General features: G+C 73.2%; 754 protein-coding genes, 4 tRNA genes, 22 pseudogenes, 2 CRISPR repeat arrays and 1 riboswitch (1 of these 783 only partly in view). Of the genes and pseudogenes, 413 read left to right on the forward strand and 367 right to left on the reverse strand.

Features of this window, described 5'->3' with window-relative positions; genetic code table 11:
* Nucleotides 1-48: 48 nt before the first annotated feature.
* From C8E97_RS10860 to C8E97_RS10870, 4 genes are all read left to right on the forward strand, one after another.
* Nucleotides 49-789 (forward strand): alpha/beta fold hydrolase, encoded by a 741-nt coding sequence (locus C8E97_RS10860; RefSeq protein ID WP_342776207.1) that lies wholly within the window; start codon nt 49-51, stop codon nt 787-789.
* 175 nt (nt 790-964) lie between these two features.
* Nucleotides 965-1,837 (forward strand): class I SAM-dependent methyltransferase, encoded by an 873-nt coding sequence (locus C8E97_RS10865; RefSeq protein WP_121004071.1) that lies wholly within the window; start codon nt 965-967, stop codon nt 1,835-1,837.
* A 79-nt stretch (nt 1,838-1,916) separates the two neighbouring features.
* Nucleotides 1,917-2,168 carry a hypothetical protein gene (locus tag C8E97_RS34410; RefSeq protein WP_170211750.1) on the forward strand — a complete coding sequence of 84 codons (252 nt, stop codon included), beginning with the start codon at nt 1,917-1,919 and terminating at the stop codon, nt 2,166-2,168.
* Nucleotides 2,165-3,016, forward strand: coding sequence for an SAM-dependent methyltransferase (locus C8E97_RS10870; protein WP_170211752.1), 852 nt, complete (start codon nt 2,165-2,167; stop codon nt 3,014-3,016). Before C8E97_RS34410 ends, C8E97_RS10870 begins: the two co-directional genes overlap by 4 nt.
* 131 nt (nt 3,017-3,147) lie before the next feature.
* On the opposite strand, the gene C8E97_RS10875 is transcribed toward C8E97_RS10870, so the two are convergent.
* The 5 genes from C8E97_RS10875 to C8E97_RS10895 all read right to left on the reverse strand — a co-directional run bounded on the left by C8E97_RS10875 (nt 3,148) and on the right by C8E97_RS10895 (nt 9,703).
* On the reverse strand, nt 3,148-3,594 hold the full coding sequence (locus tag C8E97_RS10875; protein ID WP_147455056.1) for an SMI1/KNR4 family protein: 447 nt from the start codon (nt 3,592-3,594) through the stop codon (nt 3,148-3,150).
* Nucleotides 3,595-3,620: 26 nt separating this feature from the next.
* Nucleotides 3,621-8,018, reverse strand: a complete 4,398-nt coding sequence (locus tag C8E97_RS10880) for an RHS repeat-associated core domain-containing protein (protein ID WP_121004079.1) — start codon at nt 8,016-8,018, stop codon at nt 3,621-3,623.
* Nucleotides 8,015-8,323 (reverse strand): type VII secretion target, encoded by a 309-nt coding sequence (locus tag C8E97_RS10885; protein WP_121004083.1) that lies wholly within the window; start codon nt 8,321-8,323, stop codon nt 8,015-8,017. The genes C8E97_RS10880 and C8E97_RS10885 overlap by 4 nt, the downstream gene beginning before the upstream one ends.
* Before the next feature lie 4 nt (nt 8,324-8,327).
* The gene (locus tag C8E97_RS10890) at nt 8,328-8,774 is read right to left on the reverse strand and encodes a YbaB/EbfC family nucleoid-associated protein (protein ID WP_121004086.1); all 447 of its coding nucleotides are present in this window, start codon (nt 8,772-8,774) and stop codon (nt 8,328-8,330) included.
* 407 nt (nt 8,775-9,181) lie between these two features.
* Nucleotides 9,182-9,703 carry a hypothetical protein gene (locus C8E97_RS10895; protein WP_147455057.1) on the reverse strand — a complete coding sequence of 174 codons (522 nt, stop codon included), beginning with the start codon at nt 9,701-9,703 and terminating at the stop codon, nt 9,182-9,184.
* Nucleotides 9,704-9,953: 250 nt separating this feature from the next.
* On the opposite strand from C8E97_RS10895, the gene C8E97_RS10900 reads away from it, so the two are divergent.
* Nucleotides 9,954-13,874 (forward strand): polymorphic toxin-type HINT domain-containing protein, encoded by a 3,921-nt coding sequence (locus C8E97_RS10900; RefSeq protein WP_246019353.1) that lies wholly within the window; start codon nt 9,954-9,956, stop codon nt 13,872-13,874.
* Between the two features lie 57 nt (nt 13,875-13,931).
* On the forward strand, nt 13,932-14,438 hold the full coding sequence (locus tag C8E97_RS10905; RefSeq protein WP_121004095.1) for a hypothetical protein: 507 nt from the start codon (nt 13,932-13,934) through the stop codon (nt 14,436-14,438).
* A gap of 137 nt (nt 14,439-14,575) precedes the next feature.
* On the opposite strand, the gene C8E97_RS10910 is transcribed toward C8E97_RS10905, so the two are convergent.
* Nucleotides 14,576-15,673, reverse strand: a complete 1,098-nt coding sequence (locus C8E97_RS10910; protein WP_281275322.1) for a sensor histidine kinase — start codon at nt 15,671-15,673, stop codon at nt 14,576-14,578.
* A 771-nt stretch (nt 15,674-16,444) separates the two neighbouring features.
* Between C8E97_RS10910 and C8E97_RS35210 the strand changes: the two genes are divergently transcribed.
* Together C8E97_RS35210 and C8E97_RS34415 are read left to right on the forward strand one after the other, a co-directional pair.
* A complete protein-coding gene (locus tag C8E97_RS35210; RefSeq protein ID WP_246019354.1) occupies nt 16,445-16,624 on the forward strand; it encodes an RICIN domain-containing protein in 180 nt (59 codons plus the stop codon).
* Between the two features lie 38 nt (nt 16,625-16,662).
* Nucleotides 16,663-17,007 carry a hypothetical protein gene (locus C8E97_RS34415; protein ID WP_170211531.1) on the forward strand — a complete coding sequence of 115 codons (345 nt, stop codon included), beginning with the start codon at nt 16,663-16,665 and terminating at the stop codon, nt 17,005-17,007.
* Nucleotides 17,008-17,075: 68 nt separating this feature from the next.
* Here the strand turns inward: C8E97_RS34415 and C8E97_RS10925 are convergent, their stop codons facing one another.
* The 7 genes from C8E97_RS10925 to C8E97_RS10955 all read right to left on the reverse strand — a co-directional run bounded on the left by C8E97_RS10925 (nt 17,076) and on the right by C8E97_RS10955 (nt 21,303).
* Nucleotides 17,076-17,402 carry a DUF1048 domain-containing protein gene (locus tag C8E97_RS10925; protein ID WP_121004098.1) on the reverse strand — a complete coding sequence of 109 codons (327 nt, stop codon included), beginning with the start codon at nt 17,400-17,402 and terminating at the stop codon, nt 17,076-17,078.
* A gap of 1 nt (nt 17,403) precedes the next feature.
* Nucleotides 17,404-17,760, reverse strand: a complete 357-nt coding sequence (locus tag C8E97_RS10930; RefSeq protein WP_121004101.1) for a DUF1048 domain-containing protein — start codon at nt 17,758-17,760, stop codon at nt 17,404-17,406.
* On the reverse strand, nt 17,757-18,083 hold the full coding sequence (locus tag C8E97_RS10935; RefSeq protein WP_121004105.1) for a PadR family transcriptional regulator: 327 nt from the start codon (nt 18,081-18,083) through the stop codon (nt 17,757-17,759). Before C8E97_RS10935 ends, C8E97_RS10930 begins: the two co-directional genes overlap by 4 nt.
* Nucleotides 18,084-18,406: 323 nt before the next feature.
* Nucleotides 18,407-18,955 (reverse strand): EF-hand domain-containing protein, encoded by a 549-nt coding sequence (locus C8E97_RS10940; RefSeq protein ID WP_121004108.1) that lies wholly within the window; start codon nt 18,953-18,955, stop codon nt 18,407-18,409.
* 234 nt (nt 18,956-19,189) lie between these two features.
* Entirely contained in the window at nt 19,190-19,996 is an 807-nt protein-coding gene (locus C8E97_RS10945) for a hypothetical protein (protein WP_246018805.1), read from the reverse strand.
* Between the two features lie 79 nt (nt 19,997-20,075).
* Entirely contained in the window at nt 20,076-20,639 is a 564-nt protein-coding gene (locus C8E97_RS10950) for a papain-like cysteine protease family protein (protein ID WP_121004115.1), read from the reverse strand.
* Nucleotides 20,640-20,847: 208 nt separating this feature from the next.
* Nucleotides 20,848-21,303, reverse strand: a complete 456-nt coding sequence (locus C8E97_RS10955) for a MarR family winged helix-turn-helix transcriptional regulator (protein ID WP_121004119.1) — start codon at nt 21,301-21,303, stop codon at nt 20,848-20,850.
* A 118-nt stretch (nt 21,304-21,421) separates the two neighbouring features.
* Between C8E97_RS10955 and C8E97_RS10960 the strand changes: the two genes are divergently transcribed.
* On the forward strand, nt 21,422-22,648 hold the full coding sequence (locus C8E97_RS10960; protein ID WP_121004122.1) for an FAD-dependent monooxygenase: 1,227 nt from the start codon (nt 21,422-21,424) through the stop codon (nt 22,646-22,648).
* An 18-nt stretch (nt 22,649-22,666) separates the two neighbouring features.
* Here the strand turns inward: C8E97_RS10960 and C8E97_RS10965 are convergent, their stop codons facing one another.
* The 4 genes from C8E97_RS10965 to C8E97_RS36445 form a co-directional block, all read right to left on the reverse strand.
* Entirely contained in the window at nt 22,667-23,326 is a 660-nt protein-coding gene (locus C8E97_RS10965; protein WP_121004125.1) for a response regulator, read from the reverse strand.
* A complete protein-coding gene (locus tag C8E97_RS10970) occupies nt 23,323-24,468 on the reverse strand; it encodes a sensor histidine kinase (protein ID WP_121004128.1) in 1,146 nt (381 codons plus the stop codon). Before C8E97_RS10970 ends, C8E97_RS10965 begins: the two co-directional genes overlap by 4 nt.
* Nucleotides 24,465-25,292, reverse strand: a complete 828-nt coding sequence (locus tag C8E97_RS10975; protein ID WP_121004131.1) for a CPBP family intramembrane glutamic endopeptidase — start codon at nt 25,290-25,292, stop codon at nt 24,465-24,467. The genes C8E97_RS10970 and C8E97_RS10975 overlap by 4 nt, the downstream gene beginning before the upstream one ends.
* A 217-nt stretch (nt 25,293-25,509) precedes the next feature.
* The gene (locus tag C8E97_RS36445) at nt 25,510-25,638 is read right to left on the reverse strand and encodes a hypothetical protein (RefSeq protein ID WP_281275324.1); all 129 of its coding nucleotides are present in this window, start codon (nt 25,636-25,638) and stop codon (nt 25,510-25,512) included.
* 298 nt (nt 25,639-25,936) lie between these two features.
* On the opposite strand from C8E97_RS36445, the pseudogene C8E97_RS10980 reads away from it, so the two are divergent.
* Nucleotides 25,937-26,137: pseudogene (locus C8E97_RS10980) on the forward strand (histidine kinase dimerization/phospho-acceptor domain-containing protein); the annotation flags it as partial.
* A gap of 107 nt (nt 26,138-26,244) precedes the next feature.
* Nucleotides 26,245-26,373, forward strand: a complete 129-nt coding sequence (locus C8E97_RS35910; protein ID WP_281275492.1) for an AfsA-related hotdog domain-containing protein — start codon at nt 26,245-26,247, stop codon at nt 26,371-26,373.
* 160 nt (nt 26,374-26,533) lie between these two features.
* Here the strand turns inward: C8E97_RS35910 and C8E97_RS10990 are convergent, their stop codons facing one another.
* Both C8E97_RS10990 and C8E97_RS10995 read right to left on the reverse strand, forming a co-directional pair.
* Nucleotides 26,534-26,731: a hypothetical protein gene (locus C8E97_RS10990; protein ID WP_121004134.1), complete on the reverse strand. Its 198-nt coding sequence runs from the start codon at nt 26,729-26,731 to the stop codon at nt 26,534-26,536.
* A 50-nt stretch (nt 26,732-26,781) separates the two neighbouring features.
* Nucleotides 26,782-27,630, reverse strand: a complete 849-nt coding sequence (locus C8E97_RS10995; RefSeq protein WP_170211756.1) for a maleylpyruvate isomerase N-terminal domain-containing protein — start codon at nt 27,628-27,630, stop codon at nt 26,782-26,784.
* Between the two features lie 541 nt (nt 27,631-28,171).
* Here C8E97_RS10995 and C8E97_RS11000 point away from each other — a divergent pair.
* A complete protein-coding gene (locus tag C8E97_RS11000; RefSeq protein WP_121004140.1) occupies nt 28,172-29,389 on the forward strand; it encodes a putative glycoside hydrolase family 15 protein in 1,218 nt (405 codons plus the stop codon).
* A 28-nt stretch (nt 29,390-29,417) separates the two neighbouring features.
* Here the strand turns inward: C8E97_RS11000 and C8E97_RS11005 are convergent, their stop codons facing one another.
* Entirely contained in the window at nt 29,418-30,626 is a 1,209-nt protein-coding gene (locus tag C8E97_RS11005) for a cytochrome P450 (protein WP_211346967.1), read from the reverse strand.
* A 353-nt stretch (nt 30,627-30,979) separates the two neighbouring features.
* Between C8E97_RS11005 and C8E97_RS11010 the strand changes: the two genes are divergently transcribed.
* Complete coding sequence (locus C8E97_RS11010) at nt 30,980-31,837, forward strand: alpha/beta hydrolase (protein WP_121004143.1); 858 nt, start codon at nt 30,980-30,982, stop codon at nt 31,835-31,837.
* Between the two features lie 72 nt (nt 31,838-31,909).
* On the opposite strand, the gene C8E97_RS11015 is transcribed toward C8E97_RS11010, so the two are convergent.
* Complete coding sequence (locus C8E97_RS11015; RefSeq protein WP_147455058.1) at nt 31,910-32,380, reverse strand: hypothetical protein; 471 nt, start codon at nt 32,378-32,380, stop codon at nt 31,910-31,912.
* Between the two features lie 197 nt (nt 32,381-32,577).
* Here C8E97_RS11015 and C8E97_RS11020 point away from each other — a divergent pair, with 197 nt between their 5' ends.
* Nucleotides 32,578-34,281 (forward strand): helix-turn-helix domain-containing protein, encoded by a 1,704-nt coding sequence (locus C8E97_RS11020; protein ID WP_121004149.1) that lies wholly within the window; start codon nt 32,578-32,580, stop codon nt 34,279-34,281.
* A gap of 54 nt (nt 34,282-34,335) precedes the next feature.
* Here the strand turns inward: C8E97_RS11020 and C8E97_RS11025 are convergent, their stop codons facing one another.
* The 6 genes from C8E97_RS11025 to C8E97_RS34420 all read right to left on the reverse strand — a co-directional run bounded on the left by C8E97_RS11025 (nt 34,336) and on the right by C8E97_RS34420 (nt 37,861).
* A complete protein-coding gene (locus C8E97_RS11025; protein ID WP_121004152.1) occupies nt 34,336-34,677 on the reverse strand; it encodes a hypothetical protein in 342 nt (113 codons plus the stop codon).
* Between the two features lie 26 nt (nt 34,678-34,703).
* Nucleotides 34,704-35,318 carry a hypothetical protein gene (locus C8E97_RS11030; protein WP_121004155.1) on the reverse strand — a complete coding sequence of 205 codons (615 nt, stop codon included), beginning with the start codon at nt 35,316-35,318 and terminating at the stop codon, nt 34,704-34,706.
* Nucleotides 35,315-36,571, reverse strand: a complete 1,257-nt coding sequence (locus C8E97_RS11035; protein WP_121004158.1) for a DUF7224 domain-containing protein — start codon at nt 36,569-36,571, stop codon at nt 35,315-35,317. The genes C8E97_RS11030 and C8E97_RS11035 overlap by 4 nt, the downstream gene beginning before the upstream one ends.
* On the reverse strand, nt 36,568-36,897 hold the full coding sequence (locus C8E97_RS36450) for an AAA family ATPase (RefSeq protein WP_211346968.1): 330 nt from the start codon (nt 36,895-36,897) through the stop codon (nt 36,568-36,570). Before C8E97_RS36450 ends, C8E97_RS11035 begins: the two co-directional genes overlap by 4 nt.
* Before the next feature lie 229 nt (nt 36,898-37,126).
* The gene (locus C8E97_RS35220; RefSeq protein WP_246018807.1) at nt 37,127-37,294 is read right to left on the reverse strand and encodes an ATP-binding cassette domain-containing protein; all 168 of its coding nucleotides are present in this window, start codon (nt 37,292-37,294) and stop codon (nt 37,127-37,129) included.
* 150 nt (nt 37,295-37,444) lie between these two features.
* Entirely contained in the window at nt 37,445-37,861 is a 417-nt protein-coding gene (locus C8E97_RS34420) for a DUF4232 domain-containing protein (RefSeq protein WP_281275493.1), read from the reverse strand.
* Nucleotides 37,862-37,871: 10 nt separating this feature from the next.
* On the opposite strand from C8E97_RS34420, the gene C8E97_RS34425 reads away from it, so the two are divergent.
* From C8E97_RS34425 to C8E97_RS11060, 4 genes are all read left to right on the forward strand, one after another.
* The gene (locus tag C8E97_RS34425; RefSeq protein WP_170211760.1) at nt 37,872-38,123 is read left to right on the forward strand and encodes a hypothetical protein; all 252 of its coding nucleotides are present in this window, start codon (nt 37,872-37,874) and stop codon (nt 38,121-38,123) included.
* A 389-nt stretch (nt 38,124-38,512) separates the two neighbouring features.
* Nucleotides 38,513-41,857 (forward strand): LamG-like jellyroll fold domain-containing protein, encoded by a 3,345-nt coding sequence (locus C8E97_RS11050; protein ID WP_170211762.1) that lies wholly within the window; start codon nt 38,513-38,515, stop codon nt 41,855-41,857.
* A 70-nt stretch (nt 41,858-41,927) separates the two neighbouring features.
* On the forward strand, nt 41,928-48,725 hold the full coding sequence (locus C8E97_RS11055; RefSeq protein WP_147455060.1) for a polymorphic toxin-type HINT domain-containing protein: 6,798 nt from the start codon (nt 41,928-41,930) through the stop codon (nt 48,723-48,725).
* A complete protein-coding gene (locus C8E97_RS11060; protein ID WP_147455061.1) occupies nt 48,725-49,126 on the forward strand; it encodes an Imm10 family immunity protein in 402 nt (133 codons plus the stop codon). The genes C8E97_RS11055 and C8E97_RS11060 overlap by 1 nt, the downstream gene beginning before the upstream one ends.
* A gap of 139 nt (nt 49,127-49,265) precedes the next feature.
* Here C8E97_RS11060 and C8E97_RS11065 read toward each other — a convergent pair whose 3' ends face one another.
* A complete protein-coding gene (locus tag C8E97_RS11065) occupies nt 49,266-49,589 on the reverse strand; it encodes a GNAT family N-acetyltransferase (RefSeq protein WP_121004175.1) in 324 nt (107 codons plus the stop codon).
* A gap of 862 nt (nt 49,590-50,451) precedes the next feature.
* Here C8E97_RS11065 and C8E97_RS11080 point away from each other — a divergent pair.
* The gene (locus tag C8E97_RS11080) at nt 50,452-50,946 is read left to right on the forward strand and encodes a hypothetical protein (RefSeq protein WP_121004181.1); all 495 of its coding nucleotides are present in this window, start codon (nt 50,452-50,454) and stop codon (nt 50,944-50,946) included.
* Nucleotides 50,947-51,019: 73 nt separating this feature from the next.
* Entirely contained in the window at nt 51,020-51,895 is an 876-nt protein-coding gene (locus C8E97_RS11085; protein WP_147455062.1) for a hypothetical protein, read from the forward strand.
* 155 nt (nt 51,896-52,050) lie between these two features.
* Here the strand turns inward: C8E97_RS11085 and C8E97_RS11090 are convergent.
* Nucleotides 52,051-52,818, reverse strand: a pseudogene (locus tag C8E97_RS11090) (transposase family protein).
* 103 nt (nt 52,819-52,921) lie between these two features.
* Between C8E97_RS11090 and C8E97_RS34030 the strand changes: the two are divergent.
* The 5 genes from C8E97_RS34030 (at nt 52,922) to C8E97_RS11100 (ending at nt 55,217) form a co-directional block, all read left to right on the forward strand.
* On the forward strand, nt 52,922-53,233 hold the full coding sequence (locus C8E97_RS34030) for a hypothetical protein (protein ID WP_147455063.1): 312 nt from the start codon (nt 52,922-52,924) through the stop codon (nt 53,231-53,233).
* 223 nt (nt 53,234-53,456) lie between these two features.
* Nucleotides 53,457-53,957, forward strand: a complete 501-nt coding sequence (locus C8E97_RS34035; RefSeq protein ID WP_147455064.1) for a hypothetical protein — start codon at nt 53,457-53,459, stop codon at nt 53,955-53,957.
* A gap of 213 nt (nt 53,958-54,170) precedes the next feature.
* Nucleotides 54,171-54,341: an HNH endonuclease gene (locus C8E97_RS36795; RefSeq protein WP_170212108.1), complete on the forward strand. Its 171-nt coding sequence runs from the start codon at nt 54,171-54,173 to the stop codon at nt 54,339-54,341.
* On the forward strand, nt 54,286-54,810 hold the full coding sequence (locus tag C8E97_RS11095; protein ID WP_170211764.1) for a DUF4265 domain-containing protein: 525 nt from the start codon (nt 54,286-54,288) through the stop codon (nt 54,808-54,810). The genes C8E97_RS36795 and C8E97_RS11095 overlap by 56 nt, the downstream gene beginning before the upstream one ends.
* Before the next feature lie 83 nt (nt 54,811-54,893).
* Nucleotides 54,894-55,217, forward strand: coding sequence for a hypothetical protein (locus C8E97_RS11100; RefSeq protein ID WP_121004190.1), 324 nt, complete (start codon nt 54,894-54,896; stop codon nt 55,215-55,217).
* 275 nt (nt 55,218-55,492) lie between these two features.
* Here C8E97_RS11100 and C8E97_RS34435 read toward each other — a convergent pair whose 3' ends face one another.
* Together C8E97_RS34435 and C8E97_RS11105 are read right to left on the reverse strand one after the other, a co-directional pair.
* Nucleotides 55,493-55,648, reverse strand: a complete 156-nt coding sequence (locus tag C8E97_RS34435; RefSeq protein ID WP_170211766.1) for a hypothetical protein — start codon at nt 55,646-55,648, stop codon at nt 55,493-55,495.
* A gap of 290 nt (nt 55,649-55,938) precedes the next feature.
* Nucleotides 55,939-56,430 (reverse strand): GNAT family N-acetyltransferase, encoded by a 492-nt coding sequence (locus tag C8E97_RS11105; protein WP_121004195.1) that lies wholly within the window; start codon nt 56,428-56,430, stop codon nt 55,939-55,941.
* Nucleotides 56,431-56,626: 196 nt separating this feature from the next.
* Between C8E97_RS11105 and C8E97_RS11110 the strand changes: the two genes are divergently transcribed.
* Nucleotides 56,627-57,232: a hypothetical protein gene (locus C8E97_RS11110; protein ID WP_121004198.1), complete on the forward strand. Its 606-nt coding sequence runs from the start codon at nt 56,627-56,629 to the stop codon at nt 57,230-57,232.
* A gap of 103 nt (nt 57,233-57,335) precedes the next feature.
* On the opposite strand, the gene C8E97_RS11115 is transcribed toward C8E97_RS11110, so the two are convergent.
* The gene (locus tag C8E97_RS11115; protein ID WP_147455065.1) at nt 57,336-57,563 is read right to left on the reverse strand and encodes a hypothetical protein; all 228 of its coding nucleotides are present in this window, start codon (nt 57,561-57,563) and stop codon (nt 57,336-57,338) included.
* Nucleotides 57,564-57,818: 255 nt separating this feature from the next.
* On the opposite strand from C8E97_RS11115, the gene C8E97_RS11120 reads away from it, so the two are divergent.
* Nucleotides 57,819-58,769, forward strand: coding sequence for a phosphotransferase (locus C8E97_RS11120; RefSeq protein WP_246018809.1), 951 nt, complete (start codon nt 57,819-57,821; stop codon nt 58,767-58,769).
* Here the strand turns inward: C8E97_RS11120 and C8E97_RS11125 are convergent.
* Together C8E97_RS11125 and C8E97_RS11130 are read right to left on the reverse strand one after the other, a co-directional pair.
* Nucleotides 58,747-59,913 carry an RNA polymerase sigma factor gene (locus C8E97_RS11125; RefSeq protein ID WP_121011288.1) on the reverse strand — a complete coding sequence of 389 codons (1,167 nt, stop codon included), beginning with the start codon at nt 59,911-59,913 and terminating at the stop codon, nt 58,747-58,749. The genes C8E97_RS11120 and C8E97_RS11125 overlap by 23 nt on opposite strands.
* An 8-nt stretch (nt 59,914-59,921) precedes the next feature.
* Complete coding sequence (locus tag C8E97_RS11130) at nt 59,922-60,329, reverse strand: YciI family protein (RefSeq protein ID WP_121004207.1); 408 nt, start codon at nt 60,327-60,329, stop codon at nt 59,922-59,924.
* Between the two features lie 602 nt (nt 60,330-60,931).
* Between C8E97_RS11130 and C8E97_RS11135 the strand changes: the two genes are divergently transcribed.
* Complete coding sequence (locus C8E97_RS11135) at nt 60,932-62,743, forward strand: ricin-type beta-trefoil lectin domain protein (RefSeq protein WP_121004210.1); 1,812 nt, start codon at nt 60,932-60,934, stop codon at nt 62,741-62,743.
* 82 nt (nt 62,744-62,825) lie between these two features.
* Here C8E97_RS11135 and C8E97_RS11140 read toward each other — a convergent pair whose 3' ends face one another.
* From C8E97_RS11140 to C8E97_RS11150, 3 genes are all read right to left on the reverse strand, one after another.
* Entirely contained in the window at nt 62,826-63,665 is an 840-nt protein-coding gene (locus tag C8E97_RS11140; protein WP_121004213.1) for a spermidine synthase, read from the reverse strand.
* Nucleotides 63,632-64,915, reverse strand: coding sequence for a radical SAM protein (locus C8E97_RS11145; protein WP_121004217.1), 1,284 nt, complete (start codon nt 64,913-64,915; stop codon nt 63,632-63,634). Before C8E97_RS11145 ends, C8E97_RS11140 begins: the two co-directional genes overlap by 34 nt.
* A gap of 369 nt (nt 64,916-65,284) precedes the next feature.
* On the reverse strand, nt 65,285-69,487 hold the full coding sequence (locus tag C8E97_RS11150) for a wHTH domain-containing protein (protein ID WP_121004220.1): 4,203 nt from the start codon (nt 69,485-69,487) through the stop codon (nt 65,285-65,287).
* A 653-nt stretch (nt 69,488-70,140) separates the two neighbouring features.
* Between C8E97_RS11150 and C8E97_RS11155 the strand changes: the two genes are divergently transcribed.
* From C8E97_RS11155 to C8E97_RS11165, 3 genes are all read left to right on the forward strand, one after another.
* Complete coding sequence (locus tag C8E97_RS11155; protein WP_121011291.1) at nt 70,141-71,907, forward strand: hydroxysqualene dehydroxylase; 1,767 nt, start codon at nt 70,141-70,143, stop codon at nt 71,905-71,907.
* Nucleotides 71,908-72,150: 243 nt separating this feature from the next.
* Nucleotides 72,151-72,684: a hypothetical protein gene (locus tag C8E97_RS11160; RefSeq protein WP_121004223.1), complete on the forward strand. Its 534-nt coding sequence runs from the start codon at nt 72,151-72,153 to the stop codon at nt 72,682-72,684.
* A 183-nt stretch (nt 72,685-72,867) separates the two neighbouring features.
* Nucleotides 72,868-73,965, forward strand: coding sequence for a macrolide family glycosyltransferase (locus C8E97_RS11165; protein WP_121004226.1), 1,098 nt, complete (start codon nt 72,868-72,870; stop codon nt 73,963-73,965).
* A 329-nt stretch (nt 73,966-74,294) separates the two neighbouring features.
* On the opposite strand, the gene C8E97_RS11175 is transcribed toward C8E97_RS11165, so the two are convergent.
* A complete protein-coding gene (locus C8E97_RS11175; RefSeq protein WP_121004232.1) occupies nt 74,295-77,084 on the reverse strand; it encodes an AfsR/SARP family transcriptional regulator in 2,790 nt (929 codons plus the stop codon).
* A 298-nt stretch (nt 77,085-77,382) separates the two neighbouring features.
* On the opposite strand from C8E97_RS11175, the gene C8E97_RS11180 reads away from it, so the two are divergent.
* Nucleotides 77,383-77,913, forward strand: coding sequence for an RICIN domain-containing protein (locus C8E97_RS11180; RefSeq protein ID WP_121004235.1), 531 nt, complete (start codon nt 77,383-77,385; stop codon nt 77,911-77,913).
* A 150-nt stretch (nt 77,914-78,063) separates the two neighbouring features.
* On the opposite strand, the gene C8E97_RS11185 is transcribed toward C8E97_RS11180, so the two are convergent.
* Nucleotides 78,064-78,264 (reverse strand): hypothetical protein, encoded by a 201-nt coding sequence (locus tag C8E97_RS11185; protein ID WP_147455066.1) that lies wholly within the window; start codon nt 78,262-78,264, stop codon nt 78,064-78,066.
* 163 nt (nt 78,265-78,427) lie between these two features.
* Between C8E97_RS11185 and C8E97_RS35920 the strand changes: the two genes are divergently transcribed.
* The 3 genes from C8E97_RS35920 (at nt 78,428) to C8E97_RS11200 (ending at nt 82,446) form a co-directional block, all read left to right on the forward strand.
* Nucleotides 78,428-81,193, forward strand: a complete 2,766-nt coding sequence (locus C8E97_RS35920; RefSeq protein ID WP_246018810.1) for an EAL domain-containing protein — start codon at nt 78,428-78,430, stop codon at nt 81,191-81,193.
* Between the two features lie 72 nt (nt 81,194-81,265).
* Nucleotides 81,266-82,099 carry an alpha/beta fold hydrolase gene (locus C8E97_RS11195; protein WP_121004241.1) on the forward strand — a complete coding sequence of 278 codons (834 nt, stop codon included), beginning with the start codon at nt 81,266-81,268 and terminating at the stop codon, nt 82,097-82,099.
* Between the two features lie 65 nt (nt 82,100-82,164).
* Nucleotides 82,165-82,446, forward strand: a complete 282-nt coding sequence (locus C8E97_RS11200) for a DUF4287 domain-containing protein (RefSeq protein ID WP_121004244.1) — start codon at nt 82,165-82,167, stop codon at nt 82,444-82,446.
* Between the two features lie 54 nt (nt 82,447-82,500).
* On the opposite strand, the gene C8E97_RS11205 is transcribed toward C8E97_RS11200, so the two are convergent.
* Together C8E97_RS11205 and C8E97_RS11210 are read right to left on the reverse strand one after the other, a co-directional pair.
* On the reverse strand, nt 82,501-83,790 hold the full coding sequence (locus C8E97_RS11205) for an APC family permease (protein ID WP_246019355.1): 1,290 nt from the start codon (nt 83,788-83,790) through the stop codon (nt 82,501-82,503).
* 153 nt (nt 83,791-83,943) lie between these two features.
* On the reverse strand, nt 83,944-84,576 hold the full coding sequence (locus C8E97_RS11210) for a TetR/AcrR family transcriptional regulator (RefSeq protein WP_121004250.1): 633 nt from the start codon (nt 84,574-84,576) through the stop codon (nt 83,944-83,946).
* Nucleotides 84,577-84,649: 73 nt separating this feature from the next.
* On the opposite strand from C8E97_RS11210, the gene C8E97_RS11215 reads away from it, so the two are divergent.
* A complete protein-coding gene (locus C8E97_RS11215; RefSeq protein WP_246018811.1) occupies nt 84,650-85,654 on the forward strand; it encodes an SDR family NAD(P)-dependent oxidoreductase in 1,005 nt (334 codons plus the stop codon).
* Nucleotides 85,655-85,748: 94 nt separating this feature from the next.
* Here the strand turns inward: C8E97_RS11215 and C8E97_RS11220 are convergent, their stop codons facing one another.
* Nucleotides 85,749-86,345: a GNAT family N-acetyltransferase gene (locus tag C8E97_RS11220; protein ID WP_121004254.1), complete on the reverse strand. Its 597-nt coding sequence runs from the start codon at nt 86,343-86,345 to the stop codon at nt 85,749-85,751.
* Between the two features lie 519 nt (nt 86,346-86,864).
* Between C8E97_RS11220 and C8E97_RS11225 the strand changes: the two genes are divergently transcribed.
* The 7 genes from C8E97_RS11225 (at nt 86,865) to C8E97_RS11255 (ending at nt 96,862) form a co-directional block, all read left to right on the forward strand.
* Complete coding sequence (locus tag C8E97_RS11225; protein WP_170211770.1) at nt 86,865-88,379, forward strand: tachylectin-related carbohydrate-binding protein; 1,515 nt, start codon at nt 86,865-86,867, stop codon at nt 88,377-88,379.
* A 688-nt stretch (nt 88,380-89,067) separates the two neighbouring features.
* Nucleotides 89,068-90,123 carry an NAD-dependent epimerase/dehydratase family protein gene (locus C8E97_RS11230; protein WP_121004260.1) on the forward strand — a complete coding sequence of 352 codons (1,056 nt, stop codon included), beginning with the start codon at nt 89,068-89,070 and terminating at the stop codon, nt 90,121-90,123.
* On the forward strand, nt 90,110-91,408 hold the full coding sequence (locus tag C8E97_RS11235; protein ID WP_121004263.1) for a DegT/DnrJ/EryC1/StrS family aminotransferase: 1,299 nt from the start codon (nt 90,110-90,112) through the stop codon (nt 91,406-91,408). The genes C8E97_RS11230 and C8E97_RS11235 overlap by 14 nt, the downstream gene beginning before the upstream one ends.
* A gap of 55 nt (nt 91,409-91,463) precedes the next feature.
* Nucleotides 91,464-92,717: an MFS transporter gene (locus C8E97_RS11240; RefSeq protein ID WP_170211772.1), complete on the forward strand. Its 1,254-nt coding sequence runs from the start codon at nt 91,464-91,466 to the stop codon at nt 92,715-92,717.
* Nucleotides 92,718-92,806: 89 nt separating this feature from the next.
* Nucleotides 92,807-94,627, forward strand: a complete 1,821-nt coding sequence (locus tag C8E97_RS11245) for an AMP-binding protein (protein WP_121004270.1) — start codon at nt 92,807-92,809, stop codon at nt 94,625-94,627.
* A gap of 324 nt (nt 94,628-94,951) precedes the next feature.
* Entirely contained in the window at nt 94,952-96,013 is a 1,062-nt protein-coding gene (locus C8E97_RS11250) for an ATP-grasp domain-containing protein (RefSeq protein ID WP_246018812.1), read from the forward strand.
* 81 nt (nt 96,014-96,094) lie between these two features.
* A complete protein-coding gene (locus C8E97_RS11255; RefSeq protein ID WP_121004273.1) occupies nt 96,095-96,862 on the forward strand; it encodes a class I SAM-dependent methyltransferase in 768 nt (255 codons plus the stop codon).
* A gap of 61 nt (nt 96,863-96,923) precedes the next feature.
* Here C8E97_RS11255 and C8E97_RS11260 read toward each other — a convergent pair whose 3' ends face one another.
* The 3 genes from C8E97_RS11260 to C8E97_RS11270 all read right to left on the reverse strand — a co-directional run bounded on the left by C8E97_RS11260 (nt 96,924) and on the right by C8E97_RS11270 (nt 99,322).
* Nucleotides 96,924-97,598: a dihydrofolate reductase family protein gene (locus C8E97_RS11260; protein ID WP_121004277.1), complete on the reverse strand. Its 675-nt coding sequence runs from the start codon at nt 97,596-97,598 to the stop codon at nt 96,924-96,926.
* Nucleotides 97,599-97,712: 114 nt separating this feature from the next.
* On the reverse strand, nt 97,713-98,954 hold the full coding sequence (locus tag C8E97_RS11265) for an RNA polymerase sigma factor (protein ID WP_121004281.1): 1,242 nt from the start codon (nt 98,952-98,954) through the stop codon (nt 97,713-97,715).
* Nucleotides 98,951-99,322, reverse strand: a complete 372-nt coding sequence (locus C8E97_RS11270; protein ID WP_121004284.1) for a YciI family protein — start codon at nt 99,320-99,322, stop codon at nt 98,951-98,953. Before C8E97_RS11270 ends, C8E97_RS11265 begins: the two co-directional genes overlap by 4 nt.
* 180 nt (nt 99,323-99,502) lie before the next feature.
* Between C8E97_RS11270 and C8E97_RS11275 the strand changes: the two genes are divergently transcribed.
* Nucleotides 99,503-100,465 (forward strand): DUF8189 domain-containing protein, encoded by a 963-nt coding sequence (locus C8E97_RS11275; RefSeq protein ID WP_147455068.1) that lies wholly within the window; start codon nt 99,503-99,505, stop codon nt 100,463-100,465.
* Nucleotides 100,466-100,753: 288 nt separating this feature from the next.
* Here the strand turns inward: C8E97_RS11275 and C8E97_RS11280 are convergent, their stop codons facing one another.
* A complete protein-coding gene (locus C8E97_RS11280) occupies nt 100,754-102,865 on the reverse strand; it encodes a M6 family metalloprotease domain-containing protein (RefSeq protein WP_121004288.1) in 2,112 nt (703 codons plus the stop codon).
* Between the two features lie 271 nt (nt 102,866-103,136).
* Here C8E97_RS11280 and C8E97_RS11285 point away from each other — a divergent pair, with 271 nt between their 5' ends.
* Complete coding sequence (locus C8E97_RS11285) at nt 103,137-103,790, forward strand: hypothetical protein (RefSeq protein WP_121004291.1); 654 nt, start codon at nt 103,137-103,139, stop codon at nt 103,788-103,790.
* Nucleotides 103,791-103,813: 23 nt separating this feature from the next.
* Here the strand turns inward: C8E97_RS11285 and C8E97_RS11290 are convergent, their stop codons facing one another.
* The 3 genes from C8E97_RS11290 to C8E97_RS11300 form a co-directional block, all read right to left on the reverse strand.
* Nucleotides 103,814-104,203, reverse strand: a complete 390-nt coding sequence (locus C8E97_RS11290) for a hypothetical protein (RefSeq protein WP_121004294.1) — start codon at nt 104,201-104,203, stop codon at nt 103,814-103,816.
* 170 nt (nt 104,204-104,373) lie between these two features.
* Entirely contained in the window at nt 104,374-105,027 is a 654-nt protein-coding gene (locus C8E97_RS11295; RefSeq protein ID WP_121004297.1) for a response regulator, read from the reverse strand.
* The gene (locus C8E97_RS11300) at nt 105,017-106,153 is read right to left on the reverse strand and encodes a sensor histidine kinase (RefSeq protein ID WP_147455069.1); all 1,137 of its coding nucleotides are present in this window, start codon (nt 106,151-106,153) and stop codon (nt 105,017-105,019) included. The genes C8E97_RS11295 and C8E97_RS11300 overlap by 11 nt, the downstream gene beginning before the upstream one ends.
* Before the next feature lie 85 nt (nt 106,154-106,238).
* Between C8E97_RS11300 and C8E97_RS11305 the strand changes: the two genes are divergently transcribed.
* Entirely contained in the window at nt 106,239-107,696 is a 1,458-nt protein-coding gene (locus C8E97_RS11305) for a serine hydrolase domain-containing protein (RefSeq protein ID WP_246018814.1), read from the forward strand.
* 55 nt (nt 107,697-107,751) lie between these two features.
* On the opposite strand, the gene C8E97_RS11310 is transcribed toward C8E97_RS11305, so the two are convergent.
* On the reverse strand, nt 107,752-108,900 hold the full coding sequence (locus tag C8E97_RS11310; RefSeq protein ID WP_121004308.1) for a M20 family metallopeptidase: 1,149 nt from the start codon (nt 108,898-108,900) through the stop codon (nt 107,752-107,754).
* On the reverse strand, nt 108,897-110,426 hold the full coding sequence (locus tag C8E97_RS11315) for an AbgT family transporter (RefSeq protein ID WP_121004311.1): 1,530 nt from the start codon (nt 110,424-110,426) through the stop codon (nt 108,897-108,899). Before C8E97_RS11315 ends, C8E97_RS11310 begins: the two co-directional genes overlap by 4 nt.
* Before the next feature lie 123 nt (nt 110,427-110,549).
* Here C8E97_RS11315 and C8E97_RS11320 point away from each other — a divergent pair, with 123 nt between their 5' ends.
* Entirely contained in the window at nt 110,550-111,590 is a 1,041-nt protein-coding gene (locus tag C8E97_RS11320) for an Lrp/AsnC family transcriptional regulator (RefSeq protein WP_121004314.1), read from the forward strand.
* A 27-nt stretch (nt 111,591-111,617) separates the two neighbouring features.
* Here the strand turns inward: C8E97_RS11320 and C8E97_RS11325 are convergent, their stop codons facing one another.
* A complete protein-coding gene (locus C8E97_RS11325; RefSeq protein WP_121004317.1) occupies nt 111,618-112,568 on the reverse strand; it encodes a GlxA family transcriptional regulator in 951 nt (316 codons plus the stop codon).
* Between the two features lie 105 nt (nt 112,569-112,673).
* Between C8E97_RS11325 and C8E97_RS11330 the strand changes: the two genes are divergently transcribed.
* A complete protein-coding gene (locus C8E97_RS11330; protein WP_246018815.1) occupies nt 112,674-113,270 on the forward strand; it encodes a DJ-1/PfpI family protein in 597 nt (198 codons plus the stop codon).
* Nucleotides 113,271-113,336: 66 nt separating this feature from the next.
* On the opposite strand, the gene C8E97_RS11335 is transcribed toward C8E97_RS11330, so the two are convergent.
* A complete protein-coding gene (locus C8E97_RS11335; RefSeq protein ID WP_121004322.1) occupies nt 113,337-113,771 on the reverse strand; it encodes a MerR family transcriptional regulator in 435 nt (144 codons plus the stop codon).
* A 59-nt stretch (nt 113,772-113,830) separates the two neighbouring features.
* On the opposite strand from C8E97_RS11335, the gene C8E97_RS11340 reads away from it, so the two are divergent.
* The 3 genes from C8E97_RS11340 to C8E97_RS11350 all read left to right on the forward strand — a co-directional run bounded on the left by C8E97_RS11340 (nt 113,831) and on the right by C8E97_RS11350 (nt 116,144).
* Nucleotides 113,831-114,730, forward strand: a complete 900-nt coding sequence (locus C8E97_RS11340; protein WP_121004324.1) for an NAD(P)-dependent oxidoreductase — start codon at nt 113,831-113,833, stop codon at nt 114,728-114,730.
* 95 nt (nt 114,731-114,825) lie between these two features.
* Nucleotides 114,826-115,410: a GNAT family N-acetyltransferase gene (locus C8E97_RS11345; protein ID WP_121004326.1), complete on the forward strand. Its 585-nt coding sequence runs from the start codon at nt 114,826-114,828 to the stop codon at nt 115,408-115,410.
* Nucleotides 115,411-115,556: 146 nt separating this feature from the next.
* Complete coding sequence (locus C8E97_RS11350; RefSeq protein ID WP_121004328.1) at nt 115,557-116,144, forward strand: M15 family metallopeptidase; 588 nt, start codon at nt 115,557-115,559, stop codon at nt 116,142-116,144.
* Between the two features lie 159 nt (nt 116,145-116,303).
* Here C8E97_RS11350 and C8E97_RS11355 read toward each other — a convergent pair whose 3' ends face one another.
* From C8E97_RS11355 to C8E97_RS11370, 4 genes are all read right to left on the reverse strand, one after another.
* Entirely contained in the window at nt 116,304-117,779 is a 1,476-nt protein-coding gene (locus C8E97_RS11355; RefSeq protein ID WP_121004330.1) for an L-type lectin family protein, read from the reverse strand.
* Nucleotides 117,776-119,455 carry a polyprenyl synthetase family protein gene (locus tag C8E97_RS11360; RefSeq protein WP_121004332.1) on the reverse strand — a complete coding sequence of 560 codons (1,680 nt, stop codon included), beginning with the start codon at nt 119,453-119,455 and terminating at the stop codon, nt 117,776-117,778. Before C8E97_RS11360 ends, C8E97_RS11355 begins: the two co-directional genes overlap by 4 nt.
* The gene (locus C8E97_RS11365; protein WP_211346970.1) at nt 119,445-120,500 is read right to left on the reverse strand and encodes a hypothetical protein; all 1,056 of its coding nucleotides are present in this window, start codon (nt 120,498-120,500) and stop codon (nt 119,445-119,447) included. The genes C8E97_RS11360 and C8E97_RS11365 overlap by 11 nt, the downstream gene beginning before the upstream one ends.
* Nucleotides 120,501-120,750: 250 nt before the next feature.
* Entirely contained in the window at nt 120,751-121,782 is a 1,032-nt protein-coding gene (locus C8E97_RS11370) for an alpha/beta fold hydrolase (RefSeq protein WP_121004335.1), read from the reverse strand.
* 244 nt (nt 121,783-122,026) lie between these two features.
* Between C8E97_RS11370 and C8E97_RS11375 the strand changes: the two genes are divergently transcribed.
* The 3 genes from C8E97_RS11375 to gdhA all read left to right on the forward strand — a co-directional run bounded on the left by C8E97_RS11375 (nt 122,027) and on the right by gdhA (nt 127,576).
* A complete protein-coding gene (locus C8E97_RS11375; protein ID WP_147455070.1) occupies nt 122,027-122,791 on the forward strand; it encodes a class I SAM-dependent methyltransferase in 765 nt (254 codons plus the stop codon).
* Nucleotides 122,792-122,917: 126 nt separating this feature from the next.
* Complete coding sequence (locus C8E97_RS11380; protein ID WP_211346971.1) at nt 122,918-126,058, forward strand: NACHT domain-containing protein; 3,141 nt, start codon at nt 122,918-122,920, stop codon at nt 126,056-126,058.
* Between the two features lie 189 nt (nt 126,059-126,247).
* The gene (gene gdhA / locus C8E97_RS11385; protein WP_425470663.1) at nt 126,248-127,576 is read left to right on the forward strand and encodes an NADP-specific glutamate dehydrogenase; all 1,329 of its coding nucleotides are present in this window, start codon (nt 126,248-126,250) and stop codon (nt 127,574-127,576) included.
* 63 nt (nt 127,577-127,639) lie between these two features.
* Here the strand turns inward: gdhA and C8E97_RS11390 are convergent, their stop codons facing one another.
* The 6 genes from C8E97_RS11390 to C8E97_RS11415 all read right to left on the reverse strand — a co-directional run bounded on the left by C8E97_RS11390 (nt 127,640) and on the right by C8E97_RS11415 (nt 133,944).
* On the reverse strand, nt 127,640-128,863 hold the full coding sequence (locus tag C8E97_RS11390; protein ID WP_121004341.1) for a multidrug effflux MFS transporter: 1,224 nt from the start codon (nt 128,861-128,863) through the stop codon (nt 127,640-127,642).
* Complete coding sequence (locus tag C8E97_RS11395) at nt 128,860-129,822, reverse strand: alpha/beta hydrolase (RefSeq protein ID WP_246018816.1); 963 nt, start codon at nt 129,820-129,822, stop codon at nt 128,860-128,862. The genes C8E97_RS11390 and C8E97_RS11395 overlap by 4 nt, the downstream gene beginning before the upstream one ends.
* Before the next feature lie 110 nt (nt 129,823-129,932).
* Entirely contained in the window at nt 129,933-130,910 is a 978-nt protein-coding gene (locus C8E97_RS11400) for an alpha/beta hydrolase (RefSeq protein WP_121011302.1), read from the reverse strand.
* 29 nt (nt 130,911-130,939) lie between these two features.
* A complete protein-coding gene (locus C8E97_RS11405; RefSeq protein WP_121004347.1) occupies nt 130,940-131,896 on the reverse strand; it encodes an aldo/keto reductase in 957 nt (318 codons plus the stop codon).
* 15 nt (nt 131,897-131,911) lie between these two features.
* A complete protein-coding gene (locus tag C8E97_RS11410; RefSeq protein WP_121004350.1) occupies nt 131,912-133,018 on the reverse strand; it encodes a zinc-binding dehydrogenase in 1,107 nt (368 codons plus the stop codon).
* Nucleotides 133,019-133,221: 203 nt separating this feature from the next.
* A complete protein-coding gene (locus C8E97_RS11415; protein WP_121004353.1) occupies nt 133,222-133,944 on the reverse strand; it encodes an SDR family NAD(P)-dependent oxidoreductase in 723 nt (240 codons plus the stop codon).
* 320 nt (nt 133,945-134,264) lie between these two features.
* Here C8E97_RS11415 and C8E97_RS11420 point away from each other — a divergent pair, with 320 nt between their 5' ends.
* The 7 genes from C8E97_RS11420 to C8E97_RS11450 all read left to right on the forward strand — a co-directional run bounded on the left by C8E97_RS11420 (nt 134,265) and on the right by C8E97_RS11450 (nt 142,244).
* The gene (locus C8E97_RS11420) at nt 134,265-135,242 is read left to right on the forward strand and encodes a methyltransferase (RefSeq protein ID WP_121004355.1); all 978 of its coding nucleotides are present in this window, start codon (nt 134,265-134,267) and stop codon (nt 135,240-135,242) included.
* Nucleotides 135,243-135,641: 399 nt separating this feature from the next.
* On the forward strand, nt 135,642-137,168 hold the full coding sequence (locus C8E97_RS11425; RefSeq protein ID WP_121004358.1) for an ABC transporter substrate-binding protein: 1,527 nt from the start codon (nt 135,642-135,644) through the stop codon (nt 137,166-137,168).
* Between the two features lie 60 nt (nt 137,169-137,228).
* Nucleotides 137,229-138,170 (forward strand): ABC transporter permease, encoded by a 942-nt coding sequence (locus tag C8E97_RS11430; RefSeq protein ID WP_121004360.1) that lies wholly within the window; start codon nt 137,229-137,231, stop codon nt 138,168-138,170.
* The gene (locus tag C8E97_RS11435; RefSeq protein ID WP_121004363.1) at nt 138,167-140,023 is read left to right on the forward strand and encodes a dipeptide/oligopeptide/nickel ABC transporter permease/ATP-binding protein; all 1,857 of its coding nucleotides are present in this window, start codon (nt 138,167-138,169) and stop codon (nt 140,021-140,023) included. Before C8E97_RS11430 ends, C8E97_RS11435 begins: the two co-directional genes overlap by 4 nt.
* Nucleotides 140,020-140,859 carry an ATP-binding cassette domain-containing protein gene (locus tag C8E97_RS11440; RefSeq protein ID WP_121004365.1) on the forward strand — a complete coding sequence of 280 codons (840 nt, stop codon included), beginning with the start codon at nt 140,020-140,022 and terminating at the stop codon, nt 140,857-140,859. The genes C8E97_RS11435 and C8E97_RS11440 overlap by 4 nt, the downstream gene beginning before the upstream one ends.
* Before the next feature lie 22 nt (nt 140,860-140,881).
* Nucleotides 140,882-141,472 carry a TetR/AcrR family transcriptional regulator gene (locus C8E97_RS11445; protein WP_121004367.1) on the forward strand — a complete coding sequence of 197 codons (591 nt, stop codon included), beginning with the start codon at nt 140,882-140,884 and terminating at the stop codon, nt 141,470-141,472.
* 40 nt (nt 141,473-141,512) lie between these two features.
* The gene (locus C8E97_RS11450; protein ID WP_121004370.1) at nt 141,513-142,244 is read left to right on the forward strand and encodes an alpha/beta fold hydrolase; all 732 of its coding nucleotides are present in this window, start codon (nt 141,513-141,515) and stop codon (nt 142,242-142,244) included.
* A 133-nt stretch (nt 142,245-142,377) separates the two neighbouring features.
* Here the strand turns inward: C8E97_RS11450 and C8E97_RS11455 are convergent, their stop codons facing one another.
* The gene (locus C8E97_RS11455) at nt 142,378-142,758 is read right to left on the reverse strand and encodes a winged helix-turn-helix transcriptional regulator (protein WP_121004373.1); all 381 of its coding nucleotides are present in this window, start codon (nt 142,756-142,758) and stop codon (nt 142,378-142,380) included.
* Between the two features lie 135 nt (nt 142,759-142,893).
* Here C8E97_RS11455 and C8E97_RS11460 point away from each other — a divergent pair, with 135 nt between their 5' ends.
* Together C8E97_RS11460 and C8E97_RS11465 are read left to right on the forward strand one after the other, a co-directional pair.
* Nucleotides 142,894-143,301 (forward strand): RidA family protein, encoded by a 408-nt coding sequence (locus tag C8E97_RS11460; protein ID WP_121004375.1) that lies wholly within the window; start codon nt 142,894-142,896, stop codon nt 143,299-143,301.
* 46 nt (nt 143,302-143,347) lie between these two features.
* Nucleotides 143,348-143,992: a class I SAM-dependent methyltransferase gene (locus C8E97_RS11465; RefSeq protein WP_121004378.1), complete on the forward strand. Its 645-nt coding sequence runs from the start codon at nt 143,348-143,350 to the stop codon at nt 143,990-143,992.
* Between the two features lie 66 nt (nt 143,993-144,058).
* On the opposite strand, the gene C8E97_RS11470 is transcribed toward C8E97_RS11465, so the two are convergent.
* Nucleotides 144,059-144,247, reverse strand: coding sequence for a DUF3072 domain-containing protein (locus tag C8E97_RS11470; RefSeq protein WP_121004381.1), 189 nt, complete (start codon nt 144,245-144,247; stop codon nt 144,059-144,061).
* Nucleotides 144,248-144,630: 383 nt separating this feature from the next.
* On the opposite strand from C8E97_RS11470, the gene C8E97_RS11475 reads away from it, so the two are divergent.
* The 4 genes from C8E97_RS11475 (at nt 144,631) to C8E97_RS11490 (ending at nt 148,514) form a co-directional block, all read left to right on the forward strand.
* Nucleotides 144,631-145,059 (forward strand): hypothetical protein, encoded by a 429-nt coding sequence (locus C8E97_RS11475; RefSeq protein WP_147455071.1) that lies wholly within the window; start codon nt 144,631-144,633, stop codon nt 145,057-145,059.
* A 300-nt stretch (nt 145,060-145,359) separates the two neighbouring features.
* The gene (locus tag C8E97_RS11480) at nt 145,360-146,520 is read left to right on the forward strand and encodes a PLP-dependent cysteine synthase family protein (protein ID WP_121004387.1); all 1,161 of its coding nucleotides are present in this window, start codon (nt 145,360-145,362) and stop codon (nt 146,518-146,520) included.
* The gene (locus C8E97_RS11485; RefSeq protein ID WP_121004390.1) at nt 146,517-147,788 is read left to right on the forward strand and encodes an MFS transporter; all 1,272 of its coding nucleotides are present in this window, start codon (nt 146,517-146,519) and stop codon (nt 147,786-147,788) included. Before C8E97_RS11480 ends, C8E97_RS11485 begins: the two co-directional genes overlap by 4 nt.
* A 192-nt stretch (nt 147,789-147,980) precedes the next feature.
* A complete protein-coding gene (locus C8E97_RS11490; protein ID WP_121004393.1) occupies nt 147,981-148,514 on the forward strand; it encodes an RICIN domain-containing protein in 534 nt (177 codons plus the stop codon).
* Here C8E97_RS11490 and C8E97_RS11495 read toward each other — a convergent pair.
* The 3 genes from C8E97_RS11495 to C8E97_RS11505 form a co-directional block, all read right to left on the reverse strand.
* Nucleotides 148,501-151,152 (reverse strand): AAA family ATPase, encoded by a 2,652-nt coding sequence (locus C8E97_RS11495; protein WP_121004396.1) that lies wholly within the window; start codon nt 151,150-151,152, stop codon nt 148,501-148,503. The genes C8E97_RS11490 and C8E97_RS11495 overlap by 14 nt on opposite strands.
* Nucleotides 151,153-151,258: 106 nt before the next feature.
* Entirely contained in the window at nt 151,259-151,885 is a 627-nt protein-coding gene (locus C8E97_RS11500; RefSeq protein ID WP_121011305.1) for a response regulator, read from the reverse strand.
* Nucleotides 151,882-153,012, reverse strand: coding sequence for a sensor histidine kinase (locus tag C8E97_RS11505; protein ID WP_246018817.1), 1,131 nt, complete (start codon nt 153,010-153,012; stop codon nt 151,882-151,884). The genes C8E97_RS11500 and C8E97_RS11505 overlap by 4 nt, the downstream gene beginning before the upstream one ends.
* 110 nt (nt 153,013-153,122) lie before the next feature.
* Between C8E97_RS11505 and C8E97_RS11510 the strand changes: the two genes are divergently transcribed.
* The 3 genes from C8E97_RS11510 (at nt 153,123) to C8E97_RS11520 (ending at nt 157,575) form a co-directional block, all read left to right on the forward strand.
* Nucleotides 153,123-153,797: an ABC transporter ATP-binding protein gene (locus C8E97_RS11510; protein ID WP_121004403.1), complete on the forward strand. Its 675-nt coding sequence runs from the start codon at nt 153,123-153,125 to the stop codon at nt 153,795-153,797.
* A gap of 109 nt (nt 153,798-153,906) precedes the next feature.
* The gene (locus C8E97_RS11515) at nt 153,907-156,078 is read left to right on the forward strand and encodes an FtsX-like permease family protein (RefSeq protein ID WP_121004406.1); all 2,172 of its coding nucleotides are present in this window, start codon (nt 153,907-153,909) and stop codon (nt 156,076-156,078) included.
* A 207-nt stretch (nt 156,079-156,285) separates the two neighbouring features.
* Nucleotides 156,286-157,575 (forward strand): ABC transporter permease, encoded by a 1,290-nt coding sequence (locus C8E97_RS11520; RefSeq protein ID WP_121004409.1) that lies wholly within the window; start codon nt 156,286-156,288, stop codon nt 157,573-157,575.
* Between the two features lie 121 nt (nt 157,576-157,696).
* On the opposite strand, the gene C8E97_RS11525 is transcribed toward C8E97_RS11520, so the two are convergent.
* The 5 genes from C8E97_RS11525 to C8E97_RS11545 all read right to left on the reverse strand — a co-directional run bounded on the left by C8E97_RS11525 (nt 157,697) and on the right by C8E97_RS11545 (nt 164,412).
* Complete coding sequence (locus C8E97_RS11525; RefSeq protein ID WP_211346972.1) at nt 157,697-158,155, reverse strand: cupin domain-containing protein; 459 nt, start codon at nt 158,153-158,155, stop codon at nt 157,697-157,699.
* Nucleotides 158,156-158,338: 183 nt separating this feature from the next.
* Nucleotides 158,339-159,979, reverse strand: a complete 1,641-nt coding sequence (abc-f, locus tag C8E97_RS11530; protein WP_121004412.1) for a ribosomal protection-like ABC-F family protein — start codon at nt 159,977-159,979, stop codon at nt 158,339-158,341.
* A gap of 284 nt (nt 159,980-160,263) precedes the next feature.
* Nucleotides 160,264-162,642 (reverse strand): hypothetical protein, encoded by a 2,379-nt coding sequence (locus tag C8E97_RS11535; protein ID WP_211346973.1) that lies wholly within the window; start codon nt 162,640-162,642, stop codon nt 160,264-160,266.
* The gene (locus C8E97_RS11540) at nt 162,639-163,289 is read right to left on the reverse strand and encodes a peptidoglycan-binding protein (protein WP_121004415.1); all 651 of its coding nucleotides are present in this window, start codon (nt 163,287-163,289) and stop codon (nt 162,639-162,641) included. Before C8E97_RS11540 ends, C8E97_RS11535 begins: the two co-directional genes overlap by 4 nt.
* 280 nt (nt 163,290-163,569) lie before the next feature.
* On the reverse strand, nt 163,570-164,412 hold the full coding sequence (locus tag C8E97_RS11545; protein ID WP_121004418.1) for an alpha/beta fold hydrolase: 843 nt from the start codon (nt 164,410-164,412) through the stop codon (nt 163,570-163,572).
* 149 nt (nt 164,413-164,561) lie between these two features.
* Between C8E97_RS11545 and C8E97_RS11550 the strand changes: the two genes are divergently transcribed.
* Nucleotides 164,562-165,119, forward strand: a complete 558-nt coding sequence (locus tag C8E97_RS11550) for a TetR/AcrR family transcriptional regulator (protein ID WP_121004421.1) — start codon at nt 164,562-164,564, stop codon at nt 165,117-165,119.
* Nucleotides 165,120-165,239: 120 nt separating this feature from the next.
* Here C8E97_RS11550 and C8E97_RS11555 read toward each other — a convergent pair whose 3' ends face one another.
* Nucleotides 165,240-167,243, reverse strand: a complete 2,004-nt coding sequence (locus C8E97_RS11555) for a hypothetical protein (protein ID WP_121004425.1) — start codon at nt 167,241-167,243, stop codon at nt 165,240-165,242.
* Nucleotides 167,243-168,112 (reverse strand): WXG100 family type VII secretion target, encoded by an 870-nt coding sequence (locus C8E97_RS11560; RefSeq protein ID WP_121004428.1) that lies wholly within the window; start codon nt 168,110-168,112, stop codon nt 167,243-167,245. The genes C8E97_RS11555 and C8E97_RS11560 overlap by 1 nt, the downstream gene beginning before the upstream one ends.
* A 437-nt stretch (nt 168,113-168,549) precedes the next feature.
* On the opposite strand from C8E97_RS11560, the gene C8E97_RS11565 reads away from it, so the two are divergent.
* Complete coding sequence (locus C8E97_RS11565) at nt 168,550-170,109, forward strand: eCIS core domain-containing protein (protein WP_246018818.1); 1,560 nt, start codon at nt 168,550-168,552, stop codon at nt 170,107-170,109.
* A gap of 239 nt (nt 170,110-170,348) precedes the next feature.
* Here the strand turns inward: C8E97_RS11565 and C8E97_RS11570 are convergent, their stop codons facing one another.
* On the reverse strand, nt 170,349-171,143 hold the full coding sequence (locus C8E97_RS11570; RefSeq protein WP_246018819.1) for a DUF899 domain-containing protein: 795 nt from the start codon (nt 171,141-171,143) through the stop codon (nt 170,349-170,351).
* 96 nt (nt 171,144-171,239) lie between these two features.
* On the opposite strand from C8E97_RS11570, the gene C8E97_RS11575 reads away from it, so the two are divergent.
* The 7 genes from C8E97_RS11575 to C8E97_RS11600 all read left to right on the forward strand — a co-directional run bounded on the left by C8E97_RS11575 (nt 171,240) and on the right by C8E97_RS11600 (nt 178,793).
* The gene (locus C8E97_RS11575) at nt 171,240-171,752 is read left to right on the forward strand and encodes a winged helix-turn-helix transcriptional regulator (protein WP_121011317.1); all 513 of its coding nucleotides are present in this window, start codon (nt 171,240-171,242) and stop codon (nt 171,750-171,752) included.
* An 86-nt stretch (nt 171,753-171,838) separates the two neighbouring features.
* A complete protein-coding gene (locus C8E97_RS11580; RefSeq protein ID WP_121004431.1) occupies nt 171,839-173,077 on the forward strand; it encodes an MFS transporter in 1,239 nt (412 codons plus the stop codon).
* Nucleotides 173,078-173,635: 558 nt separating this feature from the next.
* Nucleotides 173,636-175,657 (forward strand): carbamoyltransferase family protein, encoded by a 2,022-nt coding sequence (locus tag C8E97_RS11585; protein ID WP_121004435.1) that lies wholly within the window; start codon nt 173,636-173,638, stop codon nt 175,655-175,657.
* Nucleotides 175,658-175,671: 14 nt separating this feature from the next.
* The gene (locus tag C8E97_RS11590) at nt 175,672-176,046 is read left to right on the forward strand and encodes a hypothetical protein (protein WP_147455072.1); all 375 of its coding nucleotides are present in this window, start codon (nt 175,672-175,674) and stop codon (nt 176,044-176,046) included.
* Nucleotides 176,047-176,312: 266 nt separating this feature from the next.
* A complete protein-coding gene (locus tag C8E97_RS11595) occupies nt 176,313-177,569 on the forward strand; it encodes a cyclase family protein (protein ID WP_121004441.1) in 1,257 nt (418 codons plus the stop codon).
* 65 nt (nt 177,570-177,634) lie between these two features.
* Nucleotides 177,635-177,784, forward strand: a complete 150-nt coding sequence (locus C8E97_RS34440) for a hypothetical protein (protein WP_211346974.1) — start codon at nt 177,635-177,637, stop codon at nt 177,782-177,784.
* Nucleotides 177,785-177,887: 103 nt separating this feature from the next.
* Nucleotides 177,888-178,793 carry a fibronectin type III domain-containing protein gene (locus C8E97_RS11600; protein ID WP_147455073.1) on the forward strand — a complete coding sequence of 302 codons (906 nt, stop codon included), beginning with the start codon at nt 177,888-177,890 and terminating at the stop codon, nt 178,791-178,793.
* A gap of 225 nt (nt 178,794-179,018) precedes the next feature.
* Here the strand turns inward: C8E97_RS11600 and C8E97_RS11605 are convergent, their stop codons facing one another.
* On the reverse strand, nt 179,019-179,624 hold the full coding sequence (locus C8E97_RS11605; protein ID WP_246018820.1) for a TetR/AcrR family transcriptional regulator C-terminal domain-containing protein: 606 nt from the start codon (nt 179,622-179,624) through the stop codon (nt 179,019-179,021).
* A gap of 49 nt (nt 179,625-179,673) precedes the next feature.
* Between C8E97_RS11605 and C8E97_RS11610 the strand changes: the two genes are divergently transcribed.
* Complete coding sequence (locus C8E97_RS11610) at nt 179,674-181,122, forward strand: FAD-dependent monooxygenase (protein ID WP_121004451.1); 1,449 nt, start codon at nt 179,674-179,676, stop codon at nt 181,120-181,122.
* 275 nt (nt 181,123-181,397) lie between these two features.
* Here C8E97_RS11610 and C8E97_RS11615 read toward each other — a convergent pair whose 3' ends face one another.
* Complete coding sequence (locus tag C8E97_RS11615; protein WP_211346976.1) at nt 181,398-182,075, reverse strand: response regulator; 678 nt, start codon at nt 182,073-182,075, stop codon at nt 181,398-181,400.
* Nucleotides 182,072-183,166, reverse strand: a complete 1,095-nt coding sequence (locus C8E97_RS11620; RefSeq protein WP_121004454.1) for a sensor histidine kinase — start codon at nt 183,164-183,166, stop codon at nt 182,072-182,074. Before C8E97_RS11620 ends, C8E97_RS11615 begins: the two co-directional genes overlap by 4 nt.
* A gap of 736 nt (nt 183,167-183,902) precedes the next feature.
* Between C8E97_RS11620 and C8E97_RS11625 the strand changes: the two genes are divergently transcribed.
* The 5 genes from C8E97_RS11625 (at nt 183,903) to C8E97_RS36455 (ending at nt 187,299) form a co-directional block, all read left to right on the forward strand.
* On the forward strand, nt 183,903-185,453 hold the full coding sequence (locus tag C8E97_RS11625; RefSeq protein ID WP_121004459.1) for a GMC family oxidoreductase: 1,551 nt from the start codon (nt 183,903-183,905) through the stop codon (nt 185,451-185,453).
* Between the two features lie 106 nt (nt 185,454-185,559).
* A complete protein-coding gene (locus C8E97_RS11630; RefSeq protein WP_121004462.1) occupies nt 185,560-186,588 on the forward strand; it encodes a methyltransferase in 1,029 nt (342 codons plus the stop codon).
* A 130-nt stretch (nt 186,589-186,718) separates the two neighbouring features.
* Nucleotides 186,719-186,931: a hypothetical protein gene (locus C8E97_RS11635; protein ID WP_121004465.1), complete on the forward strand. Its 213-nt coding sequence runs from the start codon at nt 186,719-186,721 to the stop codon at nt 186,929-186,931.
* A gap of 12 nt (nt 186,932-186,943) precedes the next feature.
* On the forward strand, nt 186,944-187,117 hold the full coding sequence (locus tag C8E97_RS34445; protein WP_170211774.1) for a hypothetical protein: 174 nt from the start codon (nt 186,944-186,946) through the stop codon (nt 187,115-187,117).
* Between the two features lie 50 nt (nt 187,118-187,167).
* Entirely contained in the window at nt 187,168-187,299 is a 132-nt protein-coding gene (locus C8E97_RS36455; protein WP_281275332.1) for a hypothetical protein, read from the forward strand.
* A gap of 144 nt (nt 187,300-187,443) precedes the next feature.
* Here C8E97_RS36455 and C8E97_RS11645 read toward each other — a convergent pair whose 3' ends face one another.
* A complete protein-coding gene (locus C8E97_RS11645) occupies nt 187,444-190,380 on the reverse strand; it encodes a M36 family metallopeptidase (protein ID WP_121004471.1) in 2,937 nt (978 codons plus the stop codon).
* A gap of 312 nt (nt 190,381-190,692) precedes the next feature.
* Between C8E97_RS11645 and C8E97_RS11650 the strand changes: the two genes are divergently transcribed.
* Complete coding sequence (locus tag C8E97_RS11650) at nt 190,693-191,550, forward strand: alpha/beta fold hydrolase (RefSeq protein WP_121004474.1); 858 nt, start codon at nt 190,693-190,695, stop codon at nt 191,548-191,550.
* Between the two features lie 55 nt (nt 191,551-191,605).
* Here C8E97_RS11650 and C8E97_RS11655 read toward each other — a convergent pair whose 3' ends face one another.
* Nucleotides 191,606-192,451: a class I SAM-dependent methyltransferase gene (locus C8E97_RS11655; RefSeq protein ID WP_121004477.1), complete on the reverse strand. Its 846-nt coding sequence runs from the start codon at nt 192,449-192,451 to the stop codon at nt 191,606-191,608.
* Nucleotides 192,452-192,519: 68 nt separating this feature from the next.
* On the opposite strand from C8E97_RS11655, the gene C8E97_RS11660 reads away from it, so the two are divergent.
* The 4 genes from C8E97_RS11660 to C8E97_RS11675 all read left to right on the forward strand — a co-directional run bounded on the left by C8E97_RS11660 (nt 192,520) and on the right by C8E97_RS11675 (nt 197,033).
* A complete protein-coding gene (locus C8E97_RS11660) occupies nt 192,520-193,107 on the forward strand; it encodes a TetR/AcrR family transcriptional regulator (RefSeq protein WP_121004479.1) in 588 nt (195 codons plus the stop codon).
* A gap of 1,059 nt (nt 193,108-194,166) precedes the next feature.
* On the forward strand, nt 194,167-195,333 hold the full coding sequence (trpB, locus tag C8E97_RS11665; RefSeq protein WP_246018822.1) for a tryptophan synthase subunit beta: 1,167 nt from the start codon (nt 194,167-194,169) through the stop codon (nt 195,331-195,333).
* Between the two features lie 6 nt (nt 195,334-195,339).
* Nucleotides 195,340-196,134: a tryptophan synthase subunit alpha gene (trpA, locus tag C8E97_RS11670; RefSeq protein ID WP_121004485.1), complete on the forward strand. Its 795-nt coding sequence runs from the start codon at nt 195,340-195,342 to the stop codon at nt 196,132-196,134.
* Nucleotides 196,134-197,033, forward strand: coding sequence for a DMT family transporter (locus tag C8E97_RS11675; RefSeq protein ID WP_121004488.1), 900 nt, complete (start codon nt 196,134-196,136; stop codon nt 197,031-197,033). The genes trpA and C8E97_RS11675 overlap by 1 nt, the downstream gene beginning before the upstream one ends.
* A gap of 143 nt (nt 197,034-197,176) precedes the next feature.
* Here the strand turns inward: C8E97_RS11675 and C8E97_RS11680 are convergent, their stop codons facing one another.
* Nucleotides 197,177-197,545, reverse strand: coding sequence for a YciI family protein (locus tag C8E97_RS11680; protein WP_121011323.1), 369 nt, complete (start codon nt 197,543-197,545; stop codon nt 197,177-197,179).
* 549 nt (nt 197,546-198,094) lie between these two features.
* On the opposite strand from C8E97_RS11680, the gene C8E97_RS11690 reads away from it, so the two are divergent.
* Nucleotides 198,095-199,099 carry a coiled-coil domain-containing protein gene (locus C8E97_RS11690; protein ID WP_147455076.1) on the forward strand — a complete coding sequence of 335 codons (1,005 nt, stop codon included), beginning with the start codon at nt 198,095-198,097 and terminating at the stop codon, nt 199,097-199,099.
* A gap of 304 nt (nt 199,100-199,403) precedes the next feature.
* On the opposite strand, the gene C8E97_RS11695 is transcribed toward C8E97_RS11690, so the two are convergent.
* Both C8E97_RS11695 and C8E97_RS11700 read right to left on the reverse strand, forming a co-directional pair.
* Nucleotides 199,404-199,760, reverse strand: coding sequence for a J domain-containing protein (locus tag C8E97_RS11695; protein ID WP_121004498.1), 357 nt, complete (start codon nt 199,758-199,760; stop codon nt 199,404-199,406).
* A gap of 8 nt (nt 199,761-199,768) precedes the next feature.
* Nucleotides 199,769-200,221, reverse strand: a complete 453-nt coding sequence (locus C8E97_RS11700; protein WP_121011326.1) for an Hsp20/alpha crystallin family protein — start codon at nt 200,219-200,221, stop codon at nt 199,769-199,771.
* A gap of 438 nt (nt 200,222-200,659) precedes the next feature.
* Between C8E97_RS11700 and C8E97_RS34040 the strand changes: the two genes are divergently transcribed.
* The 8 genes from C8E97_RS34040 to C8E97_RS11735 all read left to right on the forward strand — a co-directional run bounded on the left by C8E97_RS34040 (nt 200,660) and on the right by C8E97_RS11735 (nt 209,170).
* Nucleotides 200,660-200,959 (forward strand): hypothetical protein, encoded by a 300-nt coding sequence (locus tag C8E97_RS34040; RefSeq protein ID WP_147455077.1) that lies wholly within the window; start codon nt 200,660-200,662, stop codon nt 200,957-200,959.
* A gap of 119 nt (nt 200,960-201,078) precedes the next feature.
* Entirely contained in the window at nt 201,079-201,525 is a 447-nt protein-coding gene (locus C8E97_RS11705; RefSeq protein ID WP_121004501.1) for a MerR family transcriptional regulator, read from the forward strand.
* A gap of 287 nt (nt 201,526-201,812) precedes the next feature.
* Nucleotides 201,813-203,264 (forward strand): DHA2 family efflux MFS transporter permease subunit, encoded by a 1,452-nt coding sequence (locus C8E97_RS11710; protein ID WP_121004504.1) that lies wholly within the window; start codon nt 201,813-201,815, stop codon nt 203,262-203,264.
* A 242-nt stretch (nt 203,265-203,506) separates the two neighbouring features.
* Nucleotides 203,507-204,466: a glutathione S-transferase family protein gene (locus C8E97_RS11715; protein ID WP_121011329.1), complete on the forward strand. Its 960-nt coding sequence runs from the start codon at nt 203,507-203,509 to the stop codon at nt 204,464-204,466.
* Nucleotides 204,467-204,571: 105 nt separating this feature from the next.
* Nucleotides 204,572-204,955, forward strand: coding sequence for a hypothetical protein (locus C8E97_RS11720; protein WP_121004507.1), 384 nt, complete (start codon nt 204,572-204,574; stop codon nt 204,953-204,955).
* A gap of 374 nt (nt 204,956-205,329) precedes the next feature.
* The gene (gene mtnA / locus C8E97_RS11725) at nt 205,330-206,280 is read left to right on the forward strand and encodes an S-methyl-5-thioribose-1-phosphate isomerase (RefSeq protein ID WP_121004510.1); all 951 of its coding nucleotides are present in this window, start codon (nt 205,330-205,332) and stop codon (nt 206,278-206,280) included.
* Nucleotides 206,261-208,189 carry a bifunctional aldolase/short-chain dehydrogenase gene (locus C8E97_RS11730; RefSeq protein WP_121004513.1) on the forward strand — a complete coding sequence of 643 codons (1,929 nt, stop codon included), beginning with the start codon at nt 206,261-206,263 and terminating at the stop codon, nt 208,187-208,189. The genes mtnA and C8E97_RS11730 overlap by 20 nt, the downstream gene beginning before the upstream one ends.
* Nucleotides 208,190-208,273: 84 nt before the next feature.
* On the forward strand, nt 208,274-209,170 hold the full coding sequence (locus tag C8E97_RS11735; RefSeq protein WP_121004516.1) for a helix-turn-helix domain-containing protein: 897 nt from the start codon (nt 208,274-208,276) through the stop codon (nt 209,168-209,170).
* A 545-nt stretch (nt 209,171-209,715) separates the two neighbouring features.
* Here the strand turns inward: C8E97_RS11735 and C8E97_RS11740 are convergent.
* From C8E97_RS11740 to C8E97_RS11760, 5 genes are all read right to left on the reverse strand, one after another.
* Complete coding sequence (locus tag C8E97_RS11740; protein WP_121004519.1) at nt 209,716-211,077, reverse strand: hypothetical protein; 1,362 nt, start codon at nt 211,075-211,077, stop codon at nt 209,716-209,718.
* Between the two features lie 242 nt (nt 211,078-211,319).
* On the reverse strand, nt 211,320-211,664 hold the full coding sequence (locus tag C8E97_RS11745; protein WP_121011332.1) for a serine hydrolase: 345 nt from the start codon (nt 211,662-211,664) through the stop codon (nt 211,320-211,322).
* 50 nt (nt 211,665-211,714) lie between these two features.
* Nucleotides 211,715-212,011 (reverse strand): hypothetical protein, encoded by a 297-nt coding sequence (locus C8E97_RS11750; protein WP_121004523.1) that lies wholly within the window; start codon nt 212,009-212,011, stop codon nt 211,715-211,717.
* The gene (locus C8E97_RS11755) at nt 212,008-213,369 is read right to left on the reverse strand and encodes a HAMP domain-containing sensor histidine kinase (protein WP_121004526.1); all 1,362 of its coding nucleotides are present in this window, start codon (nt 213,367-213,369) and stop codon (nt 212,008-212,010) included. The genes C8E97_RS11750 and C8E97_RS11755 overlap by 4 nt, the downstream gene beginning before the upstream one ends.
* A 4-nt stretch (nt 213,370-213,373) precedes the next feature.
* The gene (locus tag C8E97_RS11760; protein WP_121004529.1) at nt 213,374-214,057 is read right to left on the reverse strand and encodes a response regulator transcription factor; all 684 of its coding nucleotides are present in this window, start codon (nt 214,055-214,057) and stop codon (nt 213,374-213,376) included.
* Nucleotides 214,058-214,277: 220 nt separating this feature from the next.
* Between C8E97_RS11760 and C8E97_RS11765 the strand changes: the two genes are divergently transcribed.
* Nucleotides 214,278-214,466 carry a hypothetical protein gene (locus C8E97_RS11765; protein ID WP_121004532.1) on the forward strand — a complete coding sequence of 63 codons (189 nt, stop codon included), beginning with the start codon at nt 214,278-214,280 and terminating at the stop codon, nt 214,464-214,466.
* Between the two features lie 120 nt (nt 214,467-214,586).
* Here C8E97_RS11765 and C8E97_RS11770 read toward each other — a convergent pair whose 3' ends face one another.
* From C8E97_RS11770 to C8E97_RS11780, 3 genes are all read right to left on the reverse strand, one after another.
* Nucleotides 214,587-215,534, reverse strand: a complete 948-nt coding sequence (locus tag C8E97_RS11770; protein WP_121004535.1) for an SDR family NAD(P)-dependent oxidoreductase — start codon at nt 215,532-215,534, stop codon at nt 214,587-214,589.
* Between the two features lies 1 nt (nt 215,535).
* Entirely contained in the window at nt 215,536-216,285 is a 750-nt protein-coding gene (locus C8E97_RS11775; protein ID WP_121004538.1) for a TetR/AcrR family transcriptional regulator, read from the reverse strand.
* 119 nt (nt 216,286-216,404) lie between these two features.
* Nucleotides 216,405-217,421, reverse strand: coding sequence for an NAD(P)/FAD-dependent oxidoreductase (locus C8E97_RS11780; RefSeq protein WP_121004541.1), 1,017 nt, complete (start codon nt 217,419-217,421; stop codon nt 216,405-216,407).
* Between the two features lie 181 nt (nt 217,422-217,602).
* Here C8E97_RS11780 and C8E97_RS11785 point away from each other — a divergent pair, with 181 nt between their 5' ends.
* The 3 genes from C8E97_RS11785 to C8E97_RS11795 are packed head-to-tail and all read left to right on the forward strand — an operon-like array spanning nt 217,603 to nt 222,716.
* Nucleotides 217,603-218,601 carry a protein kinase family protein gene (locus tag C8E97_RS11785; RefSeq protein ID WP_147455078.1) on the forward strand — a complete coding sequence of 333 codons (999 nt, stop codon included), beginning with the start codon at nt 217,603-217,605 and terminating at the stop codon, nt 218,599-218,601.
* Nucleotides 218,602-218,610: 9 nt separating this feature from the next.
* Nucleotides 218,611-221,517, forward strand: coding sequence for a DEAD/DEAH box helicase (locus C8E97_RS11790; RefSeq protein WP_121004547.1), 2,907 nt, complete (start codon nt 218,611-218,613; stop codon nt 221,515-221,517).
* A complete protein-coding gene (locus C8E97_RS11795) occupies nt 221,514-222,716 on the forward strand; it encodes a hypothetical protein (protein WP_147455079.1) in 1,203 nt (400 codons plus the stop codon). The genes C8E97_RS11790 and C8E97_RS11795 overlap by 4 nt, the downstream gene beginning before the upstream one ends.
* A gap of 59 nt (nt 222,717-222,775) precedes the next feature.
* On the opposite strand, the gene C8E97_RS11800 is transcribed toward C8E97_RS11795, so the two are convergent.
* From C8E97_RS11800 to C8E97_RS11825, 6 genes are all read right to left on the reverse strand, one after another.
* The gene (locus C8E97_RS11800; RefSeq protein ID WP_121004553.1) at nt 222,776-223,882 is read right to left on the reverse strand and encodes a class II histone deacetylase; all 1,107 of its coding nucleotides are present in this window, start codon (nt 223,880-223,882) and stop codon (nt 222,776-222,778) included.
* Between the two features lie 142 nt (nt 223,883-224,024).
* Nucleotides 224,025-224,588 (reverse strand): HPP family protein, encoded by a 564-nt coding sequence (locus tag C8E97_RS11805; protein ID WP_121004557.1) that lies wholly within the window; start codon nt 224,586-224,588, stop codon nt 224,025-224,027.
* Nucleotides 224,585-225,316, reverse strand: coding sequence for a respiratory nitrate reductase subunit gamma (gene narI / locus C8E97_RS11810; protein ID WP_121004560.1), 732 nt, complete (start codon nt 225,314-225,316; stop codon nt 224,585-224,587). Before narI ends, C8E97_RS11805 begins: the two co-directional genes overlap by 4 nt.
* Before the next feature lie 16 nt (nt 225,317-225,332).
* Nucleotides 225,333-225,968 carry a nitrate reductase molybdenum cofactor assembly chaperone gene (gene narJ, locus C8E97_RS11815; protein WP_121004563.1) on the reverse strand — a complete coding sequence of 212 codons (636 nt, stop codon included), beginning with the start codon at nt 225,966-225,968 and terminating at the stop codon, nt 225,333-225,335.
* Nucleotides 225,965-227,536: a nitrate reductase subunit beta gene (narH, locus tag C8E97_RS11820; RefSeq protein ID WP_121004566.1), complete on the reverse strand. Its 1,572-nt coding sequence runs from the start codon at nt 227,534-227,536 to the stop codon at nt 225,965-225,967. The genes narJ and narH overlap by 4 nt, the downstream gene beginning before the upstream one ends.
* Nucleotides 227,536-231,285, reverse strand: a complete 3,750-nt coding sequence (locus C8E97_RS11825) for a nitrate reductase subunit alpha (RefSeq protein WP_121004569.1) — start codon at nt 231,283-231,285, stop codon at nt 227,536-227,538. The genes narH and C8E97_RS11825 overlap by 1 nt, the downstream gene beginning before the upstream one ends.
* Nucleotides 231,286-231,549: 264 nt before the next feature.
* Between C8E97_RS11825 and C8E97_RS11830 the strand changes: the two genes are divergently transcribed.
* Entirely contained in the window at nt 231,550-231,999 is a 450-nt protein-coding gene (locus tag C8E97_RS11830; RefSeq protein ID WP_121004573.1) for a hypothetical protein, read from the forward strand.
* Between the two features lie 102 nt (nt 232,000-232,101).
* On the opposite strand, the gene C8E97_RS11835 is transcribed toward C8E97_RS11830, so the two are convergent.
* From C8E97_RS11835 to C8E97_RS11855, 5 genes are all read right to left on the reverse strand, one after another.
* Nucleotides 232,102-233,421 (reverse strand): MFS transporter, encoded by a 1,320-nt coding sequence (locus C8E97_RS11835; RefSeq protein ID WP_211346977.1) that lies wholly within the window; start codon nt 233,419-233,421, stop codon nt 232,102-232,104.
* A 69-nt stretch (nt 233,422-233,490) separates the two neighbouring features.
* Nucleotides 233,491-234,522, reverse strand: a complete 1,032-nt coding sequence (locus tag C8E97_RS11840) for a LacI family DNA-binding transcriptional regulator (protein WP_121004577.1) — start codon at nt 234,520-234,522, stop codon at nt 233,491-233,493.
* Nucleotides 234,523-234,704: 182 nt separating this feature from the next.
* Nucleotides 234,705-236,330 (reverse strand): lysine--tRNA ligase, encoded by a 1,626-nt coding sequence (gene lysS / locus C8E97_RS11845; RefSeq protein ID WP_121004580.1) that lies wholly within the window; start codon nt 236,328-236,330, stop codon nt 234,705-234,707.
* An 81-nt stretch (nt 236,331-236,411) separates the two neighbouring features.
* Nucleotides 236,412-236,822 carry a DUF6027 family protein gene (locus tag C8E97_RS11850; RefSeq protein ID WP_121004583.1) on the reverse strand — a complete coding sequence of 137 codons (411 nt, stop codon included), beginning with the start codon at nt 236,820-236,822 and terminating at the stop codon, nt 236,412-236,414.
* Between the two features lie 20 nt (nt 236,823-236,842).
* Nucleotides 236,843-238,021 carry a sulfatase gene (locus C8E97_RS11855; RefSeq protein ID WP_211346978.1) on the reverse strand — a complete coding sequence of 393 codons (1,179 nt, stop codon included), beginning with the start codon at nt 238,019-238,021 and terminating at the stop codon, nt 236,843-236,845.
* A gap of 345 nt (nt 238,022-238,366) precedes the next feature.
* Between C8E97_RS11855 and C8E97_RS11860 the strand changes: the two genes are divergently transcribed.
* From C8E97_RS11860 to C8E97_RS11875, 4 genes are all read left to right on the forward strand, one after another.
* Complete coding sequence (locus C8E97_RS11860) at nt 238,367-238,828, forward strand: rubrerythrin family protein (protein ID WP_211346979.1); 462 nt, start codon at nt 238,367-238,369, stop codon at nt 238,826-238,828.
* Nucleotides 238,825-240,816 (forward strand): methyltransferase domain-containing protein, encoded by a 1,992-nt coding sequence (locus C8E97_RS11865; RefSeq protein WP_211346980.1) that lies wholly within the window; start codon nt 238,825-238,827, stop codon nt 240,814-240,816. The genes C8E97_RS11860 and C8E97_RS11865 overlap by 4 nt, the downstream gene beginning before the upstream one ends.
* Nucleotides 240,817-240,820: 4 nt before the next feature.
* A complete protein-coding gene (locus C8E97_RS11870; RefSeq protein ID WP_121004592.1) occupies nt 240,821-242,158 on the forward strand; it encodes a sulfotransferase in 1,338 nt (445 codons plus the stop codon).
* A gap of 174 nt (nt 242,159-242,332) precedes the next feature.
* Nucleotides 242,333-243,304: a dimethylarginine dimethylaminohydrolase family protein gene (locus tag C8E97_RS11875; RefSeq protein WP_121011341.1), complete on the forward strand. Its 972-nt coding sequence runs from the start codon at nt 242,333-242,335 to the stop codon at nt 243,302-243,304.
* On the opposite strand, the gene C8E97_RS11880 is transcribed toward C8E97_RS11875, so the two are convergent.
* From C8E97_RS11880 to C8E97_RS11925, 10 genes are all read right to left on the reverse strand, one after another.
* The gene (locus C8E97_RS11880; protein WP_121004595.1) at nt 243,267-244,016 is read right to left on the reverse strand and encodes an HAD family hydrolase; all 750 of its coding nucleotides are present in this window, start codon (nt 244,014-244,016) and stop codon (nt 243,267-243,269) included. The two genes, C8E97_RS11875 and C8E97_RS11880, sit on opposite strands and share 38 nt — an antisense overlap.
* A gap of 11 nt (nt 244,017-244,027) precedes the next feature.
* On the reverse strand, nt 244,028-244,618 hold the full coding sequence (folE, locus tag C8E97_RS11885) for a GTP cyclohydrolase I (protein WP_121004598.1): 591 nt from the start codon (nt 244,616-244,618) through the stop codon (nt 244,028-244,030).
* Nucleotides 244,599-245,150: an NUDIX hydrolase gene (locus tag C8E97_RS11890; RefSeq protein WP_121004601.1), complete on the reverse strand. Its 552-nt coding sequence runs from the start codon at nt 245,148-245,150 to the stop codon at nt 244,599-244,601. The genes folE and C8E97_RS11890 overlap by 20 nt, the downstream gene beginning before the upstream one ends.
* A gap of 40 nt (nt 245,151-245,190) precedes the next feature.
* Nucleotides 245,191-246,393 carry a UbiD family decarboxylase gene (locus tag C8E97_RS35930; RefSeq protein ID WP_246018823.1) on the reverse strand — a complete coding sequence of 401 codons (1,203 nt, stop codon included), beginning with the start codon at nt 246,391-246,393 and terminating at the stop codon, nt 245,191-245,193.
* A complete protein-coding gene (locus tag C8E97_RS11900) occupies nt 246,390-246,926 on the reverse strand; it encodes a phosphoribosyltransferase (RefSeq protein WP_121004607.1) in 537 nt (178 codons plus the stop codon). The genes C8E97_RS35930 and C8E97_RS11900 overlap by 4 nt, the downstream gene beginning before the upstream one ends.
* Nucleotides 246,923-248,080 (reverse strand): IMP dehydrogenase, encoded by a 1,158-nt coding sequence (locus tag C8E97_RS11905; RefSeq protein ID WP_121004610.1) that lies wholly within the window; start codon nt 248,078-248,080, stop codon nt 246,923-246,925. Before C8E97_RS11905 ends, C8E97_RS11900 begins: the two co-directional genes overlap by 4 nt.
* A 28-nt stretch (nt 248,081-248,108) precedes the next feature.
* Nucleotides 248,109-248,846 carry a 7-carboxy-7-deazaguanine synthase QueE gene (locus C8E97_RS11910; RefSeq protein WP_211346982.1) on the reverse strand — a complete coding sequence of 246 codons (738 nt, stop codon included), beginning with the start codon at nt 248,844-248,846 and terminating at the stop codon, nt 248,109-248,111.
* Entirely contained in the window at nt 248,843-249,775 is a 933-nt protein-coding gene (locus C8E97_RS11915) for a PfkB family carbohydrate kinase (RefSeq protein ID WP_121004613.1), read from the reverse strand. Before C8E97_RS11915 ends, C8E97_RS11910 begins: the two co-directional genes overlap by 4 nt.
* A gap of 4 nt (nt 249,776-249,779) precedes the next feature.
* Nucleotides 249,780-250,151: a 6-pyruvoyl trahydropterin synthase family protein gene (locus tag C8E97_RS11920; RefSeq protein WP_121004616.1), complete on the reverse strand. Its 372-nt coding sequence runs from the start codon at nt 250,149-250,151 to the stop codon at nt 249,780-249,782.
* A gap of 474 nt (nt 250,152-250,625) precedes the next feature.
* Nucleotides 250,626-252,047 (reverse strand): sulfatase-like hydrolase/transferase, encoded by a 1,422-nt coding sequence (locus C8E97_RS11925; RefSeq protein WP_170211777.1) that lies wholly within the window; start codon nt 252,045-252,047, stop codon nt 250,626-250,628.
* A 467-nt stretch (nt 252,048-252,514) separates the two neighbouring features.
* Here C8E97_RS11925 and C8E97_RS11930 point away from each other — a divergent pair, with 467 nt between their 5' ends.
* The 10 genes from C8E97_RS11930 to C8E97_RS11975 all read left to right on the forward strand — a co-directional run bounded on the left by C8E97_RS11930 (nt 252,515) and on the right by C8E97_RS11975 (nt 264,561).
* Complete coding sequence (locus C8E97_RS11930) at nt 252,515-253,957, forward strand: MFS transporter (RefSeq protein ID WP_121004622.1); 1,443 nt, start codon at nt 252,515-252,517, stop codon at nt 253,955-253,957.
* Nucleotides 253,958-254,243: 286 nt separating this feature from the next.
* Nucleotides 254,244-254,858 (forward strand): UbiX family flavin prenyltransferase, encoded by a 615-nt coding sequence (locus tag C8E97_RS11935; protein WP_121004625.1) that lies wholly within the window; start codon nt 254,244-254,246, stop codon nt 254,856-254,858.
* Nucleotides 254,859-254,897: 39 nt separating this feature from the next.
* Nucleotides 254,898-256,139, forward strand: coding sequence for an MFS transporter (locus C8E97_RS11940; RefSeq protein ID WP_121004628.1), 1,242 nt, complete (start codon nt 254,898-254,900; stop codon nt 256,137-256,139).
* A gap of 292 nt (nt 256,140-256,431) precedes the next feature.
* On the forward strand, nt 256,432-258,099 hold the full coding sequence (locus C8E97_RS11945) for a B12-binding domain-containing radical SAM protein (protein WP_121004631.1): 1,668 nt from the start codon (nt 256,432-256,434) through the stop codon (nt 258,097-258,099).
* Between the two features lie 114 nt (nt 258,100-258,213).
* Nucleotides 258,214-259,293 (forward strand): sulfotransferase family protein, encoded by a 1,080-nt coding sequence (locus C8E97_RS11950; protein ID WP_121004634.1) that lies wholly within the window; start codon nt 258,214-258,216, stop codon nt 259,291-259,293.
* The gene (locus tag C8E97_RS11955; protein WP_121004637.1) at nt 259,290-260,033 is read left to right on the forward strand and encodes a class I SAM-dependent methyltransferase; all 744 of its coding nucleotides are present in this window, start codon (nt 259,290-259,292) and stop codon (nt 260,031-260,033) included. The genes C8E97_RS11950 and C8E97_RS11955 overlap by 4 nt, the downstream gene beginning before the upstream one ends.
* Before the next feature lie 34 nt (nt 260,034-260,067).
* Nucleotides 260,068-260,958 carry a sulfate adenylyltransferase subunit CysD gene (cysD, locus tag C8E97_RS11960; RefSeq protein ID WP_121004640.1) on the forward strand — a complete coding sequence of 297 codons (891 nt, stop codon included), beginning with the start codon at nt 260,068-260,070 and terminating at the stop codon, nt 260,956-260,958.
* On the forward strand, nt 260,955-262,835 hold the full coding sequence (cysC, locus tag C8E97_RS11965; RefSeq protein ID WP_121004645.1) for an adenylyl-sulfate kinase: 1,881 nt from the start codon (nt 260,955-260,957) through the stop codon (nt 262,833-262,835). Before cysD ends, cysC begins: the two co-directional genes overlap by 4 nt.
* On the forward strand, nt 262,832-263,659 hold the full coding sequence (locus C8E97_RS11970; protein ID WP_121004648.1) for a PHP domain-containing protein: 828 nt from the start codon (nt 262,832-262,834) through the stop codon (nt 263,657-263,659). Before cysC ends, C8E97_RS11970 begins: the two co-directional genes overlap by 4 nt.
* A gap of 17 nt (nt 263,660-263,676) precedes the next feature.
* Entirely contained in the window at nt 263,677-264,561 is an 885-nt protein-coding gene (locus C8E97_RS11975; protein WP_121004651.1) for a phosphotransferase, read from the forward strand.
* A gap of 274 nt (nt 264,562-264,835) precedes the next feature.
* Here the strand turns inward: C8E97_RS11975 and C8E97_RS11980 are convergent, their stop codons facing one another.
* From C8E97_RS11980 to C8E97_RS34045, 7 genes are all read right to left on the reverse strand, one after another.
* Complete coding sequence (locus C8E97_RS11980) at nt 264,836-266,497, reverse strand: B12-binding domain-containing radical SAM protein (RefSeq protein ID WP_121004654.1); 1,662 nt, start codon at nt 266,495-266,497, stop codon at nt 264,836-264,838.
* A gap of 52 nt (nt 266,498-266,549) precedes the next feature.
* The gene (locus C8E97_RS11985; protein WP_121004657.1) at nt 266,550-267,512 is read right to left on the reverse strand and encodes an FkbM family methyltransferase; all 963 of its coding nucleotides are present in this window, start codon (nt 267,510-267,512) and stop codon (nt 266,550-266,552) included.
* Complete coding sequence (locus tag C8E97_RS11990) at nt 267,509-268,696, reverse strand: cytochrome P450 (protein WP_121004660.1); 1,188 nt, start codon at nt 268,694-268,696, stop codon at nt 267,509-267,511. The genes C8E97_RS11985 and C8E97_RS11990 overlap by 4 nt, the downstream gene beginning before the upstream one ends.
* A gap of 434 nt (nt 268,697-269,130) precedes the next feature.
* Nucleotides 269,131-270,222 carry a serine hydrolase domain-containing protein gene (locus tag C8E97_RS11995; protein ID WP_121004663.1) on the reverse strand — a complete coding sequence of 364 codons (1,092 nt, stop codon included), beginning with the start codon at nt 270,220-270,222 and terminating at the stop codon, nt 269,131-269,133.
* Nucleotides 270,219-271,130: a DUF6895 family protein gene (locus C8E97_RS12000; RefSeq protein WP_121004666.1), complete on the reverse strand. Its 912-nt coding sequence runs from the start codon at nt 271,128-271,130 to the stop codon at nt 270,219-270,221. The genes C8E97_RS11995 and C8E97_RS12000 overlap by 4 nt, the downstream gene beginning before the upstream one ends.
* A gap of 358 nt (nt 271,131-271,488) precedes the next feature.
* A complete protein-coding gene (locus C8E97_RS12010; RefSeq protein WP_121011347.1) occupies nt 271,489-272,268 on the reverse strand; it encodes a hypothetical protein in 780 nt (259 codons plus the stop codon).
* A gap of 23 nt (nt 272,269-272,291) precedes the next feature.
* Nucleotides 272,292-272,471, reverse strand: a complete 180-nt coding sequence (locus C8E97_RS34045; protein WP_147455081.1) for a hypothetical protein — start codon at nt 272,469-272,471, stop codon at nt 272,292-272,294.
* A gap of 430 nt (nt 272,472-272,901) precedes the next feature.
* On the opposite strand from C8E97_RS34045, the gene C8E97_RS12015 reads away from it, so the two are divergent.
* Both C8E97_RS12015 and C8E97_RS12020 read left to right on the forward strand, forming a co-directional pair.
* Nucleotides 272,902-274,617, forward strand: a complete 1,716-nt coding sequence (locus tag C8E97_RS12015; protein ID WP_246018824.1) for an ABC transporter transmembrane domain-containing protein — start codon at nt 272,902-272,904, stop codon at nt 274,615-274,617.
* 160 nt (nt 274,618-274,777) lie between these two features.
* A complete protein-coding gene (locus tag C8E97_RS12020) occupies nt 274,778-276,517 on the forward strand; it encodes an ABC transporter ATP-binding protein (protein ID WP_121004669.1) in 1,740 nt (579 codons plus the stop codon).
* Between the two features lie 502 nt (nt 276,518-277,019).
* On the opposite strand, the gene C8E97_RS12025 is transcribed toward C8E97_RS12020, so the two are convergent.
* A complete protein-coding gene (locus C8E97_RS12025) occupies nt 277,020-277,535 on the reverse strand; it encodes a flavin reductase family protein (protein WP_121004672.1) in 516 nt (171 codons plus the stop codon).
* A gap of 230 nt (nt 277,536-277,765) precedes the next feature.
* Here C8E97_RS12025 and C8E97_RS12030 point away from each other — a divergent pair, with 230 nt between their 5' ends.
* The 11 genes from C8E97_RS12030 to C8E97_RS12145 all read left to right on the forward strand — a co-directional run bounded on the left by C8E97_RS12030 (nt 277,766) and on the right by C8E97_RS12145 (nt 313,563).
* Complete coding sequence (locus C8E97_RS12030; protein WP_121004675.1) at nt 277,766-278,623, forward strand: 3-hydroxyacyl-CoA dehydrogenase family protein; 858 nt, start codon at nt 277,766-277,768, stop codon at nt 278,621-278,623.
* Nucleotides 278,623-279,291 (forward strand): O-methyltransferase, encoded by a 669-nt coding sequence (locus tag C8E97_RS12035; protein ID WP_121004678.1) that lies wholly within the window; start codon nt 278,623-278,625, stop codon nt 279,289-279,291. The genes C8E97_RS12030 and C8E97_RS12035 overlap by 1 nt, the downstream gene beginning before the upstream one ends.
* A 13-nt stretch (nt 279,292-279,304) precedes the next feature.
* Nucleotides 279,305-279,577: an acyl carrier protein gene (locus C8E97_RS12040; RefSeq protein ID WP_121004680.1), complete on the forward strand. Its 273-nt coding sequence runs from the start codon at nt 279,305-279,307 to the stop codon at nt 279,575-279,577.
* Nucleotides 279,570-280,667, forward strand: coding sequence for an acyl-CoA dehydrogenase family protein (locus C8E97_RS12045; RefSeq protein ID WP_121004683.1), 1,098 nt, complete (start codon nt 279,570-279,572; stop codon nt 280,665-280,667). The genes C8E97_RS12040 and C8E97_RS12045 overlap by 8 nt, the downstream gene beginning before the upstream one ends.
* Nucleotides 280,668-280,703: 36 nt before the next feature.
* The gene (locus C8E97_RS12050) at nt 280,704-281,819 is read left to right on the forward strand and encodes an HAD-IIIC family phosphatase (RefSeq protein ID WP_121004686.1); all 1,116 of its coding nucleotides are present in this window, start codon (nt 280,704-280,706) and stop codon (nt 281,817-281,819) included.
* A 116-nt stretch (nt 281,820-281,935) separates the two neighbouring features.
* Nucleotides 281,936-283,993, forward strand: coding sequence for an ATP-binding protein (locus C8E97_RS12055; protein WP_121004689.1), 2,058 nt, complete (start codon nt 281,936-281,938; stop codon nt 283,991-283,993).
* A gap of 162 nt (nt 283,994-284,155) precedes the next feature.
* Complete coding sequence (locus tag C8E97_RS35945) at nt 284,156-299,419, forward strand: type I polyketide synthase (protein ID WP_281275351.1); 15,264 nt, start codon at nt 284,156-284,158, stop codon at nt 299,417-299,419.
* Nucleotides 299,420-299,467: 48 nt separating this feature from the next.
* A complete protein-coding gene (locus C8E97_RS12125) occupies nt 299,468-302,272 on the forward strand; it encodes an aminotransferase class III-fold pyridoxal phosphate-dependent enzyme (RefSeq protein WP_246018825.1) in 2,805 nt (934 codons plus the stop codon).
* Between the two features lie 43 nt (nt 302,273-302,315).
* Nucleotides 302,316-303,806: an MFS transporter gene (locus C8E97_RS12130; RefSeq protein ID WP_121004698.1), complete on the forward strand. Its 1,491-nt coding sequence runs from the start codon at nt 302,316-302,318 to the stop codon at nt 303,804-303,806.
* 164 nt (nt 303,807-303,970) lie between these two features.
* Nucleotides 303,971-305,179: an acyl-CoA dehydrogenase family protein gene (locus tag C8E97_RS34450; RefSeq protein ID WP_170211778.1), complete on the forward strand. Its 1,209-nt coding sequence runs from the start codon at nt 303,971-303,973 to the stop codon at nt 305,177-305,179.
* A gap of 116 nt (nt 305,180-305,295) precedes the next feature.
* A complete protein-coding gene (locus C8E97_RS12145; RefSeq protein ID WP_121004704.1) occupies nt 305,296-313,563 on the forward strand; it encodes a type I polyketide synthase in 8,268 nt (2,755 codons plus the stop codon).
* A 66-nt stretch (nt 313,564-313,629) separates the two neighbouring features.
* On the opposite strand, the pseudogene C8E97_RS12150 reads toward C8E97_RS12145, so the two are convergent.
* Nucleotides 313,630-319,821 (reverse strand): annotated as a pseudogene (locus C8E97_RS12150) (thioester reductase domain-containing protein); the annotation flags it as partial.
* Between the two features lie 108 nt (nt 319,822-319,929).
* Nucleotides 319,930-321,324 (reverse strand): PucR family transcriptional regulator, encoded by a 1,395-nt coding sequence (locus tag C8E97_RS12155; protein WP_211346983.1) that lies wholly within the window; start codon nt 321,322-321,324, stop codon nt 319,930-319,932.
* A gap of 184 nt (nt 321,325-321,508) precedes the next feature.
* Here C8E97_RS12155 and C8E97_RS12160 point away from each other — a divergent pair, with 184 nt between their 5' ends.
* Nucleotides 321,509-322,807 carry an acyltransferase domain-containing protein gene (locus C8E97_RS12160; protein ID WP_211346984.1) on the forward strand — a complete coding sequence of 433 codons (1,299 nt, stop codon included), beginning with the start codon at nt 321,509-321,511 and terminating at the stop codon, nt 322,805-322,807.
* On the opposite strand, the gene msrA is transcribed toward C8E97_RS12160, so the two are convergent.
* A complete protein-coding gene (gene msrA, locus C8E97_RS34455) occupies nt 322,797-323,354 on the reverse strand; it encodes a peptide-methionine (S)-S-oxide reductase MsrA (protein ID WP_170211780.1) in 558 nt (185 codons plus the stop codon). The two genes, C8E97_RS12160 and msrA, sit on opposite strands and share 11 nt — an antisense overlap.
* 388 nt (nt 323,355-323,742) lie before the next feature.
* Here msrA and C8E97_RS34460 point away from each other — a divergent pair, with 388 nt between their 5' ends.
* A complete protein-coding gene (locus tag C8E97_RS34460; RefSeq protein ID WP_170211782.1) occupies nt 323,743-323,895 on the forward strand; it encodes a hypothetical protein in 153 nt (50 codons plus the stop codon).
* Between the two features lie 60 nt (nt 323,896-323,955).
* Here C8E97_RS34460 and C8E97_RS12170 read toward each other — a convergent pair whose 3' ends face one another.
* Nucleotides 323,956-324,642, reverse strand: a complete 687-nt coding sequence (locus C8E97_RS12170; RefSeq protein ID WP_121004719.1) for a DsbA family oxidoreductase — start codon at nt 324,640-324,642, stop codon at nt 323,956-323,958.
* A 277-nt stretch (nt 324,643-324,919) separates the two neighbouring features.
* Between C8E97_RS12170 and C8E97_RS12175 the strand changes: the two genes are divergently transcribed.
* From C8E97_RS12175 to C8E97_RS12185, 3 genes are read left to right on the forward strand one after another with little or no spacing between them, the layout of a single operon-like run.
* Nucleotides 324,920-326,251, forward strand: coding sequence for an ABC transporter substrate-binding protein (locus C8E97_RS12175; RefSeq protein ID WP_246018826.1), 1,332 nt, complete (start codon nt 324,920-324,922; stop codon nt 326,249-326,251).
* Between the two features lie 4 nt (nt 326,252-326,255).
* Nucleotides 326,256-327,161 carry a carbohydrate ABC transporter permease gene (locus tag C8E97_RS12180; RefSeq protein WP_121004723.1) on the forward strand — a complete coding sequence of 302 codons (906 nt, stop codon included), beginning with the start codon at nt 326,256-326,258 and terminating at the stop codon, nt 327,159-327,161.
* The gene (locus C8E97_RS12185) at nt 327,158-327,976 is read left to right on the forward strand and encodes a carbohydrate ABC transporter permease (protein ID WP_246018827.1); all 819 of its coding nucleotides are present in this window, start codon (nt 327,158-327,160) and stop codon (nt 327,974-327,976) included. Before C8E97_RS12180 ends, C8E97_RS12185 begins: the two co-directional genes overlap by 4 nt.
* A 12-nt stretch (nt 327,977-327,988) precedes the next feature.
* Here C8E97_RS12185 and C8E97_RS12190 read toward each other — a convergent pair whose 3' ends face one another.
* The 4 genes from C8E97_RS12190 to C8E97_RS12215 form a co-directional block, all read right to left on the reverse strand.
* The gene (locus C8E97_RS12190) at nt 327,989-332,515 is read right to left on the reverse strand and encodes a cation-translocating P-type ATPase (protein ID WP_147455084.1); all 4,527 of its coding nucleotides are present in this window, start codon (nt 332,513-332,515) and stop codon (nt 327,989-327,991) included.
* 643 nt (nt 332,516-333,158) lie between these two features.
* Entirely contained in the window at nt 333,159-334,133 is a 975-nt protein-coding gene (locus tag C8E97_RS12205) for a sporulation protein (protein ID WP_121004733.1), read from the reverse strand.
* A gap of 22 nt (nt 334,134-334,155) precedes the next feature.
* Nucleotides 334,156-335,199: a hemolysin family protein gene (locus tag C8E97_RS12210; RefSeq protein ID WP_121004736.1), complete on the reverse strand. Its 1,044-nt coding sequence runs from the start codon at nt 335,197-335,199 to the stop codon at nt 334,156-334,158.
* Entirely contained in the window at nt 335,196-336,518 is a 1,323-nt protein-coding gene (locus C8E97_RS12215) for a hemolysin family protein (protein ID WP_121004741.1), read from the reverse strand. The genes C8E97_RS12210 and C8E97_RS12215 overlap by 4 nt, the downstream gene beginning before the upstream one ends.
* Before the next feature lie 150 nt (nt 336,519-336,668).
* On the opposite strand from C8E97_RS12215, the gene C8E97_RS12220 reads away from it, so the two are divergent.
* The gene (locus C8E97_RS12220) at nt 336,669-337,067 is read left to right on the forward strand and encodes a MerR family transcriptional regulator (RefSeq protein ID WP_246018828.1); all 399 of its coding nucleotides are present in this window, start codon (nt 336,669-336,671) and stop codon (nt 337,065-337,067) included.
* Here C8E97_RS12220 and C8E97_RS12225 read toward each other — a convergent pair.
* From C8E97_RS12225 to C8E97_RS12255, 7 genes are all read right to left on the reverse strand, one after another.
* Nucleotides 336,987-338,330, reverse strand: a complete 1,344-nt coding sequence (locus C8E97_RS12225; protein WP_121004747.1) for a hemolysin family protein — start codon at nt 338,328-338,330, stop codon at nt 336,987-336,989. The two genes, C8E97_RS12220 and C8E97_RS12225, sit on opposite strands and share 81 nt — an antisense overlap.
* A 47-nt stretch (nt 338,331-338,377) precedes the next feature.
* Nucleotides 338,378-338,734: an MmcQ/YjbR family DNA-binding protein gene (locus C8E97_RS12230; protein ID WP_121004750.1), complete on the reverse strand. Its 357-nt coding sequence runs from the start codon at nt 338,732-338,734 to the stop codon at nt 338,378-338,380.
* Between the two features lie 72 nt (nt 338,735-338,806).
* On the reverse strand, nt 338,807-339,904 hold the full coding sequence (locus tag C8E97_RS12235; protein WP_121004753.1) for an ABC transporter permease: 1,098 nt from the start codon (nt 339,902-339,904) through the stop codon (nt 338,807-338,809).
* The gene (locus C8E97_RS12240; RefSeq protein ID WP_121004756.1) at nt 339,904-340,788 is read right to left on the reverse strand and encodes an ABC transporter ATP-binding protein; all 885 of its coding nucleotides are present in this window, start codon (nt 340,786-340,788) and stop codon (nt 339,904-339,906) included. The genes C8E97_RS12235 and C8E97_RS12240 overlap by 1 nt, the downstream gene beginning before the upstream one ends.
* 123 nt (nt 340,789-340,911) lie before the next feature.
* Nucleotides 340,912-341,580, reverse strand: a complete 669-nt coding sequence (locus C8E97_RS12245) for a response regulator (protein WP_121004759.1) — start codon at nt 341,578-341,580, stop codon at nt 340,912-340,914.
* The gene (locus C8E97_RS12250) at nt 341,577-342,902 is read right to left on the reverse strand and encodes a sensor histidine kinase (RefSeq protein WP_121004762.1); all 1,326 of its coding nucleotides are present in this window, start codon (nt 342,900-342,902) and stop codon (nt 341,577-341,579) included. The genes C8E97_RS12245 and C8E97_RS12250 overlap by 4 nt, the downstream gene beginning before the upstream one ends.
* 135 nt (nt 342,903-343,037) lie before the next feature.
* Nucleotides 343,038-343,607, reverse strand: coding sequence for a snapalysin family zinc-dependent metalloprotease (locus C8E97_RS12255; protein WP_121004765.1), 570 nt, complete (start codon nt 343,605-343,607; stop codon nt 343,038-343,040).
* Between the two features lie 358 nt (nt 343,608-343,965).
* Here C8E97_RS12255 and C8E97_RS12260 point away from each other — a divergent pair, with 358 nt between their 5' ends.
* Nucleotides 343,966-345,663, forward strand: coding sequence for a glycoside hydrolase family 13 protein (locus tag C8E97_RS12260; protein WP_121004768.1), 1,698 nt, complete (start codon nt 343,966-343,968; stop codon nt 345,661-345,663).
* Nucleotides 345,664-345,678: 15 nt separating this feature from the next.
* Here the strand turns inward: C8E97_RS12260 and C8E97_RS35950 are convergent, their stop codons facing one another.
* On the reverse strand, nt 345,679-346,275 hold the full coding sequence (locus C8E97_RS35950; RefSeq protein ID WP_246018830.1) for a TetR/AcrR family transcriptional regulator: 597 nt from the start codon (nt 346,273-346,275) through the stop codon (nt 345,679-345,681).
* 420 nt (nt 346,276-346,695) lie between these two features.
* Here C8E97_RS35950 and C8E97_RS12270 point away from each other — a divergent pair, with 420 nt between their 5' ends.
* A complete protein-coding gene (locus C8E97_RS12270; protein ID WP_121004775.1) occupies nt 346,696-348,063 on the forward strand; it encodes a TrpB-like pyridoxal phosphate-dependent enzyme in 1,368 nt (455 codons plus the stop codon).
* Between the two features lie 144 nt (nt 348,064-348,207).
* Here C8E97_RS12270 and C8E97_RS12275 read toward each other — a convergent pair whose 3' ends face one another.
* A complete protein-coding gene (locus C8E97_RS12275) occupies nt 348,208-348,804 on the reverse strand; it encodes a response regulator transcription factor (RefSeq protein ID WP_121004778.1) in 597 nt (198 codons plus the stop codon).
* Nucleotides 348,805-349,422: 618 nt separating this feature from the next.
* Entirely contained in the window at nt 349,423-350,325 is a 903-nt protein-coding gene (locus tag C8E97_RS12280; RefSeq protein ID WP_121004781.1) for an NAD-dependent epimerase/dehydratase family protein, read from the reverse strand.
* 241 nt (nt 350,326-350,566) lie between these two features.
* Here C8E97_RS12280 and C8E97_RS12285 point away from each other — a divergent pair, with 241 nt between their 5' ends.
* The 5 genes from C8E97_RS12285 to C8E97_RS12305 all read left to right on the forward strand — a co-directional run bounded on the left by C8E97_RS12285 (nt 350,567) and on the right by C8E97_RS12305 (nt 354,980).
* Nucleotides 350,567-350,980 carry a VOC family protein gene (locus C8E97_RS12285; RefSeq protein ID WP_121004784.1) on the forward strand — a complete coding sequence of 138 codons (414 nt, stop codon included), beginning with the start codon at nt 350,567-350,569 and terminating at the stop codon, nt 350,978-350,980.
* A gap of 179 nt (nt 350,981-351,159) precedes the next feature.
* Complete coding sequence (locus C8E97_RS12290) at nt 351,160-352,167, forward strand: efflux RND transporter periplasmic adaptor subunit (protein ID WP_246018832.1); 1,008 nt, start codon at nt 351,160-351,162, stop codon at nt 352,165-352,167.
* Nucleotides 352,164-353,042, forward strand: a complete 879-nt coding sequence (locus tag C8E97_RS12295) for an ABC transporter ATP-binding protein (protein WP_342776211.1) — start codon at nt 352,164-352,166, stop codon at nt 353,040-353,042. Before C8E97_RS12290 ends, C8E97_RS12295 begins: the two co-directional genes overlap by 4 nt.
* A complete protein-coding gene (locus C8E97_RS12300; protein WP_246018834.1) occupies nt 353,039-354,343 on the forward strand; it encodes an ABC transporter permease in 1,305 nt (434 codons plus the stop codon). Before C8E97_RS12295 ends, C8E97_RS12300 begins: the two co-directional genes overlap by 4 nt.
* Before the next feature lie 127 nt (nt 354,344-354,470).
* Nucleotides 354,471-354,980, forward strand: coding sequence for an EF-hand domain-containing protein (locus tag C8E97_RS12305; protein ID WP_121004790.1), 510 nt, complete (start codon nt 354,471-354,473; stop codon nt 354,978-354,980).
* Nucleotides 354,981-354,988: 8 nt separating this feature from the next.
* On the opposite strand, the gene sigJ is transcribed toward C8E97_RS12305, so the two are convergent.
* Nucleotides 354,989-355,822, reverse strand: coding sequence for an RNA polymerase sigma factor SigJ (gene sigJ, locus C8E97_RS12310; RefSeq protein WP_211346985.1), 834 nt, complete (start codon nt 355,820-355,822; stop codon nt 354,989-354,991).
* A 126-nt stretch (nt 355,823-355,948) separates the two neighbouring features.
* Here sigJ and C8E97_RS12315 point away from each other — a divergent pair, with 126 nt between their 5' ends.
* A complete protein-coding gene (locus C8E97_RS12315) occupies nt 355,949-357,184 on the forward strand; it encodes an amidohydrolase family protein (RefSeq protein WP_121004796.1) in 1,236 nt (411 codons plus the stop codon).
* A 20-nt stretch (nt 357,185-357,204) separates the two neighbouring features.
* On the opposite strand, the gene C8E97_RS12320 is transcribed toward C8E97_RS12315, so the two are convergent.
* The 8 genes from C8E97_RS12320 to C8E97_RS35250 form a co-directional block, all read right to left on the reverse strand.
* Entirely contained in the window at nt 357,205-357,540 is a 336-nt protein-coding gene (locus C8E97_RS12320; RefSeq protein ID WP_121004799.1) for a pentapeptide repeat-containing protein, read from the reverse strand.
* Nucleotides 357,541-357,645: 105 nt separating this feature from the next.
* On the reverse strand, nt 357,646-358,740 hold the full coding sequence (locus C8E97_RS12325) for a hypothetical protein (RefSeq protein ID WP_147455085.1): 1,095 nt from the start codon (nt 358,738-358,740) through the stop codon (nt 357,646-357,648).
* A gap of 90 nt (nt 358,741-358,830) precedes the next feature.
* Complete coding sequence (locus C8E97_RS12330) at nt 358,831-359,592, reverse strand: phosphotransferase enzyme family protein (RefSeq protein ID WP_121004807.1); 762 nt, start codon at nt 359,590-359,592, stop codon at nt 358,831-358,833.
* 165 nt (nt 359,593-359,757) lie between these two features.
* Nucleotides 359,758-360,186 carry an SRPBCC family protein gene (locus tag C8E97_RS12335; protein WP_121004810.1) on the reverse strand — a complete coding sequence of 143 codons (429 nt, stop codon included), beginning with the start codon at nt 360,184-360,186 and terminating at the stop codon, nt 359,758-359,760.
* A 3-nt stretch (nt 360,187-360,189) separates the two neighbouring features.
* The gene (locus C8E97_RS12340; protein WP_121004813.1) at nt 360,190-361,512 is read right to left on the reverse strand and encodes a carotenoid oxygenase family protein; all 1,323 of its coding nucleotides are present in this window, start codon (nt 361,510-361,512) and stop codon (nt 360,190-360,192) included.
* Nucleotides 361,509-362,738 (reverse strand): MFS transporter, encoded by a 1,230-nt coding sequence (locus C8E97_RS12345; RefSeq protein WP_211346986.1) that lies wholly within the window; start codon nt 362,736-362,738, stop codon nt 361,509-361,511. The genes C8E97_RS12340 and C8E97_RS12345 overlap by 4 nt, the downstream gene beginning before the upstream one ends.
* A gap of 142 nt (nt 362,739-362,880) precedes the next feature.
* A complete protein-coding gene (locus C8E97_RS12350; protein ID WP_121004819.1) occupies nt 362,881-363,447 on the reverse strand; it encodes a TetR/AcrR family transcriptional regulator in 567 nt (188 codons plus the stop codon).
* Between the two features lie 8 nt (nt 363,448-363,455).
* Nucleotides 363,456-363,899 carry a hypothetical protein gene (locus C8E97_RS35250; RefSeq protein WP_211346988.1) on the reverse strand — a complete coding sequence of 148 codons (444 nt, stop codon included), beginning with the start codon at nt 363,897-363,899 and terminating at the stop codon, nt 363,456-363,458.
* Between the two features lie 41 nt (nt 363,900-363,940).
* On the opposite strand from C8E97_RS35250, the gene C8E97_RS35255 reads away from it, so the two are divergent.
* The 5 genes from C8E97_RS35255 to C8E97_RS12385 all read left to right on the forward strand — a co-directional run bounded on the left by C8E97_RS35255 (nt 363,941) and on the right by C8E97_RS12385 (nt 368,789).
* Entirely contained in the window at nt 363,941-364,105 is a 165-nt protein-coding gene (locus C8E97_RS35255) for a hypothetical protein (RefSeq protein WP_211346989.1), read from the forward strand.
* 259 nt (nt 364,106-364,364) lie between these two features.
* On the forward strand, nt 364,365-365,123 hold the full coding sequence (locus C8E97_RS12360) for a bestrophin-like domain (protein ID WP_121004822.1): 759 nt from the start codon (nt 364,365-364,367) through the stop codon (nt 365,121-365,123).
* The gene (locus tag C8E97_RS34465; protein ID WP_170211533.1) at nt 365,120-366,412 is read left to right on the forward strand and encodes an NHL repeat-containing protein; all 1,293 of its coding nucleotides are present in this window, start codon (nt 365,120-365,122) and stop codon (nt 366,410-366,412) included. Before C8E97_RS12360 ends, C8E97_RS34465 begins: the two co-directional genes overlap by 4 nt.
* A gap of 208 nt (nt 366,413-366,620) precedes the next feature.
* Complete coding sequence (locus tag C8E97_RS12380) at nt 366,621-367,787, forward strand: DUF418 domain-containing protein (RefSeq protein WP_121004831.1); 1,167 nt, start codon at nt 366,621-366,623, stop codon at nt 367,785-367,787.
* A gap of 387 nt (nt 367,788-368,174) precedes the next feature.
* Nucleotides 368,175-368,789 carry a uracil-DNA glycosylase gene (locus C8E97_RS12385; protein ID WP_121004834.1) on the forward strand — a complete coding sequence of 205 codons (615 nt, stop codon included), beginning with the start codon at nt 368,175-368,177 and terminating at the stop codon, nt 368,787-368,789.
* Between the two features lie 84 nt (nt 368,790-368,873).
* Here the strand turns inward: C8E97_RS12385 and C8E97_RS12390 are convergent, their stop codons facing one another.
* Entirely contained in the window at nt 368,874-369,935 is a 1,062-nt protein-coding gene (locus tag C8E97_RS12390) for an ATP-dependent DNA ligase (protein WP_211346990.1), read from the reverse strand.
* Between the two features lie 130 nt (nt 369,936-370,065).
* Here C8E97_RS12390 and C8E97_RS12395 point away from each other — a divergent pair, with 130 nt between their 5' ends.
* Both C8E97_RS12395 and fgd read left to right on the forward strand, forming a co-directional pair.
* The gene (locus C8E97_RS12395; RefSeq protein WP_170211784.1) at nt 370,066-370,581 is read left to right on the forward strand and encodes a DinB family protein; all 516 of its coding nucleotides are present in this window, start codon (nt 370,066-370,068) and stop codon (nt 370,579-370,581) included.
* Nucleotides 370,582-370,801: 220 nt separating this feature from the next.
* Nucleotides 370,802-371,806 (forward strand): glucose-6-phosphate dehydrogenase (coenzyme-F420), encoded by a 1,005-nt coding sequence (fgd, locus tag C8E97_RS12400; protein WP_121004836.1) that lies wholly within the window; start codon nt 370,802-370,804, stop codon nt 371,804-371,806.
* A 27-nt stretch (nt 371,807-371,833) separates the two neighbouring features.
* Here fgd and C8E97_RS12405 read toward each other — a convergent pair whose 3' ends face one another.
* Nucleotides 371,834-372,298, reverse strand: coding sequence for a cupin domain-containing protein (locus C8E97_RS12405; protein WP_121004839.1), 465 nt, complete (start codon nt 372,296-372,298; stop codon nt 371,834-371,836).
* Nucleotides 372,295-373,818, reverse strand: a complete 1,524-nt coding sequence (locus tag C8E97_RS12410; protein ID WP_121004842.1) for a GGDEF domain-containing protein — start codon at nt 373,816-373,818, stop codon at nt 372,295-372,297. Before C8E97_RS12410 ends, C8E97_RS12405 begins: the two co-directional genes overlap by 4 nt.
* 181 nt (nt 373,819-373,999) lie before the next feature.
* On the opposite strand from C8E97_RS12410, the gene ruvC reads away from it, so the two are divergent.
* The 9 genes from ruvC (at nt 374,000) to C8E97_RS12455 (ending at nt 383,543) form a co-directional block, all read left to right on the forward strand.
* A complete protein-coding gene (gene ruvC / locus C8E97_RS12415) occupies nt 374,000-374,605 on the forward strand; it encodes a crossover junction endodeoxyribonuclease RuvC (RefSeq protein ID WP_121004845.1) in 606 nt (201 codons plus the stop codon).
* Nucleotides 374,602-375,192 (forward strand): Holliday junction branch migration protein RuvA, encoded by a 591-nt coding sequence (ruvA, locus tag C8E97_RS12420; RefSeq protein ID WP_121004848.1) that lies wholly within the window; start codon nt 374,602-374,604, stop codon nt 375,190-375,192. The genes ruvC and ruvA overlap by 4 nt, the downstream gene beginning before the upstream one ends.
* Complete coding sequence (locus C8E97_RS35260; RefSeq protein WP_211346991.1) at nt 375,189-375,488, forward strand: hypothetical protein; 300 nt, start codon at nt 375,189-375,191, stop codon at nt 375,486-375,488. The genes ruvA and C8E97_RS35260 overlap by 4 nt, the downstream gene beginning before the upstream one ends.
* Nucleotides 375,485-376,549, forward strand: coding sequence for a Holliday junction branch migration DNA helicase RuvB (ruvB, locus tag C8E97_RS12430; RefSeq protein ID WP_121004850.1), 1,065 nt, complete (start codon nt 375,485-375,487; stop codon nt 376,547-376,549). The genes C8E97_RS35260 and ruvB overlap by 4 nt, the downstream gene beginning before the upstream one ends.
* Before the next feature lie 104 nt (nt 376,550-376,653).
* A complete protein-coding gene (gene yajC, locus C8E97_RS12435; RefSeq protein ID WP_121011377.1) occupies nt 376,654-377,001 on the forward strand; it encodes a preprotein translocase subunit YajC in 348 nt (115 codons plus the stop codon).
* A gap of 433 nt (nt 377,002-377,434) precedes the next feature.
* Complete coding sequence (gene secD / locus C8E97_RS12440) at nt 377,435-379,252, forward strand: protein translocase subunit SecD (protein ID WP_121004852.1); 1,818 nt, start codon at nt 377,435-377,437, stop codon at nt 379,250-379,252.
* Between the two features lie 4 nt (nt 379,253-379,256).
* On the forward strand, nt 379,257-380,435 hold the full coding sequence (gene secF / locus C8E97_RS12445) for a protein translocase subunit SecF (RefSeq protein WP_121004857.1): 1,179 nt from the start codon (nt 379,257-379,259) through the stop codon (nt 380,433-380,435).
* Nucleotides 380,432-380,950, forward strand: coding sequence for an adenine phosphoribosyltransferase (locus tag C8E97_RS12450; RefSeq protein WP_170211786.1), 519 nt, complete (start codon nt 380,432-380,434; stop codon nt 380,948-380,950). The genes secF and C8E97_RS12450 overlap by 4 nt, the downstream gene beginning before the upstream one ends.
* A gap of 292 nt (nt 380,951-381,242) precedes the next feature.
* Entirely contained in the window at nt 381,243-383,543 is a 2,301-nt protein-coding gene (locus C8E97_RS12455; protein ID WP_121004860.1) for a RelA/SpoT family protein, read from the forward strand.
* Between the two features lie 436 nt (nt 383,544-383,979).
* On the opposite strand, the gene C8E97_RS12460 is transcribed toward C8E97_RS12455, so the two are convergent.
* Nucleotides 383,980-384,843, reverse strand: coding sequence for a peptidylprolyl isomerase (locus C8E97_RS12460; protein WP_121011383.1), 864 nt, complete (start codon nt 384,841-384,843; stop codon nt 383,980-383,982).
* Nucleotides 384,844-384,989: 146 nt separating this feature from the next.
* Here C8E97_RS12460 and C8E97_RS12465 point away from each other — a divergent pair, with 146 nt between their 5' ends.
* Genes C8E97_RS12465 through C8E97_RS12475 form a run of 3 tightly spaced genes read left to right on the forward strand, consistent with a single transcriptional unit; the run spans nt 384,990 to nt 387,576 of the window.
* On the forward strand, nt 384,990-385,688 hold the full coding sequence (locus C8E97_RS12465) for an MBL fold metallo-hydrolase (RefSeq protein WP_121004863.1): 699 nt from the start codon (nt 384,990-384,992) through the stop codon (nt 385,686-385,688).
* A gap of 5 nt (nt 385,689-385,693) precedes the next feature.
* The gene (hisS, locus tag C8E97_RS12470; protein WP_121004866.1) at nt 385,694-386,956 is read left to right on the forward strand and encodes a histidine--tRNA ligase; all 1,263 of its coding nucleotides are present in this window, start codon (nt 385,694-385,696) and stop codon (nt 386,954-386,956) included.
* Between the two features lie 23 nt (nt 386,957-386,979).
* A complete protein-coding gene (locus tag C8E97_RS12475) occupies nt 386,980-387,576 on the forward strand; it encodes a hypothetical protein (RefSeq protein WP_121011386.1) in 597 nt (198 codons plus the stop codon).
* Nucleotides 387,577-387,711: 135 nt separating this feature from the next.
* Here the strand turns inward: C8E97_RS12475 and C8E97_RS12480 are convergent, their stop codons facing one another.
* Nucleotides 387,712-388,575 carry a spermidine synthase gene (locus C8E97_RS12480; RefSeq protein WP_121004869.1) on the reverse strand — a complete coding sequence of 288 codons (864 nt, stop codon included), beginning with the start codon at nt 388,573-388,575 and terminating at the stop codon, nt 387,712-387,714.
* A 7-nt stretch (nt 388,576-388,582) separates the two neighbouring features.
* A complete protein-coding gene (locus C8E97_RS12485; protein ID WP_342776212.1) occupies nt 388,583-390,157 on the reverse strand; it encodes a YibE/F family protein in 1,575 nt (524 codons plus the stop codon).
* 287 nt (nt 390,158-390,444) lie between these two features.
* Here C8E97_RS12485 and C8E97_RS12490 point away from each other — a divergent pair, with 287 nt between their 5' ends.
* The 10 genes and pseudogenes from C8E97_RS12490 (at nt 390,445) to C8E97_RS12540 (ending at nt 403,833) form a co-directional block, all read left to right on the forward strand.
* Nucleotides 390,445-391,071: a nitroreductase family protein gene (locus C8E97_RS12490; protein WP_246019359.1), complete on the forward strand. Its 627-nt coding sequence runs from the start codon at nt 390,445-390,447 to the stop codon at nt 391,069-391,071.
* 783 nt (nt 391,072-391,854) lie between these two features.
* Nucleotides 391,855-393,756, forward strand: coding sequence for an intein-containing Rv2578c family radical SAM protein (locus tag C8E97_RS12500; RefSeq protein WP_121004875.1), 1,902 nt, complete (start codon nt 391,855-391,857; stop codon nt 393,754-393,756).
* A 697-nt stretch (nt 393,757-394,453) separates the two neighbouring features.
* Nucleotides 394,454-394,861: a nuclear transport factor 2 family protein gene (locus C8E97_RS12505; RefSeq protein ID WP_121011392.1), complete on the forward strand. Its 408-nt coding sequence runs from the start codon at nt 394,454-394,456 to the stop codon at nt 394,859-394,861.
* Between the two features lie 69 nt (nt 394,862-394,930).
* Complete coding sequence (locus C8E97_RS12510; protein ID WP_121004878.1) at nt 394,931-395,533, forward strand: TetR/AcrR family transcriptional regulator; 603 nt, start codon at nt 394,931-394,933, stop codon at nt 395,531-395,533.
* An 11-nt stretch (nt 395,534-395,544) separates the two neighbouring features.
* The gene (locus tag C8E97_RS12515; protein WP_121011395.1) at nt 395,545-396,363 is read left to right on the forward strand and encodes a TIGR03084 family metal-binding protein; all 819 of its coding nucleotides are present in this window, start codon (nt 395,545-395,547) and stop codon (nt 396,361-396,363) included.
* A pseudogene (locus C8E97_RS12520) lies at nt 396,360-397,918 on the forward strand (acyclic terpene utilization AtuA family protein). Before C8E97_RS12515 ends, C8E97_RS12520 begins: the two are co-directional and overlap by 4 nt.
* 122 nt (nt 397,919-398,040) lie before the next feature.
* Complete coding sequence (locus C8E97_RS12525; protein ID WP_121011398.1) at nt 398,041-399,204, forward strand: acyl-CoA dehydrogenase family protein; 1,164 nt, start codon at nt 398,041-398,043, stop codon at nt 399,202-399,204.
* The gene (locus tag C8E97_RS12530) at nt 399,201-400,796 is read left to right on the forward strand and encodes an acyl-CoA carboxylase subunit beta (RefSeq protein WP_121004881.1); all 1,596 of its coding nucleotides are present in this window, start codon (nt 399,201-399,203) and stop codon (nt 400,794-400,796) included. The genes C8E97_RS12525 and C8E97_RS12530 overlap by 4 nt, the downstream gene beginning before the upstream one ends.
* Nucleotides 400,797-400,804: 8 nt before the next feature.
* Nucleotides 400,805-402,676, forward strand: coding sequence for an acetyl/propionyl/methylcrotonyl-CoA carboxylase subunit alpha (locus tag C8E97_RS12535; protein WP_121011401.1), 1,872 nt, complete (start codon nt 400,805-400,807; stop codon nt 402,674-402,676).
* Nucleotides 402,673-403,833, forward strand: coding sequence for an acyl-CoA dehydrogenase family protein (locus C8E97_RS12540; RefSeq protein WP_121004884.1), 1,161 nt, complete (start codon nt 402,673-402,675; stop codon nt 403,831-403,833). Before C8E97_RS12535 ends, C8E97_RS12540 begins: the two co-directional genes overlap by 4 nt.
* Nucleotides 403,834-403,848: 15 nt before the next feature.
* Here C8E97_RS12540 and C8E97_RS12545 read toward each other — a convergent pair whose 3' ends face one another.
* Complete coding sequence (locus tag C8E97_RS12545; RefSeq protein WP_246018839.1) at nt 403,849-404,658, reverse strand: hypothetical protein; 810 nt, start codon at nt 404,656-404,658, stop codon at nt 403,849-403,851.
* A gap of 1,139 nt (nt 404,659-405,797) precedes the next feature.
* Between C8E97_RS12545 and C8E97_RS12550 the strand changes: the two genes are divergently transcribed.
* Together C8E97_RS12550 and C8E97_RS12555 are read left to right on the forward strand one after the other, a co-directional pair.
* A complete protein-coding gene (locus C8E97_RS12550; RefSeq protein WP_211346993.1) occupies nt 405,798-407,000 on the forward strand; it encodes a S8 family peptidase in 1,203 nt (400 codons plus the stop codon).
* A 55-nt stretch (nt 407,001-407,055) separates the two neighbouring features.
* A complete protein-coding gene (locus C8E97_RS12555) occupies nt 407,056-408,183 on the forward strand; it encodes a S8 family peptidase (protein ID WP_121004890.1) in 1,128 nt (375 codons plus the stop codon).
* Here the strand turns inward: C8E97_RS12555 and C8E97_RS12560 are convergent.
* Nucleotides 408,162-408,620 carry a GNAT family N-acetyltransferase gene (locus C8E97_RS12560; RefSeq protein WP_121004893.1) on the reverse strand — a complete coding sequence of 153 codons (459 nt, stop codon included), beginning with the start codon at nt 408,618-408,620 and terminating at the stop codon, nt 408,162-408,164. The genes C8E97_RS12555 and C8E97_RS12560 overlap by 22 nt on opposite strands.
* Before the next feature lie 222 nt (nt 408,621-408,842).
* Here C8E97_RS12560 and C8E97_RS12565 point away from each other — a divergent pair, with 222 nt between their 5' ends.
* A complete protein-coding gene (locus tag C8E97_RS12565; RefSeq protein ID WP_121004896.1) occupies nt 408,843-410,030 on the forward strand; it encodes a S8 family peptidase in 1,188 nt (395 codons plus the stop codon).
* An 851-nt stretch (nt 410,031-410,881) separates the two neighbouring features.
* Here C8E97_RS12565 and C8E97_RS12570 read toward each other — a convergent pair.
* Nucleotides 410,882-411,559, reverse strand: a complete 678-nt coding sequence (locus C8E97_RS12570; RefSeq protein ID WP_121004899.1) for a peptidylprolyl isomerase — start codon at nt 411,557-411,559, stop codon at nt 410,882-410,884.
* A gap of 156 nt (nt 411,560-411,715) precedes the next feature.
* Here C8E97_RS12570 and aspS point away from each other — a divergent pair, with 156 nt between their 5' ends.
* The 4 genes from aspS to C8E97_RS12590 all read left to right on the forward strand — a co-directional run bounded on the left by aspS (nt 411,716) and on the right by C8E97_RS12590 (nt 416,698).
* Nucleotides 411,716-413,488 carry an aspartate--tRNA ligase gene (aspS, locus tag C8E97_RS12575; protein ID WP_121004902.1) on the forward strand — a complete coding sequence of 591 codons (1,773 nt, stop codon included), beginning with the start codon at nt 411,716-411,718 and terminating at the stop codon, nt 413,486-413,488.
* 39 nt (nt 413,489-413,527) lie between these two features.
* Nucleotides 413,528-414,469, forward strand: a complete 942-nt coding sequence (locus C8E97_RS12580; RefSeq protein WP_121011407.1) for a DUF389 domain-containing protein — start codon at nt 413,528-413,530, stop codon at nt 414,467-414,469.
* Between the two features lie 159 nt (nt 414,470-414,628).
* Entirely contained in the window at nt 414,629-415,828 is a 1,200-nt protein-coding gene (locus C8E97_RS12585; protein WP_121004905.1) for a hypothetical protein, read from the forward strand.
* A gap of 51 nt (nt 415,829-415,879) precedes the next feature.
* On the forward strand, nt 415,880-416,698 hold the full coding sequence (locus C8E97_RS12590; protein WP_246018841.1) for an SGNH/GDSL hydrolase family protein: 819 nt from the start codon (nt 415,880-415,882) through the stop codon (nt 416,696-416,698).
* Here C8E97_RS12590 and C8E97_RS12595 read toward each other — a convergent pair.
* The 5 genes from C8E97_RS12595 to C8E97_RS12615 form a co-directional block, all read right to left on the reverse strand.
* Entirely contained in the window at nt 416,691-418,505 is a 1,815-nt protein-coding gene (locus tag C8E97_RS12595) for an ArnT family glycosyltransferase (protein WP_121004908.1), read from the reverse strand. The two genes, C8E97_RS12590 and C8E97_RS12595, sit on opposite strands and share 8 nt — an antisense overlap.
* The gene (locus tag C8E97_RS12600) at nt 418,502-419,713 is read right to left on the reverse strand and encodes a bifunctional glycosyltransferase family 2/GtrA family protein (RefSeq protein ID WP_246018843.1); all 1,212 of its coding nucleotides are present in this window, start codon (nt 419,711-419,713) and stop codon (nt 418,502-418,504) included. Before C8E97_RS12600 ends, C8E97_RS12595 begins: the two co-directional genes overlap by 4 nt.
* 38 nt (nt 419,714-419,751) lie before the next feature.
* A complete protein-coding gene (locus tag C8E97_RS12605; RefSeq protein WP_121004914.1) occupies nt 419,752-421,527 on the reverse strand; it encodes an ArnT family glycosyltransferase in 1,776 nt (591 codons plus the stop codon).
* 164 nt (nt 421,528-421,691) lie between these two features.
* Nucleotides 421,692-423,131, reverse strand: coding sequence for a sensor histidine kinase (locus C8E97_RS12610; RefSeq protein ID WP_121004917.1), 1,440 nt, complete (start codon nt 423,129-423,131; stop codon nt 421,692-421,694).
* Nucleotides 423,109-423,837, reverse strand: coding sequence for a response regulator transcription factor (locus tag C8E97_RS12615; protein WP_121004920.1), 729 nt, complete (start codon nt 423,835-423,837; stop codon nt 423,109-423,111). Before C8E97_RS12615 ends, C8E97_RS12610 begins: the two co-directional genes overlap by 23 nt.
* 181 nt (nt 423,838-424,018) lie before the next feature.
* On the opposite strand from C8E97_RS12615, the gene C8E97_RS12620 reads away from it, so the two are divergent.
* The 13 genes from C8E97_RS12620 (at nt 424,019) to C8E97_RS12680 (ending at nt 439,787) form a co-directional block, all read left to right on the forward strand.
* Nucleotides 424,019-424,606, forward strand: coding sequence for a hypothetical protein (locus C8E97_RS12620; protein ID WP_211346995.1), 588 nt, complete (start codon nt 424,019-424,021; stop codon nt 424,604-424,606).
* Nucleotides 424,607-424,626: 20 nt separating this feature from the next.
* Nucleotides 424,627-425,358, forward strand: coding sequence for a copper resistance CopC family protein (locus C8E97_RS12625; RefSeq protein WP_121004923.1), 732 nt, complete (start codon nt 424,627-424,629; stop codon nt 425,356-425,358).
* Nucleotides 425,359-425,414: 56 nt separating this feature from the next.
* Complete coding sequence (gene mug / locus C8E97_RS12630) at nt 425,415-426,002, forward strand: G/U mismatch-specific DNA glycosylase (RefSeq protein ID WP_121004926.1); 588 nt, start codon at nt 425,415-425,417, stop codon at nt 426,000-426,002.
* A gap of 93 nt (nt 426,003-426,095) precedes the next feature.
* Entirely contained in the window at nt 426,096-426,317 is a 222-nt protein-coding gene (locus tag C8E97_RS12635; RefSeq protein ID WP_121004929.1) for an RNA-binding S4 domain-containing protein, read from the forward strand.
* 687 nt (nt 426,318-427,004) lie between these two features.
* Entirely contained in the window at nt 427,005-428,486 is a 1,482-nt protein-coding gene (locus C8E97_RS12640; protein ID WP_121004932.1) for a sugar transferase, read from the forward strand.
* A 50-nt stretch (nt 428,487-428,536) separates the two neighbouring features.
* Entirely contained in the window at nt 428,537-429,598 is a 1,062-nt protein-coding gene (locus C8E97_RS12645; RefSeq protein WP_246018844.1) for a Gfo/Idh/MocA family protein, read from the forward strand.
* 73 nt (nt 429,599-429,671) lie between these two features.
* Complete coding sequence (gene rfbC / locus C8E97_RS12650; RefSeq protein ID WP_121004938.1) at nt 429,672-430,274, forward strand: dTDP-4-dehydrorhamnose 3,5-epimerase; 603 nt, start codon at nt 429,672-429,674, stop codon at nt 430,272-430,274.
* Nucleotides 430,271-431,272 carry an NAD-dependent epimerase/dehydratase family protein gene (locus C8E97_RS12655; RefSeq protein ID WP_211346996.1) on the forward strand — a complete coding sequence of 334 codons (1,002 nt, stop codon included), beginning with the start codon at nt 430,271-430,273 and terminating at the stop codon, nt 431,270-431,272. Before rfbC ends, C8E97_RS12655 begins: the two co-directional genes overlap by 4 nt.
* On the forward strand, nt 431,269-432,384 hold the full coding sequence (locus C8E97_RS12660) for a DegT/DnrJ/EryC1/StrS family aminotransferase (RefSeq protein ID WP_121004941.1): 1,116 nt from the start codon (nt 431,269-431,271) through the stop codon (nt 432,382-432,384). The genes C8E97_RS12655 and C8E97_RS12660 overlap by 4 nt, the downstream gene beginning before the upstream one ends.
* Before the next feature lie 258 nt (nt 432,385-432,642).
* The gene (locus tag C8E97_RS12665) at nt 432,643-437,457 is read left to right on the forward strand and encodes a DUF4082 domain-containing protein (RefSeq protein WP_121004946.1); all 4,815 of its coding nucleotides are present in this window, start codon (nt 432,643-432,645) and stop codon (nt 437,455-437,457) included.
* 25 nt (nt 437,458-437,482) lie between these two features.
* Nucleotides 437,483-438,136 (forward strand): NeuD/PglB/VioB family sugar acetyltransferase, encoded by a 654-nt coding sequence (locus C8E97_RS12670; protein ID WP_121004949.1) that lies wholly within the window; start codon nt 437,483-437,485, stop codon nt 438,134-438,136.
* Complete coding sequence (locus tag C8E97_RS12675; RefSeq protein WP_211347221.1) at nt 438,136-439,227, forward strand: DegT/DnrJ/EryC1/StrS family aminotransferase; 1,092 nt, start codon at nt 438,136-438,138, stop codon at nt 439,225-439,227. Before C8E97_RS12670 ends, C8E97_RS12675 begins: the two co-directional genes overlap by 1 nt.
* Nucleotides 439,224-439,787: an acyltransferase gene (locus C8E97_RS12680; RefSeq protein WP_121004955.1), complete on the forward strand. Its 564-nt coding sequence runs from the start codon at nt 439,224-439,226 to the stop codon at nt 439,785-439,787. Before C8E97_RS12675 ends, C8E97_RS12680 begins: the two co-directional genes overlap by 4 nt.
* Here the strand turns inward: C8E97_RS12680 and C8E97_RS12685 are convergent.
* Both C8E97_RS12685 and C8E97_RS12690 read right to left on the reverse strand, forming a co-directional pair.
* The gene (locus C8E97_RS12685; protein WP_121004957.1) at nt 439,784-441,109 is read right to left on the reverse strand and encodes an O-antigen ligase family protein; all 1,326 of its coding nucleotides are present in this window, start codon (nt 441,107-441,109) and stop codon (nt 439,784-439,786) included. The two genes, C8E97_RS12680 and C8E97_RS12685, sit on opposite strands and share 4 nt — an antisense overlap.
* On the reverse strand, nt 441,106-442,203 hold the full coding sequence (locus C8E97_RS12690; protein ID WP_121004960.1) for a hypothetical protein: 1,098 nt from the start codon (nt 442,201-442,203) through the stop codon (nt 441,106-441,108). Before C8E97_RS12690 ends, C8E97_RS12685 begins: the two co-directional genes overlap by 4 nt.
* A 75-nt stretch (nt 442,204-442,278) precedes the next feature.
* On the opposite strand from C8E97_RS12690, the gene C8E97_RS12695 reads away from it, so the two are divergent.
* On the forward strand, nt 442,279-443,256 hold the full coding sequence (locus tag C8E97_RS12695; protein ID WP_246018846.1) for a TolB family protein: 978 nt from the start codon (nt 442,279-442,281) through the stop codon (nt 443,254-443,256).
* Nucleotides 443,257-443,533: 277 nt separating this feature from the next.
* Here the strand turns inward: C8E97_RS12695 and helR are convergent, their stop codons facing one another.
* The 4 genes from helR to C8E97_RS12715 form a co-directional block, all read right to left on the reverse strand.
* The gene (gene helR, locus C8E97_RS12700; RefSeq protein ID WP_211346997.1) at nt 443,534-445,735 is read right to left on the reverse strand and encodes an RNA polymerase recycling motor ATPase HelR; all 2,202 of its coding nucleotides are present in this window, start codon (nt 445,733-445,735) and stop codon (nt 443,534-443,536) included.
* A 344-nt stretch (nt 445,736-446,079) separates the two neighbouring features.
* A complete protein-coding gene (locus C8E97_RS12705) occupies nt 446,080-447,297 on the reverse strand; it encodes a rhamnosyltransferase WsaF family glycosyltransferase (protein ID WP_246018847.1) in 1,218 nt (405 codons plus the stop codon).
* Nucleotide 447,298: 1 nt separating this feature from the next.
* Nucleotides 447,299-448,732: a lipopolysaccharide biosynthesis protein gene (locus tag C8E97_RS12710; RefSeq protein ID WP_246018848.1), complete on the reverse strand. Its 1,434-nt coding sequence runs from the start codon at nt 448,730-448,732 to the stop codon at nt 447,299-447,301.
* Nucleotides 448,717-449,784 (reverse strand): glycosyltransferase family 2 protein, encoded by a 1,068-nt coding sequence (locus tag C8E97_RS12715; RefSeq protein WP_121004969.1) that lies wholly within the window; start codon nt 449,782-449,784, stop codon nt 448,717-448,719. Before C8E97_RS12715 ends, C8E97_RS12710 begins: the two co-directional genes overlap by 16 nt.
* Before the next feature lie 137 nt (nt 449,785-449,921).
* Between C8E97_RS12715 and C8E97_RS12720 the strand changes: the two genes are divergently transcribed.
* Nucleotides 449,922-450,779, forward strand: coding sequence for a glycosyltransferase (locus C8E97_RS12720; protein WP_121004972.1), 858 nt, complete (start codon nt 449,922-449,924; stop codon nt 450,777-450,779).
* On the forward strand, nt 450,776-452,065 hold the full coding sequence (locus tag C8E97_RS12725; RefSeq protein ID WP_121004975.1) for a hypothetical protein: 1,290 nt from the start codon (nt 450,776-450,778) through the stop codon (nt 452,063-452,065). Before C8E97_RS12720 ends, C8E97_RS12725 begins: the two co-directional genes overlap by 4 nt.
* A 28-nt stretch (nt 452,066-452,093) precedes the next feature.
* Here the strand turns inward: C8E97_RS12725 and C8E97_RS12730 are convergent, their stop codons facing one another.
* The 3 genes from C8E97_RS12730 to C8E97_RS12740 all read right to left on the reverse strand — a co-directional run bounded on the left by C8E97_RS12730 (nt 452,094) and on the right by C8E97_RS12740 (nt 454,872).
* A complete protein-coding gene (locus C8E97_RS12730) occupies nt 452,094-452,933 on the reverse strand; it encodes a transporter substrate-binding domain-containing protein (protein ID WP_121004978.1) in 840 nt (279 codons plus the stop codon).
* 12 nt (nt 452,934-452,945) lie between these two features.
* Nucleotides 452,946-453,611 carry a hypothetical protein gene (locus tag C8E97_RS12735; protein ID WP_121004981.1) on the reverse strand — a complete coding sequence of 222 codons (666 nt, stop codon included), beginning with the start codon at nt 453,609-453,611 and terminating at the stop codon, nt 452,946-452,948.
* 61 nt (nt 453,612-453,672) lie between these two features.
* Entirely contained in the window at nt 453,673-454,872 is a 1,200-nt protein-coding gene (locus C8E97_RS12740) for an MFS transporter (RefSeq protein ID WP_121004984.1), read from the reverse strand.
* 96 nt (nt 454,873-454,968) lie between these two features.
* Here C8E97_RS12740 and C8E97_RS12745 point away from each other — a divergent pair, with 96 nt between their 5' ends.
* From C8E97_RS12745 to C8E97_RS12755, 3 genes are all read left to right on the forward strand, one after another.
* Entirely contained in the window at nt 454,969-455,748 is a 780-nt protein-coding gene (locus C8E97_RS12745; protein WP_121004987.1) for a WecB/TagA/CpsF family glycosyltransferase, read from the forward strand.
* A gap of 1 nt (nt 455,749) precedes the next feature.
* Complete coding sequence (locus C8E97_RS12750; RefSeq protein WP_121004990.1) at nt 455,750-457,801, forward strand: glycosyltransferase; 2,052 nt, start codon at nt 455,750-455,752, stop codon at nt 457,799-457,801.
* Nucleotides 457,802-457,968: 167 nt separating this feature from the next.
* A complete protein-coding gene (locus C8E97_RS12755) occupies nt 457,969-459,534 on the forward strand; it encodes a serine/threonine-protein kinase (RefSeq protein WP_246018849.1) in 1,566 nt (521 codons plus the stop codon).
* A gap of 88 nt (nt 459,535-459,622) precedes the next feature.
* Here C8E97_RS12755 and C8E97_RS12760 read toward each other — a convergent pair whose 3' ends face one another.
* A complete protein-coding gene (locus C8E97_RS12760) occupies nt 459,623-460,408 on the reverse strand; it encodes an enoyl-CoA hydratase/isomerase family protein (RefSeq protein ID WP_121004996.1) in 786 nt (261 codons plus the stop codon).
* 40 nt (nt 460,409-460,448) lie between these two features.
* Between C8E97_RS12760 and C8E97_RS12765 the strand changes: the two genes are divergently transcribed.
* The 3 genes from C8E97_RS12765 (at nt 460,449) to C8E97_RS12775 (ending at nt 462,151) form a co-directional block, all read left to right on the forward strand.
* Nucleotides 460,449-460,952 carry a GNAT family N-acetyltransferase gene (locus C8E97_RS12765; protein WP_246018850.1) on the forward strand — a complete coding sequence of 168 codons (504 nt, stop codon included), beginning with the start codon at nt 460,449-460,451 and terminating at the stop codon, nt 460,950-460,952.
* Nucleotides 460,953-461,051: 99 nt separating this feature from the next.
* A complete protein-coding gene (locus C8E97_RS12770) occupies nt 461,052-461,603 on the forward strand; it encodes a LuxR C-terminal-related transcriptional regulator (RefSeq protein ID WP_121004999.1) in 552 nt (183 codons plus the stop codon).
* A 104-nt stretch (nt 461,604-461,707) separates the two neighbouring features.
* Nucleotides 461,708-462,151 carry an SRPBCC family protein gene (locus C8E97_RS12775; RefSeq protein ID WP_121005001.1) on the forward strand — a complete coding sequence of 148 codons (444 nt, stop codon included), beginning with the start codon at nt 461,708-461,710 and terminating at the stop codon, nt 462,149-462,151.
* 197 nt (nt 462,152-462,348) lie between these two features.
* On the opposite strand, the gene C8E97_RS12780 is transcribed toward C8E97_RS12775, so the two are convergent.
* The 4 genes from C8E97_RS12780 to C8E97_RS12795 form a co-directional block, all read right to left on the reverse strand.
* Nucleotides 462,349-463,929, reverse strand: a complete 1,581-nt coding sequence (locus tag C8E97_RS12780) for a phytoene desaturase family protein (RefSeq protein WP_121005004.1) — start codon at nt 463,927-463,929, stop codon at nt 462,349-462,351.
* Complete coding sequence (locus C8E97_RS12785) at nt 463,930-464,991, reverse strand: NAD-dependent epimerase/dehydratase family protein (RefSeq protein ID WP_121005007.1); 1,062 nt, start codon at nt 464,989-464,991, stop codon at nt 463,930-463,932.
* A 16-nt stretch (nt 464,992-465,007) separates the two neighbouring features.
* On the reverse strand, nt 465,008-467,320 hold the full coding sequence (locus tag C8E97_RS12790) for a Tex family protein (RefSeq protein ID WP_121005010.1): 2,313 nt from the start codon (nt 467,318-467,320) through the stop codon (nt 465,008-465,010).
* Nucleotides 467,321-467,459: 139 nt separating this feature from the next.
* Entirely contained in the window at nt 467,460-468,353 is an 894-nt protein-coding gene (locus C8E97_RS12795; RefSeq protein WP_121005013.1) for a helix-turn-helix domain-containing protein, read from the reverse strand.
* 83 nt (nt 468,354-468,436) lie between these two features.
* On the opposite strand from C8E97_RS12795, the gene C8E97_RS12800 reads away from it, so the two are divergent.
* Complete coding sequence (locus C8E97_RS12800; protein ID WP_121005016.1) at nt 468,437-469,276, forward strand: alpha/beta fold hydrolase; 840 nt, start codon at nt 468,437-468,439, stop codon at nt 469,274-469,276.
* Nucleotides 469,277-469,454: 178 nt separating this feature from the next.
* Complete coding sequence (locus C8E97_RS12805; RefSeq protein ID WP_121005019.1) at nt 469,455-470,069, forward strand: phosphatase PAP2 family protein; 615 nt, start codon at nt 469,455-469,457, stop codon at nt 470,067-470,069.
* Between the two features lie 301 nt (nt 470,070-470,370).
* Here C8E97_RS12805 and C8E97_RS12810 read toward each other — a convergent pair whose 3' ends face one another.
* On the reverse strand, nt 470,371-470,943 hold the full coding sequence (locus C8E97_RS12810) for a hypothetical protein (RefSeq protein ID WP_147455086.1): 573 nt from the start codon (nt 470,941-470,943) through the stop codon (nt 470,371-470,373).
* Between the two features lie 172 nt (nt 470,944-471,115).
* Between C8E97_RS12810 and C8E97_RS12815 the strand changes: the two genes are divergently transcribed.
* Nucleotides 471,116-472,114 (forward strand): ArsR/SmtB family transcription factor, encoded by a 999-nt coding sequence (locus C8E97_RS12815; RefSeq protein ID WP_211346998.1) that lies wholly within the window; start codon nt 471,116-471,118, stop codon nt 472,112-472,114.
* Between the two features lie 181 nt (nt 472,115-472,295).
* On the opposite strand, the gene C8E97_RS12820 is transcribed toward C8E97_RS12815, so the two are convergent.
* The 4 genes from C8E97_RS12820 to C8E97_RS12835 form a co-directional block, all read right to left on the reverse strand.
* Complete coding sequence (locus C8E97_RS12820) at nt 472,296-472,577, reverse strand: DUF4235 domain-containing protein (protein WP_121005029.1); 282 nt, start codon at nt 472,575-472,577, stop codon at nt 472,296-472,298.
* Nucleotides 472,574-472,966: a DUF3618 domain-containing protein gene (locus C8E97_RS35265; protein ID WP_211346999.1), complete on the reverse strand. Its 393-nt coding sequence runs from the start codon at nt 472,964-472,966 to the stop codon at nt 472,574-472,576. The genes C8E97_RS12820 and C8E97_RS35265 overlap by 4 nt, the downstream gene beginning before the upstream one ends.
* Nucleotides 472,963-473,388 carry a phage holin family protein gene (locus C8E97_RS12830; RefSeq protein ID WP_121005032.1) on the reverse strand — a complete coding sequence of 142 codons (426 nt, stop codon included), beginning with the start codon at nt 473,386-473,388 and terminating at the stop codon, nt 472,963-472,965. Before C8E97_RS12830 ends, C8E97_RS35265 begins: the two co-directional genes overlap by 4 nt.
* A gap of 292 nt (nt 473,389-473,680) precedes the next feature.
* Nucleotides 473,681-474,505 (reverse strand): alpha/beta fold hydrolase, encoded by an 825-nt coding sequence (locus C8E97_RS12835; RefSeq protein WP_121005035.1) that lies wholly within the window; start codon nt 474,503-474,505, stop codon nt 473,681-473,683.
* A 68-nt stretch (nt 474,506-474,573) separates the two neighbouring features.
* Here C8E97_RS12835 and C8E97_RS12840 point away from each other — a divergent pair, with 68 nt between their 5' ends.
* Nucleotides 474,574-475,605 carry a sigma-70 family RNA polymerase sigma factor gene (locus C8E97_RS12840; protein ID WP_121005038.1) on the forward strand — a complete coding sequence of 344 codons (1,032 nt, stop codon included), beginning with the start codon at nt 474,574-474,576 and terminating at the stop codon, nt 475,603-475,605.
* Between the two features lie 115 nt (nt 475,606-475,720).
* On the opposite strand, the gene trxA is transcribed toward C8E97_RS12840, so the two are convergent.
* The gene (gene trxA, locus C8E97_RS12845; protein ID WP_121005041.1) at nt 475,721-476,083 is read right to left on the reverse strand and encodes a thioredoxin; all 363 of its coding nucleotides are present in this window, start codon (nt 476,081-476,083) and stop codon (nt 475,721-475,723) included.
* A 215-nt stretch (nt 476,084-476,298) separates the two neighbouring features.
* Between trxA and C8E97_RS12850 the strand changes: the two genes are divergently transcribed.
* The 4 genes from C8E97_RS12850 to cobM all read left to right on the forward strand — a co-directional run bounded on the left by C8E97_RS12850 (nt 476,299) and on the right by cobM (nt 480,200).
* Nucleotides 476,299-477,774, forward strand: a complete 1,476-nt coding sequence (locus C8E97_RS12850) for an aminotransferase class V-fold PLP-dependent enzyme (protein WP_121011425.1) — start codon at nt 476,299-476,301, stop codon at nt 477,772-477,774.
* A gap of 97 nt (nt 477,775-477,871) precedes the next feature.
* Nucleotides 477,872-478,264: a pyridoxamine 5'-phosphate oxidase family protein gene (locus C8E97_RS12855; RefSeq protein ID WP_121005044.1), complete on the forward strand. Its 393-nt coding sequence runs from the start codon at nt 477,872-477,874 to the stop codon at nt 478,262-478,264.
* Complete coding sequence (cbiE, locus tag C8E97_RS12860) at nt 478,261-479,460, forward strand: precorrin-6y C5,15-methyltransferase (decarboxylating) subunit CbiE (RefSeq protein WP_121005048.1); 1,200 nt, start codon at nt 478,261-478,263, stop codon at nt 479,458-479,460. Before C8E97_RS12855 ends, cbiE begins: the two co-directional genes overlap by 4 nt.
* Entirely contained in the window at nt 479,457-480,200 is a 744-nt protein-coding gene (cobM, locus tag C8E97_RS12865) for a precorrin-4 C(11)-methyltransferase (RefSeq protein ID WP_121005051.1), read from the forward strand. The genes cbiE and cobM overlap by 4 nt, the downstream gene beginning before the upstream one ends.
* A 53-nt stretch (nt 480,201-480,253) precedes the next feature.
* Here the strand turns inward: cobM and C8E97_RS12870 are convergent, their stop codons facing one another.
* A complete protein-coding gene (locus C8E97_RS12870) occupies nt 480,254-481,309 on the reverse strand; it encodes a cobalt-precorrin-5B (C(1))-methyltransferase (RefSeq protein ID WP_211347222.1) in 1,056 nt (351 codons plus the stop codon).
* Nucleotides 481,310-481,335: 26 nt separating this feature from the next.
* Here C8E97_RS12870 and C8E97_RS12875 point away from each other — a divergent pair, with 26 nt between their 5' ends.
* A complete protein-coding gene (locus C8E97_RS12875) occupies nt 481,336-482,070 on the forward strand; it encodes a cobalt-precorrin-6A reductase (protein WP_246018852.1) in 735 nt (244 codons plus the stop codon).
* 89 nt (nt 482,071-482,159) lie between these two features.
* Here the strand turns inward: C8E97_RS12875 and cobJ are convergent, their stop codons facing one another.
* The 3 genes from cobJ to C8E97_RS12890 are packed head-to-tail and all read right to left on the reverse strand — an operon-like array spanning nt 482,160 to nt 485,379.
* Entirely contained in the window at nt 482,160-483,758 is a 1,599-nt protein-coding gene (gene cobJ, locus C8E97_RS12880) for a precorrin-3B C(17)-methyltransferase (RefSeq protein WP_121005059.1), read from the reverse strand.
* Entirely contained in the window at nt 483,755-484,375 is a 621-nt protein-coding gene (locus C8E97_RS12885; RefSeq protein ID WP_121005063.1) for a precorrin-8X methylmutase, read from the reverse strand. The genes cobJ and C8E97_RS12885 overlap by 4 nt, the downstream gene beginning before the upstream one ends.
* Entirely contained in the window at nt 484,372-485,379 is a 1,008-nt protein-coding gene (locus tag C8E97_RS12890; RefSeq protein WP_121005066.1) for a hypothetical protein, read from the reverse strand. Before C8E97_RS12890 ends, C8E97_RS12885 begins: the two co-directional genes overlap by 4 nt.
* 7 nt (nt 485,380-485,386) lie before the next feature.
* A riboswitch (cobalamin riboswitch) is annotated at nt 485,387-485,520 on the forward strand.
* A 36-nt stretch (nt 485,521-485,556) separates the two neighbouring features.
* Between C8E97_RS12890 and cobN the strand changes: the two genes are divergently transcribed.
* Together cobN and C8E97_RS12900 are read left to right on the forward strand one after the other, a co-directional pair.
* Nucleotides 485,557-489,252 (forward strand): cobaltochelatase subunit CobN, encoded by a 3,696-nt coding sequence (gene cobN, locus C8E97_RS12895; RefSeq protein ID WP_121005069.1) that lies wholly within the window; start codon nt 485,557-485,559, stop codon nt 489,250-489,252.
* 100 nt (nt 489,253-489,352) lie between these two features.
* Nucleotides 489,353-490,387 carry a LacI family DNA-binding transcriptional regulator gene (locus C8E97_RS12900; RefSeq protein ID WP_121005072.1) on the forward strand — a complete coding sequence of 345 codons (1,035 nt, stop codon included), beginning with the start codon at nt 489,353-489,355 and terminating at the stop codon, nt 490,385-490,387.
* A gap of 110 nt (nt 490,388-490,497) precedes the next feature.
* On the opposite strand, the gene C8E97_RS12905 is transcribed toward C8E97_RS12900, so the two are convergent.
* Nucleotides 490,498-491,085: a TetR/AcrR family transcriptional regulator gene (locus C8E97_RS12905; RefSeq protein ID WP_121005075.1), complete on the reverse strand. Its 588-nt coding sequence runs from the start codon at nt 491,083-491,085 to the stop codon at nt 490,498-490,500.
* Between the two features lie 96 nt (nt 491,086-491,181).
* Between C8E97_RS12905 and C8E97_RS12910 the strand changes: the two genes are divergently transcribed.
* On the forward strand, nt 491,182-492,225 hold the full coding sequence (locus tag C8E97_RS12910; RefSeq protein WP_121005078.1) for an NAD(P)-dependent alcohol dehydrogenase: 1,044 nt from the start codon (nt 491,182-491,184) through the stop codon (nt 492,223-492,225).
* Between the two features lie 76 nt (nt 492,226-492,301).
* Here the strand turns inward: C8E97_RS12910 and C8E97_RS12915 are convergent, their stop codons facing one another.
* The 4 genes from C8E97_RS12915 to C8E97_RS12935 all read right to left on the reverse strand — a co-directional run bounded on the left by C8E97_RS12915 (nt 492,302) and on the right by C8E97_RS12935 (nt 499,901).
* A complete protein-coding gene (locus tag C8E97_RS12915) occupies nt 492,302-492,667 on the reverse strand; it encodes a LapA family protein (protein WP_246018853.1) in 366 nt (121 codons plus the stop codon).
* Between the two features lie 185 nt (nt 492,668-492,852).
* Entirely contained in the window at nt 492,853-495,552 is a 2,700-nt protein-coding gene (locus tag C8E97_RS12925) for an nSTAND1 domain-containing NTPase (RefSeq protein WP_246018854.1), read from the reverse strand.
* Nucleotides 495,553-495,634: 82 nt separating this feature from the next.
* A complete protein-coding gene (locus tag C8E97_RS12930; RefSeq protein ID WP_121005087.1) occupies nt 495,635-498,790 on the reverse strand; it encodes an AfsR/SARP family transcriptional regulator in 3,156 nt (1,051 codons plus the stop codon).
* A 286-nt stretch (nt 498,791-499,076) separates the two neighbouring features.
* The gene (locus C8E97_RS12935; protein WP_121005090.1) at nt 499,077-499,901 is read right to left on the reverse strand and encodes a hypothetical protein; all 825 of its coding nucleotides are present in this window, start codon (nt 499,899-499,901) and stop codon (nt 499,077-499,079) included.
* Between the two features lie 157 nt (nt 499,902-500,058).
* Here C8E97_RS12935 and C8E97_RS12940 point away from each other — a divergent pair, with 157 nt between their 5' ends.
* From C8E97_RS12940 to C8E97_RS12970, 7 genes are all read left to right on the forward strand, one after another.
* Nucleotides 500,059-500,919, forward strand: a complete 861-nt coding sequence (locus tag C8E97_RS12940; protein WP_147455087.1) for a DUF5753 domain-containing protein — start codon at nt 500,059-500,061, stop codon at nt 500,917-500,919.
* Nucleotides 500,909-501,100: a DUF397 domain-containing protein gene (locus tag C8E97_RS12945; protein ID WP_121005096.1), complete on the forward strand. Its 192-nt coding sequence runs from the start codon at nt 500,909-500,911 to the stop codon at nt 501,098-501,100. The genes C8E97_RS12940 and C8E97_RS12945 overlap by 11 nt, the downstream gene beginning before the upstream one ends.
* 111 nt (nt 501,101-501,211) lie before the next feature.
* Nucleotides 501,212-501,661: a DUF5753 domain-containing protein gene (locus C8E97_RS12950; protein ID WP_246019360.1), complete on the forward strand. Its 450-nt coding sequence runs from the start codon at nt 501,212-501,214 to the stop codon at nt 501,659-501,661.
* The gene (locus C8E97_RS12955) at nt 501,651-501,842 is read left to right on the forward strand and encodes a DUF397 domain-containing protein (protein WP_121005102.1); all 192 of its coding nucleotides are present in this window, start codon (nt 501,651-501,653) and stop codon (nt 501,840-501,842) included. The genes C8E97_RS12950 and C8E97_RS12955 overlap by 11 nt, the downstream gene beginning before the upstream one ends.
* 112 nt (nt 501,843-501,954) lie before the next feature.
* Nucleotides 501,955-502,503, forward strand: a complete 549-nt coding sequence (locus tag C8E97_RS12960; RefSeq protein ID WP_121005104.1) for a hemerythrin domain-containing protein — start codon at nt 501,955-501,957, stop codon at nt 502,501-502,503.
* Between the two features lie 5 nt (nt 502,504-502,508).
* Entirely contained in the window at nt 502,509-503,114 is a 606-nt protein-coding gene (locus C8E97_RS12965; protein WP_121005107.1) for a flavodoxin family protein, read from the forward strand.
* 435 nt (nt 503,115-503,549) lie between these two features.
* Entirely contained in the window at nt 503,550-504,554 is a 1,005-nt protein-coding gene (locus tag C8E97_RS12970) for an NAD-dependent epimerase/dehydratase family protein (protein ID WP_121005110.1), read from the forward strand.
* Nucleotides 504,555-504,616: 62 nt separating this feature from the next.
* Here the strand turns inward: C8E97_RS12970 and C8E97_RS12975 are convergent, their stop codons facing one another.
* Nucleotides 504,617-504,853: a DUF6480 family protein gene (locus tag C8E97_RS12975; RefSeq protein WP_121005113.1), complete on the reverse strand. Its 237-nt coding sequence runs from the start codon at nt 504,851-504,853 to the stop codon at nt 504,617-504,619.
* Between the two features lie 59 nt (nt 504,854-504,912).
* Between C8E97_RS12975 and C8E97_RS12980 the strand changes: the two genes are divergently transcribed.
* The 4 genes from C8E97_RS12980 to C8E97_RS12995 are packed head-to-tail and all read left to right on the forward strand — an operon-like array spanning nt 504,913 to nt 506,967.
* Nucleotides 504,913-505,467: a nucleotidyltransferase family protein gene (locus C8E97_RS12980; RefSeq protein ID WP_121005117.1), complete on the forward strand. Its 555-nt coding sequence runs from the start codon at nt 504,913-504,915 to the stop codon at nt 505,465-505,467.
* Nucleotides 505,464-505,712: a BON domain-containing protein gene (locus C8E97_RS12985; protein WP_121005120.1), complete on the forward strand. Its 249-nt coding sequence runs from the start codon at nt 505,464-505,466 to the stop codon at nt 505,710-505,712. The genes C8E97_RS12980 and C8E97_RS12985 overlap by 4 nt, the downstream gene beginning before the upstream one ends.
* Nucleotides 505,709-506,458, forward strand: a complete 750-nt coding sequence (locus C8E97_RS12990; RefSeq protein ID WP_211347000.1) for a metallophosphoesterase family protein — start codon at nt 505,709-505,711, stop codon at nt 506,456-506,458. The genes C8E97_RS12985 and C8E97_RS12990 overlap by 4 nt, the downstream gene beginning before the upstream one ends.
* The gene (locus tag C8E97_RS12995; RefSeq protein ID WP_121005122.1) at nt 506,455-506,967 is read left to right on the forward strand and encodes a hypothetical protein; all 513 of its coding nucleotides are present in this window, start codon (nt 506,455-506,457) and stop codon (nt 506,965-506,967) included. Before C8E97_RS12990 ends, C8E97_RS12995 begins: the two co-directional genes overlap by 4 nt.
* A gap of 113 nt (nt 506,968-507,080) precedes the next feature.
* A CRISPR array of direct repeats spans nt 507,081-507,965; the repeat unit is 28 nt; unit sequence GGACCACCCCCGCTCGCGCGGGGAAGAC.
* Nucleotides 507,966-509,567: 1,602 nt separating this feature from the next.
* A CRISPR array of direct repeats spans nt 509,568-510,881; the repeat unit is 28 nt; unit sequence GGACCACCCCCGCTCGCGCGGGGAAGAC.
* 257 nt (nt 510,882-511,138) lie between these two features.
* Here the strand turns inward: C8E97_RS12995 and C8E97_RS13000 are convergent.
* The gene (locus C8E97_RS13000) at nt 511,139-511,657 is read right to left on the reverse strand and encodes an SRPBCC family protein (protein WP_121005125.1); all 519 of its coding nucleotides are present in this window, start codon (nt 511,655-511,657) and stop codon (nt 511,139-511,141) included.
* Between the two features lie 155 nt (nt 511,658-511,812).
* Between C8E97_RS13000 and C8E97_RS13005 the strand changes: the two genes are divergently transcribed.
* The 10 genes from C8E97_RS13005 to C8E97_RS13050 are packed head-to-tail and all read left to right on the forward strand — an operon-like array spanning nt 511,813 to nt 521,087.
* Nucleotides 511,813-512,307 (forward strand): D-glycero-alpha-D-manno-heptose-1,7-bisphosphate 7-phosphatase, encoded by a 495-nt coding sequence (locus C8E97_RS13005; protein WP_281275494.1) that lies wholly within the window; start codon nt 511,813-511,815, stop codon nt 512,305-512,307.
* Nucleotides 512,304-513,317 (forward strand): glycosyltransferase family 9 protein, encoded by a 1,014-nt coding sequence (locus tag C8E97_RS13010; protein WP_121005131.1) that lies wholly within the window; start codon nt 512,304-512,306, stop codon nt 513,315-513,317. The genes C8E97_RS13005 and C8E97_RS13010 overlap by 4 nt, the downstream gene beginning before the upstream one ends.
* Nucleotides 513,314-514,186, forward strand: a complete 873-nt coding sequence (locus C8E97_RS13015) for a glycosyltransferase (protein WP_121005134.1) — start codon at nt 513,314-513,316, stop codon at nt 514,184-514,186. The genes C8E97_RS13010 and C8E97_RS13015 overlap by 4 nt, the downstream gene beginning before the upstream one ends.
* Nucleotides 514,183-515,394: a glycosyltransferase gene (locus tag C8E97_RS13020; RefSeq protein ID WP_121005137.1), complete on the forward strand. Its 1,212-nt coding sequence runs from the start codon at nt 514,183-514,185 to the stop codon at nt 515,392-515,394. Before C8E97_RS13015 ends, C8E97_RS13020 begins: the two co-directional genes overlap by 4 nt.
* Nucleotides 515,391-515,966 carry a D-sedoheptulose-7-phosphate isomerase gene (locus C8E97_RS13025; RefSeq protein WP_121005140.1) on the forward strand — a complete coding sequence of 192 codons (576 nt, stop codon included), beginning with the start codon at nt 515,391-515,393 and terminating at the stop codon, nt 515,964-515,966. Before C8E97_RS13020 ends, C8E97_RS13025 begins: the two co-directional genes overlap by 4 nt.
* Entirely contained in the window at nt 515,963-517,246 is a 1,284-nt protein-coding gene (gene rfaE2 / locus C8E97_RS13030; protein WP_121005143.1) for a D-glycero-beta-D-manno-heptose 1-phosphate adenylyltransferase, read from the forward strand. Before C8E97_RS13025 ends, rfaE2 begins: the two co-directional genes overlap by 4 nt.
* Before the next feature lies 1 nt (nt 517,247).
* Nucleotides 517,248-517,928, forward strand: a complete 681-nt coding sequence (locus C8E97_RS13035) for an SDR family oxidoreductase (RefSeq protein WP_121005146.1) — start codon at nt 517,248-517,250, stop codon at nt 517,926-517,928.
* On the forward strand, nt 517,919-519,076 hold the full coding sequence (locus tag C8E97_RS13040) for a cytochrome P450 family protein (protein WP_121005149.1): 1,158 nt from the start codon (nt 517,919-517,921) through the stop codon (nt 519,074-519,076). The genes C8E97_RS13035 and C8E97_RS13040 overlap by 10 nt, the downstream gene beginning before the upstream one ends.
* Nucleotides 519,077-519,118: 42 nt before the next feature.
* Entirely contained in the window at nt 519,119-520,582 is a 1,464-nt protein-coding gene (locus tag C8E97_RS13045; protein ID WP_121005152.1) for an aminotransferase class I/II-fold pyridoxal phosphate-dependent enzyme, read from the forward strand.
* Between the two features lie 16 nt (nt 520,583-520,598).
* Entirely contained in the window at nt 520,599-521,087 is a 489-nt protein-coding gene (locus C8E97_RS13050; protein WP_121005156.1) for a DUF6328 family protein, read from the forward strand.
* Nucleotides 521,088-521,150: 63 nt separating this feature from the next.
* On the opposite strand, the gene C8E97_RS13055 is transcribed toward C8E97_RS13050, so the two are convergent.
* From C8E97_RS13055 to C8E97_RS13070, 4 genes are all read right to left on the reverse strand, one after another.
* Nucleotides 521,151-521,810 (reverse strand): hypothetical protein, encoded by a 660-nt coding sequence (locus C8E97_RS13055; protein ID WP_147455089.1) that lies wholly within the window; start codon nt 521,808-521,810, stop codon nt 521,151-521,153.
* A gap of 195 nt (nt 521,811-522,005) precedes the next feature.
* Nucleotides 522,006-522,680, reverse strand: coding sequence for a DUF6766 family protein (locus tag C8E97_RS13060; protein WP_121005162.1), 675 nt, complete (start codon nt 522,678-522,680; stop codon nt 522,006-522,008).
* Nucleotides 522,681-522,762: 82 nt separating this feature from the next.
* Complete coding sequence (locus C8E97_RS13065; RefSeq protein WP_121005165.1) at nt 522,763-523,125, reverse strand: hypothetical protein; 363 nt, start codon at nt 523,123-523,125, stop codon at nt 522,763-522,765.
* 17 nt (nt 523,126-523,142) lie between these two features.
* On the reverse strand, nt 523,143-524,318 hold the full coding sequence (locus C8E97_RS13070) for a zinc-dependent alcohol dehydrogenase (protein WP_121005168.1): 1,176 nt from the start codon (nt 524,316-524,318) through the stop codon (nt 523,143-523,145).
* Between the two features lie 108 nt (nt 524,319-524,426).
* On the opposite strand from C8E97_RS13070, the gene C8E97_RS13075 reads away from it, so the two are divergent.
* Nucleotides 524,427-525,248, forward strand: coding sequence for an SDR family oxidoreductase (locus tag C8E97_RS13075; protein WP_121005171.1), 822 nt, complete (start codon nt 524,427-524,429; stop codon nt 525,246-525,248).
* Here C8E97_RS13075 and C8E97_RS13080 read toward each other — a convergent pair.
* Nucleotides 525,220-525,624, reverse strand: coding sequence for a ChaB family protein (locus C8E97_RS13080; protein ID WP_121005174.1), 405 nt, complete (start codon nt 525,622-525,624; stop codon nt 525,220-525,222). The genes C8E97_RS13075 and C8E97_RS13080 overlap by 29 nt on opposite strands.
* Before the next feature lie 47 nt (nt 525,625-525,671).
* Between C8E97_RS13080 and C8E97_RS13085 the strand changes: the two genes are divergently transcribed.
* Nucleotides 525,672-527,054 (forward strand): aldehyde dehydrogenase family protein, encoded by a 1,383-nt coding sequence (locus C8E97_RS13085; protein WP_121005177.1) that lies wholly within the window; start codon nt 525,672-525,674, stop codon nt 527,052-527,054.
* On the opposite strand, the gene C8E97_RS13090 is transcribed toward C8E97_RS13085, so the two are convergent.
* Both C8E97_RS13090 and C8E97_RS13095 read right to left on the reverse strand, forming a co-directional pair.
* A complete protein-coding gene (locus C8E97_RS13090; protein ID WP_425470512.1) occupies nt 527,012-527,638 on the reverse strand; it encodes a response regulator transcription factor in 627 nt (208 codons plus the stop codon). The two genes, C8E97_RS13085 and C8E97_RS13090, sit on opposite strands and share 43 nt — an antisense overlap.
* On the reverse strand, nt 527,635-528,756 hold the full coding sequence (locus tag C8E97_RS13095) for a sensor histidine kinase (RefSeq protein WP_246018855.1): 1,122 nt from the start codon (nt 528,754-528,756) through the stop codon (nt 527,635-527,637). Before C8E97_RS13095 ends, C8E97_RS13090 begins: the two co-directional genes overlap by 4 nt.
* Before the next feature lie 107 nt (nt 528,757-528,863).
* Between C8E97_RS13095 and C8E97_RS13100 the strand changes: the two genes are divergently transcribed.
* A complete protein-coding gene (locus C8E97_RS13100) occupies nt 528,864-529,766 on the forward strand; it encodes an ABC transporter ATP-binding protein (protein ID WP_121005180.1) in 903 nt (300 codons plus the stop codon).
* Complete coding sequence (locus C8E97_RS13105; RefSeq protein WP_170211788.1) at nt 529,763-530,455, forward strand: ABC transporter permease; 693 nt, start codon at nt 529,763-529,765, stop codon at nt 530,453-530,455. Before C8E97_RS13100 ends, C8E97_RS13105 begins: the two co-directional genes overlap by 4 nt.
* A 117-nt stretch (nt 530,456-530,572) precedes the next feature.
* On the opposite strand, the gene C8E97_RS13110 is transcribed toward C8E97_RS13105, so the two are convergent.
* The 5 genes from C8E97_RS13110 to C8E97_RS13130 are packed head-to-tail and all read right to left on the reverse strand — an operon-like array spanning nt 530,573 to nt 536,180.
* The gene (locus tag C8E97_RS13110; RefSeq protein ID WP_121005183.1) at nt 530,573-531,823 is read right to left on the reverse strand and encodes a UDP-glucose dehydrogenase family protein; all 1,251 of its coding nucleotides are present in this window, start codon (nt 531,821-531,823) and stop codon (nt 530,573-530,575) included.
* A complete protein-coding gene (locus C8E97_RS13115; RefSeq protein ID WP_121005186.1) occupies nt 531,781-532,668 on the reverse strand; it encodes a glycosyltransferase family 9 protein in 888 nt (295 codons plus the stop codon). Before C8E97_RS13115 ends, C8E97_RS13110 begins: the two co-directional genes overlap by 43 nt.
* Nucleotides 532,665-533,615, reverse strand: a complete 951-nt coding sequence (locus C8E97_RS13120) for a glycosyltransferase family 2 protein (RefSeq protein ID WP_121005189.1) — start codon at nt 533,613-533,615, stop codon at nt 532,665-532,667. Before C8E97_RS13120 ends, C8E97_RS13115 begins: the two co-directional genes overlap by 4 nt.
* Nucleotides 533,612-535,228: a carbamoyltransferase family protein gene (locus tag C8E97_RS13125; RefSeq protein WP_121005192.1), complete on the reverse strand. Its 1,617-nt coding sequence runs from the start codon at nt 535,226-535,228 to the stop codon at nt 533,612-533,614. Before C8E97_RS13125 ends, C8E97_RS13120 begins: the two co-directional genes overlap by 4 nt.
* Nucleotides 535,229-535,259: 31 nt before the next feature.
* Nucleotides 535,260-536,180 carry an NAD-dependent epimerase/dehydratase family protein gene (locus C8E97_RS13130; protein WP_121005196.1) on the reverse strand — a complete coding sequence of 307 codons (921 nt, stop codon included), beginning with the start codon at nt 536,178-536,180 and terminating at the stop codon, nt 535,260-535,262.
* 61 nt (nt 536,181-536,241) lie between these two features.
* Between C8E97_RS13130 and C8E97_RS13135 the strand changes: the two genes are divergently transcribed.
* Entirely contained in the window at nt 536,242-537,090 is an 849-nt protein-coding gene (locus C8E97_RS13135) for a glycosyltransferase family 2 protein (RefSeq protein ID WP_121005199.1), read from the forward strand.
* 64 nt (nt 537,091-537,154) lie between these two features.
* On the opposite strand, the gene C8E97_RS13140 is transcribed toward C8E97_RS13135, so the two are convergent.
* Nucleotides 537,155-537,649: a winged helix-turn-helix domain-containing protein gene (locus tag C8E97_RS13140; protein WP_246018856.1), complete on the reverse strand. Its 495-nt coding sequence runs from the start codon at nt 537,647-537,649 to the stop codon at nt 537,155-537,157.
* An 82-nt stretch (nt 537,650-537,731) separates the two neighbouring features.
* Here C8E97_RS13140 and C8E97_RS13145 point away from each other — a divergent pair, with 82 nt between their 5' ends.
* Nucleotides 537,732-538,553 (forward strand): aldo/keto reductase, encoded by an 822-nt coding sequence (locus C8E97_RS13145; RefSeq protein WP_121005202.1) that lies wholly within the window; start codon nt 537,732-537,734, stop codon nt 538,551-538,553.
* Nucleotides 538,554-539,062: 509 nt separating this feature from the next.
* Here C8E97_RS13145 and C8E97_RS13150 read toward each other — a convergent pair.
* Complete coding sequence (locus tag C8E97_RS13150) at nt 539,063-539,566, reverse strand: DUF2087 domain-containing protein (protein ID WP_121005204.1); 504 nt, start codon at nt 539,564-539,566, stop codon at nt 539,063-539,065.
* A gap of 62 nt (nt 539,567-539,628) precedes the next feature.
* Here C8E97_RS13150 and C8E97_RS13155 point away from each other — a divergent pair, with 62 nt between their 5' ends.
* The gene (locus tag C8E97_RS13155) at nt 539,629-540,387 is read left to right on the forward strand and encodes a hypothetical protein (protein ID WP_246018857.1); all 759 of its coding nucleotides are present in this window, start codon (nt 539,629-539,631) and stop codon (nt 540,385-540,387) included.
* Here C8E97_RS13155 and C8E97_RS13160 read toward each other — a convergent pair.
* The 5 genes from C8E97_RS13160 to C8E97_RS13175 all read right to left on the reverse strand — a co-directional run bounded on the left by C8E97_RS13160 (nt 540,297) and on the right by C8E97_RS13175 (nt 546,376).
* Nucleotides 540,297-540,683, reverse strand: coding sequence for a hypothetical protein (locus C8E97_RS13160; protein WP_121005210.1), 387 nt, complete (start codon nt 540,681-540,683; stop codon nt 540,297-540,299). The genes C8E97_RS13155 and C8E97_RS13160 overlap by 91 nt on opposite strands.
* Before the next feature lie 406 nt (nt 540,684-541,089).
* Nucleotides 541,090-542,313 carry an ABC transporter substrate-binding protein gene (locus C8E97_RS13165; protein WP_147455090.1) on the reverse strand — a complete coding sequence of 408 codons (1,224 nt, stop codon included), beginning with the start codon at nt 542,311-542,313 and terminating at the stop codon, nt 541,090-541,092.
* 84 nt (nt 542,314-542,397) lie between these two features.
* The gene (locus C8E97_RS34470) at nt 542,398-542,562 is read right to left on the reverse strand and encodes a hypothetical protein (protein ID WP_170211791.1); all 165 of its coding nucleotides are present in this window, start codon (nt 542,560-542,562) and stop codon (nt 542,398-542,400) included.
* A 761-nt stretch (nt 542,563-543,323) separates the two neighbouring features.
* A complete protein-coding gene (locus C8E97_RS13170; RefSeq protein WP_121005216.1) occupies nt 543,324-545,666 on the reverse strand; it encodes a glycoside hydrolase family 65 protein in 2,343 nt (780 codons plus the stop codon).
* Nucleotides 545,663-546,376 carry an HAD family hydrolase gene (locus C8E97_RS13175; protein WP_121005219.1) on the reverse strand — a complete coding sequence of 238 codons (714 nt, stop codon included), beginning with the start codon at nt 546,374-546,376 and terminating at the stop codon, nt 545,663-545,665. The genes C8E97_RS13170 and C8E97_RS13175 overlap by 4 nt, the downstream gene beginning before the upstream one ends.
* 59 nt (nt 546,377-546,435) lie before the next feature.
* On the opposite strand from C8E97_RS13175, the gene C8E97_RS13180 reads away from it, so the two are divergent.
* Nucleotides 546,436-547,743 carry an NAD(P)/FAD-dependent oxidoreductase gene (locus C8E97_RS13180; RefSeq protein WP_121005222.1) on the forward strand — a complete coding sequence of 436 codons (1,308 nt, stop codon included), beginning with the start codon at nt 546,436-546,438 and terminating at the stop codon, nt 547,741-547,743.
* Between the two features lie 166 nt (nt 547,744-547,909).
* On the opposite strand, the gene C8E97_RS13185 is transcribed toward C8E97_RS13180, so the two are convergent.
* Nucleotides 547,910-548,230 (reverse strand): DUF3140 domain-containing protein, encoded by a 321-nt coding sequence (locus tag C8E97_RS13185; RefSeq protein ID WP_121005225.1) that lies wholly within the window; start codon nt 548,228-548,230, stop codon nt 547,910-547,912.
* A gap of 276 nt (nt 548,231-548,506) precedes the next feature.
* Between C8E97_RS13185 and C8E97_RS13190 the strand changes: the two genes are divergently transcribed.
* The 3 genes from C8E97_RS13190 (at nt 548,507) to C8E97_RS13200 (ending at nt 550,845) form a co-directional block, all read left to right on the forward strand.
* Nucleotides 548,507-549,157, forward strand: coding sequence for a hypothetical protein (locus tag C8E97_RS13190; protein WP_121005228.1), 651 nt, complete (start codon nt 548,507-548,509; stop codon nt 549,155-549,157).
* A gap of 526 nt (nt 549,158-549,683) precedes the next feature.
* On the forward strand, nt 549,684-550,184 hold the full coding sequence (locus tag C8E97_RS13195) for a hypothetical protein (protein WP_147455091.1): 501 nt from the start codon (nt 549,684-549,686) through the stop codon (nt 550,182-550,184).
* A 19-nt stretch (nt 550,185-550,203) separates the two neighbouring features.
* Nucleotides 550,204-550,845 (forward strand): sunset domain-containing protein, encoded by a 642-nt coding sequence (locus C8E97_RS13200; RefSeq protein ID WP_121005234.1) that lies wholly within the window; start codon nt 550,204-550,206, stop codon nt 550,843-550,845.
* 153 nt (nt 550,846-550,998) lie between these two features.
* On the opposite strand, the gene C8E97_RS13205 is transcribed toward C8E97_RS13200, so the two are convergent.
* The 5 genes from C8E97_RS13205 to C8E97_RS13225 all read right to left on the reverse strand — a co-directional run bounded on the left by C8E97_RS13205 (nt 550,999) and on the right by C8E97_RS13225 (nt 555,072).
* A complete protein-coding gene (locus tag C8E97_RS13205) occupies nt 550,999-551,286 on the reverse strand; it encodes a WhiB family transcriptional regulator (RefSeq protein ID WP_121005237.1) in 288 nt (95 codons plus the stop codon).
* A 51-nt stretch (nt 551,287-551,337) separates the two neighbouring features.
* Nucleotides 551,338-552,195 carry a MerR family transcriptional regulator gene (locus C8E97_RS13210; protein WP_121005240.1) on the reverse strand — a complete coding sequence of 286 codons (858 nt, stop codon included), beginning with the start codon at nt 552,193-552,195 and terminating at the stop codon, nt 551,338-551,340.
* A 237-nt stretch (nt 552,196-552,432) separates the two neighbouring features.
* Nucleotides 552,433-552,978, reverse strand: a complete 546-nt coding sequence (locus tag C8E97_RS13215) for a hemerythrin domain-containing protein (RefSeq protein WP_121005243.1) — start codon at nt 552,976-552,978, stop codon at nt 552,433-552,435.
* 45 nt (nt 552,979-553,023) lie between these two features.
* The gene (locus tag C8E97_RS13220; protein ID WP_121005246.1) at nt 553,024-554,022 is read right to left on the reverse strand and encodes a C40 family peptidase; all 999 of its coding nucleotides are present in this window, start codon (nt 554,020-554,022) and stop codon (nt 553,024-553,026) included.
* 195 nt (nt 554,023-554,217) lie between these two features.
* Complete coding sequence (locus C8E97_RS13225) at nt 554,218-555,072, reverse strand: PfkB family carbohydrate kinase (RefSeq protein ID WP_121011444.1); 855 nt, start codon at nt 555,070-555,072, stop codon at nt 554,218-554,220.
* 120 nt (nt 555,073-555,192) lie between these two features.
* On the opposite strand from C8E97_RS13225, the gene C8E97_RS13230 reads away from it, so the two are divergent.
* Nucleotides 555,193-555,588: a DnaJ family domain-containing protein gene (locus C8E97_RS13230; RefSeq protein WP_121005249.1), complete on the forward strand. Its 396-nt coding sequence runs from the start codon at nt 555,193-555,195 to the stop codon at nt 555,586-555,588.
* A gap of 61 nt (nt 555,589-555,649) precedes the next feature.
* On the opposite strand, the gene C8E97_RS13235 is transcribed toward C8E97_RS13230, so the two are convergent.
* Together C8E97_RS13235 and C8E97_RS13240 are read right to left on the reverse strand one after the other, a co-directional pair.
* The gene (locus C8E97_RS13235) at nt 555,650-555,835 is read right to left on the reverse strand and encodes a DUF397 domain-containing protein (RefSeq protein ID WP_121005252.1); all 186 of its coding nucleotides are present in this window, start codon (nt 555,833-555,835) and stop codon (nt 555,650-555,652) included.
* A gap of 22 nt (nt 555,836-555,857) precedes the next feature.
* Complete coding sequence (locus C8E97_RS13240) at nt 555,858-556,706, reverse strand: helix-turn-helix domain-containing protein (protein WP_170211792.1); 849 nt, start codon at nt 556,704-556,706, stop codon at nt 555,858-555,860.
* A 143-nt stretch (nt 556,707-556,849) separates the two neighbouring features.
* Here C8E97_RS13240 and C8E97_RS13245 point away from each other — a divergent pair, with 143 nt between their 5' ends.
* From C8E97_RS13245 to C8E97_RS13260, 4 genes are all read left to right on the forward strand, one after another.
* Entirely contained in the window at nt 556,850-557,098 is a 249-nt protein-coding gene (locus C8E97_RS13245) for an HC3 family zinc finger protein (protein ID WP_121005258.1), read from the forward strand.
* Nucleotides 557,095-558,003, forward strand: coding sequence for a Scr1 family TA system antitoxin-like transcriptional regulator (locus tag C8E97_RS13250; RefSeq protein ID WP_147455092.1), 909 nt, complete (start codon nt 557,095-557,097; stop codon nt 558,001-558,003). Before C8E97_RS13245 ends, C8E97_RS13250 begins: the two co-directional genes overlap by 4 nt.
* A gap of 88 nt (nt 558,004-558,091) precedes the next feature.
* Complete coding sequence (locus C8E97_RS13255) at nt 558,092-560,947, forward strand: tetratricopeptide repeat protein (RefSeq protein WP_170211793.1); 2,856 nt, start codon at nt 558,092-558,094, stop codon at nt 560,945-560,947.
* A 175-nt stretch (nt 560,948-561,122) separates the two neighbouring features.
* Nucleotides 561,123-563,039, forward strand: coding sequence for a protein kinase domain-containing protein (locus C8E97_RS13260; protein WP_121005267.1), 1,917 nt, complete (start codon nt 561,123-561,125; stop codon nt 563,037-563,039).
* Between the two features lie 2 nt (nt 563,040-563,041).
* On the opposite strand, the gene C8E97_RS13265 is transcribed toward C8E97_RS13260, so the two are convergent.
* Nucleotides 563,042-564,007, reverse strand: coding sequence for a hypothetical protein (locus tag C8E97_RS13265; protein WP_147455093.1), 966 nt, complete (start codon nt 564,005-564,007; stop codon nt 563,042-563,044).
* Nucleotides 564,008-564,157: 150 nt separating this feature from the next.
* Here C8E97_RS13265 and C8E97_RS34475 point away from each other — a divergent pair, with 150 nt between their 5' ends.
* Together C8E97_RS34475 and C8E97_RS13270 are read left to right on the forward strand one after the other, a co-directional pair.
* Nucleotides 564,158-564,331, forward strand: coding sequence for a hypothetical protein (locus C8E97_RS34475; RefSeq protein ID WP_170211795.1), 174 nt, complete (start codon nt 564,158-564,160; stop codon nt 564,329-564,331).
* 78 nt (nt 564,332-564,409) lie between these two features.
* Entirely contained in the window at nt 564,410-566,602 is a 2,193-nt protein-coding gene (locus tag C8E97_RS13270; RefSeq protein ID WP_281275396.1) for a tetratricopeptide repeat protein, read from the forward strand.
* Between the two features lie 562 nt (nt 566,603-567,164).
* Here C8E97_RS13270 and C8E97_RS13275 read toward each other — a convergent pair.
* Nucleotides 567,165-567,944 (reverse strand): TetR/AcrR family transcriptional regulator, encoded by a 780-nt coding sequence (locus C8E97_RS13275; RefSeq protein WP_121005276.1) that lies wholly within the window; start codon nt 567,942-567,944, stop codon nt 567,165-567,167.
* A 145-nt stretch (nt 567,945-568,089) separates the two neighbouring features.
* On the opposite strand from C8E97_RS13275, the gene C8E97_RS13280 reads away from it, so the two are divergent.
* A complete protein-coding gene (locus C8E97_RS13280) occupies nt 568,090-568,707 on the forward strand; it encodes a hypothetical protein (protein ID WP_170211797.1) in 618 nt (205 codons plus the stop codon).
* 160 nt (nt 568,708-568,867) lie between these two features.
* On the opposite strand, the gene C8E97_RS13285 is transcribed toward C8E97_RS13280, so the two are convergent.
* Complete coding sequence (locus tag C8E97_RS13285) at nt 568,868-569,467, reverse strand: TetR/AcrR family transcriptional regulator (RefSeq protein WP_211347001.1); 600 nt, start codon at nt 569,465-569,467, stop codon at nt 568,868-568,870.
* Nucleotides 569,468-569,528: 61 nt separating this feature from the next.
* On the opposite strand from C8E97_RS13285, the gene C8E97_RS13290 reads away from it, so the two are divergent.
* Nucleotides 569,529-570,281 (forward strand): GAF and ANTAR domain-containing protein, encoded by a 753-nt coding sequence (locus C8E97_RS13290; RefSeq protein WP_121005285.1) that lies wholly within the window; start codon nt 569,529-569,531, stop codon nt 570,279-570,281.
* A 153-nt stretch (nt 570,282-570,434) separates the two neighbouring features.
* On the opposite strand, the gene C8E97_RS13295 is transcribed toward C8E97_RS13290, so the two are convergent.
* The 5 genes from C8E97_RS13295 to C8E97_RS13310 form a co-directional block, all read right to left on the reverse strand.
* The gene (locus tag C8E97_RS13295; RefSeq protein WP_246018859.1) at nt 570,435-570,695 is read right to left on the reverse strand and encodes a helix-turn-helix transcriptional regulator; all 261 of its coding nucleotides are present in this window, start codon (nt 570,693-570,695) and stop codon (nt 570,435-570,437) included.
* A 73-nt stretch (nt 570,696-570,768) separates the two neighbouring features.
* Nucleotides 570,769-571,197, reverse strand: coding sequence for a nuclear transport factor 2 family protein (locus tag C8E97_RS13300; protein ID WP_121005292.1), 429 nt, complete (start codon nt 571,195-571,197; stop codon nt 570,769-570,771).
* 943 nt (nt 571,198-572,140) lie between these two features.
* On the reverse strand, nt 572,141-572,341 hold the full coding sequence (locus tag C8E97_RS35270; RefSeq protein ID WP_211347002.1) for a hypothetical protein: 201 nt from the start codon (nt 572,339-572,341) through the stop codon (nt 572,141-572,143).
* Between the two features lie 34 nt (nt 572,342-572,375).
* Nucleotides 572,376-572,507 carry a hypothetical protein gene (locus C8E97_RS36460; RefSeq protein ID WP_281275397.1) on the reverse strand — a complete coding sequence of 44 codons (132 nt, stop codon included), beginning with the start codon at nt 572,505-572,507 and terminating at the stop codon, nt 572,376-572,378.
* A gap of 83 nt (nt 572,508-572,590) precedes the next feature.
* Nucleotides 572,591-573,358 (reverse strand): GntR family transcriptional regulator, encoded by a 768-nt coding sequence (locus C8E97_RS13310; protein ID WP_121005294.1) that lies wholly within the window; start codon nt 573,356-573,358, stop codon nt 572,591-572,593.
* Nucleotides 573,359-573,751: 393 nt separating this feature from the next.
* Between C8E97_RS13310 and C8E97_RS13315 the strand changes: the two genes are divergently transcribed.
* Nucleotides 573,752-574,537 carry a DeoR/GlpR family DNA-binding transcription regulator gene (locus C8E97_RS13315; RefSeq protein WP_121005298.1) on the forward strand — a complete coding sequence of 262 codons (786 nt, stop codon included), beginning with the start codon at nt 573,752-573,754 and terminating at the stop codon, nt 574,535-574,537.
* Between the two features lie 229 nt (nt 574,538-574,766).
* Here the strand turns inward: C8E97_RS13315 and C8E97_RS13325 are convergent, their stop codons facing one another.
* A complete protein-coding gene (locus tag C8E97_RS13325) occupies nt 574,767-576,299 on the reverse strand; it encodes an MFS transporter (protein WP_121005304.1) in 1,533 nt (510 codons plus the stop codon).
* A 158-nt stretch (nt 576,300-576,457) separates the two neighbouring features.
* On the opposite strand from C8E97_RS13325, the gene C8E97_RS13330 reads away from it, so the two are divergent.
* Nucleotides 576,458-576,994 carry a TetR/AcrR family transcriptional regulator gene (locus tag C8E97_RS13330; RefSeq protein ID WP_211347223.1) on the forward strand — a complete coding sequence of 179 codons (537 nt, stop codon included), beginning with the start codon at nt 576,458-576,460 and terminating at the stop codon, nt 576,992-576,994.
* A 150-nt stretch (nt 576,995-577,144) separates the two neighbouring features.
* Here the strand turns inward: C8E97_RS13330 and C8E97_RS13335 are convergent, their stop codons facing one another.
* Both C8E97_RS13335 and C8E97_RS13340 read right to left on the reverse strand, forming a co-directional pair.
* On the reverse strand, nt 577,145-578,662 hold the full coding sequence (locus tag C8E97_RS13335) for an alpha/beta fold hydrolase (RefSeq protein ID WP_121005310.1): 1,518 nt from the start codon (nt 578,660-578,662) through the stop codon (nt 577,145-577,147).
* A gap of 97 nt (nt 578,663-578,759) precedes the next feature.
* The gene (locus tag C8E97_RS13340; protein WP_246018861.1) at nt 578,760-579,929 is read right to left on the reverse strand and encodes a serine hydrolase domain-containing protein; all 1,170 of its coding nucleotides are present in this window, start codon (nt 579,927-579,929) and stop codon (nt 578,760-578,762) included.
* A gap of 367 nt (nt 579,930-580,296) precedes the next feature.
* On the opposite strand from C8E97_RS13340, the pseudogene C8E97_RS13345 reads away from it, so the two are divergent.
* Together C8E97_RS13345 and C8E97_RS35960 are read left to right on the forward strand one after the other, a co-directional pair.
* A pseudogene (locus C8E97_RS13345) lies at nt 580,297-581,213 on the forward strand (ABC transporter ATP-binding protein).
* Between the two features lie 344 nt (nt 581,214-581,557).
* Nucleotides 581,558-582,106, forward strand: a complete 549-nt coding sequence (locus C8E97_RS35960) for a sensor histidine kinase (RefSeq protein ID WP_246018863.1) — start codon at nt 581,558-581,560, stop codon at nt 582,104-582,106.
* Nucleotides 582,107-582,379: 273 nt separating this feature from the next.
* Here the strand turns inward: C8E97_RS35960 and C8E97_RS13360 are convergent, their stop codons facing one another.
* The 4 genes from C8E97_RS13360 to C8E97_RS13375 form a co-directional block, all read right to left on the reverse strand.
* Nucleotides 582,380-584,767, reverse strand: a complete 2,388-nt coding sequence (locus tag C8E97_RS13360; protein ID WP_121005313.1) for an ATP-binding cassette domain-containing protein — start codon at nt 584,765-584,767, stop codon at nt 582,380-582,382.
* A gap of 259 nt (nt 584,768-585,026) precedes the next feature.
* A complete protein-coding gene (locus tag C8E97_RS13365; RefSeq protein WP_121005316.1) occupies nt 585,027-585,437 on the reverse strand; it encodes a VOC family protein in 411 nt (136 codons plus the stop codon).
* A gap of 10 nt (nt 585,438-585,447) precedes the next feature.
* A complete protein-coding gene (locus tag C8E97_RS13370; protein ID WP_121005319.1) occupies nt 585,448-585,891 on the reverse strand; it encodes a helix-turn-helix transcriptional regulator in 444 nt (147 codons plus the stop codon).
* Nucleotides 585,892-586,182: 291 nt separating this feature from the next.
* Complete coding sequence (locus C8E97_RS13375) at nt 586,183-586,620, reverse strand: trypsin-like serine protease (RefSeq protein ID WP_246018865.1); 438 nt, start codon at nt 586,618-586,620, stop codon at nt 586,183-586,185.
* 625 nt (nt 586,621-587,245) lie between these two features.
* Between C8E97_RS13375 and C8E97_RS35965 the strand changes: the two genes are divergently transcribed.
* Together C8E97_RS35965 and C8E97_RS13385 are read left to right on the forward strand one after the other, a co-directional pair.
* Complete coding sequence (locus C8E97_RS35965; RefSeq protein ID WP_121005322.1) at nt 587,246-587,626, forward strand: RNHCP domain-containing protein; 381 nt, start codon at nt 587,246-587,248, stop codon at nt 587,624-587,626.
* Between the two features lie 25 nt (nt 587,627-587,651).
* Entirely contained in the window at nt 587,652-588,068 is a 417-nt protein-coding gene (locus C8E97_RS13385; RefSeq protein ID WP_121005324.1) for an RNHCP domain-containing protein, read from the forward strand.
* Nucleotides 588,069-588,117: 49 nt separating this feature from the next.
* Here C8E97_RS13385 and C8E97_RS13390 read toward each other — a convergent pair whose 3' ends face one another.
* The 4 genes and pseudogenes from C8E97_RS13390 to C8E97_RS13405 form a co-directional block, all read right to left on the reverse strand.
* Nucleotides 588,118-589,281, reverse strand: coding sequence for a serine hydrolase domain-containing protein (locus C8E97_RS13390; protein ID WP_121005328.1), 1,164 nt, complete (start codon nt 589,279-589,281; stop codon nt 588,118-588,120).
* Nucleotides 589,282-589,509: 228 nt separating this feature from the next.
* Nucleotides 589,510-590,170: pseudogene (locus C8E97_RS13395) on the reverse strand (RNA polymerase sigma factor); the annotation flags it as partial.
* A 108-nt stretch (nt 590,171-590,278) separates the two neighbouring features.
* A pseudogene (locus tag C8E97_RS13400) lies at nt 590,279-590,692 on the reverse strand (dihydrofolate reductase family protein); the annotation flags it as partial.
* An 84-nt stretch (nt 590,693-590,776) separates the two neighbouring features.
* Nucleotides 590,777-591,202, reverse strand: a complete 426-nt coding sequence (locus C8E97_RS13405) for a VOC family protein (RefSeq protein WP_121005334.1) — start codon at nt 591,200-591,202, stop codon at nt 590,777-590,779.
* Between the two features lie 163 nt (nt 591,203-591,365).
* On the opposite strand from C8E97_RS13405, the gene C8E97_RS13410 reads away from it, so the two are divergent.
* The 3 genes from C8E97_RS13410 (at nt 591,366) to C8E97_RS13420 (ending at nt 595,563) form a co-directional block, all read left to right on the forward strand.
* Nucleotides 591,366-591,683 carry a hypothetical protein gene (locus tag C8E97_RS13410; RefSeq protein WP_121005337.1) on the forward strand — a complete coding sequence of 106 codons (318 nt, stop codon included), beginning with the start codon at nt 591,366-591,368 and terminating at the stop codon, nt 591,681-591,683.
* Nucleotides 591,684-591,872: 189 nt separating this feature from the next.
* Nucleotides 591,873-595,148: an NACHT domain-containing protein gene (locus C8E97_RS13415; RefSeq protein ID WP_121005340.1), complete on the forward strand. Its 3,276-nt coding sequence runs from the start codon at nt 591,873-591,875 to the stop codon at nt 595,146-595,148.
* Nucleotides 595,149-595,233: 85 nt separating this feature from the next.
* A complete protein-coding gene (locus C8E97_RS13420) occupies nt 595,234-595,563 on the forward strand; it encodes a DUF8129 domain-containing protein (RefSeq protein ID WP_211347004.1) in 330 nt (109 codons plus the stop codon).
* A 90-nt stretch (nt 595,564-595,653) separates the two neighbouring features.
* Here C8E97_RS13420 and C8E97_RS34480 read toward each other — a convergent pair whose 3' ends face one another.
* The 6 genes from C8E97_RS34480 to C8E97_RS35975 all read right to left on the reverse strand — a co-directional run bounded on the left by C8E97_RS34480 (nt 595,654) and on the right by C8E97_RS35975 (nt 599,588).
* Nucleotides 595,654-596,058 (reverse strand): universal stress protein, encoded by a 405-nt coding sequence (locus C8E97_RS34480; protein WP_246018867.1) that lies wholly within the window; start codon nt 596,056-596,058, stop codon nt 595,654-595,656.
* 186 nt (nt 596,059-596,244) lie between these two features.
* Nucleotides 596,245-597,117 carry a universal stress protein gene (locus tag C8E97_RS13430; RefSeq protein WP_121005349.1) on the reverse strand — a complete coding sequence of 291 codons (873 nt, stop codon included), beginning with the start codon at nt 597,115-597,117 and terminating at the stop codon, nt 596,245-596,247.
* Nucleotides 597,118-597,427: 310 nt separating this feature from the next.
* The gene (locus C8E97_RS13435) at nt 597,428-597,763 is read right to left on the reverse strand and encodes a hypothetical protein (protein WP_211347005.1); all 336 of its coding nucleotides are present in this window, start codon (nt 597,761-597,763) and stop codon (nt 597,428-597,430) included.
* Between the two features lie 42 nt (nt 597,764-597,805).
* A protein-coding gene (locus C8E97_RS13440) for an IS5 family transposase (protein WP_425470664.1) occupies nt 597,806-598,599 on the reverse strand; the annotation gives its coding sequence in 2 pieces (ribosomal slippage) (nt 597,806-598,266 and nt 598,266-598,599; 795 coding nt in all).
* A 91-nt stretch (nt 598,600-598,690) separates the two neighbouring features.
* The gene (locus C8E97_RS35970; RefSeq protein ID WP_342776216.1) at nt 598,691-599,101 is read right to left on the reverse strand and encodes a transposase; all 411 of its coding nucleotides are present in this window, start codon (nt 599,099-599,101) and stop codon (nt 598,691-598,693) included.
* Nucleotides 599,102-599,270: 169 nt separating this feature from the next.
* Nucleotides 599,271-599,588: a transposase gene (locus tag C8E97_RS35975; RefSeq protein WP_246018869.1), complete on the reverse strand. Its 318-nt coding sequence runs from the start codon at nt 599,586-599,588 to the stop codon at nt 599,271-599,273.
* A 145-nt stretch (nt 599,589-599,733) separates the two neighbouring features.
* Between C8E97_RS35975 and C8E97_RS13450 the strand changes: the two genes are divergently transcribed.
* The 4 genes from C8E97_RS13450 (at nt 599,734) to C8E97_RS34065 (ending at nt 611,017) form a co-directional block, all read left to right on the forward strand.
* Complete coding sequence (locus tag C8E97_RS13450; protein ID WP_147455095.1) at nt 599,734-599,910, forward strand: integrase core domain-containing protein; 177 nt, start codon at nt 599,734-599,736, stop codon at nt 599,908-599,910.
* Nucleotides 599,911-600,122: 212 nt separating this feature from the next.
* Nucleotides 600,123-603,548, forward strand: coding sequence for a LamG-like jellyroll fold domain-containing protein (locus C8E97_RS13455; RefSeq protein WP_246018871.1), 3,426 nt, complete (start codon nt 600,123-600,125; stop codon nt 603,546-603,548).
* Between the two features lie 205 nt (nt 603,549-603,753).
* The gene (locus C8E97_RS13460; RefSeq protein ID WP_147455096.1) at nt 603,754-610,422 is read left to right on the forward strand and encodes a polymorphic toxin-type HINT domain-containing protein; all 6,669 of its coding nucleotides are present in this window, start codon (nt 603,754-603,756) and stop codon (nt 610,420-610,422) included.
* A 31-nt stretch (nt 610,423-610,453) separates the two neighbouring features.
* Nucleotides 610,454-611,017: a hypothetical protein gene (locus C8E97_RS34065; RefSeq protein WP_147455097.1), complete on the forward strand. Its 564-nt coding sequence runs from the start codon at nt 610,454-610,456 to the stop codon at nt 611,015-611,017.
* A 200-nt stretch (nt 611,018-611,217) separates the two neighbouring features.
* On the opposite strand, the pseudogene C8E97_RS13465 reads toward C8E97_RS34065, so the two are convergent.
* A pseudogene (locus tag C8E97_RS13465) lies at nt 611,218-611,406 on the reverse strand (hypothetical protein); the annotation flags it as partial.
* Between the two features lie 22 nt (nt 611,407-611,428).
* On the opposite strand from C8E97_RS13465, the gene C8E97_RS13470 reads away from it, so the two are divergent.
* From C8E97_RS13470 to C8E97_RS13485, 4 genes and pseudogenes are all read left to right on the forward strand, one after another.
* On the forward strand, nt 611,429-612,973 hold the full coding sequence (locus C8E97_RS13470; RefSeq protein WP_121005365.1) for an ISL3 family transposase: 1,545 nt from the start codon (nt 611,429-611,431) through the stop codon (nt 612,971-612,973).
* Nucleotides 612,974-613,050: 77 nt separating this feature from the next.
* Nucleotides 613,051-613,593: pseudogene (locus C8E97_RS13475) on the forward strand (transposase); the annotation flags it as partial.
* An 87-nt stretch (nt 613,594-613,680) separates the two neighbouring features.
* Nucleotides 613,681-613,998, forward strand: coding sequence for a helix-turn-helix domain-containing protein (locus C8E97_RS13480; protein ID WP_246019363.1), 318 nt, complete (start codon nt 613,681-613,683; stop codon nt 613,996-613,998).
* Nucleotides 613,999-614,124: 126 nt separating this feature from the next.
* Nucleotides 614,125-615,016, forward strand: a pseudogene (locus tag C8E97_RS13485) (IS5 family transposase).
* Here the strand turns inward: C8E97_RS13485 and C8E97_RS13490 are convergent.
* Nucleotides 615,002-615,244: a DDE-type integrase/transposase/recombinase gene (locus tag C8E97_RS13490; protein WP_211347007.1), complete on the reverse strand. Its 243-nt coding sequence runs from the start codon at nt 615,242-615,244 to the stop codon at nt 615,002-615,004. The pseudogene C8E97_RS13485 and the gene C8E97_RS13490 overlap by 15 nt on opposite strands.
* Nucleotides 615,245-615,357: 113 nt before the next feature.
* The gene (locus C8E97_RS13495) at nt 615,358-615,786 is read right to left on the reverse strand and encodes a helix-turn-helix domain-containing protein (RefSeq protein ID WP_246018872.1); all 429 of its coding nucleotides are present in this window, start codon (nt 615,784-615,786) and stop codon (nt 615,358-615,360) included.
* Nucleotides 615,787-616,957: 1,171 nt separating this feature from the next.
* Here C8E97_RS13495 and C8E97_RS13500 point away from each other — a divergent pair.
* Entirely contained in the window at nt 616,958-617,395 is a 438-nt protein-coding gene (locus tag C8E97_RS13500; RefSeq protein ID WP_147455099.1) for a hypothetical protein, read from the forward strand.
* Between the two features lie 410 nt (nt 617,396-617,805).
* On the opposite strand, the gene C8E97_RS13505 is transcribed toward C8E97_RS13500, so the two are convergent.
* Nucleotides 617,806-618,579 (reverse strand): class I SAM-dependent methyltransferase, encoded by a 774-nt coding sequence (locus C8E97_RS13505; RefSeq protein WP_121005377.1) that lies wholly within the window; start codon nt 618,577-618,579, stop codon nt 617,806-617,808.
* 332 nt (nt 618,580-618,911) lie between these two features.
* Here C8E97_RS13505 and C8E97_RS13510 point away from each other — a divergent pair, with 332 nt between their 5' ends.
* Complete coding sequence (locus tag C8E97_RS13510) at nt 618,912-619,376, forward strand: hypothetical protein (protein WP_121005380.1); 465 nt, start codon at nt 618,912-618,914, stop codon at nt 619,374-619,376.
* 266 nt (nt 619,377-619,642) lie between these two features.
* On the opposite strand, the gene C8E97_RS34485 is transcribed toward C8E97_RS13510, so the two are convergent.
* The 10 genes and pseudogenes from C8E97_RS34485 to C8E97_RS13560 form a co-directional block, all read right to left on the reverse strand.
* Nucleotides 619,643-619,840: a hypothetical protein gene (locus tag C8E97_RS34485; RefSeq protein ID WP_170211804.1), complete on the reverse strand. Its 198-nt coding sequence runs from the start codon at nt 619,838-619,840 to the stop codon at nt 619,643-619,645.
* Nucleotides 619,841-619,868: 28 nt separating this feature from the next.
* Nucleotides 619,869-620,177 carry a hypothetical protein gene (locus C8E97_RS34490; protein ID WP_170211805.1) on the reverse strand — a complete coding sequence of 103 codons (309 nt, stop codon included), beginning with the start codon at nt 620,175-620,177 and terminating at the stop codon, nt 619,869-619,871.
* Nucleotides 620,174-620,809 carry a hypothetical protein gene (locus C8E97_RS13525; protein ID WP_121005389.1) on the reverse strand — a complete coding sequence of 212 codons (636 nt, stop codon included), beginning with the start codon at nt 620,807-620,809 and terminating at the stop codon, nt 620,174-620,176. Before C8E97_RS13525 ends, C8E97_RS34490 begins: the two co-directional genes overlap by 4 nt.
* 908 nt (nt 620,810-621,717) lie before the next feature.
* Nucleotides 621,718-622,568: pseudogene (locus C8E97_RS13530) on the reverse strand (IS5 family transposase).
* A gap of 65 nt (nt 622,569-622,633) precedes the next feature.
* Nucleotides 622,634-623,152 (reverse strand): hypothetical protein, encoded by a 519-nt coding sequence (locus C8E97_RS13535; protein ID WP_121005392.1) that lies wholly within the window; start codon nt 623,150-623,152, stop codon nt 622,634-622,636.
* Nucleotides 623,149-623,919, reverse strand: a complete 771-nt coding sequence (locus tag C8E97_RS13540) for a hypothetical protein (protein WP_121005395.1) — start codon at nt 623,917-623,919, stop codon at nt 623,149-623,151. Before C8E97_RS13540 ends, C8E97_RS13535 begins: the two co-directional genes overlap by 4 nt.
* A complete protein-coding gene (locus C8E97_RS13545) occupies nt 623,916-624,233 on the reverse strand; it encodes a hypothetical protein (RefSeq protein ID WP_121005398.1) in 318 nt (105 codons plus the stop codon). The genes C8E97_RS13540 and C8E97_RS13545 overlap by 4 nt, the downstream gene beginning before the upstream one ends.
* The gene (locus C8E97_RS13550; protein WP_121005400.1) at nt 624,230-624,937 is read right to left on the reverse strand and encodes a hypothetical protein; all 708 of its coding nucleotides are present in this window, start codon (nt 624,935-624,937) and stop codon (nt 624,230-624,232) included. Before C8E97_RS13550 ends, C8E97_RS13545 begins: the two co-directional genes overlap by 4 nt.
* A 220-nt stretch (nt 624,938-625,157) precedes the next feature.
* Nucleotides 625,158-625,943, reverse strand: a complete 786-nt coding sequence (locus C8E97_RS13555; protein ID WP_121005403.1) for an alpha/beta fold hydrolase — start codon at nt 625,941-625,943, stop codon at nt 625,158-625,160.
* Nucleotides 625,944-625,955: 12 nt separating this feature from the next.
* Entirely contained in the window at nt 625,956-627,179 is a 1,224-nt protein-coding gene (locus tag C8E97_RS13560; RefSeq protein ID WP_121005406.1) for an MFS transporter, read from the reverse strand.
* 98 nt (nt 627,180-627,277) lie between these two features.
* Between C8E97_RS13560 and C8E97_RS13565 the strand changes: the two genes are divergently transcribed.
* Both C8E97_RS13565 and C8E97_RS13570 read left to right on the forward strand, forming a co-directional pair.
* Entirely contained in the window at nt 627,278-627,961 is a 684-nt protein-coding gene (locus tag C8E97_RS13565; RefSeq protein ID WP_121005409.1) for a TetR/AcrR family transcriptional regulator, read from the forward strand.
* Between the two features lie 23 nt (nt 627,962-627,984).
* The gene (locus tag C8E97_RS13570; RefSeq protein WP_170211807.1) at nt 627,985-629,019 is read left to right on the forward strand and encodes an AraC family transcriptional regulator; all 1,035 of its coding nucleotides are present in this window, start codon (nt 627,985-627,987) and stop codon (nt 629,017-629,019) included.
* Here the strand turns inward: C8E97_RS13570 and C8E97_RS13575 are convergent.
* Nucleotides 628,944-629,555 carry a DUF4188 domain-containing protein gene (locus tag C8E97_RS13575; protein ID WP_211347008.1) on the reverse strand — a complete coding sequence of 204 codons (612 nt, stop codon included), beginning with the start codon at nt 629,553-629,555 and terminating at the stop codon, nt 628,944-628,946. The genes C8E97_RS13570 and C8E97_RS13575 overlap by 76 nt on opposite strands.
* Nucleotides 629,556-630,573: 1,018 nt before the next feature.
* On the opposite strand from C8E97_RS13575, the gene C8E97_RS13580 reads away from it, so the two are divergent.
* Together C8E97_RS13580 and C8E97_RS13585 are read left to right on the forward strand one after the other, a co-directional pair.
* Complete coding sequence (locus tag C8E97_RS13580; protein ID WP_121005418.1) at nt 630,574-631,395, forward strand: helix-turn-helix domain-containing protein; 822 nt, start codon at nt 630,574-630,576, stop codon at nt 631,393-631,395.
* A gap of 65 nt (nt 631,396-631,460) precedes the next feature.
* On the forward strand, nt 631,461-632,048 hold the full coding sequence (locus C8E97_RS13585; RefSeq protein WP_121005421.1) for a dihydrofolate reductase family protein: 588 nt from the start codon (nt 631,461-631,463) through the stop codon (nt 632,046-632,048).
* A 49-nt stretch (nt 632,049-632,097) separates the two neighbouring features.
* Here C8E97_RS13585 and C8E97_RS13590 read toward each other — a convergent pair whose 3' ends face one another.
* A complete protein-coding gene (locus C8E97_RS13590; RefSeq protein WP_121005424.1) occupies nt 632,098-632,520 on the reverse strand; it encodes a hypothetical protein in 423 nt (140 codons plus the stop codon).
* Nucleotides 632,517-636,875, reverse strand: coding sequence for a DUF6531 domain-containing protein (locus C8E97_RS13595; RefSeq protein ID WP_121005426.1), 4,359 nt, complete (start codon nt 636,873-636,875; stop codon nt 632,517-632,519). Before C8E97_RS13595 ends, C8E97_RS13590 begins: the two co-directional genes overlap by 4 nt.
* Before the next feature lie 614 nt (nt 636,876-637,489).
* Here C8E97_RS13595 and C8E97_RS36465 point away from each other — a divergent pair.
* The 4 genes and pseudogenes from C8E97_RS36465 to C8E97_RS13610 all read left to right on the forward strand — a co-directional run bounded on the left by C8E97_RS36465 (nt 637,490) and on the right by C8E97_RS13610 (nt 642,154).
* Nucleotides 637,490-637,621 (forward strand): hypothetical protein, encoded by a 132-nt coding sequence (locus tag C8E97_RS36465; protein ID WP_281275398.1) that lies wholly within the window; start codon nt 637,490-637,492, stop codon nt 637,619-637,621.
* A 202-nt stretch (nt 637,622-637,823) separates the two neighbouring features.
* A pseudogene (locus C8E97_RS13600) lies at nt 637,824-638,027 on the forward strand (ketopantoate reductase family protein); the annotation flags it as partial.
* Nucleotides 638,028-638,594: 567 nt separating this feature from the next.
* Nucleotides 638,595-640,706, forward strand: coding sequence for a molybdopterin oxidoreductase family protein (locus C8E97_RS13605; protein ID WP_121005429.1), 2,112 nt, complete (start codon nt 638,595-638,597; stop codon nt 640,704-640,706).
* Nucleotides 640,703-642,154 carry an FAD-dependent oxidoreductase gene (locus C8E97_RS13610; protein ID WP_121005432.1) on the forward strand — a complete coding sequence of 484 codons (1,452 nt, stop codon included), beginning with the start codon at nt 640,703-640,705 and terminating at the stop codon, nt 642,152-642,154. The genes C8E97_RS13605 and C8E97_RS13610 overlap by 4 nt, the downstream gene beginning before the upstream one ends.
* Nucleotides 642,155-642,231: 77 nt before the next feature.
* Here the strand turns inward: C8E97_RS13610 and C8E97_RS13615 are convergent, their stop codons facing one another.
* From C8E97_RS13615 to cas3, 9 genes are all read right to left on the reverse strand, one after another.
* A complete protein-coding gene (locus C8E97_RS13615) occupies nt 642,232-642,669 on the reverse strand; it encodes an FG-GAP repeat domain-containing protein (RefSeq protein WP_121005435.1) in 438 nt (145 codons plus the stop codon).
* A gap of 31 nt (nt 642,670-642,700) precedes the next feature.
* A protein-coding gene (locus C8E97_RS13620; RefSeq protein WP_425470665.1) for an IS5 family transposase occupies nt 642,701-643,563 on the reverse strand; the annotation gives its coding sequence in 2 pieces (ribosomal slippage) (nt 642,701-643,195 and nt 643,198-643,563; 861 coding nt in all).
* Between the two features lie 36 nt (nt 643,564-643,599).
* Nucleotides 643,600-644,421, reverse strand: coding sequence for a type I-E CRISPR-associated endonuclease Cas1e (gene cas1e / locus C8E97_RS13625; protein WP_246018874.1), 822 nt, complete (start codon nt 644,419-644,421; stop codon nt 643,600-643,602).
* 37 nt (nt 644,422-644,458) lie between these two features.
* Nucleotides 644,459-645,124, reverse strand: a complete 666-nt coding sequence (cas6e, locus tag C8E97_RS13630; RefSeq protein ID WP_121005441.1) for a type I-E CRISPR-associated protein Cas6/Cse3/CasE — start codon at nt 645,122-645,124, stop codon at nt 644,459-644,461.
* On the reverse strand, nt 645,124-645,840 hold the full coding sequence (gene cas5e, locus C8E97_RS13635) for a type I-E CRISPR-associated protein Cas5/CasD (RefSeq protein WP_121005444.1): 717 nt from the start codon (nt 645,838-645,840) through the stop codon (nt 645,124-645,126). Before cas5e ends, cas6e begins: the two co-directional genes overlap by 1 nt.
* Complete coding sequence (gene cas7e / locus C8E97_RS13640) at nt 645,837-646,976, reverse strand: type I-E CRISPR-associated protein Cas7/Cse4/CasC (protein ID WP_121005447.1); 1,140 nt, start codon at nt 646,974-646,976, stop codon at nt 645,837-645,839. Before cas7e ends, cas5e begins: the two co-directional genes overlap by 4 nt.
* Nucleotides 646,977-647,005: 29 nt before the next feature.
* A complete protein-coding gene (gene casB, locus C8E97_RS13645) occupies nt 647,006-647,677 on the reverse strand; it encodes a type I-E CRISPR-associated protein Cse2/CasB (protein WP_121005450.1) in 672 nt (223 codons plus the stop codon).
* Entirely contained in the window at nt 647,674-649,296 is a 1,623-nt protein-coding gene (gene casA / locus C8E97_RS13650; protein WP_121005453.1) for a type I-E CRISPR-associated protein Cse1/CasA, read from the reverse strand. Before casA ends, casB begins: the two co-directional genes overlap by 4 nt.
* A complete protein-coding gene (gene cas3, locus C8E97_RS13655) occupies nt 649,283-652,018 on the reverse strand; it encodes a CRISPR-associated helicase Cas3' (RefSeq protein WP_246018875.1) in 2,736 nt (911 codons plus the stop codon). Before cas3 ends, casA begins: the two co-directional genes overlap by 14 nt.
* A 713-nt stretch (nt 652,019-652,731) precedes the next feature.
* Between cas3 and C8E97_RS13665 the strand changes: the two genes are divergently transcribed.
* A protein-coding gene (locus C8E97_RS13665) for an IS5 family transposase (RefSeq protein ID WP_425470666.1) occupies nt 652,732-653,495 on the forward strand; the annotation gives its coding sequence in 2 pieces (ribosomal slippage) (nt 652,732-653,029 and nt 653,029-653,495; 765 coding nt in all).
* 431 nt (nt 653,496-653,926) lie between these two features.
* Here C8E97_RS13665 and C8E97_RS13670 read toward each other — a convergent pair.
* From C8E97_RS13670 to C8E97_RS35980, 3 genes are read right to left on the reverse strand one after another with little or no spacing between them, the layout of a single operon-like run.
* Nucleotides 653,927-656,323: an ATP-binding protein gene (locus tag C8E97_RS13670; protein WP_246018877.1), complete on the reverse strand. Its 2,397-nt coding sequence runs from the start codon at nt 656,321-656,323 to the stop codon at nt 653,927-653,929.
* A gap of 1 nt (nt 656,324) precedes the next feature.
* Nucleotides 656,325-656,939 (reverse strand): DUF6879 family protein, encoded by a 615-nt coding sequence (locus C8E97_RS13675; protein ID WP_121005462.1) that lies wholly within the window; start codon nt 656,937-656,939, stop codon nt 656,325-656,327.
* Nucleotides 656,932-657,087 (reverse strand): hypothetical protein, encoded by a 156-nt coding sequence (locus C8E97_RS35980; protein WP_246018878.1) that lies wholly within the window; start codon nt 657,085-657,087, stop codon nt 656,932-656,934. The genes C8E97_RS13675 and C8E97_RS35980 overlap by 8 nt, the downstream gene beginning before the upstream one ends.
* An 878-nt stretch (nt 657,088-657,965) precedes the next feature.
* Here C8E97_RS35980 and C8E97_RS13685 point away from each other — a divergent pair.
* The 3 genes and pseudogenes from C8E97_RS13685 (at nt 657,966) to C8E97_RS35985 (ending at nt 662,682) form a co-directional block, all read left to right on the forward strand.
* Nucleotides 657,966-660,032 carry a tetratricopeptide repeat protein gene (locus tag C8E97_RS13685; RefSeq protein WP_170211809.1) on the forward strand — a complete coding sequence of 689 codons (2,067 nt, stop codon included), beginning with the start codon at nt 657,966-657,968 and terminating at the stop codon, nt 660,030-660,032.
* Nucleotides 660,033-661,849: 1,817 nt separating this feature from the next.
* Nucleotides 661,850-662,110 (forward strand): annotated as a pseudogene (locus C8E97_RS36800) (transposase); the annotation flags it as partial.
* Nucleotides 662,053-662,682, forward strand: a complete 630-nt coding sequence (locus C8E97_RS35985) for a transposase (protein ID WP_170211811.1) — start codon at nt 662,053-662,055, stop codon at nt 662,680-662,682. The pseudogene C8E97_RS36800 and the gene C8E97_RS35985, both read left to right, overlap by 58 nt.
* Nucleotides 662,683-662,781: 99 nt before the next feature.
* Here C8E97_RS35985 and C8E97_RS13695 read toward each other — a convergent pair whose 3' ends face one another.
* Entirely contained in the window at nt 662,782-663,498 is a 717-nt protein-coding gene (locus C8E97_RS13695; protein ID WP_121005474.1) for a pentapeptide repeat-containing protein, read from the reverse strand.
* A 525-nt stretch (nt 663,499-664,023) separates the two neighbouring features.
* Here C8E97_RS13695 and C8E97_RS34495 point away from each other — a divergent pair.
* The 8 genes and pseudogenes from C8E97_RS34495 (at nt 664,024) to C8E97_RS13730 (ending at nt 671,447) form a co-directional block, all read left to right on the forward strand.
* The gene (locus C8E97_RS34495; RefSeq protein ID WP_170211813.1) at nt 664,024-664,194 is read left to right on the forward strand and encodes a hypothetical protein; all 171 of its coding nucleotides are present in this window, start codon (nt 664,024-664,026) and stop codon (nt 664,192-664,194) included.
* A 367-nt stretch (nt 664,195-664,561) separates the two neighbouring features.
* Complete coding sequence (locus C8E97_RS13700) at nt 664,562-664,780, forward strand: hypothetical protein (protein ID WP_121005477.1); 219 nt, start codon at nt 664,562-664,564, stop codon at nt 664,778-664,780.
* A gap of 849 nt (nt 664,781-665,629) precedes the next feature.
* Nucleotides 665,630-667,279, forward strand: coding sequence for a TIGR04141 family sporadically distributed protein (locus C8E97_RS13705; protein WP_121005480.1), 1,650 nt, complete (start codon nt 665,630-665,632; stop codon nt 667,277-667,279).
* Nucleotides 667,280-667,469: 190 nt separating this feature from the next.
* Nucleotides 667,470-668,359, forward strand: a pseudogene (locus C8E97_RS13710) (IS5 family transposase).
* Nucleotides 668,360-668,434: 75 nt separating this feature from the next.
* Nucleotides 668,435-668,620 (forward strand): hypothetical protein, encoded by a 186-nt coding sequence (locus C8E97_RS13715; RefSeq protein ID WP_211347010.1) that lies wholly within the window; start codon nt 668,435-668,437, stop codon nt 668,618-668,620.
* On the forward strand, nt 668,617-669,537 hold the full coding sequence (locus C8E97_RS13720; protein WP_121005483.1) for an adenine nucleotide alpha hydrolase family protein: 921 nt from the start codon (nt 668,617-668,619) through the stop codon (nt 669,535-669,537). Before C8E97_RS13715 ends, C8E97_RS13720 begins: the two co-directional genes overlap by 4 nt.
* Nucleotides 669,538-669,651: 114 nt before the next feature.
* A complete protein-coding gene (locus tag C8E97_RS13725) occupies nt 669,652-669,972 on the forward strand; it encodes a helix-turn-helix domain-containing protein (protein ID WP_121005486.1) in 321 nt (106 codons plus the stop codon).
* A 47-nt stretch (nt 669,973-670,019) separates the two neighbouring features.
* Complete coding sequence (locus C8E97_RS13730; protein ID WP_342776217.1) at nt 670,020-671,447, forward strand: tyrosine-type recombinase/integrase; 1,428 nt, start codon at nt 670,020-670,022, stop codon at nt 671,445-671,447.
* Here the strand turns inward: C8E97_RS13730 and C8E97_RS13735 are convergent.
* The 4 genes from C8E97_RS13735 to C8E97_RS13750 all read right to left on the reverse strand — a co-directional run bounded on the left by C8E97_RS13735 (nt 671,418) and on the right by C8E97_RS13750 (nt 672,269).
* A tRNA-Val gene (locus C8E97_RS13735) sits at nt 671,418-671,492 on the reverse strand. The two genes, C8E97_RS13730 and C8E97_RS13735, sit on opposite strands and share 30 nt — an antisense overlap.
* A 1-nt stretch (nt 671,493) precedes the next feature.
* A tRNA-Cys gene (locus tag C8E97_RS13740) sits at nt 671,494-671,565 on the reverse strand.
* A 59-nt stretch (nt 671,566-671,624) separates the two neighbouring features.
* A tRNA-Gly gene (locus C8E97_RS13745) sits at nt 671,625-671,697 on the reverse strand.
* A 146-nt stretch (nt 671,698-671,843) separates the two neighbouring features.
* Nucleotides 671,844-672,269, reverse strand: a complete 426-nt coding sequence (locus tag C8E97_RS13750) for an SsgA family sporulation/cell division regulator (protein WP_073893954.1) — start codon at nt 672,267-672,269, stop codon at nt 671,844-671,846.
* Between the two features lie 770 nt (nt 672,270-673,039).
* Here C8E97_RS13750 and C8E97_RS13755 point away from each other — a divergent pair.
* Entirely contained in the window at nt 673,040-673,471 is a 432-nt protein-coding gene (locus C8E97_RS13755) for a TIGR02611 family protein (RefSeq protein ID WP_121005489.1), read from the forward strand.
* Between the two features lie 49 nt (nt 673,472-673,520).
* A tRNA-Val gene (locus C8E97_RS13760) sits at nt 673,521-673,592 on the forward strand.
* 453 nt (nt 673,593-674,045) lie between these two features.
* Here the strand turns inward: C8E97_RS13760 and C8E97_RS13770 are convergent.
* Together C8E97_RS13770 and C8E97_RS13775 are read right to left on the reverse strand one after the other, a co-directional pair.
* Nucleotides 674,046-674,807, reverse strand: a complete 762-nt coding sequence (locus tag C8E97_RS13770; protein WP_170211815.1) for a tyrosine-type recombinase/integrase — start codon at nt 674,805-674,807, stop codon at nt 674,046-674,048.
* A gap of 102 nt (nt 674,808-674,909) precedes the next feature.
* A complete protein-coding gene (locus tag C8E97_RS13775; protein WP_211347011.1) occupies nt 674,910-675,230 on the reverse strand; it encodes a helix-turn-helix domain-containing protein in 321 nt (106 codons plus the stop codon).
* An 845-nt stretch (nt 675,231-676,075) separates the two neighbouring features.
* On the opposite strand from C8E97_RS13775, the pseudogene C8E97_RS13780 reads away from it, so the two are divergent.
* Nucleotides 676,076-676,516: pseudogene (locus C8E97_RS13780) on the forward strand (IS5 family transposase); the annotation flags it as partial.
* Here C8E97_RS13780 and C8E97_RS13785 read toward each other — a convergent pair.
* Both C8E97_RS13785 and C8E97_RS36470 read right to left on the reverse strand, forming a co-directional pair.
* Nucleotides 676,515-676,775 (reverse strand): hypothetical protein, encoded by a 261-nt coding sequence (locus C8E97_RS13785; protein WP_246019462.1) that lies wholly within the window; start codon nt 676,773-676,775, stop codon nt 676,515-676,517. The pseudogene C8E97_RS13780 and the gene C8E97_RS13785 overlap by 2 nt on opposite strands.
* 207 nt (nt 676,776-676,982) lie before the next feature.
* A complete protein-coding gene (locus C8E97_RS36470; protein ID WP_121005495.1) occupies nt 676,983-682,361 on the reverse strand; it encodes a LamG-like jellyroll fold domain-containing protein in 5,379 nt (1,792 codons plus the stop codon).
* Nucleotides 682,362-682,737: 376 nt separating this feature from the next.
* Between C8E97_RS36470 and C8E97_RS13795 the strand changes: the two genes are divergently transcribed.
* The 3 genes from C8E97_RS13795 to C8E97_RS13800 all read left to right on the forward strand — a co-directional run bounded on the left by C8E97_RS13795 (nt 682,738) and on the right by C8E97_RS13800 (nt 690,196).
* The gene (locus C8E97_RS13795; protein ID WP_121005498.1) at nt 682,738-688,989 is read left to right on the forward strand and encodes an RHS repeat domain-containing protein; all 6,252 of its coding nucleotides are present in this window, start codon (nt 682,738-682,740) and stop codon (nt 688,987-688,989) included.
* Between the two features lie 8 nt (nt 688,990-688,997).
* Nucleotides 688,998-689,459 (forward strand): hypothetical protein, encoded by a 462-nt coding sequence (locus C8E97_RS34070; protein WP_147455100.1) that lies wholly within the window; start codon nt 688,998-689,000, stop codon nt 689,457-689,459.
* A gap of 557 nt (nt 689,460-690,016) precedes the next feature.
* The gene (locus C8E97_RS13800) at nt 690,017-690,196 is read left to right on the forward strand and encodes a hypothetical protein (protein ID WP_170211534.1); all 180 of its coding nucleotides are present in this window, start codon (nt 690,017-690,019) and stop codon (nt 690,194-690,196) included.
* Nucleotides 690,197-690,599: 403 nt separating this feature from the next.
* On the opposite strand, the pseudogene C8E97_RS35995 reads toward C8E97_RS13800, so the two are convergent.
* Nucleotides 690,600-691,077, reverse strand: a pseudogene (locus tag C8E97_RS35995) (IS701 family transposase); the annotation flags it as partial.
* Between the two features lie 65 nt (nt 691,078-691,142).
* Here C8E97_RS35995 and C8E97_RS36805 point away from each other — a divergent pair.
* Nucleotides 691,143-691,382 (forward strand): colicin E3/pyocin S6 family cytotoxin, encoded by a 240-nt coding sequence (locus tag C8E97_RS36805; RefSeq protein ID WP_425470519.1) that lies wholly within the window; start codon nt 691,143-691,145, stop codon nt 691,380-691,382.
* Between the two features lie 202 nt (nt 691,383-691,584).
* On the opposite strand, the pseudogene C8E97_RS13820 reads toward C8E97_RS36805, so the two are convergent.
* From C8E97_RS13820 to C8E97_RS13840, 4 genes and pseudogenes are all read right to left on the reverse strand, one after another.
* Nucleotides 691,585-692,308 (reverse strand): annotated as a pseudogene (locus C8E97_RS13820) (transposase family protein); the annotation flags it as partial.
* Nucleotides 692,309-692,669: 361 nt separating this feature from the next.
* Nucleotides 692,670-693,827 (reverse strand): annotated as a pseudogene (locus C8E97_RS13825) (IS701 family transposase).
* A gap of 771 nt (nt 693,828-694,598) precedes the next feature.
* Entirely contained in the window at nt 694,599-695,774 is a 1,176-nt protein-coding gene (locus C8E97_RS13835; protein ID WP_121005513.1) for an MFS transporter, read from the reverse strand.
* 478 nt (nt 695,775-696,252) lie between these two features.
* Nucleotides 696,253-696,822 carry a TetR/AcrR family transcriptional regulator gene (locus C8E97_RS13840; protein ID WP_121005516.1) on the reverse strand — a complete coding sequence of 190 codons (570 nt, stop codon included), beginning with the start codon at nt 696,820-696,822 and terminating at the stop codon, nt 696,253-696,255.
* A gap of 92 nt (nt 696,823-696,914) precedes the next feature.
* Between C8E97_RS13840 and C8E97_RS13845 the strand changes: the two genes are divergently transcribed.
* Nucleotides 696,915-697,892, forward strand: a complete 978-nt coding sequence (locus tag C8E97_RS13845) for a ketopantoate reductase family protein (protein ID WP_121005519.1) — start codon at nt 696,915-696,917, stop codon at nt 697,890-697,892.
* A 40-nt stretch (nt 697,893-697,932) separates the two neighbouring features.
* Here C8E97_RS13845 and C8E97_RS13850 read toward each other — a convergent pair whose 3' ends face one another.
* The 6 genes from C8E97_RS13850 to C8E97_RS13875 all read right to left on the reverse strand — a co-directional run bounded on the left by C8E97_RS13850 (nt 697,933) and on the right by C8E97_RS13875 (nt 704,312).
* Nucleotides 697,933-698,670: a class I SAM-dependent methyltransferase gene (locus tag C8E97_RS13850; protein WP_121005522.1), complete on the reverse strand. Its 738-nt coding sequence runs from the start codon at nt 698,668-698,670 to the stop codon at nt 697,933-697,935.
* A 357-nt stretch (nt 698,671-699,027) separates the two neighbouring features.
* Entirely contained in the window at nt 699,028-699,288 is a 261-nt protein-coding gene (locus tag C8E97_RS34500; protein WP_170211818.1) for a hypothetical protein, read from the reverse strand.
* Between the two features lie 459 nt (nt 699,289-699,747).
* Nucleotides 699,748-700,272 carry a (2Fe-2S)-binding protein gene (locus C8E97_RS13860; protein WP_121005525.1) on the reverse strand — a complete coding sequence of 175 codons (525 nt, stop codon included), beginning with the start codon at nt 700,270-700,272 and terminating at the stop codon, nt 699,748-699,750.
* Nucleotides 700,269-701,117, reverse strand: a complete 849-nt coding sequence (locus C8E97_RS13865) for an FAD binding domain-containing protein (protein WP_121005528.1) — start codon at nt 701,115-701,117, stop codon at nt 700,269-700,271. Before C8E97_RS13865 ends, C8E97_RS13860 begins: the two co-directional genes overlap by 4 nt.
* Nucleotides 701,114-703,459: a xanthine dehydrogenase family protein molybdopterin-binding subunit gene (locus C8E97_RS13870; protein WP_246018879.1), complete on the reverse strand. Its 2,346-nt coding sequence runs from the start codon at nt 703,457-703,459 to the stop codon at nt 701,114-701,116. The genes C8E97_RS13865 and C8E97_RS13870 overlap by 4 nt, the downstream gene beginning before the upstream one ends.
* 319 nt (nt 703,460-703,778) lie before the next feature.
* The gene (locus C8E97_RS13875; RefSeq protein WP_121011470.1) at nt 703,779-704,312 is read right to left on the reverse strand and encodes a hypothetical protein; all 534 of its coding nucleotides are present in this window, start codon (nt 704,310-704,312) and stop codon (nt 703,779-703,781) included.
* 179 nt (nt 704,313-704,491) lie between these two features.
* On the opposite strand from C8E97_RS13875, the gene C8E97_RS13880 reads away from it, so the two are divergent.
* From C8E97_RS13880 to C8E97_RS13900, 5 genes are all read left to right on the forward strand, one after another.
* Nucleotides 704,492-705,304, forward strand: coding sequence for an MBL fold metallo-hydrolase (locus tag C8E97_RS13880; protein WP_281275403.1), 813 nt, complete (start codon nt 704,492-704,494; stop codon nt 705,302-705,304).
* Between the two features lie 116 nt (nt 705,305-705,420).
* Entirely contained in the window at nt 705,421-705,912 is a 492-nt protein-coding gene (locus C8E97_RS13885) for a hypothetical protein (RefSeq protein ID WP_121011476.1), read from the forward strand.
* Nucleotides 705,913-706,207: 295 nt separating this feature from the next.
* The gene (locus tag C8E97_RS13890; protein ID WP_121005531.1) at nt 706,208-707,347 is read left to right on the forward strand and encodes a carboxylate-amine ligase; all 1,140 of its coding nucleotides are present in this window, start codon (nt 706,208-706,210) and stop codon (nt 707,345-707,347) included.
* A 676-nt stretch (nt 707,348-708,023) separates the two neighbouring features.
* The gene (locus tag C8E97_RS13895) at nt 708,024-709,601 is read left to right on the forward strand and encodes a B12-binding domain-containing radical SAM protein (RefSeq protein ID WP_170211821.1); all 1,578 of its coding nucleotides are present in this window, start codon (nt 708,024-708,026) and stop codon (nt 709,599-709,601) included.
* 4 nt (nt 709,602-709,605) lie between these two features.
* A complete protein-coding gene (locus C8E97_RS13900; protein WP_121005537.1) occupies nt 709,606-710,226 on the forward strand; it encodes a LysE family translocator in 621 nt (206 codons plus the stop codon).
* Nucleotides 710,227-710,715: 489 nt separating this feature from the next.
* Here the strand turns inward: C8E97_RS13900 and C8E97_RS34510 are convergent, their stop codons facing one another.
* Both C8E97_RS34510 and C8E97_RS13910 read right to left on the reverse strand, forming a co-directional pair.
* Nucleotides 710,716-710,856, reverse strand: coding sequence for a hypothetical protein (locus C8E97_RS34510; RefSeq protein ID WP_170211823.1), 141 nt, complete (start codon nt 710,854-710,856; stop codon nt 710,716-710,718).
* A gap of 43 nt (nt 710,857-710,899) precedes the next feature.
* On the reverse strand, nt 710,900-711,601 hold the full coding sequence (locus C8E97_RS13910) for a GAF and ANTAR domain-containing protein (RefSeq protein ID WP_121005540.1): 702 nt from the start codon (nt 711,599-711,601) through the stop codon (nt 710,900-710,902).
* 300 nt (nt 711,602-711,901) lie between these two features.
* Between C8E97_RS13910 and C8E97_RS13915 the strand changes: the two genes are divergently transcribed.
* A complete protein-coding gene (locus tag C8E97_RS13915; protein WP_121005543.1) occupies nt 711,902-713,371 on the forward strand; it encodes an aminotransferase class I/II-fold pyridoxal phosphate-dependent enzyme in 1,470 nt (489 codons plus the stop codon).
* A gap of 29 nt (nt 713,372-713,400) precedes the next feature.
* On the opposite strand, the gene C8E97_RS13920 is transcribed toward C8E97_RS13915, so the two are convergent.
* Both C8E97_RS13920 and C8E97_RS13925 read right to left on the reverse strand, forming a co-directional pair.
* Nucleotides 713,401-714,618 (reverse strand): PP2C family protein-serine/threonine phosphatase, encoded by a 1,218-nt coding sequence (locus C8E97_RS13920; RefSeq protein WP_121005545.1) that lies wholly within the window; start codon nt 714,616-714,618, stop codon nt 713,401-713,403.
* 109 nt (nt 714,619-714,727) lie between these two features.
* Nucleotides 714,728-715,630, reverse strand: coding sequence for an alpha/beta fold hydrolase (locus C8E97_RS13925; RefSeq protein ID WP_170211825.1), 903 nt, complete (start codon nt 715,628-715,630; stop codon nt 714,728-714,730).
* A 798-nt stretch (nt 715,631-716,428) separates the two neighbouring features.
* Here C8E97_RS13925 and C8E97_RS13930 point away from each other — a divergent pair.
* Nucleotides 716,429-719,143: a tetratricopeptide repeat protein gene (locus C8E97_RS13930; protein ID WP_147455101.1), complete on the forward strand. Its 2,715-nt coding sequence runs from the start codon at nt 716,429-716,431 to the stop codon at nt 719,141-719,143.
* Between the two features lie 142 nt (nt 719,144-719,285).
* On the opposite strand, the gene C8E97_RS13935 is transcribed toward C8E97_RS13930, so the two are convergent.
* Nucleotides 719,286-720,902, reverse strand: coding sequence for an aldehyde dehydrogenase family protein (locus tag C8E97_RS13935; RefSeq protein WP_170211828.1), 1,617 nt, complete (start codon nt 720,900-720,902; stop codon nt 719,286-719,288).
* Nucleotides 720,903-720,996: 94 nt separating this feature from the next.
* Between C8E97_RS13935 and C8E97_RS13940 the strand changes: the two genes are divergently transcribed.
* Entirely contained in the window at nt 720,997-721,644 is a 648-nt protein-coding gene (locus tag C8E97_RS13940) for a hypothetical protein (protein WP_121005556.1), read from the forward strand.
* A gap of 5 nt (nt 721,645-721,649) precedes the next feature.
* On the opposite strand, the gene C8E97_RS13945 is transcribed toward C8E97_RS13940, so the two are convergent.
* Both C8E97_RS13945 and C8E97_RS35290 read right to left on the reverse strand, forming a co-directional pair.
* Complete coding sequence (locus C8E97_RS13945) at nt 721,650-728,906, reverse strand: type I polyketide synthase (RefSeq protein WP_121005559.1); 7,257 nt, start codon at nt 728,904-728,906, stop codon at nt 721,650-721,652.
* A 169-nt stretch (nt 728,907-729,075) separates the two neighbouring features.
* On the reverse strand, nt 729,076-729,507 hold the full coding sequence (locus C8E97_RS35290) for a hypothetical protein (protein ID WP_147455102.1): 432 nt from the start codon (nt 729,505-729,507) through the stop codon (nt 729,076-729,078).
* A gap of 25 nt (nt 729,508-729,532) precedes the next feature.
* On the opposite strand from C8E97_RS35290, the gene C8E97_RS13950 reads away from it, so the two are divergent.
* From C8E97_RS13950 to C8E97_RS34080, 3 genes are all read left to right on the forward strand, one after another.
* Nucleotides 729,533-730,042 carry a hypothetical protein gene (locus C8E97_RS13950; RefSeq protein WP_147455103.1) on the forward strand — a complete coding sequence of 170 codons (510 nt, stop codon included), beginning with the start codon at nt 729,533-729,535 and terminating at the stop codon, nt 730,040-730,042.
* Between the two features lie 247 nt (nt 730,043-730,289).
* A complete protein-coding gene (locus C8E97_RS13955) occupies nt 730,290-730,784 on the forward strand; it encodes a hypothetical protein (protein WP_147455104.1) in 495 nt (164 codons plus the stop codon).
* A 189-nt stretch (nt 730,785-730,973) separates the two neighbouring features.
* Nucleotides 730,974-731,474 (forward strand): hypothetical protein, encoded by a 501-nt coding sequence (locus tag C8E97_RS34080; RefSeq protein ID WP_147455105.1) that lies wholly within the window; start codon nt 730,974-730,976, stop codon nt 731,472-731,474.
* A 214-nt stretch (nt 731,475-731,688) separates the two neighbouring features.
* Here the strand turns inward: C8E97_RS34080 and C8E97_RS13960 are convergent, their stop codons facing one another.
* A complete protein-coding gene (locus tag C8E97_RS13960) occupies nt 731,689-733,083 on the reverse strand; it encodes an aminotransferase-like domain-containing protein (protein WP_121005568.1) in 1,395 nt (464 codons plus the stop codon).
* A 294-nt stretch (nt 733,084-733,377) separates the two neighbouring features.
* Here C8E97_RS13960 and C8E97_RS13965 point away from each other — a divergent pair, with 294 nt between their 5' ends.
* The gene (locus tag C8E97_RS13965; protein ID WP_147455106.1) at nt 733,378-735,231 is read left to right on the forward strand and encodes an ABC transporter ATP-binding protein; all 1,854 of its coding nucleotides are present in this window, start codon (nt 733,378-733,380) and stop codon (nt 735,229-735,231) included.
* A 20-nt stretch (nt 735,232-735,251) separates the two neighbouring features.
* Here the strand turns inward: C8E97_RS13965 and C8E97_RS13970 are convergent, their stop codons facing one another.
* From C8E97_RS13970 to C8E97_RS34515, 6 genes are all read right to left on the reverse strand, one after another.
* Nucleotides 735,252-736,208: a glycosyltransferase family 2 protein gene (locus tag C8E97_RS13970; RefSeq protein WP_121005573.1), complete on the reverse strand. Its 957-nt coding sequence runs from the start codon at nt 736,206-736,208 to the stop codon at nt 735,252-735,254.
* The gene (locus tag C8E97_RS13975; protein WP_121005576.1) at nt 736,193-736,957 is read right to left on the reverse strand and encodes a TfuA-like protein; all 765 of its coding nucleotides are present in this window, start codon (nt 736,955-736,957) and stop codon (nt 736,193-736,195) included. Before C8E97_RS13975 ends, C8E97_RS13970 begins: the two co-directional genes overlap by 16 nt.
* Complete coding sequence (locus C8E97_RS13980) at nt 736,944-738,110, reverse strand: YcaO-like family protein (RefSeq protein ID WP_170211832.1); 1,167 nt, start codon at nt 738,108-738,110, stop codon at nt 736,944-736,946. The genes C8E97_RS13975 and C8E97_RS13980 overlap by 14 nt, the downstream gene beginning before the upstream one ends.
* Nucleotides 738,111-738,215: 105 nt before the next feature.
* Nucleotides 738,216-740,156: a GNAT family N-acetyltransferase gene (locus C8E97_RS13985; protein ID WP_121005582.1), complete on the reverse strand. Its 1,941-nt coding sequence runs from the start codon at nt 740,154-740,156 to the stop codon at nt 738,216-738,218.
* Complete coding sequence (locus C8E97_RS13990; protein ID WP_170211834.1) at nt 740,146-741,540, reverse strand: asparagine synthase-related protein; 1,395 nt, start codon at nt 741,538-741,540, stop codon at nt 740,146-740,148. Before C8E97_RS13990 ends, C8E97_RS13985 begins: the two co-directional genes overlap by 11 nt.
* Nucleotides 741,541-741,559: 19 nt before the next feature.
* Nucleotides 741,560-741,718 carry a hypothetical protein gene (locus C8E97_RS34515; RefSeq protein ID WP_170211836.1) on the reverse strand — a complete coding sequence of 53 codons (159 nt, stop codon included), beginning with the start codon at nt 741,716-741,718 and terminating at the stop codon, nt 741,560-741,562.
* A gap of 269 nt (nt 741,719-741,987) precedes the next feature.
* On the opposite strand from C8E97_RS34515, the gene C8E97_RS13995 reads away from it, so the two are divergent.
* Together C8E97_RS13995 and C8E97_RS14000 are read left to right on the forward strand one after the other, a co-directional pair.
* Nucleotides 741,988-742,860, forward strand: coding sequence for a class I SAM-dependent methyltransferase (locus C8E97_RS13995; RefSeq protein ID WP_147455107.1), 873 nt, complete (start codon nt 741,988-741,990; stop codon nt 742,858-742,860).
* 127 nt (nt 742,861-742,987) lie between these two features.
* The gene (locus C8E97_RS14000; RefSeq protein ID WP_121005591.1) at nt 742,988-743,716 is read left to right on the forward strand and encodes a class I SAM-dependent methyltransferase; all 729 of its coding nucleotides are present in this window, start codon (nt 742,988-742,990) and stop codon (nt 743,714-743,716) included.
* A gap of 93 nt (nt 743,717-743,809) precedes the next feature.
* On the opposite strand, the gene C8E97_RS34085 is transcribed toward C8E97_RS14000, so the two are convergent.
* The gene (locus tag C8E97_RS34085) at nt 743,810-744,988 is read right to left on the reverse strand and encodes an MFS transporter (RefSeq protein ID WP_170211838.1); all 1,179 of its coding nucleotides are present in this window, start codon (nt 744,986-744,988) and stop codon (nt 743,810-743,812) included.
* A gap of 324 nt (nt 744,989-745,312) precedes the next feature.
* Between C8E97_RS34085 and C8E97_RS14015 the strand changes: the two genes are divergently transcribed.
* The 5 genes from C8E97_RS14015 to C8E97_RS14035 all read left to right on the forward strand — a co-directional run bounded on the left by C8E97_RS14015 (nt 745,313) and on the right by C8E97_RS14035 (nt 755,573).
* Nucleotides 745,313-746,440 (forward strand): transcription termination factor Rho, short form, encoded by a 1,128-nt coding sequence (locus C8E97_RS14015; protein WP_342776218.1) that lies wholly within the window; start codon nt 745,313-745,315, stop codon nt 746,438-746,440.
* A gap of 198 nt (nt 746,441-746,638) precedes the next feature.
* The gene (locus tag C8E97_RS14020; RefSeq protein ID WP_121005597.1) at nt 746,639-747,469 is read left to right on the forward strand and encodes a nucleotidyltransferase domain-containing protein; all 831 of its coding nucleotides are present in this window, start codon (nt 746,639-746,641) and stop codon (nt 747,467-747,469) included.
* 193 nt (nt 747,470-747,662) lie between these two features.
* Complete coding sequence (locus tag C8E97_RS14025; RefSeq protein WP_121005600.1) at nt 747,663-750,569, forward strand: AfsR/SARP family transcriptional regulator; 2,907 nt, start codon at nt 747,663-747,665, stop codon at nt 750,567-750,569.
* A 123-nt stretch (nt 750,570-750,692) separates the two neighbouring features.
* A complete protein-coding gene (locus tag C8E97_RS14030) occupies nt 750,693-753,638 on the forward strand; it encodes an AfsR/SARP family transcriptional regulator (protein WP_121005603.1) in 2,946 nt (981 codons plus the stop codon).
* A gap of 831 nt (nt 753,639-754,469) precedes the next feature.
* Nucleotides 754,470-755,573, forward strand: coding sequence for a BMP family lipoprotein (locus C8E97_RS14035; RefSeq protein ID WP_246019364.1), 1,104 nt, complete (start codon nt 754,470-754,472; stop codon nt 755,571-755,573).
* A 24-nt stretch (nt 755,574-755,597) separates the two neighbouring features.
* Here the strand turns inward: C8E97_RS14035 and C8E97_RS36810 are convergent, their stop codons facing one another.
* Nucleotides 755,598-756,347: a helix-turn-helix domain-containing protein gene (locus C8E97_RS36810; protein WP_121005609.1), complete on the reverse strand. Its 750-nt coding sequence runs from the start codon at nt 756,345-756,347 to the stop codon at nt 755,598-755,600.
* A 197-nt stretch (nt 756,348-756,544) separates the two neighbouring features.
* On the opposite strand from C8E97_RS36810, the gene C8E97_RS14045 reads away from it, so the two are divergent.
* On the forward strand, nt 756,545-757,546 hold the full coding sequence (locus C8E97_RS14045) for a glycoside hydrolase family 113 protein (RefSeq protein ID WP_121005612.1): 1,002 nt from the start codon (nt 756,545-756,547) through the stop codon (nt 757,544-757,546).
* 10 nt (nt 757,547-757,556) lie between these two features.
* Here the strand turns inward: C8E97_RS14045 and C8E97_RS14050 are convergent, their stop codons facing one another.
* Nucleotides 757,557-758,165, reverse strand: coding sequence for a TetR/AcrR family transcriptional regulator (locus C8E97_RS14050; RefSeq protein ID WP_121005615.1), 609 nt, complete (start codon nt 758,163-758,165; stop codon nt 757,557-757,559).
* A 102-nt stretch (nt 758,166-758,267) separates the two neighbouring features.
* Here C8E97_RS14050 and C8E97_RS14055 point away from each other — a divergent pair, with 102 nt between their 5' ends.
* From C8E97_RS14055 to C8E97_RS14080, 6 genes are all read left to right on the forward strand, one after another.
* Complete coding sequence (locus tag C8E97_RS14055) at nt 758,268-759,401, forward strand: FAD-dependent oxidoreductase (protein ID WP_170211840.1); 1,134 nt, start codon at nt 758,268-758,270, stop codon at nt 759,399-759,401.
* Complete coding sequence (locus C8E97_RS14060) at nt 759,398-760,015, forward strand: DUF3159 domain-containing protein (protein WP_121005618.1); 618 nt, start codon at nt 759,398-759,400, stop codon at nt 760,013-760,015. Before C8E97_RS14055 ends, C8E97_RS14060 begins: the two co-directional genes overlap by 4 nt.
* A 181-nt stretch (nt 760,016-760,196) precedes the next feature.
* Nucleotides 760,197-760,382: an undecaprenyl diphosphate synthase family protein gene (locus tag C8E97_RS14065; protein WP_121005621.1), complete on the forward strand. Its 186-nt coding sequence runs from the start codon at nt 760,197-760,199 to the stop codon at nt 760,380-760,382.
* Nucleotides 760,379-760,987: an SMI1/KNR4 family protein gene (locus tag C8E97_RS14070; protein ID WP_121005624.1), complete on the forward strand. Its 609-nt coding sequence runs from the start codon at nt 760,379-760,381 to the stop codon at nt 760,985-760,987. Before C8E97_RS14065 ends, C8E97_RS14070 begins: the two co-directional genes overlap by 4 nt.
* 106 nt (nt 760,988-761,093) lie before the next feature.
* Nucleotides 761,094-761,630, forward strand: coding sequence for a hypothetical protein (locus C8E97_RS14075; RefSeq protein WP_121005627.1), 537 nt, complete (start codon nt 761,094-761,096; stop codon nt 761,628-761,630).
* A 230-nt stretch (nt 761,631-761,860) separates the two neighbouring features.
* Nucleotides 761,861-763,339, forward strand: a complete 1,479-nt coding sequence (locus tag C8E97_RS14080; protein WP_121005630.1) for an APC family permease — start codon at nt 761,861-761,863, stop codon at nt 763,337-763,339.
* A gap of 48 nt (nt 763,340-763,387) precedes the next feature.
* Here the strand turns inward: C8E97_RS14080 and C8E97_RS14085 are convergent, their stop codons facing one another.
* Nucleotides 763,388-763,804, reverse strand: a complete 417-nt coding sequence (locus tag C8E97_RS14085; protein ID WP_170211842.1) for a universal stress protein — start codon at nt 763,802-763,804, stop codon at nt 763,388-763,390.
* Between the two features lie 536 nt (nt 763,805-764,340).
* On the opposite strand from C8E97_RS14085, the gene C8E97_RS14090 reads away from it, so the two are divergent.
* The 5 genes from C8E97_RS14090 (at nt 764,341) to C8E97_RS14110 (ending at nt 767,889) form a co-directional block, all read left to right on the forward strand.
* Nucleotides 764,341-765,117, forward strand: a complete 777-nt coding sequence (locus C8E97_RS14090) for a S1 family peptidase (protein ID WP_246018880.1) — start codon at nt 764,341-764,343, stop codon at nt 765,115-765,117.
* 139 nt (nt 765,118-765,256) lie between these two features.
* Nucleotides 765,257-765,463, forward strand: coding sequence for a hypothetical protein (locus C8E97_RS14095; protein ID WP_121005636.1), 207 nt, complete (start codon nt 765,257-765,259; stop codon nt 765,461-765,463).
* A gap of 10 nt (nt 765,464-765,473) precedes the next feature.
* Nucleotides 765,474-766,283: a helix-turn-helix transcriptional regulator gene (locus C8E97_RS14100; RefSeq protein WP_121005639.1), complete on the forward strand. Its 810-nt coding sequence runs from the start codon at nt 765,474-765,476 to the stop codon at nt 766,281-766,283.
* 54 nt (nt 766,284-766,337) lie between these two features.
* The gene (locus tag C8E97_RS14105) at nt 766,338-767,168 is read left to right on the forward strand and encodes an oxidoreductase (RefSeq protein WP_121005642.1); all 831 of its coding nucleotides are present in this window, start codon (nt 766,338-766,340) and stop codon (nt 767,166-767,168) included.
* Nucleotide 767,169: 1 nt separating this feature from the next.
* Nucleotides 767,170-767,889 carry an SDR family oxidoreductase gene (locus tag C8E97_RS14110; protein ID WP_121005645.1) on the forward strand — a complete coding sequence of 240 codons (720 nt, stop codon included), beginning with the start codon at nt 767,170-767,172 and terminating at the stop codon, nt 767,887-767,889.
* Here C8E97_RS14110 and C8E97_RS34090 read toward each other — a convergent pair.
* From C8E97_RS34090 to C8E97_RS14125, 3 genes are all read right to left on the reverse strand, one after another.
* Nucleotides 767,880-768,206, reverse strand: coding sequence for a hypothetical protein (locus tag C8E97_RS34090; protein ID WP_147455109.1), 327 nt, complete (start codon nt 768,204-768,206; stop codon nt 767,880-767,882). The two genes, C8E97_RS14110 and C8E97_RS34090, sit on opposite strands and share 10 nt — an antisense overlap.
* A gap of 176 nt (nt 768,207-768,382) precedes the next feature.
* A complete protein-coding gene (locus C8E97_RS14120; RefSeq protein ID WP_121005652.1) occupies nt 768,383-770,476 on the reverse strand; it encodes a S9 family peptidase in 2,094 nt (697 codons plus the stop codon).
* Nucleotides 770,477-770,545: 69 nt separating this feature from the next.
* A complete protein-coding gene (locus C8E97_RS14125) occupies nt 770,546-771,688 on the reverse strand; it encodes a serine hydrolase domain-containing protein (protein ID WP_211347012.1) in 1,143 nt (380 codons plus the stop codon).
* A gap of 452 nt (nt 771,689-772,140) precedes the next feature.
* Between C8E97_RS14125 and C8E97_RS36475 the strand changes: the two genes are divergently transcribed.
* The gene (locus C8E97_RS36475; protein WP_281275418.1) at nt 772,141-773,757 is read left to right on the forward strand and encodes a LuxR C-terminal-related transcriptional regulator; all 1,617 of its coding nucleotides are present in this window, start codon (nt 772,141-772,143) and stop codon (nt 773,755-773,757) included.
* Between the two features lie 17 nt (nt 773,758-773,774).
* Here C8E97_RS36475 and C8E97_RS14135 read toward each other — a convergent pair whose 3' ends face one another.
* Nucleotides 773,775-774,923, reverse strand: a complete 1,149-nt coding sequence (locus C8E97_RS14135; RefSeq protein ID WP_121005662.1) for a Dyp-type peroxidase — start codon at nt 774,921-774,923, stop codon at nt 773,775-773,777.
* Between the two features lie 64 nt (nt 774,924-774,987).
* Here C8E97_RS14135 and C8E97_RS14140 point away from each other — a divergent pair, with 64 nt between their 5' ends.
* On the forward strand, nt 774,988-776,322 hold the full coding sequence (locus tag C8E97_RS14140) for a right-handed parallel beta-helix repeat-containing protein (RefSeq protein ID WP_121005667.1): 1,335 nt from the start codon (nt 774,988-774,990) through the stop codon (nt 776,320-776,322).
* Nucleotides 776,323-776,326: 4 nt separating this feature from the next.
* On the opposite strand, the gene C8E97_RS14145 is transcribed toward C8E97_RS14140, so the two are convergent.
* Nucleotides 776,327-777,100 (reverse strand): hypothetical protein, encoded by a 774-nt coding sequence (locus C8E97_RS14145; protein ID WP_246019366.1) that lies wholly within the window; start codon nt 777,098-777,100, stop codon nt 776,327-776,329.
* Nucleotides 777,101-777,188: 88 nt separating this feature from the next.
* Here C8E97_RS14145 and C8E97_RS14150 point away from each other — a divergent pair, with 88 nt between their 5' ends.
* A complete protein-coding gene (locus tag C8E97_RS14150; protein ID WP_246018881.1) occupies nt 777,189-779,738 on the forward strand; it encodes an SdrD B-like domain-containing protein in 2,550 nt (849 codons plus the stop codon).
* Between the two features lie 229 nt (nt 779,739-779,967).
* Here C8E97_RS14150 and C8E97_RS14155 read toward each other — a convergent pair whose 3' ends face one another.
* The 5 genes from C8E97_RS14155 to C8E97_RS35295 all read right to left on the reverse strand — a co-directional run bounded on the left by C8E97_RS14155 (nt 779,968) and on the right by C8E97_RS35295 (nt 784,002).
* The gene (locus C8E97_RS14155; RefSeq protein WP_121005673.1) at nt 779,968-780,603 is read right to left on the reverse strand and encodes a class I SAM-dependent DNA methyltransferase; all 636 of its coding nucleotides are present in this window, start codon (nt 780,601-780,603) and stop codon (nt 779,968-779,970) included.
* Between the two features lie 366 nt (nt 780,604-780,969).
* Nucleotides 780,970-782,082, reverse strand: a complete 1,113-nt coding sequence (locus C8E97_RS14160) for a hypothetical protein (protein ID WP_147455110.1) — start codon at nt 782,080-782,082, stop codon at nt 780,970-780,972.
* 93 nt (nt 782,083-782,175) lie between these two features.
* Entirely contained in the window at nt 782,176-783,189 is a 1,014-nt protein-coding gene (locus tag C8E97_RS14165; protein ID WP_246018882.1) for a metallophosphoesterase family protein, read from the reverse strand.
* 148 nt (nt 783,190-783,337) lie between these two features.
* Nucleotides 783,338-783,763 (reverse strand): SCO4402 family protein, encoded by a 426-nt coding sequence (locus C8E97_RS14170; protein WP_425470521.1) that lies wholly within the window; start codon nt 783,761-783,763, stop codon nt 783,338-783,340.
* Nucleotides 783,760-784,002 carry a hypothetical protein gene (locus tag C8E97_RS35295; RefSeq protein WP_211347013.1) on the reverse strand — a complete coding sequence of 81 codons (243 nt, stop codon included), beginning with the start codon at nt 784,000-784,002 and terminating at the stop codon, nt 783,760-783,762. Before C8E97_RS35295 ends, C8E97_RS14170 begins: the two co-directional genes overlap by 4 nt.
* Before the next feature lie 192 nt (nt 784,003-784,194).
* On the opposite strand from C8E97_RS35295, the gene C8E97_RS14180 reads away from it, so the two are divergent.
* The 3 genes from C8E97_RS14180 (at nt 784,195) to C8E97_RS14190 (ending at nt 786,661) form a co-directional block, all read left to right on the forward strand.
* A complete protein-coding gene (locus C8E97_RS14180; RefSeq protein ID WP_121005685.1) occupies nt 784,195-784,926 on the forward strand; it encodes a HEAT repeat domain-containing protein in 732 nt (243 codons plus the stop codon).
* The gene (locus C8E97_RS14185; RefSeq protein WP_121005688.1) at nt 784,920-785,948 is read left to right on the forward strand and encodes a MerR family transcriptional regulator; all 1,029 of its coding nucleotides are present in this window, start codon (nt 784,920-784,922) and stop codon (nt 785,946-785,948) included. The genes C8E97_RS14180 and C8E97_RS14185 overlap by 7 nt, the downstream gene beginning before the upstream one ends.
* 104 nt (nt 785,949-786,052) lie before the next feature.
* Complete coding sequence (locus tag C8E97_RS14190; RefSeq protein WP_121005692.1) at nt 786,053-786,661, forward strand: DUF4291 domain-containing protein; 609 nt, start codon at nt 786,053-786,055, stop codon at nt 786,659-786,661.
* 98 nt (nt 786,662-786,759) lie between these two features.
* Here C8E97_RS14190 and C8E97_RS14195 read toward each other — a convergent pair whose 3' ends face one another.
* From C8E97_RS14195 to C8E97_RS34520, 4 genes are all read right to left on the reverse strand, one after another.
* A complete protein-coding gene (locus C8E97_RS14195) occupies nt 786,760-787,776 on the reverse strand; it encodes a GNAT family N-acetyltransferase (RefSeq protein ID WP_121005695.1) in 1,017 nt (338 codons plus the stop codon).
* A complete protein-coding gene (locus tag C8E97_RS14200; protein ID WP_147455111.1) occupies nt 787,773-788,693 on the reverse strand; it encodes a hypothetical protein in 921 nt (306 codons plus the stop codon). Before C8E97_RS14200 ends, C8E97_RS14195 begins: the two co-directional genes overlap by 4 nt.
* Entirely contained in the window at nt 788,678-789,091 is a 414-nt protein-coding gene (locus C8E97_RS14205) for a hypothetical protein (protein WP_121005701.1), read from the reverse strand. Before C8E97_RS14205 ends, C8E97_RS14200 begins: the two co-directional genes overlap by 16 nt.
* Before the next feature lie 187 nt (nt 789,092-789,278).
* Nucleotides 789,279-789,431: a hypothetical protein gene (locus C8E97_RS34520; RefSeq protein ID WP_170211843.1), complete on the reverse strand. Its 153-nt coding sequence runs from the start codon at nt 789,429-789,431 to the stop codon at nt 789,279-789,281.
* Nucleotides 789,432-789,665: 234 nt separating this feature from the next.
* Between C8E97_RS34520 and C8E97_RS14210 the strand changes: the two genes are divergently transcribed.
* The 13 genes from C8E97_RS14210 (at nt 789,666) to C8E97_RS14270 (ending at nt 814,903) form a co-directional block, all read left to right on the forward strand.
* Nucleotides 789,666-792,740, forward strand: coding sequence for an AfsR/SARP family transcriptional regulator (locus C8E97_RS14210; protein WP_121005704.1), 3,075 nt, complete (start codon nt 789,666-789,668; stop codon nt 792,738-792,740).
* A 455-nt stretch (nt 792,741-793,195) separates the two neighbouring features.
* Complete coding sequence (locus C8E97_RS14215; protein ID WP_121005707.1) at nt 793,196-794,440, forward strand: XRE family transcriptional regulator; 1,245 nt, start codon at nt 793,196-793,198, stop codon at nt 794,438-794,440.
* 196 nt (nt 794,441-794,636) lie between these two features.
* Nucleotides 794,637-794,834, forward strand: a complete 198-nt coding sequence (locus C8E97_RS14220; protein WP_121005710.1) for an MbtH family protein — start codon at nt 794,637-794,639, stop codon at nt 794,832-794,834.
* Nucleotides 794,835-794,890: 56 nt separating this feature from the next.
* Nucleotides 794,891-803,014 carry a non-ribosomal peptide synthetase gene (locus C8E97_RS14225; RefSeq protein WP_170211844.1) on the forward strand — a complete coding sequence of 2,708 codons (8,124 nt, stop codon included), beginning with the start codon at nt 794,891-794,893 and terminating at the stop codon, nt 803,012-803,014.
* 4 nt (nt 803,015-803,018) lie between these two features.
* Nucleotides 803,019-804,572, forward strand: coding sequence for a condensation domain-containing protein (locus C8E97_RS14230; protein WP_121005716.1), 1,554 nt, complete (start codon nt 803,019-803,021; stop codon nt 804,570-804,572).
* Nucleotides 804,569-805,306 carry a thioesterase II family protein gene (locus C8E97_RS34525; protein ID WP_170211845.1) on the forward strand — a complete coding sequence of 246 codons (738 nt, stop codon included), beginning with the start codon at nt 804,569-804,571 and terminating at the stop codon, nt 805,304-805,306. Before C8E97_RS14230 ends, C8E97_RS34525 begins: the two co-directional genes overlap by 4 nt.
* A gap of 10 nt (nt 805,307-805,316) precedes the next feature.
* On the forward strand, nt 805,317-807,449 hold the full coding sequence (locus tag C8E97_RS14240; protein WP_121005719.1) for an amino acid adenylation domain-containing protein: 2,133 nt from the start codon (nt 805,317-805,319) through the stop codon (nt 807,447-807,449).
* Between the two features lie 103 nt (nt 807,450-807,552).
* Nucleotides 807,553-808,800, forward strand: a complete 1,248-nt coding sequence (locus C8E97_RS14245; RefSeq protein WP_121005722.1) for an MFS transporter — start codon at nt 807,553-807,555, stop codon at nt 808,798-808,800.
* A 191-nt stretch (nt 808,801-808,991) separates the two neighbouring features.
* On the forward strand, nt 808,992-810,014 hold the full coding sequence (locus C8E97_RS14250; RefSeq protein WP_121005725.1) for a TauD/TfdA family dioxygenase: 1,023 nt from the start codon (nt 808,992-808,994) through the stop codon (nt 810,012-810,014).
* A gap of 27 nt (nt 810,015-810,041) precedes the next feature.
* Nucleotides 810,042-811,826 carry a non-ribosomal peptide synthetase gene (locus C8E97_RS14255; protein ID WP_121005728.1) on the forward strand — a complete coding sequence of 595 codons (1,785 nt, stop codon included), beginning with the start codon at nt 810,042-810,044 and terminating at the stop codon, nt 811,824-811,826.
* Nucleotides 811,823-812,620, forward strand: coding sequence for a thioesterase II family protein (locus tag C8E97_RS14260; RefSeq protein WP_121005730.1), 798 nt, complete (start codon nt 811,823-811,825; stop codon nt 812,618-812,620). Before C8E97_RS14255 ends, C8E97_RS14260 begins: the two co-directional genes overlap by 4 nt.
* Nucleotides 812,617-814,470: a non-ribosomal peptide synthetase gene (locus tag C8E97_RS14265; RefSeq protein WP_121005733.1), complete on the forward strand. Its 1,854-nt coding sequence runs from the start codon at nt 812,617-812,619 to the stop codon at nt 814,468-814,470. Before C8E97_RS14260 ends, C8E97_RS14265 begins: the two co-directional genes overlap by 4 nt.
* Nucleotides 814,471-814,525: 55 nt before the next feature.
* Complete coding sequence (locus tag C8E97_RS14270; RefSeq protein WP_121011494.1) at nt 814,526-814,903, forward strand: ectoine synthase; 378 nt, start codon at nt 814,526-814,528, stop codon at nt 814,901-814,903.
* 216 nt (nt 814,904-815,119) lie between these two features.
* On the opposite strand, the gene C8E97_RS14275 is transcribed toward C8E97_RS14270, so the two are convergent.
* On the reverse strand, nt 815,120-815,704 hold the full coding sequence (locus C8E97_RS14275) for an ArsR/SmtB family transcription factor (RefSeq protein ID WP_170211846.1): 585 nt from the start codon (nt 815,702-815,704) through the stop codon (nt 815,120-815,122).
* 356 nt (nt 815,705-816,060) lie between these two features.
* On the opposite strand from C8E97_RS14275, the gene C8E97_RS14280 reads away from it, so the two are divergent.
* A complete protein-coding gene (locus tag C8E97_RS14280) occupies nt 816,061-817,347 on the forward strand; it encodes a cation:proton antiporter (protein ID WP_121005739.1) in 1,287 nt (428 codons plus the stop codon).
* A gap of 141 nt (nt 817,348-817,488) precedes the next feature.
* On the opposite strand, the gene C8E97_RS14285 is transcribed toward C8E97_RS14280, so the two are convergent.
* On the reverse strand, nt 817,489-820,107 hold the full coding sequence (locus C8E97_RS14285) for an ATP-binding protein (protein WP_147455112.1): 2,619 nt from the start codon (nt 820,105-820,107) through the stop codon (nt 817,489-817,491).
* Nucleotides 820,108-820,269: 162 nt separating this feature from the next.
* On the reverse strand, nt 820,270-821,508 hold the full coding sequence (locus tag C8E97_RS14290) for an erythromycin esterase family protein (RefSeq protein ID WP_121005746.1): 1,239 nt from the start codon (nt 821,506-821,508) through the stop codon (nt 820,270-820,272).
* A 112-nt stretch (nt 821,509-821,620) separates the two neighbouring features.
* On the opposite strand from C8E97_RS14290, the gene C8E97_RS14295 reads away from it, so the two are divergent.
* Entirely contained in the window at nt 821,621-822,331 is a 711-nt protein-coding gene (locus tag C8E97_RS14295) for a MerR family transcriptional regulator (RefSeq protein ID WP_121011497.1), read from the forward strand.
* A 74-nt stretch (nt 822,332-822,405) separates the two neighbouring features.
* Complete coding sequence (locus C8E97_RS14300; protein WP_246018884.1) at nt 822,406-823,749, forward strand: serine hydrolase domain-containing protein; 1,344 nt, start codon at nt 822,406-822,408, stop codon at nt 823,747-823,749.
* 130 nt (nt 823,750-823,879) lie between these two features.
* On the opposite strand, the gene C8E97_RS14305 is transcribed toward C8E97_RS14300, so the two are convergent.
* Nucleotides 823,880-824,503, reverse strand: coding sequence for a nucleotidyl cyclase domain-containing protein (locus C8E97_RS14305; protein WP_147455113.1), 624 nt, complete (start codon nt 824,501-824,503; stop codon nt 823,880-823,882).
* Between the two features lie 241 nt (nt 824,504-824,744).
* Here C8E97_RS14305 and C8E97_RS14310 point away from each other — a divergent pair, with 241 nt between their 5' ends.
* On the forward strand, nt 824,745-825,626 hold the full coding sequence (locus C8E97_RS14310) for a helix-turn-helix domain-containing protein (protein ID WP_121005752.1): 882 nt from the start codon (nt 824,745-824,747) through the stop codon (nt 825,624-825,626).
* A 45-nt stretch (nt 825,627-825,671) separates the two neighbouring features.
* On the opposite strand, the gene C8E97_RS14315 is transcribed toward C8E97_RS14310, so the two are convergent.
* Nucleotides 825,672-825,899 (reverse strand): DUF397 domain-containing protein, encoded by a 228-nt coding sequence (locus C8E97_RS14315; protein WP_121005755.1) that lies wholly within the window; start codon nt 825,897-825,899, stop codon nt 825,672-825,674.
* A gap of 213 nt (nt 825,900-826,112) precedes the next feature.
* Between C8E97_RS14315 and C8E97_RS14320 the strand changes: the two genes are divergently transcribed.
* The 6 genes from C8E97_RS14320 (at nt 826,113) to C8E97_RS34535 (ending at nt 833,832) form a co-directional block, all read left to right on the forward strand.
* Complete coding sequence (locus tag C8E97_RS14320) at nt 826,113-827,000, forward strand: AfsR/SARP family transcriptional regulator (protein ID WP_170211847.1); 888 nt, start codon at nt 826,113-826,115, stop codon at nt 826,998-827,000.
* Nucleotides 826,997-829,120 (forward strand): hypothetical protein, encoded by a 2,124-nt coding sequence (locus C8E97_RS14325; protein ID WP_121005761.1) that lies wholly within the window; start codon nt 826,997-826,999, stop codon nt 829,118-829,120. Before C8E97_RS14320 ends, C8E97_RS14325 begins: the two co-directional genes overlap by 4 nt.
* Nucleotides 829,117-829,956: a hypothetical protein gene (locus C8E97_RS14330; protein ID WP_121005764.1), complete on the forward strand. Its 840-nt coding sequence runs from the start codon at nt 829,117-829,119 to the stop codon at nt 829,954-829,956. Before C8E97_RS14325 ends, C8E97_RS14330 begins: the two co-directional genes overlap by 4 nt.
* Complete coding sequence (locus tag C8E97_RS14335) at nt 829,953-831,167, forward strand: OmpA family protein (RefSeq protein WP_121005768.1); 1,215 nt, start codon at nt 829,953-829,955, stop codon at nt 831,165-831,167. The genes C8E97_RS14330 and C8E97_RS14335 overlap by 4 nt, the downstream gene beginning before the upstream one ends.
* A complete protein-coding gene (locus tag C8E97_RS34530) occupies nt 831,164-832,450 on the forward strand; it encodes a hypothetical protein (RefSeq protein WP_170211848.1) in 1,287 nt (428 codons plus the stop codon). Before C8E97_RS14335 ends, C8E97_RS34530 begins: the two co-directional genes overlap by 4 nt.
* A 113-nt stretch (nt 832,451-832,563) precedes the next feature.
* Nucleotides 832,564-833,832 carry a serine/threonine-protein kinase gene (locus tag C8E97_RS34535; RefSeq protein ID WP_170211849.1) on the forward strand — a complete coding sequence of 423 codons (1,269 nt, stop codon included), beginning with the start codon at nt 832,564-832,566 and terminating at the stop codon, nt 833,830-833,832.
* Nucleotides 833,833-833,851: 19 nt separating this feature from the next.
* Here the strand turns inward: C8E97_RS34535 and C8E97_RS14345 are convergent, their stop codons facing one another.
* Nucleotides 833,852-834,688 (reverse strand): DUF4097 family beta strand repeat-containing protein, encoded by an 837-nt coding sequence (locus C8E97_RS14345; RefSeq protein WP_121005771.1) that lies wholly within the window; start codon nt 834,686-834,688, stop codon nt 833,852-833,854.
* A gap of 281 nt (nt 834,689-834,969) precedes the next feature.
* Here C8E97_RS14345 and C8E97_RS14350 point away from each other — a divergent pair, with 281 nt between their 5' ends.
* Complete coding sequence (locus C8E97_RS14350; protein ID WP_121005775.1) at nt 834,970-835,359, forward strand: hypothetical protein; 390 nt, start codon at nt 834,970-834,972, stop codon at nt 835,357-835,359.
* A 425-nt stretch (nt 835,360-835,784) separates the two neighbouring features.
* Here the strand turns inward: C8E97_RS14350 and C8E97_RS14355 are convergent, their stop codons facing one another.
* A complete protein-coding gene (locus C8E97_RS14355; protein ID WP_246018886.1) occupies nt 835,785-836,228 on the reverse strand; it encodes a methyltransferase domain-containing protein in 444 nt (147 codons plus the stop codon).
* Nucleotides 836,229-836,429: 201 nt separating this feature from the next.
* On the opposite strand from C8E97_RS14355, the gene C8E97_RS14360 reads away from it, so the two are divergent.
* From C8E97_RS14360 to C8E97_RS14395, 8 genes are all read left to right on the forward strand, one after another.
* Complete coding sequence (locus C8E97_RS14360; protein WP_170211850.1) at nt 836,430-837,449, forward strand: alpha/beta hydrolase; 1,020 nt, start codon at nt 836,430-836,432, stop codon at nt 837,447-837,449.
* 10 nt (nt 837,450-837,459) lie between these two features.
* Nucleotides 837,460-839,073, forward strand: a complete 1,614-nt coding sequence (locus C8E97_RS14365; protein WP_121005781.1) for a (2,3-dihydroxybenzoyl)adenylate synthase — start codon at nt 837,460-837,462, stop codon at nt 839,071-839,073.
* A gap of 1,566 nt (nt 839,074-840,639) precedes the next feature.
* Nucleotides 840,640-842,205, forward strand: coding sequence for a B12-binding domain-containing radical SAM protein (locus C8E97_RS14370; protein ID WP_121005784.1), 1,566 nt, complete (start codon nt 840,640-840,642; stop codon nt 842,203-842,205).
* 52 nt (nt 842,206-842,257) lie between these two features.
* Nucleotides 842,258-843,628 carry a salicylate synthase gene (locus C8E97_RS14375; RefSeq protein ID WP_121005787.1) on the forward strand — a complete coding sequence of 457 codons (1,371 nt, stop codon included), beginning with the start codon at nt 842,258-842,260 and terminating at the stop codon, nt 843,626-843,628.
* Nucleotides 843,625-848,244 carry a non-ribosomal peptide synthetase gene (locus C8E97_RS14380; protein WP_121005790.1) on the forward strand — a complete coding sequence of 1,540 codons (4,620 nt, stop codon included), beginning with the start codon at nt 843,625-843,627 and terminating at the stop codon, nt 848,242-848,244. The genes C8E97_RS14375 and C8E97_RS14380 overlap by 4 nt, the downstream gene beginning before the upstream one ends.
* On the forward strand, nt 848,241-849,008 hold the full coding sequence (locus C8E97_RS14385) for a thioesterase II family protein (protein WP_121005793.1): 768 nt from the start codon (nt 848,241-848,243) through the stop codon (nt 849,006-849,008). Before C8E97_RS14380 ends, C8E97_RS14385 begins: the two co-directional genes overlap by 4 nt.
* Before the next feature lie 196 nt (nt 849,009-849,204).
* Nucleotides 849,205-850,242, forward strand: a complete 1,038-nt coding sequence (locus C8E97_RS14390) for an acetylserotonin O-methyltransferase (RefSeq protein WP_246018888.1) — start codon at nt 849,205-849,207, stop codon at nt 850,240-850,242.
* A gap of 51 nt (nt 850,243-850,293) precedes the next feature.
* On the forward strand, nt 850,294-851,943 hold the full coding sequence (locus C8E97_RS14395) for a (2,3-dihydroxybenzoyl)adenylate synthase (RefSeq protein WP_121005796.1): 1,650 nt from the start codon (nt 850,294-850,296) through the stop codon (nt 851,941-851,943).
* Between the two features lie 256 nt (nt 851,944-852,199).
* Here C8E97_RS14395 and C8E97_RS14400 read toward each other — a convergent pair whose 3' ends face one another.
* Nucleotides 852,200-852,871: a TetR/AcrR family transcriptional regulator gene (locus C8E97_RS14400; RefSeq protein ID WP_121005799.1), complete on the reverse strand. Its 672-nt coding sequence runs from the start codon at nt 852,869-852,871 to the stop codon at nt 852,200-852,202.
* Between the two features lie 118 nt (nt 852,872-852,989).
* On the opposite strand from C8E97_RS14400, the gene C8E97_RS14405 reads away from it, so the two are divergent.
* Together C8E97_RS14405 and C8E97_RS14410 are read left to right on the forward strand one after the other, a co-directional pair.
* A complete protein-coding gene (locus C8E97_RS14405; RefSeq protein ID WP_121005802.1) occupies nt 852,990-853,406 on the forward strand; it encodes an STAS/SEC14 domain-containing protein in 417 nt (138 codons plus the stop codon).
* 512 nt (nt 853,407-853,918) lie between these two features.
* Nucleotides 853,919-855,808: a Xaa-Pro dipeptidyl-peptidase gene (locus C8E97_RS14410; protein WP_425470667.1), complete on the forward strand. Its 1,890-nt coding sequence runs from the start codon at nt 853,919-853,921 to the stop codon at nt 855,806-855,808.
* Here C8E97_RS14410 and C8E97_RS14415 read toward each other — a convergent pair.
* The gene (locus C8E97_RS14415; protein WP_121005804.1) at nt 855,805-856,053 is read right to left on the reverse strand and encodes a hypothetical protein; all 249 of its coding nucleotides are present in this window, start codon (nt 856,051-856,053) and stop codon (nt 855,805-855,807) included. The two genes, C8E97_RS14410 and C8E97_RS14415, sit on opposite strands and share 4 nt — an antisense overlap.
* Before the next feature lie 18 nt (nt 856,054-856,071).
* Between C8E97_RS14415 and C8E97_RS14420 the strand changes: the two genes are divergently transcribed.
* The gene (locus tag C8E97_RS14420; protein WP_121005806.1) at nt 856,072-856,422 is read left to right on the forward strand and encodes a helix-turn-helix domain-containing protein; all 351 of its coding nucleotides are present in this window, start codon (nt 856,072-856,074) and stop codon (nt 856,420-856,422) included.
* A 28-nt stretch (nt 856,423-856,450) separates the two neighbouring features.
* Here C8E97_RS14420 and C8E97_RS14425 read toward each other — a convergent pair whose 3' ends face one another.
* The 4 genes from C8E97_RS14425 to C8E97_RS14435 all read right to left on the reverse strand — a co-directional run bounded on the left by C8E97_RS14425 (nt 856,451) and on the right by C8E97_RS14435 (nt 858,651).
* The gene (locus tag C8E97_RS14425; RefSeq protein WP_121005808.1) at nt 856,451-857,041 is read right to left on the reverse strand and encodes a ClpP family protease; all 591 of its coding nucleotides are present in this window, start codon (nt 857,039-857,041) and stop codon (nt 856,451-856,453) included.
* Entirely contained in the window at nt 857,038-857,664 is a 627-nt protein-coding gene (locus C8E97_RS14430) for a ClpP family protease (RefSeq protein ID WP_121005810.1), read from the reverse strand. Before C8E97_RS14430 ends, C8E97_RS14425 begins: the two co-directional genes overlap by 4 nt.
* 199 nt (nt 857,665-857,863) lie before the next feature.
* Nucleotides 857,864-858,025: a hypothetical protein gene (locus C8E97_RS34540; protein WP_170211851.1), complete on the reverse strand. Its 162-nt coding sequence runs from the start codon at nt 858,023-858,025 to the stop codon at nt 857,864-857,866.
* Nucleotides 858,025-858,651: a VOC family protein gene (locus C8E97_RS14435; RefSeq protein WP_121005812.1), complete on the reverse strand. Its 627-nt coding sequence runs from the start codon at nt 858,649-858,651 to the stop codon at nt 858,025-858,027. Before C8E97_RS14435 ends, C8E97_RS34540 begins: the two co-directional genes overlap by 1 nt.
* Before the next feature lie 249 nt (nt 858,652-858,900).
* Between C8E97_RS14435 and C8E97_RS14440 the strand changes: the two genes are divergently transcribed.
* Nucleotides 858,901-859,332: a hypothetical protein gene (locus C8E97_RS14440; RefSeq protein WP_121005814.1), complete on the forward strand. Its 432-nt coding sequence runs from the start codon at nt 858,901-858,903 to the stop codon at nt 859,330-859,332.
* A 141-nt stretch (nt 859,333-859,473) separates the two neighbouring features.
* On the opposite strand, the gene C8E97_RS14445 is transcribed toward C8E97_RS14440, so the two are convergent.
* Complete coding sequence (locus C8E97_RS14445) at nt 859,474-860,079, reverse strand: TetR/AcrR family transcriptional regulator (protein WP_121005816.1); 606 nt, start codon at nt 860,077-860,079, stop codon at nt 859,474-859,476.
* A gap of 108 nt (nt 860,080-860,187) precedes the next feature.
* Between C8E97_RS14445 and C8E97_RS14450 the strand changes: the two genes are divergently transcribed.
* The 5 genes from C8E97_RS14450 to C8E97_RS14470 all read left to right on the forward strand — a co-directional run bounded on the left by C8E97_RS14450 (nt 860,188) and on the right by C8E97_RS14470 (nt 864,365).
* Entirely contained in the window at nt 860,188-861,189 is a 1,002-nt protein-coding gene (locus C8E97_RS14450) for an LLM class oxidoreductase (protein WP_211347014.1), read from the forward strand.
* Nucleotides 861,186-861,728, forward strand: a complete 543-nt coding sequence (locus C8E97_RS14455) for a flavin reductase family protein (RefSeq protein WP_147455115.1) — start codon at nt 861,186-861,188, stop codon at nt 861,726-861,728. Before C8E97_RS14450 ends, C8E97_RS14455 begins: the two co-directional genes overlap by 4 nt.
* Nucleotides 861,725-862,207, forward strand: a complete 483-nt coding sequence (locus C8E97_RS14460; protein WP_121005822.1) for a methylated-DNA--[protein]-cysteine S-methyltransferase — start codon at nt 861,725-861,727, stop codon at nt 862,205-862,207. The genes C8E97_RS14455 and C8E97_RS14460 overlap by 4 nt, the downstream gene beginning before the upstream one ends.
* 209 nt (nt 862,208-862,416) lie before the next feature.
* Entirely contained in the window at nt 862,417-862,797 is a 381-nt protein-coding gene (locus tag C8E97_RS14465; protein ID WP_121005824.1) for a hypothetical protein, read from the forward strand.
* Nucleotides 862,794-864,365 (forward strand): multicopper oxidase family protein, encoded by a 1,572-nt coding sequence (locus tag C8E97_RS14470; RefSeq protein ID WP_121011512.1) that lies wholly within the window; start codon nt 862,794-862,796, stop codon nt 864,363-864,365. The genes C8E97_RS14465 and C8E97_RS14470 overlap by 4 nt, the downstream gene beginning before the upstream one ends.
* A gap of 26 nt (nt 864,366-864,391) precedes the next feature.
* On the opposite strand, the gene C8E97_RS14475 is transcribed toward C8E97_RS14470, so the two are convergent.
* Nucleotides 864,392-865,123, reverse strand: coding sequence for an MOSC domain-containing protein (locus tag C8E97_RS14475; RefSeq protein ID WP_121005827.1), 732 nt, complete (start codon nt 865,121-865,123; stop codon nt 864,392-864,394).
* 255 nt (nt 865,124-865,378) lie between these two features.
* On the opposite strand from C8E97_RS14475, the gene C8E97_RS14480 reads away from it, so the two are divergent.
* Nucleotides 865,379-866,056 (forward strand): hypothetical protein, encoded by a 678-nt coding sequence (locus C8E97_RS14480; RefSeq protein ID WP_121005830.1) that lies wholly within the window; start codon nt 865,379-865,381, stop codon nt 866,054-866,056.
* A gap of 50 nt (nt 866,057-866,106) precedes the next feature.
* On the opposite strand, the gene C8E97_RS14485 is transcribed toward C8E97_RS14480, so the two are convergent.
* Together C8E97_RS14485 and C8E97_RS14490 are read right to left on the reverse strand one after the other, a co-directional pair.
* A complete protein-coding gene (locus C8E97_RS14485) occupies nt 866,107-866,496 on the reverse strand; it encodes a VOC family protein (RefSeq protein ID WP_121005833.1) in 390 nt (129 codons plus the stop codon).
* Entirely contained in the window at nt 866,493-866,789 is a 297-nt protein-coding gene (locus C8E97_RS14490; protein ID WP_121005835.1) for an ArsR/SmtB family transcription factor, read from the reverse strand. Before C8E97_RS14490 ends, C8E97_RS14485 begins: the two co-directional genes overlap by 4 nt.
* 462 nt (nt 866,790-867,251) lie before the next feature.
* Here C8E97_RS14490 and C8E97_RS14495 point away from each other — a divergent pair, with 462 nt between their 5' ends.
* Entirely contained in the window at nt 867,252-867,623 is a 372-nt protein-coding gene (locus C8E97_RS14495) for a peptidase inhibitor family I36 protein (RefSeq protein ID WP_147455116.1), read from the forward strand.
* A 164-nt stretch (nt 867,624-867,787) separates the two neighbouring features.
* Here the strand turns inward: C8E97_RS14495 and C8E97_RS14500 are convergent, their stop codons facing one another.
* Together C8E97_RS14500 and C8E97_RS14505 are read right to left on the reverse strand one after the other, a co-directional pair.
* The gene (locus C8E97_RS14500) at nt 867,788-868,957 is read right to left on the reverse strand and encodes an NAD(P)-binding protein (RefSeq protein WP_121005838.1); all 1,170 of its coding nucleotides are present in this window, start codon (nt 868,955-868,957) and stop codon (nt 867,788-867,790) included.
* 161 nt (nt 868,958-869,118) lie between these two features.
* Entirely contained in the window at nt 869,119-870,174 is a 1,056-nt protein-coding gene (locus tag C8E97_RS14505) for a helix-turn-helix transcriptional regulator (RefSeq protein ID WP_121005840.1), read from the reverse strand.
* 92 nt (nt 870,175-870,266) lie between these two features.
* On the opposite strand from C8E97_RS14505, the gene C8E97_RS14510 reads away from it, so the two are divergent.
* The 4 genes from C8E97_RS14510 (at nt 870,267) to C8E97_RS14525 (ending at nt 873,184) form a co-directional block, all read left to right on the forward strand.
* Nucleotides 870,267-870,851 (forward strand): DinB family protein, encoded by a 585-nt coding sequence (locus C8E97_RS14510; RefSeq protein ID WP_246018890.1) that lies wholly within the window; start codon nt 870,267-870,269, stop codon nt 870,849-870,851.
* Between the two features lie 232 nt (nt 870,852-871,083).
* The gene (locus C8E97_RS14515; protein WP_121005844.1) at nt 871,084-872,193 is read left to right on the forward strand and encodes a winged helix DNA-binding domain-containing protein; all 1,110 of its coding nucleotides are present in this window, start codon (nt 871,084-871,086) and stop codon (nt 872,191-872,193) included.
* A gap of 60 nt (nt 872,194-872,253) precedes the next feature.
* Nucleotides 872,254-872,817, forward strand: coding sequence for a TetR/AcrR family transcriptional regulator (locus C8E97_RS14520; RefSeq protein ID WP_121005846.1), 564 nt, complete (start codon nt 872,254-872,256; stop codon nt 872,815-872,817).
* 10 nt (nt 872,818-872,827) lie between these two features.
* Entirely contained in the window at nt 872,828-873,184 is a 357-nt protein-coding gene (locus C8E97_RS14525) for a hypothetical protein (protein WP_121005848.1), read from the forward strand.
* 348 nt (nt 873,185-873,532) lie between these two features.
* Here the strand turns inward: C8E97_RS14525 and C8E97_RS14530 are convergent, their stop codons facing one another.
* The 3 genes from C8E97_RS14530 to C8E97_RS14540 all read right to left on the reverse strand — a co-directional run bounded on the left by C8E97_RS14530 (nt 873,533) and on the right by C8E97_RS14540 (nt 877,106).
* Nucleotides 873,533-874,153 (reverse strand): DUF4360 domain-containing protein, encoded by a 621-nt coding sequence (locus C8E97_RS14530; protein WP_121005850.1) that lies wholly within the window; start codon nt 874,151-874,153, stop codon nt 873,533-873,535.
* 245 nt (nt 874,154-874,398) lie between these two features.
* The gene (locus tag C8E97_RS14535; RefSeq protein WP_121005852.1) at nt 874,399-875,598 is read right to left on the reverse strand and encodes a hypothetical protein; all 1,200 of its coding nucleotides are present in this window, start codon (nt 875,596-875,598) and stop codon (nt 874,399-874,401) included.
* Nucleotides 875,595-877,106, reverse strand: a complete 1,512-nt coding sequence (locus tag C8E97_RS14540; protein ID WP_121005854.1) for an alkaline phosphatase D family protein — start codon at nt 877,104-877,106, stop codon at nt 875,595-875,597. Before C8E97_RS14540 ends, C8E97_RS14535 begins: the two co-directional genes overlap by 4 nt.
* Nucleotides 877,107-877,570: 464 nt before the next feature.
* Between C8E97_RS14540 and C8E97_RS14545 the strand changes: the two genes are divergently transcribed.
* A complete protein-coding gene (locus C8E97_RS14545) occupies nt 877,571-879,400 on the forward strand; it encodes a DNA/RNA non-specific endonuclease (RefSeq protein WP_121005856.1) in 1,830 nt (609 codons plus the stop codon).
* A 143-nt stretch (nt 879,401-879,543) separates the two neighbouring features.
* Nucleotides 879,544-879,795 carry a hypothetical protein gene (locus C8E97_RS14550; protein WP_121005858.1) on the forward strand — a complete coding sequence of 84 codons (252 nt, stop codon included), beginning with the start codon at nt 879,544-879,546 and terminating at the stop codon, nt 879,793-879,795.
* A gap of 116 nt (nt 879,796-879,911) precedes the next feature.
* Here C8E97_RS14550 and C8E97_RS14555 read toward each other — a convergent pair whose 3' ends face one another.
* Nucleotides 879,912-880,388 (reverse strand): MSMEG_6728 family protein, encoded by a 477-nt coding sequence (locus C8E97_RS14555; RefSeq protein ID WP_121005860.1) that lies wholly within the window; start codon nt 880,386-880,388, stop codon nt 879,912-879,914.
* 167 nt (nt 880,389-880,555) lie between these two features.
* On the opposite strand from C8E97_RS14555, the gene C8E97_RS14560 reads away from it, so the two are divergent.
* Nucleotides 880,556-882,499 (forward strand): MDR family MFS transporter, encoded by a 1,944-nt coding sequence (locus tag C8E97_RS14560; protein WP_121011515.1) that lies wholly within the window; start codon nt 880,556-880,558, stop codon nt 882,497-882,499.
* Between the two features lie 307 nt (nt 882,500-882,806).
* Here the strand turns inward: C8E97_RS14560 and C8E97_RS14565 are convergent, their stop codons facing one another.
* The 4 genes from C8E97_RS14565 to C8E97_RS14580 form a co-directional block, all read right to left on the reverse strand.
* The gene (locus C8E97_RS14565; protein WP_121005862.1) at nt 882,807-883,286 is read right to left on the reverse strand and encodes a DoxX family protein; all 480 of its coding nucleotides are present in this window, start codon (nt 883,284-883,286) and stop codon (nt 882,807-882,809) included.
* Between the two features lies 1 nt (nt 883,287).
* Nucleotides 883,288-884,931 carry a peroxidase family protein gene (locus tag C8E97_RS14570; RefSeq protein ID WP_121005864.1) on the reverse strand — a complete coding sequence of 548 codons (1,644 nt, stop codon included), beginning with the start codon at nt 884,929-884,931 and terminating at the stop codon, nt 883,288-883,290.
* A gap of 496 nt (nt 884,932-885,427) precedes the next feature.
* Nucleotides 885,428-887,206, reverse strand: a complete 1,779-nt coding sequence (locus C8E97_RS14575) for a S9 family peptidase (protein WP_121005866.1) — start codon at nt 887,204-887,206, stop codon at nt 885,428-885,430.
* Complete coding sequence (locus C8E97_RS14580; protein WP_121005868.1) at nt 887,203-888,549, reverse strand: M20/M25/M40 family metallo-hydrolase; 1,347 nt, start codon at nt 888,547-888,549, stop codon at nt 887,203-887,205. The genes C8E97_RS14575 and C8E97_RS14580 overlap by 4 nt, the downstream gene beginning before the upstream one ends.
* A gap of 93 nt (nt 888,550-888,642) precedes the next feature.
* Here C8E97_RS14580 and C8E97_RS14585 point away from each other — a divergent pair, with 93 nt between their 5' ends.
* A complete protein-coding gene (locus tag C8E97_RS14585) occupies nt 888,643-889,173 on the forward strand; it encodes an ArsR/SmtB family transcription factor (protein WP_121005870.1) in 531 nt (176 codons plus the stop codon).
* Nucleotides 889,174-889,240: 67 nt separating this feature from the next.
* On the opposite strand, the gene C8E97_RS14590 is transcribed toward C8E97_RS14585, so the two are convergent.
* Entirely contained in the window at nt 889,241-889,816 is a 576-nt protein-coding gene (locus C8E97_RS14590) for a TetR/AcrR family transcriptional regulator (RefSeq protein WP_121005871.1), read from the reverse strand.
* A 108-nt stretch (nt 889,817-889,924) separates the two neighbouring features.
* Between C8E97_RS14590 and C8E97_RS14595 the strand changes: the two genes are divergently transcribed.
* From C8E97_RS14595 to C8E97_RS34545, 3 genes are all read left to right on the forward strand, one after another.
* The gene (locus C8E97_RS14595) at nt 889,925-890,857 is read left to right on the forward strand and encodes an SDR family NAD(P)-dependent oxidoreductase (RefSeq protein WP_121005873.1); all 933 of its coding nucleotides are present in this window, start codon (nt 889,925-889,927) and stop codon (nt 890,855-890,857) included.
* Nucleotides 890,858-891,276: 419 nt separating this feature from the next.
* Nucleotides 891,277-892,305 (forward strand): GDSL-type esterase/lipase family protein, encoded by a 1,029-nt coding sequence (locus C8E97_RS14600; RefSeq protein WP_121005875.1) that lies wholly within the window; start codon nt 891,277-891,279, stop codon nt 892,303-892,305.
* A gap of 94 nt (nt 892,306-892,399) precedes the next feature.
* On the forward strand, nt 892,400-892,555 hold the full coding sequence (locus tag C8E97_RS34545; protein ID WP_170211852.1) for a hypothetical protein: 156 nt from the start codon (nt 892,400-892,402) through the stop codon (nt 892,553-892,555).
* Between the two features lie 961 nt (nt 892,556-893,516).
* Here C8E97_RS34545 and C8E97_RS14605 read toward each other — a convergent pair.
* Both C8E97_RS14605 and C8E97_RS14610 read right to left on the reverse strand, forming a co-directional pair.
* Nucleotides 893,517-894,098 (reverse strand): hypothetical protein, encoded by a 582-nt coding sequence (locus C8E97_RS14605; protein WP_147455117.1) that lies wholly within the window; start codon nt 894,096-894,098, stop codon nt 893,517-893,519.
* An 81-nt stretch (nt 894,099-894,179) separates the two neighbouring features.
* Complete coding sequence (locus C8E97_RS14610) at nt 894,180-896,525, reverse strand: immune inhibitor A domain-containing protein (RefSeq protein WP_121005879.1); 2,346 nt, start codon at nt 896,523-896,525, stop codon at nt 894,180-894,182.
* 210 nt (nt 896,526-896,735) lie between these two features.
* On the opposite strand from C8E97_RS14610, the gene C8E97_RS14615 reads away from it, so the two are divergent.
* The 7 genes from C8E97_RS14615 to C8E97_RS34550 all read left to right on the forward strand — a co-directional run bounded on the left by C8E97_RS14615 (nt 896,736) and on the right by C8E97_RS34550 (nt 902,093).
* The gene (locus C8E97_RS14615; RefSeq protein WP_121005881.1) at nt 896,736-897,134 is read left to right on the forward strand and encodes a TOBE domain-containing protein; all 399 of its coding nucleotides are present in this window, start codon (nt 896,736-896,738) and stop codon (nt 897,132-897,134) included.
* A gap of 3 nt (nt 897,135-897,137) precedes the next feature.
* Nucleotides 897,138-897,884 carry a molybdate ABC transporter substrate-binding protein gene (gene modA, locus C8E97_RS14620; RefSeq protein WP_121005883.1) on the forward strand — a complete coding sequence of 249 codons (747 nt, stop codon included), beginning with the start codon at nt 897,138-897,140 and terminating at the stop codon, nt 897,882-897,884.
* Nucleotides 897,881-898,681 (forward strand): molybdate ABC transporter permease subunit, encoded by an 801-nt coding sequence (modB, locus tag C8E97_RS14625; protein WP_121005885.1) that lies wholly within the window; start codon nt 897,881-897,883, stop codon nt 898,679-898,681. The genes modA and modB overlap by 4 nt, the downstream gene beginning before the upstream one ends.
* Before the next feature lie 40 nt (nt 898,682-898,721).
* Nucleotides 898,722-899,771, forward strand: coding sequence for an ABC transporter ATP-binding protein (locus C8E97_RS14630; protein ID WP_121005887.1), 1,050 nt, complete (start codon nt 898,722-898,724; stop codon nt 899,769-899,771).
* A 258-nt stretch (nt 899,772-900,029) separates the two neighbouring features.
* The gene (locus C8E97_RS14635; RefSeq protein WP_121005889.1) at nt 900,030-900,620 is read left to right on the forward strand and encodes a superoxide dismutase family protein; all 591 of its coding nucleotides are present in this window, start codon (nt 900,030-900,032) and stop codon (nt 900,618-900,620) included.
* Nucleotides 900,621-900,854: 234 nt separating this feature from the next.
* The gene (locus tag C8E97_RS14640; RefSeq protein WP_121005891.1) at nt 900,855-901,739 is read left to right on the forward strand and encodes an NAD-dependent protein deacetylase; all 885 of its coding nucleotides are present in this window, start codon (nt 900,855-900,857) and stop codon (nt 901,737-901,739) included.
* A 177-nt stretch (nt 901,740-901,916) separates the two neighbouring features.
* Entirely contained in the window at nt 901,917-902,093 is a 177-nt protein-coding gene (locus tag C8E97_RS34550) for a hypothetical protein (protein WP_170211853.1), read from the forward strand.
* Nucleotides 902,094-902,233: 140 nt separating this feature from the next.
* Here C8E97_RS34550 and C8E97_RS14645 read toward each other — a convergent pair whose 3' ends face one another.
* Nucleotides 902,234-902,605 carry a MerR family transcriptional regulator gene (locus C8E97_RS14645; RefSeq protein WP_121005893.1) on the reverse strand — a complete coding sequence of 124 codons (372 nt, stop codon included), beginning with the start codon at nt 902,603-902,605 and terminating at the stop codon, nt 902,234-902,236.
* Nucleotides 902,606-902,669: 64 nt separating this feature from the next.
* On the opposite strand from C8E97_RS14645, the gene C8E97_RS14650 reads away from it, so the two are divergent.
* The 3 genes from C8E97_RS14650 (at nt 902,670) to C8E97_RS14660 (ending at nt 908,412) form a co-directional block, all read left to right on the forward strand.
* On the forward strand, nt 902,670-903,848 hold the full coding sequence (locus C8E97_RS14650) for an MFS transporter (protein ID WP_121005895.1): 1,179 nt from the start codon (nt 902,670-902,672) through the stop codon (nt 903,846-903,848).
* A gap of 327 nt (nt 903,849-904,175) precedes the next feature.
* Nucleotides 904,176-905,117: a helix-turn-helix domain-containing protein gene (locus C8E97_RS14655; RefSeq protein WP_121005897.1), complete on the forward strand. Its 942-nt coding sequence runs from the start codon at nt 904,176-904,178 to the stop codon at nt 905,115-905,117.
* A gap of 571 nt (nt 905,118-905,688) precedes the next feature.
* Entirely contained in the window at nt 905,689-908,412 is a 2,724-nt protein-coding gene (locus C8E97_RS14660) for a bifunctional lysylphosphatidylglycerol flippase/synthetase MprF (RefSeq protein WP_121005899.1), read from the forward strand.
* On the opposite strand, the gene C8E97_RS14665 is transcribed toward C8E97_RS14660, so the two are convergent.
* Nucleotides 908,399-909,130 (reverse strand): TetR/AcrR family transcriptional regulator, encoded by a 732-nt coding sequence (locus C8E97_RS14665; protein ID WP_121005901.1) that lies wholly within the window; start codon nt 909,128-909,130, stop codon nt 908,399-908,401. The two genes, C8E97_RS14660 and C8E97_RS14665, sit on opposite strands and share 14 nt — an antisense overlap.
* 97 nt (nt 909,131-909,227) lie before the next feature.
* Here C8E97_RS14665 and C8E97_RS14670 point away from each other — a divergent pair, with 97 nt between their 5' ends.
* On the forward strand, nt 909,228-910,241 hold the full coding sequence (locus C8E97_RS14670) for an aldo/keto reductase (protein WP_121005903.1): 1,014 nt from the start codon (nt 909,228-909,230) through the stop codon (nt 910,239-910,241).
* 89 nt (nt 910,242-910,330) lie between these two features.
* On the opposite strand, the pseudogene C8E97_RS14675 reads toward C8E97_RS14670, so the two are convergent.
* A pseudogene (locus tag C8E97_RS14675) lies at nt 910,331-911,065 on the reverse strand (IS3 family transposase); the annotation flags it as partial.
* A 181-nt stretch (nt 911,066-911,246) separates the two neighbouring features.
* The gene (locus C8E97_RS14680) at nt 911,247-911,558 is read right to left on the reverse strand and encodes a transposase (RefSeq protein WP_170211854.1); all 312 of its coding nucleotides are present in this window, start codon (nt 911,556-911,558) and stop codon (nt 911,247-911,249) included.
* Nucleotides 911,559-911,753: 195 nt separating this feature from the next.
* Here C8E97_RS14680 and C8E97_RS14685 point away from each other — a divergent pair.
* Nucleotides 911,754-912,602: pseudogene (locus C8E97_RS14685) on the forward strand (helix-turn-helix domain-containing protein).
* Between the two features lie 127 nt (nt 912,603-912,729).
* Here C8E97_RS14685 and C8E97_RS35300 read toward each other — a convergent pair.
* Complete coding sequence (locus tag C8E97_RS35300; RefSeq protein ID WP_211347015.1) at nt 912,730-912,957, reverse strand: hypothetical protein; 228 nt, start codon at nt 912,955-912,957, stop codon at nt 912,730-912,732.
* A gap of 57 nt (nt 912,958-913,014) precedes the next feature.
* Here C8E97_RS35300 and C8E97_RS35305 point away from each other — a divergent pair, with 57 nt between their 5' ends.
* Entirely contained in the window at nt 913,015-913,182 is a 168-nt protein-coding gene (locus tag C8E97_RS35305) for an IS110 family transposase (protein WP_211347230.1), read from the forward strand.
* A 21-nt stretch (nt 913,183-913,203) separates the two neighbouring features.
* Nucleotides 913,204-913,521 (forward strand): annotated as a pseudogene (locus C8E97_RS35310) (transposase); the annotation flags it as partial.
* An 85-nt stretch (nt 913,522-913,606) separates the two neighbouring features.
* Here C8E97_RS35310 and C8E97_RS14695 read toward each other — a convergent pair.
* A complete protein-coding gene (locus C8E97_RS14695) occupies nt 913,607-914,548 on the reverse strand; it encodes an AraC family transcriptional regulator (RefSeq protein WP_121005909.1) in 942 nt (313 codons plus the stop codon).
* Between the two features lie 173 nt (nt 914,549-914,721).
* On the opposite strand from C8E97_RS14695, the gene C8E97_RS14700 reads away from it, so the two are divergent.
* Nucleotides 914,722-915,333, forward strand: a complete 612-nt coding sequence (locus C8E97_RS14700) for a flavodoxin family protein (RefSeq protein ID WP_121005912.1) — start codon at nt 914,722-914,724, stop codon at nt 915,331-915,333.
* A 257-nt stretch (nt 915,334-915,590) separates the two neighbouring features.
* On the opposite strand, the gene C8E97_RS14705 is transcribed toward C8E97_RS14700, so the two are convergent.
* On the reverse strand, nt 915,591-916,115 hold the full coding sequence (locus C8E97_RS14705) for a hypothetical protein (protein ID WP_121005914.1): 525 nt from the start codon (nt 916,113-916,115) through the stop codon (nt 915,591-915,593).
* Between the two features lie 349 nt (nt 916,116-916,464).
* Between C8E97_RS14705 and C8E97_RS14710 the strand changes: the two genes are divergently transcribed.
* Nucleotides 916,465-916,752, forward strand: coding sequence for an SH3 domain-containing protein (locus tag C8E97_RS14710; RefSeq protein WP_121005916.1), 288 nt, complete (start codon nt 916,465-916,467; stop codon nt 916,750-916,752).
* A 216-nt stretch (nt 916,753-916,968) separates the two neighbouring features.
* Here C8E97_RS14710 and C8E97_RS14715 read toward each other — a convergent pair whose 3' ends face one another.
* Entirely contained in the window at nt 916,969-917,937 is a 969-nt protein-coding gene (locus C8E97_RS14715) for a phosphotransferase family protein (protein WP_121005918.1), read from the reverse strand.
* 149 nt (nt 917,938-918,086) lie between these two features.
* On the opposite strand from C8E97_RS14715, the pseudogene C8E97_RS14720 reads away from it, so the two are divergent.
* The 3 genes and pseudogenes from C8E97_RS14720 (at nt 918,087) to C8E97_RS14730 (ending at nt 919,899) form a co-directional block, all read left to right on the forward strand.
* Nucleotides 918,087-918,546 (forward strand): annotated as a pseudogene (locus C8E97_RS14720) (methyltransferase domain-containing protein).
* A gap of 82 nt (nt 918,547-918,628) precedes the next feature.
* Complete coding sequence (locus C8E97_RS14725) at nt 918,629-918,877, forward strand: AbrB/MazE/SpoVT family DNA-binding domain-containing protein (RefSeq protein WP_246018894.1); 249 nt, start codon at nt 918,629-918,631, stop codon at nt 918,875-918,877.
* On the forward strand, nt 918,874-919,899 hold the full coding sequence (locus C8E97_RS14730) for an alpha/beta fold hydrolase (protein ID WP_121005920.1): 1,026 nt from the start codon (nt 918,874-918,876) through the stop codon (nt 919,897-919,899). The genes C8E97_RS14725 and C8E97_RS14730 overlap by 4 nt, the downstream gene beginning before the upstream one ends.
* A gap of 14 nt (nt 919,900-919,913) precedes the next feature.
* Here C8E97_RS14730 and C8E97_RS14735 read toward each other — a convergent pair whose 3' ends face one another.
* The 3 genes from C8E97_RS14735 to C8E97_RS14750 all read right to left on the reverse strand — a co-directional run.
* Nucleotides 919,914-920,627 carry a YjgN family protein gene (locus C8E97_RS14735; RefSeq protein WP_121005922.1) on the reverse strand — a complete coding sequence of 238 codons (714 nt, stop codon included), beginning with the start codon at nt 920,625-920,627 and terminating at the stop codon, nt 919,914-919,916.
* Nucleotides 920,627-921,328, reverse strand: a complete 702-nt coding sequence (locus tag C8E97_RS14740) for a hypothetical protein (protein WP_147455118.1) — start codon at nt 921,326-921,328, stop codon at nt 920,627-920,629. Before C8E97_RS14740 ends, C8E97_RS14735 begins: the two co-directional genes overlap by 1 nt.
* A gap of 578 nt (nt 921,329-921,906) precedes the next feature.
* On the reverse strand, nt 921,907-922,746 hold the 3' portion of the coding sequence (locus tag C8E97_RS14750; RefSeq protein ID WP_121005928.1) for an ATP-grasp domain-containing protein. It continues 369 nt past the right edge of the window; only the last 840 of its 1,209 coding nucleotides appear in the window; the start codon falls outside the window, past its right edge; it ends in the stop codon at nt 921,907-921,909.

The raw sequence follows: 922,746 nt of genomic DNA on the forward strand, positions 1-922,746 counted from the left end.
ACCGGTCGGCGTCGGCATTCGGCGGGAGCCGTCGGTGGTGCTCGTCCGATGGCGTCCGATAGGCGTCACCACTTCCGTGGTGACGAGTTCGCCGGGACGCGCGTGCGTGCCCTGTGCGCGGGCGACCGGCGGGCGGGACGACCGGTGGTGGTGTTCGTGCCGGCTCTTGGTGTCACAGAGGACTTGGTGAACCTCGCGAGCGAGTGCGGGACGTGGACGCGGTCGGTGCTGCTCGACGTGCTCGGGTCGGTCGGTCGTGTCGACCTGCCCGCGTTCGCGACCGCTGTGGCGCAGTGGTTGGAGGTCGCGGTGGACGCGCCCGTCGTGCTGGCGGGGCACTCCACGGGGGCGCAAGTCGCCCTGCGCGCCGCCGTCCAGGTGCCGGCAGCGGTGCGGGTGCTGGTCCTGATGTCGCCGACGTTCCCGCCTCGGCTGCGACGGGTCCCGGCCCTGGTGCGCGCGAACTTCCGCAACGCGGCGCACGAGCCGCTCGACGTGTGGAGGGCCGTCCTGCCGGGGTGCGCGAGGGTCGGGGCGGTGACGTTGTGCCGGCTCCTGCGGTCGGCGCAGCACGACCGCCCGGAGGAGATCGTCACCGACGTGCGGTGCCCGGTGCTGGTCGTGCGGGGGGAGCACGACGCGTTCTGCCCGGAGCCCTGGGCCAGCAGGCTGGGCGCCGCCGCTCGACGAGGTCGGTGCGTGAACGTCCTCGGAGCACACGGTTTCCCGCACCAGTACGACAAGAACACCAGTGCGCTCATCGCCGACTTCGCCGGCAGGAGCGGCTGACCCGGTTCGTCCGCCTGCGCGGTGCGTCGCCGCCACCCGAAGGTGTGAGATGTCCACGTCGGCGGAGGGGACCGCTGGCCCGTCCCCTCCCGCTCGCGCAGACTCGGGTGGCAGACCAGGAGCGGAAGGTCCCGGCACCGGGCTGACCGGCCTGCCTGCGTGAGGAGCCATCGGCATGAGACCACCGCGAACCCGGCCCGAGCTGGACGGTGTTCCCGAAACAGCCCTCTGGACGCTGTACATGCGCGCGTGGGAAGCACGTCGGCCCGACCGCCTGCTCGACGACCCGAAGGCCGTCGAGCTGGTCGACGCCCTCGACTACCCTTTTCAGGAGCGATTCGGCCCGGACAAGTGGGACTCGACCGTGGGCGAAGCGATCCGGACGCGGGTTTTCGACGACGAGGTCCGCCGGTTCCTCCGCGACCACCCGGACGGGACCGTCGTCGTTCTCGCCGAGGGGTTGGAGACGCAGTTCTGGCGCGTGGACAACGGACGCGCCCGGTGGGTCAGCGTGGACCTGGCGGAGGTGGTGGGACTGCGGCGGCGCCTGCTGCCGGAATCGACGCGGCAGCGGCTCATCGCCTGCTCGGCGCTGGACGAGCGCTGGATGGACGAGGTGGACCGCACCCGCGGAGTGCTGATCACCGCCAAGGGACTGCTCCAGTACTTCCGACCGACGGAGGTGCACCGACTCGTCGCCACGTGCGCGGAGCGGTTCCCCGGCGCCGCGATGGTCTTCGAGGCCCCGGCCCGCTGGCTCAGCGCCCTCATGGCCCGAGGGCGTACACGCACCCCCGCCGGGGTCCCGGTCCCTCCCGCGTACTGGGGGATGGACCCGAAGGAGGCCCGCAGGCTGCGGGCGGCCCACCCGGGGATCGTCGAGCTGGTGGACCTGCCCCTCCCCGCCGGCCGGGGGAGGATCTACGGCCGACGACTGCCGTGGATGGCACGTACACCCGTGGTGAGGAACTGGAAACCGGTCTGGATCATGCGCCTGCGCTTCGGCGACGGGTCCGGGACGGACCCGGCGCGAAACCCTTCCGGGTGACGCGCGGTGCGGAACGACATCGACGTGCCTACCGTTGCCCATGAGCCGCACCCGGCTCCCGGACGAAAGGTGGTAGGCGATGTCCGCCGCGCTCGCGACGTTCATGGAGGAGTTGGCCCTCGACCCGGTCAGGCGCCGCGCCTTCCAAGCCGACCGGCACGCCGTGCTCGCCGAGTCCGATCTCGACGACGAGCAGCGGGCGGTCCTCGCCGGCGGCGACATCGGCGCCATCAACGCGCTGCTGTCGCAGGAACACCCCGATCCCGTCCAGCGCAGCACGCGGGGCGCCCTCGCCCTCGTCGTCCTCGTCGTCGCCACCCCCGAGCAGTGACACCGGCTCGCCGCGGAGGACCCGACACCGTCCTGACGCGACGGTCCGGGGCGGGCGACCCGGAGCGGGGCGAGCTGATCGTCGTGGGCACCGGGTACCAGGCCATCGGGGACCTCACCCTCCAGGCCGAAAGGGCGATCCGCGCCGCCGACACGGTGTTCACCGTCCTCGACAACCCGCTGTGCGCGGAATACCTCTCGCGCCTGAACCCGTCGGCGCGCTCCCTGACGGACTGCTACGCGCGCGGCAAGTCCAGGATGGACTCATACCAGGAGATGAGCGACCGCATCCTGGCGGAGGTTCGCGAACAGCGCCTGGTGTGCGTGGCGTTCTACGGCCACCCCGGCGTCTTCGTCGCGCCCTCCCACATGGCCATCCGGCAAGCGCGCCGAGAGGGGTTCCCGGCGCGGATGCTGCCCGCCGCGTCCGCCGAGGACTGGCTGTTCGCCGACCTCGGCATCGATCCGGGGCCCGTCGGCTGCCAGACCTTCGAGGCCACCGACTTCCTCGTCCACCAGCGGGTGTTCGACCCCACCAGCCTGCTCGTGCTGTGGCAGATCGGCGCCATCGGCATGAGCGACTGGTCTCCCGAGCACGACCCCGCGCCCGGCGCCCGACTCGTGGTGGACGTCCTCACCACCACCTACGGGGCCGCCTACGACGTCATCATCTACGAGGCCACCCCCTACGCCGTCGCCGAACCCCGCATCGAACACGCACCCCTGGGTGAGGTCGCCGACAGCAAGCTGACCATGTGCTCCACCCTGGTCGTTCCCCCGCTCCCGCCTCGCCGCCCTGACCCCACGGTCGTCCAGCGCCTGCGCCGGCTGGACCAGAACCTCACCTGACCGCGCGGCGCGCCGGGGGAGCGCGAGGCGGTCCCGATCAGTCCGTCCTGGTCCGGTGGCCGGTGTGCCGCCACGGGACTGGCCGGTGTGCCGCCACTGGACGGTCCGGCGCACCCGCTCCTCGCCGCGGTCTACGTCGCTCCGCCCCTCGCGACAGCCTGGGCTTCCGCCTGGTCGACGAGGAAGTCCAGCAGCGACGGCCAGGTCCGGTGCACGGTCGTCGCTCCTTCCTTGTACCAGCTCAGCTCACCGGACGGCGCCAGCCAGTACAGCTCGTACCCCTGGTGCATGCCGACGACGACGGCACCTTCCGGCAGGAGGTCCGCCGCGTCGTTCTCGTCCAACAGCTCACGCCCGTCATCCGCCAGTCCCAGGACGGTCGGGTAGAAGAAGTCCGTGCCGCGAAGCAGGTCCCCCGCCTGACGACCGGCGGTGAGCAGGAACTCCTCGTACTGCGCGGGCAGCCACTCGACCCGCTGATCGGCGCGCACCTCCGCGACCTCCGCGGGCGTGCAGCCCCGGACCGTGTCCGCAGTGGCGATGCCGCTGTCGAGCAGGGTCGCGACGAATGACGACATGGTGTGGGGCATGGGTTTCCTCGTTCTCAGCGACCTAGATCGGAATAGGTCAGGTCGATGCCGGGGAAGGCTCTGCGGAAGTCGTCGATGACGACCTGGCAGGACGGGCACACCGGTCGCTCGGACGTGATGTGGATGCGGCCGGTGGCACCCGGCTGGAGTCGGCTGCCCAACTCCTCCAGGATCTTCCACTCGGAGTCGGAGTCGCGGGAGATGTTCGCCGGTCCTCGGCTGTACTGCGGTGACGTGGGCATCGGCGCGGAGTCGGGGTACTGGTGGCCGCCGCTGACGCCGATCCGCTCACCGCTCACCCCGTTGATCTCGTACTCGGCGACGGCGATGTTCCTCCGCCCACCGACGTTGTACCGCGACCGGAACTGGTCGATTTTATCCTTCGGGCACAACGCGAGGCCGAGAGGGTCGGCGCCGGTCGCCGGATCGGACGCGTAGGCGTGGGGGTCGGGTCCGGCCGCCGCGCCCATCGGGTCGGGGCTGAGGTAGCGCCCGATCCTCGGGTCGTAGTAGCGCTGGTTGTTGTAGTGCAGGCCGGACTCGGTGTCGTGGTACTGGCCGGGAAACCGCAGCGGGGTGTCAGCGGCGAACTCCAGGCGCCCGAGGGCCTCACCCCATCTCGTGGCCCGGCTCTGCCACACGACTGAGCCCAGTTCGTCCACAAGTTCGGTTGGCGTGCCGATCATGTCGGTGACGATGGAGTAGAAGCGCTGGTCCACCCATTCTTGCGTTTGCGGGGCGAGTCCCCGCTCGACTTGGGTGAGCGGCCGGAAGGTGCCGGGTTCCCAGTCCCACGTGGTCGCGCGGCCGTCGCCGATCTGCTCGGCCAGGAGCATGCCGTCCCACACGAACAGCAGCCGGGCGCTCACCTCGCCGGCGGCGTCGAGCCGCTCCTTGGCGATCCTCCGGCCGAGGGCGTCGTACCGGTAGCGCCATCGGACACCGTCCGGAGTGGTGAGCGTGACAAGGCGGTCCTCGCCGTCCCACGCGTAACGCCAGACGTCGGGCTTCGCAGACAGCCTCTTGCGGCGCGCTTGGACCACCCGGCCTTGGGCGTCGTGCTGGTACACGAGGCCACCCGCGCGCTGCTCCGGATCACCTTGAACCGCACCGGGATGGCTGCGTGTCGGGGCGACGCCGTCGTCGACGTATGCGCGCCGACCGTCCGCACGGTGGTGGAACCGGCGGTTCTGGACCGTCCGCCTGCCGACGGAGACGGTCTGCGCGGCGAGCCGGTGCGCGGGGTCCCACGCCTGGGCCAGTGCGACACCGGTGTCCAGGAGTCGTTCGACCTCACGGCCGGAGGCGTCGAAGGTGAAGGAAAGGGTCCTGCCGCCGCTATGGAGACCCACATGCCTGCCGCGGGCGTCGTAAGACCAGTTGCTCACCGATCCGGTGGGCGTGGTCCTCGACGTGCGCCTGCCCGCCTGGTCGTACACCGACGTGACCGCCAGTCCGTTGACCGTCTCCCGCACCACGCGTCCGGCGGCGTCGCGTTCGAACCACACGTCGGCGTCCGCGTTGACCGCGCGAAGCAACCGGCCCAGCGGGTCGTAGGTGAACCTCGCCTCGGAGCCCGCCGACACGGCCGCTATCCGGTTGCCCATCGGGTCGTACTCGTAACGCGTCGGCTCGCCCGCGCCGTTGATCCTCTCCACGAGTCGGCCGGCCGCGTCGTAGCCGTAGCGTTGTTCCCTGCCGGACGGGTCCACCTCGCGGACCAGCCGCCCGTTCGGGTCGTAGTCGAAGTGCCAGGCCGAGGCCGGGCCGTCCTCGATGTCGACCACACGGAGGTTGCGGTCGTAGTGGAACGTGGTCCGGACACCGTCCGGTCCGGTCCGCGTCGCCACCATGTCGAAGTGCGTGGTCGTCGTGCGCGTGACCCGGCCGAGCACATCGATATGCTCGATCTCGTTGCCCTCGCCGTCGTAGCGCCACCGCTCAACCGCACCGTCCGGCCGCGTGCGGCTCAGCAGCTTGCCCTCCACGGACCAGGTGAAGGCGCTCGTCGCGCCGCCGGGGTCCACCACGCGGGAGATCCGGCCGAACTGGTCGCGGTCGTAACGCGTGACCCCGTCGTGTTCAGCCACGGCGACCGGCAGTCCGGCGGGGTTGGTCTCGATCCGGCGGACGGCTCCGGTCGGTGTGGTGACCGTAACGGGACGGCCCCGGTCGTCGTATTCGTAGAGGGTGATCGCACCGGCGGGGTCGATGGTCCTCGTGAGGTTGCCGCGGTCGTCGTGGTCGCGCCGCCACACGCCGCCGTCCGGTGCGACGACGACGGTCGCCTGCCCGAGGCCGTTGTACTCGGCCAGCGTGCGGGAGGAGTCGGGGTGGGTGACGACCACGACGTTGTCGTTCTCGTCGTACTCGTACCGCGTCACGTTGCCCAGCGGGTCCGTGGTGGCGACGAGTCGGTCCTCGTCGTCCCACTCCTTTGTCCACGTGTTGCCGAGAGGGTCCAGTTCGGCGACCAGTCGGTTCCCGGCGGTGTACCGATAGGTGGTCACGTGGCCCAGCGCATCGGTGAACCGCGTGATGCCGGTGTCGTAGTCGAAGGAGCCGTCGAGCACCCCGCCCGAGCCCTCGTTGCGCACGCAGCGACCCTGCGAGTCGTACGAGTACCGGTACCACTCGCCCGTGCGGTCGGTCCACTGCGTCATCCGCCCGGAGGCGTCGTACTCGTACTCCATCGGCTGGCCCGAGGAGTTGACCACCGCCCTCAGGCGGCTATCGGAGTCGTAGTCGAACCGCGCCAGGGTGATCGGAGGTCCGGCGGGGTCGTGCAGGCGCAGTTCGGTGATCCGGCCGGACGCCGACCCGACGTCCACGCGGTAACCGCCGCTGTGGCGCAGCACGAGCGGCACGCCGTCGGGGCCGCGCTCGATGTCGATCCGGTTGCCGTTCCGGTCGGTGATCGCGGTGAGTCGAGCTTCGCGACCGGCTTCGGAGAAGTGCAGGATCTCGGGCGTGCCGCGGCGGACCAGCGCGTAGCCGTCATCCGTGCGGTGCAGGGGCCAGCGCGGCCCCATCAGGGGCAACACATCACCGGAGTGGGGCACTGCCGGGTAGATCAGCACCATGCCTTCATCGGCTACATACACGACGCCCAGATCGTCGAACTCCAGTCGCTGGTCCAGGGTCGCGGCCCAGTTCGGCCCGAAGCTCCTACCGGACCGGTAGGACGAGACATGGGTGCGGCGTAGCAGCAGCGGCAGCACACCGGCCAGGTCGACATCGGTCTCGCCCGCCACCACGTCGCCGGTGACCACGTCCACCGGGTCGTTGCACAGGTTGCGCGAGCCTTCAGGTGTCTTGGTCTTGTTCGGGTCGGTTGGCCGGCTCGTGCTGCCGGGAGAGGTCGAGTCCGGTGACTTGGGCTTGGGGGACGGCGTTGTGCCTGAGGCATCCGGCGTGGCGGTGCCGGACGGCGCGGTGCTGCCCGATGGGGTGGTGCTGCCCGAGGGCGAGGTCGTGCCCGATGGTGAGGTGGTGCCCGATGGTGATGTGGTGCCGGAGGGTGATGTGGTGCTGGAGGGGGAGGTCGTGCCGGATGGGTTGCTGGTGCTGGATGGGTTGGTGCCGTCTGCGCCTTTGACGGTGGGTGTGTCGGCCCTGGGTGTGCTGGCGGGGGTGGTGGTGTCGGGGCTGGCGGGTCCGTCGGTCTTGCGGCCGAGGGTGCTCAGCTTGTCCGTGATCTCGCCGAGTTTGTCCAGGACTTTGCGGATGCGGGGGGTGACGTTGGCGATGGTTTTGACGAGTTTGCGGACCAGGTCGGCGATGCGGTTGCAGACCTTGGTGATGGTGGAGACGGCCTGGGCGATGATCAACGGCGTGGCCAGGCCGAGGGTGGCGATGGCTTCCAGGGCCCAGGTGATGAGTTTGCCGACGACCTCGGCGACGAGGTCGCGGATGATCTCGCGGACGGCGGCGACGACTTCGCCCATGACCATCACGCCGGTGCCGACGCCTTCGGCCAGCGTGCCGGCGCCGGTGAGGGCGTCGGCGGTCTGGGCGGCGTGTGCGCGGTAGGTGTCGGCGGCGGTGCCCTGCCAGCCGGTGGCGTGCTGGTGTCCGAGGTCCTGGGCGATGGTGCGGACTTCGGTGGCGACGGTGGTCCAGGTTTCGCTGAACGAGCGGATGACGGGTGGGTCGCCGGCGAACCAGTCCAGGGCCTGCTTCAGGGGTTGGACGTGTTCGATGAGCCAGGACACGCCGTAGGAGGCGACGGTGCCGACGGGGTCGAGCACCATCGACAGCACTTCCAGTCCGACTCCGACCCCGCCGAGTCCGGCTTCGACCCAGCTGCCGTCGGAGATGCCCTGGGCCAGGTCGTTGGCCGACTCGGCGATACCGATCCCGGTCACCGCCGACGTGTCGTCCTTCGGCGCGGCCACCAGCGGGTTGGTCACCGGTTCATCCCGTCGAAGCGCGCGGACTCACCGGATTCCCGCGTGTCGTAGTCGCGCGAGGTCTCCCGCAACTTGGCGGCGTTGTCCGACACGGTCTCCGCCGCCTTGGTCAGCGCCTGCACGCCCATGTCCTCGAAGGGTTGGAGCAGCATGGCGAACGGCTGGCAGACCACGCCGTAGGCGGAGTCGTTCATCGTCACCGTCCGCGCCGCGTCCGCCGCCGCGCGCAACCGGTCCGCCAAGCCCTCCACCCGACCGGCCAGCGCGCCGATCTCACCGGTAACGACCTCGTACCCGCCGGTCATCGCGTCACCTCAGGTAGCTCTCGTCGGTGAAGTCCCCGTCGTCACCGGGCCGCCGGCGTGGCGCGGCGGGCGGCTGTGCGTCGGGTTCGGGCCGGGGGAAGTTGCGCTCGGCCACCGCCACGATGTGCTGCCCCGACGGCGTCCGGCCGACCGTCTCCCCGACGATCCGCGCCAGCTCGGCCGGATACCCGGCCTGGGCCTTGCCCATCGCCTCCATCACCGCCGCCGCGATCTGCTCGGGCCGCAACCGCGACACGCCCTCGGTCATCGTCACCGCGCTCGGGATGCCGTTGGGCCCCACGGTCACGCTCACCGCGCCATTCGCGGCCGACGCGGTGATGGAGATCCGCTCGACCTCCTGCCGCATCGACTCGTACCGCGCGGCCTTCTCCTCCGCGTTGCGCTCCCAGTCGTCCACCAGGCGCTGCACGTTGGCCAACGGATCGGTCATCGGCTCCCCCTCCGGTGAGCTGCGGACCGGGCCAAGCTACTGCCCCCGGGGCGACGCTCCGTGCCGATTCGTCCCGAAGATGACCGGTTCGGCCCAACCGGTTGACCCGGATTGCCGTACCCGCCCACCGAGTCGCCGTCTGGCGTGTCGTCGGCGCGTGCCCGCGGAACCTGGTCACTTCAGGCATGGCACCGCGATGACATGGATTCGCGAACCGGCGCATCGGGTGAGGCTGGTCCCTCGGGCTGATCGTGTCCCGTGCCGGGGGTGCTGATCGCCCCGAGGACCATGACGAGTTCTTCACGGCCGAGCGTCGGCACGTAATGCTGTCCGACGACTTCCGCTGCCAAGGCGATTCACGCCGTCTTGCCCGACCCCTTGCTGATGAGCGTCGGAATGGCGAGGGCTCAGGAAGTGGCGCGCAATTCCAGGACGGTCGACCACGGGTTGTCCGGGTCGCGGGTGATGTCCAGGTTGGTCCAGTTCTGGTTGCTCAGCGTCTTGGTGGTCGTCTGGTCGTTCGCGGTGACCTTCGCGGTGACCGTCCGGTCGTCGGCGCGGGCGTTGAAGGCGTTCTTCAGTTCCATCTTCAGGAAACCGTCGGGACCGGTGACCCGGAAGCAGTAGTGGCCGCGTTCGCCGTTGCTGTCCACCACCGTGTCCTTGTTGGCGTAACCGTCGGCGCGCACCTCGATGAGCTTTTCGTTCGGCGCGCAGTCGACCAGCACCAGGTGGCCGTCACCGGAGATCAGGGTGATGCCGCGCTTGGCCTTCACCTGCTCGGCGCCGGGGTAGCCGAAGTCCTCGATGAGCGACGACTGGCCGCCCGCGTCGTTCTGGTCGGAAGTGGTGGCGATCGCCGCCACGCCGCCGGACAGGGCCACGCCCGCCACGGACATGACGATCAGGAAAAGGGGAAGTCGTGGCACGGGAAACGCTCCTGGCGGCACATGGTCCGGTGGGTCGGCAGGGACTGTAGGCGACAAGATCCAGGTTCGCCCAGTTGATCTCGACGCGGTGTGATGCCTGTCGCAGCGCGCCGGGACGTCGGGTGTTCGCCGGATCACGCTTGTTCTTCCGGCGGCGGATATGTGGACGTTGATCGGTTACGGTTCGCCGGCTCGGTCCGCCGGAGCTGCGGACGAATACCAGGGCTTCGAGGAGGAGTCGGTGGGCAGAATGCGGTGGCACGCGGTGCGATCGCGGGTCGCGGTCGCGGTGGTGGCCGCGGTGGGCGCGGGTTTGATCGCGGTCCCCGACACCCCGGCCGTCGCGGCGGGCGAAGCCTCTCCCCAGCCCGGCGAGCGCGCCCGGGTCGTGGCGTTGTGGCACACCGCGGGTGCGGCGACCAAGCGCGCCGCCGGCACGGCGTTGGCGGGGTCCGACGAGGACGTCCACCGGTTCCTCACCGAGGTCGCGCCCCAGGTGGCCAAGGTCGACGACCGGATCAAGCTCCAGCAGCTGATCACCCTGGCCGGCCCGGCCACGCGCCGCGCCGCCGACCGGGCGATGTCCGGTTCACCCGCCGACGTGCGGGCGTTCCTGGACTCCGGTTGGCAGCAGACCGTGGACACCGACGACCGCATCCGGGCCACCGAGTTGGCGAGCACCGGCGGCCCTTCGACCAGGAGGGCCGCGAACGCCGCCCTGTCGGGGTCGGCGGCGGACGTGCGCGCGTTCCTGGACAGCGGCCAGTACGACACCGCGCGCTCCGACGACCGGGTCGAGGTCCAGCGGCTCGCCGACAGCGGTGGCCCGCTGGTCAAGGCCGCCGCCGACCGCGCCTTGTCCGGCACCCACGCCGACATCCGGGACTTCCTGGAGTTCGGCTACGCGGTGGCCGCCGAACGCGACCAGGAGACCGCTTCGGTGTCCCGGTTGGCCGAGCTGGCCACCGAGGCAGGCGCGCGGGCGTCGACCGAGACGCAGGCCGCCGCCGACGCCGCCGACCGCGCGGTGCAGGCCGCCGAGATCGCGCGCGCGGCCGCCGCCGAAGCCGCCGAGCAGACGGAGCAGGCCAAGGGCAACGCCGCCAGGGCCGCGGACGCCGCGGAGCGGGCCGCCGTCGCCGCCGACCGCGCCGCCGCCGCCGCCCGGGTGGCCATCGGCGCGGCCGCACGGGCCAACCAGGCGGCCCGCGTCGCCGCCAACGCCGCGTCGCAGGCGGCCACCGCCGCGTCGCTGGCCGGTCAGGCCGCCTCCCGCGCGCAGCAGGCCGCCGGTGCCGCGGCCGGCGACGCGACCAGGGCCGGTGAGGCGAACAAGGCCGCGCAGGACGCCAGGGCCGTGGCCGCGGCAGCCCGGCTGGCCGCGCAGGCCGCGGACGCGGCGGGCAACGCGGCCCAGGCCGCCGGTGAGGCGGCCAAGGCCGCGTCCAGCGCCGGCAACAACGCCCAGGCCGCCGCCGGCGCCGCCGACCAGGCCGCGGGCCACGCCCGGAACGCCGGCGCGCAGGCCGACCGGGCCACGCGTGCCGCCGCCGACGCCCGCCGCGCGGCGCAGCAGGCCACCAACGCCGTCAACGCCGCGGTGGCCCTCGCGAACGAAGCGGCCACCGCGGCCCGCCAGGCCAGGGACGCCGCCGACGCGGCCGCCCGCAACGCCATCGCCGCCGCCGAGGCGGCCGAACGGGCCGCCGCCGCGGCAGGGCAGGCGGCCGACGCCGCCGCCGAGTCCCGCAAGCACGCCGAGCAGGCACGCCAAGCCGCCGACCAGGCCACCGCCGCGGCCGACCAGGCCCGGCGGATCAACGAGATCGGCCGCCGGGCGGACCAGGCACGCCTGGACGCCTGGCGGGAGCAGCAGAGCGCCGCCGCCCGGGCCGCGCTGCACGCCGAGCGCGAGCGCTCGGCCGGCGCGGAGTCCACCACCGACCAGGTCTCCCGGCGCGACGCGGAGACGACCCGCCTGCTCGACCAGGCCCGCGACCCGCACACCCCGGTCGACGCGGCCGTCGGCCACGCGCGCCGCGCGGCGGTGAACCTGCTGACCTCGGGCGGCTACTGGACGCGCACCGCCGCCGCGGAGGCGCTGTCCGGCGGTCCCGCCGAGGTCCGCGCGTTCGCGACCACCGGCTTGGCCCTGGCGACCGAGCAGGACGACCGCGCCGCCCTGGAGGCCCTGGCCGCGACCTCGGGTCGCGTGAAGCTCAAGCAGGCCGCCCCCGGCGCCCTGGCGGGCTCGCACGACCAGGTGCTGGCGGTCCTGCGCGACCGGGCCTACGAGGGCAGCGAGATCGACGACCGCATCGAGCTCCAGCGGCTCATCGACACCGGCGGGCCGTCCACCCGGCGGGCCGCCAACGCGGCGATGTCCGGCTCGCCCGCCGACGTGCGCGACTTCCTCCTCAACGGCCAGTCGCAGACCCGCCTCGTGGACGAGCGCCTGGCCGTGCAGAAGGCCATCGACGCCGGCGGCCCGGAGGTCAGAGCCGCCGGGCAGGCGGCGCTCGACGGGCCGTCGTCCTGGCGGCAGGCGTTCCTGGCGAACGGCCAGTACTCGGCCGCCCAGCGCGACGCGGACACCGCCACCCACGCCGCGGTCATCGCCCGCCACGTCGCGCAGGCCGCGCAGACCGCCGCGACCGCGCGGGAGACCGCGGACCGCGCGGCCGAGCACGCCGCTCGCGCCGCCAAGGCCACCGCCGAGGCCGACGGTTGGGCGGAGCGCGCGGGCAACTCGGCGAAGGAGGCCGCCCAGGCCGCGAAGACCGCCGCGGAGTCGGCGGACGCGGCGCAGCGGTCGGCGGACCAGGCCGCGGCCTCGGCCAAGCAGGCGCGGCAGGCCCAGCAGTCCGCGCTCGCCGACGCCCGCGCCGCGGACGCCTCCGCCGCCGGCGCCCGCGCCTCGGCCGCCCGCGCGAACGACGCCGCCATCGCCGCCCGGGGTTACGCGGAGCAGGCCAGGGCTTCCGCGCTGGCGGCGGGCAAGAGCGCCGAGGAGGCAGCGGCGGCGGCCGAGGACGCCCGGCGGATCGCCGCCGAGAAGAAGAACCTGGAGGACCAGCTCAGCCGCGCCGGCAACCCCGAGGGGGCGAACGGCGGGACGCAGCCGCCGTCCTCCGACGACGAGGCGGCGCTGCGGGCGGCCGGCGGGCAGGAGGCGGTCGACCGGTACCGCGAGGCGCAGGCCACCCTGGAACACGGGCTCGTGGACTGGATCATCCAGAACGGCGGCCAGATCCTCGTCGACCTGTTCATCGGCGGCATCAAGGCGTGCGCCCAGGACCCCAGCCTGCTCAACTGCCTGATGGGCGCGCTGGACATCGCCTCCATCGCGGTCGGCGTGTTCAAGGCGTTCGAGGTCGGCCGCGCCATCTGGCGGGTCGTCACCGGCATCGGGAAGTTCATCGAGAAGTCCGCCGCCGCGCGACGGGTGGTCGAGGACGGGCGCAAGGTCATCGAGGCGGCCAAGGTCGGGAACTGCTTCCCGGCCGGGACCACGGTCGCGACCGAATCGGGCTCGGTGCCCATCGAGCAGCTTCGGGTCGGTGACCGGGTCTGGGCGTCCGACCCCGTCACCGGGGACACGCGGCTGCGCACCGTCACCCGGCTGTTCTCCAACCACGCCACCGAGCTGGTCGAGGTCACCGTCGGGGACGGCTCGGTGCGCGCGACACCCGGACACCCCTTCTGGGTGACGGGCAAGGGGTGGACCGACGCGGCGGACCTCTTGGCCGGCGACGAGCTGCGCACCCTGGACGGCGGCACCGCGCAGGTGCGGACCGTCGCCGTCGAGCAGACCTCCGCACCGGTCTACACCTTCGAGGTCGACACCGATCACGACTACTACGTCGACGTCGCCGGGCAGTCCGTCCTGGTCCACAACTCCTGCGCGTGGCGGACGGAGTTCGAGGCGCTCGCCAAGGGCAAGCAGGGCACCGTGCGGACCGTCCGCAACGAGGGCGAGCTGCGGACCGTGTTCGACCGGTGGATCGCGGGGGCCGAGAAGCTGCCGCCGCGCGGGGACAAGATCCCCGAGGTCTACAAGTTGAAGGACGGGACCGTGGTCCAGTGGCGCCTGGAGTCGGCGTCGGGTGGGGCCACGGTCGACATCACGGACGCGACGGGCAAGGTGCTGAAGATCCACATCGAGCCGTAGGGGCCGACCGTCCAGGATGGAGGCGTCCGACGCCCGGAACACGAGAGTGGGAAGCAGATGCTCCAGTACCGAGACCGCGTGCTCGTCAACTTCCGCGACTTCGCGTTCGCGGAGCGCGGCGGGCACGGGTTCCGCTGGGTCGACGTGAAGCGGTTCGGGACCTCCGCCGCGGCGGATCGGGAGTTGTTGCGGGCGTTGGTCGGTGATGTCCGGTTCCGCGACGACTACGCGGGTGGGGGCGTCGACCCGGCGGGCACGCGTCACGGCCCCTACTGGTTGGACCGGGTGACCGCGGAGGCGTTCGAGCCGGTGGCCGAGGCCGAGGCCGTCGAGGTGCTGGGGAACTGGGCGTCCGGGGGCGGCGAGGTGCCGGCGGACCTGGCGGAGGTGCTGGAGCGCGAGGTGTTCGGGCCCGTGCGGGAGGCCACCGGTCGGTACCGCCTGAAGGACCTGGGGCGGACGGCGTTCCACGACTGGGGCGGCGTGCACGGCGAATTCCACGAGTTCGTCCTGGTCGACCGCGCCGCCGGGAGCCTGTCCCTGCTCGTGGCCGCCGACGACTGAACCCGCGGTGCCACCGGACATCACCGGCCCACGTCGGCGCCGGCGCGGGACCGTCGCCCGCGAGCGCCGCGCCGACCTCCGGCCCGTACCGGCCCGGCACATCGTCGGCGGGCTCAAGCCCTGTTGCCGGGGAACGACTACGGCCGTCGGTTGCCGGTGCGCGGTGGCGCGGTGGGTAGTCGCACCGTGACGCGGAGCCCGCCACCGGGCCGTGGGCTCAGGGTGAGGGTTCCGTCGTGCGCCTGGGTGATGCTGTTGACGATGGCCAGTCCGAGGCCGACGCCTGCGTGGTGGGTGCGGTTGCGCTCGGTGCCGCGGTGGAACGGCTCGACGAGCGTGGGAACGAGTTGTGGGGCGAGTTCCTCGCCGGTGTTCTCGACCGTGAGCACCACGGTGTGGGGCTGAGCGCTGGTCGTGACCCACACGTTGCCCTGTGCGGGCAGGTTGTGGACGATCGCGTTGTGCACGAGGTTGGTCGTCATCTGCAGCAGTAGCGCTTGCGAGCCGACGGTGGGGGCCACCTCGCCGGAGGTCTCGACGGTGACGCCGTGTTGTTCCGCGAGCGGGAGGAGCGTTTCGGCCGCTTGTTCCGCCACGAGGGACAGGTCGACGTGCTCCCGGCTGAAGGAGCGCTGGTCGGCGCGGCTGAGCAGGAGCAGCGCCTCGGTCAGCTCGATCGCGCGCGTGTTGACGACGTGGAGGCGGTCGACGAGTTCGCCGGTGTCGTGGTTGTCGTCGTTGCGGGCCACGTCGAGGAGCGTCCGGGTGATCGCCAGTGGTGTGCGCAGCTCGTGGGAGGCGTTGGCCGCGAACCGCTGCTGTTCGGCCACGTGCGCTTCGAGCTGCGCGAGCATGGTGTCGAAGGCGTCGGCGAGTTCGCGGAACTCGTCCGTGCGGCCGGGCAGCCGTATCCGGTGGGAGAGCGATCCGCTCGCGGCCCTGCGCGTGGCGTCGGTGATGCGGGTCAGCGGGGTGAGCATGCGGCCCGCGAGGAGCCATCCCCCGACGAGGCCGAACACCAGCAGGAACGCCAGCACCACGACCGCGGCCGTGCTGAAGACGGCCGGGCCGAAGTTGGTCGGGTCGAACACGCGCCGGAGGTTGGAGAGCTTGGGCACGAGGGAACCGGCGGGCCAGAACCGCAGGACGAACACCCACACGGCAGTGAGCAGCAGGACACCGGCGAGCATGAGGAACCCGGCGTAGCTGAGGGTGAGCTTGAGGCGAACGCTCATACCAGGCGCCCTGTCCACGGTCTGCTCCCTCGTGTCCGGTGTCGAGTGCCGTGCCGATGCGGTGGCCGACGGCCACGGCGGTGCCGATCCCGGCTGCACCGGGGCGATCACCGAGGCGCGGGTGCGGTCGCCCACGTCGCCCTCGGTGATCACGCGCACACCCTCGGGATGAGGCTAACCGCAGGGGCATATCGTCGGCATATCGAAACCCGTACGTGCCGACAGCACCGCGCGACAACCGGCTCCGCGAGGACGAACGCCGGGACCGCGCCGCGGTCCCGGCGGGGTTCGTGCGGACCGATGTGGACACCGCCATCCGACCGTTCGGGGACCTGCTGCGCCACTGGCGGCGGCGCCGGTACAGCCGGCTCGAACTGGTCCTGGAAGCCGACATCCCGGCCAGGCACCTGAGCTTCCTGGAGGCCGGCCGCGCCCGGCCCAGCCGGGACGTGGCGCTGCGCCTGGCCGACCGGCTCGACGTGCCGCTGCGCGAGCGCAACCACCTGTTGTTGGCGCGGGCGCAGCGGGAGGGGGCGGCCGGCAAGCGATCCGTCGCCGGTGCCGGCTCGGCCCGCCCGCCTGCGGTCCGGGCTTCCCGAATGGCCGCAGGTGAAGATCAGGCGAACTCGATCATGCATTCTTTGCGCATACAACCTTCCGTTCGTACCGTGGCCGTGCGGGTGCCGTCCCGCCCGATCACTTGCAGGGGGTACTGTGTTTCGGTTCCGCAGAACGGTTTTCGCCGCCCTGGCGGCTGTCGGCCTCACCGCGGTGGCGACGCCGCCGGCCAGCGCGGCGACCTACTACAACCTCGTGAACTACAAGAGCAACAAGTGCATGTCCGTCGAGAACGGCGGCAGCACCGCCAACGGCGCCAAGGTGGTCCAGTGGTCGGCCAACGGCGGCGGCGAGCAGGGCTGGTACTTCGACGCCCGCTACATCGACGCCTGATCTCCTGTCACACCAACACGAACCCTGGGGGTTCAACCATGTTCCTCTCCGCTGTCAAGCGGATCGGCGTCGTGCTCGCCGCGGTCGCCGGCGCGGCCGTCCTCGCCGCCTCACCGGCCTCCGCCGCGCAGCAGTGCGGCGACCTGCGCGGGCCCGAGGGCGGCACGCTGCCGCTGTGCAAGTCCTGGAACTGGGACGGCAACGACTACGACGGCAAGTGGTGGACGAACGGCCCGTCCTCCCTGCCCTCGCACACCTACCTGCAGCGCTCCGAGGACGGTTCCGTGACGAACTCGTCGTTCTCCGGCAGCTACCAGGACGTCAAGACGATCCGCTTCCGCCTCTGCGACAGCTCGACGCGGCGTTGCACCGGCTGGTGGTGACCGAAGGGGCACGCTCCCGCTGAACCCCGTAGACCCAAGGCGCCACCGGGGCCTTGGGTCCACGGGTGTCACTCGTCGGCTTCGCGGGATTTTTCGGCGACGGACTCCTGGTAGACGTCCGAGTAGGTGCGCGAGTCCTTGATCAGGCCGTCGCAGAAGGCCGCGACGTCGTCGCCGATGAGGTCCAGGACCCCCTTGCCGGACGCCGCGCCCTCCTCGAAGAAGTCCACGATCCCGTAGAGCAGGGGACCGTCGAGCAGGTCGGTCGGCCCGACCTTGAAGAGGTACTTCTGGATCTCCTCGTAGACGATCCGGTAGTCCGGCGGGAGCGCCTTGGCCCGCGCGACGTGTGCCCGCCACTGCTTCTTGCCCTCGATCATGTCCCGGATGCCCATGTCAGCCTCCCAGCTGCCCCAGTTTGCGCGCCACGTTCCTGTTCAACTGCTCGCGCCAGCGGTCGCGGTAGCCCGGCGCCTCCTTACCGCCGGCCAGCGCCGCGCAGAAGCCCTTGACGTCGTCACCGAGCACGTCGCGGATGTCCTGCCCGTCCGCCGCGGCCTCCTCCAGCAGCGCCAGCCCGCTGTCGAAGATCGGCATCAGGTTGCGGCCCGTGAAGTCCGAGTAGGGCACGAGGTGGAGCTTGATCTCCTCCCACGCCGCCTGGTAGTCGGCGGGCAACGCCGCCGCCCTGGCGTCGAACGCCTTCACCTCCCTGGTGAGGTCGCTGCCGGTGATGGTTTCCCAGAAGCTCATGCCCCGCCCTCCTTGAGCTGGTCGATCCGTGATGAGACGTACTCCCACTTGGCCCAGAACGTCGCGAGCTCCGCGCGTCCGGCGTCGTTGAGCGCGTAGAACTTGCGCGGCGGACCCACGCCGGACGGTCGCTTCGTCACCTGGACGAGCCCGTTCTTCTCCAGTCGCAGCAGGATGGTGTAGACCGTCCCCTCGACGACGTCGGTGAAGCCGAGTTCGTTCAGCCGACGCGTGATGGCGTACCCGTAGGTCTCCTCGCGGCCGATGATCTGGAGCACGCAGCCTTCGAGCGTGCCCTTCAGCATCTCTGTCAGGTCGTCCATCGCGCGTTCTCCTCCGCCCCCAGGTACTGCGTACTGCTGGGTACCGGTACACAGTATCACAGAGTAGTGGCGGTGCGCACGTACCGGGCAGGTCGCCGGTCCGGGTGGAGGGGCCGGGTGCCCGCGGCGCTCCGGGGCGCGGCGGAAGCAGTTGCCCACAACGCGGAACTCCTGGTGTGCCGGCCGGTGTTCACCCGCCGTTCCACCAGGAGTTCCATTGTTGTCGTGCACGCCGCTCGCGGGCCGTGTCATCGCGATTGTCCGGTAATGCCGTCCGTCCCCGACTCGCGTCCGGAATCGCGCGTCAACGGGAATTCCCTGGATCAGGCGCCGAGCATGTGGGCGCCTTTCATCGACTCGTCGGTCGCGGTGAAGACGCCGCGCACGTTCGCGGTGAACTCGGCCTGGTCGACGAGGGCGTCGCTGTTGGCGTCCATCGCGGCGAAGGCGACCGCGGCCGTCTGCTCCGCGTCGCGCACCTCCGCGCTCCGGTACAGCGCCGCCAGCACGCCCTGGTCGATGCGGCCGTCGCCGTCGCGGTCGATCAACTCGAAGCACCTGTCGGACGCGGTGGCCCACAGGTCCGCCACCGCCGCCGTGGACAGCCGGCCCGCCAGGTGGGCCTGCTCGAACTCCTCCCGCGTCACGGCGTCGTCGCGGTCGGTGTCCGCCGCGCCGCGCACGTACTCCCACACGCGCCGGTAGGCCGCCAGCAGGCGCACGGCCTCGGGCGCGTCCGGCGCGACCGCGAACTCCCGGCTGATCGCGCTCGTCTTGTCCTCGAAATCGGCCCATTCCACCCGACCGTCGCCATCCAGGTCGAGCACCGCGAAAACGCGGTCGACATTCCTCGTCGGCAGTTGCTCGGACATGCGGATGCCTCGCCTTCGTGGTCGACCCTGCCTTTGGTCGGAGGGTAGCGAAAGCGCGAATCCGGGGCGTCGGGGAAACGGGTCGGTCGTTTCACTCGATGCGGTGGCACGCGAACTGCCCGACAACGACCGCCAGTGGCACTCGCACCGCCGACCGCGTGAATTCCGGGTTCCGCGCCGGCCCTGTCGACGGCCTGCCCGTCCGCCGAGAAGCGGTCAGCGGCGTCGGCCGGCTCAGTCGGTGGTGTCGCGCCGGCGGCGGTGGAGGAGGAGGAAGGCGCCGCTCGCGAGCACGAGCACCGCGCTCGAACCGCCGACGACCAGCCACGTCGAGGGCGGCACGTGCTGCTCCGCCTCCGTGCTCGGGGCGTCGTAGCCGCTGGAGAAGCCCTTGGTGTCGTACTCCGACCCCGCCTGCTTGTCGGCGTAGCGCTCCTTGACCAGCTTCTGGTAGTCGCTCAGCGACATCGACGCCTGGCCGCCCAGGCCCTGCCGTGCCTGGTCGTTGAGCGGCGTGACCGTGGTGACCTTGAGCTGGTACCACCCGCGGATCTGCGGTTCGGCGAACACCACGCTGCCCAGCTCGGCCTGGCCGGCGAAGGCGGCGTCGCTGTCGCCGTCGCGCACCGCCGCCAGGTGCCAGCCGCCGCCCTCGGTGGGGTTGAGCATGACGGTGGCCTGGCGGTCGTTGACGGTGACGCTCAACGACGACACCAGGCGGCTCAGCTTGACCGCCTCGGTGGGGATGGGCTGGGCCGTGCCCGCGGCGAAGCCCGGCGTGATCTCGTTGACCGCCAACGGGTCCTTGATCGTGAAGGTCGGCAGGCCCTCGCACGGGTCCGCCTTGTCGGGTATCGGCCGCGGTGACGAGGACCCGCCACGGGGCAACGGCACGCTCAGGAAGCGGCAGACGGCGTTGCGCACGGCGGGTGACTTCACCGCGTCGAGCGCGGCCTGGTAGTCGGGGATGTTCGGCAGCGGGTCCTCGGCCTGGGCCGCGTGGCCGGGGCCGGTCGCGCACAGCAGCGCGGTCGCGCCCACTGCCAGGACTGCGGTCAGGCGGGAGAGGCGTGGCGCCGTTCGCTCGCCGGATGTCGGTGTTTCGCGCATGACGCCTGCCTTAACGGGAGATGCCGATCCGGGAGTGGGTCCACTTGAACGAGTTGTTGCTGACGTAGTCGTTGTAGTTCCACCACGTGTAGGTGGTGGTGTCCGGCCAGGGGTCGGCCACGCCGATGGTGTTGTTGGACGTGTCGAAGCCGTAGACGACGTTCATGTGGCCGCCACCCGAGGTCCACCCGATGCGCGCGCCGAGCGGACGGGCCGCCTTGACGTCGGTGTAGACCTGGTTGAACGACGCCGCGTTGTTCAGGCCCGAGCCGGTGTGCGCCATGCCGAGGCTCTTCCACCCCTTGGCCATGTCGTCGAGGGTGGCGGGCTGGTTGTTGCAGCCGTAGTAGGGCTGGGCGCGGTTGCAGAAGTCGGCCTGCGTGCTGCCGTAGCCCTGGAACTTGGCGATCGTCAGGCCGGAGGCGACCCAGCACCACTGGGTCTTCTCCTGCTTGAGCATGGTGATCTCGTCGTATGCCGCTTCCGCCTGGGCCGTGCCACCGGCGGCCACGAGCAACCCGGAGGTCGTCAGCGCGATGGCCGACGCCGCGGCCGCGAACTTGAACCTGCCCATCTTCCTGCCTTCCCGTGCGCACGAGGAGTGCCGGGCGACCTGCATGGATATGACAGCGCGAAATGTCGTGGCCACACAGGGACGCGCGGGAATTACGCTCATAAGAGTGAACCGTCCCGGTCCTCTGTGGACCATGATCCGGTGACCTTCGGGCGACTCGCGTGCGGGCGCTGCCGGGCGACGAGCAGCTGGGAACGGCTCGCCGGGCTCAGGGCGAGGCGTCGGACGACCCCGTGATCCCGTGGTTCCCCGTCGTCGTGCCGGAAACGGCGTCGAGCAGCCGCGTGAGCGCCGGGCGGTCGTCCGGCGCCAGGCGGTCGGTGTAGGGCGCGAGGGCCGAGCGGATCTCCTCCTGCACCCGTTCCGCGAGTTCGCGCCCCTCCGGGGTGATGAACACGTCGACCACCCGGCGGTCCTCCGACGACTTGCCCCGTGCCACGAGACCCCGGCGCTCGGCCCGTTCGACGAGGCCGGACATCGTGGACTTGTCCAGCCCCAGGAAGGCGGCCAGCTCGGTCATGCGCGGTCGGCGGTCGCGCAGGAGGCCGAGCAGCCGCAGCTGGGTGAGGGACAGGTCGTGGCCGGCTCCGATGCGGGTGAGCACGGCCATCATCCGGAAGGACGTCCGGACCAGGGCGTCGTGGAGCGCGTCATCGGGCCTCATGCGGTGATCGTACTTGACATGGTTCGCACTACCAACCAAACTGCCATGTAGTTGGTAGTACAAACCATCGCGGGCTCGTCGCCCGCGCGCCACCGGTCCACCCGCACGAAGGAGAGCCGTGCCCGCCACCAACCGCAAGCGTTGCCTCGTCGTCGGCCTCGGCATCAGCGGTCTCGCCACCGCGATCCGCCTGCGCCGGATCGGCTGGGAGCCGGTGATCGTGGAACGTGCGCCGGACCGCCGGCCGGGCGGCTACTTCGTCGCCCTCTTCGGCGCGGGGCTGGCCGCCGCGCGCCGGCTCGGCTTCGACCACGCCATACCCGACCGGTCCGTGCCCGGCGGGCGGACCTTCACCGTCACCAGGGACGGCGACCGCGAACCCGGCCTGGGGTTCAGCGACCTCGCGGGCGACCGGCGGATGATGCTGCGCGGCGACGTCGAGAGCGCCGCGTTCGACGCGCTCCCCGCAGACGTCGAGATCCGCTACGCGACGTGGCCCACCAGGATCGAGCAGGACGGGTCCGGTGTGGACGTCACCCTCGAACACGGCGGCGTGGCCCGCACCGAGCGGTTCTTCCTCGTCGTCGGTGCGGACGGGCTGCGTTCCACGGTCCGCCGGCTCGTTTTCGGTCCGCACGAACGACATCTGCACCGGCTCGGCTACATGACCGCGGCACTCGCCCTGCCGGGCCCGCTCGGGGGAGCGCCGCCGCGCGACGGCATCAGCCTCTTCGAGCCCGGCCGCGCGCTGTGGCTGTTCCCCTTCGTGGACCGCCCCCACAGCCTGCTGTTCTCCTACCGCACCGACGACGTGGACGGGCAGTTCACCGGGCGGCCCGCGGATCGCGTCCGCGCCGCGTTCGGCCCGGAACCGGCGGGCCCGCTGCTCGGCCGGGCGCTGGACGAGCTGGACGACGCCGACAGCTTCCTGTTCGACACCGTGGAGCAGGCGCGGATGGCGGCGTGGTCCAGCGGTCGGGTGGTGCTCGTCGGCGACTCGGCGTGGTGCGTGGGCCTCTACGCCGGCATGGGCGTCTCCGCCGCGCTCGCGGGGGCCGACCTGCTCGGCACCGCGCTGGACCGCCACGCCGGCGACGTCCCCGGCGCGCTGCGGTCGTGGGAATCCCGGCTGCGCCCGTTCATCACCGGCTACCAGCGTACGGGCGTCCGGGGGCGGCTCTTCTTCACGCCCGACAACCAGCGGCAGATCGCACTCCGGTCGATCACCGCACGCGGCACCCGACTTCCCGTGATCGGCGACGCGCTGCGCTCCCTGCGGAGCAGGAGCAGGGTCAACCGGGAGCGCGACTTCGACATCGCGCGCGGCTCGTCGTCGGCGGCCTGACGGTCCGCGTGAGGACCGTCAGGCCACCAAGCCGTGCCGGTACGCGTAGACGACGGCTTGCACGCGGTCGCGGAGGTCGAGCTTGGTGAGGATGCGGGACACGTAGGTCTTGACGGTCTCGTGGCTGATCACCAGCGTCGCGGCGATCTCGCCGTTGGACAGGCCGTCCGCGATGAGGCGCAGGACTTCGAGTTCCCGCGCGGTCAGCGGGATGTCGTCCGGCGCGCCCCGCGCTGGCCGTATCCGCTCGGCGTACCGGCCGACGAGCTGACGGGTCACCTCGGGCGCGAGCAGCGCCCACCCGGTCGCGACCGTGCGGATGCCGTGCAGCAGCTGCGCGGGCGGCGCGTCCTTGAGCAGGAACCCGCTGGCGCCCGCGCGCAGCGCCTCGTACACGTACTCGTCCAGGTTGAACGTCGTCACGACGAGCACCTTGGCCGGGTTCGCGACGTCCGCGCCCGCCAGCAGGCGCGTCGCCTCGATGCCGTCGAGCACCGGCATCCGGACGTCCATCACCACCACGTCGGGGCGCAACCGCTCGGCGAGGTCGACGGCGGCGCGCCCGTCACCGCACTCGCCCACGACCTCAAGGTCGGGCTGCGCGTCGATGATCGTCGCGAACCCCGTGCGCACCAACGCCTGGTCGTCGCACACCAGCACCCGGACCGGTCCGCTCACGACGGGCTCCCCGCCGGGATGCGGGCGCGCACCACGAAGTCGCCGCCCCGCCTGCCCGCGCTGAACTCGCCGCCGAGCACGCCGACCCGCTCGCGCAGCCCGGCGAGGCCGCGTCCGCTCCCGCCCGGTGACGCGGCGGACGAATTCCCGCCCTCGGTGCCGACCTCCACCACGATCTCGCTCCCGCCGTGCCGCACGCGCACCGTGGTCCGGTTGCCGTGCGCGTACTTGAGCGCGTTGGTCAACGCCTCCTGCACCACCCGGTACGCCACCACCCTCGCGCTCCCCGCCGGCGGCACGCCCTCCTCGGTGAACTCCACCGGCTGCCCGGCGCGCCTGGTCTGCTCCACGAGCGCGCTCAGCTCGCCGACGGACGGCGCGCGCGGATCGGCGGCGTGGTCCGGGTTCAGCACGTCGAGCAGGTGCCGCAGGTCCGCGATGGACCGGCGGCCGGTGTCGGTGATCGCGGCCAGCGCCTGGTCGAGGCGCTCGGGGGACGCGGTCAGGTACCGCGCCGCCTCGGCTTGCACGACCATCGCCGTCACGTGGTGGGTCACGACGTCGTGCAGCTCGCGCGCGATGCGGGCGCGCTCGGCGAGCCGGGTGACCTCGGCCACGTGACCGCGGCGCTCCGCCTCCGCGGTCCTGGACAGCCGCAGCCACGCACCGACCGCCCACGCGGCGGCCAGCGCCAGGTAGAACGTCGTGAACCCGGCCACGCCCTCGGTCGACCCCTGCCGGTCGAGCGCGGCGGCCAGCGGCACGTACGCCGCGGAGGCCAGCACGGCGGTGGTGCGGCGGTGGTGGTCCAGGTGGAGCCCGGTGCTCAGCAGCGCGAGGGGGAGCGCGGTGCCCGCGACCGCGTGGTAGCCGAGGAGCTGGTCGGCCGCGAACCCCGTGCACACCAGCGCGAGGCACAGGAGCGGCCACCTCCTGCGCACGACCAGCGGCAGGCACTCCAGCGCGATCACGGCCACGGCCAACGCGTCCATCGGGCGGGTCGGGAGGTCGCCGAGCTGGGTGCCCCGGCTGTGCAGCGCGGGCACCAGCGAAGCGAGCGCCAGCGCGAGCGCGAGCGGGACGTCCCGGACCGTGACGTCGCAGCGCTGCCACAGGTCCGGGATCTGCCGGAGGCCGATCACCCGGCGAGCGTAGCGGCGGTGGCCGAACGGCGGGGCAGCGCCACCAGGTTGCCGCGCCGCCGGGCCAGCCACAGGAACCCGGCCGTCACCGCCACGCCCGCCAGCACCGAGTACCCGCTCGCCTCCGGGCCGAACTCGCCGCCGCTGAGCAGGAGCGGGCCGGACGTCACGCCGTCCAGCAGACCCTGCGGGGCGTCCTTGCCGGAGACGCTGGCGCTGAAGATGCCGCCCTGCGCGTAGTTCCAGCCGAAGTGCACGCCGATGGGCACCCACAGGTTCCGCGTGGCGGCGTAGGCGGCGGCCAGCATGAACCCGGCCTCGACGGCGATGGCGGACGCGGACCACAACGTGGCGTGCGGGTTGAACAGGTGCGCCGCGCCGAACAGCACCCCGGTGAGCGCGAGCGACGCCCACGTGCCGATCCGCTGCTCGACGATGCGGAACAGGATGCCGCGGAACAGCAACTCCTCGGTCACGACGGCGGCGGCCATGAACCCGAGCAACGCCGTCGCGCCCGCCGGCGAGCCCCACCCCAGCACCTCGTAGCCGCCGAGGAACGCGATGTTCAGGATGACGGCGGCGAACATGCCGAGGCCGATCAGCAACCCGCGCCCGAACGCGGGGCCCGCTCCCCGCAACGCCACCTCGACCGGTGCCCGGCGCTCGGTCCGCCGCACCACCTGGACGTAGGCGTACAGCGAGAGCGCCGCCGTCGCGAGGCCCAACGCCAGGGTGAGGGGCACATTCCACTGCACCGCGCCGACGATCGCGCTGCCGGCGAAAGCGACCAGGGCGACCACACCGAACTGCAACAACAGTCGCATGAACAATCCTTCGTTCGACATCGGCGGCCGGTTCGCCGCCGATGCCCGGAACGCTAGGGATTCGCCGGCCCGGAGTCGTCACCGCGCAGTGGACACCTGCGTGTAGCTCGCACGGGGGACAAGCCCGTGGAGAAGGCGGGATCGGGCCGTGACTCCCACCGGCGGAGGCTCACTTCGGTGACTCGTCCCCGTGTCCGGTCCTCAGCCGGCCGCGCGATCACGACGGGTACGGCAGGAGGTCGGCGTCGATCCGCTCCCGGTCGGCCCGGAGGTCGGCCAGCAGCTCCGGCTCGTGCCCCGAGCGGTCCGCGCACTCGCTCGGGTCGGCCACCAGGTCGAACAGCACGTCCTACCGCTGTTCGGGCGGATCTTCGCCGCGGTGGCGCGGTGGCGCTTCCACCTGTTCCGCCGCGGTGCCCGCTCGTCCCGCTGTCGCCAGAACAGGCCCGTCGTGGAGGGTCCTCGCCGCGCAGGAGGTGACTGGCGAGGCCGACGCCGTCCAGCGGCGTGCTCGGGTCGGGGTGCGCGCCGGAGACTTCGAGCAGCGTGGCGGTCCAGTCCGGCGTGCAGACCGGCACGTCGCTGACCCGCCCGCCGTCGACGCGGTCGGCCGGCGCAGCGAGACCGACCGGCTCGCCGTCGCCGTGAACGGCGCCTTCGACGCCCGAATCCGCGCCGAGCACAACGTCCGGGCCTTCACCGCCGACGCGTCCCACGAGCTGCGCACCCCGCTGGCCGCGATCTCCGGCTGGCTCGACCTCTACCACCAGGGCGGCCTCGCGGACGCCGACGCCCTCGACCGCGCGCTGGAGCGGGTCGACGACGAGGTGTGCCGGATGCGCCTGCTCGTCGCGGACGCGGGGGTCGTCGCGCCCAACTGCACCGTCCGCGTGCGCGCCGAACACCCGGTCCGGGTGCGCGGCGACGGGCCGAGGCTCGCGCGCGGGACGTCGTGCTGTCGCCCGTCGGCCGCTCCGACAGCTGGCTGCCGCGCGTCGACCGGCGCCACCCGGTCCTGTTCGACCACCCGGTGGACCACGTGCCGGGGATGGCGCTCCAGGAGGCGGGCCGGCAGGCGTGAGCACGACGTCCGTCTACGGCCTTATGTCCACAGAGGAGTGTCCAAACCGGACTTGCGGACCGCGCTCACCTAGCCGGCGTCCCGCAGCCGCCTTCGCGCCGAGCAGGCGGTGCGCGGGTCCTGTCCGGCTTGACGCGATCCCGTGGTCCGGCGGGGAGACCTACCACGTCAGCCGCCCGCGACCGGTCGGCTTCCGGTCGATCGTCCGGACGGTGTACCGGTCGCTGCGCCTCGACCTGCCGTCCCGCTCCCTGCCGGTCCGGGAGCACCGGGAGGCGACCCGCGCGGCGATGCCCGAGCTGACCGACCACCAGCACGAGCTGCTCGCGTCCGACCACTGGTACGACAGCAGCCGCATCCGGCGGGAGGTCGGGCAGAGCCCCGGTCCCGCCCGTCCGCCTGCTCGGTTCAGGGTGTGCGCATCCGCCGCAGGTAGGTCACGGCCGCCCAGGGACGGCGACCGGACGCGACGATCCGGCCGGTCGCGACGGCGGGCACGAGCCGCTTGCGGCGGAAGACGACGAGCATCAGCGCGCCCGGCTCGAACCGGACGCGCGCGTCCACCTCGCGCCCCGGCGGTTCCGCGCCGACCCGGCCACCACCGGACGCGAGCACGACCGGGGTGGTGTGCCGCGAGCGGAACTCCACGTGGACGCGACGCCCCTGCCCCGCGTCGTCGCCGAAGAGGCGGTCCGTGTCGCAGCCGAGCAGCGGCACGAGGAACAGGTCGAACGCGAGCGCGGCCTCGGCGGACGGCACCGGCCACGGCCTGGACATCGCCTGGGCGACGTCGAAGCCGTGCAGCAGCGTCTCGTTGAGCTGGTGGGCCAGCAGGGACGCGACCGGGAGCGGTGCGCTGCCCAGCCACGTCGCGGGGCCGAGCGGGTCGAGGTCGGCGCTGCGGTCCAGCAGCAGCGAGACGCCGGCGCGCAGCCGACGGGCGACCGCCTCCGGCGACCGCTCGGGGAACTCGCGCAGCGCGACGTCGTTGAGGTGGGCGAGGCCGCCGAGCGTGGTGGTCGTGGCGAACCGGTCGACCTCGGGGAGGCCGAGCGGGGCCGAGGGCGCGTGCAGCAGGCCGGCGTTGAGGTCGGCGACGATGGCGGTGTGCGCGGCCGTCTCGGCGGCGGTCCAGCGGCCGACCGCCTGGCGGTCCGGGGTCCGGCAGGCGAGGAGCAGCTCGACGAACCGGTCGGTCGCGGTGTCGAGCGCGGCCCGCAGTTCCCGCCACCGCCGGTCGGTGAGTTCGAGGTGCAACGGCCTACCTCCCAGGCACGACCCGCCACTCCGGTCGACGGTACTGACGAGGTGGTCCGCTCACAACGACTTCGGCGAAGGTGCGGGTTCCCGGCCACCGGATCGGCCCCTCCGGCTCCGAACCCTTGCGGGCGGGCCGGCGACGAGGTAGGCGGGCACCACCACCGGACCGGCGCATGGCCTTGCCGTGAGCCCAGGAGACCTCGATCGACCCGGCGGCCTTCGGCGGCTGCGGAGCCGTGGAGGCCGACCGCCGCCGTCGGCGCGCAGGATCGGTCCTCCCACCTGTTCCCGCCTTGACCAGCCGGCTGTGACGAGGTCGGTGGAATTTTCCACGCGTGCTGTGAGCAGCGTTACTTGACTCGGCGGTAACCACGAGCTGTACTCGTCGGTAACAAGAGTTCCCGCCCATCGCACAACCCCATCGCGGCGCTCGGATCGCGCCGCCGGTGCGGTATCCGCACCCCACCTCTCCCCGTGACACCGCGGTGCGCTTCAGCGCGGCCTCCTCCCGCCGGCCGCCGCACCGCAAGGAGTTCCCATGCGCTGGTTGAAGGCTGCCCCGCTGCTCGTCGCCGCCACGATCGCCGCGACGACCGTGACCCCGGCCCCCGCCGCGCTCGCCACCGCGGGCGCGCCCTCGGTCCGCTCGTTCTGGCTGCACCTCAACAGCAGCCCCACGTCGGAGAAGATGCTGCGCACGGAAGCCAAGCGGCGCGGCTACATCGTGCTCAACGCGTGGGAAGGGGCGCTCATCCCCACGCTGAAGGACGCCAACCCGGCCGTCCAGGTGTTCGTCTACAAAGACCTCAGCTCGACCCGCAGCTACGCCTGCCACGACGGCGCGGACGACCGGGAGCTGCCCACCGGCGTCGGCTACTGTGACGCGGACCGCAACCACCCGGAGTGGTTCCTCAAGGACGCCAAGGGAAAGCGCCTGGAGTACAGCGGCTACTCCGGTCACTGGCAGATGGACGTCGGCAACACCGCCTACCAGAAGGCGTGGGCGCGCAACGTCGTCTCCAGCAGCAAAGCCTCCGGTTTCGACGGTGTCTTCATGGACAACGCGCTGTTCCCGTGTGACGCCTACCACGATGGCGTGTGCCCGGCGGAGTACCGCACCGACGCGGCGTTCCAGGACGCCTACAAGTCGATGCTGGCCAACACCCGCGATTCGTTCACCTCGGCGGGTCTGAAGACCGTCGCCAACCTCTCCAACGCACGGCTGCACGAAGGCGCGTGGAACGCCTACACCGACCACCTCGACGGCGGTTTCGACGAGTGGTGGCTCACCTTCGACAACACCAACATGCTGTCCGAGTACCCGGAGGGCTGGAGCCGGCAGGTCGCCGAGATCACCGCCGACGAGGCCCGCGGCAAGATCACGTGGGTGCAGCCGCACTTCACGCCCGACGCCGACCAGCCATTCCACTACGCCTTGGCGAGCTACCTGATGGGCACCGGCTCGGCGGCGGCGATCTCGGAGATCGCCCGGACCGACCGTTACGACAACGCCTCGCCGTGGCACCCGGAGTACGACTGGCGGCTCGGCGCGCCTACCGGCGCCTACCGCTCGGTTGGCACGAACGTGTTCCGCCGCGACTTCGCCTGCGGCACCGTGGTGGTCAACGCCAACCGCACCGGTTCCGCCGCGGTGAAGGTGCGGCTCGGCGGCTCGTACGCCGACGCCAAGGGCTCTTCGGTCACGTCGGTCTCGCTGCCGGGCACGTCCGGCGCGATCCTGCGGAAGTCCTGCTGACCCGGAGCGCGTGCGGCCTCCGGTGGGGTCACCCCGTGCCGCGTTCGCGCCAGGTGACCGGCAGCCGTCGCGGTGACTTGACCGGCAGGTCGTCCTCCCACGACAGATCGGTCGGGTCGACCGCCAGCGCCAGGTGCGGGAACCGGTCGAGCAGGGCCGAGAGCCCGACCGCGAGCTCGGCGCGCGCCAGGTTGGCGCCGACGCAGCTGTGCGGGCCGCGACCGAACACGACGTGGGGGTTGGGCCTGCGGCGCAGGTCCAACCGGTCCGCGCCGGGGAACGCCCGCTCGTCCCGGTTGGCGGACGCGATGACGGGCAGCACGATCTCACCGGCGCGGACGAGTTGCCCGCACACCTCGACGTCCTGCTCGGCCAGCAGCACGATGTTGGAGTTCATCACGGGCAGGTAGCGCAGGAGCTCGTCGACGGCGGTGTCCATGACGCCCCGGTCCCGCCGGAGGTCGGCGAGCCGGTCCGGCTCGGTCAGCAGCACGACCAGCGCGTTGGCCAGGAACATCGTGACGGTCCGGTACCCGGCGATCAGCATGGACAGCCCGAAGTCGACCACGTCCTCGCGGCTCAGCTCACCGGCGTCCCAGCGGCGGACCAGGTCGGTGAGCACGTCCTGACCCGGCTCGCGGCGCTTGCGCTCCGCGACCTCCAGCACGTAGGCGCGCAGGAAGCCGGTGACCCGCCGGCTCTCCTCCAGGGTGGACAGCGCGCCCAGCGCGGCGTCCGCCGGCGCGAGGAACCGGTCCCGGTCCTCGTACGGGATGCCGACCACGTCGCACATCACGGCCAGCGGGAACGGCTCGACGAAGCCGAGGACCAGGTCGCCACGGCCCCGGTTGGCGGCGGTGAAGTCGTCGAGCACGCGGTCGGCGATCCGGCGGATGCGGTCGGTGCGCGCCTGCACCGCCCGCGTGCCGAACGGTTCCGCGATCGCCCGCCGGAGCTTCGCGTGCGCCGGCTCGGGCATCTCCATCATGGTGGTCAGCCCGACGTCACGGGGCCGCTCGCCGGTCGGGTGCGGGAAAATGGTGATGTCCGGCCTGGTGAACCTCGGGTCGCCGAGCAGGGCGCGGACGTCCTCGTACCGGGTCACGTACCAGGCGCTGACGCCGATGGGCAGCTGCACCCTGGTGATCGGGCAGTGGGCGCGCAACCGGGCGTGGTCCTGCGGCGGCCCCATCGTTCCCGGATCGGCCAGCGGCATGCTCGACGTCGTCTCGGTCATCGTCACTCCCCGCGCGGGTGGCATCGGTGGTCGGCCAGGCGGCCCGGTCGACGCGGGGCGTGGACGCCCCTCGGGCCCGCTTCGCCCCCCCCGACCAAGGATGCGTACCCGAACCACCCCTGGCGCGCTGCTTCACCCGAAGGGGACAACCGGGCCCGCGCGGACATCACCCGATCCGTTGCCCTGACTGCACCGACGACGCGGGCGAGCCGACGGCGGGCCGCACCGGGCGATGGTGGAAACATCCGCGGCGGAAGATCAGTTGCAGGGAGAGGACTGCACGGTTTCCGTTGCGGGCGCGCCGACCTGGGCCACATGTCGGACCGCGTCCCTGATAGCGCGTGAGGAAATGCATGGACAACCCCTTGCCTGTCGTCCTGGTGCACGGTTTCTGGCACGGCAGTTGGTGCTGGAGCCCGGTGACCGGAGAACTGGCCGCCCGCGGCGTCCAATCGGTCGCCGTCGACCTCGACGGACACGGCCTGCGCGGCCCCTCGCCACGCGCCCGCTGGGCGCGGCCGTTCGACGCCGAGGCGTTCGCCACCGCGCCGTCACCGGTCGCGGACGTCACGGCGTCCTCCGCGGCGGCCTCCCTCGCCGACCGGGTGCGCGCGATCGGCGGCGGGCGGCCGTGCCTCGTGGTGGCGCACAGCATGGGCGGCGTGGTCGCCACCGCGCTGGCGGAACTCGCCCCGGAACTGGTGGGCGGCTTGATGTACGTGGCCGCGCTCGCGCCGGTGAGCGGGATGCCTGCGGCCGCCTACACCACGTCCCCGGAGAACGCGGGGGAGAAGGTGGGGCGGCTCCTGGTGGCCGACCCGGAGGTGCTCGGCGTGGCGCGCATCGACGTCGGCAACCCGAGCCTGCGCGACCGGATCAAGGAGGGCTTCTACGGCGACGTCGACGACCGCACGGCGGATGCGGCGATCGGCCTGCTCAACTCGGACGCGCCGGCGGGCATCCCCCTGGAGCAGTTGACCGTCACCGAGGAGCGCTACGGCAGCATCCCGCACGCGTACGTGACCTGCGCACGGGACTACGCCGTACCGCTGGCGCTGCAACACCGCTTCATCAAGGAGATCGACGCGGTGTCGGCCTCGCCGACCGCGGTCACGGAACTCGACTGCTCCCACTCGCCGTTCCTGTCCCAGCCCGTCGCGCTCGCGGAGGCGATCGCCGAAGCCGCGAACGCCCACCGGGAAAGGGTGTGACGACGGGGTCGGGCTCCGCGGCTCGGGTGCCGCGGAGCCCGACCTCACGCGACCGCTGCCGGCGGGTCGGGCTCAGCTGACCGTGCACTCCAGGCTGCCGCGCTTCTCGACGCAGCGGACCGCGTGGTAGTCGCGGATCTTCGTCCACACGCCCTTGCCGACCGGGTCCTGGGTTCCGTTGTGCAATACCAGGTATGACCGCGTGTTGAAGGTGAAGGCGTCCACGTCGACGCCGTTTCCACCGCGCTTCTGGTCCCGGCCGAGAGAAACCTGCGTGCACTTCATGTAGGCCCAGTTGTAACCCCACGGGTCTTCGAGGGAACCGTTGTTGTTCCACACGTCGCAGCGGTCCTTGGCCTTGCTGCTGCCCAATCCCACGGTCGTGTGCATGGTGACGGGCGTGTTGTTGGTGACGTTCCCGCAGCCGAGGGCCGAGCACCCGCCCGCCGAGGCGGATTGGGGAACGGCCACCAGGGCGGTGGCCGCGAGCACGGCGAGGGTCGCCGCGCGGGCGGCGCTCCTGAGGGTTCCGCGAAGGGACATGGTGACTCCGATCTGTGCTGCGGGACCGGGGTGGTCCGGTGGGCTGAGCCATCCTCACGTGCCGGGGCCCCGGTGTGGGCCGGCTCGGCGTGCCATTGTCGGCTGGGACGTCGGCATGGCCCTGATCTGCGGTAACACCGACGGGATGGGACGTGCGTGTGCGATGCTGTCGCCCGGTTGCACCGCGGGGAGGGTTCGTGGACGGGTCGGGGGACGCGCGGGAGCTGGCGGCCGTGCTGGCACGGCTCAAGCAGCGCAGCGGGTTGAGCTACCAGGAGTTGGCCCGGCGCACGTTCACCAGCAGCTCGACCCTGCACCGGTATTGCCGGGGAACGGTCGTCCCCGGCGATTTCGGGATCGTCGCGAGGATCGCCGAGGAATGCGCGGCCGATCCCGACGACCTCGCGCGGCTCGTCCGGTGCTGGCAGGCGATCACCCGTCCCGCACCGCCCGCGGGCCCGCCGCCCGGGGATTCGGCACCAGCGGATTCGGCGCTCGCGGGTTCGGTGCCCGTGAAATCGGTGCTCGCGGATCCGGTGCTCGTGGATTCGGCGCCGGCGCCGAATCCCACCGTGCGGAAGGGGGTGTGGCGCGATCGCCTGGGCCGGGTGGCGTGCGCGCTCGTGGCGGTGCTGGTGGTCACCGTCGCCAGCGCCGCCGAGCCGGCTTTCACGGCCGCGCTGGACGCCGAGGTGTCGGCCGTACCGGACTGGGCGCAGGCGCCGGTGGCGGTGCCGTCGACGGCGTTCGGCGTCACGATGAACAGCGACACCGGCGCGATGCCTTCGTTCCGCGTCGGCGCGCTGCGGTTCTGGGACAGCGGGACCCGGTGGGCGCGGCTGGAGCCCCGGCGCGGCGAGTTCGACTGGACCACGCTCGACCGCCTGCTCGACGGTGCCGGGCGCGCCGGGGCGTCGCCGCTGTTCGTGTTCGGCGGCACGCCGGGCTGGGCGGCGCCGCGGGCGCGCAGGGCCGCCTACCCGGACGGTTCCCGCGCCGCGCCGCCGGACGACCTGGCCGACTGGGAGCGGTTCGTGCGCGCCCTGGTCGGCCACGCGCGCGGCCGGATCGACGCGTACGAGGTGTGGGTGATGGCCAACCACCCGCACCACTACGACGGGAGCGCGGAAACGCTGGTCGAGATGACCCGCAGGGCGAGCCGGATCATCCGGGAGGCCGCTCCCGCGGCGACCGTGGTGTGCCCGTCCGTGACCGGCCTGTGGGAGCCGGAGGGGCACGAGTTCCTGTCGCGCTTCGCCGAACTGGGCGGGTACCAGCACTGCGACGCGGCCGGGGTGAAGCTCTACCAGCGGCGCGTCCAGGACCCGCCGGAGACCGTGCTGGCCGCCGTGCGGTCGGCGTACCGCACGTTCCACCGGGCCGGGGTGCACCTGCCGGTGTGGAACACCGGGACCACCCAGACGCTGCCGCTGGGCGACCCGCTCGACGAGCGGCGCGCGGCCGACCACGCCGTGCGCTTCTACCTCGTCGGGCTGTACTCGCGCCGGTTCGGGGTGGAGCGGATGTACTTCTACGCCTGGGGAAACAGCACGCTGCCCATCGTGCTCCAGGCGGAGGGCAGGCCGCCCACCCCCGCCGGGCTGCACGTCGAGCGGTTGCAGCGGTGGCTGGACCGGGCGGAGATCCGGTCCTGCGGCCACGGCGGGCGGATCGGGATGCCGGACAACGTGTGGCAGTGCGAGTTCACCGTGCCCGGTGAAGACGGGCGTCCGAGCACGGCGTGGGTCCGGTGGACGCACGCGGGGGAGGCGCTGACCCCGGCCGGGCCGTCCGCGACGCACGTGCACCACCTGGACGGGTCCGTCACCGAACTCGACCGGTTCGGCGCCGGGCAGGTCCGGGTGGCCGAGCGCCCCGTGCTGATCCGGAGCACCGGTTGACCCACGTCAGCGCACCGTGGAGCCGCACTGACGACGTTGACGTGCCCGTTGGCGCTAAAGGGGTTCGATGCGCAACAGGCTCGGCGGCGGGAACTCGTCCGGGTCGGTCCCCCCGACACCCACCCACTCGATGCCGCCGAGAGCTTCCGTGCCCTCGAAGCCCTCAACCGTGTACAGGAACAGGCCGTCGTGGTCCGGGGTGGCTGCGTTGACACGGACGGCCATCCCACGGCCGTGCGTACTCCGGAAGTCGATCGACGGACATCCACAGCCGCACATACCGATGACCATCACCTCCGCCGCCTGACGCCGTAACACCTCGGCACCACGGAACTCGACAGCCAACAACGCCTCAAGCACCGCGCGCTCCCGCTCGGTCAACGGCCTGGGGTCCACGACGCCGATCGTTCCACAGACCGGCGTCAGCCTCCGTGGTCCACCACGGACTCCTCCTGGGGCCCTCGGACGATGAACACGGCCGCGCCCACCAGGCAGCAGCCGATCGCGAGAATCGCGGCGACACGGTCGGACTCGGGTGCCACCGCGAATGCCCACCACTGTGTGCCGGTCACACCGTCCGCGGCCGAGCGGGCCCTCGTGCCGAACAGCAGGCAGCCCATGAGGTGGCACAACGGCAACGTCCAACTCCGTGTGGCACCGGCCACCGTCGCGGCGATCAACGCGATACCGCTCAAGCCGAAGGTGTTGCGTAGCGCGATTGAGCCGCTCGGGATCAGCAGGCACGTCACGGTCGCCGTCGCCAGCAAGGTGCAGACCAGCGCCAGGCGTTGCGCCATCGCTGACCGGGGCACCACGCGGAACAACGATGTCGGTGTCCTGCTGTGCAGTCCCACGGCACATGCGACGACCAGTGGCAGCAGTTGCGCCAAAGGAACACTGAGCCTGCGGGCGGCGGCGAGCGACGGCACAGGAACGAGTTCTTCGCCGAACACCGCACCGACCAACGCCATCACGCCGCAGGCCGCCACCAGCGAGGGCCAGCGGTGGGCGCGCAGCCACAGCCATACGACGGTCACGGCAGCGTCGGGGGAGGTGTGACGCAGTCGCGGTGGGCAGTGACGAGCTGCCCGTACCACCGGCGTTGTTGGTCACCTGAACTGCTGATCAGCCGGTCGAGTTGCGCCACCTGGTCCGGCGGCACCAGCTGAGCGGCCGGCACGTCGGGGCGGATGCGCTTCGCCAACCATCCGTTGAGCAGCGCTCGGGTGGCCGCTGCCGGGTAGGGCCCGGCGCCTCGCCCGGTGGCAGCACATCGCGGCGGTGGCGGGACGAGTGCGCGCGCAAGCGCCGTCACCAGATCCGCTTCTGTCGTGCCAGGGCGAACAGGCCCGACCCGTTGTGCGGCGGCACCCGGCCGTAGTCCGTTTTCCAGGTGTAGCTGCGAATGTGCGTCAAGATCGGCGAACAGCACGCGATACCTGCCTGCCGCGTCCAACCAGGCGTCGACATCCTCGGCGTGCTCGGGCCACATGCACACCGTTACGTCGTCACGGCTTCCGCACACCTCGGCGGCGGGTGGGCGGGCCTCGGTCAACCGCGCTCCGGTGCTCTGGATCAGGGTCACCGCGGCCACCGCCGTCGCCACCGCCATCACCGCCGGCGGCACGGCACGGGCGGGGTTGGACAGGGTGAGCGCGGCCAAGGCCGCCACCGCCAGCGCGGTGATCCACAGCCACTGGCCCGTCACGGTGGCGGGCACCGGCTGCGAAGCGACGTCGCAGCACTCCCGGTGCACCGTGCTCAGCCGCGCCACCAACGGATCGGTGCTGCTGGAGCCGAAGGCCAAGGCCAACCACACTGCCACCGCCGAGATCGGCGCGGTCAGGTAACGCGGGAGGTACCGCCCGGCGACCGCGCCGACCAACACCGCGGGCACCAAGCAGAACGGTCCCAGGAGCACCACCGACCAGTGAGGACCACCCGTGCCCCGCACGTCCACGGCCGTGACCGCGAACGTGGCGACCCAGGCCGCGACACCGGCGATCAGCGCGCCGACGCAGTTGACCAGGAGCCACGCCAGTGGCGATCGCGGATAGGTGTGGACCAGCAGCGGCGAGCTGGTGCGGCGGTCGCGCGACATGTCCCAGCCGGCGAGGGTCGCGGTGAGCGGCACCAGCAGCACACCGTGCTGCTGCAGTTGTCCGGACGCCCTACCCCAGTCCGCCGACCAGCCGTCACCACGACTGCCGGCGCAGATGCCCAACAGGACCATGGCGGGCAACGCGATCGGAGTGCTGCCGCGTCGCAGGGCGATCAACAACGGCGTCATCGGTCATCCCCAGACTCCACCAGCGCTTCGTACGCCGAATCGATCTGCGCGGCCCCGTTGCCCTTGCCGCCGGTGAACTCGTCGACCGTGCCGCTGAACCGCACCACTCCCTCGTCCAGGACCACGACGCGGTCGGCGGTCGCGGCCAGGTCCTCGGTGAGATGCGTGCTGAGGACAACTGCCCGGTCCCGCCCGAGAGCGGGGATCAGCGCTCGCAGTGCGCGCCGCCGGCGGGGGTCGAGCCCGACGGTCGGCTCGTCGAGCAGGAGCACGTCGGGCCGGTTGACGATCGCCGGGGCGATTCCGACTCGGCGAGTCAATTCCACCGGACAACTGCGAGGTCCTGGTGTCGCGCCGGTCGGCCAGGTCCACCGCGTGGAGCGCCGCGTCCACGGCGGGCGCCCGCTGCCGCCGGGGCACGAGGCGTTGCCAGGCGGTCAGCAGGAGGAATTCGGCGACCGTCAGGTTCTCGGGCAGGGCGAAAGCCTGCGGAAGGAAACCGAGCAGGCCACCGGTAGCGCTTCCGGTCGCGGGCGCTGTCCACGCCGTTGACGCTCAGGAACCGGTCTGGATTCGCAATCCTGTCGACAGCAGCGCCAATAACGTGCTCTTACCCGCGCCGTTCGGCCCGAGAACGGCTGTCACACCGGTGCGGATCTCCAGATCGATTTGATGCAGCGCGATCACACCACCATAGCGGTGCGACACCGCCGAGATCCGCACAGAATTCCCCACTGTCCCGCCCTCCACATGCCGAATCGCGGTGGCGACCGACCCTAGCGGGCGAACACCACCGCGACGTGATCATGTCGGGTCGGACCGGGGAGGCCGCCGTCGGTGCGCTCACGTGGCAGACAGGACCGCGACCACGCCTCAGAAGACCAGGACGCCCTGTGCGGTGGGTTGCAGGGTGCCGACCTTGGCGCTGCTCACCTTGAGGCTGCCGGGGTCGGAGATCGGGCGGCCGTCGGTGCCGATGAGGGTCGCCTCCGCGGAGGCGCCGCCGGGCACCTCGACCTTCATCGAGCCGATCGCCGAGCCGCTCGCGGCGTCGCCCAGCGCCAGTTGCACCCCCGCGAACGCCGTCTGACCGGGCTGGAGGGTGATCGACGGTCCCTCGCCGGGGATCAGCACCTGCTCGACCGGTATGGCGGCGGGCGCGCCGGACAGGTTGGTGAAGCTCGGTATCGGCCAGCCCTGCACGGTGAGCGGCGTGGTGCCGCGGTTCGTCACCGCGAGCAGGCCGACGCCCGGCTTGTCCGCGCCCTGCATCGAGAACGAGGCTTCGATCGCCGCTCGGGTGGACGCGGGCGCGGACGCGGACGTCGGCGCGGCGGAAGGCGCAGAGGACGACGTGGGCGTGGGTGTCGAGGCCGTGGTCGGTTCGCTGGTCGTGGTCGGTGACGGGAAGGGTGACGCGCCCGAGTTCGACGACGCCGAGCCGCACGCCGTGAGAACGCAGAACAAGGCGACTGCCGAGCCGCTGACGACCACCCGCGTGGAACGCATGCGCACACCCCTTCGAATTCGCCGATCGACATCGCATCGGTAGCCCGCGTGCGCGCGGGTCAAACCTCGACGGCCTGCCGAGGCACCGTCGACATCGCCTCGATCGGTGGAGTGACGGTCAGGGCGGCCTGTGGTAAATCGGAGGACGGGTCGGGGGTCCGAATGGCTCATCGGTGCAGTGGAACGGCCCGACCGGGGTTCGGGGACGCCGAAGATTCCCCTTGTGCAAGTGACTTGCCACAGACATGATTCTTTCTCAGGTCGGGGGACCTGGGTCTGAGGCCGCAGTGTTGACGCGGCCGGGGGGTATCGTCTATGCGATCGCGCATCTCCGCGCGGGATTTCGTCCTGCGCACATTCGTCGCGGGTCTGGTGCTCGCCGTAGTGGGGGGTGGGGTTGCTGCGGTCCCGGCCGCGGTGGCGGCGTCCGCGGTGCCGGATACGGCGCCCGACGAGGCCACGGCGATCCGGTATGCCGCGCGGGGTGACAAGTCGGTGGTGGTGGAGTCGGCCACGACGGAGACCGAGGAGTTGCGGGCGAATCCGGACGGGTCGATGACCTGGGTCGAGCACGTGCAGCCGGTGCGGGTGAAGCGTGGCGGTGGGTGGGTGCCGGTCGATCTGACGTTGGAGCGCAAGGCGGACGGGACGTTCGGTCCGAAGGCGTCGACGGTCGAGGTCGCGTTCTCCGGCGGTGGCACGGGTTCCGGCGACGAGCCGTTGGCCAAGGTGGTGCAGGCCGGCCACGAGGTGGGTCTGGGCTGGTCGAGCCCGCTGCCGGAGCCGGTGGTGGACGGTGCGAGCCTGGTTTACCGGAACGTGTTGCCGGACGTGGACCTGAAGGTCGAGGCGCATCTCAAGGGTTTCCGCGAGCTGCTGGTGGTGAAGACCGCGGAGGCGGCGCGGAATCCGGAGTTGGACCGGATCACGTTCCGCACGCACGCCGAGGCGGTGCGGGTGGAGGAGGGGCCGTCGGCCGACGGCGGCCTGGTGGCCCGCGATCCGGAGGGCAAGCCGGTGTTCCTCGGTGACGCCTCGCGGATGTGGGACTCCTCCGGTGGGGCTGACGCGTCGCTCGACAAGGGCGACCGGCACGCGGCGATGGGGTTGGAGGTCACCCCGGACGGCGTGTCGATCGTGCCGGACCGGGCGTTCCTGGACAGCCCCGCGACCACGTTCCCGGTGTCGCTGGACCCGGAGTACTACTGCGGCAACTGCGGCAAGGTGCACCATGCGGTGGTGCAGGACCTGTGGGGTGACGCGCACAACTTCGACCGGACGTCGGCGCCGTTGAACGACTTGAAGGCGGGAAGGGTCAACGCGGCGGAGATGGAGGCGCACCGGGACGGGTTGTCGCGGTCGTACCTCCAGATGCACACCGGGCCGATCGCGGGCAAGTACATCCACGGGGCGACCTTGAAGACCAAGGTCGTGCACACGTACTCGTGTAACCCGTCGGCGACGGAGTTGTGGCTGGTCGACTGGATCGACTGGGGTACGACGTGGGACAACCAGCCACGTTGGCAGTACCTGTTGTCGAGCAACAACCGGGAGAACAACGCGGCTCACTGCCCGACGGATGGGAACGCGGGGTTCGACGCGACCAAGGCGGTGCGCGATGCCGCAGCGGGTGGTTGGACGTGGACGAACTTCATGCTCAAGGCCGAGCACGAGGGCCAGTTGGACACGTCGTGGCGGAAGTTCGACCTCAACCCGTACTTGGAGGTGCGGTACAACAGCTACCCGAACCCGCCGTCGGATCTCGGCATGGAGGGCTGGGGCCCGAACCCGTGGGACGCGCTGCCGTGCCGGTTGGGTCCGGATCGCGCGGTGGTGGGCACGCGGACGCCGACGTTGCGCGCGCGGTTGTCCGACCCCGATCAGGACGCGGTGCTGAAGGCGGGCTTCCGGGTGTTCGTGGGGCCACACGACAACTACACGTGGAACGAGAAGGAAGTCCACGTGCCCGACATCCAATCGGGAAACTTCGCGCAGACCACGGTGCCCACGGACTGGATCACCAGCGATGGCGTGCACAGCTGGCACCTGTGGAGCAACGACCACGAGTTCGAGAGCTGGTCGCCGTACTGCGAGTTCGAGGTGGACACGGTCAAGCCGAACACGCCGGCGGTGTCGTCGATCGACTTCCCGGACGTGGGTATCGGTGATGCGGTCGGTCGGACGGGCACGTTCACGTTCCGCACCAACGGGAACACCGGCATGAACGGCAAGATGGACGTCCGGAAGTACGGGTGGTCGTTGAACAACGACACCGCGACCACGCACACGGTGGACGTCCCGTCAGGTGGTGACGGGACGGTGACGGTGTCGATCACGCCGACCAAGGCGGGCACGAACGTCCTGTACGTGACGGCTTTCGACCACGCGGGGAATCGTGCGGCGGCCAACGCGGTGTACACGTTCCGGGTCGGTGAGCCGGCGGTGCCGAAGGCGTCATGGTCGTTCAACGAATCCTCCGGGTCGTCAGCGGGTGACGACTCCGGCGGCAACCGGCCGTTGACGCTGCAGGGCCAGGCTTCTTTCGCCCCCGGCTACGAGGGCAACGCGTTGACGCTCGACGGGACCTCGGGTCATGCCACTTCACCGTGGTCGCTCCTGGACACCTCGCGGGCGTTCTCGGTATCGGCGTGGGCGAAGGTGGATCGACTCGACGGCTACTACACGGTGGCAAGCCAGGACGGCGCCGTGGCCAGTCCGTTCTACCTGCAGTACAGCCGGGACGTGGACCGCTGGACGGTCTCCTGGACCGACTCGGACACAGCTGCTCCGGGACTCACCAGGGTGGCGTCGGCCGCACGGCCGCAGATCGGCGTGTGGACGCATCTGGTGGGTTCTTACGAACCGGACAGTGGTCTGGTGTCGCTGTACGTGGACGGAAAGCTCGAAGGCACCGGAACCGCACGGATGTGGACCGCCATCGGAAGTCTGGTGATCGGAGCGTCCAAATGGGACAGCCGTCGGGCGGACCACTTCCCCGGCGCCGTCGACGCGGTGCGGGTGTGGGACAGGGTGTTGTCCGCGGCGGAGGTCGCGGCGCAGGCGAACGTGGCGGTGCTGCGCGCGCGGATGGCGTTGGACGAGCAGGCCGGGACGACGACGCTGGAGCAGGTGTCCGGGCAGCAGGCGTCGTTGTCGGCTGGTGTGACGTGGGCCGGCACGCCGGTCGACCCGGACGACCCCAACCAGGTGCTGAAAGGCGAGGACAAGTGGCTGAACTTCGGCGCTTCCGGTCCACGTGAGGTCACCGCACCGCGTCCCGCGATCCTGCGTACGGACCGTTCCTATTCGGTGTCGGCGTGGGTGCGCCTGGAGAACGTCGACGCTGAAGCGGGTGCGGCGGTGAGCCTGGGTGACACGCACTACACACCGTTCCAGTTGCAGTACCGGCCAGAAAACAAGCAGTGGGCGTTTCTGATCAACCACTACGCGGACCGCGGTTCATGGCATGTGGCGTTGTCGGACAAGCCCGCGCAGGCTGGTAAGTGGGTGCACCTGGTCGGCATCTACGACGCGACGTCGGGCCGGATCGCCTTGTACGTCGACGGGGTCAGGCAGACGTTCAACTTCCTCAACGCGCCCGGCGGGGGTGGGGTGTCCAGCTGGAACGGCACGGGTCCGTTGTGGCTGGGGCGCGGGGTGTGGGGCGGCAAGAAGTCCGATCCGTGGCGCGGTGATGTGGACGACGCACGGGTGTACTCCGGTGTGTTGACTACTGACCAGGTCCGCGGGTTGCGCGAGTCGACGCCCCACCAGTAGCAGCACCTCCCTCCCCGGCCCACTCGATCCTCGTGAGGATTTCCTTGTCGTGAGTACCTTTGTGCGAAGATTGATCCAGAAAACAGTCGCGGTCGGTGTCGTGGCGGTGTTGACGACATCGACCGCGCAAGCCGTCGCCCATGCCGCAGGCGATTCCGAGTGGACGTTGCGGGAGTTGCAGCGGGAGAAGTCGGTCGACACGGCGTCGGTGGGCGTGGACAAGCTGCCGGACGGTCCGTCCCCGGCGGTGGTGGACACGCCGGCGGCATACACCTGGCCGGTGGCCGCGCAGGTGGAGGTGAGGCTCGACGGGGAGGTCGGTACGGACCAGGCGGCGGGTGAGCCGATTCCGGTGCCGGGGACTCCGATCTCGCTCGGCCTTGCCGACCAGACGGGGGCTTCCACGACGCAAGCAGGGGAGAGCCGGGTCCGGGTGGAGGTGCACGACCGGAAGGCGTCACCGACCGCCGTGGTGTTCAGCCTCGCCGACGCCGGTGGTGCGCAGGGCAAGTCGCTCCGAGTGGCATTGAACTACGGCTCGTTCGCGTCGGCCTTCGGCGGTGATTACGGTGGGCGGCTGAAGCTGGTGCACCTGCCGGCGTGCGCGTTGACCAATCCCGGCAACGCCGAGTGCCTGCGCATGACTCCGGTTCAAGGCGCGCAGAACTTCGTTGTGAGCAAACGCTTGTTGGGCACGGCGACACTGAACTCGTCGGAACGCACGGTATTCGCGGTGGTGGCGGCGGCCGGCAGCGACCAGGGCGCGTACTCGGCGACGTCGTTGTCGCCGGCGGGTTCGTGGTCGGCGGGTGGTTCGTCGGGTGGTTTCACCTACAAGGTGCCGATGCGGGTGCCGCCGGCGGTGGCCGGTGCGGCGCCTTCGGTGTCGTTGGGGTATTCGGCGCAGAGTCTGGATGGTCGGACATCGGCGACGAACAATCAGGCGTCGTGGGCGGGTGACGGGTGGGACATCTCGCCGGGTGGGTTCATCGAGCGGCAGTACAAGCCGTGCAGCCTCGATTTGGGCGGGAACAACGGTCAGACCAAGTCCGGTGACCAGTGCTGGGCGACCGACAACGCCACGATCAGCCTCGCCGGCGTGTCGGGGAAGTTGGTCAACATCCCTGGGACGCAGTCGTTCCGGGCGCAGGACGACGACGGCGCGCGGGTCGAGCGGTTGACCGGTGCGGCGAACGGTGACGACAACGGGGAGTACTGGAAGGTCACCACGACCGACGGGACGCAGTACTTCCTGGGCATGAACCGGTTGCCGGGGTGGTCGGAGGGCAAGCCGGAGACGCAGTCGGCGTGGACGGTTCCAGTGTATGGCAACCATGGTGGCGAGCCGTGCAACGCGGGGACGTTCGACGCGTCGTGGTGTCGGCAGGCGTACCGGTGGAACGTGGACTATTCGGTCGATCCGCGCGGGAACGTGACGACCTACTATTACAACAGGGAGTTCAACCACTACGGGCGCAACTCGGACGCGGGCAAGGGCACCGAGTACGTCCGGGGTGGTTGGCTGGACCGGGTCGAGTACGGCCTGCGGGACGGGGCGCTGTTCGCGCACCCCGGCGCGAAGGTGGAGTTCCAGACCGCCGAGCGCTGCTTGCCCGGCTGCAACCCGGGGCAGGCCACGACGACCCCGGAGTTCTGGCCGGATGTGCCCAACGACCAGATCTGCAACGCGGGTGAGCAGTGCACGCACCGGTTGACCCCGTCGTTCTTCACGCGCAAGAAGCTGACCAAGGTCGTCACCTACGTGGCGAACGGCACGTCGTCGTTCCAGGCGGTGGACTCGTGGGAGTTGAAGCACGAGTTCCAGGCCACCGGTGACGGCCTCGCGCCATCGCTCAACCTCAAGTCGGTCGTCCACACCGGACATGTCGGTGGTGACGCGGCGCTGCCGCCGACGGTGTTCAGCTACACCGCCAAGGCGAACCGGGTGAACACCAACGCCGACTTCCGGGCGCTGACGAGGAACCGGCTGACGAAGATCATCAACGAGGCGGGCGGCCAGACCGGTATCCGCTACAGCGAGGTGGACTGCCGGCCGGGCCGGATGCCCAGCTCGCCGGAATGGAACAACCTCCGGTGCTTCCCGACGTGGTGGACGCCGGAAGGCGCGTTGGAGCCGCGGTTCGAGTGGTTCCACAAGTACGTGGTCGAGGCGGTCATCGACACCGACGTGACGGGTGCGTCGCAACGGATTCCGACGACGTACGAGTACCTCGGTGACCCCGCCTGGCACTTCGACGAGGCCGAGTTCGCCGACCCGGAGCGCCGGACGTGGTCGCAGTGGCGTGGTTACGGCGTCGTGCGGACGAGCAAGGGCGACCCGAACGCCGGTCCGCAGACGGTGACCGAAACCGTGTACGGCCGGGGGATGAAGGGCGACAAGCTGCCGTCGGGCACGCGGGACGCCGTCATCGAGACCAGCGAAGGCGAGCCGGTGCCGGACGTGGACCGGCTGCGCGGGTTCGTGCGGGAGACCCGGCAGCTGGTCGGTGGGCAGATCGTGTCGGCGTCGGTGACCGACCCGTACCTGCCCGACACGCCGACCGCGACCGATGCGCTCGGCAACAAGGCGTTCGTGACCGGTGACGGGTCGGTGCGGGGCCGTACCAAGCTCGAGGACGGCACGTGGCGGCGCACGAAGGTGGTCAAGCAGTTCACCGCCGAGGGCATCGTCAACCGGGTGGAGGACCACGGTGACGTGGCGGTTACCGGTGACGAAACCTGCACGCGCACCACGTTCGCCCGTAACGAGACCGCATGGATCCTGACCGCGGCGTCGAAGGTGGAGACCGCGGTCGGTTTGTGCGCCGGGGAGGAGGCGTCGGCGGCCACGGTCCAGTCGTCGGCCCGGTCGTACTACGACGGCCAGGAGCACGGGGTGCCCCCGACCAAGGGGTTGATCACCAAGGCCGAGGTGTTGGACAAGTGGGACGCCTCCGGGCAGACCTGGGTGACCGCGTCGAGCACGTCCTACGACGACCACGGGCGTCCGCAGGAGGTGGTCGACGCGCGGGGTGAGAAGACGACGACGGCCTACACGCCGTCGACGGGTCCGATCACGGAGATCAGCAGCACCAACCCGTTGGGGCACGTTTCCAAGGAGTTCGTGAACCCAGCGTGGGGCACGTCGGTGGCGTCGGTGGACGCCAACAACCGGCGCGCCGACCTGTCGCACGACCCGTTGGGCCGACTGGTGGCGGCCTGGTTGCCGGGACACGACAAAGCGTCCACGGCGGCCGATGCGCTGTTCGAGTATCACTACAACACCGACAAGCCGGTCGTGGTGGTCTCCAAGCAGCGCCAGGACAACGGCACCTACCTGGCTGGCTACACCCTGTACGACGGGTTGTTCCGGCCGCGGCAGACCCAGGCCCCGGCGCCGGGGCCGGACGGCGGTCGGCAGGTCTCCGACACGATTTACGACTCGCGTGGTCTGCCGTTCAAGGTCAACGGCGCGTACTGGAACACCGGTTCGGCGAGCGGTGAGCTGGCCGGTGTGTTGGACTGGCAGGTGCCGGGGCAGACCATCACCGAGTACGACGGGATGGAACGCCCGACCGCGGCGATCTTCAAGAAACTCGGTACCGAGCAGTGGCGCACCACCACCGCCTACGGCGGCGACCGCGTGCACACCACCCCGCCGCAGGGTGCGGCGGCGACCACGATCGTCAGCGACGCGCAGGGCCGCACGACCGAGAAGCGGCAGTACACCAACGGGCTGGGCTCCGCGTTCGACACCACCGCCTACGCTTACAACACCGCTGGCCTGCTCAGTTCGGTCACCGACCCGGCGGGCAACGTCTGGCGCTACACCTACGACTTCCGCGGCCGCTTGGTGGCCACCGACGACCCCGACACCGGGCACTCGACCACGACCTACGACGTCGCCGGCCAGGTCCTGTCCACAACGGACTCGGCGGGCCGCACGGTCGCCAACCAGTACGACAAGCTCGGTCGCCTGGTCGGCAAGTACAAGGACTCGTTGACCGGCACCAAGCTGGCTGAGTGGGAGTACGACACCGCCGTCGGTGGCGTGGGGCTGCTCAAGACGTCCCGCCGGTTCGATGGCGGGGCGACCTACAGCAGGATCGTCACCGGCTACGACGCCGCCGGCCGCCCCAAGGGCGAGAAGGTCATCATCCCGACGGCCAGGGAAGGCGTGCTCGGCGCGACCTACGAGCTGAAGCAGACCTACACCGACACCGGCAAACCGGACCTCACCACCTACGTCGGCGTGCAGTCCGGAGGCAAGCAGACCGTCAGCGGGGAGGTCATCGCCTCCTACTACACGCCCGACGGCCGTCCGGACAGCACCAGGTCCAGCAACGCCGTCTACGTCTCGCAGACCGCGTACTCCAGCTTCGGCGAGATGCTTCAGATGGTGCACGGCAAGAACGAGCACAACGCCGAGAAGAACGTCGCCGTCACCAACCTCTACGAGATCGGCACCCGACGCCTCCAACGCACCATCGTCGACCGGGAGACCGACACCGACTTCGAGCTGTCCGACCGCACCTACGGCTACGACGCGGCCGGGAACATCCTGAAGATCTCCGACAGACCGGAGAACCGGCCGGCGGACGTCCAGTGCTTCGCCTACGACCACCTGCGCCGGATGAACCACGCGTGGACCCCGGCGTTGGGCAGCTGCCTGCCGGCGAGGACGGTCAACACACTGGGCGGCGCGGCACCGTACTGGCACTCGTGGACGTTCGACAAGACCGGCAACCGGCTGACCGAAACCCAGCACACCACCGCTGGCGACACGGTCCGCACGACCGCCTATCCGGCCGCCGGCGCGGCTCAGCCGCACACGGCGCTGTCGGTGACCACGGCCGGGCCGAACGGGACGTCGCTGGACACGTTCGGCTACGACCCGACCGGGCGCACCACGTCGCGCAGGATCGGCGGTGATGAGCAGAGGCTGGAGTACGACGCCGAGGGGCGCGTCTCCAAGGTCACGAACGCGGACGGCAAGGAGTCGACCTACCTCTACGACGCCGACGGCGGCCGGCTGATCAGCCGTGAGCCGTCCGCGACGACGTTGCACGTGTTCGGGCAGGAGATCCGCCTGGACAAGGGCACCTCGACGCCGTCGTGGACGCGGCGGTACTCACACGGTGGCCAGGTCGTGGCGGTGCGCAACAGCATCTCGGGGCTGAAGTGGTTGGCGGGTGACCACCAGGGGACCAGCCAGTTCTCGATCTCCCAGCACACGATGGAGGTCGTCCAGCGTCGCCAGACCCCGTACGGGGCGGCACGCGGCACCGCGCCGGTGTGGCCGGACAAGCTCGGGTTCGTCGGTGGTCGCAACGACGAGTCGGGGCTGACGCAGGTCGGGGCGCGCCTGTACGACCAGTCCTCGGGCCGCTTCCTGACCGCGGACCCGGTCATCGACAACAACGACCCGCAACAACTCAACGGCTACGCGTACGCCAACAACAGCCCCGTCACCTTCAGCGACCCCACCGGCCTGATCCGCGACTGCGGCCCCGACGGCGTGCTGTGCGGTCGCTATCCACAGTTGCACGCGCCCAAGGGGAGCGAGGGCGACCGGTACGAGGCCGAGCGGGGCTACTACCAGTGGCGTGAGCGGGCGTATCAGCAGCAGCAACGCCGGGTCAATGCCAACGTGTCGGCCGCCTTGGCGAAGGAGGGCATCAGCCGCGAGGACTACGAGCGCGCCCTGGCCGACGCCCACAAGACCAAGTGGGATGTGATCAAGGAGGTCGCCTGGGAGGTCCTGAAGGAGATCTCCGGGTGGAACGACATCGTCGACTGCTTCAGCGGCGGCGACATCTGGGCTTGTGCCGGTTTGGTCGCGGGTTTGGTGCCGTGGGGCAAGGTCGGCAAGATCCTGGAAGCCGGTGTCAACGCCTTCAAGGCCGTCAACCGCTTGGCCGGGATCATCGACAAGGCCAAGGGCGTCCTGCGCCGGGTGCAGTCCATCACCGAGGACGCGCAACGGGCGGCGACGGAGGCGTTCCAAAAGCTATCGCCGCCCGGCGCGGATTGTGTCCGACACAGCTTCGTCGGTAAGACATCGGTCCTGATGGCCGACGGGTCAACCAAACCCATCGCCGAGGTCGCCATAGGCGACAAGGTCAAGGCGACCGACCCGGCGACCGGGGAGACGACCGAGCGGGCCGTGGTCGCCACCATCGTCCATTCGGATGAGGGCGACATGACCCGGCTGACCGTCACCGGTTCGGACGGTGCGACGGGCACGGTGGAGGCCACTTCCTGGCACCCAGTCTGGGTCGACGCCGAAAGCCGCTTCGTCGACATCGGCAAGTTGACGCCCGGCCAACGCCTGACCTCCGCCGACGGCACCCAGCCGACCGTGTCCAAGGTCGACCGCTACCACCACTTCAAACCCGTGTACGATCTCACAGTCGACGGCATCCACACGTACTACGTAGCGGCCGATGCAATCGACATCCTGGTTCACAACTGCCGCAAGCCTGGCCACACAGTCGACGTGGACGTGCTGGATGGGGACGGCGAAGTTCGGCTGTCGTACTCTGTGGGCAGCGGCAACCCCTCCGATGCGGAGAAGGCTCTGGGTGGTGGGTACAACACTGAGGCGGCAACGCATACGGAGAACCGTGTCGCACGCATGTCGGGTGCTTCCTCCGGGAAAAGCCCCATCCCCGGCGATCAACATTCAGGGCTTATTCCGGTCGCTGCTGGGGAGAGCGTGCACATCACGGGACAGTTGCCACCATGCTTTCGGTGCAGAGGTGCGATGAATCGCATGGTCAATGAGCTTGGAGCAAGTGTGACATATTCCTGGAATGGCCCTCGGGGTAGCGGCCAGTGGATTGCCACCGGTGGGAGGCGGCGCTGATGGTTGAGTTCACCGCGCGGTCGTTCGGGTTTGAAGAGGACGAAGACGACGAGGTTCTCGAAGTCGGTGTGGCGGAGTCGGCGGACGGTGGTGGGGTCGTCCTCCTGATTCAGCGCGCCACTTATGACCCGGACGAGCAGGACGTGAACCTGGGTCTCGACTCCTATTGCCTGGTGAGTGACGGGAGGACGCATTACGGCGGAGTGGTGCGAGCGGCGCGGGTCGGGGAGGAGTTGCAGCTGGACATGTCGTCGGAGGCTGCCGACACGCTTGACCTGGATGCGCGGGTACGTATTCGGCTCGACGGGCCCGAGGAGCAGGTGGAGGTGTTCTTCCGAGGGCTCAGGACGGTTCTCGACTGGGGGCGGAGTGCTGACCGGCCGGAAATGGTGGGTTTCTGACCTCCGTATGACGGAGCTGCCCGTGGTGGCGATCGTGGGCCGGGCGGGCGCGGGGTCCGCCCTCGTGGGCTTGGCTTCTGAGGGTCTTGGGTAGCCCAAGTGGGTATGGTTGCCGTTGTTCGGGCCGGACCGCCTGGAGCTAAGCGGGGTCGAGGTGTCGGACGAAGGTCACCCGGTCGAGGGTGGGGCCGTCGTAGTCCTTGATCGGCTCGGAGCTGGTGAACCCCATCGACTCGTGAAACCTGATCGAGGTCGTGTTCTGCGGCGAGGTGAGCGCCCGAACCGTGGTGCGGCCGTGTTCGCGGGCCGTGGTGAAGAACCGCTCGTACAGGTCCTGGGCGAGCCCGGTCCGCCGCCACCTCGGCGCGATGCCGGTGAAGTGGATGTGCGCCTCGTCGGGCTGGGACGGGGACAGGAACCCGATCACGAAACCGGCCAGGTCCCCGTTGGCCTCCGCGACCAGGCTGGTGGCGAATGAGCACGCGGCGAACCGTTGACGCGGATACCCGGTGGCCGAGCTTGAGCAGCTCGCCCTGGATTCTGCGGTAGCCCCAGCCGGCGTTCTCGCGGGCCATCCGCTCGATCAACGCCGCGATGATGTCGTCGACAGGTGGGCGGCCCGTGCGGTGGGGGTAGGTCCACTTCTTCGCGACGAGGCGCCGGTGCCATCGAAGAAGGGTGCCTGGCGTCACCAATCGGTGCTCGCGCAGCAGTCGGGGGAGTCGGCGCACCAACGCGGCGAGCACTGCGCGATCGGCCCACTCCAGCCGCGGGCGGGGGTTGGTGCGGCGTAGTACGGCGACTTCGTGCCGTAGCACCAGCGGCTCCGCGTCCTTGGCCGCCGATGAGCGGCCGAGCAGAACCAACCAGCCGACGACCCGGACGAGAACCAGGTACAACAGTCGTAGCGCCACGCCTCGCGATCATGCCCCTACAGCCCACAGTGCGCGATCGCGGCAGGTCGGCACCTCAGCACAGAGTTCTGGCACCCCGCAGGGGCAAGGCCGGCAAAATCCTGGAAGCAGGCGTCAACGCCTTCAAGGCCGTCGATCGCCTGGCCGGCATCATCGACAAGGCCAAGGGCGTCCTGCGCCGAGTGCAGTCCATCACCGAGGACGCGCAACGAGCGGCAACCGAAGAGTTCCAAAAGCTGTCACCGCCCGGGGCGAGCTGTGTCCGGCACAGCTTCGTCGGCAAGACATCGGTCCTGATGGCCGACGGGTCGACCAAACCCATCGCCGAGGTCGCCATAGGCGACAAGGTCAAGGCGACCGATCCCAGGACCGGGAAGACGACCGAGTGGGCCGTGGTCGCCACCATCGTCCATGGCCGACGGCACCCAGTCGACCGTGTCGAGGGTCGCCCGCTACATCCGCCTCGAACCCGTCTACGACCTCACCGTCGAAGGCGTCCACACGTACTATGTGGTGCCCGGTAGGTCTGACGTCCTTGTCCACAACTGTGGCGAGCCGAGCGATGACCTGCTGGCCTACGCAGACGCTCACATCGATCAGACCAACGTTGCATCAGAGGTTACCGCCGTGAACGGGGTGACGGGCTACGGCATCAGCGTTAGCCGGACACTCGACGAGTTGACACCGGAAGTGCGGACCGCCGTGCAGATAACCGGGCACCACGGTGGTTGCGGGGAAATCGGCGGACTTTGCGACCTGGAGTCGCGTGGTCACTCGATCAGAGGTGCTGGTGCCACCTCGGTGGACGTCAAAGGCGGTTCCGAAGGTTATGGCTGGGAACGTCATGGCGCTCCACGAGCGATGTGCGGCTACTGTGTCGAATTGTTCAAGTTTTTGAACAGTTGACATTCGACTCCGATCATGGGGGTAGTGGTTCGGCATGTATGGGGATGGCTTCTCGGCGTCAGTTTCGGTGATCTTGGGCAGACTGGAGCGCCTGTTCGCGGAGCCGCTGCTCCGCCCTTCGGGATGTGTTCGGGCTTCGGGTGGGCGGCGGTTGGGGAGGCCGTTGTCGTCGGCGCGGGTCGAGGTTTTCGAGGACGTGCACGGCGTCCGCCTGCCGGCTGCCTACCGCACGTTTCTGGTGGAGGTGGGGGATGGGGGCGTCGGTCCGGGTTACGGGTTGCCGCCGTTGAGCCCCTGGCGGAGCGTCGAGTTGCCGGGAGGGCTTGCCGAGGTCGAGTTCGGGGGTCGTGTCCACCGGGCGGTGCGGGTGGCCGACCGGGGTGGTACCGAAGCGACGGCTTTGCTGCTGGACGGTGTCGAAGCGGGAAGTCTGGTGGACTTCCGTGAGAAGGGGGTGGGCGCGCCGCCGCGGTTGTGGCCGGGTGGTGATTTCCTGTCCTGGTACGCCGCCTGGTTGGACACGGTGCGGCCGGTGGCCGCCGAGCCCCGATCCGAGGCCGTGCTCGTCGGGGCGTTGGGCGGTTCGGAGGCGGGACAACGGGCGGGAGCGGTGTTCGAACTGGGGGCACTGCCGGTGCTGTCCGACTCCACGGTGGAGCGGCTGCGGGTGTTGGCGGTGCGTGATCCGAGTTCGGCGGTGCGGTACCAGGCGGTCGAGTTCTTCGGTGCTTCCGGTGTCGCGGCGGTGGACACGCTCGTGGACGCGGTGGGGGATGTGAGTCGAGCGGTCGGTCGTCGGGCGCTGGTGCACGTCATGCGGTTGGCGGGTGCGACCACGGCTTGGGCGGAGGCCCTGGAGCGTATGCGCTTCACTTCCGACGAGGTCGGTATCCGGATGGCGGAAGACCTGGAACAGCGTCGCCGATCGGGCGTGGTGCTCCCGGACTGAGGGCTCGACGCCGATCCGACGATCGCGGATGGGCTGAAGTCATATTCAAATATCCGTCGCAACCGTCCCACATGGGGTGAGTCCCGCCGCCGATATGCAGGGCTAAGGGATGTCACGTAACTGATCTTGTGGTTGGTGGCTCGGGTACTTCTCGGTCAGCCGGTGAGGGCGATGTTGTGGAGGTGGGCGATGCCGGAGGCTGTGGGGCGCTGGGTGTGGGCGGCGCGGAGGTAGTCGCGCAGGATGGTCCAGTTCTTCATGCGGGCCAGGGCGTGTTCGGGGCGGGCTCGGATCGAGAGGTGGATGGTGTTGAGGTCTTCCTGCCAGTCGGTGGGTTCGCCGCCGTCGCGGGGTTTGCGGTAGGGCGTGATCACTCCGAGGTTGCCCTGGTAGCCGCCGTCCGCCATCACCGTGCGTCCGACCAGGGTGTCGGCGATGCCGGAGTTGCGGTAGACGGTGCAGTCGTTACGGTTGCCGGGTTTCGACTCGCCGGTGGCGATCACGAGGCGGGTGTCGGCGTCGATGGCCACCTGCAGGTTCGTGAGTAGCGGTAGTTCTTCGACCGGGCGGCCAGGCGGTGGTCGCGAGTGGGCACCAGGGTGCCGTCCACGGTCACCCCTGGTCGACGCGGCGGCGCCGGACCGGGGCCAGCGCGGACAGCGGGCCGACGGTATCAATCACGCGGTGGGCCGCAGCGCGCGAGACGCCGAACAACGGCCCGAGTTGGCGCATGGTCAGGTTGGTGCGCCAGTAGGTGGCCACCAGCAGCACCCGGTCGGCCAGGCCCGGCGCCACTGCCGGCCGGGGCGACCGTCGGCGCTGGCATCACCGCCGCGCTCGGCCACGACCTTCACCAGCATGCGGAACTGCCCTGGCTGCAAGCCGGTGAAGGGTGCGATCCACTTCGACCGTTCGAGGAGCATTTCGGTCCTGGACCCAATATGAAGATGGTCCCGGTTCGGAATGGGAGATCCCATATGGGAAAATTGACCTCTTCAACAGTCTGACGCTGGGCAAGGAGAAGCTGTGGGCACCGTGGTAGGAGATCGAGACATCCATGATCTTCCGCTGTCGCAGTGGGGGCAGATGAGTGCCGACTTGGTTGGGCGGGTAGTCGAGGTTCGGATCTTGTGTGTTCACGCCTTCGGCGTAGGCGTAGAACTGACTGCGCAGGGTGTCTACGGCCATGTCAATTCTCCTCGCGTTACGGATGGTCGTTTCACGATCGAGGAAACGGCGAAGCGCATCGGCGAAGTCAAAAAAGCCCTCGTGCTGGCAGTGGACCCGGGTCGGCAGCCCACTCTGACACTTCGTCCGTCTGAAATACCGGCTTCCTGATATCTGCGCCAGTCCGTTCCTTGGGTGGAATGGGCTGGCGCATTTCCGGAATAGGATTGCGGCGGGAGGCTTCTGCACTGCGCTTAGGCTACTCCCGTCGGAAATCATATTGTCTACGAGTTGTGTGACAGGCTCTGGGCCACAGCCCCGTCACCTTCAGCGACCCCATCGGCCTGATCCGCGACTGCGGCCCCGACTGCGTGCTGTGCGGTCGCTATCACAGTTGCACGCGCCCAAGGTCAGCGAGGGCGACCGGTACGACGCCGAGCGGGGCTACTGCCAGTGGCGTGAGCGGGCTGTTCAGCAGCAGCGTCGGGTGAATGCCAACGTGTCGGCGGCCTTGGCCAAGGAGGGCATCAGCCGCGAGGACTACGAGCGCGCCCTGGCCGATGCGCACAAGAATCATGGGGTAGGGTTCGACATGTATGGCTTCTCGACGTCGCGATCCTGGACAGGGTGGAGTGCCTGTTCGCCGAGCCGCTGCTCCGTCCTCCGGGATGTGTTCGGGCTTCGCCGACGAGGTCGGCGTCCGGGTGGCGGAAGACCTGGAACAGCGTCGCCGATCGGGCGTGGTGATCCCGGGCTAGGACTCGACTTCTGGCTGTTGGCGCTGGTGGCGGTGTGGATGTCGTGGCGTGGTGCGGGTCTGGTGTCAGGCACTCTGGCCGGGCGCAACCGTTCGGGTGATTTGAGCACGCGGAAGGCGTGGCTGATGTTGAACTAGTGCGGGAACGCCTGCCAGGCCAGGTCCACCGCGGCGTAGTCGAGGCTGGTGCGGGAGTGCCACGGCCACACCGGTTTCGGGATGGTCCCTGACGGCCGGCGGTCGACCTGTGATCGGCAGGTTCCCGGCGTGGGCCCCAGGCGATGCGGTGGGTCGAATCTCGGGTGCGGCCGATCCTTTTGACGATGCTCGCCCACCAGGGACAGCTCCGCGATCGACCACATCGAGCCGGAGGTCAGGGGTGGGCACGGCGGCGCGCACAATGGAGCGGTGGCCTGCCGTCGATGCAACAGGCGGAAGTCCGCCGAGCTGCTGGAGGGTTGGGACGATGAGCTCAGGGAGCACCTCGAACCCCGGCGACGCCGGGTCAGTGGCGGAAGGTGAGCCTGAAAGGTTGTACAAAATCGCCTTCGACCTTCCTGATGCGACTGTCGCGTGGGCACGTGCCTCGGTGGAGCGGCTCTGGGCTGGAAAGACCTTGGTGAAGCTGGAGGTCCAGATCAGGAACACCCCGTTCTACGTGAAAGGCATCGCTTTCGGGGACGTGGTGCGGGTCAGAGCGGATCATGAGCGTAGGGAGTTCGTGTTCGAGGAGTTCGTGTCGGAGTCCGGGCACTCGACGGTCCGCATCATCCTCAAGGAGGACGATGCGGAGGAGATGGCAGACGCCCTGCTCCGCAGCTTCGGCTGTTCCTGGGAGACCGACGCGTCGGGATACCTGTGGGCGATCGACGTGCCGCCGCAGGTCGATTACGGCTCCATGAGGGATGCTCTCCTTCGTGTTGCGGGTGAAGGCAAGATCGGTATCGAAGAGGGTGCGCTTGCGACGGCTCACCGCCGTGGGCTCGGATAGCCTCGAACTGCTTGGGAGCCTGGAGATGAGTGACGGCGCTGTCGTCCAGTGCGATCGTAGTGCGACGGTCTGTCGATAGGGGTGTGGACGTTCGTTTCACGGTGGATCCGTCGGTGTCCGGCGTCGACCGATACCATGCGGTTCGCGGCGAGGATCGCTGGGATCTGCAGGAATGGCTTTACGGTTTCGACCCCGACCTGCGTCGGTGGCGGTGGTGGGATTTGAGCACTCTTGACGGGCGTGTGGCCTACCTGTGGCTCGACACCCGCGGTGAACCCGTCGTGCCATGCGAGGAGCTGTATTGGGCCGTGTTCGCCGCGGGTGCGCGAGAGGTGCGTGTGGTGCCACGGCTGTCCTCGGATAGTTGGCAGGGCCAGGTCAGCATGGGCCTCCTTCGGGGCACATGAGAGTCCTCTGCGGACCGATTGTCGGTGGCTCGGGGATGGAAGCTCGCTCGTGGCTCACCGCGATGCGCTCGGGCGGTCGTCGGAGCAGGAATCCCTTCTGCGTGGAACCGTTCGGGTCGACGGGGGTGGGCCTCCGTTGCCGGGGGTGGGCGGGTGCCTCGTGGGCTGGGATCCGGGGGGCTTCTGGTAGCCCAAGTGGGTATGGTTGCCGTCGTTCAGGCCGGGCTACTGGTTCGATGTGGGTGGCGCGGACGAGTGCCGCGCCACCCACACAGTCACTGCGTCAGGTCGACGATCTGCCCGATCAACGCCACGACCTGCACCAGTGCGCCCAAGAGGACGGTCACCCGATCGGAGTGCCACCTCCGGTTGGGTGGTCGGTCCTCGTCGCGTCGGGGTCCTTCGTCCTCGGCGCGACCGTCGGACGTCATCCCGCACCTCCCTCTGCCGACCTGCCGGATGGGGCGGGCGTCGGCTTTCCCGGCCCACGTGGTGCCGGGAAGCGCAGGTGAGAGGTGTTGCCGGGATCTTCTTGCGGGTGCCGCGACCGGGTGCCGCGGCACGCGATCGACTGTATCCGCCCACCGGGGCCCGTAGGACGATCAATCGGGTATCCATCCCGAACGAGTCGTCACGGAGGGCCCCTGATGTCACACGAACGTATGAATGTCAGGGGCTACCTGTAACGCTTCCGACCGGTCGCGCGGTAGATATGTCCGGCTCAAGGCGTGGAGCGGCCGGGCTGCCGGGGCTGAGCGGGGTCGAGGTGTCGGACGAAGGTCACCCGGTCGAGGGTGGGGCCGTCGTAGTCCCGGATCGGCTCGGAGCTGGTGAACCCCATCGACTCGTGGAACCTGATCGAGGTCGTGTTCCGCGGCGAGGTGATCGCCCGCACCGTCGTACGGCCGTGCGCGCGGGCCGTCGTGAAGAACCGCTCGTACAGGTCCCGGCCGAGCCCGGTCCGCCGCCACCTCGGCGCGACGCCGGTGAAGTGGATGTACGCCTCGTCCGGCTCGGACGGGGACAGGAAGCCGATCACGAAGCCCGCCAGGTCCCCGTCGGCCTCCGCCACCAGGCTGGTCGCGAAGAAGTGGCTGAGGAACAGCCTCGTGAGGTCGCGCGACGCGGGTCGGCCCCACCAGTCGTCGACCACGCCGACGATGCGGTCGAAGTCATCCGGCCTCGCGCTGCGGACCTCGATCCCGTCGGGCATCCCGGTCCTTCCCCCAGTGGCGCGGGCGCTCGGTGTCCCGGCCGGTTCAGCCCATTGTCGGGGAATTTCCCGGATGTGGTCGGCGCGGAGGAGCGCCAGGGTGGACGTGTGATCGTTCCGGGCGGTGCGGGTCGGGTGCCGGCCTCGCCGGCCCGGATTCCGCGACACCCGTGCACACGAGGAGAGACAGTCCGCAGTGACTTCACCAGTCGAGCAACTCGCTTCCGCCCTCACCGCGACCCTGGCCGACCGCACCCGACGCAGCCCCGAGGCAAGCCGGCCGCCGGCGACGGGCTGGCACCCCGGCGCGCGGATCGGCGCGACGGCGGCGCGTGGAGCGCTCGCGGCCTACCACGACTCCGGGGCCGCGGGGATCTGCGTCCTCCAGGACGGTCGCGGCGTGTGGCTGAACACGCAGAGCGCCGAGCGCTCCTGGGACTTCGCCCGACGCCCGTACGCGGTCTGGCAGTGGACCCCGTCCTACAACGGTCAGCCCACCTGGCTGATCGGGGCGCTCGCACCAGGAGCGGCCAGGGTGGAACTGGTCCGGGAGGACGGCGGGGTCGGCCGGGCCGACGTCGTGGACCGCACCTTCGCCGTGGAGATGGAGATCGACATGGTCACCCTGCGCGACGCGAAAGCGCGGCTGGAGGCCACGGAGAGCACGTCGGCGGAAGGCCGGGCCGAGTTCGAGAAGCTGCTGTCCGAGTCGCGGGCGGAGATGTCGAAGGTCCGGGTCCGGGTCTACGACGACGCCGACGCGCTCCTCTACGACGGCCCGTCGATCTCCTCCGACGACTGAGCGACGGTCGCTCCTCCGACGACTGAGCGACGGTCGCTCCTCCGACGACTGAGCGACGGTCGGCACGCCGTGGCGCGGTGGGCACCGCGCCACGGCGGGGACATCACCTGGTCCGACAGGCCCTCAGGGCCCACTCCTGCCGCCCGTACGCGTCGCGGAAGATCCGGTAGCAGGTGACGAGGGAATCGGAGTCGCAGGCGTGGTGGGCGACCCACACGTCCGCGTCGTTCTCGACCGCGATGTCCATGCAGTCGCCGAAACCGCGCGGCGTGGTCGCCGCCGACGCCGCCTGGGGGAGCAGTGCGCCGGCGACCACCAGCGCGATTCCCACCACCGAACTCCTCGACAGGAGTGCCTTCACCCTTACCTCCGGTACGTGTGCGTGGTCGTCATGTGCACCCAGTACACGCACCGCCCGGCCGGTCCGGCTATCGATCACCAGGGAAATCACCTGGACTGGCAACACTTTCCGCCTGTCGGTGAGCACCTCACCCCGATGTTGACCACTCTGCGTGCGGGGGCTGCCCCACGGCCGCGCACCGGCGTCCCTTCCGCCGCGCCCGCCACGGCCGGCAGAGTCGTCACCGTGCCGTTGGACGCTCTGCCGGACTGGCTGCCGGCCTGGTGCGCGGACCGCTTGGGTGACGAGCCGGTCGACGTGCTGTTCACGCGGCAGGGGATGTCGGCGGTGTTCGGGCTGCGGTTGGCCGGTGGGCGGGACGCCGTGGTGAAGGCGCGCGAGGACGACGGCCGGGCCGCGTCGTGCGTGGCCGCGCAGGCCCGGTTGGCGGAGCGCGGGTTCCCGTGCGCCCGGCCGCTCACGCCCGCGGTCCGCGTCGGCGCGCTGGCCGTGCACGCCGAGGAGTTCCGACCCGGCGGCGAGCCGCTGCCCGGCGACTCGCCCGAGGTCGCGGTGCGCTGCGCGGCGGTGTTCGCGAGGCTGGTGGCCGAACTGGCCGAGGTGTCCGTCGCGCCGCCGCTGCCGAACCCCCGCTGGGTGCGGTGGGACCACACCGGTCCAGGGTTGTGGCCGGCGATCGGGTTCCTCGACGACCGGGACCAGCGCGCGGTGCCCGCGCACGTCCTCGACGCGGCCCGCCGGGCCCGTGCGCGGCTGCTGGCCGCCGACCTGCCGCGCGTGCTGGGCCACGCCGACTTCGAGGCGCAGAACCTGCGCTGGCGCGACGGGGAGGTGCTGGTCGTGCACGACTGGGACAGCCTGGCGTGGCAGCCGGAGGCCGCGCTGGTGGGCGCGGCGTCCGGCGCGTACGCGAGCCACTCGCCGCCGACCCTCGCCCCGATCGCGGGTTCCGCCGCGTTCCTCGCCGCCTACCAGGACTTCCGGGGACGCCGGTTCACCGCGGCGGAGCTGGCGGTCGCGTGGGCGGCCAGCCTGTGGCCGGCGGTGCACAACGCCCGCTGGGAGGCGCTGCACGGCACCACGCCGCTGTGCTGCGACGCCGTCCGCGCGCAGGCCGCCGAACGCCTCCGCCTGGCCGGTGGGGCGGGGTCCGTCAGCGGCTCCGCCCGGCGTTGAGCCGGGTGTTGAGCCGAGCGGCCTGACGGGTCAGGTGGTCGCGTTCGGCGAGGTTGGACGCCTTCCGCGCCGCCTCGGCGTACCGCCGCGCCGCCGTCGCCAGGTCACCGTCGCGTTCGTGCAGGTACGCCGCCACCGCCGCGTAACGGGGCAGCGAGTCGTCCAACTCGGCGAGTGCCGCCAGCCCGGCGCGCGGCCCGTCCGCCTCGCCGACGGCCACCGCGCGGTTGAGCCGCACGACCGGGTTGTCGGTCAGGCGCGCGAGTTCGTCGTACCACTCGACGATCTGCACCCAGTCGGTCTCCTCGGCGGTGGGCGCGTCGGCGTGCAGCGCCGCGATGGCCGCCTGCGCCTGGAACTCGCCCAGCCGGTCGCGGGCGAGGGCCGCCTGGAGGATGTCGACGCCCTCGGCGATCGCCGAGGTGTCCCACCGGCCGCGGTCCTGCTCGGCGAGCGGCACCAGGCCGCCGTCGGGGTTGGTCCGGGCCGCGCGCCGGGCGTGGTGGAGCAGCATGAGGGCGAGCAGCCCCGCCACCTCGGGGTGGTCGATCGCCGCCGCGAGCTGCCGGGTGAGCCGGATCGCCTCGACGGCCAGGTCGACGTCGCCCGAGTAGCCCTCGTTGAAGACCAGGTAGAGGACGCGCAGCACGGTGGCGACGTCGCCGGGCCGGTCGAACCGCACGCCGGCGACGGTGCGCTTGGCCCGGCTGATGCGCTGCGCCATCGTCGCCTCGGGCACCAGGTAGGCGTCGGCGATCTGGCGCGTGGTCAGCCCGCCGACGGCGCGCAGCGTGAGCGCCACCGCGGACGACGGCGTCAGCGACGGGTGCGCGCACAGGAAGTAGAGCTGGAGCGTGTCGTCCACCGCGGCGCCGGAGCCGGGCGCCGGCACCGCGGGGTCGGCGCTGACGGCGTCCTCGCGCCTGCGGCGGGCCGCGTCCGCGCGGGCCGCGTCGAGGAACCGGCGCCAGGCCACGGTGACCAGCCAGCCCTTCGGGTCGTGCGGCGGGTCGGCCGGCCAGGCGCGGAGCGCCTCGACCAGCGCGTCCTGCACGGCGTCCTCGGCCGCCGCGAAGTCGGCTCCGCGGCGGACGAGGACGGCGAGCACACCCGGGGTGAGGCTCCGGAGCAGTACCTCGTCCACGGGACCGGTCACTCCGTGACGGTGGGCGGCTCGGTGAGGAACGGGCGCAGCTCCAGCCACTCGTGGATCGGCTCGCCGCCCGCGCCGGGCGCGGCCGACAGCTCGCCGGCCAGCTCGACCGCGCGCTCGTAGCTGTCGACGTCGATCACCATCCAGCCGGCGATGAGGTCCTTGGTCTCGGGGAACGGGCCGTCGGTGACCGGCGGGCGACCCTCGCCGTCGTACCGGACGTACGTGCCCTCGGGCGCGAGCGCCTGGGCGTCGACGAACTCGCCCGTCTGCTCCAGCCGGGACGCGAAGTCGCGCATGAACTGCACGTGCGCGGTGACCTCCTCCGGCGTCCACTGGTCCATCGGCACGCAGTTGACCGCCTCCGGCGCGCCGCGGTAGTGCTTGAGCAGCAGGTACTTGGCCATCGTGGTTCTCCTCGGTGCGGGTGCGACCCCATTCTGGTCGCGCTCATCCGGGGGACGGAGCCGGTTCCGCGATCTCGACATCGCCGGCCGAAGTTTTTTTCGGGCGTCCCGGCCGCGCGTGGTCCGGGGTGGCGGACGCGCCCCCGGACGGCCTCGGCGCACCCGGCGCCGGGTCCGGGGACCTCGGCCTCCCGCCACCAGCCCGGCGACCGCCGACCGGAGCCGCGCGGCCCACGTCCGCTCGAACTCGCGACCGGACTTCGCGAACAATTGCGGGAAATTGGACCCGGATTCTGTGGATCGCGCCCGGTCGGCGGTGTCGCCCCGCGCGTTACACGTTGTGAGATACCGCATAGTGAATTGGCATCCGTCGTGGTGTCGCTCATCATCGTTGCGCGCACCCGGCGCGATCTGCGACTCCGGTCGTCCGGGCGCTCTGCGTAATCTGCCCGCGCACCACGCGGGACCTGCCTGGGAGGATTTTTGCGGGTACTTTCCGGTGCGCGCTTCTCCAGCGTCGCCACCATTGTTTTCGACGGTCGCCGGGCGGCGCGTCGACAATTCCCCACCCCCGACCCGGTCACGCCGGCCAAGGAGATCCCGTGACGAACAGGTTCGCGGGCGCGGCCCTCGGCCTCCTGGTCGCGGCCGGCCTGGTCGCCGTGGTGCCCGCGTCCGCGGTGTCCTCCGGGACCACCGTGCCGGAGGGGCAGCTGACCCACCTCGCCAAGGTCGAACTGCCGGGCAAGGCGTGCTCGGGCGCCCTGGTCGGCCCGCAGTGGGTCGTCACGGCCGCCGGCTGCTTCGCCCCGGCCGACGGCGCGACGCCGCCGCCGGGGACGAGGGTGGTGCTCGGCGCGGAGACCGCCGAGGTGGCGGGCCTGGTCCGCCGCGAGGACCGCGACGTGGTGCTGCTCGAACTCGCGACACCCGTCACCGGCGCGACACCGCTCGGCGTCGGGGCGGCCCCGGAGCAGGGCACCGCGGTGAAGGCGGCCGGGTTCGGCCGCACGGCGAGCGAGTGGGTGCCCCTCCGCCCGTCCGTCGCGCCGTTCACGGTCACCGCGACCACCGCCACGACCCTGGCGATGACCAACGCGGACGGGAAGGACCTCTGCAAGGGCGACGCGGGTGGGCCGGTGACGCGCGAGGTCGACGGCCGGCTGGAGCTGGTCGGCGTCAACAGCACGTCGTGGCAGCACGGCTGCCTCGGCGAGACCGGCACGCGGCAGGGCAGCACCGCGAGCCGCGTGGACGACCTCGCCGGCTGGATCAAGGACACCGTCGACCCGAGCCGCGCGCGCTTCGGGCCGGTGAAGGTCGGCAACCTGTGCCTGGAGGTCGCCGACGGCCGCACCGAGGAGGGCGCGGCCGTCCGGATCGCCGACTGCGCCGCGCCCGGCACGCCGCGGCAGTCGTTCACCACGGGCCCGGAGGGCACGCTGCGGGTGCTCGGCAAGTGCCTGGACGCCGCGGGCCCGGTGTCCTCCTGGGGCATGAAGCACGTCCGCCTGCTGACGTGCGACGGTTCCGACCAGCAGAAGTGGCAGGCCGGCCAGAACCGCTCGCTGGTGTCGCCGTGGAACCGGTTCTGCCTGGACGGCACCGCGAACACGGCGGGCAGCGGCGTGACCACGAACCCGTGCCACGGCCAGGCGAACCAGCAGTGGACCGCGCCGGCGCGGTTCGCCCGGCTGGGCAGCCTGGTCGGTGACGGCGGCCTGTGCCTGGACGTCACGGGCGGCAACGCGGCCGACGGCGCGCTCCTGCGCACGGCGGACTGCATCACGCCCGCCTACGCGCCGACCGCCGCGCGCCAGGTCGTCACCTCCGCGCCCGACGGCACGCTGCGCGTGTTCGACAAGTGCCTGGACGCCGGCTCGACGACCGTGCAGCTGCGCACGTGCGACGGCACGGACCGGCAGAAGTGGACGGCACGGCCCGATCTCGGCTACGCGTCCGCGGTGAACGGCCGCTGCCTGGACGCGGCCCGCGACCGCGACGCCACCACGACCGAGTGCGCCGGCGGCGCCACGCAGCGGTGGACCCCGCGACCGGTGCAGCCGATCAAGGGGGGCAGCGACCGGCTGGTGCGCGGCGAACGCCTCTCCGCCGGCCAGTCCAAGTGGTCGCCGGACGGCCGCTTCCGCCTGACCATGCAGCCGGACGGTAACCTGGTGCTCTACGCGCAGGCGGACGGCGCCGCGTTGTGGAGCAGCGTCACCTGGGGCTCCGGCGCGACCCACGCGATCCTCCAGCCCGACGGCAACCTGGTCGTCTACACCGCCGCCGGTGAGGCCAAGTGGCACACGTGGACCTTCGGCACCGCGGCCGAGCGGTTCGTCGTGCAGAGCGATTCGAACATCGTCCTCTACGGCCCCGACGCGACGCCGTACTGGCACCGCTGGAAGTGACGCCCGATGGCGTCCGGGGTTTCCCGGACGCCATCGCCGCGCGCTCGACCGAGCCGGTCGGGCGACGTCCCGTCCGGGGTGGTCACATGGCCCCGCCCGGCACGGGCGTGACGTCGCCCGCCGGGTGGTCGGCGGTCAGCGGGGGCGCCACGCCGCGCAGCTCCGCCAGCTGCTCGGCGGAGAGGCAGAACACGCGGTTGCCGGCGGCCTCCGCCCACGCGGTCAGCTCCCGGTGGGGCAGCTCGCGGCCGGCGGCGGCCAGGACCACGTTGCCCGCCTGCCTGCCGAGCAGCAGGCCCGGTTCGGCGAGCAGCAAGACGTGCGGGAACACCTCGGCGAGGGCCGCCACGGCGCGCAGCGGCAGGGCCATGTCCGCCGCCGACCACATGTTGCCCACGTAGAGGCCGCCGGGGCGGAGCACCCTGGCGATCTCGCGCAGGAACTCGACGGCGGCCAGGTGGATGGTCACGGTGCCCGCCCGGAAGACGTCCATGACCACCACGTCGGCGGTCGCGTCGGGGGTGCGCCGGATGCCGGCCTCGCCGTCCTCGACGCGCACCCAAAGGTCCGCGATCGAGTCCAGGTCGAGGTGCTCGCGCACGAGGTCGACCAGCGGGCCGTCCAGCTCGTAGACCGTCTGGGGCGAGCCGGGGCGGGTCGCGGCCAGGTACCGCGCGAAGGTGAAACCACCTCCGCCGACCTGGACGGCGCGCACCGGCTCGCCCGCGGGCCAGTGCAGGTCCAGCACCCGCGCGAGCCACGTGGTGTACGGCATGTGCAGGTAGGTCGGGTCCGCCAGGTCCACGAAGGACTGGAGGGTGCCGTCGACCGTGAGCAGCCAGCCGGTCGGGCGGTACGGGCCAGGCGCGAGCCGTGCCGCGCCGAACTTCACCTGCCGGTCCACGGCCTCGCGGGATTCCACGTCGCCACCCTAGTCCTCCGGCCGGGCCGGGCGGCGGCACCGGACGCGGCGGGACCGGGGAGGGACCGCCGGTGCGGCAACGCGCCGCGCGCCGCGAGCTCGTCGAGCAGCGCGGCGTCCACCGCGTCGTGGAACGAGGCGGTCTCCTCGGGGGTGCCGTGCTCGGCGGCGTTGTAGGTGCAGGTGACCCACCGCGGCGTCAGCTCGGCGGGCGCGAGGTAGCCCGAGCGCACGTGCCCGACCGCCATGTCCGCCTTCCCGACGGTCTCCCAGCAGCTGTAGAGGGTGCCGTCGGCGTTGACCACCGCCCCGGTCCGACCGGACCGGATGGTGCAGAACTCGCAGTGGAACCCGGCTCGGGGCGGGCGCGGCCGGAAACCGAGGTCCAGGGCGTGGCGGTACCAGCCGACGACCTGCCGGGCGAGGTCGGCGGAGTGGCGCAACCGGTTGTCGTAGCCGATCCCGACGTCGTCGACCAGCGCGATGTGCATGCCGGCGGTCGAGGGTTCGACGTGGCGCGCGAGCCGGTCGAGGAGTCCCGGCACGGTGTGGGCGTTGCGGTGCGACACGTTGACGCGGAACTGCCAGGCCATCCCGACCGCGGCGGAGACGTCGGCGATGTTGCGCAGGATCTGGTCGAAGGTGCCGCGCCCGTTGCGGGTGGCCCGGATCAGGTCGTGGGTGTCGCGGTCGCCGTCGAAGGTGATCTGGGTCGCCCGCAGGCCGGCGTCGACGAGTTCGCCCGCCGTCCGGGCGGTCAGCAACACCCCGTTGCTGACCATCGCCGCGGAGGTCATCCCGTGCTCGCGGGCCCGGCGCAGGAGGGTGAGGCAGCCCGTGCGGTTGAGCAGCGGCTCACCGCCGAACAGCAGGACCTTGAGCTTGGTGAACCCCGCTGTGCCCATCATCCGGTCGGTGAAGGCGAGGATGTCGTCGATCGTCCTCGGCGACAGGTGCGCGGCCGGGATCCGGTCGGGCGCGGGGTTGCCGTCGTCGGCGAACTCGACGTTCTGGAAGCAGTAGCCGCAGCCCAGGTTGCACCGGGTGCTGGTCAGCACGGTGAGGCTGTAGCCGTCGCGCGGTCGTTCGGCGAGGAAACCGCCCTGGCGCAACGCGGTCCGGGCCGCCTCGACGAGGACGGGCCGGTCGGGCTGGTCGGGGTCGTCGGTCGAGACGGCGTCGAGGGGCAGCCGGGCGATCTTGCTGCCGTGCAGGCACCACCACGAGTCGTGGCCGCGCAGCAGACGCATGTCATCCGTCCTTCCGGGTGTGGGCGGCACCGGGCCGCGTGCGGGTGGGGCCGCCCCTGCGGAGGGGCGGCCCCGTCGATCACACGTTGGTCACGCAGAAGGCGGAGCAGAGATCGTCCGCCTCGGCGGTGTCGTAGATCTCGATCGCCATGTGCCGTTCACCTCCTCCTCGGTCGCGGCCGTGACGTCGCGGTCGCGGCCGTACCCCCGGCGCGGCGTTCCGCTCCTCGATCGTCGCGGGGCAGGCGGGTCGCGGCCGGCACCGGGCGGTGGGTGATCGACCGACCGGTCGGTGGTCGACAGCGGGGCGCGCTCGTGGTCCACGCGCGTTGTCGTGACACGCGTGTGAGCGCGACTGGCTTCGGGAGGTCAGCGCGGCGCGGCGGCGGGGTTCGGCGGTGGTCCGTCGTCGGCGACACCGGGCACGCCGGCGTAGATCGCGGCCAGCTCGGCGTCGAAGCCGGGCACCGCCAGGTCGAGGGCGGCCAGTCGGTCGGCCACCTCCTCCGGCGTGGTCTCGAACCACAGCGCCTGCTCCAGCACGTCCCTCGCCTTGATGGGCCGGGTGAGGTCCAGTCGGCCGAGCAGGTCCAGGTCGAGCCGGTCGAACCGCTCCGGCAGCCGGTCGGTCGCCGGCGGGGTGTAGCCGAGTGCCGACACCCGTTCCGCCGTGCGGCGCGGTGACGTGCCGGTGCGGCCGGCGGCGTGGGCCACCACCGCGAGCGGGGCGGCGCTGCCGGCGGGCGCCCGGCCCAGCGCACACCCCCGCGCGCTGAGCAGGTGGTAGTCGACTTCGAGGAGGTCGTCGTCCAGGTGCGCGACGTCGGGCACCTCGAACCCCATGCGTCGCAGGCGGTTCGCCACCCCGGCGATGGTGCCGCCCACCTCCCGCGTCGCTTCCAGCAGGGACTCGAACGTCCGGCGGTCCTCCCACCGCGGGATGGGGCGCAGCGGCGTGGAGAATTGCAACAACCGCTGGTCGACCCCGTCGAGGTCGCCGCGCCACACCTGCTCGTCGGGCAGCACGAAGCCGAGGTCGCCGAGCCGCGCGGCCGCCTCCGCCACCCGGACGCCCGCTCGTCCGGCGATGTCGAGCAACAGGCCGAGCGGGACGCGCACCGGACCGGGCGGCAGGTCCCGGTCGAGCCACTGCCGCGTCAGCAGCGCCGCGTCGCCGTCCGCCAGTTCGCGCGGGACCCGCCCGTCCGCCGGGACGGCGAGCCCGATCTCCGCGAACCTGCGGGCGACCTCCGCCGGCGGCACGCCCCAGAGCACCGCCGCTCGCACGACCTGGGACGGCGGCACCGCGTCGCCGTCCTCGACGGCGCAGTCCAGGAACACGCGCCCGAGCCCACCGCCGACCGTGCCCAGCCACTCGGGCGTGTGCCGGACGTCGGGCACCGGGAAACCCAGTTCCCGCAACCTGGACGCGATCGCGGGGGAGTCCCGCCGCAGCACGGCGGCGGCGAAGTGCACCCTGGCCGGCTCGACCGGCCAACCGTCGGGCAGCCACGGCCGGCCGCCGTCGACGTTCAGGCTGACCAGGATCACGTCGGACCGCGTCACGCGGGAGGGCAACCCGGCGGTGGACGGGGCGGAGAAGCCGAAGAACGCCAGCCTGTCCGCGACCGCGCTCGGGCTCGACTTCGCCGCGTGCGCGGCTGCGACGACGTGTCCGACGGACACCGGGGCGCCGGGCGGCAACCAAGGCGCGATGGCGTCGCAGTCTGCGCTCACCACGGTGAAGTCCGCTTCACCGGGCTCGTCCGCCAGTGATCCCCAGTCGACGTCCGGGAGCGCGTAGCCCAGGCGGGCCAGCCGATCGGCCAGTGCCACGACGCCGATCTGCGTGTCCTTCGCGACGGCGAGCACCAGCCCGACGGGGAGGTCCTGGCTGCCGGGCAAGTGGCTCCTGCGCTCGTACAAGTCCTCGATGATGGCCTTGTCCGACGGCGACAGGGGTGTCACCCCTGCTCGACCCGCGCGCGCCAGCGAAGTCCAGGCGAGGCTCACCGCACTGGCGCTCCGGCCTGCCCCGAACAGGTTCAGGCGCTCCGCGTAGTGGTCGTGGAGGCGGCGCACCAGGTCGAGGTCCGCGTAGGAGTACCCGCCGTCGAGGATTTCCGAGGACCCGATGAGGGCTCGCCACGGTCCGCCCGACGCCGCGACCTCGTCCGCGACGATGTCCGCCGTGCCCGGACTCGTGCGGGCCACCCGGACCAGCCACTCCAGCGACAGGAACAGCGGGTTCGCCTGCCGCAGGGCAGGCACCGACCGCCGCAGCAACTCCTCGACCAGGGGTGAGACGTCGTCCAACACCTTGCTGCGGTCGACCGTGAGCTTGGGCGCGCCCTTCCTCGTGAGGTTGACGACCGCGCCGTACAGGCTTTCACCGTACGCCGGCCCGGCGAGGACGCCTCTGCGCTTCAGGGGCTCCACGTGGATGCCGTCGACCAGCAGGCCACCGCCCTGCTCGCACCACACGACCTGACCGTGCTCGGTCCGCTCGCCGTGCACGAGCGCCCCCGAGGCGTGCAGGCCGCTCCCCCCGCCCGCGGGACGGGACTCCAGCTCGAACGGCCGCCACGTCGCGTCGTGGTCGCCGTGCACGGCGGTGGTCTCGAACTCGGCGATCCCGAGGATGCGTTGCAGCACGTCGACGCAGGACTCGGCGTCCGCGCCGGCCCGCAGGTACAGCGTGACCGCCGTGCCGGGCCCGATGTCCTCGGCCAGGGTCTCGATGCGGAACAGGTGGCCGGGACCGGCGATCATCACGCGCAGCGCCTCGCCGTGGTCGTGGCCGTTGGGGTGCATCCGGCGGGTGCGGATCTCGATCTCGTCGGCCAGCATGAAGTAGCTCAGCACGCCGATGCCGAACCGGCTGTTGGGGAACAGCTCGACGCCCGCCGCCTCCCACCTGGCCTGCTCCTCCCGGAACTCCGGGCGGTCGGCGAAGCGGACCCCCGCGCGGGAGAAGACCTCGCGCAGCTCGGCCCGGCCCATGCCCACGCCGTTGTCGGCGCAGCGCAGGACGTGGCGGCCGTGCTCGACACCCTGCGTGAACTCGATGCGGCCGGTCCACCCGATGTCGATGCCGCGCGAGGCGCGCAGGTAGTCGTGCCGCGCCTGGCGGTAGCGGCACGCGTCGAGGGCGTTCTGGTACAGCTCGCGGACGGCCAGGGACCGGTCGCCGTAGAGCTGCTCGCCCATCAGCAGTTCGCGGACCCGCGTCTCGTCGAGCCGGAACCGGGTCACCGGGGTGACGAACACCGGCCGCCCGTTCTCCTCGGCGGGTTGCACGCGGTCGGCCGACGCGTGCGGCGGCAGCCGCCGCAGCGGCTCCAGCCGGAAGTCCTCGGCCGCCTCCCGCACCGCCGACAGCACCGCGTCCACCCGCGCCACGTGGCTCTTCAGCGCCTCCAGCACGGCCTCGTGCCGGCAGTCCGCGATCAGCCCGGTCCCGACGCCCTCCACCGGCACCCAGGCCGCGTGCGCGATGGTCGTGCGCAGGTGGTCGAGCCGGACCGGGTCCGGTATGCCGAGGTGCTCCACCACCGTGATCGGCAGCGCCGTCAGCTCGACGGCCTGCTCCCACGCGACCACGAGCAGCAGCCCGACCAGCTCCTCCCGCACGACCTGCGGCGCGGTGGTGAGGCCGAGGTGCGTCTTCTCCGGGTGCAGGCGTCGTCGGTGCCGCAGGTCACCGGGTGTCAGGTGGAACAGCGCGGTCAGCCGGTCGAGGGTGGCGTACAGCTCGCGGGACGCGGGGTTCGGCACCGGTAACGCGCCGGCCTGCTCGTGGTCCGGGTGGCCTGCCGTCCACTGGTGGAACATCCACCAGCCGATGGGCGCCACCGAGTCGCCGCGCCCCGGCAACCCGGTCCGGGCGACCAGCCGCCCCTGCTCGGCGCCCGCGAGGAAGTGCTCGTACTCCCGCCGGTCCGCGCCCGCGCCGTCCTCCGGGCGCAACCGGGTCGGGCCGAGGTGGACGCGCGACGCCGCGGCCTCCAGCACGCGCACCCGGTGCAGCATCGGCGCGAGCACCAGCAGGGCGGCCTCGGCGCCGGTCGGCCGGAGGTCCACCAGCTCCACCAGGTCGGCCAGCCGCCGCTCGACGCGGTCGACGAGGTCCGGGTCGAGCCACGGCGACCCGGCGAGCGCGCGCTCGGCCGCCTGCCGCCGCCTGCCCAGGTCCGCCGCCAGCCGCACCACGTCGTCGCGGAACGCCGCCACGTCCGTCGCCCGCGCCCACACCGGGTGCGTCCTCGCCCGGTCGGGCCACCGGTCGGGCGCGGGCGGCGCGGGCGGCGCGGACTCCAGCGCGGCGTGCCTGCCGCGCCAGTACTCCACCGTCCCGTTGGGCGGGGCCACCTTCGCGGCGGCCAGGGCGGCCCGGACGATGGCGATGACGTGCTCCAGGTCCGGCAGCTTCTTGATCCGGCCGTTGAGGATCGCCGACACCTGGCTGCGCCCCGGCCCGCCGTGCGACGCCGGCGCGGTGACGACCGCGCCGGACCGCTGGAAGAACTCCCGCAGCTCGCGGCAGAACCCGGCCAGGTCCTCAGGCGTCATCCGGCGCCCCCTCCCGTGCGCGATGTCCGGACCGGACGTCCTCCGGACGGCCGCCACCAGCGGCGATGCCACTCGCAAGGGCCATTCTTCCGGTGCGTTCCGCGATCGGGGACACCGACCCGCCCGAACGGCGACCGTTCCACCGTCCTCATCGGCGACAACGGGAGCAGGTGCTGCAAGGTGGACTGGATCGCGCTGATCACGGCGGCGCTCGGCACCATCACGGCGGGTCTGGAACTGGCCAGGGTGGTGCGGCGGGAGCGGCGCGACGACGAGTGACGAGGTGTGCGGGCCGCTCGACCGGGGCCGGGTGCGGGAGGGGTGCCGGCCGGGACGGGCGGTGGGCTGCGGAGGTGAGCGGGTGGTGGCCGGCCGCACCACCGGCCGGCGGCGGCCCCTGCTCGGTGGCGTGGTGTCCCCGCGCGGGGAAGCTGTCGTCGGGGCGTCCGCGCGGCACACGATCGGGTGGTTCCGGGTGCACTGCTCGTCGCCGGTTCGGCCGTCCGTGGCGCTCCGCCCGGTCGTTGTCGCGCGAAAGCGCTGGGGGACAGGGCTTCCCGGTGGACTACGGCGAACGAGTGACCTGTCGGGACGGGCCGCCCGGTGGAGCTACAGTGCCGGCTCGGTGACTCCGGTGGAGGGGGTGCTGGGTGGTGGACGGGCACGGGATCAGTCGTCGTGCCCTGCTCGCGGGCGCGGGTGCGGGTCTGGCGGGTTGGGGGTTGCCCGGCGTGGCGGCGGCGCGCGGGACCGGCGGCACGGTCGCGGTCCTCGGTGGCGGGGTCGCCGGCCTCACGGCGGCGCACGAGCTGGCCGAGCGCGGCTTCGCGGTCACGGTCTACGAACGGCGCGCCCTGGGCGGCAAGTGCCGCAGCATCCCGGTGGACGGCACGGGGCGCGGAGGTCGGCGCGACCTGCCCGGAGAGCACGGCTTCCGCATCTTCTTCGGGTTCTACCAGGACCTGCCGGACACGCTGCGGCGGATACCGTTCCCCGGCAACCCCAACGGCGTGCACGACAACCTGGTCACCGCGACCGAGTTCCTGGCCTCGTTCGCCGGTGGGCGGGAGGACCTGCTCCTCCCGCTGACGCCGCCCGGCGGCCTGCCGGACCGGTTGACGCCGGAGCTGTTCCTGCGGCAGGTGCGGGCCGCGGTCGAGAGCGCCTTCCACCTGCCGCCGCACGAGGCGGCGGTCTTCGCGCAGCGGATGCTGGTCTACCTCACCAGCTGCGAGGAGCGCCGCCTGGAGCAGTGGGAGCACACGACGTGGCCGGACTTCCTCCGGGCGCGGGGCAAGTCCGAGGACTACCAACGGATCTTCGTGTACGGGCCGACGCGCGTGCTCAGCTCGACCAGGACGGACAACGCCAGCGCGCACACCGCGGGCATCGTGGCCGAGCAGGTGCTGTTCACCCTGCTCGGGCGCGGTGGCGAGGGCCCGCTGGACCGGGTGCTGAACCTGCCGACGAACGAGGCGTGGATCGACCCGTGGGAGCGGCACCTGCGGGGGCTCGGGGTCGGGTTCCGCCTCGGCTGGTCGGTCGAGGACCTGGTCGTGGACCGCGGCCGGGTCGCCGCGGCGCGCGTCCGCGACCCGCGGGGCCGCGCGGAGGCGGTCCACGCCGACTACTACGTCTGCGCCCTGCCCGTCGACCACGCCCGGCGCGTCTGGAACGCGGACCTCCTGGCGGCCGAACCGCGGTTGCGCGCGGCGGCGACGCTGGAGACGCAGTGGATGACCGGGCTGATGCTCTACTTCGACCGCCCGACCCCGTTGGCGCACGGTCACGTCTACTACATCCACGCGCCGTGGTCGCTGACGTCGATCAGCCAGGCAGCGTTCTGGCCGGGGCGGGACTTCCGGGCCGACTACGGCGACGGCACCGTCGCGGACTGCGTGTCCGTCGTCATCTCGGACTGGGACGAGCCCGGCGTGCTCTTCGGGCGGCCGGCCAGGCAGTTGACCGAGGAGCAGGTCGTGCAGGAGGTGTTGGCGCAGCTCGACCTGCACCTCAACGACACCGGGCGGCCGGTGCTCGACCGGTCCTCCCTGGTGACCTGGTTCCTCGACCCCGGCGTGAGCGGGCTGGGCGGGCCGAACCCCGTCAACGCCGACGAACTCGTCGTGCAGCCGGTCGGTTCGTGGCGTCGCCGCCCCACCGCCCGTACCTCGGTGCCGAACCTCTTCCTGGCAGGCGACTACGTCCGGGCGCCGATCAACGGGGCCAGCATGGAGGCGGCGAACAGCACCGCGCGCCTGGCGGTGAACGCGCTGCTGGACGAAGCGGGGTCGGACGCTCACCGCGCGGTGGTGCACGAGCTGTACCGGGCGCCCGAGTTCGAGCTGCTCAAGGCCGAGGACCGGGTGCACCACCTGCTGCGGCTGCCCAACGCGTTCGACGTCGTCCCGCTGCCCTGAGCGGGCGGGGTCACCCCGAACGGGTCCGCGGGTGACGGACCGCGACGCGGTCGGCCGGGCCGTTCACCGGGATCGGTACCGGGCGGGTCCGGGCAGGGTGACCGGTCTTCCGGCGGTCGGTCCGTGCGCCGAGGATGGAGGTGTCCGAGGAGGCGGCGGCGCGCCGTCGAGCGCGGGCGACTTCCGGGGACGACCGATCGGCGTCCCGCGCGGGCGGCGCACCGGAGGAGAGGAACAGCGACCATGCACGGACGGCAGCGGTTCGGGCGGCGGGGTTGGCGGGTGGCCGCGATCGCCGCCGCGGCGGCGGCGGTGATGACGGCGCAGGCGGCCCCGGCCGTCGCCGTGAACTACCCCGCGTGGTTCGTCGTCGAGGTCTACGAGACGCCCAAGGTCAAGAGAACCTTCCACAGCCCCGGTCAGTTCGACAGCCACGCCGAGCACAACGCGTGGATCAAGTCCTGCCAGGCGCAGCACCCCGGCAGCAGCCCGGTCGGTGATCCACGGCACGGCACGAAGCAGGGCTCGAAGTGCGGGAAGGGCGGCCGTAACGGCAACACCAAGTACGGGTACGGGATACAGGACTTCGACGTGCCTACCAGGAAGCGGATGGTGTTCCGCTCCAACAAGAAGGTCAACAACCAGGGCGAGGGCGACGCCTGGGTGGCGAAGTGCCGGCAGGAGCGGGAGGCCAAGGGTTTCCCGTGGGAGGGGCGGCCCGTCGGCCGACCGGAGAAGAAGCCGACCGGCAGCCCGTGCCTGCCCAAGGACGGGTGACCGGCCGGCGAGCCGGTGGACGCGCCTCGGCCGGGGGTGCGCGGGTCGTGACGACGAGGCGGGCTCGGCGCGGCGGGTGCCCGCCACCCACCGCGCCGAGCCCGCCGTCCGCAATTCGGTTGTGCGCCCGGCCCGTGCTCGACAGGCTTGCCCCGACGTCCCGATCGGTCGAGGGGGAGCCCGGTGGCACTGCTCTTCGTCACGCTGGCCGGGCACGGCCACGTCACGCCCACGCTGGCCCTGGTCGAGGAACTGGTGGGGCGCGGCCACGAGGTCGACTACGCGACCGGCGCGGAGCACGCCCGCGCGGTCACGGCGGCCGGTGCGCGCTGGGTGGAGCTGCCGGGGCTGCCGCCGTTCCGGCCGAGCGGCGGTGACCTCTTCGCGGCCTGGTTCCGGCACTACTTCGCGGCGATGCGCGCGGTCCACCCCGTCCTGCTCGACCGCTGCCGGACCCGCCGGCCCGAGGTGATCTGCTACGACGCGACCAACTGGCCCGCGCGGATCGTGGCCAGGCAGCTGGGCGTCCCGGCGGTGCGGTGCGTGCCGCACCTGGCGTCCAACGAGTCCTTCAAGCTGGTGGTGCCCGACGCGGCAGGGGTGATCGCGGACGACTGCGCGCGGTTCTCCGAGGAGCACGGCGTCGAGCTGGACGTCGTGAGCGCGTTCGACGTGCCCGAGGCGTTGAACCTGGTGTTCGTGCCGAGGGAGTTCCAGCCCGCCGGTGAGACCTTCGACGAGAGGTTCCACTTCATCGGACCGCTGCTCGGGCGGCGCGCCGCCGAGCCCTGGTCGCCGAAGCACCCCGACCTGCCGCTGCTCTACGTGTCACTGGGCTCGATCATGACCGACCCGGAGTTCCACCGGGCCTGCGTCGCGGCCTTCGCCGACGGGACGTGGCAGGTGGCCCTGAAGTCCGACGACGCGGGACCCGTACCGTCCACTGTGGACGTTCAGGGCTGGTTCCCCCAGCCCGCGGTGCTGCGGCGGGCGCGTGCGTTCGTCACGCACGGCGGGATGAACTCCACGATGGAGGCGTTGGGTTGCGGCGTGCCGCTCGTGGTGGTCCCGCAGACGCCCGAGCAGGAGGTCAACGCCGACCGCGTCCGGGAACTCGGCCTGGGTGAGCGCTTGGCGGACGTCGCGGACCTGCGGGCGGCGGTGGAACGGGTCACCGCCGACGGCGCGGTGCGGCGGAACCTCGACCGGATGCGGGCCGCCATCCGGGCCGGCGGGGCCGCTGAGCGCGGCGCCGACCTCGTGCTCGGGCTGGTGTCCTGACCCGCGCCTCGTCGCCGCTGGAGATCGCACGTGCGCGCCCACCGCCGGGCCCGTGCCCGCGTGCCGCCGATCCCGCGGGTACGTGCCGCTGAGCCCGCGAGTGCGTGCCGCCGAAGCGGGTCGTTCACCGGGACTCACCTTGCGCGGCACCGGTTCTCCCGGCCGGCAGGGTGCGCAACCCTTCGACGGCGCCTTGGTCGAGCACCGGCGCGGCCCGGTCGAGCAGCCGTCGCAACACCGGCAGCCGGTCCTCCGGCAGCTCGTCCGGGTGCGTGATCGTCGAAGGCGGGGCGCACCGGTCACGCGAACGCGCGTGGTGCACGACGACCTCACCCCTGCCGTTCGGGGCCGACCAACCGTTCTCTCTCGCTCTCCAGGACGTCGAGGTCGGTCAGGATCGCCAGGGCCGCGGCGCGGTGCCGCTGAGCGTGCTCCAGGGGCCCGCACCGCGCGACACCGGCGTGCGCGCGGGCCTGTTCGTAGTGGTGCGCGATCGCGTCGGCGCGTTCGAGGGCTTCCCCGTACGCGGCAGCGGCGGCAACGGGGTCGTGCAGGGCGCGGAAGGTGTCCCCGAGTTCGTTCAGCACCTCGACCTCGCCCGACCGGTCGTGCATCCGGCGCAGTTCCGCCAGGGACCGACGGAGGTGGTCGGCCGATTCCCTGGGACGGCCCGCTCGTCGGGTGACGATGCCGAGGACGATGAGGGAGTGCGCCTCCGCGTGGCGCAGCCCGCAGGCGCGTTGGAAGCGGAGTGCCCGGTCGCAGCGGTCCAGCGCCTCGGCGACCCGGCCGAAGTGGGCGAGCACCACCCCGCTGTTGGCGACGAAGCGCGACGTCGTCCCGGTCATCCGGTGCTCGTCGACCAACCGGACGGCGCGCTCGAACAGCTCCAGCGCCTCGGTGTGCCCGCCCTGGCGCTGGTGGATGATGCCGAGGTTGTGCAGCACCGCGGTCGCCGCCCGCCAGTCGCCCGCCCGCTCGGCCGACGCCAGCGCCCGCCGGTACCACCGGGTGGCCGCCCGGTAGTCGCCGTGCCAGAAGTGCGCGACCCCGAGGTGCTTCGTGATCGCGGCTTCGCCCGCCGCGTCGCCCACGCCGCGCGCCGCGCCGAGCGCACGGGTGAGCTGGGGGACCCAGTCCCGGCCGAGTCCCCGGCAGTAGCGGAAGAACCAGAGCGCGTCGGCGAGCTTCCAGGCGTGCTCTGGCCGGTCGTGCTCGACGGCGAAGTCACCGGCGGCGACGAGGTTCTCGTACTCGGCGTCCAGCCGGGTGGCGGCCATCCGGTCGTCGTCGGAGGTCGCTCGGACGGCGACGTCCAGGTAGTGGTCGAGCAGCCGGTCGACGGCCGCCCCGGCCTCGTCCCCGTCCGCGACCGCGCGGGCGAACAGCCGGACGAGGTCGTGGGTCCGGTAGCGGCCGGGCGTGCACTGCCGCACGAGGTGCGCCTGCTCCAGGTGGTCCAGCGCCTCGCGCGTGGCGCCCTCCGGGCGGTCGACGAGGCGGGCCGCCGCGTCCACCGCGATGTCCGGTCCGACCACGTGGCCGAGCAGGCGGAACAGCCTGGCCGGCTCGGGCGGCAGCACGCGGTACGAGCACGAGAGCACCGCGCGGAGGTCCGCCCGCAGGTCGCCCGCGCGGAGCGCGTCCAGCCGGGTGGGTTCCCGCGCGAGTTCCGCGGCCAGCAGGGCCAGGGGGAAGTCCGGTCGCCGCGCGGCGCGCGCGCCGAGGACGGCGAGCGCGAGCGGGAGCCCCGCGCAGTACCGGACCACCGCCGCCACGGCGTCGGCCTCGTCCGCCACCCGCCGCGCGCCGAGGTGCCCGCCGAGCAACCGGCGGGACTGCTCCGGGTCGAGCAGGTCGACGGCCAGCCGGCGCGCGCCGCGCAGGGCGACCAGCGCGCCGAGGTCGTCGCGACTGGTGACCAGCACGCAGCACCGCGGTCCGCCCGGCAGCAACGGGATGACCTGCGCGGCGTCGCGGGCGTTGTCCAGCAGCACCAGCACCTGCTTCCCGGCGAGCAGGCTGCGGTAGAGCGCCGCCTGCGCGTCGACGTCGAGCGGCGCGTCGGCCGGCCTCACCCCGAGCGCTTCGAGGAAGGACCGCACCACGACCGCGGGTGGCGTCGGCTCCTCGACCGGGTCGAACCCGCGCAGGTCCGCGTACAGCTGACCGTCCGGGAACCGCGCGACGTGGTCGTGCGCCCAGCGCAGCGCCAACCAGGTCTTCCCGACACCGCCCGCACCCACCATCGCGACCAGTGCGCCGCGGTCGGTGGCGTGCGCCTCCGTGAGGCGGGCGAGTTCGCCCGCCCGCCCGGTGAACACCGCCGGCGCGGTGGGCAGCTGGCGGGGCCGCGGGAAGCGACCGGCGGCCGGGGGATCGGCGACCGCGCCCGCCGACAGGATCTCCCGGTGCAGCCGCCGCAGCCGGTCGCCCGGACCGATGCCCAGCTCCCCGGCCAGGCGCAGCCGGGCCTGGTGGAAGGTGTCCAGCGCCTCGGCCTGCCGCCCGGTCCGGTACTGCGCGAGCATCAGCTGGGCGATGAGCTGCTCGTCCAGCGGGTCGTCCTCGATTTGCGCGGCCAGGCTCGGGATGAGCGCGGCGTGGTGCCCGAGGCGGAGCTGGAGGTCGGTCCACTCGCGCCGGGCCGTGCGGCGCTCGTCCGCGAGGGATTCCCGGAACAGGTCCAGCCATCGGCAGTCCACGCCGGTGAACGCCTCACCGCGCCACAGGGCGAGCGCGTCGGTCAGGAGGGCGCAGGTCCGCGAGTCGTCACCGCCCGCCCGAGCCAGGCCCAGCAGGCGGCGGAACCGGTGCAGGTCGACCGCGTCGGCGTCGACCGTGAGCGCGTAGCCGCCCGACCTCCTGACCAGGGTCACCTCGTCCGTGCCCGCCAGGCACTTCTTCAGGCGGGACAGGTAGCTGGACAGCGTGCCGCGCGCGCTGTGCGGCAGGCGGTCCGGCCACACCCGGTCGAGCAGCCGGTCGACCGGGAGCACGTGGTTGGCCTCGACGAGCAGCAGCACCAGGACGCAGACCTGCCGGGGTGGACCCAGGTCCACGAGCCTGCCGTCGACGGTCGCCTCGACCGTGCCCAGCAGGCGGAACTCGACCGCCATCGCGCGTACCGTGCCCTTCCCGCCGGTGCTGCCCGAGCGGAGCTGCGGATTCAAGGAGTCTGCAAAGACTTGTCGGTCCGGTCCAGTGCAATGGTCGGCGCGGTGCGGGATCGGGTGGGGCGGGACGCGGGTGGAGCACCAACCCCGTGGACCGAACGGGCCACCGGTCCCGCACGGCGTCCGGGCAGGGCGTCGGCGGACCCCGTGGGACGGCACGGTCCGCGCCCGGCCCGGTCGTTCCCCCGGGGCTACCCCGGACCACCACCCTCGTCAAGCGGGGCAACGCAAGGAGCGCGTCATGGGAGTGCTGGGCAGAACACTGTCCCTGGTGGCGGCGGCGGCCTTCGTCGTCGGCGGCGTCGTCGTTCCGCCGACCGCGTCGGGGCGGGCCGGGGAAGGGCAGGCGGCGGCCGTGCCGGCGGGTGCCGGCGACGTCGGCGCGGGACTGGCCGCGAACATCCGGTCCAACTACAACAACCGGTGCCTGGAGGTCCGGGACGGCAACCCCGGCAACGGCGCGATGGTCGGCATCTGGGACTGCACCAGCTGGCCGTCCGAGCTGTTCTTCTTCGACGGGAGCCAGATCCGCAACAGCATCAACGGCAAGTGCCTCGACATCGTCGCGTCGAACCACGACAACGGCGCGGCCGTCAACATGATCGACTGCCACGGCTGGGCGGCCCAGCAGTGGAGGTGGGACGGCTCCCAGATCCGCAGCAACATGAGCCACCGGTGCCTGGAGATCTCCGGCGCGAACTGGTGGGTCGGCGCGACCGTCCAGATGTGGGACTGCAACGGCGGCGCGCACCAGCAGTGGCGGCACGGGTGAACGGCCGGTGACCCGTTGACCGGGTGACCGGCCGGTGGTTCCGGGATGCCCGCCGGCATCCCGGAACCACTCCGGCGCGCCGCCGCGAGCCGGACCGCCGGTGGTCGGTGCGCGGGCACTCCGCCCTGGAGTCCACTGTGGACGGACGGGTCAGGTGCGCCGCCGCCCGCGCCGCGCCTGCCCGTCGGCGACCCGCGGCGACGGGCGGCCGGGTCCCCGCCCGCGGACTTCGGCCCACAGGTCCCGGTAGGCGCGGACGACCGGGATGAGGGCGCGGAGGAAGCGCGCAGTCGCGGCGGGCAGCCGGGTGAGGACGCCGACCGCCACGGCCGCGGTACCCGCCCATGCCATCACGTCCACCATCATCGCTCGCCTCCGGTCCTTCCCGCGTGCGGCCTGCCCGCAAGCCGTACTGTTGCGGTTCGCGGCTGGTCCCGCCCTTGTCCGGACTGGCAAGGTGTCCGCCGCGGACAACTGCCGGTTGTCCGCGGACGGGGACACGTGCGAGGTGAGGATGCGGTCAGGCCGCCCCTGGGGTGCTCTCAAAGGCGATGATCGGGCACGGCACGACCTCGCCAGGTACCTGCGGGGCCTGGTGGACCACTCGGGGCTGACGCTGAAGGTGATCGGCAGGCGCTGCGGGTGCAGCGACACGACGGTGTCGAAGCAACTGGCCGGCGAGCACCTGCCCCGGTGGGAGTTCGTGGAGGCCGTGGTCGAGGCATGCACCTCCGACGAGCGCCACTGGCCGGACCGCAAGCGCGCGGTCCGGGAGCTGTGGCAGCGCGCGGTGCACCCCAGGCGGCCCGACCCGCCGCCGGCCGAGCCGGGCCTGGTCGACGCGCACACGCGGTTGGTGCGCGCGCAGGCGGAGACCATCGCCACGCAGCGACGCCTCATCGAGGTCACCGACGAGTTGAGCCTCGCGCGTCGCCAACTGCTGGAGAGCGTGCAGGTCGAGCACCGCTCGTCCCAGGTCATCGCGGTGCTCCAGGTCGTCCTCCTGCGCCTGTCGGCGTTGATCTCCAACCTCACGGCGGAGCGCGACCGCCGCCTGTCCGAGGCGACCGGCTACCGGGCCGAACTGGCGCAGGCGCGCCGGAAGCTGTCCGACGCGGAGCGGGAGCGGGGCAGGGCGCGGAACCAGCTCGGCCAGGCGCGGGAGGAGCGCGAGCGGGCCTCGGCGCTGACCGAGCTCCTGCACGACCGGATCGGCCGCCTGGAGGACCGCCTGCGGCAGCTGGGCGTCGGCTCGCCCGACCCCGGCGCGGGCGACGTCGTCGCCCCGGGGCCGAACCCGTCGACGGCGGACGAGATCCTGCTCGACACCTCGGCCGGCCTGGACCGGTTGCAGCGCCTGCTGGACGAGCACGGCGACGAGCTGGCCGAGCTGGAGTCGGCCACGTCGGCGCAGGAAGCGCCGCGGGACCCGCTGTCCGGGCTGCTCGACGACCTCGCCTCGGAGGGGTTCGGCCCGCACGAGGCGGACGCCGACGAGGGCGCGGACCGCGCCGAGGGCACCTGGCAGCTGGTCGCCGAGCACATCCGCGGGCGGTTCGACGCCAACCGCGTGGTGTTGCGCCTGCGTGCCGACTCGCAGGCCCCGATGTGCACGCTGGTGGCGGGTGAGCCGTTGCCGTCCCGGATGCGCCGTGACGACCCGCGGCGGCTGCGCGAGGACGCGCTGCTCCGGTTCGCCGGCGCGGAGGTGCGGCGCTTCCGCGTGGCCGACGCGGACGGGGAGGTCGCGGAGGCGCTGGCCCGTCGTGACGCGCGGGAGGTGCTGGTGGTGCCGTTGCGCGGCGCGACGCAGCTGCTTGGCGCGGTCGAGGTGCACGACCGGCTCGACAGAGGCGGGCACGGCTTCCGCAAGGCCCACCTCGCGGCGCTGCGGGACCTGGCCGGTCGGCTGGCGATCGTCGCGGACAACCGGCGGCTGCTCGCCCGGCTCCGCCACGACGCCTATCGCGACCCGCTGACGGGCCTGCTGAACCGGCCGGGTTTCCGGGAGGCGGCGAGCGAGCCGATGCGGGCAGCGGCCACGGCGGTCGTGGTGCGGGTCGACCTGGACGTGCTGTCGGCGGTGTCCGACGCGCTGGGGCAGGCGTGGGGCAACCGGATGGTGGTGGCGGCCGGTCGACGCCTGCGCGACGAGCTGGGTCCCGAGGTGCCGCTGGCCCGGTTGGAGGGTGGCGCGTTCGCGGCGCTGCTGCTCGACCGGCAGGCCGAGCGCGTGAAGGAGGTCGCCGAGCGCCTGCACACCTCGTTGTCCAGGCCCTACCCGGTGGACCGGCTCACCATCGAGGCCGGGGTGGTGATCGGCTGGGCGTCCACCAGGGACTGCGAGGCCGACGACCCGGACGCCGACGCGTTGTTGCAGCGGGCGGATGTGGCGGTGCGGGCGACGTCGGAGGGTGATCCGCTGCGAGCGTACGCGCCGTCGATGGGGCAGATCTTCCTGCGCCGGTTCCAGTTGGTGACGCAGTTCCGGTCGGCGTTGGAGTCGGGGCAGGTGTCGGTGCACTACCAGCCGAAGGTGGCGTTGCCGAGCCGTCAGGTGATCGGGGCGGAGGCGTTGGTGCGGTGGCGGCACCCGGAGTTCGGGCGGGTGGACCCCGACGAGTTCGTGCCGGCGGTGGAGGCGACCGGGCTGGTGGACGTGTTGACCGACTTCGTGTTGGACAGGGCGTTGGAGCGGGTGCGCCGGTGGGTGGACCGGGGGTTGCGGATGTCGATCGCGGTGAACCTGTCGGTGCGGACGTTGGCGGACGAGGAGTTCCCGGACCGGGTGGGGGCGGCGTTGCGCCGGCACGGGGTGCCGCCGGAGTTGTTGACCTTCGAGTTGACCGAGTCGGGGGTGATGGCGGACCCGGAGCGGGCGTTGCCGGTGTTGCGGCGGTTGCACGCGATGGGGGTGGTGCTGGCGGTGGACGACTTCGGCACGGGGTATTCGTCGTTGGCCTACCTGCGGCAGTTGCCGGTGGACGAGGTGAAGATCGACAAGTCGTTCGTGCTGGGCATGGGCACCGACCTGGGTGACATGGCGGTGGTGCGCTCGATCGTGGAGCTGGGTCACTCGCTGGGGTTGACCGTGGTGGCCGAGGGGGTGGAGGACGATGCCGCGCGCGACCAGCTGGTGTCGATGGGCTGCGACGTGGCCCAGGGCTACCTCATCTCCCGACCGGTGCCGGACGAGGACCTGGAGGAGTGGCTGCGCGCGCGGACCGTGCAGGTCGAGCGGAACGGGACGATGCGGGTGGTGCTCAGGGAGTGGGGCTGAGGGGGTGGGGTTGGGCGGGGTGCGGGGCCCGGCGCATGATCTTCTCCGACGCCGAACGCGAGGGAGCGCTCCATGTCGCACGCCGCACCGACCACCCGGTCGCACGCCGTGTCCGGTGGCGTCCGCATCGCCTACCAGCAGGCGGGGGAGGGGCCCCCGCTGGTGCTGCTGGCGGGGCAGGCGAACGACCACCACTGGTGGGACGGCGTCCGCGCGGACTTCCACCCCGCGCGTCGCACGATCACCATCGACTACCGCGGCACGGGTGACAGCGACAAGCCCGAGCGGCCCTACAGCACCGCGGTCTTCGCCGACGACGTCGTCGCGGTGCTCGACGAACTGGGCGTCGAGCGGGCGGACGTCTACGGCACCTCGATGGGCGGGCGGGTCGCGCAGCAGCTGGCCGCGCGCCACGGCGACCGGGTGGGCGCGCTGGTGCTGGGCTGCACGTCCCCCGGTGGCGCGCACGGCGTCGAGCGGGACGAGGCCGTGCGCCGGTCCCTGGCCCAGCCGGAGCCGAGTGCGTTCCGACGGGCGCTGCTGGAGCTGATGTACACGCCGGGCTGGCTCGCCGACCACCCCGGTCCCCACTCCACCCTCGGCGACCCGGCGATGCCGTCCCACGCCCGTCGCGGGCACCGGCTGGCCAGCCACCGGCACGACGGCTGGGACCTGCTGCCCGCGATCACCGCGCCCACCCTGGTCGTGCACGGCGGCGACGACCGGCTGAACCCGGTGGCGAACGCCCCGCTGCTGGCGGAGCGCATCCCCGGCGCGCGGCTCCACGTGATCCCCGGCGCGCGGCACGCCTACTTCGAGGAGTTCCGCGCCGTGGCGAGCCCGCTGGTGCTCGACTTCCTCGTCTCGGCGGGCCGGTCCGGCCCCGTCGGCCGAGACCGAAAATAAAAGTTGTCAGGACAACTTGGATTGTCTTAGAGTTCCGGTCGGCACCACGACGAACGGAGACCGCGATGTCCTTCCAGGCGTACCTCGACGCCATCGAGAAGAAGACCGGCAAGACCCCGGCCGAACTGCTGGCCGAGGCCGGCGACCGGGGCTACGGCGCGACCACGAAGGCCGGGGTCGTCCTCGACTGGCTCAAGGCCGACTACGGCCTGGGTCGCGGCCACGGGATGGCGCTGTACCACGTGCTCAAGAACGGCACCGGGATCAGCGACAAGCACGTCGGCGGCACCGGCGCGCACCGGGACGAGTCCACGACGCTGCGCGTGGACGGGCTCGCCAACCGCTGACCGCGCCCGGCGCGCCGACGCCTCCGCCGGGACCGGCGGCGGTCCCGGTCGCCGTCACACCGCGACCGCCCGCCTGCGCCGGACGACGTTGACCGCCGCGAGCACGAGACCGAGCCCGGCCAGCACCAGCCCGCGCACCCAGACGCCGGCCTCCACCTGCGTGAACAGCAGCAGGCACGACCCGATGCCCAGGACCGGCACGACGACCGGCACGCGGAAGTGCTCGGCGTCGCCGGGCTCGCGCCGCAGCACGAGCACGGCGGCGTTGACGGCGGTGAAGACCACCAGGAGCAGCAGCACCAGCGTGGCCGCGAGCGCCTCGACCTCCCCGGTCAGCGCGAGGGCCAGGGACGCGCCGGAGGTGGTGAGCACCGCCACCCACGGCGTGCGGCGACCGGGCAGGACGCGGCCCAGCGCGGCAGGCAGGAGGCCGTCGCGGGCCATGCCGTAGGCCAGGCGGGAGGACATGATGCCGGTGAGCAGCGCCCCGTTGGCGACCGCCACCAGCGCGATGAGGCTGAACAGCCACTCCGGCACGCCACCGGCGATCCGGACCACCTCCAGCAGCGGCCCGCTCGACCCGGCCAGCTCGTCGGTCGGCACGGACGCGCTGGTGACCAGCCCGATGAGCAGGTAGACGACGCCGACGGTGGCCAGCGCGCCGAACAGCGCCCTCGGGTACGCGCGCCGCGGGTCGCGCACCTCCTCGGCCAGGTTGACCGACGTCTCGAACCCGACGAACGAGTAGTAGGCGAGCACCGTCCCGGCCAGCACCGCGCCGAACACCCCGTGCCCGGTGTCGAACTGCGCGAGCCGGGCGGGTTCCGCGTCGCCGCGCAGCACCACCCACAGGCCGAGCCCGATGACCAGCACCAGGCCGCTCAGCTCGACGAGCGTGGCGGCGGCGTTCGCGCGCAACGACTCCCGGACGCCCCGGATGTTCAGCGCCGCCAACCCGACCAGCAGCACCACGACGACCACGACGACCGGCACGGACACCAGCGCGCCCAGGTAGTCACCCGCGAACGCCCGCGCGAGCGCGCCCACGGACACGATCCCGCCCGCGAGCATGCAGAACCCGACCACCGACCCGACGGCGTGGCCGAACGCCCGCGTCGCGTAGTGCGCCGACCCGCCCGCCCTCGGGTACTTCGTGGCCAGCTCGGCGTACGAGGCCCCGGTGAGCGCCGCGAGCCCGAGCGCGCACAGCAGCGGCAGCCACACCGCGCCGCCGGTCCGGCCCGCGATCGAGCCGACGAGGACGTAGACACCCGCGCCGAGGATGTCGCCGAGGATGAAGAAGTACAGCAACCGCCCGCTCACAGCCCGCTTCAACGAGACCACCATGCCCGGTCCCGTACCCGCCGGCGGCGAACCCGAACCGGCGGTGTGGCCTTGGCCGCTGTGCGGGGTGGACGGTCGGCCGTCGCCCGGCGCGCGGGCGGGCACCGTCCGGAAGCGACGATCGCGCCGGTCGGCCTGCTCCGCCGCCGGGGCTCAGGCCGGTCCCGGTGCGGCCGCGTCGGACGGCGGCACGCAGCGCAGCGCCAGCTCGGCCGCGTCGCGCATCGCGGCGTGGGTCAGCGAGGGCGGGTCGCCGCGCTGGAGGCTGGCGACGGCGGCGGCGCTGATGGCGCCGGTCACCGCGCCGACGACGCCGGCCGCCGTGACCTCGTCGAGCGCGTCCGGGTACGCCTCGCGCAGGGCCGCCGCGATCCTGGTCTGCGCGGTGAACGCGGCGTGCAGCACGCGGGCCTGCACGGCGGGCGTGGTGACCACCAGTCGGGCGCGGAGCGCCGCGAGCCCGTTCGGCAGGTCGGCGTCGGCGGTGTCGGCGATCATCCGCCGCGCCGCCTCGGCCAGGACCTCGCGCACCGACGCGCCGGGCGGCCGTTCCGCGATGGCCCGCACGGCGAGGTCGACCCGCGCGCCGCCGTCGGCCAGCAGCACGTCCTCCTTGGTGGCGAAGTGGAGGAAGAACGTGCGCTTGCTGACGTCGGCGGCCTCGGCGATGTCGGCCACGCCCGTCCGGTCGTAGCCCCGCTCGGCGAACAGGCGGACGGCGGCGTCCACGAGCGCTCGGCGGGTGAGCTGCTTCTTGCGCTCGCGGCGTCCGGGTTCCTCTGGCACGCGACGAGCTTAGTGCACCTGGAAAATAGATGCACCTGATGCAATAGTGCACTCGGTGCAGTAACGTGGCGGCATGGGCAACGCGGAGAGGGGAGTCGCGGTGGGCGAGCTGGTCGGGCGGACGGTGCTGGTGACCGGTGCGGGTCGGGGGATCGGTCGGGCGGAGGCGCGGTACCTCGCGGCGGCCGGCGCGAACGTGGTCGTGAACGACCCCGGTGTCGCGATCGACGGGCACGGGCGAGACGAGGGGGTGGCCACCGCCGTGGTGGACGAGATCCGCGCGGCGGGCGGGCGGGCGGTGGCCGACACCGGCAGCGTCGCCGACTGGGCCGACGCCGAGCGCATGGTCGCTCGGGCCGTCGAGGAGTTCGGCGACCTGCACGCGGTGGTCAACAACGCCGCCATCGAGGTCGACAAGGGGCTCGAACGGCTCGACGAGGCGGAGTTCGACGACGTCGTCGCGGTGAAGCTGAAGGGCACCTTCGCGGTGAGCCGCTGGGCCGCGCGGTACTGGCGCGGCCGGGTGTCCGACGGGGTGCGCGCCGACCGCGCCATCGTCAACACCGCGTCGGGCTCGGGCCTGCTCAACCCGCTGCCCACGCAGACGAACTACGCGGCGGCCAACGCCGGCGTCGCGGCGATGACCGCCGTGCACGCGGTGGAGCTGCGGCGGCTGGGTGTCCGGGTGAACTGCGTCAGCCCGTCGATGGTGCGGACCCGGCTGACGACCCCGGTGCCGGGCATGGCCGAGGCGCCGTCGGGCGGTGGACCGGACCCGCGGGACCCCGTCGTGGTGGCGCCGCTGGTCGCCTACCTGGTCAGCGACGGGTGCCCGCTGACGGGGCAGGTGCTGTCCGTGCGCGGTGGCTCGATCGCGGTGAACCACGGCTGGTCGCGCGGTGCGCGGGTGACCAAGGAGGGTGCGCTCTGGACGGTCCCCGAGCTGGCGGAGCGGCTGGCGGAGCTGCCCCTGGAGGACCCGTTCGACCGGTTGGCGACCGCGCTCGGGGGCGCTCTGGGCGTCGAGGGCCGTGACCGGTTCGAGGCGGTGGTGAACGCGGAGCTGGACAAGGGCTGAGCGGCGTCCGCGTCGAGGGCGGTGCGTGCTGCCCGTGGTGGCGTTGCCGGTGGTGGCGCGGGCGCGGGCCGCCGGCGTGCGCGTCGGCCCCGGATCAGTCCGGGTTCTCGGTGCGCCAGTGCCGGCCGCGCTGCCGCGTCCGCCAGTGCCGCCCCCGTCGGGGGTCGACCGGACCGCGGTCCGTGCCGCGGTCCGGGTGGCGCGCGGCGAACTCCGCCGCCGTGATGCCCATCAGCACGGGGTACCCGACGCCGCCGCGCACCAGCTCGGTGTCCCGCGGCCGGCCCTCCTCGCGGAAGCCGAGCCCCCCGTGCAGCGCCAGCGAGGCGAAGTTGCCGCCGTAGATGCTGATCTCGCACTTGAGGTAGCCGTGCTGCCCGAACAGGAGGGCGAGCAGCGTGGTGATGGCGTCGCCCGCGTACCCGCAGCGGCGGTGCGGCGCCCCGATCCCGATGCTGTAGCTGAACCGGCGCGCGGCCGGGTCGGTCAGGATCCACATCGACCCGACCAGCGTCCCGCCGTGCAGCGCCTCGATCCCGACGTGGCGGTCGTCGCCGGAGCCGTCGGTGTCCGCCCGGTGCGCGGCCCAGTGCCGGTACCCGCCGATGTGGGGGTCGCCGCGGCCGGCGGCGTCCCGGTCGAACCCGATCAACGTGCGGCGGTCCGCGGGGCCGATCTCGCGCAGCCGCACCTTCCACCCGACCCGGCTCGCCCCGTCGACCCACCACGGACGACTGCCTGCGAGCTCCCGGTGGGGCACATCGATGATCATCGGCAGCGATCGTACCGGTTCCCGGTCGGGATGGGCACCCGTGAACCGGTTCCGGCACCTCGGCGCGCGCGTCGGGCGGCGGCGGCCGTCGGCGGCGCCGGCGCGCCGGGACCGGCACCCTCCACTTCGGACACCCGCGCGTCACCGGTCGTTCCCCGTTACGCGATATGGATCACCGGGTGTTGTGGCCCGGCTCACTGTCCGGGTCGGGTGGATCCGGTGAAGTCGCAGGTACGGTCCCACCGGACGCGGTCGACGGTGCGTCGGCAGCCGGGGACGACCGCGGGGGCCCCGTCGCGACCGGCCGCCCGGACCGACGTGGGCGGGGTGGCCGGCCGGTCGGCCGAGGGCGTGGGCACGCGGTGGCCCGTGCCCGCGTGGTCGACCTCCGCTCCGAACACGGAGTTGTCGCACCACCCCGAAGGACGAGGGATGAGGATGAAATCGTTGCGTGTGCGCACGGCCGCGCTCGCGGTCGGAGCGGTGGCGGGCGTCGGCATCGCGGTCGTGCCGGGCGCGCAGGCGCTGTCCGGTGGAACGGCCGTCCAGAACGGGGCCCACCAGTTCCTCGCCCGGCTGACCACCGGGACGACGGCGGGCTGCTCCGGCGCGCTGATCGCCCCGGAGTTCGTGCTGACGGCGGCGTCCTGCCTGCCCGCGAACCCGGCCGAGGTGCGCATCGCGGTCGGTCCGGTCGACCTGTCCACCGGCGCGGGCCACATCACGACCGGCGCGAAAATCGTCCGGCACGCGGAGCGGGACGTCGCGGTGGTCAAGCTCGCCGCCAAGGCGGAGGGCATCGCGCCGCTCAAGCTCGCCGCGACGCCCTTGGCGGCCGGCGAGACCCTCAAGGTCGCCGGGTTCGGCCGCACGGCGACCGACTGGGTGCCGAGCCGGCCGCGGATCGCGCCGTTCACCGTGTCCGCGCTGACCGCCACCGAGGCCGCGCTGACCGGTGACAAGGACACCTGCAAGGGCGACGCGGGCGGCCCGGCGTTCCGCGACGGCGTCGAACCGCAGCTCGTCGCGCTGAACAGGACGTCCTGGCAGCACGGGTGCCTGCTGGTCGACCAGCCCCGCAAGGGCAGCACCGAGACCAGGGTCGACGACCTGAAGGACTGGATCACCCGGCAGATCGTGCCCACGCCGGTCAAGTGCGAGCCCGTGCAGCTGTGGTCGGTGCGCCAGAACGGCGACCTGCACCGGTACGTGCACCACGACGCGGCCACCGGCGGCCTGTCCTGGAGCGGTGGCAACGCGGTGGGCAACGGCTGGTTCGGTCGCGCGCTCGCGGGTACCGGGAACGTGCTGTGGGACGTGCACAAGCGCATCGACGGCAACGACGCGGCCGGTGACGGCACCCTCAAGCGCTGGGTGTGGAACGACGGCACCTGGCTGGGCGGCGGCGTCGTCGGCAACGGCTTCGAGCGCTACTTCACGCCGGAGTACAAGAACCGCATCACGGTGGACAGCAAGGGCCGGCTGATCCTGATCGACGACAAGGGCCTGCTGCGGTACTACGAGTGGGACACCACGCGCGACACCTGGGTCGACTGGGGCGGCAAGACGCTGGACACCGGGTGGCACAGGTTCGACCTGATCACGGCGGCCGGCGACGGCGTGCTCTACGCCCGCAAGCCGACCGGCGAGCTGTACCGCTTCCAGTACGACTTCGCGACCGAGCGGTTCGTGCAGCGCGACAAGCCGGTCGGCTCGGGCTGGAACATGTTCTCCGAGGTCTTCTCGCCCGGCGGCGACACCCTGTACGCGCGCGGCGCGTGGGGCAAGGACCCGTGGGGCACCGGGTCGGTGCCGGTGCTGCGCTGGTACCAGCACCACGACAACACCGACACGTGGGAGCCGGGCGCGGCGGACGGCACCGGCCGCTCCATCGGCTCCGGCTGGAACACCGAGCGCACCGTCACCGCGCAGGCGGGGGCCTGCGGTATTTGATTGCCGCGACTTCGTCGCGGCGGGCTCGGCCGCCCTGTGGTCGGGCCATCGCGCTGTGTTGGATTGCCGCTGCTCCGCAGACGGCGGGCTCGGCCGCCATCAAGTCGGGCCATCGCGCCTCATTTCCCGCCGATCGAAAAGCGTGATCGGCGGGAAATGAGGCGCGACAACCCGACGGCGGCCTCGCGGCGCTGGGGTGGGCGGGTACCGGGGTGGGTAGGCCCGGAAGGGTCGGGTCGTCGGGTCACCGGAGAATGTCCTGCGGGTCGTTACCCGGAATCCGTCGGATCGAAACAATGAGTTTGGTCGAATTCTTCGACGGGCGTGGGTGGCCTGGTCGGCGGGAATTCTACGGTGCGGGAGGAAATGGTTCACTCGATTGGCGGGTAGACGGGTCGTCAAGTCCGACGAGAGACTTGTCGTGCGCTGATTGAAGCATTGTTTGAACCGTCTGTGAATGTGCGACATATCCCGGTATCCCGCACTGCCGTTCACCGCGTTTTCGGGGCGACCGCCGCGCCGTGGTGGCCACCCATGCGGTCGGGGAGTCGAGTGCGGGATCGCGTCGTGGCGGTGCCCGGCGGCGGGTGGCCGGCACCGTCGAAGTCGATTCCCGCGCTGCCTCCGACACGAGTCGAGCGATCGAGCACGTGCCCACGAGTCCTGTCGACGACCGAAAGGCTGCGACATGCCCGATGAAGAGCACGCCGACGGCGCAGGTGACAGCCCCGGCCGGGGCCCGCACGGTGTCGTCGCGGTCACCGGCGGCGCCGGGTTCGTGGGGCGGCACCTGGTGCGACGCCTCCGCTCGCTCGGGGCGGTGGTGCGGGTCGTCGACCTGGCCGCGGGCGCGGTGACCGGCGTTCCGGGCGTCGAGCCGGTCCGGGCGGACCTCCGCGACTTCGGCGCGACGCGCGCCGCGCTGCGCGGCGCGGAGGTCGTGTTCCACCTCGCCGGCAACGCCAGCGGCACGCTGTCGGTGGAGAACCCGCGGCTGGACTTCGAACTCAACGCGCTCGCCACCAGCAACGTCGGCAATGCCGCGCTCGAAGTCGGCGTTCGGCGATTGGTGTACCTGTCCTCCGCCGTCGTGTACGGGCGGCCGTGTGAATTCCCGATATCCGAACGGCACCCCACGCGCCCGTTCCTCCCGTACGGTGCGTCGAAATTGTCCGGTGAATTGGTCCTGCGCTGCCTGCACGACGCGCGCGGGCTGCCGGTGGTGATCGGCCGTTCGTTCGTCATCTACGGGCCCGGCGAGGACCCGCGGCGGGCGGGCGGGGAGGTGTCGCAGTTCCTGCGCTGGCACCTGAACGGTCGGCCGATCCCGGTCGTCGGCGATGTCGACCGCAAGACGCGCGACTTCATCCACGTGCACGACCTGGTGAGCGCCCTGCTGCGGATCGCGGACCGCGGGGAGGACGGGGGCGTCTACAACCTGGGCACCGGCACCGAGACGTCCATGCGCCGGCTGGCCGAGGAGATCGGCGCGGTGACGGGGACACCGGCGCGCTTGGACGCCGACGCGGGCGTGGTGGACGACAGCTTCCGCCTGATGGCCGACATCGGTCGCCTGAGCGGTCTCGGGTTCCGGCCGCGGATCACCCTGGCCGACGGTGTGCGGTCCCTCGGGGCTGCGCTGGGCAGCGAGCCCGAGCTGCCCTCCGTCAACGCGGTCTTCCGGGTCCGTCCGGCCGGCGTCCCCGACGCCGGGGGGAGGGAGATGGAGCGTGCTGGCACTTGACGGGGGCACCCCGGTCGTCGCGGAGGGCGCGGTGGCGCCCTGGCCGCAGGTCACCGACGAGGACCGCCACGCGGTGCTGCGCGCGATGGACCGGGCCACGCCGTGGCACTGGCCGATGGACGAGGTGCGCGACCTGGAGCGGGCGTGGTCCGAGTGGACCGGGATGCCGCACGTGCTGGCCGCCAACTCGGGTACGGCGGCGCTGCACATGGCGGTCGCCGCGGCGGGCGTCGAACCCGGCGACGAGGTGATCGTCCCCGCCGACACCTTCCTGGCGACCGCGTCGTGCGTGCTCCAGGCGAACGCGATCCCGGTGTTCGCCGACACCGACCGCGGGACGTTCGCCATCGACCCGGACCGGGTGGCCGAGCGCGTCACCGGGCGCACCCGCGCCGTCATCGCGGTCGACCTCAACGGGCTGCCCGCCGACTACGCGGCGCTGCGCGCCGTCGCGGACCGGCACGGCCTCGCGCTGATCGAGGACGCGGCACAGGCGCACGGCGCCCGGTACCGGGGCGAGCCGGTCGGCGGGCTCGCCGACTCGAGCGCGGCCAGCCTCAACGGCTCGAAGTGCCTGTCCGCGCTCGGTGAGGGCGGGCTTTTCGCGACCCGTGACGCCGAGCAGTTCCGCCTGGCCAGGCGGGTGTCGATGTTCGGTGAGGAGCTGGCCGGGCAGGGCCGCGACTACAACGCCCGGATCATGGGCTGGAACTACCGGATCGACGTGCTCGCCGCCGCGTTCGCCCGCTCCCAGCTCGCCCGGCTGGCGCGGTCGACGGAGGTCCGGGAGGCCAACGGCGCGGCGCTCACGAAGGCGCTGGCGGAGGTGCCCGGCATCCGGCCGCCGATCGTGCCCGACGACCGGACGCACGTGTACTTCTTCTACCCGCTGCTGGTCCAGCCGGAGGAGCTGGACCTGGACCTGCCGGTCGACGTCTTCCGGGACGCGGTGGAGAAGGCCGTCGCCGCCGAGGGGTTGGGCATCGCGCGCTGGCAGCCGCGCCCGGTGCCCGCGCAACTCCTCTTCCAGGAGCTGCGCGGCTACGGGAAGGGCTGCCCGTGGACGTGCGGGCACGCCCGACCGGGCCACAGCTACCGCGACCTGGACTACCCGGTGGCGGAGGACGTCTGCCTGCGTCGGCTCGTCCTGGGGCAGAGCTTCAGCTCCCTGGGACCGCCCAACACCGCGCGGACGATGGAGCTGTTCGCCGAGGCGCTGCACAAGGTGCTGGTCGAGGAGCGCGACGCCCTCGTCAAGCTCGCGCGTGACGGGATGAAGGGCTGACGACGTGCCTGCCCGCCGGCACCCCGACCCCCGGCCGACCGCGGCGGACCCCGCCGTGGGTGCGGCCGTCCCCGCGGACTCGTCGGGGGCCGTGCGGGTTCCCGGCGGGCGCGCGACCGGTGACCGGCGCGGGCTCCGGCGCGCCCGCCTGTCGACCGCGGCGATCTTCTTCCTCGTGGGGTTCGCCTTCGCCACCTGGGCCGCCCGGGTGCCCGTGATCCGGGACGACCTCGCCCTGTCCAACGGGCAGCTCGCGATCGCGCTCGTCGGGTTCAACAGCGGCGTCGTGCTCGCGCCCCTCGTCGTCGGCGGGCTGGTGGTGCGGCTGGGCAGTCGCACCGTCCTGATCGCGTCCATGCTGTGGTACGTGGCCGCGCTGCCCCTGGTCGCGCTGGCGCCTGCGCTCCCGGCGCTGGTCGCCGCGATGCTCCTGCTCGCCGTGGGCAACTGCGGCCTGGACGTCGCCATGAACGCCCAGGGCAGCCTGGTCGAACGGGGCTACGGCCGCCCGGTCCTCACGTCCTTCCACGCGGCGTTCAGCGTGGGCGCGCTGGCGGGCGGCGCGGTCGGCGCGGTGACGATCTCCGCGCGGATCGGCACGCCCGCGCACTTCACGGCGGTCGCCGGGATGACGGCGTCGGTCGCGGCGGTCGCCGTGCACGGCCTGCTCCGGGACGCGCCGTCGCCGTCCACCGCGCGGCGCGGCGCGGCGGACGGCGCGCGGCGGTCGTTCCCCACCTCGGCGATCGTGCTGCCCGGCGCGGTGTGCTTCTGCGCCATGATGGGCGAGGGCGTCATGAACAACTGGAGCGCGCTGTATTTGCGCGACGTCGTCGGCAGCGACGGCGCCGCCGCGGCGATCGGGATCACCGCGTTCGCGATCGGCATGACCGCCGGGCGGCTGACCGCGGACGGCGTGCACCGCCGCGTCGGGACGGGCCGGTTCCTGGTCGGGTGCGGCGTGATCGCCGCGATCGGCGCGGTGCTCGTCCTCGTGCCCGGAGCGTATGCCACCTGCCTGGTCGGTGCGGTCGTCCTGGGCCTCGGCCTGGCCGCCGTCGTGCCCGTCGTCTTCGGCCACAGCGCCGCGCGGGACCCGGCGCGCTCCGGGTCGGCCATCGCCAAGGTCACCGCCATCGGGTACACGGGGTTCTTCGTCGGCCCGCCGGTCGTCGGCGGTCTGGCGCAGGTCTTCGGGTTGCGCGCGGGCATGGTGGTCCTGCCGCTGCTCATGCTGCTCATGATCGTCCTGATCGCGCGGCTGCGCCGGACCGCGATCCCACCGCGCGCCGGCGTCGTCGGCCACTGACCTCGCCCCGCGCCTCGTTCGCCCGGCGCTCCGCGACCACCACAGCGGTTTCCACGGTTCGACTGGATCGACAGCGGGAGGTTGACGTCATGCGGCCAACTGGTTCACCGGCCACGGCGGAGTTCCGCGCGGCGCGGGACTCACTGATTCGGCACCGGGAGGACTACCAGGAGGCGAAGCGGTGCTTCGGGTGGCCACGGCCTGCCGAGTTCAACTGGGCCTTCGACTGGTTCGACGTGGTCGCCGCGGAGCACCCGGACCGCACGGCCCTGTGGATCGTCGGTGACGAGCCGGACGTGCGCGTGTCCTACGCGCGGCTGTCGGCCCGCAGCGACCAGGTCGCCCGCTGGCTGCGCGACCTCGGGGTGCGGCGCGGCGACGTGCTGCTGACCCTGCTGGGCAACGTGGTCCCGCTGTGGGAACTCGTGCTCGCCGCGGCGAAGCTCGGCGTCGTGATCATCCCGGCGATGACCACCCTCGACGCCGACGAGATCGCGGACCACGTCGTCCGGGGCCGGGTGCGCCACGTCGTGGCCGCGTCCGCGCTCTGCGACCGGTTCGACCGGGCGGGCGCACCGCGGGCGGCGGAGGCCGACCCGGACCTGTCGCGCCGGTTCCGGGAGGTCACCGCGGAATTGACCCGGATCGCGGTCGGTGACGAGGTGCCGGGGTGGCACGACTACGCCGCCTCCGCCACCGCGCCCGCCTCCTTCGAGCCGGACGGCGCGACACCGGCCGACGCACCGCTGCTGCGCTACTTCACCTCGGGCACGACCGCGCGGCCGAAGGTGGTCGAGCACTCGCACGTGTCCTACACCGTCGGCCACCTGTCCACGATGTACTGGACGGGCCTGCGGCCGGGCGACGTCCACCTCACCGTGTCCTCGCCGGGGTCGGGTCGCCAGGGGTGGCGGAACGCGTCCGCCTTCGCGCAGTGGAACGCCGGCGCGACCGCGCTCGTCCTCGACCACGAGCGGTTCTCGGTCGAGGGGCTGTTCGACGTGATCGCGCGCTGCGGTGTGACGACGTTCTGCGCGCCACCGACCGTGTGGCGGCTGATCATCCAGGCCGACCTGAAGGCCGCCGACGTCGGCGGCCTGCGGGAGTGCGTCTCGGCGGGCGAGCCGCTGAACCCCGAGGTGATCGCGCGGGTGCGGGCGGCCTGGGGCATCACGGTCCGCGACGGCTACGGTCAGACGGAGACCACGGCCCAGATCGGGAACACGCCCGGCCAGCCGGTGAAACCGGGGTCGATGGGCCGGGCGCTGCCCGGCTACTCGGTCGCCCTCCTCGACGAGACGACGGGCGCGCCGGGGACGTCGGGCGAGATCTGCCTCCCGCTCGACCGGTCGAGGCCGCTCGGGTTGATGATCGGGTTCGGCGACGACCCGGCGAAGACCGCGGCGGTGATGCGGGATGGCTACTACCACAGCGGCGACATCGCGACCGTCGACGACGAAGGCTACTTCACCTACATCGGCCGGGCGGACGACGTGTTCAAGTCGTCCGGCCGGCGCATATCGCCTTTCGAGCTGGAGAACGTGCTGCTGGAGCACGAAGCCGTGGCCGACGTCGCCGTGGTGGCGTCACCCGACCCGCGACGGCAGGCGGTGCCCAAGGCGTACGTGACCTGCGCCGCCGGCCACTCCGCCGGCGCCGGCACGGCACGCGCGATCCTGTCCCACGTGCGCGAGCGGCTGGCACCGGAGCAGTGGGTGCGGCGACTCGAATTCGCCGGCCACCTCCCGAAGACGCCGACCGGGAAGATCCGCCGGGCGGAGTTGCGCGCGGCGGAGGCCCGGCGGTTCGAGGTCGACGCGCCGCCCGCCGGGAACGGCGACGACGCAGGGACGTCGCCGCGCGGCGTCACGGAGTTCTGGGAGGAGGACTTCGGGGAGCGGTTGCGTTGAATCGCCGCTGCTCCGCAGGCGGCGGGCTGTGTTGGATTGCCGCTGCTCCGCAGACGGCGGGCTCGGCCGCCATCAAGTCGGGCCATCGCGCCTGATTTCCCGCCGATCGAAAAGCGTGATCGGCGGGAAATGAGGCGCGACAACCCGACGGCGGCCTCGCGGCGTGGGGCCGGCGGGGTCTGGGGTGCGCGGAGCGGCGGGGCGTGCGTGCCTGCCTGGGGCGGGTCGTCTTTCGGGTGATATCGCGGTGGGCGTGCATGAGTGGTGGGGGTGGTGTCATCCCCTCGGGGTGTGCCGGGTTGGCGCCTGTCGGGAGGTGGTGTGATGCTCAAGGTGGGTACGTGCCTGCCCGCCCACCCCGCCGACGGCGAGCCCCCGACCGGGGGTGTCATCCCGCCGGACGACCACGCCACCCTGATGGGCCTGCTGGCGCGGATGCCCGGTGTCGAGTTCCGCCACGACCTGGACTTCCGCGAGTCCCACATCCGCCGGGGCCGCGTCCACTGCGGCGACGTGTGCCTGAACGACCTGGACGCCTACCTCTGGCACGTCGACTTCGCCCGCAAACCGGGCAGCTACGACCTCGACGCGCTGCTGACGCTGAAGCGGGACACGGTGGTCGTCCCGGACCCCGAGCGGGTCGCCGTCGCGTTCGACAAGCACTGGGCGTCGCTGACCCTCGCCCGCGCCGGCGTCGCGGTGCCGGACAGCGTGCTGGTCAGCCAGCGCAACCTCGACGCGGCGGCCCCCGCGATCGAGGAGTGGGGGCACGCCGTCCTCAAGCCCCGCCGCGGCTGCTTCGGCTGGGGCGTGCTGCTGGTCGACAGCTTCACCACCCTGCGGGACGTGGTGGGCTACCTCGACGCGGAGACCGCCGAGGGCCGGTCGCGCGGCGTGCCGTCGTCCACGCCGGCGCGCGGCTACCTGCTGGAGCGGTTCTACCCCAATGACCCGGACGAGTGGTTGGGCATCACCCTGGCGGGGCAGCAGGTGATGTACGGGTTCCGGAAAGGCGCGGACCGCCACGTGCGGTGGAACGACTCCGCCTGGAAGGTCTACGACGCGGAGCGCGGTGGCGGCTCCGTCGAGCACCGGGAGGTGCCCGCCGCCCACGCCGCGCTGGCCCTCCGCGCCCAGCGCGCGTTCGACCTGCCGCTGCTCGGCCTGGACGTCATCCACCACGAGGGCCGCCCGATCGTCATCGACGTCAACACCGGCCCGGCGCTCTACCCGGACCTCTTCGCGGCGGCCGGCAGGTCGCTACCGCACGAACTGCACCGCGCCCTCACCACCGCCGCCTTCCCCGCCGGTCCGCCCACCGCCGACCGCGCACCGGGCGCGGGCAGCCGCGCCGCCGACGGGATGGCCGACCCCGCCGCGGTCTGATCGGGGTCCAGCGCCCGGCCGGTCCGGTGGGCGGGCACGGTGGTTCGGCGCACCGCCGTCGATACCCCATGATGTCCGGTCATGGGCAGAAGTTTCGAGGAACTGATCGCCGAGGCCGACGCGGTCGACGTCAGCGGCTGGGACTTCTCCTGGCTCGACGGTCGCGCGACCGAGGAGCGGCCACCGTGGGGCTACCAGCGGTTGATGGGTGAGCGGATCGGTCGGGCCGCGATGAGCCTGGACGTCCAGACCGGGGGCGGCGAGGTCCTGGCGGGTGTCCCGCAGCGCGCGGCACGGGGCATGGCCGCCACCGAGTCCTGGCCGCCGAACCTCGCGCGGGCGCAGGAGAACCTGCGGGACAAGGGCGTCGTCGTGGTCGCCGCCGAGGAGGCGTCGCCGCTGCCGTTCGCGGACGGGGCCTTCGACCTGGTCACCAGCCGGCACCCGGTGACCGTCCACTGGGCCGAGGTCGCCCGCGTGCTGACGCCGGGTGGCCACTACCTCTCCCAGCAGGTCGGCCCGGACAGCGGCCACGAGGTCTACGACTTCTTCCTCGGCCCCCGGCCGCTGGGGAGGAGCGGCCGGGAGCCCGAGCCGGCGAGGGCCGGCGCCGAGGCGGCGGGCCTGGAGGTCGTCGACCTGCGGACCGCCGAGCTGAGGATGGAGTTCCTCGACGTCGGCGCGATGGTCTACTTCCTGCGCAAGGTGATCTGGTTCGTCCCGGACTTCACCGTCGAGAAGTACCGCGACCGGCTGGCGGCGCTCCACGAGCGCATCCAGGCCGACGGCCCGTTCGTCGCCCACTCCCGCCGCTTCCTCATCGAGGCGCGCAAACCGGCGCGCCGCTGAGGCACGCCCGCCGGCGCCGGGTCGACGGCGGGCGTTCGCGCCCCGCTCAGTACCTCGCGGCTCAGCTCGTCGGTTCGGCCGGCACGAGCGGGGCGCGGCCGTCGACGCGGTAGCGGATGTGCGTGACGCCGGGGCTGTGCAGGACCCTGGTCGGGGTCAGCTCGACGCCCTCCCGGTCGCCCAGGCCGAGGTCGCCGTCCAGCAGTCGCATCCCGTCGCCGAGCACGACCGGCACGACGTGCAGCTCCAGCTCGTCCAGCAGGCCCGCCGCGAGCACCTGGCGCACCAGGCTCCCGCCGCCCGCGATCGCGACGTCCTTGCCGCCGGCGGCGGCCTTCGCCCGCGCGACCGCGCTCGCGACGCCGTCGGTGACGTAGGTGAAGCTGGTGCCGCCCCGGCGCGTCAGCGTCGCGCGGGGCCGGTGGGTCACGACGAACACGGGCGCGCGGAACGGCGGCTCCTCGCCCCACGGCTCCTCACCGCCGTCGGCCATGCGCCTGCCCATGACGTACGCCCCGGCGGCCTCGAACGACTCGCGGATGACGTCGGAGTCGACGTCCTGCTCGCCGCCGGCGAGGCCGTGCCGCTCCCGCCACGCCATCGCCTCGACCGCCCAGCGGGTCACGCGGAAGAACTTCGCGGCCTCCGCCGAGCCCATCCAGTCGCCGCCCTCGTGGCGGGGTCCCGCGTAGCAGCCGTCGAGGGACACCGAGAGCTGTGCGGTCACCTTGGTCATCGTGCTGCGTCCTTCCTCCTGGCGAGGCCCGACGGGCTCGCTCGGGAGGGGATCGGAGCCGACGACCGGATTTCTACCCCGATCCCCGGAATTTTTTCCCGCGGCTGCCCGCACTCACCCGCCGGACGCGCAGCGCGCCGCCCGCAGCCGCAGGAAGCGCTGCTCGGGCACGTTGCCCGCCAGCCGCGCCGCCGCGCGGAACGCCTCGGCCGCGGCGGCCCGGTCGCCCGCCCGTTCGAGCAGGTGGCCGCGCACGGCGAACAGCCGGTGGTGGCCGGCGAGCACACCGCCCTCGAGTTCCGCGACGACCTCCAAGGCGGCGCGGGGACCACGCACCTCACCGAGCGCGACGGCCCGGTTGAGCGCGGTGACCGCGCTGGGCGCCAAGTGCTCCAGCACGTCGTACAGCGCGAGCACCTGCGGCCAGTCGGTGTCCTCGGCGGAGGCCGCCTCGCTGTGCACGGCCGCGATCGCCGCCTGCACCTGGTACGGCCCCACCGGGTGCGCGGACAGGCTGCGCGTCACCAGGTCGACGCCCTCGGCGATCGCCGCCCGGTCCCACCGCGACCGGTCCTGCTCGGCCAGCGGGACCAGGATGCCGTCCGGCCCGGTGCGGGCCGCGCCGCGCGCCTCGGTCAGCAGCATCAGCGCGAGCAGCCCGGCGGTCTCGCCGGAGTCGGGCAGCCGCCGGTGCAGTCGCCGGGTCAGCCGCACCGCCTGCCCGGTCAGGTCAGGTCGGCGCAACCGGGTACCCGAGCCCGCGCTGTAACCCTCGTTGAACAGCAGGTACAGCACGTGCAGCACCACGCCGAGCGCGGGGCCGCGCTCGTGGTCGGGCGGCAGCGCGAAGCGCGCACCCGCCTCCCGCAGCCGCTGCTTGGCGCGCGAGATCCGCTGACCCATCGTCTTGTCGGGCACGAGGAACGCGGCGGCGATCTCGGTCGTCGTCAACCCGGCGACCGCGCGCAGGGTGAGGGCCATCTGCGCGGGCGCGGTCAGGGCCGGGTGGCAGCACAGGAACAGCAGCTCCAGCAGGTCGTCGCGCGCCGGCTCGGCGTCCGGCGGCGGCGCGAGCAGGTCGTCGCGCGGCACGGCGTCGAACACCGCCTGCTCCCGGCGCTCGCGCGCGGCGTCGGAGCGCACCTGGTCCACGTAGCGGCGCGCGGCGACCGTGGTGAGCCACCCCAGTGGGTGTTCCGGGACGCCGTCGCGCGCCCAGGTGCCGGCGGCGTCGATCAGCGCCTCCTGGACGGCGTCCTCGCACCGCGCGAAGTCGCCGTGGCGGCGGACGAGGGTGCCGAGCACCCGCGGCGCGAGCGTGCGCACGAGGTGCTCGACCGGCTCGTCGGAGGTCAACGGTCGTCGCCGCCCTGGTCCATCAGCGGCCACACCTCGACGCCGCCGCCCAGCCCCCGGCCGTGGCGCAGGGCCGGGTACGACAGCGCGATCTCCTCCGCGCGCTCCTGGCTCTCCACGTCGACCACGAAGTAGGAGCCGACGTGCTCCTTTGCCTCCAGGTACGGACCGTCGGTGATCACCGGCGCGCCGCCCGCGAACCGCACCGAACGAGGGCGGTCCACCAGCCCGCGCGAGTCGACCAGCTCACCCGACTCCAGCAGCGCGGCGTGGAACGAGTCGACCTCGGCCACCAGTTCCGCGAACCGGTCGGCGTCGACGCTGTTCCAGACCTCTTCGTTGCCGTAGATCATCATCAGGTACTTCACACGACCCCCTGCCGTCCTCTTCGGATGGTTCGGGATTGTGCCGGCGGACCCTCCGGTGGCCGGGCGCGCGTCGGTCCCACCACGCCGGGTGCCGACTCGGTCGCGGACGGTGATTCCACGATGTCGGAATAGGGCCCGGTCCGCCACGATGAGGTGATCGGAACCCGATGAGGAGGGAACATGCGACTCGGTACCCGGATCGGATCGGTGCTGTCGGCCGTGCTCGTGCTGTCGGCGGGCGGTGGGATCGCCGCCGCCGAGCCACCCGCAGCCCGGTTGGGCCAGTGGAGTGCGTGGGGTTCGTTGGGTCAGCCGTCGGTGGGTTTCGCGGGTGCGCCGGCGACGGTGGCGCGTGGAGGCGGTGTGGCCAACGTGTACGCGCGGGGTGGTGATGGAGCCTTGTGGCAGCTTTCCTGGGACGGAGCGAGATGGGGTGCCTGGCAGCGCCACAACGACGGCGCGGTGCTCGACGCGACGCCGGCCGTCGGCAGCTTCAACGCCAACCACGAGCACGTCTTCATCCGCACCCCCAACGGCCAGCTACACCAGAAGTACTGGACGCTCGCCGGCGGCTGGAGTGCCTGGGGTTCGTTGGGCCGGCCGTCGGTGGGTTTCGTGGGTGCGCCGGCGACGGTGGCGCGTGGTGGCGGTGTGGCCAACGTGTACGTACGCGGTGGTGATGGAGCCTTGTGGCAGCTTTCCTGGGACGGCACGCGGTGGGGTGCCTGGCAGCGCCACAACGACGGGTTCGCGCTCGGTTCCGCCGTCGCCGTGAGCTCCTTCGGCGCGGACCACGAACAGCTCTTCGCCCGAGGTACCGACGGCCTGCTCCACCAGAAGTACTGGACCCGGACCGGTGGATGGTCTTCCTGGGCGTCGCTGGGCCGGCCGTCACCGGGCTTCGTCGACGCGCCGGCGACGGTGGCGCGTGGTGGCGGTGTGGCCAACGTGTACGTCCGGGGCGGTGACGGGGCTTTGTGGCAGTTGTCCTGGGACGGCACGCGGTGGGGTGCTTGGCAGCGCCACAACGACGGCGCGGTGCTCGACGCGACGCCGGCCGTCGGCAGCTTCAACGCCAACCACGAACACGTCTTCATCCGCACCCCCAACGGCCAACTACACCAAAAGTGGTGGACCGCCTAACCCACCCACCCCTCCCACCCCTGATTCCCCTCTCACCCCTGATTCCCCTCTCACCTCTCTTCCCCTTCCCTCTCCTTCCCTCTTCCCCCCGCTAGCACGCGCCGCGAGGCCGCCGTCGGGCTGTCACGCCTCATTTCCCGCCGATCACGCTTTCCGATCGGCGGGAAATCAGGCGTGATGGCCCGACCACAGGGCGGCCGAGCCGCCGCGACGAAGTCGCGGCCAATCAAACACAGCTCTTGTCCCTCCCTGCTCGCGCTCCCGCCTCAGCTCCCCGCTCCCGGACCCTCACCGCCCCAACACCATGCACGTCGACGTCGCCGTCTTCGTCGGATCGCTCTCCGACGTGGCCTTCAACGTCACCTTGGTCAGCGGCGCGCCGCCGTCCCGCTTCACGTGCACCGGGACCTCGACCCCGTGGCCGAACTTCGCCGTGGTGAGCGCGTTGGGCACGGAGACCGCCCAGCCGCGCCCCTCCGCCGTGGCCGACACGCGGTACACGTCGCCGTCGAGGTAGCGGGCCACGTCCTCCGGGTGCTCCCCGGCCGGCTTGGCCGCGCGACCCGTGTTCACCAGCGGGAACCGGCAGGTCGCGACGCCGTCCGACCCGGTCCGGCCGGCGGTCGGCAGGACCCGCACGCCCCGCCGCTGCGGGCCCGCGCCGTCGAGCGACCGGATGGCGACCGTGTAGGACAGGACGCCCTCGCGGTCGCGCTGGACGTCCAGCACGTAGAAGTGCAGGCGGTTGGCCTGGTCGACGTACTCGTACTCGCTGCCGGAGTTCGTGCCGGCGTGGAACAGGGCGTCCGACAGCTGCCGGTAGTCGCCGATCGTGATGGGCACCCGACGCCCGTCCGGCAGGACGTAGTCGGTCATGCCGATGTCCTGCGGGTTGGCGTCGACCACCCACGCGAACGGCGCGCGGTCCTCGTTCTTGGTCTTGGCGAGCAGCACGCCCGCGTCCGGGGTGAACGAGTCCGCGCCCATCCGGTCCACGACCTCGACCGTGTAGTTCTGGTAGCCGCCGCCGTCGCACAGCGGGTCGGTGCGGATGTCGCAGGCGGGGGAGAGGTCGCCCGTCTTCAGCTCGACGTTGACGCCGGACAGCCCGTCCGGTCCGGGCTGCACGGTCCGCGCGGTGATCCGCGCGACCACCGTGCCGGACTCGGCGAGGGCTTCGCGGGACAGGCGGAGCACGTTGCGCTCGTCCACGATGCCGAGCTTGATCTTGTTGCGCAGCACGTGCTGCGCGCCCATCGAGCCGCCCGCGGTCGCCGGGATGACCCAGCGGGAGTGCGGGCCGCCGGGTCCGTTGAACGAGCCGCGCGACAGCATGTCCCAGATCCCGGTGTAGGCGCGGCGCGGCGGGTTGCCGTACGGGTTGTTGTAGTTGTCGCCGATGCCCAGCAGGTGGCTCAGCTCGTGCGCGTACACGCCCTGGCCGGAGCTCTCCGCCTGGGTGGACGAGCCGTCGCCCGCGTTGGGCCAGATCGCGGAGCCGGACGCCCACGACGTCCAGTCGACGTACCGGGTGCGCGACCAGTTCGGCAGCGCGGGGTCGGGCGGGCCGAACTCGTCGGGCACGTCCTCCTTGGTCGGGAACTTCATCGTCCCGAACTCCTGCCAGGTGCCGGACTCGTCCTGGCCGGCGGATAGGAAGTAGACGAAGTCGAACCCGGCGGGCACCCCGGACCCGACGTCGGCGACCCAGGCGGCGCGGCCGTCGGTGCGGATGTCGCGGTCGCACCGGTCGCCCGCCGGGCAGCCGGTGCCCGACTGGAACTCCATCGCGTACTCGTGGTCCTTGCCCGGCATGGTGTACGGGCCGAACGCGGTCAGGTCGACGCCGTAGCGCCCGCCGGAGTCCTCCATCCAGTACTCGTGGACGGTGTGGCCGCGGTTGAGCGCGTTGGGCTTGTTGAGGAAGTCCTGGTAGAACCGCGCGACCTGGTCGCGGGGCACGTCGTGGGCCTCGGCGCTGGGGTTGCCGAACACGGTCGACGCCTTCGGCTGCGTGACGACGAACGGCTGGTTCGGGTAGTCCAGCAGCACCAGCGCGCCCTTGAAGGTGCGGACCGAGCCCTTGACCGACGGGTCGGCCCAGTTGGTGCCGGGGACCTTGCGGTAGTCCCGTTCCCAGGTCATGTGGTCCGGGTTGACCCAGTTCTGCGGGTCGATCGGGCCGGGGAAGCCGGCCCGCGCGGCCACGCGCGCGGTGTCCCGGCCCTCCTGCCAGGGCTGTTGGCGCGGCCAGTGGTCGTACTGCCAGGGGTGCTCCGGCCCGGAGGGCGGTGCGGCGACCGCGCCGGCGTTGCCCGCGGCCAGCGCGGCGACCGACAACAGGGCGGTCAGCAGGAGGACAGGGCGCCTGCGCCCCCGACGAACCCGTGAGTGGTACATGCCACCTCCGTGGTGTGATCCACACACGGTAAACGCCCGCAAACGGCCGGCACAGGTGCCGATCGACGGGCGTTCGCGGACTCCGCCGACGTGGCGGGGCCGGCTCTCGCGGCCGGGTGGCCCGGCGGCGTCACCTCGCCACCGGGCGGTGCGACCGGCGATCGCGGCCCCGGTGGAGCCGCACTATTGCGTAGCGGGCTTCCGCGCGAGGCACGACGATCCCCGAATCGACCAGAACACGCCACCGCCCGAGGCCGCGACCCGGAACGACATGTCCGGTGACGCGGGTACCGCCGTGCTGGCGGGCTCGGTGGCACGACTGGAGACCGGCGACCGCCACGACCGGCGCGGCGTCGTCGCCCTCACGATCGTCGCCGTCGCGTTGACCAGCGCGATCGTGCTGATCGCCGTGGTCGCCCTGGTCGGCGCGTCCGCCAGGCTGTCGGGTTCGCCCACGCCGGAGACACCGGGGGCGGCGGGCACGACGGGCACCCCCGGCACTTCGCCGAGGCGGGTCACGCCGACCGCGGCGGCGTCCGCCACCGCGCCGAAGGCCGGTGGACCGGCCGCGCGCGAGGTGCGCCTGGACCGCGGCACCGGGATCGACCTCGAATCGGGTGCGGAGAAGGGGCAGCGGACCGACGGCCCGACCGGCGGCGCCGACCTCTACCTCGAGCGGTTCAACTTCATGCAGAGCAGTCAGGGCGTCTTCTACCCGGACGAGGGCCCCGACGCCAATGCGGAGTCCCGGTGCGCGCAGCTCATCGCCGACGACCTCGACCGCGCGAAGGAGGTCATCCCCACGGTCGGCGGCCAGTACTGCTTCCTCACCTCCGAGGGCAAGCACGCCTGGCTGCGGGTCAAGTACGCCGACCTGACCGCGACCGACAAGGGGTTCGTGGTGCTGGCCGTCGCCGTCTGGTGACCACCGGGGCGGGCTCGCGCGCGTCAGCCGCCCAGCGCGGCCCGCACCTTCGCGATGACCGCGGTCTCGACCTCGGCCACCTGGCCGTCGGCGACCGCCACCTCGTGGCAGATCGCCGCGACGGCGTCCGGGAACGTGGCGGCGTCGACGGGCGACTTCGCGGCGAGGATCTTCATCGACGTCCGGAGCGCGCCCAGGACCTGCTCCTCCAGCTCCGCCTCCGACAGCCCCGAGAGGTCCACGCGGGACGCCTGGAGGACGCCGCGCAGGTCCGGCGAGAGGTGGGACAGGGCGCGGAGGCCGGCGTGGCGCTCCTCGATCACGGGACCGGGGTCGGCGTGGGACACCAGCACCATCGCACCGAAGACGGCCATGCGGAGAGCCCGGCTCTCGGCGTCGGTGTAGAAGATCATGCGGTCAGCCTAGAAGGCGGCCTCGCGGGGTCGGGCGGTGCCCTGACCTCGGACGGCCCGGTCGGCGGGCCGGTCCGGGTCGTGGTGGTCGGCGCGGTCGCCGGTGTCGGTGCGGTCCGGTGGCCACCGGGCTCGGCGTGGTCGGCCCGGCGCAGGAGGCGGCCGGCGCCTCACTCGTCGGCCAGCCCGGCCTCGTAGCCGGCGATGACCAGCTGCGCCCGGTCGCGGGCGGCGAGTTTCGCCATCAGGTGGCCGATGTGCGTCTTGACCGTGTGGCGGCTCAGGTGCAGGTGCTGTTCGATCTCGGCGTTGGACAGGCCGCGCGTGATCAAACCCAGCACCTCCCGTTCACGCGGCGTGACGCCGTCGAGGGCCCGGCGCGGGCGGCGCGGCGCGTCGAGGAAGTGCGCGATCAGCCGCCCGGTGACGCTGGGCGCGAGCAGCGCCTCGCCGGCCGCGACCGAGCGGACGGCGTCGAGCAGGCGGCGCGGCGCGACGTCCTTGAGCAGGAAGCCGCTCGCGCCCGCGCGCAGCGCCTCGTAGACGGCCTGGTCGAGGTCGAACGTGGTGAGCACGAGCACCTTCGGCGGCTCGGGCAGCGCCGTGAGGTGCTCGGTGGCGGTGATCCCGTCCCAGTCGGGCATCCGGACGTCCACCACCGCGACGTCGACGGCGTGCCGCGCGGCCAGCGCGCACGCCTCCCGCCCGGTGCCCGCCTCCGCGACCACGGTCATCCCCGGCTCCGCCGCCAGCAGCAGCCGGACGGTGGCGCGGTACAGCGGCTCGTCGTCGGCGAGCAGGACGCGGATCGGGTCACCCGGCACGGTGCGCCGCCCCGTCGAGCGGGAGCGCGGCCCGGACGGCGAACCCGCCGCCGGGCGTCGCGCCGGTGTGCAGCGAACCCCCGTGCAGCGCGACGCGTTCCCGCATGCCGAGCAGCCCGTGCCCCGGCGCGCCGACCGGGCCCGTCGCGACACCTTCGTCCACTATGGACAGCACGAGGCGGTCGCCCTCGACCTCGGCGGCCACGTGGCACCGCGGCGGGTGGCTGTGCCGCCGGACGTTGGTCAGGGCTTCCTGGACGATGCGGTAGGCCGACACGCGCACGGCGGGCGGCACCTCCGCCAGGTCGGCCCCGTCGAAGGTGACGGCGACACCGGCCGCCCGCGCGTCGTCGACCAGGCGGCCCAGCTCCACGGCGGGCGCGGCCGGCTCGCGCAGCCCGCCGAGCACGGCGCGGACGTCGTCCAAAGCGGACCGGCTGACCCGTTCGATGACGCGCAGGGCCGATTCCCGCTCGTCGGGGTGGCTCGCCGCCACGTGGTTGGCGACGGCGGCCTTCATCGCGATCAGGCTCAGGTTGTGCCCGACGACGTCGTGGACGTCCCGCGCGATGCGCAGCCGCTCCTCCGCCACCGCGCGACCGGTGCGCGCCTCGGCGAGTTCGGCGTCCTGCCGCCGGCGGGTGCGGACCACCGCGGCCACCGCCCAGGACCCGCCGATGACCACCACGCCGTAGAGCAGCGCGGTCACCGGTGCCGTGTCGAACGACTCGGTGCCCGGCGCGGCCGGGAAGACCGGCAGCGCGGGCGAGGACGCCACCGCGAGCCCGGCCGCCGACACGCAGGCCACCGCGCCGACGACGCCCACCGCGCCCGGCCGGGCCGAGGACAGGCCGACCGGGTAGAGCGCCCACGCCACGGCCAGCGCCGCGACCTCACCGCCGATGCCGACGACGACGGCGACCACACCCGCCGCGGTGGTCGTGGACAGCACTGCGGCGGGTGCGAGCCGCCGTGCGGCGAGGGGGACGGCGAGCGCCGCGGCCACCACCCAGACGGCCGGGTTCGCCTGCGGCGCGCGGAGCACCGCCGCCGCCAGGACCGCGACCGCGGCCACCGCGTCGGCGACCGCCAGGACCAGGGGGCCGGGTCTCGCCACTCGTGCCATGACGACACGGTAACCGGGCGTCGCGCGCCGGAACTCGGACCACGGTCCGATGTCCGGTCGACCGCCGGTGGGCCACGCTCCGACCGTGTTCACGACGATCCTGACCACGTTGGCCCTCACCGCATCGGTGCTCGACCCCGTCGGGTCGCCGACCGCGGTCGACGCCGCCGCCGTCGACTCCATTGTGGAGCGGTACCGAGAGGAGGTCGCGCTGCCGGGCGCGGCGGTCGCCGTCACCCGCGGCGACACCGTCGTCCACGCGGCCGGGTACGGCCGCACGCCCGGCGGCGACGCCATCACCGAGCGCACCACGCTGGCGGTGGCGTCGGTCAGCAAGTCCTTCACGGCGCTGGCCGTGCTGCAACTCGCGGAACGCGGGCGCATCGGCCTCGACGACCCCGTCCAGGCGCACCTGCCCGAGTTCACGATGGCCGACCCGCGCGCGGGCGCGATCACCGTGCGGCAGCTGCTCGACCAGACCTCCGGCATGTCGGACACCACCTCGACGCCGTTCAGCGGACCGGCGGTGCACACCCTGCGCGAGGCGGTGGCGTCGATGCGCGAGGCCGGGCTGGCCGACGCGCCCGGCAGCACCTGGCGGTACCACAACCCGAACTTCCAGGTCGCCGCGCGCCTGGTGGAGGTGGTCAGCGGCGTGCCGTTCGCGGAGTACCTGCGCCGCAACGTGTTCGACCCGCTGGGCATGACCGGCAGCGGCACCGGCGACACCGAGCGGGACCTGCCGCCGAGCGCGCGCGGCCACGTCCGGGTGCTGGGCGTGCCGCTGGCCGTGCCCGAGCCGCCCGCCTTCGGCAACGGTTCCGGCGGCGTGCTCAGCACCGCGCGTGACATGGCGGCGTGGCTGATCGCCCAGAACAACGGGGGGCGCGGCGCGAACGGCACGTCGATCGCCACCCCGGACGGGATCGCGGCCACGCACACGCCCTCGGGGGCGGCGAAGTCGTACGGGCTCGGCTGGTTCGTGGGCACCACCGCGTCCGGCGCGCCGCTGGTCCACCACAGCGGCGACCTGTTCACGTCGACCGCCTACCAGGCGCTGCTGCCGGCGTCCGGCCACGGCGTCGCCGTCATGGCGAACACGGGGTTGCAGCACGGGGACGCCCAAGCGATCGCCGAGCGCCTGATCGCGGCGATCGAGGGCCGGGAACCGCCGCCCGCCGGTGACCCGTGGCCCGCCGTCGTCGACGCGGTGCTGCTCGGGGCGGCGGTGGTCGTCGGCGTGGCGACGTGGCGCGGTGCGCGTCGTTCGCGGCGGTGGGCCACCCGCCGCCGGTCGGCGCCGTGGGCGGTGGTCCGCCTGGTGCCGCTCGCGCTGCCGCTGCTGCTCCTCGTCACGGTCCACCGCGTGGTGGGCTTCCTCTACCGGGGTCGTGACGTGTCGTGGCGGCAGGTCCCTTACCTGTACCCGACGTTCGTGGTGCTGCTCGCGGTGGCGGCGGTGGGGTGCGCGGCGGTGCTGGTGGCCAGGGCCGCGGCCGTCGTGCGGGCGGCGAGGCGGCCGGTCGACGGGGCGGCGCGCTGAGCCGCGGCGGTCCGGGTGCGGTGGGGGTGGACCGCCCCGCCGCACCCGGGGACCGTCACGCGATCGGGCGCGCGGCGAGGTCCGCCAGCAGCCCCGCCACCAGCGCCGCCTGGTACGGCATCCCGTCGAGCACCACGTGCTCGGTCCGGGCGTGGGCGCCGTCGCCCACCGCGCCGAGGCCGTCCAGCACCGGGCACCCCGCGGCGGACACGAAGTTGCCGTCGCTCGCGCCGCCCACCGCGACCTCGCCCAGCTCGCGGCCGTACCCGGCGGCCACCGCCCGCGCGCGGCCCAGCAGCTCGACGCTGCCGGGGTGCGGGTTCATCGGCGGGCGGTTCCAGTCGCCGCCCACCACCAGCTCCACCCTCGGGTCGGTCGGCCGGAGCGCGGCGAGCGCCCGGTCGACCCGGCGCGCCTCGTCCTCGGTGGCCACCCGCACGTCCACCTCGGCCCGCGCGTGCCCGGCGACCACGTTGGTCCGGGTGCCGCCGCTGATCACGCCCACGTTGACGGTGGTGCCCCGGTCCGGCGCGGCGACGTCGCGCAGCGCGAGCACGACCTCGGCCAGCGCCGTCACGGCGCTCGCGCCCTTCTCCGGGTCCAGCCCGGCGTGCACCTCGACCCCGCGCACGTCGACGTGGAACAGCCCGATGCCCTTGCGGCGGGTCTTCACCCGGCCGGCCACGCCGGGTTCCAGCACGAGGGTGGCGGCGGCCCCGCGCGCGGCCCGCTCGATCACCGGCCGGGACGCCTTGCTGCCGATCTCCTCGTCCGGTGTGAACAGGAACCGCACGGTCGGCGCGGGCACGCCGAGGTCGCGCAGCGCGGCCACCGCCCACACGGCCTGCACCAGGCCGGCCTTCATGTCGAACGCGCCCGGCCCGGTGGCGATCCCGTCGGCGACGGCGAAGGGCCACTCGTCCAGGGTGCCGCGCGGCCACACGGTGTCGTAGTGCCCGAGCACCAGCACCTCGTCCGGCGTCGCGCCCTCGACCAGCACCTCCACCACGTCGCCGAGCGCGCCGTGCGCCTGCCTGCGCGCGGTCGCGCCGGGCAGCCGGTCGAGCGACCACCGCGCCAGCAGCGCGGCCATCCGGTCCAGGCACTCGCGGTCGTCGCTGGGCGACTCGGTGCCGACCAGCAGGGCCAGGTCGTCGACCAGGTCGCGCCGGCGCGCGGTCAGCAGTTCCAGCGGGGTGCTCATCGGACCGGCACCCCCGGTCCGAGCGGCAGGCCGAGGCCCCACCAGGCCATCAGCAGCGCCGTCCACACCACGAACAGGGCGGCGACCACCGGCAGCGTCATCGAGGTGAGCGTGCCGATGCCGACGTCCTTGCGGTACTGCCGCATGAACCCGAGCGTCATCACGAAGTAGGCGCTCATCGGCGTGATCGCGTTGGTGCACGAGTCGGCGATGCGGTAGGCGGCCTGGCTCAGCTCCGGCGAGACGCCCAGCAGCATCAGCATCGGCACGAAGATCGGGCCGACCAGCGCCCACTGGGCGGAGCCGCTGGTCACGACCAGGTTGATGAAGGTGACCACCAGCATCATGCCGAGCAGCAGGAGCGGGGTGCTGATGTTCGCGCCCTGGAGCACGCTCGCGCCCTTGATGGCCAGGTACGGGCCGAGGTTGGTCCACTTGAAGTAGGCCAGGAACTGCGAGATCGCGAAGAACAGCACCAGCACGGGCGCGAGCGGCCGGGTGCCGTCGGCCATCAGCCTCGGCACGTCGCCGGAGGTGCGGACCTTGCCGACCGCCCGGCCGTAGGCCAGCCCGGCGACGAAGAACACCACGAAGATCACCACCGCGACGTCCTTGAGCAGCGGCGAGTTCAGGATGCCACCGCCCTCGCCGCGCAGCGGCGAGCCGGCCGGGACGAGCGCGGCCACGCACGCGGCCAGCACCGCGGCGACGGCGACGCCCGCGTGCCGCAGCCCGCGCCGCTCGTCCGCGCCCAGCGCCACCGAGGCGGTCACGTCGTCGGCGGGCGGGGTGTCCGGCGTCAGCGCGGCGGCCCGGCGGACCAGCACCTTCTCGGTGACCAGGGTGATCACCCCGGACAGCACCACGGCCGAGGCGATGGCGAAGAAGTAGTTCGCGAGCGGCGACACCACGTAGGTCGGGTCGATCAGCCGGGCGGCCGAGGTGGTCAGGCCGGACAGCAGCGTGTCGGTCGGCGTGACCAGCGGGCTGGCGTCGTAGCCCGCCGAGATCGACACGAACGCCACGACCACGCCGAGGACCGGGTTGCGGCCCCGGATGTGGAAGATGACGCCGCCGAGCGGGACCAGCACGACGTAGGCGCTGTCGCCGAGCACGTGCGCGGTCATGCCGGTGAACGCCAGCGCGAAGGTCAGCCAGCCGGCGGGCACCTTGACGATGCTCGCCCGCAGCAGGGCGTGCAGCAGGCCGGTCTCGGTGGCCAGCGCGACGCCGAACATCACCACGATGATCAGGCCGAGCGGCGGGAACGACACGAAGTTGTCGACCGCGTCCCCGATCATGCCGCGCAGCCCCTCGCCGGACAGCAGGCTCCGGACCACCACGGGCTTGCCCTGGCCGGGCGCGGTGGCGGTGGCGCCCTCGGCGAGCCGGCTGACCACCAGCAGCACGGCGCTGAGGATCCAGAACAGCCAGAACGAGTCGGGTAGCCGGTTGCCCGCCCGCTCCACCACGCCGAGGAAGCGCAGCAGCGCAGGTTCCCGCTCTCGCGTCCGCGTTCCCGCCATGCAGTCCTCCTGGGATGGTCCGTACGATATGGACGCATACAGAACCACTCGCGTTCAATTGCGTCAATGGCTTGTTCTAGATCGTTCTAATCCGACGCACCTTCCGACCTCTAGGATCGACGCATGGTGACTGCGGCGCGACCCGCCGAGAGCGAAGCCGCTCTGGACGACGTGGACCTGGACATCATCGCCGCACTCCAGCTCGACCCGCGCGCCGCGTTCGACCGGGTGGCCGAGGTGCTCGGCAGCACCGGCCGGACCGTGGCCAGGCGGGTCGAGCGGATGACCGAGGCGGGCGTCCTGCGGTTCGTGTGCGAGGTGCACCGGTCGCTGGTGTCCGAGGGCACCCGGATACACAGCTGGATCAGGACCGAGCCGAGGCTGATCCACCAGGTGGCGGAAACCCTGACCGCCATGCCCGAGGTGGTGTTCTGCTGCACGACGGCGGGCAGCGCGGGCGTGTACTGCACCGCCGTGCCCGGCCGGGGCGAGCGCGCCGAGTTCCTGACCTCCCGGCTGCCCGCCGTGCCCGGCATCATCGCCACCCGCAGCGAGATCGAGCTGCGCGTGGTGCGCAAGGCGTCCTCCTGGCGGCTGCCCCGGCTGACCGGCGCCCAGCGGGCCGCGCTGGCCCGGCCGCTGCCGGACTTCGCGCAGCGCCCGCGCCCGCTGTCGGAGGAGGAGCGCACCGCGGTCACCCTGCTCCGGGTCGACGCGCGGATGGCCTACGCCGACCTGGCCCGCGCCCTGGGCATGACCCAGCCGAGGGCCCGCCGCCTGGTGCTGAACCTGCTGGACGAGGGGCTGCTCCAGCCGCGCGTCGACGTCGAGCCCGGCGCGCTCGGCTACCGGACGGAGGCCATCCTGGGCCTGCGCACCCAGTTCGGCCACGCGACCGCCGTCGCCGACGCGCTCACCCGGTACGGCGGCACCCGCTACCTGGCCAGGGTCGCCGGCACGTCGAGCCTGCTGTGCCAGGCGGTGTTCCAGGACGAACCGGCGCTGGCCGACTTCCTGGACGACCAGCTCGCGGGGGTGGACGCGGTGGTCCACGCCGAGGTGTCCATGATCCTGCGGGTCACCAAGCGCCTCTGGATACCGCGGGAGGGCGTGCTGCTGGGCGTGCCCCGGTTCCCGGACCTGCTGCCGAGCCCGCAGCCGTAGGGGCCGCCCCTGGTCGGCATCGCGCCGTCAGGGCTGCTGGAACGCCGCCCGGTAGGCCCCGGGCGTGGTGCCGACCTGCCGGGCGAAGTGGTGCCGCAGCGCCTCCGTCGAGCCGAACCCCGCCGTGCGCGCGATCCGGTCCACCGACAGGGTGGTGGTCTCCAGCAGTTCCCTCGCCCGCTGCACGCGCCGGTCCAGCACCCAGCGCAGCGGTGTGGTGCCGGTGCGGGCGCGGAACCGGCGGGACAGGCTGCGGGTGCTGATGGCCGCCTGCGCCGCGATGTCGGCCAGCGACAGCGGCCGGTCGAGGTTGTCCTCGACCCAGCGCAGCGTCGGCGTGAGGTCGTCGGGGTCGCGGTCGGGGTCGCGGTGCTCGATGAACTGCGCCTGCCCGCCGGAGCGCTGCGGCGGCATGACGATCGCCCGCGCCGCGTCGGCCGCCACCGCCGCGCCGAGGTCGCGGCGCACCAGGTGCAGGCACAGGTCCAGCCCGGCCGCGACGCCGGCCGAGGTCAGCACCCGCCCCTCGTCGACGAACAGGACCGACGGGTCCACCTCGACCTCGGGGTGGCGCTCGGCGAGCAGGCCGGCGAGCCGCCAGTGGGTGGTCGCGCGGCGGCCGTCGAGCAGCCCCGCCGCCGCGAGCACGAACGCGCCGGTGCAGATGGACGCCACCGTCGCGCCCCGGTCCACGGCGTCCCGCAGCACCCGCAGGACCCCGGGGCCGGGCGGGCGGTCCGGGTCCGCGCCCGGCACGACCACGGTGTCCGCGTCGCGCGCGTCGTCGAGCCCGTAGCGCGACGAGAGCCGGAACGCCTCCTGGTCCCAGGCCGTCGCGGTGACCACCGGTTCGGCGCACACCCGGATCTCGTAGGCGGGGGACGAGTCGGCCCGGCGCGCCGCGGCGAACACCTGGCAGGGGATCGTGAGGTCGAAGGCCACCACGTTGTCGAGAGCCAGGACGGCGATGACGGGCATGTGGCCGGATGTTACGCATATCGGTCCTCCGCGCCACTGCCCGCCCGTCGCCCGCGCCGCACATACTCGTGATCACCCGACATGCCAACGACTTCGGAGGATCACGTGACCACCCTCGCCGTGCACGCCGTGCTCTACGACGGCGTCGAGGAGCAGGACTTCGTCGGCCCCATCGCGGTTTTCGGCGTCTTCGACCACATCCGGACGACCTACGTCACCGTCGACGGCCCGCGGACGGTGACCACCGCGTCCGGCGCGGAGATCGTCGTCCGCGCCCCTTGGTCGCCGTCGTCCGCCGACGTGGTCCTCGTGCCCGGCGGCGGTTACGGCGAAGGCTCCGGCGTGGACCTGGAGATCCGCCGCGGCGCGCTGCCGAAGGCGCTCGCCGACGCGCAACGCCCCGGCGTGGTCCTGGCGGCGGTGTGCACCGGCACGCTGCTCCTCGCGGCGGCCGGGATCACCGGGGGTCGGCCCTGCACCACGCACCACGTGGCCTTGGAAGACCTCCGGGCGCGGGGCGGGCGGGTCGTCGACGCGCGGGTCGTCGACGACGGTGACCTGGTCACCTCCGGCGGTGTCACGTCCGGGCTCGACCTGGGGCTGTGGTGGGTGGAGCGCCGTTACGGGCCGGAGGCCGCGCTGCTCGCCGAACGGGTGCTGGAGCACGAACGCCGCGGCACCGTGTGGCGCGCCGCGTCATGACGCCCACCATTCGTCCACAGTGGACGCAGCACGCCTCGTGCCGTGCGCCTCGTGCCGTGCGCCCGACTACCGGGCCGTGGCGGAACAGCGGGAGTCCGTGCCATCCAGGTCACCCGTGTCACCCAGGTCGTCCAGGTCGTCCGGCTCGCGCGGTGGCGTGGTCGCGATGATGGTGTCCAAGGCGGCGCGGGCGGCCACTAGGTCGGCGATGGCCCCGTCCAGGCGCTCGCGCTCCCGGTACAGGTCGGGCAGCAGGTCCGCGCACCCCGGGGCCGGCCCCTCCCCGTCGTCGACCATGCAGGGCAGCAGTTCGGCGATCGTGCGCGTGCTCAGCCCGGCGGCGAGCAGGGTGCGGATGCTCCGCACGGTGCGCACGTCCGCCTCGCCGTACTCGCGGTACCCGCTGGGCAGGCGTCGAGGCGCCAGCAGGCCCTGCTCCTCGTAGTAGCGCAGCAGCCGGATGCTGACGCCGGTCCGCCGGGACAGGGTTCCGATGCGCACGTGGTCACCACCACACCGAGTTGACTCTCACACCTGTGTGAGACTCTACCGTCCGGATCATGACCTCCGACCTGGACCGCACCCCCGTCACCGTCGTCGGCCTCGGCCCGATGGGCCTCGCGCTCGCCGCCGCCCTGCTGGAGCGGGGCCACCCGCTGACCGTCTGGAACCGCACCCCGGAGAAGGCCGACGAGCTGGTCGGCAAGGGCGCGCGGCGGGCGGCGACCGTCGCCGAAGCCGCGTCCGCGAGCCCCCTCACCATCATGTGCCTCAAGGACTACGACACCATGTACGCCGTGTTCGACGCCGCCGGGGACGCGTTGCGTGGCCGCGTCCTGGTGAACCTCAACTCCGGCACGCCGAACGAGGCCCGCGCGGCGGTCGACTGGGCCGACGAGCGCGGCGTCGCGTACCTCGACGGCGCGATCATGGTGCAGCCGCCGCTGGTGGGGCACCCGGGTTCCGTCTTCCTGTACAGCGGCTCGCAGGACGTGTTCGACCGGCACCGCGCCACCCTGGCGAGCCTGGGCGACCCCCGGTACCTCGGCGCGGACCCCGGCCTCGCGGTGCTGTACAACACGGCGCTGCTGGACCTGATGTACGCGGCCACCAACGGCTTCCTGCACGCGAGCGCCCTGGTGGCCTCGGCGGGCGTCCCGGCGGCGACCTTCGCCGGGCTCGCCCTCGACTGGTTCCTGCCCACCGTCGTCCAGGCGTCCCTGGCCGAGCAGGCGCCCGCCCTGGACGCCGGGCACTACCCCGGTGACCTCGGCACCCTGGAGATGAACCGCAACGCGCTGGAGCACATCACCCTGACCTCGCGGGAGCAGGGCGTGCACGACGACCAGCCGAGGCTGATGCAGGGCATCGCCGAGCGCGCGATCGCCGAGGGGCACGGCGACCGGAACTACCTGGCGGTGTTCGAGGTCTTCAAGAAGGCGAACGCGGCCCGCGCGTGACGGGTGGCGGCCACGCCGGAAAGTCGGTTGCCCCACCGCGCCGGCGCGGGAAATCCTGGCGGTGCCCGCGCTTCCCCCGGCACCGGAAGGTCACGATGTTCTCGATCCCCCTCGGCGACGACGGTGCGGAGCTGCGTCCGCTCGAACCGTGGCAGGCCGAAGAGTTCCTGGCCAACATCGACCGCGGACGGGAGTTCATCGGGCGCTACGTCGGGCTGGCGGACGCCGTCACGGACCTGGCGTCGAGCCGGGCGTACCTCCAGCGGTACGCGGACAAGGCCGCGGCGGACACCGGCCGGATCTACGGGACGTGGCTCGACGGGACGCTGGTCGGCGGCGTGCTGTTCCGGACGATGGACGTGCCGATGGGCACGGCCGAGGCCGGGTGCTGGCTGGAGCCGTCGGCGGCCGGCCGGGGGCTCGCGACGCGGGCCGCGCGGGTCATCATCGACTGGGCCATCGGGGAACGCGGCGTGCACCGCGTGGAGTGGGTGGTGGCGGCGGGCAACCTGGCCAGCGTCGCCGTCGCCCGCCGGCTGGGCATGACGCGGGAGGGCGTGCTGCGGGAGTCCTTCCCGCACGGCGGTGAGCGGTACGACATGGAGCTGTGGTCGGTCCTCGCGCCCGAGTGGCGGTCGGCCGCGCGGCAGCACGGGAACGGCCACCGGCGCGTGCCCTGACCGGCGCGTTCCACCCGGCCGTCCCCGGTGGCGGCCCCGCGCGGTGGCGCGGTTGTTGCAGAACGCGGACATGACGCGCACGGGACGCGGGCATCGCGCGGGCAGTGTCGGAGGTGTCCAACTCCGGCTCTACCAGTGAGGCAGGCATGGTCCGCCAGTGGGTGCGCGTGTTCGGTGATGGTGGTGGGCGGTCGGGCCGCCGTGCTTCGGCGGCGGTGGCCGGTGTGCTCGTGGTGGCGCTGTCCGCCTGCGGCCAGGGTCCCTCGGCGGGCGGGTCGTCCGGCGGGGCGGCGCGGCCCGGCGAGGACGGCAGCATCGCCGAGAACAGCAGCATCTCGCCCTTCGACGCCGAGCACGTCGCGATCCGGAAGCTGGACCCGGACCTGGTGGCGGCGGTGCGCAAGGCGGCGGAGGACGCCCGGTCGACCGGTGTCGAGCTGCGGGTCACCTCGGGCTGGCGGAGCAAGGAGTACCAGCAGCGCCTGCTCGACCGGGCGGTCACCGCCTACGGGAGCCTCGAAGAGGCGCGGCGGCTGGTCAGCACGCCGGAGAAGTCCGCGCACGTGTCCGGCAAGGCCATCGACATCGGTCCGACCGACGCCGCCGACTGGCTGGGCCGCAACGGCGCGGAGTACGGCCTGTGCCAGGTGTACGCGAACGAGATGTGGCACTTCGAACTCCTGACGAGCCCTGGCGGCGAGTGCCCCGAGCAGCGCAACGACGCGGCGGGGTGACCACCGCAGGCGGCCGGCGGCCCGGTACCGCACGGGCGGTGTCGTCGGCGGTCCGTCGCGACCGCCCTCGGCCGGCGCGGTGGGCGTTCGGCACCGGGGTCCGCTGTGCGAGCCGGGCCCCGGTGGCCCGACCTCGCCGCCGTCGGCGGTCAGGGCGCGTCAGGCGGGTGACGTGCGATCCGCCGTGGTCTCCGGCATGGTGACGACCAGGTTGCGCACGCGGTGCGCCGACGTCTCGTAGCCGGTGCTGGCGGACAGCCCCAGCTTGAACGTCGCGGGCACGGCGACCTGGCCGCGGGCCGCCGCGAGGTCGACCCCGTCGAACACGGTGGTGGTCCGGCCGGCGCGGGTCAGGGACACCGTGACGACGGCGTCGACGATGACGACCCGCACGTGGGCACCGTCCTCCCACACGGCGTCCAGCCCGCCCTCGACGCCGACGGCGGCGAGGTGGTGGAAGCCCTCGGCCCGGTCGCCCGAGCCGCGCAGCGCGACGGTGTGCGGCCGACGCGCGCCGCCGTCGACGGGACCGGCCAGGGTGGTCGAGAAGTTGCCCCACCGGTCGAACCCGATGCCCAGGTAGCCCTTCGTCACGCCGTCCCGCTCGCCCACCCCGCCGCGCGCGTACCCCAGCCCGGCACCGTAGCCGCCGACGCCCGTGTCGTGCTCGCCGTCGATGAGGTAGACGGCGAACCCGTCGCCGTTGCCGCCGGAGGCGTAGTAGTCGAACTCGATGGACACCCCGGCTCGGGACGGGAACGGCGTGTTCAGCAGCACCGTACCCGCCCGGTCGCGCTCGTTCGGGGTCAGTTGCAGCCCGTCGTCCGCCGTCAGCGTGGCGTCGCCGTGCAGCGTCCAGTCGTGCGCCAGGCCCGTCACGTCACCGCCCTGGAACGGCTCCACGATCGGGAAGACGTCGGTGGACGTCCCCGGCTCGGGCGCACCGTCCGGGTCGGGGACGTCGTCACCTGCCGGGTCGTCGTCACCGGCCGGGACGTCGTCGCCCGCGGTGGACGGCGGCGGGTCGGTCGCGATCGAGCCCGGCAGGCGGGGCCCGGTCAGCTCGAACAGGCCGAGCACGACGTCCTGGTACAGGTAGAACCCGCTCTCCAACGCGGGCAGCGGCCCGTCGCGGTCGTCGCCCGCGCCGTCGTCGCTCGCGGTCGGCGTGCCCAGCACCTGCGCGAGGTCGCGCACCGCGCCGTGCAGGGCCGATCGCGCGGTGGCGGCCAGCCACCGCACCGGCAGCTCGAAGGCGGCTGCGGTCTGCCGCAGCGGCGCGGGCGTCACCGCGAGCGGTGGCGCGGCGGTGGCGGCCAGCCAGCGCAGCGGCAGGTCCAGCACGCCGACGAGGTCGGCGTGGGACAGGACGGGCGGCGGCTCCCCGTCGACCATGAAGTCCTCCCATTCGAGCAGGTCGAACAGGAACTGCCCACCCTTGTACAGCGGCCACGGCGCGAGCGCGTCGAGGATCTGCCGCGCGCGCTCGGGCTCCGCCTGCCGCAGCGCGACACCGCGCCGAGCGAGGGTGCACAGCACCGCCCGCAGCCGGAGGTTGGCCTGGTGCACGAACCCGAGCGTCGCGAGGTCCCGCTCGTGCAGGGCGGACCGGTCGTCGCCGGCGTCGACGCTCACAGCGGCCGGGAGGTGACGTAGTGGGCGATCTGTCGCAGCACTGCTTTCCCTTCGTTCTCCGGGATGACGGCCAGGTCGTGCTCGAAGCGCTCGATGCCCTCGGCGGCCAGCCGGTCGGCCAGGTCCACGGCGTAGTCGAGCGAGCCGTACTCGCGCATGGCCGCGAGCAGCTCCTCGGCGTCCTGCTGGGACTTGTCGGTGCGCCGCCGGTTCAGCACCCGCGCGAGCCGCTTGCGGTCGCGGGCGTTCGCGGTGCGGAAGAGGTGGATCAACATGACGGTGCGCTTGCCCTCCAGGAGGTCGCCGAGCGCCTCCTTGCCGTACAGGGCCTCGTCGCCGACGAGGTTGAGGATGTCGTCCTGGATCTGGAACGCGATGCCGATCAGCCGGAACGCCTCGTCGAACCGGCCCAGCACGGCCGGGTCGGTCACCCCGGCGCACACCGCGCCCATCCGGCACGGGCTGATGCACGTGTACCAGCCGGTCTTCTTGGTGCTCATGAGGAAGTAGTCGGCGTCCTCGCGCGGCACCACGCGGGAGCGGATCCAGCCCAGCTCGATGGCCTGGCCCTCGACGGACTCCCGGCACATGTGCATGGCCTCCTGGATCAGCCCCAGCGTCCTGGCCAGGCCGAGCGTTTCGAGGTTCGCCAGCACCGCGTCGACCGCCAGCAGGTTGAGCCCGTCGCCGACGTTGACCGCGACCCCGTTGCCGAACTCGGCGTTCAGGGTGGGCAGGCCGCGGCGGTGCGTCGACTCGTCGGCGATGTCGTCGTGCACCAGGAAGCCGTTGTGGAACAGCTCCAGAGCAGCCGCCGCCCGCGCCGCGTGCTCCGGCTTCTCCCCGAACGCCGCGCAGGTCGCGAACACGAGGGTGGGCCGGAGCCCCTTGCCCTGCCGCGTCGGGTACGCGCCCATCAGGTCGTACAGGTCGGCCTTCGGCTCCCGGTCCGGCAGCAGGAGGTCGATCTCCCGGTTGGCGCGTGCCCGGCAGGCCCGCATCGTCTCCACCAGGTCGGCGTCGCCGACCGGCCCGGCCTCCCACCAGCCGTCGCTGCGGCGCCCGTCCCACAGCAGCCGCGGCGCGGTGTCCACCGTCCCGCCGATCAACGCCCTGGTGCCCTCGTCCACGTCCAGCGGGCGGCGCGCGGCGAGGAAGTCCACGGCGCGCCACCCGGTCGCGGTGGCACCGTGCGGTGACAGCGGGTCGGGCGCGCCGTCGGCCACCGGGCCCCACAGGCGGGGCGACCGCTCGCGGTACTCGCGCCACAGCTGCTGGACGAACCGGAGCCCCGACGCGCGCTGGGACAGCAGCGTGAACGCCCGCCACACCGCCAGCACCCCGGCGCGGGGTCCGCGCACGTCCAGGCTGTGCGGCAGCACCTGCTCGACCGGCGGCCGCTGGGCGTCGAAGATCAGGTTCATCGCCCGGTCGTCGAAGACCACCTCGACGTCGGGGTCGCCGACCAGGTCGGGCTCGACCAGCAGCCGGCTGTGGCGCACGGTCAGCGTGGCTCGGCTGCCGTCGTGGAAGTGCAGGCCCAGCACGACGCCGCGCAGCTGGTCGGCCGCGGCGGCGACGATGGCGGGCGCGCGTTCCGACAGCGCCGACACCGTGTCCGCCAGCAGCCGCGCCCCCGTGTGCGGCGCGGTGGTGATCGCCGGTTCAGTCCCCATGCGCCCCTCCTGCGAACTCGACCACGCCGTACGTCTCGAAGCCCAGTTCCCGGCCGCCGACGACCCCCTCGACCGCGCACCGGCCCAGCAGCTCGTGCACGCTGAACGGCCGCCGGTTGGTCTCCGACGGGTTCGCGATGCGCGCCGCCGTGATCGCCCGGAAGTCCATGACCAGCCGGTCCGCGCCCATGCGCGCGGCGAGCAGCAGCCGGCGCGGCACCGGCGGCGCGGGCGGGGTGCCCAGCGTGGCGGCCAGCGGCGGCGTCAGCGTCACCCGGTCCAGGTCCAGCTCGCCGTGCACGGCGAGCTGGAACCGGCGGCGCGGGAAGTGCCGCGCCAGCCGCCCGCCGCGCCACACCATCACCGAACCGGTGGGCGCGTCGCGCGGGTACTCGGGCTGGATCAGGGTGAACACCACCGACCACGGCGGCGCGCCGGCCGGATCGGCCGTGGGCGCGTTGGCGAAGCCGAACACCCAGCCGCCCATGACCGGCCAGCTCCACCGGCCCCGCACCCGCTCGTGGTAGCCGAGCAGGTCGTGGACGACCTCGCCGCGCTCGCCGCGCAGCGTGCCCCGGCCCCGGACACCGGGCTCGGACTGCCAGCGCAGGAACTCGTCGTCCCCGAACGACGAGCACTGGGACGTGCACGGCCGGCTGGTGCGCGCGAGCCGCAGGTCCACGGCCGGGCTGCCGGTCACGGCCGCGACCCGGAACGCGCCCGGCGCGCCGTGCGGGTGCGGCAGGCGGAAGGTCGACCACGCCTCGTCCGGTCGGACCGCGTTGAACTGGCTGGACGACCACCCGTGCCCAGGCTCGTGCACCAGCAGGATCGACATCCGCTGGGGCGCCCACCGGTCCGGTTCGCCGGCGGGCTGCTCCGCGCCCAGCACGGACAGGTTCGAGATCACCACGTGGCCGGTGTCGGGGGCCAGGAACGCGTAGTGCAGCCACTCGCGGTCGTGCGGGTGGCACAGCTCGGACCGCGGGAACGGCCCGCGGACACCCAGCGCGGGCAGCCGCTCATCGGTGGGGCGCAGCGGCACGCGCGACTCTCCGGTTCACTCGGGCTGTGCCGCGCACCGACGCCACAGCGGGGACTGGTCGGCGACATGGTGCCGGCGTCGTCGGCCGTCAGGCGGTGCCACGGGGCCCTGTCACCCGCTCAGGTCGATCTTCCGCCCGATCGGTCACCGTGCCGGGGGAACCGGGGGCTCGCGGACGTGGTGGCGCGGGGTGGACGACGTGGTCCCCCGACCACGCCGTCCACTCCCCGGCCACGTCCGACCGCTCCGGTCAGCCGAGGCCGCCGGGGCGCGCGAGCAGGTCGCGCAGCGCCGCGTCGATGAAGCGCGTGTCGGGCTCGTTGCTGCCGTGCCCGGCGAAGTGCCCCCAGGTGCCGGGGATGACCCGGAGTTCGGCGTCGGCCATGTGCCCGACCGCCCACGCCTCGTCCTCCGGAGGGAAGTACAGGTCCTTCTCGGCGGGCATCACGATGGCCGTGGCGCGGATCGAGGCCAGCGCCGCCACCGTGTCCCCGTCGAAGCCCGGCGTCAGGCCGACGTCGGCGGTCTGCCAGGTCCGCAGCATGGTGAGCAGGTTGTTGGGGTCCCGGTCGTCGAGGAAGAAGCCCTCCCAGAACCCGACCAGGAAGTCCTCCAGCGACGTGTGGCCGAGCTTCTCCCACTCCCGGTCCCAGTAGAACGCCTGGGAGAAGCCCCACCCGGCGTACACGCGGGCGGCGGCGCGCAGGCCGACGACCGGCGGCGCGTCGCCGTACCAGCCGCCCGCGAACGCCGCGTCGGCGGTCAGCGCGGCCTTCACGCCCTCCAGGAAGACCTGGTTGTGGAAGCTGGTCCGCGACGAGCCGCAGAACGGGGCGATGCGCTCGACCATCTCCGGGTGGCTCACGGCCCACTGGTAGGTCTGGCCCGCGCCCATCGACCAGCCGGTCACCAGCGCGAGGCGCTCGATGCCGAAGTGCCTGGTCACCAGGTCGTGCTGCGCGCGGACCTGGTCGTGGAACGTGACGTGCGGGAAGCGGGGCCCGGCGTAGCCGCCGGTGGTGTTGCTCGGCGAGGTGGACAGGCCGTTCCCGAGCATGTTCGGGACGATGACGAAGTACTTGTCCGGGTCGAGGGCCATGCCGGGGCCGATCAGCCACTCGTTGTCCCAGTGGCGGCCGGAGTACCACGTGGGGTACACGACGGCGTTGGACTTGTCGGGTGCGAGCGTGCCGTAGGTCGCGTAGGCGAGCCGCGCGCCGCGCAGGGTCGCGCCGTGTTGCAGGGTGAAGTCGCCGAGGTCGTGGTGCTGGGTTTCGGTCACGGGCGGTCCTCCGGTCCGGGGGTCGGTGCGCGAGGTCGTCGGTGCGGCGATCCCGCCTGGGTGAGAATCTGCCTCATCGGGTCCGTTGTGGCCAGACGGCGGCGTGGAATAGGCTGGTGGCACGGCCGGTCCACAGCGGGCGTTCGACCGGGAGCGTCCATAGTGGACGGAATTGGCCGTGCGCCCGGCGGGCCGGTGCGGCGCGGTCCTGTCGGCGCGGCGGGTGCGCGCCTACCCTGGCGGCATGGGCGAACTCCCCGAGACGTTCGACGACGCCTTCCGGTCCTCGGCGCGGTCGGAGTGGTTGCGCCGGGAGTTCCCGCGCCTCCTCGACCCGGAGTTGCCGCCGGAGGTGGAGCCGTTCTCCTTCGTGCCCGCGTCCGGGCTGGCCGAGATCGCCTCGGCGGTGCGCGTCGGGCCCGGCGACCTGCTGGTTGACCTCGCCTGCGGGCGCGGCGGGCCGGGCATGTGGGTGGCGCGGCGCGTCGGCGCGGCGCTGTGCGGCGTGGACGGCTCGTCGGTCGCGGTCGCCGCCGCGACCGACCGCCGGGACGCGTTCGGGCTGGGGTCGAGGGCGCGGTTCGCGCAGGGGGACCTGGCGGCCACCGGGCTGGCCGACGGTGCGGCCGACGCCGTGATGTGCGTCGACGCGCTCCAGTTCGCCCCGGACCGCGACCTGGTCGCGCGGGAGCTGCGGCGCGTGCTCCGCCCCGGCGGTCGACTCGTGCTGACCTGCTGGGAAGCCCGCCTGCTCGGCGATGCCTGCGTGGTCGAGCGGTTCGCGACCCTGCGCTGCGGCGAGGTGCTGCGCGCCGCCGGGTTCGCCGACGTCGAGGTGGTCGAGCGGCCGGCGTGGGAGGAGCGCAGGCGAGCGGTGTACGACGCGGCGCTGGCGCTCGGCCCCTCGGAGGACGTCGGGCTGAGCATGATCCAGGCCGAGGGCCGGGATGCCCTCCAGGAGATGCCGCTGACCAGACGCGTGCTCGTCACCGCCACCAACCCGACCTGATCGACCACGCGTAAGCCGGTCATCCGCTGATCCGCCGTCCACACCACCGCACCGCGCTGTCGGGCGTGCCGGCGCGCGGTGCACAATCGGCGGACCCCGCAGGCCCGTCGCACCCGTGGAGCCGCCATGCCGCGCAAACCCGCACTCACGTTCGCCGGCGCGCTGCGCATCCTGGGCCGGCACGATTCCGACGTGGTCGGCAGGCTGGACAAGGCCCTTGGCGGGGCCGTCCTCGGCGCGGGCGTCGCGGCGGCGGTCGGCCCGGCCGGCCTGTTGGCGGCCCTGTGGGGCTGGGTGGACCAGAAGAACGAGGCCATCGGCCTGTTACGCGCCCTGGTCGGCTCGTTGTCGGACCGCCTGGCGGGCGTGAAGCGCCTCGAACGCCGGGACGCCATCGTGGCCGCGCACAGCACGATCGTCGTGGCGGCGTTCTTCGAGGTGCTGGAAGAGACGCTGGGCCGGCGACCGACGCAGGCGCTCGCCGTGACGGACGCCGAGCGCCACGTGCTGGCCGTCGGCGAGCGCAGGCGGACCGACCAGGGCTACTACGAGGCCCTGTACCGGTCGGAGATCCCCGTGCCGTCGCCGTCCTGCGGTTTCCACGAGAACCTCGAACGGGTCTCGCACTGGCTCGGCGCGATGGGGCGGCGCTCCAACGACTTCTTCAACGGCTTGGAGGGCGGCCCCGCGCTCGGCGGGGTCTTCAGCGCGGCGTTCCAGGCCCACGCCACCAGCCGCTACGAGTCGCTCTACCTCCGCCTGGCGGAGAAGGTGCCCGAGTTCGCGTTCTGGGCGCTGCTGGGGGAGAACGCGGCCACCCGCGACCGCGTCGAGCGGCTCGACGCGAGCCTGCGCGACGCCCTGGACGTGCAGGGGCAGGCGTTGGCCCGCGTCGAGGCGCTGCTGTCCCTGGTCCGCGACCCGAGCGTGGAACTCGACCGGCACCGCGCGGGCCTGCACAAGGCGAACACCGGCGTGCTGTCCCGGTTCGTGGTCTCCAACGACGTCGAGCGCGACGCCGACATCACGTTCCCGACCATCGAGCGGGCGTTCGTCACCCCGAATTACCGCATCGCCGTCCGCGACGCGGAGGCGCGCCCGGCCGACGAGGGCTGGTGGTCGGACCGGCAGGTGCAGCGCGACCTGGAGCTGACGCTGGCCGCCTACCTGACCTCGGCCGAGGCGACCACCCGGCCGCTGCTGCTGCTCGGTCACCCCGGCGCGGGCAAGTCGATCCTGATGAAGGTCCTCGCCGCCCGGCTGCCGCCCGAGGACTACACGGTCGTCCGGGTGCCGCTGCGCGCGGTGGGCGCGGGCGCGCCGGTGGTGGACCAGATCCAGCAGGCGCTGGACATCGCCACCAACAAGCGCCGGACGTGGGACGCCCTGACCGACCAGGACGCGGACACCGTCCTGGTGGTGCTGCTGGACGGCCTGGACGAGCTGCTCCAGGCCGCCGCCTCCGACCGCGGCGGCTACCTCCAGGAGGTGATGGAGTTCCAGCGCATCGAGGGTGAGCAGAACCGCCCGGTCGCGGTCGTGGTCACGTCGCGGACCGTCGTCGCCGACCGCGTCGACATCCCGGAGGGCGCCCCGGTCGTCAAGCTGGAGGAGTTCGACCGGGACCAGATCGCCGCGTGGCTGGCCGAGTGGCGCGCCGCCAACCTGCCCGCGATCGAGGCGGGCGTCGTCCGGGGGCTCACCGCCGACGAGGCGCTGCACCAGCCGCACCTGGCCGGCCAGCCCCTGCTGCTGCTCATGCTCGCGCTCTACGCGGCGGACCCGGCCTCGCCCAAGCTGGACGCCGACCTGTCGCGGGCGGCGCTCTACGAGCGGATCTTCGAGCGGTTCGCGCGGCGCGAGGTGGTCAAGCGCGCGGGCGACCGGTTGCGCCCGCGGGAGCTGCGGGACCGCGTGGACGAGCAGCTCTTCCGGCTGTCCGTCGCGGCGCTCGCGATGGTCAACCGGGGCGTGCAGCACGTGCGGGAAGCGGCGCTGCGCAAGGACCTGGCCGAGCTGACCCAGCAGGACGACCTGCCCGAGGACGAGGGCGCGCGGCTGCTCGGCGAGTTCTTCTTCGTGCACGCGCCGGAAGCGGTGGCGCGCGAGCGGCAGCGGTCGTACGAGTTCCTGCACGCCACCTTCGGCGAGTACCTGGTCGCGCGGCACGTGGTGGGCGAGCTGGCGGCGCCGGCGAGCACCGCCCACCACGGCCACCGCAGCCGGGAACTCGACGACGAGATGCTGTTCGCCCTGCTCTCCCACCAGGTGTGGATGACACGGGCCTACCTCGTGGACTTCGCCGTGCAGGTCTTCGCGGCCCTGCCGCCCGACCGGCGGGACGAGGTCCGGCGCGCGTTGGCCGAACTGCTCCGGACGTTCCGCCGACGCCGCCGCTCGACCCGCCTGGACCGCTACCGCCCGACGCCCCTGGACGTCGTCCGGCAGTTGGCCGTGTACTCCGCGAACCTGACCACCCTCGCCGTCCGCTTCACCGCTGACCGGACCGCTCTCCGCCTGGTCGGCGCGTTCGGTGACGACGGAACCGAAGCCCTGGCGAACTGGCGCTCGACCCTGTCGCTGTGGCGCGCGGGGCTGGACGACGACAGCCGACAGGCGCTCGTGGTCAACCTGGACCTGCGCGAGGGGTCCGCGTTGGACATCGGTGTGAAGTCGCCGGGGATGGTCGAACTGTGGTCCGCCCGGCTCGGTGATGAGGGCGACCACGCGGCGCGGCTCTTCTGGGGCTTGGCGATGCACGACCGACGCATCGCCTACGATGCGATTTCCTGGGCGGATGAATCACTCGCCTGGATCGTCCTCGTCCTGGTGCACGGGGAGCACGGGAACCCGGCCTACGTCGTGGACCCGCCGGAGGGCACCTCGTCCAGCGATCTGAGCCGGGTCGGGCAAGCGTTGTCGATGCTCTTGCGGGTGCGCGCGTGGACGCTGTCGAAGACCTTCGTCCTCCGCGCGGCCCACAGCCTGGCGTCCTACCCGCACAGCTTCGGGGTGAGCGCGGTGACCGTGCTGGGCATCGCCTACGTCCACCCCGAGGTGCTGCTGGGGATACCGGAGTGGCAGGACCCCACCTTCTACGACGGCCTGCGCGACGAACTGCGACTGGTCCTCGACGCCGCCGGGGTGCGCGTCGACCGGAAGAAGCACCCGGGGTGGGACGAACTCCGCGCCGGGCTCCTCGGCGACGACGACCGGGTGGAACCGCCCACCGGCGACCTGGCGAACCTCTTCAGCCGCTTCGACTGACCGCCGGGCGCCCCGATCGCGGCTGAGCGTGTCGCGGTGGTCACCCCCTGTGCGGGAAGCCGTGAGCCGCGCGTGAGGTGCGTCCCCCAGCGTGGAACATCGACAAGCCGCAGGTCAGACTGGTCGCTCGACAGTGGAGTGGTGATCGGACGATCGGAGATCGGGTACGTGGCGATCCTGGACGAGAAGTTGGGCGAGATCTACGACGAGGTGCTGCGGCGCAACCCGGGCGAGACCGAGTTCCACCAGGCGGTGCACGAGGTGCTGGACAGCCTCGGGCCGGTGGTCGCCAAGCACCCCCAGTACGCCGACGCGGCCGTCATCCGCCGGTTGTGCGAGCCCGAGCGCCAGATCATCTTCCGCGTGCCCTGGGTGGACGACTCCGGCGCGGTGCAGATCAACCGCGGCTTCCGGGTCGAGTTCAACTCGGCGCTCGGGCCGTACAAGGGCGGCCTGCGCTTCCACCCCTCGGTGTACCTGGGGATCGTCAAGTTCCTCGGTTTCGAGCAGATCTTCAAGAACTCGCTCACCGGCATGCCCATCGGCGGCGGCAAGGGCGGGTCGGACTTCTCGCCGCGCGGCCGGTCCGACGGCGAGGTGATGCGGTTCTGCCAGGCGTTCATGACCGAGCTGTACCGGCACATCGGCGAGTACACCGACGTGCCCGCCGGTGACATCGGCGTGGGCGGCCGGGAGATCGGCTACCTGTTCGGCCAGTACAAGCGCATCACCAACCGCTACGAGTCCGGCGTCCTCACCGGCAAGGGCCTGGCCTGGGGCGGCTCGCAGGTGCGCACCGAGGCGACCGGCTACGGCACGGTGTTCTTCGTCGAGGAGATGCTCAAGGTCCGCGGCGACTCCTTCGAGGGCAAGAAGGTCGTGGTCTCCGGCTCGGGCAACGTCGCCGTGTACGCGGTGGAGAAGGTGCAGCAGCTCGGCGGCACGGTGATCGCCTGCTCGGACTCCAACGGGTACGTGGTGGACGAGCGCGGCATCGACCTCGACCTCCTCAAGGACGTCAAGGAGACCCGGCGGGCGCGCATCTCCGCCTACGCCGAGGCCCGCTCCGACACCGTCCGGTACGTCGAGGGCGGCTCGGTGTGGGACGTCCCGTGCGACGTCGCGATCCCGTGCGCGACGCAGAACGAGCTGAACCGGCGGGACGCCGCGACGCTCGTCGGCAACGGGTGCTCGATCGTCGCCGAGGGCGCGAACATGCCCTGCACCCCGGACGCCGTGCGGCTGTTCGCCGAGGCCGGTGTGCTGTTCGCGCCGGGCAAGGCGGCCAACGCGGGCGGCGTGGCCACCAGCGCCCTGGAGATGCAGCAGAACGCGTCCCGCGACTCCTGGGGCTTCGCCCACACCGAGCGCCGGCTGGCGGACATCATGCACGGCATCCACGACCGCTGCCTGGAGGCGGCCGAGACCTACGGCAGCCCCGGCGACTACGTCGCGGGCGCGAACATCGCCGGCTTCATCCAGGTCGCCGACGCGATGCTGGCGCTGGGCGTGATCTGACCGACGGCTCCGCCCGCCGCCCCGCGAGCGTTGCGGGGCGGCGGGCGGAGCCGGCCCACGACCTCAGGGCGGTGGCGGCAGCTCGGGCGTCACCGCGCCGACCTCGGCGGGAGCCACCGCGCGGCGGCGCAGCCGGGGCAGCACCGCGACCCACACGAGCGCGCCCGCGCAGCCGTAGGCAACCGCCATCGTGATGCTCATGGTCAGCGGGCTGGTGCCGCCCAGCGACACCAGCGGCGCCACCACCGGCCCGATCGCGAACGACGACGTGCCGAGCAGCGCGGCGGCCGTGCCCGCGCGGGCCCGGTGGTCGGCCAGCGCGAGCGCCGAGCCGTTGGACTGCGAGCCGCCGCTGGCGAGCATCATCAGGCCCAGCGGGATCATCATCGCGACCAGCCCGGCGTCGAGCAGCACCGAGACGAGCATCGCGACCGCCGCCACGGCCGTCGTGGTGGTGCTGATGGCGTACATCCGCGCCGGTCCCGCGCGGCGCACCACGACCCGGTTGATCTGCGCGCCCACCACCGACATCACGGCGTTGGCCGCGAAGCAGGCGCTGAACAGCTGCGGGGTCAGCGAGAAGCTGTCCTGGAGCACGAAGCTGATCGACGCGAGGTAGGTGAAGAAGGCCACGCCGCCGCACGTGCTGACGAGCAGGAAGCAGAGGAACAGCCGGTCCCGGAGCACCGTGCCGAACTCGTGCCCGCTGCCCCGCACGCGTCGCGCGCCGGGTGGCAGGCTCTCCGGCAACGAGGTCGCCGCCAGCGCGAACAGCGCGACGCCGATCCCGGCCAGCACGCCGAAGATGCCGCGCCACCCCATCACCGGCGCGAGCTGCCCGCCGACGACCGGTGCCACGATCGGCGCGAGCGCGCCGACCGTCGTCAGCATCACCAGCAGCCGCACCAGCTCCACGCCGTCGGTCAGGTCGCGCGCGACGGCCAGGGCGATCACGATGCCCGCCGAGCCGCACAGGCCCTGGAAGAACCGGGCGGCCAGCAGCAGCTCGATCGACGGCGTGACCGCGCACGCCAGCGACAGCAGCGCGAACAGGCCGATGCCCGCCAGCAGCGGTCGGCGTCGGCCGATCCGGTCGCTGAGCGGGCCGACGACCAGCTGCCCGAACGCCAGCCCCAGCATGCACGCCGACATCGTCGCCTGCGCCAGGCTCTCGCTGGTGTCGAGCTCGGCGGCGAGCTGGGGCAGCGCGGGCAGGTAGAGGTCCATCGAGATGGGGCCGAAGGTCTCCAGCAGCCCCAGCACGACGGCGACCCGGCCCAGCCTCACGGGGTGTGCAGGATGCGGCGCAGCCACGACAACCGGGCCTCCTCGGCGGCACGCGACACCACGGCGTCGGGCGAGAAGCCCGCGAAGCCATGGTAGCCGCCCGCCCACACGTGGAGCTCCGCCTGCCCGCCGGTGGCCCAGATGCGCAGGGCGTAGTCGGTCGCCTCGTCCCGGAATATCTCCGCCGCGCCGACGTCGACGTAGGCGGGCGGCAGCCCGGACAGGTCGGCCATCCGGGACGGCGCGGCGTACGGCGAGACCTCGTCGGCGCCGCGCAGGGGGCCCAGGATCGCGTTCCAGGCGGTGTCGTTGTTGTTGCGGTCCCACGCGCCGAGCCCGTCGTACTGCCGCGTGGACACGGACTCGTTGCGGTCGTCGAGCATCGGGCACAGCAGCACCTGCCCGGCGATCGCCGGCCCGCCCCGGTCCCGCGCCAGCAGCGACACCCCGGCGGAGAGCCCGCCGCCCGCGCTGGCGCCGGTGACCACGATCCGGCCGGGGTCGACGCCGAGCTCGTCCGCGTGGTCCGCGAGCCACACCAGGCCCGCGTAGCAGTCCTCGACCGCGGCCGGCGCGGGGTGCTCCGGCGCGAGCCGGTACTCGACCGACACGCCGACCGCGCCGAACCGCAGCACGTCGTCGACCAGCCCGTCGACGCCGAAGAACCGGTTGCCCAGCACCATCCCGCCGCCGTGGATGCTGTAGAGCGCGGGCGCGCCGGCGGCGAGGCCGGCGCGCGGGCGGACGATGGTCAGCTCGACGTCGGGCGCGCCCGGCGGGCCGGGCACCGTGCGGTCCTCCACCTCGACCGGCCGGTCGCCGACGATCTGCCGCACCGGCGGGATGATGGTGGCGAAGTGGGCGCGGTTGGCGAGGATCGTGTCCGCCCGGAGCGGTATCCGCTCCACCAGGTCGAGGAACGCCGCGAGCCCCGCGGTCAGCTCGGGGTCGTACGGCACCGGCCGGTACTCCCCGGCGCTCGAACCCCCGGCGCTCGAACCCCCAGTGCTCGACCCCTCGGCGCTCGACCCCCCGGTGCCCGGCCCCCCGGTGCCCAACCCCCCGGCGCTCATGCGCCGACCGGCCCGAGCACCCGGCGCAGCCACGAGTTGCGCGTCTCCAGCGCGGTGCGGCTGACGTGCCACTCGGGCACGTACATGTCGAACCCGTGGAACGCGCCGCTCCACACGTGCAGCTCGGCCTGCCCGCCGGTGGCCCAGATCCGCAGCGCGTACTGCGTGTCCTCGTCCCGGAACGGCTCGGCGCTGCCCACCTCGATGAACGCGGGCGGCAGCCCGGAGAGGTCGGTGGCCCGCGCGGGCGCCGCGTACGGCGACACCGCGTCGGTGCCGACGGCGTCGCCGAGCAGCGACCGCCAGCCCGCCTCGTTCGACTCGCGGGTCCAGGTGCCCAGGCCGCGGTACTGGTGGCTGGCGACGGTGGTGTTGGTGTCGTCGATCATCGGGCACAGCAGCAGCTGCCCGGCGAGGGCGGGGCCGCCCCGGTCGCGGGCCATCAGCGCGACCGCGGCCGACAGCCCGCCGCCCGCGCTGCCGCCCATGACCACGACCCGGTCCGGGTCGACGCCCAGCTCGGCCGCGTGCTCGACCGTCCACACCAGACCGGCGTAGCAGTCCTCCACCGGCGCGGGGTGCGGGTGCTCCGGCGCGAGCCGGTACTCGACGTTGACGGCGACGACGCCCAGCTCCAGCACCAGGTCGAGCAGCCGGGGGACGTCCATGTTGCGGTGGCCCACCATCATGCCACCGCCGTGGATGTTGTACAGGCAGGGCGCCGGCCCGTCCGCGGCGCGCGGGGACAGGATCGTGACCTCCAGGTCCGGCGCGCCCTCCGGGCCGGGGATGGTCCGCTCGACCACGTCCACGGGGGCGTCGCCGACCACCTCGGCGGCGGCCGGGAACATCGCGGCCATCGCCTGCCGCATCGCCGGGATCGTCTCGGGCGTGAACGGCGGCGCGTCCGGCGGCACGATCCGCGCCAGCGCGGGCTCGATCTCGGGGTCGAACGGGACGGGGGTGTGGGTCACGGCGGGCTCCTCGGTCGTGGGTCGGTGGCTCACGGTCCCTCCGGGTCCACCACGCCGCGGTCGGCCCAGAACGGCTCGACCAGCGAGCGCAGCTCCTCCGCGCCGACCCGCTCGACGAGGTCGACGGCGGCGAGGTTGTCCTCCAGCTGCGCCGGCCGGGACGCGCCGAACAGGGTCGTGACGTTGGCCGGGTGGGTCAGCGTGAAGGCCACGGCCAGGCGGGCCGCGCTGGTGCCGAGCTGCCGCGCCACCTCGACCACGCCCGCGGCGCTGCGGGTGATGGCCTCGCGGACGCCGCCGGGGTCGCGGCCGATCTCGCGGGCGGGGTTGGTGTTGCCGGCGAGGATGCCGCCCTCCAGCACGTCCGACGCCTGCATGGTGAAGCCCTCGGCGAACAGCTTCCCGAACGGCTCACCGTCCGGGATGGACCGGCGGCCGATGCTGTACTTCAGCTGGGCGATCTGCGGCCCGGCGACGCCGCGCGCGGCGGCGATCTCCCGGAGCCTGCGGATGTTGCCCGCCGACCAGTTGTTCACGCCCCACGCCCGGATCAGCCCGGCGGCGGCCAGCCCGGAGAGGTCGTCGACCAGGTCCTCCAGCGCGACGTCGTCCCGCCGCAGGTCGCCGAGGATCACCAGGTCGGCCACGTCGAACCCGCCGCGCAGGAGCGCGTTCTCCAGCTGCGGGCGGAAACCCGCGTCGCCGAAGCCCTCGATCCACAGCTTGGCGGACACCAGGTACTCGTCGCGCGGGATGCGGGCGGCGCGCATGATCGCGCTCCAGATGACGTCGGTGAACACCGGCGGCTTGCCGGGCATCCCGTAGACGCCGACGTCGAACAGGTTGACCCCGGCGGACACGGCCGCGCGGATCATGGCGACGGCGTCGGCGAAGTCCATCCGGTCGTAGGTGTGCCACGAACCGAGGGACAGCACCGAGACGTCGAGGTCGGACGTGCCGACGCGGCGGCGGGGCAAAGGGGACACGGTGACTCCTGCTGGTCAGGGGAGACGGGGGTCGATGACGGCCTTGACCTCGTCGAGCCGGTGCATCGCCTCGATCCGGTCGGACGCGGCGGACAGGCCGACCGGCGCGCCGAACAGGTCGTGCCACGGCATCCGGTCGGCGAACGCGCCGAAGAACTCGATCGCGCGGTGGTAGTCGGAGATGTCGCCGTTGAGCGAGCCGTACACGGTGAGCTCCTTGCCCATCACCGTGCCCAGCGGCAGCGGCGCGGCGCCGGGGCCCGTGCTGCCGACGATCACCACCCGGCCGCGCTGCGCGGCCATCCCGACGGCCTCCTGCCCGACCGACGGCGCGCCGGCGAAGTCCATCACCAGGTCGCCGCCGCGCCCGCCGGTCAGCTCGCGGACCCGCTCGACGATGGCGTCCGAGCCGACGGCGACGTCGACGGTGGCGTCCGCGCCGAACCGGCCGGCCAGGGCCAGCCGGGACGCCGGCGCGCCGACGGTGATCACCTGCGCGGCGCCCGAGATGTGCGCGACGGCGGTGGCGAACAGGCCGAGCGCGCCGGAGCCCTGGATCACGACCCGCGCGCCGGTCAGCCCGCCCACCGGGCTGAACGCCCGGAGCACGGTCTTGGCCGCGCAACCCGCCATCGCCGCCCAGGCGTCGGGCAGGTCGTCGGGCAGCAGCAACTTCGCCGCGCGCGGCACGACGTAGGCGTACTCGCAGAGGCCGGCGGTGGCGTAGGGGTGGACGTCGGACCGCTGGAGGAAGCCGTAGCCGCGCTTGGCGCACGCGACGGGTTCGCGGAGGACGGTGCAGCCGTGGCACTCGCCGCAGGTCGACTCGGACCAGCCGATGCGCGCGCCGACGGCGATGTCGCGGCCGAGCGCGTCCCTGGTGCCCGGACCGACGGCGACGACCTCGCCCACCATCTCGTGGCCCAGCACCATCGGCAGCATGCCGGGGAAGCTCATCCGACCGGACCAGATCTCCACGTCCGTGCCGCAGAGCGTGGCGCAGGAGACGCGCACGAGCGCCGCGCCGGGCTCCACCTCGGCGGGCAGCGGGAGTTCGGTGAGGTGCAGCGGCCGGCCGTGCTCGGTCAGCACCGCCGCACGGGTGGAGGTCGGGACGGTCATCGGTCTCCTTCCGGTGGCGGGAGGCGCGATCGGCCGCCCGTGGGTTAGTCTACGTACGTTGACGAAAATGTCGAGACCCTGGCGCGACCGCCTGCTTGACGCTCCACTGTGGACCTCTTCGTCCCAATAGGACGGAACTGGTGGCTTGAACTGGTGGCTTCAAGTCCTCGGGGAGGGGCCGGGTGGGTCGGCCCCTCGACCCGTCAGGTGAGCAGCTGGCCGCCGTCGACCGGGAGGCTCGTGCCGGTGATGTGGGTGGCGGCGTCGCCGGCCAGGAACACCACCGCCGCGGCCACGTCCTCGACCGAGGCGAGCTGTCGCAGCGGGATCCGGTCCACCCACGCCTGGCGCGCGGGCGAGCCCTCGGGCAGGCCGGCGGCCAGCATCGGGGTGAGCACCGGGCCGGGCGCGACGGCGTTCACCCGGATGCCGTGCTCCGCCAGTTCGACGGCCGCCCAGCGGGTGAGCGCGTCGACCGCCGCCTTGCTGCTCTCGTAGCCGCCCATGCCGGGCGTCGGCTGCCGCCCGCCGATCGACGACAGGTTGACCACCGCGCCGCCCTTGCCGCGCTCGACCATCCGGCGCGCGACCTGCTGCGTCACCAGGAAGGTGCCGTGGACGTTCGTCCGGAGGATGCGGAGCATGTCGGCGGCGGGCAGGTCGAGCAGCCGGCCGTGGACGCTGAGCAGGCCGGCGTTGTTGACCAGCACGTCCACCGGGCCGACCTCGTCGAGCGCGCGGGCGATCGACCCCTCGTCGGTGATGTCGACGGTCAGGCCGCGCGCGCCGAGCGCGGCGGCGGCCTCCTCGGCGCCGTGGACGTCCGCGAGGACGACGTGGTCGCCGAGCGCGCCGAACGCGGTGGCGATCGCGCGGCCGATGCCGCCGGCCCCTCCGGTGACCAACACGGTGCGGGCAGAGGTCATCGTCGGTTCCTCTCGAAGGGCCGGACTCCCGGTCGGGCTTACTGTATACAAGCGTAGAAAATAAACCTCTTGGAGCACAAGGGGAACCGGTCGATCGGACATTCCGCGCGGGGTGGGGAACGGGGTTCGCGCGCCCGTGTCCGCGCGTCGGCCGGGGTGGGGCGCGGGACGGCCGCGCGGGACCCGTGCCCGCTCCGGGGAGCCTTCGCCGGGAATCCCGGCGAAGGGGCTGGCGCTTTTAGTCGACGTGCGTAGACTAACACTCCACTCGTCCACGGGCGCCCCTTCCGGGGGCGGCCCGCACCCTTCGAGGAGCTTCCATGACCGGACCTGTCCCGGACCGCATCGTCGACCTCGCCATCGGCTACATGGGCGCCAAGCAGCTGTTCGCCGCGTCCAGGATCGGCCTGTTCCGCGCGCTGGCCGACGGCGACCGCTCGGCGTCCGAGCTCGCGTCCGCCACCGGCGTGAGCGAGCAGATGGCCCGCATCCTGGCCGACGCCATGAACGCGCAGGGCCTGCTCGACCGGCGGGACGGGCGGTACTCCCTGGCGGCGGACGCCGCCGAGTACCTCGGTGGCCGCGGCGAGCTGGACCTCGCGCCGTTCCTCGGGTTCCTCAACGAGATCAGCTACGGCCACTGGTTGCAGTTCGACACCACGGTGGACACCACCAAGCCGGGCGACCTCCAGATGGACGACGCCCGGTGGGCCACGTTCATGGCGGGCGTGATGAAGTACAACTCGCTGCACGCGGCGATGCTCGCCCGCGCGTTCGACTTCACGCCGTACCGGTCCATGCTCGACCTGGGCGGCCTGTCGCCGGACTTCGCCGTGAACGCGCTCCGGGCCAACCCCGACCTCGCGGTCCGGTTCGTCTTCGCGCCGATGGCGACGCAGGGCATCACCGACGCGCTCGCCGCCGCCGGCCTGACCGACCGGGCCACCGTCGAGCCCGCGCCCACCGAGACCGCCGCGCCCGGCGGCGACCACGACATCGTCATGGTCAACCACGTGGTGCACCGGTTCACGGCCGAGCAGAACCGCACGATCCTGGCCAACGCCCGCGCGGCGGCCAAGGAGGGCGCGACCCTCCTCCTGCTCGACTTCTTCCTCGACGACGACGAGCGCCAGCGCCCGATCGACGCGCTGCACGCGGGCGAGTACTTCGTCATCGACGGCACCGTGGTCTACCCCGAGGCCGAGGTGCGGTCGTGGCTGGCGGGCGCGGGGTGGCGGGCGCGCGAGGTGCTCGCGCTGCCGGGCAGCCCGCGCGTGCTGGTCGCCGACGCGGTCTGACCCCGCCCGGCCGTCGCGGGTCCGACCGCCCGGCCGTCGCGGTCCGACCTCGCCCGGCCGTGGTGGTCCGACCTCACCCGGCCGACGTGGCCTGACCTCGTCCGATTGTCGCGGTTCGGCCCCTCGGCCGACCCACCCGCTCATTCGTCCGGCCCGCCCGTCCGGCCGGTACGGCGTTCGGGTAGCGCACCCGATCGTCCGACGTCCGAACCGGGGACGGCTGATCGCGCTACCCCGATCGACGTCGGTCAACCGTTGATTTTTTTGCCGACGGACGTAGACTATCCCGCATCACGGGTGAGCCACGTCTCACCCCCTTGGTCTACCAGCTCCAGGCGAGGACCCCGCGGCAGCGGCGCGCGGCCCCGCCGGCAGTCCATCACCCGAGAGAAGGACTCGATGACGAGGACACGGACAGCGGCACTGGTCGCGGTCGCCGTCGCGACGGCCACCGCGCTCGCCGGATGCACCGGCTCAGGCGGCGGCACCGGCGCCACGGACACAGGCGAGCTCAAGGCCGGGGTGTTCCTCGACGTGACCTCCTGGGACCCGGCCGGCGCGGACATCGGGTTCGACGGCCCCTACCTGTCGGCCGTCTACGACCCGCTCGTGGCCCTGGACAAGGACGGCAAGCCGGTGCCCGCGCTGGCCACGTCCTGGGAGTGGTCCGCCGACCGGCTGACCCTGACCGCGAACCTGCGCACGGACGTCACGTTCGACGACGGGCAGAAGTTCGACGCCGCCGCGGCGGTCGCGAACCTCCAGCACCTGAAGGCGGGCACCCGCTCCGGGCAGGCGTACCTCAACGTCGCCGGGTTCGAGGCCAAGGACGCGGACACCGTCGAGATCAAGATGTCCAAACGCGACGACTCGCTGCTCTACTTCATGGGCCTCGGCCGCAGCTGGATGGCCTCCCCGGCGGCCATCCAGTCCGGCGCGCTGGCCAACGGCCCGGTCGGGTCGGGCCCGTACACCTACGACAAGGCGACGTCGACCCCGCAGTCGCAGTACGTCTTCACCAAGAAGCAGAACCACTGGGACAACGCGACCTACCCGTTCCCGACGGTGCGGCTGTTCCCGATCACCGACCAGACGGCGAGCTTCAACGCGATGCTGTCCGGTCAGCTCAACGTCCAGTTCGCCAACGCGGCCAACCTGCCCAAGGCGAAGGAGAACGGCTGGAACATCGCGCAGAAGCCGTCCTCGTGGGTCGGCGTGCAGTTCGCCGACCGCACCGGCAGCCAGGCGCCCGCCCTCGGCGACCAGCGCGTCCGTCAGGCGATCAGCTACGCCTTCGACTCGGCGGGCATCCTCAAGGCGGTCGGCAACGACTCGGGCACCGTCACCAACCAGCTGTTCCCGTCGGACAACAGCGCCGTCTACGACAAGTCGATGAACGACAAGTACAAGACGGACATGGCCAAGGCCAAGCAGCTGCTCAAGGACGCCGGCTACCCGGACGGCTTCAGCGTGAAGATGCCGATGTCGCCGATCTTCCAGGCGTGGCAGCCCGCCGCCAACCAGACGTTCGGCGAGCTGGGCATCAAGGTCGAGTGGCAGGACATGGCCATGCCCGACTACCAGAAGAACGCGCCGACGTTCCCGATGTTCCTCGCCGTGATCGCCATGAGCGGCAACGACATGGCCACGCTGACCGACCAGGTCACCACGGCCCAGTGGTACAACCCGAACCCGTCGGTCGACGCCTTCCCGGACGTGAAGGCGCTCGTCGAGCAGGTCGAGCGGGCCGAGCCGGGCCCGGCTCAGACCGAACTGCTCAAGCAGCTCAACACCAAGCTGGTCGACCTGGCCTGGTGGAGCGTCTGGTACCAGGCCGACAACACCTACTTCAGCGTCAAGGGGATCACGGTGACGCCGGTCACCGGCATGATGTTCCCGACGCTGCGGTTCATCCAGCGCGGCTGACGCGCCCGTGCTCCGGCGGGTCCGTCCACACCGGACGGACCCGCCGGTGAGGAGCCGACAATGCTGTCCTTCATCGCGAAACGCCTGCTGTCCGGGGTCCTGCTGCTCGTGGTCGTGACGAGCGGGACGTTCTTCCTGGCCTACCTGGCCGTCGGCGACCCGACGCCCGGCCTGCTCGGCAACAGCGCCACGCCGGCCCAGCAGGCCGCGCTGCGCGCCCGGATCGGTTACGACCAGCCGGTGCTCGTCCAGTTCTGGAACTGGCTCTCGAACGCCGCCACGGGCGACTTCGGCACCTCGTGGCGCAACTTCCAGCCGGTCGGCGACCAGATCGCGCTGCGCGTCCCGGTGACGCTGTCGGTCGTGGTCTTCGCGACCGTGCTGTCCGCCGTCGTCGGCCTGGCCGTGGGCATCGCGTGCGGCCTGCGACCGGGCGGCCTGCTGGACCGGGGCCTCAAGCTCGCGTCGGTGGTGCTGTTCGCGCTGCCCGGCTTCTGGGTCAGCCTCGTGCTGGTGATCTGGTTCGGCATCGAGCTGAAGTGGTTCCCCGCCATCGGGTACGTCTCGCCGGAGCAGTCCGTCGGCGGCTGGCTGCGGTCGATCACGCTGCCGTCGGTGTCGCTGGCGCTCGGCGCGATCGTGATGGTCGCGGAGCAGCTGCGCAACGGCTTCCTCCAGGTGACCAACCAGGACTTCGTGCGCACGCTCCGGGCGCGCGGCCTGTCCGGGCGGCGGGTCACCGCGCACGTGCTGCGCAACGCCTCGCCCGCGGCGCTGACGGTGCTCGCGCTGATGTTCGTGGGGCTGCTCGGCGGCGCCATCGTCGTCGAGATCGTGTTCAACCTGCCCGGCATCGGCAGCCTGACCCAGTCGGCCTCGCAGATCGGGGACATCCCGGTGCTGCTCGGCCTGACCGCCGTCACCGTGGTGTTCGTCGTCATCGTCAACTTCCTGCTCGACCTCGTGCTCGGGTGGGTCAACCCGAAGGTGCGCGAGCGATGACCGCAGCTCCGTTCCCCACCACCCTCGCACCCGTCAAGCGGATCTCGTTGTGGCGGCGCTACCTGCGCCGCCCGCTCGGCGTGGTCGCCCTCGCCGTGCTGCTCGTCGTGGTCGCCCTGGCGGTCCTCGCGCCGTGGCTCGCGCCGTTCGACCCGAACCTCGTCGACTTCAAGATCACGCACGCGGAACCGGGCGACGGGCACCTCCTCGGCGGCGACTCGGCCGGGCGCGACATCCTCAGCCGCCTCCTCTACGGCGCGCGGACGACGCTGTTCGGCGCGGTGATCACCTGTGCCGCCGGGCTCCTGCTCGGCGTGCCGGCGGGCGTCGTCGCGGGCTACTTCGGCGGCACCGCCGACCGGCTGTGCTCGTGGGTCAGCGACGCGCTCCAGTCGGTGCCGGGCATGATCGTCCTGCTGGTGGTCGCCGCGGGCACCGGCCAGTCGTTCGCGGTGCTGATGGTCGCGCTGGGCATCTTCCTCGCGCCCGGCTACTACCGGATCACGCGGGCGCGGGCGCTGGCCGTGCGCAAGGAGCCCTACATCGACGCCGCCCGCGTCGCCGGCGTGACCAACCCGCGCATCCTGCGCACGCACATGATGCGCGCGGTCTACGCGCCGATCGTCGTGCAGACGGCGTTGACGGCGGGCATCGCCATCGGCATGCAGGCGGGGCTTCAGTTCCTCGGCATCGGCTCGGCCTCCACGCCGAGCTGGGGCCAGATGATGAACGACGGCTTCCAGAACATGCTGACCTACCCGCTGATCCTGCTGTGGCCGTCGATCGCGCTGGGCGTCACGATCGCCGCGCTGGCGTTCATCGGCTCGACCCTGGCCGACCTGATCAGCATCCGCGCGGAGCAGCCCGGCAGGCGGGCCCGCGCGCGGGCCAGGCAGGCGCTGGTCGCCGCGCCCGCGCCGGGCGGCCTGCCGGACCGGGTGGCCAGCGGCGCGCACGAGCACCGGGCCGAGGACTGCGCCCTGCGCATCGACAACCTGCGCGTCGGGTACGCGACCCCCGGCGGGGTCAAGGAAGTGGTCCGCGGCGTGTCGCTGGACGCCGCGCCCGGCGAGGTGCTGGGCATCGTGGGCGAGTCCGGTTCCGGCAAGACGCAGACCATCTTCACCGTGCTCGACCTGCTGCCCGCGGGCGGCACGGCGATCGCGGACGGCATCTGGGTCGGCGGCCGGGAGGTCGGCCGCCTGCCCGCCCGCGAGCGCGCCGCGCTGCTCGGCCGGTCGATCGGGTACGTGCCGCAGGAGCCGATGACGAACCTCGACCCGTGCTACACGGTCGAGCACCAGCTGGTCGAGCCGCTGCGGCACGTGCACGGCCTGTCGAAGGCCGACGCGCGCAAGCGCGCGCGGGAAGTCCTGGTGCGGGTGGGCATCACCGACCCCGACCGCGTCCTGGCGTCCTACCCGCACCAGATCTCCGGCGGCATGGCCCAGCGCGTGCTCATCGCCGGCGCGGTCGCGGGACGGCCGTCGCTGCTGGTCGCCGACGAGCCGACGACCGCGCTCGACGTCACCGTGCAGGCGGAGGTGCTGGAGCTGCTGCGGGAGCTCCAGCAGGAGTACGGCATGGCGCTGGTGATCGTGACGCACAACTTCGGTGTCGTCGCGGACATCTGCGACCGCGTCGTGGTGATGAAGGACGGCCGGATCGTCGAGACGGGCCCGGTGGAGCGGATCTTCCGCCGCCCCGAGGACGGCTACACGGCCGAGCTGATCAGCGCCTCCCTGGACGACACCGAGGGGCGGCACGAACTGGACGAGGCATGGGTCCGGGAGTCACCGGGAGACCTGGACCGGAGCGCCGCGCACGTGGGCGGAGAGGACGACGCACGATGACCGCGCCCGAGGACGCCGCACCGCTGCTGTCGGTGTCGGATCTGGTGGTCGACTACCGGCTGCACCGCAAGCTCACCCTGCACGTCCTGAAGGGCGTGTCCATCTCGGTCGGCCCCGGCGAGTGCGTGGGGCTGGTGGGGGAGAGCGGGTCGGGCAAGTCGACGCTCGGCAAGGCCGTGTTGGGCCTGGCCGCCGTGACCGCCGGGCGGATCACGTTCGACGGCGAGGACATCACGCACGCGCGCGGCGCGGCGCGGCGTCGCCTGGCCAACGACATCCAGGTGGTCTTCCAGGACCCGTACGGGTCGCTCGACCCGACCATGACGGTCGGCGAGGTCCTGGCCGAGCCGCTGGAGGTGGCCGGGACGACGCGGGCGCGGGCGCGCGAGGTCGTCGCCGGGATGCTCGACCGCGTGCGGCTGCCCGCCGACGCCGTGCACCGGTACCCGAGCGAGTTCTCCGGCGGGCAGCGGCAGCGGATCGCGATCGCGCGTGCCCTGGTCCGCCGGCCGCGCCTGATCGTGTGCGACGAGCCGGTGAGCGCGCTCGACCTCTCCACGCAGGCGGCGATCCTGGACCTGTTCGTCGACCTCCAGCGGGAGACCGGGGTGTCGTACCTGTTCGTGTCGCACGACCTGAACGTCGTGCGCCGCATCTGCCACCGGGTCTCGGTGATGTACCAGGGCGAGATCGTCGAGTCCGGGCACGCCCGCGCGGTCACGCAGGAACCGGAGCACCCGTACACGCGGCGGCTGCTGCTGGCCTCGCCCGTGGCGGACCCGGTGCGCCAGGCCGAGCGCCGGGCGGCCTGGCTCGACCTGCGCGACTCGGCCTGACGAGTGCACTAGGGTCGACGCCATGCCGAAGATCATCGATCATGATCAGCGGCGCCGCGAGATCGTCGAGGTCGCCAAGGGTCTGATCGCCGAGGGCGGTTTCGAGGCGGCGACGATGCGCAGCATCGTCACCGCGGCGGGGTTCGCCAACGGCGCGCTCAAGCACTACTTCGCGAGCAAGGACGAGATCATCGCGGCGACCTTCGAGAGCGTGCTCCAGGAGACCGCGCAGCGGATGTCCGAACTGGACGGTTCGGCGGGCCCGGTGGAGGCGTTGCGCGGCTTCGTCGAGGCCGCCATGCCGCTGGACCCGCACCGGATCACGTCCGCGCGCGTGCTGCTGGTGCTGTGGGAGCACTCGGTCGCGAACCCCGACCTGGCGCGGCGGTACCGCGACCTGCTGACGAACTGGCGCGCGGAGCTGACCGTGCGGATCGCGGCGGCCTGGGGCCGGGGCGACCCGCCGGACGCGCCCGCCGTCGGCGTGCTCGCGGACGAGGTCATCTCGGTCACCATCGGCGCGAACGTGGCCAGCCTGATGCACCCGGTCGGTGAACTGGTCGACCGCTACCGCGCCTACGTCGAGGCGCTGATGGCGCGGATCGGGGCCTGATCTCCTGGACCGGCCCCGAGTTTTTGTCTACACTCGTAGAATGACGAGTGTCGCCCCGCTCCCGGTCACCCGCACGCAGCCCACGTCGGCGGTCACCGGCCCGCCCGTCGTGCTCATCCACGGGTTCGCCGCCGACGGCGCCACCGACTGGCCCGAGGCGCGCTGGGCCGCGCCGCTGGCCGCGGCGGGCCGCGAGGCGGTCGTGGTGCACCTGCCGGGGCACGCGGGCGGTCCGGCCGTCGGCTCGGCGGACGAGGTCGCCACCGGCCACCTGCTGCGCCGGCTGGCGGAGGGCGTCGGGCCCGGCGAGGTCGACGTGGTCGGCTACTCGCTCGGCGCGCGCCTCGCGTGGGACCTGGCCGCCACCGGCGCGCTCACCGTGCGCCGCCTGGTGCTGGGCGGCCTCAGCCCGCAGGAGCCGTTCGGCGCGGTGGACCTCGCGGCGGCGCGCGCGGCGGTCCGGGGCGGCCCCCGGCCGGCGGACCCGCTCACCGGCTTCATCGCCGGCATGGTCTCCGCCGAGGGGCAGGACGCGGAGTCGCTGCTGAACCTGATCGAGGGCATGGCCCGTGAGCCGTTCGACCCGGCCGCGCGCGCGCCCGAGGCGCCGACGCTGTTCCTGGCGGGGCGAGAGGACCGGATGGCGCAGGGCATCGAGGGGATCGTCGCGCGCGTGCCCGGCGCGGAGTTGCGGCACGTCCCCGGCGACCACCCCGGCGCGTTGGCGAGCGACGAACTGCGAGCGGCCGTCTTCGCGTTCCTGGGCGTCTGACTGCTGTTGCCCCGCAAGGAACACCGTCCGCGATCACCGGTGATCGCGGACGGTCCGTTATTGTCCACTTCGGACTGCCGGTCGACCGGTCGCTCCAGCGTCGGAAGACTCGGGGCGGCGCGCGAGATGCCGCTCAGGCGTCGAAGCGGCGGCGCGCGGTCTCGATGTGGCCCAGGTACCGGTGGGTCCAGTCGCACATCCAGTGGACGGTTCGGCGCAGGGCCTGACCCGGTTCGGTCAGCGCGTACTCCACGCGCGGCGGCACGGTGGGGTGCACGGTCCGCTCGACCAGCCCGTTGCGCTCCAGGGTGCGCAGGTTCTGGGTGAGCATCTTGTGGCTGATGCCCTCGACCTCGTCGCGCACCTCGCCGAACCGCAGCGTCCGGTCACCCAGTGCCTCGATGATCAGGAGCGCCCACTTGTTGGCGACGTCGGAGAAGATCTCCCGCGCCAGGGAGTCCGCGCGGCGCAGGTCCGCGTCGTCGGGCGTGCCCTTGAGCTGCTTGGTCACCATCGGGTTCCCCAGTCACTGAAAAGTGCGTTCTTCCACGTCGGCGGCCACTCTCCTATGGTTCGCCAGTAACCGCAAGTGACCACGGGGTCCTTGCGCGAGCGAGCCGACCGGCTCACGACGGAGGAGCAAGAGCGCATGGCCATCACCCTGGTGAACCCCGACGGGCTGCCGGAAGTCGACGCCTACCGGCAGGTGTCGATCGCGACCGGGTCGAAGACGGTCTACCTGGCGGGGCAGGTCGCCTGGGACGCCGACGGCGTCACGGTCGGCGTCGGCGACCTCGCCGCGCAGGTCGAGCAGTGCTACCTCAACGTCGCCACCGCCCTGGCCGGGGTCGGCGCGTCGTTCGAGGACGTCGCGAAGATGACCGTCTACGTGGTCGACTGGACGCCGGACAAGTTCCCGCTGTTCCTGGAGGGCGTCGCACGGGCGGCGGCGAAGCTGGGCGTCACCCCGGTCCCGCCGGGCACGCTCCTGGGCGTCGCGGCGCTGGACGTGCCCGAGCACCTGGTCGAGCTGGAGGCCATCGCGGTCCTCGACTGAGCAGGAGTCCTCCGCGCGGGCCCGTAGTGATCGATATCGTGCCCGCGTGACGGAGGACAGTTGGTTGGCGGACACCCGGACCTCTTACGACACGGTCGCGGTGGCTTACGCGGACTACGTGCGGGACTCCCTGGCCGGTGAGCCGTACTTGCGGGCGGCCCTGGGGCTGTTCGCGGACAGGGTGCGGGCGGCCGGCGGCGGACCCGTGGCGGACGTCGGCTGCGGGCCGGGCCTGGTCACCGCTCACCTGAACGGGCTGGGCGTGGACGCCTTCGGCATCGACCTGTCGCCCGCGATGGTCGAGCTGGCCCGCCGCGAGCACCCCGGCCTGCGGTTCGAGGTGGGCTCGATGACGGAGCTGGACCTGCCCGACGCGTCGGTCGCGGGCGTGCTCGCGTGGTGGTCGCTGATCCACGTCCCGGACGACGTGGTCCCGGCGGTGCTCGCCCGGTTCCGGCGGGTGCTGCGCCCCGGCGGGCCGCTCCAGGTCGGCTTCCACGTCGGCGACGTGTCCAGGCTGAAGACGGAGGGCTACGGCGGCCACCCGATGAAGGTCCACGTGCACCGCCGCCGTCCCGCGACGATGGCCGCCTGGCTGCGCGAGGCCGGGTTCACCGTCGAGGCGGAGATCCTGCTCGACCCCGACCGGGAAGTGCCGCAGGCCATCCTCGTCGCGCGCCACGACGCCTGACCGGCCGGTCGACGGCGTCGGGTGGCCCGTGCCCCCGCCGCGGCGGGTGACGCCGCCGGCCCGGCGTCACCGGCCGCGGCCGGTCTCCTCCTGGAGGCGGTCGATCATCCGGGACGCCTCGACCTTCGTCAGCCCGTCCGGCACCTCTTCGCCCGCCTCCTGCGCCAGGGTGTGCAGGTAGGACTCCTGCGGCCCGGTCATCGGCTCGTCACCGGTCGTCCAGTCCTCCGGGTCCTTCTCCGGTGTGCGGTTCACGGACGTCTCCCTTCACTCGAACGCTCGTTCGAGGTACCCGGCGTGACCCGGTGTCAACCCTGCCGCCCGTCACCGCCCCGGTGGTCAACCCCGAAGTCGCCCGTCGCCGGGGACCGGTGCCGAAGGGGTCGCTGTGCGTCATCCGCCGTGCGGGCCGGCCGCCCGCGCCTGCTCCGTCCGGGCAGGCTGTCCGCGCGGACCAGCCGGGAATCGACGCCAGGACCACGGGCTGTGCCGGGAAATGGGTGAGATCGGCTCGGTGGACGAGTCGGAGGAGGCGTTCGTCACCGCCTTCGGTGCCGGTGCCCGCCATTCGCGGCCGACTGGGAAACCGACGATCGGACATGTCGCGCCGGGTGCCTCCTCGGTATGGTCACGTGACTGTGGGTAGTGGGGGCGACATCCGGCGTGGCACCTCGCGGCTGTGGAAGCCGGCGGCCTGGGTGCTGCTGGCCGGTCTCCTCTACCTGTACGTGGCGGTGTGCGCGACCGACGACGACGCGCACGCGCCGAGCCCGGAATCGCTGGTCCACGTCGCCACGTCCGCGCTGCCGCCGAGCGGTGACCACCACGGCGACACCGAGGGCTGCGGCGCGCTGATCCACGATCCCGGATGTTTCGTCGTCGGCGACTTCTTCGCCGGTGTGCAGCAACTGGTCGCGCTGTGCGCGTTGTTGCTGTGCCTGGCGCTCATCGCGCGCGGCAAAGCGCGGAACCGCCCCGCGCGCGTCGTCGTCCGCGGTTATCCGCCTCCCGCGCGAGTGCGCGGTGGGCGGGGAGTCCTGCTGTCGGTGTGCGTCTCGCGGACGTGACCGGCCCCACCGCGGCGCGCGTCCTCCAGCGCTCCGCGGCCCATTCGCCCGGTGCGGGGATCGGCGCTGAGAACCGGCGCTGAGAACGGCGCTGAAGACCGGCCGGCACGCGGCACGTCGTCGTGCGCGTGCCATTGCGGTCGGACGTGGCGCAACAAGCCACGCCACGTCCGCCGCCGCACCGAGCCGTGACACCGGCAGCTTCCCTCCACTCACGCCGAAGAGGGCCGTGTGACGCCGCCGCGCGTCCCGTCCCCGTCGTCCGCCGCCACCCGAAGACTCTTCGTCCCCGGAGTTGACATGGTCCGCGTCCCCTTCCCCCGCACCGACCCGAACGACGTCACCGCACCACCCGTGCTGGACACCATCGGCGGCACACCGATGATCAGCCTCCAACACCTGACCAGGCCGACCGACGCCGCCGTGGTCGTCAAGCTGGAGCGCTGCAACCCCGGCGGCAGCGTCAAGGACCGCCCCGCCTGGCACATCGTGCGCAAGGCCGAGGAGGACGGCCTGCTGCGGCCCGGCGGCACCGTCATCGAGTCGTCCTCGGGCAACTTCGGCATCTCACTGGCCATGATCGGCGCGGCGCGCGGCTACCGGGTGATCATCATCGTCGACCCCAAGGCCACCGCGACGAACCTCGCCATGCTGCACGCGTTCGGCGCGGAGGTGATCGTCGTCGACGAGCAGGACGACACCGGCTCCTACCACAAGACCCGCATCGCCCTGGCCAACCGGCTGCACCGCGAGATACCCGGCTCCTTCCGACCGGACCAGTGCTTCAACCCGCTCAACGCCCAGGCGCACCACCGCGACACGGCCGCGGAGCTGGTCGACCAGGCCGGTCCCGGCCTCGCCGCGGTGGTCGCGACGGTGAGCACCGGCGGGCAGCTGGGCGGCATCTCCCGCTACCTGCGCGAGCACGCGCCGGAGGTGCACGTGGCGGGCGTGGACGCGATCGGGTCCACCGTGTTCGGCGGCGAGTCGCACGCCTACCTCATCCCCGGCGTCGGGCTGGGCTGGACGCCGACCAACCTCGACGACCTGTCCCGCCTGGACTCCGTCTACAAGGTCTCCGACGAGGACGCCTTCCTCGCCTGCCGGGTGCTGGCCCGGTCGGAGGGCGTCCTGGTCGGCGGTTCGACCGGCGCGGCGCTGTGCGTGGCGCTGCGGCTGGCCCGGCGGCACGGCGCGGACCGCTCCGTCGCCCTCCTCGCCGCCGACAGCGGCGAGCGGTACCTGCACACCATCTACGACGACGACTGGCTGCGCGGGCACGGGCTGAGCCCGGACACCTCGCCGGCCGAGCTGCTCCGCCGGGTGGACCGGCTGGTCCCGTACAGCACGCACCCGGCGGGCACGGCGAACTACCGGCCCGAGCTGGCCGGCGAGCTGGGCTCGCCGCACGCGCCCGCCGACGGCCACCGGCCCGCCGCGACGACCCGGCCCCGCCCGTGACCAGCGGCACCGACCAGGTCCGGTCCGCCGCGGGCGGCGCGTGGTCGGTCACCGGCTTCCGCCGGCTGTGGCTGGCCAACACCGCCGACGCCTGGGCCGTCTCGCTGCTGCCCGCGGTGGTGACCCTGGCGCTGGTGCACCGGGGGTCGGGCGCGCTGGTCCTGGGGCCCGTGCTGGCCGCCAAGACCGTCGGGTTCGTCCTCGCCACCGTGCCGGGCGGGGTGCTGGCCGACCGGTGGTCCCGCCGCCGGACGATGGCGCTGGCGTGCGCGCTGCGGGCCGTCGCGGCCCTGCTGCTGCCGGTGGCGCTGCTCGGACCGGGCTGGGCCGCCGCGGCGTGCGTCTTCCTCGTCGGCGCGGGCGAGGGCGCGTTCCGGCCGTCCTACCAGGCGATGGTCGGCGACCTGGTGCCCGAGGAGCGGCGGCAGTCGGCGAACGCCCTGTCCACCATCACCTTCCGGCTCGCGCTCGTGCTCGCGCCCGGTGCGGCGACCGCGGCGGTGCTCTGGGTCGGCCCGTGGGCGGTCCTGGTGCTCACGGCCGCCCTGTGGTGCGTGGCCGCGCTCGCCGTGCGCCGGCTGCCCGAGCGCCACACCGACCGCGCCCGCCCGGAGGGTTCGGCGGTGGCGCAGTTCCGGTCCGGGGTGCGCGAGGCGCGTCGCCACCGCTGGTTCGTCGCCGGCCTGGTGATGCTGGTGTTCGTGCTCGCGGTGGGCGAGGCGGCGCAGCTGGTGCTGCTCCCGGTGATCAGCAACGACCGGTTCGGCACCGACTTCGTCTACGCCGCCGCGCTGACCGCCTACTCGGTGGGCGCGCTGGCCGGTGGCGCGGTCATGGCGCGGTGGAACCCCGCGCTGCCCGGTCTGGTCGCCGTGCTGGGGTTGGCGCTCTACGCGGGCATCCCGCTGGCCCTGGCGCTCTCACCGGTCGCGTGGCCGCTGCTGGTCGCCTACGCGTTGGCCGGTGTCGGCATGGAGCTGTTCAACGTGCCGTGGTTCAGCGCGCTCCAGCGGGAGGTGCCGCCGCACCTCCGGGCGCGGGTGTCCTCTTTGGACTTCATGGTCTCGTACTCCATGAGCCCGCTCGGGTTGGCGCTGCTGCCGCTGGTCGTCGAGGCGACCGGCACCACGACCGCGCTGATCGGCACCGCGGTCGTGGTGCTGGTGGCGTGCGCGGGGACGTTGGCGGTGCCGGGCATGACGCGCTTCCGCACGCGGGAGCACCGGTCGGGCGGCGTTCCCGAGGGGCACGGGCCAGCCGGGCGGTGAGCGCCGGCGCGGATGTGCCGCCGGGTGCCGGCGGCACGTCCGCGCCCCCGACGCGGCCGGGCGTCGCGCGGGTGCTCAGACCCGCCGCGCCGGTAGCGCACCGGGAAATGAGCATGTGGTGCTCAGGCGCGGTGGGGTGCGCGTTGCCGACGATGAGCCGGTCACGCGAATCACTCATCCGAGGGAGCTTCCATGAAGTCTCGCCTGATCCGCCTGCTGGCGGCGGTGGCGCTGGGCGGCTGGCTCGCCGCCGCGCCCACCGCGGCGACGGCCGGGGCCGCCGCACCGGACCAGCCGGCCCAGGCCGCCGCCACCTTCCTGCTCGTCGCCGGGAACAGCGGGCTGTGCGTCGGTCCCGCCGTCGGCTCGCCGCACGACGGGGCGGCGATCCTCCAGGACCACTGCAACGGGCACCTCGCCGCCTGGCGGTGGGAGCTGCGCTCGCTGGGCGGCAACCTGGTCGAGATCCGCAACGCGGGCAGCGACCGGTGCGTCGACGTGTTCCTGGCGGGCCGGGACAACGGCGTCGCGACGATCCAGTACGGCTGCAACGGCGGCTTCCACCAGCACTGGTTCGTCACCGACAAGGGCGACGGCTACGTCGAGTTCCGCAACCGGAACAGCGGCAAGTGCCTCGACGTGGCCCAGGGGTTCCGCCACCTCGGCGCGCCGATCTGGCAGTGGGACTGCCACGGCGGGGCGCCGCAGCGGTTCAAGCTCGGCTGACCGGGGCCGGCCGGGGGTACGGGGGGTGCTGGGGGTCGGTCACGCCGACCCCCAGCGCGTCGCGCAGCTCGGCGCGACCGGTGACCCCGAGCGCCAGGTAGCCGGCGTGCAGGTGGTTGTCGATGGTGCGCTTCGAGGTGTGCAGCCGGTCGGCGATCTGCTGGTTGGTCAGCCCGGACGCGGCGAGCAGGGCGACCTCCAGTTGGCGCGGCGTGAGCCCCGTGAACCGCTCGGCGCGCAGCGCGGGCGTGGTGGCCCGGTCGAACGCCCCGTCCAGCGCCGCCCGCCGCCGGGCCGCGGCCCTGGCGGCGCGCTCGTCACCGGCGCCCCGGTGCGCCCTGGTGGCCGCCGCGAGCGCTTCCGCCTCGAACAGGGTGGCGCCGAGCCGCCCGAACCGGAGCGCGGCGTCCTCCAGCGCCGCCGGGTCGCCGTGCTCGCGGCCGAGGGCGTGCGCCGCGCAGGCCCGCGTCATCGGGTCGTCGAGCAGGTCGGCGAGTTCGGCGAGCCGGGACGCCGTGCCGCGCCCGAACCGCGCCGCGTCGTGCAGCGCGGCGGCCTCGTACCCGTGCGCGCCGTGCGCCCGCGCGGCCTCGGCCGCGGCCAGCGCGGCGTCCGCCGCTTCCGCCACGGGGCCGGCGCAGGCCAGCACCCACGGGCGCGCCAGGTCCACCTGGAGGCCGTGCGTCCGCCAGGCGGGCCGGTGGGCGGACTCGGCGCGGGCCAACGCCTCGGCCGCCTCCGCCGGTCGTCCGCACAGCGCCTCGGACATCGCCAGCTCGGCCAGGATCGCCGTGTCGTACGGGCTCGGCCAGTCCGCGTCGGCGCTCGTGCCCTCCCTGGCCCAGCGCACGGCCTCCCGCGCCCGGCCGCGCAGCCGCGCGCAGCGGCTGAGCGCCGCGCACCACAGCGAGTGCGAGATGGTGGGCCCCGAGTCGTCGTAGGACTCCTCGATCATCCGCGCCGCGACCTCCTCGGCCCGCGCCAGGTCGCCACCGAGCGCGAGGTTCCCGCACCGCAGGCTGTCGGTGTTGATCTGGAGCCACTGCTCGGTGTCGCGGACGGCGGCGACGCGCTCGCCGTTGTCGTCGAGGGTCGCCGACGACGCCGTGTACCGGCCCGCGAAGTGCTCGGTCAGCGCGCGCAGGTAGTGCAGGCCCGCCCCGAGCCAACCGCCGGGGTCGGCGCCGGCGAGGGCGGCCTCGACCTCGGCGCGGATGTCCGCCACCGGGTCGTGGTGCGCCCGGAAGCACAGCCGGAAGAACCGCAGGGCGTCGCGCTCCGCCGACGGGAGGTCGGGCCGGTCCGCCTCGCGCAGCACGGCGAGCGCCCGAGGCAGGTCCGCGAGGCCGAAGTACGCGTTGTACGCGCGGGTGCTCGCGAGCTGGACCGCCCCGGTCGGGCCGTCGGCGTCACCGGTGGCGTCGGCCAGCACCGCCTCGGCCCGGTCCGGCGCCTTGCGGTAGAGCAGCACCTGGGCGAGCAGCTGCCGGGCGCGCGCGCCGCCGCCCCGCGCGACGGCGGCCGAGACCAGCCGTTCGACCAGCGGCGCGCTCCGCGTCGCCCACGCGTGCTCGGCGGCGGCCGTCAGCAACTCGGCGGAGGCGGGCGAGTCGCCGTCCAGCCGCCAGGTCGCCAGCCGCAACAGGTCCTCGCGGCGACGCGCGCCGACGGATTCCAGCGCGTCGGCGAGCGCGCCCAGGTGCGCGCGGGCGCGCAGGGTCGGGCAGGTGGCGCGCAGCAGCTCGCCGTACAGCGGGTGCCCGAGCCGGGCGTGGGCGCGCCGGTCGCTCCGCTCCACCCGCACCAGCCCCGCCGCCTCCAGCTCGTCCACGGTGTCCGGAGAGGACAGCGCGGCGAGGAGGTCCAGTTCGAGCGGCCCGCCGTAGGCGACCAGCTCCAGCGCCCGGCGCGCCGGACCGCCGAGCCGGCCCAGGTTGTCGGCCACCACCTCCGCCAGCCTGCCGGTCAGCTCGGTGCGGCCCGACCACGTCCAGATCCCGTCGCGCTCCGCCAGCGCGCCCGTGGACCGCCCGGCGGTCACCAGTTCCCGCACGTACAGCGGGTTGCCCGCGCTGTGCGCCCAGATGCGCTGCCGGAGCCCGCTGTCGGCGTGCCCGCCGAGCGCGCTCGCGAGGAGGTCGTCGACGGCGGCGCGGGTGAGGTCGGGCACCGGTAGCCGGACGAGCAGGTCGGTCCGCCACAGCGCGGCGAGCCGGTCGGCGTCCGCCGCGGGGCGGGCGGTGAGCAGCACGGTGGCCTCGTCGTGCCGGGCCAGGTGGTGCAGCAGGGCGATCGAGGCGTCGTCGAGCAGGTGCGCGTCGTCGACCGCGAGCACCAGCCGGCCGGGCGTCCGGGCGAGCAGGTGCTCGGCGGTGTGCCGGACCGGGTTGCCGCCGGCGGGCGGGAGGTCCGCCGGCAGCGCGCCGGCCAGCGCGCCGAACGGGAGCTGCGCGGTCGCCGCGGTGGCGTGGCAGCGGACGACGTGCCGACCCAGGCGGTCGCACAGCTCGTCGGCCAGTCGGCTCTTGCCCACGCCGGGCGGCCCGGTCAACACCACACCGCGCCGATCACGCGCCGTCAACGCGCGCATCGCGATCGACAGTTCCGTCTGGCGGGCGACGAACGGCCATTCACGCACAACTGTCAAGAGCAACGGGCCAGCGCGGGGATACACGCGGCGCGGGCGGTCGCTGTCACGTGGAATACGCGCCCGGAGCGCGCGTGGGGACAGGACGGCGTGCCGCTCACCGCCCGACCAGGCCGGAGCGCCACGCCCACGACGCCACCTCGACCCGGTTGCGGGTGCCGAGCTTGCCCTGGACGGACGTGAGGTGGGTCTTCACCGTCGACAGCGACATGTGCAGGTGGGCCGCGATCTCCTGGTTCGTCAGGCCGCGCGCGACCTCGCGCACGACGTCCTGCTCGCGCGCCGTGAGCGCGCCGGGCGCGGGACCGTGGCCGCGCCGCGCGAAGTGCGCCAGCAGCCGCACGGTCACCTCCGGCGAGATCAGGGCGTTGCCCCGCGCCGCCGCCCGCACGGCCTCCACGAGCAGCGCCGGCCCGGCGTCCTTGGTGAGGAACCCGCTCGCGCCGTTCTCCAGCGCGGTGTGCACGTACTCGTCCAGGTCGAAGGTGGTCACCACGACGACCCGGCACAGCGGCGCGAGGCGCTTGGCGACCTCCAGCCCGTCCAGGCCGGGCATCCGGATGTCGACCAGGCACACGTCCGGCCGCAGCTCGTGGGCCGACCGGACGGCGGCGACGCCGTCGGGCACGTCCGCCACGACGGTGATGTCGGGCTGCTTCTCCAGGATCAGGCGGAAGCCGACGCGGACCATCTCCTGGTCGTCGGCGATGAGGACGGAGATCACCGGCGGCCCGTCCACGGCAGCTCGGCGCACACGCGCCAGCCGTCGGCCACCGGCCCGGCGGTGAACCGGCCGCCCAGCAGGGCGACCCGCTCCCGCATGCCGACCAGGCCGTAGCCGCCCTCGCCGCGGTTCCGGCCGCCCTCGCCGTCGTCGGCGACGACCAGGCGCACCGCGTCCGGCGTGCGGGTCAGCTCGACGTCGACCGCGCTCGGCCGCGTGGCGTGCTTGCGGGCGTTGGTGAGCGCTTCCTGGACCAGCCGCAGCAGCGAGCGGCCCAGCTCGGGCGGCAGGTCCGCGGGCAGGTCGAGCCGCAGCCGGACCGGGATGCCCGACTGCCTCGTCCGCTCCACGGCGGCCAGCACGTCCGCGCCGAGGTCGGTCGTCGCCGTGTCCGGCTCGCCCTGCCGCAGCGCGCCGACGAGGCCGCGCATCGCGCCCAGCGCCTCCGACCCGCTGCGCACGATGCCCGGCAGCAGGCGGTGCGCCGCGCCAGGGTCGTCGTCGGACACCTCCAGCGCGGCCTGCGCCTGCACCAGCATCCCGGTCAGGTGGTGCGCGACCACGTCGTGCAGCTCGCGCGCCAGCGCCATCCGCTCCTCGCGCTGGGCGGCCGACACGGCGGCCGACACCCGGGCCGCCCGCTCCGCGTCGCGCGTCCGCTGGAACCACCCCGCGCCGAGCGCGAGCGAGCCGATGAGCAGCGGCCCGGCGACGTTGGTCGGCGTGAACGAGTAGCCGCGCACGAAGGCGGCGTGCGCGCCGACCGCGACGAACACCGCCACCACGGCCACGACCACCCCCGGCGACGAGCGCCGCGCGGCGGCCACGGCCACGACGCAGCAGGCGGCGGTCTCGGCCGGCGACACCGGGCTGAGCAGGCCGTCCAGGCTCTTCCCGACGACGTCGAGCAGCACCGTGGTCGCCACCACCGACCCGGCCGCGACGGCGGTCGCCGCACCGATCCGGCGCGGCGCGGCCGAGGCCGCCAGCGCCGCCGCGCACGCCGGCGCGGTCGCCAGCCACGCGCCGAACTCCGCGACGGACGTCGGCCGCAGCCAGCCGAGCTGCGTCAGCAGCAGCGCACCGAGCCCGAGCGCGACCGGCCACTGCCGGCGGAGTCCGTCCACGGTGGACACCGTACTGGCGGCCGACGGGGGGTCGCATCGGTCATCCGGCCGACCCGGAATGGCGCTCCGGCCGAGGCGCGCGACCCGGTGCGCCACCGAGGATCGACCCCATGAGTCCGATTCTGACGGCCCGCGGGTTGGTCAAGCGCTACGGCGACGTGCGGGCGCTCGACGGGGTGGACGTCGACGTCGAGCGCGGGGAGGTGGTCGCCGTGGTCGGCCCGTCCGGTTCCGGCAAGACCAGCCTGCTGCGGGTGCTGTCGGGCGTCCTGCCCGCCGACGGCGGCGAGGTCCGCGTGGACGGCGCCGCCGTCGGCGACCGCTCGGAGGCGGAGCGGGCGGTGCTGCGGCGCACGGTGTTCGGCCTGGTGTTCCAGTCCGGGATGCTCGTCGCCGAGCTGACCGCCGAGGAGAACGCGGCGCTGCCCGCGCTGCTCGGCGGCGTCCGGTGGGCGGAGGCGCTGGGCGCGGCGCGGGAGTGGCTGGACGTGCTCGGGCTCGCCGGGCTGGCGAGCCGTCGGCCGGCGGAGCTGTCGGGCGGTCAGGCGCAGCGGGTGGCGATCGCCCGCGCCCTGGTCCACCGGCCGGCCGTGGTGTTCGCGGACGAGCCGACCGCGGCGCTGGACAGCCGGACCGGCCACGAGGTGGTGACGTCCCTGCTGACGGCCGCGCGGGCGGCGGACGCGGCGGTGGTGCTCGTGACCCACGACCACGGCGTGGCGGGCCGCGCGCACCGCGTGCTCGACTTCCGGGACGGGCGGGTCGTGGCGGAGGTGACGCCGTGAGGCCCGTGGCAGGGGGCGCGCCGGGACTGCTGTCCGCGGTGGTGGTGAGCGGTCCGGGCGGTGGTGGGCGTCGGCCGGTGGCGCCGGGCGGCGTGGCGGGGGTGGCGCGGTGAGGCTGGCGTTCGCCGTGCTGCGCGGTGACCGGGGCGGCCGGGTGGCGGCGGCGCTGGCCGCGGTGGGCACGGCGGCCGGTGTGCTGCTGGCGCTGTGGCTGCTGACCGCGCCCGGCGCGCTCGACGCGCGCGAGGCCCGTGCCGCCTGGCGCACGCCGCCGGCGGGCGCGACGCCGGGACCGCTCGCGGTCGCGGTCACGCGGGACGAGTTCGACGGGAGGCTGATCGAGCGGTTCGACGTCGCGTCGACGACCGCCGGCGAGGTGGCCGTGGCGGCGGGCATCCCGCGCCGGCCCCGCCCCGGCGAGGTGCTGCTCTCGCCGGCGCTGGCGGAGCTGGTGCGGACCGTGCCCGCCGACCGGCTCGGCGACCGCTTCCCCGGCGCGGTGGTCGGCGAGCTGGGCCCGGAGGCGCTGCGCTTCCCCGACGAGCTGGTCGCGATCGTCGGCCACCGCGTCGGCGAGGTGGAGGGCGTGCCGCGCCGCGACCTCGTCGGGTCGACCGCCGTGAGCGGTGTCGGGAGCGGGATGCCGCGGCTGCTCACCGAGGTCGGCCTGGTCGTGCTGGTGGTGCCGTGCCTCGCCCTGGTCGCCGCGGTGGGCAGGCTCACCGAGGCGGCACGCGCACGCCGGTTCGCGGCGCTGCGGCTCGCGGGCGCGACACCGGGCCAGGTGGTGCGGCTGACGGCGGTGGAGGCGGCGGTCGGCGCGCTCGCGGGCAGCGCGCTCGGCGTGGCCCTGTCCGTGCCCGCGAGCCGGTTGGCGGCGCGGGTCCCGTGGGGTGGCGGCGCGTGGTTCCCGGAGGACTTCGTCCCGGACCCGGTGACGGCGCTGGTGGTGGCCGTGCTGAGCGCGGCCCTGCTGGTCGGCGCGGCGGTCCTCGGGCACCTGCGGCAGCTCGCGCGCCCGCCCGCGCCGCCCGCGGACCAGCGGGTGACCGCCCGGAGGCTGCTGTTCGCGCTCGCGGCGGCCGGGGTGTTCGCCCTGGGTCTGGTGCACGCGCAGCAGGCCGCGGGCCCGCAGCGGTTCACGGTCGTGCTGGTCGGTGTCGGCGGCGTCGTGGTGGCGCTGGTGCTCGTGGGACCCGTGGCGACCGGGCTGGTCGGCCGGGCCCTGCTGCGGTGTCGGCGCGGGCCGCTGGGGCTGCTGGTCGGCCGTCGACTGGCCAGCCGGCCGGTGGCGTCGTTCCGGGCGTCGGCGGGTGTGCTGGTCGCGGTGTTCACCGGCGCGCTGGCGCTGACCATGCTGCCGACGCTGGAGGAGCAGGTGCGGTTCGACGACGGGACGTGGCGGCCGGGCGCGGTCGTCGCGCGCGGCGTCGACCCGCCGGCGCGCGTCGACGCGGTCCGGCGGGAGGCCGGCGCGCCGGTCGTGCCGATGACCACGGCGCTGGTGGTGTCGGGAGGCCGTGCGCACCAGGCGGTCGTCGGTCGGTGCGCGGAGGTCGCGACGGTGCTGGCCGGGCTGGTCTGCGCGCCGGGGCCGGCCGTCTACGCGCCGGGGCCGCTGGAGGGCCCGGCGCGGCTGCACGACCGGCGGGACCGGTCGGACGTCGACCTGCCGCCCGGTGTCCCCGTGCGACCGTCCGGCGGCCCGGTCGCGGTCGTCGACCCGGAACTCGCGCCGTCCGTCGCCGCGCGCCCGGACACCGCGGTCGTCCGGACCACGCCGGAGAACCGCGACGCGGTGCGCACGGTGCTGGCCCGGGTGCTGCCGGGGATCGCGTTGCTCGACCGCGGCAGCACCGACGGCCTCGCCGTGACGGTGCTCGGGGACCTCCGGCGCGCGGTGGTCGTCGGCCTGGTGCTCGCGGCGTCGCTCGGTGGGGTGGGCGCGTCGGTGGCGGCGGCGGGGTCGGTGCTCGACCGCGGCCGGACGTTCGCCGCGCTGGTCGCCGCCGGGACGTCGAAGCGCCTGCTGCGCCGGGCGCTGTGCGCGGAGGTGCTGCTGCCGGTGTGCGCCGTGACGCTGGCGGCCTGTGGCGCGGGCGTCGCGGTGGGTATCGGGTTGCTGTCGGTGACGCCGGGCATCCCCGACGGGGCGCGGGCGCAGGTGACGCCGTGGCTCGCCGTGCCGGTGGCGGCGGGTGCGGTCGTCGCGCTCGCGGCGGCCGTGACGAGCGGGTCCGTGCTGCGGCGCGTCACGGCCGTCGAGCAGCCGGGCGAATGAGCGCGAGTCCATTGTGGATAGTCTGATCGGACCGGGGTCCATGTCTGTCACCATCATCGCGTCGCCGTGCGCGGCCGTCGTCCCCGCCTCGTGCGGGCAGCCGAGAGGGGCGGAACCGAACCCGGACGCCGCACCGCCGACCGAGGTCCCGGTGGAGCACGCGCGCCGGGCGGGCGCGGTGCTGGAACCGACCCAGGGGCGACGCTCGTGAAGTTCTCCGGAGGGGTGCGCTCCGCCCTGCTGATCAGCGGGCAGGGCATCCGGGCGCACAAGCTGCGCACGTTCCTGTCCACCATGAGCCTGTTCCTGGGCGTCCTCGCGGTGCTGACCGTGCAGGCCGGCGCGGAGGTCGCGCAGCGGGTGCTGGTGGGCGACGTCGAACTGGCCCAGGGGCGGGACGGCACGCTGCGCTTGCAGGTGCCGGACGAGGGCACCGCGGCGGAGGTGGTCGAGCGCACCCTGGCCGGGCGCTCGGACGGGGTCGCGACCACGAGCCTGTCGGCGGTCATCGGCGAGCCCGGCGTCCGGCCGGTCAACGAGGGCGCGCTGCCGTTCGACCGCCCGCGCGGCACGACCGCCGACCCGTGCGCGGGTGACGAGGGGTGCGCGCCGGGCGAGCGCGAGGCCGACGGCCAGGCCGTCGAGGTGCGGCTGCACGCCGTGACCGGCGATGTCCGCGCGTTCCGGCCGTTCCGGACGGTGTCGGGGCGGTGGCTGGACTTCGCGGGCGCACCGTCCCTGGCGCCGGGGATCGTGCTCAACGAGGAGGCCGCGAAGGGCCTGCGGCGGCACCGCGTGCCGGCGGAGCTGGCCGTGGCCGGCGCGACCGCCCACCTCACGCCGCGCGTGCTCGGCGTCGTGGCGGACGGCGGCGCTCAGCCCGCCGCGTACGTGCGCGTGGACGAACTGCGCACGTGGCTGCCGAAGAGCCCGCCTGCCGACCCGGCGCGGGGCGGCGCGCGGATGCAGGTGCTGTTCGACCCCGCCGCCGACGACCTGGCGCGCACGCTGCGCGCCCGGCTGGTCGCCATCGGGCTCGACGCCGACGAGCTGCGCGTCGACGTGGTCGACGCCCGTGCGGAGCGGGAGGGCCAACTCGCGCTGATCCGGTGGATCTTCCTGGGCATGGCGGGGCTGGTGCTGCTGATCGGCGTCGCCGGCATCCTCAACGTGGGCCTGGCGACGGTGGGGGAGCGCGTGGAGGAGTTCGCGCTGCGGCGCGCGGTGGGCACGCCGCGCCTGCTGCTGGCGGCCGTGGTGCTCGCCGAGACCCTGCTGACGGGCCTGCTCACGGCCGCCGCCGCGATCGGGGTGGGCGTGGTGGGGCTGCGGGTCGGCGCGGCGTGGCTCGGGCACCCGGCGCTGGAGGGCGTCGCGTTCCCGTGGCAGGCGGGCGTGGCCGGGGTGGTGGCGGGCCTGGTCGCCGGTGTGCTCGGCGGGCTCGTGCCGGCGGTCCGCGCGGCGCGCATCCCCATCGCGGCGGTGATGCGCGCCTGAGCGGCGGTCGGGGCCGTCGGTCGGGTGCCGACGACCCCGGAGCGTCCACTTCGGACAAAGGTCTGCGGCTTGTGGCGATTCGATCCATTGTGGATCGGGTTCGGAATGTCCTCGCGACCGCCTAGGCGGAGCCGGGGCTGTCCAGCATCGGACATCCGGGGTTGGGCACGTCCACGGCCAGGGGCGGGCCGACCGGGCTGCGGTAGAGCACGTCGAGCACGAGCGGCGTGGCGCCGAGGTTGCGCCCGAGGTGGACGTAGCCCGGACCGCTCTCCTCCACGATCACCTGCCCGGCGTGGTAGACGCCGTCGATCGAGCAGTTCGACTCGTAGTGGTCCAGCACGCCCTGCCGGATGTAGCCGGTGACCTCACCGGGGTGGTAGTGCCAGCCGGTGCTGCCGCCCGGCGCGATCGTGATCTCCTTCAGCGCGTACCGGGTGTCGCCGACGACCCGGTCGAAGACCGTGACCGCCGTGACGCCGCGACCGGGCGTCGCGTGCGCGGTGTCGGGCGTCGCGACCAGGGACAGGCCCACGACGACGGCGGCGGCGAGCGCCGGCGGGGAAACCTCGTGCCTCAACTGGACCTCCGGGTCAGGAGTCGGGACACCGACAGTAGGGCCGTGCGGTGCACGTGTCGTCGACGGCGGGCCGACCGCGTGTCCGGTGGGGGCGTCCGGCGCGCGCTGCGCGGCGCGGGGGAGACCAGCCCGAACCGGGGACTGCCGCGCGGGACCGGTCGACCCGCACGACGTCCGCCCGCCTCAGCGGTCCGCGCCGGGCGCGGCCGTCTCCAGCAGCCGTCCGCCGTCCAGCCGGAGGCCGCGGTCGACGCCGATCGCGGCGAGGAACCGCTCGTCGTGGCTGACGACGACGAACGCGCCCTGGAAGGCGTTGAGCGCGCTCTCCAACTGCCCGACGCTGACCAGGTCGAGGTTGTTCGTGGGCTCGTCCAGCAGCAGCAACTGCGGCGCGGGCTCCGCGAACAGGACGCAGGCGAGCGTGGCGCGCAGCCGTTCACCGCCGGACAGCACGCCGACCGGGAGGTGCGCCCGCGCGCCGCGGAACAGGAAGCGCGCGAGCAGGTTCATCCGCTGCGCGGGCGGCATCGCGGGCGCGAACGCGGCCAGGTTCCCGGCGATCGTGCGGTCGCCGTCCAGGAGGTCCAGGCGCTGCGACAGGTAGGCGATCCGCCCGTCGGCCCGCCGCACCTCGCCGCGGGTCGGCTCCAGGTCGCCGTGGACGATCCGCAGCAGGGTGGACTTCCCCGCGCCGTTGGGCCCGGTGAGCGCGATCCGCTCGGGACCCCGGATCACCAGGTCCACGCCGTCGCCCGCGAACAGCTCCCGCCCGCCGTAGCCGGCGCGCAGGCGCTCGCCCGCGAAGAGCGTCCGGCCCGCGGGCACCGCGGTCTGCGGCAGCTCCAGGCTGATCCGCTGGTCGTCCCGCAGCGCGCGCTCGGCCCGGTCGAGCTTGGCCTTGGCCGCGCTGACCCGCGCGGCGTGCGTGCCGTCCGCCTTGGCCGCCGACTCCTGCGCGTTGCGCTTCATGTTCCCGGCGAAGATCCTGGGCAGGCCCGCGTCGCCGAGCGTGCGCGCGGCGTTGCTCGCCCGGCGCGCGGCGCGTTCGCGGGCCTGCTGCATCTCGCGCTTCTCGCGCTTGACCTCCTGCTCGGCGTTGCGGATGTTCTTCTCGGCGACCTCGCGCGCGGCCTCGACCGCCTTCTCGTACTCGGTGAAGTTCCCGCCGTAGTAGCGGACCTCGCCGCCGTCCAGCTCGGCGATGCGGTCCACGCGGTCGAGCAGCGCGCGGTCGTGGCTGACCACCAGCAGGCAGCCGGACCAGTCGTCGAGCACGTCGTAGAGCTTGTGGCGCGCTTCGGCGTCCAGGTTGTTGGTCGGCTCGTCGAGCAGCAGCACGTCCGGGCGCTTGAGCAGCTGCGCCGCCAGGCCGAGGGAGACGGTCTGGCCGCCGCTGAGCGTGCGCAGGGTGCGGTCGAGGCCGAGGTCGCCGAGGCCGAGCCGGTCCAGCTGGGCGCGGGTCCGCTCCTCGATGTCCCAGTCGTTCCCGATGGTGGTGAAGTGCTCCTCGGCGACGTCGCCGGACTCGACGGCCGCCAGGGCGCGCAGGACCCCGTCGATTTGGAGGATCTCGGCGACGGTCGGTTCGCCGACCAGTGGCAGGTCCTGCGGGAGGTAGCCGAGGACGCCCTCGACGGTGACGCTGCCCGCCGACGGGCGCAGCTCGCCCGCGATCAGCTTGAGCAGGGTGGTCTTGCCCGCGCCGTTGGGCGCGACGAGACCGGTGCGACCACTCGGGACGGTGCAGGACAGGCCGTCGAAGACCGGGGTGTCGTCGGGCCAGGAGAAGGACAGGCCGGACACGACGACGCAGGATTCGGACATGGCGGTGAGACCTCGGATGTGGTGCGGGCAGCACGGTGCCCGATGGGAGAGGTGGACGACGAAGAGGGACCGCCACGGCTGAGCCGGGGGCCGCCGACTCCGGGGATCACCCGGAGATGTCGTCTTCACCTGCCACGTCGAGTCTCCTCACGAACGGGTCTCCGGGGTTGAGGGTACCAAAGGCGGTCACGAGTCGTCGGTGGACTCCGGCACCGAAGGCGGTGACAGGTGCGTGGGCGGTGCCCGGAGCGCGCCCCGCTCGGGACGGCCCGCCGGGCCCGCCGTCACCGGGACGACGGCGGGCCCGGCGGGCTCTCGGACGGCGTGGCCGGCACCGTGGTCGTGCTCGGCGCGGGGCTGCCCGGAGAGGGGCCCGGAGAGGGGCTGCCCGGAGAGGGGCTGCCCGGTGTTGGGCTGTCGGGTGCGGTGCTGCTCGGCGGTGCCGAGGTCGTGCCCGTCGGGGACTCCGACGTGCGGCCGGGCGACGAGGTCGGCACCGGACCCGACGTCGTCGCCGGAGGTGTCGTCGCGGGAGGCGTCGTCGTACTGCCGCCGGGCAGCGGCACGCCCTCCTCCCGCAGGACGCCCAGGATCCGGGCCTTGGCGCCCTCCAGCGCCTGCTGGACCTGCTGGACCGTCATGCCGGGCACGTCCCGCGCCAGCCGCGCCAGCTCCGCCCACACCTCCTCCAACCGCGCCTTCGCCCGCGGGCTCAGGTCCTCGGGCAGGCTGACGACGAGCTGCGCGGCCAGCGCGTAGGTCACGCACCGCACGCACGAGTGGTTGACGGCGACGGCGATGTTCTCCGGCACCACCACGTCCGCCTGCCCGACGACGAGCACCACCTGGAACGCCACCGCGACCGTCGTGCAGTCCCGGCACGACGCCAGCGCGTACGCCTCGTTCCGGTTGTCCACCACGCCGTCGGTCTCCCAGACGAGCGCGAAGGACACCTCGTAGCGCACCGACCCGTCGACCGTGTTCACGGCCAGCGCCTGGTTGTCGCCCGGTCCGGGCGGCGCGGGCAGGTCGAGCGGGAACACCAGGGTCGGCTCGCCGGCCGCGCCGTCGGCGGGCGCGAGGACGAGGGCCAGCACCGGCTTCTCCCTGGTGGGCAGGGGAGTCCCGCTCGGCCACGCCGTCCGGGCGGCCCGCGCCTCGCCGGGAGCGGGCGTCGCCCGCCCGGAGCCCGCCGCCGCGCCCACCGCACCGGGCACGGCGTCGACCACCGTCCCGCGCTCGTCGGGTCGCACCGGCCGGTACCGGTCGGGCTGCGGCCACCACGCCCACAGCAGGCCCGCGAGCACGGCGAGCCCGCACACCACGACGAGCGCGCGGCGTCCGGGCCTGCCGCCGGTGGACCGCCAGACCCGCGCGCAGACCCGCCGCGCCAGCCGGACCAGCAGCAGGCCGACGCCCAGCACGGGCAGCGCGATCGCCGCGACGGAGAGCACCCGCACCAGCACGAGCGCCAGGTCGCCGTCGCCCAGGGCCGCGCCCGCGGACCGCCACTGCTCGCCGACGCCCTGCCACGCCGTCGCCACGACGCGGGGCAGCGCCAGCACCAGCAGCGCCGTCCCGGCCAGCAGCAGCGGCACGACGAGGAGGACCCAGGCCGTCACCACGGCCCGCGCCCACGGCTTGAGCACCTTCGACTCCGGCCTGCCCCAGCGGTGCGGCAGCAGGCCCAGCAGCGTCGGCTTGATGTGCCGGAACAGGTCGGGCACGCCCGTCAGGTCGGCGAGCACGTGGTAGCCGTCGTACCGGACCACCGGCGCGAGCTGGCGCAGCATCTGCGCGATCTGCGTCGCCACCACCAGCAGCAGCGCGTCCCACCCGGACACCCACCAGGCGACGTGCACCGCGACCGCCACCAGCGCGTTGAAGTACAGACCGCCCAGGTCGGTGCGCAGCCGGCCGGCCCGCCCGAGCCGGTAGCTGTCGGTGACGTCGGTGTAGAAGGCGGGCCACAGCAGGTACAGGCCGAACCCCATCGCGCCGGGTGTCGCGCCGCCGTAACGGGCCGCCGCGGCGTGCCCGAACTCGTGGCAGCCCGCCGACACCACCGTCACCGCGAACACCAGCAGCAGCAGGGCCGGCTGGTGGAACGCCTGGTGGGTGGCGCCCGCGAGCCCTTCGTGGAACAGCACCCAGGTCGCCACCGCGGCGAACGCCACCAGCGCCGCGACCACCACCGCGGGGTGGAACAGCCGGGCGAACGGCGCGGTGATCCGCCTGGTCACCGCGGGGTCCGCCACGACGTGGCGCAGGCGCAGCCCGAGCAGCGGCTCCGCCTTGCGGTGCTCGGGCTCGGTCCCGTCGGGCAGCCGGAGCACGCCCAGTGGCGCGAGCTTGGTCGCCAGCAGCACCCGCACGTCGTCGGCGGTCACCCGGCGGCCGACGGCCCGGCCCACCGCCGCGGCGATCCCGGCGTGGTCGGCGCGCCCGTCGACGGCCGCCAGCACCCGGTACAGCAGCGGCGTCAGCTGGAGCACCTGGCCGTCGGCGCGGCGGACCAGCGCGGGCGGGCGGCGGTAGCCGGAGTCGCGCAGCTCGCCGATCAGCTCGACGCCCCGCGCCCGGTGCGGCACGTCCGACGCCGGGGCGGTGGTCGCGCCACGCCCGGCGGTGCCCTCGCCCGAGGCGTTCACCGGACCGCTCACTGGTCGATGCCCGACCTCTGCTCGGCGTTCGCCTCGGCGGTGCCGTCGATGGTCTGCTGGATGATGGCGTCCTGCTGCGCGACCGCCGTCGCGGCCGAGCCGTCCGAGCCGATGTTCGCGGCCACGGCGGCGTCGATCGGCGCGGCGACGTTGGCGTTGGCGGCCACCGCCCCGTTGATCGGCGCGGCGAGGTCGAGGTCGGCGGCGAGGTCCACGTCGACGTTGAGCAGGCCGCCCTCCAGCGCGGCGGCGGGGTCGGTGGGGTCGACGGGCGCCGACCGCACGGCGTCGGCCTGACCGCCGGCGGGCGGCGTCGCCGGCCGCTCGCCCTGGTCGATGGCGCTGTCCTGGCTGGAGTTGGCGACGGCCTCGCCGGTGATGCCCTGCTGGATCGCGGCGCCCTGGTCCGCCAGGGCCTGGGCGGTGGACCCGTCGGACAGCACGTTCGCGCCGACGGCGGCGTCGATCGGGGCCGCGACGTTGGCGTTGGCGGCCACCGCGAGGTCGATCGGCGCGGCGAGGTCGAGGCCGAGGTCCAGGTCGACGTTCAGGTCGAGCAGCGAGTACACCTCCTTGTCCGGCAGCGCCGTTCCGCCCTCGGCGGCCAGGTCGTCGGCGGACAGCGGTGGCAGGTTCGCGTCGCTCATCGGTCGCTCCCGTTCGTCTGGTCGGCCGGCCGGTCGCATGGCCGGTGGTGGTCCAGACCACTACCCGCATCGGCAGCGGTGAAACGGGTCGGGCGGCCCGGTCGCGGTATCGGGCCGGGAAAACCCTCCGGGCGGTGTTCCGTCGCTGGTCCGGATGCCGTAGCGGGAGGTGAAACTTCTTCACCTCCCGCTACGGCGGCGTTGCCCGCCGGCCTCTCGACCGACCACCGGTCGGGGTGACGGGCGGTGGCGGACCGCCCGTCACCCCGACCGGTGGCGGCTACGCGGCCAGGAACTCCACCAGCAGCTCGGAGATCTCGTCCGCGTGGGTCCACAGGAACCCGTGCGGGGCGCCCTCGATCTCCACGTAGCGGGCGCTGGGCAGCCGCTTGGCGAACTCCCGCCCGCCGGCGTCGACGGGCAGGATGCGGTCGGCGGTGCCGTGCACGATCAGCGTCGGCACGCCGGTCTCGGCGATCTTGGGGATGTCCGCCCGGAAGTCGGTCAGCCAGGTGGGCACCACGGCCCAGGACGCCTTCGCGCCCGCGCCCGCGGCCACCGCGTAGCTGGTCCGCACGGCCGCCTCGCTGATCCGGGAGCCCAGGTTCTCGTCGAGGTTGTAGAAGTCGCGGTAGAACTGGTCGAACCAGGCATAGCGGTCGGACTTGGCGGCGGCCAGGATGCCGTCGAACACCGCGGCGTCCACGCCGGTGGGGTTGTCCTCCGTCTTGAGCAGGAAGGGCTCCAGCGACGCCAGGAACACGGCCTTGGCCACGCGCGCCGCGCCGTGCCGGGCGAGGTAGCGGCCCACCTCGCCGGTGCCCATCGAGAAGCCGACCAGCGTGACGCCGGTCAGGTCCAGCGCGGTGAGCACCGCGGCCAGGTCGTCGGCGAAGGTGTCGTAGTCGTAGCCGACGCTCGGCTGGTCGGACTTGCCGAAGCCGCGCCGGTCGTAGGTGATCACGCGGTGGCCGGCGTCCAGCAGCGCCTGCTCCTGCTTCTCCCACGACGCGCCGGACAGCGGGTAGCCGTGGATGAGCACGACGGGCCGGCCGGTGCCCCGGTCGGTGTAGTGCAGGTTGATGTCGGCGCTGTTCTCCTGGCCGACCTTGATGTACGGCATGGGGTTCCTCTCGGTGTCTCGCTCGTGGTCGCCGGTGCGACAACGGCGAAGCTATTACCGAACGATCGGTAAAGCAACGTGGGCGGCGAGACACGTGATCCTCGTCGTAACCCTTGCGGGTGGACCGTTCGTTCGGTAATCGTGGACGAATGGCCCGGCCACCGTCCGTCCACGACGACGAGCTGTACGACCGCCTGGCGGAGGTGTTCCGCACCGCCGGGTACGAAGGCGCGTCGCTGGGCGCGCTGGCCGAGTCCACGGGGCTGAAGCGGGCGAGCCTGTACCACCGCTTCCCGGACGGCAAGGCGCAGATGGCCGAGGCGGTCCTGGGCCGGGTCGAGCGGCTGTTCGACGGGCTGCTGGAGCCGATGCGCACGGACCCGGACGTGCGGGCGGGCATCGCGCGGTCGGCGGCGCGGATCGCCGAGTTCTACGGCGGCGGGCTGCTGTCGTGCGTGCTGGACACCCTGCCGCTGAGCGGCGCGCCGGACCGGGTGCGGCTGCGGGCGGCGGCGGTGGCCGACGGGTGGATCTCCGCGATGGCCGACGCCGCGCGGCGCGGCGGCCGGGCCGAGGACGACGCCAGGTCCGCGGCCGAGGACGCGTTCGCCCAGGTCGAGGGCGGCCTGGTGTACGGCCGGCTGTTCGGCGACGGCACGCCGTTCCGGCGGGCGCTCGCCCGGCTGCCCGACCTGCTGCTCGGCTGATGCCGCCCGGCCTGCTGCCCGCCGCACGACGGCGCGGGCCGCACCACCCGGTCGTAGTGCGGCCCGCGGTCGACGGAGGGGCGAGGGCGCGGCGCCGGCACGGCACCGCGCCCCCGACGGTCATGGCCTGGCGTGCACCCTCTTCTCCTCGTAGAAGAACTCCCTCAGCAGGTTGTTCCGGATGGCGGGACCCTGCGCCTCGTACGGACCACCGGGACCGGTGAGCTGGTCGATCTGCTGGAGGACCGCCTGGCTCTGCTGCCTCAGCTCCGGTGGCAGCTGCACGACCGCGCTCCTCGGGTCGTTCGGGTCGATCCGGGTTTCGTTGCCCTGTAGGTAGTTCTGGAACTGGTCCCAGCTGATCGGCGGGGCAACGCCCTGGTCCGGCATGTAGTCCAGGCGCGTGGGGTTCTGGTTGAGCTGGTTGTGCGCGTTCTCGTTGAGCAGCACGTTGTGGTACTCGACCAGGAGGCGCTGGGTGTTCTGGTTGTTGATGTCGTGCTCGTTCTGCCGGGCGTGCCCGAGCTCGTGGAACAGCGTCTTGTTGTCGGCGTGGTTGCTGTCCGCGATGAGCAGGTTGTCGGGAGCGCTGTACGCCGCGCCGCCCTGCTGCTCCGCTTCCCAGTACGCCGGGCTGTTCGCGAAGTCCGGGTCCGCCATGAGCTCGGGATCGACGCCCATGAGCTGACCCAGCGTCATGTTCTGCTGCTCGGGCGTCAGCCCGACGGTGCTGCCCTCCGGCAGGGCCGAGACCGGCGAGTTGTACTTGATGCTCGGGTCGGCGGGGATGACGACGACCGCCGGGTTGCTCTGGAGCCCGAGCTGGTTGGCGATGTCGTTGATCCGCTCGTTGACCGGCCGGCTGTCGTTCTGCGGCATCGGCGTCGCGCCCGGCGGCGGCATGTCGGTCGGCTCGGGGGCGTTCTGGTTGTTGTCCCCGTTGTTGTTGCCGCCGTCGTTGTTCCCGCCGTCGTTGTTGCCGCCGTTGCCGTCCTGGTTGTCGTTGCCCTGGTTGTTCCCGCCCTGGTTGTTGTTGTCGGGGCCGTTGTTGCCGCCCTGGTCGTTGCCGGTGTTTCCGGTGTTGCCGGTACCGCCGGTGTTGCCGGGGAGCGGCGGTGGCGGTGGCGGCGGTGCGCCGTTGTTGCCGGTGTTCCCGGTGAACGGCGGCGGCACCGGTGGCGGTGCCCCGGTGTTGCCCGTGTTGCCGGTGAAGGGCGGTGGCGGTGGCGGCGGTGCGCCGTTGTTGCCCGTGTTGCCGGTGAACGGCGGCGGCACGGGCGGCGGTGCGCCGGTGTTGCCGCCGGGACGCCGCGGTGGCGGAGGCGGCGGTGCGCCGTTGTTGCCACCCGTGGGACGCGGTGGCGGTGGCGGCGGTGCGCCGGTGTTGCCGCCGGACGGCCTCGGCGGAGGCGGCGGGGGCGCGCCGGTGTTGCCGGTGTTGTTGCCGCCACCCGAGGTGTGGGTGTCGCCGCCGGGGCCGCTGCCCGGAGGCGGCGGGGGCGGGCCGCCGGCGTTGCCCGACGGCGGGGGCTGGTTGCCGCCGCTGGACGTGTTCGTGTTGCCGCCCTGGGACCCGCTCGGGCCGACGTCCGGCTGATCGGTCTTGATGTTGTTGAGCTTGTCGGTGACGTCGCTGTCGACGTCGAGCAGCTCTTGCAGCGACTGGCGGACCTTCCGCGCCGCGCCGGCCGCGCCCTGCGCGCCCGCCTGCACCGCTTCGGCGCTCTGGGTGATGTTGCTGTTCAACGGCGGCGTGATCATGCTGCCGAAGGTGCCGTAGGCGTCCGCGGTCGCCTGGTGCGACGCGAGGTTGGTGCCCGCCGTGGTCAAGCCCTGCTCCAGGCTGTCCAGCTGCTGCGCGGCCCAGGTCAGGCTCTGGGGGTTGACCGTCACGCCGTTGTCGCTGCCGCTGTCGCTGGCGGCGTAGCCGTCGTCGAACGGGTTCGCCGGGTCGGCGAACGGGTCCGAGACCTGCGAGTTCGTGCTGTCGGTCGGGCTGGGCGGCGGGCTGTCGAACGGGTTCGAGCCGTCGCCACCGGTCTGGTCCGGCGGCGGTGGCGGCGGCGGGCTCTGGACCGGGGGCGGTGGCGGAGTGGCGGAGGACCCGCCTCCGAAGCGCGCCATCACGCCACCTGCGGCTGGGTCGACGGCGGCGGGGTGCCCTGCTTGCCCTGGTTCTTCTCGTCGCCGTAGAAGTTGCCGTACGCGCCGCCCGCCTTCGCGCCCTCGTGCACGATCTCGGCGCCGTCGGCGAACCGCTCGAAGTTCTTCGAGACGGTCTTGGCCGCGGTGCCGAGCTTGCCCAGCCGCGCGGCCTGCCTGCCCAGCGCGGCGATCAGCTTGGCGATCCGCGCGCCGATCCGCACGGCCAGCGCGGTGGCGGAGGCGACGGCGTAGCCGATGAAGCCGGCGATGGACGCGCCGAAGGTGACGATCGCCATCGCGGCCGCGATCAGCGCGCCCTTGACGAGCTGCGCGAGCAGGCCGGCGATCAGGTCGCGCACGATGTCGCGCAGGATGATGATCAGGGTGCCGGTGACGGCGGTGACGCGGGCCATGCCGTCCACGACCTCGGCCAGCGAGTCCAGCTCGCCGCCGAGCCGGTCCATGCTCGCCCGGAACGCGTCACCCGACTTGCCCTGCCAGCCGGTGAGCTTGCCCATCGCGTCCTTGTGCTGGGCGGCCTGGTCCCGGATCTGCTTGGCTTCGCCCTTGACGGCGTTGACGTGCGCCTGGATCGCGTCCTTGTCGCCCATCAGGGCGTCCAGCGGCTCGCGCAGGAAGCTGACGTGCTCGATCAGCCACCCGATGCCGGCGGCCAGCAGCGTGCCGATGGGGTCGACCACGAGGGCGGCCGTGGACGCGACGACGTCGACCACGCTGAACGTCATGTCCAGGACGTGCGCGGTCTCGCTCTCGGACTCCTGCCCGATCGTCTCGACGAGCCCGGCGTAGCTCTCGAAGATGCCCGCGCCGGCGAACTGGTCGGACATGGATCAGCCCACCTCTCCCGGCTCGGTGGTGGACAAGTGGCGCACAACTGCCTCCCTCGGATCGGACTCCTGCACGTCGGAGTGAACTGCGCACGGCCAACGTCCGACCAACGCGCAACCAACGATCACTCGCCGGGTGAACCTTCGGCCGGCGCGGCGACCGGGAAACCCCCTGGTCAACCGGGCTCGCGCGGTGTGGGACGCGTGTCGCGGGCCGCGCGGTGCGGCTCGGGCGGGTGTGGTGCCGCGCGTCGGGCGGGTCGTGCGGCGCGGTGCCGGCCCGGTGCCGGCCCGGTGGGGCGGTCGCCGGACGGGTTCCCGTTCGGGCAGGGTTGTTGCCCCGCCGCCCCACTCCCGCGCGCCGGCTCGTCCTGGTCGCCCCGGGGTTGGGGTTCAGTCGGGGTGGCTCGGTGCCCGTCGGCGGAAGGACCAGGTCGGTGCACACACCCGAACACGACAAGCACCCCGACGGGAACGCGCCCGGCCGCGCGCCGGCCCGGTCCCGCGCGCAGGAACCGCGGGCGGGCCTGCTCGGCCTCCAGCGCACCCTCGGCAACCGGGCGGTGGTGGAGATGCTCCAGCGGTCCGGCCACCCCGGCGCGTCGACGCCGGTGCAGCGGTCGAGCGTGCGGGACGTCCTGCGCCGCCCTGGCGAGCCGCTGGACGACGCGACCCGCGTCGACATGGAGTCGCGCCTCGGCGCGGACTTCACCGACGTGCGCGTGCACACCGACGCCGCCGCGCAACGCTCGGCGGCGGAGATCGGCGCGCGCGCGTACACCTCGGGCAGCCACATCGTCATCGGCGCGGGCGGCGCGGACCGGCACACCCTGGCCCACGAGCTGATCCACGTCGTGCAGCAGCGCTCCGGGCCGGTCGCCGGCACCGACAACGGCGACGGGCTGCGCGTGAGCGACCCCGGCGACCGGTTCGAGCGCGAGGCCGAGGCGGGCGCAGGCCGGGCGCTGTCGATGCCGACGCCCGCCCAGCGCGCGGTGACGGGGGAGGAGGCGGCGGGCGACCCGCGTGCGACCGGGTTCGTCCAGCGCCGGTTCGCACCGTTCACCGGGGCCATGACGCCGAGCGGGGTCGGCGTGGCGGGCCTCGGCCACCCGCTGGACACCCTCCAGAACTCCGGCCTCACCTACCCGAACGGCGCGACGCGCGGGAACCTGGTGGCGATCGAGCAGCTGTTCCAGCAGACCGGGGGCAACTCGCAACCCGGTTACCCGGTGGGCTTCCGCGAGATCACCCGGCTCTTCCCGAACGCGGTCGGCGAGGAGCACCTCATGCAGGTGGCCACCGCCATGCACGCCATCAACGCCGGGTTCGTGGCCGGCGCCAACAACGTCGCCACCAACATCTTCATGGGCACGGCCACGGCCAACCGCAACCACTCCAACGAGGTCGAAGTGCCGTTGCGCCAAGCGATGCAGGGGCTGAACAACGCGGGCAGGGCGGCGGCCTACGAGTGGGTGATGGGCAACCTGCCCCCGCTGTCGACCCCCAACGCCCCGCACCTGCGCTACTGGATCGCGCCCAACACGTGGATCCCCGGCGCCCTCGTCCCCGGCCCGCAGGTGGCGGCCCTGCTGCCGCAGGGGGCCACGCACTACGTCGACACCACGCGGTTGTACCGCGACCTCAGCCGGTTGCCGAAGATCGTCGTCTACCGGGTGCGGCCGAACTACGTCGCCAACTACCTGCCGGACTACGTCCTGGACAACATCGACATGATCGAGGAGGAGGCCGCCGCGATCAACCGGGAGATCACGCCCCTGCTGGCCGCCGGCGCCCAGCTCACGCCGCGTGACCAGTACCGGATCGGCATGGTGAACACCACGCTGAACGTCGTGCGGTTGTTGCGCGGCAACGGCCCGTTGCTGTTCCCCAAGACCTTCACCGCCAGTGCCCAGTACTGGTTGCCCACCTACGACAGCGCCGCGTGGTGGGCGATCGGCGGGGAGAGCACGACCCTGGCCGCCGACACCGTCTGACCGGGCGCCGCGCGACCACGCGGGCGGCGCGGTGGCTCGTGCCCGCGCCCGGACATGCGGGATCGGCGGCGCGGAGGGGGAGGCCGCACCGCCGAAGACGAGCCCGCTGGACGAGAACCAGTCACATCACGACCACGTGCGCCGATGGCGTCGGCGCGGGTGGCACCTGCCCCGGGGCGTGCCAGGTCGAGCGGGGTCGGCGCGGCGTGCGGACGCCGCTCGGTCCCGCTCGGCACGGGTCAGACGTCGTACTCGTCGGGGAACCGGAGGCCGGAGCCGCTCGCGTGCATCTCCAGCGGGATCGCGCGGCCCTTGGGCTCCTCCCACGCGTCCTGGCGACCGAGCGCGGTCAGGTCGAGGTAGTGGCTCGCGGCCCAGGTGGACTCGATGCCGCGGGCGTAGGTGGTGTAGGTGTGGTAGACGGTGTCGTCGACGCGGAGGAACGCGCTGATGGCCGGCCAGTCGCCCCGCCACGCCGGCGTCCAGGGCATGCCCGCCTCCGCGAGTTCCTCCTCCGTGCGGTAGTTGAGCAGCACGGGCGCGACGCGGTCGTCCACCGTCGTGTGGAAGTCGTAGTTGAAGTCGCTGTCGGCCGAGGAGTACCAGGGGAACGTCCACCCCATCCGCTCACGGAACGCGGCCAACTTCTTGTACGGCGCGCGGGTCACCGCGACGAGCGAGGTGTTCCGCACGTGCAGCTGGGTCAGCCGCGGGATGACGTCGGCCTGGGTCGAGCAGCTCGTGCAGCCGGTGTCGCGGGGGTGCTCGTTCCCCTCCTCGTCGATGTCGAAGGCCCACATGAAGTGGTGCATCACCAGCTGTTGGCGACCCTCGAACAGGTCGAGCAGGCTCACCGCGCCGTCCGGGCCCTCGAACGTGTACGGCTTGTCCACGCGGACCATCGGCAGCCGACGGCGGTCGGCGTTCACCCGGTCGCGCGCACGGGTGAGCTCCTTCTCCTTCACCAAGAGCTCTTTGCGGGCGGCGAGCCACTCCTCGCGCGTCACCACCTCGGGCAGGTTTCCGTAGGACAACGGTGCCTCCGTGCTGATATCGATTTGCAACTGGTTTCCGCCTAGCAGGCTAGGGCATACTGGTGTAAGAATGCAACCAGTTCGGAGGTGAGTGTGGTGCGGAAGGACGTGCGGTCCGGGTGCCCGGTCAGTCAGTGGTTGGAGATCTTCGGCGACCGGTGGACGCTGATCGTCCTGCGCGACGTCATCTTCAGCGGGGCGAGGCACTTCCGCGAACTGCTCGCGAGCCCCGAGCGGATCTCGTCGAACGTCCTGGCCGACCGGCTCAACACGCTCGTCGAGCACGGGCTGCTGACGCGGTCGGACCACCCGACGCACAAGCAGAAGGTGACCTACAGCCTCACCGAGCAGGCGATCGAACTGGTACCGATTTTCGCCCAGTTGGGTGACTGGGGGGTCCGGCACCTCCCGGTCTCCGAGGAGTACGCCGCGCGCGGGGAGGTGCTCGTCAGCGGCGGCCGACCGGTCTGGGACGCGTTCATGGACGAACTCCGCGAGATCCACCTCGGACCCGGGGCCCGTCGGCGGCCCGCGCCGGACGGCCCCACCGTGGCGTCGCGGATGCAGGCCGCCTTCGCGAACGCGCTCGACCGCGACACCGGTACCTGACCGGGAGGAGGGCGGGGCGGTCGCGGGCCTCCTCCGGCGGACCCCGACGCGCGACCGCCCACACAAGACAACCAAGGAAGGTGCGGATGAGTACCCAACAAGCGGCGCTGAGCCGGGGCCGGACGAGCCTCGTCCTGGCCACGCTGTTCCTCGGATCGTACGTCCTGGGCTCGGCCGAGCTGCTCATGGTCGGCCTCCTGAACCTCGTCTCCACCGACCTCCAGATCTCGGTGCCCGCCGCCGGCGAGCTGGTGACCGCCTACGCGCTCGGCATGTCCATCGGCGGTCCGCTGCTAACCGCGCTGACGATCAAGCTCAACAAGCGGGTCGTCCTGGTCGGCGCGGTCGTGCTGTTCGCCCTCGGCAACCTGGTCCCGGTGCTGGTCGACAGCTACGGCCTGTTCCTGGCGGCCCGCGCGCTCACCGGCTCGCTCAACGGCCTGTTCATCGCCGTCGCGTTCGTCGCGGGCATCTCGATCGTCCCGCCGGAGCGCGCGGGCCGGGCGATCTCCACGGTGTTCTCCGGGTTCGCGGTCTCCGCCGCGACCGGCGCACCGCTGGGCACGCTGCTCGGCCAGTCGCTCGGCTGGCGCAACTCGTTCGTCGCGGTGGTCGTGCTCGCCGTGCTCACGGCCGTCGCCACGACCGTGCTGCTGCCGAGCCTGCCGAGCGCGAGCGGTGGCGGCGGCGCGGGCAACCAGGTGCGGTACGCGTTCGCGCCGAGGGTGCTCGCCGTGCTGTTCCTCGGCTTCCTGGCGTTCGCGTCGCTGTACACGGCGCTGACCTACATCGTGCCGTACCTGGAACGCGTCACGGGCATCTCCGGCGCGTTGCTCAGCGTCTTCCTCCTAGTGTACGGCGTGGCGACGGCGGTCGGCTCGTTCGGCGGCGGCCGGTTCGCCGACGAGCGGTCCGGGCGCACCATGCTCATCGGGTCCATCGGCGCGGCGGCGTCGCTGCTGGTGCTCTTCCTCGGCGGCGCCATCGCGTTCGTCGCGGCGATCGCGCTGCTCTCCCTCGGCCTGTTCGCGCTGGGCATGGTGCCCGCGTTCCAGTACCGCGTGATCAGCCTCGCCGGACCCGGCGGCCAGTTGGCGTCCTCGCTGCCCGCCTCGGCGGCCAACGCCGGCATCGCGGTGGGCTCGACCATCGGCGGCGTGGCGATCGTCGGGCTCGGCGACTCGGGCGCGGTGGCCGTCGGCCTGATCATCGCCGCCGCCACGATCCCGGTCGCCTGGGCCGCCGGCCTGCTGAAGCCGCCGGCGGTCGAGGAGCCGGCCGGGCAGCCGGCCGCGGTCGAGCCGACCGCGGGCACCGCGTCCTAGCACGACGACCGCGGCGACCCGCCGCGGTCGGGGTGCCCGGGTGATCCGGGCGGTCCGACCGGCCGCCCCGATCCGCACCGGACCCCGGCCCGACGGGTCGCCGGGTGGTCGACCCCCGGCGCGCCGCCCGGTCTCGCGGCCGTCCGCGGGCGTTCCGCCGGCCGGAATCGTTCCGGGGTGACATCCGAATACCGTCGAACACCGCCCGCGCGCGGGCGGTGTTTTCCGCTGCGTTCGACCGAGCATTCCGAGCGTCCTACGCGATAAAGTGCCGCCAAGGCGTTCCGCGATCGCTCTCCGTGGCCGTCAAATGGGCCGTCGTTGCCGTCGGTGAACATGCGCGCAATTATTTTCACGAGTGCTCTGACCTGCGCTGCGCAGGTCCGTAGGGGAATGATCCGGGCGGCGGAACGCGAAATCGGCAGAAGTTCTCCAGCGGTGCTCTGGGTAGCCTGTGGTGGTTCGGGCCGGAGATGATCCGCGACCCGTACGGAAATCATCGGCCGCCAATGCGGCACAAGCCGCTCCTGGGGGAGCGCGACCTTTTTTGGAGACACTGTGTTGACACTCGGCCTGAGCGGGCACTACGGGTCCGACGACGTGGACCTGGCACCCGGCATCCCGCGCTGGTACATGCACGACGCGGCCGCCTGCCTGGTCGCCGACGGCGAGCTGGTCGCCGCGGTGGAGCAGGAGCGCTTCAACCGGATCAAGCACACCACCAAGTTCCCGGTCGCGGCCATCCGCGCGTGCCTCGACCTGGGTGGGGTCGGCCCGGAGGACGTCGACGCCGTCGGCTACTACTTCGGTGAGGAATTCAGCGACATCGCGCTCAACACGTGGTACGCGGCGATCCCGACCCTGCCCGCCCGCACGACCCGCCAGGTGATCCAGGACAAACTGCACGCGGAGTTCGACTGGCGCGTGCCCGACGACCGCCTCCAGTTCACCGCGCACCACCTGTCGCACGCGCGGTCCAGCTTCACGCGGTCGGGCATGGGCGAAGCGCTCGTGGTCGTCATGGACGGCCGTTCCGAGGATGATTCGACGTCGATCTTCCGCGGCGAGGGGGACAAACTGGAGAAGCTCGCCACCTACTCCATCGCCCAGTCGCTCGGCCTGTTCTACATGTCGGCGATCAACCTGGTCCGCTACGGTTTCGGCGACGAGTACAAGGTGATGGGCCTCGCGCCGTACGGCGACCCGGCGGTGTACCGGGACGTTTTCCACACCCTGTACACGCTGCACGACCACGGCCAGTACGAGCTGACCAAGGGCACCGTCGACATGCACCTGGTGGCGGCGACGTTCCGCTCCGCCGGGCTGTGGCCGCGGCGCGCCGGTGAGCCGGTGACGCAGCAGCACATGGACTTCGCCGCCGGCCTCCAGGAGATGCTGGAGACGGTCTCGCTGCACGTCGTCTCGCACTGGGCGGAGGCGACCGGGCTGTCCAAGCTCTGCTTCGTCGGCGGTGTCGCCCACAACAGCAGCCTCAACGGCGTCCTCCTGCGCTCGGGCCTGTTCGAGGAGGTGTTCGTGCACCCCGCCTCGCACGACGCGGGCGCGGCGGAGGGCGCGGCCCTGGAGGCGGCCCAGACCCTGGGCGACCGGCCGGCCCGACAGCCGCGGATGCGCACCGCCAGCCTGGGCGGCCACCTCGGCACGCGCGCGGAGGTCGAGCGCACGCTGCGCGGCTGGAGCGACCTGGTCGAGTACGAGCGGCCCGACGACATCGTCACCGCGGCGGCCGGCCTGCTCGCCGAGGGCGCGGTGCTCGGCTGGGCGCACGGCCGCTCCGAGTTCGGCCCGCGCGCCCTGGGCAACCGGAGCATCATCGCCGACGCGCGGCCCGCCGAGAACCGCACGCGGATCAACGCGATGGTCAAGAAGCGGGAGAGCTTCCGCCCGTTCGCGCCGGCGGTCACCCCGGAGGACGCCGCGACCTACTTCGACCTCACCGGGACGAAGGCGGACCACGAGTTCATGTCGTTCGTCGTCCACGTGCACCCCGACCGCAGGGACGAACTGGGCGCGGTGACGCACGTCGACGGGTCCGCCCGGCTCCAGGTCGTCGACCCGGGGACCAACCAGCGGTTCTACCGGTTGATCAAGGCGTTCGGCGAGCTGACCGGGACACCGGTGCTGCTGAACACCTCGTTCAACAACGACGCGGAGCCGATCGTCGAGACGGCCACCGACGTGATCACCTCGTTCCTCACCACCGGGCTCGACGCGCTGGTCATCGAGGACTTCCTGGTCCGCCGCCGGGACGCCGTGCTGCCCGCGCTGGACGGCCTGGTGCCGCGCCTGCGGCCGGTGACCAGGCTGAAGGAGGAGTGGAACCCCCGCGCCGCGGGCGCGGCGTCGGTCCGCCACGTCTACCTCTCCTGCACCGACGGCCCCCGCGCGGAGGTCTCGTCGCCGGTGTTCGACCTGCTCCGCTTCACCGACGGCGCGAGCACGCTCGGCGCGCTGGCGGAGCGCCACCTGGCCGGACCGCTCACCGACGCGGTGCGCGAGGAGCTGTTCGGTTTGTGGCAGCAGCGGTACTTCTCGCTGACGCCGCAAGCGCTCGCCTGACCATGCGGGCGCCCGTGGAGCCGAGCGCGGTCGTCGGAGCCGGGCCGGAAGAGGTCAAGCTGCTGGTCGACGCCGTGCTCCGCCAGGCGGACCGGCAGGCGGACGGCGGGGCGGACGACCCGCTGTCGCACGCCTGGCTGTGCTGCCTGGAAGCCGCGAGCCGGGTGGGCCGGGTGCTCGACGCGCGGCGGGAGCAGGCGGTGGAGGACGGCGGGGTGCGCCGGGCCGAGGAGCCCGCCACGACGGACGTGGAGCTGCGGGAAGCCTTCTCCGCGGCCCGTGCCGCCGCGGCGGCCGTCCGGTACGCGCTGTACGGGTCGCCGGACCGCACCCGGCCGCACGGGGACCGGTCCGACGCAGGCGGGACGTCGTCCGCAGGGCCGGGGTAGCCCGGCGGGCGGCGTCCGGGGACACGTCGGTCCCCGGAGGGATCGGGCGGTCGGCCTCGGTGGGGCTGACCGCCTCCTCCGATCGCGAGCGCTCACGGCGCTCCGCGCCTTCGCCACCGGCGGTTCGCCGGCACCCGCTGTCCACAGTGGACATATATGGTGGAGTGCCAGGGAAACCCGTTACCGCGATGAGGTGAAGCCCGTTGCGCTCACGGCCGTTCGACGGGTAGAGCACATGGATTGCCGTCCTGCCGAAGGAGTCACCCGTGAACCCCGATCTGCTGCGCAACTACCTCGTCCGCCACCACGTCGGACGCCGTGACGTGCTCCGGATGGCGGGCGCGGCGGGCGCCGCCGGACTCGTCGGCGCCGCGTCGTCCGCACCGGCATCCGCGACCACGGGGCCCGCTGAGGCCGACGCCACCCGGCTCGACGACACGCCGTTCGACTACGCGGACCCGGCGAACCTGTCGGACTGGGCGCCCAGCCGGTACGGGCCGGACGACCAGCGCGGCACCCTCAACGAGGTCACCCCGGCGAAGACCGCCGCGGCCCTGGCCCTGCTGCGGCCCCGCCGCGACGTCACCACCTACAACCTGGGCGAGCTGATGTGGAACGGCTTCCCCGCCTTCCGGACCGAGCCCCGCCGCACCTACGAGCAGCGGCTCACCGTCCTGGGTTACCAGCCGCCACCGGGTTTCCGCGAGCAGGGCGGCATCCTGGTGACCCCGGAACCGCTGGGCGACAACCGGATCAGCATCCACGAGGAGCGGTTCGAGGCGGAGCTCTCGGCGGCGCACCCGCGGCCCGTGGCCACGACCTTCCAGATCGGCAGCCAGCTCGACAACCTCAACCACATCGGCGCGGCGGAGTTCTTCTACAACGGCCTGCGCGGCCCGGACATCGCGCGCGGCCACGGCACGGTGCGGCTCGGGGCGGAGAACGTGGGCCCGGTCGTCACGCGCGGCGTGCTGCTGGACGTGCTGGGGGTGAAGCTGGCCGGGGACCGCCGGGAGGACCTGGCCGAGCCCGCGGCCAACGGTCGACCGCTGCTGCGCGAGAACTACCGCATCACCGTCGAGGACATCCGGGACGCGATGGAGTTCGGCGGCATCGACCGCCTGGAGCCCGGTGACGCCATCCTGTTCCGCACCGGGTGGAGCAACCTGCTGGCGCGCCGCGACCCGGCCGACATCGCGCGCTGGGAGGGCGCGCGGGGGCTGCCCGGTATCTACCTGCGCGAGGCCAGGTGGCTGGCCCGCGCCCGGCCCGCGGTCATCGGCGGCGACACGTGGGCGCTGGAGGTGGTGGGCAACCCGGTCAACGACGCGGCCGTCGTGTTCCCGGCGCACCAGGAGTTGATCATGCGCCACGGCATCCGCATCGGCGAGTCCTACGTCGTGGACCGCCTCGCGGCCGACCGCGTCCACGAGTTCGTGTTCATCGTGACGCCCCAGTACTCCCAGGGCGCGACGGCGGGCAACACCCCGCCCGCGGCGCTGGGCCAGCCCCGCCGCCGCTGACCGGGCGGTGCCGGGACGCGGGTCGTCGTGCCATGCTGGAGGCGGCAACGTGATCGGGGGTGCGCATGGCGTCGAAGCGCAGGAGCGGTGTCGCGCCCTACGTGGCGCTGGTCCTGGTACTGGTCATCTTCGTGCCGGGCGTGCGGGAAGTCCTGGCCGACCTCCTCACCCCCCTGCTGGACCTGCTGCGCGACCTCAACCCCTTCCGCGGCTGACCCCAACCACCTTCCACAACGGACAGTCCCCCATCCCCTCCCCGCGCCCCGACGGCGGCCTCGCCCGCCTCGCGGAGCCGAGGCCATTCACCAGGGACGGATGATGCGAAGAAGAGACGACCTCCGGCGCACCGTGATCGGGGCGATGGCCGCGTCGGTGTGCTGTGCCGGGGCACTGGTCGTCGGCGCGCCCGTCGCGTCGGCGGCACCGGTCGGGCTCGCGCTCGACTACACGTGCGCCGTGGCCACGGGTCCGGGGCTGCCGGTCCGGGTGGACGTCACGGGCGTGCTGCCGGACGAGGGTTTCGCGGGCGTGAACTCCGTGCCGTACCTGGAGCCGGCGTTCATCGACGTGGACCTGGAACTCGGGGCGTCCGACGCGTTGGGCCGGTCGGCGGTCCCCGGTGGGCTGCGGCTGGACGGCGACAGCACCGCGACGCTCGCGGCGACCTTCGTCGGGCCCGGCGGCACGACGGCGGCCGAAGCCGCGCTGGCGTTCGCGCCGACGCGGATCACCCCGTCCGGCGGGTCGTCGGTCAAGGCGGCGGGCGGGTTCCCCGGGCTGACCTTCCACCGGGCCGGCGCCTACGACGTCCACCTCGGCGACCTGGAGCTGTCGCTGCGCGTCGAACGGGCCGACGGGACGCCGCTGGGCACCGTCACGGCCACCTGCGCCCACGACCCGGCGGCACCCGCCGTGCTGGGCACGCTGGTGTCGGAGCCGGTCATCGTGGAGCACCCGATCCGACCGTCCGCACTGCGGGTGACCGAGGTGACGCCCACCAGCGCGGCACTGACCTGGCACGCCGTCCCGTGGTGGTTCGACACCCGGGGCTACGAGGTCTACGTCGACGGCGAGCAGGTCGCGTTCGTCCACGACAAGCAGGCGACCATCACCAACCTGGCACCCGACAGCCAACACCGCGTCAAGATCGTCACCCGAGACGTGCGCGGCCTGTCCTCCCCCCGAAGCCAGGGCCTGGTATTCACCACCCCACCCACCCCCTGACCCCACCCTCACCCCCTGACCCTCACCCCCCTGACCCCCGCCCCCCTGACCCCCTGACCCCTCTCCCCACCCCTCTCCCGCCCTCGCACCGCGAGGCCGCGTCGGGTTGTCGCGCCTCATTTCCCGCCGATCACGCTTTTCGATCGGCGGGAAATCAGGCGCGATGACCCGACCACAGGGCGGCCGAGCCGCCGCCTGCGGAGCAGCGGCCATCCAACACAGCCATCAAACACACCCGTCCAACACCATCCCGAGACCGAACTCGAAACGCTCGTCGAAGGACGTGTCCCGCAGGTGGGGCAGCACCCGCCTCAACGCCGGGTAGTCGCCCTCGGCGACGAGGGCGGCGAACCGGTCGCCGGCGGCGTGCGGCGCCGCCTGCTCCTCCTGCACCAGGCCCAGCACGAAGTAGACGATGGACCAGCAGGTCCAGACCGCCTCCCGGTCGGGGCACCCGCCGCGCGACAGCGCGTCGACGAGCGCCTCGGCCAGGCCGAGGGTCGCCGGCTCGGCGGCGTAGGTGCCCGCCACGACCCGCGCGCCGTCGCGGTGCGCGAGCAGGGCGCGGCGGTAGCGGTGGGCCAGTTCGCGGGCCCGGTCGCGCCAGTGGTCGGGCAGCCCGTCCAGGGAGACGTCGGCGACGATCGCGTCCGCCATCAGCTCCAGCAGCCGCGCCTTGGTCTTGGCGTGCCAGAGCACGGTGTTCATGCGGACGCCGAGGCGGTCCGCGATGCCCCGGATGGACACCCCGTCGGCACCCAGTTCGTCCAGCAGGGCCAACGCCGCCCGCACGACGGCGTCCTGGTCGAGCCGTCCTTGACTCTTGGTCACCGACCTAGTGTACTGGCGATGGGTATTGGTCAGTGACCAAGGAGGAGTCGTGGAGCAGGTCGTCATCGTCGGCGCGGGACCGGTCGGACTGTGGTTGGCCGCGGAGCTGCGCCTGGGTGGTGCGGCGGTCACCGTGCTGGAGAGCAGGCCGGAACGCGATCCGCACTCGAAGGCGCTCACCGTGCACCCGCGCACGATCGAGGTCCTGGCGTTCCGGGGCGTCGCGGACCGCTTCCTCGCGGAAGGCGTGCGAATCCCCGACGGGCACTTCGGCGGGTTGGACAGCCGGATGGACTTCGGCGGGTTGGACACGCCCTTCCCGTTCACGCTCGCGCTGCCCCAGGCCCGCACCGAGGAACTGCTCGCCGAGCACGCGCGGTCGGTCGGCGCGCGGGTTCGGCGCGGGCACCGCGTCACGGGGCTGACGCAGACCGCTGACGCCGTGTCCGTCGAGGTCGAGGGCCCGGCAGGGCCGTACGTGCTGGACGCCGGGTACGTCGTCGGGTGCGACGGGACGCGCAGCACCGTCCGCGCGGCCGCCGGCATCGCGTTCCCCGGCACGGACACCACCACGTGGGGCTGGCTCGGCGACGTCGTCCTCGACGACCCGCCGCCGGGCGCGGTGCTCGACGCGTCCGGTCCGCGCGGCGGCGTGATGGTCGTGGCGCTGCCCGGCGGCGTGCACCGGTTCGTCGGCTGCGACCCCGGCGGCCACCGCGCCGACTGGCCAGGCGACCTCACCCTGGACGAGTTGCGCGCTACCGTCACGAGCATCACCGGCACCGACTTCGGGATGCGCGACCCGGTGTGGCTCTCGCGGTTCGGCAACGCCACCCGCCAGGCCGAGCGGTACCGCAGCGGTCGGGTCCTGCTCGCCGGCGACGCGGCGCACATGCACTTCCCGACCGGGGGAGTGGGGCTGAACGTCGGCGTGCAGGACGCCACGAACCTCGGCTGGAAGCTGGCCGCCACCGTGACCGGGCGGGCGTCGGACGACCTGCTGGACACCTACCACGCCGAGCGCCACCCCGTCGGCGCGGACCTGCTGGTCGCCACGCGGGCGCAGACCGCGTTGATGACGTCCTTCACGCCCGAGACACGAGCCCTGCGCAGCCTGCTCGGCGACCTGATCGCCACCGTGCCCGAGTTCTCCCGCGACCTCGCCGAGCGCCTGTCCGCGCTCGCCGTCGCCTACCCGCCCACCACCGCGGACGCCCACCCCCTCACGGGGAAGCGCGCGCCGGACCTGAGGTTCCGCGACGGCACCGGCCTGTTCGGGCTGCTCCGCGCCGGGCGGCACGTCCTGCTCGACCTCGCCGACGACGACCGGGCGGTCCCGGACGTCGGGATCACCACGCATCGCGCCCCGCTGGCCGAGGCGCGTGACGACTGGGAGGGCGTCCGGTTCGCGCTCATCCGCCCGGACGGGCACGTGGCGTGGGCGGGTGCCGACATCACACCCGTGGCACGCGAGGCCGCGTCGAGTTGTCGCGCCTGATTTCCCGCCGATCCAAAAGCGGGATCGGCGGGAAATCAGGCGCGATGGCCCGACCAAAGGCGGCCGAGCCGCCGAGGCGATTCAACACGCGCTGACGCACGTGGCCGCGCTGGGGCCGGTGCCGGCGGAGTTCACGCGGGTGCCGGAGGCGAAGCGGGCCGCCGACGCCGGTGTGCCCGCGATGCTCGTGTGGCACTCCCAGCGGACCTGACCGCCGGCGGCCGGGCGCGGTGGCCGGCGGGTCGGGCTCGGGGGCCCGACCCGCCGCTCCGCCCTCACCCCTCCCTCCTCGCGCGCGGCGTGACGAGACCGGATTCGTAGGCCGCCACGACGGCCTGGGCGCGGCTGTTGAGGCGGAGCTTCGCCATCATGCGCTTCACGTGCGTCTTGACCGTCGCCTCGCTCAGGACGAGGCGGTGCGCGATCTCCTGGTTGGTCAGGCCGTGCGCGACGAGGCGCAGGATCTCGGTCTCCCGCGCGGTCAGCTCCGACAGCGGCGCGTGGTCGGCGGCGGTGGTGCGGTGCCGGTCGGCGTAGGTCTCGATCAGGCGCTGGGTGATGGCGGGCGCGAGGAGGATGTCGCCCGCGCTGATGGCGCGCACCGCCGAGATGATGCGGTCGGGCGGGGTGTCCTTGAGCAGGAAGCCGGACGCGCCTTCGCCGAGCGCGGTGTAGACGTACTCGGGCAGGTCGAACGTCGTGAGCACGATGACCTGCGGCGCCGGGTCGGCCGGGCCGGCCAGGATGGCGCGGGTCGCCGCGATGCCGTCGAGGACGGGCATCCGGATGTCCATGAGGACGACGTCGGGCCGGGTCGCCGCGGTCACGGCCACGGCCTGCTCGCCGTCGCCCGCCTCACCGACGACCGTGAAGCCCGGCGCGGCCGTGAACAGGGCGACGAGGCCGGCCCGGATCAGCGGCTGGTCGTCGGCGATCAGCACGCGCGTGGTCATCGGCCGCTCCGCGCGGTGGGCAGGCGCAGCACGACGGCGAACCCGCCGTCGACGGGCTCGGCGGTCACGGTCCCGCCGTACAGCTCGGCGCGTTCCCGCATCGCCCGGATGCCGTCCGGGGTGTGGTCGGGCCGCGGCGGCGGTGGCGGGCCGCCGGTGTTGACGATGCCCAGCGTCAGCACGTCGCCGCGGTAGTCGAGCGTCACGCGCGCGGTGGCCCGCCCGGCGTGCTTGAGGATGTTGGTCAACGACTCCTGCGCGACGCGGTACGCGCACAGGTCCGTCCCGGCGGGCAACGGCCGCGCCTCGCCGCGCACCTCCAGGTCCACGGGGACTCCCGCCAGCCGGACGCGGTCCACCAGGCAGCCCAGGTCGGTCAGGCCGGGGTTCGGGCCCAGCTCGCCGCGTTCGCCGACGCGCAACACGTCGAACAGCCGCCGCAGCTCCGTCAGCGCCTCGCGGCCGGTGTCGCCGACGGTCGCGATGGCCCGCCGCGCGGTGTCGAGGTCGCTGTCCAGGACGTAGTGCGCCACACCGGCTTGCAGCGTCACCACGGACATGTGGTGCGCCACCAGGTCGTGCAGCTCGTGCGCGAGGCGCAGCCGACGGTCGAGGGTCGCCCGCGCGGAGCGCGCGGCCAGCCGCCGCACGCGGTCGCCCCAGCTCCGCGTGCTCTCGCCGAGCACCCACGCGGTGAGCACGACCACCGTCGACAGCGCCGCCGCCGACCACGTCCCGTCCGCCGACAGCCGCAGGTGCGCCGCCCACACCACGAGCGTCGTCGCCGCGAACACCGCCGCCGCCACCGGCCGGGGCCGCAGCGTCGCGACGGTGAACATCGCCACGAGCACGCCGAAACCGCCGGCGGCGGCCAGGTCTTCCCCGATCACCGCGCACGCGCCCAGCGCGCCGAGGGCCACGCCCATCGTGGCCACGGGCGCGCGCTGCCGCAGTGCGAGGGGTGCGGCCGTGAGCCCGACGAGGACGAGGGCGGCCGGGTCCGACACGCCGCGGGTGACGGCGGTCGTGGTCGAGAGACCGGCGACCACCGTGGCGAGCAACGCGTCCACCGCTATCGGCTGGGATCGCACCGGCCCACGTTAGCGTCGCGGCGGTGGCCGGGTCGCCCCTCGTGAGGAGGAGCCCGCCCTACCCTCCTGGGGGTAGGCGGACCGTTCCCCGAAGCGGGGACGACCCTTCGGCGCGGCGCGTGGACACCGGTCGGGGCACCCGGCGCGGACGTCGTTCGCGTTGCGGTCGGCGGCGGTGGCGAGGGGCAATATCGAAGAAGTCGCGCCGGGGTGGCCTGGATACACTCCGTGGTGTTGCCGACAAGCTGATGATTGTTTCTGCGAGCGTTGACCCCTGGAGGTCCGCAATGCGCTCCTCTGCCGCGTCATCGCCCGCTCCGGACCGCCGAACCGAGAATTCTTCGGAAAACTGCCGATCCGCCGAAAACCGCGATTCTTCCCCGACGGGCCGTCGTGTCCGCCCGTCGACCGCGCGGGCGGACGGCCGCACCCCCTCGGCGACGGCCACCGGCTCGGCGGCGCTACCCGGCTCGGCGGCGGCTCCTTCCCGCCCGGCGGCGGTTCCCCGGCCGGCGACGACCACCCCGCCGCCCGCCGTCCACCGCCGGCCACCGTCCTCTCGGGACGATCGCCGCCGGTCGGGCGCCGCGCGGCCACCCACCAGCCATCAGGGCGTCCGTGACCGCCGCCGATCGGCCGACGCCGACGGCCGGCCGCGGGCCGGTGCCGCCGACGTGGTGTGGCGCGGCACGCGGGCCGTGACAGCCCAACGCCAACCAAGACGCGGAGGACGCCAATGAGCGTGCCGGAGACGTTCGACGACATCATCGTCGGGGCGGGCAGCGCCGGGATCCCCCTGGCCGCGCGCCTGAGCGAAGACCCGTCCAGGCGGGTCGCCCTGATCGAGGCCGGCCCCGATTACCGCACGCCGGAAGAGACCCCGGAAGACCTGCTCGACGGCAACCAGATGTCCCTGGTGCACCACGACTGGCGGTTTTCCGCCGATTTGCTGCCGGACCGGAGGACCCGCTATTTCCAGGGCAAGGTGGCCGGCGGTTCGTCGGCGGTGGGCAATACGATCGCCATCCGGGGAATGCCCGAGGACTTCGACGAGTGGGCCGCCGCCGGCAACCCCGAGTGGGCGTGGTCGAAGGTGCTGCCGCACTTCCGGCGGATCGAGGACGACCTCGACTTCGGCGGCGAGTTCCACGGCAGCGGCGGCCCGATGCCGATTCGCCGCTGGCGGTCCGAGGAGTTGACGGCCGCGCAGCAGGCGTTCTACGACGGGTGCCTGGCCACCGGCTTCCCCCGGTCGGTCGACCACAACCACCCGACGTCGACCGGTGTCGGCCCCGCGCCGTCCAACCGGCGCGACAGCCGCGTGCGCGTGTCGACCGCGTCGGCGTACCTGCCGGAGGCCCGCGCGCGGGAGAACCTCACGATCCTCTCCGGCGCGGTGGTGAACCGGGTGCTCCTCGACGGCGGCGTCGTGCGGGGCGTCGAGGTGGTCACCGGGTCGGCCACGCAGGAGCTGCGGGCGCGCCGGGTGATCCTCTCGGCGGGCGCGGTCGGCTCGCCGGCGATCCTGCTGCGGTCCGGCATCGGGCCGCGCGACGACCTGCGCCGGTTCGGGATCGACGTGCGGCTGGACCTGCCGGGCGTCGGCGCGGGCCTGAACGACCAGGCGCGCACCGGCGTGTTCATGGTGCCCAAGCCCGGCGCCGAGAACTTCGGCGCGTCGGTGGGGCAGATCGTGCTGCGCACCGCGGCCAAGAGCACCGGGCGCGCCAACGACATGTACTACGCGATGGTCAACCACTTCGACCTGGCCACGCAGTTCCCGCACCTGCGGGACGCCGCGCAGGCCGGGCGCGTGTTCACCGTGCTCGTCGTCGCCCGCGAGCCCAGCTCGCGCGGTCGCGTCACGCTGGCGTCGAAGGACCCGCGCGTCGCGCCGCGCATCGACCTCAACTTCCTCTCCACCGAGCACGACCACCGGTTGCTCGCCGACGGGCTGCGCATCGGGTGGGAGGTGGCGCAGTCGCCGACCATCCGCGGCCTGGCCGAGCGGGTCGTGCTGCTCGACGACGCGCTCGTCGACTCCGACGAGGCCGTGCGCGACTACGTCCGGGCGACGGTGGACCCCGCGTACAACCCGGTCGGCACCGCGCGGATGGGCCCGGCCGACGACGAGATGGCGGTCGTGGACCAGCGCGGCGCGGTGCACGGCGTCGAGAACCTGTACGTGGCGGACGCGTCGATCATGCCGAGCATGGTGCGGGCGAACATCAACATGTCGGTGATCGCGATCGGTGAGCGGGTCGCGGAGCTGCTGCGCGCCGGCTGAGGGCACGGGGTGCGGGGCCGGCGCCGTCGCCGGCCCCGCACCGGCGCACGGCACGGAACGTCCACAGTGGATCGACGAGGGCGCCTCGGAGAGGTGGAGCAGAGCGATGACAGCAGTGGAGGACCAGCACGGGGTACCGGTGACCGCGCCCGACCGGGCCGTCTCCCCGGCGGCGATCATTGAGCTGGTGAGCGGGTTCCGGGCGGCCAAGTTCCTGATGGCGGCCACCGAGATCGGCGTGTTCGAGGCGCTCGCCGACGCGCCCGCGGACCTCGCCGGGCTCGCCGCCCGCACCGGGCTCACCCGGCGGGCGGCCCGGATCTGCGCGGACGCGATGGTCGCGATCGGGCTGCTCGTCCGCGACGGCGACGCCTACCGCAACAGCGACGTCGCGGCCACCTACCTGACCGGGTCGACCGACGTGGACCTGCGCCCGTTCATCCGGTTCTCGGACCGCATCAGCTACCCGGCGTGGGACGGCCTCGCGCACGCGCTGCGGCACGGCCCGAGGGACCAGATCACCGACCTGGACCCGGAGCGGCAGCGCAGCTTCTCCGAGGGCGTCGAGGCGCTGAACGCCGGACCGGCCGCCGCGCTGGCCGCGCGCGCCGACTTCACCGCGAGCCGCCGGCTGCTCGACGTCGGCGGCGGCACCGGCTCGTGGTCCATCGCGGTCGCGCGGAGCCACCCGCACCTGAGCGCGACGGTGTTCGAGCTGCCGCAGGTGGTCGGCCTCGCGCGGGAGCGGATCGCCGCGCGGGGGCTGGCCGGGCGGATCGGGGTGGTGCCCGGCGACGTCCTGGCGGACGAACTGCCCACCGGGCACGACTGCTGCCTGCTGGCCAACGTGGTGCACTGCTTCTCGGCGGAGGACAACCGGCGGCTGCTGGCCAAGGCGCGCCGGGCGGTGGAGCCGGGCGCGCGGCTGCTGCTCGTCGACTACTGGACCGATCCGACGCACACCCGACCGGTGATCGCCGCCCTGATGGCCGGCGAGTTCGCGGTCAACATCGAGCACGGCGACGTGTACAGCTCGGCCGAGGCCCGCGCGTGGTTGGCCGACACGGGGTGGCGGTTCACCGCCCAGGACCCGATCGACGGCGCGAAGTCGGTGATCGTCGCCGAAGCGGTGTGAGGGGCGGTGGGAGCCCGCGCCGCGGTCACGCGGGTGGGGTCCGCCCCACCCGCGTGGTGGTGCCGGCTCCACCACCGCCGGGCAGGCAACGGGATCGTCGGTGCCGTCGCGCGTTCGTAGGTTCTCGGTCATGGGCAATCGGACCGAAGTGATCCAGACCGGCCGCTCCGGCGGCGTCCTCGTACCCGTGGTGCTGTGGTCGCTGCTGGTGGCCGGCGTGACGACCAACGCGATCAGCTCCCTGATCGGCGCCGGTGGAATCGTGCACCTCTCGGCGGGCGGGGCGGCGGTGCTGTGCATCGTGCTCCTCGTGGCCTACTACGCGCGCCGCCGGTCCCGGTGACCGTGCGCGGCGGTGCTGGTCGCCGCGCTGCTGACGCAGGCCGTCCAGGCGCAGGCCGCGCCGGCGGAGGCCGCGGTGAACGCCGGGCTGCGCGCGGCGGCGGAGCGGGTCGTCGCCGGGGCGGTGGGCGTGCAGGTCCGGTCCGCGGGAACCCGTGGGGCGTCGACGGGTTCGGGCTCGGCCTGATCCAGCACCGGACCCCGTGCGGGGTGGACGCGTGGGGCCGTGCAGGCGGCGTGCCCGGCTGCGTCACCGTCGCCTACACGACGCTGGACGGCCGCAAGCGCGTGGAGGCGTCCGTGAACTCCGGCGCGCAGCTGACCGACGCCTTGGTCGACGGGCTGATCGACGCCGCCGTCTGCGGCTGACCCCCGGCGGGCGGCGCACCGCTCGCGCCGCCCCCGGATCGGGGTGCCCGCACCCGCGGGCCCCCGGACGTCGGCGCCCGTTCCCCGTCGCAGGACTGGCGGCGGGGAACGGGCGCCGCGTCGCGCACGTCCGGGGAAGCCCCGTCAGTACCGGAACGCCTGGAACTCGGCGATCCGGACGGTCCGCGCCACCACCGGGTTGCCGGTGGCGCAGTCGCTGGTCGACCGGGGGTCGTCGTGCCGCGAGCCGGCGTAGTCCGGTCCGTCCGTGCACTGGTTGCCCACCACCCGGATCCGCAGGTGGGTGGCGCGCGTGGGCGGTATCGGGAACCGGCGCGTGGTGAGGTCCGGCGCGGTGGGGCGCGGCACGTCGGCGGGGAAGGCGTCGGCCGGGCTGGTGTACGCGACGCGGAAGTCCGCCGGGTCGGCGCACGACGAGCCGGCCGTGGCGTCGCACGCCAGCACCTCGAACCGCCGCAGCGCGGTGAACCGGTTCTGCGGGCCGGGATCGGCGTCCGGCTCGACCGCCGGCCGCAGCAGGGCACTCACCTGCACCCGGCGGACGACCTGCGGCCGGTCGCCCGCGAGGTCCACCGTGACGCCCCTGCCCGCGACCGGGGAGCCGATCGACGCCCAGTTCGTGGCCTCGGTGTCGTCGATCAGCGCGGTCAGGTTCACGCCGTCGCCGGAGGCGGTCGCGCCCCGGGCGCGGGAGGCGAGGTTGGGTGTGGTCGACGGCTGGACCGCGGTGTCGCGGTCCGCGCGGACCGCGCGCCGGGTCCTGCTGCTGCCGTAGCCGTCCGCCACCACGACGAAGTCGTAGTCGCCCGGCACGACCTCCACCGCGTCGGGCAGCGGCGTCGCCGGGTCGGTGTCGGCCACCGGGCGGCTGCGCGCCTCGTAGGCGCCGACGTACAGCCGCGCGCCGGCCGGCGCCGCCAGCCGCACCGTCGCGTTGCGCGCGTGCGGCGAGGCGAAGCTCGGCGTCGGGTCGGCGTCGTCGGGTCCGTCGCTCGCCGCGTCGCGCCCGAGACCGCGCCGGGCGAACGCGCGCCACAGCTCGGGCACGTCCGCGCCGCCGAACCGGACTTCGTTCGCGGCCAGCGTGGCGTCCCGCAGGTCGACGTAGCTGACCGCGCCGGACGCGCTGAGCAGCAGCGCGTCGAACGCCTGCTGCACCCACCGCCGGTTGCCGGGGCACCGCTCGACGGGCCGCTCGCCGTCCGCGCACGCCCGCTGCGCCTCGGCGGTGCCGAGGCCGTACTTGTCGATCATCGCCCGGCGGAGGTCGAAGCTCGTCGCGGTCCAGATCTCGCCGTCCGCGTGCACCTGCTGCCCCACGAGGTCGTAGGCGATGTTGCTGTAGTTGAGCGGGCTGCGGCTCATGTCGTAGTTGCGGATGCCCGCCTCCGCGTCGCCGGTGGCGTAGCCGGCGATCACGTAGCGCGTGTCGCCGCGTGGCCGGAAACCGTGCTCGAACAGGTACTCCGCGGCGAACAGGTCGGAGTGCGACTCGTTCAGCGCCCCGCCCTGCGCGCCGGACCAGCCGCTGTCCGGCCCGGCGATCAACCGGCCGCTGATGGCGTGCCCGTACTCGTGGCCGATCACGGACATGTCGTAGTCGCCGTCCACGCACGGCGCGTAGAACCCGGCGGGCGTCGGCTGCCACAGGTACATGTTGGTCGTCGGCGGCACGCCGTCGGGCGGCGTGATCTGGTTGGCGTTGTTGCGGGACGGGAACGTCGGCGGCGCGCCGCCCACCCGGCCGCCCGCCTGGGCGTTGCCGCGCTCGGCGTCACCGCCGAGGCCGCCGCGGTCGCCGTTGTCGGCCTGCATGTTCCAGGTCTCCTCGGTGAAGCCGAGGTGGTACGACCAGTCGTGCATCCGGTTGTGCATGGCGAACAGGTTGGCCAGCGCCGCGTCGACGTCGTTCTGCCGCGCGGAGGCGAAGACCGCCGGGTCGCAGCGCTCCTCGTGCCACTGGTTGGTCCACGGGTAGGCGTAGCGGCGGTCCGGCCTGGCCGCCGAGGTGCGCGTACCGACCGTGCCGGAGGCCAGGTCGTCCCACTTCTCGGTGGTCCGGCCGGAGTTGCCGGACGACGTGCGGCTCGCGTCGCCCGCGACGGGGTCGAGGTCCCAGGCGAGGCCCCGGTCCGCCGTGCGCACGGTCCGCTCGCAGCCGCGCACCCGCTCCAGGCACCACCGGACGCGGTTGTCGCGCGAGGAGTAGTCGGCGGGCGGGTTGGCCGGGAACACCTCCCACTCGGGGTGGTCACCGTCGGAGTGGTGGTCCACCAGGTCCTCGCGCACCAGCAGCTCGCCGGTGCGGGCGTCCACGTAGCTGGTGGCGCCGGTCTCCGCGCCCACCTGGACGACCTGGTAGGCGAGCCGCGCGGGGCCGTCCGGCATCGGCACCGCGCCGAGCGCGACCCGCGCGGCCGGGCCGAGACCGGCGAGGGCCTGGTCCGGTGACAGGGTCGCGGGCTCCGGGTCGGCCCGCGTGGGGCTCAGCGTCGAGCTGAGGAACACCACCGCGCCGTCGCGGACGCCGAACGCCGCGAGCCCGTCCAGGATCGCGGGCGTCGACCCGAACCGCTGGCGCAGCAGGACGTACGAGCCCTGGCCCATCGGGCGGTCCACCAGCACGTCCATCGCGTCGACGGTGTGCCGCGCCAGGCCGAACACGTCGCGGTTGGCGGTCAGGTAGGCGCGGGCCACCGCCACCGGGTCGCCTTCGACGCGGGTGCGCGACCCGGCGCGGGGGATCACCGTGGCGGGCGCGCCGTACCGGTTCCACCGCACGGTCGCGGAGCGCTCGCCCGCGAGCGCCCGCTGCCGGTCGGTGGGCCGTGCCGCGCCGGGCCGGTGGTCGACGTCGAGCCGGCTGCCGGGGGTGTCGCCCTGCGCGGGGGAGACCTCGCCGGCGGGCGGCGCGCCGATGGGCGGCGCTCCGGTGCGCGCCCCGGCGGGCGCGCCGCCGTCGCGCGGGTCGGCGGACGCCGTCCACGGCACCACCGGACCGAGGGCCAGCGCACCTGTCGCGGCGAACGCCACGGCCCGCCGGAAAGCCCGTTTCCGCATCTGTGAACGCCTCTCCGCGAGCCGTGCGAGATCCGAGTCGGTTCGAGCCTCCCGGTCGCGGCCGGGGAAAAGCTAGGCCCGTTCGTACGGCTCGACGACGGCCATCCCGGTGAGCGGTGGCGTGCGAACGCCGGCCCCGGCCTTGTGTCCTCTGTGGACGATGGACGGGTCGTGGCGGCCGGTGCCGGCTCGGTGACGGCCCAGGCACCGCCCGTGACGCCGTCGCCGCCGGGAAACCCCGGTCCGCCCGACGCGGACCGCGTCGGCGATCATGGGCGGTGTTCGTCGGTGGTGGTCGGTCGGGGAGGCGCAGTGGCGGAACGCGTGGTCGAGGCGGGGGACATCCGGCTCTGGAGCGAGGAGTCGGGCGACCCGGCGGGTCCGCCGGTCCTGCTGGTGATGGGCGCCAACGCGTCGGCGGTGGGCTGGCCCGACGAGTTCGTCGCGCTGCTGGTGGCCGGCGGGTGCCGGGTCGTCCGGTACGACCACCGCGACACCGGGCGGTCCACGGTGGTGCCGCCCGAGACCGCCGACTACGACCTCGGCGACCTCGCCGCGGACGCGGTCGCGGTGCTGGACGCGCACGGCGTCGACGCGGCGCACGTGGTGGGCCTGTCGATGGGCGGGCTGATCGGCCAGCTGCTGGCCGTCGACCACGCCGACCGCCTGCGCTCGCTCACGCTCGCCCTGACCGGCGCGCTCGACATGGGCACGACGGACGAGCCGAGGTCCGACCAGGGCGAGCGCCTGGAGCGGCTGATCGCGCTGGCCGAGCCGGCCGCCGACGCGGAGTCCGAGGTGGAGCGCCGGGTCGCGGTGTGGCGCGAGCTGCACGGCGCCGTGCTGCCGTTCGACGCGGCGGAGTACCGGCGGCTGGAGGAGCGCGCCATCGCGCACGCCGGCACGATCGTCCCGCCCACCGGCCACGTGCGGCTGGCGTCCACGCCCGTGCCGCGCGGCGCGGACGACCTGCGCACGGCGACCACGCCGACCCTGGTCGTGGCGGGCACCGAGGACCCGTTCTACCCGCCGGGTTTCGGCCGCCACCTGGCCGGCCTGCTGCCCGACGCGCGGCTGCTGGAGGTGCCCGGCCTCGGGCACGCCCTGCCCTCCGCCGTGCACGGTGTCGTGGCGGACGCGATCCTCGACCACGTCCGCAGCCACCCCTGAGCGCGGCCGGGGCGGGTCCGGCCGGACCCGCCCCTAATCCCTTGCGCCGTCCCGGTCAGCGGTGGCCGCCGGCGGGCTCGTCGGTCCGCGTCACGGCGATCGCCACGGTCGGCCAGCGCATGGTGAACTCGCTGCCCAGCGCGTCGATCGCCGCACCGACACCGGCCGTCACCTCCTCCGCCAGGTCCGGCGGGAGCCCCGTCACGGGACCGGTGGTGCGCAGGTGGTCGAGCCACTCGTCGCGGGTGTAGGAGCGCTCGGAGTCGAACCGCCACCGCTCCGGTTCGCCGAACCCGCCCGCCTCCCGGATCCCGTCGACGGCCTTGGCCGACATCGCCTCGTACGCGCCCAGGGGGTCCCGCGCCACGCCCGTGAAGTCGAAGGGCGAATCGGGCACGACCCGGCGGTAGACCTCGACGAAGGCGTCCAGCACGGCCGCCGGTGGCGTGAACGCGTGCCAGAACACCGCCAGCCGACCGCCGGGCCGCAGCACCCGCGCCGCCCGCGCCGCGCCCGCGACCGGGTCGACCCAGTGCCAGGACTGGCCGGCGACGACGGCGTCGAACGTGCGGCCAGCGGGGTCCCACGCCTCGAACGTCGCCACCTCGACGTCGAACAGCCCGTCGCGCCGCGCGAAGTCGGCCATCCGCGCGTCGGGCTCGACGCCCAGCACGGCGCAGCCCGCCGCGTGGAACTGCCGGGCCGCGATGCCGGTGCCGCAGCCGACGTCGAGGACGTCGGGGCCGGTCCGGTCGGGTAAGCCGGCCACCACCCGTCCCACCAGGGCGTCGGGGTAGCGGGGCCGGGTGCGGTCGTAGCGCTCGGGATCGGTGCCGAACGACTCCGCCACCCGCCGGTGCCGGTGGGGTTCGGGAGCAGGGCCGGACGTTGAAGTGGGCATGTGCCCACCTTAGTGGGCAAGTGCCCACTCGGCTACCGTGCGGCGGGACGGGAGAAGGGGAGCACGGGATGCCGACGGGGATCGCGATCCGCGACGTGCGCGAGCAGCTGTTCGCCGCCGCCGACCGCATCCTGCTCCGGGACGGGCCGAGCGCGCTGACCAGCCGCACCGTCACCGCCGAGGCGGGCTGCGCGAAGGGCGTCCTGCACCGGCACTTCGCCGACTTCGACGCCTTCCTGGCCGAGTTCGTGCTCGACCGCGTCGACCGGATGGACGCCCAGGCCGCCGCCCTGCGGGGTGCGGCGGGCACGGGCGACGTCGTCGGCAACCTCACCGACGCGCTGACGGCCCTGTTCGGGTCGGTGGCGGTGGCGATCGTCTCCCTCGTCACCTTCCGCGACGAGCTGCGCGCCCGGCTGCGCCGGGACTGGCCGGCGGGCGTGCCGGTGCTGACGGAGGCCGCGACCATGCTCGCCGACTACCTCGCGGCGGAGCGCGACCTGGGACGCCTCGCGGCGGACGCCGACGTCGACGCGCTCGCGCCCACGCTGATCGGGGCGGGCCACCTGCTGTACGCCGACCGGACGGGGGAGCGGCCCGCCGACGACGCCGTCCGCCGGATGGTGACCGCGGTCCTCGGCGGCGTCGTGCGGTGAGCGGCCGGCCCGACCGACCGCCGTCCGGCCCGACCGGCACCCGTTGACCGGACCCGTCCGGCCGGTGCCCGCCCGACCCGGTGCCGGGCTGACCGGCGTCACCTGATGGCGCTGACCGGCGCCTGTCGGGTCGGTGCCGTTCGGCCGGATGCCCGTCGAGCGTCCGCGCGGAGGTGACCGCGCTTACCGGGTGGGCGCTTACCGGGTGGGCGCTTACCGGGTGGGCGCTTACCGGGTGGGCGCGGTCAGGCGGCGTGCTCGGCGCGGCGGGCCCGGCGACGGCCCGGTCGTGCGGACGGTCCACGAGTGCCTCCAGGCCGTCCTGTGGAACAGGACGGTGGGCATCACGTCGCCGGCGCACGCCCTCCCGGTGGGCCTCGTGTCCGTGCCGCTGGTCGACCGGCCGCCCGGCGAACTCGTCGTCGCGTGGCCGAGCGCACGACCCGGCCCGCTGGGTCCGCTCGTTCGTCCGGATCGCGGTGGCCCATTCGGAAACCCGCATCCGGGGCGGAGCGGAATAGGCACCGAATGTGCCCGAAGGGGCAATCGCGGTCGGTGGTGGCCGCCGGGGGGCGCGGTCCGGGCCGCCGGCGCGGAGTACGGCCGTGGCGCGGGGGTGAGCACGGCCGCGCCTCAACGGCCTAATCGCCGCGTGCCGCTCGGCGCAGTGCGGAAGGGCAATCCTTCCGATGGAGCTTGGGTTATCCGTGATAATCGAGTTCTCGTCATATTCGGTGCGACCGGTAAACGCGCTGATCAGCGTGAACGACCCGAAAAATGCAGTTGCGCAGCGTGTTCACCGCGTCACCCGTTCGGCCCTTTCTGCCCTCCAGCCGGTCGCATAACGTCGCCCTCGGGTCGCGACCGGCGGACGCCGTCGCGTGCCCGTCCGGGGGTGGCCCCGTCCGGGGGAGTGCGCACGTCGTGTCGACGCTGTGATTTCCCGTGCGACCGCGCCCGGTATTCGGTGTCCGGCCGGAGTTTTCTCATGGGGCGCCCATTCCGGGAATGGGCCGATGCGCTGGGGCGGGAGACATGTTCGCCGAGTTGGATCTGCGCGTGCGTTTCGGGGAAAAGAATTATGGGGGGCTCTACTCGTCGGAGAGCCTGGTCGCGGTTCTCCAGGAGGTCGAGGACGCCTTCGTGAAGGCCCAGGCCGACCCGGTGTTCATGGGCCGGTTCGAGGAGGTGCTGAAGACGTTCGCCGGCCGCGCCACGCCGCTGATGTTCGCGGAGCGGTTGTCGGAGAAGTACGGTCGGCGGATCTACCTCAAGCGCGAGGACCTGCTGCACGGCGGGGCGCACAAGACCAACAGCACCATCGGGCAGCTCCTGCTGGCCCAGTACATGGGCAAGACGCGGATCATCGCGGAGACGGGCGCGGGTCAGCACGGCGTCGCCACCGCGATGACCGGTGCGAAGCTCGGCCTGCCGGTCGAGGTCTACATGGGCGCGGTGGACGTGCGGCGCCAGCAGACCAACGTCAAGCGGATGGAGCTGTTCGGCGCCACCGTCCACCCGGTCAGCTCCGGTGGCGCGACGTTGAAGGACGCGATCAACGACGCGATGCGCGACTGGATCACCAACGTCGGCAGCACCTACCACTGCTTCGGCACGGCGGCGGGGCCCTACCCGTACCCGTCGATGGTCAAGTACTTCCAGTCCGTCATCGGCACCGAGGCGAAGGCCCAGCTCCGCGAGCAGGCGGGCGTGCTGCCCGACGCGGTGTTCGCGTGCATCGGCGGCGGCAGCAACGCGATCGGCATGTTCGCCCCGTTCACCGAGGACCCCGACGTGCGGTTGTACGGCGCGGAGCCGGCCGGCCTCGACGACGGCTCCGACCGGCACGCGGCGACGTTGACGCGCGGCACGCCCGGCGTGTTCCACGGGATGCACTCGTTGTTCCTCCAGAACTCCGAGGGCCAGATCACCAACACCCACTCGATCGCGGCCGGTTTGGACTACCCCGGCGTCGGGCCGGAGCTGGTGGCGATGCAGGACTCCGGGCGCGCGACCTTCGAGGCGGTGTCGGACGCCGAGACCGTGGACGCGTTCGCCGAGCTGTCCCTGCTGGAGGGCATCATCCCCGCCTTCGAATCGGCGCACGCGCTGGCGCTCGCCCTGCGCACCGCGCCACGCCTGGACCCGGACGCCGTGCTGCTGGTGTGCGTCTCGGGACGGGGCGACAAGGACCTGGACGAGTACTGGAACTACCGGGGGGTCTGACCGATCATGAACCGATTCGACAGTGCTTTCCAGGCGTCGGACCGCAAGCTGTTCGTCCCGTTCTTCACGCTGGGCGACCCGAACCGGGAGGAGAGCCTGGGGCTGATCCGGGCCGCCGTGGACGCCGGCGCGGACGCGGTCGAGCTGGGCTTCCCGTTCTCCGACCCGATCACCGACGGCCCGATCAACCAGCGGTCCATGAAGCGGTCGCTCGACGCGGGCACCACCTACGACGCGTGCGTGGACATGGTGCGGGAGATCCGGCGCGCCTACCCCGACCTGCCGATCGGGCTGCTGCTGTACTACAACCTGCTGTTCAAGCGCGGGCGGTCCGCGTACGCGGAGCTGGCCGAGGTCGGCGTGGACGCCGTGGTGTGCTCGGACCTGCCGCTGGAGGAGGCCGCCGAGCACGAGGCGCTGCTGGCGGAGCACGGGTTGGGCTGCATCCAGATGGTCGCGCCGAACACGCCCGCCGAGCGGGCGAGCAGGCTGTTCGAAAGCTCCAGCGCGTTCACCTACGTCATCAGCCGGTTCGGCACCACCGGACCGAGCGTGCGGTTCGAGGACAACTCGGTGCAGCGCATCAGGATGTTGCGCGCGCTCACCGACAAGCCGATCGTGGTCGGGTTCGGGGTGAGCACGCCGGCCCAGGTCGCGGACTTCTGGGACGCGGGCGCGGACGGCGTGATCGTCGGCAGCCACTTCAGCCTGCTCGTGGAGCGCAACCTCGGCGACGTGAGCGTGGCGCGCAAGGAGATCGAGGACTTCGTGCGCGCGCTGCGGGAGCCGGGCGAGGTCTGATGCGCAGAGCGGACTGGGCGCGGCTGCTGGTGCTGGGCGCGCTGTGGGGCGCGTCGTTCATCTTCCTGCGCGTCCTGGCGCCGGTGATCGGCGCCGTCCCGACGGCGGGCCTGCGGGTCGGCGTCGGCGGGCTGGCGTTCCTGCCGTACTTCGCGGTGGTGCGCTTCCGCCCGCGGTGGCGCGCGCACTGGGTGCACTACGCCGTGGTCGGGCTGTTCAACGTCGCCGCGCCCATGCTGCTGTTCTCCTACGCGGCGGTGCACATCCCCGCGTCGTACTCGGTGATCATCAACTCCAGCACGCCGCTGTTCGGGACGCTGCTCGCGGCGGTGTTCCTGAGCCAGCCGCTGACCGTGCGCGGCGTCGCGGGGCTCGTGATCGGCATGGGCGGCGTGGCGCTCGTCGCGGGTGCGGGGTCGACCGGCGACGCCACGGTGGTGTTCTGGCTCGGCATCGGGGCGTGCCTGCTGGCGGCGGTCTGCTACTCGCTGTCCGGCGTGTACGTGAAGCGGTTCGCGCACGGCGTGGACCCGGTCGGCACGGCGGGCTGCTCGCAGTTGCTCGCGGGGCTGGTCATCTTCCCGTTCTGGGCGGCGGACCTGCCCGACATCCGCTTCACGTGGTCGATCGTGCTGAACGTCCTGGCCCTCGCGGTGCTCTGCACGACGATCGGCTTCCTGCTGTACTTCCGGCTGATCGCGGACGTGGGCCCGGCCCGCGCGATGATGGTGGCGTTGCTGACGCCGCTGTTCGGCGTGGGGTGGGGCGCGCTGTTCCTCGACGAGCGGATCACCGTCTCCGTGGCGGTGGGCTGCGCGCTGATCATCCTGTCGGCGGCGCTGGTGCTGGTGAAGCCGCGGCGGCGGGCCCCGTCGCCGGGTCCGGTGCGCAGCGGGTAGCGGGTCCTGGCCGGGCCGACGCCCGGCGCGCCCCGTCCGGGGTCGCGCCGGGCGTCGGTCTGCCGCCGGCGGTCGGTGCTCGTGCCACCGTCGCTCGTGGGCGGTGGGCCGGCCCGCGCACCGCGTGCGGGCCGGCCCGTTGTTCAGGCCGGCGTGGGCAGCTCGTGCTCCTCCACGACCCGGCGCACCTCCACCTCGATCTCGTCGAACAGCTCGGCGTACCGCCGGGCGAACGCGACGGCGGCCTCCCGGTCCTCGGCGTTGATCAGCGCGAACCCGCCGATGACCTCCTTGGCCTCGGTGAACGGCCCGTCGGTCGCGGTGGTCGCCCCGGTGCGGGTCTTGCGCACCCGCGCGCCCTGCGCGGACGGGTGGACCCCCTCGGCGGTGATCAGGACGCCGTCGTCGATCGCCTCCCGGATGAACGCTCCCATCTTCTCGATGAACTCCGGGCTCGGGTTCCACGCCTCCGGGGCGCGCTCGTCGAGCCGGTGCATGAGCAGGAACCGCATCTTCACTCCCTGGTGTGCTCGTACCGGACCGGTCGGTCCCGCCGACCGGCCGTCACGTACGCGTCGAACGAGGGCACCCCCGTTTCGACATCCTCGGGGAGGGATCTTCGCCGGGTGGTGGCGGGGTGGCCGCACGTGACCCGTGTCGAGCGCCCGCGATCCGGTGGCTCCCGGTCGGTGCGCCGGCCTGCCGGACGTGCCGCGCCGCGGACCTGTTCGACCGGGTGGCCGCGCGGGCGAGTTCTGCCTGTACTTCCAGTACAACCTGACCGGCTCGGTGTCCGACTTCGCCACTTCGGTCCCGGACTACGGCTCCTCGCAGCCCTCCTGCCACGAGTTCAAGGGACCCGCCACCGGTTCCGCGCCGGGTCGGCGGGACGCGCGGTGTCCGGGAACACCGCGCGTCCCGCCTTCGTCATAAGGGGTGGGCGCGGCCTGCGGGCCGCGTCGCCTTCCAGTGGCGCGATCCGTCGCCGGGCGAGTTCCCCGGCGGAGGACGGAAAGGACGGTGGGGTAATGGTGACGGCCGCGGACACCCGTGGGGACCTGGTGCCGCTGCGAACCGACTTCGACCTGGTGTGGCGCGGCTACGACCGCCACCAGGTGCGGCACTACGTGCGGGGCGTGGAAGCGGAGCTGCGCCTGGCCGCAGTGGACCGGGACGCCGCCGTCGCCCGAGCCGAGGACCTCACCCGGCAGCTGGAGGCCGCCCGCGGCGAGATCGCGGAGCTGCGTGGTCGCGTCGACCGGATCAGCCGCACCCCGATCGAGCCGTCCGCGCTGACCGAACGCCTGGGTCGCATGGTCGAACTGGCCCACGAGGAGGCCGCGGACGTCACCGAGCGGGCGCGGGCCGCCGCCGAGCAGTGCTGGGCCACCGCGAGCCAGGCCACCGACCGGCTGCGGCAGCGCGCCGACCAGCTGGTCGCCGAACTGGACCGCCGCCGCCGCGAGATGGAGACCGAGCACCGCGAGCTGATGGCCCGCTCGCGGGAGCGGGTCACCACGATGGCCGCGGAGGCGGCGCGGAGGCGGCGCGAACTCGACGAGCGCTCCGCGCGGCTGCGGGAGGAGGTCGAGACCGACTTCGAGCTGGCCATGTCCGCCCGCCGCGCCGAGGCGCGGCAGGCGATCGCGGAGCAGGAACGCGCCGCGCGGGAACGGGCCGACCGGTTGGTGCGCGAGGCGAGGGAGTACGCGGAGCGGATCGTCGCCGAGGCGCGGCACGAGGTCGACGTCCTGCGCGCGCACCGCGGGCGGCTCGCCGAGGACCTGCGCGCCGCGCACCGCCTGCTGGCCGACGTCGAGCCCCTCCTGCACCCGCTGCCGGAGGAAGCGTCGGCGCCGCAGGGCGATCCGGTGGCGCCGGACGTCCCGGCGGCCCGGAATGGCGCCGAGGCGGCGGGTGTTCCGCTGCCGCCGGGTGGTTCGGCGTCGGCGTCGGACGGGTCGGTCGCGCGGGGTGACTCGCTGCCGCCGGGCGGCCGGGCGGTGCCGCCCCGGGTGGAGGCGGTGGCCCCGGACCGCGTGCTCACGGGTGCTTCCGTGGCGTGATCGTGGGGGCGTGATCGCGGGCGGGTGATCGCGCAGCGGGCCGCGCCCGGGCAGCAGTGGACCGCGCCCGGGCGACGAGCCGTGCTCGGGTAAGGGGCGCGGTGAATGGGCGCTGTGAGTGGGTGCTGTGAGTGGGTGCGGTGAGTGGGCGCTGCGAATGGGCGCTGTGAGTGGGCGCGGTGAGTCGTGCTCGGCAAGGGGCGCGGTCGGCCGCGCCCGGACAACGGGCCGTGCTCGGGCAACGGGGCGCGGCAAGGGCGCGGTCGGCCGTGCTCGGGCGAGCGCGTGACCGGGCGGGCGCTCGTCAGCTCGGGTGGTGGCGGACGGGGCCGACCCGGATGTCGGGTTGCCCCGCCTGCCCGCCGCGGCGGACGCGGACGGGGATCGGCACCGGGCCGGGTGCCGCCGCCACCGGGTCCGGTGACGGCGGCGCGGTGTGCCGCCGGTCGTGCGCGGCGCGCCGTTCGGGGTCGCGCAGCAGCGCGTAGGCGGCGAGGACTTCCGCCAGGCGGGCCGGGTCGGTCGGCGCGCTCCGGGTGTCCGGGTGCAGCGCCAGGACCAGGGCCCGGTAGGCCGCCGCGATCCGCGCCGGCGAGGCGTCGCGCGGCACGCCGAGCGCGCGGTACGGGTCCGGCGGCTGCGGTGCGGGTCGGTGCGCCATGCCGCCGGTCAGGTGGCGAGCTGCTTGGTGTCGCCGCCGGCGCTGATCGCGATCTTGCGCGGCTTGGCCTTCTCGGCGACGGGGATGCGCAGGGTCAGCACACCCGCCTGGTAGCTCGCCTGGACCTGGTCGGTGTCCAGGGCCTCACCGAGGAACAGTTGCCTGCTGAACGTGCCGCGCGGTCGCTCGGCGACGAGGTAGTCGGCCCGGTCGCCGTTCGAGGCGGCCTGCTCGCCGTTCCCGCCGGGCCGTTCCGCCCGGACGGTCAGCACGTTCTGCTCGACGTCCAGGTCGATCGACGCCGGGTCGACGCCGGGCAGGTCGAACTCCACCACGAACTGCCCGCCCGCGCGGTAGGCGTCCATCGGCATCACCGCGGGGCGGCTGAGGGTCCCGTTGCCGCCGAAGAACTGCTGGGTCAGTCGGTCGAGTTCGCGGAACGGGTCGGTGCGCATCAACATCTCCACGGTCTCCTTCCGGCAACCATCTCGCTCGATCGGTGTGGTGCGCGGGCTTCGCGCGTCCGCCCGCCCGCCCCGGAGCGACCGGGACGGGCGGATCGGTGCGGGGCGCGGTCGCGCGACCGGCGGCGCGGGCGACAGCACACGCCCGGCGCCTCGCGCGGCAGGGCGGAGGCGTAGCGCCGCGTCGGCGGGCTGCTCCGAGCACGCCCGTCGCTCGGCGAGGCAGGCCCTCGGCGGACGCCGGCCGCACCCGCGGGTCGTGTGCGACCTGCGGCGTCGGACGGGCGTCGCCGGTCGCGGGACTGCGGCGTCGTGGGATTGCGGCGTCGCGGGCTGTGGCGTCGTGCGCTGTGGCGTCGTGGGCTGTGCGTCGCCGGAGTGCGGCGGTCGGGTGGGCGTCGCGGCCGCGCGACCGCGGCCAGGCGGAGGAGACCGTTGCCGCGCGCCGACCGCGCGCACCACCCGCGCACACCCCGCGACCGCACCGGCTGGGCACCGGGCCGCGCGCCGCCCGCTCGCGCCGTCACCGCCGCGCGGCGGCTGGGGCTCGCGGCGGGCGGGAGGGCGCGAGTCGGCGGCGGCGCCGAAGTTGGCCGCCACGATCGCGTCGAACTCCTCGTGCAGCCACTGGCGGTCGGAGAAGACCACCTCGGCGAACCGCGCCGTCTCCGGCCGGGTGCGCGTCGCCTCGCCGATCACGTCGATCACTCCCAGGGCATCGTCACCAGGTTCTGACCGATACCCATAATCTACAGTCACCACTGGAGGTTCTGTCAACCACTCGATTGAGGTAATCTCGGCTGACGGGTGCCGGCCGTGGTCGCGTGCCCCGACGTGGGAGGAGCCGATCGGTCGTGGCCGTGCGCAAACTGGACGACGTGGACTACCCGGCGTACAGCACGGGCCAGGCGGCCGACCTGCTCGACGTCCAGCAGGCGTTCCTGCGCAGCCTCGACACGGCGGGCCTGTTGTCCCCGCGGCGTTCCGGGGGCGGGCACCGGCGCTACTCGCGCCGCCAGCTCGAACTGGCCGCGCGCATCCGCGTCCTGTTCGACGAGGGCCACACCCTGGCCGCCGCCGCGCGCATCATCGGCCTGGAGGACGAACTCGCCGCCGCGCACGACCAGATCGCCCGGCTGCGGACCAGGCTCGCGGCCCCTGACGGCGCACCGGTCCCCGACGGCGGGGCACCGGTGCCCGACGGCGGCGCGCCGGCCGACCGCGTGCCGGCTCCCGGTGACGATGCGCCGGGCCCCGGTGACCGCGCGCCGGGCGCGGAGGAGCCCGCGAACAACGGTTGAGCGGCGCGTCCTGTCCGGAATCACGCCCCTCCTCGTGGAGGAGCGACAAACCGGAAGCTGAACTCGTGTGGAATCACTCACAGCACGTAGCGATTCGCCTGTGAGCGATGTCGGAGGAGACGCGTGCACTTGTTCACCGGCCAGTGCGCACGCGTTCACCTCACCGGTCCGCGGCATCGCCCGGCAGCGGAAAAAGGCGTTTGCCGCGCGTCCGGTGCCGGTAGGGTTGACGGGGTTCAGGGCGCTGTTGCCCTTTCTGGCGCCCGTATTCTTCTGGGGGATCTCGCATGACTTCCGCAGGTGTGTCCGACGCCGTGTCGTCGCCGCCCGCACTCAGCCGCAGCGATCGCACGGTGATCGGCGTGCTGCTCGTGGCCACGTTCGTGGTCATCCTCAACGAAACGATCATGGGCGTCGCGCTGCCGGTGCTGCTCACCGAATTGCACGTGACGGCGGCCGTGGGGCAGTGGCTCACCGCCGGCTTCCTGCTCACCATGTCGGTGGTCATCCCGGTCACCGGCTACCTCATCCAGCGCGTGCGCACCCGTGTTCTGTACGGCGTGGCGATGACCCTGTTCAGCGCCGGCACGCTGATCGCTGCGCTCGCGCCGGGGTTCGAGGTGCTGCTGGCGGCGCGCGTCGTGCAGGCGAGCGGCACGGCGATCATGCTGCCGCTGCTCATGACGACGGTGATGACGCTCGTGCCGCCCGCCCGGCGGGGCGCGGTGATGGGCAACATCTCCATCGTGATCTCGGTCGCGCCCGCCGTCGGCCCCACGGTGTCCGGTGTGGTGCTGGACGTGTTCGGCTGGCGCGGCATGTTCTGGGTGGTGCTGCCGATCTCGGTGGCGATGCTGGTGATGGGCCTGCGCTGGGTGTCGAGCATCGGTGAGACGAGCGACGCGCCGATCGACGTGGTGTCGGTGGTGCTGTCGGTGTTCGGCTTCGGCGGCCTGGTCTACGGCCTGTCGAGCATCGGGCACTCGGGCGGGTCCTCCGCCGCCACGCTGTGGGTGTCGCTCGCGGTGGGCGTGGCGGGCATCGCGGCGTTCGTGCTGCGCCAGGTGTCGCTCCAGCGCCACGAGCGCGCGCTGCTCGACCTGCGCACGTTCGGCTTCCGCACGTTCACGCTGGCCAGCGTCCTGATGATGGTGATGATGGGCCTGCTGCTCGGCGCGGCGACGGTCCTGCCGATCTACACCCAGAACATCCTGGGGCTCGACCCGCTGGCCACCGGCCTGCTGCTGCTGCCCGGCGGTCTGCTGATGGGCCTGCTGTCGCCGTTCGTCGGCCGGCTCTACGACCGGGTGGGGCCCCGCATCCTGCTGGTCGTCGGCACGATCGCGACCGCCGCGTCGCTCTGGTTCGCGACGACGGGGTTCAGCACCTCGACCCCGGCGGTGCTCGTGCTGGCGTTCCACCTGGTGCTGAGCCTGGGCCTGGCGTTCTCCTTCACGCCGCTGTTCTCGGCCGGGCTGGGCGCGCTGCCCGCGCGGCTGTACTCGCACGGCAGCGCGATCTTCGGCACGACGCAGCAGTTGGCGGCGGCGGCCGGGGTGGCGCTGCTGGTGAGCGTGATGAGCGCGCGTGCGGCCGGCCTGGCGGCGTCCGGTGAGCCGCGGGTGCAGGCGGAGATGGGCGGTGTGCACGCGGCGATGCTGCTCGCGGCGATCCTCGCGGTGGTGGCGGTCGTCGGCGCGTTCCTGGTCCGCGGCGGCAAGGCCGAGACCCCGGCGTGACACCGACGCCCCGGTCCCGCTCCTCGCGGGACCGGGGCGCGCCGCGGTGTGGCCTCTCGCGGTGCCGGGGCGCGCGTGGTGTGGCTACTCGCGGCCGAGCCGTCGAGCGGGCGGTTCCGCACCTGGTCGGCGTATGCTCGCCCACTGTGAGTGACACCACGGAGACCAGCGCGAACCCCGAGCACAGCCAGAGCGGGACGTACTCCGTCAAGGGCAAGGAGTACACCCGCGACACCCGCTACATCACCACCCGGATCACGGCCGACGGCCGCGACGGCTTCCCCGTCGAACCGGGTCGGTACCGGCTGGTCGCGGCCCGCGCGTGCCCGTGGGCGAACCGGACCATCATCGTGCGCAGGCTGCTCGGCCTGGAGGACGCGCTCTCGCTCGGCCTGCCCGGTCCCACCCACGACGCCCGGTCGTGGACGTTCGACCTCGACCCGGACGGCCGCGACCCGGTGCTCGGCATCGAACGCCTCCAGGAGGCGTACTTCCGCCGCGACCCGGACTACCCGCGCGGCATCACGGTCCCGGCGATCGTGGACACGACGACCGGCGCGGTGGTGACGAACGACTTCGCGCAGATCACCCTCGACCTGTCGACCCAGTGGCGCGCCCACCACCGCGAGGGCGCGCCGGACCTGCTGCCCGCCGAGCACCGCGACGAGATCGACGCCGTGAACCAGCGGGTCTTCACCGAGGTCAACAACGGCGTCTACCGCTGTGGTTTCGCGGGCAGCCAGGAGGCGTACGACGCCGCGTACGAGCGCCTGTGGACCGCGCTGGACTGGCTGGAGGACCGGCTGTCCGACCGGCGCTACCTGGTCGGCGACACGATCACCGAGGCCGACGTGCGCCTGTTCACCACCCTGGTCCGGTTCGACCCGGTCTACCACGGGCACTTCAAGTGCAACCGGAACAAGCTCAGCGAGCTGCCGAACCTGTGGGGTTACGCCCGCGACCTGTTCCAGACGCCCGGTTTCGGCGACACGGTGGACTTCGAGCAGATCAAGCGGCACTACTACGTGGTGCACACCGACATCAACCCCAGCGGCATCGTGCCCGCCGGCCCGGACCTGTCCGGGTGGGTCACCCCGCACGGCCGCGAAGCGCTCGGCGGTCGGCCGTTCGGCGACGGCACGCCGCCCGGACCGGTCCGCGAGGCCGAGCGGGTCGACCCGGCGCACACCCCGTTGCGCTGACCGGGCCCGATCGCTCACCGTCCACTTCGGACAGTCATCGGCCGGTCGACTGCTCGGCCGGTCGACTGCATCGCGGGGATGACGCCTGCGGGTGGTCATCCCCGCGTGGCACCGGAATCGCCTCCGCCGACCGACGCGCCGCGCCCGTGGGTCGCCGGGGCACCGGCGCGGGAGCTGGTGGTCTCCCTCTGGTACCCGGCGGAGCGCCGGGGCGGCCCGCGCGCCGCGCACACGACGGCGCGGGAGTCGGAACTCCTGCTCACCGAGGGTGGTATCACCGGTGTGCCGCTGGACGTCTGGGCACGACACGCACCAACGCCGTCCGCGACGCCGGGCCGGCGGGCCGGCGGGGCGCGAGCGCGCCTGACCGGCTGGAAGCGCCGGCTCCTGGCGGAGGGCGCGGCGCACGCCTCGTCCACCGACGTCGGGCTGCTCGCGGGGGACAGCTCGGCTTCGGCGCGGGCACGCCCGCCGCGCGCGTCGCGGTGATCACCCGCGCCTGCACCGCGGCGTTCCTCGACCGGCACCTGCGCCACCGACCGCGCGGCCTGCCGGACGGGCCGAGCCCGCGCCACCCCGAAGTGTCGTTCTGCTGGGCGGGCACCCCCGGCGAGCCCCGCTGATCCGCGCGACCGGCCCGCGCCGACCGCGTCCGGGGGTCCGGTCGACCCCGTGCCCGACCCCGGCCCGCGGCGGGTCCACCCCGGTCCAGCGCGGGTTCCCGCCTCCCGGTGGACCTCGGGTCCGACCGCCGCGACCCGTCCGACCGCCCTCCCCGCGTCCGGCCGGCCCGCCCGTGTCCGTTCGTGTTGCCGTGGTCCGCGTGCCTTCCCGGACCGACACCGGACCGGGACACTGGCCCCATGCGGACGATCGACTGGGTGGACGGCCGGATCATCGCGATCGACCAGACCCTGCTGCCCGGCGAGCTGACGACCCTGCGGATCGACACGGTCGACGCGCTGGTGGCCGCGATCCGGCGGCTGGCGATCCGGGGCGCGCCCGCGCTGGGCGTGGCCGGCGCGCTCGGGGTGGCGCTGGCCGCGGGCAACGGCGGGGACGTGCGCGCGGAGGCGGCGCGGCTGCGCGCGGCCCGGCCGACGGCGGTGAACCTCGCGTGGGGCGTGGACCGGGCGCTGGCGCGGCTCGACGACGGACCGGACGCCGTGGTCGCCGAGGCGGTGCACGTGCTGGAGGACGACATCCGCCGCAACCGCGAGCTGGGCCTGCGGGGCGCGCGGTGGCTCGTCGACCGGCTCGGCGGACCGGTCAACGTGCAGACCCACTGCAACGCGGGCGCGCTGGCGTGCGTCGAGTGGGGCACCGCGCTCGGCGTGGTGCGGGCGCTGCACGAGTCCGCCGCGCTGGGCCACGTCTACGTGGACGAGACCAGGCCGTTGCTCCAGGGCAGCCGGTTGACGGCGTGGGAGCTGGCCCGCATGGGCGTCGCGCACACCGTGGTGGTCGACTCCGCCGGGCCGACGGTGATCGCGCGCGGCCTGGCCGACGCGGTGGTGGTGGGCGCGGACCGGATCGCCGCGAACGGCGACGTGGTCAACAAGATCGGCACGTACCCGCTGGCCCTGGCCGCCGCGCGGGCCGGTGTCCCGTTCGTCGTCGCCGCGCCGGAGTCGACCATCGACCTGGCCACCCCCGACGGCGCGTCGGTGGAGATCGAGGTCCGCGACGCCGCCGAGGTCGTCGGCGACCGCGCCACCGCCGCGCTGAACTACGCCTTCGACGTCACCCCCGCCGACCTCGTCACGGCGATCGTCACCGACGAACGGATCATCCATGGAAAACCGCTGGGCTGAAACGCACACCGACCCGCTCGACGCGTGCGTGTACGGCTCGCGGCTGCTCGGCGGCGACCCGGACCTCGTGCTGCACGGCGGCGGCAACACCTCGGTGAAGGTCACGACCGCCGACCTCACCGGCCGTCCGGTGGACGTCCTGTACGTCAAGGGCAGCGGCTGGGACCTGGCGGACATCGAGCGGGCCGGGTTCGCGCCCCTGCGGCTGGAGCGGCTGCGCGAGCTGCTGACCCTGCCCAGCCTGCCGGACGGCCGGATGATGAACGAGCTGCGGTGCGCCCTGCTGGACGCGAGCGCGCCCGACCCGAGCGTCGAGACCCTGCTGCACGCGCTGCTGCCGCAGCCGGCCGCCCTGCACAGCCACGCCGACGCGGTGATCACCCTGACCAACCTGCGCGAACCGCGCGTCGCGGAGGTGTTCGGCGACCGCGTCGTGGTGGTGCCCTACGTGATGCCGGGTTTCGCGCTGGCCCGCACGTGCGCGGAGCTGTTCGCGCGGCACGCCGACGGCGACACGGTCGGCGTCGTCCTGATGAACCACGGCCTGTTCACCTTCGGCGAGGACACCGAGCAGGCGTACGCCCGGCACGTCGAACTGGTCGGCGAGGCCGAGGAGTTCCTGGCGCGGCACCGGCCGGCGCGGGCGGCGTCGGCCGCCGCGCTGCCGCCGGTCGACCCCCTCGTGCTCGCCCGCCTCCGCAGGGAGATCGCGGACGTCGCGGGACACCCGGTGATCGCCGGCAGGCACACCGACGCCGCCACCGCGGCCTTCGTCGCCCGGCCGGACCTCGCCGACGTGGCCGGCCGGGGCCCGGCGACGCCCGACCACGTGATCCGCACCAAGCGCGTGCCGCTGGTCGGCCGGGACGTCGCCGGCTACGCCGAGGACTACCGCCGCTACTTCGCCGAGCACGCGCGACCGGGCCTGACCATGCTCGACCCCGCGCCGCGCGTCCTGCTCGACCCCGAGCTGGGCATGGTGACGGTGGGCAGGCGCGCCAAGGACGCCGACATCGCCCGCGACATCTACGCGCACACCATCGGCGTCATCGAGCGGGCCGAGGCGTTGGGCGGCTACCGGGCGCTGCCGGCCGCCGACCTGTTCGACGTGGAGTACTGGGAGCTGGAGCAGGCCAAGCTGCGGCGCGGCGGCGCGCCCGCCGAGTTCACCGGCGAGGTCGCGCTGGTCACCGGCGCGGCGTCGGGCATCGGCCGGGCCTGCGTCGACGCCCTGCGCGCCAGGGGCGCGAGCGTGGTCGGGCTCGACCTGACGCCCACCCCCAGCCGCGCGGACTACCTCGGCCTCCAGGTCGACGTCACCGACGCCGCCGCGGTGCGGGCCGCCCTCGGGCGCGGTGTCGAGCGGTTCGGCGGCGTGGACGTGCTGGTCGCCTGCGCCGGGGTGTTCCCCGGTGACGCGCCGATCGCCGACCTGGACCAGGAGACGTGGCGGCGCACCATGTCGGTCAACGTCGACTCGGTCGCGACGCTGCTCGGCGCGGCGCACCCGCTGTTGCGGTTGGCTCCGCGTGGCGGGCGCGTCGTCGTCGTGGCGTCGAAGAACGTGCCCGCGCCGGGACCGGGCGCGGCGGCGTACTCGGCGTCGAAGGCCGCGCTCACCCAGTTGGCGAGGGTCGCCGCGCTGGAGTGGGCGGCCGACGGCATCCGCGTGAACACCGTCCACCCGGACGCGGTCTTCGACACCGGGCTGTGGACCGACGAGGTGCTCAGCCGCCGCGCCCTCCGCTACGGGCTGGACGTCGAGGCGTACAAGCGGCGCAACCTGCTGGGCGCGAAGATCACCAGCGCGGCGGTCGGCCGGCTGGTCGCGGAGCTGTGCTCGGACACCTTCGCGTGCACCACGGGCGCGCAGGTGCCGATCGACGGCGGTAACGAGCGGGTGGTCTGACGGCGGCCGGTGACCGGGCCCGGTACGGCGGACCGGCCGGCGCGAGCCTGGAACCCGTCGGCTGGGCGGACTACTGTCCGGCAGGTGCCCGAGCCGGTCGGAATCCGCCTGAGCCCGTTCGCCGGTGCGTTGCGCCGCGCGATCCGGGAGCGCGGCGCGACCCTGGAGCGCCTGGCCGAGCACCTGCGGGACCAGGGCACACCGGTCAGCGCCGCGACGCTGAGCTACTGGCAGTCCGGGCGCAGCCGGCCGGAGCGGGCCCTGTCGCTGGCGGCGCTGCGCCACGTGGAGCGGTTCCTCGGGCTGCGCGGCGGCGAGCTGGCCGGCCTGCTGGACGCGCCCCGGCCGAGGGGCCGACCGGCCCACCGCCCGCCGTCGCCCGCCCCGATGTCGCGGGTCTGGCCGGACGCGCGGTCGCGGCGGCGGGCGCTGCACGGGCTCCGCCCGCGCGACGAGGCGCGCCTGACCAGGCTGAGCATCGTGTCGCGGCTGGAGATCGGCCCGGACCGCACCGAGCGGCGCCAGTGGAACCGCAACATCCTCCGCGCCGAGCAGGACGGCGTCACGAGCATGGTGCTGTTGTTCTGGCCGGACGCGCACCAGCCGCCGCCGACGCTGGTGCCGACCCGGAACTGCACGATCGCCGCGTCGAACCGGGACGAGGACTCCGGGCTGACCGCCGCCGAACTCCGCTTCCCGCGCCCGTTGGCGCGGCACGAGACGATCATCGTCGAGTACGAGATCGAGCAGGGCGGCGCGGTGCCCGCGACCAACCACGAGCAGCGCGGGCGGATGCCCACCCGCGAACTGCTGATCGAGGTGCGGTTCGACCCGGCCGCGTTGCCGAGGCGGTGCGAGCAGTTCTCCGACATCGGCGGCAGGCCGCTGGTGCGCCCGCTGACGTGGGACGACTCCTACACCGTGCACGCGCTGGGGCTGGACGTGCGGCCGGGCGCGTTCGGCATCCGCTGGTCGTGGTGAGCCCGCTGCCCGGCGGCCACCGGCTTAAGCGTTAACAGGGGTTGATCGATCAACTTTTTTCACCGCGCGGTGCCGGCCGGCAGTATTCCGGCGCACGGCAAAGCCCACCGGCGGGCCGACCACGCGGACCACCCGGCACCGCGCGGCACGCGGCGGACGACGGAGCGCACCCCGTTCCGGACCGCCGCCACCGCGACGACGCCGGGCGCGCGCGACCGCCGGGTGCCGCGCGAAGCGACCTGTGTGTGCCCCTGCCGCGAACGGCCCCGGCCCCGCCGGGGCCGTTCGTCGTGCCGCGGTCGCGCCGGGGCCGTTCGTCGTGCCGCGGTCGCGCCGGGGCCGTTCGTCGTGCCGCGGTCGCGCCGGGGCTGTTCGTCGTGCCGCGGTCGCGCCACCCGCTGCGAGGTGGCCGCTGCACGGTGCGCTTCCCGCCCGCGATCAGCCGGAGGCCCGTGCGCGACGTCGCCGACCGCGCCCGGTGCCCGCGTCCCCGCACCCGACCGGGGTGCGGGGTTCCGGACCCGGCCGAGGTCCGACGCGCCCGCTCAACCGAGGGCGGACCCGTCCCACAGCCGGTCGACCAGTTCCGCCGCCCGCTGGGTCAGCTCCGTCCCGCCGAACCGGCCGATGCGGGTCCACGCGCCGAGGCTGACCTCGTAGATCGGCCGGTCCCACGCCTCCGGGTCGGTCAGGTAGCCGAGGTAGTCGTTGGCGTAGCCCACGGGCAGCACCCGGCGGCCGTCGTCGGACCGCTGCTTGAGCACGAAACCGAGTTCCACGAACGGTTCGCCGGGCAGGCAGGCGAGCGCGACGTCGCCGAGGCGCAGCACCTGCACCTCGGCGGAGATCGGGTCCGTGCCCCGGTCGATCGCGACGAGCTGCTCCTCCGTCTCCTGGAGCTGCCCGGTGAGGCGCACGATCTCGGCGCGCGGCGCGCCGGAGGCGACGGCGTCGTCCAGCGCCTGCCTGCGCGCCTCCCACTCCCGCTGGAACGGCGCGCGGTCGGGCAGGTCGCGCGACGCGACGGCGAGCCGCTCGGACACCGCCGAGACCGGGCCGGACACCGGCGTGTCGGCGGCTTCGACGACTTCGAGGACCTTGGCGGCCAGCGCCATGCCCATCCGCTCGGTGTGGGCGAAGGCGTCGCGGACGTTCTCCGGCAGCAGTTGGTACTCCGCGTCGAACGGCGGCTTGCCCGCCCCGTTCTGGTGGGTCAGCGGGTCGGGCGGCGGGCTCTGGTTGCCGCACGCGCCCTGGAGGAACAGCGCCGCGCGGCAGCCGGGCACGTTGCGCTCGACGAAGTCCGACGTGACACCGGGGAAGTCCGCCGAGGCGTACGGCTGCACCTGCACGTACACGGGGTGGTTCGCGAAGTTGTAGAGCACCGACGACCAGCCCGGCGCCTCCAGCACCAGCACGTCCACCTCGGGGTCGTCCGGCGCGGCGGCCGGGTCCGGGTACGCCCAGGCGTTGCGGTTGACCGCGAGCGTGCCGCGCACCACCTCGCCGCGACCGCGCCGCGCGGTGACCGGGCGCCGGTCCTCGAACGCGAGGACGGCGGAGCTGACGAGGAGTTCGGCGAACCGGGCCAGCCACTCGTCCGCGCCGGGCGTGTCGAGCAGGCGGCGGACGTCGCCGGTCTCCGGGCTGGAGTGGGTGTGCGAGCTGGCGACCAGCACGTGCGACGGCGGAACGCCGGTGGCGTCCTCGATCGCGCCGCGCACCTCGGCGGTGAAGTCCCGGTCGGGGCCGAGGATGTCGTTGTTGATGCCGAGCGCGTCGACGGCGATGACGATGACCGTCTCGCCGCCCACCTCGCCGAACGCGACCGCGCGGGCGTGCAACGCGTCGTGGACGCCGAAGTAGGGCGAGTGCCGTGGGATCCCGCCGAGGTACGGGATCGTCAACGGAGGAGTCACATCCACTTTCGCCGCGCCCGCCGTGTAGGCCATGTCCGCCCGCTTTCCCCGTGCTCGAACCGAGGTGTCCCAGGATGCACGCCCGCCGGCAGGAGGCCGGGCTCTTGCGCGGCAATCACCCGATAGAATCAATTTCGTTGTGAGTGCTCACTTTTCGGCAGGCTGGCGGGGTCGCCCGGTGAACCGCCGCGCGCCCGGTGGTCGACGCGATCCCGCCGGCGGCCGACGCCCTAGCGGCAGAACGCCGCCACTCCCAAGGGGACGATCGCCGCGGTGGGCGGGTCCTGTTCGTACGGGTTCAGCGACAGGACCATCGACCTGCCTCGCCCGTCGGTCAGGGCGAAGGTCAGGTAGCCGATCAGCCGGCCGGTCAGCTTTTCGATGAGCAGCCCGGCCACGACGTAGTTGGTGTTCGAGTAGCGCCAGGGCTCGCCCGCGTCGTCGTCCTGGTCCGCGGTGAACGCGACCTGGAGCAGTTCCTGGCTTCGCAGTTGCGCCGCGGGTATGCCGGGCGTGGCCGGCGCGACGCTCGGACCGGTGGCGAGGGTGATGGACAGGATCGTGTGCAACAGCATGGCCACGACGCTAGGTCGGGGCGGCCCGGCCGACCATGAGGTCGTCCACGCTATCGACCTGCGGAGAACCACACCGGCGGTGCGGACGTGGGCGGCCCGGTCGTCGGCCCGGTCGTCGGCCCGGTCGTCGGCCCGGACGTCGGCCCGGACGAGGCGGTCGGCGCCGTCGGGGTCGGGGTGGGGACGGTCGGCGCGGGGGAGGGTGGCGACGGCGGGTCGGGGCGCTGGGTGAGCGTCGGCGTAGCCGCCGGGGTGGCGGTGGAGGTGACCAGCGGGCGTGGCTCGTCCTGCGCCGTGACGCCGCAGCCGGCGAGCAGCAGCCCGAGCGCGAGCGCCGTCGCCCTCACCGCTCCGCCTCCGGGATCTCGACGACGAACCTCGCCCCGCCGCCGGGCCGCTCCTCGACGTGCACCGTGCCGCCGTGCCGCTGCACGTGCTGGGCCACCAGGGCGAGCCCGAGGCCGCTGCCGATGTCGCCGCCCCGGCTGCCCGCGCGGGCGCCCCGGTCGAACCGGTCGAAGATCCGGTCGCGCAGCTCGGCGGGCACGCCCGGACCGGCGTCGTCGACCTCCAGCCGCGCCGCGCCGTCCCGGCTGAACACGGCCACCCGCACCGCGCCGCCCGCGTGGTGCTCGGCGTTGTCGAGCAGGTTGGCCACCACGCGGTCCAGGCGGCGGCGGTCGCCGAGCACCTGCGGCGCGGACGCCCCGGTCTCGACGGGCACGACGGGTCCGGGCCGCGCGCCGACGACGTTGCCGACCAGCACCACCATGTCGATCGGCTCCAGCGCGAGGTCGTCGGCCCGCTGGTCGGTGCGGGAGATCTCCAGCAGGTCCACCACCATGCGCGCGAACCGGTCCACCTCCGACGTCAGCAGCTCCAGCGCCTTGCCCGCCGTGCCGGTGATCTCGGCGCGCCGCCTGCGCAGGACGGCCGCCGCGTTGACCATCGTCGTCAGCGGCGAGCGCAGCTCGTGGCTGACGTCGCCGGCGAACCGGGCGTCCTGGACCACGCGCTGCTCCAGCGCGTCCGCCGTGGCGTTGAAGGTGGTGGCCAGCGAGGTGAGGTCCGGGTCGGTCTGCGCGGGCAGGCGGGCCCGCAGGTCGCCGCCCGCGATGCGGGACGCCGCGGCGGTCAGCGCGGTGAGCGGGCGCAGCGCCTGCCCGCTCGCCCAGGCGCCCAGCGCGACGCCGAGCAGGCCGCTGGCCACCGTGCCCGCCACCAGGAGCCAGCTGAGGAACCGGAACGCGCGGTCGAGCTGCACCAGCGGCGCGAGTTCCACGTAGGTGCCCTCCGCCGACGTGATCGGCAGCGTGACGGCGAGGATCGGGATGCCGTCCACGACCAGCCGCTGGGCCGCCGGCACGCCCCGCCTGCCCAGCTCCAGCAGCCGCCGGGGCAGCGCGCCCGCGTCCACCTGCCGCCCGCTGGTGAGCACCTGGCCCGGCCGGAACAGCAGGACCGTCGAGTCCGGTCCGGTGGACAGGCCGGTCAGCAGCTCGTCCAGGCCGTGCGAGCCGGTGCGCAGGGACTCGTCGACGAGGCGCGCGTTGACCTCGGCCTGCCGTATCCCGCTCTGCTCCCGCTGCCGCAGCATGTAGCCGGAGGTGAGGTTCCAGGTCGCGATCGCGAGCGTGCTGGCGACCAGCAGCGAACCCAGCCCGAGGGCGACCGCCACCCGCCACCGCAGCGTCAGCCGGCGCACGGCGTCACCGGTCCGGGTCCATCCGGTACCCCGTGCCCCGGACCGTCACCACCAGCGTCGGGTCGTCCGGGTCGCGCTCGACCTTGCGGCGCAGCCGCCGGATGTGCACGTCCAGCAGCCGCGTGTCGCCGAAGTAGTCGTAACCCCACACGCGTTGCAGCAACTGCTCGCGGGTGACGATCCGGCCCGCCGCCGACGCCAGCTCGACCAGCAGTCGGAACTCGGTCCTGGTCAGGCGCACCTCGCCGCCCGCGCGGTGCACCGTGCCGACGTCCGGGCGGATCTCCAGCTCGCCGAACCGCAGCACCTCGGCCGGCCGGCCACCGCCGCGCCGCCGCAGCAGGGCCCGGATGCGCGCGGCCAGCTCGCCCGCCACCAGGGGCTTGGTGACGTAGTCGTCGGCGCCCGCCTCCAGGCCCGCGATGACGTCGGCGGTGTCCGCGCGGGCGGTGACGACGATGATCGGCAGGTCGCCGCGCGCCCGGAGCGTGCGGCACACCTCCAGCCCGGTCACGCCGGGGAGCATGAGGTCGAGCAGGACCACGTCGTACGCGCCGCGGTCGAGCATCCGCAGCGCGTCCTCGCCGGACACCGCGTCGGTGACGGCGAAGCCCTCGTCGCCCAGCGCGAGGCCCAGCGCCTGCCTGATGTTCTCGTCGTCCTCGACGAGCAGTACGGAGCAGTCCATGTCCCGTCGATTCTCGTGGTCGGTGCGGGCCGGGCCCACCACCTTGCCGCACCGGGTGGCGATCGCAAGGAGATCGCAAGGTTCAACGGCGTGGTTCTCGGCCACAGTGGACCGTGAGCGCCACGAGGATTCCGGGTGCACGACCGGGTGTCGGCCGCACAGGCGCGGCCGACACCTGCCCGGAACCCCGCACCCGTCACGGAAGTCGACGCACCCTGCTGTGACCGCCATCCCCGGTGACCACGACCCGAACTCGCTCGTCCTGATCTGCGACGGCTGCGGGCGCACCCGCGGCGCGGAGGGCTCGCCGCAGGACTGGAAGACGTTGTGGGGACGCGCGTTCGACGCGGGGTGGCGCGGCAGCGACCGGCGCGTGGGCCCGCACAACTGCCTGCACTGCGCCGGTTGAGGACGCCGGTTGAGGACGCCGGTCGGCGACGCAGGTCGGCGACGCGCCGGTCGGGCCCGCTGTCACCCGACCGGTGGTGTGCGCTGCCACGAGCGACCCGTCGTGACGCGCGGGTCGCGTTCACGGTGAACCGGGCGAGCGCCCGGTGAAGTCGGGTTCGACGCCGGTGAGGTCGACGCTCGCCGCCCAGAGCCGCCGCGCGAGCGCCTGGTCCGCCGGCGGTCCGGAGACGGGTTCGAGCCGCGGCGCGCCGCGCAGCCCGAGCACGCGCGGACCCCAGAGCCGGCCGCCCTCGGCGGACGGGTCCAGCACGGCCCGGACGGTGGGCCACGCGCCGGCGTCCTTGCCCTGCAGGAGCAGCGCCGCGGGCAGGGAGCGCACCCGCTGCCAGGCGGTCCGCACGTGCACCGGCGGGCGGCTCGGGGTGAGCGAGTCGAGCGCGCCGCCGGGGTGGGTCACCACGCTCAGCGTCGTGCCGCCGGTGGCCCGCACCCTGCGGTCCAGCTCCAGCCCGAACAGCATCTGCGCCAGCTTCGACCGCGCGTAGGCGGCCTTGGCCCGGTAGCCGCGGGCGCTCTGGAGGTCGTCGAGGTCCAGCCGGGCGGTCTTCCCGACGAAGCTCCCGGTGGTGACGACCCGGCTCGCGGGCGTGGCGGACAGCAGGGGCGCGAGCCACGCCGTGAGCGCGAAGTGCCCGAGGTGGTTGGTGGCGAACATCAGCTCGTGCCCCTCGGGGGTCACGCGCCGCACCGGGCCGTCGACCAGGACGCCCGCGTTGTGGACGACGGCGTCGAGCCGGTCCGTGCCCAGGGCGTCCGCCGAGCGGCGGACCGACGCCGGGTCGGCGAGGTCCAGCGGGACGTGGCGCACGTGCGCGCCGGGCACGTGCGCCCGGATCGAGGCGATCGCGGCCTCCGCCTTCGCGGCGTCCCGGCTGCCGAGCACGACGGTGGCGCCGGTGGCGGCGAGCTGCTCCGCGACGAAGTAGCCGATGCCCGCGTTGCCCCCGGTGACCAGGAAGACGCGGCCGTCGGCGCGCGGCGGGTGGTGGACGTCCCAAGGCCGCACGTCAGCGCTCCCCGCGCGGGGCGGCCGGGTCGTGCGGGACCGGGTCGCCCGGCGCGTCGTCGGGTGGGCGCCCCGGCACGGGGGTGTGCTCGATGCCGTTGAGCAGCAACCGGAACGCCCAGGACAACCTGGCCGACGCCGTGCCGGACAGCAGCGGGCCGGCCAGCGCCGCGACGTGCGGGTGCGTCCGCTCCGACGCGCCGTGCAGCGCGCGGGCGAGGGCGTCCCACTCCGCCTCGGCGCGACCGGTGCCGTCCCGGGTGGCCTGCTCGGCCGCGGTGGCCGTGGCGTGCTGGAGGAGCACGTCCACGCCCCAGGCCGCCTGCCCGGCCGGGACGCCGCCCTCGACCAGGAGGCCGAGCAGGGTGTCGACCAGGTCGAGGTAGTGCCTGCCGCTGGGGCGCGACACCAGCGCGGACCGCGCGAGCCCCGGGTGCTCGAAGAGCGTCATGGTGTACGAGGTGAGCAGCCGTTCCACGCGGTCGCGCCAGTCACCACCGGTCGTGACCGGTTCGACGGCGCCCATCAGCTCGTCGAGGATCGCCGCGTGCAGCTCGGCGGTGTCGCGGACGTAGACGTAGAGGGAGGCCGGGCCGGTGTCCAACTCCTGCGCCAACCGACGCATGGTGACCTTGCCCAGGCCCTCGGCGCGCATGATCCCGATGGCGGCGGCCACGATGCCCTCCCTGGTCAGCGGGGCTTTGGCGGGCCGTTCGCGGCGGCTGCGCGGTGCTCTTCGCTCGTCCGTCATGACATCACTGTAGCGAACGTGTTCGTCACGAACGAGTCCGTGACGAACACGTTCGCCATCCTGTGGCCGGCTCACCGCTCCCGCGGACCTGCCGTCGCCACGGCTACCGCTTCACCGGCTCACACGCCGTGGCGGCGGTTGCCCATCACCTCTTCGCACAGCCGCGCCTCCGACGCCGCCGAGAACGGGTCGCGGTAGGCGTCGACCGCCCGCCGGGTCTCCTCGGCGACCAGGTCGGCGTTGATCTGGGCGCCCGCCGTCGCGCCCGCCGCCGAGGCGGCCCCGACCTGCGCGGCCGGGTCGGTGATGTTGCCCGCCACCCACACCCCCGCCACCTCGGTGCGCCCGACCGGGTCGGCCGGGACGTGCTCGCCCAGGCCCGACGGGTGGTCCACCGCCCGCAGCCCCAGCGCCGCCAGGAAACCGGCCCGCGCCCGCATCCGGGGCGCGACGGCCACCGCCGCGCGGGGGATGACCGTGCCGTCGGCCAACCGCACGCCCGCCAGCCGGTCGGCGACGACCTCCAGGGCCACCACCTCGCCCTCCACGACCGTGATGCCGCGCGCCGCCAGGCGTTCCGCGTCCTCCGCGCTCGGCGGCGCGGTGTGCGCGAAGTACGTGACGTCGGCGCTCAGTTGCCGGAACAGCAACGCCTGGTGCACCGAGTTGACGGCGGTGCCCAGCACCCCGATCGCCTGGTCGCGCACCTCCCAGCCGTGGCAGTACGGGCAGTGCAGGACGTCCCGGCCCCACCGCTCGCGCAGGCCGGCCACGTCCGGCAGCTCGTCGACCAGCCCCGTGGTCGCCAGCAGCCGCCGGGTCCGGAGCACCCGGCCGTCGGCGAGCGCCACCGCGAAACCGCCGCCGTCCCGCGTGACGGTCTCGACCTCGCCGGACACGACCCGGCCGCCGTAGCCGCGCACCTCGTCCCGCCCGCGGGCGAGCAGCTCGGCCGGCGGCACCCCCTCCCGCGCCAGCAGCCCGTGCACGCCCTCGGCGGGCGCGTTGCGCGGCTGCCCGGCGTCGACCACGACGACCGACCGCCGTGCCCGCGCCAGCATCAGCGCCCCGTTCAGACCCGCGGCGCCACCGCCGACCACCACCACGTCACAGCTGCTCTCCACCTGCTCGGTCATCTGACCACCTCCGGCGACCACTGTGCGGTGCGGCCGGCGGTGAGGGCAAAGTTTCTTGCCGGACCGGCAAGCCGGGCGCGTCCTCGACGGTCGGGCGCTTGTCCGCAAAGTTTCGGGTACGCGGTCGCGACCCGGCGTTACGCTGTGCCACCTCAGCCGACAGTCCGACGTGAGCGGTGGCGTGGAACGACAGGGGACGACCTCATCGGGGGACGGGGCCGGTGCCTACAACCACCTGCGCGGCGTGGTGCACGGGCCGGTGGTGCAGGCCGGGCGCATCCACGGCGACGTGCACGTGCACCACCACGTCGACCACGCGCCGCGCCCTCCCGCGCCGGCGCGGGACCGCGCGCCGTTCGACCGGGGGCCCGAGGTCGACGTCGACGGCGTCGCCTACCTGGTCCACGACCACCCGGCGGAGGCGCGGCCGACCGGTGACGCGGGCGCGGTGCTGCGCCAGGCCCGCTGCCTGCGGTTGACGCCGCCGGGCGGCCTCGGGTGGCTGCGCCAGGTGGAGGTGCGGCACGCGACGCCGTCCGCCCGGCGCGCGCGGCAGGCGCTGGTGGACGAGCACCGGCTGCTGGCGCGGGGGATCGCGGGACTGCCCGCCGTGCTCCAGTTCGCCGAGGGCCCGGGTGCCGTCGTCACGCTGGTGACCTCGTGGCCGCGAACCCGGACGGGCCGTCCCTGCGACACCCTCGACGTCCTGCTGCCCGGCGGACCGGTGCGGGACGCGGGCGTGCTGGCGCGGGTGTGCGACGCCCTGGCCGGCCTGTGCGCGACGCTCGCCGGCCTGCACGCGCACCGCGTCGCGCACGGCGCGCTCGCCCCGGACCGCCTGGTGTGGCGGGACGACGGCACGCTGCTGGTGCGCGACCTCGCCCGCACCGACGAGGGCCTGCCGGAGTACCCCGCGCCCGAGCAGTGGGCCCGCGCGGCCGCAGGGCCCTGGACGGACGTCCACCAGGTCGGCGCGATCGCCCACCACCTGCTGGCCGGTCGCCCGCCCGCGCCGCGCGCGCCGCTGCCGCTGCGGTCGTGGGCGCCCGACGTGGACGACCGGCTCGCCGCCGCCGTCGACGCGGCGCTGTCACCCGACCCGGCCGCGCGACCGGACGCCGCCGCGCTCGGCGGGTGGCTGCGCGGGTTCGGCGGCCGACCCGCCGACGGACACCGCTGAAGGAGCACGGTGCGCTTCGTCCGATTGCCCCTCGACCGGGTGCTGCACCTCGTCGCCTCCGCCGAGGACGACCAGCGGCTGCGCGAGAAGCACCGCGACCACCCCGGCCTGCCGCACAGCGTCGACCACGTCGTGGCCGAGCTGTCCGCCGCCCGCGCGGGGGTGCCCGCGACCGTCGCCGAGCCGAACCGGTGGAACGGCGGGCGCAGCCTCCTGGTGCACGGGACGGCGTGGGTCGCCCGGCTGGTGGTCACCCACTCCGGGCGCGGGTACCAGGTCCGGTCGATCGACCCGCTGCGCGTCCGGGACCACCACCGCCTCGCCCGGCACTACCTGGCGCTGCACCCGGCGGGCTGGCGGCGCGTCGACGCGGTCCGGGAGCTGGGCGACGGCGCCGACGCGTGCTGGCCGAGGGTCGAGCAGGAGTGGGAGCGGCTGGTCCGGCTGCTCGCGGACCGGGCCACCGCGCCGGCGCTCGCGCCGCGCCACGCGGAGTTCCTGGACGCCGTCGAGCGGGTCGTCGACGCCAACGAGCGGATCGCCCTGCGCGCGGCGGCGGACGAGCGGCCCCACCCCTACCGCGCGGTGCGGCCGGTCGGCGAGCAGCGGCACGGCGCGCACTCCGTGTACGGGTTCGCGGTCGTCGGCTCGGCGCTGCCGGAAGAAGGCGCGTTCGTGCAGGTCAAGGGGGAGCAGCGCGGGCAGGTGACCCGCCTGGACGGCCAGACGGCGGTGGTGCGGTTCGACGAGCCGGTCGACTGGGCCCTGCTGCCCAAGACCGGCGAGCTGGTGACGACCACGAGCACCGTGGTGTTCAAGGCGCGGCGGGAGGCCATCACGACGCTGCGGGAGCGCCGCGCGCTCAACCCGCACCTGCTGCCGGCGATCGTGGACGCGCAGGTGCGGCCGATCGGCGAGGCCGCCGACACGCCGACCGAGGAGCTGGACCCGGACCAGCTCCGGGCGTTCCGCCGCGCGCTCGCCGTCGAGGACCTGATGCTGGTGCTCGGACCGCCGGGCACCGGCAAGACGCGCGTGATCAGCCAGGTGGCCAACGCGGCGGCGGTGGGTGACGGGTGGTCCCGCCCGCCGTGGCGGGTGCTGGTGACCGCGCAGTCCAACCGGGCGGTGGACAACGTCCTGCCGCGCCTGTCGCCGGACCTGGTGGTGGTGCGGGTCGGCAACGCGGGCACGGTCACCGACGAGGGCCGCCCCTACCTGGTGGACGAGCAGGCGCGGGAGCTGCGCGGGCGGACCCTCGCGGGCGTGGCGCACAACCTGCGCGAGTTCGACGGCCTGGACGTCGCCGAGCGGTGGGCGGCGGAGCTGGCGGACCGCGTCGCCGCCACCACCGCCGCGCTCGCCGACGTCGACCGGGCGTCGGCGGGCGTGGACGAGGCCCGGCGCGCCGTCGGCGGGCCCGCTCGGGCGGCGGTGGACGCGCTGGTGACCGCGTCGGCGGCCCTCGACGACCGGCTGGACCGCGCGCGCCGCGCGGTCCAGCGGAACGCGCGCCTGCGTGGGCGGCCGCTGCTCGGGTGGTGGTGCCGGTGGCGGTCGGCGGCGCTCGACGCCCGCGTCGAGCGGCTGGCCGCCGACCGGCGGACCGCGGACGACGCGCTCCACCGGGCCCGGCGGCACCTGGCGGACACCACCGACCACCTGCCCGAGGTGCGCCGCGCGGCGCGGCTGCTCGCCGAGGCGCGGGACCGCGTGGAGCGGGCGCGGCGGTCCGCGTCGACCGCCGCGCACTCGGCGCGCGCCGCGGTCGGCGGCGCCGAGGCGCCGCCCGCGATCCGCGACACGGTCGACCCCGCCACCGCCGTCGGCGACCTGACCGCGCTGGTGGCGTGGCTGGACCGGCGGCTGCCGCTGCTGCGCGCGCGGGCGCGGCTGCTCGCGGAGTGGCACCACGAGGTGTCCGGCGCGACGACCCAGCTGCACCCGGAGCTGATCCGCTACGCGCACGTCGTCGCCGCCACGGCGGTCGGCAGCGCGTCCCGCGCCGAGCTGTCCGAAGTGGACTTCGACCTCGTGGTCGTGGACGAGGCCGGGCAGATCGGCACCGCGGACGTGCTGGTGCCGCTGGTGCGCGCCCGGCGCGCCGTCCTGGTGGGCGACGAGCGGCAGCTTCCGCCGTTCCTGGACGCCGAGGTCGGGTCGTGGGGCCGGGAGGCGGCCGATCCCCGCATCCGGGACCTGCTGGCCAAGAGCGCGCTGGAGCACCTCGTCGGCCGGCTGCCCGAGGACAACGTCGTGCCGCTGACGTGGCAGCGGCGGATGCCCGAGGTGATCGCCGAGTTCAGCTCACGCGAGTTCTACGGCGGACGCCTCCGCACCGCCCGCGCGCACGAGCACCGCGACGAGCTGTTCGGCAGCCCGCTGGTGTTCGTCGACACCTCCGGGCTGCCCGAGCGGCGGCGGCGGGAGCGGCCGGCGCGGCAGCGCGACCACCGGCAGGCGGGCTACCACAACCCGGCCGAGGCGGTCCTGCTGAGCCGCCTGGCCGCGCACTACGCCGCCGCCGGCCGCGAGTGGGCGGTCATCGTGCCCTACACGGCCCAGGTGAAGGCGGTGACGAGCGCGATCGTCGACCTCATCGGCCAGGAGTCCCACGTGCGCCTCAACGTGGGTTCGGTCGACGCGTTCCAGGGCGGCGAGCGCGACGTGGTGCTCTACGGCTTCACCCGCAGCAACCCCGACGGCAACGTGGGCTTCCTCAGCGAACTGCGCCGCGCCAACGTGGCCTTCACCCGCGCCAAGGCGCAGCTGGTGCTGGTCGGCGACCTCGCCACGATCACGCGGTCGCGGGACGCCGGGTTCCGGGACCTGGCGCGGTCGCTGCGGGACCACGTCGCGGAGCGCGGCGAGATCAGGCGGTACGACGAGGTCCTCGACCTGATCGGCGGACGATGAGCAGCAGGGCGGGGTTGTTCCCGTACCCCGGGCAGCGGGCGCTGGAGGACGCCGCGTTCGAGCGCGAGGTGACGCCGGAGCGCATCCACGCGCTGCTGCTGCCGGTCTGGAAGGTCACCGTCCAGGCCACGGTCGTCGTCGCCGAGGACTACGACCTGATCGACCGCTACCTCGCGCGCGGCCTCGCCGAGGCCGGTCTCGCGACCACCGCCGAGCTGGCCGCGTTCTTCGCGCTGGAACCGGTCCTGGTGGACCGGGCGCTGCGCGCGCTGGAGGCGATCGGCCACCTCGGGAGCGCCGACGGCCGCTGGTGGCTGACCGACCTCGGCCGGCGGTCGGTGCTCGACGGCAAGCGGTTCGCGGTGGCCCGCGAGGACCGCCGCGAGCTGTACTTCGACGGCTTCGGCAGCCGCCCGCTGCCCCGGGTCTGCTACGACCCGCGCAAGGTGACCCTGCTGCCACCCGAGGACGTGCCGGCGGACGACGGGGTCCAGCCGCTGTTCACGCGGTGGAGCTTCGACCAGGCGGCGCTGCCCGCGCTGTCCGCGAACCCGGAGCGCGCGCGGTTCAACCTGCCCGAGCGCATCGACGACCCGCGCCCGCTCGGCCCGCCCGAGCTGGTCTACCTGCCGCTGCTCGTCGTGCGCGGCACGACGTCGTCCGGGCGCGTCACGCACCTGGCCTACAGCCAGGCGTCGGGCGAGGCCGACCCGGACCTGGGCGCGCTGGTCGACGCGACGCCCGACATCACCGCCACCCTGGACAACGAGCACCGCGGCACGAGCCCGGAGCACGAGGAGGCGCGGGCGCGGGAGTGGGCGGAGCGCGCCGGGCTCACCGGTCACCGCCTGGTCCGCCTGCCCGGCGGCCTGCTGCGGGTCGTGCTGCCCGGCAGGCACTTCACCGGCGACGCCGCCGTGCCGCTGCACCGGCTCGGGTCGTTCGTGGTGCGCGGCACCGGGTTCTTCCAACCCTGGTGCGACGACGGGCGGGTGCGGCGTCGCGCGCTGCTCAGCCGGGCCCGCGCGCAGCTCGGCGCGGGGTCACGGCTCGACGCCGCGCGCGTGCGGGCGCGGATCGCCCGCGTCGGCCGTCAGCTCGACCTCGGCGCGGTCGACCTGGTCGCGCTGCGCGGACTGGCCGTGGCGGCGGGTGAGGACGACCTGGTCGCCCGGCTGGACGAGCTGGACCAGGGCTGAGACCCGCGGCGGAGGTCGATCGACCGGTCACCGCCCGGCGGCGTCCCTCCACCGCGGACCTAGGGCCCCTCGACGTCGCCGACCAGCTTCTCCGTCTCCTTGATCGCGGCCTCCTGGTGCGGCTGGAGTTCCTGCTGGCCCAGGTTGTCGAACCGGAACGGGTCCTCCCACGGGTCCTCGACGCCCGCGAGCACCTCGATGAACGCGTTGGCGCAGAACGGGACGTAGGCCGCGTCGTACCCGCCTTCGTGCGAGGCGACGACCCGCCCGTCGCACAGCTCGGCCGCCGCGCCCACGAGCATCGTCGCGATCTCGCGGTACGCGCGCGGGGTGAGCATCATCCGCGCCAGCGGGTCCAGCGCGTTGGCGTCGAACCCCGCCGCCACCACGATCAGGTCGGGCCGGAAGCGGTGCAGGGCGGGCAGCACCACCCGGCGCATCGCCTCGCGGTAGCCGCCGGTGCCGGTGCCCGGCGGCAGCGGCAGGTTCAGGTTGTAGCCGAACCCCGCGCCCTCGCCGCGCTCGGCGACGAACCCGGAGTCCGGCGGGAACACCCGGTCCTGGTGCAGCGAGATCGTGAGCACGGTGGGGTCGTCGTAGAACACCGCCTGCGTGCCGTTGCCGTGGTGCACGTCGATGTCCACGACGGCGATCCGCTCGACGCCGCGCGACCGCCGCGCGGCCCGGAGCGCGATGGCGATGTTGGCCAGCATGCAGAAGCCCATGCCGGAATCGGGCACGGCGTGGTGGCCGGGCGGGCGGACCAGGGCGTAGGCGTTGCCCACGTCGCCGTCGAGCACGGCCTCGACGCAGCGGATCGTGCCGCCCGCCGCGAGCCGCGCGATGTCCAGCGAACCACGGCCGAACGGGCTGCCGCCGTCGCCCGCGTCGCCGCCCGTCTCGTTCGCGTCGGTCAGCCGCCGGAGGTGGTCGGGCGTGTGCACGAGCAGGATCTCGTCGTCGGTGGCGGGTCGCGGCGCGAGGCGGGTCAGCCGGTCGAGCAGACCGGTCGCCACCACCAGTTCGTGCACGCGGCGTTTCGCGTCGGGGTTCTCGAAGTGCCGGTACGGCTGGACGCCGCGCCGGGGGTCGGCGGGCGCGAGGCCCGCGTGCGTCCCGGTGTCGTGCCAGCCGTACAGCTCGTGGTAGACGTAGCCGGTCGCCATCCGTCGATACTGGCCTCGCCGCGCGGGTGCGTCCAGACCCGGTCCGGTCATCCACCGGCGGTTCGACCCGGTTGGCCGAGTTCCGCCCGGTCCGCGCCGAGGCCACCGCCCCGCCCGGCGTCCGACGTGGAGCGCCGACGCCTCAGGCGTCGGCGCGGTGCGGCTCGGGTCGTCGGTCGTCCGGGGTGGCCGCCACCGGTCGCCAGATCGGGTAGGGCACCCCGGCCAGGCGGTTGACGAGGTAGCCGAGGGTCGTGAGGCCGATGACGCCGACCATCAGGATGGCCAGGTGGGCCGGTGTGCGCAGCAGCCCCAGGGACACGATCAGGGTCGTCGCGCCGGCCGGCGGGTGGGGCACGGCGAGGGCCGTCATCGCGCCGCACGTCAGCGCCAGGGCCAGGGCGGCGGCCCCGGTTCGCGCCCACGTCACGTGGGTGAGGTCGGGCGCGGTGCGCCACAGGTCGAACACCGCCAGGCCCGTCGCGCCGGCCAGCACGCCGATCAGGTGGCCCAGCACGGTGTTGCGCGGGCTGGCGGGCGCGAGGTGGGGTTGGGCGAACAGCAGGAAGGCGGTGGGGCCCAGGGACGGGAACAGCAGCGGCTGGCCGGTGCCCAGGGCGACGGCCCCGATGACGGCGGTCGTGAGGAAGGCGTTGGCGGACGAGTAGAGCGCGGTGCGTCGGCGGGTGCCCGGCCGGCCGGTCACGGCTCGTCCCAGCCGGGGCGCGACGACCGGGTGGCGAGGCGCTTCGTCGTGCGGCTGCGGTAGACGACGTACGGCCGCACCAGGTACCGCACGGGCGCGCTGAAGGCGTGCACGAGCCGGCTGAACGGCCACAGCGCGAACAGCAGCATCCCCACCACGGTGTGCATCTGGTAGCTCAACGGCACGTCGGCCATGCGGGACGGGTCGGGCCGCAGCAGGAGCACCTCGCGGAACCACGGCGCGACGGTGGCGCGGTAGTCGTACCCGCCCTGCACGCCGTTGGTGATGACGGTGGCGGCCATGCCGAGCAGCAGCGCGGCGCCGAGCACCACGTAGGTGACGACGTCGTTGCGCGTGGTCGCCTTGCGCACGGCGGGAACGCGCCACCGCCGGTACAGCAGCACGGCGAGCCCCGCCACGGCGGCGACGCCGGTGACGGTGCCCGCGACCAGGGACACCACGTGGTAGACCTCGTCGTGGACGCCCAGCCACCGGGTGAGGGACGCGGGCACGAGCAGGCCCGCCACGTGGCCGCCCGCGACCAGCAGCAGTCCACAGTGGAACAACGGGCTGCCGATGCGCAGCAGGCGGGACTCGTGGAGTTGGGAGCTGCGGGTCGTCCAACCGAACTGGTCGTGCCGCCAGCGCCAGGCGGTGCCGCCGACGAGCAGGGCGATCGCGAGGTAGGGCAGGACGACCCACAGCAGCACGTCGATCGGATCGGTCATCGGTGTCGCTCCGGGGTCAGGTGGGGCGCGGTGTCGGGTAGCCGAGCAGGACGGGTTCGACGCCGACCCGCTCGGTGGGCGGCCGGCCGCCGACGGCGACGGGGCGGCGGTGGTCGGGGCGGCGGTGGTCGGACCGCTGCGGCAGGGTGGCGACCACCGCGGCGACCACCGGCGCGTACGGGGTGCCGATCGCCGCGAGGTTGCGGTGCAACAGGTCCAGCGCCGGCTGGAACTCCGCCAGCAGCGCCTGCCCCGGCGCGCCCGCGACGGCGGCGAACTCCAGCAGCACGGGCAGGTAGTCGGGCAGCTCGCCGCCGGCGGGCCGGAAGCCGTGCCGCCGGTAGACGCCCTGGAGGGTGGCCAGCGAGCCGCCCCGGCGGCGGGTCTCGCCGTCGGTGAACCAGGTCAGGTGCAGGCAGCGGTCGGCCTCGGTGTCGAACACCTCGACGTAGTGGCGGCCGGCGGCCACCGGCGACGTCGAACCCAGGTGGTCGAGCAGGGCCGCGACACCGGGCGCCTGCCGGCGCGGCACCTCGGCCAGGCAGCGCCGCAGCAGCGGCAGGCGCGCGAGCAGCCCGTCGTCGGGGTAGTGCAGGCAGTGGGCGGCCACGTGCTGGAGCACGCCGACCGCGCGGGACCGGCGCGTCGTCACGGCGTGCTCCCGCGCCGGCCGGGGAACAGCCCCGCCGGGCGCTCCCCGTCGCGCCACACGAACAGGTCCGTGCGCCCGCCGCCCGGACCGCCCGCGCCGCCCGGACCGCCGCCGCCCATGCCGGGCCCGCCGTCGGTGTCCAGGCTGCACGTGGTGGCGATGCCCTCCAGCTCGTGCGCCCGCCCGACGCCCGCCGTGGGTATCACGTACCGGTCGGCGTACTTCGCGATGGCCAGCAGCCGGTACAGGGACCGCAGCCGGTCGGCGTCGACCGCCCGCCCGCGGTCGTCGGGAGGCTCGCCCAGGTTCACCGCGCGCATGTGGGACCGCATGGCGGCCAGCGTCCGCAGCGCCGCCCGGACCGGTTCCGGGTCGCCCGCGGTGAACAGCTCGGCCAGGTAGTCCACCGGGATGCGCAGCGCGTCGATGGCGGCGAACAGGTTGTCGCCGTCCTCGCCGTCGAACCCGGTGCCGGCCAGGGCGTCGACCACCGGCGACAGCGGCGGGACGTACCAGACCATCGGCATGGTCCGGTACTCCGGGTGCAGCGGCAGGGCGACGCGGTGCTCGACGATCAGCGAGTACACCGGCGACCGCCGCGCGGCGGTGATCCAGTCGTGCGGTATCCCCGCCTCGTGCGCCGCCGACGCCACCCGCGGGTCGTGCGGGTCGAGGAACACCCCCAGCTGCGCCTCGTACAGCGCCCGCTCGTCCGGGGTGCGCGCGGCCTCGCCGACCCGGTCGGCGTCGTAGAGCAGCACCCCGATGTAGCGCAGCCGGCCGACGCAGGTATCCGCGCAGACCGTCGGCTGGCCGACCTCCAGCCGGGGGTAGCAGAAGGTGCACTTCTCGGCCTTGCCGGTCTTGTGGTTGAAGTAGACCTTCTTGTACGGGCAGCCGGTGACGCACATCCGCCAGCCGCGGCAGCGGTCCTGGTCGACCAGCACGATCCCGTCCTCGGACCGCTTGTACATCGCGCCGGACGGGCAGGACGCCACGCAGGACGGGTTCAGGCAGTGCTCGCAGATGCGGGGCAGGTAGAACATGAACGCCTGCTCGTACTCCAGCCTGATGCGCTGACCCAGCTTCCGCGCGACCGGGTCGTCGACGGCGTGCTCGGGCGCGCCGGCGAGGCTGTCCTCCCAGTTCGGTCCCCAGCGGACGTCGGTCGGCGCGCCGGTGACGGCCGAGATCGGGCGCGCCACCGGGGTGTCGTCGCCCAGCGGCGCGTCGGTCAGGGTGCGGTAGTCGTAGGTCCAGGGCTCGTAGTAGTCCGCCAGGGCGGGCAGGTCCGGGTTGGCGAACAGCGAGAGCAGCCGGCGCAGCCGACCGCCGGAGGCGAGCCGCAGCCGCCCGTTGCGGCCCAGCGCCCAGCCGCCGCGCCACTGCCCCTGGTCCTCGTAGCGGCGCGGGTAGCCCTGGCCCGGCTTGGTCTCGACGTTGTTGAACCAGGCGTACTCGACGCCCTCGCGGTTGGTCCAGGTCTGCTTGCAGGTGACCGAGCAGGTGTGGCACCCGATGCACTTGTCGAGGTTCATCACCATGCCGAGCTGCGCCATGACCCGCATCAGTAGGTCACCTCCTGGCCGCGGCGGCGCAGGACGGTGACCTCGTCGCGCTGGTTGCCGGTGGGGCCGTAGTAGTTCAGGGCGAAGGAGAGCTGGCCGTAGCCGCCGATCAGGTGGGTCGGCTTGACCTGCAACCGGGTCAGCGAGTTGTGGATGCCGCCGCGCTTGCCGGTCGTCTCGCTCTTGGGCACGTTCACCGTGCGCTCCTGAGCGTGGTACATGAACACCGTGCCGGTGGGCATCCGGTGCGACACGATCGCCCGCGCCACCACGACGCCGTTGCGGTTGACCGCCTCCACCCAGTCGTTGTCGGCGACGCCGATGGCCTCCGCGTCGGCCGGGCTGATCCAGAACGTCGGACCGCCCCTCGACAGCGTCAGCATCAGCGGGTTGTCCTGGTACTCGGAGTGGATGGACCACTTGGAGTGCGGGGTGAGGTAGCGGACGGTCACCTCGGGCCCGTTGGGGCCGATCCGGGGCTCGCCGAACAACCGGTGCAGGTCCAGCGGCGGCCGGTAGACCGGCAGCTGCTCGCCGATCTCGGCCACCCAGTCGTGGTCGAGGAAGAAGTGCTGCCGCCCGGTGAGGGTGTGCCACGGCTTGAGCTGCTCGACGTTGATGGTGAACGGCGCGTACCGGCGTCCGCCGGACTCGTCGCCCGACCACTCCGGGCTGGTGACCACGGGGGCGGGTCGGGACCGGGTGTCCTCGAACGTGACCCGGTGGACCCGGTGGTGCTCCGCGAGGTGCCGCAGCGGTCGGCCGACCCGCTCCTCCAGCGCCCGGAAGCCCTCGTGCGCGACGCGGCCGTTGGTCGTGCCGGACAGCGCGAGCACGGCGTCGGCGGCCTTGCGGTCGGTGTCCAGCAACGGCCGCCCGGCCGCCGGGCCCGCCGCGGCGACGCCGTTGGCCTCGGCGAGCCAGGCCAGCTCGGGCGCGACCTCCACCGTCCACCCCTTGGTGGTCACGCCCAGCTTGTCCGGCAACGGGCCCAGCGCGGCGAGCTTCGCGGCGATCGCGGTGTAGTCCCGCTCCACGACCGTGAGCGCGGGGAACGTCCGGCCGGGCACGGGTTCGCACCCCCCGTCCCGCCAGTCCCGCACCACGCCGCCGGGCTGGGCGGTCTCGCCCGGCGTGTCGTGCTGCAACGCGGTCACCACCAGGTCCCGCCGGGTGCCGAGGTGGGTGGCGGCCAGCTCGCTGAGCTTGGCGGCGATGGCGTGGAAGGCGTCGAAGTCGGTGCGCGCCTGCCACGGCGGGTCGATCGCGGCGTTGAACGAGTGCACGAAGGGGTGCATGTCGGTGCTGGACAGGTCGTGCTTCTCGTACCAGGTGGCGGCGGGCAGCGTGACGTCCGCGAACAGCGTCGTGCTGGTCATCCGGAAGTCCAGTGCCAGCAACAGGTCCAGCTTGCCGCGCGGGGCCTCCTCCCGCCACCGCACCGAGCGCGGGCGCTGGTGGGCGGGCGCCTCCTCGGCGCGCGGCGCGTGGTCCGCGCCCAGCAGGTGCCGCAGGAAGTACTCGTTGCCCTTGGCGGAGGAGCCCAGCAGGTTGGCCCGCCACACGGTCAGCACGCGCGGCCAGTTGGCGGGCGCGTCGGGGTCGTCGCAGGCGAAGCCGAGCGCGCCGGAGCGCAGCTGGTCCAGCACGTGCTCGGCGGGCGCCACCCCGGCCGCCTCGGCCTCGTCCACCAGGTCGAGCGGGTTGCGGTCGAAGGTCGGGTAGGACGGCATCCAGCCCAGCCGGGCCGACAGCGCGAGGCAGTCGGCCACCGTCCGCCCGGCCAGCGCGCCCGCCGAGCCGGGCCAGGTCAGCGCGTCGGTGGTGAGCCGGTCGTAGCGCCACTGGTCGGTGTGGGTGTACCAGTAGGCCGTGCCGATCATCTGGCGCGGCGGGCGGTGCCAGTCCAGCGCGCCGGCGAGGGTGGCCCAGCCGGTCAGCGGCCGGACCTTCTCCTGCCCGACGTAGTGCGCCCACCCGCCGCCGTTGCGGCCCTGGCAGCCGGTGAGCAGCAGCAGCGTCAGGAACGACCGGTAGACCAGGTCGGAGTGGAACCAGTGGTTCGTGCCCGCGCCCATGACGATCATGCACCGGCCGCGCGAGCGCACGGCGGTGTCGGCGAACTCGCGGGCGATGCGCGCGGTCCGGGCCGCGGGCACGCCCGTGACGGTCTCGGCCCACGCCGGGGTGGCCGGGCCGTCCGGGTCGTCGTAGCCGGTCGGCCACCGGCCGGGCAGCCCCTCGCGGCCCACGCCGTACTGCGCCAGCAGCAGGTCGTACACCGTGGTGACGGTGCGACCCGCCACCGTGCGCGCCGGCACGCCGCGCACGACGGCGTCCGCGCTCCCGTCGGGCCGGTCGAACCGGGGCAGCAGCACCTCGACGGCCTGCCCGTCGGGCGCGCCGTGGACGGTCAGCGCGGGCACGACGCCACCGAGGTCCAGGTTCCAGCGGCCGGGCTCGTCGGCCCAGCGGAACCCCAGCGAGCCGTTGGGCACCACGGGTTCGCCGGTGCCCTCGTCGAGCAGGACGGTCTTCCACTCCGCGCCGGGCGCGCCGGAGCCGTCGGCGGCGGTGCCGTCGGTGGTGGCGGGGCCGGTGGGGTCGGCGGCGGCGAGGTCGGCGGCGGTGAGGAACTTGCCCGGCACGAACCGGCCGTCCCGCCGGTCCAGGGTCACCAGGAAGGGCAGGTCGGTGAACCGCCGGGCGTAGTCGGTGAAGAACGGCTCCGGACGGTCCACGAAGAACTCCCGCAGCACCACGTGGCCCATCGCCATCGCCAGCGCCGCGTCGGTGCCGGGGTGCGGCGCGAGCCACTCGTCGGCGAACTTCGTCGCGTCGGAGTAGTCGGGTGAGCACACCACCACCTTCTGGCCCCGGTAGCGGGCCTCGGTCATGAAGTGCGCGTCGGGCGTGCGGGTCACCGGGACGTTCGAGCCCCACAGCACCAGGTAGGCCGCGTCCCACCAGTCCGCCGACTCCGGCACGTCGGTCTGGTCGCCGAACACCTGCGGCGAGGCGGGCGGGAGATCGGCGTACCAGTCGTAGAACGACAGCATCGGCGCGCCGATCAACGCCATGAACCGCGAGCCCACCGCGTGCGACACCATCGACATCGCCGGGATCGGGGAAAAACCCGCGATCCGATCCGGACCGTGCCGCGCGAGGGTGTGCACGTGGGCCGCGGCGACCATTTCCACCGCCTCGTCCCAGGACACCCGCACCAGTCCACCGCGACCCCGCGCGGAGTGGTATACCCGGCGTTTCAGGGGGTCGTCCACAATTGACGCCCAGGCCGCGACCGGATCATCCAGTGCCCGGCGCGCCTCCCGGTACATCTCGACCAGCACGCCCCGTGCGTACGGATAACGCACGCGCAGCGGGGAATAGGAATACCACGAGAACGAAGCGCCGCGCGGGCACCCGCGCGGCTCGTACTCCGGGCGGTCGGGTCCGGTCGACGGGTAGTCGACGTCCTGCGCCTCCCAGGTGATGATCCCGTCCTTGACGAAGACGTTCCACCGGCAGGAACCCGTGCAGTTCACGCCGTGCGTGGAGGGCACGACGCGGTCGTGGCTCCACCGGTCGCGGTAGAAGGCGTCGCCGTCCCGGCCGCCTTCCCGGAAGGTGGCCCGCAGGTCGTCCGACACGTTCGCCCCGGTCAGGAAGCGGCTCGCGGACAACAGCAGGTCGGTGGCGGGCCCGTCGGTCGTGAACGGTTTTCCGGCGCGTTCTCGTGCCGCGCACATAGGCGTGGTCCTCCCTGGCGGCGCGCATTGATCATTGCGCGAGACGAGTTCCATGCAACTCTTCGTGTCCGCCCCACTACAGGCATATGTGATGTAGGTCACAACATTAATGCCATTCTTTACCCGTGCATTGATGGCGGTTTAAATGAATTCCGGCCGGTTCGTCCGGATTGCCGGTGTTCTTTCACCCGTTCCGGTGCACCCGGCGCGCGGGGCGACCGGTACGGTCGGAAACGCGGCGCGCGGGCGGAAAGGGGATTCGGGATGGACCTCGACGCGCGACTGCACCTCCAGGCCGCCGTGTGGGGCCGCGACGACAACCGGATCGCGGTCCTCCTGGCGGAGACCGAACCGGTCCGGTCGGCCGCCGACCCGACGTCCGCGCTGGTGGCCAAGGGGCTCGGGCTCGTCACGGACCTGGCGCGGATCGCCCTGCCGCGGCCACCGGGGTGGCACGTCGACCTGGGGCCGGCCGGCGGCGTCACCGTCCGGTGGCCGCACCCGACCCCGCTGGTGTCCGGCGCGGCGCTCGACCTGCCGGGCGTGTGGCGGTGGGCGGCCCGGCGCACCGGGGTCGTCGTGCTGCTCGCGGGCGGCGGTCCGGGCGTGTGCGACCGGGGCGAGCGGACCGCGCACCCCACCGCCGCCCTGACCCGCATGGCGACGACGGGCGCGTTGGCCGGCGGGGCGGTCCCGTTCCGCGAAACGCGCTGAAGGCGTTGCGGGACAACGCTCGCGTCCCACCGGGCGGCGACGGGGCGGGCGCCGGGCGACGGGACCTCGGCGAGGCGACCGCAGTGCTCGCTCGTCGCCGCGTCAGGACGGGCGGGCGTGGTTGGTCGTCGTCAGGCTGCCCGGCGGGGCCGGTTCCCCGGTCGTCCACGGCCGGCGCGGTGTCACCAGGACCGCCGCCACCGCGACCACCTCGATGACCACGAACAGCACCACCACCTCACGGGTCGCGTGCACGCCACCGGCCAGCGCGCTCGCGGCCAGCGGCAGGAAGCTGGAGATCGTCGCCCCGAGCTGGTAGGTCACCGCGAGCGCCGAGAACCGCACCCGCGCCGGGAACTGCTCCGCCAGGAACGCGCCGAGGTTGCCGTACGCCGCACCGTGCCCGACGCCCATCGCCACGACCAGGATCGTGCCCACCACGAGCAGGTCGCCGCTGCCCAGCCACAGCACCGCCGGCACCGCGGTGGCCGCCGTGACCGCGTAGCCGAACACCATGACGCGCTTGCGGCCGACGCGGTCCGCCAGCTTCGCGTACAGCGGGACCGACACGCACTCCGCCGCCGCGCCCAGGACCAGCCCCACCAACGCCGTCCCGTAGTGGGCTCGGGAGGTCGACAGCAGGTACACCGTGTACAGCGACACCACCGACCCGACGCCGAGCGCGGCGAGCGCGCCCGTGAGCACGTGCACCGGCCGGGTGCGCACCGCGTCCAGCACCGGCACCCGCGCCACGCCCCGGTTCTCCTGCACCGCGCGGAAGTCACGCGTTTCGAGGATGCCCAGCCGGACGTAGATGGCGATGCCGACGAGCACCGCCGAACCCAGGAACGGCAACCGCCAGCCCCACGCCAGGAACTGGTCGCGCGGCAGACCGGACAGCAGGAAGAACGTGAGCGTGCTCGCCATGAGCCCCAGCGGGAAGCCGACCAGCGGCCAACTGCTGTACCAGCCGCGCTTGTGCCCCGGCGCGTTCTCGATCGCGAGCAGCATCGCGCCACCCCACTCGCCGCCGATCCCGATGCCCTGGAGCACCCGCAGCACCACGAGCAGGACGGGTGCCAGCACGCCGATGTCCCGGTAGGTGGGCAGCAACCCGACCAGGAACGTGGCCACGCCCATCACCGACAACGTCAGCACCAGCATGGACTTCCGGCCGACCCGGTCGCCGAAGTGACCGGCGAGCAGGCCGCCGAGCGGGCGGGCGGCGAACCCCGCCGCGTAGGTCGCGAACACCGCGAGCGCCTGCGCCGACGCCGAGTCCGCCGGGAAGAACAGCGGGCCGAGCACCAGTGCCGACGCCGTCGAGTACAGGTAGAAGTCGTACCACTCGACCGCGCTGCCGACCATGCTCGTGAACAGGACCCGGCGCACGTACCGCGGGTCGACCGACTTGTCGGACACGTGTTCCCCCTCGCTCGCTCGCCGCCACCACCTCGTGCGCCGCCGCCGACCCGGACCGCGGACCCGTCGTCAGCCCCGCTCGTCCGCCGCCACGCACCCGCAGCTCGCGCGCGGCACCGTCCGGGCCCGCACGACGGTCACGCCGGACCGGGCGTCGTCCGGGCGCAACGCGGTCGTGACGGCGTGCCGGGCCAACTGGCCGATGTCCAGCGCGACGGTCGACAGGGGCGGCGACGTGAACTCGCCGTCGGGCAGGCCGTCCATCGCGATCACCGCCAGGTCCTCGGGCACCCGCACCCCGGCCAGCGGCGCGGCGGCCAGCACGCCGAACGCCTGCTCCTCCGTGGTGACGAACAGCGCCTCCGGCCGGTCGGGACCGCCGAGCAGCCGCCGCGCCGCGGCCATCGCCTCGCCGCGCGGGTAACCGCACCGGATCGGCGCGGCCACCGGACGGCCGGCCGCGCGCAGCGCCGCCGCGAAGCCCCGTTCCCGGTCGAGCACCGGCGACTGGCGGTCGGACCCGCTCAGGCAGCGGATCGTCCCCGCCCGGTGCGCCATCAGGTGTTCGGCCGCGAGCCAGCCGCCCCGGTAGTCGTCCGCGATCACCGACGGCAGGCCGAGCCGGGGCAGTTGCCGGTGCAGCAGCACGACCCGGCAGCCCAGGTCGGCGACCAGGTCGCGCAGCCGCGGCGACCCCGGCGAGTCGACCAGGATCAGCGCCGCGGGCGACAGCTGGGCGAACGCCAGCAGGTAGCGCTCCTCGGTGGCCGGGTCGAACGAGGAGTTGCCGACCAGCACCAGGTGCCCGGCGGCGGCGGCGACCTGCTCGACGGCGTGCGCGAGGCGGGCGAAGAACGGGTTGGTCGCGTCGGGCACCACCAGGCCGAGCAGGTCGGTCCGCCGGGTGCTCAACGCCCGCGCCACCGCGTTGGGCCGGTACCCCAGCTCGCGGATCGCCTGGAGCACGCGCGCCCTGGTGGCGGTCGCGACCGGGCGCGGGCCGCCGTTGACCACGTAGCTGACGACCGCCGTCGACGTCCCCGCCAGCCGGGCCACGTCGTCCCGCGTCACCCGACCGCCGCGCGGCCACCCGGAGCCCACGCCTCAACCCGCTCGGCCGGCCCGCGCCGGGCCGCGCGCGGAACCGTCGCCGGGCGACCAGACGCGCGGTCCCGCGCGTCGACCAGCCGGCCGACGCCCGGATGATCCCGGTCGGACGCCGGCGCGGTCGACCACGCCACCGCGCCCCATCAAGGCGCGCGGACCGTCCGATGTGGACGGGCTCAGTCCAGCGGCAGCAACTGCCGGATGCGGTCCGCGCCGATCGACAGCAGCAGCGTCGGCAGCCGCGGCCCGCGCTCCGCGTCGACCAGGAGGTGGTACATCAGGCGGAAGAAGTCCTTCTGCGCCTGCGCGACCTCCGGCGTCGGCTTGTCCTCCAGGGCGAGCCCCGCGCGCAGCTTCGGGATGCCGTAGACGAGCCGGGTCAGGCCGTCCAGGCTCCAGTCGTCGTCCATGTGCTCGTGCAGCAGCCGCAACGACTCCCGCTGCTCCCCGGTGAGCGCCGCGAGGTCCGCCGTCGCCGGCTCGGCGCGCACCCGCGTCCGCTCCTCGGGCGCGACGTGCTCGGCGAGCCAGTTCGCCGCGAGCGAGAGCCGGGGCTCCACCGCCGAGGGGGTCAGCTCCGGGTCGACGTCGCGCAGGATGCGGGCCAGCTGGACCGGGTCGCCCGCGGTGATGTCCTGCGCGGCGGCGAGCAGCCGGAACGACACCGTGCGCGCGGGCCGGGGCAGCGGGCCCAGGCTGGTCACCGTCGCCCGGTCGAGGACGGAGACCTCCCACGCGTCGGCCTTGCCCGCCGCGACGTTGGCGTTGAGCCGGTCCCACTCGTCGTACAGGCGGACCACCTCCGCGCCGAAGTCGACGGAGAACGCCTGCTCGGGCTTGCGCCGCGAGTACAGCCACCGCAGGGTGGGCGCCTCCAGCACGCGCAGCCCGTCGGTGGCGGTGGGCACCGCGCCCTTGGAACCGGACATCTTGGTCGCGCCCTTGATGCCGACGAACGAATAAGCCTGGTACACGGGCGGTTCCGCGCCGAAGACCTCGCGGACGACCGCGGAGCCGACGGTGAACGACGAGCCCGGCGACGAGTGGTCCGCGCCCGCGCCCTCGAAGACCACGCCCTCGTAGGCCCAGCGCATCGGCCAGTCGACCTTCCACACCAGCTTGCCGCTGTTCGCCTCGCGCAGCCGGACCGTGCCGGTGTGCCCGCACGCGCGGCACCGGTAGTCGACCGTCGCCGCGGCGGAGTCGTAACCGGTGACGACCGTCTCGTCCCGGCCGCAGTCGTGGCAGTAGGGCCGGTAGGGGTAGTAGTCCTCTTCGGACGGTCCGCCCTCGGCGCCCTTGGTGCGGTAGCGGGACAGCAGCGCGTCGATCCGCTCGCGCGCGTCCATCGCGCGCAGCACCTGGTCGGCGTACGCGCCCGAGCGGTACATCTCCGTCTGGCTGATCTCGCGCAGCTCCACGCCGAGCCGGGCGAGCGCCGCGCGGAACGGCGCCTTGAACCGCTCGGCCCAGCTCTCGTACTCGCCCCACGGGTCCGGCACCGCCGACAGCGGCCGCCCGATGTGCTCGGCGAACTCCGGCGGGACGCCGGCGGGCACCTTCCGCAGGCGGTCGTAATCGTCCCAGGACAGGATGTGCACCCGGTCGCGGCCCCGGCGGTGCAGCTCGTCGGCCACCAGGTGCGGCACCATGATCTCGCGCAGGTTGCCGAGGTGGATCGGGCCGGACGGGCTGATGCCCGACGCGCACACGACGGGTTTGTCCGGGGCGCGGCGGTCGGCCTCGGCGACCACCTCGTCGGTCTTCCGCGCCACCCAGTCCTGGCCGTCCTTCGTGGACACCGCGCCCTCCGCTGCTCCCGCGTTCCGCGAGCGGCCAGGGTATCGGCACACCGGGCGCACCACCCGCGGCGGTCGCGCGGCTCACTCGTCGGCCACCGGGTAGACTGACGGATTGTCCAGGGGCACCTTCAGCCAGGACAGCATTTGGCGCAACTTGCGGTACGCGGCCAGCCGCTGTTCGTCGGAATCGGCGAGTTCGGCGGCCTCGATCGGCGCCCACAGCCGGTGCACCATGTCGGGCCCGAGTTCGATCAATCCGCCGCTGCCCGCGGTCGCCCAGCGGGCCAGCACATAGCGCACCAGCGCGCCCACCGGTATCCCGAGGCGATTGGCGAGCGCGGTCAACGTGGTGAGCGGTTCGAGCAGCGTGTAGTCGGCCACCTCCGCGCGGAAGTTGGCGTCCGGGTCGTCCGCGGGCCAGGTGCCCCGCCAGCGTTCGAGTCGGACGACCGGGATCTCCCCGTCGTAGTGCACGGAACGGTCGGTGCTCATCTCATCCCCCGCGTGCGGGCCTAATCGATCGCTTCGGGAACGGGTGGCGCAACCGGTTCGGCCGGGGTGTGGAACCGGTATGGCTCCTTTTCGCCGGGATCGGCCCGCAAATCGTAGAGTTCGACGTTGTCCGTGCCGTGCTCCCAGACCACCTTGTGGTCCGGTCGGCGCACCGCGGCCAACGGCCGGAGGTGATTCCACCTCGAATCGGAATCGGCCAACTCCTCGCGGTAGAAGGTCTCGCAGTGCGCGGGCAGGTCGGGTTGCGGCGCACCGGTCAGGTGGGGCACGAGCGACCGGCCGTCGGACGGCACGGGCGGCACGCCCAGCAATTCCAGGACGGTGCTCATCACGTCGACCAGCCGGACCTGCGTGCCGACCTCCGCGCCCGCCGCGGCCGCGCCGGGCGCGCTGACCACCAGGGGCACCCGCTGGGTCACGTCGAACAGCAGCGCGCCGTGGCCGCGCTCCTCGGGGTGGCCGCAGTCGCCCGCGTGGTCGTCCGGGTACCAGCCGCCCAGGTCCTCGCCGTGGTCGGAGAACAGCGCCACGACCGCGTGGTCGAGGTCGAGCCCGCGGTCGACCAGGCCGTCCAGCAGGTGGCCCAGGCTGCGGTCCATGTAGGCGACCTCGCCCTCGTACGGGTTGTTGACCTCGGACGACACGTCCTCGGGCGGCTCGTACGGCCAGTGCGAGTCGAAGTAGTGGGCGAACAGGAACCGGGGGCCGGGCGCGCTCTCGTACCAGCGCAGCGCGCGTTCGGTGACCAGCGGCGCGCGCTTCATCGCCGTGCCGCGCAGCTCGACGTCGACCACGTGCAGCGCGTCGCGGCCGTCGGCCAGCGGCGGGATCCAGTCGTCGTACTCGTCGAACCCGCGGCTGAACCCGTACCAGGCGTTCATGCCCGGCGAGGCGACGACCGCGCCGGTCGAGTAGCCGTGCCCGCGCAGCACCTCGGCCAGCGTCGGCACCGCCTCGTCGACGCGTTCCCGGAACAGGTGGCGCACCCCGTGCCCGGCGGGCTGCCGACCGGTCAGCACCGTCGCGTGGCTGACCGGGGTCAGCGGCGCCGGCGATATCGCCTGGGTGAACGTCGTGCCGCTCCGCCGGAGCCTTTCAATGGCGGGAAAGATCCCCGCGTATGCGACATCCGCGCGAAGTGTGTCGAGCGATATCAGGACGAGGTCCTTTGGTGCCACGGTTCCTCCCTGTATGCACCGCGGGATTCGCTTCCGAACCCGATCGTGGGCAATACTCCGATCGAGTGAGCGCGGACAACCCCAGTGGGGTCATAGTGCCCGTGGTGGACCGGGAGCGCAATCCCCGCCGCGCGCGCCGCCCCGGCCGGCGCAATTCGCGCGGCTCTGGTGGAGGTTCCGGCGCTGCGCTACACTCGGGCGACCGGATGCGTTCGGGCCTGTTGCGCGTAAAACGGCGTTGGCATCCGACAGGACCCTTTCGGGGTATTCCGTGGTTTGACGCTGTCGCATTCGATCGCTTCGAACGGCCGGGTGCGGCCGGGATCGCGAGAAAACATGACAGACTTGACCAAGTCCCTGTTGTCGGACCTGCGCTCCGCGTTCGCCGGCGAGGCGATGACGGTGCAGCGCTACACCTATTTCGCGCAGGTCGCCGAGATCGAGGGGCACGTCGAGGTCTCCCGGTTGTTCACCGAGTTGGCGGAGAGCGTCGCGTGCGCGGCGCACGGGCACGTCGACTTCCTCCTGCACTCCGCCGACCCGACGACCGGCAGACCGCTCGGGGAGACGCCGCTGAACGTCGCCGCCGCCGTGTCGGGCGAGCTGCACGAGGCCACCGAGCGCTACCCGAAGCTGGTCGCCGCCGCGCACGCGGAGGGCATGGCGGACCTGGCCAGTTGGCTGACGACCTTGTGCGCGTTGAAGAAGGCGCACGTGGCGAAGCTGGAGCAGGCCCTCGCCGGGCTGTCCGAACCGCCTCTCGCGGCGACCTCCGCGAACGGCACGGAAGGTGGGGAGCGCCCGTGACGGCCGACCGGGGTTCCGCGGTGGCGGTGTCCGCACCGCGCGCCGACGAGTACGACGCCCGCTCGATCGTGGTCTTCTCCGGGTTGCAGGCGGTGCGCCGCAACCCGTCGATGTACGTGGGGTCGACGGGCGCGGAAGGCTTGCACCACCTCGTCTTCGAGCTGGTCGACAACGCGGTGGACGAGTCCGAGGCGGGCCACTGCCGGGCGATCTCCGTGGTGCTGCACGAGGACGGCTCGTGCACGGTCCGCGACGACGGCCGCGGCATCCCCGTCGACCCGCACCCGGACCTGGGCCGGCCCGCCTGCGAGGTCGTGCTGACCACGCTGCACTCGGGCGGCAAGTTCCAGGGCGGCTCGTACGGCACCTCGGCCGGGCTGCACGGCGTCGGCCTGTCGTGCGTCAACGCGCTGTCGCGCCGGCTGCGGCTGGAGGTGTGGCGCGACGGCGGGCACTTCACCCAGCGCTACACCCGCGGCGAGCCGGACGGGCCGCTGGAGCGGGTGGGCGCGACGACCGAGCGCGGCACCGGCATCCGGTTCCTGCCCGACGACGAGGTCTTCGAGGGCTGCCGGTTCTCCGCCCGCGCGATCACCGACCGCCTGGAGGAGGTCGCGTTCCTGCACCCGCGACTGCGCGTCGAGCTGACCGACGAGCGCACCGGCGAGCGGCGGACCTTCCACCACACCAGCGGTGTCGAGGGGTTCCTGGCGCACCGCAACCGCGACGCGGTCACCGCGCACCCCCGCCCGATCGTGTTCGGCGAGCGCCGTGACGCCCTGGCCCTCGACGTCGCGCTGCACTGGACCGAGGGCTACGCCGAGGAGGTCTGGAGCTTCGTCAACAGCGTCCGCACCGAGCAGGGCGGCGCGCACGTCGACGGCCTGCGCATCGGCCTCGCCGCCGCGATCAACCGCTACGCCTCGGCCAACGGGATGCTCGACTCCTTCGTGGGCGAGCGGATCACCACGGTCGACGTGCTGGAGGGGCTGACCGCCGTGGTGGCCGTGCGGATGGACAACCCGCGGTTCGACGGCCAGACCAAGAAGCGGTTGCAGAGCCCCGAGATCGGCCAGGTCGTCCAGGCCACCGCGGAGCAGGCCCTGTGGAGCGCGCTCGACCGGGACGCCGACCTCGGGCAGCGCGTCGTGGCCCGCGCGCTGGACGCGGCCCGCGCCCGCTTGGCCGCGCGGCTGGCCGGCCGCACCGCCCGCTACCGCCAGCGCGAGCTCCAGCTCGACTACGAGGTCTACCAGCGGCAGTTCGGCATCCGGTCGCGCAACTGGCACGAGTCGTGCTCGTGGCTCGCCGACGACGGCCTGCTGTCCGCGCACGCGGAGCTGTGCGACGTGCCGCCCGACGCGAGGATGCTCGACGTGTGCTGCGGCAGCGGCGTCGTCGGCAACGCCTTCCGGGGCAGGGTCGGCGAGATGGTCGGCCTCGACCTGACCCCGGAGATGGTCCGGCTCGCCTCCGAGCGGCTCGACCGCGTCGACCAGGGCACCGTCTACGACCTGCCCTACCCCGACGCGAGCTTCGACCTGGTGGTCAACCGCGAGGTGCTGCACCTGCTGCCGCAGCCGGAGCGGCCGGTGTCGGAGATCTTCCGGGTGCTGCGGCCCGGCGGGCAGTTCATCGTCGGCCAGATCGTGCCCTACGCCGACGAGGACGCGTTCTGGATGTTCCGGATCTTCAAGAAGAAGCAGCCGCTGCTGTTCCAGATGTTCCGGGAGCCGGAGTTCCGCGCGCTGCTGTTCGACGCCGGGTTCACCGACCTGCGGATGTCGGAGTACTTCCTGTGGGAGTCGATCGACCTGTGGATCGACACGCACGAGACGACCCCCGCGCACCGGCAGGAGATCTACCGGCTCTACTACGAGGCGCCGAAGGAGGTCCGCGCGGTGCACCCGTTCGAGGTCGACGCGGACGGCTCGGTGCGCGACCGGTGGCGCTGGTGCGTCTACTCCGTTCGCAAGCCGCTCGGCTGAGCCGATGGCGGTCGGTGCGGTGGTGCGCCGCGGTTTCGCGGGCGACCTGGCCGGGCGGCTCGCCGAGCTGCGCGCGCTGCGGGGCCCGGCGGTCGACGGCTTCACCGGGCGGGTGCGCGACCTCGTCGTGATCGCGTCCAGCTCGCGCGGCGGGTCGAGCATGGTGACCGAGCTGCTCCGCCACTCGCCGCGGGTGCTGCACCTGCGGGCGGAGATCAACCCGTTCCTGCGGCTGGCCGGGCTCGGCCACCCGGACAGCGCGACCGGGTCGGACCGCCTGGGCGCGGAGCACCTGCACGCCCTGGCGCCGCACGTCCGGCAGGAGCTGGACCGGGAGCTGGCGCTCGACGCGGGCACGCCGTGCGACGCGGTGGACGACGAGCAGTACGCGCTGGACGTGGCGTGGCGGATCACGGTGCAGTGGCCGGACTTCGACCTCGACCCGCGGCTGCTGACCCGCCTGGCCCTGCGCGTGCTGGGCGAGGTGCGCGCGGCGCGCGGCTGGCGCGCGGGCGAGGTGCGCGACGTGGTCGCGTTCCACCTGGCGCTGCTGGAGGCGCTGCGCGCGGGCGGCCTGCCGGTCGACGCACGGTACTACGACCTGCCCGCCGCCCGGCGCGGCTCGGGCGAACCGCTGGGCGCGCCGGGCGACACCCTGGTCGAGGAGCCGCCGTTCGTGCTGACGCAGCCGTGGCGGCGGGCCGACGAGCACGACGTCGCGCACAAGTCGCTGGTGGTCAAGACGCCGAGCAACGCGTACCGGATCGGGTTCCTGCGCGCCCTGTTCCCGCACGCGCGGCTGCGGGTCGTGCACCTGACCCGCAACCCGGCGGCGGCGATCAACGGCCTCTACGACGGCTGGCGGCACGACGGCTTCCACGCGCACCGCGTCGCCGAGCCGCTGCGCATCAGCGGGTACGCCGACCACCGGCCGCAGGACCGCCTGTGGTGGAAGTTCGACCTGCCGCCGGGCTGGCGCGAGTACACCGACGCGCCGCTGACCAGGGTGTGCGGCTTCCAGTGGCACCGCTGCCACCAGGCGGTGCTGGACGAGGTGGCGCCGGTCGCGGCGGACACCGTGCGCATCCGGTTCGAGGACCTGATCCGGTCGCGGCGCAGCCGGGTCGACTGCGCGCGGCACCTCGCGGAGTGGCTGGGCGTGCCGTTCGACGGCGCGCTGCGCCGCGCCGCGCAGGAGGGCATCGGCCCGGTGGTCGCGACCGCCGCGCCCGCGCCCGCCCGCTGGCGCGCCCGCGCCGGACTGATCCTGCGTGCCGTTCGCGGACCGGTGCGCGACCTGGCGGAAAGGCTGGGCTATGACGCGGAGGACGGCTGGATCTGAGCTGCCGGGCGCGCTGCGGCGTGGTGGGCGGGAGGGCGTCGGCCCGGTGCTCGCGCCGCCCGCGCTCGCCCGCCGGCGCGGGCCGGGTGGTCGTGACCGCCGCGCCCGCCCGTGCCGCACCGGTCCGGCGCGCCGTCCGGGACCCGGTGCGCGGCCTGGCGGGAGGGCCGGGCTGTGACGCGGGGGACGACCGGACCCGAGCTGCCGGGCACGCTCGGCGGCGCGGGCTGGGTGCCCCGCGCGGGCACCCACGCCGACGACGTCGAGCGCGGCGAGCTGTGGACGGCCTGCGGCTACCGCCACGAGTGGACGCCGCTGCGCGCGGTGCAGCTCGCCCGCCCGCCCGCCTCCTTCGCCGCCGTGACCGACGTGCGGGACCACCTGATGGAGGCGCCGGTGGACCTCGGCGCGCTGCGCGCCGAGACCGAGGGCATCGCCGAGGCGTTCCGGGACGAGGGCGTGCGGGTGCGCTTCGTCCACCCGCCCGCGACGTGCCCGCCGAACGTCGTGTTCCAGCGCGACCTGTTCTTCATGACGCCGGAGGGCGCGGTGCTGGCCCGCGCGGCGTCGGCGCAGCGCGCGGGGGAGGAGCGGCACACCGCGCACGCCCTGAGCGCCGCCGGGTACCCGATCCTGCGCACGGTCGGCGGCGCGGCCACGTTCGAGGGCGCGGACGCGCTGTGGCTGGACGAGCGGACCGTCGCGGTCGGCGTCGGGTTCCGCACGAACGCCGCCGGCGCGCGCGCGGTGCGGGAAGCCCTGCGCGACCAGGGCGCGGAGGTCGTCGAGGTGCCGTTGGCGCGCGGGGTGCAGCACCTGCTGGGCACCGTCGTCCCGCTCGCCGAGCGCTTCGCGGCGGTCCGCCGGGACACCGTCACCCCGCCCCTGCGGCGGCTGCTCGCGGAACGCGACTACGACCTGGTCGAGTTCCCCGACGACGAGGACGTGGTGCGCCGCCGCGGCATGAACCTGGTGGCGCTCGGGCCGAGGAGGGTGCTCGTGCCCGCGGGCGCGCCGTCCGTCCGCCGCGCCCTGGAGCGGTCCGGTGTGGACGTCCGGGAGGTGCCCACCACGCAGCACGTGCGCGCCGCCGGCGGTCTCGGCTGCGTCACCGGCGTGCTGCACCGCGCGGCGCCGGGCGGCTGACCGCGCGGCCCTCCGCGTTCCAGCGGTCCACCAGCGGCAGCAGCTCGGCGAGCGAGCGCACCGTCGCGTCGGGCCTGCCCTCCGCCGAGCCCAGCTCGTGCTCCGGGATGTTGCTGTGCGGCACGTGCACCGCGCGCATCCCGGCCGCGTGCGCGCCGTGGATGTCCTCGAACAGCCGGTCGCCGACGTAGACCGCGCGTGCCGCGGGCACGTCGCCCAGCGCGCGCAGCGCCGCCCGGAACGCCTCGGGGTGCGGCTTGCTCCACGGGATCTCGCTGCTGTAGACGGCCGCGTCGAGCAGCGGCAGCACGCCGTCCCGACGGAAGATCTCCTCGTGCCGCTCGCGCGGCCACATGGTGTTGGACAGCACGCCGACCCGGATGCCGCGCTCGCGCAGGCCGCGCAGCACGCCCGGACCGGCCGGGTCGAGCAGGGTGTGCCGCTCCCACGCCCGGAAGTACGCCGCCTTGGCCGCCGCCGTGCACGCCACCCCGGCCAGCTCGAACACCTGCTCCAGGGTCGCCGAGCACAGCTCGGTGCGGCACCGCCCGGCCAGTTCGCGCTCGGCCGCGAGCAGCGCCGCGCCGTGCCGCTCGGCCAGCCCGGCGTCGACCGCCCTGGCGGCGGCGTCCCAGTACCCGGCCACGTCGGCGTCCGCCCACGGCGTCAACGTGCCCGCCCAGTCGAACACCACCGCTTCGACCGCAGCCACCCGCGCTCCCCTCAGCTCAGCCGGGCCCGCATCTGCGGGTCGCTCTGGAACACGCCGCGCAGCACCGAGGTGTTCATCCGCGCGCCGGTGCGGATGCCGCGCATGGTCATGCACAGGTGCTCGCCGGTCGCCCGGACGGCGACGTCCGGCGAGCCCGACGCCTCCACGACCGCGTCGGCGATGCCCTGCGTCAGGCGCTCCTGGATCTGGAGGCGGTGCGCGTGGTCGTGGGCGATCCGGGCGAACTTCGACAGGCCCAGCAACCGGCCGCGCGCCACGTACGCGATCGACACCTCGCACCAGAACGGCAGCAGGTGGTGCTCGCACAGCGACCACACCTTGATGTCGTTGACCTCCACGAGCTGGTCGGAGCCGACCGACTGGAACACCGTCTCGATGCGGCCGGGGTCGTAGTCGGTGAACTCCCGCCACCACCGGGCGTAGCGGGCGGGCGTGCCGCGCAACCCGTCCCGGTCGGGGTCCTCGCCGATCTCGACCAGCAGTTGCCTCGCCAGCCCCTCCAGCGGGTCCGGGGTGCGCGCGGGCGCGGCGCCCCCGACGAGTTCGACGCCGTCGACTACCTCAGGAATCGTGAAGGACATGGCTGGTCGGCTCCTCTCCGTTCGCGGCGGTGCTGCGCACGGCGAGCGATCCGACGACGGTGTGCGCCGCCATCGTGATCCCGTCGGCCCGCAGCGCTCCCTGGACGCGGTCGTGGTCGAACGCCGTGAGTCCGGCGTCGTTCAGGATCTGGAGGTCGGTGGAGTGCAGGTCGACCGCGCTCGGCGCGACCTGGCGCACCCCGCCGACGTTGTGGCCGGTGAAGCCGGGCGGCACGGTGCTCGGCTCGTCGGCGCGGAAGGCGAACATCACCAGGTGGTACGGGCCCTGCGCCCACTCGCCGAGGAACTCGTAGACCGCGAACAGGTCCAGCCGCCCGACCCGGCACCCGGTCTCCTCCAGCACCTCGCGGCGCGCGGTCTCCTCGGCGGTCTCGCCGACCTCGACGCCGCCGCCGGGGAGCAGCCAGTGGCCGGCGTACGGACCCTTGCGCTGGTGCACGAACGTCACCGCGCCGTCGGGGCCGGGCACGACGGCGAGCGCGGCGGGGAGGACTCGGGCGAATCGGCTCACTGGGCGGTCACGTCCTGTCGTGGTCGCGGCTGTCGTGGCGTCAGTACTCGACCGGGCGTCCCGCGGGCGGGATGTCCAGCACGAGGCCGATCCGCTCGCCCTCGACCACGCCCTTGCGCCGGTAGGGCTCGACGCGGGTGCCGAAGCCGAAGGTCGCGACGGACTGCCAGACCGACGTGAGGTCCGGTCCGCACAGCACCACCTTGGTCCGCACATCGAACCGCATGGCCGCCTCCAGCACGTCGTGGGTCGGCTCGTCCGTCGTGACCAGCGCCAGGAACTCGCCGCGCGCCGACAGCGGGTACCGGACCGAGCGCACCGGGAACCCCAGCCCGGTGAGGTGCGCGTACATCAGGTACTCGTTCTGGAGGCTCATCATGGTCAGCCCGCTCTCGGCGCCCGCGACGATCGTGGGCCACGCCGCGCCCGGCCGGGCGCGGACGTGGTCGACCCGGAGGACGTTGCTCCGCCGCGCGTCCACGTAGTAGCCCTTGAACTCGCCGAACGGGCCCTCCTCCGCCGTGCGCCCGAGCACGTGCCCGCCGATGACGTGCGTCGCCTCCACCGGGACCGGCGGCGACCCGGTGACCTCCACGCGCCGCCCGAGCAGCCGGCCGACCACGTCGTAGTCGTCGCCCTCCGCGGGCAGGCGCGAGGCGGCGACCAGCAGGTGCGCCGGGTTCGCGCCGAGGAACACCGAGATCGGCATCGGCCGGCCCGCGGCCAGCCACGCGGTCAGGTTCCGGTGCCCGTCGGTGCGCGGGTCGAGGAAGATGCGCCCCTCGTCGCCGGACACCACCTGGATGCGGTAGACGCCCAGGTTGACGCCGGTGCCGTCGGGCCGGGTCGTCACGCCCACGCCTGCCGTCACGTACGGGCCCGCGTCACCGGGCCGGTGCTGCACCACCGGCAGGTCGGCCAGCCCGGAGAGCCGGTCGAAACCCGGCGGGCACGGCACCGCGGCCCAGCCCGGCGACGCGCCGGACAGGCGGGCCGCCAGGTCGGGCAGCCACGTGTCGTGGTCCACCCCGAGCGCGGTCAGCACCGCGCCGCGCGGGTAGGGGTTGCCGAGCACGCACCGGCCGGGGTGCTCGACCAGGTCGGTGAACAGCACGGTCGGCCGTCGGCCCGCGGCGCGCTCGCGCTCGGCGAGCCGCCGCGCCAGCTCGACCCTGGTGCTCACCGGCTCCCGGTCGACGTCCACCGGCGTACCGGCGTACCAGGCGCCGAGGCCGGTGCTCACCACGGCACCGCCCGCCACCCGGCGGGCCGGTCGCGGAAGCCGTCCTCCCACGGGAACACCACCCAGTCGTCGGCGACGAACCCGCAGTCGTCCACGGCGAACTCCGCCAGGTGGTTGCGCACCAGCACGGCGAACCGCAGCTCCGCCACGCCCGCCGCGAGCACCTGGTCGCGCACCACCTCCGCCGTCGCGCCGGTGCCCACGATGTCGTCGACGACGAGCACCCGGTCGCCCTCGACCAGGTCGAGCGCGCCGAACGGCTCGCAGGTCGGCTCGCGCTTCGCCGCGTAGCGCTCGTCGCTGGTCGTGCGGCGCACGCGGGTCAGGCTCAGCCGCGGCACGTCGAGCACGTTCGCCAGGTGCGCGCCGGCGACGAGCCCGCCGCGCGCGACGGCGTGCACGACGGTCGGCCGGAACCCCGACGCGCGGACGCCGTCCTCGATCCGGGTCAGCGCGCGGCCGACGTCGGCCCACTCGAAGACGTACGCGCCGGCGCGGGCCCACATCGCGGTGGGCGGGTCGGTCCGGGTCACCGGTTCATCACCTCGCCTCGGTAGTCGGGCGCCGGCAGCGGCGCCCGGTCCAGCGCGTGGGGCCGGTTCTCGGCCCGGCCCGCCGGGGTCACCCGGATGAAGCGCGCCCGCTCCTGGAACCGCGCGACGTCGTGCGCCCCGGAGTAGCTCATGGCGGACTGGAGGCCGCCGACCAGCTGGCGCAGGGTCGCGGCGGCGCTGCCGGTGCGCGGGAAGGTCGCCTCGACGCCCTCGGGCACGTAGTCGGCGACGTCCGCCGCGGTGAGCCGCTCGCCCGCGGCCGTGCGCAGCGTGTTGGCCATGCCCAGGGTCGCGAACCCGCGGCTGGACTTGGACCGCACGCCGTCCCGCTCCACCGGCAGCGCCTCGCTCTCGTCGCAGCCGGCGAGCAGCGAGCCGAGCATGACCGCGCTCGCGCCCGCCGCGAGCGCCTTGGCGATGTCGCCCGCCGTGCGCACGCCGCCGTCGGCGATGATCGCGCAGCCCGCCTCCTCGGCGGCCTCGGCGCAGTCGAGCACCGCCGTGAGCTGCGGTACGCCGCTGCCCGCGACGAGCCGGGTGGTGCACACGCCGCCGGGACCGATGCCGACCTTGACCACGTCCGCGCCGGCGGCGGCCAGGTCACGCACCCCTTCGTCGGTCGCGACGTTGCCCGCCACCAGCAGCACGTCCGGGTGCGCCGACCGCAGCTTCGCCACGGCCTCGATCGCGTGGTCGGAGTGCCCGTGCGCCACGTCCACCAGCAGCGCGTCGGCGCCGCTGTCGACCAGCGCCGCCGCCCGCTCGACGAAGTCGCCCGCGACCCCGGTGGCCGCGCCGACCAGCGGGCGGCCCGCCCGGTCCAGCGCGGCCCGCGCCGCGTCCGGGCCGACCACCGCGTGCTTGGCCGCCGCGACGTGCCCGGTCTGCTGCGCCACGGTCTGCATCCGGTGCACGAACCCGAGCCCGCCGCACCGGGCCATCGCCGCGGCCAGCGCACCGCCCGTGCACCACTGCGTGTTCGCCGAGATCACCGGGATCGCCAGGCGCACACCGCGCGGCAGCTCCACCGCCGTGTCCACCTCGGCGCGGCTGCGCACCGGGCTCCGCTGCGGCACCAGCAGGACGTCGTCGAACGACAGGCCGGTGCGGAGCCGGTCGGCTGCTCGGGTCACGGGTTTCTCCTCCTCGTCGGCAACGCCCTCACACCCCTCGGCGGTCTTCCCAGGCCAGCACGTGCAGCCGCGGCGTGAGGTTCCACCCGCGCCGCACCGTCGCGTCGGCCAGCTCGCGCAGCCCCGCGAGCACGGCGTCGGCGGACCGGCCGAGCGGCATGATCCACACCGGGGACAGCCCGTGCGCGTCCACGACCTCGGCCACCTCGACGAGGTCGGCGCGGTCGCGGCAGACGAACTTGAACCGACCGCGCCCGCACGCCGCGAACTCGGTGAGCGCCTCGCCCACGAGCGCCCGCGCCGGGTCGACGCCGGAGTGCCGCAGCTTCGGCGAGACGTTGAACCACACGCCCAGTTCCACCAGCTCGGGGCTCGGCGGGATCGTGCCGTTGGTCTCGACCTCGACCTCGACGCCCGCGCGGCGCAACCCGGCCAGCACGTGGCGCAGGCGGTGCTGCTGGGTCAGGGGTTCGCCGCCGGACACGACGACCAGCCCGACCCCGAACGCGCGCAGCCGGTCGAGCACCTCGTGCGCCCGCATGGGGTGCAGCTCGGCGCGCGGGTCGTGCGGCCGGCCGTGCTCGCTGACGCCCTTCCAGTCCCACGTGTAGGGCGTGTCGCACCACGAGCACGTCAGGTTGCAGCCGCCCAGCCGCAGGAACGCGCACCGCGTGCCCGCCGACGGCCCCTCGCCCTGCACGGTCGGCCCGAAGATCTCGTTCACCACCAGGACGTCGTCCGGGCCGGCGGTCCGCGCGGCGGTCACGGGCACCTCACCCCCGCCGGCGCGAGCCCGGACACCAGCGAGCACGTCGACCACAGGCACCGCACCGTCACCTCCGAGGCGCGCAGCCCCAGCCGGATCGCCGCGGGCAGCGGCAGACCGCCGCCGAGCCCGGCGGCCAGGCCCGCGACGAACGCGTCACCCGCGCCGGTGGTGTCGGCGCACTCGACGGTCTCGACGGGGTAGGCGCGCGGCGGCCCGCCCCGCTCGGCGCTCACCGCGCCCGCCGCGCCACTGGTCACCACCACCGTGCCGATCCCCCTCGCGGTCAGCCGCACCGCCGCCTCGGCCGGGTCGACGCCGGGCCGGTCGAGCAGCGCGGCGGCCTCGTCCCGGTTGAGCACCAACAGGTCCAGGCCGGTCAGCACCGTCCACCGAGGACCGAAGTCGCGGACCCTGGTCGGCAGGCCGCACAGCGGTACGCCGTGCGACCGGGTCCAGGACCGCAGCCGGTGCAGCATCGGCTCGGGCAGGCCGGTCTCGACGACCACCATGCCCGCCGTGCGCAGCCAGTCGGTCGCGGTCGCCACCACGTCCCACCCCAGCTCGCCCGACGCGGGCAGCCGGATGGTGAACCCGGCCAGTTCGCCGGCGCGGTCGATCTCGCAGTCGAACCGGCCGATGCCGCCGGTGGCGGGTCGGACGAACAGCCGGGTGCCGCAGTCGACGAGCCTGCGCTCGAACTCCTCGCCCGCCGCGCCCGGTTCGGTGAGCCCGACGAACGCCGGTTCCGCGCCGAGGCGGCCCAGGTTCTCGCACACGTTGCGGCCGATGCCGCCGTGCCCGGAGACCAGGTGCCACACCCGCGCGCCGCCGGGCGGGCCGAGGTCGTCGGCCCGCAGCCACTTCCGGTCCCGCACCATGCTCCCGACGACACCGACCCGCGCGCGTGCCGCCGTGGTCGCGACCACCGCCTCAGCCCGCGAGCGGGCGGTACTCGGCCCAGGTCTTCGGCGTCTCGCTGATCGAGACCGCCGACAGCTCGGGGAACTCGTCGCGCCACCGCCGGAAGATCCACAGGGCCAGGTGCTCCGCCGACGGGTTGAGCCCGGCCATGACGTCGTTGAGGTGCCGGTGGTCGACCGTGTCGTCCAGCCAGCGCTTGAACCCGTCCAATTCCCGGTAGTCGCGGACGAAACCGGCCTTGTCCAGGTCCGACTCCGGGGCCCGCAATTCGACGACGACGACGTAGTTGTGGCCGTGCATCCGGCCGCACGGGTGGCCCTCCGGGAGGTGTTCGAGGATGTGGCTCGCGGAGAAGCTGAACTCTTTCCGGATTGACAGCATGTCCGAATCCCGTCGCCGAGGAGTCGTTGGCGAGATATCCATACCGACCGCCCGCCGGTGTTCGGCGGGCACACGCCCGTCGTCGGCGGTCACGGCCCGGCGGTCGACACCGGTCACCCGGTGGAAACCGTTCCGCGCAGCCCGCCGAACCGATGACGCGCATTACCGCCGCTGCCGACGACCGGCCGTTGGACTATTTCCGATCCGTTCCGCCGAACCCGACCGGCACCTCGATCGTGCACCCACCGGCGGTCGGTGACAAGAGCCGTTATCCGCGCTCCGCGAGTCCCGGCGACGTGCTCGGCGCGGCGGCCGGCGGAAAACTCCAGCTCACCCGCGTGCCGCCCGGTGCGCGGCCCGCGGGGAAAGGATCTTGTCGAGCGGTCGCGACCCGATCACGCTACCCGCGTAGACCTGCGCGAACGCGCGGCGGCCGGGCGGACCGCGATGCGCCCGGCCGCGGCGGGTGCGGCATCAGATGTGGTAGCCGAGGCTGCGCAACTGGTTCCGGAGCGATTCGTCGGCGGGCACGTCCTCGGCTGGTTTGCGCGTCGCGTTGTACGAATCGAGCGCGGCGAGCAATTCCGCGGCGTCCGCGTCGGGTCGCACCACCGGCACGAGGTCCGGCCCGAAGGATTCGACCCACTTCTCGTCGACCGGGACGATGCGGAACTCCGGGCCGTACCGGTGGTGCATCGCGACCACCCGGCGCGAGCCGAGGTGCGCGCTCTCGCCGAGCAGCACGTGCCGCAGCGTGCCCGGCTCCTCGCCGCGCAGCTGCCGCCGCTGGAACGCGACGAACTCGCGGGTGTCCGCGCCGTAGCTCTGGCTGAGCGCGGGCCGGTGGCCCTCCGGCGCGGCCCGGCCGAGCAGCACGTCCGCCAGCGACTCGCCGTCGAACCCGCCGTGCCGGGACACGTCGAGGCCGAGCAGGTCGACCACGGTCGGCACGACGTCGACCGTGCGCACCCGCTCGGCGTACCGGCCCGGCTGGATGCCCGGACCGCTGACCAGCAGCGGAACCCTCAGCACGCCCTCGGACAGCGAGTTGTGGTGGCCGTAGGAGTCGGCGTCCAGCTCGTGCCCGTGGTCGCCGAACACCACCAGCAGCATCGACGCGCCGACCGCCTCCAACCGGGCGCGCAGCCGCTCCAGGAACGGCTCGAACCGCTCGCGCAGGAAGAACTCGACCCCGTCCAGGTACAGCTGGAACAGCGCGTCGTAGGCGCCGGTCGCGTACAGGTGGTTGGTCACCCGCTTGTACCGCAGGAACAGCTCCTGGTCCTCCGGTTCGCGGACGGTCTCGGTGATCTGGTCGGTCGGGATCGGCAGGTCGGCGGGCAGCGCCGCCTCCAGCTCCGCGACCTTCGCCCGGTAGGCGTCGCCGCCGAACCGCAGGTTGTGGAAGCCGTAGGGCAGGTGCACGCCGCCGAAGTGCGCGCACGACACGCTGCGCTCGGCGTCGACGACCTGCTCGATGAATTCGTCGTCGTCCTCCCGCAGGTAGACGTCGACGTCGCGGGTGAATCCCAGCTCCGGGCCGAGGATGATCGGGAAGTCGACTTTGAGGATCGTGCGCCGGCCGTCCTCCTTGCCGAAAGTGAAGATCGAGGGGCTGCCCAGCCGGCCGTTGTAGAACTCGTACAGGCCGTGCCGCAGGGGGTAGTGGCCGGTGAACAGGGAACCGTGCGAGGCCGCCGTGTACGGCGCGGCCGAGATGGTGTTCAGGAAGAACGCGCCCGATTCGGCCAAACGGTCCAGCGCCGGGGTGGCCGGCGCGCGCAGGCCGGGGTACTTGCGCGGCCAGAGCTTGTGCGGATTCGCCCCTATGCAGTCGCTCCTGAGGGTGTCGATCGAAATGAACACGACGTGGTCGTACTCCGGCAATGGGCTCATCGGGCGCACCGCCCCCAATCCGTTTCCGGTTCGATCACGGCATCTTTCCGCGCGGGCGCGCGGCAACTCCGGGCATTGTTCCGGCGTCGTTGTGTTCCGTGTCAAGCACGGCCCCCGGCGCACGGTGATCCGAATGGGTGACACTCGTGGGGACGGACTTGACAGGACAGTGTGCGGGTGGAGCATCCTCTGATACAGTCGGTTATCTTGAACCCTACATTCGGTCACTGGGGCCGTGTTCCGGAATGACGTCGAGCCTTCGGGGGGCGCGATGCGCGGTGCGCGCGGGATCGAGCGGATAGCGGTCCATTGTGGCCGTTCCGCCGGCGCGCGGCACCGCTTCCCGCCCGTCCCGGCCTGACGTGGGTCCGGTCGCACCTCACAGCAACGCCGCGCCGTCCGCGCGCGGACCTCGGGACGGGGTCCGGCACGCGCGCCCACCGCGGCGGACGGGAGTTCTCCGCACCATGAGCGACAACACCGACGGCCGGACCGTCGGCGGTTCGGGTCGGGCGGGCGCGCTCGGCCTGCTCTGCGTCGCCCACCTGCTGATCGCGATGGACTTCACCATCGTGTTCGTCGCGCTGCCCGTGCTCGGCGGCGACCTCGGGCTCACCGACCGCGAGCTGACCTACGTGACGGCGACCTACGGCCTCACGTTCGCCGCCTTCCTCCTGCTCGGCGGGCGCGCCGCCGACCTGTTCGGCCGGCGCGGCGTGCTGCTCGCCGGTCTCGCGATCTTCGCGGTGGCGTCCGTCGTCGCCGTGCTCGGCACACCCGCCGCGCTGCTGGTCGGCCGGGGCCTCCAGGGCGCCGCCGCGGGCGTCCTCACGCCCGCCGCGCAGGCGCTGCTGACGACGCTGCACCCGGAGGGCCCGCGGCGGAACCGGGCGCTGAGCTGGTGGGGCATCACCGGCGCGGGCGGGTTGGCGCTCGGCGGCCCGGTCGGCGGCGTGCTCACCGAGGCGTTCGGCTGGCAGTCCGTGATGCTGATCAACGTGCCGGTGGGGTTGGGCTGCCTGCTGTGGGCGCTGCGCGCGATCCGGCCCGACCGCGCGGACCGGGCCCGCCCGCGCCGGCGCTTCCACCTGCCGTCCGTGCTCATCGCGGGCGCGGGCCTGGGGCTGCTGGTGTGGACGGTCGCCGAGGCCGCGGTCGCCCCGGTCGCGGACACGGCGCTCCGGTCGGCGGCCGTCGTCGTGCTGCTGGCGGTGTTCGTGCTGCTCGAACGGCGCAGCACCGACCCGGTGATCCACACCGAACTTCTGCGGGCGCGCCCGGTGGCCGCCGCCGACCTCATGTCGGTGTTCTTCGGCGCGACGCTCGGCGGGCAGTTCTTCGCGATCACCCTTTACCTGCAACAGGTCGCGGGCCTCTCCGCGCTCCTGGCCGGCCTCGCGTTCATCCCGGTCACCCTGTTCATGGTCGTCGGCAACACCACGGGCGCCGCGCTGCTCGGGCGGATCGGGATCACGCGAACGCTGCTGCTGGGCATCGGCGTGGCCGCGGTCGCGGAACTCGCGCTGGCGTTCCTGCCGACGAGCGGCGGCCTGTTCACGCACCTGGTCCCCGCGATGGCCGTGCTCGGGTTCGGCCAGGGCGTGGCGTTCGTGGCGATCACCGTGGCCGCGACGGCGTCCGTCGCGGAGCACCAGCAGGGTGTCGCGTCCAGCCTGCTCAACGTCGGCATGAACGTGGGCCAGTCGATCGGGCCCGCCGTGCTGGCGGCGATCGTGACGTGGCGCTCGGCCGCCGCGCTCGACGCGGGCGCGGGCGCGGTCGAGGCGACGAACCGCGGGCTGCACGGCGCGTTCTTCGCGATCACGGCGATCGCGCTGCTCGGCCTGCTGGTGTGCGGGTTGCTCCTGCGGGGCGGGGCACGGGCGGCGCAACCGGTCGGGCGGGGCTGACACCGGCCCGGCGGGACCGGCGGGAGCACGGCGGTACGAGGGCGAGCGGGACGCGGCAAGGCACGAGGGCCCGGCAAGAGGGGCCCGGCAAGAGGGGCCCGGCAAGAGGGGCCCGGCAAGAGGGGCCCGGCAAGAGGGGCACGGCGGCACGAAGGCACGGCGGTAAAGAGGGCGCGGCGGCACGAGGGCACGGGACGAGGGCGCGGATCGGGCGGGCACGGCTCGCCCGGTCGCCGGGCGGCCCGCGACACGGCTGGCTCGGACAGCCGAGGGAGGCGAGGACCGGGTGGACCGCAAACGCGTTGTCGTCGGCATCACCGGCGCGTCGGGCGTCGTCTACGGCGTCCGGGCGCTGGAGCTGCTGGCCGCCACCGGCGTCGAGACCCACCTCGTGCTCACCCGGCAGGCGCAGGCGACGGTCGCCGCCGAGAGCGAGCTGCCGGTGGCCGACATCAAGGCGCGGGCCGACGTCGTGCACTCGGACGGCGACCTCGGCGCGGCGGTGTCGAGCGGTTCGTTCCCCGTCACCGGCATGCTGATCGCGCCGTGCAGCGTGAAAACGCTGTCCGGCATAGCCAACAGCTACGACGACAACCTCGTGGTGCGCGCGGCGGACGTGACGCTCAAGGAGCGCAGGCCGCTGGTGCTGCTGGTCCGGGAGACCCCGCTGCACCTCGGTCACCTGCGCCTGATGTGCGCGGTCGCCGAGATCGGCGCGGTGGTGATGCCACCCGTGCCCGCGTTCTACAACGCGCCGCGCACGATCGGCGACCTGGTCGACTACACGGTCGTGCGCGCGCTCGACCTGCTCGGCTGCCCGGTGCCGAGCGACCGGCGGTGGGCCGGAACCGGGCGACCCGACGGTCGGCCGGGCGAGGTGATCCAGCTGCCGACGAGCTGACCGTCCGCACCGACGACACGGGGGGAGTGCTGCACGACGATGTCAGCGCAACGACGGTCGGCCATCGCACCGATCAGCTACCTGGGTTTCATCTACGTGGCGAGCGTCGCGGTCGCCGCCTCGTACGGCAAGGTCGGTCCGGTCTCCGTGCTCGTGCAGGACGAGCTGGGGCTGAGCCTGGCGCAGGTCGGGTGGGCCGTCTCCACGATCGACGTGGTCGCGGCCGCGCTCGGCGCGGTGGTCGGCCTCGGCCTGTCCCACCGCGGCAGGCGCGCGGGCCTGACCACCGGCCTGCTGGTGATCGCCGCGACCAACTTCTGGCTCGCGGTGACGTCCGGGTTCCCGGCGCTGGTCGCCGCGCGGACCGCCGAGGGGCTGGGCTACCTGCTCGCGTGCACCGCCGCGCCCAGCCTGATCAGCACGATGGCGTCGGGCAGGCGGCGGGCCGTCGCGCTGTCGCTGTGGGCGACGTTCGTCCCGGTCGGGCTGTCCGTCGGCGCGTTCAGCGGCGGCGTCATCGCCACCGCGCTCGGGTGGCGCGGCTGGTTCGCGGTCGTCGGCGTGGTGGTGCTCGTGTTCGGCGTCGCCTCGCTGCTGTGGCGGCCCGCGGAGGACGCGGTCGCCGTCGCCGAGCGGGACGGCGCGCCGCTGCGGGCGAGGGAGTTCGGCCGGCCGCTGGTGCTCGGGCTGGGGTTCACCGTCGTCGTGGCGCTGAACGTGACGGTGCTCAGCCTGTTCCCCGTGTTCCTGGTGCGCGGCATGGGCTTGTCCGTCGCGGAGGCGGGCGGCCTGGTCGGCGTGGTGGTGCTGGTCGCCGTGCCGGGCGGGCTCGCGACCGGGTTGCTGGTGCGGCTCGGTGTCCCGCTGCGCGCCCAGGTGCTGCTCGGCGCGTTATTGGTGCTCGGCGTGTTCCTCGCGTTCACGCCGTCCTTCGGCCTGGTCGCGGTGAGCGCCGGGTTCGGCCTGTTCGCGTTCGTGGACGGGCTGCTGGTCGCCGTGGTGTTCGCGGCGGTGCCGCCGGTCGCGGGCCGGCCGCGCGCGATCACCGCGACCTACGGGGTGTTCTCCCAACTGGGCGGCCTGGGCTCCCTGTTCGGCCCGCCCCTGCTGAACGCCGCGGTCGAGCGGGCCGGGTGGTGGGCGGCGACCCCGGTCGTCGGCGCCGCCACGGCCGTCGGCCTGCTGCTGCTCTGGAAAACCGTCCCCCCGACCCGGCCGGCCGCGGCCGACCTGGCCGGGGAACTGGTCGGACAACCGTCCAACGGCGTCACCCGGAACTGACCGGAGCACTGGGCCCGCTATTCCCGGTGTCCCGGTCGGTTATTCCGTGCTGCCCGCGTGGGGCCCGCGGGACGCATTTGGACAATGATTGATCTTCACCGTCTATATTGCCGCGCGGCGGTGCGTAAGATCAATTGAGCGAACTGTTTGAGCAGCTCGGGGCCATAAGGACGCGTGGTTTACAAAACTTCTCGCCTGTGCCAGCATCGAAAGTGTTGAACCGCCTCCCGATCCGGGGCGAAGCAACCCAGTCGCACCGGTGCGCGACGAACCCGATGAGAAGGGGCCACTCATGGCACGCAAGTCCCTGGCGCTGGAGCTCTACACGAACGCCGACGACTCGACGGATCACCGGTTTATGCGGCAAATGCGTGAGCAGGACGCGGAGCCGGTGCCGACGGACAGCTCGCTGCCCCGTTTCACGCTCGTCGTCGGACCGTCGCCGTTCACCATGCCGCGCGGCTGGGAATTCTTCCTCACCTCGCCCTACGAGGGCGCGACCTACATCTCCACCGTGCTGCACAACGCCGGCTACCCGGTGCGGATCGTGGACGTCCGCTACGACCTCGACCCGCTCAAGTCGGCCTACGACCAGATCGTCGGCCAGACCGACGTGCTGGGCATCTGCACGTTCGAGGACAACTTCCCGTTCTGCCGCGAGCTGATGGAGCAGGTCCGCGCGGCCGAGCCGGACGTGCCGATCATCTGCGGCGGGTCGCTGGTCACCTCCGTGCCGCACGTCTTCATGGAGAGCACCGAGTGCGACATCGCGGTGATCAGCGAGGGCGAGATCACCATCCTCGAACTGATGGAGAGCTACCGGGCCGGCCGGTGGGACCGCGACCTGCCCGGCATCCGGGGCATCTGCTTCGGCAAGCCCGACGGCACCTGGCAGCGGACCAAGCCGCGCGGCCAGATGATGGACCTCGACGCGCTGCCGCGGATGCGCCTTGACCTGTGGCCGCAGTCCCGCGGCGCGCTGGGCCTCCAGCCGCAGATCATCTCCTCCTACAGCCGCGGCTGCAAGATGGACTGCTCGTTCTGCTACCGCACCACGCCGCAGGTCCGCGCGAAGTCCCAGGAGAAGATGGACCGCGACATGGCGTGGCTCAAGTCGCAGTACGGCATCGACTTCTGCTTCTTCGTGGACCTGACGTTCAGTTCCAACCGCAAGCAGACGATCGAGATCTGCGATGTCGTCAAGGATTACGACATCCGGTGGACCTGCTTGACCAGGTGCGCCGACATGGACCAGCCGCGGATCACCGCGATGCGTGATTCCGGCGCGGACATCATTCTTTACGGTGTGGAATCATTGGGTACCGAAGTGCTGCGCGAGGCGCGCAAGGGCAGCAGTGAGAACCTCACCGTGCGCGCGATGCGCACCACTTTCGACGCGGGCGTCCGATTCGGCTCGCTGTTGATCGTCGGCCTCGCGAACGAGACCGAGGAATCGCTCGACCACATGGTCGAGTTCGCCGAGACCTACAACCACGTCACGCGGGTCAAGTACCTCTCGGCCATGCCGGGCACCACGGTGTACCAGCAGGCCATCGAGGCCAAGCTGATCCGGTCGGAGATCGACCACCTGAACTGGCTGTCGGTCGAGCAGGCGCTGCACGAGGACGAGTTCCTCAACGTCAGCGGCCTGCCCGAGAAGGTCTGCCGGGACGCCTACAAGCGCGTCTACGACTCCTACCAGCCGGGTCCGGTGATGGACTTCAAGCACTACCCGGAGAACTTCCAGTACTTCCACCCGCAGCCGAACGACGGCCTCACGCGGTCGACGTCGTACGCGGGGCCGAACTGGCGGGCCAAGTGGAGCTCGGCCGCCGGGCCCCTGGTGCCCAACTCCGACCGCTTCACGCTGGACAAGTGCGCCTCGCCCGAGGTCGCCGCCGCCGGCAGCAGCCTGATGGCGTGCGGCGCGAAGAAGAGCGCGGCGGCGTTCGCGTCCTGAACCGGCAGGCCGACGGGTGTGCCGGCGCGCGCCGGCACACCCCGCCAGTGGAGGAGGTGTCGTGATGAGCGTTGCCCCCGAGGGAGGGCGCCCCACCGCGCGGGACGGGGCGCGGTGACGCCGGTCCGGTCGAGCAGCCCGGTGTTCATCGTCGGCACCGAACGCTCGGGGTCGAACCTGCTGCGGCTGGTCCTCGACTCGCACCCGAACATCGCGGTGCCGCACCCGCCGCACTTCATGCGCTACCTCGCGCCGCTGGCCGCCTCCTACGGCGACCTGGCGGTGGCGGCCAACCGGCGCGCGTTGGCCGAGGACGCGCTCCTGCTGCTGCGCAGGCACATCCACCCGTGGCCGCGGCCGGTCGACGCGGACCGGGTGGTCGCCACCGCCTCCCCGTCGGTGTTCGGCGTGGTGTCGGCGATCTACGAGCAGCACCGGATCTCGACCGGCAAGGCCCGCTGGGGGTGCAAGAGCACGTTCATGGTCGACCACGTGGACGACGTGCTGCGCGAGTACCCCGACGCGAAGTTCGTCTGGCTGGTGCGCGAGCCGCGCGACGTCGCCGCGTCGGCCAAGCGCTCGGTCTTCGGCCACTGCGACCCGTACCTGATGGCGCGGCTGTGGGCGGCGCAGCAGCGGCGCGGGCTGGCCGCGCTGCGGCGGCACGGCCCGGACGTGGTGCGGCTGCTGCGCTACGAGGACCTGGTGCGCCGGCCGCGCGAGGAGATCACCGCCCTGTGCGACTTCCTCGGCGAGCGCGCCGACCCGGCCATGTTCGAGCACCACCGGTCCACCGCCGCCCGGCAGACCGCGCACCTGTCCGAGTCGTGGCGCAAGACCGCCGAGCCGATCTCGGCCAGGCACGTCGGCGCGTACCGCGGCAACCTGTCCCGGCACGAGCTGCTGCTGGTCGACAAGGTGACCGCCGACCTGAAGGAGCGGTTCGGCTACCCCGTCGACCCCGACGCGGAGCGCACGGCGACGCCGCTGCTCGCGGTGCGCGCCGCGCGGTCGGCCGTGCTGCGCTGCGCCGTCGAGTTCCGCTCGCTGCGCAAGGACCGCAACTACACCCGTCGGCTGGCGCGGGACCTCACCGTGCGCCGACTCCGGCTCAAGGCCGGGCTGCGCCGACGCCGACCGGCGGCCGGGCGGCTCGCCGCACCCACCGACACAGCGAGGACGGAGTCACCGTGATCGACCAGGACCAGGTCGTCTCCCACTTCACGGCCCGCGCGGGCAAGTACGACAGGTCGAGTTCCTGGTGCACCGACGACGCCCTCGGCGGGCTCACGCTGCGGATGGCGGACGTCGGGCCGGGGCAGCGCGTGCTCGACATCGCCTGCGGCACCGGGCTGGTGTCCAGGGTGTTCAAGCGCGCGGGCGTCGACGTCACCGGCGTCGACATCACCGAGGGCATGGCCGAGCAGGCGCGCCCGCACCTCGACCGGCTCGTCATCGCGCCCGCCGAGGACCTGCCGTTCGCCGACGGCGAGTTCGACGCCGTGGTGTGCCGCCAGGGCGTGCAGTTCATGACGCTGCCCGACGCGGCGCGCGAGATGGTGCGGGTGGTGCGGCCCGGCGGCCGGGTCGTGCTGGTCAACCTGTGCGCGTACGACGCGGCCGACCGCGACGAGTACTTCGAGATCCTCCGGCTGCGCAACCCGGTCCGCCGCCACTTCTTCCTGCCCGACGACCTGCGCCGGCTGCTGGCCGACGCGGGCTGCGACCCGGTGCGGCTGGAGCGCCACACGTCGGTCGAGGACGTCGACGCGTGGTCGGACAACGGCGCGATCGAGGAGAGCCGGCGGGAGGCGATCCGGGAGGTGTACCGCAACGCCTCGCCCGCGTTCCGCGCGCTGCACGCCGTGCGCGAGGCCGACGGGCGGTTCGTCGACCACATGCTGTTCGTCGTCGCGCAGGGCGTCAAGCCCTGACGGCCGGCCGGGAGGACGGGGAGGGAGCGAGCCGGTGCGGACGCTGACGCGGCTGCGCGCGCTGGAGGCCGAGGGCGTCGACATCCTCCGGGAGGTCGTCGCCGAGGCCGCGCGGCCCGTGCTGCTGTACTCGATGGACAAGGACAGCTCGGTGCTGCTGCACCTGGCGCGCAAGGCGTTCCACCCGGCCCGGCCACCGCTGCCGCTGCTGCACGTGGACACCACGTGGCAGTTCCGCGAGGTGATCGAGTTCCGGGACCGGACCGCCGCCCGCCTCGGGCTCGACCTGATCGTGCACCGCAACCCGGAGTGCGTGCGGCTGGGCGTGGGTCCCTTCACGCACGGACCGGCCGTGCACACCGACATGTGGTGGGCGCAGGGCCTCCAACAGGCGCTGGACGAGCACGGTTTCGACGCGGCCGTCGGCGGCGCGCGGCGCGACGGGCCGCGCTCGCGGGCGGCGGAGCGGGTCTTCGCGCCGCGGGCCCGCGGGCGGGAGCAGCGGCGGCAGCGGCCCGAGCTGTGGGACCTCTACAACTGCCGCACCGCGCCCGACGAGACGGTGCGGGTGTCCCCGCTGGCGAACTGGACCGAGCTGGACGTCTGGGAGTACGTCGCGCGCGAGGACGTCCCGGTCGCGCCGCTGTACTTCGCGGCCGAGCGCCCGGTCGTGCGGCGCGACATCGGGCTCGTCGTCGTGGACGACGAGCGGATGCCGCTGCGGCCGGGCGAGCGGCCGGAGCGGCGGCTGGTGCGGGTCCGCGCGCTGGGCTGCTACCCGCTCAGCGCCGCGGTCGAGAGCGACGCGCGCACCGCGGCCGACATCGTCCGGGAGACCGCCGGCACGGCGGGGCGCGGCGGCGGGGTCGATCACGACGCCGTCGGTCCGGCGGAGTCCGAGGAGCGAGAGGGGTGCTTCCGATGACGGCGGTGGTCGACCCGGACACCGGTGACGCGCTGCCGCCGCGCGCGGGTACCGCCGACCGGGACCTGTTGCGGCTGGTGGCGTGCGGTGGTGTCGGCGACGGCAAGCGCACGCTGCTCGGCCGCCTGCTCTACGAGGCGGGCGCGGCGCGCGAGGACCGCCTGGCGGCGGTGCGCGCGGACGCCGCCGGGCGCGGCGGCGGACCCGACTACGCCCTGCTCCTCGACGGCCCGGCCGCCGAGCGCGAGCGTGGCGACGTCGTCCACCGGCGCTTCGCCACCGCCACGCGCGAGTTCGTCGTCGCCGACGTGCCCGGCCGCGAGCGGCGCACGGGCGACCTGGTCGCCGGCGCGTCCACCGCCGACGTCGCGCTCATCGTGGTCGACGCGCGGAAGTCGTTGCCCCGCGAGGTCCGCGGGCACACGCACCTGGCCGCGCTGCTGGGCGTCGGCGCGGTCGTGGTCGCCGTCACCAAGGTCGACCTCGTCGACTACGGGCGCGCGGCGCACGAGCGGATCTCCCACGACTACCGCGAGTTCGCGCGCCGGCTCGGCCTGACCGCGGTCGAGGTCGTGCCCACCTGCGCGCCGCTCGGCGACAACGTCGGCACGCGCAGCGCGCGGATGCCCTGGTACGAGGGCCCCGCGCTGCTGGAGCTGCTGGAGTCGTTCCCGGCGACCGACCGCGGCGGCGACCGCTGCTTCCGCCTGCCGGTGCGCTACGTCAACCAAGTGCCGCCGGACTTCCGGGGCTGCTGCGGCCGGATCACCAGCGGCGCGGTGCGCCCCGGCGACCCCGTGCTGGTGCTGCCCGGCGGGCAGCGGACCGCGGTGACGGCCGTGCACGGTGGTGAGGACGACGAGGCCGTCGCCGGCGAGTCGGTCACCGTGACCGTCGCCGACGACGTGGACGTCGCGCGCGGCGACCTGCTGTGCGACCCCGAGTCGCCCGCCGAGGTCACCGACGGGTTCCAGGCGCACCTGGTGTGGCTGCACGAGGAGCCGATGTTCCCCGGCCGGCGCTACGCGATCCGGATCGGCGCCCGGCTGGTGCGCGGCTCCGTCCGGGCGCTGCGGCACCGCCTCGACGTCGACACCCTCGACCAGGTGCCCGCCGCCGGCCTGGCGTGCGACGACCTCGGGCTGGTCGACGTCGAGGTGGACCAGCCGGTGGCGCTCGACCGGTACCAGGACGACCGCCGCACCGGCGCGTTCCTCGTGCTCGACCCGGTCACCAACGCCACCGTCGGCGCGGGCATGGTGCGGCAGCCTGCGCGGCCCGGCGCCGGGCCGTCGTGGCAGCGGACCGACGTGGGCAAGGCCGCCCGCCGCCTGCGCAACGGGCACCGGCCGGGCGTGGTGTGGCTGACCGGGCTGTCCGGCTCCGGCAAGTCCACCATCGCGAACCTGCTCGAACAGCGCCTGCACGCGCGCGGCGTCCACACCTACCTGCTCGACGGCGACAACCTCCGCTGCGGGCTCAACAGCGACCTCGGGTTCCGGGCCGCGGACCGGGTGGAGAACATCCGGCGGACGGCCGAGGTCGCCCGGCTGATGGTGGACGCCGGCCTCGTCGTCCTGGTCGCCTGCATCTCGCCGTTCGCGGCGGACCGGCGGCTGGCCCGCGCCCTCGTCGCCGAGGGCGAGTTCTGCGAGGTGCACGTCGACGCGCCGCTGGAGGTCGCGGAACGCCGTGACCCCAAGGGGTTGTACCGGCGGGCGCGGCGCGGGGAGATCGCCGACTTCACCGGCATCGACTCGCCGTACGAACCGCCGGACGCGCCCGAGGTGCGCATCGACACCACCGGCGGTACACCTGAAGACGCCGTCGCGGAACTGCTCGCGCGGCTGACCGCGATGGGGATGGTCCACTCGTGACGCTGCCCGCCGACAACCACGTCCACACCCAGTGCTCCTGGGACGCGGTGGAGGGCTCGATGCGCCGCAGCTGCGAGCGCGCCGTCGAGTTCGGCCTGCCCGCGATCGCGTTCACCGACCACGCCGACTTCACCCGGTGGACGACCCCGGACACCGCCGCCGAGGACCCGTCGGCGCGCACCATCGGCGCGCACGCGCACTCGGGTTGGCTGGACGTCGACGACTACCGGCGCCACCTCGACCGGTGCCGGTGGGAGTTCCCGGACCTGCGCATCCTGTCCGGCGTCGAGACCGGCGAGCCGCACCTGTTCAAGGACGAGGTGGCCGGGCTGCTGGCGACGACCCGGTTCGACCGGGTGCTCGGTTCGCTGCACGCCCTCGAATCCGGTGGTGACGTCGTCTACCTGCGCACGTTGTTCCGCACCGGCGACCCGGAGGCGCTGCTGCGCGACTACCTCGCGGAAACCGTCCGGATGATCGAGACCGCCGGCGGGTTCCAGGTGCTCGCGCACGTCGATTACCCCATCCGGTTCTGGCCCGCGCGGGCCGGCGCGTTCGAGGCCGCGCGATTCGAGGAGGAATACCGCGAGGTGCTGCGGGCACTGGCGAGATCGGGGCGGGTGCTCGAAGTGAACACCGGTGGTCCGCAACTCGTCGCGGAAATAGTCCGTTGGTGGTACCTCGAAGGGGGCACTGCGGTGTCTTTCGGTAGTGATGCGCACGTGCCGTGGCTCGTCGGGAACAATTTCGACCTCGCCGCCGCGATGGTCGAGTCGTGCGGGTTCCGGCCCGGCCGCGATCCGCTCGACTTCTGGCGCCGGTGAACCGGTAGCCTGCGATCATGCGACTCGGCCAGGCGGAAGTCGAACGGGTGCGGCGCATCGTGGGTTCGGGTGTCGTGGACGCGCACCGGGTGAGTGATCGCGGATATGCGCCGAACATGCGCTGGGTGGTGCGCACGGAGGACGGCCGCTCGGTTTTCGTGAAGTACGCGACCGATCGGCAGACGGCGTCGTGGCTGCGCGCGGAGCACGCCGTGTACCGGCGGCTGCGCGGCAAGTTCTTCCCCCAGCTGCTCGGCTGGGACGACGACGGCGAGTCGCCGGTGCTCGTGCTGGAGGACCTCTCGGACGCGGTGTGGCCGCCGCCGTGGACGCCGGACGCCGTCGACGCCGTGCTGGCGGCGCTGGAGGAGCTGCACGGCGGTCCGACGCCGGCCGGCCTCGGCGCGCTGGACGCGACGCAGTACGCCGAGGACGGCTGGCCGGAGGTGGCGCGGCGGCCGGAGCCGCTGCTGTCGCTCGGCCTGTGCACGGCGGCGTGGCTGGACCGGGCGCTGCCGGTGCTGGTGGCGGCGGCGTCGTTGGACGCGCTGGCCGGCGACGCCACCCTGCACCTGGACGTGCGCAGCGACAACCTGTGCCTGCGCGACGGCCGGGCGGTGCTGTTCGACTGGAACCACGCGGCGGTCGGCAACCCGCAGTTCGACATCGCGTTCTGGCTGCCGAGCCTGCGGGCGGAGGGCGGCCCGGAGCCGGAGGAGGTGGCCGACCTCGACCCGGCGATGTCGGCGCACGTGTCGGGCTTCTTCGCGGCCCGCGCCGGCCTGCCGGTGATCCCGACCGCGCCCGGTGTGCGGGCGATCCAGCTCGTGCAGCTGCGGACGGCGCTGCCGTGGGCGGCACGAGCCCTGGACCTGCCACCGCTGGACGGCCCGAACCGCTGATCCACGGCACCCGACAGGCGACCGTCGCATGTGGACCGCGATGGTGCTGTTGCTCCGAAGGACTTCGGTTCTGGAGGGGTGGAGGGCGTCAAGGCTTGGTTTTTGGAGCAACGGGACCACAGCAGGGTGAGCACGGACGCCACGTGCCTGGAAGGTTGCGGCTTCCGGGCGCGTTGGGTCCGTGGTTCCTCTGCCGTGGTCCCGCTGCTTTGAAGGACTTGAAGGACTCGAAGGGCTTCGGAGCCGAGGGGTGCAGGGCGTCGGCGCGGACCGCTCAGGCGAGGACGCGGCCCTCGGACGGGGAGGCGGTCGCCGCCTCGTCCACCAGCACGCCCAGTTCACCCAGCTCCGCCAGCAGCGACCGCAGCAGCGGCACGCCCTCGGCGGGTGACGGGTGGTCCAGCGGCAGCATCCCCACGCGCTCGACGAGCTTCTCCACCCGGTAGTTCACCTCCGCCGAGCGGTGCGGCAGCAGGGGGCTCTGGTAGTCCGTCTGCCACAGCAGCGCCACCGCCTTGTCGTTGCGCCAGCGGACCTCGCGCAGCGCGTTCCGGCGCAGCGACCGGGCGGTCTCCACGTCCATGCCGACGTGCGACCACGCGTAGTCCGGGTTCTCCAGGTCCGACACGCGGATGTCGAACTTCCCGGCGTCCTGCCAGACCGGCATCGTCTCGTCCTGCAACGAGAACACGTACAGCTGGAAGTGCCCCTGGTAGTCCTGCACGAGGAAGTCGTGCGTCTCCCGGAAGTCCTCCGGCGTCTCGCCGGGGTAGCCCGCCATGAACGAGATGCGGTAGCCGACGTCGCTGTCCTTGAGCAGCTCGAACGCCCGCCGGTTCTGGTAGGCGCGCACGCGCTTGTCCATGTGGGCGAGGGAGTTCTCGCTCATCGACTCGAACCCGATGGACAGCCAGCGGCAGTTCGCCGCCGCCAGCGCGTCCACCACGCCCTGGTCGACCAGCGAGTTGGCCCTGGTGAACGCCTCCCAGCCGATGCCCTCGCCGGGCAGCTCGCGCAGCAGCTGCCGGAACCGGCGAGGCGGCACGGTGAAGGTCGAGTCCATCGCCCGGATGTGCACGGTGCCGTTGTGGTCGCAGTAGTCCCGCCAGTCCGAGATGATCTTCTCCGCCGACTTGTAGCGCCACTTCGGCGACGCGGCGGGGAACGAGCAGAACTTGCACGAGAACGGGCAGCCGCGCATCGACTCGTACGGCACGATGGGCAGCTCGCCGGGGAACACGGGGGAGGGGTGCGCGTCGAGGTCGACGTACTCCACCCCGGTCTGCCCGATCGACCCGTCCGGCTCGCGGTACACGACGTTCGGTATCGCGCCGAGGTCGCCGCCGCCGCGGATCGCCCGGACGACGGCGGGCAGCGCGACCTCGCCGTCGCCGCGGACCACGCACGTCACCTCGGGGTGGTCGCGCAGCACCAACCGGTACTTGAGGTTGGTGAACTGCCCGCCCAGCACGATCGGCACGCCGGGGTACCGGGTGGTGATCCAGCGGACCGCTCGCGCCAGCGTGTACCGGTCGCAGATGAAGGTCGTGGAGAGCAGCACGAGGTCGATCGACCCGCTGCGCGGCTCGGCCTCCTCGGCCCAGATGGACTCCAGCGGCAGGTGCTCGTGGTCCAGCCCGGCGTGGTACAGGATCGAGCCGAGCGTGAACGCGACGAGGCTGGGTATCGGTCTGCGCTCGATCGTCCGCAAGCGCCCGGCGGCGAGCGAGAGCGACCCGCTCAGCTCCGGGCGCAGCAGCGCGTGCCGTTCGCCGTCGGGTCCGCGGAAGCACAGGCTGTCCAGCCGGAAGCCCGGCTGTCCGCCGTCGCGGTAGGTCTCCTCCAGGGTCGGGGCGGCCACCTGGTCGAAGAACGATCCGATCAGGTCGTCGCGGCTCTTGAAGTACGGTCCGAGTCCTGCGAGCACGAGCAGCACGAAAACAACCTCCGGACCTCGACTTGGCTTGGGTGGCGGTGGCGTGCGGGTGTCAGCGGATGGTCGCCGGCGACCAGGACACGCCCTCGTAGATGGCGGCGAAGCGCGGTGGGACGCGGATCAGGTCGCCGGCGCGGAACTCGGCCAGCTCCTCCTCCGCCTCGGGCGACAGGACCAGCCACTGGTCGAAGTCGAAGTCCAGGTCGCGCTCCGCCAGCGGCCGGGCGCCGTCCTCGCCGATCCGGCGGACGGTGTACCCGTGCTGCCGGAACGTCGACAGCATCCGGCGCGGGCCGCCCTCGGGCATGAACAGGGCGTGCACTTCGAGGACCAGGCACCGGTACCGGTGCGCGCGCAGGCCCTCCAGCATGCCTTGCACGGCGTCCAGCTCGGCGCCCTCGATGTCGAACTTGCACAGGTCCACGCGGTCGACGCCGTGCTGGTCGCAGTAGGCGTCGAGGCTGGTGCTGCGGACCGGGATGGTGCGGTCGTAGACGTCCAGCTCGTTGAGGCTGGCGGCGGCGGGCTCGATGTCGCGGACGTACAGGCGCGTGGTCCCGGTGGAGCCGCCGACCGCGACCTGGTTGAGGTGCACGCGCGCGTCGATGCCGTTGAGCGCGAGGTTGGCGGACACGTCCGCGCACAGCTCGGCGTTCGGCTCGAACGCGTGCACCTCCAGCTCGGGGTTCGCGCTGTGCCCGAACAGCGTGTAGTAGCCGCAGTGCGCGCCCACGTCGAACACCACGGACGAGCGGGCGGACAGGAACGCCCACCACCGGGTGAGGACGGGTTCCCACACGCCGTCGAGCAGCAGCCGCGTCTGGAGGATGTCCTGCGGCGACAACGCCATCCGGAAGTCGTGGATGCGGCGTTCCCGGCGGCGCTTGCCGACCAGGATCGGCGCGAGCCTGCGCACCACCGGGTACGGCAGCCCGGACCGGAAGAGCAGGTAGCGGAAGAACCGCTCGGGCAGCGTGCTCAGGTACGGCGCGCGCGGCGAGTCCACGGCGCTCACCGCCCGACGGTGACGGGTAGCTTGGCCACCGAGCGCAGGCCCAGGCTCGCGGTCCACTCCACGTCGCCCGCGAGCGCCAGGTCGGGGGCCTCGGTGAGCAGGGTGTCGATGGTCTCGGCCATCTCCAGCCGTGCGAGCCCCGCGCCGATGCAGTAGTGGTTGCCCTTGCCGAACGCCAGGTGCGGGTTCGGCGAGCGCCCGACGTCGACCCGGTCCGGGTCGCGGAACACCGCCGGGTCGCGGTTGGCCGCCGTGAACATCAGCATCACGCGGGAGCCCGCGGGCAGCTCCCGGTCGGCGACGGTCACCGGCTCGCGCGCGACGCGCGGCGCGAGCGTGAACGGGGCTTCGTAGCGCAGGAACTCCTCGACGGCCGTCGGCAGCAGCGAGCGGTCCGCGCGCAGCCGCGCCGTCTGGTCGGGGTGGCGGAGCATGGTGACGACCGTGTTGGCGATGCCCGAGGAAATGGGGTCGCAGCCACCGGTCAGGAATTGCGCGAACGTGCCGACGACGGCGTGCTCGCCGATCGGCTCCACGGCGAGCAGGGGGTTGTCGGTGCGGCCCGCGCGGCGCAGCGCGGCGGTGAAGTCCAGCACGTACTCGCGCATTTCCGCGTAGGCCCGCCGCGCGATCCGCGCCTTCTCGACCTCGGGCCGCGGCGCGCCGATGAACGCGATCAGGTCGTGCGACCAGCGGGAGAACACGTCCCACTCGTCGGACGGGATGCCGAGCACCTCGGAGATGACGGAGATCGCGAGCGGCCGGGCGAAGTCGGCGAAGAAGTCCACGACGCCGTCGCGGGCCAGGTCGAGCTGGGCCCGCGCGGTCGCGCGGACCTCCGCCCGCCGCCGGGCGACCGCGCGCGGGGTCAGCACGCCCTGCACGGCGCTGCGGACGCGCTGGTGGTAGGGCGGTCCGGAGAAGACCATCCAGCTCTCGTAGAACGCCTGGAGGTCGCGGAACTCCTCCTGTTCCGCGGGTGGGAACAGGCCCATGAACGACGTCGGTCCGCACGAGTCGAGCAGGTCGTTGTGCAGCGCGGCGACGACGTCGTGGTAATGCGTGACCAGCCACGTGCCCGCCCCTTCGTCCCAGTGGACCCGGTCGTGCTCGCGGAATGCGCGGAACGTGCCGTGCCAGTCCCGCAGTGCGGCAGGGTCGGCCAACGAAGGAAGCACCAGCATGGACACTTCTCCTTGAGCTGCGATACGCGCTTGTGATGATCACCGGTGCAATTCGCCGCGCCGAGCCGGAATGGGGCGCGGGGTTACCGGTAGATCACCTCCCCATATGGCGACGGTACCACCATAGTCGCCTCGGCAGGAAGAATAACCGGGATGGGTGTATCGGGGTCCGAGATATGTCACGGAACGTCATGCCTGACGCTGGATACAGCCCATTCGGGTGGTTAATTGGTGAGTGGTGGGTGTCGCCGGCGAAGTTGATCGAGAATATGTCACGTCGCGTCATGGTGATAGGTATTCGTGTTCGCGTTCCGCCGCCGGTCGACAATGCGAGTGGCGCTCGTGAATTCTCGTGCTTTGTGGACATTCCGATGTGGTCCGGTCGGACGCCGTCCGGTGTGGACGGAACGCGGCGCGCTTGTGGACGACGGCCGTCACGGCGCCGGCCGGGATGGGCCGCGCGCCGCGCCGGTCGGTTCGGTGGTCGCTCTCGGTTCGGTGCCGACGGCCGGTTCGGTGCCGACGGCCGCCCGCCCGGCCGGGGTCTCCCGCCCGTGCCGCTCGTCGGCCAAGGCGCGCAACGCTTCGTAGGACAGCTGGACGAAGGGCGACCGCAGCGTCGGACCCGTGTTGGTCAGCGCGACGAGCGCGGTGCGGCGCTGCGGGCAGCAGCCCGCGAACGCGGTGAACCCGCGCGTCGCGCCGGCGTGGAACACCAGGTCGTGCCCGGCGCGGTGGCGCAGGCTCCACACCAGGCACACGCGGTCGCCGTCGGGCGTCGTGGCGCGCGGTGTCACCACGTCGGCGAGCGCGGGTGCCAGCGACTCCGGACGCCGGTCCAGCAGCGCGGTGAGGAGCGCGAGCAGGTCGCGCGCGGACGAGCGCAGCGCGCCTGCCGCGGGCATGCCCGGCATCGTCCACGGCGGGCGCGGTCGGCCGCGCAGGTGGCCGGTGGCCTGCGGCGCCACCCCGAACCCCGTGTCGGTCAGGCCGAGGGGCCGCGTCACGCGCTCCGCCAGCAGGTCCTCGAACGGCCGCTCGGCCGCGTGCGCCAGCGCCAGGCCCAGGGCGGCGACGCCGAAGTTGGAGTACCGCACGCGGTGGTGGCCGCGTGGCCGGGCCCGTCGCAGCGCCACCTCGAACTCGGCGGGCCCGAAGTCGCGGTAGGGGTCCGTGCGCCAGGTCGGCACGGCCGCCCGGAGCAGGCCGGGCGGCAGGCGGCGCAGGCCGGAGGTGTGCGTGGCGAGCCGCTCCAGGGTGACGGCGTCGCCGAGGCGCGTGCCCAGGTACCGGTCCACCGGGTCGTCGTGCCGCACCTCGCCGCGCTGGACCAGCTCCGCCAGCAGCAGCGCCGTGAACACCTTCGTGACCGAACCGATCTCGAACCGCGTGGCCGGGTCGACCGGCCGCGGCCGGCGCAGCGCGGTGCCGCCCGAGGCCAGGAACACGTCGACGCCGCACCGGTGGACGCCCACCACCGCGCCCGGCGCGGAGGCCAGCAGCCCGTCGAGGCCGCGTGCGGTCACCGGGCGGACCCGAGCAGCCGGGACAGCGCGACCGTGCCCGCGAGCACGGCGACCACGCCCGTGTGCTGGTGGTCGCGGAACCGCTCGGTCGCGTCACCCGCCACCGGGTCGCCGTCGCGCGGCACGAGCCCGTCGGCCTGCTGCGCCGCCGCGAACACCGCCCACTCGGCGGGGTCGACGCGCGGCTCGGGCAGGCACGCGCCGACCACCAGCAGCTCGCCGACCAGGTCCCACTGGCGGGCCTCGGCCCAGACGTCGAACCACACCGGCAGCCAGGCGGTCAGGTGGTCGACGACGTGCCGGGGCAGGCCGTCCGGGTGCGCGCCCCAGTCGGTGAGGTGGAAGACGGTGTGCGTCGCGCAGTACGCGGTGTGCCAGTCGATCGCCCACGGCTCGGGTGCGCGGCCCAGCCACGTGGCGCCGGCCAGCGCGTCCCAGTCGTCGTCGCGCGGGATGCCCACGGTGCGGTGCGCGTTCGCCACGGCGATCCGCCGGTTCGGGACGACCTCGGTCATGGCATCGACCGCCGAGGTGTGCGCCAGCACCTCTTCCAGGGCCTGGTGGCGGTGGCCGGCGCGGGCGAAGGGCGCGTACACCTCCAGCGGGTCGGTGAGCAGCGTGTGCCGCAGTTGGCGCTCGTAGAGCAGGTCGCCGTGCCGAAGCTGGGCCCAGCAGAAGTCCAGCAGCTCACGGGCGTGCCGGAGCTGGGTGCCGCCCGTGACGCCCTCGCGGAGCACGATCGACGCCGCCAGCGACGCCTCGCCGAGGGGCTTGTAGACGCCGTCCGGGTCGTCGAGGTCGGCCGTCGCGTCGTCCTGGAAACCGCCGAGTGCGCGGTGCTCGTGGAGCCACGCCAGGGCGCGGGTCGCGACCCCGTGCGCCGTGTGCGCGACCGGTGCGACCGTCATGACGCCTCCTCCGCCGGGACGGGTGCGCAGTCGGGTGTGCCCGCCGTGGTGGGTGCGGGGTGGGGCGCACCCTCCGTGACACGAGCGGCACGGGGCGTGCGCGTGGTGGCGTGGGCACGACCGGGCATGCACGTGGTGGTGGGGCAGTGGCCGGGCGCGCGCGTGGTGGCGGCAGGGCGGTCGGGAGTGTGCGTGGTGGCGGGGGAGCGACCGGGCATGGCGGTGGTGCCGGAGGTGCGGCCCGGCGTGGCGACCGAGGTGGTCGGCGCCCGGCCGGGGGTGGCCGCCGCGACGCGTGCGCGGCGAGCCGCCGTCCGTGCGCCACCGCGCCGCGCGGCGGGCCCTCGGTGGCCCGTCGTCACGGGTGCGCCGCCAGGCGGCGCGCCACGGCGAGGTCGAGCAGCAGCCGCGCCCCGGTGCCCGCGTGCAGCCGCAGGTGGGTCAGCAGCGCGTGGACGTCGAGCGGCACGCGGTCGCCGAGCAGCGCCACCCACCGCGCCAGGCGGGCGGCGGTGGCGTGGTCGCGGCGCAGCACCGCGCGGGTGGTGCCCCTGGCGAGCGCGAGCGGCTCGCGCGACACGGCCGCCACCACGGGCCCGTCCACGCCCGGCAGGGCCAGCGGGTACAGCTGGGCCACCACCGCCGACCAGCGCGGCCACTCCTCGACCGGGCCCAGCACGTCGGCCGGGTCGCCCGGCGTCCCCGTCGCGCACGACGCGCCCGGCCGGTCGGCCGCCGGTTCGGGCCACGGACCGGGCACGCCCGTCGCGCACGGCGACGCGGGCCAGGCGGACGACGGGTCCGGCGCGGACGAGCGGTCGCCGGTGAGGCGGTCGAGCAGGCGGGTCGTGGCCCAGTCCCGCCAGGCCATCACGCGCTGCTCGTGCGTCACCGGCTCCGACACGGGCGGGAACGCGCCGAACGCGTCCGCGACCACCACCGCGTCGCGGGCCTCGAAGGGGTGGCCGGCGAGCAGGTGGGGCGCGAACACGTCCGTGCTCGCCACGCGGACCGCGCCGAGGCCGGCCACGACGTCGGCGCACGAGTCGAGGAAGTCGGCGACCTGCGCCGCCCTCCCCTCCACGAGCGCGCCGAGCACGTGGCCGGCCAGCGCGGCGGCCGAGTCCGCGGAGGACAATCGACCGACGCTGCCTTCCGCGGTCACCGCTTCCCCGGCTCCTTCGGTGTCGAGGGAGCGGTCAGCAGGAGGGTCAGCAGGCTCGCCGGCCGGGTCGCCAGCGGGGGATCGGCGATGGCGGCCTCCGGCTCGACGGCCGCGGTGATCAGTTCGGTGACCTCGTCCGGTGTCACGATCGGACGGACTGGCGTGCGTACGGACATGTCTACCTCCTCGTTCGTCGTGTGGTGTCTTGCCGTCCTCCGAGTGCAGCACACCTGACCTGATCCGTTGCGCGGAAAGCGGCTATGGGCGGTCAATCCACTCGTGTGAGTGAACCCCAAGGGAGGCCGGGGGAACGGGCGACGCGGACGGGTGTCGGCTGGGCGTCACCGGGCGATCCGGAGGGTGGTCGAGGACAGGTGGCGCCGCGCGACACCGGGGTACCGCGCCGTCCGGTTGAGGTCGGAGCCGTCGCGGTACCCCGCCGTCGCGGTCACTCCCGGAGATGCCCCTGGAATCCCCGTGCGCGGTCCCCGGTCGAGAACCGTCCTTTGTGGACACCGTGATGCCGGGTGCCGGCAGCGGCGCGGAGAAGGCGCACCGTCGGGCCGCACGACGGGAACCGCGGATGGCGATCAGTATGGTGAGGCGGTGGGAGAAGCCTTCACCGCGCCACGACCGGCGGACGTCCGCGGCCCCGGCCGATTCCTGTGGTGGCTGGTCGCCGCCCAGCGCCGCCGCGTCGCGCTGGGCGCGCTGCTGGGCAGTTCGTGGATGGTGAGCCTGGCCGTGCCCCCGTACCTGCTCGCGCACGCGATCGACGACGGCCTGGTCGCGGGTGACGCCGGTGCGCTCGCGGTGTGGGTGGCGGCGCTGCTGGGCGCGGGCGTCCTGAGCGCGGCGCTCGCCGTCGCCCGGCACCGCACCATGACCAAGGTCCGCATGGACGCCTCGTTCCGCACCATCCGGGCGGTGGTCCGGCACTCCGCCCACCTGGGCGCGACGCTGGGCCGCCGGGTCGACGCGGGCGAGGTCGTCGCCATCGGCGTCGCGGACGTGCAGGTGATCGCGCAGTCGCTGACCGTCACGGGTCCGGGCGTCGGCGCGGTCGTCGCCTACGTCGCCGTCGCCGCGGTGGTGCTGTCGATCTCACCGCCGCTGGCGCTCGTCGTGCTGTGCGGCGTGCCGCTGCTGGCGGTCACGGTCGGCCCGCTGCTGCGCCGGATCGAGCGCACGGGCGCGGGGTACCGCGAGCACCAGGGCGCGCTGACCACCCGGCTGGTCGACGTGCTGGACGGGCTGCGCGTCCTCAACGGCCTGGGCGGCAAGGACCGGCACGCCGCCCGGTTCGGCGCCGAGTCGCGGGAGCTGTGCGAGCGGGGCTACCGGGTCGGCGCGGCGGCGAGCTGGGTGGGCGCGCTGGCGGGCGGCCTGCCCGCGCTGTTCCTGGCCGTCGTCACGTGGCTCGCGGCGCGGCCGGCCGCGACGGGCGCGATCACCGTCGGGGACCTCGTGGCCGTGCACGGCTACGTCGCGGTGCTGGTGGTGCCGGTGGCGTTCTTCATCGAGGGCGGCGGCGACGTCGCGCGGGCCGTGACCGCCGCCCGCCGGGTCGTCCGGCTGCTGGCGCTCACCCACGACCACGCGGACGACCCGGCCGCGGTCGCCGCGCCGCCGTCGCCCGCCACCCTGCGCGACCCCGGCTCGGGCGTGGAGGTCGCGCCGCACCGGCTGACGGCGCTGGTGTCGTCCCGCGCCGCCGACGCCGCCGAGGTGGTCGACCGGCTCGGCCGGTTCGCCCGCTCCGCCGCCACGTGGGCCGGCGCGCCGCTGGCCGCCGTCCCGCTCGGGCGGGTGCGCGACCGGATCCTGGTCGCCGACCACGACGCGGAACTCTTCGCGGGCAGCGTGCGCGAGGTCGTGGCGGGCCGCCGCGACGTGGACGACGACGCCGTCCGGGCGGCGCTGCACGCGGCGGTCGCCACCGACGTCGTGGCGGCGTTGCCGGGCGGCCTCGACGCGCGGATCACCGCGCACGGCCACAACCTCTCCGGCGGGCAGCGCCAGCGGGTGCGGCTCGCCCGCGCCCTGTGCGCCGACGCGGAGGTCCTGCTCGCGGTGGAGCCGACCTCCGCCCTCGACGCCCACACCGAGGCCACGCTGATCAGCCGGTTGCGCGCGGCGCGCGAGGGTCGCACGACGCTGGTCACCACCACGTCGCCGCTGGTGCTCGACCAGGTGGACGTGGTGGTGTACCTGGTGGACGGCGCGGTGCGGGCGGTGGGCGCGCACCGCGACCTGTTGCGCTCGGAGCCGGGTTATCGCGCGCTGGTGTCCCGTGGTGTGGCCGAGGAGGCGGTCGGGTGACCGGGGCGGGGGCGGTGGGCGGCGTGGGGGTTCGTGGCGCGGCGCCGGTCGGCGACGCGTCGCCGTCCCCGCGGGCGGTCGGTGCGCGTCCCGGTCCGGTGCGTTCCGGGCCGGGTTGTCGTGTGCCGGTTCCGCGTAACCGCGGGGAGGGTGCGGGCCGATGACCACGACGCTGCCGGTCGCGACCGGGGCACAGGTCCGCCGCGCGGCGTGGGCGGACGTCCGCGCCGACCGGGGCGCGTTCGTCGCCCTGCTCGCGCTGAACGCGCTCGCCGCCGCGGCCGGCCTCGTCGGGCCGTGGCTGCTCGGCCGCGTCGTCGACGCCGTCGAGTCCTCGCCGGGTCCGGCGGTGCTCGGCGAGGTGGACCGGCTGGCGCTGCTGATCCTGGTCGCGACGCTCGGGCAGGTCGTGCTCGCGCGGCAGGCGCTGCACGTCGGGTACCGGTTCGGCGAGCGCGCCGCCGCCCGCGTCCGGGAACGCCTGCTCGACCGAGTGCTCGCCCTGCCCGCGTCGGTCGTGGAGCGCACGCCCGCCGGCGACCTGATCGCCAGGGGCACCACCGACACCGCGGTGGTCGCCACGGCCCTGCGCAGGGCCGCGCCGGAGGTGTTGGTCGCCGTGGTGCAGGCGGTGTTCCTCGTCACCGCCGTGCTCGTGCTCGACCCGTTGATCGGCGCGTGCGGGCTGGCCTGCCTGGTGGTGGTCGCGCTGGCGCTGCGCTGGTACCTGCGCCGCGCCCGCGTCGCGTACCTCGCGGAGGCGGACGCGGGCGCGCGCCTGGCCGACGTCGTCGCGAGCACCGCGGGCGGCGCGCGCACCGTGGAGGCGCTCGGCCTGGCCCGGCGACGCGAGCAGGCGGCGGAGGACGCCGTCGACTGCTCGCGCCGGGCGCGGCTGCGGACCCTGTGGCTGCGTTCCGTGCTCTTCCCCGCCGTGGACGTGTCGCACGTGCTGCCCGTCGTCGGCGTGCTGGCGGTCGGCGGCGCGCTGTACTTCGACGGCGTGGCGAGCCTGGGCACCGTCGTCGCCGCCGCGGTGTACCTGCGGCAGCTCGCGGGCCCGCTGGACACCCTCATGCTGTGGGTGGACCAGTTGCAGAGCGCGGGCGCGGCGTACGCGCGGGTCGAGGGCCTGGCGGCGGTCGGCGGCGAGCGGCGCGCGTCGGACGCGCCCGCCGACGACCGGATCGAGGTGGCCGGCGTCCGGTACGCCTACGACGGCGGCCCCGACGTGCTGCACGGCATCGACCTGGTGGTGCGGCCGGGCGAGCGGGTGGCGGTGGTCGGGCCGTCGGGCGCGGGCAAGTCCACGCTCGGCCGGCTGCTGGCGGGTGTCGACCGGCCGACCGGCGGCCGGGTCTCCGTCGGCGGCGTGCCGGTCGCGGACCTGGCCCCGGAGCGGCTCCGCCGCCAGGTCGTGCTGGTCACCCAGGACCACCACGTCTTCCGCGCCACGGTGCGGGAGAACCTGCTCGTCGCCGGGCCGGACGCGGGCGACGCGGAGCTGCGCGCCGCGCTCGCCGCCGTCGGCGCGACGTGGGCGGACGAGCTGCCGGACGGCCTGGACACCGAGCTGGGCGGCGCGCACCGGCTGGACGGCGGGCAGGCGCAGCAGCTGTCCCTGGCCCGCGTGGTGCTGGCGGACCCGCACACCGTGGTCCTCGACGAGGCGACGGCCCTGCTGGACCCGACGACCGCCCGCAACACCGAACGCGCCCTCGCGGCGGTCCTGGAGGGGCGCACGGTCATCGCGATCGCGCACCGCCTCCAGACCGCGCACAGCGCCGACCGCGTGGTGGTGCTGGAGGAGGGCCGGCTGATCGAGCAGGGGGCGCACGACGACCTGGTGGGGCGGGACGGGGTGTACGCGGCGCTGTGGCGCTCGTGGCACGGCGACTGAGCGCCGCGCCCGCGTCGGGCGGCCGGTCGCGGGTCCGCGCGGTCGGGAGCCGCCGCCCACCGCGGCGGCGCGGGCGCTCCCGCCCGCCGCCGGCCGCGCGCGGCCCCGGTGCGGGGTGGTCCGCCGCGCCGCCGGCGGCGCTCGGCAGGAGCCCGGCGGTCAGCGTGGCGACGAAGGTGCGATGGCGCACGTCGGTCCCTCCTCGGTGGTCGACGCGGGGTCGACCGCGCCACGAGGATTCCTTGATCCGGCGCGGGGAAACCGGCGTGCGCGGCATTCGCCCCATCCGGTGACGGTCGGCGGCGCGGCGGGCGGTGCGGGCGCGCGGCGGATCGGGGAGGACCGGTCGGTCCGTCGATCGGGTGAACCCGCCCGGTGACCGGTCCGCGGCCCGGCAAAGGCGCCAGGTGGCCGGTCCGTCGGTCGCTCGGTCCGGCGGCCACCCGGTCGGTCCGTCGGCCGGGTGGCTCGCCCGGCCGGGCCGGGCCGGGCCGTGCGCCGGTCAGCCCGTCAGGCCGGGCACCGGTCGGATCACCGGCTGGAAGAACGAGCCGTAGCGGCCCCGGTGGAACACCAGCGGCGGACCCGCCAGGCCCGACTGCGACAGCCCGACCACCCGCGCCACCACGATCACGTGGTCGCCGGCTTCGTGCTCCACCTCGGTCGTGCACGAGATCCACGCCAGCGCGCCGTCCAGCTCCGGCCCGGTCGGCGACGGCGTCCAGCGGACGCCCGCGAACCGGTCCGCGCCCTTCGCCGCGAACCGGCGGCACAGCCACTCGCCGTGCCGGTCCAGCACGTTGACCGTGAACGCGGCGCGCGCGCGGATCGCGGGCCACGTCGAGGAGCCCTTCGCCGCGCACGCCAGCACCAGCGGCGGGTCCAGCGACACCGACGTGAAGGAGTTGCACGCCACGCCGATCGGCTCGCCGCGGTCGTCGGTCGACGTGACGATCGTGACGCCGGTCGGCAGCCGGCCGAGGGTCTGCCGGAAGTGCACCGGGTCGATCTCGGCCATGGCACCCCTCACTCAGCGGAAGACTGACGTCGGAGCGTAGTTCGGGGCCTCCGCGCCGGTACTGGCACCGAGGGCCAGATCGGAGATCGCGATTTGGTTCCCCGGCGCACCCGCCGCGACCGCCCCGTGGTGTTCGCTGGAGCAGCCACCCGCCGGGGAGCCCCGCGGGCCCTCCGCGACCTCGACCAGCGACCTCGATGAGCGACCTCGACCAGCAGCAAGGGGGAACGATGACCGACGGCCCAGGGCACCGGCTCGCGGTGTTCGGCGCGGGCACGATGGGCGTGGGCATCACCGCGCTGGCCATCGGGCGCGGCGTCCCGGTGACGCTCGTGGACGTCGACGCGGAGCGGTTGGCCGCCGCGCGGGCGCGAGTGCGCCACGAGCTGCGCACGGCCCGCATGATGGGCGCGCTGCCGCACGACGGGCCGGTGGGCGACCTGGCGCTGGCGGACGCCGCGGACGCCGCCGCCGACGCCACCGCCGTCATCGAGGCGATCACCGAGGCGGCGGACCTGAAGGTGAAGGTGCAGAACGACATCGCCGCCGTCGTCGCGCCCACCGCGCTGCGCGTCACCAACACCTCGTCCATCCCCGTCGACGAGCTGGCCGGCCAGGTGCCGCGACCGGAGTTCCTGGTCGGCGTGCACTTCATGAACCCCGCCTACCTGATCGGCACGCTGGAGGTCGTGCGCGGCCCGCGGACCGGCGACGCCGCGATGGCGGCCGTGCGCTCGCTGCTGGACGCGCTGGGGCGCAAGCCGATCGTCGTCGACGACGGGCCGGGCTTCGTCACCAGCCGGGTGCTGCACCGCATGATCAACGACGCGGCGCGGGTGGTCGAGGAGGGCCGCGCGACCGTCGAGGACGTCGACGCCCTGATGGAGCAGTGCATCGGCCACCGCACCGGCCCGCTCAAGACCGCCGACCTCATCGGCATCGACAACCTGGTGGACTCGCTGCGGGTGCTCTACGAGCGCACCGGCGACGAGGGCTGCAAACCCAGCGCGCTGCTGCTGCGCAAGGTCGCCGAGGGGCACCACGGCCGCAAGACCGGCCGCGGCTTCTACGAGTACGGGACCGCCTGATGGCCGGGCAGGTGGAGCTGACCGAGACCGTCCTCGACTACGTGCGCGAGGTCTCCGTGCGCGAGGACGACGTCCTGCGGGAGCTGCGCGGCGAGACCGCCGCGATGCCCGCGCTCGCCTCGATGGTCACCATGCCCGAGGAGGGCCAGCTCCTCGCGCTGCTGGTGGGCCTCGTCGGCGCGGAGCGCGTCCTGGAGCTGGGCACCTTCACCGGCTACAGCGCGCTGTGCATGGCCCGCGCCCTGCCGCCGCACGGGCGGCTCGTCACGTGCGACATCAGCGAGCGGTGGACCAGGGTCGCCCGCCGGTACTGGGCGCGGGCCGAGGTGGCCGACCGCATCGACCTCCGCATCGGCGACGCGGCGCGGACCACCGCCGACCTGCTCGCCGAGCACGGGCCGGGCTCGTTCGACCTGGTCTTCATCGACGCCGACAAGGCGGGCTACCCGCGCTACTACGAGGACGCGCTGGCCCACGTGCGCCCCGGCGGGCTGATCGTGCTGGACAACACGCTGTTCTTCGGCCGCGTCGTGGACCCGGCCGCGCGGGACGCGGACACCGAGGCGATCCGGGCGCTCAACGCGGCGCTGCGCACCGACGACCGGGTCGAGCTGTGCCTGTTGCCGATGGCCGACGGCATCACGTTGGCCCGCAGGACGAAGACGTGAACCGGGAGGAAGCATGACCGAGTCGGCGACCCTGACCGAGACCGCGATCGAGGAGCGGATCCAGGAGTTCCTGACCGCGAAGACCAAGCTGCGCTGGGAGCCGGAGGTCGACCTGTTCGCGTCCGGCGTGGTGTCCTCGCTGTTCGCGATGGAGCTGGTGGTCTTCGTGGAGAGCACCTTCGACGTCGCGGTGGAGGGACCGGACCTCGCGCTGGACAACTTCCGGACCGTGCGCTCGATGAGCGCGCTGGTGACGCGCCTGCGCGACGGGCAGCCCGGTGCCTGACGACCTCGCCCCGCTCGTCACCGAGACCGTCGGCGACGCCGCCGACGGCTGGGACACCGCGGGCGCGATCCCCGTCGAGCTGCTGCGCGGCCTCGGCGCCAAGGGCGTCCTGTGCGCCGAGGTGGCCGCCGAGCACGGCGGCCTCGGGCTGTCCGGCGCGGCCAACGGCGAGCTGACCGCGCACACCGGGGCGCTGTGCAGCTCGCTCCGCAGCGTCATGACCTCGCAGGGCATGGCCGCGTGGACCATCCAGCGGCTCGGCGACCGGGCGCAGCGCGCCGAGCACCTCGCCCGGCTGACCGGCGGCGACCTCGCCGCGGTGGCGTTCAGCGAACCCGGCGCGGGCAGCGACCTGGCCGCCGTCGCCGCGGAGATCCGCCCCGACGGCGACCACGTGGTCGTGCGCGGCGTCAAGACGTGGATCACCGCGGCGGCCTACGCCGACGTCGTGGTGGTCTTCGGCCGCTACGGCGGCGGCGCGGCGGCGGTGGTCGTGCCCACGTCCGCGCCGGGCGTGCGGGTGGAGCGGGTGCCGAGCCCGATGGGCTGCCGCGCGGCGGGCCACTCCACCGTCACCCTGGACGACGTCCGGCTGCCGGCGGACGCCGTGCTCGCCGCGGCCGGCCAGCCGATCACCATGCTGACCACCATCGCCCTGACCTACGGCAGGCTGTCCGTGGCGTGGGGCTGCGTCGGCATCCTGCGCGCCTGCCTGTCCGCCGCGGTCGGGCACGCCAAGCGGCGCGAGCAGTTCGGCGCGCGGCTGCTGGACCACCAGCTCGTGGCGCGGCACGTCGCCGAGCTGTACGTCGCCGAGCGCACCGCCACCCACGCCTGCGCCGAGGCCGCCGCCGCGTGGGACGCCCGGTCGCCGCGCCAAGCCGCCGCGGCGGTGCTGGCCAAGCACGTCGCGTCGGGCAACGCGGCGCGTGGCGCGGCGTCGGCCGTGCAGGTGCTCGCCTCGGCGGGCGCGGTGGACGGCCACGTCGTGGCGCGGGCGTACCGCGACGCCAAGCTCATGGAGATCATCGAGGGCAGCACCGAGATCAGCCAGCTGATCCTGGCGGAGCACGCCGCCGCCACCTGCTGAGCGCGCACCCACACCGTGACCACCGGGGGAACCATCATGGCCGACCGGCCGCTCGTGAAGTGCCTCGTCTGGGACCTGGACAACACGCTCTGGCAAGGCACCCTGCTGGAGGACGGCGAGGTCCGCCTCAGCGACGCCGTGCGCAAGACCGTCGTCGAACTGGACGCGCGGGGCGTGCTCCAGTCCGTCGCCAGCCGCAACGACCACGACCACGCCTGGGCGACGCTGGAGAAGCTAGGCGTCGCCGAGTACTTCGTGCTGCCCCGCATCCACTGGGGCGCGAAGTCGCACTCGGTGCGGGAGATCGCCGAGGAGCTGAACTTCGCCCTGTCGACGATCGCGTTCATCGACGACATGCCCACCGAGCGGGCCGAGGTGGCCCACCACCTGCCCGAGGTGCGCTGCTTCGACGCCGCGCAGGCCGAGGAGCTGCTGCACCTGCCGGACTTCAGCCCGCAGGTGGTGACCGTCGACGCGCGCCGCCGCCGCGAGATGTACCAGGCGGGGTTCCGCCGCGACGCCGAGCGCGCCGGGTTCGAGGGCCCCGACGAGGACTTCCTGCGCACCCTGGAGCTGGTGATGCGCATCGGGAAGGCGAAGGAAGCCGAGCTGTCCAGGGTCGAGGAGCTGACCCTGCGCACCAGCCAGATGAACGCCACCGGCATCCACTACTCGGACGAGGCCCTGCGCGCGCTCGTGTCGGACCCCGACCACGAGGTGCTGGTCATCTCGCTGGCCGACCGGTTCGGGCCGCACGGCGCGGTCGGCGTGATGCTGGTCGAGCGCGGCGCGGCGGCGTGGCGGCTCAAGCTGCTGGCCACGTCGTGCCGGGTGGTCAGCTTCGGCGCGGGCGCGGTGCTGCTGCGCTGGCTGGTCGACCAGGCGGCCAGGGCGGGGGTGCACCTGGTCGCGGACTTCCGCAGGACCGACCGCAACCGCATGATGGAGGTCGCCTACCGCTTCGCGGGGTTCGCGCCCGCCGGTTGTGAATGCCTCGCCGGGTTTGACACGACGGGCGCGGATGCCGGCACAGTGGGCATCGAACGCCTGCACCTGGTCCCGGGTTCGCAGCAGGCGCCGACGACGATGGCGGTGTTCGCCCCCGAGCTGCACCGCCGCGGCGAGGCGCCGGTCGAGTGGTCGTCGACCTGAGGGTCCCGCCGCGTGCGGGTACCGGGACGGGCGAAGGCACGACGGGGTGAGCCCCGGGCCGTCCGACCGGCGCGGTCCGACCCACCCCGGCACGCGACGGGAGCGCAGGGGGACGGATGCACTTTCGAGTTCTTGGCCCGCTGGAGGCCGAGGGCGCCGGGCGGCGGGCGCAGCTGGGCGGTGGTCGCCAGCGGGCGACCCTCGGCCTGCTGCTGCTGCACGCCAACAAGGCCGTGGCCACCAGCACCCTCCTGGACGGGCTCTGGGGCAAGGACAACGCGCCCCCGACCGCCCGCAAGGTGCTCCAGAACGCCGTGCGCGGGCTCCGCGTGGTGTTCGCCGAGAACCAGCGCGCCGGTGGTTCGCCCACCCTGCTCACCCGGTCGCCCGGCTACCTGCTGCGGGTGGAGCCCGAGCGGATCGACCTGTTCCAGTTCGAGCAGCTGGCCGAGCAGGGCCGCGCCGAGCTGGCCGCCGGCCGCACCAGGGCGGCGGCCAAGATCCTGCGCTCGGCCCTGGCGCTGTGGCGCGGTCCCGCCCTGGCCGACCTGGTGGAGGCGGGGTACGGCTGGGCGGAGCTGACCGCCGTGCAGAACCTGCGGCTCGACGTCCTGGAGGACTACTTCGAGGCGGAGCTGGCCAACGGCAGGCACCTGGCGGTGCTGGCGAAGCTGACCGAGGTCGCGGAGGCGGAGCCGCTGCGCGAGCGGCTCAGCCACCAGCTCATGCTGGCGCTGTACCGCAGCGGCAGGCAGGCCGACGCCCTGTCGGTCTACCGGCGGGTGCGGTCCGCGCTGGTCGAGCGGCTCGGCCTGGAACCGGGGCGCGACCTGCGGCTGCTCCAGCACGCCATCCTGGCCCACGACCCGGCGCTGCTGGCGGCCGGGTCGGGCGCCGGTCGCGCCGGCGCGGCGCCGCCCCGGCCGGAGGGTCCCGTGCACCTGCTGCCGCGACCGGTCGCGCCGTCGCGGGTGAGCGCCATCCTGATCGGCGTGGAGGTCGGCGCGGGCCTGCGGCACGTGGTCGACGGCGTGCTGGCCGACGTGGTCACCGCAGTCACCCAGGAGGTCGCGCTGTTCGGCGGCACCCTCACCCAGTCGATGGGCACCATGTCGCTGGCCGTGTTCCCGGACGAGCCGGACCGGGTCGATTGCGCCGAACGGGCGGTGCGCGCGGCGGTGGCGGTGCGCGACCGGCTCTGCTACCCGACGACACCGCACTCGGCCCGGCACGTGCTGCGCGTCGCCGTGGCCACCGGCGAGCCGCCCGCGGACCGGCCCTCGGCGCTGGACATCGGCGGCGCGCTGCTCGTGGAGTGCGAGTCGCTGGTGCTGTCGGCGGACGCGAACGAGATCGCGGTGTGCGACCGGACCCGCGCGGTGATCGGCTCGCCGCAGGGCGGTCGCCACGGGGTGCCGTTCGGGGGACCCGCGCGGCGGATCGGGCCGCCCGCCGCCGACCGGGGCCCGGAGCTGGACGTGCTCGACAGCGTGCTGGAGCGGGCGCGCGGCTGCGGGAGGCCGCACCTGGTCTCGGTGCTGGGCGCGCCGCGCACCGGCAAGTCGTGGCTGCTGGCGGCGTTCGAGCGGCGCGCGGCCAGGACGGCGGTCGGCCTGCGGCTGCCCGACCGGCGGTTCACCGCCGCGGCCACCGCGCGGCTGCGGCGGGACGTCCTGTTCGCGTGCTGCCACGTCGCGCCGGAGGACGGCCCGGTGACGGCGCGGGACAAGCTGCACCGCGCCGTGCTGCACGCGGTGCGCGACCGGCACACCGCGATCCGCCTGTCGGCGCGGCTGCGGGCGTTCACCGACGTGGTGGACGCGGTGGGCGGCGCGCTCGACGACGGGGACGAGGCGCTGGTCGAGGACTGGTGGGAGCTGGTGGCCGCGCTGCTGTGCCGCCGCCCGCTCGCCGTGCTGGTGGACGACCTGCACCTGGCCGACGACGCGCTGTGCGACTTCGTGGGCGAGCTGCTCGGCCCGCCGCGGCCGGTGCCGCTGCTGGTGGTCACCGCCGCCGACCCCGGCCTGTTCCTGCGCCGCCCGGAGTGGGGCGCGGGCAGGCCGCACGTCACCACGGTGACGCTCGACCCGGTCGCCGACGGGACCGCCGCCCTGCTGCCGGGAGACGGTCACCTGGAGGATCGTCGCACCGCGGCGACCCGCGTGTCCTAGCCGACGACACCAGTTTCGCCACCCTCTTTTGGTGTTCCAGCACCGACGAACCGGCGCGCCGTCCGGGTTGGATTGCCCCGTGGCGCGTCGGCCCGGTGCCTGCCGGTCCGCCGCCCGTGCCTGCTCACGGCCTGGGGGCCTGCACCGGAGGTGGCGACCACGATGGAGAACGAGGGCAAGCTCCGCGAGTACCTGCGCCGGGCGGTGGCCGAGCTGCAGGACGCGCGCGACCGGCTGCACGAGGTGGAGAGCGCGGCGTCGGCCCCCATCGCGGTCGTCGGCATGGCCTGCCGGTTCCCCGGCGGTGTCGCCACGCCGGACGACCTGTGGCGGCTGGTGTCCTCGGGCGGTGACGCCATCGGCGAGTTCCCGCGCGACCGCGGCTGGGACGTCGACGGCCTCTACGACCCCGAACCCGGACTGCCCGGCCGCTTCTACGCCCGCGCGGGCGGCTTCCTGCACGAGGCGGCGGGGTTCGACGCCGGGTTCTTCGGCATCTCGCCGCGCGAGGCGCTGGCGATGGACCCGCAGCAGCGCCTGCTGCTGGAGACCTCCTGGGAAGCCCTGGAGCGCGCGGGCATCGACCCGCAGGGCCTCAAGGGCAGCCCCACCGGGGTCTTCGCCGGGCTGATGGGGCACCGCGGCCAGCGCTACGGCCTGGGCGCGGACGAGCAGGGCGGCGAGGGCTTCGGCGTGACCGGCGGCGCGGCCAGCGTCGCGTCCGGGCGCGTGTCGTACGTGCTCGGCCTGGAGGGCCCGTCGATGACCGTCGACACGGCGTGCTCGTCGTCGCTGGTCGCCGTGCACCTCGCGGCGCGGGCGCTGCGCGCGGGCGAGTGCTCGCTGGCGCTGGCCGGCGGCGCGACCGTCATGCCGACGCCCGACACGTTCATCGAGTTCTCCCGCCAGCGCGGCCTGTCCGCCGACGGCCGCTGCAAGGCGTTCGCCGCCGCCGCCGACGGCACCGGCTGGTCCGAGGGCGCGGGCATGGTGGTCCTGGAGCGGCTGTCCGACGCGATCGCCAACGGGCACCCGGTGCTGGCCGTGGTGCGCGGGTCGGCGGTCAACTCCGACGGCGCGTCCAACGGCCTGACCGCGCCCAACGGCCCCTCGCAGCGCCGGGTGATCCGGCAGGCGCTCGCCGACGCGGGCCTGACCGCCGCCGACGTCGACCTGGTCGACGGGCACGGCACCGGCACCCGGCTGGGCGACCCGATCGAGGTGCAGGCGCTGCTGGCCACCTACGGGCAGGAGCGGCCCGAGGGGCGGCCGCTGTGGCTGGGCTCGCTGAAGTCCAACGTCGGCCACACGCAGGCGGCGGCGGGCGTCGGCGGCGTGATCAAGCTGGTGATGGCGCTGCGCGCGGGCCTGCTGCCCAAGACGCTGCACGTGGACGAGGCGACGCCCGCGGTGGACTGGTCCGCCGGCCGGGTGGAGCTGCTGACCGAGGCGCGGCCGTGGCCGGAGCTGGACCGCCCGCGCCGGGCGGCGGTGTCCGGGTTCGGCATCAGCGGCACCAACGCGCACGTGATCGTGGAGCAGGCGCCCGAGCTGCCCGCGCCCGAGGCCGAGCGGCCGGTGCCGGTGGTGCCCTGGGTGCTGTCCGCCAAGTCCGCGGCGTCGCTGCGCGGTCAGGCGGCGCGGTTGTCGGCGCACGTCGGGAGCGGTGCCGACGGGGTTGTCGGTCCGGATGGCGCTGCCGGCGCCGTCGGTTCTGGCGGCGCCGTCGGTGCTGTCGGTGCGGACGGTGCTGTCGGTGCGGACGGCGCGGGCAGCGGGTCGGACGTGGTGGCGGTGGGCCGGGCGCTGACCGGTCGGCCGGTGTTCGACCAGCGGGCCGTCGTCGTGGCACCCGACGCGCAGGGCCTGCGCGCCGGCGTGGCGGCGCTGGCCGAGGACGCCGACGCGCCCGGCGTGGTGCGCGGCGTCGCCCGCAACCCCGGCAAGACCGCGTTCGTGTTCCCCGGCCAGGGCGCGCAGTGGGTCGGCATGGCGGTCGAGCTGGTCGCCGCGTCGCCGGTGTTCGCCGAGTCGATGCGCGCCTGCGCCGACGCCCTCGCGCCGCACGTCGACTGGGACCTGTTCGCGGTGCTCGACGACGCCGAGGCGCTGGAGCGGGTGGACGTCGTCCAGCCCGCGCTGTTCTCGGTGATGGTGTCGCTGGCCGCGCTGTGGCGGGCGCACGGCGTCGAGCCGTCGGCGGTGGTCGGCCACTCGCAGGGCGAGATCGCCGCCGCCTGCGTGGCGGGCGTGCTGTCGTTGGACGACGCCGCGCGCGTGGTGGCGCTGCGCAGCAAGGCGATCCTCGCGCTGTCCGGCAAGGGCGGCATGATGTCGGTCGCCCTGCCGGTGGACGTGGTGACCGCGCGGCTCGCCGCGTACGGCGGGCTGTCCGTGGCCGCCGCCAACGGGCCCAACTCGGTCGTGGTGTCCGGCGACCCCGCCGAGCTGCGCGCGCTGCACGCCGCGTGCGAGGCCGACGGCGTGCGCGCCAAGATCCTGCCGGTCGACTACGCGTCCCACTCGGCGTCGGTCGAGCTGATCCGCGAGGAACTGCTCGCGGCGCTGGCGGACCTGCGGCCCCGGTCGGGCTCGGTGCCGCTGTTCTCCACCGTCGAGGAGCGCCTGCTCGACGGCGCGGAGCTGACCGCCGACTACTGGTACCGCAACCTGCGCCGCACCGTGCTGTTCCACTCGGCGATCACGGCGCTGGCCGAGCGGGGCCACCGGACGTTCGTCGAGCTGAGCCCCCACCCCGGCCTCACCACCACCATCGCCGACGCCCTGGGCGACGACGTCGTGGTGGTCGGCTCGCTGCGCCGCGACGACGGCGGCCCGAGCCGGTTCCAGGACTCGCTGGCGCGGGCCTGGGTGCAGGGCGTGGCGGTCGACTGGAGCGCCGTGTTCGGCGCGGGGCCGAGGGCCGACGTCCCGACCTACGCGTTCGACCGCGAGGACTACTGGCTCACCGAGACGCCCGCGCACGACGTGGGCGCGGTCGGCCTGGTCGACGCCGCGCACCCGCTGCTGGGCGCGGTCGTGTCGATCGCGGGGGCCGACGAGGTCGTGGTCGTCGGCCGGCTGTCCGCGCGCTCGCACGGCTGGCTGGCCGAGCACGTCGTCGGCGGCGTGTGCGCCGTGCCCGGCTCCGCCCTGGTGGAGCTGGCGGTCCGGGCGGGCGACGAGGTGGGCCGCGCGGGCGTCGAGCGGCTGACCGTGGAGGCGCCGCTCGTCGTGCCCGAGCGGGACGCCGTGCGCGTGCAGGTCGTGGTGCACGCCGACCGGACGTTCGCCGTGCACTCCCGGCCGGACGACGAGGACGCGAGCGTGGGCTGGACCCGGCACGCGACCGGCGTCCTCGCCGCGACCGCCACCGCGCCCGACCTCGACCCGGTGTGGCCGCCTCGGGACGCCGACCCGGTGCCCGTGGACGGCTTCTACGACGGGCTCGCCGACGCCGGGTACCGCTACGGGCCGCTGTTCCAGGGCGTCGAGGCGCTGTGGCGGCGGGGCGGCGAGCTGTTCGCCGAGGTGCGGCTGCCCGACTCGGCGTCCGACGGCTTCGAGCTGCACCCCGCCCTGCTCGACGCCGCGCTGCACCCGCTGCTCGGCGAGGGCCCCGTGCGGCAGGCGGTGGGGTGGACGGGCGTGGCGCTGCACGCGTCCGGCGCGCGGGCGCTGCGCGTGCGCCTGAGCCCGGAGGCGGGCGGGTACCGCCTGCGGGCGACCGACGAGACCGGCGGACCGGTCGTCGAGGCGACCGTCGAGCTGGGCGAGGTCGCCGTCGCGGAGACGCGGGCGGACTCGCTGTACGAGGTCGCGTGGACGCCGGTGGACGTAGCGCGGGCGACGCCCGCCGGGCGGTGGGCGCTGCTGCCCGGCGTCGGCGCGGGTGACGCCGTGGATGACGCTGTGGGTGCCTCGGTGGGCGACGCCGCCCGGAACGCCTCGGTGGGCGACGCCGTCGCCGCCGCCGTCCCGGTCGAGCGGGTCGCGGAGGTCTCCGCCGGCGCGGGCGTGCTGGTGCTCCCGGTCGAGCCGGCCGGCGGCGACGTGATCGGCTCGGTGCACCGGACCACGGCCGACGTGCTGGACGTGGTGCAGCGGGTCGTGTCCGCCGACGGCGTCCGCCTGGTCGCCGTGACGCGCGGCGCGATGGCCGTGACCGGCGACGAGTCCACCGACCTCGCGGGCGCCGCCGCCTGGGGCCTGCTGCGGTCCGCCCAGTCCGAGCACCCCGACCGGGTCTTCCTCGTCGACCTCGACGACGACCCCGCGTCCGCCGCGCTGCTGCCCGCCGTGGTCGACGCGGGCCACGCGCAGGCCGCCGTGCGCGGGGGAGCCGTGGCGGTGCCGCGCGTGGTCGCCGTGGCGGTGCCACGTGTGGGTACTGTGGCGGTGCCACGTGTGGACAGCGTGGCGGTGCCACGTGTGGGCACCGTGACCGCGACGCCGACGCCGGCCCGGTGGGACCCCGCCGGCACCGTGCTGATCACCGGCGGTACCGGCCTGCTGGGCGCGTTGTTCGCCCGCCACCTGGTCACCGCGCACGGCGTGCGCCACCTGCTGCTCACCAGCCGCCGAGGCGCGGCCGCGCCGGGCGCGGAGGAGCTGCGCGCGGACCTCGTCGCGGCCGGCGCCGAGGTCGAGATCGCCGCCTGCGACACCGCCGACCGCGCCGCCCTCGAACGCCTGCTGGCGGGCATCCCCGCCGAGCACCCGCTGAGCGGTGTCGTGCACACGGCGGGCGTCCTGGACGACGGTGTGGTGGCCGGGTTGACGCCCGAGCGGTTGGCAGCCGTGCTGCGGCCCAAGGTCGACGCGGCCTGGCACCTGCACGAGCTGGCCGGCGGTGTCGGCCCCTTCGTCCTGTTCTCCTCCTACGCGGGCACCATCGGCGGCGCGGGCCAGGCCAACTACGCCGCCGGCAACGTGTTCCTCGACGTGCTCGCCCACCACCGCCGCGCCCTGGGCCTGCCCGCCACCTCGCTCGGCTGGGGCCTGTGGTCCTCCGCCGAGGGCATGGCGGCCGGGCTGTCCGAGCAGCAGCACGCCCGGCTCGTCCAGGCCGGGCTCAAGCCGATCACCGCCGAGGACGGCGTCGGGCTGTTCGACCGCGCGCTGGCCGCCGACCGCGCCGCCGTGCTGCCGGTCAAGCTCGACACCGCCGTGCTGCGCGGCCAGGAGGTGCCGCAGGTCCTGCGCGCCCTGGTCACCCGCACCGCCCGCCGACGGGCGCGCACCGGCTCGGGCGGGCCGGGCTCGCTGGCCGAGCGGCTGTTCACCATGCCCGCGCGGGCCCGCCGCAAGCTCGTGGTCGACCTGGTGCGCGCGGAGGCCGCCGCCGTCCTGGGGCACACCGCGACCGACCGCATCGCCGAGGACCTGGCGTTCCGCTCGCTCGGGTTCGACTCGCTGACCGCCGTGGAGCTGCGCAACCGGCTCGCCGCGAGCACCGGGGTGCAGCTGCCGCAGGCCGTCGTGTTCGACTACCCGACCGCGTCCGCGCTGGCCGGGCATATCCTGGCCGAGCTGGTCGGCGAGGAGGGCGCGGCCGAGGAGGCGGGCCCGGTCGCGGCCGGGTCGGACGAGCCGATCGCGATCGTCGGCATGGCCTGCCGCTACCCCGGCGGGGTGGCCTCGCCCGCGCGGCTGTGGGAGCTGCTCGCCGCGGGCGGCGACGCCATCGGCGAGTTCCCCCGCGACCGGGGCTGGGACGTCGACGGGCTCTACGACCCCGAGCCGGGCAAGCCGGGCCGCTGCTACGCGCGCGGCGGTGGGTTCCTGTACGACGCGGCGGAGTTCGACGCGGGCTTCTTCGGGATCTCGCCGCGCGAGGCGTTGGCGATGGACCCGCAGCAGCGGCTGCTGCTGGAGACGTCCTGGGAGGCGCTGGAGGACGCCGGGGTCGACCCGAAGTCGTTGCGCGGCACCGACACCGGCGTGTTCGCGGGCCTGATCCTGATGGGCTACGGCGCCGGCGCGGACAGCGACGGCGACGGGTTCGGCCTGACCGGTGGCGCGGCGAGCGTCGCGTCCGGTCGCGTCGCCTACGCGCTCGGGCTGGAAGGCCCCGCGATGACGGTCGACACCGCGTGCTCGTCGTCGCTGGTGGCCATGCACCTGGCGGCGCAGGCGCTGCGCCGGGGCGAGTGCGGGCTCGCGCTGGCGGGCGGCGCGACCGTGATGGGCACCACCGGTCACTTCGTGGAGTTCTCGCGGCAGCGCGGACTCGCGCCGGACGGCCGCGCGAAGGCGTTCGCCGCCGCCGCCGACGGCACGAGCTGGGCCGAGGGCGCGGGTGTGCTGGTGCTGGAGCGGTTGTCGGACGCGTTGCGCAACGGGCACCGCGTTTTGGGCGTGGTGCGGGGTTCGGCGGTGAACTCCGACGGGGCGTCGAACGGGTTGACCGCGCCGAACGGGTTGTCGCAGCAGCGGGTGATCCGGCGTGCGCTGGCCGACGCGGGGCTGACGCCCGCCGAGGTCGACGTCGTGGAGGCGCACGGCACGGGCACGCGGTTGGGCGACCCGATCGAAGCCGAGGCGTTGCTGGCCACCTACGGCCAGGACCGCGATGAGCCGCTGTGGTTGGGCTCGTTGAAGTCGAACATCGGGCACACGCAGGCCGCCGCCGGCGTGGGCGGTGTCATCAAGCTGTTGCTGGGCATGAAGCACGGCGTGATGCCGAAGACCCTGCACGTGGACGAACCGAACCCGGTGGTCGGCTGGTCGTCCGGCGCGGTGGAGCTGCTGACGTCGCCGCGCCCGTGGCCGGCCGGTGATCGGCCGAGGCGCGGTGCGGTGTCGTCGTTCGGGATCAGCGGCACCAACGCGCACCTGATCGTGGAGGAGCCGCCCGCGCCACCGGCCGCCGAGCCGGTCGGGACGCGCCTGCCGGTGCTGCCGCTGGTGGTCTCCGCGCGCACGCCGCAGGCGCTGCGCGACCTGGCCGCCCGCCTGCTGCCGGTGGCCGAGCAGGCGTCACCGCTGGAGCTGGCGTGGGCGCAGGCGAGCGGGCGGTCGGTGTTCGAGCACCGCGCCGTCGTGCTCGGTGCGGACCGGGACGGGTTGGTGTCCGGGTTGCGTGGGGTGGCTGCTGGTGCGGGTGCCGGTGTGGCGCGGGGTGGCCGGGTGGGTTTCCTGTTCACCGGTCAGGGCGCACAACGCCCCGGTATGGGTCGGGAACTCTATGAAGTGTTTCCGGTGTTCGCCTCGGCGTTCGACGAGGTGTGTGCCGGGTTCGAGGGCCTGCTTCCGGGGTCGTTGAGGGATGTCGTTTTCGATGGTGTGGCTGATCTTGATGAGACGGGGTGGACGCAGCCTGGGTTGTTCGCGTTCGAGGTGGCGTTGTTCCGTCTGGTCTCGTCGTGGGGTGTTGTTCCGGATGTCGTGACGGGGCATTCGATCGGTGAGGTCGCCGCGGCGTATGTGGCGGGGGTGTTCTCGCTCGCTGACGCGTGCAGGTTGGTGGCGGCGCGGGGTCGGTTGATGCAGGGGTTGCCGTCGGGCGGGGCGATGGTGGCGATCCGGGCGTCCGAGGCGGAGGTGTTGGAGGCGCTGGCCGGGTATGAGTCGCAGGTGGGTGTGGCGGCGGTGAATGGCCCGGTGTCGGTGGTGGTGTCGGGTGTGGAGGATGCGGTCGAGCGGGTGGCGGCGGTGTTCGTCGGGCGGGGTCGTAAGACGAGTCGGTTGTCGGTCAGTCATGCGTTCCATTCGCCGTTGATGGACCCGATGCTGGCCGAGTTCGCCGAGGTGTTGGGCGGTGTGACGTTCTCCGAGCCGGTGATCGCGATGGCGGCACCGGCGGAGCAGGTGTGTTCGGTCGATTATTGGGTGCAGCATGTGCGTCGACCCGTCCGGTTCGCCGACCATGTCACGACTCTGCATGCGGCGGGGGTGTCGCAGTTCGTGGAGGTCGGGCCGGACGCGGTGCTGACCACGTTGGCTTCCGACGTGCTCGACGACGTGGTGTTCACCGCGTTGCAGCACCGCGACAAACCCCAGACACAAGCCCTGCTCGCCGGTCTGTCCACTGTGGATGGAGTTGACTGGGAAGCGGTGCTGCGGCAGTCGTTCACCGCCGATGGCACGCCCGCGCGAATCGACCTGCCCACGTATCCCTTCCAGCGCAAGCACTACTGGCTCACGCCGGGGTCGGCGGACGTGGCCTCCGCCGGGCTGGCGCGGGTCGGGCACCCGATGCTGGACGCCGTGGTCGCCGTGGCGGGCGCGGAGGACGTGGTGTTCACGAGCCGCCTGTCCCGGCGCAGCCACCCGTGGCTGGCGGACCACGAGCTGGGCGGCCGGGTCCTGGTGCCCGGCACCGCCCTGATCGACATGGTCGGGCACGCCGGTGACGAGGTCGGCTTCCCGAGCATCGAGGAACTCGTCGTCGCCGCACCGCTGCTCATCCCCGCCGGCGCGGACGTGACCACCCAGGTGGTGCTGGGCCCGCCGAAGGCGGGGCAGCGCGGGTTCGGCGTGTACTCGCGACCGGACGAGGCGCACGACTGGGTGTGCCACGCCACCGGCACCCTGGGCGTCGCCTCGCCCGAACCGGCCTTCGACTTCACCCAGTGGCCGCCGGCGGGCGCGGAGCCGGTGCCCGACGTGGACGGCCTCTACGACCGGATGGCCGCCGCCGGCTACGCGTTCGGCCCGCTGTTCCAGGGGATGCGGGCGCTGTGGCGGCGCGGCGACGAGTACTTCGCCGACGTCCGGCTGCCCGAGCACGCGCACGCCGACGCCGAGCGCTACGGCGTGCACCCCGGCCTGCTCGACGCCGCGTTGCACCCGCAGATCGTGGCGGCGATGACCGCGCAGGGCGAGCGGTTCCGGTTGCTGCTGCCGTTCGTGTGGAGCGGCATCAGCCGGTACGCGGCGGGCGCGACGGCGCTGCGCGCGCGGGTCGTCGCGGACGGCGGCAACTCCTGCTCGCTCCAGGTCGCGGACGCGACCGGCCGGCCGGTCGCCGAGGTGCGCTCGCTGACCGCCCGGCAGGGCGAGGTGGAGCCGGCCCGCACCGGGCCGTCCGACGCGCTGTTCGTGGTCGACTGGGTGGCGGCCGAGCCGGGCACCGCCACGGGCGCGTACACCTTCGTCGGCGTCGACAGCGCGGTGGAGCGCGCGCTGCTGGCCTCGGACGACGGCGAGACGCTGCTGGCCGTCCTGTCCGGGCGGTCCGGCGACCTGGTCGCCGCCGTGCACGAGACCACCGCCCGCGCGCTCGACCTGGTGCGCGGCGCGGCCGGCGGCAAGCTCGTCGTCATCACCCGAGGCGCGGTGAGCACCACCGCCGACGAGCCGGTCCGCGACCTGCCCGCCGCCGCCGCGTGGGGCCTGCTGCGCGCCGCGCAGGCCGAGCACCCCGACCGGATCGTGCTGGCCGACCTCGACGACGACCCGGCGACGCTCGCCGTGCTGGGCGCGGCGCTGGCCTCCGGCGAGCCGCAGCTCGCGGTGCGCGCCGGGCGGATGACCGTGCCGCGCATGGCGCCTGCCCGGCCGGCGGGCGCCGCGCCGGACCTCGACGGCACCGTGCTGGTGACCGGCGGCACGGGCGCGCTGGGCGCGGTGTTCGCGCGGCACCTGGTCACCCGCCACGGCGTGCGCGACCTGGTGCTGACCAGCCGGCGCGGCCCGCACGCGCCCGGCGCGGACCGGTTGCGGGAGGAGCTGGCCGGGCTCGGCGCGCGCGTCGACGTGGTCGCGTGCGACGTCGCCGACCGCGACCAGGTGGCCGCGGTGCTGGCCGCGATACCGGGCGACCGGCCGCTCCGGGGCGTCGTGCACTGCGCGGGCGTCCTCGACGACGGCGTCGTGGAGTCGCTGACGCCCGAGCGCCTGGCCGCCGTGCTGCGCCCCAAGGTGGACGCGGGCTGGCACCTGCACGAGCTGACCCGCGACCTGGACCTGCGGCTGTTCGCGCTGTTCTCGTCCGTGGCGGGCACGATGGGCAACCGGGGCCAGGCCGCGTACGCCGCGGGCAACACGTTCCTCGACGCGCTGGCGCAGGCCCGCCGCGACCAGGGGCTGCCCGCCGTGTCGCTGGGCTGGGGCCTGTGGGCGTCCTCGGGCGGCATGGAGACCACGCTGACCGACGTCGAGCTGGACCACCTGAGCCGGCTCGGCCTGGTGCGCATGACGGAGGAGGAGGGCGCGGCGCTGTTCGACCGCGCGCTCGGCGTGGAGCGGGCGCTGGTGCTGCCCGTCCGCCTCGACCTGCCGGCGCTGCGGGCCGGCTCGGACCCGGTCCCGACCGTGCTGCGCGGCATGGTCGCCCGGAGGGTCCGGCGGGCGGCGAAGACCGCCGACGCGGGCACGTTCGCCCAGCGCCTGGCCGCGCTGCCCGAGGACGCGCGGCTCGACGCCGTCGTGGAGCTGGTGCGGACCGAGGCGACGGCCGTGCTCGGCCACGCCGCCGGCGAGCCCGCCGCGCCGGACGTGGCGTTCCGCTCGCTCGGGTTCGACTCGCTGACCGCCGTGGAGCTGCGCAACCGGCTCACCGCCGGCACCGGGGTGAAGCTGTCCGCGAGCGTGGTGTTCGACTACCCGACCGCGCAGGCCCTCGGCGCGCACCTGTTCGGCGAGCTGTCCGGCGTGTCCGCGCCGGTGGTCGCGCCGCCGGCGGTCACCACCCGGCCGGTCGACGAGCCGATCGCGATCGTCGGCATGGCCTGCCGGTTCCCCGGCGGCGCGAACTCGCCCGAGGCGCTGTGGGACCTCGTCGCGGCCGGTGTCGACGCCACCGGACCGATGCCCGAGGACCGGGGCTGGGACGTCGAGGGGCTCTACGACCCCGACCCGGACGCGCCCGGCACGTTCTACACGCGGGAAGGCGGGTTCCTGTACGACGCGGCGGAGTTCGACGCGGGCTTCTTCGGGATCTCGCCGCGCGAGGCGTTGGCGATGGACCCGCAGCAGCGGCTGCTGCTGGAGACGTCGTGGGAGGCGCTGGAACGCGCGGGCATCGACCCGACCTCGTTGCGCGGCAGCGCGACCGGCGTCTACGCCGGGCTCACCGCCCAGCCGTACGGGGTGGGCGACAACGCGGTCGAGGACGGCGCGGAGGGCTACCTGCTGACCGGGCACGCGTCGGCGGTCGGCTCCGGCCGGATCTCCTACGCGCTCGGCCTGGAGGGCCCGACCATGACGGTGGACACGGCGTGCTCGTCCGCGCTGGTCGCCGTGCACCTGGCGGCCGGCGCGCTGCGGTCCGGCGAGTGCACGCTGGCGATGGCCAGTGGTGTCACCGTGATGCCCAAGCCGCTGATGTTCGTGGAGTTCTCGCGCCAGCGCGGCCTGGCGGCCGACGGCCGGGCGAAGGCGTTCGCCGAGGGGGCCGACGGCACCGCGTGGGCCGAGGGCGTGGGCGTGCTGGTGCTGGAACGGCTGTCCGACGCGCGGCGCAACGGTCACCGCGTGCTCGCCGTGGTGCGGGGGTCGGCGGTCAACTCCGACGGCGCGTCCAACGGCCTGTCCGCGCCCAACGGCCCGGCGCAGCGGCGCGTGATGCGGCAGGCGCTGGCCAACGCGGGCCTCGCGCCGTCCGACGTGGACCTGCTGGAGGCGCACGGCACCGGCACCCGGCTCGGCGACCCGATCGAGGCGCAGGCCCTGCTGGACACCTACGGCCAGGACCGCGTCGAGCCGCTGTGGCTGGGCTCGCTGAAGTCGAACTTCGGGCACGCCCAGCACGCGGCCGGCGTCGGCGGGATCATCAAGGCGGTCATGGCGCTGCGGCACCGCACCATGCCGAAGACGCTGCACGTCGACCGGCCGACGACCCGCGTCGACTGGTCCGACGGCGCGGTGGAGCTGCTCACCGAGGCGCGGCCGTGGCCGGAGCACGGGCGGCCGGGCCGGGCCGCCGTGTCGTCGTTCGGCGTGAGCGGCACCAACGCGCACGTGATCCTGGAGGAGGCGCCGCCCGCGCCGCCGTCCCACCCGGCCAAGGGGCTGCCCGCCGTGCCGCTCGTGCTGTCGGCCAAGTCCGCCGAGGCGCTGCGCGCCCGGATCGCCGACCTGCTGGAGTTCGTGGAGCGCCCGGACGCGCCCGCGCTGTTGGACACCGGCTACGCGCTGGCCACCACGCGGGCGGTGTTCGCGCACCGCGCCGTGGTGGTCGCGGCCGACGTCGCGGAGGCGGCGCGCGCCCTGCGGGAGCCCGCCGTGGCCGCGGCCGAGCCCTGCCGGTCGGCGCTCGTGCTGCCCGCCGCGCCCGTCCCGGCCGGTCCGGAGCTGCGGGCGGCGTTCCCGGTGTACGCCGCGGCGCACGACGAGGCCGTCGCGCTGTTCCCCGAGCCGGACGACGCGGCGCTGGCGTTCGCGTCGGCCGTGGCGCTGCACCGGCTCCTGGAGTCCTGGGGCGTGCGGTTCGACCACCTGTCGGGCGTCGGCGCGGGCTTGGTGGCCGCCGCGCACGTCGCGGGCGCGCTCGACCTCGACGCCGCCCGCGCGCTGGTCGCCGGCGAGGACACCCCGGTGAGCCTCGCGCCGACCACCACGTCGGTGCTGTCGCCGCGCACCGGCCTGGCCGTCACGGAGGACGACCTGCGCCCGGCGGCGGTCGACGACCTCGCCCGGTTGCGCGAGCAGGGCGTGACGCGGGTCGTCGCGGCCGACGCCCTGCCGGACGCGCGGGCGCTGCTGGCCGCCGTGGGCGCGCTGTTCACCGCCGGGGCCACCGTCCGCTGGGCGGAGGTGTTCGCGGGTTCCGGCGCGCGGTGGACCGACGTGCCGACCTACCCGTTCCAACGCGAGTCGTACTGGCTGCACGGCGCGCCCTCGCGGGACGCCGACAGCCTGGGGCTCACCTCCGCCGGGCACCCGCTGCTCGGCGCGGCGCTGGCCGTCGCCGGCTCCGACGAGCTGGTGTTCGCGGGCAGGCTGTCCGTGCGGACCCACCCGTGGCTGGCCGACCACACCGCCTCCGGCGCGGTCGTGCTGCCCGGCACGGCGCTGGTGGACCTGGTGATCCGCGCGGGCGACGAGGCAGGCTGCCCGGTGCTGGCCGCGCTGACCGCCGACGCGCCGCTCGTGCTGCCCGCGCGCGGCGGCGTCCGGGTCCAGGTCGTCGTGGGCGCGCGGGACGAGGCAGGCCGCCGACCCGTGTCCGTGCACGCCCAGCCCGACGGCGGCACGTGGACCCGGCACGCGACCGGTGTGCTCAGCCCGTTCGAGACCGAACCGGGCCCGTCGCCGGACACGTGGCCGCCGTCGGGCGGCCGGGCCGTGGCGCTGGACGGCGTGTACGCCGACCTCGCCGACGCGGGCCAGGGCCGGGGTCCCGCGTTCCAGGGCCTGGAGGCGGTGTGGCGGCGGGGCGACGAGCTGTTCGCCGAGGTGCGGCTGCCCGAGCGGGCGGCGGCCGACGCGGGCCGGTACGGGCTGCACCCGGCGCTGTTCGAGGCCGCGCTCCAGCCGCTGCTGCTCGACCGGCCTGGGCAGCCGGTGGCGTGGGCCGACGTGCGGCTGCACGCGTCCGGCGCGACCGCGCTGCGGGTGCGCCTGACCCCGACCGCGGACGGCCACCGGCTGGAGGCGTTCGACGAGGCGGGCAAGCCGGTCCTGGAGGTGGGCTCGGTGACCTTCGGCGAGGTCGCGGTGCGCGCGCCGGCCGAGCGCGGCCTGCCGCTGTACGAGCTGCGCTGGACGCCCGCGGCGCTGCCCGGCGCGGAGCCGTCCGGCGGTCTCGCCCTGCTCGGCGACGAGGACAGCGCGCTCGACGAGGTCGCGCCGCTGCGGCTCGCCGACGTGGAGGACGCGGCGACCACGTTCCTGCCCTGGGACGCGCTGCTGGCGGAGGTGCGGCCGGTCGGGGGCGACCAGGCCGCCGCCGCGCGCGACGCCGTCGCCCGCGTGCTGGCGCTGACCCTGGACTGGCTCGGCCGTGCCGACCTGCCCGACCAGCGGCTCGTCGTCGTGACGCGCGGCGCGGTGGTGGTGCGGCCGGACGGGACCGACCCGGTGGACGCCGACCCGGCGGGCGCGGCGGTGTGGGGCCTGCTGCGCTCGGCGCAGGCGGAGAACCCCGGCCGGATCGCGCTGGTCGACCTGGACGCCGACCCGGCCTCCGCCGCCGCGCTGCCCGCCGTCGTCGAGTCCGGCGAGCCGCAGTCGGCGATCCGCGCCGGCCGCCCGTTCACCCCGCGCCTCGTGCCCACCGCGCCCGGCGGCCTGCCCGAGTGGCGCGGACCGGTCCTGGTCACCGGCGCGGACGAGCCGCTGGGCGCGCTCGCGGCGCGGCACCTGGTCACCGCGCGCGGCGTCACGGACGTGGTGCTCACCGGCGCGCGGGAACCGGTGGCGCTGCGGGAGGAGCTGGCCGCGCAGGGCGCGGCGGTCACGGCCGTCGCCTGCGACCTCGCCGACCGGGCCGCCGTGGCGGACCTGCTGGCCGACCGCGCCGTGGCGTCGGTCGTGCACACCGCGGGCGTGCTGGACGACGGCGTGTTCACCGGGCTCACCGCCGAGCGGGTGACCGCCGTGCTCGCGGCCAAGGCGGACGCCGCGTGGCACCTGCACGAGCTGGCGGGCGACGTGGACCGGTTCGTGCTGTTCTCCTCGGCCGTCGGCCTGCTCGGCAGCCAGGGGCAGGCGAACTTCGCCGCCGCCAACACCTTCCTCGACGCCCTCGCCCAGCGCAGGCGCGCCGCCGGCCTGCCCGCGGTGTCGGTGGCCTGGGGCCGGTTCACCGGCGCGGCGTCGGGCGGGCTGCGGCCGATCGGGGAGGAGGAGGCGGCGGAGCTGTTCGACGCCGCCGTCGACGCGGGACCGGCGCTCGTCGTGGCCGCCCCGCTCGACCTGCCGGGCCTGCGCGGCGACACCGTGCCGGTGGTGCTGCGCGACCTGGCGCCGCGATCGGTTCGGCGCGCGGTGGACGTCGCCGCGCCCGCCGCGGCGTTCGCGGGCATGACCAAGGCGGAGGCCGACCGGGCGCTGCGCGACCTCGTCCTCGGCGAGGCCGCCGCGGTGCTGGGCCACGCCTCGGCCGACGACGTGCCGCTGGACGTGTCGTTCAAGGACTCCGGGTTCGACTCGCTGTCCGCGGTGCGCCTGCGCAACCGGCTGACCGAGCGCACCGGGCTCACCCTGCCCACCACGCTGGTGTTCGACTACGCCGCGCCCGCCGCCCTGATCGACCACCTGGCCGAGCTGCTCGGCGTCGGCGGCACCAGCGCGCAGTCGGCGCTCGCCGAGCTGGACCGCCTGGAGGCGACCCTGATGGCCGCGCCGGTCGACCGGACCGACGCGCACGCCGAGATCACGGCCCGGCTCAACGCCATCCTGGCCCGCTGGGCCGCGACCCGACCGGAGGCCGCGCACGCCGCCGGCGCCGACGACGTGGCCGCCGCCATCGAGGCGGCCACCGAGGACGAGGTCTTCGACTTCATCGACCGCGAGTTCGGCCGTTCGCTCGGCTGACGCCGCCGAGACCCGAGCCGACCGACCCCGAACCCGAGAGGAACACCCGTGACCGCACCGATCAGCTACGCCGAGGCATTCCTGACCGGCGTCCTCAGCGGCTTCGGCATGGACGTCGACTACGTCCGCGCGGAGAAGGACACGCTGTACCACCTCGACGACAGCGGGGCCGAGGCGCCGGTGCTCGACCTGGTCGGCGGCTGGGGCTCGACGCTGCTCGGCCACAACAACCGGGAGATCGTCGCCCACGCCAAGGCGCTGCTGGACGCCGACGCGCCGATCCACGCGCAGTTCTCCCTGCACCCCGTCGCGGACCGGGTCGGCGCGCGGCTCAACGAGATCCTGCGCCGCGAGTTCCCGGGGGCCGAGCCGTACTCGATCATCTTCGCCAACAGCGGCGCGGAGGCGGTGGAGGCCGCGGCCAAGCACGGCGAGATGGCCCGCGCGCTGCGGGCGCGGGAACTGCTCGACCGCATCGCGTGGCACGCCGACGTCGCCGCGCGGGCCGTCCGCGCGGGCACGGCCACGCCGGGACCGCTGCCGGGCGGCGGCACGCCCGCGTCGATCGAGGAGCTGCTGGGCGCGGTCGCCGAGCACAACGCCGAGCGGGCCGCCCGCCGCCCGGTGTTCTTCGCGCTGGAGCGGGCCTTCCACGGCAAGCTGATCGGCAGTACCCAGTTCACCTACAACCCCGCGTTCCGCGACCCGTTCGCCGTGCTGGGGCTGCCCGCGCGGTTCGTGCCGCCGAACGACACCGCCGCGCTGGAGAAGGCGTTCGACGAGGAGCGGACCGCGGTCCTCGACGTCGAGGTGGTCGACGGCGTGGTCACCCTGGTGGAGCGCGACTTCCCGGTGTTCGCCGGGTTCCTGGTGGAGCCGATCCAGGGCGAGGGCGGCATCCACGAGCTGACCGCCGAGTTCGCCGCGCGGCTGCGCCAGGTGTGCGACGAGGCCGCGTGCCCGGTGGTCGTGGACGAGATCCAGACCGGCATGGGCCGCACCGGCGCGTTCTTCGCGAGCAAGCACATCGGCCTGCTCGGCGACTACTACCTGCTGGGCAAGTCGCTGGGCGGCGGCGTCGGCAAGGCGTCGGCGCTGCTGGTGCGGCAGTCGCTGTACCGCGCGGAGTTCGAGCTGGTGCACAGCTCGACGTTCGCCAAGGACGGCTTCAGCACGGCGATCACGCTCAAGGCGCTGGAGCTGCTGGAGGCCGACGGCGGGGCGGTCTACGCGAGGGCCGCCGAGCGCGGCGCGGCGATCACGGGCGCGCTGCGCGAGCTGGCCGCCGAGTACCCGGACGTCATCGTCGACATCCGGGGCCGCGGCCTGATGATCGGCGTCGAGTTCGCCGACCAGTCCCGGTCGGCGTCGGCGATCATCCGCGAGAAGAACGCGAGCGGCCTGCTGAGCTTCGTGCTCGGCGGCTACCTCCAGCTGGCCCACGCCATCCGCACCGGCCCCACCGCCAGCGCGCCGAACATGCTGCGCATCGAACCGTCGGTGTACCTCGACGACGCGGAGATCGACCAGCTCCGCACCGGTTTCCGGGCCCTGTGCGAGATCCTGCGCAACCAGGACGGCGGCGCGCTGGTGCACCCGCTGACCTGGCCGGGCACGGCCAAGGCGCCCGCGATCACCGACCACCGCGGCGACGCGCCCGCGCCGACCGCGCCCGCCGGCCGGGCGCAGCGCAAGGTGGGCTACGTCAGCTACCTGCCCACCGTCGAGGCGCTGCGCGAGCTGGACCCGACGCTGGCCAAGCTGGACGACGACCGGCTGCGCGGCTACGTCAAGCGCGTCGAGCTGCTCAAGGACCTGCTGCCCCTGGAGCCCGTGCGGGTCGAGTCGCCCGGCGGCGAGTCGGTCGACCTGGTGGCGTACCCGTTGATGCTGACGGGGGAGCAGCTGGCGGGGTACCGGCGGGCGGGGCTCGACGCGGTCGTCGTCGGCGACGTGGAGCGCCGGGTGCGCGCGGCCAAGGCCGACGGTTGCGAGTTCGTCGGCCTGGCGCGGGGCCTCGGCGCGGCCACCGCGCACGGCGGGGCGCTGCGGGTACCGGGCGTCACCGTGAGCACCGGCCACGCGCTGGCCGCGTACTCGGCGCTGGTGGCGCTGGAATCGGCTGCGGTGCAACAGTTCGGCGGCACCGAGGAGCTGGCGATGGCGATCGTCGGCGGTGGCGGACGGGTCGGCGCGGCGGCGGCGGAGCTGGCCGCGCCGCATGTCCGGAAGATCACACTGGTCGGGTCCGGCGGTCCGGGCGCGGACGCGCGGCTGCGCGAGGCGGCGCGGCGGGTCTACCAGATCGCCTGGGAAATCATCGCGGGCGGCGGCGAACGCGCCGGAATCGTGGCCGCGCTGGCGGCGGAACCGCTGATCGTCAGGTGGCTCGACGAGGGCCGGGCGGCGCACGCGCCGAGCGGTGAGGCGATCGCGGAGTGGCTGACGCGGACCTACGACGTCAACCCGTTCGTCGACACCACGATCGACCTTTCGGCGGTACAGGACGCGCAGCTCGTACTGTCCGTGACCCCGACGGGGTCGCAAGTCCTCAGTGGACAGTCCATCCGGGGTAACGCGATCGTCTGCGACCTGGCGAATCCGTATACAGGCGACGGAAGTGCACGCTACGTGCGGGGTGGAGCACTGCGCGCACCCGGTGCTGCTAGCCTGCCTCCCGGCGCACGAAGCACTTCCGGAGACGGAGAGATGTCCGCCTGCGCGGCGGAAGTGGTCGTCCGGGGATTCGCGGGTCCGGGCGCCGACCTCGCGGCCGGCAGGCTCACCGGAAGCCAGGACCGCGCGATCGCGGAACTGGCCAAGGAGCACGGCTTCCGGCCGATCACCACCTGATCCTGTCCACACCGCCTCACCGGCCTGACACGGGGGCAGCACCATGTCGCAGCCACACACCGACGTCGACTCGCCTATCGACGATCCGCACCACGCCAAGCGGTGGTGGATTCTCGGGGTGATCGGCGTCGCCCAGCTGATGATCTTCCTCGACACCACCATCGTCAACATCGCCCTGCCCTCGGCCCAGACCGACCTCGGCTTCAGCGACGAGAGCAGGCAGTGGGTGGTCACGGCCTACGCGCTGGCGTTCGGCAGCCTGCTCCTGCTGGGGGGCCGCCTGGTCGACATGATCGGGGCCAAGCGGGCGTTGATGATCGGGATCGTCGGGTTCGGCGTCACCTCGGTCGTCGGCGGCGCCGCGGTGGACTTCGGGATGCTCGTGGCCGCCCGCGCCGGTCAGGGCGTGTTCGCCGCCCTGACCGCGCCGGCCGCGCTGTCGTTCCTGCTCACCGTGTTCTCCGACCCCAAGGAGCGGGTCAAGGCGTTCGGCATCTACGGCGCGCTGGGCTCCGGCGGCCTGGCGCTGGGCCTGATCCTGGGCGGCGCGCTCACCGGCTGGCTGGACTGGCGCTGGTGCATGTACGTCAACGTGGTCTTCGCGCTCGCGGTGTTCGTCGGCGCGGCGCTGACCATGCGCAACCAGCAGGCCGCCGACCGGCCGGACAAGCTCGACATCCCCGGCACGATCACCGCGTCGGTCGGCCTGTTCTGCCTGGCGTTCGGCCTGTCCAACGCCGCGTCCGGCTCGTGGGGCGGCCCCGACGTGTGGGGCTTCCTGGTCGCCGGCGTGGTGCTGATCGGCGTGTTCGTGGCGGTGGAGATGCGCACCGCGAACCCGCTGATGCCGGTGCGCATCCTGCTCGACCGCAACCGCGGCAGCTCGTACCTGGCGATGTTCCTGCTGGGCATCGGGCTGTTCGTCACGCTGCTGTTCCTCACCTACTTCCTCCAGCAGAACCTGGGTTTCAGCCCGATCGAGAGCGGCGCGGCGTTCCTGCCGATGGTCGGCGCGATCGTCGTCGGCGCGACCGTCGCGCCGCCGCTGCTGACGCCCCGGTTCGGCCCGAACGTGCTGATCCCGCTCGGCCTGCTGGCCGCGGCGGCGGGCTCGATCTGGCTGGCCCGGCTCGACACCACCAGCAGCTACGCCGGCGGCGTGCTCGGCCCGGCGATCGTGGCCGGCTTCGGGTTCGGCCTGGTGGTCTCGCTGGGCAGCGCGGTCGCCACCGTCGGCGTGCAGCCGCAGGACGCGGGCGCGGCCTCGGCCCTGGTCAACACCGTGCAGCAGGTGGGCGGCTCGATCGGCACCGCGCTGCTGAGCACGCTCGCGGTCTCGGCCGCGACGGCGTTCGTCGCGGGTCGCGAGCCCACGCCGGAACTCGCGGCGGAGGCGGCGGTGCGCAGCTACACGACGGCGTTCTTCTGGAGCGCCGTCGTGTTCATCGCGGGCGCGCTCATCTGCGGCGTGCTCTACGAGCGCCGCAAGGTGGCGCAGCCCGCGCCGGAAGCGGGCCCGGCCGCCGGGATCTGACGCCGACCCCACCTCCTCCTCCGGTGCCCGGCCACCGCTTGGTTCTCCGAACCGAGCAGGTGGCCGGGCACTGGTCTGGCAGCGCAAGACCGCCCGGCGGTCGGCTTGGTTTGCTGTGCGCGCGACAGGCTCCCGCGAGCCTCCGCACGACCGGAGGAGGATTTGTGACAGCTGCATCTACCGCGGTGAGGTCGCCCGAGCCGGCCGGTGACCGGCCGAGCCTGCCGGAGCTGGTGGAGCGGGCTCGGGCGCTGCAACCGATCCTGCGCGACAACGCCGCGCGGACCGAGGCCGACCGCGGGGTGGCGCCCGAGGTCGCCAAGGCGCTGCGCGACTCGGGCATGTTCCGGCTCACCACGCCCGCCAGGTACGGCGGCTACGAGCTGTCCATCCGCGAGGTGATGACCGTCCTGCGCGAGGTGGGCAGGGGCTGCGCCTCCACCGGCTGGACGCTCTCCATCGACACCGCGTCCACGCTGTTCGCCTACGGGCTGCCGGAAACCGCGCTCGCCGACGTCTTCGCCGACACGCCCGACGCCTTCGTGCTCTCGACGTCGAACCTCAACGACTCCAGGGCCAGGCGCGTCGACGGCGGGTACGTCGTCTCCGGGCGCTTCCCGTGGAGCTCGGGCTGCGAGATCACCGACTGGGCCTACATCGGCGTCGTGCCGCTGCACGTGGACGGCGCGCCGACGACCGACCTGGTCACGTCGGTCATCCCGATGAGCGACCTGACCATCGAGCGCACGTGGGACTGCGCGGGCCTCGCCGGGTCCGGCACGCACACCGTCATCGCGGACGAGGTGTTCGTCCCCGAGCGGCGGACGCTGCTGGTGAACTTCACCCCGGAGGCGCTGCCGGACGAGGACGAGCGCAACACCGCCATCATCGCGGGCAGCGCCCAGTCGCTGGCCGGCATGGTCGGCTCCGCCGAGGGCGCGCTGGAGGTCGTCAGCGGCCTCCTGGCGAAGAAGCCGAAGATCACGTTCACCACGCTGGACTCGATGGTGGACTCGTCGGCCATCCGCATCTGGTTCGCCGAGGCCACCCACCTGATCGAGACCGCCGTGCTGCACATGGAGCACGCCGCGTCCGCCCTCGACGGCGTGGCGCCCGCCGACCCGGTGCCGTGGGTGGAGCGCGCCCGGATCCGGATGCACCTCACCTCCGCGCAGCAGAAGGCCCGCGAGGGCATCGAGAAGCTGCTGGACGTCGTCGGCGGTCGCGCGTTCGCCCGGTCCAACCCGCTCCAGCGCTACTGGCGCGACCTCGCCGTCATCGGCAGGCACAACAGTTTGAACGCGCCGGTGGTGGTGGAGGACTACAGCCGGGCGCTGCTGGCGGTCCGACCCACCATCACGGTCATCCACTGACCGGACTCCGCAGACCCGGCCCCTTGCGGCCCAGCACGGCTCTGACGTCCCCGCGACCGGGGCGTCAGGGCCGTACTTCGTGATGGAACCAGACGTCGAAGTGAGCGGGGAGCACGATGACGCCAGCCCGGAACCGCACGCCCGTCGCCGTGGTGGGCCTGTCCTGCCGACTGCCCGGCGCACCCGACCCGGCCGCGTTCTGGCGGTTGCTGCGCGACGGCGTGGACGCGGTCGCGGACGCGCCCGAGGACCGCTGGCCGGGCGACGTGCTGCCGCACCGGCGCGGCGGCTTCCTCGCCGACGTCGACCGGTTCGACGCGGCGTTCTTCGGCATCGGCCCGCGCGAGGCCGCCGCGATGGACCCGCAGCAGCGGTTGGTGCTGGAACTGGGCTGGGAGGCGCTGGAGGACGCCCGCATCGTGCCCGGCACGCTCGCCGGCGCGGACGTGGGCGTGTTCGTCGGCGTCATGTGGGACGACTACGCGGCGCTCCAGGACCGCCTGGGCGCGGACGGCGTGGCGCGGCACACCGTCACCGGCACCCGGCGCGCCGTCATCGCCAACCGCGTGTCGCACTTCCTGGGGCTGCGCGGGCCGAGCCTGACCGTGGACACGGCGCAGTCGTCGTCGCTCGTCGCGGTCCACCTGGCGTGCGAGAGCCTGCGGCGCGGCGAGTCCGCCCTCGCCATCGCGGGCGGCGTGAACCTCAACCTGCTGGCCGAGACCACGCTCGGCGCGGTCCGGTTCGGCGGCCTGTCGCCGGACGGCCGCTGCCACGCCTTCGACGCGCGCGCCAACGGGTACGTGCGCGGCGAGGGCGGCGGCGTGGTCGTCCTCAAGCCGCTCGCGGACGCCCTGCGCGACGGCGACGACGTGTACGGGGTCATCGCGGGCGGGGCGGTCAACAACGACGGCGCGGCGGACGGCCTCACCGTGCCCAGCCGCGAGGCGCAGACCGCCGTGATCCGACGGGCCTGCGCCGACGCGGGCACCGACCCGGCGAGCGTGCAGTACGTGGAGCTGCACGGCAGCGGCACGCGCGTCGGCGACCCGATCGAGGCGGCGGCGCTGGGCGCGGCGCTCGGCGCGGCACGGGCCGAGGGCGACGCGCTGCCGGTCGGCTCGGTCAAGACCAACATCGGGCACCTGGAGGGCGCGGGCGGCATCGCGGGCCTGCTCAAGGTCCTGCTCGGCCTGCGCCACCGGGAGCTGCCACCGAGCCTGCACTTCGTCACGCCCAACCCGGACATCCCGCTGGACGAGCTGCGGCTGCGGGTGCAGACCGGGCGGACGCCGTGGCCCGCGCCGGACCGGCCGCTGGTGGCCGGCGTCAGCTCGTTCGGCATGGGCGGCACCAACTGCCACCTCGTGGTGCGGGAAGCGCCGCCGGCCGGGCGACTCGCGGAGGTGCCCGCCGACGCGCCGCTCGCGGACGTGCCCCTGGTGGTCCCAGCCGTCGCGCCGCGCGCGGACGGATCCACCGGAGCGTCGCACGGGACGGCCCGCCCCGCCCTCGCGTGGCCCTTCTCGGGGCGGACGCGGGAAGCGCTCGTCGCGCAGGCCCGCAAGCTGCACGCGCACGTGCTGGAGCACCCCGGACTCGCGGCGGCCGACATCGGCCGCGCGCTGGCCACCACCCGCACCGCGTTCGCGCACCGGGCCGTGGTCACCGGCGCGAACCGCGATGAACTGCTGGCCCGCCTGTCCGACTGGACCGACGGCGTCGCCGCGGGGGTCGTGGAGGGGCACGCCGCACCACGCGGCAAGACGGTGTTCGTCTTCCCCGGCCAGGGCGGCCAGTGGGCGGGCATGGCGGTGGAGCTGCTGGACACCGTGCCGGGGTTCGCCGCGTCCGTCGACGCCTGCGCCGCCGCCCTCGCGCCGCACGTCGACTGGTCGCTGCACGACGTCCTGCGCGAGAAGCCCGGCGCGCCCGGCCTGGACCGGGTCGACGTCGTGCAGCCGGTGCTGTTCGCGGTGATGGTGTCGCTGGCCCGCCTGTGGCGGTCGCTCGGCGTCGAGCCCTCCGCCGTGGTCGGGCACAGCCAGGGCGAGATCGCCGCGGCCTGCGTGGCGGGCGCGCTGACCCTGGAGGACGCCGCCCGCGTGGTGGCGCTGCGCAGCGCCGCGATCGGCGCGCTGGCCGGCCGCGGCGGCATGATGTCCGTGCCGCTGCCCGCCGACGACGTCCACGCCCACCTGGCCGGCTGGGACGGCCGCGTGTCGCTCGCCGCCGTCAACGGACCGGCCTCGGTCGTGGTGTCCGGCGAGCCGGGGGCGCTGGACGAGCTGCGCGACCGCCTGGCCGCCGACGGCGTGGAGGCCAAGCGCATCGCCGTCGACTACGCCTCCCACTCCGCGCACGTGGACGAGATCCGCCGCCCGCTGCTCGACGCGCTGGCCGGCGTCGAGCCTCGACCGGCGGAGGTGCCGTTCTACTCCACGGTGACCGGCGACCTGCTCGACGCGCGGGAACTCACCGCCGACTACTGGTTCACCAACCTGCGCCGGACCGTCCGGCTGCGCGACGCGGTGCACGCCCTGGTCCGCGACGGCCACGGCGTGTACGTCGAGTGCGGCCCGCACCCGGTGCTGCTGCCACCGCTGCGCGACACCCTCGCGGAGGCCGGTCCGGACGGCGGTGTCGTCACCGGCACGCTGCGGCGCGGGCAGGGCGGACCGGACCGACTGCTGCTGTCGCTGGGCGACCTGCACGTGCACGGCGTCGACGTGGACTGGGAGCGCACCTTCGCGATGCGCGACGCCGGGATCGCGCCGTTGCCCACCTACGCGTTCCAGCGGGAGAGCCACTGGCTCGCCGGCCCCGCCGACGCCGCGCGCGTCGTGCACCGGCCCGCCGCGCGGGAGGCCGCGCCGCCCGCCCGCACCGCCGCGGGCACCGCCCCGCTGGACCTGGTGCGCGGCCTCGCGGCGGCCGTCCTCGGGCACTCCGGGGCGGACCGGGTCGACCCGCGGCTGACGTTCAAGGAGCTGGGCGTCGACTCGCTGGGCGCGGTGGAACTGCGCGACCGGCTCAGCGCGGCCACCGGCCACGCCCTGCCGTCGGGCCTGCTCTACAACCACCCCACGCCCGCCGACCTCGCGGCCTACGTCGCCGCGCTCGGCGCGGACGCGCCCGCCGCGCCGACGCCGACGCCCACCGCGGTGGACGACGACCCGATCGCGATCGTCGGCATGGCCTGCCGCTACCCCGGCGGGGTCGCCTCGCCGGACGACCTGTGGCGGCTCGTGGCCGGCGGGGTGGACGCGATCGGCGACTTCCCGACCGACCGGGGCTGGGACCTCGACCGGCTCTACGACCCCGATCCCGCGCGGACCGGCACCACCTACACCCGGCGCGGCGGTTTCCTCACCGGCGCGGGCGGGTTCGACGCGGACTTCTTCGGCATCAGCCCGAAGGAGGCCACCGCGATGGACCCGCAGCAGCGGGTGCTGCTGGAGACGTCCTGGGAGGCGCTGGAGCACGCGCGCATCGACCCGGCGGGCCTGCGCGGCGCGCAGGTCGGCGTGTTCGTCGGCGCGATGACCCACGACTACGGACCCCAGCTGCACGCCGACCAGGACGGGTTCGACGGCTACCGGCTCACCGGCAGCACGGTCAGCGTCGCGTCCGGCCGCATCTCCTACGTGCTCGGCCTGCGCGGTCCCGCGCTGACCGTGGACACGGCCTGCTCGTCGTCCCTGGTGGCGATCCACCTGGCCTCCGGCGCTCTGCGCGGCGGCGAGTGCGCGCTCGCGCTGGCGGGCGGGACCGCGATCATGTCCACCCCCGGCATGTTCGTCGAGTTCTCCCGCCAGCGCGGGCTTTCCCCCGACGGCCGGTGCAAGGCGTACTCGGCCGCCGCCGACGGCACCGGGTGGGCCGAGGGCGCGGGTGTGCTGGTGCTGGAGCGGTTGTCGGACGCGCTGCGCAACGGGCACCGCGTCCTGGGCGTGGTGCGGGGTTCGGCGGTGAACTCCGACGGGGCGTCGAACGGGCTGACCGCGCCGAACGGCGCGGCGCAGGAGGGCGTCATCCGGGCGGCGCTGGCGGACGCCGGCCTGGCACCGTCCGAAGTGGACCTCATCGAGGGGCACGGCACGGGCACGCGGTTGGGCGACCCGATCGAGGCGGAGGCGCTGCTGGCCACCTACGGCCGGGACCGGGAGCGGCCCGCGTGGTTGGGCTCGTTGAAGTCGAACATCGGGCACACCCAGGCCGCCGCCGGTGTCGGCGGTGTGATCAAGCTGGTCATGGCGATGCGGCACGGCGTGATGCCGCAGACCCTGCACGCCGACGAGCCGTCACCCGCCGTCGACTGGTCGGGAGGTGTGGAGCTGCTGACGTCGTCACGCCCGTGGCCGGCCGGTGATCGGCCGAGGCGCGGTGCGGTGTCGTCGTTCGGGATCAGCGGCACCAACGCCCACCTGATCGTGGAGGAGCCGCCCGCCGTCGCGACACCGCCGGCCGCCGCGCCGGTGACCCGGCTGCCGGTGGTGCCGGTGCCGGTGTCCGCGCGGTCGGCGGCGGCGCTGCGCGCGCGGGCCGACCGGCTCGCCGAGGTGGCGGCGGAGGTCGAACCGGTGGACCTGGCCTGGACGTTGGCGTCGCGGTCGGTGTTCGAGCATCGTGCGGTGGTGGTGGCGGGTGATCGGGACGGGTTGGTGTCCGGGTTGCGTGGGGTGGCTGCTGGTGCGGGTGCCGGTGTGGCGGGTGCGGGTCGGGTGGGTTTTCTGTTCACGGGTCAGGGTGCGCAGCGGCCTGGTATGGGTCGGGAACTCTATGAAGTGTTTCCGGTGTTCGCCTCGGCGTTCGACGAGGTGTGTGCCGGGTTCGAGGGTCTGCTTCCGGGGTCGTTGAGGGATGTCGTTTTCGATGGTGTGGCTGATCTTGATGAGACGGGGTGGACGCAGCCTGGGTTGTTCGCGTTCGAGGTGGCGTTGTTCCGTCTGGTGTCGTCGTGGGGTGTGGTTGCGGATGTGGTGACGGGGCATTCGATCGGTGAGGTGGCCGCCGCGCATGTGGCGGGGGTGTTCTCGCTGGCGGATGCGTGTCGGTTGGTGGCGGCGCGGGGTCGGTTGATGCAGGGGTTGCCGTCGGGTGGGGCGATGGTCGCTGTGCGGGCCACCGAGGCGGAGGTGGTGGAGGCACTGGCCGGTGAGGAGTCGCGGGCGGGGATCGCGGCGGTGAACGGGCCGACCTCGGTGGTGGTCTCGGGTGTGGAGGGCGTGGTCGAGCGGGTGGCGGCGGTGTTCTCGGGGCGGGGTCGTAAGACGAGTCGGTTGTCGGTCAGTCATGCGTTCCACTCGCCGTTGATGGACCCGATGCTGGCCGGGTTCGCCGAGGTGTTGGGCGGGATCGCCTTCGCCGAGCCGGTGATCCCGATGGCGGCTCCGGTGCAGGAGGTGTGTTCGGCGGAGTACTGGGTGCGGCACGTGCGTCGACCGGTGCGGTTCGCCGACCACCTCACGACCCTGCGTGCGGCGGGTGTGACCACGTTCGTGGAGGTCGGGCCGGACGCGGTGCTGACCACGTTGGCCTCCGACGTGCTCGACGACGTGGTGTTCACCGCGTTGCAGCACCGGGACAAACCCCAGACACAGGCGCTGCTCGCCGGACTGGGCACGGCATTCACCACCGGTGTGCCGGTGGAGTGGGCGAAGGTGTTCCACGGCGTCGACGCCCGCACCGTCGACCTGCCCACCTACCCCTTCCAACGACAACACTACTGGCTCGCGCCGACGCGCAGCGGTGACGTCGGCGACGCGGGCCTGGACGCGGCGGAGCACCCGCTGCTCGGCGCGGTCGTGGCGCAGCCGGAGTCGGGCGGCGTCACGCTCACCGGCAGGCTCGCCGTGGACGTGCAGCCGTGGCTGGCCGACCACGTGGTGGCGGGCCGGATCGTCGTGCCGGGCACCGCGCTGGTGGAACTGGCCCTGCGCGCCGGCCGGGAGGTCGGCTGCGACCTGCTGGACGAACTGACCCTGCACACCCCCCTGGTGCTGCCCGAGCGCGGCGGTGTCGCGGTGCAGGTCACCGTCGACGCCGCGGACGCCGACGGGCTGCGCCCGGTCGCCGTCCACTCCCGCGCCGTGGACGGCGACTGGGTGCGCAACGCGGCAGGCGTGCTCGGCACGCGCCGCCCCGCGCCCCCCGACCCGGAACCGTGGCCGCCGACCGACGCCGAGCCGGTCGACGTGGGCGACCTGTACGCCGACCTGGTGGCGCGCGGCTACGACTACGGTCCCGCGTTCCAGGGCCTGACGGCGGTGTGGCGGCGCGGCGACGAGGTGTTCGCCGAGGTCGCCCTCCCGGCCGCGCAGGCGGAGCACGCGGAGCGGTTCGGCCTGCACCCCGCGCTGCTGGACGCCGTGCTGCACGCGGTGTGGTTCGGCGACTTCATCGGCGCGTCGGACGGGGTGGCGCTGCCGTTCGCCTGGTCCGGCGTGTCCCTGGCGGCCGAGGGCGCGACCGCCTGCCGGGTGCGCCTGACCGGCGTCGGCCCGGACACCGTGTCGCTCGCGCTGACCGACGTCGACGGCGCGCCGCTGGCCACCGTGGACTCGTTGCAGTTCCGGCCGACGGCCGCCGCCGCGCCCGTGGAGGCGCTGTACCGCGTGGACTGGACGCCCGTGCGGGTCACCGGCGAGCCGGCGCCGTGGCGGTTCGCCGACTCGCTCGCGGACGTGCCCGCCGACCCCGGCGTGGTGTTCTGGCGCTGCCCGACCGGCCCGGACCCGCGCGCGGTGACGGCCGAGGCGCTGGCCGTGCTGCGGGAGTGGCTGGCCGGTGAGCGGTGGGGAGCGGGCACGCTGGTCGTCGTCACGGCGGGCGCGGTCGCGGTCGGGTCCGCCGAGGACGTGCCCGGCCTGGCGCAGGCGGGCGTGACGGGACTCGTGCGGTCCGCGCAGACCGAGCACCCGGGCCGGTTCGCCGTGCTGGACGTGCTCGGGGACGCCGACTGGGCGGCCCTCGCCGGGCTGGTCGCCGAGGAGCCGCAGCTGGCCGTGCGCGCGGGCGCGGTGCTCGCGCCGAGGCTGGTGCGCGCCGAACCGGTCGAGGGCGCGGCGTTCACCGGCTTCGCGCCCGGCGGCACGGTCCTCCTGACCGGTGGCACGGGCGTGGTCGGCGGTGTCGTCGCACGCCACCTGGTCGCGGCCCACGGTGTCCGGCGGCTGCTGCTGACCAGCCGCGGCGGCCCGGCCGCGCCGGGTGCGGCCGACCTCGTCGCGGACCTGGCCGCCCTCGGCGCGGACGCGGAGGTCGTCGCCTGCGACGCGGCCGACCGCGACGCGCTGGCCCGCGTGCTCGCCGGCATCCCGGCCGACGCGCCGCTGACCGGTGTCGTGCACCTGGCGGGCGCGCTGGACGACGGCGTGCTGACGGCGCTGACCGCCGACCGCCTCGACACCGCGCTGCGCCCGAAGGTCGACGCGGGACGGCACCTGCACGAGCTGACCCGCGACCTCGACCTGGCGGCGTTCGTGCTGTTCTCGTCGGTGTCCGGCATCGTCGGCGCGGCGGGGCAGGCCAACTACGCCGCGGGCAACACCTTCCTGGACGCCCTGGCCGCCCACCGGCGCGCCGCCGGCCTGCCCGCCGTGTCGCTGGCCTGGGGCATGTGGGCCGAGCGCAGCGCCATGACCCGCGACCTCACCGACGTCGACCTGGCCCGCATCGCGCGGTCCGGCACGCGGCCGTTCTCCTCCGAGCAGGGCGTGTCGCTGCTGGACGCGGCACTGGGCAGGCCGGAGCCGGTGCTGGTGCCGGTCCTGCTCGACCTCGCGGCGCTGCGCGCCCAGTCCGACGTGCCGCCGATCCTGCGCTCGCTGGCCGGTCCGCGCCGCAAGCCGGTGGCGCGGGCGAACCGGGCCGCCCCGGCGGAGGCCCCGCTCGGCGACCGCCTGGCGGGGCTGCCGGACGCGCGGCGGCACGAGGTGCTGGTCGACCTGGTGTGGGAGCAGCTCGCCGACGTGCTGGGCCACACCGGGACGCGGGAGGTCGAGCCCGACCGCTCGTTCAAGGACCTGGGCGTCGACTCCGTGTCCGGCGTCGAGTTCCGCAACCGGCTCGGCGCGGTCGTGGGGAAGCGGCTGCCGATGACCCTGGTGTTCGACCACCCGACGGCCGCCGACGTGGCCCGCGAGCTGGACCGCGAGCTGGCGCCGGTCGTGCGCGCCGGTTCCGTGCGCGACCACCTGGACGGCGTGGAGGCGGCGCTGCCGTCGGTCGCGGCGGGCGCGGAGGGCGACGAGGTGGTGGCGCGCCTGGAGGGGCTGCTGGCGAGGCTGCGGTCCCTGCGCGACGCCGAGGGCGGCGCGGGCCGGATCGACGTGGACGCGGCGTCCGACGAGGAGCTGTTCCAGTTCCTCGACGGCGGGTGAGCCGACGGACACCCCGCACGACGAAGGCGGCCGGCCCTCGCGGGGGCCGGCCGCCTTCGCGCCGGGTCAGCCCGCCACCGGCTGCGGGCTGGGGAAGTAGCCCGCGTCGGCGAAGAACCGCGCGTACGTGCCGAACAGGTCCGCGTCGACCACCGGGCACGTGATGCCCGTGCCCGCCAGCGCGGCCTCCGTCGCGGACACGTCCATCCGCATGTAGAGCGCGGCACCCCGCGTCATGTACCCGCGGAAGATGTCCAGCATCGGGAACAGCGCGTTCTCCCGGTCCGCGCCGACCGTCGCGGTGAACTCCTCCCACGACACCTCGGCCAGCGGGTACCCGGCGGCCCGCAGGTGGCCCACCATCTCGGCGAAGCCCACCGCCACCGGGTTGAACAGGTGGTAGGTGCCGCCGCTGCCGAGGCGCGACAACGCCGACACCGCGCCGCTGACGTAGTCCACCGCCACCATCGGGAACAACGCGTCCGCGCCCACCGGCACGGCCCGCGCCTGGAGGCAGCCCCGCAGGCTCAACCACACGAAGTCCTGCGCCTGGCACGCGCCGCTGTGCCGGTCACCGGAGATCACGTCCGCCCGGTACACCGACACCGGCAGGCCGCGCTCCCGCGCCACCCCGATGACCTGCTCCGCGACCCACTTGCTCTGCCGGTACCCGTTGGTCAGCTCCTCCGGCGGCCCGGTCGGGTCGTCCGGCGTCAGCGCGCCCGCGCCGGCCTTGGCGAACACGCCGGTGCTCGACACGTAGTGCAGCGGGACCGTGCGGTGCCGCGCGGCGAGGCGCAGCGCCTCCTCCGTGCCGCCCACGTTGGCCGCCTTCAGGGCGGTGTACGGGTGCAGCCAGTTCACCGTCGCGCCGACGTGGTAGACCGCGTCGACCTGCCGCGCCAGCGCGTCGTACGCCTCCTCGGCGAGCCCGAACCGGGGCAGCGACAGGTCGCCCGGCACGACGCGGACGCGGTCGGTGTCGACCTCGATCCGGTACCACGCCAGGCGTTCCCGCAACCGCTCCAGGCCGGTCGCCGCGTCCTCCGCCCGCACCAGGCAGTGCACCGTGGCGTCGGTGGACCGCAGGAGGTCGCGCAGCAGGAACGCGCCGACGAACCCGGTCGCGCCGGTGAGGAACACGTGCGCCGGGTCCGCCGTGACCGCGACGACCTCGCCGGCGGGCACGATGTCGTCCGCCAGCACGACCTCCGCCGCGAAGTCGACGGTGGTCGCGGTCGCCTCCGCCGCGCCGAGCGCCCGCCGCAGGTGCTCGATCAGCGAGCCCGCGTCGTCGTGGTCGAACACCAGGGTCGGCGGCAGCCTCAGCCCGGTGCGCTCCGCCAGGCGGTTGCGCAGCTCCACGGCGGTCAGCGAGTCGAAACCCAGGTCGCCGAACGGCGTGGCGGCCGTGATGCCCGCCGTGCCGCTGTGCCCGAGCACCGCCGCCATGTCCGCCCGCACGCACTCCAGCAGCACCTCGCGCTGCTCCTCGGCGTCCAAGCCGGCCAGCCGGTCGGTCAGCGCGCCGCGGTCGGCGGTGGCCGCGTCCACCACGCGGCGCGCCGGCTTGCGCACCAGTCCGCGCAGCGTCGTCGGCACCGGTCCGGGCTGCCGCGCCAGCCGCGCCACGTCCAGGTGCATCGGGACCGTGGCGGCGTGCTCGGCGGCCAGCGCCGCGTCGAACAGCGCCAAGCCCTCGTCCGGCGTGATCGGCCGCAGGCCGGCCTGCTCGGCCCGGTGCCAGTCGGCCTCGCCCAGCCGCGACGCCATGCCGCCGTCGGTCGCCCACGGCGCCCACGCGAGCGCCGACGCGGGCAGGCCGCGCGCGCGGCGGTGCTGCGCCAGGGCGTCCAGGAACTGGTTCGCCGCCGCGTAGTTCGCCTGGCCCGGCGAGCCGACGATACCGGCGACGGACGAGAACAACGCGAACACCGCCAGGTCGGCGTCCCCCGTCAGCTCGTGCAGGTGCAGCGCGGCGTCGACCTTCGGCCGCAGCACCGACGCGAGCCGGTCCGGGGTGAGCGACGTGACGATGCCGTCGTCGATCACACCGGCGGTGTGCACGACACCGGTCAGCGGCCGGCCGGCCGGGATCGAGGCCAGCAGCCGCGCCACCGCGACCCGGTCGCCGATGTCGCACGCCACGACGTCGACGTGCGCGCCCAATTCCAGCAACTCGTCGCGCAGCTCCCGCGCGCCCTCGGCCGCCAGGCCGCGCCGACCCGCCAGCAGCAGGTTCCGCACGCCGTGCGCGGTCACCAGGTGCCTGCTGACCAGCGCGCCGAGCGCGCCGGTGCCACCGGTGACCAGGACCGTGCCGCCGGGGTCGAGGGCGGGCACCCGACCCGTCGCGCGCACCCGCGCCAGCCGCGGCACGAACGCCCGCCCGGACCGCAGCGCCACCTGGTCGTGGCCGGACACCAGGGCGGCGGGCAGGGCGGCGGTCGTGGCGCCGGTCTCGTCCACGTCCAGCAGGACGACGCGGCCGGGGTGCTCGGCCTGCGCCGACCGCACCAGGCCCCACACCGGGGCGAGCGCCAGGTCCGGCTCCTCGTCCGGGCCCACCGCGACCGCCCGCCGCGTGACCACCACCAGCCTGCTCGTCGCCGGCCGGTCCTCGGCCAGCCACTCCTGCACCAGCGCCAGCACCCGCTCCGACCGCTGCCGGACCGCCGCCGCCAGGTCGGCGGGCACCGGTCCCCCGTCGGCGGCGGCGATCAGCAGGTCCACCTCGGCGGCGTGCGCGACCCGATCGACCACCACGGGGGCGGCGGTCGCCCACCGCGGGTCCGGCCCGCCCAGCGACGCCCACCGACCGGGCCGCACGTCGGCGGGGTCGGGCAGGGCGACCGGCGTCCACGCCAGGTGGAACAGGGACCCGGTGTCCCGCGCCGGCGCGGTGGGGCGCAGCTCGCGCACCTCCAGCACCGGCGCGCCGGTCTCGTCGGCCGCGCGCAGCCGGTACGCGCCCGCGCCGCGGTCTTCGAGCCACACGCGCAACGACTTCGCGCCCACGGCGTGCAGCGCGATACCGCGCCACGACCGCACGCCCACCAGCGGGCGCAGCGCCGCGTCGAGCAGCAGCGGGTGCAGGTCGTACCCGGCGGGGTCGGCGGACTCGGGCAGCGCCACGTCCAGGAACAGGTCCCGGCCCCGCCGCCACGCCGAGGCCACGCCGGGCAGCTCGACGGCGTCCGCGCCGGCCGGCGGCCAGGCGTCCAGGGTGAACTGCGGCGCGGGCGCGGACCCGGCCAGCACGCCGGACGCGTGCCGCACCCAGTCGCCGCCCTCGGCGCACGAGCTGACGGCGACCGCCCGCCGCCCGTCCGCGTCCGCCGCGCCGACGCTCACCTGCACCCGCACGCCACCCCGGTCGGGCACGGTCAGGGGCGAGGACTGCACCAGCTCGTCCACCGCCTCGGCGCCCACCTCGTCGGCCGCGCGCACCACCAGCTCGGCGAGCGCGGCGTCGGTCAGCGCCACCGCGCCACCGACCCGGTGCCGGGCGAGCCACGGGTGGGTGTGCAGGGACAGCCGCCCGGTGAGCACCGCGCCCTGCCCGTCGGCGAAGGCGGTCGCGGTGGCCAGCAGCGGGTGGTCCGTTTTGGACAGTCCGGCGGCGGTGACGTCCGCGCCCGTCCCGGTGCTGTCCAACCAGTAGTGTTGTCGTTGGAAGGGGTAGGTGGGCAGGTCGACGGTGCGGGCGTCGACGCCGTGGAACACCTTCGCCCACTCCACCGGCACACCGGTGGTGAATGCCGTGCCCAGTCCGGCGAGCAGCGCCTGTGTCTGGGGTTTGTCCCGGTGCTGCAACGCGGTGAACACCACGTCGTCGAGCACGTCGGAGGCCAACGTGGTCAGCACCGCGTCCGGCCCGACCTCCACGAACGTGGTCACACCCGCCGCACGCAGGGTCGTGAGGTGGTCGGCGAACCGCACCGGTCGACGCACGTGCCGCACCCAGTACTCCGCCGAACACACCTCCTGCACCGGAGCCGCCATCGGGATCACCGGCTCGGCGAAGGCGATCCCGCCCAACACCTCGGCGAACCCGGCCAGCATCGGGTCCATCAACGGCGAGTGGAACGCATGACTGACCGACAACCGACTCGTCTTACGACCCCGCCCCGAGAACACCGCCGCCACCCGCTCGACCACGCCCTCCACACCCGAGACCACCACCGAGGTCGGCCCGTTCACCGCCGCGATCCCCGCCCGCGACTCCTCACCGGCCAACACGTCGAGCACCTCGGCCTCGGTGGCCTGCACAGCGACCATCGCCCCACCAGCAGGCAACTCCTGCATCAACCGACCCCGCGCCGCCACCAACCGACACGCATCCGCCAGCGAGAACACCCCCGCCACATGCGCGGCGGCCACCTCACCGATCGAATGCCCCGTCACCACATCCGCAACCACACCCCACGACGACACCAGACGGAACAACGCCACCTCAAAGGCGAACAACGCCGGCTGCGTCCACCCCGTCTCATCAAGATCAGCCACACCATCGAAAACGACATCCCTCAACGACCCCGGAAGCAGACCCTCGAACCCGGCACACACCTCGTCGAACGCCGAGGCGAACACCGGAAACACTTCATAGAGTTCCCGACCCATACCAGGCCGCTGCGCACCCTGACCCGTGAACAGAAAACCCACCCGACCCGCACCCGCCACACCGGCACCCGCACCAGCAGCCACCCCACGCAACCCGGACACCAACCCGTCCCGATCACCCGCCACCACCACCGCACGATGCTCGAACACCGACCGCGACGCCAACGTCCGACCCACGTCGGCGACCCGCAGCGCCGGGTCGTCCAGCGCCGCCGCCACCCGCTCCGCCTGCGCCGCAAGCGCTTCCGCGGTCCGGGCGGACAGCGCGACCGGAACGGCGGGCAGGACGCGCGCCTCCGCCGGCTCGCCGTCGACCGCGACCGGTGGCGCCTCCTCCAGCACCACGTGCGCGTTCGTCCCGCTGACGCCGAACGACGACACGGCGGCCCGGCGCGGCCGGTCACCGGCGGGCCACGGGCGCGCCTCGGTCAGCAGCCGCACCGAGCCCGACGACCAGTCCACGGCGGGCGTCGGCTCGTCCACGTGCAGGGTCTTCGGCATCACGCCGTGCCGCATCGCCAGCACCATCTTGATCACACCGCCGACACCGGCGGCGGCCTGCGCGTGCCCGATGTTCGACTTCAGCGAACCCAGCCACAGCGGCGTGCCGTCGACACGTGCCCGGCCGTAGGTGGCCAGCAGCGCCTCCGCCTCGATCGGGTCGCCAAGTCGCGTGCCCGTGCCGTGCGCCTCGACCAGGTCGATCTCACCGGGGGAGAGGCGCGCGTCGGCCAGCGCCCGCCGGATCACCCGCTGCTGCGACAACCCGTTCGGCGCGGTCAACCCGTTCGACGCCCCGTCGGAGTTCACCGCCGAACCCCGCACCACGCCGAGGATGCGGCGGCCGTTGCGCACGGCGTCCGGCAACCGCTCCAGCACCAGCACGCCGACGCCCTCGGCCCACCCGGTCCCGTCCGCCGCCGCGGCGAACGCCTTGCACCGGCCGTCGGGGGAAAGCCCGCGCTGCCGCGAGAACTCCACGAACCCGTACGGGATGGGCATGACCATCGCGCCGCCCGCCAGCGCCAGCGAGCACTCGCCGCCGCGCAGCGCCCGCACCGCCTTGTGCAGCGACACCAGCGACGACGAGCACGCCGTGTCCATGCTGACCGACGGGCCCTCCAGGCCGAGCACGTAGGAGATGCGGCCGGACGCGACGCTGGTGAGCATCCCCGTCATCGAGTAGCCCTCGGTGCCGGTGGAGATGTTGTCGATGACCGAGGCGTACCCGGTGTACATCACGCCGACGTACACGCCGGTGTCGGTGCCGCGCAGCGCGTGCGGGTCGATGTGGGCGCGCTCGACGGCCTCCCACGTCGTCTCCAGCAGCAGCCGCTGCTGCGGGTCCATCGCCAGCGCCTCGCGCGGCGAGATCCCGAAGAACCCGGCGTCGAACCCCTTCACGTCGTCGAGGAACCCGCCCTCCTTCGCCGAGAACTTGCCCGGCGCGTCCGGGTCGGGGTCGTACATGCCCTCGACGTCCCAGCCGCGGTCGGTCGGGAAGTCGCCGATCGCGTCCACCCCGCCGGCCACGAGCCGCCACAGGTCCTCGGGGGTGTCGACGCCGCCGGGGTAGCGGCACGCCATGCCCAGGATCGCGATGGGCTCGTGCCGGTCGGCCTCCAGCTCGGCCACCCGGTCCTGCGCCTTGCGCAGCTGGGTGGTGACCCGCTTGAGGTAGTCGAGGGTCTTCTGCTGCCTGTCCATCGAACCGGTCTCCCTAGTCGTGGGTCAGTCCGTGCCCTACGCCCGGCGGGGCGCCGGCAGCACCGCGTCGTCCGACGTGGTCCCGCGGCGCTCCGAGAGCAGCACGGGCCCCAACTGGTCGGCCAGGTGCAGCGCGAGGTGCAGCCGCAGCCGGTCTTCCCGCAGCGAGCGGCCGAGCAGCTGTTCGGCCTTCTTCGCCCGGTACACCACGGTGTTCTTGGCGATGTGCATCAGCTCGGCGGTCGCGGCGACGCTGCGCTCGTTGTCCAGCAGGCACCGCACGGTCTCGCGGACGGCCACCATCGACTTGTCGCACGACGCGAGCGGTCCCAGCTCGCGGCGGACGAACTCGGCCGCGCCGGCGACCTCGCCGCCGAGCAGGATCGCGAGTTCCATCTCCCCGTAGTCGTACAGCCGGTCCGGCTTGGGCTCGGCCACCCGGCCCACCCGTTCCGCCGTGATGGCCTGGGCGTGCGAGCGCTGGAACCCGGCGACGCCGTCACCGGGCAGGCCCGACGCGACGTGCACGCCCGCCGGGAACGCGGGCAGGTCGGCGACCTTGCGCAGCGCGACGGGCCGGCTGCTGGCCCGGCCGCCCCACGCCCACAGCCGGCCGGAGCCCGCGGGCAGCAGCAGCGTCGAGGAGCAGCCGAGCCGGTCGAGCACGCGCAGGGCGGTCGCCTCCAGCTCGCGCCCGCCGTCCGGGGTCAGCTCGTCCTGCCACAGCACGAGCGCCACGTGGTGCAGCGTCAGCTCGTACCCGAGGCGGCGCATGGCCTTGGCCGGGTCGACCGGCTCGCCCTTGAGGATGGCGTTGACCAGCGTGGCGCGCTCGCCCGCCGACCCGGCGAACCAGCGGCTGCGCTCGGCGGCGAACGCCTCGGTGACCGTCGCGGCGAGGGTCTCCATCCCCGCGAACAGCTCGGTCGACACCAGCCGCATGGCGGTCGCCTGCCCCGGCGCGGGCAGCATCGTCTCCACGAACCGGAACAGCGCCTGGCTGAAATGCGCGTGCGCCTTCCGCAGGCAGGCCAGCGCCTGATCCACGGAAATATCGTCCGGAATGCGTTCCCGAATCGCCTTGGTCAATTCCGCGGACAACAGGTCGGGGATGGCGCGCACCCCGGTCAGGCGCAGCACCACCCAGAGCGCGACGGCTTCCGTGAAGCCGACTTCGCTCTGCGGCAGGCGTTCCCGGTTGATGAAGGGCTCGTCCGCGAGTTCGGTCAGCAGCAGCTGGCTGTTCTCCACCGCCCAGCCCGCCGCGCCCGCGCCCGCCCTGGCGACGACCTCGTCCACCAGCCGTTCACTGGTCGAGGCCAGCGAGAGAGCGGTGTCGTCGAGCGGGCGCAGGAGCCGCAGGATCTCCCACGTGGGATCGGTGATCCGACCGACTGCTAAGTGTGACAGCTCGCTTGCGGTGAGTGACACTCCGCTTTCCCCCAAGAATTGTGTCGGCAACTTTTCCGGGAACGTACGACATCGCCCCCGAAGCGCCGGTAATCGATCGGTAACCGCGTCGGCGGCTATTGGTTACCGCACGGTGGGCGGAGCACTTCGGAGACGACCGTATTGTTTACCGGTCATCGATCGAATTGCCACCCTGGGAGGCCCTGTGATTCAGCAGACCGCGGAGGTCCGGAACGCGACGACGGTGCCGTGGGTGCTGTCCGGTCGCAGCGAGGCCGGGCTGCGGGCGCAGGCCGCCCGGCTGCTCACCCACGCCGAGGGCGCGACGGCGCCGGACGTCCACGCCGTCGGCCGCTCGCTGGTGCGCACCGGGGTGGCGTTCGAGCACCGCGCCGTCGTCCTCGGCCGCGACGTGGGCGAGCTGGTGGCCGGCGCGCGTGCGGTCGCGGAGGGCTCACCCGCGCCCAACGTCGTCTCGGGCCGGGTCGACGGCACGCGGCCGGGCGTGGTGTTCGTGTTCCCCGGCCAGGGCACGCAGTGGGCGGGGATGGCGGTCGGGCTGCTGGCCGACGCGCCGGTGTTCGCCGCTTCGGTCGACGCGTGCGCGGAAGCCCTCGCGCCGCACCTGGACTGGTCGTTGCACGACGTGCTGCGGGGCGCGCCGGACGCGCCGCCGCTGGACCGGGTGGACGTGGTGCAGCCCGTGCTGTTCACCGTGATGGTGTCGCTGGCCGAGCTGTGGCGGTCCTTCGGCGTCACGCCCGCCGCCGTGGTCGGCCACTCGCAGGGCGAGATCGCCGCCGCGAAGGTCGCGGGCGCGCTGTCCCTGGAGGACGCCGCGCGGCTCGTGGCGCTGCGCAGCCAGGCGCTGACCGCGATCCGCGGGCGGGGCGACATGGTGACCGTGCTCGCGCGCCGGGACCGGGTGCTGGAGCTGCTGGAGCCGTTCGGCGACCGGCTCGCGGTGGCCGCCGTCAACGGGCCCGCGACCGTCACGGTGTCCGGCGACGTCGAGGCCATGTCCGAGTTCAACGCGGTGCTGCGGGCCGGGAAGCTGCTGCGCTGGCGCGTGCCGGGCGTCGACTTCGCCGCCCACTCGCCGCACGTGGCCGACCTGCGCGAGGCGCTGCTCGAACTGGCCGCCGGGATCACGCCGCGGGCGAGCGAGGTGCCGTTCTACTCGACCGTGACCGGCGCGCCGACGCCGACGACCGACCTGGACGCCGGGTACTGGTACCGCAACCTGCGCCAGACCGTCCGCTACGACGAGGCGACCCGCGCGCTGCTCGCCGACGGGCACGCGGTGTTCCTGGAGTGCAGCGCCCAGCCCGTGCTCACGGTCGGGATGCAGGACACCGCCGAGGAGGCCGGCCGGTCCGCGGCCTTCCTGGCGACCCTGCGCAACGGCGACGGCGGGCTCGGCCGGTTCCTGACCGCGGCCGCCGAGGTCCACGTCACCGGCGCGGGCGTGGACTGGTCGGCGGTGTTCCCGACTACTCGCTGAGCCCGAGCTTCCGCAGCTTGGGCACGATCACGACCCGGCAGTAAGGAGTGGCGCGATTGCGGTTGTAGTAGTCCTGGTGTTCCTCTTCGGCCGCGTAGAACACCTCGAAGGGGCGCAGCGAGGTCACCAGTTTCCGGTCCATGCGCGCCTGTAGCTTGTCCATGTACTCGGACATCTGCAAGCGCTGTTCCGCCGACGTGTAGAAGAGCGTGGAATGGTAGAGGTCGCCGATGTTCGCGCCGTCCCGGTTGGGCGTCGTCGGGTCGTGGCTGGCGAAGAACAGCTCCATCATGTCGTCGAACGTGATCTCCGACGGCCGGTAGGTCACCTGCACGGCTTCCACGAAGTTCTGCGGGTTGAGGCCGCGCCGGTAGTCGTCCTCGCTGGGCGCGGGGCCGTGGTCGCCGGCGAACCCGGTCACGCTGGACACGACGCCGGGGGTGCGCCTGGCCGCGGCGTCCAGGCACCAGAAACACCCCGCGCCGAGCGTGAGCGTCTCCAGTTCTCCGGCGGGAGTGGAATTGTTGACTGCTGAGGTGTCGGACACCGCTCTCTCCCCGAAAGTCCATCGGTCGACATGAGCGATTCCCAGCCTAGCACGCATTGTAGGAGGTGGTGATCGGCGCGGAAGGCCCTGACAGGTCATTTCCGAGTCGGCCTGGAATAGCTTGGAAGTGCAAATTGCAGAACACGGGTGGTCGCGGGCCCGCCGGCCGGGACCGCGATCGGGTGCTGCCCGGAAATGGTCGGCGGAATGCATTTCCCGACATCCCGCGGCCGAATCGCCCGGTCCGGCGGCGCGTCGACGGCGGACGGGCGCGGGTGCGCGGGGGCATGGGATCGCCGGATCTTCACGCGATCGGCCCAACGGGTGCGGTGGTTTGGCGCGACCCGCGCCGGGCACCCGTCCGGACGACTCGGAGGGAGGCGGTCCCATGAGTGGTCCGACGGGCGAGGCGCAGGACCCGGAGGAGTTCGCGGAGGACGTGGGTGTTGACCCGACGCCGCAGGAGGTCGACCGGTACCGGGAGCTGGCCGACGAGGTGCCGCCCTGGTCCGGTGCGGAGGACGAGGACGGCACGACCTGACCCCGGCGCGCCGGGCGGCTGGTGCGCGGCGGCGGCCGTTCGGCGTGGTGCGCGGCCGGATCAGCCCGGCTGGTCGCCCCCGTCGAGCCGGCAGGCGGACACGTCGTCGGCGACGACGGGCGGGCGGTCGCCCCACGCCGTGCGCAGCGCCTCGGCGAACGCCTCCACCGACTGGGCGCCGGAGACGCCGTAACGGCCGTCGAGCACGAAGAACGGCACCCCGCTCGCCCCGATCCGGGCGGCCTCGCGCTCGTCGGCCCGCACGGCGTCGAGGTGGGCGTCGGGGTCGTCCAGGACGCGGCGCGTCTCGTCGGGGTCGAACCCCGCCCGGTCGGCGATCCCGGCCAGCGCCTTCGCCGTGAACAGGGACGCGGCCTCGGCGAAGTGCGCGGTGAACAGCGCCGTCAGCAGGCGGTGCCGCGGCTCGCCCGCCTCGGTGGCGTGCAGCAGGCGGTGGGCGTCCAGGGTGCTGCCGACCTCGCGGTCGGTGCGGTAGCCGAGGCCCTCGGCGCGGGCGAGTTCGGCGACCTGGTCGTCCATGCCCGCGCCGCGCGGGCCGAACTTGTCGGTGAGCATCCGCTGCACCGGCTCGGTGCGACCGGGCGCGCGGGAGGGGTCCAGTTCGAACGAGCGGTGGACCACCCGGACGCGGTCGCGGTGCTCGAAGCCCGCCAGCGCCCGGTCGAACCGGGTGGTGCCGATGTAGCACCAGGGGCAGACGAGGTCGCTCCAGATGTCGACGCGCATGGGTGTTCCTCGGGTGCGGGGGACGCGGCGGCCACCACCCTACGTGGCGGCGTGCCCGGTCGCCGTGCCGCGGGTGCGCGCGGCGGTGTGCTCGACTGTGGTGCCGTGCCTGGTCGCCGAACTGCGGGTGCGCTCGGCGGCGTGCCCGCCCCGACCGTGGTCGCCCCCGCCGCTCCGGGCCGGAACCGGTCACCGCGCTACGCCGTCCGGGCGACCCTGGTGTGGGTGGCGCCCCATTCGGGAACCGTGTCCGTGATGCTCGTGGGGGGAGGCGGTCGTGCGCAGGTTCCTGGTCACCGCGGTGCTGCCCCTGGCGCTCGTCGCCGGTGGCTGCGGCGGCGTGGGCGCGAGCGGGGCGGACGCGCCGAACACGCTGGTCACGATGGGGTTCGGGCTGCCGGACGAGCACGCCACGGCCCGCCTCGCGGTGTTCCGGGCCGCCGAGCCCGGCGTCGACCTGCGGATCAACGAGGGCGCGTTCGACGAGCAGCAGTTCCTGTCGTCCGTCGCGGCGGGCGACCCGCCCGACCTGGTCTACGCCGAGCGGCGCAAGCTCGGCAGCTACGCGGCCAGGGGAGCGGTGCTGGGCCTGGCCGACTGCGTCCGGCGGCACGGCGTCGACCTCGGGCAGTTCCGGGACGCCGCGCTGCGCCAGGTGACCCACCGGGGCGAGGTGCACGGGCTGCCGGACTTCGCCAACGTCCGCCTGCTGATCGTCAACAACCCGGTCGTGCGCGCCGCCGGCCTCGACCCCGCGCGGCTGTCCACGGCGGACTGGCCGGGCCTGGCCGAGTTGACCGACCGGTTGGCGCGCCTGGACGGCGACCGGCCAACGCGCCTCGGCTTCGACCCCAAGGTGCCCGAGTTCCTGCCGATGTGGGCGAAGGCGAACGGCGCGGACCTCGTGTCGGACGACGGGCTCGCCGCCCGGCTGGACGACCCCCGGGTGGTCGAGGCCGTCCGCGTCACCGCCGACCTCGTGCGCCGCCAGGGTGGCTGGGCGTCGTTCAAGGCGTTCCGGGACACCTTCGACCAGTTCGGCGCGGGCAACGCCTACGCGACCGGGCAGCTCGCCGTGATGCCGATGGAGTCCTGGTACCTCAACACCCTCGCGGCCAACTCGCCCGACGTGGACGTGACCGTCGCGCCGTTCACCGACCGCGCCGGCGTGCCGCTGACCGAGTCCGGCGGGCAGGCGTGGGCGATACCCAAGGGCGCGCGGCACCCGGACCTCGCGTGCCGCTTCCTGGTGACGATGACGGCCGCGGACACGTGGGTCGCCGCGGCGACCGCGCGCCGCGACGCGCTCGCGCGGGCCGGGAAGCCCTACGGCGGCACGTTCACCGCCAACCGGGTCGCCGACGAGCGGATCTTCCGCGAGGTGTTCGACCCGCGGGGCAACCGCGTCCTCGAACGGGCCGTGCCACAGGTGCTCGCCCTGCAGGACAAGGCGTTCGCGGTCGCGCCGAGCCCGGCGGCGAGCGAGCTGGTGCGCGCCTGGGAGGGCGGCGTCAACCGCGTGCTCACCGGTCGGCAGCAGCCCGAGGAGGCGATGGCCCAGGCCCAGCGGGAAGCCGAGCGGGCGCTCAAGCGGGTCGGGGGGAGGTAGCGGCGTGACGACGGTGAGCCGACGCGAGTCGCGGGCCGGGTGGCTGTTCCTGCTGCCGTGGGTGGTGGGTTTCCTGGCGTTCACGGCCGGACCGATGCTGTTCAGCGCCTGGCTGTCGCTGACCCGCTACGACATGCTCAAGCCGCCCGCCTTCGTCGGGCTGGAGAACTACCGCGAGGCGCTGGTCGACGAGCAGGTCCGGACGGCGCTGTGGAACACGCTGGTCTTCACCGCGCTGCACGTGCCCGCGCAGATCGGGCCGGCGCTGGCGCTGGCGGGCCTGCTGCGCCGGGCGGGGCGGACGGCCGGCTTCTTCCGCACCGTGCTGTACCTGCCGGTGATGACACCGCCCGTGGCGCTCGCCGCGATGTTCCTGTTGCTGCTCAACGGTCAGCACGGCGCGATCAACGAGCTGCTCGGCTGGTTCGGCTTCACGGGTCCGAACTGGACGACCGACCCGGCGTGGATCAAACCCGGCCTGGTGCTGATGAGCCTGTGGACTGTCGGCAGCACGGCCGTCCTGTACCTGGCGGCGCTGACCCGCGTGCCCGTCGAGCAGTACGAGGCGGCGCGGTTGGACGGCGCGAGCCCGTGGCGGCAGTTCTGGCACGTGACGCTGCCCGGCATCAGCGGCACGGTGTACTTCACGGTCGTGGTGAACACGATCGCGTCGCTCCAGGTGTTCACGGAGGCGTACACGATCTTCTACGGCGCCCGCGCCAAGCAGTCCAGCGACGGTGACGCGGCGCTGTTCTACGTGATCCACCTGTTCCGGGAGGCGTTCGAGTCGCTGCGGATGGGGTACGCGTCGGCGTTGGCGTGGGGCCTGTTCGTGGTGATCGCGATCATCACGGCGGTGCAGGTGCGGCTGTCCCGCCGGTACGTGCACTACGAGGGCGAGCGGTCGTGAAGCGCGTCGCGATGTGGCTCGGCCTGCTCGTGGTGACGGTGGCGTTCGTCTACCCGTTCTGGTGGCTCGTCAGCGCTTCCCTGAAGGACCGGGCGCACGTGTTCGACAACGCGTTGCTGCCCCGGCCGTTCACGCCGGGCAACTACGTCGAGGTGTGGCAGGCGGCGCCGCTGCTGACGTGGATCGGGAACAGCGTCGCGGTCGGGGTGGCCGCCGCGGCGGCGGCGACGCTCGCGAGCGCGCTGGTGGCGTTCGGCTTCGCGATGTTCCGCTTCCCCGGCCGGAACCCGCTGTTCGGCCTGGTGCTCGCGACGATGATGCTGCCGGGCGCGGTGACGATGGTGCCGGTCTACCTGGAGTGGCACGCGCTCGGGCTGGCCACCACGCAGGTGCCGCTGTGGGCGCAGAACCTGTTCGGGTCGGCGTTCTACGTCTTCCTGCTGCGCCAGTTCTTCCTGGGCCTGCCGCGCGAGGTGTTCGACGCGGCCAAGGTGGACGGCGCGAGCGCGTGGCGGCTGTTCACGGGGATGGCGCTGCCGCTGGCGCGGCCCGGCCTGATCGTGGTGTTCGTGTTCGAGCTGAAGGCGGCGTGGACGGACCTGGTCAAGCCGCTGATCTACCTGCGGGAGCCGCAGCTCTACACGGTGCCCCGGGGCTTGAAAGCGGTGCTCGACCGGTTCGGCGAGGGCGGCGAGGCGCAGTGGGAGCTGGTGCTCGCGGCGAGCACCATCGCGACCGCGCCGATGATCCTGCTGTTCCTGGTGGCGCAGCGGTACTTCGTGCGCGGCACCGTGACCCAGCACGTGGAGCAGTGACGCGGGACGGGGTCAGCCGGCTCCGGCGGGCGGGCGGGGTTCGACCAGCGGGGCCAGCACGAGGCCCAGCAGGTTCGCGGCGGTGGCGGCGGCCAGCGCGATGCCCCAGCCCACCGGTCCCAGCGGCGTGCAGCCGAAGAACCGGCTGATGCCGGGCGTCTGGATCACGACGCCCAGCGCGGCGGCCGAGCCGAGGCCCGCCGCCAGCACCGACCGGTCGAGCCCGCCCGTGATCAGGGTCTGCCCGAGCTGCGTGCCGACCAGCGCCGCCAGCGCCACCGTGCTCGCGCGCCGGGACCGGCCGGTGAGCCGGGCGGCGGCCCACGCGGTGGTCGCACCGAGCGCCGTGGTGACCGCGCGGACGGTGATGTCCCTGGTCAACGCCGTGCCGAGGGACGAGCTGGGCCCCTCCCGCAGCAGGTCGCCGACCGACTCGCGGTTCGGCCTGCTCAGCGCGATGGCCATCGCGGGCGCGAGGTCGGTGAGCAGGTTGACCAGCAGCAGCTGCCGCGCGGTCAGCGGCGAGCGGCCGGTGATCGCCGCGCCGAGCACGCTGAACGCGATCTCGCCGAAGTTGCCGCCGAGCAGGATCGACAGCGCCGCGCGCACCGACGCCCACATCGCCCGGCCCTCGACCAGCGCCGAGACGATCGTCTCCAGCCGGTCGTCGGTGACGACCAGGTCGGCGGCGGCGCGGGCCGCCGGGGTGCCGCGGCCGCCGAGCGCGATGCCGACGTCGGCCAGCCGGATGGCGGGCGCGTCGTTCGCGCCGTCGCCGGTCATCGCCACCACCCGGCCCAGGCGCCGGTAGCCCTCGATGATCCGCACCTTCTGCGCCGGGGTGCAGCGGGCGATCACGTCGACGGTCGGCAGCAGCGCGTCCAGGCCGTCGTCGTCCAGCTCCTCGACCTGCGCGCCGCTCACCACCGTGACGTCGCCGGACCCGGAGCCGTTGACCTCGGCGGCGATCGCCTCGCCGGTGGCGGGGTGGTCGCCGGTGATCATCACGATCCGCACGCCCGCGGCGCGCAGCGCGGCCGCGGCCGGCGGCGCGCCGTCCCGGACCGGGTCCGACAGGGCGACGAAGCCGAGCAGCGCCAGTCCCCGCACGTCGTCGTCCGCCACCTCGCCACCCGCGAACCCACCGCCCTCGGCCCCGCCCGCGCCGCCGCCGCTCCCGTTCCCGCCGCCGCCGACCTCGCCGCCCCCGGTTCCCCGGCGTCCGTTCCCGCCGCTGCCGTTCCCGCCGCTGTCGGCCCCGCCGCCGCCCCACCCGACCGCGCCCGACCCGCCGTCACCCGACCCGACGGCGCGCTCGGCCACCGCCAGCACCCGGTGCCCCTGAGCGGCCAGTCGGCGCACCCGCTCCGCCAACCGCTTCCGCCCGCGCGCGTCGAGGTCGCAGCGGGGCAGGACCACCTCCGGCGCGCCCTTCACGCTCAGCAGCAGGTCGCCGCCCAGCGCGCCGAGCACGGCGTGGTACCCCCTGGACGGCTCGAACGGCAGCGCCTCGACCGGTGACCAGCCCGGCGCGCCGGTGGTCGCGCGGACCCGCGCCCGGCGCGCGCCCTCCAGCACCGCCCGGTCCGTCTGGTGGACGAGGTCGCTCGGCTCGTCGACCGCGGGCGTCGCCCGCACGGCGGCGGCCAGCACCCGGCGCAGCGCCTCGTCCAGCGCGCCCGGCCCGGCGCCCCGCCGCCCGTCGTCCACCCGGCTGACCGCCAGGCTGCCCTCCGTCAACGTGCCGGTCTTGTCGAAGCAGAGCACGTCCACCCGGCCCAGCGCCTCGATGGTGCGCGGGTTGCGCACCAGCGCGCCGTGCTCGGCCAGCCGCCGGGCCGCCGCGAGCTGGGCCGCGTTGACCAGGAACGGCAGGCCCTCCGGCACGGACGCCACGGCGAGGTTGACGGCCGCGCCCATGCTCCGCCGCAACGGCACCCCGCGCAGCAGCCCCGCGCCGGTGACGGCGACCGCCGAGCCGAGCGCGACCGGCAGCGCCCGGCGGGTCAGCTCGGCCAGCCGGTTCTCCACCCCCGTGGTCGGCGTGTTGCGCCGCGCCGCCGCGAGCGCCCGGCCGACCTCGGTGTCGTCCCCGGTGGCGACCACCACGGCCAGCGCCTCCCCGACGGCGACGGTGGTGCCCTCGTAGAGCATGGACGTCCGGTCGGCCGCCTCCGCCGCCACCACGGGCGCGGGGTCCTTGGCCACCGGCAGCGACTCGCCGGTGACCGACGACTCGTCCACCTCCAGCCCGTCGCCGACGAGCAGGCGGCAGTCGGCGGGCACCACGTCGCCCGCGCCCAGCCGCACGACGTCACCCGGCACGAGGTCGTCGCCGTCCACGTCCCGGTCGACCCCGCCGCGCACCGCCGTCGCGCGGACGGCGGACCGCGCGAGCAGGCCGGCCAGCGCGCGGTCGGTGTACACCTGCTGGGCGCTGCCGATCAGCGCGGACACCCCGACGATGCCCGCGACCAGCGCGGCGTCGACCGGGGAGCCCACCGCCGCCGACACCGCCGCGCCGCCGACCAGCACGGGGGTCAGCGGGTTCGCCAGTTCCGCCAGGAACGCGCTGCCGAGGCTCGCGCCGACCGCCCGCCGGCGCGGGTCGCGCCGCCGACGCCGCGCCTCGTCCTCGTCCAGGCCGTCCCGGCTCGTGCCCAGCCGGTCGAGCACGGTGGCCTCGGGCATCAGGTGCCAGGGCTGCGCGGCCCGCGTCGCGACCGGCTCGTCCCCGCCGCGCCCCAGGCGGACCGCCCGCCAGGAGCCGCACGCGAACCCGATGGCCGCCGCGCCGTTGACGGCCCGCGACGCGCCTTCGGCCGGCCGGCCGCCCCGGGTGCCCAGCGTGCCCACCGCGCCGATGCCGCTCGCGGTCCGCGCGAGCACGATCCCGTCCCGGTTCGCGCGGCGGGCCGCCGACACGGCGGCCAGCAGCAGCGCGACCACCGCCAGGTCCTCACCGACGATCACGTGCGCGCCCCACGGCGGCGGGCCGCCCGCGCGGTGCACGCCGACGCCGCAGTCGGCCGCGCCCAGCGCGGGGCGGTCGTCCGACACGACCATCACCACGTGCCCGTCGGCCTGCGCCGCGCGCACCGCGCCGACCAGGGGCTGCCCGCTCGGCACCACGTCGTCGGCGAACCGGGCCCGCTCGCCGCCGGCCACCACCACCCGGACGCCCGCGTCGCGGGCGGCGACCACGATCGCGTCCACGGCGGGCGGCAGCTCGGCGTCGACCGCCAGCACGGCCTGCAGCCGACGGCCCTCGGCGAGCCCGAGCACGGCGGACGCGCCGCGCCCGGCCAGCCGCCGCCGCTCCCGCGCGCCGGTCCGGCCGCGCACGCCGAGCCGGTCGACGGGCCCGATCGCCCAGCCGCCGTCCCGCCGCACGTCCTCCGGGGCACGCGGGTCGAACAGGGCGAAGGCGCGCTCGGCCAGTTCGGCGGTGTCCGAGCCCGGCAGCGGCGCCAGGTCGGCGAGCACCGACCGGCCGGAACCGAGCGCGGCCTCGTCCAGCACCAGCACGTCCACCGCGTCCAGGCGGCGCAGCACGGTCCGCTCCATCACCAGCGCGCCCCGCCGGGCCAGCACCCGTCCCAGCCGCGCCGCGAACGCCGCCCGCGCCACCGCCGGCGCCTTGGGCAGGCTCGCGACACCCAGCGCGGCGGCGCGGCGCGGACCGGTGAACGGCAGCGCGGCGAGCCCGGCCACCGCGCCGGCGGCAAGCGAGCGCCGGGCGTGGCGCTCCACCGGGCCCTCGGGGAGCGGCACCGGGCGCTCGACCGCGATCGGGTCGGCCTCGGCGTCGCGGGGCGCGCGGATCAGGTCGGCCTCCGCCGCGCACCAGGCCCGCTCGTGCGCCTTGACCTCGCGCCACTGCTGCACGCGCTGGGCGATGTCCAGCAGCGTGCCGTCGCTGTGCGAGGCGAGCCCGTGCACCACCGCGGCCAGCACGGACGTGGCGGAGTCTGCCCGCTCGCGGCCCTGGAACCGGCCGGCGGCCAGCTCCCGCAGCCGGGGGTGCAGGTCGACGGCGGCGACGAGCGCGGCCACCTCGGTGGGCAGCGGCGCCCACGGTGCGATCTTCGTGAGCGCGGCCAGCGCGAGGCCGAGGGCGTCGGCGGCGAGCGTCGACACCAGGCGCGTGCCCCGGAGCCCGTCGGCGGGGTGGTGCAGCTCATCCTCGACCAGGCGTTCGTCCTCGGTGGCCGGCTCGGCCTCGGCCCGCCGCACCAGCGCGACGAGGGCGGCGGTGTCCGGCGGCGGGTCGGCCACCTCGATGATCACTCGGGACGAGGGCGCGTTCACCCGCGCCCAGCGGACACCGGGGTGCTCTTGGAGCAGGTGCTCGATCCGGTCGGCCACGCGCCTGCCACGCGGCCCGTGCACACCGTGCGCCTCGATGTGCAGGCGTCCAGGACACGACCAGACGTTGCGGCGATCGCGACGCAACAACACGTCGACGAGCCCCGTGCGCTCGAACGGGACCAGGGCAAGCCCCACCAGCCCCTTGGCCACACCGTCCGCCACACGCACGGGATCAACACCAAGCAACTCCACCGTGCGTGAGTTCCCGACGGACCACACCCCGAAGCCCCCCGATGGTGTAACACCCGCGTCCCGCTCCCACGCCCACAAGACCAAGTCGCCGCCCTCACACAGTCACTCGCTCCCGCGCCCGCGCGTGGTGATCGCTCGGCGTTCCACGAGTTCCACCGCCGCACCGCGCCGTGGCCGGCGGCGCGGTTGCGCCGGCGCGTCGGTGCGGCTCATCGCGGCGTACGTCGCGGGGCGCGCCGGCCCTCGCGCCGGACCGCGAGTGGGTGCTGGAGGCGCGCCTGGAGACCTGGGTGGCGTGCCGCGCCCGGCTCGCGGAGGCGTTCGCGGCGGGATAGCCCCGGCAGGCCGCGGCGCTCGGCGGGGTGTGGGAGGCGGTGGCCGGCGGGCTCACGGGACCGCACGCGCCGGTCCGGTCGCGGGTGGCGCGGTGGGCGGCCACGTGGGCGTCGCCGCTGCCGTGGCCGGCCATGACGGTGCTCGTTGGTGCTCGCCGTGCTGGGCTGCCGCGAGCAGCGGAACGCGGCGCGACCGCAGCCCTGAGAAGACTGCCGCACGACCGCAGTCCTGAAGTGAAGGCGCGGCAGGCGGCACACCGACCGCCTGCCGCGCCCCCGTCACCTCACTCCTCGAAGGCCATGTCCCCGCCGTCGTCGCCCCCGAACGCGTCGTCCAGCACCTCGCCGAGGATCATGCCGCCCACGACGCCGGCCGCCGCGCCCGCGACCACGCCGCCCACGCCCGGACCCCGGTGGTGCCCGTGGTCGCCGTACCCGTGCTGCGGGTGCCCGTACCCGTGCTGCGGGTGCCCGAACGCCGAGTGCCCGCCGCGCTCGGCGACCTGCACCAGCCACTGCTCGATGGCCGCCGCCCAATCGGTGCGCTCGGCGTCCTGGTGCGACACGTGGAACCGGCCGAACGCGTCGCCGCCGGAGGAGAACAGGCCGCCGCGCTTGTCCGCCTCCAGCACCACGACCAGCTCGTGCGGGTTGGTGACGAAGGTCAGCTCGACCTGGTTGACGCGACCGGCGAACCGGGCCGGCGGGAAGAACTCGATCTCCTGGTAGAAGCCGAGCTCCTGCGCCACGCCGTGGATGCGGCCCGCCTCCACGTCCGCGCTGCGGAACTGGAAGCCGAGCTGCCCGAACGCGTCGAGCACGCGGTCCTGCGACGGCAGCGGCCCGACCAGCACCGGGTCCAGGTCGCCCTTGTCCGGCGCGCCGGAGATGACCAGCTCGGTGCGCACCCCGACGGTCATGCCGGGCAGCGGCTGCCCGCCGACGGCGGTGATCGGCGTCTCCCACGGCAGCGGGAGCTGGAACGGGACGGCCAGCGGCTGACCCGCGACCACCCGCACGCCCTGCGCCACCACGACGCGCAGGAACTCCGAGACGCCGCGGAACTCGTGGTCACCGCGCTCGACCTCGACGCGGGTCACCAGGGACAGCACGATCTGGTCGATGTTCGCGTCGGCGCTGCCGCCCTGGATGCGCACCTGCCCGGTGATCACCTGACCGGGCGTGGCGTGCGGGGAGTCCAGGACGGTGTCGACGGACGGTCCGCCGACGCCGAAGGCGCTGAGCATCCGTTTGAACATCGGTGTTCCTCCAAAATGTGGTTCAGCCGGTGCGGTGCGGTGTGTCGGTCTCGTCCTCGAAGTCGCCGATCAGCTCTTCGAGGAGGTCTTCGAGCGCGGCGATGCCCACCACGCGGTCGTCGTCGGCCACGAGCGCGAGCTGCGCGCGGTCGGCGCGCATCGCGGTGACCGCCTGGGCGACCGGCATGGTGGCGGGCAGCGTCAGCGTGGCGCCCATCAGGTCGCGGGCGGTGGGCTCGCCGCCGGTCGCGGTGGCGCGGACGGCCTCCCGGACGTGCACGAGGCCGACGAACCGGCCGTGCGCGTCGGTCACCGGGAACCGGGACCGCCCCGACTCCCGGCTGCGGCGCTCCACCTCGCGGGCCCCGGTGCCCTCCGCGACGGTCAGCGCGTGCTCGACCGGCACCATCACCTGCGACACGGTGGTGTTCTGGAGTTGCAGCATCCGGGTGAGCAGCCGCTGCTGGCCCTCGGGGATCAGGCCGTGCTCGGCGGACTGCCGCACGAGCATCCGCAGGTCGTCCGGCCGGTGCGCCTGCGCCAGCTCGTCCTGCGGCTCGACCTTCACCAGCCGCAGCAGGGCGTTCGTCACCGCGTTGAGCCCGCCGAGGAGCCGGCGGACGGAGCGCGCGAACCCGCGGAACGGCAGCGCGAGCAGCCGGGCCGAGCGCTCGGGGTTCGAGATCGCCCAGGACTTCGGCGCCATCTCGCCGAGCACCATGTGCAGGAACACCACCAGCACCAGGCTGATCGTGAACGCGACCGCGTACGCCGCGCCCGCCGGCAGCCCGGTCGCGAGCAGCAGCGGGTCGAGCAGGTCGGCGACGGCCGGCTTGGCCAGCGCGCCCAGGCCCAGCGTGCACAGGGTGATGCCGAGCTGCGCGCCCGCGAGCATCAGCGACAGCTCGCGCACGCCCGCCACGGCGGCGCGGGCGGCCCGGCTGGTGCCGGCGTCCTGCTCCAGGCGGTGCCGCTTGGCGGCGATGAGCGCGAACTCGGCGGCGACGAAGAAGGCGTTGGCCACCAGCAGGCCCAGGGACAGCAGCAACGACCAGGCGACGCTCATCGCGCGTCCTCCAGCCGGGCTGCCGCGGGCGGTGCGGTGGCGAGCACGACGCCGGCGGGCACGTTGCGCGCCACGGCCGTGACGCGCACGGACACGCCGTCGACGGTGATCTCGTCGCCGGTGCGGGCGGTGCGGCCCAGTCGGTGCAGCACCAGCCCCGACACCGTGTCGTAGCTGTCGTGCGCGGGCAGCGCGACACCGGTGGCGGCGGCGATCTCGTCCACCCGCATCCGGCCGGGCACCAGCCACGCGCCGTCGCCGAGCGGCTCGATCCCGTCCTCCTCCAGGTCGTCCTCGTCGCGGATCTCGCCGACCAGCTCCTCGGCCAGGTCCTCCAGCGACACGACGCCGGCGAACCCGCCGAACTCGTCCACCACGCAGGCCAGCTGGCGGCGCTCGGCGCGCAGCCGCTCCAGCACGGCGGGCAGCGGCAGGGTGGCGGGCACCACCAGGGCGGGCGCGGCGATGTCCCCGACCGGGGTGTCGACCCGCCGCTCGGGCGGCACGGTCAGCACCTCGGCCAGGCCGACGACGCCGCGCAGGTCGTCGAGGTCGTCCCCGAACACGGGGAAGCGCGAGTGCCCGGTGTCGAGCAGGTCGACCACGCGGGCGGCGGGCTCGTCGGCGCGCACGGCGTGCACGCCCACGCGCGGCGTCATCGCCTGCTCGGCGGCCAGTTCGCGGAAGCCGAGCCCGCGGGCCAGCAGGTGCGACAGCTCGGGGTCCAGGTCGCCCCGGCTGCTCGCGTCGCCGATGATCCGCCGCAGGTCCTCCGGGGTGGCGCCCTGCGGCAGCTCCTCCACCGGCTCGATGCCCACCGCGCGCAGCAGCCGGTTGGCCGCCGCGTCGAACAGGCGGATCACGGGGCCCGCGACCGCGAGGTAGGCGAGGGTGGACGCGCTCAGCGCCTTGGCCAGCGCCTCGGGGCGCGCGATGGCGAAGTTCTTCGGCAGCAGCTCGCCGAGCACCATCTGCACGGCGGTCGCGAACACCAGCGCCACCGCCATCGACAGCGGCACGGCGACCGCCTGCGGGAGCCCGGTGAGGCCGAGCAGGCCGGCGAGGCCCGTGCCCAGCAGCGGTTCGGCCACGTACCCCGCGAGCAGCGCGGTCACCGTGATCCCGAACTGGGCGCCGGAGAGCATGAACGACAACCGCCGCGTCACGCGCAGCGCGCGGCCGGCGGCCTGGTCGCCGTCCTCGGCCAGTCGGCGCAGCCGCCCCCGGTCGACCGCCATGTAGGCGAACTCCTGGGCGACGAAGTACCCCGTGGCCGCGGTGAGGGCCACGATCGCGAGCAGGCCGGTGAGGATCAGCACGGCGCGCTCGCGGCGGGGGGACGATGGATGATCAGCCGGGTCGCACCCGGCCTGCTACTACAGCCGTCGGTGTCGGCGCTGTCGGGCATACTTCACACTAGCACGTCGCACTGTATGGTTGACGGTCCGTACACGGAAGGTGAGGCCGGTGTGACCGACGTCCTGCTCAAGATCGGCGAACTCGCCGCTCGCGCCCAGGTCAGCCCCCGCACCGTCGACTACTACACGAGCCTCGGCCTGCTCAGCCCGGCCAAGCGCACGGCGGGCAACTACCGCCTGTACCACCCCGGTGACATCGAGCGCATCCACCTCGTGCAGCGCCTGGAGGTCCAGGGCGTGCCGCTGGAGGAGATCGCGGTGGCGCTGCGCAGCACGCACGTCGACCTCGGCGCGATCCTGGACCGCATCGACGAGGACCTGCGCACCCTCCAGACGGCGGCGGAGGCGGCCTCGCCCGAGGTGCACGGCTTATTGGCGGCCATCGCCACCCGCGTCCACTCCCTGATCTCCGTCGCCCTCCAGATCCCGCCCGACCTGCCGCTGCCCTGACGCGTGCCGCAGCCGCACCTCGGTGATCGCGTGGTGGCCCACGCCGCTGACCTCGATCGCCCAGTCGGACACGGTGACCCGTTCGCCGGGCCGTTCCGGCACGTGCCCCAGGCACACCAGCAGCAGGCCGGCGATGGTGGCGTAGTCGCCACCGGGCGCGTCGGGCAGCTCCACGCCCAGGTCGGCCAGGTCGTGCACGGGGAACGTGCCGGGCAGCACCAGCGAGCCGTCCTCGGCGTTGCGCACCGCCAGGACGTCCGGGTCGGTCTCGTCCATGATCTCGCCGACGATCTCCTCCAGCAGGTCCTCCAGCGTGACCATGCCCGCGACCGCGCCGTGCTCGTCGACCACCAGCGCCATCTGCTCGCGCTCGGCCTTGAACCGGCGCAGCGCGTCCGACACCCGCACCGAGTCCGGCAGCACGAGCGCGGTGCGCGCCACGTCCTCCACGACGTGGTGCTCGCCCAGCAGGTCGCGCAGGTGCACGACGCCGATCAGGTCGTCCAGGTGCCCGCCGCGCGCCACCGGCGCGCGCGAGTGGCCGGAGGCGGCCAGCTCCGCCCGCGCCGCCGCGACGTCCAGCTCGGCGGGCAGCGTGACCACGGCCCGCCGCGGCACCAGCACCTCCCGCAGGCGGCGCTCGTGGATCTCCAGCGCGCCGGTGATGATCTCGCGCTGCTCGGCGTTGAGGCCGCGCTGCGCCGCGACCAGCTCGCGCAGCTCCTCCGGCGACATCTGCTCCGACTCGGCGTCCGGCCGGCCGCCGAACAACCGGACCACGAGGTCCGTGGCCGCGCTCAGCGCCCACACCGCCGGCCGGGAGATGGTGGAGAGCACGTCCAGCGGGCGGGCGACCAGCAGCGCCCACCGCAGGGCGTTCTGCATCGCCAGCCGCTTGGGCGCGAGTTCGCCGAACACCAGCGTGAGGAACGTCAGCACGACGGTCACCAGCGCGATCGCCACGGCGTTCGCCGCACCGCCCAGGAACGACAGCAGCGGCACCAGGGGCGCGGCGAGCGACACGGCGGCCGTCGCGGACGCCAGGAACCCCGCCAGCGTGATGCCGATCTGGATGGTGGCGAGGAACCGGTTCGGGTCGCGCGCCAGCCTGACCAGCGTCCGCGCCCCGGCCCGCCCGTCCCGCTCCAGGGCGCGCAGCTGGCCCTCCCGCAGGGAGATCAGCGCCATCTCGCTGCCCGCGAACACCGCGTTGAGCAGCACCAGCACCGCGACCAGCCCGAGCGTGAAACCGTAGCCGTCCACAACCACTCCGCATCCGGTGACCGAGTGGGCGCAACGCTACTGCCGGATCACCGCCGCCACAGCTCGGGCACCGCGGCCTCCGCGACCAGCTCCTCCGGCGCGGACAGCCGCCACGCCTCGAACACCAGCTCGGCCAGCTCGTCGGCCTCGACGCCGGCCAGTCGGACGACGACCCAGCCGAACCCGCCCGCGGTGAACTGCTCCTCGAACACGTCCGGCCGCTCGGCCACCAGCGCCCGCTGCTCGGACAGCGTCTGCTTCAGGCCCACCGTCAGCGTGCGGGGCCAGTAGTAGCCGAACCGCTTGCCGCGCACGCTGAACGAGCTGTACTGGCCGGCCTCGGCGCGCTCCACGTCGGGCAGCGCGCCGAGGAACCGGAAGAAGTCGTCACTGCCCACACCCACCGCACAGCCCCCACGAGTCCGGAAACCGCAGTATAAGTGGCCGCTGTGGACGGTCTGGGCGGGCGTTCCCCGTCACCGCTCGCGGGCCCACGCCTTGGCCAGCGCCAGCCTGCCGCCGGTGTGCAGCAGGGAACCGGAGTAGATCCGGCCGGCCAGCAGCACCGCCAGCACGGCCGTCCCGGCCAGCAGACCCAGTGCCACCAAGGCTTCCCACGTCGCCGCCTGACCCGCGAACATGCGCACGGGCATCGCGATGGCCGACGAGAACGGCACGTACGACAGCACGGTCAGCACGGTGGTGTTCTCCGCGAAGAACATCACGCCGAAGTACGGCCCCATCACCAGCATCACGACCAGGCCCATGCTCGAACCCAGGTCCTCCTGGCGGCTGACCAGCGACCCGGCGACCGCCCACATCGAGGCCAGCAGCACGAACCCGAGGACCAGGAACGGCACGAACCAGCCCAGCGCGGGCGCGACCAGGGTCAGCAGCTCCGAGTGCCCGCCCAGCCGCAGCGCGACCGGCGCGGCGACCGCCAGCACCACCACCTGCGCGACGGTCAGCAGCACGTGGCCCGCGATCTTGCCCGCCAGCAGGGCCCGCACGGGGACCGTCGACACCAGGATCTCCACGATCCGGGTCTGCTTCTCGGTGACGGTGCTCTGCGCGATCGCCGTGCCGCCCATGCCGAACACCAGGAAGACCAGCGCGAACACCATGATCACGAGCTGCCGCTGCCCGCTGCCCACCTCGGACGGTTCGAGCAGGTCGACCGGCGGCGCGGTGCGCAGCGCCGCCACGACGTCGGTCGGCGGGTCGTTCCGCGCCACCACGCGCACACCGGTCGCCGAGCCGCCGGTGGTGTCCGGCACGACCGCCGCCGACACCTCCTCCGACCGCACGAGGTCCTGCGCCGCGGCGAGGTCGGGCACGGTGCGGACGTCCAGGTCCGCACCGGCCAGCACCTCGGCGGCCCGCGAGCCGACCGCGGCGACCTCCGTCCGGCCGCCCCCGAACACGGAGGGCAGGACGGACAGGGCGAACAACCCGACCAGGACCACGCCGAAGCCGATCCAGAAACCCTTGGCGCGCAGGAAGGTCCGCACCTCGCGCTCGGCGACCAGGCGGGTGGCGGCGACGAAGCCGCCGCGGCTGTCGTCGGTGGACATCAGATCGCCTCCAGGAAGATCTCGTCGAGCGTCGGCACGACGCGGGTGAAACCGCGGACGGAACCGCGGCGCAGCGCGGTCTCCAGCACCACCTGCTCGGCGTCGGGCCGACCGTCCAGCTCGAACACCACGCGGGGACCGTCGCCGTCGACCACCCGCACGCCGGGCACGTCGCGGACCCACCCGGCGTCCGAGGCCACGACCAGCTCGAAGCGCGTGGTGCCGTACCGCTCGCGCAGCTCGTCGCGCGCGCCGGCGGCGGTGACCCGGCCGCCCGAGATGATCACCACGTCGTCGCAGAGCCGCTCCACCACGGACAGCTGGTGGCTGGAGAACAGCACCGGCACCCCGCTCGCGGCCCGCTCGCGCAGCACGCCGAGCACCGTCTCCACGGCGATCGGGTCGAGGCCGGAGAACGGCTCGTCCAGGATGAGCAGCACGGGGTCGTGCACGAGGGCGGCGGCGACCTGGGCGCGCTGCTGGTTGCCCAGCGACAGCTCCTCCAGCCGGTCCTTGGCGCGGTGGCCCAGTTCGAGCTGGTCGAGCAGGCGCTCGGTGTTGCGCGCGGCGGTGGCCGCGTCGAGGCCGTGCAGCCGGCCGAGCCAGCCGATCTGCTCGGCCACCCCCATCTTCGGGTACAGGCCGCGCTCCTCGGGCATGTACCCGAACCGCTTGCGCACCGCGCCGGTGACCGGCGCGCCGTCCCAGGTGACGGTGCCGCCGTGCGCGGCGAGGACGCCGAGCACGATGCGCATGGTCGTGGTCTTGCCGGCGCCGTTGGCGCCCAGGAAGCCGGTCATCCGACCGGGCTCCACCTCGAACGACACCCCGTCGAGGACCTGGTGATCGCCGAACCGCCGGCTGATCGACGTCACTTTCAGCATGATCGGAACGCTATCGGCGCACGACGCCCGCCACGTCCGGCGCGAGATCGACTCCGGGGGTCCTCCGCGCGGAGGACCCGACGCGGTCACACCGGGTGAGCGCCGCCCGGCGCGGTCGGCGGGTCAGGGCCGGCCGGGCGACACGATCCCGTGCTCGTAGGCGAAGACGACGGCGTGGGTGCGGTCCCGCAGGTCCAGCTTGGCCAGGATGCGCGACACGTGCGTCTTCACCGTCGTCTCGCCGAGGAACAGCGCGGCGGCGATCTCCGCGTTGCTCGCGCCCCGCGCCAGGTGCGCCAGCACCTCGAACTCGCGGTCGGTCAGCTCCGGTGGCCGGCGGGTGGGCGCGGCGGGCGCGGGCGCGCCGAACCGCGCGATGACGCGGCGGGTGACCTCGGGCGCGAGCAGGGCGTCGCCGCGCGCCACGATCCGCACCGACTCGACCAGGTCCTCCGGCGAGGAGTTCTTGAGCAGGAACCCGCTCGCGCCCGCGCGCAGCGCCTCGAACAGGTAGTCCTCGCGGTCGAACGTGGTGAGGATGACGATCCGGATCGGGTTGTCCGCCCCGGCCGGGCCGAGGATGCGCCGCGTGGCCTCCAGGCCGTCCACGCCGGGCATCTGGACGTCCATCAGCACCACGTCCGGCCGGAGGCGGGTGACCACCGCCACGGCCTCCAGGCCGTCCCGCGCCTCGCCGACCACCTCGATGTCGTCCTCGGTGCCGAGGATCACCCGGAAGCCCGCCCGCACCAGGTCCTGGTCGTCGGCGAGCACCACGCGCAGCGGAGTCATGCGGGAAACCTCGCACGGACCAGGTAGCCGCCGGCGCGCCGGGGTCCGGCTTCCAGCTCGCCGCCGTGGACGGCGACCCGTTCCCGCATCCCGACCAGGCCGAACCCGCCGCCCCGCGTGGCGGCGGCCGAACCGCGCCCGTCGTCGGCGACCTCGACCTCCAGCGCCGACTCCAGGAACCGCACGCGCACGTCGGCCTTGCGCGCGCCCGCGTGCTTGACCACGTTCGTCAGCGACTCCTGCACCACCCGGTACACCGACAGCGCCACGCCGCCCGGCACCGGGCGCGGTTCGCCGTACACGCCGTGCGCCACGTCGAGCCCGGCGATCCGGGCCTTGGCGGCGAGTTCGGGAAGCTGGTCGAGGCCCGGTGACGACGTCTCGCCCTCGGGCGCGCCCAGCACGGCCCCGACCGGGACCTCCTCGGCCGGTTCGGCGCGCAGCACGCCCAGCAGCCCGCGCAGCTCGCCGACCGCGGTGCGCGCGGTGTCCTCGATGGTGCGCAGCGCCTCGCGGGCCAGGCCGGGGTCGCGGTCGAGCACCCGCCGGGCAGCGCCCGCCTGCACGCCCATCACCGACACGTGGTGCGCCACGACGTCGTGCAGGTCGCGCGCGATGCGGACCCGCTCGGCGATGATCGCGCCCCGCGTGTTCTGCGCCTGCGACCGGCGCAACTGCTCCGCGCGGTGCGCCAGCTCGGCCCGCCGGCGCGCCGACATCCACGCCATCTCGCCGAAGAAGTAGGCGGACAGGAAGAACAGCAGGTTGAACAGGATGCCGTAGAGCACCGACGCGAGCACGGGGTCCAGCGGGCCGGCCGCGTCCTCGAACACCGGTGTGGGCCGCACCAGGAACCGCACCAGCCCGTAGCCGAGCCAGCCGAACATGGCCACGATGACGCCGATCCGCACCCGCCGCGCGAGGACCCGGTCCCGCGTCCACGCGCCCGCGCTGTAGAGGGCGATGAACAGCGCGATCGAGGGCACCAGGCCGTCCCCGACCTGCCTGGCCTGGCCGGCGATGAACAGCACGCCCACCGCGAGCAGCACGACCAGCGGGAACCGCCGGCGCACGACCAGCGGCAGGCTCACCGCGACGCTCCAGGCGAGCTGCTCGGCGAGGTGCGGCGCGGTGCCGCCCGCGAACGCGCCCATGCTGTTGACCAGGAGCGTCATCGCCACGGCGTTCGCGAGCACCAGGAGGGCGAGCCACCCGTCCTGGCGCTGCTGGGCGGGCGAGGGCCGGGGCCGCCGCCACCGGGTCCACTCGGTCTCCGCGTGGTCGGCCGGGCGCGAGCCGTCAACGGGCGCGACGGAGGTCATGCGGGCAACCTAACCCGCGTCGCACCCGGGACGGCCGCCGAGGTGGCGCGCCCCTGGTTCCCGTGGGACGGCGCGACGCCGCGCGCCTGGTTCCCGTGGGACGGCGCGACGCCGCCCCACGGGACCGTCACCGGCTCAGTACACGAAGCACTCGGTGCTCGCGTAGCCCTCCGCCCGGACGTCCGCCGCCACGAGCGAGCCGCGGAACTTGCGGTCCACCTCGGCCCGCTCGGCCGCGTTGGGCAGGTCGTTCTTGCACGACGCCGGAGCGCTGGAGCCCGACATCAGGTCCGAGCACAGGCCCGTCCGCCGGTCCGGCAGGCCGAGGATGTGCCCGATCTCGTGGGTGGTGATGCGGGGCTTGTAGTGACCCTGCTGGACGGCCTGGCGTCCCATGTAGACGGTTCCGTTGCCCAGGGACGTCGTGATGGCGCGCGGCCAGCCGTTGTCCGCGTAGATCCGGATGTTCGTCGGGTTGCCGGGGCCCTTCTTGGCCAGCTTGACGTTGACCACGGACTTGTTCCAGTTCTCCGCGGCCTTGTCCCAGTCGGCCACGAACTCCTGGGCCTGGCTGGTGTCGTAGTACAGGGTGCGGACCAGCGCCTTCGTGTCCGCCGCCGCCGCGCTGGGCGCGGTGACCGCGACCAGCGGCAGCAGCAGGCCCAGGGCCAGGGTGGCGGCGCGCGCGACCTTTCGCACGAGCATGGTGATCTCCTTTGAGCAGGGAACAGCCGGGAGCCCTGGTGACAGGGTGGGCTCCCGCACCCAAGTAACCAGGCGTAGCGGGGGATGGCCAGACCCGTACGGAGGGTTGTGGGGTCCGGAAACCGGTAATCCGGGTGCCCGGACGCGGGACGGCTGCCCTGGAAGGGGCATGGCGGTGACCCGGATGGCGGTGGGGTGTCCGGTGGTCGGACACCGGTCTCCTGCTGCCGGACGGGCCGGTGGTGCGCCGGACGGGCGGTTCCCGTCGCCGAACCGCCTGCGTCCTGCGTAGGGTGGGGCGCGGGTGACCCTCCGCGAGGACGGGCACGGCACTCGACCGCACATCGGGAGGTCGCGCGTGACCGAGGCCCCGTGGTGGACCTCCGCCGTCGTCTACCAGGTGTACCCGCGCAGCTTCGCCGACTCGGACGGCGACGGCGTCGGCGACCTGCCCGGCCTGACCGCCCGCCTGGACCACCTCCAGCGGCTCGGCGTGGACGTCGTCTGGCTGTCGCCGGTGTACGCGTCGCCGCAGGCCGACAACGGCTACGACATCTCCGACTACCAGGCGGTCGACCCCGTGTTCGGCACCCTGGAGGACTTCGACCGGCTGCTGGCCGACCTCCACGCGCGGGGCATGAAGCTGATCATGGACCTGGTGGTCAACCACACCTCGGACGAGCACCCGTGGTTCGTGGCGTCCCGGTCGGCCAAGGACGACCCGAAGCGGGACTGGTACTGGTGGCGCCCGCCGCGCCCGGGTTTCGCCGCGGGCGAGCCGGGCGCGGAGCCGACCAACTGGGAGTCGGCCTTCTCCGGTCCCGCGTGGACCCTGGACGAGACCACCGGCGAGTACTACCTGCACCTGTTCGACCGCAAGCAGCCGGACCTGAACTGGGAGAACCCCGAGGTGCGGCACGCGGTGCACGCCATGATGCGGTGGTGGCTGGACCGGGGCGTGGACGGCTTCCGCATGGACGTCATCAACCTGATCGCCAAGGACCCGGCGCTGCCGGACGGCGCGCCGATCGGGCGCGGCGCGCTCGGCGACGGGTTCCCGCACTTCGGCACGCGCCCGCGCTGCCACGACTTCCTGCGCGAGCTGCACCGCGAGGTGTTCGGCGACCGCCGCGGCCGGTACCTGACCGTCGGCGAGATGCCGGGCGTGACGTGGGAGCAGGCCAGGCTGTTCACCGACCCCGCGCGCGGCGAGCTGGACATGGTGTTCCAGTTCGAGCACGTGTCGCTCGACCACGGTCCGGGCGGCAAGTTCGACCCCGAGCCGCTGGACCTGCGCGACCTCAAGGCGTCCCTGGGCCACTGGCAGCGCGCGCTGGCCGAGACGGGCTGGAACAGCCTGTACTGGAACAACCACGACCAGCCGCGCGTGGTGTCCCGGTTCGGCGACGACGGCCGGTGGTGGCGCGAGTCCGCGACCGCGCTGGGTACCGTCCTGCACCTGCACCGGGGCACGCCGTACGTGTACCAGGGCGAGGAGCTGGGCATGACGAACGCGCCGTTCGGGGGCATCGACGACCTGCGCGACGTCGAGTCGCTCAACCACTACCGGCAGGCGGTGGCGGCGGGCGCGGACCCGGAGGCGGTCCTGCGGGGCCTGCGCGCGATGGGGCGCGACAACGCCCGCACGCCGGTCCAGTGGGACGCGTCCCACGCGGCCGGGTTCACCACGGGCGAGCCGTGGCTGCCGGTCAACCCGAACCACTCGTGGCTCAACGCCCGCGCCCAGTACGACGACCCCCGGTCGGTGTTCCACCACTACCGGCGGCTGATCGAGCTGCGCCACGCGCTCCCCGTGGTGGCGCTGGGCGACTTCCGGATGCTGCTGCCCGACGACCCCCGCGTCTACGCGTACACGCGGTCGCTGGACGGCACGACGCTGTTGGTCGTGGCGAACCTCGGCGGAGACGACCGGGTGGCGGTGGTGGACGGCGAGTGGTCGGCGGCGGACGTGGTGCTCTCCAACGTCGACCGGGTGGACGTGGACGGCGGTCGGATCGCGCTGGGGCCCTGGGCGGCGCACGTCCTCGTGCGGTGAGCGCCGCGCCGGCCCCTACTCGCGCGGCGGCGCGGTGGGGCCCGCCGCGGTGCCGCTCGCGCGCGGCACGGCCGCGAGGCCGTCGATCGCGAGCGACAGCAGGCGCTCCACGGGGATCGCGGACCGCTCGCTGCCCCACGCCGCGCCGACGGCCAGCGTGAGCAGCTCCTCCGGCGTCACGGTCGGCGCGACGGCGCCCGCCTCCTGCGCCCGCGCCAGCAGCCGGGCGGCGGCGGCCCGCATCGCGGCGCACGACGCGTGCAGGCCCGAGCCCTCGTCGCGCAGTGCCGCCAGCACGGACTCCGGCAGGCCGCGGTAGGTGGCGGAACCGTGCGCCAGCTCGGTCAGCCAGTGCCGCAGCGCCTCGGCGGGCTCTGCGGCGAGGAGCGCCTCCGCGCTGGTCCGGAGCAGCGCGAACCGGTGGTCCAGCAGGGCGGCCAGCAGCGCCTCCCTGGTCGGGAAGTGGCGGTAGAGCGTGCCGATGCCCACTCCCGCGCGTCGGGCGATGTCGCGCAGCGACGCGTCGGCGCCCTGTTCGGCGAACGCCTCGGCGGCGACGGTGACGAGCAGGTCGTGGTTGCGGCGGGCGTCGGCTCGGGGTCGTTCGGGCACGGGAACCTCCTGGCGTCGACGAGCGGAGCGCCGCTCCACGCCTTCCGGTGCGGTGCTCCGACCCACTGGCTCTCGCGGTGATGTCGTGGCGGAGAGTGTCCTGGTGACCGGGCCGCCGGACAACAGCCCGACGTCCGGGCACGGTGCGGCGCACCGGCCGGCACCGACCACAGTGGACGGTCGGCGGCCCGCCGACCGGTGTCGGGCCTCCCGTGCGCCTCGACCCGGACCCTCGCGATCCCGGTGCCTGCCCGTCGGCGCGCCGACCCCGAACACGAGCGCCACCCCAGGCCGAACCCGCCACGCGGCACAGGGCCGCGCCTTCCCGGTGCGGTGGCGCATCCGCGCTACGGTGCGCCACGAGCACCCGTGCGCGCCTCGCGCGCCGACCGCGCCGATGTTCTGAGGGGACGTGTCGACGTGAAGAAGTTCCTGCTCTCCGAACAGGAAATGCCCACCCAGTGGTACAACATCCTGCCCGACCTGCCCAAGCCGCTCCAGCCGCCGCTGCACCCAGCGACCCACGAGCCGATCGGGGCCGAGGACCTCCGGCCTCTGCTGCCCGACGCGATCATCGCGCAGGAGTTCAGCCCGGAGCGCTGGATCGACATCCCCGACGAGGTGCGCGACGCCTACCGGATGTGGCGGCCGTCGCCGCTGTACCGGGCGGACCGGCTGGAGAAGGCGCTCGACACGCCCGCGAAGATCTACTTCAAGTACGAGGCCGTCTCGCCCGCCGGGTCGCACAAGCCGAACACCGCTGTGCCGCAGGCGTTCTACAGCGCTCGGGAGGGCGTGCGGCGGCTGACCACGGAGACCGGCGCGGGGCAGTGGGGTTCCGCGCTGTCCTTCGCGGGCGGCCTGTTCGGCGTCGACGTCACCGTGTACATGGTGCGGGCGTCGTACGACCAGAAGCCGCACCGCCGGTCGCTGATGCGCACGTGGGGCGGCGAGGTGTTCGCCTCGCCCAGCACCCGCACGGCCGCGGGGCGCGCGATCCTGGCCGAGTCGCCGGACTCGCCGGGCAGCCTCGGCATGGCGATCAGCGAGGCGGTGGAGGACGCGCTCGCCCACGACGACACCAAGTACGCGCTGGGCTCGGCGCTGAACCACGTGGTGCTGCACCAGACCGTCATCGGCCTGGAGGCCAAGCGCCAGTTGGAGATGGCGGGCGACTACCCGGACGTCGTGGTCGGCTGCGTGGGCGGCGGCTCGAACTACGCGGGCCTCACGTACCCGTTCCTCGCCGACGCGCTCACCGGCGTGCGCACCGGCACGCGGTTCGTCGCGGCCGAGCCCGCCGCGTGCCCGACCCTGACCAGGGGCAAGCTCACCTACGACTACCCCGACACGGCCGGTCTCGGCCCGCTGCTGCACATGCGCACCCTGGGCCACGGCTTCATCCCGCCGCCCATCCACGCGGGCGGCCTGCGCTTCCACGGCGACGCGCCGACGCTGTGCCTGCTGCACGACGAGGGCTACGTCGAGGCGCGGGCGTACCGGCAGAGCGAGGTGTTCACCGAGGCGGTGCGGTTCGCGCGCACCGAGGGCTTCGTCATGGCGCCCGAGTCGTCGCACGCGCTGCGCGGCGCGGTGGAGGAGGCGCTGGCGGCCAAGGAGGCGGGCGAGGCGCGCACCATCCTGTTCGGGTTCTCCGGGCACGGCAACTTCGACATGGGCGCGTTCGACGCGTTCCTGGCCGGCCGGTTGGAGGACCACGAGCTGCCGCAGGAGCAGATCGACGCGGCGCTGGCGGCGCTGCCGAGGGTGGGCGCGCCGACGGCGTGAGGCGGCGGGTGCGGTGACCGGCCCGCGCGGTCCGGGTCGGGACCGCGCGGGACGACCGGGACCTGCGCCCGGATCGCCGCGCGTCACGGGCGGCCGACGTGCCGGCCGCCCGTGACGCGGCGTCGCCCGGTTCGCGTGGCGTCGTCAGCCCGGCCCCGGCGCCGCGTCGGTCAACTCGCCCACGGTGATCAGGCCCGCCTCGTAGGCGTAGGCGACGGCGCTCGCCCGGTTGGGCAGGCGCAGCTTGCGCAGCAGGTTCTGCACGTGGAACTTCACCGTGCTCTCGGTCAGCGACAGCCGCCGGGCCATCTCCGAGTTGGTCTGCCCGCACACGAGCAGCCGGAGCACGTCGGTCTCCCGCCGGGTGATCCGCTGCGCGGCGGGCCGGCCCACCGGCGCGAGCGACCCCGCGTGGTCGGGGCAGGGCGCGAACCCGTAGCCGGCGGCCAGCATCCGCACCGCGCCGAGGAACTCGTCCGGCCCCGACGACGGAGACAGCACGCCGAGGCGCGGCGCGTCCGGCAGCGCCCGGCCGGCCACGTGGTCGTCGACGACGAGGACGCCGGCCGACGGCCTGGCGTCCAGGAACCGGCGGGCGGCGGCGGTCGGGCGCGGCACGTCCGCGAGCGCGCCGATCACCACCACGTCCGGCAGGTCGAGCGTGTGCCGGAGGAGGTCGTCGAAGGTGTCCGCCTGGTGGGTCACCTCGATGCCGGCGGCTTCTTCGAGAATCTTTCGCATTCCGACCCGGAAAAGCGTTCTCCGCTCCGCGAGCACAATCCGCGTGCGCTTTCCGATGAGCGCGTCGTTCACAGCTCCGGCCCCCAAGCCTGGTCTGCGTGCGATGGCGCCGCGACAGGCGTGGCGATCGGCGGGAATGCGATCGGCGGGCGCCCGCGACGGCCTCGGCGGTCCCGGCCGCGCGGTCCGCCCGCCGCCGTGCGACGGAGACCGCGTGCGGCCGGTCAGTGTCCGGTTGTCCTGCGCCGACCGCAGGTCCGGCCGGACGGGACGAGCCCGGCGCGCCGGTGCGGCGACGCCCGGTGGCGCGCGGCTGCCGGTGATTCGGTGACCGTGGTGGCGTCGTCCATCGTGCCCCCAGTTCCCCAGTTCCCCGCGGATTGCCCACCGCGGGGCGATTCCCCCGTGCGGGCTCGATGGTTCACGTTTAGCACGATCAACTCAACCCGCGTCCGGAGATTGCGCCGAACGGTGGACGAGGTCGCGGCTCGGACCGCATTGGCGATGCGATTCCCCGAAGTGCCGGCACCTCGTCCGGCGGCCTCGCCGGGGATCGTGCGGCCACCCGTCGCCCCGTGTCCCGCTGCCCGGCGCGGCGGACCGCAGGCGGGCGGCGGTTCAGGGGTTGAAGGTGTCGTGGATCGCGGCGTCGAGCGCGCCGCGTGCGCCCGTGCCGACGAACAGCTCGCGCAGCAGCAGGTCGGGCAGGTGGCGGGGGGCGAGGCCCGGTTCCCTGCCGGACACCGCGTAGGCGACGCCGGACAGGACCAGGGCGGCGCGCAGCGCGGCGGGGTGCAGCGCGCGGACGCGCCGGTGACCACCGGTGGCCGACGCGACGCGGGCGATCATCTCCCGCCACGTCAGGTTCTCCTCGGCCACCGGCAGGTCCGCGCCGGACGCCGCCTCCAGCGCCTCCACCGCCACCTCGCCGACCCGGCGTGCGCTGGTCGCGGCGGTGCCGCCCGGCGGCGCGGCCAGCGGCGCGCGGGAACGCGCCCACCGCGCCAGCGGCGTCGACCAGGTGGGCACGCGGTCGCCGGCGCGGCCGAACACGAACGGCAGCTCCAGCACGGCCACCGGGAACCCGGCCGCCTCCCGCGCGACACGGGCCTGCGCGACGCGGCTGCGGATGTAGGGGTGGCGCGCCGCGAGCCGCCATTCCGGGTGCTCGCGGTGGAAGTGGGTGAAGTAGGAGCCGAGCACCACGCCGCGGGTGGCGCCCTCCGCGCGGGCGGCGGCGAAGAGGGCGGCCACGGGCGCCACGTTGCCCCGGTGGAAGGCCGGGTACGCGGGTCCGCGCGGCACCTCGCGGTCGTCCACGCCGGCGGCGAACACCACGCCGTCGTGGCCTGCCAGCAGCGGGCGCAGGTCCGCCGGGGTCGCGGTGGTCGCGTCGAGGGCGTGGTCCACGCCCTCGCGGGCGGTGCGGGCGACGGTGGTCGCGACGTGCCCGCGCAACCGGAGCCGCGCCACGACGTGCTGCCCGACCAGACCGCTCGCGCCCACGACGAGAATCCTCATGGGGCGATCATGCCGCGCCCGCACCGCACCGCGCGGCCGGCCCGGAACGCGCCCGGCTCGCCGGCCCGGCCGAGCCGGGGGCGCCGGGAACCGACCGGACCGCGGGCACCCGACGTGTGCGGGCCGCCCGTCCACGCCTGCCTGCGCAACCCCTGGCACGCGCACCGCCGACCGGTCGCGGCGGGCGGGATGTCCTGCGACGATGTGGCCGTCGACCCGGAGGAGCCCGAAGGAGGACGCGGTGGCCTCGCGACTGAACCCGTACATCAGCTTCGCCGGCGACGCCCGCGAGGCGATGGAGTTCTACCAGGGCGTCTTCGGCGGCAGGCTGACGCTGAGCACGTACGGCGAACTCGGCTCGCCGGACGCGCCCGAGGCGCACCAGATCATGCACGGGATGCTGGAGACGCCCGGTGGTTACACGATCATGGGCGCGGACACGCCGCCCGGCATGTCGCACCACCCCGGCGACAACATCACCATCAGCCTCAGCGGCGACGACGGCGACGAGCTGCGCGGTTACTGGGACCAGCTCTCCGCCGACGGCCAGGTGACCGTCCCGCTGGAGAAGCAGATGTGGGGTGACGAGTTCGGCGCGTGCGTGGACCGGTTCGGCATCTCCTGGATGGTCAACATCGGGCAGCCGCAGGAGTGACGCCCCTGGTCCCCCCGGCCGGCCGAGCGCCGGCCACCGCGGCGGCGCACCGGTCCGCGGCCGACGCGTCGCGCCCTTGAGCAGAGCATTCCGGGTCCTCGGTGCAACCCGGTGTCGTGCCCGGGCGTCTTGTCGGTAGGTTTGGCCGAACCGGCTTGGGATTCGCTTGGGGGAAACCGTTGTCCAAACAAGTGTTGTCGCGCGGTCTCGGGCTGGTGCTGGTGCTCACCGTCGCCCAGGCGTGCACGTCCGGCGCGCAGCCGGCCGCCAACCCCGAACTCGCGCCCCGCGGCACGACCCTGACCACGGCGAAACCGACCCGCCAGGACCTGGCCAACAAGGTCAGCCTCACCGGCAAGGTCACCATGAACCCGTACTTCGGGATCACCGCTCCGGTCGCCGGGCAGGTGCGCTACCTCGACGTCCCCGAGGCGAAGAGCACGCCGACCAAGCCGACCCGCGTCGCCACCGTGTGGGCCGACGGGCTGCCCAACCACGTCGAGGTCCCCGCCGGCGCGACGTTCGGCGGCCGGCTGGTCGACGACAGGTCGACGGTGACCGCCGGGATGCCCGTCGTGTCGGCCAAGTACGCCGGGTACGGCATCGTCGCCGAGATCAACGGCGAGCAGGCGTACCAGATCTCCGACGCCGCGCAGGGCACGATCCAGGCGCAGATCAAGAACGGGCCCGGTCCGTTCGCCTGCGCGCTGCTCGGCACGATCGCGGCGCTGCCGGCCGGCACGGTGCCCGCGCCGCCGCCCGCGCAGGAGCAGCCGCAGGACCGGGGCGAGGACAAGCCGGCGACGCCGACCGGCCGGCCGGAGCCGCCGGTCGAGCGGCCGGGCGGGTCGTCCGAGCCGACCGGGCTGCGGCTGGTGTGCACCGCGCCCGACGAGGTGAAGCTGATCAACGGGGCCGGCGCGACCCTGGAGGTCGTCACCGCCAACGCCCGCGACGCGCTGGTCGTTCCGGTCGAGGCGGTCGCGGGCGGGCACGGCAAGGGCAAGGTCGACGTGGTCGGCGCGGACGGCAGCCGCCGGACCACGGACGTCGTGCTCGGCCTCACCGACGGCAAGGTGGTCGAGGTCAAGGAGGGCCTGACCGGCGAGGAGACGCTGGCCGTGCCGGGCCCCGACCTGCCGCGCGCGCCGGACGCGCAGGGCACGCCAGGGACGGGGACGCGATGACGCCGCCCCGCTACGAGGCCGCGGCGACGCCACCGGTGGACGGGTACGCGCCGCCGCCACCCGGCGCACCGGCGGCGCGGCCCGGAGCCGGGTTCCCGGTGGCGCCGCCCGGAGCGGGCGCACCCGCCGCGCCGCTCCGCGACGGTGCCGCGGCGCCGCTCCGCGACGGTGCCGCGGCGACGCCGCTGATCCGGCTCTCCGGCATCACGAAGACCCTCAAGGGCCAGGAACAGCCGCGCACCATCCTGGCCGGCGTGGACCTGACCGTCCACAGCGGAGACAGCGTCGCCATCCTGGGCCGCTCGGGTTCGGGCAAGAGCACCCTGCTCAGCGTCATCGGCCTGTTCGACCGTCCCGACGACGGGCAGTACCTGTTGGGCGAGCGGGACATCACGCGCATCGCCGAGCGCAAGGCCGCCGCGCTGCGCAGCGCCGAGTTCGGCTTCGTGTTCCAGCGCTTCTTCCTCCTCAAGCACCTCACCGCCGCGCAGAACGTGGCGATGGCGCTGGTCAACGGCCAGGGCTGGCTGCCGCGCCGCAAGCGCCGGGCGAAGGTGCTCGCCGCGCTGGACCGGGTCGGCATCGCGCACCTGGCCAAGCACAAGCCGCCCCGGCTGTCCGGCGGCGAGCAGCAGCGGGTCGCGATCGCGCGGGCGCTGGTGCGCGAACCCAGGGTGCTGCTGGCCGACGAGCCGACCGGCGCGCTGGACACGGACACCGGGAACCTGGTGGTGGAGGCGTTGTTGTCGACGACCGCGCAGGGGTGCGGACTCGTGCTGGTCACCCACGACCGCGACCACGCGGCGAAGATGGGCCGGGTGCTGCGGCTGTCGGACGGCCTGCTCGCCCCGGCCGGCGAGCGGGTGGTCGCGTGATCCGGCTGTCCGGGCGGCTGCGCTCGTCGCTGATCATCGGCGGCCAGGGCATCCGGGCGCGCAAGCTGCGCACGTTCCTGTCCATGATCAGCCTGTTCCTGGGCGTGCTCGCGGTGGTCGTGGTGCAGGCGGGCGAGGAGATCGCGAACCGCGCGCTGCTCGCGGACATCGAGATGTCGCAGGGCAAGGACGGCACCCGCCAGATGTACCTGGACCCGAAGGGCGACACCGTCTCCACCGCGTTGGAGGTGCTCGCGGGCCGCTCCGACGCGGTGGCGATGACCAGCGTGCGGGCCATCATCGGCGAGCCCGGCGTCAAGCCGGTCAACGAGGGCGGCGGCCCCGTCGACCAGCCCGGCGGCGGGCGGAACTACACCTGCGACGACACGGGCTGCCGCGAGCTGCCCGGTGACGACTCGCCGTCCGGGCAGGCCGTGGAGCTGCAACTGGTCGGCCTCAGCGGCGACGTGCGGGCGTTCCGGCCGTTCCGCGTGGAGTCGGGGCGGTGGCTGGAGTTCGACGGCGCGCCGTCGCTCGCGCCCCGGCTGGTGCTGAACAAGAAGGCGGCGGAGGCGTTCGCGCGCTACCGGGTGCCCGCCGAGATGCGGCTGGACGGCGCGGCGGTCAACGCCACGCCGCGGTTCCTCGGGGTCGTGGAGGACGGCGGCTACTCGCCCGCCGCCTACGTGTGGACCGAGGAACTGGAGAACTGGCTGCCCGCCGGCGGGAGCGGCGCGAGCAGCGATCGGGGCGGTCCGGGGCTCCAGGTCATGATGGCCCCGACGGCCCACGAGGTCGAGCACACGCTGCGCGCGCGGTTGGTCGCGGCCGGCACGCCCGAGGAGCGCATCCACGTCAACACGGTCAACTCCCTGGAGCGCAGGTCGAACGAGCTGCGGCTGATCGGGCTGATCTTCCTGGGCATGGCGGCGCTGGTGCTGCTGATCGGCGTCGCGGGCATCCTCAACGTCGGGCTCGCCACGGTGGGCGAGCGGGTCGAGGAGTTCGCGCTGCGCCGGGCCGTCGGCACGCCGCGCCTGCTGCTGGCGGGCATCGTGCTGGCGGAGACGCTGCTGACCGGGTTGCTGACGGCGGCGGCGGCCATCGGCGTGAGCGTGGTCGGGCTGCGCCTGGCGGCGACGGTGTTCGGCTCGCGGTTCCCGGCGCTACAGGAAGTCGCCTTCCCGTGGCAGGCGGGGGTCGCCGGGGTCGTGGCCGGCCTGGTGGCCGGTGTGCTGGGCGGCCTGGTGCCGGCACTGCGGGCGGCCCGCATCCCGATCGCGACCGTCATGCGGGCGTGATCTTCACGGACAGTTCTCTCCACCGGCGGCCCGTTCACTCGAACAGGTCGCATTCGGGACGGTGAGCCCGTCGACCGTGTATCTGTGGTGCGACGGAGCGTCCCTGTTCTGTGGGGGAGGACCGGTCATGGACGATGTGGCTCGGCGGCGTGCGAAGCACGCGAGGCGGTTCGACATGTTCGACGCCAACGGCGACGGGGTGGTCCGGCAGCGGGACTTCGCGGGTGTCGCGGAGCGGCTGGTGCGGCGGTTCCGGCTGCCCGCGGACTCGATCGGCGCGGAGCGGATCAGGGCCGCCTACGAGATGTCGTGGCTGTCGCTGCTGGCGACCTGCGGCGGCGACGGCCGGGTGACGCGGGCGCGGTTCCTGGCCGCGCTCGCCACCACCGACCTCGCGTGCCGGATCGGCGAGGCGGACGCCGTCGCGATCCGGGAGTGCGGCGCGGTGGCGGACGGCGTGGTCGACATCGAGCACGTCGCGGAGGTCATCGTCGTGCTCGGCGCGCACCCCGGCGACGCGCCGGTGATCAGGGAGGCGCTGAAGCCGGACGGCACGCTGGTCCCGCTGGCCACCGTGCTGCGCCTGGTGTCGGGCTACCTGGTGGACGACGGCCCGTCCGGGCTGTACGGGCGCTGACGCGGCCGTCAGCGGAGCCGGGCGAGCTTGTCCGGGTTGGTGACCGAGTAGACGCCCGCGACGCCCTCGGGCGACACGTCCAGCACCAGGACGGCGAGCGGGTGGCCGCCCGCGAGCAGCACCACCGCCGGGTCGCCGTTGACGCGGCGGAACCGCAGGTCGGCGTCGGGCGGCACACCGCGCGAGACGGCCACCAGCAGGCGGGCGACGTCCTCGCGGCCGTGCACGGGGAGCGGGCTGGTCGCGGGGCCCTTGCCGCCGCCGTCCGTCCGCAGCGTCACGTCCGGCGCGAGGACCCGCAGCAGCGCCGCCAGGTCGCCGCCGAGCGCGGCGGCGACGAACCGCTCCGTGACCTCGCGCTGCGTCCGCGGGTCGACCCGGTAGCGCGGGCGGCGGGCGTGGACGTGCTCGCGGGCGCGGTGCGCGAGCTGCCGCACGGCGGCCGGGGTGCGGCCCAGCACGTCGGCGATCTCGGCGAGCGCGTAGCCGAACACCTCGTGCAGCACGAACACCGCCCGCTCCGCCGGTGAGAGCGTTTCCAGCACCACCAGCAGCGCCATCGACGGGTCGGTTGGCTCGGTGTCGACCACCGGCTCGGGCAGCCACTGGCCGACGTAGGTCTCCTTGCGCCGGTTGACCGCCTCGCGGCGGGCCAGCGCGTGGTTGACCGCGACGCGCACGAGGTAGGCGCGGGGGTTCTCGATGGTCGACTCGTCGCGCGGCGCCCAGGACAGCCACGTCTCCTGGAGGACGTCCTCGGTGTCGGCGACGGTGCCGAGGATGTTGTAGGCGATCGAGAACAGCAGCTCGCGGTGCGCGACGAAGGTCCGGGTGTCGGCCATGCCCATGAGAGCGGTCCGGCGGGTCGGATCGTGACACCGTGTGAGCCGGGCCTCACCCCGTCACGATCGGGGGCGGGCCACGCCTCTTGGTTGCGTCCGACCGGAAGCGATCCAGGAGGTAGTGGGATGCGGACCCTGATCCGTGGTGTGCGGGTGTTCGACGGCGTCACGACGGCGGCGTGCGCGGACGTGGTGATCGACGGCGACCGGATCGCCGTCGACCCGATCGTCCGCGCCGGTGCCGGCGGTGACGCGACCGGTCCGAGCGGTCCCGGCGTCGGAGGTCCCGGTGGTGCGGCCGGTGGCGCGGTCGGCGGGGCCGGTGGCGCGGCCGGCCCCGACGCGGCCGACCTGCGCGCGTCGTGCGACGTGGTGGTCGACGGGACCGGGCGGACCCTGCTGCCGGGGCTGGTCGACGCGCACACCCACGTGTTCGACGGCAGCCTCGCGCGGGCGCTGGAGTTCGGGGTGACCACGGAGCTCGACATGTTCTGCCTGCCGGGCAACCTGGCCCGCCAGCGGGAGCTGGCCGCGACGCACGACGGCGTGGCGGACCTGCGCAGCGCGGGTGTGCTGGCGACCGCGCCGGGCGGCCACCCCAGCCAGCTCATGCCGGCGTTGGCGGAGTCCGACGCGGTCGGCCCGTTCGACACCGTCGCCGGCGTCGGCGACGTGCGGCGGTTCGTCGAGGCGCGGGTGGCGGAGGGCGTCGACTACCTGAAGGTCGTGGTCGACTCCGGGGCGGTGCACGGCACGTCGCTCCCGGTGCTCGCGCCGGAGGTGGTGGCCGCCCTGGTCGAGGTCGGCCACGAGCACGGGCTCGCGGTGATCGCCCACGCCATCACCGCGGCCGAGGTCGGCATCGCCCTGGACGCCGGGGTCGACGGCCTGGCGCACGTCTGGTGCGACGCCACCCCGGACGGCCTGGCGGAGCGCGTCGCGGCGCAGGGCGTGTTCGTGGTCGGCACGCTGGCCTACTTCGAGGCGATCACGGGCGGCGCGCGGACGGCCGACCACGCGGTGGCGGGCAGCCTGGACGGGGCGATGGCCGCCACGCGGGCCCTGCTGCGCGCCGGCGCGCCGATCCTGGCGGGCACCGACGCGACGCCGTTCGTGCCGGGGCACGGCGACGGGATGCACCGCGAGCTGGAGCTGCTGGTGCGGGCGGGCCTCACGGCGCGGCAGGCGCTGGCGGCGGCGACGAGCGCGCCCGCGCGGCACTTCGGCCTGACCGACCGCGGCCGGATCGCGTCCGGGCTGCGGGCGGACCTCGTGCTGGTCGAGGGCGACCCGACCCGCGACATCACGACCACCGCGGCGATCGTCGACGTCTGGCGGCGCGGCGTGCGCCAGGTGCGCTGACCGCCCGGTCGCGTGCGGGGTCAGCCGACGCGCAGGCCCAGGGCGAGGGCGATGGCCTGTGCCGGCTCGATCCGGGCGACGGTCAGCGTGACGGTGGTCGGGTCGATGCCGGGCAGGTCGGCCTGCGTGAAGTCCGCGCCGTGCAGCCACGCGTCGGTCAGGTCGACGTGCGAGAAGACGCCCCGGAACACGCACCCGGTGGACGTCGAGCCCTGGTTCAGGAGGTCGGCCATGTCGACGTCGACGAACGCCGTCCGCTCGTAGCGCCCGCCGGTGATCTCGTTCACGGCCCAGTCCCGGTCGTGCACGGTGGTGTCGGTGGGCGGGGTGGGTGCGCCTCGTCCGCGCTCGGCCATCGCAGGACTATCGCAAGCACCGCGCCGCGGCCCGCGCCGGGCCCTCGGTTCCGCGCGGCCGCGCGTGCCGTGCGGGACGGGTGACGCGGCCCCGGCCCGGCCGCGTCACCCGCGCGGGGCCAGCGCACCCGCCACGAACAGCACGCCGATCAGCGTCACGACCAGCCCGACGGCGAACACGTAGTGGCGCGCGGTGGCCCGGCCCGGCATCCGCCGCAGGGCCAGCGTCACCGCCACCAGGGCCGTGACGGCGATCGGGGCGAGCGCCCGCCACGCGCGGTCGAACGAGTCCAGCGGCAGGAACGAGTCCGCGCCGTAGAACGAGAGGATCAGCGCGGGCAGGCCGAGCCCGGCGGCGGCGCCGGCGGCGACCATGTTGAACCGCTGCTGCGCCTCGCCGTCCTGCGCCACGGCGAACGTCGACATGCTGGTGAGCAGCGTGTGCAGGCGGGCCGCCTCCTCGGCCAGCTCGGTCTCCATCGCCTCGCAGTGCCGCAGCGCGGCGCGGTGGGTGTCGCGGAGGCCGGTGCGGTGGGCGTCCGGGGGATCGGTGCGGTGGTCGCCGGCGCGGTCGCGGTTGCGGTGGTAGGTGTCGGTGTCCCACAGCCAGATCCACAGGCCGTTCCGCACCGCGTCGCGCGCGTGGTCGCGGGCGCGGCCGGTGGCGATGGACAGTTCGATGATCTCGGCCAGCAGGGGGCGCAGCGCGGCGCTGCGGCGCTGCGCCAGCAGGTCGGCGATCTGCCGTTCGAGCCCGTAGCGGATGCCGCGCAGCCGGGCCAGTTCCGCGCGGGACGCCTCGGCGAACGCCTTCGCCGCCGTCACCGCGACCGACCGCGCGTCACCCGTGACCCGGTGCGCCGGCCCGGCGAGCGACCCGATCAGCGCGTCGGCGCCGTGCCGCTCGTCCTCCTGGTGCCAGCCGCCCCGTTCCCGCCAGCCCGCCTGCACGATCAGCGTGACGGTGGCGTCGCCGTCCGCACCGACGGCGACCTCGACCGTCCCGACGACGACGCGGCGGTCACCCCGCGCGCCGAGGACGCGGAGGTAGGGCGCGGCCAGCAGGGCGACGACACCGAGGGAGTCGAAGGAGTCGCGGTCCGGCTGGTGCTCGACGCCGGTGGTGACGGTGGCGCGGAAGCCGTGGTCCGGTCGCGGTGGCGTGCCCGCGAGCAGGAGGTGACGGCGGTCGGGCTGCATGGCGCGCATCCTATGTCGATCATGGCCGCGGGCGGCCGGGAACGACCGGGGAACCGGCGCGGGGCGGTGGATCGGGGTCGGTGCGGGCCGTCAGCCCACCACGACCTCCGCCCAGGTCGGCGCGTGGCGCTCGATGTGCTCGACGTCGCGCAGGTACAGGTCGGCGTGGCCGTCCGCGAGGTGGCGGGCGAAGTCCGGGTCGCCGTCGGCGGCGCGGGCGCGCATGAAGTCGACCAGGGCCAGCAGCCGGGGACCGAGGGTGTCGACCACGTCCTGCCGTTCGCCGCGCGAGCGCCCGTAGGCGTCGAGGAACAGCCGGGCGCGCCTGGCCTGTTCGGCGACCGGTGGTGAGTCCACTGTGGACATAGGGGCGAACCGGTACAGGGCGTGGGCGAGGTCCCAGCGGCGCGGTCCGGGGTGGGCGGCGTCGAAGTCGAACACGCCGGTCGTCTCGCCCCGCTGGAAGACGCAGTTGTACGGCGCGAAATCGCCGTGGCACACGACCTCCACCGGTTCCACGGCGGGCGGCCACCACCGGTGCCCGGTCTTGTCCGGCAGGTCGGCGGTGGCGTCGTGCACGCGGCGCAGCAGCCGCGCCGCGCTGACCAGCGCGCTGTCCCGCCGCGCCTGTTCCGGCACCGGGTACGCGCCGACCTCGCCGGGGAGGAAGTCCAGGACCTCGCGGCCCTGCTCGTCCACGCCGTGCCAGCGGGGGACGCCGCGGACCTGCGCGGCGGCGAGGTGGCCCAGCAGCCACTGCACCGCCTCGCTCCAGTCGCGCACCGGTCGCCGCACGGTGCGCCCGATCCGCACCACGGTGGTGGTGCCGCCGGAGAACCGCTCCCCGTCCATGTGGGCGACGCTAACGGATCGACGTGGCGCGGCGAACCGAATTTGCCGCCACCGGCCGGGCTCGGAGTGCCGCGCGTCCCGGTCGACCCCGGTCCGCGGTCGGTGCGCGGTGGCCGGCCGCGCGGACCAGTGCCCGCGCGACCGGCCGTCCCGACCGCTGAACGCTCAGGCGCGTTCGGCGGCGGCCTTGAGGTGGCGCAGCCACGCCGCGAGCGAGGCGTCCAGCGCCGCGCGCATGGCCGCCACGTCCGCCCGCACGGGCTCGCCGTCCCACGACTCCTCCGTCGTCACGACGACCGGGGAGTCACCCTCGAACGTCCACACGTGCACGCCGTCGATCCCGTGCGCGGGACCGCCCCACACCGTGCGGTGCCCGTCGGCCTCCGCCACGGTCGACGTGATGGCCAGCCCGTGGGTCCGCCACCGGAACACCGCGCCGGGCTCGAAGGGGCCGTCCAGCACCGCCGACGTGATCTCGGGCTGCCACGCGGGCCACCCCTTGACGTCCGTGTGGAGGGCCCACACGTCGGCCAGCGACGCGTCGATCGTGGTGCTGTGGCGGGCGATGACCGGGGCGTTGCGATCGATGTCCATGTGTCACACCAGTTCCGTGTCGGCGATCCACGAACCGTGGATGCCCGAGGGGACGCGGCGGGGCAGTTCCACCACCGCGACGGGGTCGCGCCGGACGTCGGTCGCGTCGAGCACGAGCAGTTCGGACGTGTCGCGGGCGAGGTCGCTCACGACGGTCAGCAGGTAGCCCTCGTCCTCGCCGTCGCCCGCGGGCACGAAGACCGCCTCGCCCGGCATCCGGCGCTCGCCCATCGGCGCGAGCTGCCGCGACCCGGTCGCGGTGTCGTACTTGACGATCGAGTACCCGGAGTGGCCGCCGCCGGGGAACGCGACCGCGTAGGTGTACCGGGTCGGGCGGCCCAGCAGGTCCTCGTTGACGGTCGGGAACTCGGTCGTGAGCCCGTCCAGGACTTCCTCCCGGACCACGCCCGCGGTGAGGTCGAACGTCCAGCGGTGGCTGACCGCGCCGGTGAGCGGGTCGGGGCCGTGGCCGGGCGCGCCGACCCACCACTTCCACGACGTCTCCCACGCCGCGCGGTCGTAGCGCGGGCCCTCCACCACGACGCGGCCCCGCGCGTCCTCGTAGGCGTTGGCGACGTGCAGCAGCGCGCCGGGCTCGACGTCGAACCACGTCACCCGCGGCGCCCCGACGCGCGGCATCACGCCGATGCGCGGCGCGTAGGCGTCGCTCCAGCGGTACGGGATGCCGGACTGCTCCGCCTTGTCGAACACCACCGGGAGGTCCAGCCACACCACGTGGTTCTCGGTGATCCCGAAGTCGTGCATCAGCGACGGCCCCGCGCCGTCCACGACCTCGACGCGGTTGATCTCGCCCGCGGGCGAGGACACGTAGTAGACCAGGTGCGGCGGGAACGGCGAGTAGGCGAAGAAGTGCAGGTCCCCGGTGACCGGGTCCTCCTTGGGGTGCGCGGTCATGGCGGTGGTGAGCTTGCCGCCGAAGTCGAACGCGCCGACGGTGTCCAGCTCCGGTGTCAGCTCGTAGGGCAGGTTCGCCTCCTGGAGCGCGAGGATGCGCCCGCCGTGCTCGATCACGTGCGTGCCGGCGACGCTGGCCCGCAGGTCGTGCGAGGTGTCGCCGTCCAGGGCGGGCGTGCGCACCCACCGGTTGCGGTACCACTCGGCGCGGCCGTCGGCCAGGCGCAGGCCGTGCACCATGCCGCTGCCCTTGAACCAGTGGCTGGGCGTGACGCCGGGCTTGGGGTTGTGGCCGTTGCGCAGGTAGCGGCCGCGCAGCTCGGGCGGCAGCGTGCCGCGCACGGTCAGCCCGGTCGCGGTGGTCTCGTCCGGGACGGGGGTGTAGTGGCCTTCGAGGTAGGGCTTGGTCATCGTGCTGCTCCTTCGATGGTGAGGACGGCCGCGACGGCGGCCAGCGCGGCCGTCGCGGTGAACGCGGCGGCGAAACCGGTGGTGGACGCGACCAGCGCGGCCAACCCGATCGCGCCGCCGACCTGGCGGCTGGTGTTGACCAGGCCGCCCGCCACGCCGGCGTCCGTCGCGGGCACGCGGGTGGCGTCGACGGTGAGGTGGACGAACGCGACACCGAGCCCGGCTCCGGCGAGCACGGGTGGGCCGAGGACGTCGAACGGGAACACCGGGCCGGTCGCGAACCACGCCGTCCCGGCGGCCAGCGCGGCGAGGGCGATCGGCAGGGCGGCGCGCGGCAGGCGCGGCGCGAGTGCCGAGCCGAGCGCGGTGGCCCCGGCCAGCGGCAGTTGGGCCAGCCCGGCGACGAGCGGCGGGTAGCCCAGCACCTGCTGCTGGTAGAGGGGGAGGAAGTAGAACAGGCCCACCCACACCGCGCCGAGCACGGCCATCGCCGCGTTCGCGCGGGCGGTCGCGCCGAGGGTGCGCAGCAGCGGCTGCCCGCGCCGGCGCACGACGAAGGCCGCCAGCAGGATCGCGCCCGCCACGAGTGGTGGCACCGGCGCCGACGCGGTCAGGCCCGCCGTGAGGGCGACGAGGCCGCCGGTCACCAGCAGCGCGCCGGTGACGTCCAGCCGTCCGCCGGTCGGGGTGTCGCGGGGGACGAGCGCGCGGGCGGCGGCCAGCGCGGCGGTCGCGACGGGCACGGTGATCAGGAAGATCGCCTGCCAGCCGAGCGTGCCGGCGAGCAGCCCGCCCAGCAGCGCGCCCGCCGCGCCGCCCACGCCGGAGACGGCGCCCCAGGCGCCGAGCCGGGTCGGGTGGTGCCGCAGGACGAGGGCGAGGGCGGCGGGCGCGAGCAGGGCCGCGCCGACGCCCTGCACGGCCCGCGCGGTGACGAGGACCGGGGCGGTCCAGGCGAGGCCGGCGGCCAGCGAGCCGACGGCGAACGCGGCGAGACCGGCCACCAGGACGCGCCGCGCGCCCAGGGCGTCGGTCAGTTGGCCGCCGAGCAGCAGCAGCGCGCCGAACGCGAGGCCGTAACCGTTGACCACCCACGACAGACCGGTGTCGGTCAGGCCCAGGCCGGCGCGGATCGAGGGCAGGGCGACGTTGACGATCGAGGTGTTCAGGACGACCAGGAACTGGGCCGTCGCGAGGACGGCGAAGGCTTTCCCGGTGCTGGGCACGAGCCCTCCCTTCATCATGACTGGTCAATCACTCACTCTCGGGTCCGAAAGAATGGCCCGCGCACGGCGGACCGGTGGTGCTCGGTGGTCGGTGGTTCTCGGTGGTGCTCGGTGGCCGGTCGTGCTCGGTGGTCGGCCGTGGTCAGTAGTGGCGGATGCCCGCGGAGAGGATGCGGGCCCAGGGCGCGTCCACGTCGGCCGCGTCCACCGCGACCACCAGGTGGCACAGCATGCCGCGCGCGAAGAACTCCTGGACCTGCGCCTCGGTCGCGCCGGACACGCCGCGCACGTACTCGACGGTCCGGGCGTACCCGCGTTGCAGCACCTCCCGCACGGCGGGCTCCGAGATCGCCGCGCACTGGGCGTGCATCTGCACCAGCAGCAGGGCGTTCTCCTCGGCGATCAGCCGCGCGTAGACCTCGGCCATCGCGTGCAGCACGGTCTCGGGCGCACTGCCGCGCGCCTGCGCCACGCCGTCGGCCAGGCTCTCCCGGATGCGGTCGAAGCACCGCTCCACGACGGCCACGAACAGGGCCTCCTTGTCGGGGAACAGCCGGTAGACGTACGCCTGGGAGATGCCCGCGGCCTTGGCCACCTCGCCGGTGGTGGTGCCGTAGTAGCCCTTGGTCCCGAACGCGCCGAGCGCGGTGCGCAGCACGGTCTCGCGGCGTTCGTCGGCGGTGGAGAGTCGGCGCTCGGGGCTCGGCATGGGACTAATCAACCACTCACACTTCGGGATGTCAACTCCGCGATCGATCGCGCCCGCCACCCCGGCCACCACGAGCCACCGATGACGCGCCACTCACGCTCGTCCCGCGCCGCCGACAGGCCGGTCGCCCGCGCCGCCCGGCCGACCATGCCGCCGCCCGTCCGCCCGCGCTGCCGCTTGGCCGCGCCGCCCACCGCGACCCCGCCGCTACCTTGGGCCCCATGCTGCTGACGTCGGCGACGATCGCGGCCGGTGTCGTCTACCTCGTCGCAGGTGTGCTCAGCCGCTGGGCGCAGCCGCAACGGCGAGCTGATGGTCGTCGTCGAACCGGCGGCCCTGCCGTGGTTCCTCATCGCGTACGCCGTCGTCAACGCCGCCGGCGGCGTCGTGTGCGGCCGGGCCTGGTTCGAGCACGCGGACGGGTTCGAGGTGTACTCGACGCTGCTGGGCACGCTGTCGCCGGTGCGGGGCGCACTACTTCTCCCTGCTGGTCGTGGAGGGCCGGCGGGCCGTCGGCCTGCTGCTCGGCGTCGTGGCGGCGCACGACCGGACCCTGCGGCTGCTGCCCCGGCAGCAGCACCTCACCGGCCAGGTGCCCCTGCTGGTGCTCATGGTGGGCTATACCGCAGGCGGCCTGGCGCTGCTCTTCGCGGGCTGAACGCACCCGGCGGTGTGTCGCTACTCCTCGCACACCACGGGGTGCAGCGGTGTCGCCCGAGAGGGGGGTCGAAACCGCACTCAGGCGGACGAGTCGCGCCTCGCATCCGCCGATCGTGGTCCTCCTTCACCTGACGGATTGGTGTTCCGTCGCACACGGATGAACAACCTTGTTGTGGCTACAGCGCTCTCATTACCTTGGGAAATGCGATCAATTCGCGGATCTGTGGAATTTTCTCCCCTGTTTGTGAGAGGACCGCATGAACATTTACGCCACAGGTCTGCTGTGGGTGGGCGGCGCGACCCTGATCGCCGCCGTGCTCGCGTACGTCATCCGCCGGTACGGCGGCCAGGAGGGGCGTGCGGCCAACAACGAGGCAGCGGGGCAGGTGTTCACGATCGTGGGCGGCCTCAACGCGGTCCTGGTGGCGTTCGTGCTGATCGCGCTGTTCGACCAGGTGGGCAAGGCGGGCGACTCGGCCTACCAGGAGGCGGACGGCCTGGTGGCGGCGACCTGGGCGGCCGACGCGCTGTCGCGGGAGGCGGGCGGCGAGGTGCGCGAGCTGTCCCGCGCCTACGCGACCACCGTGATCAACGACGAGTGGCCGGGCATGGCGGCGGGTGAGGACGTCGTGTCCGACGGCTGGGGGCAGCTCGACCGCATCCGCCAGGTGGTGGCCGCCGCGCCGGCCGACGACGAGTGGCAGGTCAGCCGCAAGACCGAGGCCGCGAACCAGCTCTGGCGGGTCTACCAGGCCCGGCAGGCGCGCCTCGACGCCGCCGGCGGCAGCGTCAGCGCGGTGGTGTGGTTCGTGCTGGTGCTCGGGTCGGTGCTGACGGTCGGCCTGTCCCTGCTGTTCGGCGGTCCGCTCGTGCGCACGCAGGTCATCATCGTCGCCACGCTGGCCGCGACGATCACCCTGCTGCTGTACGCGACCTACCAGTTGCAGAACCCGTACGGCGGCGGCGCGGAACTCGGGCCGGACGCCTTCCGATCGGCCGTCGAGCGGTTCGGATGATCCTCGAGGCGCTCGCGCTGGCGGCCTGCTCGACCATCCAGGTCGAGGCGGGCGGCCACGAGCCGTCGACGGTGTACCTGGTCGACCTGTCCACCGGCGCGGCGCGTCCGCTGGGCACGCTCGACGTGCGGCTCAACGCGATCGGCTACTCGGCGCCGCAGGGCCGCGCGTACGGCATCGACGCCGAGGGCCGGGTCGCGGCGCTCGACCGCGAGGGCAGGCAGGTGGACGTGCCGTCCCGGCCCTCGCCCGTGCTCCGGCACGCCACCGCGGGCGCGGTGGTGGACGAGCGGCTGGTCGTGCGGGTCGGCCACGCGCTGCTGTCGGTGGACGTCGACCCGGACAGCGACCGGTACCTCCAGGTGGTGCACGAGACGTGGCTGCGGTCGCCGCTGGCGCTGACCGTGGACGACTTCGACGTCAACCCGGCCGACGGGCTGCTGTACGGCGTGGCGACGTCCCCCTTCGGGCACGCGCGGGTGGTGACGCTGGACCCGGTCGACGGCCACGTGCGCGAGGTGCCCGCGGCGGGTCGGCTGCCGGGTGGGTCGGCGTACGGCGCGGTGGTGTTCGGGCGGGACGGCGCGCTCTACGCGACGAGCAACCGGGACGAGGGGCGGAGCAGGCTGCACCGGGTCGCGCTGGACGGGTCGGGTGCGGTGGCGGAGATCGTGGCGCGGCCGGCGGTGCAGACCCTCGACGCGGGCGGCTGCCTGACGGTGCCGGACCCGCCCACGACGACCACGACACCTACGCCTACGCCGACACCGACTCCTACGCCGACGCCGACTCCTACGCCCACACCTACGCCCACGCCTACGCCGACACCGACGCCCACACCGACACCGACGCCCACACCGACACCGACGCCCACGCCTCCGACGACGCGCACCGAGACCACGCTGCCGCCGACCACGACCACCGCGCCGCCCACACTCGTCCCGCCGACGACGCGCACCTCGCCGCCGGGCGTCCCGCTGGTCCCGGTCGTCCCGCCGGGGCCGCCCCTCCTCCCGCCGGAGCCACCGCTCCCGGTGCCGGACGGGGCCACGCCGCCCGAGGAGCCGCCCGCCGAGGAGTCCCCCGCCGAGGAGCCACCGGCCGAGGAATCACCGGCCGAGACGCCGCCCGCGACCGAGAAGACCCGGCTGCGGCTGCCCGAGCCGCGCGCCGAGCAGGTCACCGACCTCCAGTTGAACGTCCGCGACCAGCGCCGCTGGGGCCTGGTGGCGATCATCCTCATCCTGGCGGCGGGCGCACTGGCCCGCCAGGCCGCGCGCCGGCGCTGACGATCGGGTGGACCGCGACGCCGCACTCGTCGTGCCGTGGTGAGCTTCTTCGGCCGCCATCCAGCGCATGCCTGCCCCCCAGGTCCACGAGCGTCCACCGCAGCGCGCCGGTGTCGATCGAAAGTGCGACCTCCCGTGGCACCAACGGCCGACTCGGCGCGGTGGTGACGGGCCCTAGGTTCGTCCGGGGCTTTCACCGGAGGGGGACATGGGCGGTCGGATCACGGCCTTGGACGTGCTGCGCGGAGTGGCGATCCTGGGCACGCTGGGCACGAACATCTGGATCTTCACCGACCCGGCGGGGCCGGCCGGCTTCCTCGCCGGCGCGTCGGGGGCGGGCGAGGCGCTGCTGAGGATGGTCAGCAACGGCAAGTTCCTCGCGCTGCTGTCGATCATGTTCGGCATCGGGTTGGCGTTGCAGCACGACTCGGCGGTCCGGCGCGGGCAGCGCTGGCCCGGCTGGTACCTGTGGCGGTCGGCGCTGCTGCTGTTCGAGGGGATGCTGCACTTCACGCTCATCTTCGAGTTCGACGTGCTGATGTTCTACGCGCTGGTGTCGGTGCTGGTGGCGTTCCTCGTGGGGCGCGGCAGCCGGGTCGTGTGGGCGTGGCTGGCCGGCGCGGCGGTGGTGCACGTGGCGTTCGTGGCGCTGCTGACGGTGGGTCTGCTCGCGGGCGCCGCGTCGATCGACGGCGGCGGACTGGTGATCGACACGTCGAGCTGGCTCGCGCACGCCCGCTCGCGGCTGGACAACGTCGTGGCGCTGCGGGCCGAGGCGGTGTTCGTCCTGCCGCTGAGCACGGTGCTGTTCCTGGCGGGGGCGCGGCTGCTGCGGGCGGGCGCGTTGGAGGACTCCGAACGGGGGCGGCGCGTCCAGCGCCGGCTCATGGCGTGGGGCCTGGGGCTGGGGCTGCCGCTGAACGTGCTGACGACGCTGGCGGGCGGTGCGTGGTTCGCCGTCGACCGCTACCTGTGCGCTCCGCTGGTGGCGTTCGGGCTGCTCGGGGGGATCACCGCCCTGGTGCACCGGATGCGGGAGTCGGCGGGACCGCTGCGGCGTGGCGTGACGGCGGTCGGGCGGTCGGCGCTGACCTGCTACATCGCGCAGAACCTCATCGCGTCGGTGCTGTGCTACCGCTGGGGTTTCGACCTGGTGGGCCGGTTCGGGCACCTGGGCGTGCTGTTCACGGTCGCGATGTGGCTGGTGGTGTCGTCGCTGCTGGTGGTGGGCGCGTCGTGGTGGATGAACCGCTTCCGACGCGGACCGGTGGAGGCCGTGTGGCACTGGGCCTACGTGGCGCCGCAGCGTTGGATTGGCCCTCCTGCTGTGTTGGATGTGCCCTCCTCTCGTCGGGCGGGCTCGGCCGCCGATTAGTCGGCGGCTCGCGGGGCGGGTTTCGCCGATCGAAGAGCGTGATCGGCGAAACCCGCGCCACGAACCACCGACGCGGCTGTGTTGGATGTGCCCTCCTCCCGTCGGGCGGCTCGGCCGCCTGGGAGTCGGCGGCTCGCGGGGCGTTTCTCGCCGATCGAAAAGCGTGATCGACAAGAAACGCGCCACGAACCACCGACGCGGCCGAGCGGGCCGTGGGGGAGCAGGAGCGGGGAGCGGGCAGGAGGGGGAGGGGAGTAAGGAGGGGAGGGGAGTAGGAGGGGGAGGGGAGTAGGAGGGAGTGGGCGGGCGGGTGGAACGCTGTGCGACGAGGTGTTCCGCCCGGACGGAGGATGGCCGCGAGTCCTCGTTCCGGTGGAAAGTCGCCTGGTGCTCTCCAACGTGTTCCCTGCGTCGCCCAAAGGCCACCGCGACCCCCGGCTCGTCGCCCGCAAGATGACGCTCCTCCAGGCCCCGCACATGAAGCCGCTCACCGAGTTCGCCCGGCGCATCGCCGACGAGCGCAAGGTGGACGTCCCGCTGTTCGACCCGGCCAGCGGTGGTGTCAACGCGAAGGTCCTGCTGCTGCTGGAGTCGCCCGGACCCGCGTCGGCCAAGTCGGCCTCCGGCCTGATCTCACTCGACAACGACGACCAGACGGCCGTGAACGGCTTCACCGCGTTGAAGGAGGCCGGCCTGTCCCGGCAGGCGTGCCTGAACTGGAACATCGTCCCCTGGTACCTCAAGGGCCACTCGCCGACGCCGGCCGAGCTGCGCGCCGCCGTGCCCTATCTGGTGGAGCTGCTGCGCATCCTCAAGGACCTGAAGGCGGTCGTCGTCCTCGGCACGCCCGCCGGCACCGGCTGGAACCTGTCCGGCCGCGGCTACGGCCTCAAGGTGTTCAACGCGCCCCACCCGTCACCGCAGTCGATCAACCGCGACCGGGCCACGCGGTGGCCGCAACTGGTGGAGGCGTTCCGCCAGGCGGCGGCGGCCATCGCCTGAGGTCGCCGCCCCACGGACAGGACGTGACCTGCATCGGGGCGGGAACGGCTCGTCGCGACCGCCCGCGCCGCTTCCGGCGGAGGTTCATCGCGGCCGTCGGCGGAACACCTCGGTCAGCTCGGCCGGCGGCACCTCTTCGAGCTGCGCGAAGGTGCACGACCCCGGCGCGCGGTCGGGGCGGAACCGGACCAGGCGGGCGGTGTGCCGGAACCGCATGGCCTGGACGTGCTCGTAGCGCACCTCGGCGACCAGCTCGGGGCGGAGCGGCTCCCAGGTCAGGGACTTCGCGGGCGCCCAGCGGCTCTGCCCGCCCCGCGCGCCGTCGTCGGCGCCCGCCCACTCGCGCCACGGGTGGCCGTCGAGGGCGTGCGCGCGCAGCGGCGCCAGCTCGGCCAGCAGCCCCTGCCGACGGTCCGCGCTGAAGCTGCTGGCCACGCCCACGTGGCGCAGCGCGCCCGCCTCGTCGTAGAGCCCGAGCATCAGCGAGCCGACACCCGCGCCGTCCTTGTGCCGGCGGAACCCGGCCACCACGCAGTCGGCCGTGCGCTCGTGCTTCACCTTCCACATCACGCGCCGGTCCTGCTCGTAGGGCAGGTCCGTCCGCTTGGCCACGACCCCGTCGAACCCCGCGCCCTCGAACCGGGTGAACCAGTCCTGGGCCACGTCCGGGTCGTCCGTCGCCGGCGTCAGGTACAGGCCGGGCGTGTCGCGCAGCACGTGCGCCAGCAGGCGGCGGCGCTCCCCGAACGGCGCGGTGGTCAGGTCGCGGTCGCCGAGCGCGAGCAGGTCGAACGCGACGAACGCGGCCGGCGTCTCGGCGGCGAGCTTGCGCACGCGCGACGCCGCCGGGTGCAGGCGCAGCTGGAGCAGGTCGAAGCTGAGACCGGAGGGCGTCACGACGACGATCTCGCCGTCCACCACGCACCGCTCCGGCAGCCCCTCGGCCAGCAGCGCGGCGACCTCGGGGAAGTAGCGGGTGAGCGGCCGGTCGTTGCGGGAACCGAGTTCGACCTCGTCGCCGTCGCGGAACACCACGCAGCGGAAGCCGTCCCACTTCGGCTCGTAGACCAGACCCGGCTCGCGCGGCACCTCCCGCACGGCCTTGGCCAGCATCGGCCGCACGGGCGGCAGCACGGGCAGGTCCACGCGGGGAGCGTAAGCCGGGTGCGGAGTTCTCACCCGACTTGACGTCGCCCGCTATTGAGGACCGAAGTTGACCGCGATGCCGTTTAGGGTCGGTCCTGACCACGACAAACGACGACGAGAGCAGGCCACGATGACCACCGCCACCGCCACCGCCTCGCAGCTGACCACCGAGCAGGCCGACCTGCTGGCCACGCTGGCCAACCACCGCCGCTTCCTCCGGTTCACCGCGGAGGGCCTGACCGACGAGCAGGCGTCCGCGACCCCGACCGCGAGCGCGCTGTGCGTCGGCGGCCTCATCAAGCACGTCCGCGACGTGGAGGAGGGCTGGATCAGGTTCGCCGTCGGCGGCGCGGAACTGATGGAGAGCGTCGAGGGCGACTGGGAGAACGGCTTCCGGATGGTGCCCGGCGAGACCCTGTCGGGCCTGCTCGCCGCCTACGAGGAGACCGCGCGCAAGACCGAGGAGATCGTCGCCGGCCTGGACATGGACACCGCGCACCCGCTGCCCGTCGCGCCGTGGTTCGAGCCGGGCGCGTCCTGGACCGTCCGGCGGGTCCTGCTGCACCTGATCGCGGAGACCTCGCAGCACGCGGGCCACGCCGACATCATCCGCGAGACGCTGGACGGCCAGAAGACGATGGGCTGACGCCCTCGCCCGCCAGGGGGCGCTCCCGGTCGCCGCCGGGCGGAGGTCCGCACGGCACCGTCCCCCGGCGACCGGCCGCCCCGGACCGTCGACGACCCTTTCCCGAGCCGTCGCCCGAACCGTCTCCTGGGCGGTGCCCGCGGCGGATTCCCAGCGCGCAGCGGCCCCGGAGGGGTACGTAGAGTGCGATCACGGGGATCGGCGTCCACAGGGAGCGGCAATGGGGTTGAAGATCGGCTACAAGGCGTCCGCGGAGCAGTTCGGGCCGCGGGACCTCGTGGAGTACGCCGTGCGCGCCGAGGAACTCGGACTGGACACCGTGACCGTGTCCGACCACTTCCTGCCCTGGCGGCACGAGGGCGGGCACGCCCCGTTCGCGCTCGCCTGGATGGCCGCCGTGGGTGAGCGCACGAGCCGGGTCCGCATCGGGACCAGCGTGCTGACGCCCACGTTCCGCTACAACCCGGCGGTGATCGCGCAGGCGTTCGCCAGCATGGCGCTCCTGTACGAGGACCGGGTCTTCCTCGGCGTCGGCACCGGCGAGGCGCTCAACGAGATCGCCGTCTCGGGCCGCGAGTGGCCGGAGTTCAAGGAGCGCTTCGGCCGCCTGCGCGAGGCGGTCCGCCTCATCCGCGAGCTGTGGACCAGCGACAACGTCAACTTCTCCGGTGACTACTACACCCTGGTGAACGCCAAGGTCTACGACCGGCCGCGCCGCCCGGTGCCGATTTACGTCGCGGCGGGCGGCCCGACCGCGGCGAAGTACGCGGGCCGCGCGGGCGACGGTTTCATCTGCACGTCCGGCAAGGGCATGGAGCTGTACACCGACCAGTTGCTGCCCGCCGTGGCCGCCGGCGCGGCGGCCGCCGACCGCGACCCGGCCGACGTGGACCGGATGATCGAGATCAAGCTCTCCTACGACCGCGACCCGGAGGCCGCGCTGGAGAACACCCGCTTCTGGGCGCCGCTGTCGCTCACGCCCGAGCAGAAGCACTCCGTGGACAGCGCCGAGGAGATGGAGCGGCTGGCCGACGAGCTGCCCATCGAGCAGGTGGCCAAGCGCTGGATCGTCGCGTCGGACCCGGAGTCGGCGGTGGCGCTGATCAAGCCCTACCTGGACGCCGGCCTGAACCACCTCGTGCTCCACGGTCCCGGCCACGACCAGGAGCGGTTCCTCACCCAGGTCACCGAGGACGTCGTCCCGCTGCTGCGCGCGCTGGGCTGACACCGGCCATCGCGCCGGTGCGGTCGGTCAGAAGCGCGCGAACCGGCGGATGAGCCCGGCGTGCGACGGGTACGCCGGGACCAGCTCGTCCGCCCTCGCGAACTCGACCACGTCGTCCGTGTACGGCGGCACCACGACCGTGCCGACCAGCGACCAGTCGCCCACCGGCGCGCTCGCCTGCCACACGCCGGGCTCCACCACGACCTGCGGGCGCTGGCCCGCCGCCAGGTCCGTCCCGAGCACCGGTTCCGCGACCGCGCCGTCGGGGTGCAGCAGCAGCATCCGCAGCGGCGCGCCCGCGTGGTGGGCGTAGACCTCCAGGTTGGTCAGCCGGTGCAGCCCGGAGAACTCCGGCGCGCGCAGCAGGTAGTAGATGGCCGACGCCTCCGCCGACCGCCACGACTGCCCGAAGTGGCCGCCCTCCACCGGCAGCTCGGTCAGCCCCAGCAGCTCGACCACCTCGTCCGGCGTCGGTTCCCGCCCCCGTGTCACGTCAGCTCCGCCTCCACCGATCCGTGCACGACGACCATGCCCTTGCCCAGCCGCTTCGCCGCGTACATCGCGGCGTCCGCGCTGCCCAGCAGGTCGTCCGCGGTCTGCGCCGGGTCGCGGCCCGCGCGGTGCGAGATGCCGATGCTCGCCCGGATGCGGTGCTCGCCGCCCGCGGTCCGGTGCGGCGACGACATCGCGGCCAGCACCCGTTCGCCCATCTCCTCCGGCCGCGACGGGTAGCCGGTCACCAGGATGCCGAACTCGTCGCCGCCCAGGCGCGCCACCGTGTCCTGCGGGCGCACGCAGTGCTGGAGGCGCTCGGCGACGATCCGCAGCACCGCGTCGCCCTCCGCGTGGCCGTAGTTGTCGTTGACGTCCTTGAAGCCGTCCACGTCGATGAACAGCACCACCAGCGGGTCCGCCCGGTCGAGCGCCGCGTCGAGGCGCTCCCGGAACAGCACGCGGTTCGCCACCCCGGTCAGCGGGTCGTGGTAAGCCTGGTGGCGCAGGCGTTCCCGGCTGTCGCGCAGCTGCTCCAGCAGCCGCACGTTGTCGATCAGGGTGAAGAGCTGCCGCGCGATCACCAGCAGCACCACGCCCAGGCCGACGTAGATCTCGAACGGGTTCAGCCGCACCCCCGTCGCCGTGCCCACCACGATGAACAGGCCGGTCACCAGCATCGGCAGGTAGGGCACGAGGATGTGCAGCAGCTCGCCCGCGCGCAGCCGCCCCGACTCCTGGCGGTCGCGGCCACCGCCGCCCGGCGCGACCGACGACAGGAAGAACAGCGCCGGGCACACCATGAAGCCGATGTCGGCGGCCGGCGGGATCGCGGTCGCGCCCTGCCCGACCAGGAACGCGAACGCCCACCCGGACACCGACTGCGCCAGCGCCGCCAGCGCCACGAACAGCATCGGGAGCTGCCGCACCGAGCGGTGCGACCACGACGACACCAGCAGCACCACCAGCAGCACCAGGTACGCCGCCGGGTGCGCCACCACGGTCGCGAAACCCGGACCGGACGTCGCCCACGCCCGCACCATCGACTCCAGCAGCGACACCCACGTGAGCACGAACAGCGAGCCGACCACGATCAGGCCGTCCAGCACGATCACCAGCCGGCTGCGGTGGTTGGGCAGCGAGCCCGTCGCGCCCTGGCCCAGCACCAGCACCGCGCACAGCGCGAGCACCGGCACCAGGATGAAGCCCAGCGGCGCGACCGTGGTCGACGGCAGCGAGACGCCCAGGAACACCTGGCCCCACGTCCACGCGCACAGGCCGACCACCAGGCTCGCCATCGAGGCGGCCATCCACAGCCGCCAGCGCCGGGCCGTGCCCCGCCGCCCGCGCGCCGAGCGCCAGTAGCAGACCATCGCGGCCGAGGCGCCCGCGAGCTGGGTGAACTTGTCGACCGTGACGGCCGCCGACCGGTCCAGCGCGCCCGAGACGACCAGCGAGACCACTCCGACCAGCAGCAGGCAGACGGCAGTCGTGAGGGCGCTGAACCGCCTCAGGGTCATGGCACCCCGCTCACGCCGCGACGGAGTCGATCAGTGGACCGAGCCACTGTAATGAGCCGGTGACGCTGTGTCGACCTGGGGGTGTCCGATGGTCACCGGGCGCGTGTCGGTCCGCGGGCGCGGGCCGTCGCCCGGTACGGTTCGAACTGGTGTTCGTGACGGGCTCGGCGAGGGGACCAGCGTGCGCGTGTTCGGGGTCGACCCCGGCTTGACCAGGTGCGGTTTCGGGGTGGTCGACGGAGGTCCGGGCCGCACCGTCCGCCCGGTCGCGGTGGACGTCGTGCGCACGCCCGCGGACGCCGACCTCGCCGTCCGGCTGCTGCTGCTGTCCGACGCGGTGGAGGAGTGGCTGGACCGCCACCAGCCGCAGGTGGTGGCGGTGGAGCGGGTGTTCAGCCAGCACAACGTGCGCACCGCGATGGGCACCGCCCAGGCGGGCGGCGTGGTGGCGCTGGCCGCCGCGCGCCGCGACCTGCCGGTCGTCTTCCACACGCCCAGCGAGGTCAAGGCCGCCGTGACGGGGTCGGGCCGGGCGGACAAGGCGCAGGTCACGGCGATGGTCACCAAGCTGCTGGGGCTCAGGTCCGCGCCCAGGCCCGCCGACGCCGCCGACGCGCTCGCGCTGGCCATCTGCCACCTCTGGCGCGCACCCATGCGGTCGCGCCTGGAGGAGGCCCAGGCGAGGGCCGCCGCGCTCGCCCGGACGCACCGCGCGAGACTTGCCCGAGCCAGTGCCCGACTGTCGGCCCCGCCGACGGCAGCCGAAACCGGAGGGAAGACCGAGTGATTTCGTCGCTTCGTGGGCAGGTGCTGTCCATCGGACTCGATCACGTGGTCGTCGAGGTCGGCGGGGTCGGGTTCGCCGTGCAGGCCACGCCCGCCACGCTGGCCACGCTGCGCCGGGGCGAGGAGGCGCACCTGTCGACCTCGCTGGTGGTGCGGGAGGACTCGCTGACCCTGTTCGGGTTCGCCGACGCCGAGGCGCGCGAGCTGTTCGGGCTGCTCCAGACCGTGTCCGGGATCGGGCCGCGGCTCGCGCTGGCGACGCTGGCCGTGCTGGACCCGGACCAGCTGCGCGCCGCGCTGGGCGAGGGCAACATCACCGTGCTCACCCAGGTGCCCGGCATCGGGCGCAAGGGCGCGGAGCGGTTGATCATCGAGCTGCGCGACAAGGTGGGCAGGCTCCAGGACGCGCCCGCCGCGGCGGGCGGCAACGGCCAGGTGCGCGCGCACGTGGCGGAAGCGCTGCTCGGGCTGGGGTTCCCGGCCAAGCAGGCGGAGCAGGCCGTGGACGCGGTGCTCGCGGAGGACGGGGCGCTGGGCACGTCCGAGGTGCTGCGCCGGGCGCTGGCCGCGCTGGGGCGCAAGCGGTGAGCCGCACCACCCGCGCCACGGTCACCGCCGCCACTCGGGCCGCCGCCACGGCCATGGACGGCACCCGCGCCACCAGCACCCGCGCCACGGTCACCGCCGCCGCCACCCAGGCCATCGCCACGGCCGCGGACGGCACCACGGGCATCGCCCAGGCCGTCACCCGGACCACCGCCCGGACCGCTGCTCGCGCCGCCGCCACCCGTGCCTCCGCGTCCCCCGCCCCGCCCACCCGCGCCTCCGGCGGACCCGCCTCCCGCGGCGGGGCCACCCCGCGCCGCCCGGCGGTGGCCCGGTGAACCCGGAGTTGGAGGGCGACGACGACACCCTCAACCCGCTGCCCGACCCGACCGAGCGGGACGTCGAGTCGACCCTGCGCCCCAAGGACCTGGCCGAGTTCGTCGGCCAGCCCAAGGTGCGCGAACAGCTCGAACTGGTGCTGCACGGCGCGCTGCGGCGCGGCGCGCCGCCCGACCACGTGCTGCTGTCCGGCCCGCCCGGCCTCGGCAAGACCAGCCTGGCCATGATCATCGCGGCCGAGTTGGGCGCCTCGCTGCGCATCACGTCCGGCCCGGCGCTGGAGCGCGCGGGCGACCTCGCCGCGATGCTGTCCAACCTGGTCGAGGGCGACGTGCTGTTCATCGACGAGATCCACCGGATGGCGCGGCCCGCCGAGGAGATGCTGTACCTGGCGATGGAGGACTTCCGGGTCGACGTGGTGGTCGGCAAGGGTCCGGGCGCGACCAGCATCCCGCTCGACATCGCGCCGTTCACGCTGGTCGGCGCGACCACCCGGTCGGGCGCGCTGACCGGCCCGCTGCGCGACCGGTTCGGGTTCACCGGGCACATGGAGTTCTACCGGCCCGACGAGCTGGAGCTGATCATCCGCCGGTCGGCCGGCATCCTGGGCGTCGACCTGCGGGAGGACGGCGCGCGGGAGATCGCCGGGCGCTCGCGCGGCACGCCCCGCATCGCCAACCGGCTGCTGCGCCGCGTGCGCGACTTCGCCGAGGTGCGCGCGGACGGTGCGGTGACCCGCGAGGTCGCCCGCGCCGCGCTGGCCGTCTACGACGTGGACGAGCTGGGCCTCGACCGGCTCGACCGGGCGGTGCTCGGCGCGCTGGTCAGGTCGTTCGGCGGCGGGCCGGTGGGCGTCTCGACGCTGGCCGTGGCGGTGGGCGAGGAACCCACCACCGTGGAGGAGGTCTGCGAGCCGTACCTCGTGCGAGCGGGTATGTTGGCCCGCACGCCGCGTGGTCGGGTCGCGACCGCGTCGGCGTGGCTGCACCTGGGGCTCCAGCCGCCCGCGAAGGCCCCCGGCGAGGCCACCCGGTCGCTGTTCGACGACGCCGACGACTGAGCGCGATTCCTGACCTGGCACAATCGGCGTCGGTACCCCAGAAATCCGGACGTTCCGGGCAGACCTGTCCCGCCGCGCCGGTTGAACGGAGAATGATGGGCAACCTGTCTTCCTTGATGTTCCCGCTGCTGCTCGTGCTGCTCGCGGTGCCGCTGTTCCTCAGCGCCCGCAAGCAGAAGAAGGCGGTGGCCGAGCAGCAGGCGCTGCTCAACTCCCTGGAGCCGGGCGACCGGGTCATGACGACCTCCGGGCTGTACGCGACCGTCGCCGACGCGAGCGACGACACCACCATCGACCTGGAGATCGCGGACGGCGTCGTCACCACGTGGCTGCGGCAGGCGATCCGGGAGAAGGTCGCCGTGGACGCGGACGAGTCCGACGCCGTCGTGGACGACGTGGACGACGCCGACGCGGTGGTCGAGACCCCGGTGCAGCAGGACAGCAAGAAGTAGCAGCGCGAGAGGCCACGGGGTTGTGCCGCGCGACGGCGGCACAATCCTCCCGGTCCCGTGTGCCCGGAGCGCTCGCACCGGTCGTGCGCGGGCGCTCGCGCCGGGGCCGCGGCAACACCGCCGCGGGGCAATCCGGAAGGGGCACGTCCGTTCTCCGCCCCGCCCCGCCGATTCACCGGGGCACACCCGGTCAAGTGTGAACGCCGAACGGTCGCTGTGATTGATCCGGTGAACGTCTTATGGCCGTTCGGGATTACCACCGTCGTTCCGCGACCCGAGCGGAACCGGTGACAGACAACTCACGCGGTGCGGGGTACGCTGCGCAATCACCCGGCAGGGCAGTGTCGGGTGGGCAAGCGCTGCCCTGATCCGTGCAGCACGGATCGCGGCGGCGTTCGACATCATCTTCGGAGTTCTAGGAGACGGACGGACCGTGGCACCTCCGGCCGGACAAATCCGCCCCGCGAAGTACTTGGGCGCGTTTGTCCTCATCGTGGTCGCGCTGTACTCCTTGGTGTTCTTCACCGGGAACGGCAAAGCGACTCCCAAGCTCGGCATCGACCTCCAGGGTGGCACGCGCGTCACGCTGACCGCCCGCGCCCCGGACGGTCAGACGCCGACGGACCAGGCCCTCGACCAGGCTCGTGACCTGATCGAGACCCGCGTGAACGGGCTCGGCGTCTCCGGCGCGGAGGTCGTCCGCGACGGCACCAACCTGGTGATCACGGTCCCCGGCGCGGACAGCGAGGGCGCCAAGCGCCTCGGCCAGACGGCGAAGCTGAACTTCCGCAAGGTCGTCGGCTCGCCGCAGCCGAACGCGCAGCCCGCGCCGCCGTCGTCCAGCGCGCCGGCCACCTCGGGCTCGGCCGCGCCGACCACGACGCCGAGCGCGCCCGCCGGTTCCGAGAACGCCACCGCGCCCACCACCACCGCGCAGGGCCGCCCGGCCCCGGCGCTGGAGGGCCAGCCGGAGACCTCGACGCCGCCCGCCTCGACGCCGCCCGCCACGACGACGTCGGCCAAGCCGGAGGTCGACTGCCGCAAGGTGTTCCGCGGCGAGTACTCGGAGAAGCCCGAGGACGCCATCGCCGAGTCCCGCGCCTGCCGCCAGGACCCGTCGCTGACCACGCTGGACGCGCAGACCGTCGCGCAGGCGCTCGGCGCGTTCACCTGCCCGACCAAGGACCCGCTGCTGGGCAACGACGACCCGTCGCTGCCGCTGCTCACGTGCGACCAGAAGAACGAGTTCAAGTACGTCCTCGCGCCGGTGAACCCGCCCAAGGACGGCAGCGTCAAGGACGACGACTTCAGCCTGTACTCCCGCCTCAGCGGTGAGGACATCAAGGACGCCGTCTCGGGCACCGACCCGCAGGGCGCCGGCTTCATCGTCAACCTGACGTTCGAGGGCGACGGCGGCGACAAGTGGGGCAAGTTCACCTCGGCGAACGTGTCCCAGCAGGTCGCCGTGGTGCTGGACAGCCAGGTGGTGTCCGCGCCGAACATCAACGAGCCCATCCTGGGCGGTTCGACGCAGATCTCCGGCAAGTTCACCCAGAAGGATGCCGAAGGTCTCGCGAACGTGCTGAAGTACGGCTCGCTGCCGCTGTCGTTCGAGGCGTCCGAGGCGGAGACGGTGTCCGCGACGCTGGGCCTGTCCTCGCTCCAGGCGGGCCTGATCGCGGGCGGCATCGGCCTCGCGCTGGTCTTCCTGTACTGCCTGCTCTACTACCGCCTGCTCGGGATGCTGACGATCCTGTCGCTGGTGCTGTCCGGCGTCGTGGTCTACGCGGTGCTGGTGCTGCTCGGCCGCTGGATCGGGTTCACGCTCGACCTCGCGGGCATCGCCGGTTTCATCGTCTCCATCGGTATCACGGCGGACTCGTTCGTCGTGTTCTTCGAACGGCTGAAGGACGAGGTGCGGGAAGGCCGCACGTTCCGCTCCGCCGTGCCCCGCGCGTGGGTCCGCTCGCGCCGCACGATCCTCTCGGCGGACGCGGTCAGCTTCCTCGCCTCGGCCATCCTGTGGATCATCGCGGTGGGCCAGGTGAAGGGCTTCGCGTTCACCCTCGGCATGTCGACCGTCCTCGACCTGGTCGTGGTCTTCCTGGTCACGCACCCGCTGGTCGCGATGGTCTCCAAGTCGAAGTCCCTGTCCAGCCCGAAGCTGTCCGGCCTGGGCGGGGCCGTCCAGGCGGGCGCCGACGAGCGGGCCCTGTCGGCTGCCAAGCGCGCCGCCGTGAAGGAGGTCTGACCCGATGGCACAGTCCAAGGGCAGCGTGTTCCACCGGCTGTACGTCGGGACGGGCGCGTTCGACATCGTCGGCAAGCGCAAGCGCTGGTACGTCCTGTTCGGCCTGATCCTGCTCGTGTGCACGGCCTCGATGATCTTCAAGGGCTTCAACGCGGGCATCGACTTCACCGGCGGCACGCGCGTCCAGCTGCCCGCGGTGTCGGCCTCCGGCCCGATCAGCACCGACGCGGCCAAGGAGAGCTTCACCAAGGCGCTGGGCGAGGAGCCCACGGCCGTGCAGTCCGTCGGCACCGGCGCGTCGGCCACCCTCCAGATCCGCTCGGAGACGTTGGACGCGGCGAAGGTCGCGACCCTCAAGACGGCCCTGAACAACGACCTCCAGCCCACCGGCGGCCTCGACACGATCAGCGACAGCGCCGTGTCGGCGTCCTGGGGCGACGCGATCACCACCAAGGCGCTGATCGCGCTCGGCGTGTTCTTCCTCGCGGTGGCGATCTTCCTGGCGCTCTACTTCGAGTGGCAGATGGCCGTCGCGGCGCTGGTCGCGGTGGTGCACGACGTCGTCATCACGGCCGGCATCTACTCGCTGGTCGGGTTCGAGGTCTCGCCCGCGACGGTGATCGGCCTGTTGACCATCCTCGGCTTCTCGCTCTACGACACGGTCGTGGTGTTCGACAAGGTCAAGGAGAACACCAGGGGCATCCTGGGCCTCACCCGCCGCACCTACGGCGAGGCGGCCAACCTGGCGGTCAACCAGACCCTGATGCGGTCGATCAACACGTCGCTGATCGCCCTGCTGCCCGTGCTGGGCCTGCTGGTGATCGGCGTGGGCCTGCTCGGCGTCGGCACGCTGAAGGACCTGGCGCTGGTGCAGCTGACCGGTATGGCGATCGGCGCGCTGTCGTCGATCTACATCGCCACCCCGGTCGCGGTGGACCTGAAGATGCGCGACCCGCGCTACCGCGCGCAGGCGGCCCGCGTCCAGGCCAGGCGCGACAACCTGGCGCGCAAGGCGACGGGCGAGCCGGCCACCGGCGGCGACGTCGTCGAGTCCACCGACGACGAGGCGCTCCAGGCGGAACTCCGCAAGGAGAAGGCCCTGACGGCCGCCGCCGGCGTCCCGTCCCGCACCGGCAAGGCCGCCGACGCGCGCCGCCGCCCGACCGGCAAGAAGCACCGTTGAGACTGGACCGAGCCCTGGGGCTGCTGCGTGAGGTCCCGGACTTCCCCGAACCGGGGGTCGTCTTCCGGGACCTCACGCCGGTCCTGGCCGACCCGGACGCCCTGCGCGCGGTCGTGGACGGCCTCCAGGACAAGATCCACCCGGACACCCAGGTCGTGGCCGCGATCGAGTCGCGCGGCTTCCTCCTGGGGGCGGCCCTCGGCTACGGCTGGCACTACGGCGTCGTGCCCCTGCGCAAGCCGGGCAAGCTCCCGGCCGTGGCGCACCGCGTCTCCTACGACCTGGAGTACGGCACCGCGACGCTGGAGCTGCCGGCGGACGCCATCAGCCCCGGCCGGCACGTCGTGGTCGTGGACGACGTGCTGGCGACGGGCGGCACGGCGGCAGCGGCGTGCGCCCTGGTGGAGCGGGCGGGCGGCGTGGTGACCGGCGTGTCCGTGGTGCTGGAGATCCCGGCCCTGGGCGGCCGGGACCGCCTACCAGGCCGCTCCGTGAACGCCCTGCTGACCGTCTGACAGTTGACACCAAGGCCACCTACGGGCCCCGTGCACCCCGCACGCGGCACTGCTTCGAGCGAAGCTCGGAGCAGTGCCGCCATCCTCGGTGGCCGGCCCGTCCGGCGAGGACGCTTCTCAAGCTTCGACCCCGAGCCGCGCCGCACTGCTCCGCCCAACCCCGCACCGCGCTGATTCGCCTGAACGAACCCCCCGGTGCAGTTCGTCGTGTGAAGTTCACCGCTCACCGTCCAGCACCCCGGCCAACGCCCCCCACGGAGTTATCCTCGATTCCTAGACCCGAGGAGCGTGGTTGAGCCAGGACATCGAACCCGCCGCGACGACGCAGCCCGTGCCCGCACGGCCTCCGTCGGCCACCAGGCGCGTGCGCGCAAGACTCGCCCGACGGATCACCGCCCAGCGGGCAGCCCCGGTCAAGCAGGTGCTGGAACCGCTGGCCGCGGTCCACCGCGACCTCCACCCCAAGGCCGACCTGGCGCTGCTCCAACACGCCTACGACGTGGCCGAGGAGAAGCACCGGCCCCAGCGGCGCAAGTCCGGCGACCCCTACATCACGCACCCGCTCGCGGTGGCGACGATCCTGGCCGAGCTGGGCATGGACACGACCACCCTCGTGGCGGCGCTCCTGCACGACACCGTCGAGGACACCGACTACTCGTTGGACCAGCTGAAGGTCGACTTCGGCACCGAGGTGGCCCTCCTCGTGGACGGCGTCACCAAGCTGGACAAGGTCAAGCTGGGCGCGGCGGCCGAGGCGGAGACCATCCGCAAGATGGTCATCGCGATGGCCAAGGACCCGCGCGTGCTGGTCATCAAGCTGGCCGACCGCCTGCACAACATGCGGACGATGCGCTTCCTGCCGCCGGAGAAGCAGGCCCGCAAGGCGAGGGAGACGCTGGAGGTCCTGGCCCCGCTCGCCCACCGGCTCGGCATGGCCACGGTCAAGTGGGAGCTGGAGGACCTCGCCTTCGCGATCCTCCAGCCGAAGAAGTACGACGAGATCGTCCGCCTGGTGGCGAACCGCGCCCCGTCGCGGGACACCTACCTCAGCGGCGTGATCAACGAGCTGTCCGGGCAGCTGGAGGCCGCCCGGATCACGGCCAAGGTCGAGGGCAGGCCCAAGCACTACTACTCGATCCACCAGAAGATGATCGTGCGCGGCCGGGACTTCGACGACATCCACGACCTCGTGGGCGTGCGCATCCAGGTGGACGAGGTGCGCGACTGCTACGCGGCGATGGGCGTGGTGCACGCCCTGTGGCAGCCGATGCCGGGCCGGTTCAAGGACTACATCGCGCAGCCCCGGTTCGGGGTGTACCAGTCGCTGCACACCACGGTGATCGGCCCGGACGGCAAGCCGCTGGAAGTGCAGATCCGGACCTACGACATGCACCGCACGGCCGAGTACGGCATCGCGGCGCACTGGCGCTACAAGGAGACGCGCGGCACGCACAGCGGCAAGGGCGTCGAGGTCGACGAGATGGCGTGGATGCGCCAACTGCTGGACTGGCAGCGGGAGGCGGCCGACCCCGGCGAGTTCCTGGAGTCGCTGCGGTTCGACCTCGCCGCGCGCGAGATCTTCGTCTTCACCCCCAAGGGCGACGTGGTGACCCTGCCGACCGGGTCCACGCCGGTCGACTTCGCCTACGCCGTGCACACCGAGGTGGGGCACCGGTGCATCGGCGCACGCGTGAACGGCCGCCTCGTCGCGCTGGAGCGGAAGCTGGAGAACGGCGAGGTCATCGAGATCTTCACCTCCAAGGCGGAGGGCGCGGGGCCGTCGCGGGACTGGCTGTCGTTCGCCGCCTCGCCGCGGGCCAAGGCGAAGATCAAGCAGTGGTTCGCGAAGGAGCGCAAGGAAGAGGCGATCGAGGTCGGCAAGGACGCCATCGCCAAGGAGGTGCGCCGGGTCGGGCTGCCGTTGCAGCGCCTGGTGTCCGCCGACTCGATGGGCGCGCTGTCCAAGGAGCTGCACTACCCCGACGTGTCGTCGCTGTACGCGGCGGTGGGGGAGGGGCACACCTCCGCGCGGCACGTCGTGCAGCGGCTGGTGGCCCAGCTCGGCGGGGTCGACCACGCGGAGGAGGAGCTGGCGGAGCGCTCCACGCCGTCGACGGTGGCCCGGCGGCGGGTCACCGGTGACGCCGGGGTCATCGTCAAGGACGCCGCGGACGTGTGGGTCAAGCTCGCGCGGTGCTGCACGCCGGTTCCGGGCGACGACATCCTCGGGTTCGTCACGCGCGGGGGTGGTGTCTCGGTGCACCGCACCGACTGCACCAACGCCGACGAGCTGCTGAAGACGCCCGAGCGGCTGCTGGACGTGGAGTGGGCGCCCTCGTCGTCCTCGGTGTTCCTGGTCGCCATCCAGGTGGAGGCGCTGGACCGGCACCGGCTGCTGTCGGACGTGACGAAGGTGCTGGCGGACGAGAAGGTGAACATCCTCTCGGCGTCGGTGACGACGTCGCGGGATCGGGTCGCGGTCAGCCGGTTCTCCTTCGAGATGGGTGACCCCAAGCACCTCGGGCACGTGCTGAAGGCGGTGCGGAGCGTGGAAGGGGTGTATGACGTGTACCGGGTGACTTCTGCTTCTTGAGAATTCGGTGCGGCGCCGAAGGGTGTCGAAGCGATAAAAGCAAAAGCGGCGCTCGCCGCTGGGCAGGCCGCCGGGGAGGAAAAGCTCAAGGGCGTCGTGTTCTTCCCGTATGGCCTGTCGAAGACCACCACCGTTGTTCGGCCGGGTCAAGCGAAAAGCGTGCTTGACCTGGCCGAACAAGCGCGGTTGCCCTGCGGGCAGGCCACACGGGGAGAACACGAGGGCACGGGTCTGTGCGGGTTGCGCGTCCAATGGGCTGGGTGCACGTGCAATTGCGCGTGCGATCGGGTTTGTCGTCGTGGCGTCAGTGAAACGTCAGGCGTGGGTGGCAGGCTTCCTTTTGCCGGACGTGTGAGGGCGTCCAGTGGGGAAGACGAAGGGGCCCCGCACTCCTCTCCCGAGTGCGGGGCCCCTTCGCGTGCGTGCGCCGGGTCGGTCAGGCGACGCTGACCGATTCGAACTTCACTTCCTTGTTCGGCTTGCCGCCGCCCGGCGACGGGTCGAAGGAGCCGTCGTGGCCCGCTCGCGCGACCTCGTCGATCAGCTTCAGGCCGGCCTCGTCCACGCTGCCGAAGACCGTGTAGTTCGGTGGCAGCTGGGCGTCGCCGTAGACGATGAAGAACTGGCTGCCGTTGGTGCCCTTCTGGGTCTCCTTGTCGGTGCCCGAGTTCGCCATCGCCAGGTAGCCGCGGCCGTAGGTCAGCTCCGGCCAGACCTCGTCGTCGAAGGCGTAGCCGGGGCCGCCGCTGCCCGAGCCCGTCGGGTCGCCGCACTGGAGCATCTGGAGGCCCTCGGTGCCGATGCGGTGGCAGGCGGTGCCGTCGTAGTAGCCCTGCTTGGCCAGGCTGACGAAGCTGTTCACCGTGCACGGCGCGAGCGAGCGGTCCAGGGTGAGCTTCAGTTCGCCGACGTTGGACTTGATGGTGGCCGCCGCGGTGCCGTTCGACGGGATGCCGGACGCCTCGGGCGCCTTCGTGCCCTCCTTCGCCGAACCCTCCTTCGCCGGGCGGTACTCGCAGTTCACCGGGTCGGCGAGCGGGGTCGGCCGCTTGGGCAGGGCCTTGACCTCGGTCGGGATCTGGATCGGGGTGGGCGTCGTCGAGCTGCCCGCCGCGGCGTCGTCGCCGCCGCCGAAGTCGGTCGTCGCGATGAAGTACACACCGCCCGCGACCACGACCACGAGGGCCGCGGTCACGACCACGGCCAGGATCCGGCGCCGCTTCGCGCGCTCCGCCCTGCGGACGAGCTGGCGCTCCAGCTTCCGCTTGGCCTGCTCGCGGCGCTGCACGTTGGTCGGCACCTGCAACCTCCCTGTTCTCGCGTCGACCGGCGACGATCGGTCAGCAGTCTAGGGGGCTCGTATATGGCCGGCGTCAGGCGGATAGGCTGGTCCTGAGGTCCACAGGCACTTGTTGCCATTCCGTTGCCGACGAGAGGTGTCCGCGCGTGCTGGTGATCGGGTTCCCCACCGGCGCCCTCCAGGCCAACTGCTTCCTGCTGGCCCCGGAGGCGGGTGGGCCGTGCGTGGTGGTCGACCCCGGCCAGGACGCGGCCGAGCCGATCGCCGAGGCGCTGCGGGAGCACCGCTTGTCGCCGGTCGCCGTGCTGCTCACGCACGGTCACTTCGACCACGCCTTCTCCGTCGCGCCGGTCTGCGACGGCAACGACGTACCCGCGTGGATCCACCCCGACGACCGCGAGCTGCTGTCGGACCCGCTGAAGGGCATCAGCGCCGAGTCGCGCGCGTTCTTCGGCGGGAACCTGGAGATGCGCGAGCCGCGCGAGGTGCGCGAGCTGACCGACGCGGCCGAACTGGACCTGGCGGGGTTGCGGCTGACCGTCGACCACACACCGGGCCATACCGGCGGGTCGGTGATGTTCCGCGCCGGCACCGAGGAGGGCGGACGGCTCGTGCTGTCCGGCGACACCCTCTTCGCCGGCTCCATCGGACGCACCGACCTGCCGGGTGGCGACCACCGCGCGATGCTGACGTCACTGCGCACGAAGGTGTTGACGTTGCACGACGACACGGTGGTCCTGCCCGGCCACGGGCCCACGACGACCATCGGCCGTGAGCGCGTGAGCAACCCGTTCCTGCTGGAACTGGGCGACGACGCGCCCGCCGCACCGCACCGAGGACTGTAGAAACCGTGACCGCGTTCTCCGCGCCCAAGGGTGTTCCCGACTACTTCCCGCCCACCTCCGCCACGTTCCTGGCCGTCCGCGAGACCCTGGTGGACTCCGCGCGCCGCGCCGGGTACGGCTACGTCGAGCTGCCCGTCTTCGAGGACACCGCGCTGTTCGCGCGCGGCGTCGGCGAGTCCACCGACGTGGTCTCGAAGGAGATGTACACGTTCACCGACCGCGGCGGGCGGTCGATCACGCTGCGCCCCGAGGGCACGGCGGGCGTGATGCGGGCCGTCATCGAGCACGGCCTCGACCAGGGCCAGCTGCCGGTGAAGCTCGCCTACGCCGGCCAGTTCTTCCGCGCCGAGCAGCCCCAGGCGGGCCGCTACCGGCAGTTCCACCAGGTCGGCGTCGAGGCGATCGGCGTGGACGACCCGGCGCTGGACGCCGAGGTGATCGCGGTCGGCGACGAGGCGTTCCGCCGGATGGGCCTCACCGGCTACCGGCTGGAGCTGACGTCGCTGGGCGACTCGTCGGACCGGCCCGCGTACCGGGAGCGGCTCCAGGCGTTCCTGGCCGGGCTGCCGCTGGACGCCGAGACGCGCCGGCGGGCCGAGATCAACCCGCTGCGGGTGCTGGACGACAAGCGCCCCGAGGTGCGGGCGATGGTGGACGCCGCGCCGCTCATGCGCGACCACCTGTCCGACGCGTCGCGCGCCCACTACGAGCAGGTCAAGGGCTACCTGGACGACCTGGGCGTGAAGTACGTCGAGAACCCGCGGATGGTGCGCGGCCTGGACTACTACACCAAGACGTGCTTCGAGTTCGTCCACGACGGCCTGGGCGCGCAGTCCGCGATCGGCGGCGGCGGCCGGTACGACGGGCTGATGGAGCAGCTGGGCGGCCGGCCGCTGTCCGGGGTCGGGTTCGGCCTCGGCGTGGACCGGACCCTGCTGGCGTGCCAGGTGGAGGGCGTGCGGCCGGGTGACGTGTCGCGGTGCGACGTGTACGGCGTGCCGCTGGGCGAGGCCGCGAAGGCGCGGCTGGTGGCGCTGTCGGCGTCGCTGCGCGCGGCGGGCGTGCGGTTCGACCTCGCCTACGGCGGCAAGGGGCTCAAGGGCGCGATGAAGGGCGCCGACCGGTCCGGCGCGCGGTTCGCGCTGGTGCTGGGCGAGCGGGACATCGAGGCGGGCGTCGTGCAGCTCAAGGAGCTGGCGACCGGCGACCAGCGCGAGGTGCCGCTGGCGGACGTGCTGATCTCGGTGCGGGAGGCGTTGGGCCGGTGAGCGAGCGCATCCCCCTCGACCTGATGGAGCCGGCCGCGGTGCGCAAGCGCGCCCGGACGGTCGGCATCGGCGCGCTGATCGTGGCCGCCGCCTTCGGCGGGTTGCTGGGGCTGCTCGCGGGCCGCACGGCCGGCGTGGTGGCGGCGGCCGTGGTCGGTGTGCCGCTGCTGCTGCTGGCGTGGTCGGAGGCGCGGCGGCGGGTGTGGCTGGAGGGCCACGTCCTGTCCGTGCGCGCCTTCGGCACGCGTTCGGTGGACCTGCGCACCGCCGACCAGCTCGACCTGCTGGTGACCGACATGCGCGGCAGCCGCACGGTGGGGTTGTTCGTGCGCGGCGGCGGCAAGGCGATCAACCTGGCGCTGGCCGTCTACGCCGGTGTCGGCGGGCGCGAGCAGGGCGTGTTCGGGCTGCGGAAGCTGGCCGACGTGCTGGCCGGGCGCGGTGACGCGCCGGGGCTGGTGTTCTCCGAGCTGCTGGTCGCCCAGCTGCGGGCGGAGGCGCGGGGGCTGGCGGCGGCGGACCGGCCGCTGTACCAGCTCGGGTCGCTCGCGCCGTCGGGTCGGCTGGCGCAGAAGCTGAACCCGGACGCGATCTCGCGGTTCGTGTCGACGTTGGACTGACCACCGGGCGCGCCCGCCCGAGCCGCTGCGCGCGGGTGGGCCTGCCGGTCGTCGGGCCGTGCCGGGGTCGACCCGGTCGTGGCGTCCTCGCCGGGGGAGCCGCCCGCCGCGACCCGGTCGTCGGGGTGGGTCGGTTCAGTCGTCGGGCAGGCCCCACGTGCCCTTCGGCGGCTGCGGGGACTGGGTGGCGGTGGCGTCGGTCGTCGCGGGCGTACCGCCGATGAACCTGACCAGCGACTCGTCGTGCTCCACCCGACCGGGGAACGGGTCGCTCGCGGTGCGCCTGCTCAGGTCCGGCACGGGCAGCTCCACGTGCGAGCCGAGCAGGACGAAGTTGCCGAACCGCCGTCCCCGGAACACCGCGGGCTCGGCCACGACGCACACGTGCGGGAACACCGCCCGCACGGTCGCCGCCTGGGCCTTCGCGAACTTCAGCGCGCCGCCGTCGCCGATGTTCGCCGCGTAGATGCCGCCGCCGCGCAGGGTGCGCGCCGCGAGCGACACGAACTCGACCGACGTCAGGTGCGCCGGCGTGCGCGCGCCCGCGAACACGTCGGTCACCACCAGGTCGAACGTGTCCTCCGGCGCTTTCGCCAGCACCGCGCGGGCGTCGCCGTTGCGGATCTTCACCCGCCACGTGCGGTCCAGCGGGAGCAGGCCCCGGACCAGGTCGATCAGGGCGGCGTCGACCTCCACGACCTGCTGCGTCGACCGGGGGCGGGTGTCGGCGATGTACCGCGGCAGCGACAGCGCGCCGCCGCCCAGGTGCAGGGCGCGGATCGGTTCGTCGTCGGGCGCGACGAGGTCGGCGACGTGGGCGATCCGGCGGACGTACTCGAACTCCAGGTGCCGGGGGTCGTCCAGGTCCACGTGGGACTGCGGGGTGCCGTTGAGGTGCAGCGTCCACGCGCGCGGCACGTCCGGGTCGGGGACGAGTTCCGCGATGCCCGAGTCGACCTCCCTCGTGACGGTCTCGTCGGCCTTCCGGGTGCGTCCCACCCCCCGATTATCCCGGTGGCGTCCCGGTGCGTCCGCCCCGGTCGGTCCGGCGCGGTGCGGCGTCGGCCGGATCGGCGTGCCGCCGGTCGGGACGGCGCCACGGGCCCTTGGCCGGGTCGTACCCCGTGCGCAAATCCCCGGTCATCCGCGACCACTGCTCCGGGCGGTCGGCCTGCCGTTCGGCGGAGCGCCGCGCGGGGGGTTCGGCGGTCCGGTCGGCAGGGCGCTTCGCGGTGCGTTCGGCGGTGCGCGCGGTGGCGCGCCGGGTCGGCTGCGCGTCGGTGCCGTCGGTGTCGTCGGTGTCGTCGGTGTCGTCGGTGTCGTCGCGGGCGGCGCGGTCGGCGTGGTCCTCGGGCTCGTCGTGGTGCGCCGGCACGTCCTCCCGGCCGGCGACGAACGCGGCCAGCGCCGTGGTGATCGGCACGGCCGCCACCAGGCCGATGCTGCCGACGAGCGTGCGCACGACCTCCTGCGCCACCTGCTGCGCGGTCAGGATCTCGCCGAGGTCCCGGCCCGACAGCGAGAACGCCAGCAGCAGCGGGAGCGCCGTGCCCGCGTACGCCATGACCAGCGTGTTCACCACCGACGACAGGTGGTCGCGCCCGATCCGCGACCCGGCCGCGTACAGCTCGCGGAACCCGAGGGACGGGTTGGCGCGCCGCAGCTCCCACACCGCGCTGGTCTGGGTCACCGTCACGTCGTCCAGGACGCCCAGCGCGCCGATGATCGTGCCCGCGAGCAGCAGCCCGCGCGTGTCGACGTCGTGCCCGAGCAGCGACACCAGGTTCGCGGTGTCCTGGTCGAGGCCCGTGAGCTTGCCGAACGCCGTGAACGCCACGCCCAGCGCGCCGATCAGGGCGAGGCTCACCAGCGTGCCCAGCACCGCCGCGGACGTGCGCGCGGACACGCCGTGCGTCACGTACAGCACCACGAACATGATCAGCCCGGCGCCGACCACGGCGACGGTCACCGGGTCCTCGCCGGCGACGATCGAGGGCAGCACGAACAGCACCAGGATGGCGAAGCTCAGCGCGAGCGCGCCCAGCGCCGCCAGCCCGCGCCACCGCCCGAGCAGCAGCACGGCCGCGATGAACAGCACCGCCAGCAGCAGCATCGGCGCGCCGCGCTGGAAGTCGGCGAGCTGGTAGGAGTGGCTCGCCGCCGGGTCGCCGCCGCCGAAGGACAGGACCACCGCGTCGCCCACCGCGAACGACGGGGAGGACGCCTGGTCCGGCACGGGCACCCGCACTTCGCGCCCGGCCGCCGCGCCGTCGCTCATCCGCACCGTGACCAGCACGCACCCGGACTGGCCCGGCTGGTCGGCGTCCGGTCCGCACCCGCCGCGCGCCACGGCCGTCACGTCGCCGCGCACGGGGACCTGCGTGAGGCCGGCGTCCGCGCCGGTGGGCTGGTCGTGCCCGAACGGGTACAGCAGCAGCGCGCCCACCACGGTGGCCAGCACCAGCGGCAGCAGCAGGACCAGGAGCAGCTTGCGCACCGGCGCGGAGGCGGGCCCGGTGGGGTGCCCGTGCCCGTGCCCATGCCCGTGGCCGTGCGCGGTGATCAGGTCCTTGGCTCGCACCAGCACATACTGCCCGATCGCGGGTGGTGGCGGGTCCGGTTCGCGGCCCCGGCGGCCCGCCCGTCCCCGATCATCCACAGTGGAGGGTCCCGCGCGCGGGCGTCGGACGTCGCCGTCGGCGCGGGGTGGGGCGGATACCGCTGGGTGTCCGATAATCGGACACTTCGGTGCGTATTTCGGGCCGGCTCTTCATCCCGCCGTGCGCCGGTGCCACAGTGCCTGGCGTGACGAACTGGACTCCCACCCACGGCCAGGACTTCGACCCGGTGCCCTACCGGCCCGAACGGATGCCGGTCGAGCGGTCCCTGCGCGCGGCGGCCGAGCTGCGCGCGCGCATGGCCGAGCGCCGCACGGTCCGCATGTTCTCCCCCGACCCCGTGCCGACGCAGGTGGTGCTGGACGCGATCGCCGTCGCCTCGACCGCGCCCAGCGGGGCGCACCAGCAGCCGTGGACCTTCGTCCGGGTGGTCGACGCCGAGGTGCGCAAGGCGATCCGGGCCGCCGCCGAGCACGAGGAGCGCATCTCCTACGGCGGCAGGCTGGGCGACGAGTGGCTGGAGGCGCTGCGCCCGCTGGGCACCGACGACGTCAAGCCGCACCTCACCGACGCGCCGGAGCTGGTCGTCGTGTTCCAGCAGCGGTTCTACCTGGAGCCGGACGGCAGCAGCCGCAAGCACTACTACGTCGACGAGTCGGTGGGCATCGCGGTCGGGATGCTGCTCACGGCCCTGCACCTCGCGGGGCTCGCGGCGTTGACGCACACGCCGTCGCCGATGAAGTTCCTCGGCGAGGTGCTGGGCCGGCCGCGCAACGAGAAGGCGTTCGCGGTGATCCCGATCGGCTACCCGGCGGACGACTGCGTGGTGCCCAACCTGGTCCGCAAGACGCTGGACCAGGTGCTGGTCACCATCTGACCCCGGTGCCGGCGCGCCGCCGGTCGCCACCCGGTCCGGCGTCGACCGCCTGCCGGGGCGCCGACCGGGTGCGCCGGGCCGCGTGGCGGCGACCCGGTGGCGCCGTGCTCGCCCTCGACCGTCCACAGGGGACTGTCGGTGTCCCCGATCGGTCGAATGCCGTGGGGTGACGGGCTTCCGGCCGGTGTGGCGGCGGGCGTGCCAGGGTACCCGTGGAGCGCCGAGGTGCGCCGTGGGTTGTCGCGACAACGTCGTCGTGCCGGTGCTCTCGGCCCCGCCACCGCGGTCGGGGCCGGCGCCGGCCGGTCCCGACCGCCCCCGCCGCCCTCCGGCCCGATGTCACCGCCGCCCTCCGGATCGGCCGGCGCGTGAGGCCGGTCACGCCGGCGTCGCGGGTGGCGCGTGCCGGCGGTAGCGCAGGTCCGGCGGGATGGCACGGCGTTTTCCCACAGTGAGGATCGCCGTGATCCGCGCGCCCGGTCAGGCGTACAACGGAACGTGGATCACATCGGGGGTGATCCACGGCCGGGTCGCGCCGGTGTGCTGTGGACGACCTGGAGGCCCTCGTCCGCGCGGGGACCGCCGGTCGCGAACAGCACCAGGAAGGCGATGTTGTTGAGGATGCCGATCGGCCGGTCCCAGGGGTTCCGCCTGGTCCCCGGTCACACGTGCCGCGCGTCGGCGTCGGAACCCGGCACGGCGCTCCGTCCCGTCGGTACGGCGGTGGGAAGCGCCACGGTCGCCGCGTTTGACGATCATTCGAACGCGTGTTCGAATGAGGTCATGCGATGGGACGGGCAGAAGGACGCGGCGGATCGACAGCAGGTCCTGCCGGGTTTGCCGGGACTGGTCCGCAGCGTGCGGACCCCGGAGTTCTCCGACGTCGTGTTCCACGAGGTGCGCGCCAAGTCCGTGCTCAACCGGGTCACCGGCGGGCGGTTGCCGTTCGAGTGGACGGTCAACCCGTACCGGGGCTGCACGCACGGCTGCACCTACTGCCTGGCCGGTGACACGCCCGTCCTGCTGGCCGACGGCCGCACCAAGCCGATCGCGGAACTCTCCGTCGGGGAGGAGGTGTTCGGCACCCGTGAAGGCCGCTACGTCGTCACGCGCGTGAAGGCGCACTGGACGACCGTCAAACCCGCCTACCGGCTGACGCTGGAGGACGGCACGCAGGTCGTCGCGAGCGGCGACCACCGGTTCCTCACCACCGACGGCTGGAAGCACCTCGCGCCGGGCCGCTGCGCCGACTTCGAGGAGCGCCCGTTCCTGGCGAGGGGCGTGCGGCTGGTCGGCACGGGCCGGTTCGCCGCACCACCCACCGGGAACGACGACTACCAGCGCGGCTACCTGTGGGGCGTGGTGCGCGGCGGGCTCCCCGGCGACCCGGACGTGCGCGCGCGGGCGCAGGAGTACGCCAAGGGCCCGATCCCGCGCGAGAGCGACCTGGTCGAGTGGCCGACGACGCCCGGCGAGGACTGGTCGAAGGGCTTCCTGGCGGGGTTGTTCGACTCGCGCGGCACGGCCACCGGCGGCGAGCTGGTGCTGTCCAGTTCGGACAGCGTGGTGTTCGAGGCGGCGGTGCTGGCGTTGCTGCGCCTGCGGATACCGCACGTGGTCGAGGTGCGCGGGGTGCGGATCACCGGCGGGCTCGCCGAGAAGCTGCGCTTCCTGCACCTGACGGGCCCGGTGGTGGCGCGCGGCAACGCGGTGGAGGGCGCGGCGGTGCCGTCCACCGGGAAGCTCGGCGTCGTGTCGGTGGAAGCGCTCGGCGTCACGCGGACGCTGTACGACATCACCACCGGCACCGGCGACTTCATCGCGAACGGCCTGGTCAGCCACAACTGCTTCGCCCGCAACACCCACACCTACCTCGACCTCGACGCCGGGCGCGACTTCGACTCCCAGGTCGTGGTGAAGGTCAACGCGGTGGAGGTGCTGACGGCGCAGCTGAAGTCCCGGCGGTGGCGGCGCGAGCACGTCGCGATGGGCACCAACACCGACCCGTACCAGCGGGCCGAGGGCCGGTACGCGCTGATGCCGGGCATCATCCGGGCGTTGGCGGACTCGGGCACGCCCTTCTCCGTGCTGACCAAGGGGACCGTGCTGGCGCGGGACATCCCGCTGCTGCGCGAGGCGGCGGCGCGGGTGCCGGTGGGCGTGGGCGTGTCGATCGCCCTGCTGGACCGGGAGTTGCAGGCGCGGCTGGAGCCGGGCACGCCGAGCCCGCGGGCGCGGCTGGACCTGGTGCGCCGGGTCCGCGAGGCCGGGTTGCCGTGCGGGGTGTTCGTCGCGCCCGTGCTGCCGGGGCTGACCGACTCGGTGGACCGGCTGGACGAGCTGCTGGGTGGGATCGCGGCGGCGGGGGCGTCCGGGGTGACCGTGCTGCCCCTGCACCTGCGGCCGGGCGCGCGGGAGTGGTTCGGGCGGTGGCTGGTGCGGGAGCGGCCGGACCTGGTCGAGGAGTACCGCGAGCTGTACGCGCGCGGGGCGTACGTGGACGCGCGGTACCGCCGTCGACTGGCCGCGCGGATCGAGCCGCTGCTGCGGCGGCACGGGCTGGACACGAGGCGCGGCCTGGACCGGTCGGGTGCGGACGACGACGCGGTGTGGCCGGAGGGCAGCCTGCCCGGCGTGGCGGAGAACGCGCGCGTGGTCGACCAGGAGCAACTGACCCTGCTCTGACACCACCCGTCCCGACGCTGCTTCCGATCGCGCGGGACGGAAGCCTTTCAGCTTTTGAAGCAACGGGACCGCAGCAGGGTGAGCACGGGCTCAACGCGCTCGAAGCTCGGAGCTGGAACGGATGGGGGATCGGCGCGGCGGATTCGTGCTCAGGCGAGGGGGTGGTCCAGTTGCGTGGCGTTCCCGACGACCGTCCAGGACTTGCGAGCCTTCCGGGCGCGTGGAGTCCGTGGTTCCCTGGCTGTGGTGGCGTTGCGTAGAAAATCTGATGGGCTTCAGTCCTGGGGGTAGGGGTGTCGTGCTCCTGTGGCCCCCGGTTCGTGGTCCCCGGTTCGGGGCTTTGCGGTTCTTGGTTTTGGAGCAGCGGGACCACGGCAGGGTGAGCATGGAGTGCGCGTGCCTGGAAGGTTGCCGGGTCTTGGACGGTCGTCGGGGACGCTACGCAGAATGACCACCCCCTCGCCTGGATACGAATCCGCCGTTCGGATCTCCCGTCTGTTCGGCCAGCAGTGACCGCGACCCAGGCGCGTTGAGTTCGTGGTCCCTCTGCTGTGGCCCGTTGCTCCGTAACCGGCCAGGCACGAGTAGGCGGCGACAGCGGGGGGAATCGGCACCTCGGTCGTCCTTGCCATGCATCGTGGGCATGGCGACCTGGATCACAATCGACTGCCGTACGTCGTACGGTACAATGTACGGCATGAGTGCTGTGCCGGGTAGTGGTGCTGGGTTCGTACCGACCGACGAGGACGTGGCGGGCGTCCTGGAGTGGTTCGCGCAGTGGGACGCCTTGGCGGTCGCCAAGGACGTCGAAGCGATGGCCGGGATGGCGTTGTTCCCGGTCAACGCCGTGACCGACGGGTCGGCCGAGTCGTGGGACCGGGCCCGGTTCCTCACCGACATGGCCGCCCAGCTCGGTGACGGTGACGGTGACGTGCAGATGGAGTCCGTGCGGACGCCGATCTTCCTCAACGCCGGCCTGGTGTTCGTCGTCACCGACGCGACCATCACGGTGGGCGAGTACTCGCAGGTGGTGCGGTACGGCGACCTCCTGGTGAAGGTCGACGGGAAGTGGCTGTTCCAGACGATGGTGCAGGGCGGCTGGTAGTCGGGTGCCCGGTCCGCGTCACTAACAATCAGTCTTGACTGTTTGTTAGTGACGCGGAACACTCGGCGCGTGGCCACCGGGACGAGGCAGCGCCAGGCCGACCGCAGTCGTTCGACGCGGCGCAGGCTCCTGGTGGCGACCGTCGAGTGCCTCGTCGAGCTGGGCTGGTCGGGCACGACGACCACGGTGGTCGCCGAGCGCGCGGGCGTGTCCCGAGGCGCGCAGCTCCACCACTTCCGCACGCGCGGCGAACTCGTCGCGGCGGCGGTCGAGCACCTCGGCGCGGAGAGCGTGCTCCACCTGAAGGAACGGGCCGCGCGGCTGGCCGGGGAGCCGCCGGCGGAACGCATACCGGCGGTGGTCGAGCTGATCGCCGACTTCTACGCCAGCGACCTGTTCACCGCCGCCCTGGAGCTGTGGGTCGCCGCGCGCACCGACGCCGACCTCAAGACCGTCGTCGTGCCGCTGGAGGCGCGCCTGGGCCGGGAGACCCACCGCCTCGCGGTGGAACTGCTGGCCGCCGACGAGGCCAAGCCCGGTGTCCGGGAGGCCGTGCAGATCACGCTGGACCTCGTGCGCGGCCTGGCGTTGGCCAACCAGCTCACCGACGACGGCAAGCGGCGCGCGCGGCTCGTCCGGCACTGGGCGCGGATGCTGGAGGCCGCCCTGTGATCACCGACCTGATGGCAGACCTGCGCGCGGAGAGCGCAGCGCTGGACGACCTCGTCGCGCCGCTGGACGACTGGGCCGTGCCCACGCCCGCGGCGGGGTGGACGATCGCGCACCAGATCGGCCACCTGCGCTGGACCGACCGGGTCGCCGTGCTCGCCGCGACCGAACCGGCCGCGTTCGCCGCCCTGCTCGCGACGGCACCGCCGGACCTGGTGGACCGGGGCGCGGCGGAGCCCGTGACGCTCGGGCAGTGGCGCGCCGGGCGGGTGGCGTTGGAGCGGGCGCTGCTCGCCGTGCCGCCGGGCGTGAAGGTGCCCTGGTTCGGGCCGCCGATGAGCCCGACCAGCATGGTGACCGCTCGGCTGATGGAGACGTGGGCGCACGGCCAGGACGTGGCCGACGCGCTCGGCGTGACCCGTGCGCCGACCGCGCGGCTCAAGCACGTGGCGCACATCGCCGTGCGGGCGTTCGGGTACGCGTTCCTGGTCAACGGCTTGGCTGCGCCGGCCGAACCGGTGCGCGTCGAGCTGACCGGTCCCGGTGGCGAGCCGTGGGCGTGGGGTCCGGTGGACGCCGCGAACCGGATCACCGGACCGGCGCTGGACTTCTGCCTGCTGGCGACCCGGCGGCGGCACCGGGACGACCTGGCGGTGACGGCGGTCGGCGAGGTGGCCGAGGCGTGGGTGCCGATCGCGCAGGCGTTCGCCGGGCCGCCCGGACCGGCGCGCGGCCGGGGCGCGGGTCCGGCGGAGTCGGCGGTTGGTCGGGCCGCGGGTGGCGCGGGTTCGGCGGAACCGGGCGACAAGCGGGGCGCGGGTGGGCGCTCGTGATCCGCATCGGCAACGCGTCCGGCTTCTACGGCGACCGGTTCTCGGCCGTCCGCGACATGCTGGAGGGCGGCGGGCTCGACGTCCTGACCGGCGACTACCTGGCCGAGCTGACCATGCTCATCCTCGGCCGCGACCGGGCGCGCGACCCGGACCTCGGGTACGCCCGGACGTTCCTGCGGCAGCTGGAGGAGTCCCTCGGCCTGGCGCTTGACCGCGGCGTGCGGATCGTGTCCAACGCGGGCGGCCTCAACCCGGCCGGGCTCGCGGCGGCGATCGACCGGCTCGGGCTGGGCGCGAAGGTCGCCCACGTGATCGGCGACGACGTGCGGGACCGGTTCCCGGACGCGTTGACCGCCAACGCCTACCTCGGCGCGTGGGGCATCGCCGAGGCCCTGTCGGCCGGCGCGGACGTCGTGGTCACCGGCCGGGTCACCGACGCGTCGCTGGTGGTCGGGCCGGCCGCCGCCCACTTCGGGTGGGCGCGCGACGACTGGTCCGCGCTGGCCGGCGCGACCGTCGCCGGGCACGTGCTCGAATGCGGCACGCAGGCGACCGGCGGGAACCACCCCTTCTTCACCGGGATCGACGCCGTGCGGCCGGGTTTCCCGATCGCCGAGGTCGACGCGGACGGCTCGGCGCTGATCACCAAGCAGGCCGGCACGGGCGGCGCGGTCACCGTCGACACCGTCACCGCGCAACTGCTGTACGAGATCGGCGACCCCGCCTACCCCGGACCGGACGTGGTGAGCCACTTCGACACGATCCGCCTGGCGCCGCACCCGCGCGGGGTGCGGATCTCCGGTGTCCGGGGCAGCGCGCCGCCGGAGACCCTGAAGGTGTGCCTGAACCACCTGGGCGGCTTCCGCAACGCGACCACGTTCGTCCTGTGTGGACTCGACGTCGAGGAGAAGGCCGCGCTGGTGCGCCGCCAGGTGGAGGACGCGATCGGCGGTGAGGGCCTGACGTGGGCGCTGGCCCGCACCGACCACGTCGACGCGGACACCGAGGAGACCGCGAGCGCGTTGCTGCACGCCGTCGTCAAGACCGCCGACCCGGCGCGGGCCAAGGCTTTCTCCCGCGCGGTCGTCGAACTGGCGCTGGGGTCCTACCCCGGTTTCCACGTGACCGCGCCGCCCGGTGACGGCACCCCGTTCGGGATCTGCCGGTCGGCGTACGTGCACCGGGAGTCCGTGGCGCACCAGGTGGTCCTGCCGGACGGGAAGGTGGTCGACGTATGAAGGTCCCGCTGGGCGCGATCGCCGGCGCGCGGTCCGGTGACAAGGGCGGCGACGCCAACGTGGGCGTGTGGGTGCGCACCGACGAGCAGTACGCCTGGCTGGTGGCGGAGCTGACCGTCGCGCGGCTCAAGGAGCTGCTGCCCGAGGCGGGCGCGGTGGACCGGTACGAGCTGCCGAACCTGCGCGCGCTGAACTTCGTGCTGCACGGCCTGCTCGGCGACGGCGTTGCCGCGTCCACCCGGTTCGACCCGCAGGCCAAGGCGTTGGGGGAGTGGCTGCGCTCGCGCCACGTCGAGGTGCCGGAGGCCCTGCTGTGACGGCGTCGCCCGGCGGCGCGGGCACCGGCCCCGCGGCGGTCCCGTCCGACGTGCCGGGCACCGGCCCCGCGACGGTCCCGTCCGATGTCGCGGGCACCGAACCCGCGACGGGCCCGTCCGACCTGCCGGGGGCCGGTGCCGCGACGGCGCCCTTCGACACCCCGGAGCGCCTCGACCTCCGGGCGACCGTGCGGAGGTTCACCGAGCGGGAGGTCGTGCCGCACCTGGCGGACTGGGAGCGCGCGGGCCGGCTGCCGCGCGAGCTGCACCGCGCGGCCGCGCGGATCGGCCTGCTGGGCATCGGTTTCCCCGAGCGCGTCGGCGGCGCGGGCGACCTGCTGGACACCGTGGTGCTGACCGAGGAGCTGATCCAGGCGGGCGGCTCGTCCGGCCTGGTCGCCGGGCTCCTCACGCACGGGATCGCGGTGCCGCACATCGTGGACGCCGGTGGCGACGACCTGGTCGACCGGTTCGTCCGGCCCGCGCTCGCCGGTGAGCTGATCGGCGCGCTGGCGGTCACCGAGCCCGGCGGCGGGTCGGACGTCGCGGCGTTGCGCACCACCGCGCGCCGGGAGGGCGACCACTACGTCGTCAACGGCGCCAAGGCGTTCATCACCTCCGGCGAGCGCGCGGACTTCGTGACCGCGGCGGTGCGCACGGGCGGGCCCGGCCACCGGGGGATCAGCCTGCTGGTGGTGGAGCGGGGCACGCCCGGCTTCGCCGTCGACCGGCGGCTGGACAAGATGGGCTGGCACTGCTCGGACACCGCCGACCTGTCCTTCGTGGACGTCCGGGTCCCGGTGGCGAACCTGGTCGGCGCGGAGAACGCCGGGTTCGGGCTCATCATGCGCCGGTTCCAGGTGGAGCGCGTGTCGCTCGCGGTGCAGGCGTACGCCACCGCGCAGCGGTGCCTCGACCTCGCGATCGACCACGCGCGGCGGCGCGAGACGTTCGGCCGGCCGCTGATCGGCCGCCAGGTGGTGCGGCACAAGCTGGTCGAGATGGCGCAGCGCGTCGACCTCGCCCGCGTCTACACCCGCGAGGTCGCCGTGCGCGTGGCCCGCGGCGAGGAGTGCGTGGCGCAGGTGTGCTTCGCCAAGAACGCCGCCGTGGAGGCGTGCTCGGCCGTCGTCGACGCCGCGGTGCAGCTGCACGGCGGCGCGGGCTACCTGCGCGACAGCGAGGTGGAGCGGCACTACCGGGACGCCCGCGTCCTGGGCATCGGCGGCGGCGCGACCGAGGTGATGGTGGAACTGGCCGCGAAACGATTGGGGTTCACCGCATGACCGTGCTGCGCACCGCGCTGGACACCCGGTCCGCCGAGTACCGCGAGAACCGGGCGGCGCTGCTGGACAAGCTGGCCGAGCTGGACGCCGAGCACGCCAAGGCCCTGGCGGGCGGTGGCCCGCGGGCCGTCGAGCGGCACCGGGGGCGCGGCAAGCTGACCGCGCGCGAGCGGGTCGAGCTGCTGGTCGACCAGGACGGGCCCTTCCTGGAGCTGTCGCCGCTGGCCGCGTGGGGCACGGACTACCCGGTGGGCGCGAGCGTCGTGACCGGCATCGGGGTGGTGGAGGGCGTCGAGTGCGTGGTCGTCGCCAACGACCCGACCGTGCGCGGTGGCGCGAGCAACCCGTGGACGCTGCGCAAGACGTTCCGGGCCGACGACATCGCGGCTCGGAACCGGCTGCCGCTGATCAGCCTGGTCGAGTCCGGCGGCGCGGACCTGACCGGCCAGAGCGAGGTCTTCATCCCCGGCGGGCGGGCGTTCCGCGACCTCACGCGGCTGTCCGCCGCCGGGATACCCACGATCAGCGCGGTGTTCGGCAACGCCACCGCGGGCGGCGCGTACGTGCCGGGCATGTCCGACCAGGTGATCATGGTCGACCGGCGCGCCAAGGTGTTCCTCGGCGGGCCTCCGCTGGTGCGGATGGCGACCGGGGAGGAGGCCGACGACGAATCCCTCGGCGGCGCGCGGATGCACGGCACCACGTCCGGCCTGGCGGACTTCGTCGCCGCCGACGAGGTCGACGCCCTCCGCCTCACCCGCCGGGCCGTGGCCAGGCTGAACCGGCGCAAGCACGGGCCGCCGCCGAAGGAGCCCGAGCCGCCGCGGCACGACGAGGAGGAGCTGCTCGGCCTGGTGCCGACGGACCCGCGCGTCCCGTTCGACCCGCGCGAGGTCCTCGCGCGGATCGTGGACGGCTCGCGGTTCGACGAGTTCAAGCCCGACTACGGCGGCAGCCTGGTCACCGGCTGGGCCGACCTGCACGGCTACCCGATCGGCGTCCTGGCCAACGCGCGCGGCGTGCTGTTCAGCGAGGAGGCGCAGAAGGCCGCGCAGTTCATCCAGCTCGCCAACTCCGCCGACACCCCGCTGCTGTTCCTCCAGAACACCACCGGCTACATGGTCGGCGCGCGGTACGAGCAGGGCGGCATCATCAAGCACGGCGCCATGATGATCAACGCCGTGGCGAACAGCGCGGTGCCGCACCTGACCGTCGTCATGGGCGCCTCCTACGGCGCGGGCAACTACGGCATGTGCGGCCGGGCCTACGACCCGCGCTTCCTGTTCACCTGGCCGAACGCCAGGTCCGCCGTGATGGGGCCGGCGCAGCTCGCGGGCGTGCTGTCGATCGTGGCGCGGCAGGCCGCCGCCGCGAAGGGCCGCGAGTACGACGAGGAGCACGACACCGCGCTGCGGCGGGCGGTCGAGGAGCAGGTCGAGCAGCAGTCGCTCCCGGCGTTCCTGTCCGGGCGGCTCTACGACGACGGCGTGATCGACCCGCGCGACACCCGCACCGTGCTCGGGCTGTGCCTGTCCGCCGTCCACGGCGGACCGGTCAAGGGCGCCACCGGCTACGGCGTCTTCCGGATGTGAGGGCCGCCGTGATCGGGAAGCTGTTGATCGCCAACCGGGGCGAGATCGCCCGCCGGATCACCCGCACCTGCCGCGACCTCGGCATCAGCCCGGTCGCCGTGTTCTCCGACCCGGACGCCGACGCGCCGCACGTGCGCGAGGCCGACGCGGCGGTGCGCCTGCCGGGCGCCACGCCCGCCGAGACCTACCTGCGGGTCGACGCGCTGGTGGCCGCCGCGACCGCGGCCGGCGCGGACGCCGTGCACCCCGGCTACGGCTTCCTGTCGGAGAACGCCGACTTCGCGCGCGCCGTGCTGGACGCCGGGCTCACCTGGGTCGGCCCCGACCCGGAGGCCATCGCGGTGATGGGCTCGAAGGTGGCGGCGAAGCGGCGGATGGCCGCGGCCGGCGTACCCGTGCTGCCCGACCTGGACCCGGTGTCCGCGACCCGGTTCCCGCTGCTGGTCAAGGCGTCCGCCGGCGGGGGCGGGCGCGGGATGCGCGTGGTGCGGTCGCGGGACGACCTCGCCGCGCAGGTCGCCGCCGCCCGCCGGGAGGCCGAGTCGGCGTTCGGCGACGGCACCGTGTTCTGCGAACCGCTGCTGGAGGACGTGCGGCACGTCGAGGTGCAGGTGCTCGCCGACGCGCACGGCACGGTGTGGGCGCTGGGCGAGCGGGAGTGCTCCGTCCAGCGGCGGCACCAGAAGGTCATCGAGGAGACGCCGAGCCCGGCCGTGCGGCCCGAGGCGCGGCACCGGCTCTTCGACGCCGCCACCAGGGCGGCGCGGGCCATCGGGTACGTCGGCGCGGGCACCGTCGAGTTCCTGTTCACCGACGACCAGCGCTTCCACTTCCTGGAGGTCAACACCCGGCTCCAGGTCGAGCACCCGGTCACCGAGGAGGTGTTCGGCGTCGACCTGGTGGCGTGGCAGCTCGCGATCGCCGAGGGCGAGCGGCTGCCCGAGCACCCGCCGGAACCGCGCGGCCACGCCGTCGAGGCCCGGCTGTGCGCCGAGGACCCCGCGCACGACTGGCGGCCCTCCACCGGCACGCTGCACCGCTTCCGCGTGCCCGACGGCGTGCGGGTCGACAGCGGCGTGGCGGACGGCAGCGTCGTCGGCGTGCACTACGACCCGCTGCTGGCCAAGGTGATCGCGTGGGCGCCGACGAGGCGGGCCGCGATCCGCAAGCTGGCGACCGCGTTGGACCGGACGGCCGTCCACGGGTTGGTCACCAACCGGGAACTCCTCGTCCGCGCGTTGCGCCATCCGGCCTTCGCCGCCGGGGACACCCACACCGGGTTCCTCGACCGGCACGGCCTGCTCGCGCCGCCGGAAGTGGACGTGCGGCCCGCGGCGCTGGCCGGTGCGCTGGCGTTGGCCGAAATTCGTCGGACGAACCTACCGCTGGGCTGGCGCAATCTTCCGTCACAACCCCAGAAAACAGTGTTCGAATTCGACGGCGAAACGGTGGAAGTCGCCTACCGGCACACCCGCGGCGGCGTGGTCGCCGATCCCGGCACGCGGGTCGTGTCGACCGCGCGCGACGAAGTGGTGCTGGAGCGCGCCGGCGTCCGCACGGCGTTCCCCGTCGCGGTGCACGGCGACCTGGTGGTCGTGGCCGGGCTGGCGTTCACGCTGGTGCCGCGCTTCCCGGAGCCGCGCGCCGCGGTCGCCGCGGGCGCGACCGTCGCCCCGGTGCCCGGCACCGTGGTCCGCGTGTCGGTCGAACCGGGCAGCGTCGTCGAGGCGGGCGCGGAGCTGCTCGTGCTGGAGGCGATGAAGATGGAGCACCGGGTGCTCGCCGCGACCGGCGGCACGGTCGTCGAGGTGCTCGTCCGACCGGGGCGGCAGGTCGCCGCGGGCGACGTGCTCGCGGTGGTGGAGGAGGCCCGGACGTGACCGACTTCGTGGAGAGCGCCGAGCGGCGGGCGCTGCGGGCGGCCGTCGCCGACCTGGCCGCCGGGTACGGGCCGGAGTACTTCACGGCCAAGGCGCGGGCCGGGGAGAAGACCGACGAGCTGTGGGCCGACGCCGGCCGCCTCGGCTACCTCGGCGTGGCCGTGCCGGAGGAGTACGGCGGCGGTGGCGGCGGGATCGGCGACCTCGCGGCGGTGTGCGAGGAGCTGGCCGCCGCGGGGTGCCCCCTGCTGCTGATGGTGGTGTCGCCGGCCATCTGCGCGACCGTCATCGCCCGGTTCGGCACGGACGCGCAGCGGCGGCGCTGGCTGCCCGGCTTCGCCACCGGCGCGGTGAAGATGGGGTTCGCCATCACCGAGCCCGACGCCGGCTCGAACGCGCACCGGATCACCACCGCCGTCCGCCGCGACGGCGACGAGTGGGTGCTGTCCGGCGGCAAGCACTACATCTCCGGCGTGGACGAGGTGGCGGCCGTGCTCGTCGTGGCCAGGCACGTCGACCGCGTCGGGCGGCGGCTGCTGCCGTCGCTGGTGGTCGTGCCGACCGACGCGCCCGGCTTCGCCCACCACCACATCCCGATGGAGGTCGTGTCGCCGGAGAAGCAGTTCACCTGCTTCTTCGACGACGTGCGCCTGCCGTCCGACGCGCTGGTGGGCGCCGAGGACGCCGGGTTGGCCCAGCTGTTCGCCGGGCTCAACCCGGAACGGATCATGGCGGCGTCGCTGGCGACCGGCATGGCCCGCCGCGCCCTCGACCAGGCGACCGCCTACGCCCGGAGCCGCACCGTCTGGGACACCCCGATCGGCGCGCACCAGGGCGTGGCGCACCCGCTGGCGCAGTGCGCGATCCAGGTCGAACTCGCTCGGCTGATGACCCAGAAGGCCGCGGCTCTCTACGACGCTGGAGAAGACCGGGCTGCGGGGGAGGCGGCCAACATGGCCAAGTACGCGGCGGGGGAGGCGGTCGCGGCGACGGTGGACCAGGCCATCCAGGTGCACGGTGGCAACGGGTTGTCCTCCGAGTACGGACTCGGGGCGCTGCTCGCCGCGTCCAGGTTGTCCCGGATCGCGCCGGTCAGCCGCGAGATGATCCTCAACTTCGTGGCGCAGCACACGCTGGGGCTGCCGCGCTCCTACTGATCCGGGCCGACCGGGTCAGGCCCACTGCCAGCGCAGGCCCACCACACCCGGACCGAAGTCCAGGGCGACGGCGTACGCGTAGCCCCAGGTGTCCACGGGGGTCTCGCGCGCGTCGACGGGCTCGCCGCCGGCCAGGTCGGACGTGAACTGCTCGCAGCGCACCGGCCGGCACCGCGAGTCGTACCGCACTTCCAGCACGTACTCCCGCACCGGGTGCCGGAACCGGCGCGAGTAGGTGTTGTCGTAGGTCGGGTGGTGGGGCGCGACGTGGATCAGCTCGTACTCCACCGCGGTGCGCTCACCCCTGCGCAGCGGACGGTCGAACAGCAGCTCGGCGATCATCAGACCGTTGCGCGGGTCGGCGGAAACCCGCCCCAGTCTGCACGAGCGCAGCGTGCCGATCACCGGCAGCGGGTCGCCCGGCAGGCGGGTGTCGTAGCCGAGCAGCACCCGGTCCACCCCGGCCCGCTCGGCCCGCAGCACCTGCCGCGACCGCACCCGGCGCGTGCTGCCGTCCATCGCCAGCTCGACCTGGTCCCGCAGGCTCAGCCGGGTCAGGTCCTGGTCGGTGCTCGTGTCGACGTCGGCGAGCAGCTCGGCCATCGACTCGTAGTCGCCCGCCGCCGCCCACCCCTCCGGGCCGGTCAGCCGCACCCGCGGCCGCGCCTTGCCGCGCGGGCGCGGCGGGCCGAGCAGCGTGCTCAACCCTCCCTCGCCGACCTCCAGGATCTCTTCGAGGTGGCCGACTGCGGTCAGTGAGTCGGGCCGTTCCGGACGGCGTCGCCCCGACTGCCAATAGCTCAGCGCGGCGATGCTCACCGCCACGCCGCGTGACCGCAGCTTGTGCTGGATGCGTTCCAGGCTCAGCCCTTTCGCCCGGATCGCCGATCGCAATGCGTCCGCGAAGGGGTCCGCTCCGGCGTCGATACGTCGGTGATCGCGTACCCGCGATTCCGGTCCGACGACTGGCGTTGGCATCTTCGCTCCGTTCTCCCGAGGACAAGGCGAGCGACGTTATCGTGGGAAATCACTCCGACGGTACAGCCGATCGGGTTTCCCGACGTGAATTTAACCGAATCGGCGGCCAAAATCCGGTCGGTCGTGGAATGTTTGAATTCTCATTAACAGCAGTGGTGTGAAGGACGGCCGGGGCAGACGTCCCACCGCCGCTGGGACGTCTGGTCGCTTCCCGGTACCCGAACCGCCGCATAGCCTCGACAGACGTGGGGTGACGTGGGGCACACCCCGCGGTCGCGGTGCCGGTCCCGGTCGCCGACCGGGCGCAGGCCGCTCTCGGGGAAGAACGGACAGCCAGTATGCACGGGTTCAGATGGGACGTCGTAGCGGCCGACGGAGTGGTGCGGCCCGACCCGGTCGTACCAGTCGTGCGGGAGGGCGCGGGCACGCTCCGCTCCGGTACCGGCCCCGCCGTGAACGCGATCGGCCGCCCCGGCACGCCGAACGATTTATCCACGGTGCGTTCGAACTCGCGCCCGCCGCGGTTCGGCGGTGTCCGCGACGGCTATTTCGCCTCAGCGTTGAAAGGGTTCCCCGGTGGGATGTCCGGGGTGCCGGCGCGCGGATCGCGGTCGACCACGCAGAGCGACGCCCCGCCGGCCGGGCGGGGGCCGCCGGCTGCCGTCCGCCGTGGTGCGGCCTCGCGGGTCGACCGGCGGCGCGTCCGTCGGGGGACCGGGACACCCCTCACTGCGGCGGCGGGTTCCACCACTCGGCCGACGCCGCTCCGGTTGCGATCGGTCCCGTGACCAGCGATGGAACGATCGGTGCAGTTGTGACCAGTACAGCCGGTACCCGCGCAGGATTGGTCGGTACAGCCGTGACCACCACGGCGAAGACCCGTACAGCCACGACGGGGTCCACCGCGACCCCGGTCCGACGCCGTGGCACCGACGCACGCCGATGTGCGCCCACGCCGGAAGTCCCGGCCCGATGAAGGAAAGCCGATGCGCAAGCTCTTACCCGTCTTGGCCGTCTTCATGCTCGCCACCGCGCTCACCGGCGCGGTCATGACCACCACGCGGGCCCGCGCCGAAGGTGCGGTCCGGTACGCGAACTCGCCGCGCGCGGTGCCCGGCAGTTACCTCGTCAAGCTCAAGGACGGCGCGGGGTCCGCGCCTCCCGCCGGTCTGGCCGCCTCAGTGGTGCGGACGTATTCCGGGCCGTTCAAGGGCTTCGCGGCGCGGATGGCGGAGCGGGAGGCCCGCCGGCTCGCCGCCGACCCGGCGGTGGAGTACGTCGAGCAGGACCAGGTCGTGCGGGCCGCCGCCGCCACCGGGACCGCCGCCCCCGGAACCGTCGCCACCGGGACCGCCGCCCCCGGAACTGCCGCCACCGGGACGGCCGTGCCGTGGGGCCTGGACCGGATCGACCAGCGGCAACTGCCGCTCGACGGCGCCTACCGCCACGCGTCGACCGGCGAGGGCGTGACGGTCTACGTGGTCGACACCGGTGTCCGGGTGACGCACCAGGAGTTCGGCGGTCGCGCCTTCCACGCGTGGGACGCGGTCGACGGCGACGCCGTGGCGCAGGACGACAACGGGCACGGCACGTACGTCGCGGGCGTCGTCGCCGGCCGGGTCCACGGCGCGGCCGAGGGCGCGCGGGTCGGCGCGGTGCGGGTGCTCGACGGTCGGGGCAGCGGGACCACCGCCGGCGTCGTCGCGGGCGTCGACTGGGTGACCCGCAACGCGCGCAAGCCCGCCGTGGCCACCTTCAGCCTCGGCGGCGGGCCGTCGACCGCGCTGGACGACGCGGTGCGCTCGATGATCCGGTCCGGGGTGAGCGCTTCGGTGGCGTCGGGCAGCAGCGGCAGCGGCACGGTCGACAGCTCGCCCGCGCGCGTCGCCGAGGCCGTCGTGTCCGGCGCGTCGACGCGGACCGACGAGCGCGCGCCGTTCTCCAACCACGGCCCCGGCGTCGACCTGTTCGCGCCGGGGATCGACGTCACGGCCGCCTGGCACGCCGACGACACCGCGCTCCGGACGCTGACCGGCACGTCCGCGCCGTCCGGGTTCACCGGCGGCGTCGCGGCGCGCCTCCTCCAGGCCGACCCGGCGGCGAGCCCGGCGCGGGTGCACGCGGAACTCGCGTCCGAGGCGACCCCGCTGCCCGGGGGCCGGCTCCTGTACTGGTCGCCCACCAGGTGACCGGGGGCGCGCGGGGGTCGCGCGCCGTTCCTCCCACCCTGCAAAGGAAACACCCATGCGGAAACTGTTGTCAGGTCTCGGCGTGGCCCTCGTGGCCGCGGGGGCCCTCGCCACACCGGCTCGGGCGGAGGGCGTGGTCCGGCACGCGGACTCGGCGTCGGCGGTGCCCGGCAGCTACCTCGTCAAGCTGGCCGACGCGTCGGCGGCGGCCGACGTGACCGCCGGGCTCGCCGGGTCGGTCGTGCGGACGTACTCGGGGCCCTTCAAGGGATTCGCGGCGCGGCTGACCGAGCGGGAGGCCCGCCGGCTCGCCGCGGACCCGGCGGTCGAGTACGTCGAGCAGGACCAGGTGCTGCGGGTCCACTCCACCCAGTCCGACGCCCCGTGGGGCCTGGACCGGATCGACCAGCGGAAGCTGCCGCTGGACACCGAGTACGGCTACCGCTCCACCGGCCGCGGCACCACCGCGTACGTGCTCGACACCGGTCTCCGGGTGACGCACCAGGAGTTCGGCGGCCGGGCGTGCGACGGGTGGGACGCGGTCGAGGACGACGCCGTGGCCCAGGACGAGCACGGCCACGGCACGCACGTCGCGGGCCTCATCGCCGGCAAGACCTTCGGCGTGGCCAAGCTGGCGCGGGTCTGCGGCGTGCGGGTGCTCGACCGCAACGGCAGCGGCACCACGGCCAACGTCGTCGCGGGCCTCGACTGGGTGGCGCGCAACGCCCACAAGCCCGCCGTGGCGAACCTCAGCCTCGGCGGCGGGGTGTCCACGGCGCTCGACGACGCGGTGCGCGCGCTGATCGCCTCCGGTGTGTCGGCGTCCGTCACGGCGGGCGGCGACAACAACGACGCCGCCAACCACTCGCCGGCGCGCGTGGTCGAGGCGATCACGTCCGGGTCCTCCACCAAGACCGACACCAAGTCGTCGTTCTCCAACTACGGCAAGGTGGTCGACGTCTACGCGCCGGGCGTCGACATCAAGTCGGCGTGGCACACCAGCGACACCGCCGTGAACACGCTGAGCGGCACGTCCATGTCGACCGGGTACGTGTCCGGGGTGGCGTTGCGGTACCTGCACCTCAACCGCAAGGCGACGCCGGCGCAGGTGCAGGACGGGATCGTGCGCGAGGCCACGCCGCTGCCGTGGGGCAACCTGCTCTACTGGTCGCCGTCGAGGTGATGCGCCGGGGCGAGGTCGTGCGCCATCACGACCTCGCCCCGCTCGACCTCGCCGGTCTCGACGAACCCGAACGCGGCGTACAGGCCGTGCGCGACGGCGTTGCCCGGCACGATCCCCAGCACGAGCCGGGTCCGGCCCTCCGAGCGCGCGACGTCCGCGATCGCCGCCAGCGCCTTGCGGCCGAGCCCGCGCCCCTGGGCCCTGCGGTCGATCATGAAGCGGACGACGCGGAGGTCGCGCGGGTCCTCCCGGCGCAGCAGCGTGAAACCGACGAGGTCGTCACCGGAGTACACGGCGAGCGGCTGCAACCTCGGCCGGTACACCCACGCGTCGGCGATGGAGCGGACGTTGGCCGCGACGAAGTTCCGCTGGTCCTCGTGGACCTCGAGGTCGATGACGGCGCGGTAGTTGTCCTCGGTGACGGGTTCCAGGCGCATGTCGGATGCTTCTACCAGGTCTCCCGGAATTCGGGAAACCGCAGGTCACGAGACTTCTTCACGCTCGGTGATAACTGGCAATCTTTCGTTCTTGGCTTTCCCGTGGTAATGCTGCTTGAGTTGGTGACTGACAGCGAGGGCAAGGTGGCCCAGCGTCACGCCCGCTCCCTGCGCGCTCACGGCGGGCGGACGTCCGGTCACCGCATCGAGAACGGAATCTGCATGCGACAGTCACGACGGGTCCGGTTCCTGGCCGGTGTCGGCGCGACGGCCTTGGCCGCGGCCACGACCACCCTGTTGACCTCCCCCGCTCAGGCCGCCGAGGGCGAGATCCGCGCCGCCGACGCGGTCGAGAAGGTGCCCAACAGCTTCATCGTGAAGCTGAAGGACGACACGACCACCTCCGCCGCCGCGCTCGCGGGCCGGTACGGGGGCAAGGTCGACCGCGTGTTCGACAACGCGCTGCGCGGCTTCACCGTCTCCATGCCGGAGTCGGCCGCCAAGCGGCTCGCGGCCAACCCGGCCGTGGAGTACGTCGAGCAGGACCAGGTGTTCCACGTCCGGACCGACCAGAACAACCCGCCGTCGTGGGGCCTGGACCGGATCGACCAGCGGAACCTGCCGCTCGACAACAAGTACGCCTACACCTCGACCGGTCAGGGCGTGAACGTCTACATCGTCGACACCGGTGTGCGGGTCAGCCACTCGACGTTCGGCGGCCGGGCCCAGAACGGCTACGACGCCGTCGACCGCGACAACGTCGCCCAGGACGGGCACGGCCACGGCACGCACGTCGCCGGCACCGTCGCGGGCAGCCAGTACGGCGTGGCCAAGAACGCCACGATCCACGCCGTGCGCGTGCTGGACAACAACGGCAGCGGCAGCACGGCCGGTGTCGTCGCGGGCATCGACTGGGTGACGAAGAACCACAAGAAGCCGGCCGTGGCGAACCTCAGCCTCGGCGGCGGCGCGTCCTCCACGATCGACAACGCCGTGCGGAAGTCCATCGCGGCCGGCGTCACCTACGCCATCGCGGCGGGCAACAGCAACACCGACGCCCGCAACTCCTCGCCGGCCCGAGTGACCGAGGCGATCACCGTGGGCGCGACCGAGCGCACCGACAAGCGGGCCAACTACTCCAACTACGGCTCCGTGCTGGACATCTTCGCGCCCGGCTCCGACATCACGTCGTCCTGGCACACCAGCGACTCGGCGACCAACAGCATCTCCGGCACGTCGATGGCGACGCCGCACGTGGCCGGCGCGGCGGCCCGCTACCTACAGAACAACCCCTCGGCGACGCCCGCCCAGGTGGCTTCGTACCTGGTGGGGCAGGCCACGCCGAGCAAGGTGACCAGCCCAGGCTCGGGCTCTCCGAACCGCTTGCTGTACCTGGCTCCCAGCGCCTGACACCCCGCTGATCGAGCCGGTCCGAGGCCACCCCCGCCGAACGCGGGGGTGGCCTCCCCGGTTTCACGCCGAAAGCCCGAAGCCGGCGCCTCTCAGCTTTCCCGCCGGAAGTTGTCGGTGGCTCGTGGGACAATGGAACCGGGGGCCGGAGGCAACACCCGGAGGAAACGCCGGAACCGGGGTCGGACAGCGGTTGGGGTCGAGGTGAAGACTCGCCGATCCCGGCATTCCGCACTCGGCGATCCCCCCTTGCTTCCTGGTGCCCCAGCGCCCCGCGCGCTCCGCAGGGCGCTCCGCCGTGCGCGCGGCACAGACGTCGGGCCTCGTGCTCTCCCGTACGGCCTGCCCGCAGGGCAACCGCGCTTGTTTGGCCAGGTCAAGCACGCTTTTCGCTTGACCTGGCCAAACAAGGGTGGTGGTCTTCGACAGGTCGTGCGGGAGAGCACGACGCCCTTCCCTCCCCCGGTGGCCTGCCCAGCGGCGAGCGCTTCTTTCGGCTGAGATCCGCACGGAAGTTCTTCGATTTGTGCGGGTGCCTTCAGCGCGGAAGTCAATCGGTCCTGAGCGTCAAAGCCAAAAGCGACGCTCGCCGCTGGGCAGACCTCCGGGGAGGAAAAACAAAAACAAGGGCGTCGTGTTCTCCCCGCATGGCCTGTCAAAGACCACCACAGTCGGTCAGGGGGCGCAAGCGGTGAAGCGTGCTTGCGCCCCCTGACCGACTGTGGTTGCCCTGCGGGCAGGCCATACGGGGAGAACACGAGACCAGAGGTCTGCGCGGGCGTGAGCAAGGGGCGGGGTCTGCGCCGCGTGGGCAAGGGTGGGGGTCTGTGCGGGGTGTCCGAGGCGGTGGGTCACTTCTCCTCGACCTTGGTGAACTTGAGGTCCAAGCGGGGCAGGCCGTCGGTCGGGCCCAGGCCGGATTCCGGGCGGACGCCCTCGGCAGCGACCTTGTCGATCACGTCCAGGCCGCGGGTCACCTCGCCGATCACCGGGAAGTTCGGCGGGAAGGCGCTGTCCCGGTAGACGATGAAGAACTGGCTGCCGTTGGTGCCCGGTGTGCCCCGGTTCGCCATCCCGATCACGCCGCGCGTGTAGTCCGCCTCCGCGGCCTCCGGGTCGTCGTACTTGTACCCCGGCCCACCGACTCCGGTGCCGGTCGGGTCGCCGCACTGGATCAGCCAGATGCCCTCCGTCACCAACCGGTGGCAGGAGTGGCCCTCGTAGAAGCGCTGCTCCACGAGGTGCCGGAAGTTGTGCACGGAACAAGGCGCGGACGCCGCGTCGAGGGTGAGTTCGAGGTCGCCCCGGGTGGTCTTCACCGTGAGTGCGGTCCTGCCCTCCGCCGGCACGCCGTCGTCACTCGGAGCGGTGACGCGCGTGGTCGTCGTGGCTTCCGGGTCCCTGGTGTACTCGCAGTGCGTGGTCGGCACCGGCGGCAGGGGGCCCGCCACGGGCCTGCCCGGAACGGGCTGCGCGCAGCCGCTGGTCAGCAGGACCACCACCGCGGTCGATAACAGGCGTCTGGCCACGCGGTGATCCTAGGCGCGGCGGCGGCCCCCGAAGCGGTTTCTCGGAAACCTGGTGGCGTCTTCCTCCGGGTCGTTGGCTAGCCTTGACGCCCAGTCGCTGTTCCGCTAGCACGACGTCGGCCCAGCCGACCACGAACCCCGAGGAGAGCAGTACCCGTGATGCGCACGCACGAGGCCGGGACGCTCCGCGCCGAGCACGCCGGGCAGTCCGTCACCCTGACCGGGTGGGTGGCCCGCAGGCGCGATCACGGCGGCGTGATCTTCATCGACTTCCGGGACGCCTCGGGTGTCGCGCAGGTCGTCTTCCGCGAAGGCGAGATGGCCGAGCGCGCCCACCGGCTGCGCGCCGAATTCGTGGTGAAGGTCGTCGGTGACGTCACCCGCCGGCCGGAGGGCAGCGAGAACCCCGACCTGCCGACCGGCGAGATCGAGGTCTACGCCTCCGAGCTGGAGGTGCTCAACGAGGCCGCGCCGCTGCCGTTCCAGCTCGACGAGCACCTGGAGGTCGGCGAGGAGGCCCGGCTCAAGCACCGCTACCTGGACCTGCGCCGCAGCGGCCCGGCCAAGGCGATGCGGCTGCGCAGCGAGGCGAACCGGATCGCCCGCGAGGTGCTGCACGCCGAGGACTTCGTCGAGGTCGAGACGCCCACGCTGACCCGCTCGACGCCGGAGGGCGCGCGCGACTTCCTGGTGCCCGCCCGGTTGCGGCCGGGTTCCTGGTACGCGCTGCCGCAGTCGCCGCAGCTGTTCAAGCAGCTGCTGATGGTCGGCGGGCTGGAGCGGTACTACCAGATCGCCCGCTGCTACCGGGACGAGGACTTCCGCGCCGACCGGCAGCCCGAGTTCACCCAGCTCGACATCGAGATGAGCTTCGTTGAGCAGGACGACGTGATCGCGCTCGGCGAGAAGATCATCACCGCGCTGTGGAAGGACCTCGCCGGCCACGAGATCGCGCGGCCGTTCCGCCGCATCTCCTACGCCGAGGCGATGGCCAAGTACGGCTCCGACAAGCCCGACCTGCGGTTCGACCTGGAGCTGACCGAGCTGACCGAGTACTTCAAGGACACGCCGTTCCGCGTGTTCCAGGCCCCGTACGTGGGCGCGGTGGTCATGCCCGGTGGCGCGAGCCAGCCCCGCCGCACGCTCGACGCCTGGCAGGAGTGGGCCAAGCAGCGCGGCTCGAAGGGCCTGGCCTACGTCCTGGTCAACGAGGACGGCACGCTCGGCGGCCCGGTCGCCAAGAACCTGTCCGACGCCGAGCGCGACGGCCTCGCCAAGGCCGTGGGCGCGAACCCCGGCGACTGCGTGTTCTTCGGCGCGGGCGACCCGGACGCCGCGCGGGCGCTGCTGGGCGCGGCGCGCGTGGAGATCGCGCACCGCATCGGGCTCATCGAAGAGGGCTCCTGGTCGTTCGTGTGGGTCGTGGACTTCCCGATGTTCGAGGCCACCGACAAGCTCGGTGACAACGACGTCGCGGTCGGCGGCGGCAAGTGGACGGCGCTGCACCACGCGTTCACCTCGCCCACCCCGGAGTGGATCGACCGGTTCGAGGAGGACCCCGGCAACGCCACGGCGTACGCCTACGACATCGTCTGCAACGGCAACGAGATCGGCGGCGGCTCGATCCGTATCCACCGCGCCGACGTGCAGCAGCGGGCGTTCGACGTGATGGGCATCGGCGCGGAGGAGGCGCAGGAGAAGTTCGGCTTCCTGCTCGACGCCTTCAAGTACGGCGCGCCGCCGCACGGCGGCATCGCGTTCGGCTGGGACCGGATCACCATGCTGCTGGCGGGAGCGGACTCGATCCGCGAGGTCATCGCGTTCCCGAAGAGCGGCGGCGGTTACGACCCGCTGACGGCCGCGCCCGCCCCGATCACCGCGCGGCAGCGCAAGGAGGCCGGGGTCGACGCGAAGCCGCAGCAGGCGTAAGGCGGGCGGGGGTACGGGGGATCGGGCACCGTGGTGGCCATGCTGCACCTGCGCGCCGTGTGCCCGGTCGACCGCACCGAGCAGGTGCTGGCCGCGCTCAAGGAGCACCCCGGCGTGGCGCACGTCGTGCTGTTGCGGGGCGCGGCCCTCGACCCGGCCGGTGACGTGGTCGAGGCCGACCTCGCCCGCGAGGCCACCGACGAGGTGGTGGAGGCGCTGTGCGAGCTGGGCATCGACCACAGCGGCGGCGTCACGCTGGAGCAGGTCGACACGGCGCTGTCCGACGCGGCGGACCGGGCGGAGGAGGCCGCGCCCGGCGAGGCGGCGGACGCCGTGGTGTGGGAGGAGCTGATCGCCCGCACCGGCGAGGAGTCGCGGCTCAACGCCACGTTCCTGGCGTTCCTCACCATCGCGTGCCTGCTGGCGGCGGTGGGCGTGGTGACGGACTCGCCGGTCACCATCGTCGGCGCGATGGTCGTCGGGCCCGAGTTCGGCCCGCTGGCGGCGATCGCGGTGGGGCTGGTGCTGCGGCGCCGTGACCTGGTGCGGCGCGCGGGCCTGGCGCTGGCCGCCGGGTTCCCGCTGGCGATGCTGATCACGTTCGCCGGCGCGGTCCTCGGCTCCTACACCGGGCTGTTCGACCGGGACGTGGTGCTGGCCGCCCACCAGGTGGACTTCGTGTTCCAGGTGGGACCGTTCTCGCTGATCGTGGCCCTGCTGGCGGGTGCGGCGGGGATGCTGTCGATGACGTCGGCGAAGTCGGCGGCGCTGGTCGGCGTGTTCATCTCGGTGACGACCGTGCCGGCGGCCGGGTTCGCGGCGATCGCGGCCGTGCTCGGCGAGTGGGCGATCTGCGGCCGGTCGGTGCTCCAGCTGGTGGTGAACCTGGCGGGGATCGTCGTGGCCGCCGCGCTGGTGCTGGCGTTGCGCAACCGCCGCCGCCGCGGCCGTGACCTGGGGCGACCGCTGTCCCGCGGCTGACCACCGCCGCCGCTCCCGCCCGGTGGGACGGGTGTGCCACGCGGACGACTTGGTTGCAGTATCGACAAATGGTGGTCGAACCATGCATATGAGCACTACCGTCACGGTGCCCGGACGGGTTCTGTCAGGTCGGTGGCCACCGGGGTAGGGTCGGAGGGGATGAGCGTGGAGATCACCGCCGGCCCGGTGGACATCGACGACGACGCCGATTCCGAGGTGCGCGCGGCGGTGGTCGCCGCCGAATCCGTGCTGAGCGGGCGGTTCGGCGCGGCGGTGCGGTTGGCCGACCCCGAGCGGCTCGGTGGCGCGGGCCGCTCCGTGGTCGTGCGGGTGCGGGTGGCGTCGACGCCGTTCTCGCTGCCCCGCACGCTGGTGGTGAAGCGCTACCCGTCGGCGGTGGCCGACCGCGACCCGTTCGCGCACGAGGCCGTGTCGCACCAGCTCCTCACGGCGCTGCCCGGCGAGGACCGGCTGACGCCCGAGCTGGTCGCCCAGGACGGCGGGCAGCGGCTGGTGGTGCTGGAGGACCTCGGCAAGGCGCCGCGCCTGGCGGAGAAGCTGCTCGGCCCGGACGCGCGGGCCGCCGAGCGCGGCCTGCTGTCGTGGGCGCACGCGATGGGCAGGCTGCACGCCACCACGGCGGGCCGCGACGCCGACTTCGACGCGCTGATGCGGCGGCAGGGCGGCCAGTGCTGCGCCGACCCGATCGCGGTGGACGTGCACGCGGCGCTGGCCGGGCTGCCCGCGCTGCTCGCCGGGTCGTTGCGGGTCGGGACGCCGCCCGCGGTGCTGGAGTTCGCCGCGCGCGCGGTGCGCGGGTTCGGCACGTCCCGGCGGCGCGCGTTCAGCCCGTCCACGTCCTGCCCGGACAACCACCTGGTGACCAGCAAGGGCGTCCGGTTCCTCGACTTCGAGGGCGGCTGCGTGCGCGACGTCGTGTTCGACGCGGCGTGCCTGCGGGTGCCGTTCCCGTCGTGCTGGTGCCCCTACGGGCTGCCCGCGGGCATGTCCGAGGCGATGGTGGCGGCGTGGCGGGCCGAGGTCGGCTCGGTGTGGCCGGACCTGGACGACGACGCGGTGTTCCTGCCCCGGCTGCTGGAGGCCCAGTTCCTGTGGGTGTGGCTGTCGACGTGGCGCGGGCTGCCGGGCCTGGACCTGGCGCTGCCGTCGGGGCACCGGCCGCTGGACTCGCCGCCGCGCGGCACCGTGCTCGCGTCGCGGTGGGTGCGGCTGCGGTCGGACGCGGTGGCGCTGGGCGAGAAGCACGTCGCGGCGCACGCCGAGGCGATGATCTCCGCCCTGATCACCCGGTACGGCCCGGAGACGCTGGAACTGCCGCTGTACCCGGCATTCCGGTAGCGTTCCGCCGTCCGTTCCCGCGTGGACACGTCGCTGCGCGATCGTCGACGCGTGGCCAAAGCGGTGCGCAGCCTGGTGGTCCTGGGTGATTCGACGGCGGTCGGGGTCGGCGACCCGGTCCGCGGCGGGTGGCGGGGTGTCGGTCCGCTGCTCGCGGCGTCCTTTCCGGAGGCGCGCTACCTGAACCCCTCGTTCACCGGCGCGCGGGTCGCGTCGGTGCGGCACGAGCAGCTGCCGGCCGCGCTGCGGGCGCGCCCCGACGCGGCGGTGCTGCTGGTGGGCATGAACGACGCGCTGCGGTCGGACTTCGACGCCGTCCGGCTGCACGAGGACATGGACGCGGTCGTCGGCGCGCTGGTGTCGGCGGGCGCGTCGGTGGTGACGGTGCGGTTCCACGACCACAGCCGGGTGTTCCGGCTGCCCGGACCGCTGCGCCGGGCGCTGTCCGCGCGGGTCTCCGAGCTGAACGAGGTCGTCGACGCGGTGGTGCGGCGGCACGGCGTCGGGTGCGTCGACCTGGACCTGGTGGACGGCGCGTACGCGGTGGAGACGTGGGCGGTGGACCGGCTGCACCCGTCGGAGCTGGGGCACCGGAAGCTGGCGCGGGCGTTCGCGCGCCGCCTCGCGGAGCAGGGCTGCGAGGTCGGCCCGCCGGTCGGCCTGGAGTGCACCGGCGGCATCCGGGTCACGCCGCTGCACCACGCGGCGTGGCTGGTGTTCAAGGGCGTCCCGTGGCTGTGGCGGCGCGGCCGGGACCTCGTGCCGCACGCGGCGGCCGTCCTGTGGCGGTCGTGGTTCGGCGAGGCGGGGCGCGGGGCGGCGGCCGACGTGCGCGGCCACCGCCCCGCCGAGGCGGAACGCGCTAGCTGAGCCGGTAGACGGTCGTGCCGTCGACCGTCGTGGCCGCGTAGTTGTCCGCGACCCAGTCGGCGATGTCGTTGGAGCGATTGCCGCCCGGACCGACCTGCGGGCCGACCACGAAGTAGCCGACCCGGCCGTCCCGCACGTACCGCTGGAACTCCTCCAGCGTGGGCGCGGGGTCGCCGCCGCTCCAGCCGCCGATGCCGATGACCGCCTTGCCGCTGGCCAGCGACAGCGTCGACGCGGCCTGCGCGCTGACCGTCGCGGCGGCCCACGTGCCGGTGGTGGCCCGGAGCAGGTCCACCACCTCCCGCGGGGTGTGCTCCGGCCCGCCCGCCACGACCGCGCCGTCACCGCTGCCCTGGTCGGCCGTGTCCGCGGCGGGACCGGACAGGGGGATGGAGCCGCCGTGCGCGGTGCCTGCCGTCGCCACCCCGAACGCCGCGGACGACGCCAGGGCCGTGCCGACGGCCAGCACGGCGGTCCGCTTCGCGCCGAGCGCGATCGCGGTGGCGACCACCACGGTCAGCGCCGCCACGACCCACCGCAGCGCGGGCAGCCAGTCCGGGTACCGCACGAGCAGCGCGCAGCCCCAGAACCCGGCGGCGGCGACCAGCACGGCCAGCGCCACGCGCACCGGCGCGTGCGCCCGTCCCCGCCACATCTCCCGACCGGCGATGGCCACGATCGCCGCCACGCCCGGCGCGACGGCCACCGTGTAGTACGGGTGCGTGATGCCGCTCATGAGGCTGAAGACGACGCCGTTCACCACCACCCACAGGCCCCACATCAGCAGCGCGGCGCGCGTGCGGTCGGTGCGCGGCGCTCGGCGCGTGAACCACAGCCCCGCGCCCAGCCCGACCAGCGCGGCGGGCAGCAGCCACGAGATCTCCGCGCCCATGCTCGCGCCGAACAGCCGCCCGATGCCCGCGTCGCCGCCGAACGCGATGTTGCCGTTGCCGTCCCCGGCCGCCACGCCGCCGCGGCCACCGCCGAACAGCCGGCCCAACCCGTTGTAGCCCACGGCCAACTGCCACAGCGAGTCGCTGCCCGAACCACCGATGTAGGGCCGCGAGCCCGCCGGCCACAGCTCCACCAGCGCGATGAACCACCCGGCGGACGCGACCACGGCGACGCCCGCGCCCAGCAGGTGCAGCACCCGCTTCCCGAGCGTCGTCGGCGCGGCCACCAGGTAGGCCACCGCGAACGCGGGCAGCACCTGGAACGCCTGGCCCATCTTCGCCAGGAACGCGAACCCGACCGCCACACCGGCCAGCGCCAACCAGCGCCACGACGCGCGCTCCAGCGCGCGCACCGTGCAGTACGCGCCCGCGACCATCAGCAGCACCAGCAGCGCGTCCGGCAGGTTGAACCGGAACACCAGCACCGCCACCGGGGTCAGGGCCAGCGCCGTGCCCGCCAGCAGCCCGGCTACCGCGCCGGACGTCCGCTTCACCGTCGCGTACAGCAGCCACACGGCCAGCACGCCCTCGATCGCCTGCGGCGCGAGGGCGGTCCAGCTGGAGAACCCGAGGACGCGGGCGAACAACCCGCTCACCCACAGCGCGGCGGGCGGCTTGTCGACCGTGATCACGCCACCCGCGTCCAGCCCGCCGAACAGCCACGCCGTCCAGCTCTGCGCGCCGGCCTGGGTCGCGGCGGCGTAGTAGCTGTTGCCCCAGCCCGAGTCGGTGATGTTCCACAGGTACAGCGCCGCGGTGCCGACCAGCAGCACGACCAGCGCCGGGGTCGTCCGACCGCGCGTGGCGCGCGGTGCGGGTGGTGCGGGCGGCGACGCCGCGAGGGTGGCGGTCATGGCGTGGGCTCCAGGGGACGGTTGCGGAAGACCCAGTTGCGCAGCAACAGGAACCGCAGGACGGTGGCGAACAGGTTCGCGCCCACGACGACGGCGAGCTCCGCCGGTCCGCCGGGCGCGGAGAAGTGGTGCAGCAGGGCGAGCGAGCCGCTGGTGAGGCCCAGGCACAGGCCGAACACGAGCAGCCCCTCGAACTGGTGGCGGCCCGCGCCGCGCCTGCCCCGCACGCCGAAGGTGAAGCGGCGGTTCGCGGCGGTGTTAACGATCGCGGTCGCCGACAGCGCCACCAGGTTCGCGCCCTGCGCGCCGAGGCCGCCGCGCAGCAGCACGAACAGCAGCAGGTAGGCCGGCGTCGAGGCGACGCCGACGGCGGCGAACCGGACCAGGTGGCGCAGCAGCCCGCGCGGCACGCCGGGCGTCGCGGGCTCCAGCGGACGCCTGCCGAGCTGCGCGCGCAGCTCGGCGACCGGGATGCGGCCGGTGAGCAGGCCGCGCGCGACCCGCGCCACGCCCTTGAGGTCGGCGACGGCCGTGGCCACGACGTCGACCCGGCTGTCCGGGTCGTCCACCCAGTCCACCGGCACCTCGTGGATCCGCGCGCCCGCCCGCTCGGCGAGCACCAGCAGCTCGGTGTCGAAGAACCAGCCGGTGTCCTCCACGTGCGGCAGCAGCCGGCGGGCGACGTCCGCCCGGATCGCCTTGAACCCGCACTGGGCGTCGGAGAACCGGGTGGCGAGCGCGCCGCGCAGGATCAGGTTGTAGCAGCGGGAGATGAACTCCCGCTTCGGCCCGCGCACCACCCGCGCGCCGCGCGCCAGGCGGCTGCCGATCGCGATGTCGGAGTGGCCGGACAGCAGCGGCGCGACCAGGGGCGCGAGCGCGGCGAGGTCGGTGGACAGGTCGACGTCCATGTAGGCCAGCACGGGCGCGTCGGAGGCCGACCACGCGGCGGACAGCGCCCGGCCGCGGCCCTTCTGCGCCAGGTGGAGCGCGACCACGTCGTCGAACTCGCGCGCCAGCGCGTCGGCGACCTCCCGCGTGCCGTCCGTGCTGGCGTTGTCCGCGATGGTGATGCGGAACCGGTAGGGGAAGGTCCGGGTCAGGTCGGCGTGCAGCGCGCGCACGCACGGCGCCAGGTCGCGTTCCTCGTTGTGCACGGGGACCACCACGTCGAGCACGGGGGTCGTCGTGAGCGTCGCGAGTGTCATGTCGTCAGCCTCGGCGGCGTCGCTGGGTTCGCGGTGTGTCATCGCTGTGCGCCCGCTGTGAGGTCGTAGACGGCGACGTCGTCCACGGTGGCGGCGGTGAAGTGGTCCGCGACCCACTCGGCGATCCGCTCGGACGCGTCGCTGCCGGACTCGGCGGGGATGCCCGCGCCGCCGAGGAAGTAGCGGATCTGTCCACTTCGGACCAGCTCCTGGAACCGCTCCGGCGTGGGCGCGGGGTCGGTGCCGTTGAAGCCGCCCACGGCCATCACCGGCACCCCGCTGTCCAACTGGTAGCCCGCCGCGTTGTTCGACCCGACCGTCGCGGCGGCCCACCGGGACCCGGCGCCGCGCAGCAGCGCGACCAGCGCCGGGCCGGGCTTCGGCGCGCTGAGCAGGCCGCCGCCGTTGGGCCCTCCGCCCGGACCGATGACCACCACGCCGCCGCCGCCGCCGGGCAGGCCGCGGTCCGGCCCGGCGCTGGGTATCGCGCCCGAGTGCGGTGACGAGGCCGTGGCGACCGAGTACGCGCCCGGCCCGAGCAGCGTGGCCGCCACGGCGACGGGCACCACGACGGCCGGCGGCGCGACCGCGGACAGGAACAGCCCCACCGCGGCCGGCAGCCCCAGGAACAGCACGACCGCGGCGAGCCCGGCCGACCAGCCCAGCAGCAGCAGGTAGCACTGGAGGGCCGTGACGGCGAGCGCGCCCGAGAGCGCCGCGCCCGCCACGGGTTCCCGCCGCCGCTGCCACAGCGCCGTCGCGCCGATGCCGGTGATCGCGCCGATCGCCGGCGCGAGGGCCACCGTGTAGTAGGGGTGGATGATCCCGTTCATGAAGCTGAACACCGCCGCGGTGACCACCAGCCACCCGCCCCACAGCGCCAGCCCCGTCCGCCCCCGCCGGTCCGCCGCCCAGCACCCGGCGACCAGCAGCACCGCGGCGGTCGGCAGCAGCCACGCGATGTGGCCGCCCATCTCCGGGCCGAGCAGCCGGCTCCAGCCGGTCGTGCCCCAGCCGCCGCCACCGCCGACGCTGCCGACCTCCTCGCCGGTGAGCCGGCCCAAGCCGTTGTAGCCCAACGCGAGTTCGAGCACGCTGTCGCGCTGCGACCCGCCGATGTGGGGCCGGGAGCCGGACGGCGTCAGCTCCACCGCCAGCACCCACCAGCCACCCGCGACGACCACCGCGCCCAGCGCCCCGGCGAGGTGCCACAGCTTCCGCGTCATCGCGGCGGGCGCGGCCACCAGGTACACCAGGCCGAACGCGGGCAGCACCAGGAACGCCTGGAGCATCTTGGTCAGGAACGCGAACCCGACCGCGGCGCCGGCGAGCGCCAACCACCGCCAGGACGCCCGCTCGGTGGACCGCACCACGCAGTACGCGCCCGCGACCAGCAGCAGCACCAGCAACGCGTCGGGGTTGTTGAACCGGAACATCAGCACGGCCGCCGGGGTCAGCGCCAGCACCGCGCCCGCGATCAGCCCGGCGGCCTCGCCCGCCGTGCGCTTCACCGCGGCGTGCAGCAGGCCCACGCTCGCCACGCCCATCAGCGCCTGCGGTACCAGGATGCTCCAGGGGTTGACGCCGAACAGGCGGGCCGACAGGCCCATCACCCAGGTGGCGGCCGGCGTCTTGTCGACCGTGATCGAGCCGGCCGGGTCGGTCGCGCCGAAGAACCACGCCGACCAGCTCCGCGCGCCGGCCTGGGCGGCGGCGGAGTAGTAGGCGTTGGCCCACCCGGAATCGCCCAGGCGCCACAGGTACAGCACGGCGGAACCGGCCAGCAACAGCAACAGGGGTAGTCGCGCTCGCATGGCCCCGAGCGTGGCGGCGCGTGCTGGGTGCTCCTTGTGCCCACGCTGTGAGCGGCCTGTGCGGCGGGTTGTCCGCACACGACGGGCACGACGGGCACGACGGGCCGAGCGGCGCGGTCGCTTTCGTCGCGGCTGCCGTCCTCCGGTGGGGTCGTGGGCCGGAGTCAGCCCGGCAGCCGCACGGTGAACGTCGTGCCGCCCGGCCGGCTGTCGACCGACACGCCGCCGTCGTGCGCCGCCACGACCGCCGCGACGATGGACAGGCCGAGCCCCGTGCTGCCGGCGGCCCGCGACCGGGACGTGTCGCCGCGCGCGAACCGCTCGAACACCTCGGGCTGGAGCTCGGCGGGGATGCCCGGCCCGTCGTCGGTGACGGTCAGCGCGACGCCGTCGGGGCACCTCCGCAGCGCCGTGGTCACCGTCGTGCCCGGTGGCGTGTGGGTGCGGGCGTTGGACAACAGGTTCGCCAGCACCTGCTGCAACTTGTGCTCGTCGCCGCGCACCGCCACCGGCACCGGCGGCAGCTCCAGCCGCCAGTCGTGGTCCGGTCCGGCGATGCGGGCGTCGCTCACCCCGTCCACGACCACGCGGGACAGGTCGACCTCGTCGCGCGCCAGCGGGCGGCCCGCGTCCAGCCGGGCCAGCAGCAGCAGGTCCTCCACCAGCGAGGTCATCCGCACCGCCTCCGACTCGACCCGGCGCATGGCGTGGCCGATGCGCGGCGGCACCTCGTCGGTGGTGCGGCGGGTCAGCTCGGCGTAGCCGCGGATGGCGGCCAGCGGGGTGCGCAGCTCGTGGCCGGCGTCGGCCACGAACTGCCGCACCCGCGTCTCGCTGGCGTAGCGGGCCTTGAGGGCGTCGCCCACGTGGTCGAGCATCCGGTTGAGCGCCTGCCCGACCTGCCCCACCTCGGTGTCGGGGTCGGCGTCCCGCGCGGGCACCCGCTCGGCGAGCGCCACCTCGCCCCGGTGCAGCGGCAGTTCCGCCACCCGGCCCGCCGTGGCGGCCACCCGCTCCAGCGGCCGCAGGGTCCGCCCGATGATGACCGCGCCCGCGAGGCTCACCGCCACCAGCCCGGCCAGCGCCACCCCGCCGACGATGAGCCCGGCCTGCCACACGACGCCGTCCACGTCGGCCATCGGCAGCCCCGTGACGACCACCGTGCCGTCCAGCGCCCGCACGGCGATCACGCGGTAGTCGCGCAGCTGCTCGCTCAGGTGCACGGTGTGCGGCCGGGCGTCGGACGGCACGGACGACAGCGCGGCCAGCTCCGCCACCGGCAGGTTCTCGGGGTCGTCGCCGCCGGGCCGCAGCCGGGCCGCGTCGATGCTGTCCGGGCGGATGTACGCGACCAGCGTGCCGGGCCGGAACCCCGGCCGGTCCAGCGGGCTGGGCGGCGGCAGGCCGGGCATCGGCGGCACGCCGCGCTCGACCCGCGCGGCGGACTCGTACAGCTGCTGGTCGAGCCGTTCGACCAGGAAGTCCCGCAGGGCCACGACGCTGATGACGCCGATGCCCGCGCACACGACCGCGATCAGCACCACCTGCTCGACGACCAGGCGGGTGCGCAGGGACCAGCGCTCAGGGCGCAGGCTTGAGGACATAGCCCGCGCCCCGCATCGTGTGGATCATCGGCGCGCGGCCCGCGTCGATCTTCTTGCGCAGGTAGGAGATGTAGAGCTCCACGATGTTGGCCTGGCCGCCGAAGTCGTAGCTCCACACGCGGTCCAGGATCCGGGCCTTGCTCAGCACCCGCCTGGGGTTGCGCATCAGGAACCGCAGCAGCTCGAACTCGGTGGCCGTCAGCTCGACCGCCGTGCCGCCGCGCCGCACCTCGCGGGTCTCCTCGTCCAGCACGAGGTCGCCGACCACCAGCTCGGTGCCTGCGGACGCCTCGGTGACCCCGGTGCGGCGCAGCAGGCCCCGCAGCCGCAGCACCACCTCCTCAAGGCTGAACGGCTTGGTCACGTAGTCGTCGCCACCGGCGGTCAGCCCGGCGATGCGGTCCTCGACGGCGTCCTTCGCGGTGAGGAACAGCACGGGCAGCGCGGGCGCGTCGGCCCGCAGCCGCCGCAGCACCTCCAACCCGTCGAAGTCGGGCAGCATCACGTCGAGCACCACGACGTCGGGCCGGAACTCCCGCGCGACCCGCACCGCCGACGCGCCGTCGAGCGCGGTGCGGACCTCCCACTTCTCCATCCGCAGGGCCATCGACATCAACTCGGCCAGCGTGGACTCGTCGTCCACCACGAGGACCCGGACCGGGCTCCCGTCCGGACGACGGAGTTCAGGGGACTTCACCGCGCGCATACCGGCATCATCGGGCGCGCCCTTGAGGCCGACCTGTGCGCATCCTGTGCGTCGGCTGTGAAACGCACACCGCGCCGCACAGCCCGCGCACAGCCCGTGCCGCACAGCCCGCGCCGTACGCACAGCCCGCGCCCAACGACCGCACAGCCCACGCACAGGGTCCGCCGACACCGTGGTCGGCATGACTACCGAAACCGAGAACCCGACCTGGGGCGAGCCGCCGCCGGAGGCCGCCGAACCCGGACCGCGCCGGTCCGGCCGGAGAACCCTCGCGGCGGTCGCGGTCGCCGTGGGCATCGCCGCCGTGGGCGGAGGGGTCATCTACGCGGCGAGCAACTCCGACGCGGCCCGGCTGGGCGGTCCGCGCGGCAACGTGGTGGGCGGTCCCGGCCTGGTGGTCGCCGGCGGCGGCCCGTTCGGCGACAAGCCGCACGGCGAGTTCCAGAACGGGGAGGTGACCGAGGTCTCCGACACCTCGCTCACAGTCAAGAGCACCGACGGCTTCACCCGGACCTACCGGCTCACCGACGACACGGCGGTCAACGGCGCGCAGGGCGCGAGCGGTCTCGCGCAGGGCGACGACGTCATGGTGCTGTCCACCGACGGGAGCACCGCCGACACCGTCGTGGAGGCCAACGCCCGTGGCGGGCCGGGCAACCGGCAGCAGCCGGGTCGGGGCGACGGCCGGCCGCAGCCCGGTCAGGGCGACGGTCGGGATCAGCCGGGCACCGGACAAGGCGACCAACAGGGGCAACCACCCACCCGCTAGAAGCGGTAGAACTGTCCGGTATGAAGCGACTGGCGCTCTCGGCACTCGTGGCGGCGTGCGCGCTGCTCGGGACGATGCCACCGGCGTACGCCCACACCGAACTCGTGGCAGGCGACCCGGCGGACGGTGCGAGCCTGACCGGGCCGCCGACCACGCTGACGCTGACGTTCACCGACCCGGTGCCCGCCGAGAGCGCCATCGTCACGGTGACCGCACCGGACGGGACGCGGTGGCGGACCGGCGAGATCACCGCGTCCGGCGCCACCCTCACCGTGCCGGTCGCCCCGGACGCGGCACCGCCCGGCCGGTACGCGCTGGCCTGGCAGGTCGTCGGGCTGGACGGGCACTACGTCGACGGCGCGACGACCTTCACCCTCACGGGGCCCACCGCCGTGCCGCCGACACCCGCGCTCGCGCCCGGCACGCCCACGACCGCGCCGGAGGGCACGTCCACCCCGCCGACCGCGCCAGCCTCCGCAGCGCCCACCTCCGCAGCGCCCACCTCCGCCGCGTCCACCGCGACCACCACCGGCCCGGAGCTGTCGACGTTCTCCGGGTTCGCCACGGCGGCGCCGACGACCGGCGGGACCGGCGGCGGCAGCGGGCCGTCGGCGTGGGTGTGGATCACCAGCGCGCTGCTGCTGCTCGTGGCGGGCGTGGTGGTCGCCGTGCTGCTCAAGCGCCGCCGCCCGGACGGCACGCCACCGGGCGGAACGCCGCCGAACGGGACGCCGCCGAACGGGACCGGCTGACGCGGGCGGCACGACCGCCCCACCGGCACCGGCGGCGTCCCCACTACCGTGGGCGCATGACCGCCGGACCGGACAGGCAGCCGACCCGCGACACCGAGCAGGCGCCGGCGACCGGTCGTGCCGGCGGTGATCGCGCGACCCTGCCCGACGTGCTCGCGCCGGACCTGGACGTGCTGTTCTGCGGCATCAACCCCGGCCTGCTCTCCGCCGCCAAGGGGCAGCACTTCGCCCGGCCGGGCAACCGCTTCTGGCCCGCGCTGCACCTGTCCGGCTTCACGCCGCGCCTGCTGACGCCCGCCGAGCAGGACGAGCTGCCCCGGTACGGCCTGGGCATCACGAACCTGGTCGCCCGCCCCACCGCGAAGGCCGACGAGCTGACGGCCGAGGAGTTGCGGGCCGGTGGCGCGCGGCTGACCGCGCTCGCGGCGAGCCACCGGCCCAGGGTGGTGGCGGTCGTCGGGATCACGGCCTACCGCACGGCGTTCGACCGCCGCGCCGCGCGGGTCGGACCGCAGCCCGAGGCGATCGCCGACTCGCGCCTGTGGGTGCTGCCCAACCCCAGCGGGTTGAACGCCCACTACCGGCTGGCGGACCTCGCCGCGGTGTTCGGTGAACTGCGGTCGGCGGTCGAGCGGTCCTCGTAGGACCGGTCCGCCGCCGCGACCCGGCGGCATCCGGGTGAACCCGATCCGGGTGCGCGCGCGGCCCGCCGCCCGGTGGTGCGGGATGATGGGGCGATGCGCATCCGCGAGGTGGAGATCTCCGACGACATGATCCGGCTCGGCCAGTTCCTCAAGCTGGCCGGCCTGGCGGAGAACGGCGCGCACGCCCGCGAACTCGTCGAGGACGGCGAGGTCACCGTCAACGGGCGGGTCGAGGAGCGGCGCGGTGCGCAGCTGCACGACGGCGACGTGATCGCGGTCGGCGCGGAGAAGGCCAGGCTCGTCGCGAACCGGTAGGGGCGGCGTGTCGTCGGTCACGCCGCGTGTGCTCGGCGTCCCCCGGGCGGGCGCGTCCGAGCGCACCACCGCCGTCCGCCGCCGGGTGCACGCCGCGCTCGTCCGATCACCGAAATGGCGGCCGGCGGGCCGCCCCGGTCACGGGGTGAAGTGGGTCACCGCCGTTCCGGTCCGGTGCCGGGCCCATTTGCGGCGACGTGGCCCCGGCCGCCCGGAACGTTACGCCGAATAGCTTATTCCATCCCGTGAATGGGTGATCCCGGCGGACCGGGTCGGCACTTCGAGGGGTACCTGGGGTGCTTTTCCGCGAGCCCTTCCACAACGGACCGGAAACGGGTGTAACGGACGCCGTCCCAGATTCGATTGATCTGCCCGCTCGTGCGTGCGACCACCCATGTGGCACCGCGGGGCGGAAACGACGGGCGCTCGCCAGGATTTATCGCGTTCCGCCGTTTCGGTGACAGCCCGGCGCTCGGCGGCTCCCTCGGGGTGAGCGGCGCGGGACCGCGGGAATCGTCGCCCCGACCCCTTGTTCACTGTGTGTGTAACGCCCCGGCCCGGCGGGACGAATGACGGTTTGCGCGTCGGGAAAACACCGACCGCACAATTGCCGAACCACACGCGGGTCCGTCGGGGATGCCCTGCGATGTTGCACGTCCGAACCGGCCCAACCGGGGGAGCACAGCGATGAGCGAGCAGGTCCGGCCCACGCGACGCAGAGCGGTCGCGGGGGTGACGACGGCCGACCGCACGACCCACCCCACGGTGGGCAGTTGGGAACCCGCCTACCGGTACGGCGTCATCGCCGCCGACGTCGTCTCCACCGTGCTCGTCGTGGTCCTCGGCGGCGCGGTGCTCTCGGCCAACCACCTCTCCTACGGCCCGTTGCCCCTGTTCGCCCTGGAAGCGGTCACGGTCGTCATCGTCCTCGGCTCGCTGTGCCTGAACCGGGCGTGGAGCACGACGGTGCTCGGCCAGGGCGCGGAGGAGTTCCGCCGCCTGGGTCGCGGCCTGTTCGGGTCGGTCGTCGCGCTGGGCCTGGGCGCGCTGGCCGCCGGGATGCCGGGCGCGCGGCTGTGGGTGTTCGCGGTGGGCCCGGCGATCGCGCTGGTGGCGTTCCCCGTCCGGTACGCGCTGCGCCGCCCGCTGCACCGGGCGCGCGGCGAGGGCAAGTGCCTGTTGCCGGTGCTCGCGGCGGGCAACGTCGTCACCGTCAAGGACCTGATCGACCGCACCCGCCGCGCGCCGCACCTCGGGTGGCGCGTCGACGCGCTGTGCACCGTGGACGGTCGGGCGGACGTCGGCGTCGAGCTGGACGGCATACCCGTGGTGGGCCGGTTCGGCGAGCTGGCCGAGCAGGTGCGCCGCGGCGGCTACCGGATCGTGGCCGTCACGCCGGACGCCTACTGGACGCCCCGGCGGCTCCAGCAGCTCGCGTGGGACCTGGAGGGCACCGGCGCGGAGATGGTCGTCGCCGCCGCCCTGATGGACTTCGCCGGTCCGCGCCTGCACGTCACCGGCGTGCTGGGGATGCCGCTGCTGCGGGTCACCGAGCCGTCGTTCACCGGGTTCCGCCGGGTGGTCAAGACCCTGGTGGACAAGGTCGGCTCGCTGGTGCTGATCGGGCTGCTCGCGCCGGTGCTGCTGGCGTGCGCGGTGGCGATCACCATCGACACCAGGGGACCGGTGCTCTACAAGCAGCGGCGCGTCGGCAAGGGCGGCAAGCCGTTCACGATCGTCAAGTTCCGCACGATGGTGACCAACGCCGACGCGCTGCGCGCCCGGTTGGAGAAGGTCAACGAGGGCGCGGGCGTGCTGTTCAAGATGCGGCGCGACCCCAGGGTCACCGCCGTCGGCCGCGTGCTGCGCCGCTACTCGCTGGACGAGCTGCCGCAGCTGTTCAACGTGGTCGCCGGGTCCATGTCACTGGTCGGGCCGCGGCCGCCGCTGCCGGAGGAGAGCGCGCGGTACGCGCCGGACGTGCGGCGGCGGCTGCTGGTCAAGCCGGGGATCACCGGGCTGTGGCAGGTGTCCGGCCGCAGCGACCTGTCGTGGGAGGAGTCCGTCCGGCTGGACCTGCGCTACGTCGAGGACTGGTCGCTGGCGCTGGACGCGCTGATCCTCTGGAAGACCTTCCGGGCCGTCTTCGGCGGCCAGGGGGCGTACTGATGACCCGCCTACGCACGTCTCCCAGCGGGGGCGGCGGCAAGGAGATGGAGATGGACCAGCCGATCGGCATCGCCGTCGTCGGCGCCGGCTACTGGGGGCCGAACCTGGTGCGCAACGCACAGGCGACGCCCGGCCTGAAGCTGCGCTACCTGTGCGACCTGGACGTCGAGCGCGCCCGCCGGGTGCTCGGCGACTACTCGACCGTGCGGGTCTCCGGCTCGCTGGACGACGTGCTCGCCGACCCGGCCGTGGACGCGGTCGCGATCGCCACGCCCGCCGCCACGCACCTGCCGGTGGCGATGGCCGCGCTGCGCGCCGGGAAGCACGTGCTGGTGGAGAAACCGCTCGCGGCGGGGTACACCGAGGGGCTGGAGCTGGTGCGGGAAGCGGAGTCGCGCGGCCTGACGCTCATGCTCGACCACACGTTCGTCTACACGCCGACCGTGCGGCACCTGCGCGAGCTGGTGCGCGGCGGCGAGATCGGCACCGTGCAGTACCTGGACTCGGTGCGGGTCAACCTCGGGCTCGTGCAGCCGGACGTGGACGTGCTGTGGGACCTCGCGCCGCACGACCTGTCGATCTTCGACGCCATCCTGCCCGACGGGGTGCGCGTGGTGCGCGTGTCGGCGCACGGCTCGGACCCGATCGGCGCGGGTCGCGCGTGCATCGGGCACCTGACGCTGGAGCTGTCCGACGGCGTGCTGGCCCACGTGCACGTGAACTGGCTGTCGCCGACCAAGATCCGCACCATGATCGTGGGCGGCTCGCGCCGCACCGTGGTGTGGGACGACCTGAACGTGGTCCAGCGCGTCTCGGTGCACGACCGGGGCGCGGACGTCATCGAGGGCGACGAGGCGCGCACGCAGGCGATCATCTCCTACCGCCGCGGCGACACCGTCGCGCCCGCGCTGCCCGAGCGCGAGGCGCTGCGCGGCGTCATGGCGGAGTTCGCGGCCTCGATCACCGAGAAGCGCCCACCGCTGACCGACGGCTGGTCGGGACTGCGGGTGCTGGCCATCCTGGAAGCGGCGTCGGCGAGCCTGGCCGCCGGCGGCGAGTTCGTGACAGTGCGGGACGTACGTCCGGCCGAGTGGGAAGAGGCGGTTGCGTGATAGGGCTTGCGAGCAGGCCGACGGACGTGGCGGGGCGCGGGTTCGCCCCGTCGGGCGCGGGCGGAGCGGTCGCATGACCGGGGTGGCGGCCCGGAAGCAGGGCATGGACATGACGGTCACGCCGACCGGCATCGAGGGCGTGTTCGTCATCCAACCGGAGTGGTTCGAGGACGAGCGTGGCTTTTTCTTCGAGTCCTACAGCAAGCGCCGCTGGGAGCAGCACGGCCTGCACCTGGACTTCGTGCAGGACAACCACTCCCGCTCGCAGCGCGGTGTGCTGCGCGGCTTCCACTTCCAGAACGGCCTCGCGCCGCAGCACCGCCTGGTGCGCTGCACGGTCGGCGCGATCTGGGACGTGGTGGTCGACCTCCGCGTCGGCTCGCCCACGTTCGGCAAGTGGTTCGGCATCGAGCTGTCGGCGACCAACCGGACGCAACTGCTGATGGGCCCGGAGTTCGCGCACGGCTTCGCGGTGCTGTCCGACGTCGCCGAGGTGCAGTACAAGACGACCGGCTTCCACAACCCGGCGGCCGAGGGGCTGCTGGCGTGGGACGACCCGGACGTGGCCGTGCCGTGGCCGATCGAGAACCCGACGCTGTCCGCGAAGGACAGCGGCAACCCCAGCCTGGCGGCGTACCTGGCCGACCCCGCGTTCCACTACGGAGAATCAGCGTGAACCTGCGTGACGCACGTGTCCTGATCACCGGCGGTGCGGGCCTCATCGGCTCGACCATCGCCGACCACCTGCTCGACGAGGGCGTCGCCGAGATCGTCGTGCTGGACAACCTGGTGCGCGGCCGGCTGGAGAACCTCGCCGGCCCGCTGGCCGCCGGCGCGGTGCGGTTCGTGGAGGGCGACCTGCGCGACGTCGACACCGTCCGGTCCGTTGTGGACGGTGTGGACCTGGTGTTCCACCAGGCTGCCATCCGGATCACGCAGTGCGCCGAGGAGCCGCGGCTGGCGCACGACGTGCTGGCCACCGGCACCTTCAACGTGCTGGAAGCCGCCGTGCGGGCGAACGTGACGAAGGTCGTGGCCGCCTCCTCCGCCTCGGTGTACGGCCTGGCCGAGGTGTTCCCGACCGAGGAGGGCCACCACACGTACGGCAACCGCACGCTCTACGGCGCGGCCAAGGTCTACAACGAGGGCCTGCTGCGCAGCTTCCACGAGATGTACGGCCTGGACTACGTCGGCCTGCGCTACTTCAACGTGTACGGCCCGCGCATGGACGTCTTCGGCGTCTACACCGAGGTCCTGGTGCGCTGGATGGAGCGCATCGCCGCGGGCACCCCGCCGCTGATCCTCGGCGACGGCAGCCAGACGATGGACTTCGTCCACATCTCCGACATCGCCCGCGCCAACGTGCTGGCGGCCAAGAGCGACGCCACCGACGAGGTGTTCAACGTCGCCTCCGGCGTCGAGACCAGCCTCGCCCAGCTCGCCGACGCGCTGCTGGACGTCATGGGGCGCGCGGACCTCCGGCCCGAGCACGGCCCGGAGCGCAAGGTCAACGCGGTGCCCCGCCGCCTGGCGAGCACCGCCGCCGCCCGCGAGAAGCTCGGCTTCGAGGCGCGGGTGGCGCTCCACGACGGACTGGCGGACCTCGTGACGTGGTGGCGCGCCGAGACCGCAGCCGAGACCGCCGACCAGAAGCTCCAGGGAGCCGCCGGATGATCCCCATCACCCGCCTGTACGTCGGCCGGGAGGAGGCCGACGCCGCCGCCGAGGCGGTCCTGTCCGGGTGGCTGTCGGTCGGCCCGCGCGCGGCGAAGTTCGAGCAGCTGGTGGCCGAGCAGGTCGGCGCGGCGCACGCGGTGGCCGTGAACAGCGCGACCACCGGGCTGCACCTGGCGCTCGCGGCGCTGGGCGTCGGCGCGGGCGACGAGGTGATCTGCCCGTCGTTCACGTTCATCGCGACGCCGAACTCGATCCGCTACACCGGGGCCACCCCGGTGTTCGCCGACATCGACGAGCGCACCTACAACATCGACCCCGCGCACGTCGAACGGCTGATCACACCGCGCACCAAGGCGATCATGCCCGCGTCGCAGATCGGGCTGCCCGCCGACCTGCACGCCCTCAAGGACATCGCGCGCAGGCACGGCCTGCACCTGGTCGAGGACGCCGCGCCCGCTTACGGCGCGACCATCGACGGCGTCCGGCTCGGCGCGATCAGCGACATCACGGTGTTCTCCTTCGACGCGCGCAAGATCCTCACCACCGGCGAGGGCGGCGTCGTCACCACCGACGATGCCGAGGTGGCCGCCAAGCTGAAGGCGTTGCGGGCGCACGCCGCCTCGGTCTCCACGCTGGCGCGGCACACCTCGACGGCGGTGATCGCGGAGAGCTACGACGAGGTCGGCTTCAACTACAAGATGACCGACATCCAGGCCGCGGTCGGCGTGGTGCAGCTCGGCAAGCTGGACCACGTGGTGAAGACCCGCCGCGCGCTGGCCGCCCGGTACGACGAGCTGCTGGCGGGCAACGAGTCGGTGATCACGCCGCACGAGCCGGCCGGGTTCGGGCACGTGTACCAGTCGTACCTGGTGCGGCTGAAGGGCCACGCCCGGATCGACGTGATGAACGCGATGGCGCTGCGGGGCGTCGCGACCAGGCGGATCACCGCGTGCCACCTGGAACCGGTGTACCACGCGGGGGAGGCCACCCCGTCGCTGCCGGTGACCGAGCGGGTGGCGGCCGACCACATCCTCCTGCCGCACTTCGTGGGGCTGACCGACGAGGAGCAGGACGAGGTCGTCGCGGCGCTCGCCGCCGCCACCGCCTAGCGGGCGGCACGCGGACCCGGTGGCCGGTGGGGAATCCCGGCCACCGGGTCTCGTCGTTCGCGTCCACGGCGGACCCGTCGCGGCGGCGCGGATCGTCGGTCCCGTCCCGGATCGCGCCCTCCGCCGGGTCGTCACCCAATCGAGATCCCCGCTGTCGTAACGGATTCACATTACGCATCGACTTCCGGAGCGACGAGGTCGCGTCGCGGGGAATGGCGACGACGGGTCGCGGAGCACGTTCGAGGAGATGAGTGGCCGATGGCGTCGCCGATGAGACGTCTTGTGAGAACCCTGTGCGCCGCGCTGGTGGTCGCCGGCGGCGTCGCGCCGCTGGTGGTCCTCACCGCGCCGGTCGCGAACGCCGCGCCGTGCGACGCACCGGTGGTCAACAAGGTGCTGTGCGAGAACTCCAAGCCGGGCACGCCGGACTGGCAGGTGCCCTCGCGCGACGACTCGATCCTGGGCTACACCACGGACATCAGCACCACTCCCGGCGGCCAGGTCGCGTTCAAGATGCTGACCAACGCCCCGTCCTACACGATCGACATCTTCCGGCTCGGCTGGTACGGCGGCGTCGGCGCGCGCCAGGTCGGCTCCGTGTCCCGCACCACGCCGCAGAACCAGCCGCCGTGCCTGCGCGATTCCCCGAGCGCCCTCATCGACTGCGGCAACTGGGCCGTGTCGGTCACCTGGAACGTGCCGGCGGACGCCGTCTCGGGCATCTACTACGCCCGCGTGACCCGCAACGACAACGGCCTGCGCAACGAGATCGTGTTCGTCGTGCGCGACGACACGAGCAGGTCGCAGGTCCTCTTCCAGACCTCCGACTCGACGTGGGTCGCCTACAACCGCTACGGCGGCAACTCGCTGTACTTCGGCGACGGCCCCGGTCAGGGCGGCCAGGCGTACAAGGTGAGCTACAACCGCCCGTACACCGGCGGCGACGGCGACGAGAACTTCATCTTCAACGCCGAGTACCCGATGCTCCGGTTCCTGGAGCGCAACGGCTACGACCTGAGCTACACCACCGACGTCGACACCGCCCGGCGCGGCCACCTCATCAAGAACCACCGCGTGTTCATGGCCGTCGGCCACGACGAGTACTGGTCCAACGAGCAGCGCGCGAACGTGGAGGCCGCCCGTGACGCGGGCGTGCACCTGGCGTTCCTGACCGGCAACGAGATCTTCTGGAAGACCCGCTGGGAGAAGAGCATCGACACCTCCCGGACCGACTGGCGGACCGTCGCCAGCTACAAGGAGACCAAGGGCACCCAGAACGACGGCCTGGACGACTGGACCGGCACCTGGCGCGACCCGCGCCACAGCCCGCCGCAGGACGGCGGCCGACCGGAGAACGCGTTGCTGGGCAACATCTTCATGGTCAACGGCCGCCGCGACGACGCCCTCCAGGTACCGGCCGCGTACGGGAAGATGCGGTTGTGGCGGCACACGAGCTTGCAGAACATGGCCGCCGGCACCAGCTACACGTTCCAGCCCGGCACGCTCGGCTACGAGTGGAACACGGTGGAGGACAACGGCTACCAGCCCGCGGGTGTCGGCCAGTTCTCCCGCACCACCGTCGCCATGCCCGAGGGTCCGTACGTGCTCCAGAACCACGGTGACGAGTACGCGCCGGGCACCAAGACGCACGCGATCACCTACTACAAGCACTCGTCGGGGTCACTGGTGTTCGGCGCGGGCACGGTGCAGTGGGCGTGGGGCGTCGACGACGAGCACGCGTTCCTCACCAACACGCCGACCTCCGACATCCGGATGCAGCAGGCGACGGTGAACTTCCTGGCCGACATGGGCGTCCAGGCCACCACGCTGATGCCCGGCCTGGTCCGGGCCACGGCGTCGGGCGACACCACGCCGCCGACCGTGACCTACACCAGCGTCCCGCCGCTGTCCAAGGTCGGCCAGCCCTACACGTTCGCGGGCACCGTCACCGACGCGGGCCAGGTGACTGGTGTCGAGGTGTCCACCGACGGCGGCGTGCGCTGGCACCCCGCCGAGTGGCAGGCCGGTCGGACCGCCTGGAGCTACACCTACACGCCGCCCGCGTCCGGCCCGGCCCAGCTGCGGGTCCGCGCCGTGGACGACTCGCTGAACCTGTCCACGCCGGTCACCGCGTCGCCCGGCGTCGGCGCGCGCACCTGCCCGTGCGGCTTGTGGACGGACAACGACGCCCCGAAGACGCCGGACATCCTGGACGGCTCCGCGCTGGAACTCGGCGTGAAGTGGCGCGCCAACACCGACGGCTACGTCCGCGGCGTGAAGTTCTACAAGGGACCCGGCAACACCGGCACGCACACCGGCACCCTGTGGAACCGCGACGGGCAGCGGTTGGCCACCGGCACGTTCGTCAACGAGACGGCGTCGGGCTGGCAGACCCTGCTGTTCCCGGTGCCCGTCGCGGTGTCGGCCGACACCACCTACATCGCGTCGTACCTGTCGCCCACCGGGCACTTCTCGGTCGACACCGAGTACTTCAGCCGCAGCTCCCGCTACCTGGAGCCGTTGACCGGCCTGCAAACCGGCGTGGACGGGCCGAACGGCGTGTTCCGCTCGGGGCCTGGCTTCCCGGACCGCACCTCGCAGGACAGCAACTACTGGGTCGACGTGCTGTGGGCGCCCGACCCCGGACCGGACACCCGCGCGCCGGAGCTGACGGGCACCAACCCGTTGGCGGGCGCGTCCAGCGTGGGGCTCGACCCGACGCTGAGCGCGTCCTACGACGAGGCCGTGAACCCGGCGACCGCGCAGGTGACGCTGACCGGTCCGGGCGGTCCCGTCGCCGGCACCACCTCCGTGACCGGCAACGGGAAGACCGTCCAGTTCACGCCGGGCGCCGCGCTCACCACCGGCGCCACCTACACGGCGACGGTGAAGGCCAAGGACGCGGCGGGCAACGAGACACCGACCCACACCTGGTCGTTCACCACCGGCTCGAACCGCCCGGCGACGTGCCCGTGCACGGTCTGGGACGACTTCGCGACGCCCACCACGCCGAGCGCGGACGACGCCACCCCGGTCGAGGTGGGCACGAAGGTCCGCTTCAACGGCAAGGGCGAGGTGCTCGGCGTCCGGTTCTACAAGGGCGCGGGCAACACCGGCACCCACAAGGGTTCCCTGTGGTCGTCCAGCGGCCTGCTGCTGGGCACCGGCACGTTCACCGGCGAGACGTCGAGCGGGTGGCAGACGCTGACCTTCGCCTCTCCCGTGGTCGTGCAGGCGAACACCACCTACGTCGTGTCGTACTACGCGCCCAACGGCCACTACGCCGTGACACCGGGCTACTTCTCCGGCCAGGGCGCGAGCTACGGCGCGATGCGCGCGCTGGCCAACGGGACCGACGGCCCGAACGGCGTCTACCGCTACGGCGCGGGCGGCGGGTTCCCGCAGTCCTCGTTCAACGGCGCCAACTACTGGGTCGACGCGATCTACAAGAACGGCCTCAACGGCGACACCACGCCACCGACGCTCGACTCCCGCGCACCGGGACCGGACGCGACCAACGTGGGGCTGAACTCCTCGCTGTCGCTGGGGTTCTCCGAGGCGATGGACCCGGCGTCGACGCAGATCTGGCTGTCCGACCCCGGCGGGGCCCGGCTGCACGGCACGGTCGCCATCTCCGGTGACCAGAAGACCGTGACGTGGAAGCCGGACGGCCCGCTCAAGCCCAACACCCGCTACACGGCGAGCGTGCTGCTGGCCGACGTCAACGGCAACGCGATGGCGTCCACCGCCACGTGGTCGTTCACCACGTCCACCAACGCGTCCTGCCCGTGCTCGCTGTTCAGCACGGCCACCGTGCCGACGGTGACCTCGGCCGACGACAGCGGGGCCTACGAGCTGGGCGTGCGGTTCAGCCCGACGCGCAGCGGCCGGATCACCGGTGTCCGCTTCTACAAGGGCGAGGGCAACACCGGCACGCACACCGGCTCGCTGTGGTCCTCGGCGGGCGTCCGCCTGGCGACCGGCACGTTCACCGGCGAGACGGCGCAGGGCTGGCAGACGCTGACCTTCGACACCCCGGTCACGGTGTCGCCCGGCCTGATGTACACGGCGTCGTACTTCGCGCCCAACGGGCACTACTCGATCGACAGCGGCTACTTCCAGGCCACCGGCGTCGACGCGCCGCCGCTCACCGCGCCGCGCACCGGCGAGGGCAACCCCAACGGGGTGTTCCAGACCGGCGGCGGGTTCCCGACGACGTCCCACCAGGGCAACAACTACTGGGTCGACGTCCTCTACACGCCCAACAGCGACACCACGCCGCCGGTCAGCTCCGGCCACACGCCGCTGACCGACGCGGTCGACGTGTCGCGCACGACGCAGGTGACCGCGAGCTTCGACGAGCCGATCGACCTGACCAACACGCAGTTCACGGTCAGCGACCCCGGCGGCGCGACGCTCGCCGGCACCCTGACCCGGTCGGCGGACGAGCAGACGGTGGTCTGGACGCCCACGCGCCCGCTGGCCGCCGCGACGCGCTACACCGTCGCCGTGCGGGCGGCCGACACCGGCGGCAACATCATGGCCTCGCCGCTGACGTGGTCGTTCACCGCCGAGACCACGCAACTCTGCCCGTGCTCGCTGTTCAGCGCGGGCACCATGCCCACCGTGGCCGCGGCGGACGACGGCGGCTCCTACGAACTGGGCGTGCGGTTCACGCCGACCGCCGACGGTCGCGTCACCGGCGTGAAGTTCCACAAGGGGACCGGCAACACCGGCACCCACACCGGCACGGTCTGGTCGGCCGACGGGGTCGCCCTCAAGACCGGCACGTTCACCGGCGAATCGGCGAGCGGCTGGCAGACCCTGACGTTCGACACGCCGCTGGAGGTGACAGCCGGCACGGCCTACGTCGCCTCGTACACCGCGCCGAACGGCCACTACTCGGTGAACCACGGCTACTTCGCGGGCTACACCGCGACGTCGCCGCCGCTCACCGCGCCCGCCACCGCGGAAGGCGCGCCGAACGGCCTCTACCGGGTCGGCTCCGGTTTCCCGACGGACAGCTTCCAGGGCAACCACTACTGGGTCGACGTCGTCTTCGAGACCGGCTGACCGGCTCCGACGCGAGGGGACACCGATGACACCACGGCCGCTGCTGCTGGTCGGCGGGGGAGGGCTGGCCCGCGAGGTGCTGGCCGCCGTCCGCCTCCGGCCGGAGGAGTGGGCCCCCGTGGGCGCGCTCGACGACGACCCGGCCCGGCACGGCGCGGACCTCGACGGCCTGCCCGTGCTCGGCGGGTCGGAGCTGGTGCACGGGATGCCCGACGCCGCCGTGCTGGTGTGCGTCGCGAGCGCGCGGCGGCCGGCGGGGCGGATGGCCGTCGTGCGGCGGCTCGACCTGCCGGAGGACCGGTGGGCGCGGGTGGTGCACCCCGCGGCCTCCGTGCCGCCGGGCGCGGTCGTGGGGCCGGGGACGGTGCTGCTGGCGGGTGTGGTGGTGACGACGCCGCTGCGCCTGGGCGCGCACGTCGTCGCCATGCCGCACGTGCTCGTCACCCACGACGACGAGGTGGGCGACGGCGTGACGTTCGCCGGCCGCGCGTCGCTGGGCGGCGCGGTGCGCGTGGGTGAGTGCGCCTACCTCGGGCAGGGCGCGTCGGTCCGGGAAGGCGTGTCGATCGGCGCGGGTGCGGTCGTGGGCATGGGCTCGGTGGTGCTCACGGACGTGCCCGCGGGTGAGGTCTGGGCGGGAGTGCCCGCCCGGCGGCTGCGAGAGGGGAACGGTTCGTGATCGACATCCCGCTGGTGGACCTGCGTGCCCAGCACGAGCAGGTCGCCGACGAGGTCGCCGACGGGTGGGCTCGGGTGCTCAAGACCACGGCGTTCATCGGCGGCAGGCAGGTCGCCGAGTTCGAGGCGGAGTTCGCGGCCTACCAGGAGGTGCCGCACTGCGTGGGCGTCGGCAACGGCACCGACGCCATCGAGCTGGCGTTGCGGGCCTTGGAGGTCGGGCCCGGCGACGAGTGCGTGCTGCCCGCGAACACGTTCATCGCCACCGCGGAGGCCGTGGCGCGCACCGGAGCGACACCCGTGCTGGTGGACTGCGTCGCCGACACCGGGCTCATCGACGTCGACCTGGTGCCGGGCGCGCTGACCGAGCGGACCAAGGCGATCCTGCCGGTGCACCTGTACGGGCAGGCGGCCCCGGTCGAGCGGTTGACCGGGTTCGGCGTGCCCGTCGTGGAGGACGCGGCGCAGGCGCAGGGCGCGCGGCGGCACGGCGTGGCCGTCGGCGGCCTGGGCGACCTCGCGGCGACCAGCTTCTACCCCGGCAAGAACCTCGGCGCGTACGGCGACGGCGGCGCGGTGCTGACCCGCTCCGACGAGCTGGCCGCCACCGTGCGGCTGCTGCGCGAGCACGGCTCGCCCCGCAAGTACGAGCACACCGTGCTGGGCTTCAACAGCCGGCTGGACACCCTCCAGGCCGTGGTGCTGTCGGCGAAGCTGCGCCGGCTGGAGGGGTGGAACGCGGGGCGGCGCGCGGCGGCCGAGCGGTACTCCGCGCTGCTGGCCGACGTGCCCGAGGTGACGCTGCCCGTGGTGCTGGAGGGCAACCTGCCGGTGTGGCACCTGTACGTGGTGCGGGTGCCCGACCGCGACCGCGTGCTGGCCGCCCTGCACGCGGCCGGCGTCGGCGCGGGCATCCACTACCCGACGCCCGTGCACCTGACCGGCGCGTTCGACTCGCTGGGCCACGCGCGCGGCGACTTCCCGGTCAGCGAGGAGATCGCGGGGGAGATCCTGTCGCTGCCGCTGTTCCCGGAGATCACGGCCGGCGCGCAGGAGCGGGTCGTCGCGGCGCTGGTGGAGGCCGTGCGATGAGCGGCGTGTTCGTCCACCCCAGGGGTTTGTGCGAGAGCGACGACGTCGGCGACGGCACGCGCGTGTGGGCGTTCGCGCACGTGCTGCCGGGTGCGCGCGTCGGGCGCGACTGCAACATCTGCGACCACGCGTTCGTGGAGGGCTCGGCGGTGCTGGGCGACCGGGTGACGGTCAAGAACGGCACCCTGGTGTTCGACGGCGTGGTGTGCGAGGACGAGGTCTTCCTCGGGCCGAACGTGCTGTTCACCAACGACCTGCGGCCCCGAGCGGCGATCCGGCGCACCGGTGACGCCCTGCTGTCCACTGTGGTCAGACGCGGCGCGTCGCTGGGCGCGGGCACGGTCGTGGTGTGCGGGGTGGAGATCGGCGAGCACGCCTTCGCCGCCGCCGGGTCCGTCGTGACCAGGGACGTGCCCGCGCACGCCTTCGTCGCCGGCAACCCCGCCCGGCACAAGGGTTGGGTGTGCTCGTGCGGCCAGCGGCTCGACGCCGGGCTGGTGTGCCCCGACTGCGGCAACCGCCACGCCGAGGGCGACAAGGGCCTCGTCCTGCTCGGCTAACGCGTCCCGGACGGGGTCCGCTCGGCGGACCCCGCCTCCGCCTTGGCGATCCGCAGCATCGCGCCGGCCAGGCCGATCATGGTGAACACCAGGCCGGTGGCCACGCCGAAGCCCAGCAGGTCGAACGTGATCGCCCCGATGCCGCCCGCCAGCACGGCGGACAGCACGCACGCCGCCAGGCCGCGCAGGTGCTCGTCCCGGCTGATCATCCGCACGCGGACCACCGCGAAACCCGCCGCCAGGAACATGCCGATCAGCGCGAACAGGCCGAGGTAGCCGTTCTCGATCAGGGTCAGCAGGAACTGGTTGTCCAGGATCGTGTACTTCGCCGGCAGGAACGTCCCGAAACCCCGGCCCAGCAACGGGTTCAGGTCGATCTGCTCGGCCGCCGCCGCGTAGTCCGCGGTGCGCGCCTTCACGCTCGGGTCGTCCTCGATGTTGGCGAACATCCCGCGCAGCGTGCCGAACAGGCCCGGCACCACCAGGCTCGCGCCGAGGAAGAACCCGCCGCCGACGACCAGCGCGGTGATCTTCCGCCGCCGCGGCAGCGTGATCAGCATGACCACGCCGGCCACCGCCAGGACCACCAGCGCCGTGCGGGACAACGAGGTCATCGCGCCCAGGCCGCACAGCCCCAGGCACACCAGCCACCGGACGTGCGGCGTGCCCTCGTCGCGCGCCTTGAAGACGTAGTGCGCGCCCAGCGGCACGGCCACCGCGCACACCAGGCCGTACTCGATGGGGTGGTTGGTGGTGCCGGTGGGGCGGCGGAAGACCGACCGCGACTCGAACACCGCGTAGCCGTTCTCCTGCGTGCGCAGACCGGGGACGCTCACGTACCCGGCGAGGTCGACGCCCGTGCCGAACTGCACCAGGCCGATGAACGCGATGGCCGCGGCGCACCCGAGGACCAGCTTCAACACCTTGTCCAGGCGTTCCCTGGTGCGCACCGCGTCGCAGACGAAGACGGCGACGCTGATCGTCGCGACGATCCGGACGATGCTGGAGTCGGCCACGGTCAGCTCGTCCACCGGCAGCCAGCGCCGGGTGGCGACGCCGTAGGTCGCCAGGTGCGCGGCCAGGTACAGGGCCACGGCGGTGCGCACGACGTTGAGGCCCTTGCCCATGCCCAGCGTGTCGACCATCTGCGCGGACAACCACAGCACGCCCAGCAGCAGGGCCAGCACCAGCGCGGGCGGCAGCGTCATGGGCACGAACGACAGCACCAGCCGGGCCGGGATGATCAGCAGCGCCAGGAGGTAGGCGCAGACCAGCGTCGCGCCGTCGGCCTTCCGCCGCACGCGCTGGAACCGCTCGGTCAAGGCCGTTCTTCGCTGGTCGGCCACCCGGCTCGTGGGGCGGGCGGTGGCACGGCGATCTTCACCGTCCGCTCGCTCGCGGTCGGCTGGGCCTTGGGCAGGGCGCCGGGTTGGGCGTTCGGCCGCGCCCCCGTTTGCGCCCCCGGTTGCGCGCCGGCCTGCGGGTGCGGCGGCGCGGGTCGGGCCACCGGCAGCCCGCCCGGCGGCGTCGGCGGCTTGGCCGCGCTCGGCGGCGGCACCTGCACCGTGCGCTCGGCGGCCGTCGGCTGCGGGCGGCGCACCGGCGGGGCCGTCGACCGGCGCGGCGCGCCGTCGGCCTGCCCGCGGGCCTGGTGGTTGGTCGGCGGCGGGTTCGGCGTCTTCGGCGCGGGGCGGTCGTCGTCCTGCGGCGCCGCGTCGCGCGGCGCGGCGTCCTCGTCCGGGTCGGCGTCGTCCCCGGTCGTGCCCGCGGCCCGCTCCCGGCGACGGCGCAGGTGGTTGGCCACGCTGTCCGAGCCGAACGTCGCCGCCGTCGTCAGCAGCATGAGCAGCACGAACGCCGCGCCCGCGTACCGGACCTTGCCGCCGATCTGCGCCTCGGCCTCGGTCGGGTTCACGATCACCTGCGAGGTGATGAACGTCGACTCGGGCGCCTTCAGCTTGCGCTGCTGGTCCTCCAGCTCCTTGGCGGCGAACTCCATCACCGTCGTGACCATCTTCTCGGCCTGCTCGGGCGTCTCGCTGTCACCCGTGACGAACAGGAACGGGCCGTTCTGCCCGCCGCCGGTCGCCGTGAAGCTCGTCGGCGAGTCCTTGGCGATGCCCAGCTGCTCGCGGGTCTTCGGGTCGGCCAGGATCTGCGACAGGATCTGCGAGGTCGTCGCCAGGCTGCCGTCGAACGCCAGCAGCGGGTTGATCTTCACCGCTTCCTCGGGCGTGACCTTCTGCGAGAACGTGCCGCCCGCCGCGGGCGTGGTCAGCACCATCACGCCCGAGGATTGGTAGCGGGTCGGGATCGACAGGAAGACGCCGGCGGCCACCGCGACCGCGACCACCGCGGACGGCACGGCGACGTACCACCGCCTCCGCAGCGTCCGCACGGCACCCCAGAAATCCATCCGCTCCCCGATCCCCGTTTACCCTCGGTGCGTGACCACGAGGTGTTGTTACTCTGAAATCGGCCGACTCGCGCCTTGTCGTTACAGGTGGTGATGGATTTGGGTGCGCGTCGCATCGTGCTCGCCGTCAGCGCCATCGTACTGGTCGCCGCGGCCGGCGCGGTGTACGTGGCGGGGGTCGCGCAGGACCGGCCGGCGGCCCCGGCCGCCGCCGTGGACGCCGACCTGATGTTCGTGGAACTGGCGGACGGCCGGGGCCGGGTCGAACAGGTCGCGCTGGCCCGGCCGGAGACCCGCGGCGGCACGGACCTGGCGTGCCAGCGGGTGTACCGGGCCGGCGGCACGACCGTGTGCCTGCGCCTGGCCGGACCGGGCCCGAGCTACGCGGCCGAGGTGTCGCGCGACGGTGCGGTGGTCCGCACCGTCCCGCTGCCCGGCGTGCCGAGCCGGGCGAAGGTGTCGGCCTCCGGGCAGGTCGTGTCGTGGACGTCGTTCGTGACGGGCGACTCGTACTCGGTGCCCGGCGGGTTCTCCACGCGCACCGGCTACCTCGACCTGCGCAGCGGTGAGGCCCTGGAGTCGTTGGAGGGCTTCACCGCCGAGGTCGAGGGGAACCTCCACACGGCACAGGACGTGAACTACTGGGGCCTCACGGTGGGCGCGGACGACCGGACGTTCTACGCGACCCTCGCCTCGGGCGGGTTCACGTGGCTGGTGAAGGGCGACCTGGTGGACCGGCGCGTGACGTCGCTGCGCCGCGACGCCGAATGCCCGTCCCTGTCACCGGACGGCACGAAGATCGCCTACAAGAAGCGCATCGGCCGGCTCGGCCCGTGGGACCTGGCGGTGCTGGACCTGAAGACGGGCGAGGAGCGGCGGCTGCCCGGCACGGCGGGCGTCGACGACCAGGCCACGTGGCTGGACGACGACCGCCTGGCCTTCGCGGCCGTGCCCAAGGGCGCCAAGCTGGCGGCCGTGCACGTGGTGCCCGCCGACGGCTCGACCCCCGCGCGACTCCTCGTCCCGGACGCCACCTCCCCGTCACCCCTCTGACCCCGGCGCACGACCCGGCCGGCACTCGACTGGAACACCTCCGAGCCGCACGCGAACTGCGGGGGTCCGCCATCCGGACCGCGAACTCCACCCACCGCGGGTCCGGGCTGAAGCCGCCCACCCGAATCCCGGCCTGGTCGCGCAGGTCGCCGGGGAAGGCGAGGCCCTTCGCTTTTCCGCCCCCGGCGGCCTGCCCAGCGGCGAGCGCATTTTTCGTCTTCGACCACGCGCCGCACCGACCCCATTCGCCTCTCACCCCTCACCGATCCGCGCGCGACTACACCAGATCCCCAGCCCCGACCGAAGCCCCGACCTCCGGCTCCACCAGTCCGCTCAACACTCGCGGCAGCCGATCCGAGTACAGGACCCCCAACCGCTGCGTCGCTCGGGTCAACGCGACATAAAGCTCCGCCGCACCGCGCGGCCCCTCGGCGAGGATGCGTTCCGGCTCCACCACCAGCACGGCGTCGTACTCCAGCCCCTTCGTCTCCGACGCCGTCACCGCCCCCGGCACCCCCGGAGGCCCGATCACGACGCTGGTGCCCTCGCGACCCGCCTCGTCCCGGACGAACTCCTCGACGGCGGCGGGCAGTTCGTCCCCGCCGACCTGCCTCGCCCACGGCCGCACACCGCACGCGCGGACCGATTCCGGTGGCCGGACGTCAGGCGCGAACTCGGCGAGCACCCCGGCGGCGACGCTCATGATCTCCGCCGGCGTGCGGTAGTTCACCGTCAGCGACCGGTAGACCCAGCGGCCGGGCGCGTACCGGTCCAGCACCGCGCCCCACGACGTCGCGCCCGCGGCCGACCGGCGCTGGGCGAGGTCGCCGACCACCGTGAAGGACTTGCCGGGACAGCGCCGCATCAGCACCCGCCAGTCCATTTCGGACAGTTCCTGCGCCTCGTCGACCACGACGTGGCGGTAGGTCCAGTCGCGGTCCGCCGCGGCACGCTCGACCAGCTCGCGGGTGTCGCGCTCCACGAAGCGGTCCGCCAGGTCCTCGGCGTCGAGCAGGTCCGTGGCGAACAGGTGATCCTCGTCGTCCATCATGTCCTGCCGCCCGACGAGGCTGTTCAGCACGCCCTCGGCGTACTCGGCCTCCGCCTTCCGCCGCCGCTCGGCGGCCCGGTCGTCCGCCTTGTCCCGGCCGAGCAGGTCGACCAGCTCGTCCAGCAGCGGCACGTCCGACACCGTCCAGGCGGCGCCGTCCGCACGCGCCAGCGCCGGGTCGCCGCCCGCCGCCCGCAACCGCTCGGGTGACTCGTACAGCGCGGACAGCAGCGCTTCCGGCGTCAGGACCGGCCACAGCTCGTCCAGCACGGCGGTGAACCCGTCGTCCTCCGCCAGCTCCTTGACCAGGTCCGCCCGCATGCGTTCCCACGCGTCGCGGTCGTCCCTGGTCAGCCAGCCGCGACCGATGCGGCCGATCGCCCGCTCGGTGAGCGCCCACGTGAGGACCTCGCTGAACACCGCGCGGGCCTCGTTGTGCGGCAGCCCGCTCGCGCGCGCCTCCTGCCTGGCCCACTCGGCGGTCTCGGCGTCGATCCGACCCGTGACGCCGCCCAGCTCGATCGGCACCGGGCGCTCCGGCAGCCGCTGCCGGTCGGCGACCGCCGCCGCCAGCACGTCGAGGATCTTCAGCGAACCCTTGAGGCGCGCCACCTCCGGCGCGTCCTCGGCGGTGACGCGCAGGCCGGGCACGAGGCTCCCGGTGGTCGTGAACACCACGTCGGACTCGCCCAGCGACGGCAGCACGCGGCCGATGTGGTTCAGGAACGCCGGGTTGGGCCCCACCACGAGCACGCCGTGGCGCTCCATCCGCTCCCGCTGGGTGTACAGCAGGTAGGCGACGCGGTGCAGCGCCACCACGGTCTTCCCGGTGCCGGGGCCGCCCTCGATCACCAGCACGCCGGGGTGCTCGTGCCGGATGATCTCGTCCTGCTCGGCCTGGATCGTCGCCACGATGTCGCGCATGCCCTCGCCGCGCGGCGCGTTCACCGCCGCGAGCAGCGCCGCGTCACCGCGCTCGTCGCCGCTCGGCCGGCCGAGCACCTCGTCGGTGAAGTCGACCACCCGGCGCCCGCGGGTGTGGAACTGGCGGCGGCGGCGCATGTTCTCCGGGTTCGCGGCGGTGGCGACGTAGAACGGGCGCGCCGCCGGCGCACGCCAGTCGAGCAGCACCGGCTCGTACTCGTTCCGGTCGTCGAAGAGTCCGATGCGGCCGATGTACGAGCGCTCGCCCGACACGCTGTCCAACCGGCCGAAGCAGAGCCCGTTGTCCACCATGTCCAGGCGCTTGACCTCCTTGGCCAGCGCGCGCACCTCGTCGTCCCGCTCCAGGGCCGTGCCGCCGTTGCCCCGCAACGCCGCTTCGTACTCGCCCTTCACCCGTGCGCGCTCGGCGTCGAGCCGCGCGTAGAGCCCGGCGATGTAACCGCGCTCGGACCGCAATTCCTCTTCGTACCCCTGGGTTGACACATGCCCCTCACAGCGGCTAGCCTGGTTCTAGGTTCGGCGGGTATTCCGATTTTTGTCGGAGTGCACGCCGATTTTTTATTGTCCACCGCTTGTCAAGCGGTGCGGTGGGGCTCGGTGTCAAAGCGCAAAAGCGGGCGCTCGCCGCTGGGCAGGCCGCCAAGGAGTGGGAAGGGCGTCGTGTTCTCCCCGTATGGCCTGGTCGCAGGGCAGGCCATACGGGGAGAACACGAGGCGGGGCTGCTGTGCTGCGCGAGCAAGGGTCTGGGTCTGTGCGGCGCGGAAAGGGCTCGTCGTGGAGCGGCTCGCCGAGGTCCGGCCGGGGTGGGAACCGTTACGCTGCCCGCCTAGGCGGAGAGTTCGCGCCTGAGGACCTTCTCCAGTTCGTGGCCGGCCGCGTCCCACGAGCGGCCGGCGACGCTGCTGGAGGCGGTCTGGGCCACGGTGGCGAAGTCGGGGGTGGTGACCGCGTCGGACAGCGCCCGTGCCAGGTCGTGGGGTGTGGCGCGGGCGTAGCGCACGTGGTCGTTGTCCAGCACGACGCGGTTGTGCGGGGCGTCGTTGACCACGGGCAGGCAGCCGGCGGCCAGCATCTCGTGCGGCACCAGGGACACGTTGGTCATGGACAGCGTGAGGCCCGCGTAGCAGCGGTTGTAGATGTCGTTGAGCTGGTCGGGCGAGACCAGGCCGTGGTCCACGTGGCGCGGGCCCAGGGAGCCGATCTTCTCGCCGTACGTGTGGATCGTGATCTCCGGGTGGCGCTCGGCGAACAGCTCCAGGGCCAGCAGGCCGATCTCGATGGCCCGGCGGGGCGCGAGCCGCCGCGCGTAGAACACGACGCCGTCGCGCCGCGTGTTCTCCTTGAGGTGGTACCGGTCGGTGTCGCAGCCGAAGTCGAACCAGTCGGCGGGCATGTCGAGGTCGGCGCGCAGCTTCTCCGCCAGGAAGCGGCCCGCCGTGAAGCCGTGGAAGCCCATCCGGTAGGTGTTCTCCGCCAGCGCGGACAGGTCGCCGACCGGGTAGAACCACGGCTCGTAGTCCTGCACGAGGTAGAACCGCTTGCCCGCGCACGGGTCGTTGAACGCCGGGTACGCCGTCATCCACGCGGAGGCGAACACGGCGTGCGCGTCGGCCATGCCGTCGGTCACGTCGCGGACCGGGCCACGGAAACCGGGGTAGGCCGAGCGGATCACGGGCTCGTGGTCCACCGCTCGGCTGCCGTACACGTCGTACAGGTACAGGCGGCACGTGTGGCCCAACGACTCCAGGTGCTGGATGAGCCGGAACATCGTGGTGTGGCCGCCGGAACCGGGCGCGGGCGGCGTGCTCACCCAGTTGACCGCCAGCGCGCCGTCGGCCGGGATCGGCGGCACCACGACGGGGCGCGGCCTGCCGAGGTCGGCCGCCCGGACGTCGTCGAGCCGCACCGGGAACACCTCGGAGTCGACGCCAAGGCGCTTGGCCGCCGTGCGCAGCGCGCGTGCGCCGAGTTGCCGCACGCCCTGGTCGCGGACGATCCGCGTCACCTGGTGCGCGCGTCGCTGGAACACCTGGACTGGCCTCACGCTAACCCCTTCGCAGCAGTCCCAGCGCCTCGTGGCGCAGGGGGAAGACGACGGCGGCGTACGCCAGCAGCGCCAGTGGCGCGCCGACGACCAGGCGCCACAACGCGTCCGGGACGAACCACTGGACCGACTCGGCCACCACGACCATGACCGCGCCGCCGAGCACCGGCCGCGCGACGGCCGCGCCCAGCGCCCGCGCCCGCAGCCCGTAGGGCCGGAACGCGACGAGGTAGGCGGGCGCGATGAACAGCAGCACCACGACGCCCTGCGCCAGCGCCACGCCCCGGATGCCGTCCAGGTGCGCGCCCAGCGCCAGCAACGGCACCAGCGCCGCGAGCCAGACGAGGTGGATGACCAGGATGGCCCGCGACCGCCCGGCGCTGGCCAGGTAGTCGTAGCCCAGCTCCAGCGCCACCCGCATCGCGCCCAGCAGCACCAGGGCCGCCAGCGCGGCGGCGGCCGGCGCCCAGCGCTCGCCGTAGACGGTGCGCACCAGCGGGTCGGCCAGCGCCGCCAGCAGCACGCAGGCGGGCACGGTGAACAGGGCCAACAACCCCAGCGCCCGCGCGAACGTGCGCTGGAACAGCGCCGGGTCGTCGCGGACCTTCGAGAACGCCGCCAGCGACACGCTGCGCACGGGCTGGGAGAACGCGCCCACCGGCCAGTTCGCGAGGTTCGTCGCCAGCAGGTAGTACCCGAGCGGCACCGTGCCGAGCACGCTGCCCACGATGATGCCGTCCACGTTCAGCACGCCGAACACCAGCAGCGACGCGCCGGCGAGCGGCAGCCCGAAGGCGAGGACCTCCTTGGCCCGCGCACGGTCGAACCCCGGCCGGTACCGCTCCTCGGTGAACCAGAACATGACGACGGCGGCGGTCAGGTTGGTCGCGATCCGCGACCACGCGAGGCTCCACGCGCCGAACCCCAGCAGCGCCAGCACGACCACCACCGCCGTGCCGACGACGAACGCCGACGTGTCGGCCGCGAATTTGTGGTCCTGCCGGAACTCCCGCTGGAGCAGCGCGCCCGGCACGGCCGACGCGCCCGCGATGACCAGCGCCACCGACATGAGCTGGATGACGCCGGTGGCCTGCGGGGTGTCCATCGCCCGCGCGAACCACGGCGCGCCCGCCACGCACAGGCCGCACAGCAGGCAGCCGGACAGGATGGACAGCGTGGTGACGGTCGGCGCGAGCGCCGCGACCGGCTCGTCGGTGCGCACCAGCGCGACGCTCACGCCCATCTCGCTGACGCTCAGCACGATGTTGAGCACGACCAGCGCGACGGCGAAGACGCCGAACTGCTCGGGCGCGATGAGCCGCGCCAGCAGGATGCCGACGCCGACCTGGGAGACCCGTTGCAGCAGGCTGTTGATCGCGCTCCAGCGGATCGCCGAGGTGACCTTGCCCTCCAGGGTGGTCACTGCCCGCGCCACTTCCAGACCTGCTTGGACAGCAGCCCCCGGCCGCGCTTGACCAGGTGCGCGCCGACGAACACCTGCGTGCGGCTGCACAGCGCGGGTCCCAGCGCCTTGCGCCGCCGCAGCGCCCGGTACTCGGGCAGCCGGTCGGCGTGCGGGTAGACGTCGCGGGCGAAGGCGACGAGCTCGTCGGCGGGGATCTCGTCCAGCTTGTCCCGGTCGTACGCGCGCACGGCGCGCCACAGGGCGTCCTTCGCGATGGACCGGTTCGCCAGGTTCTTGAGGCGGGGCGGCAGGTCCGGGTGCTCGGTGAAGAACCGGTCGAACACGGCCCGCCGCTGCTCCAGGTCCGCGAACACCGACGAGAACTGCGTGCGGAACATGCTCTGCTGGTGCACGCGGTAGTACGCGGCGGGTTTGCCGCGCACGTAGCCGATGTCGGACACCGCCGCGATGCGCATCCACATCTCCAGGTCGCCCGCGTGCGGCAGGTCGGGCCGGTAGCCGCCGACCCGCTGCTGGACCGACGTGCGCACCACGGCCTCGGGCGAGGACAGCACGTTCTGCCCGGTGCGGCAGCGGTTCTCGATCCAGTCCACACCGGACCAGACGGTGCGCCCGGCCGGAGGAGCGATGATCCTGGGCAGGACCGGCTCGTCGTCGCCCGCCGGCCCGTCGGTGTAGTAGACCACCCGCCCGTACACCATGCCTACGTTCGGGTTCGCCTCGAACACCGCGGCGGCGCGGGCGAGCGCGCCCGGCGCCAGCAGGTCGTCGGCGGACAGCAGGACCGTGTAGTCGGCCTTGGCCCACTCCAGCAGGCCCTCGTTGTAGGTGGCGATGTGGCCCCGGTTGACCTCGTGACGGCGGCCCTCGACACGCGGGTCGCGGGTCAGCTCCGCCACCACCTCGGGCGTGTCGTCGGTCGAGGTGTCGTCGATGACGAGGACTCGGACGTCCACGCCGGGCTGGTCGAGCACGCTGCGCACGCAGGCCCGGAGGAACCGCGCGTAGTTGTAGCAGGGTACGACGACGTCGACCGTGGGTCGTGTCGGAGCTTCAGTCACGCCCTACACATCGGTGGCGGCGACGGATCGTTAACCGCCCGCGCACGATCGGTCGCCCGGCGGTCCGGACCGTGATCACCGCCCGGATAACGGCCGGCCCCCGATCCCGATGTACCGGGCAACGGGAAGGGGTCGTGATGGACCACGTCATTCTGACGCGCTTCAACCTGCCGTCCGTCGGTGCCGAGAGCATCGTGCGGGCGCGGGAGGGGTGGTTGACCGAGCGCGTCGGGCTGTTCGAGCGGTACTGCCTGCCCTCCGTGCGCGCGCAGACGTCCACGAACTTCCGGTGGCTCATCTACTTCGACCCCGAGAGCCCGCGGTGGCTCAAGGACCGCATCCGCGCGCACGGCGACGCGTACACGCCGGTGTTCCGCGAGCGGGTCGACCGCGCCCAGCTGCTCGCGGACATCGGGCGGCTCTTCCCGACCAGGGGCGACGGGCTGATCACGACCAACCTCGACAACGACGACGGCCTGGCCGCGGACTTCGTCGCCCGCCTCCAGGCCGTGCCGGCCGGTCCCCGCACCGCCGTGTACCTGGCGAACGGCCTGGTCAAGAGCCCCGGCGGGGTGTTCGCGCACCACGACCCGGACAACGCGTTCGCGTCCGTGCGCGAGAGCTGGGACGAGCCGATCACGTGCTGGGCGGACTGGCACAACCGGCTGCACCGGCACGCCGCGGTGCTGTCGCTGGGTGGCGCGCCGGGCTGGCTCCAGGTCGTGCACGGCGGCAACGTGAGCAACCGCACCCGCGGCAGGCTGGTGTCGCCCGCGCCCTACCGCGCGCTGTTCGGCGACGCGCTGGACGACGTGCCCGAGCCGGACGGCCGCGTGCTGGCCAGGGACCGGTTCGTGGGCCACCCCCTGCGGGTCGCGCGCGACGGCGCGCGGCACGTGGCCAAGGCGGCGGCGATGCGGCTGTTCGGACCGGACGGGTTCGAGAAGGCCAAGCGGGTCCTGGCGGCGCGCGGCCGGGTCGGCTCGGCCCGGTGACCGGGCGCGTCGGACCGGCCCTGGCCGCGGTGCTCGTCGCCGCGGCGTGCACCGCCTCGCCCGCGCCGGACCCGGTGCCGCCGACGTCGCCCCCGCCGCCCTCGCCCCCGGTCGGGTACTACGCGAAGTGGGCGAACGGGCCGAACCCCACCGGCGACCCGCGGCTCTTCCCGATCAACGTGTGGATGCAGGACCCGTCCTCGGTCGAGAACGGCGACAAGCTCGGCCGGGCGTACCGCGGGATCGGCGTCGACTTCGGCATCGGGCTCTGGGAGGACGAGTGGTGGTACCTCCGCAAGGAGGGCCTGCTGGAGACCGACTGGCGCGCCTACCCCGACCCGAAGCGCGTCGACGAGGTGCTCGCCGACACCGCGCACGCGCGCAACTACGTCGGCTACCTGATCGCCGACGAGCCGGACATGAACAAGGTCTACGGCGACGTGTTCCACCCCGACATGCAGCCGTCCGCGATCCTGGCCAAGGCGGACGAGGTCCGCGCCAAGGACCCGTCGCGACCGACGTACCTGAACTTCGGCGTGTGGATGGGCACGCCCGGCGGCGGCGTCGGCTACGGCCACGTGGAGAAGACCTACGAGGAGGACATGCGGACCTACTGCGCGGCGGCGGACATCGCCTCGGCCGACTACTACGGGTGGACGCACCCCGACCGCGGCGAGCGGGTCGGCGCGTTCAGCTACGGCGAGGTCATCGACACCATGCGCCGGTGGTGCGGGCCGGACAAGCCGCTGTACGGGTTCGTCGAGACCGGGCACCCGCACACGCACGGCGAGACCATCACGCCCGACCAGCTCGAAGCCGCCGTGTGGAACACCATCCTGCACGGCGCGACGGGCATCAACTACTTCGCGCACAGCTTCTACACCGAGGGCAGGGGCGAGTACTCCAGCGTGCTCACCCGCCCGGAGATCACCGCGCGGGTCAAGGCGGTGAACGCGCGGCTCAAGTCGCTCGCCCCCGTGCTCAACGCGGCCAACCTGAGCGGGGCGCCCGCCGTGAGCGACACCGGCGTCCCGGTGTCCGTGCTCCACAAGGAGGCCGAGGGCGCCAGGTGGGTGATCGCCCAGACCGACGGCGACACCGCGCGCCCGCGCAGCGGCCCGGCCCGCGTGACGATCACCGTGCCGGTGCGGTCGGGCACGGCGACCGTGGTCGGCGAGGACCGGACGGTGCCCATCGAGGACGGCCGGATCGTCGACGACTTCGGGCCGTACCAGGTGCACGTCTACCGGTTCCAGCCGACGGACGCCGGCGCGCCGGTCGGGTGAACCTCCGCTGTGGACGGTCGGCCGCCGCCTACGGGCACGGGTCGAGCCGGTACGGGTCCGGCTTGTGGCTCGCCAGGTCGAGGTCCTCGCCGAAGTTCGTGCGGAAGAACTGGTCCCACGCGCCGTCGGTGATGAAGGACCTGATGCCGTCGGTGATCTGCTCGCACAGCGCCCGGTCGCCCTTGGGCAGGCCGACGCCGTAGCGCTCCTGCGCGCCGAAGGTCAGGTCGAGCACCTTCAGCCCCGGCGTCTGCCGGGCGAACCCGCGCAGGATGATCTGGTCGGTGGACGCCGCGTCGACGTCGCCGCGCAGCAGCCGGTCGATGCACTGCCGGGTGCCGTCCTCGCTGGTCGTGGTCACGCGGCCCTTGAGCGAACCGCTCGTGAGCTGGTTGTAGGACGTGCTGCCCGCCTGGCTGCACACCGTCTTCCCGGCCAGGTCGTCGATCGTCCTGATCCGGTCGTCGCCCTCGCGCACCAGCACGCCCTGCTGGCTGATCAGGTACGGCCCCGCGAACCCGATCTTGCCGCGCCGCTCGTCGGTGATGGAGAACGTGTGCACCACCAGCTGGACGCGGCCCAGCGCGATCTCGTTGACCCGGTTCGCGATCAGCACGTCCACCTCGACGGGGGTGAACTTCGGCTCGGTGTTGTTGCCCAGCCAGCGGTACAGGTCGACGTCGAAGCCCTGCCGCTCGTGCGAGTCGGGGTCGAGCACGGCCAGGCCGGGGATGTCGGTGCCCACGCCGACGGTCACCGCCCGCACGAGCTGGGTGTGCCCGGTGGACTTCGACGCGGACGTGTCCGGGACCGTGCACGAGGTGAGCACGAGCGCCGCGGCGAGCGCGGCGGTCACCCGACTGGTCATCGCTGGTTCCCCTCAGTTGTAGAGAACGGCTTCCGCGAGGCTCAGGTCCACGGCGCAGGCCCGGTCCGGCATCGACAGCGTGATGAGCACCCGCGCCTCGCGGGTGGTGCCCCCGAGGTCCAGCCGGACCTCCCGACCGGACAGCTGCTCCTCCAGCGGCGGGTCCTTCCGCCCGTCGCGCACCAGCGTGATCACCAGCCGGGCTGACCCGACGCAGTCGCCGACCGACTCGTGGTTGACCAGGGTCGGCCGGAAGAACAGGTAGCGCCGTTCCGGCGGCTTGCCCGGCACGGCGAAGCCGGCCTGCTCGCCGTCGGCCATCCGGTCGCCGTTGGCGACCTCCACCAGGTCCGTGACCGGCACGTCGGGCTTCACCACCACCAGCCAGAAGCCCAACCCGCCCAGCGCGCCGATCACCGCGCCCGCCGCGGCCAGCGCCCAGCGCGGCCACCGCCTGCGCGGCCCGGTGGGCCTCGGCTCCGCGGCCCGGCTGACCGCCGAGTGCTGGAGGCCGAGCACCGTCACGACCAGCGAGGCCGTGCCGACCAGCACCGACACCGCGTCCGCGATGCCCTGGCCCTTGCTGCCCAGCAGCAGCAACCAGACCACGAAGGCCGACACGCCGAGCAGCAACGGCACCGCCCACAGCAGTTGGACGACCCACCACGGACGCTTCAAAGGCGGCTCCGGCATCGCTTCGTCGAGAGGCGCCCACGATATCGGTTCAGGGGCACCCTTATCAGGTGATTCGCCAAGCCAGCACGACGGTGACCGCCAGCGCCGCGATCGCGGTGTGCACCGCCACGCCGAACGAGGCGAACTGGAGGAGGAAGCCGAATCCGACCGAGGACACCAATCGGGTGAGGGCTTGACCCGTTTGGACGACGGAGATGCCCGACGCGCGCAAGGACTCGGGGACCTGGGTGCTCACGCGGGCGGGCAGCACCCCGTCCGTGGCGGCGTAGAACAGGCCGTGCAGCAGCAGCGCCGCGCCGACGCCGAAGTAGCCGGTGCCCGGCACGAGCAGCAGGGCGTACACGGCGAGCAGCAGCACGTGCCCGGCGAGGAACACCCGCCAGCGGCCCACCCGGTCCGCGAGCCTGCCGAGCGGCGCGGCGGCGACCAGGAAGACCAGCGCGGTGCCCAGCGGCATCAGCGGCAGGGCGGCCTGCGGCACGTCGGTCGCCTTCTGCACCAGGATGAACACGAACGCGTCGGACAGCGTCGCGAGCCCCAGCACGGCCGCGGCGACGGTCACCCTGCGGTAGCCCGCGTCCTTCAGCAGCGCCAGGCCCGCCCGGACCGACGGCCGCGGACCGCCGCGCGGCTCGCCCGGCCGCTCCCGCACGAACGCGACCAGCACGATCAGGCCGATCACCGCGAAGCAGGCGCTGACCACGAACACCGGGCCGGCCACGATCCCGAGCTGGGCCAGCAGCAGGAACGTCACCAGCGGGCCGAGCAGCGCGCCCACCGTGTCCATGCCGCGGTGCAGCCCGAACGCCGCGCCGAGCCGGTCCGGCGGCGTGGCCAGGGAGATCAGCGCGTCCCGCGGCGCGGTGCGCAGGCCCTTCCCCGCGCGGTCGGCGGCCAGCGCCGCGCCGATGCCGAACGCGTTCGCGCCGACCAGCGGGAACACCAGCTTGGTCGCCGCCGACAGCCCGTAGCCGACGGCGGCGACGGCCTTGTGCCGGCGCGTGCGGTCGGACAGGTGGCCCCCGACGAGCCGCAGCACCGCCGTCGCACCCGTGTAGAGCCCGTCCAGCACGCCGAACTGCGCGTAGCCGAGCTGGAGCGTGAAGAGCAGGTAGACGGGCATGAACGCGGTGATCATCTCGGCCGACACGTCGGTCAGCAGGCTCACCGTGCCCAACGCGACCACGGTGCCGGGCACCTTGCCCTTGACCCGCTCGGCCGGTCGGACGGAGGCGACGTACATGACCTCGATATCGGTGGCCCGGTGCCCCTGTTACCGCGTCGTCGATCACGTCGGCGCGGCGGTAACGGGGACCCGCCCGCGCCCGATGACGCGGATATGCCGCAGATCCCGCAGCCCCGCGTCCGCGTGGGCGCCGTCGACGTGTGGTCCGTCCGCGAGTCCGGCGTCGCCGAGCACGTCGCGCGGTCCTGGCGGCGGGGCGAGGGCGGCGCGATCGTCACCGCGAACGTGGACATCGTCCGCGCGGCGACCCGCGCGCCCGAGCTGGCCGCCCTGGTGGCCGAGTCCGACCTGGTCGTCGCGGACGGGATGCCCGTGGTGTGGGCCGGCCGCCTGGCCGGTGTGCCGGTGCCCGAGCGGGTCACCGGCGCGTCCCTGGTGTTCACGCTGTCCGGGGCCGCCGCGCGGGAGGACCGCGCCGTCTACCTGCTGGGCGGCGACACCGGCGTCCCGGAGAAGGCCGCCGGTGTGCTGCGGGCGCGGTTCCCCGGTCTGAGGGTGGCGGGCACCGACTCGCCGCCGTACGGGTTCGACACCGACCCGGAGGCGACCGCGCGGACCGTGGCGAAGGTCGTGGCGGCCGAACCGGACCTCGTGCTGGTCGGCCTCGGCTTCCCCAAGCAGGAGCGCCTGATCCGGCTGCTGCGCGCCGAACTGCCGCGCGCGTGGTTCCTCGGCTGCGGCGCGGGCATCCCGATGGCGGCGGGCGAGTTCCGCCGCGCGTCGGGCGTGGTGCAGCGGATGGGCGCGGAGTGGCTGCACCGCCTCGCGCTCGAACCGCGCCGCCTGGCCCGGCGCTACCTGCGCGACGACCTGCCGTTCGCGTTCCGCCTGCTGTCCGAAGCCCTCCGCCTCCGCCTCAGCCGGGAGAAGTGACGTGCCGCTCGCCGTGGTCGTGGTGACCTACCGGAGTGCCGACGTGGTGGCGGCGTGCCTGGAGTCCGTCGCCGCCGCCCTGGAGCCCGTTCCGGACGGTCGGGTGATCGTCGTGGACAACGCGTCCACCGACGACACCCTCGACGTCGTGGCGCGGGTCGCGCCCGACGCCCTGGTGGTGGCGCGACCGACGAACGACGGGTTCGCGGCCGGCGTCAACGCGGGCTTCGCCGCCGCGCCGGACTGCGACGTCCTCGTGCTCAACCCGGACGTGCGGCTCGCGCCGGACGCGATCACGCTGCTGCGCGCCGCGCTGGCCCGACCCGGCACGGGCATCGTCGCGCCCCGGCTCGCCGATGCCGACGGCAGCCCGCAGCTGTCCCTGCGCCGCGCGCCGAACCCGTTGCGCGCCCTGGGCGAGGCGCTGCTGGGCGGCACCCGCGCGGGCCGCTTCGCCGCGCTGGGCGAGCTGGTGGTGTCCCGGCGGCACTACGACGCGCCCGGCGCGGCGGACTGGGTGACCGGCGCCGCGTGGCTGGTGTCGCGCGAGTGCCGCGCGGCGACGGGGACGTTGGAGGAGCGCTACTTCCTGTACTCGGAGGAGACCGAGTACATGCTGCGCGCCGGCGAGCGCGGGTTCGGCGTCCGCTACGAGCCGCGCGCCCGCGCCGTCCACCTGGGCGGCGAGCAGTCGACGTCGCCGGTGCTGTGGTCGATGGCGACCACGAACCGGGTGCGGCTGGTGCGCGAGCGCCGCGGCCGACCGGCCGCGTTCGCGATGTGGTGCGCGGTGCTGCTCAACGAACTGCTCCGCGCGCCGCGAGCGCCCAAGCACCGCACGGCGGTCGTGGACCTGCTGCGGTGGCGGCGCTGGCCGGCCCGGCCCGGCGGCGCGCCCGGCTGGATCTGCTTCTCCGCCCAGGACTGGTGGTACCACAACCGGGCGCACTCGGACTTCCAGCTGATGAGGTCGGTCGCCGGACACCGGAAGGTGCTGGTGGTCAACAGCATCGGGATGAGGATGCCGACGCCCGGCAACAGCACGCACGTCGCCCGGCGCGTCCTGCGCAAGCTGCGCAGCGTCGCCAAGTTCGTGCGCCGTCCCGCGCCGGGTTTCCACGTCATGTCGCCGCTGCCGCTGCCGTTCTACGGATCGCCGTTGCTGCGCAAGGTGAACGCCGTCCTGGTGCGCGCCCAGGTGCGGCTGGTCGCGGCGGCGCTCGGGCTGCGCACCCCCGTCATCATGGTCACCATCCCGACCGCCTGGGACGTGGTGGCCCCGATGCGCAGGCACAGCCTGGTGTTCAACCGCTCGGACCGGCACTCCGACTTCCCGGAGGCCGACCGCGCCGCGATCCGGGCCCTGGAGCACCGGCTGCTGGAGCACTCCGACCACGTCGTGTACGTCAGCCACGCGCTGATGGCCGAGGAGCGGGGCCGGACCGGCGACCGCGCCCACTTCCTGGACCACGGCGTCGACCTCGACCACTTCACCGCGCGCCCCGAGTCCGAATGGCCGCGCGAGGTCCGCGCGGTCGACGGTCCGCGCATCGGCTTCTTCGGCGCGCTGGACGACTTCGTGGTCGACTTCGACCTGCTGGAACGCCTGGCCGCCGAGCTGCCGGACGCGTCGCTCGTGCTGGTCGGTGACGCCACCCACCCGATGGAGCGGTTCGACAAGTACCCGAACGTCCACTGGTTCGGCTTCCGGCCCTACGAGGCGATCCCGGCGTGGGGCTCGGCGTTCGACGTGGCGATCATGCCGTGGCAGGACAACGACTGGATCCGGCACTCCAACCCGATCAAGCTCAAGGAGTACCTGGCGCTCGGGCTGCCCGTGGTGAGCACCGACTTCGCCGAGCTGGCCGCGTACCGCGACCGGGTGCGGGTGGCGCGGGGGCACGCGGAGTTCGTGGCGGCGGTGCGGCAAGCGCTCGCCGAGGGCGGCCCGCGGCCGGCGGAGGACCTGCGCGCGTCGGTCGCACCGTACTCGTGGCACTCGCGGGCGGCCGAGCTGGTGGCGCGGGCCGAGGCGCGTCGACCCCGGCGGTGACGCGGTCCGCGCGGTGCGGCGGCGCGGTGGTGTGGCGGCACGGCGTGGTGTAATGCGGTGCCGTGGTGCGGCGCGGGGCTGTGATGGGCGGCACTCGACATCGGTGTGGTGGGTAGAACTACTCGACTTGGCCGACCGGGGACGCCGGCGCAACTAATGTGGGTGCCGTGCAGCCACTGCCTCCGAACGCCCCTCCGCGGATCGGCGACTACACGCTGCTCGCCGCCCTGGGCCGAGGGGCGATGGGTTCCGTCTACCTGGCCCGGTCGCGCGGCGGGCGGCCGGTCGCCGTCAAGGTGGCCCGCGCCGAGCTGGCGGACGACCCGCAGTTCCGGGAGCGGTTCCGGCGCGAGGTCGAGATGGCGCGGTCGGTCGGCGGGTTCTGGACGGCCACCGTCGTCGGCGCCGACCCGGACGCCGACCGGCCCTGGATGGCCACCGAGTACGTGGTGGGCCCGACCCTCCAGCAGGCCGTCCACGACTTCGGCCCGCTGCCCGAGCGCGCCGTGCGGCGGCTCGCCGCCGGGCTGGCCGAGGCGCTGGTCGCGATCCACGGCGCGGGCCTGGTGCACCGCGACCTGAAGCCGTCCAACGTCCTGCTGGCCAACGACGGGCCCCGCGTCATCGACTTCGGCGTCGCGCGCGCCCTGGAGCACTCGGCGCTGACCGAGGCCGGGATCGTGTTCGGCACACCCGGCTACCTGTCGCCCGAGCAGGTCGTCGGGTCGGCGATCACCCCGCAGAGCGACGTCTTCGCGCTCGGCTCCGTGCTGGTGTACGCGGCGACCGGGGCGGGCCCGTTCGGCGAGGGCGCGACGTCCGCGCTGGTCTACCGGGTCGTGCACCAGGAGCCCGACCTGGCACGGGTGCCGCCGGGCCTGGTGCCGCTGATCGTGCCGTGCCTGGTCCGCGAACCCGCGCACCGGCCGACGCCCGCCCGGCTGCTGGAGCTGATCGGACCGCCGTCCAGCGAGCCGTCCTGGCTGCCCGCGCAGGTCCGGACGCTGGTCGAGCAGCGGCACACCGAGCTGCGCGAACTGCCCGCCAAGCCGCCGACCAGGGTGCTCGCCGACGAGCGCAAGCCGGCGACCCGCCTGCTGGTGGAGGACCCGCCGCCCGCGCCGTCGTTCGCCGCGTCGGCCGCACCCGCGACGCGGGGCGCGGCGTCCGCGCCGGTCCCGCCGGCGAGCGGTCCGGTCCGGCCCCGCACGCCGCCGCTGACGAAGAGCGGCGCGCGGTTCAAGACGTCCCGCCTGGTCGGGCTGGGGTGGGCGGCGGCGCACTCGGTCGCCGCGTTCGTCTCCGTCGCGATCGTGGACCCGTCGGCCGGCGCGCCGCAGGGGGTGCGCGCGGCGGCGTTCGTCGCGTGCGCGGTGTTCGCGCTGGTCGCTGTGCGGCTGCTGGTCGGCGCGCTGCGCACGCCGCTGGCGATCGACATCGGGCCGGACGGGATCACGGTGTCCGGCGGCGAGGAGAAGCGGCGGCTGCCCTGGTACGCGATCTCGCGGGTCAAGGTGGAGGGCCCGAACTCGCGGCCGTGGGTCGTGGTGTGGCTGGTGGGCGCGGCGCAGCCGCCGAAGACGCTGGGGCGCGGCAGCTTCCAGAGCCACAAGGGCGGGCTGCGGGTCTACCCGATCTCGCACGAGCGGTACCGCAAGCGCCGGGAGCGGGACGTGGCCGAACTGCGGTCGGCGCTGGCCTGGTACGGCCCCACGGCCTACGACCCGCGCTGAAGCGGCGGTCCGGGTGGCACCCGCGGGCCGCACGCCCGGCGTCGCGCCCACGGCCGTCGGGGCTCGGCGACCGCTCTGCCGTCGGGGTTCAGCGACCGCTGAACGCCGCCCGGCCCGGCCCGTCCGCCAGGAACGACCGCACGCCGCCCTGGAGGTCCTCGGTGTCGAACAGGTCGGCCGCGATGGACGTCACGTGCTCGCTCGCCTCCGCGACACCGCCGCGCTCGTAGTGCGCGAGCACCTGCTTGGTCGCGGCGTGCGCCAGCGTCGGCCCGGCGGCCAGCCCCTGCGCGAACCGCAGCGCCGCGTCGTCGAACCCCTCGTCGGGCAGCACGCGGTTGACCACGTGCCACCGCTCCAGCGTGGCGGCGTCGTACTGGTCGCCGGTCATCACCAGCTCCTTGGCCCGCCCCACGCCCGCGCGGGCCGCCAGCCGCTGCGTGCCGCCCATCGTCGGGGTCAACCCGATGACCTGCTCCACCAGGCCGAACCGCGCGCTCGCGGCGGCCAGCAGCAGGTCGCACGCGACCGCGACCTCGAACGCCCACGTCAGGCACAGCCCGTGCGCGGCGAACACGGTGGGGAACGGCAGCGCCGCCACCCGTTCGGGCAGGTCGAGCATCTGGTCGAACAACGCCTTCGCCTGCGCGCGGGTCCGCTGCGCGGCGAACAGGTTCACGTCCACGCCGCCGCTGACGACCCGGCCCTCGGCCCGCACCAGCAGCGCCCGCGCCGGCCGGTCCTCCAGGTCGCCGATCGCGGCGTCCAGCAGGTCCTGGAGCTCGACGGTGTAGAGGTTCAACGGGGGAGCGTCGACGGTGAGCACGGCCAGACCGGCCGCGTCCCGCTCGACCCGGACCTGTTGCGCTGCCACGGCCGTGGACTTTACACGCGTCCGGAATGGTGAAAACCAGGTGTCCGAATGGCGCAATCGAGGTGAAAATCAGGCGGTGACCACCTGGACCGTGCGCGCGGTCGACCCCGAGGGCACCGAGGCGCAGACCCTGATCCGCACCTACCTGGCGGACATCATCGAGCGGTACTACGGCCGCCCGGCGACCGCCGACGAGGTGGCCGGTGCGATCGCCGACGACCCTACCGACGACCTCTCCGCGTTTTTCGTAGGAAGCGTCGACGGCCGGCCGCTGGGCTGCGCCGGCTTCCGCATGGTGACCGGGGAAACCGCCGAACTGAAACGGCTGTTCGTCCATTCGGCCGCGCGTGGCCTCGGTGGGGGAGCAGCCCTGCTGGCCGCCGTCGAGGAGGCCGCCGTCTCGATTGGCGCCACGACCGTCCGCCTGGACACGCGCGCTGACCTGGTGGAAGCCCGCCGGCTGTACGCGCGGCACGGTTACCGTGAGGTAGCACCGTTCAACTGCGACCGCTATGCGGACCACTGGTTCCAGAAGCGGCTATAGCTGCCATCAGGTTTCGACATCCCCCGTGTGAGGTGTCTCACTTGACAGTGAATAACGGCCCCAGTTGAGTATGTGGCGAAAGTCGGCCGCGGATATGAAATGGGGATCAGTCCAGTGGCTTTCGCCGTCGAGTTGACATTTCGTGATGCGCGACAGGTTCGGAGATCCATTCATCTGGCACATCGCGAATACTGGCGTCCGCTCGCCGAACAGGGCGTGCTGGTCGGCACCGGACCGTGGGCCGATGGCTCCGGTGTGCTGCTGATCTGCCAGGTGCCTGACGAGGCCGCGGCGCGCGACCTGGTGCGGGGCGACCCGTACGTCCGGTCGCAGTCCGTCGCCGAGGTCCGCATCCGGCAGTGGCACGTGCTGCTGGGTGTGCCGGAGGGTGAGCGGGTGCCGGGCATGGTCCGGCCGCGGGACGGGCAGAGCGCCGAGGCCGCGCGGTCGCGCGAGCCGTTGACGCCGCACGAGCACCGGATCGCGCTGATGATGCTGGAGGGCATGACCAACCGCCAGATCGCCGAGCACTTCTCGGTGTCGACGCGGGCGGTCGAACTCCACATCACCCGGATCTACCGGAAGCTCGACATCGGCCGGCGCGCGCAGCTCGCCGCGGCGATGCCGTGGGGTCAGCGCTCGTACCTCTAGGGCGGGTGCCGGGCGCTCCGCGAGGCGCGCCCGGCGCCCCATCCCGCGCCAAGTGCACCCGAGCGGGCGGTTTCCGCCGGTCAGGACGCGGGAACCCGCAGCTCATGGTCGAAGTGAGCCTGCGGGTGTCCGCACCGCTGGAACAGGTGTTCGGCGTGCTGGCCGACGGCTGGTCGTACGCGAGCTGGGTGGTCGGCGCGGCGCACATCCGCGAGGTGGACGCCGACTGGCCCGCGCCAGGGGCCCGCATCCACCACAGCATCGGCCCGTGGCCGCTCCAGGTGAAGGACATCACGACGGTGCGCGCCGTCGTGGCCGGCCGGATGCTGGAGCTGGACGCGCGGATGTGGCCGCTCGGCGCGGCGCACATCCGGTTCGACCTGATCGAGGCGGGCGGCGCGACCACCGTGCGGATGCGCGAGGAGGTCGAGAAGGGGCCGCTGTCGCTGCTGCCCGCACCCGTCCAGGCGCTGGCGCTGACGCCGCGCAACCGGGAGTCGCTGCGCCGGTTCGCGGACCTCGCGGAGCGGCGGCAGGCCACCCGCTAGGTCACGCGGCCCGGAACCGCTCCGCGTGCCGCGCTTCCGACCGCCGCCGCACGCGTGCCGCCCTTCGACGTCCGCCGGGCGTGCCGCATGCCGACGCTCGGCTTGGCGCGCCGTCTTGCGGCGCTTCGTCAGCCGTCCCGCCCGCGGCGGTGCCAGGGGTGGACCGCGCTTCGTCGGGAGTGCCGCCTGCGGCGGTCTCAGCGGTAGACCGCCCGGTGCAGGCCGCGCATGAGGAGGCGGTAGCCGTCGCCCGCGAGCCCGTTGCGCGCCAACGCCGCCCGCGCCGCGTTCGCGCCCGCCGCCCCGTGCACCCCGCCGCCGGGGTGCGCCGACGCGCCGGCGAGGAACAGCCGGTCCACCGGCGTGTCCGACCGGCCCAGCCCCGGCACCGGCCGGAACACCAGCTGCTGGTGGATCGCCGCCGTGCCCGCGTTGATCGAGCCGCCGACCAGGCTCGCGTTGCGCGCCTCCAGGTCGGCCGGACCGTGGATCGCCCGCGCCAGCACGAGGTCCCGGAAGCCCGGCGCGTGCTGCTCGATCAGCTGCTCCACCCGGTCCGCCCGCCGGCGCAGCCGGTCCGGGCTCCAGCTCTCGCCGCGCGGCACGTGCGTGTAGCCCCACGCGGACTCCGTGCCGGCCGGTGACCGCGTCGGGTCGGCCGTGGTCATCTGCCCGAGGATCACGAACGGCGTGCGCGGCAGGCGGCCGGTGGCGATCTCGGTGCTGCCGACCGACAACCCGTTGAGGTCGCCGCCGAGGTGCACGGTGCCCGCGCCCTTCGCCTCCGCCGCCGCCCACGGGATCGGGCCGGACAGCGCCCAGTCCACCTTCACCGTCGCGTCGTCCCACTCGAAGCGGCGCAGGTCGTCCAGCAGCCGCGCGGGCAGGTGCTCCGCACCGACCAGGCCGAGGTAGAGGTTCGGCGCGGGCACGTCGGCCAGCACCGCCTTCCGGGCGCGCACCAGGCCGCCGGACGCGTCCCGCACGCCCAGCGCACGCCCTTGTGCGACGACGACGTCGGTCACCGCGCGCCCGCACTCGACCCGGCCGCCCAGCCGGTTCACCAACGCCTCCGCGAGCCGCCCCGCGCCGCCCTCGGGCACCGGGTAGCCGAAGTCCTGGCCCAGCATGGACAGCAGCCACCCGAACGCCGTGCTGCCCGCCTGGTCCGGACCGAGGTCGGTGTGCATCGCGTTACCCGCCAACAACAACGGCGCGCCCTCGCCGGTGAACCGCTCGTCGCCGAAGGCGCGCACGGACTGCACGAACATCCGCCCGAACCGCAACGCCTCCGCCGCGCCCAGCGCGCCCAGCAGCCCGGCGCCGGCCCGCACCGGCGGGAACGGCCGCATCAGCGCCTCCACCAGCGGGTCGCGGACCCGTTGCCAGCGCGCGTGCTCCGCGAGCCACGCCGCGCCGTCACCCGCGCCGAACGCCTCCACCGACGCGGCGGTCCGCTCGACGTCACGGGACAGCAGCACGGCCCGGTCGTCGGGCAGCACGTGCGCCAGCACCTCGGGCGCGCGTCGCCACCGCAGCCCGTGCCGCTCCAGGTCGAGGCCGGCGATCACCGGCGAGGCCGCGCCGAGCGGGTAGAACGCGCTGAACACGTCGTTGCGGAACCCCGGCGCGGTCAGCTCGGCGGTGCGCACCGCGCCACCCGGCACGTCGGCCGCCTCCAGCACCAGCACGTCCCACCCGGCGTCCGCCAGGAGGTTCGCGGCCACCAACCCGTTCGGACCCGACCCGATGACCACGGCGTCCACGACGTCGCTCACTCAACCCCCTTGGCTCTGCCTGACCGGACGACCCCACCCCAGTCTGCGCCACCGCCCGCCGGCACGCGGCGCGAGCGGTCCCCACGAACCCCGGCCCTCGGCCACGGCGGCGACGAACTCGGCCAGCGCGTCGCGCGGCGCGTGCCGGGGCCGCCACCCCAGCGCGCGCAGCCGGGAAACGTCCACAATGGAAGCCCGGTCGGCCAGCCGCAGCCAACCGGGGTGCATCGGCTGCAACCCGGCCCGCCAGGTCGGCCACGCCAGGCCCTCCAGCAGCCCGAACGGCACCGGCACCCGGAAGCCGCCGAACACCCGCGCCAACTGGTCCGCGTCGAGCACCTCCTCGGACGCCACGTTGAACGCGCCGGTGGCCCCTTTGCGCAGGATCACCAGGATCGCCCGCGCCACGTCCTCGGCGTGCACGACCTGCGCCCGCAGCCCGGACCACAGCGGGACCGGCAGCCACTTCCGGCCGAGCGCGCACGGCGGGAGCAGCGGGCTGAGCACCCAGCGACCGACCTCCGCGCCCGCGTCGGGCTGGACGACCGCGCACGGCCTGATCCGCACCACGTCGTGACCGTCGAGCAGCCGTTCCAGCTCGGCCTTCTGCCTGCTGTACGCGCTGCCGGGCACGCCGCCACACGGCCAGTCCTCGTCCACGGCGTGGTCCGCGGGCGTGTACGCGGCGACCGACGAGGCCACCACGACCCGCGGCACCCCGGCCCGCTCGGCGGCGCGCACGACGTGCGCGCTGCCGCCCAGGTTGGTGCGCCGCATCGCCGGCTCCTCCGGGCCGGGCTGGACGGCCCACGCCAGGTGCACCACCGCGTCCGCGCCGGTGAACGCCCTGGTCAGCACCGCCTCGGCGGACGGCGCGCCGATGTCGCAGCTCAGCCAGGACGTGCGGGGCGGCCCCGCGCCCGGCCCGCGCGGCGCGCCCCGGGGCGTCGCCGGCACCCGGCGGGCGACGCCCAGCACGTCCGCACCCGGCACGTCGGCGTGCAGGACCCGGCGCAGGGCCGTACCCACGCTGCCGCTGGCACCCGTGACGACGACCCTCATGCCCAGCCGGGTACCCCTACTTCGACCCGCCAAGCCCCGCGCGGCGCAGGGCTTCCGCCATCGCGCCGTTCGCGGGCGGCCGCTCCGGCTGCCGCTGCTGCCTGCCGGGCCGCCCGCCGCCGCGCTGCTGCTCGCGCCGCGGCTGGTCGCGCTGGGGCGCCTTCCGGCCCGGCTCGTCCTGCAACCGCAGGCTGAGCCCGATGCGCTTGCGGGCGATGTCGACCTCCAGCACCTTCACCCGCACCACGTCGCCGGACTTCACCACGTCGCGCGGGTCCTTGACGTAGGTGTCCGACAGCGCCGAGATGTGCACCAGGCCGTCCTGGTGCACGCCGATGTCGACGAACGCGCCGAACGCCGCCACGTTCGTGACGACGCCCTCCAGCACCATGCCGGGCTTGAGGTCGGCGATCTTCTCCACCCCGTCGGCGAACGTCGCGGTCTTGAACGCCGGGCGCGGGTCGCGGCCCGGCTTCTCCAGCTCGCGCAGGATGTCGGTGACCGTCGGCAGGCCGAACTTGTCGTCCACGAAGTCCTGCGGGCGCAACGACTTCAGCACCGCCGTGTTGCCGATCAGCTCGGCCTTGGCGTGCTGCTGGATGCGCCGCACCACCGGGTACGCCTCTGGGTGCACCGAGGAGGCGTCCAGCGGGTCGTCGCCGTTGGGGATGCGCAGGAAGCCCGCGCACTGCTCGAACGCCTTCGGGCCGAGGCGCGGCACGTCCTTCAACGCCGTGCGCGAGCGGAACGGGCCGTGCGCGTCGCGGTGCTGCACGATGTTCTCCGCGAGCCCGGCGGTGATGCCGGAGACGCGGGTCAGCAGCGGCGCGGACGCCGTGTTCAGGTCGACGCCGACGGCGTTCACGCAGTCCTCGACCACGGCGTCGAGCGAGCGGGACAGCTTCGACTCGGCCAGGTCGTGCTGGTACTGGCCGACGCCGATGGACTTCGGGTCGATCTTGACCAGCTCGGCCAGCGGGTCCTGCAACCGGCGGGCGATGGAGACCGCGCCGCGCAGCGACACGTCCAGGTCGGGCAGCTCGGCGGACGCGAACGCGGACGCGGAGTACACCGACGCGCCCGCCTCGGACACCACGACCTTGGTGAGCTTGAGGTCGGCGTGCCGCTTGAGCAGGTCGGCGGCCAGCTTGTCGGTCTCGCGCGACGCCGTGCCGTTGCCGATGGCGATCAGCTCGACCCGGTGCCGGTGGGCGAGGGCGGCGAGCTTGGCGATCGACTCGTCCCAGCGGTTCGCGGGCACGTGCGGGAAGATCGTGTCGGTGGCGACGACCTTGCCGGTCGCGTCCACCACGGCCACCTTGACACCGGTGCGGAAGCCGGGGTCGAGGCCCATCGTCGCGCGGGTGCCCGCGGGCGCGGCGAGCAGCAGGTCGCGCAGGTTCGAGGCGAACACCTTGACGGCCTCGTCCTCGGCGAACTGGCGCAGCCGCGACCGGAGGTCGATGCCCAGGTGCACGAGGATCCTGGTGCGCCAGGCCCAGCGCACCGTGTCGGCGAGCCAGCGGTCCGCCGGGCGGCCTTGGTCGTCGACGCCGAACCGGGCGGCGATGCGGGCCTCGTAGCCGGTGGGCTCCTCGTCGTCGCCGGGGTCGAGCTGGAGGTCGAGGACGTCCTCCTTCTCGCCCCGGAACAGCGCCAGGATGCGGTGCGAGGGCAGCTTGGTGAAGGGTTCGGAGAAGTCGAAGTAGTCGGAGAACTTGGCGCCCTCCTCCTCCTTGCCCTCGCGGACCTTGGAGGAGACCCGGCCCTGCGCCCACATGCGCTCGCGCAGCTCGCCGATGAGGTCGCCGTCCTCGCCGAACCGCTCGACGAGGATGGCCCGCGCGCCCTGGAGCGCGGCGGCGACGTCCGGGACCTCCTCGGTCAGGTAGGGCTCGGCCGCCCGCGCCGGGTCGACCGACGGGTCGCCCAGCAGCCCCTCGGCCAGCGGCTCCAGGCCCTGTTCGCGGGCGATCTGCGCCTTGGTGCGCCGCTTGGGCTTGTAGGGCAGGTACAGGTCTTCGAGCCGGGCCTTGGAGTCGGCGGCGAGGATCGAGGCTTCCAGTGCGTCGTCGAGCTTCCCCTGCGACCGGATGGAGTCGAGCACGGCGGCCCGGCGCTCCTCCAGCTCGCGCAGGTAGCCCAGCCGCTCTTCCAGCGCGCGCAGCTGGGCGTCGTCCAGCGCGCCGGTCGCCTCCTTGCGGTAGCGGGCGATGAACGGCACGGTCGAGCCGCCGTCGAGCAGGTCGACGGCGGCGCTGACCTGTCCGGGGCGCACGCCCAGCTCGTCGGCGATCCTCTGGTGGATGGCTGTGGTCACGGCAGGCATTGTGCCCGCACTCGCGTCGCGCGGGGGTGCAGGGGCGGGCATGGGCGGGTCGCGCCTGCTGTCGTCCGTTCGGGTGAGCCGGGGTGCTCCTGGTCGTCACGGGCGGTCGTCCGGTTCGCCACCGCGCGTCGGCCCGCCGTCACCCGGTGCGGGCGCGGGCCGGGTCGCGCCGTCCCGCGTAGGCGGTCGGCGTGATGCCGGTGAGGGCGCGGAAGTCCCGGTTCAGGTGGGACTGGTCGGCGTAGCCGCAGTCGGCGGCGACCCGTGCCGGCGGCGCGGTGGGCAGCAGCGACGCCGCCCGGTGCAGGCGCAGGGTCCGCGCCGCGGTCTTCGGGGTCAGGCCGAGCTGGTCGCGGAACCGGGTCACGAGGTGCTGCCGCGTCCAGCCGATCTCGTCCGCGAGCGCCCCGATGCGCAGCGTGCCGCCGGTCTCGGCGAGGCGTCGCCACGCCACCCGGACGGCGTCGTCCGGCGCGGGCCCCCTGGCCAGCCGCTCGGCCAGCAGGCGGTCCAGGAGTCGGAAGCGGGCCTGCCAGGGCGTGCTCAGGGGCGGGTGCGCGGTGTTCGTCGGTCGCGCTGTGCGGTGGTGGTGGTCCGCCTGGTCGGGTTGCCCGGCTCGGGCGGGGCGCCCGACCTCGGCCAGCCGCTCGGCGAGCAGGTGCGCGTCCCGGCCGAGCAGGTCGACCAGTCCGGGTGTGGTGTTCGCCAGCTCGCGCAGCGGCCCGAACAGGGCGTGCGCGGCGGGCGGGGACAGCCCGACCGTGATGCCGACCGCCCGGCCGGACTGCGTGGCCGTCAACGGCCGGTCGCGCGGGCCGATGACCGGCGACCACGGCAGACCGCCCCGGTCGGGTGTCGTCAGGTCGATGGTGAAGGTGACCGCGCCCAGCGGGGACACCGTCCAGCGCTGCGGCCCGGCGGACGTGTCGTGCGCGCTGTAGGACAGCACCCCCGCGACGGCAGGCGTGCCGAACACCAGGGGGTCGGCGCGCTCGACCGCCCGCCTCGGCACGACGATCGACCAGTCCGCCACGCGTCGAGCCTACGGGCGTCCGGCGCGGCCGGGGTTTACTTTCGTCCAATACGGGCGGGCGGTCCGAATCCTACGGTCGCCGCATGACAACGGGGATGTTCGTCGACCGGCAAGCCCACGAGCGCTACCTCGCCGCCTACCGCGCCGCGCAGGCGCTGTGCCCGCCACCGGACCGGGAGCTGGACGTGCCGACCTCCTTCGGCACCACCAGGGTCTACCGGTTCGGCGACGGCCCGCCGCTCGTGCTGCTGCCCGGACTGTCCGCGACGGCCCTCGGCTGGGGCGCGGAACCGGCCCGCTACGCCCGCGACCACGCCGTGTACGCCGTGGACACCCTCGGCGAGGCCGGGCTGAGCGTGCAGACCGCGCCCATCCGGGACGCCGCCGACCGGGGTCGCTGGCTGGGCGAGCTGATCGGCGGGCTCGGGCTGGACCGCGCCCACCTGGTCGGCGCGTCCACGGGCGGGTGGCACGCGTGCGCGGCGGCCGTCCACGCGCCGGCCAGGGTCGCCTCGCTCAGCCTGATCGACCCGACGGCGGTGACGGCCGGGTTCGCGTTCGGCGTGCTGTGGCGTGGTGCGGTGGCGGCGCTGACCAGGTCGGAGCGCGCGTGGCGGTGGTTCCTGCGGTGGGCGGGCGAACTGGACCCCGAGCGGGCCGACGTGCGGCTGGTGCTGGCCGGCATCACCGAGTACCGCGCCCGCCCCGCGCCGCAGGTGCCCTTCGGCGAGGCGTTGCGCGCCGTCCGCGCGCCGGTGCTCGCCCTGTTCGGCGGTCGTAGCGTCGTGCACGACGGCGCGAAGGCGGCGGCCCGGATGCGCGACCTCGTCCCGCACGCCGAGGTCGAGGTGTGGCCGGACTGCGGCCACCGGATGGACGCGGCCGAGCGCGTCCTCGCGTTCGTGCGGCGGTGCGCGGCGTGATGGGGGCTGTCGCGAGGGGACGAATGTCCTGAAGGGACGGTCGTGTGGCTGACTGCGGTGTCAGGGTGTCGGCGGTGATTCGGTGATACCTGTTCCGGTGCTTCGGCGCGATCACCCCAACCGGTGGTCGCGTGTGGACAATGCTCCACTGTGGACCGCGTCGTTCTAGGCTCCGGTTATGGCCACCCCCACCCCGCCGCTGCTCGCCCGCATGGTGACCGAGATCCTCGCGCCCTGGGTGCTCGTGCTGAGCCTGCCGCTGCTGGTCGCCTGGCACGCCACCGGGAACCCGTACCAGAGCCTGGTGTGGGGCACGGTCGTCGGCGTGACCGGCTCGGTGATCCCGATGGCGGTCGTCGTCCGCGGTGCCCGGCGCGGCCGGTGGGACGGCCACCACGTGACCAACCGCGAGGGCAGGCTGGTCCCGCTGGTCACCTGCGTGGCCTCGCTGGGCACGGGGATCGCGGTGCTGGCGCTCGCCGGCGCGCCGCAGCGGGTGCTGGCGCTGGCGTTGGCGATGTTCCTGAGTCTGGTGGTCAGCATCGCGGTCACGTTCGCCGCGCCCGTGCCGGGCGGGAGGGGGTGGAAGATCTCCGTGCACACCGCCGTCGCGGCGGGCGCGCTGGGGGTGCTGATCGTGACGTTCGGCTTGTGGACGCTGGTGTTCTCGCCGGCGGTGGCGCTGGTGGGGTGGTCTCGGGTGGCGTTGGGCGATCACACGGTGGCGCAGGTGGTGGGTGGTGGTGCGTTCGGTCTGGTGGTGGGTGGGGTGGCGTTCTGGTGGTTGGTGTGAGTGAGGGGGTGGGGGAGGGGAGGGTGAGGGGCGGGGAGAGGGGGAGGGGAGGTGAGGGGAGGGGAGGGATTTAGGGAGCGGGAGCGGTGTGGGCTTGGGAGCAGCTGTGTTTGATTTGCCCTCCTTCGTCGGGCGGCTCGACCGCCTGGGAGTCGGCGGCTCACGGGGCGAGTTCCGCCGATCGAAAAGCGTGATCGGCGGAACTCGCGCCGTGAACCACCGACGCGGTCTCGCGGGGCGGGAACGCGTGTGGGAACGCGTGTGGGAACGCGTGCGGGAGCGGGGTGGCGAGCGGGAGGGGTCAGCAGTTCTTCACTGAGGCCACCCAGCGCCAGTCGGCTACCGGGTCGTTGTCGTAGGCCGGGGACGCCCAGCGGGTTACGCCGTCGCTGCTCTTGAACTGCGCGACGGTGCCCGTGGTCTGGTTGTTGATCCAGGAGCCGTCGGAGTACCAGGGGATCGGGACCGTCTGGCAGGCGGCCCACTTGATGTTGTCGCCCTGGTAGTAGGTTCCCGCCCAGGCGCAGAAGAAGCCGCCCAAGCAGGTGGAGGTGGCCGCGTCCACCCCGCCCCCGGCCCCCAGGTCGCGCGCGTGCGCCTCGCCGGGCAGGACGAGCGTCAGCTCCGCACCCTGTCCCAACGCCACCTTGTTGATCGCCGTCCGGGTGCCGCCGAGCTGCCGCGCGTACGCGTCCGCACGGGACCCGAGCCGGTCGGCCTCCTCGGCGGACAGGCCCAGCGCCGCGGCCTGCTCGCGGAACGCCGTGCCCTCGTCGGGCGTGGCCGCCGTGCCCACGCCGGCGGTGCCGAGCAGCAGTCCGGTGACGGCCGCCAGGACCGGCAGCAGACGGCGGATGACGGGTCGTTGTTTCACGGTGAAGCCCTCTCGTCCGGGGTTCGGGTGGTGAGGCCGGTCCTCCTCCGGACCCCTCCGGAGGAGGTGGACGACGACGTCCAGGCGGGGCACAGCGTGTCGGACCGCGCGCGGGCCACGCGATCCTTTCGGTTGTGGCTTAATGGACCCCGGACCGACCGGGGGGTATCGGGTGAAACGCGTGCACTTCACCGCCGAGGACTTGGCGCGGACGCGGGTGGCGACGACGATCGGCGTGGCGGCCGAGACGTTCGACAGCGTGAAGTTGCTGCGCGACCGGGACCGGACGCCCGTGTTCCACGCCTGGCGCTCCTCGCTGCGCGGCCGGCTGGGCGAGCCGGCGAAGCCGTTGACCGCGTTGATGCCGGCGCGCGGTCCGATGCTCGACGTCACGAGCATCGCGGGCGACACGCCGTGCATCGAGGAGGCGGTCGAGAACGTCCTCGCGGCTCCGCGCGAGCTGATGCGCGTCGAACTGGAGGCGATCACCTTCCAGCCCGCGCACCGGACCTGGGCCGCGGACCTGGTCGACGGCGACCGGGAGGCCAGGCGGCAGCTCGCCGCGGCGCTCCGGGCCTGCCACCGGGTGACCATCGCCCCCCACTGGGCGCGGGTGCGGTCGCACCTCGCCGGGGTCCGCGCGGGCTACGCGCGCACGATGGCCGAGGGCGGTGTCGAACGGCTCCTCGCGACCCTGTGCCCACCGCTGGTGCGCTGGCGGTCGCCGGTGCTCCAGGTGAGCCACCCGCGCGACGCGGACGTCCACCTGCGGGGCCGCGGTCTGGTCATCACGCCGACGCTGTTCTCCACGGGGCAGGTGGAACTGCTCCAGTGTCCGGGTGATGCGGGCGAGCCACCGGTCCTGGCCGTGCCCGCCGTCGACGCCGACGCGGCCGGCATCGGGCTGTGGGAGGACGACGAGTCCGGCGAGCGGTCCCTCGGCGAGCTGCTGGGGCGCACCCGCGCCGCCGCGCTGGCCGTGACCGCCGAGGGGTGCGGCACCACCGAGCTGGCCCGCCGCCTCGCCATCTCGCCCGCGGCGGCGAGCCGGCACGCGACGGTGCTGCGCAACGCCGGCCTGATCACCACCAGCCGGGAGGGGAAGGCGGTGCGGCACACCATCACCCCGCTGGGCGCGGCACTGCTGCGGTCCAGGCCCGGCTTCGGCTGAAAGGCAACGGGGCCGGGGCTCGACGTCGCTCTCGGCCACGGGCCGGCCGCGTCCGGACAGGTGTGGGCCCGGCCTCGTGCAGGCCGGGCCCACACCCGCGTCGGTGAACCCCGGGGGAAGAACCGGTCGTGTCGACCGCCCAGCCCGTGGAGCGCTTCGTCCTCAGTGGACGGTGTGGTGGTTACTTGTCCACGTCTTCGGTTTCGCCCGGCCACTCACCGGTCAGCTTGTCGTAACCGGTCGCCCCGCCGCGGTCGATCGCGGCCTTGACCAGGCCGAAGATCGCGCCCTGCACGGTCGCCGCGAGCAGCACCTCGCCCCACCCGCGATCCCGCTGGGTCGGGTTCGGCGCGACCTTGTCCCCGCTGATCAGCTTCCACACCTGCCCGAACAGCTTGCTCGCGGCCAGGCCGCCCAGGACGCTGAACAGCATCCCGAGCGGCCGGTACAGCAGCTTGCTCATGACCTGCTCCCGCGCACCAGCCGCCACACCAGCACCGCGACCGCCGCCACGCCCACCGCGATCGCCGCCGGGTGCCTGCGCACCTGCTCGGCCACCGGCGGCGGCAGGGCGTCGACCGCGTGGGACGCCTTGTCCGACACCTGCGTCGAGACCTTCGCCGCGGTCTCCTGCGCCTTCTCGGCCGCGACGACGGCGGCCGTGTTGACCCGTTCCGCCACGGTCGTCGCGCCTTCCCTCACCTGCTCAACGCCCTCGTGCGCGGTCTCCTTCACGCGGGCGGGCACGTCCGCCTTGTGCACCAATGCCTCCACGGTGTCGCCGAGTTCGCCACGAGTCTTCTCGATGTCCGCGCGCAGCGCGGCCGGGTCGTGCGGAACGTCCTTGCTCATCGGTGCGCCCTCTCCTTGACCTGCGAGATGTCCCGCTGCACGCCGCTGACGGCCTGCTCGGGGATGGGCGGCGTGCCCCGGTCGATCCGCTTGCGCCCGATCAGCGCGAGCACACCGGCGACCGCGAACACCGCGACGGCGACGACGAACGCCGCCAGCCACGCGGGCATCACCAGTGCCAGCACCAGGACGAGCCCCGCGATCAGCGCCATCACACCGAACCACGCGAGCACGCCCGCGCCGCCCAGCAGCCCGGCGCCCACGCCGACGTTCCTGCCCTTGGTCTTCACCTCGGCGACCGCCAGGCTGATCTCCTCGCGGGCGAGCCTGCCGACCTGTTCGGACAGTCGGCCGACCAGTTCCGCGGTCGACGGGTCGTGGTCGTGGTGCTGTGCCGACGGGTCGCGGGCCGGGTGGTTCATGGGCCGCCTCCTCTCCTCGGCCCAGGACTACCCATTGCGCGCCGGGTGTACGCACGGCGCATCCGGGAACCCCCGGTGCCCAGGACCGTGGGCCTACCCGTAGATGAGAGCAGGTAGCACCGGGTTTCACCGGCACGGCACCGCCGTGACGCCGGAAGCAGAGGACGGGTGGACCCGCCTGCCGCCGCGGTCCCGCGCGAGGGTGGGGGCGCCGGGAACGGCGCCCCCACCGGCTCGTCGTGCACGACCGCGCCTTACCGGCACGGCCGCGAGCAGCCGTGCCGCCGGTGCGTCAGCTCCCCAGCACGGTGCGCAGTCGCGTCGCGAACGCCTCGGGCACCTCCGCGAACCCGACGTGGTCGCCGGGGAACGGGGTCGGCTCGACGCCGAGCCCCGCCGCCAACGCCCGCGACGTCCGGTCGCACAGCTGGCCGCCGGACTCCTCGCCGATGCCGACCACGATCCGGCTCCCCGACCCGCGCAGGGCGTCCAGGTCGGGCACCCACCGCGTGGTGGGGCGCAGCATGTGCGCGTGCTGGTAGTGGTCGTCCGCGAGGGCTTGGGCGTCGCGCTCGCCGCCGGCGATCTGCTCGACGACCTCGTCGGGCAGGAAGATGTTCGCCACCTCCAGGAACTTCCGGAACGCGCCGACGTGGTCGCCCCCGAGGTAGGTGGCGATGATCTCCTCGGTGCCCGCCCGCAGCTCCGCGCGGTCCTCCAGCAGCTCGTTCAGCGGCGGTTCGTGCGCGATGACGGTGTGCACGACCTCGGGGTGCGCCTGCGCGAGGGCCAGCGCGCTGACCGCGCCGCCGCTGGAGCCCAGCACCGCGGCCGGCCCGGTGCCCAGGTGGGTGATCAGCCGGCGCAGGTCGTCGGCGCGCATTTCCGGCGTTGAGTCGCGCTCGGGGTCGTCCACCGGGCTGCGGTTGATGCCGCGCGGGTCGGTGGTGAGCACGGTGTGGTCGACCGCCAGCAGGTCGGCCAGCGGGACGAACGACCTGGCGTCCATCGGCGCGCCGACCAGCACCACCAGCGGGCCGTGGCCGCGCACCTCGTAGTGCAGGGACGCGTCGTCCACGCGCAGCGAGCCGATGGTGACGGTAGGTGTGGTGCTCATAGGTCCTCCAGTGTGGGGTGACGCCCGTTCGGGGTAAGTGACTCCCACCGCGAGGCAGAATCGTCGGGGTGACCGAAGTTTTTTCCACGCCGCCCACCGCGGACGCCGAACTGGGCCTCGCGCGGGCGGGCGACGCCGCCGCGTTCACCCGTTTGGTCGAGCCACTGCGTCGCGAGCTGCACGCGCACTGCTACCGGATGCTCGGGTCGGCGCACGACGCCGACGACGCGTTGCAGGACGCGCTGGTGCGGGCATGGCGGGGGCTGGCCCGGTTCGAGGGGCGCGGCTCGCTGCGGTCGTGGCTGTACACCGTGGCCACGCGCACCTGCCTGGACGCCGTCGAGCACCGGCGCAGGCGGGCGCTGCCGGTGGACCTCGGCCCGTCGAGCGACCGGGCGGTGCGGGACGTGCCGCTGACCGACGTGGCGTGGCTCGGGCCGTACCCGGACGCGGGGCTCGCCGACGGGCCGGCCGGTCCGGGCGCGCGGTACGAGCAGCGGGAGGCGGTGGAGCTGGCGTTCGTCGCCGCGCTCCAGCACCTGCCGGGCAACCAGCGGGCGGCGTTGCTGCTGTTCGAGGTGCTGGGCTTCTCGGTGGCGGAGATCGCGGCGAGCATGGGCACGACCACCACCTCGGTGAACTCGGCGCTGGCGCGGGCGAGGCGGGTCGTCGCGGAGAAGGTGCCGCCGGTGACCCAGCAGCAGGCCCTGCGCAAGGTCGACGACGCGCGGCTGCGCGAGGTCGTCGCGGGGTTCGCCGGCGCGCTGGAGCGCGGGGACGCCGACGCCTTCGTCGCGCTGCTGACCGAGGACGTGACCTGGTCGATGCCGCCGATGCCGCACTGGTACGCGGGGCGTGCGGCGGTGCTGGACTTCGCGGTGACGGTGCCGCTGACCTCGTGCGGGTCGTGGCGGCACCGGCTGGTGGGCGCGAACGGGCAGCCCGCCGTGGCCGCCTACCTGTGGGACGGGGCGACCGGGGCGCACCGGGCGTGGTCGGTGAACGTGCTGACCCTGCGGGACGGCCTCATCGCGGGGATCACGTCGTTCGTGGGCGCGGAGCACTTCCCGCTGCTCGGGTTGCCCGACCAGGTGCCGTGACGCACCGCGGAGGCCGGTGACCCGGCTCGCGGTGCCCCGCGCGGGCCGTGGCGGCCAGGCCGGCATGGGGAGGGGCGGGACCGCACGCGGCCCCGCCCCTCCGCACAGCCGGTGGTCACGCCTGCTGGTCGGCCACCTGCTTGCGCACCTCGTCCATGTCGACCTTGCGGGCCTGGTCGATCAGGTCCTCCAGCGCCGCTTCGGGCAGCGCGCCGGGCTGGGAGTACAGCACCACGCCGTCGCGCACGATCATCAGGGTCGGGATCGACCGGATCTCGAACGCTGCGGCGAGCTGCTGCTGGTCCTCGGTGTCGACCTTGCCGAACACGATGTCACCGTGCTTCTCGGCGGACTTCTCGTAGACCGGTGCGAACTGCCGGCACGGGCCGCACCAGCCCGCCCAGAAGTCGACCAGGACCATGTCGGAGCCGCCGACCACCTCGTCGAAGTTCTCCGCGGTCAGCTCCACCGTGGCCATAGGTTCTCCTCGCTCGACTGAGGGGTTCGCGCCCCCGGATACCCGGTCCAACGAGCCGGACACCCGCGGAATTCCGTTCAACGTCTTGTCGATGCCTTCAACCCGGAGTTGTACTCTACGGTGAGCGGTCCGTCCGCGCCCGCCGACGGCGGGTCGGGCCGGGTGGCGTCCCGGCGGTCCGGCCGAGGTTCCCCCGAGAAGGTGCCCAGGTGGTCGTGCGCATCCCGTCGTCGTACCTGCTCCAGTTCCAGGAGCCGGTGGGCTACCTGGACTTCGCCCGGTTCGGGCCGCCCTCGCACGCCGTGGTGGAGGAGACGACGCGCCTGCTGGAGCGGTCCGCCTCCGCCGGGCCGTCCACCGTGGACGAGCTGATGCGGTGGGAGGACCGCGCCAGGGCCGCGGCGGCGCGGCTGTGCGGTCACGACGTCGACCACGTGGCACTGGTGCCGAACACCAGCACGGGGTTGTTCCAGGTGGCGCTGGGGCTGGCCGGCGAGGTCGCCGTGTCGCCTGCCGAGTTCCCGGCCAACACCTACCCGTGGGTGCGGGCCGGTCGCGCGCGGGTGCGCCGGCTGCCGCCCGGCCCGGTGACGCCGGACGTCGTCGCGGGCGCGCTGACCGCCGACGTCACGGCGCTGGCGGTGAGCGCGGTCGACTTCCGCACCGGCTACCGCGCCGACCTGGCGGCGCTGCGGGACGTGGTCGGCGACCGGCTGCTGGTCGTGGACGGCATCCAGGGGTTCGGCGTCGTGGACGAGCCGTGGGCGGCGGCGGACGTGCTGGTGGTGGGCGGCCAGAAGTGGGTGCGCGCCGGGTGGTCGACCGGGTTCCTGGCGCTGTCGGACCGGGCGCTGGAGCGGCTCGACCCGGTGGTGTCCGGGTGGACCGGCGCGGTGGACGCGGGGCTGTTCGACGACTCGGTCCACCCCGTGGCGCCCGGCGCGGCGGGGTGGTCGATCACGAACCTCAGCCCGGTCGCGGCGGGCGCGTTCGCCACGGCGCTGGAGCTGGTCGAGCTGGCGGGCGTGCCCGCGCTCGGCGCGCGGGTGGTGCGGCGGGCCGACGAGCTGGCCGAGGCGGTCCGCTCGGTGGGCGGGGTGGTGGTGTCCGAGCAGGTCCGGCGGGCGGGCATCGTGGCGTTCGCGCTGCCCGACGTGTCCGCCGCCGTGGTCGGTGAGGCGTTGGCGGACGGGGGTGTCACGGCCACCGTGCGCACCGGGCACGTCCGGCTGTCGCCGCACGCGTCCACCACGGCCGAGGCGGTGGAGCGGTTCGCGGGGGTGTTGCGGCGGCTGCGGGGCGCGGGCGGGGTCGGGAGGGACGGCGGCTTCGCGGTGGAGGGCCGCCCGGTGGAGGAGCGCCCGGTGGGAGAGCGCCCGGTGGAAAAGCGCGCGGTGGAGGAGCGCGCGGTGGGGGGTCGGGTGGCGGGTGACCGGGCGGTGCAGGAGCGGGCGGTGCCCACCGATGTGCGTGCCCTGCGGAGGCTACTGGTCGAGCGGGCCATCGCCGCCGTCGGCGTGCCCGTCGAGCTGATGAAGAAGTCGCACAAGTCACGGGTGGTGCGCGACCTGGACGCCGCCGGGCTGTTCCTGATCCGGGACTCCGTCGACCACCTCGCCGGCGAGCTGGGCGTCACCCGCTACACGATCTACAACTACCTCAACGAGGTCCGGGCGCGCGACCCGGAGTAGTGCCCGGCGTCACCGCGACGACCGCCCGGCGCGCGGTCGTCGGTCGGGCCGACGCGGCGTTTTCCACCTCGGCGCGGTGGTGCCGCATGATGCACCCATGCTGTCTGCCAAAGGCGAGGACTTCCGGGCGTTCTGGAGCGAGCGCCACCTGTGCACCCTGACGACGATGCGCGTCGACGGCACCCCGCACGTCGTGCCGGTCGGCGTCACGCTCGACGTGGCGACGTCGACCGCGCGGGTCATCGCCTCGCGCGGCTCGCACAAGGTGCGCCAGGTGCTGGCCGCCGGACCGGACGGCGCCGCGGTCGCGGTGTGCCAGGTGGACGGCGCACGGTGGTCGACGCTGGAGGGCCGCGCGGTGATCCGGCAGGAGGCGGAGCAGGTGGCGTACGCCGAGCGCCGGTACGCCGAGCGGTACCGGCAGCCGCGGCCCAACCCCGAGCGGGTCGTGATCGAGATCGCCGTGACGCGCGCGCTGGGCACGGTGTGACCGCCGGCGAGCTGACCGTCGTCGGCATCGGGGCCGACGGGTGGGACGGCCTGCCGGAGGCGTCCCGCCGCGCGCTCGCCGCCGCCGACGTCGTGCTGGGCAGCGCCCGCCAGGTGGCGCTGGTGCCCGGCGACGTCGAGCGGGTGGTGTGGCCGTCGCCGATGCTGCCCGCGCTGCCCGGCCTGCTGGCCGCGCACGCCGGTCGCCGGGTGTGCGTGCTGGCCAGCGGCGACCCGATGTTCCACGGCATCGGCTCGACCCTGGTCCGGCTGCTCGGCGCGGGCGCGGTGCGCGTGCTGCCGCACCCGTCGTCGGTGTCGCTGGCCTGCGCCCGGCTCGGGTGGGCGCTGGACTCGGTGGACGTGGTGAGCCTGGTCGGCAAACCCGCGGCGCTGCTCGTGCCCCACCTGCACCCCGGTCGGCGGGTGCTCGTGCTGGGCGGGTCGCCCGCGGAGGTGGCCGCGCTGGCGGGCGACGCCCGGCTGACCGTGCTGGAGCGGTTGGGCGGGCCCGACGAGCGCGTGCACCACGACCTGGCCGACGCCGACCCGCTGCACGTGCTGGCGGTGGAGTGCGGGTCGGGCGGGTACTCGCTGGTGCCCGGCCTGCCCGACGACGCCTACGAGCACGACGGGCAGCTCACCAAGCGCGAGGTGCGCGCCGTGGCGCTGGCGCTGCTCGCGCCGCGCCCCGGCGAGCTGCTGTGGGACGTGGGCGCGGGTTCGGGCAGCATCGCCGTCGAGTGGTCGCGGACGCACCCGGCGTGCCGGGCGATCGCCGTCGAGCGCGACCCCGTGCGCGCGGCCCGGATCGGCCGGAACGCCACCGCGCTGGGCGTGCCGGGTGTCGAGGTGGTCGTGGGCGCGAGCCCCGGCGCGCTGGACCTGCCGACGCCGGACGCCGTGTTCATCGGCGGCGGCCTGACCGCGCCCGGCGTGGTCGAGCGCTGCTGGGACGCCCTGCGGCCGGGCGGCCGGCTGGTGGCCAACGCCGTCACCCTGGAGTCCGAGTCCGCGCTCGCCCGGTGGCGCGGCGTGCTGGGCGGTTCGCTGACCAGGCTCTCGGTCAGCCGGGACGCGCCGGTGGGCGGGTTCACCGGCTGGCGTCCGCACATGCCGGTGACCACGTGGTCCGTGACCAAGGACGACACCGGCTCGCCGGTGGAGCGGGGATTCGTGATGGAGGAGAACCAGTGACCGTCCACTTCATCGGCGCGGGGCCGGGTGCGGCCGACCTGTTGACGTTGCGCGCCGTCCGGCTGCTGGAGGCGTCCCCGGTGTGCCTGTACGCGGGCGCGCTGGTGCCGACCGAGGTGCTGGCGCACTGCCCGCCGGGCGCCCGCCTGGTCGACACCGCCAACCTGGACCTCGACCGGATCACGGCCGAGTTCGCCGCCGCGCACGAGGCGGGCGCGGACGTGGCGCGGCTGCACTCCGGCGACCCGTCGGTGTACAGCGCGATGGCCGAGCAGATGCGCCGGCTCGACGCCCTGGGCATCCCGTACGACGTGACGCCCGGCGTGCCCGCGTTCGCGGCGGCGGCGGCGTCGCTGCGCCGGGAGCTGACCGTGCCCGGCGTCGGCCAGACCGTCATCCTGACCCGGACCGCCGCCCGCGCCACCCCGATGCCGCCCGGCGAGGACCTCGCGACGCTCGGCCGGTCCCGCGCCACGCTCGTGCTGCACCTCGCCGTCCAGCGGATCACCGAGGTGGTCGCGGAGCTGCTGCCGAACTACGGGCCGGACTGCCCGGCGGCGGTGGTCGCCTGCGCGAGCCGCGCCGACGAGCTGGTGCTCCGGGGGACGCTCGCCACGATCGCCGGCCAGGTCGGGGAGGCGGGGATCAGGCGGACGGCGGTGATCGTCGTGGGCGGGGTGCTGGCCGCCGAGGGCTTCACCGACAGCCACCTCTACTCGACGGCGCGCTGCCGCTCGTGACGCCTGCCCGCCGGCCCGTGACGCCGTGCGGTGGGTGTGGGCCGGCGCGCGGCTCAGCCCTGGCCGGCCCGGCCCACGATGGTGCCCGCGCGGTCGATCACGATCACGTCGACGGTGACCGGCGCGCCCTTCAGCACGCCGTCCGCGGTGGCCTTGGCCCGCTCCGCCACCAGGTCGCCCAGCGGCACGCCCGCCGCCTGGCACACCTGGAGCGCACCGAGGGCGGTGTTGGCGTCGCGGACGGCCTCGGCGAGCGCGGGGTCCCCCACCAGCGACGCCAGGAAGTCGAGGTTGACCTGCGAGCGGCCCGAGTGCAGGTCGAGGTGCCCGTCGGCGAGCTTGGACAGCTTGCCGACACCGCCCGCGACGGTCAGCCGGTCCACCGGGTGCCGCTTGAGGTACTTCAGCACCGCGCCCGCGAAGTCGCCCATGTCCAGCAGCGCGCTCTCCGGCAGCCCGTGCACGGTCGCGGCGACCCTCTCCGACGTGCTGCCGGTGCACCCGGCGACGTGCCGGAGCCCCTCGGCGCGGGCCACGTCGATGCCGCGCCGGATGCTGTCGATCCACGCCGAGCACGAGTACGGCACCACCACGCCCGTGGTGCCGAGGATGGACAGCCCGCCGAGGATGCCCAGGCGCGGGTTCCACGTCTTGCGCGCCAGCTCCTCGCCGTGCTCGACGGACACCTCGACGACGACGTCGCCGGTGCCGCCGTGCGCGCGGGCGACGCGCTCGACGTGCTCGCGCATCATCCGCCGGGGCACCGGGTTGATCGCGGGTTCGCCGACGGCCAGCGGCAGCCCCGGTTTGGTGACCGTGCCGACGCCGCGGCCCGCGCGGAACACCACGCCCGTGCCCGGCTCGCCGTGGCGGACCGTGACCTGGACCAGCGCGCCGTGCGTCACGTCCGGGTCGTCGCCGGCGTCCTTCACGACCGCCGCGTACGCGTGGTCGTCGGTCAGCTCCTCGCGGGCGAGGGCGAACTCCGGGGTCCGGCCCTTGGGGAGCAGGATGCCGACCGGGTCCGGGAACTCGCCGGTGAGCAGCGCGGTGTACGCCGCGGTGGTCGCGGCGGTGGCGCAAGCGCCGGTCGTCCACCCGTAACGCAGGTTCACGACGTCAGGATGCAACAGCGGTGAGAACGGTGTTGGTGCTGGGTGGCACGGGCGAGGCGCGGGAACTCGCCGCGCGGGTGCCCGCCGGTCCGCGCGTGGTGTCGTCCCTGGCCGGGCGCGTCGCGTCGCCCAGGCTGCCGGCGGGCGAGGTGCGCGTCGGCGGGTTCGGCGGGGTGCCCGGCCTGGTGGCCTACCTGCGGGCGGAACGGGTCGACGCCGTGGTGGACGCGACGCACCCGTTCGCCGACCGCATCACGGCCAACGCGCTCGCGGCGACCGCCGAAGTGGGCGTGCCGTTCCTGGTGCTGCGCCGCCCCGGCTGGGCGGAGGGCGAGGGCGACCGCTGGACGTGGGTCGACTCGGTGGCCGAGGCGGCGGCGGTGGTCGGCGCGCGGCGCGCGTTCGTCACCACGGGGCGGCAGGCGCTCGGCGCGTTCGCGTGCGGCGTGGCGCGGGTGGTGGACCCGCCCGAGGAGCCGACCGCGCTGGACGTCGTCCTCGACCGCGGCCCGTACACCGTGGCGGGCGAGGTGGGGCTGATGCGCCGGCACGGCGTGGAGGTGCTGGTCACCAAGGACAGCGGTGGGGCGATGACCGCCGCGAAACTCGTCGCCGCCCGACGCCTCGGCCTGCCGGTGGTGGTCGTGCGCCGGCCGCCCGCGCCGGACGCGCCGACCGTGCCGACGGTCGACGAGGCGCTGGCCTGGCTCGCGGCGGTCGGCGGGTGGGACGCCGGCCCCGCTCACGGCGGGTAGCGGGGTGCCGGGCCGCGGCGTGCCGGCGGACGGCCCACGCCGGCGCCGGACGGGGTGCCTGCCCCGCGTGACCGGCACCCCGGACCGGCTCACCCCGGGTAGCGGCGAGGGGTGAACACCGTTCCCCGGTCCGTGCGCCGGGTCTGCGAGGACCCGACCAGGAGCAGGCACCGCATGTCCACGGCGGCCGGGTCGAGGTCGGCCAGCCGCACCACCCGGACGGTCTCCTCCGGCCCGCCGACGTCCCGCCCGATCACCACGGGCGTGTCGGGTGACCGGTGGCGCAGCAGCAGGTCGCGGGCCGCCTCCACCTGCCAGGTGCGGCTGCGCGACGCCGGGTTGTAGATCGCGAGCACCAGGTCGGCCCCGGCGGCGGCCTCCAACCGGCCGGCGATGACGTCCCACGGCTTGAGCCGGTCCGACAGCGACACCACGCAGTAGTCGTGGCCCAGCGGCGCGCCGACCCGGCTGGCGACGGCGTGCGCGGCGGTCAGGCCGGGCAGCACCCGCACCGGGACGTCGGCGAACTGCTCCTCGGCGGCGACCTCCAGCACGGCGCTGGCCATCGCGAACACGCCGGGGTCGCCGGACGACACGACCGCGACCCGCCTGCCGCGCCGGGCCAGGTCCAGCGCGAACGCGGCCCGCTCGGACTCGACCTTGTTGTCCGAGGCGTGCCTGCGCTGCCGGGGGCCGGTCGTGACGCGGTCCAGGTAGGTGACGTACCCGACGAGGTCGTCGGCGGCGGCCAGCGCGTCACGCGCCTCGGGGGTGAGCCACTCGGGACCGGCCGGGCCCAGGCCGACGACGACCACCTCGCCGGCACCCGCCCGCGCGCCTTCCGCGTCCGCCCGCGAGTTCCCCGCACCGGCCCGTGCGGCGTGCGCGTCAGCCCGTGCGGCGTGCGCGTCGATCCGTGCGGCGTGCGCATCGGCTTGTGCGGCGTCGCCGTCGGCCCGCACGCCGTTCCCCGCCACCGGGCCGGCCTTGCTGGGCAGCAGGGCGAGCGAGAAGTACGGCACGCCGTCGGCGTCCACTTCGGACAGCGGCGCGGTGCGCTGCTTGCCCGTCGTCGCCCGCTCCACGTACCACGCCTCGGCCAGCCGCCCGGACCGCTCCAGCGCCGCCCGCACGGTCGGGAACGTGCGGCCCAGCTTCATCACCGCCACCGGGTCCCCGCCCGCCAGGTGCTCCGCCAGCACCTCCGCCGGCAGCGTGCCGGGCAGCACGGTCAGCACCTCGTCCCGCTCCACCAGCGGCCTGCCGAGCACGGCCGCGCCGGCGCTCACCGACGTCACACCGGGCACGACCTCCGCCGGGTAGCGGTCCGCCAGCCGCTTGTGCAGGTGCATGTACGAGCCGTAGAAGAACGGGTCGCCCGCGGCCAGCACCACCACCGTCCGGCCCGCGTCCAGGTGGGCGGCCAGGCGGGCGGCGCTCTCCGCGTAGAACGCGTCGATCTCGCCCTGGTAGTCGTCGGAGTCCTCGGTCGTCACCGGGTAGACGAGCTGCTCCTCGACCTGGTCGCCGCGCAGGTAGGGCTCGGCGATCCGGCGCGCCACGCTGCGGCCGTGCCGCGCGCTGTGGAACACGACGACGTCCGCCTCGCCGATCAGGCGCGCGGCCTTGACCGTCACCAGTTCGGGGTCGCCCGGACCCACTCCGACGCCGTACAGCCTGCCGGTCATTCTTCCTCGCTCGCGATCGCGTTGACGGCCGCCGCGGTCATGGCGCTGCCGCCACGCCGCCCGTGCACGACCAGGTGCTCCAGGGCGCTCTCCGCCAGTGCCTGCTTGGACTCGGCCGCGCCGATGAAGCCGACCGGGATGCCCAGCACGGCCGCCGGCTTCGGCGCGCCCGCCGCGACGAGGTCGAGCAGGTGGAACAGCGCGGTCGGCGCGTTGCCGATGGCGACCACCGCGCCGCCGAGCCGGTCGCCCCACAGCTCCAGCGCGGCGGCGCTGCGGGTGTTGCCCAGCTCGGCCGCCAGCGCGGGCACGCGCGGGTCGCCCAGCGCGCACAGCACCTCGTTGTCCGCGGGCAGCCTGCGCCGGGTGACGCCCGAGGCGACCATCTGCGCGTCGCACAGGATCGGCGCGCCGGCCAGCAGCGCCTCCCGCGCGGCGGACACGACGCCGGGCGAGTACGCGAGGTCGCGGACCAGGTCGACCATGCCGCAGGCGTGGATCATCCGCACGGCGACCCGCGCGACGTCCGCCGGCAGCCCGGTCAGGTCCGCCTCGGCGCGGATGGTGGCGAACGAGCGGCGGTAGATCTCCGCGCCGTCCTTGATGTAGCTGGTCACCTGATCTCCTCGTACCCGTCGCCGGTCGCGACGAACTCCACCACGTCGCCCGCCGGGCGACCACACCGCCGCGCGCAGCCCGACCAGTGCACCGGGCCGGTGTGCGGCGTGCCGATCCACCTCGCCGCGTCCGCCCGGACGTCCGCGAGCGACTTCGCGCAGCCGGGCCGCCCGGTGCACGCGCTGACCCCGTGCCACGGCGAGCCGGGGTCGGTGAACAGGCCGGACGTGTCCGCGCCCGCCGGCACCACCAGGCTCCGCCACGGCGTGAGCCGCACCGGCACGCCCGCGAGCAGCCGCGCGTCGAGCCTGCCCAGCGGCACGCCCGCCACCACCCGGTCGCCGACCGGGCCCGGTGCGACCGGGATCACAGCCGGGGCAACGGCATCCGGTCCTGGCACGCCCAGGGCGGCCGTGATCTTCCGCACACCGCCGTCCACTTCGGACAGCCGCCACGCGGTGCCGCGCGACCGCTGGAACAGCCGCGCGGCCTCGACCACGGCGGCCACCGGGTCCGCCACGCGGAGCCCGCTGTCCCGGCCGGCCAGGAACAACGCGTCGCCGACGAGCCCGACGTCACCGCCCAGGCCGCTCACCGCCGCACCCACCGTGACCAGGAAGCGGCCCGGCAGGTCGGCCAGTTCGGGAACCCGACACAGCGCCCGGTCGAGCGCGTCGACCAGGTCCTGGTTGTCCTCCAGCGGCGCGGCGACGATGTTGCGCACCCGCTCGTGGGTCAGCGAGGGCAGCAGCCCGGCGTCGCGCAGTCGCGCGCCCAGCTCGTGCTCCGCGCCCGGTGCCAGGCCCCTGATCTGCACGTTCGCCCGCGAGGTCAGTTCGAGCCACCCGTCGCCGAGGTCCAGCGCGGCGCTGCGCAGCGCGTCGAACCGGTCCGCCGACAGGGTGCCGCCGGGCACCCGGACGCGGGCCAGCCCGCCGTCGGCGGCCCGGTGCACGTCGACCGCGCCGGGGCAGGCGTCGGGGCGTTCACGGTCCTGGGGCATGGGCTGGATGCTAACGGCCCGTTAGGGTGAGATCCGAACGGCGAAGCAACAGGAGGAAGCCGGTGCGAATCCGGCGCGGTCCCGCCACTGTCACCGGGTGCGAGCCCGGAAGTCAGGAACTCCGCCCGCCGTCCCCTACGACCTGGGGCGAGGACCCCCGAGGGATGGAGCCCGCACGTGATCCTGCTGTTGTCGACCTCCGACACCGACCTGCTGTCCGCCCGTTCCAGCGGCGCCGACTTCCGGCTGGGCAACCCCGCCCGGCTCGCCGCGGACGACCTGCCCGACCTGCTGGAGGGCGTCGACCTGGTGGTCGTGCGCATCCTGGGCGGGCGGCGGATGTGGGAGGAGGGGCTGGACCTGCTGCTGGCCGGTCCCCGTCCGGTGGTGGTGCTGGGCGGTGAGCAGAACCCCGACGCGCCGCTGATGGAGCTGTCGACGGTGCCGGGCGGCGTCTGCGCGGAGGCGCACGCCTACCTGGCGCACGGCGGTCCGGCGAACCTCGCCGAGCTGCATAAGTTCCTGTCGGACACGGTCCTGCTGACCGGCTTCGGGTTCGCGCCCCCGCGGCCCGCGCCGACGTGGGGCGTCCTGGAACGCCCGGCGCGGGCCGACCGGTCCGACGCCACCCGCGCGGACGGCGGCCGTTCCGGCGACGACCGCACCACCGACAGCGACACCACCGACAGCGACACCACCGGGAGCGCCACCACCGGCGGTCGCACCGCGGGCGGCTCCGACCGCGGTGAAGGCCCCGTGATCGCCGTCCTGTACTACCGGGCGCACCACGTCGCCGGCAACACCGCGTTCGTGCACGCCCTGTGCGACGCGATCGAGGCCAAGGGCGGGCGTCCGCTGCCGGTGTACTGCGCGTCGCTGCGCACGGCGGAGCCGGAACTGCTCGCCGAGCTGGCCAAGGCCGACGCGCTGGTCGTGACCGTGCTGGCGGCGGGCGGCACGAACCCCGCCACCGCCTCGGCGGGCGGCGACGACGACGCGTGGGACGTGGGCGCGCTCGCCGCGCTCGACATCCCGATCCTGCAAGGGCTCTGCCTCACCAGCAGCCGCGCGGCGTGGGACGAGAACGACGACGGCCTCTCCCCGCTGGACACCGCGACGCAGGTCGCGATCCCCGAGTTCGACGGCCGCATCATCACGGTCCCGTTCTCCTTCAAGGAGATCGACGAGGACGGGCTCACGGTCTACGTGGCCGACCCGGAACGCGCGCTGCGCGTCGCCGGCATCGCCGTCCGGCACGGCAGGCTGCGGCACATCCCGCCCGCCGAGCGCCGGGTCGCGGTGATGCTCTCGGCGTACCCGACCAAGCACTCCCGCATCGGCAACGCGGTCGGCCTGGACACCCCCGCCAGCGTCGTGCGGCTGCTCAAGGCCCTGCGGGACAACGGTTACGACATCGGCGACGACCTGCCCGGCGTGGCGAACCTGGACGGTGACGCCCTGATCCACGCGCTGATCGCGGCGGGCGGCCAGGACGCCGACTGGCTGACCGAGGAGCAGCTCCAGGGCAACCCCGTCCGCCTGCCCGCCGCCCGGTACCGCGAGTGGTACCGGACGCTGCCCGAGGACGCCCGCGCCGACATGGAGCAGCACTGGGGCGAGGCTCCCGGCGAGCTGTTCGTGGACCGCTCGAAGGACCCCGACGGCGAGATCGTGCTGGCCGCGCTGCGGTCGGGCAACGTCGTCGTGATGGTCCAGCCGCCGCGCGGCTTCGGTGAGAACCCGATCGCGATCTACCACGACCCCGACCTGCCGCCGAGCCACCACTACCTGGCCGCGTACCGGTGGCTGGAGGCCGAGTTCGGCGCGGACGCCGTGGTGCACGTCGGCAAGCACGGCAACCTGGAGTGGCTGCCCGGCAAGACGGTCGGCATGTCGGCGGGCTGCGGCCCGGACGCGGCGCTGGGCGACCTGCCGCTGATCTACCCGTTCCTGGTCAACGATCCGGGCGAGGGCACGCAGGCCAAGCGCCGCGCGCACGCCACCCTGGTCGACCACCTGGTGCCGCCGATGGCCCGCGCCGACAGCTACGGCGACATCGCGCGCCTGGAGCAGCTGCTGGACGAGCACGGCAACATCGCCGCGATGGACCCGGCCAAGCTGCCCGCCATCCGGGCGCAGATCTGGACGCTGATCCAGGCCGCGAAGCTCGACCACGACCTGGGCATCTCCGACCGGCCGCACGACGCCGAGTTCGACGAGCTGATCCTGCACGTCGACGGCTGGCTGTGCGAGGTCAAGGACGTGCAGATCCGCGACGGCCTGCACGTGCTCGGCGAGGCCCCGACCGGCGAGACGCGCGTCAACCTCGTCCTGTCGATCCTCCAGGCCAAGCAGGTCTGGGCGGGCCAGGTCGCCGCGCTGCCGGGGCTGCGGGAGGCGCTGGGCCTCGCCGACGACACCCGCGCGTCCACCGACGCCGTGGAGGCGCGGGCGCGGGCGCTGGTGCAGGCGATGGAGGAGGCCGACTGGGACCCGGCGGTCGCCCGGACGCTGACCGACTCCGAGGACGTGGCGCGCATCCTGGAGTTCGGCGCGCGCGAGGTCGTGCCGCGGCTGGCGCGCACCACCGACGAGATGACCAACGTGCTGCACGCGTTGAACGGCGGCTACGTGCCGGCGGGGCCGAGCGGTTCCCCGTTGCGCGGCTTGGTGAACGTGCTGCCGACGGGCCGCAACTTCTACTCCGTCGACCCGAAGGCCGTGCCGTCGAAGCTGGCCTGGGAGACCGGCCAGGCGATGGCCGACTCGCTGCTGGAGCGCTACCGCGCCGACACCGGCGAGTGGCCCGCGTCGGTCGGCCTGTCGGTGTGGGGCACCAGCGCCATGCGGACCGCCGGCGACGACATCGCGGAAGTGCTGGCCCTGCTGGGCGTGCGACCGGTGTGGGACGACCAGTCGCGGCGGGTGACCGGCCTGGAGGTCGTGCCCCTGGCCGAGCTGGGCCGACCGCGCGTCGACGTCACGGTGCGCATCAGCGGCTTCTTCCGCGATGCCTTCCCGCACGTGGTGGCGCTGCTCGACGACGCCGTCCAGCTCGTCTCCGGTCTCGACGAGCCCGCCGAGGACAACTTCGTCCGGGCGCACGCGGAGGCCGCGCTGGCGGAGCACGGCGACCGGCGGCGCGCCACCATGCGCATCTTCGGCTCCAAGCCGGGCGCGTACGGCGCGGGCCTGCTGCCGCTGATCGACAGCCGGAACTGGCGCGACGACGCCGACCTCGCCGAGGTGTACGCGGTGTGGGGCGGCTACGCGTACGGTCGCGAACTGGACGGCGTGGCGGCGCGGACGGACATGGAGAGCGCCTACAAGCGCATCGCCGTCGCGGCGAAGAACATCGACACGCGCGAGCACGACATCGCCGACTCGGACGACTACTTCCAGTACCACGGCGGCATGGTGGCGACCGTCCGGGCGCTGACCGGCAAGGCGCCCGCCGCCTACGTCGGCGACAGCACGCGGCCCGACGCGGTGCGCACCCGCACCCTGCACGAGGAGACCAACCGGATCTTCCGCGCACGGGTGGTGAACCCGCGCTGGCTGGCCGCGATGCGCAGGCACGGCTACAAGGGCGCGTTCGAACTCGCCGCGACCGTCGACTACCTGTTCGGCTACGACGCGACGACGGGCGTCGTCGCCGACTGGATGTACGAGCAGCTGACGGCCAGCTACGTGCTGGACCCGGAGAACCGGAAGTTCCTCTCCGAGTCGAACCCGTGGGCGCTGCACGGCATCGCGGAGCGCCTGCTGGAGGCGGCGGACCGGGGCCTGTGGGAGCACCCGGAGGCGCAGACGCTGGAGGCGCTGCGCGCGATCTACCTCGAAACCGAGGGCGACCTGGAGGACGGTCGCTGATCCGCCGCACCCCGAGTCGCAGCTGGAGGGCACCGAGGATGGAGCCGATGCGGTGCCGGCGGTTCGCCGTTGGCGACGCGGTCGCGGAGGGGGTCGCGCCGTGACCGGCGGCGCGGGCGACCCGCGCGGTGCACGCCGGGCGGGCGCCCGCCTGGAGGAGGTCGCGCGCGCGGCCGGGGTGTCCAAGTCGACCGTGTCACGGGTGATCAACGGCGAGCCGTACGTCAGCGCGAGGGCCCGCGCGGCGGTCCTCCAGGCCGTCGCGCGCCTCGGCTACCGCCCCAACCAGGCGGCCCGCGCGCTGGCGGGCAGCCGGGCGAACTCCGTCGCGCTGGTCGTCTCCGAGCGGGGCGGGCGGGTGCCGGCGGACCCGTTCCTCGCGGGCGTCCTGCGCGGCGTCCACGGGGAGCTGGCGCGCAGGCGGGTCGAGCTGGTGCTCGTGCTGAGCGGCGAGGACGACCCGCGGGACCTGGTGGACCGCCTGTGCGGCGGGCACGTGGACGGCGCGCTGGTGGTCGCGCCGCACGGGCGGGACCCGCTGCCGCGCGCCCTGCTCGACGCGGGCCTGCCCACCGTGGTCGGCGGCCGACCGCTGGGCGCGAGCGGTTTGTCCTATGTGGACTGCGACAACTTCGACGGCGCGCTGCGGGCCGCGCGGCGCCTGGTGTCGTCGGGGCGCGAGCGCGTCGCGACCATCGCCGGGCCGGCGGACACGGCGGCGGGCGTGGACCGGCTCTCCGGCTGGAAGCGCGGGCTGACGCGGGCCCGGCTGCCCGCGGACCTGGTGGCGCGCGGCGACTTCACGGCGGAGAGCGGGGCGGCGGCGATGGCGGAGCTGCTGGCGCGCGCGCCGGACCTGGACGCGGTGTTCGCCGGTTCCGACAGCATGGCCCTGGGCGCGTTGGCCACGTTGCGCGCGCACGGCCGGCGGGTGCCCGAGGACGTGGCCGTGGTCGGGTTCGACGACCTGGGTGCCGCGTCGACGGCCGTGCCGCCGCTGACGACGGTCCGGTCGGACGCGGTCGGGGTGGGTCGCGCCCTGACCCGGCGGCTGATGGCGGAACTGGCCGGGGAGCCCGACCTGCCGCCGTTCGTGCTGCTGCCCGCGCCGCTGGTGCCGCGCGCGAGCGCCTGACCCGCGCCGGACCGCCGACGCGGCGGGGGACCGCACCGCGGGGGACGCTGCCCGGTGTCACCGCGCTGCTCGACCCGCGCCACCCTCGCCGCGCTGCGCTGCCTGGCGCGCTAGTCGGGTGTGACGACGCGCTGAACGCTGTCGCGGAGCAGGGCTCGGCGTCGCTCGTGCAGCTCCGCGGGTTCCTGATCGCTGGCCGCGTAGACGTTGCTGACCGGTGACCATGCCATGGACATCGCGATGACCAGGGCCATCAGGTCGAACGGATCGCCGGATCGGACGGTGCCGGCGGTTTGCGCGTCGGTGATGGCGCGCAGTTTGGCGTCATCGAGGCGGTTGGCGTCGTCGACGAGGTGACCGGTCGGGCGTCGTTCCAGGCGTGCCCAGGTGGCCAGCCGGATCAGGTCGGGGCGACGGAGGTACTCGTCGTACAGGCGGACCGCCCAGCCCGCCAGATCAGCGGCGTCGATCGGGACGACGGTCATGATCCGTTCCAGGGAGCCGAGGAAGACCGCGTCGAACAGTCCCTCCTTGCTGCCGAAGTAGCCGTAGAGCTGGGCCTTGTTGGTGCGGGCGGCGACCACGATCCGTTCGATGCGTGCCCCTGCGATCCCGTACTGGGCGAACTCGCGGGTCGCCACCTCCACGATGCGCTGCCGCGTGGCGGCACCACGCGAGGTCAGGGGCTTGTCCGGCATGTCCCGCAGGTTAACAACAGACCGGTCGGTTGCCGCACGGTCGACGCTCGACTAGCTTGAAATAGACCGAACAGTCTGTCTATCTCAGGAGACGCCATGAGGACCACAGTGGGCTGGCAGGCCGACCGCGCCGGGATCGCGTTGCGGCGGGTGTCGTTCGAACGTCGGGAGCTGCGAGCCGACGACGTCGCGGTGCGGGTGGACTACTGCGGCGTCTGCCATTCCGATCTGCACGCCGTTCACGCCCGCACCGGCACGGAGAACGCGCCGCTGGTGCCGGGCCACGAGTTCACCGGGGTGGTGACCGACGTCGGGCGTGAGGTCACGCGGTTCGCTGTCGGCGACAGGGTTGCCGTCGGCAACATCGTCGACTCCTGCGGCGTGTGCGCCATGTGCCGACAGGGGCGGGAGAACTTCTGCTACGAGTTCCCGACCCTGACCTATGGCGGCACCGACCGCCACGACGGAACCGTCACACTGGGCGGTTACTCCCGCGAGTACGTCGTTCGCGACCGGTTCACCTACCCGCTCCCCGCAGGGCTCGACCCCGCAGCCGCGGCTCCTCTCCTGTGCGCGGGGATCACCGTCTGGGAGCCGCTACGGGCCCTCGGCGTCGGGCCTGGCACCCGGGTCGCGGTCGCCGGACTCGGTGGCCTCGGGCACCTCGCGGTCAAGCTCGCCGTCGCACTGGGTGCGGACACCGCGGTCATCAGTCGGTCGGCGGACAAGGCCGATGACGCCCGCCGCCTCGGCGCGCACGACGTGATCGTGTCCACGGACCGGCGACGGATGACCACCGCCCGGGACCGGTTCGACGTCGTCGTCGACACCATCGCCGTCCCCCACGACCTCACCCCCTACCTGCGGCTGGTCGCCCTGGACGGGACCCTCAGCAACGTCGGGTACCTCGGACCGGTCACCGTGGAGACCGTCGACCTGCTGGTCGGGCGCAAGAAGCTCAGCTCCGCGGGCAGCGGCGGCAGCCTCGGAACCGCCGCCATGTTGGAGTTCTGCGCCCGGCACGACGTCACCGCCGACATCGAGCTCGTGCCCTCGGCGCGCGTGAACGAAGCCCTCGACCGCCTGGAGCGCAACGACGTCCGCTACCGCTTCGTGCTCGACATGTCCGACCTGTCGTAGCCCGCACCACGTCCCGGTCATGGAGCGGAGCGCGCCGCTTCGACGGCACCGCACCGCCGGGCGGGACGGGGTGCGGTCAGCGCAGCCCGCGCTTGGCCTGCCGCCGCAGCTGCATGATGCGGGCCGCGCCCACCAGCGCCACCGTGATCGCGCCGCCGATGGCCGCGAACAGCAGCGCCACGCCCAGGGGCAGCGTGCTGGAGACGCCCAGGAAGTGGATCGTCGTGTCGTCGATGTTCTGGAGGATGAAGATCAGCAGGACGATCAGGACGGCGATCGACGCCAGGACCGCCACCCAGGTGCCGCTGATCCTCGTCGGCCTCGGCTTCCTCCGCCGGGTCCGGTCCGGCCCGTCGACCGGGACGGTCGCGGGTGGCGGACCGTCCGGGACCGGCGCGGTCGGGATCGCGTCGGTGCGGTCCTCGTCACGGGGAGTGGTCACGCCGTGATTATCTGCCCGTGCGGGTGGACCCGCCAGTGCAGCGGACGCCGCTCGCCCGGTCAGGCGCAGGGGTTTGGGCGCAGGGGTTTGGGCGCAGGGGTTTGGGCGCAGGGGTTTGGGCGCAGGGGGGCAGGCACAGGGGGTCAGGCGCAGGGGGTCAGGCACAGGGGGTCAGGCGCAGGGGGTCAGGCACAGGGCGGTCGGTAGTCGAGGCCGCCGAAGTAGCGCCGCCACTCGTCCTCGGAGATGGGCTCCTCCACGGTCTTGCACAGCTCCTTGACGGCCGTGTCGACGTCGAACGCCCACAACCGCGTCGTGCCGTCGGCGTTCGAGGTGACCACCGTGTCCGACGCCTCCGTGAACCCCGCGCCGTAGACCCCGTCCGTCGGTCCGCTGATCCGCCCGCGCTGGACCGGCCGCCGCCGGTCGGACAGGTCCCACAGCCGGACCGTGTCGTCCTTGCCCGCGCTGGCCAGCGCCTGCCCGTCCGAGCGGAAGCCCAGCGCCAGCACCTTGTCCGCGTGGCCGTCCGCGGTCGCGAGCCGCTTCGGCGCCCACGGGTTGGTCAGGTCGACCAGCCGGATGCGGCCGTTCGCGTCGGCCAGCGCGACGGTGTGGCCGCCGGGGTGCAGGGCCAGCGTCGAGACGTCCTCCCCGTCGTGCAGGAAGCCGATCTGCCGCGGCGCGCGCGGGTCGGCCAGGCTCCACAGCCGCACCGCGTTGTGGTTGTCGACCGTGGCCAGGACCGAGCCGTCCGCGTTGAACGCGAAGTCGTTGACGAACCGCGGGTGGTTCGGCAGCACGGACAGCAGGGCCGGCTCGGAGGGGGTCGAGGCGTCCCAGACCTTCACCTCGGTCGCGCCCTCCACCGTCACCAGCAACCGGCCGCCCGTCGGCGCGAACGCGATGCGGGTGACCGGGCCGGTGAAGGCGTGCACGGGCACCGGTTCGCGCGCGTCGGTCACGTCCCAGATGCGGGCGTCCGGGCTCTCCGCGGTGGTCGCGTACGCGCGGGCCTGGGTGACCACGAAGGAGGTCACCGAGTCGCGCGGGGTGAGCCGGCCGCCGAGCCGCTGGAAGACCCGGTCGTCGGCGATCACCGTGGTGCGCGCGACCGGCACCTGCGCGCCGTCCGGGCCCAGCACCGGCCCCGGCGCGGGCACCGACCGGCTGACCAGGTCGGGCGCGCCCGCCGCGTGCGCGCTGAGCACCCGGTCGCGCAGGTCGTCGGTGCTGCTCAGGTGGAAGGCCGCGATCAGCATCTGGTTGGCCAGGCCCCGCTGGTCGGCGTCGCGGAGGCTCTGCGCCTCGTTCGCGACGTAGCGCGCGACCGAGATGTTCCGCTCGGTCGCCGCCTGGTGCTGGGCGCGGAACGTCAGCACCACCGCGCCGCTCGCGAGGACCAGCAGCACCAGCAGCAGCGCGACCAGTTGGCGCAGCCGGCGGGTGTGGCGGTGCGCCTGCCTGCGCTCCAGGTCGCGGGCCGCGAGGCTCTCGGCCAGGAAGTCGCGTTCCCGCGTGCTGGTGCGCACGCCGTCGCGCTGCGCCCACTCCAGCGCCGTGTCCAGGCGGGAGCCCCGGTACAGGGCGTCCGGGTCGCGGCCGAGGGAGTCCCAGGTCGCGGCGGCCTCGGTGAGCTGGCGCAGGGTGCGCAGGCCGTCCCGGTCGGTGGCCAGCCAGTTGCGCAGCCGCGGCCACGAGCGGATCAGCGCCTCGTGGGCGATCTCGACCGTGTCCCGGTCCAGCGTGAGCAGGCGGGCGTGGGCCAGCCGGTCCAGCACGACGTCCACGTCGACGTCGGCGTCCAGTTCGGCGCGGGGCAGCCGGCGCTTGGTGTCCTCGGTGCCGTCGCCCAGTGCGGTGAGCCGCAGGAACACCTGGCGGGCCAGGACACGCTGGTGCTTCTCCAGGGACGTGAAGGTGCGCTCGGCGGTCTGCGCGATGGCGTGGTGGATGCCGCCGGCGGCCTCGTAGCCGGCCACGGTGAGGGTCGTGCCGCGCCGCCGGCGCCACGTCTCCAGCAGGGCGTGCGACATCAGCGGCAGGACGCCCGCCTGGCCGGTCGCGTCCGCGATCAGCCTGCTGACCAGGGCCGTCTCCACCGTGCAGGACGCCTTGACGGCGGGCTGCATGATCACCTGGCGCAGCTCCTCCGGACCCATCGGGCCCAGCAGGAGCTGGCCGTCGGCCAGCGCCTCGACCAGCTCGGGGTACTGGGCGCAGTGGCCGTAGAAGTCGGCGCGCACACCGAGGACGACCCGGCAGGGCGCGGTGAGCAGGGCGTCCACGAACTCGGCCCGCTGCCCGGCGTCCGGGCAGAGCGTGAAGACCTCTTCGAACTGGTCGACCACGATCAGGTCCTGGCCGAGGTCCAGCTTGTCCGGCCGCACGTCGACCTCGCCGGGCGTGGTCAGCACGGTCGGACCGGGCAGGCGCGGCACGAGGCCCGCCCGCAGCAGCGACGACTTGCCCGCGCCGGACGCGCCGAACACCGCCACGAACCGGCGGGACGCGATGCGGGCCTCCAGGTCCTCCAGGATGCGGTCGCGGCCGAAGAACCACTCGGCGTCCGCCGTGCCGTACGGCGCGAGGCCGGCGTAGGGCGGGTGCGCCTCGCCGGGCGCCGCCGGCGGCGTGGGCAGCACCTCCGCGGCGACCCGGCGCCAGCGGTCCTCCCACTCCGCCACGTCGCCCTCGCAGGCGCGCACGTAGGCCAGCGTCACCGCCAGGCTGGGCAGCTTCCGCCCGCCCGCCGCGTCGGACAGGGTCGTCGCCGAGTAGTGCGCGCGGGCCCCGAGCTGCCGGTAGCTGTGGCCGCCCGCCTTGTCGCGCAGCGACCTGAGGTCGGCCGCGAACTTGAGCAGCGGACTGTCACCGACGTCCAACGGGCGCTCTCCACGCGGCACCGGTTCACCCCCTGACCAGGTTCCCCGATTCTCCGCACCGTCCGGGGCGGCGTCCAGCCTGTCAGACGCGATCCCGCAGCGCGTCGGCCTCCGGCGACCGCATCCGGGTGAACAGCTCCAGGGCCGCCCGCCGGTACGCCGCGGCCAGGTCGGGTTCCGACCGCGCGGCGGCCACGCGGTCGAGCAGCAGCAGCGTGTGCGCCTCGCCCGGCCGGTGCCCGGTCGACCGGTGGATCTCCAGCGCCTCCCGCGCGTGCGCGTCGGCCGCCGCGGTGTTCCCGGCGGCCAGCTCGGCGCGGGCCAGCGCGGTCAGCGCCTTGCCCTCCACGACCCGGTAACCCGCCTTGCGCGCGATGGCCAGGGCTTCCTCGGCGCGGCCCTGCCCGATCAGCGCCTCGGCCGCCAGGAAGTCGTCGTCGGCCTCCCGCGCGAGCAGGGCGGCCTGCCGGTAGCAGTCCAGCGCGTCCGCCTCCTGCCCGGCGCGCCGGTGGATGTCGCCGAGCACGTGCAGCGCGCCCGCCTCGATGCGCCGCTCGCCGGTGTCCCTGGCCAGCATGAGCGACGTCCTGGCGTGCTCGTAGGCGGCGGGCAGGTCGCCCAGGTCGTTGTGGATGGCGGCCAGCGTGGTCAGGTTGCCCGCCTCGGCGACCCGCGCGCCGATCTCGCGGTGGATGCCCAGCGCCTCCGTGAGGTGCCGCAGCGCCTCGTCGGGCTCGCCCCGCGTGTGCCACAGCTCGCCGAGGTTGCCCAGCGCCAGCGCGATGCCCTGCGGCGCCTGCGACTGCCTGCGCAACCGGAGCGCCTGGGTGAAGTACTCGGTGGAGTCGGCGAGCCTGCCCAGCTGCCACGCGACGATCGCGAGGTTGTTCAGGCTCGCCATCTGGCCCGCGTGCAGGCCGTGCCGCCGGTCGATCTCCAGCGAGCGGGCGAAGTGCGCGGCGGCCTCCGCCAGGTGCCCGGACTGGCGGTGGATGCCGCCCAGGTTGTTGTGCGCGGACGCCTGGCCGGCGTGCCAGCCGCCCTCCTCGGCCAGGCGCAGGGCGGCGGTGGAGTGCTCGATCGCCCGCGCGTGCTCGCTGAGCAGGAAGTGCAGGTTGCCGAGGCTGAGTTCGGCGGACGCCCGCGCGGTCGGGTCGCCCTCGGCGGCGCGGCGGGCGGCGAGGGCGACGGTCAGCCAGTCGACGGTGGCCATGCGCAGCCAGAAGTAGCCGCGCAGCGCGTCGGCCAGCAGCCAGGCGTGCTCGGCGAGGTCGCCGCCCGCGTCGGCGGCGTGCAGCACGGCCGCGACGAGGTTCGCGCGCTCGGCGTCCAGCCACGCGGACGCCTGGGCCTCGTTCTCGAACAGCGGCTGCGGCGCGGGCCGGGGCAGGCGCGCCATGTCGGGGTAGAGCACGGCGGCGGCGGCCTCGGCGTGCGCGGTGTACCAGGCGTAGAGGCGGTGGCTCGCCCGGTCGCGGCGCTCGGGCGTCTCCTCGGCCCGCGCGCGTTCGCGGGCGTAGAGGCGGAGCAGGTCGTGGGTCGTGTACCGGTCGCCGTCGCGGTGCAGCAGGTGGGCGTCGGTCAGGGTGCCCAGCAGCTCCTCGGTGGCGGGCGGCGCGCCGCCGGTCGCCGCCACCGCCTCGTCGACCGTGAAGTCCTGGCCGGGTATGACGCCGAGCAGGCGGAACAGCCGGCGCGCCGGCGCGGGCAGCGCCGAGTAGGACAGGTCGAACGCGGCGCGCACCGCGGTGTCCTCGTCGGCGTGCAGCGCGGTGAGCCGGTTGCCGCGCCGCAGCTCGGCCACGTGGTCGGCGATCCGGCCGCCGGTGAAGTGCGCGGCGGTGATCCGCAACGCCAGCGGCAGGTGCGCGCACAGGTCCGCCAGCTCGGCGGTCGCGTCCGGCTCAGCCGCGGTGCGCTCCCGGCCGAGCAGGGTGGCCAGCAGGTCGACCGACTCGGCCGGGGTCAGCACGTCCAGCGCGATGCGCGCCGCGCCGTCCCTGGCCACCAGGCCGGCCAGGCGGTCCCGGCTGGTGACCACGACCAGGCCGCCGGACCCGCCGGGCAGCAGCGGGCGCACCTGGTCGCCCGCGGCGGCGTTGTCCAGCACCACCAGGACCGACCGGTCGGCCAGCGTGCTGCGGTACAGGGCGACCGCCTCGTCCAGGTCCGGCGGCACGCGCTCGGGCGGCACGCCCAGCGCGTGCAGGAAGCGGGACAGCACCTCCAGCGGTCGCCGGGGCGGCAGGGCGTCGTAGCCGCGCAGGTCGGCGTAGAGCTGGCCGTCGGGGAAGCGGTCGCGCGCCGCGTCGGCCCAGCGGACGGCCAGCGCGGTCTTGCCAACGCCCGCGGTGCCGGAGATCACCACGACCGTGCCGGAGCGGTCGCCGCGGGCGCGGTCGGCCAGGCGGTCCAGCTCGGCGAGCGCCCGCGCCCGCCCCGTGAACGACGGGACCGCGGCGGGGAGCTGGCGCGGGATCGCCGCGCTCGCCGGCGGGGGAGTGCGGTCCAGGGACCGGTCCGCGCGCAGGATCTCGACGTGCAGGCGGCGGAGGCCGGGCGACGGCTCGATGCCGAGCTGCGCGTCGAGCGTCTCGCGCAGGCGCTGGTAGGCGGCCAGCGCCTCGGCCTGCCGCCCCGTGCGGTAGAGCGCGAGCATCAGCTGGCCCCAGAGCCGCTCGCGCAGCGGGTGCTGGTCGGTGAGGGCGCGCAGCTCGCCCGCGACGTCCTGGCCGAGCGCGAGGCGGGCGTCGATGTTGTCCTCCACGACCGCCAGCCGCAGCTCCTCCAGCACGGTCACCCGGTGGTGCACGAGGGCGGGCACCGGCAACCCGTCCAGCACCGGTCCGCGCCACAGCCCGAGCGCCCTGGTGAACCGCTCGGTGGCGACGTCGAACCGCCGCTCGCGCGCGGCCTGCCTGCCCTCCTCGACCAGGTCCTCGAAGTGCGTGGCGTCCAGGTCGGCGCGGGCGACGTCGAGCACGTACCCGTCGGGCCGGGTGTCGATGGCGACGTCGGGCCGGAGCAGGCGGCGCAGGTCGGACAGGTAGGTCTTGAGGTTCGCGGCGGCCGAGCGGGGCAGCTCGTCCCACAGCGCGTCGGTCAGGGCGTCGGTCGAGGTCGGCGCGTCGCGCAGGAGCAGCACGGCGAGCAGGACGCGTTCCTTCCGCCGCGCCGGCAGCAGCAGCCGACCCCGGTCGTCGCGAACCTCCAGCGGACCCAGCACCCCGAAACGCACGGCACCCAGCGTAGTGATGCCGGTACACGGCGGTGTGTACCGGCATGTGTACCGGTGATCGAAATGCTGGTGGTCAAGGGGGAGTGCGCAGGGGGCGGTGACCAGGGGGCGCCGCCCCCTCGGCTGTCCGCACTGGTCACGCGCCGCGCCGGGGATGCGCCGCGCTGGTCTCGCGCGCCGCGCCGGGAATGCGTGCGCCGGGGTGCGTCAGGCCGCCGCGCCGGGGGTGCGTCAGGCCGCCGCGCCGGGGTGTGCCAGGCCCTCGCGCCGGGGGTGCGTCAGGCGACTAGCACGCACACGTCTTCTGCTCCACGTCCCGCCAGTCCATCCGGCCGAAGTCGCCGACCTTGAGCAGGCGCGCCTCGGGCAACCCCTGGCCGGAACCGGCGGCGGCCACGAGGTCGCGGACCTCCTGCGCCAGGGGACCGTCGTCGGGCAGGTCTTCCAGCGCCCGCTTGAACCAGAACCCCGCCGAGGCGTTGTCACCTTTCGCCGAGTGGGCCCTGCCCAGCAGCACGCGGCATTCGGCGCGTTCGCCGAGGTACTCGGCGTCCGCGCCGTCATCCTCGTACAACTGCTCGGCGCGGGACAGCTTCGCCACCGCATCGTCGACGTCCCCGGCCAGCAGCGCCTCGACGCCCAGTTCGCGCACCGCCCAGGCCACGCCTTCGACGGTGCCCTCGGTGAACTGCATCTCGACCAGGTCGATGAGGCAGCAGATGACCTGTTCCGGCATGTCCCGAGCCCGGTAGACGCTGGCCAGGGTGTCCAGTGCGAAGGCGTGGTGGCACAACCGGTCGTCGTTGGCCTCTTCGACGCACAGCGCTCGCCACAGCTCGACCATGCGAGCGGCCATGACGGTGGCGCCGTTCAACACCGCCATCCTGTAGTAGGCGACCGCCGCCGCGTGGAGTCCATCCGACAGGGACTCGGCCCGCGGGTGGCGGTCGGCGAACTCCAGGGTCGCGTGGTGCAGCCCCACTATCTCGTCCACGGTGAGGCGATAGGGCGCCACGAGCCAGGCTTGGCGGAGGAGCTTCGCCGATTCCTCCACCCTGCCGCCGGTCATGTGCCCGTGGAGGGTGGTCAGCAGTTGCTCGGTCGACTTCATGTGATCACTTCGCGTTCCAGGTAGCACAGCTGTGCCTCTCTGTGCGTTTGCGCTGCCAAGACTCTGCGACCATACAGTTTGCGGTATGCAAAGATGGTGCAGGCAAACGGGTGGTGTCGGAAGGAATGGGGTTACGGAGAGTGGCTAAGGTGTGCACATGGCGGTAGGGACCACGCGTGCGAAGAGGCGGCTCGGGCGGCACGTGCGTCCGATCCTCGAACGGACCGGGCTCAAGCCCATCGAGGTGTCCAAGCTGGTGAGGACGTCGAAGGACACGGTCGACCGCCTGTTGTCAGGCGCGAACCTGCCGCGCTTCCCGACCTTCCTGGCGATCATGACGGTCATCAAGGCGACGGAAGAGGAACTCGCCGAAGGCACCGTGCTGTGGGAACGCGCCAACCAGGACGCGGTCGTGGTGGAACACGCCGCGGCACTGTCATCGAGGTACCTGCGATTCAGGATGGACGAGGGCGAGGCGAGCCGGGAGCGATCGCTCAGCCAGCAGATCGTTCCCGGACTGCTTCAGCTCGGCGGCTATGCCGAGGCTCTTGGTGACCGTGCGCGTGTGCTGATGGCTGGGCGAGGGTGGATGGAGCGTGCGGCAGCGGAGCGGCGCGACCGGCAAGGGCTCCTGTCTCGTGAGCCGACCTTCCGTCTGCATGCTCTGATCGACGAGGTCGCGCTCCATCGGGTCGTGGGCGGCCATGAGCTGATGGCAACGCAACTCGCCCATCTGATCGAAGTCGCCGCCCAGGACAACGTCACCATTCAAATCCTGCCATTCGACGCCGGTTCCTATGGGTTGCACTTCGGCGCGCTGACGCTGCTCGACTACCCGGAACCCGACGAACCGCTCTCGGTCTACATCGAGGAGCACACGGGGATCAAGGTGGTGGAGGATGCTCAGGAAGCGGATAGGCTCGTCGCGGCGTGGGAAGACGCGGCGCGGTTGGCGCTTGACCCCGAGCAGTCCATGAAGCGCATCGAAGAAGTGAGGACCACCAGGTATGCAGCGTGACGAGCAGTTGACTTGGCGGAAGTCGAGCCACAGCAGCGACAACCCCGACTGTGTTGAGCTGGCGGTCACGCCCGTCGAGGTGCGGGTTCGGGACACCAAGCAGCGTCACGGGGGAACGTTGCGGTTCTCGTCGGGTGCGTTCGCCGCGTTCCTGACGGGCTTGAAGACCTCCGGCGAGTAGCCGAAGAGAGGCGGGGCGCTCCGGGTCGGGGTGCCCCGCCTTCGTGTGCGTGGACGGAAGAGGAGCTCGGTTCGCTTCAGCTCGGCGGCTATGCCGAGGCTCTTGGCGACCGTGCGCGCGTGCTGCTGGCGGATGGAGCGGGCGGCAGTCGAGCGGCGCGACCGGCAGGCGCTCTTGTGCCGCGAGCCGACCTTTTACCTGCACGTCTTGATCGATGAGGTCGCACTCCATCGGGTCATGGGCAGCCACGAGTTGATGGCGGCGCAGCTCGTCCACCTGTTTGCGGTCGCCGCTCGGGACAACGTCACGATTCAGGTCATCCCGTTCGAGACCGGTGCCTACGGACTGCACTTCGCCGGGCTGACTCTGCTCAGGTACCCGGAACCGGACGAACCGCTCTCGGTCTACATCGAAGAACACACGGGGACCAAGGTAGTGGAGGATGTGAAGGACGGGGAGGGGCTGGCGGCCGCATGGGACTACGCGGCGCGGTTGGCGCTCGATCCCGAGCAGTCTGTGAAGCGCATCGAAGAAGTGAGGGTCACCAGGCATGCAGTCTGACGAGCGGTTGAGTTGGCGGAAGTCGAGCCGCAGCATGGACAACCCCAACTGCGTTGAGCTGGTGGTCACGCCCGTCGAGGTGCGGGTTCGGGATACCAAGCAGCGTCAGGGGGGAACGTTGCGGTTCTCGTCGGGTGCGTTCGCCGCGTTCCTGACGGGCTTGAAGACCTCCGGCGAGTAGCCGAAGAGAGGCGGGGCGCTCCGGGTCGGGGTGCCCCGCCTTCGTGTGCGTAGGGCTGTCGTCCCCTCGACCGCGCGTGATTCGTCCGGCCGGACGCGGGTAACCACGGCGCATGGCTGACGATGAGGACGTGATTGCCCTGCTGGAGCGGCAGCACCGGGAGATCCGCGAGCTGTTCGCCGAGGTCGAGAGCGCGCACGGGGATGAGCGGACCGCCGCGTTCCGGCGGTTGGTGCGGCTGCTCGCGGTGCACGAGACCGCCGAGGAGGAGGTCGTCCACCCGGCCGCCCGGAAGGGCGACGGCGGTGACGCGATCGTGGACGCCCGCGTCGCCGAGGAGCGCCGGGCAAAGGAGCTGCTGTCGACGCTGGACCGGATCGGTCCCGACGCCGAGGGGTTCGACACGCTGCTGTTCGAGCTGCGCGACGACGTCCTGGCGCACGCCGAGCACGAGGAGCGCGAGGAGTTCCCGAGGCTGCGCGCGGAGTACGACGGCGACCGGTTGCGCGCCCTGGCGAAGGCGGTCCGGGCGGCGGAGGCGATCGCACCCACCCGGCCGCACCCCGGCGTGGAGTCGCCGGCGGCGAACATGCTGCTGGGCCCGCCGGTGGCGATCATGGACCGGGCGCGCGACCTGATCCGCTCGGCGTTGGGGAGGTGAGCGCCATGCGCGCGGTGGTGTTGAACTGCACGTTGAAGAAGTCACCGGAGACGTCCAACACGCAGCTGCTCGCGAACGTCGTGGAGAGCGCGCTGAGGGAACGCGGCGTCGAGGTCAGCACGATCCGCCTCGTGGACCACAACATCCCGCCGGGCGTGATGACGGACCTGGGCGAGGGTGACGACTGGCCGGGCATCCACGAGCAGCTGCTGAACGCGGAGATCCTGGTGGTGGCCACGCCGACGTGGGTCGGCCATCCGTCGTCGCTCGCGCAGCGTGCGCTGGAGCGGATGGACGCGATGCTGTCGGAGACCGACGACGAGGAGCGCCCGGTGGCGTACAACCGGGTCGCGGGCGTTGTCGTGACGGGCAACGAGGACGGCGCCCACCACGTGATCAGCGAGGTGTCCGGCGGTTTGGCGGACATCGGCTACACGATCCCCGGCCAGGCGTGGACGTACTGGAACATGGGGCCCGGACCGGGCCCGAGCTACAGCGACACCGACCACCGCCACGACTGGTCGGAGTCCACGGGCAAGGCGATGGCGTCCAACCTCTACGCGGTGGCCTCGGCCCTGGCGAAGAATCCGATCCCCGCTCCGCCGAGCTGAGAACCGACCGCCATCACCGACCGCCATCACCGACCGCCATCACCGACTCGGTTCCCGCGGACGCGACCACCGCCCATCCTGGTCACCGCACCCGGCTTTTCACGACTCCGAGGACTGTTGGCTGCCGGGTGTTGCGCGGACTGCCGTCCCCGGCAGAAGGCTGTTCCCGATGATGTGGTCCCGTTGCTCGGTGTTCCCGGCTTGGTCCAGGACCTGCGTGCTTCGACGAGCGTTGAGTCCGTGGTTGCCCGTCTGCCGTCAAGCTGCGTATTACGCGCGCGGTCGTTGCTTCGGGATGTGGTGGCTTCGGCGGCCAGACCTGCGTTGGTGGGGCTTGGGGCTGCGGTCGTTGCGTTGGTGGGGGCCGTGGCGTGGGGGTGCGGCGTGGGGCGGGGCTGTGGGTAGCGGGTGGTTGGCCTGGGTAACCAGGGGAGCATGAGGATCGTCGTGACCGGTGCGACCGGCAACGTGGGTACCGCTCTGCTGCGCAGGTTGGCGGTCGAGCCGGATGTCGAGGTGCACGGCGTGTCGCGTCGGCCGCCGGTTCCCGAGCCGCCCTACGACGTCGAGTGGACGCCGCTGGACCTGTCCCGCGTCGGCGCGGAGGAGCCGCTGACCGAGGTGTTGCGCGGCGCGGACGCCGTGGTGCACCTGGCGTGGAAGATCCAGCCGGGCCACGACGAGGCCGCCTTGTACCGGACGAACGTGGCGGGCAGTGACCGCGTGTTCGCGGCGGCCCGCAAAGCCGGTGTGCCGCACCTGGTGCACATGTCGTCGGTCGGCGCGTACTCGCCGGCGACCAAGGACCACACCGTGGACGAGAGCTGGCCGACCGGTGGCCTGACGAACTCCTACTACAGCCGCCACAAGGCCGCTGTCGAGCGGCAGCTCGACCAGGTCGAGCGGGACAATCCGGAGATGGTGGTGTCGCGCGTGCGGCCCGCCCTGATCCTCCAGCCGGACGCGGCGACCGAGATCAAGCGCTACTTCCTCGGCCCGCTGGTGCCGTCCGTGCTGTTCCGGTTCGGCCTGCCGGTGCTGCCGGTGCCCAACGCGATGGTGTTGCAGTTCGTGCACTCCGAGGACGTCGCGGATGCGTTGGCGGAGGTGGTGAAGCGCAAGGCGCCCGGCGCGTTCAACCTGGCCTCGGCGCCGGTGATCACGCCGAAGGTGTTGGCGTCGGTGTTGCGCGGCAAGCACGTCCCGGTGCCGCCCGCCGTCCTGCGCGGGCTCGCGCGGATCACGTGGAAGCTGCGCCTCCAGCCGACCTCGGAGGGCTGGGTGGACCTCGCGCTGACCACGCCGCTGCTGGACTCGTCCAGGGCCCGCGCCGAGCTGGGGTGGTCGCCCCGGCACGACGCCCGCGAGGCGTTGCGCCGCCTGCTGGACGGCATGGGCAAGCGCGAGGGCGTGTCGGCCAGTCCGCCGTTGCGCCCGTAGCCACGGCCGGTGCGCCCACCTCCCGGCGGTTCGAGGAGGTGGGGCGCCGGCCGCGCGGGGCTCTAGAAGAGGTTGGCCCACCCCAGCACCTGCGCCACCACGAAGCCGAGCGCCATGACGGTGATGATCAGGACGACCACCAGCGCGGCGACGTTGCGCCCGCGCGACGGGGTCGGTTCGTGGTGGGACAGGCCCGAGGTCTGCCCTGAGTCGGGGGGCGTGTCGCCCGGAGCGACGCCACCGCCCGGTTCGAGGCCGGGTGTGCGTGCGGGATCCGGGTCCGGAGGGGTCGCTGTCATGCCAACCGGATACCCGGCCGGCCCAGTGTGAAGCCCGGACGGCCGGGGTAGTCACAACCATGAGCGGCGTTCAAGACGAGTTGCTGCGCACGTTGACCAAGGTGGCGAAGGCGCTGCGCACGCAAGGTATCCCGTTCGCCCTGACCGGTGGGTGCGCGGTCTACGCGCGAGGCGGTCCGGCGACCGAGCACGACGTCGACATCCTGGTGCGCGAGGAGGACGCCAAGCCCGCGGTGAGCGCGCTGGTCGCGGCCGGGATGCGGGCCGCCGACGCGCCCGAGGACTGGCTGCTCAAGGTCTACGACGGCGAGTCGCTGGTGGATTTGCTGTTCCGACCGAACGAGCTGCCGGTGACCGACGAGACGCTGGCCCGCGCCGAGGAGCTGGCGGTGGGCTCGGCGTCGCTGCCCGTGATGCCCGCGACCGACGTCATGATCAGCAAGCTGCTGGTGCTGGACGGGCACCGGTGCGATTTCAGCGAGCTGCTGCCGTTCGCCCGCGCGCTGCGCGAGCAGATCGACTGGTCACGGGTGCGCGAGGCGACGGCGCATTCCCCGTTCGCGGAGGCGTTCCTCGTGCTCGTCGAACGCCTGGACATCAGGAGCGAGTCATGACCGCTGAGCAGTACCTGGCCGCCCGCCTGCGCCGGGCGTTGGCCGAGGACCCGCGGACCACCGAGCTGGGCGTGCGGGTGACCGTGCGCGGGGACAACGTCCTGCTGTCCGGTGACGTGGCGTGCGCGGAGCGCCGGGAGGAGTTGGAGGCGGTGATCCACGACGTCGCGCCGGAGCTGACCGTGCTGGACGACGTGAAGGTGGTGCCGGTCGGCGAGCCCGAGGGCAGGGAGGAGTTGCGATGATCCGCGTCGCCGCGGTCGGGGACGTGCACCTCGGCGAGGACGCGCACGGGCGGTTGCGCCCCGCGTTGGAGAAGGTCGGGGAGCACGCCGACGTGCTGCTGCTGGCCGGTGACCTGACCCGGCACGGCACCGTCGCCGAGGCGCGGGTGGTGGCCGACGAGTTCGGCGGCCTGCCGGTGCCGGTGATCGCCGTGCTGGGCAACCACGACCACCACGACGACCGACCCGACGAGGTCACCCGCGTGCTCGAAGACGCGGGGATCACGGTGCTGGAGGGCACGACCGCCCGAGTGGACGTCGACGGCCACACGCTGGGCGTCGCGGGCGTGAAGGGGTTCGGCGGCGGGTTCGCCGGCAAGTGCGGCAGCGCGTTCGGCGAGCGGGAGATGAAGGCGTTCATCCACCACACGATGGGCATCGCCGAGAGTTTGGAGAACGCGCTGCGCGGCCTGGACACGGACGTGAAGGTCGCGCTCACCCACTACGCGCCGGTACCGGACACATTGCGCGGCGAGCCGCCGGAGATCTACCCGTTCCTCGGCTCGTACCTGCTGGGCGAGGCGATCGACGCGACCGGCACCGACCTCGCCGTGCACGGGCACGCGCACTTCGGCGTGGAGCAGGGCATGACGCCCGGCGGCGTGCGGGTGCGCAACGTCGCGCAGCCGATCATCCGCACGGCGTTCACGGTGTACTGCGTGGAGCCGACCGAGGTGGCGCCGGCCGTGGAGGTGGTGGGGCGATGAGCGGGATCGAAACCGAGGGCCCGTCGGTGGTGTGGGCGGGTCCGTCCGACGCGCCGGTGGTGCTCGTCCTGGACCCGGCGGGCGCGGCACCGCACGGCGAGCTGCCCGCGACGTGGCGGCCGCTGACCGAGCACCTGAGGGTGGCGTGGTGCCGCCTGCCGGTGGCCGACGATTCGCTGCGCGAGGCCGAGGCGGTGCTGGCGGACCTGCGGGGCCGCGACGTGCACGTGGTGGCGGGGGCGGCGGCCGGGTCGGGCGTCGGCGACTTGGCGAACCGGCACCGCGACCAGGTGCGTTCTGTTCAGACTTTCGCCGCGCCGCTGCCGTTGGGGCACCCGGACGTCGTGCTGGCGGTGCTGGAGAAGCTGCTGGCGCAGGACGTGGTGTCCGACGACGCCGGCTTGGACATCACCAGAGGTACCCCGTCCGGGGGATCTCTGCTGGGTGACGCGGCCACCGCGTTGTGGCAGTCGGTGTACCAGGTGGCGGAGCGCCTGAAGCGCGGCTGAGCAACTTTTCTTGAACCGGTGGCCCGAGGCACCCACCTCGGGCCACAGCTGTCGAGGCCACCCCGCTCGCGCGCGGAAGACTCGGCCGCGTGTGAAAGACGCTCTCCCACCCAGGGTCACCCCCGCTCGTGCGGGGAAGACGTGACGGGCGGGTGGTCGGTCATCGGTGTGAGCGGACCACCCCCGCTCGCGCGGGGAAGACACCTCGGCGCGCACGAGCAGCACCTCACCCAACGGACCACCCCCGCTCGCGCGGGGAAGACGCGCGAGCAGGCCCGGAACCCGCAGGTCGGTGAGGACCACCCCCGCTCGCGCGGGGAAGACGGGATGAGCAGGTCATACACCGTCGGCCGCTTGGGACCACCCCCGCTCGCGCGGGGAAGACGGCGCGCCGAGCGGGCGGCATGTTGAGGTCCGCGGACCACCCCCGCTCGCGCGGGGAAGACCACGTGCTGCTGATCGAGCGCGGGCACGCCCCGGGACCACCCCCGCTCGCGCGGGGAAGACCCTGTGGATCAGGATGACGATGTCCGCGTCCTGGGACCACCCCCCGCTCGCGCGGGGAAGACGTAGGGCGCGAGCTTCTGCTTCCACGTCTGCGAGGACCACCCCCGCTCGCGCGGGGAAGACCGGATCGGATCGTGTTCGTCCCGGAACGCGATCGGACCACCCCCGCTCGCGCGGGGAAGACCCCGCCAGGAGGGCCACGTCGACGTGGGTGATCGGACCACCCCCGCTCGCGCGGGGAAGACAGGTCGGCCAGCTCCTGGTTGCCCAGCTCGGGAGGACCACCCCCGCTCGCGCGGGGAAGACCCGTTGGGGATCATGAGCGTAACCAACGTTCCAGGACCACCCCCGCTCGCGCGGGGAAGACCGTATGCGGATTCGGCCCGTGGTACCTCACCCACGGACCACCCCCGCTCGCGCGGGGAAGACTCGTGGACGGTCAACGTGGAGGGCTTCGACGGCGGACCACCCCCGCTCGCGCGGGGAAGACACTTATTGACCTGCGAGTTTATCGTGTTACCCGTGGGTTTTCATTCGGTTCGTCGCAGTGTCGTAATGGTGCGGCACCACGAAGGGCGGCCGGGCGAGGTACGGCCGCCCTAAACGCGACTGACACGCAAGTGGGGCGATCCCACCCGCCGCGCGCCTCGATCCGGCGAGGTCACCGGGCGGGCGGCCGGGGTGCGGGATCACGGGGACTACCCCGCTCCGACCCCGGCCGCCGTCCGCGCTCATCGGGTCGGGTCGCCCGGCCGGGCCGCAGTCGGGCAGGTCGTAGCCCGTCTCGCTGGCCTGCGATCGAGAGCAACTGCGGCAACGGGGGACCACCCGCTCGCGGGGGGAAGATTGCGCGTCCGCAGGTGACGAACTGCTCGACAGGGACCATCCCTGCCCCCACGGGGAGAGCGACGTGCGCACGCGGAATGACGAGGACGTAGTCGGACCAACCCCGCTCGCGCAGGGAAGACATCAGCTCGGTGCACGGCGCGACGGTGAGGTGCGGACCACCCTCCGGCACGGACCGCCCGAGCCCGCAGGGGGACGGGCTGACGGCGTCCCGCGCGGCGCGGGGAAGACTCGTGCTAGTCAACCACGCGCCATGCCTGGTGGGGGCCGTCCCCGCTCGCGCGGAGAAGACGGTTGCAGCCAGGCGATGTCGTACTCGTCGTCGGGACTATCCCCGCTCGCGCGGGGAAGACCCAACTGCGCGCAGGCCACCCGATGAGCGGCACGGACCGCCCCCGCCCGCGCGGGAAGACGAGTATTCGGCGTCGGTCAGCGACCGCTGGCGCGGACCACCCCCGCCCGCGCGGGGAAGACCTCGGGTCGATGGACAGCTCAACCTCAGGGTGCGAACCACCCCCGCCCGCGCGGGGAAGACAGGTTCGAGGTCGACCACGCCGAGGAGCTTGACGAACCACCCCCGCCCGCGCGGGGAAGACACTTATTGACCTGCGAGGTTACCTCGTCGCACGGTGGTTTTCACTCGGTGCGTCGCAGTGTCGTAATGGAGCGGCAGGACGCGCTGGCACACGGCGAAGGGCGGCCGGACGTGGTCCGGCCGCCCTCAACGCGGCTGGCACGCAAGTGGGCTGGCCCCACCCGCTGTGTGTCTCGATCCGGTGAGGTCACCGGGCGGGTGGCCGGGGGTGCGGGATCGCGGGGACCATCCCGCTCCGGCCCCGGCCGCCGGTCGCGCTCATCGGGTCGGGTCGCCCGGCCGGGCCGCCGTCGGGGAGGTCGTGGCGCGTCTCGCCGGCCTGAGATCGACAGCAACTGCGGCAACGGGGGACTACCCCGCTCACGCGGGGAAGACCGGCGGAGGTCGCTTAACGCGAACTCTAAGGCGGGACCACCTCCGCTCGCGCGGGGACGACTTCCAGGCCGCCAGCACCCGGTGCTGATACTCCGAACCACCCCCGCTCGCGCGGGGACGACGGCATCCGGCTTGGCGTTCTGAACCTCGAACGGGGACTCCCCCGCCCGCGCGGGGAAGACCAGGTGGCCGCCGCCCGGCGCGGCGGTGCGCTAGGGACCATCTCCGCTCGCACAGAGACGACTGATGGGCACCGACAACCTGCTCGGCGTGCTACGGACCACCCCCGCTCGCGCGGGGAAGACCGCGCTCACCGACAGCGCCGACGCGAGCCAGCCCGGACCCCCGCTCGCGCGGGGAAGACCTTCGGGGGTGGGTTCGGCCATCGCAGCGGCTCGGGACCACCCCCGCTCGCGCGGGGAAGACGGAAATGGAACCGTCCGGCGTCTCCACCCGGAAGGACCACCCCCGCTCGCGCGGGAAGACCGGGCTACGCGCACTACCGTCTCGGCTGGCGGGGGACCACCCCCGCTCGCGTGGGGAAGACCCCCTCGGGCAGGCGGTGCTGCTGTGCCGCCTGGGGCCACCCCCGCTCGCGCGGGGAAGACGCCGGGCGGACCTGGCGCTGTGGGGCGGTTTCGCGGACCACCTCCGCTCGCGCGGGGAAGACCGGAGTGCGCGTGCAGCCGGTGCTGCGCGCCGCCGGACCACCCCCGCCCGCGCGGGGAAGACGGGGAAGACGGGGTGTTGCCGCCGGAGTTGGCGGGGCGGTACGGACCACCCCCGCTCGCGCGGGGAAGACAAGCCGTTGGTCCCGGCCGACTACGCCATCGCGGGACCACCCCCGCTCGCGCGGGGAAGACCGTCTCTGCGGCGCGGCGACATCGGTGGGGGCCGGACCACCCCCGCTCGCGCGGGGAAGACCCGGGTGGGAGTGGTGCTACGCGCCGGGTGTCGGACCACCCCCGCTCGCGCGGGGAAGACTACCGCACGACCGGCCGGAACGGCTCCGTGACGGGACTACCCCCGCTCGCGCGGGGAAGACCTGTACGTCCTGCCCGCCGTGGTGTTGTGAAAAGGACCACCCCCGCTCGCGCGGGGAAGACTGCTCGACTGCTACAAGCGCGGAAATCGGATCCGGACCACCCCCGCTCGCGCGGGGAAGACATCCCCGCCGGCCGGTCCGGGCACGCCCACCGCGGACCACCCCCGCTCGCGCGGGGAAGACCGCGCGTGATTTCGGCGCATCCCGCGCGGAGGACCACCCCCGCTCGCGCGGGGAAGACTGGCTGGTCGACCGACTCCGCAGGCTCGGCCAGGGACCACCCCCGCTCGCGCGGGGAAGACGCCGCGTTCGCCGACCTCGACCGCCACGCCCGCGGACCACCCCCGCTCGCGCGGGGAAGACACGATCGCCGCCCTGCGCGCCGAGCTGGCCCGCGGACCACCCCCGCTCGCGCGGGGAAGACGCGAACGGGCACCATGCCATCGCGCGCTCCTCCGGACCACCCCCGCTCGCGCGGGGAAGACCCGTGTCCAACCTCCGCAAAGAGTCTGCGCAGGGGACCACCCCCGCTCGCGCGGGGAAGACACTTATTGACCTGCGAGTTTATCGTGTTACCCGTGGGTTTTCATTCGGTTCACGGCAGTCTCGTAAAGCTGCGGCACGGTGTACCAGAACACGGCGAAGGGCGGCCGGACGTGGTCCGGCCGCCCTCAACGCGGCTGGCACGCAAGTGGGCTGGCCCCACCCGCTGTGTGTCTCGATCCGGTGAGGTCACCGGGCGGGTGGCCGGGGGTGCGGGATCGCGGGGACCATCCCGCTCCGGCCCCGGCCGCCGGTCGCGCTCATCGGATCGGGTCGCCAGGCCGGCCGCCGTCGGGCAGGTCGTGGCGCGTCTCGCCGGCCTGCGGCGGGCGGCTCACGTCGCCCCTCCAGCCGCCGGTCTCGCTGCCGCGCTGCTCGATGAACTTCTTGAACCGGTCCAGGTCGCCGGAGACGCGGTGCTCCACGACGCCCAGCGCCGCACCGGCCTTCTCGGTGAACGTCTGCGGGTCGAACTCCATCTGGAGGTGCACCCGCGTCGCCCTGTCGTTCAGGCGGTGGAAGGTCACCACACCACCCTGCGGGGGACCGTCGACGGTGTGCCACGCCACCCGCTCGTCCGGGTGCTGCTCGGTGATCTCCGCGTCGAACTCGCGCCGCACACCGGCGATCTTGGTCACCCAGTGGGTCCTGGTGGCCGTGACCTGCGTGATGCTCTCGACGCCCTCCATGAAGCGCGGGAACGACTCGAACTGGGTCCACTGGTTGTACGCGGTGGTGACCGGAACCTCGACGTCCACGGACTTCTCGATCGTCGTCACGGAAACAACCTCTCATCCGGTATCGCGTTCTCCCACCGGTTACCCCGTCGGGCCGCCCTTCACACATGGGTGACAGTGAGTAGCGCTTCGCCGAAATGTGTTTTGCGTTCCGGGTGAACGGCTAACTCTCCTCTGTGGACCAGTACCCCGAGGCAGTGCTGTTCGACCGGGACGGCACGCTGATTCGCGATGTGCCGTACAACGGTGACCCGGCAAGGGTTTCGCTCATGCCGGGTGCGTTGGAATCGGTGCGCGGGCTGCGCGCGCGGGGCGTCCGGACCGGTGTGGTGAGCAACCAGTCCGGTATCGGGCGCGGGATGTTGTCCTGGGCCGAGGTTTCGGCGGTCAACGGGCGCGTGGAGGAGCTGCTGGGTCGGTTCGACACCTGGCAGGTCTGTCCACACCATCCGGAAGAGGGTTGCGCGTGCCGCAAGCCCCGGCCGGGGCTGGTGCTCGCCGCGTGCGCGGCCCTCGACGTCGATCCGGCGCGGACGGTCGTGATCGGTGACATCGGGGCCGATGTGGACGCGGCGCACGCCGCCGGCGCGGAAGCCGTGCTGGTGCCCACGCCCCGCACGTTGCGTGAAGAGGTCGACCGCGCGCCCCGCGTGGCGCCGGACCTCGTGACCGCGCTGGCGGTGCTGCGATGACGCCCCGTTCCACCCCGCGCCGGATCCTGGTGGCGCGGTTGGACAGCGACGGTGACGTGCTGCTGGCCGGTCCGGCGATCCGGGCCGCCGCCGCGTCCGGCGAGGTGGTGCTGCTGTGCGGGCACGCCGGCGCGCAGGCCGCCGGGTTGCTGCCGGGCGTGAGCCGCGTGGTGCGGTGGGACTGCCCGTGGATCGTGACGCCCGCGCCGCCGGTGCGCGAGCCCGACATCGACGGGATCGTGGCCCTGCTCAAGGGGGTCCGGGCGGACGTGGCGCTGATCCTCACGTCGTTCCACCAGAGCCCGCTGCCGCTGGCGCTGCTGCTGCGCCTCGCGGGCGTGCCCCGGATCGTGGCCCGGTCCACCGACTACCCCGGCTCGCTGCTGGACGTCCGGCTGCGCGACGACCCGTCGGTGCCGGAGGCGGAACGGGCGCTCGGCGTGGCGCGGGCGGCGGGCTTCGAGCTGCCGCCGGGCGACGACGGCCGGCTTTCCGTTGTGCCGCCGCCGGAATCGCCCGTGCCCGCGCCGTACGTGGTGGTGCACCCCGGCGCGTCCGTGCCCGCGCGGGCGTGGTCGCCGGACCGCTGTGCCGAGGCGGTGCGGGCGCTGTGCGCGGCGGGCCACCGGGTCGTGGTCACCGGGGGACCGAAGGAGACCGCGCTGACCGCGTACGTCGCGGGCGAGGACGCGGTGGACCTGGGCGGGCGCACGACGTTCGCCGAACTGGCCGGTGTGCTGGCCGCCGCGGACGCCGTGGTGGTGGGCAACACCGGACCGGCGCACCTGGCCGTCGCCGTCGGCACGCCCGTGGTGTCGCTGTTCGCGCCCGTCGTGCCCGCCGAGCGGTGGGCCCCGCACGGGCGGCACGTCCTGCTGGGCGACCAGGACGCGCCGTGCGCCGGTTCGCGGGCCCGCGAGTGCCCCGTGCCGGGGCACCCGTGCCTGGACCGGGTCGAACCGTCCGAAGTGGTCGCCGCCGTCGCGGAATTGGTGGGAGTGCGGACGTGAAGGTACTGCTGTGGCACGTGCACGGCTCGTGGACGAACGCGTTCGTCCGGGGCGGACACGACTACCTGCTGCCCGCGCCACCCGACGGCGTCGGGCTGGCCGGGCGGGACTGGCCCGCCGCGCGCGAGGTCCATCTGTCCGAAGTGGACGCGGATGTCGCGGTGGTGCAGCGCGTGGAGGAGCTTTCCCTGGTGCCGTCCGGGATTCCGGTGATATACCTGGAGCACAACACACCGGCCAAGCCCAACCAGCGGCACCCGATGGCCGACTGGCCCGGACTCCTGGTGCACGTCACGCACTTCAACGACCTGATGTGGGACTGCGGCACGACCCGCACCACCGTCGTGGAGCACGGCGTCGTCGACCCCGGCCACCTCTACACCGGCGAGCTGCCCAGGGCCGCCGTCGTCGTGAACGAGCCGGTGCGTCGGGGCCGGGTAGTCGGGACGGACCTGCTGCCGCGGTTCGAGGCGGTGGCGCCGCTCGACCTGTACGGCATGGGCACCGAGGAGCTGGGTGGCCGCGGCGACCACCCGCTGGACTCGCTGCACCGCGAGCTGGCGCGCCGCAGGCTCTACCTGCACCCGGTGCGCTGGACCTCGCTGGGGCTGTCGCTGATCGAGGCGATGCACGTCGGGATGCCCGTGGTCGCGCTGGCGTGCACGGAGGTCGTGCGCGCGGTGCCGCCGGAGGCCGGCGTGGTGTCCACGGACGTGGACGAGTTGGCACGCGGCATGGCCGCGCTGATCGCCGATCCGGCGCTGGCGCGGGAGAACGGCAAGCAGGCCAGGGAATTCGCCCTGGCCCGATACGGCCTCGACGCGTTCCTGAGGAACTGGGACCGGTTGTTGGCGGAGGTGAGTTCATGAGGATCGCGATGGTGTCCGAACACGCCAGCCCCCTGGCCGCGCTGGGCGGGGTCGACGCGGGCGGGCAGAACGTGCACGTGGCCGACCTCTCGGCGGCGTTGGCCCGGCTGCGGCACGAGGTCACGGTCTACACCCGCCGCGACGCGCCGGACCTGCCGGAGCGCGTCCGCACCGGGCAGGGCTACGACGTGGTGCACGTGCCCGCCGGCCCGGCCGCGCCGGTGCCCAAGGACGAGCTGCTGCCGCACATGGGTGACTTCGCCGAGTTCCTGCGCGACCGGTGGCGCGCCGACCCGCCGGACGTGGTGCACGGCCACTTCTGGATGTCCGGCCTGGCCTCCGTGCTCGCGACGCGCGGGCTGGACGTGCCGGTGGTGCAGACGTTCCACGCGCTGGGCGTGGTCAAGCGGCGGCACCAGGGGCGGGCCGACACGAGCCCGCCGGAGCGGGTGGCCACCGAGCGCCTGATCGGGCGCGAGGTGGACCGGGTCGCCGCCACCTGCGGTGACGAGGTGTTCGAGCTGATCCGGATGGGCGTGCCGCGGTCGCGGATCTCCGTGGTGCCGTGCGGGGTCGACCCCGTGCTGTTCCGGCCCGAGGGCCCGCGGGACCGGCCGGGCCTGCCGCACCGCGTGGTCGCCGTCGGGAGGTTGGTGCCGCGCAAGGGTTTCGCGGACCTGATCACCGCGCTGCGGTCGCTGCCCGCCACCGAACTCGTGATCGCGGGCGGCGCGGCGGACGTGGACGCCGACCCGGAGGCGCGCCGGCTGCTCGGCCACGCGCGGGCGCTGGGCGTGCTGGACCGGGTGCGCCTGGCGGGCCAGGTGTCGCGCGACGCGATGCCGTCGCTGCTGCGGTCGGCCGACGTCGTGGTCTGCGTGCCGTGGTACGAGCCGTTCGGGATCGTCCCGCTGGAGGCGATGGCGTGCGGTGTGCCGGTGGTGGCCTCGGCCGTGGGCGGGTTGACCGACACGGTCGTGGACGGCGTCACCGGCGCGCTGGTGCCGCCGCGCGAGCCCATCGCGCTGGCCAGGGCGCTGCGGTCGCTGCTGGCGGACCCGGCGCGGCGGGAGGCGTACGGGCTGGCCGGCAGCGACCGGGTGCAGGCCAGGTACACGTGGGACCGCGTCGCCCAGGACACCGAGCGGGTGTACCTGCGGGTGGGCGCGGGCCGGGAGGCCGCCGTCGCCGCCGGGGGTGCCCGGTGAGCGTCGAACGGCACCTGAGCGGGCTGGCGGAGTCGCTGGCCGGGTTGCGCGCCCAAGCGCCGAGGATCACCCGCTGGGGCGGGCTGCTGGCGCGTCGGCTGTCCGAGGGCGGCCGGCTGCTGGCGGCGGGCAACGGCGGGTCGGCGGCGGAGGCGCAGCACCTGACGGCCGAGCTGGTCGGCCGGTTCCGGCACGACCGCGCGCCGTTCTCCGCGATCGCGCTGTGCTCGGAGTCCTCCAGCGTGACCGCGATCGGCAACGACTACGGGTACGACCAGGTGTTCGCGCGGCAGGTCACCGCGCACGCCCGCCCCGGCGATGTGGTGGTGCTGCTGTCCACCAGCGGCAGGAGCCCGAACCTGCTGGAGGCGGCCCGCGCCGGGCGGGAGGCGGGCGCGCGGGTGTGGGCGTTCACCGGACCCGCGCCCAACCCGCTCGCGGCCGAGGCGGAGGAGGCCCTGGCGCTGCCCGGCGAACCGGCCAACGTGCAGGAGGCGCAGCTCGTCGCGGTGCACGCGCTGTGCGAGGCGTTCGAGGCCGCGCTGCCCGCCGCCGCCCGGAGGGTGTCGTGAAGCTGGCGGTCGTGGGCGACTCCCTGCTCGACATCGACATCGAGGGCACCGCGGAGCGGCTGTGCCCGGACGCGCCCGCGCCCGTGCTCGACGTGCGGGCGGAGCACGTCCGGCCGGGCGGCGCGGGGCTGGCGGCGGCGCTGGCGGCGGGCGACGGGCTCGACGTGACGCTGGTGACGGCGCTGGCGGCCGACGCCGACGGGCTGCGGCTGCGCGACGCGCTGGCCGGGGTGCCCGCGGTGTTCGGGCCGTCGCCCGCGGCGACGCCGGTCAAGGCCCGGTTGCGCTGCGGGAGCCACTCGCTGGCCCGGATGGACCGGGGCGGTGGCGGCGGGACGCCCCGCGCGACCGACGACATGCTCGACGCGGTGCGCGCCGCCGACCTCGTGCTCGTGTCGGACTACGGCCGGGGGCTGGCCGCCGACGAGCGGCTGCGGGTGGCGCTCGCCGACCGCCCGGTGGTGTGGGACCCGCACCCGCGCGGTCCCGCGCCGACGCCCGGCGCGCGGCTGGTGACGCCGAACCGGGGCGAGGCCGACCGGTTCAGCGGGGAGCGCGACCCGGCGGACGCCGCACGCGCGCTGCGCGACCGCTGGGCGGCGCGGGCCGTGGTGGTGACCCTGGGCTCGGACGGCGCGGTGCTCGACACGGGCGGCACGCCGGTCGCCGTGCCCGCGCCGCGCGTCGCCGTGCCCGACCCGTGCGGCGCGGGCGACCGGTTCGCCGTGACGGCCGCCGCGCGGCTCATGGCCGGCGCGGCGGTGGACGACGCGGTGGCCGCGGCCGTGGCCTCCGCCGCCGACTTCCTCGCCCGCGGCGGCGCGGCGGGCTTCCGCCCGGCCCGCCCGTCCACGGTGGACTCGACACGGGCGCGGGGCGGCGTCGTCGTCGCGACCGGCGGCTGCTTCGACCTGCTGCACGCCGGTCACGTGCGCACGCTGGAAGCGGCCCGCGCGCTGGGCGACTGCCTGGTGGTGTGCCTGAACTCCGACGAGTCCGTGCGGCGGCTCAAGGGGCCGGACCGCCCGGTCACGCGCGAGCACGACCGGGCGGAGGTGCTGCGGGCCCTGGGCTGCGTCGACGAGGTCGTGGTGTTCGGCGAGGACACCCCCGAGCGGGTCCTCGGCGAACTGCGGCCGGACATCTGGGTGAAGGGCGGCGACTACCGCGCCGAATCCCTGCCGGAAGCCGACCTGGTGCGCACGTGGGGCGGGCGGACCGTCGTCGTGCCCTACCACCGGGGTCGGTCGACCACGCAACTGCTGGCGAGGAGGGGCTGACATGCCGGGTCAGGTGTTGGTGACGGGCGGCGCGTCCGGGTTGGGCGCGGCCGTCGTGCACGCCGTCCACGAGGCGGGCGGGCGACCGCTGGTGCTGGACAAGGCCGCGCCGACGTCCGACGAGGTGGCCGACTTCGAGTCGGTCGACCTCGGCGACGCCAGGGCGGCCGAGCAGGCGGTCCGGGCGATCGTCGAGCGCAACGGCGGCCTGCGGGCCGTGGTGACGGCGGCCGGGACGGACGCGTGCGGCCGGCTCGACGAGGTGCCCGCGACCGACTGGGACCGCGTCGTGCTGGTGAACCTGCTCGGCACGGCCGCCGTGGTGCGCGCCGCGCTGCCGCACCTCGACGGCGGCCGGGTGGTGACGATCGCGTCCACGCTCGGCCTCAAGGCGGTGAGCGACGCGACGGCCTACTGCGCCTCCAAGTTCGGCGTCGTCGGCTTCACGCGTGCGCTGGCGGCCGAGACGGCGGGCCGCGTCGGCGTGACGCTGGTGGTGCCCGGCGGGATGCGCACGCGCTTCTTCGACGACCGGGCCGAGCAGTACCGGCCGCCGGACGACAGCAAGCTCAACCCGCCGGAGCACGTCGCCGACGCGATCCTGTTCGCGCTGCGGCAGCCGGCCGGGTGCGAGCTGCGCGAGCTGGTCGTGGCGCACAGCGAGGAGGGGTCGTGGCCGTAGCCTCCCGCCTGGACACCGGGCGGGTGTTCGCGAAGGTCCTGCTGCCGACGCTGGGCAAGGGCGTCATCGTGCGCCGCCGCTGGGCGATGGCGATGGCCGAGAAGGCCCAGTCGGACGCGGTCGCGGTGGCCACCGTGGCGGAGCTGCGCGAGCGCTACGGCCCCGCACCGCTGCGGCTGCGGGTCACCGGGCGCAGCGTCGCCCTGGTGCTCGACCCGGCCGACGTCGGTCGGCTGCTGGCCTGGTCACCGGAGCCGTTCGCCCTGGCCACCAGGGAGAAGCGGGCGGCGCTGAACCACTTCCAGCCGCACGGGGTGCTGGCGTCGCGCGGCCCGGAGCGCGAGCGGCGCAGGCGGTTCAACGAGCTGGCGCTGCGACCGGAGAAGGTCGACGTCGAGCCCGTGGTGCTGGACGAGGCGGACCTGCTGGCCCGTCACGTCGCCAGTGCCGGCGTGCTCACCTGGGACGACTTCACGCAGGCGTGGTGGCGCGCGGTGCGGCGGATCGTGCTCGGCTCCGGCGCGCGGTCCGACGTCGCGCTGATCGACGACCTGAAGGCGCTGCGGCAGGACGCGAACTGGGCCTACCTGCACCGGCGCCGGCACCGGCTGCGGGAGCGGTTCGAGCGGCGGCTGCTGGAGCACCTGGAGCGCGGCGAGTCGGGCAGCCTCGCCGCGGTGGCGTCACCGGACGAGCTGCTCGGGCAGGTGCCGCACTGGCTGTTCGCGTTCGACGCGGCGGGCATCGTCACCATGCGGGCGCTGGCGCTGGGCGGCGTCGGCGTGGAGGGCGTGCTGGAGTCGGCGCGGCTGTGGCCGACCACGCCGGTGATCCTGCGGGAGAGCACCCGGCCGACCCGGTGGCGCGGCACGTGGCTGCCGGCGGGCACCACGTTCATCGTGTTCACGCCGTACTTCCACCGGCGGTTCGGCGACGGGTACCGGCCGGAGCTGTGGCCGACGGACGAACCGTCGCTGGTGCCGTTCAGCGGTGGTCCCGGCGTGTGCCCCGGGCGCGACCTGGTGCTGGTCGGCGCCGGGCTGATGCTCGACGCGCTGCGCCCGCACCTGGACGTGCCGACCGTCCACCCGCCGCTGCCCGCGACGCTGGACCACTTCGCGCTGCGGCTGCCCGCCACCCGGAAGTAGGGCTCGGGTTTGGCGGCGTCGGGGCAGTGGCACCCGGGGCGCATGGACCACTCACAGGCGCCGGTGCTCGACGCGATCGCCGAGTACCGGCGACGCGGGCACGTCCCGTTCCTCCCGCCAGGCCACAAGCAGGGCCGGGGCGTCGACCGGCGGGTGCTGGACGTGCTGGGCGAGGACGTGTTCCGGTCGGACGTCATCGTCATGAACGGCTTGGACGACCGCATGACGAGCGGCGGCGTCGTGCCGCGCGCCGAGCGGCTGATGGCCGACGCGGTGGACGCCGACCAGGCGTTCTTCTCCACGTGCGGCAGCTCGCTGTCGGTCAAGGCGTGCATCATCACCGTGGCGCGGCCGGGGCAGCGCATCCTGGTGTCCCGCAACGCGCACAAGTCGGTGATCGCCGGCGTGATCATCAGCGGCGTCGAGCCGGTCTGGGTCCACCCCCGGTGGGACGCGCACTGGCAGTGGGCCTACCCGCCGTCACCGGAGGACGTGGCGGAGGGCTTCTCGCGCGCGCCGGACGCGGCCGGGATGCTGCTGATCACGCCGACCGACTACGGGACGTGCGCGGCGATCGGGGCGGCGGCGGACGTGTGCCACCGGCACGGCAAGCCGCTGGTCGTGGACGAGGCGTGGGGCGCGCACCTGCCGTTCCACCCCGACCTGCCGTCCTGGGCGATGGACGCGGGCGCGGACCTGTGCGTGACCAGCGTGCACAAGATGGGCGCGGGCCTGGAGCAGGGCTCGGTCTACCACCTGCGCGGCGACCGGGTCGACCCCGAGCTGCTGAAGCTGCGCGCGGACCTGCTGGACACCACCAGCCCGTCCGCCCTGGTCTACGCCGGGCTGGACGGGTGGCGGCGGCAGATGGTCGAGCGCGGCGAGGAGCTGCTGGGCGAGGCGCTGCGGCTGGACCGGTCGATCCGGGACCGGCTGCGCGACGTGGTCACGGTGGTGGAGCGGGAGCACGTCGTGAGCCCCGACCGGGCCGACGACCACGACCCGCTCAAGATCATCCTGGACCTGGCGGAACTGGGCATCTCCGGCTACACCGCGAACCAGTGGCTGCGCGCGCACCACCGGGTCGACGTCGGGCTGTCCGACCACCGGCGGATCGCCGCCCAGATCACCGTGGCCGACGACGAGCGGACGGCGTCGCGACTGGTCACGGCGGTGACCGACCTCGTCGCGCACGTCGGCGACCTGCCGCGGGCCAAGCCGGTGGACGTGCCCGCGCCCGGCGAGCTGGAGCTGGAGCAGGCGATGCTGCCCCGCGACGCGCACTTCGCCGACGCCGGGCACGTGCCCGCGCGGGAGGCCGTCGGCCGCATCTGCGCCGAGACGCTGAGCCCCTACCCGCCGGGCGTGCCCGCCGCGCTGCCGGGCGAGGTGATCACCCAGGCGGTGGTGGACTACCTGCTCAGCGGCCGGGACGCGGGCATGTACCTACCGGACCCGACCGACCCTTCGCTGTCCACCATCCGGGTGGTTGACCGCGCACGCTGACGGGTATACGACCCGGATGAGCGAGGCCGAGCTGTCCGACCAGCGCCGACTCGCGCGCAACCTCAGCGAGCTGTTGCAGGAGCTGCGGGTGGCGCAGGGCGGCGTGCAGATCCTCTTCGGCTTCCTCCTGTCGATCGCCTTCACCGAGCGCTACTCGCAGGCCGACCTCTACGTGCGGGTGACCCACCTGGGCACGATCCTCTTCGCGGCGGGCGCGGTGGCGCTGCTCACCGCGCCCGCCGCGTGGCACCGCATCCTGTTCCGCCGCGGCAGGCGGGAGGACATCATCGCGGTGGCGAACCGGTTCGCGGTGGTCGGCATGGCCTGCCTGGCGTTCGCCATGACCGGGACCATCCTGCTGCTGGCGGAGATCGTCGTCGGCGGCTGGCCGTCGATCGCGATGGGCGTGCTGGCGGCCCTCGTGTTCGGCACCCTGTGGTTCCTCCTGCCGTGGCGGGAGCGCCACCAGGACGACGTCGACGCCGAGCGCGACGACCTGGACTGAACCGACCCGAGCGCGGGCCCCCGCCCCGCGCTCGGCGGGACGGGAGCGGTGTGGGCGCGGTGGTCAGGAGATCGTGACCGTGGTCTCGTCCAGGTAGTAGTCGATGACGAAGGGGTAGGTCGAGGCGATCTTCACGGCCTGGCCGACGCAGACGGTGCCGTCGGCGGCCGGCGTCACCTGGTTGTGCTTGAAGTAGTAGCCGTACCAGCCCGGCCCGCCGGTGTGGCTGGTCGGGGCGATGTCGTGGAAGCCGTCCCAGCCGCTGCCGCCCAGGACCGGGTCGGTGACGCAGTCCGCGCCGACGTGGGCCTGCACCCGGTTCAGGCCGCCGGCGCCTGCGTCGCCGGTGTCCTCGCTGTACAGCGACAGCGTCAGCGCCACCTGCACGGGGTCGGTGGTCCCGGCGTCGAACCGGCGTTCGATCCAGAGCAGCCCGCAGTCGTGGGTGCCGTCGGCCCGGAAGTTCACGCTGTGCGTGCCGTCCTTGGCCCGGTCGTCCGAGTGCACGACCTCCGACGCGTGCGGGGAGCACTCCGGCGTGCCGGTGTCCTGGTCGGTCTTGGGCGTCCAGCCCTGTAACCCGTCCTCGTAGCTGTACTGGTACTCGGCGAGCGGCGCGTTCGCGCCGGCGGACGCCGTGGCCGGCGCGAACGCGGCGATCACCGCGATCACCAGCGCACCGGCGCGGGCGAGAGCGTATCGAGCGCGGTTCTCCTGTTTCACCAACACTCCTCAACCGATTGACGATCGTTCGCCACCGACCGGACGATCAGCGGCCGGATCAAGTTCTAGTGGTGTCGGAGGGTGCTGGGCAGGGCGCCGGGTGCAGAGTTCGGTGTCCGGTCGGGCAGATGGCACGCGGACCGGCCGGACAGCGGGAGCGCCGGTCGGGCAGCCGCGGCGGCCGGGTCCGGGTGGTCAGCCCGAGACGTCGGTCCGGTCGTGCGGCGCGCCGACCGGCTTGGACTCCGAGGAGCCGCGCTGTCGCAGGTAGACGCTGAAGATGGCCATCGACCCGATCGCCAGGAACTCCGACTGCCAGTTCTGTAGCGAGCGGTTCCAGAAGTCGGCCGACAGCACGTACTCCCACCACGACACGGTGTCCTGGAAGTCGATCAGGCGGTCGTTGTTGTACGCGCTGCGCCCGGCGATCGACTGCGTCAGCCACGAGCCGAGGAACAGCCCGAGCATCACCAGGCCGAGCGAGTTGGAGTACAGCTTCGTGCGCCACCCGCCCGCGCGGGCCCACGGCGGCGACTCCGGTCGGGCGTGCGGCCCGAGGTGCTGCTGCTCGTCGGACTCGGGGCCGAGCCGGTCGGCGGGCTTGGACTCGTTGGAGCCGCGCTGCATCAGCCACACGGTCGCGAAGATGAACAGGAAGAACTGGAGGTACTCGGACTGCCAGTTCTCCGCGACGTCGACCGCGAAGTCCGACGAGGTCACGTACTGCCACAGGCCGACCGGGTCGCCGCCGTCCACCAGCCGCCGGTCGTTGAGCGACGCGTTGCCCGAGAACGCCTGGCCCACCAGGGACAGCAGGAACAGCAGTCCGAACGTGAGGCTGAGGCCGTTGTCCCACAGGAACCTCTTCACAGCCCCACCAGCCCGATGGCGCAGAAGCACACCAGCAGGCCCACCGCGCCGAGCAGGTAGGCGTAGAACATCCCGCGCTGCGTCAAGGACCACCCACCTCGCACGTGTAGGGGCGGTCGGGCACCGGGTCGCACCCCGCGCCCGAGACCCGCCAGCCGGCCGAGACCTCCCGCAGGAACAGCGTGTCGGAGCTGGTGCGCACGCGGGCGGCGTCGCCCCACACCTCCACGTCGAGCACCTCGCCGTCGCCGGGCACGTCCACGGTGGAGCAGTCGTCGACGCCCTCCCGCGCCCGCTCGGTCAGCAGCGCGCACATCCGCGCCGGGTCGCCCGCCGACGCCGCGGACACGAACTCCTCCGCGACGTGGCGGGCGAGGTCGCCGGTGCCCGATCCGCACCCGCCGACCAGCAGCGCGGCGGCGAGTGCAGCCCATGGCCGGACCATGATCGGACCATAGCCCCTCACGGCTTCAGCAGCACCTTGACCGCGTTGTCGCGCTTCTGCTGGAAGATCTCGTACGCGTGCGGCGCCTCGCTCAGCGGCAGGTGGTGGGTGGCGAACTCCTCGGTGCCCAGCGGGTCGTCGTCGCCGAGCAGCGGCAGGATGTCCGGCACCCAGCGCAACACGTTCGCCTGCCCCATGCGCAGCTGGATCTGCTTGTCGAACATCGTCAGCATCGGCAGCGGGTCGGCCATGCCGCCGTACACCCCGACGACCGAGATCGTCCCGCCGCGCCGGACGACCTCGATCGCCAGCCGCAGCGCGTGCAGCCGGTCCACGCCCGCGGTCTTCATGAACCGCGCGGCGAGCGCGTCCGGCAGCAGCCCGACGGCCTGGTGCGCCATCTTCGCCACCGGCGCGCCGTGCGCCTCCATGCCCACCGCGTCGATCACGGCGTCCGGCCCGCGCCCGTCGGTCAGGTCCCGGATGTGGTCCACCAGGTGGCTGTCCCGGACGTCGAGCACCGTCACGCCGCGTGCCCGCGCCCGTGCCATGCGCTCGGGCACCAGGTCGACGCCGATGACCGTGCTCGCGCCGCGGTGCCGGGCGACGCGGCACGCCATGTCGCCGATCGGGCCCAGTCCCAGCACGACCACGCTGCCCTCGCCGACACCCGCGTACTCGACGGCCTGCCACGCGGTGGGCAGCACGTCGGACAGGTAGACGAACCGGTCGTCCGGCGGGCCGTCGGGGACCTTGATGGGCAGCGTGTTCCCGAACGGCACGCGCAGGAACTCGGCCTGCCCGCCGGGTACCTGCCCGTACAGCTTGCTGTAGCCGAACGCCGCCGCACCCGAGCCCTGGTCGCGCACCTGGGTGGTCTCGCACTGCGACTGGAGGCCCTGCCCGCACATGAAGCAGGACCCGCACGAGACGTTGAACGGGACGACCACCCGGTCGCCGGGTTGGAGCGCGGTGACGTGCGAGCCGACCTCCTCGACCACGCCCATCGGCTCGTGGCCGAGGATGTCCCCCACGTCGATGAACGGGCCCAGCACCTCGTAGAGGTGCAGGTCGGAACCGCAGATGCCGGTCGAGGTGATGCGCACGATGACGTCCGTCGGCTCCTCGAGCACCGGGTCGGGCACTTCGTCCACGCGGACTTCGCGCCTGCCGTGCCAGGTGACGGCCTTCATGTGGGTCTCCCTTCGTCCTCCGGGGCGTTCCCGGCGTGGGGGCGGGCAAACTCGTCCGGACGGCCCAAGGGCGCGTGTCGCGGTCCCGCGCCGGGGTATCCGGCGGGCATGGGCACTCCACTTCCACAGGACCGCAGGGGCGCGCCGCAGCGCGCCGTGGTGACCGGGGCCGACTCCGGCATCGGCAAGGCCATCGCGGTGGCCTTGGCGGGCGGCGGCGTCGACGTCGGCATCACCTACCACGAGGACTTCGACGGGGCACAGCACACCGCGGAGCAGGTCCGCGGGCTCGGCGTCGGCGCGGCGGTGCGCCGGCTCGACCTGACCGACCTGCCCACGGCCGCCGCCGCGGTCGACGAGCTGGCCGGCGAGCTGGGCGGCGTCGACGTGCTGGTGAACTGCGCGGGCACCGGGACCGCCACCAAGGCGATGGACATGGACTTCGACACCTGGCGCGGCGTGCTGGCGGTCAACCTGGACGGCGCGTTCCTGTGCGCGCAGCGGGCGGCCAGGCACATGATCGAGGCGGGCAAGGGCGGGCGGATCATCAACATCACGTCCGTGCACGAGCACGCGCCGCGCGTGGGCGCGGCCCCGTACTGCGCGTCGAAGGCCGGGCTGGGCGCGCTCACCAAGGTGTTGGCGCTGGAACTGGCGGAGCACGACATCACCGTCAACTCCGTCGCCCCCGGTGAGATCTCCACGCCCATGACGGGCCAGGAGGACGTCGACCCGCGCACCCAGCCCCGCCCCGGCTACCCGCTGGGTCGCCCCGGCCACGCGAAGGAGGTCGCGGCGGTGGTGGCGTTCCTGGCCACCCCTGCGGCCGGCTACGTGACCGGGGCGTCGTTCGTCGTGGACGGCGGGATGCTGCTGATGGGCCCGCAGGCGTCCGGGCTGCTCACCGACTCGACGTGGCGCGAGCCCTAGTCTTCTTGCGGTTCGCCTTGTCGATCGCCTCGACCAGCTCCTGCTTGGTCATGGTCGACCGGCCGGGCACGTCCAGCTTCTTCGCCAGCTCGTACAGGTGCTTCTTGTCGGCGTTGGCGTCCACCCCGCCCGCCGTGCGCCCCCGCGCGGGCGTGCTGCGGGCGGCCTGCTTGTCCGACGGTCCCTTGTGGTCCTTGGGCTCCCAGTGGTCGCCGACCTTCTCGAACGAGTGCTTGAGGGCGGCGTACGCGGTGCGGTGCGAGCGCTGGCCCTCGCCGTAGGACTCGACGGCCGAGTCGTGCGCCTTGATCCACGTGCGTTGCGCCTTCTTCGACGACCGCGCCACCGTGCTGGGCAGCTCCTCGCGTCCGGGCATGGTTCCTCCTCGGTGTTTCGGCTGGGGGCCGGGGGTACCCGGTCGGCATGACCGACATGCGCGCCCTCGACGTCCACAGCCCCCTCGACGGCCGACTGGTCGGCTGGTTGCCCGTCGCGTCGGAGGAGGACCTGGCGCGCGCGCTGCGCACCGCCCGCGCCGCGCAGCCGGGCTGGGCCGCGACACCGGCCGCCGAGCGGGGCGCGGCGCTGCGCGCGGCGGCGACCGCGGTGCGCGCGCACGCGGGCGAGCTGGCCAACCTCGTGGAGTCCGAGACCGGCCGCCCGTTCGACTCCGCGCAGGAGGGCGTGCTGGCCGGCGCGTCGACCCTGGAGCAGTACGCCGAGCTGGGCCCGGTCCACCGGGGGCGGTCGCTGCTGGGCTCGTGGGACGCGACCGACCTGATGGTGCCCGAGCCGCGCGGCGTGGTGGTGGCGCTGACGCCGTGGAACGACCCGGTGGCGGTGGCGTGCGGACTGCTGGGCGCGGCGCTGGTCACCGGGAACACAGTGGTGCACAAGGCGAGCGAGCGCTGCCCGCACGTGGGGATGCTGCTCGGCCAGCTGCTGGGGCCGGAGTTCCCGGACGGGGTGTTGCAGAGCGTGACCGGTGACGGGCCGGTGGGCGCGCGGCTGGCGGCGGACCGCGACGTGGACGTGGTCGCGCACGTCGGCGGCACCGCCACGGGCCGGTCGATCGCCGCCGCGACGGCCGCCACGGGCGCGAAGGCGCTGCTGGAGAACGGCGGCAACGACCCGCTGGTGGTGGACTCCGACGTGGACCCGGTGTGGGCGGCGGAGCAGGCCGCGCTGGGCGCCTTCACCAACGCCGGGCAGCTGTGCACGTCGGTGGAGCGGATCTACGTCCACGAGGCGGTGGCCGAGGAGTTCGTGGCGGCCCTGTGCAAGGCCGCCCGCGACTGGACGCCGCAGCCGCTGGTCGACGTGCGGCACCGGGCGCACGTGCACGCCCACGTGACCGAGGCGGAGGCGGCCGGCGCGTCGGTGCTGACCGGCGGTGTCGTGCCGGACGGCGGCGGGGCGTTCTACCCGGCGACGGTGCTGGAGGGGTGCGCGCCCGACCTGCGGGTGATGCGCGAGGAGACGTTCGGCCCGGTCGCGCCGGTGCGGGTGGTGGCGTCCTTCGAGCAGGGGCTGGCCGAGGCGGCGGACGACGAGCACGGGCTCGCGGCCACGGTGCTGACCGCGTCGATGACCCACGCCCAGCAGGCGTGGCGGCGGCTGCCGGTGGGCACGGTGAAGGTCAACGCGGTCTTCGGCGGCGCGCCCGGCGGCGCGGCCCAGCCGCGCCGGCTGTCCGGCACGGGGTTCGGGTACGGCCCGGAGCTGCTCGACGAGATGACCACCACGAAGGTGGTGCACGTCGCTCAGATCCAGCCCTCTTCCCAGGCGAGGCGCGCGGCTTCGTAGCGGGTGCGCACGCCGAGCTTGGTCATCGCGGAGGACAGGTAGTTGCGCACCGTGCCGGCGGCCAGGTGCGCTTCGCGGGCGATGGCGCTGACGGTGCCGCCGCGCAGGGCGTGCCGCAGCACGTCCAGCTCGCGGGCGGTGAGCGGGCACGCGTCCTCGGTCAGGGCGGCGGCGGCGATCTCCGAGTCCACGTAACGCCGACCGCCGTGCACGTCCCGCAGGATGGAGGCGAGCTTGGTCGCGGGCGTCGTCTTCGGCACGAACCCGCGCACACCGGCGCTGAGGGCGCGGCGCAGCACGCCGGGCCGCGCGTGCCGCGTGACGATGACGACCGCGACGCCCGCCAGGTCCCGCACGGCCTCGGCCGCGAGCACGCCGTCGCGCACCGGCATCTCCAGGTCGAACACCGCGATGTCGGGCCGGTGGGCGCGCACCGCGGCGACGGCCGCGTCGCCGTCGCTGACCTGGGCGACCACCGACAGGTCGTCCTCCAGTTCGAGCAGCGCGGCCAGCGCGCCCCGGATCAGGTCCTCGTCGTCGGCGAGCACGACCCGGATGCCGGCGGCCACCGGCGCACCGGTCACGACCGCACCAGCCCGAGCAGCGCGAACCCGTCCGGCCCGTCCGCGCCGACCTCGATCCGCCCGCCCACGGTGGCGAACCGCTCCCGCAGCCCCGCCAGCCCCGCGCCGTGCTCGCCGGCGTCCTCCGGCCGCACCCCGTCGTTGCTCAGCCGCACGCTCACCTGCCGGTCGCGCACGCTGATGTCGACGGCGCACCGCCGCGCCAGGCTGTGCCGCAGCACGTTCGTCGTGCCCTCCCGCACCAGCGCGCCGAACAGCGGCTGCAACGGCGGCGGCACGTCCGAGGCGTCCCCGGTCACCGCCGTCTCGATGCCCGCCGCGCGCAGCACGCCGACCGCGTTGGCGATCTCCGTGCCGAGGCTGGCCCGCCGGTAGCCCTGCACGACCTCGCGGGTCTCCCGCAGCGCCGTCCTGGCCAGCTCGGCGACCTCGTCCGCGTGCCCGCGCGCCGCCGCGTCGTCCCGGCCGATCAACCGCGAGATCAGCTCGCCCTTCAACGCGATCGCCTGGAGGTGGTGGCCCTGGATGTCGTGCAGGTCGGCCGCGAACCGCAGCCGCTCCTCGGCCACGGCCAGCGCCTCGGCGGTCTGCCGCGCCCGGTCCAGGCGCAGCACCGCGTCCCAGAACCACAGCTGCGCCAGGTCGGCGAACACGAACGCGTTCATCAGCACGGCGGGCAGCACCAGCGATTCGACCGCGTTCGACGACCACAGCGCGCCGCCGGTGAGCAGCGCCGCGACCGTGCCGCCCGTCACGACCACCCACCGCGCGCCGGTCGGCCGGCTGGACACGACGTGCGCGACCACCGCCGCCGGCAGCAGGTACCACACCATCGGCACGGGGCTGTTCACGGCGGCCAGCGCGAGCGCGCCGAGCGCCACCGCGAACGTCGCCAGGTGCTCACCGGTCCGCCGCCCGCCGCGCCCCACCCCGTGCATGGCCTGCCGCAGGTACCGGGTGTGCTGGACGCCGACCACCGCGACGGCCACCGCGAGCGGCACCGCGAACCACCCGTACCGCCCGGTGGACAGGTCGAACGCGGTGATGCCGACGACCATCGCGCCCGCGCCGAGCACCGACCACCAGGTCCAGCGCCGGAGGGTGTTGAGCTGTGTCACGGCACGAATCTACGAGCCGGGCGTCCCCGGCGTCTGCTGACATCTGTCACATCGACCGGTGCGCGACGGCACTGACCCCGGCCGCCGGCCACCGCGAGCATGGGACCATGCGGAATCCGGTGATCGACGTGGCGGGGCTGCGCTGCCGCTACGGTGACTTCGAGGCGGTGCGCGGCATCGACCTCCAGGTGCACGAGGGCGAGCTGTTCGCGCTGCTGGGCACCAACGGCGCGGGCAAGACCACCGTGCTGGAGACCTTGGAGGGACTGCGCGCGCCCAGCGCTGGCCGGGTGCGGGTGCTGGGCGTGGACCCGAGCCGCGACCGGGCCGCGATCCGGGCGCGCACCGGCGTCATGCTCCAGGACAGCGGGTTCCCGGCCGAGCTGACGGTGGCCGAGATGGCCCGCCTGTGGCGGCGCGGCGACCACGCCGACGCGCTGGAGCGGCTCGACCTCGCCCACCGGCGGGACGTGCGGATCAAGCAGCTGTCCGGCGGCGAGCGGCGGCGGCTGGACCTGCTGCTGGCCGTGCTGGGCGAGCCCGAGCTGCTGTTCCTGGACGAGCCGACCACCGGCCTCGACCCGGAGTCCCGGCAGCGCACCTGGGACGTCGTGCGCGACCTGCTGGCCGGGGGCACGACCGTCCTGCTCACCACGCACTACCTGGAGGAGGCCGAGTCGCTGGCGCACCGGCTGGCGATCATGCACGAGGGCGTGGTCGCGGAGTCCGGCGCGCTGGTGGACGTGCTGGCCGCCCACCCGGCCCGGATCTCGTTCGACCTGCCCGACCGGCTCGACGTGAGCGCGCTGCCGATGCTGTCCGGCGACGTGGTGCACGTGCCGTCGGGCCGGGTGGACATCCGCACCCGGCAGCTCCAGGACGACCTGGACGTGCTGCTGTCCTGGGCCCGCCGCGACGGCCTCGCGCTCGGCAGGCTGCGCGCGCACCACGCGTCGCTGGAGGACGTCTTCCACGCGGCCCGTGCGGGCCGGGGGGTGATCGCCGCGTGATCGCCGCACTGGGACTGGCGGAGCTGAAGCTCCTGCTGCGCAACCGCACCGCCGCGAGCCTCGCGATCGTCATGCCGCTGCTGATGGGCGGCTACTTCACGCTGGCGCTGGGCGACGACGGGTGGCCGGTGGCCATCATGCTGGCCCTGGTGTGCGTCCTGGGCTTCACCGTCTACGTGACGACGACGTCCTCGCTGGCGTCGCGCCGGCAGACCCTCTACCTCAAGCGCCTGCGCACGGGCGCGGCGTCGGACTCCGTGGTGCTGACCGGGATACTGCTGCCCGCGGTGCTGCTGGCGCTGGTCCAGGTGGTGCTGCTGCTGGCCGTCGGCCTGGTGGCGGGCGCGCCGCTGCCCGCCCGGCCGGAGCTGCTGGCCCTGGCCGTGGTGGGCGGGGCGGCGATGTGCTGCGCGGCGGGCGTGGCCACCAGCGGCGTCACGTCGACCGCCGAGCTGGCCCAGATCACCACGGGGCCGTTCTTCTTCGTCCTGGTGGGCGGCGGGCTGTGGGCGCTGAACTCGACCGACGTCCGCGCCCTGCTGGTGCCCGGCGGCGGCATGGCCGACCTCGTGGCCGCCGCCTGGGGCGCCGGGGGCCGGCCCGGCCTGGCCGCCCTGTCCCTGCTCGCCTGGACGGCCGTCGGCTGCGCGCTGTCGTTCCGGGTGTTCCGCTGGGACGCCCGGACCTGACGCCGGGGAGTTCCGGTGCCCGGAGCCGGTGCCTGGACGGCCGTGACGACGGGGGAGGACCGGGGGTGTCGGGCCGCCCGGCGGACGCGTGCCGGGCGGCCCGCACGTGCCGCGGCCTCAGTCGACGTGCCGCCCGGTCGCCACCAGCCGGATGCCGCTCTCCGTGACCTTGTCCACCGGGAGCAGGTTGCGGGTGTCCACGATGACCGGCCGGCCCATCCCGGCCGCGACGGCGGGCCAGTCCAGCTCCGCGAACTCCGGCCACTCGGTCAGCACCACCAGGGCGGACGCGTCCCGCGCGGCGTCGAGCGCGGTACCGCGCACGCGCACCGGCCCGATGTCGCGCGTGACGCACGGGTCGTAGCCCGCGAGCACCGCGCCCTCGCCCGCGAGCAGGTCCGCCACCGCGAGGGCGGGCGAGTCGCGCAAGTCGTCGGTGCCCGCCTTGAACGTCAACCCCAGCAGCCCGATCCGCGTTCCCGCCAGGGGGCCGGTCACCTCGCGGACCTTCTCCACCACGCGGTGCGCCTGGCGCTCATTGGTGTCGATCGTCGCTCGCAGCAGGGGGAAGTCCACGTGCGCGTCGTCCGATGTGGACAGCAGCGCCCTGGTGTCCTTGGGGAAGCACGAGCCGCCCCATCCGGGTCCGGGGCGCAGGAAGGCCGCGCCGATGCGCTCGTCCAGCCGCATGCCCTCGGTGACGTCGTCGATGTCGGCCCCCGCCCGCTCGCACAGCTCGGCGAGGCTGTTGACGTAGGACAGCTTCATCGCCAGGAAGCAGTTGCTGGCGTACTTCACCAGCTCGGCGCTGGCCCGGTCGGTGACCAGGGCGGGCGCGTCCGGGTAGAGGTCCAGGACCCGGCGCGCGGCGGTCTCGTCGTCCGCGCCGACGACGATCCGCTGTGGCCGCAGGAAGTCGTCCACGGCGTGGCCCTCGCGCAGGAACTCGGGGTTCGACACCACCGGCACTCGTTGCGCGCGGGCGATCCGGTCGGCGGTGCCGATGGGCACCGTCGACTTCACCACCAGCACGCAGCCCGCCGGCTCGACCTGGTCGAGCACGGCGTCGATGGCGCTCAGGTCGGCCTCGCCGTGCTCGCCGGTGGGCGTGGGCAGGCACAGGTACGCGAACTCCGCGTCCGCGAGCGCTTCGGTGTTGTCCGTGGTGAACGACAGCCCACCGGTCCGCACGCCCTCCTCGACCAGCTCCGCCAACCGCGGCTCGTGCGCGCCGATCTCGGCCCGCCGCAACGCCGCGACCTTGCGCTCGTCCACGTCCGCGCACACCACGCGGTGCCCGAGGTGGGCGAAGCACGCGGCCGTGGTCAGACCGACATAGCCCGCGCCGATGACTCCGATCCGGGGCAAAGCGCACCTCCCGTCGCCGCAAGGACTTCCTCGACCGTGATCCGCAGCAGGCCGGGGTCCGGCCGGTCGGCGAACGTGTCGCCGGTGGTGCCGTGCCACAGCACCCGGTGCGGCCCGCCGCGCGGTCCCCAGCGCGCAGGCGACACCGGCCCGAACAGCACCACCGACGGCGTGCCGTAGGCGGTGGCGACGTGGGCCACGCCCGTGTCGCCGCACACCACCAAGCGCGCTCCGGCGACCAGGTCCAGCAGGGACGAGAGGCTGCCGAGGGACGTGCGGGCGCGCCCGTCCGCCACCGCCGCCACCAGGTCGGCCTCGGCGGGGCTGCCGGTGACCACCACGTCCGGGCCGAGGGCCCGCACGACCGCCCGGTACCGCTCCACCGGCCAGCGCCGCGCGCCGTGGCTCGCGCCGGGGTGCACCACGACGTCGCCGGTGGCCGCCGCGGTCCAGGGCAGCCGCAGGTCGTCGGGGTTGCTCGGGATGCCGTGCAGCATCAGCAGCCGGCACCAGCGGTCCACCTCGTGCAGGTCGTCGCGCCACGGCACGTGCGTACCGTGCGTGACGAGCTGTCCGGGGCGCGTCACGCGCAGCGCCTCGGTGCTCTGCGGGCCGCGGCCGTGCAGGTTCACCGCCAGGTCGGGTTCCTCGTACCGCAGCGGCACCAGGCCCGGCGTCGGCAGCAGGCGGTCCACCGCCTCGACCCGGTCCACCGCGTCGGCCAGCCAGCCGGGCGCGGCGAGGGTGATCTCCGCGTCCGGGTGCGCCCTGCGCAGGCCGCGCAGCGCGGGCACGGCCGTGAGCAGGTCGCCGAGCCCCAGGGCGCGCAGCACCAGCACCCTCATCGCCGCACCGCCCGGTGGCGCAGCTCGCCGCGCAGGCGGTGGGCGCACGCGGCCGGCGGGATGGCCAGGCTGGTCACCACCATCCGCAGCACCTCGTCGCCGGTGCGGGGACCGGGCAGGATGCGCTCGGCGGCGAACCGGGCGGTCAGCGCCGCCCACACCGCGCCGGTCACCAGCGCCGCCCTCGACCGCAGCAGCCCCAGCAGCACGGTCAGCGCGCCGGCGGCGGTGGTGACGGCGTGCCGGCGCAGCCGTCCGGGGTGGCCGCCGATGCGCTCGCGCCACCCCTCGCCGACGAGCCGGCGCATCAGCGCGTCGTCGGCGTTGCCGCGCTGCTGGCGCAGGCTGGCGAAGAAGTCCGAGGCCCGCACCGGGTGCGTGGTCCGCCGCGCGCCGCGCACGATCCGGTAACCCTCGTCCTGGAGGCGCAGCGCCAGCTCGGCGTCCTCCCGGTAGGCGCGGGGGAACCGCTCGTCGAACCCTCCGACGTGCGCGAGCGCCGCCCGCCGGTAGGCCATGTCGGCGGTGATCCACCGGGCCTCCGCCAGGCCGGCCGTGCCGCGTTCCCAGTCGGTCGGCCTGCGGTCGTCCGGCAGCGGCACGGTGAGGTGCGCCTGCGACCCCGCGACGTCCAGGTCCAGGCCCGCCAGGTCGTCGGCCAGCCGCCGCTTCCAGTCGTGCGGCGGCACCACGTCGTCGTCCAGGAACGCGATCCACTCGCAGCACGCGGCGCGCCAGCCCGCGTTCCGGGCGGCGGCCGGGCCACGGCCGCCGCTGCGCAGCACGCGCGCGCCGCGGGTGGGCGGCAGCGGTCCCGGCTCCGGCCGGTCGTCCACCACGATCACCTCGCGCGGGGGCGGTCCGGAGCCGCGCTCCAGGGCGTCGAGCACGACGGTGAGGCTGTCGCGTCCCACGGTGGGGATCACCACCGCGTAGTCGGGGCTCATCGCCGCACCACGAATCGCCCGATGGCCAGCACGTCGACCGGCGCGGAGCCGAAGCACTCCAGCGCGTCGCGCGGGTCGTCGACCATCGGCCGGCCCGCCGTGTTCAGGCTCGTGTTCACCACGACCGGGACACCGGTGCGCTCGGCGAACCCGGTCAGCACGCGGGCCATCAGCGGTTCCCGCGCCGGGTCGACGGTCTGCACCCGCGCGGTGCCGTCCACGTGCACCACCGCCGGTATGCGGTCCCTCCACTCCGGACGGACGTCGTGCACGAAGAGCATGTAGGGGCTGGGGATCGGGCCGCGGGTGAACAGCTCGTGCGCCCGCTCCGCCAGCACCATCGGCGCGATCGGCCGGAACTGCTCCCGCCCCTTCACCTCGTTGAGCCGCGCCAGGTTGCCCGCGTGGCACGGGTTGGCCAGCAGCGAGCGGCGTCCCAGCGCGCGCGGCCCGTACTCGCTGCGACCCTGGAACCACGCCACGACCCGGTCCTCCGCCAACGCCTCCGCGACGGCGTCGGCCACGTCCGCGGGCTCCTCGTAGGCGATCTTCGCCCGCCGCAGGTACTCCTCGACCTCGTCGTCGCTCCACCCGCGGCCGAGGTCCGCGCCGGGCATCGGCGCGGCCGGCTCGCCCTCGTGCGCCGCGACGTGCAGCGCGGCGCCCAGCGCGGTGCCGGCGTCACCGGCGGCCGGCTGCACCCACACCTCCTCGAACGGCCCCTCGGCGAAGATCCGGGTGTTCGCCACGCAGTTCAGCGCGACACCGCCGGCCATCGTGAGCCGGCGCTGACCGGTCAGCCCGTGCAGCCACCGCACCAGGTCCAGCAGCACCTCCTCCACCCGCACCTGCACGCTCGCCGCCAGCTCCGCGTGCTCGCGCGTCACCTCGTCGTCCGGCCCGCGCCGCTTCGCCAGCGTCGCCCAGTCGACCGGGGTGACGGTGAACCCGCCGTCGCCGGTGGCCGCGATGTGCTCGCGCATCAGGTCCAGGTGCGTCGGCGGCGCGTAGGAGGCCAGCGCCATCACCTTGTACTCGTCACTGGACCGCAGGAAGCCCAGGTGCTCGGTCAGGTCCTCGTAGAGCAACCCGAGCGAGTGCGGGAGCTGTTGCGCGGCAAGGATTTCCAACCGGTGACCGCGATAGCTGCCCGCCAGGTGCGAGCCGCACTCGCCGCGACCGTCGGACACCAGCACCGCGCAGTCGCCGTCGAACGGCGCGGCCAGCCCGGTCGAGCCGGCGTGCGCCACGTGGTGCGGCACGAACCGCACGATCGCCGGGTCCAGCCCCGGCAGCGCGGTGGCGAGGAACTGCGGCGCGCGGCGGGCGTACTCGGTGCGCAGGTCCTCCCACGGCACGTCGCTGTCCGGCGGGACCATCGACGGGTCGTAGGAGTAGGCGACGGCGTCGAGGTCGCCGGGTGCCAGGCCCGCGTGCGCGAGGCACCAGCGGGCGGCCTGCTCCGGCAGCTCCCAGGCCGAGAACGGCACGGGTCGCTTGCCGTGCTTGCGGCGGGAGAAGCGCTCCTCCTCGGCGGCGGCCACGATCCGGCCGTCGACGACCAGCGCCGCCGCCGGGTCGTGGAAGACGGCGTTGATTCCGAGCACGCGCACGGTCCTACCCCTTTCGTCCGTTGGCGTGGGACTACCCGACGAGGTGGCGGCCGAACGAGCGGCGCAGCCCCTCGGCGAGGTCGATCTCGGGCTGCCAGCCCAGCACCTCGCGGGCCAGCGAGATGTCGGGCCGCCGGCGGCGCGGGTCGTCCTCCATCGGCTCGACGTGCCGGACGCCGGACCGGCCGCCGGTCACCTCGATCACGCGCCGCGCCACCTCCAGCACCGTGACCTCCTCCGGGTTGCCCAGGTTGACCGGGCCGGGGTGGTCGCAGTCGGCCATCGTCAGCAGCCCGCGCACCAGGTCGTCCACGTGGCACAGCGAGCGCGTCTGGCTGCCGTCGCCGTGCACGGTCAGCGGCACGCCCGCGCGGGCCTGCCGCACGAACGTCGGGATCATCCGGCCGTCGTCGGGCCGCATCCGGGGGCCGTAGGTGTTGAAGATCCGCACGATGCCCGTGTCCACGCCGTGCTCCCGACGGAACGCGCAGGTCAACGCCTCACCGAACCGCTTGGCCTCGTCGTAGACGCTGCGCGGCCCGATCGGGTTGACGTTGCCCCAGTACGTCTCCCGCTGCGGGTGCTCCAGCGGGTCGCCGTACACCTCGCTGGTCGACGCCACGACGACCCGCGCGCCCTTGCGGGCGGCCAGCTCCAGCGCGTGCAGGGTGCCGAAACCGCCCGACTTCATCGTCTCCACCGGCGTGCGCAGGTAGTCGACCGGCGACGCCGGGCACGCCAGGTGCAGCACCAGGTCGACCGGCCCGAGCAGGTTGAGCGGCTTGCTTACGTCGGCCACCACCAGCCCCGCGCCCTCCGGCACGTTGTCCGGCGACCCGGTGCGGAAGTCGTCCACGCACACCACGCCGGCGCCCCGGCGCAACAGCGCCTCGCACACGTGGGAACCCAGGAACCCCGCCCCGCCGGTCACCACCGCTCGTTGGAAGCCCATGTCGAAGGGCCTACCCGTGGATTCGGCGTGTAACCACCCGGATCGCGGGTAGTACCCGGCGGTGGCCGATACGACGGTGGTGATCGCGACCCGCGACCGGGTGGAGGAGCTGACCAGGACGCTGACCAGGCTCGCCGTGCTGGACGTGCCGGTGATCGTGGTGGACAACGGCTCGTCGGACGACACGGTCGAGCGGGTCCGGCGGGACTTCCCGCACGTGGAGGTGCTGCCGCTCGGGCGCAACGAAGGCGCGCTCGCGCGCAACGCGGGCGTCCGCCGCGCCCGGACGCCGTACGTGGCGTTCAGCGACGACGACTCGTGGTGGGCCCCGGACGCCCTGCGCCGCGCGGAGGCGCTGTTCGACCGGCACCCCAGGCTGGGTCTGGTCGCCGCGCGGACCGTGGTGGAGCCCGAGGGCCGCGACGACCCGATGTGCGCCGTGATGGCCGACTCGGCCCTGGGCACACCGCCCGACCTGCCCGGACCGGCGGTGCTGGGCTTCATGTGCTGCGGCGCGATCGTCCGGCGCGCGGCGTTCCTGCGCGTCGGCGGCTTCCACCCGGTGCTGTTCTTCCGGGGCGAGGAGCGGCTGTTCTCGTGGGACCTCGCGGCGGCCGGGTGGGCGTGCGCCTACGTGGCCGACGTGGTGGCGCACCACCAGCCGTCGCGCTCGCGACCGCCCGGTACGGCGGGCCGGCGCCGGGAGCTGCGCAACGACCTCCTGACGACCTGGCTGCGCCGCCCGCTCGCGGTCGCGTGGGGTGGTGCGGTGGAGTTGGCGCGGCGCGGGCTGACCGACCGCGTCGCCCGCGCGGCGCTGGGCGAGGCGGTGGCGCGGCTGCCCGCCGTGGCGTGGCACCGGCGACGGTTGCCCGCGGACGTGGAACGCCAGATCGCGCTGCTGGGCTGAGCGCGGTTCTCAGCGGAGGACCCGTCGCGGGTCGCGGGCCGGGCAGCGGTCCGTTCCGGGGCCCTCAGCCGGCCAGCGAGTCGTGTTCCACGGACACCGAGAACGGGTTGTCCATCCGGTAGCCGACACCACGGACGGTGGTGATGAGGGACGCCGCGTCGCCCAGCTTCCGCCGGATGCGGCGCACGTGCACGTCCACCGTCCGGGTGTCCACGAAACTGGTCGCACCCCACACGTTGTTCATCAGCGCGGTGCGGCGGTGCACCTGGCGCGGGTGGGTGCACAGGTGGTGCAGCAGGTCGAACTCCAGCCTGGTCAGCTCCACGTCCACCCCCCGGTGCAGCACCCGCCTGGAATCGGCCAGGATGCGCAGCTCGGGCTCGGCGCGGGGCACCGGCAGGTCCACCACCACGTCCGCGTGCGGGAGGTCCAGCGCGCGGCGCAGCGCCTCGGCGAGTCGGGTCGCCGCGTCCGCGGCCTGTGCGGTCGGCGCGCTGAGGCGGATGACGACCGTGACGTCGACGGTCGTCACGTCGGGGATAGCCTTCACGACAGCCACACCCGGATCGGACCAGGCGCGCGGGTGGGGCGTCAACGCCGTCCAGCAAGTGGGAGCCGTTGACAGCGGGCATGATGGGCCCATGACGACGACCATCACCCTCAACAACGGCGTCACCATGCCGCAGCTCGGTTTCGGCGTGTTCCAGGTGTCCACTGAGGACACGGAAGCCGCGGTGTCCGAGGCGCTGCGCGTGGGCTACCGGAGCATCGACACGGCCGCGGCCTACGGCAACGAGGAGCCGGTCGGCCGGGCGCTCGCCGCGTCCGGCGTCGCGCGGGACGAGCTGTTCGTCACCACCAAGCTGTGGAACACCGACCAGGGCTACGACGAGGCGCTGCGCGCGTTCGACACCAGCATCGGCAAGCTCGGCCTGGACCGGGTCGACCTCTATCTGATCCACTGGCCCGCCGCGGTTCGGGACCGGTACGTCGACAGCTGGCGCGCGCTGGGCAAGCTGCTCGGGGACGGGCGGGTGCGCGCGATCGGCGTGTCGAACTTCCAGAAACCGCACCTCGAACGCGTGATCGAGGAGACCGGCATGGTGCCCGCCGTCAACCAGATCGAGCTGCACCCCCGCCTCCAGCAGCGGGAGCTGCGCGCATTCCACGCCGAGCGCGGCATCGCCACCGAGGCGTGGAGCCCGCTGGCGCAAGGCGGCGAGCTGCTGCGGAACGAGGTGCTGACGGCCATCGCGGACAAGCACGGCCGCACGCCGGCGCAGGTGGTGCTGCGCTGGCACCTCCAGCTTGGCAACGTCGTGATCCCCAAGTCGGTGACGCCGAGCCGCATCGCGGAGAACTTCGCCGTGTTCGACTTCGCGCTCGACGAGGAGGACCTGGACCGCATCGCGGGGCTGGACACGGGCGAGCGGACGGGCCCGCACCCCGACGAGTTCAACTGACCGGCACCGCGCGGGGACGCCGATCGGGTCCGTCGCGGACGCCGGCCGGGTGTGCCGGCCGGGTGTGCCGCGCCCGCTGACCGGCACCGCGCGCGTCGGCCGGACCCGCCGCGCACGCCGGCCGGCACTGCCCACGGACGCCGACCGGGTCCGTCGCGCACGCCGGCCGGACCCGCCGCGGATGCCGGCCGAATGTACCCCGCGACACGCGGTGCAGGCTCGCGTGCGGCGGTCGCCCCGGCGCGGACGGCCCCCGCGCGGGGTCGCCCCGGACGGGTGCGGCTCTGGTGCGCGGCGGCGGGCGCGGCGCGGCAGCCCCGGTCCGGACACCCCGCCACCGGACGACCGGCCCGCGCCGGCGCTCCCGCGTCGCCCGCGGATCCGGGTCGGCCGTCCGCGCTCCCCGCCCCGCCGGCCCGCCGACCGCGCGACCGGACGGCGTGCCCCTCTCCCGCCGGCCCCGCGCCGGGCCCGGCGGGGCAGGCCACGTGCAGCCGCGAGACGGGGGCTCAGTCGGTCTCGACCGGGCCGCCGGAGCGCCAGTAGCGCCCGTCGGCCCGGTCCAGCAGCCCTTCGTCCACGAGGTACCGGCGCACCGTCACGTGGTCGACCTCGCCGCCGTCGCACCACCCGCGCAGCACGTCCACCACCTCCCGCTCGGTGTAGTGCCTGCCCGGCTCGAACGCCGTGCAGACCCGCTCCAGCACGGTCCGCCGCCGTCCGCGCTGGGCGGGCAGCCTGAGCAGCCGACCGTCCCTCAGGAACGGATCGCCCGGCGTCCGTTCCACCCGACCGGCCTGTTCGAACAGGTCCTGCCGCACCAGCAGCTCACCGGGCCGCCCCGCCACCAGCCCGGCGGCGCGCAGCCTGCGCAGCGCGGCGTCCACCCGGCGGGCGTCCACACCGGTCTTGTCGACGATCTCCGCCGGATCGCGGGCACCGAGCACGAGCGCGGCCACGACCCGGAGTCTCATGGGGTCGGCGAGCAGACCGACCAGCGCCTCAGGAGTCACGTCAAGAGCTAACCGGACCCGGTGCTCTGGTGCACGCGCTTTCGGGGCGGACCTTAATACCCGTGCGCACTGATCACCTCTTCCCCCTGGCGTCGGTGGAGCCCGTCTTCGGGATGCCCACCGAACACGCCCGCAAGTTCCAGCAGGTGGCCGCGGAGCAGGACCTCGTCATCGACGTGCGGGCCACGAACCCGCACGCCGTGGCGTGGCTGCGAGGCGGCGCGTTGCCCAAGCCGGCGCCGGTGAAGGCCAAGACCATCGACGACCTGGACGTCCGGCTGGGAGCGCGGTCGAAGCACCGCGGGCTGGTCGGCTTCTTCCGCCCGCTGTTACCCCGCCACGGTGTCACGGAACGGCTGCTGAGCCGGTTCGCCCAGCGGCGCGACGAGTTCACGGCGCTCGGCGCGAAGATGGCCCAATTGGAACGCCGTGGTGAATACCTCGTGCGTGACGGGGTGGTGCACGGGTTCGACCGGTGGGGCAGGCTGCGCCCGCTGACCGGCGACCACGACGTGTTCGACATCCGCGCGTCCGGCGGGCGGGCGCTGAGCGAGCGGCGGTACGACGTCGCCGTGGAGACCATGATCGGCATGGACATGGGGGTCACCCACGGCGCGCACATGTACTGGCGCCCGACGACGCCCGCCGACCTGGTGATGTTCGAGTCGATCGCCCGTAGCGCCAGCCCCAAGCTGCGCTTCCACCCGGACGGCACGATGACCGCGGGCGACTACCGCCGGCCGAACGCGGGCACCAGCACGATGACCAGACCGGCCACCGCGGACCGTCCGTACGCGACGGTGTCCAGCGTCGGCAGCTGAAGCCACGTGGTGGAGGCGTTCATGTCGTCGAAGAGGAGCTTGCCGTAGACCAGCAGCAGCGCGACCCCGTAGAGGCGCGCGTGCTCGTGCCGCCACGCGAGGACGACACCGGCCAGCCCGGTGCAGATGTGCAGCGCGTGGTGCCCCTCGGCGAGCGGCAGCACGGGCAGCAGCGCGAATGCGATCTGGAACAGGCCGACGAGCAACGCGAGCAGCTGCGCGCGGCTGGGCCGCGACCTGTTCCCGGTCTTGTCCTGGTTCCCGGTGCGGTCCTTCACCGGTGCCTGGTTCCGCATGGAGGCGGAGTACCCGCGCGGTCCTCGCGCATGTCCGGTTCGGTCACTTTGCGCCACCGGAAAGGGACGATCCGCACTTTCGGGTGGAGTCGACGCCGGGTGGCATGGCGGCGGGCGCGGGTGGTACCGGTGCGGGCGGCACGGCGGTGGGCGCGGACGGTTCGCTCGGGGCGCGGTGGCGGTGGCGCGGGGGAGTGGTGGCCGCCCGCGCCACCTGTGCCACCGCACCGCACCCGCCGCGCCGCCGCCGGTGCCGTCCGCGCCGCCGTCGCACGGCACGCACCGCCCGTGCCACCCGGCCGGTCCGTGCCGCCCGACCGGTCCGTGCCGGTCCGGGAGCCCGAGCCACCCGCACCACCCGCCCGCGCCCACCCGAGCCGCCCGCCGGACGCGGGCCACCCGCGCGTCAGCGCAGCAGCGGTTCGAGCTTGGCCCGCGCGTCGCCCGCCGCGTCGGCCGGTGACCGCTCCCCGGCCAGCACCTGGTGCGTCATGGTCCAGATCGCCTCCGACACCTGCGGGTACCTGGGCCCGTACGCGGGCCGCGCGGCGGACAGCTGCGCCGCGAAGGCGGGCACGTTCGGGTCCCACTGCCAGCCGGGGTCGTCGACGGTGTCGGTGCGGTTGGGCAGCGCGTGCAGCGCCGCGCCGAACTCGGTCGCGTTGGCGCGCTCCTCGGCCAGCCAGCGCAGCACGTCCCACGCCCGGTCGGCATGCCGCCCGTCCCGCCCGAGCACCCACGCCTCACCGCTCAGCGCCGCCGCGTGGCCCGCCTGCCCGGACGGCAGCGCGGCGGACACCCAGTCCAGCCCCGCCTGGTTCATCGAGGGCACCGCCCACGGCCCGTTGATCATCATCGCGCAGCGGCCGGCGGCGAACTCGCGCTCGGCGTCGGCGTTGGTCCACCGCAGCGCGTCCGCCGGCGCGCTGCGGTCGACGTTCACCAGCGTGTCCATAAAGGACAGCGCACGCACGGACGCGTCGCCGCCGACGTCGCGCACGTCGCCGCCCGCCTGCCACAGGAACGACAGGTAGTTCGCGGTCAGGTCCTCGCCCTCCGGCGCGGCGAAGCACAGCCCGGCACGGCCCTCCGCGGTCAGCGCCTTCGCGGTGCCGCGCAGCTCCTCCCACGTGCCGGGCGGCGTGGTGACACCGGCCGCCTCGAACAGCGCCCGGTTGTAGAGCAGGGCGGTGGTGCCGGTGCGCAGCGGCACGCCGTAGAACCTGTCCCGGTGCCGGACGCTGTCCCGCACCGGGCCGAGGAACCGGTCCCGGAGGTCCCACGACGCGAACCGGGGCGTCAGGTCGGCCAGCGCCTCCTGCTCGGCCAGCCGGGGCAGCGCGGCGAGGTCGACCACCGCGATGTCCGGGAAGGAGCCCGCCGCGGCGGCCTCGTCGAGCCGCGCGGCGAACTCGGGCCGCGGCACGGCGGTCCGCCGGATCTCCACGCCGGGGTGCGCGTCCTGGTAGCGCTTGACCAGTGCCTCCACGGCGTGGTCGGCGGTGGGGGAGTGGTCGAGGTAGTCCCACCAGGTCAGCGTGACCCGCTCGACCGGTTCCGGGGTGGCGTCGCCGCCGCACGCCGCGACGGCGAGCAGGAGTATCGCCGTGAGCAGTGCCCGAACACGCATGCCGCTCGCACCCTTCGACACAGGCGGCGGCCTCGTCCAACGGATGTCAGTGGTCCTACCTTGGCGCGGGACGGGGTGTCAAGATCAGGCATTCGCCCGTTCGCCGGACTGGGGATCGGCCGGCGGGGGCGGCGTCGCGGTGCCCCCGGCCCGCCGCCCGGTTGCCTGCTCCGCGTGCTCAAGGGCGCCGAAGTCGAGGTCGGCGAGGTAGGTGGCCGCCAACTCGTCGTAGATCGGTGTTGAACTCACGTTTCGGGATACTGTCCGGCGGAGCCGTCCGGCGCTGCCCGACTCACCTGTGTGGGTTACTCGATTGCCGCCAAAAGCCGCAATACTGCGGTCACGATTGTTCGTGCGCGTCCTCTGGACCGGTGACGCCTCCCGCCGCTCGCCCAGGCCGCACGACACCCCGACACCTCGCCCGAGCCCACCGGAGCCTCCGTCGGTGCTGCCTGCCCGAGGACCGCGGCCCAAGCACCGCGCCCGATTACCGCGCCCGAGCACTGCGGCCGATCACCGCGCCCGAGCACCGCGCCCGAGCACTGAGCCCGAGCACTGCGGCCGACCACTGCGCCCGAGTACTACGGGCGACCGCTACGGCCGACCCGCCGCGCATGAGCACCACGCCGGGGGAGCCGCCCGGTGCGTCGCCCCGCCTCCCGCGCGAGCACAGCGAATGAGCACGACGCCACAACACGTGATCGGCGTAACGGGGCCGCCCGTGCCCACGATGATGGCGTAGGCGGCCACCGCCCCCCAGAGGCCGCCGGCAAGTCCCGGCCGGTGCTCCACTCCCCCCAGGAGCGCCGGCCGGGCACCTTGCGGGGCAACGGATACCGGCAGTGGACGGTGGCGATGGGCAGTGGCAGGCGGTCAGCGAGCGATGACGGCGGGCGACTGTCCTTTTCGGCGCGGTGAACGGCAGGTGGCCCGCGAGGTGTCGGCGGTGCGCGCCCGCCCCCCGACCACGGGCCGGATGTGCCGGGCGCGCACCGCGTTCGGCGTTCGGCTCAGCCGCCCGGCGGGAAGCGCCTGGCGGGTGCGCGCCCCGCGGGCTGCCGCACCTCCGGCGGCGTCGGCGGGTCCGGCACGGGCAGGCTCACCGGCTCGTCCGGCCCGACCTCGATCGGCGTGCCGTGGTGCGCCGTGCGCAGCGGACCGCCCGACACGATGCGGTAGGTCGCCTCGTCCCGCGTCACGCTGACGGAGAACCTGGTGCCCCGGAACGACATCCGGAACGCCATCCGCTCCAGGCCGGGTGGCAGGCGGGGCGCGAAGGTGAGCCCGCTGTGGTCGCGCATCCCCCCGAACCCGGCCACCAACCCGATCCACGCGCCCGCCAGCGACGCCATGTGCAGTCCGTTGTGGACGTTGTCGTGCAGGTCGTGCAGGTCGGTGAACGCCGCCTCGGCCAGGTAGTCGTAAGCCAGTTGGAGGTGGCCCACCTCCGCCGCCAGCACCGACTGCGTGCCCGCGGACAGCGACGAGTCGCGCACGGTCCGCGCCTCGTAGTAGGCGAAGTTCGCCGCCTTCTCCTCGGCGCTGAACGCGTCGCCCCGGACGTGCATCGCCAGCACCAGGTCCGCCTGCTTGACGACCTGCTTGCGGTACAGGTCGAAGTACGGCTTGGTCAGCAGCAGCGGGTAGTCCTCGGGCCGCGTCCCCTCGAAGTCCCACTCGGCGTGCGCGGTGAACCCCTCGGCCTGCTCGTGCACGCCGAGCATCGCGTCGAACGGTATCCGCATCCGCTCGGCCGCCTCGCGCCACGCGGCGACCTCGTCCGCCCCGACCCGCAGCGTCCCGGCGATGTCCGGGTTGCGCTCGCACGCCTCCACCGCCGACCGCAGGTTCTTCTGCGCCAACAGGTTGGTGTAGGTGTTGTTGTCCACGATCGCCGAGTACTCGTCGGGCCCGGTGACGCCGTCGATGCGGAAACCGTCGTGTGGATCGTTGTGCCCCAACGACATCCACAACCGGGCGGTCTCCACCAGGAGTTCCGTGCCGCACTCCCGGTCGAACTCGGTGTCCCGCGTCGCCGCCAGGTACTGGGCGACGGCGTGCGCGACGTCGCCGGACACGTGGAACGCCGCCGTGCCCGCCGGCCAGTAGGCCGAGCACTCCGCGCCGTTGATGGACCGCCACGGGAACGCCGAACCGCGCTGGCCCAGCACGTCGGCCCGCTCGCGCGCCTTGTCCAAAGTGGAGTGCCGCCACCGCAGGGCGTCGCGCGCCGCGTCCGGCACGGTGTAGGTCAGCACGGGCAGCACGAACATCTCGGTGTCCCAGAACGCGTGCCCGTCGTAGCCGGGCCCGGTGAGGCCCTTGCCCGCGATGGCCCGCGTCTCGCCGCGCGCCCCGGCCTGGAGCAGGTGGAACAACGCGAACCGCAGCGCCTGCTGCAACTCGTCGTCGCCGACCACCTCGATGTCCGCGACCTCCCAGAAGTCGTCCAGGAACGCCCGCTGCTCGGCCAGCAGGCCCTCCCACCCGGTCTGCCGCGCGCCCGCCAGCGCCGCGTCGACCTGGGCGCGCAGCGCGGGCACCGACCGCTGCGCCGACCACCCGTAGCCGAGGTACTTGGTCAGCCGCAGCGCGCCGCCGGCGGGCACGTCCACGGCGGCGGTGAACCGCGCCAGGTCGCCCTCGGCGTGGATGCCGGTGCGCAGGCCCTCGTGGGTGTCCAGCTCGTGGTCCATCCCGGCCGCCATCCGCAGCCCGGAGTGCCGCGTGTGGTGCGCGAGCACCGCCCGCGCGCCCTGCGCCCACGCGAAGTCGCCCACCAGCGGCGCGTCCAGCGCCGCCGCCACCCTGGGGTCGCCGGGCCGGTGCTCCACCGGCTCGTTGGCCAGCAGGTCCGACTGCACGACCAGTTGCAGCGCGTCCTCGGGCTCCACCACGTAGTGGATCGCGGCGACCGCGCGCTGCGTGAACGACACCAGCCGCTCGCTGCGCACCACGACCCGGCGGCCGGTGGGCGACTCCCACAGCGTGCGCCTGCGCAGCGTGCCCGAGCGGAAGTCCAGCTCCCGGTCGTGCTCCAGGGCGCGCCCGTAGCGCATGTCCAGCGGCTCGTCCTCGACCAGCAGGCGGATCACCTTGCCGTCGGTGACGTTCACGACCGTCTGCCCGGCCTCCGGGTAGCCGTAGCCCGCCTCGCCGTAGGGCAGCGCGTGCTCCTCGTAGAACCCGTTCAGGTAGGTGCCGGGCAGGCCGCGCGGCTCGCCCTCGTCCAACGTGCCCCGCATCCCGATGTGCCCGTTGGACAGCGCGAACGTCGACTCCGTGCGGCGGAGCTGGGGCACCGACAGGCCACGCCACCGCAACGACCACGGCCCGATGTCGTACCCCGTCACAGGAGTTCCGCCAAGTCCTCGACCACCACGTCCGCCCCGTTCTCCCGCAGCGCTTCCGCCTGTCCCACCCGGTCCACCCCCACCACGTACCCGAAACCACCCGCGCGACCCGCCCGCACGCCCGCCAGCGCGTCCTCGAACACGGCGGCGTGCGCCGGCTCCACACCCAGCATCCTCGCCCCGGCGACGAACGAGTCCGGCGCGGGTTTGCCCAGCAGCCTCTCCCGGCTGATCACGACGCCGTCCACCAGGGCCTGCACGTACGACGAGAGGCCGGCCGCGTCCAGCACGCGGGTGGCGTTCGCCGACGACGTCACCACGCCGATCCGGAACCGCCCCCGCGCGGCGTCCAGGTAGCGCACCGTGCCGGGGTAGGGCGTCACGCCCTCGTCCCGGATGATCGCGTCGATCAGCGCGTTCTTGCGGTTGCCGATGCCGTGCACGGTGTCGGCGTCCGGCGGGTCGTCCGGCGCGCCCTCGGGCACGGTGACGCCCCGCGACGCCAGGAACGCCCGCACGCCGTCGTAGCGCGGCCGGCCGTCCACGTAGGCGAGGTAGTCGGATTCGGTGAACGGCGGCAAGCCCCGTGGCCCCAGGTAGTCGTCGAACGTGCGCCGCCAGGCGCGGCGGTGCAGGACGGCGGTGCTGGTCAGCACCCCGTCGAGGTCGAAGAGGCAGGCGGTGATCCCGTCCGGCAAGCCGAGTCTCATGCTGCGTGTCTACCCGGTCCCGTCGCGGGGTACCCCGCCTGCCGGGAGGTGGTCGCACCATGGGCAAGCCACGGGTGCTGGTCGTGGGCACGGGATTCGCGGGTTACCACTGCCTGCGCGGGCTGGAGCGGGCACTCCCGCCGGACGCGGCCGAACTGGTCGCGGTCAACCCCACCGACTACATGCTGTACGTGCCGCTGCTGCCGGAGGTCGCGGGCGGGACGCTGGACCCGCGCCGGGTGGCGGTGCCGCTGCGGCCCAAGCTCCCCCGGACCAGGCTCGTCCAGGCGCATGCGACCAGCGTGGACCTCGCGGCGCGCACGTGCACGGCGGTCGACGTGGAAGGCCGCGAGCGGGTGGTCGGGTGGGACCGGATCGTGCTCACCTCCGGCAGCGTGACGCGGCTGATGTCCGTGCCGGGCGTGGCCGAGCACGCGCTCGGGTTCAAGTCGGTCGCCGAGGCGGTGTTCCTGCGCGACCACGTCCTGCGCCAGCTCGAACTCGCCGAGCAGGCCGACGACCCCGTCGAACGGGCCGCCCGCGCCACGTTCGTCGTGGTCGGGGCCGGGTACACCGGCACCGAGCTGGTCGCCCAGGGCAGGCAGCTGACGGAGGCCGCGCGCCGGGGCCGACCCGGCCTGCCGCCGGTCCGCTGGGTGCTGGTCGACCTGGCGCCGCGCGTGCTGCCCGGCCTGGACGAGCGGCTGTCCGGGCCCGCGCTGCGCGTGCTGCGCGACCGCGGCGTGGAGGTGCGGCTGAAGACCAGCGTGGCCGCGGTGACCGAGACCTGCGCGAAGCTCACCGACGGCACGGAGATCCCGACCCGCACCGTCGTCTGGTGCGTGGGCGTGCGACCGGACCCGTTGGTGTCGTCGGTCGACCTGCCCACCGAGAAGGGCCGCCTGGTGGTGGGGGAGGAGCTGCACGTGCCCGACCACCCGCACGTGTTCGCGGCGGGCGACGTCGCCTCCGTGCCGGACGCCTACAACCAGGGCAAGCCGACGCCGATGACCGCGCAGCACGCCGAGCGGCAGGGCAGGCTCGCGGCGCGGAACGTGGCGGCGTCGCTCGGCTACGGCGAGGCCCGGCCCTACCGGCACCGCGACCTGGGGTTCGTCGTGGACCTGGGCGGCGGCCAGGCGGTGGCAGACCCGCTGCACGTGCCGCTGACCGGCCTGCCCGCGAAGCTCGTGGCGAAGGCGTACCACCTGCTGGCGATGCCGGGCAACCGGGTGCGGGTGGCGGCCGACTGGCTGACCGAGCTGCTCGCGCCCCGGCAGGTCGTGCAGTTCGGGCTGGTGCCCGCGTCGGGCGTGCGCCTGGCCGACGCGGACCGGGTTGACGCGGGCCCGGCGGCGCACCGCTGAGCCGCGCGCCCCGGCGGCGTCCGCTGTTCGCGGGGTTGCCCGTGCGCACGAAGAAGCCCGGCCACGCGCGGCCGGGCGGTGTGGCCGGCGGAGTCCGGCCGTTCCGGGTCGGGTTCGGTGGTGCCGGACCGCCGGTCGCCGTCGTGGCGACGCGCCCGGTCCGGGGTCAGGCCGGCTTGAGCGGGTCGTGCCCGATGGACATCAACCGGTGCCGCCAGTGCGCTTCGCCGGCGGTCGGCTCCAGGTCGTCGCGGCGCTGCGCGTGGACGCGGTCGACCACCTTCTGCATCACGCGCATGTCGTCGGTGGTCAGGTCGGTCCGGCGCTTGCGCAGCACCCGCAGCACCTCCTGACCGGTCGGGGTGCCCGCCTGGTCCGGCAGCTCCTCGCTGTCCTCGTCCGCCGAGCGGGTGCGCAGCCAGTCCTCCAGTTCGTGCGAGGTCATGTTCACTACTCGGTGGAACTCGTCCCACAGGGTGTCGCTCATGAGGCCCAGGGTTGCCGCTCGGACCGCGTCCGAAACCCCGTTTCGCCGGCCGACCGGCCGTGGTGGCCGGCGATCGTCCGGCGAGCGGTCGACCGAGGGGCGCGGTGCTCCGGCCGGACGCTGTGCGGCGCCTGCCGGGCGGGTGCTCACCGCGGCGTGCCGACGCGCGCCGAACGCCGGTATTTCGGCTGGTCAGCGCGGTGTCTTCCGAATTGTCGTACCCCCCTGGCACTATGTCGAACAGGTGTTCGGTACGCGTTCGGAAGGGAGCTAGGGATGCGCGTACAGCTAGATCCCCGGCAGTGGCCCGGCCGTGTCATCCCCGAGACCGACCTCGAAATCGACACGGCCGTCGAGGCGTTCTGCCTGCGCGCGAACTGGGTCGACGCCGACCGCGCGGGTGTCCGCGCGGTCGTCGCGCCCTGGTTCGGCGAGGGGTGGAGCGTCGACGCCCTGCTGGCGGCCGTGGACCACAAGCCCGACGGGAGCAGGCAGGGCAGCCCCAGGAACCGCGACCAGGTTGCGCACGACTTCCTCCGCGCGCGGCTCCGGTCGTGGTGGCAGGGGGGCGCGCGGCGGGCGCGCCCCCCGGTCGCCGGCATGAGCCTGGGCCAGTGGTGGCGGGTCAACCGCCGCAACGCGCGGCTCACCCAGCCCCGGCCGCGCCGGGCGCTGGGCGAGGCCGGGCGGCTGGCGCAGGAGCAGTCGCGGGAGCGGGTGCGCGCGCGGCTGCGCGACCCGGTCGAGCGGTCCCGCGCCCGCGCCCGGCGGTGGCAGGAGGTGTTGGACAGCCTGCTGGTGCCCGGTCAGCGCGCGCCGACGTTCGAGGACTCGCGGAAGCTGCTCGCGGAGATCACGCAGGCCCCGTCGCACGCGGTGTGCAGCCGCTGCGGGTGCCGGACGGGGGTGTTGCCTCGTGCGGCGTGAGTGACCTCGTGCGGCGTGAGTGACGTCGTGCGGAGAGGCGGCGATCCGACCACCCGGTCGTGACCGCGCGATGCGTGCTGCCCTCGAACCGGTTGCTGTTCGCGGACCCGCCGCCGGCGAACCTGCTGCCTGCGGACCCGCTGCCCGCAGACCTGCCGCCTGCGGACCCGCCGCCCGCAGACCCGCCGCCCGCGGACCCGCTGCGGTGTCGACCCCGGCCGCCGCCCTCGCTGCTGCCCTGGACCGGCGCTGCCGTCCGGAGCCGCGAACCGCCGACCCACGAACCGCCAGCCGGCGACCGCGAACCCGGCGACCGCGAACCGCCAGCCGCCTACCGCGAACCGCCGACCGCCGACAGGCTTTCGTCCCGGCGTGGCACGTGGACCCGAACCCTACCCCGGTCGGCCGGTCGAACTCGCGCGGGGTCGGCGGCGTGTCGCCTGGTGGGGTGAATTGCCGGGAGCGGTCCTGCGCGTACGGCCGGGGCTGGTGGCATCCGGCGCGGCACTTCCGGTACTAACGCCCGGTGCGGAAATCCCGAGCGTGGCTCGTCGGCGCTCTCGTCGTGCCCGCTCTCCTCGCGGCGTCCGGGGTTTTCGCCCGCGCGCGGCTGGCCGAGCCGGTCCCGCCCGCCGGGCACAACCCCTCCGCCGAGGCCCCGCCGGTCACGCGGGCCGGTCCGCTGACCCTCACCGTCCGCGCCGACGAGGTGGTGCTGGCGGGCGGCGTCGCCGACGAGGCCGAGCGCCGGGCCCTGGTCGACGCCGTCCGCGCCGAGGCCACCGCCCACCGGGTGACGGACCTGCTCGCACCGGGCGGCGACCGCCTGCCCGTCCCGGCGGACGCCGTCGCCGACCTGGTCGCCACCGCGGCCGAGCGGGGCGTGGGCGAGCGGGGCGCGGGCGAGTTCACCGCCGTGCTCGCGAGCGTTGGCGGCACACCCGGCCCGGCCCGCACCGGCGCGCCCATCCCCGACGTCGGGTCGCAGCGCCCCGACCCGGCCGCGCCCACCACGCAGACGTCCTGATCAGCAGCTAGGAGTGGCAGTGTTCTGGTTGTTCGCCCAGATGTTCGTCCTGTGCGTGCTCGCGTTCCTCGGGGGCGCGGCGCTCACGTGGCTGCCGCTGCGCGCCACGATCCGCGGCCTGCGCGCCGAACTCACCCGCACGTCGCCGTGCGCAGCGCTCACCCGCCCGCCCCTGCGCCCGGCCCTCACCGCGACCGCCGTGGTCCTGTCGGACCGACCCCGGTCCGAACTGGAACCGCCGCACGCCGAGCTTCCCGAACCCGCCGCCAGGCCCAGCGCCGCCGTCAAGCCCAGCGCCGCCGTCAAGCCCGGTGCCGCCGTCAAGCTGAGCGCCGCCGCCAAGGCCGAGCCTCCCGCCAAGCCGAAGCCCGGAGCGATGGCCAAGTCCAACCCCCGTGCGACCACCAAGCCCAAGGCCGGGGCGACCGCCGACTCCGCGGCACCGCGCGGCACGTCGGCCACGAGGTCCGGTCCGCTGCCGGACCAGCGCGAGGTCGAGGTCAAGGGCAGCTCGAAGTCGATGATCTTCCACACCCCGGACTCGCCGTACTTCAAGCGCATGAAGGGTGACGTCCGCTTCCGCTCGATCGCCGAGGCCGAGCAGGCGGGCTACACCCGGTGGCGGCCCAAGAGCGCGGTCGGGTCCACCGTCGCGGACTGAAGCAGCCGCGAAGGGCCTGCCGTGGCGGCACGACCGCGTGCCGCGCTCGATCACGGGCGGCCACCGACGAGCACGGCGGCACCGACGATCGCGACCGGCCACCGACGATGACGACCGGTCGCCCACCGGGACGGCCGCGCGCCCGCCGGGTCGTCAGCTCCGCTTGTGGTTGAGGGAGATCAGCCGGCGCAGCTCGCTCTCACCGAGCCCGCCCCAGATGCCGTAGGTCTCCTCCACGGCCAGCGCGTGGTCGCGGCACTCGGTCACCACCGGGCAGCGGGCGCACACCGCCTTCGCGCGGGCCTCCCGGTGTTCGCGGGCCGCGCCGCGCTCGTTCGGCGTGTGGAAGAACAGGGCGCTGTCCATGCCTCGGCACAGACCTTTCAACTGCCAGTCCCAGGAATCGGCGACCGGCTGCGGGAGACGGGAGAGTTCGGGCATCGGAGTCACATCCTGTGGTCGGAACGTCCCTCGCCCCAGCCTAAATTCGATTCAAAAACGGTTCAACTTGACCACGGCCTCGACCGCGTCCGGCAACGACGCCACCCACCGCGCGCCGGGCGGCACGGGTTCCCAACCGGGACCGCCCAGCAGCACCGGCTGACCGCGTTCCAGCAGGTCAGCCACCGGGGCGAGGGACGCGTACGCCGGATCGTGCGCCCACAGCACCACCACGGCGGGTGCGAGCAGCGTCACCGCGTCGAGCAGCGCACCGGCCGGCACCCGCGCGCCCAGGCCGCGCGAGGCGCAGCCGCGTTCGGCGAGCGCCGCGCCCAGCACGTCGAGCGGCAGGCTGTGCTGCTCCTCCGGCGCACAGGCGAGCAGCGCGGGCAGTCGCCCGGACACCGGTGGCGACCCCGACCGCAGCGCGCCCGTGATCGCCGCCGTCGCGAGGTGTTCGACCTCCACCCCGGACCCCTGGGCCGCGATCCGCTCGCCCAGGGCGATCAGGAACGGCATCAGCACGTCCTGCCACGCGCGCACCACGCCGTCCCGCTCGACCAACCGCGTCACGAGCGCGCTCATCAGGGGTTGGTCCAGCCGGGAGGCGGCACGGGCGAACCCGCGCGCCTCCTCCGGTTCCACCGCCAGCGCCCGCGGACCTCCGCCTGCCCGCGCCCGCTCCGGCGGCGCGCCGCCCAGGACGGCGGCGGCGGCCGACGCGGGTGTCACGCCCTGGCCCGTCAGCTCCAGCATCCGCCGCAGCCGAGCCACGTCCGCTTCGCTGTAGCGCCGGTGCCTGCCCTCTTCCCGGCTGCTCGGACCGAGCCCGTACCGGCGGTCCCACGTGCGCAGGGTGACCGGTGAGACGCCGAGCATCCGCGCGACCGCCCCGGCACTCCAGTGCACCGCACACCGCCATCCGCGTCGATTCCGCCGGGCGGAATCGTAACGACCGGAGCGGCCGCGAGCCGGGCCGGCGGTGACGCGGCTGATCACCGGCGGACCGGGCGAAGCGGGACGGACCGCACGAGGGCCGGGGCGGGCCGCAGCAGGACCGACGCGGCGGTCCGCCCGCCGACACCGGTCCGGCGCGTCGCGGTTGAGGACCAGCGGTCCAGGACGAGCGGTCCAGGACGAGTAGGTTCAGGACGAGTGGAGCTGCTGCCGCAACTGCTCCTTGCTCAGCCCGGACGCGCCGGAGAGCCCCGCGTTGCGCGCCTGCGCCAGCAGCTCGTCCCGCGTCGCCTGGCCCGGCAGCTCACCGAAGTGCCGGGCCCGGCTCTCCGCGAACGCCTTGCCCAGCTCCTGCCGTCGGCTGTCCGCGAGCCGCGACCGCATGCCGGGCAGCACCTTGGCCTCTTCTTCCTCCACGTGGTGCGTGACGTCCTCGACCAGCTCCTCCAGCACCCGGTCGAACTCGGGCGACGCCGGGTCGGTGTCGATCAGCTTCGCCAGCAGCTCCTCGGCCTCGACGTGCTCCTCCTGGCTGTGCGCCACCTCGTCGGCCTCGTCCGCCTCGTCGCGCGCGACCGGGTACACGGAGTCCTCCTCGGCGCGGCTGTGCGCGGTGAGCACCGCGGACAGCACCGGGACGAGCAGCGGTCGCTTCTCCGGGTGGTTCTTCAACTCGTCGAACAGCCGCTCCACCTCGCGGTGGTCCGCCATGATCAGGTCGACGACGTCGGGCATCGCGGGTCCTCCTCACTATCGGGTGAGGCGGGTATACCCAGCGCGTCAGCCGACTACCCGTCGGATCGTGTTGATCGGGCCGATCGACTCGATGTCCTGGATCTTCACCGGCACGCCCTCGGTGGACGCGTGCACGGCGCGGATGCCGTCGACGACCATCGACACGTGGTGCCGGTCGGCGTAGTAGATCACCAGGTCGCCGGGCTTGACCTCGTTGAGCGACACGGCCCGGCCGATGGTCGCCTGCCCGTAGGTGGTGCGGGGGATGGCGATGCCCGCCGACCGGTAGGCCGCCTGCATGAGGCTGGAGCAGTCCCACGTGTCGGGGCCGTTCGACCCGTACACGTAGTCCTCCCCGCGCTGCTCCAGGGCGAACGCCAGCGCCTCCCCGGCCTGTCCGGGCGGGACCGGCACCTCGCCGGTGAAGCCCTCGTCGGCCAGCGCGTCGCGTTCGGACTTCGGCAGGGCCCGGTACGCGTCGCGCGCCTCGGTGATCCGCGCGTCGAGCGCGGCCTTGCGCTGCCCGATGTCGTCGATGGCCTTGGTCGCGTTCGCGGCGGCGTCGGTGGCGCGGCGGGCCGCGTCGTCGGCCTTGGCGACGGCCGCGCCGAGGTCGGCCATCGCGCGTGAGTTCTCGCCGGCGAGGACGCCCAGCGCGGACATCCGGTTGAGGAAGTCCTGCTGCGACTCGCTGACCAGGATCGCCGAGAGCTGGTTGAACCGCGCGCCCTCGAAGGACGCCTCGGTGAGCAGGTCGACCTGGCCGCGCAGGTCGTCCTGCGCCCTGCGGGCGTCGTCGAGGTCGCGGTTGGCCTGGTCGAGTTCGCCCTGTGCCTTGGACAGGTCGTCCTGGGCGCGCAGGTGCTCCTCGTTGAGCTTCTCGGCCTCGGTGGTCAGCTCGTTGTACCGGCGCAGCGCCTCGGAGGCGTTGGGCGGCACCGGATCGGCGGCGGCGGGCGCGGCGGGCACCGCGCCGACCAGGGCGATCACGGCGACGGCGGCCAGGGCCGCGCGGACGGTGCGCTGAACGGGGTACGACGCCACGGTCGCGCGGCCCTCCTCGAAAACCGGGTAGCCCGAACGGGTGACGCCCGTACAGGTCTCGGCCAGGTTACGGAACAGCGCCCCGCGCGTCCATCACCGGACGGCGTTTCGCGCGAACGGCAGCCGATCTCCCTCGGGAGCCGGTCGCCGCCGGGACTCGCCCGCCGGACCGGGGCGCCGCGTCGTCGGGCGGCGCTACACCCGCAGCCCGGTGAGGTCGGACCGCCCGCCCGCGTGCCCCACCGCCCGGCCGGCGGCGGCCACGGCCAGGCGGCCCGCCTCGCGCGGGTGGTCGCCGCGCACGAGCGCGAAGGTCAGCGCGGCGACGAAGGCGTCACCGCCGCCGGTCGTGTCCACGACGTCCTCGTCGGTCAGCGGCACGACCTCCGAACCCGCCGACCACACCAGGACGTTCGCCACGCCCCGCACCTCCAGGGCCACCAGCGACGGCCCGCGCCCGAGCAGTTCCCGCCCCGCCAGCACGGCGTCGCCGGTGGACGAGATGCACCGCCCGGTCAGCTCCTCGCCCTCCTGGTGGTCCGCGCGCAGGACGTCCGCGCCCGCCAACTGCTCACCCGTCGCGACGCCGTCGAGCACCACCAGCCCGTCGGCCAGCCGGATGGCGGCGAGCGCGGCGTCGACGGGCTGCTGGAGCTGCACGATCACGGCGTCCGCGCCCACCACGGCCGAGGTCATCACGTCGGCCTCGTGCACGAGCGACGACTCGGGCAGGTCCTGGAGGTAGCGCCACTTCCCGCCGCACACCACGTCCACGATCAAGGCGCTCCGCCCGCGCCGGACGATCGCCGAGGTGTCGACGCCGTCCGCCCGGAGCCGGTCCACCAGCCCGTTACCGACGTCGTCCTCCCCGACGACGCCGAGCAGGGTCGTCGACGCGCCGAGCTGCGCCAGCCCGACGGCGATGTTCGCGCCCTTGCCGCCGAGCACCTCGCGCCGTTCGAGCACCGGCGCCGTGCCGGCGGCGTCGGGCACCTCCGGCACGACCAGCACCAGGTCGCGGGCGATCTGACCCAACACGGCGACGCGCATGTCCAACCCGTACCCGGCGGGCGACAACCGAAACCCCGGCGGTCGGCGGCGAGGGCCGGGCGGGTGTGGCCGCCCTGATCGCCCGCGCCGGTAACCTGGGTGCGAGGGGGTGGTGTCGCCGTGACGGAGCGCAAACCCGCCGGCGTGAGCTTCGAGACGTGGATCGACCGGCAGATCCGCGAGGCGCAGGAGCGGGGCGAGTTCGAGGACCTGCCGGGCGCGGGGAAACCCTTGCGCGGGCTGTCCGAGCCGCACGACGAGCTGTGGTGGGTCAAGGAGAAGGTCCGGCGCGAGGAGGGGACCGTGCTGCCGCCGACCCTCCAGTTGCGCAAGGACGCCGCCGCCGCGCGCGAGGCCGCCGCGCGGGCCGGGTCGGAGGAGGAGGTGCGGCGCATCCTGGAGGAGATCAACGCCGAGATCGTCGACGCCATCCGCAAGCCGAGGTCCGGCCCGCCGCTGAACCTGATGCCGTTCGACGTGGAGCACGTGGTGGCGGAGTGGCGGGCCGGGCGCTGAAGCCCACTGGCCGAGCACTCGCCGTCCGTGCCCCCGGCGCGTGGCCGGGGGCACGCGGTGGTCAGGCGTCCTTGAGGGCCGTCAGGAAGCCGGCGAAGCGGGCGCGGTCGAAGGCGAGCACTGGCCCGTCCGGGTTCTTCGAGTCGCGCACCAGCAGGCTCGTGGTGGCGTGGGCGAGTTCGACGCAGTCACCGCCGTTGCCCGCGCTGTAGCTCGACTTGCGCCAGTGCGTGGGGACCGAGGTCATAAGCCGGCACCTCCTCGTGAAGTCACAGTTCGCTTGCCACTGTAGCGAACAGCGAGGAGGTCTTCGCCGGCGTCAGCGCCGCGGTCAGCGAGTGCCGGAAGACCAATTCGTACTGAGCCACGTGGGCCGGGTCGTCCACGGAGCCGGCCGTCGTCAGGTCTTCGAGGTAGACGATCGGCCGCTGGTTGTCCGCGAACCGCAGCAGCACGAACGGCAGCCCGGTCGCGGCGTGGGCACCCGCGCTGAACGGCACCACCTGGAGCGTCACGTTGGGCAGACCGCCCAACTTCCGCAGGTGTTGCAGCTGTTCCCGCATGACCTCCGGACCGCCGACCACCGTGCGGATGGCGGCCTCGTGCAGGACCAGGTGCAAGCGCTGGCTGCCGTCGACCAGGCGTGCCTGCCGTGCCTGGCGCGCTTCGATCAGCCGTTCCACCTGGTCGGGCTGGTGCAGGGGATTGGCCTCGATCAGGGCGCGGGCGTACTCCTTCGTCTGGAGCTGACCGGGCACCAGTTCGGCGTGGTAGCGCAGGACTTCGGTGGCGATCTGCTCCAGGTTGAAGAAGCGCCGGAAGAAGTCGGGCAGGACCGTGCCGTACGGGGTGCGCGGTCGGCGCTTGCGGGCTTCCCGCGCCAGCTCCTCGATGGGTTTGCGGGTCTGCTTGGACGCGCCGTAGAAGTCGAGCAGCACCCGCAGCTCGGCCGCCCGGATCGCCACGTCGCCCACCTCGATCCGCCGGATCTTCGCCGGCGAGCACTCCAGCACCTCGGCCGCGTGGTCCTGCGTCCTGCCGGTGCTCTCGCGCAGGGACGTGAGCGCCATCCCCAACTGCCGCTTGTAGACCGTCGGGCTCGCGCCGCTGCCGGACATGACCACCTCAGCTTTCCCTCGTCTTCCGCGGTGCCGATCAGTCTGCCCGAAGTCGGTGGAATCGTCCTTCACCCGATGGTGTACTCCCCAGCCTGCACGTGCAGCCTTTAATTTTTTCCTGCCACTTCAGGCAGGAGGACACCATGACCCGTGCTTTCCGCTGGATGCCGCACGACGGCCGCCGGCACGCCATCCGCCGCGAACTCGTGCCCCGCGACGAGGCCGAGACGCTGTGCGGCGCGCCGCTCACGGTCCCGCTCGCCCAGCCCTACGCGAGCTGGTGCTGGCCGACCTGCGCCGCCTGCGACGCGGCGTGGCGCGCCCACGAGGGCATCCCGGTGTTCCCCGCGCCCCGCGACGAGCGGCCGGGCCGGACGGTGTGCGGGCGATGACGGGGGAAGCGGGCGCGATGAGCTTCCGGTCGTTCGTCGTCAAGGGGTACGCCGAGGGCGAGACGATCCGCGCGCTGGCCACCGCCACCGGTCGCTCGTACGGGACGGTGCGCAGCGCCCTGGTGGCCGAGGGCGTCCGGCTGCGCAAGCGCGGCCACCGGCCCGCGACGACGATGATGGCGGTCGCCGACGCGCGGGCCCGGCGCGAGGAGCTGTCCACCGAGCTGCTGCGCGCCAGGCTGTCCTCCGGGCTGACCGGCGCGGTCGCGGGCAGGCAGGCGGGCATCAGCCAGTCCAAGGTGTCCAAGATGGAGACCGGCCGCCTGCTGCCGAAGGCCGCGGACGTCGAGCGGCTGGCCGACGTCTACGGCGTGCCGCCCGAGGTGCGCCGCAGGCTGCTCGCGCTGGTGGACAAGGTGGTGCGCGACGCCGAGCACCGCCGGGCCGTGCTGCACCGGGGCGTCGCGCGCAGGCAGGTCGCGGTGGCCCGCGCCGAGTCGGCCGCGCGGACGGTGCGGGTGCTCTCGGTCTGCGGCGTGCCACCGCAGCTGCTGCGCGACCCGCGGCCGGACCAGCGGCTGGTCGCGGTGCTGTCCGAGGGCGCGCTGCGGTCCGCGCACCGGCACTGGGAGCGGCTGCGGCAGGTCGCCACCCGGCCCGGAGTGGAACTCGGCGTGATCCGCTGGCACGTGCGGGTCGACCTGCCCGACGCGGGGTTCGTCGTGTTCGACGAGGGCATGGTCGTGTGCGAGTTGTTGGCGGGCAACGTGGTGATCACCGACCCGGACGACGTGCGGGGCCACCTCAAGAGCTTCCGGCGCCTGCACGGCAGCGCGGTGTTCGGCGACGAGGTGGTGGCGCTGCTGGACGCCGCGCGGCGGGACTACGAGCGGTTGGGCGGGTAGTCCGGGGATGGTGCGGTTTTTGTCCTGTTCCCGGCCCCGGCGGCGTGCGACGCTGGACCGTCGTGTCCCCGACGGGCGGAGGGCGGCGGTGACGAGCGAGCGCCCCGACGTGTTCCTCAGCTACACCTGGTCCGACCCGGACCTGGTCGACCGCGTCGAGGACGCCCTCGCGGCGGCGGGCGTGTCGGTGTTCCGCGACGTCGCGAACCCGCCGTTCGACGCGATCTCGGAGAACCTCGCGCGGAAGCTGGACGCCAGCAGGCTGTTCCTGGCGGTGTACTCGGCGCGCTACCCGACGCGGTACGCGTGCCAGTGGGAGCTGACGCGGGCGTTCCTCGCGGCCCGGCGGCACGGCGACCCGCGCGAGCGCGTCCTGGTGGTGAACCCCGAGCGCGACGAGTCGCACATCGTGCCGGTGGAGCTGGAGGACGCGGGCTACCTGTCCGCCGCGGACGGCCGGCTCGACCTGGACCGGCTGGTGGACCGGGTGCGGGAGCGCCTGCGCGACGTCCACCTGCCGCTCGGGCACGGCGCGGTCCCGTCGCCGGTCCACCTGCCCAGGCGGGTGCTCGCGCCGCGCCGGTTCGTCGGCCGGTACCCGGCGCTGTGGCACCTGCACACCCTGTTGCACACCAAGGACGTCCGCGCGATCCGGCCGCCGACGGCGGGTTCGGCCGCGGTGGTCAAGGGCTTCACCGGCACCGGCAAGACGTGGCTCGCCGAGCGCTACGCGCTGCTGTTCCAGCAGGCGTACCCCGGTGGCGTGCACTGGGTCGACCTGGCCGGGGTCGACGTCGCGGACGTGCCGGCCGAGGCGACCCGGCAGGTGCGCGCGATCGCCGCCGACGAGCTGGGCCTGGAGGTCGGCGGTGTGCCGGGCGACCGGCTGAACGCGGTGGTGGCGCACCACTTCACCACGCGCGGGCAGGACGTGCTGTGGGTGGTGGACGACCTGCCGCGCGGGCTGCCCGCCGAGGTGCTGCACGGCCTGCTGCCCGCGTCGCCGCGCGCGTACACCGTCTGCACGGCGCAGGAAGCCGGGCCGGACTGGCAGCTTCCGGTGCTGGAGCCGCACGGCCTGACGCCGGTGGAGGGCCAGGAGCTGTTCGCGTTCGAGTGGCGCGAGCTGGACCAGGCCGACCGGGACGCCGTCACGGCGCTGGTCGACCGGTGCGGCGGCCACCCGTACGTGCTCGCCGCGTCGGCGCTGGACCTGCGCAACAGCCAGGGCATCGCGGGCGCGCGGCGGGTCGCGGACGCGGCGGACGCCGCCGCCACGTCGGTCGTGGGCGTGCTGCGGTCCCGCGTCCGGGAGGTGGGCGACGTCGCGCGCCTCGTGCTCGGGGTGGCCGCCGCGCTGTCGGCCGCGCCGTTCGGGGCGAGCCTGGTGACGCGCGTGCTCGGCGACCGGGTGGACGAGCGCGCCCTGGCCGCCGCGCTGGACGAGCTGGACGACGCGGGCCTCGCGCACCGGCTCGACCGCGCCGACGCGCGGCGGGCCCGGCAGACGTGGCGGGTGCACCAGCTCGTGGTGCGGGCGGTGCGGGCGGAGGTGGCGGCCGACGAGCTGGACCGGTTGACGCGCGCGGTGGCCGACGCGCTGGCGGCGTCGCTGGCGGGTGACTGCCCGCCGGGGACCTACCGGCACGCCCGGCAGGTCGCGCGGTCGGCCGCGGTGCGCCGCGAGGTGCGGGTCGAGCTGCTGCGCGCGGTGACGCTGGCGTCGGAGCGGGAGGGCGACCTGCGCGGCGCGCACGAGGCCGCGGCGGAGCTGGTACGGCTCAAGGAAGTGCTGGGCGTGCCCGGTGTGGACGACGTGCTGCTGGCCGCGCGCACGGCGTTGGCCGCGGGCGAGTACGGCACGGCGCTGGAGCGGGCGCGCGCCGGGGTCCGGTCGGCCGGCGAGGACGGCAACTTCCCCGCCCAGTACCGCGCCCGGCTGCTGGCGGCGCAGGCGGCCGAGCACCTGGGCGACTACGCGGCGGCGGACGAGGTGTTCCACCACCGGCGGGAGGTCCGGGTGCACGGCGACGCGCCCGCGTGGATGCCGGAGGAGGAGCGCCGGCTGGTCGTCGTCGCCAGGGTCGCCGGGCTGCGGTTGCGCGGCGAGTACGCGGCGGCTCTCGACGCGGTGACCCGCCTGCTGCCCGAGCTGCCGCAGGAGCCGAGGTCCGCGGCGGTGCGCGGCGCGTGGTCGGCGGCGATGGTCGAGCTGGTCCGGCTGCGCCTGCTGCGCGGCGAGGTGGCCAGGGCGCGCAGGGCGGCGGCCGAGCTGGCCGACGCGTTCCGGTCGGTGGGCATGGTGGAGCACCCGCTGCACCTCGAAGCGGTCGCGCTGCGGGCGGAGGCCGAACTCCGGGTGGCGCTGACCGACCTCCGGGCGCGGGACAAGGAGTGGGAGCGCTCCGTCCGGCGGATCGGCGCGCTGCGGGCCGACTACGAGCAGCGCTACGGCCCGGACAGCCCGTTGACGTTGAACCTGCTGGTGATGGAGGGCCGGGCGCGGGTGGGGCACGGCCGTCCCCGGCGGGCGCTGGAGCTGCTGACCGACGTCGGTCCGCGCATCGCGCGGGTGCTCGGTGAGCAACACCCGCTCGGCTACCGGGTGCGGCACGCGACGGCGCAGTGCCACGCGCAGCTCGGCGACGACGCACGCCACCGGGCGATCCTGGAGGACCTGCTGCCCCGGCAGGTGGCGGCGCTGGGCCGGCGGCACCCGGACAGCCTGGTGACCCGGTTGGACCTGGGCCTGGCGCGCGTGGCGGCGGGTGACCGGGCGCGGGGCCGTCCGCTGGTGGACGAGGCGGCGCGCGAGCTGCGGGCCCTGGGCTGGACGGAACCGGCGCTGCGCGCGTGGGTGACCGCGGTCTACAGCCACCTGCCCACGCCGGTGTGGGACTTCCTCACGTGGGTGGCGCACCGGTTCTTCCCACCGCGCGGTTGAACTGCCGCCCGCGGCCGGCTCGACAGCGCCGCGACCGCGCGCTGTCCGGCATCTGTCAAGTCCACTGTGGACGGCGGTCGTACTTGTCCGGTTCCTGTCCTGGACCGCGCCACCCGGCGCGGGTTCTGCTCGACGGTGTCGGCACGGCGTCGGAGAACAGGAGTGGCCGCCACACATGGACCAGCGGTTGGGAGACGGCTACCGCCTCGGCCCGCGACGCGGACCGGCGGTGCTGGGGCACGTCCACGACGGCGTGCGCGAGGCGTCGGACGGCCCGACGCCGGTCGTGATCACCGCCCTGGACGAGGACGTGGCGACCGCGCCGGGCGCGGTGGACCACCTGACGATGCTGGTGAACCGGGTGCGCGGGGTCGGCGGGCCGAACCTGGCCCCGGTGCGGGACGTGCTGGTCGGCGGTCGGCGCGCGTACGTGGTGGCCGAGCACGTGCCGGGGCGGGACCTGCGGGGCTGGGTCGCCGCGAACGGGCCGATGCTGCCCGCCGCGGTCGCCGGGTTCGGCGCGGGCGTGGCGTCCGCGTTGGCCGCGCTGCACGAGCTGGGGGTGGCGCACCTCGGCGTCACGGCGGACAGCCTGCTGGTCGACGGCGTCACCGCCCGGCTGACCGGGCAGTGCGTGGTGCCGGTCCTGCTGGACGCGCCGGGGCTGGGGCCGGACGCCGTCGCGCCGGCCATGCCGCAGTACGTCGCGCCGGAACTGCTGCGCGGCGACCCCGTCGGACCGCCCGCCGACCTGTACGCGCTGGGCGTCGTGCTGTACCAGCTGTGCTGCGGCGTCCCGCCGTTCGCGGGCAAGCGGGTCCACCGGGTGCTGGCCGACCACGTCGAGTGCCTGCCCGGCCGCCCGGAAGGAGTCCCGGACGCGCTGTGGTCGGCGATCACGGCCCTGGTGGCGAAGGAACCGGCCGACCGGCCGTCCGCGCGGGAGCTGGCCGGGTGGTTGGCCGACCTGCCCGAGGTGCTCGGCGTGTGGTCGGTCGCGCCGTGGCTCACGACGCCGCCGCCCGCCGTGCCGTCCGCGCCCGCCCCGGCCCCGTCGCCGTCGTCGCCACCGGGACGACCGGCGCCGGCACCGCCGTCGCCGCCGACCGGGGGGTTCGGCGGCGACCTCGTCGCACCGCCCGGAGGAGCCGTGACCGGTCGCCGCCGCCGCAAGGCCGTCCTGCTCGCCGCGCTCGGCGTCGTGGCGCTCGTGGGCGGCGGGTGGCTGCTCTCGCCGGGGCCGCCGGTGGCCACACCGGCCGGCGGCGTCGCGCGCCCCGACGCCGCGTCGACGGGCGCGGCTCACCCCGGCACCGCGCACCCCGGCACCGCGCACCCCGGCACCGCGCACCACGGCACCGCGCACCACGGCACCGCGCACCACGGCACCGCGGGCACGTCCACCGGCCGCACGACCGGCGTCGCGCCGTCCACGATGCCCGACCTGGTCGGCCGGAGCCTCCACGAGGCCGTGGCGGCGCTGCCGGGCGCGGTCGAGTGGGAGGCGGTGCCCCGCAACGTGCCGGGGCAGCGGGACGGGACGGTGCTGGAGCAGTCGCCGCCGCCCGGCCGGCCGCTGGAGGGCGCGGTCCGGCTCGTGGTGGCGCGCGACGTCGAGCCGGTCCAGCTCGACTCCCTGCCGCCGGTGACCGGCTCCATGACGAGCGACCGGGTCAGCGGCGGCGTCGGGACGATGGCGGGCAGGCGGTACCCGCACAGCCTCGGCGCGGATGTCGACGGGTGCTCCACCAGCGGGCGCGGCGGTCAGGTGGACTTCCTGCTGTCGAAGGCGTTCGGCAGGTTCACCGCCACCGTCGGGCTGGACGACGAGTCGGCCGACCCGGCGGCCGAGGCGCACGTGGAGCTGTTCGCGGACAACCGGAAGGTCGCGGAGGTCACCGCCCGGTACGGCGAGGTGACGCCCGTCGAGGCGGACCTGACCGGCGTGCTGCGGATGCGCGTGCAGTGGAAGCTGACCACCGACGGGTGCCACGGGTACACGACGGTCGTGCTCGGCAACCCGGTGGTGCACGGCTTCCCGGCGGAGCTGCCGGGTTCCCGCGCGCCGTCCGCGCCGGTGACGACCCGGTGACCTCAGCGCCGCTCGTCCCAGCCGATGCCGTAGGACAGGTTGGGGCGCAGGTCGGTGAACGTCGCGGTGGCCTCGCCCGCCGCGTCCGCCGACAGCGGGGCGCGCGGCACGACGGGGTCGTTCAGCTCCAAGGGGAACTCGCCGTCCAGCCGCCAGATCCGCGCGGGCGCGCGGCCGACGCCGAACCGGACGCTGAGGGTGAACCGGTCGCACGGGCGGCGCGGTGTGCAGACGTAGTGCGGCGCGAACTTCATCGGCACCCGCAGGCGGAAGGAGAACGTGTGCGCCTCGCCCCGCCCCAGCGGGCGCGGGAGCCGGATGCGGAACGCGAGCCGGTTGCCGCTGACCGGGGTCGCCGGGCCGAGCAGGAACCCCCGGACGGGGTCGATGCCGACCGCGACGGGGTCGACGGACCCGTGCGCGCCCGGCGGTTCGCTGACCGTCACCGAGTGGTCCAGCTCGGTCAGCCGCTCGCGGTGGCTGACGATCCGCCGCTCCTCGAACACCTCCACGACGGGCAGGTCCAGCAGCACGGCCGTGGTCAGCTCCGCGGTGTGCCAGGGGTGGTCCGGTGACCCGGCGTCGGGCGGCGGTGGCGCCGGCCGGTACAGCGCGGCCTCCGCGAGGCGCTCCAGGAGGTCGTCCACGCGGCGGCGGATGGTGCGGGGGTCGCGGCGGACGCGGTCGGCGACGCGGGTCAGCCGTTCCTCGTAGCGGACGTCGGCGGTGCCGTTGAGGCCGAACGCGGCGTGCGCGAGGCCGGCCAGGTCGTCGGGCAGGTCGGCGACGAGTTCGGTGAGCGTGGCGATGACCTTGGCGCGCTGGGCGGGCGGCGGGTCGGCGTCGGTGATCCGGCAGACCCGGCGGACCATGCCGCCGACCCGCGCGGAGAGGTCGCCGGACTGCACTCCGTACCCCTTGCGGAGTGCTTTGAGTTCGTCCACCAGGGCCTGTGCGTCGGAGCGCATGGTCCCATCACCTCCGGGGCGAGTGTAGCGAGGTGATCGTCACCGAAACCCGCATTTTGCGGTTTCCGGGCGATCAGCCGAGGGGCTGGGCGGCGCGTGTTTCCGGGGTTTCCCCACCGGTCGGAAACACGCAACGCCTGGTGATTCCCGGTGACCCGGCCGACGATTTCCCACGTCGAGGAGTTCTCGACGGAGTCGGCATCGGACCGGGGTCGGCGAATCGCGTTCCCGCCGCGCCGCCGGTCCGCCCGAGGGGAGAGGCGAACCATGCACACCCACGTCATCATCGACGTCGTCACCCTGCTGAGCACCCTGCTCGGCTGACCAACCGCCTCCGGCCGCCGGGCCGCCCCCGGTGGCCGGAGGTCCTTTTCGCCGTCCATCGACCGTATCGGGGCGTCCGTGTTCGAAAATCCGCAGGAGTTTGGCCGCGAGTTGCGCCGCAGGCGCCTCTCGGCCGGGATGTCGTTGGCCGCGCTGGCTGCCGCGGCGCATTTCACGAAGGGATACCTGAGCAAGGTGGAGAATGGTCGCGTCTCCGCGAACCGCGGTCTCGCCGGAATCTGTGACCGGGTGCTCGGCGCGAACGGCGCGCTGCTCGCCCTGGTGGACCGGGAGCCCGCGCCCGCCCGTGCCGCGGGCGGGCTGGCCGGGCTGCCCGACGGCACCCGGCACTTCGTCGGCCGCGCCGGGGAGTCCGAGCGGCTGGCCGAGGTGCTGCGCGGGCCGGACGTGGTCCGCGCGTGCGTCATCACCGGCCTCGCCGGCACCGGCAAGACCGAGCTGGCGGTGTCCGCCGCGCGGGCCGCCGCGCGGGAGTTCCCGGACGGGAGCCTGTTCCTGGACCTGCACGGCCACACCGGCGGCGTGCCGGAGCTGTCGGCGTCCGACGCGCTGGACCGGCTGCTGCGGATGCTGGACGTGCCCGGCCCGCGCATCCCGCCCGACGAGGACGGCCGCGCCAACCTGTTCCGGGACCGGCTGGCGGGCAAGCGGGTCCTGCTGGTGCTGGACAACGCGGCGAGCGGCGCGCAGGTGCGCCCGCTGCTGCCCGCCGAGGCCCGCTGCCGGGTCCTGGTCACCAGCAGGCACCGGCTGGCGTCGCTGGACGATGCCGCGCACGTGGCGGTGGGCGAGCTGGCCCCCGACGACGCGGTGCTGCTGTTCCGCGTGGTGGCGGGCGAGTTCGCGGCGGCCGACGAGGGCGTGGTGGCCGAGATCGTCGAGCTGTGCGGGCGGGTGCCGCTCGCCATCCGCATCGCCGCCGCCCGGCTGCTCGGCGGCGGCTGGAGCCTGGCCGAGCTGCGCGACCGGCTGGCCGACGACACCACCCGGTTCGGCGCGCTGGACGACGGCGAGCGCAGCGTCGCGGCGGCGTTCCGGCTGTCCTGCGACCACCTGCCTACCGACCAGGCCCGGATGTTCCCGCTGTTGGCCGTGCACCCCGCGGTGGACGTGGAGGTGGACGCGGCGGCGGCGCTCGCGGGCGTGGAGCGGGCCGAGGCGGAGCGGCTGCTGGACCGGCTGCACGACGCGCACCTGGTGACCCGGCGGCCGGGCGGCTACCTCGCGATCCACGACCTGGTGCGGTCGTTCGCGGTGCTGCGCGTGCTGCCGGGCGTCGACGTGGCCGAGCGGCGCGGCGCGGCCCGGCGGCTGGTGGAGTACGCGGTGGCGCGCACGCGCGCGGCGGACGAGGCGATCGAGCCGTTCCGTTACCGGCCACCGGTGGACCTGCCCGACGCGTGGTCGTTCGACGGCGACTCGGCGCTGGTGTGGCTGCGCGCGCAGTGGCCGACGCTGGTGGCGGTCGTCGAGCGGGCCGCTGCGGAGCAGGTGTTCGACCGGTGCTGGCAGCTGGCGTGCCTGCTGCGGGCGTTCTTCGCGCGGGAGAAGCTGTCCGAGCCGTGGGTGCGCAGCCACCGGGTGGCGCTCGGTGCGGCGACGGCGCTCGGGGACCGCGAGGCCGAGGGCATGGTGCTGAACAACCTCGGCATGGCGCACCTGGAGCGGTGCGAGTTCGCCGAGGCCGCGACCTGCCACGCGCGGGCGCACGAGCTGTTCACGGTGGCGGGCAACGGTTTCGGCGCGACCGACGCACGGGCCAGCCTCGCGTGGGTGCGGCTGTACCAGGGCGAGCCGGAGGTCGCGGCGCGCGACCTGGCGGCGGCGCTGGCGGTGTACCGGGCGGACGGTCGCGTGCGGAACGAGGCGATCACGCTGCGCGGCCTGGCCCTGGCCGCGACCGCGCGGGGCCGCTACGACGAGGCCGCCGGGCACGCGCGGCGGGCGGCGGAGTGCGCGCAGACCCCGCTGGACGCCGTGCTGACGGAGAACTGCCTGGCGTGGGTGCACTTCACGGCCGGTGACGCCGAGTCGGCGCGGGCGCGCTACGAGCGGGCGCTGGAGTCGGCGCGGGCGGAGAGCGTGGCCTACGAGGAGGCCCGCGCGCTGGTCGGGCTGGGCAACGTGGCGGCGGCGGGCGGCGACCACCGGGCCGCCGCGCGGCTGTGGGCGTCGGCGGACGCGATCCCGGTGACGCTCAACCCCTGCCTGCTCGACGAGGTCCGGGTGCGGGAGGAGCTGACGGGGTGAGGGGGGCGCGGGCGTCGGCCGCTGCCGACGCCCGCGCGGCCCGGTCCGGACTCCGGTGACGCGGTCCGGTTCGCGCGGTCGCAGGGCACGGTGCGCAGGGCCCGGTGCGCGTGGTCCGGTGCGCGTGGCCCGGTCCGCGCGGGACGGTCCGCACGGCACGGTTCGGACGGCGAGGTCCGCACGGCACGGTCCGTCGGGCACGGTCCGTAAGGCACGGTCCGCGGGGCGCGGGGCCGGTGATGGGTTCATCGGGCAGGCGTGGCGCGCCGATGGGCTCGCCCGACCGGTGTGGCGCGCCAGTCGAGGGCACCCCGACAGGATGTGCCCGATCGGGTGATGCGGTGCCGGGCGCGTGGTGCCCGCCCCTCCGTCCCCGTCGCTGTTCCACGCCCCGCGCGACGCCGGGCACCCGTCGCTCGCCGGGTCCGGTCGCTCACGCGGCGGCTTGCGCGGCGGCCGGCGGCGCAGGAGAGTTCAGGGGGTGCTGTCTGGCGGGACGACCGGCGGGCCGGAGGAACGCCGACGTGGTCGGGGGTCGGTGTGCTGCTCCCCGCTCCGATCGTCACGGGGCCGCCGGCGCGCCGCGCGAGGGGCACGCGGGACCGTCGACCAGCGCGGTGCCGCAAGGGGTCACCGGGGTGCCGTCGGCCGGTCCGGTGGCGCGGGGAGCCGGCGCGGTTCGCTCGCCGGGACCGGTGGCGCGCGGTGCCGACGCAGGCACGTCGACCAGCGCGGTGGCGTGCACCAGCCCGCGGTGGCCGGGAGCCACCAGGTACGCCAGCCGGTGCCGCCACATGGTGGTGAGCCGGTCCACCGGGTCGCCCAGGCTCGTCAGCACGGTCATCGCCTGCGAACCGACGACGGCCGCGGCGATCCCGTCCGCCTCCTCGCGGGTGTCGAGACCGGGCGGCACCTCGCCCGCCGCGACCGCCTGGCCGAGCAGGTCGCGCACCATCGCGACGAGGCTGACGAAGTGCACGCCCGCCAGCAGCTCGAACAGCTCGCTGGTGAACAGCAACCGGACCCCGACGCGGACCGTCCGATCGGTGCGGGTCAGGGCGCCCATCCGATGGGTCAGGTCGACGAGCGTCTGCAACGGCCCGGTGCCGGAGCGCTCCACTTCGGCGCGCACCTCGTGCCAGCGCCGGAAGTGCTCCTCGACGACGGCCACCGCGAGAGCCTGCTTGGAGGGGAAATGGCGGTACAGCGCACCTTTGGTCACGGAGATGGCGCGGCACACGGCATCCAGCGAAGTGCTGTCGTACCCGTCGCGGTCGAACAGCTCGATGCTCGCCGCGATCAGCCCGGCCCTGGTGCGGGCACCTTGCGCCAGGTCGTTCAAGGAGTCCTCATCTCGACGGACAACGCCTTTCGGTCACTCAGGGTAGGAATCCGGACGCGATCAGGTCAACACAGCGGTGTTGACGAGGTCAGCGATGCGTGATGGCCTGCTGCAAGTGGAACTGTCCGGTGCGGACGGTGTGGCTGTGCTGTCACCGTTCGGCCTCCTCGGGCCCTCGACTTACACCCGGATGCGCGACGTGCTGTTGAAGACCGTACTGGCCGAACCCACCGCCGTGGTGGTGGACATGAGCGACCTGATGGTGGAACCCGACGCCGCCCGCTCGGTTTTCCACGCGGTGTGGACCCAGGTCGCGGAGTGGCCGGGGGTGCCGATCCTGCTGGCCGCCGCCGGGCGTCCGGTGGACTGGGCGCTGCCCAGCTACGCGACCGTGGAGGACGCGCTGGCGACCGTGGGCGCGCCACCGGTGCGCTGGGTGGTGCGGACGCCGCTGCCGCTGCGGGACAGCGGCGGCTTCGCGCGCGTGGTGGCGGAGGAGACGTGCCGGCTGTGGGGGCTGGGCGGCATCTCGGCCGAGGCGGCGGACCTCGCCGACGCCCTGGTGGGCCTGGCGGCGCGGGGCGTCCGCCCGACGGTGGTGTTCGAGTGGTGGCGCGGGCGGCTCGTGGTGGGTGCGAGCGAGGACGTCGTCGTGCCGTGCGATCCGCTCGACCTGCGGTTCGCGGCCACCGGCGCGAACCGGTGCGGCTGGTCGACGACGTGGTCCGACGGCACCCTGCTGTGGGCCGTCCTGGACCCGTGACCGCGTGGCCGGCTCCACGGCGATCCGCGGCGCCACGCGACCCCGTGCACCCTTCCGCCCCGTGCACCCCTCGTGACCCGCCGGTCCCGTGCAGCCCCGCGACCCGGTGCGCCCCGTGGCACCGCGGCGCCACGGGCTCACGCCCGGAGCCCGGTCCGCGTCACGTCGGGAGCCGCCGGGGCGGTTCCAGGCGCAGGGTCGCGCACACCTCCGGGCGGGCCAGCGCGGGCAGCCAGGTCCGCCACACGCGGGACACCTGGCGCGGCACGCCGTCCGGGTCCTCCACGGCCATCGACATCAGGTGCACGCCGACCAGCGCCGCGATCACCGCGTCCGCGCACCCGTCCAGGTCCAGCCCGTCGCGCAGCTCGCCCCGGTAGTCGGCGGTCCGCAGCAGGTCCCGCACGGTCGACGTCCACTGCGCGAGCCGGAGGTCCGCCACGTCGTCGCAGATCGGGGCCTGGAACAGCAGGCGGCGCACCACGGCGCGGTCCTGGTTGACCGCGTAGCCGAGGTCGACCAGCACCTGCAACGGGCTCCGGTGCAGGCGTTGCAGCCGTTCCCTGGCCTTGGCCCACTCCTGCGCCTGGCGGTCCAGGACCGCCACCGCGAGCGCCCTCTTCGAACTGAAATGGCCGTACAGCGCGCCTTTGGTGACGCCCGCCCGGTCGCACACGTCGTCGATGGTGGCGCGCACGTAACCGTCGCGGTCGAACACGGCGGCCGCGGCCGTCAGCAGACCGTCCCTCGTGGTGGACACCCCGCGCATTGTTCTCGGCTCGCCGGGCGCGCCACAACCGCTGTCTGCGAGCATGACCGGGGTGGACAGCCGACAACCGGACCGCGATCGCCGCGCCTGGCTGTGGGACCGGATCAGCCGCCTCGCCGAGGCCGAGGGCGTGCCCTCCGGCGTGCGGCACGTCAGCCTGACCGCCGCCGCCGTGCTCTCCGCGACCGACGTGGTGGTCTACCAGGTGGTCGACGGCGGCCGGTGCGAGCCCGCGCACGTCACCGGCCCGGTCGGCGATTGGCTCAGCGAAGCCGAGATCACCTTCGGCGAGGGCCCGGCGATGGACTGCCTGCGGCAGGAGTGCCCGGTGGTGGGCGACCTCGCGGCGTTCGGCGGCGTGCGGTGGCCGGTGTTCGCGCCGTTCGCGTTGATGCGCGGTGTCACGGGCATCCTGGCGTTCCCCGTGGTGATGGGCGCGGTCGTGGTCGGCTGCCTGGAGGCGTTGCGCCCGACGGCCGAACCGCCGACCCCGCGGGAGGTGGTGGACGGCCTGCTGCTGGCGGACGCGGCGATGCTGGTGCTGTTGCGCGCCGAGCCGCTGCCGCCCGGCGCGGACCCGTTCTCCGACGCGGTGGAGGCGCGCTGGGCGACCGTGCAGCGGGCGGTCGGCGTGGTGTCGGCGCAGGCGGACAGCGACCTGACGACCGCGTTCGTCCGGGTGCGGGCGCACGCCTACCGGACCGGGCGGCGACTGGCCGACGTGGCGGCCGACGTGCTGGCGCGCAGGCTGCGCTTCCCCGCGGACCCGGACGAGGAGCCCCACACCGGGCACGGGCCGGGGTGAGCGGGCCGCCCGCCGCACCGGCCGGCGCCCGGCTCGAACGGCGGGTCCCGCCGGGGGTTCGACGGGCAATCCGGGCCGGGCAATCCGGTTCGGGCCATTGCGCCCCGGTCGATCCGGTGCGGGGCAATGGTGCGCAATGGCGCGTGGTGGACGTCAATGCCGGCGGCGGGCCGCGCGCTCGATTGCGGCGGCGCGTTCCAATTCGTGCTGCGGCGTGTCCAGCACTTGGCCGAGCCAGCCGCGCCAGTACGGTCCCGGTATGCGTTTGCCCCGTTCCCAGCGCGACACCTCTTCCCTGGTCACGCTGGTGTTGCCGGAGGCGGCGTGCAGCCGCTCGGCCAAGTCGTCCTGGGTCAGCCCGCGACTGCGTCTCAGTTCGGCGAGGGTTTCGCTGATCGGTCCCGGCAGTGGCACGGCGGCACCTTTCCGTTCTCTCCGACGGGTTGTCGGCCATTGTTCCAGCGCGAGCGCGGCCGTCGGGAAAGCATCACGGTGATACCGGAGGAACATCCTGTGCGAGTGCACGTGCAATTGCCAGCGTGTCCGCATACATGCGGAACTCGCTGACCAGCCCGCGGTGCACGCTGACCGCCACGGCGAAGTCGTAGGACAGCGGCGCGCCGGTGACCTGCACCCGCGCGTGCAGCCGACCGGTGAGCACGGCGTCGGGCCCGTCCACGATCAGGCCGCGGGTGGTGATGCCGGTCAGTTCGAGCACCGCGCGGAAGGCGAGGAAGAACGACTCGACCTCGCGCGGGTTGCGGACGTCCGACGGCCACGGCGCGCCGGGCACCGGGGCGGTCCACCAGCGGACACCGTCCGCGAACAGCCTGCTCAGCCCGGCGGTGTCCTTCGCGGCCCACCGGGCGACCAGTTTCTCCACCACCATCGTGACGTCAGCTCGGCTGCGCGTCATGCGCCGTCCACGACCGTGACCGGACCACCGGGTCACCGGTGACCCGCACCCCGCCCTCCGCGCCGGGCCGCCGAACGGGCGCGGCCCGCCCGGCGGCTCCGGATCGCCCGGACGCGCGCCGTCCGGCCGGCCCGGAACACCCGGCGGGGCAGGGGTTTCGCGGGGGCGCGGAGCCCCTCGCGGGCGCGTGGTCCCCGGTGGGCGCGGAGTGCCCGTCGGAACCGGGATCCCCGGTGGGCGCGGAGTTCCCGCCGGTGTCGGCGGCGCCGTGAGCGGCACCCGGCCCGCGACCCCCGGTGCCGCCACCGCACCCGGCACCCCGGCCGGCCCCAGCGAACCCCGCACTCCCGGCGGCCTCGGCGTGCCCGGAACCCCTTGCGGCCACGGGACTCCCGGCGGTCCAGGCCGCCGCGCCGGTCCCGAAACGCCTGGCCCGCCTGCGATTCCCGCTCGAACCGGAATACCCGGCGGTGCCCGGACACCCCGGAACACCGGGCCGATCGACCCCGGAACGCTTGGCGGGCTTGGAATTCCGGGCGAGGCCGGAATATCCGGCCGGCGCCGGACCCTGCGGCGTCATCCACACCTCCCGACCGTCGCGCAGGCGTGGGGCCTGCCGGTACATGAGTACTCCTCCTGCCGCCGAGCGCGCGCCGCCACGCCGTTGCGTGCCGGAAGTGATCACTGCATACCCTGGTAGAGACCAATGGTCGCTCACAGGGGCCAATGTCGGGGCTCCGATGGGGGGAATCCGCCGGGGTGGTACCGCGAGTGCACGCGTGCCGCCCGTCCCGCGCCGTTCGGCCGATCGCCGGCACCGCTCGATCCCGAGCGTGAGATGCGCTGATGGCACAACGAGGTCGTGTTGCGGCAAGCGTGCGGTGGCCGAGGCGGCGCCAGGGGAGGAGCGACCCTGTGCCGGAACCCGCGCCGCGCGGCACCGTCATCGCAACACCCGCCGTGTCGACGACACGCCGCGCCGGCTCGGCACGATGCTGTCGACCACCATGAACGTGGCGACACCGGGCAGCGTCACGGCGAACACCCGGCGCGGGGTGCGGAGGTCGGCCTTGGCGCTCAACCGCTTGCCGTCCCACGCGCCCGGCAGCGCCGCCGCGGCGAACGGGTCCACCAGCGCGGGCACGGCCAGGAACCCGCCGCCACGCCGAGGAAAACGGTCAACGCGCCGACACCCGCCGCGCGACGCCGACCACGCGCTCCCGCAGCCGCGGCACCAGCACCGCCGGCACCGCCTCGCGGCGCGACCGCGTCGGCCGCCGCGCCGTCGTGCACGAGGCAGCACCGGTCACCCGGCGTGGCGGTCCCGGCCGCCATGACGTCCACGTGCACCTCCCGCATGTCCGTACATTGCGCCGGCTCGGAGGTGGCGGTGTCAGCGGGCCAGGACGGACCGGGTCGGCCGGGCGCTGCCCGCCGCCGCGAACTCGGCGGTGACGGCGAACCGGTCGCCCCGCACGATCGTGTGCCGCCACTCCACGGGACGGCCCGCCGCGCGGCCCTGCCGGTGGATGGACAGGCAGGCCACCTCCGGGCCGCACCGCAGCAGGGCCCGTTCGGCGGCGGTCGGCACCACGGCCCGGATGTCCTCCCGACTGGTGTCCAGTCGGACGCCGGTGCGCTCGGCCAGCACCGCGTACAGGCCGGTGCGGGTGAAGTCGGCGGTCAGGATCGGCGCGGCGACGTCGGCGGGCAGCCACGCCCGGTCGATCGCGAACGGCTCGCCGTCGGCCAGCCGCAGCCGTTCCAGGTGGACCAGCGGCGTCGAACCCTCCAGGTCGAGCCGGTCGGCGACCACGCCGTCGGCCCGGACGTCGAGCACCCGGACCGCGCTGCGCTGCTCCAACCCGGCCGCCTCGACCGAGGCGAACAGGCTGTAGAGGGTGTCCAGCGGCTGCTCGACGTCCGCGGCGGGGCTCACCCTGGGCTGCCGTCCGCGCTCGGCGACCACGAGCCCGTCCGCGCGCAGGCGTTGCAGCGCCTGGCGCACGGTGTAGCGGCTGACGCCGTACTCGTCGGCCAGCGCCAGCTCGCCGGGGAAGCCGGTGTCGAACGCTCCCGACCGCAGCCGGGCGACGAGGTCGTCCTGGAGTTGCCGCCACAGCGGGTCCGGTCCGGATCGGTCCAGTGCTCGTGGTGTCACCAGCGCAGTTTCCCACTGCCCGAGGTCGGGACGCGCCTCCGCGCCGGCGCGATTTGTGTGGACATTCGCCCCCGCGCGTGCCGAACGCGACCGTGATCGTGGTCGGCGTGCCTGCGGTGGCGCGATCGTCGAACCGTTCGCGGGCACACCGGGTGAACGCGCAGGCCGGTCGTGCCGGTTCTGTCCTGCCGCCTTGGAATGGTGCTGCACAAGGGGTTTCGGCGATCGCCCGGCGGCGCGTTTCCCGTGCGGTCATTGCGCGCATTTGATCGAAGGCGAATGTTTTCCGACGTCCGCGTACAGGCGTGCGCAGGCGAATACGTCGCGGACACCCCACCAACGGCACTTCTGCGCATCTGTGATGTGCATTACCGTTCCGCGCGGAGGTGGCCGGTGAATCGGTACGAGCGGTTGAACGCGCTGCTGGAACTGTTGGCCGAGCGCGGCAGGGTCGAGGTGGACGAGATCGCCGACGAGCTGGCCGTCTCCGGCGCGACCATCCGGCGCGACCTCGACCACCTCGCCGAACAGCGGCTGCTCACCCGGACGCGGGGCGGCGCGGTCGCCCGCTCGATCGCCTACGACCTGCCCCTGCGGTACAAGACGGTGCGGCGCGCGGGGGAGAAGCAGCGCATCGGGCGGGCGGCGGCCGAACGCGTGCCGCGCGGCGCGGTGGTCGGCATGAACGGCGGCACCACCACGACCGAGGTCGCCCGCGCGCTGATGACCAGCGCGGACGTCGGCGGTGTCGAGGGCGACGGGGTGATCACGGTGGTGACCAACGCGCTCAACATCGCCCACGAGCTGGCCGTGCGGCCCCAGGTGAAGCTGGTCGTGACCGGCGGCGTGGCGCGCCCGCAGTCCTACGAGCTGATGAGCCCGCTGGCGGGCCGCATCCTGAGCGGGCTGAGCCTGGACGTGACGTTCCTCGGCGTGGACGCGATCGACCCGGACGCGGGCGCCGCCGCGCACCACGAGGGCGAGGCGGACATCGACCGGATGCTCGCCGAACGGGCGCGCCGGGTGGTCGTGGTGGCGGACTCGTCCAAGATCGGCGTGCGGGCGTTCGCGTCGATCTGCGCCATCGGCCAGGTGCACGTGCTGGTGACCGACACCGAAGCCCGCGAGCAGGACGTGCGCCGGTTCCGCGAGCGGGGCGTCGAGGTTGTACAGGTGTGACCGCGCGCCCCGATGACGTCGACCGCGGCCGTCGCCCGGCCGCAGCACGACACCGGCACGGCCGCGACACTGTACGAGCGCTACCCCGGCCCGCACGCGACCTGCTCGCGCGCGCGACCGAGGCGGGCGGGACCACGGACCCGGCTCGACCCCGACGCCGCGCTCGACGCGCTGGTCGGCCGATCGCCTACCGCGCCCCTGGCCGGGACGCCCACCCCCGACGACCTGCTCAGGCCCCCTTCCGAGGGGCGGGCCGGAGCATGACCCACGCCATGGCCGTGGCCGCGAACAGCAGCGCCGCACCGATGCCCGAGGCGATGGCGAGCCCCTCGGTGAACGCGTCGCGGGCGGCGGCGAGCAACGCGGCGGCCGGTTCGGCGGGCAGCGCCGAGACGGCCCGCGTCGCCCCGCCGAGCGACTGGGCGGCGGCGTCGGCGACCTCGGCCGGCGTGCCCGGCGGGACGTCGAAGTCCCGGTAGACGCCCATGACGAGGCTGCCCAACACCGCGATGCCCAGCGCCATGCCCAGTTCGTAGGCGGTCTCGGACACCGCCGACGCCGCGCCCGCCTGCTCCTTGGGCACGCTGGAGAGCACCAGGTCGCCGGCGGTGGTGAAGGTCAGCCCGGTGCCCGCGCCCATCAGGAGCAGCGCCGCGCCCAGCACGGGGTAGCCGGTGGTGGGCGTGACGAACGCCGGGACCACCATCGCGATCGCGGTGAGCGCCAGACCGCCCGCGATGGCCACGCGCACGGACGTCCGGCGCACGGTCCACCCGGCGAGCAGGCCGACGACCATCGACGCGAGCATGGCGGGCATCTCGGCGACACCCGCGTGCAGCGGGCCGTAGCCCTTGACGAGCTGGAAGTACTGCGACAGGAAGTAGATCAGCCCGGACAGGCCGAAGATCGACAGCAGGTTCGCGCCGACGACACCGGTGAACACGCGGTTGCGGAACAGCCGCACGTCGATCAGCGGCGAGGGCAGCACCAGCTGCCGCCGCGCGAACAGGGCCAGCGCGAGCAGGCCGAGCGGCGCGGCCACGAGGGCGTCGACGCCCGGCCCGTCCGCCGCGATCTCCTTGACCGCGTAGACCACGGCGACGACGCCCGCCGTGGACAGCAGCGCGCTGGGCACGTCCCACGGGCCGGGGGAGGGGTTCCTCGACTCCGGCAGCAGCCTGGCCCCGACCACCAGGACGAGCGCGGCGATGGGCACGTTGATGAGGAACACCGAGCCCCACCAGAAGTGCTCCAGCAGCCAGCCGCCCAGCAGCGGGCTCGCGGCGGCCCCGGCGGACAGGGCCGCGCCCCAGACGCCGACGGCCAGGCTGCGCTCGCGCGGGTCGTGGAAGATGTTGCGGACCAGCGCCAGGGTCGAGGGCATGAGGGTCGCGCCCGCCACGCCCTGCACGACCCGGCCCGCGATCAGCGCCTCGGCGGTGGGCGCGTAGGCGATGAGCAGGGACGCCAGGCCGAACGCGGCCGTCCCGATCAGCAGCAGCCGCTTTCGCCCGATGCGGTCGCCGAGGCTGCCCATGCTGACCAGCAGCCCGGCCAGGACGAACGCGTACACGTCGCCGATCCACAGGAGCTGCGTGCCCGTCGGCCGGAGGTCCTCGCTGAGGAACGGCGTGGCCAGCGCCAGGACCGTGCCGTTGACGGCCACGACGACGACGGCCATGACCAGGACGGCCAGCGCCGGCCACCGGCCCGGTGCCCGGTGGTGCTCGGTCGTGTCGTCCAGTGTGGGACCGGTGCTCATGCTCGTTCCTCGGCTCGGTGGTCCGTGACCCGTTCCCGGTGTCGGGTGGGGTGTCCTGAGATGACAGTACCTCCCGTGAGACAAATTTGTCTCATAACGTGACGAAGTCCCGTACCCGAGGCGGAGGTGTCGCAGGGCACTAGACTCGCCCGGTGACGATGAGCCGGGAGCGGATGCTGCGCGCGGCGGCCGACTTCCTCGGGCGGCGTCCGAACGCGACCCAGGACGAGATCGCCAAGGCGGTCGGCGTCAGCCGCGCCACGCTGCACCGCCACTTCGCCGGGCGCGGCGCGCTGCTCGCGGCGCTGGAACACCTGGCCGTGGCGCAGCTGCGGGAGGCGCTGGACGCCTCCCGCCTGGACGAGGGCCCGGCGGCGGAGGCGCTGCGCCGGCTGGTCGCGGCGTGCGAACCCGTGTCGCCCTACCTGGCGCTGCTGTACTCGCAGAGCCAGGAACCCGACCCCGACCGCGAACCCGCCGCGTGGGCCGACATCGACGCCCGGATCGTCGAGCTGTTCCAGCGGGGCAGGCGGACCGGCGAGTTCGGCCCGGACCTGACCTCGGCCTGGCTCACCGACGCCTTCTACAGCCTGGTGGCCGGCGCGGCGTGGTCGATCCAGGCGGGCCGGGCGGCGTCCCGCGACTTCACCCGGATGGTTACCGACCTCATCCTGAACGGCATCACCCGCTCCTGACGACCCGGCAACGCCCAGCACGTTCACCCACTGGCGGGACCTGGCCTCCGCCGCGCGGGCCACACGACGCCGGAAGCGCCGCCGAGCGAATCGCCCGACGACGCCACCGTGCCGGCCGATCAGGACCGGCGTCACGGCCTGGAAGGCGGATCAGTCCACGTGGCACGTCCGGTCGCGGGCGGGCAGCGTGCCGTCCGCGAGGTAGGTGTTCACGCTGTCCCGCACGCACTTGTTCGGGAAGAACTCGAACACGCCGTGGATGCGCACGTCCTTCAGGGTGACCAGGCGCGACTTGGTCATCGACCGGTGCAGCGCGACCCCCGTCTCGTAGGTGGTGCGGGTGTCACCGGTGGCCTGCACGATCAGCGCGGGCACCGAGTTGCGCACCTCGGTCGGCCGCTCGACGGGAGGCGCCCAGAAGGCGCACGGCGTGATGTTGTGCGCGAACGCGCCGAACACGGGCTGGGTGGCGCGGTGCCGCTCGATGTCGCGCCAGTACGACTCCGGGTCGCGCGGCTCGGCCGCGTCACCGCACATGACGGCGGCCTGGCCGGAGTTCTGGGTCTCGGGCGTCGGCCGGTACGCGAACCGCAGGGTGGCGTCCAGCTCCGGGCTCGGCTGGACCACCTTGCCGCCCGCGGCGTCCGCGATCTGCCGCACGTAGCTCGTGAGCAGGGCGTCCTGGCGGGCGTCGGACAGCGGGCCGAACAGCACCAGCGGCAGGTAGTGCTGGTCCAGCCGGTGCTCGCCGAGCCGGATCGGCTCCCGCGCGGCGCTGCGCACCAGGTCCTCGACCAGCGCGCGCACCCGCGCGGCGGTGCCGCCGAGGTGGTACTCGGCGTCGCGGTCCGCCGCCCAGGCCGCCCAGTCGTCCAGCGCGGTCTCGTTCGCCTTGCCCAGGAGCTGCCGGGCGGGCCTGGTCCAGCGGTCCGGGTCGGTGGCGCTGTCCAGCACCACGCGGTCGCTGCGCTGCGGGAACATCTGCGTGTACACCGCGCCCAGGTACGTGCCGTACGAGACGCCGAAGTAGCTGATCCGGCGCTCCTTGAGCGCGCCGCGGATGACGTCCATGTCCCTGGCGGTGTTGCGGGTGGTGATGTGCGGCAGGAGGTCGCCCGCCTTGTCCCGGCACCGCTGCGCCAGGTCGGCCTGCGTCCGTGCGCCGCGCTCGAACGAGGCGCGGTCCACACCCGCCGACTGGAGCATGCTGCCCACCGGCCACCCGCAGTCGACGGGCGTGGAGCGGCCGATGCCGCGCGGGTCCATGCCGATCAGGTCGTACCGCGCCCGCACCTCCGGCGTCATCGCGTCCCGGACGGTGAGCATCATGTCGAGGCCCGCCCCGCCGGGGCCGCCGGGGTTCGACAGCATGACCCCGCGCCGCTTCGCGCCGTCGGACGCCTTCAGCCGGGAGATCGCGACGGTGATCGTCCGGCCGCGCGGCTCGCGGTAGTCCAGCGGCACCGCGACGTCCGCGCACTCCGCGCCGGCGGCGTCCAGCTTCTCGTCACCGCAGGGTTGCCAGCTCAGGTGCTGGCGGTGGAACCGCTCCAGGCCACCGCGTTCGGCGGCGCCCTCGGCGGTCGGGGCGGCCCCGGCCACGCCGGCGGCCGTCAGCAGGCTCAGCCCGGTCAAAGCGGTGACCGCCAACTTCTTGCCCTGTCTCACTATCGCGCTCCGTGGATCTCATGTGGACGGATGATCGGGTGGCGGGGCGCGCGCACCGTCGAGCCGGCTGTCGGCCCGCCCGGTGTCGCCGCCGCGCTCAGGAGGTGGCGCACACGGCGGCGTCGACCGCCTTGAGCACGTTCGCCGAGCCGTCCGGCGACGAGGAGACCTCGTTGACCGTGACGTTCACGGCACGGCCGTCGGCGGTGACGCCGCCGCGCGTGCGGAAACCGGGGACGGTGCCGCCGTGGCCCCAGAGCTCCTTGCCGCAGGACACCGGGTAGCGGATCAGGCCGAGGCCGTAACCCGCGCCCGGCGCGATGTCGGCGGGCACGGTGCGCTTCATCTCGGCAAGCTGCGCCGCGGGCAGCAGCCGCCCGCCCAGCAGCGCGGTGAAGAACCGGTTCAGGTCCTCGCCCGTGCCCACCACCGCACCGGCCGCGCCCGCCCAGGACGGGTCCTGCTCGGTGTAGTCGACGCGCTCACCGTCGACCCGGTGGTAGCCGCGCGGGTGCGGGCCGCGCAGCCCGGTCTCGCCGGGCCGGGGGAAGTAGGTCGACCGCAGCCCGAGCGGCGCGGTGACCCGGCGGGTGACCTCGGCGGCGACCGGCCGCCCGGTCACCTGCTCGACGAGCATGCCCGCGAGGACGTAGTTCGTGTTGGAGTACTCCCACTTCGCGCCGGGCTCGAAGCGCGGCGGGAGGGTCATCGCGGCGGCGACCAGCTCGGCCGGCCCGTAGTGCCGCCACCGGGCCGCGACCGGGTCCACCACCGCCAGGTAGTCGGACAGGCCGCTGGTGTGCTGGAGCAGCTGCCGGACGGTGACGCGGGTTCCGTCGTTCCCGTTGCCCCGCACCACGCCCGGCAGGTGGCGCTCGACCGGGTCGTCCAGCCCGACCTCGCCCTCGGCCACCAGTTGCAGCACCACGGTGGCGACGAACGTCTTGGTGTTGCTGCCGATGCGAACGCGCGCCCGGTGGGGGAACGGCCGACCGGTGCGCAGGTCGCCGACACCGCGCGCGACCTCCCGGCTCCGGCCGCGCTCCGTCACCACGGCCTGTGCGCCCGGCAGCCCGTCGGCCCGGATGAGCCGGTCGAGCGCCACCGCGATCTCCCGCTCACCACCCCGGTCGACCGCGCCCGCCGGTGCCCCACCTGCCTGCGCCGCGCCGCCCGTGGCCGCCGCGGGCGACACGAGCACGGCGGCCACCAAGCCCGCCGTCACCGTCGCCCCGACCGCGGATCGCAGCAGAACCCGTGCTCCCAAAGCGCCTCCTCGGATGACCGGAGCCGTCCGTCCGGCGTCCGTTGATCACGAAGTTACAAAGCCGCGACCCGCGATCCCAGGAGGCCAACTCCCCGAACCGGGGTGAGGCTGCCGCCCCGGCGCGTGGTAGCGCTGGCTGTACCAAGGATGCGGCAAACGGCCTGATCGCGCCTTCCCGAGAACGCGTGCCGCGTGGACCACCGGGCAGCGCCGCCACCGGCAGCCGTCGCGGCGGGTCCCGGAATTCCCTGTGAGCGGACCTCCCCGGCGGCGCGCCGACCGGCGTCCGGGCGTGCCCCGGTGCGTCGGACTCCCGGGGTTCTCCCAGGAACGCTCCGGGAACGCCCGGCCCGCCACGATCGCCGCCATGACGACCATCGAAGTACGCGGCCTCACCAAGCGGTACGGGGACGACACCGTGGTGGACGACCTGTCGTTCACCGTCGAGCCGGGGCAGGTGACCGGGTTCCTCGGCCCGAACGGCGCGGGCAAGTCCACCACCATGAAGATGGTGGTCGGCCTCGTCGCCCCCCCACCAGCGGCTCCGTCACCATCGGCGGACGGCGCCACCGCGACCTGCCCGCGCCCCTGACCGAGGTGGGCGCGCTGCTCGACGCCGGCGCGGTGCACGGCGACCGCAAGGCGTACGACCACCTGCTGGCGCTCGCGGTGAGCAACGGCCTGTTCCGCCGCCGGGTCGACGAGGTGCTCGCCCGCACCGGGCTCGACGGCGTCGCGCGCAAACGGGCGGGCGGGTTCTCCCTCGGGATGCGGCAACGGCTCGGCATCGCGGCGGCGCTGCTCGGCGACCCGCGCGTGCTGATCTTCGACGAGCCGGTCAACGGCCTCGACCCCGAGGGCATCCGCTGGATCCGCGACTTCATGCGCTCCCTGGCCCGCGAGGGCCGCGCCGTCCTGGTCTCCAGCCACCTCATGAGCGAGATGGCGCACACCGCCGACCACCTGGTGGTCGTCGGGCGCGGCCGGCTCATCGCCGACACCGGCATGGCCGAGTTCCTGCACGCCAACGGCGAGGGCACGGTGCTGGTCCGCACCCCGGAACGGGCCGCCTTCGCGCGCCGGCTGACCGCCGCCGGCGCCACCGTGCGTGACGGGCTCGAATCCTCGCTGGTCGTCTCCGGACCGACCAGCGAGGAGATCGGCAAGCTCGCCGCGCACCACGACGTCGCGCTCACCGAGCTCACCCCGCGCCGGGCCTCGCTGGAGGACGCCTTCATGGAGCTGACCAGGGACAGCGTCGACTACCGGGGAGCGGCCGCGTGAACGCCACCGCCACCGCACCACGCTGACCGCCACACCCGACCGGACCCGGCTGCCGGCGGCGAAGGTCGTCGTGGCCGTCGCCGTCGCCGGCCAACTGCTGATGTTCGCCGTGTTCCTGCTCGGGCAGGCCGCCCTCGCCGGGCACGGCGCGCCGCACGCGGCGCTCGGCGACCCCGGCGTGCTGCCCGCCGTCACGGGCGGCGGCCTGTACCTGGCGGCGATCGCGCTGCTCGCGGTCGGCCTCGGCACCCTCATGAGGGCCACCGCCGGCGCGCTCGCCATGCTCGTCGGCATCGTCTTCCTGGTGCCCGCCGTCGCGGGGCTGCTCCCGTCGTGGCTGAGGGGTGTGGTCGACTACTGGCCGAGCAAGGGCGCGGCGGCGGTGTTCGCGACGGTGCCCGACCCCGCCTACCCGCACCCCTGGCTCAACCTCGGCGGGATGTGCCTGGGCGTCGTCGCCGTGCTCGTCGCGGCGTTCGCGGTGTTCCGGCGTCGGGAGGTGTGGTGCGCCGGCGTGGGCCTGTGGTGCGCCGGCGGGGACGTGCGGCGCGCCACCGGGCGGGCCGGCTCTCGGCAACGCCGCCGCCCACACCCCGCCGGGCACCCCCGTCCGCATCGGCGTCGGCACCGCGGCCGGCCGCGCCGTGCGCGTGGTGGCGGACGACGGCCAGGGGATGACGCCCGGACAGGCGGCCCGCGCCTTCGACCGCTTCTACCGGGCCGACCGCTCGCGGACCCGGTCGGGTGGCGCCGACGCGGGACTGGGCCTCGCCATCGCCCGGTCGCTGGCGCGTGCCCACGGCGGCGACGTGGAACTGGAGACGGGGGTGGGGGAGGGCGTGCGCTTCCGGCTGACCCTGCCGCTGACATTGCCGCTGCCCGACGAGCGCTGAGTGCTGTGTTCGTTTCCGGGGAGAACGTTTCGAAGTGATGTCAGTGACTGACATCACTCCCGATCGGCCCCGCCGCCGAGGACGCGCGCGGCCCTCGGTCGATCGTCCGGTCGTCCGTTGACCAGGGCAAGCAGTCCGAGGGCCGCGGTGCACCTCACGAGCGCGAGCGATGCCCTCTCCCGTTCGCACAACGCACTTGACCTACATAATAACTTCAGTGTTGACCAAACACAGCCACGTTGCAGCAACGCCACGCGATATCGGTCACCGACATCACTCGCCGACGTACTCCGCGAGATGCTGACCGGTGAGCGTCGAGCGTGCCGCGACCAGATCGGCCGGCGTGCCCTCGAACACCACCCGGCCACCGTCGTGCCCCGCGCCGGGCCCGAGGTCGATGATCCAGTCCGCGTGCGCCATGACCGCCTGGTGGTGCTCCACGACGATGACCGACTTGCCCGCGTCGACCAGCCGGTCGAGCAGGCCGAGCAGCTGCTCCACGTCGGCGAGGTGCAGACCGGTGGTCGGCTCGTCCAGGACGTAGACGCCGCCCTTGTCACCCATGTGGGTGGCCAGCTTGAGCCGCTGCCGCTCACCACCGGACAGCGTGGTGAGCGGCTGGCCGAGGCTGAGGTAGCCCAGGCCGACGTCGGCGAGCCTGCCGAGGATCGCGTGCGCGGCAGGCGTGCGCGCCTCGCCCGAGCCGAAGAACTCCTCCGCCTCCGCCACCGACATCGCGAGCACCTCGCTGATGTCCCGGCCGCCGAGGTGGTACTCCAGCACCGCCGGCTGGAACCGCTTGCCCTCGCAGTCCTCGCACACGGTCGCGACGCCGGCCATCATCGCCAGGTCCGTGTAGATGACGCCGGCCCCGTTGCAGGTGGGGCACGCGCCCTCGGAGTTCGCGCTGAACAGCGCCGGCTTCACGCCGTTGGCCTTGGCGAACGCCTTGCGGATGGGGTCGAGCAGCCCGGTGTAGGTCGCCGGGTTGCTGCGCCGCGAACCGCGGATCGCGCCCTGGTCGATCGACACCACGCCCGCGCCGGCGGGGATCGACCCGTGCACGAGCGAGCTCTTGCCGGAACCCGCGACACCGGTGACGACGACCAGCACCCCGAGCGGGATGTCGACGTCGACGTCGCGCAGGTTGTGCGCCGTCGCGCCGCGGATCTCCAGCGCGCCGGTGGGCGTCCGCACCGCGTCCTTGAGCGAGGCCCGGTCGTCGAGGTGGCGGCCGGTGACGGTGCCGGCGGCGCGCAGCCCCTCGACGGTGCCCTCGAAGCACACCGCGCCGCCCGCCGTGCCCGCGCCGGGCCCGAGGTCGACGACGTGGTCGGCGATCGCGATCGTCTCCGGCTTGTGCTCCACGACGAGCACCGTGTTCCCCTTGTCCCGCAGGCGGAGCAGGAGGTTGTTCATCCGCTGGACGTCGTGCGGGTGCAGGCCGACGGTGGGCTCGTCGAAGACGTAGGTGACGTCGGTGAGCGACGAGCCGAGGTGGCGGATCATCTTGACGCGCTGCGCCTCGCCGCCCGACAGCGTGCCCGCCGGCCGGTCCAGCGAGAGGTAGCCCAGTCCGATCTCCACGAACGAGTCGAGCGTCCGCAGCAGCGTCGCCAGCAGCGGCGCGACCGACGGCTCGTCGAGGCCGCGCACCCACTCGGCCAGGTCGCTGATCTGCATCGAGCAGGCGTCGGCGATGCTGGTGCCGCCGATGCGCGAGGACCGGGCCGCCTCGCTCAGCCGCGTGCCGTCGCACTCGGGGCAGGTGGTGAAGGTGACCGCCCGGTCGACGAACGCCCGGATGTGCGGCTGGAGCGCTTCGGGGTCCTTGGACAGGAACGACTTCTGCACCTTCGGGATCAGGCCCTCGTAGGTGAGGTTGACGCCGTCGACCTTGACCTTGACGGGTTCCTTGTGGAGGAAGTCGTGCAGCTCCTTCTTGGTGTACTCGCGGATCGGCTTGTTCGGGTCGACGAAACCCGACTCGGCGTAGACCCGCACGGTCCAGAAGCTGTCGGACTTCCAGCCGGGGATGGTGATCGCGCCCTCGGCGAGCGACTTGGAGTCGTCGTAGAGCTGGGTGAGGTCGAGGTCGGTGACGGTGCCGCGGCCCTCGCAGCGCGTGCACATGCCGCCGGTGCGGTTGAAGGTCTCCTTCACGGCCTTGGTCCTGGCGCCGCGCTCGACGGTGATCATGCCGCTGGCCCGGACCGAGGCGACGTTGAACGAGTACGCGCTGGGCGGCCCGATGTGCGGCTGCCCGAGCCGGCTGAAGAGGATGCGCAGCATCGCGTTGGCGTCGGTGGCGGTGCCGACGGTGGAGCGGGGGTCCGCGCCGAGCCGCTGCTGGTCGACGACGATCACGGTGGTGAGGCCGTCGAGCACGTCGACCTCGGGCCGCGCCACCGTCGGCATGAAACCCTGGACGAAGGCGCTGTAGGTCTCGTTGATCATGCGCTGGGACTCGGCGGCGATGGTGCCGAACACCAGGGAGCTCTTGCCCGAGCCGGAGACGCCGGTGAACACCGTGAGGCGGCGCTTCGGGATCTCGACGCTGACGTCCTTGAGGTTGTTCACCCGCGAGCCTTGCACGCGGATCATGTCGTGGCTGTCGGCGAGGTGCGGCGCGGGCGACGACGTGTCCGTCCTCTTGGGCATGTTGCTCCTGTGTTGGATGGCCGCGACTCCGTCGCGGCGGCTCGGCCGCCATTTTGGTCGGGCCGTCGCGCCTGATTTCCCGTCGATCGAAGAGCGTGATCGACGGGAAATCAGGCGCGACAACCCGACGCGGCCTCGCGTGGGGGCTCGGCCTTGTCATCGGAGGAGGCGAGGGCGAGGGTGGCGGGTGTGGAGGGTGGCGCTGGTGTGGAGGGTGGCGTGGGTGTGGAGGGTGGAGCGGGTGGGTGGGGAGGGGGGTTCAGGACAGTTGTTGGATGCGGATCAGGTTGCCGGCCGGGTCGCGGAAGGCGCAGTCGCGCACGCCGTAGGGCTGGTCGGTCGGTTCCTGCACGACCTCCGCGCCGCCGGCCTGGAGGCGGTCGAAGACGCCTTCGAGGTCCTTGGTGGCCAGGTTGACGCCGGCGAAGGTGCCCTTGGCCATCATCTCGGTGATGGTGCGGCGCTCGTCCTCGGTGATGCCGGGGTCGGCGGCCGGCGGGTGCAGGACGATCGACGTGTCGGGCTGGCCGACGGGGCCGACGGTGATCCAGCGCAGGCCCTCGTAGCCGACGTCGTTGCGGACCTCGAAGCCGAGGGTGTCGCGGTAGAAGGCGAGGGCCGCGTCGGGGTCGTCCTGCGGGAGGAAGCTGGAGTGGATGGTGATGTCCATGCCGGTCAGGTTAGGTGGGCCGGCGGAGGGTCGCTTCTCGATTCCTGATCGGTCTGGTGACCTGTTTCGAGACGCAGGACGGCATGCCCGCCGTCGCCCCCGCGGCCTGGTCGCGGTAGGTGCTGGGCGGCACGCCGACCAGTTCGGTGAAGCGGGTGCTGAAGGTGCCCAGCGACGAGCAGCCGACCGCGAAGCAGACCTCCGTGACGCTGAGGTCGCCCCGGCGCAGCAATGCCATCGCGCGCTCGATGCGCCGCGTCATGAGGTATCCGTACGGCGACTCGCCGTAAGCGCGTCGGAACTGGCGGCTGAGGTGGCCGGCCGACATGTTCACGCCGCGCGCGAGGGCTTCCACGTCGAGCGGCTGCGCGTACTCCCGGTCGATCCGGTCACGGACCCGACGCAACCGTGCGAGGTCGCCGAGGCGGTGCGCCGCTGCGGGTTTGCTGGTCACGTGCGCGATCGTGCCACATGCGGCTGTATGGAGTAGCGCGGTTGCCTGCCCGAGGTGGTGAGCTGGGTCTCCGCCGTTGCGGCTGCCGTCTCCGCGTGCGGCGGAAGCACTGCGGCCACCCGGGTGCCCTCGGGTGGCCGCGGCGCTTCGGTGCGGAACGTCGCCGGTGGCTACGTGAGCTGCACCCAACCGGCCTGGAGGTCGCCTTCCTCCCCCGACAGCTGCCCGTCGGATGACGGCGACGCGGGTGCCGGAGAGCCGGACGTCGGCGACCGTGGTGATCTGCCGGATTCACCCGGCGATGTCGTCGGTGCGCGTCTGGGTGCCGTTGTGGCGGGTGGACGTCTCGCTCAGGCCGCCGGCCTGCGACGACCGGCTGGTGACGGCGACGAGTCCACCGCGCGGGACGACGGTCGTGACGTCCACGACGTGCTCGCCGGGCTGGTCGAGCACGGTTCGCCCGATCGTGGCGGTGGTGGGCTGCTTCGGCGCGGTGCCGGGTCGGACGGGGTCGTCGGCGAAGCACGACACGGCGGTCACCACCCACTGCGGCGCGACCAGCGCGCCGCTGCATGCCCGGCCACCGGTCTCGGGGCGGCCGATGGAGAACTCGGCGGTGAACGGGAAGGCCGCGCTCGCGTCGCCGGGACCACCGACGGGGTGTGCGGCGGGCGCGGTCAGGAGCGCGCCCGCGGTGATCGCGGTGACCAGCACACCGGTGGTCCGCACCGGGCGACGGCGGAGGGATCCCATGGGAATCTCGGAACTCTTCTGCGGCAGGGTGGTGGTGTCCGCCCGCACGTCGCGACCCGCCGGTGCGGGCCGGTCGACGTGCGAGGGCAGCACCGGGCGCGCCCGCGGTGGGCGAGCGGTCGGTGGGCGGGCGGGACCAGGCGCGCCGGCAGATCGAACTCCGCGACGACCGCCACACCCCGACCGCGTCCCGGACGTGACCACCGGGCGCGCGTCCCGCACCCGACGGCCCGCGCGACCGGGCCGGGCCTGCCGGCCCGGCGGTGACCCCGGACCGGCACGCGGGCGGTGGTGCGGAAAACCCGTTGGCGGACACGGGGGCCGGTGGGTAGTGTCCGCCGCGTCAAACCGTGAACTCGTGGGCTCGACGCCCTGGAAAGCAGATGATGTATGTCCTGGCATTGGCCGAGTGCGTCCCGCCATCGCACCTCGGCCGGGTCCTGTCGCTGACCGCTCACGCGTGTCGGCTTTCCCGGCGTCGTCGGGTGCGGCTTCGGGCTGCCCGTCTTCCCTGACGCGGCCGCCCACCGCGGGCGAGGACCGCTCGGCCCCTCCGGCCTTCGACCGTACGAAGTACGAGATCCGGCTAGGAGAGTTCCGGGTGTCCAACACCGACAAGAACAGCAACCCGTCCCACTCCGGTGTGCGCACGGAGACCTTCGCCTGCGTGTGGTGCGGGCTGACGGTCGCCGCGGCGGCTCCCGACGGCAGGCGGCGCAACCACTGCCCGAGCTGCCTGCACTCGCGGCACGTCCACGACCACGTCGAGGACGGGCCGTCCGAGTGCCAGGCGCGGATGGCGCCCATCTCGATCGCGGTGCTGCGCAACGGCGACTGGAAGGTCATCCACCGCTGCACGCGCTGCGACGAGCTGACCGCGAACCGGGTGCACGGCGACGACAACCAGCTCATCCTGATGCGGCTGGCCGTCCGCCCGCTGGCGCAACCGCCGTTCCCGCTGGAGGTTTTCGGCGACCTGTGAGGGTCGTCGGGGAACGGGGAGAACCATGCCACGACACAACTCGCGGCACACCGGGCGGCGCGTCCAGCGGCACAAGGACGCGCCTCCGGGCGTGGACCGGCGGCCCGGCGGCGCGTTCCGCTGCGCGGGCTGCCGGCTGGACGTGCCGCTGACCGCACCGGGCACGGCGCACCGCAACCACTGCCCGCAATGCCTGAGCAGCCGACACGTGGACGGCCGGGTGCCCGGCGACCGCGCGGCCGACTGCGGCGGGCGGATGGAGGCGCTGAGCCTGTCGATCAGACCGGACGGCGAGTGGCTGCTCATCCACCACTGCCTGGTCTGCGGTGAGCTCAGCGCCAACCGCATCGCCGGCGACGACAACCCGCTGGCGCTGCTGAGGATGGCGGTCCGGCCGCTGTCCGACAGCACGATCCCGGTGCGGGCCCTGCTCGCGCTGTGACCCGCGACCCCGGCGTCGACCCCATCCGGTCGACGCCGGGGTCCGGGCGTCAGGCGTGCCCGTCACCACCGGCCATGCCGGGCCGCCCGCCGCGGAACACGACGTCCACGAGCCGCTGCGTCGCCTTCTGGAACGGCACGGCCAGCGACAGCGCGGCGTCGTCCACGTAGTTCAGCGTGGCGGTCAGGGTCTTGCCGCCGTCGGGCGTGCTGTACATCAGCGCCGCGTGCCCGGCCGCGCCGCCGTTGTGGCTGATGATCGTGCGGCCCTGGCCGATGTCCTGCACGAACACACCCAGGCCGTAGCCCATGTCCGGGATGGGCGTCGGGCGGGGCGTGCACATCTCGGCCAGCAGCGGCGCCGGGAGGAGCTTGCCGCTCAGCAGCCCGGAGATGAACGTGTGCAGGTCCTGGGCGGTCGAGATCATGTCGCCGCCGCTGGAGATCCAGGAGGGGTTGTGGCGCGTGACGTCGACGGTCCGCTCCTGCCCGCCGTCCTCGTACCGGTAGTAGGCGCGGGGGTGCGGCTCGGGGACCTCGGTCCCGGTGGTCGGCGCGACGGTGTTGGTCATCCCGAGCGGCCCCAGGACGAGCCGCTGCAACTCCTCGGCCGGCGGGCGGCCGGTGACCTGCTCGACCAGCAGCCGGGCCAGCACGTAGTTGGTGTTGGCGTAGCTCCAGCCCGTGCCCGGCTCGAACCGCGCGGGCTTGGCCAGCGCCAGCCGCGCCAACTCCTCCGGCCGGTAGGTCTTGAACCGGTTGTCCACCCACTCCTTGCCGGCGGTGGTGGCGGGGATCCCCGGCACGAACGTCCCGTCGTCGTAGTACTCGCCGGTGAAGTTGAAGATCCCGCTGGTGTGCTGCAACAGCATCCGCACCGTGATCCGCTCGTCGAGCCCGAACCCCGGCAGGAGGCCGGCCACCGCGTCGTCCAGCCCGAACCTGCCCTCGGCCACCAGTCGCAGCACCAGGGTCGCGACGAACGTCTTGGTGTTGCTGCCGATCCGGACGTGCCCGTCGGTCGGCGGCTGCGCGGTCCCACCCAGCTCGGCGACACCGGCCGCGCCGACCCACACACCCCGCTCGTCCTGCACGCGCAGCGCGACCCCGGTGAGACCGGAATCGACGATCTCCTGGATGACCTGCTGCAACTCGGGGCGGTCCGGCGCGGTGCTCGGGGTGGGCTGGCCCTGGTCGGTGACGGTGGTGGACATGGCCGTGTGCTCCTCGGGATCGGTCGCGAAGGTCGAGTGGGCCGATGAGGGGCGTCGCACCCCATCGGGAGCGGTGCTGGTCATCGGGTGCCCTTCGTCGAGGTCGTTGCGACCACTGTGGCCGGCGGACCGGACACGGGACTGTCACGGCTCTGACACCGACCACGCCGGGGGTGCGGGCGGGTGACAGGGCCGTGTTTCCGCGTGGCCGGGGAGGGGTTGGCCGGGGCTCCGCCCCAGCCGGCGCAGCAGCTCGGCGCGGGTGGCGTGGTAGCCCGCCGGCCGGGGCCCGAGGCGGTCGACGATCGCCGGCGCCACCTCCGGGCCGTCGAGTTCGGCGACGGCGATGGCCCGGTTGAGGGCGACGACCGGTGACGGGTCGAGGCGGACGAGCTGGTCGTAGAGCGCGAGCACCTGCGACCAGTCGGTGTCGCGCATGTCGCGGGCGGAGGTGTGCACGGCGTTGATCGCCGCGAGGACCTGGTAACGCCCCGGAGGCCAGGCGTTCGCGCACCAGCCGATGGCCCTCGGCGATCAGCGCCGCGTCCCACGCACCGCGGTCCTGCTGGTCGAGGGGGACCAGTTCGCCGCCGGCGATCCTGGCGGCGCGGCGGGCCTCGGTGAGCAGCATCAGCGCCAGCAGCCCGGCCACCTCGCCGTTGTCCGGCAGGAGGGCGCGGATCAGGCGGGTGAGCCGGATCGCCTCGGCGGTCAGGTCGTGGCGCACCGGCCCGGTGCCGGGGCCGGTCGCCAGGTAGCCCTCGTTGAACACGAGGAAGAGCACGGCGAGCACACCGGAGACGCGCGCCGGGAGGTCCTCCGCGGACGGCACGCGGTAGGGGATGCGCGCCGCCTTGATCTTGACCTTCGCGCGGGTGATCCGCTGTCCTCCTCCGGCGTGGCGAGGGCGGCCCGGTCGTGGATCACGGAAGCCAGGTACTGCATCCGGAGATCGTCTCCCGTGGGTCGAGGCGGTGCGGTGTGCGGGTCGGGTACGTCAGGCCGTCGCGTAGCGCGGGCGTCCGGCGGGCCGGTAGACCTGGATCGTCACGCCCCGCGAGTCGACTCGCGACTCGACCGGGTCGAGCGCGAGATCCGGGCCCGCGTCCGGGAACAACCGCGCGCCTTGGCCGAGCACCACGGGGATGACGATCAGGGTGATCTCGTCGACCAGGCCGTTCCGGAGCAGCCACCGGGTCAGGGCGCCACTGCCGTGCACCTGCAACTCGCCCCCCGGCCGGGCCTTCAGGTCCGCGGCGAACAGCTCGTAGGTCCGCCTGCCGAACAGGAACGCGTCGGCGCGCTGGTAGGTCCGGTTGATGAACGCGTGGGTCTCGTCGTCGCCCTTCCCCAGGGCCCACCCACCGCGCTCGAACCCGTTGCGGCGGTCCTCGTCCGTCGCGCCGCCGTTGGTCGCAGGCGGTCCGACGACACGACGGTTCCGTGCCCGCTGTCGGCACGTCGACGTGCAGGGCCGAGCGCTGGGGCTCGCTGCTCAGCAGATGCAGAACTCGTTGCCCTCCGGGTCCTGCATGACCGCGAAGCAGTCCATCTCGTCCTCGACCGTGCGGACGTGCTTCGCCCCGCCCTCGACCAGTCGTGCGGCCTCGGCGTCGACGAGCGCGCGGCGCGACTCCTTCGGCGTCCCACGAGGCCCGGCGACCCGGACGTCCAGGTGCACGCGGTTCTTGCCCACCTTGCGTTCCGGCACGCGCTGGAACAACACCCGCGGACCCACTCCGTCCGGGTCGAACACCGCGTTCCACGCCTCCTCCCCGACACCTGCGGCCCGCGAGAAGTCCGACCAACTCGCGTACCCCTGCGGTGGGGGCTCCAGCCGGTAGTCGAGCGCGGACGCCCAGAACCGCGCCAGACGCCCCGGATCGACGCAGTCCACCACCACCTGCACCTGTTTCGCCATGCGCCGACTATGCCGGAATCACGGGACGCGCCGCAGGGTGGACGACCGGGTGAGTCCCGCATCGCCCGAAAGGCCCACCGCGCTGCCGGTCATTCGACCCACAGTGCGTGGGCACATCCGGGGTTATCTTGCGGCCGACCCACCCACCACTCGGAGGAGCACCATGACGACCACCCGCCGCGTTCTCACCGGTCTGGCCACCGCAGGTCTGGTCATCTCGGTCCTCGGCGCGGGCTCCGCCTCCGCCGCGACCAAGGGCAAGATCATCATCTCCAACAACTGCGGCAAGGCGGTGTCCACCACGATCCACCGCACCGACGGCTCGATGATCGCGGGCACCGGCGCCGCCCCGGCGGGCAGCTTCCTGTCCTACCCGGTCTACCCCGGCACCTACCAGGTCCGCGTGCCCGCAGGCAACCGGAACGTGCGCATCCTCGACCTCGGCGGCAAGGCCCACGCGGCCGTCGTCCGGGCCTGCTGACCCCGACCGACGGCACGCCGCCCCCGGCGCCGGCCGGTGGCCCAGCCGGTGCCCAGCCGCGTCGGGGGAGGTTCTGCGCGGACGTCCCCGCGGACCGGTCTGGCCACCGTGTCGATCACCGTGGACGACACGTGCGCAGCCGGGAATGATCGACGGTCGCGGCCCGGTGCGCTGGTACCTTCGGCTGTCATGGTTGACGCCCTGCGGCTGGCCAAGGTCGTGGTCGAATCGCTCGTGCGCCGCTTGCTGGCCGATCGACAGCGACGCGATGAGCGGTCCCGCCCCTTGTCGGAGCTGATCAACGTCTCGCTCGTCGACGACTACCAGCGGCGCAAGCTCCGGCGTGAGATCGAGGCGATGCGGGACGCGGTCGCGCAGCGGCTCGACTCCTTCTCCGGCCAGGAGTGGAACGGGCTCGCGGAGGGGGACCGCAACGCCGCGCTGGCGGCGGTCGTCGACGCGTTCGAGTCCGCGGACCTGTCCGACGCGGCGTTCCTCGCCGCCGACGCCGACCCCCTGCGGTTGGCCCGCGACATCAGGGCGACCGTACCGGCGCTGCCCGCCGAAGCAGGGCTCAGCGGCCCGGCTTCGGCCTACTACGACCGGTTGTTGGACGAGTGCTGCACGGTCCACGCCCAACTGACGGTGCACTTGTCCGCCTTCACCTCACGTGGCCTGGTCGAACTGCTCGGCCGGGCCTCCTCGCTCAGCGCCAAGGTCGAGCAGGTGCTGCACCGGCTGCCCCTGCGAGCGCTGGACGCCCCGACCGGGTCCGACCACGACGCGGAATTCCTCGACCGCTACCTCGCCCACATCAGCGCGACGTTGGACACCGTCGAGCTGTTCGGCCTCGACGTGCGCGGCTACCGTCCGGCCAACACCCTCAGTGTCGCCTACATCAGCCTCACGGCCTCGCTGGAAACCGGGCGATCGCGGGAGCGACGGGACCACAGCTGGAGAAGGGGCGACCGACCCGATGAAGCGCCCAAGGAAGAAGCCGGGGTTCGTGTCGAGCACGTGCTCAGCGGCGCACGGCGAATCCTCCTGCGGGGAGACGCGGGGTCGGGCAAAACAACGCTGCTGCACTGGCTGGCGGTCAACGCGGCGCGTGGCGCGTTCAAGGCCGAACTCCGCGACTGGAACGGGCTCACGCCGTTCCTGGTCAAGTTGCGCGGGTACGCGGGCCGCACACTGCCCGCCCCCGAGAGGTTGCTCGACGGTGTGGCCGACCCGCTCGCCGGCTTGATGCCGCCCGGATGGGCGCATCGCCGGCTCGGCGAGGGTCGGGCACTGCTCCTGGTGGACGGGGTCGACGAACTCCCGGCGGATGATCGCCGCGCGGCACGGGACTGGGTCCGGCAGCTGCTCCACGCGTACCCCGACAACCGGGTGGTCGTGACTTCGCGACCACATGCCGCAGCCGCGAGGTGGCTGGGAGCGGAGAACTTCGAGTCGGCCGCGCTCGACCGGATGCACGCGACCGACGTCCGCAACCTGATCGCACACTGGCACGAGGCGATCCGCGACGCGGACGGCCTGCCCTGCGACCCGGAGGAGCTACAGGGGTACGAACGCGCGCTGCTGGCGCACTTGGACGCCAGCCCGCACTTGCAAGGCTTGGCTGCCAATCCCTTGCTGTGCGCCATGTTGTGCGCCCTGAACCTGGATCGGCACAGCGCGCTCCCACTGGATCGCATGGGCGTCTACGCGGCGGCACTGGACATGCTCTTGGAACGCCGCGACGTCGAAAGGCGTGTGCCCAGCTACGCCGGCACGCAGCTCAAGGTGCGCGACAAGATCGACCTGCTCCAGTACCTCGCGTGGCGGTTGTCGGTGAACAGCCGCACGCAGATGTCCCGCGAGGATGCCATCCGTCGGTTGTCCGAACGGTTGGCCGCGATGCCGTTGCAGGCCGCCGACCCCGAGGCGGTCCTCGACCACCTGCTGCACCGCAGCGGTGTGGTTCGGGAGCCGGTGGTCGATCGCATCGACTTCGTCCACCGCACCTTCCAGGAATACCTCACGGCTCGGGAAGCCGCGGAGCAGGGCGATGTCGGTCTCCTGGTGGGCCACGCCCATCTGGACACCTGGCGGGAGACGATCATCATGGCGGCCGGCCACGGCAACCGGCCGACCCGGCACGAGCTGCTCACCGGGCTTCTGCGCAGAGCAGAAGCCGAGCCCAGGAACTCACGCGGGTTGCGACTGCTGGCGGCCGCTTGCCTGGAAACCGTCGGGTCCCTCGACGGCGACCTGCGCGCGCGGGTCGAGGGGTGCCTCGTGGAACTCATCCCTCCCAGGAGGTCCGAGGAGGCCCGTTCGCTCGCGTCGGCGGGTCCGGCACTGTTGCGCCACGCACCTCACGACCTGAGTGGTCTCTCCGAGCGGGCGAGCCGGTCGATGGTCGAGAGCGTGGCGCTGCTCGGTAGCCCGCAGGCTCTGCAACTGCTGTCGCGCTATGCGTCGGACCGGAGGCACGCTGTGCGAGAGCAGTTGTTCAAGCTGTGCGGCTACTTCCATCCCCAGGACTACGCCGAACAGGTCTTGTCCCGCATGGAGGGCTTCTTCGAAGAGCCGTGGATCACGAGCCTGCCCCAGCTCCGGGCTGCCCGCTGCCTGGCGGACCTGACGAAGATAAGCCATCTCCAGTTGACCGGCGTCGGTGACCTGTCCGCCGATCTCGCGGATCTGCCACCGGTGTCCGGCATGTGGCTCAGTGGAGAAATCGATGACATCTCCGAATTGGTGAAGCACGCTGGAACACTGACCCGGCTGGTCATCTGGTCCCAAGCCCCGATCAGGAGCCTGACGCCGCTGAGCCACCTGACCAACCTGACTTCACTGGTCGTCAGCCACCCCGGAGGGATCGACGACCTCCGCCACCTGGAGCGCATGCCCGCTCTGGAAGAGCTTTGGCTGTACGACTGCCGGCGGGTCGACGATTTCTCCCCGCTGCTCGGGCTGACCAGGCTGCGGCGCCTCCGGCTGGAGACACCGGTCCAGCCACGGGTTTGGGGACTCTTACCCGAACTTCCCGCGCTCACGCGGCTCGACCTGCTCGGAAGCGCGCCGCCGCCGGACGGGCTCGCGGGTGTCGTCGCGACCGTACCGGGCCTCACCGAATTGAGCCTGATGGGCGCGGATTGGGTCGAGGACATCGATGCCGTCGTTGGCTTACCCGAGCTGGAATCGATGAACATCGACAGCGACCGGCTGGCCGAGATCTCGCCACTGCGCCAACTGCCGAAGCTCGCCACCCTCGATCTGGACTGTCCGGGGACCACCGACTTGGCGCCGCTCACGGGAATTCCGTCCTTGCGCACGCTCTACCTCCGCAGGAGGATGTCAGGAGTCGACCTCTCGCCATTGGCCGGGTGCGAAATGCTGATCTACTTGGACGACCGGGCTGAAGCCAGGAAATGGCGCCCCAAGGTGGGGCGCAAGGTGAAGCTCCGCTCGATCTGACGCCGCAGTGCACCTGAGAGGCGCCCCACGACCCGGCGCACGATGGCGTGCGTTTGCCCGGTCCGACGCCGGGTAGCCGACCGTGGTGACCAGTGAACTGCCGATTCCCGATTTCGACCAGCTCCCGCTGGGGGACCTGCGCCACCGCATCCGGTCCCTCGGGGAGGACGAACTCCGCCGCGTGAGGGACCACGAGGCCGCGCACGGCAACCGCGCACCCGTCTTGCAGGTGGTCGACGCCAGGCTGAAGGAACTCGCCGACGGCGCCGAACCGTCGGGCGGCGACCAGCGCAACACTCCTCCGGTCAGCGGCGCGCACACCGAGCCCCCGATCTCGCCGCAGCACTCCCCGGACGACAACACACCGCTGCGCCACGGCGTCGCCGGGCAGACGCCCGCACGAGGACGCGACTGATCCGGCCGCCCGCGAACACCACCCCGCCGAGTCCAAACCGAAGACCTTTCGGGTGATGTGACCGTTACGGCGTCACACGGCTCACGGCGGTCACGGTCCGGGTTCGCGTGCGGTCGACCAGGAGATCGGTGCTGTCGGCGAACTGGTCGACGGCCCCGATGAGCGGGGGATCGCGAAGGTCGGGATCGGTGATGCCGGCCACGAGTGCCTGGCTGAACCGGGAGCGGCGGGGCCGCGCACCGGCAGCCGGACGACCTCGGGCAGCTCCGACCGCCCCGCCGAGGCGGTGGCCGGCGCTTCCTCGATCAGCTCCGCCGAGCGGGCGCGGGCCTGCTGCTGGGTCGTCATCGTCCAGGCGGCCAGCGGCTCGTAGGCGTAGGCGTTGACCACGTGCGGCGGGGCCCGTCGTAGTACCGCCTCGTCCATCGCCCACCCCAACCCGCGTTCACCCGCAGGGGTGCCGTCGACGCCGACCACGATCGGATTCGTGCTCATGGCTCCGCCTCGTCGAACCCGATGAAGACCTCCGACGCGCCGCCGGAGGGTGCCCGCGCTGGAGAACAACAGCGCCCGTGCGCCGGTGTCCAGCCAGTGCACCTCATAGGGCGGTGCGCCATCGGGGTGACGCGGCTGCTCCACCAGTCGCGCGCCCGACGGCGATCCAGCCGCCCACCCTCGCCGTCACGGCCGGCCCCGCCGGGGCCGGACCACCGCCAGCGGGCACGGGGCGTGGTAGACCAGGGCCTGGCTGGTGGAGCCCAGCAGCACCCCGCCGAAGCCGCCGTGGCCGTGGCTGCCCACGACCAGCAGCCGGGCGCCGTCGGCGGCGGCGAGCAGGGCGCGCACGGGGCGGTCGCGCACCACGACCCGGTCGACCCGCACGTCGGGGTACTTCTCCTGCCAACCGGCCAGGCGTTCGGCGAGGACGCGCCGCTGCTCGTCCTCGACCCGCGACCAGTCCACGGTGAAGCGGGAACCGTAGGCGCTGTCGACCGGGAAGTCCGTCCACGCGAGCACCGCGGTCAGCGGGGCGTCGCGCAGGGACGCCTCCTCGAAGGCGAACGCCACGGCCTGCTCGCTGACCGGCGAGCCGTCCACCCCGACCACCACCGGGCCGTCCGCCGCCGGCCGGCGGACCACGACCACCGGGCAGCCGCCGTGCGCGCAGACCGCGACCGCCACCGAGCCGACCAGCAGCCCGGAGAACCCGCCCAGCCCCTGCGAGCCGAGCACGACCATCCGGGCTCGCCGGCTCTCGGCGACGAGCGCGGCAGCGGGCCGGTCGACCACGACCGCCGTCCCGACCTCGACCCCGGGCACGGCGGCGCGGGCGGCCTCGGCGGCCTCCTCCAGCCACTGCCACCCCTGCTGCTCGAACGCCTGCCGCACCTCGGCACCGGAGACCACCAGCTCCGGGTAGCCCTGGGCGGGCAGCCGGTAGGCGTGCACGAGCCGGAGCGGCACGCGGAGCCGGGCGGCTTCCCCGGCGGCCCACGCCACGGCCGTCACCGCCGACGCCGAACCGTCCACTCCGACCACGATCGGGGCACTCATCACGGGTTCCTCTCCGAGTTCGGATACGGCGTCATCAGAGGGCCGTACGCCGGTGCCCGCCCGGCGAACCGGGCTGGTCACGACGTCCCGAGCCCTCACGGCGCGCCTCCTTCACCGCCGACGCTAGGCAGCCACCCGGCCCTGCGACGCGGTCCTTGGCCCCCACCGACCAGGGACCTGCGGCCGTGGACCCGGCCGGCGGCGGCGCAGGCGGCGGCCCCGTGTTCGACCACCGCGGCTTCGGGAGGGCGCCGGCGAGCGACGTCAGCTCTTCGGCGTCGACCGCGGACCCGGCGCCCACCAGTCGAGATCACCGAGCACCGCCGTCGTGGCCGGGACGAGCAGGCAGCGGACGACGGTCGCGTCCACGGCGATCTCGCCCGTCCCCGGTGACCACGATGACCGTTCCGGAGGTGGGCGGGGTCTCCGGTGACGCGGTGAGGTCCCGCACGAGTTGGGCGTCGGTGCCCGGCAGGCTCACGTCGTCGTCCGTCGGCGTGCCGATCAGCCGTGCCGCCGTCACCAGCGCCAGGACCGGCAGCACCCAGGCGGTGATCACGAGGGACCGGTGGCGGGCGGACATCCGGCCCAGCGCCGCGACGGCCCGTGCCGCCCGGCCGTCCCTCACCACCCGGCCGTCCCTCACCGCTGTCCAGGGTCGCTTCTAGGCGGTGTCCTGTAAGAGCTCCTAACAAAGTCGTCGGGCGTGGCGGTAGCAGATGATGCAGGTGGCGAGGCCGAGGAAGGCTTCGTGAATGTCGTCGCGGCGTTCCCAGCGGATGCGCAGGCGCTTCATGCCGTGGTACCAGGCGATCGTGCGCTCCACGACCCACCTGACGGTGCCCAGGCTCGAGCCGTGGGGCTTGCCGCGTCGGGCGATGTGAGGGGTGATGCCCCTGGCGCGCAGACGGCTCCGGTACTTGTCGTGGTCGTAGCCGCGGTCTGCGTAGAGGGCCTTCGGACGTCGACGTGGGCGCCCGCGCCTGCCGCGCACGTGAGGCACCGCGTCCAGCAGCGGTTCCAGGCCGACGACGTCGTTGCGGTTGCCGCCGGCGAGCAGGACGGCGAGCGGGATGCCGCCGGCGTCGGTCAGGACGTGGTGCTTGGAGCCCGGTCGGGCACGGTCGACCGGGCCGGGCCCCCTTTTGGGCCGCGACGCGCGGCGCGGACGTGCGAGGTGTCGATCACCGCGCGGTCCCGGTCCAGCCTGCCCGCCGAGTGCAGCTCCGCGAGCAGCACCTCGTGCAGCCGGGACCACACACCGGCCTCGTTCCAGTCACGCAGCCGCCGCCAGCAGGTCATACCCGAGCCGAAGCCCCGCTCCTGCGGCAGGAACTCCCACTGGATCCCGGTGTGCAGCACGAACAGAATCCCGCACAGCACCTGCCGGTCGGACACCCGTTTCCGGCCCGGGTTGCGGGTCCTGCGCGGCACCACCGGCAACAACGGTTCGATCCGCTCCCACAGATCGTCGGGGACGATCCACGGCGGCGACTCACCCCTCCTCACACCCCACCATGATCCACATCGTGTGAGTCGGCCTCCACCATGTTGATCATTTTGTTAGGAGCTCTTAGCGGGTGGCTACCGCCCGGTGCTGCTTGAGCAGGTTGATGCCGCACTCGACGGCGTGGCGCTGCTTGTAGACGTCCCGGTCGATCGTCGGTGGCCGCCCGCCTTGGGAGCCTTTGGCCTTGCGGTGGGCGGCTTGGTCGCGGGGCTGGTCGATGGTCGCCTTGATCCCTCGGTGTCGCAGGTAGGCGCGGTTGGCCTGGGAGCTGTGGGCCTTGTCCGCCAGGACCCGGTCCGGTCGGGTTCGTGCCCGGCCGGGGCCGACGCGCGGCACCGGGATCCGCTCGATCACCGGGACGAACTGTGGGCCGTCACCCCGCTGCCCCGCGGTGCCAGCAGCGAACAACGGCCGCCGCCGTTGTTCGCGGGCCAGGTGCAGCTTGCTGGTCCAGCCGCCCCGCGACCGCCCCAACCCGTGATCGTCGGGTTCGGTCCCGCCGGTCGGGGTGTCGGGCGGTTCGACCTGCAGATCCCCCTTTTACGCGCACCGGCGGCATGCTGGTGCGCCCGCGTGATCGTGGAATCCACGCTCACGTCCCACACGATCGACCCGGCGGCATCGGCGCGGGCCCGCAACGCCGTCAGGATCGCCTGCCGGACCCCCGTCCACTGCCAACGTCGGAACAGCCCGTACACGGTGTCTGCCAGGGGCCGTAGTCGGGCGGGACGTCACGCCACGGGGCACCGACACGCACCCGCCACCGGATACCGTCGACCAACTGCCGCTTGCTCCACTTCGGCGGACGGCCCGGCTTGGCACCGACGGGCAGCAACGGTTGCAGCACCGCCCACTGCGCGTCGGTCAGATCGGCCCGCCCCACTGCCGCTACGCCGGCCACCAGGTCTCCGGTACTGCGGTTGTGCTTGGTCGCTAAACCACTTACCGGAGACCTCGCCATGTTCCGGCTACCGACACGCCGCCGGCCACCTCACCTTTGAAACACGACCTAGCCGAGGCCAGCGCGGTCGCATCAGTTGGCAGCACGAGAGATTCCTACGACAACGCCATGGCCGAGGCGTGCGATTCGATCTTCAAAGCCGGGTGTGGCCCGCAACAAAGACCCCTGGCGTGGCATGGACGACCTTGAGATCGCCGTTGCCGAGTACATCGACTGGTACAACCACCGCCGGCTACATGGCGCACTCGGCCTGATCCCGCCCGTGGAACATGAGACCAAACATCACCACACAACCGGACCCGTCTCGTCATCGAGCGAGTGATCGCACCCTCCATCAAACCCGGTGCTGGACAGTCGCATCAGTGACGCACCCCACAAATGCATGGAGTGATGTCTTCGCTGCACAACGGAGTCGCCAAGCTCCTTGAGGGCGTTCTGGTCGGCATCTATCGACGCGAAGAAGACTCGCGTTACATCTGATTTCCGGCGGTCGGCGGTGTAACCGGCATCACCCGAATGATGTATCGATCAGCCGTGCTGCGCCGTCCAGGATGCTCTGGGCGGTCCGAGCGGGTCGTCTTTTCACGGGGGGTTCACATGGCTTTGGGTGGTTCTCGCGCGCGCAGACGTGGGTTGGGGGTGGTGCTGGCCGCCGTCCTCGGGTTCTCGGTAACGGCGGCGCCGGCCTCCGCCTTCGCGGCGCCCGACCCCGTGCCGACGGATGAGGCGGCTGCTTCGGCTGCGGCGCGTGCGCAGGGTCGGCCGGTCTTGGTGGAGTCGTTGACCAGTGAGGTCTCGGAGGTTCGGGCCAATCCGGATGGCTCGTTCACGATGACGCAGTCGCTTGAGCCGGAGCGGGTGCGGCGCGGCTCGGGTTGGGTTCCGGTCGACCTCACGCTCGTTCAGCGGCCGGAGGGCGGGATCGTGCCGGTCGCGACGCCGGTGGATGTGGAGTTGTCCGACGGTGGCTCGGTCGGGCGCGAGCCGTTGGCCGTGGTGGGCAAGGACGGTCGGGAAGTCGGCTTGGACTGGCAGGGCGACCTGCCGCGGCCGGTGCTGTCCGGCGACACGGCCACCTACCCCGAGGTGTATCCGGGTGTGGACCTTGCGGTGCGGGTGACCGCGCGCGGGTTCAGCCAGGTGTTGGTGGTCAAGACGCCCGAGGCGGCGAAGAATCCTGCGCTGCGCAAGGTGACGTTCGGGTCGCACGCCAAGGGCGTCGAGGTCGTGGTCGCGCCGGGGCAGGGCAAGGCGCAGGCCCGTGTGGCGGCCACCCGCGCGGACGGCCTCCGGGTCACCGACCCCAAGGGCGAGCTGGTGTTCGGCGGCGACGCGTCGCGCATGTGGGACTCGACCGGCACGCGGTCCGGCGCGGCGGGGCCGGGTGATGCCGGGCGCGAGGCCGCGATGGGCGTGGAGGTCGGTGACGGCACGGTGGCCGTGGTGCCGGACGCGGACTTCCTGGCGTCGGCCGACCGGAAGTTCCCGGTCTACATCGACCCCGAGTACTGGTGGGCGGGCAACCGGAACCACCACGCCGTCGTGCAGACCATCGCGCCGGACGCGCACAACTACGACTCCACGGCGGGTGTGCTCAACGACCTCAAAGCCGGTCGGGTTCTCGATGGGCAGTGGCTGACCTCGCGGTCGTTCATCGAGATGGACACGTGGGGCGTGCGGTACAAGCAGGTCATCCGCTCCCAATTGCGCACCCGGGTCGCGCACTCCTACTCGTGCGGCGGCGGTGCGACCGAGTTGTGGTGGACGGACCGGATCAGTTGGCACACGACGTGGAACGCGCAGCCCTGGTGGAAGCAGTTGTTGGACAGCACGTCCGTGTCCAACAACGCGAGACACTGCCCATCCGGCGGTGGTGCGGACCTGGACGTGACGGCGGCCGTCCAAGGGGCGTCCAACGCGGGTGACGGTTCGGTGACGTTCGGTCTGCGCGCTCGCGACGAGAACGATCAGGACAGCTGGCGGCGTTTCGACCTCAACCCGACGCTGGAAGTCGTCTACAACTCCTACCCCAACTCGCCGGTCGAACTGGGCATGGAGGGTGGCCTGCTGCCGTGCGTGTACGGCGACGGCCGGCCCTATGTGGCGACGACGACTCCCCGGTTGCGGGGCCGCGTTTCGGACCCGGACTCCGACGCGATCCTGACCGACGTCGGCTTCGCGGTGCACCGGGGTCCGATCACCAACAGCTACTGGGTGGCCGGTCCGGTCGCGTACAACATCCCGTCCGGTTCGTTCGCCGAGGTGACTGTGCCGGCCGAGGTTTTGCTGGAGGGAGAGGTCTACAACTGGTCCATGTACGCGGGGGACGGGAACGTCCGCAGCAACTGGGCCGGCAACTGCGAGTTCAAGGTCGACACGACGCCGCCGGTCGCGCCGGCCGTGGAATCCGCCTCGTACCCGTACGACCAGCCGGCCGGCGGCCTCGGGCGAACCGGGCAGTTCGAGCTGAAGCCGAACGGCGCCGACGACGTCCAGTACTACCTGTACTCGTTCACCGAGCAGCAGAACGACGACCCGCAGACACGGGTGAACGCAAACGGCGTCGGTGGCAGTGCGCTGATCCAGTGGACGCCTTCGCTGGAAGGCCCGCAGACGTTGTTCGTCCGGTCCGTCGATCGCGCGGGCAACCGTTCGGAGATCTACCGGTACAAGGTGTTCGTGCAGGCCGGTGCGTCGGGGCCGATCGCGCACTGGAAGCTCGACGGAAACCTGTCGGACGCGTCGGGCAACAACCGCCCGCTGCACGTGTTCAACCAGCCCGACCTGACCGCGCCCGGTTACCACATGGGCGGCGTCTCGTTCGACGGCGTGGACGACCGGATCTTCAGCGGGAAGCTCATCGACACCACCAAGAGCTTTTCCGTCTCGGCGTGGGTCAAGCTCACCGAGCGCGGGCGCTGGGTGACGATGGTGAGCCAGGACGGCGCGCAGGTGAGCGGCTTCTTCCTGGGTGTGTCGGCGTCGGATGACCGCTGGTCGATGACCATGGCCTCGTCCGACAGTGGGCAGGCCGGCGTCTACCGCGCGTTGTCGCACAACCCACCGGTAGCCAACGAGTGGACGCACCTGGTCGGTACGTTCGACTCCGCCACCAAGCAGCTGACCCTGCACGTCAACGGTGTGCGCGAGGGCGTGACAACCGCGCACGGTGGAGGATGGTTGGCCGACGGGAACTTCCTGGTGGGTCGCGCCAAGTGGAACGGCCAGCCGACGGACTTCTTCCCCGGTGCGGTGGACGAGGTGCGGGTGTACGACCGCGTGCTCCAGCCCGCCGAGGCCGCCGAACTGGCCAACCAGGCGTACCCGCGTGCGCATTACGCGTTGGACGAGGGCTCGGGGACCACCACGAAGGACGTCGTGACGGGCGCCGACGCTACGTTCAGCGGCAACTCGTCGTGGTCGGTGGAGGAGTTCACGGCGGCCCGGTTCGCGGGCAACGCCGGTCCGACCATCGGAACGGTCCGCGCACCGCGCCCGAACTTCCGCACGGACCGGTCGTACACAGTCTCGGCGTGGGTGCGGCTGGACAGGCTCGACGAGTACGCCCGCACGGCGGTGAGCCCCGGTTCCACCGACTTCGCCCCGTTCCTGCTCCAATACCGGCCGGAGCACAGAAAGTGGAACCTGATGGTCCTGTGCGACAACCGACCCTGCGGCTGGAACGTGCTCAGTGTGGACGACGCCGTGGCGAATGAGTGGGTCCTGCTCACCGGCGTGTACGACTACGCCGCCAAGGAGGCGCGGCTCTACGTCAATGGCCGGCTGTCCGGCAGGCAGACCGGGGTGAAGGGCTGGAATAACGACGGCGAACTGCTCATCGGCCGCACCCGCTTCTCGTCCAAGGACGTCGACCCGTGGCGGGGCGAGATCGACGACGTCCGCATCTACTCGGGTGTCCTGTCCGACGAAGAGATCGGCCGGCTCCTGGTCCGCGCGTGACCGCACGTCCCGGTGCGCCTACGGGCGCACCGGGACTCCCACTTCCGAGAGCGTGTTCGACCACGCCGGGTGCTGTCCGGCCACGCGATCAGCCAGTGGTCTTCCGAGCATGACGGATTCCCGGTGCGGGGTGTGCGCCTCAGCATCGGGCTCGCCGCCGCCATTTCCTGCGAACATGGGAGTTCACCTCGTGCGGATACGCCGCATGTTCAACCGCGTCCAGTTGATAGCGCTTACCACAACCCTGAGCGCCTCCGCCATCACCGCTGTCGCCACGCCCGCAGTGGCGGACATCGCCGTTCGCCTGCCCGAGTTGCGGCAGGAGCGGTCGGTGCCGGGTGACCCGGTTCCGGTCCGCCCGCTGCCCGATGACGAAGCCGCGCAGCGGGCAGTCAAGTCCCCTGAGCCGGTCCGGTGGCCCGTCGCTGCCAGGGCCGAGGTCGACCTGTCTGCAGTGGACGGTCAGCGCGGTCTGGCGGCGTCCGGTGACTCGCCGGTCCGGGTCGCGCGCGTGGACGCACCGGCGCTCGCGCAGCGGTCCGCCACCCCAGGCGGCCGGGTGGCCGTGGAGACGTTCGACCGGTCCGCTGCCGAGAAGGCGGGCTTGGACGGCGTGCTGGTGCGCGTCGCCGACCGGGACGGCGGGAAGTTGTCGGTCCGGCTGGACTACTCCGGGTTCGCCGGGGCGTTCGGGGCGGACTACGGCTCACGGCTGCGGTTCGAGATGCTGCCCGAGTGTGCCCTGTCCACTCCGGACAAAGAGGAGTGCCGGGTCGGCACACCGTTGCGCACCGACAACAACACCGGTGAACGGGCGCTGACCGCCGAAGTCGAGATGCCCGCCGCACACGCGCGGTCCGCGGGTGTGCTGTTGGCGGCCACGGCCGGCACGTCCGGCTCGGGTGGTGACTACGGTGCCACGCCGTTGGCTCCTTCCGGCAGTTGGAACGCCGGTGGGTCCAGCGGTGACTTCTCCTACTCCTACCCGTTCAAGCTGCCCGCCGTGCCCGGTGGGCCGTTGCCGAGCATCGCGCTGGGCTACTCCTCGGGCAGCGTGGACGGCCGCACGAGCGCCACGAACAACCAGGCCTCGGTGGTCGGTGACGGCTGGGAGCTCAGCGGCGGTGGGTACATCGAGCGGCGGTACAAGGGATGTGCCGAGGACCTGGGCGGCAACCAGGGGCAGACCAAGACCGGTGACCTGTGTTGGGCCACCGACAACGCCACGCTGGTGCTCGGCGGTGTGTCGTCCGAGCTGGTGTGGAACGGCACCGAAGGCTTGTGGCACCCCAAGAACGACGACGGGTCGCGCATCCAGAAGCTGACCGGCGCGGCCAACGGCGACAACGACGGCGAGCACTGGAAAGTCACGGCCACCGACGGCACCCAGTACTTCCTGGGCCTGAACCGGTTGCCGGGCTGGGTCGCGGGCAAGCCGGAGACGAACTCGGCGTGGACCACCCCGGTGTTCGGCAACAACGACGGGGAGCCGTGCAAAGCCGGGGCGTTCGCCGACTCGTGGTGCCAGCAGGTGTGGCGCTGGAACGTCGACCTGATGATCGACCCGCGTGGCAACGCGACGACGTACTACTACGACACCGAGGTCAACCACTACGGCCGCAACAACACTGTGTCGGCGACGACGCCGTACGTGCGGGCCGGCCTGGTGCGTCGCATCGAGTACGGCCTGCGCTCCAACGCCCTGTTCGCCGCGCCCCCGGCGCGGGTCTGGTTCGACACCGCCGAACGCTGTCTGCCGGGCGGCTCGATCACGTGCGCCCCGGAGCAGCTCAACTCCTCGACGGCGGGGTCCTGGCCGGACGTGCCGGCCGACGCCCTGTGCGCGGCGGGTGCGCCGTGCGACGACCATGCGCCGGCCTTCTTCAGCCGCAAGCGGTTGGTGAAAGTGCTGACACAGATCCGCCGCGACGACGTCACCGGTGACGCGCAGTTCAAGGACGTCGAGTCGTGGGCGTTGCGGCACGAGTTCCCGGCCACGGGTGACGGCCTGTCGCCATCGTTGTGGCTGGCGGGAATCAAGCACACCGGTCACGTCGGCGGGACCGCGTCGACGCCGGAGATGACCTTCGGCGGCACGGCCATGCCGAACCGCGTGGACTCGCTGGAAGGTCTCGCGCCGATCACCCGTTACCGCATCACCGGTATCAGCAACGAGACCGGTGGGTACACCGCGATCGGCTACTCCGGCCCGGACTGCCGGCGCGCGGACCGGATGCCTGCCTCGCCCGAGTACAACACATTGCGCTGCTACCCGACGCGGTGGTCGCCGCCGAACTACCCGGAACCGATCGTGGACTGGTTCCACAAGTACGTGGTGACGCAGGTGATCGAGGACGACCGCACCGGTGGTTCCGCGCTGCTGCGGACGTCCTATGAGTACCTCGGCGACCCGGCGTGGCACTACGACGAGAACGACTTCGGCACAGCCGAGCAGCGCACCTGGTCGTCGTGGCGCGGGTACGGCGTCGTCCGCACCCTGGCCGGCGAGCCGACGGGCGTGCAGAGCATCACCGAAACCCTGTACCTGCGCGGTATGGACGGCGACACGCTGCCGGGTGGCACGAAGCGCGACGTGCACGTGGCAGACGCCGACGGCGGCAGCATCGAGGACCACGAGCGCCTTCAGGGCTTCGTCCGCGAGGCCCGCCAGTACCAGGGCGGCAAGATCGTGTCCGCCACGGTGAACGACCCGTGGCTGCACGGCCCCACGGCGACCAACGGTGACGACCGCGCGTTCCTGCTCAAGACCGGTGTCGTGCGCGGTCGGACCCTGTTGGCGGACAACACGTGGCGGCGCACACAGGTGTCCACGACGTTCAACCGGCAGGGCCTCACCGAGCAGGTCGACGACGCGGGCGACACCGCGGTCATCGGCGATGAGAAGTGCACCCGGACCACGTACGCACGCAACGAAGGCGCGTGGCTGCTCAACGCGGCCTCCCGCGTCCGCACGATCGCCGTGGCGTGTTCCGCGGGCGACGGCGCTGCCACCGACGTGGTCACCGACGTCCGTTCGTCCTTCGACAACCAGGCGCACGGTGCCGCGCCGACCCGTGGTGAGGTGACCACGGCCGAGCGCTGGAACGGCACCGGCTGGCAGGTCGTCGCGAAGACCAAGTACGACGACTACGGCCGTCCGGTCGAGGCATACGACGCGGCCAACAACAAGAGCACCACGGCCTACGCCCCGGCGGCGGACTTCCCGGCCCGGACGGTGACTACCACCAACCCGCTCAACCACACCTCCACCAACACCTTCGAGCCCGCCTTCGGCGCGCCGGTGAAGGAAGTCGGCCCCAACAACGAGGCCGTGAACCTGGCCTACGACCCGTTGGGCCGGTTGAGCAAGGTGTGGCTGCTCGGACGCGGCACCGACAAGACGCCGAACACCGAGTACACCTACGACTACCGCACCGACGCACCCACCGTGGTGACGACGAAGTCGCTGCTGGAGAACCAGACGTACTCCACCTCGTACAAGCTCTACGACGGGTTGCTGCGGGAACGGCAGACCCAGGTACCCGCGATCGCGGGCGGTCGCGTCCTGACCGACACCTGGTACGACGGCCGAGGTGCGGCGTGGAAGACCAACGCGGCCTACTACAACGAGGACGCGCCCGCGCCCGCGTTGCACGGCGTGCTGGACAACGCGGTGCCGAACCAGACCGTGACCCAGTTCGACCAGCTCGGCCGAGCCACCGCGGTCATCTACCGCAAGCTCGACGTCGAGCAGTGGCGTACCACCAACGCCTACGAGGGCGACCGCACCCACACCACACCGCCGGCGGGCAACACCGCGTTCACCGTCATTAAGGACGCGCAGGGCAACGTGGTAGAGCGTAGGCAGTATCACGGTGCGACGACGTCCGGCGACTTCGACGCCACCACCTACGCCTACACCCGCAAGGGGCAACTGGACACGGTCACCGACGCCGCCGGCAATCAGTGGCGTTACGAGTACGACCTGTTGGGCCGCAAGGCCAAGGACCATGATCCCGACCGGGGCACGACCACCTACGCCTACAACGACCTCGACCAGGTGGTGTCGACCACCGACGCGCGCGGCAAGACCGTCGCGACGGTGTACGACGTGCTGGGCCGCAAGATCTCCCAGCACGACGGATCGACGACGGGCACGAAGCTCGCCGAGTGGACCTACGACACGCTCAAGAAGGGCCTGCTGACCGAGTCGATCCGGTACCTGAACGGCAAGGCCTACAGCCGGAAGGTCGGCTTCTACGACGCCCTGAACCGGCCCACCAGCAACATCACCACCATCCCGACGGGAGAAGGTGGCCTCACCGGCACCTACACCTTCCGCACCGGCTACACGCCGGTGACCGGCCTGGTCTCGATGACCACCATGCCTGCGGCCGGCGGCCTGGACGGCGAAGCCATCCTCACCAACTACAACGAGTTCGACATGCCGGTCAAGACCTACGGCCACCAGACGTACGCGAAGGAACACCTGTACTCGAAGTACGGCGAGACGCTGCGGCTGACCCTCGGCGACGGCACGAACTCGGCGTGGGTGACCAACAACTACCAGGAAGGCACCCGCCGCCTGGAGCAGACCATCATCGACCGCAACACCACCACCGGGTTCCGCCTGGCCGACCGGACCTACTCCTACGACCCATCGGGCAACATCAAGCGAATCGCGGACCAACCGACCGGCGGCCCGCAGGACGTGCAGTGCTTCGACTACGACCACCTGCGCCGGATGAACCGGGCCTACACGTCGGCGTCGGGTGACTGCACCGTCCAGCCGAGCACCACGAACCTCGGTGGAACCGCGCCCTATTGGTACGACTACACGTTCGACAAGACCGGCAACCGCGTCTCGGAGGTCAAGCACACCGCCCAGGGCGACACGACCCGCACGTCCACCTACCCGGCGGCGGGCACGGCGCGTCCGCACAGCGTGCTCAGCGTCGACCAGGCGGGCCCGTCCGGCACGTCCCGCGACGAGTTCACCTACGACGAAGTCGGCAACACCAAGGCCCGCAAGGTCGGCGGCTCCACCCAGACCCTGGAGTGGGACGTCGAAGGCAGGCTGACGAAGGCCATCGAGGCCGACGGCAAGACCTCCGAATACGTCTACGACGCCTCCGGCGCGCGGTTCATGAAGAAGGAACCGGGCCGCACGACGTTGTACCTGCCCGGCACCGAGCTGGTGCTGGACACGGGCAACAACACCGTCAAGGGCAAGCGCTACTACTCCCACGCCGGCAGCACCGTCGCGGTGCGCACCGCGGGTGCCGGCCTGGACTTCCTGCTCGCCGACCACCAGGGCACCGCGTCCCTGTCGGTGGGCGGCGGAAACCTCGCCGTGACCCGCCGCTACACCGACCCGTTCGGCAACAGCCGCGGCACGGTGCCCGGCACGTGGCCCGACGACAAGGGATTCGTCGGCGGCACGCAGGACCGCACGGGCCTGGTGCACCTGGGAGCCCGCCAGTACGACCCGGCGACGGGCCGGTTCCTGTCGGTCGACCCGATCATGGACACGACGGACCCGCAGCAGATCAACGGATACTCCTACGCCAACAACAGCCCGGTGTCCGACTCCGACCCCGGCGGACTGCGCAACTGCGGCCCGGACGGAGTGCTCTGCGGCTACGACCCCCGGATGTTCGACCAGGGCGACGGCAGCAAAGCGGCGAAGGACGCCGCACGCCAGCAGTGGAGCAGGGAAAAGGCCGTCTACACGGCGATCAACCGCTACTACGACTCCGTCAAGCGCAACCGCGCCGCCACCGACAGAGCAGCGGCAGCCAAACACGGGATGAGCGACGAGGAATACCGCGAGACCAAGGCAGTCGCCTCGTCCAACAAGTCCTGGTGGGATGTCGTCGCCGAGCAGGCGGGCGACATCGTCCTCGACCTCATCGGCTACAACGACGTCCGCGACTGCTTCACCAAGGGCGACCTGTGGGCCTGCGCCGGCCTGATCCCGTGGGGCAAGTTCCTCAAAGTCATCAAGAGCGCCGCCCGCGTGATCAGCGCCATCGCCTCCGCCAACAGGTGGACGGACAAGGTCCGCGACGCCCGCTCCCGCATCCGCAAGGTCGAAGAAACCGCCGAGCAGATGCGCCGAGCCGAACCTGGTTCTGCCTGTAAGATCAATAGTTTCGTCCAGGGCACCCAGGTGTTGATGGCGGACGGCAGCAGCAAGCCCATCGAACAGATCAAGATCGGCGACCGGGTACTGGCCTGGGACCAGCGGACCGGTGAGACCGCGGCGAAGCCGGTGACGGCGACGATCCTCGGCGACGGCTTGAAGCATCTCGTCGAGCTCACCATCGACACCCGTGACGGGGCCAGGACCGTCACGGCCACCGGTAACCACCCGTTCTGGTCGCCCGACGCCGAGAAGTGGGTCCTCACGGCAGAACTCAAGGCCGGCGACCGGCTGCTCACGCACTCGGGCGATGTCGCCGCCGTGGCCGCCACCAGCCACTGGTTCCAGCCCCAGCAGGTTAACAACCTCACCGTCGACGAGAACCACACGTATTATGTGATCGCTGGCGGAACTCCCATCCTCGTCCATAATGACGACGGCAGCAGCATGATCGGGGCGAATGGAACGCAGATTACGAGTTCCACCGTATGGCAGCGCGGTGCGTTGCGTATCGATGTGGAGAACCCCAGCCCGGGTGGGCGGCCTGGTCAGATGCACCTGCAGGTTCAGGTCAACGGTGTGAAGTCATCTGACGCCCCTAAGTACCAGTACAACTTTGAGGCCAGGCAGTTTGACGGATTGCCGAAGAGCTTGCAGAAGGAGCTTGCGAAAACTGACTTCGAGAGAGGCGTCACGAAGGGGCTCGGCTTCCTTGGTGAGCCGTGCTAGTACCATGCTGGAGCGCGGCCGAGGGGTCCACATGGAGATGGAAGAGCCTTGCTGCTTGACTGGATTGGATAGGCAAGTGAAGTTCAACCCGATGTTTTCGGATCTATTTCAACCAGAGCTCTTGGGGCGAGTGACCAAGGGGGATGTTCCGGAGTCGTTCCAGTCCGCCTTGGCCGCCGGGTGGGAAGCTGATCCCAGCGGGGCCTGGGTCCTTCGACTTTTCTCCGAGAGCTATCGGGGGGACCGGTCGTCGTTCACAGACTTGACTGGGTACGAAGCTGCAGTAAATGGTCGAGCTATTCCGGATCTCGATCTGGCGGCAGATCACCCGGCGCGGGCTGAGGTATTGGTCAGGCGCGCCTATTCATTCGCCCACTGTGCGCTCTTTGCTCTTAATCAAACCCTTGGCGCCCCGCCTGGAAGCGCCTACATCTCAATCGGCCCCACTCTGTACGACGAGGGCCTTGTCACGGGGAGCGTGACATTCTGCGTGCAGCATAACGAGGAAGAACCCTATCTGGCCGATATTTCACGGGTGACTCTTTCGGGCATTCTGGTGGTAGATTCCGATGATTGCGTCAGCCCGTTGGTCTAGGGATGCCGGAATATCGCCTTTGGATTGCTGAGCCGGTGGCTTATCGGCTTGCACGAACTGGATCAGAGTAAACGAGAAACCCCGCCGGAATGGGTACCGACGGGGTTTCTCGGCGTCTTGACGGCAGGAGTTGGCGGTATGTTTGCCGAGAATGCCATCCATGCAGATCGGGCGGGGTGGTGGTACTCACCGAGCCATTTTCATCCTGCGGTGATCTCGTAGTTCTGTAGGACGTGGATAACTTTGGCCAGTTGGCCGGCGCGGCGGGGACAGCAGCGAAGTTTGCGGAGGATGCGCCAGTCTTGGAGCTGGGCGTTGGCGCGTTCACCGGGGCCGGGGACTGTAAAACGAGTGGCTCTGGCACGTAGTCGGTGGTGACGCGAAGTAGCCGATCACGATCATGATCTTGTGATGGATGTCGACTCCCTCGTGGGAACGGTGTTTTCCGGGCTGTCGGCGCTGGTCGTCCAGGACGTGGCGGACAGTGGCGACATGGTGGTGGTCACGGCCCGCACTCGGGATTCGACCGTACCGTGTCCCGGGTGCGGGACCGCGACGGCGAAGGTGCACGGGTATCACCGTCGGGCTGTGAAGGACGTGCCGGTCGACGGCCGTCAGGTCGTCGTGCACCTGCGCGCCCGGCGACTGGCCTGCCCGGATCGGCACTGCCCGCGGCAGACCTTCCGGGAACAGATTCCCGGACTGCTGGAACGCCACCAGCGCCGCACGGTGCGGCTCGTGCGGCAGATTTCCCAGGTGGCGCGGGAGTTATGCGGTCGGGCGGCAGCACGCCTGACCGACCTCCTCGCCATGCCCGCCTCCCGCAGCACGGCGTTACGTCGTCTACGACGCCTGCCGCTACCGGAATTGACCGTCCCGCGGGTGATCGGCGTGGACGACTTCGCCCTGCGCCGCCGGCACCGCTACGCCACGATCGTCATCGACGCCGAGACCGGTCGACGTGTCGCGGTGCTGCCCGGCCGCGACGCCGCCACCCTGGAGGCCTGGTTGCGCGGGAATCCCGGTGTCGAGGTCGTGTGCCGGGACGGCTCGGCCACCTACGCCGAGGCCGTCCGCCGAGCCCTGCCCGACGCGGTGCAGGTCAGTGACCGATGGCACCTGTGGCGCAACCTCTGCGACAAGGTCCTGGTCGAGGTCCGTGCGCACGCCGGGTGTTGGGCCACGGTCAACCCGTCCCGCCCCGGCGGGGTTCACGAGCAGACCGTCCGCGAACGCTGGAACAAGGTCCACGAGCTGCTCGGTCAGGGGGTCGGCCTGCTCGACTGCGCACGGCGCCTGGGCGTGGCCCTGAACACCGTCAAACGCTACGCCCGCATGCCCGAACCCCAGACCCTGCGCATCGCCCCTACCCACCGCCCGACGCTGGTCGACCCCTACCGCGACCCCTACCGCGACCACCTGCGCGCCCACCGCGCGGCCGACTCCGCGGTCCCGGTCACCCGCCTGCTCGCCGAGATCCGCGAGTCGGGCTACACCGGCAGCGCCAACCTGCTGGTCCGCTACCTCAGCCAGGGCCGCGCCGAAGGCGAGCGCCCTGTCACCACCTCCCGCCACGCAAGCAGCCTCCTGCTCACCAAACCCGAGAACCTGCGCCCGAAGGACACGGAGTTGTCGGAGAAGATCACCGCGGCCTGCCCGGAGATGACCGCACTCGCCGACCTGGTGCGCGGCTTCGCCGCCCTGCTGACACCCGCCGCGGGCAACGACGCGAAACTCACCGAGTGGATCACGGCGGCCCGCACCGCGAATCTGCCGCATCTACGCAGTTTCACCAACGGCCTGGAGATCGACCGGTCCGCCGTGGACGCCGCCGTGATCCTGCCCTACCACAACGGCCGCACCGAAGGCGTCAACACCCGCACCAAAAGGATCATAAGACAGATGCACGGACGCGCCGGATTCGACCTCCTCCGCCGCCGCATCCTCCTACCCTGACAGATACTCGGCGTCACCACCGACTACGGGCCAGAGCCAAACGAGCGGTGTGACTCCCGGTCATGGAAGTACACCCGATGACCGAGATGGTGTCCGGCGTGGAACGTACTGAGGACCCGAAGTCCGGGACCGCCATGGATGGCCTGGATGAGCAGCTGGTCGACCAACTGGTCGGCCAGGCCCGCGCCGGCGGGCTGAAGTTGACCGGTGAGGGCGGGGTGCTCCAGCGGCTGACCAGGCGGCTGCTGGAGTCCGCCCTGGAAGGTGGGATCACCGACCACCTGGGCTACGACGAGCACGACCCGGCCGGTCGCGGTACCGGTGACTCGCGCAACGGCACCCGCTCCAAGACCGTGCTCACCGACGCGGGACCCGTGGAGATCGACGTGCCGTGCGACCGCGACGCCGAGTTCGAACCCCGGATCGCGGCCAAGCGGCACAAGCGGCTCACCGGCGTCGACGAGATGGTCGTCCCGTTGTCCGCCAAGGGCCTGACCACCGGTGGGATCTCCGCGCACCCGGCCGAGGTCCACGGCGCGGAGGTGTCTCGTCAGACGATCTCCACGATCACCGACAAGGTGGTCGAGGGCATGATCGAATGGCGAAACCGACCTCTCGACCCGGCTTGAGTTCCATCGGTGGTTGCGAACGTCCTCGGGAGGGATGTTCGTATGCCGCGTTGGGCACCCAACATGTTGCCGTTGTCGGTGAGGAAGCGGTACTTCGAGCTGCTGCGTCAGGGTTACAAAGGTACTGCGACGGCGTGTGTGGTCGGTGTGTCGACCAGCTACGGGTGGCTGTGGTTCCTCGATGCTGGCGGCGTGCTCGTCGATGACCCCGGCCCGATCTCACAGCGCTTCCTCACCCAGGACGACCGGATCACCATCGCCGATGGGCTACAGGCCAGGCACGAGGTCAAGACCATCGCGGCCATGATCGGCCGCAGTGTGCAGACGGTCTACCGGGAGATCACCCGCAACAGCAAACCCGACGGCCGCTACAACCCCTGGTGGGCGCACAACTAGGTCGTGTTTCAAAGGTGAGGTGGCCGGCGGCGTGTCGGTAGCCGGAACATGGCGAGGTCTCCGGTAAGTGGTTTAGCGACCAAGCACAACCGCAGTACCGGAGACCTGGTGGCCGGCGTAGCGGCAGTGGGGCGGGCTGATCTGACCGACGCGCAGTGGGCGGTGCTGCAACCGTTGCTGCCCGTCGGTGCCAAGCCGGGCCGTCCGCCGAAGTGGAGCAAGCGGCAGTTGGTCGACGGTATCCGGTGGCGGGTGCGTGTCGGTGCCCCGTGGCGTGACGTCCCGCCCGACTACGGCCCCTGGCAGACACCGTGTACGGGCTGTTCCGACGTTGGCAGTGGACGGGGGTCCGGCAGGCGATCCTGACGGCGTTGCGGGCCCGCGCCGATGCCGCCGGGTCGATCGTGTGGGACGTGAGCGTGGATTCCACGATCACGCGGGCGCACCAGCATGCCGCCGGTGCGCGTAAAAGGGGGATCTGCAGGTCGAACCGCCCGACACCCCGACCGGCGGGACCGAACCCGACGATCACGGGTTGGGGCGGTCGCGGGGCGGCTGGACCAGCAAGCTGCACCTGGCCCGCGAACAACGGCGGCGGCCGTTGTTCGCTGCTGGCACCGCGGGGCAGCGGGGTGACGGCCCACAGTTCGTCCCGGTGATCGAGCGGATCCCGGTGCCGCGCGTCGGCCCCGGCCGGGCACGAACCCGACCGGACCGGGTCCTGGCGGACAAGGCCCACAGCTCCCAGGCCAACCGCGCCTACCTGCGACACCGAGGGATCAAGGCGACCATCGACCAGCCCCGCGACCAAGCCGCCCACCGCAAGGCCAAAGGCTCCCAAGGCGGGCGGCCACCGACGATCGACCGGGACGTCTACAAGCAGCGCCACGCCGTCGAGTGCGGCATCAACCTGCTCAAGCAGCACCGGGCGGTAGCCACCCGCTAAGACAAACTCGCCGTCCGCTACCAGGCCACCATCGACCTCGCCGCCATCAACATCTGGCTACGCCACATCTGAAACATAACCTAGGCGCTGGGTGTAGCGCACGGCGAGGTACTGCGTTCCGAGGTCGGAATGGTGGATCAGGTCGCTGGTGTCCTGGCTGGCGCAGGCACGGGTCAGCGACGTGGAGAGCTGCCGACCGACGACGCGGCGCGAGTACACGTCGAGCACGAACGCGGCGTAGACCCAGCCGGTGAAGGTGCGGATGTAGGCGATGTCGGCGACCCACAGATGGTTCGGCACCGGGGCGGCGAAGGATCGCCTGACAAGGTACGGGCGCGGGTCTCTACCCTTGCCGCTGCGGGTGGTGCGCGGGGTCTTCAGCCGGGAAATCCCTTGCCGCCCAGCGGATTTCATCAGGCGGGCGACAGTGCAGCAAGCGACCGCACGGCCCGCACCCCGCCTTTGTGGGCCAGCTCGGTGTGGATCTTGCGCACGCCGCGGCTCGTGGTCGCTCGGGCCTCTATTCGCGCCACGGTCTGCTGGTGCCGGTGCGCTCCCCGGTGCAGCACCACCCGACGGGTCTCCGCCTCGGCGTGCAACTGACGCGCCAACTCGACCAGCTCGACCTGGGTCTCCCTGGTCGCGGACAGCTCCGCGACCAGGCGCTCCACGTCGGTCACGGACGGGAGGAGCATGCCGTTCTCGATCTTCGACAGCTTCGATTGGCTCATCCCGGTCGCCCGCGCGGTGGCCGTGCCGGTCATCTTGGCCTCCGTGCGCAGCCTGCGCAGCTCCTGCGAGAGCCGTTCTCGGGCCAGCCGCGAGCGTTCCGGCGCGGTCATGCCGTGGGTCCTGGTCGGCGGGAGTCGCGATCGGCGGCCACGGCGGTCAGCACGATGTCGGCCGGCGACCGCCAGCCGGTCGATGTGCCGGGATGGGCCGGGCCCGGGCCCGGCCCATCCCGGGCCGGGGCTGGGGCTCATGGTCCTTCCGGGGGGTGTGCGGTGCAGGGCGGGCGGAGGGTGCAGGGTGCGGTCGATCCGTCCGGGCTGCGCTGTGCCGGTCCTCGTCGCGGGGGTCGCCGGTACCGCCGCGACCACGTCGTCGAGCCGCTCGGCGAACCGGCGGCGGACGTCGCCAGCGTCGGCGGCCGGGCCGGGCTCCCCGACGTGGTGGCGGTCCGGGAGGCGGTGTGCGCGGTCGCACGACCAGCGAGGTACCCGTGTCGGCCTGCGCGCTCACCTGCTGCGGTCCTGGCATGGCGGCCTGGGGGACGGAGTCGACCAGCGCGGATAGTTCCGGTGCCCAGAGGCCGCCGGGTCGGCGGCCGGTGCTCAGCGCCGCGACGCCCACCGCGACCCCCGCGACGGCCGCCGGGAGAGCGGGGAGCAGGCATCAGCGCGGTGACCAGGTAGGAGCCCGTCAGCGTCGCCCTGAGCCACCACAGGAGGCTGCCGGTCGGCGCCGGCTGCGGGGTCTCGCGCCACACGATGGCCACGGCCAGCCACACCGTCTCGGTGGTCATCAGCGCGGCCGTGGCGACGGCCGTGAGCACCGGCTGGTGCGCGATCTCCAGCGCGGCGACCACGCGCAGCCCGAGCGGGAAGGCCACCGTCACCGCAGGCGGCAGCCGGTGGGCCGTCGTCGTCGCGGTGCGGCGGGCCGGTGTCCTGGTGGCCTCGGGTGGGCTGTGGTGCGGTCGGGTCCGGTCGGTGCTCATCGATGCCTCTCGGTCGCGGTGTGGACGGGTCGGGTCGGTCATCGTCGGCCGCGGGGGCGCCCAGGACGGTGAACTCCGCGTCGCGCGGGGGTCGGAGGCCGTGGGATGCGGCGTCGATCAGCTCGGTCACGTGGCGCCAGCGGCGGGCCAGACCGCTGTGGATGGTGTGCGGCAGTCCCGTGGCGCCGGCGTCGGTGCGGACCGCGGTCAGGATCTTGTGGGTGCGGGTCCAGACGGCCTGCGCCTGCGGGAGGCCGTGGCGGCGGTGGCGCAGGTGGCGCAGGTGGCCGAGGGTGAGCAGGGCGTCGACGCGGACGGTGATCACGTCGCGGCCGGTGTGGCGGTGGACGGCGCTGCACAGCACGGCGTCGGCGTCGTCCCGCATCGCGAACAGCAGCTCGCCCCCGTCCGACGTCGGCCGCTGCACGCTGCGCGGCGGCGGCGTCGCGGTCGGGGTGGTGCCGCAGGCGGTCGAGGATCGCGTACAGGCGGTGCAGCGCCTGCCCGTGATCCCCGCAGGCCGCGTCCAGGCGGGCGCAGCGCCACAGGGCCGGCAGCAGCTCCGCGGACGGTGTGGCGCGCAGCGCGGCCAGCGCCCGGTCGCGGTAGCACCTGGCCCGGTGCAGGCGGCCGGCGGTGATGTGTCGCCACGCGGCCAGCTCGCCCAGCACGGCGGTCGCGACGGTCCGGCCCGCAGCCTGCGCGGCGGTGGTCGCGGCGTCGGTGATTAGGGCGCTCCATCCCGTGGCGGTGGCGGGGCTGGCGAGCAGCAGCAGCCGGATCGCCAGCCCGATGACCGCCGCGTCATCGCGCAGCCTCACGGCGTCGATGACCGCAGTGGCCAGGTCCCGGTGGTGGCGGTCGATCCAGGCGGCGGCTGCAGCGGCGCGGTCCGAGGTGTCCGGCCGCACCGGCGCGGCGATCGCCGGGTCGGTCATCAGCGCGGTGATCAGGGATCGCACGGTCGGGCGGGGCGCGCCGGGCAGGACGAACACCTCGCCGCACGTCCGGTCGAGCAGGGTGATCAGGTCCTGCGTGGCCGGCGGCCGGGCCGGCAGTCGGGTGCGCGGTCGGGTAGTCATGGCGGTCCTCGGTCGGGGCTGTCGGGCCGGTGTCCGGTCCGGTGTGGCGGGTGGCGCGTTCAGTGCCCGCCACGCAGCCGGTCGAGCCGGGCGCGGACGGCGCCACAGGCCGGTGTGGACGAGACGGGGTCGGCGGGCGGGTCGGCGGGCGCGGCGCGGGCCAGGCACGCCGCGACCGGCGGCGCGAGGGCCTGCGGTGTCCAGCCCGCGGTCGTGACCAGGGCGGCCAGATCGTCGGTGGCGTCGGGGTGGCCCACCGCGCCGGCGCGGTGGGCCACCCCGAGGACCGAGCCCGCTGGCACCAGGCCGCGCCAGCCGGTCAGCACCCGCGCCAGCCCGGCGAGGTCGGCCAGGTGGTCGGCGAGCCCGACGGCCAGCAGCGCCACCGCCGCGTCGGGTGCTGGGGTCGCCGCCGAGGTGGTGATCGCGCGCCACGCCGCGTCCGGGTCGCCGGGGTCGGCCCGGACCGCGCCGTGCCGGCCGCCGGCCAGCAGGGTGCGCGCCAGCTCGTGGGTGATCGGGTCGGTGCCCAGGTACCACGCGCGCGGCGGTGTGGCCGTGCCGGTCCAGCGCCTCGTGCGACGCGTGGGTGGGCACGCCGACGGCGAGGTCGACCAGCACCCGCGCGCCGCGCCCGGCCAGTTCGACGGCGACCCCGCCCAGGCGACCGCGCAGCACCAGGTCCGGGCCGACGATCGTGACCAGCCCGGCGAGCACTGCCGGCAGCGGATGCCACGCCCGCAGCACCAGCTCGACCGCCGCCGCCGCGAGCACCGCCAGGCTCCACCGGGACCGGCGCGCGAGCCGCCCGACCGCATCACGTCGCCAGGCACCGCCCGCCTCCGCGAGGAGGGTGATCCTGAGCCCCGGCGCCAGCAGCACGTGGATCAACGCCACGACGATCGCCACCTCCAACGCCACTCGGGCGACGGGGGTGTCGACCACGACGCCGACGGCGTAGGGCGATGTCGCGCGGACAGCGCTGGCGAGGAGGGAGGCGGGACTCACGGTGTGCGGCTCCGATGCGCTGGGACGAGACAGGGGTGATCAGTGCCCGGCCGCGTCGCCGGGGCGGTCCTCGGCCAAGGCGTGCCGCGGACCGCGGGACACACCCCCGCCGCCGTCGTCGGCGGGGGCCTGCCGGTGTCAGGGCGGCGGCCACGGCATGCCGGCCGTCCCACCGGTGCAGGTCGGCTGCGGCGCGCCGGTGATCGGCGGCCCGCCGGTGCTCGCCGAGAGCGTCGGCGCCCTCGGCGAGCACCTCCTCGAACCGCGCGAGGAAGAAGCGGTCCAGCTCCGGATCGGCGCGGGCCGTCGCGTCGCGCAACGCCGCCTGCGCCTCGTCGTGGCGGCTGGCGGCGATGAGAGTCCGGGCGAGCACGGTCGTGACGTGCAGCAGTTCGCGCCGCTGGCGCGGGTCCCGGACGATGGTCTCCACCGACCGGGTCGCGGCGGCGAGGGCGGCGTCGATCCGCCCGGTGGCGAGGTGCACCTCGGCGATGCCCCACCGGCGCCAGCCGACCGCGGTGTACGCGGGGACCTCGCGCCCGTCGGGTCCGGGCACGAGGCGGTTCCGGTCGGTCTCCAGCGCGGCGCGGAAGTCCACCAGCGCATGTCCGTGCTCGCGTAGTGTGAAGTGGACCCGGCTGCGGCCAGTTGCACCGCCCGCGTCGCCTCGTCCAGCGTCGCCCGCAGGGACTCCCCGGTGGCAGGGTTCACCAGCAGGCTCTGGGAGATCCAGCGCGCCAGCGGCGTCGCGACGGTGACGTGCGCGATCATGCCGCCGGCCCACTCGGTGGCCTGGACGGCGAGCAGCTGCACGTCGTACTGCTCGCGGTGCTGCAGCCGCCACTGCAGCGGGGCCCCACAGCCCACGCCGCACCGCCAAGCCTGAGCTCACTCGCGCAACTCCAGTGCCGTGCGCTGGGCGGCGAGGATGGCCGGCAGCTCGGCATCGAACGCGCGCAACGCCTCGGCTTCCCTGACGAACACCGGCTCGGCGAACACCGACCCGGCGCGTGGCGGGAGTGGACGCCACTTGCCCGGCTCCAGCGCTGCGGACACCGCGTAGGTCAGGTCGACCAGCCGCCCCACGACCCGGCACAACGCCTGCCGCTCGGCCTCAGTGCCCGGAGCCGGGCCGGGTCGGACCGGGTCGGGTCGGACCGGGTCGGACCGGGTCGGGTCGGGTCGGACCGGGTCGGGTCGGGCGGAAGCGCGGAACGCATAGGGCCGGGTCGGGAACGCACCGGGCCGGGTCGGGCGGGTCGGCGGTGACGGTCAGGTCGCCGTGCTCGACCAGCTCGCGCAGGGCCGCGGTGGCGTCGCCGTTCAGCCCGGCGCAGGCCGAGCCGAGGCTGATGTCGTGGCCCGGCCTCAGATCGGGCACGTCGCGCAACAGCGCGACATCACGGGAGTAGGACCAGGTCATGATTGTCCCCTCGGCGTGAGGTGGTCGGGTGTCGGTGCCCCGGCCGCCCGGGACGACGGGGTGTGGCCTGACGGCGGGTCTGGCGAGGTGCTCGGGACGGCCGTGCGAGGCGCCTGTGCCGCGGGCGGGTCCGGCCACGGGGCGAGGCGGGCGCACACGGCGCGGGCGCGCGGCGACCTGACGCCCTCCAACAGCACCAGTGCCCGCGCGCACAGGTCGCGCTCGACCCTGGGCGAGTGCTCGGCGTGGGCGAGGTCGGCCAGGACGAGCAGCGCACGGGCGGTCTCCACTGCGCTGCCCAGGCCGCGCAACCGGGCCTCGGCGTCGACCAGCACCACGCGGGCACCGGTCCGATCACCCAGCTCCAGCCAGGCCCGGCCCAGGTCGACCAGCACGCGGGCGTGGTGGTAGTCGTCGGGCTCGTGCAGCGCGGCGAACCCCGACCACGTCCGGGTCAGCGATCGCAGCGCTGCCACCCGGTCGCCGCCCTCCAGCAGCAGGGCACCGAAATGTTGCCGCACGACCGTGAGATCACGCGCCGGTCCCTCCCAGAGGCGCCGCCGCTCCGCCTCCCGCAGCGCCACCAGCGCCGCGTCGTACTCGCCAGCCGCCCGGTGCAGCAGGCCCCGCACCGTCCGGCACTGCGCCCGTCCCCGTCGCCCGCGTCGCGCAGCAGTCCCCACGCGGTGTCCAGCACCCGCGCCGCGTCCGGGTACGCCTCCAGCGCGGTGTAGTCCATCCCCAGCCGTACCAGGATCACCGCCTCGGCCTCCCGATCGCCCCACGCTCGCACGGCGCGCCACGCCAGCAGGTCCAAACTCCAGCTGCAGCCCGAAGTCCTTGTGCAACAGCCGCGCCGGCCACAGCGCGTCGACCAGGTGCCACGCCCGCGCGTACTCGCTCGCCGCGTACAGCACCCGCGCGTGGCGGGCGACCGCGTCGGTGTGCCGCACCAGCCACGCCCGTGCCTGCTCGGCGGTTATCCCGACCGGGTCGGAGGTCGGCCTGGGGTAGCGACCGCGCCGCCGCCGATGCGGCGCCAGGACGTGGTCGACCGCCGACAGCGCCAGCCACAGCTGGCGGTCCACCTCGGCCACCACATCCGGCGTGTTCGGGAGCCCCATCAGGACCGGCTCCGGTCCGCACTCGTGGTGTCGGAGGTGGGGACGGGTCGACGGCCGAGCCGAAGACGGACCGCGGAGTTCACCGCTGCGAGCGGCACCACGGGACCGGAGGACGCGGCTGCTGTGATCATGGCTTCAGACCGTGGCGCGGTGACACCCTGCCGGCCATGCCGTCCGCCATGTCGATCCGGAATATTCCAGTTCGACATACCTGCAGGTGAACGCTCTTATACAGGTACTCAGGACCACCAAAAGTGATATTTGTCATGTTGCCGTCGTCGTGGATCGTCTCAGCCGTAGCGGGAGGTCGGGAGGGCGTGATCTGGCTCCGCTGCACCGCACGGTCTCCGCGCGGGATCGCCCGCTGCCCCTGTCGCCGCTGCCCCTGTCGCTTCTAGGCGGTGTCCTGTAAGTGGTCATCGCAGCCATAAGACGATGGCGACGATGGTGAGTTCGGCCTGGTAGTAGGCGGCGCGTTTGGCGTAACGGGTGGCCAGGCCGCGGAACTGCTTGAGCCGGTTGAAGCAGCGCTCGACGACGTTGCGCTGTTTGTAGCGCTCGGCGTCGAAGGCCGGTGGTCGCCCACCGCGTGAGCCCAGGGCCGCGCGGCGGGCGATCTGATCCTTGCGTTCCGGGTAGGTGAACGTGACACCACGGACCCGCAGGGCCAGGCGGGTCGACTTGTGCGAGTAGGCCTTGTCGGCGATGACCGCCTCGGGCCGCACCCGTGGATGGCCGGGTCCGGGGCGGGCGACGCGGATGCCGTCCAGCAGCGGCGGCAGCCGTGGGTTGTCCCCGGCCTGGCCGGGTGTGATCAGGATGCGCATCGGCAGGCCGCGTCCGTCGACCACGATATGGATCTTGGTGCTCAGTCCGCCCCGGGACCGACCGAGTCCCTCCCCGTCGACGGCGAGGGCTTCGATCCCGGCGGTGCATCCCCCTTTTTCCGGGCACCGGCGGCGTGTTGGTGGGCCCGGACGACGCTGGAGTCGACACTGACGATCCACTCCAGACCGCCCACCGAATCGTCCTTGACGATCACCCGGTCGAGGATGCGCTGCCAGGTGCCGTCCGCGGTCCACAAACGCAACCGCTCGTGCGCTGTCCTCCAGGGCCCGTAGCGGTCAGGCAGGTCGCGCCACGGGGCACCGGTGCGCAGCTTCCACAGGATCGCGTTGATCACCTGCCGGTGATCCCGCCACCTGCGACCACGCCCCGACACCGGAGGTAACAGCGGCTCAATCACCGCCCACGCCCGATCGGTCAGTTCACCACGGCCAACTACACACCAGAACTACCAGACACCCTGATCACCGGCTTACAGGACACCGCCTAGGCGGCGGAGCGCGGGTCGAGCAGCCCGCGCGCCACGAAGAACACGACCCCGGACAGCGTCGCGGACACGGCGAGCAGCACGAGGTACACGGCCAGGCCCGTGGTGAACTGGACCTGTCGCGGTCCGCTGTTCAAGGTCATCAGCTGGAGGAAGCAGGACAAGGCGGCGCAGAAGACGGCCCCAGCCCACAACGCGCCGAGCACGCGCCGGGTGACGCCCGCCCGGTTCACGTCCAGGCTCCCGCCCTGGACCGACGACCGCGCGCCCTTGAGGGTCGTGCCGGACAGCAGCAGCCAGAACGCCGTCAGCGCGCCCACGGCCACACCGATCGCGCTGAGCGGGTGGTACGAGGTGGGCAGGCCCAGGCCGACGACGACCAGCACCACGCCGAGCACCAGGGCCGTGCCGACCACGAGCAGCCCGACCGCCCCGCAGCGGGCCCGGACGTGCGCGGCCCGCCGCGGGGAAATCTGCACGTACAGCGGTGGCGGGCCGCCCCCGACCGGGAGGATCACCGGTCGACCCGCCAGTCGGAGCCGTCGCCGTCGGCGACGCTCGCGTCGGACATGTCCGCGGTGTTCGGCATGGTCCACTCCGTCCCGATGTCGCGGATCTTCTGGGCGATGTTCTGCTGCTCGACCTCGATGGTGTTGGTGTGGGACTCCAGCGCCACGACCGTCGCGCCGATGATGCCGACCGCGACGGCGAGCCCGCCCGCGATCGCGCCCACCGCCGCAGGCGTGCCGACGATCGTGCACGCCGCGGCCACCGCGCCGATCGCGGCGACCACGAACGTCGCCAACGCCACGCCGATGGCGATCCAGAACGCGTCGATGGAGTTCGCCAGGCTGACCAGCGACGAGCGCATCTGGTTCGAGACGTCCTTGACCGCGTTCAGCCCGGCCGCCTGCGGCGGGACGGTGGCGGCGTAGGCGCGGGCCGCCTTGCCCGTCCACGCGACGTTGGTCTTCATCTTGTCGAGCCCGATCGTGCCCGCGATCTCGCCGAGCACGTTGCCGACCTTGTCGGCCCACTCCGCGCCGACCTGCTTGAGGCGGTCGGAGTCGCCGGGCTGCTCGAACAGCTGGTTCACCCGGTCCCAGAACTCGGCGATCCTCACGTTGACCGTGCGGAACAGCTCCTCGACCTGCTCGATGACCCACTTGAGCGGGGCGGGCACCCAGCTCAGCGTCCGGTCGACCGTCTCGAAGAACCGGCGCAGGTGGCGGTCGACCTCGTCGGCCTTGCCCCGTGCCTCCACGACCAGTGGGTTGCCGCTCATCGATCCCCCATGATCCGGTTCATCTCGTGCATGTTGGCTTCCTCTTCGCGCTGGTAGGTCTCTGCGGCGGCGCGCAGGCTGTCGCCGAGGCCGGTGAACGCCTCGACCGCCCGGCCCAGCAGGTCCTCCAGCACGACGCGGCCGTTCTCGTAGGTCCGGTCGAGGTTGCGGTCCACCGCCCACATCGACAGGTCGGCACCGGTGAGGTGCAGGTCGCCGATGGCGCGCCGGGGCGCTTCGACCTTCTCCGCGGCCTGCGACCAGAGGCTCGCGTCCTCGTGCATGGCGCGCAGTTCGGTCGTGATGTCGCTCATGGCAGCAGCCCCACTCGTCGTAGGAGGGTGTCCGGATCACTGGCCAAGGCGCGGAGCTCGGCTATGGCCGGACCTCGCGGCCCGTCCGCCAGGCGGCTCGGCGACCCGTCGGCGTGCAGCTTGCGCAGGACTTCGACGAGTTCGCCCTCGATCTCCCGGTTCGGTGCGCCGTGCGCCCACCTCCCGTCGGCCTCGAAACCGATCACCTGTCCTGTTCGGACGGTTCCGCGCACGTGGCCGCCCGCGCTCTCCACGGTCACCGGGGTGTCGACGGCGTGGTCGAGTTCGCTCGTGAACGCGGCCAGTTCCGCGGTGACGGCGTCGAACAGCCGCAGCGCGTCTTGTGCGGTGAGCGGGGAGTCGGCCGGTGCCACCGGGGTCCGCGGCCCCGAGCTGTCCGGTGTGGACTCCCGCGCGGCCTCCATCCCGCGCGCCAACGCCTGCATGGTCGCGTTGTTCGCCGCGCTGAGCACGGCCCCGCCGAGACCGCGCGGGTCGAGCGCGCGCCGCCAGTCGGCGATCAGCGTGACCGCGCGCGCCTGACCGTCCGGCCCGACCACGACGGTCACGGCACCGCTCGCGTCCACCCCGATCGCCGAGTCCGCGTCGTCCTGCTCGGCGGAATGCTTCGGTGCGGCACGCCGTTCGGCCGCGTACTCCCAGTCATCGGCCTCCTCGAACCCCCACCGACGGTCGTCTTTCACGCAGCCCCCTACTCGTCACCACTCGGAATCGGCCGAATGCGAAGTGTCACCAAGACGTACTGCGGATCGTAACGACATGGCGACCAACGGCGACGGGAAACGGTGAACGTGAGGGGACGTCGCAAACTGCGGTCCCGCCCCGGACGACCACCCACCCGGACCACGGGGCGCGGGCCGGTCCCGAGTCCGCGGGTGGGGCGGTGCTGCCGGACCGAGGCCGCTACCCGGTCATCAAGCCGGTCAACAGCTTCGCCGTGCCTTCCGGTGATTCCACCGGGAAGTGGTGGGTGCCCAGGTCCACGAGGATGATCTCGAAGCGGTCGGAGTAGCGGTCGATCGCTTCCTGCGCGACGAGGTCGCGGATCGCGAGCACGGTGATCGGCTGCTTCGTTCCGCGCAGTGCCGCGTCCATGTCCCAGCGGATCAGGGCTTCGATGGCGCGCAGGCCCGCGGGTTGCCGCACGGCGACCATCTTGTCGAAGTACCGCTCGCCGAGAGCGGGATCGGTGCCCGCCGGGGTGCCTCCTTCGACGAGTCCCCGCACCGCTGCGGGGAAGTCGTCGCGGAACGGGCGGATCATCGCGTCGGTGCGGTCTTCGCTCATCGCCGGGAACAGGGCGTAGTGCAAGGCGTCGAGCGCGACCACGTGCGACACCGTGTCCGGGAGCAGTCGGCCGACCTCCACGGCCACCGCGCCGCCGAGGGAGTGCCCGGCCACGACCACGTTCGTCGCGGACTCCGCTGCCAGCACCGCGGCCACGTCGTGGGCGAATTCCTCGATCGTCCAGACCTCCCTGGTGGAGCGCGACTCGCCGTGCTCCGCGAGGTCGATCGCCAGGACGCGGTAGTGCTCGGGCAGGTGGTCGGTCAGCGCGTCGAAGTCGGTGCGGTCGCAGGCCCAGCCGTGGACGAGCGCCAGGGTCGGTCCGCCGGTCGGGCCGCTCGCGGTGTAGCGGATCGTCGTGTGGTCCGCGCGCCGCACTTCCAGGTTCTTCTTGGTGGTCAAGGTGTTCTCCTGTCACTGGTCGGCAGGACGGCGTCGGGTCCTGACCTGGTTGAGGCGGAGGGCGAAGGCGGAAGAGGTGATCAGCACGATCGCCAGCGCGTAGATCACGGTGGCGGTTGCCAACCCCAGTGCTGTCACGGCGATCCCGCCGAGTATCGCGGGCACGCTGTTGGCCAGGTAGCTGATCGTGTTCGCCAGGGCGAACACCGCGCTTCGCTCGTGCGGCCGGGCGACGCGGGCGACGGTGCCGAAGGTCGCCAGCGCCGATGCGCCGAAGCCGACGCCGGCGACCACCGTGCCGAGAGCGGCGAGCCAGGGGAGGTTCCCGGTCGTTCCGGCGAGCGACATCAGGGTGCCCAGCCCGAGGACAGCGGACGACGGGGCCAGCAGTGACGCCGCCGGACGCGAGCGGAGGAGCAGGACCGTGAGCGCGCCGGTGCCGGTCAGGAGCGTCACGACGACGCCGCCGATCACGCGGTTGTGCAGTCCCAGCAGTTCGGCCGCGACGGACGGGCCCAGTGAGAGGTACATGCCTGCCAGGGCCCAGGTGGAGACCATCGCCGGCACCACCGGGAGGATGTCGGCACGCACGTGAGCGGGCATCGCGAGACGCGGGCGCAGGGACGCGAGGGCTCCCGGCCGTCGGGGCGAGGTCTCCGGCAGGCGGGCGACGACGACCGCCGCGGTCAGCATTGCGCCCAACAGCAGTGCGTAGACCAGCCGGGTCGGCGCGGGACCGAACTGCACGAGCACCCCGCTGCCGAGAGCGCCGAGCGCGAGCCCGGTCAGGGGCGCCACCGCGGTGATGGCGCCGGCCCGCCCGCGCGCGGGTTCGAGATCCACGAGGGTGGCGCTCAGGGTCGTTGTCGCCGCCCCGGTCGCGACGCCCTGAAGCACCCGGGCGACGGCGAGCACGCCCACGTCCCCGGCGACCAGGAACAGCACGAGCGCGACCGCTTCCAGGGCGATCGCCGCGGCGAGCACCGGTCGGCGGCCGAGGTGGTCCGACAGGGCTCCGACGACGAGCAACGCGCCCAGCAGGCCGAACACGTAGAGGGCGAACACGACCGTCAGCACCAGGGCCGTGAAGTGCCATTGCCGCTGGTAGATCACGTAGATCGGCGACGGCGCGCTGGATGCGGCGAGGAAGAGCACGAGGACGGCGGCCACCGACGGGAAGGCGCCTTTCCGCGCCGGTGGCCGCGGCGGGCAGGGATCGAGGACGGGAACGGACATGCAAGCCTCGCAGTGATCGTTGCGTTAGCACCGCCAAGCTAACACAAACGCACTGATCACTGCGAATAAAACGCAGCGATCAGTGCAATAATGGCCCCATGTCCGCCGCGACCTCCGCATCCCGCACCGACAGTCGACCCGGCGGTCGCTCGGCGCGCGTCCGCTCGGCGGTCCACCAGGCCGTCAAGGACCTGCTCGCCGACGAGACCGCCGACCAGTTGACGATCCCGGTGATCGCCGCCCGTGCGGGCGTGCACGCCACCACGGTCTACCGCCGCTGGGGCTCCGTGGGCGACCTGCTCGCCGATGTGGCGACCAGCCGCTTCTCCGGCGACTTCGTGGTGCCGGACACCGGGAGCCTCCGCGGGGACCTGGAGCGGTACGCGGCCGACCTCGCCAAGGACCTCGGCGACCCGGACACCCTGGCCCTGGTGCGCGCCACCATCGGCGTCGGCGGGGAGCAGGGCGCCGCCGTGTGCCGCAAGGAACGCCAGGACCAGCTCGAGGCCATCCTCGACCGCGAACAGAGCCGGGGCAACGAGGTACCGACGATCGACCGCACCATCGACGCCCTGCTCGCGCCGCTCTACTACCGGGCCGTCTTCACCGACCGGACCCCCACTCCCGAATGGGCGCGCACGCTCGTGGCCCACCTGCTGCCGGAAGCGCCCGAACCGCACCGGACGGGCGAAGCCGTCCCCGCCGACGGCGAACGCACCCCCGGACCCGACCACCCCACCACGAACGTCGTCCGAGAAAACCCGGACCGCGCACGAGGATGAGCACCGTGGCGGGGTCGACCCGTATGACGCCCTCCGACGCGGTCATCCCACCGACGCTGCTGAGCGCGGTCGTGGCGATCGGCCGCCAGGCCGGGCTGCCGGTCTCGGCCTGGTTCTCGGGGACCGGGCTCGAACCCGCGCTCCTCGACGACGTCGATGTCCGCGTGTCGTTGGACCAAGCCAGGACGGTGCTCCGCAGAGCTGTCGAGGCGCTGCCCGACCGACCCCTCGGCCTGGAAGTCGGAGCCCGCGACGCGTTGCTGTCCTTCGGCTTCGTCGGCGTGGCGATGAGGTCGGCGGCGACTGTCGGCGACGCGTTCGCGGTCGTCGACGAACTGCACCGGGCGTCCGGCAGCCTCGCCGACTTCACCGCGGGAGGTCTGGACGGGGACGAGGTCGAACTGCACCTGCGGGAGCGCTGGCCGGACCCCGTCCTGCTGCCGTTCCTCGTCGAGGAGGCGTTCGCCAGCGTCACCGCGTTCCTGCGCTCGGTCCTCGGCGGGACCTGGACGCCCAACCGGCTCTTCCTGTCCTACCAGCCGCCTGCCCACGCAGCCCGGTACCAGCGGTTCTTCCGTTGTCCGGTGCACTTCGCCGCCGACGCCGACCGCCTCGTGATCAGTTCCGGGGTGCTGCGATCGCCGATACCCACCCACCACGAACCGACGCTGCGGACGGCGCTCGCGGTGTGCCGGAGCCTGATCGCGCCGGCGCGGGCCAGGCCCGGCGTCGTCGCCGCGGTGGAGGCGCTGCTGAACGCACACCTCCACCGCCCGCTCACCATGACCGAGATCGCCGCTCGGATGCACATCAGCGAGCGCACGTTGCGCCGGCAGCTCGCCTTGGCGGGCGACCACTTCACCGCCGTCCGCGACCGCGTCCGCGAGCGGCACGCGACCGCGCTGCTGCGGCACTCGGCCATGGCCATCTCGGCCGTGGCCGCCGAAGTCGGCTTCAGCGACGGACGCGAGTTCCGCCGCGCCTATCGGCGTTGGACCGGCCGGACCCCCCTGGCCGCCCGCACCTCCGGCGACGGGCACCCGGCCGCCGAGACCTGACCGGGGCAGCCTGACGCCTCGGCGGTCGGGTGGCTTCGCCCGTCCGGGCTCGCGGGCAGCGTGGTGGCGCCGTCCGCCAAGCGCGTGCGGGCGCGGTGGTGCCGCTGCTCGACGGGCACGGTCCTCGTCGCCTTGGGCAGCCCCATCGCCGGTGTCCCGACGAACATGCTCTCGGCGCGCTCGACGACGAAGGTCTCGTGCCAGACGCCGACCGCGTCGGGGTGCTTCCTCGCCATCGCGTTGAACCTCGTCCACGCCGGTCGGTGACTCAGCGACCCGGCCGACGCGTAGGCGTAGAGCTTGTCGATCGAGGACCAGTACTGCACGGCGAACGGCCCCCTGCGGTTGAACAGCAACTCGTAGCCGAGCAGCCCCGAGTCCGGGTCCTCGGCGAGTTCGCGCATCATCGCCGGCATGGCGAAGAAGACCGGCATCCAGAGATCGGGTCGCCACCACCGGTTGAACGTCATGCCGATGTGGAACACCACCAGCTCCCCGTCGTACTGGTGCGTGACCCTGCCGGAAACGATCCTCACCATTGCTCCTCCGTGGATCGGGTGGTTGCACCGTCGACGCATCCCTCGTCGGGTCCGTAGAGATGTCATGGTTCCCACGACGCGCTTCCGGGTTGATGTCGACGAACGGGAACCAGTCCACCGCCCGGAGGGTCCTCGCGTGGAGGGCGTCAACGGCCACCACGGGGGGCGAACCGGACACGTCCGCGGCGCGCGTGGACGGATGTGCCCAGCGAGACGCGCGTACCTTCATGAAGTGATCGGTGGGGCGTTCCGCTGATATGTCGGGTCGGAGTTTCGATCGCTGTACGCCCTTGGTCGCGCGTCCTGCGCGGCGCCACCGGCAACTACGCCATTGGTGGTGTGAACCCGCGATCCGTGGCGTCTTCCGCGCGCCCCGACCTACGATTCCGGCATGTTGCGCAGGAAGCCGGCGGTGCAGAATAGCGCAGTTGCCCGTCAGATGAGAACCTTCTTCAAGGCGCTCGACCGGGCAGAGCCCGCACGGGTGGCGACGAACTACGGATCTTTTCTTTGGGATGGCTCGACTGAACGTCTCGTGGACAACGACGAGTTGTCCAGGTCCCGGTTCCACATCGGACTTTCGGTCAACGGGAGCGCGTCCAGCTTCGAGCGGCTCACCAAGCGGGCGGCCCTGGTGTCGGACACGCTCCTGCTGACCCACGACTGGACGGATCGGTACCACGAACTGGGGGAGAGCAGTCGGTACCACCTCGGCGACCGCGACTACCACAGCGCCCGACCGACGCACACGCTCGCCGAGTCGGAAAGTGTGGTCAAAGAATGGCTGGAAGAGCGCAGGAGGGAAGAAGTCCCCCTCCGGTCGATTGCGATCGCTGTGCGACGGAAACTCGTCTGGATCGATGAAAGCGACCTTGCCGTGGTTCCTGCCGCTCGTGAACGCGGAGCAACGCAGTCCACACGAGACGGTCCGGGGCGGAGTCGAAGGCCCTGCGATCCCGGCGCGCGATGCCGGCGGGGCGTCGGCGATGCTGTGGGCGTGGAGTACGTGTCCAGAGTGCCGCGACCGCCGCTGGACGGGCTGGTCGACGACCTCTACTACCTGGAGGGTGCGTCGCCGTACGCCCGGCTGACGCTGCCGCCCGGGCCGTCGGCGTTGCTCATCGTCAACCTGGGTGCGCCGTTCCGCATCCGCGCCGGCACCGACATCGAGGCGGCCGAGTACGCCGACGGCTGCGTGATCACCATGTCCACCCGCGCGCTGGAGTTCGGCTACCCACCCCGGACCCGGTCCGTCGGCGTGCACTTCAAGCCGTGGGGGCCGGCGCCGTTCCTGCCGATGCCCGCAGTCGAGCTGTGTGATCGGCCGGTGACGGTGGAGCAGGTCTGGGGTCGGCCCGCCGTCGCCGGGCTGCGGGACCGCCTGGCCGCGGCGGGCGGACCGCACGAGATGCTGACGCTGCTGGAAGACGAGCTGGTGCGACGGCTGCGCGAAACCGCCGGCCTGGGGCTGGTCCGCCACACGAGCAACGTCATCGCGGCGGCCGGCGGGGCGGTGGCGATCGGCGACCTGAGCGTGGCGGCCGGTGTCAGCAGCACCCATCTGGCACGGCGGTTCAAGGAGGTCATCGGCGTCACGCCGAAGCGGCTGGCCCGCACCCACCGCTTCGCCGCCACCGTGTTCGCGATCAACCCCGCCGGACCGATCGACTGGGGCGACCTCGCCGGTGGCGCGGGCTACTTCGACCAGGCCCACTTCGGCCACGAGTTCCGGGCGTTCACCGGGCTCACGCCGACCCGGTACGTCGAAGTCCGGCGGCGGTTCCTGCGCGAGCACCCCGGCCACGCGCTGGACGGCTGGCCGCTGCCCGCCGATTGATTTCTTACAAGAGCGACAGCCCGCGACACGCTAATTTCGGGGCACCCCAAGCAGAGGAGAGCCCCGTGGGCAAGGTGGTCATGTACAGCTCGGTGTCGGTGGACGGCTTCGTCGCGGACGAGAACGACCGACCCGGACCGCTGTTCGACTGGTTGTCCAACGGCGACATCCCGTTGGACGAGAGCGGCGAGGTGAAGGTGTCGCAGACCTCCTACGACTACACCCGGCCGTACTGGGAGCGGATCGGGGCGACGATCGTCGGCCGTCACGTCTTCGACATCACGGACGGCTGGGGCGGGAAGCCGCCGAGCGGGATCGACCACGTGGTCGTCGTGACGCACCGGCCGGAACCCGAGGGCTGGGACCCCGAAGCGCCGTTCCACTTCGTCGACGGCGTCGAGGCAGCCGTGGCCAAGGCGCGGGAGCTCGCGGGCGACCGCGTGGTCGAGGTCGCCGCCGGCGACGTCGGTGGCCAGGTGTTCGCCGCGGGGCTGATCGACGAGGTGCGCATGGACGTCGTGCCCGTCGTGTTCGGGTCCGGCAAGCGCTACTTCGGGTCGGTCGGCGCGCAGCACCTGTTGGAGGACCCTGACGTGGTCATCCAGGGCAACCGGGTACTTCACCTGCGCTACCGGGTGCGCCGTCCGAGCTGAGCGGGAACGCGAACAGGTCCACTGCGAACGGTGACGGGAGGTCGGGCCTTCAGTCCTCGGCCGGTAGTGCCTTGTCCGGGTCGTCGAGGGGGAGGGTGATCGACAGACCGGACGTCGATGTCGCGGTCAGGGTCGACGCCTCGACGGTGAGTTCACCGAACGGGTTGGACTCGGACAGGTAGCAGACCCAGACCAGCGAGTGGTCCTCGTCCAGTCGGGCGAAGAAGCCCTCCGAGCCGTGCGAGCCCTCGCCGGCGCACGCGTAGCCACCGGGAACGCGGATTTCCCTGGTGACGTCGATCGACGTCAGCCACTCGGGGTCTTCGGCCAGCAGTTCGGCCAGGTCGAAGGACTCGACGAGGCGCAGGCCGCGCTCGTCGGCCTCGACGGCGTAGGAGCGGCCGTCGGCGAAGTAGAGGCCGTCCTCGATGGGCAGGCGGGCGGAGGACCAGAGGGTGGTGATGTCGCTCATCCGCGTCTCCTGCGCCGTCCCCCGCCGCAGCCCGGAGGCAGGGCGGTCGGTCGTTCGTTCAGGCCGGTGTCGGGAACCGGCTCGCCGTTGAGCCTGTTGCGCGGGTCGCGGAAGCGTTCCTGGAACTTCTCGGCCCACGTCTTACCGGTGGTCGACTCGGGGTGCGGTGCGTTGGGGTCGACTCGCTGGACACCCACCGGCACCCCCGCCTCCCGCGCGGCGTCGAGGCGGCGGTTATCGTAGCTGACGAGCCGACCGTCGATCTCCATGACGTGCACCGGCGAGCGGTTCCAGTCCCACTGGCCGTTGCGCATCGCTTCCGCGTAGTCGTTCCGGGTGATGCTGCGCTGGGAGAAGTTGATGTCGTTGGGGTCGAGGAACTCGATGTCGCTGGTCTCGGTGAGGCCGAGCGCGTCGCTCCACCCGGTGGGGTTGTGCACGTACCCGTGCGGGGACGGCCCGCCGAACAGCCCGAGCGGATCAGGGCTGGTGTAGCGGGCGGCGAGCGGGTCGTAGTAGCGCAGGTGGTTGTAGTGCAGCCCGGTTTCGGTGTCGTAGTACTGGCCGGGGAACCGCAGCGGCGTGTCCGCGGCGCCGACGCGGGCGGCGGGCAGGCCCCACAGCGTCGATCGCTGCCGCCAGGCGGGCGTCCCGCGTTCGTCGACCAGTTCCGTGGGCGTGCCAACGATGTCGGTGACGATGGAGTAGAAGTGCTGGTCGACCCAGTCCTGGCCGGTGCGCGCACGCTCGGTCTGGGTGAGCGGACGGCAGCTGTCCGGGGCGAACTCCCAGGTCGTGGCGTGACCGGCCGAGTGGGTCTGCTCGGCCAGGACTGAGCCGTCCCACGCGAAGTCGACGCGTTCGGCCACCGACCCGTCGGGGGCGAGGCGCAGCTTGGCGACGCGGCGGCCCAGCGGGTCGTACCGGTAGGACCACCTTGTGCCGTCCGGTGTGGTGACCGCGACGAGGTGGTCGTCGGCGTCCCACTGGTAGTGCCAGGTGTCGGGTTTGCGGGACAGCCGCTTGCGCTGTCGCAGCACGACGCGGCCCTGCCCGTCGTGCTCGTAACGCGCGTCGCCCGCAGTGCGGACCAGGGTGCCCGCGTGGGTGGTACCGGATCCGGGTCCGGTGACGTTGCCCGCCGCGTCGTAGGCGTACCGCTCGCGCCATCCGGGTCCGTCGACACCGGTGACCCGTCCCAGGGGGTCGACGCGGTAGTTCCGCGACGGACCTGACGAGTCGCGGACCGCGACGAGGTTGTCGTCGGCCTGGTAGTGGTACCGGCGGTGCGCCACTTCCCGGCCGCCGGCGAGCAGCGCCTGCCCGGTCAGCCGGTGGTTGGCATCCCACGACTGGCTGAGCACCAGATCGCCGGTCGAACGGCTGACCTCGTGACCCGCCGCGTCGTGGTCGAACGCCACGACACGAGTGCCCGCGGTGAGCCGGGTGGGGCGCGAGGCGGCGTCGTACTCCCAAGAGGTGGTGGCGCCGGTCGGGGTGTACCTGCGCACACGCCTGCCGAGCGCGTCGTACGCGGAGGCGACGGTGCGCCCGTTGATCGTCTCGGTGAGTACGCGACCCAGCGGGTCGCGGCTGTAGCGCAGCTCCGCGTCGGCGTTGCGGGCGCGGGTGATCCGGCCGAGTTCGTCGTACTCGACGGTGGTCACCGCGTCGCCGCAACGCCGCTCGACGATGTTGCCCAAGGGATCACGGGTGAACGTGGCGGTCTGGCCCACGCCGTTGACTCGTTCGACGAGCCTGCCCGCCGCGTCGTGGCGGTAGGTCAGCACGCGGCCGTTGAAGTCGGTCTCCCGGACCAGGTTGCCCGCCGGGTCGTACTCGTAGCGCCAGACCAGACCTTGGGCGTTGGTGACAGCGGTCAGCCGCAGCGTCCGGTCGTAGCCGAACCCGATCCGGCTTCCATCGGGCCGGATCTCGGCCGCGGGCAGGTTGAAGTGCGTGGTGACGACCCTGCGCACCCGACCCAGGGGGTCGACGTGCTCGACCTCGTTGCCCTCGGCGTCGTAGCGCCACCGCTCCGCGGCCCCGTCGGGGCGGGTCCGGCTCAGCGGTTTGCCCTCAACGGTCCAGGTGTACCGGGTTCGCCCACCGAGCGGGTCGACCACCGCGGTGGCACGGCCGAACGCGTCGCGGACGTATCGGGTCGTCGCGCCCGCCGCGTCGGTGACCGCGATCGGGATGCCCGCGCCGTTGGTCTCGATGCGCCGCACCCCACCGAGGGCGTCGGTGACGGCGCGTCGGTGACCGCGGTCGTCGTAGGCGTAACCGGTGACCGCGCCCGCCGGGTCGGTCTCGGCGAGCAGGTTGCCGCGCTCGTCGAAGACCTGCCGCCACACCCCGCCGTCGGGTGCGATGAACGTGGTGACCATGCCGTGCTCGTCGTACTCGGCGATGGCCTGGGTGCCGTCGGGCCGGGTGGTGGTGACCAGGTCGCCCGCTTCGTCGTAGGTGAAGCGGGTGGTGTGCCCGAGCTGGTCCGTGCGGGCGACCAACCGGTCGGCCTCATCCCACTCCTGGGTGATGGTGTTGCCCAGCGGGTCGGTCCTGGCGGTCAGGCGCCGCCGGTCGTCGAACCGGTACGTCGTGGTCGCACCGAGTGCGTCGGTGAACCGGGTCGTGCCCTCGCCGTACTCGAACGTGCCGTCGAGGAACCCTCCTGATCCCTCGTTGCCGACGCACCGGCCGTGCGCGTCGTAGTGGTAGCGGTACCACTCGCCGTTGCGGTCGGTCCACTGCGTGATGCGGCCCGCGTGGTCGTAGTCGAACCGCATCGGTCTGCCGGAGGAGTTGACGACCTCGGTGAGCCCGGTGTCGTCGTAGCCGAACCGGACGACGCTGACACCGGCGCCGCGCAGCCGCAGTTCGGTCACCAGGCCCCGGTCGCTGTCCACGTCGACGTGGTAACCGCCGCTGTGCCGCACCGCCGTGACCGTTCCCGCCGCGTCGCGGTCGAAGTCGATCCGGTTATCGTTGCGGTCGGTCACCGCCACGAGCGGGCCGTCGGCGCCGAACCACAGCGTGCGACCGGTTCCCCGCTGCGTGATCGCGTAGCCTTCCCCGACCCGTGACAGCGGCCACCGCGGTCCCACCTCGGGCAGCACGGGGTGCCCGGCGGGCTCCGGGTAGACCAGCACCATGCCGTCTTCCGCGAGGAACAACGCGCCGCGCGCGTCGAACTCCAACCGCTGGTCCAGCGTGGACGCCCAGGACGGTCCGAACGAGCGGCCCGCGCGGTAGGACGACACGTGGGTCCGGCCCAGCACCAGCGGCAGCACGCCCGGCAGGTCGAGATCGGTGTGGGGGAGGACCATCTCGCCGCTGACGACGTCGACCGGGTCGTTCTCGCAGACGCGGTCGGGCTCCGGGGTCCTGGTGTCGTTCGGATCGGCGGGTCGGTTGGGACTGGTGTCGGTCGAGGTTCCGCTCGGGGACGTCGTGCCGGAGGGTGGTGTGGTGCCCGATGGGGACGTGGCGTCGGTGGAGGCGCTCGACGGCGTGGTGGGGGAGTCGACGTCGCCGATCGTCGGGACGTCGGCCCTGGGTGTGCTGGCGGGGGTGGTGGTGTCGGGGCTGGCGGGTGAGTCGGCGCGGCGGCCGAGGGTGCTCAGCTTGTCCGTGATCTCGCCGAGTTTGTCGAGGATTTTGCGGATGCGGGGGGTGACGTTGGCGATGGTTTTGACGAGTTTGCGGACCAGGTCGGCGATGCGGTTGCAGACTTTGGTGATGGTGGAGACGGCCTGGGCGATGATGAGGGGGGTGGCCAGGCCGAGGGTGGCGATGGCTTCCAGGGCCCAGGTGATGAGTTTGCCGACGACCTCGGCGACGAGGTCGCGGATGATCTCGCGGACGGCGGCGACGACTTCGCCCATGACCATCACGCCGGTGCCGACGCCTTCGGCCAGCGTGCCGGCGCCGGTGAGGGCGTCGGCGGTCTGGGCGGCGTGTGCGCGGTAGGTGTCGGCGGCGGTGCCCTGCCAGCCGGTGGCGTGCTGGTGTCCGAGGTCCTGGGCGATGGTGCGGACTTCGGTGGCGACGGTGGTCCAGGTTTCGCTGAACGAGCGGATGACGGGTGGGTCGCCGGCGAACCAGTCCAGGGCCTGCTTCAGGGGTTGGACGTGTTCGATGAGCCAGGACACGCCGTAGGAGGCGACGGTGCCGACGGGGTCGAGCACCATCGACAGCACTTCCAGCCCGACCCCGACCCCGCCGAGTCCGGCTTCGACCCAGCTGCCGTCGGAGATGCCCTGGGCCAGGTCGTTGGCCGACTCGGCGATACCGATCCCGGTCACCGCCGACGTGTCGTCCTCCGGCGCGGCCACCAGCGGGTTGGTCATCGGTTCCCTCCGAGTGACGTGGAGATCAAGCCGCGCTACTGCGCCCGGGACGACGCACCGGGCCGATTCGTTCGGTTCGGCCCAACCCGAACGGCGCACCGAAGTCCAGCACGCCACCGCCGGGACCCCACCCGCTTTGGCGAGGCAACCCGCCGGATCCTCGCCGGCGAGGAGGTTCACCATGCCGCCCACAACGACAGGGATCGGCCGTCACCGCAGCAGCAGACCACCAACGAGCACGTCAGCGACGACGGCGCTGTTCCTCGCCGGCCGTCAGAATGACCCTCCAACCGTCGTACTCCGCACCCGCGTCCTCGTCCACCACGACATCGGTGATCCCCCGGCCGTTTCGGGGCGCGCACGACGGCCTCTGGATGACGCCCCGGCGACGAGAAGAAATGGGTCGCGGAGACCGCCATCGACAGGTCCCGACCAGCTTGTCCAGCCCGTGCCCGCTCTCGGGACAAGTGATCGGCTGACGCCCACAAGCGCTCCCACACCGCAGTCGTCGTCAACGAACCGGGCCGCAGACTCGCCACCAAGACCGTCTGCACCACCAGTGCCGACCACCTGGCGCTGCTGCGCTGGGCCGCCGAACACGCCCGGCAGCGGGTATGGGCGGTCGAGGACTGCCGCACCACCGGTTCGGCAAGCACTACCGGTTCTCCCGAGGTGATATCAGCGCGACCCTGCGGCTCTCCCCGCAGTCGGAGAAGCCGCAGCGCAGGCGCCTGAACATCGCCTGACCAGCGGTGACGAAGTTTTCCTCAACCAGAGCAGGAAGGGATGCACATGGCATACGCACAGCCTGAGGGAGCCGGGTGGCGATCCCGGTACAAACGACCGGACGGGACTTGGGCGAGCAGGTCAAGGTTCCCCTCGGAGACGCTGCTCGGAACCGGGACGCCGAGCCAGAGGCGCTGATCCGCCGGAACATGTGGATCGACCCTGACGGCCCGCGCGCTCGCCTGGCTGACCGCTCATGTCCCGCCCGTGCGCGTGCTCTTCGCGGCGCACTGCGACCCCGACGCCGAGGAGCCGCGTGAGGTCTGCCGGGACACCCTGGCCGAAGCACGACGGTTGGGCATCCCGGTACGACGACTGGAAGCGGCGGAACCCCACTTCGCCCGCGAGGGGACCGGTCGAGTCTGAATCCGCCGGTGTCGTCAGTCCGGCGCGGGGGCTTCATGCGTTCCGGTCGGCAACCGCGATCCCGAGGTGGCGAGGACATGGGTCCTCCGACGACCGCGATGCGGTCGACCGGCTGAGTTGGGCGATAACTCCACGAGTTGTCGGCGGTGTCGGAATGGGCGCGTCCGAAGGTTTCACATTACCGTCCCACCGCTGTGCGGGTTATCCACCGTTCAGGTTTTCGTGCCGAGGATCGGTTCCCGGGCCGCTCGGGGGTGCCGAGTGGACCGGACGGGCTTGGTGTCCGCTCATTCCGGGTGACGGAGGTCATCACCTGTGCGTTTGGTTGCCCACAGGGCGGTGGTCGCTTCTCGCTGCCCGAGGAAGGTGAGCAGTGCTCGCGACCGCGCGAGGCGTCTCCGATCGGTCGAACAGGGAAATTGCGTCCGTTTCGCCGTATTGTCCGTTTGGCGGTGCTCATCCTCAGGTTGATCTCAATAGGCGTTGGTCCATTGCCGTGAAACACCCCTGAATACGTGGACAGTCGACTGCGGTGTGGGCAATGTTGTCGGACGCGGAGGTGTCCCGATGAATACCTCGAACATCGCCTTGCTCGCCACCGACACCCATTGTCCCTATTGTGCGCTGCAATGTGGAATGACCGTCGACGCGGCGGGCGGAAACGTGCGGGTGCGGCCCAGGTGGTTCCCGACCAACCAGGGTGGGCTCTGCCAGAAGGGCTGGACGTCGACCGCGGTGCTGACCGCGCCCGACCGGCTCACCACCCCGCTGCTGCGCACGGCCGGGGACGGCTTGCGCCCGGCAGGGTGGGACGACGCGCTCGACCAAGTCGCACGGCGGCTGGCCGCGGTCCGCGACCGGCACGGCCCCGGGTCGGTCGGGGTGCTCGGCGGTGGCGGGCTGACCAACGAGAAGGTGTACCTGCTGGGCAAGTTGGCCAGGGTCGCGCTGCGCACGCCGCACGTGGACTACAATGGCCGGTTCTGCATGTCGTCGGCCGCCGCGGCGACCATTCGCGCGTTCGGCGTCGACCGCGGGCTCCCGTTCCCGCTCACCGACCTGGCCGGGGCGGACGCGGTGCTGCTGGTGGGTGCGAACGTGGCCGAGACGATGCCGCCGTTCGTGCAACACCTGGGCCGCGCGATCGACGCCGGCGGGCTGGTCGTGGTCGACCCGCGCCGCACCGCCACCGCGCGGCACGCGGGCCTGCACCTGCGTACCCAGCCGGGCACGGACCTGGCGCTGGCCCTGGGGATGCTGCACATCGCCGTCACCGACGGGCACGTCGCCGAGACCTACGTGCGGGAGCGCACGTCCGGGTTCGACCGGGCGTGGCGGGTGGCGGCGCGGTGGTGGCCGGAGCGCACCGAACGGGTCACCGGGGTCGCGGTCGCCGACCAGCGGCTCGCCGTGCGCCTGCTCGCCCAGGCGGACAACGCCTACGTGCTCACCGCGCGCGGCACCGAGCAGCACGCCAACGGCACCGCGATGGTCTCGGCGTGGGTCAACCTCGCCCTGGCGCTCGGCCTCCCCGGCGTCGCCGGGTCCGGCTACGGCACCATCACCGGCCAGGGCAACGGCCAGGGTGGCCGCGAGCACGGCCAGAAGGCCGACCAGCTCCCCGGCTACCGCAAGATCGACGACCCGGACGCGCGTCGCCACGTGGCCGCCGTCTGGGGCGTGCCCGAGGCCGAGCTCCCGAGCCGGGGCCGCTCCGCCTACGAGATCCTCGACGCGGCCGGGCGACCGGGCGGCATCCGGGCGCTGCTCGTGTTCGGCACCAACCCGGTGGTCTCCGCGCCCGACGCGGCCCGCGTCACCGAGCGGCTGCGCGCGCTGGACCTGCTGGTGGTGGCGGACTTCGTGCGCTCGGAGACGGCGGAGCTGGCCGACGCGGTGCTCCCGGTCACCCAGTGGGCCGAGGAGGACGGCACGTTGACCAACCTGGAGGGCCGCGTCCTGCTGCGCCGCCGCACGGTGGACCCGCCCGACGGCGTGCGCGGCGACCTCGACGTGATCAGCGGCATCGCGGTCCGGCTCGGCCAGCCGCCGGAGCGGTTCCCCACCGGGGTCGAGGAGGTGTTCGCGGAGCTGGGCAGGGCGAGCGCGGGCGGCCCGGCCGACTACTCGGGCATGAGCCACGGGCGGCTGCGCGCCGGTGAGGGCCTGTACTGGCCGTGCCCCGCGCCCGACCACCCCGGCACGCCCCGGCTGTTCCTCGACGGTTTCCCGCTGCCGGGCGGCCGGGCCCGGTTCGCCCCGGTCGACCACGCGGCCCCGGCGGAGACCACCAGCGAGCGCTTCCCGCTGTGGGCGACGACCGGGCGGTTGTTGCAGCACTACCAGACCGGCACCCAGACCCGCCGGGTCGCCGAGCTCGACGAGGCCGCGCCCGAGGTGTACGTGGAGGTCCACCCGGACACCGCGGCGCGGGCGGGCCTGGCCGACGGCGGGCGGGCGACGGTCAGCTCCGCGCGCGGCAGCACGTCGGCGCGCGTGCGGTACGAGCCCACGATGCGGGTGGACACGGTGTTCCTGCCGTTCCACTTCCCCGACGGGCAGCGCGCGAACCTGGTGACCAACCCGGCGCTCGACCCGACCAGCCGCATACCCGAGCTGAAGGTGTGCGCGGTCCGCCTCGACCCCCATCCGCTGCCCGAGGAAGGAACCCGACGGTGAACCGCCGACAGGTGATCGTGATCGGTTACGGCATGGCCGGCGCGCGCCTCGCCGACGAGATCCGGGCCCGCGACCCCGAGGGCGCCCGGGTCGCGCTGACCGTGGTCGGCGCCGAGGCGCACCCCGCCTACAACCGGGTGCTGCTGTCCGGTGTGCTCGCGGGTGGTCTGGACCCCGGCGCGGTGCTGCTGCACGAACCGGACTGGGCCGACCGCAGCGCCGTGGACCTGAGGGTCGGGGTCGAGGCGACCCGCGTCGACCGCGCCGCGCGGGTGGTGGAGTGCTCGGACGGCGCGCGGCTGCCCTACGACGCGGTGGTGCTGGCGACCGGCAGCGCGCCGTGGCTGCCGCCGGTGGAGGGGCTGCTGGACGACGACGGCCGCGTCGCGAGCGGTGTGGTGGCGTTCCGCGACCTCGACGACTGCGCCCGCATCCTCGCCGCGGCCCGGCCGGGAGCGCCCGCGGTGGTGCTCGGCGGCGGGCTGCTCGGGCTGGAGGCGGCCAGGGGCCTGGTCGCGCGCGGGAGCCTGGTCACCGTCGTGCACCCCGTGTCGCACCTGATGGAGCGCCAGCTCGACCCCGGCGCGGGCCGGGTGCTGGCCGACGCGCTGGAGCGGATGGGCGTGGAGTTCCGGTTCGGCCGGGTGGCCCGGCGGTACGTCGTCGGTGCCGAGGTGGAGCTGGACGACGGTGCCCGGCTGCCCGCCGACCTGGTGGTGGTGTCGGCGGGCGTCCGCCCGGCGACCGACCTGGCCCGCGACTGCGGGCTGGTCGTCGAGCGGGGTGTCGTGGTGGACGACGCGTTGCGCACCAGCGACCCGCGCATCTACGCGCTCGGCGACTGCGCCCAGCACCGCGGTGTGGTCAACGGCCTGGTCCAGCCGGCGTGGGAGCAGGCGACCGTGTTGGCCGACCTGCTCACCGGCGCCGTGCCGGGCGCGCGCTACCGCGGCACGCCCGTGGTGACCAAGCTGAAGGTCCGCGACATCGACCTCGCCTCGCTCGGCGAGGTGCACGTCGAACTGGACGAGCCCGGCGTCGAGGTGCTGCGCGTGGAGGACCCGACCCGCGGCCGGTACGCCAAGATGGTGTTGCGGGACAACGTGATCGTCGGTGCGATCCTGGTCGGCGCGCCGGACGCGGCGGCCACCGTGGTGCAGCTGTTCGACCGCGGCCTCCCCGCGCCCGACGACCGGCTGGCCCTGTTGCTGGGCCGCGCCTTGGCCGCGGCGACGGCGGTCAGCCCGGCCGACCTGCCCGCGACCACCCTCGTGTGCCGCTGCAACACCGTCCGCAAGGCGCAACTGGTGTCCGCGTGGGACGCGGGTGCGCGCGGCGTGGCACCGCTGGTCAGCGCGACCCGCGCCACCACCGGTTGCGGCACCTGCCACGACCTGGTCAACGCCATCGCCGACTGGCTCGCCGCCCGCAAACCCGCTCCCGCCTGACCACCGCTCCCGCCTTCAGCCGCGGGTAGCCGGGTGCGACGCGTTGTCCCCACGAGACCGGGAGGGCTCGACCCTGCTCAGAACGTGATCGTCCGGGCGATGTCCCAGCCGCCCGGGTTGCTCGACCACCTGGTCGCCGGGTTGGTGAACCCGCCTGGCGTGGCTTCCATGACGAACAGGCTGGTGCTGGCGTTGCCGTAGTCGTAGAACGCACCGATGTCGGCGCGTCCGTCACCGGTGTAGTCGCCGCTCATGAAGCGGGTCTGGTTGGCATTCCAGCCGCCCGGGTTGCTCAGCCACCGCCGCGTCGCGTCGGAGAACCCGTCGGCCTTCCCCTCCCACACGAACACACCAGTCTGGCCGTTTCCGTAGTCGAAAGACGCCGCCACGTCGGTGCGGCCGTCGCCGTTGTAGTCGCCGGAGAGGTAACGGCTGCGTCCGGAGTCCCAGCCGCCTTCGTAGCTCGACCACTTCGACGAGAGAGCCAAGGAGGAGTGGCAGAGGCACACGGGCATCGAAGTAGACTAGGCGGTGTCCTGTAATTCGTCATCGGAGCCAGAGCACGATGGCGGCGATGGTGAGTTCGGCCTGGTAGTAGGCGGCGCGTTTGGCGTAGCGGGTGGCCAGGCCGCGGAACTGTTTAAGCCGGTTGAAGCAGCGCTCGACCACGTTGCGTTGTTTGTAGCGTTCGGCGTCGAAGGCCGGTGGTCGTCCGCCGCGTGAGCCCAGGGTCGCGCGGCGGGCGACCTGGTCTTTGCGTTCGGGGCAGGTGAACGTGATCCGACGGGTGCGCAGGGCGAGTCGGGTGGACTTGTGCGAGTACGCCTTGTCCGCGATCACCGCCTCGGGCCGGACGCGCGGGTGTCCGGGTCCGGGGCGGGCGACGCGGATGCCGTCGAGCAGCGGCGGCAGTCGCGGGTTGTCCCCGGCCTGGCCCGGTGTGATCAGGACGCGCATGGGCAGGCCGCGTCCGTCGACCGCAATGTGGATCCTGGTGCTCAGACCGCCTCGGGACCGGCCGAGTCCCTCCCCTGCGACGGCGAGGGCTTCGACCCCGGCGGTGCATCCCCCTTTTTCCGGGCACCGGCGGCGTGTTGGTGGGCCCGGACGACGCTGGAGTCGACGCTGACGATCCACTCCAGCCCGCCCACGGAGTCGTCCTTGACGATCACCCGGTCCAGGATGCGCTGCCAGGTCCCGTCCGCGGTCCACAACCGCAGCCGCTCGTGCGCGGTCTTCCACGGGCCGTAGCGTTCGGGCAGGTCACGCCACGGTGCGCCGGTGCGCAGCTTCCACAGGATCGCGTTGATCACCTGCCGGTGATCCCGCCACCTGCGGCCACGCCCGGACACCGGTAACAGCGGCTCGATCGCCGCCCAGGCACGATCGGTCAACTCACCACGACCCACCATGCACCAGAACTACCAGACGCCCTGATCACCGGCTTACAGGACACCGCCTAGTGCGTCGTCTTCGGTGAGCAGTGTCTTGATGTCGCGGACGCAGTTCTCGAGGAAGGCGCCGTCCTTCATCCGGTCGCGGACGGCGCGGCGGGCTTCGGTGCTGATGTCGGCGACTTCCCGGGCGGCGATGTCGAAAACGACGGGGATGCTGATCTCGGCCTTGTAGAGGTCGGCGATGTCGTAGACGAAGGATTTGACGTGACCGGTGTGGACGAAGCCGAGACCGGGTGCGCAGCCGAGGGCGACGATGACGGCGTGCACGACGCCGTAGAGGCTGGTGTTGGCGGCCGAGAGTGCCTGGTTGACCGGTGTGCCCGCAGCGAAGTCGTCGGGGTCGTAGTCGCGGCGTTCCCAGGTGATGCCGACTCGGTGGGCGTGCTCGCGGTAGAGGCGGCGGACGCGGGCGCCTTCCCTTCCTCGGAGTTGTTGCATGGTCAGGCCGCTGGTGTCCTCGTCGGGGAAGCGCATCGCGTACATCTGGCGGGCGACACGCAGACGGGTGCGCTGGTTGGAGACGAGGTTCGCCTGGATCTCCAGGAGGCGGGAGTTGGCGGCCAGGGCGCGTCCGTGGGCGTAGTAGCGGACGCCGTGTTCGCCGACCCAGACCGCGGTGGAGCCGCTCTCGGCGAGCAGGACCATAGCCTGCTGGCTGACGGTGGCGCCTGGGCCGAGCAGCAGTGCGCCCAGTGTCGCGGCGGGGATGTGGACGGTGCCGCGTTTGTCGGTCGCGGTGATGGCGTTGTCGTCGCGGTGGACGTTGCAGTGGTCCAGGTAGAGGAACGAGATGCGGTCCTGGGCACGCACGAGCTGCGACAGAGGGACGGGCGGTGCTCCGGGGATATCAGGCACGGCGGACCGGTGCCAGGGTGAGCAGCCCGCAGCCGTAGCCCTTGGCCGGGCCGATGCCGGTGACGAGGCTGGTGCGCAGCGCGTCGGCGTCGGTGATGCGCAGGTGGCCTTCGAAGGTGGCCACGGTGAGGGTGACGGTGGCGTCCTTGCGCCGGAAGTTCAGGGTCTGCCGTCCGCGCACGGCGACGTCGGGCTCGTCGTTCCCGCCGGTTTCGACGGTGAATCCGGACCGTTGGGCGCGGTCGAGCAGCCACTGGGTCTGTTGGGCGACGGTGACGTGCCCGTGGCGCTGTGAACGGCCTGTGGTCGAGTGCTTGCGGGTGCCCTGGGCGGGGTTGGCGGAGAGCCGGAAGGCCCACTGCTGTCCGGTTTGCAGTCGGTCCAGCAGTGTCCGGTAGTCGACGGTGTCCCAGGTCTGGGTGGTGGGCCGGCCGACTTGTTCCACCAGGTGGGTCAGGTCGGGCCGTTGGGGGCTGACGATGTAGAGCAGGACTTGGTGCTGGTTGCGGTCGATGCGCCACAGCACTCGTCCCGGTTGGTCGGTGGGCGGGGCCGCGGGGAAGGCGGCCATGACCGCCGCGTGGATCTTGTGCGGGGACGCGAGCAGGTTGCGGGCGGCGCGGCGGGCCGGATTGATCTCGAAGCGGGTCAGGTGCATCAGGCGATTTCCTCGAATGCCGCCATCGGGTCGAACGGGTCCGCCGGCGGGGCGGTGGGTTGGTAGGAGGGGTTGGGGACCTCGACCTGGTCGCGGTGCACGGTGCGCCAGCCGTAGGCGCGGTTGCGGGGGTCGAAGCTGACGGGTTCGTCGCGCACGAGTTCGGCGTCGGCCGCGTCGGCGGGGCAGTCCACGACGATGTCCAGTCCGACCGTGGGCGAGCAGTGGCGGCGTTGCGTCCAGGGGGAGGCGTGCCACGGCTCGGTCTCCAACCGTTCCCGCACGGTGCCCTCGCGCAGGCCGTGCAGCAGCTGCCCGGCGGGCGGGCAGGACCGGCGGCCGAGGTAGAGGGGGAAGACGGGGGAGCGCAGCGCTTGTTCCAGGCCGCGCAGCAGGTCGGGGTCGCCTTCCAGCGCGACTGTGAACACCGCGTCGGCCAGGTAGAACCGGTAGGACAGCGGCATCGTGGTGGAGCCGTCGAGGCTGCGGGCGGTCTGGAAGTCGCGTTCGAGTTGGCCGGGTTGGTCGATGCGCACGCCGATCCGCAGCGAGAGCAGTTCTTCCAGCGGGTCGGTGCGGCGCACGCCCTGTGCGGCGGCCAGCAGACCGATGACGCCGCTGCGGCTGGGCACCCGGTCGGTGTTGCGGCGGACGAAGCGGCTGCTGGTGCCCCACGACTGCAGCGGCGCGCCCAGCCGCAACAGCAGGGTGGTCACGCCTGCTCCGCCAGGCGGTCGCCGACCAGGGCTCCCACGGCCCGCACGGTCGGGTCGAACGTGCCGCGCTGGGCCAGCTCGGTCAGCGGCGCGACCTTCTTCTCCCCGACGCCGAAGACCCAGGCGGCGACCGGCTGTTCGTCGTAGGCTTCGTGCAGTTCGCGCGCGTGGTCGGCCAGGCGCGTGATGGCCTGCACCACCCGTCCGCCCTCGGCGTCGTCCTGCACGGCTTCCTCGAACGCGCCGACCAGGTTGATCGACTGGGTTTCGCGGACCACGACGAGCACGGCGTCGGGCAGGGTCCGGTTGGCGAAGGTGTTCTGCTTTCCGGTCGGCATACTCGCGACGAAGGCCCGGGTGAACGCCTCGACCGCCCGCCGGGTCGCCTCGGCGTCGCCGAGGTTGTCGTGCAGGCGGTTCACGTCCACCGTGGCGTAGCGGTAGAGAGTGGAGGAGTTGAACTCGACGGTGCCGATCATGCCGGCGCCGGCGTCTTCTTCCTCGTCGGCCTGCTTGTGGTCGTCCACGGCGGTGAAGTAGTCGTACTCGTTGTCCACGGCGTGCACGCTCAACGCGTGGGCCACCTGCGCCGCGGCGTCGACGTTGAGGTCGGTGGCGTCGGCGACCATCCGGCCGAACAACGCGACGTCCACCGAGTGCTCACGGTCGGCGCGGGCACGGGCCTGCGCCTTGGCGATGTCGGGTTTGCCCTCGCCCGCCGCGGCGGCGGCCTCGACCGCGAGTTCGGCGAGGCCGGTGATCTGCCGGTTGCTCAGGAACAACAAGTAGCCCGACTCGGGCGGGGCGTCGGCCTTCCGCGCCGGGGTGATCTTGATACCGGCGGCGGTCAGCACCGCCTCGGCCAGCTCCAACGCCCGCCCGGACAACACCGGGTCCTGCCGGACGATCTCCTCGGACAGCAGCTCCACCACCCGCTTGGTCCGCACGCCCAGCTCGGAGGTGTCGAGCAGTTCGGCGAACGTGGCGCGGGTGGCGCGTTTCCACGCCTGGCTGGACACCCGGGCTCGACGCCGCCCGCCGTACACCGCGGTTTTGGGGCTGCCGGTGTCGTCGCGGTTGATGTTGCTCGGCGGCACGGTCTGTACGACGTGAATGTCGACAATGGTTCGTGACACGGAAGTGCCTTTCACAGGAGAGATCGAGGTCAGTCGAGGTCGGGTTCGGGTTCGCGGGTTTCCGGTGCGTCCCCGTCTGCGGAGTCGGCGGGGCGGGGAGTGCGGAAGAACTCCCGGCCCCAGCGCAGTCGGACGCGGGAAGCGCCTCCGCGTCGCTGCCACCACAACAGGTCGTCGGCCAGCGCGGCGTAGTCGAGCGGGATCTCGGCCGGACGCAGCAGTTGCACCGCGCCGCGCAGGTGGTGCACCAGTTCTTCCAGGCTCTGCGAGGAGCCCAGGGTCTGGAAGCGGCGCAGCACCGGCGGGATGGTCGTGTCGAACTCCGTCGGGTGCAGCATCCGCAGCGACCGTCCGAGTCCGAACCCGCGTTGATGCATCCGGTTGTTGCGAGATTGCTGGTGCAGGGAGTAGAGCGTCAACGCCACGTGGGCAGCGGTCTCCGCGGGTGTGGGCTCGTCTCCCGCGTCCGGGCCGGCGAACGCGTCGGAGACGGTGTACTGCAGGATCTCCTGCACGCTACCCGCGGGCTTGCCGACGCCGCGGCGCAACCGCGCCAGTGCGGCCACGGCCGCCGCACGGTCGGCCAGGACGCCTTCCTGCAGCGGCTGGATGAGCGCGTGCACCTCGACGCCCACCGGGGTGAGCGTCGCCCAACGCTGTCGCCAGTCACCTTTGTCGGGTTGAGCCGTCGTGACGGTCATGAGGTCACCTCGAAGTCGGCGTTGGCGAAGGGCAGCGCGGTGCGCAAGTCGTTGAGGAACCAGCGGTAGGCGTGCGAGGACGTGATGAACCGTTTGTTCGCGACGCGGCCGGTCCACGCCGCCACGGGTGCCCTGTCCAGCATGTCCTTGCCCAATCGGTGGATGACGCCCCAGGCCGCGCGGTGCCAGTCGGCCCGGGCTTGCAGTGGTTCGGTGTCCGCGGTGACCTCGCGCAGCCACTTGCGGAACAGCGGGTCCATGCTCGCGTAGGCCAGTTCGAGCGCTTGGTCGCGCACGCCGTCGCGGGTGCCGGGTTTGGCGCGCGGGTCCGGCCGGTACCCAGCCGCCTCGCCGAGGTTCCGGGCCAGCTTGCCCAGCGCGCGAGCGGCGTTCTCCGCGTCGCGGACGCAGTCCACCGCGGTGTGGGCGAGGTCGGCGCGACGCAGCAGCACGGCGTGCAGTGCCACCACGTCGTCGATGATTTCGGTGGTGGTGGCGCTCTGGGCGCCGTAGGTCATCCCTACCGTGTGTAGTCGGACGAAGTAGTCCTCGCCGATGACGTCCTCCACCTCCGCGACCCACTCCACGACCCCGGGAGTCAGGAACGGCGCGGCGTCCTTGCCTTGCGGTGGCACGGCACCGGGAAGCAGTGGCTGCAACCCCCGCCACACGGCCTTCTGCGGGTCGTGCTCGCGCGGCATGTAGACCAGAGGCTTCCGCAGCTTCTTCTCCTGCGCCTGGCTGCGCCGCCAGGCCGTGTGCGGCTCCACCTCACTCCGGTTCTGCGGCCCGAGCGGTTTCCCGTTGCAGATCAGCACACCGGTGACCTGCTGGCCGTCGTGGGTCAGCCTGATCCGGCGGCTTTGCCAGGTGTACAAGTCCACCCGCCCGGTCGGTGTCAGCCCGTCGACGGCGTCCTTCACGGGATCGAACCGATCCCGCTCCCACGCCGGCAGATCGGCGTCGTCGTGGTAGGGGAGGAGGTTGAGCAGCAAGGTGTCCCGCAACGACTTCCCGACGGGCACCACGCCGCCCAGGTTGCCGGCCCAGCCGGTGCCGATCGGATAGCCCTTGCCCTGCTTGGTCCGGGGGTCGTCGGCCGCACCGGACTTGATGCCCGACGGGTCGAACGCGTGGCAGTGCACCAGCCACCGCGCCGCCTCGGCGAACGACAGCGTCTTCACACCACCCAGTCGGGTGGTGAAGTACGGGTGCCCGTTGGGCACGTCGGCGATCAGCCGGTCCAGCTCCGACACCTCGTCCTTCGCCGTGCGCAGCCCCGGGACCTGCATGAACGGCAGTTCCCCGTCGAGCAGGTCGAAACGGTGCCGATGCACGGCCAGGTAGTCGGCGATCTTGTCGACCGGAAGCCCGTCCTGCCAGTAGCCGGCCCACTCCTCGAAGTCCTGCGGACCACGGAGAGCCCTGTGCAGCACCGCCAGCAGCAGCCGGGTCAACGCGAACACCTGGGTGGGCACGTCCCCGAGCAGCGCGGTGACCTCGTGTGATCGGCGGAACACGTCCAGCAGGGACAGCTCCACCTCGTGCCCGTGGCGGGTACGGGCGGTCAACCAGGGCCGGTCGACCAGGTTGAACGACACCGTGTCATCCCCGTTCATGCGTCAGCCCTTTGCGCGGGTCGTAGGTGAGGAGGAAGCGCACGTCGCCGTGTCGGATCTCCGCCCTGCGGTTCTCGTCCAACACCAACACCAGCTGACCCCGCAGCAGCGGCGAGGAGTCGAAACTGGTGAACCTGTTCGCCTCCAACGCCGCGATCAGCGCATGATCGACTCCGGGATTGCTCAACGCCACGGGCAGTCGCAGCGCACACGACGCGACCACCTTCGCCTGCGCCGGGTCCATCTCCAGGTCCACCGGTATCGGCTCGCCTCCGCCGCGCTCGATCCACTCGGGCGTGAGCAGGCCGCCGTGCCCGTCGCTCTGCACGACCAGAACTTCCAACGACTCCGCGCCGTCACGGACCTGGGCCAGACCCTGCGGGGTCTCGTCGGCGTCGCCGACCCCCGCCCGGATCCACCCCACCAACGACCCACTCGTCGGACCCGTCTCGCCCAGCAGGAACGCGCGCGCGGCATCCGCACGCCGCGCGGCCAGGAGCTCGGCGTCCCGACGGGCGTACTCCATCGGCTGCTGCCACGCCTGCGGTCCCAGCGGCTCGTCGCCGTAGGCGGACTGCACCAACGGCGCGATATCCGCCGGCAGACGCACAGCGGCCCGATCCACCAACAGCGCCGCCGACCGGAACAACAGGTGCTCGCCGTACACACGACGCGACCCCGGCACGGTCATCACCGGCGCACCGTCCCAGTCCTCGACACCGACCACCGCGCACCGCGCCCGCACCACCGGTTCCGGACGCGACCGCTGATGACGATGCAGCCTGCCCATCCGCTGCAACATCAGATCCATCGGCGCCAGGTCGGTGACCATCACGTCGAAGTCGACATCCAACGACTGCTCCACCACCTGCGACGCCACCACGATGTGCTGACCCGGCCGGTGACCGTCGGGCCCGAACCGCCGCAGCAGCCCCAGGTCGATCCGCGCCCGGTCACACGCCAGGAACCTCGAATGGTCGATCGTCACGTTCTCCGCACCGAACTCGCGCTCCAGCCGCTCGGCCGTCTCCTGAACCCGAGCCACGGTGTTCCGCACCACCACCGCGCACCCACCCTCGCGCAGCCGATCACGCAGATAGCTCACGAGCGTGTCCAAGTCGTCGGGCAACCGGTCCAGCGCCACGTCGACACCCGGCTCGGGCAACGGCAACGACCGCGACTCCACCTCGCCCGTCGCCACGATGCACGGGTATCCCGGATCGACTGGAACCCGCGAATCACCCGAGTACGCGGCGACCAGCTCGGCCCGACGCGCCGCGGGCAGCGTCGCCGACAGCAGCACCACCGGAACCCCGTATGCGCCAAGCCAGTGCAACACCCGGTGCAGGTACTGCGACATGTACACGTCATAGGCGTGCACTTCGTCGATCACCACGACCTTCGACGCCAACCCCAAGTGCCGCAACATCAGGTGCCGACTCTTCAACCCGGCGAACAACACCTGGTCGATCGTCCCGACCACGAACGACGCCAGCACACCCTTCTTCCGACCCTGCAACCACACATGAGCCACCGGCGCGTCCCCGATGTCGAAACCGATCGACGCCAACCACCCCTTGCGCAGCAACCCGTCGAACTCGTCGTTCAACGATGCCTTGCCATGCGCCAACGTCACGCTGGTCGACCCGTCACGCCCCGGCAGGGCCTCCAACCACCGCCTGACCCGACCGAACATCGCATCGGTCGTCGCCTGCGTCGGCAAAGCGACGAAGCACCCGTCCGCCCCGGACCTGGCCGCCAACTCCTCGGCCGCCAGCAACGCCGCCTCGGTCTTGCCCACCCCCATCGGCGCTTCCACGATCATCAGCCCGGGGACTGCCTGTTCCCGGGCGACCTCGACCGCGGCCACCTGCACCGGTCGCGCACCGGCGGCCCGAGGATCGAACCGTGCGCGGAACACCGCTCCCACGTCGCCTTCGACCGGCTGGGCACGCCACCGCCCGGGCAGTCCCAACCTCTTCCACCCCAGCTCCACCCGAGCGTCGAGGTCGAACTCGGCGGGCGGTTCGTGCGCCTCCAACAAGGGGAACAGATCGCCGTTCGACGCGATCCAGTCGGCCAGGATGACGATCGAGGTCAACAACACCTGACTCGGCAAGCTCAACCGGACATCCCGGTACCGCGACAAATCCACCTCAGCCGAGGCGCGGCGCAGGAAGAACTCCCGAGCTTCCCGCCACACTCCGACACCGGTCAGTTCCGTCAACCGTCCGACCTCGGCCAACGCCGACCGCTCCGGCGGAACCCCGTGATGGCTCGCGACAATGCCACCCAACTGCTCGGCCAACACCACCCGCTCGCCGCCGAACGCGGCACGAAGAAAATCGCGCACCGCGGAGTACCCGACCAGTGCATGATTCGCCCGACCGCGCTGAGGATGCGACACCAACATCGGCGAAGCGGAAAAACCGGCGGCACGCATCCGATCCGCGAGCGTCGGCACCTGCACAGCGAACGCAGGACTCGCTTTTCCGACGTCATGGCACGCAGCCAACCAGCACGCAAGGGCCCGCACGCCATCGACACCGTCCGGAAGATCACCGGCAATCCGCCCGATCACCTGCGGCGACACCCACTCCTCCACCAACAGCGCCGCCACCGCGCCAGTGTCATCCAGGTGCTGTTGCAGCGGCAGCCACTGCGTCATCCGGCCGTGAGTGTCGAAAACCGACTTCGCCCACACCACACGCCAATCGACCACGACCGAGACACGATCCTTCCGCAACGAAAATGCGTCAGCAATCTAGCCCTGCCCACCGACAGATCCAGCACGCCAAGCCCGGAAACCCTCGAATGGAGTAACCTCGCCGTCATCCGCAATTCTGCGTATGCAAGGAGGAGTGGTCGCTCTATGGCGACCACTTCTCCCGTTTGGCGCCTCACCCCGACCGGTTGTGCGAGTACCTTCCGTGTGCCTGCCCGAACAGCTGGGCAGGGACACGAACCGCTACTTGATGCGTCGGTAGAGGCGCGTGATCACGAGGTACATCACTGCGACGTATGCCAGCACCCCGACAGCCACGGACGCGCCGACCGTCAGTGCCGACCAACCCGCTACCGCCACGAGCAGACTTGCTGCCACCAGACTGGCAGCGACGGCGACGAGTCCTCCTAGGGGCAATACGCCCAACGTGGCAACGAGCAGAGCGCTCGGGACGGCCATGCGGCCGGGACCGGCCTCGCTGCTCGGTGGAGTTCCGCCTATCATCTAGGCACTTCCTTCCTGGGCTCACTAGTAGGGAGTCCTTCGGGTTGCGCCCCGAAGTGCCCCGCCCGCCTCCGAGCCGGGAGGCGGGCGGGGTGTCTTAGTGATCAGTTCAGAATGAGTCGGCGTGTTGGCTTTGCTTGTGGCGCAGGGCGTTCCAAGATCGTGGTGTGCGTGAGGAGGTTCTGACCGACGAGCTGTGGGCCCGGATGGAGCCGTTGATCCCGGTGCGCCCCAGGCGTTTTCGTTACCCGGGCCGCAGGCGTGCCGACGACCGGGCGGCACTGGAGGGCATCCTGTACGCGGTGCGCACCGGGATCGGGTGGAACCGGCTGCCCACCGCGCTGTTCGGCGCCTCCGGGGCGACCTGTTGGCGGCGGTTGACCGAGTGGCACGAGGCCGGCGTCTGGCAGGAACTGCACGAACGGCTGCTCGCCGAGCTGCGCGGTGCCGGGCTGCTCGACCTGTCCGCCGCCCTGGTCGACTCCACCCACCTGCGTGCCCTCAAAGGGGGGACCACACCGGGCCGAGCCCGGTCGACCGACGCAAGCCCGGCTCGAAACATCACCTGGTCACCGACGCCACCGGCATCCCGCTCGCCGTCACGTTGACCGGCGGCAACCGCAACGACGTCACCCAACTGATCCCGCTGCTCGACGCCGTGCCGCCGATTCGGGGCGTGGTGGGCAAACCCAGGCGACGCCCGAGGCGGGTCTACGCCGATCGCGGCTACGACCACGACAAGTACCGCCGCCTGGTCCGCGCCCGCGGCATCACCCCGCTCGTCGCCCGCCGCGGCGTCGACCACGGCTCTGGGCTGGGCACGGTCCGCTGGCCGGTCGAACGCACCTTCGCCTGGATCAAAGGCTTCCGCCGACTCCGCATCCGCACCGAACGCCGCGCCGACGTCCACCAGGCCATGCTCAGCCTGGTCTGCTCGATCATCTGCCTACGAAAACTCATTCTGAACTGATCACTTAGTAGGTTCACCCCCGCTTGCGCGGGGAAGACGCCTGATCGGCATTCGATCCGCTACGGAACTCACCAGGCTGGAACACCCCGTGCCATCGGGACCGACAGCTCCGTCCCCTCGCGTTGACGGAGCGTGTCTGATTGATCATGCGCGGTAATGTAGCGTATGCACTCCTGCTCCACAAACCAGCATCTAACCGCAACGGAACACAACAGGCGTTCGACCATTTGGTACTGGACGCATCAGACCTTCATGGCGTTCAGGTGCTGGCTCGGTGCACCTGTGGTGCGGCGTCGGGACGAGCAACGGACGAATCCTCGCTCGTTCCGAGCGCACTTCCGCGTCCGGCTCTTGTCAAGGGGTAGAGCAGCAGTTCGAACTCCCGCCTGCGGGGAGCCAGAGGGCTGGGAAGCCTGACTGGGATCCATCTGTCATCGACCGCTCAGCTGCCGACGTAGTGCCGCGGCCCGTGGATCGGTGAAGTCGGCTATGGCTGCCAAGGCCTTGTCACGGTGCTGGCGGGCTTTGCTCGGCTCGTCGAGCTGGTCGAGGACGACAGCGAGGCCGGCCAGCGACAGTGCCGTGTGCCAGTGGTCGGCGAGGTCTTGGTGGATGGTGGCTGCGATGCGGTGGAAGTCGGCCGCTTCCTTGAACCGTCCCAGGTCCCGGTAGGCGAGTCCCGTGCCGTCGAGCGCCTGTGCCTCGCGGCTTCGATCACCGTGTCGTTGGTGCAGCACGACGGCGCGGTGGTAGGAAGCCAGCGCGTCGGGGATGCGGCCGGACTCGCGCTGGATGTGGCCCTGCTCGATCGACCAGTACGCCTCCCAGGTGAGGTTGGCGTTGGCGGTGGCGATCTGCATCGCCTCGTCGATGGACTGTAGGGCCTCCGAGTGCCTGCCGAGCTCGCGGTAGGAGCGGGCGAGCGCGTGCAGCGCGTCGCCCTGACCGAGGGGGTTGCCGACGGCGCGGTGGAACGCCAGGTTCTGCCGCGCGAGTTCGATCGCGGTGGTGTTGTCGCCCATCTGGTACGCGGTCACACCGAGGTTGCCGCGGGCGACCGCCTGCCACAGGTCGCTGTCCAGCTCGCGGGCGATGGCCAGGCACTGGTCGAACAGCTGCCGGGCTTCGGTCAGGTGTCGGCGGCGGAGGTTGAGGTGGCCCAGGCCGTTGAGGGCGGCGGCCTCGCCCAGGCGGTCGTGGGTCTCGCGGCAGGCCGCGAGGCACAGGTCGAAATAGCGCGCGCCGTCGTCGAGCTGGTGTGTCTGCACGCAGACGGTGGCCATGCTTTCCAGTAGTTCGGCTTCCGCGTTGCGGTTGCCGGCGTGGCGGGCGGCGCGGAGTCCGACTTCGGTGGTGATGCGCCAGTCGTCGATGGGGCCGAGGATGCGGTAGACGTGGTGCAGGATCGCCGCAAGTCGCCAGGCGTGGTCGTGGAAGGTGCCATTGGCGGCGGCTTGTGTCGCGGCCAGGAGGTTGGGGCGTTCGGCCAGGTACCAGTCGTTGGCGTCGGCCACAGTGGCGAAGGTTGGATACGGCACGCTGAGGGTGTCGTCGGGTTCGAGTTCGACGCGAGGCGCCAGCGGGTTGAGTGTGGCTTTGAGTGCGTCGGCACCGTGGAGGTACCAGGTCACGACGCGGCGCAGTGCCGAGGCCCGGTCCTGGTCGGTTTCCTCGTCGCGGGCCTGGTCGTGCGCGTAGAACCTCAGCAAGTCGTGGAATTGATATCTGCCCGGCCCGGCCGGTTCGAGCATGTGGGTGCCGGCCAGGGTGTCGAGCGTGCGGCGTGCGCCGGCCGTCGTGGTGCCGGTGAGTGCGGCGGCTGCCGGGACGCTGAAGGTGCTTCCCGGGTGCAGTGCCAGCAGACGGAAGAACCGCGCCGATTCGCCGGTGAGTGCGCGGTAGGACCATGCGAAGACGCTGCGGACGGCGTCGCTGTCGTCGTCGCCGGCCAGCGCCTGCCACAGGCCGGACTCGTCCCGCAAGTCCTGGGCGAGCGCGTCCAGCGGCACCATTGGTTCGCGAGCGGCTCGCTCGGCCGCGATTCGCAGCGCCAGTGGGAGTCGTCCGCACAGCCGGGCCAGCTCCGCCATCTGGTCAGGTTCGTCGCCGGAGCGGTAGTCGGTGGTGACCTCCTGCAGGAGGGTCACCGCTTCGGGTTCCGTCAGCATGTCCAAGGTCAGCCGATGTGCACCGTCGCGGAACATCAGGCTGGACAGGCGGCTGCGGCTGGTCACCAGGGTCAGGCACTCCGCGGTGCCCGGCAGCAGCGGTCGGGCTTGGGCTGCGGTGGCGACGTTGTCCAGCAGGACCAGGACCTTCCGGTCCGCGAGCAGGGACCGGAACAGGGAGGCTTTGGCTTCCAGGTCTACCGGGATCGCGCCGCGTGGGACGTCGAGTGCGCGGAGGAAGTGCTCCAGGGCTTGCGACGGCTCGACCGGTGGGCCGGGATCGTAACCGCGCATGTTCACGTAGAGCTGGCCGTCGGGGAAGTTGGCGCGGACGCGGTGTGCCCAGTGCACCGCGAGCGAGGTCTTGCCGACGCCGGCGGTGCCGGTGATGACCGCGAGCCTGATGGTGGAGGGCTGCTTCGCGTCGCCGAGGAGGATCTTGTCGAGGCGTTCGAGTTCGGCGAGCCGGTTCACGAAGCCGCGGACGTCGGCCGGCAACTGGCGCGGGTGCACCGTCCACTGGTCGTGCGGTCTGGATGCGTGGAAGTGGACGCCTCCGTGGACGTCCCGCGCCTGGACGACCTCGTCCGCCGAACCCGACACCTCGGAACGGATGCCGTGGTCGGACGAGCGATGGTGCCGGTCGTCCCGGTCTGTCACGCTACCCCGGCCGAGGTGGATCGAGAGGCGCGATCTCGCGTTCGAAGTACGCGTCGAGATCCTCGCCTGCCGCGTACATCTCCTTGCACAGATCCACGCACCGCCGGAACGATTCCGAGTCGATGATCCGCCGCGCCCCGGTTGGTTGTCCGTCGTCGGAATAAAGGACCCGGTACACCGTGTTCGCGCCGGTGGCGATGATCTCGGGCAATGGTCCGTTGTCCTCGTACTCGTGAATATCGGCGGCTTTCACGACGCGTATTTTTTCGCCCGCGTCGGCGGAGAGCCGGAGGTAGTGCAGTTCCCAGCGCACGTAGAGCTGCACCGGCTCCTCGACGACCCGCACACGGTACAGCGTCACCCCCTCATCGCGGACCTGCTCGTAGTACCGCCGATACAGAGGTCGGTTCTCCTCGATGAGCCGGATCGAGTCGTCCCACCGTCCCTCGGAGAAGGCCACCCACGGCGGGTCGTCCGGATCGCTGAAGTACTGGCGGCGCTCGATCTTCCACGCCTCGCGCGTTCCGTTCGGGTCCCGGCGGCGGGTGCGGAAGTCCGCGCTGTACTGCTCGAGATCCAGCAGCACGCTACGGGTGTCGTCGAAGTACTCACTCATCGGGCAGGTGGGTCTTCGCGGACAGCAGTCTCCGCCGCGGGACCACCACCAGCCGCTCGTGCGAGGCGATGCTGACCCCCTCGGGCAGCCGCGCCCGGTACTCGTCGGTCAGGTCCGAACCGATCACGACGAAGTCCCCGTTGTCCATCTCCCACACATCGGGACATGTCTCATAAGGAGGGGATTCATTGTCGCCGAGTCGGCGCACAAAATCAGAATTCGGATTCGCTACCCATGACTGACCCATAACTCGCCCCCGAGTCCTGGCAGGATGAGACGAAGCTACCACGGGGAACCGTGCGACACGTCCACCAAGTGGCGGATAGTAACCGGTCGAGCGGCGGGGTATGGCTAAGTCGCGAGGAATCGTCACAGTCCGCGTCGCGATCACACCACCGAGAGTCCGACTGGCCACTTCCTTAGAGAGCAACGGCCACCATCGGTTGCGGTGGCGTTGTCATCACGAAACCTTATGGTCTACGGGAGCCGCAATAGTACGGGTTCAATGGCTCGGCCTTGTGCCCGGGCTTGCATCGCTCGTGGGTGGCAGCAGTGCACTGGAACACGTACGGCCCACCAGGGTGACGACTTCCTGGCATGTGCGGCGTGCGCCAACGACACGTCTCGGCTGAGCCGGTCGCCTTGTCCTCGCCAAGCAGGGGTACGAATGGTGCTTGCAGGGCGAGGCGGCCCCTCCACGCATCGTGTCGATGCAGTCGGACCGATCAACCCACTTTCGGTGATCCGGGCGGTCGACCGCAATCCTGCGTTGCGGTCTACTTCGAGTCACGCTGTGGTGTCGATGTTCAGCCATCGAGCTGACCTCGACAGAAGAAGGGTTGCTGGTCGGTTCAGGTGGTTGACGAGGCCGAAGACGGGTCATCAGTCGTCGCCCGTGCGTCTGACGGGGCGGCCGTCCTTCAGGCCGGTAGGGACATCACGGTTCACGTCCACGTGATCCCGAGCCAGCCGTCGTCCCCGCTTGGTCCGGCGCCGGCCGTGTCGCGGCGGGGAAGACTGCCCGGAGTGCTCGACCTGTTCGTCGGACGTGATGTCGAGTTGTCCCAGCTGGAAGCGTCCGTGGCCAAGCCGAGCCGTCGGACGGTAGTAGTCGTGATCCACGGCTTGGGTGGGGTGGGCAAGAGCGCGCTTGCCAACCGCTTCGCGCACTTGCGTGCGGAGCAATTTTCCTTGGTGTGGTGGATTTGCGCCGATTCGCCTGCCGCGTTCACAGCCGGGTTGGCGGTGCTGGGGGTGTTCCTCGATCCACAGGTCGCCGACCGGTCGATCGAGCAGCAGAGCGAGTCTGCGATCACATGGCTCGCATCCCACGATGGCTGGATGCTCGTCCTGGACGATCTCGCGAACCCAGGCGACGCGGTCATGCTGTTGGAGTGGTTGTGGACCGGGACTGTTGTGATCACCTCGCGCAGAGCGACGGGATGGGGCAGTGCTCGAACGCTGCGTCTGGACGAGCTGCCTCGGGATCAAGCCGTCGAACTGCTCACCAAGGTCGCACGTTGCGCTCGACCACACGCCGATCTCACGGATGCGGACCTCCTCTGCCGGGAGCTCGGCAACCTGCCTCTGGCCATCGAACAAGCAGCGTCCTTCCTCGCCAGCGCTGCGGTGACTCCCAGCCGGTACCTCGAGTTACTGCGGGAGCAGCCCTCCAGGATGTTGGCCGCCCGCAGCAAGGGTGGCGACACCCAGCGCACCCTTGCGCAAGTCTGGCGTGTAGCGCTCGACAGTGTGGTCGCCAGCCCATTGGCGGGGATGGTGCTGCGGGTGCTGGCATGGTTCGCACCCTCGGGAATCCCGAGGTCGTTCCTCGACAGCCTGGGGGACGAACTCGAGATCTGCGACGCGTTGAGTCGATTGGCCACCTGGAGCATGATCGGCCTGGCCGAGACCGCGATATCGGTTCACCCTCTGGTCCAGGCTGCCGCACGCACTCCGGAGCCCACCGGCCCTCACCGGCGGTCCGGCGACATCGCCATCAGCCGTGACTTCGCTGCTGATGCCATAGTGAGGGCACTCCACCAGGGCGATCGAGACAAGCCCTCGGCTGCCGCCCTCGTGCAGGCAGCGCTGTTGCACGCCCGGACCTTGATCGACCGGATCGCATCGGATACCGAAACCGCAGCTACCTGTCGACTGCTCAACGAACTGGGCACCCATCTCAAGGACAACGGTGACCCAACAGCCGCCATCGGATATCTCGCCCGTGCGCACCGAGGTCGCGAACGCATTGTGGGACGCGATCACCCGGACACACTCGATTCCCTGCACGACCTGGCTCACGCGTATCGTCTCTCGGGCGACTCGGCGAACGCCATCCACCACGGTGAGATCACTCTCGCGAGCCGCCAACGGGTGCTCGGCCGTGGCCACCCGGACACCGTGACCTCGCGGCACGAACTTGCTCGTGCCCTTGAGTCTTCCGGGGCTCTGGATCGAGCGATCCTCCTCTATGAAGCTGTCCTCACGAGCCGTGTACGGCAGTTCGGATTTGATCACTCTGCGGCACTCGACCCCCTGAACGACCTCGCACGCACCTACAGGTCATCTGGAGACCCCGTCAGAGCGGTACCGCTCTATGGAATCGCCCTGGCGAGCCTGGAGGGGAGGCGGACAGACGGCCATCCCACCGTAGTTGCGCTGAAAATTGACTTCGGTCACGCGTGCTGCTCATACGGTGACTACAGCAAGGCGATCCCGCTTTACGAAAGCGCCCTAGTGGAACGCGAGCGGGACCTCGGGCGCGACCATCCGGACACAGTGGACCTCCGGCGCCACCTTGCCCTCGCGTGCGGAGAGTCCGGAGAGTTGCGACGGGCGGTCTCCCTCTACGAGAGGGTCCTCGAGAGTCGCAGGCGTGTGCTGGGTGACGTGCACCCGGACACGCTCGGCTCCTCATGCGACCTTGCCCATGCGTGCTGGATAGTCGGTGACACGGGTCGTGCGATCCTGATCTGCAAGTCGATCCTCGTCGACTGCCGACGAGCACTTGGTCCGCATCACCCCACGAGCAACGCAGTCATCGCTCTTCTTAGCCACATTTCAGATGAGCCGAGCCCGAGGGAACCATGACAGCCAGACCCAGGCGCCTGGTCGCCGCCCGGAGTCGGGCGGGCCCTTCTCGAACAGCATCCGGAACACGCAGAACTGCACGCTTGGCTGCACGACAAAGCGCAACACATCAGCGACCGCATCGATCAACTGAGCCGGATAGTCGTGACCACGCGCCCGCGATGGTCGATCATCTCGCCCCACTGCCCGACAATCCTGCTGACCGGGAACGGTGGCGCCGGCTCATAGGGCACATCGCCGCGTATAGGGAACGCTGGAACGTGCCTGAAGCGTCGACGGCGCCGCTGGGATCGGAGGGGCGGGGAACCCAGAAAAGGGCCTATCGCTGGCTGGCGAAGGCTCTCCACGCGGTCGCGAACCAGCAGAGTGTGAGTGGGCACGTTGAAGTCGCCGAGCCCGGAACCGGTGTGACGGACCGCGCCGACATCAACCCAAGGACTATGAAAGTTCGTGCTATGCGAGTCCGCGAACGATCCGCTGAACGAGCGAGACGTTCCTCGGTTAACAAGTCCGCCAATGGGCCAAGTGTCAAGACCGTCAAAGATCGACCCAAGAAGACTCTTTGATCACTTCCGTCGACTTGCCCTCCTGCGTTTCACGCGCTTCGAGTGGTGGTTGGCGTAGTCGGGGACGGCGGCACCAATCGAACCGACTTCAGCATGGCTAAATCGTCTGCTTGCTCGAGCATGGACGAATCATTCTCGGCCTACTGCATGACAGATCTCCGCGTCCTCGCCGCGCACTGCGGCCCGCCGATGCGGATGGCAGGTACATTGAACTCGAAGACTTCAGTGTCAACTAAAAAATCGCAGGTAGTTATTGCCTTGGTGCGGCCTAGCCTTACTCGAGTGGGGGGACATGCTGCCGCCTTCAGGGGTGTGCAGGTGGCGCGGACCACCCCCGCTCGGGCGGGAAAGCCTCGGCCGCCGACGTCGCGGTGGCGCGGCCGAAACCCCCGCTGACGCGGGGAAGGTAGCGACTCGCGCACCCTGTCGGTGAGCGGCCAGACCACCCCCGCTCGCGTGGGGAGGACTTGATCTCGGCGGTCACCGTATTGGCGGGGTAGGGCCGCCGCCGCTCGCGCGGGACAGACAGGCCGCGCTGGACGCCGGGGAGCCCCCGGTCGGGACCACCCCCGCTCGCGCGGGGAAGACAACTACCCCGACACCAACACCGTGGTGCTCGACGGACCACCTCCGCTCGCGCGGGGAAGACGGCGTGTGGAAGGTGACCGGCCTCGGCAACGACGGACCACCCCGCTCGCGCGGGGAAGACTGGATGGTGTCGTGGGTGGGGGACTGCGTGGCCGGACTACCCCTGCTCGCGCGGGGAAGACACTTGCTGACGTGCAAGTTTACGCGCGCGGTAGCCGTTTTCATTCAACTTCGTGGACTGTGCGTCAGAGTCGCCGGCCGGGGCGGTTCGGGCGACTCCCAGGTTTTGAGGCTGCGGTGGGATCGATGTCGGCACATGCCGGTGAGACTGCAATGGACGGAGGCCGAGGGGCGACGGGAAGGCCGGGTTATGATCCACACGGTGTACGCGCCTTGGAGCCGGCGCAGATGGGGTTCGCTCCCGCCAACAGGCAGGGACGATCAGTTGGTCGGCTGCAGCTCTCGGCCAGGGGCGTATCGGCCGCCTGCTGGTGGCGTGGAGCCGAAGAAAATGTTGATCATCCTCATGGCTGTGGCTGTTGTGTTCGGCGCGCCCGCCGGCACGAGGCTGACTGCTTTCGGCCCACGTGCGTCCCAGTCGTTGCCGCCGTACCTCCTGAACGGCCGACTTTCACCTCGGTCGGCAGCGGCGATGACTTTCGGATGGAGCGTCTTGCCGCCGTTCGGAGTAACAAGCGCTACCCTTTGTCGGCACCTGCCGGAGGGTACCCCGACAGGCAGTGGGAGCTGATCGACCGGCTGCTTCCGGACCCTCCGTGGTCGGCCGGGCGCGGCGGGCGGCCGGAGGCCCACTGCCGTCGCCAGGTGGTGGACGCGGTCCTCTACGTGCTCGACAACGGCGTCAAGTGGAGGGCGCTGCCTGCTGCCGACTTCCCGCTCTGGTCGACCGTCTACCGCCGCTTCGCCGCCTGGGCCCTCGACATCGACAACCTCACCCGCGCGCTGCGCGACCGCGTCCGCCTGGCCGCAGGACGGACCGCCGCGCCGTCGGCCGCCGTGATCGACTCCCAGTCCATCCGCGCCGCGGAACCGTCGGGCGCGAGTCCCGCGGCTGGGACCACGCCAAGAAGGTCAACGGCCGCAAACGCCACATCGCTGTCGACACCCTCGGCCTTCTCCTCGCCGTCCCCGTCACACCGGCCTCACGACAGGACCGCGTCGCGGCCGTCCACCTGTTGCGCCGCGCCCACAGCGCAAGCCCGCGCCTGAGCCACCTCTGGGCCGACGGCGCCTACACCGGCGCCTTCACCATCACCGCCCAAGAGCAACACGGCGTCATCGTCGAGATCGTCCAACGTCCCGACGCCGCAACAGGATTCACCGTCCTCCGACGGCGGCGGGTGGTCGAGCGAACCCTGGCCTGGATCACCCGACACCGTCGTTGCGCCCGCGACCACGAACGCCACCTGATCCACCACACCGCATTCATTCACTGGGCAGCGATCCGGTTGATGAGCCTGCACCTCACCCGATGAGTTCAGCAACAGGCACTTAAGTAACTGCCGATGGCCCACTTTGTGGAGCCTGCGGTCGAGCTTGCTTATGTTGCACTGCGAGGCGTATGTCGTGCGGTACTACAGAATTCCGACCGCACCTGTTATCTCGGCACCCACGAGGTCGTCCCTGGTGAGGCCGGTGCCTGTCAGATCGGCATTGGTCAACCGAGTCTTTCCCAGGTGGACGCCCTTGAGATTGGCTCCTACCAGCTTGGCTCCGGAGAGATTCGCGTGCCTCAAGTCCGCAGATTGAAGGTCGGCTTCCGTGAGATCGGCAGCTTCCAGGTTGGCATCCGACAGGTCCGCGTGCTTCATCGAGGCCCGGCGGAGTTGGGCGCCGTTCATCCAGGCGCCGTTCAGTACGGTGTCGCTCAGTTCAGCCTCGTGGAGGACCGCGGCCCCGAAGCGGGCGAACTTCAGGGTGGCTCCCGACAGGCGTATTTTGCGGAGCGTGGCTCTACTGAAGTTGGCGTCCTCCAGGTCCGCCTTATAGGCGACGGAAGTGGACAGATCGGCGTCCGAGAAATCGGCGTCTTCGAGGTCGGCGTCCGTGAAGTACGATCCGAAGAGGTTCGCCCCGCCGAACAACGCATATATGCCGGTGGCATTCTGGAAGTTTGCCTCCCGTAGATCGGCGCCTGTGAACCGAGCGTGGTCGAGCGGTGCGTCGTGGAGGCTGATGCCGGCTATGCACGCACTGGGCAAGTCGATCACAGCGTTCCCACCGGACAGCGTTGTCCTGATCCAAGGAGTACGCGTCGATATCCGGATGGCGGCTTGGACGTCCGCACTCATCTTTATGTGACCAGCCGGGCACGGTGCCACAGGGGCGCGGGTATTGACCGACTCGATCAGTATCGCCGCGACGGTCGACCGGTGTTCCGTAGATTCTTCACCCAATGCCACGAGGGCGTGAATGCCGCCCAGGCGAAGATCAATCTTGTCCGACCCCAGCTGTTCGATCGCCTTGCTGAAGCGGTCGTTGCGTTGTCCGTCCTCGGCAAGGCGGACCTGGTCCTCTGTTGCCTTCGACTGCTTTTCGGTGGCGACGAGTGTTCGGCTGGTGAAAAACAGTCCGATGAGGACTGCGGCAACGCCGACAACACTGGGTGTCCTCGCTCAGCCGGGCCACTTGAACAGGCGTACGAACGCGCTGGGCTTACGCTTCGCCGTCATGCGTAGGCCAGTGCGACGATCGCGAGCGGCGAACCGGTGACGAGGTCTACATGGGTGTACGTTGTGAGCTGAACGTGGCATGGTCACGACGGAAAGTTAGCGCAGAAGCACCGAACTGACGGGTTCCCAGGCCCTGGGTCGGTAGTGGACGACGGCATCATCTGCTTCCACGAGGACGTCCTCCTCTTCCGCACCGCCCTGCACAAGACCGCGGGTGCGACCTCGGCGAGCGCGATCGGCCTCGGGCAGTTCCGTTCGACACGGTCCGCCGGCCATCTCGGTGACGACCGTGCCGACCGAACCCGGGCGGCATGACCTGCCACCGTTCATCCCGCTCACCCTCGCCCAGGCCCCGGTGACGACGCCGGGGCCTAAGCAAGGGCCCTCAAGCGCCGAGGCCGGTCCGGTCGTGGGGTCGCTGTGCGCTGGCTACGGAGGCCTATGCCTCGGTGTGCTGACCGCGCTCGGTGGAGCCGGGTCGCCTGGGTCGCCGACCCCCTGGCAGAAACCGCCACCTCGTAACGGCGCCCGGCCCAACCGGCGGTTCGGCTGGCGAGTCGCCCGTTCAGCCGTCATCTGAGCCGGTGGACTGGGGTGTCTACAGACGGCGATCCGCCGCTGGGAAACGGTGCTCGGCCGCTCGGCATCGCACCCGACCCAGCCTGGCAATCACGGCCGCCCGGTGCTCGCGTCCGCCTTCGTCGAACACCTCATGGGCCTGCCCGGCGGGTGGGTCACCGACCTCCCGCTGCCCCGCACCGCGCAGCTGCCGCGGCACTGGGCAACGGCGTGGCCCCCCCAGCAGGCCGCCCCTGCGGTGTCACTGCTGCTGGACGACCTCGCCGAGCTTCTCCACACCGACCACAGGCACCCCGCCGGCCGGGAGTTGTTCGCGGGATGACCGCACGACACCCCGTCGAGGGAGACGTGCCTGTGTCGCTTGGTCCCGCGGAACAGCGAGCAGAGGCGGTCAATAGCGTGGAGGAGGGTGAGCCGACGAGGGGTTCCACGAGTCGGAAGGTGCCCCGCTTGGGGCGTGAGCGTCGTGGGCAGGGCGCCGAGGCGGCGCGTGGGATGGGGAGCCGGCCACTGCTTCGGGGCCCAGGTGGAGACGCAACCCGTCTGTCCGCGCACACACTCCGTGCAACCAGGGTGTATCCTCCGGTGACGATCGGGACACGTTGGGGCCAACTTATGACGGTACCTCTGACGGACTGTGTGGAAACGGTGTATCGGCTCGACCGACGGGCGTTGACCGTTCACCGTTGGGTGACGGCCGCCCGGCGCTTGCTTCCAGGTTCATCGAACCCCAAGGAGGTGTCGGCGCGTGAAACTGTCCCTGTCACGACTTAACATGGTCTCCACATGAAAACACGGCCCCCTGCGCCAACAGGGAGCCGCGTGATGTCGTCCCCATCCCAACCGGACTGGCTCGCCACCAGAAGATCGTCAGGAGGAACGCCTGTGATTCTAAGTCCAGGCCGTCTGAAAGCGCCACAGGAACGCGGAATTCAGTCGTAGATCACTGGATCGGTTGGGCCTGCCCGGCTCAACCGATCCAGTCATCCGCCACCATCCTGTACAGCCACGTCAACTGGCTGTCGACCCCGACTGTCCAAACAGGCTCGTTCCTGCTTGGACTCCCCGTCGACTCCGGACAATCCGCAGCCGACGGCTTCCGATACCTGCTTCTCGGCCTGCGCCGTCCTCGTGGTGAGCGCAGTGCCGCTGTGCGCTAAGGACACCCACCTTGCCTCGACCGCGCTCTACGACCACGCCCAAGACCCTCTACCGCTTCGAGGGTGGCCTGGACCTGGTCGACTACCTCGTCTCCCTGACTCAGCACGACATCCACGAGAATCGCGAAGTCCGCATCGGAGAGGTGACCGGTCGCCTGGTGACCGGCCGCTTCGGCTCCGACCAGCCTGAGTGGGCACCGTTCATCCAGTCGATCACCGACGTCGCCGTCGACCTGCCGAGTGCCTTGCCGTTCGCGGTCCTGCTCGTGCCGATGCCGCCGTGGACCTACGCCATCGCGTGCGGCTCCGGTCACCACCTGCTGGACGACCAGATGATGGAACAGGGTTTCGGTCTGATGTTCGGGATCCGTCGCCTGGACCCCGACCGCTTGGGCACGCTCGCCCGAACGGCGCTGGACGCCACCGCCCGGCACGTCGAGACCTCGTTCCCGGGCGGGAGCGACATCGGCGGCTTCGACCTGGAGCGGTTCGGTGAGTTGGTCAACAGGGTGGGTGGTCTGGCAGACCTGTCCGGGCTCACCTACGACCGTGACAACGCGAAGCCCTGCCGGATCAAGACGTCAACCTCGCTGACCGTGCCGTTGGCACGCGACCCGAGGGATCTTCTCCGCGACCTGGCGGTGATCGGCGAGATCGTCGACCGGGCCGACGATGACAGCCCGCTCCAGTTCATCGGTCAGATCCGCGCGGTCAAGCCCGGTCACCCCCGGTACTCCGAGTTGGAGCAGCGGCTGGCCGAAGCATTGGGCGGTGACGACCGCTTCGGCCCGCTGGACGTGGCGTGGCCGGCGAACGTCGTGCGGGCCGCCGATGACGCCTACTCGTTCGCCGTGTCCGGCGGTGGTGGAGCGTTGTTCGCCGCCCCGCTGGAGATCGGCGACGTCCTGGGGCTGCTCACCGCCGTTCCGGTCGAGGAACGCGTCGCCGAGATCGCCCGCGTCCGGGTGACGCCGTGCGCGGACGACGCGGGTGTGGAAGCGCTCGCGGCCGCGACTCCGCTCCGCAAGTGGGTGAGCTTCGAAACCACGATCGACAGCGTCCGGTACTGCTACCACCACGGCGGGTGGGTGCGGATCGGCGAGGGCTTCGTCGAGCAGCTCCACAACCAGGTAGGGGGATTGCTGAGCAGGCGCAGCGCGCTGTCCTTCCCGCTGTGGACCCCCACCGGGAAGCAGAACGACGAGCACCTGTACTGCCGGCAGGCGGCGTCGCAGCTGGGCGGCATCGTCCTGGACCGCGACCTGGCCACCACGCCACTGCACAAGAAGTTCGAGCTGTGCGACCTGGTGGGCCCGTCGGGTGAGATCGTGCACGTGAAGTGGCTCGGCGGGGCCCCGGCCGCGAGCCACCTGCTTACTCAGGCGCAGGTCTCGGCGGAGTCCCTGCGGTTCGAGCCGGAAGCGCTGGTCGAGTTCAACCGGCGCGTCGCGGTAGCCGACCCGACACTGGTGAAGTCGGACGGACCCACCACCGTGGTGTTGGCCGCAGCCGGTCGCCCGTGGAACGTCGACCGCCTGTTCAGCTTGTCGCAACTGTCCCTGTTGCGACTGGACCAACGGATGCGCCGCCTCGGCCTCCGTCTGGAGTTCGCCGACATTCCCTATGTGGCCAAGAGGAAGCGGAGCACACTCGCCGCGTGACCCGATCAGGCTGTGCACCACCGGGGCACGCGGTGGTGCACCGGCTGGCTCAGGCGGTCGCTGCACACTCCACGGCGCTGGCAATGAAGGCGGCAGCGGAAGTCACCGTCGGCGGTACGGCGGTCGTTGGAAGGAGGACCTAGAGCCTGTCCTCAAAGCCGGTGGTAGTGATCTGCTTTGATCTTAGGTTGTGGTGCGTAGGCACGAGTTGACCGATGAGCAGTGGCAGGCCATCGAGCCCCTGCTGCCCGCCTCGGGTGTGAAGGGGCGCCCGCGGGTGGACGACCGTCGGGTGATCAACGGAATGCTGTTCAAGGCCAGGACCGGGGTCGCCTGGCGTGACCTGCCCGAGCGCTACGGGCCGTGGAAAACGGTCTACAACCGCTTCTGGCGCTGGTCGCGCAACGGCACCCTCACCGTACTGGTGACGAAGGTCCGCGTCATCGCCGAGGCGATCGACGAGCTCGACCGCGAGGTCGCCGTGGACTCCGGCGTCGTGCGCGCCCACCAGCACGCCGCCGGCGCCCGCCGCGCGAGCCCGACCGCATCCCACACCGGGGGCCGGTCGGGTCGTGCGACGGGCACAGCGAGCCAGGTGATCATGCCATCGGCCGCTCCCGGGGCGGACCCACCACCAGGATCCACCTCGCCTGCGACGGCCACGGCCGACCACTGTCGATCGTCCTGACCGGCGGCAACGTCAACGACTGCACCATGTTCACCCGCGTCATGGCCGGCATCGAGTTCCGCCGACCGGGACCGGGACGACCGGCGACCAGACCCACACGGGTCATCGCCGACAAGGGCTACCCGTCCCAGGCGATCCGCTCCCACCTGCGCAAACGAGGTATCCCGGCCACGATCCCGGAACGCCGTGACCAGCAGAACAACCGTAAACGCAAAGGCCGAACCGGCGGACGACCACCGGCCTTCGACCGCACCGCCTACAAGCGCCGCAACGTGGTCGAACGCTGCTTCAACCGACTCAAGCAGTTCCGCGCCATCGCCACCCGCTTCGACAAGACCGCCACCTCCTACCGAGGCATGATCGACCTGGCCACCCTGCTCATCTGGCTTTGAGGACACGCCCTAGGCAGGACCGTTCCACCACCCACCGAGCAAGGCAAACACGGACGCCCTGTTTTGGCACCCCGCTTGGTCGAATGGATCATGGGTCTGCCCGAAGGCTGGGTGACCGATCTCCCTCTCAAGCGTGTCGTGCAACTCCGCGTACTCGGGAACGGCGTCGTTCCGCAACAGGCGGCATACGCCGTGCAGCTCATGCTCGCCGACCTCGTCACGTCCGGGGTTCCGAACGAAGGCGAGGTGCAAGCGGCATGACATCCTCGACTTCATCGCCGGTGTCAATGCCGACACTTCGCCTCCTGTCACTCGGAGCGGGAGCGCAAAGCACCGCCGTCCTACTGCTCGCCTGCGAAGGCGAGATCCCGAAGTTCGATTATGCGCTCTTTGCGGATACCGGCTGGGAGCCACGAGCGGTCTATGCCAACCTGAACCGACTCCGCATCGTCGCCGAGTCCAGCGGCATACCCATACGCAGGGTTTCCGCTGGCAACATCCGCACCGATGCGCTCGACCCTCGACATCGATTCGTGTCCATGCCCCTGCACACGCTCAACCCGGACGGATCACGCGGCCTGGCACGAAGGCAATGCACAAACGAATACAAAATTACGCCGCTCAAGAAGGCCGCCCGCGAACTCCTGGTATACCCGCACCCCCGCCGAGTCCCGCGTGGCGTCTACGCCGAGCAAGCCATCGGTATCAGCACCGACGAGTTTACCCGCGCCAAGGACTCGGGACTGCGGTTCCTGCGCAACGTGTTCCCGCTGATCGAGCTCGGTCTGGACCGAGCGGGCTGTCTGGACTACCTCGCCGAGCGGGGGTTCGCCAACACGGTGAAGTCGGCGTGCGTCGGCTGTCCGTTCCACGGCAATGCCGGCTGGCGGTGGATCCGCGACAACGACCCGGACGGCTGGATCGAGGCGGTCGAGTTCGACAAAGCCGTTCGGCACGGCCACCCCCGCGCGACGGCCCAGGGCAGGCCGCTTCGTGGCCAGTACTTCCTCCACCGCTCCTGCGTCCCCTTGGACCAGGTCGACCTTGACGCCCTGGCTGGACGCGAACGACACCTCACTTCCGTCGCCGTCCATCCGCCGGAAGACGCCGACCCGGACGGGTGCTCGCCGTGGTCCTGCCGGTCCGGTGCGTCGGTCGACACGGAAGCGGCTGCGTGACCGCGATGGCGGACACGATCGAGGTATCGGCCGTTCGGGGTAGAGGGCGCTACTTTTCGTCGGCGGCCCGCGGTCATGCCGTGGGCGTCGCGCTGATCGTTGCGGGGGTGGGGCATGGAGTCCGCTGATTTCGGCGAGTTCGTGCGTGTCGTCCTGCCGGACGAGGTCGTAGAGTTCCTCGCCGCGTTGACGACGCTCGCACGTACGTGGGCCGAGCGGGCACCGGCCGATCCCGACGCGTTGCTGACGGCCGAGCAGCTGGGGGAGTTGCTCCAACTCTCACCGCGGACGCTGAAGGACCAGGCCGCCGCCGGGGTGCTGCCGCACCACCGGTTCGGCAAGCACTACCGGTTCTCGCGCAGCGACATCAGCGCGATCCTGCGGCTTTCCCAGCAGTCGGAGAAGCCGCGGCGCAGGCGCCTGGACATCGCCTGACGGGTGGGTGACAGCGCCTTCATCGACCGGAGCAGGAAGGGACGCATGTGGCATACGGACAACCAGACGGATCGAGCGGGTGGCGGGCCCGGTACAAACGGCCGGACGGCACCTGGGGGAGCAAGGCGGGATTCTCCTCGGAGAAGGCTGCCGAGGAGTGGGGTGCTGAGCAAGAGGCGTTGATCCGTAGGAACATGTGGATCGACCCGAGGGATGCTGAGACACCGTTCGGTGAGTTCGCCGAGGAGTGGTATGAGGCGGTGGCGCCGCGTCTCGAACTGAACACCCAGGTCAAGTACCGGTCGTACCTGGACAACCACCTGCTGCCGCGGTGGCGGGCATGGCCGATGATCGGCATCTTCAACGGCTACGTCGAGATCGAGCGGTGGCTGTCGTGGTTGCACGATGAGGAGTACGCCGAGTCGAGCATCGCTTCGATCTTCGCCACGTTCTCCACGATCCTCAACGCCGGGGTCCGGGCGAAGATCATCCCGGCCAATCCGTGCTACGGCGTGAGGGTCACCGGTGGCGAGTTCGAGAACGAGCGCTTGGTCGCCACTCCTGTCCAGGTGCTGCGGGCGGCGATGAGGTTGTACGAGTCGGAGATGGGTCTGTCCGGGTTCACGCTGTGCTTGCTCGACTTCTACACCGGAGGCCGCTGGAGTGAGCTGGTCGGGCAGGAGCGACACGAGTACGACGAGGAGGAGCGGGCGATCACCGTCCGGTATCCCCTGAAGGAGGTCAACGGGAAGCTGCTCAAGGCCGGTACCGAGGTGTCACACGACCGGCCGATGTCGAGGCCCGACGTGGGGCATGTCACTCCCCGCCGTACGAAGGGCAAGCGTGGTAGAACGAAGACTCCGGCGGGGACACGGCCGATCGTGCTGCCGCCGAGCATCGCTGTGTTCTACGAGACACTCCTCGACAGCCACCGTGGATCGTTCGTGTTCACGTCGCCGGATGGCACCCTGCTGCGTCGGAGCAACTTCCGGCAGAGGTTCTGGCGGCCGGCGTGGGACGGCCGCAAACCGGACCAGCCGAGTGCGCGTGATCACGTTCCGGCGATCCTGCCCTGGATCACCTTCCATGAGGGTCGACACACCCACGCGACGTGGATGGTGGAGGACGGTGTGCCACAGGTCGCACGCCGGGCGAGGCTCGGGCAGAAGATGAAGGGCATCGCCAGGGTCTACGACCATGTGACGAGCGTCATGAAGGCTCAGTTGATCAGCGGACTCGAAGCCCGGTGGCGCGGGTCGTTGTTGGCGCTGCGGGACGACGAGTTGGCCACAATCATCGGATGGTTCCCGCACCTGCGAGCCACGGTCGCGGACCTACGAGCACTACCGTCCGAGCGTGCCATCGCCATCGCCTTTGATCTTGCACGACATGCAAGAAGCCCGGCCTCAAGATCGAGGACCGGGCTTCTGACCTGCGTACTTCGGTGGTGGACGATACTGGGATTGAACCAGTGACCCCTACCGTGTCAAGGTAGTGCTCTCCCGCTGAGCTAATCGTCCGAGGCGGAGACGGGAATCGAACCCGTGTACAGGGCTTTGCAGGCCCTTGCCTAAGCCACTCGGCCACTCCGCCATGTTTCCCGAATGCTAGCACCCAGGAAGTCTGGCCTGAGCCCAAGGGGCCCTCTGCCGAGCGGATGACGAGACTCGAACTCGCGACCCTCACCTTGGCAAGGTGATGCGCTACCAACTGCGCTACATCCGCATGCCCCGTGGATTTCAGGAACTCCCGGCCCTTTTGGGGCTTGTCGTTGCTGTCTTCCTCGGTGCAGGAGGAACTTTATTACATCCCCCTCCACGGGATCAAATCGGGGGGTCCTTCGACCTCTCGCAGGCCCGCTACCTGCGCTTTCAGGTCAGGTCGTTGGAGATCAGGTGGGTCAGGGCCTCGTCCACGTCGACCCACAGGTGCTCGTTGCCCGGCACCACGACGTCGTACGTGCGGTCCAGGAAGTCGGCCAGTTCCTGTGCCGACGCCTCGAACATGGCGTGTCCGGACGGCGAACTCAGTTCGATCACGACGACCTCGGGGTCGTCGGCGGCCGGGCGGATCCGGACGTCGCCGTCTCCCGCGTCGGCGATCAGGCCGTCGGCGAGCAGGTCGCGGGCGAACACCCACTCGACCCAGCCGGCCCGGCCGGTGCGGAACGCGGCGACCACCGCGTAGGGGTCTTTCGTGTCATAACGAAGCTCCACCTGCACCGGGACCGCGGGGGTCCGTGGTGCCAGCAAGTCGAAGACCGCTGTAGAGCGGAGTGTTACGTGATCATTGCGCATCGTCGCTAACCTCTTCTCCCTTCCGATCCAGGAAACGACCGAGTCGGCCTGCTGTGACGTGTTTGTGGCGAGGAACGCTCGACATGCCCCGTTTTGTCACCCGTTCGGGGCCACTGGACTCCACTGGGCTACCACCTCGCTGCGTTCCGTGTCCACGCAACCCGCGCCGCACCACATCTTGCTGGGTTTGCCCGGAGGTCGGTACCGGCTGTTGCGCGAATGTTGGGTGGAAGGTCATCCCGGATGGCCGGCGCACCTCTCCGCCGTCCTCGTCGGCACCTGGGGGCAACCCCTCGGGCGCGTCGTCGGCCGAGCGGATATCCGCAGGTAGCCGCGTTGCCCTCGCCAACTCTACGGCCGTCGCGGGTCACTGCCTACCCGTCCACGCGGCGTGTCGACACGTCGGATACGAGGCCGGTTCGGTGTTCCGACCGGCGCGCCGATGGTCAAATCGCGCACTTCGCCATGTCACGAAGGATGTCACCGGTATCGGGGTCGCCCGATGAACTGCAAAACTGTGAAGAGTGAGTGGTGGGCCCAATGTGAAGACGACGGCGGGTTGAACGATCAAGGAACGGCAAACGGGACTTCGGCGCGCTTGACGTCTTCGTTCCGCGGGGCGCGGGTTCGGACTGCCGAAGAGAAGGTGGTCCTCGTCACGGCGTCGCCCGTTGGGCGTCGCCGGAGCGGTCCCTCTTCGCCGCCGCTCGGACGTCGCCAAATTCCATCACCTCGGGCCAGGTCGCGGCGTGGTGCGGGATGATGTGCGCATGACGACCGAGCAGCGCGACGAGACGGCCGAGTCGAACGGTGGCCACCGGCCTTGGTTCCGCCGCAATCCCGCGCTGAACCTGACCTACCGCATCGGCGTGGGCGTGGTGGGCGGGCTCGTGCTGGTCGCGGGCATCCTCATGATCCCGTACCCCGGACCGGGCTGGCTCGTGGTGTTCGCGGGTCTGGCGATCCTGGCGACCGAGTTCGCGTGGGCCGGTCGGCTGCTGCGGTTCGCGAAGAGGTACTACGACGGGTGGGTCGCGTGGCTCAAGCGGCAGAACCTGTTCGTGAAGGCTCTCGTCCTCACCGCCACGGGCCTGGTGGTCGTCGTGACGTGCTGGGTGCTGGGCGCGTTCGCGCTGGTCGGAGGCTGGTTCGGTCTGGAGTGGCCGTGGTTGGGGAGCCCGATTTTTGGATCCGGGGGATGATGTTGTAAGCTATGGCCACACCGCGAGAGCGGGGCGGAAAAGAGAACACGGGCGTTTAGCTCAGCGGGAGAGCGCTTCGTTCACACCGAAGAGGTCACTGGTTCGATCCCAGTATCGCCCACAGTGTGTCTTACCTGGTCAACGGCTCGTAGACGATCGTCGTCTGCGGGCCGTTGACCGTTCGTGGGAGCAAAATGGGAGCAACTGATCTTGACCACAGTTGTTGCTCCGAAGAGGTCACAGGGTTTGCTCCCATACTGCTCCCACCGGGCTTGGAGTCCGGCGAGCATCGCGGCGACCATCGGCCGGGTGACGTGCGAGTAGACGCCCATGACGCCGCGGAACTTGTGTCCGATCCTCTTGTGCTGCAGTACTTCGGGAACGCCGTCCTCGATGAGCCACGTCTTATGGGTGTGGCGCAGGTCGTGGAAGTGCATGTGCGGTTTGACCGGTGTCCAGCCCAGCGTCGTGTCGCCCCGCAGCGCGGGTAGGTAGCCAGACCCGTCGGCGGAAGTTGGAGCGGCGGTGCAGGCCGCCGTCCTGGCCGGTGAATACGAACCACGCCGTCGGCTTCTCACACCGCAACTCCGCCAGTAGTTCGGCGAGGAACTTCGGTAGGTGGACGGTCCGGACGCTGGCCGGTGTCTTGGGCGGGCCGAGCTCGAGCTTGCTGTGCAGTTCGTGTAAGCGCGCCGTCGCGGGCGTCGATGCGGATCTCCTGCTTGTCCAGGTCGACCCGGGACCACTGCAGCCCGGCCAGTTCACGCCAGCGCATGCCGGTGTAGGCCGCGGTGACGATCTGGACGGCGTTACCAGCCGATGTCCGTTCGGCCAGCGCGGTCACCTCGTCGGGGTCGGCGTGAGGCCGCTCGGGCTGATCGCCGGAGTTGAGCCGCAGTTTGCGGCACGGGTTCGGTCCGATGAGTCCCTCGTCGACCGCCTCGCCCAGGATCATTGACAACAGCCCGACGACGTCGGCGACGCTGCGCTCGCTCAACGACCGACGCAACGTCTTGGCCCACGCCTTGATCACCATCCGCGACAACTCGCCCAACTCCGTGCCGGCGAAGCGGGGCAGGATGTGGTTGCGCAGATGCGAGTCGTACGTCGCCGCGGTGACACCGCTGACGTCGTGCGCCTCGACCCACCGGGCGACCCACTCGCCCACGGAGGTCTTCGCCAGCCGCGGATCGACGAACCTGTCCCGCCGGTGGTCCGACTCGACATCCGCCGCGCGGTCCTCGGCCTGCCGACGTGTCGCGAACCCCTTCTCCGAGTACAGCGACCCGTCCTCGAGTCGGTACCGCACTCGGAACCCGTCGCCGTGTTTCTCCACCCATGCCATGAAAGCAGCGCCTTTCGCTCGATCACTGTGTCCGCCCGGGACCGGGCGGACACAGTGACGCTCCATATCGCCCAGAGAACAACGGATCTGTGGTCAGCGGCGCCGAGAACCAGGCGGGCGCGTCACCGGCCGGTCGGCACGGGACGCGTCCCCGCGGGCCGGCCGGGCCCCACGCCGGACGATCGCGCGCAGATCCGCCTCGGAGAACCGCAGATGCTTGCCCAGGAACGTGCACGGGATCTCGCGTCGCCCGGCCATACGCCGCAGCCACGACTCCCGCACCGACAGCACCCGTGCCACCTGGGCCGGGGTGTGCAACAGCAGCGTGTCGCGCACCCGCCCGGCGTCGGGTGTGTCGAGCGGCGGCGTCGTCGCCTCACCGGCGTGATGGTTGGCGGCCGAGCCGTCCGCCAATCGAAGATCGTCATGAGTGGTCACGGGCCTCCGTAGGGGAGCGGTGTCGCGCGTACCGCGCGTTGAACACCCCTGAACTCCGGAAAAGGACCCCCGAGGGGACACATCCGCGACAGATTCCCCACTTGACCGATCCCGGAAAGGCTTCCTCAACCTCCGATGCTTCAAATCCTGTCGTCCCGACGGTCGGAGGAAGCCCGCTGTATCTGTGCGATAAGCGCAGGTCAATGGGCTTTTTCGTATGCTCGTGATGATCTTGTGATTAATCACGGAACGGTAACTAAGTGATCTTCACGGGCGTTGTGAAGGAGCGGATCGGGAGCGACTCGCTCCTGATTTTTTGCCAACGTCGTAGGGGGTCGCCACCCGTTCGGGTGGATCTGCCGTACTTGCCCGAACCGTGGCCGGTGTGCGCGAACCGACGTCAACCGGCGTTGTTCGGGAGGGTGGGTGCGGTGTTGTCGGGCCGGCCGGGTGTGGGGTCGTGCCGGGCCGGTGTTGCCTGGGTTGGTGCGGGGCTTGGACCTTGGGGCGGAGCGGGTTTGGCGTTGATCGCCGTGGTGGTGTCCGGTTGGTGGGTGGAGAGGATGTTGTGGGTCAGGTTGCGGTGGGCAGATGTAGGCCCACTGCGTGGTTGCTGGTGCTTGGGTGTCATGTGCTTGGTGGTTCGGAACCTGGAGCGTGACGCGACACGACGCCGTGGGGCTCCGAAGTCGACGGCGGCGTGTCGTTCAGGCGGGTGGGATTTTCAGGTGGTGGCGACCAGATTTAAAAGCTCCTAACACAATGGGGTGACGGTGCCTCGATGCGGTTGAGCAGGGTGATCGTCGGGCCGATGGGTGAATGTGTCGAAGCCGTGGCTGGTCGGTGACGGATTGTGGGAGCTGGTCGAGCCGTTGATTCCGGTGCCGCCGCGCCGGTTCCGCAACCCCGGTCGACGTCGATTACGGACCGGTCGTGCCTGCAGGGCATCCTGTGCGTGCTGCACACCGGCATCGGCTGGGAGCATCTGCCTCGGGAGCTCGGCTTCGGCTCGGGCATGACCTGTTGGCGCCGTCTGCGGGACTGGAACGAGGCCGGGGTGTGGCAGCGGCTGCACGAGGTGCTGTTGGCCAATCGCGGGCGGCCAACCGGATCGACTGGTCCCGCGCGGTGGTCGACTCCTCGCGCGTCCGGGCGCTAAAAGGGGGCCGTCGACCGGGCCGAGCCCGGTCGACCGCGGCAAGACCGGCTCCAAGCACCACCTGATCACCGACGGCGGCGGCATTCCGCTCGCAGTGATCCTCATGTGTTCCACAGCACACCGCTCTGATGGTCGCTCATCACGAGGTAGAGCGCCAGCGGCAGGAACATGGCGCGGTCGAGTTCGGAGACGAACTTGAGCTCGTAGACCTGGCCGTCGTGCACGGCATCGGCGACACCCACGAAGGTGATCGGTGTCGCCGCCGGTGCCGCGACTGCTGTGCCGGACAGGTCCATCGGCACCTGCGCCGCGCAGTCGCGCGGGAGCTGTGTCGCCAGTCGTCTGGTCGGTGCGTCGCGCACCTCGCCGCTGACTTTTCGGGTGGACCTGGAAATTCGCTTTGCTGTAGGCGTAGGGGCGGTCGCTGGCGGAGCTGAGACGCAGCCGATTGGCGATCTGGTCGTCCTACTCCAGAAACGTTCTCTGATGCGATGGGTGGTTATGCCGGTCGCTGTACACGGCGGTGGCCCTGCGGATGCCTGTCGCATCCACAGGGCCACTTGTCGGGTCTATAGCTCTGCTCGCGGTGGGAAGTCGTTGATGGCGTCGGCGAGGTACTGCGCTATCTGGTTGTGATAGGCGGTATTGGGTTGGTTGTTGGTGAGGTACTGCGAGGCGAGCTGGTTGGGGTTGGTCGTATCGCGAACGGCGGCGTCGTAGTCGACGACGTAGTCGGCTTGGACGTCGCTGTAGTTGTTCAGGAGTAGGTGGTTGAGGTTGCGGCGTTCGGCTTCTCGCGGGTCGTTGGCGTCGAGTCCCAGTGGGGGGACGGTGGTGACGATGATGTGGACCCAGTCGCCGTCGGGCCGCTTGTGCCGTTTGAGTCCCTTTGCGCTGTTCGTGCTGATGACGTTCTTGATGTTGTCGCGCACCTCGGTTGCGGTGGCTCCGCTGAGGATGTCGGTGGCGCCGACGGCGATGAGGACGGTGCGGAGGTTGGGTGCGCCGAGGGCGGTGTGGTGGAGGTCGGTGGTGGCGTTGGCGGTGGTGAGGGTGCCGGTGTTGATGGGTGGGTTGAGGGTTTTCTGGCGGTAGGTGAGGTGGATGTCGCCTGGGCTGAGGAGGCGTTGGTGGACGCGGACGTCGGCGACGGCGCCGTTGTAGTAGTCGGTGGGGTTGCCCGCGTACTTGGCGCGGCCGATGGTGAAGGGGCCGTTGGCGGTGAAGAGGTTGACGCCGTGGAGGCTGTCCTGGAGTTCGCCGTTGACGTAGAGGCGGGTGGTGCCGGTCGCGGCGTCGTGGGTGGCGGCCAGCTGCGTCCAGGTGTTGAGGGTGGGCTCGGTGCGGGAGACGAGTCGGCTGCCGCGGTCTGGTAGTGCGTCGAAGGGGATGACGGACAGCGACCAGCGTCGGTGGGCGGGAGAGTATTGGAGGTAGAAGGGGTTGTAGGTGTTGCCGTCCTGGCTGAGCAGTGTCTGCCACGAGTCCAGGGAGTGGATCTTGGTCCAGGCGGTGACGCTGAAGTTCTTGCTGGTATCGATGGCTTTGCTCGCGGTGAGGTGGCCGTTGGTGCCGTTGAGGATGAGGGAGCCGCCGTTGTCGGTGCTCCAGGTGACGCCGCCGTGGATGGTGGCGTGGTTGCTGCCGGCGAGGTCGCGTGCGGTGGTTCCGGTGCCGTCGGTCATGCGCCAGCGTGCGGTGTCGGGGACGCCGGCGCGGCTGGCGTTGACCAGGCCGCCGGGGATGCTTCCGCCGGTGGCGGCGAGTTTGGCGGGTAGTTCGTCGACCCAGGTGTTGCGCTGGGCGCTGCCGGGGGGTGCGGTGGCGGTGAGGCTGTCGCCCAGCACGACGACGGTGCCCTGGCCCGCGTCCGGGGTGGACATCTCGACGCCGGTGACGAAGTAGCTTCCGGTGAGCGTGGTGGTGAACGGTGTGCCGTCGGTGTTGGTCACGGTGTTGCCGCCTGCCAGGAACGTGGGCGCGGTGGCGTTGCCGTGGGTGGGGGCGAGGGTGGTCGCGGTGGGCAGGTGGAGGCTGACGACGAGGTTGCCGTTGCCTCCGCTCGGTACCGCCACCGGGTCGGTGTAGACCTCGCCACCGGCCGGCAGGGTGACCGAGGTCTTGCCGCTGAACGTCAGCGGGGTCGGGGCCGCGATCGCCGAGTCGGTGCCGGCCTGGCCTGCCAGGGTGGCCGCGTCGATGGTGACGGGGGAGGTGTTGAGCGCGTTGGACAGTTTCACCCGCACCTGGCCGCCGGTGACGCTGGGCTTGAGGACCGTGCGCAGGGTCTTGTCGGCGAAGCCGTGACCGCCGGGCGGGACGACCGCGGCGTCGGACGGCGCTGCCCAGGCTCCGACCCAGCCGGTGTCGACGGGCCTGGGTGCCATCGCGAGCACGTGCAGGGCGGCTGACGGGTCGCAGGTGCCGCGCAGGAGGGCGGTGCCGTAGTTGGGCAGCGTGATCGACTTGATGGTCTTGCTCGGTTCGGCGGGCAGGAAGACCGGGGTGATCACGGGCTGGAGATGCCGTTCCTGACCGAGTCCGACATTCCGGTAGGGCAGGACGATCCCGGTGGTGTCCTTGGGGGTCCACACCCAGTCGCGGAACTCGGGGACAAGCGGGTTGCTGGTGGTGCCGTCGGTGTAGGTGATGGTGGCCAGCCGCGGGCTTGAGGTGCCGCAGGTGCTGATCGCCAGCAGGCCGACGGCGCTGGCCTTGATCTGTTGGTGCGCCGGGAACGGGATGGTCTGGCCGGTTGCCACGACGTTGTCGTTGCCGTTGGCCGGGTTGGGGTGCGGCAGGGCGAACGCCGCGCCGTTGACCATCACGGTGGTGCCGGGTACGAGCCCGGCTGCGGCGAGGGTCTGCGTGGACAGTGATCCGCCTTGGAAGTCCAGGTTCCCTGCGGTGGTGCCGTCGCTGCCGATGCCCTTGTTGTTCATGGCGTCGGTGAAGCTCGCCGCGGTGACGTTGTTGATCGGCTGGACGGTCAGGTAGTCCAGTCCGAGGATGTGCCGCGGTGCCACCGAGTCGGGGTTCGGTTCGACCGACCGGAAGGTGATCCGGTGTTCACCGGCCGTCAGGTGCGCGCCGCCGATGTTGGTGTGCCTGGTGGCGACGGAGGTGTGGTAGCCATCGATCGGACGGGTGTCGGTGTTGCCGATGACGATGTCGTCGACCTTGACGGTGTACCGGCCGCGGTTGTTGTTGGCGACCAGGCCCAGTCCCAGGGCGTAGTCGGCTTCGATCGGGGTGGTGAACGTGAGGGTGAGGGCTTGGCCGGTGTTGTCGGCTTCGAACCGGCGCATCCCGGAGCTGTTCCAGTCGAGCGCGGGGTTACCCGGCCAGTAGGTGACTGGTCGGTCGTTGCTGTGCACCGCCAGTGTCTCGGCGTCGAGCTTCACGGTCGGGGACAGGTCGAGGTAGTCGATACCGCCGGTGAACTGGGTGGCCGTGGAGTCCGGCTTCTTGGCGATCGACACGCCGAGTTCGTGTTGTCCTGCGGTGAGGTGAAGTCCGGCGATCTGCTTGTCCAGCACGGTCGTCGTCGGTTTGGTGCCGCCTTGGTGGACATCGCTGACCGCGAACCCGTCGAGGGTGAAGGCCACCTGGTCCGGCAGTGCGGCGTTGTCGACCAGGCCGACGTCGACGTTGTAGTCACCGGCAGTGGATACGGTGAACGGGAACTTGGCCACGGTGCCGCTGGCGGTCGAGGTCAGCTTCACGTACTTGCCGCCCGAGGCTGCCGCGTCGTTGGTGACGGAGGTGGGGAGTCCGGTTCCTGTCAGGGTTTCGGCTTCGATGCGCTGGGTCGGTGCGGGAGCGGTGTAGGTGGGCGCGATGTGGAAGCGGTAGGCCGTCGACTCGGGCGAGAGCTTGTGGGCGTCGTCGAAGCTGCGCACGTGCAGCGTGTGGTAGCCCGGACTCAGGCCCGCGGGCACGGTGATGGTCGCCTTGCCGCCGTTGTTGGCGATCCAGCCGCCGGTGGTGCCGAAGGTCTGGTTGTAGTTGCAGTCATCGGTGTTGGGTACGCGTTCGGTGCCGGCGCCGTCGAAGGTGTAGGTGAAGCCGACGATGTGGGGTGCGCCCTTGGCGTCGAAGGTGAAGGTGCCCGGAAGGTTCTGCGGGCGGCCCCAGTTGTCGGCCGGGTAGTCCTTGCTGTTGATGGTCGGTGTAGCGGTGATCGGGTTTCCGCGGGTGGTGAACGGAAGCCAGCTCGACCAGCCTTTGGACCAGAGGTTCTTTTTCGAATCACCTGGGAAACGGTTCTCCGCGGTGACGCGGAGACGATAATCACCGTTGCCGAGGTTGGTGTCGGTGACCCACTGGCCCTGCGTGCCCGAGGCGATGACGACGTTGCCGTTGTTGGCGGCCACCTTCTTGTCGGCGGCGTCGTTCCAGACCTCGTAGTACAAGCCGATGTTGAGCGGCGAGTCGTTGTTGTCGGTCGCCGTGGCGTAAAGCGTGGGGTGGGCGTCGGGGGTGATGATGCGGCCGGTGCAGGTGATGGCGTTGCCGACGGCCAGACCGGTGGGATCGTTGGGCGGGAAGGCGAACGTGACGTCCACGTACGGGTTGTTGGCGAACTTCTTCCACTGGTCGCGGTTGTTCTCGTCGGGCGAGCGGAGACCGACGTGGAGGTAGCTCCACCAGCTGTTCTCGATGAACCCCGTCACAGGCGACAACGCGTTGAACCCGATGGCTCCGGCACCGCCGCACTGGTCGCCTGCGGCGGAGGCTTTCGTGTCGACCTCGCCTCCGTTGGGACCGGGCCATCGGGTGGATTCGTCGAACGGGTCGGTCTGGTACAGCGAGACCTTCTGCTCGGTGCAGGAGGTGCCGTGTGTCTGTGTCGCGTACAGCGTGGCGTCGAACACCATCGGTTTGCGGCCGTTGCGCTCGCGGATGTCGTTGAGTGAGAAGCGGAAGAACGACCGGGCGACCCAGCTGCCGTTGCAGTTGTTCCAGTTGCCGCAGCGGCCGACCTGGGCGTTCATGTTGGCGTTCCAGTAGTACCAGCCTGTGTCGGTGACCTCGGCCCAGCCGTCGTGGTTTCGGGACAGCACGGGGTCGATGTAGACCGGGTAGACCACGTCTTCACCGCGCAGCGCGTCCTGGTCGGGTGTGACGGTCAGTTCGGCCGCTGTGGAGAGCCCGGTGTCGGCCGCGGCCAGGTCCACGTCGAGCGCCGAGACTTTGGCGCCGCCGGGGTCGGTGGGCGTGGGTGCGGGGCCGCGTTGGGGACTTTCGGTGGAGTCCCACATGATCGGCGTCGAACCTTGGAACACGACTCGACCGGTGTCGTCGTGCGCACTGATCACATCGTGGGTCTGGGTGAGGTCCAGGCCGGTGGTGCTGGCGTGGAGCTTGAACGAGGTCAGTGCGGGGTTGGCCGCTGCCTGTTGACTCTTGACCACCAGGACTTCGGAGTACCCGGTGCTGCTGGCGGTCAGGCGGAGGTCGACGCCCGGCAGCAGCTCGGGATAGACGGCGCTGGAGCCGTCGATCACCGGTGTCGGCAGCGGCGTGGGCCAGCTGAGGCTGAACTGCTTGTTCCCATCGCGCATGGTGACCAGTGGCTGCGTACCGCCCCCGGAGAACGACATGTCCACCGGGGCCGCGGCCGGTGTCAGGCTGCCGTCGGCGTTGGGTGCGAGGCTGGTGTCGACGTCCTGCCATCTGCCGTTCTTGTTGGTGCGCACCGGTCTGGCGCTGGAGCGGAGGGTGAAGGTGCCATCCGGATTGGCGAGCACCGCGGTCGTCTCGGTCAGCGACTCCTCGACGGGCACGGGCTGTCCGGTCCGCTGGGCCTCGGTGAGCGCGGTCTTCTCCGCAGGCGTGTGCTCATCGGTCGGTGCGGGTGGTTCTGCCGGGGCGGCCGAAGCGGGCGGCGGGAGACCCACGGCGGTCTGGACCATCAGGGCGGCGGCCGTGAGCGCGGCGAGCACGACAGGTCGTTTGGGCGCGATGAAGCCAGAATTTTTTCGACGCACGAGTCCCCCGGACGGTTCCACTGAGGGCCTGATGAGGCCGGAGCGGACCGTAACGAGCGTCCCCTACCTGCGAAAAGGTCGAAAGATATGAGAAAGGTCACGTCGAGTTGTGTAACGGTGCCGTGAAGTGGATCAACTTCGGCACACCTCCGTAAAGAGCCTTCCGAAGATCCTTCACGTCCCCTACTGTTCCGCTCGCCTGCGACCGATCACGGTCCTGTCCGAGGGGGATCACGGCATGTTCGGTGTGGATTCCGCACGCCCGTCTGCAACGGCCGAGCCCCGTGCTCGGTGGTCCAGACGGCTCACGTCTTCGTTCCTCACGGTCGCCGTGACCGCGGGGCTGGTGGTCGGCCTCACCTCCGACGTGGTGCGCACGTTCGGCCCGCCGGAAGTTGTGCAACAGGACCCCATCGCACACACCGAGATCCCCTTGGCGGAGGCCGAACAGCCGCGCACCGACGAGCGTTACGCCGAACCGGGCAACGCCAAGTGGCCGGACGGCGACAAGGCATCGGTGGCCGCCGGGTCGGCGCCGCGCCGCGCCGGCGAGCTGCCGGTGACCGTCGCGGCACAGGGCACCGGGGAACGACGCTTCGACGTCGAGGTCTTCGGGCAGGACACCGCACGCGACGCAGGCGTGACGGGCGTGGTCTTCGCGGTGACCCCGACCGATGGCAAGGACGACGAGGTCTCGATCGGCCTGGACTACGCCGGCTTCCAAGACGCGGTCGGCGGTGACTTCGGCACCCGGCTGAGGCTGGAGCAACTGCCGGGTTGTGCGCTCTCCACACCGAAGAAGGCCGAGTGCCAAGCACGGACTCCGTTGCCTTCCACCAACGACCCGGTCGCCACAACGGTCACCGCCGCAGCCGTTCGGCCGTCCCCGGACCAGCCGGTGCGCAAGATCATGGCCGGCGCGCCGGCCAACCGGACGATCGTGTTGGCGGCGACCTCCGGCCCGGCCGGCCCCGACGGGGCCTTCGACGCCTCCTCGCTGGCCCCGTCCGGGACCTGGGCGGTCTCGGGCAGCGCGGGCTCGTTCTCGTGGTCCTACCCGATCACCCTGCCGACCGCGGCGGCCGGTTCCGCCGTGACGCCGTCGGTCGCGTTGTCCTACAGCTCGTCCTCAGTGGACGGACGCACATCGGCCACCAACAACCAGGCGTCCTGGATCGGGCAGGGCTGGAACTACGCACCCGGCGCGATCGAACGCACCTACCGCACCTGTGCCTCGGACAAGGACCTGCCACAGGAGCAGCAGACCGGCGACCAGTGCTGGGCCGGCGAGATCGTCACGCTCAACCTCGGCGGCCAGTCCACGGAACTGGTCTACGACGACGCCACCCACACCTGGCACGAGGCGGTCGACCAGGGAAGCCGGATCGAACTGCTCACCGACACCACCAACGGTGTCCACAACAACGAGTACTGGAAGATCACCAACTCCGGCGGTGTGAGCTACTACTTCGGCCGCAACCGGGGACCGGGCTACACCAACCAGGAGGAGACCAACTCCGCCTGGGCCGTACCGGTCTACGGCCCCCGCTCGGGGGACAAGTGCCACAACCCGGCAGGCTTCGCCTCGTCCTGGTGCATGCAGGCATGGCGGTGGAACCTCGACTTCGTCGAGGACACCAACGGCAACGTCACCGCCTACTACTACGACCGCGAAACCAACCACTACGGCGCTAACAACCAGACCACCGGCGTCTCCTACACCCGCGGCGGCACGCTCAAGCGCATCGACTACGGCCTGCGCAAGACCGGCGGTTCCATCTACGGCGGCGTCGTGCCCAACCAGGTCGTGTTCGGCACCTCGGAGCGCTGCCTGCCCGACGCCGGATTCGACTGCGACCCGTCGAAGTTCAACGCCGACAACGCCAAGCGCTGGCCGGACACCCCGCAGGACCAGGAGTGCAAGCCGAGCGCGGTGTGCGACGACCACGCGCCCTCGTTCTGGTCGACCAAGAGGCTGACCACGATCACGACCCAGTACAACCAGGGGTCCGGCCCGGTCAAGGTCGACGAGTACCGGCTGACGCACGAGATCCCGACGCTGACCGACAACGCCAAGGAGCTGCTGCTCCAGTCCATCACCCGCACCGGGTACAAGGGCACCTCGTCGATCACGCTGCCCGTCACCAGGTTCACCCACCAAGCGCTCGACAACCGGGTGAAGGACTACGGCAAGGGCGGCGGCGGACTCGCGCGCTGGCGGATCACCAACGTCAAAACCGACACCGGCACCAGGGTCAACGTCACCTACAGCGCGAAGGACTGCTCCGCCACCGACGTCCCGACCGACCTGGCCAACAACACCCGCCGCTGCTACCCGGTGTACCGGACACTGCCGTTCAACCAGGACCCGACACTCGACTTCTTCCACAAGTACGTCGTGGACAGCGTCCAGGTCACCGACGGCGAACTCGGCCCCGACGGCCAGGTCCGCCCCGGCCAGTCACCGTCACAGCTGACCACCTACACCTACCTCGGCACCCCGGCCTGGCACTTTGACGACAACGAGATCGTCAGAGCCGAGCACCGCACCTACGGCCAGTTCCGAGGCTACGACAAGGTCGAGATCCGCACCGGTGACCCGGCGCGCAACGACCCGCTCGGCGGCAGTCCCGACAAGCAGACCCTGACCCGGACGACGTACTTCCGCGGCATGGACGGCGACACCATGCCCGCAGGTGGTGTTCGCAGTGCCTCGGTGACGAACTCCCTCGGTGAATCGGTCGCGGATCACCAGAAGTACGCCGACAAAGTTTATGAGACCGAGGTGTTCAACGGAGACGGCGGCGCCCGCCTGTCGACGAGCATCACCGACCCGACCGTCCCCGTCACCACCGCCACCCGCGCCCGCACCGGCCTTCCCGCGCTGACCGCCGACATCACCGGCATCGCGCGAACCCGCGCGATCACCCACCTCGCTGCTGGCGGCACCCGCACCGCGACCACCACTAACCGCTACGACAACCTCGGCCGCCTGACTTACAAGACCGAGTCCGGCGACGGCGTTCCCGACCTGTGCAACAGGACCACCTACGCCGACAACCCCACCGCCTGGATTCGCGACAGGGCATCGGAAACCACCGTGTCGCAACAGGCGTGCCCGGCTGACAACGTCCCGCAAAGCTCGATCCTCGGTGCCACGCGCACCTATTACGACCAGAGCACCACCCTCGGCGAGGTGTCGGCCGGCAACGCGACCCGCGTCGACACAGCGACGGCGAACACCAACGACCAGTTGACCTTCGCCACCACCGCCACCACCGCCTACGACAACTCCGGCCGGGTCACATCCGTGACCGACGCCTTGCAGCGCTCCACTACCACGGCCTACATCCCGGCCGAAGGCGGCATCGTCAGCAAGATCACCAGCACGAACCCCAAGAACCAAACGAGCACCCTCGAAGTAGAACCCTCCCGTGGCAAGGTCACCGCGTCGGTCGATGTCGGCTCACGGCGCACCGATGCCGTCCATGACGCCTTGGGACGTGTAATCGAGGTTTGGAAGCCGGGACAGGTCAGAGGGGCAAGCGGAAAACCCGCACTCAAGTACGAGTACCTGGTGCGGGACAACGGACCGCTCGCCGTGACGACCAAGACCCTCGTCGACTACGGCGCCGGCACCAACTACCTGACCACCGTTGACCTGCTCGACGCGTTCGGGCAGAAGCGTCAGACCCAGTCGGACGCTGTGAGCGACGCGGGCGGTCGCGTGGTCAAGGAAAGCAGATACGACTCGCACGGCTGGGCGCGCCACACGCACAACCGTTACTACACAAGTGGAGTACCCGGCACCACTCTCGTCCAGGTCGCCGATGACGCGGTCGACGACCGCACGGTGACCGATTACGACGGCACGGGCCGTCCGGTGCTCGCCACCGACTACCGCGGCCCGAACCTGACCTGGAAGACCCGGACCGTATACGGCGGTGACCGAGTCACCGTGATCCCGCCCGCAGGCGGCACGACGACCACGAAGGTCAGTGACATCCGCGGTCGTGATGCGGAGATCCGGCAGTACACCGCGCCGCCGTCCATCGGCGGAGACACCCTGATCGGCGGGGTTTACCAGACCACGACCCACGAGTACGACCCGTTGGGACGGTTGACGAAGAACATCGACCCGGTCGGCAACCAGTGGACGTTCACCTACGACTTCCTGGGGCGCAAGACCAGCCAGACCGACCCCGACTCGGGTACCAGCGCCAGCACCTACGACCTGGCCGGTCAGATGCTGACCGCGACCGACGCGCGGGGCACGACGCTGGCGTACTCCTATGACGTGCTCGGCCGCAAGACCGCCGAGTACGCCGACTCGACAAGCGGTACCAAGCTCGCCGAATGGCGCTACGACGGCGCCACCAACGGAATCGGTCTGCCCTGGTACTCCACTCGCTACACCCCCGAAGGCGCCTACGACACCGGGCCGGTCCTGTACAACGGCGCGGGCCTGCCGAACCGGATCCTCGTCCGCGTGCCCTCCGCCGAGACCGGGTTGAACGGCACGTACACCACCACGTTCGGCTACACCAGCACGGGCCAGCAGTGGTCGATCGAGCACCCGAGCAACAACCGCGGCGGCCTCCCCGCGGAACCGATCTCCTCGACCTTGAACAAGTACGGGCTTCCGGTCTCGACGTTGGCCACCAACGCCTACGTCTCCAGCTCGACCTACACCCCGTACGGCGAACCCAGCCGATACGTGCTCGGCCCCGAACACAACGCGGCCCAGCTCACCTACGACTACGACCCCAAGACCCGACGCCTCGCGCAGACGAAGTTCACCGCACAACAGGCGTCGACTCCCAACATCGACGAGACCCGCTACACCTACGACCCGGTCGGCAACGTCGTCAAGTCCGCCAACACCCCCGGCACCGGTCCTACCCGCACCCAGTGCTACGGCTACGACTCCCTGCGGCGCCTGACCGACGCCTGGACCGCCACCGACGACTGCCTCGCCACCCCCACCACCACACCGGGGCACGCCAACATCGGCGGCGCGACACCGTACTGGACGTCCTGGACCTTCGAAGCCGGCGGCCTGCGCACCGGTCAGACCCAACACGCCCTGCCCGGCAGCACCGGCGACACCACCACGACCTACACCTACCCGAACCCCGGTACCGCACAGCCCCACGCTGTGACCAGCGCGACCACCACCTCACCGTCGGGCTCAACGCTGTCGACCTACGGCTACGACGCTTCCGGCAACACCACCCGACGCACCCTGCCAAGCGGCGAACACACCCTCACCTGGGACAAGGAAAACCGACTCAGCAGCGTTACCTCGCCCGGCGGCGACACCAAGTACCTCTACGACGCCGACGGCAACCAGCTCCTTCGCCGCGACCCCGGCAAGACGACGCTCTACCTGCCCAACCAGGAAATCACCCGCGACAACACCACCGGTGCCCTGACCGGCACCCGCTACTACACCCACAACGCCACCACCGTCGCCGTCCGCGTCGGCAACACCAACCCCACCTACCTCGTATCCGACCTCCACAACACCAACATCGTCGCCGTCCAGTCCGTCGGCTTCGCCGTAAGCCGGCGGTACATGGACCCCTACGGCAACTCCCTCGCTCCGGTCGCCGGACTGCAGTGGCCCGACCAACACGGGTTCCTCAACAAACCGGCCAGTGAGACCACCGGCCTGACCGACATCGGTGCCCGCAAGTACGACGCCTCTACTGGCCGCTTCATCAGCGTCGACCCGATCCTCGATCTTGCAAACTCCCAGCAGTGGACCGGCTATGTCTACGCCGACAACAATCCCACCACCTACAGCGACCCCACCGGCCTCCTACGTCGATGCGGACCAGACGGGGCCGGATGCGGTGAACGTAATTACGACAAATGCTGCGGCCCATCGGTCGATGCTGTCCCGTTCTTCAGCTGGAAGGCTGCGGAGGGCCTCGTGGTGACCTATGATCGCCGGGCGCGGACACATTATGTGAATGAAGTGCAGTTGCCGGGATCGGCGCCGGATGTCGGCAAACTCATTTCCCAGGCCAAAGTCGACCTGGCGCAGGTGCCATACCGCAAGGATCAAGAATTCGGCCTCCTTCTCGAAGAGGAGGTATACATGCTGTTGGAGCGCTCTTGTGACCACCTGCCGTCGAAAGACTGTAGTTCCAGGTTCGTCTGGGATTTGATGTGGCAGCGCCCAGATGTCGGCATGGGCACAGATGCGCTTGTGTCCATGGCGGGTGCTGCGATCGGTGGTGCGGGTGCATTCAGGATGGGTCGTTGGAAGCCGGGCGACGACGCCTTCTCGCCTACGCGCTCGGGAAACGATCCGGCTTGGTCAACGGTTCGATCACGCTTCTGGAAGAATGAAGCGAACGAGCCTGGTGCGGTAGAGCAGTATGGTGCCGCCAACGTGACGCGAATGAAGCGTGGTCTTGCTCCGCAACGAAAAAATCCTCACACGGGCGAGGTGGAGTCGATGGAGTTGAGTCACGAGCCGATCCCTGCTCGCAGCGGAGGTACTGTAGTGACGCCGCGATGGCCGGACGAGCACGCTATGCTCGACCCGTATCGGCATGTGCGAGCCAGATAGGGAATACCGTGGGGCAGATCGAAGACTTCGGTGAAAGGTTCATCCGCGAGGACTCGGATGTAATTGACGTCAATGGCATTCAGGTCCATCTCCGCTTCGTCGTAGAGGAAGTGCAAGTTGGGAGTAGAGTCCGACTGGCTTTTCATAGCTACTCTCGGGAGGTCGCACAGGCGATTTGTGTGGCGACCTCCAAGGGGCGGCTGAACATCGCCGGATCCAGTTCCAAAAAGATGATCCTTTGGGCTGGCAGTGCTCCATCGGAAGTTGAGATATCGCTCAGTAGCAGGGTTCCTGCGAAGTTGACTTTCTGGAACGTGTGGGAACGCCCCGATGGAGGGGTCGACGCAGGTCTTCGTTTCGCGGGGATGAGGATTGCAGAGGTTGAGCACAACTCGTGGCTGCTCCATTGCAGCGATGGCGTGGGCGAGGCAGACTTCGATGATCTCGTAGTGTCCGTTGCCCTGGTGTGAAGGGACAACGCCTCATGGATTCACGGGTGTCGCGGCAACTCGACGACCTCGACGATTCGAACTGTCACTGACGCACTAGGGCTGGTCAAGTTGTTAAGGGGTGGGAAGCCAGATTTGTGGCAACCATGTTCGGCGATGGATGCTGGAAGTTCAAATTCGTCGTCCCGGGTGTCAAGGCAAGCCCGCTGCCCGTGCGGTACGCCTGCTGGAGTCGAGATACCCAAAACTGCGTCCTGCTCGCCGCCGCGCGGCGTTTCGGACGAAGGGCATTTCGTATATTCCTTGGGAGACGTGCCCAGTTCCTACGCCGTGTGCGAGGCTGGTGCTGAGCTTTGCATCTGAGTACTCGGCCTGTCGCACTCGATGGAGCACATATTTGAGCATGCCAGCTACATTTCGGACGCTGTAGCCACCACAATCGTGTAAACGATGAAATTGGCACCGGGAAGCCACGGTCGCCGTCACGCTTGCCCCGTTGCACCTACCTCACGGACCGGCAGCATGACGCCCAGTGGAAAGAGAGACTGCTTCAGTGCCGGCTGCTGGGGCACTGTTCGGTGCTGACCACGGAGAAGTACCTGCGGCGGCTGGACATCACGCGGATCTTCGGCGAGCTCGGCGGTCCCGCCTGTGAGGCCGGGCCGGGTGCGGATGCCGGGCAGGTCGTGGCGGCAGAGCTGGAGGTCGAGCGGGAGTTCGCCGACGAGCGGGAGGGGCCGGGATGCCCGCCGAGGTGACCGGAGACTCGCCGGTGCTGGAGTGCCTGTTCACCAGCGGCGCGACCGCGTGGTTCACGCTGGAGGCCGCGGGCGGCGGTGTGCTGGCCGGGCAGTTGCTGTGCGGGCCGGCCGAGCTGGTCCAGCCGCACGGCCCGCCGGACAGCAGGGCGTCGGTGAGCCACTACGTGCTCGCCTGCCGCCACCTGTTGGAGGCGGTGACGTCCGCCGGTCGGCTCGGGCCGGAGTCCTTCTCGCACTGGGTGCGTCGCCGCGGGCTGTGCGGTGACGACGGCCGGCCGCTGTCGCTGCACCGCCACCGGCTGCGAGCCAGGTTCGAGGTGATGCGGGACCACCGGTCCTGGTTCAACAGTCCGCGCGCCACCATCGACGCCAACCACACCGCGCGGGTGGAGGGCGAGCACTACCTGTCGGACCTCGCCGGGGGTGAGGCGGGCGAGGCCGTCCTCGTCCGGGTCGTGTGGGTGTTTGCCGCAGTGACGGCGAGGTGGGCGTGGGCGAGCATGGCGAAGGTGATGTGGCGGTACCAGGCGTCGTAGCGGCGGACCTGGTACTGGTCCAGGCCGATCTCGGTCTTGGCGGTCTGGAAGCATTCCTCGACCGCCCAACGGGTTCCGGCGACGCGGACGAGTTCGTCGCCGGGAGTGCCGGTGGGCCCGAAGCACAGGTGGAACGCCAGTTCGTCCGGATTGATGATACTGCGGCGGATGAGCAGCCACCGTGACAGGTCGCTGTACCGGTCGGGACCCGGAGGCAGGGTCGCCGCGGCCCAGTCGTACAGCCGCGGTCCTTACGGTCTGGCTTCGCGGTACGGCCACGACGTAGCCCACCCGGCGGTCTTCTGGCCAGGTGCGGAACTTGTGGTCCTGGCTGTAGGGCTCCCCACAACGACGGCAACTATGTCCCGCCCCCGAAAGAGCTACCCGGGTTCCCAGGTGCTAAGAGAGTGAAGGGAAAGACCGCAGTGCGTGGTGGCGGAGGCTTGCGAGCGCGCTGGGAAGATCGAAAGTTCATTTACGAATGGGACTCTCGGCATGGCGAGATTGAGAAGTATGACAAGAGGGGGAAACGCCTAGGCTCCTTCGATCATAGCACTGGAGATCCGATACCGATAGCAAGGGGCGGGTTAAGGGACCTGTTCCAGGGCGGGAGTGTGGGCGATGAGTTGGGTGCTCATGGTATTTGAGAAGTACGGCGATGCCTTCATTGCGGAGATCCCACTTCCTGAAAGCGTCAATGATGACGTCGTAAGGCTGCTCGTCGGCGACTACCCGAATCTTCATGGAGATTCGTTTCCGATCGGCGGTGCAAGCTTGGATCGGTTGTCGGAAATGATTGCGAGTCGGATGAAGCCTGACAATTTCGACTACTTCATAGGGTTTCGACGGTAGAGTGGTGATGTGGGTGGTGGAGCAGCGGAGTCTGCGCGGCAGCCGCCAGGTCTTCAGGATCGAGACGGATCGTTCGCCGAGGGCGCGGATGCGGGCATGCGAGCGGTTGACCGCCTGCTGACCGGGCGAGAGGTTGTGCCACTTGCCGCGGTAGGGCACGCGGACCGAGCCGCCCGCTCCGCGGTAGACCTTGTCCGCCCAGCACGGGATGTCGTGTGAGTTCAGGGCTTCGATGATGCCGTGGGTGCGTGCTGCGGTCAGGTCGTGGGCCGAGCCGGGCAGCGCGGGCGAGGCCCACGGCAGGCGTCCGGCCGGGTCGGCCAGGACCTGGACGTTCATGCCGTGGCGCTTGTGCTTTCCCGAGTAGTACGGACGGTCTGCGGCGATGCGGTCGATGCGTGACAGGGTGCCGTCGAGGATGACGTGGGCCTTGCGCGAGGCGACTTTCAGCGCATCGGCCAGGTCCGGTGCCAGTGCGGCCAGGGGTTGGACGGCTTCGTGGATGTGGCGGCAGACGGTGGCCAGGCCGACGCCGAATCCGGCGGCCAGGCGGGTGTAGGTGTCGCCGCGGCGCAGATGGGCCAGCGCGAGCAGGGCCTGGCGTCCGGGTTCGAGGGCGGCGCCACCTGCTGCCGATCCGAAGGCGGTGCGTGGTCGGTTCCCGCGCCAGGAACTGAAGGTGTGAACTGGACAGGTCGATCGCGGATGGGTAGACAAGCACTCGAAGCTCCTGGCGATGGCCTTGCTCTTGGTCGAGAAGTCATTCACCAGGAGCTTCGCCACGTCTCCAGCCCCTACCCCCAGGTTGGAAAGGGCTCAGTATTGATCTGCCGCCGAGGTATGGACGGCCTCGGCAACCTTCGTTGAGGCCAGGTAATCAACCTCGGTCAGATCTCTCTGCCAGCTCGGCCGTGATCGCCAGGTAGTCGCACTCGTGCCGGACGGATCGGCCTAGTACTCCAGCCGCAGTTCGTGATTTTTGACGTGTCATCGCTGGTAGTGGGCTTGTTTGGCGCGGTATTGGTGGCGTCTGCGCCAGTGGGACCAGCTCCAGGTGCGAACGCGGTCGGGGATGGTGGTGGTCAGGTGTGCCAGGAGACGCCTGACTTCGCCGAGGGTGACCGGGATGAGGTCGCTGCCAGGGCTTTTGGGGCGATGGCGGCGGTGACGGCGAGGTAGGTGTGGGCGAGCATCGCGAGGGTGATGTGGCGGTACCAGGCGTCGTAGCGGCGGATCTGGTACTGGTCCAGGCCGACCTCGGTCTTGGCGGTCTGGAAGCAGTCCTCGACCGCCCAGCGTGCACCGGCCACCCGGATCAGGTCGTCATCTGTGGTTCCCGTTGGTGCGCAACACAAGTAATAGGCCAGTTCGTGTTCTCTGCGGCGGGTCGCGGTCAGGGAACGGCGGATCAACAGCCATCGTCGCCACCCGGCAGGGGTGGTGTCGTCGTAGGCGGGTAACGAGGCCACCGCCCAGTCGAACGGGCGAGGCCCTTTGACGCCCTGGCCGCAGCTGCGGCGCTTCCACGCCGCTTGCGGGGCGTCGGCGGTCAGGTAGTCGGTGCGGGTGGCGCCCGCGGTGGCGGGAACGGTCTGGCTGCTTGGCACGGCCACCACGTAGGCGATGCGCCGGTCTTCCAGCCAGGCCCGGAATTTCGAGTCGCCGCCGTATGCCTCGTCCGCGGTCACCCAGCGCGCCGGCACGCCCGCGTCCAGCGCTCGCCCCAGCATCGCGCGGGCGAGCACGGGCTTGGTCGCAAACTCCACGGTGTCGGGCACCGCCGCCTCTTAGCACCGTGCCCGGTCGGCGGTCCAGGACTCGGGCAGGTACAGCTCGCGGTCGATCAGCGTCCGGCCTTTGCCTGTGGCGTAGGCGAGGAACACGCCCAGTTGGCAGTTCTCGATCCGGCCGGCGGTGCCGGAGTACTGGCGTTGCACCCCGGCGGACCTGGTGCCCTTCTTCAGGAATTCGGTCTCGTCCACCATCAGCACACCGTCCCGGGCGTCGTCACGCAGCCCGTCGGTGTCCCAGGCGTAGAAGTTCAACAGCCGCTGCATGCCCTCCGGGCCCGCGTCGCCGGTCGCCTCGGCCAGTGTCCACCCGTTCTTCCGCTCAACTTCGGAGAGCAGGACCCTGACATACCAACGCATCCGACGCCGCGACTCCACACGCGGGAACCGGCCCGCGAACCGGCCGAGGAACGCATTGAACGCCGCCGACCATCCCGCCACCAACCCCATCGACACGCAACATCAAGTAGCAGAGGACAACCTCAGATCACGACCTGTCGTTGTAGTAAAGGCCACTTCCGGGATGCCGACAAGGAACCGCCGCAGGTGCGGAACGGACCCGGATCGCCTGACGCACAGGCGATGCTGCGGCGGCCAGGGTACTGGCGAATCACGCCGGGTCGTCGGAGAGTGACGATGCAGCCGCGTAGGTCCTTGGCGCAGCAGCGAGGTGATCGGCCGCCTCCGGCAGTCGGCAGGGTGCGGGAGTGCAGGGCGCAGAGACTGGTGGCTGCCCGGACCGGCACGACGAGCGCCCGGGAGCGGCTGTGTGGTGGCCAGGCGATGACCGCGTCATGGTCGGTGCGTCCAGGGCCGGCACGGCGGCCATGCCTTCGAGCAGGTTGGCGCGGCTGGACTCGGGCATGGCCGGAGCGCTGTTCGACGACGCCGGAAATCCGCCCTGGTAAGGCTTCCGACGCGCACTCCGCTGTCCGCTGGTGCTCTGCACCCTGACCACACGCCACAACGTCGCCTGATGGAGAGAGCGGCCGAAGGGATGCGACCCAGTTCATGTCCGATAGCACATCCTCGCGCGCGGCAAGGTCGCGAACGGTGTTGAGGTCACTCTGCGATCGGCGGGCCGACGCATCGTCCCGTTCGTTGGCCGCCTGCGGCTACAAGCTCCACGCTTTCGGTGCCAAGGTGCTCGGCCTCGCTCGACGCCGCGTCTGCCGTACTGCGCGGCCAAGGGGTTCGCGGACTGCGTGGATCGCCGGCGGGTCACCTGCGGCGCGGTAGGCGGGTGATGATCAGCGCCCCGGTTACGACCGCGGCGAGTGTGCCGGCCAGGACGAACGTCGTGCCGAGGCCGACGGTGTCGATGAGGGGCTGCGCGATCAGTGGTGAGGAGAACTGGCCGAGGAACAGGGCCGAGGTGAGCAGTCCCAGTGCCTTGGTCCGCGCGCCGGGGGAGACGGAGGCGACCAGCCAGCCGTTGATGGTCGGGTTCTGCAGGCCGACGCCGACGCCTACCACCACCATGCCGAGACCGGCTGTCCACAGCGTGCCCGCCGAACCGACCAGGAACAGCCCGACGGCGAGCGCCGCGAACATGGCCGTCGCCAGCGCCGGGAAGTCCCACCGGGTGCGCAGTCGTCGGTAGTTCAGGCCCACCAGGGTCATCGCCAGGTTCACCGCCGCGATCAGGGCACCGGTGACCACCGGGCCCGCTCCGCCCACCTCGGCCAGCCAGAACGGGGCCTGGGTCGGCACGGTGTAGAACGCCACGACGCCCAGGAACATCAGCGCGTACAAGCCGAGCGACCGCCGCTGCCACGGCGTGCCCTCCGAGACGCCTTGTGCGGGCTGCACGGCCACCTCGGGCACGAACCGGAGCACGAGGACGAGCATCGGCACCGCCAGCAGGTACACCGCGAACGGCCCGCGCCAGCCCTCCGTCGCCAGCACGCCGCCCAGCAGCATCGCCACGACCCCGCCGAAGCCCATCGCCGCGCCCTGCAGGCCCAGCACCCGGCCGTGCTCCCCGGCGGGGTGGTGATCGGCGAGCAGGGCGGTCGACGTGGTCATGATGCCCGCGATGCCGACGCCGAGCAGCGCCCGCCCGACCAGCAGTCCGGGCAGCGAGTCCAGCACCAGCCCCGAACCGCCGCCGACGGTGTAGAGCGCCAGGCACGCCACCAGCACCGGCACACGACCCGTGCGGCCGCTGAGCCGGGCCAGCAGCGGGGCGGACAGCATGATCAGCAGACCCGGCAGCGTCAGCACCAGGCGCACCAGCAGTTGCGCGTGCGGCTCGCCGGCGAAGTGCCGCTCCATGCCCGGCAGCGCCGGGGTGATCGTGGCGCTGGCCATGATCGTCATCGTGCTGACGCCGAGCAGCGTCACCAGCAGGGACTTCGGCGGTCGCCGCACGTCCGCGACGGTTGTTGCGGTCATGGCGGCGACGCTAAGACCTCGACCATGCTGGAGGTCAACGATCATGTCGACCCGATCACGCCGGGGTGCGGTTCGCCCAGCGGTGGTCAGGCTTCTCCGAGAGTGATCCAGTCGGGTCGACCGGCTGGCTGAACTCCCGATGCAGGACTGCGGTCGAGAGCTTCCGGTCAGGGTTAGCGAGTAGAGGAGGAACGACATGTCAGACGCGTGGAACGAAGGTGTCGCGGTCGCTGGACAAGATGGGTCGCTGGGCCGCACCGAGTCGTTCGCGTTCCGGGCTGTGCTGCTCGCGTTACTGGCGGACGTGCTGCCGTAGGGTGCCGGCGTCACGTCGGTCGTGCGGCGGACCGGCGGGCGGCTGAGCGTGGTGCAGCAGTTGCTGCTGGTGGACCACGGCACGGCCGCCCCACCGCGCTCGGCCTGCAAGTGCCGGTGCCGGCCGCCGTCATCGTCGTCGGCGACTTCGTGTTGCGCCTTGTCAGAGTGGGCGGCGCAGACCGTCCAGCACGAGGGTGATGACATCGTCGGCCTCGGCCCGCCAGTTGGGGCGGTCGTGGGCCGCGCTGATGCCGTGCAGTGCCATCATCACGGCACCGGCGTCCACGTCGTCGCGCACGGTTCCGGCCTGTACGGCGGCGGCCATCAGCTCGGTGACGGCCTGCTCCAGCGCCCGGCTGCCCTCGGCGAGGCCGCCCGAGCGATCGGCCATGAGCGTGGCCAGCGTCCGGGCCAGGCCCTCGTGGGCGGCTATGTGGTCGACCATGTCGCGTAGGAAGGTCGCCAGTGCCTCCGCCGGAGGCAGTGTGGCCTGTAGTCGGCGGGCGCGGTCGCACAGCGCGGCGACTTCCCCGTGGTAGACCGCCTCGGCAAGTGCCTCGCGGGTGGGGAAGTGGCGGTACAGCGTGCCGGTGCCGACTCCGGCCAGTCGGGCGAAGTCGTCGAAGCGCAGGTCGAAGAAGTCTCCGGTGTCGAAGACCTCTCGTGCCTTGGCGATCAGGGCATCGCGGTTGCGTCGGGCGTCGGCCCGCAGCGGCTTGTCGGTGGTCATGCGCTACCTCGCGTTGACAAGTGGAGGTGACCTCCATATCTTGCAAGAAGTGGAGATCGTCTCCAAATCGAGCGTACCGGACGGGACACAGCGTGAAGATCCTCATGTTCGGCCGGGGCGTGATCGCCACCACCTACGGCTGGGCCCTGCACCAGGCGGGGCACGACGTCGAGTGCTACGTCCGGCCCGGCCGCGCGGCGACGTACGGGGACGCGGTCGACCCCGACCTGATCGATACGCGGCACCGGGTGCGAGGCAAGCGCGTCACCGGGAAGTGGCCGGTGCGCTACCGCGAGGTGCTGGAGCCGGACCACGCCTTCGACCTGATCGTGCTCAGCGTGCCGCACCACCGCCTCGCGGAGGCGACGGCCTTCCTGGCCCCGCGTGTCGGCCGGGCCACGGTGCTGGTCTTCGGCAACGTCTGGACCGAGCCGCCGACCGCGGTCGGCGCGCTTCCCGTCGACCGGGTCGCCTGGGGCTTCCCCCAGGCCGGTGGCGGTTTCGGCGCGGACGGTGTGCTCCGCGGTGCGCTGCTGCCGTCGGTCGTCTTCGGTACCCTCGGCGGGCCACCGACCGATCGGGAGCGGGCCGTGCGCCGGGCGTTCCGCGAGGCCGGGTTCCGGATCAAGGAGCGGCCCGACTTCCGCGGCTGGCTCTGGGTCCACTTCGTGTCGGATGCCGCCCTGTTCTCGCAGGGCGTGCGGCTGGGGTCGCTGTCCGGGCTGGTCGGGGCGGCGGGCGACCTGCGCGAGGCGCTGCTGACCGGCCGTGAACTGCTGCCGCTGCTCCAGGCGCGCGGCCTCGACCTGCGACGGCACCGGGCAGGTGTGCTGCTGTTCCGGGCGCCCACCTGGCTGACGGCCCGCGCGCTCGCCTGGCTGACCGCTCATGTCCCGCCCGTGCGCGTGCTCTTCGCGGCGCACTGCGACCCCGACGCCGAGGAGCCGCGTGAGGTCTGCCGGGACACCCTGGCCGAAGCACGACGGTTGGGCGTCCCGGTACCGCGACTGGAAGCGGCGGAACCCCACTTCGCCCGCGAGGGGCGAGGTCCTGCTCAGGTGCGGGGTTGATCAAGTCCGCCATGTCCGCGGATGACCGCACTCGGAGTGCTCACTTCGTCGCTGCCGTGATGAGGAACGGCGGGTGGACGGCCTCGGCGGGGTGTTCGGCGCCGGGTGGTGGGCGGTCGGTGTCCCCGAGCAGGGGCGTGATGGAGTCGACGTCCCGGAAACCGGCTTCGGCGAGCAGGTCCCGGCAGGTGTCGCGGGGCCAGTGGTGGTCGAGGAGTCGTAGTGCGCCGCCGTCGGGCAGGTACAGCACCGTGCGCCGTTGTTGCCCCGGCTCGTACCGGGTAGCGGGTTCCCCGGTGCGGAAGGTGGAGAAGCGGATCCCGGTGGTGTCCGGGTTGGTGTCGAGCACGGCGAAGCGCCCACCCGGCCGCAGCACCCGGTGGACCTCCGCGGTGATCGCCCGGAGCCGGTCCGGGTCGCCCACGGTGACGAACACGAAGCAGCACATCGCCGCGTCGACCGAGTCGTCGGGCAGGAAGTCCAGCGACGGCCGTCCGATCAGGTGGTAGCGGATGCGGGGGTGCGCGCGCCGGGTCCGCGCGATGTGCAGCATCCGGTCGGAGATGTCGGCCGCGTGCACGTCCACGTCGTACCGCTCCGCCACGCGCAGCGCGATCTTGCCCGGTCCGCAGCCGTAGTCGAGCACGGTGCGGACCTCCGGCGCGCCGAGCCCGAGCGCGGAGAACACCGCCGGGTAGCCGAGGGTCCGTTCGAACAGGTCGTCGTAGCTGTCGAAACCGGCGGCGACCTCGTCATCGCCCTTCCACACCGTGCCCATGAGCCCCTTCTCCAGCAGCAGTTCGTGATCTACCCGCGGCGCCGGTCGGAGCCGGTGCCGTGCGCGACCGCGCGGTGAGGTGGGCGTCGGTATCGGCGGTGGCGACGAACGACCCCCGTGGCTCGCCGGTTGACGCGGGAAGCACAGGATGGTGGCGGCGGGAGCGGCCGGACATCGCCCGAACAGGTACCGTGGGCGACTCGACCGGGTGATACGGGCGCGGGCGGCACCGCAGTGGTGCGCCAGGGGGCTCGGGGTCGTCGCTGTCGGGCTGTTCCGGCTCGGGCATCACCGAGCGTGTCCTTCGTGGACCCGGCCGGACGGGAACGCCGGGGCACGACATCGCCGGGTTCACCGCTACTCCGCCGCGCGGAAGGCGTTGACGTCGTCCACGGTGACGGGCACCGGGCCGTAGGTGGCCGAGCCGGACAGGTATGTCAGCAGGCCCGCGCTGCCCGCGCCCTGGAGTGCTGCGGTCCCGTCGGTCGCGGTGACCTGCCAGCCGGGTTCCTCGGCCCCGTCGAGCTTCCGGCCCACCGCCGACACGTGGGTCCCGTACCCGGTGGCGATCCGGTCCGTCCCGATCTTCGGGCGAACGTGCCGTGCCCCGAGATGCACGCCGGGAACGGTGGCGAATAGGGCGTCGCGTCGTCGCCCGGCGCAGCTCCGGCTGCCAGGCCGGGTTCGGGTGCGATCGGATCGCGGTCTCCGGGTGCCACAGGTCGATGTCCGTCCGGTACTTCGACGGCGCGGAGCCGGGCCCGGGCGCGAGCGACACCCCGAACACCAGCAGCGACGCCACCACCGCACCGGTCAGCGCGCCGGCCGACAACGCCCGGACACCCACGCCGCCGAGCGCGCCCCCGAACCGGGGCCGAACTTCGAGGAGCTGGAAGAACTCCAGCACGACCAGCGGCGGGTAGTGGGGCCCGGCGACGCCGGCCTGGCGGTTGCAGCGGCGAACGGGGTGTGTTGGCCGCCGGCTCGGCCTCCGTCACCTCCGCGCGGTGACCGGGGCCGAGGTCCGGTGTGTCGGTGTCCCGGAACCGCCGGTGGCGTGGATCGTCCGGCCGACGCCTACGGATCGGTCCGGCCCGGGTTCCCGGCCACGCTCGCTCCGGCGTCGCCGGCGGACGGCTCGTCGTCCCGGTTCGGTTCGCGCATCGCGGCGATCGCGGCGACGATGTTGTGGTAGCCGGTGCAGCGGCACAGGTTGCCGGCGATCGCGGTGCGGATCTCGGCTTCGGTCGGCGAGGGGTTCTCCCGCAGCAGTTCCGTCGCCACCGCGAGCATCCCCGGCGTGCAGAAGCCGCACTGGAGCGCGTGATGGCGGCGGAAGGACTCCTGGAGCGGGTTGAGGGACGTGGTGGCCAGGCCCTCGGCGGTGGTGACGTCGGAGCCGTCCGCCTGGACCGCGAGGACGCAGCAGGCGCGGGCCGTGGCGCCGTCCACCAGGACCGTGCACGAGCCGCAGGCCCCGTGCTCGCAGCCGACGCGCACGCCGGTGAAACCCAGGTCGTGGCGCAGGAAGTCGGCGAGCGTGCGGCGTGGTTCGCAGTCGGCCGAGCAGGTGCGGCCGTTCACGGTGAGGGAGACCTTCACTCGGCTACCGCCTGTCGTAGTGCCCTGCGGGTGAGGACGGCCGTCATGTCGCGGCGGTACGCGGCCGGCGCGTGCAGGTCGTCGGCCGGGTCGGTGGCGGCCGCCGCCGCGTCGGCCGCCGCCGCCAGCAGGTCGGGGGAGGGTGCTTCGCCGCGCAGGAGGTCCTCCGCCGCGCGGGCCCGGATCGGGGTGGGCGCCGCGCCCGCCACGGCGATCCGGGCATCGGCGACGACCCCGCGCGCGAGCGTCACCGAGGTGAAGACCGCCGTCACCGCGAGGTCGTTGGGTCGGCGGCTGAGCTCCGCCACGCCGTGCCGGGTGCCCGGCGGCGGCAGCGGGACGTGGATGGCGGTGAGCAGTTCGCCCGGCCCGAGCGCGGTGCGGTGCGGGCCGCGGAAGAAGTCGCCGGCGGCGATGGTCCTGACGCCGTCGGCGCTCCGGGCGGTGAAGACCGCGTCCGACGCCAGGAAGACGGCCGGCAGCTCGGCGGCCGGGTCGGCGTGCGCGACGCTGCCGCCGACCGTGCCGCGGTTGCGCACGGACACGTGGCCGACGCAGGTCAGCGCCTCAGCCAGCAGCGGCAGCGTTCGGGCCACCACGGGGGAGGTCTCGGCGGCGCGGAGCCGGGTCAGCGCGCCGAGCGCCAACGACCCGGTCCCGGTCGTCCCGATGTCGGTGAGCGGCAGCCGGGACACGTCGACCACGAGCTCCGGCCGCCGCGACCGCAGGTTCAGCAGCGGCACCAGGCTCTGCCCGCCCGCCAGCACGACCGCGCCCGGACCGAGCGCGCCGACCGCCTCGTCCACCGTGGACGCGCGCAGGTACTCGAACGGCGCGGCCTTCACCGGTCGGCCCCCGCGCGGATCGCCGCCAGCAGGTCCGGGGGTGTGATCGGCAGCGCCGTGATCCGCACCCCGAACTCCGACAGCGCGTCCTGCACGGCGTGCGCGATCGCGGCACCACCGCCGATCACCCCGGACTCGCCCGCTCCCTTGAAGCCGCCGGGGACGTGCTCGGCGGGCGTCTCCATGTGGCGCACCGCCATCGGCGGCACCACGGTCGCCGTCGGCAGCAGGTAGTCCGCGAAGGACCGCGTCGACGCCGCGCCGGACGCGTCGTAGACCAGCCGCTCGTACAGCGCGCCGCCGATGGCCTGCGCGGCGCCGCCGGACAGCTGGCCCTCCACGATCATCGGGTTGATCAGCGTGCCGCAGTCGTGCGCCATGAGGTGGCCGAGGAGCTGGACGACGCCGGTCTCGACGTCGACGGAGGCGAGGACGGCCGTGCACCCGAACGCCGTGGCGACGTTGGCCGGGTCGTACACCTCGCGCTCGTGCAGCGTGGGCGGCTCGTCGTCGGGCAGCGCGCCGTGGAGCCGCCGGTACGCCGCGTCCCCGATCTCGGCGAAGGTCACCGCCGCACCCGGCGCGGACACCACGCCGTCGTTGATCACCAACTCCTCCGGCGGGGTTCCCAGGACGTGCGCGGCGATGCGCAACACCTTGGCGCGCAGGCGGGTTGCGGCGTTGAGCACCGCCGCTCCGCCGACCGCGGCGGCCCGGCTGGCCGCGGTGCCGTACCCGGTGTACGGGCTGGAATCGGTGTCGCCGGCGACGACGGTGACGTGGTCCAGCGGCACGTCCAGGGCGTGCGCCGCCACCTGCGCCAGGGCCGTGTGGATGCCCTGGCCCATCGACGTCTGTCCGGTGTGGACGGAGACGTGGCCGGTGGAGTCGATGCGCACCACGGCTTCGTCGAACCCGGAGTGGTGCAGGCCGGCCAGGTTGACGAGCCGGGACGGCGCGAGCGCCGACACCTGGTTGTGGAAGGCGTAGCCGATGCCGACGTGCTCGCCGCGTGCCCGCGCGTCGGTGACGAAATCCGCCCAGCCGGCCTGCCGCACGGCGTCCAGGCACAGGTCGAGGCACTCGGCGTACCGGCCGCTGTCGTAGACGAAGACCGGGCTCTGGTAGGGGAACTCGGTGATGAAGTTGCGCCGCCGCACGTCGTGCGCGTCCATGCCCAACCGACGGGCGAGGGCTTCGACCAGGTGTTCGTGCACGAAGTTCGCCTTCGGCAGCCCGAAGCCCCGGTACGAGCCGTACGGTGTCTTGTTGGTGACGACGCCGACGACGGCCATCTCGTACGCCGGGATGGCGTACGGCCCGGACATGACCGAGGCGGCGGTCACGCACGGGCTGAGGCCGACGGTGCTGAAGGTCGCGCCGAGCACCCCGTGCAGGGTGCCGCGCAGGCCGGTGATCGTGCCGTCGGCGCGGGCCGCCAACTCGACCTCGATCCGCTGCTCCCGCGCGTGCGAGGTGGCGACGAAGCTCTCCCGCCGGTCCTCGACCAGCTTCACCGGCCGCCCGGTCGCGCGGGACAGCACGGCGGCCACCACCTCGTCGCCGTAGAACTCGAACTTGCTGCCGAACCCGCCGCCGATGTCGGGCACCCGCACCCGGACCTTGTCCGCCGACAGCCCGAGCACCTCGGCGAACAGCTCGCGGGCGAGGTGCGGGGCCTGGGTGTTGAGCCACACGTCCAGGCGGTCGGTGAACGGGTCCCACGTCGCGACGACGCCTCGCGTCTCCAGGGGCGCGCCCAGCTGCCGGGCGAAGTCGAACGTCTCCCGCAGCACCACGTCGGCCTCCGCGAACGCCGCCCCGACGTCACCCCGCGCCACCACGGTGCGGCCGGCGACGTTGTCCGGCCAGTCCTCGTGCAGGCGCGGCGCGTCCGGGGCCAGCGCCTGCTCCAGCGTCGTGACGGCGGGCAGCGGCTCGTACTCGACGTCGATCAGCTCGACCGCGTCCTCGGCGACGGCGCGGTCGACGGCGGCGACGGCCGCCACCCCGTGCCCGCTGTGCAGCACCTTGTCGACGGCGAGCGGGTACGCGACGGGCTGCGGCGCGTCGGGGCCCAGCCGCCAGATCACCGGCTGCGGCCGGTGCACGACCTTCTGCACGTCCGCTCCCGTCACCACGGCGAACACACCGGGGTGCGCCGCGGCCGCCGCCGTGTCGACGCGCAGCACCCTGGCGTGCGGGTGCGGGCTGCGCAGCACGGCCGCTTCCAGGACGCCCGGCGGCCGGACGTCGTCGATGTACACCGCCCGCCCGGTGAGCATCCGCACGTCCTCGGCGCGGCTCACCCGGGCGCCGATCAGCCCTTCACGCACGGTCACCCCCGGTCGTCGGGATTCCACCCTGGCACCGAACGACGTCGGGGGGAATCACGCAGACGGTGGGATGTGGCGGCCGAACCCGGCCGGCGGACCCGGCCGGCGGAGCCGGTCCGGCGTGGCGGTCCGGCGTGGCGGTCCGGCGCACCGCGGCAGGCGCGCCGGCCGGCGGACCGCCCGGTCAGGAGTCCGTGGGCGTGCCCTGCCGGCCGTGCGGCACGAGCTGCTCCTCGGAGGCGGCCGGCGTGCGGTGCAGCAGACCGTCCCCCGCCTCACCGGCGCGGCCGGAAGCCGCCTTCACCGGGCGTCCGTCAGGTCGGCGTCAGCGGCTGCTCGACACCGCGCGGGGCACCGGCCCGACGTCCGAGCGCCGACCGGGCAGCCGCGCGGCGTGGCGCTGCCCCGGACCGGGCCCGCCCCGCGCGGCCAGCGCGTCGGCCACCGCACCGGTGGCGAAGGCGTAGACCGACTTGTGCAGCAGGTCCACCAGCAGCTCCGAACGCGGCCACGTCCGGGGCGGCGCGCCGACACCGGTGGCGTTCTCCAGGATCTGGTCGTTGGTCAGCCGCACCACGGTGAACATCGCCGACGCCACCGGACCGCGCAGCCCCGCGTTGGCCATCAGCGACCGCACCACCCCGGCGAGCGCGCCCTGTCCGAAGTGCATGGCCAGGTTGACCGCGCGCGGCTGCTTCCCGGCCTGCTCGGGCATCCCGAGCAGCCGCTCCAGCACCCTGGCCGGCACGTGCGAGTCGGGCCGCCCGGTCACCCGCTGCTCCAGCTTCTCCCCGATGGTCATCACGGCCGCGCCGGCCGCGCCGGCCACCAGCCCCTGCCACAGCGCACGCTTCACCATGCCCACCGGCTACCCCGTGCGCGGCGGCCTACCCGCACGCCGTCGCTCCGGTGCGCGAGCGGGCGTCGGCGCAGTGCGCGGTCGAGGTGAGCAGCCGCCGCGCGGCCGTGGTTGGCGGGGGCGTCGGTGGGTAATCGGACTGTTCGGAGCCGCCGTGCTCCCGTCGAAAGGGGTCAGCCGTGCCGGACGACTCGCTGTTCTTCGTCGGCAACGCCACCACCGTCCTCCGCATGGGCCCGTTCACGCTGCTGACCGATCCCAATTTCCTGCACAGAGGACAGTGGGCGTACTTCGGCCAGGGACTGTTCTCCCGGCGGCGCGCGGACCCCGCGCTGGAGATCGCCGACCTGCCCCCGCTGGACGCCGTCGTGCTGTCGCACTTCCACGGTGACCACTTCGACCGGGTCGCGGCGCGCGAGCTGGACCGCGACCTGCCGATCCTGACCACCGCGCACGCGGCGAAGCGGTTGGCGCGGCGGGGTTTCCGCGAGCCGGTCGTGCTGGCCAGGTGGTCGGAGCAGGTGTTGACCAAGGGCGAGGCGGTGCTGACCGTGACGGCCCTGCCGGGCAGGCACGCGCTGGGCCCGGTGGCCGCGCTGCTGCCGCCGGTGATGGGCAGCCTGGTCGAGTACCGCGCCCGACCCGGCGCGCCGCCGCTGCGCGTGTACTTCAGCGGCGACACGCTGGTCCACGACGACCTCCGCGAGATCCGGGAGCGCTACCCCTCGATCGACGTGGCCGTGGTGCACCTGGGCGGCACCAAGTTCCTCGGCATCCTGCTGACGATGGACGGCACGCAGGGCGTCGACCTGCTGGAACTGCTCCGCCCCCGGCACGCCGTCCCGGTGCACTACGACGACTACGGCCTGATGAAGTCCCCGCTGTCCGACTTCGCCGCCGAGGTGACCCGCCGCGGCCCCGCCGCCGAGGTCACCTACCTCGACCGCGGCGACACGTACGTGCTGCCGCCGCCGGCCGACCCGACGCGGTGAGCGGCCGACCACCGGCGCCTCCGTCCGAAGAGGGCGGCCGGGGCCGTGGTCCAGGTGAACGGTTCACCCGTGGGAGAGGTGGTTCCGGCGGGCGACGGAACGGGTACCTCGTGCCCGTGGACGACTTTCTGGGCATCTACCTCCGGGACCAGCTCGCGATGGGCGTGTTGTGGCGCGAGCTGGCGCGACGTGCCCAGCGGAACAACCGCGGCACCGAACTCGGCGTCGCGGTGGGCGGCGTCGCGGCGGCCATCGCGGAGGACGTCGAGACGTTCCGCGCGATCATGGGGCGGCTCGGCGTGCGCACCGACCCCGTCAAGACCGGGTTGGCGTTCGGGGCCGAACGCCTCGGCCGGCTCAAGCGCAACGGCCGGCTGGTGTCCTACTCGCCGTTGAGCAGGTTCGAGGAGCTGGAGTTCCTCGCGATGGGGATCGACGGCAAGAAGCAGCTCTGGACGACGCTGCGCGACCTCGCGGGCCTCCGGGAACGCCTGCCGGACATCGACTTCGACCACCTCATCGACCGCGCCGCACGGCAACGCGCCGACCTCGAACCCTTCCGCGTCCGCGCCGGCGCCGACGCGTTCGCCACCCGCGGCCCGCGATAGCCCGCGACCTCCGGACGGCGGTTCCCCGGACAGGCGGCTGCTCGGGACGCGTGGGCTCGCGCCGGCGTCGGGTCGGTTCCCTGGTTTCGTCCGTACTCCCGAGTGGTATTCCGGGCTCCCCTCGACGGCCTCCCGGATTCGTCCGACCGGGGCCGCGAGGGGATTCTCGTCGGTCAAGCAGTGTGCCGACAGCCACGCGGCTGCCCTCGTGCGGGATCGTGCCGTCGTCACGCTCGCGTGAGGGCGGCCCGCGGGCGCACCCGCGTGTTGACCACCAGCGAGCGATGAGGACACGATGATCAACGCTGATCAGCCCCTTCCGGACGCCGACGTGCCGACCCTGGGTGTGGAGGAGGAGTTCCTGGTCGTCGACGACAGCGGCCTGCCCGTCCCGGTGGCCGGGGAGGTCGTCGAGGCGGCCAACCGGCTGGGCGCGGACCTGCAACCCGAGCTGACCAGGGTGCAGGTGGAGAGCAACACACCGGTGTGCCGCACGCTGCGCGAGGTGCGCGGGCACCTGCTGGCCGCGCGGTCGACGGCCGCGGCGGCGGCCATGCAGGCGGGGGCGCGGCTGCTCGCGGTCGGCGTGCCCCTGACCGGTCCGATGGGGCAGCCCTTCAGCGACTCCGACCGCTACCGGCGGATCGGGGAGGGCTACGGCCTGCTGGCCGCCGAGCACGGCGTGTGCGGCTGTCACGTGCACGTCGCCGTGCCGGACCGCGAGACCGCGGTGCAGGTGTGCAACCACCTCCGGCCCTGGTTGCCGGTGCTGCTCGCGTTGACCGCGAACTCCCCGATCCACCAGGGCGTCGACACCGGCTGCGCGAGCTGGCGGTCGGTGCTCAACAGCCGCTGGCCGTGTTCCGGCGCGCCGCCGTACTTCACGTCCGCGGAGCACTACGACGCCGTGCTGGCCACGATGGTCGACAGCGGGGCGGTGCTGGACCCGGCGATGGTGTACTGGGACGTGCGGCCCTCCGACCACCTGCCCACCGTCGAGGTCCGGGTCTCCGACGTGCCCGCCACGGTCGACGAGTCGATCCTGCTCGCCGCCCTGGTGCGCGCCCTGGTCGGCACCGCCCTGGAGGCGGTGCGCCGGGGTGAGCGGGGGCTGCCGGTCACCACCGAGGCGTTGCGCGCGGCCTACTGGCGCGCCGCGCACGACGGCATCGAGGGCGACGGCGTCGACCTGTTCGGCAACCGCCGCGTGCCGGCCGCGCACCTGGTGCGGGGGCTGCTGCGCCACGTCCGGCCGGCCCTGCGCCGCAGCGGGGAGCTGCACGCGGTCAACGCCCTGCTCACCAAGGTCCTCCAGAACGGCAACGGCGCCGTCCGCCAACGGCGGGCGTTCCGGCAGCGCGGGCGGATCGAGGACGTGGTGGCGGTCCTGACCCGTGACACCGGTCACGACTGGCTGCCGGAAACCGCCGCGTGATCGTCGGGTCGACGCTCGCGCCGGCGTACGCGCACCGACCCCCGGCCTCGGCCGGGCAGTGACGACCGGGGCGTGGCGGAGCCGGGACCGGCGGGGTCGCCCGCGTAGTCGGTCGGCCACGCCCGGCCGCTGGTCGGGGCCGTGATCACGTCAAGGCGGTGTGCGCCCGGCACCTGGTCGATCGACCGACGTGCCAGGGTCGGTGGCGGTGCGGCGCTGGTCGAGGCGGACCGGGTCGGTGATCGGAGGGGAACTCCCGGCCGGGCCGGGTCTCCGCGCGGTCGATGTCGCCCACCACGGACGGGGGCGGCGGCGGAGCTGTTCCGCGTGATCCTCTCCGAGGACGACGTGCAGGCCGGGATCGACCGCACGGCCGGGCCCACGCGGACGGCGCGGAGTTCGTGGGCGGGGATGCCGGCCGGGCGCGCCCGACGCAGGTGGGACCGGCCTGCCCGGACCACGCTCGACCCGTGATCCGGCCGGTGGCGCCGCGGCCTCGACACCGGTGCTACGACGACCGGGTGATGGGTCTGGCCCGGAGGACGCGCCTGTCCCTTGACGCGTCGAAGTCCGGTGGACATCCTCGGAAGGGGTGTTCGCGCGGGTCGCGAGCACAACGCCGTCCCCGTTCGCGCGCGTCGACCGCTGTCCGGGGGTCGCGAAAGGTCGTGCGGCAGTGAAAGTGCTCGTGGTCAGCCCGCCGAACTCCAACACCGTCATCGACGGCGCTTCGTGCACGGTGACGAGGCCGGAGGAACACACCGACTGGTCGGACTTCCCGAACCTCGGCGTGCTCACCCTCGCCTCCGCCCTCCGCGCCGTGCCCGGCGTGGAACCCGTCTACCTCGACGGAACGGTGATGCCCTGGCCGGAAGTGCCGGCCTACGTCGAGGACAACGCGGGCGACATCCTGGCCCTGTGCGTCAGCGCCCTCACCGCGACCTACGAAGCCGGCCTGCACCTGTGCCGCGCGGCGAAGCGGATCAACCCCCGGATCGTCACGATCTTCGGCAACGACCACATCACCGCGCTGCCCCGGGAGTGCATGTCCGCCCGGCGCGGGGTGATCGACTACGCGTTCGTCGGCAACGAGGTGGTCGGCGGCTTCGTCGCGTTCGTCGCCGCGCTGGCGCAGGGGCGCGAGCCGGCGGGCGGCTACGCCGGGCTGCTCGCCTACCGCGACGGCGAACTGCGCGGCGAGGCCCAGCGCCCGGAGCCGATCTACACCGCGCTGGACTACTCCCTGATCGACCGCGGCTTCGACCACTCGCGGCTGTACCGCGACAACTTCGCCAAGCGCGTCTCGCCCACGTTCCACGAGCTCACCGGACGCCGCGTGCACGCCGGGGTGCCGGTGGAGATCGGGCGCGGGTGCATCAAGTTCGCCCGCGACGACGCGTGTTCGTTCTGCTCGATCCAGTTCGGCGGCCTGTGGCGGAACTCGGTGCCGGACGCGGAGACGGCCTGGGAGGTCGTCCGCGCCGCCCACGACGAGGGTTTCGACTACCTCTACCTGACCTCGGACGAGCTGCCGCTGACGTTCGGGAAGCTGCTGCGCGGGATGGCGGCCGCGCCGCCCGGCTGGTGGAGCGCGCTGCCCGAGGACGACCGGCCGGTGCTGGTCGGCTACGCGCGCGCCGACGGGCTGTCCGACGAGCGGCGCGCGACGACGTTGCGGTCGCTCGGCGTCCGCCAGCTCATGGTGGGCCTCGACGCGGGCACGCCGACCTCGTTGCGCGCGATGAACAAGCCGCTGGTGTCGATCCGCGAGGCGAACTCCCCGTTCGGGGCGGAGAAGATGTTCGACCACAACGTGCGTGCGCTGAAGTCGGCCGAGAACGCGGGCCTGCTGCTCAAGGTCGGCTTCGTCGTCGGCCACCTCGGCATGGACGAGCGGCTGCTGCGGGAGAACGTGGACTCGATGAAGGCGATGCTGGACTCCGGCGTGGGCAGCATCGCGTCGCTGGACGTCGAGGTGCTGTCACCGGAACCGGGTTCGCTCGACTTCAAGATGCTGCTCGACCCGGCCGGCGCGCTGGCGCGGGCGCGGGAACTCGGTGTCACGCTGCCGGACCGGAACCGGCACGAGGAGCTGGCGCGGCGGTGGCGCGACACCGACCTGATCGACCGGGAGTCGGCGATGGCGGACTACGTCGAGGCGGTGATGCCCGGCCTGACCCTCGACGACCTCGCGGCGGCGCGCGCCGAAGTGCGCCGGTACGGCAAGGGCCTCGGCGTCACGATCGGCGGGTGAGCGCATGACCGGCACGGCGCTGCTCGGGTTCGCGGGCCTGTGCCTGCTGCTGGCCATCGCTCCGGGACCGGACACCTTCCTCGTGCTGCGGTACGGCTTGGCCGGCCCTCGTTTCGGCGTGCTGGCGGCGGCGGGGTCGGCGATCGGCTCGCTGTTCTGGGCGGCGGCCGTGGCGCTGGGGCTGGCGGACCTGCTGCGCTCCTCGCCCACCGCGTTCCTCGTGGTGAAGGTCGTCGGCGGCCTCTACCTGCTGTACCTGGGGGTGGTCGGGTTCCTCCGCCGCGACGAGGTGGTCGACCCGGGCGGTGGGGGACCGGTGCGGTCGCGGTGGGGCCCGTCGTTCCGGTCGGGTGTGCTCTCGTGCCTGCTCAACCCGAAGGTCGGCTTGTTCTTCCTGGCGGTGGTGCCGCAGTTCCTGCCCGCCGAGGCCATCGCCGTGGGCACGATCATGGTGCTCGGCCTGGTCGACGCGGTGGTGGCGTTCGGTTGGCTGGCGGCGCTGGTGGCCGGCGCGGCCAGGGCGGTCGGGTGGCTGCGCCGGCCCCGGGTGTCGCGCGGGCTGGCGGGCCTGAGTTCCGTCGCGTTGTGCGCACTGGGCGTCGGCACCATCGCCGCGGTCATCTGACGCGCGTGCGGTGGCGTCCACCGGTTCGACCTCGCCGAGGGCCTGCAACGCGTCACAGCGCGGGCGGTCACCGCGAACCGCCTCACCGAGCGCGATGCCGAGCGGTGGCCGCACCACCTCGCCACCGAACCGGTCTTCGCCTCCGTGACGCTGTTCATCGTGGCGGCGACGGTGGACCCGGCGGCCCCCGGCGCGCGCTCGGCGGCCTGGAAGTCGCGCAGCGCCCACTCGTCCTGCGGCGCGGGGCGCACCCCGGTCGAGGCGGGCGGCACGCCGTCGTCCACCCGTGGGCCGGTCCACGCGCCCGGTTCCGCCCGCACCGCCGCCCCGCACGCCAGCCGCAGCTCCGGGTCCTCCGGGTCGGTGGCCGGCAGCCGGCGCGCGGGACGCGGCAGTGCCAGCGGATCTCCGTGCCGGAGGTGGCGGGTCGGTGGCGGCGGTGGTGGACGCGGCGGCCGACGGTCGGGCCGATCCGGACTGGGGTGGGCGCTAGCCGGCCCCCGGGTCGGGGTCGAGGTCGAGGGCGCACGCGGTCGTGGCCATGCGCAGCACCGCCTCGGCGTCACCGCCGTCGACCACCTTCGCCGTGATCTCGCTCGACACGGCGGCGATCCGGTCGGGAGCGGCCACCTCGGCAGCACACGAACCGCTCCCGGCGCGGCGCGGTGGCGGGTCAGTCCGCGAGCTGGTCGAGGGGGAGGCGACGTGCCAGCACGTCGCGTGCGACGTCGAGCACCGACCTCCGGCTCGCGAAGGCGTGCGCCCGCAGCCTGGCGAAGGCGTCCTCCAGGCTGATCCGCAGCTGTGCCGCGAGCATCCCGGTGGCGATGTTGACGTCCTGGTAGGAGACCTCGACGCGCACACCGCCACCCGTGGTGTCGCTGTGGTCGAGCAGCCACAGGACCGTCAGGTCGGCCAGCACGGCGGCGTCGCCGAGCACGGTGGGCGACAGGCCGCCCGGTCGGCGGCGGTAGAGGTCCAGCGTCCCGAGCGTGGTGCCACCGAGCCGCAACGGGAAGGCGAACACCGCTGCCAGCCCCTCCTCCTCGGCCAGGTCCGCGAACCCCGGCCACCTCGACCGGGCCGCGCTGAGGTCCGCCACCAGCACGGGCCCGCCCGTGCCGAACGCCTCGACCCCCGGACCTTCGCCGACGGTGTACTGGGCTTCCTCCAGCGCACCGGCCCAGCGGTCGCTCGAAGCGAGCAGCTCCTGCGCCCGGTGACCGCTGCGCAACGTCACCGCGGTGGCGTCGACCCCGGCCAGGGCGTGGACGCAGACCTCGCACAGCGCCCGCGCCCACTCCGTGCGGCCGGGCGAGGCCACGTGCTCCGCGACCACCCGTGCCAACCGGTCCCGACGCTGCCCGTCCAACACCCGTCCTCGCTGCCGCAGGGAAGCCGACGCACCGGACCGCCCAGGAGCCTCGACCACCGCCTCGGTGACCTCGCGCACGAACGCGGTACTTCGCGGACGCGCCCCGGCCCCGTCCGGAGGCGCCAGGGCATCCGATTATCCCCGTTCGACGCGCGACCGCACACCTGACCTCACGCCCGTGGCCGTACCGCGGATGATCCGCCCCGGTCGTTCGTGGACGTGGCGGACCCACGCGCACACGATGGCCGAGGTCGCACGGCTCGTGCGTTCAAGTGGCCCCGTTGTGGTTACTCCACCGGCATGGACCACAGCGAAGCACCCGTGCTGGAAGCGTTGCAGGCGTTCCACGACCAGGGCTACACGCCGTTCAACCCGCCCGGTCACCGCCAGGGGCGCGGAGCGGACCCGCGCGTGCTGGAGGTCGTCGGCGAGGCGGTGTTCGCCTCGGACGTGATCCCGGTCAACGGCCTGGACGACCGGGCGAACCGGCAGGGCGTCGTCGAGCGGGCCCAGCGGCTGATGGCCGACGCCGTGGGCGCGGAGCACGCGTTCTTCTCCACCTGCGGCAGCTCGCTGTCGGTCAAGAGCGCCATGCTCTCGGTCGCCGGTCCGCACGAGAAGATCATCGTGCCGCGGCACGCGCACAAGTCCGTCGTGTCCGCGCTGATCCTCAGCGGCGTGAGCCCGGTGTGGCTGTCGCCGCACTGGGACGCCGAGCGGCACCTGTCCCACCCGCCCGGCCCCGACGAGGTGCGGGAGCTGTTGCGGGCCGAGCCCGACGCCAAGGGCGTGCTCCTGGTCACCCCGAACGACTACGGGACCTGCGGTGACATCCGGGCCGTCGCCGAGGTGTGCCACGAGTTCGGCAAGCCGCTGATCGTGGACGAGGCGTGGGGCGCGCACCTGCCGTTCCACCCCGACCTGCCGCAGTGGGGCATGGACGCGGGCGCGGACGTCGTCGTGACCAGCGTGCACAAGTCCGGTGCGGCGGTCGAGCAGAGCTCCGTGTTCCACCTCCAGGGCGACCTGGTCGACCCCAACGTGCTCAAGGCCCGCGAGGACCTGCTCGCCACCACCAGCCCCACCTCGCTGGTCTACGCGACCCTGGACGGCTGGCGGCGGCACATGGTCCAGCACGGCGAGGAACTGCTCACCGCCACCCTCGCGCTCGCGCGCGCCACCCGCGCCGCGATGGGTGACCTGCCCGGCCTGCGCGTCATGGGCGAGGCCGAGTTCGTCGGAGCGCGCCTCGCGCACGCCCTCGACCCCCTGAAGATGGTCATCGACCTGGACGAGCTGGGCATCAGCGGCTACCAGGCCGCCGACTGGCTGCGCGAGCACCGGCGCGTCACCGTCGGGCTGTCCGACCACCGGCGCGTCGTCGCGCAGTTCACCCACGCCGACGACCACCGCACCGCCGGCGTGCTGCTCGACGCCCTGGGCGCGCTGGTCGAGGCGGCCGACGGGATGCCCGCGCCGAAACCGGTAGACCTGCCCACGCCGGACGAACTCCAGCTGGAGACCGCGATGCTGCCGCGCGACGCGTTCTTCGCCGCCGTCGAGCAGGTGCCCGCGGACCGGGCGGTCGGCCGGATCAGCGCCGAGATGGTCACGCCCTACCCGCCCGGCGCGCCCGCCGTGCTGCCGGGCGAGGTGATCAACCAGGCGGTCGTGGACTACGTGCGCTCCGGTTTCCACGCGGGGATGCAGCTGCCCGACCCCGCCGACCCCGAGCTGACCACGTTCCGGGTGGTGGCCCACGAGCGCTGACGCGTCGGGTCGGCCGGGTGGCCGCCCCGTCAGATCACGGGGAACAGGGCGAGCTGCCCGGTGGTCGTCCACTCCAGCAGCAGGAGGGTGGCGTCGTCCTGGAGGCGTCCGCGCTGGTGTTCGAGCACGGCGTGGACGATGCGGCGCAGGGTTTCCGGGGCGGGCAGCCCGGCGGCTTCGTGGTGCTCGGTGAGCCCGACGAGGCGGTCCAGGCCGAACAGGGCTCCGTCGGGGCTGCGTGCCTCGGTGACGCCGTCGGTGTGGAACAGCACCCGGTCGCCGGGCCGCAGCTGCTCGGTGGCGGGCCGCGCACCGGTCCCGCCGAGGGCTCCCAGGCCCAGCGGCACGCGCACGGGCGCGTCCAGCAGCTTGACCATCCGGCCGTCGCGCAGCAGGACCGGGGGCGGGTGCCCGGCGTTGAGGTAGTGCAACCGGCCGCTGTCCAGGTCGAGCCTGGCCAGGACGGCGGTCGCGAAGGTCATCCGGTCCTGCCCGTTGCGCACGGAGATGGCCTGGTCGGCGAGCCGGGCCGCCTCGACCAGGCCCAGACCGCCGCGGCGGGCGTTGCGGGTGGCGGCCAGCGCCACCGCCGTCGTCAGTCCCGCGTGCAGGTCGTGCCCGGTGGCGTCGAACAGGGCCACGTGCGCGTGGCCGGCGTCCACGGCGTAGTCGTAGCCGTCGCCGCCCACCCGGTCGTAGGGCTCCAGCGCGGCGGTGACGACCATGCGGTCGCAGGCGAAGGTCTGCGGCGGCAGCAGCTGCCACAGCAGCTCGGACGCCACCGACAGCGGCTTGGTGCGGCGCACCAGGTGGAAGAGGTCGCCGTAGTTCTGCTTGCTCGTCACCAGGTGGGCGATCAAGCCGACCAGCACCCAGCACTGCTCCCGCAGCCACGGGTCGCCAGGGTCGGCGTCGGCGGCCAGCTCGATGCGCGCCATGCCCAGCCGTTCCGTGCCGTTGAGCACCGGCATCCACAGGCACGGCGGCGCGCCGTCCTCGACGACGACCTCCAACCGCCGGAAACCCCGCCCGGCCGGAGATCCGTCCACCGCCGGCGACGGTCCGTCCCCGGCCCGCACCGGGTGCAGCCGCTGCTGCGCCAGGTCGACCAGGTACAGCCGCACCGACACGCCGACCGCGGCCGTCGCGCCGTTCACGATGCCGTCCAGCTCGTCGCCGCCGGCCATGTGCGCTTCGTCGACGATCCGGCTGAACACCGCGTGCCAGGCCAGCGCCCGCTCCGTCATCGAAACAGGGTAACCACGTGGCCACCACTCGGCGCGACCCGGTGAACCGGCCGCCCGGCCGGACCTCCTCCGGCGTCGCGCGGTCGCCGCACCCCGGCCGCCGGTGGCGTCACGCCGGTGGCGCTGCCTCGCGCAGGTGCCGGGTGACCTCGGCGACGTAGTCGGCGGTGCGGGTGAGGAGCAGGGAGTGGCCGCCGTCGGGGAAGACGCGGAGTTCGTGGTCGGGGTGCAGGTCGAGCAGGCGCTGCCGCTGGGTCGGGGTGATCAGCGGGTCGTCGTCGGCGGCGAGCACGAGGGTGGGGCAGTGCCGGGCGGGGCGCAGTTCGCCGGAGTGCCGGGCGATGTCGAGCAGCACGGCGTAGGAGTTCGCGAGGCCGTCCCGGCCGGCTCTCCGGTAGGCGGTGTCGACCCGCGCGATCCAGAAGTCGGCCTCGGGTGACTGCCGCCAAGCGGTGCGCAAGGCCGCCCGCGCGGTGTCGAGGGTGTGTTCCCACGGGGTGTTCCGGATGGCCGCGACCTTGCCCGCGAGCCGGTCGACGTCCTCCGGGCCGTAGAGCCCGGTCCCGGTGAACACGAGCGAGGCGACCCGGTCGGGCGCTCGCTGCGCGAGCACCTCGGCGACCATGCCGCCGGCGGACTGGCCGACCACGTGCACCCGGTCGATGCCCTCGGCGTCGAGGACGTCCAGGACGCCGTCGACGAGTTCGCCCGGCGTGGTGGCGGAGGGCGGGTAGTCCACCGTGGTCGTCCGGTAGGCGGGGTGCAGCGCGAGGGCCAGGTCCACCCAGCTGATGCCGATGCCCGCGCCGCCGGGCAGGAGCAGCACCGCCTCCCCGCTCTCCCCGCCGCCGCTGGTGTAGTACCGCCAGTCGCCCAGTTCCCGTGCGGCGTGGACGCGGTCGAACTCCGCCGCTCGCTGCTCGATCGTCCGCACCCGCTGGTCCTCTCCTCGCCGCCGCGTGGGGATGCCGGGTGGTCGCGCGCACGCCCGCAGCCGCCCGATCGCGGGCACGGCCGGCACCCCGCGCACCGACGACGGAGGTCGACGCCTCGGCACCGGCACAGCGCCATGCCCACCATCGGATCCACGCTCATCAACACATTGCAATGTCTGCATGTATAGTCGATTCGGCGATCATGGTCAACAGGGCGAGCACGGAAGCGACTCCCCGACCGTGCGGGTCCGCCGGGCCGGACTCGGCAGTGAGCGCCATGGGCGGCCCCGGTGCACGAGCAGCGGTCCGGTCACTGCTGGTCCGTGAGGCTCATCCGGCCGACCCTGTCGGGGGACGCCGCACAGCGGGACCATGAGCACGTGGTGTGGGGCAACGAAGTGTCCGGCCCGGTGAGCGGACCGGTGGTGCAGGCGGGCGTCGTGGTGGGCGGCGTCCACGTGGGCTCCGCACGGCCTGTCCGGTCCGCCTATCTGTTCCAGGTGCGGGCACTGGCGCCGGAAAGCCTCGTGGGCAGGGAGGAGGAGTTGTCGCTCCTGGAGGCGTTCTGCACTTCGGAATCGACCGCCGAGGGCTATTTGTGGTGGCGAGCGGACGCGTGGTCGGGCAAGTCCGCGTTGTTGTCGTGGTTCGTCCTGCACCCGCCGGAAGGTGTGCGTCCGGTGTCGTTCTTCGTCACCTCCCGGCTGCCCGGGCAGAACGACCGGCGCGGTTTCGTGGACAACGTCCTGGACCAACTGCACGACCTCGCGGGACTCCCTCCCCGCACCGACCTCACCGACGGCACGCGCGAACCGCACCTGCGGCGGCTGCTCGCCGACGTGGCGAACCGGGTCCACCGGCGGGGCGAGCACTTCGTGCTGGTGGTCGACGGGTTGGACGAGGACCGCGGGCTCGACGGGTCGCCCGACGCGCACAGCATCGCCGCGCTCCTCCCGCGCCACGGCGTCCGGGTGGTCGTGGCCGGGCGCCCGGACCCCGGACTGCCGGACGACGTCCCGGTGGACCACCCGCTGCGCACCCGCGCCCGGGTCGAACGACTGTCCCCCTCACCGGAGGCGATCGCCGTGCGTGACGCGATGACGCGAGACCTCAAACGGCTGCTGCGCGGCACGCAGCTCCAGCAGGACCTGCTCGGCTTCGTGACCGCGGCAGGTGGCGGCCTGTCCGCGCACGACCTGGTGGAGCTCACGGGAGCTTCGTCATGGCAGGTCGAGGACGAGCTCCGCTCCACCGTCGGGCGCAGCTTCACCCACCGTCCCGGCGATCCTCCGGTCCACCTCCTCGCACACGAGCAACTGCACGTCCTGGCCGTCGAAATGCTCGGTTCTCGGCTGCGCCCCTACCACGAGCGACTTCACGACTGGGCGAGCACCTACCGCCTGCGCGGGTGGCCGCCCGACACACCGAGGTACCTGTTGCAAGGCCATGCGGCCACGCTGGCCGCGACCGGTGACAGGCAACGTCTCCTGGAGCACGTCACCGACCCTCGCAGGCATGAGGTCGCCTACACGGTCCTCGGCCACCACCAGGGCTCGCTGGGCGAGATCGAGGTCGCACAGGCGGTCTTCCTCGACGGTGAGGACCCGGATCTCCCCGCGCTCGCCCGTCTTGCGGTGCACCGCAACAGCCTTCAGGAAAGCGGAGCCTGGATACCGGAACGGCTCCCGGAGGCGCAGGCGGTGGTCGGCAGGCGGGAGCGCTCCGAGGAGCTGATCATGCTGATCAGCGACCCCGTGGTGCGCACGCGTGCGCTCGTGGGGACGGCAACGGCGCTGCATCGCGCGGGTGATGCCGGCCATGCGGCCGGGCTGCTCGACAAGGCCGAGGCGTTGATCTCCGCGTTCAACCAGTACTGGGGCGAATGGCTGCACCGTGAGCTGGCCGATGCGGCGGCGAAGATCCAGGACCACGACCGCGTCCGACGGGTGGTCGGAAACCTCTCCAACGCCGTCGACAAGGCCCACGTGTACGCCTCCGTGACCCAAGTGGCGTTGTCCGTCTCCGACCGCGAACACGCCGAGCAGTGGTACCACGAGGCCGAGCGGGCCTTCGCGTCGAGACCGGAACGCCCAACGTTCTTCGGCAAGGCCGACGCCAAGGAAAACGCCCTCGTGTACGCCACGATGGCTGCCGCCGCGGCGTCCTTGGGCCACCGGCAACGAGCGGCGGAACTCGCCGACATGGCCACCGACCCCGACAAGACCTACGAACTGCGGACCCGCGAAGCCGTGGCGGCGGTCGTGACGAAACTCGGCCAGGGTGGCTTCATCGACACGGCGCTGGCGTTCGCCGCCGCACGCGCGGACGACGAGGAGCGTGAAGACGCGCTGTCGCACATCACCTGGGCGCTGGCGGGCGACGGCAAGCTGGACGAAGCGGAAGCACTCGCCCGAACCGCCGAGGGAGCGCGGTACCGGTGCGCGCGGCTCGCGGCCGTCGCGATCGCGGCGGGCAGGCACGGCGAGACCGGTCGAGCGAGGCGCCTCATCGCCGAAACCGAAGCCGCGCTCCCGGATGTCCCGGCGGGAGCACTCCGGAGGTCCGTCGTCAGGATGACCGCGGTGGCCACCGCGGAAGCGGGACAGCACGACAAGGCCGAAGCGCTCGCCTTTTCCCGGATCCTCCCCGAGAAGGACTTCTCCGGGGTACTCGCAGTCGCGATGGCGCTCTGTCGTCGCGCCGAGACCGACCGAGCCGAACGCCTCGTCGACGCGATCGAGGAAGCCGCGCGATCGACGTCGACGGACATCGACGAACGCGTGCTGCTGCGCTGGATCGACGTCCTCACCGACTTCGGCGACCTGGACCGCGCCGAACCGCTGGCGCACTCGCTCAAGGACAGCGACCTTCGCGCAGCGGCCTGGCAGCGGCTCGCCGAAGGCTTCGCCTGCGTAGGCGACCTCCACCGCTTCGAGGACGCGCTGGGCCGGGTCACCAGGCCGGCGTGGCAGCGCCGACCGCGCATGGAGATGATCCGGGTCCTCCTCGCCCGCGGCGACGAGGCCGATGCCGTCCGCCTCGCGCGCGCGGCCACGGTCACCACCCAGCGCGCGACGGCGCTCGACTTCATCGCGGGGGCGACACGCGACAAGGAATTGCTCGACGAGGCGATAGCACTGGCGACCGGGTCGGACGACCTCGAAGAGCGAGCGGCGATGCTGCGCCCCATGCTCCGCACCGCCGCCGACATGGGGGATCGGCCCACCGCGGAGCAACTCCTCCGAACGCTGCACACCACCCAGGACCACATGAACACCCGAGCGCGGCGCGCCGGCGAACGGGCCACGAGCCTGGCGCTGCCCGAGCGCGTGAGGACCCTGACCGAGGTGGCGGAACGGATCGGGAACCCGTCCGGGCTGGAGCCGAGGGACGAGCGGACACCGGTGGTCCGCAGCGGAGCGCCGCCGCTGTGGGCGGGGTCGTCACCTCTCCCGTTCCGGGTGCAATACGCTCGGGCCCTCACCATCGGCAGGTGGATCGACGTCGTCCACCGCGTCGTCGAACTCGCGCCGGACACCTACCGCGCCATCGTCGAGGAACTGGACCGGCTCGGTCGCGACGGCACCTGAAGCCGCCGGACCGGCACGACCGTCCTGCCCGTTGCCCGGAGCCTGCCGATCGGCCTGGTGCCGCGATTCGTGAACGTCGCACGACGGGCGGCTGCGACGTGTGGGCGTCGCAGCCGCCACGGCCGGGTGGATTCGTGGGTGGTCAGGGCGCGGGCGTGCCGAGCACCGCGTCGCGGGGGTGCACCCGCGACGTGGCGATCGCGACCGCCTGCAACCGGCTCGCCCGCAGGATCGGGTACGCCGCCTCGCCGTGCGTGCCACCGCTGGCGCCCGTGCCGCCGAGCCCCGGCAGGTACGGGGTGTTGGCCATGTGCGAGTCGTTGACCTTCAGCAGACCGCCGTTCGACAGCTCGGTCGTGAACCGCTCCACCACGGTGGCGTCCTCGGCCCACAACGAGTTGCGCAGGCCGAACCGGTTGCGGTCGAGGAAGCCGAGGCAGTCGTCCAGCAGCCGGGGGCCGTTCGCCGGCACCACGACCGACAGCATCGGGAAGAACTTCTCGTCGCGGACCGCGGGCATGGTCTCCGCCTGCTCGAACCCGTCGACGCGCAGCACGGTCGGCTCGATGAACAGCCCGTTCGGGTCCGGCTCGCCGTCCAGCCCGATCCGGGCGCCGCCGCACACCTTCACCGCGCCCGCGTGCAGCGCCTCGTCCAGAGCGCGTCGGAACGCGGTCGCCCGCAGCACCGGGCTGAGCACCGTGTCGGAGGTCTCCGGGTCACCCGGTCGCAACGCCGAAGCCTCGGCGGCCAGCCGGGTCAGCAGCTCCTCGGCGATGTCCGGGTGCGCGATGACGTACTTCGGGCCTATGCACGCCTGCCCCGAGGCGTAGAAGCACTCCAGCAGCGCCGCGGTGGCGTGCTCCAGGTCCGCGTCCCGCCAGACCAGCACGCCGTCGTTGCCGGACAGTTCGAGGATCGCCTTCTTGCCGCGCTCGACGCACCTGCGCTCCAGGGCGAGCCCGTAGTCGCTGGAACCGAAGTAGTAGATGGTGTCCACCGACGGGCTGTCCAGCCACTGCCGCATGGTCGTCTCGAAGTCGGCGCAGAGCACGTTGATCGCCCCGGGTGGCGCGCCGTGCGCCTCGAACACCGGGATGATCACCTCGTGCAGGGCGTAGCTCAAGGAAGTCGCGCAGCTGCGCGGCACGCGGATCACGACGGCGTTGCCCGCGACCAGCACCAGGGTGGCGATCAGGCCGTACAGCGGCGCGTTGGCGGGCGGGTCGACGCACACCACGCCGTCCGGTCGGCGCTGCAACACGATCCGGTGCCGGGGCGCGGCGACCTCCTGGCGGAGCATGGTCGCGGCCAGGTCGAGGTACTCGGGGAGCATCAGGTCGAGCACGGTTTTGAGCTGCGCCTCGACGAGCACCCTCGGGCAGCCCTCCATCCGCAGGATGCGCGCGATCTCCTCGCGGTGCGCGAAGAACCCGGCGTGCAGGTCCCGCACGCACCGCAGCCGGTCGCCCGGCGGCATGGCGCGCAACAGCGGCGCGGCGGCGGAGGCCGCCGCCAGCGCCGCTTCACCGTGCTCCACTGTGGACAGCGAGACCGAGCACAGGACGTGCGGGTGCGCGTGCACCTCCTCCTCGGTGCCCTCGCGCAACAACCGGAGCAGCGCGGCCGTGTCGTGGCCGTTCGGCTCCAGCACCGAGCGCACGCTCATGCCGTACGCCCGCTCGTCGGTGTCGATCCGCTCGCCGGCGATGTAGAGCGGGAAGGACCGGGCGTCCGCGCGCGGCTGCGTCTGTGTCATGTGGACTGTCCTACTTTCGGGTGTAGCGGGGCGGGAATGGGCAGGATGTGCGCGATCATCGGGACTCTCGCGACCACGAACGAGGAAGGGCCCGATGACCATCAAGCGACGTGTTTTCCTGGCCGGTGCGCTGGCCGCACCGCTCTTCGGCCAGCTCCAAGCCCAGGCGAGCGCCCTGGGCCGCTCGGTCGTCACACTGGAGGAGGGTTGGGTCCGGATCGACTGGACCGACGCGGCGCTCGCGCGCCTGGAGCAGTTCGGCGGCACGCCGTTCGCCGTCGCACCCGCGAGGATGGTCGGGGACCCGGCCCGCCACAGCGTGCGGCTCCCCCTGCGCTCGGCCCTGGTGGACGGCGCGTTCACCGACGGCCAGGGCGAGGTCGACGGCGGTTTCGGTGTGCGGACCGACGAGCACCGCGTCGTCCTGGAGGCGATCACCCGCGAGAGCGGCGATCCCCGCGCGCACGGTGAGCGCACCGTCGACGGCCGGGCGTACCCGAAGGCCCCGGTCTCCACCGGGGACGTCGGCGAGGGCCGCGTCGTGGTGCAGCCCGGCCTGCCCGCCGCGCCGTCCCTGCCCGGCAGGCCCACCGTCGTCCGGGTGTCCGACATCCCGGTGCGGCCGACGCGGGAGACCTTGGAGGTGTTCGAGGACGTGCTGGGCGATCCGGTCTTCACCCTGGGCACGGTCATCGCGCACGTGTCCGGGGAAGGCAGTTACCGGCCCGAGCCGGTGGGCTGAGCGGGTCACTTCTCGTCCTCGCTCTTGAAGTGGGTGACCAGCGAGCGGGCCAGGTCGTCGAGGCCGCCGCTCGCGATCACCCGCATGATCGGGATCTCGCGGCCCAGCCTGCGCCGCATCTTGCCGACCAGCTCGGCGCCCATCAGCGAGTCGACGCCGAGCTGGTCGAGCGGCTTGCTCCGGTCGATCCGCTCGGGGGCCACGTGCAGGATCTCCGACAGCGTCTTGACCATCGCGTCGGCGGTGAGCGCGATCGCCTCCTCCAGCGGCGCCGTCCGCAGCTTCTCGACCAGCTCGTCGTGCTCGTCGTCCGCGTCGAGGTCGCCGCCGGTCAGCTCACCCAGGCGCGGTGTGGTGAGGTGCGGGTAGAGCCTGCGCAGGAACTGACCGTCGTGGCTCCACACGAGCACAACCTCGGGACCCCCGACCAGGTCGTCGAGGGCCTCGCGGACCCGGCGCAGCGGGAGCAGCGCCAGGCCCGCCCTGGTGACCGTCTTGGCCGCGCCCTCGGTGCGGGCCACGTAACCCACCTCGTCCAGCGCGCCCCAGGCGATCGCCTGCCCCGCCAGCCCGCGGGCCCGGCGGGCGCGGGCCAGCGCCTCCAGGAACAGGTTGCCCGCGGTGTAGGCGGCCTGCCCGGCGTTGCCGAACACCGCGCCCGCCGAGGAGAACATCAGGAACAGGTCGAGTTCCCGGCCGTCCGTCACGCGGTCCAGCACCGCCGCGCCGGCCGCCTTCGGCGCGAGCACGGCCTGGAACCGATCGGGCGTCAGGTCGACGGCCATCGCGTCGTCGAGCACCATCGCCGCGTGCACCACACCGCGCAGCGGGGCCCCGCTCGCGTCGATCGAGGCCACGACCGCCCGCATCGCCGCCTCGTCGGTGACGTCGGCGGCGTGCACGGACACCTCGACGCCCCGCGCGGTCAGGTCGGCCACCGTCGCCGCGGCCTCGGGCGCCGCGCCGCCACGCCGGTTCACCAGCGCGAGGCGCCGGGCTCCCCGGTCGGCGAGCCACCGCGCGGTCTCCGCGCCGAACCCGCCCGCGCCGCCGGTGACGAGGTAGGTGCCCGCCGGGTCCGGCCGGAACGCGCCCGGCCTCGCGCGCTCCACCGGCGGTCGCCGGTCGAAGGTGACGAGGAGCTTGCCGATGTGCCGGGAGTGCTGGATCGACCGGAACGCCTCCGCGATCCGCGCGGCCGGGAACACCCGGTGCGGCAGCGCGTGGTAGGTGCCCGCGCGAGCCTGCTCCATCAGCTCGTCGTAGGCGTCCGCGATCGCCGCTCGGCGGTGCTTGCCCAACTGGTCGATGTCGACGACGAAATAGCTGATGTTGTTGCGGAACGGCCGCAACGAGACGTTGCGGTCGCCGTACAGGTCGCGCTTGCCCAGCTCGACGAACCTGCCGCCGAACCGCAGCAGCTCCAGGCTGCGGGTGATGAACTCGCCGCCCAGCGAGTTGAGCACGACGTCGACGCCCTCGCCGCCGGTGGCGGCCAGCACGTCCGCGGCGAAGCTCAGGCTGCGGGAGTCGAACACGTGCGGCACACCCAGCAGCCGCAGGAAGTCCCGCTTCTCCTCGGTGCCCGCGGTGGCGATCACCGTCGCGCCGACGGCGCGGGCGCACTGTAGCGCGGCCAGCCCGACGCCGCCCGCGGCCCCGTGCACCAGCACCACCTCGCCCGGCGCGAGCCGCGCCAGGTGGCACAGCCCGTAGTAGGCGCTGACCGGCGCGACCGACATGGTCACCGCCGTGACGAGGTCGAACCCGTTCGTGATGGTGGCGATGAAGTTCTCGTCGGCCACGACGTGCGAGGCGAACGACCCCGCGACGAAGCCGGCCACCAGGTCACCGGCCCGGAACCGCGTCACGCCCGGCCCGACGGCGCGCACGACACCCGCGCACTCCCCGCCCAGCCGGGTGCCGGCCATGCCGGAACCCACCACCCAGGCGGGCAGCAGGCCGACCGCGAGCAGCGCGTCGCGGTAGTTGATGCCCGCGCCGCGCACCTCGATCAGCACCTCGCCCGGCCCCGGCACCGGCAGCTCGGTCTCCACCCAGGACAACCGGTAGGACGGCCCGGCGTTCCGGGCGACCAGCCGGAACGGCGTGCCCGCGTCGGTGAGCGCGGGCGGCAGGTCGCGGAGCCTCGGCACGAACCGGCCCGACGCGGTGAGCACGACCTCGTCCTCGCCGCCGGGGTCGAGCACCTCGCGGGCCAACCGGTGCGCGGCGACGCCCCTCGGGGCGGAGATCCGCCGCACCTCCAGCGTGCCGAACTCGGCGGCGATCGTGCGGCTCACGCCCCAGGCCGCGGCGGCGGCCGGGTCGACGGCGGCATCCGGGGCCGGGTTGACCCCGGCCGGGCGGCTGACCAGCCACAGCCCCGCCCGTGCCGCGCCGGGCAGCTCACCGGAGGCCACGCCGAGCGCCCGGATCAGCTCGAACCGCCCGGTCGTCGCCGCGACCACGTCGGGACCGGTGTCGGCGAGCACCAGCACGACGTCGGTCGACGTGCCGCCCAGCCACTCCGCCGGGGCGCCCGTCCCGCGGGCCGCGTCGACGCCGAACCCGGTCAGCGCCGCCACGAGGTCCGCGGCGAACCCGGCTTCGGTCTCGTCCTCGGCGACGACCACGACCCGGCCCGCCGGGGCGTCCGGCGCGGGCTCGGACAGCGGCACCGGGCGCGGCGCCCTCGTCGCGGTGGTCAGCGAGCACATGCCGTGCTCCAGCACGGTGCGCGCGGCCGTGAAGCCCTGCTCGGCGACGACCTCCCGCCACCGCCCGGTGGGCAGCAGCGGCGAGTCGGGCCGCAGCTCGACGTCCGTCATCGACCAGAACCCCGGCAGCAGGCCGAACGGCAGGGCGAGCACCCGCGGGTCGTGCGCCTCGACGAACACCAGGTGCCCGTGGTCGTCGAGCGCACCGGCCAGCCCGGCGAGCGCGGCGCGCACGTCCTTGGCGGTGTGCAGCGCGTTCCCGGCGACGACGACGTCGAACGAGCCGGGCTCGACGTCGGGCGCGTTCAGGTCGAGCACGCGGTACTCGACGAAGTCGTACGCGGCGAACCTGGCCGCGGCGGGCGCGAGGAAGAACTCGCCGACGTCGCTGAACACGTACCGCGTGCGGTCCGGCGGCAGCACCGGCAGCAACGCCGCGGTGAGCGCGCCGGTGCCGCCACCGACCTCCAGGACCCGCAGCGGGCGGTCGGCCGGCCACGCCTCGGCGATCGCCCGCACCACCCGCGCGGCGGCCTCGTTGAACGGGCGCAGCGACGGCAGCAGGTCGTAGTAGTGGGCGAGTGTGTCGCTCGCGTGGGTGGGGAAGAGGACGTCCAGCGCGTCCCGCTCGCCGCGCAGCAGCTCGGCCAGGTGCAGCCCGCACCGGCCGAACAGGGTCAGGTCGAGGGTGTGCTCGGGGAAGTCCGCGACCAGCTCCCCGAACGGCTCCTCGGCGGCCGGCCTCAGCCGCCACCGCGGCCGGCCCTGGAACTCGCCGAGCCACTCCAGCGCGCCGTGCTCGACGAGGACGTCGACCAGCACGTCGAGCAGGCGGGTGAACTCCGGCCGCACCCCGGCGGCCGAGAGGTCGTCGGTGAAGAACACCTCGGCCCCGCCGAGGATGTCGCTGAAGGCCCGCGCGGTGAACGCGGCGGTCGCCGCCAACCGCCGCCGCCTGATCTCCGGGTACTTCTCGTCCAGGCGCACGTCGACGGCGTCCGGCGGGTCGGCGGCCACCGGCAGGCCGGCGGTGACCGGCGCGCGGCCACGCGGCGCGGCCCGCAGCTCGGTGACCTGCCGCCGGACGGTCCGCTGGCCCGGCGCGGGCACCCGGACGAACCGGCAGTCCAGCAGCTCCAGCAGCACCACGCCGTCGGTGTCGGTGAGCACGATGTCCGCGCGGGCCCAGGTGTCCGACAGCGACCGGCACCGGAAGTGCACCGAGCCGGTGGTGGCGGGCGCGCCCCACAGCCGGGCGGCGCCGATCGCGACCGGCAGGTAGGAGTCCTCGCCGGTGGACCGCTCGGCCAGCACGCGCCCCAGCAGGATCGCGGCCTGCGGCGCGGCGTCGGTCCAGGCCGGGTGCGCGTGGAAGCCGGTGAAGTCCAGGTGCGCGCAGTCGTAGTCGGCCAGCACCGCCATGCCGTCCACCCACGCCTGCGTGACGACCAGGAAGTCGGGGCCGTAGTCGAGGCCGATCCGCTTGCTCTCGGCGTAGAAGGCCGAGCGGTCGACGTGCTCGCCGCGGGCGCGGAACCCGGCCCGCAGCGCCGCCAGGTCCAGCGGCGGCGGCGCGGCGCCCACCCGGCGGCGCACCCGGCCCCTGGCGTGGGTCCGCCACGCCGCGTTCCCGCCGGTGGAGGTGGCCACGCGGAACACACCGTCCTCTTCGGACAGCGAGACCTGCATCCGGGGCAGCACCGCCTCGTCGTCCGGTGCGGCCAGGGGTTTGGTGATGTGCAGCTCGCACACCTCGACCGGGCCGTCCAGCGCGAGCCGCCCGGCCGCCCACCCCATCTCCAGGTACCCCGCGGCGGGCATGATCGGCGTGCCGCCCGCCCGGTGCCCGGCCAACCACGGCAGCCGCGCGGGGTCCACGGTGGACTGCCAGGTCGGGTCGGACACGGCGGCGCGGTCGCCGAGCAGGACGTGGTCGGCGGGCCCGGTCTGGCCGCCCCAGGCGTGCTTGTCGCCCAACCAGAACCGCTCGCGCTGCCACGGGTACGCGGGCAGCCCCACGACCCGGCCGGGCCGGGTGAAGTACCGCTCGGCGTGCGGTGGCGCGCCGGCGGCCAGCGCGGACTCGACGGCCGTGCGCAACGCCCGCGGACCGGGCTCGTGCCGGGTGAGGGTGGCCAGCACCGCGAGCACGCCCTCGCCCGCCGCCCGCTTGAGGTAGGTCTGGAGCACCGGGCGCGGCCCGATCTCGACGATCGTGTCGTACCCGGCGGCGACGAGGTGGTCGGTGGCGGCGGCGAACCGCACGGGCTCGCGCACGTTGCGCCACCAGTAGCGGGCGTCGAGCTGCTCGCCGGCGATCGGCGCGCCGGTGACCGCGGAGACGAACCCGACCGACGCCGCGCGGGGCGCGAGCCCCGCCAGCGACTCGACCAACGGCTCGCGCAGCGGGTCCATCGCGGCGCTGTGGAAGGCGTAGTCCAGGTCGAGCAGGCGGGCGAAGACGTCCCGCTCGGCGAGCAGCGCGACCAGCTCCCGCAGGTCCTCGCGGGGACCGGCGAGCGTCACGTCGCGCGCGCTGTTGATCCCCGCGACCTCGACGCGCCCGGCGAAGCGATCCAGCAGCTGCCCGACCGCCTCCGGGTCGAGGTTGACCACCGCCATCGTGCCGGCCCCGGCGGTGCGCCCCTGGGCGCGGCTGCGGGCCACCACCAGCGCCACGGCCTGGTCCACGTCGTACACGCCGGCGACGAACGCGGCGGCGATCTCGCCCACGCTGTGCCCGTAGACCGCGGCCGGCCGCAGACCGCGGTCGGCGAGGACGGCCGCGATGCCCGCCTGCACCGCGAACAGCACGGGCTGCACCACCTCGGTGTCGTGCAGGCGGGACCGCTCCGCCCGCAGCTCGTCGGCGACGCGCCAGCCGACCCGCGGTTGCAGCGCCGCGTCGACCTCAGCCACCGCCTTCGCGAACACCGGCTCGGCGTCGAGCAGGTCGACCGCCATGCCGTGCCACTGCGCGCCGTGCCCGGAGAAGGCGAACGCGACCCGGCCCCGCGCGGTGCCGCGCTGCGGCGGCACCGGCAGGGCGAGGCGTTCCCGCGCCTGCTCCGCGCTCGCGGCGAGCACCACCCGCCGGTGGTCGTGCCAGGCGCGGCGGCGGCAGGACGTGTACGCGACGTCGTGGAAGTCCGGGCAGTCCACGAGGCGCTCGCGCATCCGCGACACCGCCTCGGCGAGCGCGGCCTCGGTCCGCGCGGACACCACCAGCGGCACCTCGGCGGCCGGTGGCGGGCTCGGCTCGCCTTCCGGCGGCGGCGCGGCCAGCACCACGTGCACGTTGGCGCCGCCGAACCCGAAGGAGTTCACCCCGACCAGCCCGCCGTCCAGCGGCCGGGCCTCCTCGACCGGCGCGAGGCGCAGGCCGTCGAAGTCGATCCCGGTGCTGCGCGGGCTCGCGTGCGGCGTCGGCGGGACGAGGCGGTGCCGCAGCACCAGGATCGCCTTGCACAGCCCCGCCATGCCGGACGCGGGTTCGAGGTGCCCGAGGTTGCCCTTGACCGAGCCGATGGGCAGCGGCGCGCCGGTGCGGCGGACGCCGAGCGCGGCCCCGATCGCCCTGGCCTCGATCGGGTCGCCGACCGGCGTGCCGGTGCCGTGCGCCTCCAGGTAGGCCAGGTCGTCCGGGTCGAGCCCGAAGCGGGCGTACACCTCGCGCAGCAGCGCCTCCTGGGTGTCGCCGCCGGGCAGCACCAGCCCGGCGGTGCGCCCGTCGCTGTTCGTCCCCGATCCCACGACCACGGCGTGCACCCGGTCGCCGTCGGCCACCGCGTCGGCCAGGCGCTTGAGCACCAGCACGCCGCCGCCCTCCGCCCGCGCGTAGCCGTCGGCCTCGGCGGAGAACGGGCGGCAGCGCCCGGTCGCCGACAGGAAGCCCGCCTTGGCGAAGCCGACGAAGGTCAGCGGGCTGAGCAGGACGTTGACCCCGGCCGCCAGCGCGACCCGGCCGCCGCCGTGCCGGAGGTGCTCGCACGCCAGGTGCACCGCGTTCAGCGACGACGCGCACGCGGTGTCGACCTTCAGGCTGGGCCCGTGCACGTCGAGGTGGTAGGACAGGCGGTTCGCCGTGTTGCACAACGCCGCGCCGGAGTTGGTGTACGGGCCGATGTCCGTCGGGGTCGGGATGTTCTGCCCGACGTAGTCCATGGCCGACACGCCGACGAACACGGCGGTGTCGGTGCCCGCCAACGCCCGCGGGTCGACGCCCGCGTCGTCGAGCGCCTCGACGCCCAGCTCCAGCAGCAGCCGCTGCTGGGGGTCGATGCCGGCCGCCTCGCGCGGGCTGATCCCGAAGTGCTCGGCGTCGAACCCGCTCAGGTCGTCGAGGTAGCCGCCCGCGAAGGTGTAGGACTTGCCCGGCCGCACCTGGTTGGCGTCCCAGTACCGCTGCGTGTCGAACCGGTCCTCGGGAGGGTCGCCCACCACGTCCCGGCCCTCGACCAGGAGTGGCCACAGGTCGTCCAGGCCGGTCACCCCACCGGGCAACCGGCACGCCACACCCACGATCGCGATCTCGTTCGACATGACCGGTGATCGTTCAACACGGGACGACCCCGGTCGGCGCAGACACGGTGGCGCCTGCCGGACATCAACCCATCGGGTGATTTGGTGGTGTGCCGGCGTGATTCTCGGGCAACGGGGATCCAGACGCGTGCCGAGCGGTCGTGACGTCGGGCCGAGGAACAAGGGGAGGTCACGCTCCGTCGAGCCGGGCCGTCATCACGTCCACGTCGCGGAGGGCGATCCGGATACCGGGGATCGGTGTGGATGTCGTCCACCGTTCGAGCGACTCGGTGATCCTCCGGGTGGCGTCGGTGCAGCGGTCGCGCGCGATGGTGACAGGTCGACGACCGTGCCGCGGAAGGCGGGGTGAGGGAGGAGCCCGCCGCGCGGGAGTTCGGCTTTCGGCCCAACGTGATGTGCTCCATCGGAGCGCCACGACGTCGAACCGATCTCCGAGCGCCCCGGTGATCGGTAGCGTCCCGGCCGTGAGGCAGCGAATCCGCAGCGTTTTGTGGTCGGCGACGATGTGCGTGCTGGCGACGGCCGCCTGCACGGCGTCACCGCCGGCCCCGGTCACCGTCACGGTCACGCAACCGGCGACCACCACGTCCACCACGCCCACGACCACCTCGGCGACGCCGTCGATCGTGGCCAGCGGGTACGCCGCCGTGTGCGACGGCCACGGCTTCCCCGACGCCTCGGCCTACGCCGGCCAGGGCCCGCACCCGATCGGGATCGCGGTCCGCTCCGCGAAGGGGCCGGGCACCGGGGCCGACGCCGACCTGACCTCGGACGTCGCCGAGTTGCCCGCCGAGTGGCGGGCACGCGTGAACACCGCGCTCCAGCTGGTCGCGTGCGTGACCGTGCTCGACGTCGTGGAAGTGCGGAGGTGCGAGTACCGGGTGATCGGCAGCACCACGGGGAACTCCCTGTTCGAGACCCGCTTGTCCAACCGCGTCCTGCGGGTCGAGGTGCGCTCCGCCCGCACCGGCAAGCCGGTCTCCGACGCCGTCGAGGCGACTACCCGGACGACCACGTGCGCGGCCACCGCCAAGCAGGCGGCGTTCGGCTCGGACGTGAACCTGAACCAGTTCGGCACGTTGACCGAGGCGGAGCGCGACGACCTGCTCCGCGGCCTGGTCACCGCGACGGTCTGACCCGGCCGTGCACGCATCCCGCGCGGGACCGCCGGCGACCGCTCGGGAAGGCCCCACGTCAGAGCGGCTGTCCTTTGTGGACCGAAAGCTTGCTTCTTCGCTCTTGGGGCAACGAGACCACCGCAAGCTGCCCTTCACGCAGGGCGTGTGATAGGTCACACTGAGCGATTGTAAGCACCCTTTCGGTGACGGTGATCGTCTCCCGGATCGTAAGGAACACAACGTTTTCCGGGAGATGATTATGAAGATGTCAGGCAGCGGGCGGGCACTCGCGGCAGTGGCGTTGGCCGGCGCGGCGGTGCTGGCTGCCGCCGGTCCGGCCGGCGCCGACGAACGGCCGACGCGCACCTGCGCCCCCGGTGAGCTGACCGTCCGGATCGGGGAGCGGCCCTCACCGTCCGCCGCCGACCGGCTGTTCGTCATCGGGTTCCGGGGCAACGAAGGCGTCAGCTGCCTGCTCAGCGGTGCGCTCGACTACATCCGGTTCTACGACACGTCCGGGCGGCCGCTGGACGTGCGGTTCAGCGACAAGTCCGCGGTGCCGCCGTTCGAGCAGGTGCCGGTGAACGACTTCCGCGAGGCCGTCGTCTACGTCGCGGCCCCGAAGCGCGGCGGCAGCCTGCCCATCGGCGGCATGGCCTTCAGCGTGCCCACCGCGCCCGAGAGCGAGATGAAGGCGGCCTGGCCCGCGCCGGTCGCCGGACCGCTGCGGATCACCGGGATCATGTCGCCGGCCAGCTGACCCGACCGGCACGCTGTGCCAGGGGTTCCGGTCGTCGTCGCCGCACACCGATCGGGACCCCTGGCCCTCCCGTCGGCGCGCAAGCAGCGGGACCGCCCCACCGTTGTGGGTCCGGTGTCACCGGGCCGCCGGACCCGGTGCGGTGAGGACGCGGGCACCTCCTAGGCCCCGCGCCAGGACCGGGACCTCGTGCTGGCCAAGCTTGCCACGCCGGTCACCGACCGCGCGCCGGTCGCGCTGGGCAGGGCGCGCCGACCCCCGGCGCGGCGCTGCGGGTGGTCGGCTACGGGCGCACCTACGACACGTGGGTGCACGACAAGGCCCGCGCAGCGATGTTCACGGTGGACGCCGTCACCGGCGGCCCCCGGCCAGTCCGTCATCGGGCAGGGCGGCCGGGCGGGCTTCGCGCGCCTGCTGGCCGGACCCGACGGGCGGCTGTTCGCCATCCGCGCCAACGGTGATGTCCTGCGCTACCAGTGGACCGGCAACCGGTGGTCCGACGACTCCCGGAAGGTCACCGCGACCGGGTTGGTGGGGCTGGGACAACCCGGCGACCCGCCCCAGGATGACCGTCGACGCACGCGGCGACTTCTACTGCACCGGCCGCGACGGCGTCCTATCGGCAACGGCGGCTGGCAGCAGTTCACCGACGTGGTGGCCCAGTCCGACGCCTGCGTCCTGCCCCGCTGACGCGGACGGACCCCGGTCGCGCCCGACGTGACCGGGGTCCGCACGGCGTCGAGCCCGCCGACCGGTCGACCCGGCCCCGATCGCGGCCGTCCGCGCTTCGTCCGCCGCCGTCCGGACGACGGTGTCCACCGGCTTGTGCGACGAACGTCGTCGGACCGTGCGGGTCGGAGTCGTCGGTCATCCCGGTGCCCCTCCCGCCGGAAGGGCGGCGGTGTCACGTGGCCGGGCGCGCGTCGACGATCTTCGCCAGCTTGCGGACGGCCGCGCGGAGGACTTCCGGGGGTTGCACGAACGGCAGGCGGAGGTGCCGGTTGTCCCGCCCCTCCACGTCGAACGCCTTGCCGCTCAGCACGGCGAGCCCGCGCCGCCGCCCGGCCGCCACGACCTCGTCGGCCACCGGCTCCGGCAGCCCCGCCCACAGCGACACGCCGCCGTCCGGCACGTCGAACGTCCAGTCGGGCAGCTCCCGGCGCAGCTCCTCGACCAGCACGTCCCGCCGCTCGCGCAGGGTGCGCACCCGGTCGGCGGCGATCACGTCGCGCCGCTCCAGCAGCCAGGCGGCCTGGAGCTGGACGTCCACGGAGGTGCCCAGGTCGAGCATGCCCTTCAGCTCCGCGAGCGCCTCGACCAGCGAGTGCGGCGCGCGGACCCAGCCGAGCCGCATGCCCGCCCAGCACAGCTTGCTCATCGAGCCGATCGACAGCACGTTGCCCTCCGGCGCCCGCGCGGCGACGGTGGCCGGCGGCGGGCCGTCCAGCCGCAGGTCGATCAGCGCCAGGTCCTCGACCACGAGCGTGGCCGCCCGCTTGGCCGCGCGGGCCAGCTCCCCGGCGCGCGCTTCCGGCAGGCACCAGCCGGACGGATTCCGGTAGGCGGGTGTCACGAAACCCGCCGAACATTGTTCGACCTGCTCCCACGATTGTTCGGTGGAGGGTAGCGCCCGCAGCCGGAGACGGTGCCAGCGTTGCGTCGAAAGCAGCATCGGACAGGTCGGGTTCTCCACCGCGACCATTGCGCGCGGGGGTAGCGAAGCGCACGCCAGGAGCAGTCCCTGGGTGGCTCCGGAAGTGACGATGATCTGGTCGGGGGAGGTGGGCACGTGATGTTCGGCGAACCATTCGGCGATGCGCGAGCGCAGCTGATCTATGCCTGTCCGGGTGTATCCGTGATTGTCCAGGTGTGGCTTGATGAAACGACACGTTGCCGTTTTGGACCGCGCCACGAGCGGATGCGCGGGCAGGCTCGCGACCTGGAGGTCGAGCGCCGGTTCGGAAAGCGCCGGGTAATGTCGCGGGAAAGTGCGCGTCGGCGTCCGGCGCGGTGGTCGCGCGGACGTGCACCAGGTGCCGCTGCCCTGCTGGCTGGCCACCAGCCCGGCGGCCCGCAGCGCGTCGTAGGTGGCCTCGACGGTGTGCCTGCTCAGCGCGAGCGCGCTGGCCAGGGACCTGGCCGGGGGCAGGTAGTCGCTGTGCTGGATGGTGCCGTTGTCGATGATCCGGCTGATCCGGTCCGCGAGTTGCCCGTACAGCGGCAAGTCCGGTGTCGACCAGTCGCCCAATTCGGCGACGAGTGCGCGGGCGGACCAGCGGCGGGCTCCTGAACCGCTCATGTCCAGCTCTCCGGGGAGCCGGATGAATCGATCCCTTCACGGTTCCGGGGAGAGTGGGCTGATTTTTCCCGAGAACGCGGGTGAGTGGCGTGTCGCCGCACTGCCCCCCGTGGGCGCGGCACCCGGTTTGAGCACACTGGTGATCCTCCCCTGAACCCCCTGGTGTGTTACCTGGAGGCGACTGTAGCATGGGCGGGTGATATGTCAACGCTGCTTTCGAGTCGAAGCGGGCGAAAAGATCGTCTTTAGCGGGCGTGATTTGTGCGGGGAAAATATCGCGGTGGTGCCGGTCCCATGATCGGATCAACATTTACGAGTGTCGTCAACGCGTTCCGGTTGACCTGGTCGGCCGCTCCCGGCCGGGTGTTGTCGTCCGGTCTCCTCACGGCCGTCGGCTCCGCGTTGCCCGCGCTCACGCTGTGGTTCACCCGCGACCTGGTGGACGCGATCACCGGCCACTCCGGCGCACCGGCCGTGGTGCCCGCCGCGGCGCTGGCGCTGGCCCTGGCGGCGGGTTTCGCGGTGAACGGGTTGAGCGCGGCGTTGCGCGAGTCGCTGGGCGTGCGAGTCGTGGTGGAGGCCGAGCAGCGGTTCATCCGGGCCGTCGGCGCCGCGCCGCTGACCCGGTTCGAGGAGTCGGCCTGGCACGACCGCCTGGCCAGGGCCAAGGACGACCTGGACTGGCGTCCCGTGCAGATCGCCGAGAGCGGCATCCAGGTGGTGGGCGGGCTCGCCGGGCTGGCGAGCGTCTTCGCGCTGGTGGTCGGCACGGACTCGCTGCTGGTGCTGCTGATCTGTCTCGCCGTGCTGCCGCTCGTGGTGGCGCGCCGCCTGACCAGCGCGCGGCTGATCTCCAACTGGCGCGAGACGACCGGGCTCTCCCGCCGCGGCGAGTACTTCCGCGATGCGCTGACCAGCCGGGACCTGGCCGCGGAGGTGCGCGCGTACGACCTGGCCGGCCGCTTCGCCGACGAGCACCGCGCGGTCGGCGTCGAACTGGTCCGGCGCACCGACCGCATCGCCCGCGGCGCCGCCCTGCGCATCCTGCTGACCGTGCCGCTCGCCGCCGTCCCCCTGGTGCTGGGGTTCGTGCTGATCGCCGATCGCGGCGCGGCCGGGCGGATCACGCCCGGCGAGATCGCCGTGCTGGCCGGCGCGGTGACGGCGCTGACCCTGGAGCTGTCGACGTTCGTGGACAGCCTGCTGGAACTCGTCGAGCACGGCATGTTCATGGAGGACTACTTCGCCCTGGTCGGCCGCGCACGGCCGGCGGACGCGGGCAAGGGCAAGGGCAAGGGCACGGTCGCGGGCAAGGGCAAGGTCGCGGTCGCGGTCGCGGGCAAGGCGGTCGGCAAGGTCGCGGTGGGCCCGCGGGCGCCCGGACTCGCGCCCGGTCCGCCGGCCGTCCGGTTCGAGGACGTCTGGTTCACCTACCCCGGCTCGCGGCGACCCGCGCTGCGCGGGGTGGACCTGACCGTGCCCGCCGGCCGGGTGCTCGGCCTGGTCGGCGACAACGGCGCGGGCAAGAGCACGCTGGTCAAGCTGCTGCTGGGCCTGTACACCCCGACCAGGGGCCGGGTGCTGGTCAACGGCGTCGACCTCAGGGAGCTGGACCCCGCCGAGGTGCGGGCCCGGATGGGCGTGGTGTTCCAGCAGTACCCCCGCTACGCGCTGACCGTGCGCGAGGCCGTCGCCGTCGGCCGCTGCCACCGGCCCGCCACCGACGACGCGATCCTGGCCGCGCTGCGCGCCGGGCAGGCCCACGAGCTGGTCGAGCGGTTGCCGGACGGGCTGGACACGGTGCTGGGCAAGGAGTTCCAGGGTGGCGTCGACCTCTCCGGCGGGCAGTGGCAGCGCCTGACCCTCGCGCGCCTGATGTACCGGGAGCCGGACCTGTGGATACTGGACGAGCCCACCGCGGCGCTGGACCCGCTCGCCGAGGCGGCGGTGTTCGCCGAGTGGCGGCGCAAGCTGGCCGGCCGGACCGGCGTGCTGATCTCGCACCGGTTCTCCAACACCCGCACGGCGGACCTGATCGCCGTGGTGGAGGAGGGGCGGGTGGTCGAGCTGGGCACGCACGACGAGCTGGTGGCGGCGGGCGACCGCTACGCGCGCTTCTTCCGCACCCAGGCCGAGGAGTACCGCTGACGCCGCCGGCGGGCGTCGGGTCACCACGCGTCGGCCTGCCCGCCGGTCGGACCGGACCCGCGAGCGGTGGCCCGCGCGGCCCGCGGGCGCGACCAGGCGGTGAGGGCCGTGCCGAGCGCGGGGAGCAGCGCCGGGCGCGACAGCGGGGACAGCAGCAGTTCCGGCGCGCAGCACAGCACCGCCGCGTAACGCAGGGCGGCCCGCCCCGCGCGCTCGCCGGCCAGCGCCTGACCGGCCGCGGTGACGTGCTCCCAGGCCCGCAGCAACCGGTGGGCCCGGCCGCCCGCGCCCGCCGCGAACCGACGCCGGAAGTCGCGCTCGGCCGCCAGCGCCGCCGAGGAGGGGCGGCGGTCGGTGTGGTCGCGGTAGAGCAGGACGTCGTCCGGCAGCACCAGGACCCGGCCGTGCGGCACGAGCCGCAGCCACAGCTCGTCGTCCTCGCCGAGCCGCACGCCCTCGTCCCAGCCGCCCACCCGGCGCAGGGCGCCCACGCGGAACAGCGTCCGGCCCGCGCCGGTGATCCACAGCCCGGCGAGCACGTCCGGCCACACCGCGCGCAGCAGCCGGCGGCGTGGCCGCACGCAGTTCAGCCAGCGCTCCGCGCCGTCGAAGGCCAGCTCCACCTCGGTGGCGGCGACCGCCGCCGGTTGCCCGGCCAGCGCCGTGGCCAGCCGTCGGAGCGCCTGCGGCAGCAGCAGGTCGTCGTCGTCCAGGAACAGCACGAACTCGCCGCGCGCCAGCGCCAACCCGGCGTTGCGCGCCACGCCGAACCCGCCGCGCTCCGGCAGCCGGACCACGCGGACCCGGTCGTCGGCCCGCGCACCGAGCCACTCCGGGGTGTCGTCGGAGCCGGCGTCGTCGACGACCACGACCTCCAGCTCGGGCCAGTCCTGGGCCAGCACGCTCGCCAGCGACTCCGCCAGCAGCTCGCGCCGGTCGCGGGTGGTGATCACCACGCTGGTCATCCGGTGGCGCACGGCGCCGTCCCCTCGGTGTCGACCAGCAGCTGCCACTGGTGGGTGTGGGCGAACCGGAACGGCGCGGCGGCACGGGTTCCCCGCCGCCGCCCGGAGGCCAGCAGCCGCAGCGCGAGCACCGCGTCGTCCCTCTTGCGCTCGACCCGCCCGCCGGGCAGCCAGGCCCGCAACGACTCCCGCTCGGCGGGGTCCGGCATCCCGGCCAGCAGCGCCGGGTAGTCCCGCTCGGCGTAGAAGGTCCGGGCCGCGCGCGCCAGCAGCTCGCCGGCGGCGGCCTCCCGGATCACGCCGGCGGTCACCGCGGCCCGCGCGGTCGCCCTGATGTCCACCAGCGCGACCGAGAGCGGCCGGTAGCCGCCGAGCGCGGGCTGGTGCAGGACGGCCACCTCGTCATCGGCCACCAGGCGTCCGGCGCGGAAGTCGGCGAAGATCGTCCCGATGCCGACCATGCCGAACGCCGCGGTCTCCGCGGCGCGCAACGCGCCCATGCTCGCCGCGCCGAACACCGCGACACCGTTCGCCAACGCCCAGAGGATCTCCTTGTGCCACACCGAGGGCACCCGCTCGTAGCAGCCGTCCACGAGCAGGATCACACGTGCCCCGCCGGACACCGCGCGGTAGACGTCCCCGATCACCGCGGGACCGCGCAGGTCCGCTCCGGGCAGGAGCCCGGCCGCGCGCCGGTGGGGCAGCGTCGGTCCGAGGAAGACCACCGGCGCGCGGCCGTCGGCCCGGTCAGTAGAGGTCATGCGCCCACCTCAGCCCTTCCGCGACCACCTTGACCACCGGGATGCCGATGGACGGCTTGCCGAGGTCCACCACCGCCACCCGGCCGCCACCGGCGCGTCGAGCCGCCGCCAGCAGGAACCGGACCTCCTCGGCCTTGGTCGCCTCGGCGGGCACGGGGGAGACCGGCAAGCCCGGCGACGCGGGCTCGGCCAGCTCCTCCGCCACGGCGGAGCGCTGCGCCGGGTCGTAGTACCACTCGTAGCGGGAGCGCGGGATCGAGTCCCGCGCGCCGGCGATCACGGTGGCCCGCACCTGCGCGGCCTCGGTCAGCGCGCGGGTCACCGCCTGTTCCGGCCGGGGGTGGCACGCCGTGCCCAGCACCTGGGGCAGCGGGTGCAGCGAGCCCTGGTCCTCCTCGACCAGCAGGCAGTCGACCACCGGCAGCCCGACGGCGGCGCTGAGGTCCCGCAGCACCGGGACGACCCCCGCCGCGGCGAAGCGGTCCAGCAGCCCGCGGTTGACCGGGTCGGTGACCGCCGCGAGGTCGATGCGGTGGCTCGCCTCGGACTCGTCGCGCTCCCAGCAGGCGACCGCGTGGCGCTCCAGCAGTTCGCACAGCGCGTGGTGGGTGGCCCAGGTCAGGTCCGGCCCGGCGGCCAACCCGTTCGTGCCGCCCTGGCAGGCCGCCGGCGGCAGGCCCGGCTGGACGCGGTCGTCGCACTCCACCGCGTCCCTGGGCACCCAGCACGGCTCGCCGTCGGCGAGGTCCGTGCCCAGCACCCACGGGATCCGCCGGTCGTGCGCGGCGGGGTCGGGGTCGGGCAGCCGGTCGACGTCCAGCGCGCGGGCACCTTCGGCCACAGTGGACGGTCGGGCCCAGCGGGTGGGCAGCGCGACCCGCTCGGCGTGCCACAGCTCGACCGCCTCCATGATCGCCGAGATCCGCGCCTGCTCCGGGGTCGCTCCCTTGCCCTGCGAGACGGCGAGGCTCCAGGAGTTCGGCCGGATCGCGCACCACACCGGGATGCCGATGCGGTCGAGCCCGGTGACGTCGGCGACCCTGGTGATGCCGCAACGGCCCAGGACCGGGTCGAGCCGGGCGAGGGTCCCGGCGGGGTCGGCGTCGTACGGCCCGCGAGGCGGCTGCCACGGTCGCGTCGCGGTGGTGCTCACGGCGGCACCGCCCGTCCACCGCCCGGACGGCCTCCGCCGGCGGAGGCCGCCGGCACGACGGCCAACCGGCACGCGTCCGCGGCGGCGCGGGCGGCACCGGGCGGCTCACGCATCGTCGTACCGCGAGTAGATCATCAGGCTCGGCTCCCACCCGAGTTCCTTGAACAGCGCCGCCGCCTCCGCGTCGTCGGGGGAGACCTCGATGCGGTAGTGGTCGGCGCCACCGGCCCGGAGGTGCTCCAGCGCCGCGGACACCAGTGCCCGGCCGATGCCGCGCCGCCGCCGGTCGGGCCGGACGAACAGCTCTTCGACCACACCCACGTAGCCGGGGTAGGTGGAGTGCCCGAGCAGGTGCGCGGTGACGAAGCCGTCGGGCGGGCGGTCCGGACCGGTCCCGCTGATCAGGCAGGTGGACAACGGGTCCTCGACGGCCGCCCTCAGGTGCTCGGTGACCGCGGCGCGCTCCTCGTCGCCCAGCCGCTCGCCGGCGGCGCGCAGCACGTTGAGGTCCCACAGTTCGAGCACCGCGGGCAGGTCGTCCTCGCCCGCCGGGTGGATCGTCCGAGTGGCGGTCATGCTTCCCCCTTTCTCCAGGAGCGCGCGGGCGATCCCGCGCAACGCGCGGTGCGCGTGCCACGGCAGTGCGGTCGGCAGCCGCCTGCGCGGCAACAGCACCATGCCGTCGATGCCCAGGCCGGTCACCCGACCGGCCTCGTCCGTGACGAACGCCGTGCGGCGGACCCGCGCGCCGGTTCCCTCCAGCGCGTAGACCAAGGGTCCGTCCGGCAGCAGCCGGACCCGTTGCCCGGTCAGCGGTGTGCTCAGCCACAACGAGTCGTCGGCGAGCGACACCACGGCGTCCGGTGGCCTGGGCTCCAGCGGGTGGCCCGCTGGGTGGCGGTAGTGCCCGCACAGCCGCCGCGGGTCCGAGGGCCGGGGCCCGTGCCGCCGTGCCGCGCCGGGCCGTGCTCCATCGGGCTGTGCTCCAACGAACCGTTCTCCAGTGGGCCGTGCTTCAGCAGGCCGTGCTGCGGTGGGCCGTGCGTCTTCGAGCGGGGCGTCTTCGAGCAGGGCGGTCAGCACGCGGGGACCGAGGTCTTCCCCGAGCCGCCACGTGGGACCGTTGGCCAGCAACACGAACGCCAGCCCGGCGGCCGGCACCAGGAACATGGCGGCCGAGAAGCCGCCGTCGAAACCGTCGTGCCAGAACACCTCGTGCCCGGCGATGTCGAGCCGGACGAGGAACGGGCACTGCCGGGGCAGCGAGTCGTGCACCGCGAACGTGGCGGCGTCGAGGTGTTGGACCAGCGGGCGGTCCAGCAGCCGCCGGGGCTCCAGCAGCGCGCCGGCCAGCCGCGCCGCGTCGCCCGCCGTCGACACCAGGCCGAGCACGTCCGGCAGGTCGGGTTCGCTCGGCGGCACCGGCCGCCAGCGGCCGTCCTCCCGCTCCAGGGGGGTGGCCAGGTCGGCCGCGGCCGCGCCGAACGTCGTGGCGCGCAGTTCCAGCGGCCCCGTGATCGTGCGCGCGACGTGCTGCTGGAAGGGCTCGCCGACGCGGTCGGCGACCACGCGCGCCAGCAGCGCGAAACCGATGTTGCTGTACTCCCAGCGCTCACCCGGCTCGCGGCGGGGCGTCAGCGTGGCGGGCAGCCGCGCGGGGAGCGGCACGGCGTCGGCCAGCGCCTGCCGCCACGTGAGCACGTCGCCCAGCCCCGAGGTGTTGCACAGCAGGTCGGCGACCGTGACGGGCCGGCGGCCGGCGCCGCGGCGCACACGCAGGGTCACCGGTTCGCCCAGCGCCAGCTCGCCCCGTTCCACCAGGCGCAGCACCGCGACCATGACGACCTGCTTGGTCAGTGACGCGAGCCGGAACCGGGTCGTCCGGGTCACCGGCCGGTCGGGCGCGCGAGCGGAGCCCGCGCAGAGCACCTCCGGCCGCCTGCCGGGCCCGGCGATCCCCAGCGCGACGCCGGGCGCCTCCCGCGCGGCCAGGAAGTCCGCCAGGAGCGCCGCCAGGGCCGTGCTCCCGACCGGGCTAGGTGGCATGCGCGCCCCGTTCCTCGGCGCCCCTGATCCAGTCCTCCACCGCCTGCAACCGGCCGAGCACGGCGACGTCGCGCACCTCGGGCACCCGGTCCGGGTCGACGAGGCCCAGTTCGACGCAGCGGTCCAGGCCGCCCAGCCGGGCGTCCTCGTGCCGGGCCAGCGCCTTGCCGTAGAGCTGCTTCACCTTGGGCAGCGCGGCACGCGCGGACGGCGGGTACAGCGAGACCACCGGGCCCTTGCGGCGGTGGTACTCGGTCCCCAGCCCCGCGTGGTACCGGCCGCCGCAGTCCAGGCCCAGGCCGTAGCGGACGAAGGCCGGGTCCAGGAACGGGGCCCGCTCGGGCACGCCGCCGCTGCTGAAGTTCCCCATGTCGTCGTCGATCGGGAAGCAGGCGTCCCAGGCGTCGGCCCGGTACCAGGCGCGGTGGTGCGCGGTGTGGTTGGCGAGCTGCTCCCGCAACCAGTTCGCGGACCAGCTCTCCACCGCCCGCCGGTGGCCCTCGGCGAGCGCGGGGGTCGGTGTCACCTCGCACAGCTCCGGCCACAGGCACGCCCAGTACAGCCGGCTGGACACCGCGCGGGGCAGCAGCCCGGCCACCGCGGACAGCGCTTCCACGCCCAGCGCGGACCACCGCCCGGCGTCGTAGGCGTCGCGCAGGTAGCGCAGCAGCGCCCGCGGTCGGCGGACCAGCCTCGTCCCGAGGAACCGCGGCGCGCCGAACAGCTCGTCGCTGCCGTCACCGGTGAGCACGACGTCGCAGCCCAGTTCACCGGCGAGGGCGTTGATCCGGCCGAGGATGTGCGGTATGCCCCCGATCCGGGGACCGGTCGGGCTCCACGGCAGCGGTCCGGGCCGCGCCCAGCCCTCCATCTCCTCGCCGTCCAGCGAGTAGACCTCGCAGTCCACGCCGAGGTCGTCCAGCAGCCGCAGCGCCACCGTCGAGCTGCGCACGCCCGCGTCGTCGACCATGTCGATCACCAGCGCCACCGGCGTCGCGCCGGCGCCCGCGCACCGGCGCGCGGTGTAGTGGAGGACGGCGGTCGAGTCGAGCCCACCGGAGAACAGCACGGCGGGCCGCCGTGCGGGGCCGAGGCACCGGCCGACCGCCGCGTCGAACTCCTCGCGCAGCCGGTCCTCGTCCCAGGGCTGGTCCCCGATCGGCACGAACGGCCGCCGCAGGGACACGTCCGGCCACGGTGACACCGGGTGGAACTCGAACGAGATCGACGGCGTGGACAGGTACCGCGCCAACCGGTCGAGTGAGAACGCCCGGCCGACCACGGAATCGCCGGAGACCGGCGGGGAGTAGGTCGGGTACAGCGCCGACGATCCCGCACCCGGAGCCGCACCGGCATCGCTGCGGCTCCGGGTGGGGGAAGGCACCTGGCCAGATGCGGTCATGTCAGCGGCTGAGCGAGGTCAGCAGCGCGCGAACCCGGACGAACAGGGACTTGCCCTTCTCCTGCGCCGCCGGCGTCTCGAAGACGGCGGTGTAGCCGCCGCCGCCGCGAACGCCCCTGCGGTGGCCGCAGCCGTCGCGCGGCGTCGATTTCTTAGCCATGAACGCCCTCCCTGGTGATCAATGTCGTCGCTTGCGTCGGATAGCGACAGACCAGATATATCAGCGGGTCGAGGCGCTGCCACGGGCCAATCAGCGGGCCAATCGCGGAATGGTGGGGTCGGCCGGGACGGCGGCCGGCCGGTGCGTTCACGTTTTCGTGGTCCGGACCGGTGACGTGATCGCGCCTGCGGGCCACCGGTTTCCGGTGCCGTGGGCGTGTTGGCGCGTGGCGGGGGTTTCGCGGGCGGTGCACGGGGTAGGGCATTGGCATGTGCTCATCGGACGGACGGCACGGCCTGGCGCGTGGTAGCACGATCGCCGGGTTGGCCGGGCGGTTCGCCGAGCGCATGGCGGCGGTGCGGCCCCTGGTGGACGCGTCGTTCGTGCGGTCGGACTGGGCGCGGCGCAACGACGAGTTGGCACGCGACCTGCTGCCCGTGCCACCGGCGGATTTCCTGCGTCACCCGTCGATCGCCTTCCAGATGTTCGTCAACGAACGGCTTGTGCCGCACGAACTGCCGTACGTGCGGTCGCGGTTGACCGACGACCGCCTGCTCGCCGAACCGCCGGTCGGTGGGCCGCCGACGGTCCCGTTGCCGGACAGCGACGTCCGAACCTCGTCGAACACCGTGCACCAGCTGTTCCACCTGCTGCGCTACCAGGAGGCGACCGGGCGCCGGATCGACGCCGCCGCCACGGTCGTGGAATGGGGCGGTGGGTTCGGCGCGCTGATGCGCGTGCTCGTCGCACTGCACCGGGGCGAGCCGACCTGCGTCGTCTTCGACACCCCGGTGTTCAGCGCCGTGCAGTGGCTCTACCTGTCCGCGGTGCTCGGCGAGCAGCGCGTCGTGCTGCACGACACCGCGCCGGTGCGGCCGGTCGCGGGACGGGTGAACCTGGTGCCGATCGGACTGGTCGACGCGACGGACGTGGCGGCCGACCTGTTCATCTCGAACTGGGCGCTCAACGAGAGCACCCCGACGGCGAGGCAACACGTCGTGGACCGCCACTGGTTCGGCGCCGATTCGCTGTTGCTGGCGATGCACGCCGGTGACCCGTTCGCCGAAGTGGTGCTGGCGGCGGGGGCCCGAGCGGTGCCACTCGGTGATTTCCTGCCAGGGCAGCATTACCTGGTCGTCTGACGCTTTCCGGTTGTCCCGCTGAATGCGTTCAATTCGCCTCGAGCGGTTTGTGGCCGAGCGATCCGAGCGTGCGCGTCGGACCGGAAAACCGGTCGCCGACGCGTCGAGACGCGGTTATGGTCGTCGGGTGCCCGACGCGATCTTCGCCCACCCGCGCCTTGCCGCCATTTACGACGCCTTCGACGGGGAACGCGGTGATCTGACGGCTTACCTGGACATCGCCGACGAGTTGGGCGCGGATCGCGTGCTCGACGTCGGCTGCGGGACGGGGTCCTTGGCGATCCTGCTCGCCGACAGCGGGCGCGAGGTCGTGGCGGTCGACCCGGCCGGTGCTTCGCTGGCGGTCGCGAGGTCGAAGGACCGGGCCGGCCGGATCACCTGGGTGCACGGCGAGGTCGCCGCGGTGCCGAGCCGCGATGTCGATCTGGCGGTGATGACCGGGAACGTGGCGCAGGTCTTCCTGACCGACCACGACTGGGCGCAAGCCCTGCGGGGCATCCGCGCCGCACTCCGCCCCGGCGGGCACCTCGTGTTCGAGACCAGGCGTCCGGAGCGCCGGGCGTGGGAGGAGTGGGCCGCCGATGAGGCTCGGCTCACCCTCGACGTGCCGGGGACCGGACCGGTGGAGCAGCGTCGCGAGGTCACCGCCGTGGACCTCCCGTTCGTCTCCTTCCGACACACCTACCGGTTCCTGGCCGACGGCGCGGTCGTGACCTCGGACTCGACCCTCCGCTTCCGCGGACGCGCCGAGGTCGAAGCAAGCCTGACCGCGGCCGGCTACCGGGTGCGGGACGTGCGCGACGCACCGGACCGCCCCGGGCGGGAGTTCGTCTTCATCGCCCAGCGCACGACCTGAACCGTCCGAAAAGGACGATCACGCGACGGACCCGGAACACGGCTGGGCGCAGTCCTCGTCCGCGATCACCCTGGCGGCAGGTCGTCGTGGCCCTCATCGGACCGGCGACCGCTGTTCCCCGACCACCGTCAGCACCGCGGCGGTCGTCAGCGCCGCCCCGACGACGACCGCGCCGGTGGGTGCCAGCGCGGCGACGCCGAAAGTGGAGTTGACGGCGGCCCCGAGGAGTCCTCCGCCGGCGACGCCGAGTTGGACGGCGGAGGCGTTGAGGGTGATCAGCATGGCGCCGTTGTCGGGGTGGGTGTCCAGGAGGCGGTTGGTCTGCGCGGGCGTGAAGGTCCAGCCGAACAGGCCCCACACCAGCAGGCACAGGCCGAGCAGGAGCGGCGTGGTGGCGAAGGGCAGCAGCAGCAAAGCGGTCGCGATGACCGTCATGCTGGTCCACAGCACGCGCCGCCAGCCGAACCGGTCGACCAGGAAGCCGCCCAGCAGCGTTCCGCTGGTGGAGCCGATCCCGAAGACCAGGATCGCGGTGGCGGTCTGGGCCGCGGTCGCGCCGACGTTGTGCCGGACGAGCAACGAGATGTAGGCGTAGACCACGAATTCGCCGAGCACCACGGCGAAGGTCAGCACCAGGACGGCGAGCAGTCGGCGGCGGGTCAGGAACGCCAGGCGCTCGCGCATGCCCGTCCCGCTGACGGGGTGGTCGCCGAGCCTGCTGGACCACTGCGCGCCGGCGACGGCGACGGCGCCCGCGGCGACCAGGACCAGCACGAGCCGCCAGCTCAGCACCGAGGCCAGGTAGATGCCCAGCGGTGCGCCCAGGAGGGTCGCGGCGGTGAATCCACTGGAGACGATCGACAGCACCCGGCCCCGCCGGTCGGCGCCCAGCGCGAGCCCGCGGGCCGCGGCGTTGGGGATGTACGCGCACGCACCCAGCGACGCGATCAGCCGCCCCGCGACGAGCGCCGGCAGCGTACCGGCGGAGGCGGAGACGAGGTTGCCGACCGCGAACGCGCCGAGCCCGAGCGTGCACACGAGCCGCTGGGACCGCCCGCCGGCGAGCACCGCCAACGTCGGCGCGCCGAAGACGTACACCAGTGGGTACAGCGCGAGGGCCGCGCCCACCGCGCCCGGCTCGGCGCGCAGGTCGTGGCCGAGCTGCGGCAGCACGCCAGTGAGGATCGTGCCCTCACTGGCGACCACGAACGCCCCGAACACCAGCGGGGTCAGGCTCCACCACGTCGGAGTTCGCTTCTGGACAGCCGTCACGTTCGCTCGTCCTTGCCCGGTTCTCGTAGGAGCTGTGCGGTAGCGCTTCGGTGATCGTCTCGCGATGAGCTTGCCATGCCGCCGGCGTCGGCCCGTGGGGGAGCGGGTCGCACACCGGTGTCCCGGCGCTTGCGCGTCGGTCGGACCGACGGTTATGCTGTCGCCATCTCGTTCTCGTGGACGTAGGCGGCTCAGCCCCACCCACGAACCTCTCGGAAGTCCCGGCTCGGACGTGGCTCGACGCAGCCTTTCCCGACCTGTCGCCGAGGGCGCCGCCGCGGCGTGGCCGCGTTGTCCACCATTCCCTCGATCAGGGAGAAACCCTTGAAGCACAACGATTTCACCACCACCCGGCTCGCCTCCGGCGTACTCGACGTCGGGGACCGCCGGGCCGTGCTGCGCACCGACGGCTACCTGCCGGGCCCGCACGACGTCACCGTGCCCTCGCGGCTGGTGGCCGAGCACGGGCTGCGGCGCGGCGACGAGGTCCACGGCCGGGTCGCGCCCCCGCCCCACGACGGCAAACCGCCGTCGCTGGTCACCGTCGAAGCCGTCAACGGCGCGCACCCGCGCCACTCCCGCGCCCGGCCCGCCTTCACCGACCTCGTGCCGACCCACCCGAGCCGTCGGCTGCGGCTGGAGACCGAGGCGCACGAGTTGACCACGCGGGTGGTCGACCTGCTGGTGCCGATCGGCAAGGGGCAGCGCGCCCTGGTCGTCGCGCCGCCCAAGGCGGGCAAGACCACCGTGCTGCGGTCCATCGCCCACGGCCTGGCCAAGAACCACCCCGAGTGCCACCTGATGCTCGTCCTGGTCGGTGAACGCCCGGAAGAGGTCACCGACCTGGCGCGCGCCGTGCCGGCCGAGGTCGTCGCGGCCACGTTCGACCACCCGCCGCGCGACCACACCGCGCTCGCCGAGCTGGCCGTCGAACGCGCCAAGCGCCTGGTCGAACTGGGCCGGGACGTGGTGGTGCTGCTGGACTCCGCGACCCGCCTCGGCCGCGCCTACAACCTCGCCGCACCGGCGTCCGGCCGAATCCTGTCCGGCGGTGTGGACGCCGGCTCGCTCACCGCGCCCAAGCGGTTCCTCGGCGCGGCGCGCGACGTCGAGGGCGGTGGTTCGCTGACGATCATCGCCACCGCGCTGGTCGACACCGGCTCGGCGGGCGACGCGCTGCTGTTCGAGGAGTACAAGGGTACCGGCAACGCCGAACTGCGCCTGGACCGCAAGACCGCCGCGCGACGGGTGTTCCCGGCCGTGGACGTCCACCAGTCCGGCACCCGCCGCGAAGACCTCCTGCTCACACCCGCCGAGGCCGCCTCCACCCGGCTGCTGCGCCGAGCCCTGGCGGGCAAGGAGGACGCGGTGGACGTGCTGCTCGACGGCCTCCGCAAGACCGGCGACAACGCCGAGTTCCTGACCCGCCTCACGGCCACCACACCCCGCTGAGGGCGCGTCCGCGGCAAGCGGGCGACCGCCGACCACCGCACCGGTGCGACGGTCAACCTGCCCGCGGGGACCCGCGACCGCGTGAGGACGGCTCGGACGGCCTGGCCGATCCGGTGCGCGGCCGGTCGCCCCGCACGGTCGGCCGTTCCACGGGACACCCGAAGGCCGCGCTGAGCGCCGTGGCGCGACACTACGCGGGTGCTTCCCCACGACGCCGCACGGAACGCCGCCCACTACCTCGCCGTCGCCGACCGGTTGCTGCCGGGGAAGATCACCGGCTTCTACGTCGTCGGCTCGGCCGCCCTGGGCGCTTGGCGGCCGAACCGCAGCGACATCGACTTCGTCGCCGTGGTGGACGGCGGGCTCGACGACCGGCGGTTGCGCCGGTTGCGCGTCCTGCACGTGGTCGGCAACCTGCCGGCCGCCGCGCGGTCCGCCGCCAGGGCGGACCCGACCCTGCCCGGCACGATGAACGGCGTCTTCGTCCCGGCGGCGGACCTGGGCGAGCCGGTGACCGGGATCCGACCCCTGGCGTCGCACAGCGGCTGGTCCTTCGCCAAGGGCCGCGGCTTCGACGTGAACCCGGTCGGGTGGAAGGTGCTGCGGGAGGGCGGGATCGCCCTGCGCGGGCCGGAACCGCACCGGCTCGCGCTCGACCCGGAGCCGCACCGGCTGCGCGACTGGAACCTCGACCAGCTCCGCGGCCACTGGCGGACCTGGGCCGAGCGGCTCCTGGCCGGGAATGCGCGCGGCAAGCCGCTGGTGCCGGCCCATGCGACGGCTGTCTCACGCGTCCTCGGCCCGCCGCGCCTGCACCACACGGCCGTCACCGGTGAGGTGATCTCGAAGGAGAGCGCGGCCCAGCACGCGCTCGACACCTTCGGCGACCGCTGGCGACCCCTCATCCGGGCCGCCCTCGCCCAGCGCGCCAACGCGCCGGTGCCGGGTTCGCCGGCTCCCGGCGAGCTGATCCGGATGGCGGGCGAGTTCACCCTGGAGGTGGTGGCCGACGCCGAGCAGCGGGCGTGAACCGGTCGGATCGCCTTGAGAGGTGGCGATCCGGGGGTCGGGACGTCGGATGGGAGTGCGAGGGCTGCCGCCGCACGGGGACCGTGAGGGCAGCCGTTCGTGTGAACCGCCGGCGAGGTCGGCGCGTCGGCCCGACCCGCGCGCTATCCCTGCTGCGCAAGGCGCACAGCGGCGCGAGGGAAGGCGACGGGGTATGGCGGTGGAGTTCGGTCTGCTGGGCGAGGTGACCGCGCACGTCGACGGTCGGGCGGTGGACCTGGGACCGGCCAGGCAGCGGTGCGTGCTGGCGGCGTTGGCGGTGGACGTCGGCCGTGCGGTGCCGGTGGAGCGGCTGGTGGAGCGGGTGTGGGGTCCGGACGCGCCGGTGCGGGCGCGGACGACGTTGCACAGCTACCTCTCCCGGCTGCGCCAAGCCCTGGCGGACTCGGGCGAGGTGGACGTCGTCCGGCGGTCGGGCGGGTACGCCCTGGTGGTGGGCGGGTCCGAGCCCGCCGTGGACCTGCACCGGTTCCACGAGCTGCGCGGCCGGGCACGCGGCGACGACGTGGCGCTGCTGACCGAGGCGCTGGCGCTGTGGCGAGGGGAGGCGCTGACCGGCCTGAGCGGGCAGTGGGCGGAGGCGGAGCGCGAGCGCCTGCGGCACGAGCGGCTGGCCGTCCAGCACGACCTGGTCGACGCCAGGCTCCGCGCGGGCCAGGGCGGGGAACTGGTGGCGGAGCTGTCCGCGCGGGCCGCGGAGCACCCGTTGGACGAACGCGTCGCCGGCCAGTACCTGCTGGCCCTGTACCGCGGCGGTCGCCAGGCCGACGCCCTGGAGCACTATCGGCAGGTGCGGGAGCGGTTGGTGGACGAACTGGGCACCGAACCCGGTGCCGCGTTGCAGGACCTCCACCGCCGTGTCCTCACCGCCGACCCGTCCCTGGCCGCGGACGAAGCCGCGGCACGGCGTGTCAGGTCGCCGGCGGTGCCCCTCCAACTGCCGGCCTCGCCCGGGTCGTTCACGGGCCGCGTCCCCGAGTTGGCCGAGCTGGATCGCATCCTCATCGACGCGGCCGGCGCGGATCCCACCGCGACGCCGGAGGGCTCGCCCGCGGCGGGGTCCACGGTGCTGATCTCGACGATCGGTGGTGCGGGTGGGCTCGGCAAGACCTGGCTCGCGCTGGCGTGGGCGCATCGGGTGGTGGGGCGGTTCCCGGACGGGCAGTTGTTCGTGGACCTGCGGGGGTTCAGCCCGGCGGGGGAGCCGATGACGGCGGACGAGGCGGTGCGCGGCTTCCTGGACGCGCTCGGCGTGGCGGCCGAGAGCGTGCCCGTCGACCCGGACGCGCGGGTCGCCCGGTACCGCAGCCTGGTGGCGGGTCGGCGGATGCTCATCGTGTTGGACAACGCCGCCACCGCGGACCAGGTCGTGCCGCTGCTGCCGGGCAGTGCCTCGTGCACGGTGCTGGTCACCAGCCGCAACCGGCTACCGGGGCTGGTGGTCCGCCACGGCGCCCATCCCCTGAACCTGGACGTCCTCACCGACGCGGAGTCCCGGCAGTTGCTGGTGGCGCGGCTGGGCGCGGCCCGCGTGGCGGCCGAGGAGGCGGCGGTGGCCGACCTGGTCGGGCTGTGCGGCGGGTTCCCGCTGGCGCTGGGCGTCATCGCCGCCCGCGCCGCCGCCGAACCCCACCTGCCGCTGGCCGACACCGTCGCCGAACTGCGCGAGCACGGCCTGGACGCCTTCGACGACACCGACCCGGCCGCGAGCCTGCCCACGGTGCTGTCCTGGTCCCTGCACCGGCTCACCGAGCCGCAGCGCACCGCCTTCGCGCTGCTGGGCATCGCACCCGGACCCGACACCGGCCTGCCCGCCGCCGCCAACCTCACCGGCCTGCCCGAGCGCGAGACGCGCGCCACCCTGCGCGCCCTGGCCGACGCCTCCCTGCTCGACCGCGCACCCGGCGGCCGCTACGCCATGCACGACCTGGTCCGCGCCTACGCCACCACCGTCGCCCACGACCACCTGCCCGAACCGGTGCGGCGGACGGCGCTGGAACGGGTGCTCGACTTCTACCTCCACACCGCCCACACTGCCGGCCGCCTCATGGCCCCCCACGCCAAGTCGCCGACCCCGGAGCCACCCGCGCCAGGGGTGCGGCCGCACCCGCTGCCCGACGACCTCGCCGCGATGGCGTGGATGAGCGCTGAACACGCCCACCTGCTCGCCGCGCAGCACACCGCCGCCGCGCACCACCACTACCACACCGTCTGGCACCTCGCCCGGAACCTGGCCCTCTTCCACTGGCGGCGGGGACACCGCCACGACGAGCTGGCCGTGTGGCAGGCCGCCCTGGACGCGGCCGCCCACCTGCCGGACCCCGCCGCCCGCATCCACGCCCATCGACGCCTGGGCCGCGCCCACGCCCAGCTGGGCAGGCACGAGGAGGCCATCGAGCACCTGCGCCGGGCACTCACCCTCGCGGGACTGCACCACGACACCAGCCAACACGCCGACATCCACAACGACCTCGCAGGGGCCTGGGGACAGCGGGGGGACGACCACAAGGCCCTGCACCACGCCCGGCAGTCCCTGGAGCTGCACCGCACCCTGGACAACCCCGTGATGGAGGCATACGCGCGCAACAACGTGGGCTGGTGCGCCGCCCGCGTGGGCGACTACGACACCGCCCGCGAACACTGCCTGGCCGCGCTCGCCCTGCACCGACGCCACCACCACGCCGACGGCGAGGCGACCGCCCTGGACAGCCTGGGCTACATCGACCACCACACCGGGCACTACGAGCAGGCCCTCGACCACTACGAGCAGGCGCTCGCGATCTACCGCACCCTCGGCCACGTCCACTACACCGCCAACTCGCTCGACCGCCTCGGCCACTCCCACACCGCACTCGGGCGGCACGACCGGGCCCGCGCGGAATGGCGGGAAGCGATGGAGCTGTACCGGCAACAGGGCCGCGACACCGACGCCGAGCGCGTCCGGCGGCAGCTCGACGACCTCGACAGCGGCGCCGGGGACAGCGGAACCGGGGACAGCGGCACCGGAGACAACGGAACCGGGGACAGCGGCACCGCGGACGAGCCCGACGCGGTCGGCTGATCCTCGACCGGTTCGCCGCGGTGCTCGGCTGATCGACTGAAAACCCGACGTAACCCGGAGATCGCCCGACGCTCCTGATAGACCACGTTCCGGGAGCCAGGGGCGAGCCAGGGGGGTTTCCTGATGGCGGTGGAATTCCGCGTACTGGGGCCGGTGGAGGCGCACGTCGACGGCCGGTGGGTCGAGTTGGGCCCGGCCCGGCAGCGGTGGGTGCTGGCGGTGCTGCTGGTCGAGGCCAACCGGTTGCTGCCGGCCGATCGGCTGCTCGACCACGTGTGGGGCGATCGGGTCCCGAGCAGGGGTCGGGATGTGCTGTACGGCTACCTGTCGCGGTTGCGGCGGGTCCTGCGGGCCACCGGCGAAGCCGACATCGTCCGTCGCACCGGTGGTTACGAGCTGGTCGTGGACGAGGGCGTGGTCGACGTGCACCGGTTCCGCCGGTTGCTGGCCGACGCCCGTGCGACCGACGACGCCCGCGCGGTGGCGATGTTGGAGCAGGCGTTGGGTTTGTGGCGGGGTGAGGTGTGCGCCGGCCTGGACACCTCGTGGGTCGACGCCCTGCGCGCCGAGTTGGACCGGCAGCGGTTCACCGCCGAACTCGACCGCGCCGAGTTCCGGGTGCGCACCGGCCGCCACGCGGAGGCCCTGGCCGACCTGTCCGCGCTGAGCGCAGCCCACCCGCTGGACGAGCGGGTGGCCGCGCAGTTCATGCTCGCGCTGTGCCGCAGTGGTCGCCAGGCCGACGCCCTGGCGCACTACCAGCGGATGCGCGTCCGGCTCGCCGACGACCTCGGCGCCGATCCCGGACCATCCCTGCGGGAACTCCACCAGCGCATCCTGACCTCCGACCCGGCCCTCACCCACGCCGTCCCGGACGCGGGCACGAGCAGGTCACCGGTGGTGCCCCGGCAACTGCCGGCCGCGCCCGCCCTGTTCACCGGCCGCCGCGCGGAGCTGGCCCGGCTGGACCACACCCTCGCCACCGCCCCCGACGACCCGGCCGCGCCGGGACCGGCGGCCGCGGGGACGGCGGTGATGATCTCGGCGATCGGCGGTGCCGGCGGGATCGGCAAGACCTGGCTCGCCCTGACCTGGGCCCACCGCAACCTGCACCGCTTCCCCGACGGGCAGCTCTTCGCCGACCTGCGGGGGTTCAGCCCCACCGGGGAGCCGACGGGCCCGGCGGTGGCGGTGCGCGGGTTCCTCGACGCACTGGGCGTCGACCCCCGCCGCGTCCCGCCCGACCTGGACGCCAGGGTGGCGCTGTACCGCAGCCTGGTGGCGGGGCGGCGGATGCTGGTCGTCCTGGACAACGCCGCCACCAGCGAGCAGGTCGTGCCGCTGCTGCCCGGCAGCCCGACCTGCACCGTGCTGGTCACCGGCCGCCACCGGCTGGCCTCCCTGATCGACCGGCACGGCACCCGCCACCTGGCCCTGGACGTCCTGGACCGCGACGAGGGCCGCGCCCTGCTGGCCGCGCGCATCGGCGCCGACCGCGTCGCAGGCGAGCCCGACGCCGTGGACGAACTCGTCGAGCTGTGCGGCGGCTACCCGCTGGCCCTGTCGATCACCGCCCGCAACGCCGCCACCCGCGCCGCCATCGCCCTGCGCGAGGTCGCCGCCGAACTGCGCGAACTGGGCCTGGAGGTGCTCGACCACGACACCGACCACACCGCCAGCCTGCCCGCGGTGCTGTCCTGGTCCCTGCGCCGGCTCACCGACGAGCAGCGCACCGTCTTCGCGCTGCTCGGGATCGCGCCCGGACCCGACACCACCCCGGCCGCCGCGATCGCCCTCACCGGCCTGTCTTCGGCCCGCACGCGCAAGGCGCTGTCCGCCCTGGAGGAGGCGTCGCTGCTCGACCGGCGGCCGGGCGGCCGGTACGCGATGCACGACCTGGTCCGGGACTACGCCGGCACCACGGCCCGCGCCACCCTGCCCGAGGACGTGCGGGAGGCGGCCCTGGTCCGGGTGATGGGCTTCCACCTGCACACCGCGCACACCGCCGACCACCTCCTGGACCCGCACCACTCGTTCCTGCGCCCCGACCCGCCCGCGTCCGACGTCCACCCGCTCCCGCTGCCCGACGCCGCGGCCGCGACCGCCTGGCTGGCCGCCGAGCACGCCACCCTCCTGGCCACGCAGCACGCCGCCGCCGCACTCGGCCGCCACCACGTCGTCTGGCACCTCGCCTGGACGCTGCACACCTTCCACCTCCGCCGGGGGCACCTCCGCGACGCGCTCGTCGTGTGGCGGACCGCGCTGGACGCCGCCGACCACCTGCCCGACCCCGCCGCGCGCAGCTGCGCCCACCGCAACCTCGGCCAGGCGTACTCCCTGCTGGGCCTGCACGAGGAGGCCGCGCGGCACCTGGACCGGGCCCTCGACCTGGCGGTGCGCCACCACGACACCGCCGAGCAGGCGCACACCCACCACAAGCTCGCGCTCGCCCGCGAACGGCGGGGGGACGACCGAGGGGCCCTGGAGCACGCCCGACACGCCCTGGCCCTGCACCGCACCCTCGGCCAGCCGGTGATGGAAGCCGCCGCGCTCAACCTGGTGGGCTGGTTCGCGGCGCGCCTGGGCGACTACGACACGGCCCGCGACCACTGCGAGGCCGCCCTCGCCCTGGCCGGCCGCCACCACGACGCGGAGGGTAAGGCGGACACCCTGGACAGCCTCGGGCTCATCGCCCACCGCACCGGCGACCACCGGCGGGCCGTCGACCGCTACCGCCAGGCCCTGGGCCTGTACCGCACCCTGGGGCACACCTACGAGATCGCGAACACCCTCGACAACGCCGGCCACCCCCACGCCGCCCTCGGAGAACGCGACCAGGCCCGCGCGGTGTGGCGGGAAGCCCTGGAGCTGTACCGGGAACAGGGCCGCGACACCGACGTCGAACGCGTCCGACGACAGCTCGACGACCTCGACCCGACGCCGGAGCCGGACGGGCAGCCGAGCGCGGCCGACAGCGCGGGAGAACGGGCGCGGCAGCGGGCGGCAACCGGGACACCCGGCAGCGCACGCCGACCGGGCCCGGCGTCGCGCTCGGAGGACGCCTCCTGACCTCAGGAGCACCCACGCCGCTTGAGGAAGTCCACCACGGTCACGCGCAGCACCACGTCGTCGTTCGGCTATCAGGCCCCCGAACGGTCCATGCCGCGCAGCCGCCGGGTCGGTGTGCATGGCCTGCGGGTCGAACCGGCCGGCGAAGGCGATCATCCCCCGCTCGCTCACCGCCGCGCTGCCGCAGTCGACCACCACGCCGGCCACGTAGTGCTCCAGGTCGGGTCACGGTGTTGTCCGCGGGCAGGGGGCCCGCGGTCCGCGCGTGCCTGGACTGGTCCCACCGCACCACGCACCTCGGGGGCGCTCGGCGCGAGCGTGCCGGCGGCGATGCTCGACGCGCGATGGGTGCGCCGACGGGCCGGGCGCTGCGGATCACCACCGCGGGCCGCGCGCAGCTCGACGGGCTCGCATCGCCTGGTCAAGTCCTTTGTAGACGGTTGCCGACCACGGGCAGGGGTCAAGCGATTTTCCGGTGGGCGGACACATTGGCCTGTTCGTGAGCCTGACCGACGGCGAGGTCGTCGCTCGGACCGCGTGGTAAGCGGTTTCCGCGCACTATCGGTAGGTCCGCGCACGGCGTTGTCGCCGTGCCCCGGCCACGCGCATCGACGACCGCTCAAGGCGCGTGGCCGGGAGTGTCCCAGAGGTCGAGTGGCGTTCCCAGCAGATGAGCGTTCATCCGGCCGATCGCGCGAACGGGTACGGTCCGTCGCGCCGCGACTGATGCGGCCATCGGGGGAGTGTCTGCTCGACGAGCAGGGAGGGAGACGAGCCGTGCGCCGTCGTAAGCGTGGCACCGCTGTTGCCGCGATCACGTTGACCAGCCTCATGGTGCTGAGCGCCTGCGCGAAGGACTCCGGTGGTGTCGTCGCCGGGGCGACCGGCGTCGCGGGTGCCGCGTGCGAGTTCGCGACACCGCCCAGCCCGCCCGCCACGCCGAGCGCCGGCGCGGGGGAGCAGGCCGCCGACGGCGACCGGGTCGACGGGAGCGCGTTGAAGATCGGCCTGGCCTTCGACATCGGCGGTCGCGGTGACGCGTCGTTCAACGACCTCGCCGCCGCCGGGTTCGACCGGGCGATCGCCGACCTGGGCATCAAGGAGGAGAACACCCGCGAGGTCTCCGCCGCGCCGAACGAGGACGAGTCGGTGAAGCGGTCCCGCCTGCGCCAACTCGCGCGGGAGGGCTTCAACCCGATCATCGGCGTCGGCTTCGCGTACACCGAGTCGCTGAAGGTCGTCGCGCCGGAGTTCCCGGACGTCCGGTTCGGCCTGGTGGACTCGGCCGTGGAGGGCGCGGCCAACGTCACGCCACTGGTCTTCGCCGAGCAGGAGGGCGCGTTCCTGGCCGGCGTGGTGGCCGCGTACCAGAGCCGGAAGTGCCACGTCGGCTTCGTGGGCGGCGTCGACATCCCGCTGATCCGGAAGTTCGAGGCCGGGTACGCGCAGGGCGCGCGGGCCGCCGCGCCGAAGGTCGTGGTCGAGCGCAAGTACCTCACGCCGGCCACCGACTTCACCGGGTTCCAGGACCCGGCGAAGGGCCTGGAGACCGCGAAGGGCCTCATCGACAAGGGCGCGGACGTCCTCTACCCCGCCGCGGGCGCGTCCGGCATCGGCGTCTTCTCCGCGGTGAAGCAGGCGGGTGTGCTGGCGATCGGGTGTGACGCCGACCAGTACCACCAGCCGGCGCTCGCGGACACCAGGGACGTGATCGTCGCGTCGAGCCTCAAGCGCGTCGACGTGGCGGTGTACGACTTCGTCCGGGCCGCCGCGCGGAACGACCTGGCCTCGCTGCCGAAGGTCTTCGACCTCAAGGCGAACGGGGTCGGTTACGCCACGTCGGGCGGCAGGGTCGACGCGAAGCTACAGGGGATCGTGGAGGGGTTCAAGGCCGAGATCATCGCGGGCCGGATCGAGGTCGCGGACAAGCCGTAGGCCACCGGCGCACGGCCGGGCGGCTCACCGCGCTGTCGTCGCACCGGCCGTCCGCGCGTGCTCGGGGCCGGTGCCCGTGGTGGCGCGCCGGCGCTCTTCGGCGGCGCGAAGGATGTCGTCGCCGAGCTGCGCGAGGAATCGGCCGGCGGCGACGAGCCGGGTACCGACCGCGGTGCCCGCCCCGAAGACCTCCGCGCCGCGCAGCGCGGTGGCGGAGAGCCGCTGGTTGGCGCGGGCGCCGACCACGGCGGAGCGCGGACCCGCGTCCTCGTCGAGGAAGTACCGGTGGCGCCGGCTCCGGCCGTCGCGGGCGTGGCGGATCAGCCCCTGCCGCCGCAGCAGGCCGACCGCGTGCGAGATGGTCGCCGCGCTGACCCGCAGGTCCCGCGCCGGCTCGGCGGAGGTGCGGCTGCCGGTCTCGGCGGTGAGCAGGCAGGCCATCACGCCGGCGGCGGTGCGCGGCATGCCGGTGTCGACGATGGCCGCGGTCAGGTCCGCCGTGAACGCGGCCACCGCGCCGGGGTCGAGGCCGCCGCGGTCGTCGTCCGGCCGCGCGGGCGCCTGCGGGCGTGGGCTGCGCCGGGCGCGGTGGGTGGTGGCGAACTGGGCCAGGTCGGCGCGGTAGCGGCCGGGTCCGCCGTTGCGCGCGACCTCGCGGCTCACCGTCGAGGTGGGGCGGCCCAAACGGCGGGCGATCCCGGCGTAGTCCAAGCCCTGCGCCAAGCCCGCGGCGATCCGCCGCCGGTCGGCTCCGGTCAGCCTGCTCCCTGGCATTCGGCCGGCCCCTCCGCTTCGGTCGTCCCGACGCCAGTATGCGAGCCGGTGGTCGGCCATTGCAAAGGACGGCTGCCGGCGTGCATTGGCCGGCAATGTCATTGCAATCGCGATCATCGCTGTGACCAGCTAGGACAGCGCGAATCCGGGGCGGCGTCCGTTGACCGGTGTTTTGCGCTCTGCCCAACGTTCGCGCCATGCGTGCCAAGGGCATCACCTACGACACCGGCTTCGCCCCCGGCGGGCGGAGCACACGACCCGGCTTCGACACCGACGCCGTGCGCCGGGAGATCCGTGTCATCGCCGAAGACCTGCACTGCGACGCCGTGCGGGTCATCGGCGGCGACCCGCAGCGGCTGGCGGTCGCCGCCGGGTACGCCGCCGACGCGGGGCTGGAGGTCTGGTTCTCCCCGTTCCCGTGCGAACTGTCCACAACGGACCTGCCGCCGTACTTCGCCGACTGCGCGGACCGCGCCAGGGAGGTGGGGGCGGACGTCTTCGTCACCGGCTGCGAACTGAGCCTGTTCGCCGCCGGTTTCGTGCCGGGGGACGACAGCCTCGCCCGGATCAAGGCCGTGGCGAGCAGCAATCCCGACCCCGACGAGGCGGCGGCTCGGCTCGGCGCGATCGCCGTCCGGTTGAACGCCGTGCTGTCCGACGCCGTGGCGGCGGTGCGCGAACGGTTCCGCGGCAGGGTCACCTACGCCGCCGGCACGTGGGAGCAGGTCGACTGGACCCCCTTCGACATCGTGGGCGTCGACGCCTACGGGGACGCCGGTGACGCCTTCCGCCAGGGACTGCGGGAGTACCTCGGGCACGGCAAGCCGCTCGCGGCGACCGAGTTCGGCTGCTGCACCTACCGGGGCGCGGCCGAGCGCGGCGGCATCGGTTGGGACGTCGTCGACCACGACGCCGACCCGCCCCGCGTCCGCGGCGACCACATCCGCGACGAGGAGGAGCAGGCCCGCCACCTGCGCGACATGGTGGCGCTGTTCGACGAGGAAGGCGTGGACAGCGCCTTCTGGTTCACCTTCGCCAACTACGGGTTCCCGCACCACCCGGACCCGCGCTTCGACCTCGACCTGGCTTCCTACGGGGTGTGCAAGGTCATGGCCGACGGCAGCCTGGTGCCCAAGCGGTCCTTCCACGCGATGGCCGAGGCGTACCGGGGTCTCCGGGAACGTGGGGGTGATGCCTGAGGGTTCGCGCTCATGGCGGTTCCGTCCGCCCGGTCAGGCAGTGCTGCACCAGGGGGCCGAACCGGGCGACCAGCTCGTCCACCGATGACGAGGCGATCGGTTCGATCCGCACGATGTACCGCGCCACCGCGAGGCCCAGGATCTGCACGTTGACCATGCCCGCCCGCAGCGCGGCGTCCGGTGTGCCGAGCAGCGCGGCGAGCCGTTCGGTGATCTCCCGGTCGATGAACTCGCGCAGCAGCGCCTCGGACTGCGCGTCGGTGGGCGCGGACCTCGTCAGCATCACGAGCGGGGTGCGGTCGGACTTCTCCAGGTTCTCCAGCAGCGTGCGGACGATGCGCTCGCCGATGGTGTCCAGGCCGCCGGTGAAGATCGACTCGATGGCCGGCGGGATGTTGTCGGACATCTCGATCGCCGCGCCGAGCAGGCCCTGCTTGGTGCCGAAGAAGTAGAACACCATCGCCGGGTCGACGCCCGCCGCGGTGGCGATCGCGCGGACGGTCGTGCCGCCGTAGCCGTGCCTGCCGAACAACTCGCGGGCGGCCTGGAGGATGCGCTGCCTGCTCTCCGCGCCGGATCGCCAGCGTCCGGGGCGTTGGTGGGTCCCTCGTTCTGCCATGACCGCCCAAGCCTAACACCCCTTCTTCATCGCCTGGTGGAGTTTCGCCCGGACCCGACGTAGGGTGTTCTTCATCAGGCGATGAAGATTGGGGATGGCGGCATGAGGGTGGTCGTGGTCGGGGCAGGCCCCGGTGGGTTGACGCTGGCTCACGGGTTGCGCCGGGCGGGCGTCGACGTCGTGGTGTACGAGCGGGACGGCGCATCGGGGCGTCGGCAGGGGATCAGCCTGCACGTCGACGAGCGCGGCGCGTCGGCGCTGCGGTCGTGCCTGCCCCCGGCGCACGTCGCGATGGTGGAGGCCACCGGTGGCGGGCCGCGCGAGCGGACCCTGACCCTGTCCGAAGTGGACGGGGTGCTCAAGGTGGTGGGTGAGCAGCCGACCGACGGCAGGGCGGGCCGCGCCTTACCCGGTCGACAGGTCCACCGCCCGCTGTTGCGGGCGGTGCTGCTGACGGGGCTGGAGGACGTGGTCCGGTTCGGCGCGGAGTTCACGCGTTTCGAGCAACGGGCGGACGGCACGGTCGGGGTGTGGTTCGCCGACGGCGGCCGGGACACCGCGGACGTGCTGGTCGGCGCGGACGGGATCGGGTCGGCGGTGCGCCGCCAGTACCTGCCGCACGTGCGGGTGGTCGACACGGGACAGCGGATGCTCATGGGCGCGACACCGCTGCGGGCCCTGGTCGGTACGGGGTTGCCCGAGCTGGTGGGCGACAGCCCGGCCCGCGTGCGGGCGCGCGGCACGATGGTGGTGCTGGGCGTGCTGCGGTTCACCGAGCCGCCGGCGGCGGCGCGGGAGCGGTGGCTGCCCGCCCTGCGGCGCGGCGCGGTCGCCGGGGTCGAGGACTACGTGATGTGGGCCTTGCCCGTCGCGCGGGAGCGCCTCGGATCGCCGGACTCGGTGTGGCGTCGGGCGCGGGAGCAGGCCGTCGACCTGCCCCCGGTCCTGCGGCTGGTCGTCGACGAGGCTTGGCCGGACGTCACGGTCGAGCTGCGGATGGGCGTGATCCCGCCGACGCCCGCGTGGCCCGCCGGTCCGGTGACGGTCGTCGGCGACGCCGTCCACTCGGCTCGGGGTTTCGGCGGCAACCTCGCCATGCGGGACGCGCACCGCCTCTGCGAGGCGCTGGTCGAGGCGCACCGCGGTCGGCTCGGCTTGCTCGACGCGATCGGCCGCTACGAGGACTCGTTACGCCGCACCGGCTTCGCGCCTGGCGCGGCGGAGGTGGACCGGTGAGCCTCAACGTGCTGACGGAGAAGTCCCTGTCGTTGTTCAGCGCGGTGGGCGGTTGGCGCACGGTGGCCGAGGGCGTCGCGTCCAGGGTGCTGTTCCTCGTCGCGTACCTGCTGACCGGGCAGGTGTCGACCTCCGCGCTGGTCGCGGTCGGCGGCGTGGTGGCGTTCGCCGCGGTGCGGATGTGCACCGACCGCAAGTTCTGGCAGCCGGCGGCCGGGTTGGCCGTGGTCGGTGCCTCGGCGCTGGTGGCCGGGAACACCGGGCAGGCGGTCGACTTCTACCTCTCCACCGTGCTCACGCAGGCGGGCGCGGGCGTGCTGTTCGGGGTGTCGATGGTGGTGGGGTGGCCGGTGATCGGGTTGGTGGTGGGCACGGTGCGCGGTGAACGCCTCGCCTGGCGGCGCGATCGCCGGCAGCGGCGGCGTTACCAGCTGTGCACGGCGGTGTTCCTGGCGAAGTTCGCCATCGCCACGGCAGTGTTGGTGCCCCTGCACGCGTCCGGCATCCTGGTCCCGCTCGGCATCGCCGCCACCCTGCTGGGAGGCGCACCCGCCGCGGGGGCCTGCGTCTACCTGTGCCGGCGCTTGCTGCGCGCGGCCCCACAGCCCGGCTAGCGATCCACCGCGCCGACCCACCGCTCGACCGCGTTCGCCGTGTCGACCTCCCGGCGGGGCAGGTCGGTTACAAGGGGTGGATGGGTGGTGAACGGGGAAGGGCAGCGGGGTGGTGGCCGGTGAGGGTGGTTGTGCGGAGTCGGTGCGGCGGGGTGGTTCCGGTATGCGGTGGCGTTGACGGGTGGGGATCGGCCCCAGTGTCGGCCACCTGCGCGGGGGTGAGCACCTGGAGACCGTGCTGGGGTGGTGTGCCGACCCCGGCATCCGGTACGTGACCGTGTTCCTCGCGTCGAGCGACAACCTGCGCGAGCGCGGCTCGGCCGCCGGCGGCCGTCGTGGTCCGAGCTGTGGCACGATCACCGCATGACCGCGCAGGTGTCCGCGTCGTGGGACCGCATCGAGGAGTGGTGCCGGGACAACGGGATCCAGCACGTCCTGCGGCCACCCGCCGCGCCCGCCGGGATCGCGGCGGCCGAGGCGGAGGTCGGGCACCGCTTCCCCGCGGACCTGGTGGAGTCGTTGCGCTGCCACGACGGCACGTCCACCCGGCCGATGAACTTCCTGGTGCCGACGCGGTGGACCCTGCTGCCGCTGGCGCGGGTGGTCGAGGACTGGCGGCGGAGGACCGCGCAGCTCGCCGAGCGCCAGGCGGCGGAGGTCGACGACATGGGCGACGAGGACGACGAGGACTGGTCCGATGTCGAGGAGGGCGAGGAGGACGCGTTTTGGGGCTGGCACCCGGCCTGGCTGCCGATCGCCCTCGACGACACCGGGTGCAGCCTCGTCGTGGAGCTGAGGGAGGGTGACCGGCTCGGCGCGGTCGGGCAGCTCGACCCGCAGTCGAATCCGCGGTTCGACGGCGTGAACACGTACCCGTCGGTCGCGGCGCTGTTGGCGTACACGGCGGATGCGCTGCACGGGAGCGGCACTGCGACCGCGACCGCCGAGAACGACGGAGTCCACTGGAGGTGAACCGGCGCTCCCGGCGCGGTGGGGCTCGTTCGCCCGCGAGCGAATCGGACGGTTCGGCGAAAGCCCGACGGGGTACTCCCACCGCAGACGACTCGGGGAGGCTTCGGTGGCTCAGCGGGTTTCACGGGGGAAGGTCGTTCTGTTCGGGCTGCTCGCCGGTGGGCTGTTCGGCGTCACCCACGGTTTGCAGCGTGACAGCCTGTGGGCCGGCGTGGTGTTCGGAGCGTTGTTCGGTGCGGTGATGGCCGTGTCGATGCGGCGGGTGTGGGGTTCGACCGCGTTGCGCGGCTTGAACTTCGGCGAGCGCCGTGCCGTCTCCCGCGCGATGAGGCAGGGCGTGCCGGTCGAGGACCCGAGGCTCGCCCGACCGCTGGTCGACCAGGCCGATGCGGTGCTGGCCACGCCGTTCCCGCTGAAGACTCTGCGGGTGATGTTCGCGTTGCCGGGGCTGCTCGGCCTGGTGGTCGGAGTCCTGGGGTTCCTGGACGAGGGTCCGGCGGGACTGGTGGCCGGGGTGCCGCTCCTGGTGATCGCGCTGGTGCTGCTGTTCGTCGTCATCCCCTTCGGCCTGCGGCAGCGCGAGCGGGTCCGTCGGTCGCGGGACGTCACGCGGGAGCGGTATCAACTGTCCGAAGTGGAGTGATCGGGGACTGGGGCGGTCGCGCACGCCCATCCGGGCACGGCCGCACCGGCCTCCTGCCGCCCCGACCACCCGTCGCCCCGACCACCCGCAGCCCGGCCCGCGCCGTCGCCGCCCGGCCGGCCCGGTGATCGAGGCGGCGACCTCGGCCGACCGATCCGGGTCGCGCAGGACCAAGATGTGTGCGCCCAGTGGCAAAGCCGGTCCGCCCGGCGGTTGAATACTCGCGAGCCATGAGCCGAAGCGAGTCGCGGGATCACACGGCGTTGGCCCGGAACGTGCTCGGAGTGCCCGGCATCGTCTTCCTCGTGCTGGCCGCCGTCGCGCCGCTGACCGGGATGGTGGTGATCGCGGCCATCGGCATCGCGGTCGGCAACGGCGGCGGCATGGTCGTGGCGTTCGTCCTGGCGACGGTCGTGCTGCTGCTGTTCGCGGTGGGCTACGCGCAGATGTCCAAGGTGCTCACCAGCGCCGGCGGCTTCTACGCGTTCGTGGTGCGGGGGCTGGGCAGGGTCGTCGGCCTCGTCGCGGGGTTCATCGCCATGCTCGGCTACAACTGCTTCGTCGCCGGCGCGATCGGCACCAGCGGGTTCTTCACCTCCACCGGGATCGCGGAGGTGTTCGGGCTGGACCTCGACTGGGCCGTGTGGAGCGCGCTGTCGGTGGTGCTGGTGTTCCTGCTCGGCCGCCGGGGCATCGGCGTCAGCGCCAGGGTGCTCGCGGTCTGCCTGGTGCTGGAGGTGTCCATCCTGCTGCTGCTGGACGTCAGCGTGCTGGTCCGGCACGGGTTCTCGCTGTCGGTGTTCGACCCGTCGGTGGTGCTGCACGGCGCGAGCGGGTTGGCCCTGCTGTTCGCCGCGAACGCGTTCATCGGCTTCGAGGCGACGGCGCTGTTCGGCGAGGAGGCGAAGCGGCCCCACCGGACGATCCCGCGGGCGACCTACATCGCGATCGGGTTCATCGGCGTCTTCGCCGCGTTCACCACCTGGGCCGTGGTCAGCGCGGTCGGCGTCGCGCAGGCCCAGGACGTCGCCCGCGCGCACCTGTCGACCGGCGACCTGGTCTTCTCCGTGGCGCGGGAGCACCTGGGTGACGCGCTGACCAAGCTGATGACGCTGCTGCTGGTGGTCAGCCTGTTCGCCGCGCTGCTGGCGCTGCACAACTCGGCCACCCGCTACCTGTACGCGTTGGGCCGGGTGGGCGTGCTGCCGCGACGGCTGGGGCGCACCCGCGCGGGCACGGGCGCGCCGCAGAACGCGGCGATCGCGCAGCTGGCGTTCGCCTCGGTGGTCGCGCTGGTCTTCCGGCTGGCGGGCCTGGACCCGGTCGCCTCGCTGACCGCGAGCATGACCGGCCTCGGCACGCTCGGCATCCTGCTCCTCCAGTTCCTCGCGGCGGCGGCGATCGTGGTCCACTTCCGCCGGGTCGGCGACCGGCGGTTCACCCGGACGGCGCTCGCGCCCGGACTGGGCGCGCTCGGCCTGGCCGTGATCGTGGCGCTGGCGGTCGCGAACTTCCCCACGCTGGCCGGTTCCGACAACCCGGTCATCGCCCGCCTGCCCTGGCTGCTGCCGGTGGTCGCGGTGGCGGGCCTGGCGACGGCGCTGTGGCTGCGCAGGCACCGCCCGTCGGTCTACCGGGCGTTGAGCACGGACCTGGAACGCGACCCGGCCCCGGCCGACCACCGGGTCGGCCCGGACAGCGGCGCCTGACCCGGCCGGGCGCCGCTGTCCGGCCGCCGCTGCCCGGCCGGACCGGTGTCAGGCCGCGTGCCCTCCGTGCGCAGGCACGACGACGACCGGGCACGTCGCGTGCTCCAGGCAGTGCCGGATCACCGAACCGAGGACCGTGACGCCGCCCCGGCTGTACCCGTGGCGGCCGAGCACCAGGCTGTCGGCTTCCTCGGCCAGTTCCACCAGGGCGGGACCGGGTTCGCCGTCGAGCACCGACTCCTCCACCTGCACGCCGCCCTCGGACCCCATGCGCGTGACGGTGTCGTGCATCATGCGCAGGCGGGCGGTGTGGAACAGGTCCACGTCCCCGGTGGGCGTTCGGAGTCCGCACACCGACACCGCGACCACGACCCCACCTTCCCGCATGTGTCGCACGGCCCACCGCAGGGCTGCGGCACTGGCCGCCGTGTTGTCCATGCCGACGACGATCCGACTGGCCTCCATCACGCCTCCTCGCATAGGGCGCCCCGCAACGGGCTCGCCCGGAATCCGGCCGTGTCCGCCCCGCGTCGATCCGGACGAGCGCCGCGAGGTGAATGGAAATGCGAGCGCTCGACTCGGCACATCGCCGGACACGCACCTGAAATGGTCGAACCGCCGCGTATTCCTGTCGAGTCGCCGCAGTGATCTTTATGCTCTTTTTATAACCTTCGCCGATTGAATCAAAGGATGATTTACCAATCCTTCGCGCTGATTTGACCCGGTGGCGCGTGGCGCTCCCGGACCCACCGGCGCCGGTGGGTCCGGGAGCGCCCGGTTCCGCGCGTGGTGGCGGCACGGCGGCGGAACACCACGACCGACGACGCCCGCACCACGCCGCCGTCCGCCGAACGGCCCGGTCGCGGACCGGCGGCCGGCGCATTGGTGCCAACAGGGGTACCGGACGCTTTCCCGGCCACTACGGTCGGGAGTTGAGCGGTACCACACTCCAGAAGTTCGTCCGCTGCCGGGCTTCCTCGTTCCGCAGGAGGTCGGAAAATATGATGTGGATTCGACGCATCTCCTTGATCGCTGCCGCCGTCATCGCCGGATCGCTCATCGCCGGGCCCGCGTCGGCGACTGGTCCGCAGGAAGGGTCCCAAGTCGAACCCCTCATCATCGGTGGCAGGGTCGTCACCACCCCCTACTCGTTCTTCGCGTCGCTGCAACGCGGTGGCCGGCACTTCTGCGGGGCGTCGCTCATCGCCCCCCAGTGGCTGGTCACCGCCAAGCACTGCGTCCAGGGGCCGACCGGTGGCGGTTTCTCCGCCCGGATCGGCTCGCTCAACACCGGTTCCGGCGGCGAACTCGTCACCGCGTCCGGCGCGATCCTCGGTGAGAACGACATCGCCGTGGTGAAGCTGTCGAGGCCCGCGTCCTCCCAGCCCGTCAGGATCGCGGCGAGCACCCCGGCCGTCGGCACCGTCAACAAGCTGATCGGCCACGGTCAGACGTGCGGCACCCCCGGTTGCGGCGGCGCCTCGCCGCAGCTCCGCGAGGTGGACACGACCACCGTCGCGGACTCCAGGTGCACCGCCTCCTTCAAGCGGGGCAAGGAGATCTGCTTCCAGGGCGCGCGGGGTACCAGCGCCTGCTACGGCGACTCGGGTGGGCCGTCCATCCTGAACGGCGAGCTGACCGGGGCTACCAGCCGGTCGGGCAACAACAGCCGCAACTGCCTCGACGGCCCCGGCATCTACAACAGCGTGCCCGGCTACCGGGGTTGGATCGACCAGGTCACCGGTGGTGCGGTGACCGCGTGGGAAGCGACCTCGTAGACGCGTGACGCCGGGACCGCGTGGTCGGCGATCCGCCGGCGGATCCCGACATCCCGGTGCGCGACTGTGCGTGAACGGGTGTGGTGGGAGCCGGCGTTCCCACCACACCCGGCGTTCCTCCTTCGCCGACGCCCAGGCGATGGCCTGTCGAGTCCACCACGTCGCGCAGGTCGAGAACGAGGCCAAGACGTCCACCGTCACCGAACCGGGCGCCGCGGACGTGTCGTCGGCGCAGGGCGTCGGCGTCGTGGTCTGCGCCCGCTCGACCACGCTCGGCCGGGCCCTCTTCGACGGCCTCGCACACTGGGAGTGGCACACCCACCCTTCCGTTCCCGAACGGAACTAACCTCGAAAACGTGGACGGCAACGCGATCGGTGAGTTCCTCAAGGCCAGGCGCGCGCGGGTGCGGCCGGAGGACGTCGACCTGGCGCCCGGCACCCGCAGGCGGGTGTCCGGCCTGCGTCGGACCGAGGTCGCGCTGCTGGCCGGCGTGAGCGACGACTACTACGTGCGGCTGGAGCAGGGCCGCGAGCGGAACCCGTCCCCGCAGGTCGTCGACGCGCTCGCGCGGGCGCTGGACCTCGACGAGGACGCCAGGGCCTACCTGCACGACCTGGCCAGGCCCCGCCCGCGGCCACGTGTGCGTGCGCGGAAGGAACAGGTCAGCCCGGCGCTGGCGGCCATGATGGCCGCCTGGACCAGCACTCCCGCGGTCGTGCTCGGGCGGTGCATGAACGTGCTGGCCCACAACCAGCTCGGCGAGGCCCTGTTCGCCGGCCACACCTACAGCGACGACCTGGTGCGGCTGGTGTTCCTCGACCCGGACGCCCGCGACTTCTACCCGGACTGGGAACGCGTGGCCATCAACACCGTCGGCGGCCTGCGCTCGCACGCCGACCCCGACGACCAGCGGCTCATCCGGACCGTCGGGGAACTGTCGCTCAAGAGCGAGGACTTCCGCAGGCTCTGGGCCCGGCACGACATCCGCCAGAAGGGCCGCGAGACCAAGCGTTTCCGGCACCCGCTCGTCGGGGAACTGACCCTCACCTACGAGTCGCTCACCGTGAACAGCGCACCAGGCCAGCAACTGGTCGTCTACCAGGCCGAACCCGGCAGCCCGTCCGCCGAGGCGCTGTCGCTGCTGGGCAGCCTGACCGCGCGCTGAGTGCGCATTCCGAATGGACCGGGGCTCGCCCCTGCCTTCGACAAGGAGAACTTCATGACCTCCGTCTGGTTCGTCACCGGTTGTTCGACCGGTCTCGGTCGCGCGATCGCGACGGCCGTACTCGACCGCGGCCGGCGTGCCGTGGTCACCGCCCGCGACCCGGAGCAGGTCGCGGACCTCGGCTCGAACGACCGGGCCCTGGTACTCCCGCTCGACGTCACCGACCACGCCCAGGTCACGGCCGCGGTCGCCGCGGCAGAGGACGCGTTCGGCCGTATCGACGTGCTGGTCAACAACGCCGGCTACGGCTACCTGGCCGCCATCGAGGAGGGCGAGGACGCCGAGGTCCGCGGTTTGTTCGACACCAACGTGCACGGGCTCGTCGACGTCACGAAGGCCGTGCTGCCCGGCATGCGGGCCCGCCGGTCCGGTCACATCGTCACCATCTCGTCGCTGGGTGGGCTGGCCGCGTTCGGCGCGACCGGCTACTACCACGCGACGAAGTTCGCGGTCGAGGGCCTGTCCGAGTCGCTCGCCGCCGAGGTCGCGCCGTTGGGGATCCGCGTGACGATCGTCGAGCCGGGCGCGTTCCGCACCAACTGGTCGGGCCCGTCGATGCGCCAGTCCGCGACGGTCATCGACGACTACGCCGAGACCGCGGGCGCGCGTCGGACCGCAACCCTCGCCACGTACGGACATCAGCCCGGCGATCCGGCACGTGCCGCGCAGGCCGTGCTCACCGCGGTCGAGTCGGACGAGCCGCCGCTGCGGTTGCTGCTCGGCAAGGCCGCCTACGACATCGCGACCGCCCGCCTCGACACGCTGCGCGCCACGTTCGACGAGTGGCGCTCGCTCACCCTGTCCACCGACTACCCGGAGAACTGACATGAAGGTCGTGCTCATCACCGGCGCCAGCAGCGGGATCGGCCACGCGACCGCGCTGCGCCTCGCCCGCGAAGGACACCACGTGGTCGCCGGCGCGCGGCGGGAGGACCGGCTGGCGGAGCTGGCCGGCGAGATCCGTGCCGACGGCGGCAGCGTCGAGACCCGCCGGCTGGACGTGACCGACCGCGAGGACGTCGCGGAGTTCGTCGACGGCGCGGTCGAGCGGCACGGGCGTGTGGACGTGTTCGTGGGCAACGCCGGCGTGATGCCACTGTCCCGGATGGACTCACTGCTGGTCGACGAGTGGGACCGGATGATCGACGTGAACGTGCGCGGGTTGCTGCACGGGATCGCCGCGGCACTGCCGCACTTCCAGCGTGCCGGCAGCGGTCACTTCGTGACGGTGGCGTCGATCGCCGCGCACGCGGTGTCGCCGACGGCAGCCGTCTACGCCGCCACCAAGCACGCCGCCTGGGCGATCACCGAAGGGCTGCGGCAGGAGCTGGAACCGAGCATCCGCGTCACCACGGTCTCGCCCGGCGTGGTGGAGTCCGAACTCGCCGGCACCATCACGGAGGCCGGCGCCAGGGAACGGATGCGCACCTACCGCGCGAACGCCATTCCGTCGGACGCCATTGCCGAGGCCATCTCGTACGCGGTCGGCCAACCGTCCGATGTGGACGTGAACGAGCTGGTGATCCGGCCGGTGCGTCAGCGGTAGCGGCGGTACCACGCCCAGGGGGCCACCGCTGGTTCCTCGCTGCCCTCCGGCTCCACCGTGAGCTGAACGCCGTTCTCGGCCGGCGAGTCGACGGCCCCGATCCGGGCGCTCATCCGCTCGCCGCCGTCCTCGACGTGCCGGTTGCACTCGAACGGGCCGATCCTCCTGCCGCACAAGCGGTCGCCGACGACTGCGGCTGGTCCGGATTGGTGTACCAGTTCGGTGAGGTGTTGTGGAACCCGTTGCGGCCCGACTGCACCGCTGCGGAACTCGTGCAGTCCCATGTCGAGGTACTGCCGCGGAACGCTGTCGAACAAGACGGCGCGCTTGCGCCAGTCCGCGGGGCGCAGCTCGTGCGCCGGCCGGCCTCCGGGTCGTCTTGGGCGGCGATCCGGGCGACCAGCGGGGCGGATCGCCCCCGGAGGACTGGATGTCCACCGGGGGCGATCCGCTCGCGAAGTGCCACGTGCCCCGGTTGCCCGGAGCCGCGCCGTCAGCCGGTGAAGAAGCTGGTGTCGAGCGGGATCGGGGCGAGTTGGTAGTCCTTCGGCGGCTCGACGCCCAGCAGGTGGCGGACCAGGAAGTCCCAGCGCCGGCGGGTGGTGTAGTGCCGGTAGCCGAGCAGCAGGTGCTCCGCGCCCGGCACGATGATCAGGTCGAAGTCCTTGTCGGCCGCGATCAGCTCGTTCACCAGCCGCATGGTGAGGTGCGGTGTGACGTTGTCGTCCAGCTCACCGTGCATGAGCAGCAGCTTGCCCTGCAACCGGGCGGCGTGGGTCGTGTTCGCCGAGTGCTCGTAGGTCGCCTCGTCGAACGGCCCGACGTAGGCGTCGCCCACGTACGGGTGGTAGAGCCGCAGATCGTGGCTGCCGGACTCGGCCACGCCGACGGTGAACACCTCGGGGTGGTCGAGCATGGCCCGCACCGCCGCGTAGCCGCCGCCCGAGGAGCCGCAGACGCCCACCCTGGTCAGGTCGAGCCACGGCCGGGTCTCGGCGAGCTGCCGCAGCGCCGCCACGTGGTCGTCCATGTGGCCGGCGATGGCCTGCGCGCCGTAGGAGGCGTCGTGGAACGCCTTGCTCCGGTTCGGCGTGCCGCGCCCGTCCAGGGCGAGCACGGCGAAGCCGAGCGCGGCCAGGGCCTCGGCGTCGTAGCCGATCAGCCCCGGGTCGAACGCCGGCGACACCCGGTTGACCTGGGGACCCGGATACACGTGGTCGACCACCGGGTAGGAGCTCTCCGGGTCGAAGCCGTGCGGTCGGTGCAGGACGCCGTACAGGTCGGTCTCGCCGTCGGCGGCCTTCACCGTGATGCGCTCGGGCGCGCTCCACCCGCTGGCCTCCAGTTCGGAGACGTCCGCCGCCGCCACCTCCACCAGGACCGCGCCGTCCCAGTCGCGCACGGTCGTCACCGGCGGTTCGGTGACGGTCGAGGCCGAGTCGAGGAAGCAGGAGCCGTCGTCGGCCACGCTGACCTCGTGGTCGAGGTCGTCCTGGGTGATCCGCGCGAACCCACTGCCGTCCAACGCCACCCGGCACACCTGACGGCGGTAGGGGTCGCCCTCGACCAGGCCGTTGGCGGTGAAGTGGACGTACCGGTCGTCGGTGTGCAGGACCTCGTGGACGGCCCATTCCCCGGACGTCAGCTGCACGGGCTCACCGGTGGGGCCGTACAGGTAGAGGTGGCCCCAGCCGTCGCGCTGGGAGTACCACAGCACGCCCTGCGGGAGGACCCTGACGCTCGGCGGGAGCATGGCCACCTGCCTCGCCTCGACGCGGGTGGGGCCGCTCTCCTCCACCAGCGTGGTGACCTCGCCGCTGACGGGGTCGAGGCGGCGCAGGCTGAGCGTGCGCACGTCGCGGGAGTGTTCGAGGTAGTACGCGGCCCTGCCGTCCTCGGCCCACCACGCGTCGCCGGTCACGAACGGCGACGTGTAGTGGAGGGGGAACGGCTCGCCCCCGGACGGCACCGCCTCGCCCGTCACCGCGTCGAAGACGATCATCTCCGCGCGCGGCAGCACATCGTCGCCGGGCACCGCGTAGTGGTAGCTGTGCAGGACGGGACGACCGCCGTCGGCCGGTGCGCTCTCGATCAGGTGCATGAGCGGCACGCCGCGGTTGTCCAGGCGGTGCGTCAGCACCTTCGTGGAGTCCGGTGACCACCGGACCGCGGGCGGCGGGTGTGGCAACCCCAGGCGGCGCAGCAGCATCCAGTAGCGCGCGGCGTCGGGTGCGACGCCGTAAGGCCGCTCCGCGGTGCCGTCCGTGGTCAGCAGGATCTCTTCGCCGGTCTCCAGGACGCGGACGCCCAGGTCGTGCCCGTCGCGGAACACCACGCGGCGACCGTCGGGCGAGACCGACTCGACCGGGTTGTGCTTCGGGAGCCGCGCGCCGAGCGCGGCGACCAGCTCGTCCTCGGTGAGGCCGGTCCTCTTGCCGCCTGCCTTCGGGTCGACGAGGGTGAAGCCTTCGTCGCCCGCGAACCAGAACCTGCCCTTGTGCCAGTTGGGTCGGATCTGCCAACCCTTCACCAGCCCGCTGCGGTTGCGTCCGAGTTGCAGCTCGGCCGCGCGGTATCGGTCTTCCATGTTCCCCCCTGCCGGGACGTGGCGAACCGGGATGGTCGCCGTGGACTTGGTGCGGGCGCGGCGTTGCGCTTACGCGTTGAGGGACGTGCCGAACACCGCATCGATGACCTTGAAGGCGAGTTCGAAGTCCCTCCAGTCGGTGTTGGTGTGCAAGACGACGGCGCGCTCGCCGTCCGGGGTGCTCACCCCGAAGGCGCCGGTCCCCCAGAAGGCGCCGGCCATGCCGCGCAGCGTGAGGCCGCCGGTCAGCGCCTTTTCGAGTTCGAACATGCCGAGGCCGTAACGGGTGTGGGGGATCCAGCCGCTGCCCTCGGTGGAGACGGTGGTCCACAACGCGTGGTGCTGGGCCGGGGGCAGCAGGCTCCCGGACGCCATCGCCTTGATGAACCGGATCAGCTCGCCGGTGGTGGAGACGACGTTGCCCGCCGACCAGAACAGGGAGGTGTTGAACTCGGTGACGTCCAGGGGCGGGGTGCCGGGTTCCTCCATCAGCGACGTCCAGTTGTCGGCCGTGAGCGATGCCGGGTCGACGCCGTCCTTGAGGAACATCGCCGTGTAGGCGCGGGGGTGCGGTTCCGGGTAGCCCGTGTCGTCCGACGCGCGGACGAAGGTGTGGGTCAGGCCGAGCGGCTGGACGACCGCGCGATCGACCTCCTCGGCGTAGCTGTTGCCGGTGACCTTCTCGATGATCGCGCCGGCGAGGTAGTAGCCGCTGTTGGAGTAGACGAAGCGCTCGCCGGGCTCGCCGATCGGCGGCTGGGACAGCCCGAGCCGGATCAGGTCGGCGGTGGTCCAGTGGTCGAAGCGGTGCTTCTCCAAGCCCGAGCGGGTGGCGTAGTTGTCCGTCGTCTCCGGCGCGAGACCGGTGGAGAACAGGCCGCCGGTGTTGCTCAGCAGGTGCCGGATGGTGACCTTCCGGCCGTCGTAGCCGTTGACGTCCATCACGCCGGGCAGCCACTTCTCCACCGTGTCGTCGAGGCTCAGCCGGCCCTCGACCTCCAGTTGGAGCACGGTGGCGGCGGTGAACGCCTTGCCGCCGCTGCCCGCGTGGACGTGCTCGCCCCGCTGCCGCGGTGCACCGGTCCCGAGGTCGGCCACCCCGGCCGTGCCGAACCAGGTCCCGTCGGCGTCGTGCACCTCGGCGATGATGCCGGGCACGCCTGCCTCGGCCACGGCCCAGTCGAGCACCTGCTGAACATCTTCGTGTGACATGGCCATCCTTTGCTCCGGAGTCTTTCCGACAACGTGAAAGTTACGTTGCATGCATAAACTCGTCAAACAGCTCTTCCTGGAGCAACGCGCAAAGCCGCAGGTAGCAAGCTTGTGTTCGTTGCGCGAGGTTGTCGCCTAATGCAATGGCTTTGGTTCGTAAGTGCCGCACTCGGCAGCGCTGCGGAGCGTTCGGGACGCCGTTGGGCCGCGAAGCGAACCCGCGGCGGCAACGGTCGGGGTCACCCCCGACCCGATCGTGAGGAGTGCTCGACCGGCGGCTCGTCCATCGGCCCAATGGCCGTCAAGTTCACCCGGTTGTCGGGCGTGACGGCTGCTGCGTCCGCGTGCCAGGGTGATCTCTCGTTCACCGCAAGTGAGCGGGGCGGGCACCCGGGCCCTTCGCGCTCGTGAGCGAGATCCATCGGCCTGGTCCGGGTGGAGGGGCAGAGACGGTGCCGCACGGAACGCACCCCGCTCGCGTGTCGGCGGCCGACTTCCCGGACGCGCTGGCCAGGATCGCCGAGGACCGCGACTGGGCCGCGCTCGAAGCCCTGTGCGACCAGCACATCCTCGCCGTGGAGGGCGACGTCGCCGGTCGGCTGTTCCTGGTGCTGAACCAGGTGCCCGCCGAGGAGCTGCGCGCCCGCCCGCGCCTGATGCTCTCGTGGATCGGCGCTTACCACGCGATGATCGCGATGAGCCGGCCGCACTCCGGCGAACTCAGGCCGCACCTGCGCCACTACGCGGAACTGGGCACCCGCCTGGCGGCCACGATGGACCTCGCGGTGGAGACCTCGGCGGCGACGCTCGTCGCGGTCGGGACCGCGGCCATGATCGGGCTGCGGATGCGGGGCGCGAGCGCCGAGGCCGAGGAACTGGGCGAGCGGCTCGCGGCCCGCGCGGCGCAACTCGGCGCGCTGCCCGGCGGCGACGCCGAAGCGCGCCCCGGGTGGCTTGCCCTGCAACGGGGTCTGACGCGGTCGCTGATGGACGACTTCCCGGCCGCGGTGGAGCTGTACCGCCAGGCGTACGAGCGCGCGACGGCCGAGCCGGCGACGGCGGCCACCGCCCTCAACGCCGCCGCGAACCTCGCCATGATCTTCGCGCACCTCGGCCACGCGGCCCTCGCCCACCAGTGGCTGGACCGGATGCGCGGCTTCGAGCCGCCCTCCGAGCGGGTCCGCTTGCTGCTCACCGTGGGCGGGACGATCGCGCAGGGCTGGCACGCGCTGGACCGCTACGACGAGGCGGACCTCGCGGAGCGCCTGGCGGTCACCGGCGACGGCACCAGGCCGCTGGAGGTCTGGCCGTTCGTCGCGGCGCTGGTGTTCGCGCACGGGCTGCACCTCGGCGACCCGGCGACGTCGCTGGCCCACCTGGGCGCGCTCCCGCTCAGCCACGCGCCCGAGCTGGTCGCGCAGGGCACGGCCTTCCGGGTGCTCCGCCGCGCCCACGTCGAGCTGCTGATCGCCACCGGCCAGGCCACCCGCGCGCTGCGGTTGATCAAGCAGGCGGACCCGCAGTGCTCGTGGCTGGCGCTGCCCGCCGCCCGGCTCCGCCTGCTCAACGGCGAGTACGAGGCGGTCCGCGCGATGGCGTCGCGCACGTCCTGGCACGAGACGACGTCGCGCCGGGACGCCCGGCAGATGTTGCTGCTCAAGGCGATCGCCGCGCGGCGCATGGGCGACGAGGACGAGGCGCGCCGCTCGCTCGTGCCGGTGCGCCGCGTGCGCACGCCGGACGAGGTGCTCTCGCTCGCCGCGTTGTCACCGGCCGATCGCGACGAGGTGGTCCGGCTGGGCGACCTGCCCCTGACCGACGAGGCGGCGCAGCGCCTGGCGCGGGCCCGGCCGGTGTTCCCGGAACGGGTCGAGCTGGTGGAGCTGACCAACCGGGAGCAGGTGGTCCTCGCCGAGCTGGACGCCGGCCTGACCCTCGGTGAGGTCGCGCGCAAGCTCGTCGTGTCCGTCAACACCGTGCGCACGCAGGTGAAGAGCGCCTACCGCAAGCTCGGCGCGTCCAGCCGGGAGGGCGCGCTGATGCGGGCGCACGAACTCGGTGTCCTCTGAGGGGAAACCGGTGTCCTCTAAGGGAAGAGGGTCGCGCCGAGCGGGCGCTGCTCGTCGAAGCCGGGCAGCACCAGGAAGTTCGCGGCGGCGGTGGTGGTGGTGAACGGCAGCAGGGCGTCGCCGCCCTCCATCCGGGCGAGGGTGTTGGTGAACGTCCGGAGGTCGTTCTGGAAGCTGATGAACAGCAGGCCGGGCGCGGGTTCGTCGATGCTGTAGGAGCGGCGCAGCATGAGGCCGACGCCGACCACCGCGGGGTGCGCCCTGCGCAGGTGGGCGTCCGCCGGGACGAGGTAGCGACCGTCCGGCGTCTTCGCGCCGAGGTCCGGGTCCGCGGCGATGTCGCCGCCGGAGAGCGGCGCGCCGGTGTCCCGGCGTCGGCCGAAGACCGCCTCCTGGGCGGCCACGGGCAGCGCGGCGAACCGCGCCAGGTCCACCTCCATGCGCCGGAGCACGGCGATGGTGCCGCCGGCGACCGGGGCGGGCCCGGCCAGCCACAGGTCCCGTTGCTGCTGGGCGGTCGAGTGCGGGCCGACGACGCCGTCGACGAACCCCATGACGTTGCGCGGCGCGGTGCGGCCCTGGCGCACCGGGACGGCCGGGCCGCGCCGCCCGGACTGCCGCCAGCGCTCGCGCACCCGGTCGCCCGCCAGGGCCAGCAGCGCCGCGGCGGCGACCGGCGGGACGACCGCGTCACCCGCGCAGACCTGCACCAGCAGGTCGCCGCCCCGCGCCCGCGGTTCGACCCGCTCGTGGGAGAACGGCGGGAGGTCCGCGCCGCCGGGCAGGCCCGCCCCGGCCAGGCGCACCAGCCGGGGACCGATCCCGATCGTCACGGTGAGGTCGCCCGCCGGCAGGCCGAGCAGCCGGGCGTCGGCGCCCGAGGCGAGCGCGCGGACGGCCTCGCCGAGTTCGGCCAGCAGCGGGCCGACGGCCGCGCCCCCGTCGACGTCGGCCACCACCACCAGCAGGTTGGGCTGGGCTTCGGCGGGGAGCGTGATGCCCGCCTGGTGCACGCCCGTGGGTGTCACCGGCGCGGCCGTCGCGGGTGCGTCGCGCCCCGGCGGGGAGTCGCCTGCTTCGCAGCCCGCGGTGAGGCCGGCGGCCAGCGCGGTGGCCCCGGCCCCGAGGAACGCACGGCGTGATGGGTGACCTTCGGCTCGGCGCACGCGGTGGAGGGTGCCAGATTCGCCCTGTCGCGGGCGAACCCGGCGGTCGTGCCAGACTGGGCCCATGCTTCGTTTCGGCCTTGCCGCGATCGTGGCGGTGCCGGCCCTGGTTCTGGCGGGCTGCGGCGCGGACGGCGGCGGCGGATCGGGCCAGGGCAGCCGACCGGACGGCGCGCAGGTGACGATCCGGGTGCCCGCCGACGCCCCGACGATCTCCGCCGCGGTGTCCCTCGCCCGGCCCGGCGACCTCGTGCTGGTCGCGCCGGGCGTCTACCACGAGTCGGTCAGGGTGGGCACGGCGCGGGTGACGCTGCGCGGCGAGAACCGCGACGCGGTCGTCATCGACGGGCAGCTTCGTCAGCCGAACGGCGTCGTCGTCACCGCGCCCGGAGTCGCGGTGGAGAACCTGACCGTCCGGAACAACACCCAGAACGGGGTGCTGGTCACCGGTTCGGCGTCGGCGGCCACCGGGACACCGGGGCACGGCGGCTACGACACCGGCGACGAGCCGGTCGCCTTCCTGAAGTCGTTCCTGGTCTCCCACGTGACCGCCACCCGCAACGGGCTGTACGGCATCTACGCGTTCTCCGCCCAGGACGGGGCCATCGAGCACTCGTACGCGTCGGGCTCGGCCGACTCCGGCATCTACGTCGGGCAGTGCAAGCCCTGCCGCATCGTGGTCCGCGACAACGTCGCGGAGCTGAACGCGGTCGGGTTCGAGGGCACCAACGCCGGCGGGGAGATGTACGTGGTGGGCAACCGCTTCGTCGGCAACCGGGTCGGGCTCACCACGAACTCCGACCACCAGGAGAAGTTGCTCCCGCAGCAGGGTTCCCACGTCGTCGGCAACCTGGTCGCGGCCAACCAGCAGGGCGCGACGCCCGAGCAGGCCGACGGCGGGTGGGGCATCGGCGTCGGCATCGACGGCGGCAGCGACAACCAGGTGGTCCGCAACCGGATCGAGGGCAACGCCAACGCCGGGCTGGTGATCACCGCGACCGCCGACATACCGCCGAACGGCAACCAGGTCGTGGACAACACCTTCACCGCCAACGGCGTCGACGTCGGCTGGACGTTCCCGACCGCGACCCGCGGGCGGGGGAACTGCTTGCGCGGCAACGAACTCACGACGACGGCCCCCGAAGGGCTCGCGACGACCGCGTCCTGCCCGGCCGCCGACCAGCCGGCCACGCCGTCCGGCACGTGGGCGAGCCCGAAGGCGCCTCGCGGCATCCCGTTCACCGACGTGGCCGCGCCCGCCGCGCAACCGCAGCTCCCCGACGCCACCACCGCCGGCGCGACCGCCGTCCCGGACGTCCCCGCGCTGCCGGACGTCGCGCGGGTCCCGCTGCCGTCGGCGGCGCTGCTGGTCGACCGCGCGCTGGTGCGGACGCCCTGAGCGGCTAGGGCGTCGGCGCGACACCCGGAGCCGGTTGGACCGGGACGTACTCGCGGGCGTCGAACTCGATGACCACGGGCTGCGGCTCGGACGCGACGTCGGCCCGGACCCGGTGCATGGTGCCGTCCTGGTCGACCCAGTAGCGGACGTTGCCCGCCGTGCCGGGCCTGCCGCGCGCGGCGGGACCGCTCAGGACGTCGACCCGGTGGCCGCCCACCTCGTCCCGGCCGACCCAGGCGGCGCCGTTCTGCGGCAGCAGCTCGGCGTTGTCCGGCCGGTCGCTGCCGAGGCCGAGCGCGATGAGCAGCGCGCTGTCCAGCGAGCTGCCCGCCGTGAGCAGCGACCGGCGGTGCCACCCGGCACCGGGCGGTGACGCCGGGGCCTCCGCCGGCGCGTCCGCCACCGGGTGGACGAACACGGTGGTGGCGTTCCACTGGATCAGCCCGTCGCTGGACGTGTCGCGCCCGGTGCCGCGCACCACGCCGTAACCGAGCCCGGCTCGGAAATCCACGGCCCCGGTGACGACCAGCCCGCCCGCGGTGGTCGGCACGGTGATCGTCACCGCGCGCCCGCCCGCCTCGTAGTTGCGGAACCGCGTGATCGCCAGCCGGTTCGCCTCGTCCGAGGTCAACGCGCGCGGGCCGGCGGGCTCCGAGCGCGAGTCGACGATCAGGAACGCGGCCACCCCGACCGCGGCGGCGGACGCGACGGCGAGGGCGACCACCCACCGGCGCGGGCGTGACCACCGCCGTCGTGAGCGGTGCTGCCGGGCTCCCATGCTGCGCACGCGGCGGGATGCTAACAGGATCGCTGATTCACCCCCTGATTCATCCGGGCGCGCGGCGCATCCGATGACGGTGTTCTGGTTGTCTGGCACGGTTCACGACGACTTCCACAAGGGGATGGCGATGAGCCGGAGAACCCGGACGCCCGCGGGCCGCCTGGCGCGGTTGGGACTGGCCGGCCTGCTGCTGGCGGGCAGCGGCACCACCGGGGCGGTGACCGGGACGGCCGCCGCTTCGGCGACGGACGGCACGGTGACGGTCCAGGTGCTGCGGGACTTCTTCGGCACCGGCGTGATCAACACGGCGATGGACGTGCCGCAGCGCGGCATGCGCGTCGACGTCTCCGACCCGGCGGGCCACCACGTCACCGGCACCACGGACGCCACCGGGAAGGTCGTCGTGCCGCCGTCCGAGGCGCTGGTAGGCGGCCACTACCGCGTCGACGTCACCATCCCCGAGCCCTACCGCGACTACCTCCAGGCCGCGCCCGCCTCCACGGCGGCCAACCAGTTCGACAGCTTCACCACCTTCGTGGACGTGTCGGAGGGCAAGGACGCCTCGGTCATCACCGCGGTGTGGAACCCCGCCCACTTCACGCTGCCGGACACCCGGTACTTCGTGCCGATCCAGAGCGGCGCGAGCGGCGCGGACAACCGAGCGTTGGTCGCGTTCGGGGTGAACACCCGCGGCACCTGCCCCACCGACGTGCGGTGCCCGGACACGCTCGCCACCCAGGAGCAGGTCGGCACGACCTTCGGGCTGGCCTACGACAAGTACCGGAAGCGGCTGTTCCAGAGCGCGTTCGCCCGGCGGCACGCGCCGTACGGGCCGGAGGGCGGCGACGCGATCTACACCGTCCCGGTCGACGGTGGCGGCACGCCGAGGCTGTTCGCGAAGGTGGCGGGCGCGGCGGTGACGCCCCACGCCACCGGCAACATGATCAAGGACGGCGGGTTCACCGACGTGCCGGGCAAGGAGAGCATCGGCGGCCTGGCCCTGTCGGAGGACGGCACGACGCTGTACGCGCTGAACCTGTTGACGCGGAGCCTGGTGAGCTTCGACGCGACCGGTGCCGCCGTCGTCGCGGCCACCGCCGCGGTGCCGGTGCCGGACCCCGGCTGCGCGGCGGCCACCGACTGGCGGCCGTTCTCCGTCATCGAGCACGACAGCACCCTGTACGTCGGCGGCGTGTGCAGCGCGGAGAGCACGCAGAACCGCGCGGACCTGAGGGCGGTCGTCTACGCCTACGACGGCACGCGGTTCACCACGGTGCTGTCCCAGCCGCTGACCGCCGAGCGCGGTCAGGTCCTCACCGGCCGGACCAACGACCGCACCAACCGCTGGAACCCGTGGAACACCGACCTGGCCGGCTGGGACCGGCACGACACCGGTGGCGGCGCGCTGATCGACCCGCAGCCGCAGTTGGCGAGCCTGGCCTTCACGCGCGACGGTTCGATGGTCCTCGGCTTCCGCGACCGGTTCATGGACGCGGTGGGCTGGAACTCGCTGGACCCGCGGCCGGGTGACGACTCGGTCGAGAACGGCTTCTCCGGCGGCGACATCAACATGGCCTGCGCCAACCCCGCCGGCGGCTACCTCTGGGAGGGCACCGGCACCTGCCCGGACCACGCGAAGAACACCAACGACGGCCGCCAGTCCGACGGCGTGGTCGAGTACTTCCCCGGCGAGTACTTCTCGCCGGCGGGCCCGGCGGAGAGCGGGCCGCACCAGGAGACCGCGCAGGGCGCGGTCGCCTACATCCCGCAGCAGCAGTGGGTGATCAGCACGCAGATGGACCCGACCGTCAACGTCGCCACCGGCGGGACCGGTTACTACGACGTCAACACCGGCGTGGGACCGGGCAACGCGCCACGGGCCAACGCCTTCCAGTTCGTCGGGGCGAACCAGAACGGGTTCGGCAAGGCGGGCGGGCTCGGTGCCATCGCGTACCAGGCGGCGAACGCGCCGATCCAGATCGGCAACCTGGTGTGGTTCGACGGCGACCGCAACGGCGTCCAGGACCCGGCGGACGTGCGGCTGCCGAACGCGACCATCAACCTGCTGGACGAGTCCGGCAAGCAGGTCGCGACGACGAAGACCGACGCGGCGGGCGAGTACTACTTCGGCGGTGTCGGCGCGGCCTACGAGCTGACGCCGGGCGCGAAGTACACGGTGCAGTTCGACGTGTGCACCGCGAAGACCGACAGGGTGCCCGGCCGGCCGCCGGCGACCGACCTGCGGTTCACGCTCCCGCTGACCGGTGACGACCGGGTGCACGACTCCAACGTGGTCCCGCCGACCACCGGGCGGCTGTGCAACGGGTACGCGCCCGTCGTCGCGCCGGACGAGCCAGGGGAGGTCGACCACACGATCGACGCGGGCGTGCACATCCCCGAGCCGCCGACGACCACGACGACGCCGCCGACGACGGTGCCGCCGACGACGTCCGAGCCGCCGACGAGCCCGGCCCCGACCACGACGGTGCCGGCCCCGCCCGGCAAGCACCCGCGTTCGCTGGCCTCCACCGGTGTCGGCGGCCTGCCGTGGGTGGTCCTCGTCGGCGTCCTGGTGCTCGGCGCGGGCGTGGCACTCGCGATCCTGAGCCGGAAGCGCCGCGCCAAGCAGAACTGACCCCCGCGGGGCCGGAACCGGTCCGCCCGTCCGCGACGCGGTGCTCCGCGGACGGGCGGACCGCGTGTTCCGCCACTTCGCGTGGTCCTCGGCCGTGCCAGTGTGGACTTCCCGCACGCGGGCGGGCCGTTGAGGAGGATCAGGCGCGGCATCCCCCGCTCCCGGCAACAGGTTCGGCGGCGGGTCGGTCCCGGCCTCGCACCGGGGGACCGCCCGGTCGGCGGGTGGCTCAGGGCTTGCGCATCAACAGGTGGGCCTGCTGGAACCGCTCGCCCTCGCGGGGCTCCCGCAGCAACCGGGCGACCTCGGCGAACCCGGCCCGGCGCAACAGGTCCGCGAGGGCGTCGGGCGACCACCGGTAGGCGAGCGCGACCTTGTGGTCGAACTCCTGCGGCAGCGGGTCGTCGCCGGCGAAGAACCCGAGCAGCAGGTGCCCGCCCGGTGCCAGCACCCGCTGGAACTCGGCGAACACCGCCGGCAGCCGCGCCGGAGGCGTGTGGATGACGGAGTAGAGCGCGAGGACGCCGCCGAGCGTTCCGTCGGCGAGGTCGAGGTCGGTCATCGACCCTTCGTCGAACCGCAGTTCCGGATGGGCTCGGCGGGCCAGGGCGACCATCTCGGAGGACAGGTCGATGCCGAAGGTGGTCGGCCCGAGGGCGTGCACGTGCGCCGTGACGTGGCCGGGTCCGCACCCGATGTCGGCGACCGGTCCGGCGTCGTGGGCCTGCACGAGTTCGGCGAACGCGGCCAGCAGCGCCCGCTCCATCGGCAAGGAGTCGAGCACGTCGCTGAAGAGCTCGGCGTAGAGGGGGGCGACGGCGTCGTAGGCCGTCTTGGTGTCGTGCAGGGCGGACGGTCGGTTCACGGTGAAAACCCTATCCCGCACCGGTTCCGCGCCGCCCTTCGACGGTGCCGCCCGTGTGGGGTTCGCCCGCGCCGAGGCTTGCCCGCGTGGAGGCTTGCCCCCCGCCGGGGGCCAGGCGGTGTCGCCGCCGTTGTTGAGAAGGCCCGCATCGCGCTGTCGTCCGGGTTCACCAGCAGGTAGTCGTCGCGCCGGTCGCCGTTGACGTCGGCGGAGGTGATCTCGAAGCCGGTCGCGCCGACGCCGGAGGCGATGCGGCGCGGCCTCGGGAGCGGTTCGGAGGACCTGGTCGATCAGGCCACCGAGCCGGGCAGGCGCGCCGCGAGGATCGGCGTCCGTCGATCCTCGCGACGCGGCGACCTGCGGTTGTCATCGAGAGTCGGGGCGCACCACCAGGTCCAGTGCTCGGAGGACCGTGTCGAGGGCGTCCGGCGCGGTGCTGAAGACCGCGAGTTCGAACGACGGGTACTTGCGCACCAGTTCGTCGCTGTCACCGGGGAGCAGTTCGGCGAGTACCGGGTTGCCTCGCAGTTCGGTGAGGACGTCGACGGCCAGTGCCGTGTCCATGTCCTGGACGGACCTGAGGTTGATGGTCAGCTCCGGGCGTTCGGCCGAGATGTACAGCGACACCAGGGAACGCCGCTTGCCGTCGACCGGGTAGTAGAGGCCCGCCGACGGGTACGCGCCCGCGCCGCCCTTGACGTGCGCGCCGCGTTCGTCGGCGTGGGCCAGCAGACGTCGCCCCGCCGCTCGGACGTCGGGATCGGCGATCGCCTCGACGGCGGCGTCGACCTCCGGCCTGGTCCACGCCCGCTTCGTCAGCGCGGGCCGGACGGGCGGTGGGCCGACGACGGCCGAGATCGCGACGGCAAGCTGCTCCAGCCAGTCGATGGTCTCGGTGGCCTCGTGGTCCTGGATCGGCCTGCGCTCACCGGTCTCCTGGTCGCGGTCGGTGGCGTGGGCGATCTTGTTCCGCCGGTCCATGATCCGGCTGATCCGCTCCCGCACCGTCTGGTGCGACCACGTGGTGCCGTCGTCCTGGCTGAGGCGTTTCGCCACGCCGTCCCACAGCGCCACGTCGCTGACGTAGCCGAACGCTTCCTTGATCTTCTCCGGGTTCTGGAAGGACGTGTAGCCGAACAACGACCGCAGGTGGTCCCGGAACTTCTCCTCCAGTGAACCGGAGTGGTGCAGCACCTCTTCCAGCAGGCTCATCGGGACCTCGATGCGCAGGAACCGCCTCGGCCGCGGCTCGGAGACCTGGAGCGCGAGCCCCAACGCGCGGTCGTACAGCTCGCTCTTCACCCAGTGGTCCAGCGCCGACACCGCCTGCACCCACGCTGACCGGTACAGGTCGGTGACGTCGAACGCCCCTACCCGTAACCGTTCCAGGTGCTGTCCACCCCGCACCAATCCGCGTGCGTAGTCCATGTTCGCGCGCAACACGCGCAGAGCTTCCGTCTCCACCACATCATCGGGCACGGGCGTCGAGTATGCCGTGCCACGCGGACGGCCCACACGCGCGATCGCGATGTGGGCCGTCCGGGTGGGGGAGAGGACGCGTGGTCCGGCGGGTCAGAGGCTGTCGCGCAGCGGCACGGTGATCTGCTTCAGCCACGTGCCGGTGGTGAAGTCGCGTGCCTTGATCACCACGGCGCGGTGGTACACCTCGACCTGGAGGCCCTGGTTGAAGCTGCCGCCCAGGGAGACCTCGCCGCCCTTGCCGTCGTCCACCCAGCCGGTCTGCACGGCCCCGGTGTTGACCACGGTGAAGCCTTCGAGGTTGCCGCTGCCCGGCACGACCCGTCGGGTCACCCAGTCGGACAGGTTGAGGTCCCAGTGGGTGTGCCCGGAGAACAGGAACACGTCCCGGTACCTGCCGAGCACCGAGAGCAGCCGGTCGGCCTGGAGGTAGTCGCTCAGGTAGAGCTTGTTGCGGGTGCCGGACACGGTGTTCGGCAGCGGGTGGTGGGTCAGCACCATCACCGGCTTGCGCCACCGGTCCCAGTGCGCCAGCCGCCGCTCCAGCCAGGTGAACTGCTGGTCGCTGAGCCACACCTCGTCCCACAGCTTCGGGTCGTGGTACTTGGCGTAGCGCTCGGTGCCCAGGCACAGCACCGGCACGCCGCCGAAGGAGGTCTCCGAGTAGACCGTGTTGCGCCCGGCGAAGTTGTAGAAGCTGCGGAACAGCGAGTCCTCGGTGGTGCCGTTGGGCCAGGTCTCCTGGGCGAGGGTGTCCGGGTCCCGCCACTTCGGCACGTAGAACTCGTGGTTGCCGATGGCCCAGGCCACGTTCCTCGGGTGCGGGTGCTTGTCCAGCACCGATCGCACCTGGGCGTACTCGAAGTCGTAGCCGCGCGGGGTGATGTCGCCGGCCACGCCCAACCCGGCGCCCTTGGGGTTGGTGGCGTGGATGTCGTCCAGGGCCTTGCCGAAGTCGGCCAGGTCGCCCTGGATGTCGCTGATGATGTTGAACCGCACCGCCGAGCCGTGCGGGTCCCGGCCGGGCGTGGCGTCGGCCTCGACGCCCAGGGCGGCGGTCGTGGCCAACGCGCCACCCGTGGCCAGCATGAACGACCTGCGATCCATCGGACACCCACATTCGAGTACACCAGTGCGAACGGGGCGAAGGTAGGACGTGCCGGGTGATCACGGGTGACGCGGCGTCGGCCTCGGTGTGTACGCGAAGGTAACTTCAGGTTTTTGCCGGGGTCCGACGCCGCTCGTGATCACCTGGTCACGCGTCGCCGCCCGCGTCGTCACGGGTCAGCACCTCCAGTGCGTGGCGTGCCGATTCGATCACCCCCGCCCACCCCGCCAGGCTCAGGTAGCGCTCGTCGGACAGCCCGGTCCCGTGCACGTCGAACAGCGCCTCCAGCGACGCCTTCAAGGCCCGCAGCGCCTGCGCCTCCGCCTCGCCGCGAAGGATCTGCCCGATCGTCGAGGACGGGTCGTCGAACACCGGGGTGTCGTCGTAGAGGACGTGGATGTTGTGCGACAACTCGTCGTAGTACTCCGGGTGCGGCAGTTCGCGCCGCACCCAGACCCGTTGCTGGTACTCCGGGTCGGACAGCGCCCGAACCGCCTCGACGACTTCCGCGCGCATCTCCGGGTACCGGACTCTCGCCGTGGCGCGTTCCGCGCCGGCACCGTGATCGTTCACCGAGTGGGCCCGATCACGCTGCCACCGACGAGCGCGCCGATGCGGCGCAGTGGCCGCTCGTCGGCGAGCAGTTCCCGGAACAGGTCCCGCAGCGCTTGGGCGGCGGGGTCGTGCCCGCGCCGCAGCGCCACCTGGGCGCGGGTCCCGATCACCGGGCCGACCGCGCCGGCGTGCGGCACGGGCTCCGGCGCGTCCGGCATGTTCTTCTGGACGTCGATCAACACCAGCGCGGTACCCACCCGGCCATTCAACACGAGGCCGGTCCGGCCGAGGTGCTGATCGGGCGGACGGACCGCCGCGACCGAGCCCGGTGCGCACTCGCGGTGTCCGGTAGCGTCACTCCCCGTGCTCGGACGGGCCGTCCCGTCCCGGACCGCCGGTCACGGGCTTGACCTTGACACTGTGACAAGGTGTCCACTGGGCCGCGGGAGGTGGTTTCGATCAACACGACAAACGGAACCCCGCAGAACGCCCGCCTGGCGGACGCCCTGGGCGCCGAGGCCGCGTCGGTCCGGCTCCAGGCGGCCCTGGCGGTCGGTTCGAACCCCGACGTCGGCCTGCTGGAGGCGCTGGTCGGGCGGTGCGCGGTCGAGCCGGACTTCTTCGTGCGGGACATGCTGTCCTGGGCGCTGACCCGCCTGCCGTCGGAGGTCACCCTGCCCCGGCTCCGCAGGGAGCTGGACTCCGAGCGCGCCCAAGCCCGCAGCCAGGCGTTGCACACGCTGTCCAAGATCGGCGACAAGAGCGCGTGGGCGTGGATCACGCGCCCCATGCTGCGCGACGCCGACGACGAGGTCGCGCGGACCGCGTGGCGCGTCGCGGTCGCCCTCGTGCCCGAGGGCGAGGAGGCGGGCCTGGCCGACGAACTGGTCGGGCAGCTCGGTCGCGGCGGCCGGTCCGTGCGGCTGAGCCTGAGCCGCGCCCTCGTCGACCTCGGCGACGTCATCCTGCCCGCGCTGGAGAAGGCCGCGGCGAATCCCGACCCGGCGGTCGCCGGGCACGCCCGCGCCACCGGGTTCCTGCTCAAGAACCCGGAGGCCGGTTTCGACGCGGCCGTCGAAGAGGCCAAGCGGGTCGTCGCGCTCGGTCCGGAACGGGCCGCCGCCGCCGCTGCCGCCGCCGCGTCGGAAGCCGTCCAGGCCGGGGAGGGCTCGGCTTGCTGATCGGCGACGTGGCCCGCCAGTCGGGCGTGAGCGCCCGGATGCTCCGGTACTACGACGCCCTCGGGCTGGTGCGGCCGACCTGCCGCACCGTCGGCGGTTACCGCGAGTACTCCGCCGAGGACGTCCGCAGGATCTTCCACGTGGAGAGCCTGCGGTCCCTCGGGCTCTCGCTCAAGCAGGTCGCGCGTGCGCTGGACGACCCCGACTTCGCGCCGTCCACCCTGGTCGGCGAACTCATCCGGTGGGCGGAGGACCGCCTGGCGCGGGAGCAGGAACTGCTCGAACGGCTCCGCGCGATCGACGCGTCCGCGCCCACCGGCTGGCAGGGCGTCCTGCGCATCGTCGAACTCATGCAGGGGCTCGACTCGACCAGTGCCGCGCGCAGGCAGCAGGCCGTGCTGACCCGGCCGGAGGGCGTGCCCGCGTCCGGTGAACTGCTGGCCGGTGCGGCCCTGGCCGAGTCCGACCCCCACGTCGCGGGCGCGCTGCGGTGGGCGCTCGCCCGATCGGGCAGCGAGGGCGTGGCGACGCTGGCCGAGGGCGTGCGGTCGGAGGACGCGGAAGTCCGGCTGCGGGCGGTGCTGGCGATCGCGGAGATCCCGGATGCGCCGGGGGCGACCGAGGTGCTCGCGGACGCGCTCGACGACCCGGACGCGACGGTGCGCGGGCAGGCCGCCCTGGCGTTGGGCAGCCGCGGTGTGGCCGCGGCGGTGCCGACGTTGGTCGGCATGGTGGTCGAGGGCGTCAACGACGTCGACGCGGCGGAGGTGCTGGGCACGCTGTCGCGGGACCCCGCCTGCGCGGACGAGATCCTGACCGCGTTGGTCGACGGGCTCGCCGCGGCCACCGGGGACGCCGCGGCGCGGATACGCCTGGCCCAAGCCCTGGTCGAGCTGTCGGGGACTACGGGGCAGGAGGTGCTGCGCCGCCTGTCCCACGACGACGACCGGGCGGTGGCCCTCGTCGCCTGGGCCTTCGTCGAGGTTCTGGAGGATCGGTCGGCCGGCGGCGGGGACTCCTGAAGGCGCGCGACCAGGGGGCGCTGCTTTCGTCGGGGTGACAGGGCTTCGCCGTCGCATCGAAAACACAGTGCGGGACGGGAACACCCGTGGGGCACGATGGCGACGTGGAACCGACCGAACAGCAGCCCAAGCGCGAGGTACGCGCTCGGTACGACGATGACACCATCAGGGTGTACCAGGCATACCCACCGTCCATCGCGGACGGCGCTCCAGCGGCCGGCACGTTCGTGTCCCCGTTCAAGCGAGAGCGCATGACGTGGATCAAGCCCTCGTTCCTGTGGATGGCTTATCGCTGCGGTTACGCGGGCAAGTCCGGGCAGGAGCGGGTGCCGGCCGTCGACATCACGCGCGAGGGGTTCCACTGGGCCTTGGCGCACGCGGTGCTCAGCCGTTTCGTGCCCGCCGTGCACGGCGACCAGAAGGCGTGGGCCTCGGCGGCGCGGGAGTGCCCCGTGCGGGTGCAGTGGGACCCCGAGCGGGACCTGCGACACCGACCGCTCGACCACCGGGCCGTCCAGGTCGGTCTGGGCGGCGAGGCGGTGCGGCGCCACGTGGAGGAGTGGATCATTGCCATCACCGACGTCACCGACGTGATGCGCACCGTGGGAGGTCTGGTCGCGGCCGGCCGGGACGGGGAGGCGAACGACCTCCTGCCGGCGGAACGCCCGTATCAGCTGCCGGCGGACCTCGTCACCCGGCTGCGTGCCGGCTGATCTCGCGCCGAGCCCGGTACCGCACCACGTCCGAGCCGCGCTCCGCCGCCCCTGCCACGAGTCGGGCCGAAGTCGGGCGTCCGGGTTCGGAAGGGCCGTCAGGTAAGCGTTTCTTCCAGTCGGGTGATCTCCTGGTTGACCGCGATCATCGTGCGCACCGTGGAGAACCCCAACTGGTGGTTGACCTGCTGCATGTGCACGTTCTCCACACCCGTCCCGGTGTAGACGCGTTCCAGGTTCGGTCGGTCGGCGAGCAGCCAGCGCATCATCCGGGCTTTGACGGATCGGCCCAACCCACGGCCCCGGTGCGCGGAAACCACCGCGGTGTCCCGTTGGAAGGCCCAGTTCGGGCGGTGGGGGTGCAGTTCGACCTCGGTGAAGCCCGCCACCACACCGGTGGCCTCGTGCTGTGCTACGACGACGCGCAGCTCCACGTCCTGCTCGCGCATCTCCGCCTCACGCGCGCGCAAGTACTCGACGGTCCACTTCGGTGGCCTGACCGCGAGATCACCGATCGGAGCATCGTGGATCGCCTCGCGTGCGAGCACGTAGGACGCGGTGAGTTCCGCCGGCGCGGCGACGGACCACTGGCGCAGGCGGTAGCCGGGTGGCACCGGCACGGTCCACGCCGCGGCGTCCCGTTCGGCGACCAGCAGGAGTTGCAGGACCACCGTGTGCACGGTGCGGAAACCCAGCCCCGCCGCCCAGCGGTCGCCGGCGGAGCCCCGGGTGACCTGCCACCCCTCGACGACGGAACGCCCGCGGGCGCGCAGTTCGGGGAGCACCTCCCGCAGCAGGGCGGTCCCGATGCCACGCCCGCGGTACCGCGGGTGGACGACGATCTCGGCGAGGGCGGTCGTGGCGGCCGCACCGTCGGGGAAGTAGACGGTGGCCGAGCCCGCCAACGCCCCGTCGGTCCGGGCCACCCAGTACGCCACCGGACCGAAACCGGGGAACGGCGTGTTCAGCCGCCCCAGGCAGTCGTCGTAGCTCAACCGGGGCTCGTCGGGCCGGTCGGTCTCCTGCCGGGCCAGCATGACGTCGTGGTAGCCGATGAGGTCCGCCTCCGTCGCCGCCCCCGGCGTGAACGGTGCGATCTCCACGCCCTCGGTCATGATTCCCTTCCCCCCTCGGCCGCTCGCGGCCGGAACGCGTGCCTGGACGGCGTCGCGGTCCACGCCATGACCAGCAGCGCGATCATCACGGTGGCGAACCCGGCCAGGTTCATCAGCACCAGGATCGCCAGGTGCAGGAGGCAGCCGACGACCAGGGCGACCGTCCGCCACCGCCGACTCCCGAGCACGGTGACCGCGATCAGGAGCTGCGCCGCGATCACGCCCCAGCTCAGCGCGGCCACCGCCGGGAAGGAGCGGAAGACCGGCTCGCCGACGGGCCCGAGGAGCGATCGGAACCCGTAGTCGGGGTGGTCGGCCACCACTCGCATCGCGCTGCCCTGCCGCCACATGGGATCGCCTACCTTGGTGATGGCCGTGCTCGCGTAGATGACGCAGAGCTGACCCCGCAACGCCCAGAGCGCGGTGAGCGAGGCGCCGCGCCACTGCGGCGCCAACGGGTGTTCGGGGCGTGACCAGTGCCAGGTGCGGCTGTCACCGAGGCAGATCGGGATCAGCAGCATCGCCCCGATCTGCCCCGCGCTGTCACCGCCGTTCGGCATGGGCATGGCGGTGAGGCTGAACGCGACGTACCAGTGGGGCGCGCACGTCCACCGCGGCCGGTAACCCGCCACCACCGCGATCAGGACGATGATCGCGACCGCCCGACCGACCACCATGCCGGTGTCGGCGGGACCGAGCGCGCACCACAGCGAAACGGCGTGGAAGTCCGTGCAGCGCATACCGGACGGGAACTCCGGTGTGCCGGCGAACAGCGCCGCGTCCGAGCTGAACAGGATCGTCAGCACCTGCGCCGCGGCGAGCAGGCTCCGGCCGATGGCCAGCGCGGACCTCCTCGGGTCGGCGTCGACGACCACCTCGGAGAACCGCTGCCTGGAGCGCTCTAACGCCTGTCGCACACGGCATCCACCACCACCGTCCAGCGCGCCGCGGGTGGCGCGGGGATGCTGTTCGGCGGCGGGACGGCCGTGCGTTCAGCCACCAGCAACACCTTCCCGCACACCGTCGGGGCACGGGACGTGTTCTCCAGTCGGTATGACCACCGCGAACCGGGTTCCTCGACGCACTCGGCCGCATCCGGTCGAGCGCACGGCCGCCAGTGCTGCCGGGGAACACCGCGGACGAGCGTGCGCACCTCGCTCGCCTCCGCGTCGACCCGTCGGTCGAATCCCCACGCGTTGTCCGCCCAGCCCTGGCGCCCGCTCACCGGTCGGAGCGTGCCATCCGGGTTCACCGAGTGCGCCTCCAGCACGTTCCGGTCCAGGTCCACGAAGAACGACCACTCCTGCGGCCACAATGCTCGATAACCGCTGAGGACGGCACGCGGGTGCGGTCCACCGAATTGACCTGTGAAAGCGAATGCGAACGTCGTCAACAGCACGGTGGCGGTGAACACCGAACCTTGTGCGCTGCGTCGCGCGGCAACGTCGTCGGGCCGCGCGCAGGGCCGCGGTGAACGGAACTTCCGCATACCCACCGGGGTTTCACATGGCCTGCATGCCGGTGCTGTCGACCTGGTTCTCCGATTCGACGACGTTCGCCGTGGGGGGCGTGGTGTCCGTCGCCGAGCCGGTCGAAACGGCCACGAGCAGCCCTGACGCGGACAGTGCGAGCGCAGCGAAAAGTGCCTTGATCACAGGTCCCCCTCCTGAGTCAAGTTCGATGTCCCGGTCGTTTCAAACCTTTATACCACTCGTCCCCGAGCCCGGCACATCGACCGCACGCGTCGACTTCGTTTCATATGCCGTCGACGCGACGTTCATCCATTACTGCGTTGGCAGCACCCGGAGCGGGCGATCGGCGCACTTCCGAGCGGCGCGCCGACCCGCCCGAACTCGTAGGCTGGTAGGTCGAGACTGAGGGAGCACTTCATGACCGTGACGTTTCGACTCCTCGGGCCACTGGAAGTGCGCTACTCGGGGGGCCTGGTCCGCATCGCGGGGACGCGTCAGCAGCGGCTGCTGGTGTTGCTCCTGCTCGAAGTCAATCGGGTCGTCCAGATCACCGCGCTCATCGACCAGTTGTGGGTCGATCCCCCGCCATCGGCTCGACAACAGATTTACAAGGCCATCTGCGGGCTCCGCAAGGCACTGGCCCTGCGGATCGACCGGGTGGGGTCGGGGTACCGCCTCCTGCTGCCCGCTCCCGCGATCGACTGGTACCAGTTCCTCCGCACCCTGGAGGAAGCCGATCGCGCGGCGGCCCGCGGCGACCTCGCCGAGGCGGCCGACCGGTTGCGCACGGGCCTGGACCTGTGGCGGGGCAACGCCTTGGCCGGCCTGGCGGGCGACGCGTTCACCAACGCCGCCGTCCGGCTGGAGGAACAGCGGCTCGTCGCGGTGGAGAAGCTCATGTCACTGCGCATCCGCCTGGGTGACGACAGCGCGGTGGTGGGTGAGCTGCGCGAGCTCGTGGCGGTGCACCCGCTGCGGGAGGCGTTCCGCCTCGGCCTGATGCAGGCGTTGCACCGCAGCGGCCGGCAGGCCGAAGCGCTGGAGGTCTACGACGAGGGTCGGCGCATCCTCGCCGATGAGCTGGGTCTGGACCCCGGCCCGGACCTGCGCCGGTACCACCAGGTGATCCTCAGCGGCGAGGGGCTGGAGCCCGCGCCGGCCGGGCGCCGGGTGCCCGACGTCGCCGCCGAACCGGCCGGGCCGCCCGACCTCCGGCCGGTCAAGTCCTACCTGCCGCACGACGTGACCGACTTCTCCGGGCGTTGCGCCGAGATCACCAGGCTGACGGCGGCCGTGCGCGACACCGACCGGCTGGCCCTGACGATCTCGTCGATCGACGGCATGGGCGGTGTCGGCAAGACCGCCCTGGCGGTCCACTTGGGACACAAGCTCGCCGAGGACTACCCCGACGGCCAGTACTTCGTCGACCTCCACGGCTTCAGCCTCGGCATCGACCCGGTCACGCCGGCGCAGGCGCTGGACGCGTTGCTGAGCGACAGCGGTCTCCCCCCGGAACTCGTGCCACCCACCGTGCAGGGCCGCAGTTCGCTCTGGCGCTCCCGCATGGCGGGCAAGAAGGCCCTGCTCGTCCTCGACAACGCCCTCAACACCGCCCAGGTCCGGCCGCTGCTGCCCGGCACGTCGGGTGTCCTCGTGCTCATCACCAGCCGCCGGAAGCTGACGGCGCTCGAAGGGGCGATGCCGCTGTCGCTGGACGTCTTACCGGACGACGACGCCATCCGGCTGTTCACCAAGGTGGCCGGTCCCGAACGCACCGAAGGACAGGAGCAGGCGGTCGCCGTGGTGGTGCGGATCTGCGGCAACCTGCCGCTGGCCATCCGCGTCGCGGCGGCCCGGTTCCGCGAGCGGACCGGGTGGACGGTCGCGGACCTCGCCCGCCGCCTGCTCAACCAGGCGGACCGGGCGCGGTTGCTCCGGGTGGAGGACCGCAGCGTCACGGCGGTGCTCAGGCTGTCCTACCGGTACCTCTCCACCGCGCAGCGACGCGTCTTCCGGCGGCTGAGCCTGCACCCCGGCGTCGACTTCGACGCCTACGTCGTCGCGGCGCTGGTCGGTTGCCAGCCCGGCGAAGCGGAGCAGTGCCTGGAGGAGTTGGCGGACGACAACCTCGTGCGGAGCGGCGGCGACGGCCGATACCACCTGCACGACCTGGTCCGGGACTGCGCCCAGCTGCTGCTCCGGGAGAACGAGGACGAGGCCGAGCGCCGGTCCGCGCTCAGCAGGCTGTTCGACTACTACCTGCACTCGGCGCACGCGTGGTCCGAGCACCTGGTCAACAACCTGTACCGCGTGGCACCCGACGCCGGACCGCATCCCGCGCACATCAGAAGACCCCCGGACGTCGTGGCCGCGTCGAAGTTCCTCGACGCGGAGCGCGCCAACCTCGTCGCGGTGGCGCAGTTGGCCGCGGAGAACGGGTGGTACCGGCACGCCTGGCAGTTGGCGTGCAGCCTCCAACCCATGCTGAAGCTGCGCAACTACGGTGGCCACGCGCACGCGTTGTTCGAGCGCGGTGTGGACGCCGCCCGCACCGCGGGTGACCCCGATGGGGAATCCCTCTGCCTGCAAGGGCTTTCCGCGGTCTGCCGCGAGCAGGGGTCGCGCGCCGAGGCGAAGGAGCACCTGGAGCACGCCCTGAAGCTGAGCCGCGACCTCGGCGACCAGGACGCGGTGATCGCGCAGCTCGTGGACCTGGCCACCCTGTTGCTGGGCGAGGACCGGCCGACCGACGCCCGTAACGTCCTGCGGGACGCCGCGGCGCTGGCGACCGGCGGCCACGGCGCGTTCCTGCGCGGGGTCATCGCGAACAACACCGGCGCGATCCTGCGGGACCTGGGCGAGTTCGACGAAGCCCTCGAACACCTCCACGCGGCGCTGGCCATGACCGAGCCGTCGGAACTCGCCCGGTCCGGGCTCATGACGAGGTGGAGCGTCGGCACGATCCACCACCTCCGCGGCGAGCCCGAACGCGCTCTGGCGGAGTTCACGGCGATCCTCGAGTCGAGCGGGCACAGCGGGTTCGAGCACGGCCGCGCGCTGGCGCTGCTCGGGCTGTCGGCGGTGCGCCGTTCGCTGGGCGACATCGCCGAGTCGCTCGACCGCGGTCGTGCGGCGCTCACCCTCGCGCGCGGGCTGGGGCTGCGGACCATCGAGTGCGAGGCGTTGAACTGCGTGGGCGAGGCCGCGCTCGCGGGCGGGGACCCCGACTGCGCGGAACAGATCTTCGAGCAGGCCGTCGGCCACGCCGAGCGGTACCGGCTGATGCGGTACAAGGCCCGTGGGTTCGACGGGCTCGCCCACGTGGCGCTCGCGCGGGGCAACCGGGTCGACGCGGCCCGGCTGTGGCGGGAAGCCGTCAACCTCTACCCGGAGGGCATGGCCGACGCGGAGTTCGCCCGCGCGCACCTGTCCCGACCCGACCTCGGCGGGGTCTGCTTCCGCTGTGCGACCAAGAGTTCCGCGGGAGGGTAGCCGGGGTGCGGGGATCGCGTCGTGCCGGGTCGCCGCACGACCGGCTCCACGTGCCGTCGACGTCGAGCGCGTGACGAACCGGCGGGGTCGGTGCCGCCCCCCGGTTCTCCTGTGTCGGTCCCGGAGGGGGAGCCCGCGGGTACACCACCGGTAGGAACCGCCGGCAACGTCGGACACGCCGGTATCGCGGGCGACGACGCCCGTGGCACGAGCGCGCGGGACGGGGCGGATCGCGTCCGGTCACCACGAGGGACGCGGAAAGAGCTGCGGGTGCGTCGTCGGGGTGAACGCGACCGATTCAGCCCGCTCCCGTGCTCTTGTCGGGCGAAATCCGACTCCATTCCGTCTTCGCACGAATCCGTGCGTCGAACCCATGCCGCGCCGGTGCCCTGGGGAACGACTGGTCGCCCAGTGGCGCTCCGGCGTGGTCGCGAGCAACCACGTGAGGGGACCGAGTGGCCGATCAGTACGAGTTCGCGTCATTGCTGACCGCGTTCCGCCGGGAAGCGGGACTCACCCAACGGCAGTTGGCCGAATCGTCGCAACTGAGCGAGCGTGCCTTGCGCGACCTGGAACGGGGGCGCGTGCACCGGCCGCGGCAGAGCACGCTGAACCTGCTCGCGGACGCGTTGGGCCTCGACGACGCGCGCGAACGCCGGTTCAAGGCCGCGGCCGTGACGCCGCGGCGGGCGGCGGAGTGCACGGCGTCGCGGCCGGGCAACGGCCTGGTCGGGCGGCGCGCCGAGCTGGACGCGCTGATCGGGCTCCTGAGATCGGGGGAGGAGCGGCTGATCTCCGTGATCGGGATGGCGGGAGCGGGGAAGAGCAGGTTGCTCCGCGAAGTGGCGACCGCGTTCGAGCGGGACCCGGAGTGGTCGGTCGTGCGGTATCCGGTCGACGCCCCCGCTGGAGCGGTCGGGCGCGTGCCGGCGGAGCGACCGGGGACGCCCGGCGGTGTCCCGGCCGCCGCACGCCCGGCGGCGCTCGGTCCCGAGGGCGGGCCCGACGAGGGCCACCACGCGCTGCTGGTCGTCGACAAGGCCGAGGAGGCGGCGCGGGACTACGACTTCGCCGCCATGTTGCGCCGGGCACCGCGCCTGCGGGTGATCGCGGCCGAGCGGATGCCTGCCGTGCGCAGCGGTCGGTACCTGTTCCCCCTGGCGCCCCTGCGCGTCCCGGACGCCGCGGACGAGGTCGTTCCGTGTGACGTGACGCGGGTCGAGTCGGTGCGGCTGTTCCTCGACGCCGCCAAGCGGGCGGGCGGACCCGACCGGCCGTTCCCCGACGACCTCGCCGCGGTCGTCGAGCTGTGCGCGGAACTCGACGGCCTGCCGGGCGCGCTGGCCGCCGCGGCGGCCTGGTCGCCGGTGTACACGCCGAGGCGGATGCTCGCCCTGCTGCGGCGGGACCCTGGTGCGCTGCTGGAGTCGCCGGGTGGCGACGGCGGCCTCTGGAACAGCATGGTGGAGGCGGTGCTGGCCCTGCACGGGGACGACCGCGCCGCGCTGGCGAGACTCGCCACGACCGGCGGTTGCTGGTCGATCGACGCGGGCGCCGCGCTGCTCGACCACGACGCCCACCGGTTCGCCCGCCTCGTCCACTGCCTGCTCTCCCTGGGGTTCGTCCGCCCGTGCCGCCGCGGCGGGAACCGCTTCTCCGTGCTGAACACGGTCCGCGGTGCCCTGACGGCCGCCGCGTAGCCGTTCCCCGACCGGTTCCGCCCGTGCCGGACGGCTTCGGCCGAATGGCCGGTGCGGCATTTTCGGCACGCGGCGGCGGACGCGCAACTGCCGCTCATCTGCCGGATCACCCCGGTGTCAACAGGCTTAGGCTCGATATCGGCCGGCCGATCCCGGAGTTCTCGCGGAATTATTCACGCATTGATCGGAGCAGACCGTGGAAAACCCTTTCGATGACGACAACGCGGAGTACGTCGTGCTCGTCAACGACGCGCGGCAGCACTCCCTCTGGCCCGCGACCATGACCGTGCCCGGTGGCTGGAGTCGGGTGTTCGGCCCGGCCGAGCGGGCCGAATGCCTCGACCACGTCGAGCGGAACTGGACCGACATCCGGCCGGTTCGGGCGCGGGCCTGAGCCGCCGCCGGCCCGACCGGCAGTCGCCGTCGTTCACACCGACCAGGGAGACACGCGTGCGCGGTGCCGTCATCCAAGATGTGTTCCCGCTCACCGCGGTGCAGGAAGCGATGCTGTTCGAGTCGCTACAGGGCACGGCGGGGAGCAATACCTACACCCTGCAGGTGGTCGTCCACCTCGACCGGCCACTCGACCCGGTCGGGCTGAGAGCCGCTGCCGAGCGCGTGGTGCGGCGTCACCCCGCGCTGCGTACGCGCATCTTCACCAGGGCGGGCGGCCGGCCCGTCCAGGTCGTCCAGCACGAGGTCGCGCTGCGGTGGGCGGAGCACGACGTCCAGGGCGTCGACGAAGCGGAGCGCGACGAGACCGCCCGGAGGCTGGCGGAGGAGGACTGGCGTCGCGGCGTGCCGATCGACGCGCCCGCGCTGATCCGCTTCACGCTGCTGAAGCTGGGCGGGGAGCGCCACCGGCTGGTCGTCACCGCCCAGCACGCCCTGGTCGACGGCACCTCGCTCGACCGGATCGTCGCCGAGGTGCTGGGCGGCACCGGAGCCGTGCCCGATGGGGTCGAGGAAAACCCTTACGCGCCCTACTTCTCCTGGCTTCGCGGGCAGGACGCGGAAGGGGCGCTCGCGGCCTGGCGGCCGCAGGTCGAGGGGTACGTGCCCAGGCTGTTCCTCGATCACGGCGGCGAGAACGCGGCGTCGGACCTGCTCCGGCACGAGTTGTCGACCGAGTGGACGGGCCGGCTGCTGGATCGCTGCCGGGAGTGGGGCGTGACGCCCGGCACCGCGTTCCACCTCGCGTGGGGCCTGGTGCTGGCGTCCCGGCTCGACCGCGACGACGTGATGTTCGGGATGGTCGTCGACGCCCGTCCCACGGAGGTCCCGGCACTGGATGACGGTGTGGGCCTGTTCGTCAACACCTCGCCGGTCAGGCTGCGCCTGAGGCCCGAGGACGACGCGGCGGCCGTGCTGGTCGGGATGCAGCGCACGCGTGCCGCGCTGCACCGGCACAACTGGGTCCCGTTGGCGGAGCTGCACCGCGCGGTGAACGCGCGCACGGGTCTGTTCGACACCTCCATCAACGTCGACGACCTGCGCTCGCGCCCGCGGTGGCCGGAGGGCGTGCGGAACGTGGAGTACTTCGACTCCACCGGCTACCCGCTCGCCATGAACGTGGAGCTGCGCGACACCACCCGACTGGCGCTGGAGTTCCGCTCCGACATCTTCGACCGGGACACGGCGGCGGCGGTGCTGGCCGAGTTCACCGGCCACCTCACCGCGCTCGTCGCGGCACCGCGGGCCCGCATCGCCGAGCTGCGGGCGGCCGTGCCCGCGCCGCCGCGCCGCTTCGACTGGACGGGCGGGCGGCGGGCGAACGCCCAGACCGGCGACCGGCGTGGCCGCACGCAGCGCGAGGAGATCCTGCGCGGCCTGTTCGCCGAGGTCCTCGACCTGCCCTCGGTCGGGGTGGACGACAACTTCTTCGCGGTCGGCGGCTACTCGCTGCCGGCCACCAGGCTGATCGGGCGGATGCGGTCCGTGCTCGGCGTGGAGCTGAGCCTGCGCGCCTTGTTCGAGGCGCCGACGGCCGCCGCGCTGGCCGCCCGGCTCGACGGCGGCTCCGCCGTCCGCCCGCCGGTGACGAGGGCGGCGCGGCGGCCCGAGCGGCTGCCGCTGTCGCCGGGCCAGGAGCGACTGTGGTTCCTCGACCAGCTCGAAGGACCCACGTCCACCTACAACGTGCCGTTCGCGATCCGGCTGTCCGGTGCGCTGGACGTACCGGCGCTGGAGTCGGCGGTCCGGGACCTGGTGGGCAGGCACGAGATCCTGCGCACGGTGTTCGACGACGACGAAGGCGTGCCCTTCCAACGGGTGCTGGCTGCCGAGGACGACCCGGTCGCGTTGGAGCGGGAGACCTGCGACCGGGCGGAGCTGCCCGGACGGCTGCGCGCGGTGGCGAACTCGGTGTTCCGGATCGCCGAGCGGCCACCGGTCCGGGCGGTGTTGTTCGCGGTGGCCGACGACGAGCACGTACTGTTGTTGTCGCTGCACCACATGATCACCGATGGGTGGTCGCTGGGTCCGCTGGCCCGCGACCTGAGCACGGCCTACCGGGCTCGCTCGGTGGGCGGGAGCCCGGACTGGGTCGAGCTGCCCGTGCAGTACGCGGACTACGCGTTGTGGCAGCACGAGCTGATGGGTCCGCACCGGCGGGACCAGGTCGAGTACTGGCGCGATGCGCTGGCGGGCCTGCCGGCCCGTACCGAGCTGCCGGCGGACCGGCCGCGTCCCGCCACGTCCACCGGTCGCGGCGACTACGTGCACGCGCACGTCCCGGCGGAGCTGCACGCGGAGCTGTTGCGACTGGCCCGCGACCACGACGTCACGTTGTTCATGGTGTTGCAGGCGGCGCTCGCCGTGCTCATGACGAAGCTGGGCGCGGGAACCGACCTGCCGATCGGCACACCGGTGGCCGGGCGCTCGGACGAGAACCTCGACGAACTCGTCGGGTTCTTCGCCAACACCGTGGTCCTGCGCACCGACACCTCGGGCGACCCGACCTTCGGCGAGCTGCTGACGCGGGTCCGCGAAGCCGACCTGGACGCCTTCGCCCACCAGGACGTGCCGTTCGAGCGCTTGGTCGAGGCGCTCCGCCCGGACCGCTCGGCCTCCGGCCACCCGCTGTTCCAGGTCATGCTCGCCGACGAGACCGACGCGGGCGCGCACCTCGACCTGCCGGGACTGGTGACCGAGGTGCTGCCGGTCGACCTGGACGCGGCGAAGTTCGACCTGTCCGTCGGCTACCAGGCCGCGGTGGACGAGCGGGGCGGTGCCGCCGGCATCACCGCCGCGGTCGAGTACTCGACCGACCTGTTCGACCGCTCCTCCGTGGCGACGATGATGGCCAGGTTCGTGCGGGTGCTCGCGGCCGTGGCGGCCGACGCGGGCGCGCGGGTGGGCGGGATCGACGTCCTGGCCGCCGACGAGCGCGCCAAGCTGCTGTCCGGCTGGTTCGACGAGCCGGCCGCGGCGACGCTCGCCACGGCGGCCTCCGAGGTGGTGACGACCCGTGCCCGACTGGTGGGTCGGGCCGGGCGCCGCACCGGACGGCCGGACGAGCTGCCGGCGGACAACCCGGATGTCGCGCGGGTGATCCGCGGTTTGGCCGCGATCCGCGCCGGCGGGGGAGACCCGGCAGCGGTCGGGTTCGTCGTGCTGGACCGGACGCTGCAACCGGTGCCCCTCGGCGTGCCGGGTGAGCTGTACCTCGTGGGCGCTGCCGCCCCGTCGTCCGACCGCCTCGTGGCCAACCCCTTCGACCACGGCGGCCTGATGTACCGCACCGGTGCGACCGTTCGTCGCGGACCAGGCGGCGCGCTGCGCTTCGCGCACCGACCGACGCCGGCGGGAGCGAGCCCCGCGCCGTCGTCCGATCGGCCGCTCACCCCGCAGGAGGAGATCCTGTGCTCGCTGTTCGCCGACGTGCTCGGCCTGCCCTCGATCGGCCCGGACGACAACTTCTTCGCGGCAGGCGGCTATTCGCTGCTGGCGGTCCGTCTGGTGAGTCGGGTGCAGTCGGCCTTCGGTGTGAGTGTGGGTGTGCGGGATTTGTTCGAGGCGCCGTCGGTTCGGGGTTTGGTGGGGCGTTTTTCGGGTGGTGGTGGTGTGGTTGGTCCGCGGGCGGTGGTTCGGTCGGGTCGGGTGCCGTTGTCGTTCGCTCAGCAGCGTTTGTGGTTGTTGGATCAGTTCGAGGGTCCGAGTGCGGTGTACAACGTGCCGTTCGCGGTGCGGTTGCGCGGCGGGTTGGATGCGGGGGCGTTGGCGCGGGCGGTCAACGATGTGGTGGTACGCCACGAAAGCCTGCGCACGATGTGCGACTCCGTCGACGGCGTCCCGTTCCAGCGGGTGGTCGAAGCGGCCGACGTGCCGTTGACCCTGGTGCGGTGCGACGAAGCGGCGTTGCCGGGCCTGCTGCGGACGGCTGCGGAGGAACCCTTCCGGTTGGGTGCGGACCTGCCGATCCGAACGGTGTTGTTCGAGGTGGGCGCGCGGGAGCACGTGCTGCTGTTGTCGTTGCACCACAGTGTCTGTGACGGCGGGTCGCTCGGTCCCCTGACCCGTGACCTGGCCTTCGCGTACCGCGCGCGACTGGCGGGAGGGGCACCGGATTGGGCGCCGCTGCCGTTGCAGTACGCGGACTACACGCTGTGGCAGCGCGACGCGCTCGGCTCGGCGGGCGACGACACGAGCGCGTTGGCCCGCCAACTCGCCTACTGGCGCGAAACCCTGGCCGGGTTGCCCGACCGTGTGGAGCTGCCGACCGACCGGCCGCGCCCCAACCGGCCAAGCGGTCGCGGTGGGCAGGTCGACCTGCTGTTCCCTTCGTCGTTGCACGGTGGGTTGGTGGGGTTGGCGCGTGATTGTGGTGTGACGGTGTTCATGGTGTTGCAGGCGGGGTTGGCGGTGTTGTTGGCGCGGTTGGGCGCGGGTGATGACGTGGTGGTGGGTGCTCCGGTGGCGGGGCGTGGTGATGAGGTGTTGGACGGGTTGGTGGGGTTTTTCGCCAATACGGTGGTGTTGCGGACGGATGTGGGTGGTGATCCGAGTTTTCGGGAGTTGTTGTCCAGGGTGCGTGAGGTGGCGCTGGGGGCGTACGCCAACCAGGACGTCCCCTTCGAGCGCCTGGTCGAAGAGTTGAACCCGGCGCGCTCCACCGCCCACCACCCCCTGTTCCAGGTGGCACTCGCGGCCGAGAGCGACGTCGGGCAGCAGCTGGAATTCCCGGACCTTCTCGCGTCCGAGGAGGTGGTGGACCTCGGCGTCGCCAAGTTCGACCTCTCGCTCGGGTACCGCGCCCGGCAGGACGCGGACGGGCGGCCCGCCGGGATCGCCGGCCAGGTGGAGTACTCCTCCGACCTGTTCGACCGGACCACGGTCGAGCGCATGGTCCGCGCGCTGGCACGCCTGCTCACCGCCGCCGTGGCCGACCCGGACACCGCCGTCCGCGACCTCGACATCCTCGACGAGCACGAGCGCACGACGCTGGTCGAGACGTGGAACAGCACCGACGCGGACTACCCGGCGACGTCGTCGGTGGACGCGCTGTTCCGCCGACAGGTGGACCGCGCGCCCGACGCGGTCGCGGTCGTGGAGGGCGCGCGCGAGGTGACCTACCGGCGGCTGGACGACCGGGCCGCGCGACTCGCCGCCGTCCTCGCCGAGCACGGCATCCGTGCCGGCGACGGCGTCGCGGTCCTCGTGGAGCACTCCGCCGAGTTCATCGCCACGGTGCTCGCGACCTGGCGGCTCGGGGCGTACTACGTGCCGCTGGACCACCGGTACCCGGCCGAGCGGATTCGCCTGATGCTGGCGGAGAACGAAGTCACCGCCCTGGTCACCAGCGGGCGGAACGCGCCGCAACACCCGATCGACGTGCCGGCGCACATCGTGGTCGACGACGTTCGGGACGGCCCCGGCATCGGTGCCCACCCGGAGGTGGACCCCGACGCCATCGCCTACGTCATGTACACGTCCGGCTCCAGCGGTCGGCCCAAGGGCGTCGCCGTGTCACACCGCAACATCACCGCACTGGTCAGCGATCGCATGTTCGCGAACGGCAACCACGACGCGGTCCTGGTGCACTCCCCACAAGCGTTCGACGCGTCCACCTACGAACTGTGGGTCCCACTGACGAGCGGCGGGCGTTGCGTCGTCGTGCCGGATGCCGAAGACCGCCGCCAAGCCGTCGCGACGGCGCTGCGAACCCACGAGGTCACCGCCGCGTGGTTGACCGCGACCTTGTTCGCCGTGCTCTCCGACGAGGACCTCGACGCCTTGCGGGGACTGCGCGAGATCATCACCGGGGGCGAGCCGCCCTCCGTGGACGCGGTGCGCTCGGTGCTGGAGGGCTGCCCCGACACCGCGTTGGTCAACGGTTACGGACCGACCGAGGTCACTACGTTCACGACCTCGCACGTGATGGGCGAGGACGACCGGACCTCGGTGCCGATCGGGAGGCCGCTGGACAACACCCGCGTCTACGTGTTGGACCGCCGGCTGCGACCCGTCCCGGTCGGCGTGGCGGGTGAGCTGTACGCGGCGGGCGCGGGTGTGGCGTTGGGGTACGTGGGTGATCCGCGCCTGACGGCGAGCCGGTTCGTCGCGAACCCCTTCACCCAGGGCACCCGGATGTACCGCACGGGCGATGTGGCGCGCCGGCGTCCGGACGGGGAACTGGAGTACCTCGGCCGGGCCGACGACCAGGTGAAGATCCGCGGTTTCCGCATCGAGCCGGGTGAGGTCGAGGCGGTGGTCGCGAGCGGTCCGGGTGTCGCGCGGGTCGCCGTCGTCCCGCGCACCCGCGCGAGCGGCGGGGTGACGCTGGTGGCCTACGTCGTCGCCGACGCGCCGGGCGCGGTCGACGTGCCCCGGCTGCGGCACCTCGTCGCGGAGGTGCTGCCCGACTACCTGGTGCCTGGGGCGTTCGTCCTGCTCGACGAACTGCCGATGACCGCCAACGGCAAGCTGGACCACCGGGGGCTGCCGGACCCCGAGGTCGCCGCGGGCGGCTACCAGGCGCCGCGCACCGCGCAGGAGGAGATCCTGTGCTCGCTGTTCGCCGAGGTGCTCGGTCGTCCGCGGGTCGGCGTCGACGACGACTTCTTCGACCTGGGTGGGCATTCGCTCCTCGCGACCCGCCTGGTGAGTCGGGTGCGGTCGGCGCTGGGTGTCGGTGTGGGTGTGCGGGATTTGTTCGAGGCGCCGTCGGTTCGGGGTTTGGTGGGGCGTTTTTCGGGTGGTGGTGGTGTGGTTGGTCCGCGGGCGGTGGTTCGGTCGGGTCGGGTGCCGTTGTCGTTCGCTCAGCAGCGTTTGTGGTTGTTGGATCAGTTCGAGGGTCCGAGTGCGGTGTACAACGTGCCGTTCGCGGTGCGGTTGCGTGGCGGGTTGGATGCGGGGGCGTTGGCGCGGGCGGTCAACGATGTGGTGGTACGCCACGAAAGCCTGCGCACAGTGCTGGAGTCGTCGGGCGGAAAGGCTTTCCAGCACGTGATCGGGGCTTCGGACGCACAGGTGCCGCTGCGCCGCGTCGGCTGCTCGGAGTCCACTGTGGACGACGCGGTGCTCGCGGCGGCGAGCGAGGTGTTCCGGTTGGGTGTGGACCTGCCGATCCGATCGGTGTTGTTCGAGGTGGGGCCGCAGGACCACGTGCTGCTGTTGTCCCTGCACCACAGCGCCTGTGACGGCTGGTCGCTGGGACCGCTGGCCGACGACCTGGCGCGGGCATACGCGGCACGCTCGGAGGGCAGGGCGCCGGATTGGGCGCCGCTGCCGTTGCAGTACGCGGACTACGCGCTGTGGCAGCGTGAGCGGCTGGCGTCCGTGCTCGACGGCCAGCTGGACTACTGGCGCGAGGCGTTGGCCGGGCTCCCGCCCTTGAGCACCATCCGCTCCGACCGGCCGCGCCCTGCCCGGCCGAGTCGGCGCAGCGGCTACGTGGACGTGGTGTTCCCTTCGTCGTTGCACGGTGGGTTGGTGGGGTTGGCGCGTGATTGTGGTGTGACGGTGTTCATGGTGTTGCAGGCGGGGTTGGCGGTGTTGTTGGCGCGGTTGGGCGCGGGTGATGACGTGGTGGTGGGTGCTCCGGTGGCGGGGCGTGGTGATGAGGTGTTGGACGGGTTGGTGGGGTTTTTCGCCAATACGGTGGTGTTGCGGACGGATGTGGGTGGTGATCCGAGTTTTCGGGAGTTGTTGTCCAGGGTGCGTGAGGTGGCGCTGGGGGCGTACGCCAACCAGGACGTCCCCTTCGAGCGCCTGGTCAAGGAGTTGAACCCGGCGCGCTCCACCGCCCACCACCCCCTGTTCCAGGTCATGCTGGCCCACTCCGCGGACCTGGCCACCGACATCCCGCTGCGCGGCCTCTCGACGGAGCCGCTGGAGATCGACCTGGCCGACGCGCTCAAGTTCGACCTGCTGTTCTCGTTCCGCGCGAGCACCGACGACGGCGGTGCGCCGCAGGGGCTCACCGGCTCGTTGCAGTACTCGACCGAGCTGTTCGACCGGGCCACGGCCGAACGGATGATGGGTTCGCTCGGCGAGATCCTCGAATCGGCGGCGACCGACGCCGACATCCCGATCGGCGTCGCGGCGTCGTCGATCGCATCAGGTGGGGAGTAGCGACATGGCGACGGACATCCGCCGCACCGAGGACCTGCTGGTCGACATCTGGTCGGAGGTGCTCGGCGTCGAGGTGACCCGCTCGGACAACTTCTTCGACCTCGGTGGGGACTCGATCCTGGCCATCCAGGTCGTGGCCAAGGCCGCGGCCGCGGGGCTGGCCGTGGGGCCCACCCAGCTGATCAGCCACCAGACGGTGGCCGAGCTGGCGCTCGTGACGTCCGAAGTGGACGGTGGCGCGCGAGTGCCCCTCCCCGAGGGATCACTGCCGCTCACCGCCATCCAACGCGAACTGCTGCGGCGGCAACCACACCCGGAGCACTACAACCAGTCGGTGCTGCTGGCGTGCGAACAGCCGGACGTCGAAGCGCTGCGAGCGGCGTTCCACGCGGTGGTGGCCCACCACGACGCGTTCGCGCTGCGATTCGGCGTGACGGACGGGGAACCGGCCTGGCAGTGGTACGAGCGGGACACGGAGCCACCACCCTTCGACGTCGTGACCACCCGGGTGGGAGAGGACCCGGCCACGCTGCTGCAACGGTGTACCGCGCGGTCGCAAGCGACCCTGGACCCCGGCGCGGGCCCGGTCGTGCGGGCCACCCTGCTCGACCTCGGTCCGGCCGGCCACCGGCTGTTCCTCGTGGCACACCACCTGGTCGTCGACAGCGTGTCCTGGCGCATCCTCATCGACGACCTGACCACGGCGTACCGGCAGCTGCGCGCCGGCCGCCCGGTGGCGCTACCCCCGCCGGGCACGCCGTTCGGCACCTGGGCGCGCCTGATGGCCGAGCACGCGGGGGACCCGGACTGCGGCGGTGAGCTGGACCTGTGGCGCGACCGCGCCGCGCGCTCCTCGGCGCTGCCGTGGGCGGACCACAGCCGGGACCGGTGGCCGGCCCAGCGGATCGACGAGGCGACCACCTGGTCGGCCGAACTCGACGAGGACACCACCTCGCTGCTGCTCGCGCGCGTCCGCCGCCTCCCCGATGTACCGGTCGAAGCGGTCCTGCTCGGTGCGGTGGCCACCGCCGCGGGCCGGTGCGCGGACGCTGGGTCGGTCACGATCGACGTGGAGCGCCACGGCCGCGAACCGCTCTTCCCCGAGGTCGACGTGAGCCGGACCGTCGGCTGGTTCACCCAGGTCCACCCGGTCGTCGTACCGGTGTCCGGAGGCACGGGGCGAGCCGCCGAGGCGGCGGCGCGCGAACTGCGGAGCACCCCGTGCGGTGGCGTGCGCTTCGGCCTGCTGGCGGCCCGCGACGAGGTCCTGGCGGGCGCGCCGCTGCCGGGCGTGCTGTTCAACTACCTGGGACGAGCCACCGGGGGCCAGGCCGGTCCGCTGACCGAGGTCGCCGAGCCGGTCGGACCGGACCGCGAGCCGGCCAACCTGCTGACGCACCCCGTGGAGTTCATCGCGGCCATCGACGGCGGCCGGCTGCACATCACGGTCACCTGCGCGGGCATGGCCCCGGAGCGGTCACGGGCGGAGCCGCTCGGCCGCGCCTGCGTGGCGGCGCTGGCGGAACTGGTGGAACCGGCCACCGGCGTGCGGTCGTGACGGCACCCGGCCACCGCCTCGGCGTGACCCTCAGCCCGCGCGCGTCGTTGGACACCGAGTGCGCCGTGGTGCTCCTGCCCGGCATCGGCGTCCCGGCGCGGACGGCGACGCCACTGGCCGAGCACCTGCCGGGCGTGCGGGTCGTCACGGTGGGGCTGCGGCCGACGACCGCGGCCGGCCTCGCCGACGTCCGCACGAGGGCCGAGTCCTTCGCCGAGGCCCTCCTGCCCGGTCGGACGGCGGAACGGCTGCTCGTCGTCGGGCACAGCATGGGCGCGGTCGTCGGCCTGGAGTTGGCGCACGTCCTGCACCGAAGCGCGCCGGGCCTGGTCCGCGGCCTGGTGGTAGCCGCCCAGGTCGCTCCCCACCGGCTGCCGCGCCACGGACCGGACCACTACACCGACGACGCGGTGCTGGGCCACGTCCTGGGCGACCGACCGCTACCGCCCGACCTCGCCGCCGCGCCGGACTTCACGAGCGCGCTGGTGAGCCGTTGGCGAGCGGACTACCTGGCGCTCGACGCCTACCGCCCGGAGCGCGGGCGTCGGGTGCCGGCGGACCTGCACGTGTGGACCGGCGCGGACGACCCGGTCACCGCCGATCCCGACGACACCACTGCGTGGTCGGAGTACGGCTCGGCGCGGGTGACCACGCGCGAGTTCCCCGGCGCGCACGACTTCCTGTTCGACGATCCGGCCCGGACGGCCCGCGAGCTGTCCCTGTTGCTCGGGTGAGGTGCCCACCATGACCACGCACGTACCACCTGCGACCCCGGTCGGCGACCCGCTGCCGGCCGTCGACCGGACCACCCGCGACACCACGAAGCACCTGCACGCCGTGCACGTGCGGGTGCCACCGCCACCCGGAGACGACTTGGCCGCGGTGGTCGCGGTGGTGGCGGCACTCGTGGCCGGCTACCGCGGGGACGACACGATCGTGCTCGCCTGCCCCGACCCCGACCCGCGCGCCACCGGGCTCCGCCTGGTCCGGTGCGCGCCGGACCTCGACGCGCCGTTCGGCGAACTCGCCGGCGCGGTCGGGGCAGCCCTCGCGGTCGCGCCGCGCGTCGCGCCGCGGGACTGGGCGGACGCCACGTGGCTGTGCCTGCCCGAGGTGTCGCGGTCGGTCGACGGCTGGGACGTCGAGATCCGGTACGACGGCCGGCGGTGGGAGCCGACGGTCGCCGAGCGGGCGTTCGCGCGCTCGGCCGAGGTCGCGGCCTCGGTCCGCCGGTCGACGCCCCGGCGGGCGATCGGCGTCCCGACGGCGGCCGACCTGCGCCTGATCGCCGAGGTGAACGACACCGCCGCGCCGTTCGACGGCGAGGTCCGGCTGGACGGGTTGTTCGATCGCCGGGCACGACACGCGCCGGACGCGCCGGCCCTGGTCCACGACGGCGGCGTGCTCACCTACCGCGACCTGGACGAGCGGGTCGAACGCCTGGCCCACGCGCTGCGCGAGCGCGGCGTCGGTCCCGGCGACGTCGTCGGCGTGCTGCTGCGGCGCGGTGTCCCGTCCATCACCGCGATCATGGCGGTCCTGCGCGTCGGCGCGGCCTACCTGCCGCTCGACCCCGCCAACCCGCCGGGCCGCACCCACCACATCCTCACCGACGCGCGAGCGCGGCTGCTGCTCACCGACGGCGATGTGGTCCCTCCCGCGTCGTGCGCGGTGCTGGACCCCGCGACGGCCGACTCGACGGCCACGGGCGACCCCCGTCCGGGGCGCGGTAGCGGCGACCCCGCCTACGTCATCTACACCTCGGGTTCGACGGGGCGGCCCAAGGGGGTGGTGGTCGGGCACCGGGCAGTGGTCAACCGGCTGTCCTGGATGCAGCGGGCCTATCCGATCGGCGTCGATGACGTGTTGCTGCACAAGACACCCGTGTCGTTCGACGTCTCGGTGTGGGAGCTGTTCTGGTGGACGGCGCACGGAGCCTCGCTGTGCCTGTTGGCACCCGGCGGCGAGAAGGACCCCGCCGCCATCACGACCGCCATCGGCAGGCATGGCGTGACCGTGGTGCACTTCGTGCCCTCCATGTTGGACGCCTTCCTCGATCACGTGGACCGCGTGCGCCCCTTGGCCCAGCTCCGCTCCCTGCGCACGGTGTTCACCAGTGGCGAGGCCCTCACCCCGGAACAGGTCGGCCGGTTCCACCGGTTGCTCGCCGAGGAGACCGGTGCCCGCCTGGTGAACCTCTACGGACCGACCGAGGCGACCGTGGACGTCAGTCACTTCCCATGCGTGGAGCCGGAACCGCACCGGGTGCCCATCGGGCGGCCGATCGACAACACGCGCCTCTACGTCCTCGACGACCGGTTGGCGGTGCGGCCGGTCGGTGCCGTGGGTGAACTGGGCATCGCGGGCGTCTGCCTGGCCGCCGGGTACCTCGACCGCCCCGCGCTCACCGCGGAGCGCTTCCCGGCGGACGTGGCGGGCGAGGAGCGGGTCTACCTCACCGGGGACCTCGCCCGGCTGCTGCCCTCGGGCGAGTTCGAGTACCTGGGCCGGGTCGACCACCAGGTCAAGATCCGCGGTATGCGGGTCGAGCCCGGTGAGGTCGAAGCCATGCTGCGCGAGCACGACGACGTCGGGGACGCCGTGGTGGTGCCGTTCCGGCACGCCGGCGGAGGGGACAAGCTGTGCGGCTTCGTCACCCTGTCCCGACCGGTCCGGGTGGCGGAGTTGAAGCGGTTCCTGCGGGCCCGCCTGCCCGAGCACATGGTGCCGACCTGTTTCGCCGCGGTGGAGTCGTTCCCCCTGTCCGCCAACGGGAAGCTCGACCGGAAGGCGCTACCGCCGGTGGACCTGGCCCGGTTCGCCAGGTCCGAGGACGTCGCCTTCGCCGATCCGGCCGCTCCCGACGCGCGACGATGAGATCATCAACGGCGGCGCTGCTCGCCGGCGGTGGTGGACCGCGCCGGGCGCGCCCACCGGTCGGCGCCCCGCCGCCGGCCGAACTCGGGGGGATGCGAACTTCATGATCCGACTGGTGCGTGGCGTCGGCCTGCTCGCGGAGCGGAACTTCCGGCTGTTGTGGTTCGGTGAGACGATCAGCCAGTTGGGCACCGCGGTCACGACCGTGGCCATGCCGCTGCTGGCCGTGCTCGCGCTGGACGCGAGCACGTTCGTCGTCGGCCTGCTCAACGCCGCGGTGTGGCTGCCCTGGGTGCTGGTCGGGCTGCCCGCGGGCGCGGTGGTGGACCGCCTGCCCAGCAGGCTCGTGATGATCCTCGCCGACGCGATCTCGGTGCTGTTGCTGCTCAGCGTCCCGGTGGCCGCGCACTTCGGCCTGCTGACCGTTCCCCTGCTGCTCGCGGTCGCGTTCGGCGTCGGCGTCGCGGCGGTCTTCCTCCTGACCGCCTACCAGGTGCTGCTGCCCTCCCTGGTCGAGGCGGAGCACCTGCCCGAGGCCAACTCCAAGCTGCTGGGCAGCGAGGCCGCCGCGCGGATCGTCGGTCCCGGTTTGGGCGGTGTGCTGACCCAGCTCGTCGGCGCGGTCACCGGGCTGGTGGTCAACGCCGCGGGCTTCCTGGTGTCGCTGGTCTGCCTGTCGACCATCCGCGTGCGGGAGGAGGCCGGCCGGCGGGTCGAGCGCGGCGGGTCGCTGCTGCGCGACGTCGCGGTCGGGGTGCGGCACGTGGTGGTGGACCCGTACCTGCGCCCGCTCACGCTCTACGCCGCCGTGTCCAACCTGGCCGCCGCCGCCTTGCAGGCGCTGCAGGTGGTGTTCCTGGTGCGCGCGGTCGGGGTCGGCTCGGCCGAGGTCGGGCTGGTGCTGGCGTTGGCGGGCAGCGGAGCGGTCCTGGGCGCGTTGGCGGTGCGGCGGTTCACCGCCAGGACCGGGACGGCGCGCGGCCTGCTGCTCATCGCGCTGTGCACCGCGCCGTTCGCGCTGCTGATGCCGCTGAGCACCGGTGGCGTCGGTCTGCTGTGGTTCGTCGTGGGCGGTTTCGTGCTGGACGCGGGCATCGCCGCGGTGAACGTGATCATCGGCAGCTTCCGGCAGCGCTACTGCCCGCGGGAGGTGCTCGGCCGGGTCACCGCCAGCATGCGGACCGTCTCCAACGGGGCACTGCCGCTGGGCGCGTTGCTGGGCGGCGCGCTCGGCACGTTCCTCGACCTGCGCGCGGCGATGTGGGTGGCCGCCGCCTCCCAGCTGGTGTGCGTCGTGTTCCTGTTGACCCGACACCTGCGCCGCCTGCGGGACCTGCCGGTCGCCGCCTGACCCGACCCGCGTCGTGAAAGCACCCGCACACCGCCGTGCGGGTGCTGCCCGGCGTGCCCGCGGCCCGGTGTGCGGAGGTGCGGATCTGCCGCCGGGAGAATGAAAACTTCCGGTCGGCGCAACGCATTCGGCCAGTAGAGTCGGTGGTGGTCGGGAATTCGACCACGAGTTCCGGAGAAAGGTTGGAAGGTATGACCGCGCCAAAAAAGACCGCTGTCGCACCCGCTCTGGACTGGACGTTCGACCCCGGCTCGCCCGCCGTCGTCACCGCTCCGCCGCTGGCCGACGCCCCTGCGGCGCGCGCCTGGATCGAGAGCGTCGCGGACGACCTGCGAGCGGGTCTCGACCAGTACGGTGCGCTTTACCTGAGGAACCTCCCCGTGCGCGACGTGGACGATTTCGCCCACGTCCGCGACGCCTTCATCCGTCGGGAAACGCCGTACCGCGAGAAGGCGACCAAGCGCAGTGACTTCGGCAATTCCGTGTACTCCTCGACCGACCTGCCCGCCGCGCAACGAATCCGAATGCACAACGAGAACAGCTACACGATGACTTTTCCGGGGCTGCTCCTGTTCGGTTGCCTCGTGGCGCCGGGAAGCGGTGGCGCGACCCCGGTCGCCGACTGCCGCGAGGTGCTGTCCCACCTCCCGGAGGACCTGGTGCGACGTGGTCGCGACACCGGCTGGCTGCTGTGGCGCACCTACTCCGACGACATCTCCCTGGGGTGGCGCACCGCGTTCAACACCACCTCCCCGGACGAGGTCGCCCGGTACTGCGGTGAGAACGGCATCGACCACGAGTGGCTGCCCGACGGGAGGCTGCGCACGCGCCAGCACCGCTCGGCGATCATCCGGCACCCGCGCACCGGGCAGGAGATCTGGTTCAACCACCTGGCGTTCTGGAACCAGTGGTCCTTGGAGCCGGCGGTCCGGGAGACGCTCGTCGACGAGCTGGGCGCCGAGAACCTCCCGTTCAACACCACCTTCGGGGACGGCGAACCCATCGACGAGGCGGACGCCCGCCTGATCAACGCGGCCTACGACGCGGCGACCACGCGCCGTCCCTGGTCGCCGGGTGACCTCCTCGTGGTGGACAACCTGCTCGCCGCCCACGGCCGGGACGCGTTCCGCGGCGACCGCCGGATCGTGGTGGCGATGGGGGAACCGGTGGACCTGGCCGACTGCGCGCCGACCGTCGCGGTCGGCGCGCGCTGACGTCGACGCACGAAGGAGGAGCGTTCAGTGACGAGTACAGACCTCCGGCCCGGCGACCTGACGGACCGGTTCCGACGCGTCGTGCGGCAGTTCCCCGACCGCGTCGCGGTGCGCGCCGTCGACGGCGCGCTCGACTTCGCCGCGCTCGACCACCGATCCCGCCGCCTGGCGGGCGCGCTGGCCGCCGCCGGCGTCGGTCCGGGCACCCGCGTCGGCATCCACCTCGGCCGGACCTCGCGGCTCGTCGTCGCCCTCGTCGCCGTCTGGCGGGCGGGCGGGGCGTACGTGCCGTTGGACCCGTCCTACCCGGCGGACCGCCTCGCCTTCATGATGGCCGACTCCGGCCTGGTCGCGGTCATCGCGGACGAACCCGTGCCCGGTCGACCCGACGGAGTCGCGCTGGTGCCGGTCGATCCGCCCACCACGACCGTCGCGCCGCTCGACGTGGACCGCGACCCGGACGACGCCGCGTACGTGATCTACACCTCCGGCACCACCGGCAAGCCCAAGGGTGTCCAGGTCGGCGTGGGCGGCGTCGAGCAGCTCGTCCACGCCCTCGAAGCCGACGACGTGTACCCGTCGGAGCACCGCACGGTCGCGTGGAACGCCAGCATCTCGTTCGACGCCTCGGTGCAGCAGTGGATCAGGGTGCTGCGCGGCGACACCCTGGTGCTGCTCGACGACGAGGCGCGCACCGAACCCGAGGCGCTGGTCGCGCTGCTGGAGGACCACGCGGTCACCGACATCGACTTCACCCCCACCCACGTCCTCGCCGTGCGGGAGCACCTCGACCACCTCGCGGAGCGGAGGGTCGCGTCGGGCGGGTCGCCGCTGCGCCTGCTGGTCGGCGGCGAGGCGATACCCGGGGCGCTGTGGGAGGGCCTGGTGGCGCGCGGGCTCGCCGGCGGGCTGGAAGCGGTCAACCTCTACGGCCCCACCGAGTGCGGCGTCGACGCCACGGCCGCGTGGATCGGTGGGGCGACTCCGCACATCGGGACCCCGTTGAGCGGCGTCAAGGGCTACGTCCTCGACGAGCGACTGCGGCCAACGCCGCCCGACGAGCCCGGCCACCTCTACCTGTCCGGCCCCGGTCTCGCCCACGGCTACGTCGGGAGGTCGGCGCTGACCGCACAGCGGTTCGTCGCCGACCCCTTCGACGACGGCGGCGCCCGCATGTACCGCACGGGCGACCGGGTGCGCGAGCGCCCGGACGGCACCCTGGAGTTCCTGGGGCGCACCGACCGGCAGGCCAAGCTGCGGGGCTTCCGCATCGAGCTGGACGAGGTCGGCCACGTCCTGGCGGAGCACCCCCGGGTGGCTTCGGCCGCGGTCGTGCTGAGCGGTGGACGGGAGCTGGTGGCCTACGTGACGGGGTCCGCGACCGAGGGCGAGGAGTTGCGGGCGTGGTGCGCGACCCGGCTGCCACCGCACATGGTGCCCGGTCGGGTGGCACACCTCGACCGGATGCCCACCACCGCCGGCGGCAAGGTCGACTTCGCCGACCTCGAAGGTCGTGCGCCCCGGTCGCCGGCCGGACCGGAGGCGCGCCGGGAGGGCGGGGGAGTGGAGGACCTGCTGTGCGCGGTGTGGGGTGACATCCTCGGCCTGGACGCGATCGACGCCGAGGACAACTTCTTCGCCCTCGGCGGTCACTCCCTGCTGGCGATCACCGTGGTGAGCGAGGTCAAGAAGACCTTCGCGGTGCGCATCAAGACCGCGGACGTATACCGGTTCCCCCGACTCGGCGACCTGGCCGGCCACATCCGGCAGGTCGCGGCGGAGACGGCGCGACCCGCGGTGCCGGCGTCGTGAGCACCACGACGGCGCAGGGGCACGCGACGCCCCACGACGACACGTCGATCATCCGGCCGCTGCGGCGGGACTCGGCCGAGCGGGTGCTGGTGTGCTTCGGCTTCTGCGGCGGGGGAACCGCGCCCTACCGCCCGTGGGCCTCCCTGCTCCCCGACGACCTCGACCTGGCGCTGATCTGCTACCCCGGTCGGGAAGGGCGCTTCCTGGAAGGACAGGTCGACTCGTGGGACGCGCTGGCCGCGGACGCCGCGGCGCTGACGCGCCAGGTCGCCGAGCGCCCGTACCTGCTCTTCGGGCACAGCATGGGCGGTTGGATGGCCTACGACGTCGCCACCCGCCTCCAGGACCAGGGCGTCCGCGTCGCCGAGTCGGTGATCATCTCCTCCTGCAACGCGCCGTACGCGTCCGTGCGGGAGCGGGACAAGTTCCCCGCGCAGAACGACACCGACGAGCAACTGATGGCCTGGATGCGCAACTTCGGCGCGCTACCCGACTACGTGCTCGAAGACCCCGACCTCACCGCGATGGCACTCGACCTCATGCGAGCCGACATCAAGGTCCGCGACTCCTTCCACTGCGACGACACCAAAACCCTGCTCAGCCCGCTGACCGTGCTGCTGGGCGAGACCGACGAGGTGATCGAGGACAACGCCGAGGTGCGGTGGGCCGAGGTGGCCGCCGCCGGCTTCTCCGCGCGGCACCTGCCCGGCGGGCACTTCTACACACCCGAGGTGTGGTCCGTCCTGCCGCGGTACTTCCCGTGGGACGCCGAGCAAGGGGGTTCCGTCGCATGAGGACCGGAGAACCGACCGACGTCCGATCGGTCGTGGCGATGTTCGAGTCCCGGGTGGAACGCTCGCCGCAAGCCGTCGCGGTGGTCGACGGCGAGGACGAGTGGACCTACGGCCGGATCGCCGGCGTGGCCGACGCCATCGCCGCGGGCTTGCGGGGGCACGACATCGGCGTGGGCGACGTCGTGGGCGTGCACCTGCCGCGATCGGCGATCGGTGTCGCGACCGCGTTCGCCGTGCTCAAGGTCGGCGGTGTCCACTTCCCCCTGGACACGGCGTTCCCGGACGAGTACGTCCGTTCGCTCGTCACGGACTGCGCGCCGCGGGCGGTCGTGACGACCGCCGACCTGGACCTGCACGGCACGGTCGCCCTGCGGGTGGACGCGCTCGCGACGACACCCGTCGAGAAGGCGGTCGCCCCGCCCACGCCCACCGGCGACACCCCCGCCTACGTCGTGTACACGTCGGGCTCGACCGGCCCGCCGAAGGGCGTCCTCGTGCCGATGGCCGCGCTGACGGGGTACGTGCGCTGGCACGAGGAGAACCTGGTGTGCCGGCCCGGTATCCGGGTCGCGCAGACCGCCCCGGTGTGCTTCGACGTCTCGCTCCAGGAGATCGTGGCGAGCCTCGCCCTGGGCAAGACCCTGGTGATCGCCCCGGAAGGGCTGCGGGCGCGACCGGAGGAGTTCGTGCGGTGGCTGGCCGACCACCGGGTCGGTCAGCTCCTGCTGCCGAACGTGTTGCTGGAGGCGGTAGCGGAGGCCGCGCGGCAGCTCGGTACCACGCTGCCCGACCTGTGCGACCTGGTCCAAGCCGGTGAGCAGCTCACCCTGTCGCCGGCGGTGCGGGAACTGGTGACCGCCGAGCCGGGACGGGCGCTGCGCAACAGCTACGGCGCGAGCGAGGTGCAGGACGTCACCTCGTACCTGGTGCGAGCGGATGACCTGTCCGGCGGCGGGCCGTGCCCGATCGGCTCGCCGATCGGCGGCCACGGCGTGCTGGTGCTGGACGAGGCGCTCCGCGAGACGGAGTCGGGCGAGTTGTACGTCACCGGTGCGGTGGCCCACGGCTACCCGGGCCGACCGGCGTTGACCGCGGCGCGCTTCGTCGCCGATCCGTTCGCCGCCGACGGTTCCCGGATGTACCGCACCGGTGACCTCGTTCGGCGCGACGCGCGCGGTGACCTCGTCTTCCTGGGCCGCGCGGACGGCCTGGTGAAGGTCGGCGGGGTGCGCGTCGCCCCTTCCGAGGTGGAGGCGGCGCTGTTGGCGCACCCGGAGGTCACCCGGGCCGCCGTGGTCGCCCGTGCCCGTTCGAGCGGGGTGACGACGCTGGCGGCTTTCGCGGTCGCCGCGGGTGCGACCGCCACCGCGCTGCGCGCCCACCTGACGGCCGTGCTGCCCGCACACGCCGTTCCCGCGCAGATCACCGTCGTCGACACCCTGCCGCTGACGGTGACCGGGAAGGTGGACCGGGCGGCCCTGGCCGCGCCGGCGGACGCCGGGGTGCGGTCCACCGGGGCCACCGCGCGGGAACTCGTGCTCCTCGAAATCCTCGCTGAGGTGTTGGCGGTGCCCGACCTGGGGCTCGACGACGGGTTCATCGCCAGGGGCGGAAGCAGCCTGCTGGCGATCACGGCCGAGCGCGCCGCCCGCCGGAAGGGTGTCCGGCTCCCCGCCGGTGAGCTGCTGCGGCCGCGGACGGTCGGGGAACTGGCCGCCCTGGTCGAGTTCGAGCAGGGCGGGGTCCCGCCGGCGGCCGGGGCGGCGGAGCACGACGTCGACCCGTACGGCCTGGCCCTGTCCGCCGACGAGGTGGAGGCCATCACCCGAGCAGTCCACTCCGGACAGTGAGCATTCACCGGCCCGGTCCCGGATTTCCAACCCTAGAGACGAAAGAGCCGTGGAGATGATCGTTCGCACCAGGGAAAACCTCACGCCCGTCGACTGGGGCAACGGGTTGAGCTACCGGCTGCTCGTGCAGTCCGACGGAATGGGCTTCACCCTCGCCGAGACGGTGGTGCGCGCGGGGACCAGCTCGCGCTTGCAGTACCGCAGGCACTTGGAGGCGTGCTACTGCACGAGCGGCTCGGGGGCCGTCGTGTCCGCCGACGGCCAGGTCCGCCACGAGCTGCGCCCCGGGGTGCTCTACGCCCTCGACGAGCACGACGCCCATCACCTGATCGCCGACGAGGGCAGCGACCTCGTGCTGATCAGCGTGTTCAACCCCCCGCTCTCCGGCAGCGAGAAGCACGTGGTCGCCGGTCCCGGGTTCTCCAGCTACTGACGGCCGCGTCGCTGCACGGTGTTCTCCGGACTCGTCCGGGGGCTGGGCACCGTCCAGGCTCCCCTCAGCGGAGCGGGACGGTGCCCACGCGGCTGTGGCAGGCGGCTGGCTCGTGTCGATCGGTGCCGCTCGGCGTGGGCGACGGCGTCCGCCAGGTGTTGGTGTACCAGTGCTCGGATCGTCTCGACGTGGTCGTGCACGGGTGCCCCCTCGGCTTCAGGAAACGCGGTCGGTCGGCGGCGCCACGGTGATGGCGAGGAACAGCCGGACCGGACGGGCGTCCGGTGGGCGCAGTTCGGGTCGTGCGGTGCGCTCCTGGTAGCGGGCCATGACGGCGGCCAGCTCCTCCGCCAGCCGGCCCGTCTCGGCCGCGGTCAGGAACGCGTGTTGACCGGTCACGCCGGTGGCGGCGCGCCAGTCCTCGGGCTCCAGGGCCTTGAGGCGCACCCGGTCCTTCAGCTGCGCCGCCTCGTGGTCGAGGAACGCCTCGGCGGCGGCCTCGGCGGCCAGCGTGCCCTCCTGGCTCAGCCCCTCGGTGGTCCAGCTCTGCTCGCGGCTGGTCAGCCGCCACCGCTTCTCGCGGCCGACCCCGCCCGGCGCGTGCTCGACGAAGCCGTACTTGGCCAGCAGGTTCAGGTGGTAGGAGCAGCCGGCCACGCTCTCGCCGAGGGCCCGCGCGCACCGGGTGGCGGTGGCCGTGTCCTCGTTGCGGATCAGCTCGATCAGCTGCCACCGGAGCGGGTGCGCCAACGCCCGTAGCGCCTTGGGGTCGCGGATGTACCCGGAGTGCTCTTCGGTCACGTTAACAACGTATCTTGCTAAAGGGTTGTTTAGCAAGGTATCTTTAGATGGCTGTGGGTTGCCAGGTGACCGCTATTCCTCGGTGGGCTTGACAAGCCACCGCCCTCGCGACCGACCGCCCGGTTACCCGCCGGTGGTAGCGGGACATCGCCCGCCGTCCCCGGCCGCGGCTAGCGTCCGCCGTCGACTGCCCGTCCCGGACGCCGGCCGGGTGAGCGGGCAGCAGGACGGGGGCGCAGCGTGGACGACGAACCGATCGGGCACACCACCCGCCGCACCGGGAAGACCGCGTGCCGCGCTGCCGGCCCCCGGTCGTGGCGGGCGGCGTCGCACCACGCCCGTGCGGTGGGTGAGCGGTGACCGAGCACCAGGCGGTCCTCCTGCTGGTGGACCTGGCGTTGATCGTCGCCCTGGCGGGCGCGGCGGGCGCGGTGGCGCGTCGGCTCGGGCAGCCCGCCGTGCTCGGCGAGATCGCGGTGGGCGTCCTGCTCGGGCCGACGCTGTTCGACGGCGCGGTGCCGGACGCGCTGTTCCCGCCGGACGTGCGCCCGCTGCTGTCGGCGGTCGGCAACCTCGGCGTGCTGCTGTTCATGTTCGTCGTCGGCTACGAGTTCGACCGCTCCCGGTTGCGCGGCTCCGGCCGCCCGGCGACGGCCGCGGCGCTGGGGTCGGCGGTCGTGCCGTTCGCGCTGGGCGTGCTGCTGGCGCTGTGGCTGGTGGGGCGCCACCAGACGGTGCACCGGGTGGGGTTCGCGCTCTTCCTGGGCTTGGCGCTCGCGGTGACCGCGTTCCCGGTGCTCGCCCGGATCATCGCGGACCGGGGGATGGGCTCGTCCCGCATCGGCGCGATCGCGCTGTCCGCGGCGGCGGTGTGCGACGTCGCCGCGTGGTCGGCGCTGGCGCTGGTGCAGGCCGTCGTCGGGCGGGACGGCGTGCCGCACTGGCAGGTGCTGCTGGCGGTGCCCTACGTGGTGCTCATGTTCGTCGTGGTCCGCCCGCTGCTGGCGAAGGCGCTCGTGCCGAGCGCGCCGCTGACGCCGGGGAGGTTCGGGGTCGTGCTCGTCGGCCTGCTGGCCTCCGCCGCCGCCACGCAGCTCATCGGCCTGCACTTCCTGTTCGGCGCGTTCCTGTTCGGGCTGGTGATGCCGAGGCCGCCCGACGCCGCCGGGCGCGAGGACCTCCTGCACCGCACGCAGGTCGGCACGGCGCTGTGCCTGCCGGTCTACTTCGTGGTCGCCGGCCTGAACGTCGACCTGTCCGGCCTCCGCTGGGGCGGCGCGCTCGACCTGGCGCTGATCGTGGTCACGGCGGTGGTGGGCAAGATGGCGGGCACGTTCCTCGGCGCGCGCTCGCAGGGGATGCCGGGCCACGACGCCGCGGTGCTCGCCGCGCTGATGAACACCAGGGGGCTCACCGAGCTGATCGTGCTGGGTGTCGGCCTCCAGATCGGCCTGCTCGACGACCGGCTGTACTCGCTCCTGGTGGTGATGGCCGTGGTCACCACCGCCATGTCCGGGCCCCTGCTGAGCTGGCTGACGGCGCGGGGCAGGCGGGGCGCGGGTGTCGCCGACCCGCACCGGGCCGGGGCCGGTCCCGGCGGGTCCGACCCCGCCGAGCGGTGCCGCGCCGACCGGGCGGGCTGACCGGGCGGGCCGACCGGCCGCGTTGATCCGCGGTTCGCAGGGCCGGGCGGGCCGGGCGGGCCGCGCCGAGGAGCGCGGCAGGGCAGCGGGGCAGGGCAGCGGGGGAGGGCAGCGGGGCCGGGTGAGTCCGCGCCGGCCGGGTCACGCCGCCGCCGACGGGTGCTCCAGCGCCGCGGCCAGCCGCCGGTGGTCGGCCGACAGGTCGGGCAGGTCCCGCGCCGCGTCGTCCAGCCACGCGGCGGCCAGCCGGTGCTTGCGCACCCGCACCGACCGCGGCAGCCGCAGGTAGGCGGCCTCCCGTTCGAGCGGGTGGCGGAAGGCGTAGGCGGGCCGCCCCGCCACCGCCCGGCGGCGCCCGCGGAGGAACCCGCGGCGCTCCAGCTGGGCGAGCCGGCGCGCGGCCTCCTCGGCGGTGCACCCGCCCAGCGCCGCGACGGCCTCGTCGCACACCGCGTCACCCAGCACCGCCGCGTCGAGCAGCACGGCCTTCACCGGCGCGCCCAGGTCGTCCAGCCGCGCGGCCAGGGCGGCGCGCACCCGGTGCGGCACCGGCCAGGGCCCCGTCGGCACCGGTCCACCCGACGCGCCGCGCAGCGCCCGCGCGTACTCGACCGCGAACAGCGGGTTCCCGCCCACCAGCGCGACGAGCCGGTCCCGCGTCGGCGGCGCGGCGCGGTCGGCCGTCGGGCGCGCCGCGCCGCCCGGCCCGAGGAGCGGGTCGAGCACCGTCGCGATGTCGGCGTCCGCGAGCGGTTCCAGCGTGGTGGTGCAGGTGTGCGGCTTGCCGCCGCCCCAGCCGGGTCGCCGCTCGTGCAGCTCCGGCCGCGCGGTCACCACGACGAGCAGCGGGACCCTGGCCGCGTCCTCGACGAGGTCGCTCAGGAAGCCCAGCACCGGCTCCGCCGCCCGGTGCGCGTCCTCGACGACCACCACCAGGGGCCGTCCCGCCGCGATCCCGGTGAGGAACCGCCGCACCGAGGGCCACGGGTCGGGCGGTCCTCCGCCGTCGACCGCGGCGCGCAGGTCGTCGAGCACCGCGGCGGCCCGGTCGCCAGGGCCGGGCAGCCGGGCCGCGGCCCGCCGGAGGGCGCGCTCCACCTCGTCGGCGTCCGCGCCCGGCGGGACGCCCGCCGCGCCGAGGACGAGGTCCGCCGGCAGGGAGCACCGCGTCGCCTCGGCGGGCCACGCCGGGACGCGGCCCACGACGCACCGCACGTCGCGCCGCGCGGAGGCGAGGGCGTCCGCGAACTCCCGCACCAGGCGGCTCTTGCCGATGCCGACGTCGCCGAGCACGGTGGTCAGGTGGCCGCGCGCGCACCGGACCGCCTCGTCCACCTGCCCCAGCAGCATCCCCAGTTCGTGGTCGCGACCCACGAACGGCGTCCGCGCCACGGGGCCGCCCTCCGGGCGCCCGGTGATCCGCTCGGTCGCCGCGCACCGCGCCACCTCGCCGGGCGCGGCCGACAGCAGCAGCCGCAGACCCGTGTCCAGCACCCCGCCGCTGATCCGGGGCGGGTCGTCCGGCCGGTCAGGGTGCGGCCGGACCAGCACCTCGCCGGTCGCGACCGCGGCGACCGCCTCCAGGCCGGCCGTGAGCACGCCGTCGGCGCGCAACCGGTCCACGACGGCACGGGCCGCCGGCACGGCGCGCCGCGCGTCGTCGTCCCGCGCCCTCGGCACGCCGAACACCGCGAGCCACACCGGGCCGAGCGCGCCCGCGACCGTGCCGCCCCACCGCGCCACCTCCCGTGCCAGCACGTCGTCGGAGCGGCGGCGGGCGCGGTCCACCTGGTCCGGGTCGACGTCGGCCCCCGCCGCCGGCCGGACCGCCAGGAACACGGCGGTGACCTGCTTGACCTCGGGGTCGTGCCCCGCCGCGCGCCGCGCGGGCACGGCCGCCACCGGCTCCGGGCCGCGCAGGACCACCGCCCCTCCGGAGTCGCCCGGCCGCGACGCGGCGACCCCGTGCGGCCCGAGGTCGTGGTTGAGGATGGCGCGGTGCAGCTCCTGGAGCTCGCCGCCGGGTTCGAGGCCGAGCCGGTCGATCAGCGCGGCCCTGGTCCTGCGGTAGAGGCCGAGCGCGTCGGCCTGCCGCCCGCAGTGGTAGAGCGCCCGCATGAGCTGCCCGCACAGCCGCTCCCGCAGCGGCTCGGCCTCGACCGCCTGCTCCAGCTCGGCGACGACCTCGGCGTGCCGCCCGCAGGCGAGGTCGGCTTCGACGCAGTCCTCCAGCGCGTCGGTCCGGGCGCGCTGCGCCGTGGTGATCTCGGGCCACGAGATGCCCCGCTCGACCAGGTCCGCGAGGACCGGCCCGCGCCACAGGCCCAGCGCCTCGTGCAGGGTGCGGGAGGCGCGCAGGGGGTCGCCCGCCAGCAGCTCGGCGCGCCCCCGGTCGGCGAGTGCCGCGAAGGTGGCGAGGTCGATGCGGCCGCGGTCGGTGTGCAGCAGGTAGCCGGGCGCGTGGGTGATCAACCGGGGCGGGTCCTCGACACCGGTCTCGGACAGCGTCGCCCGGATGCGGGACACGGCGTTGTGGAGCATCTTGCGCGCGGTCGGCGGCGCCCCCTTCGGCCACACCGCCCGGATCAGCGCGCTGGCCGGCACGAACGCGTTGTCGTGCAGCAGCAGGAAGGCGAGCGTGGCGCGCTGCTTGATGCCCCCGAGGGGGACCTGCCGGGCGTCGTCGAGGACGGTCAACTCTCCCAGGACGCTGAACCGCATCTGCCCCTCGCACCCGCGGTGGTCGAATCGACACGCCAAGTCACCATTATAGGTGGCTGATGCACGAGTGCGGCGTCGCGGACGAGTGCGCTGCCGCGCCCCAGGGTGACGTCCTGTGACCGCGAGTGACGAGTGTGGTGCTCCGCGTCCAGCCGCACCGACCCCGGTGGCCGAGTCGCCGGCCACCGGGCACACCCCGTGTCACCAGTACCGGTGCCGCGTCCCGTCGGTGTCGGCGATGAAGATGACCGCGTCGGCGCCCTCCGGCCCCGACGCCGTCGGGTGCAGGGGCAGGTGGCCGGGCAGGAACGGCTCGTCCGCGCCGACCGACGGGGGCAGCGCGGCGCGCAGTTCCCGCGTCGGGAACAGGGAGCGGCGGGTGGTCGCCTCGGCCAGCGCGCCCTGGAGCGTGCCGGGGGCGGGCCGCGGGTTGGCGTCGGACGCCAGGAACAGGTAGCGCTCGCCGAGCGCGAGCCCGACCAGCGCGCCGGCGCTCCACCAGCTCGCCCGCCCCTCACCCATCGGCGCGTGGCTCAACGCCATGTGGGACCGCGTCCGCTGGAGGTGCGCGTTGTGCGCGAACACCAGGCCGGGTCCGCGCCCCTGTTCCCGGTCGACGATCGCGAGCAGGTTGTCCGCCTGCATCTCGTCGCGCAGGCCGAGCATGGTCGAGACGCGGTCGGGCGCGCTGCTCGCCAAGGCCGCGTGGTAGCGCAGCAGGCCCTGCGCGGTGCGCGCGTGTGCGAGGGCGTCGGCGTGGCCGGCGGGGTCGGCGGTGCGCAGTTCGGGCGCGGCGCGGCGCAGCGCGCTGACGAGGTCGTCGGCGACGAGGCGCAGGGCGCGGGCGCGGTCGGAGCCGCCGATGGAGGTCGACGGGTCGTACATGACCCGCGGGTCGGTCCAGTCGGCGTCGTCGCCGAGCAGCGCGTCGAGGTCGCGGGCCGACTCCGGCCGCAGCGCGGCGGGCAGGTGGTCGACGGCCGCGGCCAGTGCCCGTCGCGGGCTGGGCGCGCCGGAGATCTCCAGCGGCGCGTCGAAGCCGTGGAAGTGGACCCGGTCCTCCGGCGCGCGGTCGGCGTTGTGCGCGCGGAGCCACTCGACCAGGTCCCGGTTGGACGGCAGGTTGCCGAACCCGTGGCTGAACCCGGTCGCGAGCACCGCGTCGAGGTCACCGGTTCCCCCGCGCACGTAGTCGTCCACGACGGCCGCGGCGAAGAAGTCGGTCTCCAGCGCGATCGACCGGTACCCCCGTTCGACGAGGTGGCGGAGGACTTCGTTGCGCAACAACGGGAACGCCTCGACCCCGTGGGTCGGCTCGCCGAGGGCGAGCAGGGTCGGCGGCTCGGGCCGCGCGGTCAGCAGCTCGTCGAGGGCGCGACCCAGGCTCGCCGCGTCGTCGAGCGGGCGGCCGATGCCGCGCAGCGCGGTGGCGGTGGACATGGATACTCCTTCCGGAAGGGACTGCCATCGAAGCTATCGTTGAAGGATCGATTGAAGGTTGGGCACTGCTCGCCCATTTCAGACGGCTGAAAACCTCAACCGGAGGTGCACGCTGCGACCCATCGACCTGGCTCGGGAGCACGGGTTGTCCGCGCAGGCGGTCCGCAACTACGACGACGCCGGCGTCTTCCCGCCGACCGAGCGCGGCGAGACCGGCCACCGGCGCTACACACCCCTGCACGCGCAGGCGTTGCGCGCCTTCCTCGCGCTGCGCCGCGGCCACGGGCACCAGCGGGCCGTCGAGATCATGCGCGCGACCAACCGGGGCGACGTCGAGTCCGCCTACCGGCTCATCGACGCCGCGCACGCCGAGCTGCTCGCCGAGCGCGACACCCGCCGCGAGGTCGCGGCGGCCCTCGACACCCTGTCCACCACCGCTCCGCGACCGGTCGGCGGTCGGCCGCTGACCGTGGGCGAACTCGGGCGTCGGCTCGGCGTGCACCCCGCGACGCTGCGCGGCTGGGAGGCCGAGGGCATCCTGCGCCCCGTGCGCGACCGGGCGACGGGGTACCGCGTGTACGGACCGGACTGCGTGCGCGACGCCGAGATCGCGCGCCAACTGCGCCGGGGCGGGTACTTGCTGCACCAGGTCGCCCGGTTCCTCGAATCCCTGCGCGCGGCGGGCGGTGCGGACGCGTTGACCGCCTTCCTCGGCGCCTGGCAGGACCGCCTGACCGCCCGCAGCCGCGCGCTCCTCGCCGGCGCGGCCCACTTCGACGCCTACCTCACCCTGCTCGACCGCGCGCGGCCGACGGAGGGCTGAGCGCGCGCCGGCCCGGCGCGGCGGCGTGTCAGGGGCCGTGTCAGCGCGATGACCGCCCGGTGTCAGGACCGGCGGTGATCGTAGTCGTCGTGGCCGGTTCGGGGATCGCGGTCTCGGGCCGTGGGAAGGCCGCCACGAACGGGGTTTCCGAGAGCTTCCAGGAGGAGAGCGACATGGTGGGCACGACGGGTGCGGCGACCGTGCAGGGTCACGTCGCGGAGGGCTGGGGGAAGGTCGCCGACGCGTTCCGCGCGAACTTCGAGGGCGACCCCGGTGAGATCGGCGCGGCGTGCGGCGTCTACGTGGACGGCCGCCCGGTCGTCGACCTGTGGGGCGGCTTCGCCGACCGCGAGGCGAACCGGCCGTGGACCGAGGACACCATCGTCCAGGTGGCGTCGACGACGAAGGGCGCGACGGCGATCTGCGCGCACCTGTTGGCGCGGCGCGGCGAGTTGGACCTGGACGCGCCGGTGGCGCGGTACTGGCCGGAGTTCGGCGCGGCGGGCAAGGAGGACATCCCGGTGCGGTGGCTGCTGTCGCACCAGGCGGGCCTGCCGGTGGTGGACGGGCCGTTGACGTTCGAGCAGGCGTGTGAGTGGGACCCGGTGATCCGGGCGTTGGAAGCCCAGCCACCGCTGTGGGCGCCGGGCACCGAGCACGTCTACCACAGCGTCACCTTCGGGTACCTGGTCGGCGAGGTGGTGCGGCGGATCTCCGGCAGGTCGCTGGGCACGTTCTTCGCCGACGAGGTGGTGCGCCCGCTGGGGTTGAGCGCGTGGATCGGGCTGCCCGAGGAGCAGGAGCCGCGGGTGGCGCGGATCGGGTACGCCGCGCCGTTCACCCTGGAGGAGCTGACCGCCGGGATGATCGAGACGACCGGGTTGGACGCGGGCACGGTGAACGCGTGGATCAGCGCCGTGTGGGGCGCGGACTCGGTGCAGGCCCGCGCCGCCGAACTGGGCGGCGCGTTCGACCCCACGACCGAGATCCACACCACGCGCGCCTACCGCGCGGCGGAGATCCCGGCCGCGAACATGGTCGCGGACGCCCGTTCGGTGGCCCGGATGTACGCCGCCACCGTCAGCGAGGTCGACGGCGTGCGGCTGCTCGACCCCGCGACCGTCGAGCGGGCCACGGCCGTGCAGACCGACCGGACACGGATGCACGGGCTGCCGCCGGAGCTGGACATCCCGGCCGACCGCTCGTTCTACCTGTCGCTGGGGTTCTGGCGGTCCTGCCCGCCGATGCCGCTGCTCGGGCCCGGTTCGTTCGGCCACCCCGGTTCCGGCGGGTCGATCGGCTTCGCCGACCCGGACGCCGGCGTCGGCTTCGGCTACGTCACCAACCACTGGTCCTTCCGGGTCGGCGAGCCGCGGGCGTCGAACCTGGCCGAGGCCGTGGGCGCCTGCCTCGGCTGACCGCCGCGCCGAGCCGGCCGAAGGCCGGGTGGGCGGCACCGACCGACTCCGTGGGAGTCGGCCGATGTGCCGGCCACCCGGCCTTTCGGCGTGCGTGGGCGGGCGACGCCCACCCGTGCCTTCCGGGGTCTCAGCGCAGGCGGTCGCCTTCGCGATCGCGCACGAGGACGGGCAGGTGGGTCCACCCGGCGGGCCCGAGCGGGTCGCGGAGCGGTTCGAAGGCGGTGGCGTCGATCCCGTCGTAGCCGTGCCGCACCACGGAGCGGTGGATCTCGTCCGACACGACGAGCACCAGCGCGCCGGCGGACGTGCGCAGCCGCTCCTTCGTCGCGGGCGCGTTCAGCAGCCGGAACGCGACGTCGAGCGCCTCGCCGAACCACCCGTACCGGTCCCGGTGCACCTCGCCCGCGTGCACGACCACGCGGAGCCGGAACCCCTCGTCGGGCACCATGACCCGGTGATCGTCCAGGAGGCGGGAGAGCGTCGGCACCACCCGGCCCAGCAACCGCGCCTTCGACGCGGCCTCCACCGGGCGGAGGAGCGCGAGCACCCCGTCGCCGGTGTCGACCAGCCCCTCGTGGTGCTCGGCGCCCACCCCGCCCGCGGCGAGCGCCCGGACGAGCAGGTCGTGGACCGAGTGCCGCATCCGCGCGCGGCCCGGATTGGTGAGGGCGGTCGACCGCTCGACGTCGACCGCGAGGATCGCGCGGTGGTGCGCGGGCGGCACGACGGAACGTCGGGGTACCGGCAGCATGGGGTGCTCCTTCGCGTGCAACGGGAGGTTGATGAATCGCTGTGAATCAGATTGAATCAGAGGTGACGCCGAGTCAAGGGCGTTGGCACCAGATGGGGCGGCTGACTCGAACGGATGGCGCACGATCCAGTGCTTGATCAAGTTGACAGTTGCCGACAGTGATGCGACTCTCGGCATCGGCACGAATCATGATGGGTCGATCGGAGTTGGGGCCGATCGACCCAGGGAAGTTGTGGCAACGATGGTCATCGCCGCAGTAGGACCCGAGCCGCCGCCGTCCGGACGCGAGCTGCTCGCGGCGGAGTTGCGGCGGCTGCGCGAGCTGTCGGGTTGGTCGGGCCGCCGACTGGCCGAGCGGATCGGGATCAGCCAGTCCAAGGTGTCGAGGATCGAGTCGGGCAGCGCGATCCCGTCACTCCCGGAGGTCAAGAGGTGGGGAAAGGCGCTCGAGGTGTCCGTGGAGACGCAGGAACGACTGGTCTCGTTGGCCGAGGCCGCGTTCACCGAGGTGCACCCGTACCGAGCCGCCTTGCAGCGGCGGGGGCACCTGCAGGATTACGTGCACGAGGGGGAGCAGCGGGCGGACTGGGTGCGCACCTTCCAGTCGGAGGTCGTGCCCGGCCTGCTCCAGATCCCCGATTACACGCGGTCGGTGCTGGCCCTGGGCGAGACCGAGTACTCGCCCGAGGACCTCGCGGCGGCGATCGGCGGTCGGCTGCACCGGCAGCTCGACCTCTACGACCCGACCCGCAGGTTCGACTTCCTGATCACCGAGTCGGCGCTGCGGTGGCGGCCCGGCTCGGTCGACCTCCAGGTGGCCCAGCTCGACCGGCTGTCGAACGTCGCGACGCTGGAGAACGTGTCGGTCGGGCTCGTCCCGCTCGACCGGCAGGCGACCGCGCAGCTCTCGCACAGCTTCGTCCTGCGCGACCACCGGGACGAGGAGCAGGAGGACTCGGTCGTGGTCGAGCTGGTCCACGGCCTGGTCACCCTCGTCGGGGCGGCCAACCGCGAACCGTACGAGGCCAGGTGGGCGAAGCTGGCCGGGATGGCCCTCCACGGCGACGAGGCGCGCGACTTCCTCGCCGAGTCCATCGCCCACCTGCGGCGGTCGCGCGCCTGACCGGGCGCGGTCGGGGCGCCGTCGTGGCGCCCCGACCGCACCGGGTCAGAACAGGTCGAACTCCCCGTCCCGCACGCCGAGCACGAACGCCTTCCACTCCGCACGCGTGAACCGCAGCACCGGCCCGTCGACGTCCTTGGAGTCGCGCACGGCGGGACCGTCGGCCGTGTCGGCCACCTCGACGCAGGGCCCGTCCTTGCAGTGGCTGCTGCGGAAGAACGACCCGGTCCGCCGCGGGGCCGCGTCGCCGGTGAAATCGTTGAGATCGGGCATTGTCGACTCCTTGTGATCCGGCCGGCCGACCCGGTGTCGGTCCGGCGGGAACAAAACTGTCGAATGCGGCCGGGTGTACCACGGGGCGCCGCGCCGGCTATTGCGCGGGGTGTCGCGGGGTCACCGGCCGGCGACTCGGCACGGACTGATCCGCAAAATTCGGGAAGTGGTATTCCAGTGACAGTTCCGGCACGTAGAGAAATTCGGTTCCGATTGCTCGGCCGGCCGACCCTGGAGGTCGGCGGCCGACCGGTCGACTTCGGCACGCCGCGCTCCAGGCGACTGCTGGCGGCGCTGCTGCTGGAGGCGGGCAGGCAGGTCGGCCACGACCGGCTGCTCTCCTGGGTGTGGGACACCGACAAGTCGCGCGAGGCGCTGTACGAGGTCGTCAGCGACCTCCGAGCGGCCCTGCGGCCCTACGGGATCGCCCTGACCAGCCGCGACGGCTGGGCCCGCCTGGAGGTCGACCCGAACTCCGTCGACCTGCACCGCCTGACCGCGCTGGTGGAGCGGGCGCGGGACTGCGACGGCCCCCGGCGGGCGGAGCTGCTGGGCGAGGCGGTGCGGCTGGGTTCCGGCGAGCCGCTGGAAGGGCTCGACGGGGTCAAGGCCGAGAGCTGTCGGCAGGGACTCCGGGCCAAGCTCGAATCCGTGGCGCTGGACCACCTCGGCGAACAACTCCGGGCGGGGCGGTCCGCGGATTGCCTGGACCGCCTGCACCAACTGTTCGCGGAGAAGCCGGAACACACGCGAATTACGGCTCTCTTCATGTACGCGTTGCACATCGCCGGCGACACCATGAGCGCCCTGGACGTCCACCGGCGCCACTACCGGGCGCTCAAGGAGTCCGGTCTGACAATGTCCGAGGGTATCGAGCAGTTGCGGCGCAGGATCGCGGAGGAAGGCCCCGACGTCGACGCGGGCGCGGCCGACTTCCTCGGCGGCGAGCCGTACCGGGACGCCGAGCCAGTGCCGCCCGCGGCGGCGAACACCGAGGCGATGGTCATCAGCCACAACCGCGGCAACTTCGTCTTCGGCTCCGGCCCCACCACGTACGCCGGGGACATCCACTACGAGCCGCGCGACCGGGGGCGGTCGTGAGCGCCGAGGAGGAGCGGGCGGAGGAACCCGCCGGGGAGCAAGGGGCGGAGGAGCGCGAGGGCGCGAAGTCCGAACCGGACACCGCCGAGTCCTACGCGGACATCCAGGAGCTGCGCAGCCAGGGCCGGGCGCACCTCGACGGCGACTTCGACGGCATCATGGTCAACGGCGACGGCCCGTCGACCTACATCGAGAAGTTCGTGGTGTCCGGCGGTCGGCGGGCGCGCGTCGTCGAGGTGGTGGTCGGCGGCGACCGCGTCCGGGCCGAGCAGCGGACGTACCACCGGGTCGACCACTACGCGGACATCGCGAGCGGCCTCAAGGCCGACCACGTCGTCGGCATCTTCGACGCGCCCGGCCAGGGCAGGCGCACCACCGCGGTCAACCTGCTCGCCGAGCGCGTCGACCCGGACCGGGTCCGGCTGCTCGTGCCGGGCGAGGGCATCCAGCCGGCGGACCTGTGCGACGAGCGGGCCGAGCTGTTCGAGAGCGGCCGGGGCTACCTGCTCGACCTCACCGGCTGGCCGGTCGACCCGCTGGTCGTGGACGCGCTGGTGGAGCTGCTGGCCAAGCTCCAGGCGTACCTCGTCGTGCTCGGCGACCGCGGGCACGCGGCGCACCACCAGGGGCCGAACGTCTTCCGGCACCCGCCGCCGAACCCGCTCGACGTGCTGCACACCAGGCTCGGCGTGCTGGCCGAGCGGCACGTCGCCGAGTGCGTCGGCGGGTGCACGCCGGACCGCGTCTTCGCCTACCTCGAACGGTGCCTGGCCGACGCGGACCTGGCCCGCGAGCTGGAGTTCCGGGCGTCGCCGCGGGTGGTCGTGCAGTTCGCGCAGACCGTCGTCCACGGCGCGTGCGGCAACCGGGAGCCGGCGGAGCTGACCGCGAAGCTGCCCGACCGGCTGCGGCAGGCCGCGGTCGAGGCGCTGCGCGAACCGGGCGCCGCACCGGACGAGCCGCACCGCGCGCCGCTGCGGCAGGCGGTGCTGGCGGGGTACGCGGTGTTCCACGGCCGACCGCTCGCCGAGGCGTTCGAGGCGAGCACCCTGCTGTGCCACGAGATCCTGCCGCGCTTCGAGACCCGCGCGCCGGGGCTCGACCGGGCGGTGTTCGACAGCAATTTGAGCGAGCTGATCAGCCACATCATCGTGCAGGACGGACCGGACGGGTCGGAGGGGCCGAAGCTCGCCGAGTTCGTCGCGCCCTCGTTCAGCCGGATCGTGCTCGACGTCGTCTGGCACGACTTCGTCAGCACCCGCGCGCCGGTCGTGGCCTGGCTCGACGTGCTGGCCGGGCATGACCGCGAGCCCATGCGGGTGCGCGCGGCCCAGGCGGCGGGACTGCTGGCCCGCTACGACTTCGACGAGATCCACCGCAGGCTGCTCAGGCACTGGGCCAGGGGCAACGCCCGCTACCGCGACTCGACGGCGCTGGCGCTGGAGATGACCGCGTCGAGCGAGCGGCTGTTCGGGCGGGTGTGCGACCTGATCCGGAGCTGGGCGGAGGAGAGCGCCGACAGCAGGCTCCAGGACTGCGCCGCCCGCGCGTACGGCACGGTCATCGGCGCCCGGCTGCCGTCCGACGCGCTGCGGGCCCTGCGCAGGCTGGCGGCGAAGCCCGACCTCGCCCGCAGCGCCGCGATCTCGGTCGCCCTGGCCCGGCTGTTCGCCGCGAGCGCCCACGAGCAGGTGCTCGACGCCCTCGGCGACTGGCGCGCGGCTCGGGACCGCACCGTCCGGCTGCACGCCGTGCGGGCCATGCTGATCCTCACCAGGGCGTACCTCGGCAGCGACGAGCAGCAGGCGCTGCCCGCCCTCGTCGCCGCCCGCGAGGACTGGCAGGACACCCTCGTCGAACTGTGGCGGGTGGCCCTGATCGGCCGCGAGACCGCGGGCCGGGCGTGGCAGGCGCTGCACCGCTGGCTGCTCGACGCCGAGGACGGCGGGCGCCGCGACCTGGTCGAGTCGCTCGCCGCGCGCGTGTTCGCGCCGCCGGTGGCCGTCCGCGCGGCGTTCCACCTCGACCTCTGGTCCGCGCGGGACCGCCGGTCCGCGCTGCTCGCCCGCCTGCGGGCGCAGATCCGCTCCACCGACAAGGGAAGGACCGACCGCTCATGACCGCCAGGCGCGGGATCATCCGCAGGGCGTTCGACTGGATGTTCGGCACGGGGGAGACCGCTCCCGCACCGCCGATGCGGACCGTCGAGTACGCGCCGCCCGCCGACGAGGAACCGGTCGTCGTCTACGCCGAGGGTGGCATCCTCACGTTCCGGCTGCTGCCGACGTTCCGCTGGTCCAGCAGCGCGGTGGGCTACGACGAGCTGGTCGGCCTGGCGGCCCGGTACCACGGCGCCGCGCGCAGCACGCTCCTCGACCGCGTGTGGACGACCGCCCGCGGGCACCGCCCCGACGACCTCGCCGCCGCCGAGGACGCGATCAACGAGGTGCTCGCGCGGGAGTGGTGCTTCGACGACGAGCACCACGGCCGGATCGGCTACCGCTCGTCGGTCCGCGCGCTGCTCGACCCGCAGCTGCGCGAGCACATCCTGCCCGCCGAGAAGCGCCGGCTCGACCTCGTCTTCGACCACGACCTGGCGATGCTGCGCGCCGACCACGTCGAGGAGCGCACCGCGCGGTGGTTGGCGGCGATCGCCCGGCTGGAGGACGCCGGCCCGCTGGACGGCCACGCCCGGCAGCTGCTCGTGCCGTTCGCGGCGAACCTCGCCGACCAGCAGTTCGCCGAGGTCATGCACGCGTTGGGCGCCAAACGCGGCCAGCTCGCCCGCGACCTCGTCTCGGTGCTGCGCCTGGCCCGCACCGACCACGAGGGCGTCGGCCTCTACGAGTTCGCGAACGCCTACGACAAGGCGGTGCGGGCGTTCTGCCGGCAGATGGGGCTGGACCCGTACGGGTGGACGGCGGGCGTGTCCTCGGTCGAGGGCGGTGAGTCGTGAAGCGGCTGCTCGTGGTGCTGCTGTGCGCGCTGACGCCGGCGGTGCCCGCCTGCGTGCCCGAGCCGGCGGCGTCCGACAAGTGCTCCTGGATGACCGACGCGCCCTTGCGGCCGGACCAGGGCCGCACGTCGGTCCTGGTCGACGTGTCCAACTCGACCCGCGCGTCGGCGCGCCGTCCCGGCGCACCGGACCTCGCGGGCGCCGTGCGGGAGCAGCTCGCCCGCGCGGTGGAGCGCAAGGACGCGGTGTCGATCGGCAGCTTCAGCGGTCCGGGCGCGGAGCCGGTGTCGGCGGGCGGGCCCCTGAACGCCGACTACACGACCGACAACGACCGGAACGAGGCGCAGCGCCGCGAGGACGCCGTCGCGTGCCTGTCCGAGCGGTTCGCCGACGCCGTCCGCGCCGCTCCGGCCGCGGCGGGCACGGACGTCCTCGGCGCGCTGCGCGGCGCGGCGCGGTGGGTGCGCGAGGGCGGCGGGGCCCGGACCGTGGTGCTGGCGACCGACGGGCTCCAGACCACCGGCTGCGCCGACCTCACGCGCGCCGGGTTCGAGGGGCAGGGCGAGATCGACGACATCACGGCGGTGTGCGCCGAGCGCAAGGAGGTGACGCCGGACCTGCTCCGCGACGCCGAGCTGGTGCTGCGCGGCGTCGGCCAACCCGCGGTGGAGCACCCGCGGCCCGACGCGGCGCAGCAGGCGTGGCTGGAGGACCTGTGGCGGAGCCTGTGCCGGGCCACCGGCGTGGCGGCGGAGCGGTGCGGCGTCGCCGCCACCACGGCGACCGGCGGCGACGAGCCCACCGCGGTGGCCGCGGACGTGGCCGACCCGCCGGTCTCGTTCTCGGCGCGGACGCTCCGCTACGAGGTGCCGGGCGACGTCCTGTTCGACACCGGCCTGGCCGACCTGCGCCCGGAGGCGCAGGCGACGCTCACCCGGATCGCGGTGGGCATCCGGACCCGCGCGTACCGGTCGATCGAGGTGGGCGGCCACACCGACTCCCGCGCCGAACCGGCGTTCAGCGTCGAGCTGGGTCAGCGCCGTGCCGATCGGGTCGCGGAGTTCCTCCAGCGCAACGGGCTGTCGGACATCACCCCGGTGTCGTACGGCCGCACGAAGCTCAAGTGCCCCTTCGAGTACCCCGGCGGGGTCGAGGACCCGGTCGCGCTCCAGTGCAACCGGCGGGTGGAGATCGTGGTGACGCTGCGATGACGGCGACCGACGGCAACGGGGTGGTCGGTGAGGTCTGGGTCCCCTCCCGGCCGTGCGGCGACTGCGCGCCGGAACACCTGCCGGCCGGGTCGGTCGAGGAGTCGGAGATCACCGCGCTCGTCCGGGCGTACAGCGCGGGGAACGCGGTGCTGGTGGAGGAGAAGCAGGCGCTGGCGTCCGCGTCCGCGGCGGTGGTGCGCACATTCCGGCAGGTGCAGGACGCCGCCGACCGCATCCGGGTGTTCGCCGGCGTCGGCGAGGTCGTCGAGGCGGGGGACGCCCGGCGGGCCGTCGTGGCGCGGCACGCGGCGGACGGGCCCGAGGACCGTCGGCGGGTCGTGCGGTGGGCGCGCCGGCTGCTGTGGCCGGCGGTCGTCCTGAGCGGCCTTTACGACGCCGTCTACCTGGGCGACATCCTGCAACGGCTCACGTCGGCCGACGAGGGGTCGTTCGAGTACTGGGCGGCGTACCTGCCCGCGGTGGGGTTGACGCTGGCGCTGCTGGTCGCCGGCGCGTTGGTGGCGCAGGCGCTGGTCCGGGCACGCGGTCGCGCGGAACGCGCCACCACGCGGGACGCCCTCGGCGTGCGGCTGGTGCTCCGGCGGCTCGTGACGTGGCGGGACGCGGGCCGGCGCGAGCACGACGACCTGCCGTGGCCGGTGTGGCCGCTCGCGGTGCTGTTCACCGTCGCGGTGTTCACCGTGCTGGGCAGCTGGGCGGCCATCCGCGCGAAGATGTCCGGTGCGGAGTTCGCGGCGCTGAAACCGTACGAGCCCTACGCCGCGCTGCTGATCCTGCTGTCCGCGGCGGCGGTGGTGATGCTCAAGGTGTTGGGGCACAACCCGTTCGCCGACGAGGCGGCCACCGTGGCGAAGGACTTCGCCGCCGTGCGCGACCGGGCGGAGGCGCTCGTCGCACGCGCGCGCGAGCTGACCGTGGCGCACTGGCAGGCGTGGCTCGACCTGGAGGCGCGCTGGGAGACCGCGCGGTCCCGCGCGTGCCGGGTGGTGGAACTCGCGATCGTCGAGCTGCGCGAGCGGCGGTCGGCGAGCGGCGCCGCGTCACCGCTGCAACCGCCCGGTCTCGCGGTGACCGACTCGGTCCCGGAGCTGCTGGTCGGCACGCACGCGGGCGTCGTCCACCTCCGCCTGGACTTCTCCGTGCTCGACCAGGTCGGCGTGGTGGCCGGGACGTACTCGCCCGAGGCGGCGGAGCAGCGGGTGGAGGAGCGGGTCGCGGAGCTGCTCGGTCAGTTCGGCGACCCGACCCGCCGGGCCGGGTGAGGTCGCGGGACCGGGCGCGCGCCGCGCCCGGTCCCCGCGGTGGCCCGGCGTTTGCGAGCCGCGGTTCCGGGCAACCCGTGGTGAGCCGCCAGAACCGACGGGAAGGTGCGACGGTGTCACGGTCGCTCGACACAGATCTGCTGGCAGGTCGGTACCGGCTCCTGGAACGGATCGGGGCCGACGGCACGGTGAGAGCGCACCGCGCCTGGGACGTGCTGCTGCGCCGGCGGGTGGCCGTCAAGCTGTTCGAGCCGATGACCGAGGAGGCGGGCCTGCGGTTCGACCGGGAGGTCGGCGCGCTCGCCAGGCTGTCGCACCCCGGGCTGGTCACGGTCTACGACTGCGACGTGCACGACGGCGTCAGGTTCGTCGTCCTGCGGCTGGTCGAGGGCCGCACCCTGCGCGAGCTGGTCGACCAGGGTCCGCTCCCGCCGGACCACGTGTGCCACCTCGGCGCGGGGCTCGCCGACGCGCTCGCCCACGTGCACGCGCACCGCCTGGTGCACGGCGAGGTGCACGCGTCGAACGTGCTCCTGGACGACGAGGGCGCCGCCTGCCTCGCCGACTTCGGCCTGGGCGACTCGACCCGCGCGGTGGACCCGGACCGGTCGACGAGCGGCGCGACCGACGTGCTCGCCCTCGGCCTGGTCCTCCTGGAGTGCCTGACCGGGCACGCCACCGACCCGACCCGCCGCCCGCCGGCGATCCCCGAGGACCTGCCGGCCGGGCTCAAGAGCCTGCTGGCGCGCATGACCGCCCCCTCGCCGCGGGACCGACCGGCGGCCGACGCCTGCGCGTCCGCCCTGACCGGCCTCGCGTCGGACGTCACCGCTCCCCGGGTGCAGGCGGCCGGCGCGGACATCCCCGCCGCCCGGCGACCGGCGGACGTGCCCGCCCCTCGGCCGGCGGTCGGCGCGGACACCCCGGACCGCTCGAAGCGGCACCACTCGAGGGGGACGCTCGCCGCGTCCGCGGGTGTGCTGGTCGGCGCGCTCGCCATCACTGCCGCCATGACCGCCGACCTCCGCCCGGCGGCGTCCGACCCGCCCGGCACGTCCGCCCCGCCCGCCGCGCCGCAGGCGACGGGGGACGCCCGGCCGGACGAGGCGCGACCCCAGCTCGTGGGCGTCACGCGCCCGGCGGACGTGCCGCCGCCGCCCGCCGCGTCGACGACGGCGCCGCCCGCGCCCGCGGAGCCGGAGGCCGGGCCGTCCGCCACCTCCGCGCCCACGACCACCCCGACCACCTCGGCCGCGACGCCGACCACCACCGCGGTCACCACCACGCCCGGCACGTCGTCGTCGGCGCCACCGACCACCGCGACGTCGTCGGAGAGCAGCGCCTCGCCCGACGTGCCGACCCCGTCCGTCGACGGCGACTGAGCGCGCCTCCCACGCCGGCTCAGACGGTCGTGCGGTGCAGGACGATGTCGTCGAGCCGCGTGCGGGCGTGGACCTTGACCCGCTCGGTGGACGGGCTGGGGTCGCTCCACGCGGACACGGAGTCGTGCACCGCGCCCTTCGTGCTCTCGGCGTCCACGTCGACGGCGGTGCCCGCGCTGACGCCGACCGCGATGCCGCCGGAGGCGTTCCTCAGCTCGGCCTGACCCCGCGACAGCCGGCCGATCCGGATGGGGCAGTCCGCCGCGTCGGCGTGGACGCTGCCCTCGGCGCGGCCGATGTCGAGACCACCGCTCGAGCTGGTGAACGCCACGTCGGCGAAGGCGTGCCCGATCCGGACCTCGCCGGTCGAGCCGTGGTACCGGACGATGCCCTCGACCTCGCCGATGGTCACCGCGGCCGCGCCGCCGTCGAGTTCGACGGCCCCGGCGACGTGCCCGACCTCGACCACGCCCGCCGCGAGGTGCCCCCGAAGCGTTGCGACGCGGTCGAGCCGGACCTGCCCCGACGACACCGCCAGCCGGCAGTCGCCGAGCGGGCCCTCCGCGTCCACGTCCGACCACGCGGTGTGCAGGACCAGCCGCGACGCGACCGGCAGCTCGACCGTGATGGCGACCGAGGCGGTCCGACCACCGGACTTGGTCATCTTGACCGTCAGCTCGCCGTCGGCGAAGTCGACCTTGGTGTGCTCGGCGGCCTTGAGGTCCGACTTGTCGGCCTTGTTGACGGGCTCGACCAGCACCACCGTGTCCGTCTGGTCGGTCGCGACGACCCGCACCCGCGCGCCCGCGGTGGTCAGCGTGGCCGTGATCGGCTCCGGCGTGGCGAATGCAGGCATGGCGATTCTCCCCTTGGTCCCGTGCTGGTGTTCTTCGTGCTCCGCGGACGCGACCGGGAGGTCGGGCCGTCCGCGTGGCGGTTCGTTGCGACAGATGTTCAACGATCAATCTGACACACGGCTGACACGGCTCTGACACCGGTGAGGTGATCACCGGCCGACCGTCGCGGAGCGGTCCGGCCACTCACGACGGTCGGCGTCGGTACCTGGCGCAGGCAACTCCGGGGGCCGCCGCGGCGTCTTGGGGTGGTGGCGTGCGCCACCCGGAGCAGAGGGGACCGATGATCATCAGCGAACGGCGGTCCGGCCCGCCCTGGAAGGCGGTCGTCGGACGACTGTGCTCGGCGGTGTCGAGCCTCGGCCTCGGCTACCTCGCCGTGGTGCCCCTGCTCCTGGTCCACTACGTGATCCACAACAGCTTGTTCGCGGCGTTGGGCTGGGTCGAGCCGGACACGAAGTTCGCCCGCGAGGGTCCGCTCTTCCAGTGGGTCGTCGCGGTGGCGCCGACGGTGGTGCTCCTCCTGGTCTTCCTCGCGGTCAACCTGGTGGTGTCACGCGTGTTCGCGGTGTCCGGGCGGTGGTACTGGACCACCGCCTGCCTACTGGCGGCCATGCCGCTCACGCTGGCCCTGATAGAACCCTCGTTCTGGACCGCCGTGCGGTGGTACTGACCCGCTGTCCGCGAGGCCGCGTCGGTGGTTCACGGCGCGGGTTTCGCCGATCACGTTTTTCGATCGGCGGGACTCGCCCCGTGTGCCGCCGACTCAAAGGCGGCCGAGCCGCCCGACGGAGGAGGGCAAATCCAACACCGCGAGGCCGCGTCGGTGGTTCACGGCGCGGGTTGTGCCGATCATGCTTTTCGATCGGCGCAACGCGCCCCGTGTGCCGCCGACTTCCGGGCGGCCGAGCCGCCCGACGGAGGAGGGCAAATCCAACACGGCCGCGTCGGTGGTTCACGGCGCGGGTTTCGCCGATCACGTTTTTCGATCGGCGGGACTCGCCCCGTGTGCCGCCGACTTCCGGGCGGCCGAGGCACCCGACGGGACCCAGTCGTAGAACCCCGGCTGCGGCATCGCCGGGTGGGCGTAGTGGGTCGTCACCAGGTCGAACCGCGCGTCCGTCCGCCAGGCGCCCAGGTCGGCCTCCACCACCGCAGGCGCTCGCCCACGCGGCTCGCCGTCGCGCGCTCGGCGGCGCGGGCCAGCGCCTCGGCCGAGGTGTCGGCCGCCGTCACCCGCCGGCCGCGCTCGGCCAGCCAGGTCGCCTCCGCGCCCGCCCCGCACCCCGCGTCCAACGCCGTGCCCGGCGTCAGCTCGCCGACCTCCCGCGCCAGGTACGGGTTCGGCGGGTTCCCGCCCGTGGAACCGCCGGCGTCGCCCTCCCGCTCGTTCCACCGGTCCCGAGATGGTGGCAAGCGGTGGGCGATCCGGCGGATCCGGCTGCCGAACGGCGCACCGGGAGCGCCCCGCACGCGGCCGGGCAGCCTCGCGCCGATGCCCGGCCGGTGTATCGCGCGCCCGCCGAAATCCTTGCCGCACAACGCTTTTCCGGACACAACGCCCCGGCTCGTCGGATGGTCGGCGGGCTCCGGCACGAGAACCACCGGGAAACACGCTTGTGGACACCGTCCGCGATCTCCTACTGTGGTGGCGACGATGGGGGATATGCCCCGCTCGCTCGGCGTCGAGCGGCGAGCGGTGTGGTGGGCGGCGGTACCTGGCCGAGGTCGCTGGAGCTGCGTATGACGGGATCACGGGCGCGACGGGTCTCCCGGTTGCTCCACCTCGCCGTGGCGGCGGCGATCATGCTCGTCGCGCCACCCGTCGCGGCCGGGTCGACGACGCGCTGCGACGAGGTGGCGGTGTCGACGGGGGACCGGCGGGTCACCGGCACGCTGTGCTCGCCGCCGAACGCGCGCACGGTCCAGGTGTTGCTGCACGGGTTCACCTACGACCGGCTCTACTGGGACTTCCCGTACCGCCGGCCGACCTACTCCTACGCGCACGCGGCGCGGGCGAGGGGCTACGCGACGCTCGCGCTGGACGGGCTGGGCGCGGGGTCGTCGGCGCACCCGCCGAGCGCGGAGGTGACCTACCACTCCTCGGCCGAGGCGCTGCACCGCGTGGTGGGCGCGCTGCGGACGGGCCTCGGCGGCGCGCGGTTCGACCGCGTGGTCGTGGTCGGGCACAGCTTCGGCTCGCTGGTCGGGTACCTGGAGGCAGGCGTCCACCGCGACGTGGACGCGCTCGTGGTGACCGGCTCCTCGCACCTGCTCAACGCGGCGAACATCGCGAGCAGGCTGGCCGTGAACATGCGGCCGGCCGTGACGGACCCGGCGTTCGCGGACTCGGGGTACGACCTCGGCTACGTCACGACGGCGGCGGGCGCGCGGCGGGAGTTCTACAACACCGCCGACGCGGAGCCGGGCGTGATCGCGGCCGACGAGCTGCACAAGGACGTCGGCTCGCTGCCCGCGCTGGTGACCGCGCTGCCGTACAACGTCGTGAACGCGTCGCTGCTGATCGACGTGCCGACCCTGACGGTCGACGGGTCGGCGGACCCGTTCGCCTGTGGACCGTTGGCGGCGGACTGCTCGTCCTCGGCCGCCCTGGCGGCGTTCGAGCGGCCGTTCTTCGGTCCGCGGGCGACGGTGGAGGCGCGCGTGGTGCCCGACGGCGGGCACAACCTCGCGCTGGAGTTCACCGCCGGTGAGACCGCCGCCGTCATCGGTGACTTCGTCGACCGCCACGTGGGCAGGTGAGGGGGGCGCGATGCTGGAGGGGTGCGTCGACTGGCCGGAGGAGTTCCGCGAGCGGTACCGCGCGGCCGGGTACTGGCGGGACGAGACGCTCGGCGGTCTGCTGCGCGGGTGGGCGCGGCGGCACGGCGGGCGCACCGCCCTGGTCGCCGGCGCGACGCGGTGGGGCTACGCCGAGCTGGACCGGCGCGCGGACCGGCTGGCGGCCGGCCTCGTGGCGCTCGGCGTGGCGGCCGGTGACCGGGTGGTGGTCCACCTGCCCAACCGCGCGGAGTTCGCGGTGGTGTGCTTCGCGCTGTTCCGGGTGGGCGCGCTGCCGGTGCTGGCGCTGCCCGCCCACCGGGACGCCGAGATCGCGCACCTGTGCCGGCTGTCCGACGCCGTCGCCTACGTGGTCCCCGACGAGCTGGACGGCGTCGACTTCCGCGCGCTGGCCCGCCGGGTGCGCTCGGAGGCCCCCTCGGTGCGGCACGTGCTGGTCGCCGGGGAGGCGGCGGAGTTCGTGCCGCTGGCCGAGGTGGACGGCGAGCCGGTGGCGCTCCCCGAGCCGTCGCCCGCCGAGGTCGCGCTGCTGCTGCTGTCCGGCGGCACGACGGGCGCGCCGAAGCTGATCCCCCGTACGCACCGCGATTACGGCTACAGCCTGCGCGCGAGCGCGGAGGTGTGCGGACTGGGCCCTGGCTCGGTGTACCTGGCGGCACTGCCGGCGGCGCACGCCTTCCCGCTGGCGGCGCCCGGCGTGCTGGGCACCTGGTCGGCCGGCGGCACGGTGGTGTTCGCGACGGACCCGAGCCCCGACGGCGCGTTCCCGCTCATCGAGGCGGAGCGGGTCACGATCACCTCGCTGGTGCCGCCGCTGGCGGCGGTGTGGGCGGAAGCGGCGGAGTGGAGCGACGCCGACCTGTCGAGCCTGCGACTGCTCCAGGTCGGTGGCGCACGCCTGCCCGCGGCGTCCGCGCGCCGCGTCCCGGAGGCCCTGGGCTGCCGGCTCCAGCAGGTCTTCGGCATGGCCGAGGGGTTGGTCAACTTCACCCGCCTGGACGACCCGCCGGACGTCGTGGCGACCACGCAGGGCCGGCCGATGTGCCCGGACGACGAGGTGCGCGTCGTCGACGAGTCGGACGCGCCGTTGCCGGACGGGGCGACGGGCGAGCTCCAGGTGCGCGGACCGTGCATCCTCCGGGGCTACTACCGCGACCCGGTCGCCAACGCGCGCTCGTTCACCGCGGACGGGTTCTTCCGCACCGGCGACCTCGTGCGCCGGCTGCCGAGCGGGCACCTCGTGGTCGAGGGCCGCCGCACCGATGTCGTCAACCGCGGCGGCGAGAAGGTGCCGGTGGAGGAGGTGGAGCACCACCTGCTCGCGCACCCGGCCGTGCGCGACGTGGTGGTCGTCGGCGTGCCGGACGCCGGTCTCGGCGAGCGCACCTGCGCCTGCGTCATCCCGCGCGCCGCCGCACCGACGTTGGCCGAGCTGCGCACGTTCCTCCAGGACCGGGGTCTGGCGGCGTTCAAGTTCCCCGATCGGCTGGAAGTGCTCGACAGCTTCCCGCGCACCGGCGTCGGCAAGGTCAGCCGCCGCGCTCTCGCCGCCCGCTTCACCGAACCCTCGGCCGCGACCGGCTGAGCCGAAAGCCCGACGGCAATTCCCCCTACCGCGTACGACACACTCCAACAAGGCGCGTACAAGACACTCCAACGATAAGCGTACAAAGTACCCTAACCGTACGCGTACGAGATACTCTAAAAATACGCGTACCACACACCCCGAAGGTGCGCGTACAACACACTCCGAAGGTGTGCGTACGGCATACCCCAAAGGCGCGCGCACGGTATGCCGCGAAAGTGTGCGTACGGTGTACTTCAACGATACGCGTACAAGATACTCCGTCGATGAGCGTACGGCATACGCAAACGATGGGCGTACGCTCGACGCTAACCATGTGCACATGGCGGGGTCGCCATTGCCGCCCCGTCGCGTGGAGTTCGCGCCGCCCGTCCGTTCATCCGACCCGAGAAAGTTTTGTCCCGTGCGCCGGGTGCCACTTCGTCGTGATCTTTCCGTTGTCCCGACGGGGGTCGCCTAGGAAGTCGGGCGGCGTCGGATGAATCGTTTTAGCCACCGCGTCCGTGGCCTTAATGATCAATTTTCGCGCGTTACCCACGTCTTGCGGACACTGTCCACTACGCGTAGCCTTGTCAACGTTGAGGCAACATGCAGGCAACACGAGCGGGGGAAAACGGGAGCCGTGGCCGGAGCACGTGTCGGACAACGCGAGTGCCGTACCCCGGTCGTGGGCGCCGGGTCGGCGGGGCGTCGGCCGACCTATTGCTTTTCGCGCACCGGGGGGAGTCACGTCGTGGTGGTCGGCGGACCCGGACCGGACGCGTTCTCCGGCAATCCTTTCGGGTTCGGTGCCGCGGGTCCGGTCGACCGCGGCATTTCCGGGCGGCATTTCCGGCGGTCCGGTGGTAATGCGCGGCGGCCAGTCGGAGCAGGCGCCCGGTGCGCCGAAGGGCTGCTCCTCCTCCCGCCGGTGCGCGGGCGGTCGACCCGGCTCCCGCGTCGCGCCGCCAACGCCGCCGACACCACCGACACCACCGGCTCCATTGGCTCTACCGACGCCACTGGCTCTACCGGCTGCACTGACACCCGCGGGTTTCGGTGCGGGGCTGGCGCGTCGCATCGCCTTCTGAGCGCGTCGCACCGCCCGCTCCTGGGCGCGTCGCACCGCCTGCTCCCACCCGCGTCGCACCGGTACGCGGGCGGGGCGTCGTCCACCGGCCGGACTGGGGTCGATCCGGTCGACCTGGGGCTGGACCCGAGTCATCGGATCGGTGGCTCGTCGGTGGCTCGTCCGGGGAAGCGCGCGGCGCGAGCGCGGCCGACGCACCGCCGGGCGGGCCGCGCGCGGCACCGGGCGGCGCACCGCCCGGCGGACCGCCCGGCCGGCGCAGGCCCCTAGCGCCGCGCCGGATCACCGCACCCACCAACCAACCGCACACCGCGCCGCACCACCACACCACTGCGTCACCGCGTCACAGGACTACTGCATCACAGCACCACCGCGTCACCGCACCACTGCGTCACAGGACCACTGCGTCACCGCACCACTGCGTCACTGCAGGCTCCGAACACCGACAGGTCATGGGGTTTCCGATGCGTGCGCTTTTGCTCAGCGGCCTTGGGCCGATGTACTTCAATTCGACCTACCTGGCGGGGACGATGTTCGACCCCGAACCGGGTCCGCACGTCGCCGAAACGCTCCGGCGGGCCGGGCTCACCGGGTTGCGGTTGACCGATTTCGGATTCGAGCACTCCGGGCGCGACTACGCGCTGCTGCGGCCGGTGCAGGAACGATTACCACATCTGACCACGTTCACCCTCGAATCCATCCTCCAAGCGGGCAAGTTCGACTACGCCCACGTGGACCTGGAACACGTGTGGCGGGACGACGTGGAGATGCCGGGCGGCGACTTCAAGGTGGTCCTGCTGTCCACGTCGTTCATCTGGAACCAAACCCTGCTGGCCACCGCGGTCGGCTGGGTCGAGCGCAATCTGCCCGGTGTGCCGATCGTCGTCGGCGGCCAGTACACGAACCTGAAGTTCATGCCGGCGATGAACCACCACGACTCGATCGTCGCGGTGGTGCGCGGGGACGGTGAGGCCGCCATCCCGGCGGTGCTGGACGCGCTCGCGAACGGCGGCTCGATGGCCGGGGCGCCCAACGTCGTGTGGCGGGACGGCGACCGCATCCGCATCAACCCGATCGAGTACGTCGACATGGACGAGTGGCCCTCGCCCGGCTACTCGGGCAGGTTCCCGGTCGTGCCGTACGAGTCGATGCGCGGCTGCCCGTTCGACTGCAAGTTCTGCTCGTTCCCGGCGGCCTCGCCGAAGTGGCGGTACAAGTCGGCGGAGAAGATCCGCGACGACTGGGTCCGCTACGCCGGGGAGAACGAGAGCAAGCTGATCTCCGCGATGGACTCCACGTTCACCATCCCGCCCACCAGGCTGCGGCGGCTGCTGGAGATCCTGCCCGACGCCGGGGTGGCCTGGGAGGGGTTCTCCCGCGCCAACACCGTCGGGTCGGTCAAGACGATCGAAGGGCTGCGCGCCGCGCACTGCGAACAGCTGCACATCGGCTTCGAGTCGATGAACGAGGGCACGCTCAAGCTGATGAGCAAGCGCGTGACGGCGAAGCAGAACCGGCAGGCGCTGCACGCCCTGCGCACCGGCGGGATGGGGTACACGGTGTTCTTCATCGTCGGCTACCCCGGCGAGACACCGGAGATGTTCGCCGACACCCGCGACTTCCTCGTGGAGGAGTACGACGGGCACTTCATGCTCAACCTGTTCACCATCACCGACGAGACCATGCCTTTGTGGCAGGACCGGGAGAGGCTGCGCATCCAGGCCGACGACCCGGAGGACCCGGACTCGAACTGGTCGCACATCGGGATGACCCGCGACGACGCCCTGGCGCTCCAGGCCGACGCCCTGGACCGGGTCCGCCGCCGCAACGACCGCGCGGTGTACCTGCTGTGGCAGCGGTCCTACCAGAACCTGATGCTGCCCCACCGCGACCGCGACACCAACCTCGCGGTGGAGAAGTGCGTCGAGCGGCTGGCGATGGCGCCGCGGGACTTCACCGACCCCGACCGGGGCGCGGCCGAGATGCGCGCCCAGCTCGACCGTCTGGCCGCGCACGGCGTGCGGCCGCTGAGCGGTCGGCCGTTGTGCACGGACTCGCTGTAACGGACAGGACCGCGCGCCGTCGGCTCGGACGGTCGCGCCAGAAGGAGACGACATGGGGAGAGCTCGTCGATACCGGGAACGCCACATCCGGACGTCCGGTGATCCGTTGCTGCTGATGGCGAGCTTGGCCGAGTGGGCGCCGACCGAGCCGTACCTGATCTACGAGCGGGAGGGCCGCTGGACCTACGCGGCCGGGGTCGCCGCCGAGGTGGTGGTGACCGGGAGCGGCGCGGTGCTGCGCGGCGTCGACGCGATCCCCGCCGAGCGGTCCTCGGGCGATCCGTTCCGCGCGCTGGCCGAGCTGCTGGCCGGCGTCGCCGTCGAGGACTGGCGCGCGTACGGGTGGACCGCTTTCGAGCTGGCCTACCTGGCCGACCACGGCGCGCCGGCCGACCTGCCGGTGGCGCACCTGTTCGTGCCACGCCTCGAAGTGCGCGTGTCCGGCGACCGGGCGACGGTCCGGGCGCTGGACCCCGCCGACGCCAACGCGGTCACCGAGCTGGTGATGGCGCCGGCCGAGGAGCGGGAGCTGTTCCCCCGGCTGGTGGGCCCGGACGCCGACTCGTCGGCGGACTACGAGCGCCGGGTGGCCACCGCCATCGCCGAGATCCGCGCGGGGCTGCTGCAGAAGGTGGTCCTGTCCCGGCTGGTGCCGATCCACTTCGACCTCGACCTGGTCGGCACCTACGTGTTGGGTCGGCGGCACAACACGCCGCGCCGGTCGTTCCTGCTCAACCTCGGCGGGGTCGAGGCGGCCGGGTTCAGCCCGGAGACCGTGCTGGAGGTCGACGTCAGCGGGCGGGTCTCGACCCAGCCGCTGGCGGGCACCAGGGCGCTGGTGGCCGACCCGGTCGAGAACGGCAGGCTGCACACCGCGCTGGTCACCGACCCGAAGGAGAACTTCGAGCACGCCATCTCGGTCAAGGAGGCGTTCAAGGAGCTGGACCGGGTGTGCGCGCGCGATTCGGTGCGCGTGGAGGAGTTCATGGAGGTGCTCCGGCGCGGCAGCGTGCAGCACCTGGCGTCCCGGCTGGCCGGGCGGCTCGCGCCGGGCAAGGACGCGTGGCACGCGTTCAGCGCGCTGTTCCCGGCGATCACGGTCTCCGGGGTGCCGAAGACCGCCGCCTACGCCTGCATCCGCCGCAACGAACTCCAGCCGCGCGGCCTGTACGGCGGCGCGGTGCTGGCGGTGGACGCGCACGGCGCGCTGGACGCGGCCGTCGTGCTGCGCACCGTGTTCCGCCAGGCCGGTCGGACGTGGTTGCGGGCGGGCGCGGGGATCGTGGCCGACTCGCTCCCGGCCCGCGAGCTGGAGGAGACCCGCGAGAAGCTGCGCAGCACCGCCCTCCACCTGGTGCCCGCCGTGCCCGCGGGCAACGGCGCGCGGCCCGCGCACAGCGCGTCCCACGGGAGGATCGGGTGACACTGACCGAACTGCGGGGCGTGGTCGCGACGCTGCTCGACTGCGCGGGCGACGACCTCTCGGACGAGGAGAACCTGACCCACCGCGGCCTCGACTCGATCGCGATCATGCGGTTGTCCGGGCGGCTGCGCCGGGCCGGCGTCCAGGTGCCGTTCCGCGCGCTGGCGGCGAACCCGACGCTGCGCGAGTGGGCGCGGCTCATCGAGGAGCACGGCGTCGACGCCCGGCCGCTCACGGGCGGCGGGCGGCCGGGCGACGCGGACGGGACGGCCCGCGCGGAGGCCGCCGACGGCGAGCCGTTCCCGCTGACGCCGGTCCAGCAGGCGTACCGGGTGGGCCGCACCGCCACGCTCGAACTCGGCGGCGTCGCCTGCCACGCCTACCTCGAACTCGACGGGCACGACGTCGACCCGGACCGCCTCGACCGCGCCCTGCGCGGCCTGTTCCGCCGGCACGCGATGCTGCGCGCCCGGTTCGACGGGAACGGCGTCCAGCGCGTCGCCGCCGAGCCGGCCTGGTCGCGGCTGACCGTGCACGACCTGCGCGGCGCGACGCCGGAGGCGGTGGGCACCTACCTCCACCCGCTGCGCGCGCGGCTGTCGCACCGGCTGCTCGACGTGGAGCACGGCGAGGTGCTCGACGTGCAGCTGTCCCTGCTGCCCGCCGGCCGCACCCGCCTCCACGTCAACATCGACCTGCTGGCCGCCGACGTGCACAGCATCCGCGTCCTGCTCTGCGACCTCGCCCGGCTCTACGAGCGGCCGGACGAGCCGCTGCCGCCGCTGCGCTACGACTTCCGGCGCTACCTGGCCGACACCGCCGCCGAGCGGGGCGCCCGGCGCGACACGGCCCGCGCCTACTGGGAGGCGCGGCTGGACGAGCTGCCCGAAGGGCCGCGGCTGCCCCTGGCCATCGAGCCCGACCGGGTGGCGCAGCCGCGGTTCACGCGCCGCAAGTTCCGCCTGGACGCCGAGCGCTGGGGCCGGCTCGTCACCCGTGCCCGCGACCACGGCCTGACCCCCGCGATGGTGCTGCTCACCGCCTACGCGGACGCGCTGGCCGGGTGGAGCGCGAGCCCGCGGTTCGTGCTCGACATCCCGCTGTTCGACCGCCGTCCGGTACACCCCGACGTCGAGTCGCTGGTCGCCGACTTCACCAGCCTGCTGCTGCTGGAGGTGGACCTGTCCGGGCCCGGCTCGTTCCTCGACCAGGCCCGCGCGGTCCAGGAGCAGTTCCGCACCGACGCCGAGCACACCGACTACACCGCCGTCGACGTGCTGCGGGAAGCCACGCGCAGGAACGGCAGGCGGCACCGCGCCCCGGTCGTGTTCGCCTGCAACCTCGGTCGCGAACTCGTGGACGAGCGGGTGCAGCGCGTCCTCGGCGAGTGGAGCTGGATGATCTCGCAGACCCCGCAGGTGTGGCTGGACCACCAGGTCTTCCAGGACCGCGACGGCGTGCTGCTGGCGTGGGACTCGGTCGACGAGCTGTTCCCACCCGGCCTGGTCGACGCGATGTCGGACCACTACCGCCGGCTGCTCGACCGGCTCACCGACCCCGACGCCGACTGGGCCTCGGTCACCTCGCCGCCGCTGCCGCGCGCGCAGGCGGAGGTGCGCGCCCGCGTCAACGACACCGCCGGCCCGTTACCCGACGAGCTGCTGCACTCCGGGTTCCGGGCGAGCGCGTCCGCCCGACCCGAGGCCACCGCGCTGGTGTGGGGCACGGCGGGCGAGATGAGCTACGGCGCGCTGGCGGCCCGCGCGCACGCGGTCGCGCATTCCCTGCGCGCCAACGGGTGCGAACGCGGTGACATCGTCGCGGTCCTGATGGACAAGGGGCCCGCGCAGGTCGTCGCCGTGCTCGGCATCCTGCTCGCCGGCGCGGCCTACCTGCCGATCGACACCAACCAGCCGCCGGACCGCCGTCGCCGGATGCTGACCAACGCGCGCGCCCGGCACGTGCTGACCGGGCCGAGCCCCGCCGCGCCCGACGACCTGCCCGCCGGCCTGTGCGTGCTCGCGGTCGACACCCTCGGCGAAGCGCCCGCCGGACCACCCGCCGAGCCGGTGGCCGACGAGGTGGCGCCGGACGAGCTGGCCTACGTCATCTACACCTCCGGCTCGACCGGCGACCCCAAGGGCGTCATGATCAGCCACCGGGCCGCGGTCAACACCGTCGCCGACATCAACCGGCGCTTCGCCGTGTCCGCGGACGACCGGTGCCTCGCGCTGGCCGGCCTCGGCTTCGACCTGTCCGTGTACGACGTGTTCGGCACGCTGGCCGCGGGCGGCGTCGTCGTGGTGCCGGACCCGGACCGGCGGGGCGACCCGTCGCACTGGGCCGACCTCGTGGAGCGGCACGGCGTCACGCTCTGGAACTCGGTGCCCGCCCAGCTGCACATGCTGTCGCAGTACCTCGACAGCGCCGCGGACCGCGACCTGTCCTCGCTGCGGCTCGCGCTGCTGTCCGGCGACTGGATCCCGGTGGGCCTGCCCGACCGCGTCCGGGCCCAGGTGCCCGGCCTGCGCGTGATCAGCCTCGGCGGCGCGACGGAGGCCGCGATCTGGTCGATCATCCACCCCGTCGACCGGGTGCCGATGCACTGGCGCAGCATCCCTTACGGCACGCCGCTGACCAACCAGACCTTCCACGTGCTGGACCACCGGTTGCGCCCGCGCCCGGACTGGGCGGTCGGCGAGCTGTACATCGGGGGCGCGGGCCTGGCCCTGGGCTACCTCGGCGACCCCGCCAAGACCGCCCACCGGTTCCCGACCCACCCGGACACGGGCGAGCGCCTGTACCGGACCGGCGACCTGGGGCGCTACCGGCCCGACGGCGTCATCGAGTTCCTGGGCCGCGCCGACGACCAGACCAAGATCCGCGGCCACCGCATCGAGCCGGGCGAGGTCGAGGCCGCGCTGGAGTCGCACCCCGCCGTGGCGCGGGCGGCGGTGCTCGTCGACGGCGACGAGCCGATGCAGCGCCGGCTCGTCGCGATCGTCGAGCCCGCGCGGAAGCGCGCCGAGCCCGTGGTCGACCCGGCGATCGGCGCGGCGGCGCACGCGGCGTGGGAGGAGCACGTCAAACCGCTCGACCGGGACGCCGTCGCCGCGTTCCTCGACCGGGTCGAGCACGCCGTGCACCTGTCCCTGGCGGGCGCGCTGCGCGAGGGCGGGCTGTTCGCCGACCCCGACGCCGTCCACCCGGTCCCCGAGATCATCCGCCGGCTCGGCGTGATCCCGTTGCACCACCGACTTGTGCGCCGCTGGCTGTCCACTGTGGAGAAAGCCGGCCTGGTCGAGCGGTGCGAGGGCGGGTTCCGCGGCCTGCGCGCGCCCGAGCCCGGTTCGATCGCGGAAGCCTGGCGGGCCGCCGAGCGGGCCAGGCCGGACGACCTGTGGCCCGCCGAGCTGCTCGCGTTCTTCCGCGACTGCGCGGACCACCTGCCCGCCCAGCTGCGCGGCGAGCTGGAGACCACGCACCTGCTGTTCCCCGAGGGGCGACAGCACATCGCCGCGGCGGCCTACGAGCACAACGCCCTCGCCAGGGGCCTCAACGCGGGCGTCGCCGCGCTCGTCCGCGGCGTCGCGGACTCGGCGGGCACGCGGTTCCCGTTGCGCGTCCTGGAGATCGGGGCGGGCATCGGCGGCACCACCGCGACGCTGCTGCCCGCGCTGGCCGACCTGCCCCTCGGCTACCTGTTCACCGACGTGTCCCGGTTCTTCCTCGCCGAGGCGCAGCGGCGCTTCGGCGAGTACCCCGGCGTCCGGTTCGGCCTGTTCGACGTCAACCGCGACCACCGCGCCCAGGGGTTGCGCCCCACCAGCTTCGACGTGATCGTGGCCGCCCAGGTGCTGCACAACACCGCGCACCTGCCGCGCCTGGTCGAGCGCCTGCGCGACCTGCTCGCGCCCGGCGGCTGGCTGGTGCTGACCGAGATGACCGAGGACCGGCCGGAGCTGCTGATCTCGATGGAGTTCCTGTTCCGCACCGGCGAGCCCGGCAACGACGTCGCCGACCACCGGGGCGACCGGCCGTTCCTGCGCGCCGACGAGTGGGTCGACCTGCTCACCGCCGCGGGCGCCGAGCAGATCGTCCTGGTCGGCGACGACCTGGCGGGCGCGCCGCTGGGGCAGCGGCTGATCGCCGCGTCCTTCAAGTCCCACCACGCCGTCGTGGACCTGGACGACGTGTCCGCCTGGCTCGCCCGGCGGCTGCCCGACTACATGCGCCCCGCCGACGTCCAGGTCGTCGACGCGCTCCCGGTCACCCGCAACGGCAAGCTCGACCGGGCGCGGCTCGCCCGCTGGGTGGCGGCCACCGCCGCGGCGGCCGAACCCACGCCCGCCGGCCGCGCGAAACCCCGTGACCACCTCGAACAGCGGCTGGCCGAGCAGTGGGCCGAGGCGCTCGACGTGACGACGGTGGGCCGGGAGGACAACCTGTTCGACCTCGGCGGCGACTCGCTGGTCGCCGCCCGGCTGGCCGGTCTCGCCCGGCCCTTCGCGCCCACCGTGCCCTTCGACGTCGTCCTCGGGCGCATCATGAACGAGCCGACCGTCGCCGCGCTCGCGGAGCTGCTGCGCGACACCGGACCGGGGCTGCCGTCGTGAGCGCCCGGCACCAGTGGCTCCGCCGCCCGCTGTCGCGCCCGAACCTGCGCGCCGTGCTGGTGTGCTGCCCGCACGCCGGCGGCGACGCCGGCTTCTTCCACCCCTGGGCCAGGGCGCTGCCCGAGGCGGTGGAGCTCCTCGCGGTCCAGTACCCCGGACGCGGTGGGGCGACGCCGCCGCCGCCCCGGTCGTCGGCCCTGCACACCTGGGCGGACGAGATCACCGACGCCCTGCGGCCACTGCGCGGGCACCGCCTGGCGCTGTTCGGCCACAGCATGGGCGCCGTGCTCGCCTACGAGATCGCGCGGCGGCTCGACTCCCGGCGGCTGACGCCGGAGCGCCTGTTCGTGTCCGCCAGCCCGCCGCCGGGCGCGGAGCGCCCCCGGCGGGGCGACGCCGGTGACGCCGAGCTGGTCGCCGCCCTGCGGCGGTGGGGCCGGGTCGACCCGGCGTCGCTGGACCAGCCCGACCAGCGGGCGGCGATGCTCGACGCGCTGCGCGGCGACCTGCGCGTGCTCGACGCCTACCGCCCCGGTCCGGCGACGCGGCTGGGCTGCCCGGTGACGGCCCTGGCCGGCGCGGACGACACCGAGGTCGCACCCTCCGCCGTCCGCGGCTGGCGGCACCGCACCGCCGCGCCGTTCGACCTCGTGACCTTCCCCGGCGACCACTTCTACCTCGCGGCCCACCGGGACGAGGTCGTCGCGGTCGTCGCCGACCGGCTCGGCGTCGCCGACCCGGCGTCCGCCTGGGTGGCGCCGTGACGCCCGGCGGCCGGTGCGGGACCCCGCCCGCGCAGCGCGGGCCACCGGGCGGCACGGGAGCGCCGATCCGACCGCGGCCCGCGGCCGGCCGGTCCGGTGCTCCCGCTCCACGCCCGCGTCGTGTCGCGTCGGCGGCGGCGCGGGTGGGCGGTACGGCAATTTCCTGTCAGGGCGAGCGTGAAAAGGGGACGCGGTAGTGGTCGACATCACCATCAAAGACGCCGAACTGTTGAGGCTCATCATCCACGGCCCGGTGGCCTTCGAGCTGTTGCGCACCGGTCTGGAAATGGACCTGTTCCAAGCCGTGGAAGCCGCCGGCGGGCTCAGCGTCGACCAGGCGGCCGCGACCCTGGGCATCGAGCGCCAGCCGGCCAGAATCCTGCTGCTGGGGCTGTGCTCGCTCGACGTGCTGCGCAAGGAGGGCGACCGGTACGTCAACAGCGACATCGCCCGGCGGAAACTGCTGCGCGACAGCCCGGAGTACCTCGGGCCGCTGGTCGACATCCAGGCGAAGATCATCAACCCGGCGATGGGCGATTACGCGGAGGCCACCCGCCGTTTCACCAACGTCGGCCTGCGCCACCTCTCCGGTCCCGGCACGACGCTGTACGAGCGGCTCACCGCGCACCCGGAGTTGCAGCAGGTCTTCTACGACAACATGGGCGACGCGTCGCGCAAGGCGTTCGCCCAGGTGCTGGACAACTTCGACTTCACGGGCCGCAAGCACCTGGTCGACGTCGGCGGCGGCGACGGGTCGAACGCGATCGAGTTGGCCAAGCGGTACCCGGACCTGGAAGTCACCGTCTTCGACCAGGAACGCGTGATCTCGATCGCCGCCGAGCGCGCGGCAGAGGCCGACCTGGCGAAACGGGTGCACACCTATCCGGGCGACATGCTGCACGACCCGCTGCCCGAGGGGATCGACGGCGTGCTCTTCTTCCACATCTTCGAGATCTGGTCGCTCGAACGGAACACCGAGCTGCTCAGGAAGTGCTACGACGCGTTGCCCGAAGGCGGCGTCTGCCTGGTGTACAACTACGTCTCGAACGACGAGGGCACCGGTTCGCTGATGGCCGGGATGATGTCGCCGTACTTCATCACGCTCGCGTCCGGCGAAGGGATGGTCTACTCGCCCGGCGACGTCGAGCAGGCGATCCGCGCCGCGGGTTTCCGGCGCGCCGAGCGGTACGACCGGATGAAGTTCAGCCATGCCCTGGTGGTGGGCTACAAGTAACGAGACGGCTCATCGGGCATCGGTCATCTTCATCGGTCGGAGGACGGCGCAATGGTGTTGGACGGGCAGGTGCGGTGGCCGGAGCACCTCGTGGCGGACTACGTCGCGAAGGGCTACTGGCGGGGCGTGGCGCTCGGTTCCCTGCCCTGGCGGTGGGCGGACGCGCGCGGCCACCGCACCGCCCTGGTCGACGGGGACAGCCGCCTGGGCTACGACGACCTCGCCCGGCGGGTGGACGCCCTGGCGGCGAACCTGCTCTCCATCGGGCTGCGCCCCGCCGACACGGTGCTCGTGCAGCTGCACAACTGCTGGGAATTCGTGGTGACGGTGTTCGCGGCGGCCAGGATCGGCGTCGTGCCGGTGCTGGCCCTGCCCGGCTACCGCGAACGGGAGCTGGCGCACATCGCGCGGCACGCCGCCGTGTCGGCCGCGGTGGTGCCGACGACGTGGCGCGGCTTCGACCACCAGCGCCTGGCGCTGGACGTGGCGGCCGGGCTGGACCGGCCGTGCCGGGTGCTCGCGGTGGGCGCGGGCGTGTCGCCGGACGCGACCGCCCTGCGCCCGCTGCTGCACGTCGACGAGGAACCCGCCGCGCTGCGGGCGCGGCTCGACGCGCTCGCGCCACCGTCGGGCGACGTCGCGCTCCTGCTGATGTCCGGCGGCACCACGGGACCGCCGAAGCTCATCGCCCGGACCCACGACGACTACGAGTACAACGCCCGCCGCAGCGGTGAGCTGTCCGGGCTCGGCCCGGACTCGGTGTACCTGGTGAGCCTCCCCGCCGGGCACAACTTCCCGCTCGGGTCACCGGGCCTGCTCGGCGCGCTGCTGGCAGGCGGCACGGTGGTGATGCTGCCGTCCCCGGAGCCCGAGGCGGCCTTCGCGGCGATCGCGCGGGAGCGGGTGACGATCACGTCCGTCGTGCCCGCCGTCGCGCACCGCTGGCTGGAGCACCACCGCCCGGACCGGCACGACCTGTCCAGCCTGCGGGTCGTGCAGGTCGGCGGCGCGCGGCTGGCCCCCGACGTGGCCCGGCGGCTGCCCCGGCTCGGCTGCGCCGTGCAGCAGGTCTTCGGCATGGCGGAGGGGCTGCTGAACTTCACCAGGCTGGACGACCCGCCGGACGTGGTCGCCGAGACCCAGGGCCGGCCGATGTGCCCCGACGACGAGGTCCGGATCGTCGACGAGGCGGGTGACGACGTGCCGTTCGGCCGGCCGGGCGAACTGCTCACGCGGGGGCCGTACACGCCCAGGGGCTACTTCCGGGGCGGGCGGCACGACGTCGACTCGTTCACCCCGGACGGCTGGTACCGCACCGGTGACGTGGTCCGGTGGCACCCGAGCGGCAACCTGGTGGTGACGGGCCGGGTCAAGGACCTGATCAACCGCGCGGGCGAGAAGATCTCGGCGCAGGAGCTGGAGGACGTCCTCTACTCGCTGCCGTGGGTGGCGCGCGCGGCGGTGGTGGGCGTGCCGGACGCCGAGCTGGGCGAGCGGGTCTGCGCGTGCGTGGTGCCCGGTCCGGGACCGGTGCCCGACCTGGCGGAGGTGCGCGCGGAGTTCGCGGCTCGGGGTGTCGCGGTTTTCAAGCTGCCCGAACAACTCCGGGTGTTCGACGCGCTGCCGCTGACCGATATCGGGAAACCCGACAAGAAGAAGTTGCGCGCGCTGCTCGCGGCGAACACCGACGGCCACCGCTGAGCCGGGGTATTCCGCGGCGGAGCGCGCCTGTCGCGGTTCGCCCTGCCGCGGTTCGCCCGATCGCTTCCGCCCTGCCGTGTTCCGCCCTGCCGCGTTCCGCGTGGCCTTGTTCCGCCTGGCCGTGTTTCGCCGCGTGCGTTTCGTCCGGGCGCGGCGGAGATCCCGGCGGCGGGCGGAATGGCGGTGCCGTCGGCGGTGACGTGGATCACCGGGCCGGGACCGCGGAAAGCGCCGTCCCGGCCTCTCGCGGCCCGGCTCACTCCAGCGCGCGGGCCGCCGGTCGGGTCGCGGCGCGGATGCCGTTGATGAGGAGGTCCAGTTCGGCGTTGAAGATGTCGTCCTGGTCGATGTCCTTCAGCGCGGAACTGGTCCGGTCGATGGTGGGGAATTCGTCCGGCGTCTTGGAGGCGGCGGCGAGGAGGTTGCTCGTGCGCTTGGGCGCGACGACGTCGCCGTGCAGTTCGCGGTGGACGCGGCCGAGCGTGATGTCGACGAAGATGAGGTAATAGCGGGCGGCGTCCTGCTGCTCGAAGCCCGCGGTGTAGAGGATGTCGAGGATGGCCTCGGCGAGGCGCAGCCCACCGGTGCTGGTATTGCTCCGGGTGGTCAGCAGTTCGACCAGGCCGGGATAGGCGAGGAGTTGCCTGCGCATGGCGTGGGCGAGTTCGGTCAGGCGCTGGTCCCAGGTCCCGTCGTCGGGGTCGGGTATGCCGAGTTCGTGCTCGGCGATGGCGCTCGCGACGAGGTCGAGCAGGGCGTCTTTGTCCGGTATGTGGCGGTAGAGCGACATTCGGGACGCGCCGAGGTCCGCGGCGAGGCGCCGAATGCTCAGCGCGTTGACGCCTTCGGTGCGCGCGATGTTGAGCGCCGCTCGGATGATGTGTTCCCGATTGAGGCTGCCCCAGGGCAGTCGAGTCGCACTGGTCACCGCCGTATCGTAGCCGCCCGGACGCTTGCGGACAGTGTCCGCAATCTCTAAGGTAAGGCAAGGCTAAGGGGACGGAAGTGCGCCCCGTGCCGTTATTCGCGTGGAAAGGGGACGGGACATGCCGGAAGCCGACTGGGCGTCGTGGCCGCTGGTGGAGGTGCGCGCCGACGGCGCGCCGGCGGACGAGAGCCGCCGGTACCTGATGGACGTGCTGGCGAAGGCCCTCGCCAGGGGTGAGCAGTTCGCCGTCGTGGTGCAGGTGCCCGACGGCCCGGAGGAGCACGGTGGCGGTGGCGGGATGGCGAAGACGCTGCGCTCCCACCGCCCCGGCCTCCAGGAGCGGTGCCGGGGCATCGCGTTCGTGGTGGGCCCGGAGCAGGCGGAGCGCGCGCGGAAGATGAGCGAGGTCGGCCCGAAGATCATGGGGTGCCCGACCACGGCCGTGCACGACAGCGGTGAGGCGCGGTCGTGGGCCGTCGGCAGGCTGTCCGAGGCGGGCCTCACCGTGCCGGCGCAAGGGGGGACACCGTGCTAGTGCTGCTGTCGACGGTGGGGGTCGCCGTGGTCGCGTGGGCGCGCCGCAGGGTGCGCCGCTTCGGCCGGGCGGGTCGGGCGCAGGGCAAGACCGTCGCGTGACCCCGGCCGGCGCCGCGCCGGCCGATATCGTCCACTGTGGACACGTGGACGCGCGCCCACCGCCGCCGCCCCGCCCGACGGGCGTGGCGCCCCGGCCGGTGGCTCGCGGCGATCGCCGCGCGGGACCTGCCCGCACCGAGCGGCCCGGTCCTGGCGTCCTCGCGTGCCGCTTCATCCCCGCGTGCTCCCCGCGCTCCGCACCCCCGGCGTCCCCGCTCCCCGCGTCCCCGCTCCGCACCCGGCTCCGCGCTCCGCACCTCCCGCGTCCGCGCTCCGCCGCAGCGGGGGATCGCCGCGTTAGTCCGACTGTCCCCGTACGTCCCGCCCTACTGCGGACCGCGCGTTTCCCCCAAGCTCGGGGTGACGGACTTCGAGCCGGGAGGCGGTCCCATGCGTTCCTGGGTGGCAACTGTGATCGCGGCGGTCGTGGCGCTGGCCGGTGCGGCGACGCCGACGGCGGCCGGCGCGGTGGGCCGGGCGGACCGGAGCGAGCCGGTGTACGACTTCGCCTCCGCCATCAGGGAAACGGTGTGGGTCGACCTCGGGCGGGACGGCGATGGAGACGGTCGCCCCGACCGGGTCGCCGCCGATGTCGTCCGGCCGGCGGAGGCCGCCGCGCGAGGTGTCCGCGTGCCGGTCATCATGAACGCCAGCCCGTACTTCTCGTGCTGCGGCAGGGGCAACGAGAAGGAGCTGAAGACCTACGACGCCGCCGGCCGCCCGGTCCTCTTCCCGCAGTTCTACGACAACTTCTTCGTCCCGCGCGGGTACGCCGTCGTGCTGGTCGACGTCGCCGGCACCAACCGGTCGCGCGGGTGCGTCGACATCGGCGGCCCGTCCGACATCGGCTCCGCCAAGACCGTCGTCGACTGGCTCAACGGGCGCGCCACCGGGTACTCGGCGGCCACCGGCGGCGCACCCGTGACCGCGGGCTGGACCACCGGGGCCGTCGGCATGATCGGCAAGTCCTACGACGGCACGATCGCCAACGGGGTCGCCGCGACCGGCGTCGAGGGGCTCCGGACGATCGTGCCGATCGCGGCGATTTCGAGCTGGTACGACTACTACCGCTCGGACGGCGCGGTGGGCAACGGGTCGCCCGCCGGGCTCGCGCGGACCGTCTCGGCGCGGAACCGGGGCCAGGACTGCTCCGCCGCCCAGCGCAGGCTGTCGCAGGTCTTCCCCGCCAACGGCGACCACGCGCCCGCCTGGGCGGAGCGCGACTACGTGGCCGGTGCGCGGAACGTCAAGGCCAGCGTCTTCGCCGTGCACGGCCTCAACGACCTCAACGTCAAGCCGGTCAACTTCGGGCAGTGGTGGAGCGCGCTGTCGCCGACCGGCGTCGACCGCAGGCTGTGGCTGTCGCAGACCGGCCACGTCGACCCGTTCGACTTCCGGCGCGCCGAGTGGGTCGACGCGCTGCACCAGTGGTTCGACCACTACCTGCTGGGCCTGGACAGCGGCGTCGGCCGCGCGCCGCGGGTCAGCGTCGAGCGGCAGCCGGACGTCTGGGTCGACCAGACCGCCTGGCCCGCCGCCGGCAGCCGCGACGTCGTGCTGCGCCCCGTCACCGGCCCGACCGCCGGGCTCGGCACGCTGAGCCAGGGTCCGGCGGTGGCGGGCAGCGCGGTGTTCACCGACGACCCGAGGCAGGACGAGTCGGACTGGGCCGCGCAGCCGACGCGGCCGTCGAGCGCCCGCGTGCTGTACACGACCGGTGCGCTGGCACAGGACCTCCACCTGTCCGGCACCGGGTCGGTGACCGTGACCGCGACGCCGAGCACGGCGACGGCGCGGGTGTCGGCGGTGCTCGTGGACTACGGCCCGGCGACCATCCGCGACTACGCGGGTCCGGGCGAGGGCATCACGACGGGCACGGCGCAGGACTGCTGGGGCGCGAGCGCCGCCGGCGACGACGCCTGCTACCGGACCACCTCCGCCGACACCGCGGCGGTCGGGCTGCACGTCCTCAGCCGGGGCTGGGCGGACCTCGCGAACCACGCGTCGCTGAGCCGGGAGGACCGGCTCGTGCCCGGCCGGCCGTACACCATGACGTTCCGGCTGGCGAGCACGGACGCGATCGTGCCGCGGGGGCACCAGCTCGCGCTGATCATCGGCGGCACGGACAGCGCCTTCATCGCCGCGCCCGCGCAGCCGCCGAGGATCGCGCTGGACCTGGCGCGGACGTTCGCCACCCTGCCGGTCGCCGGACCGGGCCCGGTGTCGTCGTCCGCCGAGCCGCTGCCCGCCGACCCCGCCCTGGTGCGACCCCGCGCGGTGGCCGGCCTGGAGCGCGGCTAGGACCCCGGCCGGGCGCGGCGGTGCCGGGCGGGTGAGCCGGCCGTGGCCGGGTCCTCGCGGCCGCCCGGTCGGCCCCGGTCGACGTGGAAGGAGGTCAGCGCCGACATCGGCGAGCCCGCGGCCCGGTAGGCGCGGGCCGGTGGCAGCGCGGGGTTGAGCGGCCAGGCCGCGCCGAGCGCGCCGGCCGGTGTGCCGGCGACGGCCGGTTCCGCTCGGAGCGGAATCAGCGCGAACGGGCGGAGCACCGGTGCCAGGATGACGGCATGGCGGACATCATCCCACTCCACCAGGGCCGCACCCCGGCACCGGACCGCGAGCCGGAGCCGCTGTGGCGGGAAGCGCTCGGCCGCAGCCTGCGGGCGATCAGGGAGGAGCAGGGCGGCCGCCTGGTCGACGTCGCGGAGCGGGCCGGCATCTCGCCGCAGTACCTGTCCGAGATCGAACGCGGTCGCAAGGAGCCGTCGAGCGAGATGATCGCCGCGGTCACCGGCGCGCTCGGCGTCGAGCTGGCCGACCTGCTCGTCGGCGTCGCGGGCCAGGTCCGGCGGCGGCGCGGCACGGGCCGTCCCGCGGTCGGTCGCCGTCCCGCGGGGCCCGTGCTGCTGGCCGCCTGAGGCTCCCGGCCCCAGGTCCGGCGGTGCCTCAGGTCCGGCGGTCCAGGACGTGGTCCGCGAGGCCGTAGGCGACCGCGCCCGCCGCGTCGAACACGCGGTCCCGGTCGGTGTCGTGCCGCAGGTCCGCGACGTCGCGACCGGTGTGCGCCGACAGGATCTCCTCCAACTGGGTGCGCACCCGCACGACCTCGTCGGCCTGGAGGATGAGGTCCGGGATGGTGCCGCGGCCCTGCGCCGCGGGCTGGTGCAGCACCACCCGCGTGTGGGGCAGCACCGAGCGGCGCCCGGCCTCGCCGGCGGCGAGCAGCACCGCGCCGGCCGCGACCGCCTGCCCGACGCACGTCGTCGCCACCGGCGCCTTGATGTAGCGCATCGTGTCGTACAGCGCGAGCATCGCGGACGGGTCGCCGCCCTCGGAGTTGATGTACAGGTTGATCGGCAGCTCCGGGTTGTCCGCCTCCAGGTGCAGGAGCTGGGCGATCAGCGCGTTCGCCACGCCGGAGTCGATCGCGGTGCCGAGGTAGACGATCCGCTCGGACAGCAGGTGCGAGTAGACGTCCATGATCCGCTCGCCGCCCGCGCCGCGCGTGATGACGTTGGGGATGGTGTAGGTGCTCATGCGCGGGCTCCCGCCGTCGAGTCGAGGCCCAGCCGGTGCGTGCGCACGGGCACGATCTGGGCGAGGTCGTCGACGATGTGGTCGATGAAGCCGTAGTCCAGGGCCTGCTCGGCGGTGAACCAGCGGTCGTGCAGCGAGTCGGTGAAGATGCGCTCGATCGGCTGACCGGTGTCCTCCGCGATGAGCCCGAGCACCGTGTCCCTGGTGTGCCGCAGGTCATCCGCCTGCACTTCCACCTCGACCGCCGTGCCACCGATGCCGGACGAGCCCTGGTGCATCAGGATTCGGGCGTGGGGTAGGGCCATCCGCTTGCCCGGTGTGCCCGCGGACAGCAGGAACTGCCCGGCGCTGCACGCCAGGCCCAGCGCGAGCGTGACCACGTCGCAGGGGATGAGCCGCATCACGTCGCGGATGGCCAGCATCGCGGGGACCGAGCCGCCCGGCGAGTGGATCCACAGCGCGATGTCCTTCTCGGGGTCCTCGCTCGCCAGGGACAGCAGCTGCGTGGCGAGCACCGTCCCGTTGTCGTCGTCGAGCACGCCGTCGAGGACCAGCACCCGTCGGCCGAGAAAACGTTCGCGGAGCCGGTGGTCGAACAGCGGCTGCTTCTCGGTGTTCGTCATGTGCCAGACGATGCCGCCACCCGGCCGCCGTTCGCCGGCTTCTCCGCTGTGAGCGGATCAGCTCTCGGCGTACCGGGCGCGGTGGGTCCACTGTGGACAACGTGGCGCGGGCAGGCCGTCGCGCCACCGGTTCGCGCGGGCGACGGAGGCCCCGCCGGGCCCGTGCCCGCTGAATCCACGCCCGCCGACCGCGCGGCCGTCAGCGCGGCGGCCTCGCGAGGTCGGCGTCGTCCGGGCCGGCCACGCTCGTGGTGGCCCGGCCCGACGCGGTGTCGTCGGAGCCGGGACGGGGTTCGGCGGGGGTCCCGGCCGCCTCGCGGGCGAGTGCGGCGACCATGCCGGGCAGGCGGTAGCGGCACATCAGGACGTCGTCGCCAGGGCGGTGGTCTCCCAGGCGAACCCGTCCGGGTCGGTCCAGGGCTCGACGGCGGCGCCGATGGCGATCCGGTGCGACCCGGTGCCGTCGGGGGAGACACCGGCGTGCTTGGCCAGGGCGCGGCGTCGGTACAGCGCCAGCTTGACGGGGCCGGACCCGGAGTCGAACTCGACGTACATCCGACCGAAGCTCTTCGCGACGGTCAGGCCGCGCCCGACGTAGAACCGCTTGCTCGCAGCCACGTCGGAAACGCCCAGCAGGAGGACGACCTGCTCGATCCGACCGGTGGCCGGGCCGGTGTCCTTCTTGGCGGTGCCGGCGATCTGCCAGATCGTGCCGTCCGGGGCCTGCACGACGCCGCCGTAGCCCCACAGCGACTTGGCGGCGGGCTTGAGGACTGTCGCGCCGGCGTCGACGGCGGCGTCGACCAGGGCGTTGACGTCGGCCGGCTGGGCCACCGTGAGCGTGAGGGTGAACCCGCGGAAGCCCGTGGACGGTTCCCGCGAGGCGCGCAGGCGCAGCCGGTCGTCGAGCCCGAAGGCGGTGGCGTAGAAGCGCTCGGCGGCGGCGACGTCGGTCACGTCGAGGGTGATGGTGTCGATCGAGGTCATGGCGAGAACGCTAGGCGCGGCCCGGTGACCGGCGCTTCTCGATTCCTGATCAGTCTCGCCCGCCGGGCTCGCGGTGGTGGACGAGCCGCCGCGCGATGCGCCGCCGGTCTTCGTCGTCCGCCGGGGGAGCGGCACCCGGTCGCGGCGGGTCCGGGCAACCCCGGAAGGCGCTTCCCGGTGCTGGGACCGGTCCCGGTCGGGCCGGCTACGTTGCCGCCGTATCGACCACCCACGGTGTGGAGGCTGACGATGGCGGCGGTGGTGGGCCGGGTGGTGCTCGTGGTCTGCGGGGTGCTCGCGGTCGTCGGTGGGGCGATGCTCACGTTGATGGTCGTCCTGTACTTCGGCGCGGACGACTACGTGCCGGAGCTGAACGAGATCGGCGGGTGGGGCATCATCGCCGGGATGTGCGGGCTCGCGATCCACGTGGCCGGCGTCGTCCGCGCCCACGTCGTCCTGCGCGTCGTCGCCGGGGTCGGCGCGGCGGTGGCGGGGATCGTCGCCGCCACGGTCGTCGCGACCGTCGTCTCGCTGGCGGGTGACCGGGGCGGCGAGCGGGGCACGCTCGAAGACGGCGCCAACGGGTTCCTCTGGCTCCTCGCCGGCGCCTACTTCGTCTGGCGGGCCGCGACGGGCAGGTGGCCGGCGCGCCGGAAGGCGGAACACGCGAACTCGGCCTGACCGGCGACGGCCGAACCCCGACGACCACCGAACCCCGACGACCACCGAACCGGCGGCCGACTCCAGGCGGCGGCCGGACCGACGACCACCCGCGCAATCACCGGAGACCGCGTCACCACCAGGGCGCGAGGCGCGGCCCCGTCAGCTCATGTGCAGGCGGACGAGCTGCGCCAGGTGCACGGCGGCGGTGTGCAGCGCCGCGGCGTCGGCCGAGACGCGACAGATCAGCTCGGCACCTTCCAGCGTGCTGATGATCGTGCACGCGAGGGCGCGGGCCGCCGCGTCCGGCACGCCGCCGGTCGTCAACTTGGCCGCCAGCAGCTCCTGCCACTGCCGCAGCGCCTGCGCCGAGGCGCGCTGGATGTCCGGTGACGCGCCGATGGTCTCCAGCGCGGTGGCCGCCACCGGGCAGCCGTCGGTCCAGCTCGACACCCGCAGGGTGTCCGCGAGCCGCACGGCGCAGGCCGCCACCGCCTCGGCCGGGTCCTCGGCGCTGTCCAGGCCGGCCCGCAGCAGCTCGGTGAACTCCTCCGCCCCGTGCCGCAGCGCCTCCACGGCGAGCTGTTCCTTGCCGCCGGGGAAGAAGTGGTAGACGGAGCCCTGCGTGACCCTGGCCTCCGCGCTGATCCGCTTGATCGAGGTGCCCTCGTAACCCTGGCGTTGCAGGAGCATCGCGGTGGCGCGCACGATCCGCGTCCGCGTGTCCGCCTCACCCACCGCTGCGTCGCCCGTCGTCCGTACCGCCATCCCGCCACCCTACTGGATTGAACGTTCGCTCAAGCGCGGCCTCCTGGTTGAACGCTCACTCCAGAGCACGCTAGGGTTGGTTGAACGTTTACTCAAGTGGAGGTTGGTGTGCTCGAAACAGATCGGTTCGCCGGACACCGCGGGTACCGCACGATGTTCACCCCCGGCCGCCTGACAGTCGGGCTGTTCCTCCCGCTGTGGCAGTACACCGGTGACATGGCCGGCATGGCCGGTCAGGGCGAGGTGGTGAAGCTCGCCGACCGGTCGGGGTTCGCGGCCATCTGGGTGCGCGACGTCCCGCTGTTCGACCCCGGTTTCGGCGACGTCGGGCAGGTCTACGACCCGTGGACGTACCTGGCCTGGCTGGCCGCGCACACGCGGCACGCCGCCTTGGCCGCCGGCAGCGCCATCTTCCCGCTGCGCCACCCGATCGACCTGGCGAAGCAGTCCGCGTCCATCGACCACCTCTCCGGTGGCCGCCTCGTCCTGGGCGTCGCCTCGGGCGACCGCCCGGCCGAGTTCCCCGCCTACAACGTCGACTTCGAGTCCAGGGGCGAGCGCTACCGGGAGACGGTCCACCTGTTCCGGACGCTGCTGGAGTCGGTGAAGCCCAGCGTCTCGTCCCCGCTGAGCCGGATGCAGGGCGTCGACCTCCTGCCCAAGCCGGTCAGCGGCCGAATCCCGCTGCTGGTCACCGGCAGGTCGCAGCAGACGCCCGAGTGGATCGCCGAGCACGCCGACGGGTGGCTCGTCTACCCCGGCGCGGCCAACGCCGACGGCACCACCGCGCTGGGGCAGCGGGTCGCCGCCTGGCGCTCGCTCATCCCCGGCGGCGAGTTCAAGCCGGTGGCCACCAACGAGTGGATCGAGCTGGTGGAGGACCCCCGCCACCCGCCGACGCCGCTGCGGGGCGGTTTCGTGCTCCAGACCGGCAGCGAGGGCCTGCTCGACCTGCTGCACCGCTGGCAGGAGGCGGGCATCAACCACGGCGCGCTCGGTGTCCAGCACGGTCGGCGGCCGGCGGCGGAGGCCGTCGCCCAGCTGGCCGAGGAGGTCGTGCCGCACTTCCCGGCGCCGGCCGCGCCCGACCCGCAGGTCCCGGTGTGGTGACACTGGGACCCGCGTCGTCCGGCACGCCTCCGCTCACCCCGGAGGGGGAGGCGTTCCGGCGCGCGATGCGGCACCTGCCCACCGGGGTCGCCGTCCTCACCACCAGGGGACCGGGCGGTCCGCACGGCATGACCGTCAACTCGGTGCTCTCGGTGTCGCTCGCCCCGCCGACCCTGCTGGTGGCGGTCGGGCACCGCACCCGCACCCACGGTCTGCTGGCCAGGGCCGACTCCTACACGGTCAACGTCCTGGGCGCGGACCAGGGCGACCTGGCCGACCGGTTCGCCCGGTCGCGCCCCGAGGGCGAGGCCGAGTTCGAGGGCCTGGCCTGGACGCCGTCGCCGGTGACCGGGAACCCGGTGCTGGCCGGCAGCGTGGTCGCCGTCGACTGCCGGATCGGGGAGCGCGTTCGGGTCGCGGACCACACCCTGTTCCTCGGCGCGGTCCGCCACGTGCGGAGCGCGCCGGACGGCACGGGCTGCCCGCTGGTGTTCGTCCACCGGGCCTACCGCCGGGTGGCAACCGAGCCGGCGGCATGACACCGCTCGGCGTCGAGGTGCTGGACACGCCGGTCGGCCCGCTGGTGATCGTCAGCCACGCGGACGGTGCGGTGGCCGCGTGCGGGTTCGCCGCGACCGCCGACGAGCTGTTCGACTCCCTGCGCGCGCCGAGGGCGCCGACCGCGCCCCGGCGTGCGCCCACCGCGGCGCTGGCGGCGGCGCGGGCGTACTTCGACGGTGAGCTGACCGCGCTCGACGCCGTCGAAGTGCGCCAGCCGGGGACACCGTTGACGCAGCGGGTGTGGCGGCGGTTGCGGGAGCAGCCCGCCGGCACGACGACCACCTACCGCGACCTCCTGCCGGCCGCGCCGCGCGTGGCCGGGCGGGCGTGCGCGGTCAACCGGGTCGGCCTGTTCGTGCCGTGCCACCGGGTGCACCGCCGCGACGGCGGCCTCGGCGGCTACAGCTGGGGGCTGGCGGTCAAGCAGTGGTTGCGCCACCACGAGGAGCGGGGCTGAACGGGCCGTCGGCGAGGCCGGTCGCTCATCGGGTGCGGGAGCCGGTGACTCCCGCACCCGGCCGGGTGTGCCGGTGGAGAAGGCTGCCGGCCGTCCCGCCGCCGCGCGCCTCACCCCGTGATGGGCGATGCGGCCACGAACGCGCACGGGCCGCCCGGTCGATCATGCGCGTTGACTTCAACCTCACTTGAAGTCCTAACGTGAGCGCCATGATATTTCCGGGGGTGTTGCTGGTGAGCCGGGTGCTCGTGAGCGTCCACGCCGTCGCGATCATCGGTCAACCGGTGTTCGCCGGCGGCTACCTGAACGGCGACTACGACATGCTCTGGGCGCACCGGTGGGGCGCCGACATCGTGTCGTACCTGAGCTACGCGCAGGTCGTGGCCGCGCTGGTGCTGTGGCTGGCGCGCGGACCGCGGTGGTTGTTCGCCGTCAGCCTGCTCGTCACCGTCGGCGAGACCGGGCAGTACGTCGCCGGGCTCGCCGGCGCGCTCGACCTGCACGTGCCGCTCGGCGTCGCGCTGGTCGCGGCGATGGCGCTGACGACCATCGCCGTGTGGGGCCCGCAGGCGCGACGGGTGGCCGGGTGAGCGGGCGGGCGCTGCCCCGGCGGGCCTTCCTGGGCCTGACCGGCGGCGCCGGCCTCCTCCTCGCCGCCGGCCTCGCCGGGCCCCGGCTGCTCGGCACGGGCGCGCAGGGCACGGGCGAGCTGCTGCGCAGCGCGCTGCCGCTGCCGGAACCGTTCCGCGTGCCGCTGCCGGTCCCACGAGTGATCAGTCCACATCGGACGGACGACGCCGACCACTACGCGATCACCCAGCGCGAGTCGACCGCCGAGATCCTGCCGGGCGTCCGCACGCCGATCTGGGGCTACGACGGGACGTTCCCCGGACCGACCGTCGAGTCGCGGCGGGACCGGACAGCCGTGGTCCACCACCGCAACGAACTCCCCGTCCCGACCGTGGTCCACCTGCACGGCGGTCGGACGCCCGCCGACTCCGACGGCTACCCGACCGAGCTCGTCCTGCCGGTGACCGGCTGGGACGCCGGGCACGGCGGCCACGGCACGCACGACGCCCGCGCCCGGATCTCCAACGGCTCCCGCGACTACGTCTTCCCGCTGCGGCAACGCGCGGCGACGCTGTGGTACCACGACCACCGCATGGACTTCACCGGTCCCGCCGTGTACCGGGGACTGGCCGGTTTCCACCTCGTGCGCGACGACGAGGAGGACGCCCTCGGCCTGCCGTCGGGCGACCGCGAGCTGCCGCTGATGATCGTCGACCGCGCCTTCGACGAGCACGGCGCGTTCGCGTACCCGTCCCTCGACAGGACGCTGCGGACCGTGCCGGGCGTCGAGGACGCTTACGTGGAAGGCGTGTTCGGCGACGTGATCCTCGTCAACGGCGCGCCGTGGCCGGTCCACGAGGTGGCGGCGGTCCGGCACCGGCTGCGCGTCCTCAACGCCTCGAACGCCCGCCGCTACGACCTGGCGCTGGACCCGCCGCCGCCCGGCGGGGGCGGGTTCGTGCAGATCGGCAGCGACCAGGGGCTCCTCGACGCGCCGCGCAGCCACGACCACCTGCCCGTCGCGCCGGCGGAGCGCTACGACGTCGTGGTGGACTTCGGGCGGTACCCGGTGGGCGCGGAGGTCACCCTGGTGAACCGCCTGGGCAGCGGCACGACCGCGCGGGTCATGAAGTTCGTCGTCGCCCGCTCCGCGCCGGACGACAGCCGCGTGCCTGCGAAGCTCGCCACGATCACGCCGCCGTCCCGGTCGCAGGCCACGACGACCCGTGAGTTCTCCTTCCGCGGCGGTCGGGTCCACGGCCGGGCGGGCTGGGTGATCGGCGGCGAACCGTTCGCGCCGGACCGGATGTCGGCCACGCCCCGGCTGGGCGACGTCGAGGTTTGGCGGTTCATCGCCGACGTGCACCACCCGGTGCACCTGCACCTGGTGGGGTTCCACGTGCTGTCGCGCGGCGGCGGCCCACCCGGACCGTTCGACGGCGGCATCAAGGACACCGTCGACCTGAGCCCCGGCGAGGCGGTCGAGGTCGTCATGCGGTTCGACGGCTACCGCGGCCGCTACGTGTTCCACTGCCACAACGCCGAGCACGAGGACATGGCGATGATGGCGAACTTCGAGGTGGTCTGACGCGGGGCCCCGGCGCGGGCAGCGGGTCAGGTCGCCGATCGGCTGCCCGGCCGCGGCGGGGTGTCGGCGCCGGGTCCCGCCGGGCCGTGCAGGCGTGCGCCCTGGTCGTCCAGCCGCCCGTCGAGCCGCGTGCGGAGCACCGCGACCCAGGAGGCGGGCAGCACCTCGGCGTGGTCGAGCAGGCGTCGGGCGGCGGCGAGGTCGGCGCGGTCCACGTTGAGCACGCGGTGCACCTCGGCCGCGGTGATGCCGTGGCGGGGCACGTGGAGCGGTTCGAGGCGGTCGCCGGCGGCCACGTGGCCGGGCGTCAGCACCCGGCAGTAGAAACCGGTCCGGCCGCTGCGCTGGGTGCGCACGGCCATGTCCTCGACGCCGTGGTGGGCGGCCAGCCGGTAGCAGGGCCGGCGCGGCCGGCTCACCTGGAGCACGGCGGTGCCGACCGCGTAGACCGAACCCAGCACCGCGTCGCCCTCCGAGATGCCGGTGGTGGTGAGGTTCTCGCCGAACGCGGGCCGGTCGAGCTCGCCGAGCTGCCGCGCCCACTCCCGGTAGTGCTCGTCCGGGTAGACGAGGACCGCCTTGTCCGGCCCGCCGTGGTGCTTCCGGTCGCCCTGCTCGTCGCCCGCCAACCCGAGCCGGGTGACCTCGACCGGCCCGTCGACCGGCCGCTTCCCGATGCCCGACACCACCGTGCGCCCGTGCCAGGACAGGGGGCGCACCACGCCGACGGACACGGTCGACACCCGCCCGCCGCTCATCGTCGCACCCCGCGCTCTCCTTCGGACGTGTGCCGTGTGCGCCGGGGTCGGACCACCGTCCACTGTGGACGGGCGGGGTCGGCCGGTCGCGGGCGCGCTCGCCGACGGCCGACGCCGGGCCCGAGGTGGTCGGCGAGCCGACCACCGGGTCGGGAACGAGGTGGGGACCGCATTTCCGACAGGTCTTACTCAACCACCTTTGACCAGCAAAAACAAGACTTGATCCGGGTCGCGGGGACCGTCACCCTTGCGGTCATGAGGTGGGGACCTTCTGGTGAACTCGGCACTGTCCTGTGGATCGGCGGCGCGCAGTGGGCCGGCAAGACGAGCGTCGCATGGCTCTTGTCCCGCCGGTTCGGGGTGACGGCGTACCACTACGACTTCCACGACGCGCGCGGCCACTACGACCGCGCGCTCGCCCACGCGGGCCGCTACCCGCACCGGCACGCCTGGCAGGTGTTGCAGGCGCACGACCCCGACACGAACTGGGTCCGCCCGTCGCCGGAGGAGATGGCGGACAACTGCAAGCGCGGCCACGTCGAGCGGTTCGGCATGGTGCTCGACGACCTGCGCGCCCTGTCCAGCGGTCGCCCGCTCGTCGCCGAGGGGTGGGGCCTGCGACCGGAACTCGTCGCACCGCTGCTCGCCGACCCGCGCCAGGCCGTGTTCCTCGTGCCGACCGAGGCGTTCCGGCAGCGCCGGCTCCGGGAGCTGCCGAGGGCGGCGGACGTGTCCGCCCCGGTGAGCGACCCGCGGCGGGCGCGGGCGAACCGGGTCGCCCGTGACCGCCTGCCGGCCGAGGACGTGGTGGAGCGGGCGCGGGAACACGGCCTGCGCGTGGTCGAGGTCGACGGCAGCCTCAGCGTGGGCGGTCTGGCCGGCGTCGTGGCCGACCACTTCGGCCCGTGGCTGAGCCGGTGCGGCGTGTCCTGACCGCGCACCGCCCCGCTCCGGGGCCGTCGGGAGGTGGCCGGCCGGGGTGACTACTTCAACGTGGCGATCTGGATCAGGTTGCCGCACGTGTCGTCGAGGACGGCGGTGACCACGGGGCCCAGGTCGGTCGCCTCCTGGGTGAACTCGACGCCCAGCCCCTTGAGCCGCTCGACCTCGGCGTAGACGTCGTCGACGGCGAACTGGGTGTACGGGATGCCGTCGTCGACCAGGGCCTTCTTGAACGGGCCCGCCGCCGGGTGGCCGTCGGGCTCCAGCAGGAGCTCGACGCCATCCGGGTCGGCGGGGGAGACCACGGTGAGCCAGCGCGCGCCGCCGGCGGGCACGTCGGTCTTCTTGGTGAAGCCGAGCTTCTCGGTGTAGAAGGCCAGCGCCTTGGCCTGGTCGTCGACGAGCACGCTGGTGATGTTGATGCGGATCACGGGTTCGGTTCCTCTCGGTCGATGGGCCACCGCTCGACGATCGAGCGCAGCGGGCTCGTGTCGAGGTGGTGGAACTTGTACCGGCCCTGTCGCCGGGTGTGCACCAGACCTGCCTGTTCGAGCACCGCCAGGTGCTGCGAGACGGCCTGGCGCGACAGCGCCAAGCCGTGCTTCATCGCCAGTCTGCCGCAGATCTCGAACAGTGTCTGACCGTCCCTTTCGGTCAGCTCGTCCAGGATGGTGCGTCGCGTCGCGTCACCGATCGCCTTGAACAGGTCGACGTCTGCGTCCACGGCACAGTTATAGGCAAGTGGTGACTTGCCTGTCAAGGCGGCGGTGGTCGTCGTCGGTGTCCGGGCGTGACCGACGATCGCTGCGCTTTACCCGATGCGGTGGTATCCGAGCCGGGAAGGGTCGTTCGCTTCACCGCCCGTCAGTGCCACTGCCCGATCGGGTGGCAATGGTTTTGTCCCGGCGGCGGCCGGCCTAGCCTCGGTCCTGGGCACTCCGGGTCGGATACCCGAGGCGTGCCAAGGGGGTTCTTCGTCGCGCCACCGCCCCGGACGTGGTCCGGTCGCCGGCCGGCGTCCGGAGTGGACGGTTCGCTGGACCCCGTCCACCCCGCCTCCGCCGACCACGCACGATGTCACGGCGTGGGTGACGCCACCCGGGCGCTCTCCCGGCACTCGGCCGGGTCCCCACGCCACACCGGCCGGGCGTGCACCGGTCGGAACCACCCGAAGGGGGAGACAACCATGCGCATCCGACGCGCGATCACCGCCGCGGCCCTGGCCCTCGGCGCGACGACGGCCCTCACCGTGCCGGCGACGACGGCCTCGGCCGTGCCGGCCAACTGGGAGTGCGAGGCGTCGTCGTTCTGCATCTACCACGGCGAGAACGGGGAACCGCCGCGGCTGGCCCTGCGGAAGGGCGCCTACGACCTGGGCGGCATCTCCGGCGGCAAGCTCAACGACCACGTCTACTCGGCGCGCAACATCAGCGGCAAGGCGTGGTGCCTGTACGAGCACGCGGGCTACAAGTCGCCGATCGACACGATCCCCGACAAGTTCCAGGGCAAGATCGCCGACCACATCCGCAACCGGGTCAGCTCCGTGAAAGCCTGTTGACGCCACACCGCCGACGCCCGCCCGACGAGCGCGGGCGGGCGCCGGCACGCCGGGGTCGGCGACGGTCGCCGGGCACCCGCGGTGCTCGGTGACGGTGCCGGACCCGGCCGATGCCAGTGGCCGACATCGATCGGAGGCGGAACTCCGGAAGAGCACCGCGGTGGTCAGCGCCGTGCGGCCGACGTGGTGACACCGGCCGCGTGCAGTGCCTCCCGAGCCGCGATCACGGCGCTGTTCATGGAGATCTCCCCGCGCATCCCCGGCGCGGCCACCATGTCGCCGGCCAGGAACACGTCACCGCCGCGCACGATCGCGGGACGGTCGCGCCACGTCCGGCCCGGCAGGTCGAGCGCGCCGCTGCGCCCCCGCGCGACGGCGGTGCGCTTCCAGGTGGTGCGCTCCCGCCAGCCGGGCACGGCGAGGTCGGCCAGCTCCTCCACCCTGGCCGTCGCGTCGGCTCGTGACTCGCCGGGCCGGATCGGCATGTCGAGCTGGAACAGCGACTCGCCCGCCGGCGCGAGCGTCGGGTCCTGCATCGTGTAGCACTCGTGGAACCCGCCCTGGTCCGCGTCGAACACGATGAAGAAGTCGCCGCGCTCGCGGCGCACCGCGAGGTCCAGCATCACGCACCGACCGCTCTCCCACTCCAGCGAGTCGTCACCGAGCAGGGCGCGGGCGCTGGCCAGCTCGGTGGCCACGATCGTGGGCGTCGACGGGATCTCGGTGATCCGGGAGTTCATCTCGATCCGCACGCCGAGTTGCCGCGCGCGCTCCGCCATGCGGTCGAACACCGTGGGCCAGCCCCCGACCACGTACCGCACCGCGGGCGGCGCGGGCGCGAACACGCGGTGCAGCAGTTCCCAGACGAACGCCGCCGACAGCCGCCCGGTGTCGGCGTCGAACGTCACGACGCCGATCGCGTTGGCCGCCGCCCGCGCGGCCTCCTCGCCGTACCGCTCGCCCGCCCAGCTCGCGAAGTCGCGGTCCACGGGCGCGGGCCGCCGCCGGTCGCGGACCATGCGCAGCAGGCCGGGGAAGGGGCGGCGACGAAGCTTCCCGCCGTACCGGAACCCCGCCACCAGCGCCGCCCTGGCCGGGATCCTGGCGAGTTCGCCGACCAGGTCGCGCTCGACCAGCCAGCTCCAGTGCGGGCCGTCGGCGTAGAAGACGTGCGCGCCCTCGTGCGCCACGTACGGCGGCGGTGTCGTCCTGCCCCGGCCGCCGAGGGTGGAGTGCGCCTCGTGCAGCGTGACCGAGGCTCCGGCCTCCGCGCAGGCGATGCTCGCCGTCAGCCCGGCCAGTCCGCCGCCGATCACAACGATTTCTCGTGCCACTTCCGTCTCCGTGCTCCTGTCGGCAACCCGTGCACCAACGAGACGAGACAGCGCCGTAAGACGTGACAGGCGGTTCTCCCGGTGCGTGGGCCGTCGTGCGGGTTCGGCGGTCGTGGCCCGTCGGCGCGGCACGACGCGGGCGCACGCCGACCGGCCGCACGTCACCGGGGTGCGTCGTCCGGCGGCTGCCGGGACCCGTCGCGACGGGTGCGGTTCGGCGGGGCGGGCGGCGGCTCGGCGGTCGTGGCGGCGGCGTAGCGGCGGGCCAGCCGTGCGAACGCGTCCGCCAGCTCGGCGGGACCGACGACCCGGAAGTCGGCGTCGAACCTGCCGATCGCCGCGGCCAGGCCGGTCCACGACCACGAGCCCAGCACGAGCCGGCAGCGGTCCGGGCCCAGTTCCTCGACCACCCCGTCCGGGGCGCGGCGGGCCACGGTCGCGGCGGGCAGGTCGAGGACCACCTCCCCGCGGCAGGGCCAGTCGCCGGTGCCCGCCGAGCCGTCGGAGCCCCGGAACCAGCCCTCCACGAACGCACCGACCTCGCCGCCGGGCAGCTCGCGCGGCGTGAAGCGGGGCCCGGTCGGCGTGCGCGGGGTGATCCGGTCGGCGCGGAAGGTGCGCCAGTCCGCGCGGTCGAGGTCCCACGCGACCAGGTACCAGCGCCCGCCGCGGACCACGAGGTGGTGCGGCTGCACGCGGCGCGGCGGGGCCTGCCCGCCCTGCTCCGACCCGGCCGCGTAGTCGAACCGCAGCACCTCGCGGGCGTGGACGGCGGCGCTGAGCGCCGTCAGCACACCGCTGTCCACCCGGGGCGCCCGGCCGGGCGCGGACCGCTCGACGGCGGTGGCCCGGAAGGTGTCGATGCGGTGGCGCAGCCGGGCGGGCATCACCTGGCGGACGGTGTGCAGCGCGCGTGCGGCGGCCTCCTCGATGCCGGCCCCGGAGGAGGTGGCGATCCGCAGCGCGATGGCCAGCGCGACGGCCTGCTCGTCGTCGAACAGCAGCGGGGGCAGCTCCGCCCCGGCGTCGAGCCGGTACCCGCCGTCGGGACCCTTGACGGCCGCGACGGGGTAGCCCAGCTCGCGCAGGCGGTCGACGTCCCGGCGCACGGTGCGCGGACTGACGTCCAGCCGCCGCGCCAGCTCCGCGCCCGGCCAGTCCCGGCGCGCCTGGAGCAGCGAGAGCAACGCCAGCAGCCGAGCGGAGGTCTTGTGCACATCTCCGATGGTGCCCGAGAAGCGGACAGGACCTGGCCGCTATCCCTGAGATGGTGGTCCCGCACCGCACAACGACCGGAAGGCACGACCACGTGAGCACCACCGGCACCACCACGCCCGACCCCGCCCTCGACGCCGAGCGGACCGAACTGCTCGCCCAGCTCGCGGTCGCGCGGGCCTCCCTGATCGCCACGACGGAAGGGCTCACCGACGAACAGGCGGGCGAGCGGACCACGGTCAGCGCGCTGTGCTTGGGCGGGCTGGTCAAGCACGTCGCGTCGATGGAGGAGGCGTGGGTGCGGTTCGCGGCCGAGGGCACCTCGGCGCTGAGCTACGACCTGCCCGACGGGGTGACGTGGGCGGACTTCGCGGCCGGCACGGCCAGGGAGTACCCGCAGTGGGCGATCGACCACCAGAACGACTTCCGGATGCTGCCGGGCGAGGCGCTCGCCGGGGTCGTCGCCCGGTACGAGCGGGTCGCCGCCCGCACCGGGGAGGTCGTCGCGTCCCTGCCCGACCTGTCGGTGGCGCACCCGCTGCCGGCCGCGCCCTGGAACGAGCCGGGCGCGGTGCGCAGCGTGCGCCGGGTGCTCCTGCACGTCATCGCCGAGACCGCCCAGCACGCCGGGCACGCCGACATCCTGCGCGAGTCGCTCGACGGCCGGAAGTCGAGCTGAGGGCCACCTCGTGGGCCACCGCCTGGGCCGTCATCACCCAGGACGTCACCGTTCTGGGTGACGCCGCTCGGGACGACGCCGCTCGGTGACCGCCGGGCCGGATGGGGGCGGCCCCCATCCGGCCCGGCGGTCGAGCCGGCCGTCGCCGCGCCCATCGCCGCCCGCCCACCGTTCGCCACCGGTACGAACAGCCTGTGCACCAACCTCCCGTGCGAGAAGAGAGCGCTCTCACATGCCACCCAAGACCGTGCTCGACACCCGTGCGCTCAACCGCGCCACGCTGGCCCGCCAACTGCTGCTCGACCGCGCCGACCTGCCGGTCCTCGACGCCGTCGCCCACCTCGGCGGCCTCCAGGCGCAGGAGCCGCAGGAACCGTTCGTCGGCCTCTGGTCGCGGCTGCGCGGGTTCGACCCGGCCTCGCTCTCGGACCTGCTGCTCGAACGGCGCGTGGTGCGGACGCACCTCATGCGCCGCACGGTCCACCTCGTCACCGCCGACGACGCCCTCGCCTGGCGCGCCCGGCACGACGCGATGCTGCGGCAGCGGGTCCTCGGCGCCTACCGGCGCGAGTTCGACGGCGTCGACCTCGACGGGCTCGCGGCGGCCTGCCGCGCGGTGCTGGCCGACGGTCGCCCGCGCTCGGCCGGCGAACTCGCGCGGGCCGTCGCGGGTGATCGGTCGACGCCGGGTACGCGGGCGCTGGGGGAGATGCTGGTCGCCGCCCTCGTCCCGATGGCGCAGCTGCCGCCGCGCGGGCTCTGGCGCACGAAGGCGGGCGTGCGCAACGCCCCGCTCTCGTCCTGGCTGGGCCGCGAGGTCGACCCCCTGCCCGCGGACGGCTCCGACCCGGTCGGCCGGGAGCTGGCGCGGCGCTACCTGGCCGCCTTCGGCCCGGCGGCGACGGCCGACCTGCGCGCCTGGTGCGGTCTCGCCGGGTTGCCCGCCGCCGTCGCCGCGCTGCGCCCGGAGCTGGTCTCCTTCCGCGACGAGCACGGCCGGGAACTGCTCGACCTGCCCGACGCGCCGCGCCCCGACCCGGACACGCCCGCCCCGGTGCGGTTCCTGCCCGCCTTCGACAACGCGCTGCTCGGCTACCACGACCGCCGCCGGATCGTCGACGACGCCCACCGGGGCCTGTCGGTCGCCGGCGCGCGCGTCGTCCTGGTGGCCGGTCGGGTGGCCGCGACCTGGCGCGTCGAGGCGGGCACCGTGGTCGTGACACCGCTGCGCGGCTTCTCTCGGGCCGACCGCGCCGACGTCGCCGACGAGGGGCGGGCCCTGGCCTCGTTCCTCTCCGACCACGACAGCGACCGCGTGGAGGTCGCCACGTCACCCCGGTGAGACCACGTTGAGGAACGATCGTTCTTGACCGATCGTTCCTCAAGTGGTTAAGGTCTGCTCATGGGACGACCGAGGGGATTCGACGAGGCCGAGGTGGTGCGGGCGGCGGCGGCGCTGTTCGCGGGCCGGGCGTACGACGGGGTGTCCGTGGACGACCTGGTCACCCACCTCGGCGTGCACCGCAACAGCCTCTACAAGACGTTCGGCAGCAAGCGCGGGCTCTACCAGGCGGCGCTGCGCCGGTGCCTGGAGCACGAGGTGCGGCCCCTCGTCGAGGCCCTGCGCAGCGCCGCCGACCCCGCCGAGGCCGCGCGCCTGGCGGCGGAGGCCGGCCCGGAGCTGGACTTCCTGCTGCTGGCGGCGGTCGAGCGCGCTCCCGTCGACGCCGAGGTCGCCGTCGAGGTCGGCCGCGCCCTCGCCGCCCTCGACGAGGCGCTCGGGACGGTGCTGGGCGACAGCACCGGCACCGGCACCGGCGACGGCGAGCACCCGGCGCTGGCCACCGCGTTCACGGCGGCGCTGCTCGGCCTGCGGTTGCGCGCCAAGGCGGGCGGCTCGCACGTCGAACCCGGCGCGGCGGGCGCCGCGCTCGCCCGACGCCTGCGTCCACCACTTCCACGATAAGGAGCACGACATGGCACAGGTCCACATCGACGGCGACAACCTGGTCGTGGTGATCGAGGGGCTCAACAAGCTGTGGGCGCTCAAGAGCAGCCTGACGATCCCGCTCGCCCACGTCCGGGGCGCCACCGCCGACCCCGGTATCGCCAAGGAACCCAAGGGCATCCGCGCGCCCGGCGCGCACCTGCCGGGGGTCATCACGGCCGGCACCTTCCACATCGACGGCGACCGGGTGTTCTGGGACGTGCGCGACCCGGCCAAGGCGGTCGTCATCGAACTGGCCGACGAGCGGTACGCCCGACTGGTGCTCCAGGTCGACGACCCGCGTGCCACCGTCGCACTGGTCGAGGGAGCGGCACACCGGGCGTGACCCGGCCCCGTCGAGGCCGTCCACGCGGATGATCCGGGCCATGCGCGACACTCCGCCGTCCGTGCGCCCGACCGGGATCGCGGACGATCACCGGCGGGCGGCCGAGCCGATGCTCCCACCGCCCTGGTCCACCGACGACTGTTGCTGATCGGGCTGGATGGCGATGACGCGCAGCACCGTTTCCGGTGGGGCGACGGCACGTCCTCGGGGAAAACCACCGCCGTTTCCGGGCGCGTCGACGGGCGTGGGATCGCGCGGGTCGGTGACCCGGCGCCGCGGTCCCCACCCGCCCGGTGGGCCGGGACCGCGGCGCGCACGTGCGGCCGGGAGGACGGCGCCGTCGTGGCGTCAGCAGCGCTTCGTCACGAGGTCGTACTTCGCGCGCACGGTGCCGCGGCTGGACTCCGCCAGGATGAGGCTCCGCTTGGCGCGGTCCGACGTGCCGAGGTCGACCCGAAGCTCGGCGTTGATGTTGAGGTTGCGGTCGTCGCCGCACGGCGAGTACACGACCTCGCCCGGCGTCGGCCGGTAGGTCGAGCGCCACTCGTCGTTCATCGGGCCGCTGTACGGGAATTCGAGCGTCTTGCCGGACGACGAGCCCTGGAAGTGGAAGTCGACCCGGTGCAGGGCCCGTGCGCCCGCCTCCAGGTGCGTGAACCCGTCGTAGGTCATGCGGGACAGGCCGTAGGTGTAGCCGGGCGGGAGGCTCACGCGGACGCCCAGCTGGCAGTTGCGCCGGGAGTCGACCGCGTCCGCCCCGCCGCCCGCCTGGGCGTAGAAGGCGCGGTAGTCGACCTCGAAGGACGTCGTGCCGGTCGAGACGTTCGCGGTGCCCGCGGGGCAGCCCGACCCGTTGACGGTGACCACCTCGACCCGCGTCGGGGGCGCGGGCTCGTCGAGGTCGTCCGCCCCGGTGGCCGGGACCACCGTCGAGAGGGCCAGGAGGGTAGCCGCTGCCGTGGTCAGCATGAGGTGCCTTTCTCGATCCGTGCTCGGTGGCGGCGGCAGCACCAGACGGTAGCGAGCACGTCCGCGGCGTGACTCCGCCGGATAGCCGATCCCGCGCGGAACCCGGCACGCGCCCGCCGCCGCGGGGGAGGACGGTCTTCGCGCCCGCTCGCCGGCACCGGGGCGGGACCGATCGGCGCAGGCGGTGCCCACCGGTGGCGGCGCGCGGCGCGCAGGAGTCGGGCGCGCCGCGCGCCACCGCCGGGTCACCAGCCGCTGTTCTGCCAGCCGGTGCCGAGGTAGACCTGGTCGAACCCGTTGCCGTCGTTGTCGTCGGTGTACGCGACGGTGATCAGGCCCCACGCGTCGACACCGATCGCCGGCTCGTCCTGCCGTCCCGTGGTGGTCCGGTCGGTGGCCTGCCGGGGCAGCCTGCCCTCGACCGACCCGTCCGCGTTGAGGCCCTGCGTGTGCACGTCGGACGCGACCACCGAGGTGACCACGACGCCGCGCTGGTCGTCGATGCCGACCTGGGGGTCGAGGCCGGGCACCAGGGTGTCCACAGTGGACTGGGCGGTGCCGTCGGCCGCGAACGAGCGGACCCCGGTCAGGGCGGTGCCGGTGTGGTCGGTCTCCCAGGCCACCACGAAGTCGCCGGCGAAGTTCGCCGCCACCGACGCGTGCCGCTGCTGCCCGCCGCCGCTCGCGTTCACGACGCCCTGCGCGAGCTTCACCCCGCCGGACGGGGTGAGCACCTTGCGGCCGACGTTGGAGAAGCCGTTGCCGTCACCGTCCTCGTCCCACACGACGACCGCGTTGCCCGCCGCGCCCATCGCCACGTCCGGACGCCGGTGCGCGCCGCCCGCCGCGTGCACCTGCGCCTCGTAGGTCTTGGCCGTCACGGACGCGAAACCCGCCACCCGCACGGTCGGCTCGGTGGCGGACTGCTCGTCCTCCCACACCACGGCGAACCCGGCGGTGTCCGGGTCGGCGGCCACCGCCGGGGAGCTCTGCTGCCCGGCGACCGAGGCGTTGGCCGTCGCCGAACCCGCGATCGTGCCGTCGGTCCGGACGACCCGCACGGCGATGTTGTAGTACCCGTTGCCGTCCGGGTCCTCCGACCAGACCACGACCGCGCTGCCGTCGTCGTGCAGCGACACGTCGGGCTGCACGTGCCGCCAGTCGCCGGTGCCGCCGGCGGACAGCTTCTTCTCGTACCGCGACACGCCGTCCTTGAACAACCTGATCCACACGTCGCTGTGCACGGGGTCGGCGGGGTTCGCCGGGTCGCGGTCGTCCTCCCACACCACGGCCGTGTACCCGGTGCGGACGGCCGACACGGCGGCGTTGTCCTGGTCGCCGGTCGCGGTGGAGTTGGCGGTGGTCCAGGTCACGGCGGCGGACGCGGTGCCGGTGCCGGCGCAGAGCAGCCCGAGCGCGGCGGTCAGGGCGAGGATCTTCTTCATGGCGCCTGCAATCCGGGGTTGCCCGCCTCGATGACGTAGCTGCGCAACGTCCGGACGGGGTAGTCGCGCGTGGTGACCTTGTCCACGAACCGGAAGTCGACCGCCACCCGGCTCGGGGTGGTGACGGTGCGGACGTAGCCGCGCAGGTTCTTGTAGAACTTGATGTGCGGGTTGAGGCTGGACAGGGCGTCGTCGGCGGCGTTGCCGTCGCCGCCGGAGGTCACCGAGGTGGTGACGAGTTCGGTGCCGACGATCCGGTCCTGCGTCCGGTAGTCCGCCATCAGGTCGCACGCCCACGACCGGTGCACGTCACCGGTCAGCACCACGGTGTTGCGCAGCCCCGCCGCGTCCCAGCCGCGCTGGAGCCGGTCGCGGTTGGCGCTGTAGCCGTCCCAGCCGTCCATCGACTTCGCGCCGTCCGCCGACGCGAGCCGCTGCGCGAAGAACACCTGCTGGCCGAGGAGGTCCCAGGTGCCGAGCCGCTGCCGCATCCCGTCGAGCAGCCAGCGCTCCTGCGCCGCGCCGGTGAGGGTGCGGGCCGGGTCGTCGGCCTCCGGGCACACCTTGGTGCCGTCACCGCACGCCTGGTCGTCGCGGTACTGGCGGGTGTCGAGCATGTGGAACGTGGCCAGGCTGCCCCACCGCACGCGGCGGTAGAGCTGCATGTCCTCCGCCACAGGTGCTTGCGCGGCCCGCAGCGGCATGTGCTCGTAGTACGCCTTGTACGCCGCCGCCCGCCGTGCCCGGAAGTCACCGGCGGGCGAGCCGTCGTCGCGGATCAGGTCGGCGTAGTTGTTCTCGACCTCATGATCATCCCAGACCGGCAGCCACGGCGCGGCGGCGTGCGCGGCCTGGAGGTCCGGGTCGGTCTTGTACTGCGCGTGCCGCACGCGGTAGTCGGCCAGGCTCGAAATCTCGGGGCCGGGCGCGTGCTTGCGGACGTTCGTGGTGGACGCCGCGCCCTCGTAGATGTAGTCGCCCAGGTGCAGGATGAGGTGCGGGTTCTCCTCGGCCATGCGGCGGTACGCGGTGAAGTAGCCGGCCTCGTAGTGCGAGCACGACGTGAACAGCATCGTCAGCGCGGGCGAGGTGCCGGGCGCGGGCGCGGTGACGGCCCGGCCGACCGGCGAGACGAACCCCAGCGCGCGGAACCGGTAGAAGTACTCCCGGCCGGGCTGGAGGCCGTCGACCTCGACGTGGACGCTGTGCGCCCACGCCTGCACGGCGGTGACGGCGCCGGACCGCACGACCTGCGTGAACCGCTGGTCGGTGGCGACCTGCCAGTCCACGGCGACGTTCGCGGCCGACATGCCGCCGAGGCCGTCGGGGTCGAGGGGGCTGGGCGCGAGGCGCGTCCAGAGCACGAAGCCGTCCGGTGCGGGCTCACCGGACGCGACGCCGAGCGTGAACGGGTAGGCGACGGCGCTTGCGGACGGGGTGGCGAGGACCGTGACGCCGGCACTGGCGATGCCGCCGGCGATCAGGGTTCGCCGTGTCAGTGGGGACATACGCCGTGCGTACACCCGGAAGGTGATTTCCGGCCGGCTTTCAGGTGTACATGCGGGTGTCAAGCGCCGTGGGTGGGGATTGCCGAACGTGTGAACGGGCTACCGCGGTAGGTGGTCGGCGAGGACTGCGCACGCACGTGGACGCTCGGCTACGACGACTCGCGCCGGACCACAGGAGCCGTGCACGACGACCGAGCCCGCCGACGGCCGCCGTTCCATCCGTCCACAAAGGACATGCGACGGAACTGCCCGATCGGCCCGCCACCCCCGCGTCGCCACCGGCCGTTCAGCGGCGGGTCGCCACGAGTTGGCCGTCCCGTTGCCCCGCTTGGGAAAACTTGATCATACCGGCGTTCGGTGGGTGGTCTTGGGCCGGACGGGTGAACCGGCCGGCCTCCGGGTAACGACGCGTCCCGGTCGGTCGACAGCAAGACCACCGACGCGGTGTTCAGGGGGATCAGGCCATGAAGGCGAAGAAGAAGAACGACGCGCTGCTGCCCGCGCTCCGGCGGTTCGTGCGCACCAAAGGCTCCGAGTACCTGCGCGACGGCAACGTCTCCTCGATCGGCATCGGCTACAAGGTCGAGGACGGCAAGCCGACCGACGAGATCGCCATCCAGTTCACGGTACGGCGGAAGGCCGAGCCGGAGGCGTTGAGCGCCCTGGGCACCGCGCTGTTGCCCGAGGCCATCACCGTGGACGGGGTCGCGGTCCCGACCGACGTGCTGGAGCGCGACTACCGCACCGACTTCCACGTCGTGTCGGAACGCGCGTCCGACGACCGCAAGAGCCGCCTCGACCCGGTGGCCCCCGGCGCCAGCGTCGGCCACGTCAACGTCGCGGCGGGCACCGTGGGCTGCGTCGTCTACGACCGCGTCGACGGCACGCCGTACGTCCTGTCGAACTGGCACGTCCTGCACGGCCCGGACGGCGCGCTCGGCGACGTGGTGGTCCAGCCCGGCCCGCACGACGACAACCGGGTCGAGCGCAACCGGCTGGGCAGGCTCGTCCGCTCGCACCTGGGCGCGGCGGGCGACTGCGCGATCGCGACCATCGAGGACCGGGAGTTCGTCTGCGACATCCTGGAGCTGGGCGTGGCCGTCGACCGGATCGGCGAGCCGGAACTGGGCGACAAGGTCGTCAAGAGCGGTCGGACGACCGGTGTGACGCACGGGATCGTGCGCCGCGTCGACGCCATCGTGAAGCTCGACTACGGCGGCTCGGTGGGCGAGCGGGAGATCGGCTGCTTCGAGATCGGGCCCGACCCGGCGCGACCCGCGCCCGGCGGCGAGATCAGCACGGGCGGCGACTCGGGCAGCGCGTGGGTGTTCAAGTCCGCCAACGGCCGGACCGGCAAGACGCTGGCGGGCCTGCACTTCGGCGGTGAGGTGGGCGGCAGCGCCGACGAGCACGCGCTCGCGTGCCTGCCGCGGTCGGTGTTCGAGAAGCTGGGCGTCACGATCACGCCGCCGAAGCCGGAGGCGTTGGCGAAGAAGGGCTTCTCGGCCGACTTCCTCGGCGTCCGGGTCGGCGTGCCGGTGCTGGGGGCGGCGGCCGAGGCGGACGCCGTGCGGGTGGACGGCTCGGTGGTGGTGGACTACACGCACTTCTCGCTCGCGCAGAGCAAGTCGCGCCGGTTCGCGTTCTGGGTGGCGTGGAACATCGACGGGCGGACCCTGAAGTCGATCAACCGCAGCGGCATCCCGTTCGTGCTGGACCCGCGCATCCCGGCCGAGTTCCAGGTCGGCGACGAGCTGTACCGGGGCAACCGGCTCGACCGCGGCCACCTGGCGCGCCGCGCGGACCTGCTGTGGGGCGCCAAGGCGGAAGCGGAGCAGGCCAACGTGGACTCGTTCTACTTCACCAACATCACGCCCCAGATGGACGACTTCAACCAGAGCGCGCGCCGGGGGCTGTGGGGCAGGCTGGAGGACGCGGTGCTGGCCGACGCCGAGGTGGACGACCTGAAGGTCAGCGTCTACGGCGGACCGGTCTTCCGGGACGACGACCGGGTGTTCCGGGGCGTGCGGCTGCCGCGCGAGTACTGGAAGGTCATCGCGTTCGTGGCGCAGGGGGTGCTCAAGGCGCGGGCGTTCGTGCTGACCCAGCACCTCGACCAGTTGGAGGCGCTGGAGCTGGACGAGTTCCGGGTGTACCAGGTGACGGTCGCCGAGGTGGAGGAGCGGTGCGGCTTCACGTTCCCGGAGGCGTTGCGGGCCGCCGACACGCTGGTGGTGCCGGAGTCCCTGGCGGAGCGGCGGCCGCTCGACGCGCTGGAATCGATCCAGTGGTGACCCCGGCCTGAGGCGGGGGCGGGCGGTCGGGGCGCGGCCGGCCGCGGGGTTCCGGGCTCGTGCCGGGCGGGTGCGGCACGAGCCCGGCGCCGTTTTCGGTCGGTCGGGCGGACGGCGGCCCGATGCGCTGGAGAGCGCGCACCATGTTCGCCGCTCTCGTGGCCCACGGTCACGCCTCTCCGTCCATACCGCCGGCCCTGGCGGAGGCGTTCGCCGGCGCACCGCCCACGGACGAGGGCGTCGGCCACGTCCTGCCGCGCAGCCGGGTGGCGGACCTGCGACCCTTGCTCACGAGCGTCGACCTGCTCGTCCACGACATCGCGACCCCGGGCGCCGGTCTCGCGGCGGCACTGGCCGGGTGCCGAGCGTCGGCCACACTGGAGTCGGGGTGCTGACCGAATCGGTCCGTCGGATCGGCGGCGCGCCTGCCTCCGGTGGGCCGGGTCGGTTCACCGGTGGCCGCCGGGCCGCCTTCCTGCGGGTGCCCGGTGAGGGCCGTTCGCGGTGGTCGTCAGGCGGTGCGGCGCACGCGGTCCGAGGCGGGCCACACGTAGGGCAGGTCGGTGGGCACGTCCGGGAACAGCGGGCCGTAGTGCGCCGGGTCCTTGCGCACCAGCGCGGAGCGGTGGCTGAGGTGCAGGGCCTCGTCGCCGAGCCACGGCGGCAGGTCGCCCGTCGCCGCCAGCGCGGCCTGGTCGCGCACCCCGTCCTCGCCCCGGACGTCGGCCAGGCCGGCGCGCAGCGTGGCCGCGCAGGTGTCCGCGTGCCCGATCGCGCACCACACCGCGCAGACCTCCAGCCCGTACCGCACCAGCGCCTCCTCGTACCCGGCCCACATCTTCACCGCCGGGTGGTGCCGCCAGCCGTAGCCGGGCACGATCAGGCCGCGCAGCACCTGGATCGCCTCCACGCGCTGCTTGCCCAACCGCCGCTTGTCCAGCACGCGCGCGGTCTCGGCGAAGTCGGGATAGGGGAGGAAGGTCTGCACATCGGACGGGTACCCGGTCCCGCGGCCTTCATGTCGCGGGAGACCCCGTACGGGAGACACGGCGCGCGGAACCGCACGAGTCGCCCTATCGTCCACTCGGGAGGTTCCGCGTGGTCGAACGGGTCGAGGTCGGGCGGCGGGCGCGCACCGCCGTCATCACCGTGATCATGCTCGGGATGCTGCTGGCCGCCCTGGACCAGACGATCGTCGCCACCGCGCTGCCCACCATCGTCGGCGACCTCGGCGGCGGCGGGCACCTGTCGTGGGTGGTCACCGCGTACCTGCTCGCCGAGACCATCACGACCGCCCTGGTCGGCAAGTTCGGCGACCTGTTCGGCCGCAAGCCCGCGTTCCTCGCCAGCGTCGCCCTGTTCATGGTCGGCTCCTTCCTGTGCGGCTGGGCGGACTCGATGGCCTGGCTGATCGCCGCCAGGGCCGTCCAGGGCCTGGGCGCGGGCGGCCTCCTGGTCACCTCCAGCGCCGTGATCGCCGACGTCGTGCCGCTGTCCGAACGCGGCAAGTACCAGGGCATAATCGGGGCGCTGTTCGGCGTGTCCACCGTGGTCGGCCCCCTGCTGGGCGGGCTGTTCGTGGACCACCTGAGCTGGCGCTGGGCGTTCTACGTCAACCTGCCGCTGGGCGTGATCGTGCTGGTGGTGGGCGCTCTGGCGCTGCCCGGCGTGCGGTCGGCGGGCAGACCGAGGATCGACTACGCGGGCATCCTGCTGATCGCCCTCGCCTCGACGGGCCTCACGCTGGTCACGAGCTGGGGCGGGGTGGAGCAACCCTGGACCTCGCCGACCATCCTGTGGCTGGCGGCCGGCTCCCTGGTCGCGCTGGCGCTGTTCGTGCGGGTCGAGCAGCGGGCGGCGGAACCCATGCTGCCCATGCGGTTGTTCCGCAAGCGGGTGTTCACCGTGTGCAGCGTGCTGAGCTTCGTCGTCGGGTTCGCGATGCTGGGCGGCGTCACGTTCATACCGACCTACCTCCAGTACGTGCACGGCGCGTCGGCCACCCAATCGGGGTTGGAGATGTTGCCCCTGGTGACGGGTATCCTCGTGGCCTCGGTGACGGCGGGCAACGTGATCGGCAAGACCGGGCGGTACCGGGCGCTCCCGCTCGTGGGCACCACGCTGATGGTCGCCGGGCTGCTCCTGCTGTCGTTGCTGGACGTCGACACCTCGTTCTGGGAGGCGTCGGTCTACATGCTCGTGCTCGGCCTGGGCGAGGGCCTGTGCATGCCGGTGTCCATCGTGGTCGTGCAGAGCACCAGCGACTACGAGGACCTGGGCGTCGCGACCTCGGGCGTGAGCTTCCTGCGCACGCTGGGCAGCTCGTTCGGCGTGGCGGTCTTCGGCACCGTCTACGCGAGCAACCTGCCCGAGCACCTGGCCGGCGCGGTGCCACCCGGCGTCGACCCGCGCGCCGCGACGAACGTGCAACTCCTGCACGAGCTGCCCGACCAGCTCAAAGCCCCGATCGTGGCCGCCTACGCCGACACCATCCAGGGCGTGTTCCTGTCCGTCGTCCCGGTGGCCGTCGTGGCGTTCGTCGTGGCCCTGTTCCTCCGCGAGGTGCCCCTGCGCGACACCTCGCGCGCGGCGGCGTCCGGCAACAACGGCGTGGGGGAGAGCTTCGCCGTGCCGCAGTCGGCCGAGTCCGAGCAGGAGCTGGAGAAGCTCGTGGCGCTGATCGTGAGCCAGGAGCGCCGCGACCCGACACCGCAGGTGCTGGCCTCGTCCGGGCTGCCGCTCAACCACGCGCAGGCGTGGCTGGTGCTCAAGGTGTTCCGGCAGAGCGCCCGCCACGGCGACGCGACCCTGGATCGCCTGGCCGAGGAGACGCGCGTGCCGGCGGGCGTGTTCGAGCCGGTGGCCCGGCAGCTCATGGTGAAGGGGCTGCTCGCCGAGACCGCCGACCACTACCGCTTCACGGCGCAGGGCACAGAGGTGTTCACCCGCCTGGTGGACGCCTGGCGGGATTGGCTGCACGCCAAGCTGGTCGACTGGCGCTGCGAGGACCCGGAGTTCACCGAGGCGGTGGACCGCGTCGCAGCCGAACTGGTGACCACCGGCCGGGCGCTGGCCGAACGCGAACCCGCGTCCGTGTGACCCCGCGTCCGTGCAGGCCCGCGTCCGTGTGACACCAGGCCCGTGCAGGCCAGTGTCCGTGTGACACCGGGCCCGTCTGATCCCGCGTCCGTGTGATTTCGGGCGCGCACGGGTCCGGGCCGCGCCGTCCCTGTGCGGGTCGACGCGGCCCGGCTCTTCCGGCCCGTCCGCCATCGATCCGGTCGGCGCGACCCCGAGCACCCGAGCGCGGTCAGGACGGGGCTCGGGGCCGCCGACCGGACCGCCGGTCGACCCGGAGCGGGCGACGGCCCTGCCGGGCGCCGAGGCACCGGCAGGGCCGCCCGAATCACCGACCGTCCGGTCGGCGGTGGCCGAGCAACATCAGCACGGCGCAGAGGAGCACCAGGTTCTTCAGCACGAACTCGCCGTCGGCGGTCAGCAGCAACGGGTTGCCGTCCGACCACGCCAGCGACGGCGCGGTGACGAACACCAGGAACGTCCCCGCCAGGTGGCCCCCGGTCACGACGAGCGTGATCCGCCGGAACCGCCCGATCACCAGCGCCGCCCCGAGCAGGACCTCCACCGAACCCAGGGCGGGCAGCAGCAGGCCCTGCGGCACGAACGGCAGCGTGGCGCTCAGCAGCTCGGCGACCGGCGACCGGTCGACCACCTTCAGCAGCCCGAACCACACGAACACCAGACCGATCACCACTCGCAGCGCGGGCGGCGCGAACCGGCGCAGCCCCTGTTCGACCCGGTCCCACCACGTCGGCGGCGGCGGCTCCGGTCTGACCTCCTCGACCTCGTAATCGCGTGTCGTCGACATGTCAGTCCCCCAACGGGTTGAGCAGGTCGGCCTTGCCCTCGAAGGCGAACAGCAGCAGGTCGGTCATCCGGAACGTCTCGGCGTCCGGCCCGAACACCGGCCGCCACGACGGCTCCCGGACGATCGACGTGCGCGACACCTCCATCGACCGGTGGAACACCTCGGCCACGATGCGACCGCCCACCGGGCCGAGCAGGCCGTTGTGGAACTCGGCCTCCCGCAGGATGTAGAACCACAGCGGCGTGTGCTCCACGACCGCCGCGCGCTGCTCGTCGGTCAGCGAGTCCAGCGTCACGCCCTGGTTGCCGTCGAGGATCTGCTCGGCGGTGAGCGCGCTCTCGTTGAACAGCGACGCCATCTGCTGACCGCTGGCCAGCTTCACCATGTTCGCCCTGGTGAGGTTGCGGAAGGCCAGGTTGCGGTGGATCGCCGGGAACGTCGTGCCGCGCCCGTCGAACGTGCCCGCCGGCAGCAGCGTGAGCGGGTTGACCAGCAGCGTGTCGACCCGCTTGGTGATGTTGCCGCCACCCGCGCCGGGCACCAGGTCCGGCCGCCCGGCCTCGGTGAAGTCGTACAGCCTGCGGAAGTCGGCGATCCAGTTGGTCGGCAGCCGGTCGACACCGGCCACGGTCGGGTCGTCCTGGTCGGTGCCGGGCTGGAAGTTGCCGCTGGTGCCGCTGAAGGCGAACAGCAGGTCCAGGCCGGCGATGCCGCCCTCGCCGCCGGCGCTGTTGAACACCCGGTTCCACTGGTAGGCCGCCCGGATCATGCTGTGGCCCAGCCGGTACGCCGCCACCGAGAACTCCAGCGGCATCGTCGCCTCCTGCGACGTGCCCCGGCCGGTCTCGAAGAACTTCCGGCCGTTGGTGAACACGTCGTCCACGATCGCCGGCTCGACGATGCGCGGCAGGTGGTCGGTGCGCAGCATCCACTGGTAGTGGCGCACGACCTGCGCGCGCGCCGCCTCGAACAGCCGCTGCCCGGTCAGCCCGGTCAGCGCCAGCTCGTCGACCACCCGGTTGTGGAACCGGATGAACGCCAGGTGGGTCTGCGCGACGACCAGGTTCTCGTCGTTGCGGAGGTCCGGGATGAGCGCGCGCCTGCGGTCGGCGCCGGTCGCCCCGGAACCCGCGCGCGGCAGGTCGAACCCGTCGAGCTCGACGTCCGTCAGGTCCGCCGGGAACAGCGGCTTGGACGTCCGGCCGATCTTGAGCTTGACCTGGTCGGCGGCGTAGCAGACGCGGTCGGTCGGGTCGAGCGGGCCCCGGCCGTAGACCGAGTCCAGGTCGAGCGCGGGCGACCGGCCCTGCACGAGGTCGTCGAGGTTGACGTCCCCGCCGAGCTGGGTCTCCGTGCGGTCCATCGTGAGGTCGTGGTCGACGAACTGGCCGAGGTAGGTGAACCCGGCCGGGATCGCGGGGTCCGCGGAGTCCGGCTGAGTCGGCTCCTCCGCCGTCATGGCGGTGGCCAGGGCGACCCTGACGTCCTCGGGCGTCTGCACGCCCTCGGGCCCCAGTCGCGAGAACCGGAAGCTCCGCAGCTCCTCCACGGTCAGCGGACGCCGGCTGGCGGGCTCCTGGTTCCGGTCGAACTCCAGCACCCCCTCGCCTACGACGAAGAAGCTCTTCACGCCGTGGTGCTTCAAATCTGCCTCCCCCTTGCTTCGTCCGAAGATCCCCCCGGACAGGTGGGCGCGCCCCCCGGCGCGCTCCCCTCATTGATACAGGGGTCGACCGCCATTCGATGGATACATCGAAATTTATTCCTGAACGCCGGTCACATAGCTGAATGATCGATCGACCGGGGAGGTCGTGGATCGACCGAGCGTGCACGGCGCGCCGGGCGCAACCGCCGACGGGGTGGTGACCACCGCCGCCCACCAGCCCGGACGTCGTCCGACGACGCGGCCCGCGACCCGGTCGGAGGATCGGGCCGCGGGCCGACGACGTGCTCGGGACCGCCGCGTTCCGAACCGCGCGGGACGGGTGGTCGGCGCCGCCGCCGCGGACCGCGATCACCGCCGTGCCCGATCACCGGCGGTGGAACTCCGCTATTCCAAGATCAATTCTCAAGATCGGTTCTCGGGAATGCAAGCGGGGGTGTGTGCGCGTTATGCCAAGATCGGCTCGGAATTCCACCGGTCACAGGTGCGCGGTGAACCACCCGACGATCAGCTCCACCGCGGCGGCCCACCCCTCGCGGTCGACCTCGTGCCCGACGCCGGGGTGCAGCTCCAGCCGCGCCGGCTTGCCCAGCTCCCGCAGCCGCCGGTACATCCGCTCGGACTCCTCGGGCTTGACGCGGGTGTCGTTCTCGCCGTGCAGGAACAGCACCGGGACGCGCACCCGGTGGGCGTTGCCCAGCGGGCTGCGCTCGGTCAGCCGGGCCAGGTCCGCCGGGTCGTCGGGGTCGCCGATCCACTCCTTGCTCCGCTTCCGCCACGTCGGCGGCAAGTCCAGGACGTCGGTGACGAGGTCGGACGTGCCGCACTCGCTGACCGCCGCCCGCCACCGGTCGGGCAGCCGGGAGGCGCAGGACAGCGCGGCGAAACCGCCGTAGGACGCGCCGTGCACCCCGAGCCTCGTCCCGTCCGCCCAGTCGACGTCCGCCAGCAGGTCCGCCGCCGCGGCCAGGTCCGCCAGGTCACCGCCGCCCCAGTCGCGGTAGATCGCCCGCTGGCGGCGCAGCCCGTAGCCGGAGGAGCCCCGGAAGTTGGGCGCGATGACGCCGATCCCGGCGGCCAGCAGCTCCTGCACCATCGGGTCGTACTCGGGGTACGCCTGCGACTCCGGGCCGCCGTGCACCGTCATGACGACCGGCGCGGGCGCGTCGGGGCTCGCCGAGGGCGGCCGGTAGAGCAGGCACGGCACCGCCAGGCCGTCCGCGCTCGTCGCGTGCACGACGGTCGGCGCCACGAGGTCGTCCGGGAGGCGGGCGCCGAAGTCGGTCAGCCGCTCCGCGGTGCCCGCGTCCAGGTCGGCCAGGTACAGCTCGGTCGCCGCGTCGGCCCTCGCGAGCACCACGAGCAGCCGCCCGTCGTGGGTGAAGCGCAGGACGTGGCCGCCGAGGCCCCACTCGCAGACCGCGAGCCCGCGCGGCAGGCCGGCGACCTCGCGCGGCTCGCCGCCCCGCTCGGACCAGAGCAGCCGCGTCCACCCGTCCTCGTTGCGGCCCCACGCCAGGCGTGCGCCGTCGCGGGACAGCGCGCCACCCTCCACATCGGACTCCGGGGTGTCCAGCCAGGTGACCTCGCCGGTCAGCGACAGCGTCGCCAGGCCGACGGAGTCGCGGCCGTGCGTGGTGCACACGACGATCCCGGACGAGTCGGGCAGCCACGCGACCGGCTCCCACTTGGCCGGGCCGCCGGGCTCGGTGAGCCGCCGCGCGGTGTCGGTGGCGAGGTCGACCACGAACAGCTCGTGCTCGGTGTTCTGGTGCAGCTTGACCACCAGCAGCAGCCGGGAGTCGGGGGAGAACCCCATCGGCAGGTAGCGGTCGTCGCCGCGCAGCACGATCCGCGACCCGTTCGCGTCGCGCACCAGCACGTCGAACACCTCGACGTCACGGGCGTTGCTCGCGTAGGCGAGGAGCGCGCCGTCGGCGCTGTACGGGTCGCCGGCGCTGCCGTAGGGCACGCCGATCTCGCAGCGCACGCCCTGCTCCGCGACCACCCACTCCACCTCGCCGGTCGCCGGGTCCAGCTCGCCCAGCCAGTGGTCCTCGCGGCCGTCGGGGTCGGTCAGCACCAGCAGCCGCGCGCCGTCCGGCCGCCACGCGCACCGCCGCGCGGAACCGGCGACGGGCACGTGCCGCCCGTCCACCCACGGCTGGGGGCGGCCGGTCGCGTCGCTGATCCACGCGAGCGCGCCGCCGGGCCCGTGCGCCGCGTCGGTGACCCGCTCGAAGTCGGTCAGCGTCATCGCCCCACCGCCGCGATCGCCTGCTGCACGGTCGCCGCCGCCACCACGCCGCGCCGGAACCAGTCCAGCGCGAGGTTCTCGTTCGGGGCGTGGTTCCGCTCGTCCACGTTGGCCAGCGGCACGCCGTAGCACGGCACGCCCAGCTCGTCGCTGAACGCCGCGATCGGCAGGCTGCCGCCCAGCGCGGGCACCAGCAGCGGCTCCTCGCCGAGCCCGGCCGCCGCGCCCCGCAGCACGGCGTCGGTCCAGCGGGTCTCGGGCAGCGTCCGGGACGGTTCCATCGCGCCGCCGGGCGTGAGCTCGACGTCGGGCGCGTGGCGGGCCAGGTGCTCGCGGATGGCCGCGAACACGGTCTCCACCCGCTGCCCGCCGACCAGCCGCATGTCGCACTTCGCGACCGCGACGTGCGGTATGACGGTCCGGTGCTCGCCGCCGTCCTCGCAGGTCAACGAGTTGATGCTGAACGTGGGGCCGGTCAGCCGCTCGTAGAAGCCGAGGTCGGCGGGCGGCTCCATGCCGGACACGCCGATGCCGGCCAGGACCTCGGGCACGTCCGCGGGGAGCGCGGCCAGCGCCGCGCGCTCGCCGGGGCTCAGCGGGACCACGTCGTCGGCGAACCCGTCGACCAGCACCCGTCCCCGCGCGTCGCGCATGCCCGCCAACACGTGCACCAGCCGCCACGCGGGGTTCGGCGCGACACCGCCCCAGTTGCCCGAGTGCAGCGGCCCGGACGCGCCCCTGACCCGCAGCTCGAACGTGGCGATGCCGCGCACGCCGAGCACCACCGAGGCCCGCCCGGACTCGTGCACCGGCCCGTCGCTCCACACCACCAGGTCGGGCTTCGGCAGGGCGCGCAGGGCGTTCGCCAGGTGCGGGCTGCCGATCTCCTCCTCGCCGTCGAGCAGCACCGTGACGCGGCACGGCAGCCCGCCCGTCACCTCGCGCAGCGCCCGCAGCCCGAGCAGCTGGGCCAGGTGCTGGCCCTTGTTGTCCCCCGCGCCCCGGCCGTAGACGCGGCCGTCCCGGAAGGTCGGTTCGAACGGCGGCGAGTCCCACTCGTCGAGCGGCCCGGCCGGCTGCACGTCGTAGTGGCCGTACACCAGGACGTGCGGCGCGCCCGGCGGTCCGGGCGCGGTGCCGACCAGCGCGGGCCAGCCGCCGGTCTCGACCACCTCGGGCGTCAGCCCGGCTCTCCGCAGCAACTCCACGCCGTGCGCGACCGCGTCGGCCATGCCCTCGCCGGTGCGGCTCACGCTGGGCTGCGCGAGCCACGCGGCCAGCTCGGCCAGCAGCTCCGCCTCCCGCTCCCGCACCCAGTCGCCGACCTGTTCCGCCAACCCCATCGGGACCCCTATCGATTTCAGAAAGTGCAATCGATAGCAGTGAACCAAATCACTGTGGGGGCCGGCAAGGAGACCTGGGCTAACATCCGGCGGGTGTCCGCAGACCAGTCCGAGCGCACCGCCTCCGTGGCCGAGCTGAAGGCGCTGGCGCACCCGCTGCGCTGGCGCATCCTGCGGCTGTGCCTGGACCGGGCGTGGACGAACCAGGAGCTGGCCGAACGCCTGGAGGTCGCGCCGGCGACCGCCCTGCGGCACGTGCGGGCGCTGGTCAACACCGGTTTCCTCGCCGCGGAACCGGTGCGCACGGGTGCGAAGGGCGCGTTGGAGCGCCCCTACCGGGCGACCGGTCGGACGTGGCGGCTCGGCCTGGTCGACGTCGAGGGCGTCGGCCTGGCGCAGCGGGTGGACCTGGCGGTGCTCGCCGCGCACCGCGCGGAGATCGTGGAGGCGGGTCCCGACTCGGTCCGCGACATGTCGCGCGGCGTGCTGCGCCTCAACGCCGAGTCGCAGGCGGAGCTGAAGGCCCGGCTGCTGGACCTGGTCGGCGAGTTCCTGGCCCGCGAGGACCCGGACGGCGAAGCGCTGAGCTACCTGTGGTCCCTCGCGGCGCGCCCGGAGCCCTGACGCCCGGAGCCCTGACGCCCGGAGCGCTGGCGCTCGCAGCGCCGGCAGCCGGAGCGCCGGAGCGCGGTCAGGCGCGGTAGCGCAGGCCGTCCATCAGCAGGTCCATCATGCGGCCCGCCCGCTCGCGCTCGCTCTCCTCGCCGGCCGCGATACCGGTGGAGAGGGCGATGCCGCTCATCGTGGCCAGCACGTCCAGCGGGTCGAGGTCGCCGCGCAGCACGCCCTTCTCCTTCGCCGCGTCGAGCAGCAGGGTCATCGCCTCGATCAGCTTCTCGCGGCTCTCGCTGTAGGGGTCGCCGCCGGACGCGATGACCGTCTTCAGCGCGTCCGCGATGCCGCGCTTGGCGGCCAGGTGGTCGAGGAACCGGTCCATCCACGCCCTGGTCGCCTCGTCGGGCGGCATCGTGCCCAGCAGTTCCCGCGCCGAGTCGCACAGGCGGGCCAGTTCCGAGCGGTAGACGGCCTCGATCAGGGCCTCGCGGGTGGGGAAGTGCCGGTAGAGGGTGCCGATGCCCACGCCGGCCTCCTTGGCGATGGTCTCCAGCGCGGCGTCGCCGTTCGCGGAGAACGCCTTGAGCGCCACCGCGAGCAGCTTCTCGCGGTTGCGCCGCGCGTCGGCGCGCAGGGGGCGCGAGGCGTTCACGGCAGCTCCTTCCGGCTGTGACGGACGTCTCAATGCTATCCGGAGGGGCCTCCGGATAGGTTCGGGGCAGCGGAGGAGCCTCCGCTTCAGGGTACTGAGGGGAACATTATGAGCGAACGCATCAGCACGCCGTTCGACGCGGAGTCGACCGCCTCCGACGTGCTGGCCGGTGTCGACCTCACCGGTCGGCGCGCCGTCGTCACCGGGGCGTCGTCCGGCATCGGCGTCGAGACCGCACGGGCGCTGGCGGCGGCCGGCGCGGAGGTCACGCTGGCGGTGCGCGACACCGCCGCCGGACGGCGGACCGCCGACGACATCGCCGGGACCACCGGCAACCGGGCGCTCCACGTCGCGCCGCTCGACCTGGCCGACCGGGCGTCGGTCGCGGCGTTCACGGCGAACTGGGACGGGCCGCTGCACATCCTCGTGAACAACGCCGGCATCATGGGCTCGCCGGAGACGCGCACGCCCGAGGGCTGGGAACTCCAGTTCGCCACCAACCACCTGGGCCACTTCGCCCTCACCACCGGGCTGCACCGCGCGCTCGCGGCGGAGGGCGCCCGCGTGGCCGTGGTCAGCTCCGTCGCCCACCTCGGAGCGGGCGTGGACTTCGAGGACATCCACTTCCACCAGCGCCCCTACAGCCCGTGGGTGGCCTACTCGCAGTCCAAGACGGCGAACATCCTGTTCGCGATCGAGGCGCACAAGCGCTGGGCGGACGACGGGATCTCGGTCAACGCCCTCGCGCCCGGCGTGATCATGACCAACCTCCAGCGGTACCTGACCCCGGAAGAGCTCGAACAGGTGAAGGCGTCGGTCGAGCAGGTGGGTGTCCGGTGGAAGACGGCCGAGCAGGGCGCGGCCACGTCGGCCCTGGTGGCCGCGTCGCCGCTGCTCGACGGCGTCGGCGGCAGGTACTTCGAGGACTGCCGCGAGGCGGGGCCTGCCGACGCGGAGCAGCCGCGCGAGGGCGTCGCCGCCCACGCGCTCGACCCCGAGGCGGCGGCGCGGCTGTGGGAGGTCTCGGAGCAGGCGCGGTAGCGGGGGAGGACGGCCGGGCCGGTGGGCGCCCCCGCGTCCCACCGGCCCGGACCGGCGGTGTCGCGACCTCCCGGACGCGGTGGCGTGCGGCGGTACGGGAGTGACGCGCGGTGGTGCGCGGGTCGCGTGGTGGCGCTTGGCGGTGCGTGGGTCGCGCCGTGGTGTGTGGTGGTGCATAGGTCGCGCGATGGTGTGTGGCGGTGCGTGGGTCGCGCGGTGGTGCGTCGGGTCGCGTGGTGGTGCGCAGGGGTGAGCGACGCCGCGCGGTGGTGCGCGGACGGGCGTCGCGGAGGGGCCGCGCGACGGCCGTCCGGGTGACCGCCGGATGACCGCTTCGGCTCATTGTCGGTGCGTGCCACCGCCCCTACCGTGGGCTGGCGTCCACCACCCGGACGCCACGAGCGGCTGGAGGTCTCGCGGTGACGTGGAGTCGGGTCGTGGGCGCGGTCGTGCTGGCCGCGGCGTCGGTCGTGGCGCTGCCGGTGTCCGCCGGCGCGGTGGACACCCGGCCGACGGCGGTGGTGTCGCTGGGCGACAGCGCCATGTCGGGCGAGGGCGCGGGCGCGTACGAGCCGGGCACCGAGGGCGAGAACGGCAACTGGTGCCACCGCTCCACGCGCGCGATGGTCCACCGCACGAGGCTCGCCGACCACACCGTCAACCTGGCGTGCTCGGGCGCGGACTCGGCGCACGTGTCGCTGGCCGGCACCACCCACTACACCGAGGGCTCGCAGGCGCGGCGGCTGGTCGACGTCGGTCGGCGGTACCGCGTGACCACCGTGCTGGTGCAGGTCGGGGCGAACGACGACCCCCGGTTCGCCGACACGATGGTGGACTGCGTCGCCGCCTGGGCGAACCCCTTCGGGCCGGGCTGCCGCTCCGCGCTCGCCGAGGAGTGGCCCGCGCGCCTGGCGGCGATGGCGCCCAAGGTCGAGCGGGCGGTGCGGGACGTGCGGTCGGCCATGACGCGGGCCGGGTACGCGGACTCGGCGTACGCGCTGGTGCTCACGTCCTACGCGTCGCCGGTGACGGAGGAGATGGACGGGCTGCTGCACGGTCCCCAGGGCTGCCCGATCCGGCTCGCCGACGCGGCCTACGGCCGGACGGTGGCCGTGCCGCAGCTGTCCGAGGCGCTGCGCGGGGTCGCGGTCCGCACGGGCGCGCGGTTCCTGGACCTCTCCCGCGCCACGGAGGGCCGCGAGGCGTGCGCCGAGGGCCTCGACCCCGACGGCGAGTGGCAGCGCCGCCTGACCGTCGACCCGCACGCGCTGGTCCACGGTGGACTGGACGCCATCGGCCTCCACCTGGCGCAGCAGTCCTTCCACCCGAACGCCGCCGGGCACGAGCAACTGGGGCGCTGCGTGACCGAGTTCGTGTGGAGCGGTGCGTCGGCGGCGCGCTGCCTGGAGGGCTCGGACGGCGGCCTGCACGCGGTCGCCCCGGCGTGACGGGTCGGCGTGTCGGGCCGGTGAACGGAAGTTCCCACCCTAAGGAACTCTAAAGTTTCCCGCCGGATGTGACGCAGATCCCTAGCCTTGTCCCATGAGGCTGCTGCTCTGGACCGCCCTGGTCTGCGCGTGCGCGGTCCACGGCGGAGAATTGCTGGTCCTGCTGTCGGGCGCGCTGTTGATCGGGTGCGCCGCCGACTACTCCCTGGTGCGCCGGCGGTGCGCCCGCGCGTCGATCGCGGGGCGGTGACCCGAATCGACCCGTGCGCAATCCGCGGGTCCATTCCGCCGGCCCCGGTCGGGCGCCCGGCGCGGCCGGGCCGCGGGCGCGCCCCGCCGCGCGGGGTGATCACCTCGTCGTCCGGTGCGGTCCGAACAGGCATTCGACCGGACCGCGTCACAGCGGCTGCGCCGAGGCCAATCGCAATCGACTGTTCCGCGGCGTGGTCGGCCACGAGCCGGAAACCCGCTGGAATGCCCCCGCGCCTTCCTCTTCGCCTCGGGGTCGGGCGGACGAGGATCGGGGCGGAGGAGGGTCGGGGGAGAACAGGACCGGGGAGTCCCGTGGACGGACTCCCCGGCCCTCGCGAGCGTCAGGCGGGACTGGGGGACCTCGCCTGACGCGGAGCCTCGTGCGCCGATCCCGGCCCGTTGCGGGCCCATTCCGGGCACGCGCGGCGACGCTCGTGCAGGCCGGACAACGGTGGGCAGCACCGGGGCGGGTTTGATAAGGAAAACTTGCGAATCCCCTCTCCGCTCCCCGGATCGGATCGTGTTCGTCCCGGAACGCGATCCGTGCGAGACGGTATTAGCCGCCCCCGGATCGTCGGAAGCGGCTGAACGGGTGAAAGTGCGAAAGGCGCGCCGCCACTCGCCGCGCGCCCTATACCGTATTGGGGCGAGTGGTGCGCGCGACTTGGCCCAATCGATCCGGCCGCATTGCTGCAACCGTGAATATTCCAAGTGGTCGGCGCAACCGGGCGCGGCCCACGGGAGAGGGTTCACGACCGATTTCCATCGGGGCGGACATAATCCGAAGTCCGCGATCGCGCCGCTTTTCCCGCTCGGGTGTCGAGGACGCATACCGACAGCCGGAATTGTTCGCGATGTCGCCATTCGGGGCGCGGTGGCGCACGTCACCTTTGCAGGGGGCGTGGCCGAGCCGCGTGCGGCGGGCCGGTGGCGGCTCACCGGGGCCCGGTCCCGCCGGCTCACCGCCCGACCAGTTCGGCGACCAGGTGCTCCAACGCCCCGAGGTGCGCGGCGCGGATCCCGGCGTACTCCGCGTCGGACGCGGCGGTCACCGCCGTGGTGATGGTGATGTCCAGCGGCTCGGCCAGCTCCGGCAGGTTGACCAGCGTCCGCCCGCGCGCGTGGGCCACCCGCGCGTAGTGGCCGGCCACCGAGCGCTGCTCGTGCGGCGGGTAGGAGCCCTTCAGCTCGTCGAACGCGCCGGCCCCGTCCGCGCCCCGGTCGGCGAACACCGCGATCTCCACCGAGGTCACCGGCGGCCGGCCCCGGCCGGACGGAGGGAACGCCCACTTGCCGTACGCCCGCAGCGCGCGCCCGTCGCCCGGCTCGGCGGTGCAGCGCGCGTCGTCCACCGGCAGCCCGTCGGCGCGCATCCACGCCGTCAGGTCGCCGGGGCTGTCGCACAGGCTGATGCGCAGCGGCTCGCTCGTCCGCGTGGCCGACTCGGCCGGACCCGCCGGGGCGACCTGCTGCGCGCAGGCGGTCGCCGCGAACCCGGCGACCAGGACGGCGGCGGCCACCGCGGCACGTGATCTCACCATGTCCGACTACATCGCCGGACGGACGCCGGACGTGACACTGAATGGATCACGTCCGGTGCCGAACGGCCTAGCGCCCGCCGATCACCTGGTGCGGAACAGCTTGACCTTCATCGACGTGCCGGACTGCGACAGCACCCGCAGGCCAACGCCGACCGCCGGCAGCTTGACGCCCGCGGTGGGCGTCTCCGGGAACCAGAACTGCCCGGTGTCGTCGAACACCGGCTTGGCCGGCTGCCCGCGCACGTACGACGCCTTGCCGTTGACGTGCAGCGTGAACGAGTCGGACTTCTGCAACCCGAACGGCGCGTCGTAGCCGCCCACGGTCGGGGCCCACGCGGCGCCGTCCAGGTGGTGGATCGGCGCGGGGTTCGCGTCGATCGGCAGGATCAGCCCCTCGCCGGGGTGCTCGCTGGTGTTGTTGTCCAGGTGGCTGGTGTCCCACAGCGACACCAGCAGGCCGTCCTGGTACGGGAAGTGCTCCACCAGCTTCGGCTTGTCCGGGAAGCTGTACCGGTAGGGCCCGGTGCGGTTGTACTTCCCGTAAGACTCGTAGGTGCGGTTCGAGGCGATGTAGAACTGGTCGAACGACTTCGTCTCGGTGCCCGCCGTGCTGCGGAAGCCCTTGAGCGCCCACCCCGTGCCGGTCTCCGCGCCGTCCTCCAGCAGCGGGACGCCGTCGGCCGTCACCGTGACGGCGTCGGCGAAGAAGCCCTGGAGCGCGAGGCCGCCGTCGGTGCGGTAGGCGAACCGGAGCTTGGTGTCCTTGCCCGCGTACGCGTTCAGCGGCACCCGGACGTCGACCCAGCGGCCCTTGGTCGAACCGCCGATCGCGGGCGCGGCGCCGGAGTCGCGGAGGAACGGGCGGCCGTCCACGGTGCCGTCCAGCTGCGTCCAGCTCCCGTCGGGGTTGGCCGCCTCGACGTAGAGGTAGTCGAAGTCCTCCTCGATGTCGAACCGCGCCTTGAGGGTCAGCTCGGCGGTCGACTTCCCGGTCAGGTCCACCGACCTGGTCATCGAGTTGTCCAGGTCGTTGCCCTTGTCGCTCCACCACATCCGCGAGCCCGCGAACGGGTCGCCGTAGTAAAACGTCTTGGCCACGTCCGGCAGCACCACCACCAGGCCCTGCGCCTTGGCGCTGTGGTACTCGTGCGGTCCGAGGTCGAAGGTCCGCTCCTGGCCCGCGACGGCCACCTCGTAGTCCAGCCACCCCAGTTGCAGCTTGTCCCACGCGGACAGCTCGTTGGCCCGCGTGCCCGGCGCCTCGCCCGGCTCGCCGACCCGCGTCTGACCCATCAGCGACCACCAGTTGACGCTGTTCGTGCCGCCGGCGGTGTCGTAGTGGTCGGGCAGGCCCAGGTCGTGGCCGTACTCGTGGGCGAACACGCTGACGCCGCCGTTCTCCGGCTGCATCGTGTAGTCGCCGACCCACAGGCCCGTGTCGCCGATCGGCGCGCCGCCCAGCTTGTTCGTGCCCGGACCGGTGTTGTAGTTCTTGAACGCGTAGCCCCGGTGGCTCCAGATCGCGTCCTCGCCCTGCCACGGGTCGCGGTCGGCCTGGTCGCCGCCCGCGTGCACGATCTGGAAGTGGTCGAGGTAGCCGTCGGGTTCGTTGAACTCGCCGTCGCCGTCGAAGTCGTAGCGGTCCCATTCGTCGAACGCGGCCAGTTCGGCGCGGATCTGCTCCGTGGTGCGGCCCGCCGCCTGCTGGTCGGCGACCCACTGCGTGAGCGCGTCGCGGACCAGTTCGTAGCTGTTGTTGCACACGTTCGCGGCGCACGGGAAGCCGTCGGACCGGCCGTAGCGCGCCTCGTTGTAGCGGACCTTGACCCAGTTGGTCACCGTGCCGGTGACGCTGTAACGGCCGGACGACTGCTTGTCGTAGTAGTTGGCGACGGAGTTCGCGCCGGGGTCGGTGGCGAAGTACAGGTTCCGGAAGTACTCGCGGCTGAAGTCCGGCTGCCAGATGGTGGTGTTGTCCACCGCGCGGTCGGGCCGCGGGATCTGGTTGTGCAGCGGGCCGTCGAACCGCCGCGGGCCGGGCGTGCCGGGCGCGGTGTCCCGGTCGGGGTACTCGGGGTGGCGCTCGTCGCCGAACTCGGCGAGCACGACGAAGATCTTGTCGACCTTCTCCCGCTCCAGCTCGACGTACTGGTCCACCTTGCCGTTGCGGCCCGCCCGGTCCTTGCCGAGCCTGACCACCGTGCTCGCGCCGCGCCGTTCCGCGGTCGCCTCGCCGGCCAGCACCTTGGCCAGCGCCTCCTGCCGCAGGGCCCGCCGCTTGTCCTCCAACGGGTGGGGCAGCTCGTCGACCTGCCGCGCCGCGGGTTCGGCGGCGGCGCCCGGCGCGGCGGCCGCGACCGCGGGCGTGGCCGTGATGCCGGCCGTGGTCAGCGCGATCGCTGCCGCGGCGACTAAGAGTCTTCGCACGAAGGTTCCTCCCTGGTAGGTCACCGCTGGTGGGTGACGTCGTGCGGGGACCTTACGTAGCGGTTCGCGCGAGCGGCACAGCCGGAAGTCGGGAGCACGGGGACGGGCGGGGGCGGGTCGGCCGGCCGGCCGGGCGGTGGTTGCGGCGCTGAGGACCGGGGAAGTCGCAGGCGACTTTCGTCCCGCGTTTGCGGCGTTTAAGATTTCCTGGTGCCGAATCTGCGGATCAGCGAGGCCGCCGCCCTGCTCGGGGTCAGCGACGACACCGTGCGGCGGTGGGTCGACCAGGGCCGGCTGCCCGCCGTCCAGCTCGACAACGGGCGCAAGGGCGTCGCCGGCCGGGACCTCGCCGAGTTCGCCCAGCGGCTCGCCGAGGCCGTCGAACCCGGCACGACCGTCGCCGCGTCGGCGCGCAACCGGATGAGGGGCATCGTCACGCGGGTGGTCAAGGACGTCGTGATGGCGCAGGTCGAGCTCCAGGCCGGGCCGTTCCGGGTCGTGTCGCTGATGAGTCGGGAGGCGGCCGACGAGCTGGGCCTGGAGGTCGGCAGCGTCGCCGTCGCCTCGATCAAGTCCACGCACGTCGTCGTCGAGATCCCGGAGGGCTGAACCGTGGTCCGCCGCGCGCTCGCGCTCACCGCCGCGCTCGCGCTCGCCGGGTGCGGCGCGCCGTCGACCGCCGTCACCGGGACCGTGACGGTGTTCGCCGCCGCGTCGCTCACCGAGGCGTTCACCGCGCTCGGCGGGCAGTTCGAGGCCGCGCACCCCGGCGTGCGGGTGCGGTTCAACTTCGCCGGCAGCTCGGCGCTGGCCAGGCAGCTCGTCGAGGGCGCGCCCGCCGACGTGTTCGCCTCCGCCGCGCCGGCCAACCTGGAGCAGGTCGTGGCGGCGGGCGGCATCGCGGAGCCACCGGTGGTGTTCGCCCGCAACACCCTCCGGATCGCGGTGCCGAAGGGCAACCCCGGCCGGGTCGCCGGCCTCGCCGACTTCGGCCGGGACGACGCCGCGATCGCCGTGTGCGCCGAGCAGGTGCCCTGCGGCGCCGCGGCGAAGGCGGTGTTCGCGGCCGCCGGCGTGGCGCCGCGGCCCGACACCGTGGAGCAGGACGTCAAGGCGGCGCTGACCAAGGTCCGGCTCGGCGAGGTCGACGCGGCCCTGGTGTACCGGACGGACGTGCGGGCGGCCGGCGCGGACGTGGAGGGCATCGCGTTCCCGGAGGCGGAGCGGGCCGCCAACGACTACCCGATCGCGCCGCTGAAGGCGGCGCCCAACGGGGCGGGCGCGCGGGCGTTCGTGGACCTCGTGCGGTCCGAGCGGGGCCGGGCGGTGCTCGCGGACGCGGGGTTCGACACACCGTGACGGCGCGTCGGGTGCGGCGGCGAACGCCGGTGGCGCTGGCGCTGCCCGCCGTGCTGGGGCTGGCGTTCCTGCTGGTCCCGTTGGCGGGCCTGCTCGTGCGCACGCCGTGGGCGTCGCTGCCCGGCCGGCTGCTGAGCGCCGAGGTGGGCGAGGCGCTGCGGCTCTCCGTGGTCTGCGCGAGCCTCGCGACGGCGGTGTGCCTGGTGCTCGGCGTGCCGCTGGCGTGGCTGCTGGCCCGCGCCGACCTGCCGGGGCGCGGCCTGCTGCGCGCGCTGGTGACCGTGCCGCTGGTGCTGCCGCCGGTGGTGGGCGGCGTGGCGCTGCTGCTGGTGCTGGGCAGGCGGGGGCTGATCGGGCAGCACCTCGACGCGTGGTTCGGGGTGTCGCTGCCGTTCACCACCGCCGGCGTGGTCGTGGCGGAGGCGTTCGTGGCGATGCCGTTCCTGGTCATCTCGGTGGAGGGCGCGCTGCGGGCCGCCGACCCCCGGCACGAGGAGGCCGCCGCGACCCTGGGCGCGTCCCGGCTGCTCGCGTTCCGCCGGGTCACGCTGCCCTCGATCGCGCCGGGCGTGGTGGCGGGCGCGGTGCTGTGCTGGGCCCGCGCGCTGGGCGAGTTCGGCGCGACCATCACCTTCGCGGGCAACTTCCCCGGCGAGACGACGACCACGCCGCTGGCGGTCTACCTGGCCCTGGAGACCGACCCGGACGCGGCGGTCGTGCTCAGCGTCGTGCTGCTGCTGGTGTCGGTGGGCGTGCTGGCCGGGCTGCGCGACCGGTGGATCGGGGGGTCGCCGTGACCGCGCCGCGCGCCGGCCACCGGTGGATCGGGGCGGCGTCGTGACGGTGCGCGCCCGGCTCCGCGTCACCCGCGACCGGTTCCGGCTGGACCTGGACCTGACCGTCGCGCCGGGCGAGGTCGTCGCCCTGCTCGGCCCCAACGGCGCGGGCAAGACCACGGCGCTGCGCGCGCTGGCCGGCCTCCTGCCGCTCACCGCCGGGCACATCGACCTGGACGGCGTGCCGTGGGACGAGCCGCCGGGCGCCTTCGTGCCGCCCGAGCGCCGCCCGATCGGCGTGGTGTTCCAGGACTACCTGCTGTTCAACCACCTGACGGCGCTGGAGAACGTCGCGTTCGGCCCGCGCGCCCGCGGCACGCGCCGCGCCGCCGCCCGCGCGATCGCCCGCGACTGGCTGGACCGCGTCGGTCTGGCGGAGCACGCGCACGCCAAGCCCCGCGCCCTGTCCGGCGGACAGGCGCAACGGGTGGCGCTCGCCCGCGCCCTCGCGACCGGCCCGCGCCTGCTGCTGCTCGACGAGCCGCTGGCCGCGCTGGACGCGAGCACCCGCCTCGCCGTGCGCGCCGAGCTGGGCCGCCACCTCGCCGGGTTCGCCGGCCACGCGCTGGTGGTCACCCACGACCCGCTGGACGCGATGGTGCTGGCCGACCGCCTGGTGATCGTCGAGGGCGGCCGCGCGGTGCAGGAGGGGCCGCCCGCCGAGGTGGCCCGCCGACCGCGCACGGACTACGTGGCCGCGCTGGTCGGGCTCAACCTGTACCGGGGCGAGGCGCGCGGCACGACCGTCACCGTGGCCGGCGGCGGCGTGCTGACCGTCGCCGAACCCGCGTCCGGCGCGGTGCACCTGGCGTTCGCGCCCAGCGCCGTCAGCGTCCACCGGGAGCCGCCCGGCGGCAGCCCGCGCAACGCGTGGCGGGTCACCGTGGCCGGCGTCGAGCAGCACGGGCACACCACCCGGCTCCGCCTGGACGGCGCGCCGCCCGTGCTGGCCGACATCACCGCGGCGACCCTGGCCGACCTGCGGGTGCGACCCGGCGACGTGGTGTGGGTGGCGCTCAAGGCCACCGAGATCCGCACCTATCCCGCCTGACGATGCGCGGATCGGGCAGCCACATTCACCCGAATGGCGGGCCGAGTCCGGGGTGGACGGTCGACGTGCCGGTTTTCCGCCCGCGCTCGCCGCGGAATGCCGGTTGCGCACGGTGAGCGCGGTGCCGGGGCGGACCGCGCCGGGTTCACTGGATCGGATTAATGGGGGCTATTCCGCACGAGAATAGCTTCAAGATCATTGTGCTAGCGTCGGGCCGTACCGACAAAATGGCCGCCGACATTCGGAAAGGCATGAGGTGTGAAGCGTTTCCTCCCCCTGCTCGGTGCCACCGTGGCGCTCGTCGCCACCGCAGGCACCGCCACGGCGTTCACCCCGGACGAGCACGCCTCCCACGAGGGGCACGGTCGCGGCGGCGTCGTGGTGACCACCGGGCGGTTCGCGCCGCCCGAGAGCGCGACCAACGCGTTCACCTACGACACCGCGCTCATCGAGCCGGGCTCCAAGGTCATGGTGGTGGCGGTGCCCAAGCGGCACTCGACCAAGGTCCAGCTGAGCGTGTACGGGCTCGTGCCCAACCGCACCTACGGCTCGCACGCCCACCAGAAGCCGTGCGGGCAGCTGCCCGCCGACTCGGGCGCGCACCACCAGCACGTGGTCGACCCCGTCCAGCCGTCCGTCGACCCGGCGTACGCCAACCCGAAGAACGAGATCTGGCTCGACTTCACCACCGACGCGCGCGGGCGCGCCACGGTGACGACCGTGGTGCCGTGGCAGTTCGCCGACCGGCGCGCGGGGTCGGTCGTGATCCACGCCGAGAAGACCGCCACCGAGCCCGGCAAGGCGGGCACCGCCGGTCCGCGACTGGGCTGCGCGACCGTCAAGTTCTAGGTCCGGCCGGGAATCCCACGCTGCCGGCGGTGGGCGGGAAGTCCTGATCCCGCCCACCGTGCGGGAGCGGCGCGGTTGTCGGGGCGCCTGGTCGCCACCCGTCGCGCCGCAGGCGCCCCGGAGTCACCGGGTGCGCGTGGCGCGGCGGATCGCGGGAACCGCGAGCGCCCCTCGGCCGCGACGGGCCGTCGGCGCTCGACGCACGCGCGCCGGTGCCGCACGTAAGCTGGGGCGGTGCGCACACGTCCGACGCTGACCTGGACCGCCTCGGGTGCGCCGCTGCCGCGCACGACGAGCCTGGCCGAGGTCGTCCGGGTGGTCGCCGAAGGGGACGTGGTCGTGCTCAGCGGCGCGGGCCTGTCCACCGAGTCGGGCATCCCCGACTACCGCGGCGCGGCGGGCAGCCTCCGCAGGCACACCCCGATGACCTACGACGAGTTCACCGGCGGCGAGGCCGGTCGGCGGCGGTACTGGGCCCGCAGCCACCTGGGGTGGCGCACGATCGCCCGCGCGCACCCCAACGCGGGTCACCACGCCGTCGCGGCGCTGCGCGCCGAGGGCTTCCTGTCCGGGGTGATCACCCAGAACGTGGACGGCCTGCACCACGCGGCGGGCACGGTGGACGCCGTCGAGCTGCACGGCAACCTGGACCGGGTCGTCTGCCTGGGCTGCCGGCGGTCGAGCCCGCGCGAGGAGCTGGACCGCAGGCTGCGGGCGGCGAACCCGGACTTCACCGCGACCGCGTCCAGGGTCAACCCGGACGGCGACGTGGACCTCTCCGACGACGACGTGCGCGGCTTCCGCGTGGTGCCGTGCGCGGACTGCGGCGGCGTGCTGAAGCCGGACGTGGTCTTCTTCGGCGAGAACGTGCCGCGCCCGCGCGTGGAGGAGTGCTACCGCCTGGTCGACGCCGCCCGCGCGGTGCTCGTGCTGGGCTCGTCGCTGGCGGTCATGTCGGGGCTGCGGTTCGTCCGGCACGCGGCGAAGGCGGGCAAGCCGGTCGTGATCGTGAACCGGGGCGAGACCAGGGGCGACGAGCACGCGGCGGTCCGGGTCGACCTGCCGCTCGGCCGGGCGCTCACCGAGGTGCGCGAGGCGGTGCGGAAAACCCTTTCGTGACAAGGGTTGGCGCTTGTCAGTCCACAGTGGACCCGCCTGGTGGGTCGTGCGGCGCGGTCCGCTCCGGTTCACCCTGATGTCGCAGCATGTTCCTGTGCCGCAACGGGTATTCGAGTCGCACACCCGGTGCGGCCCGTCCACCCCGGCGGCGCCGCCTCTTCCCGCAAGGAGGTCGTGATGGCACATGTCCGGGACTTGATCGACATCCGCAGCGGCGACGAGTTCGACCAGCCCATACCGTACGGCCTGGTGTACCCGTTGCGCACGGCGGACGGTTCCGCGCCGCCCAGCCAGCGCGGTCGCACCTGGGAGCACCTCACCGCGTCCGGGCGGGAACTGCGCCCGGTGCGGTAGCGGTCGGGCCGCACGTCGGCGCGCCACCGCCCGCGTGCGGTTCGCCGGCGGGCGCATCCTTGCACGGCAACGGGAACCGTGACCGCGGCGGCGCGCCGACCCCCGCGCCCCGCGGTCCGGTCGCCCGCTCGGCGGGCGGCTCAGGACGCCCGGTCGTACGCGCGGACCGCGTCGAGGTACGCGGAGATCGCGTCGCGGTTGCGGGTCAGGCAGCGGATGCGCTCGGTCATCCGGTCGCGCTCCCGCTCCAGCGTCGCGATCATCTCGGGCGTGGCGTCGGGGAAGTAGATCACCCTGGGCTTGTCCAGGCACGGCAGGATCTGCTTGATGATCCGCGTGGGCAGGCCGGCGTCGAGCAGGCCGCGCACCTGGAGCACCCGGTCGACCATGCCCTCGTCGTAGGAGCGGTACCCGTTGGCGCACCGGGTGGAGACGATCAGGCCGCGCTCCTCGTAGTAGCGCAGCAGGCGGCGGGACGCGCCCGTCCGCGCGGACAGCTCGCCGATGCGCATGTGCGCCACCTCACTGGTCTCGGGTTGACCTTCACACTGGTGTGATGGTTCGAGCATACGACGCATGGCTTCCCGAACGGAGATCCCACCCGCGTCGACCCGGCTCCCGCTGGGCGCGCTGCTCGCCCTCACCACGGCCGCGTTCACCACCGTCCTGACCGAGGCGCTGCCCGCGGGCGTGCTGCCCGCCATGAGCGCGGGGCTCGGCGTGACCGAGTCCGCCACCGGCCAGTTGGTCACGGTCTACGCCGTCGGCACGGCCGTCACGGCCATCCCGCTCGTCGCGGCCACCGCCACGTGGCGGCGCAAGCGCCTGTTGCTCGCCGGGGTCGCGGGTTTCGCGGTGGCGAACACGGTCACGGCGGTCTCGGCGGACTACGGGCTCACGCTGGTGGCGCGGTTCGTCGCGGGTGTCGCGGCGGGCGTGGTGTGGGCGCTGCTCGCCGGGTACGCCCGCCGCCTCGCGCCGGCGCACCTGGCGGGCAAGGCGATCGCCGTCGTCATGGCGGGCATCCCGGTGGCGCTGTCGCTGGGCATCCCGGCGGGCACGTTCCTCGGCGGCGCGCTCGGGTGGCGGCCGACGTTCTGGGTGATGTCGGCGCTCGCCGCGGTGCTCGTCGGCTGGATCGTCGCGGTGGTGCCCGACCACGCCGGGCAGCCCGCCGGGCGATCGGCCCTGCGCGCGACCTCCCGGTTGGCCGGCGTGCCGGCGGTGCTGTTCGTGACGCTGGTCTTCGTGCTGGCGCACAACGTCTTCTACACCTACATCGCGGCGTTCCTCGGCGCGGTCGGCCTGGGCGGGTCGGTCGACCTGGCGCTGCTGGTGTTCGGCGTCGCGTCGCTGGTCGGCATCTGGGTCGTCGGCGCGCTGATCGACCGCCGTCCGAGGGCGCTCATGGTGGCGTGCACGGTCCTGGTCGCCGTGGCGGCCATCGGGTCGGCGGTGCTCACCGGGAGCGCCCCGCTGGTGTTCGCGGCGGTGGCGGTGTGGGGCCTGGGCTGGGGAGGCGTGCCGACGCTCCTCCAGACCGCCGCGGCCCACGCGGGCGGTGACGCGGCGGACACCGCACAGGCCATGCTCGTGACGGTGTGGAACGTGGCCATGTCGGGCGGTGGCGTCGCCGGTGGTGTGCTGCTGGCCCTGCTGGGCCCGATGTCGTTGCCGTGGGCCGTGGTGCTGCTGCTCGTGCCGGTGTTCGCCGCGGTGCTCGCGACGCGCGCCTTCCGGCCGGCGACGGGCTGAGCCACGCGCCGGGCCGTTCGACGCGACGGGTGGGACCGGCACGCGGGGCCGGTCCCACCCGGCACGCCGTGCGGGCCGATCGTGCCGGACGGACGTCTGCGTCTCGCCCTCGCCGAGCACAGCCGTCGGCCCTCGGGCGGTCGGTGCAGGCCGACCGCCCGCGCCGATGACATACCGGGCGTCCCGACGCGGTCAAGGTCGCCCGCCGGGCACCGACCACGACTGTGGAACCGCGCGCGAAACTGTGGAGGACTACCCACCGCCGTCGGGCTCACCGGGCGTGATCCGGCTTCTAGACTGTGTGTTCCACAGTCGAGGGGGTCTGCGATGGCCGTGCGACCGTCCGGGGCCGACCACGAGGTGGACGTGCTGCTCCGGACGGGTCCGTTCTACGAGGCGCTGCGCGCGGCCATCGAGCGCAGCGGCCTCACCCTGGAGCGCCTGCGCGACCGCCTGGCCCGCAGGGGCATCCACGTCAGCCTGTCCACCCTGAGCTACTGGCGGCTGGGTCGCAGCCGCCCCGAGCGCGCCGAGTCGCTGCGCGCCGTGCAGGCCATCGAGGTCATCCTCGGCCTGCCGCGCCACTCGCTGGAGTCCCTGCTCGGCCCGCCCCGCCCGCGCGGCCGGTGGGTGGCCGGGCAGCGGCAGCCCCGGCGGTACGGGCGGATGCTGGAACCCGCGCAGTCGTTGGCGGAGACGGTGGAGGCGCTGGTCGGCCCGTCCGACGGCGACCTGCGGCTGTGGTCGCAGGACGACGCGGCCGGCGTGGACGCCCGGGGCGTGATCCGCGAGGTCCGCACCCGGCAGGTGCTGCGCGCGGTCGACGGCCACCCTGACCGGCACGTCGCGGTGTACTGCGCCGACCCCGGCACCGCGCCGGACGCGATCACGGTGGAGGCGGTGGCGAACTGCCGCCTCGGCCGCGTCCGCCGCCACCACCGCGCGCCGGTGATCGCGGTGGAGCTGCTGTTCGACCACACGCTGCGCGCCGGCCAGACGCACCTGCTGGAGTACCGCTTCACCGTGGCCGAGGGAGCGGTGGCGCTCGACTACCGCCGCGCGTTCCGCTACCCGGTCGGCACCTACGTCCTCAGCGTCCGCTTCACCGAGCCCCGCCTGCCGGTGCGCTGCTTCGACCTGGTCCAGTCCGGGGCGGAGGGCGCGCTCACCCACGGCCGCGAACTGGCCCTGACACCCGGCCGGATGCTGCACCTGGTCGCGAGGGACGTGCCGCCCGGCGTGCTCGGCATCGGCTGGGAGTGGACCTAGTGCGTTGACCACGAACGTTCACCGGGTCGACCCGTCGTGACCGAGGTCGAGGCGGACGCGGAACTCGTGCGGGCCGACTCTCTCCCGCTCGTCACCGACCCGACCGACCTCTGCGGTGGACTTCGGGGGGCAGAACGGTTCCTCCTCGAACTTCGACTGCCGACGGTTCACGGCGGAATCCGCCACCTCCCACCTGTCGACCGCGTGCGGTTGGTGGGCGCGATCACACCTGCCAGGCCCGAGGGGCGGTAACGCCGCCTGAGCTGTTCGGTGGTCCCGACCAAGCCCTGTACGGACTTGCTGTCCCTGGGCCTTACGGAGGTCGAGGTACCGCCGTACAGTCTGTTCGGTGAGCCCGGTCCCGCCTCCTCCGACAGGCGCGGCGCGCCTGTCCTGTTCTCGGGCCGACCTGCGATGACACGAAGAAGTGAGCCTTCGTCACTCCGGTTGTACAACCTCGGTCTGATCCCCGCTCACCCCTCGGACGGACACCGTCGAGCCCTTGGTTCGATGTGCCGGACCCCGTCGAGGAGGTGGACTGTTCGCATCGCACCGATGTGACAGGACGCCGATGACCAGCCAGCTCCACCCCGCGCGGAACGACGAGCCCGACGCGGCCGGTCCGGTCCGGCCCCGCGCCGACCGCCGCCCGCCTCCCACGGGATCGCACCCGCCGCCCGACCGCCCTGCGGTCACGGCGGGTGGCGCGGTGGTTCGAGCGGGCGGGCGCGGACGGGACGAGGACGGGAAGGTGCGGGACGTGCCGACGGGCGGGGACGGGGCAGCGCCGGGGCGGACGGCCCGGCTGGGACGGGTGACCGCCGCCGCGGCGCGCCTCGTCGGCCGGGTGAACCGGCTCGGGCCGGTGATCCGCCGCGCGCCCGGCACCGCGGGCGCGGTGCTCGCGCTGTGGACGATCGGCGCGGCCACCGGGAGCCTGTGGTCGGGGCCGTCCGAGGACCTGCTGGACACCATCGGCTTCGGGGTGCCCGCGCCGCTGTGGACGGCGGCCACCTCGGCGCTGTGGTGCGCCAACCTCGCCGGCTACCTGGCCACGACGGCGTTGCTGCTGCTGTTCGGACCGGTCGCGGAACGGGAGTTCGGCACCGCCCGCGCGCTCGGGGTCGTCGCGGTGACGCACGTGGTCGGTGTGCTCGCCGGCTCCGGCCTGGTGCAGCTCGGCTCGGCGTGGAGCTGGCTCTCCTACCTGAACTTCGACCTCGCGGTCGGCCCGTCGCCGGGTGTCGTGGGGCTGGCCCTGGCGGTGAGCTTCCGGCTGTCGCCGCTGTGGCGCCGGCGCGTGCGGCTGCTGGTCGTGCTGGGCCTGCTGGTGCTGGCGCTGTACTCGGGCTACCTGGAGGACGTGCACCGGCTGTGCGGCGGGGTCGTCGGGCTGGTGCTGGGCGCGGTCGCGGTGCGCGGTCGTCCCGCGCCCGTGCCCCCGTCACGCGAGGAGACGCGCGTTCTGGTGGCGTTGCTGCTCGCGGCGTCCGCGTTGGGGCCCGTGGTCGTGCTGCTGTCGCCTTACGCGGACGGGCCGCTGTCGTGGTTCGCCGATCTCGTCGCGGTGCCTCAGCCGGACGCCGCGCTCATGGCCTCCTACTGCGCGGACCCCGAACTGGCGGCGCTGTGCCGGGCGTTGCAGACCCAGGCCGTGTACGACCGGCTGCCCGCGCTGGTCATGTCCGTGATGCCCGCGTTGCTGCTCCTGGTGCTGGCCGAGGGGCTGCGGCGGGGACGGCGGTTCGCGTGGTGGTCCGCGCTGGTGCTCAACGTGGCCATGACCGGGCTCATCGGGTGGTACATCCTGACCGAGGTGCTGTTCGCCGAGGTGCCGCCGGTGCCGGTCACGCCGATCGAGTACGGCATCCCGCTGTTGCTGCCGCTCGGCATCGTGGTGGTGCTGCTGGCGACGCGGCGGCACTTCCCGCTGGCGACGCCCGTGCGCCGGTTCTGGACCGTGACCGTCGGCGGGTTCGTGGGGCTGGGCGCGTGCTACGTGCTCGTGGGGTGGCTGGCGCGCTCGCAGTTCACGCCGCGGCCGGGGTTCGTCGACCTCCTGGCGGACCTGCCCGCGCGGTTCCTGCCGCCGGGCTACCTGGGGCTGGTCTCCATGCCGTTCCGGCCGGACGGCCTGATCGCCGCGGTGCTGATCGAGTACACGGGCGTGGTGTTCTGGCTGCTGGTCCTGTACGCGCTGCTGCGGGCCACGTGGAGCGCCGGGGTGGAGGAGGACGCCGAAGCCGCCGCACGGGCGCGTGAGCTGATGGTGCGGCACGGCCGGACGTCGCTGTCCTACATGACGACCTGGCGCGGCAACCGGTACTGGTTCACGCCCGACGGTCGTGCCGTGGTCGCCTACCGGGTCGTGGCGACGATCGCGCTGACCGTCGGCGACCCGATCGGACCGTCCGACGCGTGCCGTGACGCCGTGCGCGGGTTCGCGCGGTTCTGCGCGCACCAGGGCTGGACGCCGTGCCTGTACAGCATCAGCGAGGAGCTGTGCGACGAGGTCGCGCCGCTGGGGTGGCACGCGGTGCAGGTCGCTGAGGACACCGTGATCCCGCTGGCGGACCTGCGGTTCACCGGCAAGAAGTGGCAGGACGTGCGCACGGCGTTGAACAAGGCGGGCAAGCAGGGCATCACGGCCGAGTGGTGGCACTTCGCGGACGCGCCGCCCGCGCTGACCGACCAGATCCGGTCCATCTCGGCGGAGTGGGTGGCCGACAAGGGGCTGCCGGAGATGGGCTTCACGCTCGGCGGGCTGGAGGAGCTGTCCGGCGAGGGCGTGCGGTGCCTGATCGCGGTGGACGCCGACCGGACCGTGCACGGGGTGACCAGCTGGCTGCCCGTGTACGCGGAGGGTCGGGTCGTCGGGTGGACGCTGGACTTCATGCGCCGGCGGGGCAGCGCGTTCACCGGGTCGATGGAGTTCCTGATCGCGTCGGCGGCCATGACGTTCAAGGAGGAGGGCGCGGGGTTCGTGAGCCTGTCGGGCGCGCCGCTGGCCCGACTCGACCGCGGGGTGCGGGCGTGCGGGCTGCAACGGGTGCTCGACGTCACCGGGCAGTTGCTGGAGCCGGTGTACGGGTTCCGCTCGCTGTTCGCGTTCAAGGCGAAGTTCCAGCCCGTGTACCGGCCCATGTTCATGGCGTACCCGGATTCGGCGGCGCTGCCCCGGATCGCGAACGCGGTGAGCCGGGCGTACCTGCCGGACATGAGCGTGCGGCAGGGCGTGCGGCTGGCCCGGCTGGTCGCCCGGCGGCGGTTCGGCCGCCGCCTCAGCCCCCGCTGAGCCCGTCCGGCGCGGCCCGGCCGGCGGCGAGCCGGTGCAGCCAGTCGTGCAGCAGGGCCGTCTCGGCGGGGGACAGTGGGTGGGCCTGGCGGCTCAGCGTCACGTCCAGCGCGAGCGCGCGGGCGGACAGCGAGGCGTCCGGGTCGGCCGGCTCGTCGGTGGTGACGGCGGCCAGGACGATGTCCCGGACGCGCGTGGCGATGTCGGGATCGACGCCGTCGGGCGGTGCGGCGATCAGGTTCAGCGTGACGCCCGTGCAGGCGGCGTGCACGATGTCGCCCGCCGTGCCGACGGGCAGGCGGAGGCGGCCCGCCCCGGCCACCCGGTCGAGGATGCCGAGCAGCAGCCGGTGCGCGTCCGCCGCCGCGGCGGGCCGTCGGCCGGGCTGCGTGACGCCGAACATGAGCACGTAGAACGCCGGGTGCGTCAGCCCGAACTCGACGTGGGTGTCCCAGCCGCGCCGCAGGTCCTCGACCGGGTCGTCGCCGGGCGGCAGCTTGCGCTTAACCCCGAGGTAGCGGTCGAAGCCGTGCGCGGCGACGGCGTCGAGCAGGCCCTGCTTGTCGCCGAACAACCGGTACAGGGCGGGCGCCTGCACCCCGGACGCCGCGGCGACGGCCCGCGTGGAGACCGCGTCGATCCCTTTCCGGGTCAGCAGTTCGGCGGCGGCGGTGATGATCCGCTCCCTGGTGGTGCCGGCCCTGGTCGCCTCGGTCATGGAACAACGTTAACACGATAGAGGGTAGCGCCGATACCGAACCACTGCTAACGTCGTTCCTGTTACCACCGCTACCACCCACCACGAGGAGCGAAAGATGACCACGTCCCCCACCCTGCCCGTCCGCCGCCTGGGAGCCACGGGCCCGGAGGTCTCCGCCCTGGGCCTGGGCCTGTTGGGCATGTCCGACCTGTACGGGCCCGCCGACGAGGCCGAGGGCGTCGCCACCATCCACGCCGCCCTGGAGGAGGGCGTGACCCTGTTCGACACCGGCGACTTCTACGGCATGGGCCACAACGAGATGCTGCTGCGCGAGGCCCTGCGTGGCCGCCGCCGCGACCGGGCGGTCGTCAGCGTGAAGTTCGGCGCGCTGCGCGATCCGGCCGGTGGCTGGAACGGGCAGGACAACCGGCCCGAGGCGGTGAAGAACTTCGTCGCGTACAGCCTGCGGAGGCTCGGGACGGAGCACATCGACGTCTACCGCCCGGCCCGCCTGGACCCGAACGTGCCGATCGAGGACACCGTGGGCGCCATCGCGGAGCTGGTGCAGGCAGGCCATGTGCGCCACATCGGGCTGTCCGAAGTGGGCGCGGGGACGCTGCGCCGGGCGCAGGCGGTGCACCCCATCGTCGACCTGCAGATCGAGTACTCGTTGATCTCACGCGGCATCGAGGGCGAGATCCTGCCGACGGCGCGGGAGCTGGGCATCGGCATCACGGCGTATGGGGTGCTGTCCAGAGGCTTGATCTCGGGCCACTGGCAGCGGGACCGCAAGCTGACGGCCGACGACTTCCGCGGCGTCAGCCCCCGCTTCGAGGACGGCAACCTGCAACGCAACCTGTCCTTGGTCGAGTCGCTGAGGGAGGTGGCGGAGGCCAGGGGCGCGACGGTGGCGCAGCTCGCGATCGCGTGGGTGGCGGCCCAGGGCACCGACATCGTGCCCCTGGTGGGCGCCCGAACCCGAGCCCGCCTGGCAGAAGCCCTGCCCGCGGCGAGCCTCACCCTGACCCCGGCCGACCTGGCGGCCATCGAGGAGGCGATGCCCGCGACAGCGGTCAGCGGCAGCCGCTACGCACCGGCCATGATGGAGCTGCTGGACAGCGAACACTGACCACGACGCACCACGACAACGACAGCCCAACCCTCCCTGCCTCCGAACCACCCCATCCCTGAGGTTCCCCCGATAACCCGAGGCGGTTGTTACCTGGATCGGGTCGGTGATGCCGGGATGGTAGTCGGTTCGGCTTGGGCGGTGTGCCAGGCGGCTTCGTACTCGTCCGGGCTGAGCCAGCCGAGGTCCTTCTGGATGCGCTCGGTGTTGTAGAACCCGTCGATATACCGGAACAGGTCGTTCTCGGCCTCGTCGCGGGTGCGCCAGGAGCGGCGGTAGACCAACTCGATCTTCAGTGTGGAGAAGAAGTTCTCCGTCAGAGCGTTGTCATACGAGTCGCCGATCGACCCCATCGAGGGCAGGGTTCCGTTGTTGTCCGCCAACCGTTCTGCGAACTGGAAGGCCGTGTAGGTCGACCCGCGGTCGCTGTGGTGGATCAACTGTCCGTCGCGCACGTCGTGGGACCAGATCGCATACTCCAGAGCACCCAGGACCAGGTCGGTGTCGCAGCGGTCGGGGGTCTTCCAGCCCACGATCCGGTTGAAGAACGCGTCGCGCACCGCCGCGAGCCAGAAGACACCCTCGCCGGTGCGGATCCGGGTCGCGTCGGCCACCCACAACCGGTCCGGCGCGGGCGCGGTGAAGTCCCGATTCACCCGGTCGGGCGCCGGTGCGGACCGCGGATCCCGCCCGGTCGAGGGGACACGCCACCGTTTGCGCAGGAAGGCGCCCTGCAGTCCGGCCTGGCGCATCAGCCGCTCGACACGCTTGCACGACACACGGACACCCCGGCGCCACAGCACCTGGCGCACCCGCGGACTGCCGTAGGTGCCCCCGAGGCGGCGTGGATGTCGACGATCTCGGTCGTGATCGCCCGGTCCTCGCGTTCACGCCGGGACGGGTCGACCTGTCGGGCCACCCAGCCGTAACAGGTGGACGTGGAGACACCGAGGACCCGGAGGACGAACTCGACCCCGAAGCGGCCGCGAAGCTGCTCGACGAGCTTCACGACCGTCGCCGGGTCGGGTCGGGTTCCACCGCGAAGAACGCGGACGCGGTCTTCAGGATCTCGTTGGCGCGTTTGAATTCCGCGTTCTCCTTGCGCAGCTGGCGCAGCTCCTCCGACTCGGTCGAGGTGGGCCGGTCGTCCCGCTCGCCGCGGTCGGCCTCGTCCTGCCGGATCCAGTTCCGCAACGCCTCCGGGTGCACGCCCAACTGCTCGGCCAAGCGCCGGACCACCGGTTTGGGATCCGACTCCCTGAACAACCGGACAGCACGCGCCCTCGACTCGTCGGGGTACTTCTTCGGTGGTGCCACGGACGCTCCCTTCAGGCCCTACGGACCATGCCTGGAAAGCCTCCGAGCTATCGGGGGAACCTCACCCACCATCCTGTTAGCTGTTGCGGGTCATGACGTTGGCGACGGTCGGTAGGGGCCGAGACGGGGGGACGGGTCTGTCGGCGGCGGGATGGAAGTGCGGCCAACACATCCGCCGAGCAGAAAGACCTGTCCGTGCTCCACCGTAACGCCCCGCTGTCCGTCGAAGGCCGCCACCGCCTGGTCCAGCGCTGCCGCACCCGCCCCATCGCCCACGTCGCCGAGATGGGCATCTCCCGGAAGGCGCCTCCAAGTGGGTCAACCGCTATCGCCGCTTCGGCGAGGCCGGCCTGGCCGACCGCCCCAGCGCTCCGCGCCGGCAGCCCACCGCCACACCGGCCGAGGTGGTGGTCCGGATCGAGCGGCTGCGTCGCGACCGCACGTGGTCGGCCCGCCGTATCGCGCTGGACCCGCCGCCGAGGGCGCGGCCGGGTCGGTGCGCACCGTCGGCCGGCACCCGGCCCACCTCGGGCTCAACCGCCGCCGGTTCCTCGACCCGACCGGGGAGAACAACCGCGCTCCCCGCCGGATCGTCGCCCGCCGGCCCGGCCACATGGTCCACCTCGACGTCAAGAAGGTCGGCGTGATCCCCGACGGCGGTGGCCGGCGGGTCCACGGCCGAGGCAGCGAGCAGGCCAAACAGGTCGAACGCGCCAAGAACACCGCCAGCGGCAAGCAGCGCAGCCACACCTACCCGCACTCCGCGGTCGACGGGTTCTCCCGCCCGGCCTACACCAAGGCATGCCTCTACGCCCACGCCTGGACCAGCGAACAACAACGCACCGACGCCCTGACGGTCTGACGGTCTGACGGTCTGACGGTCTGACGGTCTGGAACGTGCACTACAACTACCATCGCCCCCACACCGCCGCCGGAAACCGACCATCAGCAACCCGGCTCCACACCAGCGTCACCAACGTCCTGGCCTCATGCAGTTGGCCTGTCCTACCGTCCTGTGCGTGGGTATCAGCCGGTCGTTCGTAGGATCGGCGGACACCAGCATTGCCGGGTATGGCTGTGAGCTTGTCGCCGTCCGGTGGCTCAAGGCGACAGGCCGGCGGAGGCGACCGTGCCCAGAGCTTCTGGGCCGGGTGGACATCGGCAAGGAACATCACCACTGCGTGGTGATCGACTCGGAGGGCAGGCGGTGTTGTCTCGCCGGGTGCTCTACGGCGAGCAGGAGTTGATCGGCGATGTGCTCGCGTTGTCGAGCGATGTGCAGTGAGCGGTGGACGTCAACCACGGCGGCGCAGCCTTGTTGATCGGTCTGCTGCTGGGTCACGATCAGTCGGTGGTCTACCTCACCGGCCTTGCCGTGCACCGCGCTGTGGATGCTCACCGGGGGTAGGTCAAGACCGACGCGGAGGACGCCTTCGTCATTGCCGACCAGGCCCGGATGCGCACCGATCTCGGCGTGCTGCGGCCGGGCGACGAGGTCGCCGTCTACCTGCGGACTCCCACCCGGAGGCGGACCGACCTGGTCGACGGCCGCACCCGGCAGACCAACCGGCTCCGCGACCAGCTCCTGGCGTTCTTCCCCGCCCTGGAACGAGTCCGAGCCTGACGAACAAGGGACCGGTCCTCGGCCGCCGAGATGGTGGCCCGCATCGCCGAGGTCCTGGTCGCGCTCGACGAGGAAATCGCTTCGCTCGACACGCTCGTCGAGGCGTGGTTTCGGCAGCACCGGCACGCCGAGATGATCCTGAGCCTGCCGGGCATGGGTGTCCAGCTCGGCGCCGAGTTCATCGCCGCGACCGGTGGTGACCTGACGGCTTTCGGGTCGGCGGACCGCCTGGCCACCTTCGCGGGCCTGGCTCCTGAGCCTCGTGACTACGACCGCAAGCGCGGTGAAGGAAAGAGCCACCAGCGCGCGGTGCCGGCGTTGGCGCGCCGCAGAGCCAATCGTTCTGCCACACCTGCGGCCGCAGCAAGGACGAGCACCGCATGATCCCCGGCTCGGGCCGGGTGCTCAAGTCGGTGTCCGGTTCTCAGTCTGCTCGTGAGAGTTCTCCGGCCGAGGTGCGCCAACGGCGTCGCCATGTTCCCGGTGCGACGCCCTCGACACGGCGGAAAGCTCGGCTGAAGGCGGCGTCGGTGTCGTAGCCGATCGTCCGTGCGATCTGCCCGAGGCTCAATTGCGTGTCACGCAGCAGTCTTTTCGCTCGGTGCATCCGCCAGCAAGTGAGGTGGTTGATCGGTGAATCGCCTGTCTTCTGCTTGAACGCCGCGGCGAAGGCCGCCCGCGACATCCCGGCCCGGCTCGCGAGTTCCTTGACCGTCCAAGGATGGGCGATATCGGTGTGCAGTTCGCGCAGGGCCGGCGCGAGCCTTGGGTCGCTCAGCGCGGCAAGCCATCCGTGCGGGGCCGTGGCGGATGACGAGACATAGGTCCGTAGCGCGTACACGAAGAGCGCTTCGGCCAAGCGGCTCATGATGAATCCGGACCCGAAGCCGGGGAATGAGCGCTCCAGCTCCAACAACCGGAACGTGGAGCGCAACGCGTCGTCGGCCGAGTCGTCGAGGTCGAACCGCAACACGGGCGGCAGCGCCCGCAACAGGGGCTCGGTGACCCCGCTGTCCAAGGCCAACCGAGCCGAAACGATCTCGGTCAGCGGTCCGTTCCCGCCGTGGCGCACCGAGGGATCGCGCTCGGCCGCCAGGAGGCTCTCACAGCTGACCGTGCTCCGCCCCGGCTCGTCCGCGACGGCGAACTCGGCGTCGGCTTGGACCAGGAAGCAGGCGCCGGGGGTGAGCAGTGCCGGAGCCGTGTTCGCGCCGCGCAGCCACCAGCAACGCCCGCTCCTGACCATCATCACATAGGTCGCACGGGGCGAGCGGAACGAGATCCCCCACGGCCCGCGGGCCTGCACCAGCACATACCGCGAGTCCTCACCGGACCTTGCTGACAGGACGTCGTCGATAGGGTCCACATCGACACGTTAGACGATCAGTCGTGGAAACAAGACGATCGACGATCGTCCGTCTTGAAGCTTCGTCGTAGCGTCGACGGCGACACGAGAGGCACGTCGACGCGGCTCCCGCCACGACGAGTTGCCCTTCGTTCGTCGTAGCAGCGCACCAGCCGAGCACCAGTGGAGTTGACATGCCCGAGTCCCCCGCCCCGGCCCCGTCGGTCGCCATCGCCTTCCACTCCGGCCACGGGCACACCGCGGTCCTCGCGGAGGCCGCCCGGCGCGGCGCGGCCGTGGCCGGTGCCAACGCGATCCTCGTGCCCGTGGACACCATCACCGAGCGACAATGGCGGCAGTTGGACGATGCCGACGCGATCGTGTTCGGCTCGCCCACCCACATGGGCAGCGCGTCCGCCGCATTCCACACCTTCGCCGAGGCCACCAGCCGTCGTTTCGCGGAAGGCCGCTGGGCCGACAAGCTCGCGGCAGGCTTCACCAACTCCGCGTCCAAGTACGGCGACAAGGCGGGCACTCTCGCCTTCTTCGCCACCTTCGCCGCCCAGCACCGCATGCTGTGGGTCAGCCTCGGCCTCGCCCCCGGCTGGAACTCGACCACCGCCACCGAGAACGACCTCAACCGCCTCGGCTTCTGGGGTGGCGCCGGAGCCCAGACCCCAGTGGACGGCGGCATCGAAACCGTTCACCCGTCCGACATCGCCACCGTCGAGCACCTCGGCGGCCGGGTCGCCCGCCAGGCGGCACTCGTGGCAGCCGGACGCCGCGCTGTCCGCCTCACTTCCTGACCGACTACCAGTGCCTCCGGGCCGGACGCCGCCCTGGCCACCAGGTGCCCGCCGTCCACGCCCGTCAGCAGGACGGTGACGGTGTCCACCACGAACAGCCCGATCTCCGTCGCCGGTCGACCGACGAAGACCGGGCTGTTCGCTCGGGTTCCGCTCGGCGGCGGCACGATGTCGTCGCACGGCGAGCGCTGGTCGAACCACATGAAGCCCCGGCGAGGACCGCGGACCGCTGGACCGATTCCTCGCCCCGCCACGGTTCACAGCACGGCGGTGAAGGTGACGGCGCCGCTGACGCTGGTCAGGCCCTCCGGAGTGAGGCAAGCGGTGAGGGTGGTGGCGGGCAGGACCTTGGTCTGCACGACGGTCGCACCCTCGAACAGGCCGTCGACCACGGTGCCGGTCAGGACGAGCACGGTGGTCCCGCCGGGCTTGAGGTTGACCTCGAAACCGCCTTGGACGGTGCTGCTGTGCCCGGTGTTCCAGTGGTAGGTCGAGGTGTTGGTGGTGGAGCCCGACACGCAGCTGAACGTGCCGCTGACCAGGGACGTGAAGGTCGCGCCGGTGATCTCCGGGTGGCCGGGGGACGCGCAGCCGCCCAGCGTGCCGATGGCGTGGAAGTCGATCTTCCTGGGCAGCAGCGTCATACCGGGGGAGTAGGTGCCGACCTGGGTGCCCAGGGCGCAGTTGACGTCCACCGCGGACGCCGAAGCGGGCACGTGGAACAGCACGGTGGCGCCGAGCAGCCCGCCGACCACGGCGACGATCAGTGAACGCAGACGCATGGGGTTTCCCGTTCTTCGCAGGCGTGATGGTCGGATCGAGTTTCGCGATCCGCTCCTCCGCTCTCAATCGGCTGAACGGCTTGCGGTGGCACACCGTGTGTGGGTGTCGTTCCCCGCAGGACTGCGGGATTGCGCGATGGGCGGTTTCGCGATGACCGCGATTGGCCCACCGAGAGCGATTCCGCAGTTCTGCGGTACGGCTACGGCTTTTCGAAGGAAACTTCGCAGAGGTACTCGATTGGCGGCTGAGGTGTCGGGCGGAGGGGTATCCACTGTCGGCGAGAGCGATGCCCGAGTCGGATGTCACCTCGGATCGGCTCGGGTCGCCCCATCCGGGAGGAATGGATCAATGGACAAGGTGAGACCTTTCTTGGTGGCGGTCTCGGCGCTGGCTGCGCTCACCGGCGTCGGAGCCGTTGGGGCCGGAACGGCATCGGCGGAAGCGTTCAGCGTGCAAGAAGCTCGCACTTTGTGCTATGCGAACGACGTTGACGTGCGGTACTCGCCCGGCGGAAGTCCGACCGGTCGGCTCGTGTACCGGAACCAGAGCGTGAACGTCATCGATCATCGCGATGGCGTGTGGTGGCAGATCAATTCGCCGTACTCCGGCTACGTGCTGGCGGCGTACTTCTGCTGACCCGCTTCCAGGACTGCGACCGGAAGCCGTCGAAGTGCGCTCGACGGCTTCCGGCCGGCCGATAGCCCGTCGAACTCGGATCTCCGCGACCGGCACCAGCGCTGGGCCGACCACGGCGATCCGGACGATGCCGTCCCGGCCGCGCGTGTGGTGGTCGGGTCGCCACGTCACACGGATGATCGCCGGGGGCGGGTCGGTGCGCACCCGGTGCGTCGGTTACGGCGGTCCCCACAACAGGTCCGCGAGTTCGTCCGGCTCGGTGATGTGGTGAAGGTCCAGTGGTGTCTCTTCCAATACCTCGAAGTCGTGCAGGAAGGTGTAGGCGAGCATGTCGCGGGTGAATCGCGGCGTCCGCTCCAGTCCCAGCCCCTCCAGCGCCGCGGCGAGGAGGGCGCGGTCGGCTCGGAAGGCGTTGAGGTGCAACTGCACCAGGGCGTAGCGCGGGTCGCCCGCGTAGACGTCGGTGAAGTCGATCAGGCCGGTGACGGCCGGCTGCTCGGTGTCGACGAAGATGTTCGTGCCGTGCAGGTCGCCGTGCACGAAGGCGATCGGTGTGCCGTGGACCAGGTCCCGTGGGTCCGGCAGGAGGTCTTCGACGCGGTCGAGGAGACGCGGCGAGAGGTAGCCCCACTTCCGGTGGTCGGTGACGGTCTTCGCGCGGCGGGTGCGCAGCAGGTCCAGGAAGGTGGACCGGTCGGGCCTCAGGTTCACCCGACCGGTGAGCGGCACCTCGGCCAGCGCGCGGATCGTGACGCCGATGCGGTGGGCCAGTTCGAGCCGCGAGTCCCGGTCCAACCCGGCGTCGACGGCGGCCCGCCAGGTGCGGCCGGTGGCGGTGCGCAGCACGAGGAACGGCCACGGCCAGGTCGGGCTCCCCGGCCGGAGTTCGCCCGCCCCGGCGATGGCGGGCACGGGGAGGCCGCGTCCGTCGAGCACCCGGTAGGCGTCCAGCTCGGCGGCGTGGTTGTCCGGCCCGCTCCAGTGCCGGCCGTAGAACTTGACCACGTAACCGTTGTCCCCCACCAGAACCGGGTGAGTGCTCTCACCGGGTACGTGCAACCGTTCGGGTGGCGGGAGGCCGACGAGGTCGAGGGCGTGCCGTCCCCACGGCTCCCACAGCGCGGGGTCGTTGCGATGGGACGCATAGGATTCCTCGGAGTCGATGACGTCCAGATCCGGTGGCACGCCGCCAACATAACGGCGTTGATCCCATCTCCGCGCGAGCGCCGTGTACGCGGTGGCTGTGCCGGTCGGCACGGCGAGCGCTCTCAATTCGTGGACGTTCCACACCACGGCACAGCGATCGGTTGCGGCGCCGGCGAGCAGTACTCGACGTGGAGTCCACGAGGCTGGGCCAGGACGCCGTCGCCCACGTGCGATTCCGTGCAGTAGTGCGGGATGTCGGCGCGGGTACGAGGTCTTACGAGCGGGGGGATCGGGCCGTGCTCGCCGTCGAGCCGTTCGTCGAGATGATCCGGCAACGACCGCGCGGCACGAGCCCCGTCGTCCGTGCGGTCGCCGAGGCGTTGCCGGTGCGCGACCACGCGGTCGACGCCGCGCTGGCCGTGCTCACCGTCCACCACTGGACCGACTGGCGGCGTGGGCTCGCCGAGTTGCGCCGGGTGGCGCCGCGCCGGTTCCGCTCTGGCGCAGACGGGTCCCGCCGCCGTCGAGCGGGGCGTCCGCCGCCTGCGTGCAGACCTGCGCGGCGGCCGTTGGCACGAACGGCACCGGGACCTCCTCGGCCTCGACCACTGGGACGCCGGCTTCCGCCTCGTCGTGTCGCACGGCTGAGCGCGGGCGGGGTCGACCTTCACCCGTGCCGACCTGCGGGTAGGATAAGTCGCACTAGTGGGAAAAGTAGGAGAGGGTGTGCATGGCCGGGCAGATGATCCAGGGACCGGACGGCCGTTACATCGTGGGCACGGTCAAGGTCGGGGAGAAGGGGCAGATCGTCATCCCGAAGGACGCGCGGGACCTGCTCGGGCTCCGCCCCGGTGACACGCTCCTCGTGCTGGTGGACCCCAAGCAGGGCGTCGCCCTGGTCGACAACGAGCGGTTCCAGCAGTTCGCCAGGGGCATCCTCGACGTGCAGGACGAGACCGCCCCGGAGTCGGACCGGTGACCGGCTACCGCAACCCCTTCGAGGGGCAGCGCGAACCGCTGCCGCCGGACCTGGCCGAGGCCGGCTTCCGGCAGGAGTTCGCCGACCTCGACGGCGTCGTCCTCCACTACGTGCGCGGGCGGGACGTCGGCCTGCCGCTCGTGCTCGTGCCCGGCCAGATGAGCCTGTGGAGCAGCTACCGGAAGGTCATGCCGGCGCTCGCGCGGCAGTTCACGGTGTACGCGATCGACGTCCGCGGCCACGGGAACTCCTCGTGGACACCGGGTGACTACTCGTGGGACGCCGTCGGCACGGACATCGCGCGGTTCCTGCGGCAGGTCGTGGGCCGGCCCGCGATCGTCAGCGGCAACTCCTCCGGCGGCGTCCTCGCGCTGTGGAGCGCCGCCAACGCGCCCGAGCACGTCGCCGCGATCGTGCTGGAGGACCCGCCGATCTTCTCGGTGGAGATGCCGCGCTTCCGCGACCGGGACCGGTGGGTCCACGGCAGCCTCGCCCACGCCGTCGACGTCCTCGGCGACCTCGAACGGCCGCGCCCGGCGAGCATCCTGCGCCAGGACATCCCGGTCTCCGAGACCAGGACCGTGCGGCTGCCCGACCGGTTCGTCGACCTGCTCGACCGGCTGGTGGCCCGCCACCGGCGACGGCACCCGGACCGTCCCGCGAGCCTCGGCCTCGGCGGGTGGCCGGGATCCCTGGACGAGCGGATCCGGGCCGCGTCGATGTTCGACCCGGACTTCGCCAGGGCGTTCCTCGACGGCCGCTTCTACGGCGACTTCTCGCACGAGGACGCGTTGCGGCGCACGACCTGCCCCGTCCTGCTGCTGCACGCCGACTGGAACCGGTACGAGGCGTACGGGCTGGTCGGCGCGATGGACGACGACGATGCCCGCCGCGTGCGCGAACTGGCACCCCGGACCGTCTACCACCGCATCCACGCGCGGCACGTCATCCACGGCGACAAGCCCGAGGAGTTCATCACCGCGGTCACCCGGTTCGGCGGCGCGCTGCCCGTGACGAGCTGACGCGGACGGGCGGTTCACCACGGCCTGCGCCGGAAGCGGACCGGGGCGAACGGGCCGCGCTCCGAGTCGCGCGCCAACCGGAACCGCCGGCTCGTCACCAGGTTCCACTGGCCCGCGATCGCGAGCACCATCAGCACGCCGGCGGTGCACACCGCGATCGTCTCGAACACCCCGCCTTGCAGGTACACCCACGCGCCGAGGCCGATCACCGCGAAGAGCCAACGCCTCCGCCATAGGATGTGGACGCCCGTGTGGGTGTAGGCGAGCTGGTGGACGGCCAGTACCACCAACGCGACGAACCAGCGCCGATCCCCGGTGACAGCCAGCCACCCGAGCAGGCAGAACGAGCCGACGTGGAAGCAGAGGAAGAACAGCACCCGCATCCGGAAGGCGATCAGCGCGCTGCGCACCATGACGCTCCTCGGCTGCGGGCCCTTCCTCCGCCACACCAGGAAGGTCGGGGACCACCTGACCGGTTGGCACAGCGCGGGCTCGACCTTCTCCTCGTCGGTGGCGGCGTGGTAGGCGGTGACCTCGTAGCCGACCGGTTCCCGCCAGCGGAAGATCGCGGTCGGCGGCGCTGCGATCAGGTACCGGACGATCCGGGCTTCCGCGTGGACCTCGCACGGATGACCCAGGGTGGCGAGGTACAGCCCCAGGGTGCCGCAGGAGACGACCTTCGCCGTGAGCCACGCGGCGTCGAGCAGGAGGTGGGGTGAGGCGTCCATCAGCCGAGCAACCACTCGAGCAGGGCCGCCAGGTCCGCCGGGTCGATCGGATCGGCGGGCAGGTCGGTGACCGCTTCGCCGATGACCCTGGCGACCCGCGACTCGCGATGTCGCAGGGCCGCCGCCAGCGCCGCGCCACCCGCGATGGCGAGCGCCCATGCCGCGACCTCACGGCCTCGCTGCTTCCCGGTGGGCGGGGTGGCCAGACCTCCGGCGAGCGCCATCGCCGCCAGCAGCGCGCCACCGCGGCGGGGATCGGCCAGGTCGTCGAACAACGCGACCATCGCCGAGGAGAACGACTTGTCGGCCACCGAGCGCGCGAACACCTCGGCGGGTTGGCGTTCGTCCCGCGCCCGTCGCACGAGCGCCGCGAGCCGGGGCGAGGTGATCCGGGCGAGTTCGCCCGGCCAGTCCGGCGGCAGCTTCCGCGCGGTCACCACCGGCCACAGCGAGCAGACGACCAGGTCGAGGAGGACGTGCTCGGGCACCGACTCGTCCGGTGGCGGGCCGGGTTGGGCCAGGTAGCCGACCATGCCGGCGACGACGAGGCGTCGGACCACGTCCCCGCGCCGCTCGTCCACGGGACCGGAGTCGTCCAGTCCGGCCCGCACGAGGTCGACCTGCCGGACGTGCGCCGCGCCGCCCGGTCGCCGGTGCGCTCGACCACCGCGCGGTAGTCCGCCGCGACGCGGTCCACCCACGACCGGAGCGTGCGCAGGTCGAGCGGCCGACGGTCGTCGCCGTGGTGGTGGATGCCCCCGGTGACCGTGCCGGCTTGCAGCACGGGACCGATGACCACGGCCCGGTCACCGATCCGGTTGTGCACCGCGGCCGGTTTCCGGGTCACCTCGTCGGCGTCGTCGCCCATCCCGCCTCCTCCGACGCAGGTTCGACCCGGTCGAGGCTAACGATCCGCCCACGTCGGTGGGGGCCGAATCCGACCCGTCGCACGGCGCACGATCGCTGGGCGGTGACGGGACCAGCGAGGGCGGGCGGTCCGGGTCCGTCCGGCCCTCGGCACTCCCGCCTCGCGCGGGTGCAGCGCCGCGAAACCGTGGCGGGACCACCTCCCGGCGCGCCGTCGGACCGAGCAGCGCCGCCTCCCGGTGGATGGTCGACGCACCGTCGAAGTCGACGCCCGCGGTGCACGTCGCCTCGCCGCAAGCGGTGTCGCCGGCGAACGTCGCCCTGCCGAACCAGGCGGTCTCGGCGAACGTGGCCCCGGCGTTCGTCCCCCGGCGGGCGCCGGAGGACGAACGCCGGACCCCGGCCCGCCGGGTCAGGCCGGCACGGTCGCGTGGTCCCTCGCCCGGACCTGCGGGATGATGCCGCCGGCGGCGGCCGAAGCGCGGTGCAGGGCCAGTTCCGCGGTGGGGCCCTCGGCGAGCACGATGCCGGTGCACGACCGCTGGTCGGTCAGGTGTTCCAGCACGTCGCCGGGCCGCGCGGTCGGGTACCACTCGGGCGCGCCGGGCAGCGAGGGCAGGCGGTCCAGGCCCGTCCAGCCCTCCAGCACACCGGCCTCGCGCGGGTACAGCGCCACGAACCCCGTGGCGGGGCCGCCTCCCGGCGCGCCGTCGAGCAGGTCGGGCCGCACGCCGAGCGCCACCTGCACCATCGACTCGTAGGCGTTGACGCCCAGCGACCGGCACAGCGCCTCGCCGACCAGCGCGCCGCCGATGCGGGCGTTGACCTCGACCAGCTCGGGGCCGTCGGCGGTGAGGACGAACTCGGTGTGCGCGAACCCGCGCTCGTGCCCGGCCGCCGCCAGCACCCGGCCGACCCAGTCGTCCAGCCCCGCCAGGTCCGCCTCCGGGAAGGCGACCGGGAACGCGCTGGCCTCCTCGCGGCACGCGGGCTCCGGGGACAGGACCCGGCTGAGCACCCCGAGCAGCCGGGTCCGCCCCCGCCAGCCGATCGTCTCGGCGCTGTAGAGCGGTCCCTCGAAGTACGGCTCGGCGATCAACCTGCCCTTGAGCGCGGTGCCGGCGGCCTCGCGCAGGGCCGCGTCGCGCTCGGCGGGTGATCGGCACAGCCAGACCGCGCGGGACGAGGTGCCCGCCGAGTCCTTGAGCACCAGCGGGAACACCCGCGTCGACACCGGGTCGAGCGGACCGCT

The sequence above is a fragment of the Saccharothrix australiensis genome, from assembly GCF_003634935.1.
In the GTDB taxonomy this organism is placed as follows: domain Bacteria; phylum Actinomycetota; class Actinomycetes; order Mycobacteriales; family Pseudonocardiaceae; genus Actinosynnema; species Actinosynnema australiense.

What these genes read in the sequence shown, in the direction of transcription:
- C8E97_RS35980 (WP_246018878.1), bottom strand. Translation starts at nt 657,087, where the DNA reads ATGGACAACGGGGACTTCGTCGTGATCGGTTCGGACCTGACCGACGAG.
- trxA (WP_121005041.1), bottom strand. Translation starts at nt 476,083, where the DNA reads ATGGCCACGGTGGAGCTGACCGCGGAGAACTTCGACGAGGTGGTCGGC.
- C8E97_RS12335 (WP_121004810.1), bottom strand. Translation starts at nt 360,186, where the DNA reads ATGGACATCGATCGCAACGCCCCGGTCATCGCCCGCCACAGCACCACG.
- mug (WP_121004926.1), top strand. Translation starts at nt 425,415, where the DNA reads ATGACCGCCGGACCGGACAGGCAGCCGACCCGCGACACCGAGCAGGCG.
- C8E97_RS13495 (WP_246018872.1), bottom strand. Translation starts at nt 615,786, where the DNA reads ATGACCGCGCCGGAACGCTCGCGGCTGGCCCGAGAACGGCTCTCGCAG.
- C8E97_RS14475 (WP_121005827.1), bottom strand. Translation starts at nt 865,123, where the DNA reads ATGAGCGGCGGGCGGGTGTCGACCGTGTCCGTCGGCGTGGTGCGCCCC.
- C8E97_RS10910 (WP_281275322.1), bottom strand. Translation starts at nt 15,673, where the DNA reads ATGAGCGTTCGCCTCAAGCTCACCCTCAGCTACGCCGGGTTCCTCATG.
- C8E97_RS34415 (WP_170211531.1), top strand. Translation starts at nt 16,663, where the DNA reads ATGTTCCTCTCCGCTGTCAAGCGGATCGGCGTCGTGCTCGCCGCGGTC.
- C8E97_RS11730 (WP_121004513.1), top strand. Translation starts at nt 206,261, where the DNA reads ATGGAAAACCGCTGGGCTGAAACGCACACCGACCCGCTCGACGCGTGC.
- C8E97_RS14405 (WP_121005802.1), top strand. Translation starts at nt 852,990, where the DNA reads ATGCCGGAAGCCGACTGGGCGTCGTGGCCGCTGGTGGAGGTGCGCGCC.
- C8E97_RS11315 (WP_121004311.1), bottom strand. Translation starts at nt 110,426, where the DNA reads ATGGCGGGAACGCGGACGCGAGAGCGGGAACCTGCGCTGCTGCGCTTC.
- C8E97_RS14310 (WP_121005752.1), top strand. Translation starts at nt 824,745, where the DNA reads ATGGTCATCGCCGCAGTAGGACCCGAGCCGCCGCCGTCCGGACGCGAG.
- cobJ (WP_121005059.1), bottom strand. Translation starts at nt 483,758, where the DNA reads ATGACCGGCAGGCTGTACGGCGTCGGAGTGGGTCCGGGCGACCCCGAA.
- C8E97_RS14465 (WP_121005824.1), top strand. Translation starts at nt 862,417, where the DNA reads ATGATATTTCCGGGGGTGTTGCTGGTGAGCCGGGTGCTCGTGAGCGTC.
- C8E97_RS14245 (WP_121005722.1), top strand. Translation starts at nt 807,553, where the DNA reads ATGATCCGACTGGTGCGTGGCGTCGGCCTGCTCGCGGAGCGGAACTTC.
- C8E97_RS13405 (WP_121005334.1), bottom strand. Translation starts at nt 591,202, where the DNA reads ATGGCGAAACAGGTGCAGGTGGTGGTGGACTGCGTCGATCCGGGGCGT.
- C8E97_RS11480 (WP_121004387.1), top strand. Translation starts at nt 145,360, where the DNA reads ATGGTCCGCGTCCCCTTCCCCCGCACCGACCCGAACGACGTCACCGCA.
- C8E97_RS11580 (WP_121004431.1), top strand. Translation starts at nt 171,839, where the DNA reads ATGAGTACCCAACAAGCGGCGCTGAGCCGGGGCCGGACGAGCCTCGTC.
- C8E97_RS12245 (WP_121004759.1), bottom strand. Translation starts at nt 341,580, where the DNA reads ATGACTCCGCTGCGCGTGGTGCTCGCCGACGACCAGGACCTGGTGCGG.
- C8E97_RS14575 (WP_121005866.1), bottom strand. Translation starts at nt 887,206, where the DNA reads ATGACGCTGACCGACTTCGAGCGGGTCACCGACGCGGCGCACGGGCCC.
- C8E97_RS11825 (WP_121004569.1), bottom strand. Translation starts at nt 231,285, where the DNA reads ATGTGCGCGGCACGAGAACGCGCCGGAAAACCGTTCACGACCGACGGG.
- C8E97_RS13965 (WP_147455106.1), top strand. Translation starts at nt 733,378, where the DNA reads ATGATCGGATCAACATTTACGAGTGTCGTCAACGCGTTCCGGTTGACC.
- C8E97_RS12980 (WP_121005117.1), top strand. Translation starts at nt 504,913, where the DNA reads ATGAGCGGCGTTCAAGACGAGTTGCTGCGCACGTTGACCAAGGTGGCG.
- C8E97_RS11320 (WP_121004314.1), top strand. Translation starts at nt 110,550, where the DNA reads ATGGTGACTGCGGCGCGACCCGCCGAGAGCGAAGCCGCTCTGGACGAC.
- C8E97_RS11285 (WP_121004291.1), top strand. Translation starts at nt 103,137, where the DNA reads ATGTCCGGTGACGCGGGTACCGCCGTGCTGGCGGGCTCGGTGGCACGA.
- C8E97_RS12995 (WP_121005122.1), top strand. Translation starts at nt 506,455, where the DNA reads ATGAGCGGGATCGAAACCGAGGGCCCGTCGGTGGTGTGGGCGGGTCCG.
- C8E97_RS14705 (WP_121005914.1), bottom strand. Translation starts at nt 916,115, where the DNA reads ATGCGTCTGCGTTCACTGATCGTCGCCGTGGTCGGCGGGCTGCTCGGC.
- C8E97_RS11655 (WP_121004477.1), bottom strand. Translation starts at nt 192,451, where the DNA reads ATGCCCACTTCAACGTCCGGCCCTGCTCCCGAACCCCACCGGCACCGG.
- C8E97_RS14545 (WP_121005856.1), top strand. Translation starts at nt 877,571, where the DNA reads ATGAAGGCGAAGAAGAAGAACGACGCGCTGCTGCCCGCGCTCCGGCGG.
- C8E97_RS12625 (WP_121004923.1), top strand. Translation starts at nt 424,627, where the DNA reads ATGAAGCGACTGGCGCTCTCGGCACTCGTGGCGGCGTGCGCGCTGCTC.
- C8E97_RS13415 (WP_121005340.1), top strand. Translation starts at nt 591,873, where the DNA reads ATGGTTGACGCCCTGCGGCTGGCCAAGGTCGTGGTCGAATCGCTCGTG.
- C8E97_RS14045 (WP_121005612.1), top strand. Translation starts at nt 756,545, where the DNA reads ATGCGTGCCAAGGGCATCACCTACGACACCGGCTTCGCCCCCGGCGGG.
- C8E97_RS12970 (WP_121005110.1), top strand. Translation starts at nt 503,550, where the DNA reads ATGAGGATCGTCGTGACCGGTGCGACCGGCAACGTGGGTACCGCTCTG.
- C8E97_RS13430 (WP_121005349.1), bottom strand. Translation starts at nt 597,117, where the DNA reads ATGAGTGCCCCGATCGTGGTCGGAGTGGACGGTTCGGCGTCGGCGGTG.
- C8E97_RS14270 (WP_121011494.1), top strand. Translation starts at nt 814,526, where the DNA reads ATGATCGTTCGCACCAGGGAAAACCTCACGCCCGTCGACTGGGGCAAC.
- mtnA (WP_121004510.1), top strand. Translation starts at nt 205,330, where the DNA reads ATGCGGACGATCGACTGGGTGGACGGCCGGATCATCGCGATCGACCAG.
- C8E97_RS12805 (WP_121005019.1), top strand. Translation starts at nt 469,455, where the DNA reads ATGGCCACCCCCACCCCGCCGCTGCTCGCCCGCATGGTGACCGAGATC.
- C8E97_RS14670 (WP_121005903.1), top strand. Translation starts at nt 909,228, where the DNA reads ATGACCACGTCCCCCACCCTGCCCGTCCGCCGCCTGGGAGCCACGGGC.
- C8E97_RS14365 (WP_121005781.1), top strand. Translation starts at nt 837,460, where the DNA reads ATGCTGGAGGGGTGCGTCGACTGGCCGGAGGAGTTCCGCGAGCGGTAC.
- C8E97_RS11545 (WP_121004418.1), bottom strand. Translation starts at nt 164,412, where the DNA reads ATGCCGTACATCAAGGTCGGCCAGGAGAACAGCGCCGACATCAACCTG.
- C8E97_RS11710 (WP_121004504.1), top strand. Translation starts at nt 201,813, where the DNA reads ATGACTTCCGCAGGTGTGTCCGACGCCGTGTCGTCGCCGCCCGCACTC.
- C8E97_RS14710 (WP_121005916.1), top strand. Translation starts at nt 916,465, where the DNA reads ATGGACAAGGTGAGACCTTTCTTGGTGGCGGTCTCGGCGCTGGCTGCG.
- C8E97_RS13850 (WP_121005522.1), bottom strand. Translation starts at nt 698,670, where the DNA reads ATGGGCACGGTGTGGAAGGGCGATGACGAGGTCGCCGCCGGTTTCGAC.
- C8E97_RS14515 (WP_121005844.1), top strand. Translation starts at nt 871,084, where the DNA reads ATGCCACCCAAGACCGTGCTCGACACCCGTGCGCTCAACCGCGCCACG.
- C8E97_RS14375 (WP_121005787.1), top strand. Translation starts at nt 842,258, where the DNA reads ATGGGGAGAGCTCGTCGATACCGGGAACGCCACATCCGGACGTCCGGT.
- C8E97_RS12595 (WP_121004908.1), bottom strand. Translation starts at nt 418,505, where the DNA reads ATGACCGCCACCCTCGCGGCGTCGCCGCCCGCACCACCCGCACCGCGC.
- C8E97_RS13975 (WP_121005576.1), bottom strand. Translation starts at nt 736,957, where the DNA reads ATGACCTCTACTGACCGGGCCGACGGCCGCGCGCCGGTGGTCTTCCTC.
- C8E97_RS12410 (WP_121004842.1), bottom strand. Translation starts at nt 373,818, where the DNA reads ATGACCCTGAGGCGGTTCAGCGCCCTCACGACTGCCGTCTGCCTGCTG.
- C8E97_RS14370 (WP_121005784.1), top strand. Translation starts at nt 840,640, where the DNA reads ATGTACTTCAATTCGACCTACCTGGCGGGGACGATGTTCGACCCCGAA.
- C8E97_RS34440 (WP_211346974.1), top strand. Translation starts at nt 177,635, where the DNA reads ATGGCGTCGAAGCGCAGGAGCGGTGTCGCGCCCTACGTGGCGCTGGTC.
- C8E97_RS12775 (WP_121005001.1), top strand. Translation starts at nt 461,708, where the DNA reads ATGGTCGAAGTGAGCCTGCGGGTGTCCGCACCGCTGGAACAGGTGTTC.
- C8E97_RS12740 (WP_121004984.1), bottom strand. Translation starts at nt 454,872, where the DNA reads ATGTACGTCGCCTCCGTCCGACCGGCCGAGCGGGTCAAGGGCAAGGTG.
- C8E97_RS36465 (WP_281275398.1), top strand. Translation starts at nt 637,490, where the DNA reads ATGGGCGGTCGAGGACTGCCGCACCACCGGTTCGGCAAGCACTACCGG.
- abc-f (WP_121004412.1), bottom strand. Translation starts at nt 159,979, where the DNA reads ATGTCCGAATCCTGCGTCGTCGTGTCCGGCCTGTCCTTCTCCTGGCCC.
- C8E97_RS11215 (WP_246018811.1), top strand. Translation starts at nt 84,650, where the DNA reads ATGGGCAACGCGGAGAGGGGAGTCGCGGTGGGCGAGCTGGTCGGGCGG.
- C8E97_RS12910 (WP_121005078.1), top strand. Translation starts at nt 491,182, where the DNA reads ATGAGGACCACAGTGGGCTGGCAGGCCGACCGCGCCGGGATCGCGTTG.
- C8E97_RS13045 (WP_121005152.1), top strand. Translation starts at nt 519,119, where the DNA reads ATGGACCACTCACAGGCGCCGGTGCTCGACGCGATCGCCGAGTACCGG.
- C8E97_RS34410 (WP_170211750.1), top strand. Translation starts at nt 1,917, where the DNA reads ATGTCCGCCGCGCTCGCGACGTTCATGGAGGAGTTGGCCCTCGACCCG.
- C8E97_RS13750 (WP_073893954.1), bottom strand. Translation starts at nt 672,269, where the DNA reads ATGCGCAATGATCACGTAACACTCCGCTCTACAGCGGTCTTCGACTTG.
- C8E97_RS11780 (WP_121004541.1), bottom strand. Translation starts at nt 217,421, where the DNA reads ATGACCGAGCAGGTGGAGAGCAGCTGTGACGTGGTGGTGGTCGGCGGT.
- C8E97_RS12500 (WP_121004875.1), top strand. Translation starts at nt 391,855, where the DNA reads ATGCGATGGGACGGGCAGAAGGACGCGGCGGATCGACAGCAGGTCCTG.
- C8E97_RS12035 (WP_121004678.1), top strand. Translation starts at nt 278,623, where the DNA reads ATGGCCGGGCAGGTGGAGCTGACCGAGACCGTCCTCGACTACGTGCGC.
- C8E97_RS12315 (WP_121004796.1), top strand. Translation starts at nt 355,949, where the DNA reads ATGCGGACCCTGATCCGTGGTGTGCGGGTGTTCGACGGCGTCACGACG.
- C8E97_RS13240 (WP_170211792.1), bottom strand. Translation starts at nt 556,706, where the DNA reads ATGTCCGGCAGCGGCGCGAGCCCGACGGTCTACAAGCGGCAGTTGGGG.
- C8E97_RS14195 (WP_121005695.1), bottom strand. Translation starts at nt 787,776, where the DNA reads ATGACCGAGGGCGTGGAGATCGCACCGTTCACGCCGGGGGCGGCGACG.
- C8E97_RS13010 (WP_121005131.1), top strand. Translation starts at nt 512,304, where the DNA reads ATGACGCCCCGTTCCACCCCGCGCCGGATCCTGGTGGCGCGGTTGGAC.
- C8E97_RS14560 (WP_121011515.1), top strand. Translation starts at nt 880,556, where the DNA reads ATGCTCGGGATGCTGCTGGCCGCCCTGGACCAGACGATCGTCGCCACC.
- C8E97_RS13920 (WP_121005545.1), bottom strand. Translation starts at nt 714,618, where the DNA reads ATGACGGAGCGGGCGCTGGCCTGGCACGCGGTGTTCAGCCGGATCGTC.
- C8E97_RS12170 (WP_121004719.1), bottom strand. Translation starts at nt 324,642, where the DNA reads ATGCGCGTCGACATCTGGAGCGACCTCGTCTGCCCCTGGTGCTACATC.
- C8E97_RS10925 (WP_121004098.1), bottom strand. Translation starts at nt 17,402, where the DNA reads ATGGGCATCCGGGACATGATCGAGGGCAAGAAGCAGTGGCGGGCACAC.
- C8E97_RS34065 (WP_147455097.1), top strand. Translation starts at nt 610,454, where the DNA reads ATGGAGATGGAAGAGCCTTGCTGCTTGACTGGATTGGATAGGCAAGTG.
- C8E97_RS34550 (WP_170211853.1), top strand. Translation starts at nt 901,917, where the DNA reads ATGGCACATGTCCGGGACTTGATCGACATCCGCAGCGGCGACGAGTTC.
- C8E97_RS13080 (WP_121005174.1), bottom strand. Translation starts at nt 525,624, where the DNA reads ATGCCCGGACGCGAGGAGCTGCCCAGCACGGTGGCGCGGTCGTCGAAG.
- C8E97_RS11280 (WP_121004288.1), bottom strand. Translation starts at nt 102,865, where the DNA reads ATGTACCACTCACGGGTTCGTCGGGGGCGCAGGCGCCCTGTCCTCCTG.
- C8E97_RS13300 (WP_121005292.1), bottom strand. Translation starts at nt 571,197, where the DNA reads ATGACGCGCAGCCGAGCTGACGTCACGATGGTGGTGGAGAAACTGGTC.
- C8E97_RS14145 (WP_246019366.1), bottom strand. Translation starts at nt 777,100, where the DNA reads ATGGGAGCCCGGCAGCACCGCTCACGACGGCGGTGGTCACGCCCGCGC.
- C8E97_RS11175 (WP_121004232.1), bottom strand. Translation starts at nt 77,084, where the DNA reads ATGGCGGTCGAGTTCCGCCTGCTGGGCACGGTCGAGGCGACCGTCGAC.
- C8E97_RS12855 (WP_121005044.1), top strand. Translation starts at nt 477,872, where the DNA reads ATGCTGTCTGCCAAAGGCGAGGACTTCCGGGCGTTCTGGAGCGAGCGC.
- C8E97_RS12530 (WP_121004881.1), top strand. Translation starts at nt 399,201, where the DNA reads ATGACCGTGCTGCGCACCGCGCTGGACACCCGGTCCGCCGAGTACCGC.
- C8E97_RS11095 (WP_170211764.1), top strand. Translation starts at nt 54,286, where the DNA reads ATGAGCTCAGGGAGCACCTCGAACCCCGGCGACGCCGGGTCAGTGGCG.
- C8E97_RS12320 (WP_121004799.1), bottom strand. Translation starts at nt 357,540, where the DNA reads ATGGCCGAGCGCGGACGAGGCGCACCCACCCCGCCCACCGACACCACC.
- C8E97_RS14495 (WP_147455116.1), top strand. Translation starts at nt 867,252, where the DNA reads ATGCGCATCCGACGCGCGATCACCGCCGCGGCCCTGGCCCTCGGCGCG.
- C8E97_RS12305 (WP_121004790.1), top strand. Translation starts at nt 354,471, where the DNA reads ATGGACGATGTGGCTCGGCGGCGTGCGAAGCACGCGAGGCGGTTCGAC.
- C8E97_RS11415 (WP_121004353.1), bottom strand. Translation starts at nt 133,944, where the DNA reads ATGACCTCTGCCCGCACCGTGTTGGTCACCGGAGGGGCCGGCGGCATC.
- C8E97_RS11450 (WP_121004370.1), top strand. Translation starts at nt 141,513, where the DNA reads ATGACGAGTGTCGCCCCGCTCCCGGTCACCCGCACGCAGCCCACGTCG.
- C8E97_RS35920 (WP_246018810.1), top strand. Translation starts at nt 78,428, where the DNA reads ATGCGGTCAGGCCGCCCCTGGGGTGCTCTCAAAGGCGATGATCGGGCA.
- C8E97_RS11675 (WP_121004488.1), top strand. Translation starts at nt 196,134, where the DNA reads ATGCGCAGAGCGGACTGGGCGCGGCTGCTGGTGCTGGGCGCGCTGTGG.
- C8E97_RS11010 (WP_121004143.1), top strand. Translation starts at nt 30,980, where the DNA reads ATGGACAACCCCTTGCCTGTCGTCCTGGTGCACGGTTTCTGGCACGGC.
- C8E97_RS13070 (WP_121005168.1), bottom strand. Translation starts at nt 524,318, where the DNA reads ATGAAGGCCGTCACCTGGCACGGCAGGCGCGAAGTCCGCGTGGACGAA.
- C8E97_RS12275 (WP_121004778.1), bottom strand. Translation starts at nt 348,804, where the DNA reads ATGCGAAAGATTCTCGAAGAAGCCGCCGGCATCGAGGTGACCCACCAG.
- C8E97_RS11005 (WP_211346967.1), bottom strand. Translation starts at nt 30,626, where the DNA reads ATGACCGAGACGACGTCGAGCATGCCGCTGGCCGATCCGGGAACGATG.
- C8E97_RS14315 (WP_121005755.1), bottom strand. Translation starts at nt 825,899, where the DNA reads ATGCCCGATCTCAACGATTTCACCGGCGACGCGGCCCCGCGGCGGACC.
- C8E97_RS12325 (WP_147455085.1), bottom strand. Translation starts at nt 358,740, where the DNA reads ATGCAGCCCGACCGCCGTCACCTCCTGCTCGCGGGCACGCCACCGCGA.
- C8E97_RS14125 (WP_211347012.1), bottom strand. Translation starts at nt 771,688, where the DNA reads ATGTCACACGAAGATGTTCAGCAGGTGCTCGACTGGGCCGTGGCCGAG.
- C8E97_RS13165 (WP_147455090.1), bottom strand. Translation starts at nt 542,313, where the DNA reads ATGCGTGTTCGGGCACTGCTCACGGCGATACTCCTGCTCGCCGTCGCG.
- C8E97_RS10860 (WP_342776207.1), top strand. Translation starts at nt 49, where the DNA reads ATGGCGTCCGATAGGCGTCACCACTTCCGTGGTGACGAGTTCGCCGGG.
- C8E97_RS13130 (WP_121005196.1), bottom strand. Translation starts at nt 536,180, where the DNA reads ATGGGCTTCCAACGAGCGGTGGTGACCGGCGGGGCGGGGTTCCTGGGT.
- C8E97_RS13250 (WP_147455092.1), top strand. Translation starts at nt 557,095, where the DNA reads ATGACGGGGGAAGCGGGCGCGATGAGCTTCCGGTCGTTCGTCGTCAAG.
- C8E97_RS12360 (WP_121004822.1), top strand. Translation starts at nt 364,365, where the DNA reads ATGAACATTTACGCCACAGGTCTGCTGTGGGTGGGCGGCGCGACCCTG.
- C8E97_RS11975 (WP_121004651.1), top strand. Translation starts at nt 263,677, where the DNA reads ATGCGACTCGGCCAGGCGGAAGTCGAACGGGTGCGGCGCATCGTGGGT.
- C8E97_RS12820 (WP_121005029.1), bottom strand. Translation starts at nt 472,577, where the DNA reads ATGAGCAAGCTGCTGTACCGGCCGCTCGGGATGCTGTTCAGCGTCCTG.
- C8E97_RS11870 (WP_121004592.1), top strand. Translation starts at nt 240,821, where the DNA reads ATGGCGGTCGGTGCGGTGGTGCGCCGCGGTTTCGCGGGCGACCTGGCC.
- C8E97_RS11290 (WP_121004294.1), bottom strand. Translation starts at nt 104,203, where the DNA reads ATGATCTTCTACACCGACGCCGAGAGCCGGGCTCTCCGCATGGCCGTC.
- C8E97_RS11060 (WP_147455061.1), top strand. Translation starts at nt 48,725, where the DNA reads ATGGTTGAGTTCACCGCGCGGTCGTTCGGGTTTGAAGAGGACGAAGAC.
- C8E97_RS36810 (WP_121005609.1), bottom strand. Translation starts at nt 756,347, where the DNA reads ATGCCAGGGAGCAGGCTGACCGGAGCCGACCGGCGGCGGATCGCCGCG.
- C8E97_RS34480 (WP_246018867.1), bottom strand. Translation starts at nt 596,058, where the DNA reads ATGAGCACGAATCCGATCGTGGTCGGCGTCGACGGCACCCCTGCGGGT.
- C8E97_RS13190 (WP_121005228.1), top strand. Translation starts at nt 548,507, where the DNA reads ATGCGCGTACAGCTAGATCCCCGGCAGTGGCCCGGCCGTGTCATCCCC.
- C8E97_RS11260 (WP_121004277.1), bottom strand. Translation starts at nt 97,598, where the DNA reads ATGACCAAGGTGACCGCACAGCTCTCGGTGTCCCTCGACGGCTGCTAC.
- C8E97_RS13075 (WP_121005171.1), top strand. Translation starts at nt 524,427, where the DNA reads ATGGGCACTCCACTTCCACAGGACCGCAGGGGCGCGCCGCAGCGCGCC.
- C8E97_RS35975 (WP_246018869.1), bottom strand. Translation starts at nt 599,588, where the DNA reads ATGGCGAGGTCTCCGGTAAGTGGTTTAGCGACCAAGCACAACCGCAGT.
- C8E97_RS11380 (WP_211346971.1), top strand. Translation starts at nt 122,918, where the DNA reads ATGCCGCGCAAACCCGCACTCACGTTCGCCGGCGCGCTGCGCATCCTG.
- C8E97_RS14445 (WP_121005816.1), bottom strand. Translation starts at nt 860,079, where the DNA reads ATGGCGGTACGGACGACGGGCGACGCAGCGGTGGGTGAGGCGGACACG.
- C8E97_RS14540 (WP_121005854.1), bottom strand. Translation starts at nt 877,106, where the DNA reads ATGTCCCCACTGACACGGCGAACCCTGATCGCCGGCGGCATCGCCAGT.
- C8E97_RS11310 (WP_121004308.1), bottom strand. Translation starts at nt 108,900, where the DNA reads ATGAGCACCCCGCTGGAACTGCTGACCGCGCGCCGGCGCGACCTGGTC.
- C8E97_RS13940 (WP_121005556.1), top strand. Translation starts at nt 720,997, where the DNA reads ATGACCATCAAGCGACGTGTTTTCCTGGCCGGTGCGCTGGCCGCACCG.
- C8E97_RS13570 (WP_170211807.1), top strand. Translation starts at nt 627,985, where the DNA reads ATGACGCCCTCCGACGCGGTCATCCCACCGACGCTGCTGAGCGCGGTC.
- C8E97_RS13915 (WP_121005543.1), top strand. Translation starts at nt 711,902, where the DNA reads ATGGACCACAGCGAAGCACCCGTGCTGGAAGCGTTGCAGGCGTTCCAC.
- narI (WP_121004560.1), bottom strand. Translation starts at nt 225,316, where the DNA reads ATGACCGATCCGATCGACGTGCTGCTGTGGGTCGTCCTGCCCTACCTC.
- C8E97_RS14165 (WP_246018882.1), bottom strand. Translation starts at nt 783,189, where the DNA reads ATGGATCGCAGGTCGTTCATGCTGGCCACGGGTGGCGCGTTGGCCACG.
- C8E97_RS13020 (WP_121005137.1), top strand. Translation starts at nt 514,183, where the DNA reads ATGAGGATCGCGATGGTGTCCGAACACGCCAGCCCCCTGGCCGCGCTG.
- C8E97_RS14120 (WP_121005652.1), bottom strand. Translation starts at nt 770,476, where the DNA reads ATGGAAGACCGATACCGCGCGGCCGAGCTGCAACTCGGACGCAACCGC.
- C8E97_RS13050 (WP_121005156.1), top strand. Translation starts at nt 520,599, where the DNA reads ATGAGCGAGGCCGAGCTGTCCGACCAGCGCCGACTCGCGCGCAACCTC.
- C8E97_RS12615 (WP_121004920.1), bottom strand. Translation starts at nt 423,837, where the DNA reads ATGCGCGCGGTGAAGTCCCCTGAACTCCGTCGTCCGGACGGGAGCCCG.
- C8E97_RS12945 (WP_121005096.1), top strand. Translation starts at nt 500,909, where the DNA reads ATGCAGCGTGACGAGCAGTTGACTTGGCGGAAGTCGAGCCACAGCAGC.
- C8E97_RS11200 (WP_121004244.1), top strand. Translation starts at nt 82,165, where the DNA reads ATGTCCTTCCAGGCGTACCTCGACGCCATCGAGAAGAAGACCGGCAAG.
- C8E97_RS12250 (WP_121004762.1), bottom strand. Translation starts at nt 342,902, where the DNA reads ATGACCTCCGTCGCGCCCGTTGACGGCTCGCGCCCGGCCGACCACGCG.
- C8E97_RS12690 (WP_121004960.1), bottom strand. Translation starts at nt 442,203, where the DNA reads ATGGATTTCTGGGGTGCCGTGCGGACGCTGCGGAGGCGGTGGTACGTC.
- C8E97_RS13260 (WP_121005267.1), top strand. Translation starts at nt 561,123, where the DNA reads ATGGACCAGCGGTTGGGAGACGGCTACCGCCTCGGCCCGCGACGCGGA.
- C8E97_RS11615 (WP_211346976.1), bottom strand. Translation starts at nt 182,075, where the DNA reads ATGACCACGCGCGTGCTGATCGCCGACGACCAGCCGCTGATCCGGGCC.
- C8E97_RS14435 (WP_121005812.1), bottom strand. Translation starts at nt 858,651, where the DNA reads ATGACCTCGATCGACACCATCACCCTCGACGTGACCGACGTCGCCGCC.
- C8E97_RS11410 (WP_121004350.1), bottom strand. Translation starts at nt 133,018, where the DNA reads ATGACCGTCCCGACCTCCACCCGTGCGGCGGTGCTGACCGAGCACGGC.
- C8E97_RS11455 (WP_121004373.1), bottom strand. Translation starts at nt 142,758, where the DNA reads ATGGTGACCAAGCAGCTCAAGGGCACGCCCGACGACGCGGACCTGCGC.
- C8E97_RS13875 (WP_121011470.1), bottom strand. Translation starts at nt 704,312, where the DNA reads ATGGTGAAGCGTGCGCTGTGGCAGGGGCTGGTGGCCGGCGCGGCCGGC.
- C8E97_RS12235 (WP_121004753.1), bottom strand. Translation starts at nt 339,904, where the DNA reads ATGTCCACCGACGACAGCCGCGGCGGCTTCGTCGCCGCCACCCGCCTG.
- C8E97_RS11600 (WP_147455073.1), top strand. Translation starts at nt 177,888, where the DNA reads ATGCGAAGAAGAGACGACCTCCGGCGCACCGTGATCGGGGCGATGGCC.
- C8E97_RS11490 (WP_121004393.1), top strand. Translation starts at nt 147,981, where the DNA reads ATGAAGTCTCGCCTGATCCGCCTGCTGGCGGCGGTGGCGCTGGGCGGC.
- C8E97_RS13410 (WP_121005337.1), top strand. Translation starts at nt 591,366, where the DNA reads ATGACGACCACCCGCCGCGTTCTCACCGGTCTGGCCACCGCAGGTCTG.
- C8E97_RS12395 (WP_170211784.1), top strand. Translation starts at nt 370,066, where the DNA reads ATGACCACCGCCACCGCCACCGCCTCGCAGCTGACCACCGAGCAGGCC.
- C8E97_RS14110 (WP_121005645.1), top strand. Translation starts at nt 767,170, where the DNA reads ATGAAGGTCGTGCTCATCACCGGCGCCAGCAGCGGGATCGGCCACGCG.
- C8E97_RS11275 (WP_147455068.1), top strand. Translation starts at nt 99,503, where the DNA reads ATGCGACTCGGTACCCGGATCGGATCGGTGCTGTCGGCCGTGCTCGTG.
- C8E97_RS11350 (WP_121004328.1), top strand. Translation starts at nt 115,557, where the DNA reads ATGGTCCGCCAGTGGGTGCGCGTGTTCGGTGATGGTGGTGGGCGGTCG.
- C8E97_RS10875 (WP_147455056.1), bottom strand. Translation starts at nt 3,594, where the DNA reads ATGTCGTCATTCGTCGCGACCCTGCTCGACAGCGGCATCGCCACTGCG.
- C8E97_RS11340 (WP_121004324.1), top strand. Translation starts at nt 113,831, where the DNA reads ATGACCTCCGACCTGGACCGCACCCCCGTCACCGTCGTCGGCCTCGGC.
- C8E97_RS12330 (WP_121004807.1), bottom strand. Translation starts at nt 359,592, where the DNA reads ATGGACGGGGAGCGGTTCTCCGGCGGCACCACCACCGTGGTGCGGATC.
- C8E97_RS13205 (WP_121005237.1), bottom strand. Translation starts at nt 551,286, where the DNA reads ATGCCCGAACTCTCCCGTCTCCCGCAGCCGGTCGCCGATTCCTGGGAC.
- C8E97_RS14535 (WP_121005852.1), bottom strand. Translation starts at nt 875,598, where the DNA reads ATGAAGAAGATCCTCGCCCTGACCGCCGCGCTCGGGCTGCTCTGCGCC.
- C8E97_RS12670 (WP_121004949.1), top strand. Translation starts at nt 437,483, where the DNA reads ATGACACCACGGCCGCTGCTGCTGGTCGGCGGGGGAGGGCTGGCCCGC.
- C8E97_RS14480 (WP_121005830.1), top strand. Translation starts at nt 865,379, where the DNA reads ATGAGGTGGGGACCTTCTGGTGAACTCGGCACTGTCCTGTGGATCGGC.
- C8E97_RS12890 (WP_121005066.1), bottom strand. Translation starts at nt 485,379, where the DNA reads ATGCCCCAGGACCGTGAACGCCCCGACGCCTGCCCCGGCGCGGTCGAC.
- C8E97_RS14420 (WP_121005806.1), top strand. Translation starts at nt 856,072, where the DNA reads ATGGCGGACATCATCCCACTCCACCAGGGCCGCACCCCGGCACCGGAC.
- C8E97_RS12210 (WP_121004736.1), bottom strand. Translation starts at nt 335,199, where the DNA reads ATGAGCGTCGCCTGGTCGTTGCTGCTGTCCCTGGGCCTGCTGGTGGCC.
- C8E97_RS10890 (WP_121004086.1), bottom strand. Translation starts at nt 8,774, where the DNA reads ATGACCGATCCGTTGGCCAACGTGCAGCGCCTGGTGGACGACTGGGAG.
- C8E97_RS34490 (WP_170211805.1), bottom strand. Translation starts at nt 620,177, where the DNA reads ATGACCTGGTCCTACTCCCGTGATGTCGCGCTGTTGCGCGACGTGCCC.
- C8E97_RS14655 (WP_121005897.1), top strand. Translation starts at nt 904,176, where the DNA reads ATGGCCGTGCGACCGTCCGGGGCCGACCACGAGGTGGACGTGCTGCTC.
- C8E97_RS11345 (WP_121004326.1), top strand. Translation starts at nt 114,826, where the DNA reads ATGTTCTCGATCCCCCTCGGCGACGACGGTGCGGAGCTGCGTCCGCTC.
- C8E97_RS11800 (WP_121004553.1), bottom strand. Translation starts at nt 223,882, where the DNA reads ATGGCGACCGGCTACGTCTACCACGAGCTGTACGGCTGGCACGACACC.
- C8E97_RS13460 (WP_147455096.1), top strand. Translation starts at nt 603,754, where the DNA reads ATGTTCAACCGCGTCCAGTTGATAGCGCTTACCACAACCCTGAGCGCC.
- C8E97_RS35305 (WP_211347230.1), top strand. Translation starts at nt 913,015, where the DNA reads ATGCGCACCGATCTCGGCGTGCTGCGGCCGGGCGACGAGGTCGCCGTC.
- C8E97_RS14210 (WP_121005704.1), top strand. Translation starts at nt 789,666, where the DNA reads ATGACCGTGACGTTTCGACTCCTCGGGCCACTGGAAGTGCGCTACTCG.
- C8E97_RS12585 (WP_121004905.1), top strand. Translation starts at nt 414,629, where the DNA reads ATGAGCGTGGAGATCACCGCCGGCCCGGTGGACATCGACGACGACGCC.
- C8E97_RS12635 (WP_121004929.1), top strand. Translation starts at nt 426,096, where the DNA reads ATGCGCATCCGCGAGGTGGAGATCTCCGACGACATGATCCGGCTCGGC.
- C8E97_RS14700 (WP_121005912.1), top strand. Translation starts at nt 914,722, where the DNA reads ATGCCCGAGTCCCCCGCCCCGGCCCCGTCGGTCGCCATCGCCTTCCAC.
- C8E97_RS34540 (WP_170211851.1), bottom strand. Translation starts at nt 858,025, where the DNA reads ATGTGCCGCTACCGCCTGCCCGGCATGGTCGCCGCACTCGCCCGCGAG.
- C8E97_RS10930 (WP_121004101.1), bottom strand. Translation starts at nt 17,760, where the DNA reads ATGAGCTTCTGGGAAACCATCACCGGCAGCGACCTCACCAGGGAGGTG.
- C8E97_RS11680 (WP_121011323.1), bottom strand. Translation starts at nt 197,545, where the DNA reads ATGCGGTTCCTGCTCATGCACCGGCTCGACGAGCGCGCCCCGGAGGCG.
- C8E97_RS12990 (WP_211347000.1), top strand. Translation starts at nt 505,709, where the DNA reads ATGATCCGCGTCGCCGCGGTCGGGGACGTGCACCTCGGCGAGGACGCG.
- C8E97_RS11435 (WP_121004363.1), top strand. Translation starts at nt 138,167, where the DNA reads ATGACCGCAGCTCCGTTCCCCACCACCCTCGCACCCGTCAAGCGGATC.
- C8E97_RS13065 (WP_121005165.1), bottom strand. Translation starts at nt 523,125, where the DNA reads ATGGTCCGGCCATGGGCTGCACTCGCCGCCGCGCTGCTGGTCGGCGGG.
- C8E97_RS12560 (WP_121004893.1), bottom strand. Translation starts at nt 408,620, where the DNA reads ATGCGCCTGGAACCCGTCACCGAGGACAACTACCGCGCCGTCATCGAC.
- C8E97_RS13695 (WP_121005474.1), bottom strand. Translation starts at nt 663,498, where the DNA reads ATGAGTGCGGACGTCCAAGCCGCCATCCGGATATCGACGCGTACTCCT.
- C8E97_RS12340 (WP_121004813.1), bottom strand. Translation starts at nt 361,512, where the DNA reads ATGACCAAGCCCTACCTCGAAGGCCACTACACCCCCGTCCCGGACGAG.
- C8E97_RS13235 (WP_121005252.1), bottom strand. Translation starts at nt 555,835, where the DNA reads ATGACCTCGGTCCCCACGCACTGGCGCAAGTCGAGCTACAGCGCGGGC.
- C8E97_RS12785 (WP_121005007.1), bottom strand. Translation starts at nt 464,991, where the DNA reads ATGAGGGTCGTCGTCACGGGTGCCAGCGGCAGCGTGGGTACGGCCCTG.
- C8E97_RS10885 (WP_121004083.1), bottom strand. Translation starts at nt 8,323, where the DNA reads ATGACCGGCGGGTACGAGGTCGTTACCGGTGAGATCGGCGCGCTGGCC.
- cas6e (WP_121005441.1), bottom strand. Translation starts at nt 645,124, where the DNA reads ATGCACCTGACCCGCTTCGAGATCAATCCGGCCCGCCGCGCCGCCCGC.
- C8E97_RS34435 (WP_170211766.1), bottom strand. Translation starts at nt 55,648, where the DNA reads ATGACGTCCGACGGTCGCGCCGAGGACGAAGGACCCCGACGCGACGAG.
- C8E97_RS13560 (WP_121005406.1), bottom strand. Translation starts at nt 627,179, where the DNA reads ATGTCCGTTCCCGTCCTCGATCCCTGCCCGCCGCGGCCACCGGCGCGG.
- C8E97_RS12295 (WP_342776211.1), top strand. Translation starts at nt 352,164, where the DNA reads ATGACGCCGCCCCGCTACGAGGCCGCGGCGACGCCACCGGTGGACGGG.
- C8E97_RS11015 (WP_147455058.1), bottom strand. Translation starts at nt 32,380, where the DNA reads ATGTCCCTTCGCGGAACCCTCAGGAGCGCCGCCCGCGCGGCGACCCTC.
- C8E97_RS10935 (WP_121004105.1), bottom strand. Translation starts at nt 18,083, where the DNA reads ATGGACGACCTGACAGAGATGCTGAAGGGCACGCTCGAAGGCTGCGTG.
- C8E97_RS13085 (WP_121005177.1), top strand. Translation starts at nt 525,672, where the DNA reads ATGACCGACATGCGCGCCCTCGACGTCCACAGCCCCCTCGACGGCCGA.
- C8E97_RS12205 (WP_121004733.1), bottom strand. Translation starts at nt 334,133, where the DNA reads ATGTTCAAACGGATGCTCAGCGCCTTCGGCGTCGGCGGACCGTCCGTC.
- C8E97_RS12620 (WP_211346995.1), top strand. Translation starts at nt 424,019, where the DNA reads ATGACTACCGAAACCGAGAACCCGACCTGGGGCGAGCCGCCGCCGGAG.
- C8E97_RS12490 (WP_246019359.1), top strand. Translation starts at nt 390,445, where the DNA reads ATGCCGGTCGAGCGGTCCCTGCGCGCGGCGGCCGAGCTGCGCGCGCGC.
- C8E97_RS14305 (WP_147455113.1), bottom strand. Translation starts at nt 824,503, where the DNA reads ATGCTGCCGGTACCCCGACGTTCCGTCGTGCCGCCCGCGCACCACCGC.
- C8E97_RS10905 (WP_121004095.1), top strand. Translation starts at nt 13,932, where the DNA reads ATGCTCCAGTACCGAGACCGCGTGCTCGTCAACTTCCGCGACTTCGCG.
- C8E97_RS34465 (WP_170211533.1), top strand. Translation starts at nt 365,120, where the DNA reads ATGATCCTCGAGGCGCTCGCGCTGGCGGCCTGCTCGACCATCCAGGTC.
- C8E97_RS13265 (WP_147455093.1), bottom strand. Translation starts at nt 564,007, where the DNA reads ATGCGCTCCGACGCACAGGCCCTGGTGGACGAACTCAAAGCACTCCGC.
- C8E97_RS11635 (WP_121004465.1), top strand. Translation starts at nt 186,719, where the DNA reads ATGGGCAATCGGACCGAAGTGATCCAGACCGGCCGCTCCGGCGGCGTC.
- C8E97_RS11080 (WP_121004181.1), top strand. Translation starts at nt 50,452, where the DNA reads ATGGCCGACGGCACCCAGTCGACCGTGTCGAGGGTCGCCCGCTACATC.
- C8E97_RS14350 (WP_121005775.1), top strand. Translation starts at nt 834,970, where the DNA reads ATGATCATCAGCGAACGGCGGTCCGGCCCGCCCTGGAAGGCGGTCGTC.
- C8E97_RS13605 (WP_121005429.1), top strand. Translation starts at nt 638,595, where the DNA reads ATGAATACCTCGAACATCGCCTTGCTCGCCACCGACACCCATTGTCCC.
- C8E97_RS11440 (WP_121004365.1), top strand. Translation starts at nt 140,020, where the DNA reads ATGACCGCGCCCGAGGACGCCGCACCGCTGCTGTCGGTGTCGGATCTG.
- C8E97_RS12050 (WP_121004686.1), top strand. Translation starts at nt 280,704, where the DNA reads ATGGCCGACCGGCCGCTCGTGAAGTGCCTCGTCTGGGACCTGGACAAC.
- C8E97_RS14085 (WP_170211842.1), bottom strand. Translation starts at nt 763,804, where the DNA reads ATGGAGGCCAGTCGGATCGTCGTCGGCATGGACAACACGGCGGCCAGT.
- C8E97_RS13995 (WP_147455107.1), top strand. Translation starts at nt 741,988, where the DNA reads ATGTGCTCATCGGACGGACGGCACGGCCTGGCGCGTGGTAGCACGATC.
- cysC (WP_121004645.1), top strand. Translation starts at nt 260,955, where the DNA reads ATGACGGCGGTGGTCGACCCGGACACCGGTGACGCGCTGCCGCCGCGC.
- C8E97_RS11645 (WP_121004471.1), bottom strand. Translation starts at nt 190,380, where the DNA reads ATGCGGAAACGGGCTTTCCGGCGGGCCGTGGCGTTCGCCGCGACAGGT.
- C8E97_RS12790 (WP_121005010.1), bottom strand. Translation starts at nt 467,320, where the DNA reads ATGCCTGCCGTGACCACAGCCATCCACCAGAGGATCGCCGACGAGCTG.
- C8E97_RS12580 (WP_121011407.1), top strand. Translation starts at nt 413,528, where the DNA reads ATGCTGCACCTGCGCGCCGTGTGCCCGGTCGACCGCACCGAGCAGGTG.
- C8E97_RS12610 (WP_121004917.1), bottom strand. Translation starts at nt 423,131, where the DNA reads ATGTCCTCAAGCCTGCGCCCTGAGCGCTGGTCCCTGCGCACCCGCCTG.
- narH (WP_121004566.1), bottom strand. Translation starts at nt 227,536, where the DNA reads ATGCGGGTCATGGCGCAGCTCGGCATGGTGATGAACCTCGACAAGTGC.
- C8E97_RS12680 (WP_121004955.1), top strand. Translation starts at nt 439,224, where the DNA reads ATGAGCGGCGTGTTCGTCCACCCCAGGGGTTTGTGCGAGAGCGACGAC.
- C8E97_RS11195 (WP_121004241.1), top strand. Translation starts at nt 81,266, where the DNA reads ATGTCGCACGCCGCACCGACCACCCGGTCGCACGCCGTGTCCGGTGGC.
- C8E97_RS11925 (WP_170211777.1), bottom strand. Translation starts at nt 252,047, where the DNA reads ATGAGCCCATTGCCGGAGTACGACCACGTCGTGTTCATTTCGATCGAC.
- C8E97_RS11660 (WP_121004479.1), top strand. Translation starts at nt 192,520, where the DNA reads ATGCCGACGGGGATCGCGATCCGCGACGTGCGCGAGCAGCTGTTCGCC.
- C8E97_RS12025 (WP_121004672.1), bottom strand. Translation starts at nt 277,535, where the DNA reads ATGGCCGAGATCGACCCGGTGCACTTCCGGCAGACCCTCGGCCGGCTG.
- C8E97_RS13470 (WP_121005365.1), top strand. Translation starts at nt 611,429, where the DNA reads ATGGATGTCGACTCCCTCGTGGGAACGGTGTTTTCCGGGCTGTCGGCG.
- sigJ (WP_211346985.1), bottom strand. Translation starts at nt 355,822, where the DNA reads ATGGCCGACACCCGGACCTTCGTCGCGCACCGCGAGCTGCTGTTCTCG.
- C8E97_RS11510 (WP_121004403.1), top strand. Translation starts at nt 153,123, where the DNA reads ATGAGTCCGATTCTGACGGCCCGCGGGTTGGTCAAGCGCTACGGCGAC.
- C8E97_RS35945 (WP_281275351.1), top strand. Translation starts at nt 284,156, where the DNA reads ATGGAGAACGAGGGCAAGCTCCGCGAGTACCTGCGCCGGGCGGTGGCC.
- C8E97_RS12515 (WP_121011395.1), top strand. Translation starts at nt 395,545, where the DNA reads ATGGCAGACCTGCGCGCGGAGAGCGCAGCGCTGGACGACCTCGTCGCG.
- C8E97_RS11000 (WP_121004140.1), top strand. Translation starts at nt 28,172, where the DNA reads ATGCGCTGGTTGAAGGCTGCCCCGCTGCTCGTCGCCGCCACGATCGCC.
- C8E97_RS13955 (WP_147455104.1), top strand. Translation starts at nt 730,290, where the DNA reads ATGTCAGGCAGCGGGCGGGCACTCGCGGCAGTGGCGTTGGCCGGCGCG.
- C8E97_RS13590 (WP_121005424.1), bottom strand. Translation starts at nt 632,520, where the DNA reads ATGAGCGACATCACCACCCTCTGGTCCTCCGCCCGCCTGCCCATCGAG.
- C8E97_RS12975 (WP_121005113.1), bottom strand. Translation starts at nt 504,853, where the DNA reads ATGACAGCGACCCCTCCGGACCCGGATCCCGCACGCACACCCGGCCTC.
- C8E97_RS13360 (WP_121005313.1), bottom strand. Translation starts at nt 584,767, where the DNA reads ATGCCCAAGAGGACGGACACGTCGTCGCCCGCGCCGCACCTCGCCGAC.
- C8E97_RS12565 (WP_121004896.1), top strand. Translation starts at nt 408,843, where the DNA reads ATGCGACAGTCACGACGGGTCCGGTTCCTGGCCGGTGTCGGCGCGACG.
- C8E97_RS11225 (WP_170211770.1), top strand. Translation starts at nt 86,865, where the DNA reads ATGAAATCGTTGCGTGTGCGCACGGCCGCGCTCGCGGTCGGAGCGGTG.
- C8E97_RS14605 (WP_147455117.1), bottom strand. Translation starts at nt 894,098, where the DNA reads ATGGTGAGATCACGTGCCGCGGTGGCCGCCGCCGTCCTGGTCGCCGGG.
- C8E97_RS14580 (WP_121005868.1), bottom strand. Translation starts at nt 888,549, where the DNA reads ATGGGGTTGGCGGAACAGGTCGGCGACTGGGTGCGGGAGCGGGAGGCG.
- C8E97_RS12030 (WP_121004675.1), top strand. Translation starts at nt 277,766, where the DNA reads ATGACCGACGGCCCAGGGCACCGGCTCGCGGTGTTCGGCGCGGGCACG.
- C8E97_RS13545 (WP_121005398.1), bottom strand. Translation starts at nt 624,233, where the DNA reads ATGAGCGACATCACGACCGAACTGCGCGCCATGCACGAGGACGCGAGC.
- C8E97_RS11850 (WP_121004583.1), bottom strand. Translation starts at nt 236,822, where the DNA reads ATGAGCACCGACCGTTCCGTGCACTACGACGGGGAGATCCCGGTCGTC.
- C8E97_RS34515 (WP_170211836.1), bottom strand. Translation starts at nt 741,718, where the DNA reads ATGGCTAAGAAATCGACGCCGCGCGACGGCTGCGGCCACCGCAGGGGC.
- C8E97_RS12555 (WP_121004890.1), top strand. Translation starts at nt 407,056, where the DNA reads ATGCGGAAACTGTTGTCAGGTCTCGGCGTGGCCCTCGTGGCCGCGGGG.
- C8E97_RS13390 (WP_121005328.1), bottom strand. Translation starts at nt 589,281, where the DNA reads ATGTCCACCACCGTCACCGACCAGGGCCAGCCCACCCCGAGCACCGCG.
- C8E97_RS13115 (WP_121005186.1), bottom strand. Translation starts at nt 532,668, where the DNA reads ATGAGGGTGCTGGTGCTGCGCGCCCTGGGGCTCGGCGACCTGCTCACG.
- C8E97_RS11830 (WP_121004573.1), top strand. Translation starts at nt 231,550, where the DNA reads ATGGACCTCGACGCGCGACTGCACCTCCAGGCCGCCGTGTGGGGCCGC.
- C8E97_RS12505 (WP_121011392.1), top strand. Translation starts at nt 394,454, where the DNA reads ATGAGTGCTGTGCCGGGTAGTGGTGCTGGGTTCGTACCGACCGACGAG.
- C8E97_RS11105 (WP_121004195.1), bottom strand. Translation starts at nt 56,430, where the DNA reads ATGCCCGACGGGATCGAGGTCCGCAGCGCGAGGCCGGATGACTTCGAC.
- C8E97_RS11560 (WP_121004428.1), bottom strand. Translation starts at nt 168,112, where the DNA reads ATGTCCGACCAGTTCGCCGGCGCGGGCATCTTCGAGAGCTACGCCGGG.
- C8E97_RS13595 (WP_121005426.1), bottom strand. Translation starts at nt 636,875, where the DNA reads ATGACCAACCCGCTGGTGGCCGCGCCGGAGGACGACACGTCGGCGGTG.
- C8E97_RS14265 (WP_121005733.1), top strand. Translation starts at nt 812,617, where the DNA reads ATGAGGACCGGAGAACCGACCGACGTCCGATCGGTCGTGGCGATGTTC.
- C8E97_RS14030 (WP_121005603.1), top strand. Translation starts at nt 750,693, where the DNA reads ATGGCGGTGGAATTCCGCGTACTGGGGCCGGTGGAGGCGCACGTCGAC.
- C8E97_RS14665 (WP_121005901.1), bottom strand. Translation starts at nt 909,130, where the DNA reads ATGACCGAGGCGACCAGGGCCGGCACCACCAGGGAGCGGATCATCACC.
- C8E97_RS11150 (WP_121004220.1), bottom strand. Translation starts at nt 69,487, where the DNA reads ATGACGCCTGAGGACCTGGCCGGGTTCTGCCGCGAGCTGCGGGAGTTC.
- C8E97_RS11745 (WP_121011332.1), bottom strand. Translation starts at nt 211,664, where the DNA reads ATGCTGTTGCACACGATCCTGTCCATCACCCTCGCCACCGGTCCGAGC.
- C8E97_RS35265 (WP_211346999.1), bottom strand. Translation starts at nt 472,966, where the DNA reads ATGAGCAAGGACGTTCCGCACGACCCGGCCGCGCTGCGCGCGGACATC.
- casB (WP_121005450.1), bottom strand. Translation starts at nt 647,677, where the DNA reads ATGACCGTCACGACGGCTCAACCCGACAAAGGTGACTGGCGACAGCGT.
- C8E97_RS13120 (WP_121005189.1), bottom strand. Translation starts at nt 533,615, where the DNA reads ATGAGCCCCGACTACGCGGTGGTGATCCCCACCGTGGGACGCGACAGC.
- C8E97_RS11185 (WP_147455066.1), bottom strand. Translation starts at nt 78,264, where the DNA reads ATGGCATGGGCGGGTACCGCGGCCGTGGCGGTCGGCGTCCTCACCCGG.
- C8E97_RS14035 (WP_246019364.1), top strand. Translation starts at nt 754,470, where the DNA reads ATGGTGCTGAGCGCCTGCGCGAAGGACTCCGGTGGTGTCGTCGCCGGG.
- C8E97_RS11375 (WP_147455070.1), top strand. Translation starts at nt 122,027, where the DNA reads ATGGGCGAACTCCCCGAGACGTTCGACGACGCCTTCCGGTCCTCGGCG.
- C8E97_RS12055 (WP_121004689.1), top strand. Translation starts at nt 281,936, where the DNA reads ATGCACTTTCGAGTTCTTGGCCCGCTGGAGGCCGAGGGCGCCGGGCGG.
- C8E97_RS11325 (WP_121004317.1), bottom strand. Translation starts at nt 112,568, where the DNA reads ATGCCCGTCATCGCCGTCCTGGCTCTCGACAACGTGGTGGCCTTCGAC.
- C8E97_RS11555 (WP_121004425.1), bottom strand. Translation starts at nt 167,243, where the DNA reads ATGGCGCGCTTCGGAGGCGGGTCCTCCGCCACTCCGCCACCGCCCCCG.
- trpA (WP_121004485.1), top strand. Translation starts at nt 195,340, where the DNA reads ATGAACCGATTCGACAGTGCTTTCCAGGCGTCGGACCGCAAGCTGTTC.
- C8E97_RS13720 (WP_121005483.1), top strand. Translation starts at nt 668,617, where the DNA reads ATGACATCCTCGACTTCATCGCCGGTGTCAATGCCGACACTTCGCCTC.
- C8E97_RS12965 (WP_121005107.1), top strand. Translation starts at nt 502,509, where the DNA reads ATGCGCGCGGTGGTGTTGAACTGCACGTTGAAGAAGTCACCGGAGACG.
- C8E97_RS12800 (WP_121005016.1), top strand. Translation starts at nt 468,437, where the DNA reads ATGACAACGGGGATGTTCGTCGACCGGCAAGCCCACGAGCGCTACCTC.
- C8E97_RS14140 (WP_121005667.1), top strand. Translation starts at nt 774,988, where the DNA reads ATGCTTCGTTTCGGCCTTGCCGCGATCGTGGCGGTGCCGGCCCTGGTT.
- C8E97_RS13510 (WP_121005380.1), top strand. Translation starts at nt 618,912, where the DNA reads ATGCCGGCCGTCCCACCGGTGCAGGTCGGCTGCGGCGCGCCGGTGATC.
- C8E97_RS14550 (WP_121005858.1), top strand. Translation starts at nt 879,544, where the DNA reads ATGTTCGCCGCTCTCGTGGCCCACGGTCACGCCTCTCCGTCCATACCG.
- C8E97_RS12605 (WP_121004914.1), bottom strand. Translation starts at nt 421,527, where the DNA reads ATGCGAGCGCGACTACCCCTGTTGCTGTTGCTGGCCGGTTCCGCCGTG.
- C8E97_RS13180 (WP_121005222.1), top strand. Translation starts at nt 546,436, where the DNA reads ATGGGCAAGCCACGGGTGCTGGTCGTGGGCACGGGATTCGCGGGTTAC.
- C8E97_RS11230 (WP_121004260.1), top strand. Translation starts at nt 89,068, where the DNA reads ATGCCCGATGAAGAGCACGCCGACGGCGCAGGTGACAGCCCCGGCCGG.
- C8E97_RS14025 (WP_121005600.1), top strand. Translation starts at nt 747,663, where the DNA reads ATGGCGGTGGAGTTCGGTCTGCTGGGCGAGGTGACCGCGCACGTCGAC.
- C8E97_RS14290 (WP_121005746.1), bottom strand. Translation starts at nt 821,508, where the DNA reads ATGTCCACCGCCACCGCGCTGCGCGGCATCGGCCGCCCGCTCGACGAC.
- C8E97_RS12600 (WP_246018843.1), bottom strand. Translation starts at nt 419,713, where the DNA reads ATGACACTCGCGACGCTCACGACGACCCCCGTGCTCGACGTGGTGGTC.
- C8E97_RS11540 (WP_121004415.1), bottom strand. Translation starts at nt 163,289, where the DNA reads ATGAGCGACGCGAACCTGCCACCGCTGTCCGCCGACGACCTGGCCGCC.
- C8E97_RS11360 (WP_121004332.1), bottom strand. Translation starts at nt 119,455, where the DNA reads ATGGGGACTGAACCGGCGATCACCACCGCGCCGCACACGGGGGCGCGG.
- C8E97_RS12940 (WP_147455087.1), top strand. Translation starts at nt 500,059, where the DNA reads ATGGCGGTAGGGACCACGCGTGCGAAGAGGCGGCTCGGGCGGCACGTG.
- C8E97_RS12745 (WP_121004987.1), top strand. Translation starts at nt 454,969, where the DNA reads ATGCCGCAGATCCCGCAGCCCCGCGTCCGCGTGGGCGCCGTCGACGTG.
- C8E97_RS11245 (WP_121004270.1), top strand. Translation starts at nt 92,807, where the DNA reads ATGCGGCCAACTGGTTCACCGGCCACGGCGGAGTTCCGCGCGGCGCGG.
- C8E97_RS11990 (WP_121004660.1), bottom strand. Translation starts at nt 268,696, where the DNA reads ATGCTGGTGCTTCCTTCGTTGGCCGACCCTGCCGCACTGCGGGACTGG.
- C8E97_RS12040 (WP_121004680.1), top strand. Translation starts at nt 279,305, where the DNA reads ATGACCGAGTCGGCGACCCTGACCGAGACCGCGATCGAGGAGCGGATC.
- C8E97_RS14520 (WP_121005846.1), top strand. Translation starts at nt 872,254, where the DNA reads ATGGGACGACCGAGGGGATTCGACGAGGCCGAGGTGGTGCGGGCGGCG.
- C8E97_RS13935 (WP_170211828.1), bottom strand. Translation starts at nt 720,902, where the DNA reads ATGACACAGACGCAGCCGCGCGCGGACGCCCGGTCCTTCCCGCTCTAC.
- C8E97_RS13565 (WP_121005409.1), top strand. Translation starts at nt 627,278, where the DNA reads ATGTCCGCCGCGACCTCCGCATCCCGCACCGACAGTCGACCCGGCGGT.
- C8E97_RS14530 (WP_121005850.1), bottom strand. Translation starts at nt 874,153, where the DNA reads ATGCTGACCACGGCAGCGGCTACCCTCCTGGCCCTCTCGACGGTGGTC.
- C8E97_RS12640 (WP_121004932.1), top strand. Translation starts at nt 427,005, where the DNA reads ATGAGCGAGCAGGTCCGGCCCACGCGACGCAGAGCGGTCGCGGGGGTG.
- C8E97_RS14250 (WP_121005725.1), top strand. Translation starts at nt 808,992, where the DNA reads ATGACCGCGCCAAAAAAGACCGCTGTCGCACCCGCTCTGGACTGGACG.
- C8E97_RS11425 (WP_121004358.1), top strand. Translation starts at nt 135,642, where the DNA reads ATGACGAGGACACGGACAGCGGCACTGGTCGCGGTCGCCGTCGCGACG.
- C8E97_RS13945 (WP_121005559.1), bottom strand. Translation starts at nt 728,906, where the DNA reads ATGTCGAACGAGATCGCGATCGTGGGTGTGGCGTGCCGGTTGCCCGGT.
- C8E97_RS12770 (WP_121004999.1), top strand. Translation starts at nt 461,052, where the DNA reads ATGGGGATCAGTCCAGTGGCTTTCGCCGTCGAGTTGACATTTCGTGAT.
- C8E97_RS11250 (WP_246018812.1), top strand. Translation starts at nt 94,952, where the DNA reads ATGCTCAAGGTGGGTACGTGCCTGCCCGCCCACCCCGCCGACGGCGAG.
- fgd (WP_121004836.1), top strand. Translation starts at nt 370,802, where the DNA reads ATGGGGTTGAAGATCGGCTACAAGGCGTCCGCGGAGCAGTTCGGGCCG.
- C8E97_RS14345 (WP_121005771.1), bottom strand. Translation starts at nt 834,688, where the DNA reads ATGCCTGCATTCGCCACGCCGGAGCCGATCACGGCCACGCTGACCACC.
- C8E97_RS12955 (WP_121005102.1), top strand. Translation starts at nt 501,651, where the DNA reads ATGCAGTCTGACGAGCGGTTGAGTTGGCGGAAGTCGAGCCGCAGCATG.
- C8E97_RS14105 (WP_121005642.1), top strand. Translation starts at nt 766,338, where the DNA reads ATGACCTCCGTCTGGTTCGTCACCGGTTGTTCGACCGGTCTCGGTCGC.
- C8E97_RS12935 (WP_121005090.1), bottom strand. Translation starts at nt 499,901, where the DNA reads ATGAAGTCGACCGAGCAACTGCTGACCACCCTCCACGGGCACATGACC.
- C8E97_RS14425 (WP_121005808.1), bottom strand. Translation starts at nt 857,041, where the DNA reads ATGAGCACCTACACCATCCCCAACGTCATCACGCGCGGCGCGGGCGGC.
- C8E97_RS11035 (WP_121004158.1), bottom strand. Translation starts at nt 36,571, where the DNA reads ATGACGCCGTTGTTGATCGCCCTGCGACGCGGCAGCACTCCGATCGCG.
- C8E97_RS12280 (WP_121004781.1), bottom strand. Translation starts at nt 350,325, where the DNA reads ATGAGGATTCTCGTCGTGGGCGCGAGCGGTCTGGTCGGGCAGCACGTC.
- C8E97_RS13725 (WP_121005486.1), top strand. Translation starts at nt 669,652, where the DNA reads ATGGAGTCCGCTGATTTCGGCGAGTTCGTGCGTGTCGTCCTGCCGGAC.
- C8E97_RS12985 (WP_121005120.1), top strand. Translation starts at nt 505,464, where the DNA reads ATGACCGCTGAGCAGTACCTGGCCGCCCGCCTGCGCCGGGCGTTGGCC.
- C8E97_RS12960 (WP_121005104.1), top strand. Translation starts at nt 501,955, where the DNA reads ATGGCTGACGATGAGGACGTGATTGCCCTGCTGGAGCGGCAGCACCGG.
- C8E97_RS11180 (WP_121004235.1), top strand. Translation starts at nt 77,383, where the DNA reads ATGGGAGTGCTGGGCAGAACACTGTCCCTGGTGGCGGCGGCGGCCTTC.
- C8E97_RS13365 (WP_121005316.1), bottom strand. Translation starts at nt 585,437, where the DNA reads ATGGACATCACCATCCACTCCAGCTTCCTCCCGCAGGACGACCCCGAC.
- C8E97_RS12020 (WP_121004669.1), top strand. Translation starts at nt 274,778, where the DNA reads ATGACCACGACGCTGCCGGTCGCGACCGGGGCACAGGTCCGCCGCGCG.
- C8E97_RS10975 (WP_121004131.1), bottom strand. Translation starts at nt 25,292, where the DNA reads ATGCGACTGTTGTTGCAGTTCGGTGTGGTCGCCCTGGTCGCTTTCGCC.
- C8E97_RS10900 (WP_246019353.1), top strand. Translation starts at nt 9,954, where the DNA reads ATGCGGTGGCACGCGGTGCGATCGCGGGTCGCGGTCGCGGTGGTGGCC.
- C8E97_RS13900 (WP_121005537.1), top strand. Translation starts at nt 709,606, where the DNA reads ATGACCGGCACGGCGCTGCTCGGGTTCGCGGGCCTGTGCCTGCTGCTG.
- C8E97_RS13330 (WP_211347223.1), top strand. Translation starts at nt 576,458, where the DNA reads ATGAGCCGGGAGCGGATGCTGCGCGCGGCGGCCGACTTCCTCGGGCGG.
- C8E97_RS12000 (WP_121004666.1), bottom strand. Translation starts at nt 271,130, where the DNA reads ATGACGGTCGCACCGGTCGCGCACACGGCGCACGGGGTCGCGACCCGC.
- C8E97_RS13835 (WP_121005513.1), bottom strand. Translation starts at nt 695,774, where the DNA reads ATGACCGCAACAACCGTCGCGGACGTGCGGCGACCGCCGAAGTCCCTG.
- C8E97_RS13540 (WP_121005395.1), bottom strand. Translation starts at nt 623,919, where the DNA reads ATGAGCGGCAACCCACTGGTCGTGGAGGCACGGGGCAAGGCCGACGAG.
- C8E97_RS12380 (WP_121004831.1), top strand. Translation starts at nt 366,621, where the DNA reads ATGGGCGGTCGGATCACGGCCTTGGACGTGCTGCGCGGAGTGGCGATC.
- C8E97_RS14360 (WP_170211850.1), top strand. Translation starts at nt 836,430, where the DNA reads ATGACGGGATCACGGGCGCGACGGGTCTCCCGGTTGCTCCACCTCGCC.
- C8E97_RS12660 (WP_121004941.1), top strand. Translation starts at nt 431,269, where the DNA reads ATGATCCCCATCACCCGCCTGTACGTCGGCCGGGAGGAGGCCGACGCC.
- folE (WP_121004598.1), bottom strand. Translation starts at nt 244,618, where the DNA reads ATGTCCTTCACGATTCCTGAGGTAGTCGACGGCGTCGAACTCGTCGGG.
- C8E97_RS13985 (WP_121005582.1), bottom strand. Translation starts at nt 740,156, where the DNA reads ATGCCACCTAGCCCGGTCGGGAGCACGGCCCTGGCGGCGCTCCTGGCG.
- C8E97_RS12145 (WP_121004704.1), top strand. Translation starts at nt 305,296, where the DNA reads ATGACGCCAGCCCGGAACCGCACGCCCGTCGCCGTGGTGGGCCTGTCC.
- C8E97_RS12905 (WP_121005075.1), bottom strand. Translation starts at nt 491,085, where the DNA reads ATGCCGGACAAGCCCCTGACCTCGCGTGGTGCCGCCACGCGGCAGCGC.
- C8E97_RS14650 (WP_121005895.1), top strand. Translation starts at nt 902,670, where the DNA reads ATGGCTTCCCGAACGGAGATCCCACCCGCGTCGACCCGGCTCCCGCTG.
- C8E97_RS13890 (WP_121005531.1), top strand. Translation starts at nt 706,208, where the DNA reads ATGATCAACGCTGATCAGCCCCTTCCGGACGCCGACGTGCCGACCCTG.
- C8E97_RS11930 (WP_121004622.1), top strand. Translation starts at nt 252,515, where the DNA reads ATGAGCGACAACACCGACGGCCGGACCGTCGGCGGTTCGGGTCGGGCG.
- C8E97_RS11300 (WP_147455069.1), bottom strand. Translation starts at nt 106,153, where the DNA reads ATGGCACGAGTGGCGAGACCCGGCCCCCTGGTCCTGGCGGTCGCCGAC.
- C8E97_RS14430 (WP_121005810.1), bottom strand. Translation starts at nt 857,664, where the DNA reads ATGACGAACACCGAGAAGCAGCCGCTGTTCGACCACCGGCTCCGCGAA.
- C8E97_RS14080 (WP_121005630.1), top strand. Translation starts at nt 761,861, where the DNA reads ATGAGCCGAAGCGAGTCGCGGGATCACACGGCGTTGGCCCGGAACGTG.
- C8E97_RS34530 (WP_170211848.1), top strand. Translation starts at nt 831,164, where the DNA reads ATGACGGCGACCGACGGCAACGGGGTGGTCGGTGAGGTCTGGGTCCCC.
- C8E97_RS13245 (WP_121005258.1), top strand. Translation starts at nt 556,850, where the DNA reads ATGACCCGTGCTTTCCGCTGGATGCCGCACGACGGCCGCCGGCACGCC.
- C8E97_RS13840 (WP_121005516.1), bottom strand. Translation starts at nt 696,822, where the DNA reads ATGACCACCGACAAGCCGCTGCGGGCCGACGCCCGACGCAACCGCGAT.
- C8E97_RS11130 (WP_121004207.1), bottom strand. Translation starts at nt 60,329, where the DNA reads ATGGCCAAGTACCTGCTGCTCAAGCACTACCGCGGCGCGCCGGAGGCG.
- C8E97_RS12730 (WP_121004978.1), bottom strand. Translation starts at nt 452,933, where the DNA reads ATGACCAGTCGGGTGACCGCCGCGCTCGCCGCGGCGCTCGTGCTCACC.
- C8E97_RS11920 (WP_121004616.1), bottom strand. Translation starts at nt 250,151, where the DNA reads ATGCTGTCAATCCGGAAAGAGTTCAGCTTCTCCGCGAGCCACATCCTC.
- C8E97_RS14595 (WP_121005873.1), top strand. Translation starts at nt 889,925, where the DNA reads ATGAGCGAACGCATCAGCACGCCGTTCGACGCGGAGTCGACCGCCTCC.
- C8E97_RS13035 (WP_121005146.1), top strand. Translation starts at nt 517,248, where the DNA reads ATGCCGGGTCAGGTGTTGGTGACGGGCGGCGCGTCCGGGTTGGGCGCG.
- C8E97_RS34460 (WP_170211782.1), top strand. Translation starts at nt 323,743, where the DNA reads ATGAGTGGTCCGACGGGCGAGGCGCAGGACCCGGAGGAGTTCGCGGAG.
- C8E97_RS14050 (WP_121005615.1), bottom strand. Translation starts at nt 758,165, where the DNA reads ATGGCAGAACGAGGGACCCACCAACGCCCCGGACGCTGGCGATCCGGC.
- C8E97_RS11775 (WP_121004538.1), bottom strand. Translation starts at nt 216,285, where the DNA reads ATGACGGACGAGCGAAGAGCACCGCGCAGCCGCCGCGAACGGCCCGCC.
- C8E97_RS11625 (WP_121004459.1), top strand. Translation starts at nt 183,903, where the DNA reads ATGAGCGTGCCGGAGACGTTCGACGACATCATCGTCGGGGCGGGCAGC.
- C8E97_RS14330 (WP_121005764.1), top strand. Translation starts at nt 829,117, where the DNA reads ATGACCGCCAGGCGCGGGATCATCCGCAGGGCGTTCGACTGGATGTTC.
- secF (WP_121004857.1), top strand. Translation starts at nt 379,257, where the DNA reads ATGGCACAGTCCAAGGGCAGCGTGTTCCACCGGCTGTACGTCGGGACG.
- C8E97_RS14440 (WP_121005814.1), top strand. Translation starts at nt 858,901, where the DNA reads ATGGCGGCGGTGGTGGGCCGGGTGGTGCTCGTGGTCTGCGGGGTGCTC.
- C8E97_RS11795 (WP_147455079.1), top strand. Translation starts at nt 221,514, where the DNA reads ATGAGCAGCAGGGCGGGGTTGTTCCCGTACCCCGGGCAGCGGGCGCTG.
- C8E97_RS14565 (WP_121005862.1), bottom strand. Translation starts at nt 883,286, where the DNA reads ATGTCGACGACACGCGATTACGAGGTCGAGGAGGTCAGACCGGAGCCG.
- C8E97_RS14735 (WP_121005922.1), bottom strand. Translation starts at nt 920,627, where the DNA reads ATGGACGCCTCACCCCACCTCCTGCTCGACGCCGCGTGGCTCACGGCG.
- C8E97_RS11145 (WP_121004217.1), bottom strand. Translation starts at nt 64,915, where the DNA reads ATGCGTCTGCTGCGCGGCCACGACTCGTGGTGGTGCCTGCACGGCAGC.
- C8E97_RS10940 (WP_121004108.1), bottom strand. Translation starts at nt 18,955, where the DNA reads ATGTCCGAGCAACTGCCGACGAGGAATGTCGACCGCGTTTTCGCGGTG.
- C8E97_RS13225 (WP_121011444.1), bottom strand. Translation starts at nt 555,072, where the DNA reads ATGCGCGTCGCCGTGTTGGGTCAGATCGCCCGCGACCTGGTGCTGGTC.
- C8E97_RS12665 (WP_121004946.1), top strand. Translation starts at nt 432,643, where the DNA reads ATGGCGTCGCCGATGAGACGTCTTGTGAGAACCCTGTGCGCCGCGCTG.
- C8E97_RS14395 (WP_121005796.1), top strand. Translation starts at nt 850,294, where the DNA reads ATGGTGTTGGACGGGCAGGTGCGGTGGCCGGAGCACCTCGTGGCGGAC.
- C8E97_RS10990 (WP_121004134.1), bottom strand. Translation starts at nt 26,731, where the DNA reads ATGCGGCTGCTGTCGTACCAGTGGTCGGACGCGAGCAGCTCGTGCTGG.
- C8E97_RS11255 (WP_121004273.1), top strand. Translation starts at nt 96,095, where the DNA reads ATGGGCAGAAGTTTCGAGGAACTGATCGCCGAGGCCGACGCGGTCGAC.
- C8E97_RS34545 (WP_170211852.1), top strand. Translation starts at nt 892,400, where the DNA reads ATGAGGCTGCTGCTCTGGACCGCCCTGGTCTGCGCGTGCGCGGTCCAC.
- C8E97_RS11695 (WP_121004498.1), bottom strand. Translation starts at nt 199,760, where the DNA reads ATGGCGCACCGACCCGCACCGCAGCCGCCGGACCCGTACCGCGCGCTC.
- C8E97_RS13385 (WP_121005324.1), top strand. Translation starts at nt 587,652, where the DNA reads ATGCCACGACACAACTCGCGGCACACCGGGCGGCGCGTCCAGCGGCAC.
- C8E97_RS14240 (WP_121005719.1), top strand. Translation starts at nt 805,317, where the DNA reads ATGACCACGCACGTACCACCTGCGACCCCGGTCGGCGACCCGCTGCCG.
- C8E97_RS14230 (WP_121005716.1), top strand. Translation starts at nt 803,019, where the DNA reads ATGGCGACGGACATCCGCCGCACCGAGGACCTGCTGGTCGACATCTGG.
- C8E97_RS11420 (WP_121004355.1), top strand. Translation starts at nt 134,265, where the DNA reads ATGACCGGACCTGTCCCGGACCGCATCGTCGACCTCGCCATCGGCTAC.
- C8E97_RS12130 (WP_121004698.1), top strand. Translation starts at nt 302,316, where the DNA reads ATGTCGCAGCCACACACCGACGTCGACTCGCCTATCGACGATCCGCAC.
- C8E97_RS13675 (WP_121005462.1), bottom strand. Translation starts at nt 656,939, where the DNA reads ATGAGTGAGTACTTCGACGACACCCGTAGCGTGCTGCTGGATCTCGAG.
- C8E97_RS11160 (WP_121004223.1), top strand. Translation starts at nt 72,151, where the DNA reads ATGCACGGACGGCAGCGGTTCGGGCGGCGGGGTTGGCGGGTGGCCGCG.
- C8E97_RS12830 (WP_121005032.1), bottom strand. Translation starts at nt 473,388, where the DNA reads ATGAACCACCCGGCCCGCGACCCGTCGGCACAGCACCACGACCACGAC.
- C8E97_RS11940 (WP_121004628.1), top strand. Translation starts at nt 254,898, where the DNA reads ATGTCAGCGCAACGACGGTCGGCCATCGCACCGATCAGCTACCTGGGT.
- C8E97_RS12550 (WP_211346993.1), top strand. Translation starts at nt 405,798, where the DNA reads ATGCGCAAGCTCTTACCCGTCTTGGCCGTCTTCATGCTCGCCACCGCG.
- C8E97_RS13185 (WP_121005225.1), bottom strand. Translation starts at nt 548,230, where the DNA reads ATGAGCGACACCCTGTGGGACGAGTTCCACCGAGTAGTGAACATGACC.
- casA (WP_121005453.1), bottom strand. Translation starts at nt 649,296, where the DNA reads ATGAACGGGGATGACACGGTGTCGTTCAACCTGGTCGACCGGCCCTGG.
- C8E97_RS13160 (WP_121005210.1), bottom strand. Translation starts at nt 540,683, where the DNA reads ATGCGGAACCAGGCACCGGTGAAGGACCGCACCGGGAACCAGGACAAG.
- C8E97_RS14645 (WP_121005893.1), bottom strand. Translation starts at nt 902,605, where the DNA reads ATGCGCATCGGCGAGCTGTCCGCGCGGACGGGCGCGTCCCGCCGCCTG.
- C8E97_RS12240 (WP_121004756.1), bottom strand. Translation starts at nt 340,788, where the DNA reads ATGCTGAAAGTGACGTCGATCAGCCGGCGGTTCGGCGATCACCAGGTC.
- C8E97_RS10955 (WP_121004119.1), bottom strand. Translation starts at nt 21,303, where the DNA reads ATGAGGCCCGATGACGCGCTCCACGACGCCCTGGTCCGGACGTCCTTC.
- C8E97_RS12475 (WP_121011386.1), top strand. Translation starts at nt 386,980, where the DNA reads ATGGAGCCGGCCGCGGTGCGCAAGCGCGCCCGGACGGTCGGCATCGGC.
- C8E97_RS11630 (WP_121004462.1), top strand. Translation starts at nt 185,560, where the DNA reads ATGACAGCAGTGGAGGACCAGCACGGGGTACCGGTGACCGCGCCCGAC.
- C8E97_RS11700 (WP_121011326.1), bottom strand. Translation starts at nt 200,221, where the DNA reads ATGTTGATGCGCACCGACCCGTTCCGCGAACTCGACCGACTGACCCAG.
- C8E97_RS11760 (WP_121004529.1), bottom strand. Translation starts at nt 214,057, where the DNA reads ATGGACTGCTCCGTACTGCTCGTCGAGGACGACGAGAACATCAGGCAG.
- C8E97_RS13755 (WP_121005489.1), top strand. Translation starts at nt 673,040, where the DNA reads ATGACGACCGAGCAGCGCGACGAGACGGCCGAGTCGAACGGTGGCCAC.
- C8E97_RS12835 (WP_121005035.1), bottom strand. Translation starts at nt 474,505, where the DNA reads ATGAGCACCACACCTACCGTCACCATCGGCTCGCTGCGCGTGGACGAC.
- C8E97_RS14660 (WP_121005899.1), top strand. Translation starts at nt 905,689, where the DNA reads ATGACCAGCCAGCTCCACCCCGCGCGGAACGACGAGCCCGACGCGGCC.
- C8E97_RS12255 (WP_121004765.1), bottom strand. Translation starts at nt 343,607, where the DNA reads ATGCTCGTGCGAAAGGTCGCGCGCGCCGCCACCCTGGCCCTGGGCCTG.
- rfbC (WP_121004938.1), top strand. Translation starts at nt 429,672, where the DNA reads ATGACCGGGGTGGCGGCCCGGAAGCAGGGCATGGACATGACGGTCACG.
- C8E97_RS11550 (WP_121004421.1), top strand. Translation starts at nt 164,562, where the DNA reads ATGGCCCGGCCACCGTCCGTCCACGACGACGAGCTGTACGACCGCCTG.
- C8E97_RS34045 (WP_147455081.1), bottom strand. Translation starts at nt 272,471, where the DNA reads ATGTCCGTACGCACGCCAGTCCGTCCGATCGTGACACCGGACGAGGTC.
- C8E97_RS10950 (WP_121004115.1), bottom strand. Translation starts at nt 20,639, where the DNA reads ATGGGCAGGTTCAAGTTCGCGGCCGCGGCGTCGGCCATCGCGCTGACG.
- C8E97_RS12350 (WP_121004819.1), bottom strand. Translation starts at nt 363,447, where the DNA reads ATGCCGAGCCCCGAGCGCCGACTCTCCACCGCCGACGAACGCCGCGAG.
- C8E97_RS13215 (WP_121005243.1), bottom strand. Translation starts at nt 552,978, where the DNA reads ATGCCCGACGTCGTCGACCTGATCATGGCGGACCACCGCGAGGTGGAG.
- C8E97_RS10865 (WP_121004071.1), top strand. Translation starts at nt 965, where the DNA reads ATGAGACCACCGCGAACCCGGCCCGAGCTGGACGGTGTTCCCGAAACA.
- C8E97_RS14460 (WP_121005822.1), top strand. Translation starts at nt 861,725, where the DNA reads ATGACACCGCTCGGCGTCGAGGTGCTGGACACGCCGGTCGGCCCGCTG.
- C8E97_RS13175 (WP_121005219.1), bottom strand. Translation starts at nt 546,376, where the DNA reads ATGAGACTCGGCTTGCCGGACGGGATCACCGCCTGCCTCTTCGACCTC.
- C8E97_RS11460 (WP_121004375.1), top strand. Translation starts at nt 142,894, where the DNA reads ATGGCCATCACCCTGGTGAACCCCGACGGGCTGCCGGAAGTCGACGCC.
- C8E97_RS14055 (WP_170211840.1), top strand. Translation starts at nt 758,268, where the DNA reads ATGAGGGTGGTCGTGGTCGGGGCAGGCCCCGGTGGGTTGACGCTGGCT.
- C8E97_RS14725 (WP_246018894.1), top strand. Translation starts at nt 918,629, where the DNA reads ATGGCCGGGCAGATGATCCAGGGACCGGACGGCCGTTACATCGTGGGC.
- C8E97_RS14070 (WP_121005624.1), top strand. Translation starts at nt 760,379, where the DNA reads ATGACCGCGCAGGTGTCCGCGTCGTGGGACCGCATCGAGGAGTGGTGC.
- C8E97_RS12645 (WP_246018844.1), top strand. Translation starts at nt 428,537, where the DNA reads ATGGACCAGCCGATCGGCATCGCCGTCGTCGGCGCCGGCTACTGGGGG.
- C8E97_RS13960 (WP_121005568.1), bottom strand. Translation starts at nt 733,083, where the DNA reads ATGAGCGGTTCAGGAGCCCGCCGCTGGTCCGCCCGCGCACTCGTCGCC.
- C8E97_RS11430 (WP_121004360.1), top strand. Translation starts at nt 137,229, where the DNA reads ATGCTGTCCTTCATCGCGAAACGCCTGCTGTCCGGGGTCCTGCTGCTC.
- C8E97_RS11945 (WP_121004631.1), top strand. Translation starts at nt 256,432, where the DNA reads ATGGCACGCAAGTCCCTGGCGCTGGAGCTCTACACGAACGCCGACGAC.
- C8E97_RS13100 (WP_121005180.1), top strand. Translation starts at nt 528,864, where the DNA reads ATGCGGAATCCGGTGATCGACGTGGCGGGGCTGCGCTGCCGCTACGGT.
- C8E97_RS13615 (WP_121005435.1), bottom strand. Translation starts at nt 642,669, where the DNA reads ATGCCCGTGTGCCTCTGCCACTCCTCCTTGGCTCTCTCGTCGAAGTGG.
- C8E97_RS14090 (WP_246018880.1), top strand. Translation starts at nt 764,341, where the DNA reads ATGATGTGGATTCGACGCATCTCCTTGATCGCTGCCGCCGTCATCGCC.
- C8E97_RS13325 (WP_121005304.1), bottom strand. Translation starts at nt 576,299, where the DNA reads ATGAGCACCGGTCCCACACTGGACGACACGACCGAGCACCACCGGGCA.
- C8E97_RS12720 (WP_121004972.1), top strand. Translation starts at nt 449,922, where the DNA reads ATGGACCACGTCATTCTGACGCGCTTCAACCTGCCGTCCGTCGGTGCC.
- C8E97_RS13145 (WP_121005202.1), top strand. Translation starts at nt 537,732, where the DNA reads ATGACGACGACCATCACCCTCAACAACGGCGTCACCATGCCGCAGCTC.
- C8E97_RS14525 (WP_121005848.1), top strand. Translation starts at nt 872,828, where the DNA reads ATGGCACAGGTCCACATCGACGGCGACAACCTGGTCGTGGTGATCGAG.
- C8E97_RS14095 (WP_121005636.1), top strand. Translation starts at nt 765,257, where the DNA reads ATGGCCTGTCGAGTCCACCACGTCGCGCAGGTCGAGAACGAGGCCAAG.
- C8E97_RS11445 (WP_121004367.1), top strand. Translation starts at nt 140,882, where the DNA reads ATGCCGAAGATCATCGATCATGATCAGCGGCGCCGCGAGATCGTCGAG.